Origin of the sequence: Pseudomonas alcaligenes (assembly GCF_041729615.1) — a bacterium.
In the GTDB taxonomy this organism is placed as follows: domain Bacteria; phylum Pseudomonadota; class Gammaproteobacteria; order Pseudomonadales; family Pseudomonadaceae; genus Aquipseudomonas; species Aquipseudomonas alcaligenes_B.
In genome coordinates this window covers 2118922-3021100 of sequence record NZ_CP154874.1, presented here as the reverse complement: position 1 = coordinate 3021100, position 902179 = coordinate 2118922, and the positions used below count along the sequence as shown (strand labels likewise).

837 protein-coding genes, 2 tRNA genes, 1 other RNA gene, 8 pseudogenes and 3 riboswitches (2 of these 851 running past the window's edge) are annotated in these 902179 nt (G+C 66.3%); of the genes and pseudogenes, 464 read left to right on the top strand and 384 right to left on the bottom strand.

Annotated elements, in window-relative coordinates:
• Both AAG092_RS14545 and AAG092_RS14540 read right to left on the bottom strand, forming a co-directional pair.
• On the bottom strand, positions 1-712 hold the 5' portion of the coding sequence (locus tag AAG092_RS14545; protein WP_373387232.1) for an LrgB family protein. Its footprint begins 5 nt before the window's first position; only the first 712 of its 717 coding nucleotides appear in the window; it begins with the start codon at positions 710-712; its stop codon lies beyond the left edge, outside the window.
• Complete coding sequence (locus tag AAG092_RS14540; RefSeq protein ID WP_373387231.1) at positions 709-1071, bottom strand: CidA/LrgA family protein; 363 nt, start codon at positions 1069-1071, stop codon at positions 709-711. The genes AAG092_RS14545 and AAG092_RS14540 overlap by 4 nt, the downstream gene beginning before the upstream one ends.
• Positions 1072-1236: 165 nt before the next feature.
• On the opposite strand from AAG092_RS14540, the gene AAG092_RS14535 reads away from it, so the two are divergent.
• From AAG092_RS14535 to AAG092_RS14510, 6 genes are all read left to right on the top strand, one after another.
• Positions 1237-1692, top strand: coding sequence for a MaoC family dehydratase (locus tag AAG092_RS14535; RefSeq protein ID WP_110683943.1), 456 nt, complete (start codon positions 1237-1239; stop codon positions 1690-1692).
• A gap of 105 nt (positions 1693-1797) precedes the next feature.
• Positions 1798-3501, top strand: coding sequence for a C13 family peptidase (locus AAG092_RS14530; protein ID WP_373387230.1), 1704 nt, complete (start codon positions 1798-1800; stop codon positions 3499-3501).
• Between the two features lie 69 nt (positions 3502-3570).
• Complete coding sequence (locus AAG092_RS14525) at positions 3571-4212, top strand: oxidoreductase (protein WP_110683945.1); 642 nt, start codon at positions 3571-3573, stop codon at positions 4210-4212.
• Positions 4212-4823 carry a class I SAM-dependent methyltransferase gene (locus AAG092_RS14520; RefSeq protein WP_373387229.1) on the top strand — a complete coding sequence of 204 codons (612 nt, stop codon included), beginning with the start codon at positions 4212-4214 and terminating at the stop codon, positions 4821-4823. Before AAG092_RS14525 ends, AAG092_RS14520 begins: the two co-directional genes overlap by 1 nt.
• Positions 4824-4881: 58 nt before the next feature.
• Complete coding sequence (locus AAG092_RS14515) at positions 4882-7491, top strand: EAL domain-containing protein (RefSeq protein ID WP_373387228.1); 2610 nt, start codon at positions 4882-4884, stop codon at positions 7489-7491.
• 55 nt (positions 7492-7546) lie between these two features.
• Positions 7547-8020, top strand: a complete 474-nt coding sequence (locus AAG092_RS14510; protein ID WP_373387227.1) for a YbaK/EbsC family protein — start codon at positions 7547-7549, stop codon at positions 8018-8020.
• 7 nt (positions 8021-8027) lie between these two features.
• Here the strand turns inward: AAG092_RS14510 and AAG092_RS14505 are convergent, their stop codons facing one another.
• The 6 genes from AAG092_RS14505 to mpl form a co-directional block, all read right to left on the bottom strand.
• Positions 8028-9071 (bottom strand): TRAP transporter substrate-binding protein, encoded by a 1044-nt coding sequence (locus AAG092_RS14505; protein ID WP_373387226.1) that lies wholly within the window; start codon positions 9069-9071, stop codon positions 8028-8030.
• A gap of 112 nt (positions 9072-9183) precedes the next feature.
• Positions 9184-10509 (bottom strand): TRAP transporter large permease subunit, encoded by a 1326-nt coding sequence (locus AAG092_RS14500; protein ID WP_373387225.1) that lies wholly within the window; start codon positions 10507-10509, stop codon positions 9184-9186.
• Positions 10506-11015 carry a TRAP transporter small permease subunit gene (locus AAG092_RS14495; RefSeq protein WP_110683951.1) on the bottom strand — a complete coding sequence of 170 codons (510 nt, stop codon included), beginning with the start codon at positions 11013-11015 and terminating at the stop codon, positions 10506-10508. Before AAG092_RS14495 ends, AAG092_RS14500 begins: the two co-directional genes overlap by 4 nt.
• A gap of 131 nt (positions 11016-11146) precedes the next feature.
• A complete protein-coding gene (locus tag AAG092_RS14490; protein ID WP_373387224.1) occupies positions 11147-11434 on the bottom strand; it encodes a YceK/YidQ family lipoprotein in 288 nt (95 codons plus the stop codon).
• Positions 11427-12056 (bottom strand): flavin prenyltransferase UbiX, encoded by a 630-nt coding sequence (ubiX, locus tag AAG092_RS14485; RefSeq protein WP_373387223.1) that lies wholly within the window; start codon positions 12054-12056, stop codon positions 11427-11429. Before ubiX ends, AAG092_RS14490 begins: the two co-directional genes overlap by 8 nt.
• Positions 12057-12132: 76 nt before the next feature.
• On the bottom strand, positions 12133-13485 hold the full coding sequence (mpl, locus tag AAG092_RS14480) for a UDP-N-acetylmuramate:L-alanyl-gamma-D-glutamyl-meso-diaminopimelate ligase (RefSeq protein WP_373387222.1): 1353 nt from the start codon (positions 13483-13485) through the stop codon (positions 12133-12135).
• Positions 13486-13685: 200 nt separating this feature from the next.
• On the opposite strand from mpl, the gene AAG092_RS14475 reads away from it, so the two are divergent.
• The 6 genes from AAG092_RS14475 (at position 13686) to ppa (ending at position 19874) form a co-directional block, all read left to right on the top strand.
• Positions 13686-15053 carry a glutamine synthetase family protein gene (locus AAG092_RS14475; RefSeq protein WP_373387221.1) on the top strand — a complete coding sequence of 456 codons (1368 nt, stop codon included), beginning with the start codon at positions 13686-13688 and terminating at the stop codon, positions 15051-15053.
• Between the two features lie 42 nt (positions 15054-15095).
• Entirely contained in the window at positions 15096-16484 is a 1389-nt protein-coding gene (locus AAG092_RS14470) for an aldehyde dehydrogenase family protein (RefSeq protein WP_373387220.1), read from the top strand.
• A gap of 132 nt (positions 16485-16616) precedes the next feature.
• Positions 16617-17777: an iron-containing alcohol dehydrogenase gene (locus AAG092_RS14465; protein WP_373387219.1), complete on the top strand. Its 1161-nt coding sequence runs from the start codon at positions 16617-16619 to the stop codon at positions 17775-17777.
• 170 nt (positions 17778-17947) lie between these two features.
• Positions 17948-18400, top strand: a complete 453-nt coding sequence (locus AAG092_RS14460; RefSeq protein ID WP_110683958.1) for an N-acetyltransferase — start codon at positions 17948-17950, stop codon at positions 18398-18400.
• 49 nt (positions 18401-18449) lie between these two features.
• Entirely contained in the window at positions 18450-19268 is an 819-nt protein-coding gene (locus AAG092_RS14455) for a zinc-dependent peptidase (RefSeq protein ID WP_373387218.1), read from the top strand.
• Between the two features lie 78 nt (positions 19269-19346).
• Positions 19347-19874: an inorganic diphosphatase gene (gene ppa, locus AAG092_RS14450; protein ID WP_110683960.1), complete on the top strand. Its 528-nt coding sequence runs from the start codon at positions 19347-19349 to the stop codon at positions 19872-19874.
• A gap of 120 nt (positions 19875-19994) precedes the next feature.
• On the opposite strand, the gene AAG092_RS14445 is transcribed toward ppa, so the two are convergent.
• The 12 genes from AAG092_RS14445 to AAG092_RS14390 all read right to left on the bottom strand — a co-directional run bounded on the left by AAG092_RS14445 (position 19995) and on the right by AAG092_RS14390 (position 33050).
• Complete coding sequence (locus AAG092_RS14445; protein ID WP_373387217.1) at positions 19995-21290, bottom strand: adenylosuccinate synthase; 1296 nt, start codon at positions 21288-21290, stop codon at positions 19995-19997.
• Positions 21291-21345: 55 nt separating this feature from the next.
• Complete coding sequence (locus tag AAG092_RS14440; protein WP_373387216.1) at positions 21346-22533, bottom strand: ATP phosphoribosyltransferase regulatory subunit; 1188 nt, start codon at positions 22531-22533, stop codon at positions 21346-21348.
• A gap of 34 nt (positions 22534-22567) precedes the next feature.
• Entirely contained in the window at positions 22568-22753 is a 186-nt protein-coding gene (locus AAG092_RS14435) for a DUF2065 domain-containing protein (RefSeq protein WP_373387215.1), read from the bottom strand.
• A 110-nt stretch (positions 22754-22863) separates the two neighbouring features.
• Entirely contained in the window at positions 22864-23733 is an 870-nt protein-coding gene (gene hflC, locus AAG092_RS14430) for a protease modulator HflC (protein WP_110680729.1), read from the bottom strand.
• Entirely contained in the window at positions 23733-24881 is a 1149-nt protein-coding gene (gene hflK / locus AAG092_RS14425; protein WP_373387214.1) for an FtsH protease activity modulator HflK, read from the bottom strand. Before hflK ends, hflC begins: the two co-directional genes overlap by 1 nt.
• Before the next feature lie 95 nt (positions 24882-24976).
• Positions 24977-26278 carry a ribosome rescue GTPase HflX gene (hflX, locus tag AAG092_RS14420; protein ID WP_110680727.1) on the bottom strand — a complete coding sequence of 434 codons (1302 nt, stop codon included), beginning with the start codon at positions 26276-26278 and terminating at the stop codon, positions 24977-24979.
• 12 nt (positions 26279-26290) lie between these two features.
• On the bottom strand, positions 26291-26545 hold the full coding sequence (gene hfq / locus AAG092_RS14415; protein ID WP_110680726.1) for an RNA chaperone Hfq: 255 nt from the start codon (positions 26543-26545) through the stop codon (positions 26291-26293).
• A gap of 99 nt (positions 26546-26644) precedes the next feature.
• Positions 26645-27616 carry a tRNA (adenosine(37)-N6)-dimethylallyltransferase MiaA gene (miaA, locus tag AAG092_RS14410; RefSeq protein ID WP_373387213.1) on the bottom strand — a complete coding sequence of 324 codons (972 nt, stop codon included), beginning with the start codon at positions 27614-27616 and terminating at the stop codon, positions 26645-26647.
• A gap of 158 nt (positions 27617-27774) precedes the next feature.
• On the bottom strand, positions 27775-29649 hold the full coding sequence (gene mutL / locus AAG092_RS14405) for a DNA mismatch repair endonuclease MutL (RefSeq protein WP_373387212.1): 1875 nt from the start codon (positions 29647-29649) through the stop codon (positions 27775-27777).
• Positions 29646-31094, bottom strand: a complete 1449-nt coding sequence (locus tag AAG092_RS14400) for an N-acetylmuramoyl-L-alanine amidase (protein ID WP_373387211.1) — start codon at positions 31092-31094, stop codon at positions 29646-29648. Before AAG092_RS14400 ends, mutL begins: the two co-directional genes overlap by 4 nt.
• A gap of 16 nt (positions 31095-31110) precedes the next feature.
• Positions 31111-31572 (bottom strand): tRNA (adenosine(37)-N6)-threonylcarbamoyltransferase complex ATPase subunit type 1 TsaE, encoded by a 462-nt coding sequence (gene tsaE, locus AAG092_RS14395; RefSeq protein WP_110680722.1) that lies wholly within the window; start codon positions 31570-31572, stop codon positions 31111-31113.
• Positions 31560-33050 (bottom strand): NAD(P)H-hydrate dehydratase, encoded by a 1491-nt coding sequence (locus tag AAG092_RS14390; RefSeq protein WP_373387210.1) that lies wholly within the window; start codon positions 33048-33050, stop codon positions 31560-31562. Before AAG092_RS14390 ends, tsaE begins: the two co-directional genes overlap by 13 nt.
• A gap of 64 nt (positions 33051-33114) precedes the next feature.
• Here AAG092_RS14390 and queG point away from each other — a divergent pair, with 64 nt between their 5' ends.
• Positions 33115-34185, top strand: a complete 1071-nt coding sequence (queG, locus tag AAG092_RS14385; protein WP_373387209.1) for a tRNA epoxyqueuosine(34) reductase QueG — start codon at positions 33115-33117, stop codon at positions 34183-34185.
• A gap of 17 nt (positions 34186-34202) precedes the next feature.
• Here the strand turns inward: queG and orn are convergent, their stop codons facing one another.
• Together orn and AAG092_RS14375 are read right to left on the bottom strand one after the other, a co-directional pair.
• The gene (gene orn, locus AAG092_RS14380; protein WP_373387208.1) at positions 34203-34748 is read right to left on the bottom strand and encodes an oligoribonuclease; all 546 of its coding nucleotides are present in this window, start codon (positions 34746-34748) and stop codon (positions 34203-34205) included.
• A 38-nt stretch (positions 34749-34786) separates the two neighbouring features.
• A complete protein-coding gene (locus AAG092_RS14375; protein ID WP_373387207.1) occupies positions 34787-35557 on the bottom strand; it encodes a class I SAM-dependent methyltransferase in 771 nt (256 codons plus the stop codon).
• Positions 35558-35644: 87 nt separating this feature from the next.
• On the opposite strand from AAG092_RS14375, the gene rsgA reads away from it, so the two are divergent.
• The gene (gene rsgA / locus AAG092_RS14370) at positions 35645-36676 is read left to right on the top strand and encodes a small ribosomal subunit biogenesis GTPase RsgA (RefSeq protein ID WP_373387206.1); all 1032 of its coding nucleotides are present in this window, start codon (positions 35645-35647) and stop codon (positions 36674-36676) included.
• A 34-nt stretch (positions 36677-36710) separates the two neighbouring features.
• On the opposite strand, the gene motB is transcribed toward rsgA, so the two are convergent.
• Both motB and motA read right to left on the bottom strand, forming a co-directional pair.
• Entirely contained in the window at positions 36711-37769 is a 1059-nt protein-coding gene (motB, locus tag AAG092_RS14365) for a flagellar motor protein MotB (protein WP_373387204.1), read from the bottom strand.
• A 13-nt stretch (positions 37770-37782) separates the two neighbouring features.
• Positions 37783-38634, bottom strand: a complete 852-nt coding sequence (gene motA, locus AAG092_RS14360) for a flagellar motor stator protein MotA (RefSeq protein WP_110680715.1) — start codon at positions 38632-38634, stop codon at positions 37783-37785.
• A gap of 119 nt (positions 38635-38753) precedes the next feature.
• Between motA and AAG092_RS14355 the strand changes: the two genes are divergently transcribed.
• The 5 genes from AAG092_RS14355 (at position 38754) to AAG092_RS14335 (ending at position 46148) form a co-directional block, all read left to right on the top strand.
• Positions 38754-40283 (top strand): HDOD domain-containing protein, encoded by a 1530-nt coding sequence (locus AAG092_RS14355; RefSeq protein WP_110680714.1) that lies wholly within the window; start codon positions 38754-38756, stop codon positions 40281-40283.
• Positions 40284-40329: 46 nt separating this feature from the next.
• Positions 40330-41145, top strand: a complete 816-nt coding sequence (locus AAG092_RS14350) for a rhodanese-like domain-containing protein (protein WP_373387203.1) — start codon at positions 40330-40332, stop codon at positions 41143-41145.
• Between the two features lie 14 nt (positions 41146-41159).
• Positions 41160-42023 (top strand): archaetidylserine decarboxylase, encoded by an 864-nt coding sequence (gene asd / locus AAG092_RS14345; RefSeq protein WP_373387202.1) that lies wholly within the window; start codon positions 41160-41162, stop codon positions 42021-42023.
• Between the two features lie 181 nt (positions 42024-42204).
• On the top strand, positions 42205-44016 hold the full coding sequence (locus AAG092_RS14340) for a molecular chaperone (RefSeq protein WP_373387201.1): 1812 nt from the start codon (positions 42205-42207) through the stop codon (positions 44014-44016).
• A gap of 65 nt (positions 44017-44081) precedes the next feature.
• The gene (locus tag AAG092_RS14335; protein WP_373387200.1) at positions 44082-46148 is read left to right on the top strand and encodes an EAL domain-containing protein; all 2067 of its coding nucleotides are present in this window, start codon (positions 44082-44084) and stop codon (positions 46146-46148) included.
• 55 nt (positions 46149-46203) lie between these two features.
• Here AAG092_RS14335 and serB read toward each other — a convergent pair whose 3' ends face one another.
• Positions 46204-47418 carry a phosphoserine phosphatase SerB gene (gene serB / locus AAG092_RS14330; protein WP_373387199.1) on the bottom strand — a complete coding sequence of 405 codons (1215 nt, stop codon included), beginning with the start codon at positions 47416-47418 and terminating at the stop codon, positions 46204-46206.
• A gap of 146 nt (positions 47419-47564) precedes the next feature.
• Between serB and AAG092_RS14325 the strand changes: the two genes are divergently transcribed.
• Together AAG092_RS14325 and AAG092_RS14320 are read left to right on the top strand one after the other, a co-directional pair.
• Positions 47565-49103, top strand: coding sequence for a histidine kinase (locus AAG092_RS14325; protein WP_373387198.1), 1539 nt, complete (start codon positions 47565-47567; stop codon positions 49101-49103).
• Positions 49100-49672, top strand: a complete 573-nt coding sequence (locus tag AAG092_RS14320) for a metal-dependent hydrolase (protein ID WP_373387197.1) — start codon at positions 49100-49102, stop codon at positions 49670-49672. Before AAG092_RS14325 ends, AAG092_RS14320 begins: the two co-directional genes overlap by 4 nt.
• Here the strand turns inward: AAG092_RS14320 and waaA are convergent.
• A complete protein-coding gene (waaA, locus tag AAG092_RS14315) occupies positions 49615-50889 on the bottom strand; it encodes a lipid IV(A) 3-deoxy-D-manno-octulosonic acid transferase (protein ID WP_373387196.1) in 1275 nt (424 codons plus the stop codon). The two genes, AAG092_RS14320 and waaA, sit on opposite strands and share 58 nt — an antisense overlap.
• A gap of 128 nt (positions 50890-51017) precedes the next feature.
• On the opposite strand from waaA, the gene AAG092_RS14310 reads away from it, so the two are divergent.
• The 4 genes from AAG092_RS14310 to AAG092_RS14295 are packed head-to-tail and all read left to right on the top strand — an operon-like array spanning position 51018 to position 54313.
• On the top strand, positions 51018-51350 hold the full coding sequence (locus AAG092_RS14310; RefSeq protein WP_373387195.1) for a multidrug efflux SMR transporter: 333 nt from the start codon (positions 51018-51020) through the stop codon (positions 51348-51350).
• Positions 51351-51389: 39 nt separating this feature from the next.
• Positions 51390-52565 carry an NAD(P)/FAD-dependent oxidoreductase gene (locus AAG092_RS14305; protein WP_373387194.1) on the top strand — a complete coding sequence of 392 codons (1176 nt, stop codon included), beginning with the start codon at positions 51390-51392 and terminating at the stop codon, positions 52563-52565.
• Positions 52562-53359, top strand: coding sequence for an aldo/keto reductase (locus tag AAG092_RS14300; protein WP_373387193.1), 798 nt, complete (start codon positions 52562-52564; stop codon positions 53357-53359). Before AAG092_RS14305 ends, AAG092_RS14300 begins: the two co-directional genes overlap by 4 nt.
• Positions 53360-53413: 54 nt before the next feature.
• The gene (locus AAG092_RS14295; RefSeq protein ID WP_373387192.1) at positions 53414-54313 is read left to right on the top strand and encodes a metal ABC transporter ATPase; all 900 of its coding nucleotides are present in this window, start codon (positions 53414-53416) and stop codon (positions 54311-54313) included.
• Positions 54314-54325: 12 nt separating this feature from the next.
• On the opposite strand, the gene hldE is transcribed toward AAG092_RS14295, so the two are convergent.
• The 4 genes from hldE to msbA all read right to left on the bottom strand — a co-directional run bounded on the left by hldE (position 54326) and on the right by msbA (position 59941).
• On the bottom strand, positions 54326-55747 hold the full coding sequence (hldE, locus tag AAG092_RS14290) for a bifunctional D-glycero-beta-D-manno-heptose-7-phosphate kinase/D-glycero-beta-D-manno-heptose 1-phosphate adenylyltransferase HldE (RefSeq protein ID WP_373387191.1): 1422 nt from the start codon (positions 55745-55747) through the stop codon (positions 54326-54328).
• 62 nt (positions 55748-55809) lie between these two features.
• Positions 55810-57210: a PIG-L deacetylase family protein gene (locus AAG092_RS14285; protein WP_373387190.1), complete on the bottom strand. Its 1401-nt coding sequence runs from the start codon at positions 57208-57210 to the stop codon at positions 55810-55812.
• A gap of 2 nt (positions 57211-57212) precedes the next feature.
• A complete protein-coding gene (locus AAG092_RS14280) occupies positions 57213-58109 on the bottom strand; it encodes a GNAT family N-acetyltransferase (protein ID WP_373387189.1) in 897 nt (298 codons plus the stop codon).
• Positions 58109-59941 carry a lipid A export permease/ATP-binding protein MsbA gene (gene msbA / locus AAG092_RS14275; RefSeq protein WP_373387188.1) on the bottom strand — a complete coding sequence of 611 codons (1833 nt, stop codon included), beginning with the start codon at positions 59939-59941 and terminating at the stop codon, positions 58109-58111. Before msbA ends, AAG092_RS14280 begins: the two co-directional genes overlap by 1 nt.
• Before the next feature lie 35 nt (positions 59942-59976).
• Between msbA and AAG092_RS14270 the strand changes: the two genes are divergently transcribed.
• Entirely contained in the window at positions 59977-60591 is a 615-nt protein-coding gene (locus AAG092_RS14270) for a toluene tolerance protein (protein ID WP_373387187.1), read from the top strand.
• Here AAG092_RS14270 and AAG092_RS14265 read toward each other — a convergent pair.
• The 15 genes from AAG092_RS14265 to glnE form a co-directional block, all read right to left on the bottom strand.
• On the bottom strand, positions 60561-61394 hold the full coding sequence (locus AAG092_RS14265) for a lipopolysaccharide core biosynthesis protein (protein ID WP_373387186.1): 834 nt from the start codon (positions 61392-61394) through the stop codon (positions 60561-60563). The genes AAG092_RS14270 and AAG092_RS14265 overlap by 31 nt on opposite strands.
• Positions 61395-61408: 14 nt before the next feature.
• Positions 61409-62572 (bottom strand): O-antigen ligase family protein, encoded by a 1164-nt coding sequence (locus AAG092_RS14260; protein WP_373387185.1) that lies wholly within the window; start codon positions 62570-62572, stop codon positions 61409-61411.
• A 27-nt stretch (positions 62573-62599) separates the two neighbouring features.
• Positions 62600-63334, bottom strand: a complete 735-nt coding sequence (locus AAG092_RS14255; protein ID WP_373387184.1) for a glycosyltransferase family 25 protein — start codon at positions 63332-63334, stop codon at positions 62600-62602.
• Positions 63331-64629, bottom strand: a complete 1299-nt coding sequence (locus AAG092_RS14250) for a capsule biosynthesis protein (protein WP_373387183.1) — start codon at positions 64627-64629, stop codon at positions 63331-63333. Before AAG092_RS14250 ends, AAG092_RS14255 begins: the two co-directional genes overlap by 4 nt.
• Before the next feature lie 10 nt (positions 64630-64639).
• Positions 64640-65770 carry a glycosyltransferase gene (locus AAG092_RS14245; RefSeq protein ID WP_373387182.1) on the bottom strand — a complete coding sequence of 377 codons (1131 nt, stop codon included), beginning with the start codon at positions 65768-65770 and terminating at the stop codon, positions 64640-64642.
• Complete coding sequence (locus tag AAG092_RS14240) at positions 65757-67511, bottom strand: carbamoyltransferase (RefSeq protein ID WP_373387181.1); 1755 nt, start codon at positions 67509-67511, stop codon at positions 65757-65759. The genes AAG092_RS14245 and AAG092_RS14240 overlap by 14 nt, the downstream gene beginning before the upstream one ends.
• 143 nt (positions 67512-67654) lie before the next feature.
• Positions 67655-69076, bottom strand: coding sequence for a lipopolysaccharide kinase InaA family protein (locus tag AAG092_RS14235; RefSeq protein WP_373387180.1), 1422 nt, complete (start codon positions 69074-69076; stop codon positions 67655-67657).
• Complete coding sequence (locus tag AAG092_RS14230) at positions 69076-69819, bottom strand: lipopolysaccharide kinase InaA family protein (RefSeq protein ID WP_373387179.1); 744 nt, start codon at positions 69817-69819, stop codon at positions 69076-69078. Before AAG092_RS14230 ends, AAG092_RS14235 begins: the two co-directional genes overlap by 1 nt.
• Positions 69816-70550, bottom strand: coding sequence for a lipopolysaccharide kinase InaA family protein (locus tag AAG092_RS14225; protein WP_373387178.1), 735 nt, complete (start codon positions 70548-70550; stop codon positions 69816-69818). The genes AAG092_RS14230 and AAG092_RS14225 overlap by 4 nt, the downstream gene beginning before the upstream one ends.
• Positions 70550-71356 carry a lipopolysaccharide core heptose(I) kinase RfaP gene (gene rfaP / locus AAG092_RS14220; RefSeq protein WP_373387177.1) on the bottom strand — a complete coding sequence of 269 codons (807 nt, stop codon included), beginning with the start codon at positions 71354-71356 and terminating at the stop codon, positions 70550-70552. Before rfaP ends, AAG092_RS14225 begins: the two co-directional genes overlap by 1 nt.
• Entirely contained in the window at positions 71353-72474 is a 1122-nt protein-coding gene (locus AAG092_RS14215) for a glycosyltransferase family 4 protein (RefSeq protein WP_373387176.1), read from the bottom strand. The genes rfaP and AAG092_RS14215 overlap by 4 nt, the downstream gene beginning before the upstream one ends.
• Entirely contained in the window at positions 72474-73478 is a 1005-nt protein-coding gene (gene waaC, locus AAG092_RS14210) for a lipopolysaccharide heptosyltransferase I (protein WP_373387175.1), read from the bottom strand. Before waaC ends, AAG092_RS14215 begins: the two co-directional genes overlap by 1 nt.
• Before the next feature lies 1 nt (position 73479).
• Positions 73480-74514, bottom strand: a complete 1035-nt coding sequence (gene waaF, locus AAG092_RS14205) for a lipopolysaccharide heptosyltransferase II (protein WP_373387174.1) — start codon at positions 74512-74514, stop codon at positions 73480-73482.
• 60 nt (positions 74515-74574) lie between these two features.
• On the bottom strand, positions 74575-75498 hold the full coding sequence (locus AAG092_RS14200) for a branched-chain amino acid transaminase (RefSeq protein ID WP_373387173.1): 924 nt from the start codon (positions 75496-75498) through the stop codon (positions 74575-74577).
• A 41-nt stretch (positions 75499-75539) separates the two neighbouring features.
• Positions 75540-78443: a bifunctional [glutamate--ammonia ligase]-adenylyl-L-tyrosine phosphorylase/[glutamate--ammonia-ligase] adenylyltransferase gene (gene glnE / locus AAG092_RS14195; RefSeq protein ID WP_373387172.1), complete on the bottom strand. Its 2904-nt coding sequence runs from the start codon at positions 78441-78443 to the stop codon at positions 75540-75542.
• A 244-nt stretch (positions 78444-78687) separates the two neighbouring features.
• Between glnE and aceE the strand changes: the two genes are divergently transcribed.
• The 3 genes from aceE to AAG092_RS14180 all read left to right on the top strand — a co-directional run bounded on the left by aceE (position 78688) and on the right by AAG092_RS14180 (position 83338).
• A complete protein-coding gene (aceE, locus tag AAG092_RS14190; protein ID WP_110680666.1) occupies positions 78688-81333 on the top strand; it encodes a pyruvate dehydrogenase (acetyl-transferring), homodimeric type in 2646 nt (881 codons plus the stop codon).
• Between the two features lie 11 nt (positions 81334-81344).
• Positions 81345-82997 (top strand): dihydrolipoyllysine-residue acetyltransferase, encoded by a 1653-nt coding sequence (gene aceF / locus AAG092_RS14185; protein WP_373387171.1) that lies wholly within the window; start codon positions 81345-81347, stop codon positions 82995-82997.
• A 137-nt stretch (positions 82998-83134) separates the two neighbouring features.
• Positions 83135-83338, top strand: coding sequence for a hypothetical protein (locus tag AAG092_RS14180; RefSeq protein WP_373387170.1), 204 nt, complete (start codon positions 83135-83137; stop codon positions 83336-83338).
• Here AAG092_RS14180 and AAG092_RS14175 read toward each other — a convergent pair.
• Positions 83304-83834 carry a hypothetical protein gene (locus AAG092_RS14175; RefSeq protein WP_110680663.1) on the bottom strand — a complete coding sequence of 177 codons (531 nt, stop codon included), beginning with the start codon at positions 83832-83834 and terminating at the stop codon, positions 83304-83306. The genes AAG092_RS14180 and AAG092_RS14175 overlap by 35 nt on opposite strands.
• Positions 83835-83912: 78 nt before the next feature.
• Here AAG092_RS14175 and AAG092_RS14170 point away from each other — a divergent pair, with 78 nt between their 5' ends.
• The 3 genes from AAG092_RS14170 to AAG092_RS14160 all read left to right on the top strand — a co-directional run bounded on the left by AAG092_RS14170 (position 83913) and on the right by AAG092_RS14160 (position 87596).
• The gene (locus AAG092_RS14170) at positions 83913-86606 is read left to right on the top strand and encodes an EAL domain-containing protein (protein ID WP_373387169.1); all 2694 of its coding nucleotides are present in this window, start codon (positions 83913-83915) and stop codon (positions 86604-86606) included.
• A gap of 118 nt (positions 86607-86724) precedes the next feature.
• Entirely contained in the window at positions 86725-87372 is a 648-nt protein-coding gene (gene msrA, locus AAG092_RS14165; protein ID WP_373387168.1) for a peptide-methionine (S)-S-oxide reductase MsrA, read from the top strand.
• Between the two features lie 32 nt (positions 87373-87404).
• Entirely contained in the window at positions 87405-87596 is a 192-nt protein-coding gene (locus AAG092_RS14160) for a putative motility protein (protein WP_110680660.1), read from the top strand.
• A 14-nt stretch (positions 87597-87610) separates the two neighbouring features.
• On the opposite strand, the gene AAG092_RS14155 is transcribed toward AAG092_RS14160, so the two are convergent.
• The gene (locus AAG092_RS14155; protein ID WP_373387167.1) at positions 87611-89266 is read right to left on the bottom strand and encodes a phytoene desaturase family protein; all 1656 of its coding nucleotides are present in this window, start codon (positions 89264-89266) and stop codon (positions 87611-87613) included.
• Between the two features lie 118 nt (positions 89267-89384).
• On the opposite strand from AAG092_RS14155, the gene AAG092_RS14150 reads away from it, so the two are divergent.
• From AAG092_RS14150 to AAG092_RS14140, 3 genes are read left to right on the top strand one after another with little or no spacing between them, the layout of a single operon-like run.
• Entirely contained in the window at positions 89385-89954 is a 570-nt protein-coding gene (locus AAG092_RS14150; RefSeq protein ID WP_373387166.1) for a PadR family transcriptional regulator, read from the top strand.
• Positions 89955-89989: 35 nt separating this feature from the next.
• Positions 89990-91246 carry an HD-GYP domain-containing protein gene (locus tag AAG092_RS14145; RefSeq protein WP_373387165.1) on the top strand — a complete coding sequence of 419 codons (1257 nt, stop codon included), beginning with the start codon at positions 89990-89992 and terminating at the stop codon, positions 91244-91246.
• Between the two features lie 51 nt (positions 91247-91297).
• The gene (locus tag AAG092_RS14140) at positions 91298-92356 is read left to right on the top strand and encodes a methyl-accepting chemotaxis protein (protein ID WP_373387164.1); all 1059 of its coding nucleotides are present in this window, start codon (positions 91298-91300) and stop codon (positions 92354-92356) included.
• Positions 92357-92398: 42 nt separating this feature from the next.
• On the opposite strand, the gene AAG092_RS14135 is transcribed toward AAG092_RS14140, so the two are convergent.
• Positions 92399-93235 carry a 23S rRNA (adenine(2030)-N(6))-methyltransferase RlmJ gene (locus tag AAG092_RS14135; RefSeq protein ID WP_373387163.1) on the bottom strand — a complete coding sequence of 279 codons (837 nt, stop codon included), beginning with the start codon at positions 93233-93235 and terminating at the stop codon, positions 92399-92401.
• 159 nt (positions 93236-93394) lie between these two features.
• Here AAG092_RS14135 and AAG092_RS14130 point away from each other — a divergent pair, with 159 nt between their 5' ends.
• From AAG092_RS14130 to AAG092_RS14110, 5 genes are all read left to right on the top strand, one after another.
• Positions 93395-95197, top strand: a complete 1803-nt coding sequence (locus AAG092_RS14130; protein WP_373387162.1) for an acyl-CoA dehydrogenase — start codon at positions 93395-93397, stop codon at positions 95195-95197.
• A gap of 277 nt (positions 95198-95474) precedes the next feature.
• On the top strand, positions 95475-95993 hold the full coding sequence (locus AAG092_RS14125; RefSeq protein ID WP_021702072.1) for an Hcp family type VI secretion system effector: 519 nt from the start codon (positions 95475-95477) through the stop codon (positions 95991-95993).
• Positions 95994-96167: 174 nt separating this feature from the next.
• Positions 96168-98318 (top strand): type VI secretion system tip protein VgrG, encoded by a 2151-nt coding sequence (locus AAG092_RS14120; protein WP_373387161.1) that lies wholly within the window; start codon positions 96168-96170, stop codon positions 98316-98318.
• Positions 98315-101524, top strand: a complete 3210-nt coding sequence (locus tag AAG092_RS14115) for a hypothetical protein (RefSeq protein WP_373387160.1) — start codon at positions 98315-98317, stop codon at positions 101522-101524. The genes AAG092_RS14120 and AAG092_RS14115 overlap by 4 nt, the downstream gene beginning before the upstream one ends.
• Positions 101521-102774 (top strand): hypothetical protein, encoded by a 1254-nt coding sequence (locus AAG092_RS14110; protein ID WP_373387159.1) that lies wholly within the window; start codon positions 101521-101523, stop codon positions 102772-102774. Before AAG092_RS14115 ends, AAG092_RS14110 begins: the two co-directional genes overlap by 4 nt.
• A 102-nt stretch (positions 102775-102876) precedes the next feature.
• Here AAG092_RS14110 and AAG092_RS14105 read toward each other — a convergent pair whose 3' ends face one another.
• From AAG092_RS14105 to AAG092_RS14095, 3 genes are all read right to left on the bottom strand, one after another.
• A complete protein-coding gene (locus tag AAG092_RS14105; protein ID WP_373387158.1) occupies positions 102877-103875 on the bottom strand; it encodes a formylglycine-generating enzyme family protein in 999 nt (332 codons plus the stop codon).
• Between the two features lie 131 nt (positions 103876-104006).
• Positions 104007-105254 carry an MFS transporter gene (locus AAG092_RS14100; RefSeq protein WP_373387157.1) on the bottom strand — a complete coding sequence of 416 codons (1248 nt, stop codon included), beginning with the start codon at positions 105252-105254 and terminating at the stop codon, positions 104007-104009.
• 43 nt (positions 105255-105297) lie between these two features.
• Positions 105298-105852 (bottom strand): DUF805 domain-containing protein, encoded by a 555-nt coding sequence (locus AAG092_RS14095; RefSeq protein WP_373387156.1) that lies wholly within the window; start codon positions 105850-105852, stop codon positions 105298-105300.
• Positions 105853-106037: 185 nt separating this feature from the next.
• Here AAG092_RS14095 and AAG092_RS14090 point away from each other — a divergent pair, with 185 nt between their 5' ends.
• Together AAG092_RS14090 and AAG092_RS14085 are read left to right on the top strand one after the other, a co-directional pair.
• On the top strand, positions 106038-107828 hold the full coding sequence (locus tag AAG092_RS14090) for an SLC13 family permease (protein WP_373387155.1): 1791 nt from the start codon (positions 106038-106040) through the stop codon (positions 107826-107828).
• Positions 107829-107928: 100 nt separating this feature from the next.
• The gene (locus tag AAG092_RS14085; protein ID WP_373387154.1) at positions 107929-109206 is read left to right on the top strand and encodes a bifunctional O-acetylhomoserine aminocarboxypropyltransferase/cysteine synthase; all 1278 of its coding nucleotides are present in this window, start codon (positions 107929-107931) and stop codon (positions 109204-109206) included.
• An 11-nt stretch (positions 109207-109217) separates the two neighbouring features.
• On the opposite strand, the gene AAG092_RS14080 is transcribed toward AAG092_RS14085, so the two are convergent.
• Both AAG092_RS14080 and AAG092_RS14075 read right to left on the bottom strand, forming a co-directional pair.
• Positions 109218-110090: an alpha/beta fold hydrolase gene (locus tag AAG092_RS14080; RefSeq protein ID WP_373387153.1), complete on the bottom strand. Its 873-nt coding sequence runs from the start codon at positions 110088-110090 to the stop codon at positions 109218-109220.
• A gap of 62 nt (positions 110091-110152) precedes the next feature.
• Positions 110153-111049 (bottom strand): LysR family transcriptional regulator, encoded by an 897-nt coding sequence (locus AAG092_RS14075; RefSeq protein ID WP_373387152.1) that lies wholly within the window; start codon positions 111047-111049, stop codon positions 110153-110155.
• A gap of 80 nt (positions 111050-111129) precedes the next feature.
• On the opposite strand from AAG092_RS14075, the gene trxC reads away from it, so the two are divergent.
• From trxC to AAG092_RS14060, 3 genes are all read left to right on the top strand, one after another.
• Positions 111130-111567 (top strand): thioredoxin TrxC, encoded by a 438-nt coding sequence (gene trxC / locus AAG092_RS14070; protein WP_373387151.1) that lies wholly within the window; start codon positions 111130-111132, stop codon positions 111565-111567.
• Positions 111568-111657: 90 nt separating this feature from the next.
• The gene (locus tag AAG092_RS14065) at positions 111658-112101 is read left to right on the top strand and encodes a YiiD C-terminal domain-containing protein (RefSeq protein ID WP_373387150.1); all 444 of its coding nucleotides are present in this window, start codon (positions 111658-111660) and stop codon (positions 112099-112101) included.
• A gap of 111 nt (positions 112102-112212) precedes the next feature.
• A complete protein-coding gene (locus AAG092_RS14060; RefSeq protein WP_110683015.1) occupies positions 112213-113007 on the top strand; it encodes a universal stress protein in 795 nt (264 codons plus the stop codon).
• A gap of 60 nt (positions 113008-113067) precedes the next feature.
• Here the strand turns inward: AAG092_RS14060 and AAG092_RS14055 are convergent, their stop codons facing one another.
• Entirely contained in the window at positions 113068-113832 is a 765-nt protein-coding gene (locus AAG092_RS14055; protein WP_110683014.1) for a ParA family protein, read from the bottom strand.
• A 230-nt stretch (positions 113833-114062) separates the two neighbouring features.
• On the opposite strand from AAG092_RS14055, the gene AAG092_RS14050 reads away from it, so the two are divergent.
• From AAG092_RS14050 to AAG092_RS13940, 23 genes are all read left to right on the top strand, one after another.
• Positions 114063-114779: a beta-ketoacyl synthase chain length factor gene (locus AAG092_RS14050; RefSeq protein WP_373387149.1), complete on the top strand. Its 717-nt coding sequence runs from the start codon at positions 114063-114065 to the stop codon at positions 114777-114779.
• Positions 114752-115561: a lysophospholipid acyltransferase family protein gene (locus AAG092_RS14045; RefSeq protein ID WP_373387148.1), complete on the top strand. Its 810-nt coding sequence runs from the start codon at positions 114752-114754 to the stop codon at positions 115559-115561. Before AAG092_RS14050 ends, AAG092_RS14045 begins: the two co-directional genes overlap by 28 nt.
• On the top strand, positions 115542-115802 hold the full coding sequence (locus tag AAG092_RS14040) for a phosphopantetheine-binding protein (RefSeq protein ID WP_021698802.1): 261 nt from the start codon (positions 115542-115544) through the stop codon (positions 115800-115802). Before AAG092_RS14045 ends, AAG092_RS14040 begins: the two co-directional genes overlap by 20 nt.
• An 11-nt stretch (positions 115803-115813) precedes the next feature.
• The gene (locus tag AAG092_RS14035) at positions 115814-116077 is read left to right on the top strand and encodes an acyl carrier protein (protein WP_373387147.1); all 264 of its coding nucleotides are present in this window, start codon (positions 115814-115816) and stop codon (positions 116075-116077) included.
• A gap of 142 nt (positions 116078-116219) precedes the next feature.
• Positions 116220-116765 (top strand): hypothetical protein, encoded by a 546-nt coding sequence (locus AAG092_RS14030; RefSeq protein ID WP_373389598.1) that lies wholly within the window; start codon positions 116220-116222, stop codon positions 116763-116765.
• On the top strand, positions 116762-118426 hold the full coding sequence (locus AAG092_RS14025) for an AMP-binding protein (RefSeq protein ID WP_373387146.1): 1665 nt from the start codon (positions 116762-116764) through the stop codon (positions 118424-118426). Before AAG092_RS14030 ends, AAG092_RS14025 begins: the two co-directional genes overlap by 4 nt.
• A gap of 109 nt (positions 118427-118535) precedes the next feature.
• Positions 118536-119297, top strand: coding sequence for a glycosyltransferase family 2 protein (locus AAG092_RS14020; protein WP_373387145.1), 762 nt, complete (start codon positions 118536-118538; stop codon positions 119295-119297).
• The gene (locus tag AAG092_RS14015) at positions 119294-120226 is read left to right on the top strand and encodes a glycosyl transferase (RefSeq protein ID WP_373387144.1); all 933 of its coding nucleotides are present in this window, start codon (positions 119294-119296) and stop codon (positions 120224-120226) included. Before AAG092_RS14020 ends, AAG092_RS14015 begins: the two co-directional genes overlap by 4 nt.
• Positions 120219-121748, top strand: a complete 1530-nt coding sequence (hutH, locus tag AAG092_RS14010) for a histidine ammonia-lyase (RefSeq protein WP_373387143.1) — start codon at positions 120219-120221, stop codon at positions 121746-121748. The genes AAG092_RS14015 and hutH overlap by 8 nt, the downstream gene beginning before the upstream one ends.
• Positions 121741-122166, top strand: coding sequence for a thioesterase family protein (locus AAG092_RS14005; protein WP_061903227.1), 426 nt, complete (start codon positions 121741-121743; stop codon positions 122164-122166). The genes hutH and AAG092_RS14005 overlap by 8 nt, the downstream gene beginning before the upstream one ends.
• Before the next feature lie 619 nt (positions 122167-122785).
• Positions 122786-123349, top strand: coding sequence for an outer membrane lipoprotein carrier protein LolA (locus tag AAG092_RS14000; protein WP_373387142.1), 564 nt, complete (start codon positions 122786-122788; stop codon positions 123347-123349).
• Positions 123339-125666, top strand: coding sequence for an MMPL family transporter (locus AAG092_RS13995; protein WP_373387141.1), 2328 nt, complete (start codon positions 123339-123341; stop codon positions 125664-125666). The genes AAG092_RS14000 and AAG092_RS13995 overlap by 11 nt, the downstream gene beginning before the upstream one ends.
• Positions 125663-126808, top strand: a complete 1146-nt coding sequence (locus AAG092_RS13990) for a sodium:proton antiporter (protein WP_373387140.1) — start codon at positions 125663-125665, stop codon at positions 126806-126808. The genes AAG092_RS13995 and AAG092_RS13990 overlap by 4 nt, the downstream gene beginning before the upstream one ends.
• A complete protein-coding gene (locus tag AAG092_RS13985; RefSeq protein WP_373387139.1) occupies positions 126795-128042 on the top strand; it encodes an NAD(P)/FAD-dependent oxidoreductase in 1248 nt (415 codons plus the stop codon). Before AAG092_RS13990 ends, AAG092_RS13985 begins: the two co-directional genes overlap by 14 nt.
• Before the next feature lie 14 nt (positions 128043-128056).
• Positions 128057-128770: a class I SAM-dependent methyltransferase gene (locus AAG092_RS13980; protein WP_373387138.1), complete on the top strand. Its 714-nt coding sequence runs from the start codon at positions 128057-128059 to the stop codon at positions 128768-128770.
• Positions 128767-129261 (top strand): hypothetical protein, encoded by a 495-nt coding sequence (locus AAG092_RS13975; protein ID WP_373389597.1) that lies wholly within the window; start codon positions 128767-128769, stop codon positions 129259-129261. The genes AAG092_RS13980 and AAG092_RS13975 overlap by 4 nt, the downstream gene beginning before the upstream one ends.
• Positions 129261-130463: a beta-ketoacyl-[acyl-carrier-protein] synthase family protein gene (locus AAG092_RS13970; protein WP_373387137.1), complete on the top strand. Its 1203-nt coding sequence runs from the start codon at positions 129261-129263 to the stop codon at positions 130461-130463. Before AAG092_RS13975 ends, AAG092_RS13970 begins: the two co-directional genes overlap by 1 nt.
• Positions 130460-130912 carry a hotdog family protein gene (locus AAG092_RS13965; protein WP_373387136.1) on the top strand — a complete coding sequence of 151 codons (453 nt, stop codon included), beginning with the start codon at positions 130460-130462 and terminating at the stop codon, positions 130910-130912. The genes AAG092_RS13970 and AAG092_RS13965 overlap by 4 nt, the downstream gene beginning before the upstream one ends.
• Positions 130909-131637 carry a 3-oxoacyl-ACP reductase FabG gene (gene fabG, locus AAG092_RS13960; RefSeq protein WP_237045993.1) on the top strand — a complete coding sequence of 243 codons (729 nt, stop codon included), beginning with the start codon at positions 130909-130911 and terminating at the stop codon, positions 131635-131637. The genes AAG092_RS13965 and fabG overlap by 4 nt, the downstream gene beginning before the upstream one ends.
• Positions 131637-132875, top strand: a complete 1239-nt coding sequence (locus AAG092_RS13955) for a beta-ketoacyl-ACP synthase (protein WP_373387135.1) — start codon at positions 131637-131639, stop codon at positions 132873-132875. Before fabG ends, AAG092_RS13955 begins: the two co-directional genes overlap by 1 nt.
• Positions 132872-133267 (top strand): hypothetical protein, encoded by a 396-nt coding sequence (locus AAG092_RS13950; protein ID WP_373387134.1) that lies wholly within the window; start codon positions 132872-132874, stop codon positions 133265-133267. The genes AAG092_RS13955 and AAG092_RS13950 overlap by 4 nt, the downstream gene beginning before the upstream one ends.
• Before the next feature lie 25 nt (positions 133268-133292).
• Entirely contained in the window at positions 133293-133736 is a 444-nt protein-coding gene (locus AAG092_RS13945) for an excinuclease (RefSeq protein ID WP_110682996.1), read from the top strand.
• A 95-nt stretch (positions 133737-133831) separates the two neighbouring features.
• Positions 133832-134266, top strand: a complete 435-nt coding sequence (locus tag AAG092_RS13940; protein WP_373387133.1) for an Sbal_3080 family lipoprotein — start codon at positions 133832-133834, stop codon at positions 134264-134266.
• Between the two features lie 50 nt (positions 134267-134316).
• Here the strand turns inward: AAG092_RS13940 and hemE are convergent, their stop codons facing one another.
• The 11 genes and pseudogenes from hemE to AAG092_RS13885 form a co-directional block, all read right to left on the bottom strand.
• A complete protein-coding gene (gene hemE / locus AAG092_RS13935) occupies positions 134317-135387 on the bottom strand; it encodes a uroporphyrinogen decarboxylase (RefSeq protein ID WP_110682994.1) in 1071 nt (356 codons plus the stop codon).
• A gap of 217 nt (positions 135388-135604) precedes the next feature.
• Positions 135605-137023 (bottom strand): FAD-dependent oxidoreductase, encoded by a 1419-nt coding sequence (locus tag AAG092_RS13930; RefSeq protein WP_110682993.1) that lies wholly within the window; start codon positions 137021-137023, stop codon positions 135605-135607.
• 31 nt (positions 137024-137054) lie between these two features.
• Positions 137055-141503: a glutamate synthase large subunit gene (gene gltB, locus AAG092_RS13925; RefSeq protein WP_373387132.1), complete on the bottom strand. Its 4449-nt coding sequence runs from the start codon at positions 141501-141503 to the stop codon at positions 137055-137057.
• Between the two features lie 246 nt (positions 141504-141749).
• Entirely contained in the window at positions 141750-143363 is a 1614-nt protein-coding gene (locus tag AAG092_RS13920; RefSeq protein WP_373387131.1) for an AAA family ATPase, read from the bottom strand.
• 9 nt (positions 143364-143372) lie between these two features.
• Positions 143373-144476, bottom strand: coding sequence for a 3-dehydroquinate synthase (aroB, locus tag AAG092_RS13915; protein WP_110683039.1), 1104 nt, complete (start codon positions 144474-144476; stop codon positions 143373-143375).
• 49 nt (positions 144477-144525) lie between these two features.
• Positions 144526-145044 (bottom strand): shikimate kinase AroK, encoded by a 519-nt coding sequence (aroK, locus tag AAG092_RS13910; protein WP_110682990.1) that lies wholly within the window; start codon positions 145042-145044, stop codon positions 144526-144528.
• Between the two features lie 4 nt (positions 145045-145048).
• Positions 145049-147109, bottom strand: coding sequence for a type IV pilus secretin PilQ (gene pilQ, locus AAG092_RS13905; protein ID WP_373387130.1), 2061 nt, complete (start codon positions 147107-147109; stop codon positions 145049-145051).
• A gap of 53 nt (positions 147110-147162) precedes the next feature.
• A pseudogene (gene pilP, locus AAG092_RS13900) lies at positions 147163-147686 on the bottom strand (type 4a pilus biogenesis lipoprotein PilP).
• Positions 147686-148312, bottom strand: coding sequence for a type 4a pilus biogenesis protein PilO (gene pilO / locus AAG092_RS13895; protein WP_373387129.1), 627 nt, complete (start codon positions 148310-148312; stop codon positions 147686-147688). The pseudogene pilP and the gene pilO overlap by 1 nt, the downstream one beginning before the upstream one ends.
• Entirely contained in the window at positions 148309-148941 is a 633-nt protein-coding gene (locus AAG092_RS13890) for a PilN domain-containing protein (RefSeq protein ID WP_373387128.1), read from the bottom strand. Before AAG092_RS13890 ends, pilO begins: the two co-directional genes overlap by 4 nt.
• Positions 148941-150005 (bottom strand): pilus assembly protein PilM, encoded by a 1065-nt coding sequence (locus tag AAG092_RS13885; protein ID WP_110682985.1) that lies wholly within the window; start codon positions 150003-150005, stop codon positions 148941-148943. The genes AAG092_RS13890 and AAG092_RS13885 overlap by 1 nt, the downstream gene beginning before the upstream one ends.
• A 184-nt stretch (positions 150006-150189) precedes the next feature.
• Between AAG092_RS13885 and AAG092_RS13880 the strand changes: the two genes are divergently transcribed.
• Positions 150190-152604: a penicillin-binding protein 1A gene (locus AAG092_RS13880; RefSeq protein WP_373387127.1), complete on the top strand. Its 2415-nt coding sequence runs from the start codon at positions 150190-150192 to the stop codon at positions 152602-152604.
• Positions 152605-152610: 6 nt separating this feature from the next.
• On the opposite strand, the gene torT is transcribed toward AAG092_RS13880, so the two are convergent.
• The gene (torT, locus tag AAG092_RS13875; protein WP_373387126.1) at positions 152611-153642 is read right to left on the bottom strand and encodes a TMAO reductase system periplasmic protein TorT; all 1032 of its coding nucleotides are present in this window, start codon (positions 153640-153642) and stop codon (positions 152611-152613) included.
• Between the two features lie 107 nt (positions 153643-153749).
• Between torT and dbpA the strand changes: the two genes are divergently transcribed.
• The gene (gene dbpA, locus AAG092_RS13870; protein ID WP_373387125.1) at positions 153750-155123 is read left to right on the top strand and encodes an ATP-dependent RNA helicase DbpA; all 1374 of its coding nucleotides are present in this window, start codon (positions 153750-153752) and stop codon (positions 155121-155123) included.
• Positions 155124-155129: 6 nt separating this feature from the next.
• On the opposite strand, the gene AAG092_RS13865 is transcribed toward dbpA, so the two are convergent.
• From AAG092_RS13865 to AAG092_RS13780, 18 genes are all read right to left on the bottom strand, one after another.
• On the bottom strand, positions 155130-155876 hold the full coding sequence (locus AAG092_RS13865) for a substrate-binding periplasmic protein (RefSeq protein WP_373387124.1): 747 nt from the start codon (positions 155874-155876) through the stop codon (positions 155130-155132).
• A gap of 218 nt (positions 155877-156094) precedes the next feature.
• Positions 156095-160318 (bottom strand): DUF6701 domain-containing protein, encoded by a 4224-nt coding sequence (locus tag AAG092_RS13860; protein ID WP_373387123.1) that lies wholly within the window; start codon positions 160316-160318, stop codon positions 156095-156097.
• 2 nt (positions 160319-160320) lie between these two features.
• A complete protein-coding gene (locus tag AAG092_RS13855; protein ID WP_373387122.1) occupies positions 160321-160746 on the bottom strand; it encodes a hypothetical protein in 426 nt (141 codons plus the stop codon).
• Positions 160727-161608 carry a type II secretion system protein J gene (locus AAG092_RS13850; protein ID WP_110682978.1) on the bottom strand — a complete coding sequence of 294 codons (882 nt, stop codon included), beginning with the start codon at positions 161606-161608 and terminating at the stop codon, positions 160727-160729. Before AAG092_RS13850 ends, AAG092_RS13855 begins: the two co-directional genes overlap by 20 nt.
• Entirely contained in the window at positions 161608-162063 is a 456-nt protein-coding gene (locus AAG092_RS13845) for a prepilin-type N-terminal cleavage/methylation domain-containing protein (protein ID WP_110682977.1), read from the bottom strand. Before AAG092_RS13845 ends, AAG092_RS13850 begins: the two co-directional genes overlap by 1 nt.
• Complete coding sequence (locus AAG092_RS13840; protein WP_373387121.1) at positions 162060-162461, bottom strand: Tfp pilus assembly protein FimT/FimU; 402 nt, start codon at positions 162459-162461, stop codon at positions 162060-162062. Before AAG092_RS13840 ends, AAG092_RS13845 begins: the two co-directional genes overlap by 4 nt.
• 33 nt (positions 162462-162494) lie before the next feature.
• The gene (locus AAG092_RS13835) at positions 162495-162935 is read right to left on the bottom strand and encodes a type II secretion system protein (protein WP_110682975.1); all 441 of its coding nucleotides are present in this window, start codon (positions 162933-162935) and stop codon (positions 162495-162497) included.
• 20 nt (positions 162936-162955) lie between these two features.
• The gene (locus AAG092_RS13830) at positions 162956-163486 is read right to left on the bottom strand and encodes a Tfp pilus assembly protein FimT/FimU (RefSeq protein ID WP_373387120.1); all 531 of its coding nucleotides are present in this window, start codon (positions 163484-163486) and stop codon (positions 162956-162958) included.
• 17 nt (positions 163487-163503) lie between these two features.
• Positions 163504-164022, bottom strand: a complete 519-nt coding sequence (locus AAG092_RS13825; RefSeq protein ID WP_110682973.1) for a hypothetical protein — start codon at positions 164020-164022, stop codon at positions 163504-163506.
• A complete protein-coding gene (locus AAG092_RS13820) occupies positions 164019-165254 on the bottom strand; it encodes a type II secretion system F family protein (protein WP_110682972.1) in 1236 nt (411 codons plus the stop codon). Before AAG092_RS13820 ends, AAG092_RS13825 begins: the two co-directional genes overlap by 4 nt.
• 166 nt (positions 165255-165420) lie before the next feature.
• Positions 165421-167142 carry a GspE/PulE family protein gene (locus tag AAG092_RS13815; protein ID WP_110682971.1) on the bottom strand — a complete coding sequence of 574 codons (1722 nt, stop codon included), beginning with the start codon at positions 167140-167142 and terminating at the stop codon, positions 165421-165423.
• The gene (locus AAG092_RS13810) at positions 167139-168500 is read right to left on the bottom strand and encodes a lipopolysaccharide assembly protein LapB (RefSeq protein WP_110682970.1); all 1362 of its coding nucleotides are present in this window, start codon (positions 168498-168500) and stop codon (positions 167139-167141) included. Before AAG092_RS13810 ends, AAG092_RS13815 begins: the two co-directional genes overlap by 4 nt.
• Entirely contained in the window at positions 168497-169429 is a 933-nt protein-coding gene (locus AAG092_RS13805; protein WP_110682969.1) for an ExeA family protein, read from the bottom strand. The genes AAG092_RS13810 and AAG092_RS13805 overlap by 4 nt, the downstream gene beginning before the upstream one ends.
• Positions 169430-169432: 3 nt before the next feature.
• The gene (locus AAG092_RS13800; protein ID WP_373387119.1) at positions 169433-171025 is read right to left on the bottom strand and encodes a secretin N-terminal domain-containing protein; all 1593 of its coding nucleotides are present in this window, start codon (positions 171023-171025) and stop codon (positions 169433-169435) included.
• 5 nt (positions 171026-171030) lie between these two features.
• A complete protein-coding gene (locus AAG092_RS13795) occupies positions 171031-171333 on the bottom strand; it encodes a Type II secretory pathway component (protein ID WP_373387118.1) in 303 nt (100 codons plus the stop codon).
• A 4-nt stretch (positions 171334-171337) separates the two neighbouring features.
• On the bottom strand, positions 171338-172012 hold the full coding sequence (gene gspM, locus AAG092_RS13790) for a type II secretion system protein GspM (RefSeq protein WP_373387117.1): 675 nt from the start codon (positions 172010-172012) through the stop codon (positions 171338-171340).
• On the bottom strand, positions 172005-172613 hold the full coding sequence (locus AAG092_RS13785) for a PilN domain-containing protein (protein ID WP_373387116.1): 609 nt from the start codon (positions 172611-172613) through the stop codon (positions 172005-172007). Before AAG092_RS13785 ends, gspM begins: the two co-directional genes overlap by 8 nt.
• Positions 172613-173488 carry an MSHA biogenesis protein MshI gene (locus AAG092_RS13780; protein ID WP_373387115.1) on the bottom strand — a complete coding sequence of 292 codons (876 nt, stop codon included), beginning with the start codon at positions 173486-173488 and terminating at the stop codon, positions 172613-172615. Before AAG092_RS13780 ends, AAG092_RS13785 begins: the two co-directional genes overlap by 1 nt.
• A gap of 139 nt (positions 173489-173627) precedes the next feature.
• Here AAG092_RS13780 and trmL point away from each other — a divergent pair, with 139 nt between their 5' ends.
• Positions 173628-174089, top strand: coding sequence for a tRNA (uridine(34)/cytosine(34)/5-carboxymethylaminomethyluridine(34)-2'-O)-methyltransferase TrmL (trmL, locus tag AAG092_RS13775; RefSeq protein WP_373387114.1), 462 nt, complete (start codon positions 173628-173630; stop codon positions 174087-174089).
• Positions 174090-174134: 45 nt separating this feature from the next.
• Here the strand turns inward: trmL and secB are convergent, their stop codons facing one another.
• Genes secB through AAG092_RS13760 form a run of 3 tightly spaced genes read right to left on the bottom strand, consistent with a single transcriptional unit; the run spans position 174135 to position 175313 of the window.
• Positions 174135-174608: a protein-export chaperone SecB gene (secB, locus tag AAG092_RS13770; RefSeq protein ID WP_110682964.1), complete on the bottom strand. Its 474-nt coding sequence runs from the start codon at positions 174606-174608 to the stop codon at positions 174135-174137.
• A gap of 35 nt (positions 174609-174643) precedes the next feature.
• Complete coding sequence (gene grxC / locus AAG092_RS13765; protein ID WP_110682963.1) at positions 174644-174898, bottom strand: glutaredoxin 3; 255 nt, start codon at positions 174896-174898, stop codon at positions 174644-174646.
• Between the two features lies 1 nt (position 174899).
• Complete coding sequence (locus tag AAG092_RS13760; RefSeq protein WP_110682962.1) at positions 174900-175313, bottom strand: rhodanese-like domain-containing protein; 414 nt, start codon at positions 175311-175313, stop codon at positions 174900-174902.
• A gap of 141 nt (positions 175314-175454) precedes the next feature.
• On the opposite strand from AAG092_RS13760, the gene gpmI reads away from it, so the two are divergent.
• The 3 genes and pseudogenes from gpmI to AAG092_RS13745 all read left to right on the top strand — a co-directional run bounded on the left by gpmI (position 175455) and on the right by AAG092_RS13745 (position 179695).
• The gene (gene gpmI / locus AAG092_RS13755) at positions 175455-176990 is read left to right on the top strand and encodes a 2,3-bisphosphoglycerate-independent phosphoglycerate mutase (RefSeq protein ID WP_373387113.1); all 1536 of its coding nucleotides are present in this window, start codon (positions 175455-175457) and stop codon (positions 176988-176990) included.
• Positions 176991-177097: 107 nt separating this feature from the next.
• Positions 177098-178341: pseudogene (locus AAG092_RS13750) on the top strand (murein hydrolase activator EnvC).
• A gap of 43 nt (positions 178342-178384) precedes the next feature.
• Positions 178385-179695 (top strand): S41 family peptidase, encoded by a 1311-nt coding sequence (locus tag AAG092_RS13745; protein WP_373387112.1) that lies wholly within the window; start codon positions 178385-178387, stop codon positions 179693-179695.
• Between the two features lie 57 nt (positions 179696-179752).
• On the opposite strand, the gene AAG092_RS13740 is transcribed toward AAG092_RS13745, so the two are convergent.
• A complete protein-coding gene (locus AAG092_RS13740) occupies positions 179753-180511 on the bottom strand; it encodes an ABC transporter substrate-binding protein (RefSeq protein WP_110683036.1) in 759 nt (252 codons plus the stop codon).
• 141 nt (positions 180512-180652) lie between these two features.
• Complete coding sequence (locus AAG092_RS13735; protein WP_110682958.1) at positions 180653-181408, bottom strand: ABC transporter substrate-binding protein; 756 nt, start codon at positions 181406-181408, stop codon at positions 180653-180655.
• Positions 181409-181797: 389 nt separating this feature from the next.
• Here AAG092_RS13735 and AAG092_RS13730 point away from each other — a divergent pair, with 389 nt between their 5' ends.
• The 3 genes from AAG092_RS13730 to AAG092_RS13720 are packed head-to-tail and all read left to right on the top strand — an operon-like array spanning position 181798 to position 186158.
• Positions 181798-183507 carry a type I secretion system permease/ATPase gene (locus tag AAG092_RS13730; protein ID WP_373387111.1) on the top strand — a complete coding sequence of 570 codons (1710 nt, stop codon included), beginning with the start codon at positions 181798-181800 and terminating at the stop codon, positions 183505-183507.
• Positions 183508-183510: 3 nt separating this feature from the next.
• Positions 183511-184830, top strand: a complete 1320-nt coding sequence (locus AAG092_RS13725) for an HlyD family type I secretion periplasmic adaptor subunit (RefSeq protein WP_373387110.1) — start codon at positions 183511-183513, stop codon at positions 184828-184830.
• A 2-nt stretch (positions 184831-184832) separates the two neighbouring features.
• Positions 184833-186158 (top strand): TolC family outer membrane protein, encoded by a 1326-nt coding sequence (locus AAG092_RS13720; RefSeq protein ID WP_373387109.1) that lies wholly within the window; start codon positions 184833-184835, stop codon positions 186156-186158.
• 12 nt (positions 186159-186170) lie between these two features.
• Here the strand turns inward: AAG092_RS13720 and AAG092_RS13715 are convergent, their stop codons facing one another.
• The 7 genes from AAG092_RS13715 to hisB all read right to left on the bottom strand — a co-directional run bounded on the left by AAG092_RS13715 (position 186171) and on the right by hisB (position 208286).
• Positions 186171-187004, bottom strand: a complete 834-nt coding sequence (locus AAG092_RS13715; protein WP_373387108.1) for a hypothetical protein — start codon at positions 187002-187004, stop codon at positions 186171-186173.
• Positions 187001-188833 (bottom strand): acetylglucosamine transferase, encoded by a 1833-nt coding sequence (locus AAG092_RS13710; protein ID WP_373387107.1) that lies wholly within the window; start codon positions 188831-188833, stop codon positions 187001-187003. Before AAG092_RS13710 ends, AAG092_RS13715 begins: the two co-directional genes overlap by 4 nt.
• A gap of 83 nt (positions 188834-188916) precedes the next feature.
• The gene (locus AAG092_RS13705) at positions 188917-205122 is read right to left on the bottom strand and encodes a hypothetical protein (RefSeq protein ID WP_373387106.1); all 16206 of its coding nucleotides are present in this window, start codon (positions 205120-205122) and stop codon (positions 188917-188919) included.
• A 368-nt stretch (positions 205123-205490) separates the two neighbouring features.
• The gene (gene hisF, locus AAG092_RS13700) at positions 205491-206249 is read right to left on the bottom strand and encodes an imidazole glycerol phosphate synthase subunit HisF (RefSeq protein ID WP_110682957.1); all 759 of its coding nucleotides are present in this window, start codon (positions 206247-206249) and stop codon (positions 205491-205493) included.
• An 11-nt stretch (positions 206250-206260) separates the two neighbouring features.
• The gene (gene hisA / locus AAG092_RS13695; RefSeq protein WP_373387105.1) at positions 206261-206998 is read right to left on the bottom strand and encodes a 1-(5-phosphoribosyl)-5-[(5-phosphoribosylamino)methylideneamino]imidazole-4-carboxamide isomerase; all 738 of its coding nucleotides are present in this window, start codon (positions 206996-206998) and stop codon (positions 206261-206263) included.
• 55 nt (positions 206999-207053) lie between these two features.
• Positions 207054-207692, bottom strand: a complete 639-nt coding sequence (hisH, locus tag AAG092_RS13690) for an imidazole glycerol phosphate synthase subunit HisH (RefSeq protein WP_373387104.1) — start codon at positions 207690-207692, stop codon at positions 207054-207056.
• Positions 207693-208286, bottom strand: a complete 594-nt coding sequence (gene hisB / locus AAG092_RS13685; RefSeq protein ID WP_043216328.1) for an imidazoleglycerol-phosphate dehydratase HisB — start codon at positions 208284-208286, stop codon at positions 207693-207695.
• A gap of 146 nt (positions 208287-208432) precedes the next feature.
• Between hisB and AAG092_RS13680 the strand changes: the two genes are divergently transcribed.
• Positions 208433-208831 (top strand): acetyl-CoA sensor PanZ family protein, encoded by a 399-nt coding sequence (locus tag AAG092_RS13680; protein ID WP_237046187.1) that lies wholly within the window; start codon positions 208433-208435, stop codon positions 208829-208831.
• Positions 208832-208863: 32 nt separating this feature from the next.
• On the opposite strand, the gene AAG092_RS13675 is transcribed toward AAG092_RS13680, so the two are convergent.
• Entirely contained in the window at positions 208864-210078 is a 1215-nt protein-coding gene (locus AAG092_RS13675; RefSeq protein ID WP_373387103.1) for a sterol desaturase family protein, read from the bottom strand.
• Between the two features lie 101 nt (positions 210079-210179).
• On the bottom strand, positions 210180-210620 hold the full coding sequence (locus AAG092_RS13670; RefSeq protein ID WP_373387102.1) for an Hsp20/alpha crystallin family protein: 441 nt from the start codon (positions 210618-210620) through the stop codon (positions 210180-210182).
• Positions 210621-210895: 275 nt separating this feature from the next.
• Between AAG092_RS13670 and AAG092_RS13665 the strand changes: the two genes are divergently transcribed.
• The 5 genes from AAG092_RS13665 (at position 210896) to AAG092_RS13645 (ending at position 216721) form a co-directional block, all read left to right on the top strand.
• Positions 210896-213118, top strand: a complete 2223-nt coding sequence (locus AAG092_RS13665; RefSeq protein WP_373387101.1) for an AsmA family protein — start codon at positions 210896-210898, stop codon at positions 213116-213118.
• Positions 213115-214182: an A/G-specific adenine glycosylase gene (gene mutY / locus AAG092_RS13660; protein ID WP_373387099.1), complete on the top strand. Its 1068-nt coding sequence runs from the start codon at positions 213115-213117 to the stop codon at positions 214180-214182. Before AAG092_RS13665 ends, mutY begins: the two co-directional genes overlap by 4 nt.
• Positions 214179-214451: an oxidative damage protection protein gene (locus AAG092_RS13655; protein ID WP_021699955.1), complete on the top strand. Its 273-nt coding sequence runs from the start codon at positions 214179-214181 to the stop codon at positions 214449-214451. The genes mutY and AAG092_RS13655 overlap by 4 nt, the downstream gene beginning before the upstream one ends.
• 124 nt (positions 214452-214575) lie before the next feature.
• Positions 214576-214651: transfer RNA gene (locus tag AAG092_RS13650), tRNA-Phe, on the top strand.
• Between the two features lie 123 nt (positions 214652-214774).
• Positions 214775-216721, top strand: a complete 1947-nt coding sequence (locus AAG092_RS13645; protein ID WP_373387098.1) for an HD domain-containing phosphohydrolase — start codon at positions 214775-214777, stop codon at positions 216719-216721.
• A gap of 45 nt (positions 216722-216766) precedes the next feature.
• On the opposite strand, the gene AAG092_RS13640 is transcribed toward AAG092_RS13645, so the two are convergent.
• Genes AAG092_RS13640 through AAG092_RS13630 form a run of 3 tightly spaced genes read right to left on the bottom strand, consistent with a single transcriptional unit; the run spans position 216767 to position 220019 of the window.
• The gene (locus AAG092_RS13640; RefSeq protein WP_373387097.1) at positions 216767-217666 is read right to left on the bottom strand and encodes a M48 family metalloprotease; all 900 of its coding nucleotides are present in this window, start codon (positions 217664-217666) and stop codon (positions 216767-216769) included.
• A 14-nt stretch (positions 217667-217680) separates the two neighbouring features.
• On the bottom strand, positions 217681-218181 hold the full coding sequence (locus tag AAG092_RS13635) for an SH3 domain-containing protein (protein ID WP_373387096.1): 501 nt from the start codon (positions 218179-218181) through the stop codon (positions 217681-217683).
• Positions 218178-220019, bottom strand: coding sequence for a CHASE2 domain-containing protein (locus tag AAG092_RS13630; protein ID WP_373387095.1), 1842 nt, complete (start codon positions 220017-220019; stop codon positions 218178-218180). The genes AAG092_RS13635 and AAG092_RS13630 overlap by 4 nt, the downstream gene beginning before the upstream one ends.
• 392 nt (positions 220020-220411) lie before the next feature.
• On the opposite strand from AAG092_RS13630, the gene AAG092_RS13625 reads away from it, so the two are divergent.
• The 19 genes from AAG092_RS13625 (at position 220412) to AAG092_RS13535 (ending at position 240386) form a co-directional block, all read left to right on the top strand.
• Positions 220412-221185, top strand: coding sequence for an ABC transporter ATP-binding protein (locus tag AAG092_RS13625; protein ID WP_110682943.1), 774 nt, complete (start codon positions 220412-220414; stop codon positions 221183-221185).
• A 16-nt stretch (positions 221186-221201) separates the two neighbouring features.
• Positions 221202-221954, top strand: a complete 753-nt coding sequence (locus AAG092_RS13620) for an ABC transporter substrate-binding protein (RefSeq protein ID WP_110682942.1) — start codon at positions 221202-221204, stop codon at positions 221952-221954.
• A 114-nt stretch (positions 221955-222068) separates the two neighbouring features.
• Entirely contained in the window at positions 222069-222761 is a 693-nt protein-coding gene (locus AAG092_RS13615; RefSeq protein ID WP_110682941.1) for an ABC transporter permease, read from the top strand.
• A complete protein-coding gene (locus tag AAG092_RS13610; protein WP_110682940.1) occupies positions 222761-223450 on the top strand; it encodes an ABC transporter permease in 690 nt (229 codons plus the stop codon). The genes AAG092_RS13615 and AAG092_RS13610 overlap by 1 nt, the downstream gene beginning before the upstream one ends.
• A 71-nt stretch (positions 223451-223521) precedes the next feature.
• Entirely contained in the window at positions 223522-224727 is a 1206-nt protein-coding gene (locus AAG092_RS13605; RefSeq protein ID WP_373387094.1) for a methyltransferase, read from the top strand.
• 291 nt (positions 224728-225018) lie between these two features.
• Positions 225019-225094 (top strand) — tRNA-Thr (locus tag AAG092_RS13600).
• A 225-nt stretch (positions 225095-225319) separates the two neighbouring features.
• Complete coding sequence (locus tag AAG092_RS13595; protein ID WP_373387093.1) at positions 225320-226750, top strand: mannose-1-phosphate guanylyltransferase/mannose-6-phosphate isomerase; 1431 nt, start codon at positions 225320-225322, stop codon at positions 226748-226750.
• Positions 226751-226830: 80 nt separating this feature from the next.
• A complete protein-coding gene (locus tag AAG092_RS13590; protein ID WP_373387092.1) occupies positions 226831-227982 on the top strand; it encodes a glycosyltransferase family 4 protein in 1152 nt (383 codons plus the stop codon).
• A 71-nt stretch (positions 227983-228053) separates the two neighbouring features.
• A complete protein-coding gene (gene gmd, locus AAG092_RS13585) occupies positions 228054-229175 on the top strand; it encodes a GDP-mannose 4,6-dehydratase (RefSeq protein ID WP_373387091.1) in 1122 nt (373 codons plus the stop codon).
• A gap of 15 nt (positions 229176-229190) precedes the next feature.
• Positions 229191-230174, top strand: a complete 984-nt coding sequence (locus AAG092_RS13580) for a GDP-L-fucose synthase family protein (protein WP_373387090.1) — start codon at positions 229191-229193, stop codon at positions 230172-230174.
• A gap of 7 nt (positions 230175-230181) precedes the next feature.
• The gene (locus tag AAG092_RS13575) at positions 230182-230979 is read left to right on the top strand and encodes an ABC transporter permease (RefSeq protein ID WP_373387089.1); all 798 of its coding nucleotides are present in this window, start codon (positions 230182-230184) and stop codon (positions 230977-230979) included.
• Positions 230979-232331, top strand: a complete 1353-nt coding sequence (locus AAG092_RS13570) for an ABC transporter ATP-binding protein (protein WP_373387088.1) — start codon at positions 230979-230981, stop codon at positions 232329-232331. The genes AAG092_RS13575 and AAG092_RS13570 overlap by 1 nt, the downstream gene beginning before the upstream one ends.
• An 8-nt stretch (positions 232332-232339) precedes the next feature.
• Positions 232340-233386: a sulfotransferase domain-containing protein gene (locus tag AAG092_RS13565; RefSeq protein WP_373387087.1), complete on the top strand. Its 1047-nt coding sequence runs from the start codon at positions 232340-232342 to the stop codon at positions 233384-233386.
• On the top strand, positions 233383-234177 hold the full coding sequence (locus tag AAG092_RS13560; protein ID WP_373387086.1) for a hypothetical protein: 795 nt from the start codon (positions 233383-233385) through the stop codon (positions 234175-234177). The genes AAG092_RS13565 and AAG092_RS13560 overlap by 4 nt, the downstream gene beginning before the upstream one ends.
• Positions 234177-235610 carry a glycosyltransferase gene (locus AAG092_RS13555; protein ID WP_373387085.1) on the top strand — a complete coding sequence of 478 codons (1434 nt, stop codon included), beginning with the start codon at positions 234177-234179 and terminating at the stop codon, positions 235608-235610. Before AAG092_RS13560 ends, AAG092_RS13555 begins: the two co-directional genes overlap by 1 nt.
• A 16-nt stretch (positions 235611-235626) precedes the next feature.
• Positions 235627-236823: an NAD-dependent epimerase/dehydratase family protein gene (locus tag AAG092_RS13550; RefSeq protein WP_373387084.1), complete on the top strand. Its 1197-nt coding sequence runs from the start codon at positions 235627-235629 to the stop codon at positions 236821-236823.
• Between the two features lie 45 nt (positions 236824-236868).
• Complete coding sequence (locus AAG092_RS13545; RefSeq protein ID WP_373387083.1) at positions 236869-237684, top strand: glycosyltransferase; 816 nt, start codon at positions 236869-236871, stop codon at positions 237682-237684.
• Between the two features lie 6 nt (positions 237685-237690).
• Positions 237691-239604: an acyltransferase family protein gene (locus tag AAG092_RS13540; RefSeq protein WP_373387082.1), complete on the top strand. Its 1914-nt coding sequence runs from the start codon at positions 237691-237693 to the stop codon at positions 239602-239604.
• Complete coding sequence (locus AAG092_RS13535) at positions 239601-240386, top strand: glycosyltransferase family 2 protein (protein WP_373387081.1); 786 nt, start codon at positions 239601-239603, stop codon at positions 240384-240386. The genes AAG092_RS13540 and AAG092_RS13535 overlap by 4 nt, the downstream gene beginning before the upstream one ends.
• Here AAG092_RS13535 and AAG092_RS13530 read toward each other — a convergent pair.
• Positions 240383-241468, bottom strand: coding sequence for a glycosyltransferase family 4 protein (locus AAG092_RS13530; protein WP_373387080.1), 1086 nt, complete (start codon positions 241466-241468; stop codon positions 240383-240385). The genes AAG092_RS13535 and AAG092_RS13530 overlap by 4 nt on opposite strands.
• Before the next feature lie 121 nt (positions 241469-241589).
• On the opposite strand from AAG092_RS13530, the gene rfbB reads away from it, so the two are divergent.
• The 10 genes from rfbB to AAG092_RS13480 all read left to right on the top strand — a co-directional run bounded on the left by rfbB (position 241590) and on the right by AAG092_RS13480 (position 252847).
• Complete coding sequence (rfbB, locus tag AAG092_RS13525; RefSeq protein ID WP_373387079.1) at positions 241590-242654, top strand: dTDP-glucose 4,6-dehydratase; 1065 nt, start codon at positions 241590-241592, stop codon at positions 242652-242654.
• The gene (gene rfbA / locus AAG092_RS13520; protein WP_373387078.1) at positions 242651-243523 is read left to right on the top strand and encodes a glucose-1-phosphate thymidylyltransferase RfbA; all 873 of its coding nucleotides are present in this window, start codon (positions 242651-242653) and stop codon (positions 243521-243523) included. The genes rfbB and rfbA overlap by 4 nt, the downstream gene beginning before the upstream one ends.
• The gene (gene rfbC, locus AAG092_RS13515) at positions 243520-244065 is read left to right on the top strand and encodes a dTDP-4-dehydrorhamnose 3,5-epimerase (protein WP_373387077.1); all 546 of its coding nucleotides are present in this window, start codon (positions 243520-243522) and stop codon (positions 244063-244065) included. Before rfbA ends, rfbC begins: the two co-directional genes overlap by 4 nt.
• A complete protein-coding gene (rfbD, locus tag AAG092_RS13510) occupies positions 244062-244931 on the top strand; it encodes a dTDP-4-dehydrorhamnose reductase (protein ID WP_373387076.1) in 870 nt (289 codons plus the stop codon). The genes rfbC and rfbD overlap by 4 nt, the downstream gene beginning before the upstream one ends.
• 98 nt (positions 244932-245029) lie before the next feature.
• Positions 245030-245581, top strand: coding sequence for a DUF4124 domain-containing protein (locus AAG092_RS13505; protein WP_373387075.1), 552 nt, complete (start codon positions 245030-245032; stop codon positions 245579-245581).
• Positions 245582-245599: 18 nt separating this feature from the next.
• Positions 245600-246226 carry a DUF4124 domain-containing protein gene (locus AAG092_RS13500; RefSeq protein ID WP_373387074.1) on the top strand — a complete coding sequence of 209 codons (627 nt, stop codon included), beginning with the start codon at positions 245600-245602 and terminating at the stop codon, positions 246224-246226.
• Positions 246227-246414: 188 nt separating this feature from the next.
• Positions 246415-247497, top strand: coding sequence for a nitrogen regulation protein NR(II) (gene glnL, locus AAG092_RS13495; protein WP_110682936.1), 1083 nt, complete (start codon positions 246415-246417; stop codon positions 247495-247497).
• Entirely contained in the window at positions 247494-248927 is a 1434-nt protein-coding gene (ntrC, locus tag AAG092_RS13490; protein WP_373387073.1) for a nitrogen regulation protein NR(I), read from the top strand. The genes glnL and ntrC overlap by 4 nt, the downstream gene beginning before the upstream one ends.
• Before the next feature lie 297 nt (positions 248928-249224).
• On the top strand, positions 249225-251417 hold the full coding sequence (gene yccS / locus AAG092_RS13485) for a YccS family putative transporter (RefSeq protein WP_373387072.1): 2193 nt from the start codon (positions 249225-249227) through the stop codon (positions 251415-251417).
• A 245-nt stretch (positions 251418-251662) separates the two neighbouring features.
• Positions 251663-252847, top strand: coding sequence for an NAD(P)/FAD-dependent oxidoreductase (locus AAG092_RS13480; RefSeq protein WP_373387071.1), 1185 nt, complete (start codon positions 251663-251665; stop codon positions 252845-252847).
• Between the two features lie 174 nt (positions 252848-253021).
• Here the strand turns inward: AAG092_RS13480 and AAG092_RS13475 are convergent, their stop codons facing one another.
• Positions 253022-253888 (bottom strand): type 1 glutamine amidotransferase domain-containing protein, encoded by an 867-nt coding sequence (locus AAG092_RS13475; protein ID WP_373387070.1) that lies wholly within the window; start codon positions 253886-253888, stop codon positions 253022-253024.
• A gap of 100 nt (positions 253889-253988) precedes the next feature.
• A complete protein-coding gene (locus tag AAG092_RS13470; protein WP_373387069.1) occupies positions 253989-254846 on the bottom strand; it encodes an HDOD domain-containing protein in 858 nt (285 codons plus the stop codon).
• A 92-nt stretch (positions 254847-254938) separates the two neighbouring features.
• Here AAG092_RS13470 and AAG092_RS13465 point away from each other — a divergent pair, with 92 nt between their 5' ends.
• The 4 genes from AAG092_RS13465 (at position 254939) to AAG092_RS13450 (ending at position 257458) form a co-directional block, all read left to right on the top strand.
• Complete coding sequence (locus AAG092_RS13465; RefSeq protein ID WP_373387068.1) at positions 254939-255385, top strand: hypothetical protein; 447 nt, start codon at positions 254939-254941, stop codon at positions 255383-255385.
• Positions 255386-255472: 87 nt separating this feature from the next.
• Complete coding sequence (locus AAG092_RS13460; RefSeq protein ID WP_373387067.1) at positions 255473-255997, top strand: DinB family protein; 525 nt, start codon at positions 255473-255475, stop codon at positions 255995-255997.
• Positions 255988-256440, top strand: a complete 453-nt coding sequence (locus tag AAG092_RS13455; RefSeq protein ID WP_110682929.1) for a GNAT family N-acetyltransferase — start codon at positions 255988-255990, stop codon at positions 256438-256440. The genes AAG092_RS13460 and AAG092_RS13455 overlap by 10 nt, the downstream gene beginning before the upstream one ends.
• Positions 256441-256510: 70 nt before the next feature.
• Positions 256511-257458 (top strand): DMT family transporter, encoded by a 948-nt coding sequence (locus AAG092_RS13450; RefSeq protein ID WP_110682928.1) that lies wholly within the window; start codon positions 256511-256513, stop codon positions 257456-257458.
• Here AAG092_RS13450 and AAG092_RS13445 read toward each other — a convergent pair.
• Positions 257433-258215: a substrate-binding periplasmic protein gene (locus tag AAG092_RS13445; RefSeq protein WP_373387066.1), complete on the bottom strand. Its 783-nt coding sequence runs from the start codon at positions 258213-258215 to the stop codon at positions 257433-257435. The genes AAG092_RS13450 and AAG092_RS13445 overlap by 26 nt on opposite strands.
• A 108-nt stretch (positions 258216-258323) precedes the next feature.
• Between AAG092_RS13445 and AAG092_RS13440 the strand changes: the two genes are divergently transcribed.
• Positions 258324-258791, top strand: a complete 468-nt coding sequence (locus AAG092_RS13440) for a transcription elongation factor GreAB (RefSeq protein WP_110682926.1) — start codon at positions 258324-258326, stop codon at positions 258789-258791.
• Here the strand turns inward: AAG092_RS13440 and AAG092_RS13435 are convergent, their stop codons facing one another.
• From AAG092_RS13435 to AAG092_RS13395, 9 genes are all read right to left on the bottom strand, one after another.
• Complete coding sequence (locus tag AAG092_RS13435) at positions 258792-259847, bottom strand: cyclic nucleotide-binding domain-containing protein (protein WP_110682925.1); 1056 nt, start codon at positions 259845-259847, stop codon at positions 258792-258794.
• A gap of 247 nt (positions 259848-260094) precedes the next feature.
• Positions 260095-260595 carry a M48 family metallopeptidase gene (locus tag AAG092_RS13430; RefSeq protein WP_110682924.1) on the bottom strand — a complete coding sequence of 167 codons (501 nt, stop codon included), beginning with the start codon at positions 260593-260595 and terminating at the stop codon, positions 260095-260097.
• A 4-nt stretch (positions 260596-260599) separates the two neighbouring features.
• On the bottom strand, positions 260600-261037 hold the full coding sequence (locus tag AAG092_RS13425) for a hypothetical protein (protein ID WP_110682923.1): 438 nt from the start codon (positions 261035-261037) through the stop codon (positions 260600-260602).
• 60 nt (positions 261038-261097) lie between these two features.
• Positions 261098-262162 (bottom strand): class II fructose-bisphosphate aldolase, encoded by a 1065-nt coding sequence (gene fba, locus AAG092_RS13420; protein WP_110682922.1) that lies wholly within the window; start codon positions 262160-262162, stop codon positions 261098-261100.
• Between the two features lie 109 nt (positions 262163-262271).
• Positions 262272-262595 (bottom strand): MliC family protein, encoded by a 324-nt coding sequence (locus AAG092_RS13415; protein WP_373387065.1) that lies wholly within the window; start codon positions 262593-262595, stop codon positions 262272-262274.
• 111 nt (positions 262596-262706) lie between these two features.
• Complete coding sequence (locus AAG092_RS13410; protein ID WP_373387064.1) at positions 262707-263867, bottom strand: phosphoglycerate kinase; 1161 nt, start codon at positions 263865-263867, stop codon at positions 262707-262709.
• A 23-nt stretch (positions 263868-263890) separates the two neighbouring features.
• Positions 263891-264940: an erythrose-4-phosphate dehydrogenase gene (gene epd, locus AAG092_RS13405; RefSeq protein ID WP_373387063.1), complete on the bottom strand. Its 1050-nt coding sequence runs from the start codon at positions 264938-264940 to the stop codon at positions 263891-263893.
• Positions 264941-265061: 121 nt separating this feature from the next.
• Positions 265062-267062 (bottom strand): transketolase, encoded by a 2001-nt coding sequence (gene tkt, locus AAG092_RS13400; RefSeq protein ID WP_373387062.1) that lies wholly within the window; start codon positions 267060-267062, stop codon positions 265062-265064.
• Positions 267063-267178: 116 nt separating this feature from the next.
• Positions 267179-268327 (bottom strand): TDT family transporter, encoded by a 1149-nt coding sequence (locus AAG092_RS13395; RefSeq protein WP_373387061.1) that lies wholly within the window; start codon positions 268325-268327, stop codon positions 267179-267181.
• 111 nt (positions 268328-268438) lie between these two features.
• Here AAG092_RS13395 and AAG092_RS13390 point away from each other — a divergent pair, with 111 nt between their 5' ends.
• From AAG092_RS13390 to ligB, 4 genes are all read left to right on the top strand, one after another.
• Positions 268439-269329 (top strand): LysR family transcriptional regulator, encoded by an 891-nt coding sequence (locus AAG092_RS13390; RefSeq protein ID WP_373387060.1) that lies wholly within the window; start codon positions 268439-268441, stop codon positions 269327-269329.
• Between the two features lie 46 nt (positions 269330-269375).
• Entirely contained in the window at positions 269376-270371 is a 996-nt protein-coding gene (locus AAG092_RS13385) for an ArsR/SmtB family transcription factor (RefSeq protein ID WP_373387059.1), read from the top strand.
• A 13-nt stretch (positions 270372-270384) separates the two neighbouring features.
• Complete coding sequence (metK, locus tag AAG092_RS13380; RefSeq protein ID WP_110682915.1) at positions 270385-271575, top strand: methionine adenosyltransferase; 1191 nt, start codon at positions 270385-270387, stop codon at positions 271573-271575.
• A 96-nt stretch (positions 271576-271671) separates the two neighbouring features.
• Positions 271672-273336 carry an NAD-dependent DNA ligase LigB gene (gene ligB, locus AAG092_RS13375; RefSeq protein ID WP_373387058.1) on the top strand — a complete coding sequence of 555 codons (1665 nt, stop codon included), beginning with the start codon at positions 271672-271674 and terminating at the stop codon, positions 273334-273336.
• On the opposite strand, the gene AAG092_RS13370 is transcribed toward ligB, so the two are convergent.
• Positions 273333-273782: a cytochrome c gene (locus tag AAG092_RS13370; RefSeq protein ID WP_110682913.1), complete on the bottom strand. Its 450-nt coding sequence runs from the start codon at positions 273780-273782 to the stop codon at positions 273333-273335. The two genes, ligB and AAG092_RS13370, sit on opposite strands and share 4 nt — an antisense overlap.
• Positions 273783-273945: 163 nt before the next feature.
• Positions 273946-274034: riboswitch (S-adenosyl-L-homocysteine riboswitch) on the top strand.
• A 23-nt stretch (positions 274035-274057) separates the two neighbouring features.
• On the opposite strand from AAG092_RS13370, the gene ahcY reads away from it, so the two are divergent.
• From ahcY to AAG092_RS13350, 4 genes are all read left to right on the top strand, one after another.
• Positions 274058-275449, top strand: coding sequence for an adenosylhomocysteinase (gene ahcY / locus AAG092_RS13365; RefSeq protein WP_373387057.1), 1392 nt, complete (start codon positions 274058-274060; stop codon positions 275447-275449).
• A 60-nt stretch (positions 275450-275509) separates the two neighbouring features.
• Positions 275510-276355 carry a methylenetetrahydrofolate reductase [NAD(P)H] gene (gene metF, locus AAG092_RS13360; RefSeq protein WP_373387056.1) on the top strand — a complete coding sequence of 282 codons (846 nt, stop codon included), beginning with the start codon at positions 275510-275512 and terminating at the stop codon, positions 276353-276355.
• 116 nt (positions 276356-276471) lie between these two features.
• Positions 276472-277242 (top strand): substrate-binding periplasmic protein, encoded by a 771-nt coding sequence (locus AAG092_RS13355; RefSeq protein ID WP_373387055.1) that lies wholly within the window; start codon positions 276472-276474, stop codon positions 277240-277242.
• 190 nt (positions 277243-277432) lie between these two features.
• Complete coding sequence (locus tag AAG092_RS13350; RefSeq protein WP_373387054.1) at positions 277433-279280, top strand: DEAD/DEAH box helicase; 1848 nt, start codon at positions 277433-277435, stop codon at positions 279278-279280.
• A gap of 109 nt (positions 279281-279389) precedes the next feature.
• Here AAG092_RS13350 and AAG092_RS13345 read toward each other — a convergent pair whose 3' ends face one another.
• Both AAG092_RS13345 and AAG092_RS13340 read right to left on the bottom strand, forming a co-directional pair.
• Positions 279390-279965 (bottom strand): YceI family protein, encoded by a 576-nt coding sequence (locus tag AAG092_RS13345; RefSeq protein WP_110682909.1) that lies wholly within the window; start codon positions 279963-279965, stop codon positions 279390-279392.
• Between the two features lie 18 nt (positions 279966-279983).
• Positions 279984-280538 carry a cytochrome b gene (locus tag AAG092_RS13340; RefSeq protein ID WP_373387053.1) on the bottom strand — a complete coding sequence of 185 codons (555 nt, stop codon included), beginning with the start codon at positions 280536-280538 and terminating at the stop codon, positions 279984-279986.
• Positions 280539-280784: 246 nt separating this feature from the next.
• Here AAG092_RS13340 and AAG092_RS13335 point away from each other — a divergent pair, with 246 nt between their 5' ends.
• The 4 genes from AAG092_RS13335 to AAG092_RS13320 all read left to right on the top strand — a co-directional run bounded on the left by AAG092_RS13335 (position 280785) and on the right by AAG092_RS13320 (position 285364).
• A complete protein-coding gene (locus tag AAG092_RS13335) occupies positions 280785-282191 on the top strand; it encodes an adenosylmethionine--8-amino-7-oxononanoate transaminase (RefSeq protein WP_373387052.1) in 1407 nt (468 codons plus the stop codon).
• 4 nt (positions 282192-282195) lie between these two features.
• Positions 282196-282840: a thiopurine S-methyltransferase gene (gene tmpT, locus AAG092_RS13330; protein WP_373387051.1), complete on the top strand. Its 645-nt coding sequence runs from the start codon at positions 282196-282198 to the stop codon at positions 282838-282840.
• Between the two features lie 54 nt (positions 282841-282894).
• Positions 282895-283614, top strand: coding sequence for a 16S rRNA (uracil(1498)-N(3))-methyltransferase (locus AAG092_RS13325; RefSeq protein WP_373387050.1), 720 nt, complete (start codon positions 282895-282897; stop codon positions 283612-283614).
• A gap of 247 nt (positions 283615-283861) precedes the next feature.
• A complete protein-coding gene (locus AAG092_RS13320; RefSeq protein WP_373387049.1) occupies positions 283862-285364 on the top strand; it encodes an alanine/glycine:cation symporter family protein in 1503 nt (500 codons plus the stop codon).
• 58 nt (positions 285365-285422) lie between these two features.
• Here the strand turns inward: AAG092_RS13320 and AAG092_RS13315 are convergent, their stop codons facing one another.
• The 8 genes from AAG092_RS13315 to pilG form a co-directional block, all read right to left on the bottom strand.
• On the bottom strand, positions 285423-285893 hold the full coding sequence (locus tag AAG092_RS13315; protein ID WP_373387048.1) for a chemotaxis protein CheW: 471 nt from the start codon (positions 285891-285893) through the stop codon (positions 285423-285425).
• Positions 285894-285922: 29 nt separating this feature from the next.
• Positions 285923-286942: a chemotaxis protein CheB gene (locus tag AAG092_RS13310; RefSeq protein WP_373387047.1), complete on the bottom strand. Its 1020-nt coding sequence runs from the start codon at positions 286940-286942 to the stop codon at positions 285923-285925.
• Positions 286935-294542 carry an Hpt domain-containing protein gene (locus AAG092_RS13305; RefSeq protein ID WP_373387046.1) on the bottom strand — a complete coding sequence of 2536 codons (7608 nt, stop codon included), beginning with the start codon at positions 294540-294542 and terminating at the stop codon, positions 286935-286937. Before AAG092_RS13305 ends, AAG092_RS13310 begins: the two co-directional genes overlap by 8 nt.
• Before the next feature lie 24 nt (positions 294543-294566).
• Positions 294567-295430, bottom strand: a complete 864-nt coding sequence (locus AAG092_RS13300; protein WP_373389596.1) for a protein-glutamate O-methyltransferase CheR — start codon at positions 295428-295430, stop codon at positions 294567-294569.
• A gap of 68 nt (positions 295431-295498) precedes the next feature.
• Positions 295499-297541 carry a methyl-accepting chemotaxis protein gene (locus tag AAG092_RS13295; RefSeq protein ID WP_373387045.1) on the bottom strand — a complete coding sequence of 681 codons (2043 nt, stop codon included), beginning with the start codon at positions 297539-297541 and terminating at the stop codon, positions 295499-295501.
• An 83-nt stretch (positions 297542-297624) separates the two neighbouring features.
• Positions 297625-298161, bottom strand: coding sequence for a chemotaxis protein CheW (locus AAG092_RS13290; RefSeq protein WP_110682898.1), 537 nt, complete (start codon positions 298159-298161; stop codon positions 297625-297627).
• A 52-nt stretch (positions 298162-298213) separates the two neighbouring features.
• Positions 298214-298579, bottom strand: a complete 366-nt coding sequence (gene pilH / locus AAG092_RS13285) for a twitching motility response regulator PilH (protein ID WP_043216118.1) — start codon at positions 298577-298579, stop codon at positions 298214-298216.
• Positions 298580-298624: 45 nt separating this feature from the next.
• Positions 298625-299032 (bottom strand): twitching motility response regulator PilG, encoded by a 408-nt coding sequence (gene pilG, locus AAG092_RS13280; RefSeq protein WP_021698994.1) that lies wholly within the window; start codon positions 299030-299032, stop codon positions 298625-298627.
• A 224-nt stretch (positions 299033-299256) separates the two neighbouring features.
• On the opposite strand from pilG, the gene gshB reads away from it, so the two are divergent.
• The 7 genes from gshB to AAG092_RS13245 all read left to right on the top strand — a co-directional run bounded on the left by gshB (position 299257) and on the right by AAG092_RS13245 (position 305054).
• A complete protein-coding gene (gene gshB, locus AAG092_RS13275) occupies positions 299257-300216 on the top strand; it encodes a glutathione synthase (RefSeq protein ID WP_373387044.1) in 960 nt (319 codons plus the stop codon).
• Positions 300217-300303: 87 nt separating this feature from the next.
• The gene (locus AAG092_RS13270; protein ID WP_373387043.1) at positions 300304-301203 is read left to right on the top strand and encodes a TonB family protein; all 900 of its coding nucleotides are present in this window, start codon (positions 300304-300306) and stop codon (positions 301201-301203) included.
• A 52-nt stretch (positions 301204-301255) separates the two neighbouring features.
• The gene (locus AAG092_RS13265) at positions 301256-301822 is read left to right on the top strand and encodes a YqgE/AlgH family protein (protein ID WP_373387042.1); all 567 of its coding nucleotides are present in this window, start codon (positions 301256-301258) and stop codon (positions 301820-301822) included.
• Positions 301819-302244 carry a Holliday junction resolvase RuvX gene (ruvX, locus tag AAG092_RS13260; protein ID WP_373387041.1) on the top strand — a complete coding sequence of 142 codons (426 nt, stop codon included), beginning with the start codon at positions 301819-301821 and terminating at the stop codon, positions 302242-302244. Before AAG092_RS13265 ends, ruvX begins: the two co-directional genes overlap by 4 nt.
• A gap of 21 nt (positions 302245-302265) precedes the next feature.
• The gene (pyrR, locus tag AAG092_RS13255) at positions 302266-302772 is read left to right on the top strand and encodes a bifunctional pyr operon transcriptional regulator/uracil phosphoribosyltransferase PyrR (protein WP_272794228.1); all 507 of its coding nucleotides are present in this window, start codon (positions 302266-302268) and stop codon (positions 302770-302772) included.
• A gap of 9 nt (positions 302773-302781) precedes the next feature.
• Positions 302782-303783: an aspartate carbamoyltransferase catalytic subunit gene (locus AAG092_RS13250; RefSeq protein WP_061903067.1), complete on the top strand. Its 1002-nt coding sequence runs from the start codon at positions 302782-302784 to the stop codon at positions 303781-303783.
• A complete protein-coding gene (locus AAG092_RS13245) occupies positions 303783-305054 on the top strand; it encodes a dihydroorotase (protein WP_373387040.1) in 1272 nt (423 codons plus the stop codon). The genes AAG092_RS13250 and AAG092_RS13245 overlap by 1 nt, the downstream gene beginning before the upstream one ends.
• A 57-nt stretch (positions 305055-305111) precedes the next feature.
• Here the strand turns inward: AAG092_RS13245 and AAG092_RS13240 are convergent, their stop codons facing one another.
• A complete protein-coding gene (locus tag AAG092_RS13240) occupies positions 305112-305510 on the bottom strand; it encodes an NINE protein (RefSeq protein WP_373387039.1) in 399 nt (132 codons plus the stop codon).
• Positions 305511-305659: 149 nt separating this feature from the next.
• Between AAG092_RS13240 and AAG092_RS13235 the strand changes: the two genes are divergently transcribed.
• Complete coding sequence (locus AAG092_RS13235; protein WP_373387038.1) at positions 305660-306871, top strand: putative DNA modification/repair radical SAM protein; 1212 nt, start codon at positions 305660-305662, stop codon at positions 306869-306871.
• Positions 306871-307746: a TIGR03915 family putative DNA repair protein gene (locus tag AAG092_RS13230; protein ID WP_373387037.1), complete on the top strand. Its 876-nt coding sequence runs from the start codon at positions 306871-306873 to the stop codon at positions 307744-307746. The genes AAG092_RS13235 and AAG092_RS13230 overlap by 1 nt, the downstream gene beginning before the upstream one ends.
• On the opposite strand, the gene AAG092_RS13225 is transcribed toward AAG092_RS13230, so the two are convergent.
• Positions 307700-308845: a PilT/PilU family type 4a pilus ATPase gene (locus AAG092_RS13225; protein ID WP_373387036.1), complete on the bottom strand. Its 1146-nt coding sequence runs from the start codon at positions 308843-308845 to the stop codon at positions 307700-307702. The genes AAG092_RS13230 and AAG092_RS13225 overlap by 47 nt on opposite strands.
• Before the next feature lie 52 nt (positions 308846-308897).
• On the bottom strand, positions 308898-309932 hold the full coding sequence (pilT, locus tag AAG092_RS13220) for a type IV pilus twitching motility protein PilT (protein WP_110682889.1): 1035 nt from the start codon (positions 309930-309932) through the stop codon (positions 308898-308900).
• Between the two features lie 72 nt (positions 309933-310004).
• Here pilT and AAG092_RS13215 point away from each other — a divergent pair, with 72 nt between their 5' ends.
• The 13 genes from AAG092_RS13215 to AAG092_RS13155 all read left to right on the top strand — a co-directional run bounded on the left by AAG092_RS13215 (position 310005) and on the right by AAG092_RS13155 (position 319791).
• Positions 310005-310694: a YggS family pyridoxal phosphate-dependent enzyme gene (locus AAG092_RS13215; protein WP_373387035.1), complete on the top strand. Its 690-nt coding sequence runs from the start codon at positions 310005-310007 to the stop codon at positions 310692-310694.
• 17 nt (positions 310695-310711) lie between these two features.
• Positions 310712-311530: a pyrroline-5-carboxylate reductase gene (gene proC / locus AAG092_RS13210; RefSeq protein ID WP_373387034.1), complete on the top strand. Its 819-nt coding sequence runs from the start codon at positions 310712-310714 to the stop codon at positions 311528-311530.
• 9 nt (positions 311531-311539) lie between these two features.
• A complete protein-coding gene (locus tag AAG092_RS13205) occupies positions 311540-312130 on the top strand; it encodes a YggT family protein (RefSeq protein WP_373387033.1) in 591 nt (196 codons plus the stop codon).
• On the top strand, positions 312127-312423 hold the full coding sequence (locus AAG092_RS13200; protein ID WP_373387032.1) for a DUF167 family protein: 297 nt from the start codon (positions 312127-312129) through the stop codon (positions 312421-312423). Before AAG092_RS13205 ends, AAG092_RS13200 begins: the two co-directional genes overlap by 4 nt.
• Positions 312424-312564: 141 nt before the next feature.
• A complete protein-coding gene (locus AAG092_RS13195; RefSeq protein ID WP_373387031.1) occupies positions 312565-314553 on the top strand; it encodes a dynamin family protein in 1989 nt (662 codons plus the stop codon).
• 99 nt (positions 314554-314652) lie between these two features.
• Positions 314653-315792 carry a homoserine O-acetyltransferase gene (locus AAG092_RS13190; protein WP_373387030.1) on the top strand — a complete coding sequence of 380 codons (1140 nt, stop codon included), beginning with the start codon at positions 314653-314655 and terminating at the stop codon, positions 315790-315792.
• 2 nt (positions 315793-315794) lie between these two features.
• Positions 315795-316415 carry a methionine biosynthesis protein MetW gene (gene metW, locus AAG092_RS13185; protein ID WP_110682882.1) on the top strand — a complete coding sequence of 207 codons (621 nt, stop codon included), beginning with the start codon at positions 315795-315797 and terminating at the stop codon, positions 316413-316415.
• A gap of 15 nt (positions 316416-316430) precedes the next feature.
• Positions 316431-316850, top strand: coding sequence for a DUF4426 domain-containing protein (locus AAG092_RS13180; protein WP_373387029.1), 420 nt, complete (start codon positions 316431-316433; stop codon positions 316848-316850).
• Positions 316847-317443 carry an RdgB/HAM1 family non-canonical purine NTP pyrophosphatase gene (gene rdgB / locus AAG092_RS13175; RefSeq protein WP_110682880.1) on the top strand — a complete coding sequence of 199 codons (597 nt, stop codon included), beginning with the start codon at positions 316847-316849 and terminating at the stop codon, positions 317441-317443. The genes AAG092_RS13180 and rdgB overlap by 4 nt, the downstream gene beginning before the upstream one ends.
• Positions 317440-318600, top strand: a complete 1161-nt coding sequence (hemW, locus tag AAG092_RS13170; protein ID WP_373387028.1) for a radical SAM family heme chaperone HemW — start codon at positions 317440-317442, stop codon at positions 318598-318600. Before rdgB ends, hemW begins: the two co-directional genes overlap by 4 nt.
• 82 nt (positions 318601-318682) lie before the next feature.
• The gene (locus tag AAG092_RS13165; protein ID WP_373387027.1) at positions 318683-319006 is read left to right on the top strand and encodes a DUF3392 domain-containing protein; all 324 of its coding nucleotides are present in this window, start codon (positions 318683-318685) and stop codon (positions 319004-319006) included.
• Between the two features lie 33 nt (positions 319007-319039).
• Complete coding sequence (locus AAG092_RS13160; protein ID WP_110682877.1) at positions 319040-319294, top strand: hypothetical protein; 255 nt, start codon at positions 319040-319042, stop codon at positions 319292-319294.
• 95 nt (positions 319295-319389) lie between these two features.
• Positions 319390-319791 (top strand): hypothetical protein, encoded by a 402-nt coding sequence (locus AAG092_RS13155; RefSeq protein ID WP_373387026.1) that lies wholly within the window; start codon positions 319390-319392, stop codon positions 319789-319791.
• 65 nt (positions 319792-319856) lie between these two features.
• Here the strand turns inward: AAG092_RS13155 and AAG092_RS13150 are convergent, their stop codons facing one another.
• The 3 genes from AAG092_RS13150 to AAG092_RS13140 form a co-directional block, all read right to left on the bottom strand.
• Positions 319857-321398: a phosphoenolpyruvate carboxykinase gene (locus AAG092_RS13150; RefSeq protein WP_373387025.1), complete on the bottom strand. Its 1542-nt coding sequence runs from the start codon at positions 321396-321398 to the stop codon at positions 319857-319859.
• Positions 321399-321557: 159 nt separating this feature from the next.
• A complete protein-coding gene (gene hslO / locus AAG092_RS13145) occupies positions 321558-322451 on the bottom strand; it encodes an Hsp33 family molecular chaperone HslO (protein WP_110682874.1) in 894 nt (297 codons plus the stop codon).
• Positions 322452-322582: 131 nt separating this feature from the next.
• Entirely contained in the window at positions 322583-322969 is a 387-nt protein-coding gene (locus AAG092_RS13140; protein WP_373387024.1) for an RNA-binding S4 domain-containing protein, read from the bottom strand.
• Positions 322970-323101: 132 nt separating this feature from the next.
• On the opposite strand from AAG092_RS13140, the gene AAG092_RS13135 reads away from it, so the two are divergent.
• Positions 323102-323536 carry an ATP-dependent zinc protease gene (locus AAG092_RS13135; RefSeq protein WP_373389595.1) on the top strand — a complete coding sequence of 145 codons (435 nt, stop codon included), beginning with the start codon at positions 323102-323104 and terminating at the stop codon, positions 323534-323536.
• Entirely contained in the window at positions 323533-324438 is a 906-nt protein-coding gene (rimK, locus tag AAG092_RS13130) for a 30S ribosomal protein S6--L-glutamate ligase (protein WP_110682871.1), read from the top strand. The genes AAG092_RS13135 and rimK overlap by 4 nt, the downstream gene beginning before the upstream one ends.
• Here rimK and AAG092_RS13125 read toward each other — a convergent pair.
• From AAG092_RS13125 to AAG092_RS13110, 4 genes are read right to left on the bottom strand one after another with little or no spacing between them, the layout of a single operon-like run.
• Positions 324435-325688: a lipase family alpha/beta hydrolase gene (locus tag AAG092_RS13125; protein ID WP_373387023.1), complete on the bottom strand. Its 1254-nt coding sequence runs from the start codon at positions 325686-325688 to the stop codon at positions 324435-324437. The two genes, rimK and AAG092_RS13125, sit on opposite strands and share 4 nt — an antisense overlap.
• Positions 325689-325690: 2 nt before the next feature.
• Positions 325691-326137, bottom strand: coding sequence for an NfeD family protein (locus AAG092_RS13120; protein WP_373387022.1), 447 nt, complete (start codon positions 326135-326137; stop codon positions 325691-325693).
• Positions 326134-327063, bottom strand: a complete 930-nt coding sequence (locus tag AAG092_RS13115) for an SPFH domain-containing protein (RefSeq protein WP_110682868.1) — start codon at positions 327061-327063, stop codon at positions 326134-326136. Before AAG092_RS13115 ends, AAG092_RS13120 begins: the two co-directional genes overlap by 4 nt.
• A gap of 53 nt (positions 327064-327116) precedes the next feature.
• The gene (locus tag AAG092_RS13110) at positions 327117-328634 is read right to left on the bottom strand and encodes a murein L,D-transpeptidase (RefSeq protein WP_373387021.1); all 1518 of its coding nucleotides are present in this window, start codon (positions 328632-328634) and stop codon (positions 327117-327119) included.
• A gap of 118 nt (positions 328635-328752) precedes the next feature.
• On the opposite strand from AAG092_RS13110, the gene AAG092_RS13105 reads away from it, so the two are divergent.
• Entirely contained in the window at positions 328753-329454 is a 702-nt protein-coding gene (locus AAG092_RS13105) for a murein L,D-transpeptidase catalytic domain family protein (RefSeq protein WP_373387020.1), read from the top strand.
• Between the two features lie 6 nt (positions 329455-329460).
• Here AAG092_RS13105 and AAG092_RS13100 read toward each other — a convergent pair whose 3' ends face one another.
• The 3 genes from AAG092_RS13100 to AAG092_RS13090 are packed head-to-tail and all read right to left on the bottom strand — an operon-like array spanning position 329461 to position 333248.
• Complete coding sequence (locus AAG092_RS13100; RefSeq protein WP_373387019.1) at positions 329461-331245, bottom strand: GspE/PulE family protein; 1785 nt, start codon at positions 331243-331245, stop codon at positions 329461-329463.
• Between the two features lie 35 nt (positions 331246-331280).
• On the bottom strand, positions 331281-332645 hold the full coding sequence (locus tag AAG092_RS13095) for an inorganic triphosphatase (RefSeq protein WP_373387018.1): 1365 nt from the start codon (positions 332643-332645) through the stop codon (positions 331281-331283).
• Between the two features lie 18 nt (positions 332646-332663).
• Positions 332664-333248 (bottom strand): serine acetyltransferase, encoded by a 585-nt coding sequence (locus tag AAG092_RS13090; RefSeq protein ID WP_373387017.1) that lies wholly within the window; start codon positions 333246-333248, stop codon positions 332664-332666.
• Positions 333249-333369: 121 nt separating this feature from the next.
• On the opposite strand from AAG092_RS13090, the gene AAG092_RS13085 reads away from it, so the two are divergent.
• The 4 genes from AAG092_RS13085 to argA all read left to right on the top strand — a co-directional run bounded on the left by AAG092_RS13085 (position 333370) and on the right by argA (position 338038).
• Entirely contained in the window at positions 333370-334047 is a 678-nt protein-coding gene (locus AAG092_RS13085; protein ID WP_110682864.1) for a TIGR00153 family protein, read from the top strand.
• A 39-nt stretch (positions 334048-334086) separates the two neighbouring features.
• Positions 334087-335352 (top strand): inorganic phosphate transporter, encoded by a 1266-nt coding sequence (locus AAG092_RS13080; RefSeq protein WP_373387016.1) that lies wholly within the window; start codon positions 334087-334089, stop codon positions 335350-335352.
• 74 nt (positions 335353-335426) lie between these two features.
• On the top strand, positions 335427-336566 hold the full coding sequence (gene argE, locus AAG092_RS13075) for an acetylornithine deacetylase (protein ID WP_373387015.1): 1140 nt from the start codon (positions 335427-335429) through the stop codon (positions 336564-336566).
• A 173-nt stretch (positions 336567-336739) separates the two neighbouring features.
• The gene (argA, locus tag AAG092_RS13070; protein WP_110682861.1) at positions 336740-338038 is read left to right on the top strand and encodes an amino-acid N-acetyltransferase; all 1299 of its coding nucleotides are present in this window, start codon (positions 336740-336742) and stop codon (positions 338036-338038) included.
• Positions 338039-338093: 55 nt separating this feature from the next.
• Here argA and rmf read toward each other — a convergent pair whose 3' ends face one another.
• From rmf to AAG092_RS13050, 4 genes are all read right to left on the bottom strand, one after another.
• Positions 338094-338279 (bottom strand): ribosome modulation factor, encoded by a 186-nt coding sequence (gene rmf, locus AAG092_RS13065; RefSeq protein WP_110682860.1) that lies wholly within the window; start codon positions 338277-338279, stop codon positions 338094-338096.
• Positions 338280-338402: 123 nt separating this feature from the next.
• Positions 338403-339989: a glutamate--cysteine ligase gene (gene gshA / locus AAG092_RS13060; RefSeq protein ID WP_373387014.1), complete on the bottom strand. Its 1587-nt coding sequence runs from the start codon at positions 339987-339989 to the stop codon at positions 338403-338405.
• A gap of 194 nt (positions 339990-340183) precedes the next feature.
• The gene (locus AAG092_RS13055) at positions 340184-340570 is read right to left on the bottom strand and encodes a PaaI family thioesterase (protein ID WP_373387013.1); all 387 of its coding nucleotides are present in this window, start codon (positions 340568-340570) and stop codon (positions 340184-340186) included.
• 3 nt (positions 340571-340573) lie between these two features.
• Positions 340574-342892, bottom strand: coding sequence for a Tex family protein (locus tag AAG092_RS13050; RefSeq protein WP_373387012.1), 2319 nt, complete (start codon positions 342890-342892; stop codon positions 340574-340576).
• Between the two features lie 174 nt (positions 342893-343066).
• On the opposite strand from AAG092_RS13050, the gene ompR reads away from it, so the two are divergent.
• From ompR to AAG092_RS13030, 4 genes are read left to right on the top strand one after another with little or no spacing between them, the layout of a single operon-like run.
• Entirely contained in the window at positions 343067-343798 is a 732-nt protein-coding gene (gene ompR / locus AAG092_RS13045) for a two-component system response regulator OmpR (protein ID WP_110682856.1), read from the top strand.
• Between the two features lie 31 nt (positions 343799-343829).
• Positions 343830-344228, top strand: a complete 399-nt coding sequence (locus tag AAG092_RS13040) for a hypothetical protein (RefSeq protein ID WP_373387011.1) — start codon at positions 343830-343832, stop codon at positions 344226-344228.
• Positions 344225-345538 carry an ATP-binding protein gene (locus AAG092_RS13035; RefSeq protein WP_373387010.1) on the top strand — a complete coding sequence of 438 codons (1314 nt, stop codon included), beginning with the start codon at positions 344225-344227 and terminating at the stop codon, positions 345536-345538. The genes AAG092_RS13040 and AAG092_RS13035 overlap by 4 nt, the downstream gene beginning before the upstream one ends.
• Before the next feature lie 56 nt (positions 345539-345594).
• Complete coding sequence (locus AAG092_RS13030; RefSeq protein WP_373387009.1) at positions 345595-349359, top strand: EAL domain-containing protein; 3765 nt, start codon at positions 345595-345597, stop codon at positions 349357-349359.
• 92 nt (positions 349360-349451) lie between these two features.
• Here AAG092_RS13030 and gcvP read toward each other — a convergent pair whose 3' ends face one another.
• The 10 genes from gcvP to AAG092_RS12980 form a co-directional block, all read right to left on the bottom strand.
• Positions 349452-352328 (bottom strand): aminomethyl-transferring glycine dehydrogenase, encoded by a 2877-nt coding sequence (gene gcvP / locus AAG092_RS13025; protein ID WP_373387008.1) that lies wholly within the window; start codon positions 352326-352328, stop codon positions 349452-349454.
• Between the two features lie 101 nt (positions 352329-352429).
• Positions 352430-352819, bottom strand: a complete 390-nt coding sequence (gene gcvH / locus AAG092_RS13020; RefSeq protein ID WP_110682851.1) for a glycine cleavage system protein GcvH — start codon at positions 352817-352819, stop codon at positions 352430-352432.
• Positions 352820-352902: 83 nt separating this feature from the next.
• Positions 352903-353985 carry a glycine cleavage system aminomethyltransferase GcvT gene (gcvT, locus tag AAG092_RS13015; RefSeq protein ID WP_110682850.1) on the bottom strand — a complete coding sequence of 361 codons (1083 nt, stop codon included), beginning with the start codon at positions 353983-353985 and terminating at the stop codon, positions 352903-352905.
• Positions 353986-354126: 141 nt separating this feature from the next.
• On the bottom strand, positions 354127-355746 hold the full coding sequence (locus AAG092_RS13010; RefSeq protein WP_110682849.1) for an iron ABC transporter permease: 1620 nt from the start codon (positions 355744-355746) through the stop codon (positions 354127-354129).
• Positions 355747-355847: 101 nt separating this feature from the next.
• Positions 355848-356849: an extracellular solute-binding protein gene (locus tag AAG092_RS13005; protein WP_373387007.1), complete on the bottom strand. Its 1002-nt coding sequence runs from the start codon at positions 356847-356849 to the stop codon at positions 355848-355850.
• Positions 356850-356957: 108 nt separating this feature from the next.
• Positions 356958-358175 carry a 2-octaprenyl-3-methyl-6-methoxy-1,4-benzoquinol hydroxylase gene (locus AAG092_RS13000; RefSeq protein ID WP_373387006.1) on the bottom strand — a complete coding sequence of 406 codons (1218 nt, stop codon included), beginning with the start codon at positions 358173-358175 and terminating at the stop codon, positions 356958-356960.
• 9 nt (positions 358176-358184) lie between these two features.
• Positions 358185-358667 (bottom strand): DUF4442 domain-containing protein, encoded by a 483-nt coding sequence (locus tag AAG092_RS12995; RefSeq protein WP_110682846.1) that lies wholly within the window; start codon positions 358665-358667, stop codon positions 358185-358187.
• Positions 358664-359848 (bottom strand): 2-octaprenyl-6-methoxyphenyl hydroxylase, encoded by a 1185-nt coding sequence (gene ubiH / locus AAG092_RS12990; RefSeq protein WP_203790013.1) that lies wholly within the window; start codon positions 359846-359848, stop codon positions 358664-358666. Before ubiH ends, AAG092_RS12995 begins: the two co-directional genes overlap by 4 nt.
• 3 nt (positions 359849-359851) lie before the next feature.
• Entirely contained in the window at positions 359852-361186 is a 1335-nt protein-coding gene (gene pepP / locus AAG092_RS12985) for a Xaa-Pro aminopeptidase (protein ID WP_373387005.1), read from the bottom strand.
• Positions 361187-361196: 10 nt separating this feature from the next.
• Entirely contained in the window at positions 361197-361751 is a 555-nt protein-coding gene (locus AAG092_RS12980; protein ID WP_373387004.1) for a YecA family protein, read from the bottom strand.
• A gap of 133 nt (positions 361752-361884) precedes the next feature.
• Between AAG092_RS12980 and AAG092_RS12975 the strand changes: the two genes are divergently transcribed.
• The 4 genes from AAG092_RS12975 (at position 361885) to AAG092_RS12960 (ending at position 363226) form a co-directional block, all read left to right on the top strand.
• Entirely contained in the window at positions 361885-362094 is a 210-nt protein-coding gene (locus tag AAG092_RS12975) for a TIGR02449 family protein (RefSeq protein WP_021699050.1), read from the top strand.
• On the top strand, positions 362091-362405 hold the full coding sequence (locus AAG092_RS12970; RefSeq protein ID WP_021699051.1) for a cell division protein ZapA: 315 nt from the start codon (positions 362091-362093) through the stop codon (positions 362403-362405). Before AAG092_RS12975 ends, AAG092_RS12970 begins: the two co-directional genes overlap by 4 nt.
• A gap of 34 nt (positions 362406-362439) precedes the next feature.
• Positions 362440-362618, top strand: a non-coding RNA gene (gene ssrS, locus AAG092_RS12965) — 6S RNA.
• 8 nt (positions 362619-362626) lie between these two features.
• On the top strand, positions 362627-363226 hold the full coding sequence (locus AAG092_RS12960; protein ID WP_373387003.1) for a 5-formyltetrahydrofolate cyclo-ligase: 600 nt from the start codon (positions 362627-362629) through the stop codon (positions 363224-363226).
• 45 nt (positions 363227-363271) lie between these two features.
• Here AAG092_RS12960 and AAG092_RS12955 read toward each other — a convergent pair whose 3' ends face one another.
• The gene (locus tag AAG092_RS12955; protein WP_258371535.1) at positions 363272-363400 is read right to left on the bottom strand and encodes a hypothetical protein; all 129 of its coding nucleotides are present in this window, start codon (positions 363398-363400) and stop codon (positions 363272-363274) included.
• Positions 363401-363601: 201 nt separating this feature from the next.
• Here AAG092_RS12955 and AAG092_RS12950 point away from each other — a divergent pair, with 201 nt between their 5' ends.
• The 5 genes from AAG092_RS12950 to AAG092_RS12930 all read left to right on the top strand — a co-directional run bounded on the left by AAG092_RS12950 (position 363602) and on the right by AAG092_RS12930 (position 370941).
• Positions 363602-364051 (top strand): EVE domain-containing protein, encoded by a 450-nt coding sequence (locus tag AAG092_RS12950; RefSeq protein ID WP_373387002.1) that lies wholly within the window; start codon positions 363602-363604, stop codon positions 364049-364051.
• A 50-nt stretch (positions 364052-364101) separates the two neighbouring features.
• Positions 364102-365961: a diguanylate cyclase gene (locus AAG092_RS12945; protein WP_373387001.1), complete on the top strand. Its 1860-nt coding sequence runs from the start codon at positions 364102-364104 to the stop codon at positions 365959-365961.
• An 89-nt stretch (positions 365962-366050) separates the two neighbouring features.
• A complete protein-coding gene (locus AAG092_RS12940; RefSeq protein ID WP_373389594.1) occupies positions 366051-367115 on the top strand; it encodes an HlyD family secretion protein in 1065 nt (354 codons plus the stop codon).
• Complete coding sequence (rbbA, locus tag AAG092_RS12935; protein ID WP_373387000.1) at positions 367112-369817, top strand: ribosome-associated ATPase/putative transporter RbbA; 2706 nt, start codon at positions 367112-367114, stop codon at positions 369815-369817. The genes AAG092_RS12940 and rbbA overlap by 4 nt, the downstream gene beginning before the upstream one ends.
• Positions 369817-370941, top strand: a complete 1125-nt coding sequence (locus AAG092_RS12930; protein ID WP_373386999.1) for an ABC transporter permease — start codon at positions 369817-369819, stop codon at positions 370939-370941. The genes rbbA and AAG092_RS12930 overlap by 1 nt, the downstream gene beginning before the upstream one ends.
• Before the next feature lie 38 nt (positions 370942-370979).
• Here AAG092_RS12930 and AAG092_RS12925 read toward each other — a convergent pair whose 3' ends face one another.
• The gene (locus AAG092_RS12925) at positions 370980-371387 is read right to left on the bottom strand and encodes a flagellar basal body-associated protein FliL (RefSeq protein ID WP_373386998.1); all 408 of its coding nucleotides are present in this window, start codon (positions 371385-371387) and stop codon (positions 370980-370982) included.
• Between the two features lie 149 nt (positions 371388-371536).
• Here AAG092_RS12925 and AAG092_RS12920 point away from each other — a divergent pair, with 149 nt between their 5' ends.
• Positions 371537-372520, top strand: a complete 984-nt coding sequence (locus AAG092_RS12920; RefSeq protein WP_076427303.1) for an NADPH:quinone oxidoreductase family protein — start codon at positions 371537-371539, stop codon at positions 372518-372520.
• Positions 372521-372676: 156 nt separating this feature from the next.
• Here the strand turns inward: AAG092_RS12920 and AAG092_RS12915 are convergent, their stop codons facing one another.
• The 4 genes from AAG092_RS12915 to trxA form a co-directional block, all read right to left on the bottom strand.
• The gene (locus AAG092_RS12915; protein ID WP_373386997.1) at positions 372677-373645 is read right to left on the bottom strand and encodes a CDP-6-deoxy-delta-3,4-glucoseen reductase; all 969 of its coding nucleotides are present in this window, start codon (positions 373643-373645) and stop codon (positions 372677-372679) included.
• Entirely contained in the window at positions 373645-375111 is a 1467-nt protein-coding gene (ubiD, locus tag AAG092_RS12910) for a 4-hydroxy-3-polyprenylbenzoate decarboxylase (RefSeq protein WP_373386996.1), read from the bottom strand. Before ubiD ends, AAG092_RS12915 begins: the two co-directional genes overlap by 1 nt.
• A gap of 109 nt (positions 375112-375220) precedes the next feature.
• Positions 375221-376480, bottom strand: coding sequence for a transcription termination factor Rho (gene rho, locus AAG092_RS12905; protein WP_110682833.1), 1260 nt, complete (start codon positions 376478-376480; stop codon positions 375221-375223).
• A 228-nt stretch (positions 376481-376708) separates the two neighbouring features.
• A complete protein-coding gene (trxA, locus tag AAG092_RS12900) occupies positions 376709-377035 on the bottom strand; it encodes a thioredoxin TrxA (RefSeq protein WP_110682832.1) in 327 nt (108 codons plus the stop codon).
• A gap of 219 nt (positions 377036-377254) precedes the next feature.
• On the opposite strand from trxA, the gene ppx reads away from it, so the two are divergent.
• Entirely contained in the window at positions 377255-378754 is a 1500-nt protein-coding gene (gene ppx / locus AAG092_RS12895) for an exopolyphosphatase (RefSeq protein WP_373386995.1), read from the top strand.
• Between the two features lie 52 nt (positions 378755-378806).
• Here ppx and ppk1 read toward each other — a convergent pair whose 3' ends face one another.
• The 3 genes from ppk1 to AAG092_RS12880 all read right to left on the bottom strand — a co-directional run bounded on the left by ppk1 (position 378807) and on the right by AAG092_RS12880 (position 383387).
• Positions 378807-381014 carry a polyphosphate kinase 1 gene (gene ppk1, locus AAG092_RS12890; protein WP_373386994.1) on the bottom strand — a complete coding sequence of 736 codons (2208 nt, stop codon included), beginning with the start codon at positions 381012-381014 and terminating at the stop codon, positions 378807-378809.
• A 21-nt stretch (positions 381015-381035) separates the two neighbouring features.
• Positions 381036-382049 (bottom strand): porphobilinogen synthase, encoded by a 1014-nt coding sequence (hemB, locus tag AAG092_RS12885; RefSeq protein ID WP_110682829.1) that lies wholly within the window; start codon positions 382047-382049, stop codon positions 381036-381038.
• Between the two features lie 108 nt (positions 382050-382157).
• Positions 382158-383387, bottom strand: a complete 1230-nt coding sequence (locus tag AAG092_RS12880; RefSeq protein ID WP_110682828.1) for a sterol desaturase family protein — start codon at positions 383385-383387, stop codon at positions 382158-382160.
• Between the two features lie 149 nt (positions 383388-383536).
• Here AAG092_RS12880 and elbB point away from each other — a divergent pair, with 149 nt between their 5' ends.
• From elbB to AAG092_RS12865, 3 genes are all read left to right on the top strand, one after another.
• Positions 383537-384202, top strand: coding sequence for an isoprenoid biosynthesis glyoxalase ElbB (elbB, locus tag AAG092_RS12875; RefSeq protein ID WP_110682827.1), 666 nt, complete (start codon positions 383537-383539; stop codon positions 384200-384202).
• 16 nt (positions 384203-384218) lie between these two features.
• Positions 384219-384539 carry a hypothetical protein gene (locus AAG092_RS12870; protein WP_373386993.1) on the top strand — a complete coding sequence of 107 codons (321 nt, stop codon included), beginning with the start codon at positions 384219-384221 and terminating at the stop codon, positions 384537-384539.
• A 103-nt stretch (positions 384540-384642) separates the two neighbouring features.
• Complete coding sequence (locus AAG092_RS12865; RefSeq protein ID WP_110682826.1) at positions 384643-385113, top strand: thioesterase family protein; 471 nt, start codon at positions 384643-384645, stop codon at positions 385111-385113.
• Positions 385114-385190: 77 nt separating this feature from the next.
• Here the strand turns inward: AAG092_RS12865 and AAG092_RS12860 are convergent, their stop codons facing one another.
• Positions 385191-385640, bottom strand: a complete 450-nt coding sequence (locus AAG092_RS12860; RefSeq protein WP_373386992.1) for a YaiI/YqxD family protein — start codon at positions 385638-385640, stop codon at positions 385191-385193.
• A 72-nt stretch (positions 385641-385712) separates the two neighbouring features.
• Here AAG092_RS12860 and AAG092_RS12855 point away from each other — a divergent pair, with 72 nt between their 5' ends.
• Positions 385713-386486 (top strand): SDR family NAD(P)-dependent oxidoreductase, encoded by a 774-nt coding sequence (locus AAG092_RS12855; RefSeq protein ID WP_373386991.1) that lies wholly within the window; start codon positions 385713-385715, stop codon positions 386484-386486.
• 1 nt (position 386487) lies between these two features.
• Here the strand turns inward: AAG092_RS12855 and AAG092_RS12850 are convergent, their stop codons facing one another.
• From AAG092_RS12850 to AAG092_RS12840, 3 genes are all read right to left on the bottom strand, one after another.
• Positions 386488-387117 carry a LysE family transporter gene (locus AAG092_RS12850; RefSeq protein ID WP_110682823.1) on the bottom strand — a complete coding sequence of 210 codons (630 nt, stop codon included), beginning with the start codon at positions 387115-387117 and terminating at the stop codon, positions 386488-386490.
• Positions 387118-387196: 79 nt separating this feature from the next.
• Positions 387197-387736 (bottom strand): mechanosensitive ion channel domain-containing protein, encoded by a 540-nt coding sequence (locus AAG092_RS12845; RefSeq protein WP_373386990.1) that lies wholly within the window; start codon positions 387734-387736, stop codon positions 387197-387199.
• Positions 387736-389646: an ATP-binding cassette domain-containing protein gene (locus AAG092_RS12840; RefSeq protein ID WP_373386989.1), complete on the bottom strand. Its 1911-nt coding sequence runs from the start codon at positions 389644-389646 to the stop codon at positions 387736-387738. The genes AAG092_RS12845 and AAG092_RS12840 overlap by 1 nt, the downstream gene beginning before the upstream one ends.
• 50 nt (positions 389647-389696) lie before the next feature.
• Here AAG092_RS12840 and AAG092_RS12835 point away from each other — a divergent pair, with 50 nt between their 5' ends.
• Positions 389697-390140, top strand: coding sequence for a TIGR02444 family protein (locus AAG092_RS12835; protein ID WP_373386988.1), 444 nt, complete (start codon positions 389697-389699; stop codon positions 390138-390140).
• On the opposite strand, the gene AAG092_RS12830 is transcribed toward AAG092_RS12835, so the two are convergent.
• The gene (locus AAG092_RS12830; RefSeq protein WP_373386987.1) at positions 390137-391189 is read right to left on the bottom strand and encodes an AlgP family protein; all 1053 of its coding nucleotides are present in this window, start codon (positions 391187-391189) and stop codon (positions 390137-390139) included. The two genes, AAG092_RS12835 and AAG092_RS12830, sit on opposite strands and share 4 nt — an antisense overlap.
• Before the next feature lie 115 nt (positions 391190-391304).
• Here AAG092_RS12830 and AAG092_RS12825 point away from each other — a divergent pair, with 115 nt between their 5' ends.
• Positions 391305-391943, top strand: coding sequence for an FKBP-type peptidyl-prolyl cis-trans isomerase (locus AAG092_RS12825; protein WP_373386986.1), 639 nt, complete (start codon positions 391305-391307; stop codon positions 391941-391943).
• Between the two features lie 51 nt (positions 391944-391994).
• Here the strand turns inward: AAG092_RS12825 and rsd are convergent, their stop codons facing one another.
• The 9 genes from rsd to AAG092_RS12780 form a co-directional block, all read right to left on the bottom strand.
• Entirely contained in the window at positions 391995-392471 is a 477-nt protein-coding gene (gene rsd / locus AAG092_RS12820) for a sigma D regulator (protein WP_110682817.1), read from the bottom strand.
• Between the two features lie 172 nt (positions 392472-392643).
• Entirely contained in the window at positions 392644-393171 is a 528-nt protein-coding gene (locus tag AAG092_RS12815) for a DUF3833 domain-containing protein (RefSeq protein ID WP_110682816.1), read from the bottom strand.
• Positions 393172-393243: 72 nt separating this feature from the next.
• Positions 393244-393741, bottom strand: coding sequence for a disulfide bond formation protein B (locus AAG092_RS12810; protein WP_110682815.1), 498 nt, complete (start codon positions 393739-393741; stop codon positions 393244-393246).
• A gap of 102 nt (positions 393742-393843) precedes the next feature.
• The gene (locus AAG092_RS12805; protein ID WP_373386985.1) at positions 393844-395076 is read right to left on the bottom strand and encodes a heme biosynthesis protein HemY; all 1233 of its coding nucleotides are present in this window, start codon (positions 395074-395076) and stop codon (positions 393844-393846) included.
• Positions 395073-396173: a uroporphyrinogen-III C-methyltransferase gene (locus AAG092_RS12800; RefSeq protein WP_373386984.1), complete on the bottom strand. Its 1101-nt coding sequence runs from the start codon at positions 396171-396173 to the stop codon at positions 395073-395075. The genes AAG092_RS12805 and AAG092_RS12800 overlap by 4 nt, the downstream gene beginning before the upstream one ends.
• Positions 396174-396191: 18 nt before the next feature.
• Entirely contained in the window at positions 396192-396974 is a 783-nt protein-coding gene (locus tag AAG092_RS12795; protein ID WP_373386983.1) for a uroporphyrinogen-III synthase, read from the bottom strand.
• On the bottom strand, positions 396971-397903 hold the full coding sequence (gene hemC / locus AAG092_RS12790; protein ID WP_373386982.1) for a hydroxymethylbilane synthase: 933 nt from the start codon (positions 397901-397903) through the stop codon (positions 396971-396973). The genes AAG092_RS12795 and hemC overlap by 4 nt, the downstream gene beginning before the upstream one ends.
• A gap of 93 nt (positions 397904-397996) precedes the next feature.
• On the bottom strand, positions 397997-398746 hold the full coding sequence (locus AAG092_RS12785; RefSeq protein WP_373386981.1) for a LytR/AlgR family response regulator transcription factor: 750 nt from the start codon (positions 398744-398746) through the stop codon (positions 397997-397999).
• Positions 398743-399825: a sensor histidine kinase gene (locus AAG092_RS12780; RefSeq protein ID WP_373386980.1), complete on the bottom strand. Its 1083-nt coding sequence runs from the start codon at positions 399823-399825 to the stop codon at positions 398743-398745. Before AAG092_RS12780 ends, AAG092_RS12785 begins: the two co-directional genes overlap by 4 nt.
• A 205-nt stretch (positions 399826-400030) precedes the next feature.
• Here AAG092_RS12780 and argH point away from each other — a divergent pair, with 205 nt between their 5' ends.
• The 3 genes from argH to AAG092_RS12765 are packed head-to-tail and all read left to right on the top strand — an operon-like array spanning position 400031 to position 402194.
• Positions 400031-401425, top strand: a complete 1395-nt coding sequence (argH, locus tag AAG092_RS12775; RefSeq protein ID WP_373386979.1) for an argininosuccinate lyase — start codon at positions 400031-400033, stop codon at positions 401423-401425.
• Positions 401426-401452: 27 nt separating this feature from the next.
• Positions 401453-401695 carry a hypothetical protein gene (locus AAG092_RS12770; protein ID WP_373386978.1) on the top strand — a complete coding sequence of 81 codons (243 nt, stop codon included), beginning with the start codon at positions 401453-401455 and terminating at the stop codon, positions 401693-401695.
• A 19-nt stretch (positions 401696-401714) separates the two neighbouring features.
• Complete coding sequence (locus tag AAG092_RS12765; RefSeq protein ID WP_373386977.1) at positions 401715-402194, top strand: N-acetyltransferase family protein; 480 nt, start codon at positions 401715-401717, stop codon at positions 402192-402194.
• 118 nt (positions 402195-402312) lie between these two features.
• Here the strand turns inward: AAG092_RS12765 and AAG092_RS12760 are convergent, their stop codons facing one another.
• On the bottom strand, positions 402313-402972 hold the full coding sequence (locus AAG092_RS12760; protein WP_373386976.1) for a glutathione S-transferase family protein: 660 nt from the start codon (positions 402970-402972) through the stop codon (positions 402313-402315).
• A gap of 130 nt (positions 402973-403102) precedes the next feature.
• On the opposite strand from AAG092_RS12760, the gene AAG092_RS12755 reads away from it, so the two are divergent.
• From AAG092_RS12755 to AAG092_RS12745, 3 genes are all read left to right on the top strand, one after another.
• On the top strand, positions 403103-403378 hold the full coding sequence (locus tag AAG092_RS12755; RefSeq protein WP_373386975.1) for a hypothetical protein: 276 nt from the start codon (positions 403103-403105) through the stop codon (positions 403376-403378).
• 78 nt (positions 403379-403456) lie between these two features.
• A complete protein-coding gene (locus tag AAG092_RS12750; protein ID WP_373386974.1) occupies positions 403457-403705 on the top strand; it encodes a TIGR02647 family protein in 249 nt (82 codons plus the stop codon).
• A 133-nt stretch (positions 403706-403838) separates the two neighbouring features.
• Positions 403839-406700: a class I adenylate cyclase gene (locus AAG092_RS12745; RefSeq protein WP_373386973.1), complete on the top strand. Its 2862-nt coding sequence runs from the start codon at positions 403839-403841 to the stop codon at positions 406698-406700.
• A 15-nt stretch (positions 406701-406715) separates the two neighbouring features.
• On the opposite strand, the gene AAG092_RS12740 is transcribed toward AAG092_RS12745, so the two are convergent.
• Positions 406716-407516: a lipase family protein gene (locus AAG092_RS12740; protein ID WP_373386972.1), complete on the bottom strand. Its 801-nt coding sequence runs from the start codon at positions 407514-407516 to the stop codon at positions 406716-406718.
• A 186-nt stretch (positions 407517-407702) separates the two neighbouring features.
• On the opposite strand from AAG092_RS12740, the gene AAG092_RS12735 reads away from it, so the two are divergent.
• Both AAG092_RS12735 and AAG092_RS12730 read left to right on the top strand, forming a co-directional pair.
• Positions 407703-407891 carry a hypothetical protein gene (locus AAG092_RS12735; protein ID WP_110682800.1) on the top strand — a complete coding sequence of 63 codons (189 nt, stop codon included), beginning with the start codon at positions 407703-407705 and terminating at the stop codon, positions 407889-407891.
• Positions 407892-407893: 2 nt separating this feature from the next.
• Positions 407894-408121 carry a hypothetical protein gene (locus tag AAG092_RS12730; protein ID WP_373386971.1) on the top strand — a complete coding sequence of 76 codons (228 nt, stop codon included), beginning with the start codon at positions 407894-407896 and terminating at the stop codon, positions 408119-408121.
• A gap of 4 nt (positions 408122-408125) precedes the next feature.
• Here AAG092_RS12730 and rnk read toward each other — a convergent pair whose 3' ends face one another.
• The 4 genes from rnk to AAG092_RS12710 all read right to left on the bottom strand — a co-directional run bounded on the left by rnk (position 408126) and on the right by AAG092_RS12710 (position 410220).
• Positions 408126-408533 carry a nucleoside diphosphate kinase regulator gene (gene rnk / locus AAG092_RS12725; protein WP_110682798.1) on the bottom strand — a complete coding sequence of 136 codons (408 nt, stop codon included), beginning with the start codon at positions 408531-408533 and terminating at the stop codon, positions 408126-408128.
• Positions 408534-408652: 119 nt separating this feature from the next.
• Positions 408653-408853: a DUF1289 domain-containing protein gene (locus AAG092_RS12720; protein WP_373386970.1), complete on the bottom strand. Its 201-nt coding sequence runs from the start codon at positions 408851-408853 to the stop codon at positions 408653-408655.
• Entirely contained in the window at positions 408825-409157 is a 333-nt protein-coding gene (gene cyaY, locus AAG092_RS12715) for an iron donor protein CyaY (protein ID WP_110682796.1), read from the bottom strand. Before cyaY ends, AAG092_RS12720 begins: the two co-directional genes overlap by 29 nt.
• A 10-nt stretch (positions 409158-409167) precedes the next feature.
• Positions 409168-410220, bottom strand: coding sequence for an AraC family transcriptional regulator (locus AAG092_RS12710; RefSeq protein ID WP_373386969.1), 1053 nt, complete (start codon positions 410218-410220; stop codon positions 409168-409170).
• A gap of 165 nt (positions 410221-410385) precedes the next feature.
• Here AAG092_RS12710 and AAG092_RS12705 point away from each other — a divergent pair, with 165 nt between their 5' ends.
• Genes AAG092_RS12705 through AAG092_RS12680 form a run of 6 tightly spaced genes read left to right on the top strand, consistent with a single transcriptional unit; the run spans position 410386 to position 414954 of the window.
• The gene (locus AAG092_RS12705; RefSeq protein WP_021700061.1) at positions 410386-410523 is read left to right on the top strand and encodes a lipoprotein; all 138 of its coding nucleotides are present in this window, start codon (positions 410386-410388) and stop codon (positions 410521-410523) included.
• A 9-nt stretch (positions 410524-410532) separates the two neighbouring features.
• On the top strand, positions 410533-411780 hold the full coding sequence (lysA, locus tag AAG092_RS12700; RefSeq protein WP_373386968.1) for a diaminopimelate decarboxylase: 1248 nt from the start codon (positions 410533-410535) through the stop codon (positions 411778-411780).
• Between the two features lie 10 nt (positions 411781-411790).
• Positions 411791-412621 (top strand): diaminopimelate epimerase, encoded by an 831-nt coding sequence (gene dapF / locus AAG092_RS12695; protein WP_021700063.1) that lies wholly within the window; start codon positions 411791-411793, stop codon positions 412619-412621.
• Complete coding sequence (locus tag AAG092_RS12690; RefSeq protein ID WP_373386967.1) at positions 412618-413313, top strand: DUF484 family protein; 696 nt, start codon at positions 412618-412620, stop codon at positions 413311-413313. Before dapF ends, AAG092_RS12690 begins: the two co-directional genes overlap by 4 nt.
• 43 nt (positions 413314-413356) lie before the next feature.
• The gene (gene xerC / locus AAG092_RS12685; RefSeq protein WP_373386966.1) at positions 413357-414253 is read left to right on the top strand and encodes a tyrosine recombinase XerC; all 897 of its coding nucleotides are present in this window, start codon (positions 413357-413359) and stop codon (positions 414251-414253) included.
• The gene (locus AAG092_RS12680) at positions 414250-414954 is read left to right on the top strand and encodes an HAD family hydrolase (protein WP_373386965.1); all 705 of its coding nucleotides are present in this window, start codon (positions 414250-414252) and stop codon (positions 414952-414954) included. Before xerC ends, AAG092_RS12680 begins: the two co-directional genes overlap by 4 nt.
• 56 nt (positions 414955-415010) lie before the next feature.
• Here AAG092_RS12680 and sutA read toward each other — a convergent pair whose 3' ends face one another.
• The 5 genes from sutA to glnK form a co-directional block, all read right to left on the bottom strand.
• Positions 415011-415340: a transcriptional regulator SutA gene (gene sutA, locus AAG092_RS12675; RefSeq protein WP_110682789.1), complete on the bottom strand. Its 330-nt coding sequence runs from the start codon at positions 415338-415340 to the stop codon at positions 415011-415013.
• An 88-nt stretch (positions 415341-415428) separates the two neighbouring features.
• Entirely contained in the window at positions 415429-415854 is a 426-nt protein-coding gene (locus AAG092_RS12670; protein WP_373386964.1) for a secondary thiamine-phosphate synthase enzyme YjbQ, read from the bottom strand.
• A 97-nt stretch (positions 415855-415951) separates the two neighbouring features.
• A complete protein-coding gene (locus tag AAG092_RS12665) occupies positions 415952-417202 on the bottom strand; it encodes an ammonium transporter (protein ID WP_373386963.1) in 1251 nt (416 codons plus the stop codon).
• A gap of 94 nt (positions 417203-417296) precedes the next feature.
• The gene (locus tag AAG092_RS12660; RefSeq protein ID WP_373386962.1) at positions 417297-418613 is read right to left on the bottom strand and encodes an ammonium transporter; all 1317 of its coding nucleotides are present in this window, start codon (positions 418611-418613) and stop codon (positions 417297-417299) included.
• 35 nt (positions 418614-418648) lie between these two features.
• Entirely contained in the window at positions 418649-418987 is a 339-nt protein-coding gene (gene glnK / locus AAG092_RS12655) for a P-II family nitrogen regulator (protein ID WP_021700071.1), read from the bottom strand.
• A 402-nt stretch (positions 418988-419389) separates the two neighbouring features.
• Between glnK and AAG092_RS12650 the strand changes: the two genes are divergently transcribed.
• From AAG092_RS12650 to AAG092_RS12640, 3 genes are all read left to right on the top strand, one after another.
• Entirely contained in the window at positions 419390-419650 is a 261-nt protein-coding gene (locus AAG092_RS12650; RefSeq protein WP_110682786.1) for an accessory factor UbiK family protein, read from the top strand.
• 31 nt (positions 419651-419681) lie between these two features.
• Positions 419682-421178, top strand: coding sequence for a YifB family Mg chelatase-like AAA ATPase (locus AAG092_RS12645; RefSeq protein WP_373386961.1), 1497 nt, complete (start codon positions 419682-419684; stop codon positions 421176-421178).
• A gap of 113 nt (positions 421179-421291) precedes the next feature.
• Positions 421292-423259 (top strand): BCCT family transporter, encoded by a 1968-nt coding sequence (locus tag AAG092_RS12640; protein ID WP_373386960.1) that lies wholly within the window; start codon positions 421292-421294, stop codon positions 423257-423259.
• 47 nt (positions 423260-423306) lie between these two features.
• Here the strand turns inward: AAG092_RS12640 and AAG092_RS12635 are convergent, their stop codons facing one another.
• The gene (locus AAG092_RS12635; RefSeq protein ID WP_373386959.1) at positions 423307-424104 is read right to left on the bottom strand and encodes a gamma-glutamyl-gamma-aminobutyrate hydrolase family protein; all 798 of its coding nucleotides are present in this window, start codon (positions 424102-424104) and stop codon (positions 423307-423309) included.
• A 323-nt stretch (positions 424105-424427) separates the two neighbouring features.
• The gene (locus AAG092_RS12630; RefSeq protein WP_373386958.1) at positions 424428-425357 is read right to left on the bottom strand and encodes a LysR substrate-binding domain-containing protein; all 930 of its coding nucleotides are present in this window, start codon (positions 425355-425357) and stop codon (positions 424428-424430) included.
• Between the two features lie 137 nt (positions 425358-425494).
• Between AAG092_RS12630 and AAG092_RS12625 the strand changes: the two genes are divergently transcribed.
• The gene (locus AAG092_RS12625; protein ID WP_373386957.1) at positions 425495-426880 is read left to right on the top strand and encodes a NorM family multidrug efflux MATE transporter; all 1386 of its coding nucleotides are present in this window, start codon (positions 425495-425497) and stop codon (positions 426878-426880) included.
• A 73-nt stretch (positions 426881-426953) separates the two neighbouring features.
• On the opposite strand, the gene AAG092_RS12620 is transcribed toward AAG092_RS12625, so the two are convergent.
• Positions 426954-428627, bottom strand: a complete 1674-nt coding sequence (locus AAG092_RS12620) for a putative bifunctional diguanylate cyclase/phosphodiesterase (protein ID WP_373386956.1) — start codon at positions 428625-428627, stop codon at positions 426954-426956.
• 294 nt (positions 428628-428921) lie between these two features.
• On the opposite strand from AAG092_RS12620, the gene rep reads away from it, so the two are divergent.
• Positions 428922-430931, top strand: a complete 2010-nt coding sequence (rep, locus tag AAG092_RS12615; RefSeq protein WP_373386954.1) for a DNA helicase Rep — start codon at positions 428922-428924, stop codon at positions 430929-430931.
• Between the two features lie 74 nt (positions 430932-431005).
• Here rep and AAG092_RS12610 read toward each other — a convergent pair whose 3' ends face one another.
• The 5 genes from AAG092_RS12610 to dadA all read right to left on the bottom strand — a co-directional run bounded on the left by AAG092_RS12610 (position 431006) and on the right by dadA (position 434979).
• Positions 431006-431428: a cytochrome c5 family protein gene (locus AAG092_RS12610; protein ID WP_373386953.1), complete on the bottom strand. Its 423-nt coding sequence runs from the start codon at positions 431426-431428 to the stop codon at positions 431006-431008.
• 143 nt (positions 431429-431571) lie between these two features.
• Entirely contained in the window at positions 431572-432120 is a 549-nt protein-coding gene (locus tag AAG092_RS12605; protein ID WP_110682777.1) for a cupin domain-containing protein, read from the bottom strand.
• 103 nt (positions 432121-432223) lie between these two features.
• A complete protein-coding gene (gene alr, locus AAG092_RS12600; protein ID WP_373386952.1) occupies positions 432224-433297 on the bottom strand; it encodes an alanine racemase in 1074 nt (357 codons plus the stop codon).
• 58 nt (positions 433298-433355) lie between these two features.
• A complete protein-coding gene (locus tag AAG092_RS12595) occupies positions 433356-433706 on the bottom strand; it encodes a RidA family protein (protein WP_110682775.1) in 351 nt (116 codons plus the stop codon).
• Positions 433681-434979, bottom strand: a complete 1299-nt coding sequence (dadA, locus tag AAG092_RS12590; RefSeq protein ID WP_110682774.1) for a D-amino acid dehydrogenase — start codon at positions 434977-434979, stop codon at positions 433681-433683. Before dadA ends, AAG092_RS12595 begins: the two co-directional genes overlap by 26 nt.
• 227 nt (positions 434980-435206) lie before the next feature.
• Between dadA and dadR the strand changes: the two genes are divergently transcribed.
• A complete protein-coding gene (gene dadR / locus AAG092_RS12585) occupies positions 435207-435695 on the top strand; it encodes a transcriptional regulator DadR (RefSeq protein ID WP_021702033.1) in 489 nt (162 codons plus the stop codon).
• A 162-nt stretch (positions 435696-435857) separates the two neighbouring features.
• Here the strand turns inward: dadR and AAG092_RS12580 are convergent, their stop codons facing one another.
• The gene (locus tag AAG092_RS12580) at positions 435858-436211 is read right to left on the bottom strand and encodes a YkgJ family cysteine cluster protein (RefSeq protein WP_373386950.1); all 354 of its coding nucleotides are present in this window, start codon (positions 436209-436211) and stop codon (positions 435858-435860) included.
• 158 nt (positions 436212-436369) lie between these two features.
• On the opposite strand from AAG092_RS12580, the gene AAG092_RS12575 reads away from it, so the two are divergent.
• Entirely contained in the window at positions 436370-437704 is a 1335-nt protein-coding gene (locus AAG092_RS12575; RefSeq protein ID WP_373386949.1) for an NAD(P)/FAD-dependent oxidoreductase, read from the top strand.
• A gap of 230 nt (positions 437705-437934) precedes the next feature.
• Here AAG092_RS12575 and AAG092_RS12570 read toward each other — a convergent pair whose 3' ends face one another.
• A complete protein-coding gene (locus tag AAG092_RS12570) occupies positions 437935-438159 on the bottom strand; it encodes a DUF1127 domain-containing protein (RefSeq protein ID WP_373386948.1) in 225 nt (74 codons plus the stop codon).
• A 175-nt stretch (positions 438160-438334) separates the two neighbouring features.
• Here AAG092_RS12570 and AAG092_RS12565 point away from each other — a divergent pair, with 175 nt between their 5' ends.
• The gene (locus tag AAG092_RS12565; protein ID WP_373386947.1) at positions 438335-439756 is read left to right on the top strand and encodes a PLP-dependent aminotransferase family protein; all 1422 of its coding nucleotides are present in this window, start codon (positions 438335-438337) and stop codon (positions 439754-439756) included.
• On the opposite strand, the gene AAG092_RS12560 is transcribed toward AAG092_RS12565, so the two are convergent.
• The 3 genes from AAG092_RS12560 to AAG092_RS12550 form a co-directional block, all read right to left on the bottom strand.
• Entirely contained in the window at positions 439757-440713 is a 957-nt protein-coding gene (locus AAG092_RS12560) for a DUF4892 domain-containing protein (protein ID WP_373386946.1), read from the bottom strand. It abuts the gene before it with no gap.
• A 35-nt stretch (positions 440714-440748) separates the two neighbouring features.
• A complete protein-coding gene (locus tag AAG092_RS12555; protein ID WP_373386945.1) occupies positions 440749-441906 on the bottom strand; it encodes an MFS transporter in 1158 nt (385 codons plus the stop codon).
• A gap of 316 nt (positions 441907-442222) precedes the next feature.
• A complete protein-coding gene (locus AAG092_RS12550; RefSeq protein WP_373386944.1) occupies positions 442223-443716 on the bottom strand; it encodes an aldehyde dehydrogenase in 1494 nt (497 codons plus the stop codon).
• A 217-nt stretch (positions 443717-443933) separates the two neighbouring features.
• Here AAG092_RS12550 and AAG092_RS12545 point away from each other — a divergent pair, with 217 nt between their 5' ends.
• From AAG092_RS12545 to AAG092_RS12535, 3 genes are all read left to right on the top strand, one after another.
• Positions 443934-444296 (top strand): cupin domain-containing protein, encoded by a 363-nt coding sequence (locus AAG092_RS12545; protein ID WP_110682766.1) that lies wholly within the window; start codon positions 443934-443936, stop codon positions 444294-444296.
• A 128-nt stretch (positions 444297-444424) separates the two neighbouring features.
• Positions 444425-445096, top strand: coding sequence for a ribose-5-phosphate isomerase RpiA (gene rpiA, locus AAG092_RS12540; protein WP_373386942.1), 672 nt, complete (start codon positions 444425-444427; stop codon positions 445094-445096).
• 73 nt (positions 445097-445169) lie between these two features.
• A complete protein-coding gene (locus AAG092_RS12535) occupies positions 445170-445502 on the top strand; it encodes a YegP family protein (RefSeq protein WP_373386941.1) in 333 nt (110 codons plus the stop codon).
• Positions 445503-445543: 41 nt separating this feature from the next.
• Here the strand turns inward: AAG092_RS12535 and AAG092_RS12530 are convergent, their stop codons facing one another.
• Genes AAG092_RS12530 through rph form a run of 3 tightly spaced genes read right to left on the bottom strand, consistent with a single transcriptional unit; the run spans position 445544 to position 447650 of the window.
• On the bottom strand, positions 445544-446482 hold the full coding sequence (locus AAG092_RS12530) for a DUF808 domain-containing protein (protein WP_110682763.1): 939 nt from the start codon (positions 446480-446482) through the stop codon (positions 445544-445546).
• A gap of 58 nt (positions 446483-446540) precedes the next feature.
• Positions 446541-446906, bottom strand: a complete 366-nt coding sequence (locus AAG092_RS12525) for a DUF4870 domain-containing protein (RefSeq protein WP_110682762.1) — start codon at positions 446904-446906, stop codon at positions 446541-446543.
• A gap of 24 nt (positions 446907-446930) precedes the next feature.
• Entirely contained in the window at positions 446931-447650 is a 720-nt protein-coding gene (gene rph / locus AAG092_RS12520) for a ribonuclease PH (protein ID WP_110682761.1), read from the bottom strand.
• A 159-nt stretch (positions 447651-447809) separates the two neighbouring features.
• Between rph and AAG092_RS12515 the strand changes: the two genes are divergently transcribed.
• The 7 genes from AAG092_RS12515 (at position 447810) to AAG092_RS12485 (ending at position 453397) form a co-directional block, all read left to right on the top strand.
• Positions 447810-448673 (top strand): YicC/YloC family endoribonuclease, encoded by an 864-nt coding sequence (locus AAG092_RS12515; protein WP_373386940.1) that lies wholly within the window; start codon positions 447810-447812, stop codon positions 448671-448673.
• A gap of 39 nt (positions 448674-448712) precedes the next feature.
• Positions 448713-449333: a guanylate kinase gene (gene gmk, locus AAG092_RS12510; protein ID WP_373386939.1), complete on the top strand. Its 621-nt coding sequence runs from the start codon at positions 448713-448715 to the stop codon at positions 449331-449333.
• Between the two features lie 105 nt (positions 449334-449438).
• Positions 449439-449705 (top strand): DNA-directed RNA polymerase subunit omega, encoded by a 267-nt coding sequence (gene rpoZ / locus AAG092_RS12505; protein WP_110682758.1) that lies wholly within the window; start codon positions 449439-449441, stop codon positions 449703-449705.
• A gap of 63 nt (positions 449706-449768) precedes the next feature.
• Positions 449769-451877, top strand: a complete 2109-nt coding sequence (gene spoT / locus AAG092_RS12500; protein WP_110682757.1) for a bifunctional GTP diphosphokinase/guanosine-3',5'-bis pyrophosphate 3'-pyrophosphohydrolase — start codon at positions 449769-449771, stop codon at positions 451875-451877.
• A gap of 40 nt (positions 451878-451917) precedes the next feature.
• The gene (locus AAG092_RS12495; protein ID WP_373386938.1) at positions 451918-452298 is read left to right on the top strand and encodes a RidA family protein; all 381 of its coding nucleotides are present in this window, start codon (positions 451918-451920) and stop codon (positions 452296-452298) included.
• An 8-nt stretch (positions 452299-452306) separates the two neighbouring features.
• Positions 452307-453032 carry a hypothetical protein gene (locus tag AAG092_RS12490; RefSeq protein ID WP_373386937.1) on the top strand — a complete coding sequence of 242 codons (726 nt, stop codon included), beginning with the start codon at positions 452307-452309 and terminating at the stop codon, positions 453030-453032.
• On the top strand, positions 453032-453397 hold the full coding sequence (locus tag AAG092_RS12485) for a hypothetical protein (RefSeq protein ID WP_373386936.1): 366 nt from the start codon (positions 453032-453034) through the stop codon (positions 453395-453397). Before AAG092_RS12490 ends, AAG092_RS12485 begins: the two co-directional genes overlap by 1 nt.
• Here AAG092_RS12485 and AAG092_RS12480 read toward each other — a convergent pair.
• On the bottom strand, positions 453373-454245 hold the full coding sequence (locus AAG092_RS12480; protein WP_110682754.1) for an SDR family oxidoreductase: 873 nt from the start codon (positions 454243-454245) through the stop codon (positions 453373-453375). The two genes, AAG092_RS12485 and AAG092_RS12480, sit on opposite strands and share 25 nt — an antisense overlap.
• A gap of 172 nt (positions 454246-454417) precedes the next feature.
• Here AAG092_RS12480 and exbB point away from each other — a divergent pair, with 172 nt between their 5' ends.
• The 6 genes from exbB (at position 454418) to AAG092_RS12450 (ending at position 461233) form a co-directional block, all read left to right on the top strand.
• The gene (exbB, locus tag AAG092_RS12475; protein WP_373386935.1) at positions 454418-455497 is read left to right on the top strand and encodes a tonB-system energizer ExbB; all 1080 of its coding nucleotides are present in this window, start codon (positions 454418-454420) and stop codon (positions 455495-455497) included.
• A gap of 3 nt (positions 455498-455500) precedes the next feature.
• Positions 455501-455926: a TonB system transport protein ExbD gene (gene exbD / locus AAG092_RS12470; RefSeq protein ID WP_110682752.1), complete on the top strand. Its 426-nt coding sequence runs from the start codon at positions 455501-455503 to the stop codon at positions 455924-455926.
• Positions 455923-456621, top strand: a complete 699-nt coding sequence (locus AAG092_RS12465) for a TonB family protein (protein WP_373386934.1) — start codon at positions 455923-455925, stop codon at positions 456619-456621. The genes exbD and AAG092_RS12465 overlap by 4 nt, the downstream gene beginning before the upstream one ends.
• 94 nt (positions 456622-456715) lie before the next feature.
• A complete protein-coding gene (locus AAG092_RS12460; protein WP_373386933.1) occupies positions 456716-457648 on the top strand; it encodes a hydrogen peroxide-inducible genes activator in 933 nt (310 codons plus the stop codon).
• Positions 457645-459720, top strand: coding sequence for an ATP-dependent DNA helicase RecG (gene recG / locus AAG092_RS12455; RefSeq protein ID WP_373386932.1), 2076 nt, complete (start codon positions 457645-457647; stop codon positions 459718-459720). The genes AAG092_RS12460 and recG overlap by 4 nt, the downstream gene beginning before the upstream one ends.
• Positions 459721-459823: 103 nt before the next feature.
• Positions 459824-461233 (top strand): aminoacyl-tRNA deacylase and HDOD domain-containing protein, encoded by a 1410-nt coding sequence (locus AAG092_RS12450; RefSeq protein WP_110682748.1) that lies wholly within the window; start codon positions 459824-459826, stop codon positions 461231-461233.
• A gap of 45 nt (positions 461234-461278) precedes the next feature.
• Here AAG092_RS12450 and AAG092_RS12445 read toward each other — a convergent pair whose 3' ends face one another.
• The 4 genes from AAG092_RS12445 to AAG092_RS12430 all read right to left on the bottom strand — a co-directional run bounded on the left by AAG092_RS12445 (position 461279) and on the right by AAG092_RS12430 (position 463316).
• Positions 461279-462001 carry a hypothetical protein gene (locus AAG092_RS12445; RefSeq protein ID WP_373386931.1) on the bottom strand — a complete coding sequence of 241 codons (723 nt, stop codon included), beginning with the start codon at positions 461999-462001 and terminating at the stop codon, positions 461279-461281.
• Positions 462002-462061: 60 nt separating this feature from the next.
• The gene (locus AAG092_RS12440) at positions 462062-462460 is read right to left on the bottom strand and encodes a helicase (protein ID WP_373386930.1); all 399 of its coding nucleotides are present in this window, start codon (positions 462458-462460) and stop codon (positions 462062-462064) included.
• A 135-nt stretch (positions 462461-462595) separates the two neighbouring features.
• Positions 462596-462868, bottom strand: a complete 273-nt coding sequence (locus tag AAG092_RS12435; RefSeq protein WP_021702152.1) for an HU family DNA-binding protein — start codon at positions 462866-462868, stop codon at positions 462596-462598.
• A 280-nt stretch (positions 462869-463148) separates the two neighbouring features.
• Positions 463149-463316, bottom strand: coding sequence for a rubredoxin (locus AAG092_RS12430; protein WP_068827612.1), 168 nt, complete (start codon positions 463314-463316; stop codon positions 463149-463151).
• A gap of 179 nt (positions 463317-463495) precedes the next feature.
• Between AAG092_RS12430 and AAG092_RS12425 the strand changes: the two genes are divergently transcribed.
• From AAG092_RS12425 to AAG092_RS12405, 5 genes are all read left to right on the top strand, one after another.
• Positions 463496-464044 carry a chorismate lyase gene (locus AAG092_RS12425; protein ID WP_373386929.1) on the top strand — a complete coding sequence of 183 codons (549 nt, stop codon included), beginning with the start codon at positions 463496-463498 and terminating at the stop codon, positions 464042-464044.
• Positions 464045-464104: 60 nt separating this feature from the next.
• Positions 464105-464998, top strand: a complete 894-nt coding sequence (ubiA, locus tag AAG092_RS12420) for a 4-hydroxybenzoate octaprenyltransferase (RefSeq protein WP_373386928.1) — start codon at positions 464105-464107, stop codon at positions 464996-464998.
• Between the two features lie 86 nt (positions 464999-465084).
• On the top strand, positions 465085-465774 hold the full coding sequence (gene phoB / locus AAG092_RS12415) for a phosphate regulon transcriptional regulator PhoB (protein WP_061902709.1): 690 nt from the start codon (positions 465085-465087) through the stop codon (positions 465772-465774).
• 37 nt (positions 465775-465811) lie between these two features.
• Positions 465812-467116, top strand: coding sequence for a phosphate regulon sensor histidine kinase PhoR (gene phoR / locus AAG092_RS12410; protein WP_373386927.1), 1305 nt, complete (start codon positions 465812-465814; stop codon positions 467114-467116).
• A 72-nt stretch (positions 467117-467188) separates the two neighbouring features.
• Positions 467189-468529, top strand: coding sequence for a hemolysin family protein (locus AAG092_RS12405; protein ID WP_373386926.1), 1341 nt, complete (start codon positions 467189-467191; stop codon positions 468527-468529).
• A 21-nt stretch (positions 468530-468550) separates the two neighbouring features.
• Here the strand turns inward: AAG092_RS12405 and AAG092_RS12400 are convergent, their stop codons facing one another.
• The 8 genes from AAG092_RS12400 to AAG092_RS12365 form a co-directional block, all read right to left on the bottom strand.
• Positions 468551-468823, bottom strand: a complete 273-nt coding sequence (locus AAG092_RS12400; RefSeq protein WP_373386925.1) for a hypothetical protein — start codon at positions 468821-468823, stop codon at positions 468551-468553.
• Between the two features lie 88 nt (positions 468824-468911).
• The gene (locus AAG092_RS12395; protein ID WP_373386924.1) at positions 468912-469808 is read right to left on the bottom strand and encodes a peptidoglycan DD-metalloendopeptidase family protein; all 897 of its coding nucleotides are present in this window, start codon (positions 469806-469808) and stop codon (positions 468912-468914) included.
• A 113-nt stretch (positions 469809-469921) separates the two neighbouring features.
• Complete coding sequence (locus AAG092_RS12390) at positions 469922-470839, bottom strand: response regulator (protein ID WP_110682739.1); 918 nt, start codon at positions 470837-470839, stop codon at positions 469922-469924.
• Between the two features lie 124 nt (positions 470840-470963).
• On the bottom strand, positions 470964-471692 hold the full coding sequence (gene phoU / locus AAG092_RS12385) for a phosphate signaling complex protein PhoU (RefSeq protein ID WP_373386923.1): 729 nt from the start codon (positions 471690-471692) through the stop codon (positions 470964-470966).
• A 152-nt stretch (positions 471693-471844) separates the two neighbouring features.
• Positions 471845-472678 (bottom strand): phosphate ABC transporter ATP-binding protein PstB, encoded by an 834-nt coding sequence (pstB, locus tag AAG092_RS12380; protein WP_110682738.1) that lies wholly within the window; start codon positions 472676-472678, stop codon positions 471845-471847.
• Positions 472679-472743: 65 nt separating this feature from the next.
• Positions 472744-474360, bottom strand: a complete 1617-nt coding sequence (gene pstA, locus AAG092_RS12375) for a phosphate ABC transporter permease PstA (protein WP_373389593.1) — start codon at positions 474358-474360, stop codon at positions 472744-472746.
• Positions 474361-474436: 76 nt separating this feature from the next.
• Positions 474437-476719 carry a phosphate ABC transporter permease gene (locus tag AAG092_RS12370; RefSeq protein WP_373386922.1) on the bottom strand — a complete coding sequence of 761 codons (2283 nt, stop codon included), beginning with the start codon at positions 476717-476719 and terminating at the stop codon, positions 474437-474439.
• 171 nt (positions 476720-476890) lie between these two features.
• A complete protein-coding gene (locus tag AAG092_RS12365) occupies positions 476891-477859 on the bottom strand; it encodes a PstS family phosphate ABC transporter substrate-binding protein (RefSeq protein WP_373386921.1) in 969 nt (322 codons plus the stop codon).
• 252 nt (positions 477860-478111) lie between these two features.
• Here AAG092_RS12365 and AAG092_RS12360 point away from each other — a divergent pair, with 252 nt between their 5' ends.
• Both AAG092_RS12360 and AAG092_RS12355 read left to right on the top strand, forming a co-directional pair.
• Positions 478112-478516: an acyl-CoA thioesterase gene (locus AAG092_RS12360; protein WP_110682735.1), complete on the top strand. Its 405-nt coding sequence runs from the start codon at positions 478112-478114 to the stop codon at positions 478514-478516.
• Between the two features lie 105 nt (positions 478517-478621).
• A complete protein-coding gene (locus tag AAG092_RS12355; RefSeq protein ID WP_373386920.1) occupies positions 478622-479521 on the top strand; it encodes a D-hexose-6-phosphate mutarotase in 900 nt (299 codons plus the stop codon).
• Positions 479522-480075: 554 nt separating this feature from the next.
• Here the strand turns inward: AAG092_RS12355 and AAG092_RS12350 are convergent.
• Entirely contained in the window at positions 480076-481176 is a 1101-nt protein-coding gene (locus tag AAG092_RS12350) for a TRAP transporter substrate-binding protein (protein ID WP_110682733.1), read from the bottom strand.
• Between the two features lie 260 nt (positions 481177-481436).
• Here AAG092_RS12350 and AAG092_RS12345 point away from each other — a divergent pair, with 260 nt between their 5' ends.
• Both AAG092_RS12345 and AAG092_RS12340 read left to right on the top strand, forming a co-directional pair.
• Complete coding sequence (locus AAG092_RS12345; protein ID WP_373386919.1) at positions 481437-481979, top strand: TRAP transporter small permease subunit; 543 nt, start codon at positions 481437-481439, stop codon at positions 481977-481979.
• On the top strand, positions 481972-483348 hold the full coding sequence (locus tag AAG092_RS12340; protein ID WP_373386918.1) for a TRAP transporter large permease subunit: 1377 nt from the start codon (positions 481972-481974) through the stop codon (positions 483346-483348). The genes AAG092_RS12345 and AAG092_RS12340 overlap by 8 nt, the downstream gene beginning before the upstream one ends.
• Before the next feature lie 36 nt (positions 483349-483384).
• On the opposite strand, the gene AAG092_RS12335 is transcribed toward AAG092_RS12340, so the two are convergent.
• From AAG092_RS12335 to purE, 8 genes are all read right to left on the bottom strand, one after another.
• The gene (locus tag AAG092_RS12335; protein ID WP_373389592.1) at positions 483385-484581 is read right to left on the bottom strand and encodes an ABC transporter permease; all 1197 of its coding nucleotides are present in this window, start codon (positions 484579-484581) and stop codon (positions 483385-483387) included.
• 175 nt (positions 484582-484756) lie between these two features.
• Positions 484757-485968, bottom strand: coding sequence for an ABC transporter permease (locus AAG092_RS12330; protein WP_373386917.1), 1212 nt, complete (start codon positions 485966-485968; stop codon positions 484757-484759).
• Complete coding sequence (locus tag AAG092_RS12325) at positions 485968-486651, bottom strand: ABC transporter ATP-binding protein (protein ID WP_110682729.1); 684 nt, start codon at positions 486649-486651, stop codon at positions 485968-485970. The genes AAG092_RS12330 and AAG092_RS12325 overlap by 1 nt, the downstream gene beginning before the upstream one ends.
• 199 nt (positions 486652-486850) lie before the next feature.
• A complete protein-coding gene (locus AAG092_RS12320) occupies positions 486851-487993 on the bottom strand; it encodes an efflux RND transporter periplasmic adaptor subunit (protein WP_373386916.1) in 1143 nt (380 codons plus the stop codon).
• Positions 487994-488157: 164 nt separating this feature from the next.
• Complete coding sequence (locus AAG092_RS12315) at positions 488158-488691, bottom strand: DUF3299 domain-containing protein (RefSeq protein ID WP_373386915.1); 534 nt, start codon at positions 488689-488691, stop codon at positions 488158-488160.
• 141 nt (positions 488692-488832) lie between these two features.
• On the bottom strand, positions 488833-489588 hold the full coding sequence (locus tag AAG092_RS12310; protein WP_373386914.1) for a substrate-binding periplasmic protein: 756 nt from the start codon (positions 489586-489588) through the stop codon (positions 488833-488835).
• A 55-nt stretch (positions 489589-489643) separates the two neighbouring features.
• Positions 489644-490729: a 5-(carboxyamino)imidazole ribonucleotide synthase gene (locus AAG092_RS12305; RefSeq protein WP_373386913.1), complete on the bottom strand. Its 1086-nt coding sequence runs from the start codon at positions 490727-490729 to the stop codon at positions 489644-489646.
• A gap of 13 nt (positions 490730-490742) precedes the next feature.
• Positions 490743-491231 (bottom strand): 5-(carboxyamino)imidazole ribonucleotide mutase, encoded by a 489-nt coding sequence (purE, locus tag AAG092_RS12300; RefSeq protein ID WP_373386912.1) that lies wholly within the window; start codon positions 491229-491231, stop codon positions 490743-490745.
• Between the two features lie 433 nt (positions 491232-491664).
• Between purE and AAG092_RS12295 the strand changes: the two genes are divergently transcribed.
• The 6 genes from AAG092_RS12295 (at position 491665) to AAG092_RS12270 (ending at position 494563) form a co-directional block, all read left to right on the top strand.
• A complete protein-coding gene (locus AAG092_RS12295) occupies positions 491665-492168 on the top strand; it encodes a hypothetical protein (RefSeq protein WP_373386911.1) in 504 nt (167 codons plus the stop codon).
• A gap of 109 nt (positions 492169-492277) precedes the next feature.
• A complete protein-coding gene (locus AAG092_RS12290; RefSeq protein WP_373386910.1) occupies positions 492278-492661 on the top strand; it encodes a hypothetical protein in 384 nt (127 codons plus the stop codon).
• Between the two features lie 75 nt (positions 492662-492736).
• Complete coding sequence (locus AAG092_RS12285) at positions 492737-493189, top strand: hypothetical protein (protein WP_373386909.1); 453 nt, start codon at positions 492737-492739, stop codon at positions 493187-493189.
• A gap of 75 nt (positions 493190-493264) precedes the next feature.
• Positions 493265-493675 (top strand): hypothetical protein, encoded by a 411-nt coding sequence (locus tag AAG092_RS12280; RefSeq protein ID WP_301405749.1) that lies wholly within the window; start codon positions 493265-493267, stop codon positions 493673-493675.
• 77 nt (positions 493676-493752) lie between these two features.
• The gene (locus AAG092_RS12275) at positions 493753-494094 is read left to right on the top strand and encodes a hypothetical protein (protein WP_373386908.1); all 342 of its coding nucleotides are present in this window, start codon (positions 493753-493755) and stop codon (positions 494092-494094) included.
• An 85-nt stretch (positions 494095-494179) separates the two neighbouring features.
• Positions 494180-494563 carry a hypothetical protein gene (locus tag AAG092_RS12270; protein ID WP_373386907.1) on the top strand — a complete coding sequence of 128 codons (384 nt, stop codon included), beginning with the start codon at positions 494180-494182 and terminating at the stop codon, positions 494561-494563.
• Between the two features lie 94 nt (positions 494564-494657).
• Here AAG092_RS12270 and AAG092_RS12265 read toward each other — a convergent pair whose 3' ends face one another.
• The gene (locus tag AAG092_RS12265) at positions 494658-494855 is read right to left on the bottom strand and encodes a hypothetical protein (protein WP_373386906.1); all 198 of its coding nucleotides are present in this window, start codon (positions 494853-494855) and stop codon (positions 494658-494660) included.
• A gap of 58 nt (positions 494856-494913) precedes the next feature.
• Between AAG092_RS12265 and AAG092_RS12260 the strand changes: the two genes are divergently transcribed.
• From AAG092_RS12260 to AAG092_RS12210, 11 genes are all read left to right on the top strand, one after another.
• The gene (locus AAG092_RS12260; protein ID WP_373386905.1) at positions 494914-495372 is read left to right on the top strand and encodes a hypothetical protein; all 459 of its coding nucleotides are present in this window, start codon (positions 494914-494916) and stop codon (positions 495370-495372) included.
• A 16-nt stretch (positions 495373-495388) separates the two neighbouring features.
• Positions 495389-495766 carry a hypothetical protein gene (locus tag AAG092_RS12255; RefSeq protein WP_373386904.1) on the top strand — a complete coding sequence of 126 codons (378 nt, stop codon included), beginning with the start codon at positions 495389-495391 and terminating at the stop codon, positions 495764-495766.
• A 1006-nt stretch (positions 495767-496772) separates the two neighbouring features.
• Complete coding sequence (locus AAG092_RS12250; protein WP_373386903.1) at positions 496773-497192, top strand: DUF1493 family protein; 420 nt, start codon at positions 496773-496775, stop codon at positions 497190-497192.
• Between the two features lie 76 nt (positions 497193-497268).
• Entirely contained in the window at positions 497269-497679 is a 411-nt protein-coding gene (locus tag AAG092_RS12245; RefSeq protein WP_373386902.1) for a hypothetical protein, read from the top strand.
• Between the two features lie 485 nt (positions 497680-498164).
• Entirely contained in the window at positions 498165-498494 is a 330-nt protein-coding gene (locus AAG092_RS12240) for a DUF6869 domain-containing protein (RefSeq protein ID WP_373389591.1), read from the top strand.
• A gap of 85 nt (positions 498495-498579) precedes the next feature.
• Complete coding sequence (locus tag AAG092_RS12235; RefSeq protein WP_373386901.1) at positions 498580-498960, top strand: hypothetical protein; 381 nt, start codon at positions 498580-498582, stop codon at positions 498958-498960.
• A gap of 105 nt (positions 498961-499065) precedes the next feature.
• Positions 499066-499443 carry a DUF6713 family protein gene (locus AAG092_RS12230; RefSeq protein WP_373386900.1) on the top strand — a complete coding sequence of 126 codons (378 nt, stop codon included), beginning with the start codon at positions 499066-499068 and terminating at the stop codon, positions 499441-499443.
• 141 nt (positions 499444-499584) lie between these two features.
• Entirely contained in the window at positions 499585-499893 is a 309-nt protein-coding gene (locus tag AAG092_RS12225) for an NIPSNAP family protein (protein ID WP_373386899.1), read from the top strand.
• Between the two features lie 3 nt (positions 499894-499896).
• Positions 499897-500898 (top strand): peptidoglycan DD-metalloendopeptidase family protein, encoded by a 1002-nt coding sequence (locus AAG092_RS12220; protein WP_373386898.1) that lies wholly within the window; start codon positions 499897-499899, stop codon positions 500896-500898.
• A 79-nt stretch (positions 500899-500977) separates the two neighbouring features.
• The gene (locus AAG092_RS12215; protein WP_373386897.1) at positions 500978-501307 is read left to right on the top strand and encodes a cupin domain-containing protein; all 330 of its coding nucleotides are present in this window, start codon (positions 500978-500980) and stop codon (positions 501305-501307) included.
• Positions 501304-501657 carry a glutaredoxin family protein gene (locus AAG092_RS12210; protein ID WP_373386896.1) on the top strand — a complete coding sequence of 118 codons (354 nt, stop codon included), beginning with the start codon at positions 501304-501306 and terminating at the stop codon, positions 501655-501657. The genes AAG092_RS12215 and AAG092_RS12210 overlap by 4 nt, the downstream gene beginning before the upstream one ends.
• 15 nt (positions 501658-501672) lie before the next feature.
• On the opposite strand, the gene AAG092_RS12205 is transcribed toward AAG092_RS12210, so the two are convergent.
• Positions 501673-502419, bottom strand: a complete 747-nt coding sequence (locus AAG092_RS12205) for an ABC transporter substrate-binding protein (RefSeq protein WP_181418779.1) — start codon at positions 502417-502419, stop codon at positions 501673-501675.
• A 378-nt stretch (positions 502420-502797) separates the two neighbouring features.
• Between AAG092_RS12205 and AAG092_RS12200 the strand changes: the two genes are divergently transcribed.
• From AAG092_RS12200 to AAG092_RS12160, 9 genes are all read left to right on the top strand, one after another.
• Positions 502798-503712, top strand: a complete 915-nt coding sequence (locus tag AAG092_RS12200; protein ID WP_110682720.1) for a glutamate/aspartate ABC transporter substrate-binding protein — start codon at positions 502798-502800, stop codon at positions 503710-503712.
• A gap of 254 nt (positions 503713-503966) precedes the next feature.
• Positions 503967-504713, top strand: a complete 747-nt coding sequence (locus AAG092_RS12195) for an amino acid ABC transporter permease (RefSeq protein WP_373386895.1) — start codon at positions 503967-503969, stop codon at positions 504711-504713.
• Complete coding sequence (locus AAG092_RS12190; RefSeq protein ID WP_181418831.1) at positions 504710-505378, top strand: amino acid ABC transporter permease; 669 nt, start codon at positions 504710-504712, stop codon at positions 505376-505378. Before AAG092_RS12195 ends, AAG092_RS12190 begins: the two co-directional genes overlap by 4 nt.
• Complete coding sequence (locus AAG092_RS12185) at positions 505375-506109, top strand: amino acid ABC transporter ATP-binding protein (protein ID WP_373386894.1); 735 nt, start codon at positions 505375-505377, stop codon at positions 506107-506109. Before AAG092_RS12190 ends, AAG092_RS12185 begins: the two co-directional genes overlap by 4 nt.
• Positions 506110-506286: 177 nt before the next feature.
• Positions 506287-508155: an ATP-binding protein gene (locus AAG092_RS12180; protein ID WP_373386893.1), complete on the top strand. Its 1869-nt coding sequence runs from the start codon at positions 506287-506289 to the stop codon at positions 508153-508155.
• Positions 508148-509470, top strand: a complete 1323-nt coding sequence (locus AAG092_RS12175) for a sigma-54-dependent transcriptional regulator (RefSeq protein ID WP_373386892.1) — start codon at positions 508148-508150, stop codon at positions 509468-509470. Before AAG092_RS12180 ends, AAG092_RS12175 begins: the two co-directional genes overlap by 8 nt.
• Positions 509471-509638: 168 nt before the next feature.
• Positions 509639-511447 (top strand): DUF1302 domain-containing protein, encoded by a 1809-nt coding sequence (locus AAG092_RS12170; RefSeq protein ID WP_373386891.1) that lies wholly within the window; start codon positions 509639-509641, stop codon positions 511445-511447.
• Between the two features lie 14 nt (positions 511448-511461).
• Positions 511462-512826 carry a DUF1329 domain-containing protein gene (locus AAG092_RS12165; protein WP_373386890.1) on the top strand — a complete coding sequence of 455 codons (1365 nt, stop codon included), beginning with the start codon at positions 511462-511464 and terminating at the stop codon, positions 512824-512826.
• A 135-nt stretch (positions 512827-512961) separates the two neighbouring features.
• On the top strand, positions 512962-515562 hold the full coding sequence (locus AAG092_RS12160) for a LuxR C-terminal-related transcriptional regulator (protein WP_373386889.1): 2601 nt from the start codon (positions 512962-512964) through the stop codon (positions 515560-515562).
• 12 nt (positions 515563-515574) lie between these two features.
• Here AAG092_RS12160 and AAG092_RS12155 read toward each other — a convergent pair whose 3' ends face one another.
• Complete coding sequence (locus tag AAG092_RS12155; RefSeq protein ID WP_373386888.1) at positions 515575-516612, bottom strand: low specificity L-threonine aldolase; 1038 nt, start codon at positions 516610-516612, stop codon at positions 515575-515577.
• 347 nt (positions 516613-516959) lie between these two features.
• Between AAG092_RS12155 and AAG092_RS12150 the strand changes: the two genes are divergently transcribed.
• Positions 516960-517175 carry a DUF1127 domain-containing protein gene (locus tag AAG092_RS12150; protein WP_110684076.1) on the top strand — a complete coding sequence of 72 codons (216 nt, stop codon included), beginning with the start codon at positions 516960-516962 and terminating at the stop codon, positions 517173-517175.
• A 140-nt stretch (positions 517176-517315) separates the two neighbouring features.
• Here the strand turns inward: AAG092_RS12150 and AAG092_RS12145 are convergent, their stop codons facing one another.
• From AAG092_RS12145 to AAG092_RS12130, 4 genes are read right to left on the bottom strand one after another with little or no spacing between them, the layout of a single operon-like run.
• Positions 517316-517618 (bottom strand): DUF3240 family protein, encoded by a 303-nt coding sequence (locus AAG092_RS12145; RefSeq protein ID WP_110684075.1) that lies wholly within the window; start codon positions 517616-517618, stop codon positions 517316-517318.
• A 1-nt stretch (position 517619) separates the two neighbouring features.
• Positions 517620-518558, bottom strand: a complete 939-nt coding sequence (locus AAG092_RS12140) for a sodium-dependent bicarbonate transport family permease (protein ID WP_110684074.1) — start codon at positions 518556-518558, stop codon at positions 517620-517622.
• A 51-nt stretch (positions 518559-518609) separates the two neighbouring features.
• Positions 518610-520418, bottom strand: a complete 1809-nt coding sequence (gene oadA / locus AAG092_RS12135; RefSeq protein ID WP_373386887.1) for a sodium-extruding oxaloacetate decarboxylase subunit alpha — start codon at positions 520416-520418, stop codon at positions 518610-518612.
• A 16-nt stretch (positions 520419-520434) separates the two neighbouring features.
• Complete coding sequence (locus tag AAG092_RS12130) at positions 520435-521850, bottom strand: acetyl-CoA carboxylase biotin carboxylase subunit (protein ID WP_373386886.1); 1416 nt, start codon at positions 521848-521850, stop codon at positions 520435-520437.
• Positions 521851-522039: 189 nt separating this feature from the next.
• On the opposite strand from AAG092_RS12130, the gene AAG092_RS12125 reads away from it, so the two are divergent.
• The 15 genes from AAG092_RS12125 to AAG092_RS12055 all read left to right on the top strand — a co-directional run bounded on the left by AAG092_RS12125 (position 522040) and on the right by AAG092_RS12055 (position 536922).
• Positions 522040-522981 (top strand): LysR family transcriptional regulator, encoded by a 942-nt coding sequence (locus AAG092_RS12125; RefSeq protein WP_373386885.1) that lies wholly within the window; start codon positions 522040-522042, stop codon positions 522979-522981.
• 65 nt (positions 522982-523046) lie between these two features.
• Complete coding sequence (locus AAG092_RS12120) at positions 523047-523718, top strand: GntR family transcriptional regulator (RefSeq protein WP_021702092.1); 672 nt, start codon at positions 523047-523049, stop codon at positions 523716-523718.
• Positions 523719-523830: 112 nt separating this feature from the next.
• Positions 523831-524766 carry a 4-hydroxyproline epimerase gene (locus tag AAG092_RS12115; RefSeq protein WP_373386884.1) on the top strand — a complete coding sequence of 312 codons (936 nt, stop codon included), beginning with the start codon at positions 523831-523833 and terminating at the stop codon, positions 524764-524766.
• Complete coding sequence (locus AAG092_RS12110) at positions 524763-525863, top strand: NAD(P)/FAD-dependent oxidoreductase (RefSeq protein WP_373386883.1); 1101 nt, start codon at positions 524763-524765, stop codon at positions 525861-525863. Before AAG092_RS12115 ends, AAG092_RS12110 begins: the two co-directional genes overlap by 4 nt.
• Positions 525856-526092 (top strand): (2Fe-2S)-binding protein, encoded by a 237-nt coding sequence (locus tag AAG092_RS12105; protein WP_061902756.1) that lies wholly within the window; start codon positions 525856-525858, stop codon positions 526090-526092. The genes AAG092_RS12110 and AAG092_RS12105 overlap by 8 nt, the downstream gene beginning before the upstream one ends.
• Complete coding sequence (locus AAG092_RS12100) at positions 526089-527330, top strand: FAD-dependent oxidoreductase (RefSeq protein ID WP_373386882.1); 1242 nt, start codon at positions 526089-526091, stop codon at positions 527328-527330. Before AAG092_RS12105 ends, AAG092_RS12100 begins: the two co-directional genes overlap by 4 nt.
• Before the next feature lie 83 nt (positions 527331-527413).
• Complete coding sequence (locus AAG092_RS12095) at positions 527414-528166, top strand: helix-turn-helix domain-containing protein (protein WP_373386881.1); 753 nt, start codon at positions 527414-527416, stop codon at positions 528164-528166.
• Between the two features lie 298 nt (positions 528167-528464).
• A complete protein-coding gene (locus AAG092_RS12090) occupies positions 528465-529283 on the top strand; it encodes a transporter substrate-binding domain-containing protein (RefSeq protein WP_373386880.1) in 819 nt (272 codons plus the stop codon).
• A gap of 19 nt (positions 529284-529302) precedes the next feature.
• Positions 529303-531078, top strand: a complete 1776-nt coding sequence (locus AAG092_RS12085; RefSeq protein WP_373386879.1) for an aconitase X — start codon at positions 529303-529305, stop codon at positions 531076-531078.
• 3 nt (positions 531079-531081) lie between these two features.
• Positions 531082-531747: an amino acid ABC transporter permease gene (locus tag AAG092_RS12080; RefSeq protein ID WP_110684066.1), complete on the top strand. Its 666-nt coding sequence runs from the start codon at positions 531082-531084 to the stop codon at positions 531745-531747.
• Between the two features lie 13 nt (positions 531748-531760).
• Positions 531761-532411: an amino acid ABC transporter permease gene (locus AAG092_RS12075; protein ID WP_373386878.1), complete on the top strand. Its 651-nt coding sequence runs from the start codon at positions 531761-531763 to the stop codon at positions 532409-532411.
• The gene (locus AAG092_RS12070) at positions 532404-533126 is read left to right on the top strand and encodes an amino acid ABC transporter ATP-binding protein (protein ID WP_110684064.1); all 723 of its coding nucleotides are present in this window, start codon (positions 532404-532406) and stop codon (positions 533124-533126) included. The genes AAG092_RS12075 and AAG092_RS12070 overlap by 8 nt, the downstream gene beginning before the upstream one ends.
• Positions 533127-533136: 10 nt before the next feature.
• Entirely contained in the window at positions 533137-534174 is a 1038-nt protein-coding gene (locus tag AAG092_RS12065; protein WP_373386877.1) for a proline racemase family protein, read from the top strand.
• 141 nt (positions 534175-534315) lie between these two features.
• Positions 534316-535251 carry a dihydrodipicolinate synthase family protein gene (locus AAG092_RS12060; protein WP_373386876.1) on the top strand — a complete coding sequence of 312 codons (936 nt, stop codon included), beginning with the start codon at positions 534316-534318 and terminating at the stop codon, positions 535249-535251.
• An 87-nt stretch (positions 535252-535338) separates the two neighbouring features.
• Positions 535339-536922, top strand: a complete 1584-nt coding sequence (locus AAG092_RS12055) for an aldehyde dehydrogenase (NADP(+)) (protein ID WP_373386875.1) — start codon at positions 535339-535341, stop codon at positions 536920-536922.
• Between the two features lie 72 nt (positions 536923-536994).
• Here AAG092_RS12055 and AAG092_RS12050 read toward each other — a convergent pair whose 3' ends face one another.
• Complete coding sequence (locus tag AAG092_RS12050; protein WP_373386874.1) at positions 536995-537396, bottom strand: hypothetical protein; 402 nt, start codon at positions 537394-537396, stop codon at positions 536995-536997.
• A gap of 122 nt (positions 537397-537518) precedes the next feature.
• Between AAG092_RS12050 and AAG092_RS12045 the strand changes: the two genes are divergently transcribed.
• Positions 537519-538007, top strand: a complete 489-nt coding sequence (locus tag AAG092_RS12045; protein WP_373386873.1) for a hypothetical protein — start codon at positions 537519-537521, stop codon at positions 538005-538007.
• Positions 538004-539335: a GAF domain-containing protein gene (locus AAG092_RS12040; protein WP_373386872.1), complete on the top strand. Its 1332-nt coding sequence runs from the start codon at positions 538004-538006 to the stop codon at positions 539333-539335. Before AAG092_RS12045 ends, AAG092_RS12040 begins: the two co-directional genes overlap by 4 nt.
• Here the strand turns inward: AAG092_RS12040 and AAG092_RS12035 are convergent, their stop codons facing one another.
• The 3 genes from AAG092_RS12035 to hexR all read right to left on the bottom strand — a co-directional run bounded on the left by AAG092_RS12035 (position 539336) and on the right by hexR (position 541603).
• Entirely contained in the window at positions 539336-540343 is a 1008-nt protein-coding gene (locus AAG092_RS12035) for an Ldh family oxidoreductase (RefSeq protein WP_373386871.1), read from the bottom strand.
• Between the two features lie 105 nt (positions 540344-540448).
• The gene (locus AAG092_RS12030) at positions 540449-540649 is read right to left on the bottom strand and encodes a PA3496 family putative envelope integrity protein (RefSeq protein ID WP_373386870.1); all 201 of its coding nucleotides are present in this window, start codon (positions 540647-540649) and stop codon (positions 540449-540451) included.
• Positions 540650-540736: 87 nt separating this feature from the next.
• Positions 540737-541603, bottom strand: a complete 867-nt coding sequence (gene hexR, locus AAG092_RS12025; RefSeq protein ID WP_110684057.1) for a transcriptional regulator HexR — start codon at positions 541601-541603, stop codon at positions 540737-540739.
• 102 nt (positions 541604-541705) lie between these two features.
• Between hexR and zwf the strand changes: the two genes are divergently transcribed.
• From zwf to AAG092_RS11985, 8 genes are all read left to right on the top strand, one after another.
• The gene (zwf, locus tag AAG092_RS12020; RefSeq protein WP_373386869.1) at positions 541706-543196 is read left to right on the top strand and encodes a glucose-6-phosphate dehydrogenase; all 1491 of its coding nucleotides are present in this window, start codon (positions 541706-541708) and stop codon (positions 543194-543196) included.
• A gap of 372 nt (positions 543197-543568) precedes the next feature.
• Positions 543569-544087: an Hcp family type VI secretion system effector gene (locus AAG092_RS12015; protein ID WP_021702072.1), complete on the top strand. Its 519-nt coding sequence runs from the start codon at positions 543569-543571 to the stop codon at positions 544085-544087.
• A 142-nt stretch (positions 544088-544229) separates the two neighbouring features.
• Positions 544230-546533 carry a type VI secretion system tip protein VgrG gene (locus tag AAG092_RS12010; RefSeq protein ID WP_373386868.1) on the top strand — a complete coding sequence of 768 codons (2304 nt, stop codon included), beginning with the start codon at positions 544230-544232 and terminating at the stop codon, positions 546531-546533.
• Positions 546534-547832 carry a VRR-NUC domain-containing protein gene (locus AAG092_RS12005; protein WP_373386867.1) on the top strand — a complete coding sequence of 433 codons (1299 nt, stop codon included), beginning with the start codon at positions 546534-546536 and terminating at the stop codon, positions 547830-547832.
• A gap of 9 nt (positions 547833-547841) precedes the next feature.
• A complete protein-coding gene (locus AAG092_RS12000; RefSeq protein WP_373386866.1) occupies positions 547842-548966 on the top strand; it encodes a DUF3396 domain-containing protein in 1125 nt (374 codons plus the stop codon).
• Between the two features lie 212 nt (positions 548967-549178).
• Positions 549179-549646 (top strand): hypothetical protein, encoded by a 468-nt coding sequence (locus AAG092_RS11995; protein WP_373386865.1) that lies wholly within the window; start codon positions 549179-549181, stop codon positions 549644-549646.
• Between the two features lie 391 nt (positions 549647-550037).
• On the top strand, positions 550038-551354 hold the full coding sequence (gene yegQ, locus AAG092_RS11990; protein WP_373386864.1) for a tRNA 5-hydroxyuridine modification protein YegQ: 1317 nt from the start codon (positions 550038-550040) through the stop codon (positions 551352-551354).
• Between the two features lie 21 nt (positions 551355-551375).
• A riboswitch (glycine riboswitch) is annotated at positions 551376-551466 on the top strand.
• Positions 551467-551564, top strand: a riboswitch (glycine riboswitch).
• A 20-nt stretch (positions 551565-551584) separates the two neighbouring features.
• Positions 551585-552205, top strand: coding sequence for a trimeric intracellular cation channel family protein (locus AAG092_RS11985; protein ID WP_110680645.1), 621 nt, complete (start codon positions 551585-551587; stop codon positions 552203-552205).
• Here AAG092_RS11985 and AAG092_RS11980 read toward each other — a convergent pair.
• A pseudogene (locus AAG092_RS11980) lies at positions 552206-555092 on the bottom strand (putative bifunctional diguanylate cyclase/phosphodiesterase). It abuts the gene before it with no gap.
• A 174-nt stretch (positions 555093-555266) separates the two neighbouring features.
• Between AAG092_RS11980 and uvrD the strand changes: the two are divergent.
• From uvrD to AAG092_RS11965, 3 genes are all read left to right on the top strand, one after another.
• Positions 555267-557468, top strand: coding sequence for a DNA helicase II (gene uvrD, locus AAG092_RS11975; RefSeq protein WP_373386863.1), 2202 nt, complete (start codon positions 555267-555269; stop codon positions 557466-557468).
• A 29-nt stretch (positions 557469-557497) separates the two neighbouring features.
• Entirely contained in the window at positions 557498-558589 is a 1092-nt protein-coding gene (locus AAG092_RS11970; protein ID WP_110680642.1) for a TRAP transporter substrate-binding protein, read from the top strand.
• Between the two features lie 77 nt (positions 558590-558666).
• Positions 558667-559242, top strand: a complete 576-nt coding sequence (locus AAG092_RS11965; RefSeq protein ID WP_373386862.1) for a TetR/AcrR family transcriptional regulator — start codon at positions 558667-558669, stop codon at positions 559240-559242.
• Here AAG092_RS11965 and AAG092_RS11960 read toward each other — a convergent pair.
• The gene (locus AAG092_RS11960; RefSeq protein ID WP_373386861.1) at positions 559239-559877 is read right to left on the bottom strand and encodes an FMN-binding negative transcriptional regulator; all 639 of its coding nucleotides are present in this window, start codon (positions 559875-559877) and stop codon (positions 559239-559241) included. The two genes, AAG092_RS11965 and AAG092_RS11960, sit on opposite strands and share 4 nt — an antisense overlap.
• Before the next feature lie 163 nt (positions 559878-560040).
• On the opposite strand from AAG092_RS11960, the gene AAG092_RS11955 reads away from it, so the two are divergent.
• The 4 genes from AAG092_RS11955 (at position 560041) to AAG092_RS11940 (ending at position 564370) form a co-directional block, all read left to right on the top strand.
• Positions 560041-560886 (top strand): Tim44 domain-containing protein, encoded by an 846-nt coding sequence (locus AAG092_RS11955; protein ID WP_373386860.1) that lies wholly within the window; start codon positions 560041-560043, stop codon positions 560884-560886.
• A 180-nt stretch (positions 560887-561066) separates the two neighbouring features.
• Positions 561067-563055 carry a PhoX family phosphatase gene (locus tag AAG092_RS11950; RefSeq protein WP_373386859.1) on the top strand — a complete coding sequence of 663 codons (1989 nt, stop codon included), beginning with the start codon at positions 561067-561069 and terminating at the stop codon, positions 563053-563055.
• A 209-nt stretch (positions 563056-563264) separates the two neighbouring features.
• On the top strand, positions 563265-563672 hold the full coding sequence (locus tag AAG092_RS11945) for an SMI1/KNR4 family protein (protein ID WP_373386858.1): 408 nt from the start codon (positions 563265-563267) through the stop codon (positions 563670-563672).
• A gap of 68 nt (positions 563673-563740) precedes the next feature.
• A complete protein-coding gene (locus tag AAG092_RS11940) occupies positions 563741-564370 on the top strand; it encodes a hypothetical protein (protein WP_373386857.1) in 630 nt (209 codons plus the stop codon).
• 15 nt (positions 564371-564385) lie between these two features.
• On the opposite strand, the gene AAG092_RS11935 is transcribed toward AAG092_RS11940, so the two are convergent.
• From AAG092_RS11935 to AAG092_RS11915, 5 genes are all read right to left on the bottom strand, one after another.
• A complete protein-coding gene (locus tag AAG092_RS11935) occupies positions 564386-565780 on the bottom strand; it encodes a pectin acetylesterase-family hydrolase (RefSeq protein WP_373386856.1) in 1395 nt (464 codons plus the stop codon).
• Positions 565781-565972: 192 nt separating this feature from the next.
• A complete protein-coding gene (locus AAG092_RS11930; protein WP_110680635.1) occupies positions 565973-566653 on the bottom strand; it encodes a sensor histidine kinase KdpD in 681 nt (226 codons plus the stop codon).
• The gene (locus tag AAG092_RS11925) at positions 566650-568254 is read right to left on the bottom strand and encodes a response regulator (RefSeq protein ID WP_373386855.1); all 1605 of its coding nucleotides are present in this window, start codon (positions 568252-568254) and stop codon (positions 566650-566652) included. The genes AAG092_RS11930 and AAG092_RS11925 overlap by 4 nt, the downstream gene beginning before the upstream one ends.
• 75 nt (positions 568255-568329) lie before the next feature.
• Positions 568330-568992, bottom strand: a complete 663-nt coding sequence (locus AAG092_RS11920; protein ID WP_373386854.1) for a GntR family transcriptional regulator — start codon at positions 568990-568992, stop codon at positions 568330-568332.
• 240 nt (positions 568993-569232) lie between these two features.
• A complete protein-coding gene (locus AAG092_RS11915; protein WP_373386853.1) occupies positions 569233-570003 on the bottom strand; it encodes an SDR family NAD(P)-dependent oxidoreductase in 771 nt (256 codons plus the stop codon).
• A gap of 122 nt (positions 570004-570125) precedes the next feature.
• On the opposite strand from AAG092_RS11915, the gene AAG092_RS11910 reads away from it, so the two are divergent.
• The 3 genes from AAG092_RS11910 (at position 570126) to AAG092_RS11900 (ending at position 573824) form a co-directional block, all read left to right on the top strand.
• Entirely contained in the window at positions 570126-571517 is a 1392-nt protein-coding gene (locus AAG092_RS11910; RefSeq protein WP_373386852.1) for an aspartate aminotransferase family protein, read from the top strand.
• A 110-nt stretch (positions 571518-571627) separates the two neighbouring features.
• On the top strand, positions 571628-572995 hold the full coding sequence (locus AAG092_RS11905; RefSeq protein WP_110680631.1) for a glutamine synthetase family protein: 1368 nt from the start codon (positions 571628-571630) through the stop codon (positions 572993-572995).
• Positions 572996-573068: 73 nt separating this feature from the next.
• Positions 573069-573824: an SDR family NAD(P)-dependent oxidoreductase gene (locus AAG092_RS11900; protein ID WP_373386851.1), complete on the top strand. Its 756-nt coding sequence runs from the start codon at positions 573069-573071 to the stop codon at positions 573822-573824.
• A gap of 4 nt (positions 573825-573828) precedes the next feature.
• On the opposite strand, the gene AAG092_RS11895 is transcribed toward AAG092_RS11900, so the two are convergent.
• On the bottom strand, positions 573829-574551 hold the full coding sequence (locus tag AAG092_RS11895) for a tetratricopeptide repeat protein (protein WP_373386850.1): 723 nt from the start codon (positions 574549-574551) through the stop codon (positions 573829-573831).
• 181 nt (positions 574552-574732) lie between these two features.
• Between AAG092_RS11895 and AAG092_RS11890 the strand changes: the two genes are divergently transcribed.
• Positions 574733-575215: an acyl-CoA thioesterase gene (locus AAG092_RS11890; protein WP_373386849.1), complete on the top strand. Its 483-nt coding sequence runs from the start codon at positions 574733-574735 to the stop codon at positions 575213-575215.
• Between the two features lie 27 nt (positions 575216-575242).
• Here AAG092_RS11890 and AAG092_RS11885 read toward each other — a convergent pair whose 3' ends face one another.
• Positions 575243-576610 (bottom strand): PepSY-associated TM helix domain-containing protein, encoded by a 1368-nt coding sequence (locus tag AAG092_RS11885; protein WP_373386848.1) that lies wholly within the window; start codon positions 576608-576610, stop codon positions 575243-575245.
• A gap of 56 nt (positions 576611-576666) precedes the next feature.
• Positions 576667-577029 (bottom strand): DUF2946 family protein, encoded by a 363-nt coding sequence (locus AAG092_RS11880; RefSeq protein WP_373386847.1) that lies wholly within the window; start codon positions 577027-577029, stop codon positions 576667-576669.
• 121 nt (positions 577030-577150) lie between these two features.
• On the opposite strand from AAG092_RS11880, the gene AAG092_RS11875 reads away from it, so the two are divergent.
• Positions 577151-577555, top strand: coding sequence for a DUF3301 domain-containing protein (locus AAG092_RS11875; RefSeq protein WP_110680626.1), 405 nt, complete (start codon positions 577151-577153; stop codon positions 577553-577555).
• On the opposite strand, the gene blaOXA is transcribed toward AAG092_RS11875, so the two are convergent.
• Genes blaOXA through AAG092_RS11855 form a run of 4 tightly spaced genes read right to left on the bottom strand, consistent with a single transcriptional unit; the run spans position 577552 to position 580436 of the window.
• Positions 577552-578334 carry a class D beta-lactamase gene (gene blaOXA / locus AAG092_RS11870; protein ID WP_373386846.1) on the bottom strand — a complete coding sequence of 261 codons (783 nt, stop codon included), beginning with the start codon at positions 578332-578334 and terminating at the stop codon, positions 577552-577554. The two genes, AAG092_RS11875 and blaOXA, sit on opposite strands and share 4 nt — an antisense overlap.
• Positions 578331-578696, bottom strand: coding sequence for a hypothetical protein (locus tag AAG092_RS11865; protein WP_373386845.1), 366 nt, complete (start codon positions 578694-578696; stop codon positions 578331-578333). The genes blaOXA and AAG092_RS11865 overlap by 4 nt, the downstream gene beginning before the upstream one ends.
• A 1-nt stretch (position 578697) precedes the next feature.
• Positions 578698-579579 carry an alpha/beta fold hydrolase gene (locus AAG092_RS11860; RefSeq protein WP_373386844.1) on the bottom strand — a complete coding sequence of 294 codons (882 nt, stop codon included), beginning with the start codon at positions 579577-579579 and terminating at the stop codon, positions 578698-578700.
• A gap of 56 nt (positions 579580-579635) precedes the next feature.
• A complete protein-coding gene (locus AAG092_RS11855) occupies positions 579636-580436 on the bottom strand; it encodes an alpha/beta fold hydrolase (protein ID WP_373386843.1) in 801 nt (266 codons plus the stop codon).
• 179 nt (positions 580437-580615) lie between these two features.
• On the opposite strand from AAG092_RS11855, the gene AAG092_RS11850 reads away from it, so the two are divergent.
• Positions 580616-581236 (top strand): TetR/AcrR family transcriptional regulator, encoded by a 621-nt coding sequence (locus AAG092_RS11850; RefSeq protein ID WP_373386842.1) that lies wholly within the window; start codon positions 580616-580618, stop codon positions 581234-581236.
• A 22-nt stretch (positions 581237-581258) separates the two neighbouring features.
• Here the strand turns inward: AAG092_RS11850 and AAG092_RS11845 are convergent, their stop codons facing one another.
• Both AAG092_RS11845 and AAG092_RS11840 read right to left on the bottom strand, forming a co-directional pair.
• Positions 581259-582611, bottom strand: a complete 1353-nt coding sequence (locus tag AAG092_RS11845; protein WP_373386841.1) for a DUF1329 domain-containing protein — start codon at positions 582609-582611, stop codon at positions 581259-581261.
• An 11-nt stretch (positions 582612-582622) separates the two neighbouring features.
• Positions 582623-584383, bottom strand: coding sequence for a DUF1302 family protein (locus AAG092_RS11840; protein ID WP_373386840.1), 1761 nt, complete (start codon positions 584381-584383; stop codon positions 582623-582625).
• 225 nt (positions 584384-584608) lie between these two features.
• On the opposite strand from AAG092_RS11840, the gene AAG092_RS11835 reads away from it, so the two are divergent.
• The 3 genes from AAG092_RS11835 (at position 584609) to AAG092_RS11825 (ending at position 586862) form a co-directional block, all read left to right on the top strand.
• Positions 584609-585442, top strand: a complete 834-nt coding sequence (locus AAG092_RS11835) for an alpha/beta hydrolase family protein (protein ID WP_373386839.1) — start codon at positions 584609-584611, stop codon at positions 585440-585442.
• A 165-nt stretch (positions 585443-585607) separates the two neighbouring features.
• Complete coding sequence (locus AAG092_RS11830) at positions 585608-586438, top strand: plasmid partitioning protein (RefSeq protein ID WP_373386838.1); 831 nt, start codon at positions 585608-585610, stop codon at positions 586436-586438.
• An 88-nt stretch (positions 586439-586526) separates the two neighbouring features.
• Positions 586527-586862, top strand: coding sequence for a hypothetical protein (locus AAG092_RS11825; protein ID WP_373386837.1), 336 nt, complete (start codon positions 586527-586529; stop codon positions 586860-586862).
• Here AAG092_RS11825 and AAG092_RS11820 read toward each other — a convergent pair.
• Positions 586859-587824: a GTP-binding protein gene (locus tag AAG092_RS11820; RefSeq protein ID WP_373386836.1), complete on the bottom strand. Its 966-nt coding sequence runs from the start codon at positions 587822-587824 to the stop codon at positions 586859-586861. The two genes, AAG092_RS11825 and AAG092_RS11820, sit on opposite strands and share 4 nt — an antisense overlap.
• Before the next feature lie 70 nt (positions 587825-587894).
• Between AAG092_RS11820 and AAG092_RS11815 the strand changes: the two genes are divergently transcribed.
• Entirely contained in the window at positions 587895-588248 is a 354-nt protein-coding gene (locus AAG092_RS11815; RefSeq protein ID WP_373386835.1) for an NADH:ubiquinone oxidoreductase, read from the top strand.
• A gap of 223 nt (positions 588249-588471) precedes the next feature.
• Here the strand turns inward: AAG092_RS11815 and AAG092_RS11810 are convergent, their stop codons facing one another.
• The 3 genes from AAG092_RS11810 to dksA are packed head-to-tail and all read right to left on the bottom strand — an operon-like array spanning position 588472 to position 590733.
• Positions 588472-589113, bottom strand: a complete 642-nt coding sequence (locus tag AAG092_RS11810; protein WP_373386834.1) for a DUF1826 domain-containing protein — start codon at positions 589111-589113, stop codon at positions 588472-588474.
• A complete protein-coding gene (zigA, locus tag AAG092_RS11805; RefSeq protein WP_373386833.1) occupies positions 589113-590318 on the bottom strand; it encodes a zinc metallochaperone GTPase ZigA in 1206 nt (401 codons plus the stop codon). The genes AAG092_RS11810 and zigA overlap by 1 nt, the downstream gene beginning before the upstream one ends.
• Positions 590311-590733 carry an RNA polymerase-binding protein DksA gene (gene dksA / locus AAG092_RS11800; RefSeq protein WP_373389590.1) on the bottom strand — a complete coding sequence of 141 codons (423 nt, stop codon included), beginning with the start codon at positions 590731-590733 and terminating at the stop codon, positions 590311-590313. Before dksA ends, zigA begins: the two co-directional genes overlap by 8 nt.
• Positions 590734-590818: 85 nt before the next feature.
• Between dksA and folE2 the strand changes: the two genes are divergently transcribed.
• From folE2 to AAG092_RS11780, 4 genes are read left to right on the top strand one after another with little or no spacing between them, the layout of a single operon-like run.
• Entirely contained in the window at positions 590819-591715 is an 897-nt protein-coding gene (folE2, locus tag AAG092_RS11795; protein WP_373386832.1) for a GTP cyclohydrolase FolE2, read from the top strand.
• Positions 591712-592377 (top strand): metal ABC transporter ATP-binding protein, encoded by a 666-nt coding sequence (locus AAG092_RS11790; RefSeq protein ID WP_373386831.1) that lies wholly within the window; start codon positions 591712-591714, stop codon positions 592375-592377. Before folE2 ends, AAG092_RS11790 begins: the two co-directional genes overlap by 4 nt.
• Positions 592377-593237, top strand: a complete 861-nt coding sequence (locus AAG092_RS11785) for a metal ABC transporter permease (RefSeq protein WP_373386830.1) — start codon at positions 592377-592379, stop codon at positions 593235-593237. The genes AAG092_RS11790 and AAG092_RS11785 overlap by 1 nt, the downstream gene beginning before the upstream one ends.
• A gap of 9 nt (positions 593238-593246) precedes the next feature.
• The gene (locus AAG092_RS11780) at positions 593247-594119 is read left to right on the top strand and encodes a metal ABC transporter substrate-binding protein (RefSeq protein WP_373386829.1); all 873 of its coding nucleotides are present in this window, start codon (positions 593247-593249) and stop codon (positions 594117-594119) included.
• A 68-nt stretch (positions 594120-594187) separates the two neighbouring features.
• Here the strand turns inward: AAG092_RS11780 and AAG092_RS11775 are convergent, their stop codons facing one another.
• From AAG092_RS11775 to AAG092_RS11765, 3 genes are read right to left on the bottom strand one after another with little or no spacing between them, the layout of a single operon-like run.
• Entirely contained in the window at positions 594188-596113 is a 1926-nt protein-coding gene (locus AAG092_RS11775; RefSeq protein ID WP_373386828.1) for a DUF2207 domain-containing protein, read from the bottom strand.
• 2 nt (positions 596114-596115) lie between these two features.
• Positions 596116-596682 carry a LemA family protein gene (locus AAG092_RS11770; RefSeq protein WP_373386827.1) on the bottom strand — a complete coding sequence of 189 codons (567 nt, stop codon included), beginning with the start codon at positions 596680-596682 and terminating at the stop codon, positions 596116-596118.
• Positions 596683-596731: 49 nt separating this feature from the next.
• Positions 596732-597238, bottom strand: coding sequence for a DUF3617 domain-containing protein (locus AAG092_RS11765; protein ID WP_373386826.1), 507 nt, complete (start codon positions 597236-597238; stop codon positions 596732-596734).
• A 564-nt stretch (positions 597239-597802) separates the two neighbouring features.
• Here AAG092_RS11765 and tssA point away from each other — a divergent pair.
• From tssA to AAG092_RS11635, 26 genes are all read left to right on the top strand, one after another.
• On the top strand, positions 597803-599365 hold the full coding sequence (gene tssA / locus AAG092_RS11760; protein ID WP_373386825.1) for a type VI secretion system protein TssA: 1563 nt from the start codon (positions 597803-597805) through the stop codon (positions 599363-599365).
• A 35-nt stretch (positions 599366-599400) separates the two neighbouring features.
• Positions 599401-599907 (top strand): type VI secretion system contractile sheath small subunit, encoded by a 507-nt coding sequence (tssB, locus tag AAG092_RS11755; protein ID WP_021702432.1) that lies wholly within the window; start codon positions 599401-599403, stop codon positions 599905-599907.
• Positions 599908-599930: 23 nt separating this feature from the next.
• Positions 599931-601406 (top strand): type VI secretion system contractile sheath large subunit, encoded by a 1476-nt coding sequence (gene tssC / locus AAG092_RS11750; protein ID WP_373386824.1) that lies wholly within the window; start codon positions 599931-599933, stop codon positions 601404-601406.
• 4 nt (positions 601407-601410) lie between these two features.
• Positions 601411-601815 (top strand): type VI secretion system baseplate subunit TssE, encoded by a 405-nt coding sequence (gene tssE / locus AAG092_RS11745; RefSeq protein ID WP_373386823.1) that lies wholly within the window; start codon positions 601411-601413, stop codon positions 601813-601815.
• Positions 601816-601839: 24 nt separating this feature from the next.
• Positions 601840-602364: a PAAR domain-containing protein gene (locus AAG092_RS11740; RefSeq protein WP_373386822.1), complete on the top strand. Its 525-nt coding sequence runs from the start codon at positions 601840-601842 to the stop codon at positions 602362-602364.
• A gap of 10 nt (positions 602365-602374) precedes the next feature.
• Entirely contained in the window at positions 602375-603349 is a 975-nt protein-coding gene (locus AAG092_RS11735; protein ID WP_373386821.1) for a DUF6402 family protein, read from the top strand.
• A 2-nt stretch (positions 603350-603351) separates the two neighbouring features.
• Positions 603352-603735: a hypothetical protein gene (locus AAG092_RS11730; RefSeq protein WP_373386820.1), complete on the top strand. Its 384-nt coding sequence runs from the start codon at positions 603352-603354 to the stop codon at positions 603733-603735.
• 68 nt (positions 603736-603803) lie between these two features.
• The gene (locus AAG092_RS11725) at positions 603804-604229 is read left to right on the top strand and encodes a carboxypeptidase-like regulatory domain-containing protein (protein ID WP_373386819.1); all 426 of its coding nucleotides are present in this window, start codon (positions 603804-603806) and stop codon (positions 604227-604229) included.
• A complete protein-coding gene (gene tssF, locus AAG092_RS11720; RefSeq protein WP_373386818.1) occupies positions 604229-606019 on the top strand; it encodes a type VI secretion system baseplate subunit TssF in 1791 nt (596 codons plus the stop codon). The genes AAG092_RS11725 and tssF overlap by 1 nt, the downstream gene beginning before the upstream one ends.
• A complete protein-coding gene (gene tssG / locus AAG092_RS11715; protein ID WP_061902810.1) occupies positions 605983-606990 on the top strand; it encodes a type VI secretion system baseplate subunit TssG in 1008 nt (335 codons plus the stop codon). Before tssF ends, tssG begins: the two co-directional genes overlap by 37 nt.
• Positions 606991-607002: 12 nt before the next feature.
• Positions 607003-609579, top strand: coding sequence for a type VI secretion system ATPase TssH (gene tssH / locus AAG092_RS11710; RefSeq protein ID WP_373386817.1), 2577 nt, complete (start codon positions 607003-607005; stop codon positions 609577-609579).
• A gap of 22 nt (positions 609580-609601) precedes the next feature.
• Complete coding sequence (locus tag AAG092_RS11705; protein ID WP_373389589.1) at positions 609602-611107, top strand: sigma 54-interacting transcriptional regulator; 1506 nt, start codon at positions 609602-609604, stop codon at positions 611105-611107.
• A gap of 12 nt (positions 611108-611119) precedes the next feature.
• On the top strand, positions 611120-611479 hold the full coding sequence (locus AAG092_RS11700) for a DUF805 domain-containing protein (protein ID WP_061902812.1): 360 nt from the start codon (positions 611120-611122) through the stop codon (positions 611477-611479).
• 38 nt (positions 611480-611517) lie between these two features.
• Positions 611518-611655 (top strand): hypothetical protein, encoded by a 138-nt coding sequence (locus tag AAG092_RS11695; protein ID WP_021702443.1) that lies wholly within the window; start codon positions 611518-611520, stop codon positions 611653-611655.
• Positions 611656-611673: 18 nt separating this feature from the next.
• Positions 611674-612897: a type VI secretion system-associated FHA domain protein TagH gene (gene tagH, locus AAG092_RS11690; RefSeq protein ID WP_373386816.1), complete on the top strand. Its 1224-nt coding sequence runs from the start codon at positions 611674-611676 to the stop codon at positions 612895-612897.
• A 20-nt stretch (positions 612898-612917) separates the two neighbouring features.
• On the top strand, positions 612918-613388 hold the full coding sequence (tssJ, locus tag AAG092_RS11685; protein ID WP_043216985.1) for a type VI secretion system lipoprotein TssJ: 471 nt from the start codon (positions 612918-612920) through the stop codon (positions 613386-613388).
• 3 nt (positions 613389-613391) lie between these two features.
• Positions 613392-614723, top strand: a complete 1332-nt coding sequence (gene tssK / locus AAG092_RS11680) for a type VI secretion system baseplate subunit TssK (RefSeq protein ID WP_373386815.1) — start codon at positions 613392-613394, stop codon at positions 614721-614723.
• Positions 614724-614725: 2 nt separating this feature from the next.
• Positions 614726-615592: a type IVB secretion system protein IcmH/DotU gene (gene icmH / locus AAG092_RS11675; protein ID WP_373386814.1), complete on the top strand. Its 867-nt coding sequence runs from the start codon at positions 614726-614728 to the stop codon at positions 615590-615592.
• Between the two features lie 6 nt (positions 615593-615598).
• The gene (tssM, locus tag AAG092_RS11670) at positions 615599-619120 is read left to right on the top strand and encodes a type VI secretion system membrane subunit TssM (RefSeq protein ID WP_373386813.1); all 3522 of its coding nucleotides are present in this window, start codon (positions 615599-615601) and stop codon (positions 619118-619120) included.
• Positions 619120-619851, top strand: coding sequence for a PP2C family serine/threonine-protein phosphatase (locus tag AAG092_RS11665; protein ID WP_021702449.1), 732 nt, complete (start codon positions 619120-619122; stop codon positions 619849-619851). Before tssM ends, AAG092_RS11665 begins: the two co-directional genes overlap by 1 nt.
• Positions 619852-619889: 38 nt before the next feature.
• Complete coding sequence (locus tag AAG092_RS11660; protein ID WP_373389588.1) at positions 619890-620807, top strand: serine/threonine-protein kinase; 918 nt, start codon at positions 619890-619892, stop codon at positions 620805-620807.
• 25 nt (positions 620808-620832) lie between these two features.
• On the top strand, positions 620833-622905 hold the full coding sequence (tssI, locus tag AAG092_RS11655) for a type VI secretion system tip protein TssI/VgrG (RefSeq protein ID WP_373386812.1): 2073 nt from the start codon (positions 620833-620835) through the stop codon (positions 622903-622905).
• A 33-nt stretch (positions 622906-622938) separates the two neighbouring features.
• On the top strand, positions 622939-625668 hold the full coding sequence (locus tag AAG092_RS11650; RefSeq protein WP_373386811.1) for a hypothetical protein: 2730 nt from the start codon (positions 622939-622941) through the stop codon (positions 625666-625668).
• Positions 625643-626230 carry a hypothetical protein gene (locus AAG092_RS11645; protein WP_373386810.1) on the top strand — a complete coding sequence of 196 codons (588 nt, stop codon included), beginning with the start codon at positions 625643-625645 and terminating at the stop codon, positions 626228-626230. Before AAG092_RS11650 ends, AAG092_RS11645 begins: the two co-directional genes overlap by 26 nt.
• Positions 626231-626275: 45 nt before the next feature.
• Positions 626276-626491, top strand: a complete 216-nt coding sequence (locus AAG092_RS11640) for a hypothetical protein (RefSeq protein WP_373386809.1) — start codon at positions 626276-626278, stop codon at positions 626489-626491.
• A 71-nt stretch (positions 626492-626562) separates the two neighbouring features.
• Entirely contained in the window at positions 626563-627135 is a 573-nt protein-coding gene (locus AAG092_RS11635) for a hypothetical protein (RefSeq protein ID WP_373386808.1), read from the top strand.
• A gap of 54 nt (positions 627136-627189) precedes the next feature.
• On the opposite strand, the gene glmS is transcribed toward AAG092_RS11635, so the two are convergent.
• The 21 genes from glmS to rpmH form a co-directional block, all read right to left on the bottom strand.
• Complete coding sequence (gene glmS, locus AAG092_RS11630) at positions 627190-629025, bottom strand: glutamine--fructose-6-phosphate transaminase (isomerizing) (RefSeq protein ID WP_373386807.1); 1836 nt, start codon at positions 629023-629025, stop codon at positions 627190-627192.
• An 11-nt stretch (positions 629026-629036) separates the two neighbouring features.
• On the bottom strand, positions 629037-629804 hold the full coding sequence (locus tag AAG092_RS11625; RefSeq protein WP_021702541.1) for a DeoR/GlpR family DNA-binding transcription regulator: 768 nt from the start codon (positions 629802-629804) through the stop codon (positions 629037-629039).
• 115 nt (positions 629805-629919) lie between these two features.
• Positions 629920-631284, bottom strand: a complete 1365-nt coding sequence (glmU, locus tag AAG092_RS11620) for a bifunctional UDP-N-acetylglucosamine diphosphorylase/glucosamine-1-phosphate N-acetyltransferase GlmU (protein ID WP_373386806.1) — start codon at positions 631282-631284, stop codon at positions 629920-629922.
• Positions 631285-631402: 118 nt separating this feature from the next.
• Positions 631403-631822, bottom strand: a complete 420-nt coding sequence (locus tag AAG092_RS11615; RefSeq protein WP_110680609.1) for a F0F1 ATP synthase subunit epsilon — start codon at positions 631820-631822, stop codon at positions 631403-631405.
• Positions 631823-631863: 41 nt separating this feature from the next.
• Positions 631864-633240, bottom strand: a complete 1377-nt coding sequence (gene atpD / locus AAG092_RS11610; RefSeq protein ID WP_203789575.1) for a F0F1 ATP synthase subunit beta — start codon at positions 633238-633240, stop codon at positions 631864-631866.
• A 30-nt stretch (positions 633241-633270) separates the two neighbouring features.
• Positions 633271-634131 carry a F0F1 ATP synthase subunit gamma gene (atpG, locus tag AAG092_RS11605; protein WP_110680607.1) on the bottom strand — a complete coding sequence of 287 codons (861 nt, stop codon included), beginning with the start codon at positions 634129-634131 and terminating at the stop codon, positions 633271-633273.
• 50 nt (positions 634132-634181) lie between these two features.
• Positions 634182-635726, bottom strand: a complete 1545-nt coding sequence (atpA, locus tag AAG092_RS11600; protein ID WP_373386805.1) for a F0F1 ATP synthase subunit alpha — start codon at positions 635724-635726, stop codon at positions 634182-634184.
• Positions 635727-635747: 21 nt separating this feature from the next.
• Positions 635748-636284, bottom strand: a complete 537-nt coding sequence (locus AAG092_RS11595; RefSeq protein WP_110680605.1) for a F0F1 ATP synthase subunit delta — start codon at positions 636282-636284, stop codon at positions 635748-635750.
• Between the two features lie 12 nt (positions 636285-636296).
• A complete protein-coding gene (locus tag AAG092_RS11590) occupies positions 636297-636767 on the bottom strand; it encodes a F0F1 ATP synthase subunit B (RefSeq protein ID WP_110680604.1) in 471 nt (156 codons plus the stop codon).
• Positions 636768-636821: 54 nt separating this feature from the next.
• Positions 636822-637079, bottom strand: a complete 258-nt coding sequence (gene atpE, locus AAG092_RS11585) for a F0F1 ATP synthase subunit C (protein ID WP_003097235.1) — start codon at positions 637077-637079, stop codon at positions 636822-636824.
• A 92-nt stretch (positions 637080-637171) separates the two neighbouring features.
• Positions 637172-638041 carry a F0F1 ATP synthase subunit A gene (gene atpB, locus AAG092_RS11580; RefSeq protein ID WP_373386803.1) on the bottom strand — a complete coding sequence of 290 codons (870 nt, stop codon included), beginning with the start codon at positions 638039-638041 and terminating at the stop codon, positions 637172-637174.
• Between the two features lie 16 nt (positions 638042-638057).
• Positions 638058-638465 (bottom strand): F0F1 ATP synthase subunit I, encoded by a 408-nt coding sequence (locus tag AAG092_RS11575; protein ID WP_373386802.1) that lies wholly within the window; start codon positions 638463-638465, stop codon positions 638058-638060.
• A 155-nt stretch (positions 638466-638620) separates the two neighbouring features.
• Complete coding sequence (locus AAG092_RS11570) at positions 638621-639493, bottom strand: ParB/RepB/Spo0J family partition protein (RefSeq protein WP_110680601.1); 873 nt, start codon at positions 639491-639493, stop codon at positions 638621-638623.
• Positions 639494-639502: 9 nt separating this feature from the next.
• Positions 639503-640291, bottom strand: a complete 789-nt coding sequence (locus tag AAG092_RS11565) for a ParA family protein (protein ID WP_373386800.1) — start codon at positions 640289-640291, stop codon at positions 639503-639505.
• 12 nt (positions 640292-640303) lie between these two features.
• Positions 640304-640951 carry a 16S rRNA (guanine(527)-N(7))-methyltransferase RsmG gene (gene rsmG, locus AAG092_RS11560; RefSeq protein WP_373386798.1) on the bottom strand — a complete coding sequence of 216 codons (648 nt, stop codon included), beginning with the start codon at positions 640949-640951 and terminating at the stop codon, positions 640304-640306.
• Positions 640951-642843, bottom strand: coding sequence for a tRNA uridine-5-carboxymethylaminomethyl(34) synthesis enzyme MnmG (gene mnmG / locus AAG092_RS11555; RefSeq protein WP_373386797.1), 1893 nt, complete (start codon positions 642841-642843; stop codon positions 640951-640953). Before mnmG ends, rsmG begins: the two co-directional genes overlap by 1 nt.
• A gap of 387 nt (positions 642844-643230) precedes the next feature.
• Positions 643231-644598, bottom strand: a complete 1368-nt coding sequence (gene mnmE / locus AAG092_RS11550) for a tRNA uridine-5-carboxymethylaminomethyl(34) synthesis GTPase MnmE (protein ID WP_373386796.1) — start codon at positions 644596-644598, stop codon at positions 643231-643233.
• 77 nt (positions 644599-644675) lie between these two features.
• The gene (gene yidC, locus AAG092_RS11545) at positions 644676-646349 is read right to left on the bottom strand and encodes a membrane protein insertase YidC (RefSeq protein ID WP_373386795.1); all 1674 of its coding nucleotides are present in this window, start codon (positions 646347-646349) and stop codon (positions 644676-644678) included.
• Between the two features lie 3 nt (positions 646350-646352).
• Positions 646353-646589 carry a membrane protein insertion efficiency factor YidD gene (gene yidD / locus AAG092_RS11540; protein WP_110680595.1) on the bottom strand — a complete coding sequence of 79 codons (237 nt, stop codon included), beginning with the start codon at positions 646587-646589 and terminating at the stop codon, positions 646353-646355.
• On the bottom strand, positions 646582-646977 hold the full coding sequence (gene rnpA / locus AAG092_RS11535) for a ribonuclease P protein component (protein WP_110680594.1): 396 nt from the start codon (positions 646975-646977) through the stop codon (positions 646582-646584). Before rnpA ends, yidD begins: the two co-directional genes overlap by 8 nt.
• A 12-nt stretch (positions 646978-646989) precedes the next feature.
• Positions 646990-647124, bottom strand: coding sequence for a 50S ribosomal protein L34 (rpmH, locus tag AAG092_RS11530; protein ID WP_021702523.1), 135 nt, complete (start codon positions 647122-647124; stop codon positions 646990-646992).
• A gap of 528 nt (positions 647125-647652) precedes the next feature.
• Between rpmH and dnaA the strand changes: the two genes are divergently transcribed.
• From dnaA to gyrB, 4 genes are read left to right on the top strand one after another with little or no spacing between them, the layout of a single operon-like run.
• Positions 647653-649104: a chromosomal replication initiator protein DnaA gene (gene dnaA / locus AAG092_RS11525; protein WP_373386794.1), complete on the top strand. Its 1452-nt coding sequence runs from the start codon at positions 647653-647655 to the stop codon at positions 649102-649104.
• Positions 649105-649133: 29 nt separating this feature from the next.
• Positions 649134-650237 (top strand): DNA polymerase III subunit beta, encoded by a 1104-nt coding sequence (dnaN, locus tag AAG092_RS11520; protein ID WP_373386793.1) that lies wholly within the window; start codon positions 649134-649136, stop codon positions 650235-650237.
• Positions 650238-650247: 10 nt separating this feature from the next.
• Complete coding sequence (gene recF, locus AAG092_RS11515) at positions 650248-651348, top strand: DNA replication/repair protein RecF (protein WP_373386792.1); 1101 nt, start codon at positions 650248-650250, stop codon at positions 651346-651348.
• Positions 651345-653768, top strand: coding sequence for a DNA topoisomerase (ATP-hydrolyzing) subunit B (gene gyrB / locus AAG092_RS11510; protein WP_373386791.1), 2424 nt, complete (start codon positions 651345-651347; stop codon positions 653766-653768). Before recF ends, gyrB begins: the two co-directional genes overlap by 4 nt.
• Before the next feature lie 327 nt (positions 653769-654095).
• Here the strand turns inward: gyrB and AAG092_RS11505 are convergent, their stop codons facing one another.
• The 10 genes from AAG092_RS11505 to glyQ form a co-directional block, all read right to left on the bottom strand.
• Complete coding sequence (locus AAG092_RS11505; protein WP_021700822.1) at positions 654096-655028, bottom strand: phosphatidate cytidylyltransferase; 933 nt, start codon at positions 655026-655028, stop codon at positions 654096-654098.
• A gap of 1 nt (position 655029) precedes the next feature.
• Positions 655030-655653: a lysophospholipid acyltransferase family protein gene (locus AAG092_RS11500; protein ID WP_373386790.1), complete on the bottom strand. Its 624-nt coding sequence runs from the start codon at positions 655651-655653 to the stop codon at positions 655030-655032.
• Between the two features lie 13 nt (positions 655654-655666).
• Positions 655667-656122, bottom strand: a complete 456-nt coding sequence (locus AAG092_RS11495) for a hypothetical protein (protein WP_373386789.1) — start codon at positions 656120-656122, stop codon at positions 655667-655669.
• Positions 656112-657449, bottom strand: coding sequence for a phosphatase PAP2/dual specificity phosphatase family protein (locus tag AAG092_RS11490; RefSeq protein ID WP_373386788.1), 1338 nt, complete (start codon positions 657447-657449; stop codon positions 656112-656114). The genes AAG092_RS11495 and AAG092_RS11490 overlap by 11 nt, the downstream gene beginning before the upstream one ends.
• Positions 657449-659203 carry a bifunctional alpha/beta hydrolase/class I SAM-dependent methyltransferase gene (locus AAG092_RS11485; RefSeq protein WP_373386787.1) on the bottom strand — a complete coding sequence of 585 codons (1755 nt, stop codon included), beginning with the start codon at positions 659201-659203 and terminating at the stop codon, positions 657449-657451. Before AAG092_RS11485 ends, AAG092_RS11490 begins: the two co-directional genes overlap by 1 nt.
• A gap of 10 nt (positions 659204-659213) precedes the next feature.
• Positions 659214-659837, bottom strand: coding sequence for a CDP-alcohol phosphatidyltransferase family protein (locus AAG092_RS11480; RefSeq protein ID WP_373386786.1), 624 nt, complete (start codon positions 659835-659837; stop codon positions 659214-659216).
• Between the two features lie 207 nt (positions 659838-660044).
• Entirely contained in the window at positions 660045-660818 is a 774-nt protein-coding gene (locus tag AAG092_RS11475; protein WP_373386785.1) for a lysophospholipid acyltransferase family protein, read from the bottom strand.
• Between the two features lie 15 nt (positions 660819-660833).
• Complete coding sequence (gene gmhB, locus AAG092_RS11470; RefSeq protein ID WP_373386784.1) at positions 660834-661364, bottom strand: D-glycero-beta-D-manno-heptose 1,7-bisphosphate 7-phosphatase; 531 nt, start codon at positions 661362-661364, stop codon at positions 660834-660836.
• 45 nt (positions 661365-661409) lie between these two features.
• Positions 661410-663464 (bottom strand): glycine--tRNA ligase subunit beta, encoded by a 2055-nt coding sequence (gene glyS / locus AAG092_RS11465; protein WP_373386783.1) that lies wholly within the window; start codon positions 663462-663464, stop codon positions 661410-661412.
• A complete protein-coding gene (gene glyQ / locus AAG092_RS11460) occupies positions 663461-664408 on the bottom strand; it encodes a glycine--tRNA ligase subunit alpha (RefSeq protein ID WP_110680582.1) in 948 nt (315 codons plus the stop codon). The genes glyS and glyQ overlap by 4 nt, the downstream gene beginning before the upstream one ends.
• Positions 664409-664572: 164 nt before the next feature.
• Here glyQ and AAG092_RS11455 point away from each other — a divergent pair, with 164 nt between their 5' ends.
• The 3 genes from AAG092_RS11455 to AAG092_RS11445 are packed head-to-tail and all read left to right on the top strand — an operon-like array spanning position 664573 to position 666391.
• Positions 664573-665124 carry a DNA-3-methyladenine glycosylase I gene (locus AAG092_RS11455; protein ID WP_373386781.1) on the top strand — a complete coding sequence of 184 codons (552 nt, stop codon included), beginning with the start codon at positions 664573-664575 and terminating at the stop codon, positions 665122-665124.
• Positions 665125-665178: 54 nt separating this feature from the next.
• Positions 665179-666066, top strand: a complete 888-nt coding sequence (locus AAG092_RS11450) for a lysophospholipid acyltransferase (RefSeq protein ID WP_373386780.1) — start codon at positions 665179-665181, stop codon at positions 666064-666066.
• 58 nt (positions 666067-666124) lie between these two features.
• Complete coding sequence (locus AAG092_RS11445; protein ID WP_373386779.1) at positions 666125-666391, top strand: PilZ domain-containing protein; 267 nt, start codon at positions 666125-666127, stop codon at positions 666389-666391.
• A gap of 3 nt (positions 666392-666394) precedes the next feature.
• On the opposite strand, the gene AAG092_RS11440 is transcribed toward AAG092_RS11445, so the two are convergent.
• The 5 genes from AAG092_RS11440 to def form a co-directional block, all read right to left on the bottom strand.
• Entirely contained in the window at positions 666395-666736 is a 342-nt protein-coding gene (locus AAG092_RS11440; RefSeq protein WP_110680578.1) for a tetratricopeptide repeat protein, read from the bottom strand.
• Between the two features lie 22 nt (positions 666737-666758).
• On the bottom strand, positions 666759-668132 hold the full coding sequence (gene trkA / locus AAG092_RS11435; RefSeq protein ID WP_110680577.1) for a Trk system potassium transporter TrkA: 1374 nt from the start codon (positions 668130-668132) through the stop codon (positions 666759-666761).
• Positions 668133-668145: 13 nt separating this feature from the next.
• Positions 668146-669459, bottom strand: coding sequence for a 16S rRNA (cytosine(967)-C(5))-methyltransferase RsmB (rsmB, locus tag AAG092_RS11430; protein WP_373386778.1), 1314 nt, complete (start codon positions 669457-669459; stop codon positions 668146-668148).
• Positions 669456-670388 carry a methionyl-tRNA formyltransferase gene (fmt, locus tag AAG092_RS11425; protein WP_373386777.1) on the bottom strand — a complete coding sequence of 311 codons (933 nt, stop codon included), beginning with the start codon at positions 670386-670388 and terminating at the stop codon, positions 669456-669458. Before fmt ends, rsmB begins: the two co-directional genes overlap by 4 nt.
• 61 nt (positions 670389-670449) lie before the next feature.
• The gene (gene def, locus AAG092_RS11420) at positions 670450-670956 is read right to left on the bottom strand and encodes a peptide deformylase (protein WP_373386776.1); all 507 of its coding nucleotides are present in this window, start codon (positions 670954-670956) and stop codon (positions 670450-670452) included.
• 133 nt (positions 670957-671089) lie between these two features.
• Between def and AAG092_RS11415 the strand changes: the two genes are divergently transcribed.
• The 3 genes from AAG092_RS11415 (at position 671090) to AAG092_RS11405 (ending at position 673879) form a co-directional block, all read left to right on the top strand.
• Positions 671090-672130 (top strand): LysM peptidoglycan-binding domain-containing protein, encoded by a 1041-nt coding sequence (locus tag AAG092_RS11415; protein ID WP_110680573.1) that lies wholly within the window; start codon positions 671090-671092, stop codon positions 672128-672130.
• Between the two features lie 63 nt (positions 672131-672193).
• Positions 672194-673282, top strand: coding sequence for a DNA-processing protein DprA (dprA, locus tag AAG092_RS11410; RefSeq protein ID WP_373386775.1), 1089 nt, complete (start codon positions 672194-672196; stop codon positions 673280-673282).
• Positions 673283-673321: 39 nt separating this feature from the next.
• Positions 673322-673879, top strand: a complete 558-nt coding sequence (locus AAG092_RS11405) for an L-threonylcarbamoyladenylate synthase (RefSeq protein ID WP_373386774.1) — start codon at positions 673322-673324, stop codon at positions 673877-673879.
• Positions 673880-673885: 6 nt separating this feature from the next.
• On the opposite strand, the gene AAG092_RS11400 is transcribed toward AAG092_RS11405, so the two are convergent.
• Positions 673886-674863, bottom strand: a complete 978-nt coding sequence (locus AAG092_RS11400) for a quinone oxidoreductase (RefSeq protein ID WP_373386773.1) — start codon at positions 674861-674863, stop codon at positions 673886-673888.
• 78 nt (positions 674864-674941) lie between these two features.
• Here AAG092_RS11400 and hemF point away from each other — a divergent pair, with 78 nt between their 5' ends.
• The 5 genes from hemF (at position 674942) to AAG092_RS11375 (ending at position 679151) form a co-directional block, all read left to right on the top strand.
• Positions 674942-675901: an oxygen-dependent coproporphyrinogen oxidase gene (hemF, locus tag AAG092_RS11395; RefSeq protein ID WP_373386772.1), complete on the top strand. Its 960-nt coding sequence runs from the start codon at positions 674942-674944 to the stop codon at positions 675899-675901.
• Positions 675898-676719, top strand: coding sequence for a shikimate dehydrogenase (aroE, locus tag AAG092_RS11390; RefSeq protein ID WP_373386771.1), 822 nt, complete (start codon positions 675898-675900; stop codon positions 676717-676719). Before hemF ends, aroE begins: the two co-directional genes overlap by 4 nt.
• A gap of 1 nt (position 676720) precedes the next feature.
• Positions 676721-677587: an EamA family transporter gene (locus tag AAG092_RS11385; RefSeq protein WP_373386769.1), complete on the top strand. Its 867-nt coding sequence runs from the start codon at positions 676721-676723 to the stop codon at positions 677585-677587.
• A gap of 62 nt (positions 677588-677649) precedes the next feature.
• Positions 677650-678561, top strand: a complete 912-nt coding sequence (gene pbpG / locus AAG092_RS11380) for a D-alanyl-D-alanine endopeptidase (protein WP_373386768.1) — start codon at positions 677650-677652, stop codon at positions 678559-678561.
• Between the two features lie 116 nt (positions 678562-678677).
• Positions 678678-679151: a hypothetical protein gene (locus AAG092_RS11375; protein WP_373386766.1), complete on the top strand. Its 474-nt coding sequence runs from the start codon at positions 678678-678680 to the stop codon at positions 679149-679151.
• A 27-nt stretch (positions 679152-679178) separates the two neighbouring features.
• On the opposite strand, the gene AAG092_RS11370 is transcribed toward AAG092_RS11375, so the two are convergent.
• The 4 genes from AAG092_RS11370 to AAG092_RS11355 all read right to left on the bottom strand — a co-directional run bounded on the left by AAG092_RS11370 (position 679179) and on the right by AAG092_RS11355 (position 683443).
• Positions 679179-680528 (bottom strand): glutamine synthetase family protein, encoded by a 1350-nt coding sequence (locus AAG092_RS11370; protein WP_373386765.1) that lies wholly within the window; start codon positions 680526-680528, stop codon positions 679179-679181.
• Between the two features lie 19 nt (positions 680529-680547).
• The gene (locus AAG092_RS11365) at positions 680548-681105 is read right to left on the bottom strand and encodes a helix-turn-helix domain-containing protein (RefSeq protein ID WP_061902856.1); all 558 of its coding nucleotides are present in this window, start codon (positions 681103-681105) and stop codon (positions 680548-680550) included.
• Positions 681106-681173: 68 nt separating this feature from the next.
• Complete coding sequence (locus tag AAG092_RS11360; protein WP_373386764.1) at positions 681174-682460, bottom strand: NAD(P)/FAD-dependent oxidoreductase; 1287 nt, start codon at positions 682458-682460, stop codon at positions 681174-681176.
• Positions 682461-682537: 77 nt separating this feature from the next.
• Positions 682538-683443 carry a LysR substrate-binding domain-containing protein gene (locus tag AAG092_RS11355; protein WP_373386763.1) on the bottom strand — a complete coding sequence of 302 codons (906 nt, stop codon included), beginning with the start codon at positions 683441-683443 and terminating at the stop codon, positions 682538-682540.
• Positions 683444-683614: 171 nt separating this feature from the next.
• On the opposite strand from AAG092_RS11355, the gene AAG092_RS11350 reads away from it, so the two are divergent.
• A complete protein-coding gene (locus AAG092_RS11350; RefSeq protein ID WP_373386762.1) occupies positions 683615-684739 on the top strand; it encodes a M14-type cytosolic carboxypeptidase in 1125 nt (374 codons plus the stop codon).
• 361 nt (positions 684740-685100) lie between these two features.
• Here AAG092_RS11350 and trpA read toward each other — a convergent pair whose 3' ends face one another.
• Positions 685101-685910 carry a tryptophan synthase subunit alpha gene (gene trpA, locus AAG092_RS11345; RefSeq protein WP_373386761.1) on the bottom strand — a complete coding sequence of 270 codons (810 nt, stop codon included), beginning with the start codon at positions 685908-685910 and terminating at the stop codon, positions 685101-685103.
• The gene (gene trpB / locus AAG092_RS11340; RefSeq protein WP_373386760.1) at positions 685907-687118 is read right to left on the bottom strand and encodes a tryptophan synthase subunit beta; all 1212 of its coding nucleotides are present in this window, start codon (positions 687116-687118) and stop codon (positions 685907-685909) included. The genes trpA and trpB overlap by 4 nt, the downstream gene beginning before the upstream one ends.
• A gap of 113 nt (positions 687119-687231) precedes the next feature.
• Here trpB and AAG092_RS11335 point away from each other — a divergent pair, with 113 nt between their 5' ends.
• From AAG092_RS11335 to AAG092_RS11325, 3 genes are all read left to right on the top strand, one after another.
• A complete protein-coding gene (locus AAG092_RS11335; RefSeq protein WP_373386759.1) occupies positions 687232-688119 on the top strand; it encodes a LysR family transcriptional regulator in 888 nt (295 codons plus the stop codon).
• Between the two features lie 47 nt (positions 688120-688166).
• A complete protein-coding gene (locus AAG092_RS11330; protein WP_021700859.1) occupies positions 688167-688382 on the top strand; it encodes a dodecin in 216 nt (71 codons plus the stop codon).
• A 91-nt stretch (positions 688383-688473) separates the two neighbouring features.
• On the top strand, positions 688474-688698 hold the full coding sequence (locus tag AAG092_RS11325) for a DUF1161 domain-containing protein (RefSeq protein ID WP_061902864.1): 225 nt from the start codon (positions 688474-688476) through the stop codon (positions 688696-688698).
• A 55-nt stretch (positions 688699-688753) separates the two neighbouring features.
• On the opposite strand, the gene AAG092_RS11320 is transcribed toward AAG092_RS11325, so the two are convergent.
• A complete protein-coding gene (locus AAG092_RS11320) occupies positions 688754-689665 on the bottom strand; it encodes a LysR substrate-binding domain-containing protein (RefSeq protein WP_373386758.1) in 912 nt (303 codons plus the stop codon).
• A 103-nt stretch (positions 689666-689768) separates the two neighbouring features.
• Between AAG092_RS11320 and AAG092_RS11315 the strand changes: the two genes are divergently transcribed.
• From AAG092_RS11315 to AAG092_RS11305, 3 genes are all read left to right on the top strand, one after another.
• Entirely contained in the window at positions 689769-690626 is an 858-nt protein-coding gene (locus AAG092_RS11315) for an MBL fold metallo-hydrolase (RefSeq protein WP_373386757.1), read from the top strand.
• Complete coding sequence (locus AAG092_RS11310) at positions 690617-691309, top strand: DsbA family protein (RefSeq protein WP_373386755.1); 693 nt, start codon at positions 690617-690619, stop codon at positions 691307-691309. Before AAG092_RS11315 ends, AAG092_RS11310 begins: the two co-directional genes overlap by 10 nt.
• Positions 691310-691370: 61 nt before the next feature.
• Positions 691371-692369: an LLM class flavin-dependent oxidoreductase gene (locus AAG092_RS11305; protein WP_373386754.1), complete on the top strand. Its 999-nt coding sequence runs from the start codon at positions 691371-691373 to the stop codon at positions 692367-692369.
• A gap of 81 nt (positions 692370-692450) precedes the next feature.
• Here the strand turns inward: AAG092_RS11305 and AAG092_RS11300 are convergent, their stop codons facing one another.
• Positions 692451-692873 (bottom strand): hypothetical protein, encoded by a 423-nt coding sequence (locus AAG092_RS11300; protein ID WP_330099200.1) that lies wholly within the window; start codon positions 692871-692873, stop codon positions 692451-692453.
• A 38-nt stretch (positions 692874-692911) separates the two neighbouring features.
• Positions 692912-693313 (bottom strand): hypothetical protein, encoded by a 402-nt coding sequence (locus tag AAG092_RS11295; protein ID WP_373386753.1) that lies wholly within the window; start codon positions 693311-693313, stop codon positions 692912-692914.
• Between the two features lie 43 nt (positions 693314-693356).
• Here AAG092_RS11295 and AAG092_RS11290 point away from each other — a divergent pair, with 43 nt between their 5' ends.
• Entirely contained in the window at positions 693357-694421 is a 1065-nt protein-coding gene (locus AAG092_RS11290) for an aminopeptidase (RefSeq protein WP_373386752.1), read from the top strand.
• 3 nt (positions 694422-694424) lie between these two features.
• Here AAG092_RS11290 and AAG092_RS11285 read toward each other — a convergent pair whose 3' ends face one another.
• Entirely contained in the window at positions 694425-694970 is a 546-nt protein-coding gene (locus AAG092_RS11285; protein ID WP_373386751.1) for a gamma carbonic anhydrase family protein, read from the bottom strand.
• Positions 694971-695094: 124 nt separating this feature from the next.
• Here AAG092_RS11285 and prlC point away from each other — a divergent pair, with 124 nt between their 5' ends.
• The 9 genes from prlC (at position 695095) to AAG092_RS11240 (ending at position 708452) form a co-directional block, all read left to right on the top strand.
• The gene (prlC, locus tag AAG092_RS11280) at positions 695095-697143 is read left to right on the top strand and encodes an oligopeptidase A (protein ID WP_373386750.1); all 2049 of its coding nucleotides are present in this window, start codon (positions 695095-695097) and stop codon (positions 697141-697143) included.
• Positions 697143-697400: a YheV family putative zinc ribbon protein gene (locus AAG092_RS11275; RefSeq protein WP_373386749.1), complete on the top strand. Its 258-nt coding sequence runs from the start codon at positions 697143-697145 to the stop codon at positions 697398-697400. Before prlC ends, AAG092_RS11275 begins: the two co-directional genes overlap by 1 nt.
• Before the next feature lie 166 nt (positions 697401-697566).
• Complete coding sequence (locus AAG092_RS11270; RefSeq protein ID WP_237045782.1) at positions 697567-697746, top strand: CopG family transcriptional regulator; 180 nt, start codon at positions 697567-697569, stop codon at positions 697744-697746.
• A complete protein-coding gene (locus tag AAG092_RS11265; RefSeq protein WP_373386748.1) occupies positions 697746-700568 on the top strand; it encodes an SNF2-related protein in 2823 nt (940 codons plus the stop codon). The genes AAG092_RS11270 and AAG092_RS11265 overlap by 1 nt, the downstream gene beginning before the upstream one ends.
• Complete coding sequence (locus tag AAG092_RS11260) at positions 700565-701857, top strand: ATP-binding protein (RefSeq protein ID WP_373386747.1); 1293 nt, start codon at positions 700565-700567, stop codon at positions 701855-701857. The genes AAG092_RS11265 and AAG092_RS11260 overlap by 4 nt, the downstream gene beginning before the upstream one ends.
• Complete coding sequence (locus AAG092_RS11255) at positions 701850-703580, top strand: site-specific DNA-methyltransferase (RefSeq protein WP_373386745.1); 1731 nt, start codon at positions 701850-701852, stop codon at positions 703578-703580. The genes AAG092_RS11260 and AAG092_RS11255 overlap by 8 nt, the downstream gene beginning before the upstream one ends.
• Positions 703581-703591: 11 nt before the next feature.
• The gene (locus AAG092_RS11250) at positions 703592-706375 is read left to right on the top strand and encodes a DEAD/DEAH box helicase (protein WP_373386744.1); all 2784 of its coding nucleotides are present in this window, start codon (positions 703592-703594) and stop codon (positions 706373-706375) included.
• Positions 706376-706578: 203 nt separating this feature from the next.
• Complete coding sequence (locus AAG092_RS11245; RefSeq protein ID WP_373386743.1) at positions 706579-707637, top strand: PA0069 family radical SAM protein; 1059 nt, start codon at positions 706579-706581, stop codon at positions 707635-707637.
• Between the two features lie 89 nt (positions 707638-707726).
• A complete protein-coding gene (locus AAG092_RS11240; RefSeq protein ID WP_110680546.1) occupies positions 707727-708452 on the top strand; it encodes a carbonic anhydrase in 726 nt (241 codons plus the stop codon).
• Between the two features lie 35 nt (positions 708453-708487).
• Here the strand turns inward: AAG092_RS11240 and AAG092_RS11235 are convergent, their stop codons facing one another.
• Positions 708488-709135 carry a hypothetical protein gene (locus AAG092_RS11235; RefSeq protein ID WP_110680545.1) on the bottom strand — a complete coding sequence of 216 codons (648 nt, stop codon included), beginning with the start codon at positions 709133-709135 and terminating at the stop codon, positions 708488-708490.
• A 376-nt stretch (positions 709136-709511) separates the two neighbouring features.
• Here AAG092_RS11235 and coxB point away from each other — a divergent pair, with 376 nt between their 5' ends.
• The 4 genes from coxB to AAG092_RS11215 are packed head-to-tail and all read left to right on the top strand — an operon-like array spanning position 709512 to position 713734.
• Positions 709512-710636: a cytochrome c oxidase subunit II gene (gene coxB / locus AAG092_RS11230; protein WP_373386742.1), complete on the top strand. Its 1125-nt coding sequence runs from the start codon at positions 709512-709514 to the stop codon at positions 710634-710636.
• A gap of 4 nt (positions 710637-710640) precedes the next feature.
• The gene (ctaD, locus tag AAG092_RS11225; RefSeq protein ID WP_110680543.1) at positions 710641-712245 is read left to right on the top strand and encodes a cytochrome c oxidase subunit I; all 1605 of its coding nucleotides are present in this window, start codon (positions 710641-710643) and stop codon (positions 712243-712245) included.
• Positions 712246-712255: 10 nt separating this feature from the next.
• A complete protein-coding gene (locus AAG092_RS11220; protein ID WP_110680542.1) occupies positions 712256-712834 on the top strand; it encodes a cytochrome c oxidase assembly protein in 579 nt (192 codons plus the stop codon).
• A gap of 12 nt (positions 712835-712846) precedes the next feature.
• A complete protein-coding gene (locus AAG092_RS11215; protein WP_373386741.1) occupies positions 712847-713734 on the top strand; it encodes a cytochrome c oxidase subunit 3 in 888 nt (295 codons plus the stop codon).
• A 5-nt stretch (positions 713735-713739) separates the two neighbouring features.
• Here AAG092_RS11215 and AAG092_RS11210 read toward each other — a convergent pair whose 3' ends face one another.
• Entirely contained in the window at positions 713740-713943 is a 204-nt protein-coding gene (locus AAG092_RS11210) for a twin transmembrane helix small protein (protein WP_110680540.1), read from the bottom strand.
• 77 nt (positions 713944-714020) lie between these two features.
• On the opposite strand from AAG092_RS11210, the gene AAG092_RS11205 reads away from it, so the two are divergent.
• Genes AAG092_RS11205 through AAG092_RS11180 form a run of 6 tightly spaced genes read left to right on the top strand, consistent with a single transcriptional unit; the run spans position 714021 to position 718704 of the window.
• Complete coding sequence (locus tag AAG092_RS11205) at positions 714021-714776, top strand: SURF1 family protein (protein WP_373386740.1); 756 nt, start codon at positions 714021-714023, stop codon at positions 714774-714776.
• Positions 714751-715326, top strand: a complete 576-nt coding sequence (locus tag AAG092_RS11200) for a hypothetical protein (RefSeq protein ID WP_373386739.1) — start codon at positions 714751-714753, stop codon at positions 715324-715326. The genes AAG092_RS11205 and AAG092_RS11200 overlap by 26 nt, the downstream gene beginning before the upstream one ends.
• Before the next feature lie 40 nt (positions 715327-715366).
• Positions 715367-716422 (top strand): heme A synthase, encoded by a 1056-nt coding sequence (locus tag AAG092_RS11195; RefSeq protein WP_373386737.1) that lies wholly within the window; start codon positions 715367-715369, stop codon positions 716420-716422.
• A gap of 14 nt (positions 716423-716436) precedes the next feature.
• Positions 716437-717336, top strand: a complete 900-nt coding sequence (cyoE, locus tag AAG092_RS11190; protein ID WP_110680536.1) for a heme o synthase — start codon at positions 716437-716439, stop codon at positions 717334-717336.
• Between the two features lie 26 nt (positions 717337-717362).
• The gene (locus tag AAG092_RS11185) at positions 717363-718001 is read left to right on the top strand and encodes an SCO family protein (RefSeq protein ID WP_373386735.1); all 639 of its coding nucleotides are present in this window, start codon (positions 717363-717365) and stop codon (positions 717999-718001) included.
• A 25-nt stretch (positions 718002-718026) separates the two neighbouring features.
• A complete protein-coding gene (locus AAG092_RS11180) occupies positions 718027-718704 on the top strand; it encodes a hypothetical protein (RefSeq protein ID WP_373386734.1) in 678 nt (225 codons plus the stop codon).
• A 46-nt stretch (positions 718705-718750) separates the two neighbouring features.
• On the opposite strand, the gene AAG092_RS11175 is transcribed toward AAG092_RS11180, so the two are convergent.
• From AAG092_RS11175 to AAG092_RS11145, 7 genes are all read right to left on the bottom strand, one after another.
• Complete coding sequence (locus tag AAG092_RS11175) at positions 718751-719530, bottom strand: MetQ/NlpA family ABC transporter substrate-binding protein (protein ID WP_373386732.1); 780 nt, start codon at positions 719528-719530, stop codon at positions 718751-718753.
• Positions 719531-719607: 77 nt separating this feature from the next.
• Positions 719608-720288: a methionine ABC transporter permease gene (locus AAG092_RS11170; RefSeq protein WP_373386731.1), complete on the bottom strand. Its 681-nt coding sequence runs from the start codon at positions 720286-720288 to the stop codon at positions 719608-719610.
• Positions 720285-721292 carry a methionine ABC transporter ATP-binding protein gene (locus AAG092_RS11165; protein ID WP_169920996.1) on the bottom strand — a complete coding sequence of 336 codons (1008 nt, stop codon included), beginning with the start codon at positions 721290-721292 and terminating at the stop codon, positions 720285-720287. The genes AAG092_RS11170 and AAG092_RS11165 overlap by 4 nt, the downstream gene beginning before the upstream one ends.
• Before the next feature lie 208 nt (positions 721293-721500).
• Positions 721501-722463: a hypothetical protein gene (locus AAG092_RS11160; protein ID WP_373386730.1), complete on the bottom strand. Its 963-nt coding sequence runs from the start codon at positions 722461-722463 to the stop codon at positions 721501-721503.
• A 53-nt stretch (positions 722464-722516) separates the two neighbouring features.
• Positions 722517-723305, bottom strand: coding sequence for a zinc ABC transporter permease subunit ZnuB (gene znuB / locus AAG092_RS11155; RefSeq protein ID WP_373386729.1), 789 nt, complete (start codon positions 723303-723305; stop codon positions 722517-722519).
• Positions 723305-724096, bottom strand: a complete 792-nt coding sequence (gene znuC / locus AAG092_RS11150; protein WP_373386728.1) for a zinc ABC transporter ATP-binding protein ZnuC — start codon at positions 724094-724096, stop codon at positions 723305-723307. The genes znuB and znuC overlap by 1 nt, the downstream gene beginning before the upstream one ends.
• Complete coding sequence (locus AAG092_RS11145; protein ID WP_373386726.1) at positions 724093-724593, bottom strand: Fur family transcriptional regulator; 501 nt, start codon at positions 724591-724593, stop codon at positions 724093-724095. Before AAG092_RS11145 ends, znuC begins: the two co-directional genes overlap by 4 nt.
• 62 nt (positions 724594-724655) lie before the next feature.
• Here AAG092_RS11145 and AAG092_RS11140 point away from each other — a divergent pair, with 62 nt between their 5' ends.
• Positions 724656-725567, top strand: coding sequence for a zinc ABC transporter substrate-binding protein (locus tag AAG092_RS11140; RefSeq protein ID WP_373386725.1), 912 nt, complete (start codon positions 724656-724658; stop codon positions 725565-725567).
• Between the two features lie 12 nt (positions 725568-725579).
• Here the strand turns inward: AAG092_RS11140 and AAG092_RS11135 are convergent, their stop codons facing one another.
• Positions 725580-726530, bottom strand: a complete 951-nt coding sequence (locus tag AAG092_RS11135; protein WP_373386723.1) for a homoserine kinase — start codon at positions 726528-726530, stop codon at positions 725580-725582.
• Between the two features lie 4 nt (positions 726531-726534).
• Complete coding sequence (locus tag AAG092_RS11130; RefSeq protein WP_373386721.1) at positions 726535-726819, bottom strand: DUF2782 domain-containing protein; 285 nt, start codon at positions 726817-726819, stop codon at positions 726535-726537.
• Between the two features lie 74 nt (positions 726820-726893).
• Here AAG092_RS11130 and polA point away from each other — a divergent pair, with 74 nt between their 5' ends.
• Positions 726894-729680, top strand: a complete 2787-nt coding sequence (gene polA / locus AAG092_RS11125) for a DNA polymerase I (RefSeq protein ID WP_373386720.1) — start codon at positions 726894-726896, stop codon at positions 729678-729680.
• A gap of 316 nt (positions 729681-729996) precedes the next feature.
• Here the strand turns inward: polA and yihA are convergent, their stop codons facing one another.
• Positions 729997-730647, bottom strand: coding sequence for a ribosome biogenesis GTP-binding protein YihA/YsxC (gene yihA / locus AAG092_RS11120; RefSeq protein WP_373386718.1), 651 nt, complete (start codon positions 730645-730647; stop codon positions 729997-729999).
• A 193-nt stretch (positions 730648-730840) separates the two neighbouring features.
• Between yihA and AAG092_RS11115 the strand changes: the two genes are divergently transcribed.
• The 5 genes from AAG092_RS11115 to AAG092_RS11095 all read left to right on the top strand — a co-directional run bounded on the left by AAG092_RS11115 (position 730841) and on the right by AAG092_RS11095 (position 735326).
• Complete coding sequence (locus AAG092_RS11115) at positions 730841-731134, top strand: cytochrome c5 family protein (protein WP_373386716.1); 294 nt, start codon at positions 730841-730843, stop codon at positions 731132-731134.
• Positions 731135-731180: 46 nt separating this feature from the next.
• Positions 731181-731798, top strand: a complete 618-nt coding sequence (locus AAG092_RS11110) for a cytochrome c (RefSeq protein ID WP_373386715.1) — start codon at positions 731181-731183, stop codon at positions 731796-731798.
• Between the two features lie 146 nt (positions 731799-731944).
• Complete coding sequence (locus tag AAG092_RS11105) at positions 731945-732607, top strand: thiol:disulfide interchange protein DsbA/DsbL (protein WP_373386714.1); 663 nt, start codon at positions 731945-731947, stop codon at positions 732605-732607.
• A gap of 10 nt (positions 732608-732617) precedes the next feature.
• The gene (locus AAG092_RS11100) at positions 732618-733460 is read left to right on the top strand and encodes an endonuclease/exonuclease/phosphatase family protein (protein WP_373386712.1); all 843 of its coding nucleotides are present in this window, start codon (positions 732618-732620) and stop codon (positions 733458-733460) included.
• A gap of 24 nt (positions 733461-733484) precedes the next feature.
• A complete protein-coding gene (locus tag AAG092_RS11095) occupies positions 733485-735326 on the top strand; it encodes a GGDEF domain-containing protein (protein WP_373386710.1) in 1842 nt (613 codons plus the stop codon).
• Positions 735327-735357: 31 nt separating this feature from the next.
• Here AAG092_RS11095 and AAG092_RS11090 read toward each other — a convergent pair whose 3' ends face one another.
• Positions 735358-736779 (bottom strand): DASH family cryptochrome, encoded by a 1422-nt coding sequence (locus AAG092_RS11090; protein WP_373386709.1) that lies wholly within the window; start codon positions 736777-736779, stop codon positions 735358-735360.
• Positions 736780-736938: 159 nt separating this feature from the next.
• On the opposite strand from AAG092_RS11090, the gene AAG092_RS11085 reads away from it, so the two are divergent.
• The 3 genes from AAG092_RS11085 to AAG092_RS11075 all read left to right on the top strand — a co-directional run bounded on the left by AAG092_RS11085 (position 736939) and on the right by AAG092_RS11075 (position 740000).
• The gene (locus AAG092_RS11085; RefSeq protein ID WP_110680519.1) at positions 736939-737532 is read left to right on the top strand and encodes a MarC family protein; all 594 of its coding nucleotides are present in this window, start codon (positions 736939-736941) and stop codon (positions 737530-737532) included.
• A 64-nt stretch (positions 737533-737596) separates the two neighbouring features.
• Positions 737597-738373, top strand: a complete 777-nt coding sequence (locus AAG092_RS11080; protein WP_373386707.1) for an N-acetylmuramoyl-L-alanine amidase — start codon at positions 737597-737599, stop codon at positions 738371-738373.
• Positions 738374-738413: 40 nt separating this feature from the next.
• Positions 738414-740000, top strand: a complete 1587-nt coding sequence (locus tag AAG092_RS11075; RefSeq protein ID WP_373386706.1) for an EAL domain-containing protein — start codon at positions 738414-738416, stop codon at positions 739998-740000.
• Between the two features lies 1 nt (position 740001).
• Here the strand turns inward: AAG092_RS11075 and AAG092_RS11070 are convergent, their stop codons facing one another.
• The 3 genes from AAG092_RS11070 to AAG092_RS11060 all read right to left on the bottom strand — a co-directional run bounded on the left by AAG092_RS11070 (position 740002) and on the right by AAG092_RS11060 (position 742947).
• Positions 740002-740409, bottom strand: coding sequence for a DUF1330 domain-containing protein (locus tag AAG092_RS11070; RefSeq protein WP_373386705.1), 408 nt, complete (start codon positions 740407-740409; stop codon positions 740002-740004).
• A 64-nt stretch (positions 740410-740473) separates the two neighbouring features.
• Complete coding sequence (locus AAG092_RS11065; protein WP_373386704.1) at positions 740474-742174, bottom strand: sulfatase-like hydrolase/transferase; 1701 nt, start codon at positions 742172-742174, stop codon at positions 740474-740476.
• A 116-nt stretch (positions 742175-742290) separates the two neighbouring features.
• Entirely contained in the window at positions 742291-742947 is a 657-nt protein-coding gene (locus AAG092_RS11060; protein ID WP_373386703.1) for a DUF3313 domain-containing protein, read from the bottom strand.
• A gap of 130 nt (positions 742948-743077) precedes the next feature.
• Here AAG092_RS11060 and AAG092_RS11055 point away from each other — a divergent pair, with 130 nt between their 5' ends.
• A complete protein-coding gene (locus AAG092_RS11055; RefSeq protein WP_373386702.1) occupies positions 743078-744304 on the top strand; it encodes a nucleoside recognition domain-containing protein in 1227 nt (408 codons plus the stop codon).
• A gap of 16 nt (positions 744305-744320) precedes the next feature.
• Here AAG092_RS11055 and norR read toward each other — a convergent pair whose 3' ends face one another.
• Positions 744321-745868 (bottom strand): nitric oxide reductase transcriptional regulator NorR, encoded by a 1548-nt coding sequence (norR, locus tag AAG092_RS11050; RefSeq protein ID WP_373386701.1) that lies wholly within the window; start codon positions 745866-745868, stop codon positions 744321-744323.
• Positions 745869-746017: 149 nt separating this feature from the next.
• Between norR and hmpA the strand changes: the two genes are divergently transcribed.
• A complete protein-coding gene (gene hmpA, locus AAG092_RS11045) occupies positions 746018-747199 on the top strand; it encodes an NO-inducible flavohemoprotein (protein ID WP_373386700.1) in 1182 nt (393 codons plus the stop codon).
• Positions 747200-747270: 71 nt separating this feature from the next.
• A complete protein-coding gene (locus tag AAG092_RS11040; protein WP_110680510.1) occupies positions 747271-748887 on the top strand; it encodes a methyl-accepting chemotaxis protein in 1617 nt (538 codons plus the stop codon).
• Here AAG092_RS11040 and AAG092_RS11035 read toward each other — a convergent pair whose 3' ends face one another.
• The 8 genes and pseudogenes from AAG092_RS11035 to AAG092_RS11000 all read right to left on the bottom strand — a co-directional run bounded on the left by AAG092_RS11035 (position 748888) and on the right by AAG092_RS11000 (position 757895).
• Positions 748888-749505, bottom strand: coding sequence for a hypothetical protein (locus AAG092_RS11035; protein WP_373386698.1), 618 nt, complete (start codon positions 749503-749505; stop codon positions 748888-748890).
• Positions 749506-749561: 56 nt separating this feature from the next.
• A complete protein-coding gene (locus tag AAG092_RS11030; protein WP_373386697.1) occupies positions 749562-750569 on the bottom strand; it encodes a DUF5924 family protein in 1008 nt (335 codons plus the stop codon).
• A 58-nt stretch (positions 750570-750627) separates the two neighbouring features.
• Complete coding sequence (locus AAG092_RS11025; RefSeq protein ID WP_373386696.1) at positions 750628-752301, bottom strand: Na/Pi cotransporter family protein; 1674 nt, start codon at positions 752299-752301, stop codon at positions 750628-750630.
• Positions 752302-752391: 90 nt separating this feature from the next.
• Positions 752392-753522, bottom strand: coding sequence for a methyl-accepting chemotaxis protein (locus tag AAG092_RS11020; protein ID WP_373389587.1), 1131 nt, complete (start codon positions 753520-753522; stop codon positions 752392-752394).
• A gap of 129 nt (positions 753523-753651) precedes the next feature.
• Positions 753652-753981: pseudogene (locus AAG092_RS11015) on the bottom strand (PAS domain-containing protein); the annotation flags it as partial.
• Positions 753978-756233 carry a putative bifunctional diguanylate cyclase/phosphodiesterase gene (locus AAG092_RS11010; protein ID WP_373386695.1) on the bottom strand — a complete coding sequence of 752 codons (2256 nt, stop codon included), beginning with the start codon at positions 756231-756233 and terminating at the stop codon, positions 753978-753980. The pseudogene AAG092_RS11015 and the gene AAG092_RS11010, both read right to left, overlap by 4 nt.
• Before the next feature lie 166 nt (positions 756234-756399).
• Positions 756400-756693, bottom strand: a complete 294-nt coding sequence (locus tag AAG092_RS11005) for a hypothetical protein (RefSeq protein ID WP_373386694.1) — start codon at positions 756691-756693, stop codon at positions 756400-756402.
• Positions 756694-756776: 83 nt separating this feature from the next.
• Positions 756777-757895, bottom strand: coding sequence for a PilT/PilU family type 4a pilus ATPase (locus tag AAG092_RS11000; RefSeq protein WP_373386692.1), 1119 nt, complete (start codon positions 757893-757895; stop codon positions 756777-756779).
• Positions 757896-757992: 97 nt separating this feature from the next.
• Between AAG092_RS11000 and recC the strand changes: the two genes are divergently transcribed.
• The 8 genes from recC (at position 757993) to AAG092_RS10960 (ending at position 772307) form a co-directional block, all read left to right on the top strand.
• Positions 757993-761250 (top strand): exodeoxyribonuclease V subunit gamma, encoded by a 3258-nt coding sequence (gene recC / locus AAG092_RS10995; protein WP_373386691.1) that lies wholly within the window; start codon positions 757993-757995, stop codon positions 761248-761250.
• Entirely contained in the window at positions 761247-764807 is a 3561-nt protein-coding gene (gene recB, locus AAG092_RS10990; protein WP_373386690.1) for an exodeoxyribonuclease V subunit beta, read from the top strand. The genes recC and recB overlap by 4 nt, the downstream gene beginning before the upstream one ends.
• A 124-nt stretch (positions 764808-764931) precedes the next feature.
• Positions 764932-766767 (top strand): exodeoxyribonuclease V subunit alpha, encoded by a 1836-nt coding sequence (gene recD, locus AAG092_RS10985; RefSeq protein WP_373386689.1) that lies wholly within the window; start codon positions 764932-764934, stop codon positions 766765-766767.
• 7 nt (positions 766768-766774) lie between these two features.
• Positions 766775-767215 carry a hypothetical protein gene (locus AAG092_RS10980; protein WP_373386688.1) on the top strand — a complete coding sequence of 147 codons (441 nt, stop codon included), beginning with the start codon at positions 766775-766777 and terminating at the stop codon, positions 767213-767215.
• Between the two features lie 124 nt (positions 767216-767339).
• Entirely contained in the window at positions 767340-768092 is a 753-nt protein-coding gene (locus tag AAG092_RS10975) for a PspA/IM30 family protein (protein WP_373386686.1), read from the top strand.
• A 3-nt stretch (positions 768093-768095) separates the two neighbouring features.
• Positions 768096-769751 carry an AAA family ATPase gene (locus tag AAG092_RS10970; protein WP_373386685.1) on the top strand — a complete coding sequence of 552 codons (1656 nt, stop codon included), beginning with the start codon at positions 768096-768098 and terminating at the stop codon, positions 769749-769751.
• Positions 769748-770599: a hypothetical protein gene (locus tag AAG092_RS10965; RefSeq protein ID WP_373386683.1), complete on the top strand. Its 852-nt coding sequence runs from the start codon at positions 769748-769750 to the stop codon at positions 770597-770599. Before AAG092_RS10970 ends, AAG092_RS10965 begins: the two co-directional genes overlap by 4 nt.
• Before the next feature lie 22 nt (positions 770600-770621).
• On the top strand, positions 770622-772307 hold the full coding sequence (locus AAG092_RS10960) for a phosphate ABC transporter substrate-binding/OmpA family protein (RefSeq protein ID WP_373386682.1): 1686 nt from the start codon (positions 770622-770624) through the stop codon (positions 772305-772307).
• A 58-nt stretch (positions 772308-772365) separates the two neighbouring features.
• Here AAG092_RS10960 and AAG092_RS10955 read toward each other — a convergent pair whose 3' ends face one another.
• From AAG092_RS10955 to AAG092_RS10945, 3 genes are all read right to left on the bottom strand, one after another.
• Positions 772366-773127 (bottom strand): TerC family protein, encoded by a 762-nt coding sequence (locus tag AAG092_RS10955; protein WP_373386680.1) that lies wholly within the window; start codon positions 773125-773127, stop codon positions 772366-772368.
• Between the two features lie 97 nt (positions 773128-773224).
• A complete protein-coding gene (locus AAG092_RS10950; RefSeq protein WP_373386679.1) occupies positions 773225-774529 on the bottom strand; it encodes a CitMHS family transporter in 1305 nt (434 codons plus the stop codon).
• 143 nt (positions 774530-774672) lie between these two features.
• Positions 774673-775593, bottom strand: coding sequence for an AEC family transporter (locus tag AAG092_RS10945; RefSeq protein WP_373386677.1), 921 nt, complete (start codon positions 775591-775593; stop codon positions 774673-774675).
• 81 nt (positions 775594-775674) lie between these two features.
• On the opposite strand from AAG092_RS10945, the gene AAG092_RS10940 reads away from it, so the two are divergent.
• Positions 775675-776076: a GFA family protein gene (locus AAG092_RS10940; RefSeq protein WP_373386676.1), complete on the top strand. Its 402-nt coding sequence runs from the start codon at positions 775675-775677 to the stop codon at positions 776074-776076.
• A 16-nt stretch (positions 776077-776092) separates the two neighbouring features.
• Here the strand turns inward: AAG092_RS10940 and AAG092_RS10935 are convergent, their stop codons facing one another.
• Positions 776093-778054 (bottom strand): DUF4105 domain-containing protein, encoded by a 1962-nt coding sequence (locus tag AAG092_RS10935; RefSeq protein WP_373386675.1) that lies wholly within the window; start codon positions 778052-778054, stop codon positions 776093-776095.
• Complete coding sequence (locus AAG092_RS10930) at positions 778051-778371, bottom strand: DUF2388 domain-containing protein (RefSeq protein ID WP_373386674.1); 321 nt, start codon at positions 778369-778371, stop codon at positions 778051-778053. The genes AAG092_RS10935 and AAG092_RS10930 overlap by 4 nt, the downstream gene beginning before the upstream one ends.
• Positions 778372-778680: 309 nt before the next feature.
• Here AAG092_RS10930 and AAG092_RS10925 point away from each other — a divergent pair, with 309 nt between their 5' ends.
• From AAG092_RS10925 to AAG092_RS10870, 12 genes are all read left to right on the top strand, one after another.
• Positions 778681-780102, top strand: a complete 1422-nt coding sequence (locus AAG092_RS10925; RefSeq protein WP_373386673.1) for a glycosyltransferase — start codon at positions 778681-778683, stop codon at positions 780100-780102.
• Complete coding sequence (locus AAG092_RS10920; protein ID WP_373386672.1) at positions 780099-781634, top strand: glycosyltransferase; 1536 nt, start codon at positions 780099-780101, stop codon at positions 781632-781634. The genes AAG092_RS10925 and AAG092_RS10920 overlap by 4 nt, the downstream gene beginning before the upstream one ends.
• Entirely contained in the window at positions 781631-782512 is an 882-nt protein-coding gene (locus AAG092_RS10915) for a class I SAM-dependent methyltransferase (RefSeq protein ID WP_373386671.1), read from the top strand. The genes AAG092_RS10920 and AAG092_RS10915 overlap by 4 nt, the downstream gene beginning before the upstream one ends.
• A 4-nt stretch (positions 782513-782516) precedes the next feature.
• A complete protein-coding gene (locus tag AAG092_RS10910; RefSeq protein WP_373386670.1) occupies positions 782517-783698 on the top strand; it encodes an acyltransferase family protein in 1182 nt (393 codons plus the stop codon).
• A gap of 8 nt (positions 783699-783706) precedes the next feature.
• The gene (locus AAG092_RS10905; protein ID WP_373386669.1) at positions 783707-784525 is read left to right on the top strand and encodes a class I SAM-dependent methyltransferase; all 819 of its coding nucleotides are present in this window, start codon (positions 783707-783709) and stop codon (positions 784523-784525) included.
• A 133-nt stretch (positions 784526-784658) separates the two neighbouring features.
• Positions 784659-785396, top strand: coding sequence for a class I SAM-dependent methyltransferase (locus AAG092_RS10900; RefSeq protein ID WP_373386668.1), 738 nt, complete (start codon positions 784659-784661; stop codon positions 785394-785396).
• A 30-nt stretch (positions 785397-785426) separates the two neighbouring features.
• Positions 785427-786338 (top strand): GDP-mannose 4,6-dehydratase, encoded by a 912-nt coding sequence (locus tag AAG092_RS10895; RefSeq protein WP_373386667.1) that lies wholly within the window; start codon positions 785427-785429, stop codon positions 786336-786338.
• Positions 786335-787306: a GDP-mannose 4,6-dehydratase gene (gmd, locus tag AAG092_RS10890; RefSeq protein ID WP_373386665.1), complete on the top strand. Its 972-nt coding sequence runs from the start codon at positions 786335-786337 to the stop codon at positions 787304-787306. Before AAG092_RS10895 ends, gmd (AAG092_RS10890) begins: the two co-directional genes overlap by 4 nt.
• 4 nt (positions 787307-787310) lie before the next feature.
• A complete protein-coding gene (locus AAG092_RS10885; protein ID WP_373386663.1) occupies positions 787311-788762 on the top strand; it encodes a mannose-1-phosphate guanylyltransferase/mannose-6-phosphate isomerase in 1452 nt (483 codons plus the stop codon).
• A complete protein-coding gene (locus tag AAG092_RS10880; RefSeq protein WP_373386661.1) occupies positions 788762-789559 on the top strand; it encodes an ABC transporter permease in 798 nt (265 codons plus the stop codon). The genes AAG092_RS10885 and AAG092_RS10880 overlap by 1 nt, the downstream gene beginning before the upstream one ends.
• Positions 789559-790806, top strand: a complete 1248-nt coding sequence (locus AAG092_RS10875) for an ABC transporter ATP-binding protein (RefSeq protein WP_373386660.1) — start codon at positions 789559-789561, stop codon at positions 790804-790806. Before AAG092_RS10880 ends, AAG092_RS10875 begins: the two co-directional genes overlap by 1 nt.
• A 3-nt stretch (positions 790807-790809) precedes the next feature.
• A complete protein-coding gene (locus AAG092_RS10870) occupies positions 790810-792183 on the top strand; it encodes a glycosyltransferase family 4 protein (RefSeq protein ID WP_373386659.1) in 1374 nt (457 codons plus the stop codon).
• 103 nt (positions 792184-792286) lie between these two features.
• Here AAG092_RS10870 and AAG092_RS10865 read toward each other — a convergent pair whose 3' ends face one another.
• The 6 genes from AAG092_RS10865 to AAG092_RS10840 all read right to left on the bottom strand — a co-directional run bounded on the left by AAG092_RS10865 (position 792287) and on the right by AAG092_RS10840 (position 797836).
• Positions 792287-793138 carry a sulfotransferase gene (locus tag AAG092_RS10865; protein ID WP_373386658.1) on the bottom strand — a complete coding sequence of 284 codons (852 nt, stop codon included), beginning with the start codon at positions 793136-793138 and terminating at the stop codon, positions 792287-792289.
• A 106-nt stretch (positions 793139-793244) separates the two neighbouring features.
• Complete coding sequence (locus tag AAG092_RS10860) at positions 793245-793907, bottom strand: acyltransferase family protein (protein WP_373386657.1); 663 nt, start codon at positions 793905-793907, stop codon at positions 793245-793247.
• A protein-coding gene (locus tag AAG092_RS10855; protein ID WP_125841855.1) for an IS3 family transposase occupies positions 793900-795050 on the bottom strand; the annotation gives its coding sequence in 2 pieces (ribosomal slippage) (positions 793900-794807 and positions 794807-795050; 1152 coding nt in all). The genes AAG092_RS10860 and AAG092_RS10855 overlap by 8 nt, the downstream gene beginning before the upstream one ends.
• A gap of 40 nt (positions 795051-795090) precedes the next feature.
• On the bottom strand, positions 795091-795567 hold the full coding sequence (locus AAG092_RS10850) for an acyltransferase family protein (RefSeq protein ID WP_373386656.1): 477 nt from the start codon (positions 795565-795567) through the stop codon (positions 795091-795093).
• A gap of 249 nt (positions 795568-795816) precedes the next feature.
• Positions 795817-796923, bottom strand: coding sequence for an agmatine deiminase (aguA, locus tag AAG092_RS10845; protein ID WP_373386655.1), 1107 nt, complete (start codon positions 796921-796923; stop codon positions 795817-795819).
• Positions 796924-797194: 271 nt separating this feature from the next.
• Entirely contained in the window at positions 797195-797836 is a 642-nt protein-coding gene (locus AAG092_RS10840; RefSeq protein WP_373386654.1) for a TetR/AcrR family transcriptional regulator, read from the bottom strand.
• A 135-nt stretch (positions 797837-797971) separates the two neighbouring features.
• Between AAG092_RS10840 and ilvA the strand changes: the two genes are divergently transcribed.
• Genes ilvA through AAG092_RS10825 form a run of 3 tightly spaced genes read left to right on the top strand, consistent with a single transcriptional unit; the run spans position 797972 to position 800437 of the window.
• Positions 797972-799486: a threonine ammonia-lyase, biosynthetic gene (gene ilvA, locus AAG092_RS10835; protein WP_373386653.1), complete on the top strand. Its 1515-nt coding sequence runs from the start codon at positions 797972-797974 to the stop codon at positions 799484-799486.
• Positions 799487-799497: 11 nt separating this feature from the next.
• Positions 799498-799941 (top strand): DUF2269 family protein, encoded by a 444-nt coding sequence (locus tag AAG092_RS10830; RefSeq protein ID WP_373386652.1) that lies wholly within the window; start codon positions 799498-799500, stop codon positions 799939-799941.
• Positions 799942-799969: 28 nt separating this feature from the next.
• Positions 799970-800437 (top strand): DUF2269 domain-containing protein, encoded by a 468-nt coding sequence (locus tag AAG092_RS10825; RefSeq protein ID WP_110680490.1) that lies wholly within the window; start codon positions 799970-799972, stop codon positions 800435-800437.
• Here the strand turns inward: AAG092_RS10825 and AAG092_RS10820 are convergent, their stop codons facing one another.
• A complete protein-coding gene (locus AAG092_RS10820) occupies positions 800438-801094 on the bottom strand; it encodes an HAD family hydrolase (protein WP_373386651.1) in 657 nt (218 codons plus the stop codon). It abuts the gene before it with no gap.
• 146 nt (positions 801095-801240) lie between these two features.
• Between AAG092_RS10820 and AAG092_RS10815 the strand changes: the two genes are divergently transcribed.
• Together AAG092_RS10815 and ptsP are read left to right on the top strand one after the other, a co-directional pair.
• Entirely contained in the window at positions 801241-801720 is a 480-nt protein-coding gene (locus tag AAG092_RS10815) for an RNA pyrophosphohydrolase (RefSeq protein ID WP_110680488.1), read from the top strand.
• Positions 801721-801739: 19 nt separating this feature from the next.
• A complete protein-coding gene (gene ptsP, locus AAG092_RS10810; protein ID WP_373386650.1) occupies positions 801740-804019 on the top strand; it encodes a phosphoenolpyruvate--protein phosphotransferase in 2280 nt (759 codons plus the stop codon).
• A gap of 60 nt (positions 804020-804079) precedes the next feature.
• Here the strand turns inward: ptsP and rpmG are convergent, their stop codons facing one another.
• Both rpmG and rpmB read right to left on the bottom strand, forming a co-directional pair.
• Entirely contained in the window at positions 804080-804235 is a 156-nt protein-coding gene (rpmG, locus tag AAG092_RS10805; protein ID WP_021702025.1) for a 50S ribosomal protein L33, read from the bottom strand.
• A gap of 10 nt (positions 804236-804245) precedes the next feature.
• Positions 804246-804482 (bottom strand): 50S ribosomal protein L28, encoded by a 237-nt coding sequence (gene rpmB, locus AAG092_RS10800; protein WP_021702024.1) that lies wholly within the window; start codon positions 804480-804482, stop codon positions 804246-804248.
• Between the two features lie 321 nt (positions 804483-804803).
• On the opposite strand from rpmB, the gene AAG092_RS10795 reads away from it, so the two are divergent.
• The gene (locus tag AAG092_RS10795; RefSeq protein WP_373386649.1) at positions 804804-806378 is read left to right on the top strand and encodes an ABC transporter substrate-binding protein; all 1575 of its coding nucleotides are present in this window, start codon (positions 804804-804806) and stop codon (positions 806376-806378) included.
• Here AAG092_RS10795 and radC read toward each other — a convergent pair.
• Positions 806375-807049 carry a DNA repair protein RadC gene (gene radC / locus AAG092_RS10790; protein WP_373386647.1) on the bottom strand — a complete coding sequence of 225 codons (675 nt, stop codon included), beginning with the start codon at positions 807047-807049 and terminating at the stop codon, positions 806375-806377. The genes AAG092_RS10795 and radC overlap by 4 nt on opposite strands.
• A gap of 138 nt (positions 807050-807187) precedes the next feature.
• On the opposite strand from radC, the gene coaBC reads away from it, so the two are divergent.
• The 4 genes from coaBC to argB all read left to right on the top strand — a co-directional run bounded on the left by coaBC (position 807188) and on the right by argB (position 812397).
• Positions 807188-808396, top strand: coding sequence for a bifunctional phosphopantothenoylcysteine decarboxylase/phosphopantothenate--cysteine ligase CoaBC (gene coaBC, locus AAG092_RS10785; RefSeq protein WP_373386646.1), 1209 nt, complete (start codon positions 807188-807190; stop codon positions 808394-808396).
• Between the two features lie 23 nt (positions 808397-808419).
• Positions 808420-808875, top strand: coding sequence for a dUTP diphosphatase (dut, locus tag AAG092_RS10780; protein ID WP_373386645.1), 456 nt, complete (start codon positions 808420-808422; stop codon positions 808873-808875).
• Between the two features lie 1192 nt (positions 808876-810067).
• Positions 810068-811465: a phosphomannomutase/phosphoglucomutase gene (gene algC / locus AAG092_RS10775; protein ID WP_373389586.1), complete on the top strand. Its 1398-nt coding sequence runs from the start codon at positions 810068-810070 to the stop codon at positions 811463-811465.
• A 23-nt stretch (positions 811466-811488) separates the two neighbouring features.
• Positions 811489-812397, top strand: a complete 909-nt coding sequence (gene argB / locus AAG092_RS10770; protein ID WP_373386644.1) for an acetylglutamate kinase — start codon at positions 811489-811491, stop codon at positions 812395-812397.
• Between the two features lie 18 nt (positions 812398-812415).
• Here the strand turns inward: argB and AAG092_RS10765 are convergent, their stop codons facing one another.
• The gene (locus tag AAG092_RS10765; RefSeq protein ID WP_181418708.1) at positions 812416-813015 is read right to left on the bottom strand and encodes a DUF4124 domain-containing protein; all 600 of its coding nucleotides are present in this window, start codon (positions 813013-813015) and stop codon (positions 812416-812418) included.
• Positions 813016-813034: 19 nt separating this feature from the next.
• A complete protein-coding gene (gene pyrE / locus AAG092_RS10760; protein WP_373386643.1) occupies positions 813035-813676 on the bottom strand; it encodes an orotate phosphoribosyltransferase in 642 nt (213 codons plus the stop codon).
• Between the two features lie 104 nt (positions 813677-813780).
• Here pyrE and AAG092_RS10755 point away from each other — a divergent pair, with 104 nt between their 5' ends.
• Positions 813781-814560 carry an exodeoxyribonuclease III gene (locus tag AAG092_RS10755; protein ID WP_373386642.1) on the top strand — a complete coding sequence of 260 codons (780 nt, stop codon included), beginning with the start codon at positions 813781-813783 and terminating at the stop codon, positions 814558-814560.
• On the opposite strand, the gene AAG092_RS10750 is transcribed toward AAG092_RS10755, so the two are convergent.
• Positions 814561-815484 carry an SdiA-regulated domain-containing protein gene (locus AAG092_RS10750; RefSeq protein WP_373386641.1) on the bottom strand — a complete coding sequence of 308 codons (924 nt, stop codon included), beginning with the start codon at positions 815482-815484 and terminating at the stop codon, positions 814561-814563. It abuts the gene before it with no gap.
• Positions 815485-815632: 148 nt separating this feature from the next.
• On the opposite strand from AAG092_RS10750, the gene AAG092_RS10745 reads away from it, so the two are divergent.
• The 3 genes from AAG092_RS10745 to AAG092_RS10735 all read left to right on the top strand — a co-directional run bounded on the left by AAG092_RS10745 (position 815633) and on the right by AAG092_RS10735 (position 819216).
• A complete protein-coding gene (locus tag AAG092_RS10745) occupies positions 815633-816616 on the top strand; it encodes an AraC family transcriptional regulator (RefSeq protein ID WP_373386640.1) in 984 nt (327 codons plus the stop codon).
• A gap of 77 nt (positions 816617-816693) precedes the next feature.
• Positions 816694-817866, top strand: a complete 1173-nt coding sequence (gene ubiM / locus AAG092_RS10740; RefSeq protein ID WP_373386639.1) for a 5-demethoxyubiquinol-8 5-hydroxylase UbiM — start codon at positions 816694-816696, stop codon at positions 817864-817866.
• A gap of 315 nt (positions 817867-818181) precedes the next feature.
• A complete protein-coding gene (locus AAG092_RS10735) occupies positions 818182-819216 on the top strand; it encodes a histone deacetylase family protein (protein ID WP_373386638.1) in 1035 nt (344 codons plus the stop codon).
• Between the two features lie 3 nt (positions 819217-819219).
• Here AAG092_RS10735 and AAG092_RS10730 read toward each other — a convergent pair whose 3' ends face one another.
• From AAG092_RS10730 to AAG092_RS10720, 3 genes are all read right to left on the bottom strand, one after another.
• Positions 819220-820146, bottom strand: a complete 927-nt coding sequence (locus tag AAG092_RS10730) for an SdiA-regulated domain-containing protein (RefSeq protein WP_373386636.1) — start codon at positions 820144-820146, stop codon at positions 819220-819222.
• A 75-nt stretch (positions 820147-820221) separates the two neighbouring features.
• Entirely contained in the window at positions 820222-820887 is a 666-nt protein-coding gene (locus AAG092_RS10725; protein ID WP_373386635.1) for a fumarylacetoacetate hydrolase family protein, read from the bottom strand.
• Positions 820888-820953: 66 nt separating this feature from the next.
• Positions 820954-822348, bottom strand: a complete 1395-nt coding sequence (locus AAG092_RS10720) for an FAD-binding oxidoreductase (RefSeq protein WP_110680473.1) — start codon at positions 822346-822348, stop codon at positions 820954-820956.
• A gap of 176 nt (positions 822349-822524) precedes the next feature.
• Here AAG092_RS10720 and serA point away from each other — a divergent pair, with 176 nt between their 5' ends.
• A complete protein-coding gene (gene serA, locus AAG092_RS10715; RefSeq protein WP_110680472.1) occupies positions 822525-823754 on the top strand; it encodes a phosphoglycerate dehydrogenase in 1230 nt (409 codons plus the stop codon).
• A gap of 86 nt (positions 823755-823840) precedes the next feature.
• Here the strand turns inward: serA and AAG092_RS10710 are convergent, their stop codons facing one another.
• Positions 823841-824860, bottom strand: a complete 1020-nt coding sequence (locus AAG092_RS10710) for an AraC family transcriptional regulator (RefSeq protein ID WP_110680471.1) — start codon at positions 824858-824860, stop codon at positions 823841-823843.
• A 94-nt stretch (positions 824861-824954) separates the two neighbouring features.
• On the opposite strand from AAG092_RS10710, the gene AAG092_RS10705 reads away from it, so the two are divergent.
• Positions 824955-827336 carry a penicillin acylase family protein gene (locus AAG092_RS10705; protein ID WP_373386634.1) on the top strand — a complete coding sequence of 794 codons (2382 nt, stop codon included), beginning with the start codon at positions 824955-824957 and terminating at the stop codon, positions 827334-827336.
• On the opposite strand, the gene AAG092_RS10700 is transcribed toward AAG092_RS10705, so the two are convergent.
• From AAG092_RS10700 to AAG092_RS10690, 3 genes are read right to left on the bottom strand one after another with little or no spacing between them, the layout of a single operon-like run.
• Entirely contained in the window at positions 827323-827757 is a 435-nt protein-coding gene (locus AAG092_RS10700; protein WP_373386633.1) for a DUF4399 domain-containing protein, read from the bottom strand. The two genes, AAG092_RS10705 and AAG092_RS10700, sit on opposite strands and share 14 nt — an antisense overlap.
• A gap of 52 nt (positions 827758-827809) precedes the next feature.
• Complete coding sequence (locus AAG092_RS10695) at positions 827810-828307, bottom strand: DUF523 domain-containing protein (RefSeq protein ID WP_373389585.1); 498 nt, start codon at positions 828305-828307, stop codon at positions 827810-827812.
• Positions 828308-828328: 21 nt separating this feature from the next.
• A complete protein-coding gene (locus tag AAG092_RS10690; RefSeq protein ID WP_373386632.1) occupies positions 828329-828937 on the bottom strand; it encodes a 2OG-Fe(II) oxygenase in 609 nt (202 codons plus the stop codon).
• A gap of 63 nt (positions 828938-829000) precedes the next feature.
• On the opposite strand from AAG092_RS10690, the gene AAG092_RS10685 reads away from it, so the two are divergent.
• The gene (locus AAG092_RS10685) at positions 829001-829768 is read left to right on the top strand and encodes a hypothetical protein (protein WP_373386631.1); all 768 of its coding nucleotides are present in this window, start codon (positions 829001-829003) and stop codon (positions 829766-829768) included.
• Between the two features lie 10 nt (positions 829769-829778).
• On the opposite strand, the gene AAG092_RS10680 is transcribed toward AAG092_RS10685, so the two are convergent.
• Entirely contained in the window at positions 829779-830717 is a 939-nt protein-coding gene (locus AAG092_RS10680) for an alpha/beta hydrolase (protein ID WP_373389584.1), read from the bottom strand.
• 111 nt (positions 830718-830828) lie between these two features.
• Here AAG092_RS10680 and AAG092_RS10675 point away from each other — a divergent pair, with 111 nt between their 5' ends.
• The gene (locus AAG092_RS10675) at positions 830829-831401 is read left to right on the top strand and encodes a DUF6436 domain-containing protein (RefSeq protein WP_373386630.1); all 573 of its coding nucleotides are present in this window, start codon (positions 830829-830831) and stop codon (positions 831399-831401) included.
• Here AAG092_RS10675 and AAG092_RS10670 read toward each other — a convergent pair.
• Positions 831398-832150, bottom strand: coding sequence for an NRDE family protein (locus AAG092_RS10670; RefSeq protein ID WP_373386629.1), 753 nt, complete (start codon positions 832148-832150; stop codon positions 831398-831400). The two genes, AAG092_RS10675 and AAG092_RS10670, sit on opposite strands and share 4 nt — an antisense overlap.
• Before the next feature lie 103 nt (positions 832151-832253).
• Between AAG092_RS10670 and AAG092_RS10665 the strand changes: the two genes are divergently transcribed.
• The 8 genes and pseudogenes from AAG092_RS10665 to AAG092_RS10630 all read left to right on the top strand — a co-directional run bounded on the left by AAG092_RS10665 (position 832254) and on the right by AAG092_RS10630 (position 843450).
• On the top strand, positions 832254-833036 hold the full coding sequence (locus AAG092_RS10665) for a sulfite exporter TauE/SafE family protein (RefSeq protein WP_373386628.1): 783 nt from the start codon (positions 832254-832256) through the stop codon (positions 833034-833036).
• A gap of 10 nt (positions 833037-833046) precedes the next feature.
• Positions 833047-833835: a prolipoprotein diacylglyceryl transferase gene (gene lgt, locus AAG092_RS10660; protein ID WP_373386627.1), complete on the top strand. Its 789-nt coding sequence runs from the start codon at positions 833047-833049 to the stop codon at positions 833833-833835.
• Positions 833836-833914: 79 nt separating this feature from the next.
• Positions 833915-834439, top strand: a pseudogene (locus AAG092_RS10655) (thymidylate synthase); the annotation flags it as partial.
• A gap of 116 nt (positions 834440-834555) precedes the next feature.
• Positions 834556-835788: a tyrosine-type recombinase/integrase gene (locus AAG092_RS10650; RefSeq protein WP_373386626.1), complete on the top strand. Its 1233-nt coding sequence runs from the start codon at positions 834556-834558 to the stop codon at positions 835786-835788.
• Positions 835788-840020 carry a site-specific integrase gene (locus tag AAG092_RS10645; protein WP_373386625.1) on the top strand — a complete coding sequence of 1411 codons (4233 nt, stop codon included), beginning with the start codon at positions 835788-835790 and terminating at the stop codon, positions 840018-840020. Before AAG092_RS10650 ends, AAG092_RS10645 begins: the two co-directional genes overlap by 1 nt.
• The gene (locus AAG092_RS10640; RefSeq protein ID WP_373386624.1) at positions 840017-842116 is read left to right on the top strand and encodes a tyrosine-type recombinase/integrase; all 2100 of its coding nucleotides are present in this window, start codon (positions 840017-840019) and stop codon (positions 842114-842116) included. Before AAG092_RS10645 ends, AAG092_RS10640 begins: the two co-directional genes overlap by 4 nt.
• Positions 842113-842607: a hypothetical protein gene (locus AAG092_RS10635; protein ID WP_373386623.1), complete on the top strand. Its 495-nt coding sequence runs from the start codon at positions 842113-842115 to the stop codon at positions 842605-842607. The genes AAG092_RS10640 and AAG092_RS10635 overlap by 4 nt, the downstream gene beginning before the upstream one ends.
• Before the next feature lie 9 nt (positions 842608-842616).
• Positions 842617-843450 (top strand): thymidylate synthase, encoded by an 834-nt coding sequence (locus AAG092_RS10630; RefSeq protein ID WP_373386622.1) that lies wholly within the window; start codon positions 842617-842619, stop codon positions 843448-843450.
• A gap of 56 nt (positions 843451-843506) precedes the next feature.
• On the opposite strand, the gene AAG092_RS10625 is transcribed toward AAG092_RS10630, so the two are convergent.
• Positions 843507-844238 (bottom strand): hypothetical protein, encoded by a 732-nt coding sequence (locus AAG092_RS10625; RefSeq protein ID WP_373386621.1) that lies wholly within the window; start codon positions 844236-844238, stop codon positions 843507-843509.
• A 385-nt stretch (positions 844239-844623) separates the two neighbouring features.
• Between AAG092_RS10625 and AAG092_RS10620 the strand changes: the two genes are divergently transcribed.
• The 5 genes from AAG092_RS10620 to AAG092_RS10600 all read left to right on the top strand — a co-directional run bounded on the left by AAG092_RS10620 (position 844624) and on the right by AAG092_RS10600 (position 849230).
• Complete coding sequence (locus tag AAG092_RS10620; RefSeq protein ID WP_373386619.1) at positions 844624-846021, top strand: AAA family ATPase; 1398 nt, start codon at positions 844624-844626, stop codon at positions 846019-846021.
• A 22-nt stretch (positions 846022-846043) separates the two neighbouring features.
• Positions 846044-846916: a hypothetical protein gene (locus AAG092_RS10615; RefSeq protein WP_373386617.1), complete on the top strand. Its 873-nt coding sequence runs from the start codon at positions 846044-846046 to the stop codon at positions 846914-846916.
• A 232-nt stretch (positions 846917-847148) separates the two neighbouring features.
• On the top strand, positions 847149-848354 hold the full coding sequence (locus tag AAG092_RS10610) for an SH3 domain-containing protein (protein WP_373386616.1): 1206 nt from the start codon (positions 847149-847151) through the stop codon (positions 848352-848354).
• 102 nt (positions 848355-848456) lie between these two features.
• The gene (locus tag AAG092_RS10605; protein ID WP_373386615.1) at positions 848457-848813 is read left to right on the top strand and encodes a histone-like nucleoid-structuring protein, MvaT/MvaU family; all 357 of its coding nucleotides are present in this window, start codon (positions 848457-848459) and stop codon (positions 848811-848813) included.
• A 57-nt stretch (positions 848814-848870) separates the two neighbouring features.
• A complete protein-coding gene (locus AAG092_RS10600) occupies positions 848871-849230 on the top strand; it encodes a hypothetical protein (protein ID WP_373386614.1) in 360 nt (119 codons plus the stop codon).
• Positions 849231-849373: 143 nt separating this feature from the next.
• Here AAG092_RS10600 and AAG092_RS10595 read toward each other — a convergent pair whose 3' ends face one another.
• The 5 genes from AAG092_RS10595 to AAG092_RS10575 form a co-directional block, all read right to left on the bottom strand.
• Complete coding sequence (locus tag AAG092_RS10595) at positions 849374-850234, bottom strand: hypothetical protein (protein ID WP_373386613.1); 861 nt, start codon at positions 850232-850234, stop codon at positions 849374-849376.
• Positions 850235-851064: 830 nt separating this feature from the next.
• Entirely contained in the window at positions 851065-851997 is a 933-nt protein-coding gene (locus tag AAG092_RS10590) for a hypothetical protein (RefSeq protein WP_373386611.1), read from the bottom strand.
• Between the two features lie 216 nt (positions 851998-852213).
• Entirely contained in the window at positions 852214-852513 is a 300-nt protein-coding gene (locus AAG092_RS10585; protein ID WP_373386610.1) for a hypothetical protein, read from the bottom strand.
• Between the two features lie 490 nt (positions 852514-853003).
• Positions 853004-853306 carry a hypothetical protein gene (locus AAG092_RS10580; RefSeq protein WP_373386609.1) on the bottom strand — a complete coding sequence of 101 codons (303 nt, stop codon included), beginning with the start codon at positions 853304-853306 and terminating at the stop codon, positions 853004-853006.
• A 126-nt stretch (positions 853307-853432) separates the two neighbouring features.
• Positions 853433-854032, bottom strand: a complete 600-nt coding sequence (locus AAG092_RS10575) for a hypothetical protein (protein ID WP_373386608.1) — start codon at positions 854030-854032, stop codon at positions 853433-853435.
• 253 nt (positions 854033-854285) lie between these two features.
• On the opposite strand from AAG092_RS10575, the gene AAG092_RS10570 reads away from it, so the two are divergent.
• Both AAG092_RS10570 and AAG092_RS10565 read left to right on the top strand, forming a co-directional pair.
• Positions 854286-854858: a transglutaminase domain-containing protein gene (locus tag AAG092_RS10570; protein WP_373386607.1), complete on the top strand. Its 573-nt coding sequence runs from the start codon at positions 854286-854288 to the stop codon at positions 854856-854858.
• Between the two features lie 25 nt (positions 854859-854883).
• Positions 854884-855159, top strand: coding sequence for a hypothetical protein (locus AAG092_RS10565; protein WP_373386606.1), 276 nt, complete (start codon positions 854884-854886; stop codon positions 855157-855159).
• 493 nt (positions 855160-855652) lie between these two features.
• On the opposite strand, the gene AAG092_RS10560 is transcribed toward AAG092_RS10565, so the two are convergent.
• Entirely contained in the window at positions 855653-856147 is a 495-nt protein-coding gene (locus AAG092_RS10560; protein ID WP_373386604.1) for a hypothetical protein, read from the bottom strand.
• Positions 856148-856442: 295 nt separating this feature from the next.
• Here AAG092_RS10560 and AAG092_RS10555 point away from each other — a divergent pair, with 295 nt between their 5' ends.
• Complete coding sequence (locus AAG092_RS10555; protein WP_373386603.1) at positions 856443-856742, top strand: helix-turn-helix domain-containing protein; 300 nt, start codon at positions 856443-856445, stop codon at positions 856740-856742.
• A 53-nt stretch (positions 856743-856795) separates the two neighbouring features.
• Here the strand turns inward: AAG092_RS10555 and AAG092_RS10550 are convergent, their stop codons facing one another.
• A complete protein-coding gene (locus tag AAG092_RS10550) occupies positions 856796-857029 on the bottom strand; it encodes an ATP-binding protein (protein WP_373386602.1) in 234 nt (77 codons plus the stop codon).
• Positions 857030-857199: 170 nt separating this feature from the next.
• On the opposite strand from AAG092_RS10550, the gene AAG092_RS10545 reads away from it, so the two are divergent.
• Positions 857200-857994, top strand: a complete 795-nt coding sequence (locus tag AAG092_RS10545) for a pentapeptide repeat-containing protein (protein ID WP_373386601.1) — start codon at positions 857200-857202, stop codon at positions 857992-857994.
• A gap of 142 nt (positions 857995-858136) precedes the next feature.
• Here AAG092_RS10545 and AAG092_RS10540 read toward each other — a convergent pair whose 3' ends face one another.
• The 4 genes from AAG092_RS10540 to AAG092_RS10525 all read right to left on the bottom strand — a co-directional run bounded on the left by AAG092_RS10540 (position 858137) and on the right by AAG092_RS10525 (position 861696).
• Positions 858137-859249: an ImmA/IrrE family metallo-endopeptidase gene (locus AAG092_RS10540; protein WP_373386600.1), complete on the bottom strand. Its 1113-nt coding sequence runs from the start codon at positions 859247-859249 to the stop codon at positions 858137-858139.
• Positions 859242-859862, bottom strand: a complete 621-nt coding sequence (locus AAG092_RS10535; protein ID WP_373386599.1) for a hypothetical protein — start codon at positions 859860-859862, stop codon at positions 859242-859244. The genes AAG092_RS10540 and AAG092_RS10535 overlap by 8 nt, the downstream gene beginning before the upstream one ends.
• A gap of 207 nt (positions 859863-860069) precedes the next feature.
• Positions 860070-860909, bottom strand: a complete 840-nt coding sequence (locus AAG092_RS10530; protein ID WP_373386598.1) for a hypothetical protein — start codon at positions 860907-860909, stop codon at positions 860070-860072.
• Between the two features lie 31 nt (positions 860910-860940).
• Entirely contained in the window at positions 860941-861696 is a 756-nt protein-coding gene (locus AAG092_RS10525) for an NYN domain-containing protein (protein ID WP_373386597.1), read from the bottom strand.
• A 57-nt stretch (positions 861697-861753) separates the two neighbouring features.
• Here AAG092_RS10525 and AAG092_RS10520 point away from each other — a divergent pair, with 57 nt between their 5' ends.
• The 6 genes and pseudogenes from AAG092_RS10520 to AAG092_RS10495 all read left to right on the top strand — a co-directional run bounded on the left by AAG092_RS10520 (position 861754) and on the right by AAG092_RS10495 (position 868116).
• Complete coding sequence (locus AAG092_RS10520) at positions 861754-862812, top strand: phospholipase D family protein (protein WP_373386596.1); 1059 nt, start codon at positions 861754-861756, stop codon at positions 862810-862812.
• Between the two features lie 58 nt (positions 862813-862870).
• Positions 862871-863866: an ATPase gene (locus AAG092_RS10515; RefSeq protein WP_373386595.1), complete on the top strand. Its 996-nt coding sequence runs from the start codon at positions 862871-862873 to the stop codon at positions 863864-863866.
• A gap of 530 nt (positions 863867-864396) precedes the next feature.
• Positions 864397-865884: a SulP family inorganic anion transporter gene (locus AAG092_RS10510; protein WP_003090759.1), complete on the top strand. Its 1488-nt coding sequence runs from the start codon at positions 864397-864399 to the stop codon at positions 865882-865884.
• Between the two features lie 14 nt (positions 865885-865898).
• Complete coding sequence (locus AAG092_RS10505; protein ID WP_373386593.1) at positions 865899-866750, top strand: universal stress protein; 852 nt, start codon at positions 865899-865901, stop codon at positions 866748-866750.
• A 5-nt stretch (positions 866751-866755) separates the two neighbouring features.
• Positions 866756-867108, top strand: a pseudogene (locus tag AAG092_RS10500) (TraR/DksA family transcriptional regulator).
• Between the two features lie 45 nt (positions 867109-867153).
• On the top strand, positions 867154-868116 hold the full coding sequence (locus AAG092_RS10495) for an SdiA-regulated domain-containing protein (RefSeq protein ID WP_373386591.1): 963 nt from the start codon (positions 867154-867156) through the stop codon (positions 868114-868116).
• Positions 868117-868758: 642 nt separating this feature from the next.
• Here AAG092_RS10495 and AAG092_RS10490 read toward each other — a convergent pair.
• The gene (locus AAG092_RS10490) at positions 868759-869031 is read right to left on the bottom strand and encodes a hypothetical protein (RefSeq protein ID WP_373386590.1); all 273 of its coding nucleotides are present in this window, start codon (positions 869029-869031) and stop codon (positions 868759-868761) included.
• A gap of 264 nt (positions 869032-869295) precedes the next feature.
• On the opposite strand from AAG092_RS10490, the gene AAG092_RS10485 reads away from it, so the two are divergent.
• From AAG092_RS10485 to arsJ, 8 genes and pseudogenes are all read left to right on the top strand, one after another.
• Entirely contained in the window at positions 869296-869709 is a 414-nt protein-coding gene (locus AAG092_RS10485; RefSeq protein WP_373386589.1) for an arsenate reductase ArsC, read from the top strand.
• An 8-nt stretch (positions 869710-869717) separates the two neighbouring features.
• Positions 869718-870074 (top strand): metalloregulator ArsR/SmtB family transcription factor, encoded by a 357-nt coding sequence (locus AAG092_RS10480; RefSeq protein WP_373386588.1) that lies wholly within the window; start codon positions 869718-869720, stop codon positions 870072-870074.
• Positions 870075-870103: 29 nt separating this feature from the next.
• A complete protein-coding gene (locus AAG092_RS10475; protein WP_373386587.1) occupies positions 870104-870574 on the top strand; it encodes an arsenate reductase ArsC in 471 nt (156 codons plus the stop codon).
• Between the two features lie 16 nt (positions 870575-870590).
• Positions 870591-871652, top strand: a complete 1062-nt coding sequence (gene arsB / locus AAG092_RS10470; protein ID WP_373386586.1) for an ACR3 family arsenite efflux transporter — start codon at positions 870591-870593, stop codon at positions 871650-871652.
• 4 nt (positions 871653-871656) lie between these two features.
• Complete coding sequence (gene arsH, locus AAG092_RS10465) at positions 871657-872373, top strand: arsenical resistance protein ArsH (RefSeq protein WP_373386585.1); 717 nt, start codon at positions 871657-871659, stop codon at positions 872371-872373.
• 13 nt (positions 872374-872386) lie between these two features.
• Positions 872387-872893, top strand: a complete 507-nt coding sequence (locus AAG092_RS10460; RefSeq protein WP_373386584.1) for a cyclin-dependent kinase inhibitor 3 family protein — start codon at positions 872387-872389, stop codon at positions 872891-872893.
• 32 nt (positions 872894-872925) lie between these two features.
• Positions 872926-873930 carry an ArsJ-associated glyceraldehyde-3-phosphate dehydrogenase gene (locus tag AAG092_RS10455; protein WP_373386583.1) on the top strand — a complete coding sequence of 335 codons (1005 nt, stop codon included), beginning with the start codon at positions 872926-872928 and terminating at the stop codon, positions 873928-873930.
• A 12-nt stretch (positions 873931-873942) separates the two neighbouring features.
• Positions 873943-875162: pseudogene (arsJ, locus tag AAG092_RS10450) on the top strand (organoarsenical effux MFS transporter ArsJ).
• Positions 875163-875285: 123 nt separating this feature from the next.
• On the opposite strand, the gene AAG092_RS10445 reads toward arsJ, so the two are convergent.
• Positions 875286-876362, bottom strand: coding sequence for an ArsO family NAD(P)H-dependent flavin-containing monooxygenase (locus AAG092_RS10445; protein ID WP_373386582.1), 1077 nt, complete (start codon positions 876360-876362; stop codon positions 875286-875288).
• Between the two features lie 419 nt (positions 876363-876781).
• Between AAG092_RS10445 and AAG092_RS10440 the strand changes: the two genes are divergently transcribed.
• The 3 genes from AAG092_RS10440 to AAG092_RS10430 all read left to right on the top strand — a co-directional run bounded on the left by AAG092_RS10440 (position 876782) and on the right by AAG092_RS10430 (position 879489).
• The gene (locus tag AAG092_RS10440; protein WP_373386581.1) at positions 876782-878086 is read left to right on the top strand and encodes a nucleotidyltransferase; all 1305 of its coding nucleotides are present in this window, start codon (positions 876782-876784) and stop codon (positions 878084-878086) included.
• A complete protein-coding gene (locus AAG092_RS10435) occupies positions 878083-878694 on the top strand; it encodes an SLATT domain-containing protein (protein WP_373386580.1) in 612 nt (203 codons plus the stop codon). The genes AAG092_RS10440 and AAG092_RS10435 overlap by 4 nt, the downstream gene beginning before the upstream one ends.
• Before the next feature lie 87 nt (positions 878695-878781).
• The gene (locus tag AAG092_RS10430) at positions 878782-879489 is read left to right on the top strand and encodes an abortive infection family protein (RefSeq protein ID WP_373386579.1); all 708 of its coding nucleotides are present in this window, start codon (positions 878782-878784) and stop codon (positions 879487-879489) included.
• Positions 879490-879883: 394 nt separating this feature from the next.
• Here AAG092_RS10430 and AAG092_RS10425 read toward each other — a convergent pair whose 3' ends face one another.
• The gene (locus tag AAG092_RS10425; RefSeq protein ID WP_373386578.1) at positions 879884-880282 is read right to left on the bottom strand and encodes a hypothetical protein; all 399 of its coding nucleotides are present in this window, start codon (positions 880280-880282) and stop codon (positions 879884-879886) included.
• 3 nt (positions 880283-880285) lie between these two features.
• A complete protein-coding gene (locus AAG092_RS10420) occupies positions 880286-880735 on the bottom strand; it encodes a hypothetical protein (protein WP_373386577.1) in 450 nt (149 codons plus the stop codon).
• Positions 880736-880952: 217 nt separating this feature from the next.
• Between AAG092_RS10420 and AAG092_RS10415 the strand changes: the two genes are divergently transcribed.
• Positions 880953-881462, top strand: a complete 510-nt coding sequence (locus tag AAG092_RS10415) for a helix-turn-helix domain-containing protein (protein WP_373386576.1) — start codon at positions 880953-880955, stop codon at positions 881460-881462.
• Between the two features lie 278 nt (positions 881463-881740).
• Positions 881741-882022: pseudogene (gene thyA, locus AAG092_RS10410) on the top strand (thymidylate synthase); the annotation flags it as partial.
• Positions 882023-882026: 4 nt separating this feature from the next.
• Here the strand turns inward: thyA and AAG092_RS10405 are convergent.
• Positions 882027-883397 carry a DUF3482 domain-containing protein gene (locus AAG092_RS10405; protein ID WP_373386575.1) on the bottom strand — a complete coding sequence of 457 codons (1371 nt, stop codon included), beginning with the start codon at positions 883395-883397 and terminating at the stop codon, positions 882027-882029.
• Positions 883398-883517: 120 nt separating this feature from the next.
• Complete coding sequence (locus AAG092_RS10400) at positions 883518-884909, bottom strand: DUF2868 domain-containing protein (protein ID WP_373386574.1); 1392 nt, start codon at positions 884907-884909, stop codon at positions 883518-883520.
• A 126-nt stretch (positions 884910-885035) separates the two neighbouring features.
• On the opposite strand from AAG092_RS10400, the gene AAG092_RS10395 reads away from it, so the two are divergent.
• The 3 genes from AAG092_RS10395 to AAG092_RS10385 all read left to right on the top strand — a co-directional run bounded on the left by AAG092_RS10395 (position 885036) and on the right by AAG092_RS10385 (position 887498).
• Positions 885036-886223: a diguanylate cyclase gene (locus AAG092_RS10395; protein WP_373386571.1), complete on the top strand. Its 1188-nt coding sequence runs from the start codon at positions 885036-885038 to the stop codon at positions 886221-886223.
• A 28-nt stretch (positions 886224-886251) separates the two neighbouring features.
• A complete protein-coding gene (locus AAG092_RS10390; RefSeq protein ID WP_373386569.1) occupies positions 886252-886764 on the top strand; it encodes a dihydrofolate reductase in 513 nt (170 codons plus the stop codon).
• A gap of 86 nt (positions 886765-886850) precedes the next feature.
• Positions 886851-887498, top strand: a complete 648-nt coding sequence (locus tag AAG092_RS10385) for a YitT family protein (protein WP_373386567.1) — start codon at positions 886851-886853, stop codon at positions 887496-887498.
• On the opposite strand, the gene AAG092_RS10380 is transcribed toward AAG092_RS10385, so the two are convergent.
• The 3 genes from AAG092_RS10380 to AAG092_RS10370 all read right to left on the bottom strand — a co-directional run bounded on the left by AAG092_RS10380 (position 887480) and on the right by AAG092_RS10370 (position 891302).
• Entirely contained in the window at positions 887480-887947 is a 468-nt protein-coding gene (locus AAG092_RS10380; RefSeq protein ID WP_373386565.1) for a metallophosphoesterase family protein, read from the bottom strand. The two genes, AAG092_RS10385 and AAG092_RS10380, sit on opposite strands and share 19 nt — an antisense overlap.
• Positions 887948-888037: 90 nt before the next feature.
• Positions 888038-889876, bottom strand: coding sequence for a dihydroxy-acid dehydratase (gene ilvD / locus AAG092_RS10375; protein WP_373386564.1), 1839 nt, complete (start codon positions 889874-889876; stop codon positions 888038-888040).
• Between the two features lie 229 nt (positions 889877-890105).
• Positions 890106-891302, bottom strand: coding sequence for a class I SAM-dependent rRNA methyltransferase (locus tag AAG092_RS10370; RefSeq protein WP_373386563.1), 1197 nt, complete (start codon positions 891300-891302; stop codon positions 890106-890108).
• Positions 891303-891486: 184 nt separating this feature from the next.
• Between AAG092_RS10370 and AAG092_RS10365 the strand changes: the two genes are divergently transcribed.
• The 4 genes from AAG092_RS10365 to AAG092_RS10350 all read left to right on the top strand — a co-directional run bounded on the left by AAG092_RS10365 (position 891487) and on the right by AAG092_RS10350 (position 894211).
• The gene (locus AAG092_RS10365) at positions 891487-892299 is read left to right on the top strand and encodes an HDOD domain-containing protein (protein WP_373389583.1); all 813 of its coding nucleotides are present in this window, start codon (positions 891487-891489) and stop codon (positions 892297-892299) included.
• Positions 892300-892358: 59 nt separating this feature from the next.
• Positions 892359-893171: a bifunctional DNA-formamidopyrimidine glycosylase/DNA-(apurinic or apyrimidinic site) lyase gene (gene mutM, locus AAG092_RS10360; protein ID WP_373386561.1), complete on the top strand. Its 813-nt coding sequence runs from the start codon at positions 892359-892361 to the stop codon at positions 893169-893171.
• Between the two features lie 38 nt (positions 893172-893209).
• Positions 893210-893788, top strand: a complete 579-nt coding sequence (locus AAG092_RS10355) for a lysophospholipid acyltransferase family protein (protein ID WP_373386560.1) — start codon at positions 893210-893212, stop codon at positions 893786-893788.
• Positions 893789-893872: 84 nt separating this feature from the next.
• Positions 893873-894211: a multidrug transporter gene (locus AAG092_RS10350; RefSeq protein ID WP_373386559.1), complete on the top strand. Its 339-nt coding sequence runs from the start codon at positions 893873-893875 to the stop codon at positions 894209-894211.
• An 83-nt stretch (positions 894212-894294) separates the two neighbouring features.
• Here AAG092_RS10350 and AAG092_RS10345 read toward each other — a convergent pair whose 3' ends face one another.
• Complete coding sequence (locus AAG092_RS10345) at positions 894295-895398, bottom strand: polyamine ABC transporter substrate-binding protein (protein WP_373386558.1); 1104 nt, start codon at positions 895396-895398, stop codon at positions 894295-894297.
• A gap of 29 nt (positions 895399-895427) precedes the next feature.
• Positions 895428-896456 carry a histone deacetylase family protein gene (locus AAG092_RS10340; protein WP_373389582.1) on the bottom strand — a complete coding sequence of 343 codons (1029 nt, stop codon included), beginning with the start codon at positions 896454-896456 and terminating at the stop codon, positions 895428-895430.
• 193 nt (positions 896457-896649) lie between these two features.
• On the opposite strand from AAG092_RS10340, the gene glsB reads away from it, so the two are divergent.
• Entirely contained in the window at positions 896650-897573 is a 924-nt protein-coding gene (gene glsB / locus AAG092_RS10335; RefSeq protein ID WP_373386557.1) for a glutaminase B, read from the top strand.
• Here the strand turns inward: glsB and AAG092_RS10330 are convergent.
• The 3 genes from AAG092_RS10330 to AAG092_RS10320 all read right to left on the bottom strand — a co-directional run bounded on the left by AAG092_RS10330 (position 897570) and on the right by AAG092_RS10320 (position 900563).
• Complete coding sequence (locus AAG092_RS10330) at positions 897570-898562, bottom strand: asparaginase (protein WP_373386556.1); 993 nt, start codon at positions 898560-898562, stop codon at positions 897570-897572. The two genes, glsB and AAG092_RS10330, sit on opposite strands and share 4 nt — an antisense overlap.
• Before the next feature lie 2 nt (positions 898563-898564).
• A complete protein-coding gene (locus tag AAG092_RS10325; RefSeq protein WP_110680448.1) occupies positions 898565-899011 on the bottom strand; it encodes a GNAT family N-acetyltransferase in 447 nt (148 codons plus the stop codon).
• 103 nt (positions 899012-899114) lie between these two features.
• The gene (locus AAG092_RS10320; RefSeq protein ID WP_110680447.1) at positions 899115-900563 is read right to left on the bottom strand and encodes a sodium:alanine symporter family protein; all 1449 of its coding nucleotides are present in this window, start codon (positions 900561-900563) and stop codon (positions 899115-899117) included.
• A gap of 160 nt (positions 900564-900723) precedes the next feature.
• On the opposite strand from AAG092_RS10320, the gene AAG092_RS10315 reads away from it, so the two are divergent.
• Positions 900724-901536 carry a helix-turn-helix domain-containing protein gene (locus AAG092_RS10315; RefSeq protein WP_373386555.1) on the top strand — a complete coding sequence of 271 codons (813 nt, stop codon included), beginning with the start codon at positions 900724-900726 and terminating at the stop codon, positions 901534-901536.
• Between the two features lie 179 nt (positions 901537-901715).
• Here AAG092_RS10315 and aspA read toward each other — a convergent pair whose 3' ends face one another.
• On the bottom strand, positions 901716-902179 hold the end of the coding sequence (gene aspA / locus AAG092_RS10310) for an aspartate ammonia-lyase (RefSeq protein WP_110680445.1). It continues 961 nt past the right edge of the window; 464 of the gene's 1425 nt are visible here — the last part of the coding sequence; the start codon falls outside the window, past its right edge; its stop codon occupies positions 901716-901718.

Below are 902179 nucleotides of genomic sequence, written 5' to 3'. Positions count from 1 at the left end.
CGATCAGCGCCACGGCCAGGGGCAGCAGCACGGCGGTCAGCACGCCCATCAGACTCATGGCCAGGGCGGCGAAGGCGCCGCTCTCCTCGCCTTCCTGAAGCGCCCGCGCCGTGCCCACCGCGTGGGCGGTGATGCCCAGCGCCATGCCCTGGGCCGCCGGGTGGCGCACGCCAATGCCACGCAACAGCTCCGGCCCGCAGATGGCGCCGAGCACCCCGGTGATCAGCACGAACACCGCCGCCAGCGCCGCCACCCCACCGATCTGCTCGGCCACCAGCATGGCGATGGGCGAGGTCACCGACTTGGGCGCCAGGGTCATCAGCATCATCCGCTCGGCGCCGAAGGCCCAGGCCAACGCCACGCCCAGCAAGGTGGCGAGCAGGCCGGCCACCAGCAGAGTGATCAGGGTCGGCCAGAACAGCTGGCGGATGCGCTTGAGGTTGAGAAACAGCGGCACGGCCAGGGCCACCGTGGTCGGCCCCAGCAGCACGCTGAGCAGGAAGGTGCTGTCGCGGTATTCCTGGTAGCTCAGCCCGGCGGCCAGCAGCACGCCGATCAGCACGGTCATGGACACCAGCACCGGCTGCAGGAACACCCAGCGGGTGCGCTCGTAGGCGGCCAGCGCCAACTGGTAGACCGCCAGGGTGATGCCGACGCCGAACAGCGGGTGGTGGATCACCGCCTGCATGGCGGCCTGCCAGGGCGGGCTCATGACTGCTCCCCGCGCCGCGCCTGGCGGTCGATCAGCTTCTGCATCAGCCAGCCGGCGAACAGCAGGGACACCAGCAGCGACAGGCCCAGGGCACCGGCCAGGGCCCAGAAGTCGGCGGCGATCTGCTCGGCATAGACCATCACCCCCACCGCCGGCGGCACCAGCAGCAGCGGCAGGTAGCGCAGCAGGCCGCCGGCGGCCTCGCTGAGCGGCTCGCCCACCTCGCCCCGCAGCAGCAGGAAGGCGAACAGCAGCAGCATGCCGATGATCGGCCCGGGCAGCATGGACAGGAACAGGACGTTGAGGGCGGTACCGAGCAACTGGAACAGCACCAGCCAGGTCAGGCCGCGAAGCAGCATGGCAGAGGTCTCCGGCGGGGATGGCGCGGCCATTATAGGCATGCCTGAGGGGCCGCCATAAACCGCGACGTTCGGCTTGACCCCGGGCGCCGACTCATGCTGATCTAGGGCCAGCTAGGTTCATCGCCAAGAACAACAAGTAACCTGCATCCTCAAGGAGGATCTATGCCGTTTGTACCCGTATCGCAACTGCAATCCTACGTAGGCAAAGAGCTCGGACGCTCGCAATGGCTGACCATCGATCAGCAGCGCATCAACCAGTTCGCCGAATGCACCGGCGACCACCAGTTCATCCATGTCGACCCGGTCAAGGCCAAGCACACGCCTTTCGGCTCCACCATCGCCCACGGTTTCCTCAGCCTGTCGCTGATCCCCATGCTGATGGAAAGCCTGATGATCATGCCGGAAGGCCTGAAGATGGCGGTCAACTACGGCCTGGACAGCGTGCGCTTCATCCAGCCGGTCAAGGTCGACTCGCGCGTGCGCCTGGCGGTGAGCATCCTCGAAGTCACCGAGAAGCGCCCCGGCCAGTGGCTGATCAAGGCCCAGGCCACCCTGGAGATCGAAGGCGAGGAGAAGCCCGCCTACATCGCCGAGCCGCTGACCCTCTGCTTCGTCTGAAGGCAGGCCACTTCGCGGCAACGGGGCGCTCAGGCGCCCCGTTTGCATTGGAGCGGCCACCGGCCTGCGGCATACTCGGGACATCCCCCGACCAGGACGTCCGCCATGCACCGCCACCTCGCCCCGCTGACCCTCGCCTTGCTGCTCGCCGCCTGCGGTGACGGCGAGCCGCTGCTGCCGCCAGACGCCGTGCTGCCCGATGGCGGCCGCTACCGCGGCGAGCTGGTCGATGGCCTGCTGCAGGGCAAGGGGCGCATCGACTACGCCAACGGCATGTACTACCAGGGCCAGTTCAAGGACGGCCTGTTCGACGGTCGCGGCGAGTGGCACGGCGCCGGCGGCGAGCACTACCAGGGCGAATTCCGCCAGGGCCTGTTCGATGGCCAGGGCAAGCTGGTCTACGCCGACGGCAGCGTCTACGAGGGCGGCTTCAAGCAGGGCCGCCTGCATGGCGAGGGCCACCTGCAGCAGGGCGGCGTGAGCTATCGCGGGCAGTTCCGTGCCGACCGCTACCATGGCCTGGGCACCCTCGAGTGGCCGGACGGCACCCGTTTCCAGGGCCAGTTCGAGCGCGGCGAGCCGCAAGGCGAAGGCCGCCGCAGCAATGCCCAGGGCAGTTTCAGCGGCACCTTCAAGGGCGGCCTGCTGCAGGGTGAGGGCAGTTACCAGGGCAGCGACGGCGAGAGCTACAGCGGCGAATTCCGCGACGACCAGTTCCACGGCCAGGGGCGTTACCAGGATGGCGCGGGCGATGTCTGGAGCGGTCGCTTCAGCCACGGCACCCTCAACGGCAAGGGCGAATTCCGCGGCGCCGACGGGCGCCACTACGCAGGCGAATTCCGCTACTGGCGCTTCCACGGCCAGGGCAAGCTGAGCCTGGCCGACGGCAGCGTCTACCAGGGCCAGTTCGTCGATGGCGAATACGCCGGCAACGGCACCCTGACCGCCAGCGACGGCAGCCGCACCGAGGGCATCTGGCGCGACGGCACGCTGCTGCGCGAGGCCGGCGGCCAGGCCCGTCCCGATCCGCTGGAACTCGGCCTGCTGCAACAGGGCCAGCTCCTGCAGCAGACGCTGGACGCCCTGCCCGCTTCCACCCCGGCGCTCGAGCTGTACAGCCTGACCCTGGCCGGCGACGGCAAGCAGAGTGTGTTCCTGCGCGAGGCCGACTACGTCGGCAAGCTGCTGCGCGAGCGCTTCGGCGCCCGCGGCCATGTCAGCCTGACCAACCACCGCGACCACCTGGCCGACCGTCCGCTGGCCACCCGCGAGAGCCTGACCCGCGCCGTGCAGGCCCTGGCCGAGCGCAGCGGCCCGGAGGACCTGGTGTTCCTCTACCTGACCAGCCACGGCTCGCGGCGCTACGAGCTGAGCATCGACCAGCCGCGCCTGCAGCTGGCCGACCTGCCGGCCACGGAGCTGGCCGCCCTGCTCGCCCCGCTCAAGGACCGCCACAAGGTGGTGGTGATCTCGGCCTGCTACTCCGGTGGCTTCATTCCGCCGCTGAAGGACGACAAGACCCTGGTGATGACCGCCGCGCGCGCCGACCGGGTGTCCTTCGGCTGCTCCGAGGAGAACGACTTCACCTACTTCGGTCGCGCCCTGTTCGCCGAGGCCCTCAACGAGACCGACGAACTCGGCCGCGCCTTCGAGCTGGCCAAGGCCAAGGTCGCCGAGCGCGAGCGGGCCCAGGACTTCGAGGCCTCGGAGCCGCAGCTGTGGGCGCCGGAGACGGTGCTGCAGCATTGGCAGCGGCTGCGCCGGGAGCAGGCCGAGCAGGCCCTGACCGCCGCCACCAAAGCGCAGTGATTTGCGATCAGTTCCGCGCCTGTTCTGCCGTTTCGTTCTAAGCTGACAGTTAATCAGCGGAGAAACAGCATGTATCTGACGCCCCAGCACATCCTGCTCGCCGGCGCCACCGGCCTCACCGGCGAGCACCTGCTCGACCGCCTGCTCAGCGAGCCGACCATCAGCCGCGTGCTGGCGCCCAGCCGCAGCCCGCTGGCCGAACACCCGCACCTGGACAACCCGGTGGGCGAGCTGGCGGCTCTGCTGCCGCAGCTTGGCGGCCGGGTCGACGCCGCCTTCTGCTGCCTGGGCACCACCATCAAGCAGGCCGGCTCGCAGGAGGCGTTCCGCGCCGTCGATCACGACCTGGTCCTGGCCTTCGCCCGCCGCGCCCGCGAGCTGGGCGCCCGGCACCTGCTGGTGATCAGCGCCCTGGGCGCCGATCCGCGCTCCGCGGTGTTCTACAACCGGGTCAAGGGTGAAATGGAAGCCGCCCTGCAGGCCATGGACTGGCCGCAGCTGACCATAGTCCGCCCCTCCCTGCTGCTCGGCCCGCGCCGCGAGTTCCGCCTCGGTGAGCGCCTGGCCGCGCCGCTGCTGCGCTGGATTCCCGGCAAGTACCGCGGCATCGAGGCCGCCGTGCTGGCCCGCGCGCTGTGGCGCCTGGCCCTGGAGGAAGGCGACGGCGTGCGGGTCGTGGAGTCCGACGAGCTGCGCCGGCTGGGCCGCTGATGAGGTTCTACGACGAGAAGATCCTGCCGCACCTGATCGACTTCGCCTGCGGCATGGGCCAGGTGATGAAGACCCGCGCCCAGGTGGTGCCGCTGGCCAGCGGCCGGGTACTGGAGATCGGCATCGGCACCGGCCTCAACCTGGCTTTCTACGACGCCGATAAGGTCAGCGCCATCGTCGGCGTCGACCCGGCCGCGCAGATGCAGGCCCTGGCGCGGCGGCGCGCCGAACGGATCGCTATCCCGCTGGAGATGGTCGCCCTGGAGCTAGGGCAGATCCAGGCCGCCGATGCCAGCTTCGACAGCATCGTCTGCACCTTCACCCTGTGCACCATCCCCGAACCGCTGGCCGCCCTGCGCGAGATGCGCCGCGTGCTCAAGCCCGGCGGCAAGCTGTTGTTCAGCGAGCACGGGCGCGCGCCCGACCCCGGCGTGCGCCGCTGGCAGCAGCGCCTGACACCGCTGTGGAAACCGCTGGCCGGCGGCTGCCATCTCGACCGCGACATCCCCGCCCTGCTCAAGGCCGGTGGTTTCACGATCCGCGAGCTGTACAGCAGCTACCTGCCGGGGCCGCGCCCGATGACCTGGGTCTGGCGTGGCTGGGCCGAATGAGCGCGCGCCAAGCGGGCTTTTTGCACCTATGGTTTAGGCGTCGACCCTCATGGAAGTCATGGCCAGGATGACAGCCTCGCGCCTCACTCCACGCTCCCTGCGGCGCGCGCTGCTGCCGTGCTTGCTGCTGGCCGCCTGGCCGCTTCTGGGCGAAGCCTCGCATGCGGTGAAAGTCGGCACCTATGCCAACGAGCCCAAGCTGCTGGCCGAGGACGGGCGTCTGAGCGGCATCTTCGGCGACCTGCTCGGCGAGATCGCCAGCCGCGAGGACTGGCGCCTGATCGCCGTGCCCTGCGAATGGCAACGCTGCCTGGAACTGGCCCGCGACGGCCAGATCGACCTGCTGCCCGACGTGGCCTGGAACGAGGAGCGCGCCACCTACCTGGACTTCCACCAGACCCCTGCCCTGTTCAGCTGGTCGCAGCTGTACAGCCGCAGCGACCTGCGCCTGGACTCCATCCTCGACCTCAAGGAGCGCCGCCTGGCCGTGCTGCGCGGCTCGGTGCAGGAGACGTACCTGCGCAACCTGCTCGACAGTTTCGGCCTGCAGGCCAGCCTGCTGGCGGTGGACAGCCTGGAACAGGGCTTTCGCCTGGTCGCCAGGGGTGACGCCGATGCGGCGGTGGCCAACCAGCGCTTCGGCGACTACCACGCCGAGCGCTTCGGCCTGCGCGACACGCCGATCGTGTTCCAGCCGGCCCGGCTGTTCTTCGCCACCCGCAAGGGCGGCAACGCCGAGCTGCTGGCCAGCATCGACCGCCACCTGCAGGACTGGCAGGCCCAGCAGGACTCGCCCTACTACCGCATCATCCAGCGCTGGGGCGGCCGGACGCCCGAACTGGCGATCCCGGCCAGCCTCTGGTGGGGCCTGGCGACCCTGGCCGGCCTGCTCCTGCTGGCCCTGGCCGGCGCCCTGCTGCTGCGCCGCAAGGTGGCCGAGCAGACCCGCCACCTGAGCAACAGCGAGCTGCGCCTGAACACCATCCTCGACAGCGTCGAGGCCTACATCTACATCAAGGACCCGCAGTTCCGTTACCAGTACGTCAACCACAAGGTCTGCGAACTGTTCGGCCGGCCGCGCGAGGACGTGCTGGGGCAGACCGACGAGGCCTTCTTCGACGCCACCACGGTGGCCAACCTGCGCAACAACGACCGGCGCGTGCTGCAGCAGGGCGAGCGGGTGCAGCTGGAGGAGGTCAACCGCAGCCGGGATGGCAGCTGCGAGCAGGCCTACCTCTCAGTGAAGCTGCCGCTGCGCCGCCCGGACGGCAGCATCTATGCCCTGTGCGGCATTTCCACCGACATCACCGAGCACAAGCGCAACCTGGAGCAGATCCACCAGCTGGCCTTCTACGACCCGCTCACCGGCCTGCCCAACCGCCGCCTGCTGCTCGAGCGCCTGCAACACGCCCTCGACCGCCACCAGCGCAGCCACCAGGAAGGCGCCCTGCTGTTCATCGACCTGGACAACTTCAAGAACCTCAACGACACCCTCGGCCATGCCATGGGTGATCGTTTCCTGCAGCAGGTGGCCCAGCGCCTGCGCAGCCAGGTACGGCAGGAAGACACCCTGGCGCGCCTCGGCGGCGACGAGTTCGTGCTGATGCTGGAAGACCTGTCGGCGCGCGGCAACGAGCTGTTCGCCGAGCTGGAGGCGGTAGCCGGCAAGCTGCTGGGCAGCCTGGCGCAACCCTACGAGCTGCAGGGGCAGTTGCACACCAGCACGGCCAGCATCGGCGTGACCCTGTTCTCCGACGCCCAGGGCACGGTGGAGGAGCTGCTCAAGCGCGCCGACCTAGCGATGTACCAGGCCAAGGCCGCCGGGCGCAACGCGGTGCGCTTCTTCGACCCGCAGATGCAGGCCGAGGCCCTGGCGCGCATGCGCCTGGAGAACGACCTGCGCCAGTGCCTGAACGATGGCCAGGGACTGCTGCTGCACTACCAGCCACAGGTGGATAGGCATGGCCGCCTGATCGGCGCCGAGGCCCTGGTGCGCTGGCAGCATCCGCAGCGCGGGCTGATCCCGCCCGGCGAGTTCATCCCGCTGGCGGAAAGCACCGACCTGATCTTCCCGCTCGGCCGCTGGATCCTGCGCGAGGCCTGCCGCCAGCTGGTGGCCTGGGCCGGCCACCCGCAACTCGGCCGCCTGCCCCTGGCGGTCAACGTCAGTGCCCGCCAGCTGCACCATCCGGAGTTCGCCGACGAGGTGCTGGTGATCCTCCAACAGAGCGGCGCAGACCCCAGCCGCCTGGAACTGGAGCTGACCGAGAGCCAGCTGGCGATGGACACCGAGGCGCTGATCCTGCGCATGAACGAGCTGCGCGCACGCGGCGTGAGCTTTTCCCTGGACGACTTCGGCACCGGCTACTCCTCGCTCGGCTACCTCAAGCGCCTGCCACTGTCGCGCCTGAAGATCGACCGCTGCTTCGTCCGCGACCTGCTCGAGGACGCCAACGACGCGGCCATCATCCGCACCATAGTGGCGCTGGGGCAGAGCCTAGAGCTGGAGGTGATCGCCGAGGGCGTGGAGAGCGCCGAGCAGCGCGAGGCACTGCTGAATGCAGGCTGCCAGCTGTTCCAGGGCTACCTGTTCGCCGCGCCCGGCCCGGCGCGCCTGCTGGAGCTGTGGCCCGTGCCACAGGGCGACGAGCGCGCCGCCGGCGCTTGACGACAGCAGCCGCGGCGACAAGGATGCGGCTTTTGCCGCCCTGGAAGTCAGTCGCATGAGTCTGCAATCGGTACGCGCCTTCTTCGCCGCCAAGGCTCCCGAAATCGCCATCATCGAGCTCGCCACCAGCACCGCCACGGTCGCCCTGGCCGCCGAAGCGCACGGCGTGGAGCCGGGGCAGATCGCCAAGACCCTGGCCTTTCGCGTGGGCGAGCGCGAACTGCTGGTGGTCGCCCGCGGCGATGCGCGCCTGGACAATCGCAAGCTGAAGGAAGCCTTCGGCAGCAAGGCCAAGATGCTCGATGCCGAGACGGTGGTGGCGCTGACCGGGCACCCGGTCGGCGGCGTCTGTCCCTTCGGCCTGGCCACGCCGCTGCCGGTGTACTGCGACCGCTCGCTGCTGGACTATGCCGAGGTGCTGCCGGCGGCCGGCGCCATCCATAGCGCCGTGCGCATCTGCCCGCGGCGCATGGCCGAGCTGGTCGGCGCCGAGTGGGTGGACGTCTGCCAGGCGCCGGTGCCGGCCTGACGCCGGCTCAGTAGCGGTAGGGCGGCCCCGCCTTGTCCATCAGCGCGTTGTACTGCTTGAAGATCTCCACCACCTTGGCACAGCGTGGGCTGGTCTTGGCGATCTCCTCCCAGAACTTGCGCGCCTCGTCTTCCACCGTCTTCCACTCCGCCGCAGGAATGGTGGTCAGCTTGAGCTTGTCGCCTTCGACCCGCAGCTTGGCCTCGCCGCCCCAGTACCAGTGCTGGCGGTAGTAGTGCGAGCTGTCCATGCACAGGCGGAACAGGTCCTTGAGCTTGTCCGGCACTTCCGCCCACTTCTCCGAGTTGGCGAAGTAGGAGCCGATCCAGGCACCGGAGATGTTGTTGGTGAGGAAGTACTTGGTGACGTTGGCCCAGCCCACCGTGTAGTCCTCGGTGATGCCGGACCAGGCGATGCCGTCCAGCTCGCCGGTCTGGATCGCCACCTCGACGTCTTCCCAGGGCAGGGTCACCGGGATCACCCCGAAGCGGGCGAGGAACTTGCCGGCGGTGGGGAAGGTGAACACCCGCTTGCCCTTGAGGTCGGCCAGCGAGTTGATCGGCTCGACCGTAGCGAAGTGGCAGGGGTCCCAGGCACCGGCGCCGAGCCAGGTCACGCCCTTGACCTCGCCGTAGGCCTCCTCCCAGATCTGCCGCAGGCCGAACTGCTCGAACAGCACCGGCACGTCCAGGCTGTAGCGGGTGGCGAAGGGGAAGTAGCCGCCGAACACGGCCACGTCGACCGGCGCAGCGATCGAGTCGTCGTCGCTCTGTACCGCGTCGATGGTGCCCTTCTGCATGGCGCGGAACAGCTCGCCGGTGGGCACCAGCTGGTCGGCGAAATACAGCTGGATCTCCATCTGCCCCTCGGCCACCTTGTTGAAGGCCTCGATCGAAGGCTTGATCACGTGCTCGGCCAGCGCCGGGCCGGCGTAGGTCTGCAGGCGCCAGGTGATCTTCTTCGGCTCCGCGGCATAGATGTGCGCCGAGCCCAGGGCTGCAGTGCCGCCGGCCAGCGCCGCGCCCTGCAGGAACTTGCGTCTCGTACTCATGCTGTCGTCTCCAAGCGTTGAATGGAGCCGCACCATTGCGTCTCCCCTCTCTCCCAGACCGGCGCTCGCACAACAGACACTCCCGGGACGCCGCCCTGAAATCCAATTTGCCTCAGCCGCCGTAGTGCCACTGCGGCAGCCACAGGGCGATCTGCGGATAGATCATCACCAGGGCCAGGGTCAGCGCCATGATCGCCACGAAGGGCGTGACCGAGCGGTAGATGTCGCCCAGGCTCACCTCGGGCGGGGCCATGGCGCGCATCAGGAACAGGTTGTAGCCGAACGGCGGGGTCATGTAGGCCATCTGGCAGGTGATGGTGTAGAGCACGCCGTACCACACCAGGTCGAAGCCCAGGCTGCCCACCAGCGGCACGTAGAGCGGCGCGACGATTACCAGCATGGCGGTGTCGTCGAGGAACATGCCCATGAGGATGAACGACAGCTGCATCAGGATGAGGATTTCCCAGGGCCCCAGGCCCAGCTCGCCGACGAAGAAGCCCTCGATCGCCTTGACCGCGCCGAGGCCGTCGAACACGGCGCCGAAGCACAGCGCGGCGAGGATGATCCACATGAACATGCAGGTGATGCCGAGCGTCTTGCGCAGGGTCTCCTCCATCACCTTGCGCGTCAGCCGACCCTGCACCAGCGCCGCCAGGGTAGCGGCCAGGGCGCCGACCGCCGAGCTTTCCACCAGGCTGGTGATGCCGAGCATGAACAGCCCGGTCATGGACACGAAGATGAACAGCGGCAGCAGCCCCGCACGCAGCAGGCGCAGCTTCTCGCCCAGGCTGATCTCGGCGCGCTCCTGCGGGCTCAGCGGCGGCCCCATGTCCGGCTGCAGGCGGCAGCGCACGGCGATGTAGAGCACGAACAGGCCGGCCATCAGCAGGCCTGGCAGCACCCCGGCCAGCCACAGCTGGCCCACCGGCTGGCGGGCGATCATGCCGTACAGCACCAGCACCACGCTGGGCGGGATGAGGATGCCCAGCGAGCTGCCGGCCTGGATCACTCCGGTGACCATGATCTTGTCGTAGCCACGGCGCAGCAGTTCGGGCAGGGCGATGGTCGCGCCGATGGCCATGCCGGCCACGCTCAGCCCGTTCATCGCCGAGATCAGCACCATCAGGGCGATGGTGCCGATGGCCAGGCCACCGTGCAGCGGTCCCATCCACACGTGGAACATGCGGTACAGGTCGTCCGCCACGCCCGACTCGGAGAGCATGTAGCCCATGAACACGAACATCGGCAGGGTCAGCAGCGGGTACCACTTCATCAGCTTCATCGCCGCGCTGAACGGCAGCTCGACGCCGCCGTCGCCCCACAGCAGCAGGGCCGCGGCGGCGGCGACGAAGCCGATGGCGCCGAACACCCGCTTGCCGGTGAGCAGCAGGAGCATCATCGAGGAGAACATCAGCAGGGCGATCAGCTCGTAGCTCATTCCAGGCGCTCCCCGCGGATGATCGCCACGTCCTTGAAGAACATGGCGATGGCCTGCAGCAACATCAGGGCGATGCCGATCACCATCAGCACCTTGATCGGCGCCATGCGCGGCGACCAGGAGGAGTAGCTGGTCTCGTCGTACTCGATGGCGTACTGGGTGGAGGAGATGCCGCCGTACAGCAGCACGCCCAGGTAGAACAGCAGGAAGGCCACGGTCAGCACGTCCAGCCAGGCGCGGGTACGCGGCGACCAGCGGCCGTAGAGCAGGTCCATGCGCACATGGGCGTCGAGCTGCATGGAGTAGGCGCCGCCCAGCAGGAAGTAGGCGACCATGAGGAACTGGGCGGTTTCCAGGGTCCAGATCGCCGGCTCGAACAGCGCCTTGCTCAGCGACGAGTAGAGCAACACCCCCAGCATGACGAAAATCAGGTACATGGCGCAGCGCCCGATGAACCTGTTCATCCGGTCTACTGCACGCACATACGCTCGGATTGCCTTATGCATGTCCTTGCCTGCGAAGCCGACATTTTTTTCGTCAGCCTAGACGAGGATTGGCCGATGCCAACCCTCGCTGCGCAGAATTTGACCATCTGATCGACGGCGAAGGCTCTAGCGCCTGGGGCGCGCGGCGAAACTCAAAGGCCGCCGGAAACCCCGAGGCCGACCCCCAGCTCGGCGGCGATGGCGAAAGGCAGCAGCAGGGTATCGAGCAGGGCGCTGGCGGGCAGGTCGAGCCCGGCATACCTGGGCGCCTCGGCGCCGAAGCGCTGCACCGGGCAGCAGCCACCCTGCAGCGCGTACCAGTCCAGGCGCGTGCCGGAGTAGATGATCGGCGCACCGGGCTTGGCCGCGTCCAGGGTGCGTACGCTGGCGCAGCCGGACAGCAGCGCACCGGCCAGCAGCAGGAGCAGGGCCCTATTCATCGCTGAGCAGGTGGTGCTCGCCCCAGCGCGGCAGCATGTCCTGGGGGATGTTCAGGCAGTTGAGGATGCGCGCGACGACGAAGTCGACCAGGTCGTCCAGGGTCTGCGGCTGGTGATAGAAGCCCGGAGAGGCCGGCAGTATGGTGACGCCGAGGTTGGACAGCTTGAGCATGTTCTCCAGGTGGATGCTGGAGTACGGCGCCTCGCGCGGCACCAGGATCAGCTGGCGGCGCTCCTTGAGTACCACGTCGGCGGCGCGCTCGATCAGGTTGTTGCAGGCGCCGGTGGCGATGGCCGAGAGGGTGCCGGTCGAGCACGGCACCACCACCATGGCACTGGGCGCGCCGGAGCCGGAGGCCGGCGGGGCCATCCAGTCTTCCTTGCCGTACACGCGGATCTGCCCAGGCGCGGCGCCGGTGTATTCGCTGAGGAACTGCTGCATGGCCTGCGGCTTGGCCGGCAGGGTCACGTCGGTCTCGGTGGCCATCACCAGCTGCGCGGCCTTGGAGATCAGGAAGTGCACTTCGCGCTCTTCCTGCACCAGGCAGTCGAGCAGGCGCAGGCCGTACTGGGCGCCGGAGGCGCCGGTCATGGCCAGGGTGATGCGTTCGGGACCATTCATCGAAGTCTCCCTCTCGTCCGTAGCCCGGATGCAATCCGGAGGGGCCACCCGGATTTTCATCCGGGCTACACAGGCATTAATTGTCCAACGCCGCCGCCAGCTTGCCATGCAGGCCGCCGAAGCCGCCGTTGCTCATGATCACCACCTGGGTGCCGGGCGCAGCCACGGCCTTCACACCCTCGATGATGGCTTCCAGCGAGTCGCACACCTCGGTCGGCACCGTCGAGCCGGCCACGCTGGCCGCCAGGTCCCAGCCCAGGTTCGATGGCGCGTACCAGAACACCCGGTCGGCCTGCACCACGGAGTCGGCCAGGCCGTCGCGGTGGGCACCGAGCTTCATCGAATTGGAGCGCGGCTCGATCACCGCGATCACCTGCGCGGCGCCGACGCGCTTGCGCAGGCCGTCGAGGGTGGTAGCGATGGCCGTCGGGTGGTGGGCGAAGTCGTCGTAGAGGGTCACGCCCTGCACTTCCGCGACCTTTTCCATGCGCCGCTTGACGCTCTTGAAGCTCGACAGCCCGGCGATGCCCAGCTCCGGCACCACGCCGACATGCCGCGCCGCCGCCAGGCAGGCCAGGGCGTTGGCCACATTGTGCTGGCCGGTCAGTTCCCACTCGACCACGCCTTCGACCTTGCCGTCGAACACCACCTCGAAGCGCGAGCCGTCTTCGCTGAGCAGGCGCGCCTGCCACTGGCCACCGTCGCCGGTGGTCTGTACCGGGGTCCAGCAGCCCATCTTGATCACACGGACCAGGGCCTCTTCGGCCTGCGGATGGATGATCAGGCCCTCGCCCGGCACGGTGCGCACCAGGTGATGGAACTGCCGCTCGATGGCCGCCAGGTCCGGGAAGATGTCCGCGTGGTCGAACTCCAGGTTATTGAGGATGGCCGTGCGCGGACGGTAGTGGACGAACTTGCTGCGCTTGTCGAAGAAGGCGCTGTCGTATTCGTCGGCCTCGACCACGAAGAACGGCGTACCGCCCAGGCGCGCCGACACCCCGAAGTTCTGCGGCACGCCGCCGATGAGGAAGCCCGGGCTCATGCCGGCATGCTCCAACACCCAGGCCAGCATGCTGCTGGTAGTGGTCTTGCCGTGCGTACCGGCGGCGGCCAGCACCCAGCGCCCCTGCAGCACGTGGTCGGCCAGCCACTGCGGGCCGGACTCGTAGGGCAGGCCCTGGTTGAGCACGTACTCGACCGCCGGGTTGCCGCGGCTCAGGGCATTGCCGACCACCACCAGGTCCGGCGCCGGCTGCAGGTGGGCCGGGTCGTAGCCCTGCATCAGTTCGATGCCCTGGGCTTCGAGCTGGGTGCTCATGGGCGGGTAGACGTTGGCGTCGGAACCAGTGACGCGATGGCCAAGCTCCTTGGCCAGCACGGCCAGCGACCCCATGAAGGTGCCGCAGATGCCGAGGATGTGGATATGCATGGATGACCTCTGGATACCGGCCCGTGGACCGGGGCGAAATTGGCCGCAGGTTAGCACAGCGCAATCGGACTGAGGCCCCGTGCCGGCGGTTCCGGACGCTGCTGAAATTTCGTCTAGAGTCAAAGGCAGCCGGCCGTACCGGCCCGATTCCCGACAACAAGAACCAAGGACCACAGAAGGTCCGGATGGGAGTACTACGGATGACCGCCCCGCTCACCCTTGCCCGACTGCGCCAGCTGGCCGAAGCCGGCAGCGTCGACACCGTCCTGGCCTGCATGGTCGACATGCAGGGCCGTCTGATCGGCAAGCGCTTCCAGGTCGAGTTCTTCCTCGACAGCGCCCACGAGGAAACCCACGGCTGCGACTACCTGCTAGCCGACGACATCGACATGGAGCCGGTGCCCGGCTACGCCGCAGCCAGCTGGAAGCGCGGCTACGGCGATTTCGTGTTCAAGCCCGACCTCTCCACCATGCGCCTGGTGCCCTGGCTGGAAGGTACCGCCCTGGTGCTGTGCGACGTGCAGGACCACCACCACCAGGACCTGCCGCACAGCCCGCGCGGCATCCTCAAGCGGCAGATCGCCCGCCTCACCGAGCGCGGCTACCAGGGCATGTTCGCCTCCGAACTGGAGTTCTACCTGTTCGACCAGAGCTACGAGAGCATCCACGCCCAGCACTACCGCGAGCCGCGCACGGCCAACTACCACATCGAGGACTACGGCATCCTGCAGACCATCCGCGACGAGCCGGTGCTGCGCGCCATCCGCAAGCACCTGCAGGCGGCCGGCATCGCCGTGGAAAACTCCAAGGGCGAATGGGGTCCGGGCCAGGAAGAGATCAACGTGCGCTATGCCGACGCGCTGACCATGGCCGACAGCCACAGCATCATCAAGCACGCCTGCAAGGAGATCGCCCTGCTGCAGGGCAAGGCCATCACCTTCATGGCCAAGTGGAACTACAACCTGGCCGGCTCCAGCAGCCATATCCACAACTCGCTGTGGAGCCTGAAGGGCAACAAGCCGCTGTTCTTCAACGCCAAGGCCGAGTTCGGCATGTCCAAGCTGATGCGCCAGTGGGTGGCCGGCCAGCTCAAGTACGCCGGCGACATCACCTATTTCCTCGCCCCCTACATCAACTCCTACAAGCGCTTCCAGGCCGGCACCTTCGCCCCCACCCGCGCGGTGTGGAGCAACGACAATCGTACCGCGGGCTTTCGCCTGTGCGGCGAGGGCGGCAAGGGCATCCGCATCGAATGCCGCATCGGCGGTGCCGACCTCAACCCCTACCTGGCCTTCGCCGCGCTGATCGCCGCCGGCCTGGCCGGCATCGACGAACAGCTGGAGCTGCCGCCGCCCTTCTCCGGCGATGCCTACGAGCACGACGAGCTGCCCGAGGTGGCCAAGACCCTGCGAGGCGCCACCAGCGCCCTGGAGCAGTCGCACATGTTGCGTGCGGCCTTCGGCGACGAGGTGGTCGAGCACTACCTGCACACCGCGCGCTGGGAACAATCCGAATACGACCGCCGGGTGACCGACTGGGAACTGCGCCGCGGCTTCGAGCGCTACTGACCTTCCCTCGGGGGAGGGACGATCACAGGAGTCCTATCGAGCATGAACCATATCCGCCTGATCTCGCCGGTCGACGGCAGCCTCTACGCCGAGCGGGCCATCATCGGCAGCCACCAACTGGAACAGGTCCTGCACCAGGCCCAGGAAGCCCAGCGCGCCTGGCGCGAACTCTCCATCGCCCAGCGCGCCGGCTACTGCCTGAAGGCGGTGGAGGCCATGCTGGCGATGCAGGACGAGATAGTCCCCGAGCTGGCCTGGCAGATGGGCCGCCCGGTGCGCTTCGGCGCCGGCGAGCTGCGCGGCTTCGAGGAGCGCGCACGCTACATGATCGGCATCGCCGAGAGCGCCCTGGCCGATGTGCTGCCCGAGCCCCGTGAGGGTTTTCGCCGCTTCATCCGCCGCGAGCCACTGGGCACCGTGCTGGTCATCGCGCCGTGGAACTACCCCTACCTGACGGCAGTGAACGCCATCATCCCGGCACTGATGGCCGGCAACGCCGTGCTGCTCAAGCACGCCAGCCAGACCCTGCTGGTCGGCGAGCGCTTCGCCCAGGCCTTCGCCCGCGCCGACCTGCCGGACGGACTGTTCCACAACCTGGTGCTGGACCACGGCCAGACCGGCGCGCTGATCGCCTCCGGGCAGGTGCAGCAGGTCAACTTCACCGGCTCGGTGGAAGGCGGGCAGATGATGGAGAGCGCCGCCGCCGGCCACTTCATCGGCGTCGGCCTGGAGCTGGGCGGCAAGGACCCGGCCTACGTGCGCGCCGATGCCGACCTGGCCCACGCGGTGGAGAACCTGGTCGACGGCAGCTTCTTCAATTCCGGGCAGAGCTGCTGCGGCATCGAGCGCATCTACGTCGACCACAAGCTCTACCCGGCCTTCGTCGAAGGCTTCGTCGAACTGACTCGCCAGTACGTGCTGGGCAACCCGCTGGGCCAGGCCACCACCCTCGGCCCGCTGGTGCGCGCCCAAGCCGCCGAGTTCGTCCGCGGGCAGATCGCCCAGGCTACCGCCAAGGGCGCGCGGGCACTGATCGACGCGAAGAGCTTCGCCGCCGACGCCCCCGGCACGCCCTACATGGCGCCGCAGGTGCTGGTACAGGTCGACCACGAGATGGCAGTGATGCGCGAGGAAAGCTTCGGCCCGGTGGTCGGCATCATGCCGGTGGCCGGCGACGCCGAGGCCATCGCCCTGATGAACGACAGCCCCTATGGTCTCAGCGCGGCCATCTGGAGCAGCGATCTGGACGCCGCCGAGCGCCTCGGCGGCCAACTGGAGACCGGCACCGTGTTCATGAACCGCTGCGACTACCTCGACCCGGCCCTGGCCTGGACCGGGGTCAAGCACACCGGGCGCGGCGCCACCCTGTCGCGCCTGGGCTACGAGCACCTGACCCGGCCCAAGTCGTTCCATCTGCGCCACCAGCTCTGAGGTCATGGCGAGCGCCAGCAGCTGTCTGTAGGAGCGAGCTCCGCGAACAACGCCCCTGTAGCCCGGATGCAATCCGGGATGGCCCAGCCCCGGATTGCATCCGGGCTACCCAAACCCAACAAGGAGTGTGCCATGAGCAAGACCGCCAACTGGAACTACCCCACCTCGGTGCGCTTCGGCGCCGGGCGCATCAAGGAGCTGCCGGCGCTGTGCCAGAGCCTGGGCATGCAGCGCCCGCTGCTGGTCACCGATCGCGGCCTGGCCAGCGCACCGATCACCAGCGCCGCCCTCGACTCGCTCAAGGCCGCCGGCCTCGGCGCAGCGATCTTCAGCGATCTCAAGCCCAATCCGGTGGGCGCCAACCTCGACGCCGGCCTGGCCGCCTACCACGCCGGCAAGCACGACGGCGTGGTCGCCTTCGGCGGCGGCAGCGGCCTGGACATGGGCAAGCTGATCGCCTTCATGAGCGGCCAGGCGCGCCCGGTCTGGGACTATGAGGATGTCGGCGACTGGTGGACCCGCGCCGACCCGAAGGGCATCGCCCCGATCATCGCCGTGCCGACTACCGCCGGCACCGGCTCGGAAGTCGGCCGCGCCGGCATCCTCACCGACGAGCGCACCCACACCAAGCGCATCATCTTCCACCCGCAGATGATGCCGAAGATCGTCATCAGCGATCCCGAGCTGACCGTTGGCATGCCCGCCTGGGTCACCGCCGGCACCGGCATGGACGCCTTCTCGCACTGCCTGGAAGCCTACTGCGCGCCGGGCTTCCACCCGCTGGCCGACGGCATCGCGGTGGAGGGCATGCGCCTGGTGCAGCAATCGCTGATCCGCGCCGTGCGCCAGCCCGACGATCTCGATGCGCGCGCCGACATGCTGGCCGCCGCCGCCATGGGCGCCACCGCCTTCCAGAAGGGCCTGGGCGGCATGCACGCCCTGGCGCACCCGATCGGTGCGCTGTACGACACCCACCACGGCATGACCAACGCGGTGCTGATGCCCTACGTGCTGCAGTTCAACCGCGGCGTGATCGAGGAACGCATCACCCGCCTGGCGGCTTATCTCGGCCTGGCCAATCCCGGCTTCGCCAGCTTCCTCGACCTGGTCATGCGCCTGCGCGAGGACAGCGGCGTGCCGCATACCCTGGCCGGTCTCGGGGTGGATGACCAGCGCAGCGCGCAGATCGCCCAGATGGCCGTGGTCGACCCTTCCGCGGGCGGCAACCCCAGGCCACTGCAGGAAACCGACACCGCCGCGATCTTCAGTGCCGCCCTGCACGGCACCCTGTGACATCGCCAGACCCCGCCGCAGAGCGGCGGGCGCGGTGGACGGCGGGCGCCATGCAAAATCAAACGCTTGCTTGGATTGCGCTTTCCAGCCGGTTTGGGCAGCATCGAACTGACCGCTGGCACAGCATCTGCAGTGCCATCCACATCAGTCCACAGACGCCGAGGCCCGCCATGCGCATTGTCCAAGCCACCCTGGAGCACCTGGACCTGCTGACCCCGCTGTTCATCAAGTACCGCGAATTCTATGGCCAGCTGCCCTTCCCGGACTCGTCGCGCAAGTTCCTCGAGACCCGCATCAAGCGCAAGGAATCGGTGATCTACCTGGCCCTGGCGGACGACGAGGACAAGCTGCTCGGCTACTGCCAGCTGTTCCCCAGCTACTCCTCGCTGTCGCTCAAGCGCGTATGGATTCTCAACGACATCTATGTGGCCGAGGACGCCCGGCGCATGCTGGTCGCCGACCGCCTGCTGCAGACCGCCAAGCAGATGGCCAAGGAAACCAACGCCGTGCGCCTACGCGTGGCTACCAGCGTGGACAACGTGGTGGCGCAGAAGACCTACGAGTCCATCGGCTTCCGCGAAGACGAGAAATTCAAGAACTACACTCTGGAACTGGGCGACTGAGCGCCGTCGGGGCAGCCCCCCTGCCCCGGCCTGCTGCCGAGCATTCCGCATGTGGTCGTTCCGCGCCTGGCGCCGCCGGCGCATCCTCTCCCGTTCGCCCTACACCACCCAGCACTGGCAGGCGGTGCGCGCCCGTCTGCCGATCCTCGACGGCCTCGCCGAGGCCGAGGAGCAGCGCCTGTTCCAGCGCGCCGTGCTGTTCCTGCACTGCAAGCGCCTGACCAGCCTGCCCGGCATCGAGCTGGATGAAATTGATCGCCTGACTCTGGCCGCCCAGGCCGAGCTGCCGCTGCTGCACCTGGCCGATCTGGACTGGTACCAGGGCTTCCACGAGATCGTCCTGTACCCGGACGACTTCGTCAGCCCGCAGCGCCATCGCGATGCCGCCGGCGTCGAGCACGAGTGGGACGACGAGCGCAGCGGCGAGGCCTGGCAGCAGGGCCCGGTGATCCTCGCCTGGCCCGGCGTGCAGAGCAGTGGCGGCTGGGATGCCTACAACCTGGTGATCCACGAGCTGGCGCACAAGCTGGACATGCTCAATGGCGACGCCAACGGCCTGCCGCCGCTGCACCGCGACATGCGCATCCAGGACTGGGCCACCGCCATGCAGGCGGCCTACGATGGCCTCAACGCCATCCTCGACGCCGACCCCGAGGCCGAGACCGCCATCGACCCCTATGCCGCCGAGAACCCGGCGGAATTCTTCGCCGTCACCAGCGAATACTTCTTCACCGCCCCGGACCTGCTGGCCGCAGCCTTCCCGGCCGTCTATCAGCAGCTGCAGGTCTTCTACCGCCAGGACCCGCTGGCACGCCTGCGGGCCCTGCAGCAAAACCACCCTGATTACCGCGACACGACCAACGGATAATCGACCAGGCATAGTAACGCCTGGGGAATGTGCCTATAATCCGCCCACTTTTTTTGGCCCACCCCAGGGGAGTCGCCCATGAGCTACAGCAAAGTTCCGGCCGGCAAAGACGTGCCGAACGACATCTACGTCGCCATCGAGATTCCGGCCAACCACGCGCCGATCAAGTACGAAATCGATCACGACACCGACTGCCTATTCGTCGATCGCTTCATGGCCACCCCGATGTTCTACCCGGCCAACTACGGCTTCATCCCGCACACCCTGGCCGACGACGGCGACCCCCTCGACGTGCTGGTCGTGACCCCCTACCCGGTCGCCCCGGGTTCGGTCATCCGCTGCCGCCCGGTCGGCGTGCTGAACATGAGCGACGAAGCCGGCGGCGACGCCAAGCTGGTCGCCGTGCCGCACGACAAGCTGAGCGTGCTGTACAAGGACGTGCAGGAATACACCGACCTGCCGGCCCTGCTGCTGGAGCAGATCAAGCACTTCTTCGAGAACTACAAGGATCTGGAGAAGGGCAAGTGGGTCAAGGTCGAAGGCTGGGCAGGCGCCGACGCCGCTCGCCAAATGATTCTGAAGGCGGTAGCGGCATACCAGAAGTAAGCCAACACCACCCCCTGAAGGCCGGCCACAAGCCGGCCTTTTTATTGCCTGCGATTTGCCCCGCAGAAATCGTGCCCACAAAAAAGGCCGCTCGAGGCGGCCTTTTCCGTTACGGCAGGATCAGGCGAACGGATGGCGCAGGACGATGGTCTCGTTGCGGTCCGGGCCGGTGGAGATGATGTCGATCGGCGCAGCGACCAGCTCCTCCACGCGCTTGATGTAGGCGCGGGCGTTGGCCGGCAGCTCTTCCAGGGTCTTGGCGCCCAGGGTCGACTCGCTCCAGCCAGGCATTTCCTCGTACACCGGCTGCAGGCCGATGTAGCTGTCGGCGTCGGTCGGCGCGTCGACCAGCAGCTTGCCGGCGGCGTCCTTGTAGCCGGTGCAGATGCGGATGGTATCCAGGCCGTCGAGTACGTCCAGCTTGGTCAGGCACAGGCCGGAGATGCTGTTGATCTCGATGGCGCGGCGCAGGATCACGGCGTCAAACCAGCCGCAGCGACGGGCGCGACCGGTAGTGGAGCCGAACTCGTGGCCGCGCTTGGCCAGGAAGGCGCCGGTCTCGTCGAACAGCTCGGTGGGGAACGGGCCGGAGCCGACGCGGGTGGTGTAGGCCTTGGTGATGCCGAGGATGTAGTCCAGGTACAGCGGGCCGAAACCGGAACCGGTGGCGGTACCGCCGGCGGTGGTGTTGGAGCTGGTGACGTAGGGGTAGGTGCCGTGGTCGATGTCCAGCAGCGAGCCCTGGGCGCCCTCGAACATGATGTCCTTGTCGGCGCGCCGCAGCTCGTGCAGCTCGGCGGTGACGTCGGTCATCATCGGGCGCAGCTGCTCGGCGTAGGCCATGCACTCGTCCAGGGTGGCCTGGAAGTCGATGGCCGGCTCCTTGTAGTAATTGACCAGCACGAAGTTGTGGTAGTCCAGCAGCTCGCCCAGCTTGGAAGCGAAGCGCTCGCGATGGAACAGGTCGCCGATGCGCAGGCCGCGACGGGCCACCTTGTCTTCGTAGGCCGGGCCGATGCCGCGACCGGTGGTGCCGATCTTGGCGTCGCCACGGGCCTTCTCGCGGGCCTGGTCGAGGGCCACGTGGTAGGACAGGATCAGCGGGCAGGACGGGCTGATGCGCAGGCGCTCGCGCACCGGCACGCCCTTCTCTTCCAGCTTGGTGATCTCGCGCATCAGGGCGTCGGGGGCGACCACCACACCGTTGCCGATCAGGCAGCGCACGCCTTCGCGCAGGATGCCGGACGGGATCAGGTGCAGCACGGTCTTCTCGCCGTCGATGACCAGGGTATGGCCGGCGTTGTGGCCGCCCTGATAGCGCACTACCGCGGCGGCCTGCTCGGTCAGCAGGTCGACGATCTTGCCCTTGCCCTCATCACCCCACTGGGTGCCCAGGACCACGACATTCTTACCCATAACACTTGTCCTCTATTCGGAAGCTCGATGCCGGCCGCAGCCGGCGGAAAACTCGTCAGGACGCCAGCGGCGCCACTTGCCAACGTCCGTCGCGCAGCTGCAGCTGGCGGTCGCAGCCCGCCTCGCCCGCCGCGCTCACATCCTGTCCGGGCAGGGCCTGGACTACGCGCACCCCTTCACCACGCAGGCGCTGTACGGCCTGCCACAGGTACAGGTCGTGGTGATCCGGCGCCCACACACCGGCGGCCGGCGCCTCGACCTGCATGTCACCGAGGGTGACCAGGGTCTTCAGGTCGGTGGAAAAACCGGTGGCCGGACGCGCCCGGCCGAAATTGCCGCCGACGTCGTCGTAGCGGCCGCCCTGGGCGATGGACTGGCCGACGCCCGGCACGAAGGCGGCGAACACCACACCGGTGTGATAGTGATAGCCGCGCAGCTCGCCGAGGTCGAAGTACAGCGGCAGCTCGGGATAGCGCAGCTCCAGCTGGTCAGCGATAGCCACCAGCTGATCCAGCGCGGCATGTACTTCGACCGGCGCCTCGACCAGGGCCGCCTGGGCCAGGTCCAGCACCTCGCGGCCGCCGCACAGCTCGACCAGGGCGCGCAGCATGCTGGCTAGGTGCGGTTGCAGGGACTCGGTGAGGGCATCGACCTCATCCACCGCCTTGCGCTGCAGGGCGTCGAACAGCTGCTGCTCGGTCTCCCCGGACAGGCCAGCGGCACGGGCCAGGCCGCGATAGATGCCGACATGGCCGAGGTCCATGTGCACGTCCGGCACGCGGGCCAGGGCCAGGGTATCGAGCATCAGGCTGATGACTTCCACGTCGCTGGCCGGGCTGGCGTCGCCGTACAGCTCGGCGCCCAGCTGGATCGGGCTGCGCGAGGTGGCCAGGGCGCGCGGCTTGGCGTGCAGCACGCTGCCGGCATAGCACAGGCGGCTGGGGCCCTCACGACGCAGGGTGTGGGCATCCATCCGTGCCACCTGCGGGGTGATGTCGGCGCGGAAGCCCATTTGCCGGCCGGACAGCGGGTCGGTCACCTTGAAGGTGCGCAGGTCCAAGTCCTGGCCGGCACCGGTGAGCAGGGACTCGAGATATTCGATGTGCGGGGTGACGACGAACTCGTAGCCCCAACGCTGGAACAGATCCAGCACCTGGCGGCGTGCCGCCTCGATCAGTGCCGCTTCCGGCGGCAGTACTTCTTCGATGCCATCTGGCAGGAGCCAGCGGTCTACCGTTGCCATTTCGCCATTCCCCTCTCGGTACGGGCGGCAGCCTTCAGTGAAGCAGATACAGGAGGGCGGTCCCCAGCAGCATGCTGGCCAGCCCCATGAGGCGCAGCTGACGGTCGGGCAACTGTGCCAGTTGCGCGATCGCGCCGCGCCAACGCCGCGGATAGAGGAAGGGCAGGATGCCTTCCAGCACCAACATCAGACAAAAGGCGATGCCCAGTTCCTGCCACATGATTCCCGCAGACGCAAAAAAGCCGGGCATTTTCCCGGCTGACCCATGATAACACGTTTTCCCCGGAGGTCACCCCGACGCGGCCGAACGGCCGCGCCGGGATGCTGCCATCAGGGCTTGGACTGCTGCAGATAGCGGAAGAATTCGCTCTTCGGATCCAGCACCAGCACGTCGTTCTTGCTCGAGAAGCTGTCGCGGTAGGCGCCCAGGCTACGGTAGAAGGCGTAGAACTCGGCGTCCTGGCCATAGGCGGCCGCGTAGATCGAAGCCGCCTTGGCATCGCCGTCACCGCGAATCTCCTCGGCCTCGCGATAGGCTTCGGCAAGGATCACGCGCTTCTGCCGGTCGGCGTCGGCGCGAATACCCTCAGCCAGCTCGCGCCCCTTGGCACGGTGCTCGCGGGCCTCGCGCTCGCGCTCGGAGCTCATGCGGTCGAACACGCTGCGGTAGACCTCCTTCGGCAGGTCGATGGCCTTGACGCGCACGTCCACCACCTCGATGCCCAGCTCCTTCTGCGCCATGCCGTTGAGCGACTTGGTGATGGCCGCCATCAGCGCATCGCGCTCGCCGGACACCACCTCATGCAGGGTGCGGGTACCGAACTGGTTGGCCAGGGCGGTAATCAGGCGCTGCGACAGGCGGTCGTCGGCGATCTGGCGGATACCGGAAGTGGCGGTGTAATAGCGTTCGGCGTCAGCCACCCGCCACTTGGCGAAGGCATCGACCATCACCGCCTTCTTCTCCAGGGTGAGTACACGCTGGATCGGCGACTCCAGGGTCAGCAGGCGCGCGTCGAACTTGCGCACCTGGTTCATCACCGGCACCTTGAGGTGCAGGCCAGGCTTCACGTCGGCCACCTGGATCTTACCGAACTGCAGCAGTACGGCCTTTTCCGTCTCGTAGACGATGTACAGGCTATTCCACGCCACGATGGCGAAGAGCACGCCCCCGATCAGGGCAAACAGCGACTTGTTGCTCATCAGCGGCTCTCCCTAGAACGCAGATCGCCACGCTCGACAGTGTTGATGATGCGGGTAGCGGTCTCGCCGCTGGCGCTCGGGGCGCCCGACTGATTGCCGCCGGTGGCGCCACGGTTGTCGATCATCTTGTCCAGTGGCAGGTACAACAGGTTGTTCTGCCCTTCCTGGCCGGTCACCAGCACCTTGCTGGTATTGCTGAAGACCTGCTGCATGGTGTCCAGGTACAGGCGTTGGCGGGTGACCTCGGGCGCCTTGCGGTACTCGGTCACCAGCTTGCTGAAGCGATCGGCCTCACCCTGGGCGCGGGCCACCACCTCGTCGCGGTAGCCGTTGGCGTCCTCGATGATGCGCTGGGCCTGGCCGCGGGCCTCGGGCACCACGCCGTTGGCGTAGGTCTCGGCCTGGTTCTTCTCGCGCTGCTCGTCCTCGCGGGCACGAATCACGTCGTCGAAGGCATCCTTGACCTCGGCCGGAGCCGTGGCGCGCTGGATGTTGACCTGGGTGACGGTGATGCCGGTGCCGTAGTCGTCGAGGAAGCCCTGCAGGCGCTTGCTGACTTCCTGGCCCATCTGCTCGCGGCCGAGGGTGATCACCTCGTCCATCGAGGTGGAGCCGGCGACGTGGCGCAGGGCACTCTCGGTGGCATGCTGCAGGCTGACCTCGGGGGCATCGACGTTGAGCACGAAGTCCTTGAGGTTGCTGATCTTGTACTGCACGGTCAGCGGCACCTCGACGATGTTCTCGTCCTCGGTGAGCATCTGCCCTTCCTTGGAGAAGGAGCGCTCGCGGGTCACGTTCTCCTGGAACTTCTTCTCGAAGGGCGGGAAGTAGATGTTCAGACCCTGGCCGACAGTTTCCTGGTACTTGCCGAGGCGCAGGATCACCGCCTGCTCCTGGGCGTCGACGATGTACACCGCGTTCCACAGCCACACGGCCACCAGCAGCGCGGCACCGATGCCGAGCATGCCCCAGCCACCGCCCTGGCCATCACCATCGCGTTTCTTGCCGCCGCCGAAGATGCCGTTGAGGCTCTCCTGCAGTTTGCGGAAGGCTTCGTCGAGGTCCGGCGGGCCCTGGCGTCCACCGCCCTTGCGGCCGCCCCAGGGATCCTGGTTGTTCGAGTTGCCACCCGGCTCATTCCAAGCCATAGCGCTCTCCATCTGATAAAGCGAAGACGCGCCAACGGCGCGCCAGCCCATGCTACCGAAGCACCCGAACCGCCGCAAAAACGGCGGCACGGGCTTTATTGCAAAGTGTGTTGCGCGAGGAAGTCCTGCGGCTTCAGCCCTTCGCGACTGACCAGGCGATTGAGCTCGGCACGCGGCAGACGGATCGCCAGCAGCGTGTCGCCCTTCTCGTCGTGCGCTTCGCTCTGCACCGCATTGAGCTCGAAGAACTGCGCCCGCAGGCGCCCCAGACGCTGCGGCAGACGCAGGGTGCCGACGAACAGGTCCTCGCCGAGCAACTCGGCGACCGCCTGGCGCAGCAACTCCAGGCCCTTGCCATCGCGCGCCGACAGCCATACCCGTTCGGGCTTGCCGTCGCCGTCACGCTGGATCTGCGGCTCGACGCCCTCGACCAGGTCGATCTTGTTGTACACCTCGAGCATCGGCAGCTCGTTGGCGCCGATCTCGCCGAGCACGGCCATGACCTGCTCGATCTGCTGGTCGCGCTCCGGCTCATGGGAGTCGATCACGTGCAACAGCAGGTCGGAGTTGCTCGACTCTTCCAGCGTGGCACGGAAGGCCTCGACCAGCTTGTGCGGCAGGTGACGGATGAAGCCCACGGTATCGGCCAGCACCACCGGCCCCAGGTCGTCCAGCTCGAGACGGCGCAAGGTCGGGTCGAGGGTGGCGAACAGCTGGTCGGCGGCGTAGACCGCGGAAGTGGTCAGCGCATTGAACAGGGTGGATTTGCCGGCGTTGGTGTAGCCGACCAGCGAAACCGAGGGAATATCCGCGCGGCGACGACCACGGCGGGCCTGCTCGCGCTGGCTGCGCACCTTCTCCAGCTTCTGCTTGATCTGGCGAATGCGCACGCGAAGCAGGCGGCGGTCGGTTTCCAGCTGGGTTTCACCCGGGCCGCGCAGGCCGATACCGCCCTTTTGCCGCTCCAGGTGGGTCCAGCCGCGCACCAGGCGGGTGCTCATATGGTCGAGCTGAGCCAGCTCGACCTGCAGCTTACCTTCGTGGGTTCGCGCGCGCTGGGCAAAGATGTCGAGGATCAGGCCGGTGCGGTCGAGCACACGACACTCGAACACCCGCTCCAGGTTGCGTTCCTGGCTGGGCGTGAGGGTGTGGTTGAAGATGACCAGCTCGGCCTCGGACTCCCTGACTAGGTCGCGCAACTCCTCGACCTTGCCGCTGCCGATCAGGAACTTGGCCGTGGGCATGTGGCGCGGCACGGTGACCAGCGCCACCATGTCCGCGCCGGCAGACAGCGCGAGATCCTGGAACTCCTGCGGGTCTTCGGCCGCCTCGGGGTTGCTGCCTTCCAGATGGACAAGGATGGCCCGTTCACCACCGCCGTGACGCTCGAAGAACAAGTCAGGCTCCTATCAGGCGTTGCCCGGCTCGACCTGCTCGCCTTCGGAAGCACTGGGCAGGCGCACCGGACGGCTCGGCACCACGGTGGAAATGGCGTGCTTGTAGACCATCTGGCTGACAGTGTTCTTCAGCAAAATCACGAACTGGTCGAAGGATTCGATCTGGCCCTGCAGCTTGATGCCGTTCACCAGATAGATGGAAACCGGTACGCGTTCCTTACGCAGGGTATTCAGGTAAGGGTCTTGTAGCGAATGCCCTTTTGACATGTGCCGCACTCCTTAAGGTGTCAAATGTAGTAAAGCAAAGATGGCTTATGCCGTATCAGCCCCAAAAGCCAAGGATAGACGGCGAATAGACGGGTCTCATCACAATATGGAGACCGTCTGTAGGTATTTCAAGGCGAGCGCCAGATTGTCATCGGCCTGGCTGTCCAGCCAATGCAGCTTGTCCCAGCCGCGCAGCCAGGTGAACTGGCGCTTGGCCAGCTGGCGCGTGGCGATGATGCCCCGCCCCGCCATGTCCTCGCGGCTCAGGCGCCCGTCCAGGTAATCCCATACCTGGCGATAGCCCACCGCGCGGATCGACGGCAGTCCCGCATGCAGGTCACCCCGCAGGCGCAACGCTTCGACCTCTTCGACGAAGCCCTGTTCCAGCATCAGGCGAAAACGCTGCGCGATGCGCTCATGCAGCACCCTGCGCTCGACCGGAGCTATGGCGAATTGCGCCACAGTATAAGGGAAATGGCCGGCGCCGGGCGCCTCTGGCCCGCTATTTTGCGCCGCCTGGCGCCGACGGTGCTCGCTCATGCTCAGGCCGCTGACCCGTTGTACCTCCAGCGCCCGGGTCAGGCGCTGCGGATCATTGGGATGGATGCGCGCCGCCGACTCCGGGTCGATGCGCGCCAGCTCCCGGTGCAACGCCTCCCAGCCCTCGGCCGCGGCCCAGGCCTCCAGCTCGGCACGTACCGCCGGATCGGCGCTGGGCATGTCCGCCAACCCCTCCAGCAACGCCTTGTAATACAGCATGGTGCCGCCCACCAGCAGCGGGATGCGCCCGCGCGCACTGATCTCGGCCATGGCGGCCAGGGCATCGGCGCGAAACTCCGCCGCCGAGTAGCTCTCGGCCGGATCGCGGATATCGATCAGGCGATGCGGATAACGCGCCAGCGTGGCCTTGTCCGGCTTGGCCGTGCCGATATCCATGCCGCGGTAGATCAACGCCGAATCGACGCTGATCAGCTCGCAGGGCAACGCATCGGCCAGGGCCAGGGCCAGATCGGTCTTGCCGGCGGCGGTCGGGCCCATCAGGAAGATGGCGGGGGGCAGGCGCTCGGTCATAACTCTGAAATCGCTCTCCAAGCGTCGCGAGTGCAGCCCAGGCAAGGCGCTACACAGCAACCGCCTTCGGCTGGTCAAGATCGGTGAGGAAACGCAGTTTACTCGCTGTAAATGAGCATTCCGAACCGATTTTTAACGCAGCGATTGGGGGAGCGACTTCAGCGGCCGCGCAGGAACAGCTTGTCCAGATCGTCCATGCCCAGCTGGGTCCAGGTCGGCCGGCCGTGGTTGCACTGGCCGCTGCGCTCGGTCTGCTCCATGTCGCGCAGCAGGGCGTTCATCTCCGGCAGGGTCAGGCGCCGATTGGCACGCACCGCGCCGTGGCAGGCCATGGTCGCCAGCAGCTCGTTGAGATGGGCCTGGATGCGGTCGCTAGTGCCGTACTCCAGCAGGTCGGCGAGTACGTCGCGCACCAGCTGGGTGGCCTCGGCCTGCTTGAGCAGGGCCGGAATCTGGCGAATCGCCAGGCTCTCCTCGCCCAGGCGCTGCAGCTCGAAACCGAGGCGCTGGAACCACTGCGCATGCTCCTCGGCACAATCGGCCTCGCGCTGGCTCAGGGCGAGGGTCTCGGGCACCAGCAGCGGCTGGCCACGCAGGCCCTCGCAGGCCATGGCACTCTTCAGGCGTTCGTAGGTGATGCGCTCGTGGGCCGCGTGCATGTCCACCAGCACCATGCCCTGGGCATTCTCGGCGAGGATGTATACACCCTTGAGCTGGGCCAGGGCGTAGCCCAGCGGCGGGATGTCGCCCTGGCTCTGCGGCAGCGCGACCGGCTGCTCGGGTAGCGGCGCGAAGTATTCGCGGTAGGCACCCTGGGCCTCGGCCTGGGGGATGGCCGGCTGCGCTCGCGGTGCTTGATAGCCGGCACCCGGCGAACGCCACACGGAGGGCTCGACCGCGGGCCGCTCCAGCACCTGGGCGGCCAGGCCCATCTCGCCCTGGGGACCGAACTCGCCGGCAGCCAGGCCGCTCGGCCGGACGATCTGCTGCACCGCCGCTGGCGCCGCCAGCTGGTCCTCCGGGCGCACCTCGCCGAGCGCCCGGTGCAGGGTGCCATAGAGGAAGTCGTGAACCATGCGGCTGTCGCGGAAGCGCACCTCGTGCTTGGTCGGGTGCACGTTGACGTCGACCACGCCCGGATCGATCTCGAGGAACAGCACGAAGGTCGGGTGGCGACCGTTGAACAGCACGTCACGGTAGGCCTGGCGCACGGCGTGGGCGACCAGCTTGTCGCGCACCATGCGGCCGTTGACGTAGAAGTACTGCAGGTCGGCCTGGCTGCGCGAGAAGGTCGGCAGGCCGACCCAGCCCCACAGGCGCAGGCCACTGCGCTCCACCTCGATCGGCAGGGCCTGTTCGAGGAAGGCCGGGCCGCAGACGCTGGCCACCCGGCGCGCACGGCTGATCTCGTCCGGCGCCTCGTGCAGGGCGAACACCGTCTTGCCGTTGTGGCGTAGGTGAAAAGCCACGTCGAAGCGGGCCAGGGCCAGGCGCTTGATGACTTCCTGCAGGTGATCGAACTCGGTCTTCTCGGCGCGCAGGAACTTGCGCCGCGCCGGGGTGTTGAAGAACAGGTCGCGCACTTCCACCGAGGTACCGACCGGATGCGCCGCGGGCTGCACCCGCGCCTCCATGTCGCGCCCCTCGGTCTCCACCTGCCAGGCCTGCTCGGCATCGGCCGTGCGCGAAGTCATGGTCAGGCGCGCCACCGAGCTGATCGAGGCCAGCGCCTCGCCACGGAAGCCCAGGCTGGCCACCGCCTCCAGGTCCTCCAGCTCGCGGATCTTGCTGGTGGCATGACGGGCCAGGGCCAGCGGCAGGTCATCCGGCGGGATGCCCGAGCCGTCGTCGCGGATGCGCAGCAGCTTGATGCCGCCCTGCTCGACCTCGACGTCGATACGCCGGGCGCCGGCGTCCAGGCTGTTCTCCAGCAGCTCCTTGGCCACCGAGGCCGGCCGCTCGACCACTTCGCCGGCGGCGATCTGGTTGGCCAGCCGCGGACTCAGCAGCTGGATGCGCCGCGGCTCGCTCATGGCTGCGCTGCCAGGGCGGTCGCCGGGATGCTCAGGGTCTGGCCGACCTTGATGGTGTCGCTCTTCAGGGAGTTGGCGCTGCGCAGCGAAGCCAGACTGACCTGGTAGCGCTGGGCGATCAGGGCCAGGCTCTCGCCGGAGCTGACCACGTGCTCGCGCGGGCCGGGGGCGATCTTGCCGGAGTCGCGCAGCCAGGCGATGTAGGTGCCGGGCGGCGGATTCTGCTGGAAGAACTGCCGCACACCGGCGGTGATCGAGCGCGCCAGGGCCTGCTGATGACTGATGGTGGAGAGTTTCTTGGCCTCGTTGGGATTGGAGATGAAGCCGGTTTCCACCAGGATCGACGGGATGTCCGGGGACTTCAGCACCATGAAACCGGCCTGCTCGACGCGGCGCTTGTGCAGCGGGGTGATGTGCCCCATGTTGCTCAGCACTTTCTGCCCGACGTTCAGGCTGGACGACAGCGAGGCGGTCATCGACAGGTCGAGCAGCACGCCGGCGAGCATGCGGTCCTTGTCGTCCAGGCTGACGTTGCCGGCGCCGCCGATCAGGTCGGACTGGTTCTCGGCATCGGCCAGCCAGCGCGCGGTCTCGGAGGTGGCGCCGCGCTCGGACAGGGCATACACCGAGGCGCCGAAGGCGGCGGCGCGCGGCGCGGCGTCGGCATGGATGGAAACGAACAGGTCGGCGCCCTTCTTGCGCGCGATCTCGGTGCGCTTGCGCAGCGGGATGAAGTAGTCGCCGGTACGCACCAGCTCGGCGCGGAAGCCCTTCTCGGCGTTGATCTGCCGCTGCAGCTCCTTGGAAATGGCCAGGGTCACGTTCTTCTCGTAGAGCTTGCGGCCCGGGCCGAGGGCACCGGGGTCCTCGCCGCCGTGCCCGGCGTCGATGGCGATGACGATGTCACGCTTGCCGCCCGGCACCGGTGGCAGCTTGCTCGGCTGTGCGGGAGCGGACGCCACCGGCGGCACGGTGTTGGCGACCGGCGGCTGGCTGGCCTGCGGCGCCTGCGGAGCACCCGGCACGGCGCCGGCTTCCTGGTCGAACAGGTCGACCACCAGGCGATGACCGTACTGCTGGTTGGGAGCCAGGCTGAAGCTCTTCGGCGTGACGCTGGCAGAGAGGTCGAGCACCAGGCGCAGGTCGGTCGGCGAACGCTGCGCCGAGCGCACTCCGGTGATCGGCGTGTTGCTCAGCGACAGCTGGTCCAGGCGGGTGGACAGCTGGGCACCATTGACGTCGATGACGATGCGGTTGGGCGCAGCCAGGGTGAACACGCTGTGCTGCACCGGCCCGGACAGGTCGAAGACCAGGCGGGTGTTGTCGGGTGCGCGCCACAGGCGCACGCTGCGGATTTCCGTGGCGGCCAGCACGTCGGCAGCGAAGGCCGCCAACATCAGCCCCACCCCACTGAACAGCGCCCGCATGCGCATAGCCTTCCCCATTTTTATATACAGACTCTTATAAGGCAGCACACCACGCCTCGGCCCGCGCGCTATGTGGCTGCAACTGCAGCGCACGGCCGACTCCTTGCGGGCTAATGGTAATGTCCAGGTCCGCCTTTGGCAAAACGCCGACGCCGCGCTGCGGCCACTCGATCAGGCACAGGGCGTCGCCCTCGAAATAGTCGCGGATGCCGAGAAACTCCAGCTCCTCGGGGTCGGCCAGGCGGTACAGGTCGAAGTGGTAGACCCGCGCCTCGCCCAGTTCGTAGGGCTCGACCAGGGTGAAGGTCGGGCTCTTCACCGCCCCGCCATGGCCCAGGCCGCGCAGAATGCCGCGCGACAGGGTGGTCTTGCCGGCGCCCAGGTCGCCGTGCAGGTAGATCACCCCACGACCGCCGGTGGCCCGGGCGAGGCGCGCACCCAGCTCGAGCATGGCGTCCTCGCCTTCGGCGTAGCGGGTCAGGGTCACTGCAGACATGGCGCATGCTCCTCCAGCAGCTGACGAATGGTCGGAATCAGGTCGCTGGCCGCCAGGCCGCGGCCCTGTGCACCCAGGCGCTGGCCGGCGCTGGCGTGCAGCCAGACGCCCAGGCAGGCCGCCTCGAACGCCTCAAGCCCCTGCGCGCGCAGCGCGCCAAGCAGGCCGGCCAGCACATCGCCCAGGCCGGCGCCGGCCATGGCCGGATGGCCGTGATCGCACAGGCGCAGGCGGCCATCCGGCGCAGCCACCAGGCTGCCGGCCCCCTTGAGCACCACCACCGCCTGGTACTTCTGCGCCAGGGCCAGGGCCGCCGCCGGGCGATCGGCCTGCACGGCGGCGGTGGTGACGCCGAGCAGGCGCGCCGCCTCGCCGGGATGCGGAGTGATCAGGCTGTCGGCCGGCAGCTCGACGCAGCCCGTCGCCAGCAGGTTGAGGGCGTCGGCATCCCACACCTGCGGCCGCGCGCTGGCCGCCGCCGCGCTGAGCAGGCTGCGGCCCCAGGCCTGCTGGCCGAGGCCGGGGCCGACCACCAGCACGTCGGCGCGCTGGCACAGGCCGGGCAGCTGGTAGGTGGACTCGGTGGGCTGGCACATCACTTCGGGCAGTCGGGCCAGGCTGGCGGCCAGGTGCTCGGGGCGGGTGGCCAGGGATACCAGGCCGGCGCCACCGCGCAGGGCGCTTTCGGCACTGAGCAGGGCGGCACCGCCGAAGCCGCGGTCGCCGCCGATCACCAGCACCTGGCCGAAACTGCCCTTGTGCGCCGTGCGGGCGCGCGGCGCCAGCCGCGGCAGCGCTTCACCGGCCAGGCGCAGGGCGACATGGGGCTGCCGGGCGACCAGCGCCGGGTCGGCCTGCAGGTCGTCGAACAGCAGTTCGCCGACCCAGTCCGGCGCATCGCCGGTGAACAGGCCGAGCTTCAGGCCGATGAAGGTCACGGTCAGGTCGGCGCGCACCGCCCGCTCCGCCACGCAGCCGGTATCGGCATGTAGCCCGGTCGGTATATCCACCGCCAGCACCGGCAGGCCAGCGCCGTTGATCGCCTCGACAGCCTGGGCGTAATGGGGCCGCAGTTCGCCGGCAAAACCAGTGCCCAGCAGGGCATCGACCAGCACCCCGCGCAGCTCGGTGTCTTCGCCCCAGGCCTCGACCACCACGCCGGCGGCCAGCGCCGCGTCGCGGGCCGCGGCGGCATCGCCCTGCAGCTTTTCCGGTGCACCGACGGCCAGCACGCGCACAGCCCAGCCGGCGCGCTGCGCCAGCTCGGCGATCAGGTAGCCGTCGCCGGCGTTATTGCCGGCGCCGGCCAGCACGCTGATTTCGCCGGCCTGCGGCCAGCGCCGGCGCAGGGCACGCCAGGTGGCATGGGCGGCGCGCTGCATCAGCTCGAAGCCGGGCGTACCGGCGGCGATCAGGCGGGCATCCAGGTCGCGCACCTGGGCGGCACTGTAGAGAGGAAGGGGCAAGGGATCGGACATGGTTCGGCGATTCGGGCGAGGTCTGGCAGAATTATACCCATCTCCCCTGCCTCGCCGCCCCGTCATGTCCGACTCCCTCCCCGATCTCGCGCAACTGGCGCAGTCCATCAAGGACTGGGGCCGCGAGCTGGGCTTCCAGCAGGTGGGCATCACCGGGATCGAGCTGGGCGAGCACGGGGCGCACCTGCAGCGCTGGCTGGAGGCCGGCTACCAGGGCGAGATGGACTACATGGCCGCCCATGGCTCGAAACGCTCGCACCCCGATGAACTGGTGCCCGGCACATTGCGGGTGGTGTCGCTGCGCATGGACTACCTGCCCGGCGATACCCGGATGGCCGAGCGCCTGGCCGAACCGGAAAGCGCCTACGTGTCGCGCTACGCCCTGGGCCGCGACTACCACAAGCTGGTGCGCAAGCGCCTGCAGCAGCTGGCCGAACGCATCCAGAGCGCCATAGGCCCGTTCGGCTACCGCGCCTTCGTCGACAGCGCGCCGGTGCTGGAGAAGGCTATCGCCGAGCAAGCCGGCCTCGGCTGGATCGGCAAGAACACCCTGGTCATCAACCGCAAGGCCGGCAGCTGGTTCTTCCTCGGCGAGCTGTTCGTCGATATCCCGCTGCCGCTGGATGCGCCGCACGGCAGCGAGCACTGCGGGCGCTGCTCGGCCTGCCTGGACATCTGCCCGACCCAGGCCTTCGTCGGCCCCTATGTGCTGGACGCGCGGCGCTGCATCTCGTATCTCACCATCGAGCTCAAGGGACCGATCCCCGAGGAGCTGCGCGCGCCGATCGGCAACCGCGTGTTCGGCTGTGACGATTGCCAGATCGTCTGCCCGTGGAACCGCTTCGCCCGCCCCACCGAGCAGTCCGACTTCCGGCCGCGCCACGGCCTGGACAGCGGCGGCCTGGCCGAGCTGTTCCTGTGGAGCGAAGAGGAATTCCTGGCCCGCACCGAAGGCTCGCCGCTACGTCGCGCCGGCTACGAGCGCTGGTTGCGCAACCTGGCCGTGGGCCTGGGCAATGCACCCTCGACCATCCCGGTGCTCGAAGCCCTGCAGGCGAGGCGCGAGCATCCGTCCGCCCTGGTGCGCGAACATGTCGAGTGGGCGCTGGCGCGCCATGAAAAAGGCCCGCGCTAGGCGGGACTTGGGCCATCTCACACTTTCAGGAAGTGCTCGCGGTAGTGCCTGAGCTCGGCGATGGACTCGCGGATGTCGTCCAGCGCCTGGTGGGTGCCCTGCTTCTGGAAGCTGTCCCTGACCTGCGGCGCCCACATGCCGGCGAGGATCTTCAGGGTCGACACATCCAGGTAGCGATAGTGGAAGTAGGCCTCCAGCGCCGGCATGTACTTGTAGAGGAAGCGCCGGTCCTGGCCGATGCTGTTGCCGCAGATCGGCGACTTGCCCTTGGGCACCCACTGCTCGAGGAAGGCGATGGTCTGCGCCTCGGCCGCCGCGGTGTCGATGGTGCTCTCGCGCACCCGCCGGGTCAGCCCGCTCTCGCCATGGGTGCGGGTGTTCCACTCGTCCATCCCGGCCAGCACCGCATCGCTCTGGTGCACGGCGATCACCGGCCCTTCGGCCAGCACATTGAGATCGCTGTCGGTGACTATGGTGGCGATCTCGATGATCACGTCCCGCTCCGGCTCCAGCCCGGTCATTTCCAGGTCGATCCAGATCAGGTTGTTGGGATTCTGCGGCATGCTCTCTGCTCCTCTGCGAATGCCGGCAGTTTAGCCGCTCACAGCCGCCAGAGCAGCAGCCGCGACGCGCGCCAGTCGTGCAGCTCGATCACCTCGTCAGCCGGCACGCCGGGGATGTCGAAGCTGTTGCTGACCAGCAGGCTGCCCGGGCGCATCTCGGCCCTGGCCTTGGTCCAGAGCCTCGCCATGGGCGCCGGGGAGAGGAAGCAGTAGACCGCGTCGTAGCCGCCCAGCGGCTCGAGCCACAGGCTGCGGTAGCGTACCCGGCAGTTGCGGTACGGCAGGCAGCGCAACCAGGCCAGCGCAAACACCAGCGGCGCGGTTTCCACCCCGACCAGGCGCGCCCGCGGGTAGTCGCGCGCCAGCTGCACCAGGGCACCGCCCAGGCCGCAGCCCAGGTCGACGAAGCGGAAATCCGCCGGCAGCCTGGCCAGGCGCTCGCTCAGGCGCTGGCGCGTACGCGCCCCGCTGAGATAGAGCGGCACCCGCTCGCGCCAGCTGTTCCAGTTGACCAGCAGCAGCAGCACGAAGGCGGCGAGGAACCACCAGGCCGGCCACTGCCGGCTGTGCAGCGCCAGCAGGCCGGGGACGAACGCCAGGTTCAGCAGCAACCACCAGCGGCGCAGCCCCAGCCAATGTCCCAGCGCCGCGGCCAGCATGCCCTGGGCCAGGGCCGCCTGGGCGATCGTCGGGCGCCAGCCGTCGAGGCGCGCCGGGGCCAGCAGCAACGCCGCCACCCCGGCCAGGGCCAGGAGCTGGGCCAGCAGGGCGAGCAGTGCCGGGTAGCGGGAGCGCAGGTGTTCGAGCATGGCGCCTGTTGTACCAGCAGGCCGCCGGCAGAACCAGCCGCCCCCCGTGCTAAACTCGCCGCCGTTTTCTTATCCTTCGGAAAGGCCATGGCCAAACGCCAGTTGACCCGCCGCCAGAGCTGGCGCATCGAGAAAGTACAGGAAGAGCGCGCCGCCCGTGCGGCCAAGCGCGAGTCGCGCCTGCTCGAGGAGCTGGAAGGTGGCGACCTCGGGCCCGAGCAGACCGGCCTGGTGATCGCCCACTTCGGCGTGCAGGTCGAGGTCGAGGCGCTGGAAGGCGAGCTGATCGGGCAGATCCAGCGCTGCCACCTGCGCGCCAACCTGCCGGCGCTGGTCACCGGCGACCGGGTGGTGTGGCGCGCCGGCAACCAGGGCCACGGCGTGATCGTCGCGCAGCTGCCGCGCACCTCGGAGCTGTGCCGCCCGGACATGCGCGGCCAGCTCAAGCCGGTGGCGGCCAACGTCGACCAGATCGTCATCGTCTTCGCCCCGCTGCCGCACCCGCACGCCAACCTGATCGACCGCTACCTGATCGCCGCCGAACACGCCGGCATCAAGCCACTGCTGCTGCTGAACAAGGCCGACCTGATCTACGACGAGAACGCCCCGCACGTGGAGGGACTGATCGCCACCTACCGCCAGCTCGGCTACGAGCTGCTGGAAGTCTCGGCCCGCCAGGGCGGCGGCATGGAGCTGCTGCAGGCACGCCTGGACGGCCATGTCAGCGTGTTCGTCGGCCAGTCCGGGGTGGGCAAGTCGTCGCTGGTCAACAGCCTGCTGCCGGGAGTGGACACCCGCGTCGGCGAGCTGTCGGAGGTCACCGGCAAGGGCACCCATACCACCACCACGGCGCGCCTGTTCCACTTCCCCGGCGGCGGCGAGCTGATCGACTCGCCCGGCATCCGCGAGTTCGGCCTGGGCCATGTCAGCCGGGCCGACGTGGAGGACGGTTTCATCGAGTTCCGCGACCTGCTCGGCACCTGCCGCTTCCGCGACTGCAAGCACGACCGCGAGCCCGGCTGCGCCCTGCTGCAGGCCCTGGAAGACGGGCGCATCCAGCCGCAGCGCATGGCCAGCTACCGGCACATCCTGGCCAGCCTGCCCGAGCCGGAATACTGATACGCAGAGGCCGCGATGATCGCGGCCTCTTGGTTTATTCCTGCGGCTGGTCGAACTGCAGGGCGCCATCCTCGAAGATGTTCAGGCGCTGGCGCAGCTCCTCCGGCTGTGCCGGCTCGTCGGGCGCCGTCGGGACCGAACCCGGCGCCACCACCTCGGTAGGCACACGCGACTCGACGGGGGCCGGCGGCTCTGTGGATTCTCCCTGGCCATCGCCATCCTGCTCGCCCTCGATGGCACGCTGGGCCTTCTTGGTCAGGACGATGATGTCGATGCGCCGGTTCACCGGGTTGAACGGATCGTTGCGATCGAACAGCGCCGAGGAGGCGTAGCCCACCACCCGTGCCACCCGCTCGTCCGGGTAGCCGCCGGCCACCAGGGTGCGCCGCGCGGCGTTGGCGCGGTTGGCCGAGAGCTCCCAGTTGCCGAACTCGCCATCGCCAACGAAGGGCTTGGCATCGGTGTGGCCGCTGACGCTGATCTTGTTCGGCACCGCCTTGATGGTTTCCGCGAGGATCAGCAGGATGTCCTCGAAATAGGGCTGCAGGCGCGCGCTGCCGAGGGCGAACATGGGCCGGTTCTCGGCATCCATGATCTGGATGCGCAGGCCGTCCTGGGTGATCTCGAAGAGAATCTGGTCCTTGAATTTCTGCAGCTCGGGATTTTCCTCGACCTTGGTCTGCAGTTCCTGCAGCAGCAGCTCCAGGCGCTCGCGCTCGATCTGCTCGGCCAGGCTTTCAGCCTGCTGCGCATCGACCTCGACCTTGTCGTCCTGCGAGTCGACTGCCGCTTCCTGGGCATCCGGCGCATCCTTGATTTCCGGATTGAGGGTGCGATCGGGGGCCGGGGTGGGCGTACCGCCCAGGTCGATGACGTAGGGGCTGGCACTCTCGGTAAAGCCGATCGGATCCTGGAAGTAGCCGGAGATGGCCTTCTTCTGTTCGGGCGTGGCCGAGGACATCAGCCACATCACCAGGAAGAACGCCATCATGGCTGTGGCGAAGTCGGCGAAGGCAATCTTCCAGGCGCCGCCATGGTGGCCGCCGGCAACCTTCTTGACCCGCTTGACCAGAATCGGCTGGTTGTTCTCCATGGCTCAGCCTTGATCAGTTGCCACGCATGGCCTGCTCGAGCTCGGTAAAGCTCGGCCGGTGCGCCGGCAGCAGGACCTTGCGACCAAACTCCACGGCCAGGGTCGGCGGCATGCCGGAGGCGGAAGCGACCAGGGTGGCCTTGATCGCCTCGTACAGATTGAGCTCTTCCTTGGCATCGTGCTCCAGGGCTCCCGCCAGCGGCGAGAAGAAGCCGTAGGAGGCGAGAATGCCGAGGAAGGTGCCGACCAGCGCAGTGGCCACCTTCTCGCCGATCTGCGCGTTGTCGGCGGTGGCGAGGATCGACATGGTGATCACGATGCCCAGCACCGCCGCCACGATACCCATGGCCGGCATGCCGTCGGCGACCTTGGCCACCGCGTGGGCCGGGTGCTCCAGCTCTTCCTTGAGGCTGGCCAGCTCCATGTCGAACAGGTTCTCCAGCTCATGGGGCGCCATGTTGCCGCTGGACATGATGCGCAGGTAGTCGCAGATGAAGGCGGTCATCTGCGCATCCTTGAGGATGGCCGGGTACTTGCTGAAGATCGGGCTGGCGTTGGGATCCTCGACATCGGCCTCGATGGCCATCATGCCCTCGCGGCGGCTCTTGTTGAGGATCTCGTAGAGCAGCTTCAGCACTTCCAAGTAGAAGGCATGGGTGAAGCGGCTGCTGAACATCTTCAGCGACTTCTTGAACACCGTCATGAAGGCGCTGCTGGGGTTGGCCTGGAGGAAGGCGCCGAGGGCCGCACCGCCGATGATCATCACCTCGAAGGGATGCACCAGGGCCATGAACTTGCCACCGGACAGAATGAAACCGCCAAGAACGCAGCCGAGGACTACCAGGATGCCGATGATCTTGATCATGGGGAATTGAGCTTGATGAGTCAGTCGAAAGGGTTATTTCAAACAACCCTTCTAATTATCGGAAGTATTGCGCCAGACTATAGGCAGTAAAGGCGAAAAGCCAGTTTGGCTCAACCCGCATGCCCATATCCGCAAGCCGTCCTCGCAGTCTCGACGCCTGGCTCAAGCAGCTGGACGAGGTGCGCCTGCCCGTCGCCCGCCACCACCACGAGACCGTGCGCCGCACCCTGCAGGACGGCCGCAAGTCGCTGCGCGACATCGCCGAGCAGATGCAGCACAGCCCGGCCATCGCCCTGGCCATGCTGCGCGAGGCCAACCGCAGCGCCGGGAGTTTCGGCGAACCGGCGGAAAGCCTGGAGATGGCCCTCAACCGCCTCGGCCTGAAGCGTGCGGAAGCCCTGCTGGAGCAGCTGCCGTTGCTGGACGAGGCGCAGATACCCCTGCCGCTGCGCCAACTGCAACTGATCAGCCTGCATGCTTCGCAGCAGGCCAGCGGCCTGTTCGCCGGGCGCCTGGCGCGCCTGTGGCAGGAAATCCACTGGGGCAGCCTGCTGTTTCTCGCCCCGCTGTGGCCGCTGGTGGCGGCCCATCCCGAGCTGTTCGAGGCCTGGGAACGCCGCGTCCTGGGTTGCGGCGAGCCGGCGCCCAAGGTCGAACGCGAACTGCTCGGCACACCGCTGCTGGCGCTGTGCCTGGCGCTGGCCCGGCAGTGGCGCCTGCCCGACTGGATCATCCGGGGTTATCGCCTGCTGGTCGAGGACCGGCGCCTGCTGGTCAAGGCCTTGCACATCGCCCGCGACAACCAGCACCCGCTGCACCAGCAGCAGATGCTCGACGCCGACCCACCGCTGCGCCGCTGGCTGACCCAGCCGGGCAACAGCATCCTGCTGGCGAACGGCCTGGCCCTGTCCAGCCATCACAACTGGAGCTGCGAGCACCATCTGCGCTGGCAGCGCCTGACCGGACTCTACCTGCAGCTGGCCCTGCCGGAACTGCAGCAACTGGTGCATCAGCAGGCCGCACAGAGCGCGCGCCTGCATGATCGGGGCGAGCTGTGGCACCCGGCCGAAGCGCTGCTGTGGCCCTGGGATGCCTGCCGCCTGAAGCACCTGGCTCCGCCTGCGGCGCCCAAGCCTGCGGCGAATCCACAGCTGGAGCAGTGGAAACAGCATTGCGCACGCCTGCTGGCCCAGCCCTCGTCCTTTGCCAACGTACTGCAGCTGACCGACTGCGCCAGCCAGGCCCTGCAGGCCGGCGGCATGCAGCGCGTGCTGATCCTGCTGGCCGACCGCACGCACAGCCGCCTGCTGGCCCAGCAGGCGGCCGGCCTGCCCGCAGCGGCGGCGCAGCTGCGCCTGGAGCCGGCGCAGAGCCAGGTACTGCGCCGCCTGCTGGCCGAACCCGGACAGCTGCGCCTGAGCCCGGCCAACCTGGCCCAGGTCTCCGCCCTGCTGCCGGGCAGCCTCAAGGCGCTGTTCAGCGGCGAACACCTGATCCTGCGTTCGCTGGCCAGCAACGGCCGGGTGGTGATGCTGCTGGTCGCCGACCAGGGCGGCGGCGACATCGGCGCCGCGGCGGCACAGGTGTTCGGCAAGACCGTGCAATGCATCGAGCGCGCCCTGGCCACCTTCGCCCGCCGCGGCGCCTGACCTTTCCGCTACAATCCGCCTTTCCATTCCACCTCGGAGACTCCGCATGTCCGCCTTCTCCGGCCTGCCGCTGGTGATCGAACCGGCCGAGCTGGCCAGCCGCCTGCAGGCACCCGAGCTGATCCTGGTCGATCTCAGCGCCGCCGCCCGCTACGCCGAGGGGCATATCCCGGGCGCCCGCTGGGTCGACGGCAAGCGCACCCAGCGGGGTCAGCCGCCGGCGCCCGGCTTGCTGCCGGAACAAACCCAGCTGGAGTCGCTGTTCGGCGAACTGGGGCATCGCGCCGAAGCCGTCTACGTGGTCTACGACGACGAGGGCGGTGGCTGGGCCGGGCGCTTCATCTGGCTGCTCGACGTGATCGGCCACGCGCAGTACCACTATCTCAACGGCGGCCTGCAGGCCTGGCTGGGGGAAGGTCGCGAACTGAGCCAGGCGATGCCGGCGACGGTCGCCGCCAGTGTTGCCCTCACCCTGCACGACGAGCCCACCGCCAGCCGCGATTACCTGCAGAGCCGCCTGGGCGCGGCCGACCTGGCGATCTGGGACGCCCGCTCGCCCGCCGAGTTCAGCGGCGAGAAGGTGCTGGCAGCACGCGGCGGCCACATCCCCGGCGCCATCAACTTCGAGTGGACCGCCGGCATGGATGCGCAACGCGGCCTGCGCATCCGTGCCGACATGGCCGAGATTCTGGAGAGCCTCGGCATCAGCAAGGACAAGGAAGTGATCACCCACTGCCAGACCCATCGCCGCTCCGGCTTCACCTACCTGGTGGCCAAGGCGCTGGGCTATCCGCGGATCAAGGCCTATGCCGGCTCCTGGTCCGAATGGGGCAACCTGCCCGACACCCCGATCGAACATTGATGCAAGGAAACCCGATGAAAGAGCGCCTGTTTATCCTCAGCCAGTACCTGCTGCCGCACCACCTGCTGTCGCGCCTGATCGGCTGCGCCGCCGAGTGCCGTGCCGCCTGGTTCAAGGATCGCCTGATCGGCTGGTTCGCCAGGCAGTACCAGGTGAACATGGCCGAGGCCCAGGTCGAGGACCTGACCGCCTACGAGCACTTCAACGCCTTTTTCACCCGTGCCCTGAAGGACGGTGCCCGCCCGCTGGATGAAGCCCCCGGCGCCATCCTCTGCCCGGCCGACGGCGCGGTCAGCCAGCTCGGCCCGATCGAACAAGGCCGCTGCTTCCAGGCCAAGGGCCACAGCTTCAGCGTGCTGGAACTGCTCGGCGGCGATGCCGAGCGCGCGGCGCCCTTCATGGGCGGCGACTTCGCCACCATCTACCTGTCGCCCAAGGACTACCACCGCGTGCACATGCCGCTGGCCGGCACCCTGAGGGAAATGGTCTATGTGCCGGGCCGGCTGTTCTCGGTCAACCAGACCACCGCGGAGAACGTGCCCGAGTTGTTCGCCCGCAACGAGCGAGTGGTCTGCCTGTTCGACACCGAGCGCGGGCCGATGGCCATGGTGCTGGTCGGCGCCATGATAGTGGCCAGCATCGAGACGGTCTGGGCCGGCCTGGTCACGCCGCCCAAGCGCGAACTGAAGACCACCCGCTACGACGAGGCTGCCCGCGCCGCCATCGAGCTGGCCAAGGGTGGCGAGCTGGGCCGCTTCAAGCTGGGCTCCACCGCTATCGTGCTGTTCGGCCCACAGCAGGTGCAATGGGCCGAGGGCCTCGCTGCCGGCAGCCCGGTACGCATGGGCCAGGCCCTGGCACTGCCGCGCAGCGCCTGAGCCCGGTGGCGCAGCCGCCGCAACGGGCGGCTGCGGAACATCCGGCAAACCACTTGGGTCGAATGCTGCGGATTGCCTGACAAAAGCATGGCTGTCAGTGCGATACGATGCTGCTAGAGTCACAGGAAGCCCTTCGTCAGAAAGGGATGGCCCGCCTGCCTGCATAGACGCTGACCCCTGAATGGATAAACAAAGCCCTCACCTGTTCTTGCGCGCCCCCACCCCCGCCAGGCGAGGTCTGTCGTTCTGCGATGCCAGCCCGCGGGAGATGAAGCGCTGGATCGCCGGCCTGCCCAAGGCCAATATCGGTGAAACCGCTCGCCAGCTGTACCAGGGCCTGATCGAGCTGAACCAGCTGATCACCCCGGCGGACAATCGCCTGCAGCTGCTGGAGCTGCTGCGCCCGGAAGTGCACTTCGTCTGCAACCACCTGGAACGCCACTTCCTCAACCAGTCCATCGTGCTCGACGAGCGCCCGCGCAAGGTCGCCAACCTCTGCCAGGCCCTGCAGAGCCACCTGGCCAGCGGCTACAAGCAGATCATCGTCGAAGAACTACCGCGCTTCGCCAAGGAGCGCCCGCAGCTGCTGACCGTCGCCCTGCAGCGCGCCAGCCACAGCCTGTGCGCGCCACTGGTGCGGGCCAGCCAGCTTTACTGCCCGGTTCCCGAAGGCCTCTGGCTGGAACTGCACCAGCTCTATCGCCTGGCCCGCCAGCACGGTCTGCAGCGGGTACAGGTCCGCGACGGCCTGGCCCGCAACGGCCAGAGCCTGAGCCAGGAGCAGGCCTACATCGGCGCCCTGCTGCTCGGCTGCGCGCGCTGCAACCAGCTGCGTCAGAACGGCATCGCCCGCCTGGCCGAGGCACTGGAGCACTGGAGCAGCCTGGCCAGCCTGCAGCCGGCCGACGAGCCGCACAGCCTGTTCGTCATCGCCCCGCAGCTGGATGGTCCGCCGCGCTACAAGTCGCTGTTCGGCGAGGCGGAACTGCACCACCTGCTGGGCCTCGACCCGCATGACCTGGTCGATGCCATCAAGGAATACCTCCTGCTGCCGCCACAGGAACTCGCCACGCATCGCCTGCAAGTGCCCGAGGGCATGTCGCTGGAGCTGCTGCAGCACCTGGCCTCGGCCTGGGGCGACATCGCCGAGCGCACCTTCCAGCGCACCCCGGGGCGCGGCAACCTGACCCTGTGCATTGGCATGTCGGCGCTGCACTTCAACCTGGCCGGTAGACGCAGCTTCAGCGAGCTGCTGCAGCACCCGGAAGCACCGCGCAGCGCTCAGTTCGGCCCTGGCGGAGCCAAGAGCGGGCCGGACATCTGGTCCAGCGCCTTCGACGCACAGCGCGAGAGCCGCTGGGAACCCGGCATGCCGCTGGAGGAGATCCAGTACAAGAGTGCCGCGAAGAATGGCGAGCCGGGCATCGAGGACAAGTCCGAGAGCTACCCGTCCTACGAGCTGTCGATCATCAACCACAGCCCCGGCGGCTATTGCCTGAGCTGGCCGCGGGAAGTCCCCGCGCAGCTGCAGGCCGGCGAACTGCTGGGCATCCAGGACGCCGCCGACCAACCCTGGAGCGTGGCCGTGGTGCGCTGGATTCGCCAGGTGCGCGGCGGCGGCACGCAGATGGGCATCGAGCTGATCGCTCCGCACGCTCAGCCCTGCGGCGTGCAGCTGGTGCGCAAGAGCGAGCAGAACAGCCAGTACCTGCGCGCCCTGCTGCTGCCGGAGATCCGCGTGATTTCGCGCCCGGCCACGCTGATCACTCCGCGCCTGCCGTTCCAGGAGAGCCACAAGGTACAGATCAACCACAACGGCGAGGAAACCCGCGCCATACTCAGCCGCAAACAGGCCGGCAGTGGCAGCTTCAGCCAGTTCGAATACCGCGTGCTAGGCGAAGGCAAACCGCCGAGCGGGACTTCGGTCACAGCAGCGCAGGAGCCCGGCAAAGGCGGCGAGGAAGACTTTGACTCACTCTGGAAGTCGCTGTAGATTGCCGAGACAGACCATCCGTCGCCTTTTTGCGTCCGTTCTTCGGCGCACTCCGAACACACCCCATGGCCATCGAAAAAAAAACCATACGGCTGCTGATTCTTGAAGATTCGCAGAACGAGGCGGAGCGCCTGGTCAGCCTGTTCCGCAATGCCGGGCGCGCGACCCGGGTGCATCGCATCACCTCCAGCGACAACCTGGCCGAAGCCCTGCAGCAAAGCTGGGACCTGCTGATCTGCGCACCTTCCAGCGAACACCTCGAGCCCAGCGAGGCGATCACCGCGATCCGTCGCCAGGCCAAGGACATCCCGGCGATCCAGCTGGTCGCCGACAACGACTCCGAATCCATCACCGAAGCGCTGATGCTGGGCGCCCAGGATGCCCTGCCCCAGGGTGACGACGAGCGCCTGATCCTGGTGGCCAACCGCGAGCTGGCCAACCTCGAGGAGCGCCGCGCCCGCCGCGCCGCCGAAGTCGCCCTGCGCGAGGCGGAGAAACGCTGCCAGCTGCTGCTGGAAAGCTCGGTGGACGCCATCACCTACGTCCACGACGGCATGCACATCTATGCCAACCGTGCCTACCTCAAGCTGTTCGACTACGAAGACGCCGAGGAGCTTGAGGGCATGCCGATGATCGACCTGATCGCCAGCGAGGATCAGGCCGCATTCAAGGACTTCCTGAAGAACTATGCCAGCGGCGAAGGCAATGCCGAGCTCAGCTGCGGTGGGGTCAAGCCCAATGGCCAGCGTTTCCAGGCGCGGATGAACTTCTCGCCGGCGACCTACGATGGCGAGCCCTGTATCCAGGTGGTGATCCGCGCCGAAAGCGACAACGCCGAACTGGAAGAGAAACTGCGCGAGATCAGCAGCCAGGACCTGGTCACCGGCCTGCTCAACCGCGCACGCTTCCTCGAGCTGATGGACGGCGCGGCCCAGCGCGCGGTCAACGACGGACAGATCGCCAGCCTGGCCTACATCCGCCTGGACCGTTACAACGAGAAGGTTGGGGAAGTCGGCCTGGCCGGCATCGACCTTCTGCTCACCGATCTGGCCAACCTGCTGCGCAGCCACTTCGGCGATGACAGCCAGCTGGCCCGCTTCGGTGACGACGTATTTACCGTACTGCTGCCCGGCGTCGCGCCCCAGCAATGCCAGGACTCGCTGAGCAGCCTGCTGAAGAAGGTCGAGGGTCACCTGTTCGACGTCAGCGGCCGCACCGTGCAAGCGACCCTGTCGATCGGCGTGGCCGGTCTCAGCGAGCAGACCAGCAAGGCCCAGGAGGTCGTCGACCGCGCCCACCGCTGCGCCGACGAACTCGAAGGCAATGCGATCAAGATCTACAACCCGGCCGACGAGCTGGCTGCCGCCGCCAACCGCGGCAGCCTGGTGGCCATGGTCCAGCAGGCCCTGGAGAACAACGGCTTCCGCCTGCTGTTCCAGCCGATCATCAGCCTGCGCGGCGACAGCGACGAGCACTACGAAGTGCTGCTGCGCCTGCTCGATCCCAAGGGCCAGGAAGTGCCGGCTGCAGACTTCCTGAGCGCCGCCAAGGGCGCAGGGCTGGCGGAAAAGATCGATCGCTGGGTGATCCTCAACTCGATCAAGCTGCTCGCCGAGCACCGCAGCAAGGGCCACAACACGCGCCTGTTCGTCCACCTGTCGGCCAACAGCCTGCAGGATCAGACCCTGCTGCCCTGGCTCAGTGTCGCGCTCAAGGCGGCGCGCCTGCCCTCCGACTGTCTGGTATTCCAGATTGGTGAGGCAGATGCCGTGGCCTACCTCAAGCAGGTCAAGACGCTCACCCAGGGTCTGGCGGAACTGCACTGCAAGGTCGCCCTCGGCCAGTTCGGCTGCGCACTGAACCCCTTCAACACCCTCAAACACCTGCACGTCGACTTCGTGAAAGTGGACGGTTCCTTCTCCCAGGACCTGTCCAACGCCGACAACCAGGAGGCACTGAAGACCCTGCTGGCCAGCCTGCATGCCCAGGCCAAGCTGACCATAGTGCCCTTCGTCGAGAGCGCCAGCGTGCTGGCCACCCTCTGGCAGGCCGGGGTCAACTATATCCAGGGCCACTACCTGCAGGGCCCCAGCCAGTCGATGGACTACGACTTCTCCGCCGGCGAGGAGTGAGTTGCGACCAGAAAAAAGCCCCGCGGATGCGGGGCTTTTTTCATTGCAGCTGCCGTCACTCCTGGCCGTCGCGGTCGCGGAAGCCGAGCAGGTAGAGAATTCCGTCCAAGCCCAGAGTGGAAATCGCCTGCTTGGCCGACTGCTTGACCAGCGGCTTGGCGCGGAAGGCCACGCCGAGACCGGCCAGGCCGAGCATCGGCAGGTCGTTGGCGCCGTCGCCCACGGCGATGGTCTGCTCCAGGCGCAGGCCTTCCTTATCGGCCAACTCGCGCAGCAGGTCGGCCTTGCGCTGGGCATCGACGATCGGCTCCACAGCCTGGCCGGTGACCTTGCCATCGACGACCTGCAGCTCGTTGGCGAACACGTAGTCGATTCCCAGCTTGGCCTGTAGCTGCCTGGCGAAATAGGTGAAGCCGCCGGAGAGGATGGCGGTTTTATAACCCAGGCGCTTGAGTTCGGCGAACAGCACCTCGGCGCCCTCGGTCAGGCGCAGCGAGGCGCCGATTTCCTCCAGCACATCCTCGGACAGCCCCTGCAGCAGCGCCAGGCGCTCCTTGAAGCTGGCGCGGAAGTCCAGCTCGCCACGCATGGCGCGCTCGGTAATCTCGGACACCTGCTCGCCGACACCGTGAGCCTTGGCCAGCTCGTCGATGACCTCGGCCTCGATCAGCGTGGAGTCCATGTCGAACACTGCCAGGCGACGATTGCGACGGAACACCGAGTCGCGCTGGAAGGCGATGTCGACGTTGAGCTCCTGGGCCACGCTGAGGAACTCGGCACGCAGCGCGGCGGCATCGGCCGGCTCGCCGCGCACGGAGAACTCGATGCAACCCTTGCCCTGATCGGCCGGCATGTCCAGCGGCATGCGTCCGGACAGACGGTCGATATGATCGATATTGAGCCCGTACTTGGCGGTAATCGAGCTGACCCGCTGCAGCTGTTCGGCCGTGACCTTGCGCGTCAGCAGGGTGACGATGTAGCGCGGCTTACCCTGGCCACCGACCCACTGCTGGTAATCATCTTCCGACACGGGGGTGAAACGCACCTGCTGGTCCAGCTTATAGGCGGTGAACAGCACATCCTTGAGCACCGACGAGGCCTGCTCGGTGTCCGGTATCTCGACCAGGATGCCGAACGACAGGGTGTCGTGGATCACCGCCTGGCCGATGTCGAGGATGTTCACCCCGCCCTGCGCCAGCACGCCGGTGATGGCCGCGGTCAGGCCCGGGCGATCTTCCCCGGTGATGTTGATCAGGACGATTTCGCGCAAGGCTTCACTCCAGGCGTACAAAAGGGTCGGCGAAAAGGCGCACATTCTAACCGTTTTCAACCTTGGCAGGGCACGGGCGGCGCTTTGCCCGCCTGGGGGTGCTGGTTATACTGCGCGGCAATTCCATTCGAGAAGAGCCGCGCTCTGTGAACCGGCCCGCCCAGGTCAAGCCCGACAATTTCTTCCTGTTGCTGTTCAATGCCCTGCGCCAGCGCCGCGTGCCGCTCGCCCTGCGCATCGCCAGCCACAGCCTGCTGCTGGTCGCCCTGGCCCTGGTGATCTACGCCTGGGTCATGGGCATGCAGTTCAAGCAGGCCATGCAGCAGCAGGCCGACGCCCTCGGCCAGAGCCTGACCGTGCAGACCGCCGCCTCGGCCACCGAACTGCTGGTGTCCAACGACATCCTCAGCCTCAACGTCCTGCTCAGCAACCTGGCGAAGAACCCCTTGGTGGCCCACGCGGCCATCTACAGCGTGGACAACCGCATCCTCGCCGAAGCCGGCTCGCGCCCGACCCAGAGCATCCTCGGCGAGACCGAGGGCCTCTACTCCACCCCCATCACCTTTCAGGAAGTGATCGCCGGCCAGCTGCGCATCAGCCTGGACATGCAGCAGTTCCAGCAGCCGATGACCATCAGCCTGCAGAGCATGGGCCTGCTCAGCCTGATCCTGCTGGCCCTGGCCCTGTCGCTCAGCCTGCGCCTGGGCCGACACATATCCACCCCGCTGCTGCAGCTGCGTGTCTGGCTGCGCGACCCGGACGACCCCGCCCCCGGCGCCGGTCGCCAGGACGAGATCGGCGATCTGGCGCGCCAGCTGCAGGCGCGCCTGGTGCCGGAAAAGCCGGAGCCCGAGCCGCACCACTACGCCGAACTGGATGACGAAGACCACTTCGTCGACGAGCAGGCTGAGCGCGAACCCGACTTCGACATGCCGGACCTGCGCGCCGACGTCGACTACGCCGAAGAACTCGCCCCGCCTGCATCGCGCCCTGCGACCGTCGCCCAGCATGACGAAGACGATCCCTTCGCCGACCTGCGCGACCTGCAGGCCGAGATGCCGGAACCGGAATTCGCGCCCCCCCCGGCAGCCGCCGCGCCCCATGAGCCGCAACAGTGCATCAGCAGTGCCGTACTGGCCATCCAGCTGGGCGCCCAGGAACAGCTGCGCCATCTACCGCGCGCACGCCTGCTGGAACTGCTGCAAAGCTATCGCGACTGCCTGGAGCAGGCTGCGGCGCTGTACCAGGGCAAGCTGTTCACCCTCAACGACGGCAGCAGCCTGATGCTGTTCAGCAGCGAGCACAGTGGCGAGGACTACCTGACCCACGCCCTGTGCTGTGGCGAGCTGATGCGCGCCCTCGGCCACGCCCTGCAGATCGAGGTGGCCGACAGCGGCATCACCCTGCAGCTGCAGCTGGGCCTGACCCGTAGTGACGAAGAGATCAGCCCGAGCCAGGCCGAGCTGCTGCTCAGCGAGGCAGCCCAGGACGCCCTGGCCCTGGCCCAGCACAGCCGCAACCTGCTGCTGGTGCAGCGCAGCGTTGCCGATGATCCGCTGCTGCGCCAGCGTGCGCGCATTCGCGCCATCGCCAGCCCGGAGGGTGCCAGCTGCGTCGAGCGCCTGCTCGACCCCTACCCCTCCCTGCTGGAGCGCCAGTTGGCGCGCATGCACGAACACTCGTGACCACCCTGATCAGCCACCCGCTGCCGATCCTGGCACTGGGCCTGGCCCTCGGCCCGCGCGTCATCCCCCCACGCCTGCTGCTCGCCGGCCTGCTGTGCAGCCTGCTGCCGGACGCCGACATGCTGGCCTTCAAGTTCGGCATCGCCTACGCCGATGCCTTCGGCCACCGCGGCTTCAGTCATTCGCTGCTGTTTGCCGGCCTCGTCGGGATGCTTGCCGCGCTGAGCTGCCGCCTGCTGGGCTGCGGACCGCTCAGGGCCTTCATCTGGCTGGCCCTGGCCACCGTCTCGCACAGCCTGCTGGATGCCGCCACCGATGGCGGCCTCGGCGTGGCCTGGTTGTGGCCGTGGAGCGAGCAGCGTTTCTTCCTGCCCTGGCGACCGATCGAGGTCTCGCCCTTCATCCAGGGCTTCTTCAGCGCACGCGGCCTGGAGGTGCTGCTCTCCGAGGCACGCTGGGTGTGGCTACCGTGCCTGGCCCTGGGGCTCGGCGGCATCGCCCTGCGCGGCCTCTACACTCGACTCAGCAAGCGCTCCAGCCCGGCCAGCAGGCGCGCCAGCGCGCCCTGATTGGCACGCAGCACGCCCAGCCCGGCCTCCGCCCGCCGCGCCGCCTCGGTCGGGTTGGCGAACAGCTGGCGCAAGGCCGCATGCAACTGCCCGGCATCCGCCACCTCCAGCAGGTCGCCGGCCTCGCGCAGCTGGGCGGCGATCTCCAGGAAGTTGAACAGGTGCGGGCCGGCCAGCAGCGGCTTGCCCAGCGCCGCCGGCTCCAGCAGGTTGTGTCCGCCATTGGCGACCAGGCTGCCGCCGACGAAGGCCAGGTCGGCCAGCGCATAGAGGAACAGCAGCTCGCCCAGGGTATCGCCGACCAGCACCTGCACATCCGCCGCCAGCGCCTCGCCGGTGGAGCGACGCAGCGTGGTGAAGCCCTCGCGCCGACACAGCTCGAACACCTGAGTGAAACGCTCCGGGTGGCGCGGCACCAGAATCAGCAGCGCATCCGGCCGCTCGGCGAGCAGCTGGCGGTGAGCCGCCAGGATCACCTCATCCTCGCCGGCATGGGTGCTGGCGGCGATCCACAGCGGCCGCTGCGCCGCACCCCAGGCCTCACGCAGCTCGGCGGCGCGATGCGGTAGCTCGGGATCGACGCTGAGGTCGAACTTGATCGAACCGGTCACCTCGACCCGCTCGGGTCGCGCGCCCAGCTGGCGGAAGCGTTCGGCCTCGGCGGCGGTCTGCACGGCGATCAGCGACAGCTCGGCGAGCATCGGCGCGGTCAACCGGGAGAAGCGCGCATAGCCACGCGCCGAGCGCTCGGACAGACGCGCATTGGCCAGCGCGACGGGAATACCACGCCGATGACAGGCGTGGATATGGTTGGGCCACAGCTCGGTCTCCATGATCACCGCCAGGCGCGGCTGCAGGCGACCGAGGAAACGCGCGCAGGCCCAGGGCAGATCGTAGGGCAGGTAGCAGTGCTGGATGCGTGAACCGAACAGCGCCTGGATGCGCTCGGAACCGGTCGGCGTCATGCAGGTGACGGTGATCGGTAGCTCGGGATGGCGCGCCAGCAGCTCGCGGATCAGCGGCGCGGCGGCGATGCTCTCGCCCAGGGAGACCGCATGGATCCAGATGCCGCCGGTTCTGAAGGCCGGCAGGCCGATGGCGAAGCGTTCGCCGGTGCGCTTGCCGTAGGCCGGCGCACGCCAGGCCCGCCACATCAGGCGCAGGAAGATGAACGGCAGGGCCAGGTGCAGGATCAGGGTATAGAGGGTTCTGTTCATGGGCGCGCAGCTTAGCAGGCCACCGGCGATCTACCTACGCTGCCACCGCTACGCCTCGCCAGGGCTTGGCAGCGGCCCACGGCCAGGGCGGCATGCCAAAATACGCGCCGAGCCCCCGGAGAATGCCCATGAGCGGATACCTGTACCTGGCCATCGCCATCGTCGCCGAAGTGATCGCCACCACCGCGCTGAAGGCCGCGGAGGGCCTGAGCAAGCCGCTGCCGCTGGCCCTGGTGGTGATCGGCTACGGCATCGCCTTCTGGATGCTCAGCCTGGTGATGAAGAGCATCCCGGTGGGCGTCACCTACGCCATCTGGTCGGGCCTTGGCATCGTGCTGATCAGCATTGCCAGCCTGCTGCTGTACGACCAGAAGCTCGACCTGGCGGCCCTGCTCGGCATCGCCCTGATCATCGCCGGGGTGCTGGTGATCCAGCTGTTCTCCGGCAGCAGCGGCCACTGAGCCGGTATACTGCGCGCCTGATTCATAGCGAGCTCCGGCATGTCCCAGTCTCTCAGCACCGATATCCTGATCGTCGGCGGCGGTGTCGCCGGCCTCTGGCTCAACGCCCGCCTGCGCCGGCTCGGCTATTCCACCCTGCTGGTGGAACGCGCCAGCCTCGGCGGCGGGCAGAGCCTGAAGTCCCAGGGCATCATCCATGGCGGCGCCAAGTACGCCCTGCACGGTGCGCTGACCGGCGCCTCCGAGGCCATCGCCGACATGCCGCGGCGCTGGCGCGAGGCGCTGGCCGGCCAGGGCGAGCTGGATCTGTCCGGCGTACGCCTGCTGTCCGAGGCCCACTACCTGTGGTCGCCGGGCAGCCTGGCCGGCAACCTGACCAGCTTCTTCGCCAGCAAGGCGGTGCGCGGGCGGGTCGACCAGGTCAAGGGCGAGCAGCTGCCCCCGGCCCTGCAGCACCCGAAATTCAAGGGTAAGGTCTATCGCCTGGCCGAACTGGTGCTCGACGTGCCCAGTCTGATCGCGCGCCTGGCCACGCTCGCCGGCGACAGCCTGCTGGCCGGCCGCGAGATCACGCCGCTGCGCGCGGGCGACGAACTGCTCGGCCTGTGCGTCGACGGCCGCGAGATCCGCGCCAGCCGCGTGGTACTGAGTGCCGGCCAGGGCAACGCCGAGCTGCTCGCCAGCCTTGGCCTGGAGCAGCCCCGGCAGCAGCTGCGCCCGCTGCACATGGTGCTGGTCAAGGGCCGCGGCCTGAAGCCGCTGTATGCCCACTGCCTGGGCGGCGGGCCCAAGCCGCGCATCACCGTGACCAGCCACCCGGCCGCCGACGGCCAGTGGGTCTGGTACCTCGGCGGCGACATCGCCGAGGCCGACGGCGTGGCCCGCGACGAAGCGGCACAGATCGCCGCGGCGCAGCAGGAGGTGCGCCAGCTGCTGCCCTGGATCGACCTCGCCGATGCGCGCTGGGCCACCCTGCGCGTGGACCGCGCCGAGCCGGCGCAGTCCGGCCTGGTGCGCCCGGACAACGCCTTCCTGGCCGACCAGGGCCGCCTGCTGGTCGGCTGGCCGACCAAGCTGGCCCTGTCGCCGGACTTCGCCGACCGGGTCATCGCCGCACTTGAGCGCGACGGCATCGTCCCCGGCAGCCACGCAGCGCTGCCCGAACTGCCGCGCCCGCCGCAGGCCCAACCGGTGTGGGAGGAGCTGCTGCCATGAGCCTGCACGACCTGTACCGGCCGCTGGGCGACAGCGGCCTGATCGTCTCGCCGCTGGGCCTGGGCACCGTCAAGCTGGGCCGCGACCAGGGGGTGAAGTACCCCAGCGGCTTCAGCATCCCCGATGACGCCGCCGCCCGCGCCCTGCTCCACCAGGCCCGCGAACTGGGCATCAACCTGATCGACACGGCGCCGGCCTATGGTGTCAGCGAGCAGCGCCTCGGCCCGCTGCTGCGCGGCCAGCGCGAAGACTGGGTGATCGTCAGCAAGGTCGGCGAGGAATTCGAAAACGGCCAGTCGCGCTTCGACTTCTCACCCAAGCACACCCGCCTGTCGGTGGAGCGCAGCCTCCAGCGCCTGGAGACCGACCGCATCGAACTGGTGCTGGTGCACTCGGACGGCAACGACGTCGCCATCCTGCGTGACAGCGGCGTGTACGAGACCCTCGCCGAGCTCAAGCGCGAGGGCAAGATCCGCGCCTTCGGCCTGTCCGGCAAGACCGTCGAGGGCGGCCTGCTGGCCTTGGAGCGCGGCGACTGTGCCATGGTCACCTACAACCTGGCCGAACAGGGCGAAAGGCCGGTGCTCGACCATGCCGCCGCCCATCACAAGGGCATCCTGGTGAAGAAAGCGCTGGCCAGCGGCCATGCGGTGCTGACCGGGCAGGACCCGCTGCGCGCCAGCTTCGAGCTGGTGTTCGGCCATCCCGGCGTGACCGCCGCCATCGTCGGCACCATCAACCCGCAACATCTGGCGGCAAACGCTGCCACCGCCGCCGCGGTGATCCGCGGCTAAACTGCAAGGCTCACGCGGCGCACCGGCGCCGCACCGCCCCCGCGAGGAGCCGAGATGTCGAGACTGCTGGCCCGCAAGGCCCCGGGAACCTTCAAGACCCTGCCGCTGTATGTCGAAGCTACGGCGGAAGGCCTGAACTACCGTGCCCTAGGCCTGCCCCTGAACTTCGCGCAGATGCTGGAACGCCGCCGCCCGGTGCAGGCCGCCGACTGCCAGCGCTTCGCCCTGGAGCTGGCCAACCTCGGTGTCTCGGTGCGCCTGACCCTGGCCTGGCAGGGTCGCGACTACTGGGTGCTGGTACGCCAGCGCCGGCCCGATCGCGGCGATACCGTGCTCAAGCTGATCTCCGGCTATGTGCCGGCCCACGAACTCAATCTGCCGCTGCTCACCGCCATCGCCGAGGTGGCCGAGGAATGCCTGATCGAATGCGCCGGCGGCTGGCTGGGCGGGCGCTACGCCGATACCTGGCTGCCGACGCCCTACCCGCTGCGCTACCGCGAGGACTGTCACTTCCGCCTCGGCCCGCTGTCCGGGGCGGCCCGGCCGGTGCAATGCGGCAATCTGATGCTGATGGAGCGGCCGCGCGCCTATGTGCACCTGCCGACCGCCTCGCTGCAGCTGGTCTATGACCTACGCCTGGAACTGCCCAGGGAATGCCGCGCGCCCAGCCTGTTCCATGTCGACGAGCGCCTGGAAGACGGCGAACTGGTGGCACGCCTGGAGCGCCGTCGTCCGGACCTCTACCTGCTGCCGCTGCATGACGGCCGGCCCGGTAGCGAACTGTTCAGCCTTCGCCGTGGCGAACTCCTTCCCGCCAGCACCCGCGGGCTGTGGCTCTCCGAAGGCTTCGCCGAGCAGGATGGCTGGCTGGTGCGCGACGAGCGCATCCGCTGGAAGGACTGGCAGGCGAACCTGCGCCGCGAGGAACACGCACCGGGTCGCCGCACGGGTTGACCCGGCCGAGCCTCACTTGCTGCGGATCTTCTCGACGATAGCGGTGGTCGAGCTGTTCTCCACCAGGCCCAGCACGCGCACCTCGCCACCGTAGGCGCGGACGATCTCGGCGCCGACCACCTGGTCGATGCCGTAGTCGCCACCCTTGACCAGCACGTCGGGCCTGACCTGGCGCAGCAGGTTCTCCGGGGTGTCCTCGGCGAAGCTCACCACCCAGTCCACCGCACCAAGGCCGGCGAGCACGGCCATGCGCCGGTCCACCGCGTTGATCGGCCGGCCCGGGCCCTTGAGGCGCGCCACCGAGGCGTCGTCGTTGACCGCCAGCACCAGGCGGTCGCCCTGGGCGCGGGCCTGCTCCAGGTAGGTCACGTGGCCGGCATGCAGGATGTCGAAGCAGCCGTTGGTGAAGACGATCTTCTCGCCATGGGCGCGGGCATCCTCCAGCGCCAGCAGCAACTGGTCGACGCTGACCACGCCGCGCTCGGAACCTTCCTCGCGCTGCACCGCGCGGCGCAACTCGGGGGCACTGATGGCGGCGGTGCCCAGCTTGCCGACGACGATGCCGGCGGCCAGGTTGGCCAGGGCCACGGCCTGCGGCAGCTCCTCGCCGGCGGCGATGGAGGCGGCCAGGGTGGAAATCACCGTGTCGCCGGCACCGGTCACGTCGAATACCTCGCGGGCGCGCGCCGGCAGGTGCAACGCAGGCTGCTCGGGGCGCAGCAGGGTCATGCCATGCTCGCCGCGGGTCACCAGCAGGGCGTCCAGCTCCAGCTCGGCCATCAGCGCATTGCCCTTGGCCACCAGCTCGGCCTCGTCCCGGCAGTGTCCGACTATGGCCTCGAACTCGCTGAGATTGGGGGTGATCAGGCTGGCGCCGCGGTAGATGGAGAAGTCCTTGCCCTTGGGGTCGGCCAGCACCGCGATACCGCGGGCGCGGGCCAGCTGGATCAGTGCCTGGTGGTTCTGCAGCGCCCCCTTGCCATAGTCGGACAGCACCAGCACCTTGACCCCGTCCAGCAGGCGCGCGACATCCTCGGCCAGGGCCGCGGCGTCGGTATTGAAGGGCTCCTCGAAGTCCATGCGCAGCAGCTGCTGGTGGCGGCTCATGACGCGCAGCTTGACGATGGTCGGCTGCTCGTCGATGCGCTGGAAGTGCGCCTCGACCCCGGCCGCGTGCAGGCTGTCGGCCAGGCTGTGGGCCGCCTCGTCGCGCCCGGTGACGCCGACCAGCAGGGCCGGCGCGCCGAGGGCGGCGATGTTCAGCGCGACGTTGGCGGCACCGCCCGGGCGATCCTCGATCTGCTCGACCTTGACCACCGGCACCGGTGCCTCGGGGGAGATGCGCGAGGTGCCGCCATGCCAGTAACGGTCGAGCATGACATCGCCCACCACCAGGACGGACGCTTGATCGTAACGGGGCATGGACAGCTTCATGGGGACTCCGGGGCGGAAAAATCGGGGCGGATCATAGCATGGCGAGGCTGCGCGGCTGGGGCTCACTCGCCCAGCGGCCGCACCCAGAACAGCTCGTGGCGGCGCACCGCCTTGCGCATGAACTCGTCCTCGCCGGTGGCCGGCCAGCGGCGACCGGCGAGCAGGCGCTGGATCAGGCGGCGCAGGCGCTTCTTGGTCGGCAGCGGCAGCTGCAGGTCATGCTGCATGGCCAGGGCCATGGCCTTGTCCAGCTGCACCTCGGCCGGCAAGCAGGGACTCCACAGCAGATCGGCCGGCAGCGTGGTGAGCGCTGGCGGCAGGGCGATGCCATGGCCAACCGGGCCCATCGGCCAGCGGTCGTTGTCGTGCAGGTGGTTGGCGTAGAGCAGCAGGGTCTGCGGCTGCCAGGCGCTGAGCTGGATCGCCTCCAGCAGCGCGCGGGTAGCGGCGACATGGTCGCTGTGCGGGTCCAGCTCGGGGTGCGGGGTGACCAGCACCTCGGGACGGAAGTGCTCGAGCAGAGCAGCCAGGTCGGCGACCAGGTTGCTCCAGCTCGGTACGCCGTCGGCATCGCCCGGCAGCGCCAGCGGGTTGTGCCGGCGCACACCGCGCACGTCGCAATCGCCGGATTCGCGCGAGGCGAAGGGCTGCTGCGGCGCCTCGGCCATCGCCGGCAGCTGCAGGCAGTAGTAGCCAAGCTGCACGCAACGGTTCTGCGGCACGCCGCCCCAGAGCGGGATGGCCAGGCTGTCCCAGGCGCGCAGGCGGCCCTTGAGGCGGGCCGCCTCGGCCAGGCTCAGGCCCAGGCGCTGGTAGTGCTCGGCCTCGATCTCGCCCTGGGTCAGGGTGACGATGCTGGCCTCCTGGCAGCGGCTGTAGAGGCCGAAGGCCGCCAGCTCGGCGTCGTCGGCATGCGGCGCCATCACCATCAGGCGGCGCGCGGCGTAGTCCGGATTGCGCATCGCATAGAGGCGCCCCTCCCCGACCAGGCGACAGAAGCGCCCACGCAGCAGCAGTTCGCCACGGCGCAGCGCCTCGCCCTGGCCGGACAGGTTGAGGTAGCGCAGGCCGGCCACGCCACGCTCGAAGTCCTGCCGATCGGCGCCGATCCACAGCTGCGGGTCGAGCAGGCGCCCCAGCCAGCTGGCCTCGATGCGCCAGGCGAGGATCAGGGTGTCGGCCTCGCCGATCTCGCCCTCCACCCGCAGGTGCCCGTCCTGCAGGCGCGCCGGCAGGCAGGGCGTGCCCTCGGGGAAGTCGTAGCGATAGTCGTCGCGCGGCGAGTAGAACAGGTGGTCGGCGAACCAGGCCTCGTGGGCGATCCAGCCCAGCAGCAGGAGCAGCGGCACCCACCACCAGGCGCCGAAGATGCCGAGCAGCGCCAACAGCAGCAGGCCCGCCAGCAGGGCCAGGCGCTTGTGGCGGCGATGACGTTTGAGCAGCTGTTGCTTGCGACCCTGCATCTTCACACCTGGTAGACGGGCACCCGATGGCACCAGCGATCCTTGTACTCGCGATCGGCGCGGCCGAAGGAATAGCGTAGCGGCTTGCCGAGCGCGCGTGCCTCGGCCCAGGCGTTCTGCGTATTGATGAAGCTGAGCACGCTGCCGGGGCTGAACTCGCGCTGCTGCGGGTCGACCCCGCCGTTGATGTACTCCAGGCTGACCCAGCGCGGCGCCTCGACCCGGTACAGCACCTGGATGGCCACCGGCTCGTCGTTCAGGTAGATCAGCGAGCCGGTCATGAACTCGCGCAGACGCTCGAACACCTCGGCCAGGTGGGCGGCGCCGGTGGCCGCGAAGCCCCAGCGGCGCTGGAACAGCTCGGCATAGATACGCGCCTGCTCCTCGGCCGTCAGCTCCAGCATCGGCCGGATCACCCCGCCCGCCTCTTCCAGCAGGCGCTGCTCGCGGCGCTGGTTATAGCGGAACTTCTTGCTGTAGTCCTCGGGCTCGCGGGCCAGGGCCAGGCCTTCCGGCTGCTCGCGCAGGGTGCTGATCTGCTCAGCATTGAGCGCCGAGACGTAGCGCATGCGGTGCTGCACCGGCACGCGCACGCCATGGGCCAGTGGCAGGATGATCTCGGCATTGCCCAGGTCGAACAGGCCGCGCTTGCCCTGCTTCTTCAGCACGTCCTTGGCCAGGGCGATATGCCGGCCCCAGGTGGGCATGGCGCCCTGCAGCTGGCCGTCGGCGATCCAGCCCAGGTAGCGCACCGGGATGCCGGCCAGGTCCGCCAGGCGCGCCACCACCTGCGGGTGGGTGGCGACGCTGCCGCCGAAATTGGCCCAGGCATCGGCGTAGTCGGCCGCCTCGATGGGCGTCCAGCCGCGTTCGCGCCAGAAGCGCAGGTGACTGAGCATCAGGCGTCCTGCTCCAGCGCTTGCGGCAGCTCGTCGCCTTCCTCGAACTGCCTGGCATGCAGGCGGGCGTAGTAGCCGTTCTGCGCCAGCAGCTCGGCGTGGGTGCCGCGCTCGACGATCTCACCCTGGTCCATCACCAGAATCAGGTCGGCCTTCTCGATGGTGCTCAGGCGGTGGGCGATGACCAGGGTGGTACGCCCCTTCATCACCTCGTCCAGGGCCGCCTGGATGTGCCGCTCGGACTCGGTATCCAGCGCCGAGGTGGCCTCGTCGAGGATCAGCAGCGGCGCGTTCTTCAGCAGCGCGCGGGCGATGGCCAGGCGCTGGCGCTGGCCACCGGAGAGCAGCACGCCGTTCTCGCCGACCAGGGTGTCGTAGCCTTGCGCCATCTTCTCGATGAACTCGGCGGCGAAGGCCGCCTCGGCGGCACGCTTGACGTCGTCCAGCGGCGCACCGGCGAGGTCGCCGTAGGCGATGTTGTTGGTCACCGTGTCGTTGAACAGGGTGACGTGCTGGGTGACCAGGGCGATGTGCTGGCGCAGGTTGCGCAGCCGGTAGTCCTCGACGTCCAGACCGTCGAGCAGGATCTGCCCCTGCTCGTGGTGGTAGAAGCGCGGGATCAGGCTGGCCAGGGTCGATTTGCCGCTGCCGGAGCGGCCGACCAGAGCGATCATCTGACCCGGCTCGGCAACGAAGGAAATGTCCCTGAGCACGGCCTTCTCCGCGCCCGGATACTGGAAGCTCAGGTTACGCACTTCCAGGCGCCCGAGGACGCGCTCGCGCTCCTGGGTGCCATGGTCAACCTCGGGGGTTTCGTCGAGCTGCTCGAAGATGCTCTCGGCGCCGGCCACGCCCTTCTGGATGGTGGAACTGACCTCGGACAGCTGGCGAATCGGCTTGGGCAGCAGGCCGGCCAGGGTGATATAGGCCACCAGGTCGCCGGTCGAGGCATCGCCGCGTAGCAGTAGCACCAGGAACATCAGCACGGCCATGGCGCTGAAGATCACCAGCTGCAGGCTGGGGGTGTACACCGCATTGGTCTTGACCATGCGCAGCTGCTTGTTCTTGTTGTCCTCGGCAGCTCTGAAGAAGCGCTCGCGCTCGTAGTCCTCGCCGCCGAAGCTGCGTACCACGCGGTAGCCCTGGATGGTTTCCGAGGCGACATGGGTGACGTCACCCATGGCCACCTGGATCTTCTTGCTCTGCTTGCGGAACTTCTTGCTGGCGCTACTGACCATCAGCCCGATGATCGGCAGGATGGCCAACATCACCAGGGTCAGCTTCCAGTTCATCCACAGCAGGCTGGCGAACAGGAAGACCACCGTCATACCCTCGCGCACCACCACCTTGATCGCATCGGTAGCAGCCCCCGTGACCATGGTCACGTTGTAGGTGATGCGCGAGATCAGGTGCCCGGAGTTGTGGTTGTCGAAGTAGCGATTGGGCAGGGTCAGCAGATTGTTGAACAGCGCGGTACGCAGGTCCTGCACCAGCCCCAGGGAGACCCGCGCCAGGTAGTAGTTGCCCAGAAAGGAGCCAACCCCCTGCCACAGGGCGATCAGCACGATCAGCAGCGGTACGGCCTGCAACAGCGGCAACTGGGCAAGCCAGGGCGCATGCTCGAGCAGCCAGGGCACCTCGGAAAACAGTCCGGCGTTGGGATTGTTCAGACCGTCGACGAAATACTTGAGCATGTAGCCGAGCATCGGCTGGGTCGAGGCGAAGATCAGGAAGCCGAGGATACTGATGGCAAACAGCCCCCAGTACGGCACCACGTATTTCAGCAACCGCAGATAAACCTTCAGGCTGGATTGCTGGGTAGAATTGGCCATTCGGCAAGCCCCGTACGACTGGCTAGAGAGACAAGATGCGGATTGTAACAGCGAACGAATTACAAGACTGGCTGCGCCAGGGCGATGTGCTGGAAAAAGACAGCCATGGCCCCAAGGTGATTCGCCTGCCGAACGGCGAGCTGTTGAAGATCTTCCGCAGCCGGCGCAACCCGCTGCTAGCCCGCCTGCGCCCCGATGCCCGCCGCTTCGCCGAACGCGCCGAACGCCTGCAGAGGCTGGGCATCGCAACGCCGAGCATCCGCGAGTGCGCCTGGATCGACCGGGACAAGGCGGTCAGCGCCTGCCTGTACGAGCCACTGGCCGGCCTACCACTGGACAAGCTGTTCCGCGACGCGCGCAGCGAGTTCGACGGCCTGCTGCCGGCACTGGCCGCCTATATCCTCAAGCTGCATCGCCTGGGTATCTACTTCCGCTCGCTGCACCTGGGCAACATCCTGCGCACCCCGGACGGCGACTTCGGCCTGATCGACTTCCTCGACCTGCGCTTCAAGCGCCGTCCACTGGGGCGCATGCTGGTACGACGCAACTTCGCCCATCTGCAGGGCTACCTGCAGCGGCGCAAGATCGAAGGCTTCCCCTGGGCAGAGCTGATGCGCTGCTACGACGAGGCGAGCAGCTCGTCCAGCTGATCCAGGCTCAGGCGCGGCACCAGGCTGGCCGGCAGGCGACTGGTCTGCGACAGACCGAATACGCGGAAGTGCGGACCGACTACGCGCTGCGCCACCAGCTCGAAACTGGGCAGGATGTAGTCGTCGTAGTCCTCGTCGAGCCGGCTGGGCAGCGCCGCATCGCCCTGTTCGTAGAAGCGGCCAGGCTGGGTACCTGTCCCCATGTCCACGCCGACCAGCACTACGTTGCGAAAGCCCAGGTGATAACCGAGCTGCAGGGCCGCATAGGGAATGGTGCGCCCACCGAAGTACCCCTTGGCCAGGTTGCGACTGAAACCGATGCGGTTGGGCTTCTGCCGCCACAGGGAGAAACGGCACTCCTGGTCGGGATCCTTGCGCACGCTCCAGGCATAACCGCGATCCGACAGCTCCTCGCCGTCCAGCGGGCGGTTGCTGCGCTGCATCAGGTACACCGAGCGCCCCTCGATGGTCTCGGGCGCCGCCTCCAGCAGTACCTCCAACGCCCCCGCCCCCAGCGCCGCATACTGCGCCAGCTCGATGCCCTGCCGCACCAGCGGCAGACGCAGGCGCACGAAACCACGGTCGTCACAGAGGTAGAACAGCGGCCGGATGCCCGCCTCGGCGAAACGCACGATGGAGCCGTTCATCGCCATCATCGGTACATGCCGGTAGCGCTCGATGGGAAAGTCCGCCGCCGAGGGCCCCGAGGCCAACGCGATCAGGGTGCCCGAGTAGCGCCCACGGCAGGCCTCGAAGGGGCGCCCGGAATCCCAGAGTTCGCGCAGACGACGCTCGATCGACATGCTTGCCACCATGCCTAGCCCTCCTGCCGGCCTGTGTCTTGCCGCTGCTGGGCTATCCAGGCCATACACAGGAACAGTGGCAGCCACAGACAGAACCACTCCTCCCGGGGTTTGACCCAGGGACCAACACCATCGGTGAACAGGGCCAGCATGGCAAAGCACAGCAAGGCGCAGAGCATGCGCCCCTGCGCCGAATCGCGCGCCTGCCAGGCCGTCACCAGGGCCAGCGCCAGCAGGGCCAACCAACCCGCCAGCCCCACCAGGCCCAGTGTTACCGCGATATGCAGATAGAGATTGTGCGCATGCTCATAGGACTGCTGGAGCGCTTCGACCGGCAGACTGTAGGGTGTACCGAAGCCCAGCCCCAGCCAGGGACTGGCCTCGATCTTGAGCAACGCCTGCGCCATCAGCTCAGGCCGGTAGGAGAAGCCTCGCTGCAGCACCAGCTCGGGAAAGCTCCAGAGCAGCAGCGCGACAACCACGACGCAGGCCAGGCTCAACAGCCATTGCCAACGCTGGCCAGACCAGAGTGGCGACACCAGCAGTACCAGCAGTGCGGCGAGCCAGGGCCCTTTCGACTGACTCAGGAGCAGGAAGGCGACATACCCTAGCACCCCGCCCCACCAGAGCCCCCCCTGCAGCATCTGCGGCAGATGGCGCCGCAGGTACAGCAGCAGAATGCCCATGGCACAGAACAGCTGGGCACCGAGAATAGGGTGGTTGACCAGGGCAGTACCGACAGCACGCTCGGAAAAGTGACGCCCCTGCACCCCATAGAACATCAGCAGGCTAACCCAGGCCAGAAGCCCCACCAACAGCGCGGCATAGGCCAGAGTACGCCAGAACAGCCCAGGAGCGAGGCATGCCAGAGCCATCAGCGCATTGGCGGCCAGCAACACATAGAGGAATATTTTCAGTTCCTTGGGCGCCACGGGCACGCCCGCCCAGGTCACGGAAAGCGCCGACCAGGATGCGAGCAGCAGCAATACGGCGCTCATCGGCTGCCACCAGGCACGCGCGACCCGCGGGGTGACTAACAGGGCCAACAGACCCGGCAGCCACAGCAGCAGGATCACGCCCTGCTGGTACAGCTTGCTGGTCGGCAGTAGCAACATGCCGGCCAACCACCATAGCAGGCCGAGTGCCAGCCACCTGTCCAGCCCCCAGTTCTTGCGCACGCCTGACTGCATCACTCCATACGCCCTTCAGAATGCCGCGTAGCGGATACGATTCCACAGGCGCCGCAGCGCCTTGCGGGTCTTGAACTCGGGCTTGCGCACTACCGCCTCGATATCGCTCATGTCCAGCAGGCGCTGGTACGCCAGGACAGGATCGAGCAGGAAGCTGCGCACTTGCGGATGCAAACGCTCGGAGTAGTACCAGTCGATCGGCAGGCCGGACTCCTCGGCCTCGTCGAGGATGCGCTGGTACAACCGCTCATGCACCAGATAGGCATGACCGAGACGGATACGCCCGGCATCCTTGAGATTCGCCGAGAAGCGCTGCAGGCGCCCGCCCTTCTTGTAGGTGCCGCCCAGGTAGAGCATGTCCCAGTCCTGCCCCTGCAGTTGCCGGGCCACGCGCCGCAGCACCGGCAAGGTGTAGGGCTCGAACTCGCAGTCATCCTCGAGGATCAGCACATGCGGCCAGCCACTGGCCTGCGCCAGGCGGATGATGCCCAGGTGGCTCTGGGTGCAACCCCAGGTCGAACGCAGCTTGGCCGCCAGGCGTTCGCTGTCGCCGTCGACCCGCAGCAGGAACTCGCGCAACCCGGCCAGCTGCGGCTGCTCGACTATGTCCGCCGGCGGCCGCACGGCGGCGAAACGCTGGATATCGCCAGTAACGCCGAGACGCTCGAACTGCGCCTGCATGGCGGCCCAACGGTCGGCACGCGAATCCAGGTTGATGACCCGCACATGCTCGAAGAAAGGCCAGGTCACTGCTGCTCGGGCCAAGGTCCACTCCTAAGATCCGCTGGGTGGGCATCAAGGGTGCATTGCCGGATGCTGCCCGGCAATGGCTGTTGGTGACGCAGCGCCTGCAGCGCCTCCAGGGTGCTGGCCAGCCCGGCCGCCCCCTGCGCCAGATGGAACTCGGCGAAGGCCCGTGACTGCCCGAGCGCCTGCGCGAAATCGGCCTCGACGTCCTGCAGGCGTCGCTCGAGCTCGTCCTCGCTACGGATGACCGCGCCGAAGAAACGCTGCTGCTGGAAGATGTCCGGCTGCCCGCCGAGGTCGACGCAGAGCACCGGCCGCCCGGCCAGGGCCGCCTCGATCACCGCGTTGGACAGGATGTTCACCACCACCGAGGCACGCGCCAACGCCGCCGCCAGGCTGCAATCGGCGGCCAGCAGCTCGATATTGCCGGCACGGCTCGCGGCTTCCTGCCAGAACGGGGCCTGGCTGCGCGGATGACGCTTGACCAGAACCCGGTACTCGGGATGCCGGCACGCCCAGTCGGCCAGCAGGCGGTAGGTCTGCTGATAGGCAGGCTCTTTCTCCTTGTCCGGCCCGACCCCGAGGATCAGCAAGGTGCGCGTTGCCAGGTCCGGCGCCGGCATCAGGTAGCTGTCGTCGATCATGTGCGAGCCGACCAGCACCGCGGTCGAACAGCCGAAGCGCAGCTCACGCGCCTGCAGGGCTTCCAGCGAGCTCTGGCCGAACAGGAAGTAGTAGTCGTAGTCGTTCATGCCCAGGCGGCGCGAGCCTTCCACCGTGGTGGCGTGGGCCAGGTGCACCAGCCGGCTGCCGCGGGCATTAAGCGCCAGGCGCAGGAACGGCGCATACAGGCTGCCATTGCGGTCGTTGAGCAGGACCCGTGGCTGATGGTGCTCGACCAGCCACTCGGCGTAGGCGGCAATGCCGAAGTAGCGGGTCGGTACTGAATGGGGCGGACGCTGGAGCAGGCGCTCACGCAGGATGGCCTTGGGCGCCTGCAGCGCGGTCTCCACCAGGTTGTCGCCGCAGTCGCGCAGGCCCTCGATCAGCAGTTTCTTGCGCTGGAAGGCGATGACTTTCGGCGCCGACTGCAGCAGCAGGAAATCGCAGGGCTCGGCAGTGACCGACTCGGCCAGGCGGGACTTGGCGCGCACGCCGAACCACCAGTCGCCCAGCGCCTCGCGGGCAAAGCGCAGGGCGCTGCCGAGCAGGCCGTGGCGCTCGCGCAGCAGCAGCCAGCGGTAGCGGTCCAGGGCGCGGGCCTTGGCGGCCCAGGGGTTGGCGACGGCATCCTGCATCGAGTCGACCTCAGCTCAGCATCGCGCGCAGTGGCAGCGACCAGAAACGCTCGCGCACCACCGCGTCGGAGAAACGCTGCTGCAGGTGCGCCTGCAGGCGTTCGCGCAGCGCCGGCAGATCGCGGTTCTGTGCCTGGCGGTGCAGCGCGCCGGCCAGGGCGGCGGCATCGCCGAGCGGAAACAGCTCGCCGGCGCCCTGCACCACCTCGCGACCACCGCCGCAGTCGGTGCCGATCACCGGCACGCCGGCGGCCATGGCCTCCAGCAACACCATGCCGAAAGGCTCGTGGTCGGAGCTCAGGGCGAACAGGTCGAAGGCCTTGAAGTAGCGTCGACCGCCGGCCACCTGGCCGAGAAAACGCACGCTTTCAGTCACGCCCAGCTCGGCGGCGAGGTGCTTGAGCGAAGCCTCCAGCTTGCCGCTGCCCATGATCGCCAGCAGGCTGCCGGCGGGCAGCTGCGGTAGGGCCTGGGCGAAGCCGCGGATCAGGGTGGCCTGGTCCTTGTCCGGGTGCAGGCGACCGACATTGCCCACCACCCAGGCGCCCTGCGGCAGGCCCAGATGCGCGCGGGCCGCCTCGCGGGAGACCTGCTCGGCCTGCACGGCAGCGATGTCGATACGGTTGTACAGCGTCTCGATGCGCTCGCCCGGCCAGCCCGGCAGGCAGCCGCGCATATCGTCGCGCACCGCGTCGGATACCCCGAGCAGCGCCAGGCGCTTGCGGAAAAGATTGGCGAACAGCTGGCGGGTACGGCGCTTGTAGTCACCAAAGGCATGGTGCACGCCGATCACCGGCAGCTGGCTGCCGAGCAAAGCGACGTAGATAGGCTTGAAGCGGTGGGCGATGCAGACGGCGAAGTCGCGCGACGCGGCGATGCGCCGAAAGTCGGCGATGGCCTTGAGCTTCAGGCCCCGCACCTGGCGACTGGAATAGTCGAGGAAGATCACCTCGTCGGAGGCCGAACCGGCCTCGACCTCGGCGCTCGGCGCACCGGTCAGGTAGACGGTGCAGACCTTGTAACGCGTACCGGCAAACAGCGCGGCGTACTGCCGCGCGCAATCGAGGAAGGGGCCGTCATAGCCATGGCAGAACTGCAGTATCCACTGCTGCCCGGCCCCCATGACCTCAGATGTTGTCATACCAGTCCTTGCCGTCCTTGACCACGAGGATGTCTTCCATGATCAGGTACTGCAGGTCGGAGCCGTAGAACATATTCAGCGCGTCGGTCGGCGAGCAGATCATCGGCTCGCCGCGGCGGTTGAGCGAGGTGTTCAGCGAGACGCCGTTGCCGGTGAGTTTCTCCAGCTCCAGCATCAGGTCATACCAGCGCGGATTGAAGCGGCGCTCCAGCACCTGGGCGCGCGAGGTGCCGTCCTCGTGCACCACTTCGCCGACGCGCTCCTTCCACTCCTCGTTGACCTCGAAGGTGAAGGTCATGAACGGGCTCGGGTGGTCGACCTTGAGCATCTTCGGTGCCACGGTGTCGAGCATCGACGGGCAGAAGGGTCTCCAGCGCTCGCGGAACTTGATCTGCTCGTTGATGCGGTCGGCCACGCCCGGTACGCTCGGGCAGCCGATGATCGAACGGCCGCCGAGGGCGCGCGGACCGAACTCCATGCGGCCCTGGAACCAGGCCACCGGGTTGCCGTCGACCATGATCCTGGCGATGCGCTCGGGGGTATTGTCGATGCGCTTGAACACCGGCTTGCTCGGGTGGCGGGCACAGGCGGCGATCACGTCTTCGTTGGAGTAGGACGGGCCGAGGTAGACGTGCTCCATCTTCTCCACCGGCACGCCGCGCTGGTGCGAGACGTAAGCCGCAGCGCCGACCGAGGTACCGGCATCGCCGGAAGCGGGCTGCACAAACAGCTCCTTCACGTCGTCGCGGGCGATGATCTTCTGGTTCAGCTTGACGTTCAGCGCGCAGCCGCCGGCGAAGGCGATCTTGCCGGTTTCCTTGAGGATGTCGCCGAGGTAGTACTCCATCATCTCCAGCGCCAGCTTCTCGAACAGCGCCTGCATGCTGGCGGCGTAGTGGATGTAGGGGTCGTCGGCGATGTCGCCCTGGCGCTTGGGCCCCAGCCACTCGATCAGCTTGGGCGAGAAGTAGTAGCCCTTGCCGTTTTCCTTGTAGCGACGGAAACCGATGACGTTGGCGTAGTCGGTGTTGATGATCAGCTCGCCGTTCTCGAACTTGGCCAGGCGCGAGAAATCGTACTTGGCCGCATCACCGTAGGGCGCCATGCCCATGACCTTGAACTCGCCGTCGAGCATCTCGAAGCCGAGGAACTCGGTGATCGCGCCGTACAGGCCGCCGAGCGAATCCGGATCGTAGAACTCCTTGATCTTGTGGATCTTGCCGTTCTCGCCCCAACCGAAGAAGGTGGTGGCGTACTCGCCCTTGCCGTCGATGCCGAGGATCGCGGTCTTTTCCTTGAAGCCCGAGCAGTGGTAGGCGCTGGCGGCGTGGGCCAGGTGGTGCTCGACCGGCTCGATCTTGACCTTCTTCAGGTCGAAGCCGAGCTGCTCCAGGCACCACTGGATCTTCTTGTGGTAGCGCTTGTAGCGGCGGTTGCCCATCAGGATCGCGTCGAGCGAGCGGTCCGGTGCGTACCAGTAACGCTTGGCGTAGTGCCAGCGGGCCTTGCCGAACAGGCTGATGGGGGCGAAGGGAATGGCCACCACATCGACGTCGGAGGGCTTGATCCCGGCCTGTTCCAGGCAGAACTTGGCGGACTCGTAGGGCATGCGGTTCTTCGCATGCTTGTCGCGCACGAAGCGCTCTTCCTCGACCGCCGCGATCAGCTTGCCGTCGATGTACAGGGCGGCGGACGGGTCATGGCTGAGCGCGCCGGACAGGCCGAGAATGGTCAATGCCACGGGAAAGCCTCTTTGCAGCTACGGGCGGACGATGCCGCCGGGACAGGTGGATGGGCGAAACTGTCGTTCACCCGAACAAAGCCGGGGATTATAGCGACAGACACCCGCCACGGGTATCGCCGGGTGCCGACCGCGCGGTCGCGTCAAAGACGCGGCAGGCGCGCGTCCAGCAGGCGGTGCAGGGCGGAGTCCGCCGGCCAGTTGCGCAGGAAGCGCGCGCGGTCGCGGGCGTAGGCACGGGCGAAGCCGCTCGGCCCGGCGTGCTGGTGCATGGCGTCGAGGTCGATCAGGCTCCAGCGGCCCTGGTCCCAGAACAGGTTGTGCCCCTTGAAGTCACCGTGGCTGATGCGCTCGCGGATCAGCGCGGCGAACAGCCGGTCCAGCGCCACCAGCTCGGCTTCCGGCGGGCAGCCATCGACATGCGGCGTGAAGCGTGCGATCAGGTCCTCGCCACCACAGTAGTCGGTCACCAGGTAGGCACGGCCGCGCAGCCAGCACCAGCGCCGCTCGAGCACCGCTAGCGGGCGGGGCGTGGCGATACCCAGCAGCTCCAGGCGATTACCCTCGACCCAGCTGTGCCAGGCCCGGCTGGGGCGCCAGAAACGCTTGAGCCAGTGCAGCCAGCTTTTGATGTTGTAGCGCTTGACCACCAGCGGCCGGCCATTCAGCTCGACACGGGCAACGGTGGCCGCGCCGCCGGTCTTGTAGATATGCCCGGCCTCGATGCGCGCGTCGATCTGGCCTAGCAGCGGCGCCAACTCGGCGTCCTGCTCGCGACGCACCACGCGCAGGCCAAAGGCACCGATGCTGGCCGCGAACAGGCTGCAATCCCGGCCGACCTTCTTCAGGTAGTCGCGCAGGCGCCAGCGCCGCACCTTCGCCACTTCCTTGAGCAGCGCCTCCAGCGGCAGGGCATGTTCGCCATTGGCCAGCAGGTAGTGCACCAGCAGTTCCTCGGTGAACGGCTCGAGTTCGGCCGGCAACTGGGCGAAGAACACCCCGAGGTTCTCCAGCACGCGCTGGCGCGACAGCGGCTGGCCGGCCGTCTCGACCTGCACACCGCCGCCATCGATCAGGAACAGGCGGCCGGCATGCCGCAGCAGGTTGTCCAGGTGCAGGTCGGCCTGCCACAGCCCCCTGGCATGCAGCTGGCCGATGGCATTCAGCGCCTCGCCCAGCACCGCCTGCTGCGCGTCGGACAGCAGCACCTCGCGCTCGACCGCACGCCAGGCATCCCACAGGCTCTCGGCGCCATCCAGATAGTCGAACAGCAGCCAGCCGCCCTGCCCGACCACGAAGCCCTCGGCCAGCAGCTCGGGCGTGCACAGCCCCTGCTCGGCCAGCAGGCGCGCACCGCTCAGCTCGCGCTGGAAATGCCGCTCGGCCTTGCCGCCAACCAGCAGCTTGGCCAGCACCGCGCGGCCGCGCCAGCGGGCCAGGCCAACATAGCGCTGCCCCGGCAGCACCCGCAGCAGGCGCTCCAGCACCAGCGGCTCGCCGTTCAGTGCCAGCTGCAGAGGTAGTTCCGGCGCGCGCCCGGCAAGCTGCAGATCAGCCAGCAGCATCAGCGCGACTCCTTGTGCCGGCGGCGCGCGCCCAGGCGCTGGCTCCAGCGCTCGATATCGCCCGCCTCGCCCAGGTAGGCGGCCAGCAACTGGCGCACCTCGGCCTCGCTCCAGACGCTGGCGCGGCGCAGCAGCGGCTCCAGGTCCCTGATCCGGTCGCGCTCGCCGAGCAGCAGCGGACGGGTCTTCTCCAGGTCGATCAGCTGCGCCGCGAAGCCCTCGCCCTGCTCTTTCAGGAAGATGTGCTTGGGGTAGAAGCAGCCGTGCACTTGGCCCGCCGCATGCAGCCGCCGCGCCAGCGTGCCACAGGCGTGCGGGATGGCCGCGCGGCGGGCGCCGTCCAGCTGCGCCCAGCCCTGCAGCCAGTGATCCAGGTCCTGCCAGCCGTCCAGCGCGCGGGTCAGCAGGATGGCGCGGCGCTCACCGGGCAGTCGCCGCTCGGCGAAGAAGGCCGCCTGCAGCGCCGGAATGCCCAGCGCGACATAGCGGCGAATATTGCGGAATTCGCGGGCGAAAGTCGGCTCGCCCAGCGGGCGCAGCAGACTGTGGGTCAGGTGGTTGCTCTGGCGCTTGAGGTAATAGGCCGCCTCGCCCAGGTCGAGGCGATAGACGCTGCTCCAGCCACCGCGCTCGGTGTTGGGTTCGTCCACCGCTTCCAGTTGCAGCGCCCACAGCGCGTCGTAATCGGCCAGTCCGTGGCGTTCGAGGATGGCGCGATCCTCGGCGGCGATGAAATCGCTCATTCCCTGCCCTCGAAGAATTTCACTATCTGCCGCACGCGGCGCTTGTCGCCGCTGGAGAGGCGCTCGCGCCCACGGTACTGCAGGAAGAAGCGCAGACGCTGGCTGCGCGTCAGCACCTTGCTGGCGACCTTGTCCAGGCAGGCGAGGTCCTTGATCACCCGGTAGCGCAGGAACGGCCCCCACCAGAAGCTGCCGGTCGGGCAGTCGATGAGGAACAGCTGGGCCTGCTCATTGACCAGCAGGTTGCGCCACTTCAGGTCGTTGTGGGCGAAATGATGGTCGTGCAGGGCGCGGGTCGCCCGAGCCAGCTGGCGGCTGATGCCATCCACCCAGCCGGCGTCGCGCAGGCGCTCGTCACCTTGCTTGGCCATCAGCGCCAGGTCGCGGGTGTGCTCCAGCTCGCGGGTGATCAGGGCGCCACGCACGAAGGCGCCGCCCTTGCGCTCCAGGCCGTAGCCGACGATGGGCGCAGTGGGAATGCCCCACTTGGCGAAATTCTTCAGGTTCTGCCACTCGGCCTTGACCCGTGGCCGGCCGATGTAGCGGCGCAGGCCCTTGCCGGCGCCCCAGTAGCGCTTGACGTAGTAGCGCACGCCGTCGCGCTCGATGAGGATCACTTCGGACAGCGGGTCGCGGGTCAGGCGTTTGCCTTCCAGGGCGAACACGCTGCCCAGGTCACCAAACTCCGCACGCAACCCGGCGTAGGCCGGGTCCAGGTACCAGCCGGCCATCAGAGCGCATCCCCGTAGCGCTGCTTGCGCGCGTACAGCTTGTCCGCCTTGCGTTCCAGCCAGGCCAGCAGCCGCGCCTCGTCGCGCAGGATGTCGCGCAGCGGGCGTTGGAAGTAGGTGCGCAGGAAGCGCAGCTTGTCGCGGCGCGTCAGGCCGATGTCCAGGGCGGAGAAATACAGCGCGGCCAGGTCCTTGTTGCGCCAGCGCAGGGGGACGGCGCTGCGTACCTGGGCGCGGTGTAGGTCGATCACCGAGAGGCGGAAATCGTCCGCCGTTACCGGTTTGTCGGTGTGCAGCAGGAAGTGGCAGATATAGCAGTCGCGGTGATTGACCCCGGCCCGGTGCATGGCGCCGACCATCGTCGCCACTTCGGCGATCAGCGCGCGCTTGAGGCGCGGCTCAGGCGGCTGCTGGGCCCAGTTCAGGGTCAGCTGCTCCAGGTCGGTGGTCGGCGCCAGTTCCTCGGTGACGATAAAGGAGTGCTGCGCCGCCGGATTGCTGCCGCGCTCGCCATAGGCCACGGCGGTCATGGTCGGCACGCCGGCCTCGGTCAGGCGCTGGATCGCCCGCCATTCCTGGCCGGCACCGAGCACCGGCAGCTTGGCACTGAGCAGGTTCTTGACGATCTCGCCCCAGCCGATGCCGCGGTGGATCTTGACGAAGTAGCCACGCCCGTCGACCTCGGTGCGCAGCGTGCGGCGCCCCTCCAGCTCGCGGTAGACCTGGCCCTGCAGGGCCTCCACGGCGACGAAGGCATCCTGTCCGGCCCACAGGCCCTTGAACGGCTCGGCAAGCATCAGTTTCATGCGCGCTCCGCCAGGATCACGTCAGCCGCGCGCTGCGGCATGGAATAGAGGTCGGCCGAGTCGGCGAAGGCCAGACCATTGGCGCCCCACTTGGCGCGCGCCGCGTCGTCGCCAAGCATCTCGGCGAGCATGCGGTTGAACACCTCCTGCTCGAACGGCGTCGGCACCACGCGCCCGGCCTCGGCTTCGGCGATGTAGTGGGCATAGCCGCAGACTGCGCTGACCAGCACCGGCAAGCCGGAGACCAGCGCCTCCAGCAGCACGGTACCGGTGTTCTCGTTGTAGGCCGGATGAACCAGCAGATCGGCGCCAAGCAGGAAGCGCGGAATATCGCTGCGCCCCTTGAGAATCTGCACCTGATCGGACAGCCCCAGCGCCTTGACCTGCACCAGGAAGGGCTTGGGGTCGTCCTGGCCGATGGCGATCAGGCGGGTGCGTTTCTTCAGCTCGCGCGGCAGCGCGGCCAGGGCCTTGAGGCTGCGGTCCAGGCCCTTGGTCTTGAAGCCGGAGCCGATCTGCACCAGCAGCAGGTCGTCGTCGGTCAGCTGGAACTCGCGGCGGAACTCGGCGCGGATCTCGCCGGCATTGGCCGGCGCGCGGCGATCGGCGGCGATGCCCGGCGGCAGCAGGTGGAAGCGCGCCTCAGGCGTGGCGTAATGCTTGATGAACAGCGGCTGCTGTACTTCGGAAATCATCAGGATTTCGGTCTTCGACTCGGGGGCGAACACCGCCCGCTCGTAGTCGGCGAAATGCTTGTAGCGGCCCCAGCGCTTGTAGATCGGCGCGCGCAGGGTCTGCGCCTTGTCCTCGTAGCAGCCGTCGGCGGCGTAGTAGACGTCGAGGCCCGGCATCTTGTTGAAGCCCACCACCCGATCCACCGGGTCGCGCGCCAGGTCGGCGGCCAGCCAGGCGCTGAACTTCTCGTTGCGATGATGGTTGAAGAACGCCTTGATCGGCGCCACCCGCACATCGAAACCGGCGGGCACTTCGCCCTCCCAGATCGGCGTGTAGACGCGGATGGCATGACCGCGCGCCTGGCACTCCAGGGCGATGCGCATGAAATCGCGCTGCAGGCCGCCGAACGGGAAGTATTTGTAGAGCACGAAGGCCAGCTGCATCACACCGCCTCCTGCTGCGCCAGCAGCATGGCGTTCAGCGCATCGCCGACGCGCTGGGCATCTAGGCCGTCGAAGCAGGGCTTGTGGCGGTCACCCTGGCCGGCACCCGGCCCGGTCGCGCACAGGTGCACCTGGCCGCGCCCATAGGCACCGACCTTGCCCGGCAGGGTCGGGCCGTAGAGGGAGATGGTCGGCACGTCGAGCGCCGCCGCCATGTGGCCGAGGCCGGTGTCCACGGCGACGCAAGCGGTGGCGCCGGCGATCACCTTGGCCACGCCAGCCAGATTCAGCTTGGGCAGCACGGCAGCGTTGTCGATGCCGGCGACGATGCGCTGGGCGCGCTCACGCTCGCTCTCGTTGCCCCAGGGCAGGCGGATGGCCCAGCCCTGCGCCGCCATGCGTTCGGCCAGGGCGCGCCAGTCGGCCTCCGGCCAGTGCTTGCTGGCCCAGGTGGTGCCATGCAGGAACAGCAGGTAGGGCTGGGCGGACGCATCGGCCATGGCCGCGCGATCCAGACCGTAGTCGCCGATCTGCTGCGGCAGCTCGTAGCCCAGGGCCTGGGCGAACAACTGGCGGGTGCGCTCCAGGGCGTGCTGCTCCTTGGGCACTGCATAGAGGCGATCATAGAAGCGGCAGGCCAGCGGCTCGCGCGCCGAGTCGCGGTCCAGGCCGGCCACCGGCGCCTTGCTGTAACGGGTCAGCACGGCACTCTTGAACAGGCCCTGGGCATCGATCACCAGGTCGTAGTCGACCTCGCCCAGGCGCTGCTTGAAGCGTTTCCACTCGCCGCTTTTCCAGGTCTGCAGCAGGTGTTTGCGCCAGCGGCGGATGGCCACCGGGATCACCTGGGCCACGGCCGGGTGCCAGGCGGGAATCTCGGCGAAGCCCTCCTCCACCACCCAGTCGAACTGGATGCCGGGGATGGCTCGCGCCGCGTCGGTGAGCGCCGGCAGGGTGTGGATCACGTCGCCCAGCGAAGAAGTCTTGATCAGCAGAACCCGCAAGCTATTGCACCTCGACCGGGTCGGCGACCAGGCGCTGCAGCGCCTCGATCACCGGGCGCGGCTTGAGCTCGCGCAGGCAGTTGTAGTGGCCGAAGCGGCAGGTACGCTCGAAGCAGGGGCTGCAGTCCAGGCCCAGGCGCACGATCTCCACCCGGTCCGCCAGCGGCGGGGTGAACTGCGGCGAAGTGGAGCCGTAGACCGCCACCAGCGGACGATTCAGCGCGGCGGCCACATGCATCAGGCCGGAGTCGTTGGACACCACGGCGCCGGCGGCGGAGAGCAGGTCAATGGCCTCGGCCAGGCTGGTCTCGCCGGCCAGGTTGACGCTTTCCTCACGCAGCCCCGGAATCAGGCGCTCGCGGATCGCCTCGCAGCCGGGGTGGTCGTTCTTCGAGCCGAACATCCATACCTGCCAGCCGGCGCGGATCTTGATTTCGGCGACCTTGGCGTAGTGCTCCGCCGGCCAGCGCTTGGCCTCGCCGAACTCGGCACCGGGGCACAGGGCCAGCACCGGGCGGTCCAGGCTCAGGCCGAACTTGGCCAGGGCGGCGGCGCGGCTGGCCTCGTCGATCTGCAAGCGCGGCTGCGGGTAGGGCTTGGGAATCTCGGCATTCGGCCCATAGGCCAGCGCCATAAAGCGCTCGATCATCAGCGGCAGGCGCTCCTTGTCGAGCTTGCGGATGTCGTTGAGCAGGCCATAGCGCATCTCGCCCTTCCAGCCGGTGCGCTTGGGCACCTTGGCAAAGAACGGCACCAGCGCGGATTTCAGCGAGTTGGGCAGCAGGATAGCCTGATCGTACTGGCCGGCCAGCGACTGGCCGATGCGCCGGCGGGTGGCGAGGTCGAGCACGCCATGGCCGAGCGGGAAGCTCAGCGCCGCGCGCACTTCGGGCATGCGTTCGAGGATCGGCCGGCTCCATTCGGGCGCCAGCACGTCGATCTCGCAGCCGGGGTGGCGCTGCTTGAGGCAGACGAACAGGGTCTGCGCCATCACCATGTCACCGACCCAACTGGGCCCCACGATCAGAATCTTCATGCTCGTTCCAGAAATGCGCGGGGAGGCACGTGGCCTCCCCTATCAGGCTTCAGCGTCCGCTCACTTGACCAGCGTGCGCCACTCGGCGTGGGCGCTGGTCTTGCCGGTGACCAGGTCGAAGTAGGCCTTCTGCAGCTTCTCGGTGACCGGGCCGCGGCGGCCGGCGCCGATCTGGCGGCCATCCACTTCGCGGATCGGCGTGACTTCGGCGGCGGTGCCGGTGAAGAAGGCCTCGTCGGCGATGTACACCTCGTCGCGGGTGATGCGCTTCTCCACCACCTTGATGCCGTGCTCGGCAGCCAGGGTGAGGATGGTGCTGCGCGTGATGCCGTTCAGGCAGGAGGTCACTTCCGGGGTGTACACCACGCCGTCCTTGACCAGGAAGATGTTCTCGCCGGAGCCCTCGGCCACGTAGCCTTCCGGGTCCAGCAGCATGGCCTCGTCGGCGCCGCCGGAAATGGCTTCCTGCAGGGCCAGCATCGAGTTGATGTAGTTGCCGTTGGCCTTGGCGCGGGTCATGGAGATGTTGACGTGGTGGCGGGTGTAGGAGCTGGTGCGCACCTTGATGCCGGTCTGCAGCGCTTCCTCGCCCATGTAGGCGCCCCAGTTCCAGGCCGCGACTATCACATGCACCTTCAGGCCCGAGGCACGCAGTCCCATGCCTTCGCTGCCGAAGAACACCATCGGACGCAGGTAGGCGCTTTCCAGGCCGTTCTCGCGCACCGCGGCGCGCTGCGCCTCGTTAATCTCTTCCTTGGAGAAGGGGATCTGCATGTTGAAGATGTGCGCCGAATCGAACAGGCGGTCGGTGTGCGCCTGCAGGCGGAAGATGGCGGTGCCGTCCGGGGTGTTGTAGGCGCGCACGCCCTCGAACACGCCCATGCCGTAGTGCAGGGTGTGGGTCAGTACGTGGGTAGTGGCGTCGCGCCACGGCACCAGCTCGCCGTCGTACCAGATCACGCCATCACGGTCGGACATCGACATCGTTGCCACTCCTCAGTGTTCGTTTCGTTCAAATCCGGGGTTCAGCTCAGGCCCAGCGCGCGCCACAGGCGCATGACGCTGCGGCGTTCGGCGGCGAACTGGTCGCCGCCGACCTTGCCCGGCTGCTTCTGCAACGCCTGCCGGTGGGCGGCGGAGCGATAGGCCTTGTAGGCCTCCTGCAGCAGCTCGACGTCCGCGGCGGGCAGCAGCCCGGCATCGCGCAGGCCGTCGAGAATGCGGATGTTGTCGGTGTAGCGATGCAGCTCGGGATGCCGCCCTGACCACGCCAGGGCCGCGTATTGCACCATAAATTCGATATCGACGATACCACCGGCGTCCTGCTTCAGATCGAAGGAGGCCGCGGCGTCGAAGGCGTTTTCCGCGGTGCCGGCGGCGGTCGCCGGGGTGCCCAGGTTGTCGCGCATCTTGGCGCGCATCTCGCTGACTTCCGCCTGCAGCTTGGCCAGGTCGCGCTCGCGTTCGAGGATCAATCCACGCACCCGCTCGAAGCCTGCGGCCACCCGGCCGCAGCCAGCCAGCACACGGGCGCGCACCAGGGCCTGGTGCTCCCAGGTCCAGGCCTCGCTCTCCTGGTAGCGCTGGAAGGCGCCGAGCGAGCTGACCAACAGGCCCGCCGCCCCCGAGGGCCGCAGGCGCATATCCACCTCGTAGAGCTGGCCGGAGGTGGTCTGGGTGGTCAGCAGGTGGATGATGCGCTGGCCCAGGCGGGCGAAGAACTGCGCGCCGTCGATCGGTTTGGCGCCGTCGGTCTCGGCCTGCGAGTCGCCGTCGTGGATAAACACCAGATCGAGATCGGAACCGTGGCCCAGCTCCAGGCCACCAACCTTACCGTAGCCGACGATAATGAAGTCCGGGTCGCACAGGCTGCCGTCGGCGCGGCGCGGGTTGCCGTACTTGGCCACGGTCTGGCGCCAGGCCAGGGCCAGCACCTGGTCGAGTATGGCCTCGGCCAGCCAGGTCAGATAGTCCGAGACCTTCATCAGCGGCAATGTGCCGGCGATCTCCGAGGCGGCCACGCGCAGGCCGTGGGCCAGCTTGAAGTGGCGCAGGGCCTCCATCTGCTGCTCCAGATCGTCCTCGGGAATGCGCGTCAGGCGTTCGCGCAGCTCGGCCGCCAGCTCCGGCGCCAGCGGCGGCTTGAACAGGCGGCCCTCGTTGAGCAGCTCGTCGAGCAGCAGCGGGAAGCGGGTGATCTGCTCGGCGATCCACGGGCTGGCCGCGCACAGCGTCATCAGCCGCTGCAGGGCGCCGGGATTCTCGGTGAGCAGCACCAGGTAGGCCGAGCGCCGCGCCACCGCCTCCACCAGCGGCAGCACGCGTTCGAGCACCAGGTCCGGATCGGCGTGCTCCACCGCCTGCGCCAGCAGGCGCGGGACGAAGGCGTCCAGGCGCTCGCGCCCGAGGCGCTGCATGGTGCGCACCTGGCTGCCGCCACGCAGGTCGATCAGCCGTTTGAGGGCGGCCGCCGGCTCGGCAAAACCGGCCTCGGCCAGCTGGCGCTCGGCCATCTCCGGCTCCAGCGCCTCCTCCCACAGCGGCAGCCACTCGCCGCCGATGCAACTCTCGGCCTCACTACCTTCCTCCTCGTCCGGGTCGGCAATGACCTGGCGGAAGTGCCACTCGATGCGTCCGCGCCAGTGCATCAGGCGCTCGTGGAAGCTCGCCCAGTCGGCGAAGCCCATGATGCAGGCCACCCGGGCGCGGTCGGTGTCGCTGTCCGGCAGCATCTGCGTCTGGCGGTCGGCGATGGCCTGCAGGGCATGCTCGGTGTAGCGCAGGAAGCGATAGCCCTGCTGCATCTCGGCGACCACCGCCGGCGGCAGGTAACCCTGGCCCTCCAGGGTTTCCAGCACCTTGAGCAGCGGCCGCTGCTGCAGGCTGAGATCGCGCCCGCCATGGATCAGCTGGAAGGCCTGGGCGATGAACTCCACCTCGCGGATGCCGCCGGAGCCGAGCTTGACGTTGTCGCTCATGCCCTTGCGCCGCACTTCCTGCTGGATCAGCTGCTTCATGGCGCGCAGCGCCTCGATGGCGGAGAAGTCCAGGTAGCGCCGGTAGACGAAGGGCCGCAGCATCTCCAGCAGCTGCCGGCCGGCGGCCTGGTCGCCACCGACCACGCGCGCCTTGATCATGGCGTAGCGCTCCCAGTCGCGGCCCTGGTCCTGGTAGTACTGCTCCAGGGCGTTGAAGCTGAGCACCAGGGCGCCGGCCGAGCCATAGGGGCGCAGGCGCATGTCGACGCGGAACACGAAGCCGTCGACGGTGATGGCGTCCAGCGCCTTGATCAGCCGCTGTCCCAGGCGGGTGAAGAACTCCTGGTTATCCAGCGCGCGCTTGACCCCCTCGGTCTCGCCACCCTCGGGGTAACCGAAGATCAGGTCGATGTCCGACGACAGGTTCAGCTCATGGGCGCCGAGCTTGCCCATGCCGAGGATCACCAGGTGCTGCGGCTGGCCGCTGCGGCGGCCGATCGGCGTGCCGAACTGTTCGCAGTGGCGCGGGTAGAGCCACTGGTAGGCGCCGTCGATGCAGGCATCGGCCAGGTCGGAAAGGTCGCCACAGGTCTCGCCCAGGTCGGCCAGGCGGGTCAGGTCGCGCCAGATGATGCGCAGCTGCTGGCGGTTGCGGAAGCGACGCAGGCGCCGGCCCAGCTCGTCCTCGTCGGCGCAGTCCTGCAGCAGGTCCTGCAACTGCGCGCGCAGCTCGCCGGCGGCGAAGCGTCGCTCCAGCTCGCCACTCGCCCCCAGCGCCGGCAGCAACCCGGGATCACGCACGGCCTGCTCGAAGACGAAGTCGCTGAGCGCGCAGAGCCGCCGCAACGCCTCCGCGCGCGGCGCCGGCCAGTCGGCGGGCAGCAGCGTGGCGGCGCGCTCGGCGAGGGCTTGCAGGGGGGCCGGCAGGGCGGCCAGTGGCGGCAGGCTCATGGTCTATCCTTGGGGACGGGTAGCCCGCCCCGAATCCACCCAGGCGCCACTGCCCTTCCAGAGAAAACTGTAGTTTTACTACTAAAGAATGTGTCCCGGACTCTACAGGCGCCATCGAAATGTAGTAAAACTACAAAAGCGACCATGAGCACCCTGGTCGACCACGACTTCACGTAGCCCGCCCAAAAAGCGTGCACGAGCCCAGGCCTCCGATTCTGGAAGCCTTTCCGCCCTGGAGCAAGCCATGCAAGACCTCGATCCCGTCGAAACCCAGGAATGGCTGGACGCCCTCGAGTCCGTCCTCGACAAGGAGGGCGAGAAACGCGCCCACTACCTGCTGACCCGCATGGGTGAACTGGCCACCCGCAGTGGCACCCAGCTGCCCTATGCGATCACCACGCCCTACCGCAACACCATCCCGGTCGGCCATGAGGCACGCATGCCCGGCGACCTGTTCATGGAGCGGCGGATCCGCTCGCTGGTGCGCTGGAACGCGCTGGCCATGGTGATGCGCACCAACCTGCAGGACCCCGACCTGGGCGGTCACATCTCCAGCTTCGCCTCCAGCGCGACGCTCTACGACATCGGCTTCAACTACTTCTTCCAGGCCCCGACCGAAGAACACGGCGGCGACCTGATCTTCTTCCAGGGCCACGCCAGCCCCGGCATCTACGCCCGCGCCTTCCTCGAAGGGCGCATCAGCGAAGAGCAGATGAACAACTTCCGTCGCGAAGTCGACGGCAAGGGCCTGTCCTCCTACCCGCACCCCTGGCTGATGCCGGACTTCTGGCAGTTCCCCACCGTGTCCATGGGCCTCGGCCCGATCCAGGCGATCTACCAGGCGCGCTTCATGAAGTACCTGGAAAGCCGCGGCTTCATCCCCGCCGGCAAGCAGAAGGTCTGGTGCTTCATGGGCGACGGCGAGTGCGACGAGCCGGAATCCCTCGGCGCCATCTCCCTGGCCGGCCGCGAGAAGCTGGACAACCTGATCTTCGTCATCAACTGCAACCTGCAACGCCTGGACGGCCCGGTGCGCGGCAACGGCAAGATCATCCAGGAACTGGAAGGCGTGTTCCGCGGCGCCGAATGGAACGTCAACAAGGTGGTCTGGGGCCGCTTCTGGGACCCGCTGCTGGCCAAGGACAAGGACGGCATCCTGCAACGCCGTATGGACGAGGTGATCGACGGCGAGTACCAGAACTACAAGGCCAAGGACGGGGCCTACGTGCGCGAGCACTTCTTCAACAGCCCCGAGCTGAAGGAGATGGTCAAGGACCTCTCCGACCAGGAAATCTGGAACCTCAACCGCGGCGGCCACGACCCGTACAAGATGTACGCGGCCTACCACCAGGCGGTGAACCACAAGGGCCAGCCGACCGTGGTCCTGGCCAAGACCATCAAGGGCTACGGTACCGGTGCCGGCGAGGCGAAGAACACCGCGCACAACACCAAGAAAGTCGATATCGACAGCCTGAAGAAATTCCGCGACCGCTTCGACATCCCGGTCAAGGACGACGAGCTGGAGAGCCTGCCCTTCGTCAAGGCCGAGCCGGGCAGCCCGGAATACAAGTACCTGCACGAGCGCCGCGCGGCCCTCGGCGGCTTCGTGCCGCAGCGCCGCACGCAGAGCTTCAGCATCCCGACCCCGCCGCTGGACACCCTCAAGGCCATCCTCGACGGCACCGGCGACCGCGACATCTCCACCACCATGGCCTTCGTGCGCATCCTCTCGCAGCTGGTCAAGGACAAGGACCTGGGCGCGCGCATCGTGCCCATCGTGCCGGACGAAGCGCGTACCTTCGGTATGGAAGGCATGTTCCGCCAGCTCGGCATCTACTCCTCGGTCGGCCAGCTGTACGAGCCGGTCGACAAGGATCAGGTGATGTTCTACCGCGAGGACAAGAAGGGCCAGATCCTCGAGGAAGGCATCAACGAGGCCGGCGCCATGTCCAGCTGGATCGCCGCCGGTACTTCCTACTCCACGCACAACCAGCCGATGCTGCCGTTCTACATCTTCTACTCGATGTTCGGCTTCCAGCGTATCGGCGACCTGGCCTGGGCCGCCGGCGACAGCCGCGCCCGTGGCTTCCTGATCGGTGGTACCGCCGGCCGCACCACGCTGAACGGCGAAGGCCTGCAGCACGAGGACGGCCACAGCCACATCATGGCCGCGACCATCCCCAACTGCCGCACCTACGACCCGACCTACGGCTACGAGCTGGCGGTGATCATCCGCCACGGCATCAAGGAGATGATCGAGCAGCAGCAGAACGTCTTCTACTACATCACAGTGATGAACGAGTCCTACCAGCAGCCGGCCCTGCCGGCCGGTACCGAGGAAGGCATCATCAAGGGCATGTACCTGCTCGAAGAGGACAAGAAGGAGGCCGCCCACCACGTGCAGCTGCTGGGCTCCGGCACCATCCTGCGCGAAGTGCGCGAGGCGGCGAAGATCCTGCGCGACGAGTTCAACATCGGCTCGGACGTGTGGAGCGTCACCAGCTTCAACGAACTGCGCCGCGACGGCCTGGCCGTGGAGCGCTGGAACCGCCTGCACCCGGGGCAGAAGCCCAAGCAGGCGTTCATCCAGGAATGCCTCACCGGGCGCAAGGGCCCGGTGGTCGCCTCGACCGACTACATGAAGCTGTTCGCCGAGCAGGTGCGCCAGTGGGTGCCCAGCAAGGAGTACAAGGTGCTCGGCACCGACGGCTTCGGCCGCAGCGACAGCCGCAAGAAGCTGCGTCACTTCTTCGAGGTGGACCGTTACTGGGTGGTCCTGGCCGCGCTGGAAGCGCTGGTCGACCGTGGCGAGATCGAAGCCAAGGTGCTGGCCGATGCCATCGCCAAGTTCGGCATCGACCCTGAAAAAGCCAATCCCCTGGACTGCTAAGGAGCGTAGCGATGAGTGAGTTGATTCGCGTACCCGACCTCGGCGGTGAAGGCGAGGTCATTGAACTGCTGGTCAAGGTCGGCGACCGCGTCGAGGCCGAGCAGAGCATCCTGACCCTGGAGTCCGACAAGGCCTCCATGGAAGTCCCTGTGCCCAAGGCCGGGGTGATCAAGGAACTGAAGGTCAAGCTGGGCGACCGCCTCAAGGAAGGCGACGAGCTGCTGGTGCTGGAAGTCGAGGGCGCTACCCCGGCCGCCGAGCCCGCCGCGGCTGCCGTCGCGGCCGAGGCGCCCAAGGCCGCGGAAGCGGCGCCCGCTGCAGCGCCGGCAGCGGCCCCTGCCGCCGCCAGCGTGCAGGACGTGCACGTGCCGGACATCGGCACCAGTGGCAAGGTCAAGGTCATCGAGGTGCTGGTCAAAGCTGGCGATACCATCGAGGCCGACCAGTCGCTGATCACCCTGGAGTCGGACAAGGCCAGCATGGAAATCCCCGCGCCGGCCGCCGGCGTGGTGGAGGAAGTCGTGGTCAAGCTGGACGCCGAAGTCGGCACCGGCGACCTGATCCTCAAGCTGCGCGTGGCAGGCGGCGCCAATGAGGCTGCTGCAGCCCCCGCGGCCGCCCCGGCACCGGCAAGCGAGCCGGTGCATCGCACGCCGCCGGGCGCCAAGCCCGAGGTGGCCGCCGAGGTTGGCGCCATCGCCGCCCTGGCCGCCGCCGCTGCCGCCGTGACGCCGCCTGTGCGTGACGGCAGCAAGGTGCACGCCGGCCCGGCGGTACGCATGACCGCCCGCGAGTTCGGTGTCGACCTGGCCGCCGTGCCGGGCACCGGCCCGAAAGGCCGCATCCTCAAGGAAGACGTGCAGAACTACGTCAAGGCCATGCTGCAGAAGGCCAAGGACGCCCCGGCCGCCGGTGCCACCGGCGGTGCCGGCATCCCGCCGATCCCGGAAGTGGACTTCAGCAAGTTCGGCCCGGTGGAAGAAGTGCCGATGACCCGCCTGATGCAGGTCGGCGCCGCCAACCTGCACCGCAGCTGGCTCAACGTGCCGCACGTGACCCAGTTCGACAGCGCCGACATCACCGAGCTGGAAGCCTTCCGCGTGGCGCAGAAGGCGGTGGCGGAGAAGGCCGGGGTCAAGCTGACCGTGCTGCCGCTGCTGCTCAAGGCCTGCGCCCACCTGCTCAAGGAGCTGCCGGACTTCAACAGCTCGCTGGCCCCGTCCGGCAAGGCACTCATTCGCAAGGGCTATGTGCATATCGGCTTCGCCGTGGACACCCCGGATGGCCTGCTGGTCCCGGTGATCCGCGACGTCGACCAGAAGAGCCTGCTGCAGCTGGCCGCCGAGGCCGCCGAACTGGCGGAGAAGGCGCGCAGCAAGAAGCTGTCGGCGGACGCCATGCAGGGCGCCTGCTTCACCATCTCCAGCCTCGGCCATATCGGCGGCACCGGCTTCACGCCGATCGTCAACGCGCCGGAAGTGGCGATCCTCGGGGTGAGCAAGGCGACCATGCAGCCGGTGTGGGACGGCAAGGCCTTCCAGCCGCGCCTGATGCTGCCGCTGTCGCTGTCCTATGACCACCGGGTGATCAACGGCGCCGCCGCCGCGCGCTTCACCAAGCGTCTGGGCGACGTGCTGGGCGATATCCGCACCCTGCTGCTGTAACGAACCAAGCTGTGCTTTGGAGGCATCGACGCCTCTCCCCTTCGGCCCCGCCACCTGGCGGGGCTTTTTTATGCGGGCAGTGACACGCGACGATAATGGCCAAGTGCTAGCCTGTGCAGGTTACCGGAGGCCAGGTCATGCAGATCCGCGTCGTCGCACCGACAGCCGAGCAGCCGCAGTGGCGGCTCTACCTCAACCAGTACTTCATCGCCTGCAGCAGCGAGGAAGAGGCGCTGCGCCTGGCTCAGGAGGCCGCCCTGAACGACCACCGCCGCGGCCTGTTGCCGCTGCGCTGCGGCAGGCCGCTCAGTTCTTCTGCAGATTGCGAATCAGGAAGCTGATCGCCTTGGCCAGGTCCTCGGCGCCCTGGTGGTCGCGCAGCACGGTGATCCACGGGCTGCCGTCGGCCGGGCTGCTCAGCACGCAGGTGATGCCGCCGACCGGGCAGTCGTAGTGGATGTACGGATCGAGGCCGAACACCGACAGGCGCCGATTGCTCACCGCCAGGCTGTTGGCGTGCTCCGCGCGGGTTTCCTGGCGCACCAGCAGCTCGCCAGGGCCGGCGATGCTCAGCTGGTAGCGCAGGTCGCTGCGCTGCGCCGGGGCCTTGCCCAGCTGGTAGCCGGCACGCAGGGCGTAGGTGTCGAGCAGCGCGTTGCTGTGCGCCAGCAGCGCCTTGCGCTCGTCCTTGGTCAGATACAGCCGCTTGAGGTCGGCCAGGTAGCGTGCCTGCTCCTCTCCGCTCAGCTGGGCTTCGCTGGCCTGCGCCGGGGCGGCGCTGCCCAGGCTCAGCAACAACAGCAACCCGCTCAGTCTTCTTGTCAGTCCCAGCCGCATGATGCACCCTTGCTCGACGTTGGTAGATGTGACAGACCCTAGCCTGCCCCAGGCAGCATACTGGAAGCCAGTCGTTCGATGAAAAGCCATCCCGATGCCGCCAGCCGTTCGGCGGCCGAGGTTGTGACGCAGTTGCCGGTGCCGTCACGCCTGGGCATGTTGCGCTTCGAACGCATCAACGAACCCAGCTGGACCCTGCTGTTCCTCGACCCGGCCTGCGAGCGCCAGCTCGGCGTCAGCGCCGGCGAGCTCTGCGCCCTGCTCGACTCGCCCTACGCCAGCCTGATGGAACCCGAGGCGCGCTACCGCCTGCACGACGAGATCCAGCTGCAGCTGCTGAGCGCGGCGCACTACTCGGTGCGCTACCGCCTGCACACGCCCAATGGCGCCCTGCACCTGCTGGAGATCGGCGAACCCTTCCAGCAGCGCGGCCGCCAGCTGCTGCGCGGCTACCTGCTGGTCTGCACCGAGTCCGAGCAGGCCCTGGCCGAGGAGCGCCTGCAGGCGCTGGAGGAGCAGAACCACAAGCTCAAGACCTCCCTGGAGCTGTACCAGCACGCCCAGGAAGAGCACCTGCAGCACCTGATCCGCTCGCGCGCCCAGCAGAGCCTGATCGTGCGCCTGGCCCGGCATCGCTACAACGCCCTCGACCCGCTGCGCGAGGCCGCCGAGCTGATCACCCAGGCCGCCTGCGAAACCTACGGGGTCGCCCGTGCCAGCATCTGGCACCTGCGCGACGAGCGCCTGGAGCCGGTGGCCCTGTACCGCCGCGACATCGAGCGCCACGAGCTGCCGGCGCCCATCGATGCGCGCCAGTTCCCGCGCTACCTCGATGCCCTGCACAGCGGCCGCGCCATCGATGCGCACAACGCCCAGCGCGACTCGCGCACCAGCGAGCTGGCGCGCAGCTACCTCAAGCCACTGGGCATCGGTGCCATACTCGACGCCAGCATCCGCCTCGGCGGCGAGGTGGTCGGCGTGCTGTGCCTGGAGCACATCGGCCCGCCGCGCACCTGGCAGGCCGACGAGATCGCCTTCGCCGGTGAACTGGCCGACCAGTTCGCCCAGGTCATGAGCAACCAGCAGCGGCGCGACGCCACCAGCGCTCTGTTCCTGTTCCAGCGCGCCGTCGAGCAGAGCGCCAGCGCCTTCCTGCTGTTCGACCGCGACGGCCTGGTGCAGTACGTCAACCCCAGCTTCACCGCCATCACCCAGTACGGCGCCGAGGAAGTGCAGGGCCGGCGCATCTCCCAGCTGCCGGCGCTGGAGAACCTCGGCGACCTGCTGTTCGACGCCCAGGCCGGGCTGGCCGAGCGCAGCAGCTGGCAGGGCGAGCTGCGCAGCCGGCGCAAGAACCTGGAGCCCTACTGGGGCCAGCTGTCGATCTCCAAGGTGTACAACGACGACGGCGAGCTGACCCACTACATCGGCATCTACGAAGACATCACCCAGAGCAAGCTGGCCCAGCAGCGCATCGAGCGCCTGGCCTACAGTGACAACCTCACCGGCCTGGGCAACCGCCCCTACTTCATCCGCTGCCTGGAGGAGCGCTTCGCCCGCCGCGACGGCCAGGCCTTCAGCCTGCTGCTGGTGGACATCGACAACTTCAAGCGGATCAACGACAGCCTCGGCCACCAGACCGGCGACAAGCTGCTGGCCAACCTGGCCCGGCGCCTGCGCAACAGCCTCGGGCAGAACACCAGCCTGGCGCGCTTCGCCGGCAACGAGTTCGCCGTGCTGCTCGATGGCGCCGAGCCGGAGAGCAGCCTGCAACGCGCCCAGGAGCTGCTCGGCACCCTGGACAAGCCGCTGTTCGTCGACAACCAGCTGATTAGTGTCAGCGGCTCGGTCGGCCTGGCCTGCGCGCCGGCCCACGGCGACGATCCGCACCTGCTGATGAAGCACGCCGGCCTGGCCCTGCACAAGGCCAAGGCCAACGGCAAGCACCAGGTGCAGATGTTCACCGAGGCGCTCAACGCCGAGGCCAACTACAAGCTGTTCGTCGAGAACAACCTGCGCCGCGCCCTGACCCAGAACGAGCTGGAGGTCTACTACCAGCCCAAGCTGTGCCTGAAGAGCGGCCAACTGGTCGGCCTGGAGGCCCTGCTGCGCTGGCAGCACCCGGAGAAGGGCATGATCAGCCCGGAGCAGTTCATCAGCGTGGCCGAGGAGACCGGCCTGATCATCCCCATCGGCAAGTGGGTGGTACGCCAGGCCTGCCGCGCCAGCCTGGAACTGGCCGCGCTGGGCATGGGCCAGGTGCAGGTGGCGATCAACCTGTCGGCCAAGCAGTTCACCGACCCCGACCTGGTCGGCTCGATCGCCACCATCCTCGCCGAGGAGCAGCTGCCGGCCCACCTGCTGGAAGTGGAGCTGACCGAGAGCCTGCTGCTGGAAGGCAACGACGACACCCGCCAGCAGGTGGCACGCCTCAAGGCCCTGGGCCTGACCCTGGCGATGGACGACTTCGGCACCGGCTACTCCTCGCTGAGCTACCTGAAGAAGTTCCCCATCGACGTGATCAAGATCGACCGCAGCTTCATCAAGGACATCCCGGAGAATCAGGACGACATGGAGATCACCTCGGCGGTGATCGCCATGGCCCACAACCTCAAGCTCAAGGTGGTCGCCGAGGGCATCGAGACCGCCGCCCAGCTCGGTTTCCTCCGTCGCCAGCAGTGCGACGTCGGCCAGGGTTACCTGTTCGACCGGCCGATCCCTGGCCGCGAGCTGGTGCACAGCCTGCGCCGCTACCCCTGCCGCGGCGCCTGAGTTCTCCCCTCGCCCGTTCACCCGAGCGGGTGCTGTAATTTTTCTCCGCCCCCGCCGTCTACCCCCCATGTCGGGGTAAGCTATCCCCCGCCCTCACCGCCATCACGGGGAACAGATCATGGTCCTGCGTTCGCAAATCCTCGCCCACAAGCTCGAACTGCCCAGCGCCGAGCAGGCCCTGCCGGGCCGGGCCGAACCCCTGGCAGTCCCGGCCGCCCACTACGTCAACGGCAACCCGCTGCAGGGCCCCTTCCCCGCCGGCCTGCAACAGGCAGTGTTCGGCCTCGGTTGCTTCTGGGGCGCCGAGCGGCGTTTCTGGCAACAGCCGGGCGTGTGGAGCACCGCCGTCGGCTACGCCGGCGGCCATACGCCGAACCCGACCTACGAGGAAGTCTGCTCCGGCCTGACCGGGCATACCGAGGTGGTGCTGGTGGTGTTCGACCCGCAGCTGACCTCCTACGAGCAGCTGCTGAAGGTCTTCTGGGAAGCGCACAACCCGACCCAGGGCATGCGCCAGGGCAACGACATCGGCACCCAGTACCGCTCGGCCATCTACTGCTTCGACGCTGCCCAGCGCGCTGCTGCCGAAGCCAGCCTGGCGCAGTTCCAGGCCGAACTGGAGAAGGCCGGCTTCGGCGCCATCACCACCGAGATCGCCGACGCCCCGCCGTTCTACTATGCCGAGGCCTACCACCAGCAATACCTGGCCAAGAACCCCGGCGGCTACTGCGGCCTGGGCGGCACCGGCGTGTGCCTGCCGGGCTGAGTGCCGCCGCGAGACGAACCGGGAGAAGCACCATGGAACTGAACACCAGCCAGATCTCCGCACAGGCGGCGGCCCAGGCTTCCGCCCTCGCCTCGCTGCTGCTCCTGCGCAAGACCCTGGAGCTGCAGGCCGCGAACGCCAGCGGCCTGGTGCAGGCCGCCACGCCGGCCAGCACGCCGAGCAATCCGCCCAACCTGGGCAACAGCATCGATGTGACGGTCTAGCCGTCGCAGCCCCATCAGGTCTGCTGGCTGGCGGCGGCCTGATCTCCAGCCACTATTGCATTGGCCTTCCAGCCCTTCAGCAACCTGGTCACCTTGTATCCGCGCCAGCCCAGCATGCGCGTGGCCGTCAGCACGCCGGCCATCAGTGCGCCGCCGACACCGGCGGTGACGGTATCAGCACCGGTCAGGTAGAGGCCCTTGATCGGCGTCTGGCTGTGGATCCAGTGCTGCTCGAAGCGCTGCACCGTATGGTCGATACCGTAGATCTCGCCCTGCTCGTTCCACTGGAACCACTCGGTGGACAGCGGCGTGGCCAGCTCGCAGAAATCCAGGGCGCCGCGCAGCTGCGGCTGATGCTTGTAGAGGGTCTCCAGCAGCTGCTCGGTGAGCTGCGCCTTGAACGCCTCGTAGTCGGCGCCGCGCTTGCCCCAGGTGCTGCCCTTCCACGGCGCGAACCACTGCGGCAGGGTCGGCGCGACGATCTCCACCGTTGCCTTGTGCGGGTAGTGCGCGTCCCAGCTGGGGTCCTTGGCCGAGGGGAAACTGATGTAGATCAGCGGCATCGCCGGGTTCTGCCCACTCTCGAAGCTGCTGACGTTGTGGTCGTGGTCATGGGTCGGGTAGACCCAGTAGTTGGTCTTCGGCAGGCCCAACTCGGCGGCACTGCCCTTGAAGCCGGCGTACAGGCACAGGGTGGCCGCCGACAGTTTCACCTGCCGCAGCGGCGCCAGCAGGCCGTGCGCCTCGGCCACCTGCGGCTCCAGCAGGCGGGTATAGGTGGGCACCAGGCCGGCGCAGCTGACGACCTGCGGCGCGCGGATCTCGAAACCGTCCTTGTGCAGGCGCACGCCCACGGCGCGCCCGTTCTCCACCAGGATCCTGTCCACGCCGGCATAGGTGAAGACGTTGCCGCCGGCCGCCTCGATCAGCGGGATGATGGTCTCGGAAATCCTGATCGCGCCGCCCACCGGGTAGTTGCCGCCGGTGATGTAGTGCTTGGCCACCATCGCATGCATGACGAAGGCCGCCTGCGCCGGTGGCAGGCCGTAGTCGCCCCACTGGGCGGTGAGCACGCCGATCAGCTCCTGATTGCTGGTCAGGCCTTCCAGCACCTCGCGGGTGCTCTTGAAGAAGTAAGCCGGCAGCCACAGGCGGCGCAGCCTGGCATAGAGCATGCCGAGCGAACGCGGCAGGGCCTGGCCGGCGAAGAAGCGCGGCACCCGCGCGCTGACCTCGCTGAGCAGCTCGACGTAGCGGTCGATGGCCACCGCCTCGGCGGGGAAATGGCGCTTCATCTCGGCCTTGAACTCGTCGCGACCAGCCACGTAGTCGTAGCTCTGCTCGCCAATCACGATGCGGTCGTAGTGCGCATCCATCGGCGCCCACTCCAGCTTGCCGTCGCTGATCACGTCGAACACCCGGCGGATCATCGACCAGGGTTTGTGCACCTCGCCGATGTAATGCACGCCCACATCCCACTCGTAGCCTTCGCGCTCGTAGCTGTGGGTATAGCCGCCGGCCGTGTAGTGCTGTTCCAGCACGCACACGCGCTTGCCCAGCTTGCTCAGCAACGCGGCGGCGGTGAGGCCGCCGATGCCGGAGCCGATGACGATGGCGTCGTAGTGGTTGGCCGCCAGGCGCGGGCGGAAGCGGGTACCGGTGCGTTTCATGGAAGGTTCCTGCGTCATTGTTGTTATGCAAGTTTTTGCATACTAGCAGTAGATCACCACCATGCAACTCTTTGCATAATCCGTATACTGCGGCGCACCGTCCTCGCCGAGTTCGTCCATGTCGCTCAAGCACGCCATCCTCATCCTCCTGGAAAGCGAACCCGGCAGCGGCTACGACCTGCTCAAGCGCTTCAAGGAGGGCCTCGGCTACTTCTGGAACGCCAAGCACCAGCAGGTCTATCAGGAACTCAAGAAACTCAACGAGGCCGGCTGGCTGGACTGCGAGGCGCAGGCCCAGGAGACCCGCCCGGACAAGAAGGTCTACCGCCTCACCGCCGCCGGCCACGCCGAGCTGCTGCGCTGGCTGGGCGAGCCGGTGCAGCCGAACAAGATCAACGACGCGCTGCTGGTGAAGCTGTTCGGCGGCGCGCACACCTCGACCGCCAACCTGCGCGAGGAAATGCAGCGGCACGTGGCCGTGCACCGCAAGACCCTGGACAGCCTGCTGGCCATCGAGCGCGACTACCAGGCCCTGCCCATCGAACAGCGCCAGGCCCTGCGCCTGCCCTACCTGACCCTGCGCCGCGGCATCCTCGGCGAGCAGTCCTGGCTGGCCTGGGCGGCCGAGGTGGAAGCGGAGCTGGGCAGTGCGGCAAGCGCCATCGCCGGCGGGCCGGCGCCACGCTAGACTGCCATCAATAAGCCAGCAGCCCCGAGTCCGGCATGCCCGCAGCCACCCTCTACATCACGCCCGACCAGCTGTGCGTGGGCCTGTATGTCCACCTCGACCTGAGCTGGTGGGAGCACAACTTCGCCTTCAGCAGCTTCAAGATCAAGGACGCCGCGCAACTCCAGGCCCTGCGCGCGCTGGGTCTCAAGCAGCTGCGCTACGAGCCGGCGCGCAGCGACTGCGCGCCGCTGCCCCTGGCACCGCTAGACACGGAGCCCGCCGCCCCCGAGTCGCCGCCGCCCAGCCCCGAGGAGCTGGCGCGCCAGGCCCGCGCCGCCAAGCTCGGCGCCCTGCGCAAGCGCCTGGCCGAGGTCGACCGCACGTTCGTCCAGGCCAGCCAGCGGGTGAAATCGCTCAACCAGGCCCTGCGCAACCAGCCGGAAGACGCCCTCAAGCTGGCCGGCGAGATAGTCCGCGAGCTGGTCGAGGCACTGCTCGGCGAGGACGGCGCGGCGCTGCACAGCATCAACGGCAAGGCCGCCGACGACGCCTATTTCCACCCGCTCAACGTCACCGTGCTGTCGGTGATGCTCGGCCGCCAGCTCGGCTACGACGGCGAGGCCTGCCACAGCCTGGGCCTCGGCGCGCTGCTGCACGACATGGGCAAGCTGGAGGTGCCGAGCAAGGTACTGCTCAAGACCGAGCCGCTGACCCGCCCCGAGCAGCAGCTGCTGCAGCTGCACGTGGACTTCGGCGTGCGCCGCGGCCACGAGCTGATGCTCGACGACGAGGTGCTGCGGATCATCCAGGAGCACCACGAGTACTGCGACGGCAGCGGCTACCCCAAGGGCCTGCGCGAGGCGGCCATCGGCCGCCTGAGCCGGGTGGTGAGTATCGCCAACGCCTTCGACAACCTGTGCAACCCGCCCGACCCGCGCGCGGCCCTGAGCCCGCACGAGGCCCTGGCGCTGCTGTTCAAGCAGCAGCGCGAACGCTTCGACGAGGTGGCGCTGAAAGCCTTCATCCGCGGCATGGGCGTGTACCCGCCGGGCAGCCTGGTGCAACTGGAGGACGAGCGCTACGCCTTGGTGCTGGCCATGCACCCGAGCCTGCCGCTGCGGCCCACGCTGATCCTCTACGAGCCGAGCATCCCCAAGGCCGAGGCGCTGATCGTCAACCTGGAACAGGAACCCGGGCTGGCCATCGCCCGCAGCCTGCGCCCGGCGCAACTGCCGGCGGAGGCCCTGGAATACCTCAATCCGCGCCAGCAACTGACCTATTACGTCGACCCGCGCCAGCGCGGAAAATAATCCGCCTAGACTCTGCGGACGCCCGCCGCCCACCCGAAGTAGAACCGGCCCATGCACAACCCGCGCTTCTCCGACCTCCACGACATACCACCCAGGGCCTTCAGCCCCACCGCCCTGGCGCTGCAGGTGTCGCCCTGGCTGCTGGTCGGCCTCGGCGCTTGGGGCGGCCTGCCGCTGTGGATCTGCCTGTTCTGCGGTGTCTGCCTGAGCCTCGGCCTGCTGCCCGCCCTGGCCACCGCCACCCACTGGCGCGCGCTGATGCAACCGCGCAGCAGCGCCAACCCGCCGGCCGCCTGGATCGCCCCGCTGGCCGCCGACCTCGCCGCCCAGCACGAGCAGCGCCTCGCCCTGCTCGCCCGCCTGCGCCAGCAACTGGCGGTGCAGGCCGACACCCAGCAACAGCAGCGGCAGGCCCTGCGCGAACAGCTCGAACAGCAGGTCCACGGCGCCCAGCAGTATCTGCCGCCAGCCACCGCAGGCAGCAATGACGCAGAGGCAAGCCAGGCCCTTGCCGGCCTGACCGCCGACCTGCGCCAGAGCCGCGAGCAGGCCGGCGCGCTGGCCGAGCGGATGCTCGCCATCACCCAGCAGGGCGAAACCATCCTGCGCGCCACCGACGACATGGACGCCATCGCCAAGCAGACCAACCTGCTGGCCCTGAATGCCGCCATCGAGGCGGCGCGGGCTGGCGACAGCGGGCGCGGATTCGCCGTGGTCGCCGACGAGGTACGCGCCCTTTCCAGCCGCTCCACCGACTTCTCCCAGGCCATCCGCAGCACGCTGGCCGGCATGCTCGAGGCCCTGCAAGACACGGCGACGCAGGCCGGGCAACTGGCCCGGTGTGACCGGCAGGACGAGGAGGAGGCCAGCCGGCAGATCGCCGCCCAGCTGGCGAGCCTCGCCGAGCAACAGGCCGCGGCCCGGGCGGGCGCCGAGCAGCTGTACGGACTGCTGCAGGTACTGGCGCAGCAGGCCACCGCCCTCGCCCCGGCGGCGGACGAGAAGAACGGCGTGCTACAGCAGCTGGACGAACAGGAGCGGCGCCTGGCCGAGCTGGCCGGGCAGCTGCAGCAGCAGGCCGCCGACGCCGTGCAGCCCGAGGGCCGCTAGCACCTCAGAGGCGGACAGGCACCGGTTGCGGCAAGCGGACGCTTACTCGGCGATCAGCCAGTCCAGGCGGAAATCGCCCTGGCTCTGCGCCAGCTTGCCGGCCAGCCAGGGCAACAGCTGCTTGAGTTCGTCTTCCAGGCCCCAGGGCGCGTTGGCGATGGCCAGGCCGGAACCGGCCAGGCGGCTGGCGTCGTCCGCCGGGTGGACGAACAGCTCGGCGCGCAGCAGCTTGGGCGCGCTGGATTTGCCCAACGCCTGGTAGAAACGCCTGAGCTGGCGCTCGTCCTTGATCGGGTACCAGATCGCCACCACCGTCTGGCGCATGCGGCCGATGGCCTCGTCCAGCGCAGTGACGCAACGCTCCAGCTCGTCGGCCTTCTCGAACGGCGGGTCGATCAGCAGCAGTGCGCGCTTCTCCGCCACCGGCAGCAGGGCGCGCGGCACGCGCCAGCCCTCGCCCAGGTGCACGGCCACGCGATGGTCGCCTTTCATGTTGTCCTTGAGCAGCCTGCCGTCTTCCGGGTGCTTCTCGTTGAGCAATACGCGGTCCTGCTCGCGGGTCAGCTGGCGCGCCAGTTCGGGCGAGCCGGGGTAGTAGCGCAGCGCACCGTCCGGGTTGAGGTCGTGCAGCACGCCGAAGTAGTCGGCAGTGGATTCGGGCAGGTCCGGCGCATCCCACAGGCGGCCGATGCCTTCCAGCCACTCGCCGGTACGGGTCGCCTGGTCGCCCTGCAGGTCATACAGGCCGACGCCGGCATGGCTGTCGAGGTAGGCAAGCGGCGCCTCCTTGCGCGACAGCAGGGCGATGATGCGGCTGATGACGAGGTGCTTGAGCACGTCGGCATGGTTGCCGGCATGGAAGGCGTGGCGGTAGTTCATGGGCGCATTACCTGGAGCAGGACCTGGAGCGGGGCGCGAATTGTAGCTCGAAGGGAGGACGCGAGCAGTTTCTAGTCCGGCATCAGGGCGATGAATCTTGCTAGGCGCGCTCTATTCACAACTCTAGACTCCGAAAAGATCCCACCGGAGACGCTCTTCATGTCCGAGTCCCTGCTCAGTTCCCGCAACCTGGCCTTCGAGCTCTACGAAGTGCTCGACGCCGAAGCCCTGACCCAGCGCGAGCGCTTCGCCGAGCACAACCGCGAGACCTTCGACGCGGCCATCGCCACCGCCCGCGGCATCGCCGAGGAGCTGTTCGCCCCGCACAACCGCAAGAACGACGAGCACGAGCCACAGTACGTGGACGGCGCCGCGGTGCTGATCCCGGAAGTCGAGCCGGCCCTGCGCGCCTTCCACGACGCCGGCTTCCTCAACGCCACGCGCGACTTCGAGCACGGCGGCATGCAGCTGCCCAACCTGCTGTCGCAGGCCTGCTTCGCCCACTTCCAGGCGGCCAACATCGCCACCAGCTCCTACTCGATGCTGACCATGGGCGTAGCCAACCTGATCGAAGCCTTCGGCAATGACGAGCAGAAGGCCCGCTACCTGCAGCCGATCATTGACGGCCGCTTCTTCGGCACCATGTGCCTGACCGAGCCGCATGCCGGCTCCTCGCTGTCGGACATCAGAACCCGCGCCGAGCCGCACGCCGACGGCAGCTACCGGATCAAGGGCAACAAGATCTTCATCTCCGGCGGCGACCAGCCGATCTCCGAGAACATCGTGCACATGGTGCTGGCCAAGCTGCCGGACGCCCCGCCCGGGGTGAAGGGCATCAGCCTGTTCCTGGTGCCCAAGTTCCATGTCAAAGACGACGGCAGCCTGGGCGCGCGCAACGACGTGACCCTGGCCGGCCTGTTCCACAAGATGGGCTGGCGCGGCACCACCTCCACCGCGCTCAACTTCGGCGACAACGGCGAGTGCGTCGGCTACCTGGTGGGCAAGCCGCACCACGGCCTGTCCTACATGTTCCAGATGATGAACGAGGCACGCATCGGCGTCGGCATGGGCGCCATCATGCTCGGCTATGCCGGCTACCTGTACTCGCTGGACTACGCGCGCAACCGCCCGCAGGGCCGCCACGCCGACGGCAAGGACCCAACCAGCCCGCAGATTTCCATCGTCGAGCACGCCGACGTGCGCCGCATGCTGCTGACCCAGAAGGCCTACGTCGAGGGCGCCTTCGACCTCGGCCTGTACGCCGCGCGGCTGTTCGACGACACCCAGACCCTGGCCACCGAAGAGGAGCGTAGGAAGGCCCTGGAGCTGCTCGACCTGCTCACCCCGATCGTCAAATCCTGGCCCTCGGAGTTCTGCCTGAAGGCCAACGAGCTGGCGATCCAGATCCTCGGCGGCCACGGCTACACCCGCGAATACCCGGTGGAGCAGTACTACCGCGACAACCGCCTCAACCCCATCCACGAAGGCACCCACGGCATCCAGTCGCTCGACCTGCTCGGGCGCAAGGTGTCGATGAACGGCGGCGCCGCGCTCAAGCAGCTGATGGCGCTGATCCAGGCCACCTGCCAGCGCGCCAGCCAGTTCGATTCGCTGGACTGCCTGCGCCAGCCGCTGGAGCAACTGGTGCAACGCCTCGGCGGCGTGACCCTGGCCCTGCTCGGCGACCTGCTGGCCGGCAAGGTCAACCAGGGCCTAGCCAACTCCGCGCTGTACCTCAAGGCCTTCGGCCACGCGGTGATCGGCTGGCGCTGGCTGGAGCAGGCGATCCGCGCCGAGGAAGGCCTGGCGAACGGCAACCCGGCCGACGCCGACTTCTATAGAGGCAAGCTGCAGGCCGCGCGCTACTTCCTGACCTGGGAAGTGCCGAGCCGCCAGCACGAGCTGAACATCCTCGAGGCGCGCGACGACACCTGCCTGGGCATGCAGGACTCCTGGTTCTGATCCCAGACGCCACAGGGCGGCTGCGCAAACTCTTGCGCAGCCCACTCTCCCGCTACACCTAGAGCCCACGCCAGACGCGCCCCACAGCCTCTGCGCAAGCCCCTGCACAGCCCTGCGCCAATTGTTGCGCACTCTTTCGTGATGCCCCGCACAGGGCAGCCCGCGCCATCCTCGTAAACCCCGCCGTTGCTGGCCCGCACGCCCCTGGCACGCCCCTTGTACTGAGTCTGCCGCCCGGACCAGTCCCGGTCCTCGTCTCAATGCAAAGGAGAGCACCATGCCAACACCCGCGTACCTGTCCCTCGAAGGCACCAAGCAAGGCCTGATCACCGCCGGCACCTTCACCGAGGACTCGGTCGGCAACATCTTCCAGGAAGGCCACGAGGACCAGATCCTGGTGCAGGCTTTCAGCCACCAGGTGATCATCCCGCGCGACCCGCAGTCCGGTCAGCCGACCGGCCAGCGCGTGCACAAGCCGCTGATGATCACCAAGGTGTTCGACAAGGCCTCGCCGCTGATCTTCAACTCGCTGACCTCCGGTGAGCGCCTGTCCAAGTGCCGCCTGGAGTGGTACCGCACCTCCTCCACCGGCACCCAGGAGCACTACTTCACCATCGAACTGGAAGACGCCGTGATCGTCGACGTGCAGTCGCGCATGCCCAACTGCCAGGACCCGAACATGGCCCACTTCACCCACCTGGAAGACGTCTACTTCACCTACCGCAAGATCATCTGGACCCACGAAGTGTCCGGCACTTCCGGCTCCGACGACTGGCGTTCGCCGATCTCCGCCTAAGGTTGAGACTCCCTCGCCCATTTATGGGCGAGGGCTGGGGAGAGGGGCATTTTTGCCCCCCGCGTCACGGCACTGCCGTGGCGCATCCCGGACAATGCCCCGGCTCGCAGGTACGCGAGCCACCCCATCGGCCAGCACTCCTGGCCGATGCCCTTTCGGCAGAAGGAACAACGGATGTTCGCCCCCGCCAACCAGACGCATTTCAGCCTGCACCTGCCCGGCGCCCCACACGACCTGCAGGTGCTCGAATTCACCGGCTTTGAGGCGCTCAGCCAGCCCTTCGTGTTCGAGGTCACCCTGGTCAGCCAGCGCCCGGACCTGGACCTCGAAGCCCTGCTCGGCCAGCCGGCCTTCCTGGCTCTGAATGCCGACGGCAGCGGCATCCACGCCCAGGTGTACGCCTGCGCCCAGGGCGACTCCGGCCAGCGCCTGACCCGCTACCACCTGACCCTGCGTCCGCAGCTGGCCTGGCTCGGTCACCGCATCAACCAGCGCATCTTCCAGCACCTGACGGTGCCGCAGATCGTTGCCCAGGTGCTGAGCGAGCACGGCATCCTCGAAGGCTCCGGCCAGCGTTTCCAGCTAGGCGCCACCTATCCGGCCCGCGACTACTGCGTGCAGTACGACGAGAGTGACCTGCACTTCATCCAGCGCCTGTGCGAGGAAGAAGGCATCCATTACCACTTCCAGCACTCACCCGAAGGCCATGTGCTGGTGTTCGGCGACGACCAGACCGGTTTCGCCAAGCTGCCGACCACCGCCTACCAGCAGGACTCCGGCCTGGTGGCCGACGACCCAGTGATCAAGCGCTTCGCCCTGCGCCTGGCCACCCGCACCAGCCGCGTGACCCGTCGCGACTACGACTTCGAGAAGCCGCGCCTGCAGCTCGAAGCGGCGCACAAGGGCGAGGCCAAGCCGGACCTGGAGGACTACGACTACCCCGGCCGCTTCACCGAGCGCGCCCGCGGCAAGCACCTCTCCCAACGGGCCCTGGAGCGCCACCGCGCCGACCAGCAGCTGGCCGAGGGCGAAAGCGACCAGCCGCTGCTGCGCACCGGCCACTTCCTCGACCTCTCCGCCCACCCACGTGCGGACTGGAACCAGCTGTGGCTACTCAACGAGATCCACCACGAAGGCAAGCAGCCGCAGGTGCTGGAAGAGTCCATCACCAGCTTCGGCGCCGGCCCTCTCCCCTATCCCATTCATGGGAGAGGGACCGGGGGAGAGGGTGCATCCGCCAACTCAGGTGATTTCCATCAGGGCTACCGCAACCGCTTCAGCGCCACCCCCTGGGACCAGCCCTGGCGCCCGCCGCTGGCCCATCCCAAGCCGCGCATCCTCGGCAGCCAGAGCGCCGTGGTCACCGGGCCCAAGGGTGAAGAAATCCACTGCGACTCGTACGGCCGGGTCAAAGTGCAGTTCCACTGGGACCGCGAGGGCCAGGCCGACGACACCACCAGCTGCTGGCTGCGGGTGAGTTCGAGCTGGGCCGGCGACCGCTACGGCGGCATCGCCATTCCGCGCATCGGCATGGAGGTGCTGGTCACCTTCCTCGAAGGCGACCCCGACCAGCCGCTGGTCACCGGCTGCCTTTACCACAAGGAACACGTGGCTCCCTACGACCTGCCGGCGAACAAGACCAGGACCGTGTTCAAGACCCTCAGCTCACCCGGCGGCGGTGGCTACAACGAGCTGCGCATCGAAGACCGCAAGGGCCAGGAGCAGATCTACATCCATGCCCAGAAGGACTGGGACGAGAACGTCGAGCACGACCAGAAGATCCGCATCGGCCACGAGCGCCACGATACGGTGGAGGCCAACAGCTACACCGAGCTGAAAGCCGAGGAGCACCGCACCACCCACAAGGACCGCAAGACCGAGGTCCGTGCCAACGACCACCTGACCGTCGCGACCACTCAGCACGTCAAACTGGGCACGGGACAGTTCGTCGAGGCGGGCAACGAGATCCACCTGTCCAGCGGCCTCAAGGTCGTCCTCGAAGCCGGCAGTGAGCTCACCTTCAAGGCCGCCGGCAGCTTCATCAAGCTCGACGCCAGCGGCGTCACCCTGGTCGGCCCGCAGATCAAGGTCAACTCGGGCGGCGGGCCGGGCAACGGCACCGGAGCAGCGCCCGTACTGCCCCACTTACCCAAACCAGCAGATACCGCGCCAGTTGGTGAGAAAACCGATACCGCCAACCCAAACCTGCCTCTTCCATCAAGGGATGCTGGAGCCAGGGGGCCACAACAATTGATCGTGGATGTGTGGGGCGACCCGGAGCAAGGCGGGCAAGTTGAACTGCTCGAGCCGGAGGATGACGCATGAGCGAGTTGAAGGATCAGCCCATCGACCAGGGCACGCGCAAGCGCACGGACTATGACAACGCCCGCCGTGCGAGGCTTGGGCTGAATATCGAGCGTAGCGATGGTGGAATGCTGCAAATCGTTGTTGAAACAGATATGCGCAGCCACGAAGAAGAAGAGAGCATCCAGCAAAATACCTTTCTTGCTGTGGTGCCCATGGCGCGCCTGCCGGGTTATGAAAAATACGATGAGGCGCCTAAAGGCGGGGTACTTCGCCCTGGTCGTCTTTACGTTTTTCATCAGGGCAAGCTGTGGCGTGAGCTGGAAAGTGACGGGAAAGGTCAGCTCTTCGAGGTAGATGTCGCGCACTGGCGCAAAATTGCAAACAGTGGTGGCAAGGCGGATGAGCGCAAACCTGTGGGGGTCAAGCAACACCTGATTCTTGTCCCAATGTTGTTGCAAGGGCGTTTTGTCGGTGATCAGCTTGCCATGGCCTACAGCGAGCTACCCTGGACCTGGGAGTACATCGAGTGGCTGGAAGCCAGCTCTGCGCGGGTCAAGCAACGTTGCCAGAACATCGCACCGGCCTGGGCAGCCGCCGTGGTAGGCCCGGAGCAATGGAAAGCCACGCAAGCGATGCCGATTATTCAGATCACCCGCATTAGCAAAGGCCTGTGCGCCCGTGAGCTGCACCTTGAAACCCTGCTGGAAGACCCTCTTTTATTCAATGCAGGCCTCACTGAATTACCCGCAACATCGTTGGTCAAGCAGCTGGAGCAACGCCAAAAGGAACTGGCCGGCTTTATCAACGGTACACCGCCCGAGCCACTGCCGGCACTCCCCGCCAACAAAGACTTGCTCTCCGAATACCAGTTGCGCGGCCATCCGCAATTGGTCGGGATAATGCTCGACGACCCCATTTTTGCCCTGCGCCATGCAGTTGCTCAGTCGAGGTTATGTGCTGAGCTGTTGCAAACCCTCAATGCATTGGTTGCGCACCAACCCTTTGGCCGTTATGCCGAGGTGCTTTACCAAGAGGCCATGCCTGCGGGCGGCCCACTGCAGGAATTCAAAAGCCATATCGACACAGCGGCGCTGAAGAAAGCCACCCTGCACAGCGAGCGCGAGCAAGCCCGCGAACAGCTCTATCGCCAACAGGAACGCATGCTCAAGCTGGTCGAACGGTTGCCGGCGGTATGGAACGACTTTCTCCATAGCCGTGATGAACGCCTGCTGGAGCCCTATGCCCAGCTAGCCGAACTGCTGGAAGTGCTTAACCGCTCACCCAAGGGCTGCGACCCGCGCTGCATCGAAGCGCAAGACCTGAAAGTCAGCGCGGCCGTGGACAAACTCAGCCGCCAACTGATCGAGGCCACCCATGCATTGACCAAAGGTTTGCTGGCCGATGCTCAGGGTGAGTTGCCCGAAACCGCCAAGCGCCTGCAGGCACTGGCGGCAGGAGGTCTTGCCGTCAAGCCTGAGCGCTTGGGCCTAAGCGCACTGAGTTTTCTAAACACCGCCTATGTTGGGCAAAACCTGGCTTCAGCTCTGGACGAATTGCTCAACCATGTGGCCACCGCCAGCGCGCTCGCGGTCAAACGTATTAGCGAAAGCGATAGCGTGAAGCAAATCCAACTGCACCGCAGCTTCGCCCCCACTTTCGAGGTGCTGAAAAAACTGCACAGCCAGGCCAAAGGGCTGAAACTCCTGCCGCAAGGCGAAGCCCTTGCCAAGAATATGGTGGTGCTAGGCGTACATGGCGATGGCTTCAGCTTTGGTATCACCGCCGCCGAGCGGGCGACCCTGACCCGTGACAATTACCTCTATGCCAGCTTGGAGAAGAAGAATGGTCAGGTACTCGCCACCAGCAGCGGCAAGCTGGCCGAGCGCCTGAACTTTGCCCGCAAAGACCTGGGCCAAGTGATGGTGGTGGCCGCCGAGGCCAACGACCCCCTGGTGGCCGACTACAAACAATGGCGCACCAGCGCGGCTCACCTGAGCACTGCTAGAACTCTCGCCAATAGCAAGGCGCTGCCTGTGCTGGCGACTATTTGTGCAGGGTATAGCTTATTTTCGAATACGGTTGCGGCTCGGATTTTTTATCAAAACGGAGAACAATGGCGCTCTCTTGCAAATGTAGTTGGCGGTTTAGCTGATCTAGGGGTAGCTGCAAACAACGTCGCCCTTAAGTTGCTCACCGATACCAAGCAGACGGCCAATCCCTGGCACGTGTTCTGGGAACGGGGGCGTTTCCAGACATCCGGCTTCTGGGCAGACAACCTGCTAAAACGTACCGGCAGCACTTGGCTAAATGCCTCGCGCGTCGGCTCGGCTGCGGCCATGGGCATAACCGCAGTGTTATTTGCCTGGGATGGTTACCGTGCGGTGCGCGACGGCGACGACGATGTCGCCATGGCCAATATGATCGCCGCTAGCGGCTCGGGTATCTGGGCGCTTTATACCATTGGCCTGCTGGCCAGTCCCTGGCTGCTCGGCCTGGGCGTCGGCTTGCTGGTGGCCGGGGTTATTGGGACCGTGCTACTGGCCGATGGCGCGGTAGAACAGGCTATCAAGCACGGTCCCTTTGGCACCAAGAAGCGCCTGCCGCAGATGAACGACCCCTTGCAAGCTTACCAGCAACTTCTGGGGGCTTTAGGCGAGCCCCGCGTGCAGATCGAGCGCCTGCAGTTATGGCAGAGCAAGGCCAGCGCGGCGGACAAGGCCCATCTGCTAGCCGCGCAAAACGAAGCGCGCGTTTACCTGGCCCCGCAGGACTGGGTGGTCGAAGTAAGCACCCCGCTACTGGGCCAGTTCCGCAATGGCCTCGACTTTCGCCTGATAGCCAAGGAAGTGCTACGCACTCGCGGTCATACCTCAGGCTGGACCTACCGTTACCAGCCGATCCCCAAGGAAAAGCTCGGCGCCCTGGTACTCACCGGCAACCGCTTGCTCTTTGTGTTGCCCGCGCAGTTTGACGTGCCCACGGCAGGTGACCCGCTGCGCTACCGGCAAGCCATCGAATACAGCCTCAAGATCTACGCGCAGTTCCAACTAGGCGAAACTATTTGCCACGCAGGCGATCCCTTCCCAGGCTATAACCGCATCACGCTCCCCCAGCCGAAGCCGCGTAACTGGCAAGCATTTGCAGCACAGATGCCCACAGACAGCGACAATGCCGATGACGAGGCCTATTGGCTGATCACCCAAAGGGACTTTGCCAAAATATGAATGCCTCCGTTACACCGACAGCGCCTTATGCCGACTCGGCCTATCGCAGCAACGCTATTCCCGCCCAGCCACCGCATAAATGGCCGCAGGATGCCAATCGTACCGGCCCGACCCGAACCCAATTGCACTGGGGACATTACGCCAATCTGGAGCCTTGGCAGGACGTGGATGCACAGCTACAGCCTACAGCGCGCAATAGCCTGGATGGCAAAAAAGAAGACGATTTATATATCAATCAAAAGCGCTGGAATTTTGACAACAGCAGCAAGTGGTTGATTTTAATTTCATACTTTAAATGGTGGTCAATTTTATTTATTCCATGGTTTTGTTGGATTCTTGTACTAGGATCAGCCGGAGACGTCGTTTTGGCTTGGGTTCTTAACGATCATGGATTCAATGAATTCTTAGCCCTTTCAATGGTCGTAATCTTGTTTGCTTTTGTCATGATCGGCTTCAGCATGCGATATATGTGGGCCGACAATCCGCGCTACAAGCAATATTTGATACAAACGGGATCGGGTTTTGCTGTTGCGCTAATTGCTTCTTCATTTACATTTCAAGACGACCTCCATGGCACCGACCTGTTCTGGATGTGCGGCGCCATGGCCTTTAGCGTCTTTATGGGCCTAATCGGCTGGGATTACTTGCAAGACCTCTACCTGCGTGTATTCGCTCACGATGGCAGTGATTTTAACCGCCAGACTGGCATGCTGACCATTGGCAGGCGCTTCCAAAAGCCCTTTAGCGCCCCCTTCTACGAGTTCGACGCCACCCTGGAATTCCGTCCCGGCCCTCATGGCAACAGTGGTTTCGCCATTTGGCTGCATCACCGCTACACCTCGGTCGAGGTGTTTCTTGGCGGCAAAATCCAATCCCTAGGCATGAACCTCGAAGAAGCGCTGGCATTCTGGGATACGTTGCAACGCTATATGGACATAACCCAGCCCTTACCCGAACTGCCGATCCTCGAACAGTTCCGCCACCTCGACCCTACCACTGCCGAGCACGACCGACAGAGCAAACGCGACCCGCGCCGCTGGCGCGATATGCCTTATAGGGTCTGGGAGCGCCGTGGCCGTGCGGAGATGATCAAGCGCAACCGTGAGTACAAGTGGCAAGAGCAACCTTGCATCCTCCAGGCCAAGATCGCCCCCAACCTAAGCATCGAAACCTACTACCGCCAGCAGGAAGCCAAGGGCATCCAGGCCACGCCCAAGGGCGATGATTACGACAATATTCATCGGGGGTGAAGTTACCGGAAAAGCTCGGTGCTCTGGTGCTCACCGCCAACCGCTTGCTCAAGGAGCTTGCAGTGGCTGTATTTCGACGGAATAACCTGAACGAAGCCCCTCTTATTTGAGGGGCTGATCAGTCTGGACCGAACAACGGAAACCGGCTTGCAGCGAGTAGTTCTCCTGCACGGCCGGCTCCGGCCACCGCACAACGGTATTCGCCAGAATCCAGGGATGCTCATCGGTGCCCTTGCCACGCTTGATCCGGTAGGTACCAGTCACATCTCCCCTGGGGTTCTCGCGAACTACTCCATCGTCGTAACCAGGGTCGTAATCGGCAACCCAGTCCGTGGCATTGCCGGCCATGTCATAGAGTCCCAGAGGGTTAGGCGGGAAGCTGCCCACGGGATAGGTGCCGTCCTCCCACTCTTCCTGCCGCGGAGGATAGTTGCGACCAAAGTCCAGGCGCCCATTGTCCGTGGGATAGACCACATGCTGGCCGCGGTTACGCGCCGCGAACTCCCACTGTGCTTCCGTCGGCAGGTCGATTGGCAGGCCGCTGAGATCCCCCAGCCAATTGCAATAGTCTTTGGCCTGTTGCCAGTCCTTGGTCGGCGCGGGTTTGTCCGCCTGGAACCAGTCTTTCAACGCCTCTTCGTCACGATCTTCGGCAAACATGATCGGCCGGCCGTTGAGCTGCTGAAACAGATCGAAATCGCCCAAGCGAGTCTGGTAGCTCGACAGGTAATAGCTGGTGAGGCGCACGAGGTGCAGGCCGTCATCCTCGGCATTCACGGTGATACGGCACAACTGCTCGCGCGGCACACCGCAGGGCCACTCGCAGGCATCGCCCAGGGGCCTGTCGCATGGCCAACCGAAGTCGCCCATCTCGAACTCGCCGCCCTCGACGAAGACCATCTCATCCAACGCGCGCAGGATCGTGCGCAACACAGCCTCACGCTCTGCAGCCGATGACTCGGGGTAGCGTTGTTCGATCTTGGCAGCAACTCCGTGTATCCGTTCCGGGCTCAGATGCTTGCTAGGGGGAAGGTCTTGGGAGTGTGCGTCACAGCCGCTCAGCACGAGCACCAAAAAAGAAAAGCAGGCAGGGCGTAGCATCGGACCATCCTTGTCGTTCGAAGATGGCGAACTTAGCAGTCGAGATGGCAAAACCTAATGCCGGCAAAGCGCCTTCCCGCCGTCTGGCCCATTCCGCGCCAGGGAATGCCGACCCAGTCACAGTCATAGCCTCAAGCCTGAGCTTGCCCCCATCCATGTCGCAGGAAACGCCAAGGCAGCATCAGAATAATGGCTCCCAGTACCCCAGCCAAAGCGAATAGCACCTGGTACCCCACCCATTTGGCCAGTACTCCGCTACACGCCCCGATCACGCCCGCCAAAAGAATCTGCGCACTGGCCTGCAGGGTGAAATCCGCGCCTTCATGCTCCGGGCGACACATGCGCATCATCACCGCGAACAGGGCGACGGTGGACATGCCGTCAGCGGCCTGCTCGAACAGCGACACTGCATAGACCAGCACGGCATCGCCGCCGCGGCCGACCAGCAGGGCCATGCTGGCGATACCCAGCGCCTGCAGGGCACCGAAAGTCAGCAGCGAGCGCAGGGCGCCGATCCTCGCGTAGAGCAGACCACCGAGCAGTGCACCGCCGATACCGGCCAGGCTGCTGATCAGGGTCAGTTGACCGAGGGCGCTGGTGTCCCAGCCCTGGTCCACCAGCATCGGCTTGATCATCGGCGAGCCGAGGGCGTCGCCGAGCTTGAAGGTCAGCACCACCGCCAGCCAGGCGAGCATGCCGGGCTGCGCCAGAAGCCCCCTGTAGTGGCGCCAGAGCAGGCCGGGGCCGGCGGGCTCGGCCTGCTCGACATGCTGCGGCAGCAGGCGCTTTTCCGGAAAAAGCAGAATCGGCAGGGTCAGCACTACCAACGCGAGAGCCAAAAGGCCGATGGACAGGTTCCAGCCCAGCGCGCCAATCACAAGCAGCAGGCCGCTGCCACTGGCCAGCATGCCGACCTTGTAGCCGCCCACCTGCAGGCTGTTGCCCAGGCCGCGCCAGCGCTCCGGCAGCAGGCGCACGGCCAGGCCGTCGGTGGCCACATCCTGGCTGGCGGCGGCCAGGTTGATCAGCAGCAGCGTGCCCAGCAGCAGCCAGAAGGCCGAGCCGAACAGCGCCTGCGGGGCGATCAGGGCCAGGCCGGCCAGGCAGAGGATCACCATGCCCTGCAGCGGCAGTATCCAGCCACGGTGGTGGCCCAGGCGGCGCGAGCCGATGCGGTCGATCCAGGGCGCCCACAGCACCTTGAGCAGCCAGGGCAGCGCCAGCAGCTTGAGCAAGCCGATCAGTGCCAGGTCGACACCGTTCTGCCGCAGCAGCACTGGCAGCGAATGGGCCACCAGGCCGGAAGGCAGGCCCTGGGCGCAATAGAGGGACGCCAGGAGTATCAGGGCAGTGTTGCTGGGACGCGGCTCAGAGGACATGGGGCAGCATTCCGCTAGATTCGGGATGGAGGGACTGGCCGGCTCAGAAGTAGGGAGCGAGCGGCACCAGCCATTCGGGATGGCTGAGCCAAACCCAGCACACCGCCCCCGGCAGAGAAACGAGCAGCAGCGGGATCAGCAGGAGGTAGCCTCGCGCCAGGGGCGGATTGGCTGCGCCGAAACGGTTCGCCCCCCTGCTGCCAGGCATCAGCCCCAGATACAGCCAGAGCAGGTGCCCGAGCAAAGGCACCAGCAGCGCCGCCAGGCCCCACCCCGGGTGCATTCCGACATCACGAGCGCGGCGCATCAACAGGCTGGCCTGGACCAGCGCACTGGGAATCATAACTGCCAGGCCGGCACCCACCAGGGCATAAAGGTTATGCCGCAGCCCCAGGAAGAGCACCAACAGCAGCCCCCAGGAGATGTAGCAACAGAACACCAGATGCAGCAGCCAGTAGCGCGAAAGAGACAGGCGCCCGGAGAAATCGAACAGCCGAGGGGCCCTAGGCGCGCGTGCAGGCTCATCCTGAAGAGAGGCGGCAGGCGGGCTGTAGACATCGATATCGATCATTCCGAGGGTGGGTTCCATCCTGGCCATGCGGGTTCCTTTCCGAGGGGAGGTGAGAGTGAGAGACGACACATTAACTACGGCACTATGGAATATAAACCTCTTAAAACATTCTTAGACTATCTAAGCAGCAGGCCTTATCTTTTCGCCCTTGTGCGGCCGCCCCGAGCGTGCCCGATACCTCACACGAGATTCGCACGCGTTTAAGGATGCCCATGGTCTGGGATTCATTACCCCTCATTTTCGTCGCCGCCCTGCTGGTCTGGCTGCTCGTGTCCTTCGTGCGCGAGAAGTGGAGCCCGGACGTGGTCGCGGCCATCGCCGTGGCCGCCCTGCTGGTGGTACAGATCCTCTCCCCCGGCGATGTCCTGAGCGTGCTGAGCAACTCGGCACCGGCCACCATCGCCTGCATGTTCGTGCTCTCCGCCGCACTGGAGCGCACCGGCTGCATCGACGCCCTCGGCAACTGGCTGGGCGATCTGGTAGGCAACGATCCACTGCGCGTGCTGGCCGGCCTGATGATCACCGCACTGACCATCTCGGCCTTCCTCAACAACACGCCGGTCGTCGCCATCCTCACCCCGGTGGCCATCGCCCTGGCCAAGCGCGCCAACGGCTCGCCGTCCAAGCTGCTGATCCCGCTGTCCTTCGCCACCGTGCTGGGCGGCATGCTGACCATGATCGGCACCTCGACCAACATCCTGGTCGATGGCGTGGCACGCAAGGCCGGCCTCGAACCCTTCGGCATGTTCGAAATCACTCCGGCGGCGCTGGTCTTCTGCGTGGTCGGCTTCGTCTACCTGATGCTGTTCAGCAATCGCCTGCTGCCGGATCGCGACACCCTGTCCAAGCAGCTGCGGCCCAACCTCGACCGTACCTTCATGACCGAGCTGCTGGTGCCGCACGACTCACCGGTGATCGGCAAGAGCCTGTCCGAGGCCCAGCTCAACGGCGGCAGCGGCCTGCAGGTGCTGAAGATCTTCCGCGACCAGCAGGAGCTGACCGAGCCGGCCAGCGACACCCTGCTGCAGGCCGGCGATCTGCTGGTGCTGCACGGTCAGGTCAAGGACATGGTCGACATGCGCGAGAGCAACCGCCTGACCTTCAACCGCGGCGAAGCCTTCGAGACCGTCAGCAGCCACGACGTGATCCTCGCCGAGGCCATAGTCGGGCGCGGCTCGCGCTACAGCCACCGGCCCATGCGCGACCTCGACCTGACCGCGCGCTACGGCATCGCCGTGCTCGCCGTGCACCGGCAGGACGAGAACATCCAGGGCAACCTCGACGAACTGCACCTGCAGTTCGGCGACGTGCTGCTGGTCGAAGGTACCCCGGCGCAGATCAAGCGCTTCGCCGACAACGGCGAGCTGATCAGCCTCAACACCGTGCAGGAACGTGCCTACCGCCGCGACAAGGCGCCCATCGCCATAGTCGCCACCCTGGCCGTGATGCTGCTGGCAGCCTTCGAGCTGATGCCCATCGAGGGCCTGGCGATGATCGCCTGCGCCGTGGTGATCGCCACCCGCTGCCTGGACATCGAAGACGCCTACAAGGCGGTGGACTGGAAGATCCTCAGCCTGATCTTCGGCATGCTGGCGATCAGCATCGCCATGGACAAGGTCGGCCTGATCGACCTGATCGTCAGTCACACCATGGCCATCATCCCTAGCTCGCAGCCGCTGCTGATCCTCGGCTTCGTCTACCTGCTGACCACCATTCTCACCGAGATCCTCTCCAACAACGCGGTGGCCGTGCTGGTCACCCCGGTGGCGATCGGCATCGCCCAGAGCCTGGGGCTGGACCCTCGCCCGTTCGTGGTGGCGGTGATGTTCGCCGCCAGCGTCAGCTTCGCCACGCCCATCGGCTACCAGACCAACACCTTCGTCTACAACGCCGGTGGTTACCGCTTCAGCGACTTCATGCGCATCGGCATCCCACTGAACATCCTCATGGTCGCCGTAGCCATGCTGGTGATCCCGCTGGTCTGGCCGCTCGCCCCGGCCTGACCCGAGCACCCACGGCCCGTTTCATTGCTCCAGCGCATTGACCGGGCCGCGCCTCCTTCTCCATGCTGCGTAGCTTTCCACTGCCCGAAGGAACGCCCGCATGAAACTGGAAACCCTGGCCATCCACGCCGGCTACAGCCCCGACCCGACCACCAAGGCGGTGGCCGTACCGATCTACCAGACCAGCTCCTTCGCCTTCGACGACACCCAGCACGGTGCCGACCTGTTCGACCTGAAGGTCGCCGGCAACATCTACTCGCGCATCATGAACCCGACCAACGCCGTGCTCGAGGAGCGCGTGGCGGCGCTGGAAGGTGGCGTCGGCGCGCTGGCCGTAGCCTCCGGCATGGCGGCCATCACCTATGCCATCCAGACCGTCGCCGAAGCCGGTGACAACATCGTCTCGGTGGCCAAGCTGTATGGCGGCACCTACAACCTGCTGGCCCACACCCTGCCGCGCTTCGGCATCCAGACCCGCTTCGCCGCGCACGACGACATCGCCGCCCTGGAAGCGCTGATCGACGACAAGACCAAGGCCGTGTTCTGCGAATCGATCGGCAACCCGGCCGGCAACATCGTCGATATCCAGGCCCTGGCCGACGCCGCGCATCGCCACGGCGTGCCGCTGATCGTCGACAACACGGTGGCCACGCCGATCCTCTGCCGCCCCTTCGAGCACGGTGCCGACATCGTCGTGCATTCGCTGACCAAGTACATCGGCGGCCACGGCACCAGCATCGGCGGCATCGTCGTCGACTCCGGCAAGTTCCCCTGGGCCGACAACCAGGCGCGCTTCCCGCTGCTCAATACGCCCGATCCGTCCTACCACGGCGTGACCTACACCGAGGCCTTCGGCCCCGCCGCCTTCATCGGCCGCTGCCGCGTGGTGCCGCTGCGCAACACTGGCGCGGCGCTGTCGCCGTTCAACGCCTTCCTCATCTTGCAGGGCCTGGAGACCCTGGCCCTGCGTATGGAGCGGCACTGCGAGAATGCGCTGAAAGTGGCGCAGTACCTGCAGAGTCACCCGCAGGTAGCCTGGGTGAAGTACGCCGGCCTGGCCGATCATCCCGAGCACGCCCTGGCGCAGCGCTACATGGGTGGCAAGCCGGCGGCGATCCTGTCGTTCGGCATCCAGGGCGGCTTTGATGCCGGCGCGCGCTTCATCGACGCGCTGAAGCTGGTGGTGCGCCTGGTCAACATCGGCGATGCCAAGTCACTGGCCTGCCACCCGGCTTCCACCACCCACCGCCAGCTCAACGACGAGGAACTGCAGAAGGCCGGCGTGCCGCGCGACATGGTGCGCCTGTCGATCGGCATCGAGCACTTCGACGACATCCGCGCCGACCTCGAGCAGGCCCTGCGGGCGGCGCAGGGCTGAAGCCCCGTCGGTCAGGCCACCGCGCGTGCCGGCTGCAGGCCGAGCGCGCCCTCCAGCCAGGCCAGCTGCTGGTCCCACAGCTCGGCGGGCGTGTCGCGGCGGAAGAAACCGAAGTGCCCCATGCGCCGCAGGCCCCAGTCGCGCGGCTCGACCACGGCCAACTCGCGCCGGGCCTGGCCATAGAAGCCCATCAGCGCCTCCACCGCGCGCCGCGGGGCGAAGGCCTGGTCGTCGCTGATCGCCAGGAAGCGCGCCGGTGCGCGCAGTTCGGCGAAGTGCGGGCGCCACGGCGCGCCGTCCGGGGTGCTGATGAAGGCGGGCGTGCGACACCAGCGCGCCCATTCCAGGGCAACCTCGCGCGGCAGCGGCTCGCCGCCGATGGCCCAGCCCGGCAGCTGGCCGAACAGGCGTGTCGCCAGCGGAATCACCCCGTACCAGTTGAGCGCCAGGCGCGGCTGCTGGCGCAGCGGCCAGAGACGCCAGTAACCCGATTGCGCGGCCACGCCGAGCAGCGCCTGCACCCGCCCGACGTTGTCGGCCAGGCCCGGCAGCTGGCCGCCCACCGAATGGCCAACCAGGGCCAGCGGCAGGTCGCCGGGCAGGTGGTCGAGCAGGCTGGCCAGGTCGAGCCGGCCCCAGTCGGCCATGCACGGCGCGGCGCCACGCCAGTCCGGCGCCCGGCTGGCGCCCATGCCCCGGTAGTCGTAGCTGTATACCCAGGCGCCGCGCCCGGCGGCGTGCTCGATGAAGCTGCGGTAGAAGCGCTGCGGCACGCCGGTGGCGGCATTGAGCAGCAGCCTGAAGCGCGGCCGCTCGGGACGCAGGCTGGTGACGGCCAGCGGATAACCGTCGCGGGCGGGCAGTGAGTAGTGATCGATGTGCATGCTGGTTTCCCCTGTGGCTGGCCCCAGTCTCGACGCCGGGGCCGGCGGGGAAAAGCGAGATTTCAGCCCTCCAGGGCTGAGAAAAACTCAGCCGTGCGCCGTTCCATCTGGCCCAGGCGCTGCTCCAGCCAGTCCACCACCCGCAGCAGCGCCGGGCTTTCCGCCTGCGCCGGCCACACCGCCCAGAGCGCGCCGTTGGCGACCCGCCGCTGCGGCCACAGCGGGCGCAGACGCCCCGCCTGCAGGGCGTCGATGCACAGCGGCAGGAAGCCCATGGCCACGCCCAGGCCCTGTTCGGCGGCGCTCAGCACCGCGGCGTAGCTGTCCAGCACCAGCCCTTCGGCGGCCGGCTGCCAGCCGTGCTGCGCGGCCCACTGGCGCCAGCTGTGCTGCTCCTGGCTGAGGCGGATCGGCAACAGCTCGGCCTGCGGCGGCCAGGCCGGCACGGGAAAGCCCGGGGCCGCCAGCGGCGCCAGGCCGAAGCCGCTGAGACGCCGCGCGCGCAGCGCGCCCCAGTCCGTAGGCTCGGCGGCAAAGCGCAGGCCCAGGTCGATGCCGTGGGTGGCCAGGTCGAGGGTCTCGCGGCGGGTGTCCAGGGTCAGCAGGCGCTCGCCAAGCAGCGCCTGCAGCTCGCCCAGGGCGGGCAGCACCACCGCCTGCGCCAGGTAGGGGAAGCTGGAAATGCGCAGCGGCCGCTGCACCTGGCGCGCGCGGGTAGCGCTCTCCAGCTGACGCACCGCCGGGGCGATCTCCGCCCAGAAGCTCTGCCCGGCATCGGTCAGCGCCAGGCCCCGCGGCAGGCGCTGGAACAGCCGGCAGTCGAGCGCCGTCTCCAGCTCGCGCAGCTGGTGGCTCACCGCAGTCGGCGTGACATGCAGGCGCTCGGCCGCGCGCTTGACGCTCAGGGTGTCGCCGAGCACGGCGAAGGTGCGCAGCAGGTTCAGCGATGGCAGCGACATGGTCCCTCCTCGAATGGCGCCACTCTACCCTTGTTTTGGCGGCTGTCAGCCTCCACCTCAAGGGCAACGAGGAGACCGTCATGAGCCAACCCCTGCTGATTCCCTGCCCGCATTGCGGCGGACTCAACCGCATCCCGGCCGAGCGCCTGGGCGATGCGCCGCGCTGCGGGCGCTGCAAGAGCGCCGTGCTGCCCAACGCCCCCTTCGCACTGAGCCAGGCGAGCTTCGCCAGCCAGCTCAAGGGCGACCTGCCGCTGCTGGTCGACGTCTGGGCCGACTGGTGCGGGCCGTGCAAGGCCTTCGCGCCGACCTTCGCCCAGGCCGCCGCCCAGCTGCAAGGGCGCTGCCGCCTGGGCAAGCTGGACAGCGAGGCCAACCCGCAGCTGGCCGCCCAGCTCGGCATCCGCTCGATCCCCAGCCTGATCCTGTTCAGGGGTGGCGTCGAAGTCGCCCGCCAGAGCGGCGCCCTGCCGCTGCCGCAGCTGCTCGCCTGGCTGCGCGGCCAGGGCATCGCCTGAGCGGATCGGTCAGCGGCCACGAGCGCGGCGGTCATTGCCGCAGCCACCACAGCGGCTAGTCTCGGGATTCCAGCCCCAGGAGCCCCGCACATGCCGCTACCCGCCGAGATGGCCCGCGTCTTCACCGAGGAGAAGATCGATTTCGTCAGACGCTGCGGGCTCAAGGCCGAGCGCCTGGAGCCCGGCTTCGTGCGCCTGCGCATGCCGCTGGCCGGCAACCAGAACCATATCGGCACCCTCTATGCCGGCGCCCTGTTCACCCTGGCCGAGATCCCCGGCGGCGCGCTATTCCTCACCAGTTTCGACGTGCAGCGCTTCTACCCGCTGATCAAGGAGATGAACCTGCGCTTCCGCCGCCCGGCGACCAGCGACATCACCGTCGAGGCCAGCCTCAGCGCCGAGGAGATCGCCCGCATCCAGGCCGAAGCCGAGGAGGTCGGCAAGGCCGAGTACCGCCTCGACCTGCAGCTGCGCGACGGCAGTGGCGAAATGGTGGCGGAAACGAGCGCCCTGTACCAATTGCGCAAAGTCTGACGCGCGGGACTTGCCGTGGATCAAAAGCAGGACTATCAAGGGAGACCAGACTAAAAACCCGTCAGAGGTTTCACAGCGTCGCGCCAAGCCCGCGCCGCGGAGGGGATAGAGATGACAGGACACATCCTGATTGCCCACGATTTGCGCAGCACTGCCGACCTCGCCTTGCGGCGCGCCACCCAGTTGGCCCGCCAGCACGACGCCAAGCTGACCCTCCTGCACGTGTTCGATCCCAAGCTGGATCAGGCCGAGCGCGAACGCATCGAACAGCAGCTCGACCGCAGCCTCACCGAATTCGCCCCGCCGGGCAGCCAGCTGCGCCTGTGCCAGGGCAAGCCGGCCGAAGGCGTGCTGGAGCAGGTGCAGCAGAGCGGCGCCGACCTGCTGGTGCTGGGAGCACACCACCAGCGCCACGAGTTCTTTTCCGGCACCACCCTCGACCGCATCGCCCGCCGCTGCCCGGTGCCACTGCTGCTGGTCGCGCGCGACGAAGCCACGCCCTACCACAAGGCGGTGGCCGCCATCGACTTCTCCCTGTGCGCCTGCACCGCGCTGCACGAGGCCTGCCTGCTGTTGCCCGGCGAGGCCAGCATCCATGCCCTGCACGTGTTCGAGCCGCAGAAGAACGCCGCCAGCGCCGAGGCCGAGCTACTCACCCAGCGGGCATTGATCGACCAGCTGATCCACGACGAGGCCCTGCGCCTGCCGCCTGACAGCCCCAGGCTCAGCCACGAGGTCAAGGTCGGCGGCATCCTGCGCACCCTGCAGGAGTACATCGCCAGCCAGCAGCCGCAACTGCTGGTGCTCGGCAGCCATGGCCGCGGGGCATTCTCCCAGGCGCTGCTCGGCAGCCTGGCGCAGCATTACCTGCACAAGGCGCCCTGCGACGTGTTCGTGGTCCGCTAGGGCCGCCCCGCAACAAAAAAGGCGCCTGTGGGCGCCTTTTTTCATGGCTCGCGGCGCGGCTCAGCTTTCCAGCAGGTTGTGCAGCTCGACGAACTGCTGGGTCAGCTTGTGGCTGCGGTCCAGGTGGATCAGCGGGGTGCAGGCCTGGTGCGATTCGCGCATCTTCACCGAACTCATCAGGTTCACCGGCAGCACCGGCAGGCCCTCGGCGATCAACTCGTCGAGCAGCTGTTGCGGCAGGGTGGCGCGCGGCTGGAACTGGTTGACCACGATGCCCTCGACCTCCAGGTCCTCGTTGTGATCCTCCTTGAGCTCCTCGATCTCCTGCAGCAGGCCGTACAGGGCATTGCGCGAGAAACTGTCGCAATCGAAGGGGATCAGCACGCGATCAGCAGCGATCAGCGCGGAAACCGTGTAGAAGTTCAGCGCCGGCGGGGTATCCAGGTAGATCCGGTCGTAGTCCTCGGCCAGGTCTTCCAGCAGTTTGCGCAGCTTGTTGATCTTGTGCTTCTGCTCCAGCTTAGGCTGCAGCTCGGCCAGCTCGGCGGTGGCGGTGACCACATGGAGGTTGTCGAAGGGCGTCTCGTAGATGTCGACCTTGCCCTTCTTGAACGAGGTGGCCGAGAGGGTCTGCTTGAAGAAGTCGGCGATCCCCATGGGGATCTCGTCGCCGGTCAGCCCGGTCAGGTAGTGGGTCGAGTTGGCCTGGGCATCCAGGTCCACCAGCAATGTGCGATAACCCTCCGCCGCACTGACCGCCGCCAGGTTGCAGGCAATGCTCGACTTGCCGACACCGCCCTTCTGATTGAACACCACGCGCCGCATGTGACACCTCCCTGATCGCAGATGGACGGATTCTATGCAAAGCCCGTGACAAGGGCGAGGAATAAGGTGGCGCCTGGCCAGCCTCTCGTCAGGCCGGCCGCGCCAGAATTTGCGCAGGCCGCGCACGGTCTGGATAATGCCAGTACCTCGCCATGTCCCGGCTGCCCCTTCCGCGGCGGGACCGCAGTAGACAAGGACGCCCCTCGGAAGGGCCGAGAAGAGCTCTCAGCGTGACAGACTTCAGGATCGAGCAATGGCGTGCCTGGGCCCCCGGCCTGGACAGCGCATACGACTGGTGCGCCTGGCAACAGGCCGGATTCGCCCCGCAGGACGGCGGCGAACAGCCCGACGTGGGCTTTCTTCCGGCCCTGCAGCGCCGGCGCCTGAGCCGTCTGGCGCGCATGGCCTTCCACGTCGCCTGGCCGCTGGCCGAGGCCGCCGGCCCCATGCCCCTGGTCTTCGCCTCGCGCCATGGCGAAACCCCGCGCACCCTGACCATCCTCAGCGACCTGGCCCACGACGAGCCGCTCTCGCCCACCCAGTTCAGCCTCTCGGTGCACAACGCGATCATCGGCCTGTGGTCGATCCAGCGCGGCGACACCAGCGAGATGACCGCCCTGGCCGCCGAAGGCGACGGCCTCGAGCAGGCCCTGCTGGAGGCCGCCACCCTGCTCGGCGAAGGTGCGCCCGGGGTGCTGCTGATCGTCGCCGAGGAAACCCCGCCCGAGCTGTACCGCGCCTCCATCGACGACGTGCCCTTCCCCTACGCCGTGGCCCTGCTGCTGCGCCCGGGCCACGAATGGCGCCTGGAACTGCGCCAGGGCGAAGGACCGCGGGCACCCTGGCCGCACGCCCTGAACCTGGTCCGCGCCCTGTGTGGCGGCGCGGACTCCCTGCAACATCACTGGAAACGCCGGCAATGGAACTGGTCGCGCATCAAGGCCTGAGTCGCTACAGCGCGCCCTACTGGTGGCGCCTGATCGCCACCGCGCTGAGCTTCTCGCTGTTCGGCATCGGCGGCGTGCTGCTGCGCCTCGTCGTGTTCCCGCTGCTGGCCCTGCTGCCCGGCGACGCCCTGGTGCGTCGCACCCGCGCCCGCGCCGTGGTCAGCCGCACTTTCTACTGGTTCGTCCAGTTCATGTACCGCAGCGGCGTGCTGACCTACGAAGTCGAAGGCGCCGAGCGCCTGGGCCGTCCGGGGCAGATGGTGATCGCCAACCACCCCTCGCTGATCGACGTGGTGGTGCTGATCGCCTTCATCCGCGACGCCAACTGCGTGGTCAAGCAGAGCCTGTGGGACAATCCCAGCATGCGCGGGCCGATCCGCGCCGCCGGCTACATCAGCAACAGCGGCAGCCTGGACATGCTCGACGAGGCCGCCGGCGCCCTGCAGCAGGGCCAGACCCTGATCGTGTTCCCCGAGGGCACGCGCACCACGCCGGGGCGGGCACCCGAGTTCCACCGCGGCGCCGCCGCCATCGCGGTGCGCGGCGCCAGTGTGGTCACCCCGGTGGTGATCAGCGTGACGCCCACCACCCTGACCAAGGCCGAGCCCTGGTACAGCATTCCGTCGCGTCGTTTCCATTTTCGCCTGCGGGTCGGGGAGGATATCGATCCGCGGCAATTCACCGAGCAGGCTCCGCTGCCGATTGCCTCGCGCAAGCTCAATGACCATCTGCATCAACATTTCATGAAGGAGCTCGCAACAGATGAGCGATCTGCAAACTGAGATCAAGCACCTGATCATCGAGGCCCTGGGCCTGGAAGACATGGCCGCCGAGGACATCGCCGCCGACCTCACCCTGTTCGGCGAGGGCCTGGGCCTGGACTCGGTGGACGCCCTGGAGCTCGGCCTGGCCATCCAGAAGCGCTTCGGCATCAAGATCGACGCCGAAGCCAAGGATACCCGCCAGCACTTCGCCAACGTGGCCAGCCTGGCGGCCTTTGTCGCCGCGAAACAGGCCGCCTGAGGAAGTCCGCGATGCAAAGCCGTGAAGAGATTTTCGCCACCCTGCGCGATGCCCTGGTCGAGCTGTTCGAGCTGGACGCCGAGCGCGTCACCCTCGACGCCAACCTGTACCAGGACCTGGAGATCGACAGCATCGACGCCGTCGACCTGATCGACCACATCAAGCGCCAGACCGGCAAGAAGATCGCCGCCGAGGAATTCAAGGCGGTGCGCACCGTCGGCGACGTGGTCGAGGCCGTGTTCCAGGTGGTCAACGCCGCCCCGGCCCAAGACTGAAGCCAATGCGAGCCAGTTTCGGATCTTGCGAGCTAGAGCGAGACAAGGCGAGAGCGGCCGAGGCAGCGGAGTTTACGGGCGGTAAATGAGCATGCCGAGGTCGCTTTCAACGCAGGCTCGCCGACGCGCAGCTGATCCCAAACTGGCTCGCCTGTTCGGCCTGCTGCTGGCGGTGGCGGGCCTGCTCTACCCCTTCGCCGTCTACTACGGCATGGAGCACCTGTCGCCGCGCCTGTTCGCCGCCCTGCTCGGCGGCCTGTGGCTGGCGCGCGCCATCAGCCAGCGCGGCCAGCCCGGCAGTCGCTGGATGACCGGTGCCGCCCTGGCCTTCTGCGCCCTGCTCGGCCTGGCCGGCGAGCCGGCGCTGCTGCGCTGGTATCCGGTGCTGATCAGCGGCCTGCTGCTGGCGCTGTTCGGCCTGTCGCTACGCTTCGGCCCGCCGATGGTCGAGCGCCTGGCGCGCCTGCGCGAGCCGGAGCTGCCGGAGCACGCGGTGCGCTACACGCGCAAGGTCACCCAGGTGTGGGCGCTGTTCTTCCTGCTCAACGGCCTGGTGGTGATCGCCCTCACCCTGTGGGCGCCGCTGGCCTGGTGGACGCTGTATACCGGGCTGATTTCCTACGCCCTGATGGGCCTGTTGTTCGCCGCTGAGTGGTTGATCCGCCAGCAAGTAAGGAGACATGGATGACCTGGCTGCCGCTCGCCGAGCTGCTGCTGCACCCCCTGAGCAACCGCGCCGTGGCGCTGGAGCCGGCGCTCGACCACGCCCAGCTGCAGCAGCGCGCCCTGCGCCTGGCCGGCGCCCTGCAGGCACGCGGCGTGCGCAGCCTGGCGCTGTACCTGGAGGATGCCGGCGAGCTGGCCATCGCCCTGCTCGGCGCCTGGCGCGCCGGTATGCGCGTGCTGCTGCCGGGCGATGCCCAGGCACAGAGCCGCCAGCGCCTGGGCGCGCAGGTCGACCTGTGGCTGGACGAGCTCGATGGCATTGATGGTGAGCCGCTGCCGCCCGCCGCCCTCGACCTCGACGCCTGCCGCCTGGTCCTGTGCACCTCCGGCTCCAGCGGCGAACCCAAGCTGATCGACAAGTCCCTGCGCCAGCTGGCCAACGAAGTGGAGGCCCTGGAACAGCTGTGGGGCCGCGACCTGGCCGGCGCCAGCATCCTCGGCAGCGTCGCCGCCCAGCATATCTACGGCCTGCTGTTCCGCGTGCTCTGGCCGCTGTGCGCCGGCCGCCCGTTCTGCCGCCGCGCCCTGCCCTTCCCCGAGGACCTGCAGCGCGAGAGCCTGGGCCAGCCGGCCTTCGCCTGGGTGGCCAGCCCCGCATTGCTCAAGCGCATGGGCGACAACCTCGACTGGCGAGCCCTGGGCGCCGTGCGCCGGGTGTTCTCCTCCGGCGGCGCGCTGCCGGCGGAAGTCTCCGCCGAGCTAGGCAACCAGCTCGGCCAGCAGCCGACCGAGATCTACGGCAGCTCCGAGACCGGCGGCATCGCCTGGCGCCAGGGCGGCGAGCTGTGGACGCCCTTCGCCGGCGTCGAACTCGCCCTGAACGCCGAGGGCGCCCTGCGCATCGCCTCGCCCTACCTGCCGGCCGGGCATGTCGAGCAGAGCGCGGACGCCGCCGAGCTGCAGGCCGATGGCCGCTTCGCCCTGCGCGGGCGCCTGGACCGCATCGTCAAGCTGGAAGAAAAGCGCATCTCCCTGCCCATGCTGGAGCAGGCGCTGGCAGCCCACGAGTGGGTGGCCGACGCCCGCCTCGGCGTGATCCAGGAAGGCCGCGCCTTCCTCGGCGCCCTGCTGGCGCTGAGCCCGGCCGGCCTGCATGTCCTGCGCAACCAGGGGCGCAAGACCGTTACCGAGGCCCTGCGCCAGCACCTGGCCGGCCACTGCGAGGCCATCGCCTTGCCGCGCCGCTGGCGTCTGCTGCTGGAGCTGCCCTACAGCAGCCAGGGCAAGCTGGCCCAGGCCGAGGTCGAGCGCCTGCTGGCCGCGCCCCGGCCGACCCAGGTCGAGCCGCGCTCGGCCGTCGAGCAGGACGGCGAATGGCAACTGGAACTGGACGTACCGCCGGACCTGGCGCACTTCACCGGGCATTTCCCGCAGACCCCGGTGCTGCCCGGCGTGGTGCAGATCGACTGGGCCCAGCGCCTGGCCCGCCAGCTGATCGCCGGGCTACCCGCGCGCTTCTGCGGCATGGAAGTGCTGAAGTTCCAGCAGCTGGTGCGCCCCGGCGACCGCGTCCAGCTGAGCCTGCGTTTCGATGCCGAGCGCGGCAAGCTGTACTTCGCCTACCGCAACGGCGAGGCGCCCTGCTCCTCCGGGCGCATCCTGCTGGGGGCAGCCAATGCATAAGGAGCCCTTGGAAAGCGTTGGCGAGGCAGCCAGTGCAAGGCAAGAACAGGCGAAGGAGCGCAGTTTACAAGCGGTAAATGAGCATCCTGAGCCTGTTCTTAACGCAGCAATGGCAACGCAGGTAGCTTTCCAAGGGTTCCACAGGCCCTGCGCCGTCATCCCGGTCTACAACCACGAGCACGCCCTGCCCAGGGTGGTGGCGGCGTTGCATGAAGCCGGGCTGCCCTGTGTGCTGGTCGACGACGCCTCCAGCCCGGCCTGCGCGGCGGTGATGGACCAGCTGGCCCAGCAGGACAACACCCATCTGGTGCGCCTGCCCATCAACCAGGGCAAGGGCGGCGCGGTGATGGCCGGCCTGCGCGAGGCCGCGCGCCTGGGCTTCAGCCACGCCCTGCAGGTGGACGCCGACGGCCAGCACGACCTGGGCGACGTGGCGCGCTTCCTCGCCACCTCGCGCGAACACCCGCAGGCGCTGGTCTGCGGCTACCCGCAATACGACGCGAGCGTGCCCAAGGGCCGCCTCTACGCGCGCTACCTGACCCACGTGTGGGCCTGGATCAACAGCCTGTCGCTGTCGATCCGCGATTCCATGTGCGGCTTTCGCGTCTACCCGCTGCCGGCCACCCTGGCGCTGATCGACGCGGTGCGCCTAGGCCGGCGCATGGACTTCGACACCGAGATCCTGGTGCGCCTGTCCTGGCGCAACCAGCCGATGCTGTGGCTGCCGACCCGCGTGCACTACCCGCTGGACGGCCTGTCGCACTTCCGCCTGTGGCTGGACAACGCGCTGATCTCGAAGATGCACGCCAAACTGTTCTTCGGCATGCTGCCGCGCGCGCCGCTGATCCTCTGGCGCAGGTGGCGCGGATGAGCAGCGGGAAGGCCCAGCACTGGGCCGGCCAGCGCGAGCGCGGCAGCTTCCTGCTGATGAAGTTCACCGCCGGCGCCGCGCGCCTGCTCGGGCGGCGCCTGCTGGCGCCGCTGCTGTACGCCATCGTGCTGTATTTCTACCTGTTCGGCCGCCAGGCGCGGTGCAGCATCTGGCAGTACCAGCGCAACCTGGCCGCCTGGAGCGGCCGCACCGAGCTGCGCCCCAGCCACGGCTCGGTGTTCCGCCAGTTCATGGCCTTCGCCGACGCCCTGCTGGACAAGCTCGACGTGTGGAACGGCCGCCTCGGCCTGGAGCAGGTGAGCCTGGTCGACCCCGAAGGCCTGCGCCAGCAGCTGCATGTCGGCGGCCGCGGCCAGCTGCTGGTCACCGCCCACCTGGGCAACCTGGAAGTCTGCCGCGCCCTCGCAGAACTGGGCGAGAAGGTGCAGATGAACGTGCTGGTGCACACCAAGCACGCCGCGCAGTTCAATCGCCTGCTGGGCGAGGCCGGCGCCAGCCACCTGCGCCTGATCCAGGTCAGCGAGCTGGACCCGGCCGTGATGCTGCAGCTGTCCGAGCGCCTGGAGCGCGGCGAGTGGCTGGCGATCGCCGGCGACCGCGTGCCGCTGCACGGCGGGCGCAACGTCACGGTGGACTTCCTCGGCCAGCCGGCCGCCTTCCCCCAGGGCCCCTGGCTGCTGGCCGGGCTGCTGCAATGCCCGGTCAACCTGATGCACTGCCTGAAGATCGACGGCCGCTACCAGGTGATCCTGGAAAGCTTCGCCAACGCCGTGCAGTGGACGCGCCGCGACCGCGACGCGGTAATCCGCGGCTGGGTACAACGCTATGCCGAGCGCCTCGGCGAACGCTGCCTGAACGCTCCGCAGCAATGGTTCAACTTCTACCCGTTCTGGAATGCCCATGACTGACCACGTGACCTTCGGCGAAGCCCAGCTGACCATCGAGCAGGTGGTCGCCCTGTCCCAGCGCAGCGCCCGCGCCCAGCTGCAGGGCGATGCCGCCTACCGCGAGAAGATCGCCAAGGGTGCGCGCTTCCTCGACACCCTGCTGGACAAGGAAGGCGTGATCTACGGCGTCACCACCGGCTATGGCGACTCCTGCGTGGTGGCCGTGCCGCTGCACCAGGTCGAGGCATTGCCCAGGCACCTGTTCACCTTCCACGGCTGCGGCCTGGGCAAGCTGCTCGACGAAGCCAGCACCCGCGCCGTACTGGCCGCGCGCCTGCAGTCGCTGTGCCACGGCGTGTCCGGGGTGCGCGTGGAGCTGCTGGAGCGCCTGCAGGCCTTCCTCGAACACGATGTGCTGCCGCTGATCCCGGAAGAAGGCTCGGTCGGCGCCAGCGGCGACCTGACCCCGTTGTCTTACGTCGCCGCCACCCTCAGCGGTGAGCGCGAGGTGATGTACAAAGGCGAACGCCGCAGTTCGGCGGACGTGCATCAGGAGCTCGGCTGGACGCCGCTGACCCTGCGCCCGAAAGAAGCGCTGGCGCTGATGAACGGCACTGCGGTGATGACCGCCCTGGCCTGCCTGGCCTATTCGCGCGCCGACTACCTGCTGCAGCTGGCCACCCGCATCACCGCGCTCAACGTGGTGGCGCTGGAAGGCAACCCGGAACACTTCGACGAGCGCCTGTTCGCCGCCAAGCCGCACCCGGGGCAGACCCAGGTCGCCGCCTGGCTGCGCCAGGACCTGGCCGTGGCCGAGCCGCTGCCGCCGCTGCACCGCCTGCAGGACCGCTACTCGCTGCGCTGCGCGCCGCACGTACTCGGCGTGCTGGCCGACAGCCTGGGCCTGCTCCGGCAGTTCATCGAGATCGAACTGAACAGCGCCAACGACAACCCGCTGTTCGACGCCGAGACCGAGCGCACCCTGCACGGCGGGCACTTCTACGGCGGGCACATCGCCTTCGCCATGGACAGCCTGAAGAACCTGGTCGGCAACGTCGCCGACCTGCTCGACCGCCAGCTCGCCCTGCTGGTCGACACCCGTTACAACCACGGCCTGCCGAGCAACCTGTCCGGCGCCCCAGCCGAGACCGCGATGATCAACCACGGCTTCAAGGCCGTGCAGATCGGCGCCAGCGCCTGGACCGCCGAGGCGCTGAAGAACACCCTGCCGGCCAGCGTGTTCTCGCGCTCCACCGAATGCCACAACCAGGACAAGGTGAGCATGGGCACCATTGCCGCCCGCGACGCCCTGCGTAGCCTGGAGCTGACCGAACAGGTCGCCGCCGCCACCCTGCTGGCCGCCAACCAGGGCGTGTGGCTGCGCGAGCGCGCCGGCAAGACCGACATCCCCGCGCCGCTGGCCGCCATGCGCGAGCAACTGGCCATCGACTTCCCGCCGGTGATTGAAGACCGCGCCCTGGAAAGCGAGCTGCGCCTGTGCCTGGCGCGCATCCGCAGCCGCCATTGGGGGCTGTATGCGTAAGGAGGGCGTGCTGCAGGCGGAGATCGAGCTGGTCGTGCCGTTCTTCGACGTCGACATGATGGAAGTGGTCTGGCACGGCCACTACGTCAAATACTTCGAGGAGGCGCGCTGCGCGCTGCTCGACAAGCTGGGGCACAACTACCGGCAGATGCGTGATGCGGGCTATGCCTGGCCGATCATTGACCTGCAGGTGCGCTATATCCGTGGCGCGCAATTCGGTCAGCGCATCCGTGTGCGCGCCGATCTGGTGGAGTGGGAGAACCGGCTGAAGATCAATTACCTGATCACCGATGTGGCGACGGGTGAGCGCATGACCCGCGGCAGCAGTGTGCAGGTGGCGGTGGAGATCGCGACTCGCGAGATGCTGTTGGCATCGCCGAAGGTGTTTGTGGAAGCGGTGGAGCGAGTGCTGCCGTGACTGGATTTATGGCCGCTTTCTTACGCCGCCTGGGCGATCTATTTCGCCCCGCCGGGCGAGTTACTTTCTCTTTGCGCGCGCAAAGAGAAAGTAACCAAAGAGAAAGCGCGCCCCACATCCGGCCCTGGCTGCGCCAGGGTTCCCTCGCTCCGTTGCTCCTCCGGGGGCCGGCGTACAAGGGCCATCCATGGCCCTTTACGCCTTTCGCCGCATCCATGCGGCTCATCCCCCTACGGAACAACTCCACTCGGCCTTCTGAGGGGACCCCGTATCCCGGCCCAAACGCCGTTGCAGCCCTACCAGACAACAGCTGGCTTTCTCCTCTCACAGCGGCTGCATGCGCGCCGATTCCCCGTCAGGAGGCCGAGCGTAGGCACTGTGCAGGGGGACGCGAGGCAGGACGCCGAGCGAGGCACGAAGGGACAGGGATGTCCCTTCGTGACGGCCCCCGGAGCAGTGCCGGAGCGAGGGAAGTCGAGCACAGCGAGACCCGCATGCCGGGGGGCCCTTCTTTTTGGTTACTTTTTCTTGGGCAAGCAAGAAAAAGTAACGCGCCCGGGGGGCGCAACCAAAAGCCAAGATCACTTCGGTAATCAGCCAGGCACTCGCAGCTCTGTTTTTGCTAGCAGCCCCAGCAGCCCACGCCTTCGACCTGTCCGACCTCAGCGCCCAGCTGGCCAAACCCACCGTAGTCCGCGGCCCCTTCGTGCAGGAGAAGCACCTGCGCGCCCTTCCCACCCCGCTGACCAGCCAGGGCCAGTTCACCCTGTCCCGCGACCACGGCCTGCTCTGGCTCCTGCAGAAGCCGCTCAAGCAGGACTACCGCATCGCCGACAGCGGCATCGCCCGCCGCACGCCCGAGGGCTGGCAACAGCAGCCGGGCCAGGACGTCGCCGCCCAGCAGAGCCGCCTGTTCCTCGCCGTGCTCAAAGGCGACCGCAGCGGCTTGGAGCGCGACTTCGACCTGCAGCTGACAGGCGAGCAGAACGCCTGGCAGCTCCAGCTCACGCCACACTCAGTGCTGCTCAAGCAGATATTCAGCGCCATCCGCATCGACGGCGGCGCGCTGGTCGAGCGCATCGAACTGATCGAAACCCAGGGCGACCGCACCGTCCTCAAGTTACCGCAGAGCCAGGCCGGCGCTGCCCTGACCGCGCAGGAGCGCGCCGACCTTGCCCCCTAGCCTGCAGAAAACCCTGCCGCGCCTGTTCGGCGCCCTGCTCCTGGCCCTGCTGGCGCTGGCCGCCTGGCAGTGGCGCGACGGCCCGCCGGTGCAGGCCAGCATGCTCGCCCTGCTGCCCAAGGGCGCCGGCGACGCGCTGGTGCAGCAAGCCGAGCAGCGCATGCAGGAGCCGCTGTCGCGCGAACTGCTGATCCTCATCGGTCATCCGCAGCGCGAACGCGCCATCGAGCTGGTGCGCCAGTCTGGCGAGCAGTGGCAGGCCAGCGGCCGCTTCGACAAGGTGCAGTGGAGCCTGCAGGCCGATCTCGCACCGCTGCGCGTGCAGTTACTCAACAGCCGCCTGGCCCTGCTGGCGCCGGCCGACCGCCAGTTGCTGATCGAGCAGCCGGATGCCTTTATCCAGCAGCGCGCCCAGCAGCTGTTCGACACCTTCGCCGGCTTCGGCCTGCTGCCCACCGAGCAGGACTGGCTCGGTCTCGGCCTGCGCGCCCAGCAGACGCTCAACCCCGGCAGCCGCGTCCAGGCCGACCTCGGCAGCGGCGCCCTGCTGCTGCAGGACGGGTCCACCACCTGGGCCCTGCTGCGCCTGCGCACTCGTGGCGATGCCTTCGACATGCAGGCGCCGCCGCAGATCGCCGCCGCTGTGGCCGAACTGCGCCAGCACGTGACTGCCGAAGGCGGCCAACTGCTGGCGGCCGGCGGTGCGCTGCACGCCGCGGCCGGGCAGGCCAAGGCCACCCGCGAGATCGCCCTGATTGGCGGCGGCGCCACCCTCGGCACCCTGCTGCTGTTGCTGCTGGCCTTCCGCCGTCCGCGCATCCTGGTCAGCCTGCTGCCGATGGGTGTGGCGCTGCTGGCCGGCTGCACCGCCTGCGTACTGGTATTCGGCCAGATCAACGCGCTAACCCTGGTGCTCGGTGCCAGCCTGGTCGGCGTTGCCGCCGACTACCCGCAGCACTACCTGAGCAAGAGCTGGGGCGATGGCCAGTGGTCGAGCTGGGCGGCCCTGCGCCAGACCCTGCCGGGCCTGAGCCTGAGCCTGGGCACCAACCTCGCTGGCTATGTGGCGCTGGCTTTCACGCCCTTCCCGGCGCTGACCCAGATCGCCCTGTTCTCCGCCGCCGGGCTGATCGGCGCCTACCTGTGTTCGGTGTGCCTGCTACCGGCCTGGCTGAACAACCTGCGCCTGGCACCACCGGCCAGCCTACGCCATGCCGCCGAAAGCCTGGTCGAGCGACGTGCACGCCTGCTGGCACGCACCGGCAGCTGGCCGTGGCTGCTCGCCCTGCTGGCCTTCTGCGCCGGCGGCCTGTGGCAGCTGACGCCGCAGAACGACCTGCGCCAGTGGCTGGGCCAGGAACCGCAGCTGATGGCCGAGGCCAAACGCATCGCCGAACTCACCGGCCAGCAGCCCACCAGCCAGTTCTTCCTGGTCCGCGGCGCCGACGAACAGCAGCTGCTGCAGCGCCAGGCCGAACTCAGTGAACGCCTGGACGCTGCCATCGCCGCCGGCCAGCTGCGCGGCTATCGCGCCCTCAGCCAGCTGGTAGCGCCGGAGAGCGAACTGGCGCCGCTGCGCGCCGCGCTGGCCAAGCTGCCGCAACACTGGCAACCGCTGCTCGACCTCGGTCTGCCAGAAGCGGCGCTGCGCGCCGAACTGAATGAGTTGCTGCACACGCCGCAACCCAGCCTGGAACAAGCCCTGGCCGACCCGCTGGGCGAGGCTTGGCGTCCGCTGTGGCTGGGCCGCCATGACAACCAAGTCGCCGGCATCGTCAGCCTGCAAGGGCTCAACGACACCGCTCTACTGCAACAGGCCGCCGCCGGACTGGAGGGCGTGCAGCTGGTCGATCGCCTCGGCGAGCTGAACGGTCTGTTCGCCGCCACCCAGCTCAGCGCCGCCGAGCTCAAGCTGATTTCCAGCGCCGCCATCCTGTTGCTGCTGTGCCTGCCCTTCGGCCTCGGCGGCGCGCTGCGGGTGATCTGCCTGCCGCTGCTCTCGGCCCTGGCGGCGCTGGCCTGTCTCGGCTGGCTGGGCCAGCCGCTGACCCTGTTCAGCCTGTTCGGCCTGCTGCTGATCACCGCCATCGGCGTCGACTACGCCATCCTGATGCGCGAGAACATCGGCGGCCCCGCGGTGAGCCTGCTCGGTACCCTGCTCTCGGCGCTCACCGCGTGGCTGTCGTTCGGCCTGCTGCTGCTCAGCCAGACCCCGGCCATCGCCAACTTCGGCCTGGCCATCAGCCTCGGCCTGCTGTTCTGCTTCCTGCTCTCGCCCTGGGCCGCCACGCGGCCGCGCCAGGAGGTGAGCGCATGAACGTGCTCGGCTTCTGGCTGCTGGCCCTGGCCATCTACGCCCTGGTGGCCTGGATCGGCGGGCGCCGGCTGATTCCCATAGTCGGTCAGCTGCTGGTCGCCGCCATCGCCATTCCCGCCCTGCTGCTGGTGTGGGTCGAGCCGCACTGGCAGCTGAGCGCTGCCGACCTGCTGGCACCGACCTGGCTGAACCTGGCCTACGGCCTGTGTTTCGCCCTGCTGCTGGGCTACATCCTCAGCGACGTGATCGATCTCGACCTCAGCCCAGCCTGCGTGAAGATCGCCCTGCCCAGCTTCCTGGTGCCGATGCTGGCCGGCCTGGCCTGCGCGCTCTGGTTGCTGCCCGGCGAACACGGCTGGCTGAGCGCGGTGGGCATCGGCCTGCTGTTCTCGATCACCGCCATCCCGGTGCTCTACCTGTTCCTGCAGAACATCGGCTACCCGCTGGAAGCGACCAAGCGCCTGCTGCACGCGGCGATCCTGATGGACTTCCTGTGCTGGAGCCTGTTCGGCCTGGCCCAGGGCAGCAGCAATCCCGCCGCCCTGCTGTGGCCGCTGCTGGCCGCCGCGCTGCCACTGGCGCTGCGCCTGCTCAAGCTGCGCCAGCCGCTGCTGTACAGCCTGCCGTTTTTTGCCCTGATGCTGCTGTTCCAGCAGCTGGGCCTCAACGCCCTGGTGTTCGGCATCGCCTACATGCTGTGCCTGGCCTGGCTCCGGCAGCCCTTCGTCCTGCCACTGCCGCTGCGCCAGTGGAAGCTGCTGATCAACGGCCTGGCGGTGCCGCTGATCCTGACCTTCGGCGTGCTACGGGTGGATTTCCATGGCATAGGTCAAGACACCTCCTGGACGGTCATCGCTATCCTCCTGGCGCTGCCGGTGCTGAGCAAGGTGCTCGGCAGCTGGCTCGGTCTGCACTGGGCCGCCCCGAGCGCCGCGGCGCGGGTAAAGTGGCGCGAGAGCCTGCTGCTGAACATCCGCGGCCTCACCGAAATCGTCTTCCTCAACCTGCTCCTGCAGCTGCAGCTGATCGACTCGCTGATCTATTTCGGCCTGCTGCTGATGAGCCTGTTTTCCACCCTGCTGCCGGCACTGCTCGGCAGACATGTCCATAACGAGGCACGAAGCCGCTATGAAGTCTCCTGAAGTCGAACAACGTCAGATCGTCGTCATCGGTGCCGGCCCTTCCGGCGCCATCGCCGCCGCCATCCTCAAGCGCCAGGGCCACGATGTGCTGGTGCTGGAGCGCCAGCGCTTCCCGCGCTTCTCCATCGGCGAGAGCCTGCTGTCGCACTGCCTGGACTTCGTCGAGGAGGCCGGCATGCTCGAAGCGGTGCAGGCTGCCGGCTTCCAGACCAAACATGGCGCGGCCTTCGCCTGGGGCGAGCGCTACACCGAGTTCGACTTCCGCGACAAGTTCACCGAGGGCAAGGGCTCGACCTACCAGGTGATCCGCGCCGACTTCGACAAGCTGCTGGCCGACCAGGCCGAGCTGCAGGGCGTGGAGATCCGCTACGAGGAAGAAATCTTTGCCGCCGACTTCGCCGGCGACTGCCCGCGCCTGTCGGTACGCCGCCTGGCCGACGGCCACGAATACAGCGTCGAGTGCGCCTTCGTCCTCGACGGCAGCGGCTACGGCCGCGTGCTGCCGCGCCTGCTCGACCTCGACACGCCGTCGTCCTTCCCCATTCGCCAGGCGGTGTTCACCCATATCGAGGACCGCATCGACCCGGCCAGCGGCTTCGACCGCGAGAAGATCCTCATCACCACCCACCCGAAGCTCAGGGACGTGTGGTTCTGGACCATTCCATTCAGCAACGGCCGCTGTTCGCTGGGCGTGGTGTCTGCCGCCGAGCACTATGAGGGCTACCCGAAGGACCTCGACGCCTGCCTCAAGCAGTTTGTCGCCGAGACGCCGTCGCTGAGCCGGGTGCTGCAGAACGCCGTATGGGACACCCCGGCGCGCGCCATCGGTGGCTACTCGGCCAACGTCAAGAGCCTGCACGGCCCGGGCTTCGCTCTGCTGGGCAACGCCGCCGAGTTCCTCGACCCGGTGTTCAGCTCCGGCGTGACCATCGCCATGCGCTCGGCGAGCATGGCCGCCGCCCTGCTGCATCGCCAGCTCAGCGGCGAGACGGTGGACTGGGAGAGCGAATTCGCCGTCCCGCTCAAGCGCGGCGTGGATACGTTCCGCGTGTATGTGCAGGGTTGGTACGATGGCAGCTTCCAGGACGTGATCTTCTACGAGAAGGCCCAGCCGGAGATCCGCCGCATGATCTGCTCGATCCTCGCCGGCTACGCCTGGGACGAGAAGAATCCCTATGTCGCCGAGCCCAAGCGCCGCCTCGGCGTGCTTGCCGAACTCTGCTCGCCCAACTAAGGACCGCCACCGCAATGGAACGCGCCGCCACCACCTACGTCGAGGAAACCCGCTTCGGCTTCTGGTTCCTGCAGAGCCACGTCTGGCAGCACCATGTGCTGCGCGTGGCGATCAACGACCTCAAGCGCCTGATCGATGCACCGCTGCCGCAGGCGCCGGTGCTGCTCGACGCCGGTTGCGGCCAGGGCCGCTCGTTTCGCCTGTTGCAGGAAGCCTTTGCCCCGGCGCGGCTGATCGGCCTGGATGCCGACCCGCACAGCCTCGACTGCTCACGCGCCGAGGCCGAGCAGTTGGGCCTGGACGTGCAACTGATCGCCAGCGACTGCGCCAGCATCCAGTTGCCGGACACGTCCGTCGACATCCTGTTCTGCCACCAGACCTTCCACCATCTGGTCGAGCAGGAACGCGCCCTGGCCGAGTTCTGGCGCGTACTGAAACCGGGCGGCCTGCTGCTGTTCGCCGAATCGACCAAGTTCTACATCGACACCTGGGTGATCCGCTGGCTGTTCCGCCACCCGATGCAGGTGCAGAAGAGCGCCGAGGAATACCTGGGCATGCTGCGCACGCAGGGCTTCCAGTTCGAGGAGCGCAACGTCTCCTACCCCTACCTGTGGTGGAGCCGCTCCAGAGACTTCGGCCTGCTCGAACGCTGGGGCATCATGAAGGCCAAGCCGTTCGGCCAGCGCGATGAAACCCTGGTCAATGTGGTGGCGCGCAAGCCGTGCTGAGCCGTGTCCTGCTGCTTTCCCTGACCCTGCTGCTCGGCGCCTGCGCCGGGCACACGCCCGTACCGGCGAGCAGCCCTGAATTGACTGCCGGGCTGCCCATCAGCCTGCAGATCGAACGTACGCAGCGTGGTGAGCAGCGCGACTGGCTGCTGGTGATCCAGGCCGAAGGCCAGGCCCTGCGCTGGTCGTTGTTCGATCCGCTCGGTGTGCCGCTGGCGCGCCAGCTGCTGGAGCACGGCGAGTGGCGCAACGACGGCCTGCTGCCACCCAACGCCGAGGCCCGTGAACTGTTCGCCGCCCTGTTGTTCGCCCTGGCCGCCGATGACGCACTGGCGGCCTACCCCGAGGACAGCTGGCAGCGCGACGCCGATGGTCAGCGCCGGCTTAACCCGGACTGGCGAATCCGCTACCGTTCCGCACTGGACTTCACCCTCGCCGCACCGCAGCTCAGCTACCGGGTGCGCGCGCTGAATCAAGAAGAAGGCAACTGATGCCCCGCTCTACACAGCCGAGTTATTTGAATGCCCTCGGCCTGCTGTGCGCCCTGGGCGAAGGCAAGCAGGCAGTGGCCGACGCGCTGCTGGCTGGCGATGCCTCCGGCATGCGCGCCGAGGAAGGTTGGGTCAGCGACCGCCGCCTCACCGTCGGCGCCGTGCACACCACCTTGCCAAGCATGCCGGCCGGTTTCGAAGCCGCCCACAGCCGCAACAACCAGCTGCTGCTGGCCGCCGCCTTGCAGATCGAACCCGAGCTGCGCGCCGCCATCGCCCGCCACGGCGCCACCCGCGTCGGCCTGGTGCTGGGCACCAGCACCTCGGGCATCCGCGAGGCCAGCGACGGCATTGCGCGCTTCCTCAAGGAGGGCGAGCTGCCCGCCGACTACGACTACGCCCAGCAGGAGATGGCCGCGCCGGCCACCTTCCTCGCCGACTGGCTGGGCCTGGCCGGCCCGGTGTACTGCCAGTCCACCGCCTGCACCTCCAGCGCCCGCGCCCTGCTCAGCGCCCATCGCCTGCTGCAACAGGGCCTGTGCGACGCGGTGATCTGCGGCGGCGTGGACAGCCTGTGCCGCCTGACCCTGAACGGCTTCTCGGCCCTCGAAGCGGTGTCCGCCGAGCCGTGCAATCCGTTCTCGGTGAACCGCCACGGCATCAATATCGGCGAAGGTGCGGCGCTGTTCCTGATGACCCGCGAGAGCAGCCCGATCGCCTTCCTCGGCGGCGGCGCCAGTTCCGACGCGCACCACATTTCCGCGCCGCACCCGCAAGGCCTCGGTGCCCGCGCGGCGATGGAGAAGGCCCTGGCCAGCGCCGGCCTGGCGGCCAGCGACATCGACTACCTCAACCTGCACGGCACCGCCACCACGCACAACGACGCCATGGAAAGCCATGCCGTGCACGGGCTGTTCCCGGCCACGCTGCCCTGCTCCTCGACCAAGCCGCTGACCGGCCACACCCTGGGCGCCGCCGGCGCGCTGGAGGCGGCCTTCTGCTGGCTCGCCCTGAGCGAGTACAACCACGATGGCCTGCTGCCGCCGCATCGCTGGGACGGCCAGGCCGACCCGGCCCTGGCGCCGCTGCGCCTGGTCGGCGCCGGTGATCGCCTGCAGAGAACGGCGGGCCGCCGGCTGATGAGCAACTCCTTCGCCTTCGGCGGCAACAACGTCGCGCTGATCTTGGGTGATGCGCCATGAGCCAGTGGCCGATCGCCGAACTGATCCCGCATGCCGCCGATATGATCCTGATCGACGAAGTCGTCAGCTTCGGCGCCGAAGAGATCGAGACGCGCCTGGTGGTACGCCCCGGCGGCCTGTTCAGCCAAGAGGACGGCAGCCTGCCGGCCTGGGTCGGCATCGAGCTGATGGCGCAGAGCGTGGCCGCCTACGCCGGCTGCCAGGCGCGTCAGGCCGGCCTGACGGTGGAGCTGGGCTTCCTCCTCGGCACGCGCAAGTTCGAGTGCAATGTCGAGCGCTTCCCGGCCGGCGCCGAACTGCGCATCAGGGCCCTGCGCTCGCTGCAGGACGACAACGGCATGGGCGTATTCGAGTGCCACCTGGATGGCCCGGACATCCATGCCGAAGCACGCCTCAACGTATTCCGCCCGCCCGAGGTGGCGAGGTATCTACAAGAGCAAACGCAATGACTGAAACCATCCTGGTCACCGGCTCCAGCCGCGGCATCGGCAGGGCCATCGCCCTGCGCCTGGCCCGCTCCGGTTACGACATCGTGCTGCACTGCCGCTCGCGCCGCGACGAGGCCGAGGCCGTGCAGGCACAGATCGCCGAGCTGGGCCGGCAGGCGCGCATCCTGCAGTTCGACGTCTCCGACCGCGCCGCCTGCCGCGCAGCGCTGGAGGCCGATGTCGAGCAGCACGGCGCCTACTATGGCGTGGTGTGCAACGCCGGGCTGACCCGCGACGGCGCCTTCCCGGCGCTGACCGACGACGACTGGGATCAGGTGCTGCGCACCAACCTGGACGGCTTCTACAACGTGCTGCACCCGCTGACCATGCCGATGATCCGCCGCCGCCAGGCCGGGCGCATCGTCTGCATCACCTCGGTGTCCGGGCTGATCGGCAACCGCGGCCAGGTCAACTACAGCGCCTCCAAGGCCGGCGTGATCGGCGCCGCCAAGGCCCTGGCCATCGAGCTGGGCAAGCGCAAGATCACGGTCAACTGCGTGGCACCGGGGCTGATCGACACCGAGATCCTCGACGAGCAGGTACCGGTGGAGGAGATCCTCAAGATGGTGCCGGCCGCGCGCATGGGCACCCCGGAAGAAGTGGCCGGCGCGGTGAATTTCCTGATGTCCGAGGAGGCGGCGTACATTACCCGTCAGGTCCTCGCGGTGAACGGTGGTCTGTGCTGATGAAACGTGTTGTCGTCACCGGCATGGCCGGTATCACCTCGCTGGGCAGCGACTGGCCGACCATCTCGGCCAACTTCAAGGCCGGCAAGAGCGGCATCCGCCGCATGGATGAGTGGGACCGTTTCAGCGAGCTGAACACCCGCCTGGGCGGCCCGGTGGACGACTTCGTTCAGCCCAAGCACTGGACGCGCAAGCAGACCCGCAGCATGGGCCGGGTGTCCAAGCTGGCGGTGTACGCCGCCGAACGCGCCCTGGAACATGCCGGCCTGCTCGGCGACGAGCGCATCCAGGACGGCCGTATGGGCGTGGCCTGCGGCTCGTCCACCGGCAGCACCGACGAGATCAAGGCGTTCGGCAACATGCTGCTCAATTCGGTGGCCGACGGCCTCAACGCCAACTCCTATATCCGCATGATGCCGCACACCACGGCGGCCAATATCAGCATCTTCTTCGGCCTCAAGGGCCGCCTGATCCCCACCTCCAGCGCCTGCACCAGCGGCAGCCAGGGCATCGGCTACGCCTACGAGGCGATCAAGTACGGTCGCCTGAAGATGATGCTGGCCGGCGGCGCCGAGGAGCTGTGCCCGACCGAGGCCATGGTGTTCGACGCGCTCTACGCCACCAGCCTGAAGAACGACACCCCGCACCTGTCGCCGCGCCCCTACGACAGCGGCCGCGACGGCCTGGTGATTGGCGAGGGCGCCGGCATCCTGGTGCTGGAGGAGCTGGAACATGCGCTGGCGCGTGGCGCCACCATCCACGCCGAAATCGTCGGCTTCGGCTGCAATTCCGACGGCATCCACGCCACCAAGCCGGAGCAGGCGACCATGCGCGGCGCCATGGAGCTAGCCCTGGAAGATGCAGGCCTGGAACCCGCGGCCATCGGCTACGTCAACGGCCACGGCACCGCCACCGCCCAGGGCGACGTGGCCGAGAGCCTGGCCACCAGCAGCCTGTTCGGCCCGCGCATGCCAATCAGCTCGCAGAAGAGCTTCCTCGGCCACACCCTAGGGGCCTGCGGTGCGCTGGAGTCCTGGTTCAGCATCGAGATGATGAACGCCGACAGCTACGTCTACACCCTCAACCTGGATAACGTCGATCCGGAGTGCGGCGAGCTGGACTACCTGCGCGGCGAGTTCCGCCAGATGAGCCATCAGTACGTGATGAACAACAATTTCGCCTTCGGCGGGGTGAACACTTCGCTGATCTTCAAGCGCTGGAACGGAAACCGCGCATGACCCGCCTTATCAAGACACTGCTAATCGCCCTGGCCCTGTTCGGCCTGGCGGCCTGTACCTCCAAACCGCTGCTGCAGCCGCAGGTGGCACTGCCGCCAGACCGCGAATTCAGTCAGGTCGAGATGCAACAGGCGATAGTCGCCGCGCTGGAGGCCCGCCACTGGCGGGTCGGCCGCGTCGACACGGGCCGGATTAACGCCGCGATCAGCGTGCGCAAGCGCCATCACGCTGCGATCGTCGTCGAATATACACCGTTCGACTTCGCCATCCGTTATCGCAACAGCCAGGGGCTGGAGTACGAGGACGGCGAGATCCATCGCAACTACAATCGCTGGGTCAACAGCCTGCGCGCCGAGATTCTGCACCAGCTGAAGCTCCCGAAAACCCTGTGAGTCAACCATCGTCAAGGAGACGACCATGCAACTGAAAAACTGGACCCTGGCCGCCCTGCTCTTCGCGCTCATCCCGGGCATCAGCCAGGCACGCGACACCACTCACTTCCTGCCGTTCGAGCAGGCCCTGCAGGAAGCGCTGAACGCCGGCCGCCTGGACGGCAGCGTGAAGTTCTACCTGGCGGGCAACAAGCCGGCCGGCAACGTCAGCGTGGTCAAGTCGGGCGTGACCACCAGCCAGAAGACCAACGCCTTCAACAAGAGCGACGAAGGCGCCTGCTCCTGGGCCCTGCAATCGGCGCTGATCCGCATGCAGAACGCCGCCAAGGCCGCCGGCGCCAATGCCGTGGTCAACATCGTCAGCAACTACAAGAACGTGGTCTATTCCGACGCGCAGAAGTACGAGTGCCACGCCGGCGCCATCATGGCCGGCGTCGCCCTGAAGGCCGACCTGGCCAACGTCAAGTAACAGGCAATCCCCCTGCCGGCCGCGGCAGCGTGGCCGGCTTCTCCCTTCCGGGCGCATCCGCAGTTCTAAAGTGCGGCCCTTGCGAGGATCACCGCATGTTGCTGCGCCTGTGCCTGCTGTTGCCGCTGATCGCGCTGTCCAGCGCCTGCACCACCATCCGCGTCGAGCCGCTGAAGACGCCGCTCGCCTCGCTGTGCATCGAGGAGAACCCCGAGGTACAGGTGGACGACTTCCTCGGCACCCTGCAGCGCGGCTTCGCCCGCCACGGCATCGACACCCGCCTGTACAAGCAGATCCCCGCCCGCGGCTGCCCGCAGGTACTGAGCTACACGGCGCGGCGCTCCTGGTCGGTGGTCACCTACCTGTCCCTGGCCGAACTGCGCATCCGCGATGAGGAAGGGCGCCAGCTGGCCAGCGCCTACTACCGCTTCCGCGGACGAGGCCTGCTGGCGGTGAAGAAGTGGCAGAGCACCGAGACCAAGATGACACCGGTGATCGACCGGTTGCTGGCCGGCAACGCGCCCAGATGAGGCGCGACGCCCCATAGAAAGAATAAGGGCCGCAGCTGCGGCCCTTGTCGTTATTGCTGATGGTATTGTGCAGACAGCTCGTGCACCGCCTCGAAGAAGGCCTTGGCGTGCTCCGGCGGCACCTCCGGGGTGATGCCGTGGCCGAGGTTGAAAACGTGCCCCGAACCCGAGCCATAGGCGGCGAGGATGCGCGCCACCTCGGCGCGGATGGCCGCCGGCTTGGCATGTAGCACGGCCGGATCCATGTTGCCCTGCAGGGCGACTTTATCGCCCACACGCTGGCGCGCACTGCCGATGTCGCAGGTCCAGTCCAGGCCCAGGGCCTCGGCGCCGGTCTCGGCCATGGATTCCAGCCACAGGCCGCCGCCCTTGGTGAACAGGATCACCGGCACGCGGCGACCGTCGTGTTCGCGGATCAGGCCGTCGATGATCTGCTGCATGTAGCGCAGGGAGAACTCCTGGTAGGCCGCCGAGGACAGCGCGCCGCCCCAGGAATCGAAGATCTGCACCGCCTGGGCGCCGGCGCGGATCTGGCCGTTGAGGTAGACGGTGATCGAGCGGGCCAGCTTGTCGAGCAGCGCGTGCATGGCCTGCGGGTTGTCGTAGAGCATCGCCTTGGACTTGCGGAAGTCGCGGCTGGAGCCGCCCTCGACCATGTAGGTGGCCAGGGTCCAGGGGCTGCCGGTGAAGCCGATCAGCGGCACGCGGCCATTCAGCTCGCGGCGGATGGTGCGCACGGCGTCCATCACGTAGCCCAGGTCCTGCTCGGCGTCGGGAATCGGCAGGGCCTCGATATCCGCCATGCTCGACACCACCCTCTTGAAGCGCGGGCCCTCGCCGGTCTCGAAATACAGGCCCTGGCCCATGGCATCGGGGATGGTGAGGATGTCGGAGAAGAGGATCGCGGCGTCGATCTGCGGGTAGCGATCCAGCGGCTGCAGGGTGACCTCGCAGGCCAGCTCCGGGTTCTTCATCAGGCTGACGAAATCACCGGCGCGGGCTCTGGTGGCGCGGTACTCCGGCAGGTAACGACCGGCCTGGCGCATCATCCACACGGGCGTGACGTCGACGGGTTGCTTGAGCAGGGCGCGCAGGAAACGGTCGTTCTTCAGGGCGGACATCGGCAGGGTTCCTGGAAAATCGGCAGGGAGCGTTGCGGCGGGAGTATGCGATGGCCGCTCGGCGGCGGCCCCCTTCCTCCGGGCGGGCTCCCGGATCGCAGGGGCCCGCGCGCCTTGGCGCAGAAAAAGTGCGGGCATTTTCGCAGACCCCAAAACAAAAGGCACGGCGAGGGCCGTGCCTTTTGTCTATCGCGACGATATGCCGCGACGCGGATCGTCAGACCTGCAGGTAGTCCAGGATACCTTCGGCGGCGTTTCTGCCCTCGAAGATCGCCGTCACCACCAGGTCGGAACCGCGGACCATGTCGCCACCGGCGAAGATCTTCGGGTTGCTGGTCTGGTGCTTGAACTGGCCCTTCTCCGGCGCCACCACACGGCCCTGGCTGTCGGTGTCGATCTTGAAGTCGCTGAACCAGGCGGCCGGGCTCGGGCGGAAGCCGAAGGCGATCAGCACGGCCTCGGCCGGGATGATCTCCTCGGAGCCTGGGATCGGCTCGGGGCTGCGACGGCCACGGGCGTCCGGCTCGCCGAGACGGGTCTCGACCACCTTGACGCCTTCCACCCTGTCCTCGCCGACGATGGCGATGGGCTGGCGGTTGAAGAGGAACTTCACGCCCTCTTCCTTGGCGTTCTTCACTTCCTTGCGCGAGCCCGGCATGTTCTCTTCGTCACGGCGGTAGGCGCAGGTCACGGCCTTGGCGCCCTGGCGGATGGAGGTGCGGTTGCAGTCCATCGCGGTGTCGCCGCCGCCGAGCACGACCACGCGCTTGCCCTTCATGTCGATGAAGTCCTCGGGGGACTTCTCGAAGCCGAGGTTGCGGTTGACGTTGGCGATCAGGAAGTCCAGCGCATCGGTCACGCCCGGCAGGTCTTCGCCCGGGAAACCACCCTTCATGTAGGTGTAGGTGCCCATGCCCATGAACACGGCGTCGTACTCATCCAGCAGCTGCTGCATGGTCACGTCCTTGCCGATCTCGGTGTTCAGGCGGAACTCAATGCCCATGCCGGTGAAGACTTCGCGGCGACGGCTCATCACGGTCTTTTCCAGCTTGAACTCGGGGATGCCGAAGGTCAGCAGGCCGCCGATTTCCGGGTTCTTGTCGAACACCACCGGGGTCACGCCGTTGCGCACCAGCACGTCGGCGCAGCCCAGGCCGGCCGGGCCGGCACCGATCACCGCAACGCGCTTGCCGGTCGGCTTGACCTTGGACATGTCCGGGCGCCAGCCCATGGCGAAGGCGGTGTCGGTGATGTACTTCTCCACCGAACCGATGGTCACCGCGCCGAAGCCGTCGTTGAGGGTACAGGCACCCTCGCACAGACGATCCTGCGGGCACACGCGGCCGCAGACTTCCGGCAGGGTGTTGGTCTGGTGGCTCAGTTCGGCGGCGGCCAGGATATTGCCTTCCGAGACCAGCTTGAGCCAGTTCGGAATGAAGTTGTGCACCGGGCACTTCCACTCGCAATAGGGGTTGCCGCAGCCCAGGCAACGGTGTGCCTGGTCGGCGGCCTGGGCCGGTTTGAAGGATTCGTAGATTTCCACGAACTCCTTCTTGCGCTGGCGCAGGAGCTTCTTCTTCGGATCCTTGCGCCCGACCTCGATGAACTGGAAGTCGTTGTTCAGACGTTCAGTCATTTCAAAACCTCATCAAACCACTTCAGGCGCGTTATTGCGGATTGGCACGGGTGCTGGAGAGCAGCGAGCCGAGGCTGGCGGCCTTCGGCTTGACCAGCCAGAACTTGCGCAGGTAATCCTCCAGGTTCTCCAGCAGATGCGTACCCCAGGGGCTGGCAGTCTCGGCCACGTACTCGGCGAGCACGCCGCGCAGATGGCTACGGTAGGCCTCCATGGCCTCGTTGCTGATGCGCTGGATTTCCACCAGTTCATGGTTGACGCGGTCGACGAAGCTGTTATCCAGGTCGAGCACGTAGGCGAAGCCGCCGGTCATGCCCGAGCCGAAGTTCACCCCGGTCTTGCCCAGTACGCAGACGAAGCCGCCGGTCATGTACTCGCAGCAGTGGTCGCCGGTGCCTTCCACCACGGCGTGGGCGCCGGAGTTGCGCACGGCGAAGCGCTCGCCGGCGGTACCGGCGGCGAACAGGCGGCCACCGGTGGCACCGTACAGGCAGGTGTTGCCGATGATGGCCGACTCCTGAGTCTTGAACGGGCTGCCGGCCGGCGGAACTATGACCAGCTTGCCGCCGGTCATGCCCTTGCCGACGTAGTCGTTGGCATCGCCTTCCAGGCGCAGGTGCAGGCCGCCGGCGTTCCACACGCCGAAGCTCTGGCCCGCGGTGCCCTTGAAGCGGAAGGTGATCGGCGCGTCCTTCATGCCCTGGTTGCCGTGCAGCTTGGCGATCTCGCCGGACACCCGCGCACCGATGGAGCGGTCGCAGTTGCAGATGTCCAGGGCGAACTCGCCGCCGGTCTTGCCGGCGATGGCGGCCTGGGCCAGTTCGACCATCTTCTCGGCCAGCAGGCCCTGGTCGAACGGCGGGTTCTTCTCGACTTCGCAGAACTGCGGCTTGTCGGCCGGGATGTGCTCGCTGCCGAGCAGCGGGGTCAGGTCCAGGTTGCCCTGCTTGGCGGTCTCGCCCGGCAGCACCTCGAGCAGGTCGGTACGCCCGATCAGCTCGCCCAGGCTGCGCACGCCCAGCTTGGCCAGCCACTCGCGGGTGTCCTCGGCGACGTAGGTGAAGTAGTTCATCACCATCTCGACGGTGCCGATGAAGTGGTCCTTGCGCAGCTTGTCGTTCTGCGTCGCCACGCCGGTGGCGCAGTTGTTCAGGTGGCAGATGCGCAGGTACTTGCAGCCCAGGGCAACCATCGGACCGGTGCCGAAGCCGAAGCTCTCGGCGCCGAGGATGGCGGCCTTGATCACATCGAGGCCGGTCTTCAGACCGCCGTCGGTCTGCACCCGCACCTTGCCGCGCAGGTCGTTGCCGCGCAGGGTCTGGTGCGCCTCGGCGAGGCCCAGTTCCCAGGGGCTGCCGGCGTACTTGATCGAGGTGATCGGCGAGGCGCCGGTGCCACCGTCGTAGCCGGAGATGGTGATCAGGTCGGCATAGGCCTTGGCCACGCCGGCGGCGATGGTGCCGACGCCGGGCTCGGCCACCAGCTTGACCGACACCAGCGCGGCCGGGTTGACCTGCTTGAGGTCATAGATCAGCTGCGCCAGGTCCTCGATCGAGTAGATGTCGTGGTGCGGCGGCGGCGAGATCAGGGTCACGCCGGGCACGGCATAGCGCAGGCGGGCGATCAGGCCGTTGACCTTGCCGCCCGGCAGCTGGCCGCCCTCGCCGGGCTTGGCGCCCTGGGCCACCTTGATCTGCAGCACTTCGGCGTTGACCAGGTATTCCGGGGTGACGCCGAAGCGACCGGTGGCCACCTGCTTGATCTTCGAGCTGCGCACGGTGCCGTAGCGGGCCGGGTCTTCGCCGCCCTCGCCGGAGTTGGAGCGCGCTCCCAGGCGGTTCATCGCCTCGGCGATGGCCTCGTGGGCTTCCGGCGACAGGGCGCCGAGGGAGATGCCGGCGGAGTCGAAGCGCTTGAGCACCTCGTGCAGCGGCTCCACCTCGTCCAGCGGCAGCGGCTGCTCGGCCAGCTTGAGCTTGAGCAGGTCGCGGATCATCGACACCGGACGGTTGTCCACCAGCGCCGCGTACTCCTGGTACTTCTCGTAGCTGCCCTGCTGCACGGCGGCCTGCAGGGTGTTGACCACGTCCGGGTTGTAGGCGTGGTACTCGCCGCCATAGACGAACTTGAGCAGGCCGCCCTGCTGGATGGCCTTGCGGTTGTTCCACGCCTCATTGGCCAGCAGCTTCTGCTCGGCCTCGATGTCGACGAAGCGCGCGCCCTGGATGCGGCTGGCGACGCCACGGAAGCACAGCTCGGTGACCTCGTCGGACAGGCCGACGGCCTCGAACAGCTGGGCGCCACGGTAGGAGGCGATGGTGGAGATGCCCATCTTCGAGAGGATCTTCAGCAGCCCCTTGGAGATGCCCTTGCGGTAGTACTTGAACACCTCGTAGAGATCGCCCAGCACCTCGCCGGTGCGGATCAGGTCGCCCAGCACCTCGTAGGCCAGGAAGGGGTACACCGCGGAAGCACCGAAGCCCACCAGCACGGCGAAGTGGTGCGGGTCACGGGCGGTGGCGGTCTCGACCAGGATGTTGCAGTCGCAACGCAGGCCCTTCTCGGTCAGGCGGTGGTGCACGGCGCCGGTGGCCAGCGCGGCATGCGCCGGCAGCTTGCCCGGGGCGATGTGGCGGTCGGAGAGGACCAGCAGCACCTTGCCGGCGCGCACCGCTTCCTCGGCCTGGTCGGCGATGTTGCGCACCGCGGTTTCCAGACCGATGGCCGGGTCGTAGTTGAGGTCGATGACCTGGCGCTCGAAGCCCGGGGTGGTCAGGTTCATCAGCGCGCGCCACTTGGCCGGGGAGATCACCGGGCTGCTCAGCATGACGCGGCTGGCGTGGGCCGGGGACTCCTCGAAGATGTTGCGCTCGGCGCCCAGGCAGACTTCCAGGGACATCACGATGGACTCGCGCAGCGGGTCGATCGGCGGGTTGGTGACCTGGGCGAACTGCTGACGGAAGTAGTCGTAGGGCGAACGGATGCGCTGGCTCAGCACCGCCATCGGCGTATCGTCACCCATCGAGCCGACGGCCTCCTGGCCCTGCTCGCCGAGCGGACGCAGCACCTGGTCACGCTCCTCGAAGGTGACCTGGAACATCTTCATGTACTGCTTGAGCTGGTCGCTGTCATAGAACGGCGAGCCATGGTCGCGGTCTTCCAGGCTGGCCTGGATGCGCACGGCCCCCTGGCGCAGCCACTGCTTGTAGGGGTGGCGCGACTTCAGGCGGTTGTCGATGGCATCGGTGTCCAGCACCTGGCCGGTCTCGGTGTCCACCGCGAGGATCTGCCCCGGGCCGACCCGGCCCTTGGCGATCACGTCTTCCGGCTGGTAGTCCCACACGCCGATTTCCGACGCCAGGGTGATGTAGCCGTTCTTGGTGGTGACCCAGCGCGCCGGGCGCAGGCCGTTGCGGTCGAGCAGGCAGACGGCATGGCGGCCGTCGGTCAGCACCACGCCGGCGGGGCCGTCCCACGGCTCCATGTGCATGGAGTTGTACTCGTAGAACGCGCGCAGGTCGGCGTCCATGGTCTCCATGTTCTGCCAGGCCGGCGGGATGATCATGCGCACGCCGCGGAACAGGTCGATGCCACCGGTAACCATCAGTTCCAGCATATTGTCCATGCTCGAGGAGTCGGAGCCGACGCGGTTGACCAGCGGACCGAGCTCTTCCAGGTCCGGGATCAAGTCGTTGGCGAACTTCAGGCGACGAGCTACGGCCCAGTTGCGGTTGCCGGTGATGGTGTTGATCTCGCCGTTATGGGCGAGGAAGCGGAACGGCTGCGCCAGCGGCCATTTCGGCAGGGTGTTGGTGGAGAAGCGCTGGTGGAACACGCAGATGGCGGTCTGCAGGCGCTCGTCGCCGAGGTCCGGATAGAACTGTTGCAGGTCCGCCGGCATCATCAGACCTTTGTAGATGATGGTCTTGTGCGAGAAGCTGCAGATGTAGTGGTCGGTGTCGGCGGCATTGGCCACCGAGGAGCGCCGACGGGCGCTGAACAGCTTGATGGCGAACTGCTGGTCATCCAGGCCTTCGCCGCCGACGAAGACCTGCTCGATGATCGGCAGGCGCTCAAGGGCCAGGCGACCGAGCACGCTGGTGTCGATCGGCACCTTGCGCCAGCCGACCAGTTGCAGGCCGGCGGCCTCGATCTCGCGGTTCATGTTGGCGCGGGCGGCCTCGGCCTTGGCCGGGTCCTGGTTGAAGAACACCATGCCCACGGCGTACTGCTGCGGCAGTTCGCTGCCGAAGGTTTCCCGGGCGATGGCGCGCAGGAACAGATCGGGCTTCTGGATCAGCAGACCACAACCGTCACCGGTCTTGCCGTCGGCGTTGATACCGCCGCGGTGGGTCATGCAGGTCAGGGCTTCAATGGCAGTCTTCAGCAAGTGATGGCTCGCCTCACCCTGCATGTGGGCGATCAAGCCGAAGCCGCAGTTATCCTTGAACTGATCAGGATGGTACAGACCTGCTTTCATAGACACTCTCACCAGGCTGCCTCATGGAGGCAAATTGCTTTCTAATTCATCGACCTAGCTGCCAGCCGCGCAGGGGAACGCCCCAGCTTGGCGCAGGCAAAGGGGGGTCATTTTACATAGCGACCCTGGCCCTCACAAATTTTTGTGACGGCCAAATGAAAACTTCTGTCGCTTGCACGAAAGGCGGCGACCGAAGGCCCGTGCTAGGACCTTACGGTCACCAAATGAAAGACGATTCACAGGCCCTCAGCGAGCCCGCACCGCCTCCTGCTGAATGCTGGCGAAGCTGCGCGGCCAGGGCTTGCCGGCCTGCACGCTGGCCGGCAGCGCCTTGATCGCCGCCTGGGCGGCAGCGCGGCTGGAGAACTGCCCATAGGTCACCACATAGAGCGGCTGCCCCTGGTGCACCTTCTTGAAGTAGCGATACTCGCCGCCATTCTTGCCGACGAAGGCCTTGGCACTGCTCTCGGAGCGAGTACCGAGAATCTGCAGGGCGTAATGGCTGGCCGGCCGGCTAGCGTACCAGTCGGCACCCGGCGCGGGGGCGGCACTGGCCACAGCGGGCGCAGGCTTGGCCACCGGCGCGGGCGTCGGCTTGGACACTGGCAGCGGCTTGACCTCCGGTTTGGGCGGGGCTGCCACCGGGGCAGGCACGGATACCGGTGCAACCGGCGCAGCAACCGGCTGAACCGGGGCCGCCGCCGGAGTACTGGCAATGGTAGGCACCACAGGGGCGGGGTCAGGTACCGCCACCGGCGCCGCCGGTGATACCTCTACCGCAGCCTCCTCACCCTCCTGCATGCCGGAGGCCTGGGCCAACGGCTCGCGGATCACCGGCTGCGCCTCCCCCACCAGCGGCAGCGGAAGCGGCTGGCTGGCGCCACTGAACTCGACCGAGGCTCCCTGCGGCGCAGGCTGGAGAGCCGGTGCTTCCGGGTTAGCGGGAACTGGAGCAGCTCCCTGTGGCACCATGGCGATCGGCGTTTCGCTCACCATGGGCGGAGTGCTCTCCGTACGTCCCTGCATCAGCCAGGCAGCACCGAGCGCCACGGCAACCACGGCGACCGCCAACAGATGCTTCTTCGGCAGGCCACTACCCGAAGCCGCACCGCCGGCGCTACGGCTCGCCAGCATTGCCTCGACCAGCACATCGCGGGCCGCCTGATTGATAGCGCCAGGCCATCCGCCGGAACTCAGATAGATATCAGCAACCTGATCATCGCTCAGCAGATCGATGCCCTGACCGGCACCGTCGAGGCGCTGCGCGAGGTACTCGCGGGTCTCATCCTCGCTGTATGGCAGCAACTCGATGGCATGGAAACGCTCCTCGCCGTCGGCCAGCTGCTCCAGCCGCGACAGGATGTCACTCTCGGCGAACAGGAAGACATGCGGGCGTCCATCGGCATTGCCTGCCGCCAGGCTGAACAGCGCCTCCAGCGCGGCATCGGCGAGCTGCTCGGCATCGTCGACCAGCAGATAGACCTCCTGACCGGTCAGCGCCAACTGGGTGACCTGGGCCAGGATGCTGCGCACATCCGTCTGCTGCATCCCGAGCCCCTGGGCCACCTGACGCAGCACGCCGGCGACATCGCCGGCTCCGCGCGCGGAAACCACCACGGAATGCACGGCCTGCTTGTTGGTACTGGCCACCAGCGCCTGGCGCAGCAGCGTCTTGCCGGCACCATGCGGCCCGGTCACTACCAGCAGCAACTGGCTGTAGCGCGCCAGGTGATGGAGCTGACCGAGCACCGGCTTGCGCTGGGCCGGGAAGAAGCGAAAACCCGGAACCCGCGCGGCAAAGGGATCGTGGCTGAACTGGTAGTGCGCGAGGAAGGCCTCGTCGGCGTGCAAACTGGTCATGTAGCTCTCTTATTGTCCAAGCTGGGCCACCAGCGCGCGATAATCGGCACGCAGGGTGGAATCCAGAACTTCCCGCGGGAAGTCATCGGTGATCACGGCCTCGCCGAGTCGGCGCAGCAGCACCAGGCGCAAGCGTCCGGCGAGGACCTTCTTGTCGACCGCCATGTGCTCGAGGAAATCCTGCGGGGTCATCTCGGCCGGGGGCACGACTGGCAGGCCGGCCCGCTGCAACAGACGGATGCCGCGATCACGCTCGGCTGCCGATATCCAGCCCAGGCGGGTCGACATTTCCAGGGCCATGACAGTGCCAGCGGCCACCGCCTCACCGTGCAGCCATACGCCGTACCCCATGTGGGTTTCGATGGCATGACCGAAGGTATGGCCGAGATTGAGGATGGCGCGCAGCCCCGACTCGCGCTCATCGGCCCCGACCACGCGCGCCTTGGCGGCACAGGATCGCTCGATCGCCTCGATCACCACGGCGGAGCGCAGGGCGCGCAACTCTTCGATGTGCTCTTCCAGCCAGGCGAGGAAGTCCGGATCACAGATCAGACCATACTTGATCACCTCCGCCAGCCCGGCCGACAACTCGCGCGACGGCAGACTGGCGAGCACGGAAGTGTCGATGACTACGGCGTTGGGCTGGTAGAACGCCCCCACCATGTTCTTGCCAAGCGGGTGATTGATACCGGTCTTGCCCCCTACGGAGGAATCGACCTGCGACAGCAGGGTGGTGGGTACCTGAATGAAGTCCACACCACGCTGGTAGCAGGCTGCTGCGAAGCCGGCCATATCGCCGACCACGCCGCCACCCAGCGCGATGATGGTGGTCTTGCGGTCATGACGGGCCTGCAACAATCCATCGAAAATCAGCTGCAGCGTTTCCCAGGTCTTGAAGCTCTCGCCATCCGGCAAGATGACAGTGGCCACCTGAAGCCCGTCCAGCGCCTGCTGTAACGAACCCAGGTACAGCGGGGCAACGGTTTCATTGGTAACAATGGCGACCTGCTGCCCCGCCAGATGCCGCCGGAACAGCTCGGCTTGGGTCAGCAGACCCAGGCCGATATAGATGGGATAGCTGCGCTCGCCGAGATCGACAGTGAGAGTCTGCATGAAGCCCCCGAATAGAAAGGGCATAGGATAGCGCAGTTGGGTGCCGTCTTTAACGGGGAGGTAGCGCGCTCAAACGCTCGACGATCTCCTGCACGACCAAGCGCGGCGGCCGCTCATCGGTCTCGATGATCACGTCGGCGATCTCACGATAGAGCGGATCGCGGATCTCCATCAGGTTGCGCAAGACTTTTCCCGGCTCGGCATTGCGCAGCAGCGGTCGGTTACGGTCACGCGAGGTGCGCTCAAGCTGCTGCTCGACAGAGGCATGCAAGTAGACCACCCGCCCCCCTGAGCGCAATGCCTGGCGGTTCTCTGCCCGCAACACCACGCCACCTCCGGTGGCGATCACCACGCCGCCGAGCTCGCAAAGCTCGGCGACCATGGCCTGTTCACGCTCACGAAAGCCTTGCTCACCTTCTACATCGAAGATCCAGGGAATATCGGCACCGGTACGCTGCTCGATCTCCTTGTCCGAATCCTTGAACTGCAGCCGCAATTCCTTCGCCAACAGCCGCCCGATGGTGCTCTTACCGGCCCCCATCGGGCCAACCAGGATAACGTTCTGCACGGTTTCAGTTGCTTACCGCGATGGCCTGATTGTTCATGATCCGCGGTGTCAGGAAGACCAGCAGCTCCGCTTTCGAGTCCTGTACCACGTCACGACGGAACAGACGCCCGATGTAGGGGATGTCACCCAGGAGCGGAACCTTGTCCACAGCCTTCGACTGGGTGTTGCTGAAGATGCCGCCAATCACGATGGTTTCGCCATCGCTGACCAGAACCTTGGCATTGACCTCGTTGGTCTGGATGGACGGTGTGCCATCTACCTGGTTAGCAAAGTCAGCAGCATCCTTATTAACTTTAACTTCCATAATCACTCGATTATCCGGCGTAATTTGCGGAGTAACCTCAAGGGAAAGATTTGCCTCGGCAAATACAATAGAAGTTGCACCGCTGGAGGATGCTTCCTGATAAGGAATCTTGGTGCCCTTCAGGATCTTTGCAGTTTCCTTATCGGAAGTGACAACCTTAGGCTGAGAGATGATCTCGCCATTACCGGTCTTTTCCATGGCCGACAATTCGAGGTCCAGCAGCGTATTGTCAGTGATGAAGCCCAGGTTCAAACCTGAGGTACGACCGGCAGCCGCCATGTCCACGAAGGTCCCACCCTGGAACTCCAGAGGATCGGTGTCCTTCTCGACACTGTTGGTACCGCCAACGACCCAGTTGTTATCACCCAGACCGACGCCGCGCCACTCGACACCCAGCTCCTTGTCGAAGTCGACATTCGCCTCGACTATCCGTGCCTCGACCATCACTTGACGAACCGGAATATCGAGCTGGGTCACGATGCGGCGTAGCTCGTCCAGTCGATCCTGGGTCAGATAGGCGATCAGGCTATTGGTACGATCGTCGTAAATGATCTTGCCGCGCATGTCCTTGTCCATGCTGCCTTCTTCCGAGGCATCCTCGAACAGTTTGGCAATATCGGATGCCTTGGCATAGTTGAGCTGCACCACCTCGCGACGCAGGGGCGCCAACTCCGCCAGCTGTTGGCGAGCCTCGAGCTCCTGCCGTTCACGCGCAGCGATCTCGTCCGCCGGGGCGATCAACAGCACATTACCGACCTGACGCTTGTCCAGGCCACGAGTTTTCAGGACCAGGTCCAGGGCCTGATCCCAAGGCACATTCTGCAGGCGCAGGGTGATATTGCCCTGCACCGTGTCACTGGCCACCAGGTTCAGGTCGGTGAAGTCGGCGATCAACTGCAGCACCGAGCGCACATCGATGTCCTGGAAGTTCAGGGAAAGCTTTTCCCCGGTGTAGGCGAAGCGCTCGGCCTTGCGTTTCTCGACATCATCGGCACTGAGCGGCTTGATGCTCACCGTCAGCTTGTTGTCCGTCTGAAACGCCAGGTAATCATACAGGCCGGTCGGCTCGATACTGATGCTGACCCGATCCCCCTGGGAAGCGGCGGTGACAAACTGCACGGGAGTGGCGAAGTCCTTGACATCAAGGCGCGCGCGCAGGGCCTCGGGCAGTTGCGTCTTCAGGAACTCGAGACGAATTTTCCCTCCTTGCTCCTGAATGTCAGGATTGACGCTGGGATCGGAAAGCTCGATCACCACATTACCTTCACCCGCCTCGCCACGCTGGAAGTCTATGGCACGAATCGCGCGACCAGCCGGCATCTGGGCAAGCGGCTTGGCAACGGGGGCAGGCGCGGCGCTCGCAGACGCTGCCTGAGAAGCCGAGGAATCACCGACCACCACGAAGACGTTGCTGCCCTCGCTGCGAGTGCTGTAGGGCACCAGGGTTGAGAGGTTGATGATCAGACGGGTACGATTCTGCGCCTCCACCACGGTCACGCTTCTGGCGTTGCCAACGCCCAGTTCACGATTCTTCTCCCCCAGTTTGCTGGAGACCCCGGGCATGTCCAGGGCGATACGCGCAGGCTGCTCGATGGTGTAGCCACGCGGAGCCGGGACCGGCTCGTCGAAACTCAATTTCAACTCAATCTTGTCACCGGGCAGAGCAGCAACGTCCAAACCTTGCAGGTTTGCCGCCAGCAGGCTCGGCGCAAAGCCCGCCAGGAAAAAGGATACGCCCAAGCAAGAAAGTGCCCTATTCATGGAGAAATTCCGTCCAGCAGATCTGTAGTTGTTTTTCATAATCGACCCCGCCATTAAGAGCGACTCTTGAGGGTGATGCTGCGCGGCCGTTCAAGCCAACCGCCCTCGCCGTCCGGCACTATCTCTATTACATCGATTTTGGCTTCATCCACGGACACGATCCGTCCGTGATTCCGCCCCAGATAGTCGCCGGCCTTGACGCGGTGAACCCCCCCGCTCCGCGAACCAGGCCAAACACTCCCGCCTCGTTCTCGAGAGTACCGACCATTTCGAATATCTCGATATTGAAGCCTTCCAGGAACTGCTTGACCCGGGTCTCATCAGGCTTGACGTCCTTGGAGCCCTTTTGCTGGCTCGCCAACTCAACTTTGACTGGCGGCTGGAAAGGACTCCGCAATGATGCGGCGCTATAGGTGAAGGGCTCATAGGGCTGGAATTTCGGCAGCGGCTCGATAGAGCCCTTGGGACGAGCGCGCACTTCGTCCATGTACTGACGGAGATCCGAATAGTCGCCCTGGCCCATACAGCCGGACAGCGCGCCGGCGGCAACCAGCAAAGCAATGGTACGGGCATAAATCATTTCTTAAGCCCCTGATCATTGTAACGATAGGTCTTCGCTACCACGCTCATAGCCAGTTTGGAAGAGTTTTCTTCACCCGTGGACTGCTTAACCTCGAAGTCATGCAGGGTCACGATGCGCGGCAAACTGGCCACAGCACTGACGAAAGTTGCCAGATCGTGATAAGCCCCGACGACGGAAACCTGAATAGGCAGCTCTATGTAGAACTGCTGCACGACTTCCGGCTGAAGCTTGATCTCTTCAAACTCCAGACCACTCTCCAGACCAGTGCGCGTAATGTCTTCGAGCAGGCCCGGAACCTCGGTATCACTGGGCAACTGCCGCAACAGCATGCCAAAGGACTCCTCCATCTCCTTCATCTGGACCTTGTAGGCATCCAGGTTGGCTGCCTGGGCAGCTTTGTTGGAGAACTCCTGTTTCAGTGTCTCTTCCTGCGCCTGTTGCTGCTGTAATTGCAGCTGCAGGTCCTGCAGATAGAAGTAATACCCCAGCCCCAGCCCAGCCACCAACAGCAATATGCAAGTGATGAACTTGACCGCCGCCGGCCAGGAGCCGAGGTTATTTACATCAAGCTCGGAAAGCTCAATCTTCCGTAATGACTCAAGCGCTTCTGAGAAACTCATGATTTTTTACCCGACTTGTTTTTGGCAGCCTTGGAGTTGCTCGGCTTCTTGCCACTCCCCACCTCGGGCTCTTCATCCTCTGCACCAGGCCGGGTCTGCTTCACGGTCAACCTGAAGACATTCGCCTGATCAATCGCACCGGCGGTAATAGCCTTGACCTCGGTGAGATTTGGCGATTTCAGCCACTCGGAGGCATCCAGGTTACGCATCAGGCTGGAGACTCGGTTGTTCGACTCCGCACTGCCCACGATGGAAATCACATCACCTTTGCGGGTCAGGTCGGTGAAGTACACGCCATCCGGAAGAGTCCGCACCAGCTGGTCGAAAATATGCCCGATGATCGGACGATTGCCTTGCAGGTCCTGGATGATCTTCATGCGTTCCAGCAACTGCTCACGGCGCTCCCGAAGATCCTTGATCTCCTTGATCCGAGAATCGAGCACCGCAATTTCTTTCTTGATGAATTCGTTGCGTGCATTTTGCTGCTCAATCGCCGAGTTGAAGTACTGCCCGGCGAGGAACACCAAACCACCAGCCACGGCAAGGGTGGCCCCCATGGCAACTACGAAGCGCTGCTTGCGTTCTTCACGCAGTTGCTCACGCCAGGGTAATAAGTTGATCCGCGCCATTAGTCGAAACTCCTCATCGCCAGGCCACAGGCAATCATCAAGGACGGCGCATCGCTGGCCAGCGCACCGGCATTGACCTTACCCCCCAGCGCCATGTCGGCGAACGGGTTGGCCACCAGAGTGGGAGTGCCGATCTTCTGCTGGATCAGACGATCCAGGTCGGGAATGGATGCAGTGCCACCCGCCAGCAGGATGTAGTCGACATCGTTGAACTGACCCGCGGCAAAGAAGAACTGCAGGGAGCGCGAGACCTGCTGCACAACCGCCTCCTTGAAAGGCTGCAGCACTTCGCTGTCGTAGTCGTCCGGCAGGCCGCCCTGTTTCTTGGCGAGCCCAGCCTCCTCGACCGAGAGACCGTAGCGACGCTGTATTTCTTCGGTCAGCTGACGCCCGCCAAAGAGCTGCTCGCGGGTGTAGATGGTTCGCCCGTTATGCAGCACGCTGAGCGTCGTCATGGTGGCGCCGATATCGACGACCGCCACGGTCAGCTCATCGACACTGCCGCCGAGCTGGGATTCGAGCAAACCGTAGGCTCGCTCAAGCGCATAGGCCTCGACATCGACCACCTTGGCCGTCAGCCCAGCCAGCCCCAGCGCCGCCTCGCGAACCTCGACGTTCTCCTTGCGGCAGGCCGCCAAGAGCACCTCGACCCGCTCGGGATTGCGTGCCGAAGGGCCCTGCACCTCGAAGTCGATGGCGACTTCTTCCAGCGGATAAGGAATGTACTGGTCGGCCTCGATCTTCAGCTGGTTCTCCAACTCGTCGTCGTTGAGACCCGCTTCCATCTCGATGGTCTTGGTGATCACCGCGGAGCCCGCCACGGCGACCGCCGCAGTACGCACTCCGGTCTTGGCCTTGGCCAGGACACGAGACAGAGCCTGACCGACCCCCTCAAGCTCGGCGATGTTCTTCTCGACAACGGCATTCGGCGGGAGCGGCTCGACGGCATAGGCCTCTACCTTGTAGCGGCTTCCGGAGCGACTCAATTCAAGGAGCTTGACCGAGGTCGAACTGATGTCGATCCCCAGAAGCGTGTTCGCTTTCTTATTGAAGAGCCCTAGCACGACCGATTTCCTATCTGCATCCGAGACTTACGGACTATTTATGTTTTTCCACATTAAATAACAGTCTTGACAGAAGCGCAAATGGCTCCCCTGCAAAAAAACCGCTTATAATGTGAACAGTTTTCCCCTTTTCGCACCGCGCAACACTTAACCCATTCTTTTATCTGGAATTCCAAGAACCTTGATGCGTTTGCTGAAGTTTTTCTGGTGGTCCTGTGTCGCCGTTTTTTGTGGGTTAGCGCTCAGTTTCAGTGGAGCCTTTCTCTATCTTAGTCCCGGCTTGCCTTCAGTCGAATCGCTGCGCAGCATCCAGCTGCAGATCCCGCTGCGCGTCTACAGCACCGATGGCAAGCTGATCTCCGAGTTCGGCGAGATGCGCCGCTCGCCGATCCGCTTCGAGGACATCCCCCAGGACTTCATTCGCGCCCTGCTCGCTGCCGAAGACGACAACTTCGCCAACCATTATGGCGTCGACTTCACCAGCCTGATGCGCGCTGCTACGCAGTTATTAGCCAGCGGCCATATCCAGACCGGGGGCAGCACCATCACCATGCAGGTGGCGAAGAACTTCTTCCTCACCAGCGAACGCAGCTTCTCACGCAAGATCAACGAAATCCTCCTCGCTCTGCAGATCGAACGCGAGCTGAGCAAGGACGAGATCCTCGAGCTCTACGTCAACAAGATCTATCTCGGTAACCGCGCCTACGGCATCGAGGCCGCCGCCCAGGTGTACTACGGCAAGTCGATACGCGAGCTGAGCCTCGGCCAGCTGGCGATGATCGCCGGCCTGCCCAAGGCGCCGTCGCGCTACAACCCGCTGGTCAACCCGCAGCGCAGCAAGGAGCGTCGCGACTGGATTCTCGGCCGCATGTTCAAGCTCGGCGCCATCGACAAGGCACGCTACGACGCCGCGATGGCCGAGCCGATCGATGCCCGCCACCATGTTCAGCCGGTCGAGCTCAACGCGCCCTATATCGCCGAGATGGCACGTGCCGAGATGGTCGGGCGCTATGGCAGCGATGCCTATACCGAGGGCTTCCGCGTCACCACCACGGTGCCGGCAGTGCTGCAGGAGGCCGCCAACCGCGCCCTGCATGACGGTCTTATCGCCTACGACCAGCGCCATGGCTTCCGCGGCCCGGAAACCCGCCTGCCCGGCCTGACCCGCGAGGCCTGGCTGCAGGAGCTGAACAAGTACAAGGCCATCGGCGGGCTGCAGCCGGCCATCGTCACCCAGGTCGAGAAAAGCGGCATCATGGTGCTGCTGCGCAACGGCGAGGAGCAGCCGGTGGCCTGGGACAGCATGAAATGGGCGCGCCCCTTCCTCAATACCAACAGCCTCGGCCCGCGCCCGCAGCAGCCGGCCGACGTGGTGCAGATCGGCGATCTGGTTCGCGTCGAGCCGGACGCCGAGAACCAGGCCCTGCTGCTGCGCCAGATTCCTGCGGCGCAGAGCGCCCTGGTCTCCCTGGACCCACAGAACGGTGCCATTCGCGCCCTGGTCGGCGGCTTCTCCTTCGAGCAGAGCAACTACAACCGCGCGGCCCAGGCCAAGCGCCAGCCCGGCTCCAGCTTCAAGCCCTTCATCTACAGTGCAGCACTGGATAGCGGCTTCACCGCCGCCAGCCTGGTCAACGATGCCCCCATCGTGTTCCAGGAGGCCGGCATGGAGGAAGCCTGGCGACCGAAGAACGACAACAACACCTTCCTCGGCCCGATCCGTTTGCGCGAGGCCCTCTACAAGTCGCGCAACCTGGTGTCGATCCGCCTGCTGCAGACCATCGGCATCGATTACACCCTCGACTACATCAGTGCCTTCGGCTTCAACCGTCAGGAGCTGCCACGCAACCTGTCGCTGGCGCTCGGCACCGCAGGCCTGACACCACTGGAGATCGCCGGTGGCTGGAGCGCCTTCGCCAATGGCGGGCACAAGATCGAGCCCTACCTGATCGAGCGCATCGACAGCCGCGACGGCAAGCCGTTGTTCACCGCCAACCCGCCACGCACCCCGCAGAGTGCGCAGCTGGTTGAAGAGCAGAACGCCTCGCTGCTGCTCGAAGAGCCCAATGCCGAAGTACAGAGCCCGGTACTGGCCAAGCAGATCATCGATGAGCGCACCGCCTATATCATGACCAGCATGCTGCAGGACGTGATCAAGCGCGGTACCGGCCGCCGGGCGCTGGCTATGGGCCGAGGCGATCTGGCTGGCAAGACCGGCACCACCAACGAGTCCAAGGACAGCTGGTTCTCCGGCTACAACGCCGACTACATGACCACCGTCTGGGTCGGCTTCGACCAACCGGAGAGCCTGGGTCGTCACGAGTATGGCGGCACCGTGGCCCTGCCGATCTGGATGAACTACATGAGTGCAGCGCTGAAGGACAAGCCTGAGCATCTGCCGCCCGAGCCGGCCGGCCTGCTCAGCCTGCGCATCGACCCGGTCAGCGGCCGCGCCGCCTCGCCAGGCTCGCCCGATGCCTACTTCGAGCTGTTCAAGAGCGAAGATTCGCCCCCGCCGATGAGCGAACTGGACCCCACCATGGGGATTCCGGGTAGCCCGCTGCCGGCCGACGAGGCCGCGCCGATCGACCTGTTCTGAACATGCTCAGTCGGGCAACTCCCGGCGGATCATCCAGTGCCCTTCGGGCGGCATCAGGCGGCTGATATCGAAGCGCGGCAGACTCTCGCGATCGAGCATCTCGATCAGCGGCCCGATCTCGCGCGGGTGTGGCTCCCCCTCCAGCGCGCGCACTGCCAGGTCTATGGCGATGCGCGCCTGCAGCACGGGCGAGTCACTCGGCGCGGCCAGAATGAAGCCATCGCGAATCTGCTCGACAATGCGCTCCGTGGTATAGGTACCCAGCACCAGCGGCCGTGACTCGTTACCCCGCCCCTGTACCAGCTGCGCGGCAAATCCCGCCGCCTCGGCGTTGGCCAGGATGAAGTCGAGAGCCTGCGCCTCGCCCAACAGCTGGCGGACCAGCCGGGCCTGACTATTGCGATCGACCGGCCCATAGCCGCCGTGGCGCACTTCCACTCGCCGTGCATCGACCCCCTGACGCAGCCCCGTTTCCAGCCCCTCCACCCAGCCGGCCCCTTGCGGCCCGGGCAGCCAGCCAATGCGATAGCTCCCTTCCGGGCGCAGTCGCTCGATATAGCCGAGCGCCGCTCGCGCCATGTCGGCGAAATCCACCCGCGAGTGCGCAGTGAGTCCCTGGCATTCCAGACCGTTGACCAGATCGATCACCGGCCTACCCTCGGCCATGAGGCGGGATATCTCCGGGCATAGCTCGCGCGTGTTGATCGCCGCGATCACATAAGCGTCGGCCTCGGCACCTCGACAGTTGTGCAGCTGGTGCACCTGCACTCCGGCATTCTCGTAGCCTCCGGCCTCATAGATTCCCAGGCGCACACCAAGCCGCGCCGCCTCGCCATCCAGTCCCCAGGCCACACCCCACCAGTAGCGATCCTTGCCATGCGGTAAAAGGGCACAGACTCTCCACGGCCGGCTGGCGCGCTCCAGCGGCATGTACTGGCGCAACTCGCCATCGGCACGCACCGCCACCGGATACCAATCGGCCTGAGCCGGCAGGGCAAACAGCCCTAGGACGAACAGCCATTCCTTGCCTATGCGCATCGCAACCCCCGTCGGATATATCCCTTCAGCCTAGCCAGTCTGCGCCAGGATCGGGGCCTTATCTCCGCCTGCTACAATGCGCGCCTTCCCCTCATCAGGTTCGCCCCGTGACCAGCGCCTTCGCCACCCTGCCCCTGTCCGCCGCCATGCGTGACAACCTTGCCTCCCTCGGTTACGCCGAGATGACGCCGATCCAGGCCGCCAGCCTGCCGCTGATCCTCCAGGGTCGCGACCTGATCGCCCAGGCCAAGACCGGCAGCGGCAAGACCGCGGCCTTCGGCATCGGCCTGCTGCATCCGCTCAATCCACGCTTCTTCGGCTGTCAGGCGCTGGTACTGTGTCCGACCCGCGAGCTGGCCGACCAGGTGGCCAAGGAAATACGGCGCCTGGCGCGCGCCGCCGACAATATCAAGGTGCTAACCCTGTGCGGCGGGGTGCCCTTCGGTCCGCAGATCGGCTCGCTGGAGCACGGCGCCCACGTCATAGTCGGCACCCCGGGGCGCATCCAGGAACACCTGCGCAAGGGCACCCTGAAGCTCGACGGCCTGTCCACCCTGGTGCTGGACGAGGCCGACCGCATGCTCGACATGGGCTTCTTCGACAGCATCGCCGAGGTCATCGAGCAGACCCCCGCGCGACGTCAGACCCTGCTGTTCTCCGCCACCTATCCGGCCGGCATCGAGCAGCTGGCCGCGCGCTTCCAGCGCGATCCGGCTCGGGTGGAAGTGGAAGCACTGCATGATGACGGGCAGATCGAGCAGCGCTTCTACGAGATCGACGGCAAGCAGCGGCTGGAAGCCGTGCTGCGCCTGCTGCGGCACTTCCGCAAGCAGCCGGCGGTGGCCTTCTGCGCTACCCGCCAGCAGTGCGACGAGCTGGCCGCCAGCCTGGAAGCCGAGAAGATTTCCGCCGCCGCCCTGCATGGCGACCTGGAGCAACGTGACCGCGACCAGGTGCTGGCGCTGTTCGCCAACCGCAGCCTGAGTGTGCTGGTGGCCACAGACGTGGCCGCCCGCGGCCTCGACATCGCCGGCCTGGAGCTGGTGATCAACGTCGAGCTGGCCCGCGACCCGCAGGTGCACATCCATCGTATCGGCCGCAGCGGCCGCGCCGGAGCCAAGGGCCTGGCGCTGTCGCTGGTGGCACCGAGCGAGGCCGGCCGTGCCCAGGCCATCGAGGAGCTGCAAGGTAGCCCGCTGACCTGGCAGCTCCTGGGCGAGCTGAAGGACAAAGGCGAGGCGCTGCTGCCGCCGATGCACAGCCTGTGCATCGCCGCCGGACGCAAGGACAAGCTGCGACCCGGTGACATCCTCGGCGCCCTGACCGGCGAGGCCGGCATCCCAGGGGACAAGGTCGGCAAGATCGCCATCTTCGACTACCAGGCCTTCGTCGCCGTCGACCGCAGCGTTGCCAAGCAGGCCCTGCAGCGCCTGGCCAGCGGCAAGATCAAGGGGCGTGCGGTGAAGGTACGGCTACTCTGAGGAACCCTACTCACTGCCGTCCAGGCCATGGCGCTGATAGATGCGCCGATAGCTGTCGTCGGCCCGCATCGCCTGAATCGCGAGATTGAAGTCACGGACGATCTGCTGGTGCAGTGGATGGCTGCGCCGCACCAGGATGTGCAGGCCGTTTTCGCTCAGCGGTGTGTCGACGAACTCCACCGCATCGCGAATCTCGCGCAGGTCACGATTGAGATGGTGGCGCGCCACCAGCTCGTCCTCGAGTGTCAGCTGCACCCGCCCGGCCGCCAGCATGCGCGCGCCCATGACGAACTCCAGCACCGGCACCTTGGTCAGCTGGTCGGCAGCATCAAAGGCACTTTCGTAGCTGTAGCCACGCACCACGGCGATACTGAACGGCAGCAGGCCGTCGAGGCCGTCGTACTCGATGGGCATGCCAGTGCGCCGCAGGAAACGGATGCGATTGACCAGATAGGGTTCGGAGAACAGCCCGTAGCGGGTCCGTTCGGCGCTGTACCAGGCGGCCACTATCACGTCGTAATCACCCTGTTGCAGCCCGCGCAGCACTCGCGCCCAGGGCACCTCGACGTACTCCGTGCTGTGCCCGGCGCGCTGCAGGGCAGTGCTGACCAGATCCACGGCCAGGCCATTGTTGGGCAGGCGCTGGTCGGTGAAGGGCGGCCAGGAATCGCCGGCCAGGCGCAAATGCTCGGCCGCAACCGCCGTGCATTGGAGCAGGGCGAGCAGCAAGATGAAGATTCTAGAAGAGTTCATGCCGACATCCGGCGACTGTGACTCTCCAAAGATTAGCCAGTCCCGCGCCTGCTGCTAAGACGCCCGAAAGCGAGCGAGGTGCACGCGCCGTAATAAAACTGGCACACCTCCTGCTTAGTATCAGACAACTCCAGTTTTGGGGACCTTGGTACAGGCAGGCCGGGGAATCCCCTCTTTTACACCCATGAGAAGGGCCGCATCTGCGGCCCTTCTGCATTTCAGCGGTAAAGCTCGCGGCGGAAGATCAGCGGCGCCGCCCCCTTGTAGATGCCGAAGCTGGCCAAACCACGCGCCAGCTGACGGTTGGCGCCATCCCAGGGGTACTGCAGCCAGGCCGGCGAGTCGGGGAAGCTGACCTGCAGCGATCCATCGTTGCCAGCCCCCGGGGCGCTCAACTGCAGCGTACCGACACCGGCCAGGGGGGCCGCCAGGGTCGGCGTGGTTTCCCCGGTCGCTAGGTTGCCGGTGTACTGATCCAGTGCAGGCGTCCCCAAGACGGTGCAGGTATCCATCCCTTCGGTCAGGAAAGCCCCGCCGGCGACGTTCTGCCAGCTTTCCAGCAGCAGCGGCAGGTCCAGGGCCTGCAGCTCGGATCCGTGGGCGTTGCCGATGCGCAGGCGGCCCAGCCGCACCTGGCTGCCAAGGTTCTCGCTGGCGTCGACCGTGAAGTCGTAGCTGTAATCCAGGCAACCACCGCCGCTATCGTGGCAGACCACCTGGCCCTGGTCGACCTCGCGTAGGCTGGCCGCCGCAAAGGTCTGCCGGATCTGGGCCGCGAACGGATAGTCGTCGCTACCAGGCAACGCGGCGGGCTGGTAGAGCAGTTGCTCGCCCGTCCAGCGGTAGGTACGCGCCCCATCGCCATCGTTGCCCCCTTCCACGGCCAGCGTGGCCGTGCCCTGGCTGGCAAGGCGCGCATCCCGGGCCGGGATGCCGGTAATCGAGCTGTAGCTGCCCACGGCAGGATCGGCCAGCTTCCAGAAACCCTCCCGGTCATAGTTCCTGGTGGCATCGCCTGCGCGGTTCCTGGCCGTGAGGGTCAGGGTCGGCTGGCGATTGCTGGCGAAGCCCATCGGCTGGCCCTGGTAGCTGAAGGCGCTGCCGCAGCTGGGCGTCAGGCTGGCACTGCCCTCGGCGCTCAGATAGGCGGGAATAAAGCGACCGACCAGGTCGCGACTACCGCCGCCGACCGTTTCGCCGAAGTACGTGCCCCCCGGGGTGGCGCTCAGGTTGAACACGCCGACCTCGGAGATAACGACGGCGACTTCGGTCTGGTCGCCCAGGGCGTGGTCGTAGCTGCCAGGCGTCACGTCGCCGGGTGCGCCGCCGGCCGGGGCCTGTACCGCACTTTCCAGGGTGATGCCTGAATGGCGGAAGTTCGGCGTGGTGATATTGCCGCTGCACAGCGCCTGCGCGGTCGAGGCCTCGCCGTCGCTCTGCCAGCCCACCGCGCGGAGGGTCAGCGGGAAGCTGTCGCCGGCGCGAATGCCACCGGGGAAGACGTCGCAGTCGGCAGCGGCACTGCCGCAGGTGCTGGCGGTGCTCAGGCACAGGCCATAGGGCTTGCTGACGAAATCGTCCTCGCCCTCCAGCACCAGGCCGATGTCGCCCGTGGCATCGCTACCGGTGTAGCGGGCGCTGAGCCGCATCAGCCCGGCGTCGTCGTAGCGCACGCTCAGCGGCGCTCTGCCGCTGGCGTCGAACGCGAGGTCGAGGCTGACCGGCGTCGCGCGCACGTCGCTGCCGTTGACCACCACCGCCTTGGTGCCACTGGCGGGGTTGTCGTAGGCCGAGGTGAAGCTGACGCGGCGAGTGACATTGGCGAAGGCCGGCACGCACTGCAGGGCATCGTCCGAGCTGCGCACGGCACTCAGGGTCGCCGCCGTCGGCTTGGCCGCCAACAGGTTCGGCACCTGCAGCAGCAGACCGCTGGCTGCGTAACTGATCTGGCAGCCCGCGGTCGAGCAGACCGGCTGGCTGTTGGGCTTGGTCGCCGGCACCGAGCCGAGGTCGTCGAGGATCACCGTACCCACGGATGGCACCCTGAGCTGAGCCTGCGCCGTACCGCCGCTGAAGGTGAGGATGTTGCCGCTGACGCTGGCCGGCGCCGTGGCCGTCCAGTAGTCGCCCGGGCTCAGGGTGACGCTGACCGTGCCGGTATAGAGGCTGCTGCAGCTGCTGTTGAGGCAGGCACGGATGGTGACCGGCTGCGGATTGCAGGTCAGCGCCGCGCCGCTGTAGATGAACTCGAAGTGATCGATCTGCTGGCCGATGGGGTTGATCTCGGTGGCGCAGACCTGCAGGTCATCCAGTTCGTGGATATTGGTCGAGCCGCCAGTGGATCCGGTCAGCGACAGGTAGAAGTCGCTCGGTAGAGCGTCCTGGTCGAAGGCCGCAGCCAGCACATTGACGCCATCGAGGTTGGGCAGCACGACGAAGCCGCTGCCCGTGTCGCGCTCCACCGTCACCCGCGCCTCGTTGCCGAAACGGCCGTCCAGGGTAATGCGGTAGGTATGCCCGGGACCCGGCGTCGCCCCGGCGCTGTCGATGCCCGGGCTGAGGTTGGCCGGTGTACCGGCGAGGTAGCGATAGCCCTCGGCACCCGAACCCGAGCCGCGCAGCGCCACCGAGTCGATACGCCGCTCCGGCCCGCCCGGCCCGCCTTCGGTGGAGAAGTTGCCGTACTCGTCGATACCGACACCCAGCCAGCCGCCGGCAAATCCGGGGTTGGCCGCATCGCCGCGCGTTCCATAGCCAAGCGGGCCGCCGAAGGCACCGGGCTGTGGCGTCACGGTCGCATCGGAAAGCACCACGGCCACACCGTCGGCACCGCTACCGTTGTAGGCGTAGTACTTGAACTGCACCTGGATGTAGTTGCCAGCCGCCGGGAACAGGCGCTGCAGGGTGGACGAGGTGGAGACGTTGCCCTGGTTGCTGGTCAGCCGCATGCGCTGGCCGCTGACGGTCGGCGTGAAGGCCGTGGCGCCGCGGCTGGCCACCGCCCAGTCGTCGCCCAGGCTGCCGTCGTCGAAGTTGTCACTGAAGCACTGCAGGCTCAGGCCGCAGGGGTGGCGCTCGGCGACCAGGGCGGCGATCTGTGCCTCGGAAAGGGCCGCGTTGTAGATGCGCAGCTCGTCCAGTTCGCCATTGAAATAGCGCCCGGCAAGATTCTGGTCGGCCCCCAGTTGCAGCGGGTCGTTGTTGGCCACCGGCGTACCGGCGAAGCTGGCCTGGCCGGCCAGGCTGCCGTTGATGTAGATGCGCTGATCACCCGGCGCATAGCGGATCAGTACATGGCTCCACTGCCCGGTCGGCAGCGCCGCGGTGCTGTTGAACTGGCGGGTTGCACCAGCCGTGGTCTGCCACCACCAGTTGATGGTGCCGTCGGGGTTGAGGTGGAACTCGTAGTTCTCATCCTTGGACAGGATGCTCATCAGCCCCGATGCCGGCCGCGTGCGCGGCCTGACCCAGAGGCCGATGGTGAAACTGCCCTGCAGATCGAGCAGGCTGCTGTCGGCGCGCTGCACGTACTGGCTGGACGCCGAATTGAAGACGCCATAGCCACAGGTGCCCTGGGCATTGACCTGGGGTAGCGCTGGCGTGGTGCTGGCGGTGGTGGCGCCGTTGAATGCCGTGCCATTGAGGCTGTTGCCGGAGGTATCCAGTACCTCGCCGGCGGCGCCCGTCCAGGCGCTTTCGTCCAGCGACCAGCTGAGACGCGCGGCAATACTGAGTGGCTCGTAGAGGAAGAGCGTGTGCGCGACATAGGAACCGGAGCCGCCGACACTCACGGTATCCGGGCCTGTGCTACCCGGCAGGCTGATGGCACGCCCCACACCCAACAGGGAGGCTCCATTGGGGCCGGCGCTCGATTCCGGCCGGTAGTACTCGCTGAACCCGGCCGGGGTCGCCGCGAAACCGTTGCCATAACTCACACCGAACAGGCGCAGCAACTGACCGCTATTGGCGGCGCTGATGGCGGGCACGCTGATATTGTTGCCGCCACCACTGGTGGTACCGGTATCGCTACGCGACTGCTCGATTTCGGGGTAGATGCCGGCCAGGCTACTGCGCCAACCGGACAGGCCGCCGGCCATGCGGGTGCTGCTGGAAAGACTCCAGGTCTCGCTGCTACCCGCGACATCGGCCGCAATTGCCGTACGGATATAGATGCGTTGGCGGATATTCGTGCCGCTGGAGGCATCCTGCAGCAGGCTCCAGCGGGCATTGGGCGGGGTGAGGGTTGCGCCGGTATTGCGATGGGCGATCTGGACGATCAGCAGATCGCCCAGCTGCAGGTCGCTCGGCAGGCTAAGGCTGATCTGCGAGCCATTGTTGGCGTTATCGCTGGAGTTGCCGGTATTGATCAGCGCCGCCCTGGCCAGCCCCGCAGCAAGGAACAGGGTCAGCAGGAGCAGCCCACGACAGCCGAGCTTGCGCATCGTCAGTTCTCCACTACGGCAGTGAGCCGGCGATAGGTATAGTCGGGGCGGCCGCCCGGCGTACCGTTCTGCGCCTCGGCGGTGAAACGGAAGATCTGCACCGGATTGCCCTCGTTATCGCTATAGCTGTCGCTCTCACAGCCCACGCTGACACTGAACTCGGCCAACCCACTGCCGGCCATGTCGGGACTGCCGCTGGCGCAGCTGCCGGCGCCGACCGCCTGGTGGATTCCCCACTCCAGCCCGGCGCGGGCGGCCTGGTAGGCGCGCGCCTGCTGGATGGCCAGGCTGGTGCTGCCGTGCTGCACCGTGGACAGGCGCGCCATGGTGATCACCAGCAGGGTCACCACGACGATCAGGAACAGCGCCGCCACCAGGCCGAAGCCCGGCTCCCGGCGTAGGCTCGGCTCAGGGCGCATTGTCGACATGGACCTGTTGCAGCAGTTGCAGGTTTTCCCCGGCCTCGGCGATGCCCAGGCTGAGGCTCAGCAGCCCGGCACGCTGGGTGCTGCCGGACTGGTAGGCGAAGTTGCAGCTGGCCACCTGGCGCGCCACCGGCTGCGGGTTGGAGCCGGGAGGCGGCGAAGCCGGCAGCGCATTAAGCAATTGGTTGTAGCTGTAGCGCAGCAACTGGTCGCCCTGGCAGCGGTAGCCCACCACCGTCTCGGCCAGGTACAGGCGGTGCTGCGGCGAGGCGAAGGCGAAGCGGAAGCCGCCGGCCGGCAGGTTGCCCAGGGCGATATGGCTCTCGCCGGCCGGCGCCCCGACCAGGGGTGTGAAGCTGGTGCCGGTCGGCGTGATCACTCCCGGATTGGCCGGCGCCCAGACATTGCTGCCGGGCAGCGGGCTGCCGCCGGATTCGGCACCTATGTTGTACAGCACCAGCCAGCGTGCGCCGGCGGGGTCGAAGCCGTCGTCGAGCACCTGCAGGCTGTCGCAGCGGCCGCCCTGGGTGGTGCTGCTGCAGGTACCGGCAGCGTCCGTGGAGAAACGCAGCCCCTGCTCGCCGACCCGGTTGGGCCGGTAGCGCGCCGCGCTATGGATCAGCAGCAGCTCCACCGCCTGGCCGTCAGCGGAAACCCGCAGCGAATTGGGCACGGCCAGGCGCACGTCGCGGCTCATGCGCTGTAGGGCGCCGGCGGCGCTATCCACCAGCTCGGCACGCCGGCTCTGGCCGATGAAGCCCTCCATGGGCCGCGACAGCACGGTGCTGATCATCAGGCCGACCAGCCCGGCCAGGGCGATGACCATGACCAGCTCGACCAGGGTGAAACCGCGCCCGCGCCGCATCAGTAGCGCGCCCTGAAGCCGTCGAGGGCCAGCGCCTGGCCGGCCGGATCGGTGACCGTCACCCGCACCCGCAGCACATCGCCGGCGGCCAGCCCGGCCCAGGCCTGGGGCGTGACCGCCACCTGCACGCGATAGTTGGCCAGAGCGGCGATGGCCTGGCCACGGGCATCGCGGGCGCCGTTGTCATTCAGGCCGGCGTAGTCGCAGACGTTGTCGAAGCTGGCGCGGCTGGCCGGCGGCGCCGGGCAGACTGCGCCGCCACTGTCGAGAAAGGGCTGCAGGAGGATCTCCTCCAGGTAGGCCTCGGCGATGCTCAGGCTCTGCTGGCGCAGCAAGGGGTCGGCCGAACGCCCGCTGATGGCCGCCATGGCACTGTAAAGCGCAGCGGCAGCGATGCCGATGATCACGATGCTGATCACCAGCTCGACCAGGGTCATGCCGGCCTGGCGCTTCATTGCACCATGCCGGTGTCGGCGGTCACGCTGATGGTGAAGCCACCGAGGGTGGCGCTCGCCGCGGCCGAAGGCCGGCCGAGGGAGTCGAACACCACGGGAAATGTGCTCGCCGCGAAGCCGACCCCGTTGGGCAGGCTGGCGGCGAAGGGAATCTGGCCATCCGGCCCCTGCACCTCGGTGCCATAGGCGCCACTGGTGCAGTTGTCGGCGCGGCGCAGGCGATAGCCGTTGCCATCCAGGCTGACCTGAATCCGGCAGCCACTGGCCACCGCCAGCTTCTGCGCGTAGCGCACGGCGGCCAGGGACTCTTCGTAGAACAGGCGCTCGTCGAACACCTGGCGGTCGAAGAAACGCGGCCCCACCACGGCGGCGAGGATGCCGATGATCACGATGACCATCGTTAGCTCAACCAGAGTGAAACCGCGCATGTCTTAACAGTTTGTGACGTCGCTGGTGATGGTCGGCGATGTGTTCGCAGCCGCAGCTTCGGTGTAAGTCACCTGACAATTGGCAAGCGCTACAGCCCCAGTTGCCTGCACGGTGGTAAGGGGCGCTGCAGTGGTGATGGTGTAGTCGGCCGCAACAATTTGTGCGGCCAACAGAATACCTGCAGCGCTCGGGTAACCATTAACCATGGGGATGGCCTGCCCCTCCAGATTCACTGTGGCTGGGGTGTTACCAGCAGCTAGCCAGGCCGAATGGGCGATAGCAGATGCAGAACGAATGGCACCCTCCGCCCCCTCGATAGTAGCGCGACGCGCATTACCACCCAGATCGGCAAAGCGCGGCAGGGCAAAGGCCGCCAGGATGCCCAGAATCACGATGACCATGATCAGTTCGATCAGGGTGAAACCACCTTGCTGCTTTTTCATAGTGCTGCTTCCTGGTTGGATCAATTGAAGGTGTTGGTCACTTCGCCGGTGTTGGCGTTGTAGGTGATGGTGTCGTCGGCGCCATCGGCCTGGTAGGTGAAGGTGCAGGTGGTGCCTGCCGCCGTGGTCACGTAGTCGACGGTGCCGGCAGCGGTGCCCACGGAGGGGGCCGAGCCCTGCAGGACATTGGTGAACACCTCGTTGCAGGTAGCGGCGCTCATGGCCGCGGTGGCAGCAGGCGTGCCAGTGGCATTGACACCGATCGGCCAGCCGTTGGCGTTGACGTCCACGGTGCCGTTGCCGAAGCCGGCCACGTCGATCTGGCAGTTGCCGCCGGTGCAACCATTGCTGCCGCCATTGCGATTCAGCTCGTACTGCGAACGTGCCAGCAGCACGGCCGAGGCCAGGGCACCGGAGGTGCCGCGCAGGGCGGACTCGTGGGCATCCTTGGTGGCATCCATGAAGCGCGGCAGCGCCACCGCGGCGAGGATGCCGAGGATGGCGATCACCACCACCAGTTCGATCAGGGTAAAACCTTTGCTGTTCTTCATTCTTCTTCCTCTGTGACTCAAAACCCTTGCGCGGACAGTTCCGCGGTGGGTACCGCTGCAAGTTCCAGGGCAAAGGCGCCGCGTGCCGATTGTGACGCAGTTGGCATTCCCTCGGGAACCGCCAACAGGCGCCAGGCCTGCACTTCACCCCCCTGCCACGTCCATCCGTCGGCGAACCTCGGCCGGTACAGGACCCAGGCCTGGCGCGGCAGCCAGTACCAGCAGCCGGCCTGCGGTTCGTCGCCTGCGGCCAGTTCGCCGCAGTAGCTGTCTTGCTGCCAGCGCAGCAGGACGAACGGATTCTTGCTCTTCCAGGCCTCGTCCAGCACCCGGTCCTTGGCCAGCTGCTCAGCTGCCAGACCACTGAGGCTGGCGGCCAGGTGCCGGCGGGTGGCGTCCGTGGCCCGCGCCTCGCTGACCTCGGCGATCTTCCAGCCCGGCACCAGCAACAGTGCCAGCAGCATCGCCAGACCCAGCCCCCAGCCCAACAGGCGGGCGCGGCGCACCCAGGCGCCGGCGGCGTAGTCCGGGGTCACGCGCCGCCCTTGGCCACCGAGGCCAGTTCCCACATCGGCAGGAACACACCCAGGGCCAGGATCAGCACCATCACGCCCATGGCCACGATCAGGATCGGCTCGATGGCGTCGGCCAGCTGCTTGAGGTCGTAGTCCACTTCCTGTTCGTAGAAATCCGCCACCTCGACGAACAGGTCATCCAGCGCACCGGTCTCCTCGCCCACCGCCATCATCTGCAGCACCAGCGGGGTGAACAGGCCGCTGGACGAGGCGGTGCGGGTCAGCGCCTCGCCGCGCTCGACGCCCTCGCGCATGCCGAGGATGGCCTGGCCGATGTGGCGGTTGCCGACGCTGGCGCTGTTGATCGACAGGGTCTGCAGCAGCGGCACGCCGGCGCGGTACATCATGGCGAAGGTACGGGTGAAGCGGGCCAGGGCGATGCGCTCGAAGATGCCGCCGACGATCGGCAGGCGCAGCTTGATGCTGTCCCAGCGCAGCGCGCCGGCGTCGCTCTCGATCCACCTGAAGAAGGCGTACAGGCCGCCGGCCGCCAGCGCCAGCAGCAGCCACCAGAAGTCCTGGAAGAACTGCGAGGTGCCGATCAGCACCTGGGTCGGCCAGGGCAGGTCGGCCTTGAACTGCTCGAACACCTTGGCGAAGGCCGGGATCACCAGCAGGTTGATCACCACCAGGGCCACGGCCATGGCCGCCAGGACGAACAGCGGGTAGCGGGTGGCCTGCTTGATGCGCTTGCGCGTCTCGCGCTCCAGTTCCAGGTAGCTGGACAGCTGGCGGAAGGCCTGGTCGAGCTGGCCGGTGTTCTCGCCGACGCTGACCATGCTGATGAACAGGGTGGTGAACACCTTGGGATGGGCATTGAGGGCCACGGCCATGCTCATGCCGCCCTCGAGGTCGGCGCGCACCGCCTGCAGCACCTCGCGGAAGTACAGGTTGCGGTGCGACTCGGCCAGGCCGCCGATGGCGCGGATGATCGGCACCCCGGCCTTGCTCAGGCTGTACATCTGGCGGCAGAAGATGATCAGTTCTTCCAGGTCGACGCGCTTGCGCCGCAGCCTCTCCTGCAGGGCGGCAAGCACGTCCTCGCCGCCCTGCCCGGCCTGTTCCTCGATGGTCAGCGGGGTGATCTGCTGCGCCAGCAGCTCGCTGGCCAGGCTGTCGCGGCTGCTGCTCTGCAGGGTGCCGCTGACCTTGGCGCCCTGGGCATCACGACCGGTGTAGCGGAACTGGCTCATGGGCGGGACTCCCGCAGTTGCGCGGGCACAGCGAAGTCGTCCGGATGCGCTCCGGGAAGCAGGCCGCTCCGGCCCCGGATTGCATCCGGGCTACCAGAGCGCCCTGTCACCGGCCCTCGCCCATTCATGGGAGAGGGGGTGGTGCGAGCGATGCCTGAGCGGCCGCTCACACCAGCACCTCGTCGGTGAGGGTGGCGCAGACCTTGAGCACCTCCTCCACGCTGGTCACCCCGGCCAGGGCGTAGTCCAGTGCGCAGGCGGCCAGCGGACGGTAGCCGGCGCTGGCCTTGGCGGCCTGGGCGAACTCGTGCGGGTCGTTACGGCGCAGGGCGGCGACCATCGCCTCGTCCATCTCCAGCAGCTCGTACACGCCCAGGCGCCCGGCGTAGCCGCTGTTGTGGCACTGGTGGCAGCCGGCACCGAGCTTGAACGAACGCCCCGCCAGCGAAGCGCCGTGCAGGTTCTCCAGCCAGGCCAGCTGCTGCGGCTCGGGCTGGTGCTCCTGCATGCAGTTCTCGCACACCCGGCGCACCAGGCGCTGGGCCAGCACGGCGTTGAGCGAGGTGGCCACCAGGAAGGGCTCGGCGCCCATGTCGACCAGGCGCATGGCCGAGGTCAGGGCGTCGTTGGTGTGCAGGGTGGACAGCACCAGGTGGCCGGTGAGCGCGGCGCGCAGGCCGATCTCGGCAGTCTCCTGATCGCGCATCTCGCCGATCAGCACGATGTCCGGGTCCTGGCGCAGGGCGGCGCGCAGCACGCGGGCGAAGGTCAGGTCGATCTTGGCGTTGACCTGCACCTGGTTGATCCGCGGCAGGCGGTACTCGACCGGGTCCTCCACGGTGATGATCTTCTTCTCCGGGCTGTTCAGCTCGGCCAGCCCGGCGTACAGCGTGGTGGTCTTGCCCGAGCCGGTGGGGCCGGTGACCAGCACCATGCCGTAGGGGCGCTGCAGCAGGCGGCGGAAACGCGCCAGCATGTCCGGCGGCATGCCGCCGGCGTCCAGGCTGGCGATGCCGGCGCTCTGGTCGAGCAGACGCATCACCACCGACTCGCCGAACTGCACCGGCATGGTCGACACGCGCACGTCGATGTTGCGGTTCTTCACCCGGATGTTGAAGCGGCCGTCCTGCGGCAGGCGCTTCTCGGAGATATCCAGGCCGGACATGATCTTCAGGCGCATGACCAGCGCCGAGGCGATGCGCTGCTCCTTCATCACCTGCTCGTTGAGCACGCCGTCGATGCGCTGGCGGATGCGCACCACGCCCTCGTCCGGCTCGATGTGGATGTCCGAGGCCTTCATCTGCACGGCGTCCTCGAACAGGGTCTGCAGCAGGCGCACCACCGGGGCGTCGCTGACGTTGTCGGCGCCGAGCTTGGCCAGGTCGAAGTCGCTGTCCTGCAGCTCGCCTTCCAGCTCGCCGGCGATCGAGGCGATCTCGCTGGTGCGTCGGTAGACCAGGTCGAGGGTGGCCAGCAGCTCGGCCTCGCGCACCACCGCCGGCTGCACGCGGGTCTTGAGGATGCGCTCCATCTCGTCGAGGGCGAACAGGTCGAGCGGGTCGGACATGCCGACCAGCAGGCCGCCGCCCTCGCGCGACAGGACGATGGCGCGGAAGCGCCGGGCCATGGCCTCGGGCAGGCTCTGCACCAGCTGCTGGTCGAACTTGAAGTGCTTGAGCTCGATGAAGGGGATCTTCAGCTGCTCGGACAGCGCGGTGAGCAGCTTGACCTCGGCGACGAAGCCCAGGTCGACCACGGTGCGGCCGAGCTTGGATCCGGTGCGCTTCTGCTCCTGCAGGGCCAGCTGCAGCTGCGCCTCGCTGATCAGCCCGGCCTGGATCAGCAGGTCGCCGAGACGCAGCTTGCGCTGGCGGACGTCATCGCTCATCGGGTACCTCCGAGGGCCGCGGCGCGTTCGCTGGCGAACTGCCGCGCGCTGTCATCCAGGCCCAGCCCCTTGAGGGCCAGGGCGTAGTGTCGGCCGGCCGCCGCCGGCTGGTCGAGCTGTTCCAGGGCGATGGCCAGGCCCAGCTGCCAGGTGGACTGGCTGGGACGCAGGGCGACCATCTGCCGGTACAGCGCGGCGCTCTCCTGCCACTGCCCGGTCTGCTGGTAACTGGCGGCCAGCAGGGCGTGATAGGTCGGCTCCTGCGCCAGGGCCGGGGCATTCTGCTCCAGGGTCGCCACGGCACCTTGGGTGTCGCCGCTTTGCAGTTGGGCACGCGCCAGCAACAGGCGCAGCTCGCTGTCATGCGGCATCTGCGCCAGCTGCGCCGGCAGCCAGCCGAGCAGGCGCTGCTGCTGGCCGTCGGCCAGGTAGGCGCGGGCCAGCCAGCGCAGCACCTCGGGGTCGCGCCCGCGGCTCTTCTGCAGCTCCTCCAGCTCGCCGATGGCACGCCGGTAGTCGCCGGCCTGCAGCGCCTGGCGCGCACGCGCCAGGCCATCGGGGCGATAGGGCGCAATGCTGACCTGCGGCGGGCCACTGGGCGCCGGTTCGGCCGGCGCGGGCTGCGGCACGCTCGGCACGGCCGCGGCGGCCGGCAGCGGCGCACTAGCCCAGGCCGGCAGGGGCGGCTCGGCGGCGACCGCGGGCGCGGCGACCGGCAGCTGCGCCAGCTCCAGCGGCTCCTCTGCCGGTGCTTCGGGCTCGCCCAGCGGCACCTCGATCCACAGCAGCCAGCGGTCGCCAGCCGGCTCCAGGCGGTCGCTGACCTGCAGGCCCTCGCCGAGGCCGACCAGCAGTACCTGCACATCCGCGCCCTGGGGCTCGACGCGCCAGGACAGGCTGCGCCCATTGCGCTGCACGCGGCCGGACTGCGCCTCGCCGGCCAGCTGCACGCCGGCCAGGCGCAGGCTCACCGCGCCGCTCTCCTCGGTGCGCTGGTAGGGCACCGAGCGCTCCAGCAGCAGTTGCAGCACCAGGCCGCGGGCATCGTGCTGCGGCAGCACTTCGAGCAGGCGCGGGGCGGCCACAACGGGCGCGGCGGGCGCCTCGGCCTCGCGCTTAGGCATGACCCCGCCCCAGGGAATCTGGCCATTGACCACGCGCCCGATCATCAGGCCGATCAGCACGGCCAGCAGCATCACCGCCATGAACCAGATCGAGCCCCGGCGCAGCCGTTCGATGCGCTCGCGGCGCGCGGCGCCGGCCTCGTCCACCGCCTGCAGGCCCTCCAGGGCCAGGCGTTCGGTCGGCGCGGCGCGGCGCTCCTCGAGGTCGCGCAGCATGTCGTTGACCAGGCTCATGGCAGCAGCTCCCGCCACTGGCCGAGCCAGGGCCAGGCGCCGATCACCAGCAGCAGCGACAGGCTGGCCGCCGCCAGGCCCCAGCCGAGCCAGGCCGGCTGCCGCGCCAGGAAGGGCTGGGCGCCTTCGGTATCCAGCTGGGCGCGGCGCACGTGTGCGACGCCGACCTGGCGACGGCCCTCGCCGAAGGCGGCCATCAGCGCCTTGTGCGCGAGGATGTTGATCAGCCGTGGGATGCCGCCGCTGCCACGCACCAGGTGGCGGATGGCACGCGCGGCGAACAGCGGCTCGCCGCGGTAGCCGGCCACCGCCAGGCGCTCATTGAGGTAGCGGGTGCAGTCCTTCACGTCGAGCGGGCGCAATTGATAGGAGAAGGTGATGCGCTGGCGCAGCTGGCGGAACTCGTCGCGGGCCAGGGTGGCGTCCAGTTCCGGCTGGCCGAACAGCACCACCTGCAGCAGCTTGGCCTGCTCGGTCTCCAGGTTGGTGAGCAGGCGCAGGGCCTCCAGGGTAGCGGTCGGCAGGGCCTGCGCCTCATCGATCAGCAGCACGGTGCTGCGGCCTTCGGCGGCCAGCTGGATCAGCCGGCAATGTAGGGCATCGAGCACGCCCTGGGCATCCAGCTCGTCGAGGCTCTCGACCAGCAGCTCGCGGGCCAGGGCCTGGCGCAGGCCGACCGGGCTCATCCCCGGGTTGGGCAGGTAGGCCAGCTGGTAGCGCTCGCTGGGCAGGCTGTTGAGCAGGGCGCGACACAGCAGGGTCTTGCCGGTGCCAACCTCGCCGGTGACCTTGATGAAACCCTCGCCTTCGCCCAAGGCCACGCGCAGCAGGTTGAGGCAGGCCTGATAGGGCGCCAACTGCACCAGGAAGCCGGTGTTGGGGGTCAGCGCGAAAGGCTTCTCGCGCAGGCCGAAGAAGGCTTCGTACATGCCTTACCTCAGCTCCTTGAAGCTTTCCGCGCTGCGCCGGATCTCGTCCAGCCAGACCTCGTCGCTGACCACCTGCGGGCGCATGAGGATGACCAGCTCGCTCTTCTGCAGGGCCTTGCGCTGCTGCTTGAACAGGTTGCCAACCAGCGGCAGGGTGCTGGCCCAGGGCACCTCGGCGTCGGTGTTCTCGTTGGTGTTCTGCAACAGGCCGCCGATCACCACCACCTGGCCGCTGCGCGCCCGCACGATGGAGTCGGACTGGCGCGAGGTGGACAGGGCCAGGGGCAGGTTGAACACGTTGTCCTCGCCGAGGACGATGGTCTTGTTCTGGTCCTCGACCCGGCTCACGGTCGGCCGCACGTGCAGGGTGACCACGTCGTTCTGGTCGATCTGCGGAGTCACATCCAGCGAGATGCCGGAGAAGAACGGGGTCAGGGTGATGTCCTGGGTCGGCTCGGTGACGCCGGCGGCGGTGGTGGTCGTGCTGCTGGACGACACCTCGGTGACGAAGAACTCGTCGGAGCCGACCTTGATCACCGCCTTCTGGTTGTTCAGCGTGGAGATGCGCGGGCTGGACAGCACGCGCACCTCGCCCTGGGTCTGCAGCAGCTGGATCAGCCCGGTGAAGTCGCCGAGGGTGACGATGCCGCTGAACACCCCGCCGATGTCGGTGGGGCCGCTGAGGGCCTCGCCCTCGAGAATCGCACCGCCGTCGCCGCCCAGCTGCTCCCAGCTGATGCCGGCCTGGAAGCCGTCGTTGAGCTGCACTTCGAGGATCTTGGTCTCCAGGATCACCTGGCGCTGCAGGTTGCGCTGGGCCTGTTCGAGGAAGCGCGCGACGTTCTCCTGGTCGGCGCTGCTGGCACGCACCACCAGCAGGCTGGCCTGCGGGTTGACCACCACGCTGTTGCCCTCCTCGCCACCGACTATGGCCTGCACCACGGCCTGTACCTCGCGCCAGAAGTCGACGTTGCTGGTGGTGATCACCTTGCTGGCGTTGAGGGTGGTCACCGAACTGTCGCTGCTGGAGGTGCCGTTGCTGTCCGAGCTGCTGTTGCTCTGGCTGCTCTCCACCTGGCCGGAGCTGACCCGGGTGTCGGACTCGCCGAGGCGCTGCAGGTTGAGGTAGTTGAGGTCGTAGCTGCGCGTGACCACCTTGTTCGGCAGGATCTGGTAGCCGTAGCTGGTGCGGCGGAAGTCATAGCCGTAGCTGTCGCGCACGGCCGCCAGGACTTCCTCCAGGGTCACCCGGCGCAGGCTGAAGGTGATGTTGCCGGTCACTTCCGGGTGCACCACCAGGTTCTGCCCGGCGCTCTCCATCAGGCTGAGGAAGAAGTCGCGCGCCGGCAGGTCCTTGGCCGCCACGTCGAAGCGCGGCCCGCCGGCGAAACTGGCGCTGCTGGTCAGCGGCGGGATCAGCGCGGCCTGCACGGCGGGCGGCGGGGTGACCTTGCCCTGGGCCTGCTGCAGGCTCTCGTCGAGCAGCTTGCCGCTCTGCTCGTAGAGCTGCTGGTCGCCGTCGATGAAGGTCTGGCAGGCGCTGAGCAGGCAGGCCAGGCCCAGCAGGAGGCCGCGTTGGGGCAGTGTCGGAGTCATGGGCATCATCGGCTCGGCTTCGCAACGGGTTCGACCAGGCGCAGCAGTTCCTGCCTGCCCTGGCGTTCGATCAGTACGGAATGGGGGTGGATGGCCAGTACGCGCAGGCCGGCGTGCTGCTCGCCGACGCGCAGGCTCTGGCCGTCGATCACCGCGCGGCTGCCCTGGGCGCCGCGCAGGATGGCCTGCAGGCTGAGCGCCGCCGGCGCGTCGGCTGCGGCGCTGGCCGGCTGCAGATCGGCCGGCGGCTGGGTCGGATCGACCGCCGCCTGCGCCACGCCAAGGGTCAGCCACAGGCTGAGGAGCACGCTTCTAGACACCGACCCATCCCGCCTCGCGGCTCAAGGTGAAGAGTTTCAGGCTGATCTGCGCGCGCCCCGGGCCGGCTTCGCCGACGCGGTAGTCGAGGCTGTCCCAGTTCAGCTTCCAGCCGCTGGCCTGCACGGCCTGCAGGTACTGCAGCAGGTCGAAGTAGCCGCCCTCCAGCTGCAGCACCAGGCCGTGACGGTAGAGCACGGCAACCGGCGCGGCGGCCGCGCTGGCGTCTGGCGGCGCGGCGGCATCGTCCTGCGCCAGCTGCACCGGCTCGCTGAAGCTCTGCATGCCCACCAGGCTGAGGCCCTGCTGCGCACGCAGCAGGCTCTGCAGCACGGCCTTCATCTTGGCCGGGGTGACCAGCTCGGCGGTGCCGCTGTCGATCTGCCGCAGCAGCTCCTCGCGGCTGGCCGAGGCCGCCAGCAGGGCACTGCGGTAGGGAATGTTGGGGTCGGCGGCGAGCCGGGCCTGCAGTTCGGCCAGGCCGGCGGCGGCCTCGGCGCCACGGCCTTCGGCCAGCTTGATTGCCGCCTGCTGGCGTGCCAGCTTGGCGCTCAGCGGGTCGCCGAGCAGCAGCAGGTAGAGCATGCCGAGCAGCACCAGGCCCACCGCGTAGGTCAGCCACTGCTCGCGCGGGGCCATGCCCTGCCAGCGTTGCAGCCAGTTATTCATCGGCCTTCTCCTGCGCGGCGGGACGTGACGACAGGTCGAAATCCAGCAGGCGGTCGGCGCCGCGCTGCACGTCCAGGCGGGCGAACTCGCGGCCCTTGAACACCGGGCTGCGGCCCAGGGCCTCGAGGTACTGCGGCAGCAGCTCCTGGTTCTGGCTGCGCCCCTGCAGGCGCAGCTGGGTGCCGCCCTCGGCCAGGTGGATGCCGTTCAGCCACAGGCGCCCCTGCGGATGATGCTCGGCCAGGGCCTGCAGCGGCGCGACGAAACCGGCGTTCTGCTGCTGCGAGAGCAGCTGCAGGTAGGCGATCAGGCGCTGCAGCTGGCGGTTGTCCGCCTCGCGCGCGGCCAGTTCGGCGGGCAGGCGGCTGTCCAGCTGCGGCTCGACGAACGCGGTCTTGGCCGCGCCCAGACGGGTTTCCTGCTCCACCGCAGCCGCCTCGGCGCGGGCCAGGCGCTGCCCGGCCTGGTGCAGCTGCCAGCCCTGCCAGGCAGCATGCAGCAGGCACAGCACGACCAGCACGGCGACGCCGAGCAGCATCTGCGCCTTCTGCGGGCCGGCGCGGCGCGCGCGCTCGACCTGATAGAGGTTGAGGTTCTGCATCAGGGCGCCTCCTGGCGCAGGGCGGCGCCGACGGCGGCCATGCAGTAGGCCTGCTCGGCCTCGCCCAGCTCGGCGGCGGCCTGACCGGGGAACAGCTGGCGCAGGTCCAGCGCCTGCAGCTTGACCGCCAGCCCGGCGGACAACGCCTGCAGCGCCGCGGCACCGTCGCGCTTGGCCGGCAGCAGCAGCAGGCGGTTGATGTAGCCCTTGCCCAGCTGGCTCTCGAAGTAGTCCAGCGAGCGCTGGATCTCCAGGGTCACCGCGCCGTAGTCGCCGCTGGCGTGCTCCAGGCCCTGCTCGATGCGCCGCGCCATGTACAGGTCGGCGCCGTTCTGCACGCTGATCAGCCCCTCGCTGGAACGCAGGCGCAGCAGGGCGAGGTTCATGCCGTCGGCGCCGGCCAGCAGGCCGAGGTTACGGAAGGCCATCTCGGTGACGTCGATGCTCTGCAGGTGCAGCCCGGCCTGGTTGACCAGGTCGCCCCAGGCCTGCATGCGCGCCTTGCCCAGCACGGCGCAGTAGGCCATGCGCGAGCGCCCGCGGTAGGCGTCCTCGGGCAGGCAGAAGGCGTCCACCACCACCTGCTCCAGGGGCTCGGCGATCAGGTCCTTGACCCGCCAGCGCATGGCGTCGCGCAGCTCCTCGGCGGGCACCTCGGGAGCATCGAGCAGGAGCATCTGGTAGGTGGCGGGGTGCAGCACCAGGTTGACCGCCATGTCGGCCAGGCCGAACTCGGCCACCAGCGCCTTGAGCAGCGCCGGCTGCTCGGCGGGAGCGGCGGCGCGAAACAGGCAGTCGAGCAGGCGCGGCGCCTCACCGGGCACGCGCTGGACCCGCGCCAGGGCGATGCCCTCGGGGCCGGTCTCGATGCCCAACAGTCCTGCCGCTGTCTTTCTTCTTCTGGCGAACCACACCAACTGCGCTTTCCCCCGCTGCCGGCCTTCCCGCTACATGGGCGGGGCGTGCTCGGTGCATTGTAGAATGGCGGCCACCGATCCTGCCTGAGCCCGATCAATGTTCCATGTCGTCCTGTTCCAGCCGGAGATTCCCCCGAACACCGGCAACATCATCCGCCTCTGTGCCAACACCGGCTGCCAGCTGCACCTGATCGAACCACTGGGTTTCGAACTGGATGACAAGCGCCTGCGCCGTGCCGGAATGGACTACCACGAATACGCGACATTAAAACGCCACTACTCTCTGGACGACTGTATCACGGAAATCCGCCCCGACAGAATATTGGCATTCACCACCAAGGCTAGTCACAGCTACGCGCAGATGGAATACCGCGCCGGCGACATGCTGCTGTTCGGCCCGGAGAGCCGTGGCCTGCCGGCCGAGGTACTGGCGCAATTCCCCGACGAACAGCGCCTGCGCATGCCGATGCGCCCGCAGTGCCGCAGCCTGAACCTGTCCAACGCGGTGGCCGTGGTGGTCTACGAGGCCTGGCGGCAGCTGGATTTCGCCGGCTCCTGAAATGCAAAAAGCCGCCCGCGGGCGGCTTTTTCTGCGCCGGCGCGATCAGGCCTGGGCGGCCTGCTGCTGGCGCTGCAGCTCCTGGGCGTAGAGGGCGTCGAAGTTCACCGGCGACAGCATCAGCGCCGGGAAGGAACCACGGATCACCAGGCTGTCCAGCGCCTCGCGGGCGTAGGGGAACAGGATGTTCGGGCAGAAGGCGCCGAGGGTGTGGCTCATGGAGGCGGCGTCCAGACCCTTGATCAGGAAGATGCCGGCCTGCTGCACTTCGGCGATGAAGGCGATCTCCTCGCCGGTCTTCACCGTCACCGAGAGGGTCAGCACCACTTCGTGGAAGTCGCCGTCCAGGGTCTTCTGCTTGGTGTTGAGGTCCAGCGCGACGCTCGGCGCCCACTCCTGGCGGAAGATTTCCGGGCTCTTCGGCGCCTCGAAGGACAGGTCCTTGACGTAGATGCGCTGCAGGGAGAATTGCGGCCCTTCGTTGTTCTGGGCGGCGCCGTTGTTCGCTTGTTCGGTCATGACGGTTCTTCTTGTTTACGGGTTTCTGAAAGGGTTCAGGCGCCGAGCAGGGCGTCGAGCTTGCCGGCGCGCTCCAGGGCGAACAGGTCGTCGCAGCCGCCGACATGGGTTTCGCCGATCCAGATCTGCGGCACCGAAGTGCGCCCGGCCTTGCGGGTCATCTCGGCGCGCACGGCCGGCTGGCCGTCCACGCTGATCTCGCGAAAGGCCACGCCCTTGCCGCTGAGCAGCTGCTTGGCGCGGATGCAGTAGGGGCACCAGGCGCTGGAGTAGACGAGCACCTCGGGCATGTCACTTGACCACGGGCAGGTTGTCGCCACGCCAGCTGGCGATGCCGCCGCCCAGCTTGGCCGCGGTGTAGCCGGCCTTCTTCAGGTCGCGGGCGACGGAGCCGGCATGCTGGCCCATGGCATCGACCACGATGATGGTCTTGGCCTTGTGCTTCTCCAGCTCGGCGATGCGGCTGGCCAGCTTGTCGAAGGGGATGTTCAGCGCGTCGACGATGTGCCCGGCGGAGAAGTCCTTGTGGTTGCGCACATCCAGCACCACGGCCTGGTCGGCGTTGACCAGCGCGGTCAGCTCGCGGCTGGTCAGGCTCTGTCCGCCCTTGCGCAGCTCGGTGACGATCAGCAGCACCAGGAGGAAGACGAAGCATGCGCTCAGTACATAGTGATTAGTGGCAAATTCAATCAGTTGGGCCAGCATCGCGAGGTTCCAAAGCCTTAAAATGGCGGCCAGTATACACAGCCCCACAGGTCGGCCAAGCCCCGCCCGGCGGTGACGCCGCGGGCTTATGGCCGTAAAATGCGCGACCTTTTTTGATCACCCACAGCGAGCCAGCTTTACATGAGCGCGACGCCCAAACCCCTGGTCCTGATCATCCTCGACGGCTTCGGCCACAGCGACAGCCCCGAGTACAACGCCATCCATGCGGCCAACACCCCGGTGTACGACCGCCTGCGCGCCACCTACCCGCACGGCCTGATCTCGGGCTCGGGCATGGACGTGGGCCTGCCGGACGGCCAGATGGGCAACTCCGAGGTCGGTCACATGAACCTCGGCGCCGGCCGCGTGGTGTACCAGGACTTCACCCGGGTGACCAAGGCGATCCGCGACGGCGAGTTCTTCGACAACGCCGAGATCAATCGCGCCGTGGACAAGGCCGTGAGCGCCGGAAAGGCCGTGCACATCCTCGGCCTGCTGTCGGACGGCGGCGTGCACAGCCACCAGGACCACATCGTCGCCATGGCCGAGCTGGCTGCCCGACGCGGCGCCGAGCGGATCTACCTGCACGCCTTCCTCGACGGCCGCGACACCCCGCCGAAGAGCGCCCAGCCGTCCATCGAGCTGCTCGACGCCACCTTCGCTCGCCTCGGCAAGGGCCGCATCGCCAGCCTCACCGGCCGCTACTTCGCCATGGACCGCGACAACCGCTGGGACCGCGTCGAGCAGGCCTACCACCTGATCGTCGACGGCCGGGGCGAATTCAGCGCCGCCAGCGCCGTGGAGGGCCTGCAGGCCGCCTACGCGCGCGGCGAGAGCGACGAGTTCGTCAAGGCCACCACCATCGGCGCGCCGGTGCGGGTGGAAGACGGCGATGCGGTGATCTTCATGAACTTCCGCGCCGACCGCGCCCGCGAGCTGACCCGCGCCTTCGTCGAGGCCGACTTCCAGGAATTCGCCCGCCAGCGCGCCCCGCAGCTGGCCGGCTTCGTCATGCTCACCCAGTACGCCGCCAGCATCCCGGCGCCCAGCGCGTTCAAGCCGGAGGCCCTGACCAACGTGCTCGGCGAGTACCTGGCCAACAACGGCAAGACCCAGCTGCGCATCGCCGAGACCGAAAAGTACGCCCACGTCACCTTCTTCTTCTCCGGCGGCCGCGAGGAGCCCTTCGCCGGCGAGGAACGCATCCTCATCCCCTCGCCCGACGTCGCCACCTACGACCTCAAGCCGGAGATGAGCGCGCCGGAAGTCACCGACCGCATCGTCGAGGCCATCCTCCAGCAGCGCTACGACGTGATAGTGGTCAACTACGCCAACGGCGACATGGTCGGCCACACCGGCGTATTCGCGGCCGCGGTCAAGGCCGTGGAGACCCTGGACAACTGCATGGGCCGCATCGTCGAGGCGCTGGACAAGGTCGGCGGCGAGGCGCTGATCACCGCCGACCACGGCAATGTCGAGCAGATGGAGGACGAGTGCACCGGCCAGGCGCACACCGCCCACACCTGCGAGCCGGTGCCCTTCATCTATGTCGGCAAGCGCCCGGCGACTGTACGCGCCGGCGGCGTGCTGGCCGACGTAGCGCCGACCCTGCTGACCCTGATGGGCCTGCCGGTGCCGGCGGAAATGACCGGCAAGACCATAGTCGAACTGCAATAACCCGGAGTAATCCGTGAAGCGCCCGTCGGCATTGGCCGGCGGGCGTTTTTTTTGCGCCACACCGCGGGCATACTAGGCCCTCCTTCGCTCCAGGTGCCGCATCGCCCATGTTCCGCGCCCTCGCCCTCGTACTCCTCGCCAGCCTGAGCGTCCCGGCCTTCGCCGACGACAAGGCGCAAACCCAGAAGCAGCTGGAAGCCGCCCGCGCCGACGTGGCCGAGCTGAAGAAGCTGCTGGAGAAGCTGCAACAGGAGAAATCCGGCGTGCAGAAGGAACTGCAGCGCACCGAGAAGGAGATGGGTGGCCTGGAGAAGCAGGTCAAGGGCCTGGAGAGCGAGCTGAAGAAGAGCGAGGAAGAGCTCGAGCGCCTCGACCAGGAGAAAAAAAACTCCAGCAATCGCGCCTTGAACAGCAGCGTCTGATCGCCATACAGGCCCGCGCCGCCTACCAGAGTGGCCAGCAGGAGTCCCTGCGCCTGCTGCTCAACCAGCAGCAGCCGGAACAGTTCTCGCGCACCCTCACCTACTACGACTACCTGGGCAAGGCCCGGGTCGAGCAGCTCGCCACCTTCAACGAGACCCTGCGCCAGCTGGCCAACGTGGAGAACGACATCGTCAGCCAGCAGGCTCGCCTGCAGGAGCAGAAGAGCGCCCTGGACAGCCGCCGCGAGCAGCTCGCGGCCGCCCGCAAGGAGCGCCAGAGCGCACTGGCCAAGCTGAACAAGGAGTACGGCGCCGGCGACCGCAAGCTCAAGGCGCGCCAGCAGGAGCAGGAACAGCTCACGCGGGTGCTCAAGACCATCGAGGAGACCCTCGCCCGCCAGGCCCGCGAAGCCGAGGAGGCACGCCGCCTGGCCGCCCAGCAGGCGCAGCAGGCGCGCAACCCGGCCAGCCGCCCGCTGCCGCTCGGCCCCGCAGTGTCCAGCGAGGGCGCCAACTTCGGCGGCCCCTTCGCCAAGGCCAAGGGCAAGCTGCCCTGGCCGGTCAACGGTCGCCTGGTGGCGCGCTACGGCTCGCCGCGCGACGGTGACGCGCGCGCCAAGTGGGATGGCGTGCTGATCGGCGCCAGTGCCGGCAGCCAGGTGCGTGCCGTGCACGGCGGCCGCGTGGTGTTCGCCGACTGGTTGCGCGGCGCCGGGCTTCTGGTCATCCTCGACCATGGCAATGGCTACCTGAGCCTGTACGGCCACAACCAGAGCCTGCTCAAGGACGCCGGCGACATCGTCAAGGCCGGCGAGGCCATCGCCACGGTCGGTACCAGCGGCGGCCAGGACACCCCGGCCCTGTACTTCGCCATCCGCCAGCAGGGTCGCCCGAGCGACCCGGCGCAGTGGTGCCGCGCGCAAGGATGACGGTCCGCGTACCGTCGGCGCCTCTTCATCATTGGGAGTTCACATGCAGCAATTCCGTCGCCTCACCCCCCTCGCCCTGGCCCTCGGCCTGCTGCTCGGCAGCCCCACCCTGCTGGCCGCCGAGGATGACGCCCCTGCCGTCGCGGTGGACAACGGCAAGGCGCCGCTGCCACTGGAGGAGCTGCGCACCTTCGCCGAGGTGATGGACCGCATCAAGGCTGCCTACGTCGAGCCGGTGGACGACAAGACCCTGCTGGAGAATGCCATCAAGGGCATGCTCAGCAACCTCGACCCGCACTCCGCCTACCTGGAGCCGGAGGCCTTCGCCGAGCTGCAGGAGAGCACCAGCGGCGAGTTCGGCGGCCTCGGCATCGAGGTCGGCACCGAGGACGGCTTCATCAAGGTGGTGTCGCCGATCGATGACACCCCCGCCTCCAAGGCCGGCATCCAGCCCGGCGACCTGATCGTCAAGATCGACGGCCAGCCGACCAAGGGCCTGTCGCTGATGGAGGCGGTGGACAAGATGCGCGGCAAGGCCGGCAGCACGATCAGCCTGACCCTGGTGCGCGAGGGCGGCCGCCCCTTCGACGTCGAGCTGACCCGCGCGGTGATCAAGGTCAAGAGCGTGAAGAGCCAGCTGCTCGACGACGGCTACGGCCTGATCCGCATCACCCAGTTCCAGATCAACACCGGCGAGGAAGTCGGCAAGGCCCTGGCCAAGCTGCGCAAGGACAACGGCAAGAAGCTGCGCGGCCTGGTGCTGGACCTGCGCAACAACCCCGGCGGCGTGCTGCAGGCGGCGGTGGAGGTGTCCGACCACTTCCTCAAGAAGGGCCTGATCGTCTACACCGAGGGCCGCATCGCCAACTCCGAGCTGCGCTTCAATGCCGACCCGGCCGACGCCAGCGAGGGCGTGCCGCTGGTGGTGCTGATCAACGGCGGCAGTGCCTCGGCCTCGGAGATCGTTGCCGGCGCCCTGCAGGACCACAAGCGCGGTGTGCTGATGGGCACCGACAGCTTCGGCAAGGGCTCGGTGCAGACCGTGTTGCCGCTGAACAACGACCGCGCCCTGAAGCTGACCACCGCCCTCTACTTCACCCCCAACGGCCGCTCCATCCAGGCCCAGGGCATAGTCCCGGACATCGAAGTGGCCCGTGCCAAGGTGACCCGCGAGGCGGACGGCGAGCTGGTCAAGGAGGCCGACCTGGCCGGCCACCTGGGAAACGGCAATGGCGGCGCGGACAAGCCGAGCAACGGCAAGAAGGCCCAGGACCCGCGCCCGCAGGACGACGACTACCAGCTGAGCCAGGCCCTCAACCTGCTCAAGGGGCTGAACGTCACCCGCGGCGAGTGAGCCGGGCGGCAGAAATGAAAAACCCGGGCAAGCCCGGGTTTTTTCTTGTCGGCGCCGTTACTCGACGTACTTCTGGAAGATCTTGTCTACGGTGCCGTCGGCGCGCAGGCCGTCGAGGGCCTTCTGCAGGCGCTCGATCACCTCGTCCGGGGTCTCCGGGTTGAGCGCCAGGTAGAGCTGGGCACTGTCGAAGCGCAGCACGGTCTTCAGACCGGTCACGCCCTCCTGCTTGGCCAGGTAGCGCCCGGCGGGGTCGCCGGTGGCCCACAGGTCGATCTTGCCGTCGACCAGCTTGCGCGCGTTCTCCTGATCGCGGAACGAGCTGATCGGCTGCAGGCCCTGCTTGAGCAGGTGCTCCTCGATGGCGTCGCCCTTGTAGGCACCGACCCGGTACGACTTGGCCTGCTCCAGGCTGAGCAGATTGATGTTGCTGTCGGCCTTGGCCAGCATCACCCAGTCATCCGGCCCGATGGGGCCGACCCACTTGAACAGCTTCTCCCGCTCCGGCAGCTTGGCCGCGACGAACACCCCGTGGTTGGGCATTTCCAGGGCCATCTTGTAGATCCGCGCCCAGGGGAAGCGCAGGGTCATGTGGTAGGCAATGCCGGCCTTCTTGAAGGTCTCGCGCACCACTTCCACGGCGATGCCGTCGAGGTTCTCCTCGCGCGCATAGTTCTTGCCGTTGGTCGCCATGTTGTAGGGCGGGAAGTTCTCGGTGAGCAGCACCACCCGGTAGTCGGCGGGGAGTTCGGCTCGCGCCAGGCTGGAGCACAGCAGGCCCACGCCGAGAAGCAGCAGGGTCAGTCGCTTCGACAACATTTGCGGTTCCTTGAGTCGGGAGAGGCGTGCCCGGCGGCCGGTGCTGGTCCGCCCCGGGCGGGCTGAAGGTTAGCACGAACCCCGCCGCCGGCGAAAAACCGCCGGCAGCGGGCCGGGCGCCGCCACAGCGGCGGGCGCTTACAGGTAGCTGCCGGTGATCTGGTCGACGAAGCCTTCGCTGCGCAGCTCGTCCAGGGCCTTCTGCAGGCGCTGCACCACTTCGTCCGGGGTTTCCTTGTTCAGCGCCAGGTACAGTTCGGCGCTGTTGAAGCGCAGCACCACCTGCAACCCGCTGACGCCCTCCTGGCGCGCCAGGTAGCGACCGACCGGGTCGGTGGTGGCCCACAGGTCGATCTTGCCGTTCATCAGCTTGGCCACGTTCTCCTGGTCGCGCAGGGAGTTGATCGGCTTGAGCTTCTTGCTCTCCAGATGCTGGCTGACGGCATCGTTGGTGTAGGCGCCGATCTTGTACTGGGCCGCCTCTTCCAGGCTGTTCAGCTTGATCTCGCTGCCAGGCGCGGCGAGCAGCACCCACTCGCTCTTGGCCAGCGGGCCGACCCACTTGAACAGCGGCTTGCGCTCCTCGGTGTAGGTGGTGGAGAACAGGCCGTAGTTGGGCTTGTCCAGGGTCAGGCGATAGATGCGGTCCCAGGGGAAGCGCAGGCTGAGGTTGTAGCCGATGCCGGCACGCTTGAACATCTCGCGGGCGATATCGGCGCTGATGCCGTCGATGTTGTCGTCGCGGGCGAAGTTCTTCTCGTCGATGGCCATGTTGAACGGCGGGAAGTTCTCCGTCAGCAGGATCACCTTGTAGTCTTCGGAGAGTTCGGCGTGGGCGCCGCCGGCCAGCAGGAGCAGGCCGAGGGCGAGGCCCTTCTTCAGATTGTTCAGCATTGCAGTACAGCTCCAGAGTTGTGGTTGTTTTGGCGACTTCATCTGCAAATGGCCACCCACAGGGCCTTGCACCCCCGGATGGTCTTCGACCGGCAGACTGACCGGCGCAGTTGGAAGCGGGCATAGTGCCACGTCAGCGGCCAACTACGTTGAACTGCCTCACGCCGGCGGTCGCCGGATGAGTCGCGCGCGCCCAATGGCACGCAAGAAACGAACCAGCCGGCAGGGCCGTGGCAGCTCCGGGTCACGGCAAAGGGGCATCCGGAGCGCAGCCGGCGGCGGACGCAACGCAACGCAACGCAACAGCACGGGATCCGCGTACACGCTGCAGCATGCCTATTCTCGGCCGATAATGGCATCATGCCTCGAATCATCTGACTGCCATCCCTATGCGCCTACGCCTCGACCCGACCCGCGACATCGACGCCGCTCTGCTGCGCTACCGCAAGCTGTTCTGGGTGATCGCCCTGTTCAGCGGCGTGATCAATCTGCTCACCGTGGTGCCGGCCATCTACATGATGCAGGTGTTCGATCGGGTGATGGCCAGTCGCAACGAAACCACCCTGCTGCTGCTCACCCTGCTGGCCCTCGGCCTGTTCCTGCTCAGCTCATTGGTGGAGTGGGTGCGCGGCCAGGTGATGATCAAGATGAGCGTGGGCATCGATCTCGATCTGGGCGAGCGCCTGTTCGGCGTGGCGTTTCAGAAGAGCCTGAAGGAGCACAACGCCAACCCGGCCCAAGTACTCAGCGATCTCAATGCCTTGCGCCAGTTCCTCACCGGCTCGGCGCTGATCGCCCTGCTCGACCTTCCGTGGATGCCGATCTTCCTCATCGTGACCGGCCTGCTGCACCCCTGGCTGGGACTGTTCACCCTGCTCGGCGCACTGATCCTGTTCGGCCTGGCGATGTGGAACGAACACGCCACCCGCGATGGTCTGGACGAGGCCAACCAGATTTCCGTGCACTCGGCCAAGTACGTCAACAGCACCCTGCAGAACGCCGAAGTGATCCAGGCCATGGGCATGCTGAAGAACCTTCAGCTGCGCTGGGGCGCCCTGCAACAGCGCCTGATCGGCGCGCAGACCGCCGCCAGCGACAAGGCGGCAAGGATATCCACCATCACCCGCCTGGTACGCACCGCCTGGCAGTCGCTGGCCATGGGCCTGGCCATGCTGCTCATCCTCGACGGACAGATTACCGGCGGGGTAATGATGGCGGCCGGCTTCCTGATCAGTAAAGCCATGCTGCCGGCCGAACAGGCCATCGGCTCTTGGAAACAGCTGGACAGTGCCAAGGCCAGCTACGGCCGCCTGTGCCAGCTGCTCGACGAATTCCCGCGCAAGATAGAGCGCATGAGCCTGCCCGCCCCGACCGGAGCCATGCGTATCGAGCGGCTGGTGGTCAATCCGCCGGGCAGCAAGCGCCCAGCGGTCAACGGCGTGGATCTGGCACTGAACAAAGGCGAGGTGCTGGCAATCATCGGCCCCAGCGCCTCAGGCAAGTCCACGCTGGCCCGTGCGATGGTCGGCGTGTGGCCACCCAGCTACGGCTCGGTTCGCCTGGATGGCGCCGAGGTCGGCCAGTGGGACAGCGAGGCACTCGGCCCCCATATCGGCTACCTGCCGCAGGATATCGAGCTGTTCGATGGCACCGTCGCCGAGAACATCGCCCGCTTCGGCGAGACCGACTCGGCCAAGGTCATCGAGGCGGCGACCCTGGCGGGTATCCATCAGATGGTGCTGCGCTTCCCGCAGGGCTACGATACGCCACTGGGCCCCGGTGGTCTGGGCCTCTCCGGCGGCCAGAAGCAACGCATCGGACTGGCCCGCGCGCTCTACGGCAAACCGGCCCTGGTGGTGCTGGACGAGCCCAACTCCAACCTCGATGATGCCGGAGAAGCCGCCCTGGTCGCGGCCATCGACGCGCTGCGCAAGCATGGCTCCACCGTGGTGCTGGTGACCCACAGGCCGAACGTACTGGCCGTGGTCGACAAGCTACTGGTGCTGCAGGAGGGTACGCAGAAGATGTTCGGCCCCCGCGACCAGGTGCTCAAGGCACTGCTCCCCGCCGCGGCCACCCCCAGCGCCCAGACGAGCTGAACCATGTCAGTACCTCCACCGTTGCCCACCGATATCCGCGATGCCACTCGCACCGCCAAGCTGGGGCTCTGGATCATCGCCATCGGTCTCGGTGGCTTCCTGCTGTGGGCCGGCCTGGCCCCCCTGGCCCAGGGTGTGGCTGGCAACGGCACCGTCGTCGTGGCCGGTGAGCGCAAGACCGTGCAGGCCCTGGCCGGCGGCGCGGTCGACGACATCCTGGTGCGTGAGGGTGACCGGGTACAGGCCGGCCAGCTGCTGATCCAGCTCAACACTGTGCAGGCCCAGGCCCAGTTGGAAGTCGCCCTCGGCCAATGGTTCAGCGCCCGCAGTAGCGAAGCACGGCTGAGCGCCGAGCGCCACGGCCTGGAAGCGATTGCCTGGCCCGAGGACCTGCTGGCCCGGCAGAGCGACCCGCGCGCCAAACGCAACATGGAGCTGCAAGGAACCCTGTTCGAGACCCGCCGCGCCGAACTGGCCAGCCGCCAGAAGATTCTGGAGAACCAGGCTGCCTCGCTGCAGGAGCAACTGAGCGCCTACGAACAGATCAGACGTCATCTGGAAACCCAGCTGGAGTACCAGCGCAAGGAGCTGGACGGTCTGCGCCAGCTGGCTGCCGAAGGCTATGTGCCGCGCAACCGGCTGTTCGAGGCCGAGCGCAACTCGGCCCAGCTCAGTGCCCAGCTGACCTCGGGCATCGCCGATATCGGCAAGACCCGCCAGAGCATTGCCGAGAGCAAGTTACAGGCCTTGCAGCTGCAGCAGAGCTTCCGCATCGAGGCCGAGTCCCAGCTGGCCACGGTCGCCGCCGAAGCCTCCAGCCTGGCAGAACGCATCAAGGCCCTGGAGTTCGAGGTGACCAATGCCGCCATTCGCGCGCCGGTGGCCGGCCAGGTGATCGACCTGGCGGTGCACACCGAAGGCGGAGTGATCCCGGCCGCCCAGCCCTTGATGGATATAGTGCCGGAGGGCTCGGCCTGGATCATAAAGGCCAAGTTCGAGCCGCTGGTGGCTGACCGTCTGAAGATCGGCCTGCCGGTGAACCTGCGCTTCTCCTCGCTGAACAGCGCCACCTTGCCCGTGGTGGAGGGCAAGGTGCTGACTGTCTCCGGAGACCAGCTGCTGGACGAGCAGACCGGCATGCCCTACTTCGCCGTGGAAGTTGAGGCCGGCACCGAGGCCGTGGCGCGGCTGCGCGCCCATGGCCTGGAGGTGAAGCCCGGCATGCAGGCCGAGGTGATGGTGCAGACTGGCGAGCGTACCTTCCTCAAGTACCTGCTCAGCCCTCTGGAAAAGCGCATTCGCGGCGCACTCAAGGAGGAATAGGCATGCGCGCATTGCTCAGCCTGCTCGCTATCCTGCTGCTGCCACAGGCGCAGGCGCAGGCGCAGGCGCCCTTGTCGCTGCTGGATGCCTACGACAACGCGCTGTATCACGACCCGACCTTCCAGGCAGCCACCTTCGACTACCAGGCCAGCCAACAAGAGGAAGACATCGGCATCGCCCCCCTGCTCCCCCAGATCAATGCCAACGGCCGCTATGGCAGTACCCGCCAGATCAGCGGGCGGGATCTCGACAGCAGCACCGAGGACCCTCGCTCCACCAGCAGCAATCTCAGCCTGAGCGCCCGTCAGGTACTCTACGATCGTGCCAAGGCCGCCTACTATGCCCAGGCCAAGGCGCGTGGTCGCCTGGGTGAGTCGGTCTACGACGACGCCTTCCAGGAGTTGTTCCCGCGCGTGGTGGAGGCGTACTTCGAGGTGGCGCGGCAGGAGAATGAACTGCGTCTGATCGAGTTGCAGAAAGTCGCCATCGAGGGCCTGGTCAGACAGACCCGCCGCCTCTTCGAGGTAGGCGATGGCACCATCACCGACACCGAGGAAGCCCAGGCCCGACTGGACCTGGTCAAGGCCCGGGAAATCGAGGCACAGGCCCGCCTGCAGGCCGCCCTGCACACGCTGGCAGGGCGTACCGGTGTAGCGGGTGCCCGCATAGTGGCCATGCGCGAGGAGCTGCCAGCAGCCCTGCCGCTACAGGCCAGAGAGGACCTGGCTTTCTGGCAGCAGCAAGCCCGCCTGGCTGCGCCCCGCCTGGATGCCAGACGGGATTCGGTGGCCGTCGCGGAAGCCGAACTGCGTGCCCAGAAAGCCGGCCACTATCCACAGCTGGCACTGGTCGGCGAACTGAACCATTCCGACCGCGACAACCTGGCCGAGGACTTCCGCCGCCAGTCAACCTCCTACCTGGGGCTATCTCTGGATGTGCCGCTGTACGCCGGCGGCGGAGTCAGCGCCGCCTCGCGCAAGTCGCAGTTCGCCCTGTCCAGCGCCCAGGCCCAGCTCGACGACGAAGCGCGCCAGCTGTCCGAAGATATCGAGCGTAACTACCTGGGCGTAGTCAGCGGCTATGCCAAGTGCAAGGCCCTGCAGACCGCCGTGCACTCCAGCCAGCGTGCCCTGGAGTCGGCGGAAAAGGGCTATCAGGCCGGGGTGCGCTCCACCGTGGACATCCTCAACGCCCAGCAGACCCTGTTCATGGCCCGCCGTGATCTGCTCGACAGCAAGCTGCAGATGCTGCAAAGCCTGGTCACCCTGCACGCGCGCAGCGGGCTGATGCATCGCGGTGTGCTGCAGCAGGTAGAGGCGCTGTTCTAGTCTTGTGCCGGCTCAGACGCCCGGCACGTAGCTGCGCTCGCCACTCTTGACCAGCAGGTTGAGCTGACCGGTATGGCGGCTCAGCCAGTCTCCCCCCGCACTCGGCAGGCGACGCAACTGGCGCAGCAGGTAGTAGCTGCCCAGGCGCTCGGCACAGAAGGCCCAGACACGCGCCTGTGCGTCAGGACGCTGCGTCGGGTGCAGCTGCACGCAGCGCCGCACCACCGCCTCAATGGCAGAGATATGCGGCAGCCAGAAGTCCGCCGGCAGTACACCCAGCTCGATGCCGCCGGGGAAGAAGATCTTCTCGTCGAAGAAGGGTATGACCTCCTGGCGGTCGAGCACGCCGAGCTCGACCGCGGCGGCAGTGAAACGCAGCAAGTCCTCGACGTGGTGCACGTCCTTGTACTGATACAGGTAGCCGTGATTGACGCCGTTGAGGGTGAACTGGCCCGGCTTGCCGATCAGGTAGTCGGAAGCCTGCGGCAGCATCTGCTCGGCCAGCACCTGGCGGTCGACCTGCTCGAGCGACAGCACATCCATCACCTGGTAGTTGTCCGCCTGTACGCCGATGCGCTCGCGGGTCAGGAACTTGCGGTACTGGCAGATGCCCACGTGGGTCACGCCCGGGCGCTGCAGCAGCAGGTTCTTCAGCGCGAAGGCGCCGGCGATCGAGCCCAGCACCGGGTGATGAGGCTCCCACTCCGGGGCCAGGTCGCGCAGGTTGAGGCGCCCGACACCCTGGGCCTCGCCCATGTAGATGGGCGTGACAAAGTCGGGGTAATCCACCTCCAGCGGGACATGGGTCAGGCAGGCATAGAGGACGCTCGACGGATTGCCGCTCACGAACGAACTCCCCTGGCACCCAGCAGCGCCTCTTCGAAGCTGCGCACGAAGCGCGGCATGTCGAACAGCAACGAGGTCTCGCGGCCCTGCTGCAGACGCTGGCGCAAGTCGCGCAGCTGTTCGCGGTCGCGTGCCAACTCGACGGCACGGCGTTCATAGTCGGCCAGGTTGTCGGTGATCAGCTCCGGCAGATCCAGAGCCGTGAGCAGGGCGCCAGCCATGCGCGAGGCGAAGGTGCGGCCGGAGCGGGTCAGCACCGGCAGGCCCATCCACAGCGCATCGTTGGCGGTGGTGCCGCCATTGAACGGGTAGGCATCGAGGAACAGGTCGGCGGTGGTGTAGCGCGCCAGGTACAGCTCCGGCGCCACCCGCGGGGCGAACACCAGGCGTTCGGCCGCGACGCCATGGCGTTCGGCACAGGCAATCAGGTTGGCCTGCGACCACTGGTTATCGGCCAGCAGCCAGAACAGGCTGTCCGGCACGGCGGCGAGGATGCGCATCCAGCAGGAGAACATCTCCTCGTTGAACTTGTAGTTGTTGTTGAAACAGCAGAACACGAAACGGTCTTCCGGCAGGCCGCATTCGGCGCGGCTCGGCAGCGGCGCCACCGGGCGCTGGCGGTCGCTGCACTGGAACACCGGCAGGTACAGCGGTTTCTCGCTGTAGAAGGGCTTTTCGTCTTCCGGAATCAGGTAGCGGTCGGCGATCACATAGTCGACGCAGGGCAGTCCGGTCGGTCCGGGGAAGCCCAGGTAGGTGAGCTGCAGCGGCGCCGGGCGGTACGCCAGAATGTTCGGCCGAGCACCGGAGGTCAGGCCCTGCAGGTCGATGAGGATGTCGATTTCATGCTGGCGGATCAGCTGTGCGGCACTGGTGTCGTCCAGCCCGCCGATGGGGATGAAGTGATCCATCGCTGCCCTCACCCGCGCGCGCAGCGCCGAGCCGTCCTCGCGGCTCCAGCAGAAGCCGTAGACCTCGAAACGCTCGCGATCGAGCAGCTCGAACAGTTCCACGGTGAGCAGCGACACTGCGTGCAGGCAGAAATCCGAGGACAGGAAGGCAATGCGCGTACGCCCATGGGCGTAGCCGCCGGCTGGCGCCAGCTGCGGTACGCGCTGGTTGACCCGCTCGGCGACGAAATGCATCGCGGTGGCCAGTTGCAGGCCTGGATCGTCACTGGCCGAGAGCATGGCCAAGGGCGAAGTGGCCTTGAGCAGGTCACCACGCGAGAGGCCGGGTGGCGGCACGAATACCGGCCACTCGCACTGCTTCTGGCGCAGGTGCACCCAGTGCTGGATAACCTTGGGCTGCTCGGGGTCGGCCTGCAGGCTGGCGGCCAGCTTCTCCTCCGCCGGGTGCAGCTGGCGCACCTCCTCCATCAGTCGTCCCATGGCGTTGAGCACCATGATGTAGAGCTCATGATTGAGCCCGGGCGCCACCAGTGGATGGTCGAGCATCGACTGCCAGATGGTCAGGGCGTTGTCTGCCCTGCCCTGGCGCTCGATCACGGCCCCCAGGTTGAACCAGGCCTGGACGAAATCCGGCTTGCGCTGGATGGCCGCGCGGTAGGCCTGCTCGGCCGCCGGCAACTGCTCCAGCTGTGACAGGGTCACCCCCAGGTTGAACTGCACGATGTAATCGGCACTGGAGCTGCAATGGCCCAGCCAGGTCTGGTAAAGACGCACCACATCGGCGGGGCGTGCGGCCTGGCCGAGACGCTCGGCCACGGCGATCAGCTGCATGGGTTCGAGCGCGGCCTGCTCGGCGAACTGCAGAGCGGTAAGCAACGCGACATCCAGATTGGGACTTTCGAGCGGATTGGCGGACATGCAAACGCCTTATGCGGAAATGGTTGCACGAGCACTCCCCGGCGGCGCCTCGGGCGCCGCCGGGGGTAGTTCCAGCCGCTACATCAGGAGTAGAAGCTGGTGTGCACGTTGCTGGCGACCAGCAACTGGATTTCCCCGTCGTTGTACACGTCGTAGCGAGTGCCGTCGACCTCGACGCTGCCGGCGGACTGCCACTGCTCGGCCGAGCCGGCGATCTGCACGTTGTCGTTGGCATCGCCGCTGACCATCAGCTGCACCGGCTGCGAAGCGCCCAGACCAGCGGTGTCCACCAGGCCCACCTGGCCGAACTGGCCGATGCTTTCGGCATCCAGCCTCAGCGTGCTGGCGATACCGCCATCATGCCCCAGATCAATACGGCTGAGACTGTGCTCGCTGATCGACTCGGGGTTCAGCGCCGTCAGGTCGATGGTCTGACCGGCTTCGCCACTGCGGAACCAGGCATCGACCATGCTGTGCAGCTGGCCATCAGTCGTCTCGTAGCTGCCACTCAGGCCGATCCAGTTGCCGTTGTTCAGCTCGCTGGTCTGCTGGGCATCCAGATTGATGCTGGCGATACCCAGGCTGGACAGGCTGTAAAGCTCACCGGACTGGCTGACACCATCCTTGTTGCCGTCCATCCACACCCGCAGCGAGGCAAAGGCTTCGTCGTTGATGTCGATGCGGCCATCACCATTGCTGTCCAGCTCGGCCAGGGCGGCGAAGCCGTCCTGTGCCTTGTTGCCATCGGCCAGGGTGGTGGCGGTACCGAACAGTTCGCTGCCGTCGTTGATGCTGCCGTCGCCATTGCGGTCCAGCGCCAGCAGGCCATCGCCATCGCCGACCCAGCCGGTCTGGTCGAGATCGCCGTCGCCATCGATATCGAACAGGGTGTTGGCCGCCCAGTGCTGGGTCTGCACACCATTGCCATCGAGATCGAGGATCAGCGGCGAAGTGGTCAGTACCGACAGCTGTTCGGTGCTCATGGCCGCCAGCTGCGACGCGGTGAAGGCATCGGCCTGGGTCATGTCCAGCGCCCCCAGCTGATCGGTGGTCAAGGCGGCGATATCCGCCACGTCGATGGCCACCAGCTGCGCCGTGTTGAATGCCGCGAAGTCGCCCGCTTCGATGGCACCGATCTGCGCCGAGGTCAGCGCCACGACATCGACGGTTTCCAGTGCGGCAATCTGGTCGCTGGTCATGGCGGCGATCTGATCGGTGGTCAGCGCCTTGATCTGCGACGTGGTCAGCGCCTGGATCTGATCGGTCGTCAGGGCCGGAATCTGGTCGGTTGTCAGCGCAGCCAGGTCGCTGTTCTGCATGGCCTGAATCTGCGCAGTAGTGAGCGCCGCCAGATCCTCGGTTTCCAGCGCGGCCACCTGGGCGGTGGTCAGGCCGTAGATCTGCGCGGCCGTCAGGGCCTGGATCTGGGCCGTGGTCAGCACCTCGATCTGCGCCGTGGTCAGCGCCGCCAGATCGGAGATCTGCATTGCGGCCACCTGCGCAGTGGTGAGGGCGGCGACCTGGGCCAGCGTCAGGGACTCGACCTGGGCGGTGGTCAGAGAGACGACCTGCGAGGTGGTCAGCGCCTGCACCTGGCTCACGGTCAGCGCCGCGATCTGGTCAGAACTCAGGGCGGCCAGGTCGGAACCCTGGATGGCCTGAACCTGCGCAGTACTCAAGGACGCCAGATCACCCACTTCCATCGCCGCGAACTGGTCGCTGGTCAGCGCCACGATCTGCGCCGTGGTCAGCGCCTGCACCTGGGCCACGGTCAGCGCCACGACCTGATCGGTGGTCAGGGCCGCCACATCGGCACCCTGCATGGCCGCGATCTGCTCGGTGGTCAGGGCTTGCAGCTGATCGGTGGTCAACGCCTGCACCTGCGCAGTCGTCAGCTTGACCACCTGCTCGGTGGTCAGGGCCTCGACCTGCGCCAGGGTCAGCTCGACCAGCTGCGCGGTGCTGAGCAATGCCAGATCGGTCGCATCCAGGGCGCGGATCTGGTCGGTCCCCAGGGCCGCCAGGTCCTCGGTCTCCAGAGCCTCGACCTGGGCACTGGTCAGGGCCTTGATCTGGGCGGTGGTGAGCGCCTGGAACTGCTCGCTGGTCAGGTCCTGAATCTGCGCCGTGGTCAGCGCCGCGATATCACGGGTTTCCATGGCCTGCAGCTGATCGCTGGTCAGCGCCTGGATCTGGTCGCTGGTCAGCGCCGCCGTCTGAGCGGTGGTCAGGCCGACGATTGCCGAGGCGGTCAGTGCCGCGAAGTCGGCCACCTCCATCTGCACCAACTGGGCCGTGCTCAGTGCCGCCAGCTGGGCCGACGTCAGTGCGCTGGCCTGCTCGGTGGTCAGGGCGACGATCTGCGCCGTGGTCAGAGCAGCGATATCGGCCGTCTCGATCACGCTGATCTGCTCCGAGGTCAGCTCGGCAAAATCTGCCACCTCCAGTGCCGCGAACTGGGCCGTGGTCAGCGCCTGCACCTGAGCGGTGGTCAGCGCCGCGACCTGGTCGCTGCCCAGTGCAACCACCTGGGCAGTGGTCAGCGCCGCTACATCGTCGGTACCCAGCGAGACCAGCTGCTCGGTAGTCAGTGCCGCCACCTGGGCGGTGGTCAGCGCCGCCGCCTGCTCGGCGCTCAGGCCTTGCAGCGTCGTCGTGGTGATGGCCACCAGGTCCTCGGTTTCCAGGCGCACCAGCTGGGCCGTGGTCAGGGCAGCCAGCTGTGCGGAGGTCAGGGCGGCGACCTGCTCGGTGGTCAACGCCACGAGCTGGTCAGACGTCAGTACCGCCACATCACGCGTCTGCAGCGCAACGATCTGCGCGGTGCTCAACAGCGCGATATCCGCGGCATCCAGGGCCGGGATCTGCTCCGTAGTGAGGGCAACGATCTGCGCGGTGGTCAGCGCCTGCACCTGGTCACTGGTCAGCGCCGCGATCTGAGCAGTGCTCAGTACGGCCAGATCCCGTGTTTCCAGCGCCTGGATCTGTACGGTCGTCAGGGCCGCCAGATCTTGCGTCTGCAGAGCCTGGAACTGCGCAGTGGTCAGGGCCTGAATCTGCGCAGTGGTCAGCGCAGCCACCTGCTCGGTCGTCAGAGCCACCATTTGCGCAGTCGTCAGGCCACTGATGTCGGCGGTCTCGATCGCACGGATCTGCACGGTGTTGAGCAGGGCCAGGTCGGCGGTTTCCAGCTGCGACAGCTGGGTCTTGCTCAGCGCCTGGATCTGCTCGGCCGTCAACACCTGCACCTGGTCACTGGTCAGAGCAACCAGTTGCGCACTGGTCAGCGCGGCGATGTCGGCAGCCTCCATGCCAGCTACCTGGGCCGTGGTGAGGGCCTGGATATCGGCCGTTTCCAGAGCGGCTACCTGGGCCGGGGTCAGCGCCTGAATCTGATCGACGCTGAGATCCTGGATCTGCTCGGTGGTCAGGGCCACGATCTGCGCCGTGGTCAGCGCCGCAACCTGATTGAGTTGCAGCCCCGCCAGCTGGGCACTGTTCAGCAAGGCCAGGTCGGCAGTTTCCAGAGCGCGGATCTGCGCAGTGGTGAGGAAGCCGATCTGATCCTGGGTGATGGCCTGTACCTGAGCCGAAGTGAGCAGCGGGATGATGCTGGTCGACAGCGCGGCCAGATCCTGCGGCTCCAGCGCGGCAATCTGCGCTGTGGTCAGGTTGACCACCTGGGCAGACGTCAGCGCCCCGACCTGGGCGGTGGACAGCAGCTGAATCTGGTCGGCCGTGAGGGCCGCGATGTCGGCGGTTTCCATCAGCACGATCTGCTCGGTGGTCAACGCCGCCAACTGTTCGAATACCAGGGCCTGGACCTGTGTCGTCGTCAGCGCCACCAGTTGCGCCGCACTCAGCGCCTGGATGCTGGCCGTGGTCAGCGCCGCTACCTGGGCAGCGGAGAGGCTGGCGAACTGCGCGGTGCTCAGCGCACTGGTCTGCAGCGTGGTCAGTGCCGCCACCTGTTCTTCGGTCAGGGCCGCGATGTCGGCGGTGCCCAGGGCCTCGAGCTGTGCAGTGGTGAGCTTGCTGATCTGCGCCGTGGAGAACTCGGCGTATTGCGCCGGGGTCAGGGCGACGATCTGCGCCGTGGTCAGCGCCTGCACCTGATCGGTGGTCAGGGCGCTGATCTGGTCCAGGGTCAGCGCCGCGACATCCTCGGTGCTCAGCACCTTGATCTGCGCCGTGCTCAGCGCCGCAACCTGATCGTTGGTCAGCGCCGCGACCTGCGTGCTGGTCAGCGCGGTGATCTGCTCGTTGGTCAGCGCACGCAGATCCTCGGTCTCGATGGCAGTGACCTGATCCGCCGTCAGCACAGCCAGGTCGGCGGTTTCCAGCGAGCGAATCTGCGCGGTGCTCAGCGCCGCAATCTGTTCGCCCGTCAGCGCCACGACCTGTGCCGTGGTCAGCCCCTGGATCTGTGCACCAGTGAGGGCAGCCACCTGGTCGGTACTCAGGCCGGCGATACGACCGGCACTGAGTGCGGCCAGATCGGCCACTTCCAAGGCCCGAACCTGTGCCGTGCTGAGCGCATCGATCTGGCTGTCGGTCAGCGCCGCGGCTTGCGCCGTGGTCAGCGCCACCAGCTGGGCATTGCTCAGCGCGGCCAGATCCTGGCTTTCCAGAGCGGCCACCTGGGCCGTGGTCAGCGCCTGGATCTGCAGCGTGGTCAGGGCCTGCACCTGCTCGGTGGTCAGGGCCTGCACCTGCAGCGTGGTCAGAGCAGCCAGATCTTCGGTTTCCAGAATACGGATCTGGCGGGTGGTGAAGGCCGCCACCTGCTCGGCGGTCAGCGCCGGCACGGTGTCCGTGGTTAGCGACTCGATGAACTCGATCTCTGCCGCCGTCAGGGCGTCAGGATCCAGCGCGGCGAGTTGATCGGCGTCGAGAGCTGCCAACTGGGCACTGGTCAGCGCAGCAGCCTGTTCTGTGGTGAGTTCGGCCAACTGCTCAGGCGTCATCGCCGCGAGATCAGCCACTTCCATGGCGGCCAGCTGGCTGCTGGTCAGTGCAGCGACCTGGGCCAGGGTCAGGTTGGCGACCTGCGCCGTGGTCAGGCCGACGATCGCGGCGGTGGACAGTGCGGCAAAGTCGACCGCCTGCAGCGCAGCTATCTGATCCGGGCTGAGGGCTGCAATCTGCGCACCGGTCAGGGCAGCTGCCTGGGCCGAGGTCAGGGCAACCAGCTGGATATCGGAGAACGCCGCGATATCGGCTGTCTGCAATGCCGCCACCTGTGCGGTGGTCAGCGCGGCGACCTGGGCCACGGACAGCAGCTCGACCTGAGCCGACGTCAATGCAACCACCTGAGCGGTGGACAGGGCCGCAATCTGAGCCGTGCTCAGCGCAGTGACCTGATCTTCGCTGAGCACCGCGATATCCGCGGTTTCCAGCGCGCGGATCTGCGCCGTGGTCAGCGCCGCCAGGTCGGCCACTTCCAGGGCAGCGACCTGAGCGGTACTCAGGGCCACGATCTGCGCCGTGGTCAGCGCCGCCGCCTGGGCAGGCGTCAGGGCGATCACCTGGTCGGTACTGAGTGCGGCGATGTCGGCCGTTTCCAGCGCGCGCAGCTGGGCGGTGCTCAGGGCCGCGACTTGCTCGCCACTCAGCGCCCGCACCTGATCGCTGCTCAGGGCCACGATCTGCGCGGTACTCAGCGCCTGCAGGTCGGTGCTCTGCAGCGCCGCCACCTGGGCGGTACCCAGCGCAGCCACCTGGGCGGTGCTCAGGGCCGCGACCTGGGCGCTGGTCAGGCTGGCGATCTGCTGCTGGCTCAACGCCTGCAGATCGGCATTTTCCAGGGCACGAATCTGTGCCGTGGTCAGGGCCGCCAGATCGGCAGTCTGCAGCGCCGCCACCTGGGCAGTGCCCAGAGCAACGACCTGGGCAGTCCCCAGAGCGGCCACCTGATCGCTGGTCAGCGCGACGACCTGGGCCGTGCTCAGGGCCTGGATGCTCGCGGTGGACAATGCGGCAACGCTTGCCGGACTCAGCGCCGCGATCTGCTCGGCAGTCAGTGCACGCACCTGAGCCGTGCTCAGGGCCTGCAGCTGGGCATTGCTCAGCGCGCCCAGATCACCACTTTCGATCGCGGCCACCTGGGCCGTGGTCAGGGCCTGGATCTGCGTCGTGGTCAGCTTGGCCACCTGGGCCGAGGTCAGCGCCGCGATCTGTTCGACGGTCAGCGCCGCCAGATCGGCAGTCTGCAGGGCGACGATCTGCGCCGTGGTCAGCGCCGCGATGTCGACGGTCTCCAGGGCGGACATCTGCGCCGTGGTCAGGGCCACAATCTGCGTGGTGGTCAGCGCCTGCACCTGCGCAGTAGTCAGCGCGGCCAGTTGGTCGCTGGTGAGCACGGCCAGATCGGTGGTTTCCAGGGCACGTATCTGGACGGTACTCAATGCGGCTACCTGGGCCTGGCTCAGCGTCTGCACCTGCGCCGTGGTCAGCGCGGCAATCTGTGCCGTGCTGAGTGCCTGCAGGTCAGCCACTTCCAGGGCCTCGATCTGCGCCGTGGTCAGGCTGGCCAGCTGCGCCGTGGTCAGCGCAGCCACTTGCGCCGGGGTCAGCGCGACGATCTGATCGGCACTCAGCGCCACCAGATCAGTGGTCTGCATTGCCGCGATCTGCGCCGTGGTCAGGGCCGCCACCTGGGCTTCGCTGAGGGCCGCGATCTGGCCGACGGTCAGGCTTGGGATCACCAGGGTACCAATGGCTGCCAGATCAGCCGTTTGCAGGGCTGCAATCTGGTCGGCGGTCAGTGCAGCCAGCTGCGCCCCGGTCAGGGCCGCCGCCTGATCAGTGGTCAGCGCGATGATCTGCGCCGGCGTCAGCACCGCCACATCAGCGGTCTGCAGTGCCTGAATCTGCGCGGTGGTCAACGCGGCCACCTGAGCGGTGGTCAGCGATTCGACCTGGGCGGTGGTCAGGGCGATCAACTGGGCACTGGTGAGAGCCTGCACCTGGGTGGTGGTCAGCTTGTTCACCTGGTTGGCACCCAGGGCAGCCAGATCGGCCGTTTCAATCGCCTTGATCTGCGCCACGGACAGCGCTTGCAGCTGGGCACTGGTGAGGGCGCCCAGTTGCGCCGAGCTCATGGCCTGGATCTGTGCGGTACCCAGGGCAGCCAGATCGGCATTTTCCAGAGCCGCAACCTGTGCGGGGGCCAGCGCAGCAACCTGCGCCGTGGTCAGGGCCGCCGCTTGAGCGGTGGTCAGGGCCTGGATCTGTGCCGTGCTCAGTGCAGCCAGATCGGCGGCATCAATGGCCCGGATCTGCGCCGTGGTCAGTACGGCCAGGTCGGCGACCTCCAGAGCAGCCACCTGGTCGCTGGTCAACGCGGCGATCTGCACAGTCGTCAGGGCAACGGCCTGCGCCGTGGTCAGCGCGGCAACCTGGGCACCCTGCAGGGCCGCCACATCGGCGGTCTCCAGCTTGGAAATCTGGCTGGCACTGAGTGCCACCAGGTCGACAGTCTCGATGGCCGCAACCTGCTCGGTGGTCAGTGCCACCAGCTGGCTGCTGGTCAGGGCAGCGAACTGGGCAGTGGTCAGCGCCTCGATCTGATCGGTGCGCAGTGCAGCCAGGTCAACCGTCTGCATGGCCACCAGCTGCGCCGTGGTCAGCGCCTGCAGATCGGCGGCCTCCAGGGCCTGGATCTGCGCCGTGGTCAGCGCCACGATCTGGGCAGTGCTCAGGGCCTGAACCTGCTGCGTGGTCAGCGCGGCAATCTGCTCGGCAGTCAGCACGGCCACATCGCTCGTCTCCAGCGCGCGCACCTGTGCCGTGGTCAGCGCCGCGATCTGCGCCGCACCCAGAGCCTGAATCTGCGCCGTGGTCAGCGCCACGATCTGCGCCGTGGTCAGGGCCGCGACGTCGACGGTCTGCAGAGCGGCAATCTGCCCAGCCGTCAGCTTGTTGATCTGCGCCGTGGTCAGGGCCTGCACCTGGGCCGTGGTCAGCGCGGCAATCTGCTCATCGGTCAGTGCCGCCAGATCTGCACTTTCCAGAGCACGGATCTGCTGGGTGCTAAGGGCTACCAGATCCACCGTTTCCAACGCAGCCACCTGGGCGGTGGTCAGCGCTTCGACCTGGGTAGTCGTCAGCGCGGCCACCTGCGCGGTGGTCAGATTGGCGATCTGCTCGGCCGTGAGGGCGGCCAGATCGGCGGTTTCCAGGGCACGGATCTGCAGCGTGGTCAGCGCCGGCACCTGGTCGAGAGTCAGCGCCTGCATTTGTGCAGTGGTAAGAGCCTGAATCTGCGCCGTGGTGAGGTTGGCCAGGTCGGCAGTCTGCCAGGCAGCGATCTGGGCGGTCGGCAGGCTGGCAATCTGCGCAGTGGTCAGAGCAGTCGGCTGCGAGCCGCTGAGGGCGAACACCTGCTCCTGGCTGAGGGCGGCCAGATCGGCAGTCTCCAGCGCCGCGATCTGGGCACTGGTCAGCTGGGTGATCTGGGCGGTGGTCAGCGCCTGAATCTGCGCCGTGGTCAGCGCCACGATCTGCGCCGTGGTCAAGGCACGCAGGTCACTGCTCTCGAGGGCGGCGATCTGGGTCTGGGTCAGCGCGGCAACCTGGGCGCTGCTCAGCGCCACCATCTGGGCGGTGGTCAGGGCCTGTACCTGCGCGGTCGTCAGCGCGGCCAGGTCGACGGTTTCCAGGGCACGAACCTGGGCGGTAGACAGCGCCTGTACCTGGCCATTGGTCAGCGCAGCGACCTGGGCACTGGTCAACGCGACGATCTGGGCGGTGCTCAGCGCGGCGAGCTGGGCATTGTTCAGCGCGGCAATCTGCGCCGTGGTCAGCGCGGCCAGATCATCGGTCTGCAGAGCCTGCAGCTGGGCTGTACTGAGGCCGGCCAGATCGGCCACCTCGATGGCAGCCGCCTGGGCAGTGGTCAGGGCCACCACCTGGGCATTGCTCAGGGCAGCGATCTGATCCTGGGTCAGCGCGGCGATCTGATCGGTACCCAGGGCAGCCAGATCGTCGGTGGCCAGGGCACGCACCTGGGTCGTGCTCAGGGCGGCCACCTGCTCGGAGGTCAGGGCACGGACCTGGGCAGTGGTCAGCGCGACCACCTGAGCCGTGGACAGGGCCTCCAGCTGGGCGGTGGAAAGTGCAGCGATGCGATCGGTCGGCAGCACCGCCAGATCGGCGGTTTCCAGTGCGCGGATCTGGGCGGTGCCCAGTGCGACGATCTGATCAATGGTCAGAACAGCAGCCTGCGCAGTCGTCAGCGCCACCAGCTGGGCAGCGCTGAGACCGGCGATGTCGCCCGCCTCCAGAGCCACGACCTGGGCCGTGGTCAGAGCGGCGATCTGGGCGGTCTTCAGTGCCGCCACCTGTTCGGTGGACAGCGCCTGCAGCTGATCGGTGGTCAAGGCGACCAGATCTTCGGTCTCCAGCGCGGCAACCTGAGCGCCGCTGAGCGCTTCAAGCTGCTCGACGGTCAGCGCACGGACCTGCGCAGTGGTCAGGGCGACCACCTGCGCGGTGGTCAGGGCGGCTACCTGGGCGGTATCCAGAGCGGCGACCTGGGTGGTGGTCAGGGCTGCCACATCCTCGGTTTCCAGAGCTCGCACCTGGGACGTGCTCAGGGCCTCCAGCTGGCCGAGGGTCAGGGCTGCCACCTGGGCGGTGGTCAGGGCAGCGATGCGGGTGTTGCTCAATGCGGCGACATCCACGGCATCCAGTGCCGCGATCTGCGCAGTGCTCAGCACCGCCACCTGATCGACGCTCAGAGCTGCCACCTGGGTGGAAGACAAGGTCGCGACCTGCTCGGTGCTCAGGCCGGCCAGGCTGGCAGTGGCCAGCGCCCCCATCTGCGAGGCGGTCAGCGCGGCAACCTGATCCAGAGTCAGGGCCGCCAGCTGCGCCGAGGACAGCGCGCCGACAGCCGCCGTGGTCAGTCGGGACAGATCGGCGGTTTCCATGGCCGCCAGTTGCTCGGTGCTCAGCGCCGCGACCTGAGCGGAGGTCAGGCCCCTGACCTGGGTCTGGGTCAGGGCGACGATCTGCTCGGTGCTGAAGGCAGCCAGGTCGGAAGCATCCAGTGCCGCCAGCTGGTCGGAAGTCAGCGCGGTGATCTGGGCCGTGCTCAGCGCGGCCATTTGCGCGGAGTTGAAGCCGGCAATGGTGGACGGTGCCAGGACAGCCAGGTCGGCCGGCTCGAAGGCGGCGATCTGCTCGGTGCTGAGCACGGCGATCTGGGCACTGGTCAGCGCCGGTACCTGGCTCTCGGTCAGAGCGGCGATCTGCGCGGTGGTCAGGGCCTGGGTCTGGGCGGTGGTGAGGCCCGCAATGGCAGCGCTGGTCAGGGCCGCCAGGTCCTGGGCCTCGAGAGCGCGAATCTGATCGGTGGTCAGGGCGGCCAGTTGCGCCGAACGCAGGGCGACCACCTGCTCCTCGGTCAGCGCAGCGATCTGCGCGGTACCCAGAGCACGAATATCAGCGGTTTCCAATGCAGCCAACTGATCGGAACCGAGGTTGGCCACCTGCTCGACGGTCAAGGCAGCAACCTGGGCGGTGCTCAGGGCGACTATCTGGGCCGTGCCAAGCAGGGCCAGATCTTCGGCATCCAGGGCGATGACCTGATCGGTGCTCAGGCTGGCCACCTGGGCCGTGGTCAGCGCGCCGACCTGCGAGCCCGTCAGGGCCTGCACCTGGTCGGTGGTCAGGGCCTGAACCTGTACCGTGGTGAGGTTGCGGATGACCGTGGTGGACAGCTGTTGCAGGTCGGAAGTCTCGATAGCAGCAATCTGCACACTGCTGAGGGCGGCGAGCTGGCTGGAGCTCAGCGCGGCCATCTGCTCATTGGTGAGCGCCACGATCTGTGCGGTGCTGAGGGCGGCAACATCCTGGCTATCCAGGGCAGCAACCTGGGCCGTGGTCAATGCCGACACCTGGTCGCTGGTCAGCGCGGCCACCTGGTCCGATCCCAGTGCCTTGATGCTGGCGGTGGACAGTACGAGCAGGTCGTCAACCTCCAGTGCGGCCACCTGGTCGGAGGTCAGCGCAGCTATCTGGGCAGTGGTCAGGGCGACGACTTGCGCAGTGGTCAGCACCTGTACCTGCTCCACGCTCAGGGCGCGCAGGTCGACTGTTTCCAGTGCGCGTACCTGAAGCGTGGTCAGGGCCTCGATCTGTTCGGTGGCCAGTGCGGCTACCTGGTCCGAGCCGAGCGCTACTATCTGGGCGGTCGTCAGGGCGCGCAGCTGAACACTGCTCAGGGCCTGCAACTGCTCCTGGCTCAGGGCAGCGACATCAACGGTATCCAAAGCCGCAATCTGGGCGGTATCCAGGACGGCGACCTGCGCGCTACTGAGTGCCGCGATCTGAGCACTGCTGAGGGCCTTGATGGCAGCACTGGTCAGTTGCCGGAGGTCGGCGGTCTCGATGGCCGCGATCTGCTCCTCGCTCAGCAGAGCGATCTGCTGGGTGCTGAGAGCCTTGATCTGGGCGGTGGTCAGGGCGGCGATCTGTTCCGATGTCAGCCCCTGAATCTGGTTGCTGAGCAGGGCGGCGATGCTGCCGGTGGTCAGAGCTGCCAGGTCGGCAGTTTCGAGGGCAGCCAGTTGGCTGACGGTCAGCCCACGAATCTGGGTGCTGCTCAGCGCGGCAGCCTGGGCCGTGGTCAGGGCGGCCAGTTGCTCCTCGCCCAATGCACGCAGCTGGGCCGTGGTCAGCACCCTGAATGCGGCAAGGCCGAGGCCGGCAATATCCTCGGGCTCGAATGCGGCCACCTGGGTGGAAGTCAGGCTGACGACCTGGGCCGTGGTCAGGGCGGCGATCTGGGCACTGCTCAAGGCAGCGACCTGATCCTCGCTGAGTGCACGCAGATCGGCAGTCTCCAGCGCTGCAACCTGGGCGGTGGTCAGGGCAGCCAGTTGCTCGGTGGTGAGCTCGGCCATCTGGGTCGACGTCAGGGCCTTGATCTGGGCTGTCGAGAGCCGCACCAGATCCTGGGTCTGCAGAGCCGCGATCTGCTCGGGCGTCATGGCGGCGATCTGCAGCGAAGTCAGGGCGCCTACCTGCGCAGTGGTCAGCGCGACGATCTGCGCGCTATCCAGAACGACCAGATCGCCGGTCTGCAGAGCCGCGATCTGGGCAGTACTCAGCGCGGCAATCTGCGCCGTGCTCAACGCAGCCACCTGCGCGTTGGTCAGGCTGACGATGGCCGCCGTACTGAGCGCCAGGAGGTCCTGGGTTTCCAGGGCAGCAATTTGCCCGGTAAGCAGCTTGGACACCTGATCGGTGGAAAGAGCCGCGACCTGGCTGGAGCTGAGCGAGGCGATCTGCACCGAATTCAGTTGCCGCAAGTCTGCAGTCTCGATGGCTCGAACCTGCGCAGTGCTCAGGGCCGCCAGCTGCGCCATACTAAGGGCCATGAAGTGCGCACTGGTCAGCGCCGCAATATCGGCCGTCTGCAGGGCACGAATCTGCGCCGAGTCGAGCACTGCGATCTGCGCCGTGCTCATGGCCTTGAAGTCCTCACTGCCGAGCGCAACGATCTGCGCCGTGCTGAGCACATCGACCTGGTCGCTGGTCAGGGCCGCGACCTGCTTGCTGGTCAGGGCGATGATCTGGGCCGAGCTCAAGGCAGCCACTTGGGCGGTTGATAGCGCCGCCACCTGAGCCGTGGTCAAAGCCACCACGTCGGCAGTGTCCAAGGCGGCGACCTGGGCAGAGCCCAGTGCGGCAAATTGCTCGGCGGTCAATGCCTGCATCTGCGCGGTGGTCAGTGCCTTGATCTGTGCGGCAGTCAACGCCTGCATCTGGTCGGTGGTAAGCGCGGCGATCTGGCTTGGGCTGAGGGCCGTGATCTGAGTGACGGACAGCTTGCTGATAGCCGCAGTACTGAGTGCAGCCAGATCAGCGGTTTCCAGAGCCCGCACCTGGGTGGTGGTCAATGCCAACGCTTGCGCGGTACTCAGGGCGGCGGCCTGGGTAGTGGTCAGGGCCACCACCTGGGCAGAACTGAGCGCCACCAGGTCGGCGGTTTCCAGGGCAGCGATCTGGGCGGTGGTAAGTGCCCGCACCTGGAGGTTGGTCAGCTTGGACACCTGCGCCGTGCTGAGCCCCTTGATGACGCTGGCCGACAATGCCTGCAGGTCGGCGGTCTCGAAGGCGCGGATCTGCACCGTGGACATGGCTGCGACCTGGGTCGAGGTCAGCGCGGCGGCATGGGCGGTCGTCCAGGCGGCAATCTGTGCAGTGGTCAGCGCCCTGATATCTGCAGTGGTCAGGGCCCCGATTTCCCGGGCGACCAGCTGCTCGGCACTGAGCGGCGAGTTGAGGGCATCTATCTGTGCGGTGGTCATCGCCACCAGCTGCGGAATGGTCAGAGCCGCGACCTGGGGCGCGGTGAGCGCCGCCATCTGGTCGGTAGTCATGGCCTTGATGTCCGCCGTCTCGATGGCCTTGATCTGCATGCTGGTCAGGTCATCGACCTGGCTCGCCTGCAGGCTGGCGATCTGCAGCGTACTCATGCCGGCGATTGCGGCGGTGGACAGCGCCGCCAGATCCTGCTCCTCGAGGGCAGCGATCTGTGCAGTCTTCAGGCCGACGATCTGCGCCGAGGTCAGAGCAGCCGCCTGGGCCGTGGTCAGGGCTACCACCTGGTCGGTGGTCAGGCCGCCAATCTGGGCACTGCCGAGCCCGCGCATGGCCTGAGTAGTCAGAGCCGCCAGATCGGCCTCTTCCAGAGCCGCCAGCTTGGCGGCAGGCAGCGCGGCGACCTGCGCCGAAGTGAGGGCCGCAGCCTGGGAGGGGCTCAGGGCGACCAGCTGGGCGGTGCCCAGCGCAGCCAGGTCAGCCGGGTCCAGAGCAGCGACCTGAGCCGTGGTCAGGGCCACTATCTGATCGGTGGTCAAGGCGGCGACCTGCGCCGTGCTCAGGGCCTTGACGAAGGCGGTGGACAGCGACGGGATGTCGGCGACCTCGATAGCTCGAACCTGGGCAGTGCTCAACGCGGCCGCCTGGACGGCAGTCAGTGCACCGATCTGTGCAGCACTGAGCAGTTCGATGTCGGCGGTACTCAGCCCCTTGATATCTGCAGCATCGATCTTGGATATCTGCGCGGTGGTCAGCGCCTGCAACTGGGCATCGGTGAGCGCCGACACCTGGGCACTGGTCAGTCCGACCATGGCGGCAGTGGACAGTTTGGCGATATCGGCCACTTCCAGCGCAGCAATCTGCGCAGTGGTCATGGCAGCAACCTGAGTACCGGTGAGCGCTGCAGCCTGGGCGGTGGTCAGGGACTCCAGCTGATCAACGGTCAGGGCGCGGATTTGCGCAGTGGTCAGACCGGCGATGGTAGCCGGCGACAGGACAGCCAGGTCCTGGGTCTCGATGGCCTGGATCTGCACCGTAGTCAGTGCCGCGATCTGGCCGGCAGTCAGGGCGCTGATCTGCAGGGTGGTCAGCGCGGCGATGCTGTCGGAGGTCAGCGCGGCCACATCGACCGCGTCCATGGCGCGGATCTGTGCGGAAGTGAGGGCGGCGACCTGGTCGCTGGTCAGTGCCCGCACCTGCGCCGTGGTCAGGCCCTTGATGGCGGCGGTATTGATGACGGCGATATCCGCCACTTCGATGGCCTGGATGGCGGTGGTGCTCAGGGCGGTCACCTGGGCAGAGGTCAGGGCCGCGGCCTGGGCGGTGGTCAGGGCCTCGATCTGCTCCGTGCTCAGCTTGGACACTTGCGCCGTGGTCATGGATGCCAGGGTGGCAGTAGCGATGCCGGTAATGTCCAGGCCGATGGCCGCGACCTGCGCCGTGGTCAAGGCCAGCACCTGGGTGCTGGTCAGGCCGGCGATCTGTACCGAGTCCAGGGCCTCGACCTGCGCAGTGGTCAGCGCCTTGACGTCGGCCGTATCGAGCCGGGCAAGCTGGGCCGCACTCAGGGCCTGCACCTGATCGGTGGTCAGGGCCGCGACCTGCGCGGTGGTCAGGCCAGCGATGCTGGCAGTGGAAATCGCCGCGACGTCCGCGGTCTCCAGGGCGCGTACCTGGGCCGTGGACATGGCAGCCAGTTGCGTCGACTTCAGCGAGCGCACCTGCAGGGTGGTCAGGGCCTCGACCTGCTCGGTGGTGAGACTGGCCACCTGGGCAGTCGTCAGGGCGCCAATGGCTGCGGAGCTGAGCGCAGCGAGATCCCCTGCTTCGATGGCGCGCAGTTGCGCAGTCGTCAGCGCCACGACCTGTGCCGAGGTCATGGCACCGATTTGCGCACTATCCATGGCATCCAGCTGAGCGGTCGTCAGTGCGCGCACGTCAGCCGTATCCAGCCTGGCAACCTGCGCACTGGTCAGCGCCTGAACCTGGTCGGTGGTCAGCGCTGCGACCTGAGCAGTGGTCAGACCGGCGATGACGGCAGTAGAAATGGCAGCCAGATCGGCCTCTTCGAGCGCCTGGATCTGCACGGTAGTCAACGCGGCCAGCTGGGCGGAGTTGAGCTTGCTGACCTGCAGGGTGGTCAGTGCCTCCAGCTGCGCGGTGGTCAGGCCGGCGATCTGATTGGTCTTGAGGGCGGCCACGACTGCCGTGGTCAGGAATGCGACATCACTGGCCTCGAGTGCCGCCAGCTTGGCAGGCGTCAGGGCACCGACCTGAATGGAGTTCAACGCCGCGACCTGGTCCGACTCGAGAGCGACGATCTGCGCCGTCGTCAGCGAGCCTATGTCGGTGTCCAGAGCAGCAATCTGCAATGCGCTCAGGGCCTGAATCTGGTCAGTGGTGAGAGCCGCGACCTGGCTTGCAGTCAGAGCCTTGATCGAGGCTGCGCTCATCACAGCCAGATCACCTACCTCCAGAGCCGCCACCTGGGCATTGGTCAGGGCGGGCACCTGGACAGTGGTCAGGCTGGCCACCTGAGCGGTGGTGAGGGCCGCTATCTGAGCGGTGCCCAGAGCTGCCAGATCGGCATTCTCCATCTTCTGCAACTGGGCGGTGGTCAGAGCGGCGACTTGGGTGGCAGTCAGCGCGGCCGCCTGTGCAGTGGTCAAGGCGACTATCTGGGCGGTGGTCAGCGCAGCGGTCTGGGTCGCGTCCAGCGCGGGGATCTGATCACTGGTGAGAACAGCGAAGTCCTGCGTCTGCATGGCTCGCAGCTGGGCGGTACTGAGCGCCTCGATGCTTTCGGTGGACAGCGCCTGGATCTGTGCAGTGGTGAAGGCGACCATCTGCGCCGTGCTCATGCCCGCAATGTCTTCAGTGGTCAAAGCGGCGATTTGCGCGGTGGTCAGCGCGGCGACTTGAGCGGTGGTCAGGCCAGTAAAGATGCTGCTCATTGTTTTTTGTACCTGCACAGAGTGACCCGCCCCAGCCCTGCCACCCAGGCAAGCCGTCGCGGAGAGGAGATCCCGTTTGCGTAGTGACGGCAAAAAACTTGCGACCTTTAGGTCCCAAGAAAAATATTCCGATACCTAGCCGCCCGAGCCCGTCAACTTATTGGCAGCCTTTTTTTGCCACAAGCCTAGCATGCTGGCATAAAGCCAGTTTGGCTATAGCCGTTCAGCCGACCGAAGCGTCACGATGGGGGACAGATGGCAGGAGGTCAGAGAGAGGACGAAGCCGCCTGGGTAAACCGCCGAGACGCTTCATTAGGTATAGAAGAGGAAAGCCGGAGGCGCATTGCACACCTCCGTTTTGAATCGACTCAGCGCACCACGATGCCGCGGCTGGCCAGGTAGGCCTTGGCCTCGGGCACGCTGTATTCGCCGAAATGGAAGATGCTGGCGGCCAGCACGGCATCGGCCTTGCCCTCGAGGATGCCGGCAGCCAGGTGTTCCAGGTTGCCAACGCCCCCGGAGGCGATCACCGGCACATTCACCGCCTCGCTGATGGCGCGGGTCACGCCCAGGTCGTAGCCGCTCTTCACGCCGTCCTGATCCATGCTGGTCAGCAGGATCTCGCCGGCGCCGAGATCTTCCATCTTCTTCGCCCAGGCCACGGCATCCAGGCCGGTCGGCTTGCGCCCGCCGTGGGTGAAGATCTCCCAGCGACCCGGGGCGACTTTCTTGGCGTCGATGGCGACGACGATGCACTGCGAGCCGAAACGCGCAGCGGCCTCGCCGACGAACTCCGGATTGAACACCGCGGCGGTGTTGATCGAGACCTTGTCGGCACCGGCGTTGAGCAGGTTGCGGATGTCCTGCACGGTGCGCACGCCACCGCCGACGGTGAGCGGGATGAACACCTGGCTGGCCATGCGCTCCACCGTGTGCAGGGTGGTGTCGCGGCCGTCGACGCTGGCGGTGATGTCGAGGAAGGTGATCTCGTCAGCGCCCTGCTCATCGTAGCGACGGGCGATCTCCACCGGATCGCCGGCGTCGCGGATGTTCTCGAACTTCACGCCCTTGACCACGCGGCCGTTGTCCACGTCCAAACACGGGATGATGCGTTTTGCCAGCGCCATCTCAGCAGTCCTCAGCCTTTGAAGGAATCGCAGAAGGCTTGCGCCTCGGCCACATCCAGGGTGCCTTCGTAGATGGCACGGCCGGTGATGGCGCCGATGATGCCGGGCGAGCGGGCCAGCAGCAGCTTCTCGACATCGCCGAGGTTGTGGATGCCGCCGGAGGCGATCACCGGGATGCGGCTGGCGGCGGCCAGGGCCGCGGTGGCCTCGACATTGCAGCCCTGCATCATGCCGTCTTTGGCGATGTCGGTATAAACGATGGCGGATACGCCGTCGGCTTCGAAACGCTTGGCCAGGTCGGTGGCCTGCACACTCGACACTTCGGCCCAGCCGTCAGTGGCGACGAAGCCGTCCTTGGCATCCAGGCCGACGATGACCTTGCCCGGGAAGGCCTTGCAGGCCTCGCTGACGAATTCTGGCTCTTTAACGGCCTTGGTGCCGATGATCACGTAACTGACGCCGGCGCGCACGTAATGCTCGATGGTTTCCAGGGTGCGGATGCCGCCGCCGATCTGGATCGGCAGTTTCGGGTAGCGCTTGGCGATCGCAGTGACCACCTCGCCGTTGACCGGCTGGCCCTCGAAGGCACCGTTGAGGTCGACCAGGTGCAGGCGACGGCAGCCGCCCTCGACCCACTTGGCGGCCATGCTCACCGGGTCATCGGAGAACACCGTGGAGTCTTCCATGCGGCCCTGGCGCAGGCGCACGCAGGCGCCGTCCTTGAGATCGATAGCGGGGATAATCAGCATTTCAGCGAGTCCTCAGGCCGGGCCAGGTAGCGGGCCCGGGATAAAACGAAAGCGGTTAGAGGCGGCCGTTCCAGCCGACGAAGTTCTGCAGCAGCTGCAGACCGTGGGTATGGCTCTTCTCCGGGTGGAACTGCACGGCGAACTTCGAGCCTTCGGCCAGCGCCGCGGCGAAGTCCTTGCCGTAGTGGCCACGCCCAACCACCTGGGCCGGGTTGCCGGCCTCGATGTAGTAGCTGTGCACGAAGTAGAAGCGGCCCATGTCCGGTATCTCGTGCCAGAGCGGATGATCGACCACCTGCGCGACCTCGTTCCAGCCCATGTGCGGCACTTTAAGGTGCTCGCCATCTTCATGCAGGTCCTTGCCGAAGAAGCGCACCTGGCCGGGGAACAGGCCGATGCAGTCGACCCCTCCGTTCTCCTCGCTGTGCTCCAGCAGGGCCTGCATGCCGACGCAGATACCGAGGAACGGACGATCCTGGCTGACCTCGCGCACCAGGGCATCGAAGCCCAGGCGCCTGATCTCGGCCATGCAGTCGCGGATTGCGCCGACGCCGGGGAACACCACGCGGTCGGCCTCGCGGATCACCGCGGCATCGCTGGTCACCAGCACCCGGCCGGCGCCGACATGCTCGAGGGCCTTGGCCACCGAGTGCAGGTTGCCCATGCCATAGTCGATTACTGCAACTGTCTGCATTTACAGGCAGCCCTTGGTCGACGGCATCTGCCCGGCCATGCGCGGGTCCAGCTCGACGGCCATGCGCAGGGCACGACCGAAGGCCTTGAACACCGTCTCGATCTGGTGGTGGGTGTTGGTGCCGCGCAGGTTGTCGATGTGCAGCGACACCTGGGCGTGGTTGACGAAGCCCTGGAAGAACTCCTGGAACAGGTCCACGTCGAAGCCGCCGACCACCGCGCGGGTGAAGGGCACGTGCATCTGCAGCCCCGGGCGACCGGAGAAATCGATCACCACGCGCGACAATGCCTCGTCCAGCGGCACGTAGGAGTGGCCGTAGCGGGTCATGCCCTTCTTGTCGCCGACCGCCTTGGCAAAGGCCTGGCCGAGGGTGATACCGACGTCTTCCACGGTGTGGTGGTCGTCGATGTGCAGATCGCCCTTGCAATGGATATCCAGGTCGATCAGGCCATGACGGGCGATCTGGTCGAGCATGTGCTCGAGGAACGGCACGCCAATATCGAACTTGGCCTTGCCGGTGCCATCCAGGTTGATCGAGACCTTGATCTGGGTCTCCAGGGTGTTGCGCTCGACGGATGCCGTACGTTCGGCCATCTCCAGCTCCACAGGCTGCTCACGGGAAAAGGCCGCCATTATAGGCGGGCCGTGGCTTGGCCGGCTACCGGCAGCGGTCGGCCGCCCCGGCTATCGGCGCGATTGACGGGCGCTTACACTGCGCACCCGCTCCCAAGGAGGTCACCATGCCCGTTCTGGTCGAAACCGTCAGCCGCCCGTCCGCCCAGGATCACACCGACCTGGGCAAGGTCTATGCCGATGCCCCGGACTGGCTGCTGGCGCCCTATGCCAGCGTCGACGCCCTGCTGGCCGACGGCATCGGCAGCGGCCAGCTGATCGCCGGACGCTTCAACGACCGCCTGCTTGGCGCCGCCCTACTGCAGCGCGGCGATGACCACTGGCGCCTGTCGCACCTGTGCGTGCGCAAGGTCACGCGCAAGCGTGGCGTGGGTCGGCGCATCCTCGACGAGGCGCGACGCCTGGCCCGCGAGGCTGGCAAGCCGCTGCACCTGGCGGCGCCCCGCGATCACCTGGAAAGCCAGGCCCTGGCCGCGCGCACCGGCCTGCCGCTGGACGACCTGTAGGAACGAGCCCTAGAGCCCGGATTGCATCCGGGCTACGCCTGCGCCATCTGCGGCCGCGCCGCCAGCCAGACCAGCCACAGCAGGCTGGCCGCGCACAATCCGGCCAGGCCCAGACCGAACAGCCACTGCGCCGGCGCCAGCCACAGCCCCCAGGCCAGGGCGAACGCTGCCAGCAGTGCCAGGCGCACGGCCTCCAGCCGCCACAGCGCGCGCCGCCCCTCGAACAGCCAGCCCAGGCTGACACAGCCGAACAGGATCAGCGGTCCGAGCAGCAGCGGCAGCAGCCAGCCTGCCTGCTTGACGCTGGCGAGGTAGACCAGGGTCAGGGCATTGATCGCCACGAACTGGGCAAAGGCGTACCAGCGCAGACCGGCCTGGCTGGGGCAGTCGAACTTCTCCGCGCCCATCTTCGGCCACGGCCGCGCGCGCACATCCGCCGGGCGCCAACCGGTGGGCATCCACCACAGGCGCAACTTGTCCCACCAGGAACGGGTCGCCATGGCATCGGCCCACAGCAAACGCCACCAGGAGAACTGCAGGCGCAGCGGGTCGAAAGTGCGCACCGGGGTGGTCACGCCATAACGCACCGCCTCCGTCTCGTCGGCAAAGGTGCCGAACAGACGGTCCCAGAAAATGAATACGCCGCCGTGGTTCTTGTCGATGTAGCGATCATTCTGGCCGTGGTGCACGCGGTGGTTGCTCGGCGTGACCATGAACCACTCGAGCATCCCCAGCCGCCCCACATGCTGGCTGTGAATCCAGAACTGGTAGACCAGCTGGGCGCCGAGCAGCACCAGGAACAACGGCAGCGGCAGGCCAAGCAGCGCCAGCGGCAGGTAGAAGGGCCAGTCGAAAGCGGTCTGGAAAGCGCCCTTGCGCAGCGCAGTGGAGAGGTTGAAGTCCTCGCTGGAATGGTGCGGCTGATGCGCGCCCCACAATAGGTTGTAGCGGTGCAGGCTGCGGTGCGCCCAATAGAAGCAGAAGTCCACGGAGACGAAGCCGAGCAGCCAGGTCCAGGGCGAGGCCGGATCGAGCGTCCACAGCCGCGCATGCTCGTACAGCCAGGCATAGGGGACGACCAGCAGCAGGCGCAACGGCCCTTCCAGCAACATGCGCAACACGGCGGTGTCGATGCTGGTCACTGCGTCGGCCAGGCGATAGGTGTGCCGCCCGCTCCAGCGCTCGTAGGCGAGCTCCAGCAGGATCAGCAGGATATACAGCGGCACGGCCATTACCGCGACATTCATGGGCGAACCTCATCCGCAGGCTTTTACCCAAGACTATCGCGGCCGGCGCGCGCCAACCCGGCGGATTCCGCCAAAGTGGCGCGCAGGCCGTGCCAGCGGCGTCAGTCGACCGCGATCTCGCGCGCCCGCGGCGTCGCCGTCTCGCGCTTGGGCAGGGTGAGATGCAGCACGCCGTCGCGGTACTCGGCCTTGATCTGCGCCTCGTCGGCGTCGTCCGGCAGGCTGAAGCTGCGCGAGAAGCTGCCGTAGAAGCGCTCGACGCGGTGCTGCTTCTTGTCCTTCTCCTCCTTCTCGAACTTGCGCTCGCCACTCAGGCGCAACTGGCCGCCCTCGACCTTGACCTGAATGTCCTCGCGCCGCACACCGGCCAGCTCGGCCTTGATCAGGTAAGCCTGCGGGGTTTCACTGATGTCCACCGCCGGCGCCCAGTCGGCCGCGGTCATCAGCTCCTGGCTGGCGCCGCCCAGGCCTTTGCCCAGGCGCGGATAGTGATTGAAGAATTCCTCGAACTCGCGAAACGGATTCCAACATGTAAGCGACATGATGGGCCTCCAGAGTCATCCAGGCAGCGGCCACACCGGCCGCCCTGTCACGCTAGAACAGCGCCGGCCGGCGATATTGACCTGCATCAAGGAGCCCCCATGGACGCAGTGGCCGACCTGATCATCGGCACCGGCGCCAAGGAACCGGGCGCCGACTTGCCCATCCAAACCCCTGCCGGCGGCCAGCACGACCACCAGGTCGCCACCGCGCGATGAAGCACAGCGGCGTTATACTCCCGCGCCTGACAGAAGAACTCCCACACAAGGACTGGTCCATGAAAGCCTTCGGCAAAATCCTGGGTCTGCTAATGCTCGGCCTGCTGCTGATCGTCATCGGCCTCGGCTTCGCCCTCACCCACCTGTTCGATCCCAACGACTACAAGGACGAGATCCAGCAGCTGGCCCGCGACAAGGCCAACCTCGAGCTGCAACTCAAGGGCGACATCGGCTGGAGCCTGTTCCCCTGGCTCGGCCTGGAGCTGACCGACGCTACCCTGGCCAGTGCCGACACCCCGGACCAACCCCTCGCCAACCTGCGCCTGCTCGGCCTGTCGGTACGCGTGCTGCCGCTGCTGCGCCGCGAAGTACAGATGAGCGACATCCGCGTCGACGGCCTCGACCTGACCCTTCAGCGCGACGACAAGGGCCGCGGCAACTGGGAAGGCATCGGCAAGCCGGCCAAGGCCGAGGCCAGCACCACCACGACGCAATCCGCCGAGCAGACCGCCGACAGCGGCGCCAGCGAGCCGCAGCAGGACAGCCAGCCGCTCAAACTGGATATCGACAGCCTGACCGTCAGCAATTCGCGCATCGACTATCAGGACGCCAAGAGCGGCAAGCAGTTCAGCGCCGAGGGCATCGAGCTGTCCACCGGCGCGATCCGCGAGGGCGCCGATATCCCGGTCAAGCTGCTGGCCTTCCTCGGCAGCAACCAGCCGGTGCTGCGCGCCAAGACCGAGCTGCAGGGCCTGCTGCGCTTCGAGCCGGAGCTCAAGCGCTACCAGCTGCAGGACCTCAAGCTGGCCGGCGAGGCCTCGGGCGAGCCCCTGGGCGGCAAGACCCTGACCTTCGCCAGCCAGGGCCAGCTGCTGCTCGACCAGTCGGCCCAGGTGGCCGAGTGGACCGGCATCAAGCTGTCCGCCAACCAGCTGCGTGCCCTCGGCGAACTCAAGCTGCGCGACCTGGACAAGACCGCCCAGCTGGAAGGTAGCCTGTCGCTGGCGCAGTTCAACCTGCGCGAATTCCTCGACGGCATAGGCGTGGCCCTGCCCGCCATGAGCGACAAGGGCACGCTGAGCAGCCTCGAACTCTCCACCCGCCTGGCCGGCACGCCCAACAGCGTGCAGCTCAATGACCTGTCGCTGAAACTGGACGACAGCACCTTCAGCGGCAGCCTAGCGGTCAACGACTTCGCCCAGCAGGCCCTGCGCCTGCAGCTCAAGGGCGACAAGCTCGACCTCGACCGCTACCTGCCGCCGCAGGACAAGAACGCCAGCGCCGGCCAGGCACGCCAGAGCGAGGTCAAGCAGGCCGTGGCCGCCGCCGGCAAGAGCGGCACCACCCCGCTGCCCAACGCACCCACCCAGCAGGCCTGGAGCAGCGCCCCCGCACTGCCGCTGGAGCAGCTGCGCAAGCTGGACCTGCAGGCCACTCTCGGCCTCGGCCAGCTGACCCTGAGCAAGCTGCCGATCGAGGACGCGCGTCTGTCCCTGACCGCCAAGGGCGGCCTGCTCGAGCTCAAGGAGCTGCGCGGCGACCTGCACGGCGGCGAGTTCGCCATGCAATCGCAGCTCGATGCGCGCCCGAACATTCCGCTGCTGACCGCCAGCCAGCAGCTCAAGCGCATCCCCGTGGAGAAGCTGATCGAGTCCCGCGGCGAGAAAGCCCCACTGCGCGGCCAGTTGGATCTCAACGCCGACCTGCGCACCCAGGGCAACAGCCAGAAGGCCTGGATCGACGGACTGAACGGCAAGGCCAACTTCAGCCTGAGCAACGGCGTGCTGGTCGACGCCAACCTGGAGCAGCAGCTGTGCCAGGGCATCGCCACCCTTAACCGCAAGTCGCTGTCCGGCGAACCGCGCGGCAAGGACACGCCCTTCGAGGAACTGCACGGCAACCTGAAGTTCACCAACGGCGTGGCCAGCAACCCCGACCTCAAGGCGCGCATCCCCGGCCTGACGGTCAATGGCGACGGCGATGTCGACCTGCGCGTGCTGGGCATGGACTACCGTGTCGGCATCGTCATCGAAGGCGACAAGACGGCCATGCCGGACCCGGCCTGCCAGGTCAACGAGCGCTACGTCGGCATCGAGTGGCCGCTGCTCTGCCGCGGCCCGCTGGAGCTGGGCGCCAAGGCCTGCCGCCTGGACAAGGCCGGGATGACCAAGGTCGCCGCCAAGCTGGCCGGCAACAAGCTGGAAGAGAAGATCGAGGAGAAGCTCGGCGACAAGGTCAGCCCCGAGCTGAAGGACGCGCTCAAGGGCCTGTTCAACCGATGAGCCCCGAGCAGTTCAGCGGCGCCGTGCTGGCCTGGTACGACCAGCACGGGCGCAAGGACCTGCCCTGGCAACAGGGCATCACACCCTACCGGGTATGGGTCTCGGAGATCATGCTGCAGCAGACCCAGGTCAGCACCGTGCTCGGCTACTTCGACCGCTTCATGGACGCCCTGCCAACGGTCGAAGCCCTGGCGGCCGCACCCGAGGACGAGGTGCTGCACCTGTGGACCGGCCTCGGCTACTACACCCGCGCGCGCAACCTACACAAGGCGGCCAAGCTGGTGGTGGAGCAGCATGGCGGCGAGTTCCCGCGCTCGGTCGAGCAACTGGCCGAGCTGCCCGGCATCGGCCGCTCAACCGCCGGCGCCATCGCCAGCCTGAGCATGGGCCTGCGCGCGCCGATCCTCGACGGCAACGTCAAGCGCGTGCTGGCCCGCTACCAGGCCCAGCACGGCTATCCCGGCGAGCCCAGGGTGGCCGCGCAGCTGTGGCAACTGGCCGAGCAGCTGACCCCGCACGAGCGGGTCAACCACTACACCCAGGCGATGATGGACCTGGGCGCCACCCTGTGCACCCGCAGCAAGCCGAGCTGCCTGCTATGCCCGGTGCGCGCCGGCTGCCGCGCCCACCTGCTCGGCCGTGAAACCGACTTCCCCGAACCCAAGCCACGCAAGGCGCTGCCGCAGAAACGCACGCTGATGCCGCTGCTGGCCAACGCCGAGGGCGCCATCCTGCTCTACCGCCGCCCCTCCAGCGGCCTGTGGGGCGGCTTGTGGAGCCTGCCGGAACTGGACGACCTCGACGCCCTGGGCGAACTGGCACGCCAGCATGCCCTGCACCTGGGCGAGCCGCGCGAGCTGGCCGGGCTGACCCACACCTTCAGCCACTTCCAGCTGGCCATCGAACCCTGGCTGGTGCGTGTCGAGCAGGCCAGCCACGCCGTGGCCGAGGGCGACTGGCTCTGGTATAACCTCGCCACCCCGCCGCGCCTGGGCCTGGCCGCCCCGGTGAAGAAGCTCCTCAAGCGAGCCGCGCAAGAACTGAATGCAGGAGAAGCCTCATGAGCCGCACCGTCCACTGCCGCAAGTACAACGAACAGCTGCCCGGCCTCGACCGCCCGCCCTACCCCGGCGCCAAGGGCCAGGACATCTACGACAACGTGTCGAAGAAGGCCTGGGACGAGTGGCAGGCACACCAGACCATGCTGATCAACGAGCGCCGGCTGAACATGATGAACGCCGAGGATCGCAAGTTCCTCCAGGCCGAGATGGACAAGTTCCTCTCCGGCGAGGACTACGCCAAGGCCGACGGCTACGTGCCGCCGAGCGCCTGATGCGAAGGCGGGCCGGAAACCGCCCGCCGCCTCGCGAAAATTCGTAACCGCCCGTCTACGCTCAAATTTTTTTCATTCCCTCGCTTGACACTGCAAAGCCAAATCCGTTTAATGGCGCCCCGTTGCCCAGGTAGCTCAGTCGGTAGAGCAGGGGATTGAAAATCCCCGTGTCGGCGGTTCGATTCCGTCCCTGGGCACCAAAACTCCGAAAGCCCGCCTCCATGGCGGGCTTTCTGCTTTCCGCCTCCCGCCTTTGTGGAAGCCCCCCAGCAGCGGTGCAATACTCAGCCGAGCGCAGTCCAATCGGCCCCGGGTATCCCCTGATGACAGCCAGCTTCACGGTGGGACACAGCCCACTGCTTGCCGCCTCGCCCCTGTACGCCCGCCTCGTCCGCGAGGGCATCGCGCTGCGCTGCCTGGAAGCCGACACGAGCATCGCCCAGGGCATCGAGGTGCTGCTGCTCGACGCCCCGCTGCTGCAAGCCAGGCCGCTGGCCGACTGGCAGGCCTGCGGCGCCAGCCTGGTGGCCTTCGACGCCCCGCCCGGGGTGTTGCCGCTGCCCGGCGCGGCCAGCGAGGACGAGCTGCTCGCCCTGCTCGGCTTCGCCGCCGAGCAGTTCCGCCTCCGCCAGAAGACCGACCAGCTGGCTGCCGCCCTGCACGACAAGGACGGCGACCTGCAGAAGCTGGTCGACGTCGGCCTGGCACTGTCCGCCGAGAAGGATCTGGAACGCCTGCTGAGCAAGATCCTCACCGAGGGCCGGCGCCTGTCCAACAGCGATGCCGCCTCGCTGTTTCTGGTCGACAAGAAGGGCGAGCAGCCGCAGCTGCTGTTCAAGCTGACGCAGAACAGCTCGCTGCCGACCCGCTTCCAGGAACAGCGCATGCCGCTGACCAAGGCTTCGATCGCCGGCTACGTGGCCCTGACCAGCACCGAGCTGAACATCGCCGACGCCTACGCCATCCCGGCCGACGCGCCCTACCGTTTCAACCGCTCGTTCGACATGCAGGTGGGCTACCGCACCATGTCGCTGCTGGCCATTCCCATGCTCAACCACCGTCACGAGGTGGTCGGCGTGCTGGAGTTCATCAACTGCCAGGACGACGCCGGCAGCGTCATCGCCTTCGACGAGGTGATGGCCGCCTCACTGCGCGCCCTGGCCAGCCAGGCGGCGGTGGCCATCGAGAATCGCCAGCTGCTGGACGACATCAGCCAGCTGTTCGACGGCTTCGTGCAGGCCTCGGTGTTCGCCATCGAACAACGCGACCCCACCTCGGCCGGCCATTCCTTCCGCGTCGCCGACCTGTGCATCGCCCTGGCCCGCCAGCTGCCGCTGGCGCCCATGGCCCACCTGCGCACCCAGGCGCTGGGTGACGAGGGCCTGCGCGAATTGCGCTACGCCGCGCTGCTGCACGACTTCGGCAAGGTCGGTGTGCGCGAGCACGTGCTGACCAAGGCCAAGAAGCTGCCGGAGCCGGTCGTCGACAACCTGCGCTACCGCGTGGCCCTGGCCAAGGAGAGCCTGCAGAACCAGACCCTGCGCCGCATGCTCAACGCCTACCGGCAATACGGCGCGCTGGACGAGCAGCTGCGCCTGCAGTGGGAGCAGGAGCTGGCCGTCGAGTGCCAGCGGCTGGACCAGTACCTGCATGACATCCTCAAGGCCAACGAGCCGAGCGTGCTCACCGAGGGTGACTTCCAGCACCTGCAGGAGATCCAGGGCCACGTGGTGAAGAGCCATGACGACAGCCTGATCGGCCTGCTCTCGGAGAGCGAGTTCGGCGCCCTGGCCATCCGCCGCGGCAGCCTGACCCAGGAGGAGCGCGCGGAGATCGAGCGCCACGTGGTGCACACCCGCGACTTCCTCAAGCTGATCCCCTGGACCCCGGCGCTGCAGCGCATCCCCGAGATCGCCGCGGCGCACCACGAGAAGCTCGACGGCAGCGGCTACCCCAAGGGCCTGGCCGGCGAGCAGATTCCCTGCGGCTCGCGGATCATGACCATCTGCGACATCTACGACGCGCTGACCGCCTCGGACCGTCCGTACAAGCCGGCGGTGCCGGTGGAGCATGCGCTGGACATCCTCCAGGCGGAGGTCAGGAGCGGGCTGCTGGATGGTGACCTGGTGCGGGTATTCATCGACTCGCGCTGCTACCTCAACCCGGCCCAGAGTGCGGCGCTCCCCCCACCCTCGGCAGCGCCCAGCACGGCGCCGGCGTACGCCCACCACGTCTGCGACTACGAGCCCTGCGACAAGCACCAGCACTGAAGCACAAGGGGCGGCGCGCAGCCGCCCCGCGCCCCGCCCGATGCCTTACTTGGCCGACAGTGCCTTTTGGTAGCGCTGGTCCAGGGTCTGCTGGCTGCCGCCGGCGGCCGCCTGGTCAAGGTACTGGTAGGTGGGCTGCAGGCGGGTCAGGCGATCGCCGATGTTCGGGTGCACCTTGAGGAAGGTCACCAGGGTCGCATCGTCCTGCTTCATGGTGCCGATGCCCTGCAGCACGGTGGCCAGGCCATAGGGGTCGTAGCCGGCACGAGCGGCGATCACCGCGCCCATCTGGTCCGCCTCGTATTCGTCGCCACGATCCAGGCCGCGGGTATAGAGGTTGGTCACCAGCTGGTCGAACTGCTGGGTGGAGACGCTCGTACTGGGAGCCGGCGCGCTGGAGCTGGCCTGGCTGGCCTGCAGGGCGAAGCGCGAGACGTTGGCTAGCAGGCCGGCACCAGCCTTCTGCTTGATCGCCTCCAGATGATGCTTCTGCACCACGTGCGCCACCTCGTGGGCCAGCACACCGGCCAGCTCGGCCTCGCTGTCCATCTGCGCGAGCATGCCGCTGGTGATGAACACATAGCCGCCAGGCGCCGCGTAGGCGCCGACCACGCTGCTGTCGAGCACGCCGAAGCGCCACGGCAGATCGGGCCGCTCGCTGTGCAGGGCGACCCAGCGGCCGACCTGGTTGACGTAGGCCTGCAGGGCAGGTGCATCGAGCAGGCGGGCCTGCTTGAGCAGCAGCTCGGCGGTGCTGGCGCCGATCATCAGTTCCTCGTCCTGGCTCTTCTCGCCCAGCTCGCCGAGGTTGCGCCCGGCACTGGCCAGCGGCGACAGGTCGACGCCCTGGATCTGCACGCCTTCGAGAACCTGCAGGCTTTCACAGGCGGGCAGCGCGGCGCAGAGGGCGGTGAGCAGGGCGGTACGGCAAAGAATCTTGTGCATGGCTCGGCTCCGGCTCAGTGGGGATAGGCGATGGTCTGGCTGCGCAGGCCACCCTGCTGGGCGAAGGCGCGGGCGCTGCCCGGGGTCACCGCGTAGCGGTCGAGCTGCTGCAGGGACAGGCTGCCGGAACCGCCGCCACCACCGACCTGATCGTCGCTGATGCCACGCACACCGGTGGCCACGCCACTGGCCGGCTCCACCGCGGTACTGCCTTCGAGCAGCGCGCCGATGCTGCCGCCCTTGGCCCCGGCGGCCTTGTCGAAGCGCACCGCCAGCAGCGCCACCCAACCCTGCTGGCCGGCGCCGGTCTGTACCTGATACCAGCCGCCCTGGCGCTTGAGGATGGCCAGGCGGCTCTGCGCCGGCAGCTGCTGCAGCACGGCAGCCGCGGCAGCGGGGCTCTCGCGCAGGGCGGTGGCCTCGACCGTGACGGCGCCGCGCACTTCGGCCAGCGCCACGGCGCTGCCCAGCCAGCCTGCCAGGATCAGCAGGGCGGCGCAAAGGGTACTTCTCATGAGGTCTTTCTCCTGGGTTCGAAGAGGGTCACCGGCTCGACGCGGCCTTTCACCTGGAAATCGCCGTGGGGCACGAAGTCGAAGGCGTCACCGCAGGCCTGCATGGTCGCGGCCGACACCAGCAGGCGCGCACGGCCCTTGGTCAGCCCCTCGATGCGGCTGGCCAGGTTCACCGTATCGCCTATTGCAGTGTAGTCGTAGCGCTTGCTGGTCCCGACCATGCCGACCACCGCCGGACCGCTGTGCAGGCCGATGCCGATGTCGAAATCCGGGTGGTCGAAGTCGCGCCGGTAGCGCTCGACGTTGTCGATCATCTCCAGCGCCGCGTTGACCGCGTCCACCGCCTGGTTGGGGTTGTCCTGCGGCGCGCCCCAGAAGGCCATGATGGCGTCGCCGATGAACTTGTCGAGGGTCGCGTGGTGCCTGAACAGCACGTCCACCTGGCCGGCGAAGTAGTTTTCCAGGATCTGCATGATCTCCTGGGCGCTGTGTCGCTCGGACATGCTGGTGAAGTTGCGGATGTCGGAAAACAGCACGGTGAGCTGGCACTCGCGGCTGGCCAGCAGCGCCTGCGGGTCTTCGCGGGCGACCAGCTGGGCCACCACCTGCGGGTCGAGGAAGCGGCTGAACAGGCTGATGGTGTTGGCCAGCTGCTGCCGGCGCCGGCGGTAGAACACCGCCAGGGCCAGGGCCAGCAGCAGCCACAGCGCCAGCAGGCTGGGCAGCACCGGCAGCAACACGCCCTGCAGGATCAGGAGATAGGCACCGAGCAGCAGCACCAGGCTGGCGCCCAGGGTCAGCAGGCTGGCGGCCAGCAGGCGCTCGCGCAGCAGCACAAGCTGCAGGGCGAGCAGCAGGGCGACGCCGAACAGCGCCATGGCCCAGGCCGGCACCATCTGCAGCTGCTGCTGGTTGAGCAGATTGTCGATGGCGGTGGCGAGGATGAACACCGCCGGGTAGAGATCGTCCAGCGGCGTACGCCGCAGGTCGTAGAGGCCGGCGGCGGTGGTGCCGATCACCACGATCTTGCCGGCGAAGTAGTCGGCTGCCAGCACGCCAGCCTCGCCGCGCGCCTGGGCCAGGGCGGCGGCGAAGGGCACGCGCGGATAGGGCACGCGCGCGGCACTGCGCCAGTCGAGCAGGAAGCTGGCGGCATCCGGCAGCGCCACACCGCGATCCAGGGCCACCCGCGCCGGCAGCGAGGGCATGCGCCAGTCGCCGATGCGACGATGAATGTCGTAGCGCCGGCCGACGCCATCGGCGTCCGGGCTGAAGTTGATGGTGCCGACCTTCCAGCTCTGCGGCGCCACGGCCCAGGGCAGCAGCAGCACGCCGCGCTGCTGGCGGTCGCGGCCGGGCAGCAGGCCGGTGGTCGGCGGATAGTCGGCGAGCAGCGGCGCCCTGGCCGGGTCGACGGCCTGCTGCTGCAGGGCCGCCAGGTAGACCCGCTCGCTGCTCGCCAGCACCTCGCCGAAATAAGCATCGGCGTCGGGATGGAAACGGTCGGCCTCGCTGAACAGCACATCGAACACCACCGCCTCGGCCTGCTGCGCCAGCAGGTGTTCGAGCAGCTCGGCATGCAGCGCGCGCGGCCAGGGCCATTTGCCGGCCTCGCCGGCCAGCGCCTGCAGGCTGGTGTCGTCGATGTCGATGACCACGATGCGCGGGTCCGGCGCCTGTTGCGTGGCGCGCTGGCGGATCAGCCAGTCGCCGTGGGCGTTGCTCCAGTGCTGCACCGGCGCCCACAGGTGCAGCAGCGGCACCAGCAGCACAACCAGGACGCAGAGCAGCCACAGACTGGTACGAAACGCCCTGGGTGACTGCTGCGACTGCGCCATGAAGAACTCCGGGAAAGTGGCCTGGCTCGACCCGATCCCCTGGGGAGCAGGCCGACTCTAGCAGACTGGTGGCCCGGCGCCACTTCACCGCGCCGGGTCGCTCCAGTAAACTCCGCGCCCATTCGCCGCACCGGCTGCACTGCCCAAGCCCGATCCATGGATCGGGCTTTTTATCTCCACCTGCGGGCCGCCGCGCGCCACGCCCAGGAGTGCGCCAGGCAATTTTTTGTTTGGGCGCGACACGCAACTGTCATGATGCGACAACCGGCGGCAACCGGCGCCGGCCGCGGCTGCCGCCGGCTTGGCGCTGCCGCAAACGCTATGCTAGGTTCAGCCGCACGCTAGGAAGGCGGCCAGCAGCCGGAGCGCATCCGCAACCAAGAGGACCCCCCATGGCCGAGGCAACGCCCGCGCTGGAAATCCGCAATCTGCACAAACGCTACGGCGACCTTGAAGTGCTCAAGGGCATCTCGCTGACCGCCCGCGACGGCGACGTGATCTCCATCCTCGGTTCCTCGGGCTCGGGCAAGTCGACCTTCCTGCGCTGCATCAACCTGCTGGAAAACCCGCACCAGGGGCAGATCTTCGTCGCCGGCGAGGAGCTCAAGCTGAAGGCGGCGAAGAACGGCGACCTGGTCGCCGCCGACAATAGGCAGATCAACCGCCTGCGCAGCGAGATCGGCTTCGTCTTCCAGAATTTCAACCTGTGGCCGCACATGAGCGTGCTCGACAACATCATCGAGGCACCGCGCCGCGTGCTCGGCCAGAGCAAGGCCGAGGCCATCGAGGTGGCCGAGGCGCTGCTGGCCAAGGTCGGCATCGCCGACAAGCGCCACGCCTATCCCAACCAGCTTTCCGGCGGCCAGCAGCAGCGGGCTGCCATCGCCCGCACCCTGGCCATGCAGCCCAAGGTGATCCTGTTCGACGAGCCGACTTCGGCCCTCGACCCGGAAATGGTACAGGAAGTGCTTAATGTGATCCGCGCGCTGGCCGAGGAAGGTCGCACCATGCTGCTGGTCACCCACGAGATGAATTTCGCCCGGCAGGTGTCCAGCGAAGTGGTTTTCCTCCACCAGGGCCTGGTGGAAGAGCAAGGGCCGCCCGAGCAGGTCTTCACCAACCCGCAATCGGCACGCTGTAAACAATTCATGTCCAGCAATCACTGAAACGGAGCAATCACGCATGCAGAACTATAAGAAGATCCTGCTGGCCGCCGTCGCCACCCTGGCCTTCGGCACCCAGGCAGTCGCCGCGGACAAGCTGAAGATCGGCACCGAAGGCGCCTACCCGCCCTTCAACCTGATCGACGCCAGCGGCCAGGTCGGCGGCTTCGACGTCGAGATCGCCCAGGCCCTGTGCGCCAAGATGGGTGCCGAGTGCGAAGTGGTCACCTCCGACTGGGACGGCATCATCCCGGCCCTGAACGCGAAGAAGTTCGACTTCCTCGCCGCCTCCATGTCGATCACCGAGGAGCGCAAGCAGGCGGTCGATTTCACCGAGCCCTACTACACCAACAAGCTGCAGTTCATCGCGCCGAAGAGCGGCGACTTCAAGACCGACAAGGCCAGCCTGAAAGGCAAGGTGATCGGTGCCCAGCGCGCCACCATCGCCGGCACCTGGCTGGAAGACAACCTGGCCGACACCGTCGAGATCAAGCTGTACGACACCCAGGAAAACGCCTACCTCGACCTGTCCTCGGGCCGCCTCGACGGCGTGCTGGCCGACAAGTTCGTCAACTGGGAATGGCTGAAGAGCGATGCCGGCAAGGACTTCGAGTTCAAGGGCGAGCCGGTGTTCGACAACGACAAGATCGCCATCGCCGTGCGCAAGGGCGATCCGCTGCGCGAGAAGCTGAACACCGCGCTGAAGGCCATCGTCGAAGACGGCACCTACAAGAAGATCAACGACAAGTACTTCCCGTTCAGCATCTACTGATGCGCCGGGCCGCCGCCCCACGGGGCGGCGGTTTCTCACCCGGGCCGGGTGGCGCCTCGCTGGTGCGCCACTGACCGCCACCGCGCGCTTGGAAAGATCGCCCTCAGGCACCCTATGATTCTCGACCTCCATGGCTTCGGCCCCGCCCTCGCCGCCGGCACGCTGGTGACCATCCAGCTGGCCCTGTCCGCCCTGGCCCTCGGCCTGGTGCTCGGGCTGCTCGGCGCCCTGGCCAAGACTTCCCCGTACAAGCCGCTGCAATGGCTTGGCGGCACCTACTCCACCATCGTCCGCGGAGTGCCCGAGCTGCTCTGGGTACTGCTGATCTATTTCGGCACGGTCAACCTGATGCGTGCCCTGGCCGACCTGCTCGGCCTGGAAAGCCTGGAACTGAACGCCTTCGCCGCCGGCACCATCGCCCTCGGCCTGTGCTTCGGCGCCTACGCCACCGAGGTGTTCCGCGGCGCCATCCTGGCCATCCCCAAGGGCCACCGCGAGGCCGGCATGGCCCTCGGCCTGTCCAAGGGCCGCATCCTGTGGCGGCTGATCCTGCCGCAGATGTGGCGCATCGCCCTGCCCGGCCTGGGCAACCTGTTCATGATCCTGATGAAGGACACCGCGCTGGTCTCGGTGATCGGCCTGGAAGAGATCATGCGTCGCTCGCAGATCGCCGTGACCGCCAGCAAGGAGCCCTTCACCTTCTTCCTGGTCGCCGCCTTCATCTACCTGGGCCTGACCATCCTCGCCATGATCGGCCTGCACTTCCTCGAGAAGCGCGCCAGCCGCGGCTTCGTGCGGAGCTCCTGATGAACTGGGAAGTGATCTACAAATACCTGCCCAAGCTGCTCGAAGGCGCCTGGCTGACCATCGAGCTGGTGGCCATCGCCGTGGTCGCCGGGCTGATCCTCGCCCTGCCCATGGGCATCGCCCGCGCCTCCAGGCACTGGTACGTGCGCGCCCTGCCGTTCGGCTACATCTTCTTCTTCCGCGGCACCCCGCTGCTGGTGCAGCTGTTTCTGGTCTACTACGGCCTGGCGCAGTTCGACGCCGTGCGCCAGGGCCCGCTGTGGCCGTACCTGCGCGATCCGTACTGGTGCGCCATCATCACCATGACCATGCACACCGCGGCCTACATCGCCGAGATCCTGCGCGGCGCCATCCAGGCCGTGCCGCCCGGCGAAATCGAGGCAGCCCGCGCGCTCGGCATGTCGCGCGCCCAGGCCATGCTCTACATCATCCTGCCGCGCGCCGCGCGCATCGGCCTGCCGGCCTACAGCAACGAGGTGATCCTGATGCTCAAGGCCAGCGCCCTGGCCAGCACCATCACCCTGCTGGAGCTGACCGGCATGTCGCGCACCATCATCGCCCGCACCTACCTGCCGGTGGAGATCTTCTTCGCCGCCGGCGTGTTCTACCTGGTGATCGCCTACGTCATGGTGCGCGCCTTCAAGCTGCTGGAGCGCAAGCTGCGGGTCGACGCCTGCCAGGGTCGCTGACCCGCGAAGATCCCTCTCCCACACCGGGAGAGGGATAGAATGCCCGCCATCACCCCCACCGCTGCGCCCGCATGATCCTTACCGGCCCCGCTCTGAGCGAACGCTTCCAGGCTCTGGACGACTTCCTCGTCGCCCACCAGCACCTGTGGCGCCCCAAGCCCTTCACCTACCCGACCCTGCCCTGGGAAGCCGAGCAGCCCGCACTGGCCGCCTGGCTGCGCAGCCGCAGCCTGGAGCAGGCCGAGGCCGAGCACAACCATCCCGAGCGCCTGGCCGCCCCCGCGCCCTTCCCCGAGCTGGCGCGGCGCGCCGCCGCGCTCTCGGCGCTCGATGAACTGCCCACGCGCGATCTCGGCCTACTGCCCGAGCGCCTGAGCGTCGACGTGCCGGGGCGCAAGTGGCAGCAGATCACCGCCTTCGCCGGACGCTTGCAGTTCCGGCAGCCGCCGCGCCACTGGCTGGACTGGTGCTCCGGCAAGGGCCACCTCGGCCGCCTGCTGGCCCAGGGCGGCCAGCAGCTGACCTGCCTGGAATACGATCCGCAACTGGTCGAAGCCGGCCAGCGCCTCAGCGCACGCCAGCAGCTCGCGGCCCAGCACCTGCAGCAGGACGTGCTGGCCGCCGATGCCGGCGCGCGCCTGCACGCCACGCATACGCCGGCGGCCCTGCATGCCTGCGGCGACCTGCACGTGCGCCTGCTGCAGCTGGCCAGCGCCGCCGGCTGCGCCCAGTTGGCGGTGGCGCCCTGCTGCTACAACCGCATCGCCAGCGAGTACTATCAGCCGCTCTGCGCCCCCGCCCGGGCCTCGGCCCTGCGCCTGTCACAGGACGACCTGCGCCTGCCGCTGGCCGAGACCGTCACCGCCGGCCAGCGCCTGCGCCGCCAGCGTGACCTGTCGATGGCCCGGCGCCTGGCCTTCGACCTGCTGCAGCGCCAGCAGCGCGACGTGGATGACTACTTGCCGACGCCGTCGCTGCCAGTGAGCTGGCTGGACAAGGACTTCGCCAGCTACTGCCATGACCTGGCCGCGCTCAAGGGCCTGGCACTGCACGGCCGCATCGACTGGCCCGCCCTGGAGGCGGCCGGCTGGCGCCGCCTGGCCGAGGTGCGCAACCTGGAGCTGGTACGCGGCCTGTTCCGTCGCCCACTGGAGCTGTGGCTGCTGCTCGACCGCGCCCTCTACCTGGAAGAACGGGGCTACCAGGTGAGGCTGGGCACCTTCTGCGCCCACCAGCTGACCCCGCGCAATCTGTTGCTGCTGGCCGAGCGCGCCTGAAAGCCATCCACAGAAGCTGTGGATAACTCTGTGCACGGATTCTGTAGAAATCTGCACAAGGCGCGCCGCAGCAGGCCTGCGGCGACCTGCTGGTTTTTTGATCTGCGGAAAAAGTTCTTTTGAAACAGCTGCTTAGCCAAATACGCGAGCTGCCGCACAAAAAACAGGCACACCCGCCGATGCCGCATTCTCATTGTGCATAAACACCTCTGCTCTCATAGCCAAGCCCCATCCCAGCTCGCGCGCGACGGTTTACTCCGCCACACCAATGGCTATAATGGCGCCCCCTACGCCGGTATAGCTCAGCTGGTAGAGCAACTGACTTGTAATCAGTAGGTCCCGGGTTCGATTCCTGGTGCCGGCACCATGTACATGAAATGAAAAGCCCACCCCATGGTGGGCTTTTTGCATATGCCCGGCGGTTCTGGCCAGGTGGCCAGAAATACGGTTAAATTGTGTGGTTTATCACACAGATTTGCGCCACGCGCATTCAGGAATGCCCTCCGTCGCAGTGATCGACCGGCTACGCCATTTCCAAGCGATAATTCGGCGCCAGTGATCAGCCTGATAGGCGAGCCTTTAAGGACGATAGATGTTGTACCCCGTGATTATCTGCGGCGGAGCCGGTAGCCGCCTGTGGCCCGCCTCTCGCGAGAAGCACCCCAAACCGTTCCTGCCGCTGCCTGACGGCCAGTGCCTGCTCCAGAAAACCCTGCTCAGGGCGATTCATCTCGAAGGCGTGAAAGACATCCTGACCGTCACCAATCAGGAGCTGTTCTTCACCACCGAAGACATCTATCAGGAAGTCAAGCGCTCGCCAGAGAGCGAGCTCAACTACATCCTTGAGCCGACCGGCCGCAACACGGCAGCCGCCATAGCCAGCGCGGCCCTCTATCTGCTGCGCCGCCACGGCCCCGAGGCGACCATGCTGGTGCTTCCTGCCGACCACCTGATCCAGGACGAAGAAGCCTTCGCCAGTGCCGCCCGACAGGCCGCGCAATTGGCTCAGGAAGGCTACCTGGTGACCTTCGGCATCGAGCCGACTCATGCCGAGACGGGCTTTGGCTATATCGAAGCCGACACCAGCGGCGACCTCGTGCAAGGCATGCGCGTCAAGCGCTTCGTGGAAAAGCCGGACCTGGCAACCGCCCAGCGCTATTGTGCGGCCGGCAACTTCTACTGGAACTCGGGCATGTTCTGCTTCCAGGCCGGGACGCTGGTCAGCGAGATGCGGGCTCATGCCCCGGAAGTGCTCGATGCGGTAGAAGCCACACTCGCCGCCTCGACCTACTCGGACAACGACCAGCGACTGCGCCTCGATGCCGGCAGCTTCAGCAAGGTGCCGGACATTTCCATCGACTATGCCCTGATGGAGCGCTCCGACAGGGTCGCCACCGTTCCCTGCACCATCGGCTGGAGCGATATCGGCTCCTGGTCCGCCATGAGCGAGCTGGTCGCGGCTGATGCGCAGGGCAATCGCTTCACCGGAGAGACGGTCCAGCATGCTGCGTCCAACAACTTCGTACACAGTCCGGAGCGACTGACTGCCCTTGTCGGTGTGCAGGACCTCATCGTGGTCGACACCCCGGATGCGCTGCTGATCACACACAAGGCGCATGCTCAGGATGTCAAACATATCGCAGGGCAGCTCAAGCAGAGCGGACATGAAGCCTATCTGACACACCGCACCGTGCACCGTCCGTGGGGAACCTACACAACGCTTGAGGAAGGCGAACGCTTCAAGATCAAGCGCATCGTCGTCAAGCCCGGCGCCTCGCTCTCCCTGCAGATGCATCATCATCGCAGCGAGCACTGGATTGTGGTCAGCGGCGTGGCGCTGGTCGTCAATGGCGACAGCGAGCTGATCCTGAACAGCAACGAGTCGACCTTCATTCCGTCGGGGCACAAGCATCGCCTCGCCAACCCCGGCGTCATCGACCTGGTCCTCATCGAAGTACAAAGCGGCGATTACCTGGGCGAGGACGACATAGTGCGGTTCGACGACAGGTACGGTCGTGCATAACCCATACGATCACACCTGCCGCATAGCACCAGCTAGAGTTCTTGTTCCAGCTGGCCTCTGACTAATCAAGACACCGCCGAATGAAGGTACTGCACTTCTATAAGACCTATTACCCCGACTCCGTAGGCGGGGTAGAGCAGGTCATCTACCAGATCGCCAGTGGCGTTGCCGACCTGGGCATCAGCACCGACGTGCTCTCGCTCAGCAGCAAAGCAGCAGCGCAGCCTGTCGACCTGGGCAGCCACAAGGCCTACAAAGCCAAACTGGACCTGCAGATCGCGTCTACCGGATTCTCCCTCTCTGCCCTGCGCATGTTTCGCGAGCTGGCCAGGGAAGCCGACATCATCCACTACCATTTCCCCTGGCCCTTCATGGACCTAGTGCACCTGGCCTGCCGCCTGAACAAGCCCAGCCTGGTCACCTATCACTCCGACATCGTGCGCCAGGCCACACTGCTCAAGCTGTATCGTCCGCTGATGCACAGCTTCCTGAGCAGCGTCGACGCCATCGTCGCGACCTCGCCGAACTACCTGCACAGCAGCCCGGTTCTGCGGCGGCATCAGGACAAGACCCGGGTCATCCCCATAGGCCTGGACAAAGCAGCCTATCCGGTACCCTCGCACAACAACCGTGAACACTGGCGGCAGCGCTTTGGCGAACGATTCTTCCTCTTCGTCGGTGTCCTGCGCTACTACAAAGGCCTGCATATCCTGCTGGAAGCGATGAAAGGCGGCCCCTACAAGCTGGTGATAGTCGGCGCCGGCCCGGTTGAGGAAGAACTCAAGGCCCAGGCGCAGCGCGACCACCTGGATAACGTCTTCTTCGTCGGGGCCGTATCGGACGAAGACAAGGTCGCCCTGCTGGATCTCTGCTACGCCGTTACCTTCCCCTCCAACCTGCGCTCGGAAGCCTTCGGCATCTCCCTGCTGGAAGGCGCCATGTACGGCAAGCCGATGATCTCCAGCGAGATCGGCACAGGCACCAGCTACATCAATATTCACGAGCAGACTGGGCTCGTCGTCCCTCCTGACGCCCCAGGCGCGCTCAGAATCGCGATGGACCGTCTTTGGGCGCACCCGGAACAGGCTCGACAGATGGGGCAGGAGGCAGAGAAGAGGTACTGGGAACAGTTCACGGCCACCCGCATGGCGCAGTGCTACAGCAACCTCTACCGACAGCTGCTCGAAAAACACGACCGGGACAGCAAATGGGCATCGGCGATCAACCCCTGAAGCCCGCTCGCCTATTCAAACAAACTAATCGTTATTGCCGGCCTTAAGTGGGCCAGAGAAGGAAAGAAGACATGACCCGTAAAGTTGCACTCATTACTGGCGTGACCGGACAGGACGGCGCCTACCTCGCGCGCTTCCTGTTGGAAAAAGGTTACATAGTCCACGGCATCAAGCGTCGCGCCTCCTCCTTCAATACCGACCGCATCGACGATCTGTACCAGGACCCGCACACCAAGAACCGCAACCTGATCCTGCACTACGGCGACCTGACCGACACCAGCAACCTGGTGCGCATCATCCAGCAGTGCCAGCCGGACGAGATCTACAACCTCGGCGCCCAGAGCCACGTGGCGGTTTCCTTCGAGTCCCCCGAGTACACCGCAGACGTGGACGCCATGGGTGCCCTGCGCATTCTCGAGGCCATTCGCATCCTCGGCCTGGAAAAGAAGACCCGCTTCTACCAGGCCTCGACCTCCGAGCTCTATGGCCTGGTGCAGGAAATCCCGCAGAAGGAGACCACGCCCTTCTACCCGCGCTCGCCCTACGCGGTCGCCAAGCAGTTCGCCTTCTGGATGACCGTCAACTACCGCGAGGCCTATGGCATCTATGGCTGCAACGGCATCCTGTTCAACCACGAGTCCCCGCTGCGCGGCGAAACCTTCGTCACCCGCAAGATCACCCGTGGCCTGACCCGTATCGCCGTAGGCCTGCAGGACTGCCTGTACATGGGCAACATGAACGCCCTGCGCGACTGGGGCCATGCCCGTGACTACGTGGAAATGCAGTGGCTCATGCTGCAGCAGGACAAGCCTGACGACTATGTCATCGCCACCGGCCGCCAGTACTCGGTACGTCAGTTCATCGAAGTCTCGGCCAAGGAGCTGGGCGTCAGCATCGAGTGGCGCGGCGAGGCCGAGGAAGAAGTCTGCGTGGTCGTCGACGTGGCCAACGAGGCCGTTACCGGCATGAAGGCCGGCGACATCATCGTACGCGTAGACCCGCGCTACTACCGCCCGACCGAAGTGGAAACCCTGCTCGGCGACCCCTCCAAGGCCAAGCGCGACCTGGGCTGGGAGCCGAAGATCAGCTTCGAGGAGCTGGTGGCCGAAATGATCAGCGAAGACCTCAAGCTGGCGCAGCGCGATGCGCTGGTCGAGCAGAGCGGCTACAAGATCATGTCCTACCACGAATAAGGGGGGAATCAAGAAATGCAAAAGCTTCCCCTGAACACCCGCATCTACGTAGCCGGTCATCGTGGCATGGTCGGCTCCGCCATCGTGCGAAAGCTCCAGGCCGAGGGCTACCACCACATCATCACGCGCACCCACGCCGAGCTGGACCTGACCTCGCAGACGGCCGTCCAGGCATTCTTCCGGGACAACCCGGTCGACTACGTCGTGCTGGCTGCCGCGAAGGTCGGCGGAATACACGCCAACAATGAATACCCGGCCGACTTCATCTACGAAAACCTGATGATCCAGTGCAATGTCATTCATCAGGCGTTCGCCGCCGGCGTACGCAAGCTGCTGTTCCTCGGCAGCTCCTGCATCTACCCGAAGCTGGCCCGCCAGCCCATGCAGGAAAGCGCCCTGCTGACCGGCGTACTGGAGAGCACCAACGAGCCCTATGCGGTAGCCAAGATCGCCGGCATCAAGCTGTGCGAGTCGTACAACCGGCAACATGGCACCGACTACCGCTCGGTGATGCCGACCAATCTCTATGGTCCGTACGACAACTACCATCCGGAAAACAGCCATGTCATCCCGGCACTGATCCGCCGCTTCCACGAGGCCAAGCAGGCCAAGGCTGAAGAGGTAGTGATCTGGGGCACAGGCACGCCCATGCGCGAGTTCCTGCATGTCGATGACATGGCTGCAGCCTGCCTGCATGTCATGAATATCGATACCGAGACTTATCAGGCCAACACGCAGCCCATGCTGTCCCACATCAATGTGGGTACCGGGACTGACGTCACAATCCGCGAGCTAGCCCAGACCCTAGCCGAAGTCGTTGGTTTCAGTGGCAAGGTGGTCTTCGACACCAGCAAACCTGATGGCACGCCTAGAAAGCTGATGGATGTTAGCCGCTTGAAACGACTTGGCTGGCAGGCCTCGATTGAACTGAAGGAAGGGCTGGCATCTGCATATGAGTGGTATGTGGCCCACCAGCACAACCACACCACTCGGCTCTAGGCCCGTTATGCTTTTCAGCTTCACCAAAGACCTTTACAAGCTCAGAAATATAATCCTCGAGCTTGTAAAGCGAGACTATCAGCAGCAGAACCAAGGCTCCTATTTGGGGTTCATCTGGAATTATCTGCAGCCCCTGCTCTTCGTCAGCGTGCTATATGGCGTTATTGCATTTGGCTTCCGTCATACTCCAAACAATACCGGAATTCCTTTTGGCCTATACCTTCTCAGCGGCATGACCTGCTGGCTATATTTCTCCTCCAACTTGATCTCGATAACCGGTGTCATTCGATCCTATTCCTTTCTTGTGAAAAAAATCGAATTCCGCCTGAGCATCCTGCCCTTGGTCAAGCTATTGAGCTCACTGCCTCCTCATGCCGTGCTTGTAACGCTGATGCTACTGCTGGCCCATTTCAATGGCTTTACCCTCGGTCTCCACAGCCTGCAGCTGCTCTATTATTACCTCTGCATGGCAGTCTTCTTAATGGGCTTTGGATGGATTACCTCTGCCGCCAGCCTGTTCGTGCGCGACATCACGAATGGCATCGCGGTAATCACCCAGTTCGGCCTTTGGCTAACGCCCATATTCTGGAACGCGCAGACCCTGCCAGAACAATATCAATGGTTGCTTCGCCTGAATCCGGCAAACTACCTTGTCACCGGTTATCGGGACAGTCTCAGTGGCGGCCACTACTTCTGGGAGCGCCCCGAAGACACGCTGGCATATTGGGCCATCACAGCCATTACACTCGCTATTGGCGCGATCACCTTTAAACGATTGAAGCCGCATTTCGCGGAGGTGATCTAGTGGATGACCTTGCCATCAGCATAAAAGACGTGTCCAAGGCTTATAAACTTTATAAATCGAGTTCCGATCGACTAAAGGAAGCGCTGAATCCGCTCGGCAGGAAATACCATCGAGATTTTTATGCAGTCAGGAATCTCAGCCTAGATATTGGCAAGGGCGAAATTATCGGAATACTGGGTCGCAACGGTTGTGGCAAGTCCACCCTGCTCAAACTCATCAGTGGCGTACTACAACCCAATACCGGCAGCATCCGGGTGAATGGCAAGATCACGGCACTGCTGGAACTTGGCGCAGGATTCAATCCAGAGTTCACCGGGCGACAGAACATCGCGTTCTACTCGACCCTGCTTGGCCTAGATAGCGCACAGGTCGCTGCGACAACGCCCAAGATTATTGAATTCGCGGAACTCAATGAATTCATAGACCAGCCCGTACGCACTTACTCCAGCGGCATGAAGTCTCGACTCGGATTTGCCGTGGCCATTCATGTCGACCCAGACATTCTCATCCTTGACGAAATATTGGCCGTTGGTGATGCGCTGTTCAAGCGCAAGTGCTACGCCAAAATGCAGGAATTTTTCGAGGCCGGCAAGACCATCATCTATGTCTCGCATGAAATCGATTCGATTTCCCAACTTTGCAAGCGCGCCATCTTCATGGATGCCGGCGAGATCATCTGCGACGGCCCGGCCAATGAGATAGTAAAAAAATACCACCAATACCTCTACTCTCCGCCCGAGACACAAAAGATACTCAAGGCAACATTTAAAGATTCTGGCAACGTGCCCGACCAGCATACGCCCGCGGCCACCCACTCGCCGAACTCGGCATATCACATCGATAACTTCACCCCCAAATCGCTCATTGAATATCGAAATGAAGATATCGACATAGACACACCGCTCATTCTCGACGACAGCGGCAAACCGGTGAACGTGCTGGTCTTTGGCCAGCGCTACAAATATGTCGTCACCTACACATCCCGCTCGCAGAAGACCTTCTCAGACGTCGCCTTCGGCTTCGAAATAAAGAACCAGAAGGGGCTCGCGATCTGCTCGATAGAATCGACACGCTCATATACGCAAGGCCTGACCTGTAAACAGCTCATGCCAGGCGAGAAGATCACCGCATCCTTTGAGTTTCATGCTCGACTCCCCGGCGGCGTTTATTTCACCAACCATGGCATCTCTTCATTTGCCAATGGTGAACAGCAAGTTCTTAACCGGAAGGTCGACGCACACTGTTTCAAAGTCACGGATTCGTCACAGCGTATTTACGGCGGCCTGTACTCCGGAATCGACACGGTCTTGATTGACTCTTATAACAACCAACTAGAATTCCCTGTCCGCTAGGCTAATCGATGATCATCTGGCTCGCCTCTTACCCCCGCAGTGGCAATACGTATTTCAGGGTACTCCTGAATAGCATTTTTGGAGTAAAAACCTACTCCATTCATAATGACACCCATGACATCGCCGCAGATCAACCCACGTCAGAAGTTGTCGGCCACGAGCATCTCCCGGAGAACTTTGACCTGGCGCATGCCCGCCTTAGCGACAACATCTACATCATAAAGACACATGCTCCGCCGCAGAACGAAACTGACAAGGCAATCTACCTTGTGCGCGATGGCCGGGAGAGCTCCGTCTCTTACCACAAGTACCTGAAGAACTTCTATTCCTCCCCGCTTGCGCTGTACGACGTCATTACCGGCGCAGCCGCTTTCGGTACATGGGGGGAGCATGTCACCAGTTGGTCGCCTCAAACCCGGCCAAACACCCTGCTGATAAAATTTGAAAACCTCGTCAGCGCCCCAGAAGAGTTCTATCCTCGCATAGCCGACTTTATCGGGATCCCCGCGTCAAAACAGCAAGCACCCTCATTCAAAGAACTGCAGGCAATCAATCCGAAATTCTTCAACTCCGGCAAGAAAGACTCTTGGCTCGACCGGATGTCAGAGGAAGAGCAGCTTGCATTCTGGATGACGAACCACGAACAAATGAAAGCCATGGGGTACTCAGATAACACCCCCATGCTTCTCAATAGCGAATACGCCCCATTCTTCCTGTCGCTCGGCCGCCAGCTCAACAAGCAGTTCCAGCGCGCCAATGCTGCTGCCCAACCACGCATACAAAAACTGGAACAAGAAAAAGCCAAACTTCTTGCAGACCTAGAAGCCACCAGAAAAAAACTTGATGAGATGCAGCGTCAACAGCGGGAGACAGAGGCGCAACTGACCGAGCTAAAGCAGAGCAACAGCACCATGGGCCGGGAAATAGAGTCGCTCATGAAGATCAAAAGACACGTTGACCTGTTGGCCAAACAGTCCGCTCTCCGAACCCCACGAAAAGCCTGGCACATTTACAGACAACTTATCGAAATCTCCAATACTGCAGATCACACATGAACGAACTCGGAATACTCGTCTTCGGACACACCAGACCTCTTCTTCTGGCTGACACTCTGGAAAGCCTGAAAATCCAAGGGCACATAGACAAAGTCGACCTCTGGATTGATGGTGACCAGGGTATTTCCGACCTGCGCAACAAGATTGCCCTTTGTCACAAAATAGCTGACGACTACCAGGTCCGGAACAAATTCTATCATCGCGGCCAGCTGGGCTTTCGCAAGATGATCTTGTTGGCAATGCAGCATGCCGTGCAGAACTACAAGTACATCATTCTCCTTGAGGACGATTGCTTCCCCACTAAGGATGCAGTCGATATCTTTATTTCGGAGCTGCAGGCCGTCGAGCATGATGCGCAGGTGTTTTCCGTCTATGGCCACCCCTTTCTGGTCGCCGAAGAGAGTGGCTACTGCTCACGCTTCCAAGGCTGGGGTTGGGCCACGACCTCGGAAAAACTTGCTCCCTACCTCAGCAAGTTGATCGACTGCTATTCGATGTATGAAAGAGATTACCTAGCCTTTACCCGCGACGCGCTGACGCCGGAAATCCTGGAGCGTCTCGACGTGACCCCGCCACGCCTTCCCTCCCAGACTCTTACCAAGTTCTTTGCCTGGGATGAAACGCTGGCCTTGCTCACGGCACTGGATAAGCGCACACACAAACCCACGGCCAAGCGCATTATTTATAACTGCGGCATCGGTGAGGGTGCTTCTCGCTTTGCTATTGATCCCAAGTTCTTGGCTCCGCCTTTCAACCTTGTACCTCACAAGGAAATCTGGAGCTATTTCTGATGAAGCTGTTCATCGCTGACCCGGCCCTATCCAGTTTTCAAGGCCACCATTTTTCGCTGACCCGCACCTTCAGCGAAGCTGCCAGCAAGCACGACTTGCGCATTATTTGGCTGGTAAGCAAGCGCCTTCCGCATGGCAACTACAACCTTTCGGGGAATGTGACCATTGAGCGCGTATTTTCCGAAGGAACCTATGACGCTTATGCGCAAGCCAAAAAAAGTGCGAGTCTGATTCAGACGCTCCCCAAAAGCCGGCTCTATCGGAAAGCCCAAGCACTGTACATGCGCATGCCGGCACCTTTGCGAACCATGGCGAAGACTGTTCTGCGGAGAATAAAGCCATTTGACCGGCTCTTTTCCGCCACTGCGCAATCGCATGCACCACAGGCACCGACAAAGCGCCAGCACGAAGAGCTCATGCATGCGCTCAAAAAGTATCCGTACTCCCCCGAGGACAGTATTTTCTTTCACACCAGCGATGCTCAAACCTACTTCACTATCGTCGAGCTCTTCGTCAAGTCGTTACCCCCGGAGCAATGGCACACACTGCCCAGCCTTCATCTTTCGACTCCTTACGATGAAGGCATAATGCCGCATAATAAAACGACCATCACCGCAGCCACCTCTATCCGCTACCTCCGGTCTCTCAACCTCATTGACCGCCAGGTTTTCCTGTATGCCGAGAACGACTTGCTGGCCGAGCACCTGTCACAACAGTGGTCCGCAACGGTCAAACCTCTTTTCATTCCGCAAAGCCCCCTGCCGGGCGAAGCTCAGGCCCGACCTACACAGGCAATTACCTTTTCCTATCTAGGTGCGGCCCGCGAAGAGAAAGGCTTTGTTTATCTTGCCGGCGCCATCGAGGAATTCCTCGCCGCCTGCAAGCGCGACGATATTCGCTTCGAACTGCAGGCCTCTCCACAGATCGTGGGCTATGCCCCGGCCATCAAGGCTGCAGTTGACAGGCTCATGTCAATTAGTGACTCACGCCTGCATATCATTACCCAGCCACAAAGCCCCGCTGACTACGACGCCGCCTTGAGCCGATCCGACGTCCTGCTGCTTTGCTACGACCCCAGTCGTTATGCCGTGCGCAGCTCCGGCATCATTTTCGAGGCACTGGCAAACGGAAAGATCGCCATTACCACGGAGGCGACCTTTCCCAGCCACATCGCTCAGGAAGCCGGCCTGTCCGTCAGCTACTTATCCAACAGCGACTTTATCAACTGCATCATGAAGATCGCGGACAACTACGACCATTATCAGAAAAATGCCCAGGCACGGAGCCGCAGATTCTTGGAGGAGGTTTCACCAGATAAATTTTTCATGGACATTCGGAGCGGTAGAACTTCTGCGCACAGCTTCGAAGAGCAACAATCAACCGCAATACCAGCGGAGCTCCCGCTTGGAATTCCCTATAGAAAACTGATCTAAATAATTGGAGAGGCACATGAAAAAAGTACTGATTCTCGGTGGCGACGGATTTTGCGGCTGGCCAACCGCCCTGCATCTCTCGGCACAGGGGCATGAGATTGCAATAGTCGACAATCTTTCCCGTCGCAACATCGATAACGAACTGGAAGTCGACTCGCTGACCCCGATTCGCCCAATCGGCAAGCGTCTCTCCAAGTGGAAAGAGCTGAGCGGAAAGAATATCGAGTTCTACAACATCGATATTGCCGAGAACTATGATCGCCTGCTGAATCTGATCAAAGAGTGGAAGCCAGAAGCTATCGTGCACTTTGCCGAGCAGCGCTCTGCGCCTTACTCGATGAAATCCTCGCAGCATAAGCGCTATACCGTTTCGAATAACATCAATGCCACCCACAACCTGCTGGCGGCGGTTGTTGAGTCCGGCCTGGACATCCACCTGATCCACCTGGGCACCATGGGCGTTTACGGCTACGGCACCGCCGGCATGAAAATCCCGGAAGGCTACCTGGAAGTGAATGTCACCACGGACAGTGGCGAACAGATCAAACAGCAGATTCTCTACCCAGTTAATCCTGGCAGCATCTACCACATGACCAAGACGCAGGATCAGCTGCTCTTCGCCTACTACAACAAGAACGACAAGACCCGAGTCACCGACCTGCACCAGGGCATTGTCTGGGGTACCCAGACCGAACAGACCAAGCTGTCGGAAGACCTGATCAACCGCTTCGACTATGACGGTGACTATGGCACCGTACTCAACCGTTTCCTGGCACAGGCAGCCGTCGGCTATCCCCTGACCGTGCACGGTACTGGCGGGCAGACCCGTGCCTTCATCCATATTCAAGATACGGTGAAGTGCATCGAGCTTGCGCTCAACAACCCGCCGAAGCACGGGGAAAAGGTCAAGATCATCAACCAGATGACCGAGACTCACCGCGTCCGGGATCTCGCCCAGATGGTCGCCCGTATTGCCGGCGCCACAGTTGAGCTGGTACCCAACCCGCGCAACGAGGCCGATGAGAACGATCTGATCGTCGAGAACGAGACCTTCCTCAACCTCGGCCTGAACCCGATCAAACTGGAAGACGGCCTGCTGGACGAAGTCACCAGCATTGCCAAGAAGTACGCCGATCGTTGTGATCGCAGCAAAATTCCGTGCTATTCGACATGGACCGCGGCGAACAAGGCCGGCAAGCCAGCCACCCACTAACGCTCGTATAGATGCAGGCCCGGCAACGGGCCTGCATTGGATCACATGATCAGTATTGTAATCCCCACCTTTAATGCCGCGCGCTACATCGGTGACACACTCCGAAGTCTGCTATCGCAACAACTACAGTCCTCACTCGAACTCATCATCGTCGATGGCCAGTCCTCCGACGAAACCTTGCAGATCTGCCAGCGCTTCCAAGAAGAAGCGGCCATCACATCCTGCATGAAACCTCAGCAGAGTGTATCCATCACGATATACAGCGAGCCTGACAGCGGTATGTATGACGCTCTGGCCAAAGGCCTGGGCTTGGTGCAGGGCGATATAGTGGGCTACCTCAATGCCTCCGACATTCTCCTGCCTGGCGCCTTGTGCGCCCTTGAGCGGGCATTCTCAGGTCACCCGCATGTCCGCTGGGTAACCGGCTGGAATAGCTTCATGAATGGCGATGGGATTATCACCTCGTCCAGGCTGCCCTTCGGCTACCCGCGCCAGCTGGTCCAGAGCTATTTCTATGGCCGGTATAACAATCACATCCAGCAGGAAAGCACTTTCTGGTCCCGCGAGCTGCTTGCGGACATTGATCTGGCGCGCCTGAAAAGCTTCAAATATGCAGGCGATTTCTATCTGTGGCACTCCTTCGCCGAACACAATACGCTGTGGACTCTGAATGCCCTCATTGGTTGCTTCCGAAAACATCCCGGGCAACTCTCCAGCGCACTTGAAAGTTATCACGCCGAAGCGCTTCACATCACCGAAGGAAAACGCTTCAGCGTGCTGCAGGCATGGCGCTATCGCCTGCTAGAGCAGCTGCCGAACTTCATCAAGTCCCGCATTCACCCGACACTGATCAGCCTATAACTGCCGATGCACGCCCCAGCCAGAAACTTTATCGCCCCCATCGAGAGCCTTCGCGCGCTTGCCGTTGCTCTTGTCGTGCTTTTCCACCTTGAGCTGAACCTATTCGAGGGTGGCTTCATCGGCGTCGACATTTTCTTCGTCATATCAGGCTTTCTGATTACCCGTAACCTTGTCGGCGAGACCCTGGCCGGCAAATTCAGCTTTTACCGCTTTTACACTCGACGAGCAGCCAGACTACTGCCCGCGTTATTCACCGTAACGCTCCTCACCTTGGCCGCCGCCTATCTGATATTGGCTCCGGCGGACCTGGAAAACCTCGGACACAGCTCGATTTATGCCGCCCTGTCCCTGTCGAACATCTTCTTCCTGCTCGACTCCGGCTACTTCGACATCAACTCGCAACTCAAGCCCCTACTGCATACCTGGTCGCTGTCCGTTGAGGAACAGTTCTACCTGCTGTGGCCACTTGTCATCTTCCTCACCGTGCAGCGTCTGGGCAGTGCCAGGCTCAAGCACATGGTGCTGGCCATCGGCGGGCTTTCACTGCTGGCTGCGCTCTACTATGCCAAGCGGCAACCCGAGGCAGTTTTTTTCCTGACGCCCTTCCGCGCCTACCAGTTTGCCTTCGGCGCAATCATTGCCCTTCTCCCCGCCCCGGCCCCGGGCAATTTCCAACGGCTCACCAGCGGTGCCAGCATCCTTGCGCTTCTGCTGCTCACCTATGTGATCAATCACTCCAGCTACTACCTGGTCAGTGCGGTAGCACCCGCAGCCTGCACGGCGCTATTCATCTGGGCCTGCCAGAGCAGCCCGGACAGCAACTCCCTCTTTGCGCGGGTCACCCAGTGGGTGGGCCGCAGGTCCTACTCGGTATATCTGGTGCATTGGCCGCTTATCGTGCTCTGGAAAATCGCCACGGACTACAGCCTGTCCACGGCCGACATAATCGTGCTCCTGACGCTGAGCGTAGCGGCTGGAGCCCTGCTCCATGAAACCGTGGAAAAGAAATTCCGCTTCCATTCTGGCCGCTCGAATCATTTCAAAGCCAACATTCTTGCTGGCACCTTCGCCTCCATGCTGGCCATCTGTTTTGTTGGGGCGCATTACTGGGGTATGGATGGCCTGAAAGGGCGCGTACCACAAGAAATGCAGAACTTCGCACAAGGGTTGGATAAAGAATGGGACTACCGCAAAAAATCTCTCCGAACGGGTCGCTGTAACCTGCCACTAGGCTCACCTGTGGACGGAAGTTTTGATTCGGACTTTTGCTCTAATCCGCCAGACGACAAAGAGGCATACCTGATAATTGGTGACAGCTATGCAGCCGATGCATATTTAGTCTTCAGCAAGGCCTATCCAAACATATACTTCGGACAGCTAACGCTTCCAGGCTGCCCAATTCCCAACCCGACTAAATTCAAAGAGTCAGAAAAATCAGAGTGCACTATTCTCTATAATGAGGCATTCACCAAGCTTGCAAAAAACCCGAATTACAGAGGAGTCATTCTCTCCTCGAACTGGCCATCAGGTGACATTAGCCGCATCAATGACCTACTAAAATTACTTAACAAAGAACTAGACATTTATGTAATAGGGCAGAGAATAAAGTTTAAAAACTCCCTGCCTTCAATTTTAAGCAATTCCACCTCCATTCACTCAGGGATAGAGCTTGCAAGAACCCTGATTCAAGAACAAGAAATAGCCTCAAATAAATACATCCAACAGAATATCAACCAAAGAATTAACTTCATAAATTTCATAAAACTGCAATGCCCAAAAGAATGCGACATACTTGACAACAGCAATAACTTGATTTACGTCGACGACAAGCATCTAACAATTAAAGGCGCGCAATTAATTTCTGCACGAATGAAAGCTCTATTCCCTAATCTTGAAGACATGAAGACACTGACACAATGAGCATTTCACTCAGCGTCATCATGATCGTCAGGAATGACAGGTTGCGTTTCCGCCGAGCACTCGCCAGCGTACTGGCGCAGAAAACCGAGGAACTGGAGATCATCGTGATCGACGGCGGCTCGACCGATGGCACGCTGGACGAGATCGAGGCCCACCGAGATCATCTCCACTACTGGGAGTCGGGCCTCGACAAAGGCATCGCCGATGCCTTCAATCGCGGCATAGCGCAGGCACGCGGCGAGCTGATTGCCACCCTGAACAGCGACGACACCTGGGAGCCCGAGACCCTGCGCCTGGTGCAGGATGCTCGGAGAAAACACCCGGAGGCTTCCGTGCTATGTGGCGCCGTGCGCTATCTGGACCCCGATAGTGGCTACGGCTATACCCGCTACCCCGATCCGGCAGCACTCAAGTACAGGATGTGGGTATTCCATCCCTCCCTGTTCGTCTCACGCGCCGCCTATGCGCGAGTGGGCGGCTACGAGCCGCAGTATTCGCACGCTATGGACTCGGAATGGTGTCACCGGGCGCTGGCCCGTGGCGAGCGCTTCGAAGTCATACCTGCCGTGCTCGCGAACATGTCGCTGGGCGGCCTGAGTGATCGCGATTTTGCGGTCAGCCTGCGGCAATACCGTGACTCGGTCATTCGCAACGGACTGTGTGGGCGATTCGAGGCCTGGATCTACTATGCGTTCTTCCTCACCGTGAAGAAGGCGATGCAGCTTCCCTTGCTCAACCCCATCAAGCGACTGCGCGACCGCCTCATTCATAGAAGCGGCTAGCCCGAGGTCAGCACCTCTAGCGTGCTGCGTGCTGCCTGTTTCCAATCATAGCGGGCGAGCTGTTCGGGAATCCGCGCAACGCACCTGGCGTAGGCATCTTGATCGGTTAGCAAGCGTTCGATACCGGCGCGGATGCTCTCGACTCGCAGCGGATCGACCAGGCAGCCCGCGTCGCCGGCGACTTCCGGCATGGAGCTGCAGTTGGCAGTGACGACCGGCACGCCGAACTGGAAGGCTTCCAGAATCGGCAGGCCGAAGCCCTCATACAGCGAGGGCATCAGCAGCAGCCTGGCTTGCGAGTACAGGTAGCCAAGCTCGTCTGCGCTGACGGCCCCGAGGGCGACCACATCCGCCCGAATGCCCAGCTCCTCGACCCAGCGTTCAAGGTCGACCAGCCAGCCATGCCCACCCGCCAGTACCAGTGGATAGGCCGCTCTCAATGTGGCCGGAAGTTGTGCGTAGGCCTCGAGGATGCGCCGAATATTCTTGCGCGGCTCGGGCGTACCGACGAACAACAGGTACTGCTGCGGCAGGGGGCGAGTAAAGGCTCCCGCCTGCAGGCGGGTCACGCCGCAGGGTATGACCCGGATCTTGTCCCGGGTGGCGGGGAAATAGCGTTCGAGGTCGCTGCGGCTGGACGCGGAGATGGTGATGATGCGCGCGGCCTGGCGCAGCGAATGTGGCATCTGCAGGCGCTCGGACCAGTACTGCAGGCGCTTCATCGTCTCGGGAAAGCGCTTCCAGGTCAGGTCGTGGATCGTCACGACGGTCCGTACGGATGAAGGCATGCACAGCGGCAGGTGATGGCGCGGCGACCAGAACACATCGATGGCGTCACGCCTGAGCTGACGCGGTACGCCAACCTGGTACCAAAAGTGCTCGGCCAGTGTGCCGGACTGCCCGGAGAGGCGCACGGTGACGTTCGGCCGATGCATGAACGGCGCCTCGAAGGCCTGGTCGCAGTAGAGAAACCACTGCACTTCCGGTGCCTCGGTCAGTATGTCCAACAGCTCCCGGGTATACCGACCTATCCCCGACAAGGGCCTGCTCAGCGGCCTGCAATCAACACCTACTTTGAACATCTGCATCTCATCTGCACGGGGAAGGCAAGAGCAGGCCACCAAGCAGCGGCTCCCTTGCAAAGCGCAATTACACCCGACAAGCTGGCTACCTTCAATTTCAATCCGACACAGCAGGCCGTGCATGCGCATTCTGGTAACCGGTGGAGCAGGCTTCATAGGCTCGGCACTCGTCCGCCATATTCTGCGGCAGACCGAGCACAGCGTGCTCAATCTCGACAAGCTCACCTACGCCGGCAACCTGGAATCCCTGGCCTGCATCGAGGACAACCCGCGCTATCAGTTCCTCCAGGCCGATATCGCCGATAGCCAGGCGGTCAGCAGTGCCCTCGCCGCGTTCCAGCCCGATGCCATCATGCACCTGGCCGCCGAATCGCATGTCGATCGCTCCATCGATGGCCCGGCGGCCTTCATCCAGACCAATATCGTCGGCACCTATGCCCTGCTGGAGGCGACCCGCGCCTACTGGTCGGGGCTGCCGGAGGCGCGCAAGCAGAGTTTCCGCTTCCACCACATCTCCACCGACGAGGTATACGGCGACCTGCATGGCATGGACGACCTGTTCACCGAGACCACGCCTTACGCGCCCAGCTCGCCCTATTCGGCCAGCAAGGCGGCTTCCGACCATCTGGTGCGCGCCTGGCAGCGCACCTACGGGTTGCCGGTGCTGCTCACCAATTGCTCGAACAACTACGGCCCCTTCCACTTCCCCGAGAAGCTGATCCCGCTGGTGATCCTCAATGCCCTGGAGGGCAAGCCGCTGCCGGTATATGGCGACGGCCTGCAGGTACGCGACTGGCTGTTCGTCGAGGATCATGCCCGCGCTCTGCTCAAGGTGGTGTCCGAGGGCAAGGTCGGCGAGACCTACAACATTGGCGGTCATAACGAGCAGAAGAACATCGAGGTGGTACGCGCCATCTGCGCACTGCTGGAGGAGCTGGCGCCCGTCAAGCCGGCCGGTCTGGCGCGTTACGAGGACCTGATCACCTTCGTCAAGGATCGTCCCGGCCACGACCAGCGCTACGCCATCGACGCCAGCAAGATCCAGCGCGAGCTCGGCTGGGTACCGCAGGAGACCTTCGCCAGCGGCCTGCGCAAGACGGTGCAGTGGTACCTGGACAACCTCGAATGGTGCCGTCACGTGCAGGACGGTAGCTATCAGCGCGAACGCCTCGGAGCCTCAGCATGAAAGGAATCATCCTCGCCGGCGGGTCCGGCACCCGCCTGCACCCGATCACCCTCGGCGTCTCCAAGCAGCTGCTGCCGATCTATGACAAGCCGATGATCTACTATCCGATCTCGGTGCTGATGCTGGCCGGTATCCGCGACATCCTGATCATCTCCACGCCCCACGACCTGCCACAGTTCGAGAAGATGCTCGGCGATGGTGACCAGTTCGGCGTGCGTTTCAGCTATGCCGAACAACCCTCTCCGGATGGCCTGGCCCAGGCCTTCCTGATCGGCGAGCAGTTCATCGGCAGCGATCCGGTGTGCCTGATCCTCGGCGACAACATCTTCCATGGCCAGCACTTCACCGAAAAACTCTTGCGGGCTGCCGCGGCCACTCATGGAGCCACCATTTTTGGCTACTGGGTGAAGGACCCCGAGCGCTTCGGCGTAGTGGAGTTCGACGTCCAGGGCAAGGCCATCTCCATCGAGGAGAAGCCGGCACAGCCGAAGTCCAGCTATGCGGTCACCGGCCTGTACTTCTATGACAACGACGTGATCGAGATCGCCAAGGCGGTCAAGCCGTCGCCGCGCGGCGAACTGGAGATCACCGACGTCAATAACGCCTACCTGCAGCGCGGTGACCTGCGCGTGGAGCGTTTCGGCCGCGGCTTCGCCTGGCTCGATACCGGCACCCACGACAGCCTGCTGGAGGCCTCGCAGTACGTGCAGACCATCGAGCACCGCCAGGGCCTGAAAGTCGCCTGCCTGGAGGAAATCGCCTACCAGCAGGGCTGGATCGACCGCGACCAGCTGCTCAGCCAGGCCAAGGCCTTCGGCAAGACCGGCTACGGCCAGTATCTCTACCAGTTGGCGGGTGAGCAGGCATGAAGGCCATCGCGACGACCATCCCGGAAGTGCTGATCCTGGAGCCGAAGGTGTTCGGCGACGAGCGCGGTTTCTTCTACGAGAGTTTCAACGCCCGTACTTTTGCCGAAGCCACCGGCCTGCAGCGTGACTTCGTCCAGGACAACCACTCGCGCTCGCAGCGTGGCGTGCTGCGCGGCCTGCATTATCAGGTCGAGCAGGCCCAGGGCAAACTGGTACGTGTCACCCTCGGAGAGGTACTGGACGTGGCGGTGGATATCCGCCGCAGCTCGCCGACCTTCGGCCACTGGGTCGGTGTGCGCCTGTCCGCCGAGAACAAGCGCCAGCTCTGGGTTCCGGAGGGTTTCGCCCATGGTTTCGTGGTACTCAGCGACTATGCCGAGTTCCTCTACAAGACCACCGATTACTATGCGCCGGCCCACGAACGCTGCATCCGCTGGGACGACCCGACACTGGCCATCGACTGGCAGTACGGTGGCGTGCCCCAGCTCTCGGCCAAGGATCAGGCCGGCCTGAGCCTGCAGGAGGCGGAGCTGTTCCCATGAAGATCCTGATCACCGGGCGCCATGGCCAGGTCAGCCGCGAGCTGCAGCTGGCGCTGGGCGGACAGGCCGAACTGCTGGTGCTGGGCCAGGCCGAGCTCGATCTCGGTGACGGCGCCGCCATCCGTAGCGCAGTACGCCGCAGTCGCCCGGATCTGCTGATCAACGCCGCTGCGCATACCGCTGTCGATCAGGCCGAGAGCGAGCCCGAGTCGGCTTTCGCGATCAACGCCACCGCCCCCGGCGTATTGGCCGAAGAGGCTCTGGCGCTGGGCATCCCGCTGATCCACTACTCCACCGACTACGTCTTCGACGGCAGCAAGTCGGCGCCCTATGACGAGGACGACCGCCCCAACCCGCTCGGCGTCTATGGCCGCAGCAAGCTGGCCGGCGAGGAGGCGATCCGCGCGGTCGGCGGCCAGCACCTGATCCTGCGCACCAGCTGGGTCTACTCGCTGCATGGCCGGAATTTCCTGCTGACCATGCAGCGCCTGCTGCAGGAACGCGAGGAGCTGCGCGTGGTGGCCGACCAGATCGGCGCACCGACCTGGGCCGGCAGCATCGCCCGGGCCACCGCCGAGCTGATCCAGCACTGGCGCAACGGGCAAGCCGGCCCCTGGGGCACCTATCACCTGACCGGCCAGGGCGAGACTTCCTGGTTCGGCTTCGCCGAGGCCATCGCCGCGCAGCTGCGCCAGCAGGGCAAGCCCTGCGCCCGCCTTGAGCCTATCGCCTCGAGCGACTACCCGACCCCGGCTCGTCGGCCGCTCAACTCACGCCTGGACTGCACGCGCCTGCAGCAAGCCTGGGACATCCGCCTGCCAGACTGGCACGCCGCCCTGCTGGAGTGCCTGGGCAGCCCGCGCTGAGCGACTTTGTTGCGCTGGGCCACGCCCATCGCAGCCCGCACTTGCCAGGCGGGCGCACCGGTGCAACCCTTGCCGCAGGATCATTCAGGAGCCACCCGATGCGCCTGCTCACCGCCTGCCTGCTTTGCGCCCTGGCCCTGCCCGCCGCGGCGCAGATCTACAAGTACACCGACGCCAACGGCAACACGGTGTTCACCAACCAGCCGCCGGAAGGCCAGGCGGCGGAAACCGTCGAGCTGCCGCCGACCAACACGGTGCAGGCACAGCCCGTCGAGTCCGCTGCGCCGACCGCTGCCCCTGCCGCCAGCGCCCAGCCCTATGGGGTGCTGGCGCTGACCGACCTGCCCAGCGAGGAGGCCCTGCGTGCCAACAACGGCACCTTCAGCGTCGGCGTGCAGATCGACCCGCGCCTGCAGCCCGGGCACAGCCTGCGCCTGCTGCTGGACGGCCAGCCCTACGGCCAGCCGAGCAACGTGCCGCGCCTGCAGCTGGTAAATGTCGACCGCGGCGAACACAGCCTGGCCGTCGAGGTGCTCAGTGGCGGCCAGTCGCTGCAGCGCAGCGCCAGCGTGACCTTCACCGTGCAACGGGTGAACACCAGCAGCCCGGCATTGCGACCACCGCCCCCTACACCCAAGCCGACCCCCTGATCCAGCGCAAGGTTACCCATGCTCCGCTACCTGTCCTGCATGCTGCTCGGCCTTTGCTGTCTCCACGCCAGCGCCGGCGTCTACACCTACATCGACGCCGACGGCAACCGGGTCTTCACCGACCAGCCACCCTCGGGCGAGGCCGAGCGCATCGAACTGGCACCCGGCAACCAGATGCCCTCGTCGCCGGCCGCCCAGGCCAGCCCGGCCAGCGAACCGCCCCTGGCGGCGGAACCCGGCTACGACCTGCTGCGCATCCTGGTACCGGAACCCGACGCGGTGATTCGCGACACCACCGGCAAGCTGATCGTCACCGCCAGCAGCGACCCGACCCTGCACCCCGGCCACCGCTACCGCCTGATCCTCGACGGCCAGCCCTGGGGGGAAGCGGGGCGCAGCCCGGTGTTCCCGCTGCAGAACATCGACCGCGGCACCCACCAGATCTCGGTGGAGATCCTCGACGCCCGCGGGCGCATCGTCGAGCGCACCCCGGCGCAGCCCTTCCACATGAAGCGCATCTCCCTGGCCGAGAAGCGCACCGCCAGCCCGTGCAAGAAGAAGGACTGGGGCGTACGCCCGGAATGCCCCATCGAGGACAAGCCGAAGGACCCGCCGAAGGACATCCCCCTGGTGCCCTTCATCTGATCGCCTTGCCGCACCAATTCGGTGCATAAGCCTGCACCGATTTCTATACTCTCCCTGTTTTGGTTCACCGAGCACCCGGCCGGCTGCGCTGAAAGGCGGCCGGACGGGCCGCATCGGCCACTGCCGCGCGTCTTTTCGGGGCCTTGGTTTGCTTTTTGCATTTTCCCGGTCATTGCCAGGACCCTGCCATGATCAACGACGCGCTGCACCGACTGCTGCTGGACAACCTGACCACCGCGACCATCCTGCTCAACGCCGAGCTGTGCCTAGAGTACATGAACCCGGCCGCCGAGATGCTGCTGGCGGTCAGCGGCCAGCGCAGCCACGGCCAGTTCATCAGCGAGCTGTTCACCGAGTCACCGGAAGCGCTGCACTCGCTGCGCCAGGCGGTAGAGCATGCCCATCCCTTCACCAAGCGCGAGGCCATGCTCACCTCGCTGGCCGGCCAGACCATCACCGTCGACTACGCGGTGACGCCCATCCTCAACCGCGGCCAGACCCTGCTGCTGCTGGAAGTGCACCCGCGCGACCGCCTGCTGCGCATCACCAAGGAAGAGGCGCAGCTGTCCAAGCAGGAGACCACCAAGCTGCTGGTGCGCGGCCTGGCCCACGAGATCAAGAATCCGCTCGGCGGCATTCGCGGCGCCGCCCAGCTGCTGGCCCGCGAACTGCCGGACGAAGGCCTGCGCGACTACACCAACGTGATCATCGAGGAAGCCGACCGCCTGCGTAACCTGGTCGACCGCATGCTCGGCTCGAACAAGCTGCCGAGCCTCGCCATGACCAACATTCACGAAGTGCTGGAGCGGGTCGCCAACCTGATCGAGGCCGAGGCCCAGGGCAGCATCACCCTGGTGCGCGACTACGACCCGAGCATCCCCGACCTGCTGATCGACCGCGAGCAGCTGATCCAGGCCGTGCTCAACATCGTGCGCAACGCCCTGCAGGCACTGTCCGCGCAGAGTGACCTGCGCCTGGGCCGCATCAGCCTGCGCACCCGCACCCTGCGCCAGTTCACCATCGGCCACACCCGCCACCGCCTGGTGGTGAAGATGGAGATCATCGACAACGGCCCGGGCATCCCGCCGGAGCTGCAGGAAACCATCTTCTATCCCATGGTCAGCGGCCGCCCGGACGGCACCGGTCTGGGCCTGGCCATCACCCAGAACATCATCAGCCAGCATCAGGGCCTGATCGAATGCGAGAGCCACCCCGGCCACACCGTGTTCTCGATCTTCCTGCCCCTGGACCAAGGAGCTACACAGCCATGAGCCGCAGTGAAACCGTCTGGATCGTCGACGACGACCGCTCCATCCGCTGGGTCCTGGAGAAGGCCCTGCAGCAGGAGGGCATGACCACCCAGAGTTTCGACAGCGCCGATGGCGTGCTGAGCAAGCTGAGCCGCCAGCAGCCGGACGTGATCATTTCCGACATCCGCATGCCCGGCGCCAGCGGCCTCGACCTGCTGGCGCGGATCCGCGACATGCACCCGCGCCTGCCGGTGATCATCATGACCGCCCATTCCGACCTGGACAGCGCGGTGGCCTCCTACCAGGGCGGTGCCTTCGAGTACCTGCCCAAGCCGTTCGACGTCGACGAGGCGGTGTCGCTGGTCAAGCGCGCCAACCAGCACGCCCAGGAGCAGCAGAGCCTGGAGGCGCCGGCCGCGCTGTCGCGCACCCCGGAGATCATCGGCGAGGCGCCGGCGATGCAGGAGGTGTTCCGCGCCATCGGCCGCCTGTCCCACTCCAACATCACCGTGCTGATCAACGGCGAATCCGGTACCGGCAAGGAGCTGGTCGCCCACGCCCTGCACCGCCACAGCCCGCGCGCGGCCGCGCCGTTCATCGCGCTGAACATGGCGGCCATCCCGAAGGACCTGATGGAGTCGGAACTGTTCGGCCACGAAAAGGGCGCCTTCACCGGCGCCGCCAACCAGCGTCGCGGCCGCTTCGAGCAGGCCGACGGCGGCACCCTGTTCCTCGACGAGATCGGCGATATGCCGGCCGACACCCAGACCCGCCTGCTGCGCGTGCTGGCCGACGGCGAGTTCTACCGGGTCGGCGGCCACACCCCGGTGAAGGTCGACGTGCGCATCATCGCCGCCACCCACCAGAACCTCGAATCCCTGGTACAGGCCGGCAAGTTCCGCGAGGACCTGTTCCACCGCCTCAACGTCATCCGCATCCACATCCCGCGCCTGGCCGACCGCCGCGAGGACATCCCCACCCTGGCCCGCCACTTCCTCGCCCGCGCCGCCCAGGAACTGGCGGTGGAGCCCAAGCTGCTGAAGAGCGAGACCGAGGACTACCTCAAGCACCTGCCCTGGCCGGGCAACGTGCGCCAGCTGGAGAACACCTGCCGCTGGATCACCGTGATGGCCTCCGGTCGCGAGGTGCACATCGACGACCTGCCGCCGGAGCTGCTGACCCAGCCGCAGGAGAACGCCCCGGCCGCCAACTGGGAGCAGGGCCTGCGCCAGTGGGCCGACCAGGCCCTGGCGCGCGGCCAGTCCAGCCTGCTGGACAGCGCCGTGCCGGCCTTCGAGCGGATCATGATCGAGACCGCGCTCAAGCACACCGCCGGCCGCCGCCGCGACGCCGCCGTGCTGCTGGGCTGGGGCCGCAACACCCTGACGCGCAAGATCAAGGAGCTGGGCATGAAGGTCGACGGCGCCGACGATGACGACGGTGACGACTGAGCACCAGCCAAGCTGATCCGGACGGGCCTGCGGGCCCGTTTTTTCATGGCGCGGCAGAAGCGACTGCGCCATCCACAGCAAGCACTGTAGCCCGGATGTAATCCGGGAGCGGAGCTGCCTGTTTCCCGGATTGCATCCGGGCTACGACCGAGCAGCCTGGCTCCACGGGCCCGTTTTCATTGCCGGTTGCGGCGGACTATCCTCTGAGCGAAAGGTCAATAAAATGGTGCCTCGCGCACCACCATCGCCGTCTTCTTCGGCAAACCACCTCATTGCTCGCGGGTAGCCGTTCGCCCCATGCCCTCATCGTTGCAACACACCTGGCGCCAGCTCTGGGCGCGCGAGAAGTTCACCTACGGCGTGCGCGTATTCATCGCCCTGGCCGGCGCCATGGCGCTGTGCTGGTACCTGGACCGCATCGCCTTCGTCATTCCGCTGTTCCTCGGCTGCATCGCCAGCGCCCTGGCCGAGAGCGACGACCACTGGCGCGGCCGCACCCAGGCCCTGCTGGTCACCCTGGTCTGCTTCGCCGCCACCGCCGTGTCGGTGCAGCTGCTGTTCCCCTATCCCTGGCTGTTCGGCAGCGGCCTGGCGCTGGCGGCCTTCGCCATGACCCTGCTCGGCGGCATTGGCGAGCGCTACGCGGCGGTGGCTCAGGCCACCCTGATCCTGGCCATCTACACCGCCATCGGCCTGGAGCACCGCGCCGGCCTGGCCGGCGGCTTCTGGCAGGAGCCACTGCTGCTGATCGCCGGCGCCGCCTGGTACGGCCTGCTCGGCATCCTGTGGAGTGCGCTGTTCAGCCAGCAGCCGGTGCAGCAGGCACTGGCGCGGGTGTTCGAGGAGCTGGGCGCCTACCTGCGCCTGAAGGCCTCGCTGTTCGAACCGGTGCGCAAGCTCGACATCGAGGCCCGCCGCCTGGAGCTGGCGCGGCAGAACGGCCGGGTGGTGACGGCGCTGAACCAGGCCAAGGACATCATCCTCAACCGCATGAGCCGCAAGCGCAGCGGGCAGAAGATCAACCGCTACCTCAAGCTGTACTTCATCGCCCAGGACATCCACGAGCGCGCCAGCTCCTCGCACTACCCCTACAACGCCCTGGCCGAGGCCTTCTTCCACAGCGACGTGATGTTCCGCTGCGGCCGCCTGCTGAGCCAGCAGGGCAAGGCCTGCCAGGCCCTGGGCCGGGCCATCCGCCTGCGCCAGCCGTTCGACTACAACGACAACAGCCAGGCCATGGCCGAGCTGGACGCCTCCATGGCCTACCTGCGCGAGCAGAACAACCCGGCCTGGCGCCGCCTGCTGCGCGCCCTCGGCGCCCTGGCGGGCAACCTGGCCAGCCTGGAGCGCAAGCTGACCAGCGCCAGCAACCCGGATGCCCTGGCCGACGAGCAGGACAGCGCCCTGCTCGATCGCTCGCCGCAGAGCCTGAAGGACGCCTTCGAGCGCCTGCGCCAGCACGTCACCCCGACCAGCCTGGTGTTCCGCCACGCCCTGCGCCTGTCCGTCGCCCTGCTCGCCGGCTATGGCCTGCTGCACTGGATCCACCCGCAGCAGGGCTACTGGATCCTGCTCACCACATTGTTCGTCTGCCGCCCCAGCTACGGCGCCACCCGCCTGCGCCTGGTGCAGCGGGTCAGCGGCACCCTGCTCGGCCTGGTGCTGGGCTGGGCGCTGATCCGCCTGTTCCCCGACCCGCTGCTGCAGTCGCTGTTCGCCGTGGCCGCAGGGGTGGTGTTCTTCACCAACCGGGTCGACCGCTACACCCTGGCCACCACCGCCATGACCCTGGTGGTGGTGCTCTGCTTCAACCAGATCAGCGACGCCTACACCCTGCTCTGGCCGCGCCTGGTGGATACCGTGCTGGGCACGGTGATCGCCGGCCTGGCGGTGTTCCTGATCCTGCCCGACTGGCAGGGCCGCAAGCTCAACCAGGTGCTGGCCAGCACCCTCAGCAGCAACAGCCGCTACCTGCTGCAGATCATGCAGCAGTACGAGTCCGGCGCCCGCGACGACCTGAGTTACCGCCTGGCCCGGCGCAACGCGCACAACGCCGACGCGGCGCTGTCCACCACCCTGGCCAACATGCTGCTGGAGCCCGGCCACTTCAGGAAGGACGCCGAGACCGGCTTCCGCTTCCTGGTGCTGTCGCACACCCTGCTCAGCTACCTCTCGGCCCTCGGCGCGCACCGCGCGAGCCTGGCCGACGACGCCAGCGACGCCCTGCACGAGCGCGCCGTGGCCCATATCAGCCAGAGCCTGGAGGCCATCGCCGCCTGCCTGCGCGACAACCAGCCGGTGGCGGTGTACGACGAGACCGACCAGCGCCTGGCCGAAGAGCTGGAGCAGCTGCCGGAGGAGATGGACGAAGGCCACCGCCTGGTGCAGGTGCAGCTCGGCCTGATCTGCCGCCAACTGGCGCCACTGCGCACCCTGGTGGCGCACCTGCAGAAGCAGGTACCGCAGCCCGGCGAGGCCCAGGCGGCCTGAGTCACCCTCGCCCCCCTAAACGGGCCAGGGGTGACGAATTGCACGGTGCCGCTGTTGCCCCCGCTCCCATTTATGGGAGAGGGCTGGGGAGAGGGTCACCGCACCAGCCGGCGTAGCCCGGATGCAATCCGGGGGCGGGCCTGCCAGTTTCCAGATGGCATCCAAGCCACACGACGACGGCCCTCAGGCTTGGCAACGCTTTCCGCTAGAATGCGCCCCTTCCGCACAGTCCCGAGGTACAGCCCTTGTCCTTCTTCCCGGTCATCATCATCGGCGCCGGCGCCGCCGGCCTGATGTGCGCGGCCAAGGCCGCCGCGCGCGGGCGTGGCGTGCTGCTGCTGGACCACGCCAACAAGCCGGGCAAGAAGATCCTCATGTCCGGCGGCGGGCGCTGCAACTTCACCAACATGTACTGCGAGCCGGCCAACTTCCTCTCGCACAACCCGCACTTCTGCAAGTCGGCCCTGGCCCGCTACAGCCAGTGGGACTTCGTCGAGCTGGTGGTCAAGCACGACGTGCCCTACCACGAGAAGAAACTCGGCCAGCTGTTCTGCGACCGCAAGGCCAGCGACATCCTCAATATGCTGCTGGCCGAGTGCGACGAGCACGGCGTCGACCTGCGCCTGGATACTGCGGTCGAGACCATCGACAAGACCGCGAACGGCTATGCCCTGCGCACCAGCGCCGGCGAGTTCAGCTGCGAGTCGCTGGTGATCGCCACCGGCGGCCTGTCCATCCCCACCCTCGGCGCCACGGGCTTCGGCTACCAGGTGGCCAGGCAGTTCGGCCATACCCTGCTGCCGACCCACGCCGGCCTGGTGCCCTTCACCATCACCGAGCCACAGCTCAAGGCGCTGTGCACCGAGCTGTCCGGCACCTCGGTGGAGGACTGCGTGGTCAGCTGCAACGGGGTCAGCTTCAAGGAGAACATCCTGTTCACCCACAGGGGGTTGAGCGGCCCGGCGATCCTGCAGATCTCCTCGTACTGGCAGCCGGGCGATGCCATCAGCATCAACCTGCTGCCGCACATCGACCTGCCCGAATGGCTGGCGGCACAGCAGCGCGAACGGTCGAACAGCGAGCTGAAGACCCTGCTGGCCGAGCTGTTCACCAAGAAGATGGCCGGCCTGCTGGCCGAGCAGTGGTTCGTCAGCAAGCCGCTCAAGCAGTACACGCCGGCGGAGCTGGAGGCAGTGGCGCAGAAACTGGCCGAGTGGACCCTGGTGCCGGCCGGCACCGAGGGCTACCGCACCGCCGAGGTGACCCTGGGCGGCATCGACACCCGCGAGGTGTCGTCGAAGACCATGGAATCGCAGAAGTCGCCGGGCCTGTACTTCATCGGCGAGGTGCTGGACGTCACCGGCCACCTGGGCGGCTTCAACTTCCAGTGGGCCTGGGCCTCGGCGCATGCCGCCGCGCAGTTTGTCTAGCACCGCGCAGGAGTGATACCCGCGTTGACCGCTGCCCGGGTCTTACCCACCCTACGATAGACAGACACGGGCGCCGCAGAACTCGCGCCTACAGGGACGCCTACGGCCTGGGCAGTACGTAGCCCGGATGCAATCCGGGGGCGGTGCTACCTGTATTCCCGGATTGCATCCGGGCTACGCCGTCGGCAGCAGCTCGATAAAGCGCCGCATCAGCTCGTGCATGTCGCCCGGCCAGCGCCCGGAGACATAGTTGCCGTCGCGCACCACCCAGGCCGGGCGGCTGTCGTCGGGCGTGTCGCGGTGCAGGCCGCTGGTCTTGCGCCAGAAGTCGGGGGCGTCGCGCGGCACATCGAGAAAATCCGCCGGGCTGGCCAGCAGTCGGCCCACCTCGCCCTGCACGCTCATGTAGCCGGCCGGCTCGCCCCGCGCCTCGGAATAGGTGCGGTAGTAGTCGCCGTCCCACCAGCGGCCGTAGAAGCGGGTCAGGTCCCAGGCGGTCTTCTCCATCTTCCAGGTCAGGCCGGTGGTCTTGCGCCCGTGCAGCACCGAGCGGCCGTCCGCGCCCTGGCTGCGCGCCGCCAGCAGCACGCCGTGGCAGACCGCCGCCACCGGCTTGTCGGCGGCAAAGAAAGCCGCGACCAGGGCCTGCAGGCTTTTGCTCTCCAGGTACTCGCGCATGCCGCGGGCCCAGTGCCCGCCGGGCAGCATCAGGCCGGCGAAGTCCTCGACGCGCAAGCCCTCGTGGCGCAGCGGCTGCCGGTAGTCCGGGTCCTCCAGCATCTCGGCGCAGGCCGCACGCGCCGCGCCGTTGGCGCGCAGCAGCAGGCCGAGCAGCCGGAGCCGGCGCAGGCCGGGGACCAGGCCCCAGGCATCCAGGCCCTCGCCGCTGAGCATCTGCGGGTCCGGCTCCGCCGGCTGGCCGTCCGGAGTGGCGAAGCACACCCGGTAGCCGGCCCGGCGCAGCTGGCGCCAGGCCAGGGCGGCCTCGCTGGGATCGAAATCGCGGCGCGGCAGGGGGATCAGGATGCAGGGTGCGGACATGGCGGGCTCTCGTGGCGGTAGCGGTGCAGCACGACCTTAGCAGGCCAGGCGGCAACCCGGCAGACCGACGGCGCCAGGCGCGCGCGCCGCGGCCGCCAGCTCAGCGCAGGGTGGCGGCGATGGCGTGGATGTCCGCGCGGTGGCTGACCACCAGCTCCAGCTCGCCGTTGTCGCCGATGAAGTTCAGCGGCGGCCGCAGCTTGTGGTAGGCCGCCAGCTCCACCAGCTGCGGCAGCTCGGCCAGGGCATCGCGCTCCTTGATGGCATGGAACAGGGCCAGGTTGACCAGATCGATCAGCTCCAGCTCCCATCCGTTGCTGGCGCCCCAGTTGCCGGCGCCACGGATCACCCCGATGTACTCGTCGTCCACCGCCCACTTCTTCAGCACTATCACCCCCAGCGACTTGCTGTATTCGCGGCACAACTTGTAGTACAGCTCGCCGGAGGGAATCTGCGCCTCGTCCTTGAACGCCGAGAGCACGGCCAGGGTGCCCACCTCGCTGAGCAGGCTGGCCAGCAGGGCGTGCTCCGGCGCCACCTGGCCGAGCAGGCGGGCGAGCATGGCGCAGGTGCTGGCCTTGAGCACCAGGCGCTCCCAGACCTCCATGAACAGGCGCTTGTGCGCCGGGCTGTGCAGGGTGAACAGGCTCTTGATGCTGTGCACCATGGTGATGCGATCGACCTCGCCCACGCCGAGCAGCACTATCACTTCCTGCAGGGTGCGCGGCGCCACCGGGTGGCGATACAGGGCGCAGGAGGCGTGCTTCATCAGCAGCGCGGCCAGCGCCGGGTCGCGGCTGACCAGGCGCGCCAGTGCGCCCAGGCTGACCTGGCCGTCGCTCAGCGCCCGGCGGATCTCCAGGGTCAGCGCCGGCAGGCTGGGCAGCTGTTCCTGGCCCTGCATCAGCTGCGACACCACCCGCCGGTAGATCGAATAGTCCGAAACCTCGACCGCCAAGGCACACCTCCTAGCCCCCCAGAAGCAGTGTAGGTGCTGCCGGCAGCTCGGACGTCTATGATGGGCCAAGCCCTCCATCACACATGCCTACCATGAACTGGCTGGAAGAGGCCAAGGCGCTGTTCGCCGCGCCCAGGCCCGCACACTTCACCGACTACCGGCACTGCGATGAATGCTGCGAGCACGACCAGACGCTGCTCAACGCAAGCATCGACGGCATCGGCCTGCGCGAGCTGGGCAACCCCGGCTGGGACCCGCTGTGCTTCGTCACTCCCGAGGGCCTGGGCTACTACTTCCCGGCGCTGGTGCGCCTGTGCCTGGAGAGCGACGAGCAGAGTTCCTACATCGGCCAGTTCCTCTTCCATCTCAGCTACGACGGCCCGCAGAACCGCCATGTGCTGGCCTTCAGCCAGGCGCAGCGGGACTTCGTGGGGCGTTTCCTCGAGCATCTGCTGGAGAGCCGCGCCGAGCTGATCGAGCGCTGCGGCGAAGCCGACGACCTGTTCGCCGCCCTCCGCATCTGGCGCGACGCGGCCTGACTGCCGCCCCGATTTTCTCGCCATCTGTATCGCGCGGCGCGGCCCGCGCCGTGCCAGCATGGGAACTCTGTCCGCCGGAGCAGCGCCATGCTCAGCCTCACCCTGAACGCCCTCGCCGTCTTTCCCGACCAGCTGCAGGCCCACTTCGCTGCCTTCCCCGTCGCCTGCCGGCACTGGCGGCCGGCGTCCTGGGAGGGCATCCCCAGCGAGCCCTTCAGCGCCATCGAACAGCTCTGCCATGTGCGCGACATCGAGGTGGAGGGCTACCAGCTGCGCATCCGCCGCACCCTCAGCGAAGACAACCCGCTGCTGCTCTCGCTGGACGGCGCGGCCATGGCCCGCGCACGCCGCTACGCCGAGGCGGATGCCGACTCGGTGCTGGCCGAGTTCCACCGCGCCCGGCGCGAGACCCTGGCGCTGCTCGGCACGCTCGACGCGGCCCAGCTGCAGCGCCCGGCCCGCTTCGAGGGCTACGGCGAGCTGACCCTGCGCAGCCTGCTGCACTACCTGTGCAGCCACGACCAGCAGCACCTGGCCGGCCTGCAGTGGCTGCTCGGCAAGCTCGCCGCGACCGCCCCACACGCCCCTGCGAGCACTCCGACATGCAACTGACCTGGCACCTCAAGCACCACAGCGACCTGGACAAGCGCGAGCTGTACGCCCTGCTCGAACTGCGCTCGCGCGTCTTCGTGGTCGAGCAGCACTGCCCCTACCAGGACGTCGATGGCCAGGACCTGCTCTGCGATACCTGCCACCTGCTGGCCTGGCAGGACGAGCGGCTGCTGGCCTACCTGCGCCTGCTCGACCCGGCGACCCAGGGCGGCGAGGCGGTGATCGGCCGCGTGGTGATCGCCCCCGAGGCGCGCGGCAGCGGCCTCGGCCACCAGCTGATGGAGCGCGCCGTGGCGGCCTGCCTGCAGCGCTGGCCCGGACTGCCGATCTACCTCTCGGCGCAAGCCCACCTGCAGGGCTACTACGGCCGCTATGACTTCGTCGCGGTGACCGCGCCGTACCTGGAAGACGACATCCCGCACGTCGGCATGCGCCGCACCTGAGCAAGAGCGTTCAAGACGGCCGCGCGCCGGGCAGCCACACTGACCCGCGATGGCTACGAGGAGTCTTGTCATGTGGATGGGTACGCTGTTCGCCCTGATCGCCGGGATGATGTGGGGGCTGGTATTCGTCGGCCCGCTGCTGCTGCCGGAATACCCGGCCGCCCTGCAATCGGTCGGGCGCTACCTGGCCTTCGGCCTGATCGCCCTGCCTCTGGCCTGGCTCGACCGCGCGCGCCTGCGCCAGCTGTCGCGCAGCGACTGGCTGGAGGCGCTGAAGCTGTCGGCGGTGGGCAACCTGCTCTACTACCTGTGCCTGGCCAGCGCCATCCAGCGCGCCGGCGGGCCGCTGCCGACCATGATCATCGGCACCCTGCCGGTGGTCATCGCCATCGCCGCCAACCTGCGCAACGTCGAGCGCGACGGCCGTCTGCCCTGGGCCCGGATGCTGCCCTCGCTGGGGCTGATCGGCGCCGGCATCGCCTGCGTCAACCAGGCCGAGCTGCAGGCCCTGAGCGCCGCCGGCAATACCGACTGGGGCCGCTACGCCAGCGGCGCGCTGCTGGCGGTGATCGCCGTGGCCTGCTGGACCTGGTACCCGTTGCGCAACGCCGACTGGCTGCGTGACCATCCCGGGCGCAGCCCACGCACCTGGGCCACCGCCCAGGGCCTGGTGACCCTGCCCATGGCCCTGCTCGGCTATGCCCTGCTGTGGGCCGGCATGGCCGCCAGCGGCAGCGACTTCGCCATGCCGCTGGGGCCGCGCCCGGAGCAGTTCATCGCCCTGATGCTGGTCATCGCCCTGCTCGCTTCCTGGGTCGGCACCCTGTGCTGGAACGAGGCCAGCCAGCGCCTGCCGACCTCGCTGGCCGGCCAGCTGATCGTCTTCGAGACCCTGGCGGCACTGGCCTATGCCTTCATCCTGCGCGGCCAGTGGCCGGCGCCGCTGACCCTGGCCGGCATCGCCCTGCTGATCGTCGGCGTGCTCTGGGCGGTCAGGGTAAGGCCGCAGCGGGCCTGAGCAGCTCGGCCGGCGGCTCCTGCCCCGGCAACCAGCGCCGGTAGATCAGGGCGAAGCTGCCGTCGGCCTTCATCGAATCCAGCGCCTGCTGCCAGTCGCACACCACGGCGTCCGCGGTACTCGGCGAGAAGGCGATGTAGGCTTCGCTGCGCAGGAAGCCATACAGCGGCTCGACCTGCTCCGGGCGCAGCCCGCCCAGGGCCAGCAGGCTCTCCAGGGTCACGTTGTCGGCCACCACCACCGGTACCCGGCCGTGGCGCAGCATGCTCATCATCTGCTGCGGACCGATCACTCCGTACAGGTTGTCCAGGCCGCGCGCCTCGAGTGCCTGGTAGCTGTACCACTGCCGCGGCACGGCGACCGTGCCGACCCGCGCGGCATCCTCCAGGCTGTCGATGCGGATGCCCGAACCCCTGAGCGCGTAGAAGCTGGTGACCACCACCGCCACCGGCCCGACCCACTTGAACAGCGGCTCGCGCTCGGCGGTGCGCATGGTGACGAACAGGCCGCTGTCGGGCTCGCTGCTGGCCGCCTGGTAGCCGCGCGCCCAGGGCACCACCGAGATCTGCGCGCGCTGGCCGGTGCGCTCGAGAATCTCGCGCACCAGGTCGACGGCCAGGCCCACGGGGCGGCCGTCGCGGGCGAAGTTCAGCGGCGGGTACTCCTCGGTATACAGCTGCAGCGGCGCAGCCTGCAGGCCGGGGAACAGGCTCAGGGCGAACAGGCATCCCAGCCAACGCCAGCGGGCAGTGCACATCGCGGTTTCACCTGGGCTGGGCAGACACTTCCACAGTCTAGTCGGGCGCGGGCAGCGGGCACGGCGCGGCTCTGCTACCCTGGCCGCCCCGTTGCACGACGCCCGAGCATGGACAAACACGCCCTCCAGCAGCTGGTCTGCGCCCGCCTCGAAGCCGACCTGGCCCTGCTGGTCGCGGCCGCCGAGAGCGCGCGCCAAGCCGCCACCCACGAAGAAAGCAAGGCCGAGAACAAGTACGACACCCGCGGCCTGGAGGCCTCCTACCTGGCCGCCGGGCAGTCGCGCCGCGCCGCCGAGATCCGCGCCGCCCTGGCCGCCTGGCGCGCCCTGGCGCCGCGCCCCTACGACGAGGCGCAGGGCATCCAGCTCGGCGCGCTGATCTGGCTGGCCGCCGCAGGACGCGAGCAGTGCCTGCTGCTGGGCCCCGACGGCGCCGGCCTGAAGCTGCAGGCCGAGGGCGTGGCCATCACCCTGATCACGCCGCACGCCCCGCTCGGCCGTCAGCTGCTCGGGCAGGGCCCGGGCGACAGCGTGCAGATCGGCGCGCACACCTGGGCAGTGCTGCGGGTGGAGTGATCAGGCTGCCGCCGACTGGCCGCCCTCCAGCAGGTAGGCGTCGAAGCCCAGCTGGTTGAGCAGGTGCACGGCCAGTTCGCTGCGGATGCCGCCTTCCGGGGTGACCACGTAGCAGGTGGCGCGGTCGAGGCTGTCGGCATGGGTGCGCAGGTTGGCCACCGGCAGGTTGAGGCTCTCCGGCAGGTGGCCGAGGCGGTACTCCACGGCCAGGCGCACGTCCAGCAGGAGGTGCGGGCGCTGCCCCTGCTGGCTCAGCTGCTGCAGGTCGTGCGTGCTGATGCGCGGGATCAGGGTCGGCCGCACCAGCTCGACGAAGTCGTCGCGGTGCAGGCGCGCCAGCTCGCCATCCTCCAGCATGGTCACGCTGGCCGAGCGCACCGCGCCGCTGACCAGCGCCTCCTCGCCGAAGAAGTCGCCACGCTCCAGCACCAGGGCCGGCTGCTCGCGGTAGGCGGAGGGCAGGCTGACCTGGGCGCGGCCGCGCTTGAGCACGAAGAAGTGCTCGCCCGGCTCGCCATAGCCGACGACCCGCTCGCCGGCCCTGGCCTCGACGTACTCGAAGCGCGCCAGCAGGGCATGCAGGTGCGACGGCGGCAGGCGGCCGAACAGCGGCGTGCCGAGCAGGCGCGCCAGCCAGTCGTCCGCGTCCTGTTCCTCCACCTGCATCTCGCCCAGGCTGCTGACCTGGTAGGCCGCCTCCTGGCTCCAGCCCAGCAGGCGCTCCAGCAGCTGGCGCTCGACGGCGAACAGGCGCACGTCGGTGAGCGCGCGTACGCTGGAAGGGTTGTGCTGCCCCGGGTTGAGCGGCAGGTGGGCCTGCGGCGAGCCGCTCTCGATGGACTGCTTGCCGTTGCCGCTGTCCACGCTGACCCGGCCTTCCAGCAGGTAATACTGGGCCACCGAGCGCTCGCCCTTGTGCAACAGCGGGGTGCCGGCCGGGCGCTGCAGGTAGGTGAGGCTGGCATGCAGCTGCTGGCGGTAGTGCGGGGTGAGGAAATCCATCGGGCTGAAGCTGCTCAGCTGTTCGCAGGTCAGCGGGGACGGTGCAGTGCTCATGGTGAACCTCCGCAATGAAGCGCGGCCGTGCGTGTCGAGAGCGCTCCCTTGCCAGGCTATGCCTTAACCATAGCCCTTGGCCATCAGGGCGGTGCTGACACTGGTCGGATTGCCCAAGCCGAAAAACAATTTCCTTTTTTCTCAATGAGTTGCGCACAGAGCCAGGGGATGACTCTGTGGATAACAGGGGGATCGGCCGCCGCACCCCAGGCTGGCCGGGGCCTGCGCCGGACTGTTCAGTTTTCGCTCAGGCGCCGCCCTGCAGCTCGCGCCAGGTCAGGTGCAGACGCAGGTCGAACTCCAGCTGGTGGTAGTCCGGCAGCATGTACTGACACAGCTTGTAGAAGGCCCTGTTGTGTTCGGCCTCCTTCAGGTGCGCCAGCTCGTGTACCACGATCATGTTGAGGAACTCCGGCGCCGCGTCCTTGAACAGCGCGGCCACGCGGATCTCCTTCTTCGCCTTGAGCTTGCCGCCCTGCACCCGCGAGATCGCCGTGTGCAGGCCCAGGGCGCGGTGGGTGAGGTCGAGTCGGTTGTCGTAGAGCACCTTGTCGATGGCCGGCGCGCTGCGCAGGTACTCCTGCTTGAGGTCGAGCACGTAGCCATAGAGCGCCTTGTCGCTCTGCACCTGGTGGCGATGGGGGTAGCGCTCGGCCAGATAGTCGCCCAGGCGGTTCTCGGCGACCATCTGCAGCACCTGCTGCTGCAGGTGCGGCGGGTAGCCCTGGAGGTACTTGAAGGGCGTCATGCCGTCACTCCCGGCAGGCCCGCACGGCGCTGTCCAGCAACAGCGAGCAGGGCCGCTCGGCCAGGTAGCTGCGGTAGACCCGCAGCAACTGCTCGGCGCTGTAGCGGCAGTGCGCAACCTGGCACTCGGTGCTGAACTCGAAACGGCCACCCGCCGGCTCGGCCAGGCGGATGGAGAGCGCCGGCCAGTCGCTCGGCGGCGCTTCCAGCGGGGTGAACAGCAGGCGCTCCTGGCGCTGCACCAGCTGGCCTCCGGCGGCGGCGTAGTCGAAGACGAACAGCAGGGTGCGCGAGACCTTGGTGGTGCACTCGGCGCGCGTGGCGCAGCGCAGCGGCTCCCCCGGCGACGCGGCGACCGGGGCCGGCGGCACGGCGGTCGGCGCCTGGCTGGCGCAACCGGCCAGCAGCAGGACGGCGCCCAGCGCCAGGGTGCGTGACGGCATTGTTCCCTCCCTCAGACGCGAAAGCCCCGCGGAGCGGGGCTTTCGGTACGGCATGGCGGCTTAGTTGACCTTGGCCGCCAGCTCGCCGCTGGCGTAGCGCTTGTACATGCCTTCCAGGGAGATCGGCTTGATCTTGGAGGCATTGCCAGCGGTGCCGAAGGCTTCGTAGCGGGCGATGCAGATGTCGCGCATGGCTTCGATGGTCTTGGCGAAGAACTTGCGCGGGTCGAACTCGCTCGGGTGCTCGGCCATCATGCGGCGGATGGCGCCGGTGGAGGCCAGACGCAGGTCGGTGTCGATGTTGACCTTGCGCACGCCGTGCTTGATGCCCTCGACGATTTCCTCGACCGGCACGCCGTAGGTTTCCTTGATGTCGCCGCCGAACTCGTTGATCACCTTCAGCCACTCCTGCGGCACCGAGGAGGAGCCGTGCATCACCAGGTGGGTGTTGGGGATGCGCTTGTGGATTTCCTTGATGCGCTCGATGGAGAGCACGTCGCCGGTCGGCGGCTTGGTGAACTTGTAGGCGCCGTGGCTGGTGCCGATGGCGATGGCCAGGGCATCGACCTGGGTGGCCTTGACGAAGGCCGCGGCTTCTTCCGGATCGGTCAGCAGCTGGCTGTGGTCCAGCACGCCTTCGGCGCCGACGCCGTCTTCCTCGCCGGCCATGCCGGTTTCCAGGCTGCCCAGGCAGCCCAGTTCGCCTTCCACGGACACGCCGCAGGCATGCGCGAAGGCCACGGTCTGCTGGGTCACGCGCACGTTGTAGTCATAGTCGGCCGGGGTCTTGCCGTCTTCCTTCAGCGAGCCGTCCATCATCACCGAGCTGAAGCCCAGCTGGATCGAGCGCTGGCACACGTCCGGGCTGGTGCCGTGGTCCTGGTGCATGCACACCGGGATATGCGGGAATTCCTCGATGGCGGCCAGGATCAGGTGGCGCAGGAAGGGTGCGCCGGCGTATTTGCGGGCACCGGCGGAAGCCTGGACGATCACCGGGGAGTCGGTCTTGTCGGCCGCTTCCATGATGGCGCGCATCTGCTCGAGGTTGTTGACGTTGAAGGCCGGCACGCCGTAGCCGAATTCGGCGGCGTGGTCGAGCATCTGGCGCATGCTGATAAGTGCCATCTGTGAAGCTCCCAATCAGGGTCGTTGAATTGTGCAAGCCTGCCGCAGGGGCGGGCCGGGTTCAAGTTCCCGGGGAGGAGCGGTCATCCCCGGGGCAAAGCAAAATGGATCAGGGTGCCTTGCAGCCACGCCCGATCAGGTCGTCGTCGGCCACCCGGTAGACCAGGCCTTCCTCGCCCTTGGTGTGGAAGGCCAGCCTGCCGTCGCTGTACAGCACGCCCGAGGCCGCCGGCTCCTGCACCAGGCGGTGGACGATATCGTCGCCGCCCAGGCGCAGGTCCACGCTCTCGCCATCGGCGTCAGCGAGACGCCACAGCACCTCGACCTGGCTGTCGCAGACCCAGCGGGTCCACTCGTCGCTCGGCGCCGACTGGCTGGCGCAGCCGCCGAGCAGGACGGCCAGGGCCAGGGTGATGCATCCCTGTTTCAGCATGGTGGTTCTCCGGTTGGCCTTTCTCCCCTCTCCCACGCGTGGGAGAGGGGCCGGGGGAGAGGGTGCAGTCCATCGCCCTCCCCAACCCTCTCCCGTAAACGGGAGAGGGGGTTATTGGGCGCGCTGTTCCAGCACTGCCACGGCCGGCAGCACCTTGCCCTCGACGAACTCGAGGAAGGCGCCGCCACCGGTGGAGATGTAGCTGATCTGCTCGCCCACGCCGTACTTGTCGATCGCGGCCAGGGTGTCGCCACCACCGGCGATAGAGAACGCCGGGCTCTCGGCGATGGCCTGGGCCAGCACCTTGGTGCCGTTGCCGAACTGGTCGAACTCGAACACGCCGACCGGGCCGTTCCACAGGATGGTCTTGGACGACTTCAGCAGCTCGGCGAACTGCGCAGCGGTCTGCGGGCCGATGTCGAGGATCATATCGTCGTCGGCGACGTCGGCGATGGCTTTCACGGTCGCCTCGGCGTCTTCGGCGAAGGCCTTGGCCACCACCACGTCGACCGGCAGAGGCACGCTGACCTTGCCCGCGATGGCCTTGGCGGTGTCGACCAGATCGGCCTCGTACAGCGACTTGCCAACCTTGTAGCCGGCCGCGGCGAGGAAGGTGTTGGCGATGCCGCCACCGACGATCAGCTGGTCGCAGATCTGGCTCAGGCTGTTCAGCACGTCGAGCTTGGTCGACACCTTGGAGCCGGCGACGATGGCCGCCATCGGACGTTGCGGGTTGCCCAGGGCCTTGCCCAGGGCGTCCAGCTCGGCGGCCAGCAGCGGGCCGGCGCAGGCGACCTTGGCGAACTTGGCCACGCCGTGGGTCGAACCCTCGGCGCGGTGAGCGGTGCCGAAGGCGTCCATCACGAACACGTCGCACAGGGCGGCGTATTGCTGGGCCAGCTCGTCGGCGTTCTTCTTCTCACCCTTGTTGAAGCGCACGTTCTCGAACAGCACGATCTCGCCGGCTTTCACCTCGACGCCGCCCAGGTAGTCCTTGACCAGCGGCACGTCGCGGCCCAGGGCCTTGCTCAGGTAGGCGGCGACCGGCGCCAGGCTGTTCTCCTCGGAGAACTCGCCCTCGGTCGGGCGGCCCAGGTGCGAGCAGACCATCACCGCAGCGCCCTTCTCCAGGGCCAGCTTGATGGTCGGCAGAGAGGCGAGGATGCGCGCGTCGCTCTTCACCACGCCGTCCTTCACCGGCACGTTGAGGTCTTCGCGGATCAGCACGCGCTTACCGGCGAGGTCGAGATCGGTCATCTTCAGAACGGTCATGGTCAGTCCTTCACGGGGGCTGGTTACTTGGAGGAATTGGCGACGGCGAGGAAGTGTTCCGCGACGTCGAGCATACGGTTGGCGAAGCCCCATTCGTTGTCGAACCAGGCCAGCAGGTTGACCAGGCGCGGGCCGGAGACCCGGGTCTGACTGCCGTCAACGATGGCCGAATGGGCATCATGGTTGAAGTCACAGCTGGCGTGCGGCAGCTCGGTGTAGGCCAGCAGGCCCTGCAGCGGACCGGCCTCGGCAGCCTGGCGCAGCACGCGGTTGATCTCGGCGGCACTGGTGTCGCGCGCCACCTGCAGGGTGATGTCGAGGCAGGAGACATTCACCGTCGGCACGCGGATGGCCTTGGCCTGAATGCGCCCGGCCAGCTCCGGCAGCAGGCGCTCGATGCCCCGCGCCAGGCCGGTGGACACCGGGATCACCGACTGGAAGGCCGAGCGCGTGCGACGCAGGTCTTCATGGTGGTAGGCGTCGATCACCGGCTGGTCGTTCATCGCCGAGTGGATGGTGGTGATGGAGACGTACTCCAGTCCCACCGCCTCGTTGAGCAGCTTGAGCAGCGGCACCGCGCAGTTGGTGGTGCAGGACGCATTGGACACCAGCTTCTCCGCGCCGCTCAGGCAGGCCTGGTTGACGCCGAACACCACGGTGGCGTCGATGTCCGCCTCGCTGGCCATCGGCTGGGAGAACAGCACCCGCGGCGCGCCGGCCGCAAGAAACCGCTCGCCATCGACGCGGCTGTGGTAGACGCCGGAGCACTCCAGCAGCAGGTCGATGCCCAGCGCGGCCCAGTCGATGCCTTCCGGCTCGCTCTGGCGCAGCACCTTCACGCAGTCGCCGTTGATGTGCAGGCAATCGCCGTCGACCTGCACCTGGCCGGGGAAGCGGCCGTGGGTGGAGTCGAAACGGGTCAGGTACTCGATGCTGGCCTGGTCGGCCAGGTCGTTCAGCGCGACTATCTCGAAGCCCGCCGCCGCGCCACGCTCGTGCAGGGCGCGCAGCACGCAGCGGCCGATACGGCCGTAGCCGTTGAGGGCGACTTTGTAGGGGCGGGCGTTGGGCATGGGTTCTCTCGGCGTCTGCGGTGTGCCACCTCTCCCATTCATGGGAGAGGGATGGGGAGAGGGTCGCCAGCAACGCAGCCCCCTCCCCCTGCCCCTCTCCCGCAAGCGGGAGAGGGGTGACTCAGGCGTCCAGCAGCTCGGCGGCGGTTTCCAGGATGTTCTCGACAGTGAAGCCGAACTCCTCGAACAGCTGCGCAGCCGGGGCGGACTCGCCGAAGGTGGTCATGCCGATGATGCGGCCTTCCAGGCCGACATACTTGTACCAGTAGTCGGCATGCGAGGCCTCGATGGCGATGCGCGCGCCGACCTGCAGCGGCAGCACGGCCTGCTTGTAGGCGGCGTCCTGCGCATCGAACACGGAGGTGGACGGCATGGACACGACGCGGACCTGCTTGCCCTGCTCGGTCAGCTTGTCGAAGGCCTGCACGGCCAGGCCGACTTCCGAACCGGTGGCGATCAGGATCAGCTCCGGCTCGCCGGCGCAGTCCTTGAGCACATAGGCGCCGCGGGCGATGTCGGCGACCTGCTGGGCGTCGCGCGCCTGGTGCGGCAGGTTCTGGCGGCTGAAGATCAGCGCGGACGGGCCGTCCTTGCGCTCGATGGCATGCTTCCAGGCCACCGCGGATTCCACCGCGTCGGCCGGGCGCCAGGTGTCCAGGTTCGGCGTGCCGCGCAGGCTGGCCAGCTGCTCGATCGGCTGGTGGGTCGGGCCGTCTTCGCCGAGGCCGATGGAGTCGTGGGTGAACACGTAGAGCACGCGCTGCTTCATCAGCGCCGACATGCGCACGGCGTTGCGCGCGTATTCCATGAAGATCAGGAAGGTCGCGCCGTAGGGGATGAAGCCGCCGTGCAGGGCGATGCCGTTCATGATGGCGCTCATGCCGAACTCGCGCACGCCGTAGAACAGGTAGTTACCGGCGGCATCGCCGGCTTCCACGCCCTTGCAGCCCTTCCACAGGGTCAGGTTGGAGCCGGCCAGGTCGGCGGAGCCGCCGAGGAATTCCGGCAGCAGCGGGCCGAAGGCGTTCAGCGCGTTCTGGCTGGCCTTGCGGCTGGCGATGGTTTCGCCCTTGGCGGCGACTTCCTGCACGTAGGCGGCGGCCTTGGCGGCGAAGTCGGCCGGCAGCTCGCCGGCCAGGCGGCGCTTGAACTCGGCGGCCAGTTCCGGGTGGGCAGCGGCGTAGGCGCTGAACTTGTCGTTCCAGGCGGCTTCGCGGGCGGCGCCGGCTTCCTTGGCGTCCCACTCGGCGTAGATCTCGGCCGGGATCTCGAAGGGGCCGTGGTTCCAGCCGAGGGCGGCGCGGGTGGCGGCGATCTCGTCGTTGCCCAGCGGGGCACCGTGGCACTCTTCCTTGCCCTGCTTGTTCGGCGAGCCGAAGCCGATCACGGTCTTGCAGCAGATCAGGGTCGGGCGGTCGCTGGTCTTGCGCGCGGTCTCGATGGCGGTCTTGATCTCGTCGGCATCGTGGCCGTCGACGTTGCGGATCACCTGCCAGCCATAGGCCTCGAAGCGCGCCGGGGTGTCGTCGGTGAACCAGCCGTGGACTTCGCCGTCGATGGAGATGCCGTTGTCGTCGTAGAAGGCGATCAGCTTGCCCAGGCCCAGAGTGCCAGCCAGCGAGCAGACTTCATGGCTGATGCCTTCCATCATGCAACCGTCGCCGAGGAAGGCGTAGGTGAAGTGGTCGACGATCTCGTGGCCGGGACGGTTGAACTGCGCGCCCAGAACCTTCTCGGCGATGGCGAAGCCCACGGCGTTGGCGATGCCCTGGCCCAGCGGACCGGTGGTGGTCTCCACGCCCGGGGTGTAGCCGTATTCCGGGTGGCCCGGGGTGCGGCTGTGCAGCTGGCGGAACTGCTTGAGGTCGTCGATGCCGAGGTCGTAGCCGGTCAGGTGCAGCAGCGAGTAGATCAGCATCGAGCCGTGGCCGTTGGACAGCACGAAGCGGTCGCGGTCGGCCCAGTTCGGGTTCTGCGGGTTGTGCTTGAGGTAGTCGCGCCACAGCACTTCGGCGATGTCGGCCATGCCCATGGGGGCGCCGGGGTGGCCGCTGTTGGCCTTTTGCACGGCATCCATGCTGAGGGCACGAATGGCATTGGCTCGCTCACGACGGCTGGGCATCGCTGAATCTCCTGCGGGGGCTGCTTCTGAATGAAGGGGGCGGAAAAAGGCGCGTATTTTCGCCCAGCAGGCGCCGCGGGGGCAATGACAGATGGTCGAACGCCCCGCGGCAATCGTCAGTCGGCGCTGAACACCCCGTGCGCCGGCGCCTGCGGCCCGCCCAGGCAGGGCGCCTGGAACAGTTCGCCATGCCACACCCCGCGCAGGGTGCGCTGCAGCACCAGCAGCCAGACCGCCGCCAGCTGCACCGCCAGCACCAGGCCGACCAGGGCGAAGAAGCGCAGTTCGGTCAGGCGCAGCAGCTCGAAGGTGGCCAGGGCGAATACCCCGAGCGGGAAGGTGAAGCCCCACCAGCCGAGGTTGAACGGCATGTTGTCGCGGATGTAGTGGCGGGTGAACAGGACGGCGATGACCAGCCACCACAGCCCCGCGCCCCAAAGCGCCAGGCCGCCGACCAGGCCGAAGCCGTGGACGATCTCGGCGGCGCCGGCCAGCGCGGTGCCGGCGAAAGCCGCCGGTGCCGCCTGGCCCATGCTCAGCAGGCCCAGGCAGCCGGTGGCCAGCGGCCCCAGCGGCAGCCAGCTGGTGGCGGCGAAGTCGGTGTCCGGCAGCTTGTGCAGGGCCAGGCGCAGCAGCACCAGGGTGATCAGCGAGAAGGCCAGGGCCAGCGACATGCCCCAGAGAATGAAGCCGACCACCAGCAGCTGGCGCGCGGATGCCGGGTCCAGGTGCGGCATCAGCGCGCCACCGGCGCCAGCCGCCACCTCCGGCGCGACGATCGGCAGCAGCCACACGGCGGTCATCTTCTCCAGCGCATGGCTCTGCCGGGTAAACATCAGGTAGGGCACCAGCAGCGCGCTGCCCAGCGCCATGGCCGCATCCAGCCACCAGAGAGCATGCGCCAGCGCATACACGCCATCGCCCCAGCGCGCCGGGCCGAACTGCACCAGGCCGCTGATCAGCATGGCCAGGCCCATGGGAATGGCGCCGAGGAACATCGACTGCACCGGGTGCAGCAGCATCGGCCACAGGGTGTCGCGAAACAGCAGTGCACGCGCTAGGAACAGCAGGCTGAACACCGCGAAGAGCAGCACGGCGAACAGCCACAGGGCCTCGGCCAGGGCCAGCTGCCCCGGCAGGCTCCAGGGCAGGTGGGCGATCACCAGGGCGAGTACGCCGGTGCCCATGGTCATGGCGAACCAGTTGGGAGTGAAGTGACGGACGAAGGCCCAGGGTTCGGGCAGACGGGTGAAGGGGCGCGGCATGGGCATCACGGCAGGCAGCAACAAGAGGCTGCCAAGGCTAGAAAGGCGCTTGCCATATGAAAAATACATATTCAGCATGCAATACATACTTTTTATGCATGCCATATCCCCATGAACCTGCACCACCTCAAGGTCTTCCTCGCCGTCGCCGAGGCCGGCAGCATCAGCGCCGGCGCCCAGCGCCTGCACATCAGCCAGCCGGCGGTGACCCGGGAGATCCGCGAGCTGGAAGCCAGCCTCGGCCTGGCCCTGTTCGACCGCCACCCGCGCGGGGTCAAGCCGACCGAGGGCGGTCAGCGCCTGCTGCAGTTCGCCGAGCGCATCTTCGCCCTCGAGCAGGCCGCCGAACGCGACCTGCGCGACCTGGCCGGGCTCGGCCATGGCGAACTGACTCTCGGCGCCAGCGCCACCCTCGGCGCCTACTGGCTGCCGCCGCTGCTGAACCACTTTCGTGCGGAGCATCCCGGCGTCTTCATTAGCCTGCAGGTGAGCAACACCCGTGAAGTGCTGCAGCAGCTGGACGACGCGCTGATCAGCCTGGGTTTCGTCGAGGGTCCCTTCCCCGCCGCCGACTACGCCCATCACCTGCTGGCCCGCGACCGCCTGCTGCCGGTGGCCGGCCCCGCCCATCCGCTGGCCGGCCGCCGCGACCTGCGCATGGCCGAACTGCAGGCGCACGAGCTGTACCTGCGCGAGCCCGGCTCCGGCGCCCGCGCCAGCATCGAGCAGGCCTACGCCGAGCTCGGCCTGGAGGCGCGGGCGGCCATGGTCGGCGGCGGCACCGAACCGCTCAAGCGCCTGATCGCCTGCGGGCGCGGCATCGCCTGGCTGTCGCAACTGGTGGTGGAAGAGGAACTGGCCGACGGCCGCCTGGTGCAGCTCGACGTGCGCGACCTGCAGATCGAGCGCGACCTGCACGTGCTCTGGCGCCGCGGCAGCCAGCTCAACCCCGCGCCGGCCGCCTTCCTGCAGCTCATCGAAGGCAATATCAAAACTTTTTGATATTGCTGTTGCTGGATGAAAAGTGAGCGACTAGACTGCCGCCCCTATGAATATGCGCGTGCCCCAGCTCCGCTTCGAGCCTGCCGATGAACTGGCCGCCCTGTGCAAGGCCGGCGGCGATCCGCTGCGCCTGAACGTGCTGCGCGCGCTGGCCAACGACTCGTTCGGCGTGCTGGAACTGGCGCAGATCTTCGCCATCGGCCAGTCGGGCATGAGCCACCACCTCAAGGTGCTGGCCCAGGCCGGCCTGGTGGCGACGCGCCGCGAAGGCAACGCGGTGTTCTACCGCCGCGCCCTGCCGCAGGGCGAGCTGCTCGGCGGCACCCTGCACGGCGCGCTGCTGACGGAGGTCGATGGCTTGCAGCTACCGGCCGAAGTCGAGGCGCGCATCGCCGCCGTGCACGCCCAGCGCGCCGCCGCCAGCCGCGACTTCTTCGCCCGCGCGGCGGACAAGTTCCAGGCCCAGCAGGACCTGATCGCCGGCCTGCCGCAGTACCGCGACAGCGTGCTGGCCCTGCTCGATGCACTGGGCTTCACCCGCGAGGCCACGGCGCTGGAGGTCGGCCCCGGCGACGGTGGCTTCCTGCCGGAGCTGGCGCGACGCTTCCACCACGTGGTGGCGCTGGACAACAGCGCGGCGATGCTGGAGCTGGCGCGCCAGCGCTGTAATGAAGAACGACTGGGCAATGTCGAGCTCAAGCTCGCCGATGCCCTCAACGACGAGCTCGGCGCCGCCGACTGCGTGGTGGTGAACATGGTGCTGCACCATTTCGCCGCCCCGGCCGAGGCGCTGAAACAGCTGGCGCGCCTGGTGAAGACCGGCGGCAGCCTGCTGGTCACCGAGTTGTGCAGCCATGACCAGAGCTGGGCCAGGACGGCCTGCGGCGATCTCTGGCTCGGCTTCGAACAGGAAGATCTGGCCCGTTGGGCCGATGCCGCGGGGCTCACGCCCGGCGAGAGCCTCTATGTGGGCCTCAAGAACGGCTTTCAGATTCAGGTACGGCACTTCGCCAAGCCGGATGCGAAGCAAACCCAGGTATGAATAGGATTTTGAAATGAGCGAATACTCCCTGTTTACCTCCGAATCCGTGTCCGAAGGCCACCCGGACAAGATCGCCGACCAGATTTCCGATGCCGTCCTCGACGCCATCATCGCCCAGGACAAACACGCCCGCGTGGCCGTGGAGACCCTGGTCAAGACCGGCGTTGCCATCGTCGCCGGCGAAGTCACCACCAGCGCCTGGGTCGACCTCGAGCAGATCGTCCGCGACGTGATCTGCGACATCGGCTACACCAGCTCCGACGTCGGCTTCGACGGCGCCACCTGCGGCGTGATGAACATCATTGGCAAGCAGTCCCCGGACATCAACCAGGGTGTCGACCGCGCCAAGCCGGAAGACCAGGGCGCCGGCGACCAGGGCCTGATGTTCGGCTACGCCAGCAACGAGACCGACGTGCTGATGCCGGCACCGATCTGCTTCTCGCACCGTCTGGTCGAGCGCCAGGCCGAGGCGCGCAAGTCCGGCCTGCTGCCGTGGCTGCGCCCGGATGCCAAGAGCCAGGTCACCTGCCGCTACGAGCACGGCAAGGTGGTCGGCATCGACGCCGTGGTGCTGTCCACCCAGCACAGCCCGGACGTCGCACTGCCCGACCTGCGTGAAGCGGTGATGGAACTGATCATCAAGCACACCCTGCCGGCCGAGCTGCTGCACAAGGACACCCAGTTCCACATCAACCCGACCGGCAACTTCGTGATCGGCGGCCCGGTGGGCGACTGCGGCCTGACCGGGCGCAAGATCATCGTCGACTCCTACGGCGGCATGGCCCGCCACGGCGGCGGCGCCTTCTCCGGCAAGGACCCGTCCAAGGTCGACCGTTCGGCCGCCTACGCCGGCCGCTACGTGGCCAAGAACATCGTCGCCGCGGGCCTGGCCGAGCGCTGCGAGATCCAGGTGTCCTACGCCATTGGCGTGGCCCAGCCGACCTCCATCTCGATCAACACCTTCGGCACCAACAAGGTCAGCGAGGACACCATCATCAAGCTGGTGCGCGAAGTGTTCGACCTGCGCCCCTACGCCATCACCAAGATGCTCGACCTGCTCCATCCGATGTACCGCGACACCGCGGCCTACGGCCACTTCGGCCGCACCCCGGAGCAGAAGACCGTCGGCAACGACACCTTCAGCACCTTCACCTGGGAAAAGACCGACAAGGTCGAGGCCCTGCGCGCCGCCGCCGGCCTGTAAGGCCTGGTTGCCGCGACGCAAAGCCCCGCTTCGGCGGGGCTTTTTTATGCCCTGGGCTAGGCTTGTCGCTTGTCTCCACGAGCAAGGACGCTCGCCATGCCCCCTCGCCTCTATCCGCTGTTTCTGGCCCTGTGCGCCGGCTACGTGGCCGCCGCACCATGCCCCGACTGGTCCGCCGAGCAGGCCCGCCGGGAACTGGCGGCACTCGCCGCGCAGCTCGCCGACTGGGACGACGCCTACCACCGCCAGGGCCGCTCGCCGATCAGCGACGAACTCTACGACCAGTCGCGCCAACGCCTGGAGGACTGGCAAGCCTGTTTCCCCGCCGAGGCCACGACGGCCGGCGCTCCACTGCAGGGCGCCGGCGGCCCCGTTGCCCATCCGGTGGCGCAGACCGGCCTGGCCAAGTTGCGCGACGCAGATGCCGTGCGCGCCTGGATGGCCGGGCGCGACGACCTGTGGATTCAGCCCAAGGTCGACGGCGTGGCCGTCACCCTGGTCTATCGCGATGGCCGCCTGCAGCAGGCGATCAGCCGCGGCGACGGCCGCAGCGGCCAGGACTGGACGACCCGCGCGCGCCTGCTCGCGGCCATTCCGCAGCGTCTGCCGCACAGCGGCGAACTGATCCTGCAGGGCGAGCTGTACTGGCGCCTGCCCGGCCACGTGCAGGCCCGCGACGGCGGCGCCAACGCACGCGGCCTGGTCGCCGGCGCCATGGCCCGCGGCCAGCTGGACAGGCAGCGCGCGGCACGGATCGGCCTGTTCGTCTGGGACTGGCCGAACGGCCCAGCGAGCATGACCGAGCGCCTGCAGGGCCTGCGCGCCATGGGCTTCACTGACAGCGTCACGCTGACCCTGCCGCTGCGCACGGCGGAGCAAGCCGAGCAGTGGCGCGAGCGCTGGTATCGCGCCGAGCTGCCCTTCGCCAGCGACGGCGTGGTGCTGCGCCAGGGCCAGCGCCCGGCCGGCACAGGCTGGGCCGCCGAGCCGCCGAGCTGGGCCGCGGCCTGGAAATACCCGCCACGCCAGGCCCTGGCCAAGGTGCGCGCCGTGCAGTTCCAGATCGGCCGCACCGGGCGCATCACCCCGCTATTGCAGCTGCAAGCGGTCGAGCTGGACGGACGCAGCGTGCGCCGGGTCAGCCTGGGTTCGCTGCAGCGTTGGCACGAGCTGGATGTACGCCCCGGCGACCAGGTCGCCATCGCCCTCGCCGGCCTGACCATCCCGCGCCTGGACGCCGTGGTCTGGCGCAGCCAGCAGCGCACACAACTACAGGTGCCGGACCCGGCGCAGCACCACGCCTTCAGCTGCTTTCGGCCGACACCCGGCTGCGAAAGCCAGTTCGCCGCGCGCCTGCACTGGCTGGGCGGCAGGCAGGACCTGGCGCTGCCCGGCGTCGGCGCCGGGACCTGGGACAAACTGCAGCTGCAGGGGCTACTGGACTGGCTGGCGCTGCAGGAGAGCGAATTGGCCCACCGCCCGGGCTTCGGCCAGCGCAGCGCTGCCAGCCTGTCCGCCAGTTTCGCCAGCGCCCGGCAACGCCCCTTCGCACAATGGCTGCGCGCCCTGGGCCTGCCGCCCAGCGGCTCGGCGCCGCTGCAGGGCGGCTGGACAGCGCTGGCGGCACGTGAGGCGACGGACTGGGATGCCTATGCCGGCGTGGGCACGACCCGCGCCGCCCAGCTGGCGGCCTTCTTCCGCCACCCGGAGGTGCTGCAGCTGCGCGAACAACTGCAGCGCAGCGGCATCCAGGGCTTCTAGTAGATGCGGAACTCTTCGTGGCAGGCCTTGCAGGCCGCCTCGACCTTGGCCACCGGCGCCTCCAGTGCGCGCGCCTGCAGCGGCTTGACCTGGGCCGCGCCACGCAGCTCGGCGGTGGCCGCCTCCAGCTCCCGCGCCAGCTGCTGGAAGCGCTCCTGGCGCTGCCACACCTCATCGCGCGCCTGGCTGTCGCCGTCGCTTTCGCGCACCTGCGGGAAGTGCTGCCAGGGCTGGCGCGACAGCTCGTCGAGCTTGACCGCGCCCGCGGCGAAGCGCTGCTCGTTGAAACTCAGGCGCCCGCGCAGCATGCCGCCGAGGTCTTCGCTGGTGCGCAGCATTTCCTCGAACAGGGCCTGGCGCTTGCCCAGCGGCGAGTTGGGATCGACCCGGTCGCAGCCCGCCAGCAGCGTCACAGCCAGCAGGCCAAGGAGCAGTTTCGACTTCATATCTACAGCCAGTCACGGACGAAAGGGGCGACAGTATTGCCAGCCCACCCTTCGCTCGCCAAGCGCCAGGCTGTCGCACGACGGAAGACCTTGGGCTGCGGCGCCGGGATGGCTATAATCGCCGGGCTTCACATGGCCGGCTCCGCCCGGTCATGCCCGCCACCTGTCCGAGGGGCGCTGCAGCAGGCCGAAAGACCGCCTGTCAGGCTCGGATGGGGCGTTACCCAAACGCATCAACGGCGCCCATTCGCAGACAACGAATGGAGAGCTTTCGCATGAGCGCTGCTTTTACCGATTACAAGGTCGCCGACATTTCCCTGGCCGACTGGGGCCGCAAGGAACTGATCATCGCCGAGTCCGAGATGCCGGCACTGATGGGCCTGCGCCGCAAGTACGCCGCCAGCCAGCCGCTGAAGGGCGCCAAGATCATCGGCTGCATCCACATGACCATCCAGACCGGCGTGCTGATCGAGACCCTGATCGCCCTCGGTGCCGAAGTACGCTGGTCCAGCTGCAACATCTTCTCCACCCAGAACCAGGCCGCCGCCGCCATCGCCGCCGCCGGCATCCCGGTGTTCGCCTGGAAGGGCGAGACCGAGGAGGAGTACGAGTGGTGCATCGAGCAGACCATCCTCAAGGACGGTAAGCCGTGGGACGCCAACATGATCCTGGACGACGGCGGCGACCTGACCCAGATCATCCACGAGCGCTACCCGGCCATGCTGGACAAGATCCACGGCATCACCGAGGAAACCACCACCGGCGTGCACCGCCTGCTCGACATGCTCAAGGCCGGCACCCTGAAAGTCCCGGCGATCAACGTCAACGACTCGGTGACCAAGAGCAAGAACGACAACAAGTACGGCTGCCGCCACAGCCTCAACGACGCCATCAAGCGCGGCACCGACCACCTGCTGTCCGGCAAGCAGGCCCTGGTGATCGGCTACGGCGACGTGGGCAAGGGCTCGGCGCAGTCGCTGCGCCAGGAAGGCATGATCGTCAAGGTCACCGAGATCGACCCGATCTGCGCCATGCAGGCCTGCATGGACGGCTTCGAAGTGGTCTCGCCCTACCTGAACGGCCTCAACGACGGCAGCGAGGCGAGCATCGACAAGGCCCTGCTGGGCAAGATCGACCTGATCGTCACCACCACCGGCAACGTCAACGTGTGCGACGCCCACATGCTCAAGGCGCTGAAGAAGCGCGCCGTGGTGTGCAACATCGGCCACTTCGACAACGAGATCGATACCGCCTTCATGCGCGCCAACTGGGGCTGGGAAGAGGTCAAGCCGCAGGTGCACAAGATCCACCGCACCGGCAAGACCGTCGACCCGACCAACGACGACTACCTGATCCTGCTGGCCGAAGGCCGCCTGGTGAACCTGGGCAACGCCACCGGCCACCCGAGCCGGATCATGGACGGCTCCTTCGCCAACCAGGTGCTGGCGCAGATCCACCTGTACGGTGCCGGCTTCGCCAACCTGCCGGCCGCCGAGAAGGCCAAGCGCATCACCGTCGAGGTGCTGCCGAAGAAGCTCGACGAGGAAGTGGCGCTGGAAATGGTCAAGGGCTTCGGCGGCGTGGTCACCCAGCTGACCGCCAAGCAGGCCGAGTACATCGGCGTGACCGTCGAAGGCCCGTTCAAGCCCGACAGCTACCGCTACTGATGCACCGCGAGGGCGGGCCGGCGACGGCCCGCCCTCCGCGCGTCTGCAAGGACCGAATCCATGTCTCAAGAACGCCGTTACAGCTTCGAGTTCTTCCCCACCAAGACCGAAGCCGGGCATGAAAAACTGCTCAACGTCGCGCGCCAGCTGGCCGGCTACAAGCCGGACTTCTTCTCCTGCACCTATGGCGCAGGCGGCTCGACCCGCGACCGCACCCTCAACACCGTGCTGCAGCTCGATGGCGATGTCGGCGTGCCGACCGCGCCGCACCTGTCCTGCGTCGGTGACAACAAGGCCGAGCTGCGCAGCCTGCTCAGCCAGTACAAAAACTCCGGGATCAAGCGCATCGTCGCCCTGCGCGGCGACCTGCCGTCCGGCATGGGCATGGCCAGCGGCGAGCTGCGCTATGCCAACGAGCTGGTGGAGTTCATCCGCAGCGAAACCGGCGACCACTTCCACATCGAGGTGGCGGCCTACCCGGAAGTGCACCCGCAGGCGCGCAGCTACGAGGACGACCTGAAGAACTTCGTGCGCAAGTGCCAGGCCGGCGCCGACAGCGCCATCACCCAGTACTTCTTCAGCGCCGACTGCTACTTCTACTTCGTCGAGCGCGTGCGCAAGCTCGGCGTGGAACTGCCGATCGTGCCGGGCATCATGCCGATCACCAACTACAGCAAGCTGGCTCGCTTCTCCGACGCCTGCGGCGCCGAGATCCCGCGCTGGATCCGCAAGCAGCTGGAAGCCTACGGCGACGACCTGGAGAGCATCCAGGCGTTCGGCGAGCAGGTGGTCACCGAGATGTGCGAGCGCCTGCTGGCCGGCGGCGCCCCGGGCCTGCACTTCTACACCCTGAACCAGGCCGAGCCGAGCCTGGCGATCTGGAACAACCTGAAGCTTCCCCGCTGACGCGGCCTGCAACACCAGGGAGCCGGGGCATGCCCCGGCTTTTTCTTGGCCATTCACCCGATCAATAGACCGACTGGTCACTTTTCAACCAGGCAAAAGCCGATTATTCTGGCGAAATGCCATTATTCCAGCGCCATTTTATTGCCATCCTCTTGTTCAGCTGCCTCGCCTGCGCCGCCCGGGCGGAGCCGCTGCGCATCGTCACCGAGGCCTGGGCGCCCTACGTCTACGAGGAAAACGGCCAGCCGCGCGGGCTCGACTACGAGATCAGCGCCGAAGTGCTGCGCCGACTGGGCGTCGAGGTCGAATGGCAGTTCCTGCCCTGGAAGCGCTGCCTGCTGGCTTTCGAACAGGGCCAGGCGGACGGCATCCTCGACATCTTCCGCATCCCCGAGCGCGAGGCGCAGATGCTGTTCGTCGAGGAGCCGCTGTCGGAAGTCGAGTTCGTCCTGTTCCACGCCCGCAGCCGGCCCTACCCCTACCGCTCGCTGGAGGACCTGCGCGACCTGGTGATCGGCACCTCGCCCGGCTACTGGTACAACGACCAGGCCTTCCGCGACTCGCGCCTGTTCAGCCGCGAGGAGGCGCCGTCCCACGAGGCCAACCTGGGCAAGCTGGTGCGCCAGCGCGTCGACCTGGTGGTCAACGACCGCCGCGCCGGGCTGTATCTGGCCGCGCAGCTGGGCCTGGGCAACCAGCTCGGCTACAACCGCAAGGCGCTGGGCAGCGACCGTCTGTACCTGGCCCTGCGCCGCACCCCGCAACTGCAGGAGCTGGCCGTGCGCTTCGCCGGCGAGCTGCGCCGTTTCAAGCGTGAAATGGCCTACGCCCGCCTGCAGGCACGCTACGCCGAACCGGCCAACGCGCCGATCGCCGCCAAGTATTGAGAAAAACCGCCGACGGGCAGCTAGCGGCGCCACCGTCTTGCTCTGTTATACTCCGGGCTCCCGCCAGGCTTGCGCCCGGATGCTCGGCAACCCATCGCCCAGCAGTACCGGACGGGATCACTCAGCACGAGCGATTCAAGCCAGGCAGCTTCCCCCATCGGGCCTTCGCCCCATATAGACAGGATCACACATGTCCTTTGTTTCCCTCGGTCTCTCCGAGGCATTGGCCGGCGCCGTAGAAGCCGCCGGTTACGCCCAGCCCACTCCGGTGCAACAGCGGGCCATCCCCGCCGTGTTGCAAGGTCGCGACCTGATGGTCGCCGCCCAGACGGGTACTGGTAAAACCGCAGGCTTCGCCCTGCCGATTCTGGAACGCCTGTTCCCCGGCGGCCACCCGGACCGCGAACACCGCCACGGCCCCAAGCAGCCGCGCGTGCTGGTGCTGACGCCGACCCGCGAGCTGGCGGCCCAGGTGCACGACAGCTTCAAGATCTACGCCCGCGACCTGAAATTCGTCAGCGCCTGCATCTTCGGCGGCGTCGGCATGAACCCGCAGGTGCAGGCCCTGGCCAAGGGCGTCGACGTGCTGGTGGCCTGCCCCGGCCGCCTGCTCGACCTGGCCGGCCAGGGTAGCGTCGACCTCTCCCGCGTGGAGATCCTGGTCCTCGACGAAGCCGACCGCATGCTCGACATGGGCTTCATCCACGACGTGAAGAAGGTCCTCGCGCGCCTGCCGGCGCAACGGCAGAACCTGCTGTTCTCGGCGACCTTCTCCAAGGACATCACCGACCTCGCCGGCAAGCTGCTGCACAACCCCGAGCGCATCGAGGTCACCCCGCCGAACACCACGGTCGAGCGCATCGAGCAGCGCGTGTTCCGCCTGCCGGCCACGCACAAGCGCGCCCTGCTGGCGCACCTGGTGACCGTCGGCGCCTGGGAGCAGGTGCTGGTGTTCACCCGCACCAAGCACGGCGCCAACCGCCTGGCCGAGTACCTGGACAAGCACGGCCTGCCGGCCGCCGCGATCCACGGCAACAAGAGCCAGAACGCACGGACCAAGGCCCTGGCCGACTTCAAGGCCAACCAGGTGCGCATCCTGGTGGCCACCGACATCGCCGCCCGCGGCCTGGACATCGACCAGCTGCCGCACGTGGTCAACTACGAGCTGCCCAACGTCGAGGAAGACTACGTCCACCGCATCGGCCGTACCGGCCGGGCCGGGCGCAGCGGTGAAGCCATCTCGCTGGTGGCGCCGGACGAGGAGAAGCTGCTCAAGGCCATCGAGCGCCTGACCAAGCAGAAGATTGCCGACGGCGACATGCAGGGCTTCGACCCGGCCAGCGTCGAGGTGGAGAAGCCGGAGGCGCGCGGCCCGCGCCCCGAGCGCCAGCCGCGCGCCGACAAGCCCAGACACGAAGCCAAGCACGAACCCAAGGCCGAGGGCGCCGCCGGCGAAGGCCAGGGCAAGAAGCGCAAGCGTCGTCGCGGCAAGGGCAAGGGCGAAGCCGGCCAGCAGCCGCAGCAGAACCAGTCGCGCCAGGCCAGCCAGCCGGCCCCGCTGCTGGCCCTGCCGCCGGAGCGCGACCCCGAGGAATTCCTCGACGACGAGTTCGACAATTTCGGCAACCGCGCCGACTACGTGCCGACCCAGCCGCAACCGCAGGGCCGCAACCCCCGACGCGGTGGCCAGGGTGGCGCCCAGGGCGGGCAACGCGGCCAGGGTGGGCAGGCACGCGGCCAGGGTGCCCCTCGTCAGGGCGGCCAGAAGCAGGGCAAGCCCGCGCAGCGCCAAGGCCAGGGCCAGGCTCGCGGCCAGCGCCAGGGCGGTCCGCGTGCCCAGGGCGGCGGTCGTCGCGAGGAGCCGCGCTACGAGCGCCAGGAGCCGCTGGTGCAGGACAGCCGCACGGCCAAGCAGCCGCTGATCATCCGCAAGGGTGAGCGCCTGCCGACCCTGGAGCAGCTGGAAAGCCTGCAGGACAGCCGCCCGCGCGGCGAGAAGCCGGCGTTGCTGACGCGCAAGAACGAAGCGGCGGAGTAATCTCCGAGCAACGAAAAAGCCGGCCCCCGGGCCGGCTTTTTTGTGCGCGCACAGCGTGCGCGGCGGGACTGGCAAGCGTCGGCCAAGGCCGACGCGTAGCAATCCGGGATTACTGGCGAACGCCCTCGACCGAGAGGATCAGCTCCACTTCCTGGGAAGCCGGGCCGAGGTCCTTCTGGATGTCGAAGTCCTTCAGCTTCAGCTTGGTGCTGCCCTCGAAGCCGGCGCGGTAGCCGCCCCACGGGTCGCTGCCCTCGCCGAGGAACTTGGCGGCGATCACCACCGGCTTGGTCACGCCGTTGAGGGTCAGGTTGCCGGTGATGTCGGCGGTGCCTTCGCCGGTGCTCTTCACCGAGGTGGACTCGAAGGTGGCAGTCGGGTGCTTGTCGACGTTGAGGAAATCACCGCTGCGCAGGTGCTTGTCGCGCTCGGCATGGTTGGAGTCGACGCTGGCGGTGTTGATGGTCACCTTGACCTTGCTGGCTTCCGGGGCCTTGGCATCGAAGCTGAAGCTGCCGTCGAAGTCCTTGAAGGTGCCGTACAGCCAGCTGTAGCCCAGGTGGCTGATCTTGAAGTTGATGAAGGCGTGCTGGCCTTCCTTGTCGATGGCGTAGTCGGCGGCCATGGCCTGGCCGGCGAACAGGGCGGCGCCCAGGGTCAGGGCGGCGAAGGTTTTCTTGAGCATTAACAGTCTCCTTGTGGGTTACTTGCCGGTGCGACCGAACATGCGCACCAGGGTGGCATCACGGTCGATGAAGTGGTGCTTGAGCGCCGCCAGGGCATGCAGGCCGGCGAAGATCACCAGGGCCCAGGCGAGGTATTCGTGGACGACGCCGGCGATATCGGCCTGGTCGGGGATGCCGGTCAGCGTGGCCGGCACCTCGAACAGACCGAACACGGCGATGCCGCGGCCGTCGGCGGTGGAAATCAGGTAGCCACTGATCATCAGCATGAACAGGGCCAGGTAGAGGAAGGCGTGGCCGGCCCTGGACGCCAGGCGGGTCGCCGCGCCATGGCTGGCTGGCGCCGCGGGCGGCGGGCTGACGAAGCGCCAGGCCAGGCGCCCGAGCATGACCACGAAGAGCAGGATGCCGATGCTCTTGTGCAGGTCCGGCGCGGTGCGATACCAGCTGCTGTAGTAGTCCAGCCCGACCATCCACAGGCCCAGGCCGAACAGGCCGAATACCGCCAGGGCCACCAGCCAGTGCAACAGGATGCTGACCAGGCCGTAGGTGGAGTTCGAGTTGCGCCACTGCATATGCAAAAGGTCCGGAAGTAGGAATGGAAGACAGCCTAGCGACAAATACATCGATGAAAAGCGAAAATTTTCGCTTCGAAATATCGAGCAAACAGATAGTTAGCCAGGCTCCCGCTTAGTCCGCGCCATGCCCGCAAGGTTCTCCGCCAGGGCTCTGGACGGCGCTTTCGCGGGGATGAACGGGCGCCGGCGTGTCCGCCCGCCCCTTCTGGTAGTCTCAGCGACACTCGATGTGGAGAGCCGAACATGAGCCAGAACACCCAGTGGATGCAGCGAGACCTCGCCGTGCTGTGGCACCCCTGCACCCAGATGAAGGACCACGAGCGCCTGCCGCTGATCCCGATCCGCCGTGGCGAAGGGGTCTGGCTGGAGGACTTCGACGGCAAGCGCTACCTGGATGCGGTCAGTTCCTGGTGGGTCAATGTGTTCGGCCATGGCAACGCCCGGATCAACCAGCGCATCCGCGAGCAGCTGGACAGCCTGGAGCACGTGATGCTGGCCGGCTTCACCCATGCGCCGGTGATCGAGCTGTCCGAGCGCCTGGTACAGATCACCCCGGATGGTCTGTCCAAGGTGTTCTACGCCGACAATGGCTCCTCCGGCATCGAGGTGGCGCTGAAGATGAGCCACCACTACTGGATCAACAGTGGCCAGCCCGGCAAGAAACGCTTCGTCACCCTGACCAACAGCTACCACGGCGAGACGGTGGCGGCGATGTCGGTGGGCGACGTGGCGCTGTTCACCGACACCTACAAGGCGCTGCTGCTGGACACCCTCAAGGTGCCCAGCCCGGACTGCTACCTGCGCCCGGAAGGCGCCACCTGGGAGGAACACTCGCGCAGCATGTTCGCCGCCATGGAGCAGACCCTGGCCGAGCATGCCCATGAGGTCGCCGCCGTCATCGTCGAGCCGCTGATCCAGGGCGCCGGCGGCATGCGCATGTACCACCCCATCTACCTCAAGCTGCTGCGCGAGGCCTGCGACCGTTATGGCGTGCACCTGATCCACGACGAGATCGCCGTCGGCTTCGGTCGCACCGGCAGCATGTTCGCCTGCGAGCAGGCCGGCATCACCCCGGACTTCCTGGTGCTGTCCAAGGCCCTCACCGGCGGCTACCTGCCGATGGCCGCGGTGCTCACCACCGATGAGGTGTACGGCGCCTTCTACGACGACTACGCCACCCTGCGCGCCTTCCTCCACTCGCACACCTACACCGGCAACCCGCTGGCCTGTGCCGCCGCACTGGCGACCCTGGATATCTTCCGTGACGACAACGTTATCGAGAAGAACCAGGCCCTGGCCGCGCGCATGGCCAGCGCCACCGCGCACCTGGCCGACCACCCGCATGTGGCCGAAGTGCGCCAGACCGGCATGGCCCTGGCCATCGAGATGGTGCAGGACAAGGCAAGCAAGACCACCTACCCCTGGCAGCAGCGCCGCGGCCTGGCGGTGTACCAGCACGCCCTGAGCCGCGGCGCCCTGCTGCGCCCGCTGGGCAGCGTGGTGTACTTCCTGCCGCCCTATGTGATCACGCCCGAGCAGATCGACTTCCTCGCCGAGGTGGCCAGCGAGGGCATCGATATCGCCACCCGCGAGTCGCTCAGCGTGGCGGTGCAGGCCGACCTCTACCCCAACCACCGCGACCCGGGCTGAGCCCATGGAACACGCGTTCTGGCACAACCGCTGGGCAACCAACCAGATCGGCTTTCACGAGCCGCAGGTCAACCCGCTGCTGGTCGAGCACTTCGCCGCACTCGCACTGCCGCCTGGCAGCCGTCTGCTGCTGCCGTTGTGCGGCAAGACCCTGGATATCGCCTGGCTGCTCGCCGCCGGCCACCGGGTCGTGGGCGTCGAGCTGAGCGAACTGGCCGTGCAGCAGCTGTTCGCCGAACTGGGCGCGACGCCGCGTATCCAGGCGCTGAACGATGCGCTGAAGCGCTACGAGACGGACGAGCTGACGGTCTTCGTCGGCGACATCTTCGCCCTGAGCCGCGACCTGCTGGGCCCGGTGGACGCGATCTACGACCGCGCCGCCCTGGTGGCCCTGCCAGCGACGATGCGCCCGCGCTATGCCGCGCACCTGAGCGAGATCAGCGCCTGCGCGCCCCAGCTGCTGATCAGCTTCGACTACCAGCAGAGCCAGCTGCCGGGACCACCCTTCGCCGTGCCGGCCGCGGAACTGGCCGAGCTGTATGGTGAGCGCTACCAGCTGCAGCAGCTGGCCCGCCAGGCGCTGGCGGGTGGCCTCAAGGGGCAGTGCCCAGCGGACGAGGTGGTGTGGCGGCTGCAACCGCGCGCCTGACCGGAATGCGCGAACGCGCTTAAAATAGTCGCCTTTCCCAAGGTGACCTCCTGCATGCGCCTGTCCCGCTTCTTCATCGACGCCCCGCTGTCCCTCGGCCAGCACGAACTGCCCGAGGCCCAGGCCCACTATATCGGCCGCGTGCTGCGCCATGCCGCGGGCGATGCCGTGCAGCTGTTCGACGGCAGCGGCCAGGAATACCGCGGCGAGCTGATCGAGGTGGGCAAGAAGGCCGTGCGCGTCGAGCTGCGCGAGCAGCTCGACGGCCTGGCCGAATCCCCCCTGCGCATCCACCTGGGCCAGGGCCTGTCGCGCGGCGAGCGCATGGACTGGGCGATCCAGAAGGCCACCGAGCTGGGCGTCGGCGAGATCACCCCGATCGTCTCCGAGCGCTGCGAAGTGCGCCTGAAGGACGAGCGCGCCGACAAGCGCCTGGCCCACTGGCGCCAGGTGGCGATCAGCGCCTGCGAGCAGTGCGGGCGCTCGGTGCTGCCGCTGATCCACCCGCCGCTCACCCTGGCCGAGTGGCAGACGCATGTACAGGCTGAACTGAAACTGGTGCTGCACCCGGTGGCGGCGCCGCTGGAAAGCCATGCCAGGCCGCAGAGCCTGGCCTTCCTGATCGGCCCCGAGGGCGGCCTGAGCGAGGCCGAGGTCGAGCAGGCCAGGGCCGCCGGCTTCCACGCCGCCCGTCTCGGCCCGCGGGTGCTACGCACCGAGACCGCGCCGGTGGTGGCGCTGGCCGTGGCCCAGCAGCTGTGGGGCGATTTCTAGCCGAGCGGCGCCTGCGCACGGGTCGAATGTCGCCTCGGCGTAACAAGATGTGACTGCAGGGGATGGCAAGCCCGTCCACCTCTGGCATGCTCTGCGCGCCAAGGGCGAAGCGGCGGCCTACCACCGCGCTGCGCTCTTGCCGAGGTCGAGGCGTATCGCCCTGCCCTAACTCCAATAACAATCCCGCCCGGGCTCCGTGCTTTCCCACAAGGCAGCCGCTGCAGGCCCGAGGCTCTAGGAGCACTACATGAACGAACTGGTCAACACACTCAACGGGCTGGTCTGGAGCCCGGCGCTGATCTATCTGTGCCTGGGTGTCGGTCTCTACTTCTCCTTGCGCGGCCGCTTCCTGCAGGTCCGTCACTTCAAGGAAATGATCCGCCTGATGTTCACCGGGCGTACCGACGAACACGGCATCACCTCCTTCCAGGCCCTGACCATGACCCTCGCCGGCCGCGTGGGTACCGGCAACATCGCCGGCGTCGCCACCGCCATCACCTTCGGCGGCCCCGGCGCGGTGTTCTGGATGTGGATGGTGGCCTTCCTCGGCGCCAGCTCGGCCTTCGTCGAGTCCACCCTCGGCCAGGTCTACAAGGAGAAGCTGGACGGCCAGTACCGCGGCGGTCCGGCCTTCTACATCGAGAAGGGCCTGGGCATCAAATGGTTCGCCTGGGTCTTTGCCATCGTCACCGTGTTCGCCTGCGGCCTGCTGCTGCCGGGCGTCCAGGCCAACTCCATCGCTTCCAGCGTACAGACCGCCTTCGACATCGAGCCGACCGTCACCGCCGCGATCCTGGCCATCCTGATCGGCCTGATCATCTTCGGTGGGGTCAAGCGCATCGCCCACTTCACCCAGGTGGTGGTGCCCTTCATGGCACTGGGCTACATCCTGGTGGCCCTGGTAGTCATCCTGCTGCACATCGAGCAACTGCCGGGCGTGATCGCGCTGATCTTCAAGAGCGCCTTCGGCCTGGAAGCCGGCTTCGGCGCCATCCTCGGCATGGCCATCATGTGGGGTGTGAAGCGTGGCGTGTACTCCAACGAGGCTGGCCAGGGCACCGGCCCGCACGCCTCCTCGGCCGCCGCCGTCAGCCACCCGGTCAAGCAGGGCCTGGTACAGGGCTTCTCGGTATACATCGACACCCTGTTCGTCTGCTCCGCCACCGCCTTCATGCTGCTGATCACCGGCCAGTACAACGTGCAGGCGCCGGATGGTAGCGCGCTGTTCACCGGCATCGCCGGCGTCGCCGCAGGTCCGGGCTACGTGCAGACCGCCATGGAGAACATCATGCCGGGCTTCGGCAACGCCTTCGTCGCCATCGCCCTGTTCTTCTTCGCCTTCACCACCATCCTGGCCTACTACTACATCGCCGAAACCAACATCGCCTACATCAACCGCAAGGTGCATCGCCCGCTGCTGATCCTGCTGCTCAAGCTGGGCATCATCGCCGCGACTGTGTATGGCACGGTGAAGACCGCCGACCTGGCCTGGGGCCTGGGTGACCTCGGCGTGGGCCTGATGGCCTGGCTGAACATCATCGCCATCGTGCTGATGCACAAGATCGCCTACACCTGCCTGAAGGACTACGAGGCGCAGCAGAAGGAAGGCAAGGACCCGGTATTCCACCCGGAGAAACTCGGCATCAAGAACGCCGACTACTGGGGTGGCCACCGTGCCGAGGACAACCTGAGCAAGGAGCAGGCCGCGATCCAGGCCGAGCTCAAGACCCAGGTCGACAGCCAGCGCTGATTCGTCAGCGCCAAGAAAAACCCCGCCGCGGCGGGGTTTTTCGTTTCTGTCGGGAGGCTCAGATCAGGCCGGCATCCGCCAGCTTCTGCTCCAGGGCGATCAGGTCGGGAATCTTCACCACCGCCTCGCCGAGCTGCACGGCGTCCAGCTCCAGCGGCGCCAGCGCCACGGCGGCGCGCTGCAGGTTGTCCTCGACCTTCATCGAGCGCGGGATGCCCTGCACCAGCAGGGCGATGAACTTGACCTGGTCACGCCCGCCCAGCGCGTTGAGCACGGCCACCCGCACCCCCGGTCCGATCTGCGGCTGGCCGTCGGAGGCGGCCTCGAAGGACAGCAGCGGCAGTTGCAGGTCGCGCCAGGCCACCTGGCCGAGGAACCAGGAAGGCAGGCCCGGGGTGATCACCGGCGGGCGGTAGGGAATCAGCTCGGCCACCGCCACGTTGGGCAGCAGCAGGGTACGGTCGGCCAACGGCACCAGCAGCGCGGTAAGGCTGCTGACGGCATTCTGCGGGGCTATGGCTTGGCTCATGGCGGCTCCTTGAAAGACTGCTGGCGCCGTTACTGGCACTGCTCGGCCAGGTGGTTGACCAGGGCGGCGGCCAGCTCGCGCGGGTCGCCGCTGAGGCTGCTGTAGCCGCCCTCGCGCAGGCTGTCGGGCATGCTCGGGCAGGCACAGCTGTCGGCCTTCTGCGTCCAGATCAGGCCGCCCTGGCGACGCACGTAGGCGGCGGCGGCACTGCCGTCGCTGCCCATGCCGCTGAAGGCGATCACCCCGCAGTGGGCGCCGAACTGCTGGGCCAGGTTGAGCATCATCTGGTCGATGGACGGGCTGTAGGGCTCAGGCCAGCCGCGCTCGGCCAGCTGCATCACACCGTCTTCGCTGAAGCCCAGCTCGTGGGCGATCGGTGCCACCACCACTTCGCCGCAGCGCACGGCGTCGCCATGGCGCACCGAGTTGACGTGCCACTGGCTGTGGCGGCCGACGGCCTGGGGCAGCGCCGCCTCGAAGGCGGCGTCGATGTGCTGGGCGTAGACGAAGCCGATCGGCAGGCCGCCGGGCAGCGCGTCGAGGAACTCCTTGACCGCCGCCGGGCCACCGAGGGAGGCGGCCAGCAGCCACACCTGCCTGGCCGGCTCGCCGGCCACCAGGGGCGTATCGGCCAGTGCCGCCGGCAGCTCCACGCGGCCGGGGCGCTGCGCCTCGGCCAGCAGGGCCTCCAGGCTCGGGCCGACGGCCTGGGCGGGGTCACCCACCAGACGCTTGAGCTTGCCGAACAGGCGCCGTTCCCAGCGCGGGTAGTTTTCCGAATGCCGCTCCGGGGCATGGCCCTCGCCGAACAGCACGGGGGCGCTGGCCTTCTCCAGCAGGCTGTCGACCAGCGGCGAGTCTTCCGACTGGGCCAGGTCCACCAGCCACAGGTCGGTCTCGCAGCCGGCCAGCGCCTCCTCGTCGAGGCGCGCCGGATCGCTGTTGAGCACCACCTGGTAGCCACTGCCAGCCAGCGCCTGCTGCAGCACGTGGCGCTGCAGCGAGGTGTCGGCGATGACCGCAATACGAGCAGCAGTTCTGTCAGCCATTGGCCTTGTCCTTGACCAGTTTCAGGATGTTGTCGAGCAGGTCCGACTCCTGGTACGGCTTGCCCAGGTATTCGTTGACGCCGATGGCCATGGCCCGCTCGCGGTGCTTCTCGCCGGTGCGCGAGGTGATCATGATGATCGGCAGATCCTTGAGGCGCTCGTCGTGGCGCACCAGGGTGGCCACCTCGAAGCCGTCCATGCGCGGCATCTCGATGTCCAGCAGCATGATGTCCGGCTTGTGCTCCTGCAGCTGGGCGATGGCATCGACCCCGTCCTTGGCGGTCAGCACGTTCATGCCGTTGCGCTCCAGCAAGCGGCTGGTGACCTTCCGCACGGTGACCGAGTCGTCCACCACCATGACCAGGGTCGGCCGCGCAGCCTCGCTCTCGACCGCCGCCACCGCCGCCTGGCTGGCCAGGCGCGGGGCCTGGACCTGGCCGAGCAGGTGGGCATGGCGCACGCGGATGGTCGCCAGCAGGTCGAGAATCACCACCACGCGGCCGTCACCGAGGATGGTCGCGCCGGAGATGCCATGCACGCCGGCGAACTGCGGGCCGAGGCTCTTCACCACGATCTCGCGGGAGCCGGCCAGGCCATCGACCTGCACCGCCACGGCGTGCTCCTTGGAGCGCACCAGGATCACCGGCAGCGGCAGGCTCTGGCCCACCAGCTTGGGCTGCTGGCCGTTGTTCAGCAGGTCGCCGAGGTACTTCAGCTCGTAGGCCTGGCCGGCGTACTCGAAGCGCGGCGCGTCCGGACCATAGTAGGCCTCAAGCTCGTACGGCGAGACCCGCACGATACCCTCGATGGTGTTCAGCGGGATGGCATAGAAGTCCTCGCCGGAGTGCACCATCAGCGCGCGGTTGACCGACACGGTGAACGGCAGGCGGATCAGGAAGCGGGTGCCCTCGCCGACCGTCGACTCGATGCTCATGGAGCCGCCGAGCTGCTTCACCTCGGAGTGCACCACGTCCATGCCGACGCCGCGCCCGGAGATCTGCGTGACCTTCTCGGCGGTGGAGAAGCCGGCCTCGAGGATGAACTGCAGGATCTCGTGATCCGACAGGTCGCTGCCCTCGTCCATCAGGCCGCGCTCGATGGCCTTGCGCTTGACCGCGTCGAGGCGGATGCCGCCGCCGTCGTCGGCCAGGGTCAGGAGGATGTCACCGCCCTCACGGCCCAGGGTCAGGCGGATATTGCCGATCTCGGACTTGCCGGCGGCACGACGCTTGTCGGCCGGCTCGATGCCATGGTCGACGGCGTTGCGCAGCATGTGCTCCAGGGGCGCGACGATGCGTTCCAGCACGGTGCGGTCCATCTCGCCTTCGGCGTTGCCGACGTGGAACTCGACCTGTTTGCCCAGCTCGGCCGCCACCTGGCGGACGATGCGGCGCAGGCGCGGCACCAGGCGATCGAACGGCACCATGCGGGTGCGCATCAGGCCTTCCTGCAGCTCGGTGTTGACCCGCGCCTGCTGCAGCAGCAGGGTCTCGGCGTCGCGGTTCTTCGCCGCCAGGGTCTCCTTGAGGTCGAGCAGGTCGGAGGCGGACTCGAACAGCGCCCGCGACAGCTGCTGCAGCTGCGAGTGGCGGTCCATCTCCAGCGGGTCGAAGTCCTCGTAGCCGGCACGCTCGGCCTCGGCCTGGTAGCGGCTGAGGATCTGCGCCTGGGTCTCGGTGTCGAGGCGGCGCAGCTGGTCGCGTACCCGCTCGATGGTGGCTTCCATCTCGCCGAGGGTGAAGCCGACGTCGCTCACCTGCTGCTCGACGCGGCCGCGGAAGATCGAGGTCTCACCGGCCAGGTTGACCAGGCCTTCGAGCAGCTCGGCCGGCACCTTGACCAGCTCCTGCGGCGCACGCTGGGCGGCGGCGCGGGCGGCGGCCTCGGCGGCACGCTGGACGAAGGGCAGTACCTTGACCTGCTGCGCGGCCTGCGGCTGGCTGCTGGCAGCGACCAGCGGGGTGGTCAGGGTCACCGGCGGCGGAGTCGGCTCAGTCGGCTGCGGTTCGGCCTGCGGGGCGGCCTGGGCCTCGGCCACATGGCTGTCATCCAGGCGCTTGCGCAGTTGGTCGAGTTCCTTCTGCAGGCCCTCGAAGCCGGACTGCACGTCGAGGAACAGGCTGTCCGGCCAGGGCGCGCCCTGCTGCTGGGCCTCGGTCAGGTGCTGCTCGAGGTCGTGGCTGAGGTCGCCCAGGCGCTTCTGCCCGGCCAGCCGCGCACCGCCCTTGAGGGTGTGCAGGATGCGCAGCAGCTCGTCGATGGCGGAGCCGTCCTCGCGGTTGGCCTCCCAGCGGCCGACGGCGGCCTCCATGGCCTCCAGCAGGTCGTCGCCCTCCTCGAGGAAGATATCGAGGATCTCATCGTTGTCGCCATCCGCCTCGGGCTCCTCACGGGCCGGCTGCAGGTGCACGCTGGTCGGCACGCTGAGCTGGGCATCGGGATTGGCACGCAGGCGCTTGATGGTCTCGATCAGCGCCAGGCCATCGGGAATGGCACGGTTGCCGCGCACGGCGTCGAGCATCTCGGCGAGGCGGTCGTGGCAGGCCTGCAGTACGCCGAACAGGTCGGCATTGGCCTTCAGGCGGCCATCGCCGACGCCTTCGTAGAGGAATTCCAGCTCGTGGGCCAGGTCGCCGATCTCGCGGATCTCGGCCATGCGCGCACCGCCCTTGAGGGTGTGCAGGTCGCGCTGCAGCGACTCGACCTCGAGGGTGTTGTCGACATCGCCCATCCAGCGCTGCAGGGCTGCCGAGGCGCTGTCCATGATGTCGAAGCCTTCCTCGAGGAAGATCTCCACCAGTTCGGGATCGCGATCGACCGCCGGGGCCGGCGCGGCAGCCACGGTCGCAGGAGCCACGGGCTCGGGCTCGGGCTCGGGCTCGGGCTCGGGCTCGGCAGCTTCGGGTGCGGACAGGTCTTCGGCAACCGGCGGCAGGTCTTCGGCCCCCAGGGCCGGTAGCGCGTCGTCCAGGTGCCACTCGTCCGGGCTCAGCGCCGGCAGCTCTGCCGGCAGCTCTTCTTCGACACGAGCGGTTTGTTCGATCTGCAGCTCCGGCAGTTCGTCCGGTTGTGGCGCGACGAAGTCGACCCCGGCCAGTTCGCCCAGATCCATCTCCGCCGACTCGCGGAGCTGCGGCTCTGCCGTGGCAGCGACCTCCACCTCGGAAGCCAACGGCTCGGCGCCCAGCGCCGGCAGGGTTTCGTCGAGGTGCCACTGTTCCGGACTCAGCGCCGGCAGTGCATCCGGCAGCGCCTCGGCGGGCAGCTCGGCGGTCTCGATGTGCAGCTCGGGCAGCTCGTCCAGCTGCGGGGCGATGAAGTCGACCTCGACCAGTTCGCCCAGGTCGATTTCCGTCGAGGGCTCGTCCAGTTGCGCCAGCGGCAGCGGCTCCGTCTCGGCAGCGCCAGCGTGCCCATCCTGGCTGGCCGAGGCGACTAGCGTGCCGCCCTGGCGAAAGTTACGGATGGCCTCGATCAGGGCCGAAGAGTCGAGCAGCGGCTGGTTGCGCTGCAATTGCTCGAGCACCACGGCCAGTCGGTCGTGGCTCTGTTGCAGCAGCGCAGCCAGCGCCGGCGAATGGCTGAAACGCCGATCCACCAGGCCCTCGTAGAGGGACTCCAGTTCGTGGGCCAGATCGCCGATGGCACGAATCTCGGCCATGCGCGCGCCGCCCTTGAGGGTGTGCAGGTCGCGCTGCAGGGAGGACAGCGCGAGGGTGTTGTCTGGGTCGCCCAGCCAGCGGTCGAGGGCCTGGCCGGCGCTGTCGAGGATATCGACGGCCTCTTCCAGGAAGATCTCCACCATCTCGGCGTCGAGGTTCTCCGGCATGCTGGCCGCCAGCGGCTCCTCGATCAGCGGGGCGACCGGTTCGGCGGGAGGTTCCACCAGCGCTGCAACGGGCTCTTCGACCGGCAGCTCATCCAGCTCGACCACTTCCAGGCCGGGCGTGGCATCGCCTTCCAGCAGGGCCAGGGCGGCCGGATCGAGGGACTGCTCCAGCAAGCGGTGCAGAGCGGCGACGCGCTCGGGCTGCGGGCTGACCTGCAGGGCCGCGGCGACCTGGTCCATCTGGCCGATCAGCGCCTCATGGGCCGCCTCGGCCTCGTTGAAGAAGGTCTCGCTGACCGCCAGGCGACCGTCTTGGGCCGCCTGGTACAGGGCCAGCAGGGCCTGGCACAGTTCGTCGATCTGCGGCAGCTCGGCCATCTCGGCGCCACGGCCGAGGGTGGTCAGCTCCTCCAGCAGGGCCGACAGCTCCTGCTGCTCGCTGGGGTGCTCGCGCCACTTGCGCAGCAGGTCTTCGGCGTCCAGCAGGATATCCATGCCTTCGGCGAGGAAGATCGAGATCAGCTGCGGGTCGCGATGGTCCTGCTCCTCGTGGCGCGCGCTCTCGACGCTCTCCAGGCGATCCTGGTGCAGCTTGTGCACCCGCTCGAGGAACTCGGCGGCACCCGGGATGGCGGCCAGCGGCTGGCTCTCCAGCTGCTCCAGGCCGGCGCGGAACAGCTGCTCGGCATCGCGCAGCAGCTCGGCCTCGGCCAGGTCCATGTCGATCAGATTGGTCTTGAACTCCTTGACCAGCTTCTCCAGCGGCGTGGCGATCTCGGCGATCGGCAGGATGCCGGCCATGTGCGCGCTGCCCTTGAGGGTATGCAGGGCACGCTGCAGGTCGTCGGTCACCGGCTGCGGCAGTTCCTGGGCGCAGTCGGCGAGGAAGCCGACCAGGGTGTCCAGATGGGTTTCGGCCTCGTTGCGGAAGATTTCCAGCAGCAACGGGTCGAGGACCTCCTCGTCACTGCCGGCCGCCAAAGGGGCCGGCGGCTCCTGCGCGGGCGTTGCGCTCGGCGTTTCGGCGACGACCGGCGCGGCGGCGAAGCTGGGCACCTGACCACGGGCCAGGGCATGCGCGGTGGCGGCCAGGCGGTCGACGTCGTCGCGCTGGCGCTGGGCCTTGGCGGCGAACTCGTCGACCAGCGCCGGCATCAGCGCCACCACGTCGGCGACCACCTGCTGCACCGGCGCATCGGGCTGGATGCTGCGATCCAGCACGCGGTTGAGCATGTTCTCGATGGACCAGGCCAGCTCGCCGATGATCAGCGCGCGCACCATGCGCCCGCTGCCCTTGAGGGTGTGGAAGGCGCGCCGCACTTCGGTCAGGGCGTCCTTGTCGTCGGTGTTGGCGCGCCACTGCGGCAGGTATTGGTTGATGGTCTCGAGGACCTCGCCGGCCTCCTCGATGAACACCTCGAGCAGGTCCTCGTCCACCGGCTCTTCGTCGGCCGGCGGCGGCAGCAGGGTCGGCGGCACGTCCTGGGCCGGCGGGTTGATCGCCTGCACCGGGGCGGCCATCACCTCGGCCATGGTCAGCGGCTTCTCGACCGCCGCAACGGCCGGTTCAGGCTCGACCGGGGCACTCGGCAGCTCGACTTCCGGCAGCTCGAGATCGGCGATCTCCAGTTCGTCCCAGTTGGTCGGGGTGCTCTCGAGGCTCAGCTCTTCGGCCGGCTCCTCGCCCAGACTCGGCAGCTCCTCGTCGACCAGGAACTCGACCTTCTCGGTCTCCAGGCTCGGCGCCTGCTCGAGCGGCTGCAGGTCACCCAGCTCGAGCGGTGCATCCAGGCTCAGGTCGAGGCCGGTGGAATCCTCCTGGACGGTCTCGCCCAGGCTCCAGTTGTCGTCCGACACCAGCAGCTCGCCGGCATCGACCGGCAGCTCGGCGAATTCGGCACTCAGCTCCTCGCTCGGCTCGTCGAGGGACAGGGCCGGCAGCTCCTCCAGCTCCAGCGACAGCTCCTCGGCAGGCGGCGCGAAGGCAACCTCTTCGGCGGCCAGCACTTCGATGTCCTGCAGCGGGTCGGCCAGCGGCGCCGGTGCTTCCTCGCGCGGCTCGATGCGGTCGAGGATCGAGGGCTTTTCCTTGAGCGGGTAGCCCAGGCTCTCCAGGCTCTCCTCGGCGACGTCGAGGATCAGGTCGCCCTGGCTCGCATGGTCTTCGGCCAGGCGCTCCAGGTAGTACTCGACGCTGGTGATGGCGTCGGCCAGGGTGTCGAGGTTCTGCCAGTTGGGCACGGCCTTGCGCACCAGCAGCTGCTCCTCGATGTAGCGGGTGCAGGCCTGCAGCAGGGCGGCGGCGCGGGGCAGCGGGATCATCGCCAGGCCGCCACGGACCTGGGTCAGCAGCTCCGGCACGCGGGCCAGGTGCTCATGGTTCCACTGCGAGGCGATGAACTCGATGATCGCGTCCTTGGCCTGTTCCAGGCCGGTACGCGCTTCCTTAATCACCAGCTGGTGGATCTGTGCCACGTCGGTGGTGGGCAGGTGGCTCTGTTCGTTCTGCGCATCGTCGCCGGGGCCGACCATGCCGGCCAGGGTGGCCTCGACATACAGCAGCGCGCCAGCCACATCCATCAGCACCGCGTCGTTCGGCTCGCGCTGGCCGAGGGACAGGGCGTGAACCACGTCGATCTGGTCGAGAATGACCTTGCGCGGCTGGCCGAAGCCCAGCACCGCCAGGGTGTCGGCGATCTGCTTGAGCGGAGCCAGCAGGGCATCCAGCTCGGCGACCTGCTGGCGGTCGCTGCGCACGAACAGGTCGAGGCTGTCCTTGACCCGCACCAGTTCCTCGCACAGGGCGCCGACCACCGAACGCATGGCGTCGCGGTCCGGACCGGCCAGGCGGGCGCGCTCCTCGTCGACCACCTCGCTGTCGGGCAGGGCATCGTCGAGACGGTACTGGTCCTTGAGGGCACGCAGACGCGGCGACTGCGCCGGCGCCTTGGCCACGTAGAACAGCAGGTTCTTGGTCAGCTCGTCCGGGGCGGCCTGGTTGATGCCGTCGGCGCCCTGCTCGACCAGGCGCTTGAGCTCCTTGTCCACCTGGCGCAGCAGGGTGCGCACCGAGGTGCTGTTGACCACGCTGCCATTGGCCAGGCCTTCGACCATGCCGGAGGCGATCTGCCACAGCGGGCCGAGCGGCGCCTCCTTGCACAGGGTCTCCAGACGGGCGAACACGCGCGCCATGTAGCCCAGGTTGGTGGCCAGGTCCTGGTTGCGGATCACCCCCACCAGGGCCATCTGCAGCATCTGCCGCAGCTTGCGCAGCAGCACCGGCAGTTCGGCGGTGCGCAGTTTCTCCAGGGAATCCAGGGACAGCGCCGGCAGGCGGCCGGACAGGTCCGGGGAAAACAGGCTGGTTTCCGACAGCAGGTTCTCGCCACGGGCGGCGCGCAGGTCGTTGAGCAGTGGCAGCACCACCATCGGCAGGTCGCGGCGGGCGCTCTGGATGCGCTCGAGGTAGGCCGGCAGCTGCAGGATGGCCTGCATCAGCACTTCCAGGGCTTCGCCCTGGTTACCGACGCGCCCCTCCAGCAGGGCCTGGGTCAGCTGCTCCATTTCCTCGGCGAGCAGGGCCGCGCCGTAGAACTCGACCATCTGCAGGGTGCCGTGGACCTGGTGCACGTAGGTCTGGCAGAAACGCATGCGCGTAGCGTCCTGGGGGTTCTCGACGAACGCCTCCAGGGCCTGGCGGGCCTGCTTCAGGGTTTCCGCGATCTCGCCTTTGACCCACTCCAGGGCGACATAGTCGTGCCGATCACCCATACCGACTCCAGTCATATTCTTGTCTTAGCCCTTGCGGGTAAATGCCAGGACCCGCTCGTCAGCCACCGGCTCCAGGTCCGGATGCTGCCAACCGACCACTTCCCCCACCCCCACCACCAGCAGCCCCCCGGGTACCAGGCGCTCGGCCAGGCGGTTGAGGATCTCGCGGCGACGCCAGCGACGGAAATAGATCAGCAGGTTCTGGCAAAAAATTACGTCCATGCCGGACTGTGGCGCCTTGGCCAGTTCCAGCACATTCAACCGGGCGACGCAGACGCGCGCCGCCAGGTCCGGCACCACCTTGTAGCGACCATCGTCCTGGGCGAGGAAGTAGCGCTCGCACAGGTCGCTGTCCATCTGTTCCAGCTTGCGCGCGCCATATGTCGCCTCGCGCGCCTTGTTCAACACGTTCAGGCTGATGTCGGTGCCGGTCACGCCGAACTGCCGCTCGCTAGCCAGCTCGCGCAGCACCTCGGCAGCGCAGATCGCCATCGAGTAAGGCTCCTCGCCACTGGAGCAACCGACGCTCCACAGGGCCAGGGGCAGCTGTTGCGCGTCCGTGACCAGGCGCCCGCGCAGGTAACTCTCCAGCACATCGAAGGACGGGCGATGGCGGAAGAAGCGGGTCTCCTGCACGGTCAGACGGTCCAGCAGGGTCGACCACTCCACCGCGCCACGCGGCCCATCGGTGACCATGCGGAAGTAGCTGGCGTAGTCGGCCACCTCCAGCTCGCGCATGCGAGCACTCAGGTTGGTCTGCAGGAAGGCACGGCGTTGCTCGTTGATCACCACGCCGGTGCGCTCTTCCAGCAGGGCCTGCCAGTCGCGGAATTCCGTCTGCGACATATCGGCCAGGGGTTTCAAGGCCCAGACGCCACTTGGCTGCATGCCGTGCCCCTCGCTCATGGCCGAATGCCCCGGGCGGCGACCCTCTCAGGCCGCCGCGCCTCCCTCGATCAGGCCTGGCCTTCCGGCAGGGTGAAGCCGGACACCGAACGGCGCATCTCGCTGGCCATCTTGGCCAGGTTACCGATGCTCTTGGCGGTCGCGGTGGTACCGGCGGAGGTCTGCGAGGTGATCTCCTGAATCACGTTCATGGTGTTGGAGATGTGGCCAGCGGACGAAGCCTGCTGACGGGCGGCGTTGGAGATGTTCTGGATCAGGGCCGCGAGGGTCTTGGATACCTTCTCGATCTCTTCCAGGGCCACACCGGCGTCCTGCGCCAGGCGGGCACCGCGCACCACTTCGGAAGTGGTCTGCTCCATGGAGATCACCGCTTCGTTGGTGTCGGTCTGAATGGTCTTAACCAGGGCCTCGATCTGCTTGGTCGCCGCGGAGGAACGTTCCGCGAGGCGCTGTACCTCGTCCGCTACCACGGCGAAGCCGCGACCGGCGTCACCGGCCATGGATGCCTGGATCGCGGCGTTCAGGGCGAGGATGTTGGTCTGGTCGGCAATGTCGTTAATCAGGCTAACGATGTCACCGATCTCCTGGGACGATTCACCGAGGCGCTTGATCCGCTTCGAGGTGTCCTGGATCTGCTCACGGATGTTGTCCATGCCGGTGATGGTGTTGTGCACCACCTCGTTACCCTTGTTGGCGATGGCTACGGAACGTTCCGCTACCGCGGAGGATTCCGCGGCGTTCGCCGATACCTGGTCAATCGACACGGCCATTTCGTTGATCGCCGCGGAAGCGCCGGCGATTTCCTGGGCCTGGTGCTCGGAAGCCTCGGCCAGGTGCATCGCCGTGGCCTGGGTTTCCTGGGCGGCAGCGGCCACCTGCACGGCGGTCTGGTTGATGGTCGCTACCAGGTCGCGCAGCTGGTCGATGGAGTAGTTGATGGAGTCGGCGATCGCACCGGTGAAGTCCTCGGTCACGGTCGCGGCCACGGTCAGGTCACCGTCGGCGAGGTCGGCGATTTCGTCGAGCAGTCGCAGAATCGCCGCCTGGTTACGTTCGTTCTTCTCCGCGGTGGAGGCCAGTCGGCGGTTGGTCTCGCGCACCATCACCAGGCCGATGAGGATGATCGAGGCCAGGGCCAGGGCACCCAGCACGTAACCGGCCAGGGTGTTGAAGTAACGACCGTCGGCCAGGTCCTCGAACTCCACGGCCAGCGCCGAGGTCTTGTCCAGCAGGGTCTGCGAGCCGGTGAAGATGGAGTTGGCGGATTCACGGACCTGGAACAGTTCCGGAGAGGTCTCGAGGATCTCGTCCACCGAGCCGGACACGAACTGGAACAGCTCGGAAATCTCGGCCAGGCGCTCCAAGGCATCCTCGTCGGTCACCGCGGAGATCTCCATGGCGGCGTTGCCTTCGATCATCGCCTTGAGCACGCGGCCGAACAGGCTGGCGTCGCGGCCGAACATGTCGGCGGCCTGCACCGAGTCCTCGTCACCGGCCAGCACCTTGTTCACCGAGCCGAGGATACGTTCGGCGAGCAGCGACTGGCGCTGGGCCACCGACACCTGGGCGGCCGGAGCGCCGGACTGCAGCAGGATGTCGACCACCTCTTCGTACTCGACCTGCAGCTGCGGAATGGTTTCGGCGAGGGTCGCGGCCACCTGGTGCAGCGACAGTACGGTCTGCTCGCTCTGCAGGATGGCGTCGGCGTTCTGCCGCAGCACGTCCCAGTCCTTCTGCACCTCGTCCATCTGCGCCTTGACCGACTCGGGCGCGGCCGGCAGACCGCTGGCCTCGTTGCCGGCCGTCAGGAAGCCCCAGCGCTCGTCGAAGTCGCGCCGCGCTTCCTTGAGCAGCGGGAAGGCCTCGGCCTTGCCGGTCGCCGCTTCAGTGGCGTTCTTCGCGATACGCTGGGACAGCACGCGCAGCTCACCCGCGTGGCTGATGTATTCCTTGTCGTAGTTGGACTGGGTGTTGAGGTAGGCGAAGTTGGCGAACAACAACACGATGGAAATGATCAGGACCACGAAGAGTCCGGCGATCAGCGTGTTGCTGCGCACACCTGCCAAGAGATTGCCTGCATCTAGTTTTTTCATTATTTGGCCCCCGCCTGGACCGACCGCACTACGGTTTCCATGTAACGCCAAAAGGCCGGCAAGTGCCGACCCAACCGAAAATCTTATATCGCCACGTCGAGAAAGCCCTGGTGCTGTGCCAGCCCGTGCGGGCTGAACACCAGCCAGGGTCGCTCGCGCTGGAACACCCCGTGGATGAAGGGCGCAATCGCCGCCTCGAGGGGCGGCAGCTGCTCGGAGAAGGTATCCACCGGGAAGTGCTGCATGCCGAACACTTCGTCGACCGTGAGGCCGGCGAACACTTCGTTATGATCCACCACCAGTACTCGCCGCTGCTTACGCAGCGGCGACAGCTCGCTGCCGAAGAAGCCGCACAGGTCCATCACCGGCAACAGGCGGCCACGCACGTTGGCCACGCCCTTGACCCAACTCTTCACGCCCGGCAGCAGGGTATGCCGCGGCTCGTGCAGAACCTCGCCGACCTCGCCCATGGGCGCCACGAAGTAGCGCTCGCCCATGCGAAAGCCGATGCCGCTCCAGGTCTGCACCGCCTGCTGCTGCGACGGCAAGCCGGCGGCCAGGGTGCGACAACGCTGGTCGAGGGTGACGAGGAGCTGGAAGGGGGATTGCGCGTCCGACATGCCGGCCTTGGCCTTTTCTTCTTATATCAGGAGGCTACGGACTGGCCCGGCATCAGCCGGCCAGCACCGCATTCAGGGTCTTCATCAGCGTGTCTTCGTCAACCGGCTTGGTCAGGTAGTCACGCGCGCCCTGGCGCTTGCCCCAGACCTTGTCGGTCTCCTGGTCCTTGGTGGTGACAATGATCACCGGGATGTGGCTGGTTTCGGCGTCCTTGGTCAGCTGACGGGTCGCCTGGAAGCCGTTGAGGCCGGGCATGACGATATCCATCAGCACCGCATCGGGCTTTTCCTGGCGCGCCAGGGCCACGCCGTCGGCACCGTTTTCCGCCTTGAGCACCTGATGGCCATGCTTCTCGAGCATGGCGGTCAGCTTGTACATCTCGGTCGGCGAGTCATCAACAATCAGAATACGAGCCATGAAGTTCCCCATTCGGAATAGGCATCGCCGGCTTGCAGCCGGCTATCAGGAGGCTTGCTCCACCGGGACGAATTCGGGCACATGCGCCTTGATGGCGCCGAGCAGCTCTTCCTTGCTGAAGGGCTTGGTCAGGTACTGGTCGGACCCGACGATGCGCCCCTTGGCCTTGTCGAACAGGCCATCCTTGGAGGACAGCATGATCACCGGGGTGGATTTGAAAGCACTGTTATTTTTGATCAGGGCGCAGGTCTGATAACCATCGAGACGCGGCATCATGATGTCGACGAAGATGATGCTCGGATGCGTGTCGGCGATCTTGGCCAGCGCATCGAACCCATCCACCGCGGTAATGACTTCGCAGCCCACCTTCTTCAGCAGAGTCTCGGCGGTGCGACGAATCGTCTTCGAATCGTCGATCACCATGACCTTCAAACCCTCGGAATGCTGTTCCATGTCTGCCCTACCATCGCCTCGGTGAGTCATTGTTTTATCTTATACAGCAGAGTGTGGCCGAGGCCCTAACTCTGACGGGCTGCGCCCCAGTCGTCCGGACTTTTTAGCACACTCTCCTGATCCAATCTATAAGCCCCTAATACTCGGGGATTTTCTTGACCGACAGGGGCTGCAGGCCCAACCTTGCGCCCCAGATCGACCACTTTTGAAGCAGGTTTCACCCCATGAGCATTCGCCTGGGGATCGTCATGGATCCCATCGCCCAGATCAACTTCAAGAAGGACAGCTCGCTGGCCATGCTGCTGGCTGCCCAGGCCCGCGGCTGGTCGCTGTTCTACATGGAACAGCGCGATCTCTACAGCAATGCCGGCCAGGCCCGCGCCCGCATGACCCCGCTGCAGGTCTTCAACGACCCGCAGCGCTGGTTCGTGCTGGGCGAGGAACAGGACGCCCCGCTGGCCGAGCTGGACGTGATCCTGATGCGCAAGGACCCACCCTTCGACAACGAGTTCGTCTATTCCACCTACCTGCTGGAGCAGGCCGAACGCGACGGCGTGCTGGTGGTCAACCGCCCGCAGAGCCTGCGCGACTGCAACGAGAAGCTGTTCGCCACCCAGTTCCCCCACTGCATGCCGCCGACCCTGGTCAGCCGCAGGGCAGACATTCTGCGCGAGTTCGCCGAAGTACAGCGTGACATCATTCTCAAACCCCTGGACGGCATGGGCGGCTCCTCGATCTTCCGCCACCGCGCCGGCGACCCCAACCTCTCGGTGATTCTCGAGACCCTCACCGCCCACGGCACCCAGCAGTGCATGGCGCAGGGCTACCTGCCGGCGATCAAGGACGGCGACAAGCGCATCCTGATGATCGACGGCGAGCCGGTGCCCTACTGCCTGGCGCGCATCCCGGCGCAGGGCGAGACGCGCGGCAACCTGGCCGCCGGCGGCCGCGGCGAGGCGCGACCGCTGACCGAACGCGACCGCTGGATCGCCGCCCAGGTTGGCCCGGTGCTGCGCGAGAAGGGCCTGCTGTTCGTCGGCCTGGATGTGATCGGCGAGCACCTCACCGAGATCAACGTGACCAGCCCGACCTGCATCCGCGAGATCGACAAGGCCTTCGACACCCGCATCGGCGAGCGCCTGATGGACGCCATCGAGGGCAAGCTGGCCGCGCGCAAAGCTTGATCCAGGTGGCAGCTTGGCGCTTGCGGCTTGCAGGCGCCGGGCCCTAGCCGGCAGACTGCGCGGCAATCCGCTTTCCACCCAGGCCCGATGAACGCAGCCATCACACCCCCGCCCGAACTGACCAGCGCAGGAGTCCGCCCCGCGGACCGCCTGGGCTTCACCCTGTTCGTCGCCACCCTGCTGCACCTGGCGCTGATCCTCGGCGTCAGCTTCACCCTGGCCAAGCCCGGCGAGATCAGCAAGACCCTGGAAATCACCCTGTCCACCTTCAAGAGCGAGGACAAGCCCAAGCAGGCCGACTTCCTCGCCCAGGACAACCAGCAGGGCAGCGGCACCCTGGAGCACAAGGCGGCGCCCAAGACCACCGAGCAGGCGCCCTTCCAGGACAGCAAGGTGAACAAGGTCACCCCGGACGCCGCGCCACCGCCCAGCCGCCACCAGGAAGCGCCGCGCAAGACCGCACTGAGCACCAGCAAGCCGCAGCCGCAGAAGACCGCGGTCAAGCAGAAGGAGCAGAAGCCCGAGCCTGACGCCCGCCAGGCACCGATCTTCGACAGCACCCAGCTGTCCGCCGAGATCGCCAGCCTGGAGGCGCAGCTGGCGCAGGAGCAGCAGCTCTACGCCAAGCGCCCGAAGATCCACCGCCTCAACGCCGCCTCGACCATGCGCGACAAGGGCGCCTGGTACAAGGACGAGTGGCGCAAGAAGGTCGAACGGGTCGGCAACCTCAACTACCCCGAGGAAGCGCGCCGTCAGCGCATCTACGGCAGCCTGCGCATGCTGGTGTCGATCAACCGCGACGGCACCCTGTACGAGGTGCAGGTGCTGGAATCCTCCGGCCAGCCGGTGCTGGACCAGGCCGCCCTGCGCATCGTGCGCCTGGCCGCGCCGTTCGCCCCCTTCACCGGCGACCTGGCAGACATCGACCGCCTGGAAATCATCCGCACCTGGCGCTTCGAGCGCGGCGACCGCCTGTCCAGCAACTAGTGCGCGCATCGCACGCTTGAAGCCGGCGCCGCCAGGGTCGAAACTAACGGCCATGAAAACCGCTCCCAGCTACCTCAAGCATCACTTCCTGATCGCCATGCCGCACATGGCCGATCCGAACTTCGCGCAGACCGTCACCTACCTGGTGGAGCACAACGAACAGGGCGCCATGGGCCTGGTGATCAACCGCCCCAACGGCCTCAACCTGGCCGATGTGCTGGAGCAACTGCGCCCGGACGAGCCACCACCCGCCCTGTGCCAGAGCCTGCCGATCTTCGCCGGCGGGCCGGTGCAGACTGACCGCGGCTTCGTCCTGCATCCGAGCGGACACAGCTTCCAGGCCACCCTGGAGCTGGGCGAGCTGGCCCTGTCCACCTCGCAGGACGCCCTGTTCGCTATCGCCGACGGCAATGGCCCGGCCAGACACCTGATCACCCTCGGCTACGCCGGCTGGGAAGCCGGCCAGCTGGAGACCGAACTGGCCGAGAACGCCTGGCTGACCTGCCCGGCCGACAGCGACATCCTCTTCGACACCCCCTTCGACCAGCGCCTGAGCGCCGCCGCCGCGCGCCTGGGCATCAACCTCAGCCTGCTCACCGCCCAGGCCGGCCACGCATGAGTGCCGCACCGCGCCTGCTGCTGGGCTTCGACTACGGCACCAAGCAGATCGGCGTCGCCGTCGGCCAGGCCATCACCGGCCAGGCCCGCGAGCTGTGCGTGCTCAAGGCGCAGAACGGCGTACCGGACTGGCAGAAGGTCGAGGCGCTGATCAAGGAGTGGCAGCCGGACGCCATCGTCGTCGGCCTGCCGCTGAACATGGACGGCACCAAAAGCGAGATGAGCGAGCGTGCCGAGAAGTTCGCCCGCCGCCTCAACGGCCGCTTCAACCTGCCGGTGCACACCCACGACGAGCGCCTGACCACCTTCGAGGCCAAGGGCCAGCGCCTGGCCCAGGGCCAGCGCGGCGGCTACCGCGAGCGCCCGATGGATGCCCTGGCCGCCGCCCTGCTGCTGGAAGGCTGGCTGGAACAGAACCTTTAGGAACGATTGCGAGGACTGCCGATGAACCTGCCCGATCCCCAACAGCTGCTGCCACGCATGGCCGCCGACCTCAAGGCGCTGCTGGCCCGCCGCGGCGTGGCCCAGGCCCACTTCATCGGCATCCGCACCGGCGGCGTGTGGGTCGCCGAGGCGCTGCTGCGCGAGCTGGGCCTGGAGCAGCCGCTGGGCACCCTGGACGTGTCCTTCTACCGCGATGACTTCACCCGCAGCGGCCTGCACCCGCAGGTCAAACCCTCGCAGCTGCCGTTCGAGATCGAGGACCAGCACCTGGTGCTGATCGACGACGTGCTGATGAGCGGGCGCACCATCCGCGCCGCCCTCAACGAACTGTTCGACTACGGCCGCCCGGCCAGCGTGACCCTGGTCAGCCTGCTCGACCTGGATGCCCGCGAGCTGCCGATCCACGCCGACGTGCTCGGCGCCACCCTCGCCCTGGCCCCCGAGCAACGGGTAAAATTGTCCGGCCCCGCGCCGCTCACCCTCGAGCTGCAAAGCCTTTCCGCCTAGGAATACCCCATGCCCATCGACGCCAAGCGCTCGCTGCAGCTCAACGACCAGGGCCAGCTGCGCCACTTCCTCTCGCTCGACGGCCTGCCCCGCGAGCTGCTGACGGAAATCCTCGACACCGCCGACTCCTTTCTCGAAGTCGGCGCCCGAGCGGTGAAGAAGGTCCCGCTGCTGCGCGGCAAGACCGTGTGCAACGTGTTCTTCGAGAACTCCACGCGCACCCGCACCACCTTCGAACTGGCGGCCCAGCGCCTGTCGGCCGACGTGATCAGCCTCAACGTGTCGACCAGCTCGACCAGCAAGGGCGAGACCCTGTTCGACACCCTGCGCAACCTCGAAGCCATGGCCGCCGACATCTTCGTTGTGCGCCATGCCGACTCCGGCGCCGCGCACTTCATCGCCGAGCACGTGTGCCCGGACCTGGCGATCATCAACGGCGGCGACGGCCGCCACGCGCACCCGACCCAGGGCATGCTCGACATGCTGACCATTCGCCGGCACAAGGGCAGCTTCGAGAATCTATCGGTGGCGATCGTCGGCGATATCCTGCACTCGCGGGTGGCGCGTTCGAACATGCTGGCCTTGAAGACGCTGGGCTGCCCGGACATCCGCGTGATCGGACCGAAGACCCTGCTGCCGATCGGCATCGAGCAGTACGGTGTCAGCGTGCACCACAACCTGAGCGAAGGCCTCAAGGACGTCGACGTGGTGATCATGCTGCGCCTGCAGCGCGAGCGCATGCAGGGCGGCCTGCTGCCCAGCGAAGGCGAGTTCTACAAGCTCTACGGCCTGACCGAGCAACGCCTCAAGCTGGCCAAGCCGGATGCCTTGGTGATGCATCCGGGCCCGATCAACCGCGGCGTGGAAATCGAGTCGGCGGTGGCCGACGGTCCGCAGTCGGTGATCCTCAACCAGGTCACCTACGGCATCGCCATCCGCATGGCCGTGCTGTCGATGGCCATGAGCGGCCAGGCCGCCCAGCGTCAACTGAATGCCGAGGAGCAGAACTGATGCGTAGCCGAATCCTCGGAGCCCGGGTGATCGACCCGGCCAGCGGCCTGGACCAGGTCCGCGATCTCTATCTGGACGGCGGCAAGCTCACCGCCTTCGACCAGGCACCGGCCGGCTTCGTCGCCGACCAGGACATCGACGCCCGCGGCCTGATCGCCAGCCCCGGCCTGGTCGACCTGTCGGTGGCCCTGCGCGAGCCGGGCTACAGCCGCAAGGGCAATATCGCCAGCGAGACCCTGGCGGCCGCCGCCGGCGGCGTCACCAGCCTGTGCTGCCCGCCGCTGACCAAGCCGGTGCTGGACACCCCGGCCGTGGCCGAACTGATCCTCGACCGTGCCCAGGAAGCCGGGCACACCAAGGTGTTCCCGATCGGCGCGCTGACCAAGGGCCTCGCCGGCGAGCAGCTGGCCGAGCTGGTCGCCCTGCGCGACGCCGGCTGCGTGGCCTTCGGCAACGGCCTGGCGCCACTGGCGGGCAACCGCAACCTGCGCCGCGCCCTGGAATACGCCGCCACCTTCGACCTGACCGTGGTGTTCCACGCCCAGGACGCCGACCTGGCCGCCGGCGGCCTGGCCCACGAAGGCGCCACCGCCAGCTTCCTCGGCCTGGCCGGCATCCCGGAAACCGCCGAGACCGTGGCCCTGGCCCGTGACCTGCTGCTGGTCGAGCAGAGCGGCGTGCGCGCCCACTTCAGCCAGATCAGCAGTGCCCGCGGCGCCGAGATGATCGCCAGCGCCCAGGCCCGCGGCCTGCCGGTGACCGCCGACGTGGCGATGTACCAGCTGATCCTCACCGACGAGGCACTGCTCGGCTTCTCCAGCCTGTACCACGTGCAGCCGCCGCTGCGCACCGCGTTCGACCGTGACGGCCTGCGCGAGGCGGTGAAGAACGGCGTGATCGGCGCCATCGCCAGCCACCACCAGCCGCACGAGGCGGATGCCAAGCTGGCACCCTTCGGCGCCACCGAGCCGGGCATCAGCAGCGCCGAGCTGCTGCTCCCGCTGGCCCTGACCCTGGTGCAGGACGGCCTGCTCGACCTGCCGACCCTGCTCGCCCGCCTCACCAGCGGCCCGGCCAGGGCCCTGCGCCTGCCCGCCGGACGCCTGGCGGTCGGCGCGCCGGCCGACATCACCCTGTTCGACGCAGCGGGCCAGACCCTGGCCGGCGAGACCTGGCGCTCGAAGGGCGGCAACTGCCCGTTCATTGGCCACTGCCTGCCCGGCCAGGTGCGCTACACCCTGGTCGACGGACGCATCAGCTACCAGAGCTGAACCCCGGAAAAACAGAAGCCCGCCGATCGGCGGGCTTTTTTATGATCGCTAGCGAAGTCAGCCAAGCTGGGCGTTGCGCAGCGACACCTGGTCGTTCAGGGTCCAGAAGTCGTAGAGCACGCCGAGGCCGAGGAAGCCGAAGGTCAGCAGGTAGAGGATGCCGCTGATCCACTTGCCCTGGTACATGCGGTGCACACCGAAGAAGCCGAGGAAGGTGAGCAGTATCCAGGCCACGTTGTAGTCGGTATCGCCGGCGGTGAAGCGCAGATCCGCCTCGCGGTCCATGCTCGGGATCAGGAACAGGTCGATGATCCAGCCGATGAAGAACAGGCCCAGGGTGAAGAACCAGATGGTCCCGGTCACCGGCTTGCCGTAGTAGAAGCGGTGGGCGCCGAGAAAGCCGAAGATCCACAGCAGATAGCCGATGACCTTGCTGTGCGTGTCCTGTCGTTGCATGCCTGCCTCCTGCGATTAACGTCGTGGTACTGACCGCGCACTCTACGCAAGGTTGCCCGGCGAGGCGAAATCCTTTGCGTTACAACTTCCGTCTTGCGACTCGTGGTCCGGCGAAATACTGTATATAAAAACAGTTACCGAGTTGCACCATGCAGTTGATCGACAAGCTCACCATTCTCGCCGATGCCGCCAAGTACGACGTGTCCTGCGCCAGCAGCGGAGCACCCAAGCGCAGCTCCAAGGGCAAGAGCGGGCTGGGTGCGACCAACGGCATGGGCATCTGCCACAGCTTCACGCCGGACGGGCGCTGCGTGGCGCTGCTGAAGATCCTGCTGACCAACTTCTGCCTGTACGACTGCCAGTACTGCGTCAACCGCCGCTCCAGCGATGTACCGCGCGCACGCTTCACTCCCGAGGAAGTCGTCACCCTGACGCTCGACTTCTACCGGCGCAACTGCATCAGCGGCCTGTTCCTGAGCTCGGGCATCATCCGCTCCGCCGACTACACGATGGAGCAGCTGGTGCGCGTAGCCAAGCTGCTGCGCAAGGAACACCAGTTCCGCGGCTACATCCATCTGAAGACCATTCCCGACGCCGACCCGCTACTGATCGCCGAGGCGGGCCGCTACGCCGACCGCCTCAGCGTCAATATCGAGCTGCCCACCGAGAGCAGCCTGATCCGCCTGGCGCCAGAGAAGCAGGTCGGCACCATCAAGCAGGCCATGCACTCGATCCACCAGGGCGAGAGCGAGGCGCGGGTGGAAAAGCGCGCCCCGCGCTTCGCTCCGGCCGGGCAGAGCACGCAGATGATCGTCGGCGCCGACGCCACCGACGACAGCACCATCCTGCACACGGCACAGTCGCTGTACGGCGCCTACCGCCTGCGCCGGGTCTACTACTCGGCGTTCAGCCCGATTCCGCACAGCCCCAAGAGCGTGCCGTTCGAGGCGCCGCCGCTGCTGCGCGAACACCGCCTGTACCAGGCCGATTTCCTTCTGCGCGGCTACGGTTTCACGGCCGGCGAACTGCTCAGCGGCCCCGGCAACCTGGCGCTGGACATCGACCCCAAGCTGGCCTGGGCGCTGGCCAATCGCGAGCACTTCCCGGTCGACCTCAATCGCGCCGACGCGGCCCTGATCGCCCGCGTGCCCGGCATCGGCGTGCTCAGCGCCAAGCGCCTGGTGATGCTGCGTCGGCACCGGCGCATCCGCTTCGAGGATGTCGGCCGCCTGCGCTGCGCCCTGGAGAAGGCCAAGCCGTTCATCGTCACCCAGGACTATCGCCCCGCGCAGGCCGACAGCGAGTCGCGCACGCTGCGCCTGCAGCTGAGCGAGGCGCCGGCGCAGATGGCCCTGTGGTGATGCACAGCGCGCATTTCGATGGCAGCTTCGCCGGCTGGCGCCAGGCCGCGCGCCGCCTGCTGCAACAGGGTGTCCCGGCCGCGCAGGTGATCTGGTGCGAGCAGGATGCGGGCAGCGATCTGTTCGCCGACCTGGACGACGCGGCGCAACCGCAGGGTGCAAACGACCGGATCAGGGTCCCGCGCCAGCTGCTCGAACTGCTGGAAAACGCCGCACGCTATCGCTGCGCGGAGCGCTGGAGCCTGCTCTACCGGGTGCTCTGGCGGGTCTGCCAGGGCGAACGCAGCGCCATGCTGGCCGGCGACCCGGACGGCAGCGAGCTGCACAGGCGCCTCAAGGCCGTGCGCCGCGAGGCCCACCACCTGCATGCCTTCCTGCGCTTTCAGCCATGCCCGGCCGCGGACGGGCCGGACTTCGTCGCCTGGCACGAGCCGGCCCACGACATCCTGGCCAGCGCCAGCGAACATTTCGCCCAGCGCATGGGCCAGCACAGCTGGCTGATCGCCACGCCACGCGACGGGGTGTACTGGGATGGCCGGCACCTGCGCCACGAGCGTCACTGCCCAGGCCAATGGCGGCAGTGGGCACAGGCACCCGAGGACGCCGGGCAGCAGTTATGGCTGGCCTACTATGGCAGCACCTTCAACCCGGCCCGGCTGAACCGCGAGGTGCTGGAGAGAAGCATGCCGGTGCGCTTCTGGAAGAACCTGCCGGAAGGCCCGCTGATTCCCCAGCTGATGAGCCAGGCGCGCGCCGGGGCGCAGCGCCACGGCCAGGCCCAGGCCGTGACCCGGCATGCCGGCAAGACCATCCGTGGCGGCAGCGCCGCTAGCGGAAACGCCGCCCCGGATCTTCCTCGCTCACCTCCAGACTGAGACCCTGGCTCACGCTGGTGAGGTGCTCGCCATCGGTTTCCGAGCCCAGCTTGATCAGCAGGCGCAGGTCGTTGGCCGAGTCGGCATACAGCAGGGCGTCCTCGTAGGTGATCTCGCCCTGGGTGTAGAGGTTGTACAGGGCCTGGTCGAAGGTCTGCATGCCCAGCTCGGTGGAGCGCTTCATCAGGCCCTTGAGCTCGTGCACCTCGCCTTTGCGGATCAGGTCGGCGGCCAGCGGGGTGTTGATCAGCACCTCGATCACCGCGCGCCGGCCCTTGCCGTCCGGGGTCGGCACCAGCTGCTGGGCGACGATGGCCTTGAGGTTGAGCGAAAGGTCCATCCACACTTGGTTGTGCCGGTCCGGCGGGAAGAAGTTGATGATGCGGTCCAGCGCCTGGTTGGCGTTGTTGGCGTGCAGGGTGGCCAGGGCCAGGTGGCCGGTCTCGGCGAAGGCCACGGCGTAATCCATGGTCTCGCGGGTCCGGATTTCGCCGATCAGGATCACGTCCGGCGCCTGGCGCAGGGTGTTCTTCAGCGCCACCTCGAAGGACTCGGTATCGATGCCGACCTCGCGTTGGGTGACGATGCAGTTCTGGTGCTGGTGGATGTATTCGATCGGGTCTTCGATGGAGATGATGTGGCCGCTGGTGTTCTTGTTGCGGTAGCCGATCATCGCCGCTAGCGAGGTGGACTTGCCGGTACCGGTGGCGCCGACGAACAGCACCAGGCCGCGCTTGGTCAGTGCCAGCTTCTTCAGCACCTCGGGCAGTTTGAGGTCCTCAATGGTCGGGATATTGGTCTCGATGCGGCGCAGCACCATGCCAGCCAGGTTGCGCTGGTAGAAGGCGCTGACGCGGAAGCGGCCGATGCCACGGGCACTGATGGCGAAGTTGCACTCGTGTTTCTCGGCGAACTCGCGACGCTGCTGCTCGTTCATCACCGAGTGCACCGTCTCGCGGGTCTGCTCCGGCGACATGGGGTTCTTGGTCACCGGCATGATCTTGCCGTTGACCTTCATCGACGGAGGCACGCCGGCGGTGATGAACAGGTCGGAACCACCCTTTTCCACCATCAAGCGCAACAGTTTCTCGAATTCCATCTTTCCCGCCCGTGTCTCTGCTCTGTGGCCGCCCTGTTGTGGACGGCTCTCGTTAGAAGTTTTCCGGCTGCTTGGCCTTCTCGCGCGCCGCCTCGCGGCTGACCAGCCCCTTGCTCAGCAGGTTCTTCAGGCAGGCGTCGAGGGTCTGCATGCCCAGCGAGCCGCCGGTCTGAATCGCCGAATACATCTGCGCCACCTTGTCCTCGCGGATCAGGTTACGGATGGCCGGAGTGCCGATCATGATTTCGTGGGCCGCCACCCGGCCGCCGCCGATCTTTTTCAGCAGGGTCTGCGAGATCACCGCCTGCAGGGATTCGGAGAGCATGGAGCGGACCATCGACTTCTCCTCGGCCGGGAACACGTCGACCACGCGGTCGATGGTCTTGGCCGCGGAGGTGGTGTGCAGGGTGCCGAACACCAGGTGACCGGTTTCCGCGGCGGTCAGCGCCAGGCGGATGGTCTCCAGGTCGCGCATCTCGCCCACCAGGATGATGTCCGGGTCCTCACGCAGCGCCGAGCGCAGGGCCTCGGAGAAGCCGTGGGTGTCGCGGTGCACCTCGCGCTGGTTGACCAGGCACTTCTTCGACTCGTGGACGAATTCGATCGGGTCCTCGATGGTGAGGATGTGGTGGTACTTGTTGTTGTTCAGGTAGTCGAGCATGGCCGCCAGGGTGGTCGACTTGCCCGAACCGGTCGGCCCGGTGACCAGCACCAGGCCGCGCGGCACGTCGGTGATCTTCTTGAACACCTCGCCCATGCCGAGGTCTTCCATGCTCAGGACCTTGGAGGGAATGGTCCGGAACACGGCGCCGGCACCGCGGTTCTGGTTGAAGGCGTTGACCCGGAAGCGCGCCACGCCGGGCACTTCGAAGGAGAAGTCGGTCTCGAGGAACTCCTCGTAATCCTTGCGCTGCTTGTCGTTCATGATGTCGTAGATCAGCGCGTGGACCTGTTTGTGGTCCATCGGCGGCAGGTTGATCCGCCGCACGTCGCCGTCGACGCGAATCATCGGCGGCAGACCCGCCGAGAGGTGCAGGTCCGACGCGCCTTGCTTGGCGCTGAAGGCGAGCAGCTCGGTAATATCCATGGGACTCCCCAATCGAATGCAAGCAGGTAGAATGCCGCAGACCCCTGACGGGCGGGCTATAGAGCGCGAGTAATGTCCACGATAGCAGAGAATATTGCAAAGGTTCGCGAGCGTATCCGTGAGGCGGCGCAAGCCTCGCAGCGCGATCCACAGGCAGTCGGCCTGCTCGCCGTGAGCAAGACCAAACCCGCCGCCGCGGTGCGCGAGGCGCATGCTGCCGGCCAGCGCGACTTCGGCGAGAACTACCTGCAGGAAGCCCTGGCCAAGCAGGCCGAGCTGGGCGACCTGGACCTGGTCTGGCACTTCATCGGCCCCATCCAGTCGAACAAGACCAAGCTGATCGCCGAGCACTTCGACTGGGTGCACTCGGTGGACCGCCTGAAGATCGCCCAGCGCCTGTCCGAGCAGCGCCCGGCCCACCTACCGCCGCTGAACGTCTGCCTGCAAGTCAACGTCAGCGGCGAGGCCAGCAAATCCGGCTGCACGCCGGAGGAACTGCCGGCGCTGGCACAGGCGGTTACACAACTGCGCGGACTGCGCCTGCGCGGATTGATGACAATCCCCGAACCGAGCGATGACCCGCAGGCTCAACGCGAACCCCTGGCGCGCCTGCGCCGGCTGCGCGATGAACTGCACGCCGATCTCGACACACTCTCCATGGGCATGAGCCAGGATCTGGAAGCGGCCATCGCCGAAGGCGCCACCTGGGTGCGCATCGGCACCGCGCTGTTCGGCGCCCGCGACTATGGCCAGCCCCACTGATTAAGGAAGCACGCACGATGAGTCCCCCCCACATCGCCTTCATCGGCGCCGGCAACATGGCCACCAGCCTGATCGGCGGCCTGCTCGCCCAGGGCCTTCCGGCCAGCCACATCCGCGCCAGCGACCCGGGTGCCGAACAGCGCGCCAAGGTGGCCGCCGAGTACGGCATCGAACTGTTCGAAAGCAACGCCGAGGCCATCGCCGGTGCCGACCTGGTGGTCCTGGCGACCAAGCCGCAGGTGCTCAAGGGCGTGTGCCAGGCCCTGGCGCCCAGCCTGCAGCCGGGCCAGCTGATCGTCTCGATCGCCGCCGGCATCACCTGCGCCAGCCTCAGCGCCTGGCTCGGCGATGTCGCCATCGTGCGCTGCATGCCCAACACCCCGGCGCTGCTGCGCCAGGGCGTCAGCGGCCTGTACGCCAACGCGAAAGTCTCCACCGCCCAGCGCCAGCAGGCAGAGCAGTTGCTGTCCGCCGTCGGCCTGGCCCTGTGGCTGGACGAGGAGCAGCTGATCGACGCGGTCACCGCCGTCTCCGGCAGCGGCCCGGCCTACTTCTTCCTGCTGATCGAGGCGATGACCGCCGCCGGCGAAAAACTCGGCCTGCCGCGCGCCACCGCCGCCCAGCTGACCCTGCACACCGCGCTGGGCGCCGCGCGCATGGCCACCGAGAGCGACGTGGAGGCCGCCGAGCTGCGCCGCCGGGTCACCTCGCCCAACGGCACCACCGAAGCGGCGATCCGGACCTTCCAGGCCGGCGGCTTCGAGGCCCTGGTGCAACAGGCGCTGGACGCCGCCGCCAAGCGCTCCGCCGAACTCGCCGAACAACTGGGCCAATAAGGAATCCCCATGAACGGACTGGATACCGCCGCCATCTACATCCTGCAGACCCTCGGCAGCCTGTACCTGCTGATCGTGCTGCTGCGCTTCGTCCTGCAGCTGGTGCGCGCCGACTTCTACAACCCGCTCAGCCAGTTCACCGTGAAGGCCACCCAGCCCCTGCTCAGGCCGCTGCGCCGGATCATCCCCGGCTTCGGCGGGGTCGATCTGGCCTCGCTGGTACTGGCCATACTGGTGCAGCTGGTGATGATGGGCCTGACCATGCTGCTGGCCTACGGCACCACCGGCAACCCGCTGCAGCTGCTGGTCTGGTCGCTGATCGGGGTGACCTCGCTGTTCCTCAAGATCTTCTTCTTCGCCCTGATCATCAGCGTGATCCTCTCCTGGGTCGCCCCGGGCAGCTACAACCCCGGCGCGCAGCTGGTCAACCAGCTCTGCGAGCCGCTGCTGGCGCCCTTCCGCAAGCTGCTGCCCAACCTCGGCGGCCTGGACATCTCGCCGATCTTCGCCTTCATCGCGATCAACCTGATCGACATGCTGGTGGTGAAGAACCTGGCGGCCATGACCAGCATGCCGGCGGTGCTCGGCCTGCTGATGTGAGCTGGTACCGCTGGGACGGCGACGACCTGCTGCTCGACTGCCACCTGCAACCCCAGGCGAGCAAGGACGAATTCGCCGGGCTGCACGGCGAGCGCCTGAAGATCCGCCTCACCGCACCGCCGGTGGAGGGCAAGGCCAATGCCCAGCTGCTGGCCTTTCTGGCCGCCGCCTTCGGCGTGGCCAAGAGCCAGGTCAGCCTGGAGAGCGGCGAGCTGAACCGGCAGAAGCGCGTGCGCATCCGCATGCCGCGCCAGCTGCCTCCGCTGCCCGGACTGACCGCCCGGTCACCTTGAGCAACCTTCCGGCCGAAGTTGTGAAGCACGCCGATTGACGCCGGCCCCGCCCCCCGCATAATGCAGCCATCTCCGGCAAAGCCGCGGGCATTCTTCCGCCGTTGCGCGCCGCCAACCGACCGTCGAAGCAGGAGTGCCAGGATGAGCATGGAACGTCTCAGCCAGCAGGTGGATGCCTACGTCGCCTGGAAGCGCGAGCTGATGCGCGAGATCACCCGCTATCGCAGCTGGCTGGCGCACAACCGCCTCGGCTCGGACGCCATGGACGCGCGCCTGGAACGCGCCCTCAAGCTGCTGCGCACCGACCACATCACCCTGGCCTTCGTCGGCGAGTTCTCGCGCGGCAAGACCGAGCTGATCAACGCCCTGTTCTTCTCCGAATACGGCCAGCGCATGTTGCCGTCGCACGCCGGGCGCACCACCATGTGCCCCACCGAGCTGTTCTTCGATCCACGCTCGGAGCGCTCCTACATCCGCTTGCTGCCGATCGAGACGCGCATGACCGACGCCAGCGTGGCGCAGTTCAAGCGCATCCCCCGCCACTGGGTGAACATCCCCCTCGACGCCAGCGACCCGGACAACATGGCGCAAGCCTTCGCCCAGGTGGCCAAGACCAAGCCGATGGCCGTGGAACAGGCGATCCAGCTCGGCTTCCTGCCGGAGATGCTGGAGCCGGCCGGCAAGCCCGGCCAGGTACTGGTGCCGGCCTGGCGCCACGCCATGGTCAACTTCGATCATCCGCTGCTACGCCAGGGCCTGCGCATTCTCGACACCCCCGGCCTCAACGCCCTCGGCAGCGAGCCGGAGCTGACCCTGTCGATGCTGCCCAGCGCCCAGGCGATCATCTTCCTGCTGGCCGCCGACACCGGCGTCACCGCCAGCGACATGGCGATCTGGAAGGAACATATCCGCCAGCTCGACGAGGACACCCAGGCCAGCCTGTTCGCCGTGCTGAACAAGATCGACGTGCTGTGGGACGACCTGGCCGGCGAGGAGTTCGTCGGCAAGGCCATCGGCCTGGTGCAGAACACTACCGCCAAGCAGCTCGGCATCCCCGCAGCCAGCGTGCTGCCGCTGTCGGCCAAGCAGGCGCTGATCGCCAAGGTGCGCAACGACGAGGCGCTGCTCGCCCGCAGCCAGCTGGCCGACCTCGAGCAGCTGCTGTGCGAGCGCATCGTCGCGCAGAAGGAACGCCTGCTCGAGGAGCGTGTGGTCAACCAGGTGCTGGCCCTGCTCAACAACAGCCAGCATGTGCTCAGCCTGCGCCTGGACAAGGTGCGCGAGCAGCAGGCACTGCTCAACGCCCATCAGCACGACAACGGCCAGCTGCTGTTCGAGCTGACCGCCAAGACCAAGGATGACCACAGCCTGCACCACAAGCGCCTGCTTGGCCTGAAGACCAACCAGCGCCTGCTCAAGCGCCAGGGCGACCTGCTGCGCAACGCGGTGCGCCCGGAGCGCCTGGAGGAGCACCTGGCCCAGGTGCGTCAGGGCCTGACCGGCAGCTGGACCACTCTCGGCATCAACCAGGCCATCGTGCAGTTCTTCCGCGCGGTGGAGCACGACCTCGGCAACCTGGCCCACGAGGCCGAGATGGCCAACAAGATGGTCGCCGCCGTGTACCGCCGGCACAACGAGGAAAACCCGCTGCACGGCGTCGACGCGCCGCAGTTCAACAGCCAGCGCTACCTGCGCGAGCTGGCCCAGCTGCGCGCCAAGGCCGACCAGTTCCGCCTGCACCTGAAGACCCTGCTCACCGAGCAGCGCAGCCTGACCAAGCGCTTCTTCGCCACCCTGGTGCAGGAAGTCATCGGCCTGCACCAGCGCCTGCGCGGCGAAGCCGAGCAGTGGGCGGGCGATGCCCTGATGCCGCTGATGCAGCACACCCTGGAACACAAGCAGATGCTGGAAACCCACATGCTGCGCCTCAAGGCCCTGGCCCAGGAGACCCAGCAGGCGCGCCAGCGCGGCCAGCAGCTGGCGGGCTACGTGACCCTGCTGGAGACCCAACTGGCCCAGGCCGGCGAGATGCTCCGCGTGCTGCGCCGCCCGGCGCCGATCCAGCGCCAGGGCAAGGTGGTCAATCTGCCTGTCGCAGCGCGCGCCCAGGGTGCCGCCGACCCGGCCTGAAAGCCTCTGGATTCAGGCCTTTGACCACGCCCCCCGCGCTTGCTGCCGGGGGCCGTGGTCTTTAGACTGCTGCACTTTCCTGGATCGAGAGCAGGGTCGATGCCGACTGTTTTCCCCGCCGACTCCGTAGGCCTGGTCACCCCCCAGACCGCCCGCTTCAGCGAAGCGCTGGCGCTGGTCTGTGGCCGCAGCCTGGCCGACTACCAGCTGGTCTACGAGACCTACGGCACGCTCAACGCCAGCGCCAGCAACGCCGTGCTGATCTGCCACGCGCTGTCCGGGCACCACCACGCCGCCGGCTTCCACAGCGCGGAAGAACGCAAGCCCGGCTGGTGGGACAGCTGCATCGGCCCCGGCAAGCCGATCGACACCGACAAGTTCTTCGTCGTCAGCCTCAACAACCTCGGCGGCTGCAACGGCTCCACCGGCCCCTCCAGCCTCAATCCTGCGACCGGCAAACCTTACGGCGCCGACTTCCCGGTGATGACGGTGGAGGACTGGGTACACAGCCAGGCACGCCTGGCCGACCGGCTAGGCATCGCCCAGTGGGCCGCGGTGGTCGGCGGCAGCCTCGGCGGCATGCAGGCCCTGCAGTGGACCATCAGCTACCCCGAGCGCGTGCGTCACTGCCTGTGCATCGCCTCGGCGCCCAAGCTGTCGGCACAGAACATCGCCTTCAACGAGGTGGCGCGCCAGGCCATCCTCACCGACCCGGAGTTCCACGGCGGGCACTTCCAGGAACAGGGCGTGATCCCCAAGCGCGGCCTGATGCTGGCACGCATGGTCGGCCACATCACCTACCTGTCGGACGACGCCATGGGCGAGAAATTCGGCCGCGAGCTGAAGACCGACAAGCTCAACTACGACTTCCACAGCGTCGAGTTCCAGGTCGAGAGCTACCTGCGCTACCAGGGCGAGGAGTTCTCCGGGCGCTTCGACGCCAACACCTACCTGCTGATGACCAAGGCGCTCGACTACTTCGACCCGGCCGCCGCCCACGATGGCGACCTGGCCAAGACGCTTGCCACGGCCAAGGCCGACTTCTGCCTGATGTCCTTCACCACCGACTGGCGCTTCTCGCCGGCGCGCTCGCGGGAGATCGTCGACGCCCTGCTGGCGGCGAAGAAGAACGTCTGTTACCTGGAGATCGACGCGCCGCAGGGCCACGACGCCTTCCTCATGCCGATCCCGCGCTACCTGCAGGCCTTCGGCGCCTACATGAAACGGATCGAGGTGTAACCATGCGCGCGGATCTGGAAATCATCCAGGACTGGATCGCCCCGGGCAGCCGGGTACTCGACCTCGGCTGCGGCGACGGCGCGCTGCTGGCCCACCTGCGCGACCACAAGCAGGTCGGCGGCTACGGCCTGGAGATCGATGCGGAGAAGATCGCCACCTGCATCGAGCGTGGCGTCAACGTGATCGAGCAGAACCTCGACGAGGGCCTGGGCAACTTCGCCGACAACAGCTTCGACGTGGTGGTGATGACCCAGTCGCTGCAGGCCCTGAAGTACCCGGACAAGGTCCTGGCGGAGATGCTGCGGGTCGGCAAGACCTGCATCATCACCTTCCCCAACTTCGGCCACTGGCGCTGCCGCTGGTACCTGACCACCAAGGGCCGCATGCCGGTCTCCGAGTTCCTGCCCTACACCTGGTACAACACGCCGAACATCCACTTCTGCACCTTCGAGGACTTCGAGCGCCTGTGCCACGAGCTCGGCGCGCGGGTCGAGGAGCGCCTGGCGGTAGACCACGCCCATCGGCACAACCTGGGCAGCCGACTCTGGCCTAATCTGTTGGGTGAGATCGGCATCTATCGCGTCAGCGGCTCCGGCCTGACCGGTCACCGCGTCGCCGTCTAACCCGGAGGATCCGCCATGCGCCGCTTCGTATCTCTTGTCTTCTGCCTGCTGCTCGCCCTGCCCGCCGTCGCCGAACGCAAACAGACCTTCGGTGAACTGGACGTGCACTACAGCGTGTTCAACTCCAGTTTCCTGCAGCCGGACGTGGCCGCCGCCGTCGGCCTGACCCGCAGCAAGACGGTCGGCGTGCTCAACATCGCCGCGCTCAGGGGCGGCCAGGGCCAGCCGGCCAAGGTCAGCGGCAGTGTGAAGAACCTGCTGGGGCAGACCAGCGAACTGCAGTTCAAGCAGGTCCTGGAGAGCGGCGCCGTGTACTACATGGCCGAATTCCCGCTGCGCCAGCGCGAGATGCTGACCTTCAGCATCAACGTGCAGATCGGCGACGCAGCCCCGCACACCCTTACCTTCAATCAGGAAGTCTTCCCGGACGAATGATGCCGTTCACAGAACTCGTACTCGCCAGCCACAACGCCGGCAAGCTCAAGGAACTCCAGGCCATGCTCGGCGCGCACGTGCGCGTGCGCTCGATCGGCGAGTTCTCCAGCGTCGAGCCGGAGGAAACCGGCCTTTCCTTCGTCGAGAACGCCATCCTCAAGGCGCGCAACGCCGCCCGCGTGTCCGGCCTGCCGGCGTTGGCCGACGACTCCGGCCTGGCGGTGGACTTCCTCGGCGGCGCCCCGGGCATCTACTCGGCGCGCTACGCCGACGGTAAAGGTGACGCCGCCAACAACGCCAAGCTGCTGGAGGCCTTGAAGGGCGTACCGGACGCCGAGCGCGGCGCCCAGTTCGTCTGCGCCCTGGCCCTGGTGCGGCACGCCGACGACCCGCTGCCGATCCTCTGCGAGGGCCTGTGGCACGGCAGCATCCTGCACGAGGCCCGTGGCGCCGAGGGCTTCGGTTACGACCCGCTGTTCTGGGTGCCGGAGCGCCAGTGCTCCAGCGCCGAACTGGCCAGCGACGAAAAGAACCGCATCAGCCACCGCGCCCGCGCCATGGCCCTGCTCAAGCAGCGCCTGGGCCTGCAATGAACGGCACCACCGGCGGTGGCTTCACGCTGCCGCCCCTCGCTCTCTATATCCACATCCCCTGGTGCGTGCGCAAGTGCCCCTACTGCGACTTCAACTCGCACGCCGCCGGCCCCAGCCTGCCGGAAGAGGAATACGTCGACGCCCTGCTGGCCGACCTTGACCAGGATCTGGGCCACGTCCATGGCCGCGAACTGACCTCGATCTTCTTCGGTGGCGGCACCCCCAGCCTGTTCTCGGCCAAGGCCCTGGGCCGGCTGCTGCAGGGCGTGCAGCAGCGCGTGCCGTTCGCCGCCGGCATCGAAATCACCCTGGAAGCCAATCCGGGCACCTTCGAGCAGGCCAAGTTCCGCGACTATCGCGGCCTGGGCATCAATCGCCTGTCGATCGGCGTACAGAGCTTCCAGGAGACCAAGCTCAAGGCCCTGGGGCGCATCCATAACGGTGACGAGGCGATCCGCGCCGCCGATATGGCGCGCGCCGCCGGCTTCGACAACTTCAACCTCGACCTGATGCACGGCCTGCCCGAGCAGAGCATCGAGGACGCCCTGTTCGACCTGCGCACCGCCATCGCCCAGGGGCCGACGCACCTGTCCTGGTACCAGCTGACCATGGAACCCAACACGGTGTTCTGGAGCCAGCCGCCACAGTTGCCCGAAGACGACCTGCTGTGGGACATCCAGGAGGCCGGCCAGGCCCTGCTGGCCGCCGAGGGCTACGCCCAGTACGAGGTGTCCGCCTACGCCCGCGCCGGGCACCAGGCGCGGCACAACCTGAACTACTGGAGCTTCGGCGACTTCCTCGGCATCGGCGCCGGCGCCCACGCCAAGCTGAGCAGCCCGGACGGGCGCATCGTCCGCACCTGGAAGACCCGCCTGCCCAAGGACTATCTGGATGCGGCCAAGGCCTTCCAGGCCGGCGAGCGTCTGCTGGACGCCGGGGAACTGCCCTTCGAGTTCCTGATGAACGTGCTGCGCCTGAGCGAGGGCGTCCCGGCCGCACTGTTCGAGCAGCGCACCGGCCTGCCGCTGGCCAGCCTCGGTGCGGCGCGGCGCGAGGCCGAGGCACGCCAGCTGCTGCAGGCCGACCCGACGCGCCTGGTCGCTACCCGGGAGGGCCAGCTGTTCCTCAACGACCTGCTACAGCACTTCCTGCCCTGAACCACAGCGTGCACCAGCTCTCGGCAGCCCTGCCGACAGACGGTAAACTGCCGACGCCCGCTACTCACAACAAGGACCACCGATGGATCTCGTGCTCGACCTGATCGCCACCCTCTCGCGCTGGTGCCGCGGCAACCTGTACGACATCTCCCTGGCCATCATGGCCACCCTCTTCGTCCTGTTCGGGCCGGGCATCAACGCCTGGGTGCAGAAGTCCATCAGCAACTTCAACTTCGTCCTGCGCACGCTGATCTTCGTGCTGGTCTGCGCCGTCGGCTACGGCCTGGCCATCGTCTTCCTCACCCCCTGGCTGGCCCAGGGCCTGGGCTACTTCAACAACTTCACCCTGGCCCCGGTGCTGCTACTAGTCTTCTTCCTGATCGGCGTACTGGCCGACCGCAGCTAGGACGCCCACGGGGCGCCCGCAAGGAGATGCCCCATGAAGCCGCTCAAGCACCTGTACCTGTATTTTCAGGATGGCCAGCGCCTGGCCCTGCGCTTCCCCAAGCAGAGCGAGGACCCGGCGGCCGTCGCCCGCGCCCTGCGCAAGCAGCTGGAGTCGCCCTACCTGAGCATCGAGGTGGACGGCGACCTGCTGATGATCCCGCGCGAGAGCATCAAGTACCTGCAGATCTGCCCGATGCCCGCCGCCCTGCCGGAGCTGACCATCCAGGGCGCCGTGGTGATCGACTGAGCGCCCTGAGGGGCGGGCGCCAATTGCCAATCGTTCTAATGCTCTCCGGCTGCACGGGTTTACAGTGGAGCCAGGCAATCACAGGGAGAGCACCGATGCAGGTAAATGGTTACAGCGGCAACCTGCCCCTCTCGACTCAGGTCATCAACAAGTACGGCCCGGCCAGACCCGAACAGGTGAACACGGCCGTCGACGCTGCTTCCGACCGAGTCGCCGAGCGCCAGCAAGGCCGCGAACTGGACCAGGCCGCCAAGCGCGGCGCAGCCACGCAGATCTACAGCGCCAACACCCAGCAGCGGCAGATCGAAACCTACCTGGCGGTGGCCAGTGCAGGCCAAGTCGAGAGCCCGCCGAGCGTGTTGGAGAGCGCGGCAGAACTGCGCGAGGCCGCGCAGCGCAGCGACCGGGCACAGAACATCGCAGATATCGCCAGCCGCCCCGAGCGGCCTGAGACCGATCCGGCCAGGCCGGAGCCCTACGCTGCAACCCGTGCCTGAGCCACCCGTTGGACAGGCATAAAAAAAGCCGCCCCAGGGGCGGCTTTTTCTTGGCCGGCGGCTGGTTACAGCTGCGGACCGGCATTGCGGATGGCGTCGGAGACATCGAACTTCTTGAAGTTGTCGATGAACTGCTGCGCCAGGCCCTTGGCGGCCTCGTCGTAGGCGTTCTTGTCGGCCCAGGTATTGCGCGGGTTGAGCAGAACGGTCTCGACACCCGGAACGGCCTTCGGCACGCTCAGGTTGATGATCGGCAGGTGCTCGGTCTCGGCACCGACCAGGGCGCCGCTCTGGATGGCGGCGATGACGCCACGGGTGGTCGGGATGTTGAAGCGCTTGCCGACACCGTAGCCGCCGCCGGTCCAGCCGGTGTTGACCAGGTAGACCTTGGAGTTGAAGCCACGGATGCGCTTGATCAGCAGCTCGGCATACTCGCCGGCCGGACGCGGGAAGAACGGCGCGCCGAAACAGGTGGAGAAGGTCGACTTGATGCCGCCGCCACTGCCCATCTCGGTGGAACCGACCAGCGCGGTGTAGCCGGAGAGGAAGTGGTAGGCCGCCTGCTCTTCGCTGAGGATCGACACCGGCGGCAGTACGCCGGTCAGGTCGCAGGTCAGGAAGATCACGGCATTCGGCTCGCCACCGAGGTTCTTCTCGGAACGCTTCTCGACCAGCTCCAGCGGGTAGGCCGCGCGGCTGTTCTGGGTCAGGCTGTCGTCGGCGTAGTCGGGCACGCGGTTCTCGTCGAGCACCACGTTCTCCAGCACGGCGCCGAACTGGATGGCCTTCCAGATCACCGGCTCGTTCTTCTCGGACAGGTCGATGCACTTGGCGTAGCAGCCACCCTCAATGTTGAACACCACGCCTTCGCCCCAGCCGTGCTCGTCGTCACCGATCAGGTAGCGGCTCGGGTCGGCGGACAGGGTGGTCTTGCCGGTGCCGGACAGGCCGAAGAACAGGGTCACGTCGCCCTCTTCGCCGATGTTGGCGGCGCAGTGCATCGGCAGCACGTCGGCTTCCGGCAGCAGGAAGTTCTGCACGGAGAACATCGCCTTCTTCATTTCACCGGCGTAGCGCATGCCGGCCAGCAGCACCTTCTTCTGCGCGAAGTTGATGATCACGCAGCCGTCGGAGTTGGTGCCATCACGCTCCGGTACGCACTCGAAGTTGGCGACGTTGAGGATCTGCCACTCGGCCTTGGCGGCCGGGTTGTAGGTTTCCGGATTGATGAACAGGCAGCGGCCGAACAGGTTCTGCCAGGCGGTCTGGGTGGTCATCTTCACCGGCAGGTAGTGCTCGGCGGCGGAACCTACGTGAACGTGGGAAACGAAGTGGTCCTGGGCGGCGTTGAACGCCTCGACGCGGGCCCACAGGGCATCGAACTTGTCGGCCGGGAACGGGCGGTTGATGTTGCCCCAGGCGATCTTCGCCTCGGTGCTCGGCTCCTGGACGATGAAACGGTCGGCAGGCGAGCGGCCGGTGCGATGACCGGTACGGACAACCAGAGAACCGTTGGCGGCCAGTTCACCCTCGCCACGGCGAATGGCCTCTTCGACCAGTTGGGCGGCGCTGATGTCGGTGTAAACGGCGTTGTTGGCTTGCGTCATGTGGGTCCCCGTCGGCCGGCGGCCGAGTCTTCCGAACGTTGTGTAGTGCGCGTGAAAACGCACTACAGCGATAAAAAAGTCGCGGGAGTATGCCAGAAAAGCTCGTCTCTTGGCAGCCTCTTGTCCGCTATCCCCCTCAATAGAGTGCGGCTATCGCACTCAGTGACGGGTCTGCGACGGCGCCTGGCTGTCGCCGGTGGCGAACAGCTGGGCCACGTCGCTGGCATCGAAGAAGTAGCGCTGGTTGCAGAACTGGCAGTCGATCTCCACCTGGCCGCCACTCTCCTCCAGCAGCGCTTCGGCATCCGCCTGACCGATACTGATCAGGGCGCGCGCCGAACGCTCGCGCGAGCAGCTGCAGCGGAACTGCAGCGGGCTCGGTTCGAACAGGCGCAGCTCCTCCTGGTGATAGAGGCGGTGCAGCAGGGTGGAGTTGTCCAGCCCCAGCAGCTCCTCGGCGCTCAGGGTATCGGCCAGGGTCAGCAGGTGGTTCCAGCTCTCCTGGCGTTCCTCCGCCTCGGTCTGGTGGTGCGGCGGCAGCTGCTGCAGCAGCAGGCCACGGGCACGCTGGCCGTCGGCACGCAGCCAGAAACGGGTCGGCAATTGCTCGGAGGTGGCGAAGTAGGCGGTCAGGCTGTCGGCCAGGCTGTCGCCCTCCAGCTCGACGATGCCCTGGTAGCGCTGGCCCTTGGCCGGGTCGATGGTCAGCGCCAGCACGCCGTCCGGCATCAGCTCGCGCAGACCGGCGCCGGCATCCACCGCTTCGGCGTCGTAGCGGGCGATGCCACGCACTTCGCGCTCGCTGGAGCACTCGATCATCACCAGCGGCACCGGGCCGGAGGAGCGTGCCTGCAGCACCAGCAGCCCCTCGAACTTCAGGGTGCCGACCAGCAGGGCGGCGGCGGCGAGCATCTCGCCGAGCAGCTGGGCCACCGGCTGCGGATAGGGGTGCTTGGCCAGCACGTGCTGGTAGCTCTCGGCGAGGCTGACCATCTCGCCGCGGACATCGTTGTCGTCGAACAGGAAGCGCTGGGTGAAATCGAGGTCGTGCATCGGGTACCGCCTGGCGAAAGGAATGACGGGCGCCTCCGCATCAGTCAATGCGGCACGTGCAGGCCCGGGGAATGGCGGAATTTTAGGGACAAACGCCCGCACATCCAAGCTGCGCGGGATGGCCGGCGCACTCAGCCGCGCAGGCCTAGCAGCTGGCGCCGCTGTTTCTTGTTCGGCTTGCCTTCGGTCTGCACGCCGAGGGCGCCGGCCTTGCGCAGCGCCACCGCCTGCTCGCGGCGGGCCAGGCTGTCGGCGGTTTCCTCGTACAGCAGCTGCGCCTCGGGCGCGCCACGACGCACCACGGACAACGCACGCACGACCACGGTGCGCTCGTCGAAGCCGCTGCGGATCACGTACTCGTCGCCGATCTTCGGCTCCTTGCCCGGCTTGCAGCGCTCGCCGCGGCAATGCACCTTGCCGCCTTCGATGGCCTCCTTGGCCAGCGAACGGGTCTTGTAGAAACGCGCCGCCCACAGCCACTTGTCCAGGCGCACCTTGTCGTCGTCTTTGTCGCTCATCTCGGTTCCGCTGCTTGCCGATCACAGCTACGAATCTTGCCTGATGCCGTTGTCACTTGGCACAGCTAGAATCCCCTGAATTTCCGTGGAAAGCCTGCATTGAAGACTTTCGACCAACTGTCGGTGATCGGCCTGCGTGAATGGATCAACCTGCCCGAACTGGGCATGGTCGGCCTGCGTGCGAAGATCGACACCGGCGCCAGCACCTCGACCCTGCACGCCAGCGACATCGTGCCCTTCGAGCGCGACGGCGAGCGCTGGGTGCGCTTCACCGCGCACTTCGGCACCCTGGTGCAACGCCGCCACCCGTGCGAGGCCAAGGTGGTCTCGGTGAAGACCATCAAGAGCTCCAACGGCCAGGCACAGAGCCGCTACGTGATCCGCACCCAGCTGGCCCTCGGCGATCGCAGCTGGCCGGTGGACTTCACCCTGGCCTGCCGCAAGAGCATGCGCTACCGCGTGCTGCTCGGCGCCAAGGCGCTGGTCGAAGGCCAGCTGGTGGTCAATCCGGCGCTGACCTACGTGCAAGACAAACCGCAGCTTCCCAGCCTTTCCGGTGCCCCATGAAGATCGCCATCCTGTCGCGCAACCCGCGCCTGTATTCGACCCGCCGCCTGCTGGAGGCCGGCCAGCAGCGCGGCCACGAGATGCAGGTGATCGACACCCTGCGCGCCTACATGAACATCGCCAGCCACAAGCCGCAGATCCATTACCGCGGCCAGGCACTGGAGGGCTTCGATGCGGTGATCCCGCGCATCGGCGCCTCGGTGACCTTCTATGGCTGCGCAGTGCTGCGCCAGTTCGAGATGCAGGGCGTGTTCCCGCTCAACGAGTCGGTGGCCATCAGCCGCTCGCGCGACAAGCTGCGCTCGCTGCAGCTGCTGTCGCGCAAGGGCATCGGCCTGCCGGTGACCGGCTTCGCGCACTCGCCGGACGACATCCCCGACCTGATCCAGATGGTCAATGGCGCGCCGCTGGTGATCAAGGTGCTAGAAGGCACCCAGGGCATCGGCGTGGTGCTCTGCGAGACGGAGAAGGCCGCCGAGTCGGTGATCGAGGCCTTCATGGGGCTGAAGCAGAACATCATGGTCCAGGAATACATCAAGGAAGCCGGCGGCGCCGATATCCGCTGCTTCGTGGTCGGCGACAAGGTGATCGCCGCCATGAAGCGCCAGGCCAAGCCCGGCGAGTTCCGCTCCAACCTGCATCGTGGTGGCAGCGCCAGCCTGATCAAGATCACTCCGGAGGAACGCTCGACCGCCATCCGTGCGGCCAAGGTGATGGGCCTGGCGGTGGCCGGGGTGGACATCCTGCGCTCCAACCACGGCCCGTTGGTGATGGAGGTGAATTCCTCGCCCGGCCTGGAAGGCATCGAGACCACCACCGGCCAGGACGTGGCCGGCATCATCATCCAGCACCTGGAAAAGCACGCCGCCCCGGGGCAGACCCGCACCAAGGGCCGCGGCTAGCGCCCGCACCCCTCGGCGGGCAGCGCGTCCAGGGCCCGCAGCAGCAGCGCCTGGCTGCGCTGGCTGAGCAGGATGCCGGTGTGGCTCTCCTCCAGCACGAACAGGCGCTGCGCCCCGTCCTGGGCCGCCGCGCGCAGCTGGCTGGCCAGCGGCACCACGCCATCGCTCGGCTGGCGCCCGCCGGGCTGATAGCTGGCCAGCAGCCAGTGCCGCGCCTGCGCCGGCAGCGGCGTGGCGAACAACTCCTGCAGGTAGCGGCTGCCCGGCGCCATGTCGCGCCACACCGGCGCCACCACCGGCGCCCTGGCCACTCCCCTGGCGGCAGCCGGATGCCCGTCCCAGGGCGTGGACAGGGTCATGAACAGGCACAGGTCGGCGCTGCTGCCGGGGTCGAGCAGCTGCACGCTGCGCCGCGCCACCAGGCCACCCATGCTGTGTGCGAGCAGATGGAAGCGCGGGGCTCCATGGCGCAGCCGCACATCACGCAGGGCCTCGCTCAGCAGGTAGGCACTGTTGTTCAGCGGCGAACCGCTGGGGTAGTGATAAAGCAGGACCTGGAAGCGCTGCGGATCGATGGCCGCGGCCAGCTGGCGCCAGCTGCGCGGCGAGTCGTTGATGCCATGCACCAGCACCACCGGCTCCCGCCCCGCCTGCCAGGGCCGCAGCAGATACAGGCCGTAGCCGACCTCGCGAACGAAATCCAGCGGGCGCCAGGCGCCCTGCTCGATGCGCGCCGGGTCGAAGCGCGGATCGTCGAACTCGACGACCTGCAGGTAGTTGTGGCGCAGGCGCGGATGCTCGCGGTACAGCCGGCCGAGGCTGAGGTCCGCCGCCGGCACGGCACTGCCGTCATCGCGGCGCGGCGCCAGGGGATTGAGCCCGGCCAGCTCGGCACGCTGGGCGGGGGTCGGTTGCAAGCGCAGCGCCACGGCGTCGGCGGCCGGCAGGAAGTGGCGCGGCTCGCCGGGGTCGAGGCGGAAGTTGTGGTTGTCGTCGACGAAGGCCAGCAGGCGGTAGTCGCCGCGCTCCACGCTGAAATAGAACTGCTCGTCCGGCGCCACGATGCGGTAGCCGACCAGGGCGTCGTTTTCGTCGAGCAGCACGACCAGCGCCTGCCGCTCGCCCTGCAGCTGCCCCGGCACCAGCAGCAGCTCGCGCTGCGCACTGTGCAGCTGGCGGTCGAGGTCGAGCAGCTGGCAGCCCGCGAGCAGGCCGGCCAGCAGCGGCAGCGCGACGCGCAGCCCGCGCATGCCTAGGACGCTTCCACCTTGAGCAGCACGCCGTCCTGCCCGGTGACCCGCACTTCGCTGCCGGCCGGCAGGTCGGGGCCGCTGACCAGCCACAGGGTATCGCCGGCCTTGATCTTGCCGCGCCCGCCGACGATCGCCTCATGCAGCACGAAGGTGCGGCCGACGAACTCGCGACCGCGCTGGTTCAGCCCCGGCACATCGGAGGGCTTGGCGGCGCTGCGCTGGCGCTGCCACCAGAGCACGGCGGTGAGCACCGAGAGCAGGGCGAAGACGATGAACTGCCAGGCCCAGGGCAGCTCCGGGAACAGGTAGGTGAGCACGCCGACGCAGGCGGCGGCCACGCCTATCCACAGCAGGTAGCCGCCGGCGCCGAACACCTCGAGGATCAGCAGGACGGTGCCGAAGGCCAGCCAGTCCCAGAACGACAGGTGCTGCAGGTATTCCATCATGCCTTCTTACCGTCCTTGCCATCGAAGGTGGCGCGCACGATCTCGCCGATGCCGGCCACCGCGCCGATCACCTGGCTGGCCTCCAGCGGCATCAGTACCACCTTGCTGTTGTTGGCGGAGGCCAGCTGGCCGAGGGCATCGACGTATTTCTGCGCGACGAAGTAGTTGACCGCCTGCACGTTGCCCTGGGCGATGGCCTCGGAGACCATGCGGGTCGCCTCGGCTTCGGCCTGCGCCGCGCGCTCGCGCGCCTCGGCCTCGAGGAAGGCGGCCTGGCGCTCGCCTTCGGCCTTGAGGATCTGCGCCTGCTTCTCGCCCTCGGCGGTGAGGATCTCGGCCTGGCGCTTGCCCTCGGCCTCGAGGATCTGCGCGCGCTTGAGGCGCTCGGCCTTCATCTGGCTGGCCATGGCTTCGACCAGGTCGGCCGGCGGGCTGATGTCCTTGATCTCGATGCGGGTGACCTTGATGCCCCAGGGCGCGGTGGCCTCGTCGACGGTGCGCAGCAGGCGCTCGTTGATGGCGTCGCGCTGGCTGAGCATGGCGTCCAGCTCCATGGAGCCGAGCACGGTGCGGATATTGGTCATCACCAGGTTGCGGATGGCGTGCTCCAGGTTGTTCACCTCGTAGGCCGCCTGGGCCGAGTTGATCACCTGGAAGAAGCACACCGCGTCGATGGTGACGATGGCGTTGTCGGCGCTGATCGCCTCCTGCGGCGGGATGTCCAGCACGCTCTCCATGACGTTGAGCTTGCGCCCGATGCGGTCCATCACCGGCACGATGATGTTGAGCCCCGGCTTGAGGGTGTTGGTGTAGCGGCCGAAGCGCTCCACTGTCCACTCGTAGCCTTGCGGCACCACCTTGAAGCCCATGAACACCACGGCCACGGCCAGGCCGACGAAGAGAAAGATGACGCTACCAAGTTCCACGGGGCAAAACTCCTTTGCTGGGGGTGCGGGGTAAGCATAGCGCCGCGGCGCCTTCAGGGGTGTGCGGAGAGCAACGCGGCGAGCAGCGCGGGGTCGCGCTGGTAGATGTCGGGGAAGTAGCGCAGCCGTCCGTCGACGACTTCCGCGGTCCAGTAGCCGAGGAGCAGCGCCACCGACTGCTGCAGGCGGTACTCGCGGGTCTTGCCGCTGGCGATGCCGTCACGCACGGCCTGCAGTTCGTCCTCCGCCAACAGCCAGGGCAGCAGCTGGTCGACCGCCTCGATGCGCACGCAACCGGAGCTGAACAGCCGCGGCGCCTTGTCGAACAGCGCCTGGCTCGGGGTGTCGTGCAGGTACACGGCAAAGGGGTTGGGGAAGCGCAGTGCCACCCGGCCCAGCGGGTTGCCCGGCCCGGCGGCCTGGCGCAGGAGGATCGCCCCGGGCCGGCTCCAGTCCAGCTGCTGCGGGTCGAGCAGGTTGCCCTGCTGGTCGTAGACGCTCATCTGGTGCTGCTGCAGGAAGCCGATATCGGCACGGATGGCCGGCAGCTTGTCCTCGCGCAGGATGGTCGGCGGCACCGTCCAGGTCGGGTTGAGGGTCAGCCGCTCGATGCGCGAGGCCAGCAGCGGGGTCGCCCGCGCGGGGCGCCCCACCTGGGTGCGGGTGCGCCACAGCTCGCGGTCGCCGTCGATCACGCTCAGCTCGGCGGCGGCGACGTTGATCAGCACGCGGGCCTGACGCAGGTCGTCGACATGCCAGCGCAGGCGTTCGAGGTTGACGCGCAACTGATCGCGGCGCGCCAGGGCACTGACGTTCAACTCGGACAGGGTGGTTGGGCCGAGCACGCCGTCGGCCTGCAAGCCGTGCTGTCGCTGGAAGCGCTGCAGGGCGAGCACACTGGCCGAGTCGAATGCACTCGACGCGTCCTCGGCACTCGCCAGGTAGCCCTGGGCGGCCAGGCGCTGGCGCAGCAGGGGCAACCGCGCGTCCTGGCCGCCGGGCTTGAGCAGGGGGCCAGGGGGCAGCGGCGGCCATGCCGGCAGCGGCTGGCGGCGGGCGAAGGCATAGGCGGCGCGCAGGTCGAGGTAGCGGCGCGCGGTGGGGCGCACGGCGGCGAAGGCGGCGGTCGGGTCGTCTGCATGCTGCCGCGCGGCCGCGAGCACGGCCCGCCGAGGGTCGGGACGGACCTCGCTGTCCGCGCGCCACAGCCGTTCCGCCGGCATGTCCGGCTGGCGCCCCCGGCGCAGGTCGAGCAGGCCACGCAGGTAGCTCAGGCTGAACTGGCGCTCCGTGCAGGCATCGTAGCCGTCCGGCAGGGGGTAGTCGGCCGGGTTGAGGCCGTCGTCGGCCAGGGCCTGCAGTTCGGCCCGCAGCCAGTTGCGGCGAAAGGCATCGGCCCAGGCCGGCTGCCCGTCGCGCTCGCGGTAGAAGTCATCCAGCAGGCCGCGCGTGGCATCGTCTAGGCTGAGGGAAGGAGAGGCGCAGGGCGCCGGCTGCGGCGCGGCGAGGGCGACCAGCGGTAGAACGAGCAGGACGATGCTCGGGTAGCATGCGCATTCTTTGAACAACATACTGCTCCAGTCCATGGCTCAGGGCGCCGCGCGCCGCAACGCCGACCAGTATAGGCCGGCCGCGGGCGAATCCTGTGACAGGGCGAGGGGCACGTGCTTTTTCAGGGGTATGGCGCGAATGTTCGGACGAATTGGCCGGTTCTGCCTGGCCGGGCTGCTGCTGGTCGGCACGCCACTGCTGGCGGCCGCGGCGCAGACCAGCGTGCTGGTCGAGGAGCTGTCCCGCGCCGCGCCCGGGCTCGACCGGCAGGCCCTGAGCGACGCCGTGGCGGCCATGCAGTGCGCGCTCAACCAGGGCGCCGAGCCCGCCCGCCGGCTGGCGGTGATCGACTACTCGCAGCCCTCCACCGCCCGCCGCCTGTGGATCTTCGACCTGCACAGCAAGCGCCTGCTTTTGCGCGACTACGTGGCCCACGGCCGCTTGTCCGGGGAGAACTACGCCAGCCGCTTCTCCAACCGCCTCGGCAGCTACCAGAGCAGCCTGGGCCTGTTCCGCACCGCCGAGAGCTATCACGGCAAGCACGGCTACTCGCTGCGCATGGACGGCCTCAACCCCGGCATCAACGATCAGGCGCGCGAGCGGGCCATCGTCATCCACGGCGCGGCCTACGTGAACCCGGCGCTGGCGCGCAGCCATGGCCGCATCGGCCGCAGCCTGGGCTGCCCGGCGGTGCGCCCGGAAATCGCCCGGCTGGTGGTGGACAAGCTCAAGGGCGGCCAGTTTCTCCTGGCCTGGCATTCCGACCCGCGCTGGCTGAACCGCGCCGCCCTGCTCAAGTGCCAGGCGCAGCCGCTGCGCCTGGCGCGCCGCGACGACTGAAGCGCCTCAGCGCTGCTCGCTCTGCGGGGTCACCCGCAGCACTTCCTCGAGGGTGGTCTGGCCGGCGGCGACCTTCTGCGCCCCGGACAGGCGCAGGCTGCGCATGCCGTCCTTGAACGCCGCGCGGCGCAGGGCGATGAGGTCGGTGTCATGGGTGATCAGCGGCTTGATCGCATCGTTCAGCAGCATGATCTCGTAGACCCCGGCACGCCCACGGTAGCCGGTCTCGCGGCACTCCAGGCAGCCGACGGCATGGTGCGCCCCGGTCGGCAGCGGCGCGCTCCAGGGCCGGGTCAGGCTCTGCCAGTCCTCCTCGCTGATCTCCACCGGCGCCTTGCAGTGCGGACACAGGGTACGCACCAGACGCTGGGCCATCACGCCCAGCACGGTGGCCTTGATCAGGTAGTGCGGCACGCCCAGTTCGAGCAGGCGGGTGATGGCGCTGGGAGCGTCGTTGGTGTGCAGGGTGGACAGCACCAGGTGGCCAGTGAGCGCCGCCTGGATGGCCATCTCGGCGGTCTCCAGGTCACGGATCTCGCCGACCATGATAATGTCCGGGTCCTGGCGCATCAGCGCGCGCACGCCACTGGCGAAGGTCAGGTCGATGTTGTGCTGCACCTGCATCTGGTTGAAGGCACCTTCGATCATCTCGATCGGGTCCTCGATGGTGCAGACGTTCACTTCCGGCGTGGCCAGCTGCTTGAGCGTGGTGTACAGGGTGGTGGTCTTGCCCGAGCCGGTCGGGCCGGTGACCAGGATGATGCCGTTGGGCTGGCAGGTCATGCTCTCCCAGCGACGCAGGTCGTCCGGGGAGAAGCCCAACTGGTCCGGGCTCTTCAGCAGCACCTCGGGGTCGAAGATACGCATCACCATCTTCTCACCGAAGGCGGTGGGCAGGGTCGACAGGCGCAGCTCGACTTCGCCGCCGTCCGGGGTCTTGGTCTTGACCCGGCCATCCTGCGGCTTGCGCTTCTCCGCCACGTTCATCCGTCCCAGGTGCTTGAGGCGGCTGACCACCGCCATGGTGACCTGGGCGGGGAACTGGTAGACGTTGTGCAGCACGCCGTCGATGCGGAAGCGCACGCTGCCGACTTCGCGACGCGGCTCGATGTGGATGTCGCTGGCGCGCTGCTGGAAGGCGTACTGGAACAGCCAGTCGACGATGTTGACGATGTGCGCGTCGTTGGCGTCCGGCTCCTGGTCGCTGGCACCCAGGTTGAGCAGCTGTTCGAAGTTGCCGACGCCGCTGATCTTCTGGTCGGCCGCCGTGGCGCCGGTCACCGAGCGGGCCAGACGGTAGAACTCGGTGGTGAAGCGCTGGATATCGGCCGGGTTGGCCACCACGCGCTTGATCGGGCGCTTGAGCACGTGGGTCAGGTTGCTTTCCCAGTTGTGCACGAAGGGCTGGGCACTGGCGATGGTCACCGCCTCGCTGTCCACCGCCACGGCGAGGATCTTGTGGCGCTGGGCGAAGGCGTAAGACATCAGCGGGGTGACGGCGGCGACGTCGATCTTCAACGGGTCGATACGCAGGTAGGGCTGGCCGGAGAAGTTGGCCAGCCACACCGTGAGTCCTTCCAGATCGTGCTTGCGGCCCGGTCGCTGCAGATCGTCGACCTGCTGCGCGGCAAGGAACTCCAGGGGGTGCAGCTGCGCGTTGCTCGAGGCACGGCGCAGCACCATGCACTGCTCGGCCTGCTCCTGGGAGACACGTCCCTGGGCCACCAGTTCGCGGAGGATATCGTTGAGGTCGAGCCAGCGATCCTGGGCGGGCGAAGCGAGGGCGGACATGGCGCTCCCTTTGGGCGGATGACGGGATGGGCAGCTTATTTCAACAGCAGCTTCCAGGGTTTGAGCGTGGCCACAGTATGGGCTTGTGCCACCCGCGCGGCCAACACCTCGGTATCGTTGCCGCGCCCGGCCAGCGCCTCCAGCTTGTCCAGCTCGCCATACAGGCGATCCAGCTCCGGCAGCTCGGGCACCTGCCGCGCCAGGCGCAGCCAGGCCTGCAGGCGCTCGAAGCGCGGCAGCTGTTCGGCCAGGGCCTCGGGGAACTGCTGGTAGTGCTTCAGGCGCAGGCCCGCGGCCTCCTCGGCCAGCAGGGTCGGCAGCCAGTTGCCCAGAGGCGCCGCGCCCTGGCGCTCGCCGCGGGCGTTGCGGCCGAGGGTCCAGCCACGCAGCAGCAGCCAGCGCGACAGCTGGAGCGACAGCAGGCCCCAACGATTGCCCTGCAGCTCGCCGGCGAACATGGCCAGTGCGTTGTGGCGCAGCGCCTCGTCGTCGCGGCCGGCAGCCAGGCGCGGCCGCCAGTCGCCCAGCAGCGCGTCCAGGCCTTCGCGCAGCTCACGGCTGGAGGCGCGCGGCGCGGCCTGGCCGAGGCTGCCGAGCAGGGCACGCAGGTCGATCAGCTGCTGCAGCCACTGCTCCAGCAGTTTCCAGTGACCGTTCCAGCGGTACTGCTCGGCCAGGCGCTGGCTGCTGCCGAGCAGGTGCCAGGCGATGGCCGCGAAGGCGTCATCCAGACTCATCTCGGCGTTCAGCGCAGGCAACGGCAGACTCAGGCTGTAGCTGGCGGCATCGAACAGGCGGTAGCCGCGCTCGGCCTTGCTGATGTCACAGGGCATCAGCGGCAGGTCGGCGGCCAGCTCGCAGGCCAGCTCCAGCAGCGCCGCCGGCTCGCCCTGGCGCAGCTCCAGCTCCAGCTCGCAGATCTCCTCCTCGCCCTCGCCGGCGAGCACCTTGCCCAGATCGAGGGCCGCCTCGATCACCGTCCTGGCCTTGCCGCGCCCCCAGGCGATCTCGGCCTTCTGGCGAACGAAGTCGGTGGTGAAGATCGGCTGCAGGCTCTTCTTGTCCAGCTCGGCCAGGCTGGCCGGCCAGCACTCGTCGCCGAGCAGCTTGGTGTCCAGCTTGGCCTTCTTCAGGTACCAGTCCCACTCGTTGCGCTCGGACAGCCCGGCCACGCTCTGGCCGCGGGTCTTCAGGGTCTGGATGAACTGCTCGCCATCGCGGCGCAGGCGCAGCGCCACGCGGGCCGCGGCCAGATCGCGCTGCGGGGTGTCGTAGTACTGGTTGAACAGCTCGCGGGTTTCCCAGCCGGACTTGTTGCGCTTCTTCAGCAGCGGGTGCTCGCGCAGGGCATTGAGGGTCTCGCGGCTGACGCGCAGCTTGATTTCGGTTTCTTTATTCATAGGACTCTGCGGCAGAGGTCATCTGGCCTGGCGGGAATGACGGGTACTGATCGGGGACGGACCGGCCTGTTGCTCGATCTGCTCCGAGGCGTAGCGGGTGACGAACAGGTGGTCGTCGGGGATGTCCTTGTTGACGAAGGCGGCCGCGGCGATGGTGACATTGTCGCCGATGCGCAGGCCGTCGCCGATGATGCAGGCGTTGGCCCCGATCGTGACATTGTCACCGATGCGGATGGGTGCGCTGGCATCGTTCTTCTGCCCGATGGTGGTGTTCTGGAAGATGCTGAAGTTCCTGCCGATCACCGCCTTGCGGGTGATGACGATGCCGACCGGGTGGGGAATGAACAGCCCCTCGCCGATCTGCGCGCCGAGTGCGATCTCGATGCCGAAGCGTTCGGCGATACGGTCGCCGAGGCGCTGGGCACGCTTGCGCAGGAACTTGAAGCGGCTGCTTTGCAGGTACTGGGCGAAACGGAACCAGAACAGGTAGCGGTAGCGCGAGCGCTGCCGATACTTCTCGCGCAGGCGGCGCCAGGTGAAGCGCTTGTCAGTACCGCCGAGCAGTTCGATATGCCAGTAGCGTTTGAGTTGAGCGAAGGTCATGGATGGCAATTCTACTAATATCGCTGGGAAGTCTCGGCCGACGGACCGCTTGGCAGCCCGCTGGCGGGGGCCAAAGGTGATCCGTATACTTGCCGCCTCTTTTTAGCCAGGGGTATCCCCCATGCCAACCAATCCCTTCGTCAGCCTGTTCGGTCGTTCGCCGATCGGCCCCATGCAGCAACACATCGCCAAGGCTCATGAATGTGCAGCCAACCTGGTGCCCTTCTTCGAGGCGGTGATGGCGCAGGACTGGACCCAGGTGGCCCAGGTGCAGCAGGAAATGGTGCGCCTGGAGAAGGAAGCGGACAAGCTGAAGAAAAGCGTGCGCCTGCACCTGCCCAAGAGCCTGTTCCTGCCGGTGCCGCGTTCGGACCTGCTCGAACTGCTCAGTGTACAGGACAAAGTCGCCAACCGCGCCAAGGACATCGCCGGCCTGATGCTCGGCCGCGAGATGGCGATCCCCACCGAGCTGCAGCCGCTGATCCGCACCTTCGTGCAGCGCACAGTGGATGCCAGCGCCCAGGCGCTGAAGGCCATGAACGAGCTGGACGAGCTGCTGGAAACCGGTTTCGGCGGCCGCGAGGCCAAGCTGGTGGAAACCCTGGTGGAGGAACTCGACGATATCGAGGACGACACCGACCGCCTGCAGATCGAGGTGCGCCGCGCCTTGTTCAAGCTGGAGAAGGACATGCCGGCCGTGGACGTGATGTTCCTCTACCAGATCATCGACTGGGTCGGCGATGTCGCCGACCGTGCCCAACGCGTGGGCAACCGTCTGGAACAACTGCTGGCGCGCTAAGCGCCAGTGTCCTTTCTGGGATAACGGGTAAAACTACTTATGTCTCTTATTGCGGATTACGGCTTCGTACTCCTGGTACTCGCCTGCCTGTTCGGCTTCTTCATGGCCTGGGGCGTCGGCGCCAACGACGTGGCCAACGCCATGGGCACCTCGGTGGGCTCGCGCGCACTGACCATCAAGCAGGCGATCCTGATCGCCATGGTCTTCGAGTTCTGCGGCGCCTACCTGGCCGGTGGCGAAGTCACCGAGACCATCAAGAACGGCATCGTCGACGCCGAGGCCATCAGCCCCGACCTGATGGTGCTGGGCATGATGTCGGCGCTGCTGGCCGCCGGCACCTGGCTGCTGATCGCCACCCGCAAGGGCTGGCCGGTGTCCACCACCCACTCCATCGTCGGCGCGGTGATCGGCTTCGCCGCGGTCGGCGTATCCACCGACGCCGTGCACTGGGAGTCGGTCGGCCCGATCGTCGCCAGCTGGGTGGTCACCCCCTTCCTCTCCGGCCTGGTCGCCTTCGGCCTGTTCATGAGCGTGCAGGCGCTGATCATCAACACCGACAGCCCGTTCAAGAACGCCAAGCGCTTCGTGCCGCTGTACATGTTCCTGACCGGCTTCATGGTGTCGATCATGACCCTGTCCAAGGGGCTCAAGCACATCGGCCTGAACCTCTCCAGCAATGAAAGCCTGCTGCTGTCGGTGGGTGTCGGCGCCCTGGTGATGCTGCTCGGCATCGCCATCCTCAGCCGCATCCAGATCGACGAGGAAGCCGACAAGGCCTTCCACTTCGCCAGCGTCGAACGCGTGTTCGCCGTGCTGATGATCTTCACCGCCTGCGCCATCGCTTTCGCCCACGGTGCCAACGACGTGGCCAACGCCGTCGGCCCGCTGGCCGCCATCGTCGGCGTGATCGAGTCCAACGGCACCGCCGAGATCGCCGCCAAGTCCGCCGTGCCGGGCTGGGTGCTGCTGCTCGGCGCCATCGGCATCGTCATCGGCCTGGCCACCTATGGCTACAAGGTGATCGCCACCATCGGCAAGGAAATCACCGAGCTGACCCCCAGCCGCGGCTTCGCCGCCGAGCTGGCCACCGCCTCCACCGTGGTCGGCGCCTCGGCCATCGGCTTGCCGGTATCCACCACCCACACCCTGGTCGGTGCCGTGCTCGGCATCGGCATCGCCCGCGGCATCGGCGCGCTGAACCTGGGCGTGATCGGCTCGATCTTCATGTCCTGGATCATCACCCTGCCGGTCGGCGCCGGCCTGTCGATCCTGTTCTTCCTGATCCTGCGCGGCATCTTCCTCTAAGAAGCCCTTCCGCAGGCGGTTTATTCCGCGGCGCCGATGGCCCTATGATGGGCCGTCGCCCGCGGAGACCGCCGATGCCCTTGCCTTCCCTCAAAGACCAGTTCGCCGCGCTGATCGCCGCGCCTTCGGTGAGTTGCACCCAGGCGCACTGGGACCAGTCCAACCGCGCTGTCATCGACCTGCTGGCCAACTGGCTGGCCGAGCTCGGCTTCGCCTGCGAGATCCAGGAGATCGCACCGGGCAAGGCCAACCTGCTGGCCAGCTTCGGCAGCGGCCCCGGCGGTCTGGTGCTGGCCGGACACAGCGACACAGTGCCGTTCGACGCCGCCCTGTGGCAGAGCGACCCATTGAGACTGACCCAGGTCGGCGACCGCTGGGTGGGCCTCGGCGTATGCGACATGAAGGGCTTCTTCCCGCTGGTGATCGAGGCGGTGCGCGGGCTGCTCGATAGGCCCTTCAAGCAGCCGCTGCTGGTGCTGGCCACCTGCGACGAGGAAAGCTCGATGGCCGGCGCGCGCGCTCTGGCTGCGGCTGGCCGGCCCCTGGGGCGCGCGGCAGTGATCGGCGAGCCGACCGGCCTCAAGCCGATCCGCCTGCACAAGGGCGTGATGATGGAACGCATCGACATCCTCGGGCAGAGCGGCCACAGCTCCGACCCCAGCCTCGGCCATAGCGCCCTGGAGGCCATGCAGGATGTGATGGGCGAGCTGCGTGCCCTGCGTGCGCAATGGCAGCGCGAGTTCCACAACCCGCAGTTCGGCGTGCCGCAGCCGACCCTCAACCTCGGCTGCATCCACGGCGGCGACAACCCCAACCGCATCTGCGGCCAGTGCGCCCTGGAATTCGACCTGCGCCCGCTGCCGGGCATGGACCCGGAGCAGCTGCGCGCGGCCATCCGTGGCAAGCTGGCACCGCTGGCCGAGCGGCACCAGGTGCGCATCGACTACGCGCCGCTGTTCGCCAACGTGCCGCCCTTCGAGCAGAGCGCCGACAGCGAACTGGTGCGCGTTGCGGAAAAGCTCACCGGGCATGCAGCGCAGGCGGTGGCATTCGGCACCGAAGCCCCGTATCTTCAGCAGCTCGGCTGCGAGACCATCGTCCTCGGCCCGGGCGACATCGCCTGTGCCCACCTGCCGGGGGAATTTCTCGAGCTGGCGCGCATCGAACCGACCGTAACCCTGCTGCGCCAGCTGATCCAGCACTACTGCCTATGACCCGCCAGACCGACCGGAGCCTGTTCACTGTGCTACGACGATAACCACGGACTACCCCCTCTCCCATTCATGGGAGAGGGTTGGGGAGAGGGCGAGCTTATGTCCCTCTCCCCCGGCCCCTATCCCGCAAGCGGGATAGGGGAGTCATGGACCCCGTACTGCGAACACTCTCAATGCACGACTACGTCAACTGGCTCCGCCACGCTTCGCCCTACATCAACGCCCACCGCGACTGCACCTTCGTGGTCATGCTGCCCGGCGAGGGCGTAGAACACCCGAACTTCGGCAACATCGTCCACGACCTGGTGCTGCTGCACAGCCTCGGCGTGCGCCTGGTGCTGGTGCACGGCTCGCGCCCGCAGATCGAGGCGCGCCTGGCCGAGCGCGGGCTGACCCCACGCTACCACCGCGACCTGCGCATCACCGACGGCCCGACCCTGGACTGCGTGATCGACGCCGTCGGCCGCCTGCGCATCGCCATCGAAGCCCGCTTGTCGATGGACATGGCCGCCTCGCCGATGCAGGGCTCGCGCCTGCGCGTGTCCGGCGGCAACTTCGTCACCGCGCGGCCGATCGGCGTGGTCGACGGCATCGACTATCACCACACCGGCGAAGTGCGCCGGGTCGACCGCAAGGGCATCGGCCGCCTGCTCGACGAGCGCAGCATCGTGCTGCTGTCGGCGCTCGGCTATTCGCCCACCGGGGAAATCTTCAACCTGGCCTGCGAGGATGTCGCCACCCGCGCCGCCATCGACCTGCAGGCCGACAAGCTGCTGCTCTATTCTGCCGAGCGTGGCCTGCTCGACGAGCACGGCAAGCTGGTGCGCGAGCTACGCCCGCAGCAGGTGCCGGCGCACCTGGCTCGCCTGGGCAGCTGCTACCAGGCCGAGCTGCTCGACGCCGCCGCCCAGGCCTGCCGCGGCGGAGTCAAGCGCAGCCATATCGTCAGCTACATGGAGGACGGCTCGCTGCTCACCGAGCTGTTCACCCGCGACGGCGGCGGCACCCTGGTCGACCAGGAGCAGTTCGAGTCGCTGCGCGAGGCGACCATCGAGGACGTCGGCGGCCTGATCGAGCTGATCACCCCGCTGGAGGACCAGGGCATCCTGGTGCGCCGCTCGCGCGAGGTGCTGGAGCGCGAGATCGGCCAGTTCAGCATCGTCGAGCGCGACGGCCTGATCATCGCCTGCGCCGCGCTCTACCCGATCGCCGACTCGGACGCCGGTGAGCTGGCCTGCCTGGCGGTCAACCCGGAATACCGCCATGGCGGCCGGGGCGACGAACTGCTCGAGCGCATCGAGGAGCGCGCCCGCGCGCTGGGCCTGAAGACCCTGTTCGTGCTCACCACGCGCACCGCCCACTGGTTCCAGGAGCGCGGCTTCGAGGCCAGCGGCGTCGAGCGCCTGCCGGCGGCGCGCGCCTCGCTGTACAACTACCAGCGCAATTCGAAGATCTTCGAAAAGGCGCTTTGAGCCTGCGCTGAAACAAGAAGGGCCGCGATTGCGGCCCTTTTGCATGGGGGATGGATCAGGCACTGCGCCGCTGGTGCTGCTTGAACTGCTCGTTGCCATCGTCCCAGCCAGCCTCCCAGGCAGCGGCCGGCACCTCGGCAGCATAGGGCTGCAGGTGCATGGGCTGGCCGGTGAGACCGGCCATATAGCCTTGCTGGTAGGCCTTGTTCAGGCTCTCCAGGCTCCAGTCGTGGTTGTCCATGGCGACGGGCCGTTACGGGTTTCCCCATAGGCTAGCCCGCGCCGGCCAGCCTGGCTGGTCGAGGTGGTGGATTTGTGACGGAATGCCGTCGAAACCACCACCACGTTCACCAGGTGCCTGATTTCACTGGCTAATACCGAGGATACTGGCCTGGTAGGCGGCGACGAAGCTGTCGAAATCACCGGCCGGTGCGGCCTCCAGCTCGGCCTGCTCGGCCAGCGATGCGCGCGCCATGCGCTCGAAGTCCTGTTCCTCCGCGGCGCTCAGCGGCTGGGCGCGGAAGGTCTCGGCGTGGGCCTTGCTCTGGCGCAGGGCGAAGGCGCGGAAGCTTTCGCCATGGTGCTGCAGTTCGGCCAGCACCCGCGCCGAGGGGGTCAGCGCGGGATCCTGCACCTTAGCCCGCTGCGCCTCGAGGGCCTCGCGGTAGGCGCCGCCACCGTGGGCGCGGTCGAGCAGCGCGGCGATCGGCGCGAAGGCATCGAGCAGCTCGCCGGCCCAGGTGCGCAGCTCCACCTGCTGGCCGTCGTGCTGCAGATGCAAGCCAGGACGGCGGCCTTCCTTGACCGTCTTGAGGAAGTTCTCGGTGCAGGCGCGGCATTCAACGCCGGCCAGCAGCGGGCTGTCGGCCAGGGCGCAGAACAGGATGAAGGCATCGAGGAAGCGCGCCTCGGCCAGGTCGATGCCCAGTGGCAGGTAGGGGTTGATGTCCAGGCAGCGCACCTCGACGTACTGCACGCCGCGGCTCATCAGGGCCTGGATCGGCCGTTCGCCGGAGCGGGTGACGCGCTTGGGGCGGATGCTCGAGTAGTACTCGTTCTCGATCTGGATGATGTTGCTGTTGAGCTGCTGCCATTCGCCACTGGCGTCGTGGGTACCGATCTCGGCATAGGCCGGATAGGGCGTGGCCACCGCGTTGCGCAGGCTCTCGGTGTAGCTGGCCAGGTCGTTGTAGCAGGGCGTCAGGCCGGACTGGGCGCTGCTCTGGTAGCCCAGGTCACTCATGCGCAGGCTGGTGGCCCAGGGCAGGTACAGGGTGTCGGCGTCGAGCTGCTGCAGCTGGTGCGGGCGGCCGCGCAGGAAGCTGGCATCCAGCGCCGGCGAGGCGCCGAACAGGTACATCAGCAGCCAGCTGTAGCGGCGGAAGTTGCGGATCAGCGCGATGTAGCTGGCCGACTGGTAGTCGCGCGCGCTCTGGCCGTCGCCGTCGAGCCGCTGCAGCAGCGGCCAGACCGCCTCGGGCAGGCTGAAGTTGTAGTGGATGCCGGCGATGCACTGCATGGTCTTGCCGTAGCGCAGGGCCAGGCCGCGGCGGTAGACGTACTTGAGGCGGCCGATATTGGAGCTGCCGTAGCGGGCGATCGGGATCTGTGCCTCGTCCGGCAGCAGGCCAGGCATCGACGGGCTCCACAGGTACTCGTCGTCCAGGCGGCTGGCGGCGAAGCGGTGGATGCGCTCGAGATCGGCCAGGGTGTCGGCCGGGTCGGGCTCGGCCGGGGTGATGAACTCCAGCAGGGCCTCGGAATAGTCGGTGGTGATCTGCGCGTGGGTCAGCGCCGAGCCCAGCGCGACCGGGTGCGGCGTCTGCGCCAGCTCGCCCTGCGCGGTGACGCGCAGGGTCTCGCGCTCGATGCCGTGCAGGCACTGGGTGAGCAGGGACAGGTGGTCGGCCTCGCCGAGCAGGGCCAGGCGGCGGTTGAGGAGATCGCTCAAGATTCTTGTTCCTTCACTCGACGGTCGCCCCTATATGGGGGTGGAGCCGCCACACTGCAAGTCGGGTACGCGGACGGACGCTGTCGCCTGACCGGAAGGGGAGGATGCGCCGAGCGGGGTGCTCGGCGCAATCCCGAGAAAGCGGGTGGGTTATGCGAAGGGTGAGGCAGCTCAGGAAGCCCGCCGCGCCGCCATCACTTGCAGATAAAGGTGGCCTGGGCGGTGGCGATCAGCTTGTCGCCCTGTTCCACCTTGGCCTCCAGCACATGCACCTTGCGCCCGCCGTTGAGTACGCGGGCGTGGCAGACCACCTCGCCGGACTCGACGCCGCGGATGTAGTTGACCTTGCACTCCAGGGTCATGCTGCCGGCCTCGCCGCCGAACAGGCTGTGGCTGGCCTGGCCGAGGGCGGTGTCGATCAGCGAGTAGAGCGCGCCGCCGTGCATGCGCCCGTGCAGGTTGAGCATCTGCTCCTGCATGGCCATGCGCAGCTCGGCCTCGCCGTTCTCGGCGCGCAGGATGCGGATGCCGAGCAGGCGACTGAAGTTGCTGTCCTGGCCGACCGGGGATTTCTCGCTCATGGGTTACTTCCTCAGCTGCTTGGCGTTGGCGAACAACGAGGCCATGGCCGCGTTGGCCGGCGCCGGCTTGTCCTGGCTGGAGTGGCGTTCGCTGCGCGGCGAGTTGCCGCCACGGTTCTGCCCGCCACCGCGCGGGCCCTCGGTCTTCTGCCCCGGGGTATCGCTCATGCGCATGGACAGGCCGACGCGGTTGCGCGGGATGTCCACTTCCATGACCTTGACCTTGACGATATCGCCGGCCTTGACCACCTCGTAGGGGTCCTTGACGAACTTCTCCGACAGCGCGCTGATGTGCACCAGGCCGTCCTGGTGCACGCCGATGTCGACGAAGGCGCCAAAGTTGGTGACGTTGGTCACCACGCCTTCCAGCACCATGCCCGGCTGCAGGTCCTTGAGGCTCTCGACGCCGTCCTGGAACTCGGCGGTCTTGAACTCCGGGCGCGGGTCGCGGCCGGGCTTGTCCAGTTCCTTGAGGATGTCGGTGACGGTCGGCAGGCCGAAGGTCTCGTCGGTGAAGCGCTTGGGATCGAGGCTGCGCAGGAAGCTGGAGTCGCCGATCAGCGAGCGGATGTCGCGGCCGGTATCCTGGGCGATGCGCTGCACCAGCGGGTAGGTTTCCGGGTGCACGGCGGAGGCATCCAGCGGGTTGTCGCCGTTCATCACGCGGAGGAAGCCGGCGGCCTGCTCGAAGGTCTTCTCGCCCAGGCGCGGCACCTTCTTCAGGTCGCTGCGGCTCTTGAACGCACCGTTGGCGTCGCGGAACTGCACGATGTTCTGCGCCAGGGTGCTGTTGAGGCCGGAGATGCGCGCCAGCAGGGCGGCGGAGGCGGTGTTGACGTCCACGCCGACGGCGTTCACGCAGTCCTCGACCACCGCATCCAGCGAGCGCGCCAGCTTGAGCTGCGACACGTCATGCTGGTACTGGCCGACACCGATGGATTTCGGGTCGATCTTCACCAGCTCGGCCAGCGGGTCCTGCAGGCGGCGGGCGATGCTTACTGCGCCGCGCAGCGACACGTCGAGGTCGGGGAACTCGCGGGCGGCCAGCTCGGAAGCGGAGTACACCGAGGCGCCGGCCTCGGAGACCATCACCTTGGTCAGCTTAAGGCCCGGCAGCTTCTTGATCAGGTCGCCGGCCAGCTTGTCGGTCTCGCGGCTGGCGGTACCGTTGCCGATGGAGATCAGGTCCACAGCGTGCTTGGCGCACAGCTTGGCGAGGATGGCCAGGGTGCCGTCCCAGTCGTTGCGCGGCGCGTGCGGGTAGACGGTGGTGGTTTCCAGCACCTTGCCGGTGGCGTCGACCACCGCCACCTTGCAACCGGTGCGCAGGCCCGGGTCCAGCGCCAGGGTGGCGCGCGGGCCGGCCGGGGCGGCCAGCAGCAGGTCGTGCAGGTTGCGGGCGAACACGGTGATCGCCTCGTCCTCGGCCTTCTCGCGCAGCTCGCCGAGCAGGTCGGTTTCCAGGTGGGTATAGAGCTTGACCTTCCAGGTCCAGCGCACCACTTCGCCCAGCCACTTGTCGGCGGCGCGGCCACGCTGCGCGATGCCGAAGCGCTCGGCGATCATCAGCTCGCAGGGGTGCAGGGTGCCCGGCGCTTCCTCGCCGACCTTGAGGCTGGCGCCGAGGATGCCCTCGTTGCGCCCGCGGAAGATCGCCAGGGCACGGTGCGAGGGCACGCTTTTCAGCGGCTCGTCATGTTCGAAGTAGTCGCTGAACTTGGCGCCCTCGGCCTCCTTGCCGGCGACCACGCGGGCGCTCAGGGTGGCTTCGTGCTTCAGGAAGGAACGCAGCTTGTCGAGCAGGCTGGCGTCCTCGGCGAAGCGCTCCATGAGGATGTACTTGGCGCCTTCCAGCACCGCCTTGACGTCGGCGAAGCCCTTCTCGGCATCGACGAAACGGGCGGCCTCGGCTTCCGGGTCCAGCTCGGGGTTGCCGAACAGCGCGTCGGCCAGCTCGCCGAGGCCGGCCTCCAGGGCGATCTGGCCCTTGGTGCGGCGCTTCTGCTTGTACGGCAAATACAAGTCTTCGAGACGCGTCTTGGTGTCGGCCTCATCGATCTCGCGCTTCAGCTCGGGAGTCAGCTTGCCCTGCTCCTCGATACTGGCGAGGATGGCGGCGCGGCGCTCGTCCAGTTCGCGCAGGTAGCGCAGGCGCTCTTCCAGGTGGCGCAGCTGGGTGTCGTCCAGGCTGCCGGTGACTTCCTTCCGGTAACGGGCGATGAAGGGCACGGTGGAGCCTTCGTCGAGCAGGGCCACGGCGGCGGCGACCTGTTGCGGGAGGACGCCGAGCTCGGCGGCGATGCGCTTGTTGATGCTGTCCATGAAACCTACCTGCAATGGAACGGGGACCGCACCGGCCGGTGCGAAAGCGCCGCATTATAAACACCGCTTCCCGTGGCCGGCGGCAACTCCATCGGGAAAAATCTGCTAACAATGGCTGGCGCGGCAGCCTGCGGCCTTCGGCCATAATGCCGCCACTGCCAAAGGGGAGAATGCATGAGCACTGCCGCTGCGCCGGAAGGCGAAAAAATCCTGATAGTCGACGACGACCCCGGCCTGCGCCGCCTGCTGGAGCGTTTCCTCAGCGAGCAGGGCTACCGCGTGCGCGCGGTGGAGAACGTCGAGCAGATGGACCGCCTGCTGGCCCGCGAGCTGTTCCAGCTGCTGGTGCTCGACCTCATGCTGCCCGGCGAGGACGGCCTGTCCGCCTGCCGCCGCCTGCGCGAGGCGAACAACCAGATGCCGATCATCATGCTCACCGCCAAGGGCGACGAGGCCAGCCGCATCCAGGGCCTGGAGGGTGGCGCCGACGACTACCTGGCCAAGCCGTTCAACCCGCGCGAGCTGCTGGCACGGATCAAGGCCGTGCTGCGCCGCCAGGCGCCGGTGGTGCCGGGCGCCCCGGCCAGCGCGGACGAGACGGTCAGCTTCGGCGACTACGAGCTATCGCTGGCCACCCGCGAGCTGAAGAAGGGCGACGAGGTGCACATGCTCACCACCGGCGAGTTCGCCGTGCTCAAGGCCCTGGTGCAGCACGCCCGCGAGCCGCTGACCCGCGACAAGCTGATGAACCTGGCGCGCGGCCGCGAGTGGGACGCCCTGGAGCGCTCGATCGACGTGCAGATCAGCCGCCTGCGTCGGCTGATCGAGCCGGACCCGTCCAAGCCGCGCTACATCCAGACCGTCTGGGGCGTGGGCTACGTGTTCGTGCCGGATGGCAACAAGTGACGCAGTGGGATTGAGGCGCCACTGTTCGGCCGTGCTGCAGATATTGCTGCTCAGTGCGGCGGCCGTGCTGTCGTTCATGATGTTGCATGAAGCTGCCGTGATGGTGGCCGCCGACCATGGCCGCAGTGTGCGCGGCGGTGTCGGCTGGGGCATCACGGTTCAGCTCGCGCTCTACCTATTCGTCGCCTGGGTGCTGGTACAGAATGTCGCAGCACTGCGCTGGCCTAGCAGGCGCCTGCATCTGTTCTTGGCAGCCTGGCTGACGTTCGCCGTACTGCTGACGCTGCTGGCCAATCCCTCTGGCCCATGGGCCCACCCCTATCGTTTCCTGCTGTTGCAGTTGTGTGCACTGGCCGGCTTTGCTCTGTCGCTCGCAGGCCAATGCCTGTGGCCGCTCCGCCCTCCCGTTCGCCAAGGGTTCGCCCGATGAAAACCCCCGTCTGGTTCCCGCAAAGCTTCTTCGCCCGCACCCTGTGGCTGGTGCTCATCGTCGTGCTGTTCTCCAAGGCGCTGACCCTGGTCTACCTGATGATGAACGAGGACGTGCTGGTCGACCGCCAGTACAGCCACGGCGCGGCGCTGACCCTGCGCGCCTATTGGGCGGCCGCGCCGGAAGACCGCGCGCACATCGCCAAGGCGGCGACCCTGGAACGCATAGAAGCCAGCGCAGTGCCGCCGACCGAGCAGCACTGGCCCTACTCGGAGATCTTCCAGCGGCAGATGCAGGCCGAGCTGGGTCCGGACACCGAGGTGCGGGTGCGGGTGCGCAACCCGCCGGCGCTCTGGGTGCGGGCGCCGAGCCTGGGCGATGGCTGGGTGCAGGTGCCGCTGTATCCGCACCCGCTGCGCGGCCAGCGCATCTGGAGCGTACTCGGCTGGTTCCTCGGCATCGGCCTGCTGTCCACCGCCGCCGCCTGGATCTTCGTGCGCCAGCTCAGCGCCCCGCTCAAGCGCCTGGTGTTCGCCGCCCGCCAGCTCGGCCAGGGGCGCAGCGTGCGCCTGCCAGTGGGCGACACGCCGAGCGAGATGACCGAGGTGTACCGCGCCTTCAACCAGATGGCCGAGGACGTCGAGCAGGCCGCGCGCGAGCGCGAGCTGATGCTGGCCGGGGTATCGCACGACCTGCGCACGCCGCTGACCCGCCTGCGCCTGTCACTGGAGATGCTCGGCGGCGATGCCGAGCTGACCGAGGACATGGTCCGCGACATCGAGCACATGGACACCATCCTCGACCAGTTCCTCGCCTTCATCCGCGACGGCCGCGACGAGAAGCCGGAACCGACCCTGCTGGAAGAGCTGGTGCGCGAGACGGTGGCGCCCTACAACCAGCACAGCGAGCGGGTGCGCCTGTGCCTGGAGCCGGTGCCGCCCTTCCCGCTGCGCCGCGTGTCGCTCAAGCGCCTGCTGGTCAACCTGCTGGACAACGCCCTGCGCTATGGCGGCAAGGGCGTTGAAGTGGCCGCCTATGTCTCCGGCGACAGTGCCGCGCCCTACGTAGTACTCAGCGTGCTGGATCGCGGCCCGGGCATCGCGCCGGCGGAGATGGGCGAGATCTTCAACCCCTTCATCCGCGGCGACCGCGCCCGTGGCGGCAAGGGCACCGGCCTCGGCCTGGCCATCGTCAAGCGCATCGCCGCCCTGCATGGCGGCAGCGTGGAGCTGCGCAACCGCTCCGGCGGCGGCCTGGAGGCGCGCATCTGCCTGCCACTGGGGCTGCTGCTGCCACGCGACGCCAATTGAGCCCGCCGCTCTAGCGCCGTGATCTATGCTGCTCTGGTGATCAGCATGAGGTCAGCATGGCTGTGGATTCCGACCGACTGCCGAGGTGGACCTGGTGGCTGCCGCTGCCACTGCTCCACCTGGGAACCTGGATGTCCCTCTCGACCCAGTTCGTCAGCGGCGCGGCGCTCTGGTACCTGCCGTTCGCCCTCGGCCTGGCCTTCATTCTCTGGTGGGGGCCGCGGGTGCTGCCGGCGCTCTACCTCAACGCCCTGTTCAGCATTCCCCTGTGGGGGCTCGACTGGCGCTGGGCGCCGCTCTACGCCCTGCCGGAAACCCTGTGCATCGGCCTCGCCTGGCTGCTGCTCAAGCAGCGGCGCTGCGACGCCCAGCTGCCGGACGTGCGCAGCCTGCTCGCCTTCATCCTCCTCGGCACCCTGCTGCCGGCGCTGCTGGTCGGGCTCTGGGTACAGGGCAACCTGCAGCTGAGCGGCCAGCTGGCCAGTGAGCAGTGGCGGCAGACCGCGCTGACCCTGTGGCTGGCCGACAGCCTGACCGTGCTGGGCACCAGCCTGCCGCTGCTGGTGCTGGCCACCCCCTGGCTGCGCCGCCGCGGCTGGGCCCTGGCCGCGCCCGGCGCGAGCGGACCGCCGCCACAGGCGGCCCGGCATCTGCCCTGGTGGCTGGCCGGCGCGCTGCTGCTCGGCGTGCCGCTCCTGCTGCTGTGGCTGCCGCTGCTGCTGGTATTGCCGATGATCGGCGCGATGATGCTGGCCCTGGCATTGCTCTGGGGCTTTGGCGGTGCGCTCTGGGGCGGGGCACTGACCAGCCTGGCGGTGCTCGCCATGCCGCTGCTCGGCGGCTTCGCCGGTATCGACTGGCACAGCCTGCAACATCTGGAAATGCACTTCAGCGTGCTGTTGCTGATGATCGCCGCCCTGCTGGTCGGCCGCGCCCTGGGCGACCTGCACAACGCCCTGCAGCACAGCGAGGCGATGCAGAAGGAGCTGACCCTGGCCAACCTGGCCCTGCAGGCCTGCCCGCTCGGCGTATCGATATCCGATGTGCGCCAGGCGCAGGTGCCCTTCATCTATTGCAACCCGGCGATGGAGCGCATCAGCGGCTACAGCCGGGCGGAACTCATCGGCAGTTCCAGCCGCCTGCTGCTGGCCGAACAGGGCGAGACACCGCAGCTGCTGCGCATCCGCCAGGCCATCGCGCGCGGCCAGGTGCACCAGGAGGTGCTGCGCAACGTGCGCAAGAATGGCCAGCCGTTCTGGAACGAGGTGACCATCGCCCCGCTGCTCGACGAGCAGGGCCGGCTCAGCCATGTGATCGCCCTCAACCACGACGTGACCCAGCGCGAGTGCCTGGCCACCGAGCTGGCCGCGCGCCGCGAGGAGCTGCTGCGCCAGACCCACCTGCTGACCCAGACCGAGGCGGTGGCCGACATCGGCGGCTGGGTGCTGGAGGTGGCCAGCCAGCGCATGTACTGGACCGAGGGCTGCTTCCGCCTCAACGAACTGGACCCTGCCGGCGGCGCGCCGGACATGCAGGGCGCCCTGGCGCGCTACGACGAGCCCAGCCAGCGCCTGATGAACGAGACCCTGCAGCGAGTGCTGGCCAACGGCGAGCCATTCGACATGGAGGTACGCCTGATCGGCGCCCGCGGCACGCAGCGCTGGATACGCCTCAAGGGCCTGCCGGAGCTGGATGGCAAGCGCGTGGTGCGGCTATATGGGGCGATCCAGGACATCAGCGCGCGCAAGCTCACCGAGCGCCGGCTGCGCGAGCGCGACGAGTGGCTGCGGCTGTTCTTCGAGGCGCCGCTGGTCGGCATGGCCATGGTCAGCCCGCAGCGCCAGTGGCTGGAGGTCAACGCCAAGCTGTGCCAGATCCTCGGCCGCAGCCGCGACGAGCTGCGCGCCAGCCACTGGCTGGAGATCAGCCACGCGCAGGACCTCGAGCAGGAAGAGGCGCTGTTCGCCGACCTGTGCGATGGCCGGCGCGACGACTACGAGCTGGAGAAACGCTTCCTGCGCAAGGATGGCAGCCCGGTCTACACCCGCCTCAGCCTGCGCGCGGTGCGCGACCCGCAGGGTCGCCTGGAGGCCTGCCTGACCCTGGTGGAGGACATCACCGCGCGGCGCGAGGCCGAGGCGCGCTACCGCACCCTGGTCGAGCACGCGCCGGAGGCCATCCTGCTGTTCAACCCGGAAGGCGGCATCATCGATGCCAACGCCAATGCCCTGCGCCTGTTCCGCCTCGCCCGCAGCGATCTGCTCGGGCGCAAGCCGAGCGAGCTGAGCCCGCCGCGCCAGGCCGACGGCAGCCTCTCCGAACCGCTCAGCCGCGGGCATGTCGAGGCCGCCATCGCCGGCCAGACCCCGGTGTTCGAGTGGCTGCACCGCGACAGTGGCGGTCGCCTGCTGCCCTGCGAGGTGCGCCTGGTGCGCATGCCGGGCGAACCGCTGCTGATCCGCGCCAGCATCACCGATATCTCCGAGCGCCAGCGCTACCAGCGCGAGATCGAACGCCTGGCCTACAGCGACGAGCTGACCGGCCTGCCCAACCGCCGCCTGCTGCAGGACCGCCTGCAGCACGCCATGGCCCGCGAGCGCCGCGAGGGCAGCTTCGGCGCCCTGCTGTTCATCGACCTGGACCACTTCAAGACGGTCAACGACAGCCTCGGCCACCCGGTCGGCGATGCCCTGCTGCGCGAGGTCACCGCGCGCCTGGGGCAGCACCTGCGCGCCGAGGACACCCTGGCGCGCCTGGGGGGCGACGAGTTCGTGGTGCTGCTGGAGGCCCTGGCCGAGAGCCAGGAGCAGGCCGCCGAACTGGCCGCCGAGGTGGGCGACAAGCTGCTGGCCAGCCTGCAGGGCAGTTTCCATATCCACGAGCACGACCTGGCGGTGACCGCCAGCATCGGCGTGACCCTGCACCCGCTGCCGGGGCAGAACGCCGCCGATGCGCTCAAGCAGTCCGACACCGCCATGTACCGGGCCAAGCATGCCGGGCGCAACGCCCTGCACTTCTTCGCCGCGGAGATGCAGGCGGTGATCGACCAGCGCCTGCAGCTGCAGAGCGAACTGCGCCAGGCGATGGCGCGCGGGCAGCTGTACCTAGTGTTCCAGCCGCAACTGGCGCTGGCCACCGGCCGGGTCGCCGGTGCCGAGGTGCTGCTGCGCTGGCGCCATCCGGAGCGCGGCGAGATCCCGCCGGCGCAGTTCATCCCACTGGCCGAGGAAACCGGGCTGATCCGCGAGCTCGGCCACTGGGTGCTGGAGCAGGCCTGCGCCTGCCTGGCACGCTGGCAACGGCAGTGGCCGCAGCTGGTGCTGGCGGTCAACCTCAGCCCGCGCGAACTGCGCCAGCACGACTGCGCCGCGCGCATAGAGGCCTGCCTGCAACGCCACGACCTGCCCAGCGGCGCGCTGGAACTGGAGATCACCGAAGGCGTGCTGCTGGAGGACGTCGAGCACTGCATCGCCACCATGCATGCGCTGCGACAGCGCGGCGTGCGCTTCGCCATCGACGACTTCGGTACCGGCTACTCCTCGCTGACCTACCTCAAGCGCCTGCCGCTGGACCGCCTGAAGGTCGACCGCAGCTTCATCAACGACCTGGAAGGCGCCGAGGACAGCGGTCGCCTGCTGGTGCAGACCATCCTGGTGATCGCCCGCAACCTCGGCCTGGAGTGCGTGGCCGAGGGCATCGAGAACCCCGCCCAGCTCGACTGGCTGCGCCAGCAGGGCTGTTCGTTGGGCCAGGGCTACCACTTTGCCCGGCCACTGGCCGAGGCCGAGTTCCTGCAGTGGATGGCGCACCACGCCGGCTAGAAACACAGAGGCCGCCTCATGGGCGGCCTCTGCATCGGCGCTGAAGCACGGAACCGACCCAGGATCTCGCGGGCCGGATCACGGGCAGCTCCTTACTCGCGGTAGTCGTCCATCGGCACGCAGGCGCAGAACAGGTTGCGGTCGCCGTAGACGTTGTCCACGCGGTTCACCGCCGGCCAGTACTTGTGCGCCAGGGTGTGGGCAGACGGCGTCACCGCCTCGGCGATGCTGTACGGACGATCCCACACGCCGGTGACGTCGGCCAGGGTGTGCGGCGCGTTTTTCAGCGGGTTGTTGTCCGCCGGCCACTCGCCGCTGGCGACCTTGGCGATCTCGGCGCGGATGCTCAGCATCGCCTCGATGAAGCGGTCCAGCTCCTCCTTCGACTCGCTCTCGGTCGGCTCGATCATCAGCGTGCCCGGTACCGGGAAGCTCATGGTCGGGGCGTGGAAGCCGTAGTCCATCAGGCGCTTGGCCACGTCCTCCTCGCTGATGCCGGTCTCCGCCTTGAGCGGACGCAAATCCAAGATGCACTCGTGCGCGACGCGGTCGTTGCGGCCGCTGTAGAGCACCGGGAAGGCGCCCTTGAGCTGGCTGGCCAGGTAGTTGGCGTTGAGGATTGCGGTCTCGGTGGCGGTGGCCAGCTGCGGGCCCATCATGGCGATGTACATCCAGCTGATCGGCAGGATGCTGGCGCTGCCCCAGGGCGCGGCGCTGACCGCGGTGTTCTGAGGGTTCGGCCCCTGCAGCTCGACCACCGGGTGGTTGGCGACGAAGGGCGCCAGGTGCGCGCGCACGCCGATCGGGCCCATGCCCGGGCCGCCGCCGCCGTGCGGGATGCAGAAAGTCTTGTGCAGGTTCATATGCGACACGTCGGCGCCGATGTCGGCCGGGCGCGCCAGGCCGACCTGGGCGTTGAGGTTGGCGCCATCCATATACACCTGGCCGCCGAAGCTGTGGACGATCTCGCAGATCTCGCGGATGCCTTCCTCGTACACGCCGTGGGTCGAGGGGTAGGTGATCATCAGGCAGGACAGCTTGTCGCCGGCTTCGGCCGCCTTGGCCTTGAGGTCGGCCATGTCGACGTTGCCGGCGGCGTCGCACTCGACCACCACCACGCGCATGTTGAGCATCTGCGCCGAGGCCGGGTTGGTGCCGTGGGCCGAGGCCGGGATCAGGCAGATGTCGCGGTGGCCTTCGTTGCGGCTCTCGTGGTACTTGCGGATCGCCAGCAGGCCGGCGTACTCGCCCTGGGCGCCGGAGTTGGGCTGCATGCAGATGGCGTCGAAGCCGGTGATGGCGCGCAGCCAGGCTTCCAGCTCGTCGATCATCAGCTTGTAGCCGGCGGCCTGGTCGGCCGGCACGAAGGGGTGCAGGGCACCGAACTCGGGCCAGGTGACCGGGATCATCTCGCTGGTGGCGTTGAGCTTCATGGTGCAGGAACCGAGCGGGATCATGGCCTGGTTCAGCGCCAGGTCCTTGTTCTCCAGGCGCTTGAGGTAGCGCAGCATGTCGGTTTCGCTGTGGTGGCTGTTGAACACCGGGTGGGTCAGGTAGGCCGAGGTGCGCTGCAGGGCGGCCGGGATGCCATCGTTGACCAGGCTCGCATCCAGCTCGGCGACGGACAGGCCGTGGTCGGCGCCGAGGAAGATGCACAGCAGCTGCTCGACGGTCTGCTCCGAGCAGGTCTCGTCCAGGCTCACGCCCAGCTTGCCGCGGCCGAGGATGCGCAGATTGATGCGCGCAGCCTTGGCCGACTCGATGATGGCGGTCTGCATGCCGCCGACATCCAGGGTCAGGGTGTCGAAGAAGAACTGGTTGTCACGCTTGACGCCCTTCTGCTCCAGGCCGGCGGCCAGCACGGCGGTCAGGCGATGCACACGCTGGGCGATGCGCTTGAGGCCCTGCGGGCCGTGGTAGACGGCGTAGCAGCTGGCCATGTTGGCCAGCAGCACCTGCGAGGTGCAGATGTTGGAGTTGGCCTTCTCGCGGCGGATGTGCTGCTCGCGGGTCTGCAGGGCCATGCGCAGCGCGGTGTTGCCACGGGCGTCCTTGGACACGCCGATGATGCGGCCGGGCATGGCGCGCTTGAATGCGTCGCGGGTGGCGAAGAAGGCCGCGTGCGGACCGCCGTAGCCCATGGGTACGCCGAAGCGCTGGGCCGAGCCGAACACCACGTCGGCCCCCAGCTCACCCGGCGGGGTCAGCAGCAGCAGGCTGAGCAGGTCGGTGGCCACGCAGGCCAGGGCGTTCTGCGCGTGCAGCTGCTCGATCAGCGGCTTGATGTCGCGAATCTCGCCGTGGGTGTCCGGGTACTGCAGCAGAGCGCCGAACACTTCCAGGCCAGCCAGTTCGTCCAGCGCGCCGACCTTGACCTCGATGCCGAAGCCTTCGGCACGGGTCTGCACCACCGAGATGGTCTGCGGGTGGCTGTTCTCGTCGACGAAGAACAGGTTGCTCTTGCTCTTCGCCACACGCTTGGCCAGGGCCATGGCCTCGCCGGCGGCAGTGGCCTCGTCGAGCAGCGAGGCGCTGGCCAGGTCCAGGCCGGTCAGGTCGATGGTCAGCTGCTGGAAGTTCAGCAGCGACTCCAGGCGACCCTGGGCGATTTCCGGCTGGTAGGGGGTGTAGGCGGTGTACCAGCCCGGGTTCTCCAGCAGGTTGCGCAGGATCACCGTGGGGGTGATGGTGCCGTGGTAGCCCATGCCGATCAGGCTGGTCCACAGCTGGTTCTGCTCGGCATAGCCCCTGATCTTGGCCAGGGCGCCCTGCTCGTCCAGCGCCGCCGGCAGGTCCAGCTCGCGGTTGAGACGGATGGCCGGCGGCACGGTCTGCACGATCAGCTCTTCGCGGCTGGCGACGCCGAGGGCGTCGAGCATGGCCTGCTCCTCGCGGGCGTCCGGGCCGAGGTGGCGGCGAAGGAAGGCATCGGGCTGTTGCAGTTGATCGAGACGGGGCGTCTGGGACATGGCGTGGCTCTCGGAAAATGACAGAGCCTCGACGGATCGAGGCTCGACAGCGGAAATCGGGTTGCGCGGCGCAGACCGCGTGCTAGACGCGGCCAGACACCTTAGGCATCGGCGGAGCAGACGGCCTGGTAGCCGGCGGCGTCGAGCAGCTCTTCCAGCTCGGCCGGGTTGCTCGGCTTGAGCTTGAAGAACCAGGCGGCGTAGGGCTCGCCGTTGACCTGCTCGGGGGCATCGGCCAGGGCCTCGTTGACCGCCAGCACTTCGCCGGAGATCGGCGCATAGATGTCCGAGGCGGCCTTCACCGACTCCACCACGCCGGCTTCCTGGCCGCTGGCCAGCTGCTTGCCGACTTCCGGCAGCTCGACGTAGACCACGTCACCCAGGGCTTCCTGGGCATGGTCGGTGATGCCCACGGTGACCGAACCATCGGCCTCCAGGCGGATCCACTCGTGGCTGGCGACGTAACGCAGATCGGCGGGAATGTTGCTCATGTCGTACTCCTCGAAATCGCTGGGCGGATCGGCCGCCCGGAAAATTTAGCAGCTGGCGCGGGCTCTGCCCCGCGCCATCCGAATCAGATGACAGCTTTACCGTTGCGCACGAAGTTCGCTTGCACGACGCGCACCGGATACCACTTGCCGCGAATCTCCACCTCGGCGCGGTCGCCGGTGGCGGCCGGCACGCGGGCCAGGGCGATGGACTTGTTCAGGGTCGGCGAGAAGCTGCCGCTGGTGATCTCGCCCTCGCCCACGCCTTCCACCCGCACCACCTGGTGGGCGCGCAGCACGCCGCGCTCTTCCAGCACCAGGCCGACCAGCTTGGGCTGGCTGCCTTCGGCGCGCTGGCGCTCCAGGGCACTGCGGCCGATGAACTGGCGCTCGGCCGGCTCCCAGGCGATGGTCCAGGCCATGTTGGCGGCCAGCGGCGAGGTGTCTTCGTCCATGTCCTGGCCGTACAGGTTCATGCCGGCTTCCAGGCGCAGGGTATCGCGCGCGCCCAGGCCGATCGGGGCGATGCCGGCGCCGACCAGTTCACTGAGGAAGGCCGGGGCCTCGACGGCCGGCAGCATGATTTCCAGGCCGTCCTCGCCGGTGTAACCGGTGCGGGCGATGAACCAGTCGCCTTCCGGCAGGCCCTGGAACACCTTGAGCTCGTGGATCAGCGCGGCGCGCGCCGGGGTCACCAGCTCGGCGGTCTTGGCGCGGGCGTTGGGGCCCTGGATGGCGAGCATGGCCAGCTCGGCGCGCTCGTTGAGGACGACCTCGAAGCCGGCGGTCTGCGCCTGCATCCAGGCCAGGTCCTTGTCACGGGTGGCGGCGTTGACCACCATGCGGTAGCCGAAGTCGGTGAGGTAGACGATGAGGTCGTCGATGACCCCGCCGCGCTCGTTGAGCATGCCGCTGTAGAGGGCCTTGCCGGGGGTCTTCAGGCGCTCCACGTCGTTGGCCAGCAGGTGCTGCAGCCAGGCCTTGGCCTGGGCGCCGGTGATGTCGACCACGGTCATGTGGGAGACGTCGAACACGCCGCAGTCGCGGCGCACCTGGTGGTGCTCCTCGACCTGGGAACCGTAGTGCAGCGGCATGTCCCAGCCGCCGAAATCGACCATCTTGGCGCCGAGCGCCAGATGCTGTTCATACAGGGGTGTACGCTGTCCCATGGATAACTCCTTCTGCGGGCCCCTGCCCTGCCGGTTGGCGGCGGGTGCGGGGTTCATGGACGGCTGCGTAAGCAGGCGCGCATTGTAGCCCCGCGCACGCGCCCGGTCACCCCGGTAGCCGACCGACCGGTCAGAAGCCGGTCAGTGCCCGGGCTGGCGGGCCGAGCGGCGGATCAGGCCGATCACCGGCAGCAGGCCGACCAGCACCAGGGTCAGCGCCGGCAGCGCGGCGCGCGCCCATTCGCCCTCGCTGGTCATCTCGAAGATGCGTACCGACAGGGTGTCCCAGCCGAAGGGGCGCATCAGCAGGGTGGCCGGCATTTCCTTGAGCACGTCGACGAACACCAGCAGCGCCGCCGACAGTGCCCCTGGCAGCAGCAGCGGCAGGTAGACCCGCAGGAACAGCGCCGGCCCGCCGACGCCGAGGCTGCGCGCGGCCTGCGGCAGCGACGGACGAATGCGCGCCAGGCTGCTTTCCAGCGGGCCGTAGGCCACCGCCATGAAGCGCACCAGGTAGGCCAGCAGCAGGGCGAACAGGCTGCCCAGCAGCAGTGGCTTGCCGGCACCGCCGAGCCAGGCGGACAGCGGTATCACCAGCTCGCGGTCGAACCAGCTGAAGGCCAGCATGATGGCCACCGCCAGCACCGAACCGGGCAGCGCGTAACCCAGGTTGGCGGTGCTGACCAGCGCGCGCATCGGCCGGGTCGGCGCCTGGCGGCGGGCGAAGGCCAGCAGCAGGGCCACGCCCACGGTGAGCAGGGCCGCGCTGGCGCCGAGCCAGAGGGTATGCAGGATCAGGCCGACGTAGCGCTCGTCCAGGTCGAAGCGGCCGCGCTGCCAGAACCACACCAGCAGCTGCAGCATGGGCACGACGAAGGCGCAGGCGAACACCAGGCCGCACCAGGCGCTGGCGGCGAAGGCCTGCCAGCCGTGCAGGCGGTACAGCGGCTTTCCGCGCGGCCGCTCGCTGGCCGGGCGGCTGGCGCCGCGGGCACGGCGCTCGCCGTAGAGCACCAGCAGCACGGCGAGCAGCAGCAGGCTGGCCAGCTGGGTGGCGCTGGACAGGCTGTAGAAGCTGTACCAGGTCTTGTAGATGGCGGTGGTGAAGGTGTCGAAGTTGAACACCGAGACGGCGCCGAAGTCGGCCAGGGTCTCCATGATCGCCAGCGCCAGGCCGGCGCCGATGGCCGGCCGCGCCATCGGCAGGGCCACCCGCCAGAACGCCTGCCAGGGCGACAGGCCGAGCACCCGCGCCGCCTCCATCAGGCCCTTGCCCTGGGCCAGGAAGGCGCCGCGCGCGAGCAGGTAGACGTAGGGGTAGAACACCAGCACCAGCACCAGGATCACCCCGCCGCTGGAACGCACCCGCGGGAAGCGGATGCCGCTGCCGAACCACTCACGCGCCAGGCTCTGCAGCGGCCCGGCGAAATCCAGCAGGCCGACGAAGACGAAGGCCAGGACATAGGCGGGGATGGCGAAGGGCAGCATCAGCGCCCAGTCCAGCCAACGCCGCCCGGGAAACTCACAGAGGCTGGTGAGCCAGGCCAGGCTGACGCCGAGCAGCACCACACCGACGCTCACCCCGCTGACCAGCAGCAGGGTGTTGCCCAGCAGGCGCGGCATCTGCGTGGCCCACAGATGCGCCCAGATCTCGCCATCGACCTCGTGCCAGGACAGCAGCAGCACCGACAGCGGCAGCAGCACCAGGGCGGCGATGGCGAGCGCGATGGGATACCAGCGGCGCTGTACGGAATGGCTCACGCGGACTCCTGGCAGGCGGAAACGAAACGCCCCGGGCGGGCCGGGGCGTTGAGTATAACGGTGTCACGCCGCGATTGAGCGACGCGACACCCGGTCGCGGCTTAGTTCCAGCCGGCGCGGTCCATCAGCTTGGTGGCTTCGGCCTGGCGCTTGCCGGCCACTTCGACCGGCACGCTGTCGGCCTTGAACTCGCCCCAGGCCGCCACTTCCGCGGACGGCTTGACCGCCGGGTTGGCCGGGTACTCCTGGTTGAGGTCGGCGAACAGGTTCTGCGCCTCCGCCGAAGTCATCCACTCCAGCAGCTGCTGGGCGGCCTCGGCATGCGGGGCATGCTGGGTCACGCCGGCACCGGAGAGGTTGACGTGCACGCCACGGTCGGCCTGGTTTGGCCAGAACGGCTTGACCTTCAGCGCCGGGTTCTGCTTGGCCAGGCGACCGTAGTAATAGGTGTTGGTGATGCCGACGTCGCACTGGCCGGCGTCGATGGCCTGCAGCAGCGCGGTGTCGTCGGCGAACACGTCGGTGGCCAGGTTGTTCACCCAGCCCTTGATGATTTCCTCGGTCTTGGCCTCGCCATGGGCCTCGATCAGGGTGGCGGTCAGCGACTGGTTGTAGACCTTCTTGCTGGTGCGCAGGCACAGGCGGCCTTCCCAGTTCTTGTCGGCCAGGGCCTCGTAGGTCGACAGCTCCTGCGGCTTCACCCGCTCGGTGGAGTAGAAGATGGTCCGCGCGCGCAGCGACAGGCCGGTCCAGGCACCGCTGCTGGCGCGGTACTGGGCGGGAATGTTGGCTTCGATGACCGGGGACTTGAGCGGCTTGAGCACGCCTTCCTGCTCGGCCTGCCAGAGGTTGCCGGCGTCGACGGTGATCAGCAGGTCGGCCGGGGTGTTCTCGCCTTCGGCCTTGAGGCGCGCCAGCAGCGGGGCTTCCTTGTCGGTGATGAACTTGATCGGGGTACCGGTCTTGGCGGTGTAGGCGTCGAACACCGGCTTGATCAGTTCGTCGATACGCGCGGTGTAGACCACGATCTCATCGGCGGCCTGGGCGGTGCCGGCCAGGGCGGAGAGGGCCAGAGTGGCCAGGAAACCGGAGCGGAGCTGCATGGGTGCTGCCTCTTGTTGTTTCGAAAGAGGCTGAATGGTAGTGAATGCTATTTAGCTTATCAACGTGACTTTAGGCCGCAGCGTTACCGGGTGTTGCCCGCCCCCGCCTCAGGCCTGGGCCAGCGCGGGCAGATCGCCGACCAGGCCGAGGGCACGGCGGACGAACAGGGCCTTGGCGTCCGGCAGTTCGTCGACCCAGTTGAGGCCACTGTTGCGCAGCAGGCGCAGCGGCAGCGGGTCGGCCTGGAACAGGCGCTCGAAGCCCTCCATGGCCGCCATCATCGCCAGGTTGTGCGGCATGCGCCGGCGTTCGTAGCGGCTGAGCACGCGCACGTCGTTGGGCTGCTCGCCGCGCTGCAGCGCATGCAGCAGCACTTCGGCCAGCACTGCGGCATCGAGGAAGCCGAGGTTGACCCCCTGCCCCGCCAGCGGGTGGATGCTGTGGGCGGCGTCGCCAATCAGCGCCAGGCCGCTCTCCACGTAGCGCTTGGCGTGACGCTGGCGCAGCGGGATGCACAGGCGCGGGTCGGCCGCCGTGACCTGGCCCAGGCGCCATTCGAAGGCCTTACCCAGTTCGTGGCGGAACGCCTCGTCGTCCAGCGCCATCAGGCGCTCGGCCTCGGCCGGCACGGTCGACCAGACGATCGAGCACCAGTGCTGGTCGCCCTGGCGCGCCAGCGGCAGGAAGGCCAGTGGACCGTCGTCGGTGAAGCGCTGCCAGGCGGTTTCCTGGTGCGGCCGCTCGCAGCGCACGCTGGTGACGATGGCGTGGTGCAGGTAATCCCATTCGCGGGTGGCGCAGCCGGCCAGGCGGCGCACCGCCGAGTTGGCGCCGTCGGCGGCCACCAGCAGCGGCGCGCGCAGCTCGCGGCCGTCGGCCAGGGTCAGCAGCCAGCCATCACCGGAGCGACGCAGCTGCTCCAGGCGGGCGCTGCCGAGCAGGCCGATATGGCTGTCGTGCAGGCGATCGAGCAGGGCATCCTGGACCACGCGGTTCTCGACGATATGGCCGAGAACCTCGGCATGCACGCTGGCGGCGGCGAAATGCACGCTGCCGGTGCCGGAGCCGTCCCACACTCGCATGTCGCGGTAGGGCGACACGCGCCGCGCGGCGATGCCGTCCCACACGCCGAGGCGTTCGAGGATGCGCTGGCTGGCGGCGGACAGCGCGCTGACCCGCGGCTCGAAGGCGCCCTCGGCAGCGAAGGGTTTGACGCTGAGCGGGCCACCGTCGACCACCAGGATCTCCAGGCCGCTGTGCTCCAGGGCCAGGGCCAGGGCGCTGCCGACCATGCCGGCGCCAACGATGATCAGGTCCGCTTGCATGCTGTTTCCTTAGGCTGTCTGCCGCGCACGCGGCTTGAGGCGGATGTACAGGGTCTTGTGCACGATGGCGACCAGGGTGCCCTCGTCGTCACGCACCTCCACGCGCAGCTCGGGCAGGTACTTGTCGCCGCCCGCGGTGTGCTGGCGAATCTGTGCCAGCAGCTCGTCGTCGATGCGGAACTCGGCATGCACCGGGCCCTTGCCGGGGCTGATGAAGTCGATGCTGGCGGCCTTGTCCCAGACGATGTAGTCGCGCCCCAGCAGCTGCATCAGCATGAGCATGAAGAAGGGGTCGGTCATGCTGTACAGCGAGCCGCCGAACTGAGTGCGCACATAGTTGCGGTTGTACCAGCCGAGGCCCATGCGCACCCGCACGCGGCGAAAGTCCGGGCTGATCTCGCGCACGCGGATGCCGGCGCCGAGGTAGGGCGGATAGAGGTTCAGTCCCAGGCGCAGCAGGCGAGCGCGACGGGCAAGCTTGCGCTCAGTCATAGGCTGCGGGTGCCCAGCCCCATGGCCTGGCGGGCGAACCAGCGCTTGGCCGGCGGCAGCAGGTCGAGGCCGAGCAGACCGAGGGTGCGCCCGGCCACCAGCAGCGACTCGTCGCGGCCGAACAGGCGGGTTACGCGGTCGGAGAAGCCGACGGTCATCGCCTGGTCCTGGCTCTGCCGCTGCAGGTAGTGCTGCAGAGTGGCGAAGTCGCCAGGCACCTGCGGCCCGGCCAACAGGCACTCGGCCAGGGTCTGGGCATCGCGCAGCGACAGGTTGAAGCCCTGCCCGGCCACCGGGTGCAGGCTGTGTGCGGCATTACCCAGCAGCACCAGATGCGGGCGCACCTGTTCGGTGGCCTCGACCAGCGCCAGCGGGTACAGGTGCCGCGCGCCAACCTGGCGCAGGCTGCCGAGGCGATAGCCAAAGGCCTGCTGCAGCTCGCCGAGGAAGGCGCGCTCGGGCAGCTGGTGCAAACGTTCGGCATCCACCGGCGGGCGGGTCCAGACCAGCGCGCAGCGGTTGTCCGACAGCGGCAGCAGGGCCAGCGGGCCCTGCTCGGTGAAGCGTTCGAAGGCCTGGCCGCCATGCGGCTCGGCGGGGGTGACGTTGGCGATCAGCGCGCACTGGTCGTAGGGCGTGTGGCGCACGGCGATGCCCAGCTGCTCGCGCAGGCCGGAACGGCCGCCATCGGCCAGCACCGCGAGGTCGCAGTCGAGGCTGGTGTCGTCGTTCAGGTGCAGGCGGTAACCGTCGCCCAGCGCCTCCAGACGGGTGACTTCCGCCGGGCAGCGCCATTCGACCACCGCTGGGTCCAGCGCCTTCCACAGGCAGTGCCCCATCCAGGCGTTCTCCAGCACGTAGCCGAGCGCCGGCACGCCCTCGTCCGCCGCACTGAGGCGGGTAGCGCCGAAACGGCCTTGGTCGGAGACCTGGATCTGCGTGATGGCCTCGGCGCGCTCGGCCAGCTGCGGCCACACACCAAGGCGCTCGAAGATCAGCCGGCTGCCCTGCGACAGCGCGCTGGAGCGGGCATCGTAGCTGGGCTGGTAGTCGTTGCCGGGGGCGAAGGGCTCGACCAGCAGGATGCGCCAGCCGCGCGCCCGCGCGCCGGCCTGCAGGGCCAGGGCCAGGCTCGCACCGACCAGGCCACCACCGATGATCGCCAGCTGCACGCGGCTCATGACTCAGGCCGCCTGCTCACGCGCGGCGGCCATCAGCGCCTCGATCTCGGCCACGGTCTTGGGCACGCCACCGGTGATGATCTCGCAACCGGTCTTGGTCACCAGCACGTCATCCTCGATGCGCACGCCGATGCCGCGCCATTTCTTGGCGACCTTGTCGTTGTCCACGGCGATGTAGATGCCCGGCTCGACCGTCATCGCCATGCCCGGCTCGAGCACCCGCCACTCGCCGCCGACCTTGTAGTCGCCGACGTCGTGCACGTCCATGCCCAGCCAGTGGCCGGCGCGGTGCATGTAGAAGGGCTTGTAGGCCTCGGCGGCGATCAGCTCGTCGACCGCGCCTTCGAGCAGGCCCAGCTCGACCAGGCCGGCGGTGATCACCCGCACGGTGGCCTCGTGGGCCTCGTTCCAGTGCTTGCCCGGGGCGATCTCCTTGAAGGCGGCCTCCTGGGCGGCTAGCACCAGCTCGTAGATGGCCTTCTGCTCGGGCGAGAACTTGCCGCTGACCGGGAAGGTGCGGGTGATGTCGCTGGCGTAGCAGTCGATCTCGCAACCGGCGTCGATCAGCACCAGGTCGCCGTCGCGCAGCACTGCGTCGTTCTCGCGGTAGTGCAGGATGCAGGCGTTCTTGCCGGCGGCGACGATTGAGCCGTAGGCCGGCATCTTCGCCCCACCCTTGCGGAACTCGTAGTCCAGCTCGGCTTCCAGGTGGTACTCGTAGAGGCCGGCGCGGCTGACCTGCATGGCGCGCACATGGGCGCGCGCGCTGATCTCGGCGGCCTCGCGCATGACCTTGGCCTCGGCCGCACTCTTGTACAGGCGCATGTCGTGCAGCAGGTGGTCGAGGGCGACGAATTCGTTGGGCGGAGTCGCGCCCTGGCGGGCCTTGGAGCGGATCACGTTGATCCACTCCATCAGCCGGTGATCGAACTTCTCGTTGGTGCCGATCGCGTAGTAGACCCGCTCGCGGCCCTCGATCAGGCCGGGCAGGATGTCGTCGATATCACCGATGGGGAAGGCATCGTCGGCGCCGTACTGTGTCACCGCGCCGTCCTGGCCGGCGCGCAGGCCGTCCCACAGCTCGCGCTCGGGGTCGCGCTCGCGGCAGAACAGCACGTACTCGCCATGCTCACGGCCGGGGATCAGCACCATCACCGCCTCCGGCTCGGGGAAGCCGGTGAGGTACTGGAAGTCGCTGTCCTGGCGGTAGACGTGCTCGACGTCGCGGTTGCGGATATAGACCGGCGCCGCCGGCAGGATGGCGATGCTGTTGGGCTCCATCTGCTCCATCAGCGCCTTGCGCCGGCGGGCATATTCTGCGCGGGGGATGCTGACCATGGGCTCGACCTTAATGCAGGGAAGGTTTCGGGGCCGGCGCGGCGGGCTTGCCACATTCGGCGAACAGCAGCAGCGGGGCGACGCGCAGGTACTCCATCACCTCCATGTAGTCGCTCTCGCCGTCCTCGGACTCCTCCAGGCCGCTCTGCACCTGGGCGATGGCGGAGAGGTCCTGCAGCACTTCCATGGCCTCGGCGCTCAGCGGTGCGTTGCCGACCACCATGCCGAAGCCGTCGAGGAAGCCCTGGCACCACTGGCCCAGGGCCTTGGCCCGCTCGGCCAGCGGCGCGTCATCGCCGGGCAGCAGCAGGACCAGGGTGATGTCGCTGCCGGACAGCTCGCCCTTGACCATCTCCTGCAGGCCGACCAGCGCCTGGCGCACGTTGTCGGCCGGCTCGCCACCGAGCAGCTCGCTGGCATCGGCGATCCAGGGCTCGGCCTCGAAGCCGGCACCGGCGCAGCTGCGACCGAGCAGCAGGCCATGCAGTTCGGCAGGGGAAACGGGTTTGCCAGTGCTCGCCAGCAGGGCGGCGAAGGCGGCGTAGGGGGAATTCGAAGTGGACATGGCAACTAGGCGCTGAACCGCGCGATCTCTAGAATGGAGGCTCCGTATCCTAGCACCGGCAGGCGCACGCGGGCCATCGCACCGCCGCCGCGCATCCTTTATAGTGCAGCCACTCATAGCCCTGGTAGAGCCGATGGAAGACGCCGAACTGCAAGCCCTCTCGCGCAAGCTGGAACTCTTGATTCAGCGCGTCGAGCAGCTCAAGTCGCAGAACCGCGCCCTGCTGGCCAGTGAGAAGGCCTGGCGCGAGGAACGCGCCCATCTGATCGAAAAGAACGAAATGGCCCGGCTCAAGGTCGAAGCGATGATTTCGCGCCTGAAGGCCCTGGAGCAGGACTCATGACCCAGCCGAACACCGTTACCGTACATATCCTCGACAAGGAATACTGCATCGCCTGCCCGGCGGACGAGCGCGCCAACCTGGAGAGCGCCGCCCGCTACCTGGACGGCAAGATGCGCGAGATCCGCTCCGGCGGCAAAGTCATCGGTGCCGACCGCATCGCCGTGATGGCCGCGCTGAACATCACCCATGACCTGCTGCACAAGCAGCAGCGCCTGGACCAGGAAGCCGACTCCACCCGCGCCAAGGTGCGCGACCTGCTGGAGCGCGTCGACGGCGCCCTGGCCGCCGATCCGGATGGCCAATTGCTCTGATGCCAGAGCGGCGCGATGGGGTATACTGCCGGCCAGCTCCCTGGAGTGTTGGCCAGTCGGTGATGTCCCTGAGCCGATACGCACAACCACGGGGGTTGCCAGTGGGGCCGGTGTGCATGTCCGCCTGACGGAAAGCCTTAACGCCCTCTGCAACCTCCACCTTGAACTTTCGGGTTCAAGGGCTAACCCGACAGCGGCACGCCCGGGGAGTCCCGATTCTCATGCTTGAAGCCGGCAATCTGTCCCGCCCGGCCCTGCGCCGCCAGCTGCGCCAAGCACGCCGCACGCTCTCCCCGCAACAGCAGAAACGTGCTGCCCGCGACCTCTATCGCCAACTGGCGCAGCACCCGCTGTTCCGCCGCTGCCGCCACATCGCCCTGTACCTGCCCAACGACGGCGAGATCGACCCGCGCCCGCTGCTGCGCGAGGCCCAGCGCCGCGGCAAGGCCACCTACCTGCCGGTGCTGAAGCGCTGGCCGCGCACCCGGATGAGCTTCCAGCGCGTGCGACCGCACGAAAGCATGACCCGTAACCGCTTCCGCATCGCCGAGCCGCAGGACCTGCCCGCTCGCCAGCGCAAAGTCTGGACCCTGGACCTGGTACTGCTACCGCTGGTGGGGTTCGACGAACAGGGCGGGCGCCTGGGCATGGGCGGCGGCTTCTATGACCGCAGCCTGGCCTACCGGCAATTGCGCAAAAATTGGCACACGCCGACGCTGCTGGGCGTTGCCCATGAATGTCAGAAAGTGGATCGCCTGGCGCTGGCCAGTTGGGACATACGCCTGCAGGGCGTGGTGACGGATCGGCGCTGGTACGCCTGAGATGGAGCGAGGCGCCGCGCTCCCTGCGGCGTTCGTCGACTGCGGTTACTGCTCGGCCTGGCTGGCGGTCACGCTATCCTGACGGTCCCAGAGACTCTGGGTGTAACCCGTGGTAACCATGCCCAGGCTGAAGATGATCACCAGTACCCACAGCATATCGGGCTTGCGTTTCATCGATTTGCCTCCCCCTTTTCGGCACACTGCATCGCTTGACCGGTAGTGGTGTTGTTATTGGCCTTGTGAGGCGCCGGCGAGCTTGCGCTACGGCAGGTTGCCCTGCAGTGATATGTCTCGCAGTTCTGGCGCCAAGCGACTGTCATATCCTGGAACGATTTGCAGTTCCAGCGCAAAGACCGGCAAAAAGGAGCAAAGTTCATGCCTTATTGGTTGATGAAGTCGGAACCCGACGAACTGTCGATCGCTCACCTGCGCCAGCTCGGTCGTGCACGCTGGGATGGCGTGCGCAACTACCAGGCACGCAACTTCCTGCGCAGCATGCAACCGGGCGAGCTGTTCTTCTTCTATCACTCCAGCTGCCCGCAGCCGGGCATCGCCGGCATCGCGCGGATCGCTTCGGCAACCTATCCCGACCCCACGGCCCTGGACCCCGCCAGCCACTACTTCGATGCCAAGGCCAGCGCCGCGAAGAATCCCTGGAGCGCGCTGGATGTGGAGTTCGTCGAGGCCTTCCCGGACGTGCTACCGCTGGCCCGCCTGCGCAGCAACCCGGCCCTGACGGAGCTGGCCCTGGTGCAGCGCGGCAGCCGGCTGTCGGTGATGCCGGTGAGCGCAGCCGAATGGGCGGCGATTCTCGCCATGCGTTGAGTCGCCGATGGCGCTGTGCTATGACCAGTGCATAGCCTGCGGAGCCGATCATGCGCGCACAAACCGTCTGGCCTGCGCGCCTGGCGCTGGCCCTCCTCTTCCTGGTGCTGTGCTCGGCCAGCCTGATGCTCTGGCACCAGCTGGAACGTGACCAGCAGGCGCGCCTGGAGGAACGGGTCGGCTTCCAGGCACGCAGCCTGGCACGCCAGCTGGAGACGATCCTGCATGGCGAAGTGGAGGGGCTGGGACGCATTGCCCGGCTGTGGAACAACCTCGGACGGTTGCAGCGCGAAGACTGGGAGCAGGAGGCCGAACTGGCGCTGATGGACTTCCCGGCCTACCAGTCGGTGCAGTGGGTCGGCCCCGACCTGCGGATGCGCTGGCTGCTGCCGCTGCGCGGCAACGAGGCGGCTGCAGGCTTCCGCCTCGGCAGCGACCACCCCAACTACCCGCTGGCCATGCAGGCCAAACAGAGCGGCGAACAACGCTTTTCCAACAGCTTCCAGCTGGTTCAGGGCGGGCGCGGCTTCGTCCTCTACACGCCGCTGTACCTGCAGGACGCCCAGGGCCAGCAGCGCTTCGACGGCTTCCTGCAGGGCGTGTTCCGCGTCGAGCCCCTGATGGACCAGCTGCTCGCCCAGCTCAACGGCGACAGCTTCAGCGTGCGCCTGCTGGAGAACGGCCAGAGCCTGTACAGCCGCGAGCGCCCGGGCACCCTGGCACACATGGCCAGCGAGGTACCGTTACGCCTGCTCAACAACAGCTCCTTCAGCCTGCAACTGAGCCCCACCGCGAGCCTGCTGCAGAGCCTGTCCACGCCGCTGCCACAAGTGGTGCTGGGCGCCGGCCTGGCGATCAGCCTGCTGCTCACCGCGGCCCTCGGCCTGGCCCTGGAGAACGCCCGCCGCGCCGGCGCCCTGCAACAGACCAATCGCCGCCTGCAGGAGGAGGCCAGGCGCCGCGAGGAGATCGAGCGCCACCTGCGCGACAGCCGCGAGCGCCTGCAACTGGTGCTCGACCTGACCGATTCCAGCCACGACAGCCTGTTCATCTTCGACACCCGTAGCCGCGAGCTGCTGCACATGAACCAGGCGACCTATGCCGACCTCGGCTACCGGGCCGAGCAGTTCGCCCAGCTGCTGCGCGACGAGCCGGAAAAACTGCTGCCCGGCTTCCACAGCTGGCTGGAACTGGTCCGCCATGCCCAGCAGGACAACCAGTCGCGCATCTTCCAGCGCGAGCTGATCCGCCGCGACGGCAGCCGCCAGCCGGCAGAGATCAACACCCAGCTGGTGCAGCAGGGCGGGCGCGAGTACCTGATTGCCGTGTCGCGCGACAACAGCGAGCGCCTGGAGCTGGAGGCGCGCCTGCAGCGCCTGTCGCAGCTGGACGGGCTGACCGGCCTGTACAACCGGCGCTTCTTCGACCAGCAGCTGCAGAGCGAATGGCGCCGCCTGCGCCGGATCGGCGCGCCGCTGGCGCTGCTGATGGTGGATATCGATCACTTCAAGGCCTACAACGACAACCTCGGCCACCTGGCCGGCGACGACGCCCTGCGCCAGGTCGCAGCCGTGCTGCAGGACAGCCTGCAGCGCGAAGGCGATGTGGCCTGCCGCTACGGCGGCGAGGAGTTCGCCATCATCCTGGTCAACACCGGCCTGGAAGGCGGCGAGCACGTGGCGGCACGCATCCACGAGCTGGTCGCCACCCTCGGCATCGCCCATCCCGCCAGCCCCGAGGGTCGCCTGACCCTGAGCATCGGCCTGGCGGTGGCCGAGCCGGTCGCCGAGGAACAGCACGGCGGTCTGGTGGCACGCAGCGACCAGGCGCTGTACCGGGCCAAGCATGAAGGCCGCAACCGTACCTGCGTGTGGAGCGCCAATGGCGTGAAGGTGGATCCGCCCGCTTGACCTGCATCAAGCCACCGAAACGACCAACGGCAGAAAATGGAAGCCTGCTAGCCATTGCCCCGAGCGGGCGCTGAAGGGAAGCCCTGATGATGAACGCGCAACGCCCCCTGCCCTACCTGATCGCCGCCGGCCTCGCCCTGCTGGCGGCGGCCGCCTGGTGGCAACTGCGCCCGGCCGGGCTGGGCGAAGGCTTCGCCAGCGGCAACGGGCGTATCGAAGCCACCGAGGTGGATGTCGCCACCAAGCTGGCCGGGCGTATCGCCAGCATCGCCGTGGACGAGGGCGACTTCGTCCAGCCCGGCCAGTTGCTCGCACAGATGGATACCCAGGTGCTCGACGCCCAGCTGGCCCAGGCCCGCGCCCAGCTCAAGCAGGCCGAGAATGGCGAAGTCACCGCGGCCAGCCAGATCCGCCTGCGCGAGAGCGAGAAACTCGCCGCCGAGGCTGTGGTGCGCCAGCGCCAGGCCGAACTGGAGGCCGCCCGCAAGCGCCACAGCCGCAGCGCCAAGCTGGTCGAGCGCAACGCCCTGGCCCAGCAGCAGCTGGACGACGACCTGGCCCGCCTGCAGAGCGCCGAGGCCGCGCTGGCGGCGGCGCGCGCCCAGGTCAGCTCGGCCGCGGCCGGCATCGCCGCCGCGCAGTCGCAGGCGATCGAGGCACAGTCCGCCAGCGAAGCGGCACGCGCCATGGTCGCGCGACTGCAGGCGGACATCGACGACAGCCAGCTCAAGGCGCCGCGCGCCGGGCGCGTGCAGTACCGGGTGACCCAGCCGGGCGAAGTGCTCGGCGCCGGCGGCAAGGTGCTCAACCTGGTCGACCTCACCGACGTCTACATGACCTTCTTCCTGCCCGAGCGCCAGGCCGGCCGCGTGGCCCTCGGCAGCGAAGTGCGCCTGGTGATCGATGCCGCGCCGCAGTACGTGATTCCGGCCAAGGTCAGCTACGTGGCCAGCGTCGCCCAGTTCACCCCGAAGACCGTGGAAACCGCCAGCGAGCGCGAGAAGCTGATGTTCCGGGTCAAGGCGCGCATCGATCCCGAGCTGCTGAGCAAGCACCTGCAGCAGGTGAAGACCGGCGTGCCCGGCATGGCCTACCTGCGCCTTGATCCCGAGGCCGAGTGGCCGGCACACCTGGCGATCAAGGTTCCGCAATGAACCCGGCGGTCGCCCGCCTCAGCGGCGTCGGCCTGCGCTATGGCGCGACCTGCGCCCTCGAGGCCATCGACCTGAGCCTGCCGGCGCAGCGCATGGTCGGCCTGATCGGCCCGGACGGCGTCGGCAAGTCCAGCCTGCTGGCGCTGATCGCCGGGGCGCGGAAGATCCAGGCCGGCAGCGTCGAGGTACTCGACGGCGATATGGCCGACGCGCGCCACCGCCGCCGCGTCTGCCCGCATATCGCCTACATGCCCCAGGGCCTGGGCAAGAACCTCTACCCCACGCTGTCGGTGTTCGAGAACCTCGACTTCTTCGGCCGCCTGTTCGGCCAGGACGCCGCCGAACGCGAACGACGCATCGACGACCTGCTGCGCAGTACCGGCCTGTCGGCGTTCCGCGAACGCCCGGCGGGCAAGCTGTCCGGCGGCATGAAGCAGAAGCTCGGACTGTGCTGCGCGCTGATCCATGACCCCGACCTGCTGATCCTCGACGAGCCGACCACCGGCGTCGACCCGCTGTCGCGCAACCAGTTCTGGGAGCTGATCGCGCGTATCCGCGCGCAGCGCCCGCAGATGAGCGTGCTGGTGGCCACCGCCTACATGGAGGAGGCCGAGCGATTCGACCACCTGGTGGCGATGGACGCCGGCCGCGTACTGGCCGAAGGCAGCCCGGCCGAGCTGCGCACGCGTACCGGCTGCGCCAGCCTGGAGCAGGCCTTCATCGCCCTGCTGCCGGAGGAGAAACGTCGCGGCCACCGCGAGGTGGTGATCCAGCCCCTGCAGGACAACAGCGAGATCGCCATCGAGGCCAAGGGCCTGACCATGCGCTTCGGCGACTTCGTCGCGGTCGACGCGGTGTCGTTCCGCATCCGCCGCGGCGAGATCTTCGGCTTCCTCGGCTCCAACGGCTGCGGCAAGAGCACCACCATGAAGATGCTCACCGGCCTGCTGCCCGCTTCCGAAGGCGAAGCCCTGCTGTTCGGCCAGACGGTGGACCCGCGCGACATGGCCACGCGCCGGCGGGTCGGCTACATGTCGCAGGCCTTCTCCCTCTACAGCGAGCTGACGGTACGCCAGAACCTGGAACTGCACGCCCGCCTGTTCCATGTGCCGGCCACACAGATCGACGATCGCGTCGCCGCGATGGCGCGCCGCTTCGACCTCGGCGCGGTCATGGACATGCTGCCCGAGCGCCTGCCGCTGGGCATTCGCCAACGCCTGTCGCTGGCCGTGGCGGTGATCCACCAGCCGGAGATCCTGATCCTCGACGAGCCCACCTCGGGCGTCGACCCGGTGGCGCGCGACGGCTTCTGGCAGCTGATGCTCGACCTGTCGCGCCAGGACGGCGTGACCATCTTCATCTCCACCCACTTCATGAACGAGGCGCAGCGCTGCGACCGCATCTCGCTGATGCACGCCGGCAAGGTGCTGGACAGCGACACGCCGCAGGGCCTGATGGCCAAGCGCGGGCTGGACAGCCTGGAAGCGACCTTCATCGCCTATCTGCAGGAGGCGGTCGGCGAGCAGCCGGCAAGCGAAGCACCACCGCTGCAACAGGCGCCGCCGCCCCAGCGCCAGCGCTTCAGCCTGCGCCGCCTGTTCAGCTACGCCCGCCGCGAGGCCCTGGAGCTGCGTCGCGACCCGATCCGCGGCGGCATGGCCCTGCTCGGCACGGTGCTGCTGCTGTTCATCATCGGCTACGGCATCAGCCTGGACGTCGAGGACCTGACCTTCGCCGTGCTCGACCGCGACCAGACCACCACCAGCCAGGAGTACCACCGCAACCTCTCCGGCTCGCGCTATTTCCTGGAGAAGCCGGCGCTGCGCGACTACACCGAGCTGGAGCGGCGCCTGCGCAATGGCGACATCAGCCTGGCGGTGGAGATTCCGCCGCACTTCGGCCGCGACCTCAAGCGTGGCGCCAGCCCGCAGATCGGCATGTGGATCGACGGCGCCATGCCGACCCGCGCCGAGACCATCAAGGGCTACGTCGCCGGCCTGCATCAACACTACCTGGCCGAGCTGGCGCGGCGCTCGCCGCAGCCGCTGGCCGCCAGCGCCGCCGGCCTGGAGGTGCGCTACCGCTACAACCCGGACGTGGAGAGCCTCAAGGCCATGGTGCCGGCGGTGATCCCGCTGCTGCTGATGCTGATCCCGGCCATGCTCACGGCGCTCGGCGTGGTGCGCGAGAAGGAGCTGGGCTCGATCATCAACCTCTACGTCACCCCGGTCACGCGCCTGGAGTTTCTCATCGGCAAGCAGCTGCCCTACATCGCCCTCGGCCTGCTCAACTGTGCCCTGCTGGTGTTGCTGGCGGTTACGGTGTTCGGGGTGCCGCTCAAGGGCAACCCATTCACCCTCGCGCTCGGCGCGCTGCTCTACCTGGCCTGCGCCACCGGCCTGGGTCTGCTGATGTCGACCTTCACCAAGAGCCAGATCGCCGCCGTGTTTGGCACCGCCATCGCCACCCTGCTGCCGGCCATCCAGTTCTCCGGGCTGATCTATCCGGTCGCCTCGCTGGAGGGAATCGGTGCCCTGGTCGGCCAGTTCTATCCGACTTCGCAGTTCCTGGTGATCAGCCGAGGACTGTTCTCCAAGGCGCTGGAGCTGCAGGACATGCTTGGCTACTTCATCGCCCTGGCGCTGACCGTGCCGCTGCTCACCCTGCTCAGCGCCAGCCTGCTGCGCAAACAGGAGGTGTGATGGAACGCCTGGCCAACATCCTCCACCTCGGCGTCAAGGAACTGCGCAGCCTGCAGCACGACCTGGCACTGGTGCTGCTGATCCTCTGGGCCTTCAGCCTGGGGGTGTATTCCGCGGCCACCAGTATCCCGGAGAGCCTGCACAACGCGGCCATCGCGGTGGTCGACGAGGACCGCTCGCAGCTCTCCGAACGCCTGATCCAGGCCTTCCAGGCGCCCTACTTCCGCACCCCGGAACGCATCGACCTGAGCCAGATGGATCAGGGCATGGACTCCGGGCGCTACACCTTCACCCTCAACATCCCGCCGAACTTCCAGCGCGATGTGCTGGCCGGGCGCAGCCCGGCGATCCAGCTCAACGTCGATGCCACCCAGGTGAGCATGGCCTTCACCGGCGCCGGCTACATCCAGAACATCGGCACGGTCGAGGTGAGCGAGTTCGTCCGCCGCTACCGTGGCGAGCTGCGGCAGCCGGCCGAACTGACTGTGCGGGTGGCCTTCAACCCGAACCTGACGCGCAGCTGGTTCGGTTCGGTGATGGAGGTGATCAACCAGATCACCATGCTGTCGATCATCCTCACCGGCGCCGCGCTGATCCGCGAACGCGAACACGGCACCGTGGAGCACCTGCTGGTGATGCCGGTGACGCCGCTGCAGATCATGCTGGCCAAGGTCTGGTCGATGGGCCTGGTGGTGCTGACGGCGGCAGCGCTGTCGCTGCTGCTGGTGGTGCAGGGCTGGTTGCAGGTGCCGATCGAAGGCTCGCTGGCGCTATTCCTCGGCGGCGCGGCGCTGCACCTGTTCGCCACCACCTCGATGGGCATCTTCTTCGGCACCGTGGCGCGCTCGATGCCGCAGCTGGGCCTGCTGATCATCCTGGTGCTGCTGCCGCTGCAGATCCTCTCCGGCGGCACCACGCCGCGCGAGAGCATGCCGGAACTGGTGCAGCAGATCATGCTGGCGGCGCCGACCACCCACTTCGTCGACCTGGCCCAGGCGATTCTCTATCGCGGTGCCGGGCTGACCATCGTCTGGCCGCAGCTGCTGGCCATCGCCGGCATCGGCACGCTGTTCTTCATCGCCGCGCTGACGCGCTTCCGCAAGACCCTGGCGCAGATGGCCTAGCTTCACCGTTGGCGAAGCGGACGCGGCCCGTGCCCGCGTTACTGGATGATCAGGTTGTTGAACAACAGGTCCTCGACGATCGGCTTGCCCTCTTCCTGGGTCAGCACCTCCTGCACCTGCTTCAGCGCTTCCTGGCGCAGCGTCTCCTTAGCGTTCTCGTCGGCCATGTTGGCCTCGCTCTGCTGGGAGAACAGCATCACTAGCTGGTTGCGGATCAGCGGCTCGTGATGCTCGACCTTCTCCTCCGCTTCGCTGCCGGTCACCCGCAGGGCGATATCGGCCTTGTAGAACTTCAGCTTGGGGCCCGTGCCGAAGTTGCCGACCAGGGCCGGTACCAGGCTGTAGTAGGCGACCTTGGGCGCGGCGTTCTCTTCCTCGCCACCGCCGCTGGCCAGGGCGACGCAGGGCAGGAGCAGGGCAAACAGCAGGGCGATGCTTTTCTTCACGGGACATTCCTCGGTGCGAATTGCGCCTAGCATAGCCATAGCCGCCCGCGCGCCCAAGCTTATGGTGTGCCATCAGGTGCGACCATGCTCGTTGACCCGCCGGGTGCGCCTCCTACACTGCCGGCAATCACGAACGCGAGGAAAGCGCGATGAAAGCCCTGCTCTGCAAAGCCTTCGGCCCGGCCTCCAGCCTGGTCCTGGAAGACCTGCCCAGCCCGGAACCGAAGAAGAACGAGGTGCTGATCGAGGTGCACGCCGCCGGCGTCAACTTCCCCGACACCCTGATCATCGAGGGCAAGTACCAGTTCAAGCCGCCCTTCCCCTTCGCCCCGGGCGGCGAGGCGGCCGGCGTGGTCAAGGCGGTCGGCGAGAAGATCACGCACCTGCGCGCCGGCGACCGGGTCATGGCCCTGACCGGCTGGGGTGGTTTCGCCGAGGAAGTGGCGGTGCCCGGCTACAACGTGCTGCCGGTGCCCAAGAGCATGGACCTGACCACCGCCGCCGCCTTCGGCATGACCTACGGCACCTCGATGCATGCACTGAAGCAGCGCGCCAACCTGCAGCCGGGCGAGACCCTGCTGGTGCTCGGCGCCTCCGGCGGTGTCGGCCTGGCGGCAGTGGAAATCGGCAAGGCCATGGGCGCCAAGGTGATCGCCGCGGCGAGCACCGCCGAGAAGCTGGAGGTGGCGCGCAACGCCGGCGCCGACCACCTGATCAACTACAGCGAGCAGAGCCTGAAGGACGAGGTGAAGAAGCTCACCGGCGGCCAGGGCGTGGATGTGATCTACGATCCGGTGGGTGGCGAACTGTTCGAAGAGGCGTTCCGCTCCATCGCCTGGAACGGCCGCTTCCTGGTGGTCGGCTTCGCCGCCGGCGGCGGCATCCCGGCCCTGCCGGCCAACCTGCCGCTGCTCAAGGGCGCAGCCCTGGTCGGGGTGTTCTGGGGCTCCTTCGCCCAGCGCCAGCCGCAGGACAATGCCGCCAACTTCCAGCAGCTGTTCGCCTGGCATGCCGAGGGCAAGCTCAAGCCGCTGGTGTCGCAGACCTTCCCGCTGGCACGCGGCGGCGAAGCCATCGACGCGCTGGGCCAGCGCAAGGCCGTGGGCAAGGTTGTCGTCCAAGTAAAGGCGTGACGCAATTCCCTCTCCCCCTGGGAGAGGGTGCCCGACAGGGCGGGTGAGGGTGTTACAGGCGACTCGGAGCCCTTACCCCCGGCCCCTCTCGCGCTGACTCAGCCTATCGGATGAACGAAAAAGCCGCCCGCGGGCGGCTTTTTCGTTGCCGGGCACTTACTCGCGCGGTGCGTAGGCAAACACGTCGGCGCGCATCTGGTGCGGGTCCATGCCCGCTTCCACCAGCGCATCCAGGGTGCCGTAGACCATCGCCGGCGAGCCGCTGGCGTAGACGTGCAGCGCCTTGAGGTCAGGGAAGTCCTGGCACACCGCCTCGTGCAGCAGGCCGCAGCGACCGCCCCAGGCAGCGGCCTCGCTGACCACTCGGTGCAGCTGCAGTCCCGCCTGCTGCTCCCAGTCCTGCCAGTGCGGCAGCTGGTAGAAGTCATCGGGATGACGCACGCCCCAGTAGAGGTGAACCGGGTGGCTGAAACCCACGGCGCGGCAGTGCTCGATCAGGCTGTGCATCTGTGCCATGCCAGTGCCGGCAGCGATCAGCACCAGCGGCCCGGCCGGCAGTTCGGCCAGGTGGGTATCGCCGAACGGCATCTGCACCCGCGCCAGGCGCGTGCGCTGCAGCTGCGCGACGATCTGCCGGCTGCTGTCTTCGCGGGTGAGGATATGCAGCTCCAGGTCACGCCCATGGTGCGGCGCGGAGGCTAGGGAGAAGGCCGACCACTCGCCGTCGTCGCGCTGCAGCAGCAGGTACTGCCCGGCGTGGTAGCGCGGCGTCTTGCCGGCCGGCGCGCGCAGCACCACCCGGCAGACATCGCCACCGACCTCGCTCAGCTCCAGCACCTGGCAGCCGAAGGTGCGCACCGGCAACTCGCCGGGGGCGAGCACGCCGTCCCAGTGCAGCACGCAGTCTTCCAGCGGCTCGGCCAGGCAGGTGAACAGCTCGCCGTGATCCAGCTCGGCGCCGGCCTGGCGCACCCGGCCCTCGACCAGCAGCGCGGCGCAGACATGGCAGTTGCCGTTGCGGCAGCTCTGCGGGCAGTCGTAACCGAGGCGCCGGGCACCGTCGAGAATGCGCTCGCCGGGCTGGAGCTCGAGCACCGCGCCGGAGGGTTGCAGGGTGACTTTCATCAGTCGATCCCGAGGCTCGCCCACAGCTCGTCCACGCGCTTGACCACCGCCTCGTCGCGCTCGATCACCCGGCCCCATTCGCGGTTGGTCTCGCCCGGCCACTTGTGGGTGGCGTCTAGGCCCATCTTCGAACCCAGGCCGGACACCGGCGAGGCGAAGTCGAGGTAGTCGATCGGCGTGTTGTCGATCAGCACCGTGTCGCGCTTGGGGTCCATGCGCGTGGTGATGGCCCAGATCACGTCGTTCCAGTCGCGGGCGTTGATGTCGTCGTCGGTGACGATGACGAACTTGGTGTACATGAACTGGCGCAGGAACGACCACACGCCGAGCATCACCCGCTTGGCATGGCCGGGGTACTGCTTCTTCATGGTCACCACCGCCATGCGGTAGGAGCAGCCTTCCGGCGGCAGGTAGAAGTCGGTGATCTCCGGGAACTGCTTCTGCAGGATCGGCACGAACACCTCGTTCAGCGCCACGCCGAGGATCGCCGGCTCATCCGGCGGCCGCCCGGTGTAGGTGCTGTGGTAGATCGGATCACGCCGACGGGTGATGCGTTCGACGGTGAACACCGGGAAGGTGTCGACCTCGTTGTAGTAGCCGGTATGGTCGCCATAGGGCCCTTCCGGCGCGGTCTCACCCGGATGGATCACGCCTTCGAGGACGATCTCGGCACTGGCCGGCACCTGCAGGTCGGAGCCGATGGCCTTGACCAGCTCGGTGCGATGGCCACGCAGCAGGCCGGCGAAGGCGTATTCGGAGAGGGTATCCGGCACCGGCGTCACCGCGCCGAGGATGGTCGCCGGGTCGGCGCCGAGGGCCACGCACACCGGATAGGGCTTGTCCGGGTGCTTCAGGCACCACTCGCGGTAATCCAGGGCGCCGCCGCGGTGGCTGAGCCAGCGCATGATCACCTTGTTGCGGCCGATCACCTGCTGGCGGTAGATGCCGAGGTTCTGCCGTTCCTTGTTCGGCCCGCGGGTGATGGTCAGGCCCCAGGTGATCAGCGGCGCGGCATCGCCCGGCCAGCAATGCTGGATCGGCAGTCTGGTCAGATCGACCGCCTCGCCCTCCTCGATCACTTCGTGGCAAGGCGCGTCCTTGAGCACCTTGGGCGCCATGCTGATGACCTTCTTGAAGATCGGCAGCTTGCTCCAGGCATCCTTCAGCCCCTTGGGCGGCTCCGGCTCCTTGAGGAAGGCCAGCAGCTTGCCGATCTCGCGCAGCTCGCCGACATCCTCGGCGCCCATGCCCAATGCCACGCGCTTCGGGGTGCCGAACAGGTTGCCGAGCACCGGCACGGCGAAGCCGGTCGGCTGCTCGAACAGCAGCGCCGGACCGCCCTTGCGCAGGGTGCGGTCGCAGATTTCGGTCATTTCCAGCACGGGAGAAACCGGGGTCTGGATGCGCTTGAGCTCGCCGCGCTTTTCCAGCTCGCGGATGAAGTCGCGCAGGTCGCGGTACTGCATGCTTGGGCCTCACAGGTCGGGGCGCAAAGTTTAGCGCCGAACTGGGTTATTCAGAAGGCTGCAGAAACGCAAAGGCCGGGTTTCCCCGGCCTCTGTGGCAACGCTGGAATCACTTCCGCTTCATGGACAGGAAGAATTCCTCGTTGGTCTTGGTGTCCTTCAGCTTGTCGGTGAGGAACTCGATGGCGGCGATCTCGTCCATCGGGTGCAGCAGCTTGCGCAGGATCCACATGCGCTGCAGTTCTTCCTCGCCGGTCAGCAGCTCCTCGCGACGGGTGCCCGACTTGTTGATGTTGATAGCCGGGAACACGCGCTTCTCGGCGATGCGGCGGTCCAGCGGCAGCTCCATGTTGCCGGTGCCCTTGAACTCCTCGTAGATCACCTCGTCCATCTTCGAGCCGGTCTCGACCAGCGCGGTGGCGATGATGGTCAGCGAGCCGCCTTCCTCGATGTTACGGGCGGCGCCGAAGAAGCGCTTGGGCTTCTCCAGGGCATGGGCGTCGACACCACCGGTGAGCACCTTGCCGGAGCTCGGGATCACGGTGTTGTAGGCCCGCGCCAGACGGGTGATGGAGTCGAGCAGGATGACCACGTCCTTCTTGTGCTCGACCAGGCGCTTGGCCTTCTCGATCACCATCTCGGCGACCTGCACGTGGCGGGTCGGCGGCTCGTCGAAGGTCGAGGCGACCACTTCGCCGCGCACGGTGCGCTGCATCTCGGTCACTTCTTCCGGGCGCTCGTCGATCAGCAGGACGATCAGGTAGCACTCGGGGTTGTTGCGGGTGATGTTGGCCGCGATGTTCTGCAGCATGATGGTCTTGCCCGCTTTCGGCGGGGCGACGATCAGGCCGCGCTGGCCCTTGCCGATCGGCGCGCAAAGGTCGATCACGCGGCCGGTGATGTCCTCGGTGGAGCCATTACCGGCTTCCATGACCAGGCGCTTGGTCGGGAACAGCGGGGTCAGGTTCTCGAACAGGATCTTGTTCTTGGCGTTTTCCGGACGGTCGAAGTTGATGGTGTCGACCTTGAGCAGGGCGAAGTAGCGCTCGCCTTCTTTCGGCGGGCGGATCTTGCCGACGATGGTGTCACCGGTACGCAGGTTGAAGCGGCGGATCTGGCTGGGCGAGACGTAGATGTCGTCCGGGCCGGCCAGGTAGGAGGAGTCCGCGGAGCGCAGGAAGCCGAAGCCGTCCTGGAGAATCTCCAGCACGCCGTCGCCGGAGATCTCTTCGCCGCTTTTCGCGTGCTTCTTGAGCAGGGCGAAGATGATGTCCTGCTTGCGCGAACGGGCCATGTTTTCCAGACCAGCCTGGTCGGCCATGTCCAGCAGTTCGGCAATCGGCTTTTGCTTGAGTTCGGTCAGATTCATAGGAATGACATGATTATGAGGAAGGGAAGGAAAGCACTGGGCTTTACAGGCCGCGCCGCGGAGAAGGCGACTGGATCGCTCGATCTTATCGGGGAGGGTGCGTCGGCGACGGCTTGAGGGGCAACGGGGAACCCGCTGCAGGCCCGAATGTAACACCGGGTTTGGCGCGACGTCCAGCCTGCGCCCAGAAAAAAGCCCCGCACTGTGCGGGGCTTTTTGCATGACGCCTTAGATGTTGGCGTCGAGGAAGGCGGCCAGCTGCGACTTGGACAGGGCGCCGACCTTGGTGGCCTCGACGTTGCCGTTCTTGAACAGCATCAGGGTCGGGATGCCACGCACGCCGTATTTCGGCGGGGTTTCCTGGTTCTCGTCGATGTTCAGCTTGCACACCTTGAGCTTGCCAGCGTAGGTCTGGGCGATCTCGTCGAGCACCGGGGCGATCATCTTGCACGGGCCGCACCACTCGGCCCAGTAGTCGACCAGTACCGGACCTTCGGCCTTGATCACGTCGTCTTCGAAGCTGGCGTCGCTGACGTTGGTGATGAATTCGCTCATGTACAGTCTCCGTGATCGGAAGCAAAAAAGTGGCGCCATGATAGCCCGCCTCGCTTCACGCCGAAAGCCGCTCGCCATTGAGCTTAACTATCAATGGATTTCATGGAGCTGATGAAAGAGTACGGCAAGCGGGCCGCGGGCGGTTAACATGCAGATCATTGGTGCAGCCGCCACCCTACCCCCGGCGCTGCCAGCATTCTGTTAAGGGACCTCCTGACCATGCCCAATGCCACCAAGCAGTTCCCCCTGATCGCCGCCATCGACCTCGGCTCCAACAGCTTCCACATGGTGCTGGCCAAGGCCGATCACGGCGAGATCCGCATCCTCGAGCGGCTGGGCGAGAAGGTGCAGCTGGCCGCCGGCCTCGACGACGAGCGCCTGCTCAGCGAGGAAGCGATGCAGCGCGGCCTGGACTGCCTGCGCCGCTTCGGCCAGCTGATCCAGGGCCTGCCCCAGGGCGCCGTGCGCATCGTCGGCACCAACGCGCTGCGCGAGGCGCGCAACCGTGACGCCTTCATCCGTCGCGCCAACGAGCTGCTCGGGCACCAGGTGGAAGTCATCTCCGGCCGCGAGGAGGCGCGCCTGATCTACCTCGGCGTGTCGCACAGCATCGCCGACACCCCCGGCAAGCGTCTGGTGGCGGATATCGGCGGCGGCAGCACCGAGTTCATCATCGGCCAGCGCTTCGAGCCGCTGCTGCGCGAGAGCCTGCAGATGGGCTGCGTCAGCTTCACCCAGCGCTACTTCAAGGACGGCAAGATCACCCCGGCGCGCTATGCCCAGGCCTACACGGCCGCGCGCCTGGAGCTGATGAACATCGAGCAGGGCCTGCAGCGCCTGGGCTGGCAGGAGGCCGTCGGCGCCTCCGGCACCATCCGCGCCGTGGGCCTGGCGATCAAGGCCGGCGGCCTGGGCAAAGGCGAGGTCAACCCGGAGGGGCTGGCCTGGCTCAAGCGCAGGCTGCTCAAGCTCGGCGAAGTGGACAAGCTGGACATCGACGGCGTCAAACCGGATCGCCGGCACATCTTCCCGGCCGGCCTGGCCATCACCGAGGCGATCTTCGACGCCCTCGACCTGCAGCGCATGGACCACTCCGAAGGCGCGCTGCGCGAAGGCGTGCTCTACGACCTGCTCGGCCGCCACCACCACGAGGATGTGCGCGAGCGCACCCTGGGCGCGCTGATGGAGCGCTACCACGTCGACCTGCAGCAGGCCGCACGGGTCGAGGCCAAGGCCCTGCATGCCCTGGAGCAGGTGGCCACGGCCTGGCAGCTGGACGACGACTGGCACCGCGACCTGCTGCAGTGGGGCGCGCGAGTCCACGAGATCGGCCTGGACATCGCCCACTACCAGTACCACAAGCACGGCGCCTACCTGATCGAACACTCGGACCTGTCGGGCTTCTCGCGCCGCGACCAGCTGATGCTGGCCCTGCTGGTGCGCGGCCACCGCCGCAACATCCCCAAGGACCGTTTCGCCGAGTTCGGCGAGGACGGTGTGCAACTGCTGCGCCTGTGCGTGCTGCTGCGCTTCGCGATCCTCTTCCACCACATCCGTGGCACTCAGGAAATGCCCAGGGTGCAGTTGCTGGCCGGCCCGCAGAGCCTCGACCTGACCTTCCCCGACGGCTGGCTGGAGGCCAATCCGCTGACCCAGGCCGACTTCGAACAGGAAGCCGAGTGGCTCAAGCGCATCAACTTCACCCTCAGGGTGCACTGAGCCCATGAAAAAGCCCCGCCGAGGCGGGGCTTTTTCATCCGGGTGCCCGGCGCTAGCGCAGCTGTGGTGTGGTGAGCTTCTCCAGCAGCGCCGTCTGCGCGTTACGTGGATTGGCGTTGCCACTGGGGCTCAGGCGCAGGTAGCGACCATCCGGCTGCAGCACCCAGGCCTGGGTGTTGTCGGACAGGTAGCTCTCCAGCTCCTTCTTGACCCGGGTGATGAGCTTCTTGCCTTCCACCGGGAAGCAGGTCTCCACGCGCTTGTCGAGGTTGCGCTCCATCCAGTCGGCACTGGAGAGGAACAGCTGCTCATCACCGTCGTTGCCGAAGTAGTAGATGCGGCTGTGCTCGAGGAAGCGACCGACGATGGAGCGCACCTGGATGTTGTGCGACACACCGGGTACGCCCGGACGCAGGCAGCACATGCCGCGCACCACCAGGTCGATGCGCACGCCCATCTGGCTGGCCTTGTACAGGGCGCGGATGACCTTGGGATCGGTCAGCGAGTTGACCTTGGCCATGATGTGCGCCGGCTTGCCCTCGCTGGCGAACTGCGCCTCGCGGGCGATCATGTCGAGCAGGGTCTTCTTCAGGGTGAAGGGCGCGTGCAGCAGCTTCTTCATGCGCAGGGTCTTGCCCATGCCGATCAGCTGGTTGAACAGCTTGGACACATCCTCGCCCAGCGCCTCGTCGGCGGTCAGCAGGCTGTAGTCGGTGTACAGGCGGGCGTTGCCGGCGTGGTAGTTGCCGGTGCCGAGGTGCGCGTAGCGGCGCAGCTCGCCGTTCTCGCGGCGCAGGATCAGCATCATCTTGGCGTGGGTCTTGAAGCCGACCACGCCGTAGATCACCACCGCGCCGGCGGCCTGCAGGCGGCTGGCCAGCTGCAGGTTGGACTCCTCGTCGAAGCGCGCGCGCAGCTCGATCACCGCGGTGACTTCCTTGCCGTTACGGGCCGCCTCGACCAGGGCATCGACGATCTCCGAGTTGGCCCCGGAGCGGTACAGGGTCTGCTTGATCGCCAGCACGTTGGGGTCCTTGGCGGCCTGGCGCAGCAGGTCGATCACCGGGGTGAAAGACTCGAAGGGGTGCAGCAGCAGGATGTCCTGCTTGCCGACCACGTTGAAGATGTTCTCGGCGTTCTGCAGCAGCTTGGGAATCACCGGCGTGAAGGGCGCATGCTGCAGTTCCGGGTGGCTCTCCAGCCCGGTGATGCTGAACAGGCGGGTCAGGTTGACCGGGCCGTTGACCCGATACAGTTCGCTCTCGGAGAGGTTGAACTGCTTGAGCAGGAAGTCCGAAAGATGCTTGGGGCAGGTGTCCGCCACTTCCAGGCGCACCGCGTCGCCGTAGCGGCGGCTGAACAGCTCGCCACGCAGGGCGCGCGCCAGGTCTTCCACATCCTCGGCATCCACCGACAGGTCGGCGTTGCGGGTCAGGCGGAACTGGTAGCAGCCCTTCACGCTCATGCCGTGGAACAGGTCGTCGGCGTGGGCGTGGATCATCGACGAGAGGAACACGTAGTTGTCGCCAGGGCCGCCGACTTCTTCCGGCACGCGGATGATGCGCGGCAGCAGGCGCGGCGCCGGGATGATGGCCAGGCCGGAGTCGCGACCGAAGGCGTCGACGCCTTCCAGCTCGACGATGAAGTTGAGGCTCTTGTTCACCAGCAGCGGGAAGGGGTGCGTCGGGTCGAGGCCGATCGGGGTGATGATCGGCGCGATCTCGTCGCGGAAGTAGCGACGCACCCAGGTCTTCAGCTTGGTGGTCCAGTAGCGGCGGCGGATGAAGTTGACCTGGTGCTTGGCCAGCTCCGGCAGCAGCACGTCGTTGAGCAGCGCGTACTGGCGCTCGACCTGCTCGTGGGCGATCTCGGAGATGCGTGCCAGCACCTGGCTGGGCAGCAGGCCGTCGGCACCGGCCTGTTCGCGGGCGAAGTTGATCTGCTTCTTCAGGCCGGCGACGCGAATCTCGAAGAATTCGTCGAGGTTGCTGGAGAAGATCAGCAGGAACTTCAACCGCTCCAGCAGCGGGTAGGACTCGTCCAGCGCCTGCTCCAGCACGCGGATGTTGAACTTCAGCTGCGACAGCTCGCGGTGGATGTACAGGCTGCTGTCATCCAGGCCGGGAATCGGCGCGGGCGCGGGGGCCGGCTCCGGCTCGACGACGGGCGCCACCTCGGCGGCGACCTCCAGCGGCACGGGCGGTTCGACCTCGAGCTGGGCGTCGACGATCTGCTTGTTGCTGAGTCCCTCGGTGTTCATGTCCTGCTTCCCTGGGGCGCTTCAGCGCCCCGCTTTCAAGAGTTCTGCCGCACGCACGGCGAAGTAGGTGAGGATGCCATCGGCGCCGGCGCGTTTGAAGGCGGTCAGCGATTCGAGAATCACCGCCTCGCCCAGCCAGCCGTTCTGGATGGCGGCCATGTGCATGGCGTACTCGCCGCTGACCTGGTAAGCGAAGGTCGGCACCTTGAAGGCGTCCTTCACCCGCCAGACGATGTCCAGGTAGGGCATGCCCGGCTTGACCATGACCATGTCGGCGCCTTCGGCGAGGTCCGCGCCCACTTCGTGCAGGGCCTCGTCGCCGTTGGCCGGGTCCATCTGGTAGCTGGCCTTGTTGGCCTTGCCCAGGTTGGCGGCCGAGCCGACCGCGTCGCGGAACGGGCCGTAGTAGGCGCTGGCGTACTTGGCCGAGTAGGCCATGATGCGCACGTTGGTGTGCTCGGCCACTTCCAGCGCCTCGCGAATCGCCTGGATGCGCCCATCCATCATGTCCGACGGCGCCACCACCTGGGCCCCCGCCTCGGCGTGCGACAGCGCCTGCCGGACCAGCGCATCGACGGTCACGTCGTTCATCACGTAACCCTCGTCATCGAGGATGCCGTCCTGGCCGTGGGTGGTGAAGGGGTCGAGGGCCACGTCGCTGATCACCCCCAGCTCGGGGAAACTGGCGCGCAGCGCGCGGATGGCACGCTGGGCGATACCGTCCGGGTTCCAGGCCTCGGCGCCGTCGAGGGACTTCTTCTCCAGCGGCGTCACCGGGAACAGCGCCAGCGCCGGAATGCCCAGCGCCACCCAGTGCTCGGCTTCCTTGAGCAGCAGGTCGATGGACAGGCGCTCGACACCCGGCATCGAGGGAATCGCTTCGCGGCGATTCTCGCCATCGAGGACGAACACCGGCAGGATCAGATCGTCGACGCTCAGGCGATGCTCGCGCACCAGGCGGCGGGAGAAATCGTCACGACGGTTGCGGCGCAGGCGGGTGGCGGGGAACAGGCGATTAGCGGGGGTAAAGCTCACGACGGACTCCAGAACCCGCACGGCGGGCGAGTGTGACAGGTATATCCGACCATTATGACCAAATAATGACTGTCACACCCAGACTGCGACGGGCAGCCGCAGTTCCCTTCAGGCCGGCTGGGTCTTCGCCTGCCGTGGCCACAGCAGCCAGCTCAGGCTGGCCAGGCTCCAGGCGGCCAGCAACCACCACACCAGCATGCCTCCCGCCACCAGGCCCACCTGCTGGGCCCAGAGCAGCGCGGGCAGGTTCAGCGCCAGACGCAGCAGCTCCAGAGCGCGGGCAAAAGGCCGGTTCTCCAGCCAGGCACCGATGCAGTACAGGCCGAAGGCCACCCACAGCCAGGCGCCGGCCAGCAGCGCCAGCGGCTGCGCCTCGGCCACCGCCAGCAGCCAACTGGTGCCCAGCACATAGATACCGAACTGCAGCGCCGCATAGAGCTTCTGCCCCCGGTCCAGAGGGATGTCGAACTTGCGGAAGCTGGCCAGGTCCGGTTTGTCCAGCGGGTAGCGCGCCGCCACATCGGCCGGGCGCCAGCCGGTGGGCATGAACCAGATGCGCAACCTGTCCCACCAGGAGCCGGCACGCACCGCGTCGCGCCACAACTGCACGTAGAACTGCAGGTTGGCCCACAGCGGGTTCCAGCTGCGCAGCGGCATGGTCACGCCGAACACCACCGGCTGCTCGTCCAGCTCCTCCTGGAAGGTGCCGAACAGGCGGTCCCAGAGAATGAACACGCCGCCGTAGTTGCGATCCATGTACACCGGGTTCTGCGCGTGGTGCACCCGATGATTGGACGGCGTGACGAAGAACCACTCGTACCAGCCCAGCTTGGGCACGTGGCGAGTGTGCACCCAGAACTGGTAGAGCAGGTTGAGCGCGGCGACCGTGACGAACACCAGCGGCGGCACGCCGGCCACGGCCATCGGCAGGTAGAAGATCCAGCTCAGCAGAAAGCCCGTGCTGGTCTGGCGCAGGGCGGTGGACAGGTTGTAGTCCTCGCTCTGGTGGTGCACCACGTGCGAGGCCCAGAAGATGTTGCGCTCGTGGCCGATGCGGTGGTTCCAGTAGTAGCAGAAGTCGTAGAAGACGAAGGCCAGCACCCAGACCCAGGGCTCGTCCGGCAGCGCCGTGAGGTGCAGGTGCTCGTAGGCGAAGGCATAGCCGAGCACGGCGATGGCCTTGCTCAGCAGGCCGCTGGCCTGCGACAGCACGCCGGCGCTGAGGCTGTTCAGCGAGTCCGCCAGGCGGTAGGTGCTGACCCCGCGCACGCGGTCGGCGAGCAGCTCGAGGGCGATCAGCAGGAAGAAGAAGGGAACGGCGAGCAGGATCAGATTCATGGTTCGGCACGGCACGGGTTGACCTAAGCTGATCCTATGCCTGCCGCGCCGGATACTCGCGGCGGTGAATGCCAGCCGATGTGACATTTGGCGACACTCGGGCAGCAGGTAAACTGCCGTCAGGTTTCGGTCATTTCTTGGAGAACAGCATGCAAAGAAAAGTCGCGGTCATCCTCTCCGGCTGTGGCGTCTACGACGGCGCGGAAATCCACGAGAGCGTGATCACCCTGCTGCGCCTCGACCAGCGCGGCGCCCAGGTGCAGTGCTTCGCCCCCAACATCGCGCAGATGCATGTGATCGACCACCTCACCGGCGCCGAAATGCCGGAGAGCCGGAACGTGCTCACCGAGGCTGCGCGCATCGCCCGTGGTGACGTGATGGACGTGCGCGAGCTCAAGGCCGAGCAGTTCGATGCGCTGATCCTGCCCGGCGGTTTCGGCGTGGCCAAGAACCTCTCCAACTTTGCCCAGGAAGGTGCCAACTGCAGCGTGCAGCCTGACGTACTGGCCGCCGCCCAGGCCTTCGCCCAGGCCGGCAAGCCGATCGGCCTGATCTGCATCGCCCCGGCCCTGGCGGCGAAGATCTATGGCGAAGGCGTCACCTGCACCCTGGGCGCCGCCGACGATCCGGCCGCCTCCGCCCTCACCGCCATGGGCGGCCAGCACATCGAGTGCACGGTGGAAGACATAGTCGAGGACGCCGAGCGCAAGCTGGTGAGCACCCCGGCCTACATGCTGGCCGAATCCATCGCCCAGGCCGCCGCCGGCATCAACAAGCTGGTCGACCGCGTGCTGGAGCTGGCCCAGCCGCACTGACCCGGGAGGCTCGCCCGTGAACCGCTGGAGCATTCCACCCTGGCTGGAAGAAGCTGTGCTGGAGCGTGATCAGGCGTGCATCTACTGCGCAGTGCCATTCTCTACTCCGGCCAATAGGCGAGGCGACCGCCCCTCGTGGGAGCACATCATCAACGATATGAACATAGTGACGCTGCAAAACATCGCGCGCTGCTGCCTCTCATGCAATGCCAGCAAGGGGGCAAAGCATCTGCGCAGCTGGCTGCAATCGCCCTATTGCCTGCGTAAGAATATTAGCGAGAGCACAGTGGCCCCTATTGCCCGACAGGCCCTATTGAACGGTTCGGCCATTCAATAAGGGCCGTTCCGGCCAATTCGCGCGGCGCCTGCGCCGCGCCCCTGTTCAGCGCAGCACGGCTGCGGCAGCGTGGCCGGCAGTGATCGAGTCGCAGGAGTGCAGCATGCACGAGCCGGTTTTCCAGCTTTCCGAGGAACAGCGCCAGGGTGTGGAAGCCTTCTTCCAGCGCATTCCGTTCAACCAGATGCTCGGCATCCGCATCGACGAACTGCGCGGCGACCGGGTGGTGATGAGCCTGCCGATGAAGCCCGAGCTGATCGGCAACTTCGTCCACGGCATCCTGCATGGCGGGGTGATCTCCTCGCTGCTCGACGTCGCCGGCGGCGCCATGGCGCTGATCGGCGCCTTCGACAAGCACCAGCACCTGAGCCAGCAGGAGCGCATGCAGCGCCTGTCCAAGCTGGGCACCATCGACCTGCGCGTGGACTACCTGCGCCCCGGCCGCGGTCAGCTGTTCAGCGCCACCGCCGTGCTGCTGCGCTCGGGCAACAAGGTGGCGGTGGTGCGCAGCGAACTGCACAGCGACGACGGCACCCTGGTGGCGGTGGGCACCGGCACCTATCTGTGCGGCTGAGGCATGCTCACTGCGTCAGCCTGTGCCCCCGATGCAATCCGGGAAGCAGGCAACTCCATCCCCGGATTGCATCCGGGCTACTTCATCAGGCGGGTCAGGATACGGTCGAGTGCGTTGGCGAAGGCCTGGCGGTCCTTGTCCGCGTAGGCCGCCTGGCCACCGCCCATCTGCCCCTGCTCGCGCAGGTCGGTAAACAGGTTGCGCACCGCCAGGCGCTCACCCATGTTGCGCTCGTCGAACTCGCGGCCGCGCGGGTCGAGCGCCGCCACGCCCTTCTTCACCAGGCGGTCGGCCAGCGGGATATCGCTGCAGATCACCAGCTCGCCAGGCACGGCGTGCTCTACCAGATGGTCGTCCGCCGCATCCGGGCCGCTCGGCACCACCACCAGCCTGACGCAGGCGAAGTTCGGCCGCGCCACCGCCTGGCCGGCCACCAGCACCACCTCGAAGCCGCGCTTGAGGGCGAACTTCACCACCTGATCGCGGGCCAGCCGGGGACAGGCGTCGGCGTCGATCCACACACGCATGTTTTGACAATCCTCAGGGAACAGCGACTAGTATGCCCCAGCCCATCGGCCATCGAAAAAACAGGCATTCCCATGCAGTTCTGGCAGCGCATCGAAGAACCGGCCCAGGTGCTTGTCGCCGGGGCCAGTCGTGGTATCGGCCTGGCACTGACGGCGCAGCTGCTCGAGCGCACCGAAGTGGGCAGAGTCATTGCCGTGGCGCGCCAGGCACCTGCAAGCGACGATCTGCTGGCCCTGCAGGCTCGCCATGATTCGCGTCTGCAGCTGCTGGCCTGCGACCTGCGCAGCGACGCTGCCGTAGCCGAGCTGGCCAGCCAGGTGCGCGCGCAAACTGAACGCCTGCACCTGCTGCTGTGCAGCGTAGGAATTCTCCAGAGCGAGGCTGCACGTGCCGAAAAAAGCCTGACACAACTCAGCCTTGAGGGGCTGATGGCCAGCTTCCACAGCAACTGCTTCGCCCCCATTCTGCTACTCAAGCACCTGCTGCCCCTGCTGCGCGGCAAGCACCCTTGCAGCGTGGCGGCCCTGTCGGCCAGGGTGGGCTCTATCGGCGACAACCGCCTGGGTGGCTGGTACAGCTACAGGGCCAGCAAAGCAGCATTGAACCAGCTGCTGCACACAGCCAGCATCGAACTCCGGCGACTCAACCCGCAGAGCTGCGTACTGAGTCTGCATCCCGGCACCACCGACACCGAGCTGTCGCGGCCGTTTCAAGCCAGTGTCGCGGCCGACAAGCTGTTCAGCCCCGACTTCGCCGCTCGCTGCCTGCTGCAGCAGGTAGCCGAACATGGGCCGGAAGACAGCGGCAGCTTCTGGGCATGGGATGGACAGCGGATTCCCTGGTAGGTCAGGCCGTGCGCCGCACCGTGGCCAGCAAGGCCGCGGCGGCCATGAACAGACCGCCGAAGGTGCGGTTGAGCAGGCGCTGCTGGCGCGGCGAGCGCAGCGCACGCAGCACCCGCGCGGCCAGGCCGGTATAGCCGGCCATGACGATCAGGTCGACCGTGACCATGGTCGCCGCCATCACCAGGTACTGGATCAGCAGAGAGCCCCTGGGGTCGAGGAACTGCGGCAGCACGGCGAGGATGAAGATGATCGCCTTGGGGTTGCTGGCGTTGACCAGGAAGCCGCGCAGCACCAGGGTCAGCGGCCGCCCCAGCGGGCGCTCGGCATCGCCGGCGGCGATCTCGCCGGGCAGGGCCACCCACTGCTTCCAGCCGAGGTAGACCAGGTAGGCCACGCCGAACCACTTGATCAGGTTGAACGCCATCTCCGAGGTGGCCAGCACCGCGCCGAGGCCGGCGGCGACCACGGCGATCTGCATCAGCAGTGCCAGCTGCAGGCCCAGGGCATTCCAGTAGCCCCGCCAGAAGCCGTAGCGCAGCCCGGCGCTCATCGAGGCGATGGCGCCGGCACCCGGCGACAGGCTGATCACCCAGCAGGCGACGAAGAAGGCGAGCCAGATATCCAGGGCCATGGGGCAGTACCTCGCAACGAATGGACGGAAAGCAGACGCAACAGCCTACTCCCTGGTGCGCGCCTTGTGCAGCCCGGGCTCAGCGCCAGCGCCGCACGGCGCGTTGGAAGAACAGGCTGTTGGGTACCTGGATCAGCGCCCCGGCATGTTCCTCGCCGAGGTCTTCGAGGGTGGTGTAGAACAGGTTGATGGCCACCACCCTGCCCTTCACCCCGGGCTTGTCGGCGCTGTCGATCAGCTCCACGGTATCGCCCAGGCGGAACGGGCCGAGGGTGAAGATCAGCAGGGCGCAGAACAGGTTGGACAGCACGCTCCAGATGGCGAAGAAGGCCACCGCGGCCACCGCGACGAAGCCGGTCAGGGCCGTCCACAGCACTTCGGCGGATACGCCGAGGCGCTCCAGCACCAGCATCAGCGCACTGCCGATGATCAGCCAGCGCAGCAGGCCGCGCAGCGGCAGCCAGAGTTCGGCCGGCAGCGCCGCGTAGCGCTCGCCGAGGCGGGTGATGCCGGCGCTGACCAGGCGCTGGCCGATCCAGGCCAGCAGCAGGATCAGCAGAATCTGTCCCGCCAGGGTCAGGGGCTCGCGCCAGTCGCCGAGCAGGGCCAGTTGTTCCATCAGTCGCTCTCCTCCAGTTGCTGCTGCAGCGCCTCCAGGGTCTCCAGCGCCACCAGCCAGGCCTCCTCCACCTCGGCCTCGCGGGCCTTGAGGCGGGCCTGCTCGGCCAGCAGCTCGCGCAGCTCGTCCTTGCGCGCGGCCTCGTACAGGCCGCTGTCGCCGAGCTTCTGCTCGACGCCGGCGAGCTGCTCGTGGAGCTTGCCCAGCTCCTGCTCCAGCTTGTCGGCCTGCTTCTTGTGCGGCGCCAGCTGCTGGCGCAGGGCGGCGGCGGCCTGGCGCTGGGCGCGCTTGTCGGTCTTGTCGACGGCCGGTGCTGCCGCGCTCTGCGGCTGCTGGCGGGCACGGTAGTCGATCAGCCAGCGGGCGTAGTCGTCGAGGTCGCCCTCGAACGGCTGGATGCGCCCGTCGGCCACCAGGAGGAACTCGTCGGTGGTGCTCTTGAGCAGGTGGCGGTCGTGCGACACCACCAGCACGGCGCCGGCGAAGTCCTGCAGGGCCATGGTCAGGGCCAGGCGCATTTCCAGGTCGAGGTGGTTGGTCGGTTCGTCGAGCAGCAGCAGGTTGGGCTTCTGCCAGGCGATCAGGGCCAGGGCCAGGCGCGCCTTCTCGCCGCCGGAGAAGTTGAGCACCGGCTCGTCGCAACGCGGCCCCCGGAAATCGAAGCCGCCGAGGAAGTCGCGCAGGGTCTGCTCGCGCTCGCTCGGCGCCAGGCGCTGCACATGCAGCAGCGGGCTGGCCTTGGGGTCGAGGGCGTCGAGCTGGTGCTGGGCGAAGTAGCCGATGGCCAGGTTCTCGCCGCGCGCCAGGCTGCCGCCGAGCACACCGAGGTCGCCGGCCAGGGTCTTGATCAGGGTCGACTTGCCGGCGCCGTTGGGCCCCAGCAGGCCGATGCGCGCGCCGGGCGCCAGGCTCAGCTTGACCTTGTCCAGCACCACCTTGTCGCCGTAGCCGAGGCGCGCCTCGGACAGGTTGAGCAGCGGGCTGGAGACCTTGTCCGCCTCACGGAAGACGAAGTCGAAGGGCGAGTCGACATGCGCCGGGGCCAGCTCTTCCAGACGCTCCAGGGCCTTGATCCGGCTCTGCGCCTGGCGCGCCTTGGTGGCCTTGGCCTTGAAGCGACGGATGAAGTCCTCCATGTGCGCGCGCTGCGCCTGCTGCTTCTCGTAGGCCTGTTGCTGCTGCGCCAGGCGCTCGGCGCGGGTGCGCTCGAAGGCCGAGTAGCCGCCGCGGTAGAGGGTCAGCTTCTGCAGCTCGAGATGGGCCACGTGGTCGACCACCGCATCGAGGAAGTCACGGTCGTGGGAGATCAGCAGCAGGGTGCCGGGGTAGCCCTTGAGCCACTCCTCCAGCCAGAGGATGGCGTCCAGATCCAGGTGGTTGGTCGGCTCGTCGAGCAGCAGCAGTTCGGACGGGCACATCAGCGCCTGGGCCAGGTTCAGGCGCATGCGCCAGCCACCGGAAAAGTCGCCGACGCGTCTGTCCATCTGCTCGGCGGTGAAGCCGAGGCCGGCCAGCAGCTTGCGCGCACGGGCGTCGGCCGTGTAGCCCTGGGCGTTGTCCAGTTCGGTGTGCAGGCGGGCGATGGCGGCGCCGTCATGGGCCGCCTCGGCCCTGGCCAGCTCGGCCTGGATCGCGCGCAGCTGCACGTCGCCATCGAGCACGTAGTCCACCGCCAGGCGCTCGAGGTTGTCCACCTCCTGGCGCATATGGGCGATGCGCCAGTCGGCCGGCAGCTGGCAGTCGCCGGCGTCGGGACCGAGCTCGCCGCGCAGCAGGGCGAACAGGCTGGATTTGCCGGCGCCATTGGCACCGATCAGGCCGACCTTCTGGCCGGCGTGCAGGGTCAGTTCGGCGCCTTCGAGCAGGCGCTGCGGACCACGCTGTAGAGTGAGGTTCTGGAGTCGGATCATAATGGCGGCGCAGTCTACCAGCTTCGCCCTGCCCTCGCCTGGAGCGCCGCATGCCCACCGACCTGTGGAATTTCGCCCTCGCCTGCTATGCCCGCCCCGGCGTGGAAGCGCTGTGCCTGCGCCTGCAGGAAGGCGGCGCGGATGTCTGCCTGCTGCTCTGTGCCCTGTGGCTGGAGCGGCGGCGGGTGGCCTGCGACGAACAGCGCCTCGACCAGCTGCGCGCCATCGCCGAACCCTGGCAGCGCCAGGTGGTGCAGCCCTTGCGCGAACTGCGCCGAGGCCTGAAGACACCGGCGCAGAGCGATCCGCAGCTGGCGCGCCGGCGTGAACAGATCAAGGCGCTGGAGTTGGAGGCCGAGCAGGAACTGCTCAGGCGGCTGGAGGGTGCGAGCCAGAAATGGCAGGCCACGGAGGATGCCGTGGCCTGGCTGGAGCAACTGGTGGACGACCGCGACGCGCGCGGACTGCTGCGCGCCGCGGCCAACCAGACTTAGGCGGAGGGTGCGGCGCTGCCGTTGCCGGTGCCCGGAGCAGCGGCCGGGGCCGCAGTCGGCGCGGCGGCGCTGGCCGGCGCTGCCGGCTTGGGCGCAGGTTTGGCGGCCGGTTTGGCAGCAACCGGCTTCTTCGCCGCCGGCTTGGCTGCGGGTTTCGCCGCCGGCTTCGCGGCAGGCTTGGCCACAGCTTTGACAGCCGGCTTGGCCGCAGCTTTGACCGCCGGTTTCGCGGCAGGCTTCGCAGCAGCCTTGGTCGCGGGTTTGGCAGCGGGCTTGGCCGGCGCCTTGGCAGAGGCAGGCTTGGCCGCAGCTTTAGCGGCGGGCTTGGCAGCTGGCTTCGCGGCTGCTTTGGCGGCCGGCTGGCTGGCGGGTTTGGCCGCCACCTTGGCCGCAGGTTTTGCGGCAGGCTTGGCCGCCGGCTTGGCGGTACTGGCGGCCTTCTTCACCGCCGGCTTGGCGGCAGCCTTGGCAGCGGGTTTTGCCGCAGGCTTGGCGGCCGGTTTCGCCGCAACCTTGGCAGCCGGCTTGGCAGCACTCTTCGCTGCGGGTTTCGCCGCGGGTTTGGCGGCGGCCTTGCTGGCGGGTTTGGCGGCAGGCTTCTTCGCGGCCGGCTTGGCCACGACCTTGGCCGCGGGCTTGACCGCGCTGCGGCTGTCCAGGGCCTTGGCCGCGGCCTCGCGCACCTTGCCTACGCCCTGGGCCAGCTTCAGGCTCTCCTGGGCATCACGCTTGAGTTGCGCGATATAGCCGCGGGTCTCGGCCTGGCGGGTCTTGAGTCCCTCCAGCAGCTCCTCCAGTTCGGCGACCGCGGCCTTGGCTTTTTCCTGGGCCTTGGCCTTGCCGGCCTTGGCCGCCTCCTGCAGTTTGGCACGGGTGTCATGCAGCTTTTCCTGAGCCTTGCCGCGCTGCTTTTCAAGCTTGGTCAGCAGCTGTTCGGCATCCACCAGCGCTTGCGAGCAGGCCTTCTCCAGATGTTCGAGCAGGCTGTGGGAAAGTTGCTGAAGCAGGTGCAGAGGGGTGCTGACGGACTTCTTATTGTTGGTCGGCATGACGTGCCTCCTAACGGACGTTGGTGCACCCCATACTAGACGCCCGACTCGCCGGTCGCTAGCACCCGCGCCAGCAGCAGGCATAATCGCCGGCAAATTCCGTGGAGAACTCCCCATGTTGCGTCACGCGCTGCTGTTGCTGTGCCTGTTTCCGTCCCTGCTGCCGGCGGCGCCGCAGTACGAGGATCTGGCCTACAGCCTGGGAGTACGGCTGGGTGAACGCTTGCGTACCGAGGTGCCCGATCTGCCCATCGACGAGCTCGTCGCCGGCCTGCGCCAGGCCTATCTCGACCAGCCGCTACGCCTGCCGGAGCAGCGCATCGACACCCTGCTGGAGAACCACGAGGCGAGCATCGCCAACCTCCGCCAGGAACAGGCACGGCAGGCCGAGGGACGCTTCCTGGCCAGAGAGAAGGCCACCTACGGTGTGCGCGAACTGGCCGGAGGCGTGCTGGTGCGCGAGCTGCGCGGCGGAACCGGCGCCAGACCCGAGGCGAACAGCCGGGTGCGGGTGAACTACCGTGGTGAGCTGGCTGACGGCCGCCTGTTCGACCAGAGCGAGGGGCCGCAGTGGTTCCGTCTCGGCGCGCTGATTCCCGGCTGGCAGACCGCCCTGCGGCAGATGCCGACCGGCGCGCGCTGGCGCGTGGTGATTCCGTCCGCCCAGGCTTATGGCGAGGAAGGGGCCGGCGACCTGATTCCGCCAGATGCACCTCTGGTGTTCGAGGTCGAGCTGCTGGAAGTGGCCGACTGAGCGCCCAGCAAAAAGCCGCCCCGGGGGCGGCTTTTCATTGCGCCATCCGCCTCAGAGCGGGGTCGCGGTGGCCTGCTGCTGATGGGCGTTGTGCAGCACCTCGATCAGGCAGTCTTCCAGTTCGAAGCGCTCGTGCAGCAGCTGACCGAGTCGCTTCAGCTCGGCGCTGAGCGAGGCGGTGTCGCGGCAGTCGCCGTTGTCGCAGCGGTCGTTGAAGGCCAGGGCCACCTCGGTGATGGCCTCGATGCGCGGGTAGATCTGCTTGGCCAGTTCCAGGCCGCGCTGGTCACCGAAGGCCTTGGCCTCGACGGTGAGCTGCTCGTAGACCTCGAAGTGCCCGGCCGACACGTAGTCCACCAGGATTTCGCAGAAGCGCTGGATATCGGCGGCATTGGCCGCCGGGGCCTGCGGCTTGTCGCACAGCGCACCGAAGGCGCCGACCAGCTCATGACGCTCCTGCAGCCAGCGGTCGATCAGCTGGTGTACTCCGCCCCAGCGTTCCTGGGCGTTCTGGCAGCTCTCGAGCATGATGTCCTCACTTCCCTACTGGTGAATGCTGAATACGCCAGCCCCGAGACATTTTATTGTCAGCTCGCGAATTCCCGGGGAACGCCTCGCCGGTTTTATGGCGAGACGTAGGGCCAGAGTATGCCCACTCGACGCGGGCATCAAGTCACCCCGTGCGGGAAATCTGCACCTCTCATGGCGCGGGCTTGTAGAAGCTCAGGGTCACCTGCCCCAGCTCGACGCCCCACTTGCTCATGCGCGCCCGGTTGAGCATGACACGCTGGTCCATGAGGAACATCCAGTCGTCGAAGTCGACCAGGTACTCCTCGCCGTCCACCTTCAGGCGCAGCTGGTAGCGCCAGTGCAGGGCGTTGCCGGCCACCTCTCCGACGGCCTCGCCGACCACGTCGGCGGCCGTGCCGCGCCAGCTGCCGTCGGCCTGGCGGCGCAGGGTCCAGACCCGCCGTTCGGTAGTGCCATCGCTGTAGGTGAAGCGTTCGTCGAGGGTCCCGACATCGCCCTGCCAGGTGCCGGTCATGGCCACATGGAAACGCTTGACCACCTCGCCGGAGCGGTTCTGAAACATGCCCCAGGCTTCCAGTTCGCCATTCAGGTAGTCGGACAGTTCGAGGCGCGGCTGTTCGCTGGCGTACTGGCGGATATCCGGGCCGCTGCAGGCGGTGAGCCCGAGCAGCAGCAGGCAGAGCAGGACGAGACGCATGGCATTCCTCCGCGGCGCGATCGTGAGCGCAGAACTATCGCGCGCGATCGCGGCGGCGGCAAACCGGGGGCGTTACAGGCTGTTGCGCCGCAGCAGCTGGAACAGGGCGAACAGGATCATGCCGATGAAGGCCAGCAGGCTCCACTCCGGCACGCTGAGGCCGAACAGGGTCCAGCTCACCTCGGCGCAGTCGGCGGTGCCATGGAACACCAGGCGCACGATTTCCTGCAGCGGCAGGGCCTCCATCATGAATTCCAGGCTCGGCAGGCAGGCCTCCAGCTGGTCGGCCGGCACGCTCTGCAGCCACACCTGGCGCGCCGCAGTGCCGGCGCCGCCGGCGGCAAACAGCAGCGCCAGCCCGGCATAGATGCGCTGGCCGAGACGCTGCGGGCCATGGATGGCGGCGACCAGGCAGACCAGAGCGAAGAGGATCACGAAGACCCGCTGCACGATGCACATCGGGCAGGGGTTGAGGCCGACCGCATGCTCCAGGTAGAGCGCCCCGCCCATCAGGGCCAGGCAGCCGAGGAAGGCCAGCAGGAACAGCGAACGCGGATTGGCCAGCGCCATGGGAACTCCGATGCAGGGCGGGAAAGGCGCCTACGGTAGAGGAAAGCCGAACGGCCTTTCAAGGCACAGGCGGACGCCCCGTCAGCGACAGGGCGCCGCACGTCAGGCCGAGGGTTGCGGCAGCTCGGGCAGGGAGCGCCCCTGCAGGGCCAGCGTTTCCTGCAGCAGCTGGTTGCTGCGCGCGACGTCGCCCTGGCTGGCCAGCAGGCGCGCCAGTTCGGCGCAGGTCTCGGCGCTGCGGGAAAACTCCAGGCTGATCTCGAAATACTCGCGGGCCTTGCCCCACAGGCCGTTGATCAGGCACAGGCGGCCCAGGCTGAGCAGCAGCAGCGGGTCCTGCGGCTGCTGCTTGAGCAACGCTTCGGCAGTCTGCAGCTGGCGCGCCGGATCGCGCCCGCGCAACTGGCCGTAGAGGCGCACCAGGCGGCCGTCGTAGCCCTGTTTGAGAGCCTTGCGCAGCACCTCCTCGGCCTCTTCCTGGGCGCCCAGGGCGCGCAGCTGGCCGGCGTAGGCCAGCAGCAGCTCGGGATCCTGGCGCTGCGCTGCGGAGAGCTGCTGCCAGGCGCCGGTGAGCGGCTGCAGGGCCGCCTCGCCCTGGTCCAGGCCCTGCTCGCCGGCGGCCTGCAGGCGGGCGATCCATACCCGGCGCTCCAGCTCGACCAGCGCCTCCCCCTGCAGCACCTTGCCCTTGCGCAGCTCCGGCAGCAACTCCAGCAGCGCCGCCCAGTCGCCCCGCTCGACCAGGGTGCGCTGCAGCTGCTCGAGCACCTGGTGATGCTGTGTGTGCCGCTCGCGCATGGCCTGCAGGGTGTTCAGCGCGCCGTCCAGGTCACCCTGCTCGCGCTGCAGCTCGGCATGCGTCAGGGCGATCGCCAGCTCGGCCTGGGGCTGGCGGCGCAGGGCCTGCTCGAGCAGTGCCTCGCTCTGCTCCATGCGCCCCAGCTTGTGGGCGGCGCGGGCGGCGCCCAGGTAGTACATCAACGGCTGGCGCTCACCTTCGGCAGCGAGGGAGAGATGGCGCACGGCGCGCTCCCAGCGCCCCTCGATCAGGTCCAGCAGGCCCTTGTCGGCGGCCAGCTGCTGGCGCCGCCCACGCTGGCGGCGCGACCAGGGATTGAGCAGGCCGCCGGACACCAGGCCCAGCCGGATCAGCCCGCGCAGGCCGCGCAGCAGCAGCCAGGCCAGCAGCAGCAGGAGCAGGAAGACCCACAGGCTGGACTCGTAGCGCAGGCCCTTCCAGGCGATCAGCACGTAGCCGCTGTGTTCGGCGATGGCCAGGCCCAGCGCGGTGGAACCGGCCACCACCAGCAGCAGGAGCAGGACGGCGCGGATCATTGGCCGTCCTCCTCGACCGCCTCGGGCAGCAGCTCGGCGGCCTCGCGACGCTTGAGGTAGGCCTGCAGGGTGTTCAGCGCATCGTCCAGCGGGGGCACGCCGGCCACCACCGACTGCCCGGCCAGCTCGTCGACGCGCTTGCGCAGGGCCTGCACGGCCTGGTTGTCGCGGTCGAAGTAGGTATCCAGCACCTCGGCAGCGGCGGCCAGGGCCTGGCGGTAGACTTCCGGCTCGCCATTCAGCGCGCCCCACTGGGCCTGCTCGAGGGCCAGCGCCAGGGTCAGGCGCACCTGCGCCAGGCTCTGCCCGGCCAGCTGCGGGCGCACGTCCTGGTCGGCGTGCAGGTCGATGCGCACATAGCGCGACAGCTGCTCCCACAGCGCCTGCCAGCGGCTGCTGTCGCTGACCGTGACACTGCTCGGCACCTCGGCCGGGACAATGTACTCGGGGGCCAGCAGCTGCAGCCCGGCCACCTGCTCGCGCAGGGCGGCCAGCTGCAGGAACAGGCCGCTGCGGTCGACCTGCGGCAGGCTGCGCAGCGCCTCCAGCACCTTGATCAGTTCGCCACGGGCGGCGAAGGCCTGCGGGTCGTTCTGCGCCCGCAGGATGTCGTCGGCGCCCTGCACCAGGGCGATGGCGCTGTCCACGTCCTGCAGCGCGGAGAGGCGCAGCATGGCCAGGCGCAGCAGGTGCTCGGCCTCGGCCAGGCGCCAGTCCTCGCGGCTCTTGCCGAGCACGCCGGAGAGGCTCTGCGCCAGGCGCTGCTGCTCACCCTGCAGGCTCACCAGCAGGTCGCGCTGGGTGGCCAGCTCGTCCGCCGTGGGCAGGCCGGCCAGGCGCTTGGCGACATGCTCCTCGCTGGCCTGGAGACGCGCCTGGGCCGCCTCGCCGACCTGCTGGAACTGCGCCAGCTGCGCCGCTGCCTGGCCCTGCTGCTGGTGCAGCTGCCAGGCGCTCCAGGCGCCGGCGCCGAGGCCGGCCAAGCCGACCAGCAGCGCCAGCCAGGCCGGACCACGCCCCTTGGCCTTGGCCACGGGCGGTTGCTCGGCGGCGGGTTGCGGGGTCGGTTCGCTGATCTGCGGGGCTGTTTCGCTCACGAGTCCTTTTCCTTCGAGTCAGTGGGCCGGCGCCGGATGGGCGCGCAGGGCCGCCAGAACGGCCGCGGCACTGGCGCCGCGACAATCGATGACCTGCCGGGCGCCGGCCGCGCGGGCCAGTTCGGCCACCCGCGGGCTAGGCACCAGCAAGGGTAGCCGAGCCAGCTCCGTCCAGGCAGCGGCGGCCTGCTGGCGCAGGTTGTCCAGGCCCTGGGCACTGCTCACCAGCAGGGCGTTGAGGCGCTGCGCCGCCACCAGCTGCGGCAAGGTGCCGCTGGGGTATTGAGGACACAGACGCCGGTAGAGTGGCAGATAGTCCACCGCCACGCCGCGCGCACGCAGGGTCTCGGCGATCAGCTCGCGGCCGCCCTCGCCACGCATCAGCAGCACCCGCGGGTTGGCCACGCGCAGGGCCTGGTCGAGCTCGGGCAGGGCCAGCAGGGCCTCGCTGTCGTCGCCCTGGCTCGGGCAGCAGGCGCCCAGGCCATGCGGCCGCAGGTAATCATCGAGCAGCTGCGCGGTGGCGGCACCGACGCTGAACCAGCGCGGCCCCGCCGGCGGCTGCGACCAGTGACGGTCGAGCAGGGCCAGGCCCAGGCGCGCGGCCGGCTTGCTCACCACTATGACCGCGCAGTAGCGCTGCAGGCCGAGGATGGTGGCGCGCTGCTCGGGCGTCTCGGCCAGCGCCTCGGTCTCCAGCAGTGGCAGGCTGCAACTGAACACCCCGGCCTCGGCCAGGGTGGCGGCCAGGGCCGCGCACTCGGCGGCCGGGCGGGTCAGCAGCAGGCGCCAGCCCGTCACTCGGGGGCGGCCTCGCCGTAGACCGCCTTGAGAATGGCCTCGGCGCCCTGCGCCAGCAGCTGCTCGGCCACCTGCACGCCGAGCGCCTCGGCGTCGCTGCCGCGGCCCTCGGCGCGCAGCAGCAGGCCGCCGTCGGGCTGGCCGACCAGGCCGCGCAGCCACAGCTGCTCGCCTTCGCGCAGGGCATAGCAGGCGATCGGCACCTGGCAGCCGCCGTTCAGGCGCTTGTTCAGCGCGCGCTCGGCGGTGACCCGCGCGGCCGTCTCGGCGTGGTGCAGCGGCGCCAGCAGGGCATGGATCTCGGCATCGGCGCTGCGGCACTCGATGCCCACGGCGCCCTGGCCGCCGGCCGGCAGGCTGTCGTCGACGCTGATCGAGGCGCGGATGCGCGCCTCGAAGCCGAGGCGGATCAGGCCGGCAGCGGCGAGGATGATGGAGTCGTACTCGCCGGCGTCCAGCTTGGCCAGGCGGGTGTTCACGTTGCCGCGCAGGAAGTGGATCTTCAGGTCCGGGCGGCGCGCCAGCAGCTGGGCCTGGCGACGCAGGCTGGAGGTGCCGACCACGCTGCCGGGGGGCAGCGCGTCGAGGCTGTCATAGGTATTGGAGACGAAGGCGTCGCGCGGGTCTTCGCGCTCGCAGATGCAGAACAAGCCGAGCCCCGCGGGGAAGTCCATCGGCACGTCCTTCATGGAGTGCACGGCGATATCGGCGTCGTTCTCCAGCAGGGCGGTTTCCAGTTCCTTGACGAACAGGCCCTTGCCGCCGATCTTCGCCAGCGGCGCGTCGAGCAGCTTGTCGCCACGACTGACCATGGGCACCAGGCTGACCTTGAGCCCGGGGTGAGCCTGCTCCAGGCGGGCCTTGACGTACTCGGCCTGCCACAGGGCCAGGGCGCTCTTACGGGTGGCGATGCGGATTTCGCGGGACATGGGCAATTCCAGAAAACGGACTGCCGGGGATGATAACAGGATGGTCGGCGCACGCCCGCAGGCGGAATCGTCGCAGGACGTCCGCCGCCGGGCTCAGAGGTTGTGCATCAGCTTGCGCACGCCGGCCACGTGACGGCGGCTGACGGTCAGGGCATCCGCCCCCAGGCCCTTGAGGTAGAGCTGGAAGTGCCCCAGCGGCGTGCGCTGCAGGCGCTCGATGCGCTCGCGGGCGACCAGGGCGTTGCGGTGGATGCGCACGAAGCGCTCGCCGAACTCGTCCTCCAGCGCCTTCAGCGGCTCGTCCAGCAGCACCTCGCCACCCTCGTGGCGCAGGGTCACGTACTTGTGGTCGGCGATGAAGAAAATCACCTGCTCCAGCGGAATCAGCTCGATGCCCTTGCGGGTGCGCGCGCTGATATGGCTGCGCGGGCCGGCGCCATTGCCGCCGGCAGCCGGACGGGTCAACGCGGCCAGCTGCACGCGGTTAGGCCGCTCGGCCTTCTTCAGGGCGGCGGCCAGGGCCTCCGGGCGCACCGGCTTGACCAGGTAGCCGACGGCGCTGACGTCGAAGGCCTCCAGGGCGAACTCGTCGTGGGCGGTACAGAAGATCACAGCTGGCGGCGCCTCGCGCTCGCACAGCCTGGCCGCCACCTGCAGGCCGTCGAGGCCGGGCATGCGGATATCCAGAAGGACCACGTCCGGGCGCAGGCTGTCGATCAGCGCCAGCGCCTCCTCGCCGTTGCTGGCCGAGGGCTCGAGGACACGATAACCCTCGAGTTCGCCGACCATGCGGGTCAGGCGCTCGCGGGCAAGGGGTTCGTCATCGACGATCAGCACATTCATATTGCTCGGGCTTCCTGCATGAGTCTCGAACAAGGATAGCGTAGACAGGTGAAGTGGCGCCCGTCACGGCGATCCACGCTGAGACTGGCACCGGGGCCGAAAAGTGCCGCCAGGCGCGCGTCGATATTCACCAGGGCCTGGTGGGTCCCGCGCGACGGTTGCTGCTCGGCGACTTCCTGGAAGGGGTTGCTCACGCAGAGCTGGAACACCCCGTCCCGGTAGTCCGCCTCGATCCGTACCAGGCCGCCCTCGATGCGCGGCTGGATGCCGTAGATCAGGGCATTCTCCAGCAGCGGTTGCAAGGTCAGCTGGGGGATCGGCAGATCCGCCGGCACATTCTCCACCTGCCAATCCAACTGTAGCCGGTCGCCGAGCCGATAGTGCTCGATCGACAGATAACGCTTGGCCAGCTCCAGCTCCTCGCCCCAGGACACCAGGGTGCCAGGCCGGGCCAGGCTGGCGCGGAACAGGTCGGAGAGGTCGAGCACCGCCTGCTCGGCCTTGTGCGGGTCGACCGCCACCAGGCTGGCGATGCTGTTCAGGCTGTTAAACAGGAAGTGCGGGCGGATGCGCGCCTGCAGCGACTCGATGCGTGCCTTCAGCTCGGCCTGCTGCTGGCGGCGCCACTGGCTCTGCAGGTAGAAGTAGCGCAGCAGCAGGCCGGACATGATCAGGCTGATCAGCGCATGGCGCAGGTACAGGTTGACCTCGCCGTCGCGCGGCAGCATCCCGCCCAGCTCGTAGAAGTCGGCCACCGCCGTGCAGACTAGGGTCAGGCCCACCACCAGGGCGCAGCACAGGCTGCCGGCCAGCGCCGCGCGCAGGCGCGCCAGCAGCGGGCGCAGGCGGCACAGCAGGGCAGCGGAGAGCAGCACTATCCACTGCACGAACAGCGAGGTCAGCGCCAGGCGCACCCAGTTGAAGCCCGGCAGCATCGGCTCGGCCAGCACCAGCACCAGCACCAGCAGCTCGGCCAGCAGCACCATGCTGAGCAGGGCCTCGGGCTCGCACAGTTCCGGGAGGAAGAAATCGTCGTCCGGGGCCAGGGTGCGCCCCTTGTTGAACCAGTGGATTTTCATCCGCGCAGTTTCCTCGCGTGCGCACCCGGGCGGCAAGCCAGAGCGTTCCAGCCGGGCCAAAAGAGGGCCCCAGCTGCCGACGACCGTGGAAAACTGTGACGCGCCCTGCAGATCGGCGCGGCCTCGGTTTTCCCGGCAAGGCTGTTATTATCGGCACACTTTGTCCGATCCGCAGGCCCGCGCCTGCCCTGCCACGAGTCCAGCCATGAGCAGCGATAAAACCAACCAGTCCTGGGGCGGCCGCTTCAGCGAGCCCGTCGACGCCTTCGTCGCCCGCTTCACCGCCTCCGTCGACTTCGACAAGCGCCTGTATCGCCACGACATCATGGGCTCCATCGCCCACGCCACCATGCTGGCCAAGGTCGGCGTGCTGACTGCGGAGGAGCGCGACGCCATCGAGGCGGGCCTCAAGCAGATCCAGGCCGAGATCGAGGCCGGCCAGTTCGACTGGCGCGTCGACCTGGAAGACGTGCACATGAATATCGAGGCACGCCTGACCGACCGCATCGGCATCACCGGCAAGAAGCTGCACACCGGCCGTTCGCGCAACGACCAGGTGGCCACCGACATCCGCCTGTGGCTGCGCGACGAGATCGACATCATCCTCGCCGAGATCACTCGCCTGCAGCAGGGCCTGCTGGGTCTGGCCGAGGCCGAGGCCGACACCATCATGCCCGGCTTCACCCACCTGCAGACCGCCCAGCCGGTGACCTTCGGCCACCACCTGCTGGCCTGGTTCGAGATGCTGTCGCGCGATTACGAGCGCCTGGTCGACTGCCGCAAGCGGGTCAACCGCATGCCGCTGGGCTCGGCCGCGCTGGCCGGCACCACCTACCCGATCGCCCGCGAGATCACCGCCGAACTGCTGGGTTTCGACGCCGTTGGCGGCAACTCGCTGGACGGCGTGTCGGATCGCGACTTCGCCATCGAATTCTGCGCCGCCGCATCCCTGGCGATGATGCACCTATCGCGCTTCTCCGAAGAGCTGGTGCTGTGGACCAGCGCGCAGTTCCAGTTCATCGACCTGCCGGACCGTTTCTGCACCGGCTCCTCGATCATGCCGCAGAAGAAGAACCCCGACGTGCCCGAGCTGGTGCGTGGCAAGAGCGGCCGCGTGTTCGGCGCCCTGACCGGCCTGCTGACCCTGATGAAGGGCCAGCCGCTGGCCTACAACAAGGACAACCAGGAGGACAAGGAGCCGCTGTTCGACGCCGCCGACACCCTGCGCGACTCGCTGCGTGCCTTCGCCGACATGGTCCCGGCGATCAAGCCCAAGCGCGAGATCATGCGCGAGGCGGCCCGCCGCGGCTTCTCCACCGCCACCGACCTGGCCGACTACCTGGTACGCAAGGGCCTGCCCTTCCGCGACTGCCATGAGATCGTCGGCCATGCGGTGAAGTACGGCGTGCAGAGCGGCAAGGACCTGGCCGAGATGAGCCTGGACGAACTGCGCCAGTTCAGCGACCAGATCGGCGACGACGTGTTCGCCGTGCTGACCCTGGAAGGCTCGGTCAACGCCCGTGACCATATCGGCGGCACCGCGCCGAATCAGGTACGTGCCGCCGTGGCCCGCGGCAGGGAACTGCTGGCGAAGCGCTGATCGCCCGCCAAGGGAAAAGGACTTCCCATGCTTGAGCTGTTTCTACGTGGCCTGCTGTTCCTCGGCGAGGCCACTCTGGAGCTGATCTTCAGCTACTTCTTCTACAGTGCCGGCTGGCTGCTGTTGCGCCTGCTGACGCTGGGGCGCTATCCGCGCCTGCCACTGCGCCAGATCGATCCGGAGAGCCCACGCGGCAACTGGATCGCGGCCTTCGGCGTCCTCTGCCTGGTTGCCCTGCCACTGGCTGTACTGGTTCTCCTCTACGGCTAACCACTTCGAGAGTATTCGCATGAGCCTGCATATCCGTACCGCCAGCGCCGACGACGCCGCGCTGATCCTGCGCTTCATCACCGACCTGGCCATTTACGAGAAGGCCGAGCACGAGGTGCAGACCGACGTCGCCGGCATTCGCGACAGCCTGTTCGGCGAGGGCTCGACCACCCACGCGCTGATCTGCGAGCAGGATGGCGTGGCGATCGGTTTTGCCGTGTACTTCTTCAGCTACTCGACTTGGCTGGGCAAGCACGGCATCTATCTGGAAGACCTCTACGTATCCCCCGAATACCGCAAGCTCGGCGCCGGCAAGGCGCTGCTGCAGCATCTGGCGCAACTGGCCGTGGCCAGGGGCTGCGGACGCCTGGAGTGGGCCGTGCTGGACTGGAACACGCCGGCCATCGAGTTCTACGAATCCTTCGGCGCCCGCCCCAAGGACGACTGGATTTCCTACCGCCTGACCGGCCAGGCCCTGCTCGACTTCGCCGCCGGCTAAGTACCTGCCGCGGACCTGCTGCGCGGCGGCCATGCTTGGCTGGCAAAGGGCCTCGGGCGCTCGCGCCCTCGCCCCTCGTCCGGCTCCCGCTCGCGAGATCGCCGGCAGGCTCTGAGCCTCACGCCTTGCTCTTGATATAGGCCATGAACTCGGCCATGCCGGACTCCTTCTGCGCGGCGATCAGCTGCACATGGGGGTTGTCCTGCAGCTTCTGCAGCAGCGCGCGGGCGGCGGGGAAGTCCTGCAGCAGGTCGAAGCCCAGCACCTTCTGCGCCACCACCTCGGCCAGGTCGATGCTGTAGAGGAAATACAGGTCGGCCAGGCTGAACTGCTCGCCAGCCACATAGGGGGCGAAGCGACCGTGGCGCTTGAGCGCGGCGATGCCGGCCTGCAGTTCGGCCCGCGCCTTGTCCTTGATCGCCGCCTCCACCGGCGTGCGGAAGAACGCCTCGGCGTAGCAGCTGCGCGCCGGCAACTCGATGTACAGCTCAATCTCTCTGGCCAGGGCGCGCACCTGGGCGCGGGCGAACGGCTCGGCCGGCAGCAGCGGGCGCCCCTGGCCGAGGTCCTCCAGGTAGTCGAGGATGGCCCCGGTCTCGCTGAGGTAGCCGTGCTCGGTCTGCAGCACCGGCACCTTGCCGCGCGGGCTGATGGCCAGGAACTGCGGCTCCTGGCTGGCGTATGCCTTGACCGTGTCGAAGGCCAGGCCCTTTTCCAGCAGGGCCAGGTGCACCATGTTGTAGTAGTTGCTGACGGCGAATCCGTGAAGTCTGAGCATGGGTTGATACCAGGCAGGGAAAACCCAGTTATAGCCTGCCGGCAGCCGCGGTGAAGCTCCATCAGGCGGCTGAATGCCCCGGCCGCGGCCTGGCCGTGGCACACTGCAGGCCTGCCACCGAGGAGCCGCCATGAGCGAACACGACGACCAGGACGAAGAAGCCTTCGCCGAACAGACCCTGATCCAGGCCATCGAGAACCAGCTGGAGGCGGACAACCCGCCGGCGGCCAAGGCGGTCTACAACAAGCTGACCCTGGTCGGCTACGAACGCGAGGAGATCCTCGAGCTGATGGCCCTGGTCCTGGCCCACGAGATCGACGCCATGCTGCGCGACGACCGCCCCTTCGACGCCGCCTGGTACGAACAGGCCCTGCGCGCCCTGCCGGAGCTGCCGGAACAGGACTGAGAGCCGACTACACTGAACAACAGCCTCCTCCCGCCGCGCGCCACGCGCGGCGCCACACAACAACAATGCGGAGTCGTCATGGCCTATACCCCCGAGCTGATCGCCGAACTGGAAATCCTCGCCCTGTACAACCTGGACAACCACCAGGAGGGGCTCAAGGTGCACAACAACGCCTCGTCCCGTGCCCAGGCCGCCATCACCCGCCTGCACGAGAAGGGCCTGGTGACCCAGGCCGATGGCGGCTACCTGACCAGCCTGGGGCTGGACGCCGCCGAGCACGCCCAGGCGCTGCTGACCATCCTCCGCACCGCCCCGGTACGGGCCTGAACCACCGGGGGCGGCGCGGCCCCCGGAGTTTCCCCTGCAGCCGCGGCCGCTGGCCGCCGATACACTGGCAGGAATGGCTGCCAGGCGCCCCCGGCGCTGGTAGTCTTGCTGCCACCACCGCTACGAGCAGTACATGACGCGCACCCAGGAAATCCGTCCGGACATCAACGACGGCATCGACCGCAAGGTCCTGGCGCAGCTGCGCGCGCGCTTCCTCAAGGTCAACGCCGGACGCCTGGGGCGCGCCACCCAGGCACTGTCGACGCGCCAGCAACTGGTGCTCAAGCTGCTGCCGCTGCTGTTCCATGTGAACCATCCGCTGCTGCCCGGCTACGTCTCGGCCAGCACCCCAGCCGGGCTGTCCGGCTTCGAGCCGGACGACGAACTGCTCGCCGAGGCCCAGCGCCTGACCCGCTCCTTCGCCTACAAGGCGCGCCGCGGCAGCGCCGGCGGCAAGGCGCCGACACCCATCCACGGCCTGTTCCTGATGGGCAGCCTGGGCACCGTGGCACAGGCCGAGCAGAGCGACATGGACCTGTGGGTGTGCCACGACCCGGAACTGCCCGAGCGCGCGCTCGCCGAGCTGCGCCGCAAGTGCGACCACCTAGAGGCCTGGGCCGCCACCCAGGGCGCCGAGGTGCACTGCTTCCTGATCGACCCGGCGCGCTTCACCTCCGGCGACCGCGAGGCGCAGCTGACCTCCGACGACTGCGGTACCACCCAGCACTACCTGCTGCTCGACGAGTTCTACCGCACCGCCATCTGGCTCGGCGGACGCACCCCGCTGTGGTGGCTGGTGCCGGTGTACGAGGAAGCCAACTACCGCGGCTACACCCATGCCCTGCTGAGCAAGCGTTTCGTGCGCGCCGAGGAGGTGCTGGACCTCGGCCACCTGGCGCGCATCCCGCCCGGCGAGTTCATCGGCGCCGGCATGTGGCAGCTGTTCAAGGGCATCGACTCGCCCTACAAGTCGGTGCTCAAGCTGCTGCTCACCGAGGTCTATGCCAGCGAGCACCCGCGGGTGGAGTGCCTGAGCCTGCGCTTCAAGCAGGCGGTGTATGCCAACCGCCTGGAGCTGGACGAACTCGACCCCTACATCGTGGTGTACCGCCGCCTGGAGGAATACCTCACCGAGCGCGGCGAGCTGGAACGCCTGGAGCTGATCCGCCGTTGCCTCTACCTCAAGGTCGGCAAGAAGCTCAGCGTGCCGCCGCGGCAGCGCGCCAAGAGCTGGCAGCGCCTGCTGTTCGAGCGCCTCACCGCGGAGTGGCGGTGGAGCCCGCGCGAGCTGGCCCTGCTCGACAGCCGCAGCCAGTGGAAGGTGCGCCAGGTCAGCGCCGAGCGCCGCGCCCTGGTCAACGAGCTGACCTACAGCTACCGCTTCCTCTCGCAGTTCGCCCGCAGCGAGCAGACCGCCATACCGCTCAACAGCCGCGACCTCGGCGTGCTCGGCCGGCGCCTGTACGCCGCCTTCGAGCGCAAGGCCGGCAAGATCGAGTTCATCAACCCCGGCATCGCCCCGGACTTGGCCGAGGACACCCTGACCCTGGTGCAGAGCCCCAGCCCGGAGGCCGCTGACGAGGTGCAGTGGGCGCTCTACCACGGCAGCCTGAATGGCCAGGAGTGGCCCGATTTCGCCCCGCTCAAGCGCGCCCGCCAGCTGATCGAGCTACTCGCCTGGTGCCACCGCAACGGCGTGATCGACCCCAGCACGCGCCTGTCGCTGCATCCCGGCAGCAGCGACCTGACCGAGTTCGAGCTGTCCAGCCTGCTCGCCAGCCTGCAGCAGACGGTACCGCTGCCGCTGCCGGCGGTGGACGAGGACGCCCTGCTGCACGCCGCCGAGCCGGCCGAAGTGCTGCTGCTGGTCAACGTCGGCGTCGACCCGCTCAAGGCGCACAGCCAGCTCAACGTCCACCTGACCACCGGGCGCACCGACTCGCTGGGCTATTCCGGGGTGCGCGAGAACCTGGTGCTGACCCTCGACCAGGTCAGCCTGAACAGCTGGAACGAGCTGATGGTGGCCCGCTACGACGGCCCGCACGCCCTGCTCGACTGCCTGCGCGACTACCTCAACGCCCTGCCGGCCAGCGGGCGCCGGCCGCGCCTGCAGGTGCGCTGCTTCTGCCGCAACCGTGCGCAGGCCATCGCCCAGCGCGTCGAGGAGCTGTTCCGCGACACCCTGGCCAGCCTCACCGGCGCCGCCGGCAGCCGCTTCCTGCTGCAGGTGCAGCAGCACTACCACGTGCTGGAACTGCAGCCGGGCCAGGTCAGCCACGCCACCCTGGCCGATCTGCCCAGCCTGGTCGAGCACCTGGGCGAGGAGCAGTCGGCCTACAGCCCGCTGCACCTGGATCGCTTCGCCCTGGAAGGCGAGGACCTGGCACTGATCCTGCCGCTGGGCCGCCCCGAGTGCATCCAGGTGTTCTACCGTATCGACGGCGCCCAGGCCGAGCTGACCGTGCTCGACGAGTACAACGCGCTGTGGCGCCAGCGCCTGCCGTTCCGCGACGAACAGAGCCTGCTGACCCCGCTGCAGCGCTTCCTGCAGTCGGTGCTGTACCGCCGCAACGCCCTGCTGCCGCTGGACAGCCCGCTGCCGCCGGCGGCCCTGGAACTGCTCTACTACGAGGTGCTGCCGGCGCCGCCGCAGCGCGCCCGGCATCTGGAGCGGCGCGCGCCGCCGCAGGCACCGGTGGCCCACTCCTTCTACGACGTGCAGGCGATCATCGAGCCGGCGGAGGGCGGGCGGGTGCACGTCACCCTGTACTGCAACCACCGCGAGTTCTCCGAGCTGGAGTACGGCGCCGAGCTGTTCGCCGCCGTGGCCCGGCATATCCTGGCCCAGCGCCGCGGCGCGGAACGCTACCCCTGCTACATCACCGACCTCGATCTGTCGCGCATCCTCGGCGAGGGCCAGGCGCAGACCATCCACTACCTGCGCTACAAGGCCGAGCTGGAAACGGCGCTGAACCGGGCCCTGCAGAACGCCTGAAGGCCAGGCGCCGGCTCAGCCACGCATCGGCGCCTGCGGGTTGCTCAGCGCATACAGGTAGCAGTCGCTCATGCTGTGGTTGGCGGCGACCCCGGCGTAGCTGGCGGTGAAGGTCACGGCCAGGCCCAGGTGCTGATACAGCAGGTCGGCGCTCACCGCCGGCGGCATCTGGGGCACCAGGTCGCTGTCGTTGACCAGGCGGAAGGTCGGCACCCCCAGGGCGTTGTAGGCCGCGGCGAAGTCCGGCGCGGCCAGGCGCGGGCTGGCGAAGTTGTAGTGCTGCAGGGCCTGGTCCGGCCAGCGCTCGCGCAGGTCGAGCAGCGCCAGGCTGGACAGCGCGCTGCCCAGGCTGTGCCCGCAGACCCACAGCGGTCCGCTCGGCTGCAGGCTGTCCAGCGCCGCCAGGGCCAGATCGCGCAACGAACCATAGAGCTTGAGGAAACCGGCATGCACCTGGCCCTGGCCAATGCCCCAGGGCCAGGGCGCCTGCGCCAGATCGAGGTCGTCCAGCCAGTCCTGGGCCGACTCGGTGCCGCGCAGCACCAGGTAGGTCTCGCCCTGGTCGTTGGCGGCGGCGAAGCCGAAGGGCTCCGACTCGTTGAGAAAGCGCAGCTCGCTGAGAATGCTCCAGATCGGCGCGGAGAAGCGCCAGCCACGCAGCTGCGGCGGGCTCCAGTGAAAATCCTGGGGCCGGTGCGGCCGCCCCTGGGCCTGCCACTGGCCGTACTGGGCATAGGCCTGTACTAGCAGATTGGCGCAGGTCAGGGCGCGGTCGAGGGAGAAACCCTGGGGGAAGTACAGGGGCAGGCTGGACATGGCGGCCTCCTTGCCGGTGATGGGTCAAAACACTCTAGCCCAGTGACCGGGCACTGCCGCTGGAGTTCCACCGCGGCCGCACAACCATCAATTTCCCTGATAGTTGATACGAAGCAGGACCATTATTCAATCGAATCATCCTGAGTAAAGCTGGCGCCACTCCAGCAACTTCTCGGGAACGGCACCATGAGCAGACTCATTCCCCCGCACGCAGACAGCGGCGCCCTCGCCGGCCTCGGCCTGCTGGTCATCGCCGGCAGTCTGGTCCTGGCCCTGGGCCTGGGCAGCAGCGCCGCCCTGCTGGAAGCGCAGGCCACGCCGGACCCGGTGCAGACCCTGCGCAACCTGCTCGCCGCCATCCGGGTGGGGGGCTGAACATGCAGCTGTCGGCTCCCAGGGCGCTGCTGCTCTCCCTGCTGCTGGCGCTGCTCAACGGGCCGGCGCTGCTCGGCCAGGGCCAGGTCAGCGGTGGCGGCATCGCCCGCACCATCGAATGCAACCAGAACATGGCGCGCAGCCTGGAGCTGGACGAGATGCGCCGGTACAGCGACGCGCCGCCATGCCGCAAGCGCGCGCCGCTGCCCGGGCGCTTCCGGCTGGCGTAGCGGCTCAGCGCTGGTAGGCGCCAGCAGCCTCGGGCTGGTACTCGACGGCCAGCAGGGTGAGCTTGAGTGGCTTGCCGGCCGGGCCCGGCCAGTCGATCTGCTGGCCGACGGAGAGACCGAGCAGGGCACAGCCGACCGGGGCGAGGATCGATACCTTGCCCTCGCCGCCGGCATCCTCGGGGAACACCAGGGTCAGGTGGTAGTCCTTGCCGCTGCCTTCCTCACGACAGTGCACCCGCGAATTCATGGTCACCACCCCGGCCGGCACCTCGTCGTGGCCCACCACCTGGGCGCGCGCCAGCTCCCTCTCCAGCGCCTCGGCGGTCGGGCCGAAGTCCTCCAGGCTGTCGAGCAGACGCTCCAGGCGCTGCAGGTCGAGACGGGTGATGGTGATGGCGGGGGTGCTGCTCATGGTGGCGGGGACTCTCCTTGGGCCAGATAAAGCAAAACCCCGCCCGGAGGCAGGGTTTTGATCGGTTGGTCAGTTCCGGGGAAGCTACCACAAGCCCAGTAATAAGCAAGACCGCCCGGTCAACCGAACGGCGACGGGCGCAGGCGGCGCTGCGCAGCCTGGCAGATCTCGCGGCGCCGGGCGCCGTCCGCCTTGCCCCACTCGAGGATCTCGCTCAGGCAGCGGCCACAGCCCAGGCAGACGTCATGCTCGTCCAGGCAGCACTGCCGGCGGCAGGGCGAGGCGACGGCCTCAGAGTTCGTCGAACTCGAGCTCTTCACCGGCCTGCTCGCGGGTCACCCGGGTCAGCAGCTCGCCCAGCGGTTCCTCACTGGTGTCGCAGATCCACAGGCCCTGCTCCTCGTCGTAGTCGAAGTGGAAGCCGCCGGAGCGCGCCGCCACCCACAGCTGGCGCAGCGGCTCCTGGCGGCTGAGGATCACCTGGCTGCCATTCTCGAAGCGCACGGTCAGCACACCACCGCTGTTCTCCAGATCGAGGTCCAGGTCGCTGTCATCGAATATGTCCTCCACGGCCTGCTGGGCGGCATCGACCAGGTCATGGAAACGGGCTTCGCTCAAACTCATTACAACGTCCTCAGGATTGGGAGGCGGAATCTAGCAGACTTTGTCGGTAGGCGCCGGGACTCTGCCCGGTCCAGCGGCGGAACGCGCGGGCCAGCGAGCCGGCCTCGCTGAAGCCGACCAGGAAGGCGATCTCCGCCAGCTCCAGCGCCGGGTCGCGCAGGTAGTGCAGCACCAGTTGCTGACGGGTCTCGTCGAGCAGCTCGCTAAACGACAGCCCGGCCTCGCGCAGGCGCCGTTGCAGGGTGCGCGCACTGAGCTGCAGGCTGTGCGCCAGCAGCTCGAGGTCGGCGCCCTGCTCCGGCAGCTGGCGCGCCAGTTCGCGGCGGGCGCGATCGAGCACGCTGTGGCCCTGGTTGAGCTGGCCGAGCAGGCGGTCGGCGTGGGCGTCGAGCAGCTGGCGCAGCTGGGCATCGGCCTGGCCCAGCGGGGTGCTCAGCAGGCGCTTGGGAAACACCAGGGCGTTGTCGGCCTGACCGAACAGCACCGGGCAACCGAAGATGCGCCGGTGCTCGCTGGTATCGGCCGGCGCCGGATGCTGGAAGCGCACTTCGGTGGGCGAGATCTGCAGACCGGTGATCCAGCGCCCGAAAGTCAGCCAGCCGGCCAGCGTCTCCTCGCTGTGCTGGCGCTGCTGCTGGTGGATCAGCGGCTCCCAGCTGTGCGCCACCTGCGGCTCCAGCCCCTCACGCGGCGGCTCCTCGTCGAGGTCGACGCGGCCCAGGTTGCCCACCAGCGCGGCATAGCGGGCCTGGCGATGCAGGGCATCGGCCAGGGTCGCGCAGCTCATGATCAGGTAGCCGAGCACCCCGTAGTAGCCGGGGCGCATGGCCTCGCCCAGGTGCAGGCCGAGGTTGGCGTCGCCGGTCAGGCGCACGCCCTCGCCGAGCAGCTCCAGGTAGGTGCTGACGGCGATGCGCTGGTCGCGCTGAGCGAGGATCACCGGGTTCAGCTGCACCTTGGCCAGCAGCTCGGCGCTGGCGAAGCCCTGGCGTTCCAGGTAGTCGAGCAGGCCCTGCAGGTAGGCGACCGAGACCGAGCTGGCGGCGGGAACGGGGACTTCCATCGCGACTCCGTGATTTTTTAGCCGCCATGCTAGCCGCAAACCGGCCGGCACGGGCAAGCCGAACGCGCCACGACAAGGGGCGCAGCCCCCGCCAGGCGTGCATAGGCAAGGGGCCGGGGGGTGGGTATACTCCGGGCCATTCACGATTTTGCAAAGGACTCCACCATGAAGCGCCTGCTGCTGCCCTTCATCGCGCTCGCCGTGTTCACCGCCGCCCTCGCCGGCTGTGGCCAGAAAGGCCCGCTGTACCTGCCCGACGACGACAAGACCGTCAAAGAACGCGACAAAGACGTCTTCCTCTAAGGGGGTTCCATGCAAGCCTTTACCAGCCGCGACGGGCAACTGTTCGCGGAGGGCGTGGCCCTGTCCGCCATCGCCGAACGCTTCGGCACGCCCACCTACGTCTACTCCCGCGCCCACATCGAGGCGCAGTACCGCGCCTATGCCGATGCCCTGGCAGGCATGCCGCACCTGGTGTGCTTCGCGGTCAAGGCCAACTCCAACCTGGGCGTGCTGAACGTCCTGACGCGCCTCGGCGCCGGCTTCGACATCGTCTCCCGCGGCGAACTGGAGCGTGTGCTGGCCGCCGGTGGCGAGCCGAGCAAGATCGTCTTCTCCGGCGTCGGCAAGACCCGCGACGACATGCGCCGTGCCCTCGAAGTGGGCGTGCACTGCTTCAACGTCGAATCGGTGGACGAGCTGGAGCGCCTGCAGCTGGTGGCCGCCGAACTGGGCAAGACCGCCAGCATCTCGCTGCGGGTCAACCCGGACGTGGACGCCGGCACCCACCCGTACATCTCCACCGGCCTGAAAGAAAACAAGTTCGGCATCGACATCGAGCAGGCCCCGGCCGTGTATGCCCGCGCCGCCGAACTGGCGAACCTGCGCATCGTCGGCGTGGACTGCCACATCGGTTCGCAGCTGACCAGCCTGCCGCCCTTCCTCGACGCCCTGGAGCGCCTGCTGGCACTGGTCGACCAGCTGGCCGCGCAAGGCATCCAGATCCAGCACCTGGACCTCGGTGGCGGCCTCGGCGTGCAGTACCGCGACGAGCAGCCGCCGCTGGCCGGCGACTACATCGCCGCCGTACGCGAGCACCTCAAGGGTCGCGAGCTGGCCCTGGTGTTCGAGCCGGGCCGTTCCATCGTGGCCAACGCCGGCGTGCTGCTGACCCGCGTGGAATACCTCAAGCACACCGCGCACAAGGACTTCGCCATCGTCGACGCGGCGATGAACGACCTGATCCGCCCGGCCCTGTACCAGGCCTGGATGGACGTCACCCCGGTGCAGCCGCGTGACGGCGAGGCGCGCAACTACGACCTGGTCGGGCCGATCTGCGAGACCGGCGACTTCCTGGCCAAGGGCCGCGAGCTGGTGCTGGCCGAAGGCGACCTGCTGGCCGTGCGCTCGGCCGGCGCCTACGGCTTCGTCATGAGTTCCAACTACAACACCCGCGGCCGCGCCGCCGAGGTGCTGGTGGACGGTGAGCAGGCCTTCGAGGTGCGTCGCCGCGAGACCCTCGCCGAACTCTACGCCGGCGAAAGCCTGCTGCCGCAGTGAGGGCGCGATCATGCTATTGCGCTTCACCAAGATGCACGGCCTCGGCAACGACTTCATGGTCCTCGACCTGATCAGCCAGCACGCGCATATCCAGCCCAAGCACGCCAAGGCCTGGGGCGACCGCCACACCGGCGTCGGCTTCGACCAGCTGTTGCTGGTGGAGGCGCCCACCAACCCGGACGTGGACTTCCGCTACCGCATCTTCAACTCCGACGGTTCGGAAGTGGAACAGTGCGGCAACGGCGCGCGCTGCTTCGCCCGCTTCGTGGTGGACAAGCGCCTGACCGTGAAGAAGCAGATCCGCGTCGAGACCAAGGGCGGCATCATCGAGCTCAACCTGCGTCCGGACGGCCAGGTCACCGTGGACATGGGCGCGCCGCGCCTGGTCCCCGAGCAGATCCCCTTCCAGGCCGACGCCGAGGCGCTCAGCTACGCGGTGGAGGTGGACGGTCAGTCCGTGCAGCTGGCCGCCGTGTCCATGGGCAACCCGCACGCCGTGCTGCGCGTCGACAACGTCGACAGCGCGCCGGTGCACAGCCTGGGACCGAAGCTGGAACACCACCCGCGCTTCCCCAAGCGGGTCAACGTCGGCTTCCTGCAGGTCATCGACCGCAAGCAGGCGCGCCTGCGCGTGTGGGAACGCGGCGCCGGCGAGACCCAGGCCTGCGGCACCGGCGCCTGCGCCGCGGCCGTGGCCGCCATCCGCCAGGGCTGGATGGACTCGCCGTTGCAGCTGGAGCTGCCGGGCGGCAAGTTGTCCATCGAGTGGGCAGGGCCCGGCCAGCCGGTTATGATGACCGGACCCGCCGTTCGCGTGTACGAAGGACAGGTTCGTCTATGAGTGACCAGGATCAGCTCGTGAAACTCGACTCCGAGAGCGTCGCCGCCTACCTGCGGCAGCACCCGGAATTCTTCGTCGACCATGAGGAGCTGATCCCCGAGCTGCGCATTCCGCACCAGCCCGGCGAGGCCGTGTCGCTGGTGGAGCGCCAGGTCAAGCTGCTGCGCGAGCGCAACATCGAGATGCGCCATCGCCTGTCGCAGCTGATGGACGTGGCCCGCGACAACGACCGCCTGTTCGACAAGACCCGCCGCCTGGTGCTCGGCCTGCTCGATGCCGGCAGCCTGGAAGAAGTCATCGGCGCGGTGGAAGACAGCCTGCGCCATGAGTTCCAGGTGCCCTTCGTCAGCCTCATCCTGTTCAGCGAAACGCCGCTGGGCGTCGGTCGTTCGGTCAGCTCGGCCGAGGCCCACCAGGCCATCGGCGGCCTGCTCGGCGGCGGCAAGACCACCTGCGGCGTGCTGCGCCCGGCCGAGCTGGAGTTCATCTTCGGCGCGGACGAATGCACCCAGGTCGGCTCGGCCGCCGTGGTTAGCCTGACCCACCAGGGCCTGCACGGCGTGCTGGCCATCGGCAGCCCGGACCCGCAGCACTACAAGAGCAGCCTCGGCACCCTGTTCCTCGGCTACGTCGCCGAGGTCCTGGCCCGCGTCCTGCCACGCTTCGCCGCGCCGCTGCGCTCGGTACGCTAAGCCCCGGGCCGCGTGCGGCCCATCGTCGTCTGCCGGAGTCGCCATGCAGAGCAGCCTCGACGCCTTCCTCGAACACCTGCGCAGCGAACGCCAGGTGTCCAGCCATACCCTCGATGGCTATCGCCGCGACCTGCTGAAAGTGCTCGCCCTGTGCGAGAAGGGCGCCATCGCCAGCTGGGCCGACCTCGACACCCGCAGCCTGCGTAGCTTCGTCGCCCGCCTGCATGCCCAGGGTCAGTCCAGCCGTTCGCTGGCGCGCCTGCTCTCGGCCGTGCGCGGTTTCTACCAGTACCTCAATCGCGAGGGCCAGTGCCGGCATGACCCGGCGGGCGGCCTGTCCGCGCCCAAGGGCGAGCGCCGCCTGCCGCGCGCGCTGGATGCCGACCGCACGGCGCAGCTGCTGGATGGCGGCGTGGAGGACGACTTCATCGCCCGCCGCGACCAGGCCATGCTCGAGCTGTTCTATTCCTCCGGCCTGCGCCTGTCCGAGCTGGTCGGCCTGGATCTCGACGGCCTCGACCTGCCCGCCGGCCTGGTCCGGGTGCGCGGCAAGGGCAACAAGGCGCGCGAGCTGCCGGTCGGACGCAAGGCCTGCGAGGCCATGCAGGCCTGGCTGCCACTGCGCGCCCTGAGCAACCCGCAGGATGGTGCGGTGTTCGTCGGCCGCCAGGGCAAGCGCCTGACCCCCCGCGCCATCCAGCTGCGGGTACGCCAGGCCGGTGTGCGCGAGCTGGGCCAGCACCTGCACCCGCACATGCTGCGACACTCCTTCGCCAGCCACATGCTGGAATCCAGCCAGGACCTGCGCGCCGTGCAGGAGCTGCTCGGCCATGCCGATATCGCCACCACGCAGATCTACACCCACCTGGACTTCCAGCACCTGGCCAAGGTCTACGACGGCGCCCACCCCCGCGCCAAACGCAAGAGCGAGACCCCATGAGCCTGCGCCTGATCACCTTCGACCTCGACGACACCCTGTGGGATGTAGCCCCGGTGATGCACGGCGCCGAGGCCGCCCTGCGTGACTGGCTGGCTGCCGAAGCGCCGCGCCTGGGGCCGGTGCCGATCGAGCACCTGTGGGCGATTCGCGCACGCCTGCTGGGCGCGGATCCCATGCTCAAGCATCGCCTCAGCGAGCTGCGCCGGCGCATCCTGTTCCACGCCCTGGCGGAGGCCGGCTATCCCGCGCTGGAAGCGCAGGCACTGGCCGAGCAGGGCTTCCAGGTGTTCCTCGCCGCGCGCCACCGGGTCGAGTTCTTTCCCGACGTGCACCGCATCCTCGAACACCTGGCCGAGCGCTACATCCTCGGCGTGATCACCAACGGCAATGCCGAGGTGGCCCGCCTGGGCCTGGCCGACTACTTCCGCTTCGCCATCAGCGCCGAGCAGATGGGCATCGGCAAGCCCGATCCCAAGCCCTTCCAGGCCGCCCTGCAGCGCGCCGGGGTCGAGGCGCCGCAGGCCGCGCACATCGGCGACCATCCCGGCGACGACATCGCCGGGGCCAAGGCCGCCGGCCTGCGCGCCATCTGGTTCAACCCGCAGGGCAAGGACTGGCAGGGCGAGGCCACGCCGGACGCACAGATCCGCCGCCTGGCCGAGCTGCCGGCGCTGCTGGCCGGCTGGAGCGCCATGCGTTAGACCCGCCCATGAAAAAGCCCGCCGGATGGCGGGCTTTTTCATGGCGGCGACCGTCCTCAGATGGGGCGGCTGCCGTACTTGCTGTCCGGCTTCTTGGGCGGATCGGCCACCACGTTGGGCTCGATCTCCTGGACCTTGCCACCGCGCGAAAGGAACTCTTCCATGGCACGGGCCAGGGCGTCGCGCTCCTTCTGCTTGGCTTCTACACTGGGCAGTTCCTCGACTTCCTCGGCTGCCTTGGCCTTCTTGCTCGGCTTGCTGCCAGGCTCTACGGCATCGCTGCCGTCGTCCTCGCCATCATCACCGGCATCGGCCGCTTCCAGCTCCTCGCCGTCATCCTCGTCGGCGCCTTCCAGGTCGTCCTGTTCCAGTTCTTCGTCGCTCATGTTCTACCTCATGACTTGCGCAAAGCAGGTTACTTATAGCCCAGTGGCACGCATTGCAAACATGCCACCGGAAAAAATTCTTCGGTCTTCAACGCCATTCGCCCTGCAGGGTCGCCAGTACCCGGCGTGAACCACCATGATCGCGGTGCTCGCCGAGATAGATACCCTGCCAGGTGCCAAGTGCCAGGCGCCCCTCGCTGACCGGCAGGCTCAGCTGACAGCCGAGCAGGCTCGACTTGAAGTGCGCCGGCAGATCGTCCGGCCCCTCGTAGTCGTGCTCGTAGCCACCTTCGCCCTGGGGCACAAGACGGTTGAAGAAGCGCTCGAAGTCACGCCGTACCGCGCCATCGGCATTCTCGTTGATGGTCAGCGAGGCCGACGTGTGCTGCAGCCACAGGTGCAGCAGACCGATGCGGCACTGGGCCAGTTCCGGCAGCGCCGCCACCAGCTCGTCGGTCACCAGGTGAAAACCGCGCGCCCGCGGGCGCAGTTCGATCAGCCGTTGTTGCCACATCGCAGCCGCCCGCAGCATCCGTTGGGGGCGCATTCTAGCGCGGCCGCAGAAAAAGCAAAGGGCGCCGCAGCGCCCTTTGCAACGACTGCCGAGGCGACTATTTGCGGGTGAACTCGGGGTAGGCCTCCATCCCGCACTCGGCGATGTCGACCCCCTCGTACTCGTCCTCCTCGCTGACGCGCAGCCCCATCACCAGCTTGATCAGTCCCCACACCAGCAGGCTGGCTATGAATACCCAGGCGAAGATGCAGGTAACACCGAGCAGCTGCGCGGAAAAGCTGGCATCGGCATTGGTCAGCGGCACGGCCAGCACACCCCAGATACCGCTGGCGCCATGCACCGAGATGGCGCCGACCGGGTCGTCGATGCGCAGCCGGTCCAGTAGCAGGATGCTGAACACCACCAGTACGCCGCCGACCGCACCGATCAGCGCGGCCTGTACGCCGCTCGGCGTCGACGGCTCGGCGGTGATGGCCACCAGGCCGGCCAGGGCACCATTGAGGATCATGGTCAGGTCGGCCTTGCCGAACAGGATGCGTGCCACCACCAGCGCCGCCAGCAGGCCACCGGCAGCGGCCAGGTTGGTGTTGACGAACACCGCGGCCACCGCGTTGGCGTCGGCGATGGTGCTGATCTTCAGCTGCGAGCCGCCGTTGAAGCCGAACCAGCCGAACCAGAGGATGAAGGTGCCCAGGGTGGCCAGCGGCAGGTTGGCGCCTGGGATGGCGTTGATCTGTCCCTGGCTGCCGTACTTGCCCTTGCGCGGGCCGAGCAGGATGACCCCGGCCAGGGCCGCGGTGGCGCCGGCCAGGTGAACGATGCCGGAGCCGGCGAAGTCCTTGAAGCCGGCCTCCTTGAGGAAGCCGCCGCCCCAGGTCCAGTAGCCTCCCACCGGGTAGATCAGGCCGCACATGAACAGGGCGAAGACCAGGAAGGCCCACAGCTTCATGCGCTCGGCCACGGCACCGGAGACGATCGACATGGCGGTGGCGACGAACACCACCTGGAAGAAGAAGTCGGCGCGCTTGGCGTAGTAGGGCGCACCCTCGCCACCGGCCGCCACCGTGTCCACGGCGTGCTCGGTACCGATCAGGAAGCCGAAGTTGGGCAGCACGCCACCGGCGGCGCCGCCATACATCAGGTAGTAGCCGAGCAGCAGATAGACCACGCAGGCCAGGGCATAGAGGACGATGTTCTTGGTCAGGATCTCGGTGGTGTTCTTGGCGCGCACCAGGCCCGATTCGAGCATGGCGAAGCCCGCCGCCATCCACATCACCAGGGCGCCACAGATGAGGAAATAGAAGGTATCCAGCGCGTACTGCAGGGGGATCAGGGCCGTACTGTCCATGGGGTACTCCTTTGTACCGGGAACGCATCGCGCCGCCGTTGGCGCGGACAGAAAAACGCCCGGCGGACCGGGCGTTCTCTTACAGCTGCGAGGCTTACAGGTTGTAGCCGCGCTCGTTGTGCTCGGAGAGGTCGAGACCGACGGTCTCTTGCTCCTCGGTCACGCGCAGGCCCATCACCAGGTCCAGCACCTTGAGGATGACGAAGGTGACGATGCCGGTGTAGACCACGGTGACCAGCACGCCGACGATCTGGATCCAGACCTGGGCGCCAATGTCTTCCACGCTACCGAAGCCGCCCAGTACCGGTGCAGCGAACACGCCGGTGAGGATGGCGCCGACGATACCGCCGATGCCGTGTACGCCGAAGGCGTCCAGGGAATCGTCGTAGCCCAGCTTGCGCTTGAGGCTGGTGGCGCAGAAGAAGCAGATCACGCCGGAAGCCAGACCGATCACCAGGGCGCCCATCGGGCCGGCGGTGCCGGCAGCCGGGGTGATGGCGACCAGGCCGGCGACCACGCCGGAAGCGATGCCCAGGGCGCTCGGCTTACCGTGGGTGATCCACTCGGCGAACATCCAGCCCAGCGCTGCGGCGGCGGTGGCGATCTGGGTCACCAGCATGGCCATGCCGGCGGTGCCGTTGGCGGCGATGGCGGAGCCGGCGTTGAAGCCGAACCAGCCGATCCACAGCATGGCGGCACCGACCAGGGTGTAGCCGAGGTTGTGCGGCGCCATCGGGGTGGTCGGGTAGCCCTTGCGCTTGCCCAGCACCAGGCAGGCCACCAGACCGGCGATACCGGCATTGATGTGCACCACGGTGCCGCCGGCGAAGTCCAGCACGCCCTCGTCCCACAGGAAGGCGCCGTCACCGGACCAGACCATGTGGCACATCGGCGCGTAGACCAGGGTGAACCACACGGCCATGAAGATCAGCATCGCGGAGAACTTCATGCGCTCGGCGAAGGCACCGACGATCAGGGCCGGGGTGATGATGGCGAAGGTCATCTGGAAGACGATGAACACGCTCTCCGGGAAGGCGCCGATCAGGCTGTCCGGGGTCAGGCCGCTGAGGAAGGCCTTGTTCAGACCGCCGACGAAGGAGTTGAGGTTGGTGACGCCCTTCTCCATGCCGGTGGTGTCGAAGGCCAGGCTGTAGCCGTAGACCACCCAGAGAATGCTGATCAGGCCGGTGATGGCGAAGCACTGCATCATCACCGAAAGAACGTTCTTGGAGCGCACCATGCCGCTGTAGAACAGCGCCAGGCCCGGGATGGTCATGAACAGCACCAGCGCGGTCGCGGTAAGCATCCAGGCGGTGTCGCCGGAGTTGAGAACAACCTCGTCAGCCATGGCCAGGCCAGGGGTTACGAGGGACAGCAGGGCTCCAAGCCCTGCGATCTTACGCAGAGTCATGTGTTTTTCTCCTGGGGCGTGTGGGGTTCTGAGGCTTAAACTGCGTCGGTGCCGGTTTCGCCGGTACGGATGCGGATGGCCTGTTCCAGATTGACGACGAAGATCTTGCCGTCACCGATCTTGCCGGTGTTGGCCGCCTTGGTGATCGCCTCGATGACCCGGTCCAGCTGGTCGTCGGCGATGGCCACGTCGATCTTCACCTTGGGCAGAAAATCCACCACGTATTCCGCGCCGCGATACAGCTCGGTGTGGCCCTTCTGCCGGCCGAAGCCCTTGACTTCGGTCACGGTGATGCCCTGCACGCCGATCTCCGACAGCGACTCGCGCACGTCGTCCAGCTTGAACGGCTTGATGATGGCAGTGACTAGCTTCATGAAACTCTCTCCCGTATTGGTGGACTCGCCCCAGGAAAACGAACCCGGCTCAAGTCTAAGCGCAGTGTCTGGCTTTTGAAACGCATCGGCCGCCTTAGCCCGATGCCAACCAACCGCATCCACCGAGACACTCCCCCGCCTCGGCCTGCGCACCGGTACTGCATCGGTGCACGCGTCACGGGGTGTTAAGCAGAAAGCTTGCCAGCTATGCCAAAAGGCCACTTTTTCATGCAGTTAGGGCGGACCGCAGAAATCGCCACAACAACGACCGATCAGTCATTGCACAGCATTGGTGCAGAGCCGGCGCGCCCAGTGAGCGAAAATCGTGCACCTGCCCCGTCCGGCCCGGCCGGCGCGCCCCGCGTGCTACACTGCCGCCGTTTGCCACCGGAACGACCCGCCATGCTGCCGCCCAAAGCCATCCTCGACACCCTCGCCAGCCACGCCTCGCGCCTGTTCAGCGGCGACAACCCGCTGCCGCGCGGCGAGATCGAAGCCCAGCTCAAGGCCCTGCTGCAGAGCGCCTTCGGCAAGCTGGACCTGGTCAGCCGCGAAGAATTCGACAGCCAGATGGCCGTACTGGCGCGTACCCGTGCGCGCCTGGAAGCCCTGGAGGCCAAGCTGGCAGAGCTGGAAGCCAGGCAGAACCCACCCGCCGAATAAGCCTCGGCGGCATGCGATCAAGGAGTGATCCATGTCCCTCGCCATCGTCCACAGCCGCGCCCAGGTCGGCGTCGAAGCGCCGCCCGTCACCGTCGAGGCGCACCTGGCCAACGGCCTGCCAGCCCTGACCCTGGTCGGCCTGCCGGAAACCGCGGTCAAGGAAAGCAAGGATCGCGTGCGCAGTGCGATCCAGAACGCCGGCTTCGATTTCCCGCCGCGGCGCATCACCCTCAACCTGGCGCCTGCCGACCTGCCCAAGGACGGCGGCCGCTTCGACCTGGCCATCGCCCTCGGCGTGCTGGCGGCCAGCGAGCAGGTGCCGGCGGCCGGCCTGGGCGAACTGGAATGCCTGGGCGAGCTGGCGCTGTCCGGCGAGCTGCGCGCGGTACAGGGCGTGCTGCCCGCCGCCCTGGCCGCCCGCGCCGCCGGACGCACCCTGGTGGTGCCGCGGGCCAATGCTGAGGAAGCCAGCCTGGCCTCGGGCCTCAAGGTGCTGGCAGTCGACCACCTGCTGCAGATCGCCGCCCACCTCAACGGCCACACGCCGTTATCGCCCTATCAGGCCAACGGCCTGCTGCGCCAGGAAGCGGCTTACCCCGACCTGGCCGAAGTGCAGGGCCAGCTGGCGGCCAAGCGCGCCCTGCTGATCGCCGCCAGCGGCGGCCACAACCTGCTGCTCAGCGGGCCTCCGGGCACCGGCAAGACCCTGCTGGCCAGCCGCCTGCCCGGCCTGCTGCCCGCACTGTCCGAGGAGGAGGCGCTGGAAGTGGCGGCCATCCATTCGGTGGCCAGCCATGCGCCGCTCACCGCCTGGCCGCGCCGACCCTTCCGCCAGCCGCATCACAGTGCCTCCGGGCCGGCGCTGGTCGGTGGCGGCAGCCGCCCGCAACCCGGCGAGATCAGCCTGGCCCATCACGGCATCCTGTTCCTCGACGAGCTGCCCGAGTTCGACCGCAAGGTCCTCGAGGTCCTGCGCGAGCCTCTGGAGTCCGGCCATATCGTGATCGCCCGGGCCCGCGACAAGGTGCGCTTCCCTGCGCGCTTCCAGCTGGTGGCGGCGATGAACCCCTGCCCCTGCGGCTACCTGGGCGACCCCGGCGGCCGCTGCCGCTGCACTCCTGAACAGATCCAGCGCTACCGCGCCAAGCTGTCCGGGCCGCTGCTCGACCGCATCGACCTGCACCTCACCGTGGCGCGCGAAAGCACCAGCCTGCTGGCCAGCAGCCAGGCTGGCGAGAGCAGCGCCCGGGTCGCCGCCCGCGTCAGCCAGGCACGCCAGCGCCAGCTCGCGCGCCAGGGCTGCGCCAATGCCTTCCTCGATCTGCCGGGCCTGCAGCAGCATTGCCGCCTGCCCGAGGCCGACCGGCTGTGGCTGGAGCAGGCCTGCGAACGCCTCAACCTGTCGCTGCGGGCAGCCCATCGCCTACTCAAGGTGGCGCGCACCCTGGCCGACCTGGAAGGCGCCAGCGAGATCGGCCGCGCGCACCTGGCCGAGGCCCTGCAGTACCGTCCCAGCAACGGCATCTGATCCAACGGAATTATCAGGAGCAGACTCCTCAGAGAAAAAAGCTATCGATCTGTGTTAGGATGGCTGGCCTTCCGCCCTTGGCGGCCCATCCGATAACAAGGAGAGCTAGCTCAATGGAGGCATCTTCGTCTTCGCTCAACCGGCCGGTATTCTTCGGCTCCGCCCTTCTCATCCTCGCCCTGGTGCTCTACAGCGTGCTGCTGCCGGAGCATGCACAAGACCAGTTCGCCTGGCTGCAAAGCTGGATCATCGACAAGGCCAGCTGGTTCTACGTCCTCACCGTCGCCCTGATCCTGATCTGCTGCGTATTCCTCGCCGTCAGCCGCTATGGCGACCTCAAGCTGGGCCCCGACCACAGCCAGCCCGAGTACCGCAACACCACCTGGTTCGCCATGCTGTTCTCCGCCGGCATGGGCATCGGCCTGATGTTCTTCGGCGTGGCCGAACCGCTGATGCACTTCACCGCCCCGCCAGTGGGCGAGGCCGGCACGGCGCAGGCCGCGCGCGAGGCGATGAAGCTGACCTTCTTCCACTGGGGCCTGCACGCCTGGGCGATCTACGCCATCGTCGCGCTGATCCTGGCCTTCTTCTGCTTCCGCCACGACCTGCCGCTGACCCTGCGTTCGGCGCTCTACCCGCTGATCGGCGAGCGCATCCACGGCCCCATCGGCCATGCGGTGGACACCTTCGCCATCCTTGGCACCGTGTTCGGCGTGGCCACCTCGCTGGGCTACGGCGTGCTGCAGATCAACAGCGGCTTCCACCACCTGTTCGGCCTGCCAGTCAGCCCCCCGGTGCAGATCAGCCTGATCGCCGCCATCTGCGCCCTGGCCACGCTGTCGGTGGCCAGCGGCCTGAACAAGGGCATCCGCATCCTCTCGGAGCTCAACCTGGCGCTGGCAGTGTTCCTGCTGCTGTTCGTCCTGGTGCTGGGGCCGACGGTGCTCCTGCTCAAGACCTTCGTGCAGAACAGCGGCGCCTACCTCTCCGAGATCGTCAGCAAGACCTTCAACCTCTACGCCTACGAGCCGACCGACTGGATCGGTGGCTGGACCCTGCTGTACTGGGGCTGGTGGCTGTCCTGGTCGCCCTTCGTCGGCCTGTTCATCGCGCGCATCTCGCGCGGCCGCACCATCCGCGAGTTCATCAGCGGCGTGCTGTTCGTGCCGGCCGGCTTCACCCTGCTGTGGATGACCGTGTTCGGCGACACCGCCATCCACCTGGTGCTCAACCAGGGCCTGGGCAGCCTGGCCGAGACGGTAAATGCCGACAGCTCGCTGGCGCTGTTCGCCTTCCTCGAACAGTTCCCGCTGAGCGACCTGCTGTCGCTGGTCGCGGTGGCCATGGTGGTGGTGTTCTTCGTCACCTCGGCCGACTCCGGCGCCCTGGTGGTCGACATGCTGGCCTCCGGCGGCAGGACCGTCACGCCGCTGTGGCAGCGCCTGTTCTGGTCGATCCTGATCGGCGTGGTGGCCATCGCCCTGCTCCTGGCCGACGGCCTCAAGGCGCTGCAGACGGCCACCATCGCCAGCGCCCTGCCCTTCTCCATCGTCCTGCTGGCGGCCATCTGGGGCATGCTGCGCGCGCTGAAGCTGGACGCCACCAAGCGCGGTGTGCGCTTCCAGGCGCTCAACGGTTCACGCCCGCTGGCCCGTCAGCACGGCGGCTGGCAGCGGCGTCTGCGCAACCTGGCGATGTTCCCGCGCCGCGCCCACGTCACCCGCTTCATCGACGAAGTGGTGCAGCCGGCCTGCCAGGCGGTGGCCGAGGAGCTGCGCAAGCAGGGCCTGCCGGCGACGGTCGAGAGCGGTGCCGACGGCCGCGTGCGCCTGGCCGTGGCGCATGGCAGCGAGACCGACTTCAGCTACGAGGTGCGCCCGCGCGCCTTCGCCCAGCCCAGCTTCGCCCTGCGGGACACCGGCGACGACGGCAACGAGGAGCGCAAGTACTTCCGCGCCGAAGTCCACCTGCGCGAGGGCGGCCAGGACTACGACGTGATGGGCTGGGTACGCGAGGCGGTAATCGACGACATCCTCGACCAGTACGAGAAGCACATGCACTACCTGCACCTGGTGCGCTGAAACGAAAAAGCCCGGCATATGCCGGGCTTTTTCCAGGACCTGCAGGCTCAGGCGGCGCTGCGCTGGCCACCTTTCTGGTGCTGGCGGCAGGCCTCGCCGAAGGCCTCGAACATCTTCACCGAATCCGGGTTCTGCGCGGCCTGCCACTCCGGGTGCCACTGCACGGCGAACAGGAAGGGCGACAGGCTCGGCGCGTGGAAGGCCTCGATCAGGCCGTCCTCGGCACGGGCCAGCGGCTCCAGGCCCTTGCCCAGGGTCTTGATGCCCTGGCCATGCAGCGAGTTGACGCCGATCTCCTCGCGCCCCAGCACCCGGGCCAGCCAGCTGTTCGGCTCGATGCGCACCTTGTGCGCCTCGGCGTACTGCACCGCCACCGGGTCCTCGGGGTTTTCGCGATGGTCGTTGAAGCCCGGCTCGGCATACACCTTCTGGTGAATGTCGCCGCCCAGGGCCACGTTGATTTCCTGCATGCCGCGGCAGATGCCGAAGACCGGCAGGCCACGGGCGATGGCGGCCTTGATCAGCGGCAGGTCGAACAGGTCGCGGTCGCGATCCTGACCCTTCTCCGGGGTGAGGTTCTCCTGGCCGTAGAGGGTCGGGTCGATGTTCGAACCGGCACCGGTCAGGTACACGCCGTCGGCCATGTCCAGGTATTGCTCGAGGTCATCGGCACCACAGCAGGTGGGCACCAGCACGGGTACGCAGCCGGCGATCTCCACCAGCGGCGTGATGTATTTGTGAGTCATTACCTGATAGTCGTGGCCCTTGCGCTCCTGGGCGCCCATGGACATCAACACGACGGGTTTGCGTTTGGAAGAAGTGTTCTTGGCACTGTTGTTGGACATACGTCACCTTGGGGCAGATCGATCTGCCGTTGCTGTGCAGGTGGGTCGGGAGATCGACGCGCTACCTGTTTGGCACGGTTCCGTCTGTCGGCGGCGTAGCTGGGCCTCACCTGGAGGCATGGGAATGGGAGGTAACGGACCACCCGCGACGGCCGCATAACAGTCGAACCGCCCACACAGTCTCTCCAGAGACGTAAAATATGTCAAACATTTCAGGCGGATGGCGTAAAAAGAGCATAGCGCCAGCAGGGCTGCAGGCGCCAAAAAACGGCCACTTACCCCGTAAGCCCCTGCTGGGGCGCGGCCTCATGGTCCATTATTTTTTACGCACCCGGCATGATGCGCTCGACGGCCGGCAGACGCATCTGCGCCACCTCGGCCAGCAGGAAGTCACGCAGCCGACGCAGGCGCGCCTGCGCGCGGTGCGTCTTCGGCCACACCAGGTAATAGCTGCAGCCGCTGTACACGGCGGTCGGCCTGGGTAAACCCAGGCGCCCGGCATTGACGTCCTCGGCGACCAGCAGCAGATCGCCGATGGACACCCCGTAGCCACGGGCGGCGGCGACGATGCCCAGCTCCAGCATGTCGAACAGCTGGCCGCCCTTGAGCGGCACCCGGTCGCTCAGGCCGGTGGCCTGCAGCCACTGGCGCCAGTCGCGGCGATCCGGAGTCGGGTGCAGCTGCTCGGCGGCCTGCAGCCGGGCCAGGTCCCAGGGGCCGTCCTGCACCGCCTCGGCGGCACACACCGGGATCAGCCACTCCTCGAACAGCAGCACGCTGTCCCACTCCTCGGGAAAGTCGCCATTGCCCAGCAGCACGGCGCAGTCGAAGGGTTCGTGGTGGAAGTCGACCTTGTCCACGTCCATCCAGGCACTGGTCAGCTGCACCTCGCTGTCCGGGTTGCCCAGGCGGAACAGCGACAGGCGCGCCAGCAGCCAGCGCATGGTCAGGGTCGAGGGCGCCTTCAGGCGCAGGCAGGCGTCCTCGTTGCGCAGGGTGGCGCAGGCCTTCTCCAGCGCATCGAAACCCTCGCGCACGCCGGGCAGCAGGCCGCGCGCCGTCTCGGTCAGCTGCAGGTGGCGACCACTGCGCTCGAACAGGCGGCAGCCGAAGTGCTCCTCCAGGGTGCGGATATGCCGGCTCACCGCACTCTGGGTGATGGCCAGCTCGGCGGCGGCGCGGGTGAAGGAGGCATGCCGCGCGGCCGCCTCGAAGGCACGCAGGGCATAGAGCGGCGGCAGGCGCCGGCTCATGCGCCAATCCCATGAGTATTAGTCATGCCAGGCATCGCTTTTTTCCTTTTGTGCGCGTCGCGTCGACTCCCGAGAATGGCGCCATTCTCCGCCCGCCGGATTTTTCCCGGCAAGTCTTCTCTTGAGCCTGACTCATCATGCCGCAGTCCGTCCGCACCGAACTGGTCGCCCTCTTCCGCCTCGCCGGCCCCTTGATCGCCGCGCAGCTGGCCCATGTGCTGATGGTGTTCACCGACACCCTGATGATGGGCAAGCTGGGCCCCGCCGAGCTGGCCGCCGGCGGCCTGGGCGCGGCCAGCTATTCCTTCGTGTCGATCTTCTGCGTCGGCGTGCTGGCCGCAGTGGGCAACCTGATCGCCATCCGTCACGGCGCCGGCGACAGCACCGGGGTCACCCGCCTGGCGCAGAACGGCCTGTGGCTGGCCGGCGGCCTGGCCCTGGCCAGCGGCCTGCTGCTGTGGAACCTCGGCCCGCTGCTGGCGCGCTTCGGCCAGGAGCCGCACAACATCGAGGGGGCGATGCAGTTTCTCTCCACCCTGGTGTTCGCCCTGCCCGGCTACCTCGGCTTCATAGCCCTGCGCGGCTTCCCGGCGGCCATCGGCCGGCCGGGCCCGGTGATGGCCATCAGCATCGGCGGCGCGGCGGCCAACTTCGCCCTCAACTGGGCGCTGATCCACGGCTGGTTCGGCCTGCCGCCGCTGGGCCTGGCCGGCATCGGCCTGGTCACCGCGCTGGTGGCCAACGCCATGACCCTGCTGCTGTTCCTCCATCTGCTGCGCCACCCGGCCTACGCCGCCTACCCGCTGGCGCGCGGCCTGCTGCGCCCGCGCCTGGCCGAGCTGCGCGAGCTGCTGCGCCTAGGCCTGCCGATCGGAGGTACCTATGCGGTGGAGTCCGGCATGTTCGCCTTCGCCGCCCTGTGCATGGGCGCCATCGGCAGCGACGCGCTGGCCGCACACCAGATCGCCATCATGTCGGTGTACGTGGCCTTCATGGTGCCGGTGGGCATCTCCTACGCCACCACCTTCCGCATCGGCCAGCACTTCGGCGCCGGGCGCCTGGCCGATGCCCGCCGCGCCGGACGCCTGGGCATCGGCGGCGGCGCCTGCTGCATGCTGGCCTTCGCCCTGCTGTTCTGGCTAGCGCCGGAATGGGTGGTGGGGCTGTTCCTCGACCGCCACGACCCGCAGTTCGCCGCCGTGGTGGCGCTGGCCGTGAGCCTGCTGGCGGTGGCCGCCTGGTTCGAGCTGTTCGACGGCATCCAGACCATCGCCATGGGCGCGATCCGCGGTCTCAAGGACGGCAAGACCACCCTGCTGGTCGGCATTCTCTGCTACTGGGTGATCGGCATTCCGCTGGCCTGGGCGCTGGCCTTCCCGCTCGGCTGGGGCGCCGAAGGCGTGTGGTGGGGCCTGGCCGGCGGCCTGGCCTGCGCGGCCATCGGCCTGACCCTGGGCTTCGAATGGCGCATGGTGCGGATGCTGCGGCCGCACGCGGTACCGGCAGAGGCCTGCCTGTCGTAGCAATCCGGGAAACAGGTGAGCCCGCCCCCGGATTGCATCCGGGCTACCGGCCAGGTCGTGCGGGCTACCTGGCCTAGGACGGTAAGCCACCGAGCAGCGGCTGACGCAGGCCGAACACCAGGAAGCGCGCCAGCTCGGCCAGCGGCAGCGGCTTGCTGATCAGGTAGCCCTGCACCTGGTCACAGCCGAACTGGCGCAGCAGGGCCAGCTGCTCGGCGTTCTCCACGCCCTCGGCGACCACCTCCAGGTGCAGGTTGTGCGCCAGGTTGATCATGGCCCGCACCAGCTGGCGATTCTCCGCGCGCTCGCCCATGCCGCCGACGAAGCTCTTGTCGATCTTCAGCAGGGTGATCGGCAGGTTGTTCAGGTGCACGAAGGAGGAGAAGCCGGTACCGAAGTCGTCCAGCGAGAAGCGCACGCCGAGCCGGCCGAGGGCCTGCATGGTCTGCCGCACCTGCTCGCTGCGGCGCATCACCGCCGTCTCGGTCAGTTCGAACTCCAGCCACTGGGCATCCACCCCGCGCTCCTCGATCAGGCGGCCGAGGGTGGCCAGCAGCTGGCTGTCCTGGAACTGACGGAATGACAGGTTGACCGCCATGTGCAGCGCCGGCAGGCCGCGCCCGCGCAGCCACTGCATGTCGCGCAGGGCGCGGGCGATCACCCAGTAGCCGAGCGGCACGATCAGCCCGCTCTCCTCGGCCAGCGGCACGAACTCGTCCGGGCCGAGCAGGCCGCGCTCGGCATGCCGCCAGCGCACCAACGCCTCCAGGCCGAGGATGCGCCCGCTCTGCAGGCACAGCCGTGGCTGATAGTGCAGCTCCAGCTCGTCGCGGCGCAGGGCGCGGCGCAGCTCGCTCTCCAGGTCGGCCATGCTGCGCGCGCCGCGGTGGATGCGCTCGTCGTACAGGTGATAGGTACAGCCCTGGGCCGCCTTGGCCTGCTGCATGGCGATGTGCGCATGCCACAACAGCGGGTCGGCACTCTCGCCAGCGCGGGCATGGGCAAGGCCGAGGCTACAGCCGAGCAGCAGGCTCTCGCCGTCCACCCAGTAGGGCTCGGACAATACCTCGGTGATGCGCTCGGCCACGCGCTCGGCACGCCCCGGCTCGCGGCGCAGGTCGAGAAGCAGGGCGAATTCGTCGCTGCCCAGCCGCGCCAGGGTATCGCCGGCCTCCAGCTGGGCCTTGAGACGGGCCACCACCTGCAGGATCAGGCGGTCGCCGGCCTGGTAGCCGAGGGCGTCGTTGACGTGCTTGAAGTTGTCCAGATCGAGGTGACCGAGGGCCAGGCCGCGCCCCTGATATTCGGCCAGGCGCGCCGCCAGCAGGGTCTGGAAGCCCTGGCGATTGGCGATGCCGGTCAGCGGATCCTGTTCGGCCAGACGCTGCAGGGTCGCCTGCAGGCGCCCACGCTCGCCGGCATAGCGCAGGCAGCGGCGCAGCATGTCGACACCCAGGTTGTCGCGTACCAGCCAGTCACAGACATCGGCCGGCTCCGTAGCAGGTTCCTCGTCGAGCAGCAGGATGGTCGGCAGCGAACAGCGGCCGGGCGCCGGCTGGCAAGCGGGAGTGGTCAGCAGCAGCCCAGGAGCGCCATCGTCGAACAGGCTGCTGGCCGCCTCCCAGGACGGCGCGGTGATCAGCGGGAAGATGCCGTCCAGGGCCTCGAGTCGCGCGCGCAGCAAGGCAGCCCACTGTGGCTCTTCGGCCAGCAGGACCAGGCGCATGGGTTCGACGTGCGCGGACAAATGACCTCCCCAGGGTCGGATTGACAGACCATTCCTGTCTGCGTGCACCGTTCAACGGCGTTCTCTTGCTGCCCATCCTGTGCAGATTTCTGCGCATCCTGCGGGAAAGGCTTAGCAGCGGCAACGGGGGCCGACTGGCACAAGCGTACATGATCTTTAAAAATAGTGACTTAGCACACAATCTTTAAGCTTTTTATTGGGAACCCGGCCTGCCGGGCGGCGGTCTGCATGCGCCCCGGCGGCGCCCTGCGGCTGCTAGAATGCCGCCTCGTTTTTTCTGACCGAATTCCCCCCATGTCGCGACTCAATCCCCGGCAGCAAGAGGCCGTGAACTACGTCGGCGGCCCGCTGCTGGTGCTGGCCGGCGCCGGCTCCGGCAAGACCAGCGTGATCACCCGCAAGATCGCCTACCTGGTGCAGCAATGCGGCATCCAGGCCCGCCATATCGTCGCCATGACCTTCACCAACAAGGCCGCGCGCGAGATGAAGGAGCGCGTCGGCACACTGCTCAAGGGCGCCGAGGCGCGTGGCCTGACCGTGTCGACCTTCCACAACCTGGGCATGAACATCATCCGCAAGGAGTACGCGCGCCTGGGCTACAAGCCCGGCTTCTCGATCTTCGACGACGGCGACATCAAGGCCCTGCTGACCGACATCATGCAGAAGGAATACGCCGGCGATGACGGCGTGGACGAGATCAAGAACCTGATCGACAGCTGGAAGAACGACCTGATCCTGCCCGACGAGGCGCTGGCCAAGGCGCGCGGCCCCAAGGAGCAGACCGCTGCGGTGGTCTACCTGCACTACCAGCGCACGCTCAAGGCGTACAACGCGGTGGACTTCAACGACCTGATCCTGCTGCCGGTGAAGCTGTTCCAGGAGCACGCCGACATCCTCGAGAAGTGGCAGAACCGCATCCGCTACCTGCTGGTAGACGAGTACCAGGACACCAACGCCAGCCAGTACCTGCTGGTCAAGCTCCTGGTCGGCATGCGCCACCAGTTCACCGTGGTCGGCGACGACGACCAGTCGATCTATGCCTGGCGCGGCGCGCGCCCGGAAAACCTGATGCTACTCAAGGAAGACTACCCGTCACTCAAGGTGGTGATGCTGGAGCAGAACTACCGCTCCACCAGCCGCATCCTCAAGTGCGCCAACGTGCTGATCGCCAACAACCCGCACGTGTTCGAGAAGCAGCTGTGGTCGGAGATGGGCCACGGCGACGAGATCCGTGTGATCCGCACCCGCAACGAGGACGCCGAGTGCGAGCGGGTGGCCCTGGAGATCCTCACCGAGCACCTGCGCACCGAGCGCCCGTACAGCGACTTCGCCATCCTCTACCGCGGCAACTACCAGGCCAAGCTGATGGAGCTGAAGCTGCAGCACCACCAGATCCCCTATCGCCTCTCCGGCGGCACCAGCTTCTTCGCCCGCCAGGAGGTGAAGGACCTGATGAGCTACTTCCGCCTGCTGGTCAACCCGGACGACGACAACGCCTACCTGCGGGTGATCAACGTGCCGCGCCGCGAGATCGGCTCCACCACCCTGGAGAAGCTCGGCAACTACGCCAGCGAGCGCGGCATCTCGATGTACGCCGCCAGCGACGAGCTGGGCCTGGCCGAGCACCTGGACAGCCGCTACACCGAGCGCCTCGCCCGCTTCAAACGCTACATGGACAAAATCCGAGAGCTGTGCGCCGGCAACGACCCGATCGGCGCCATTCGCAGCATGATCATGGATATCGACTACGAGAACTGGCTGCGCCAGAACGCCTCCAGCGACAAGGTCGCCGAGGCGCGCATGGGCAACGTCTGGTTCCTCGTCGAGGCGCTGAAGAACACCCTCGACAAGGACGAGGACGGCGACATGACCATCGAGGACGCCATCGGCAAGCTGGTCCTGCGCGACATGCTGGAGCGCCAGCAGGAAGAGGAAGAAGGTGCCGAGGGCGTGCAGATGATGACCATGCACGCCTCCAAGGGCCTGGAGTTCCCCTCGGTGTACATCATCGGCTTCGAGGAGGAGATCCTCCCGCACCGCTCCAGCATCGAGGCCGACACCATCGAGGAGGAGCGCCGCCTGGCCTACGTCGGCATCACCCGCGCCAAGCGCAACCTGACCCTGACCTTCGCCGCCAAGCGCAAGCAGTACGGCGAGATCATCGACTGCTCGCCGAGCCGCTTCCTCGACGAGCTGCCGCCGGAAGACCTGGTCTGGGAAGGCCAGGAGGATGCCCCGGCCGAGGTCAAGAGCGCGCGCGGCAACGATGCCCTGGCCAACATGCGCGCCCTGCTCAAACGCTGAGGCGCGACAATCGGCCGCAGGCCAGACAGGCACAAAAAAGCCGCCCGCGGGCGGCTTTTTCGTCGAGGCCGGTGTTACAGGCCGGACATCTTCTTGATCGCGCCGAGCAGCTCGTCGTCCGAGCAGGTGGCGCAGGTGCCTTTCGGCGGCATGGCGTTGATGCCGGCGATGGCCGACTTGAGGATGCCATCCAGGCCACCCTTGGCATCGGCACGCGCTTTCCAGGCGGCGGTATCGCCGACCTTCGGTGCGCCCAGCACGCCGGCATTGTGGCAGGCGCCACAGTGGGCGGCGATCACGTCGTCCGGGGACTTGGCGCCACCGCCGGCGGCCACGGCCACGGCGCCGACGCCCTTGCATTCTTCACCCTGGATGCAGACCTCGCCCACCGGCTTGATGCGCTCGGCGATCTCGTCGTTGGTCGCAGCCTGAGCGCTCACAGCCCACAGGGCCAATACGGCAGCTTGAGCCGCCAGCATCTTCTTGATCAGGTTCACGGTACACCCTCATTGGCTAGACACGCCCGCGGCCACGGTTTCGCGAGCGGGCGCAGTATAACGGTTAGGCCGGCCGGCCGGAACAACCCAACTTGTCGCAGGGGCATTGGACGTGCGGCGCGCGCCGAACGTCCGTGGCCGCCTCAGAAGTTCGCCGGCGTGGTGGCGCTGATCAGCCGCGCCGGCTGGTCGAACGGATTGCGGAAGCGGTGCGGCTTGGTGCTGTCGAAATAGTAGCTGTCGCCCGGCTCGAGGATGAACACCTCGGCACCCACGGTCAGCTCCAGGCGCCCGTCCACCAGCATGCCGGCTTCCTCGCCGTCGTGGTTGAGCATTTCCTCGCCGGTGTCGGTACCCGGCGGGTAGGTTTCGTCGAGGAAGGTGATGGCCCGGCTGGGGTGCGCCTTGCCGATCAGCTTCATGGTCACGGCGCCGCTGGAAAGGTCGGTCAGTTCGTCGGCCCGGTACACCACCTGGGTGTGGTTGTCCTGCTCCAGGTCGAGGGAGAAGAACTCCACCAGCGACATCGGGATGCCGCCGAGCACCTTCTTCAGCGAGCTGATCGAGGGGCTCACGCTGTTCTTCTCGATCATCGAGATGGTGCTGTTGGTGACGCCCGCCCGCTTGGCGAGTTCACGCTGGGAAAGGCCTTTGAGTTTGCGAATAGATTGCAGTCGAACACCGACGTCCAATGCGGGGGTCCTCCTTGGGAGCAAGGCAGTTGGGTGGCCGTATGATGCGGCCAGTGTTCAGTATTTACAACACTGCAAACGCAATTGCCCCGCGCCCTGACAGCTAGCCCCCGGAATAGAGCCGCGGCACCCGCTTGAGGTTGCAGAACAGCTGGTACGGAATGCTGCCGCAACCATAGGCCACGGCGCTGGCGGAGACGTTGCGCCCCCACAGCTCGACCCGGCTGCCGAGACCGGCCTGCGGCAGGTCGGTGAGGTCGACGGTGAGCATGTCCATCGACACCCGGCCGATCAGACGAGTCATCTGGCCCTCGACCAGCACCGGCGTGCCGGTGGCGGCATGCCGCGGGTAGCCGTCGGCATAGCCCATGGCGACTACGCCGACGCGGGTCGGCCGCTCGGCGACGAAGCGCGCGCCGTAGCCCACCGGCTCGCCGGCCGGCAGTTCGCGCACGCTGATGATCTTCGATTCCAGGGTCATCACCGGCTTCAGCCGCGCCGCCTGGGCCTGGTCCTGCTCGAAGGGGGTGGCGCCATAGAGCATGATGCCCGGGCGCACCCAGTCGCTGGCGATGCCCGGCCAGCCGAGGATGGCCGGCGAGTTGCGCAGGCTGACCTCGCCCTGCAGCCCGGCGCGGACCTGCTCGAACAGGGCGACCTGCTCCTCGCTGCGCGGGCAGTCCAGTTCGTCGGCGCGGGCGAAGTGGCTCATCAGCACGATCTTCTCGACCTTGCCGCTGGCCAGCAGGCGGGCGTAGGCGTCGCGGTATTCGGCCGGGTGCAGGCCGACCCGGTGCATGCCCGAGTCGAGCTTGAGCCACACCTGCAGCGACCGCCCCAGGCGCGCCCGCTCGATCGCCTCGACCTGCCAGGCGGCATGTACCACGCACCACAGCTGGTGCTGGTCGATCAGGCTCAGCTCGCTCTCCTCGAAGAAGCCCTCGAGCAGCAGGATCGGCTGGCGGATGCCGGCGTAGCGCAGTTCCAGCGCCTCCTCGATGCAGGCCACGGCGAAGCCGTCGGCCTCCGCCTCCAGCGCCTGGGCGCAGCGCACCGCACCGTGACCGTAGGCGTCGGCCTTGACCACCGCCAGGGCCCTGGCGCCGCTGACCTCGCGGGCGAGGCGGTAGTTGTGACGCAGGGCTTCGAGATCGATCAGGGCACGGGCGGGACGCATGGCGGCTACTTCGTTCGGTTAAAAAAAGCCCGGCGGGGGTGCCGGGCCAAAGGGATGTTCAGGCTTGCGCGGCGACGACCATCATCTCCACCAGCACGCGCGGGTCGTACAGCTTGGCCTCGACACAGGCGCGGGCCGGGGCGGCGCCCTCGGCGACCCAGGCGTCGTACACCTGGTTCATGCCGGCATAGTCGGCCATGTCCTTGAGGTAGATGGTCACCGAGAGGATCTTGGTCTTGTCGCTGCCGGCCTCGGCCAGGAAGCGGTCGATGTTGGCCAGGGTCTGGCGGGTCTGCTCACGGATATCGCCGTCGTAGTCATCGGCCAGCTGGCCCGCCAGGTAGACGGTGCCGTTGTGGATGACGATTTCGCTGTAGCGCTTCTCAATGCGCAGGCGCTGGATGGACATGCTTGTGGCTCTCCTTGGTGCGGCCATAACGGGAAATATCCAGGCCTTCGGCGCTGATCTGCGGACGCTTGTTCGCCATCAGATCGGCGAGGAAGCGACCGGAGCCGCAGGCCATGGTCCAGCCAAGGGTACCGTGTCCGGTGTTGAGGAACAGGTTGCGGTAGGCGGTGGCGCCGACGATGGGCGTGCCGTCCGGGGTGGCCGGGCGCAGGCCGGTCCAAAACTCGGCGCGGCTGACATCGCCGCCCTGCGGGTAGAGATCGTTGGTGATCATCTCCAGGGTGGCGCGGCGGGCCGGGTTGAGGCTCAGGTCGAAGCCGGCGATCTCGGCCATGCCGCCGACACGGATGCGGTTGTCGAAGCGGGTGATGGCGACCTTGTAGGTCTCGTCGAGGATGGTCGAGGTCGGCGCCATCGCCGGGTCGGTGATCGGCACGGTCAGCGAGTAGCCCTTGAGCGGGTAGACCGGCGCCTTGATGCCCAGCGGCTTGAGCAGCTGCGGGCTGTAGCTGCCGAGGGCCAGCACGTAGCGGTCGGCGGTCTCCAGCTTGCCGTCGATCCACACGCCATTGATGCGGTCGCCGGCGTGGTCCAGGCGCTGAATGTTCTGCCCGAAACGGAACTCGACGCCCAGGGCCTTGGCCATTTCGGCCAGCTTGCTGGTGAACATCTGGCAGTCGCCGGTCTGGTCGTTGGGCAGGCGCAGGGCGCCGGCCAACTTGTGCTTGACCCCGGCCAGGGCCGGCTCGACGCGGGCGATGGCGTCGCGGTCGAGCAGCTCGTAGGGCACGCCGGAGGCTTCCAGCACGGCGATGTCCTTGGCCGCGGCATCGACCTGGGCCTGGGTGCGGAACAGCTGGGTAGTGCCGAGCTGGCGGCCTTCGTAGGCGATGCCGGTCTCGGCGCGCAGCTCGTCGAGGCAGTCGCGGCTGTACTCGGACAGGCGCACCATGCGCTCCTTGTTCACCGCGTAGCGGGCGGCGGTGCAGTTGCGCAGCATCTGCGCCATCCACAGGTACTGGTCGATGTCGGCGGTGGCCTTGATCGCCAGCGGCGCGTGCTGCTGCAGCAGCCACTTGATGGCCTTCAGCGGCACGCCCGGGGCGGCCCAGGGCGAGGCGTAGCCAGGCGAAACCTGGCCGGCATTGGCGAAACTGGTTTCCAGGGCCGGGCCGTTCTGCCGATCGACCACCACCACCTCGAATCCGGCACGGGCCAGATAGTAGGCACTGGCGGTACCAATCACGCCGCTGCCGAGTACCAGAACACGCATCTTCGCCTCCTCGCTGCGGGGCGAACCCGCGAGCGTTTGTTATTTTGACCGTAGATGTGCGCAGTATAGGAAGGCGCGAGCAGCGATATTCACTGTTTATCGATCGGCATTTGGCGTTAGTTCTCGGCGCAGAGCGGTTTCACAGGAACACATCCAGGCGATATGGCTATATTTACGCCATACTGCCAGTGAATTATCGCGTTAAGTTATTCCACACGGAGCCCGCCATGCGCACCCAGCACCAGAGCCGCCGCGAACTGGACAAGATCGACCGCAACATCCTGCGCATCCTCCAGGAGGACGGGCGCATCAGCTTCACCGAGCTGGGCGAGCGGGTCGGCCTGTCCACCACGCCCTGCACCGAGCGCGTCCGCCGCCTGGAGCGCGAGGGCATCATCATGGGCTACCACGCCCGGCTCAATCCGCAGCAGCTCAAGGCCAGCCTACTGGTGTTCGTCGAGATCAGCTTGGACTACAAGTCCGGCGACACTTTCGAGGACTTCCGCCGCGCCGTGCTCAAGCTGCCGCATGTGCTGGAGTGCCACCTGGTGTCCGGCGACTTCGACTACCTGGTGAAGGCGCGGATCAACGAGATGGCCAGCTACCGCAAGCTGCTCGGCGACATCCTGCTCAAGCTGCCGCATGTGCGCGAGTCGAAGTCCTACATCGTCATGGAGGAGGTCAAGGAGTCGCTGACCCTGCCGGTGCCGGAGTGACGCAAACGCGGGGATCTCGCGAGCTAGAGCGCGACAAGGCAGAAATGGCCGAGGGCGCGGAGTTTACGAGTTGCAAAAATGAGCAGACTCGCTTCGGGCCGCGCTGAAGCGCGTTAGCCGCAAGCGGCTTGCCGAGGCCATTCGCCGACGCGTAGCAGATACTCACACCAGGCGCTGGCGGGTACTGGCGATCAGCCGATGTACCTGGCGCTCGACGGCCGGCTCGATCGGCGTTTCCGGCCCCTGGCCGTGCGGGCAGGGCAGGTTCGGCGTGGTGCCGAACAGGCGACAGATCAGCGGGCGCTGGTCATACACCGTGCAACCCTGCGGGCCGAGGTGCACGCAGTTGTACTCGGCCAGCGCCGCGTCGTGCTCGGCATCGCTCCTGACCGGCAGGCGCGCCAGTTCCTCGGACGAGGCGGTGACCGGGCCGCAGCAGTCATGGCAGCCGAGCACGCAGGCGAAACGCGGAATCTGCCGGCGCAGCTGGTCGATCTTGCGGTCGGTGCAACTCATTGACGGGCCTTGTGCTGAATGCCGCTAGTGTATCCGCGCGGCAGTGGCGTCGATGACTGCGAGTGAAAAGAGTTTTTCCTGGGGCGCTCTTGGCGCCTGGCATGGGCCATGCTTAAGCTGCGTAAAATTTTAACAACACATAACTCAGGATTTCGCACATGAACGCCCGCGTTCACCAGCCGCAACGCCCCGCCGTGCACAGCGACCAGCACGCCGCCTCCTACTACGCCGCCACGGCCAACCGCCAGCTGAGCTACCCGACACTGGCAGGCGAGGAACTGGCCGACGTGTGCATCGTCGGCGGCGGCTTCTCCGGCCTCAACACCGCCATCGAACTGGCCCGCAAGGGCTTCTCGGTAGTGCTACTGGAAGCTCATCTGGTCGGCTGGGGTGCCAGCGGGCGCAACGGCGGCCAGCTGATCCGCGGGGTCGGCCATGGCGTCGAACAGTTCGAGCCGGTGATCGGCGCCGACGGCGTGCGCCAGCTCAAGCTGATGGGCCTGGAGGCGGTGGAGCTGGTGCGTCGCCGCGTGGAAGAGTTCCAGATCGACTGCGACCTGACCTGGGGCTACTGCGACCTGGCCAACAAGCCGGCCCACCTGGACGGCTTCGCCGAGGACAAGGCCGAGCTGGAAAGCCTCGGCTACCGCCACGAACTGCGTCTGCTGCAACCGCAGCAGATGCACCAGGTCGTCGGCTCCGACCGTTACTGCGGCGGCATGATCGACATGGGCTCGGGCCACCTGCACCCGCTCAACCTGGCCCTGGGCGAGGCAGCCGCGGCGGCCTCGCTGGGCGTGCGCCTGTTCGAACACTCGCCGGTGAGCCGCATCGACTACGGCCCCGAGGTGAAGGTACACACCGCCCGCGGCAGTGTGCGCGCCAAGACCCTGGTCCTGGCCTGCAATGCCTACCTCAACGGCCTGGACCCGGAGCTGGGCGGCAAGGTACTGCCCGCCGGCAGCTACGTGATCGCCACCGAGCCGCTGGGCGAAGCGCGCGCACGCGCGCTGATCCCGCAGAATATGGCGCTGTGCGACCAGCGCGTGGCGCTGGACTACTATCGCCTGTCGGCCGACAAACGCCTGCTGTTCGGCGGCGCCTGCCACTATTCCGGCCGCGATCCGGCGGACATCGCCGCCTATATGCGGCCGAAAATGCTGAAAGTCTTCCCGGAGCTGGAGGATGTGCGGATCGACTTCCAGTGGGGCGGCATGATCGGCATCGGCGCCAACCGCCTACCGCAGATCGGCCGGCTCAAGGATCAGCCCAACGTCTACCACGCCCAGGCCTATGCCGGGCACGGCCTCAACGCCACCCACCTGGCCGGCAAGCTGCTGGCCGAGGCGATTGCCGGCGAACAGGGCGGCGGCTTCGAGCTGTTCAACCGCGTGCCGCACATGACCTTCCCCGGCGGCAAGCACCTGCGCTCGCCGCTGCTGGCCCTGGGCATGGCCTGGTACCGCCTGAAGGAGGCGGCGGGTCTGGTCTGAAACCGGCCGAGCCCTCCCCCGTTTACGAGAGAGGGGGCGGGGGAGAAGGTAATGTGCCAGCGCTGCCCTCTGCCTAACCCTCTTCCCGGCGGGGAGAGGGGACACATCGAGCCCTGCTAGCGCAACAGTGGGTAGCCCGGATGCAATCCGGGGGCGGAGCTGCCTGCCTCCCGGATTACATCCGGGCTACAGGTGGTCGGAACCCGGCTGGCAGACCGCAGAGTCCGCACCTAGCGCAACAACCGCCACCAGGGCCGGGTCGCCTCGGCCCGCGCCTGCTCGGCGCTCAGGCCGATGTCCTGCAGCTGCTCGGCATCCAGCTCGAGCAGCGCGCGGCGGGTCGCCAGGTGCCGGCGCAGCAGGTGCCAGCGCCGCCCCAGCTCGCGCAGTGGCAGGCGCTCGCCACTGTCCCGGCGCTCCCGCAGCGCCACATACAGACCTCCGAATTCGCGCATGGTCGGCCCTCCGTCAGGCTGTTCCCTTGGGAGACCATGATGGCGGCGACCATACAGACGATACAGATTCAAAAATTGTTAATTAACACCATACAGAGCGCTCGACTGCGCGGCTGAATGCTCTATTCTGGCGGCATCTGTATTGCTCGCCCGGCATCAGGGCAAGGCATCTGTCATGACCCTCTACATGAACCTGGCCGAGCTGCTCGGCACCCGCATCGAGCAGGGCCTGTACCGCCCCGGCGAACGCCTGCCCTCGGTACGCGCCCTCAGCCAGGAGCACGGCGTCAGCCTGAGCACGGTGCAGCAGGCCTACCGCCAGCTGGAGGACGATGGCCTGGTGGAGCCGCGGCCGAAGTCCGGCTACTTCGTGCCGCTAGGCCGGCAGAAACCGGCGCTGCCGATGGTCAGCCGCGCGGCACAGCGCCCGGTGGAGGTGTCGCAGTGGGACCAGGTGCTGGAGCTGATCGCCACCCCGCCCTATGGCGACATGGTGCAGCTCGGCCGCGGCATCCCCGACATCGCCGCACCGACCCTGCGCCCGCTGCTGCGCAGCCTGTCGCGCCTGAGCCGGCGCCAGGGCCTGCGCGAGCTGAGCTACGGCAGCCTGGAGGGCGACCTCGGCCTGCGCGAGCAGGTGGCGCGCCTGATGCTGGACTCCGGCTGCCAGGTGCCGGCCGAGGACATCGTCATCACCACCGGCTGCCACGAGGCGCTGTCGGCCGCGCTGCGCGCCATCTGCCAGCCCGGCGACATAGTCGCGGTGGACTCGCCGAGCTTCCACGGGGTGATGCAGGCGCTCAAGGGCTTCGGCCTCAAGGCCCTGGAGCTGCCCACCGACCCGCTCACCGGGATCAACCTGGAAGCCCTGGAGATGGCCCTGGAGCAGTGGCCGATCAAGGCCATCCAGCTGACCCCGACCTGCAACAACCCGCTCGGCTACATCATGCCCGAGGCGAACAAGCGCGCCCTGCTGGAACTGGCCCAGCGCTACGACCTGGCGATCATCGAGGACGACATCTACGGCGAGCTGGCCTACCGCTATCCACGCCCGCGCAGCATCAAGTCGTTCGACGAGGACGGCCGCGTGCTGCTCTGCAGCTCCTTCTCCAAGACCCTGGCGCCGGGCCTGCGCATCGGCTGGATCGCACCCGGCCGCTACCTGCAGCGGGTGCTGCACATGAAGTACATGGGCACCGGGATGAGCGCCCAGCTGCCGCAGCTGGCGCTGGCCGAGTTCATCGGCGCCGGCCTCTACCAGCCGCACCTGCGGCGCATGCGCAGCCAGTACGCGCGCGGCCGCGAGCTGATGACCGGCTGGGTCAGCCGCTATTTCCCCGCCGGCACCCGGGTCAGCCAGCCGCAGGGTGGCTTCATGCTGTGGGTGGAGATGCCGCAGGGCTTCGACAGCCAGCGCCTCAACCGCCTGCTGGCGCCGCACAAGGTGCAGATCGCGCCGGGCAGCATCTTTTCCGCCGCCGGCAAGTACCGCAATTGCCTGCGCATGAACTTCGCCACCGCCCAGGGCGACGCCATCGAGCAGGCGGTGCGGCGGGTCGGCGAGACGGTGGCGCAGCTGCTGGCCGAGCAGGCCTGACTACTGGGCCCGGTCCACCAGTTCCACGCGCCGGTTCAGCGCCCTGCCCGCCTCGTCGCGATTGCTCGCCACCGGCGCGGCCATGCCGACGCCAACCGCCGTCAGGCGCTCGCGGGCAATGCCGTGCTGCGTCACCAGCGCCTCGACGATGGACTGCGCGCGGCGCTGCGCCAGCTCGCGGTTGTAGTCCAGCGCGCCCTGGGCGTCGGTATGCCCGACCACCAGCACCTGCAGCTGCGCGCGGGCCTGCAGCAGCTTGGCGATCTCCGCCAGCTGGGCCGCCGAGTCGGCGCGCATCTCGGCCTTGTCGGTGTCGAAGTACAGGCCGTACAGCGCCACCCTTCCCTGCTGGTCGAGCCCCTGCTGCAGCTCGCCGGCCTCGACCACCAGCATGCGCTGCTCCATCGCCTTGCGCTCCAGCACATCCAGCTGGATCAGGCTGCGGCCCTTGTTCGGCCCGCCGCCGGACTGGTTGAGCACCACGTAGAGCGCGGCATACAGATCACCTTCCGGCCGCTTGAGACGGGCATACAGATAGCGCTGATCCTGGTGATACTCGCGAAAGTGCATGTCCATCGTGATCGCATGGTTGAAGTTGCGCCCGCCGCATTCCTCGCGCGCACAGACGAACAGGGTCTCGAAGCCGGCGTCGGCCAGGGCCTGCTGGTAGTTGCGCAAGATCTCCAGCGGCGTGCGCTCGGCCGGCGCGCGGTAGCTCAAGCGGGTCAGCTTGCCTTCCAGCACCTCGGTGGCGCCCAGGTTCTTCTGCAGGCCGCCGTAGGCGCTGGCCGGCGCCTTGAGAAAGCGCCAGTCGGTATAGGCCTGCGTCTGGTAGGCGTAGATTTCCGCGCCCTCGTAGCGCGGGATGGCCGGGTGGTCGGCGCTGCCGGGCAGATCGGCGGCGCCGGCGGCGAACGCCAGCAGAGCCAGAGGCGCGGCGAGGATTCGGCTGTACATGCTGGTCTCCCGGCGGATGGGCCTGGGAGACAACCCTAGTCGCCGGCCAGCGGGCTCGCCAGCGGCGCCTGGAAGGCCGCGCGGCGCCAGGCCAGGGCGACGAACAGCGCGGCACCGGCGGCCATCAGCAGCGGCAGCGCATGGCCGCTCAGCCACTGGCTGGCGGCGCCGGTGGACAGCGGCCCGAGCAGGCAGCCGACGCCCCACAACAGGGCGATATGGGCGTTGGCGCGGACCAGCGCGTCATCGCGGTAGAACTGCCCAACCAGGATCAGCGACAGGGTGTAGAGACCACCGGCGGAAGCGCCGAACAGCACCAGCAGCGGCCAGATCAGCAGCGTGTGCAGCAGTGCCGGGATGGCCAGGCTGGACAGCAGCAGGACCACGCCGCAGACACGGAACAGGGTGGCGCGCGACACCCGGTCGGCGAGCAGGCCGATGGGCAGCTGCAACAGGGCATCGCCGACCACCACCACACTGGCCATCAGCAGCGCCGTCTCCTGGGCGAAGCCTTCGCGGATCAGGTAGACCGGCAGCAGGGTCAGGACCATGGCCTCGAAGGCGGCGAACAGTGCCACCGCCCAGGCGATGGCCGGCTGGCCGCGACAGAAACGCAGGAAGCCACGCCCGGAGGCGCTGTGCGCATCCACCCGCGGCGCCCCGCTATGGCCGAGCAGCACCAGGCTGCCGGCCACCAGCAGGCCGACCGAGAGCCAGAAGCCGAGGTCGCTGGTGCTGCCGATGACCGTCAGCGCCAGCGGTCCGGCCAGCTGGCTGAGGGCGAAGCCGGTGCCGTACAGGGCCACCAGGCGGCCGCGCAGGCGCTCCTCGACCAGCTGGTTGATCCAGCTCTCGCCGAGGACGAAGACCACGGTCAGGGAAATGCCGATCAGCAGGCGCAGCAGCAGCCACAGCGGGTAATAGGGCAACAGCGCCAGCAGGCCGACCGAACAGGCACTGGCCAGCAGGCACAGGCGCAGGCTGCGCGGGGTACCCAGCCAGCCGGCCAGGCGCCCGGTCAGACGGGCGCCGAGCAGCACGCCGACGGCCGGCATGGCCGCCATCACGCCAATGGCGAAGGGCCCGTAGCCCCAGCTTTCCAGGCGCAGCGAGACCAGCGGCAGGGTCACCCCCAGCGCCAGTCCGACTATGACCACCGCCGCGGTAACGGCGAAGTAGGTTCCCCAACGCATAGCCCAATCCTTTCCGGCCAAAGCAAACGGCCGGGTTCCCAAGGAAACCCGGCCGCAGGTGTGGCTCACTCGGGAGCCGGCCCCGAAGGGCGGACCTTAAAGTACGGTCAAACTAGCCCAACATCGATGAAGATCTCCTGGGCTAAGGCCAGGACCAACGACCAACGGGAGTAACAGCCGTTAGGCTGGCCCGAAGGGCGAGCGTCAGCGAGTCAGGCGCCCCGCAGCTTTTAAACGCAGCGTACTGCAGTACGTGAGCATTAAAAGCGAGGACGCAACGCCGTATGGCCGACGACCAGGAGATCGTCCCGCGTACTTACAGCTTGATCCAGGTGGCCTTGATCTCGGTGTATTTGTCGAAGGCGTGCAGCGACTTGTCGCGGCCGTTGCCCGACTGCTTGTAGCCACCGAACGGTGCGGTCATGTCGCCGCCGTCGTACTGGTTCACCCACATGCTGCCGACGCGCAGGGCCTTGGCGGCCAGGTGCGCCTTGGACAGGTTGCTGGTCCAGATGGCGGCGGCCAGGCCGTAGATGCTGTCGTTGGCGATGGCGATGGCTTCCTCGGTGGTGTCGAACGGAATCACCGTCAGCACCGGGCCGAAGATCTCCTCCTGGGCGATGCGCATCTTGTTGTGTGCGTCGTCGAAGATGGTCGGCTCGACGTAGACCCCACCGGTTTCTTCCAGGGTGCGCTTGCCACCGCAGAGCATCTTGGCCTGGTCGGCATGGCCGGCCTCGATGTAGGACAGCACGCTGTTCAGGTGACCCTGGTCGACCAGCGCGCCGACCTGGGTCTCCGGGTCCAGCGCATGGCCGACCTTCCAGCCCTTGAGGGCCTCGACCACCATGGGCATGAACTGGTCCTTGATCGAGCGCTGCACCAGCAGGCGCGAACCGGCGGTGCACATCTCGCCCTGGTTGAAGCAGATGGCCATGGCAGCGGCCTCGGCGGCCTCCTTCAGGCAGGGCGCATCTTCAAACACGATGTTGGCGCTCTTGCCGCCGGCTTCCAGCCAGACGCGCTTCATGTTCGATTCGCCGGCATAGATCATCAGCTGCTTGGCGATCTTGGTCGAACCGGTGAACACCAGGGTGTCGACATCCATGTGCAGGGCCAGGGCCTTGCCCACGGTGTGGCCGAAGCCCGGCAGCACGTTGAGCACGCCGGCCGGAATACCGGCCTCAAGCGCCAGCTCGGCCATGCGGATGGCGGTCAGCGGGGATTTCTCCGACGGCTTGACGATCACCGAGTTGCCGGTGGCCAGGGCCGGGCCCAGCTTCCAGGCGGTCATGATCATCGGGAAGTTCCACGGCACGATGGCGGCGACCACGCCCACCGGCTCGCGGGTCACCAGGCCCAGTTCGTCGTGCGGGGTGGCGGCCACCTCGTCATAGATCTTGTCGATCGCCTCGCCGCTCCAGCGGATGGCGCGCGAGGCACCGGCCACGTCGACGCTGAGGGAGAAGGCGATCGGCTTGCCCATGTCCAGGGTTTCCAGCAGGGCCAGCTCCTCGGCGTGGGCGTCGAGCAGGTCGGCGAAGCGGATCATGATCTTCTTGCGCTCGACCGGCTTCATGCGCGACCACACGCCCGACTCGAAGGTGGCGCGGGCATCGCGCACGGCGACCTCGGCATCGGCGGCGTCGCAGCTGGCAATCAGGCCCAGGAGGCGGCCATCGACCGGGCTCACGCACTCGAAGGTCTGGCCGGAAACGGCATCGCGGTGCTCGCCGTGGATCAGGGCGCGGCCTTCGATCTTCAGGTTCTTGGCGCGCTGTTCCCAGTCGGCACGAGTCAGGGTGGTCATGCGAGTATCCTCGGTGGAAGCGTGTGGCAAATAGGCAACACGCACTGTCAATTATTCTGCCAGGCCGATTGCCGGCCATCGTGCGGGCAACACTAAACCAGAGCGAATCACCTTTTCAATATTTTTGACAAACCGCCGGTCAAACGCCTTGCAATGTTCGTTTTATCAAACATAGACTGCCGCTCATCGACAGCCCACAACACCAGGACCCCACGCCATGAATGTCGCCCAGATCGTCGATTTCGCCAGTGCCACCACCGCGCCGGAACACTACCGCCCGGCCGCCGAGAAGATCCTCAAGGGCGACCCCGAGCAGAGCGTGCGCAACCATTACAGCAGCCCCTGCGGCCAGTTCCACACCGGTATCTGGGAAGGCGCCGTGGGCCAGTGGACGATCAACTACACCGAGCACGAGTACTGCGAGATTCTCCAGGGTGTGTCGGTGATCCGCGATCAGGACGGCAACGCCAAGACCGTGCGCGCCGGCGACCGCTTCGTCATCCCGGCCGGCCTCAAGGGCACCTGGGAAGTGCTGGAGCCCTGCCGCAAGGTCTATGTGATGTTCGAAAGCAAAGCCTGACCGGGCACTTTCAACGTCTATCCTGCGTCACCCTTGTAGCCCGCTGCCCGCGGGCTTTTTTTCGCCTGCCCCTCGGCCGGCCGAAGCACCTATAATTCGCCTCCCCTCCTCCACACGCAGAACCCGCGATGACCCAGGATCAGCTCAAGCAGGCCGTGGCCCAGGCCGCCGTCGACCACATCCTCCCCCAGCTCGACAGCAAGAGCGTGATCGGCGTCGGCACCGGCTCCACCGCCAACTTCTTCATCGACGCCCTGGCCCAGCACAAGATGGCCTTCGACGGCGCCGTGGCCAGCTCCGAAGCCACCGCCGCGCGGCTCAGGGGCCACGGCATCCCGGTGTACGACCTGAACGCGGTGGACGGCCTGGAGTTCTACGTCGACGGCGCCGACGAGAGCGACCAGCACCTCAACCTGATCAAGGGCGGTGGCGCCGCCCTGACCCGCGAGAAGATCGTCGCGGCCGTGGCCAAGACCTTCATCTGCATCGCCGACGCCAGCAAGCTGGTGCCGGTGCTGGGCGCTTTCCCGCTGCCGGTGGAAGTCATCCCCATGGCCCGCAGCCATGTCGCCCGCCAGCTGGTGAAGCTGGGCGGCGACCCGGTGTACCGCGAGGGCGTGGTCACCGATAACGGCAACATCATTCTCGACGTGCACAACATGAGCATCGTCGACCCGGTGAAGCTGGAGGCCGAGATCAACGCCATCGTCGGCGTGGTCACCAACGGCCTGTTCGCCGCGCGCCCGGCCGACCTGCTGCTGCTCGGCACCGCCGAAGGGGTGAAGACGCTGAAGGCCTGAGCATCCCGTCATGCCCGCTGGCGGGGGAGCGTCTAGGCTTAGCGGACTCCCCCACCACGACAGGAGTCGGACCATGGCCAGCAAATTCCACCTGAAGAAAGCCAGCGACGGGCAGTTCCACTTCAACCTGCTCGCCGGCAACGGCGAGATCATCCTCAGCAGCGAGCTGTACAAGGCCAAGCCCTCGGCCCTGGACGGCATCGAGTCGGTGCGCAAGAACGCGCAGCGCGACGGTGCCTTCGAGGTCAAGGAAACCAGCAGCGGCAAGTTCCATTTCGTGCTCAAGGCCACCAACGGCCAGGTGGTCGGCCAGAGCCAGCACTACGCCAGCCGGGCCAGTGCGGAAGGCGGCGTGCAGTCGGTGCAGAAGAACGCGCCGGGCGCCGAGCTGAAGGACGAAAGCTGAGCCGGCCAGGGGCGCACTCGACAAGAGCGCGCCCCATCCCCTCAGGCGGCGCGCAGCGCCTTCCAGGCCCTGCCGCCGGCAGTCACCAGCAGCAATACCAGGGCACCGACCACGACGCCGAACAGGGCGTCGACCAGGGTCGGCGTCAGCACGGCCAGCACGCCGCCGATGGCCGGCAGTGCCTCGATCGCCTCGACCCAGTGGTGCACCAGATCGTGCGCGCCCGGTATGCCGTGGGTGAGGATGCCGCCACCGACCATGAACATGGCCGCGGTGCCCACCACCGACAGCAGCTTCATCAGCCCCGGCGCCAGCCACAGCAGGGCCCGGCCCAGGCCTTGCGCCGCGGCGCTGGTGCGCTGGCTGAGGTAGAGGCCGGCGTCATCCAGCTTGACGATGCCGGCCACCAGGCCGTAGACGCCGACCGTCATCAGCAGGGCGATGCCGGACAGCACCAGCACCTGCTGGGTGAAGGCCTGTTCGGCGACCACGCCGAGGGTGATGGCGATGATCTCGGCGGAGAGGATGAAGTCGGTGCGCACCGCGCCCTTGATCTTGTCCTTCTCGAAGGCCTGCATGTCCACCGCCGGGTCGGCCAGGGCCTGGACGTGCTCAGCGTGGTGCTGCTGGTCTTCCTCTTTGCTGTGGAGAAACTTGTGCGCCAGTTTCTCGAAGCCCTCGAAGCACAGGAAGGCGCCACCGAGCATCAGCAGCGGGGTCACCAGCCAGGGCGCGAAGGCACTGATCAGCAGGGCCGCCGGCACCAGGATCAGCTTGTTGATCAGCGAGCCCTTGGCCACCGCCCAGACCACCGGCAGCTCGCGCTCGGCCTTGACCCCGGTGACCTGCTGGGCGTTCAGCGCCAGGTCGTCGCCGAGCACGCCGGCGGTCTTCTTCGCCGCCACCTTGGTCATCACCGAGACGTCGTCCAGCACGCTGGCGATGTCGTCGAGCAGAGTTAACAGACTGGCTCCGGCCACTTCCGATTTCCTTATATGAGTGGTTGCAGAAAAAGGCCCCGCAAGCGGGGCCCTGGCATTACTTGATCAGCCGCCAACACAGCGGGTAGCGGTAGGTCTGGCCCTCGTTGGCCTTGATCCCGGCGATGATGGTCAGCACCAGGGCGCCGAGGCCGAGCAGCGGCAGCAGCAGGAAGCCGATCACCACCACGGCCAGCAGGATGCACACCAGGGCGGCGATGGACACGGTGATGTGGAAGTTCAGCGCCTCCTTGCCCTGGTCGTCGACGAAGGGATCGAGATCGCGCTTGATCTGCCAGACCACCAGCGGGCCGAGCAGGTTGCCGAAGGGGATCAGCAGGCCGACGAAGGCCGCGAAGTGGCAGAACATCGCCCACTGACGGGCTTCCGGGCTCGGGGTGGGACTGAGGTTCTGCTCTTCCATGGGGCTCTCCGCGGGTTGTGGGAATCAGTCGGCCAGGGTCGCACGCTGCAGTTCGAACAGCTCGCGCATGCCCTGCTGGGCCAGCGCCAGCATGGCATTCAGTTCTTCCGGCTGGAAGGGGGCACCTTCGGCGGTGCCCTGCACCTCGATGAAGCCGCCGGCGTCGGTCATCACCACGTTGAGGTCGGTCTCGGCGGCCGAGTCTTCCAGGTAGTCCAGGTCCAGCACCGGCTCGCCCTGGTAGATGCCCACGGACACGGCGGCGACCATCTGCTTGAGCGGCTCGCCCTTGAGCGCGCCGCGCTTCTTCAGCACCTTGAGGGCGTCGACCAGCGCCACCATGGCGCCGGTGATGGAGGCGGTGCGGGTGCCGCCGTCGGCCTGGATCACGTCGCAGTCGATGTAGATGGTGTTCTCGCCCAGCTTGCTCATGTCCAGCGCGGCGCGCAGCGAGCGGCCGATCAGGCGCTGGATCTCCAGGGTGCGCCCGCCCTGCTTGCCGCGGCTGGCCTCGCGGGCGTTACGCTCGCCGGTGGCGCGCGGCAGCATGCCGTACTCGGCGGTCAGCCAGCCCTGGCCCTGGCCCTTGAGGAAGCGCGGCACGCCGGCCTCGACGCTGGCGGTGCAGATGACCTTGGTGTCGCCGAACTCGACCAGCACCGAACCCTCGGCGTGCTTGGTGTAGTTGCGGGTGATGCGCACGGAACGCAACTGGGTGGAAGCACGGCCGCTGGGACGTTTCATCTGCTGATACCTGTAGGGAAGCGGAAATCTCGGGCGCCGGGGCGCGCGAACCTGCCGGCATTATAGGGCGGCCCGGGACGCCGCGACATGGCGGATTGGGCCGGCGGTCGCACTGCGCTACAATCCCGCGCCTCATTCGCCATTCCACGAGGACCTCCCATGGTGCACAGCATGACCGCCTTCGCCCGCGTCGAAGGGGCCGGCGCCCACGGCACCCTGAGCTGGGAACTGCGCTCGGTCAACCACCGCTACCTAGAGCCGCACCTGCGCCTGCCGGAGGCCTTCCGCGACCTCGAAGGCGCGGTACGCGAAGCCCTGCGCCAGGGCCTGTCGCGCGGCAAGGTGGAGTGCACCCTGCGCTTCGCCGAGGAAAACGCCGGCCAGCGCCTGCAGGTCGACGAAAACCGCGCCCGCCAGCTGGTCGCCGCCGCCGAGCAGGTGGCCGCACTGATCCAGCAGCCGGCGCCGCTCAATCCCCTGGAAGTGCTGGCCTGGCCCGGCGTACTGGTGGCCGACGTGGCCGACCCGCAGGCGCTCAACGCCGCCGCCCTGCAGCTGTTCGAGCAGGCCCTGGGCGAACTCCGCAACGGCCGCGCCCGCGAAGGCGCCGAGCTGGCCAGACTGCTCAACGAGCGCCTGGACGACATCACCGCCGAAGTCGCCGCCCTGCGTGGGCTGATCCCCGAGATGCTGGCCAACCAACGCCAGAAGATCGAGACCCGCTTCGCCGAGATGCGTGCCGAAGTGGACCCGCAGCGCCTGGAGCAGGAGCTGGTGCTGCTGGCGCAGAAGAGCGACGTGGCCGAGGAGCTGGATCGCCTGGCCACCCACGTCGCCGAGGTGCGCCGCGTGCTCAAGGCCGGCGGCGCCGCCGGCCGGCGCCTGGACTTCCTCATGCAGGAACTCAACCGCGAGGCCAACACCCTCGGCTCCAAGGCCTTCGACCCGCGCAGCACCCAGGCCGCGGTCAACCTCAAGGTCCTGATCGAGCAGATGCGCGAGCAGGTCCAGAACATCGAATAAGCCGCTAGGCTTGAGTCAACGCCCTCCCAGGACATACAGATGACCGTCACCACCGGCACCCTCTACATCGTTTCCGCCCCCTCCGGCGCCGGCAAGACCAGCCTGGTCAAGGCCCTGCTCGACAGCGACGTGCGCATCCGCGTCTCCGTCTCGCACACCACCCGCGCCATGCGCCCGGGCGAGGTCGACGGGGTCAACTACCACTTCGTCAGCCGCGAGCAGTTCGTCGCCATGCTCGAGCGCAGCGAATTCCTCGAGCATGCCCAGGTCTTCGACAACCTCTACGGCACCTCGCAGAAGTGGGTCGAGCAGACCCTGGCCGAGGGTTTCGACCTGATCCTCGAGATCGACTGGCAGGGTGCCCAGCAGGTACGCCGCCTGATGCCGCAGGCCAAGTCGATCTTCATCCTGCCGCCGACCCAGGAAGCCCTGCGCCACCGCCTGACCAACCGCGGCCAGGACAGCTCGGAGATCATCGAGCGGCGCATGCGCGACGCGGTCAGCGAGATGACCCACTACGTCGAGTACGACTACCTGGTGATCAACGACGATTTCGCCCACGCGCTGGACGACCTCAAGGCGATCTTCCGCGCCAATCAGCTGCGCGCCAGCCAGCAGGAGCAACGTCACGCCGGGCTGCTGGGTGAACTGCTGGCCTGACCGGCCACCGAAAAGCCTTCCCTAAATGCTGGTGATTTTTTAGACTATTCAGTCCGCTCGCCCATCCGGGCCCAGCCTTATTTGCTATTTGCCACGAGGAACACCATGGCCCGCGTTACCGTTGAAGACTGCCTGGAGAACGTAGACAACCGCTTCGAGCTGGTCATGCTGGCCACCAAGCGCTCCCGTCAACTGGCCACCGGCGGCAAGGAGCCGAAGGTCGCCTGGGAAAACGACAAGCCCACCGTAGTGGCCCTGCGCGAGATCGCCGCCGGCCTGGTGGACGCCGAGTTCGTCGCCCAGGAAGACATCGTCGAGGAAGAGCCGCTGTTCGCCGCCGCCTTCGAGGAAGAGGCCAACGAGCCTCTGTAAGTCCATGCCTGGTCGAAGTCTAGCGGCGCAGGTTCAACCGTCAGCCCGGCAGGGGGTCAACCCATGCCGAGCATAGACACCCTCGCCGAGCGACTCTCGACCTACCTGGCCGCGGATCAGGTCAACCTGGTCCGCCGCGCCTACTTCTACGCCGAGCAGGCCCACGACGGCCAGCGCCGCCGCAGCGGCGAGGCCTACGTCACCCACCCGCTCGCCGTCGCCAACATCCTCGCCGACATGCACATGGACCATCAGAGCCTGATGGCGGCCATGCTGCACGACGTGATCGAGGACACCGGCATCGCCAAGGAAGCTCTCCACGCGCAGTTCGGCGAGACCGTGGCGGAGCTGGTCGACGGGGTCAGCAAGCTGACCCAGATGAACTTCGAGACCAAGGCCGAGGCCCAGGCCGAGAACTTCCAGAAGATGGCCATGGCCATGGCCCGCGACATCCGCGTGATCCTGGTCAAGCTGGCCGACCGCCTGCACAACATGCGCACCCTGGAAGTGCTGTCCGGCGAGAAGCGCCGGCGCATCGCCAAGGAAACCCTGGAAATCTACGCGCCCATCGCCAACCGCTTAGGCATGCACAGCATGCGCGTGGAGTTCGAGGACCTGGGCTTCAAGGCCATGCACCCGATGCGCTCCGAGCGCATCCGCGCCGCGGTCAGGCGCGCCCGCGGCAACCGCAAGGAAATCGTCGCCAAGATCGAGGAGTCGATCACCGCCTGCCTGCAGCGCGAAGGCATGGAAGGCCAGGTGATCGGCCGCGAGAAGCACCTCTACAGCATCTACCAGAAGATGCGCGGCAAGCGCCGGGCGTTCAACGAGATCATGGACGTCTACGCCTTCCGCATCATCGTCGACAAGGTCGACACCTGCTACCGCGTGCTCGGCGCCGTGCACAACCTGTACAAACCCCTGCCCGGCCGCTTCAAGGACTACATCGCGATCCCCAAGGCCAACGGCTACCAGTCGCTGCACACCACCCTGTTCGGCATGCATGGCGTGCCCATCGAGATCCAGATCCGCACCCGCGAGATGGAGGAACTGGCCAACAACGGCATCGCCGCGCACTGGCTGTACAAGTCCGCCGAGGACGAGGCGCCCAAGGGCAGCCACGCCCGCGCGCGGCAGTGGGTCAAGGGCATCCTCGAACTGCAGCAGAGAGCGGGCAACTCGCTGGAATTCATCGAGAGCGTGAAGATCGACCTGTTCCCCGACGAGGTCTACGTCTTCACCCCGAAGGGCAAGATCATGGAGCTGCCCAAGGGCTCCACCGCGGTCGACTTCGCCTACGCGGTGCACACCGACGTCGGCAACAGCTGCATCGCCTGCCGCATCAACCGCCGCCTGGCGCCGCTGTCGCAAGCCCTGGAGAGCGGCTCGACCGTCGAGATCGTCACCGCCCCCGGCGCGCGGCCGAACCCGGCCTGGCTCAACTTCGTGGTCACCGGCAAGGCGCGCACCCATATCCGCCACGCCCTCAAGCTGCAGCGCCGCTCCGAGTCGATCAACCTCGGCGAGCGCCTGCTGAACAAGACCCTCACCGGCTTCGACAGTCATCTGGAGAAGATCGGTGCCGAGCGCATCCAGGCCGTGCTCGGCGAATACCGCCTGGAAGTGCTCGAGGATCTGCTGGAGGACATCGGCCTGGGCAACCGCATGGCCTACGTGGTGGCGCGCCGCCTGCTGGCCGAGAGCGGCGAGGCCGCGCCCAGCTCCGACGGCCCGCTGGCCATCCGCGGCACCGAGGGCCTGGTGCTGAGCTACGCCAAGTGCTGCACGCCGATTCCCGGCGACCCCATCGTCGGCCACCTGTCCGCCGGCAAGGGCATGGTGGTGCACCTGGAAAGCTGCAAGAACATCGCCGACATCCGCCACAACCCGGAGAAGTGCATCCAGCTCAACTGGGCCAAGGATGTCGCCGGTGAATTCAACGTCGAACTGCGCGTCGAGCTGGAGCACCAGCGCGGCCTGATCGCCCTGCTGGCCAGCAGCGTCAACGCCGCCGACGGCAACATCGAGAAGATCGGCATGGACGAGCGCGACGGCCGCATCAGCGTGGTCCAGCTGGTCATCAGCGTGCATGACCGCGTGCACCTGGCGCGCGTCATCAAGAAGCTGCGCGCCCTCAAGGGCGTGATCCGCATCACCCGCATGCGCGCCTGAAGGCGCGCGGCGTCAACAAGAAAATCCATTGGAGCTGTCCATGAGCAAGACCGTCATCACCTCGCCCAACGCCCCGGCCGCCATCGGCACCTACTCCCAGGCGATCAAGGCCGGCAACACCGTGTACCTGTCGGGGCAGATCCCGCTGGACCCGAAGACCATGGAGCTGGTGCAGGGCTTCGAGGAGCAGACCGTGCAGGTGTTCGAGAACCTCAAGGCGGTGATCGAGGCGGCCGGCGGCTCGTTCAAGGACGTGGTCAAGCTGAACATCTTCCTCACCGACCTGTCGCATTTCGCCAAGGTCAACGAGGTCATGGGCCGCTACTTCGAGCAGCCCTACCCGGCCCGCGCCGCCATCGGCGTGGCCGCCCTGCCGCGCGGCGCGCTGGTGGAAATGGACGGCATCCTGGTCATCGACTGAGCCGCGCCATGCGCCATCTCCTCATCTTGGCTGCCGCCCTGCTGGTCGGCTGTGCCGGCCCGCAGAACGCGGACGGCACCTGGATCAACCAGCCGATCATCGACGCCGCGCGCGAGGGCATTCCCCTGCGCGAGGCCCTGCTGGCCCACGGCCCCACCCTGGAGTGGCGGCTGGACGGCCCGCGCGGCCTGGCCACCTACAGCAACGGCTTCGAGCTGCCGGAAGGCCGCCTGACAGCCGGTGAGGACGGCACGCTGCGGGTCGAGTACCCGGGTGACTACCAGGAGGCGCTGCACCTGCGCGGCGATGTCCTGGTGCAGCAGGCCAGCCCCTACGGCCCCGAGCAGCATTTCCGCCGCCCGCAACAGCAGGCGACGGAGGGCGCGCCGGTCGGCAGCAGCTTCGAATGGGCGCTGTACGAGGCCTACCTGGGCGGCGAGTGGAAGATCCGTGAGGGTGTCGGCGAGGGTGGCCTGGTGCTGTTCCACCCGGACGGCCGCCTGGAAGGCCTGCCCGGCGCCGAGCGCTATGCCCTGTGCCTGGCCGGCGACTGCGCCTCGATGGCCGGCGAGCACGACAGCCTGTGGCTGCAGCTGGGCAACCAGGGCGCGCCCTGGCTGTTCCAGCGCGACGGCGACCAGTTGCGCATCTTCCGCGCCCTCAACCGCGCCGCAGCAGACGAAGTGCCGGACCTGCATCCCGGGCGCCTGGCCTGGCTGCTCGAGCGCGACTGATGCCGCGCGCCCTGTTCCTGCTCTGCCTGCTGCTGGCGGGCCTGCCAGTACAGGCCGAGCAGCGCCATTACGACGACAGCGGACGCTATCTGGGCCGCACCGACGACGACGGCCGCGCCTACGACAGCTCCGGGCGCTACACGGGGCGCACCGATGCAGATGGCCGCCACTACGATGCCTCCGGGCGCTATACCGGCCGCACCGATGCCAACGGCCGCCGCTATGACGACAGCGGCCGCTATGTCGGGCGCCAGGATGAGGATGGTCGGCGCTACGACGATTCCGGACGCTACCAAGGCCGTACCGATCCGGACGGCCGCCACTACGATGGCAGCGGCCGCTACAACGGGCGCAGCGACGACTGAGCGTCGGCCAGCACCGCCGCATAGCCCTCGCGATAGCTGGGGTACTGCGGCACCCAGCCCAGCGCCCGCGCCCGCGCATTGCTGCAGCGCTTGCTGCCGGCGCGGCGCACGCTGTTCTGCTCGGCCCAGTGGCTCACACCCAGCTGTTCGCGCAGCCAACCCACCACCTCGTGCAGCGGCGCCGGTGCGTCGTCCACCCCCAGGTAGCAGTCCGCCAGCGGCGTGCCGGCGGCATCGGCCTGCAGCAGGAACGCCAGCAGGCCGGCAGCGTCCTCGACATGGATGCGGTTGCCATACAGCGGCGGCTCGCTGGCCACCCGGTAGCCCTGGCGCACCTGGTTGAGCAGCCACTGGCGACCGGGGCCGTAGATGCCGGTCAGGCGTACCAGGGTCGCCGGCAGGCCGCTGCCCAGGGCCAGGTCCTCGGCCTCGCGCATGATCCGTCCGGAATAACTGCTCGCCTGTGCCGGGGAGGTCTCATCCACCCATTCGCCGGCCTGCTGGGCATAGACCCCGCTGCTGGAGACGAACAGCAGGCGCCGCGGCCGTTGTCCACGCTCGGCCAGCCAGGCCAGCACATGGCGCAGGCCGTCGACATAGGCCGCGCGGTAGCCGGCCTCGTCATGCTGGCTGGCCGCCACGCAATACACCAGGTAGTCCAGCTCGCCCTGCGGCCAGGCCGACGGACATACCGGCTGTTGCAAATCGCCAGCCACCGGGCGTACCTCGGGGGGTAGACGCGCGGCATCACGCCGCAGGCCATACAGGGTCCAGCCGGCCGGCGCCAGGCGCTGTGCCAGGCGGCTGCCGACATCGCCACAACCAGCAATCATCAGGGTCTTGGACATGGAAAGGTTCTACCTTGGTGACTGGGGGGTCGGCACCGTGTCGGGGCACGGGCGGCCCGAGAGTTACAGTGTTTCTTTCACAAACAAGAATTACTTGCAATAATACATGCCGTTTCGCATTCAGGGCTCAGTTCCCCTCGCCCGCTGCTCCCTCACCTCAGGTCCGGCCAGCATGAATTCTAACGCCCTCCGCGCGCCCACCCATCTTTCCCTGATTGCCCTGCTGTTCGGCCTGCTGCTGCCGTTCGCCGCACTTGCCGAGGAAGTGACTCCGACCGCCCAGGTACCGGTTACCGACGCCTCGTCGGGCGCCGCTGCCGGCCAACAGATCGGCAGCGGGCAAACACTGCCGCTTGCGCCGCCGGTCCACCCGCAGGCAGCGACCCTCAAGGCCCAGCTGGACGCCCTGGGTGAGCAGGCCAGCGCCGAACAGGTCGAGGCCGCCCGCCAGGCGTTCCTGCAGCAGCACGGCATCACCGGTGCCGACGCCGAACAGCTGGCCGCCGCCGTGCAGGCGCTGCAGACCGAGGCCGCGCCGGCCGAGGAAGAAGTACTGCACGACCTGTCGCCCTGGGGCATGTACCAGAACGCCGACCGCGTGGTGAAAAGCGTGATGATCGGCCTGGTGCTGGCCTCGATCCTGACCTGGACCCTATGGATCGCCAAGGGCCTGGAGCTGCTCATCGCCCGTCGCCGCCTGCAGCGCGAGCTGCCCGATCTGAAGGGCGCGCGCAATCTCGGCCAGGCCGCCGAGCAGGCCCGCGCCAAGCACAGCTTCAGTGCCCTGTTGATCGAGGATGCCCGCGACGAGCTGCGCCTGTCCGCCGGCTGCAAGGACAAGGAAGGCATCAAGGAGCGCGTCAGCTTCCGCCTCGAGCGCCTGGTCGCCGCCAGCGGCCGCAGCATGAGCCAGGGCACCGGCGTGCTCGCCACCATCGGTTCCACCGCGCCCTTCGTCGGCCTGTTCGGCACCGTCTGGGGCATCATGAACAGCTTCATCGGCATCGCCGAGTCGCAGACCACCAACCTCGCCGTGGTCGCCCCCGGCATCGCCGAGGCCCTGCTGGCCACAGGCCTGGGCCTGGTCGCGGCGATCCCTGCGGTGGTCATCTACAACGTCTTCGCCCGCTCCATCGCCGGCTACAAGGCCCAAGTCGCCGATGCCTCGGCCCAGGTCCTGCTGCTGGTCAGCCGTGACCTCGACCAGCCGGTCGGCGAGCGCGCCCAGGCGCCGATCGCCAAGGCGGTATGAGCCATGGGGCTGCATCTGCACGAGGGCGGTGACGACCTCCAGGAAAACCACGAGATCAACGTCACGCCCTTCATCGACGTGATGCTGGTGCTGCTGATCATCTTCATGGTCGCCGCGCCGCTGGCCACGGTCGACGTCAAGGTCGACCTGCCGGCCTCCACCGCCAAGCCGGTGCCGCGCCCGGACAAGCCGGTCTACCTGAGCATCAAGGCAGACACCAGCCTGTACCTGGACAACCAGCAGATCGATCCAGCCCAGCTCGGTGCGGCGCTGGACGGACTGACCGGCGGCGACAAGGCGAAAACCATCTTCGTCCGTGGCGACAAGGACGTGGACTACGCCGACCTGATGAACGTGATGGACGGCCTGCGCAACGCCGGCTACCTGAAGATCGGCCTGGTGGGCCTGGAAACGGTTGGCCAGCAATGAGCCCGGCGCGTCGCCTGCCACTGTGGCTGGTCAGCCTGATCGTGGTGATCGGCCTGCACATCGGCCTCTACTACCTGGCCCTGCTGTGGAAGCCGGCAGTACCTCCGGTGCAGCTGGAGCCGGCGGCCATGCTCATCGAGCTGGAACCGGTGGCGGCCCCGCCGGAGCCGACGCCACCGCAGCCGATCGCCGAGCCGGAACCCGAGCCCATCCCCGAGGTGGTCGAGGCACCCGAGCCGAAGCTGGCCATCGTCAAGCCCAGGCCGCAGCCGCCCAAGCCGGAGATCAAGCCGCAAACCGAGCCCGCGCCCAGGCCGGCGAGCCAGGAGCAGGCCGCGGCGCCGGTGCGTGCGCCGACCCAGCAGCAGACCAGCCAGGGCGAGATCGACCGCGAGCGCGCCCTGTGGATGGCCAAGCTGCAGGCCTACCTGAGCAAGCGCCTGCACTATCCGGATCGCGAGCGGCGCTTCAACCGCCCCGGCAGCAAGCACGCCCTGCTGCTCAACTTCACCATCGACGGCCGTGGCCGTATCCTCGCCAGCGAAGTGAAGCAGTCCACCGCGCGCGCCTCCTTCGACCGCGACGTGCAGCGCCAGCTGCGCAAGGCCAGCCCGGTGCCGCCGCCACCGAAGAAGGTGCTGGCCAGCGGCAGCATGTCGATCGACTATCCGCTGAACTTCACCCTCACCCGTTGAGCCGCTGTCGCCGGGCCGCATCTTTGTTGGGCGGCCCGGTTGGTTCCATTGAATACAGTCGCTATGCTTGCCGGCATCTCAATGGAATTTACCTATGACCCTCACCGAACTGCGCTACATCGTCACCCTCGCCCAGGAGCAGCATTTCGGCCGCGCCGCCGAGCGTTGCCACGTCAGCCAGCCGACCCTGTCGGTGGGGGTGAAGAAGCTCGAGGACGAGCTCGGCGTGCTGATCTTCGAGCGCAGCAAGAGCGCCGTGCGCCTGACCCCAGTCGGCGAAGGCATAGTCACCCAGGCGCAGAAGGTGCTGGAGCAGGCCCAGGGCATCCGCGAGCTGGCCCAGGCCGGCAAGAACCAGCTGACCGCGCCGCTGAAGATCGGCGCCATCTACACGGTCGGCCCCTACCTGTTTCCCCACCTGATTCCGCAGCTGCACCGGGTCGCCCCGCAGATGCCGCTGTACATCGAGGAGAACTTCACCCATATCCTGCGCGACAAGCTCAGAACGGGTGAACTCGACGCGATCATCATCGCCCTGCCGTTCCAGGAAGCCGATGTGCTGACCAAGCCACTGTACGACGAGCCGTTCTACGCCCTGCTGCCGGCCGGCCATCCCTGGGCCGCGCGCGAAAGCATCGACACCGAACTGCTCAACGACAAGAGCCTGCTGCTGCTCGGCGAGGGCCACTGCTTCCGCGACCAGGTGCTGGAAGCCTGCCCGAGCCTGCGCAAGGGCGGCGAGGACGCGGCCAAGCACACCACGGTGGAATCCAGCTCGCTGGAAACCATCCGCCACATGGTCGCCTCGGGCCTGGGCATCTCGATCCTGCCGTTCTCCGCGGTGGACAGCCACCACTACGCCCCCGGCGTGATCGAGGTACGCCCGCTGACGCCGCCGGCGCCCTTCCGCACCGTGGCCATCGCCTGGCGCGCCAGCTTCCCGCGGCCCAAGGCCATCGAAGTGCTGGCCGACTCGATCCGCCTGTGCTCGGTGGCCCGCCCGCAGGGTGAAGCCCTGCCGGCATGACCGAGCTGGCGCAGGTCCCGGTCACCGCGCTGAAGGGCGTGGGTGAGGCGCTGGCCGAAAAGCTGGCCAAGGTCGGCCTGGAAAACCTGCAGGACGTGCTGTTCCACCTGCCACTGCGCTACCAGGACCGCACCCGCATCACCCCGATCGGCGCGCTGCGCCCAGGGCAGGATGCGGTGGTCGAAGGCGTGGTCGGCGGCGCCGACATCGTCATGGGCCGCCGCCGCAGCCTGCTGGTGCGCCTGCAGGATGGCAGCGGCACCCTGTCCCTGCGCTTCTTCCACTTCAGCCAGGCGCAGAAGGACGGCCTCAAGCGCGGCACCGCGCTGCGCTGCTACGGCGAGGTACGCCCCGGCGCCACCGGCCTGGAGATCTACCACCCGGAATACCGCGCGGTCAGCGGCGACGAGCCGGCGCCGGTGGAACAGACCCTGACGCCCATCTACCCGACCACCGAGGGCCTCACCCAGCAGCGCCTGCGCACCCTCAGCCAGCAGGCCCTGGCCCGCCTCGGCCCGCACAGCCTGCCGGACTGGCTGCCGGCCGAACTGGCCCGCGACTACCGCCTCGGCCCACTGGACGAGGCGATCCGCTACCTGCACCGGCCGCCGCCGGATGCCGATGTGGAGGAACTGGCCGAGGGCCGCCACTGGGCCCAGCACCGCCTGGCCTTCGAGGAACTGCTGACCCACCAGCTGTCGCTGCAGCGCCTGCGCGAGCAGGTGCGCGCGCAGCAGGCGCCGGCCCTGCCGAAGGCGCAGGCGCTGCCGCAGCGCTTCCTCGCCAACCTCGGCTTCGCCCCCACCGGCGCGCAGCAGCGGGTCGGCGCCGAGATCGCCTACGACCTCAGCCAGAGCGAGCCGATGCTGCGCCTGGTGCAGGGCGACGTCGGTGCGGGCAAGACCGTGGTGGCGGCACTCGCCGCCCTGCAGGCGCTGGAGGCCGGCTACCAGGTGGCGCTGATGGCGCCGACCGAGATCCTTGCCGAGCAGCACTTCCTCAACTTCAGCAGGTGGCTGCAGCCGCTGGGCATCGAGGTCGCCTGGCTGGCCGGCAAGCTCAAGGGCAAGGCCCGCGCCGCGGCCCTGGAACAGATCGCCGGTGGCTGCCCGATGGTGGTCGGCACCCACGCGCTGTTCCAGGACGAGGTGCGCTTTTCCAAGCTAGCGCTGGTGATCATCGACGAGCAGCACCGTTTCGGCGTGCAGCAGCGCCTGGCGCTGCGGCAGAAGGGCATCGACGGCCGCCTCTGCCCGCACCAGCTGATCATGACCGCCACGCCGATCCCGCGAACCCTGGCGATGAGCGCCTACGCCGACCTCGACACCTCGATCCTCGACGAGCTGCCGCCCGGGCGCACGCCGGTGAACACTATCCTGGTGGCCGACAGCCGCCGCCTCGAGGTGGTCGAGCGGGTCCGCGCCGCCTGCCGCGAGGGGCGCCAGGCCTACTGGGTGTGCACGCTGATCGAGGAATCCGAGGAACTCACCTGCCAGGCCGCCGAGACCAGCTTCGAGGAGCTCTCCGCGGCGCTGGGCGAGCTGCGCGTCGGCCTGATCCACGGGCGCATGAAGCCGGCCGAGAAGGCTGCGGTGATGGACCAGTTCAAGCGCGGCGAGCTGCAGCTGCTGGTCGCCACCACGGTGATCGAGGTGGGTGTCGACGTGCCCAACGCCAGCCTGATGATCATCGAGAACCCCGAGCGCCTGGGCCTGGCCCAGCTGCACCAGCTGCGCGGACGGGTCGGCCGCGGCAGCGCCGCCAGCCACTGCGTGCTGCTCTACCACGCGCCGCTGTCGCAGCTCGGCCGCGAGCGCCTGGGGATCATGCGCGAGACCTGCGACGGCTTCGTCATCGCCGAGAAGGACCTGGAACTGCGCGGCCCCGGCGAAATGCTCGGCACCCGCCAGACCGGCCTGCTGCAGTTCAAGGTCGCCGACCTGATGCGCGATGCCGACCTGCTGCCGGCCGTGCGCGAGGCCGCGCAGGAGCTGCTGGCGCGCTGGCCGCAGCACGTCAGCCCGCTGCTGGAGCGCTGGCTGCGCCACGGCCAGCAGTACGGCCAAGTGTGAGGCGGCGCACACTGTACCGCTGGTCGCCCGTCCGGCGGCCGAGCGGCCCCCGCGCAGCGCTGGTTATACTGCCAGGCAGTAGTTCCCAGTCGGATATCGCCCCATGACCGAAGTCGCCCTCGTCCCAGATGCCGCCCCGCGCCCACCGGCGGTGATCCTGCAGCTGCTGGAGAAACTCGGCGTGCCCTGCCTGGTCCGCCCGGAACACCCCGCCCTGCCGGCCGCGCGCCGGGTGCAGGCGGTGCTGCTGGACGACGCAGTCGGCGCCCTGCTGGTGCTGTTCCCGCAGAGCCAGCTGCTCGACCTCAACCGCCTGGCCGAGCTGACCGGACGCAAGCTCACCGCGGTCAAGCCCGAGCGCATGGAGCGCATGCTGGCCAAGCACAGCCTCGGCGTGCTGCCCGGCCTGCCGCCGCTGACCAGCTCGCCCTGCCTGTACGACGAGCGCCTGCTGCAGGAAGACAGCCTGCTGGTGGAGTCCGGCCAGCCCGGCGTGCTGCTGGAAATCGCCAGCGAGCACTACAAGGCGATCCTCCTGGCCAAGGCCAGCGCCGCGCGCTTCGGCGAACCGGTCAGCGCCATCCAGCCGAACCTCGACCGCCCGGACGACGACCGCGCCGAGATCACCCAGGCCGTGCAGGCCTTCACCGCCCGGCGCATCCAGCAGCGCCTGGAGGAGACCATCGAAATTCCGCCGCTGCCGGAGACCGCGCAGCGCATCATCAAGCTGCGCGTCGACCCGGATGCGACGGTCGACGACATCACCGGCGTGGTCGAGACCGACCCTGCGCTGGCCGCCCAGGTGGTCAGCTGGGCCGCCTCGCCCTACTACGCCGCGCCCGGCAAGATCCGCTCGGTGGAGGACGCCATCGTCCGCGTGCTGGGCTTCGACCTGGTGATCAACCTGGCCCTGGGCCTGGCCCTGGGCAAGACCCTGGCCCTGCCCAAGGACCAGCCGCAGCAGGCCACGCCCTACTGGCAGCAGGCGATCTACACCGCCGCGGTGATCGAGGGCCTGACCCGCGCCATGCCGCGCGCGCAGCGCCCCGAGGCCGGCCTGACCTACCTCGCCGGGCTGCTGCACAACTTCGGCTACCTGGTCCTGGCCCACGTGTTCCCGCCGCACTTCTCGCTGATCTGCCGGCACCTGGAAGTCAATCCGCACCTGTCCGCCGGCTACATCGAGCAGCACCTGCTGGGCATCACCCGCGAACAGATCGGCGCCTGGCTGATGCGTTTCTGGGACATGCCGGAAGAGCTGGCCAGCGCCCTGCGCTTCCAGCACGACCCGGACTACCAGGGTGCCTACGCGGCCTATCCGAACCTGGTCTGCCTGGCGGTCAACCTGCTGCGCAGCCGCGGCATCGGCACCGGCCCGCAGAGCGACCTGCCGGAGGCGCTGTTCGAGCGCCTGGGCATCAGCCGCGACAAGGCCGAGGACGCACTGAACAAGGTGCTGCAGGCGGAAGTGGCGCTGCGCGAACTGGCCTCGCAGTTCAACCATCCGCACTGAGTGCGCGCTAGCATGTGAAAAAGGGGCCTGAAGGCCCCTTTTTGCTTACTTGAGCTTGGCTCGCCGGGCCGCGAAGACTTCCGGCAGCGCCTGGGCGCTGGCCTCCAGCACCGCGCGCAGCGGCGCCTGCTCGTACAGCGCGGCATACTCCTCGAGTTGCTCGCTGGGGGTCTGGCGGTAAGCGTAAAGCATGAAGGCCTCCACGCCCTGGGCGCTGGATTCGCGCAGGGGCGCCCGCTGGGCGGCGGTCTGTTCGGCCAGGGCCTGCTCATCGAGATCGCCGCCGCGGGCGCGCAGCGCCAGCAGGGCCTGGGTCTTGCCCACCTCATAGCGCAGCAGGGTGGCCAGCTCGGTGGTATGGGCGGCCTTGTCCAGGCGGCGTACCAGCTCCACGCGCTTGCCCAGCGGCGGGCGCTGCTGCAGCTGCTGGCGATAGGCAGCCAGGCCGCCGTCCGCGCCCACCGCCCGCTCGGCGGCGGTGAAGTGCCGCGCCAGGTCGCTGTCCAGCAGCTTGAGGGCGGCGTCCAGCTGCCCGGGCTTTAGGCGGGCGGCGACGCGCTGGCCCAGGTCGGCGCACAGCGGGCCGGCGGCGAAGGCCTGGCCCAGAGCCTGCTGCTGCTCGGCGCTCATGCCGCGCTGCAGCAGCGGCGCGGTCTGCGCGCAAAGCAGCTGGACGCCGGCCAGGTCGAGCACGCGTGCGAGCGTGTCATCGGCCCGCACCGCAGGTGCGAGGGACAGCAGCAGGACGAAGAGCAGGGGCAAACGCATGTCGGTACTTCCGTGACAAAGGCCCAGCCTAGCCAAGTGGCGGGGCCGAGGGAAAGCAGCTCAGGCCGCTTTCTTGACCTCGGTCGGCTTTTTCTTCTTGGCCACCACGTGCTTGAGCAGGCCCTGGAACCAGATCACCAGCGCCGGGTTGCCCTGGATCTGGATGTCCTTGTTCTGGATGCCCTGCATGAAGGCCAGCTGCTTGTTCTTGGCGTTCATGGTGGCGAAGCCGTAGACGGCATCCTTGAAGCCGATGGCAAAGGCCGGCTCGCGGGCTGCACCGGCATGACTGGTGACGCGCTGGTCCTTGATCCGATAGTGACGGGCGACCTTGCCGTCGAGGGTGTGCAGCTGGAACACCAGCTCCTTGCCCTGCAGCTGCTGCTGGAACTCGGCATTGGTACGGCTGGCCTTGGCCATCAGGCGGCCCAGCATCCAGAGGAGAAAGCGGAATTTCATGGCGCGCAGCCTCGGGGTGGTGAAATCGGCGGCGCATTGTAGCGGTTTGCGCGGAACACTACATCCCGTCTGGCGGGACACCGGCGCAAGCCTGAGGGGTGATCCGGAGCCCTGCGGCTCCGGACCGGGACTTGCTCAGTTGACGGCGTCGCGCAGGGATTTGCCCGGCTTGAAGGCCACGGTGTTGCTGGCCTTGATCTTGACCGGAGCACCGGTCTGCGGGTTCTTGCCGGTACGGGCACCACGGTGGCGCTGCAGGAAGGTACCAAAGCCGACCAGGGTGACGCTGTCCTTGCGGTTCAGCGCGCTGGTGATCTCTTCGAGCACGGCGTTGAGTACGCGATTGGCCTGGTCTTTGGTCAGATCAGCCTTTTCGGCGATAGCCGCGGCGAGTTCAGGTTTACGCATAGATGCCTCTTTGACGGTTTGTTGTTGTTGTGTCCGTGCTGTCCGTCCAGAACAGCGCCAAAGGCGCCGCAACGGCTCTGCGCTGCGGCAGACCCCGGGAGAATGGCACGCCATCCGGGACTGCGCCAGTGCTGCCGGGCAGTTTGCGCGGACGATAACGTGACGATCACGACAGAACAGCCGGCATTTCCGCCAGAACCTGATCGATGGCCCGATTCATCCCCCCGCAAACGCGAACGGCGGCCCAAAGGCCGCCGTTCCGATGCCGCCCTAGAGCGGATCAGCCGATCTCGATCATCTCGAAGTCGGCCTTGCCCACGCCGCAGTCCGGGCACAGCCAGTCGGCCGGCACGTCTTCCCAGCGGGTGCCGGCGGCGATGCCGTCGTCGGGCCAGCCCTGGCTCTCGTCATAGATCAGGCCACAGACCACACATTGCCACTTCTTCATGCTCTACCTCTTCGCGGGCCGCCTACGGCGGCGAGGCCCTGTAAGGGTGGCCGCCAAGGATGGCAGGCCATCAAAAATCAGCAGGCTTTGTACTGGCAAGCGCGCCTTCGCGCAAGTCTCGGGCGACCGCCCGCCTCGTGCTAAGCTCGCCGCCGTCCCAGGTCGCCGAAGCCGTTGTCGTGCCCTCCTCCGCCCTCGCCCATCCGCCCCGCTGGCTCAGCGCGGCGCAGTTGCATCCCGCCCCCGCGCCCCTGCTGCGCGACTGGCTGTTCGACCAGGGGTCGCTGACCCGTCGCCTCACCGCGCTGAGCACCGGGCGCTTCGCCGTGCAGCCGCTGCAGCAGGGCTGGCAGGTGCTGCGCAACGACGAGTGCGCCGCGCTGCTGGTTCCGGCCGGCAGCCAGGGCTGGGTGCGCGAGGTGTTCCTGCTCGGCGCCGGCCAGCCCTGGGTGTTCGCCCGCAGCGTGGCCGCGCGCAGCGCACTGGAGGGCTCGGGCCTGGAGCTGGGCAAGCTGGGCAGCCGTTCCCTCGGCGAGCTGTTGTTCAGCGACCGCGCCTTCGCCCGCGGCGAGCTGCAGGCCTGCCGCTACCCGGCCGCCTGGCTGCCGGACGCGGTGCGCGCCGAGCAGCTGTGGGGGCGCCGCTCGTGCTTTCGCCGCGACGGCCTCGGCGTGCTGGTGGCCGAGGTGTTCCTGCCGGCGTTCTGGGACCACGCCGCCGCGAACTAGCGCCGCACCATGCCCGGTGCAGGCTCGTATAATCGGCGCACCCGGAACGGAGACCCACCGATGTACCAGTCCTTCCTGCTCGCCCTCAACCGCGTCCACCCGCGCAGCTGGGACTTCGTCCAGCTGATGCGCCTGGAGAAGCCGATCGGCATCTACCTGCTGCTGTGGCCGACCCTCTGGGCCCTGTGGGTGGCGAGCAAGGGCGTGCCGGACCTCAAGTGGCTGCTGATCTTCGTCCTCGGCACCCTGTTCATGCGCGCCGCCGGCTGCGTGATCAACGACTACGCCGACCGCCACTTCGATGGCCATGTGGCGCGCACCAAGGCGCGCCCGCTGGCCGATGGCCGGATCTCGCCGCGCGAGGCGCTGGTGCTGTTCGCCGTGCTGGTGGCGCTGAGCTTCGTGCTGGTGCTGTTCACCAACCTGACCACCATCCTGCTGTCCTTCGGCGGCCTGGCCCTGGCCGCCTGCTACCCCTTCATGAAGCGCTACACCTACTACCCGCAGGTGGTGCTGGGCGCGGCCTTCAGCTGGGGCATGCCGATGGCCTTCAGCGCGGTGACCGGCCAGCTGCCGCCGCCCGAGGCCTGGCTGCTGTACATCGCCAACCTGCTGTGGACGGTGGCCTACGACACCTACTACGCGATGACCGACCGCGAGGACGACCTGAAGATCGGCGTGAAGTCCACCGCCATCCTGTTCGGCGAAGCCGACCGCCTGATCATCCTCGCCCTGCAGGGCCTGGCCCTGCTGTGCCTGGCCATGGCCGGCGTGCGCTTCAGCCTGGGCATCTGGTTTCTGCTCGGCCTGCTCGGCGCCGCCGCCTGCTTCGCCTGGGAATTCTGGAGCACCCGCGGGCGCGAACCGCAGGCCTGCTTCGCCGCCTTCCTGCACAATCACTGGGCCGGCCTGGCGATCCTGCTCGGCATCGTCCTGGACTATGCCCTGCGCTGAGCAAAAGCCCGGCGCAGAGCTGTCATATCGCTGCAATAATTCCGTTATCTAATGCGGCGCAAGACAGACGACCCGAGGCTCGACCCATGGTTGGCAAGAACATCCTGATCGTTGACGACGAAGCCCCGATCCGCGAGATGATCGCGGTGGCCCTGGAAATGGCCGGCTACGACTGCCTGGAGGCGGAAAACACCCAGCAGGCCCACGCCCTGATCGTCGACCGCAAGCCGGACCTGATCCTGCTCGACTGGATGCTGCCCGGCACCAGCGGCATCGAGCTGGCGCGCCGGCTCAAGCGCGACGAGCTGACCGACGACATCCCGATCATCATGCTCACCGCCAAGGGCGAAGAGGACAACAAGATCCAGGGCCTGGAAGTCGGCGCCGACGACTACATCACCAAGCCCTTCTCCCCGCGCGAGCTGGTGGCCCGCCTCAAGGCCGTGCTGCGGCGCACCGCGCCGAGCGACGGCGAGGCGCCGATCGAGGTCGGTGGCCTGCTGCTCGACCCGATCAGCCACCGCGTCACCATCGACGGCAAGCCGGCCGAGATGGGCCCCACCGAATACCGCCTGCTGCAGTTCTTCATGACCCATCAGGAGCGCGCCTACACCCGCGGCCAGCTGCTCGACCAGGTCTGGGGCGGCAACGTCTACGTCGAGGAGCGTACCGTCGACGTGCACATCCGCCGCCTGCGCAAGGCGCTCGGCGAGGCCTACGAGAATCTGGTGCAGACGGTGCGCGGCACCGGGTATCGTTTCTCCACCAAGAGCTGATCCACGCCCTCCGCTGTCCAGAGTAAGGATGCACTAGGTGAACCAAGACTGGCGCGGCGCCCTGGTGCGCCGCCTGCTGCTGTTGTTGGTCGGTTGCGGCCTGGTCGGCCTGATCACCGGCGAGTACGCCTGGGCCCTGGCCGTCGGCCTCGGCGGCTACCTGCTGTGGCATCTCAAGCAGCTGCTGCGCCTGCACAAGTGGCTGCGCGAGCGCCAGCCGGACGAGGCCCCGCCCGAGGGCTATGGCCTGTGGGGCGAAGTGTTCGACAACATCTACCACCTGCAGCGCCGCGACCAGCGCGTGCGCGGCCGCCTGCAGGCGGTGATCGACCGCGTGCAGGAGTCCACCGCGGCCCTGCGCGACGCGGTGATCATGCTCGACGCCGAGGGCAACCTGGAGTGGTGGAACCGCGCCGCCGAGCAGCTGCTGGGCCTGAAGACCCCGCAGGACAGCGGCCAGTCGATCACCAACCTGGTGCGCCACCCGCGCTTCAAGGAATACTTCGAGGCCGGCAACTACCAGGAAGCGCTGGAGATCCCCTCGCCGATCAACGACCGCCTGCGCCTGCAGCTGCAGATCACCCAGTACGGCAATCGCGAGCACCTGATGCTGGTGCGCGACGTCACCCGCCTCTACCAGCTGGAGCAGATGCGCAAGGACTTCGTCGCCAACGTCTCCCATGAGCTGCGCACGCCGCTGACGGTGATCGCCGGCTACCTGGAGACCCTGCTGGACAATGTCGAGGAGGTCAACCCGCGCTGGCTGCGGGCCCTGCAGCAGATGCAGCAGCAGGGCGCGCGCATGCAGAACCTGCTCAACGACCTGCTCCTGCTGGCCAAGCTGGAGGCCACCGACTACCCCTCGGACAACCAGCCGGTGGCGGTCGACCTGCTGCTGCTGTCGATCAAGAACGACGCCCAGGCGCTGTCGGGCAACCGCAACCATCGCATCAGCCTGGAGGCCGACCCGCACCTGCGCCTCAAGGGCAGCGAGACCGAGCTGCGCAGCGCCTTCTCCAACCTGGTGTTCAACGCGGTGAAGTACAGTCCCGAGGACAGCGAGATTCGCATCCGCTGGTGGGGCGACGAACAGGGCGCGCACTTCAGCGTGGCCGACAACGGCATCGGCATCGAAGCCAAGCACCTGCCGCGCCTGACCGAACGCTTCTACCGGGTCGACTCCAGCCGCGCCTCCGCCACCGGCGGCACCGGCCTCGGCCTGGCCATCGTCAAGCACGTGCTGCTGCGCCACCGGGCACGCCTGGACATCGCCAGCCAGGTCGGCAAGGGCAGCACCTTCACCTGCCATTTCCCGGCCCAGCAGGTCAGCCGGCGCGCCTGATGCGCGGGGCGCGCTTGCAATCGCCCGCCCCAGCCGCCACCCTTTAGCGGTCTGCAACCACCCCGACCGTCCATGGACCCTTCCAGTAGCCTCTCGACCTCCACCCTCTTCGCTGACCTCGGCCTCGTGCTGTTCGCCCTGTTCCTCGTGCTGCTCAACGGCTTCTTCGTCGCCGCCGAGTTCGCCATGGTCAAGCTGCGCTCGACCAAGGTCGAGGCCATCGCCGAGCAGCACGGCTGGCGCGGGCACATCCTGCGCACCGTGCACAACCAGCTGGACGCCTACCTGTCGGCCTGCCAGCTGGGCATTACCCTGGCCTCACTCGGCCTCGGCTGGGTCGGCGAGCCGGCCTTCGCCGAACTGCTCACCCCGCTGCTGGCCGGAATCGGCATCGAGTCGGAGAAGCTGGTCCACGGCATCGCCTTCTTCATCGCCTTCTTCATCATTTCCTACCTGCACATCGTGGTCGGCGAGCTGGCGCCCAAGTCCTGGGCGATCCGCAAGCCCGAGCTGCTGTCGCTGTGGACCGCCGCACCGCTGTACGGCTTCTACTGGCTGATGTACCCGGCCATCTACCTGCTCAACGCCAGCGCCAACGCCATCCTGCGCGTCGCCGGGCAGGGCGAGCCGGGGCCGCACCACGAGCACCACTACAGCCGCGACGAGCTGAAGTTGATCCTCCACTCCAGCCGCGCCCGCGACCCCAGCGACCAGGACATGCGCGTGCTGGCCTCGGCCGTGGAGATGGGCGAACTGGAAGTGGTGGACTGGGCCAACTCGCGCGAGGACCTGGTGTACATCGAGGTCGGCGCCAAGCTGGACGAGCTGTTCAACCTGTTCCGCCGCCACAAGTTCAGCCGCTACCCGGTGTTTGATGAGGCCAGCGCCAGCTTCGTCGGCGTGCTGCACATCAAGGACCTGCTGCTGCAGCTGAGCCTGCTGGAGATGCTGCCGTCCAAGTTCAACCTGGCCGAGCTGATGCGCCCGATCGAGCGGGTCAGCAAGCACATGCCGCTGTCCTCGCTGCTGGAGCAGTTCCGCAAGGGCGGCGCGCATTTCGCCCTGGTCGAGGAGGCCGACGGCAAGGTGGTCGGCTTCCTGACCATGGAAGACGTGCTGGAGGTGCTGGTCGGCGACATCCAGGACGAACATCACAAGGCCGAACGCGGCATCCTCGCCTACCAGCCGGGCAAGCTGCTGGTGCGCGGCGACACCCCGCTGTTCAAGATCGAGCGCCTGCTCGGTGTCGACCTCGACCACATCGAGGCCGAGACCCTGGCCGGGCTGGTCTACGAGAGCCTCAACCGGGTGCCGGAAGAGGACGAAGTGCTGGAGACCGCAGGCCTCAACATCGTCATCAAGAAGATGAAGGGGCCGAAGATCGTCCTGGCCAAGGTGCTGCGGCTGGACTGAGCCGCGCGCCGCCGGTCGCTATCAGGCGGCCTGGGCGCGGCTGCCAGCCAGCAGATCCAGGCCGTGATCCAGGTGCTGGTCCACCAGCCAGCGGCCGTGGGCCAGCGCGGCGCGCTGGGCGCTCTCCAGGTCGGCGAAGAAGGCGAACTTCAGCGGCAGGGCGATGCGCCTGCTGCTGTGGCCATCCGGCAGGTCGATCTGGCAGCCCGCCGCCCAGGGCGTGGGGATGCCGGGGTGCTCGATGATGGCGGCGCTGATGAAATGATCGCGGTGGGTGCAGTGCAGGTTGTTCATGGCTCTGGCCTCGCAGGATGACTGCAGCGGTTCCGTCACCATAGGCCAGTTCGCGGCGCGCTCGCCGCGAACCGACAACCGGCACGCCTTACTCGCCGCCCACGGCGAAGTTGGGCAGGCTGTCCACCGGCTGGGCGAAGTTGAAGGGGATCGACTCCAGGGCCAGGCCGACGTTGCGCTGCACCACGAAGTGCAGGTGCGGGCCGGTGCTGTTGCCGGTGTTGCCGGAACGGGCGATCTGCATGCCGGCCGCCACCCGCTGGCCTTCCTGCACCGTCACCGAACCGCGCATCAGGTGCAGGTAGACGCCCATGGTGCCGTCGTCATGCAGGATGCGCACGTAGTTGCCGGAAGGGTTGTTGCCACGCCCGCTCTGGTGGTTCTCGGTCTTCACCACCACGCCGCCGCGCGCCGCGACTATCGGCGTGCCTTCGGGCATGGCGATGTCCATGGCGTAGCGGCCCTTGGGGGTGAAGTGGCTGTACTTGCCGCCGGCGCCCTGGGTCAGGCGGAACGGCCCGCCGCGCCAGGGCAGCGGGTAGCGATACAGCAGCGGCTGCAGGCGCGGATCGCCCATGGCGTAGCGCAGCCTGGGCTTGTAGCTCATCGGCTTGCCCGCCTCGCGCGGCGCCAGGGTGGCCAGGCGGATCTGGCTGCGCGGCGGCAGCACCCAGCGCAGTGGCTCGTCCGGCGCGCCGACGGCATTGACCAGTCGCTCCAGGCGCAACTCGATCTCCACCGGTGCATACAGGTCGTTGCGCACCAGCAGGGTCTCGCCGGCCTCGTGCTTCTTGGTCTCCAGCTTCACCAGGTTGTCGAGCTTCTCCACCATGCGGTCGCGGAACACGAACACCTGGGCACCGGGCACGGCCTGGTCGCTATAGGTCACCGTGCCGTGACGGTCGACATATTTGTAGATGGTCAGTGCACTGGCCTGGCCGGCGGCCAGCAGCAGCGCGCAGAAAAGCAGTGGACGCCCTAGCATGACTTCACGGATCGAGTGGTTATTGGTATCCGGGACTGGCAAGACTAGCAGCGTGACGCGGCATCGGCGAGGTGCTGGCGGCCGGGCTGTGATGCAGCGCACCGGCCAGGGTGCTAGGCACCCGGGACGAAATGCTTCTGCGCGGTGCCGCGGGCGATCAGGCGCGACAGGTAGTCGAGCTTCTGCGGGTCGCGGTCGACGAACTTGAAAGTCAGCTGCAGCCACTCGCTGTCGGGCTTGGGCTCCAGCGCCGCCACCGCATGCAGGTAGCCGTTGAGCCGCGCGGTTTCGGCGGCCTCGCCCTGCTCCAGGTCGAGCACCGCGCTTTCCAGCACCTGCGGCAGCAGCTCGGCGCGCCGGACCACCAGCAGCGCTTCCTTGAGGCTGAGTGCCTTGATCACGCAGGCCATGCTGCCGCCGGGCAGGCGCAGCTGGCCCTGGCCGCGGCCGGCCGGGGAGGCTGCGGCGGGCTTAGGGGCGGCGGCAGGCTTGGCGAACACGGCGGCGGCATCGGTGGCGGCCTGGGCGACGGGCTTGGCCGCCGGCTTGACCACCTCGGCCTTGCCGCCGGTCAGGGCAGCCAGCGAATCGTTGGCCAGGGCCGAGGTCAGCGGTGCCTTGCTGCCCTGGGCCGCCAGGGCGGCCAGCTTGCCGGCGCGGTGCAGGGCCTTCTTGACCTTGGTCACCAGCTGCTCGTTGGAAAAGGGCTTGCCGATGAAGTCGGAGACGCCGGCCTGGATGGCCTGTACCACGTTCTCCTTGTCGCCGCGGCTGGTGACCATGATGAAGGGCGTGGTCTTCAGCGACTCGTGCTCGCGGCACCAGGCGAGCAGTTCGAGGCCTGACATCTCCGGCATCTCCCAGTCGCACAGGATCAGGTCGGCCGGCTGGCGGGCGAGCATCTGCTGGGCCTTGCGCCCGTTGACCGCCTCCTCGATCTGGATGCCGGGGAAGTGGTCGCGCAGACCCTTCTTCACCAGATCACGGATAAAGGTGGCGTCGTCCACCACCAGCACGCTGACTTTGCTCATCGACCACTCCCGGCAAGAATGTCGACAAGCATAGCCGCGGATGATGGCCCAAGGCCAACCGAGGGCCCTAGGGGATTTCCCGAGCGGCCCGGGGATCGCTCCACCAGGCCGCCGGGCAGGCGCCTCACTCGCCCTTGCCGCCCTGCACTTCTTCCTGCATGCGCGCCAGGCCCAGGTGGCGCACGTCGGTGCCGCGCACCAGGTAGATCACCAGCTCGGCGATGTTGCGTGCATGGTCGCCGATGCGCTCCAGCGAACGCAGCACCCAGATCACGCTGAGCACGCGGGTGATCGAGCGCGGGTCTTCCATCATGTAGGTGACCAGCTCGCGCAGGGCGGTCTTGTACTCGCGGTCGATGGTCTTGTCGTACTGCGCCACGGACAGGGCCAGGTCGGCATCGAAGCGGGCGAAGGCGTCCAGCGCCTCCTGCACCATGCGCCGTACCTGGTCGCCGATGTGACGCACCTCGACGTAGCCGCGTGGCGCCTCGCCCTCTTCGCACAGCTGGATGGCGCGCTTGGCGATCTTCGACGACTCGTCGCCGATGCGCTCGAGGTCGATCACCGATTTGGAGATGCTGATGATCAGGCGCAGGTCGGAAGCCGCCGGCTGGCGCCGGGCGAGGATGCGCATGCACTCCTCGTCGATGTTGCGCTCCATCTGGTTGATCTGGTCGTCGATCTCGCGCACCTGCTGGGCCAGGCCGGAGTCGGCCTCGATCAGCGCGGTGACCGCGTCGTTGACCTGCTTCTCGACCAGGCCGCCCATGGCCAGCAGGTGGCTGCGCACCTCCTCCAGCTCGGCGTTGAACTGCTGGGAGATATGATGGGTGAGGCTGTCTTTGTTGATCATGGTCGAGCCCTTGTGCAGCAAATTAGGTTCTTGAAATTCAATCGTCCTGGCCTTTGCGAAATTGTGTCGGGCTAGGAGGCGCCGCGCAGACAGTACAACTCGTACGGCAAGCGGCGCCGACAACGCCCGGCGCGGTTTCGCATAGCCAGGGGTTAGCCGTAGCGGCCGGTGATGTAGTCTTCGGTCTGCTTCTTCGCCGGGTTGGTGAACAGGGTGTCGGTGTCGCCGAACTCAATCAGCTTGCCCATGTACATGAACGCGGTGTAGTCGGAGACGCGCGCCGCCTGCTGCATGTTGTGGGTGACGATGACGATGGTGTACTTGCTCTTCAGCTCGTAGATCAGTTCCTCGACCTTGAGGGTGGAGATCGGGTCGAGCGCCGAGCAGGGCTCGTCGAGCAGCAGCACTTCCGGCTGCACCGCCACGGTACGGGCGATCACCAGGCGCTGCTGCTGGCCACCGGACAGGCCGAGGGCGGATTCGTGCAGGCGGTCCTTGACCTCATCCCACAGCGCCGCGCTCTTCAGCGCCCATTCCACGGTCTCGTCGAGCACGCGCTTCTGGTTCACGCCCTGGATGCGCAGGCCGTACACCACGTTCTCGTAGATGCTCTTGGGGAACGGGTTGGGCTTCTGGAACACCATGCCCACGCGGCGGCGCAGCTCGGCGACGTCCACGCCCTTCTTGTAGATGTCCTGGCCGTCGAGGAGGATCTGGCCGTCCACGCGGCAGCCATCGACCAGGTCATTCATGCGGTTGAAGGTGCGCAGCAGGGTCGACTTGCCGCAGCCGCTTGGTCCGATGAAGGCGGTCACGCGCTGCTTCGGGATGTTCAGGCTGACGTCGAACAGCGCCTGCTTGTCGCCGTAATAGAGGTTGAGCTTGGGCACCTCCAGGGCGACCGTCTCTTCGGCCAGGTTGAGGCCCTGCTTCTCGCGGCCGAGGGCGGCCATGTCGATACCGTGGGTGTGTACTTCGTGCTGCATGGGAGGCTCCCTACGCTAACAAATCGTTCAGGCCGCCGCGGCCGGTGCCGCGGCGACGTACTCAATCAATGATCCAGCGCCTTGTACTTCTCGCGCAGGTGGTTGCGGATGAACACCGCGCTCAGGTTGAGCAGGGCGATCACCAGCACCAGCAGCAGCGCGGTGGCGTATACCAGCGGGCGGGCGGCCTCGACGTTGGGGCTCTGGAAGCCGACGTCGTAGATGTGGAAGCCCAGGTGCATGATCTTCTGGTCCAGGTGCAGGTACGGGTAGTTGCCGTCCACCGGCAGGCTCGGCGCCAGCTTGACCACGCCGACCAGCATCAGCGGCGCCACTTCGCCGGCGGCGCGGGCCACGGCGAGGATCATGCCGGTCATCATGGCCGGGCTGGCCATCGGCAGCACCACCTTCCACAGGGTCTCGGCCTTGGTTGCGCCGAGGGCCAGGGAACCTTCGCGCAGGGCCCGCGGGATGCGCGCCAGGCCTTCTTCGGTGGCGACGATCACCACCGGCACGGCGAGGATCGCCAGGGTCAGCGAGGCCCATAGCAGGCCCGGGGTACCGAAGGTCGGCGCCGGGGCGGACTCGGGGAAGAACAGGCGGTCGATCGAGCCGCCCAGCACGTAGACGAAGAAGCCCAGGCCGAACACGCCGTAGACGATGGCCGGTACGCCGGCCAGGTTGTTCACGGCGATGCGGATGATGCGGGTCAGGGTGCCCTGCTTGGCGTACTCGCGCAGGTAGATGGCCGCCAGCACGCCGAACGGGGTGACGATCACGGCCATGATCAGGGTCATCATCACAGTGCCGAAGATGGCCGGGAAGATGCCGCCCTCAGTGTTGGCCTCACGCGGGTCGTCGCTGAGGAACTCCCAGATCTTGGCGAAGTAGAAGCCGAGCTTGGCGAGCACGCCCATGGCGTTCGGCTGGTAGGCGCGCACCACCTTGCTCAGGGCGATTTCCTGCTCGCGGCCATCGGCGGTCTTGACCACCACGCTGTCGCGCGCCAGCTGCTGGTTGAGGTCGATCAACTCGGCCTCCAGCCCCTTGTACTGGGCGTCCAGCTCGGCGCGGCGGGCGTCCAGGTCGGCCTGGGCGGTGGCGTCCAGACGGCCCTCGAGCTCCAGGCCGCGGCTCTCCAGACGCAGCTGCTCGAGGCCATGGTTGATGCGGCCGATGTCCTTCTTCTCCAGGCGCACCAGCTGCGCGTGCAACTGGTCGACGCGGGCGATGCGGCCCTGCAGCTCGGTCCAAGCGGCGTCACCCTCGGCCACCACCTGGCCGGACTCCTTGATGCTCAGCAGGTAGCCATAGAAGTTGCCCCACTCGCGGCGCTCCATCACCACCAGGTTTTCCGGGGTCTGCGCATCGCTCAGCCACTCGGCCACCACCCAGCTGAAGTCGGCGCCATAGACCTCACGGTTGCCCACCTTGAGCAGCTCGCGGGTCATGAACTCGCCACCGTTGACGTCCACCGGCAGGCCGGCGGCGGCCAGGCGCGCGCGCGGTACTTCCTCCTGCTGCACCAGCTCGCCGGCCAGCAGGCGCGATGCCTCGCCCGGCACCTGGTAGCTGGCCTGCATCACGTCGGCCGGCCAGAAATGGCCGAGGCCGCGCACGGCGATCACGGCGAGCAGGCCGATGGTCATGATCACCGCGATGGACACGCCACTGGCGGTCATCCACACCCAGGGCGAACCGCTCTTGAACCAGGACTTGAGGTTTTGCTCTTTGCGTTTCACGGACTACTCCCAGTTCTCAGAGCGACGCGTATTTCTTGCGCAGGCGGGTACGGATCAGCTCCGCCAGGGTGTTCATCACGAAGGTGAAGCCCAGCAACACCAGCGCCGAGAGGAACAGCACGCGGTAGTGGGTGCTGCCCACCTCGGATTCCGGCATTTCCACCGCCACGTTGGCGGCCAGGGTGCGCAGGCCCTGGAAGATGTTCATGTCCATGATCGGCGTGTTGCCGGTGGCCATCAGCACGATCATGGTCTCGCCGACGGCGCGGCCCAGGCCGATCATCAGCGCCGAGAAGATGCCCGGGCTGGCGGTGAGGATCACTACGCGGGTCAGGGTCTGCCAGGGCGTGGCGCCCAGGGCCAGGGAGCCGAAGGTGAGGCTCTTCGGCACGCTGAACACGGCGTCCTCGGCGATCGAGTAGATGTTCGGGATCACCGCGAAGCCCATGGCCAGGCCGACCACCAGGGCGTTGCGCTGGTCGAAGGTGATGCCCAGGTCATTGCTGATCCACAGGCGCATGTCGCCACCGAAGAACCAGTTCTCCAGGTGGCCGCTCATGCTCAGGGAGAAGGCGCCGACCAGCAGGATCACCGGAACCAGCAGGGCCGCCTCCCAGCCATCCGGAACCACCAGGCGGATGCGCTCCGGCAGGCGGCTCCAGGCGTAGGCGGCGAGCAGCACGCCGACCGGGGTCAGCAGCAGCAGGCTGAAGATGCCCGGCAGGTGGCCTTCCACATAGGGCGCCAGGAACAGGCCGGCGAAGAAGCCGAGGATCACCGTCGGCAGCGCCTCCATCAGCTCGATCACCGGCTTGACCTTGCGGCGCATGGCCGGGGCCATGAAGTAGGCGGTGTAGATGGCCGCGCAGATGGCCAGCGGGGCGGCCAGCAGCATGGCGTAGAAGGCTGCCTTGAGGGTGCCGAAGGTCAGCGGCGCCAGGCTCATCTTGGGTTCGAAGTCGCTGTTGGCCGAAGTCGACTGCCAGACCTGCTTGGGCTCGTCGTAGCTCTCGTACCAAACCTTGCCCCACAGCGCGCTCCAGGAAATCTCCGGGTGCGGGTTGTCGATGTAGAAGCGCTGCAGCTGGCCGTTGGACTCCACCAGCACGCGGTTGGCGCGCGGCGACAGGGCGGCGATGGCGGCGCCCTCGGCCACCGGCTCGATCAGCAGGGTACGGTGCGCGGTGCTGTGGAAGACGCCCAGGCGGCCTTCGGCATCCAGGGCCAGGAAGCCCTTGCGGCGCTCTTCCGCAAGAATCTGGGTAACGGCCGCGTCGCCCAGCTGGAAGCCGCGGATGTGGGTCAGCGCGGCCTTGCCGTCGGCATCGCGGACCATGAACCACTGGCCGATGCCGCCCTGGCTGTCGCCGATCATCAGCGAGATGCCGCCGAGCAGCTGGCTGGCAGCGGTCACCTCGGCGCCGCCTTCGAGCAGCTTGTAGCGGCCATTGAGGGCTTTGCTGCGCAGGTCGAAGACGTCGGCGGTGGCCTTGCCGTTGATCACGAACAACCAGTGCTGGCGCGGGTCGATGAACAGCGCGCGGATCGGCTCGGCGATCTGCGGCAGGGCGATGCGCTCCTCGCTGAGGCTCACCTCGCCAGTCATCATGTTCTCTTCGCGGCTGAGCGCCAGCACCTGCAGCTCGCTGCCGACCGAGGCGCTGAGCATCAGGGTGTCGCCGTTCTGGCTGATGGCCACGTGATCGAGTTCCCGGCCCTGGGCGTCGAGGGCGATGGGCGCCTCGCCGAAGGGATAGTCCAGGCTGGGGGTGATGGTCTTGACGTTGTCCGGGTAGCTGATCTTGTAGTTGTGCTCGAACACCAGCACCTGGCCATTGGACAGGCCGAGCGCCACGCGGCGGCTGCCGGGCTGGTCCTGGCCGACCGAGACGATGCGACTGCCCTGCGGCAGGGGCAGCTGCACGTTGCTGAGTGCGGCGCCGTCCTTGAGCGCGAGGAACTGTATCCGGCCCGCGGCGTCGAGGCGCATGGCCACCTTGTTCTGCTCCTCCACCGCCATCAGCAGCGCCGGCTGCTGCTCGGCCAGCCAGGCCGGCTGCTGGGCCGGCTTGGCCTCCAGCTCGGCGCCGGCGAACATCGGTGCCACCACGTAGGCCAGGTAGAAGAAGATCAGGGTGATGCAGGCCAGCACGGCCAGGCCGCCGATGGACACGTACCAGTGCGCCAGGCGGTCCTTGAGGGCACGCATGCGCCGCTTGCGCAGCAGCGCCGGGGTGTTGAAGTCCAGCCTGTGGCTGTTCGAGGAAGCGCTCATGCTGTTGTTGGCCAAGTCGTTCATGAGGAGTTCTCAGGCGGGCACAGGCCGCGCGGAATACGGGTGAGTCAATCTATCCGCCTTGTGTGACAGAAAGATTACAGCGTGGTGACGCGCCGACGCCCGCGACTCCGAAGAGTAGCGGGCGTCGGTGCCACACGCCGGGCGGTCAGCCCGGCGGCAGCGACCGGTGCCTTACAGGCCCAGTTCTTTCTTGGTCTTCTCGACCACCTTGGACGGCAGCGGGATGTAACCGTCCTTGACCACCACTTCCTGGCCCTGCTTGGACAGGACCATCTTCACGAACTCGGCTTCCAGCGGGCTCAGCGGCTTGTTCGGCGCCTTGTTCACGTAGACGTAGAAGAAGCGCGCCAGCGGGAACTTGCCGGCCAGGGCATTTTCCTCGGAAGCCTCGAAGGCCTCGCCGCCTTTCTTCGACAGCGGCACGGCACGGACGCTGGAAGTCTTGTAGCCGATGCCCGAGTAGCCGATGGCGTTCAGGGTGCTGGAGATCGACTGGACCACGGAAGCCGAACCCGGCTGCTCGTTGACGTTGGCCTTGAAGTCACCCTTGCACAGGCCTTCTTCCTTGAAGTAGCCGTAGGTGCCGGATACCGAGTTGCGACCGAACAGCTGGATCGGCTTGGCCGCCCACTCGCCGGTCAGACCCAGGTCGCCCCAGGTGGTGATGTCCTTGGCGCCGCCGCACAGACGGGTGCTGGAGAAGATGGCGTCGACCTGGGCGATGTCCAGGGACTTGATCGGGTTGTCCTTGTGCACGAACACGGCCAGGGCGTCGATGGCCACCGGCACGGCGACCGGCTTGTAGCCGAACTTCTCTTCGAAGGCCTGCAGCTCGTTGTCCTTCATGGCGCGGGACATCGGGCCGAGGTTGGCGGTGCCTTCGGTCAGGGCGGGCGGCGCGGTGGAGGAGCCGGCGGCCTGGATCTGGATGTTCACGTTCGGGTACAGCTTCTTGTATTCCTCGGCCCACAGGGTCATCAGGTTGGCCAGGGAGTCGGAACCGACGCTGGACAGGTTGCCCGATACACCGGAAGTCTTTTCATAGGTCGGCAGAGCCGGGTCGATAGCGGCAACCGCACTAGCGGCGCTTACGCCAGCGGCGACGAAAGTCAGGGCCGCCATCAAACGCTTGAGTTTCATGCCTTGCTCCTAGCAGGAAGGGGTTGGATGGAACGGGCCCAAGTATCAGCAGGCCGCGTGAACACTCTATGAATGGATTGTGACAGTTCGATGAAAGCCCGGCAGAAAGTGCGCGAACGACCCGCGTCGATTCGTAGAAAAGCGGAACCGGGCGGTCGTGCGCCGCCGCGCGGCCCTATATACTGCGCGCCTGGCCAGCCGGGGCAGACCCGGCCGCATCCAATCATAAGAACCGCTGGGGCCGCACCCGCCATGATCGAATACGAACAGGAAGATCCCATTCCCCAGGGCGACCTCGCCCTGCAGATCACCGCCCTGCCGCGCGAGACCAACGGTTTCGGCGATATCTACGGCGGCTGGCTGGTCTCGCAGATGGACCTGGCAGGCACCGCCATGGCCAGCCGGGTCGCCGGCGGCCGGGTCGCCACCGTGGCCATCGACCGCATGGCCTTCCTGGTGCCGGTGGCGGTGGGCGCCCAGCTGTCCTTCTACACCCAGGTGCTGGAAATCGGCCGCAGCTCGATCCAGATGCTGGTCGAGGTGTGGAGCGACGACCCGCTGTCCAGCGAGTGGCGCAAGGTCACCGAGGCGGTGTTCGTGTTCGTCGCCATCGACGGCAGCGGCCGCACCCGCCCGGTGCCGCCGCGCCGCGGCTGATCGCAGCCGCTCCGACAACGCCGACCTCGTGTCGGCGTTTTTCAGGGTGCTTGGCCTTTGCCGCCACCTGCGCTCAAATGGCTCGTCGACCTTCCGGAGCCGGCCATGAGCCAAGCGCAAATCGAACGAGTGGAACTGGGTGAGCTGACCTGCTGGCGCGTGCAGCTGGGCGACAGCGAATTGCTGGTGACCCAGCAGGGCGCGCAGATCCTGCATTACCAGCAGGGCGAGCAGCCGCCGATCCTCTGGCTCAGCGAGCAGGCCGGCTACCAGCGCGGCCAGTCGGTGCGCGGCGGGGTGCCGGTGTGCTGGCCCTGGTTCGGCGACCTGGCGCGCAACCCGCTGCCGCTGCAGGCGATGCACGACGACCCGGCCAGCGCGCCGGCCCACGGCGGCGTGCGCGGGCTGGACTGGCAGCTGCTGGGCATCGACCAGCAGGGCGAGGCGGTCAGCCTGCGCTTCGCCTTCGACAGCCGCACGCAGCCGCTGGCGCACTGGCCGCATGCCGTGGAACTGAGCCTGGAGATCCGCCTGGAGCAGCGCCTGCACCTGCGCCTGAGCAGCCGCAACCTCGACCAGCAGACGCTGCACCTGAGCCAGGCCCTGCACAGCTACTTCGCCGTCAGCGACATCCGCCAGGTCAGCGTGCTCGGCCTGGACGGCTGCCGCTACCTGGAGACCCTCGACGGCTGGGAGGAACGCCGCCAGCACGGCGCCCTGCAGTTCGCCGGGGAGACCGACCGCGTGTATCTGGACGTGCCGCCGCGCCTGGCCCTGGTGGATGCCGCCTGGAACCGGCGCATCCTCCTGGAGGCCACGGGCTCGCGCTCGGCGGTGCTGTGGAACCCCTGGATCGACAAGGCCCGGCGCCTGTCGCAGTTCGCCGGGGATGCCTGGCAGCGCATGCTGTGCATCGAGACGGCCAACGTCTGGGACGACTGCATCGAGCTGGCCCCCGGCGCCAGCCACGAGCTGCACCTGAGCCTGTGGAGCGAGGCGCTCTGAGGCCGCCTGCGGGGCAAAGAAAGGTTCTGCACGCCAGTGCGAGGATCAGGAGAGTGACACCGGACCGGCAAGATTGTGTGCCCTTGGCGTGACGGCTTGCCGCTTTCCGTGCTGGCGGAGGGTTCTGTTTTCGCCCCGCCGGGCGAGTCACTTTCTTGTTGCTTGCCCAACAAGAAAGTAACCAAAGAAGAAGGGCACCCCGACATCCGGGTCTGGCCTGCGGCCAGACTTCCCTCCTTCCGGCGCCGCTCCGGGGGCCGGCATACACGGGCCATCCCTGGCCCGTTATGCCTCTCGCCGCATCCTTGCGGCTCGCTCCCCTGCGCGACACCTCCACTCAGCCTCCTGACGGGGACTCGGCTGCGCGCCGCCTGACACGTCGCGCGTTCAGCCATCGGCTGTCCTGCTGTGCCCCCGCGGCCGTTCAGGCAGCAGTAAAGGTCCCTTGTAGGAGGACGAACGGCCCGGGAGGCAGCGAGAGGGCTGGGCATCCCAGCGCACATGAAAAAGGCCGGTGGGTCGCCCCACCGGCCTTTTCCGTTAGCGAGCCGCCGTCAGCCGCGGATCTTGTAGATGTCCTCCTCGGCGACCTTGGCGTACTCCTGCAGGCGCTTGAAGTAGGCGCTCTGCGCCTCGAACACCTTGGCCGAGGCCGGGTCGGCGGCGGCCGTCGCGGCCACCACCTCGGCGGCCACTTCCTTGAGCTTGGCCAGCACCTCGTCGGGCAGGCGGCGTACTTCCACGCCCTCGCCCTTGAGGGTTTCCAGGGCTTCCATGTTGCGCGCGTTGTACTCGTCGAGCATGTCGGCGTTCACGTCACGGGCGGCGGCGCGGACGATCGCCTGCAGGTCGGCCGGCAGGGTCTCCCAGGCCTTGAGGTTGACGTCCAGCTCGAAGGTCACGTTGGGCTCCTGCCAGCCCGGGGTGTAGTAGTACTTGGCCGCCTTGTGCAGGCCCAGAGCCAGGTCGTTGTACGGGCCGATCCACTCGGTGGCGTCGATGGCGCCGGTCTGCAGGGCGGTGAAGATCTCGCCGGCCGGCATGTTGACCACGGTGCCGCCCATCTTGGTCAGCACCTCGCCGCCCAGGCCCGGGGTACGCATCTTCAGGCCCTGGAAGTCGGCGACCGAGTTGATCTCCTTGTTGAACCAGCCGGCGGTCTGCACGCCGGTGGCGCCGCAGAGGATCGGCAGCACGCCGAACGGCTTGTACACCTCCTCCCACAGCTGCATGCCGCCACCCTTGAACAGCCAGGCGTTCATCTCGGCGGCATTCGGGCCGAACGGCAGGGCGCAGAAGAACTGCGCGGCCGGCACCTTGCCCTTCCAGTAGTAGGGTGCGCCGTGGCCCATCTCGGCGGTGCCGCGCGACACCGCGTCGAACACCTCCAGGGCCGGCACCAGTTCGCCGGCGGCGTAGACCTTGACGGTCAGGCGACCGCCGCTCATCTCGTTCACCAGCTTGGCGAAACGCTCGGCACCGACGCCCACGCCGGGGAAGTTCTTCGGCCAGGAGGTCACCATCTTCCAGGTGAAGGTCTGGCCGCCGCCCCCTTGCTGCGGCTCGCAGTTCGCCTCGGGCTGCTTGTTGCAACCGGCCAGCGCGGTGGCCGCCAGGCCGACACCGGCGGCGGCGATGATGTCACGACGTTTCATGCAAGACTCCTTATTGTTGTAATGCCCCGCGGCGCCATCGCGCCGAAGTGAAAATGGTCTGACCAGAGGATCGCCCGGGTCGGACTGAGCCCCATAACCTTAGGGGTTGCCGACTCTCAAGCCTAGCCGCTTCGACTAAAGTCGTAGTGAGATTGCTGCGCGCACATGCCTGCTGCCAGAATCGCCGCCTGCCCCGTGCAGCAGAAGGCCGCCACCCGCGGCCAACGCCTTGCCCACGCTGATAACAAGAAGGACCCACGATGTCCACCACTCCCCCGCTACTCGGCATCGCCCAGGCGTTCAACGCCGTGAATGCCGCCCTGGGCCGGGCCTGCGCCTGGCTGACCCTGTTCCTCGTGCTCGGCACCGCCGTGGTGGTGGTGCTGCGCTACGGCTTCGGCATCGGCGCCACCGCCCTGCAGGAGGCCGTGATGTACGCCCACGCCCTGGTATTCATGGGCGCCGCCGCCTGGACCCTGCAGCGCGGCGGCCACGTGCGCGTGGACATCTTCTACCAGAAGTTCTCCGGGCACCGGCAGGCGCTGGTGGAGATCCTCGGCAACCTGCTGTTCCTCCTGCCCTTCTGCCTGTTCCTCGGCTGGAACAGCTGGGACTACGTGACCGCCTCCTGGTCGACCCTGGAGAAGTCCGGCGAGTCCGGCGGCCTGGCCTTCGTCTACCTGCAGAAGACCATCATCCTGGTGCTGGTGGTCAGCCTGGTGCTGCAGAGCCTGGCCGAGCTGATCCGCTACGGCTACATCCTCGCCGGCAAGCTGCCCGCGCCGGAGGTGAAGCATGGCTGAGTTGATGGCGATCCTGCTGTTCGTCAGCATCTGCCTGGCCCTGATGGCCGGCTACCCGGTGGCCTTCACCCTGGGCGGCGTATCCCTGCTGTTCGCCGGCATCGGCATGGCCACCGGCACCTTCGACGGCGGCTACCTGCACGCCCTGCCCAACCGCCTGTTCGGCATCATGAACAACCAGACCATGCTGGCCGTGCCGCTGTTCGTGTTCATGGGCGTGATGCTGGAGAAATCCAGGGTGGCGGAAGACCTGCTGGAGTCCATGTCGCGGCTGTTCGGCACCCTGCGCGGCGGCCTGGCGATCTCCGTGTGCGTGGTCGGCGCGCTGCTCGCCGCCAGCACCGGCATCGTCGGCGCCACCGTGGTGACCATGGGCCTGCTGGCCCTGCCGACCATGCTGCGGCGCGGCTACGACCCGGCCATCGCCACCGGCACCCTGGCCGCCACCGGCACCCTGGGGCAGATCATCCCGCCGTCGATCATCCTGGTGCTGCTGGGCGACGTGATGTCCAGCGCCTACCAGCAGGCGCAGCTCAAACTCGGCGTGTTCTCGCCCAAGACCGTGTCGGTCGGCGACCTCTTCGTCGGCGCGCTGATCCCCGGCCTGGTGCTGGTCGGCCTGTACATCCTCTACCTGATCATCGTCGCCATCGCCCAGCCGAAGAAGCTGCCGGCGCTGCCGCAGGAAGAGCTGGGGCCGATCGAGTGGGGCAAGCTGATCGCCGCCCTGGTGCCGCCGCTGGTGCTGATCGCCGCCGTGCTCGGCTCCATCCTGACCGGCTACGCCACCCCCACCGAGGCCGCCGCCCTAGGTGCGGTGGGTGCCATGCTGCTGGCGATCGGCAAGCGCCAGCTGAACTTCACCCAGCTCAAGGAAGTGGCCTACGGCACCACCGAAATCAGCGCCATGGTGTTCCTCATCCTGATCGGCGCCTCGCTGTTCTCCCTGGTGTTCCGCGGCTTCGGCGGCGAGGTGCTGATAGAGGACGTGTTCGCCCAGCTGCCCGGCGGCGTGCTCGGCGCCTTCTTCCTGGTAATGCTGGTGATCTTCCTGCTCGGCTTCATCCTCGACTTCATCGAGATCATCTTCGTGGTGGTGCCGATCGTCGGGCCGGTGCTGCTGGCCATGGGCCTGGACCCGATCTGGCTGGGCGTGATGATCGCCCTGAACCTGCAGACCTCCTTCCTCACCCCGCCATTCGGCTTCTCGCTGTTCTACCTGCGCGGGGTCACGCCGAAGTCGGTCAGCACCATGGTGATGTACAAGGGGGTGGTGCCCTTCATCGCCATCCAGATCCTCATGCTGGTGGTCGCCTACTTCTGGCCACAGCTGATCACCTGGCTGCCGGAGCAGGTCTACGGCAAGTGACCCGGAGGGCCCGGCGCACGACGGGCCTTCTGCTTTTCACTCCCCGCGCAGCGCCTGCACCGGATGCAGGCGCGCCGCCGCGCGCGCTGGGGCCAGGCCGGCGAGCATGCCGATCAGCGCGGCGAGCAGCAGCGCCAGCAGCAGGAAGGCCGGGCGCAGCGCCAGCGGCAGGTCGGGCGCGGCCAGGTGCAGCAGGCCGAGCAGCAGCGCCATCAGCAGCAGGCCGAGCAGGCCGCCGGCCAGCGACAGCAGGGTGGCCTCGGCGAGGAACAGGCCGAGCACCTGCCGCGGGCTCGCGCCGATGGCGCGCAGCAGGCCGATCTCGGCGGTGCGCTCGCCCACCGTGGTGGTCATGATGGTGAGGATGCCCACCGCGCCGACCAGCAGCGACACCCCGCCGAGCACGGCAATGGCGTAGGTGAGCACGGCGAGGATGCGCCCCAGGCTGGCCAGCATGTCGTCCTGGGTGGTCAGGTTGAAGTCCTCCATGCCGTGGCGCTCGATCAGCAGCGCGCGGATGCGCTCGGCCATCGGCGCCGAGGCGGTGCCGGGGCCGAACACCACGTCGATCTCCATCAGCCCCTCGCGGTTGAACAGGGCCTGGGCCCAGTCCACCGGGATGTAGGCGATGTCGTCGAGGTCGAAGCCGAGCAGCTGGCCCTTCTCTTCCATCACCCCGATCACCCGGAAGCGCGTCCCGCCAATGCGCACCAGCTGGCCCAGCGGGTTGGCCTCGCCGAACAGCTCGGCGCGCAGCTTGTGGCCGAGCACCGCGTAGGGCGGCGAGCGGCCGTCGCGCGCCGGCGGCAGGAACTGGCCGAGGGCCAGGCGGAAGTGCCAGGCCTGGGCCAGCTGGTGGCCGGCGCCGAAGATGTCGCTGCTGCGGCTGAACTGGCCGTACTGGATATCGCCGGCGCCCTGGATCAGCGGCACCACCGCCTCGACATGCGGTAGCCGGCGCAGGGCGTCGGCATCGGCCAGGCTGAGCGGGCGCACGCTGCTGAGGATGCCGCCGAGGCCGCCGGTCTGGGTCTTGCCCGGGTGGATGGCGATGATCCGCGTGCCGAACTGCGAGAAGTTGTCCAGCACGTAGCCGCGCAGGCCCTCGCCGATGGCGGTGAGCAGCGCCACCGCGGCGATGCCGATGGCCACCCCGAGCATGGTCAGCAGGCTGCGCAGCGGCCGGCTGGTGAGCGCCGAGGCGGTCAGGGCGAAGCCATCCCGCAGGCGCATCATGGCCGGCCGCCCTCGCCCGGCAACCTGCCGGGTGGCAGTGGCCTGGCTTGCCGGCGCGGCTTGAACTGTGGGAGCGGCCTTGGCCGCGACAGGCGCCTGACCTCTGCACAAGAGCATCGCGGCCAAGGCCGCTCCCACGGGGGCCGCTTCCACCCAGACGGCAGGCCGCCCATCAGCGCGCAGCCTGCGGACGCAAGGCGTCCACCGGTTGCATGGCGGCGGCGCGGCTGGCCGGCAGCCAGGCGAACAGCAGGGCGGTGAGCAGCGCCAGGCCGAGGGCGCTGGCGCCGGCCCACCAGGGCGCGTACAGGGGGAAGTCCCACAGGCGCCGGCCGGCCCACAGCAGCGCCTCGCCCAGCAGCAACCCGGCGACGGCGCCGGCCAGGGTCAGCAGCGTGGCCTCGCCGAGGAACAGCAGGCGCACCTGCGCGGAGGTGGCGCCGATGGCCTTGAGCAGGCCGATCTCGGCGGTGCGCTGGCTCACCGAAATCCAGGTCACGTTCATGATCAGGATGCCCGCCACCAGCAGGCTGATGGCGGCGATGCCGGCCAGCGCCAGGGTCAGGGCGCGGAGGATGTCGGCGAAGGCGGCGAGCATGGCGTCCTGGCCGATCAGGGTGATGTCGTCCTCGCCCTCGTGGCGCTCGCGGATGGTGGCGCGGATCTGCTCCTTGCCACTGGCCAGCAGGTGCGGCCCGCGCAGCTCGGCGAACACGCGGAACAGCCCCTCGCGGTCGAACAGGGTCTGCGCGCTGGCCACCGGGATGATCAGCAGCTCGCCGAAGTCCATGCCCAGCGACTCGCCGCGCTCGGCGAGGATGCCGACCACGCGGAAGCGCCGGTCACCGGCGCGCAGCCACTGGCCCAGCGCCGGGGCGCTGCCGAACAGCTCGCGGCGCAGCTTGGCGCCGATCACGCAGACCGCCCGCGCCTCGTCGAAGTGCAGTGCCGGCAGGGCCTGGCCCTGGCTGACCTGAAGCTGGCGGATGGCGAAGAACTCGTGGCTGGTGCCGAGGGTGAAGGCCTCGCGGTTGCGGTTGCCAACGCTGACCTCGACCTGCCCGGCCTGCAGCGGCGCCACCCGCAGCACGCTGGGCAGGCGGGCGATGGCCTGGGCGTCCTGCAGGGTCAGGTCGCGCGGCGCCAGGCCGGTGATCGGCGGCATGCCGCCGCTGGTTTCCTTGCGCCCGGGCAGGACGATCAGGGTGTTGCGCCCGAGCACGGCGAACTCGCCTAGGATGTAGGTGCGCGCGCCCTCGCCGAGGCCGGTCAGCAGGTTCACCGCGACCACCCCGATACCCACCGCCAGCAGCAGCATCAGGCTGCGCGAGCGGTGCCCGCGCAGGGCGCCGAGCCACAGGCCGAGGGCATCGGCGGCGCGCATCAGGCCGGCTCCCGGCGGCGGTCCTCGACCACCTTGCCATCGCGCATGGCCAGCTGGCGACCGGCGCGCGCCGACAGCTGCGCGTCATGGGTCACCACCAGCAGGGTCAGGCCCTCGCGGTTGAGCTCCTCGAGCAGCGCCACCACCTCGCCGCCGGACTGGCTGTCGAGGTTGCCGGTCGGCTCGTCGGCCAGCAGCAGGGCCGGCTGCATGCACATGGCGCGGGCGATGGCGACGCGCTGGCGCTGGCCGCCGGACAGCTCGCCGGGGCGATGCGCCAGGCGGTCGCCCAGGCCCAGGCGCTCGATCAGCGGCGCGCTGCGGCGCTGCCGCTCGGCCGGCTCGATACCGGCCAGGAGCATCGGCAGCTCGATGTTCTCGCGCGCGGTCAGGCGCGGGATCAGGTGGTAGGACTGGAACACGAAGCCGATCCAGCGGCTGCGCAGCTCGGCGCGGCGCGCCTCGTCCAGCGCCGCGGTGGCCTCGCCGCGCAGCCAGTACTCGCCGCTGTCGGGGGCATCGAGCAGGCCGAGGATGTTGAGCAGGGTGGACTTGCCCGAGCCGGAGGGGCCGGTGACCGCCAGGTACTCGCCGGCGGCCACGTCCAGGTCCACCGCGTCGAGGCCCATCACCCGCTGCTCGCCAAGCTGGAAGCAGCGCGTCACGCCACGCAGGCGGATCATGGCGCTGGGGCTCCCGGGATGGAGGACGGGTGGTGGGCAACATGAACAGGGATGGTCGCGTGGTAGCCCGGATGCAATCCGGGGACGGTGCTGCCTGTTTCCCGGATTGCATCCGGGCTACGAGCCGCAGGCCTCGCTGTCCCGCTTACGCGCCTCACCGCGCGCCCTACCAGGAAAGCGCTATTGGCCGTCGCGGTATTCACCGCGCGTCCTCCTGCGGGCGCACTGCCAGGCCGTCCGCCAGGTTTTCGATGTCGAGGCCGGCGAGGATGCGCTCGCCCGGCTGCAGGCCGCCGACGATCTCGGTCCAGCGCCAGTTGCCCAGGCCGGTGTCGACCCGCACCTCGCGCAGCACCCCGGCGGCCTCGTCGTAGCGGTACACCCGGCCGCCCTCGAACAGGGTCTCGGTGGGCACCCGCAGCACCTCGGCCTTTTCCTCCAGGAGGATTTCCACGTCGGCGCTGTAGCCGGTGAGCAGCAGCACCTCGGGCGGCACGCTGGCGAAGCGCACTTCCACGTCGACGGTACGCGCCTGCTTCTCCAGGTCGCGAACGAAGGGCGCGATGCGCGTCACCTCGCCCTCGAAGTGGCGCGTGCGGAAGGCGTCCAGGCCGATGCGCACCGGCATGCCCGGGCGCACGCGGGCGGCGTCGACCTCGTCGATCGGCGCCTCGACGTACAGGCAGCTGTCGTCGATCAGGTCCACCGCCGGCGGCGTGGGGATGCCCGGCGGCGAAGGGGTGACGTACTCGCCCAGCTCGCCGTTGATCTGCGCCACTATGCCGGCGAAGGGCGCGCGCAGGGTGGCCTGGTCCAGCAGCGAGCGCTGCAGCGCCAGCTGCGCCTCGGCCTCGGCGATCTGCGCCTCGCTGGCGCTGCAGACCAGGGCGGACAGGTTGGCACGGGTCTCGGCCTGGTCCAGACGGTCGGCGGCGGCCAGCTTGCGCTCGGCCAGATGGCGCAGGCGTTCGAGGTCGCGGCGTTCCAGGCTGGCCTGGCGGCAGCGCTGCTCGCGGGCGTTGCGCTGCCCGGCCAGGCGCGCCTCGGCCTCCTGCACGCGGGCCAGGCGGTCGTCCTGGCGCAGGCGCAGCAGCACCTCGCCGGCCTGCACGCGCTGGCCCTCGTCGACCAGCAGCTCGGTGACCTGGCCACCCAGGTTGAACGACAGCCGCGAACGCCGGCAGGCCTTGAGGGTGCCGGCGCGGGTGTTGGCCACCAGCGTCTCCACCGGCCCGCGCTCGACCGTGACCAGGCGCACGGCCAGCGGCTGCGGCCGGCTCCACCACCAGGCCAGCAGGCCCAGCAGCAGGAGCACGGGAAGGACGATCAGCAGTTTGCGCATGGGCGGCATCCCAACCTGGCGGTTCGTTCAGCCTAGGTAATGGGCGCAGGGATGCGCCAGCGGCGCGATGCCGCATGTGCCGGGGAGCCCTGCTCCAACGCCGGCTGGCGTAGCCCGGATGCAATCCGGGAACCAGGCCACTGCGCTCCCGGACTGCATCCGGGCTACAGGTCGTCTTCCTCGACCAGGCGCACGCTGCTGGCGTCCAGGGCGTAGACCGCCTCGGCCAGCTCGTTCTCCACCGGCTCGATGTGCAGGGTGCCGCTGACCCACAGCGGCGCGTAGATGTCGTCGAGGACGATGCCCTCGGGGTAGCGCACCAGCACGATCTGGTTCGGCGGCGGCGGCGGCACGTGGATGCAGGCGCCCGGATAGGGCACCAGGAACAGCAGGGTGCTCTTGCCCTCGGCATCGCTCTCCAGCGGCACCGGGTAGCCGCCCAGGCGCACTTGCTTGCCGTCCAGGCGGGCCACCGTCTTCTTCGAGTACATCACCGCCGGCAGGTCGCGCGCCTGCTGCTTGAGGCCGCCCTGCTGGCCGAAGGTGCCGGCCGCCTCGGGGGTCTCGTGGCTGATCTCGGGCATGGCTTCGAGGGCCTTCTGGTCCTCGAGCGGCATCAGCTCCAGCCAGTCCAGCTCGCGGGGCTCGGACCAGGCCAGGGTGGGAATCAGCAACAGCAGCAACAGGGGGGCTTTCACGGCGGGCTCCGGCAACGGGTGGCAGGGGTTGGACAGGGCGGACGATAAAGCATTCCCGCCGGGCTGTCTCCGCGGCGGCTCAGGCGCTGCGGGCTGGCGGGCATGCCGAGTCGCCGTCCCACCCTGCCCCGTGCCAGGCCCTCAGGGCAGCGGTGCCTCGATGCCGCTGGCACGGTAGATCGCCGCCACCTCGCCACGCGCGCGCATGGCGGCCAGCTCCGCGCCGAGGCGGTCATAGAGTTCGGTACGGTCCTCCTCGTAGAGCCGGCGCGAGGCCCCGAAACGGTTGTCGATGAGGATCGGCTCACGGTACTCGGCATAGGCATAGGCGCTGAAGCCGATACGGGCGAAGGCGGCTTCCAGGGCGGCACGGTCGAGCACCACAATGGTATCCAGGCGGCCGGCGCGGAACATCTGCGCCAGCACGTCGTCGTCGCGCAGGGCCTCGCGGTACAGCCGGGTGTCCGCGTCGAAGCGCGGGAAGTAGGCGGTGCCGCGCTTGACCCCGATGCGCAGGTCGAGCAGGTCGTCATAGTTGCGCAGGGCCCGCTCGTAGCCGGGACGCACGAGAAACAGCACCTCGCGCGGCTGGCTGCCGATGCTCGGCAGGAAGTGGATGTAGTCCTCCCGGCCCTCGCCGGCCAGCACCCGCGGCACCAGGTCGATACGCCCTTCGCGCAGGTCCGCCAGGCTGCGCGCGAAGGGCGCGAAGCGCCACTCCAGGCGCACGCCGATGCGCTCGGCGGCAGTCTCCAGCACGGTCACCAGCGGCCCGGACGGGCGGCCGTCGACGCTCCACATTTCCGGCGGGCGGTCGCGCAGATCGACGCGCAGCACCGGCTGCGCCAGGGCGGCGCAGGACAGCAGGCAGGACAGCAGCAGGGTGGCCAGGCGCATCGGCGGCTCGGCTTCGCGGAAGTGATGCGCAAAGCTTAGCCGATGCCCCGGACGGTCAGGCCTGGGCGATCAGCGCCTCGACCTCGGCGATGCGTGCCTTGAGGGTCGCCATATCCTTGCAGCGCAGGGTGGCGTGGCCGACCTTGCGCCCGGCCTTGAAGGCCTTGCCGTAGTGGTGCAGGTGGCAGTCCTCGATGGCGATCACCTTGCTCACTTCCGGCACCGCGCCGATGAAGTTGAGCATGGCGCTCTCGCCCACCTTGGCGGTGGAGCCCAGCGGCAGGCCGGCGACGGCGCGCAGGTGGTTCTCGAACTGGCTGCACTCGGCGCCTTCGATGGTCCAGTGCCCGGAGTTGTGTACGCGCGGGGCGATCTCGTTGGCCTTCAGGCCGCCGTCCACCTCGAAGAACTCGAAGGCCAGCACGCCGACATAGTCGAGCTTCTGCAGCACGCGGCCGACGTAGTCCTCGGCCAGTGCCTGCAGCGGGTGCGCGGTGCTGGCCACCGACAGGTTGAGGATGCCGCCGACATGGGTGTTGTGCACCAGCGGGTAGAAGCGCGTCTCGCCGTCGCGGGCGCGCACGGCCACCAGCGACACCTCGCCGGTGAAGGGCACGAAGCCTTCGAGGATGCATGGCACGCTGCCCAGCTCGGCGAAGGCGCCGACCACATCCGCCGGCTGGCGCAGGACCTTCTGGCCCTTGCCGTCGTAGCCCAGGGTACGGGTCTTGAGCACCGCCGGCAGGCCGATGGCGGCCACGGCGGCGTCCAGGTCGGCCTGGCTCTGCACGTCGGCGAAATCCGGAGTGGGGATGCCGAGGTCCTTGAACATGGACTTCTCGAACCAGCGGTCACGGGCGATGCGCAGCGCCTCGGCGCTCGGGTAGACCGGCACGAACTGGGAGAGGAAGGCGACGGTCTCGGCCGGCACGCTCTCGAACTCGAAGGTCACCAGGTCGACCTCGTCGGCCAGCTGGCGCAGGTGATCCTGGTCGCCGTAGTCGGCGCGGATATGCTCGCCGAGGGCCTGCGCGCAGGCATCCGGGGCCGGGTCGAGGAAGGCGAACTGCATGCCCAGCGGAGTGCCCGCCAGGGCCATCATGCGGCCCAGCTGGCCGCCACCGATTACGCCGATCTTCATCTGTTCATTCCAGTCAGGAGCGGGGATCAGGATTGTCCAGCACGGTCTGGGTCTGCTCGTCGCGGAACTGCTTGAGCTTCGCGTGGAACTGCGGGTGCTGGTGGCCGAGGATGCTGGCGGCGAGCAGCGCGGCGTTGATCGCCCCGGCCTTGCCGATGGCCAGGGTGGCGACCGGGATGCCGGCCGGCATCTGCACGATGGACAGCAGCGAATCGACGCCCGACAGCACGGCGGACTGCACCGGCACGCCGAGCACCGGCAGGTGGGTCTTGGCCGCGCACATGCCCGGCAGGTGGGCGGCGCCGCCAGCACCGGCGATGATCACCCGGATGCCACGGCCCTCGGCCTGCTCGGCGTACTGGAACAACAGGTCCGGGGTGCGGTGGGCGGACACCACCTGCACTTCGTAGGGGATGCCCAGCTTGTCCAGCATCTCCGCGGTGTGGCTCAGGGTGCTCCAGTCGGACTTGGAGCCCATGATCACGCCAACCAGTGCGCTCATCGTTCTGCCTCTTGCTCGGGCGCCTGTCGGCGCGACAAAAACCAACAAGCCACGCATTCGGCGTGGCTTGTCATGTGCGGGTTCGGGCCAGGGCGGCCCGGAGGCGGCGCAGTATACCGCAAAGCCACGGCAGTCGCGCCTGTGGCGTGACCGTCCGTCAGCAGGGGCGGGCCGGCCCCTCCTTAATAAGGAAGGCCGGCCACGCTTGAGACGCGCCTGGCGCTGGGGCAGACTGCCAGCATCCCCCTCTCGCTGGATATGGAAGTCCGTATGCGCCCTGCTCCTACTCTTCCTGTCGCACTCCATACGGCGTGGCTATATATAGGCATCGCAATGCCCAGCTATAGCCAATACAACCAGTATCGAACACCATGCCTATCCCTAGGCATGTCGTATAAACACTAGTTAGGCACTCACCAGCAATGAGCCACGCATGAAATCTGAGAAATGGCAGTGCATCAACTGCAATGCAGAGAACCATATGTCAGCAGAAATCTGCTCTGGCTGTAAAAAGTCATGTTATGAGATTGATGATGAGCAATACATACATAATCTAATAGCATCGCCAGAGCAAAGACGACCTGACGGCTCAAACAGAGTACCCTATAGAAAGCTAAACGGCGCGCGAGAAGCAGCTTTTACGCTACCGCTTATAATTATCCCCTTTGTCATGCAAAGCCTTTCGCACACTCCCGCCAACCTAGGAATGAACGCAGATACCGCACTATTCATAATGTATGAATTAATACCGACAATCCTGCTGACAATAGGCGCACTTTTGTTCTGCATCTATAGTTGGAGCGTGGTCATTGATCACATGGATAGAAGAAAAAACGAGGTCACCTATTATGACTTTCAGAACAAACTTCTAAAGCCAAGCCTTATTCTTATAGCTCTGGCCTTGACTATAAAAATAATAGTTTCTGAAATCACATAGGAGCACGCCTAACAATGCGCTTAACTGCCGCTCACTTCGTTCGCTGGACAGCCAAAAGCTATGCTTTTGTCTGCCCGTTAGCTTAATCGTTAGGCGGAATTTAATATCAGTGACTGATTTTGACTTTGACAAACCGTACGGTGCCAGCTGGAAAACGAAATTGGCTACCGCCATTGGAGTTACAGCAAACACCTTGGTTGCGCTAGCCGATACAGGTCTTTTCGTGACTGCTATTTCTGTATTATGGGGCTGGTATTTTATTGGCCTAGGCAGCTGCTTAGTCTTATTGGTTCTAGCTATTGATCGTCGAGCTGATCTCAGGCGGCTCATCCGCCGACAGCCGCTCTGGCACAAAAGCGAGCGAATATACCTAATCTACTTCTTTGCATTAGTAGCGGTTGCCATTGTGGTGAACCTTGTTTTTGTTGTTCTTTTTATTACCGGCAACTACGAGCCGCCGTTTGGTGGCACTCCTATCGGGTATGCCGCCTAACAATGCGCTCAAAGCGCTCACTCCGTTCGCTGGGACCGGCGAAGCCGGCCCCTTAGCTTAACCGTTAGGTATCACATGGAAACTACTTTCTCAGCCAGGGTATGGAACTGGTATGCAGAGGATGAGTATGAAAAGCTACTTTCATTTCTACAACTCTGCTATGGGCTAGAGTTTCTTGCGCTCGAAGCAAAACAACAAAGCGAATCGATACCATATTGTCCCGCATGCGAAGTGTGGAGCGAAAAAATATTAAGGGTTAAGGATTTTGCTGACGATTACGGAAATGACATTCCCACCGATATAAAAAGCGAGCTACTCTCAATATTTGAAAGCTGCAACAACTTAAGCAGTGATGCATTTCACTGCGATGATCAATTTATGTTTAGCCATAATGAATGGGCGAGCATTAGAAGCGCCGCCACCAATTGTTTAGCGCGCATTGAGTGGAATACTTTAAAGGCATATGCACACGAATTTGAAGGGCGAGCTAGAAATGTGCTCTATGGCGTCCCGTACCAAGAAACCTAACTAGTGGTTCAAATCGCTCGCTTCGCTCACTGGGACGGGCTAAAGCCCGCCCCTTAACCAAACGTTAGGTCTCACATGGAAATTTCGCGATTGCTAAAAAAGCGGCAGCTTAATGTCCAAGAGCAGAACGCAATCGCTGAGCACAGGCTGCTCTCCATAGCCAAATATTGGCATGAGCATCCAATACCTCCAGCCCTGTTCGCCTACGGCAAAGAGCAAGGCATACTCTGGAGCGGCACAATCGTTCTAAAACTTGAAATCGACTTTCCAGGTATGCCGAGCCTATTCGGAAGAATCCTAACCAATACTGGCCGTTTCATTGAGTTCGAGCTAGAAACAGATAACACCCATGAGAAACTGCTTTCGGTTGAACAATGGGAGGATGTTACAAACACCCAAAATTTCTCCGAGCACAACAAAGGCAAGGGCATTGGTTATGGAGCCATAGCAATGAAAATTCAGAACCAACTGTGTGGTGAAACCTAACTAGTGGTTCAAACCGTTCGCTTCGCTCACTGGGACGGGCTGAAGCCCGCCCCTTAACCAAACGTTAGGAGCCAAGGATGTGGCAGCCGATACAACTACATGAACTGAAAGCGCTGATTGCCCAGCAAGTCGTTGAGTGCTCTCCAGAAACTCGCGCGCTGTTTGAGGCTAATGCTATAGCACCGCAAAAATGGGCACTCTCACCATGGGGTAACGATGGTGGTGGCTTCTGGGCAATTGCCATAATTGGCAAAACTGTCCTCTGGTACAACGATATTGAGGAAGGCTTCAATACATCATCGTTTACCCACGAGGGAACCATAGAGCAGTATTGGTGCAACCAAGACACACTGCATGAAGCAATGCTTGGCCTCACCCCAAACTCTCCAAAACTAGGAGCACCCGATGCACCTGCGTAAGCTCCTAACAATGCGCTCAAAGCGCTCACTTCGTTCGCTGGGACCGGCTAAAGCCGGCCCCTTAGCTTAATCGTTAGAGAAAAACATGGAACGTAACCCGATACTACTTGGGCTAGCCACAGCAGCAATTGCATTTCTGATCGTTAAGCTCCTCAAGGCCACACTGGGCAACCACCTCGCAGGCTTCATGCTGGAAGCTATCTATAACCTTCCATGGCTAGCTGGTGGCTTCGTCACTGGTTACAAGTCCAAACTTTTCCCACTCAAAAATGGGGCTATCGCCGGCGCGCTTTATGGGTTCATCTTCTGCCTAATCGGCATCATTCTAGTTTCAACTCAGACCTATGGAGTACAAGAGAAAATTTCACAGCTTGGCATCGCAGCCATAGCCATTCTAAAGTTCTCTTTCATGTTCTCCTTGGCATCCGCCTTCGGGCATGTACAGAAATTACCGCGTGCAGTTCTCTAACAATGCGCTCAACTGCCGCTCACTTCGTTCGCTGGACAGCCAAAAGCTACGCTTTTGTCTGCCCGTTAGCTTAATCGTTAGGCAGCAAGAGCAATCAGGAAAGTAAACGCATGGATAGCGCGCAGGCCATCTTCAAAAAACGTGCAGCAAATGAGCAGCCAATTAAGTTCATGGCTGCAACCATCGCGCCGCCTGCGGGGCCATTGCGGTAAAGCAAATGCGGGTTTTGCGGCAGCAGTGTTCGGCTCAGCACCGTGCCTAACACTTGTCTCAAGTCGTTCGCTCCGCTCACTTGGACGTCCAAAAGCTGCGCTTTTGGCCGCCCCTTAGCCAAACGTTAGGCAAAATTCATGGCTTCGAGTAAGCGACTAAGCAGCGTATCTCACAGCATCGCGCACCACGCAGTGAGCGGCTTGTCGTATGTGCATCCACATCTGAAGCAAGCAGCAAAAGCGCATGCAGAAGAAACAGTTTTTATTAATCTTCTTGCAGACGAACCCTGTCCACAGCGGTTCTCTGGAATCGCGCCACTGAAAGCTGCGCTAAATTCCTTGAGGCTGCGCTTTATAGAAATACTTAAGTCCGAAGGCTTTTCAGAGTCAGAGCTAAAAGCAGCGGTACTGATGTTTGAATTTCCAGAAAAATATGCTGATGATTACTGCAGCAACTGTCACTCTTTACTAGTCCACACAGCCGGTAAAAATTACGCACACGCAGTCAACTATATGGGCGCGTCAATTTCGCCTAACAATGCGCTCAAAGCGCTCACTTCGTTCGCTGGGACCGGCGAAGCCGGCCCCTTAGCTTAATCGTTAGACCCAGATCATGAACGGATTCACCCGAGAAAATTCATCAACCATTGCCTTTATCGTGAATTGCTATCTCAGCAACTCAATCAGCACAGATGAATTGCAGCAATGGGCTGCACGAATCATGGAATCAACTGAAGAATACCCTGATTACATAGTTGATTTGCTGAGCTTTGATGCTCCTCGCGTCCATATTTACAAAGCAATCGGATTCAGCCCTATCCGTAGCTTTACAAATCAGGAGGACGAAGCAATTCTTGGCATTACATACCTGCGTAATCGCGAAGTGTTTGACGGCCCAACTAGAGAGCGTGCTATAAACTCGCTACATATGAACCAGGCTATCCTTGCAGAATTTAGAACTGCTTTTCCGTTCATCCAAGTAGCGGTGTAAGGTCTAACAAATGGTTCAAACCGTTCGCTTCGCTCACTGGGACGGGCTAAAGCCCGCCCCTTAACCAAACGTTAGGCTCCGCCAGATGAGATTTTGCAAGATACTAAAAGAGACATTGTATTGATGGCCATCTGAAGTACGAGTTGACGATGGCAAGTTGACCGAAGGCAATGGCGGATTTTTCCCAACGCTATCCGCAATTTGGGACAAAGCTGAAGATCACTCTGCATCATGGAGTGACTGGCATAAGATCATGGTCTGGGCAGTTTTCTGCGGCCTTCACAAACAAGCGATTGAGTCTCTACAGTCTGGCGGCACAAGGATATATAAATCCAAAATAGACAAGGTTTATGTAGAAAAACGATTCTCCGAAAGCCTTTACGTTTTAAATCCCAGCTACCCGAGTTGGATGAGAAAATCTTATAAAAATGACCTGTGCAAAGCAGAGCCTAACAAACGGTTCAAGGTCGCTCGCTCCGCTCACTCAGGACGTCCACAAGCTACGCTTGCGTCCGCCCCTTAACCTCTCCGTTAACCGAAATTTATGGTAATGCAGTGCGATGTGGTCTTGTCTATTCTGGCAGTTCAATATTGCGTGTATTTGGCAGGTGTACGTCAGATAGAGGTTTATGCATGTCAGTAAAATTGGTATGAATGAGTTTCTAATTTTGGCTTCATACAATAAGTGGATTGTACCAAGAATGTATGGCTTGCTACCGAGTTTGAACTGACAACAAAATAGCGAGCAGGGTTAAAACCAAGCATGAAACTTCATGGCCATGATGGAACATAGTAAGTCAATAACTTGCAGGTTATACGGCAAATGCATTGACTCGTAAGTGGCAGCGTGCGCAGCTTGCAAATAAGAAAAAAGAAAAGTTAGCGCCCTGCGGGCAAAAAGCAAAAGCCAGTGTAAGATTACGGTTAACAAGTCAAGTCACTCGGCCAGCTGAAGCTGACCTGGGACGCCGCTACGCGGCGCCCGTGCTCTCCACGTTAGGCGAATATGGATATCGAAGAAATCTACAATTTTCTTGAAAAAAGCAAAGGAGTAAGCAAAGACAAACTTACTCCAAAAGCTGACCTATGCTACGACCTTGGCATAGACGGAGATGATTTCTTTGAGCTAATGGAAGATTTTTCATCAAGATACAACGTATCCATGAACAACTACTGCTGGTATTTTCACCACAAAGAAGAGGGGTTAAATTTCGGCGCTCTATTTTCGCCAGCACCATATCAGCAGGTTAACCGCATACCGATCACCCCAGAAATACTACTGCTTGCCGCCACAAATAAAACATGGCCAATAATTTATCCAGAGCACAAAATCAGCAGTCGGCGCACCGAGAGCTTAATAAATAAAATGCTCATAACCATATTATTAGGCTTTGTTGCCATATGCATAGTGTCAGAACTCGCCTAACAAATGGTTCAAGTCGTTCGCTTCGCTCACTCGGGACCGGCTAAAGCCGGCCCCTTAACCAAACGTTAGGTCTCACATGGAAATTTTGCGATTGCTAAAAAAGCGGCAGCTCAATGTCCAAGAGCAGAACGCAATCGCTGAGCACAGGCTGCTCTCCATAGCCAAATATTGGCATGAGCATCCAATACCTCCAGCCCTGTTCGCCTACGGCAAAGAGCAAGGCATACTCTGGAGCGGCACAATCGTTCTAAAACTTGAAATCGACTTTCCAGGTATGCCGAGCCTATTCGGAAGAATCCTAACCAATACTGGCCGTTTCATTGAGTTCGAGCTAGAAACAGATAACACCCATGAGAAACTGCTTTCGGTTGAACAATGGGAGGATGTTACAAACACCCAAAATTTCTCCGAGCACAACAAAGGCAAGGGCATTGGTTATGGAGCCATAGCAATGAAAATTCAGAACCAACTGTGTGGTGAAACCTAACTAGTGGTTCAAACCGTTCGCTTCGCTCACTGGGACGGGCTGAAGCCCGCCCCTTAACCAAACGTTAGAAGGCAAGAAGGTAAATTTGTGAATCGCCAATTAAAAGCAATTACCACAGGTTTAGCCCTTGCATCTATTCCAATAGCGTTAACCTTTGCCTCTGGTTACACGAAATTTATTTTTATAGTTTTCCCAATATCCCTGCTGATTTTTATGGTCACAGCAGCCTCAAGGTCATGCTGTCAGCACTGCGGACAACCAACAATCTATAGTATCAACGGTCGGGCTTGGAGCATTTGTATAAGTGGCTCATGTCCCAGTTGCGGCAAACCATGTTAATCGTGGCTTTGCCATCTAACTACTGGTTCAAGCCGTTCGCTTCGCTCACTCGGGACCGGCTAAAGCCGGCCCCTTAACCAAACGTTAGCCACAATCGTCGCATTGCGACCCACAACATGAACCTAGAAGAATTTGCTACTCAGTGAATAAACGATATCGATGCACTGAGCAATGACTCCGAGCTACCGAGAACAGAGTCATTTCTGACAGACCTCTGGCTCAAAGGTAACCATGAGCAGCTATGGGAGTTTATTTGCCACACAGCTGAAAGAGATCTCTCAGAAAGAGTCGCTAGCTACCTAGCAGCCGGCCCATTGGAAGACCTACTTGCAAGCGCGGGGCCTGAGTTCATTGATCGTGTTGAGGCGCTTGCATCAAAAAGCAGTAAATTCAAATACCTGCTTCAAGGCGTTTGGAGAAATGAAATAGAGGAAAGTGTTTGGCAGCGCATACAATCAATCCTTGGCAAGGGCTAACAATGCGCTCAACTATCGCTCACTCCGCTCGCTGGACGTCCAAAAGCTGCGCTTTTGTCCGCCCGTTAGCTTAATCGTTAGACCTATGGATAACCCATACAAAGCACCAGCATCAGAGCTGCAGGAGCAAAAGGTAAGCTCCACCTCGGGGCTCATACAGCGGCTGCTTGGAACCGCCTTTGCCTTCATTGCCGCTCTAATACCAACAGTCGTTACTCCACAATTCAGAAGTGTATTCACAGGTTTCGGAGCTGAGCTCCCCATTGTCACTCAACTATTTATCGACTATCACCTCACCCTCTGGGCACTGCCCATTTTTGCAATAGCAGTTCACTTTTTCTACCCAAACACAAAGAAGCGGAAACTTCTTTCTCTACTGCTCGGCATATTCAGCCTGCTTGTTATTATCCCACTCATGATGTGGGCTTTATATTTACCAGTCTTCCAGTTAGGCCAAGCAGCGTGAAACGGGCTAACAAGCGGTTCAAGGTCATTCGCTGCGCTCACTCCGGACGTCCGCAATACGCTTGCGTCCGCCCCTCAACCTGTCCGTTGTACGCCGGGGTCCGCCATGAAAGAGAAATTGCTTTATTTGGGCGTGGGAATACTCTTTACTCATGAATTAGACGCAATGCGCAATAATGAGTGGCTAGTTCTTCCCCTGACAAGCTGGCTCCCTAGCGAATACGCTGAAGCTGTATTTGTTTGGGCCCATATTCCACTATTTGCAGCACTGGTGGCAGCGCTCGCAAGCCTGGAAATGAAAATCCGCCAAAATACTCGACTCGGCTTCTCGATATTTCTGGTAATCCATGGAATTCTGCATGCTGTTTTTTCGGCTCACGAAAAGTACGAGTTCGCGTCATTGACGTCAAACGTACTTATTTTCGGCGGAGCACTATGCGGCGCCCTATACTTGCTGCTTAATGGGCGCGCAAGTCGCACATAGCCGTGCAATTAAACACCGCCGATGACGGTCAGGCCGAATGCACTGTATGCATAGGCGCATAACAATAAGCTCAAATCGCTCGCTTCGCTCACCGAGACAGGCTAAAGCCCGCCCCTTGGCCAAACGTCATCAGGAAATTCTATGATCACCTGCTACCTCAAATACATAATCGATCCATACAAGCTCAAGGAATTCGAGCACTATGGAAAACTATGGATTCCTCTGGTTGAGAAATTTGGCGGCACGCATCATGGCTACTTTCTACCCGCGGAAGGGGCCAACAATGTTGCGCTTGCCCTGTTTACCTTCCCCAGCCTGGCTGACTACGAGCAGTACCGGGAGCGGTCGTTCCAAGATGAAGCCTGTGTGGCCGCCTTCAAATACGCCGAGGAAACCAGGTGCATCCTCAGCTATGAGCGCTCTTTCTTCAGGCCGGTGCTCAATGCCTGACGCATGGCTCAGGTCGCCGGCTTGGAGCCGGCTAAATCCCGCCCCCTAACCAAACGCTGGAAAATATCGGTGCAAGGAAGACAACCGTACATCGCGCCCCTCCTGCTGGCCGCATTGCTCTCCTGCAGCGCGTTCGGCCAGGAGATCTACAAGTACCGGGACGCCAGTGGGAAGTGGGTTTTCACCGATAAGCGCCCGGCGGCAACCCAGGCGGCGGAAAGCCTGGTGCTCGAGGAGCGCCAGGAGACCACCCACAAGCCCCGGGTCTTCACGGAAACCCGCGACGACGGGCATTACCTGATCGCGGACAATCCCCTGCATGCGCCCGTCGAGATTCGCGTGCTGTCCAAGGCTTTCACCGGCGGCTCGCTCAGCCGTGTGCTGCCTGCGACGAGGCAGGAGGTGCTGCACAAGAGCCAGACGGCCATCGCGCCGGTCCGCTATGGCTGGCGGCTCGGCGACCCGGCGGCCAGGGAAGTCGACTATCTGTACAACCCGCCGACGCCCTTCAACCGGCTGCACCGGGTGTCGCAGTCGTTCAACGGCAGCTTTTCGCACACCGATATCGCGAACAGGTTTGCCGTCGACATTGCGATGCCGGTGGGCAGCGATATCCATGCCGCCCGCGAAGGCACGGTGATCTGGACCAAGGACGACTACCACATGAGCGGTCGCACCCAGTACTTCCTCGACAAGGCCAACTACATCAAGGTCCTGCATGCGGATGGCACCTACGCCGTGTACGCGCACATCCTGATCGGCAGTGCCAGGGTCAAACCCGGGGACAGGATCGCAGTGGGCGATGTGCTCGCCCGGTCCGGCTCGTCGGGGTATTCGACCGGCCCGCACCTGCACTTCGTGATTCGCAAGAACAGTGGCTTGCAGACCGTGTCCATTCCCTTCAGCTTTCGCGACGCGGATGGCGCGCCCTTTACGCCACGCGAAGGCATGAAGTTGCGCGGAATAGCCCCGGGCCAGATAGGCTCGCTCAAGCCAGCAAACTGATCGGCAGCGGCGTGCTGCCGAGGATTCAAGCCCTGCCGCTGCGGCACGGGCGCCCCACCCAGTGTCAACGGAGGACACCATGCCTGGCGATTACCCCAGCAAGATCAAGCAGCTGCCGCTCTACGACGGCCGTTTCGACGCCTACAAGCTGACCGCCGAGGGGGCCGATGTGCTGTTCGCCTCCTACCCGGCCGGCACCTCGATTCCGCCGCATCGCCACGACACCGACAATCATGGGGTGATCACCCGTGGCGAGTTGATCCTGAGCATGAACGGCGAGACCACCCGGGTCGGCGTCGGCCAGTGGTATCACGTGCCGGCCCATGTCGAGCATGCCGCCCGCTTCGAGGTGGAGACCGACGAGGTCGAGTTCTGGTTCGCCGCTCCCGAAGACAAGGACGCATCGTGAAGAAGATTCTGTTGCTCGCCGCGCTGCTGGCGCTCGGCCACAAGGGCTGGACCTACTACCAGGCGCAGAACGTGCAGCCGCGCTATGCGCACGACTACCTGGCGGTCTACGGGCGCGACTCCTGCGGCTATACCCAGGGCACGCTGCAGGCACTGCGCCAGGCGGGGGTGCGCTTCGAGTACCTGAACATCGACGATCCGGCGGTGGCCGACGGGCTGCATGCGCGGATGACGGCCCAGGGCATCGATACCCGCCACTACCTGCTGCCGGTGGTGGACCTGAGCGATGCGATCAGCGTCCGTCCGAACAATGCGGAGCTGGTGCGGGCCGCCCGCGCGCAGTCGCTCTGAACGGGCCTGCCCGCCTCAGTTGCTGTAGTCGTAGATGATGCTGTCGAAGGCACGCGACTCGTAGCCCCGGCGCAGGCACTGGTCGAAGCGCTGGAGGAACCAGCCCATCTTCAGCGAGCGGGCGATGCCCAGGTGCTTGCTGTCGGACTTGAAGGGCACCGGCAGGCTGACGAAGGCGCCGCGCTCCAGGTCGGGGTGGCCCCGGGTGAGTTTCTCCAGGTCGACGCTGGAGCCCATCAGGATGGCGTCGATGCGCTCGCGCAGGAGCATGCCCAGGCCGCTGCGGGTGTCGTTGAAGCCGACTATGGTCATCTGCCCCGCGGCGACGGCCTCGTCGAAGGCGGTGCCGTAGCTGGTGCCAATGCTCACGCCGATCAGCTTGTCGCGCAGGTCGGCGATGCCCTGGAAGGGGAACTCGCGGCCCTGCTTGACCACCAGCAGGATGTGTTCGGTGAAGATCGGCGCGGAGAAGTCGAACAGCGCCTGGCGCTCGGCACTCTTCGACAGGCCGATGACCCCGCCCTCGCCGCGCGAGGCCAGGGTGTAGGCGCGGGCCCAGGGCAGCAGCTTGATCTGGTAGGGCACCTGCATCTCGTCCAGGCAGTAGCGGCTGATGTCGACCACTATGCCCTTGGCCTGGCCGTCTTCCTCGTAGTACTTGGGGAAGCCGTCGTGGGTGCCGTAGACCATGAACGCCTCGGCCTGGGCACCTCGCCCCAGCAGCAGGGCCAGCAGCAGGATGAGGAGTCGACCGGCGGGCATGGCGGTGTCTCGGGTGGCGGCAGGGCTTGTCACTCTAGCCGCGCGGACGCTTCTGTGCACCCCGCGCGCGTGCCCGAACCTCTCGGCGGCGCCCCCGGCCGGATGGGTGCACCGGGCAACGCAAGACGCCGGAGTTGGGCCGGTGGGTCCGCGGCCAGGCATTCGGTTTTCCGAACGCGCCGGCGCTCACCGTTCGCCAGACCGAACGCCGGGGCCATCCACGGCATCCCGGCCATCTCAATTTAATCCTTAAATATCAACGTCTTAGACTCAAATACAGGGCCTGGCACAGTACCTGCTCTGGGTTCTCGCAGGGATGGTTCGCATCCCATCCGCCAAGGGGCATGCCCCCGGACAACAACAACAGCGAGAATCAGCATGACCAAGAGCACTCTCTCCCGCGCCATCGGCTTCGCCCTGGCCGCCAGCCTGTGCAGCGCCCCGGCCCTGGCCGAGGAACTGACCGGCACCCTGAAGAAGATCAAGGACAGCGGCACCATCGTCCTCGGCCATCGCGACTCCTCCATCCCCTTCTCCTACTTCGGCAGCGACCCGCAGCAGCCGGAAGGCTACTCGCATGACCTGCAGCTGAAGGCGGTCGAGGCGATCAAGCAGAAGCTGGGCATGCCCGACCTCAAGGTGCGCTACAACCTGGTGACCTCGCAGACCCGCATCCCGCTGGTACAGAACGGCACCGTGGACCTGGAGTGCGGCTCCACCACCAACAACGTCGAGCGCCAGCAGCAGGTCGACTTCTCCGTCGGCATCTTCGAGGTGGGCACCCGCCTGCTGACCAAGAAGACCTCCGGTGTCGCCGACTTCCCCGACCTCAAGGGCAAGAACGTGGTGACCACCGCCGGCACCACCTCCGAGCGCCTGCTCAAGGCGATGAACGCCGAGAAGCAGATGGGCATGAACATCATCTCGGCCAAGGACCACGGCGAGTCCTTCCTGATGCTGGAGTCCGGCCGCGCCGTGGCCTTCATGATGGACGACGCCCTGCTCGCCGGCGAAATGGCCAAGGCCAAAAAGCCGGCCGACTGGCACGTGGTCGGCACCCCGCAGTCCTACGAGATCTACGGCTGCATGGTGCGCAAGGGTGACCCGGCGTTCAAGGCGGTGGTCGACGAGGCGCTGATCGCCACCTTCAAGTCCGGCGAAGTCAACGCCATCTACGACAAGTGGTTCCTCAACCCGGTCCCGCCGAAGGGCCTGAACCTGAACTTCCCGATGAGCGACGAGCTGAAACAGCTGGTCGCCAACCCGACCGACAAGGCCGCCGAGCAACTCTAAGCGCGGCTGCGGGGGCTAGCTCCCCTCTCCCCTCGGGGGAGAGGGGCTGGGGGAGAGGGGGCGACGCGAAACCCTCTCCCCAGCCCTCTCCCGTAAACGGGAGAGGGAGCAGGAAGCCCCCTGTTGGTACGGCGCCACTTCACGAGGGCGGCGCCGCCTCACCTCTGCAAATTAGGACAGGAGCACCACCGCCAACCGCGGTGGGGGACCGTGTCGGCCCCGGCTCCTGTCCGCCCTGATCGTGGGTAGCCAAGATGAATTACAACTGGGACTGGGGCGTGTTCTTCAAGTCCACCGGCATCGGCAACGAGATCTACCTGGACTGGTTCGTCACCGGCCTGGGCTGGACCATCGCCATCGCCCTGGCCGGCTGGCTGATCGCCCTGCTGCTGGGCTCGCTGCTCGGCGTGATGCGCACCGTGCCGAACCGCTGGATCAGCGGCTTCGCCACCTGCTACGTGGAGCTGTTCCGCAACGTGCCGCTGCTGGTGCAGCTGTTCCTCTGGTACTTCCTGGTACCGGACCTGCTGCCCGAGCCGCTGGAAATGTGGTTCAAGCAGGACCTCAAACCGGCCACCTCGGCCTTCATCAGCGTGGTCGTGTGCCTCGGCCTGTTCACCGCCGCGCGCGTCTGCGAGCAGGTGCGCACCGGCATCCAGGCGCTGCCCAAGGGCCAACTGGCCGCCGGCTACGCGCTGGGCTTCAGCCTGCCGCAGATCTACGCCAACGTCCTGCTGCCGCAGGCCTTTCGCATCATCATTCCGCCGCTGACCAGCGAGTTCCTCAACATCTTCAAGAACTCCTCGGTGGCCTCGCTGATCGGCCTCATGGAGCTGCTGGCGCAGACCAAGCAGACCGCCGAATTCAGCGCCAACCTGTTCGAGGCCTTCACCCTGGCCACGCTGATCTACTTCACCCTGAACATGAGCCTGATGCTGCTGATGCGCCTGATCGAGAAGAAGGTCGCGGTGCCCGGCCTGATCGCCGTGGGAGGCAAATGATGGATTTCAGCGCTATCGTTCCGGCCCTGCCGGGCCTGTGGAACGGCATGCTGATGACCCTGCAGCTGATGGTGCTGGGTGTGCTCGGCGGCGTGGTGCTGGGCACCCTGCTGGCCATCGCACGGCTGTCGCACAACCGCCTGCTGGCCAATGCCGCCGCCACCTACGTCAACTACTTCCGCTCCATCCCGCTGCTGCTGGTGATCACCTGGTTCTACTTCGCGGTGCCCTTCATCCTGCGCTGGATCACCGGCGAGGACACCCCGGTGGGCGCCTTCACCTCGTGCCTGGTGGCCTTCGTGATGTTCGAGGCGGCCTACTTCTGCGAGATCGTCCGCGCCGGCATCCAGGCCATCCCGAAAGGCCAGATGGGCGCCGCCTCCGCGCTGGGCATGACCTACGCGCAGAGCATGCGCCTGATCATCCTGCCGCAGGCCTTCCGCAAGATGACGCCGCTGCTGCTGCAGCAGAGCATCATCCTGTTCCAGGACACCTCGCTGGTCTACACCGTGGGCCTGATGGACTTCCTCAACGCCGCCCGCTCGCGCGGCGACATCCTCGGCCAGCCGCACGAGTTCCTGATCTTCGCCGGCCTCATGTACTTCACCCTCAGCTTCGCCGCCTCGCAGCTGGTCAAGCTCCTGCAGAAAAGGTTAGCCGTATGATTTCCATCCAGAACGTCAACAAGTGGTACGGGGACTTCCAGGTGCTGACCGACTGCAGCACCGAGGTGAAGAAGGGTGAGGTGGTGGTGGTGTGCGGGCCGTCCGGCTCCGGCAAGTCGACCCTGATCAAGTGCGTCAACGCCCTGGAGCCCTTCCAGAAGGGCGACATCGTGGTCGACGGCACTTCCATCGCCGCCAAGCAGACCAATCTGCCGCAGCTGCGCTCGCGGGTCGGCATGGTGTTCCAGCACTTCGAGCTGTTCCCGCACCTGTCGATCACCGAGAACCTGACCATCGCCCAGGTCAAGGTACTCGGCCGCAGCAAGGAAGAAGCCACCGAGAAGGGCCTCAAGCTGCTCGACCGGGTCGGCCTGCTGGCCCACGCGCACAAGCACCCGGGTCAGCTCTCCGGCGGCCAGCAGCAGCGCGTGGCCATCGCCCGCGCCCTGGCCATGGACCCGGTGGTGATGCTGTTCGACGAGCCGACCTCGGCCCTCGACCCGGAGATGGTCAACGAGGTGCTCGACGTGATGGTGCAGCTGGCCAACGAGGGCATGACCATGATGTGCGTGACCCACGAGATGGGCTTCGCGCGCAAGGTCGCCGACCGGGTGATCTTCATGGACCGCGGGCAGATCGTCGAAGACTGCGCCAAGGAGGAGTTCTTCGGCGACATCAACGCCCGCTCCGAGCGCGCCCAGCAGTTCCTCAACAAGATCCTCCAGCACTGAGGGCGGCGCCTCCCCTCGCCCCTAGGGGAGAGGGGTCGGGGCGGCCCGCGCAGGGGAGAGGGGGAGTTCAGGCGACTCAATCCCTCTCCCCGACCCTCTCCCGTAAACGGGAGAGGGGGTGTCCCACGATCCCGACACCGCGGCGCACCTCTCCCTACCCAGCCCGGGACTACTGTGATGCAATGCCCGTCCCCCAGCGTCCCGCCCGTGCTCGCCGTGAAGCCACGCCTGTTCCGCCAGATCCTGCTGACCCTGCTGGGCATCGCCCTGGTGCTCGGCTGCGGCTACGCCGGCTACCGCCTCAGCGAGGCGGCCGGCATCCGCACCCTGGCCGAGGGCGGCGAACGCCAGCTGGAGCTCAATGCCCGCGCGGTGGAGAGCGAGATCGGCAAGTACACCTACCTGCCCAGCCTGCTGGAGCTGGAGAGCAGCGTCAGCCGCGTGCTGCTGACCCCCGGCCGCTACCGCCGGCAACGCCTCAACGACCATCTCGAAGGCCTCAACCGCCGCGCCGGCAGCCTGGCCGTGTACGTGCTCGACCTCGACGGCCGGGTGGTCGCCACCAGCAACTGGAACCAGCCGGACAGCTACCTGGGCGAGGACCTGTCGTTCCGCGACTACTACAAGCAGGCCGTGCGCGGCGAGCCGGGGCGCTTCTACGGCATCGGCAGCACCACCGGCGAGCCCGGCTACTACCTGGCCCACGGCCTGCGCGGCAATGGCCGGGTGATCGGCGTGGCGGTGGTCAAGGTGCGCCTGGATGCCCTGGAGAAGCGCTGGGCCGACGCCCGCGTGGAAGCCTACGTCAGCGACGAGAACGGCATCATCATTCTCTCCAGCGACCCGCAGCGCCGGCTCAAGGCCGTGCGCCCGCTGGACGACGCCAGCCGCGAGCGCCTGGCGCGCAGCCTGCAATACCACTGGGCGGCGCTGGAGGAGCTGCAGCCGCTGGCGCGCCGCGAGCTCGGCGACGGCCTGCGGGAGGTGCGCCTGCACGGCCCCGCCGGCCAGCCGCTGGACTACCTGCAGCAGACCCGCGCCCTGGCCGACACGCCCTGGCACCTGACCCTGCTCACACCGCTGGCCGAGCAGCGCCGCGCCGCCGTCAGCCACGGCCTGCTCGCCGGCGTGGCCTGCGCCCTGCTGATCTTCGGCGGCCTGGCGCTGAACCAGCGGCGCAAGGTGATCGCCACCCGCCTGGCCGCCCGCGAGGCGCTGCAGGCGGCCAACGCCGACCTGGAACGCAAGATCGCCGAGCGCACCCTCGACCTCTCCGCCAGCAACCGCCTGCTGCAGGACGAAGTGCGCGAGCGCCAGCAGACCGAGGCCAACCTGCGCCAGGCCCAGGACGGCCTGGTGCAGGCCGGCAAGCTGGCGGTGATCGGGCAGATGTCCACCAGCATCGCCCACGAACTGAACCAGCCGCTGGCGGCGCTGCGCACCCTGTCGGCGAACGCCGCGCGCTTCCTCGAACGCGGCGCGCTGGATATCGCAGGCAGCAACCTGCAGGCGATCGGCGAACTGGTCGACCGCATGGGCCGCATCACCGCCAGCCTGCGCGCCTTCGCCCGGCGCGGTGGCGACCAGGGCCAGGCCAGCCTGGAGCAGGCGGTGGACGCCGCGCTGTTCCTCCTGCACAGCCGCATCGAGCAGGAGCGCCCGACCCTCCACCGCGCCTTCGCCGAGGCGCGCCTGGCCATCGACCAGACCCGCCTGGAACAGATCCTGGTCAACCTGCTGAGCAACGCCCTCGACGCCCTGCGCGAGCAGCCGCGCCGCGAGCTGTGGCTGAGTGGGGCGGCCAGCGGCGCCGACTATGTGCTGGAAATCCGCGACAGCGGCGCCGGCATCCCGCCGGAGCTGCGCGCCCACCTGTTCGAGCCCTTCTTCACCACCAAGCCGGGCGAGAAGGGCCTGGGCCTCGGCCTGACCCTGTCGGCCAGCCTCGCCGCGGCCGCCGCCGGCAGCCTGGCCGTGCGCCACCCGGAGGAAGGCGGCACCGCCTTCGTCCTCACCCTGCCCCTGGAGGAGCCCCGCCATGTCTGACGCGCTGACCGTGCTGATCGTCGAGGACGACCCCCACGTACTGCTCGGCTGCCAGCAGGCCCTGCAGCTGGAAGACATCGCCAGCGTCGGCGTCGGCAGCGCCGAGGAAGCGCTGGCCAGGGTCGAGGCCGACTTCGCCGGCATCGTCGTCAGCGACATCCGCCTGCCGGGCATGGACGGCCTGCAGCTACTGGCCGAACTCAAGCGCCGCGACCCGCGCCTGCCGGTGGTGCTGATCACCGGCCATGGCGACATCGGCATGGCGGTGGGCGCCATGCGCGACGGCGCCTGGGACTTCATCGAGAAGCCCTTCTCCCCCGAGCGCCTGGTCGAGGTGGTGCGTCGCGCCCTGGAGCAGCGCGGCCTGGCCCGCGAGGTCAGCGCGCTGCGCCGCCAGCTGGCCGGGCGCCAGGCCCTGGAGCAGCGCATCATCGGCCGCTCGCCGGCCATGCAGCGCCTGCGCGAACTGATCGCCAATGTCGCCGATACCGGCGCCAACGTGCTGATCGAGGGCGAGACCGGCACCGGCAAGGAGCTGGTGGCACGCTGCCTGCACGACTTCAGCCGACGCCAGGGCAAGGAGTTCGTCGCCCTCAACTGCGGCGGCCTGCCGGAAAGCCTGTTCGAGAGCGAGATCTTCGGCCACGAGGCCAACGCCTTCACCGGCGCCGGCAAGCGCCGTATCGGCAAGATCGAGCACGCCGACGGCGGCTCGCTGTTCCTCGACGAGATCGAGAGCATGCCGCTGGCCCTGCAGATCAAGCTGCTGCGGGTGCTGCAGGAACACAGCCTGGAGCGCCTCGGCTCGAACCAGCCGATCGCCGTGGACTGCCGGGTGATCGCCGCGACCAAGGCCGACCTGGCCGAGCTGGGCCAGCGCGGCGAGTTCCGCAGCGACCTGTACTACCGGCTCAACGTGGTCAGCCTGGAGCTGCCGCCGCTGCGCGACCGCCGCGAGGACATCCTGCTGCTGTTCGAGCACTTCCTGCAGCAGTCGGCGCTGCGCTTCGACCGCGCCGTGCCCGAGCTCGACCGCGCCACCGCCAGCGCCCTGCAGGCCCACGACTGGCCGGGCAACGTGCGCGAACTGCGCAACGTGGCCGAGCGCTTCGCCCTCGGCCTGCCGGTGTTCAAGCACAGCGGCGCGGCGCCGGACGGCAGCGGCGCGAGCTTCGCCGAGGCGGTCGAGGCCTTCGAGCGCAACCTGCTCGGTGCCGCCCTGGAGCGCCACGCCGGCAACCTCAGCCAGGCCGCCCAGGCCCTGGGCATGGCCAAGACCACGCTGTTCGACAAGGTGAAGAAGTACGGGCTCTAGGCGCCGTCGATGACCCACCATTCACCGGGCTTCTGACGGGCGCCGCGGCCCGCCGGGCAGGGCCGTTCATACTTTCGGGCGACAGCGCGAATCCATCCTTGGTGCGCTTATGCGCCTGTCATCCGCTGGGTAGGGTGCTGGCTGTTCCACCCATCCACGGAGAGCCTCATGACAAGAATAAAAAGGCCCGGAATCTTCCAGCCGCACACCCTCGCCCTGGCCGTCGCACTGGGGGCCGCGGCCCCGGTACAGGCCGTCACCTTCAGCATCGGGGAGATCGAAGGCCAGTTCGACTCCGCCCTCTCGGTCGGCGCCAGCTGGTCGATGCGCGGCGCCGACCCGGACCTGGTCGGCAGCGCCAACGGTGGCAGCGGCTTCACCCAGACCGGTGACGACGGTCGCCTGAACTTCAAGAAGGGCGAGACCTTCTCGAAGATCTTCAAGGGCATCCACGACCTCGAACTGCGCTACGGCGACACCGGCGTGTTCGTCCGTGGCAAGTACTGGTACGACTTCGAGCTGAAGGACGAGAGCCGCCTGTTCAAGGATATCGACGACTCCAACCGCAAGCAGGGTGCACAGGCCTCCGGTGCGGAGATCCTCGATGCCTTCGTCTACCACAACTACGCCATCGCCGAGCAGCCGGGCTCGGTGCGCCTGGGCAAGCAGGTGGTGAGCTGGGGCGAGAGCACCTTCATCGGCAATGGCATCAACTCGATCAACCCGGTCGACGTCGCCGCCTTCCGCCGCCCGGGCGCGGAGATCAAGGAAGGCCTGATCCCGGTCAACATGTTCTATGTCGCGCAGAGCCTGAGCGAGAACCTTTCGGCCGAGGCCTTCTACCAGCTGGAATGGGACCAGACGGTGCTGGACAACTGCGGCACCTTCTTCGCCTCCAGCGACGTGGCCGCCGACGGCTGCGACGACAACTACAACATCCTCGACGCCGGCACGGTCAACACCCTGATGGGCCTGCAGCCGCTGCTCTCCAGCCTCGGCGTGACGGTGGAGGAAGAGGGTCTGCTGGTGCCGCGTGGCGGCGACCGCGATGCCCGCGACGACGGCCAGTTCGGCGCGGCCCTGCGCTGGATGGGCGACGAGGCGGAATACGCCGCCTATTTCATCAACTACCACAGCCGCACACCCAACCTGAGCATGCAGAACGCCAGCGCGGCGGACATCACCAATGCCCTGACCACCCTCGGCGGCGCCCTGGCCCAGCCGATCCTGCTCGGCCGCGGCAGCTACTTCTTCGAGTACCCCGAGGACATCCGCCTGTATGGCCTGAGCTTCTCCACCTCACTGCCCACCGGCACCGCCTGGTCCGGCGAGATCAGCTACCGGCCGAACATGCCGCTGCAGATCAACACCACCGACATGACTGGCAAGCTCGCCACCTCGGTGGCCGGCGCCCTGGCCGAAGGCGGTTTCGCCGCCGCCCTGGGCCAGGCCGGCGCCATCAGCCGAGGCTACAACCGCAAGGAAGTGACCCAGGCGCAGACCACCCTGACCCACTTCTTCGACCAGGTCATGGGCGCCGACCGCCTGACCCTGGTGGGCGAGCTGGGCGTGACCCACATCGGCGGCCTGGAGAGCCAGAGCGAAGTGCGCTACGGCCGCGACTCGATCTACGGTTCGCCCTACGGCAGCGCCGCCTCCAACCGGGCCTCGGCCGCGGAGTATGGCTACCACGGCTTCTACACCAGCACCTCGTGGGGCTATCGCGCCCGTGCCATCTGGGACTACAGCGACGTGTTCGCCGGCATCAACCTCAAGCCCAACCTCTCCTGGTCGCACGACGTCGACGGCTACGGCCCGACCTTCAACGAAGGCGCCAAGGCGATCAGCGTCGGGGTCGATGCCGAGTACGCCAACACCTACACCGCCAGCCTGTCCTACACCGACTTCTTCGGCGGCGACTACAACCCGATCGTCGATCGCGACTTCCTCGCCTTCAGCGTCGGCGTGAACTTCTAAGGGAACCGGTCAAGATGAAAACAACAAAACTGATCACCGCCCTCACCCTCTCCCTGCTGGCCGGCGGCGTGCTCGCCGCCGTGTCGCCCGAGGAAGCCGCCAAGCTGGGCAGCAGCCTGACCCCGCTGGGCGGCGAGAAGGCCGGCAACGCCGACGGCTCCATCCCCGAGTGGAACGGCGGCCTGCCGACCAGCGCCGCGGCGGTGGATGCCGCCGGCTTCCTCGCCGACCCCTTCGCCGGCGAACAGCCGCTGTTCACCATCACCGCGCAGAACCTGGAGCAGTACCGGGACAAGCTCTCCGAAGGCCAGGTCGCGATGTTCAAGCGCTACCCCGAGACCTACAAGATGGTGGTCTACCCCAGCCATCGCAGCGCGGCAGTGCCGGCGGAGATCTACGCGGCGGCGCAGAAGAGCGCGCTGAGCACCAGTCTGATCGAGGGCGGCAACGGCCTGCAGGGCTTCGCCGACAGCCGCTACTACGCCTTCCCGATTCCGCAGAACGGCCTGGAAGTGGTGTGGAACCACATCACCCGCTACCGCGGCGGCAATCTGCGGCGCAGCATCGTGCAGGCCGCGCCGCAGGCCAACGGCAGCTACAGCCTGGTGCATTTCGAGGACGAGGTGGCCTTCCCGACCATGACCCGCGGCCTGGACGCGAAGAAGGCGGAGAACGCCCTGCTGTTCTTCAAGCAGCGCGTCACCGCCCCGGCGCGCCTGGCCGGCAACGTGCTGCTGGTGCACGACTCGCTGGACCAGATCCGCGAGCCGCGCATGGCCTGGCTGTACAACGCCGGCCAGCGCCGCGTGCGCCGCGCCCCGCAGGTGGCCTACGACGGCCCGGGCACCGCCGCCGACGGCCTGCGCACCTCGGACAACTTCGACATGTACAACGGCGCGCCGAATCGCTACGACTGGAAGCTGGTGGGCAAGCGCGAGCTGTACATCCCCTACAACAACTACCAGCTGCAGTCGCCGAAGGTGAAGTACGTCGACATCCTCAAGACCGGCCACACCAACCAGGACCTGGCGCGCTACGAGCTGCACCGGGTGTGGGAAGTGGAAGCCACGCTGAAGAGCGGCGAGCGCAACATCTACGCCAAGCGCCGCTTCTTCATCGACGAGGACAGCTGGCAGATCGCCGTGTCCGAGCACTACGACGGCCGCGGCCAGCTGTGGCGCGTCGGCCAGGCCATGCTGGTGCAGCAGTTCGCCCAGCAGGTGCCGGTGTACGCCTTCGAGGCCCTGTACGACATCATCGCCGGGCGCTACCTGGCCATCGGCATGGCCAACGAGGAGAAGCGCTCGATCGAGTACGGCATCCAGGCCTCGGCCGTCGACTTCACCCCGGCCGCCCTGCGCAACGCCGGCGTGCGCTGACGAGTTCCACCGCAACGCTGCTCCAGCTTGAGGCGACCCCAGCGGTCGCCTTTTTTGTCGGCGCCGGCCACGAGCGCCGCCGATTGGATAAGATCGCCGCATCGCTCGCACAAACACAAGAACAGAGCCGAGGCCATGACCATGCACGACAAGGTTCGCGCCCTGCACCCGCTGCCCGCGCGCCAGCCGGACCCCTCGCTGCCGCGCCTGCCGGCGGCGCACATCGCCCGCCCGCGCCTGACCCGCGCCCTGCTGGCCGGCGACTGCCGCCTGACCCTGGTGTGCGCGCCGGCCGGCTTCGGCAAGAGCGTGCTGCTCGGCGAATGCGCACGCCAGGCGCCGGCCGGCACCCGGGTGGTCTGGCTCGACCTGCTCGGCCACCCACACAGCCCCGCCGAACTGCTGGTGCGCCTGGCCGCCGCCCTGCAGCTGGGCCACGGCGACGGCGAGCCCTGCGCCGAGCTGGGCCTGCTGCTCGGGCGCATCGAACAGCCGCTGTGGATCATCCTCGACGACTACCCGCGGCAGCCCTGCGCCGAACTGGACGCCTGCCTCGACCGCCTGCTGGAACGCGCCCCGCACACCCTGCGCTGGTGGATCGGCGGGCGCCGCCGGCCGGCCTGGAACCTGCCGCGCCTGCTGCTGCAGGGCGACCTGCAGGAGCTCGACGCCGACGCCCTGGCCCTCGACCAGGAGGAACTCGGCCGCCTCCTGCAGCAGCGCCAGCAACCCCTGCCGGACGAACTCGCCGGCCAGCTGCTGCAGCACAGCGAGGGCTGGCTGGCCGGCATCTGCCTGCTGCTGATCGGCGGCCACGCCGACAACCTCGACCAGCGCCTGGCCGCCGGTACCCCGCTGCTGCTGGAATACCTCGAACGCGAGGTGCTGGCCCCCCTGCCGGCAGTGCTGCGCCAGGCCCTGCTGGTGCTGGCGCACATGCCGCGCTTCGGCGCCGCCCTGTGCGAGCACCTGCTGGAGGAACAGGGCGGCGCCGGCGTGCTGGAGCAGCTGCGCCAGCGCCAGCTGTTCCTGCGCGGCCTGGACAGCTGCGGCGAATGGTTCCGCCTGTGGCGGCCGCTGGCCGCCCTGCTCAGGCGCCTGCCCGGCGGCCAGGCGCCGCTGCAGGCCCACGTGCGTGCCTGCCAGTGGTTCGCCGGCCGCGGCGCCGTGCGCGAGGCGGTGGAGCACGCGCTGTGGGCCGAGCAGCCGGACGTGGCGGCCAACTACCTGCAGCGCTACGGCCAGGACCAGCTGCTGATCGGCCAGAGCGTCGCGCAGTTCCTGCACTGGCGCGACGAGCTGCCGGCACACCTGTTCAACAGCACGCCGCGGCTGATCATGCTGCAGGCCTGGGCGTTGATCATCTGCGCGCGGCTGGACGAGGCGGACGCCTGCATCGCCGAGCTGGGGCGCTTCCTGCCGCAGCCCGACGCGCGCCGCCAGCAGCAGCTGATCGCCCAGTACCAGGCGGTGCAGGGCGTGCTGCAGCGCCAGCGCGGCCAGGCCAGCGCCCGCCAGCACTGCCTGGAGGCCCTGGCCGTGCTGCACGAGTCGGCCTGGTCGCAGCACATCCTCTGCCAGCAGGCCATGGCCCAGCAGGCCATGGCCGAGCTCGACCTGGTCAGCGCCCAGCAGCACAGCCACGAGGGCCTGCGCCTGGCGCGCCTGCGCGGCAGCGTGCTGTTCGAGGCGCTGCTCAGCGTCGACCACATCCACCTGCTGAGCATGCTCGGCGAGCGTGAACGCGCCCTCGAGCAGACCGCGCAGTGCCTGCAGCTGCTGCAGGGCGCCGGCCTGCGCGGCCCGGTGCTGGCACGCCTGCAGCTGCTGCGCGGTACCCTGCTGGCCAGCCGCGGCGACACCGCGGCGGCACAGGCCATGCTGCGCGCCGGAGTCGAGGAGGCCGAGGCCTGCGAGGATGCCTACCTGCTGTTCGGCTACCTGGGCCTGGCCGAGCTGGCCTGCGCGCAGAACGACGACGAGGGCGCGCAGCAGCTGCTGCGCCGCGCCGAGCGGCAGATGCAGTGGCTGCACGTGCCGGAGGTGCGCTACCGGGAGATGCTGCAGCTGGCCCAGGGCGGCCTGTGGCTGCGCCAGGGCGAGGCGGACAAGGCACGCCAGGCCTTCCAGCGGGTGTGCCAGCGCCTGGAGCAGGAGCGCCTGCTGGCGCCCTCGGGCTTCTACGACCTGCTGCCGCGGGCCCGCCTGTGCCTGGCCCAGGCCGACCTGGCCCTGGGCCAGACCGCCAGCGCGCTGGCGGCGCTGCAGACGCTGCATGACGACTGCCGGCGCAGCGGCCACCACAGCCTGGCCACGCGGGTGCGCCTGAGCCAGGCCGAGGCTCTGCACCTGGCCGGGCGCGAAACCGAGGCCGAGGCCCTGCTGCGCCTGGCCGTCGGCGAGGCCGAGCGCCAGGCGCAGCTGCAACCGCTGCTGGCCCTGCAGCAGCGCCAGCCGGACTGGCTGGCGGAGCATCCGGCCTGGCCGGCACACCTGCTGCAGTCAGCCGGCGCCGCGGACGGCGCCACACCCCCAGGCGAGGCGCTGCTGAGCAAGCGCGAACTGGCGGTGCTCGGCCTGATCGCCCAGGGCCACTCCAACCAGCAGATCGCTGACAGCCTGTACATCTCCCTGCACACGGTGAAGACCCACGCGCGACGGATCAACGTCAAGCTCGGCGTGCAGCGCCGTACCCAGGCGGTGGCGCGGGCCAAGGCCGAGGGCTGGCTGGGCTAGGCGCGCGGCGCCTCAGGCCATGGCGCGGCGGATGTCCGCCGCCAGCTCGCGCACCCGCGCCTCCTCGGTGTCCCAGCTGCACATGAAGCGCGCGCCGCCGGCGCCGATGAAGGTGTAGAAGCGCCAGCCCCAGTCGCGCAGGCGCTCGATGGCCGGCTCGGAGAGCTGCAGGAACACGCCGTTGGCCTCTACCGGGAACATCAGGCTGACACCCGGCACGTCCGCCACCAGCTCGGCGAGCAGGCGCGCGCAGCGGTTGGCGTGGCCGGCGTAGCGCAGCCAGGCATCGTCCTGCAGCAGGCCGACCCAGGGCGCCGACAGGTAGCGCATCTTCGAGGCCAGCTGGCCGGCCTGCTTGCAGCGGTAGTCGAAGTCCTCGGCCAGGGCCTTGTTGAAGAACAGGATGGCCTCGCCCACCGCCATGCCGTTCTTGGTGCCGCCGAAGCACAGCACGTCGACGCCGGCCTTCCAGGTCAGCTCGGCCGGGCTGCAGCCGAGGAAGGCGCAGGCGTTGGAGAAGCGTGCGCCGTCCATGTGCAGGTTGAGGCCCAGCTCCTTGCACACCTGGCTGATGGCGGCGACCTCGTCCGGGCGGTACACGGTGCCGACCTCGGTGGCCTGGGTCAGGGTCACCACGCGCGGCTTGGGGTAGTGGATGTCCTGGCGCTTGAGGGCGACCTCGCGGATCGTCTGCGGGGTCAGCTTGCCGTCCAGGGTGCGCGCGGTGAGCAGCTTGGAGCCGTTGGAGAAGAACTCCGGCGCGCCGCATTCGTCGGTCTCGACGTGGGCGGTCTCCGAGCAGATCACGCTGTGGTAGCTCTGGCACAGGCTGGACAGGGCCAGGGAGTTGGCCGCCGTGCCGTTGAAGGCGAAGAACACTTCGCAGTCGGTCTCGAACAGCTGGCGGAAGCGGTCGGCGGCGCGGGCCGTCCACTGGTCCTCGCCGTAGGCGCGCTGGTGGCCCTGGTTGGCCTCGGCCATGGCGGCCCAGGCCTCCGGGCAGATGCCGGAATAGTTGTCGCTGGCGAATTGCTGGGTCTGATCGGTCATGGGCTTTCCTCGTGGGCTTACCGACAGTCTGGACGGGCTTCGTGGGCTCGCCAGCCGGGCAATAACAGATGGTTCGCGAATCGGAGCAGTCACAAAACTGTATCGGCAACAAGTCGCTGCCAGCAGCCTTGCACTCAGTGAAAAATCACGGATTACGGGTATCCGCCAGAACTTCCACGGATGACCAGTACAGTTGTTGTCATAGAACCGGAACAGTTACAAAGCGGGCTAACAAATAGGCAGGCAATTTATCCCAGCTGTGCCTATAAAATCGACCACACAGTCAGGAAAATAGGCTTCCAGTAGAACACCCTCTAACCCCGCCACAAGCGGAAGGAAGCACCACCATGGAACGTACCCTCAGTTCCGACCTCATGTTCCACCAACAGTCCCCGGCCGGCGGCAGCCACCTGCCCCTGCGCGTGCTGGGCACCCTGCTGCTGTGGCAGCGCCGCATCACCAGCCGCCGCGAGCTGGCGCGCCTGGACGAGCGCCTGCTGGCCGACGCCGGCATCAGCCTGCACGAGCGCGCCGCCGAAGTCAGCAAGCCGTTCTGGCGCTGATCGCCACGAACGCATGAGAAAGGGGAGCCGCGGCTCCCCTTTTTGTTGCCCGTAGCCCGGATGCAATCCGGGTGAACAGACTACCCCGCTCCCGGATTGCATCCGGGCTACCAGCGCCGAGGCACCCTCGCCTCGACCGGCTAGAACTTCTCCGGGCGCAGCACCTGCACCTCGGAGAGGTAGCAGACCATCGCGTAGTTGGCGTAGTAGCGCTGCTGCAGGTGCTCGGCGATGCGCTCGGCCAGGTCACGGTTGCAGATCACTTCCAGGCGGATGTTGCCCTCGGTGTCCCAGCCGGCGCTGCGCACGCCCCGGGCACCGCGGCCACGGGCATCGGAGATGGTCCAGCCCGGCGCGCCGAGCGCCTCCAGGTCGGCCACCAGTTTCTTCTCCAGCGCGGCCTCGCCGACCACGGTGAGCAGGGTGCGGTTATGCGTGTCCATCTCAGAGCCCCCAGGCGATCAGTTGCTCGGCCAGCGCCAGGTACAGCGGTATGCCGATGAGGATATTGAAGGGAAAGGTGATGCCCAGCGAGGCGGTCAGCGACAGCGACGGGTTGGCCTCGGGCAGGGCCAGGCGCAGCGCCGCCGGCACGGCGATGTAGGAGGCTGAGGCGGCCAGGGTGGCGAGCATCGCCGTACCGCCCAGGCTGAGGCCCATGAAGCGCGCCAGCAGGGCGCCGACCAGCGCGCCGAGCAGCGGCATGAGCAGGGCAAACGCCGCCAGGCGCAGGCCGAACTGCCGGAGCGCGCCGAGCTGGCTGGAGGCGATCAGGCCCATCTCCAGCAGGAAGAACGCCAGTACCGGCTTGAACATGCTGGTGTACAGCGGCTCCAGCGGCTTGATCGCCTCCTTGCCGGCGACGGCGCCGATCACCAGGCCGCCGAGCAGCAGCATGATGCTCTTGCCGAGGAAGATCTCGCGGCCCAGCTCCTTCCAGTCGGTGCCACGGCTGACGCCCTTGGCCAGGAGGATGCCGACCAGGATCGCCGGGATTTCCAGGATCGCCACGAACAGCGGCATGTAGCTCTCGAAGCTGATCTGCCGCGACACCAGGAAGGCCACCACCACGGCGAAGGTACCGGCGCTGACCGAACCGTAGTGCGCCGCCACCGCCGCCGCATTGACCCGGTCGAAGCGCAGGCCGCGCAGCAGGACGAAGGCCAGCAGCGGCAGACCGATGCCGAGCAGCAGCACCAGGCCGGCCTGGCCGAGCAGCTGCACGCTGGCCTGCTCGGCCAGCTCCACGCCGCCGTGCAGGCCGATGGCCAGGAGCAGGATGATCGACAGGGTTTCGTACAACGCCGCCGGCAACTTCAACTCGCTCTTCAGCAGCCCGGCGACCAGACCGAAGACGAAGAACAGCACCACCGGATCCAACAAACACCTCCTGTTTCGCGGGCAAAAAAAGGGGCGCCTGCGCGCCCCGGGGACTTAAGCGTCGATCTCGACTAGGACTTCGCCGGGGTTGACCCGGTCACCCTTGGCCACGTGCACGGCCTTGACCGTGCCGGCAATGGGTGCCTGCACCTCGGTCTCCATCTTCATCGCCTCGGTGATCAGCACGGCCTGGCCGGCCTTCACCACATCACCTTCCTTGACCAGCACGTCGACGATGTTGCCCGGCATGGTGGTGGACACGTCGCCCGGCGCGCTGGCCTGCTTGCGCTTGCCACCGGCCCCGGCGACGAAGTCGTTGAGCGGCTCGAACACCACCTCTTCCGGCATGCCGTCGATGGACAGGTAGAAGTGGCGCTTGCCGTCGCCCTTCACGCCGACGCCGGTGATGTCCACGCGGTAGCTCTCGCCGTGCACGTCGACCACGAACTCGGTGGGCACGCCCTCGCCGCCCACCGGCGCCGCGCCACCGGCCTGCGGCAGCGGCAGCAGGGCCTCGGGCTTGAGGATGCCGGCGGCGCGCTCCTCGAGGAACTTGCGGCCAATGTCGGGGAACATGGCGTAGGTCAGCACGTCCTCCTCGGACTTGGCCAGGGCGCCGATCTCCTCGCGCAGCTTGGCCATCTCCGGCTTGAGCAGGTCGGCCGGGCGCACGTCGATGACTTCCTCGTTGCCGATGGCGCGCTTGCGCAGCTGCTCGTCGACCTTGCCCGGGGCCTTGCCGTAGCGACCCTGCAGGTACAGCTTCACTTCGTTGGTGATGGTCTTGTAGCGCTCGCCGGCGAGCACGTTGAACACCGCCTGGGTGCCGACGATCTGCGAGGTCGGGGTGACCAGGGGCGGGAAGCCGAGGTCCTCGCGCACTTTCGGGATCTCGGCGAACACTTCGTTGATGCGGTTCAGCGCGCCCTGTTCCTTCAGCTGGTTGGCCAGGTTGGACATCATGCCGCCCGGCACCTGGTTGACCTGCACGCGGGTGTCCACGGCGGTGAACTCGCTCTCGAACTGGTGGTACTTCTTGCGCACGGCGTGGAAGTACATGCCGATCTCCTGGATCAGCTCCAGGTCCAGGCCGGTGTCGAACGGCGTGCCGCGCAGGGCGGCAACCATCGACTCGGTGCCCGGGTGGCTGGTGCCCCAGGCGAAGCTGGAGATGGCGGTATCGATGTGGTCGGCGCCGGCCTCGATGGCCTTGAGCTGGCACATGGCGCCCATGCCGGCGGTGTCGTGGCTGTGCACGAACACCGGCAGGTCGACCTCGGCCTTGAGCGCCTTGACCAGCTCGAAGGTGGCGTAGGGGGTGAGCAGGCCGGCCATGTCCTTGATGGCGATGGAGTCGATGCCCATGGCCTGCATGGCCTTGGCCTGCTCGACGTAGGCGGCCACGGTGTGCACCGGGCTGGTGGTGTAGGCGAGGGTGCCCTGGGCATGCTTGCCGGCGGCCTTCACCGCCTCGATGGCGACGCGCAGGTTACGCACGTCGTTCATCGCGTCGAAGATGCGGAACACGTCGATGCCATTCACGGCAGCTTTCGCCGCGAAGGCGCGCACCACATCATCGCTGTAGTGGCGGTAGCCGAGCAGGTTCTGCCCGCGCAGGAGCATCTGCAGGCGGGTGTTGGGCAGCGCCGCCTTGAGCTTGCGCAGGCGCTCCCAGGGGTCTTCCTTGAGGAAGCGCACGCAGGCGTCGAAGGTGGCGCCGCCCCAGACTTCCAGGGACCAGTAGCCGACCTTGTCCAGCTTGTCGCAGATGGGGAGCATGTCCTCCAGGCGCATGCGGGTGGCGATCAGCGACTGGTGGGCGTCGCGCAGGATGGTGTCGGTAACGGTGATCTTCTTAGTCATGTTCTGATTCCTTCCCCTACAGGCCGGCGTGGGCGGCAATGGCGGTGGCGATGGCGATGGCCAGGTGCGACGGGTTGCGCTTGATCGAGTACTGGGTCAGCTCCGGATGGCTCTCGACGAAGCTGGTGTTGAACTCGGCACTGCGGAACTCGGGGTTGCGCAGGATCTCCTGGTAGTAGGGCGCGGTGGTCTTCACCCCCTGCACGCGCATGTCGTCCAGCGCGCGCAGGCCGCGGTCCAGCGCCTCTTCCCAGGTCAGCGCCCAGACGATCAGCTTCAGGCACATCGAGTCGTAGTAGGGCGGAATGGTGTAGCCGGTGTAGATCGCCGTGTCGGTGCGCACGCCGGGGCCGCCGGGCGCGTAGTAGCGGGTGATCTTGCCGAACGAGGGCAGGAAGTTGTTCTTCGGGTCCTCGGCGTTGATGCGGAACTGCAGGGCGTAGCCGCGGTGGATGATGTCTTCCTGCTTGACCGACAGCTGCAGGCCGGAGGCGATGCGGATCTGCTCGCGGACGATGTCGATGCCGGTGATTTCCTCGGTGATGGTGTGCTCCACCTGCACCCGGGTATTCATCTCCATGAAGTACACCTCGCCCTCGGCGAGCAGGAACTCCACGGTGCCGGCGTTCTCGTAGCCCACCGCCTGGGCGGCGCGCACGGCGAGGTCGCCGATGTAGGCGCGCTGCTCGGGAGTCAGCTGCGGGCTGGGGGCGATCTCGATCAGCTTCTGGTTGCGGCGCTGGATCGAGCAGTCGCGCTCGAACAGGTGCACGGTGTTGCCGAAACTGTCGGCGAGGATCTGCGCCTCGATGTGCTTGGGATTGACGATGCACTTCTCGAGGAACACCTCGGCGCTGCCGAAGGCCTTGGTCGCCTCGGAAATCACCCGCGGGTAGGCCGACTCCAGCTCCTCGCGGCTGTTGCAGCGGCGAATGCCGCGGCCGCCGCCGCCGGAAGTGGCCTTGAGCATCACCGGGTAGCCGATGCGCTCGGCCTCGCGCAGCGCCTCGGCGAGGTCGGCGACGTTGCCTTCGGTGCCCGGGGTGACCGGCACACCGGCCTTGATCATGCTGCGCCGCGCCTCGGTCTTGTCGCCCATGCGGCGGATCACCTCGGCGCTGGGGCCGATGAACTTGATCCCGCGTTCGGCACAGATCTCCGCCAGCTCGGCGTTCTCCGAGAGGAAGCCGTAGCCGGGATGGAGGGCGTCGCAGCCGGTCTCCACGGCCAGGTTGACCAGCTTGCGCGGGTTCAGGTAGCCGGCCAGCGGGTCGTCGCCGACGCTGTGCGCCTCGTCGGCGCGCTTGACGTGCAGCGCATGGCGGTCCGCCTCGGAGTAGATGGCCACCGAGCGGATGCCCATCTCGGCGCAGGCGCGGACGATGCGTACCGCGATCTCGCCGCGGTTGGCAATGAGGATCTTCTTGATCACGAGCCTGGTTCCTCGATCACGTGAGCAAAGGACCGCGACAGGGCGGTCCGCGAATGACCGCACAGGCCACGGCGGTCTTGCGATTACCCTACGCCCGCCGCTCGATTAACCAAAATCAATATTTGTTGGGATGAACATTAGTAAAAACTTATATTTGTCCAACAAGGCCTCTCCCGGGAACCGATAAGAATGCGCAAGTCATTGATGCGGATGACTTTTCGTCAGTTGCAGATTTTCCGCGCAGTGTGCGAGAGCCGCTCCTACAGCCGCGCGGCGGAGGAAATGGCGCTGACCCAGCCGGCCGTGAGCCTGCAGATCCGCCAGCTGGAGGAGCTGCTCGGCCAGCCGCTGTTCGACTACGTGGCCAAGAAGCTCTACCTGACGCCCGCCGCCGAGGCCCTGCTGCGCGCCAGCGAGGACGTGTTCGGCCGCCTGGAGGCGCTCGACATGCAGCTCTCCGACCTGCAGGGCTCGCTGCAGGGCCAGCTCAGCCTGGCCGTGGAGTCCAGCGCCAAGTACCTGGTGCCGCACCTGTTCGCCGCCTTCCGCGCCCAGCACCCGGAGGTCAGCCTGCAGCTGGTGGTGGTCAACCACGCGCAGGCGGTGCGGCGCCTGTCGGTGAGCCGCGACGACCTGCTGATCATGTCGCAGCCGCCCGGCGACCAGGCGCTGGACTTCTTCCCCTTCCTGACCAACCCGATCATCGCCGTGGCGCCGCCGCAGCACCCCCTGTGCGCCCGGGAGCAGCTGCGCCTGGCCGACCTTGGCGCCTATCCCCTGCTGGTGCGCGAGCCCGGCTCGGGCACGCGCAAGGCCTGCGAGGAGTACTGCCACCAGAAGCGCGCGCACTTCGCCCAGACCCTGGAGGTGGGCTCCACCGAGTCGCAGGTGGAAGGAGCAATCGCCGGCCTCGGCCTGGCCCTGCTGCCGCGCCACGCCGTGCGCCTGGAACTGGCCCAGGGTTTGCTGCGGCAACTGCCGGTGGCGGAGCTGCCGCTGCAGCGCAGCTGGTGCGTGGTGCACCCGCGCGGCAAGCACCTGTCGCCGGTGGCCCAGGCCTTCCGCGACTTCATCCGCCAGGAGCGGGCGCAGATCGCGGCACTGGAACGGCGCTTCGACATGAGTGACTGAACTGGCAGTCAGGGAATTTCGTATATGATATTCGCACCATCGCCCACTCGACTCGGTGACGCGCCGTGCCCCTACCTCGCTTCAATGCCCCCAACCTGGGGATAGCTCCCTCGGCCTCCGAGGTCATCGCCAAGCACCTGCGCGACGCGATCATCTCCGGGCAGTTCGCCGAGGACGAGCCGATCCGCCAGGACGACATCGCCGGCCTGTTCAACGTCAGCAAGATCCCCGTGCGCGAGGCGCTCAAGCGCCTGGAAGCCGAGGGCCTGGTGATGTTCCAGCGCAACAAGGGTGCGGTGGTCACGCGCATCTCCGAGCCGGAGCTGGCGCAGATGTTCGAGGTGCGCGTACTGCTGGAAACGCGGGCGATCCGCCTGGCGGTGCCGAACATGAGCGAGGCCACCTTCGCCGAGGCCGAGCGCATCTGCGCCGCCTTCCTCGGCGAGGAAGACGTCGGCCGCTGGGCCGAGCTCAACTGGCAGCTGCACGCCTGCCTCTACGAACCGGCACAGCGGCCCTTCCTGGTCGGCCTGATCCGCTCGATCCACGACAAGCTGGAGCGCTACCTGCGCATGCAGATGAGCCTGTCCGAGGGCAAGGAGCGCGCCGACCACGAGCACCGCGAGATCATCGCCGCCTGCCGCGCCGGCGACGCCGAGCGGGCCGCGCAGCTGATCGAGGAGCACATCGGCGGGGTCTGCCAGACGCTCTACGAGCACCTGCCCAACCGCCTCTGAGCGCCCGTAGCGCTGTGCCGATTTCGTCACCAGCGCAGGCTAAATGACTCAAGCCGCCGACGCCTGCGCGGCGGCAACCTTGCCGGTATCCACTCATCGGCAGGGGCCGCCCATGCAACGCATCCGTGTACTCGACTCGCACACCGGCGGTGAACCGACCCGCCTGGTTCTCGACGGCTTTCCCGACCTCGGCCGCGGCAGCATGGCCGAGCGCCGCCAGCTGCTCGCCGAGCGCTTCGACGCCTGGCGCGCCGCCACGGTGCTGGAGCCGCGCGGCAGCGACGTACTGGTCGGCGCCCTGCTCTGTGAGCCGGTCGACCCCGCCGCCTGTGCCGGAGTGATCTTCTTCAACAACAGCGGCTACCTCGGCATGTGCGGCCACGGCACCATCGGCCTGGTGGTCTCGCTGGCCCACCTGGGGCGCATCGGCCCGGGTGTGCACAAGATCGAGACCCCGGTCGGCACTGTCGAAGCCACCCTGCACGACGACCGCTCGGTGAGCGTGCGCAACGTGCCGGCCTACCGCTACCGCCAGGCGGTCGCAGTCGAGGTGCCGGGGCATGGCCGGGTGGTCGGCGATATCGCCTGGGGCGGCAACTGGTTCTTCCTGATCTCAGACCACGGCCTGCGCGTCGCCGGCGACAACCTGGAGGCGCTCACCGCCTACTCGGTGGCCGTGCAGCAGGCTCTGGAAGACCAGGGCCTGCGCGGCGAGGACGGCGGCCTGATCGACCATATCGAGCTGTTCGCCGACGACGCCGCGGCCGACAGCCGCAACTTCGTGCTCTGCCCGGGCAAGGCCTACGACCGCTCGCCCTGCGGCACCGGCACCAGCGCCAAGCTGGCCTGCCTGGCCGCCGACGGCAAGCTGCAGCCGGGCCAGCTGTGGCGCCAGGCCAGCGTGATCGGCAGCCAGTTCGAGACCCACTACGAGCATGCCGAAGGCGGCCGCATCATCCCCACCATCCGTGGTCGCGCGCACCTCAGCGCCGAGGCCACCCTGCTGATCGAGGCGGACGACCCCTTCGCCTGGGGCATTCGCCTGTGAGCGATGTGATCGTCATCGGTGGCGGCATCGTCGGCGCCGCCTGTGCCCGCGAACTGGCCAGGCGCGGCCAGCGCGTGCTGGTGCTGGATGCCGGCCTGCGCGCCGCCACCGCCGCCGGCATGGGCCACCTGATCGTACTGGACGACAACCCGGCGGAACTGGCGCTCAGCCAGTACTCGGTGCAGCGCTGGCGCGACTGGGCGCGGGAGATGCCGGAGGACTGCGCCTACCGGCAGAACGGCACCCTGTGGCTGGCCGCCAATGCCGAGGAGATGGCGGTGGCCGAGGCCAAGTACCAGGTGCTGCGCGAGCACGGCCTGGACTGCGAACTGCTCGGCGCCGGCGCCCTGCGTGCCGCCGAGCCGGAGCTGCGCGAAGGCCTGCACGGCGGCCTGCGGGTCGGCGGCGACGGCATCCTCTACGCGCCCAATGCCGCGCGCTGGCTGCTCGACCACCCGCTGATCGAGCAGCGCCGGGCACAGGCGGTCGAGGTCGACGGCGCCCGCGTGCGCCTGCAGGACGGCAGCTGGCTGGGCGCCCAGGCGGTGATCCTGGCCGGCGGCACCCATGTCACCGAGCTGTGCCCGGAGTTACCGGTGGAACCGAAGAAGGGCCACCTGCTGATCACCGACCGCTACCCGGGGCGCATCAGCCATACCCTGGTGGAGCTGGGCTACGTCACCAGCGCGCACAACGCCACGGGCCCCTCGACCGCGGCCAATATCCAGCCGCGGCCGACCGGCCAGCTGTTCATCGGCGCCTCGCGCCAGTTCGGCACCCTCGACCCCGAAGTCGAGCCCTGGATGCTGGCCAAGATGCTGCGCCGCGCCGTGCACTACATGCCGGGCCTGGCCAACCTCAACGGCATCCGCGCCTGGACCGGCTTTCGCGCCGCCAGCCCGGACGGCCTGCCGCTGCTCGGCGAGCACCCGCGGCGCCGCGGCCTGTGGCTGGCGGTCGGCCACGAGGGCCTGGGCGTGACCACCGCGCCGGGCAGCGCCGACCTGCTGATCGCCCAGCTGTTCGGCGAAACCGCGCCGCTGGCACCCGAGCCCTACCTGCCGCAACGTTTCCCCGGAGTCCGCGCGCATGCCTGAACTGATTCTCGACGGCCGCCCGCTGCGCGTGGCCGAAGGCACCACGGTAGCCGCCGCGCTGGCACTCGGCGGCGACGGCAGCAGCCGCACCTCGGTCAGCGGCCAGCGCCGCGCGCCGGTGTGTGGCATGGGCGTGTGCCAGGAATGCCGGGTAACCATCGACGGCCAGCGCCGCCTGGCCTGCCAGACCCTGTGCCGCGACGGCATGCGCGTGGAGAGCCAGCCATGAAGGTGGACATCCTCATCGTCGGCGCCGGCCCCGCCGGCATGGCCGCGGCCCTGGCCGCCGCGCCGAGCGGCGCGCGCATCGCCGTGCTCGATGACAACCCCGCTGCCGGCGGGCAGATCTGGCGCGACGGCCCGCAGGCGCACATCCCCAAGCTGGCCCGCGAGCACCGCCAGCGCCTGGAGGCGCAAGCCAATATCGAGCTGCTGCCGGCCAGCCGCGTGGTCGCCCTGGCCGGGCCCCAGGCGCTGCTGGTGGAAGACCCCGAGCAGGGCCGGGTGATCGAGTACACCAAGCTGATCCTGTGCACCGGCGCGCGCGAGCTGCTGCTGCCCTTCCCCGGCTGGACCCTGCCCGGCGTCACCGGCGCCGGTGGCCTGCAGGCGCTGATCAAGGGCGGCCTGCCGGTGGCCGGCGAACGCATCGTCATCGCCGGCAGCGGCCCGCTGCTGCTGGCCAGCGCCGCCACCGCGCGGGACAACGGCGCCCGGGTGCTGCACATCCTCGAACAGGCCAGCTGGTCCGCCGTGGCCGGCTTCGCCGCGCAGCTGCCGCGCTGGCCGCACAAGCTGCTGCAATCCTTCGGCCTGTTCCATCGCGGCTACCGGGCCAGCAGCCATGTGCTCGAAGCGCTCGGCGACAGGCGCCTGGAAGCAGTGCGCCTGAACATCGGCGGGCAGCTGCGCGAGGTCGCCTGCGAGCGCCTGGCCTGCGGCTTCGGCCTGGTGCCCAACCTGCAGCTGGGCCAGGCCCTGGGCTGCCGTATCGACAACAGCGCCATCGCCGTCGACGCCTGGCAGACCACCAGCCTGGCCGGCGTCTACGCGGCCGGCGAGAGCACCGGCTTCGGCGGCAGCGAGAAGGCCCTGGTCGAAGGCGCCATCGCCGGTCATGCGGCGGTCGGCGAGCGCGAGGCGGCGCAGCGCCTGTGGTCGCAGCGCCAGCGCTGGCACGGCTTCGCCCGCGCGCTGAACAGCGCCTTCGCCCTCGGCGATGCGGTGAAGAGCCTGGCCCGACCGGACACCCTGATCTGCCGCTGCGAGGACGTGCCGCTATCGGCCGTAACCGATCACCAGGGTTGGAGCCAGGCCAAGATGGCCAGCCGCTGCGGCATGGGCGCCTGCCAGGGCCGGGTGTGCGGCGCCGCCGCCCAGGCGCTGTTCGGCTGGCAGCCGCCGGCGCAGCGCCCGCCCTTCAGCCCGGCACGCATCGACACCCTGCTCCAGCTCGGCGACGACTGAGCCGCGCCGGTTGGCGGCGCAGCGCTTGTCCAGCGCCGCCGTCGCTGCGCAGAATGGGCGCCCCGAAGGCCAGTGTCCGCCCCATGCTCGATCTGCTGCCGTCCACCGCTCCCGCCGACCTGCCCAGCCTGCTTGCCAGCCTGGGCGCGGTGGCGCCGCTGCTGGATGCCATGCCCGGCGTGGTGTTCTTCGTCAAGGACGCGCAGGCGCGCTACGTGCTGGTCAACCAGACCCTGGCCACCCGCTGCGGCTACCGCGACAAGGCCGAGCTGCTCGGGCGCACCGCCGAGGAGGTGTTCCCCTCGCGTTTCGGCCCGCTCTACACCGCCCAGGACCTGCAGGTGCTGGAGGCCGGCAGCCTGCTCGCCGACCAGCTGGAGTTGCACCTCTATCCCGGCCGCCAGCCCGGCTGGTGCCTGACCCACAAGCTGGCGCTGCGCAACGCCGCCGGGCAGGTCATCGGCATGGCCGGCATCTCCTGCGACCTGCCGGCGGCCCAGGCCGCGCACCCGGCCTATCAGAAGCTGGCGGCGGTGGACGAGCACATCCGCCAGCACTACGCCCAGCCGATCAGCCTGGCCGAGCTGACCGCCATCGCCGGCCTCTCGGTGGCGCAACTGGAGCGCCACTGCAAGCGCATCTTCCAGCTCACCCCGCGGCAGATGATCCACAAGGCGCGCCTCGGCGCGGCCTCGCAGCTGCTGCTCGGCGAGCTGCCGATCACCGAGATCGCCCTGCGTTGCGGCTACACCGACCACAGCGCCTTCAGCCGCCAGTTCAAGGCTCTCACCGGCCTCTCCCCCAGCCAGTACCGCGACTCCCACCGCAACCCCTGACCCGTATCCGGTCGCACCAGGTGCAACCGCCACCCACAAGGGTGTTCCGTTTGCGGGCACGCCGGCGCATCCATGCTTCGTTATGTAACACCGGGCAGTCACGAAATCGCCCGACTAGTCTTAGTGGAACCGTGACGCCCGACCGCCTCCTGCCTGGCGGCCTTGCGTGACGGGGGCTGACGCATCCGCGTGGGTGCGCCGGCGGTTTAGGCATAGGCCTTGCTAAGTAAATATCGTATACGAAATTCAAGATACCCCCTGTTTCATCTGCCATCCCATCACATCTATGAGGCTGCACATGAAAAGAAAGACCCTCGCCATCGCCCTCGGCGCCGCCCTCAGCGCTTCCCTGGCCGCCACCGCCCAGGCCGACAAGCTCGACGACATCATCGAGTCCGGCAAGCTGCGCTGCGCCGTGACCCTGGACTTCCCGCCCATGGGCTTCCGCGACGAGAACAACAACCCGGCCGGCTTCGATGTGGACTACTGCGCCGACCTGGCCAAGGTCCTCGGCGTGGAACCGGAAGTGGTCGAAACGCCCTTCCCCGACCGCATCCCGGCGCTGGTCTCCGGCCGCGCCGACATCATCGTCGCCTCCACCTCCGACACCCTGGAGCGCGCCAAGACCGTGGGCATGACCATCCCCTACTTCGCCTTCCAGATGGTCGTGCTGACCCGCGAGGACGCCGGGGTGAACAGCTACGCCGACCTCAAGGGCAAGAAGCTGGGCAACACCAGCGGCACCTACGAGGCCATCGCCCTGGAGAAGGACCAGAAGGCCTGGGGCTCGGGCAGCTTCCGCGCCTACCAGTCGCAGAACGACACCATCCTGGCCGTGGCCCAGGGCCACATCGACGCCACCGTGGTGACCAACACCGTGGCCGCCGCCACCCTCAAGTCCGGCAAGTACAAGGGCCTGAAAGTCGCCGGTGACGCGCCCTACGTGGTCGACTACGTGTCCCTGGCGGCCAAGCGCAGCGAGTACGGCCTGATCCACTACCTCAACCTGTTCGTCAACCAGCAGGTGCGTAACGGCCGCTACGAGGAGCTGTGGAAGAAGTGGGTCGGCGACGAGATCAAGCCGGCCAACCTGACCGTGCCCGGCGTGTACTACTGATCGCGCGCGCCCGGGAGAGATGACGATGTCCGTACTGACCATCGAGGGTCGCAGTCTGGTCGCGGGACGGGGGCAGGGCAGCCTGCTCCACGCCGACCTGGGCCTGAGCTTCTGGGGCGGCATCGACCCCTTCAGCGGCGAGGTGATCGACCGTCACCACCCGCTGAGCGGGCAATCCCTGGCCGGGCGCGTGCTGGCCATTCCCAGCGGACGCGGCTCCTGCACCGGCAGCAGCGTCCTGCTGGAACTGATCCTCAACGGTCCGGCACCGGCGGCGCTGGTGCTGGCCGAACCCGACGAGATTCTCACCCTCGGCGCCCTGGTCGCCGAGCATGTGTTCGACGTGCAGCTGCCGGTGCTGTGCATCGGCCACGCCGCCTTCGCCGAGCTGGCCGCCCATGCCGGCGCCAGCGTGCGGGTCGACGGCACGCGCCTGCAGGTGTTCGACGCCGTGCCGGCCGACGGCTGGCAGGCCACGCCGATCGCCCACGACGGCAGCCATCCGCCGAGCCTGACGCTGAGCGCGCGCGACCGCGCCATCCTCGCCGGCGAGCAGGGCCGCGCCGCCCAGGTGGCCATGCAGCTGGTGCTGCGCATGGCCGAGCTGCAGGGCGCGCGCGAGCTGCTCGACGTGACCCAGGCGCACATCGACGGCTGCATCTACACCGGCCCGGCCTGCCTGCGCTTCGCCCAGCAGCTGCTGGACTGGGGGGCGAAGGTCAGCGTGCCGACCACCCTCAACGCGATCTCGGTGGACCAGCGCCGCTGGCGCGCGCTGGGCATCGACCCGGCCTTCGGCGAGCCGGCCAGCGAACTCGGCGACGTCTACATGGCCATGGGCGCGGCGCTCAGCTTCACCTGCGCGCCCTACCTGCTGGACAGCGCGCCCAAGGCCGGCGAGCAGATCGTCTGGGCCGAGTCCAACGCGGTGGTCTACGCCAACAGCGTGCTGGGCGCGCGGACCCTCAAGTACCCGGACTACCTGGACATCTGCATCGCCCTCACCGGCCGCGCGCCGCGCTGCGGCAGCCACCTCGACGAGGGTCGCCACGCGCGCCTGCTGATCGAGGTGGAAACCCCGCTGGCCCCGGACGACAGCTTCTGGCCGCTGCTCGGCTACCACGTCGGCCTGCTCAGCACCGTCGACATCCCGGTGCTCAGCGGCCTGGAGCACAGCGCGCCAAATACCGACGACCTCAAAGCCTTCGGCGCCGCCTTCGCCACCACCTCGGCGGCACCCATGTTCCATATCGCCGGGGTCACCCCCGAGGCGCCGGATGTGGCCAGCGCCCTCGGCGGCCAGGCGCCCACCCGGCAGCTGCGGGTAACCCTCGCCGACCTGCTGGACAGCTGGTGGGAGCTGAACGGCGCCGACTCGGCCGAGGTCAGCCTGGTGGCCCTGGGCAACCCGCACTGCTCGGCCACCGAGCTGGCGCGCCTGGCCGAGCTCTGCGAGGGCCGCCACAGCCACCCGGACACCGCCCTGGTGGTGACCTGCGGCCGCGCCGTGTTCGAGCGGGCGGCGGCGGCCGGCCATGTGGCCACGCTGGAGAGATTCGGCGCGCGCCTGATCACCGACACCTGCTGGTGCATGCTCGGCGAGCCGGTGGTACCGCCGGGCAGCCGCAACCTGATGACCAATTCGGGCAAGTACGCCCACTACGCCCCCGGCCTGGCTGGCCGCCAGGTGCACTTCGGCAACCTCGCCGCCTGCGTCGAGGCCGCCTGCACGGGGCGCAACCAGGGACAACTCCCGGCCTGGCTGGGTCAACTTCCACCCCAAGGGAAACGCTGATCGATGTTCGATTACACCTTCCACTGGCGCTCGGCCTTCAAGGCCCTGCCGGACATGCTGGCGGGCGCCTGGGTAACCCTGGAGACGGCAGCCCTGTCGATGCTCCTCGGCACCCTGATCGCCCTGCTGCTGACGGTGATGCGGCAGATGCAGCACCCGGTGCCACGGCACTTCGCCAACACCTGGGTGTCCATCGCGCGCAACACCCCGTCGCTGTTCCAGATCTACATCCTCTACTTCGGCCTCGGCAGCTTCGGCCTGCACGTCAGCTCCTGGGTCGCCCTGCTGGCGGGGATCACCTTCAACAACGCCGGCTACCTGGCGGAGAACTTCCGCGGCGGCCTCAAGGCGGTACCGGAGACGCAGATGAAGGCGGCACGTTCGCTGGGCATGAGCGCCTTCCAAGCCTACCGCCTGATCATCGTCCCGCAGCTGCTGCGCATCGTCTTCCACCCGCTGTCCAACCAGATGGTCTGGGCCGTGCTGATGACCTCGCTGGGGGTCATCGTCGGGCTGAACAACGACCTCACCGGGGTCACCCAGGACTACAACGTGAAGACCTTCCGCACCTTCGAGTACTTCGCCATCGCGGCGGTGCTCTATTACCTGATCGCCAAGACCATCGTGCTCGCCGCACGCCTGATGGCCTGGCGTCTGTTCCGCTACTGAGGGAGGCGCGCACATGTTCGATACCAGCCTCACCTCCAACGACCTGCTGTTCATGCTGCAGGGTGCCTGGGTCACCCTCAAGCTGACCGCCGGCGCCATGCTCATCGGCACCCTGGCCGGCGTGCTGTTCGGCCTGCTGCGCGCCGCCCTGCCGCGCGCCACCCTACCGCTGGCCTGGGTGCTCGACGTGTTCCGCAGCGTGCCGCTGCTGATCCAGTTCGTCCTGTTCAATGCCCTGAAGAGCATCGCCGGGCTGGACATGAGCGCCTTCACCGTCGGCTGCATCGTGCTCGGCGTGTATGCCGCAGCCTTCTGTACCGAGGTGGTACGCAGCGGCGTGCTGGCCGTGCCGCCCAACCTGCGCCGCGCCGCGCGCTCGCTGGGCATGAGCTACAGCCAGGACCTGCGCTACATCGTGCTGCCGATCGCCACCCGCGTGGCCTTCCCCGGCTGGCTCAACCTGGTGCTCAGCGTGATGAAGGACACCGCGCTGGTCATGTGGATCGGCATCGTCGAGCTGCTGCGCGCCTCGCAGACCATCGTTACCCGTATTCAGGAGCCGCTGCTGGTGCTGTGCATCGCCGGCCTCATTTACTACATCATGAGCCTGGTGGTGGCCCAGCTGGGCGCCCGGCTGGAGAAAAGGTGGCAGGAAAATGATTGAGATCGACAACGTCTACAAATCCTTCGGCGACCTCGAAGTCATCAAGGGTGTCAGCCTGACGGTGAACAAGGGCGAGGTGGTGTCGATCATCGGCGGCTCCGGCTCCGGCAAGAGCACCCTGCTGATGTGCATCAACGGCCTGGAGCCGATCCAGAAGGGCAGCATCCGCGTCGACGGCACCGAGGTGCACGCGCCGGGCACCGACCTCAACAAGCTGCGGCAGAAGATCGGCATCGTGTTCCAGCAGTGGAACGCCTTCCCCCACCTGACCGTGCTGGAGAACGTCATGCTGGCGCCGCGCAAGGTGCTCGGCCTGAGCAAGCAGGAGGCCGAGGCCATCGCCGTCAAGCAGCTCACCCACGTGGGCCTGGCGGACAAGCTCAAGGTGTTCCCCAGCAAGCTCTCCGGCGGCCAGCAGCAGCGCATGGCGATCGCCCGCGCGCTGGCCATGAGCCCGGACTACATGCTGTTCGACGAGGCCACCAGCGCCCTCGACCCGCAGCTGGTGGGCGAGGTGCTGGACACCATGCGCCTGCTCGCCGAGGAGGGTATGACCATGATCCTGGTCACCCACGAGATCCGCTTCGCCCGCGACGTGTCCGACCGCGTGGCGTTCTTCCGCAACGGCCTGGTGCACGAGATCGGCGCGCCCGAGCAGGTCATCGGCAACCCGCAGAAGCCGGAAACCGCGGACTTCCTCAAGTCGGTCCTATAAGGGGAGAGCAATGCGTTCGAGCAAGGTCATCCATGTGGTCAGCTGCCACGCCGAGGGCGAGGTCGGCGACGTCATCGTCGGCGGCGTCGCGCCGCCGCCCGGCGCCACCCTGTGGGAACAGTCGCGCTGGATCGCGCGCGACCAGGAGCTGCGCAACTTCGTGCTGAACGAGCCGCGCGGCGGCGTGTTCCGCCACGTCAACCTGCTGGTGCCGGCCAAGGACCCGCGGGCGCAGATGGCCTGGATCATCATGGAACCGGCCGACACGCCGCCCATGTCCGGCTCCAACTCGCTGTGCGTGTCCACCGTGCTGCTCGACAGCGGCATCCTGCCGATGACCGAGCCGGAAACGCGCCTGGTGCTGGAGGCACCGGGCGGCCTGATCGAGGCCGTGGCCCAGTGCCGTGACGGCAAGGTGCAGCGCGTCGAGGTGAAGAACGTGCCGTCCTTCGCCGACAAGCTGGACGCCATGATCGAGGTCGAGGGCCTCGGCAGCCTCAAGGTCGACACCGCCTACGGCGGCGACAGCTTCGTCATCGCCGATGCCCGTACCCTGGGCTTCGCCCTGACCGCCGACGAGGCCGCCGACCTGGTCGCCGTGGGCCTGAAGATCACCCGCGCGGCCAACGAGCAGCTGGGCTTCGTCCATCCGCTGAACAAGGACTGGGATCACATCTCCTTCTGCCAGATCGCCGCGCCGCTGGAACGCATCGACGGCGTGCTGACCGCCGCCAACGCGGTGGTGATCCGCCCCGGCAAGATCGACCGTTCGCCCTGCGGCACCGGCTGCTCGGCGCGCATGGCGGTGCTGCACGCCAAGGGCCAGATGCAGGACGGCGAGCGCTTCGTCGGCCGCTCGATCATCGGCTCCGAGTTCCACTGCCGCATCGCCGGCCTCACCGAAGTCGCCGGGCGCCCGGCCATCCACCCCTGCCTGTCCGGCAGGGCCTGGATCACTGGCACCCACCAGCACCTGCTCGACCCCGACGACCCCTGGCCGCAGGGCTACCGCCTCTCGGACACCTGGCCGGTCGAGCCGCAACCCTGACCCTGTTTTTTAAAGATTTGATAACCGCCGCCGCGCCGGCGCTCTGAACCGGGCCCAGGCCCAAGCCATGGAAACAAGGGCGTAGAACGACCCCTTGCTTCCGTATACGAAATACTCTGACTCTGCCCAGGAGGCGACAGCATGAACAGCACCATCTTCACCGGCACCATCCCCGCCCTGATGACCCCCTGCACCGCCGAGCGCAAGCCGGACTTCGACGCCCTGGTACGCAAGGGCAAGCAGCTGATCGAGGCCGGCATGAGCGCCGTGGTCTACTGCGGCTCCATGGGCGACTGGCCGTTGCTCACCGAGGCCGAGCGCCAGGAAGGGGTGGCGCGCCTGGTCGCCGCCGGCATCCCGACCATCGTCGGCACCGGCGCGGTGAACAGCCGCGAGGCCGTGTCCCACGCCGCCCACGCCGCCAAGGTCGGCGCCCATGGCCTGATGGTCATTCCGCGCGTGCTGTCCCGCGGCGCTTCGCCGGCCGCCCAGGAAGCGCACTTCGCCGCCATTCTCGAAGCGGCGCCGCAGCTGCCGGCGGTGATCTACAACAGCCCCTACTACGGCTTCGCCACCCGTGCCGAACTGTTCTTCAAGCTGCGCCGCCAGTACCCCAACCTGATCGGCTTCAAGGAGTTCGGCGGCGCCGCCGACATGCGCTACGCCGCCGAGCACATCACCTCGCAGGATGACCAGGTGATCCTCATGGCCGGCGTCGACACCCAGGTGATGCATGGCTTCGTCAACTGCGGCGCGACCGGCGCCATCACCGGCATCGGCAACGTCCTGCCGCGCGAAGTGCTGCAGCTGGTCGAGCTGAGCAAGCAGGCCGCCAAGGGCGACGCCGTCGCCCGCCGCCGCGCCCTGGAGCTGTCCGAGGCGCTCAACGTGCTGTCGTCCTTCGACGAGGGCTGCGACCTGGTCCTCTACTACAAGTACCTGATGGTGCTGGGCGGCGACCCGGAATACGCCCTGCACTTCAACCCCACCGATGCGCTCAGCGACGCCCAGCGCAACTACGCCGAGACCCAGTACAAGCTGTTCCGCCAGTGGTACGCCAACTGGTCGGCCGCCTGATCGCCGTGCTGCGGCCGGATGCTTCCGGGCTTCCGGCCGATCTGCCATGGCAACGCTGATCTCACAGGCACCCGACAGGAGCTAACCATGCCCGCCATCACCGGCCACAACTTCATCGCCGGCGCCCGCAGCGCCGCCGGCGAAATCATCCTGCACAGCCTCGACGCCAGCACCGGCGAGGCGCTGCCCTACGCCTTCCACCAGGCCACCGAGGCCGAGGTGGACGCCGCCGCCCGCGCCGCCGAGGCCGCCTACCCGGTCTACCGCGCCCTGAGCCCGGAGCGCCGCGCCCAGTTCCTCGACGCCATCGCCGAGCAGATCGACGCCCTCGGCGACGACTTCGTCCAGCTGGTGTGCCGCGAGACCGCTCTGCCGGCCGCGCGCATCCAGGGCGAGCGCGGCCGCACCAGCGGGCAGATGCGCCTGTTCGCCAGGGTGCTGCGCCGCGGCGACTTCCTCGGCGCGCGCATCGACCGCGCCCTGCCCGAGCGCCAGCCGCTGCCACGCCCGGACCTGCGCCAGTACCGCACCGGCGTCGGCCCGGTGGCGGTGTTCGGCGCCAGCAACTTCCCGCTGGCCTTCTCCACCGCCGGTGGCGACACCGCGGCGGCGCTGGCCGCCGGCTGCCCGGTGGTGTTCAAGGCGCACAGCGGCCACATGGCCACCGCCGAGCTGGTGGCCCAGGCGATCATCCGCGCCGCCGAGGCCACCGGCATGCCGGCCGGCGTGTTCAACATGGTCTATGGCGGCGGGGTCGGCGAGTGGCTGGTCAAGCATCCGGCGATCCAGGCGGTCGGCTTCACCGGCTCGCTGAAGGGCGGTCGAGCTCTGTGCGACATGGCCGCCGCGCGCCCGCACCCCATCCCGGTGTTCGCCGAGATGAGCTCGATCAACCCGGTGCTGATGCTGCCGGCCGCCCTGGCCGCGCGTGGCGAGCAGATCGCCCGCGAACTGGCCGACTCGGTGGTGCAGGGCTGCGGCCAGTTCTGCACCAACCCGGGCCTGGTCATCGGCATCGCCTCGCCGGCCTTCAGCCTGTTCGTCGCCAACCTGATCGCCGAGATCGGCCAGCGCCCGCCGCAGACCATGCTCAACGCCGGCACCCTGGGCAGCTACGAACGCGGCCTGGCCGCGCTGCACGCCCACCCGGGGCTGAAGCACCTGGCCGGCCAGCCGCAGGAAGGCCGCCAGGCCCGCCCGCAGCTGTTCCAGGCCGATGTATCCCTGCTGCTCAACGGCGACGAGCTGCTGCAGGAGGAGGTGTTCGGCCCCGTGACCGTGGTGGTGGAAGTGGCCGACAAAGCCCAGCTGATCCGCGCCCTGCATGGCCTGCGCGGCCAGCTGACCGCCACCCTGACCGCCGAGCCGGCCGACTTGGAGGCCCACGGCGATCTGTTGCCACTGCTCGAGCAGAAGGTTGGCCGGGTACTGTTCAACGGTTATCCGACCGGCGTGGAGGTGTGCGACGCCATGGTCCACGGCGGCCCCTATCCGGCCACTTCGGATGCGCGCGGCACCTCGGTCGGCAGCCTGTCCATCGAGCGCTTCCTGCGCCCGGTGTGCTACCAGAACTGCCCGGACGCCCTGCTGCCGGACGCCCTGAAGAACGCCAACCCGCTGGGCCTGGCCCGGCTGGTCGACGGCATCACCACGCGGGAATCGCTGGCCTGAAAAGTTGTCGGCTCAGCCACCAGCGCTTCCCTCCCTCAGCCCCGGTTCGCCGGGGCTTTTTTATCGCCGCCCTCAGCTCAGCGCCAGCGGGCCACTGGCCGGTACCTGGCGCTGCGCCGGCAGGAACAGGGCAACCACGAACAGCAGCACGCCGCCCGCCACCCCCAGCGACGCCAGGCCCAGCAGCGGGCCGAAGGCGGGCTTGCCATTGAGCATGAACAGCAAGGCCACGCACATCACCGGCAGGCTCAGGTTGTACAGCCAGAAATGCGCCTTCAGCACGCGCCCCGGCTGCAGTACGCGGCCGATCAGGCCGAACAGCGCCATGGATACCCAACCGAGCAGGTTGATGTGGGCATGCAGCGGGAACAGGTGATGGTCGCCGGACAACCCCATGCCGACGCCCAGGGCCACACCTATGAAAAAATACAGTCCGGCCAGTTTGAGCCACAGATTGCTGAGCCTATGTTGCATGATGAACTCCGTTACAGATGGTGGGCCCCCATGCTAGGTGGGCAGCGCCCGGGCATTTGCTAATTTTTCCGGCAGCACTTGCTAAAAGATTGCTAAGGGGATGCGATGACAGGACAACCGCGATGAATGCGCTGAGCCTCGACGAGGAGCTGGCCGACTTCATCAGCCAGGGCGCGCTGATCCGCCTGGCCAGCGCCACCGCCACGGGCGTGCCGGACCTCTGCTTCGGCCTGGCCTGCTTCATCGATCCGGCGCGCCAGCGCCTGCGCGTGGCCTTCGACGAGCGCCAGGCCGGCGCCGTGCTGCAGCTGGCGGTGCAGGGCGGACGGGCGGCCCTGGTGTTCAGCGACCCGGTGAGCCACCGCACCGTGCAGATCAAGACCCGCGACGCCCGCCTGGGCGGGGTGGCCGGCAGCGAGCTCGCGGAGATCGCCCGGCGCGTCTCGCTGGCCAACCGGCGCCTGGACCTGATCGGCTTCGGCGACCCCTTCGCCTCCACCCTCAACGGCTACGAGCCCGAGCGCCTGGTGTTCCTGCACTGCGGCATTCACGCGCTGTTCGATCAGACGCCCGGGCCGAATGCCGGCAAGGCGCTGGCGGGGGCTCCATGAACCCCAGCCTCTGCGCCCTGCGCGACTCGATGGAGGGCAGCACGCCGGCGCTGATCGCCACCTGCGCGCTCGACGGCACGCCCAACCTGTCCTACCTGTCGGCAGTGCACTACCTCGACCCGGCCCACATCGCCCTGAGCTTCCAGTTCTTCAGCCAGACCCGGCGCAACGTGCTGGAGAACCCCATCGCGCGGATCCTGCTGATCGACCCCTTCACCGCCCGCCGCCACCGCCTGCTGGCGCAATACCTGCGCACCGAGACCGAGGGCGCCACGTTCGAGAAGATCGGCGCCAAGCTGGCCGGCATCGCCTCGCACAGCGGCATGGACGGCGTCTTCCGCCTGCAGGGCGCCGACATCTACCGGGTGCTGGCCATCGAGCCGGTGGACTGCCCCGGACTGCCCCAGCCACTGCCGCCCAACCTGCTGCCGCCACTGCGCGCGCTGATCGAGACGGTGGCCCAGGCCGTCGACCTGGAGCACCTGTTCGACAGCTGCCTGGCCGCCCTGGAGCGCCAGCTGGAGATCGCCCAGGCCATGATCCTGCTGTGCGACGACGCGCAGGCGCGCCTGTTCACCGTGGCCGCGCGCGGCTATCCCGGCAGCCAGATCGGCAGCGAGGTGCCGCTGGGCAAGGGCGTGATCGGCGTGGCCGCGCGCACGGGCGTGCCGATCCGCATCAACCATGCCCTGGCCGAGCACGGCTACGCCCAGGTGGTGCGCTCCCAGGCCCTGGCCCTGGACGAGCCGCTGGAGCCGGCGCTGCCCTTCCATGGCCTGGCCAACCCCGGCAGCCAGCTGGCCCTGCCGATCCGCCTGGGCGCCACGGTGAGCGGCGTGCTCTATGTCGAGGACCTGCGCGCCCAGCGCTTCAGCTACCACCATGAGGATGCCCTGGCGACCCTGGCCGACGCCCTGGGCCTGGCCATCGGCCGCCTGCAGGAGGACTGCGAGGCGGGCGAGGCGGCGGACTGGCAGGGCGCGCCGGCGCCCCGCCCGCGCGCCAGCACTGCGCTGCAGGTGCGTTTCTATGCGCGCCTGTCGACCCTGTTCATCGACGGCCAGTACGTGATCAAGGGCATCGCCGGCGCCATCCTCTGGAAGCTCCTGCGCGAATACCGCGACAGCGGCCGGCGCACCTTCAGCAGCCGCGAACTGCGCGCCGACAGCTCGCTGAACCTGCCGGAAATCAGCGACAACCTGGCCACCCGCCTGCTGCTGTTGCGCCGCCGCCTGGACGAGATGGCGCTGGGCATCAGCCTGCGCAAATGCGGGCGCGGCCAGGTCGAGCTGCGGGTGGAGCAGCCGCTGGAACTGGAGGAAGGCTAGCTAGCCGAGCAGCGCCTGCAGGTCGCGGTACAGGCCGTCGTCGAGTTCAACGCCACAGGCCAGGCTCCTGGCCCGCGCCTCGTAGCGCCGCTGCGACGGCAGCCGCGCGCCCTGGCCCTGGATCGCCTCGAACAGTGCCTCGGCGCGGGCCAGGTGCTGCTCGGCCTGCGCGCCGAGGAAGCGCTGCGGATCGAGGGCGATGATCAGCTCGCCGTGGTACGGCAGGGCGTTGGCGCCGCCGTCGAAGGCGCCGGATTCGAGGCTGGTGAGGTCGCCGATCAGCGGCCCGGCGATCAGCTCGATCATCGTCGACAGGGCCGAGCCCTTGTGCCCACCGAAGGTCAGCATGGCGCCGTGGTCGAGCACCTCGGCGGCCTCGCTGCTCGGCTGGCCGTGGCGGTCGACGCCCCAGCCCGGCGGCAGCGGCTCGCCGGAACGGCGGTGCAGCTCGATCTCGCCACGGGCGATGGCGCTGGTGGCGAAGTCGAAGACGAAGGGATGGCCACCGGCACGCGGCCAGCCGAAGGCGACGGGGTTGGTGCCGAACAGCGGACGGCTGCCACCGGCCGGCGCCACGTAGGCCTGGGTCGGGTTGCAGGCCAGCGCCACCAGGCCCAGCTCGGTGAGCGCCTCCATCTCCACCCACAGCGCGGAGAAGTGCACGCAGCGGTTGATCGCCAGGGCGGCGATGCCGTTGCGCCGGGCCTTGTCCGCCAGCAGCGGCAGGCCGGCGGCGAAGGCCAGCTGGGAGAAGCCGCCATGGGCATCGACCCGTACCAGCGACGGCGCCTGGTCGATCACCTCGGGCTCGGCGTCGGCCACCGCCTTGCCGGCCTTGAGGGTGTGCACGATGCCGAGCAGGCGCCACAGACCGTGGGACTTGCAGCCATCGCGCTCGCCGGCGGTCACGGTGGCGGCGATGGCCTGGGCGAAGGCCTCGCTGAAACCGGCATGGCGCAGGATGGCGGCGGCCAGCTCATGGGCCTCGGTGAGGGTCAGTCGGGTCATAACGGGCTCCTGGCAGTCTGCCCGCTACAGTGGCCCGTTGCGGCCGCCGCGGCTTGATCGCTTTGCACGCCCGGCATGCCGAATTCGGCATACCGCCGGCAGGGCTCAGGCCGCCTGGCGACGGGTCGTGGCGCGCTCGAGCAGGAGGCCGGCGGGGAGCAGATCGGGATAGTCGTGGAGTTCGCGCTGCAGGCGGCGCTGCTCGGCGTAATCCTCGATGGCGCGGCGGAAGGCCATGCGGCGCTGGTCTTCCAGCTTGCGGCGGGTCTTGCTGTCGTGAACGGGTTCGGCGTGATGCAGGCTCATCGCGGGGCTCCTAGTCCGATAACGGGAACCCAGCATGCGCGCCGGAGGGTGACGCTTTGGCGGCGCGCCGATGAATCTTGCGTGACGCTAGTCCTCGGCGCTGCGCACCGACTTGGGCGACAGGCGCAGGCTGCGCAGGCTGCGCTTGACGCTCTTGAGGTGGTTGACCAGGTCCGGGCCGCGGGCCATGGCCACGCCCATGGCCAGCACGTCGATCACCACCAGGTGGGCGATGCGCGAGGTCAGCGGCGTGTAGATCTCGGTGTCCTCCTGCACGTCGATGGCCAGGTTGACCGTGGCCAGGTCGGCCAGCGGGGTCTGGCTCGGGCACAGGGTGATCAGGGTGGCGCCGGACTCTCGCACCAGGTTGGCGGTGATCAGCAGGTCCTTGGAACGGCCGGACTGCGAGATGCAGATGGCCACGTCGGTGGGCTTGAGGGTCACCGCGCTCATGGCCTGCATGTGCGGGTCGGAGTAGGCCGCGGCGGTCAGCAACAGGCGGAAGAACTTGTGCTGGGCGTCGGCGGCCACCGCGCCGGAGGCGCCGAAGCCGTAGAACTCGATGCGCTGGGCGTTGGCGATGGCATTGATGGCCTTCTCCAGTTCCTTGGGATCGAGGCGTTCGCGCACTTCCATCAGGGTGTGCAGGGTGGTGTCGAAGATCTTCAGGCTGAAGTCCGCCACCGAGTCGTTCTCGCTGATCGCGAACTGGCCGAAGCTGGCCCCCGCCGCCAGGCTCTGCGCCAGTTTCAGCTTGAGGTCCTGGAAGCCGCTGCAGCCAATGGCGCGGCAGAAGCGCACGATGGTCGGCTCGCTGATGCCGACCTCGTGGGCCAGGTCGGCCATGGAGCTGTGCATGACCGCCGAGGGGTCCTGCAGGACATGGTCGGCAACCTTCAGCTCCGACTTGCGGAGCAGGTGACGGGACTGGGCGATATGCTGCAGAAGATTCACGGGCAGGACTCTGTTATCGGGCTCGATGGAAACCGCGCCGGCTCGCTGCGGTTTCACCCAGCCTGTTATGATCGGGCTGTAGTGAGCTTGTAGTTATACTACATGAATGCCCAACCCGCACAGGCAAACCCGGCCGGAGGCCCCTCGTTGAACAGCCCCTGCGACATGCTGGTATTCGGTGGCACCGGCGACCTGGCCCTGCACAAGCTGCTGCCGGCGCTCTACCACCTGCATCGCGACGGGCGCCTGCCGGCCGACATGCGCATCCTCGCCGCGGCGCGCAACGCCCTGAGCCGCGCCGAGTACCAGGCCCTGGCCGAACGCCGCTGCCGCGCCCAGGTAGCACGCAGCGACTTCGACAACGACACCTGGGCCGGCTTCGCCGCGCGCCTGGACTACCTGGCCATGGACCTGGCGCAGAGCGCCGAATTCGGCCGCCTGGCCCGGTTCCTCGGCGCCCATGCCTGCAACCGCGGGCGCATCTACTACCTGGCCACCGCGCCGGACCTGTTCGAAGCCATCGCCGAGCACCTGGCCATCGCCGGGTTGGCCGGCAGCGACACGCGCATCGTGCTGGAAAAGCCGATCGGCCATTCGCTGGAGTCGGCCCGTGAGATCAACGCCGCCATCGGCGCAGTGTTCAGCGAGCCGCAGGTGTTCCGCATCGACCACTACCTGGGCAAGGAGACGGTGCAGAACCTGATGGCACTGCGCTTCGCCAATGCCCTGTTCGAGCCAATCTGGCGTGCCGGGCACATCGACCACGTGCAGATCAGCGTCAACGAGACGCTCGGCGTGGAAAATCGCGGCGCCTACTACGACAAGGCCGGTGCCATGCGCGACATGGTGCAGAACCACCTGCTACAGCTGCTCTGCCTGGTGGCCATGGAAGCGCCGGTGCGCTTCGACGCCGAGTCGGTGCGCAACGAGAAGGTGAAGATCCTCGAAGCGCTCAAGCCCATCGCCGGCCTCGACGTGCACGACAAGACGGTGCGCGGCCAGTACGTCGCCGGCAAGATCGGCGGGCAGGAGGTGCCGGCGTACTACTTCGAGAAACATGTCGACAACGACAGCGATACCGAAACCTTCGTCGCCATTCAGGCCGAGATCGACAACTGGCGCTGGGCCGGCGTGCCCTTCTACCTGCGCACCGGCAAGCGCATGGCGAAAAAGTGCTCGGAGATCGTCATCCAGTTCAAGCCGGTACCGCACCGCCTGTTCGAAGGCAGCCAGGCCAACCGCCTGGTCATCAGCCTGCAGCCGGAGGAACGCATCACCCTGCAGCTGATGGGCAAGAGCCCGGGCAAGGGCATGCAGCTGACACCGATGGAGCTGGACCTCAACCTGGCCCAGGTTTTCCCGCAGAAACGCCGCTGGGATGCCTACGAGCGCCTGCTGCTGGACGTGATCGAAGGCGATTCGACGCTGTTTATGCGCCGCGACGAAGTGGAGGCAGCCTGGGCCTGGATCGACCCCATCCTCAAGGGCTGGCAGGACAACTACCAGGACCCGCGCCCCTACCCCGCCGGCCGCAACGGCCCGGAACAGGCCAACACCCTGCTGGAGCTGGCCGGGCGCGAGTGGGAAGACTAGACCCCAGCGGCCACTGCCCTACGCCCCCTCTCACATCTATGGGAGAGGGCCGGGGAGAGGGGCGCTCCTGTAGCCCGGATGCAATCCGGGAGCCTGTCACCTCCCACGCCCGACATTGCGCAACTCCTTGCACACCTTCCTCCTTCACCCCGTCCAAAGCCCCCACTCCACGGGCCTTCGCCCCTCTGCGCAAGCCCCTGCACAGCCCTGCGCCAGTTGTTGCGCACTCTTTCGTGATGCCCCGCACAGGGCAGCTCGCGCCATCCGCGCAAGCCCCGCCGTTGCTGGCCCGCACGCCCCTGGCACGCCCCTTGTACTGAGTCAGCCGCCCGGACCATTCCCGGTCCTCGTCTCAATGCAAAGGAGAGCACCATGCCAACACCCGCGTACCTGTCCCTCGAAGGCACCAAGCAAGGCCTGATCACCGCCGGCACCTTCACCGAGGACTCGGTCGGCAACATCTTCCAGGAAGGCCACGAGGACCAGATCCTGGTGCAGGCGTTCAGCCACCAGGTGATCATCCCGCGCGACCCGCAGTCCGGCCAGCCGACCGGCCAGCGCGTGCACAAGCCGCTGATGATCACCAAGGTATTCGACAAGGCCTCGCCGCTGATCTTCAACTCCCTGACCTCCGGCGAGCGTCTGAGCAAGTGCCGCCTGGAGTGGTACCGCACCTCCTCCACCGGCACCCAGGAGCACTACTTCACCATCGAGCTGGAAGACGCGGTGATCGTCGACGTGCAGTCGCGCATGCCCAACTGCCAGGACCCGAACATGGCCCACTTCACGCACCTGGAAGACGTCTACTTCACCTACCGCAAGATCATCTGGACCCACGAAGTGTCCGGCACTTCCGGCTCCGACGACTGGCGTTCGCCGATCTCCGCCTGATCGGCGACCGGGCGGCATTTTTGCCCCCCGCGTCACGGCAGCGCCGTGGCGCATCCCGGACAATGCCCCGGCTCGCAGGTACGCGAGCCGCCCCATCGGCCAGCACTCCTGGCCGATGCCCTTTCGGCAGAAGGAACAACGGATGTTCGCCCCCGCCAACCAGACGCATTTCAGCCTGCACCTGCCCGGCGCCCCACACGACCTGCAGGTGCTCGAGTTCACCGGACACGAGGCGCTCAGCCAGCCCTTCATGTTCGAGGTCACGCTGGTCAGCCAGCGCCCGGACCTGGACCTCGAAGCCCTGCTCGGCCAGCCGGCCTTCCTCGCTCTGAACGCCGACGGCAGCGGCATCCACGCCCAGGTGCACGCCTGCGCCCAGGGCGATTCCGGCCAGCGCCTGACCCGCTACCACCTGACCCTGCGCCCGCAGCTGGCCTGGCTCGGCCACCGCATCAACCAGCGCATCTTCCAGCACCTGACGGTGCCGCAGATCGTCGCCCAGGTGCTGAGCGAACACGGCATCCTCGAAGGCTCCGGCCAGCGCTTCCAGCTCGGCGCCCAGTATCCTGCGCGCGACTACTGCGTGCAGTACGACGAATCCGACCTGCACTTCATCCAGCGCCTGTGCGAGGAAGAAGGCATCCATTACCACTTCCAGCACTCACCCGAAGGCCATGTGCTGGTGTTCGGCGACGACCAGACCGGTTTCGCCAAGCTGCCGACCACCGCCTACCAGCAGGACTCCGGCCTGGTGGCCGACGACCCAGTGATCAAGCGCTTCGCCCTGCGCCTGGCCACCCGCACCAGCCGCGTGACCCGTCGCGACTACGACTTCGAGAAGCCGCGCCTGCAGCTCGAAGCGGCGCACAAGGGCGAGGCCAAGCCGGACCTGGAGGACTACGACTACCCCGGCCGCTTCACCGAGCGCGCCCGCGGCAAGCACCTCTCCCAACGGGCCCTGGAGCGCCACCGCGCCGACCAGCAGCTGGCCGAGGGCGAAAGCGACCAGCCGCTGCTGCGCACCGGCCACTTCCTCGACCTCTCCGCCCACCCACGTGCGGACTGGAACCAGCTGTGGCTACTCAACGAGATCCACCACGAAGGCAAGCAGCCGCAGGTGCTGGAAGAGTCCATCACCAACTTCGGCTCCGGCCCTCTCCCCTCTCCCATTCATGGGAGAGGGGCTGGGGGAGAGGGTGCATCCACCAACTCAGGTGATTTCCATCAGGGCTACCGCAACCGCTTCAGCGCCACCCCCTGGGACCAGCCCTGGCGCCCGCCGCTGCAACACCCCAAGCCACGCATCCTCGGCAGCCAGAGCGCCGTGGTCACCGGCCCCAAGGGCGAAGAAATCCACTGCGACCCGTACGGCCGGGTGAAAGTGCAGTTCCACTGGGACCGCGAGGGCCAGGCCGACGATACGACCAGCTGCTGGCTGCGCGTCAGCTCCAGCTGGGCTGGCGACCGCTATGGCGGCATCGCCATTCCGCGCATCGGCATGGAAGTGCTGGTCACCTTCCTCGAAGGCGACCCCGACCAGCCGCTGGTCACCGGCTGCCTTTACCACAAGGAACACGTGGTGCCGTACGACCTGCCGGCGAACAAGACCAGAACCGTGTTCAAGACCCTCAGCTCACCCGGTGGCGGTGGCTACAACGAGCTGCGCATCGAGGACCGCAAGGGCCAGGAGCAGATCTATATCCACGCCCAGAGGGACTGGGACGAGAACGTCGAGCACGACCAGAAGATCCGTATCGGCCACGAGCGCCACGACACGGTCGAGGCCAACAGCTACACCGAGCTCAAGGCCGAGGAGCATCGCACCACCCACAAGGACCGCAAGACCGAGGTCCGCGCCAACGACTACCTGACCGTGGCGACCAACCAGCACGTGAAGCTCGGCACGGGACAGTTCATCGAGGCGGGCAACGAGATCCACTACCACGCCGGCAGCAAGGTGGTCATAGACGCCGGCATGGAACTCACTGCCAAGGGCGGCGGCAGCTGGCTCAAACTCGACCCCAGCGGCGTGACCCTGAGCGGCGCGACTATAAAGATGAATTCGGGAGGTGCGCCTGGCAAAGGCTCAGGTATTCAGATACTCGGGCCGGTAATTCCTTGGGCGGCGGATCAGGACAAAGCCGGCAATCTTCTGAAGCGGGCACCCCGTAGCCATAAGGCACGCTACCTGTTGTTGGACGAGAAAACTGGCGAACCGCTGGTGGGAGCCCCCTACACACTTAAGCTGGCCGACGGCTCGCAGCTGGCCGGTTACACAAACCATGAAGGCAAAACCTTCCTCGTCCATAGCGCCGAACCCGCCCAGGTCGAACTGCTAACCCCAAGTCGTCAGCCAGAACCACAAGAGCCATTGTTCCTGGCCGGCGACAGCACACCCAAGGACATGACCCTGGATCTGAAGAACGCCAATCCGGAGGGCGCATAAATGGCGACAATTCAACCGCAAACGCCACATGGCTGCACCACCACGAGCGTAGAGGGCACAGTAAAGGAAGCCCCTCTACCCAATCCAAGCAACAAGCCCTATCTGATGGAGAAAGCCAATTACGCGGTGCGCTTTCCACGCCTGTCGCTCAAGAAATTGCCCAATGGCATCGCTAGTCAGGTGGAGCTCAAACAACTGGTCATGAGCGGCCTGATCCGAGCTGATGAATACCGCTGGAATTATCTATGGGACTACAAGGCAGAGGTCTGCTTCGACATGACCAGACTGCCACCTACGCCCTTCCTCAGCACATCGGGATGGAGTAAGGGTCAAGCTCCCGACCCACTACGTCGCCACACGCTGATTCCCTTCCCCGCCGGCATGACGCCAGGCCTGCTACGGCGGCCGGATGTCATCATCGTGCAGAACCGTACACTGCGTTGGCCAGGCCAAGCAGGCCCGGATCATCAGGGCGTAACGCACCCGGACAATCTGGCGCGGGTGGTTGAGGTCAAGTTTCCCAATGACACGCTATTGCCAGACCAGCGTCAGGCCTACATCCAAATCGCAGGCGGCCCCAAACGCTTTACTGTGCTGGAAATCAATGACTGCCGGGACGACGGCGAGCGTGAGCGTGAACGCCAGTACAACGAGGCCAACCAGCCGACCGGGAACAACAACCCACTGCACTGGCCGGTCGTACCTCCACTGATGCCACCACCACAGACTCCTGGCAGCAAACCCCGCCCAGCACCAGTGCCGGTACCTGTCTATGGGCCGCAACCCACGCCCAAACCGGCACGGGTGGAGAGCTGGACCCAGCAGGTACAGGAGGCCATCGACGGGCTTCTGGAGCAGGGCGCCGAAGGTATCCGTCAGCTCTCCGCCGAGGTGCAGCAGCATCTGGAGGAAGCTGCCACCTGGCTAGGCAGCAAAGGCGAATGGGTACGCCGGGAATCGCAAAAGGCCTGGGAATGGGTCAGCGAGACCGGTGCCAAGGTAGTGCGCTGGACCGACGAGCAACTGCGCGCCATCTGGCAGAAAATCCAGCACTACACCGATCTGACCCTCGACATGCTGCGCCAGATCGACTGGGTACAGGTGCTGATCAATATAGGTGTGGCGGTAGCCACAGTGGTTGTCACTATCCTCATTGCCAAAGCTCTGGTGGCGCTCAGCATTCCCGCTGCCATCGTGGCCGGACTGCTGGCTATCGTCCACCTGGCCAGAACCTCCTGGGCGGTGCTGGTCTCCATTCTGGGCGGCACCGCCGCGACTGCGGCCGTTGCCGCTGGCTAAGAGAGCCCCATGAACGCATTGGAAAAACTTACTAAGCACGCCCCCGACCTAGCATTCGAGCTGCCAGATGGCACTCCAGTAGTGAAGTTGGGATTGATAGCCACTCTTTACTTCAAGGAGGGCTATACCGCGGAAAGTAAACAGAACGTGGGGAAATGCTTTGAGCGCTTTTATGCAGAGTTCGGAACTCAACTCAAGCTGCAAGTTTATCGTCGAGATAAAAAACTGACGTCCTCCAACTTCCAAAAATCGCTGGAGCAGATTCTCGCAACGCAACCTAATGAGCAGTATTACTGGAGTTTGAGCAGCTCTACAGGTATGAAAGATGCTCCCGACTTCTGCCTTTCTGCCCTGAATTCTTTTGAAGTTCACGGCGATAAAGTGCGCTCTTATCTCAAACTGGTTATTCCTTGGTCTTTTCTCTCCGAGCCCAATGGGGTTGAACGCTATCGAGAATGGTTGATTTATCTCTGCAACCAGGTCAAAGCCGAGCATGGCTATGGTGGCCTATCGAGCACCTTGCCCTATGACTACGACGGCTATATGCCGATCGAATACCAGCTGGCCCAACAGTATTCCGGGCTGGAGGTGGACTCCATGCCCTTCGCCTCTAGCCTAGAGCTGCTTGACCATATCAAGGGCATAAACTGGTTCACAGTCCTGGGCAACACCTATGTCGAGCGCCTGGGCGGCGAAGACGCCATCCGTCACGCCCTGAGCGGACAAAGCGATGTGGAGGTCCTGACCTATGATCAGGGCCTCATCATTCGGGCGGGCGAGTATCCAGAACTAGGTGCGAAGGACGATGGCTTACCTGCAGCCTATGTAGCGGTCAACAGAGTAGTCAGGCCGGTGCGTATTCCCAACCCCGACCAGCTGCACAGCTACTCGCCCTACGGTGACTGTTTCGAAATGGAGAGCACCGCCCGCTGGTATTCCCGTTTCGACCAAGAGGACAGCGCGCCTACATCTCCGGCACGCATCGAGGCAGGCAAACGCTGCCCTCAAACCGGCTACTGGTTCAGCCCTGCCCAGCAAAACTCCAGACGTCATTTCACACAGGGCGAGATCATGCCGGAGTTCGAGGATTCCCCCTGGGGCGCCACACTTTGGTACTGGTCCGGCGCAACATAAACCCGTTGGGATGCATAATGCACCCTAGATATGGAGATACTGCCGTAATACACCACTTTCCTGCCCTGCTAGTGTGTCTGCTTCTGAGTCAGCCCCTGGCCGCCTCCGAGCCCAGTAGCGTCTATCTGCAGATACCGCTAAGTGAAAACGAGCTAAGTAGCTGGCTTGCCTCACCCCCGACACAGGCCGCCGACTTCCACGACTGGCAAAAGATGAACCTGCAGTGGCAGGAAGACTGGCGCCGGTATTTCATAGCCGTGTCCGCAGACAGTGTCGGCGATTTACTCGCCGGCTGGGAAGCCACACCAGATGACAGCGCCGGCATGGCCTGGTGCTACGATCCCGAACTTGGCGAAGTGCGCCTGGGCGCAGTGTTCTACGATGAGAATCTCGTCAGCTTCGCCACCCTGCTCGCGGCCTTGCGCAGCGTGGCCGACTATCAGCGTGATACTCAGCCAGGTTATGTCTATATCTACTCCTTCCTTTGGCGAGATGGTCCAGACGCCCTGCTGCGCACCCAGCCCAACAGGTCCGAACTACTACCTCCAGACAGCGCTCCACAATCACTTAAGGATGCCGCTGAGGCCTTCCTCGATGCGCGCATGGCGGGCTGGCAGCCGGCCGATGAGCAACGGCGCTGCCGGCCATTGCCAGAAGCATCAACCAGCGCCAACCAATGAGTAGGAAAAAACGCAACAAGAAAGCCGGGGCAACGAACAGACTTCAAGCAAACATTCCATTTCCTGCGCGCCGCTCGGTGGCGCTGGCGTTACCGCTACGGGTAGCGGGCAGACGAACGGAACTATCGATATGATATTTGTCTTCACCAAGCAGCTACCTGGCCTTGACCTAGTACTCGGCATGCTCTGGTTGATTCACTCGCCAGCGCCCTGCGCATTGCCTGGGAGCAGCGCCACGCATCATCTGCTCCCCGAACTACTCTGCCCCACCGAGGTTTGGTGAGGCCAGTGGAGCAGCCTTTAAGGCATCGCCTCCAGGGCTGCTCTGGATCAAGAACCCGCAAGCGAACTTCAGAGACCATTTACGCCCGTTTCTCACGCAAGCGTCGCCATGTCCCCGCTCCCAGCCCCCGAACTCCTCTCCCCCGCCGGCACCCTCAAGGCCATGCGCCATGCCTTCGCCTATGGCGCCGATGCCGTGTATGCCGGGCAGCCGCGCTACAGCCTGCGGGTGCGCAACAACGAGTTCGACCACGCCAACCTGGCCATCGGCATCGCCGAGGCGCGTGCGCAGGGCAAGCGCTTCTACGTGGTGGTCAACATCGCGCCGCACAACGCCAAGCTGAAGACCTTTCTCAGGGACCTGGAGCCGGTGGTGGCGATGGCGCCGGATGCGCTGATCATGTCCGATCCGGGGCTGATCATGCTGGTGCGCGAGCATTTCCCGCAGATGCCGGTGCACCTGTCGGTGCAGGCCAATGCGGTGAACTGGGCCAGCGTGGAGTTCTGGCGGCGCCAGGGGCTCTCCCGGGTGATCCTGTCGCGCGAGCTGGCGCTGGAGGAGATCGAGGAGATCCGCCAGCAGGTGCCGGACATGGAGCTGGAAGTGTTCGTCCACGGCGCGTTGTGCATGGCCTATTCCGGCCGCTGCCTGCTGTCCGGCTACATCAACAAGCGCGACCCCAACCAGGGCACCTGCACCAACGCCTGCCGCTGGAAGTACCGGGCCCATGAGGGCCAGGAGAACGAGCTGGGCGGTATCGTGCGCGGCTGCCAGCCGACCCTCGGCGAAGGCGCCGCGACCGAGCGCCTGTTCCTGCTGGAAGACGAGAGCCGCCCCGGCGAGCTGATGGAGGCCTTCGAGGACGAGCACGGCACCTACATCATGAATTCCAAGGACCTACGCGCCCTGCAGCACGTCGAGCGGCTGACGCGCATGGGCGTGCACTCGCTGAAGATCGAGGGCCGCACCAAGAGCCACTTCTACGTGGCGCGCACCGCCCAGGTGTATCGCCGCGCCATCGACGACGCCGTCGCCGGCCGGCCGTTCGACCTGCGCCTGATGGACGATCTGGAGTCGCTGGCCAACCGCGGCTACACCGAGGGCTTCCTGCGCCGCCACGTGCACGACGAGTACCAGAACTACGAACGCGGCAGCTCGCTGGCCGAGCGCCAGCAGTTCGTCGGCGAATTCACCGGCGTGCGGCGCGGCGAGCTGGCCGAGGTGCGGGTGAAGAACCGTTTCGCCGTCGGCGACCGCCTGGAGCTGATGACCCCGCGCGGCAACCTGCAGTTCAGCCTGCCGGCACTGGAGAAGGCCGGCGGCGAGCGCACCGAGCTGGCGCCGGGCGACGGCCACATCGTCTACCTGCCGCTGCCGGCGGAGGTCGCCCTGGAGCATGCCCTGCTGCTGCGCCAGTTGGCCTGAGCCGGGCACGCCCCTATACTGCGCGCCCTCGCAGGAGAGCGAGGCGCCCGGTGCGCCTCCGCCGAAGGCGCAAACTCCCATGATCGCTCAGGCCCAGCACTGCGAGATTCCGATATAGCCGTCTGGAGAGCGGTCGCTGCAAGCGACCCACCGAAGGGGCAAGCGGCCACGCCGCGCAAACTCTCAGGTACAGAGGACAGGGGGAGAGGCACCTGACGCAGGAGTTCTGTGTGCTGCTCTATGTCTATCTGATCGCCATCACCGCCGAAGCCATGTCCGGGGCGCTTGCCGCCGGCAAACGCAACATGGACCTGTTCGGCGTCGCCCTCATCGCCTTCATCACCGCCCTCGGCGGCGGCACCGTGCGCGACATCCTGCTGGGCAACTTCCCGGTGGGCTGGACCCAGCACCCCGGCTACATCTACCTGACCATCTGCGCCGGCCTGTTCACCATGCTGATCGCGCGCTTCATGCACCACCTGCGCCGGCTGTTCCTCCTGCTCGATGCCATGGGCCTGATCGCCTTCACGGTGATCGGCTGTGACGTTGCCCTGAAGCTGGGTTATCCGCTGCCGGTGGTGGTGATGGCCGGGGTGATCACCGGCATCTTCGGCGGCATCCTGCGCGACATCCTGTGCAACCGCCTGCCGCAGGTGCTGCGCCACGAGCTGTACGCCAGCGTGTCGCTGCTGGTCGCCCTGCTCTACCTGAGCCTGCGCCACCTGGGCGTCGACGAGGACCTCAACCTGCTCGCCTCGTTCGCCGCCGGCCTGGCCCTGCGCCTGGCGGCGATCCGCTGGCACTGGTCGCTGCCGGTGTTCTCCTACGCGCCGGGGCGCTGGAACGGCTGATCAGCACATCTCCGCCTGCGCCCTGAGCAGTGCGGCGAACTGCTCGGCCGGCACCGGCGGGCTGATCAGGAAGCCCTGGATCTCGTCGCAGCGCTGCAGCTTGAGGAAATCCATCTGCGCCTGGGTTTCCACGCCCTCGGCCACCACCTTGAGTTCCAGGCCGTGGGCCATGGCGATGATGGCGCGGGTGATCGCCGCGTCCTCGCCGCCAGCGGCCAGCGGCCAGCTCGCGGACGAAGGTCTGGTCAATCTTCACGTAGTCCACCGGGAACCGCTTGAGGTAGCTGAGCGAGGAATAGCCGGTGCCGAAGTCGTCGATCGCCAGCTTCACCCCCAGGTCGCGCAGCTGCTGGAAGGTGGCGATGACGTTCTCCACGTTGTCCAGCAGCTGGCTCTCGGTCAGCTCCAGCTCCAGCAGGCGCGGCGCCAGCCCGGTCTCGTCGAGCACCTGGCGCACCAGGCCGACCAGGTTGCCCTGGCGCAGCTGGTGCACCGACAGGTTGACCGACACGCGCAGCTCGGCCAGCCCCTGGCGTTGCCATTCGCGGGCCTGGCGACAGGCCTGGCGCAGCACGAACTCGCCGATCGGCGCGATCAGCCCGGTCTCCTCGGCCAGCGGGATGAAGTCGCTGGGCGGCACCAGCCCCAGCTGCGGATGGCGCCAGCGCACCAGCGCCTCCGCCGCATTCAGGCTGTCGTCGGCCAGGCACAGCTTGGGCTGGTAGAACACCTCCAGCTGGCCCTCCTCGATACCCTTGCGCAGCTGGGTCTCCAGCTGCAGGCGCTCCAGGGTGCAGGCCTGCAGGTTGTCGGTGTAGAACTGGAAGGTGTTACCGCCCAGGTGCTTGGCGTGCTGCACCGCCATGCCGGCCTGGCTGAGCAGAGTGGCAACCTCGCGCGCGTTGTCCGGCAGCAGGCTGATGCCGATCGAGGCGCTGACCACCAGCTCGTGGCCGCCCACGTCCATCGGCATGCGCAGCTTGCTCAGCAGGCGGCTGGCGGTGCGCGCCAGGGTCGACAGGCTGGCGTAGTCGTCGAGCAGGATGGCGAACTCGTCGCCGGCCAGGCGCGCCACCGTATGCGCCTCCGGCACCGCCTGGTTGAGGCGGCGGGCCATCTGCCGCAGCAGCTGGTCGGCCACCTCGTGGCCGAGGCTGTCGTTGAGCAGCTTGAAACGGTCCAGGTCGATGTGCAGCAAGGCCATGTGCGCGGCACCGTGGCGCGCCCTGTCGCAGGCCTCGTGCAGGCGCTCGCGGAACAGGCTGCGGTTGGCCAGGCCGGTCAGCTCGTCGTAGTGCGACAGGTAGCGCAGGCGCTCCTCGGTCTGCCGGCGCTGCGACAGGTCGGAGAAGAAACCGACAATATGGCTGACCCTGCCGCGACTGTCGCGCACCACGTTGAGCTGCAGCCACTGCGGGTACAGCTCGCCGTTCTTGCGCGTCTCGATCAGCTCGCCGCGCCAGCTGCCATGGCTCTCCAGCTGCTGGCGTATCAGCTGGTACTGGCGGCGCGCGTCGCGGCTGCTGATCAGGGTGGCCACGCTGCGCCCGAGCACCTCCTCCTTGCGGTAGCCGGTGACTTCGCTGAAGGCCTGGTTGACCGACAGCAGGAGGTAGTCGGCGTCGAGGATGACGATGCCCTCGCTGGTCGCTTCGAACACCGTCGCGGCCAGGCGCTGCTCCTCGTCCAGGCGCTTGCGCTCGGTGATGTCGCGGCGCGTGCCGAGCATGCGCAGCACGCGCCCCTGCGGGTCGCGCTCGACCGCCCGGCCACGGTCCTCGACCCAGCGCCAGCGGCCGTCGGCGTGGCGTACGCGGTACTCCACGCAGTAGCCGTCGGTGCGGCCCTTGAGGTGCTCGACCAGGGCCCGGCGCAGCAGCGGCAGGTCGTCCGGGTGCAGGCGCGGCTTGAGGTGGCTGAGCACGCCTTTGACCTCGTCCTGGCTGATGCCGAAGATGCTCTCCAGGTGGCTGTGGTGCACTTCATCGGTCTGCAGGTTCCAGTCCCACAGGCCCAGCTCGCTGGCCTCCAGGGCCAGGGCCAGACGCGTCTCGCTCTTGCCCAGGGCATGGCTGGCGTCGTCCAGCTCCAGGGTGCGCTGGGCCACGCGGATTTCCAGCTCGTCGTGGGCACGGCGCAGTTCGCGCTCGGCGCGGCGACGCTGCTCCACCTCGCGCGCCAGTTCCTGGTTGAGACCCTCGGCGCTCTCGCGGGCGTGCTCCAGGCGCTCGATCAGCGCCTGGTTCTCGAAGCGCCGCAGCAGGCTGCTCTGCACCAGGCGGTTGACCTGCCAGGCCACCACGCACAGGCTCAGCAGCAAAATCAGCCCCAGCGCGCCCCAGCCCTGCTGGCGCGGGCTGTCGCTGAGCAGCAGGTAGACCACGGTCGGCAGCAGGCACGGCAGGGCGAATACCAGGAAGGCCGCGCGGCTGACCGCATAGGCCACGCTGGCGGAGAGGATGGCGGCGGCGATCAGCCCATAGACCAGGGCCTGCAGCAGGAAACGCTCGGGCGGCACCAGGAAGATGGCGGCGCAGGCCAGGGTCAGGCCGGACAGCCCGGCGCCGAGCAGGAAGGTGCGCCGCCACTGCGGGTTGGCCTGGCGCGACGGCAGCGCGGCCTTGAAGGCGGTCATCTGGATCAGCCGCAGCACCGCCAGCAGCACCAGCCACACCAGCCAGCCGGCCAGCAGCAGGCTGGGTTGCGGCTGCCAGAGCAGCGCCGCGCAGGCCAGGCCGCTGAGGAGCATGAACAGGGTGGGTACCTGGGAGCCCTGGTACAACAGGCGCGTGCGCTCGACCGCGATTTCGGTGGCGAACTGCTGGGCGATGGCACGCGACTCTTCCGCCGCAGCGCTGGCGGAAGCCCCCCGATTGGCTTGGGTCATAGGCGATATTCTTGTAATGGGATGCCTGACTTTTCCCGAGCATACCCGAGCTAGAGCGCCCGCCCAAGCCTGAGGCTGGCTTTTTAATGGCACCGCTCGACAAACGGCGCACGCTTGTTCACTGAGCGTACGGTGCGGTTTGCCGCCCCCGGACCCCGCCCGTAGAATGCCGCGATGCATAAAGATCCCGCCCTTCTCGACCCCGAACTTCTCCTCGCCTCCCTCAACGATGCGCAGTGCCAGGCCGTGGCCGCGCCGCTCGGCCGCCAGCTGGTGCTGGCCGGCGCAGGTTCCGGCAAGACCCGCGTGCTGGTGCACCGCATCGCCTTCCTGATCCAGTTCCTCAACGCCTCGCCCTACTCGATCCTGTCGGTGACCTTCACCAACAAGGCGGCGGCCGAGATGCGCCAGCGCATCGAGCAGATGCTCGGCCAGAGCCCGGCCGGCATGTGGGTTGGCACCTTCCACGGCCTGGCCCACCGCATCCTGCGCGCGCACTGGCAGGAAGCCGGGCTCAGCGAGAACTTCCAGATCCTCGACTCCGACGACCAGCAGCGCCTGGTGAAAAGGGTGATCCGCGAACTGGGCCTGGACGAACAGCGCTGGCCGGCCAAGCAGGCCCAGTGGTTCATCAACGGGCAGAAGGACGAGGGCCTGCGGCCGAAAAATATCCAGCCCGGCGGCGACCTGTTCCTCGCCACCATGCTGAAGATCTACCAGGCCTATGAAGAGGCCTGCGCGCGCACCGGGGTGATCGACTTCGCCGAGCTGCTGCTGCGCGCGCTGGACCTGTGGCGCGACAAACCCGACCTGCTGGCGCACTACCAGAAGCGCTTCCGCCACATCCTGGTCGACGAGTTCCAGGACACCAACGCCGTGCAGTACGCCTGGCTGCGCCTGCTGGCCAAGGGTGGCGAGAGCCTGATGGTGGTGGGCGACGACGACCAGTCGATCTATGGCTGGCGTGGCGCCAAGATCGAGAACATCCAGCAGTTCAGTAGTGACTTCCCCGACACCCAGCTGATCCGCCTGGAGCAGAACTACCGCTCCACCGCCGGCATCCTCAAGGCCGCCAACGCGCTGATCGCCAACAACAACGGGCGCCTCGGCAAGGAGCTGTGGACCGACGGCAGCGACGGCGAGCCGATCAGTCTGTACGCCGCCTTCAACGAGCACGACGAGGCCCGCTACGTGGTCGAGTCGATCGAAGCGGCGCTGCGCAAGGACGGTCTCAAGCGCAGCGAGATCGCCATCCTCTACCGCTCCAATGCCCAGTCGCGGGTACTGGAAGAGGCCCTGCTGCGCGAGAAGATTCCCTACCGCATCTACGGCGGCCAGCGCTTCTTCGAGCGCGCCGAGATCAAGAACGCGGTGGCCTACCTGCGCCTGCTCGACGGCCGCCACAACGACGCCGCGCTGGAGCGGGTGATCAACGTGCCGACCCGTGGCGTCGGCGAGAAGACCGTCGAGGCCATCCGCGAGCACGCCCGCCACAGCGACCTGTCGATGTGGGCGGCAATGCAGCAGCTGATCGCGGGCAAGGCCCTGCCCGGCCGCGCCGCCGGAGCGCTGAGCGGCTTCATCGAGCTGATCGAAAACCTCGCCGCCAAGGTGCTGGACATGCCGCTGCACCTGATGACCCAGACCGTCATCGAGCAGAGCGGGCTGCTGGCCTGGCACCAGGCCGAGAAGGGCGAGAAGGCCCAGGCGCGGGTGGAGAACCTCGAGGAACTGGTCAGCGCCGCGCGCAACTTCGAGAACGAGGAAGAGGAGATGAGCCCGCTGGCAGCCTTCCTCACCCACGCCTCGCTGGAGGCCGGCGACACCCAGGCCGAGGAACACGAGGACTGCGTGCAGCTGATGACCCTGCACAGCGCCAAGGGCCTGGAGTTCCCCCTGGTGTTCCTGGTCGGCATGGAAGAGGGCCTGTTCCCGCACAAGATGAGCCTGGAAGAGCCTGGCCGCCTCGAGGAAGAGCGCCGTCTGGCCTATGTCGGCGTGACCCGCGCCATGCAGCAGCTGGTGCTGACCTACGCCGAGACCCGCCGCCTGTACGGCAACGAGACCTACAACAAGGTCTCGCGCTTCGTCCGCGAGATCCCGCCAGCGCTGATCCAGGAAGTGCGCCTGAGCAACAGCGTCAGCCGCCCCTACGCGGCGCCGAGCCGGAGCATGAGCGGTGGCTCGATGTTCGCAGGCAGCCAGGTGCCGGAAACCCCCTTCAGCCTCGGTCAGCCGGTGCGCCATGCGCTGTTCGGCGAAGGCGTGATCCTCAACTTCGAGGGCAGCGGCGCCCAGGCCCGCGTGCAGGTCAACTTCGCCAGCGAAGGCAGCAAGTGGCTGATGCTGGCGTACGCCAAGCTGGAAGCGATCTGATTCAGACAGACCTACAACAAGGAGCCCCCATGATCCGCCGCCCCCTGATGCTGCTCGCCGGCATCCTCGCCGCCCTCGGCCTGGCCGCCTGCAAGGACGAGAACCAGACCGCCGCCACGCCAGCCGCCGCCCCGGCGCAGAGCTTCCAGTGGAAGATGGTCACCGCCTGGCCGAAGAACTATCCGGGCCTGGGCACCGCGGCCAACCGCTTCGCCGAGCGGGTCGCGGCGATGAGCGGCGGGCGCCTGCAGATCAAGGTGTATGCCGCCGGCGAGCTGGTGCCGGCGCTGGAGGTGTTCGACGCGGTATCCCAGGGCACCGCCGAGCTGGGCCACGGCGCCGCCTACTACTGGAAGGGCAAGGTGCCGGCCGCGCAGTTCTTCACCGCCGTGCCCTTCGGCCTGTCCGCTTCGGAGATGAACGCCTGGCTCAGCCACGGCGGCGGCCAGGCCCTGTGGGCCGAGGCCTACGCACCGTTCGGCGTGAAGCCGCTGACCGTGGGCAACACCGGCATGCAGATGGGTGGCTGGTTCAACAAGGAGATCGCCTCGCTGGACGACCTCAAGGGTCTGAAGATCCGCATGCCCGGCCTCGGCGGCGAGGTGCTCAGCCGGCTCGGCGCCACCACCGTTAACCTGCCCGGCGGCGAGGTGTTCACCGCCCTGCAGACCGGCGCCATCGACGCCACCGACTGGGTCAGCCCCTACAACGACCTGGCCTTCGGCCTGCACAAGGCGGCCAAGTACTACTACTACCCGGCCTGGCAGGAGCCGCAGGCGGCACTGGAGCTGCTGGTCAACCAGAAGGCCCTGGACAGCCTGCCGGACGACCTCGAGGCAATAGTCGAGGAAGCCGCCCGCGCCGCCAACCAGGACATGCAGGACGACTACGTGTTCAACAACGCCCGCGCCCTGGAAGAGCTCAAGCAGCAGGGCACCGAGCTCAAGCGCCTGCCCGACGAGGTGCTGGCCGCCCTGCGCCAGCAATCCGCCCTGGTGCTCGGCGAGCTGGCCGCGCAGAACGAGCTGAACGGGCGCATCTGGGCCTCCATGCAGGCCTTCCAGGCCCAGGTGGCGCCGCTGCACGAGGTGACCGAGAAAGAACTGTTCAACTGGCGCTGATGCCAGGGCAGGCCGCCCGTCAGACCGCCGCGTCTGTCGGGCCGGACTGACCATACTGTCGGACGGAGGTAGCCGCCATGCCCCGTTCGAGCCCTTCCGCCGCGCAGATCCTCGACTGCGCCCTCGACCTGGCCGAGCACTGCGGCTGGGAAGCCCTGCACCTGCACCAGGTCGCCGCCGCGCTGGGCTGCGATCTGGTCGCCATCGCCAAGCACTACCGGCAGAAGGACGACCTGGTCGAGGCCTGGTTCGACCGCGCCGACCAGGCCCTGCTGGCCCGCGCCAAGGGCGCCGACCTGGCCGCGCTGAGCGCCGAGAAACGCCTGGAGGAGCTGCTGCTGGCCTGGCTGGCGGCGCTCGCCGGGCACCGCGCGCTGACCGGGCAGATGCTGCTGTACAAGCTGGAGCCCGGCCATGTCCACCTGCAGGTCGGCGGCCTGCTGCGCATCAGCCGCACCGTGCAGTGGTGGCGCGAGGCGGCCGGCCGGCAGAGCCTGCACCTGGCGCGCATCGCCGAGGAAAGCCTGCTCACCGCCGCCTACCTGCGCACCTTCGTGCACTGGCTGCGCCAGCCCCGGGGGGACGAGGCCGACCTGCGCGCCCTGCTGCGCCGCCAGCTGCGAGGCCCGGCGCTGGGCTGGCTGCTCAGCTAGGCGCCGCGCAGCAGGGCCATCTCCTGCGCCAGCTGGCGCTCGACCTGCAACGGCGAGGCCGCCAGTCCCGCGTGCACCCCGGCGAAATCGGCGGCGTCCTTGTTCTGGCTGAGCTTGGCCTTGCCCTCCAGCCGGGCGATGGGCAGGGCGAAGCCGACGATGGCGCGCAGCATGGCCTCGATGTACTCGGCCGGCGCCTCGCTCACCGCCCAGGGTCGCTCGCGGCCCTGTTCGTGCCTGTCGCTGAGGGCGCTGACCAGCGCCAGCAGGCGCTCGCGCGCGTCGAACACCTCGGCACGGCCATAGGCGTGCACGGCCTGGTAGTTCCAGGTCGGCACCACCTTGCCGTGCTCGGCCTTGGACGGATAGAAGCTCGGGCTGACATAGGCCTCGGCGCCCTGGAACACCACCAGCACCTCGGCACCGGCCTGCAGCTCGCGCCACTGCGGGTTGGCCCGGGCGAAGTGGCCGTACAGGGTGCCGAACTCGCCCTCGTCCGGCGCCAGCAGCAACGGCAGGTGGCTGGCCTGCAGCCCCTGCGCACCCTGGGTGACCAGCACGGCCAGGCGGCTGTGCTCGATCAGGCCGTGCAGCTGGCCCAGCTCGGTGGTGGCGAATGCCTTGGGAATGTACATGGCGCACCTCGCGTGCCTGTGGCGAAAACCCCGGTGTACCGGATGCCCGGCGCGGCGAACAGACACAGTTGTACATAAATCCGGAAACATTCTGCGGCTGGCCAGCCACCCGGGACTGCGGCAGCATGACGCGCGAACCACAACCTCAGCGGGATCACCCCACATGCAGCGTTTTCTCAGCATCGCCCTGGCCCTGTGCCTGGGCCTGACCCTCAGCCTCGACGCCAGCGCCAAGCGCATGGGCGGCGGCAAGTCCTTCGGCTCCGCGCCGACCCACCAGACCCGCCAGGCCGACGCCCCCAGCGCCAGCCAGCCGGCCGCCACCAGTGGCGCCGCGGCCACCGCCGGGCGTGCCGCCCCGGCAGCCAGCGGTGCTTCGCGCTGGCTCGGCCCGCTGGCCGGCATCGCCGCCGGCGGCCTGCTCGCCGCCATGTTCATGGGTGACGGCTTCGAGGGCATCCAGCTGCTCGACATCCTGCTCCTCGGCCTGATCGCATTCGTCATCTTCCGCCTGTTCGCCGCCCGCCGTCAGGCCCAGGGCCAGCCGGCGATGGCCGGCGGCATGCAGCGCCAGATGCCGCAGCAGCCGATCTTCGGCGGTAGCGCGCCGGTCGCCGCCCGCCCGGCCTTCAACGCCCCGGCCTGGTTCGACGAGCAGCGCTTCGTCAGCGCCGGCCGCGAGCACTTCCTGGCCCTGCAGCAGCACTGGGACGCCGGCGACATGGACAAGATCGCCGAGTTCGTCACCCCGCAGATGCTCAGCTTCCTCAAGGAAGAGCGCGCCAGCCTGGGCGACGGCTACCAGTCCACCTACATCGACGCCCTCGAGGTACAGCTGGACGGCATCGACGAACTGGCCGACAAGACCGTCGCCACCCTGACCTTCCGCGGCCTGGCCAAGACCTCGCGCTTCGACCAGGGCGAGCCCTTCAGCGAGAGCTGGCGCATGGAGCGGGTCAACGGCGACGACCAGCCCTGGCTGGTGGCCGGCATCCGCCAGAACGGCTGATCGCTGCACGCACCACGGAACCCGGGCCTGGCCCGGGTTTTTTCTGCCCGCGTCACAGCGCCGGTAAAACGTTAAGCGGGTCGCAATCCACAGATCCGCCACCTCAGCGTCACAGTCCCGTCTTCTTTGCCCGCTAGCGTCATGGCTCCGTCGCACCTCCTCAGCAGAAGGACCCGAACGATGAGCCTCGATGACCACGACGCCGTGCTCTTTGGCAGCGGCGATGAACGCCCCAGCAACCATTGCGGCAACCTGCACATGAGCGAGCTGATCGACCAGCGCCGCCGGCAGATCCTTGCCGGTGGCGCGGCCGTCGGTGCGCTGGGCTTCCTCGGTGTACTGCCACAGGCGGTCGCGGCCGCCGAACAGGGCGCCAGGCTGCCGTTGGGCAAGCGCAACCGCCTGCCCTTCGACGCCGTGCCGGTGAGCCGCGCCGACGCCATCCAGGTGCCGGCCGGTTACCGTGCCAGCGTCATCCTGCCCTGGGGCACGCCGATCGGCGGGCGCTTCCCGGCCTTCCTCGAGGACGCCAGCAACAGCGCCCAGGACCAGGCCGAGCAGGTCGGCATGCACCACGACGGCATGCACTTCTTCCCCATCGACGGCCGCCACGGTGGCGGGCGCCGTTCCAGCCACGGCCTGCTGGTGTTCAACAACGAGTACATCGACGCGCCGCTGCTGCACCCCAACGGCCCGAGCGTGGTGGACGGCAAGCGCACCTCGGCCGAGGAAGTGCGCAAGGAAATCAACGCCCACGGCGTGACCATCGTCGAGATCCGCCGCGACCGCTTCGGCGACTGGCAGGTGGTGCCCGGCCCCTACAACCGCCGCATCACCGCCGCCACGCCGATGCAGATGGCCGGCCCGGCGCGCGGCCACGCCCTGCTCAGGACCCTACACAGCCCGGACGGCACCGCCACCCGCGGTACGCAGAACAACTGCGCCCACGGCGTGACGCCCTGGGGCACCTACCTGACCTGCGAGGAAAACTGGGCCGGCTACTTCGCCAGCCGCGACGCCGAGCTGCCGCGCGAACTGAAGCGCTACGGCCTGCGCAGCAGCAGCCGCTTCGGCTGGGACACCCTGCCCGGCGACGAATTCCAGCGCTTCGACGCCACCCGCAAGGCCGCCGACGCCAGCGGCGACTACCGCAACGAGCCCAACCACTTCGGCTGGATCGTCGAGATCGACCCCTTCGACCCGACCTCCACTCCGATCAAGCACAGCGCCCTCGGCCGCTTCGCCCACGAGGGCCTGATCTTCGCCCCGGTCAGGGCCGGCCGCCCGCTGGTGTGCTACTCCGGCGACGACTCGCAGAACGAGTACATCTACAAGTACGTCAGCCGCGGCAAGTACCTGCCGCTGCTGCGCCAGCCCGGCCGCCTGCTCGACGAGGGCACCCTTTACGTGGCGCGCTTCAATGCCGACGGCACGGGCGACTGGCTGGCCCTGGACCTCAAGGACAAGGCCTTCCAGGCGGCCTGCGCGGCGGCCGGGGTGAGCTTCGCCGACCAGGGTGAGGTGCTGATCAATACCCGCCTGGCCGCCGACATCGTCGGCGCCACCAAGATGGACCGACCCGAGTGGGGCGCGGTCAACCCGGATAACGGCGAAGTCTATTTCACCCTCACCAACAACAGCTCGCGTACCGTCGCCGATGCGGCCAACCCGCGCGCGGCCAACCCCTACGGCCACATCATCCGCTGGCGCGAGGACCGTCGCGACCACGCCGGCAAGCGCTTCAACTGGGACATCTTCCTGCTCGCCGGGCCGCAGGGCGACAGTCGCGGCCCGGATGGCGCGGCGCTCACCGACGCGAGCATCCTGGCCAGCCCGGACGGCCTGTGGTTCGACCCGGACGGCCGCCTGTGGATCCAGACCGACATGAGCGGCAGCCAGCTGGCCAGCGGCCCCTTCGGCCACAACCAGATGCTGGTGGCCGACCCGCGCAGCGGCGAGGTCAAGCGCTTCCTCACCGGCCCGATCGGCGCCGAAGTCACCGGCATCAGCGCCACGCCGGACTTCCGCACCCTGTTCGTCAACATCCAGCACCCGGGCGAAGGCTCCACCGCGACCAACCTGCTCAGCAGCTGGCCGGACGGCCCCGGCCGCCGCCCGCGCTCGGCCACCGTGGTGATCACCCGCGAGGACGGCAAGCGCCTGATGTAAAAGCTGCAATCCCAGTTGCCGAGGTAGACGCGGTTTCCCCCCTCTCCCATTCATGGGAGAGGGGCCGGGGGAGAGGGTAGCCACCCAGCACGACTCGACCTGCGTGGACAGATCGGCACCCGGCCCACTTCCCCTCGCCCGCCACACAGGGTAAAACGCGCCTCCGTTCGGCTACCCTCTAGCCGAACCTCGCTTGCCTGGAGACGCCCGTGGAAGAAGTCATCGATCAGCTGCGCGAACTCAACGAGCCGGTGCCGGTGCCACTGGAGCTGCCGGACGAGGAGACCCTGGTGGAGATCCAGGAGCAGATCCTCATCCACCTGCCCTTCGAGCTGCGCGAATACCTGCTCAAGGTCAGCGACGTGGTCTACGGCCGCCTGGAGCCGGTTACCGCCAGCGACCCGCACTCGCACACCTACCTGCCGGAAGTCGCCTCGGTGGCCTGGGACCGCGGCCTGCCGCGCGACCTGGTGCCGCTGTGCCAGGACGGCCGCGACTACTACGCGGTGGACGTGGAAGGCACCGTCTGGCTGTGGGACGGCAGCACGGGCGAACTGACCGACGAGAGCTGGGACTCGGTCTGGCACTGGTGCCGCGACGTCTGGCTGGAAAGCTGAGGCGCCGCTGGCGGCTGGCCGGGCACTGGGCTTAACTGGCAGCCAGTGCCTCCCGGAGCCCCACATCCATGAGCAGGATTCCTCGCTGGCTGCCCCTGACCACCCTCGCCGGCCTGGCCATCGGTGCCGGCCTGTGGCTGGGCCTGGCGGCCTCACAGGACACCCCCGCGCCGGCCGCGCCGAGCGCTGCCCCGCCCGCGCCTGCCGATGCTGACGCACTGGCCGACGGCGCGCGGCGTGAGGCCCTGCTGCACAGCCCCGCCGTGCGCGACTACCAGGCCCGCCTGGGCTTCGCCAGCGACTACCGGAGCTTCATCGAAGACGCCGCGAGCCTGGACGAGGAGGAGCGCCGGCGCCAGGCCGAGGCCCTGGCCCGGGAGATCGACCGGCGCGAGGCGGCCGGCGAGCTGGCACTGAGCGAGGCGCTGCTGCTGCAGGTCGGCCTGGCCCAGGCCGAGGGCGGCGACAAGGCAACGCAGAAGGCCCGCGCCGATGTGCTGGTGGCCCGCTACCAGGCGCTAAGCGCGACGCGCGAGGCGCAGGCCAAGGCCCCCGATGCGCGCCACACCCGCTACAAGGCCGAGGAGCAGCGAATCGTCGAGGAGGTGCTGGCCCTGGACAGCATCCCCGAGGGCCTGAGCCGCGACCAGTACCTGCGCCAGCGCCTGCAGGAGGCCCGGGAGCAGGCCTACCAGTAGGGCGCCGCGCGCTCCTCAGAGCAGCTGGTCGAGTACGTAGTACAGCAGGTTGAACGGCTTGGCCTTGTCCGCCGCATCGCTGCTTTCCGAGGCCGAGAGCACCGCGCCGCTGCCATCCAGCAGGTTGTTGACGAAGTGGTCGAGCTCCAGGCTCTGCTCCTGGATGTCCGAGTTGGGGAACTCGATGATGCTGGTGCAGTGGCTCTCGTTGACCGCCCGGTACTGCGGGAAGTAGCCGCCGAAGTTATCCAGGTTGGCCAGCTGGTCGCGCAGGCGGCCGGTGTCCACGTCCCACTTGGCGTGGATCAGCGCCTCCCTGGTGGCGGCATCCGGGGCGGCGATGATGTCCGGGTGGAAGCGCTCGTAGGAATAGGACGAGTAGTTGAGGTCCTCCCAGAAGTGCGTGTGGCCCAGACGATCGCCCGGCAGGTTGCTCGACAGTGCACGGTAGAGGCTGCCCAGGTCGCCGCTGTCGAGCCCCGGCAGGCGGCTCTGCAGGAAGGGCAGCGGCCCTGCATCGAGCCCCCAGACGACACGGATGTGATCCTGCAGCAGGCGCGAGGGATACTGGCTACTGTCGCTACCGAGCGGCGCGCTGAACACCGGTCCCGAGTCGTTGAGCAGGAAGCCCCGGCTCGGCGCCATGTCCTGGCGGATGCCCACGTAGTTGGTCAGGCTGCCGGCGCCGCCGGCACTGCAGCCGGTGGTGAGCAGCTGCGCCGGGCGCGGCAGGTTGTTCTTCAGCCAGGCCACCACGGCACGGGTGTTGCGCAGACCGTTGTGGTGCCACACCAGCGGCGGCTGCTGGTTCTGCGGGTCTTCATAGATGGCCACCTTGTCGCCGGAGTAGATGTCGCCGGTGCAGTAGGGCACGTAGACCATGTTCCAGTTCTGCGGCTTGGTCCGCGTCCAGGGGTGCAGGCGCACCACCAGCGGGCTGACCAGGCTGGCACCGGGGTTGAGCAGGCTCATGTAGTCGTCGGGAATGCCGTCCGGGTTGCGCGCGCCACGGATACCGCTCTGTCCGCTGCAACTGGCGTAGTCCCAGCAGGCGCCCCCGCCTTCCAGGTAGATGATGGTGTTGGTCGTATTCGGCACACGGTTGACGAAGAACTTGTAGGGTGAGCCGTTGCCGCATACGGCGCCGGTCTGCGGCGCCAGCTGCACGGTCTGCCAGGCGTAGTAGCTGGCCGGCTTGAAGCCGGAGTTGAAGCCGCCTGGGTTGTTCAGCAGCGGATAGGGGCCGCTGGCCTGCTCGGGGGTGACCTGGTTGTCCGCCGGCGGCGGCGCGGTGAGGTTGAGCAGGGTCTTCCAGAAGCTGTAGTCGCCCAGTTCGGCATGCGCAGGCGTGGTGATGAGCAGGGCCGCCGCGGAGACGCAGCAGGCCAGCAGGGCAGATTTCATCGGCATGTCCTCGTCTTGTTGTTCTTGTCGGGGGCACGAGCCACTGCCGGAGACATCCATGCCCGCCAGTGATCCTCGGGGGATGCACGGCACAAGAGGCACGCTAGTACAGGGGGCGGGGAAGGCCAAAGACAGACTTATATCGATTCGGGATAGAACATCGGAGAAAGCAAACCGAGGTGTTTGCCTCTGCCCTCTTCAGGGCAGGTAGATGCGGAACTCGCCGCCGCCCAGCGGCCCGCCGTTGCCCAGTTCGATGCGCCCGCGGCGGCCGTCGCGTTCGTGCAGCTCGGCGATGCGCGCGGCGAAGTACAGGCCCAGGCCGGTGCTGCCGCTGCTCTGGTTGAGGCCGAGCACGTAGTCGCCCTGCTGCTCGACCATTGCCGCCGGATAGCCGGCGCCGTCGTCGTTGATGAACAGCAGCAGTTCGCCATTTTCCTCGCGGGCGCCGATCAGCAGGGCACTGCGCGCATAGCGGATGGAGTTGGCGATGACGTTGCCGACCACCGAACCGACCAGTTCCTGGTCGAAGAAACCCATCAGGTCGAACGCCTCCACCTCGCCGCGGGCGGCGATGCCACGGCTGTCGAGGATTTCCTGGTGGCGCGCCAGCTGGGCACCGATGAAGTCGTCCAGCTCGTGGTACGCCGGGTACAGCGGCAGCTGGTTGACTCCCAGCTTGTACAGGCCGAGCAGCTGCACCAGCATGCCGTTGAGGCGCGCCGCCTCGTACTCGATCACGCCGCGCTCGGGGCTCGCCTGCAATTCGGCCGGCAGCTGCGCCAGCCAGCGCGCCTGGGCCTGGCCGAGCAAGGCCAGGGAGTTCTTCATGTCGTGCACGGTGGAGGCGATGACCGTGGCGAGGTCCAGCCCGCTCATGTGCCGAAGGCCTTGCGCCGCAACTGCTGGTAGCGCTCGTGGCGCGGATCACTGGCCGGGATCATGCGCACTGCGTCGAGGCAGGCCCGGCATTCGGCGAGCAGCTCGGCGCTGGGCGCATCGCCGCCCAGGCGCAGCAGCGATTGCGCGGTGTTGAGGGCGATGCTGATGTTCTTCGGCTGCAGCGCCAGGGCCCGGCGGAACAGCTCCAGGGCGTCGCTGGCGCGGCCCAGCTGGTAGGCGCGCACGCCCTGGCGGTTGAGCTCCACCGCCTCCTTGCCGCCGGAGAGGATGGCCGGGTCGTCGGTCAGCCTGGCGATGCCCTCCATGACCTTGGCATCGTCGCCGTAGATCTCCACGCAGCTCTTCAGCATGGCTGCGCCGGCTTCGGCCTGGCCCAGCTGCTGCAGTTGTCCGGCCACGGCCAGGGCCGCCTCGGCGGAAAGGAATTCGCCGAGGCTGTCGAGCTGCGCCACGGCCTGGGCGGCCAGCTGCGCGGCGCGCGCCGGGTCGCCGGATTTCTGCAGGCTGCTGGCCTGCATCAGGCGCGCACGCACCTGCAGCGCCGGGTCGTCGCCGTACTGGTTGTCCAGCTCGGCCAGGGTCTGGTTGATCTCGGCCAGGGCACGCTTGTCCAGGCTCTCGTCGCCGGCGCCGGCGATCAGCGCCTGGCTCAGCCCCAGGTAGTTCTCCGGGCTCTTCAGGCGCGAGTTGCGGCCCTGCTCGACGGCGCTGCGGTAGGCCTTGGAGGCACCCTGGAAATCCTCGTTGCGCATCGCCAGCTTGCCCAGCTGCATTTGCCGGCGCATGGCCAGCGGCGAGATGCGCACGGCATCCTCCAGCACTTCCTGGGCGCGCCGGGCCTCGCCCTGGGCCTCCAGCACGGCGGCCAGGCCGTCGTACAGGCCGGGCTGCATGGGGAAGGTCTGCAGGGCCTTCTCGAAGACTTCCTTGGCCCGCACCAGGTCGCCGCGCGCCAGCAGCAGATTGCCCAGCGCCTGGCAGGCCCAGGGCACCGCGCGCTCGGCCAGCACGCCGCCGAGCAGGCGCTCCAGTTCATCGACACGGCCCAGCTCGCGCAGGGCGCCGGCCTTGTGCCGCAGGCACAGCGGCACGAGGCGCTTGTCCTGCTGGGCCAGGCGCTCGCAGGCGGCCAGCACCTCGGCCGGGGCCTGCTTGTCGAGGGCCTGCAGCACCGGTTTGAGCAGGGTCTTGCGCTCCACCAGCTTGTCCAGGCGCTGGGCCAGGCTGGCACGGTTGAACGGCTTGGTCAGGTAGGCGTCCGGCTCATGTTCGAGGGCACTGAGGACCATGGCCTGGCTGCTCTCGGCGGTGACCATGACGAAGATGCACTGGTGGCTGATCAGGCGCGCGGCGAGCAGTTCCTCGAGCACCTGCTGGCCGTTCTTGCCGGCCCCCAGGTTGTAGTCGTGGAGGATGATGTCGTAGCGCTTCTGCCGGCACATGGCGATGGCTTCCTCGCCCCGGTTGGCGGTATCCACGTCACGTGCGCCCATCTCACGCAGCATGGCCTTGACCGAGCTGAGGAAGTCGTTGAAGTCGTCGACCACCAGAAAACGCTTGTCGCTGTAGTCCTGCATCGGGCAATCCTTGGTGTCGGAGAAGCGATCGCCTTCAGTGTAAGACAGGAATCGGCGGCGGCGAGCTAGGCATGCTTACCGAGCCGACACCGGCTTCTGCTCCAGCTCCAGCAGGTTGAGAAGGAAGCGCGCGAAGTAGATCAGGTCCTGTTCCATGGCCTGGCGCGCGGCCTTGGCGTCGCCGGCCTCGATGGCGGCGAAGGCCTGCTCGTGAAAATCGTTGAGGCGCAGCGACAGGTCGGCGCCGGTGAACAGGCGGTTGAAGAAGGGACCGATCTGCAGCCACAGCGACTCGATGGAACGCAGCAGCACCGGGTTGCCGCAGGCGCCGTACAGCTGCAGGTGGAAGCGGCTGTTGGCCTCCAGGTAGGCCTGCACCTGGCGCTGCTCGATGGCCAGGTCCATGCGCGCCACGCAGTCGCGCAGCTCGGCCAGGTCGGCGGCCGTGAGGTTGGGCGTGGCCAGCTCGACGGCCAGGCCCTCCAGGCCCAGGCGGACCTGGAAGATGTTCTCGTAGCGCTCGCGGGTCATCGCCGGCACCCGTACCGAGCGCTGTGGCTCGCCCTCCAGGGCGCCCTCGGCGACCAGGCGCTGCAGCGCGGCGCGCACCGGCATCGGGCTGGTGCCCCAGGCGGCGGCCAGGTCGCGGATCTTCAGCCGCTCGCCGGGCTGGAAGCGCCCGGACAGCAGGCCTTCGCGGATACGTTGGTAAAGCTGTTCCTGCAGATTGTCGGCCATGGGTCAGCAGCTCCGTGGCGGCGCGGGCAGCTGGGACAGGGTGAGCAGGCAGTTGCGCATCTGAAGTTCCTCGTTGTTGGCTTCGCGTAGGGTGAGCCGTGCCTAGGCGGTGTGAAAAATAAGCTGGGCGATTCTGCTGGAGGCAGGCTAGGCGCGAAAGTGCCCGAAAAGCGGAGCTGGCCGTAGCCAATCAGCATTTCCGGGCACTGGCACAACAACGCCTGGCCGACGCAGAAACGTTCAGGGCGCCTTGTTCTCGACCAGGCAGTTGCCGCCATCCACCACCAGCACCTCGCCGGTGATGTAGCTGGCCTCGGGCGAGGCGAGGAAGGCCACGGCGGCGGCCACCTCCTCGGGGCGCCCGGCACGGCCGATCGGCGTGTACTCGGCGGCATGCCGCTCCTCGTCGGTGGAAGAGCCGGTGGCGATCCAGCCCGGCGCCACGCTGTTGACCGTGATGCCCTGCCTGGCCACTTCCAGCGCCAGGCCCATGCTCATGCCGAGCATGCCGGCCTTGGCCGCGCTGTAGGCCGCCTCGCCGATGTTGCTGCCGCGGGTGCCGGTGGTCGAGCTGATGTTGACGATGCGTCCGTAGCCGCGCGCCTGCATGCCCGGCAGCACGGCGCGGGTGAGCAGGAAGGCGCTGCCCAGGTTGCGCGCGATGGACAGGTTCCAGGTGGCCAGGTCCATCTGCGCCAGCTCGGCGAAGGGTTCGGGGCTACCCTGCATGGCCATGCCGGCATTGTTCACCAGGATATCCACCCGGCCCCACTGCGCCTCGGCCCAGGCGGCCAGTTCGGCGACCTGCTGCTCGTCGGTGAGGTCGGCCACCCAGGCGCGTGCTTCAATACCTTCCTGGCGCAACTCGGCGGCACGCTGCTCGATGCGCGCGCTGCTGGCGGTCACCAGCACCCGCGCACCCGCCAGCCCCAGGCGCCGCGCGATGGCCATGCCGATGCCCTGTTCGCTGCCGGCGCCGCTGACCAGAGCCACTTGCCCTTTCATGTTCATGGATAAGCCTTTTGTGATCACAAATTCAAGTCGATACTAGATCAAATCGCTAAAAAATGGAGCTATTGCCATTTCTGTGATCACAAAATAGCATGTGCAGAAATTCGAACGAGGTGTTCAACATGACTGCCAGCGGTATCAGCCCCTCCGCCGTGGAAACCTTCGCCGCCCGCGAGCGCGAATTGTTCCTGGCGCGCAACCCAAAATCCGTGGCCCTGGCCGAACGCGCGCGCAACTCGCTGTACGCCGGCGTGCCGATGCACTGGATGGCCGACTGGTCGACGCCCTGCCCGCTGTTCGTCGAGCGCGCCAAGGGTGCGCGCTTCTATGACGTCGACGGCCACGAGTACATCGACTTCTGCCTGGGCGACACCGGCACCATGTTCGGCCACTCGCCGGACCCGATCGCCAAGGCCATCGCCGAACAGGCCAACAACGGCCTGACCACCATGCTGCCCGGCGAGGACGCCGTGGTCTGCGGCGAGCTGCTGGCCGCGCGCTTCGGCCTGCCCTACTGGCAGGTCACCGCCACCGCCACCGACTCCAACCGCTACGTGCTGCGCTGGGCCCGCGCGGTGACCGGGCGCAAGACCCTGCTGGTGTTCGACGGCTGCTACCACGGCACCGTCGACGACGTGATGGTGCGCTGCCGCGACGGCGATACCGTGCACCGCTCCGGCCTGGTCGGCCAGGCCTATGACCTGACCGAATACAGCCGCGCCATTCCGTTCAACGACGTCGAGGCGCTGGAAGCCGCGCTGGCCCAGGGCGACGTCTGCGCCCTGCTGTGCGAGCCGGCCATGACCAATATCGGCATGGTCCTGCCCGACCCGGGCTTCATGCAGAAATGCCGCGAGCTCACGCGCAAGTACGGCAGCCTGCTGATCATCGACGAGACCCACACCATCTCCACCGACATCGGCGGCTGCACCAAGCTGTGGAACCTCGACCCGGACTTCTTCGTGGTCGGCAAGCCGATCGCCGGCGGCGTGCCCTGCGGCATCTTCGGCTGCAGCGCGGAGATGGCCGAGAAGATGCTCGCCTCGCGCAAGAAAGCCCAGGAAGACAGCCATGGCCACGGCCACAGCGGCATGGGCACCACCCTGTCGGCCAACGCCCTGGCCATGCACTGCATGCGCGCCAACCTGGAACAGGTGATGACCCAGGCCGCCTACGACCACATGCTGCCGCTGGCCAAGCGCCTGGCCGACGGCTTCCGCGGCCTGATTGCCAAGCACGACCTGAAGTGGTCGGTGACCGAGCTGGGCGCGCGCAGCGAGTTCCAGTTCTGCCCGGTGTCGCCACGCACCGGTGCCGAGGCCGAGGCCGCCTTCCACGATGAGCTGCAGATGGCCCTGCACCTGTACCTGATCAACCGCGGCATCCTGATCACCCCGTTCCACAACATGACCCTGTGCTGCCCGAGCACCACGGCCGAGGATGTGGACAAGCTGATCAGCATGCTGGACCAGGCCATCACCGAGCTGCTGGCCATTCCCGGCGCGCGGCTTTAACTCCCTCTCCCGTTTACGGGAGAGGGCTGGGGAGAGGGCAACAGCCCCTTCCCTCTCCCCCGGCCCCTCTCCCACTAGTGGGAGAGGGGACCACAGCAAAGGACACCACCATGCAATTCGCCAACCCCCAGGAAGCCCGCGACTTCCTCGCCCAGCACCCCGAGGTGCGCCTGATCGAGCTGATGCTGATCGACGCCAACGGCATCCCGCGCGGCAAGCTGCTGCACCGCGACGAGCTACTGGCGATCTACGAGAACGGCCGCCCGCTGCCCAGCTCCATCCTCTCGCTGACCATCCAGGGCGAGGACGTCGAGGCCAGCGGCCTGGTCTGGGAAGTCGCCGATGCCGACTGCTGGACCTACCCGATCCCCGGCTCCCTGACCCTGCAACCCTGGCGTGCCACGCCCACCGGTCAGGTGCAGGTGAGCATGCACCCGACCCAGGGCCAGCCGGCCGCCGCCGGCGACCCGCGCCATGTGCTGGCGCGCGCCATCGACCGCCTCAAGGCCGACGGCTACCACCCGGTGATGGCGGTGGAGCTGGAGTTCTACCTGCTGGACAAGAACCGCGACGCCAATGGCCGCCCGCAGCCGGCCGTGCAGGCCAACGGCGTGCGCCCGCAGGCGCCGCAGGTGTATGGCGTGCTGGAGCTGGAACAGCAGCAGGCCTTCCTCGATGACCTCTACAGCGCCTGCGAAGCCCAGGGCCTGCCGGTGCGCACGGCGATCTCCGAGTACGCCCCCGGCCAGCTGGAGCTGACCCTGGAGCACCGCTTCGACGCCCTGCAGGCGGTCGACGAAGGCATCCGTTACAAGCGTCTGGTCAAGGGCGTGGCCAACAAACATGGCCTCATTGCCTGCTTTATGGCCAAGCCGTTCGGCGACCTGGCCGGCAGCGGCCTGCATATGCACGTGTCGCTGGCCGACGAGCAGGGCAATAACCTGATGGCCTCGGAAGACCCGCACGGCACCCCGCTGCTCAGGCACGCCATCGGCGGGATGATGGCCACGCTCAACGACGCGCTGGCGATCTTCTGCCCCAACGCCAACTCCTACCGCCGCTTCCAGGCCAACAGCTACGCGCCGCTGGCCAAGAGCTGGGGCGTGAACAACCGCACCGTGTCGTTCCGCGTGCCCGGCGGCCCGGCCAAGAGCCGCCACGTGGAGCACCGCATCTGCGGCGCCGACGCCAACCCCTATCTCGCGGCGGCGGCGATCCTCGCCGGCATCCACCACGGCATCAAACACCAGATCGACCCGGGCGAGGCCATCGTCGGCAACGGTTACGAGCAGGCCCGCGAAACCCTGCCGACCGACTGGCTGACCGCGCTGCGCACCCTGGAGCAGTCGGCCTGGGCCAAGGAAGCCCTCGGCGAGGACTTCCTGAAGATCTTCCTGGCGATCAAGTGGGAAGAGTTCCGCCAGTTCGTCGGCGAAGTCGGCGAGCAGGATTGGCGCTGGTACCTGACCCACGCCTGATGTCCACCTACAAGGCCAGCCCCCACCGGCTGGCCTTGCTGCATCTGCCCCCTCCCCCTTTGCAGGAGTCCGTATGCAACCCGTCGTACTGATCACCGGCGCCGCCGGCGGCCTCGGCCGTGCCCTGGCGCAGCGCTTTCACCAGGGCAACTGGCGGGTGGCGGTCACCGACCAGAACGCCGCCGGCCTGGCCGAACTGGGCCACGAGCTGCCGCTGGCCGGTTCCATCCCTGCCGACCTGCGCACGGCCGGCGCCTGCCAGGAGGTGCTCAGCCGCGTACTCGGCCGGGTCGGCCGCCTGGACGCGCTGATCAACGCCGCCGGAATCTGGCGCGAGGGGCCGGTGGAAGACTTCGCCGAGGAGGATTTCGACCTGGTCATGGCGGTCAACCTCAAGGCGCCCTTCTTCATGTGCGCGGCGGCCATCCCGCACCTCAAGGAAACCCGCGGCTGCATCGTCAACATCTCCAGCGACGCCGGCCACCAGGGCAACCGCAACGCGGCCGCCTACTGCGCCAGCAAGGGCGGTTTGACGCTCCTGGGCAAGACCCTGGCGCTGGACCTGGCGCCGCATGGCGTGCGGGTCAACACGGTGTCGCCCGGCGATATCGACACGCCCATGCTGCAGTTCCAGGCCGAGCGCTACGGCAACGGCAACCCGCGCGCCTACTTCCGCGAGCTGCTGGACAAGTATCCGCAGGGCGAGCAGGCGCGCTTCGTGCAGCCCGCCGAGGTGGCCGAGCTGGCCTACTTCCTCTGCCAGCCGGGCGCGGCGGCGATCACCGGCGCCGACCTGGCCATCGACCTGGGCCTGTCCGCCGGCAAGTGACGGCTCAGAACTGCGCCGCGCCGCTGGTCTTGTAGTAGCGGCCAGCGACGCCGATACCGGCGCCACCGTAGGCCTGGCAGCGCTCGCCCGGCACCTCCAGCACGCGCAGGTCGGCGCCTTGCCACAGCAGCTCCACGGCGCAGCCCTGCTCCAGCCCGGCATCCGTCAGGCGGAAATGCGGCCCGGAACCGCTGATGCGGCCAGTCAGCTCGCCAATCGCCGCCGGTCCATAGTCTTCGACCTGGAAGCCGGCACGCAGCGGGCTGAAGAACACCTCGTAGCCCTGCCCCTGGCGCTGGATATCCAGGCTGCTCCACAGGCCCTGGCCGGCGTAGCGCAGGTAGTGCCCCTCGACGCTGGCGGCCAGCGCCGCGAAGTCCAGCGCCTGCGCCACCTTGCCCAGATTATGGCGCGTGGCCGCGCCGCTGAAGCCGCGGTCCAGCGCCACTTCCAGCCAGGCGCGGGCCATGCCCGGCTGGCCGGCCCTGAGGTTGGCCAGCATCAGGTTGTTCAGCGCCAGCTCCTCGCCGCCGCCGGCATCGCCGTTGGCCTGCTCGGTTCGCCGCAACTGGCGCTCGAAGGCGGCGATGGCCTGCTCGTAGCGGCCAGCCTGGTAGGCGGCAGTACCGGCCTGGTTGCAGGCCGTGGCGCTGGCGCAGTCCTGCTCCGCGGCGGTGCAGGGCGCGCCGAATGGGAGCAGCAGCAGGGGCAGGAAATGGGCGCGCATGGTCGGCCTCCTCGGGCAAAGGCCCAAGCTTAGCGGGCCGCCACCGCCCATGCCGGGTAGCGGCCACAAACTTGCATGGCGCGGGCGCCGGCACAGCGAAGATGTAAGGCAGAACCTATAACAAGAAGCAGACCCGCAGGACTGCAACGCCGGCGCATATTCATCTGCCTATGAGATACCCATGGAACTTGGAACCAACAAACTGTCGATGACCGTCCTGATGACGCCGGACATGGCCAACTTTTCCGGCAACGTGCACGGCGGCACCCTGCTCAAGTACCTCGACGAGGTGGCCTATGCCTGCGCCGCCCGCTATGCCGGCAGCTACGTGGTGACCCTGTCGGTGGACCAGGTGATCTTCCGCGAACCGGTGCACGTCGGCGAGCTGGTCACCTTCCTCGCCTCGGTCAACTACACCGGCCGCACCTCGATGGAGGTCGGCATCAAGGTGGTCACCGAGAACATCCGCGAGCGCTCGGTGCGCCACACCAACAGCTGCTTCTTCACCATGGTGGCGATGGACCCCAAGGGCCAGCCCAAGCCGGTGCCGCCGCTGCAGCCGGAGAGCGCCGACGAGCAGCGGCGCTTCCGCCAGGCGCAGCAGCGCCGGGTGATCCGCGAGGAGCTGGAGCAGCGCTACCAGTTCCTCGACGACGAGGGCTGACCTCCCGCCGCAAGGCGGGCGAGAGCATCAGCCGGCGACTGCCTCGGTCCCGCGCCGGGTCAGGCGCTGGCCGAGCCAGTCCAGCGCCAGCATCAGCAGTAGCGAGGCGCCCACCAGCGGGAACAGCAGGCCGAGGCCGAACATGATCGCTACCCCGCCCTTCCACAGCGGCAGGTCGTGGCGCAGCGGCGGCACGCCGAAGCGGCCCTGCGGACGGCGCTTCCACCACATCACCAGGCCGCTGACCGAGGCCAGCAGGATCAGCAGGCACACGCCGAGCATCAGCAGCTGGTTGGCCAGGCCGAACAGCTTGCCCTCGTGCAGCATCGCCCCGCTCTCCACCGCCCGCGCCACCAGGCCGTAGTCGGCCCAGCGGATATCCGCCAGCACCTGGCCGCTGTACTGGTCCAGGTGCAGGGTGGCGTCATTGCGCGGGTCGTCGGCGAACAGGGCGACGGTGAACACGCCCTTGTCGTCGGCCGGGAAGCTGACGCTGTAGCCCGGTTGCACGGCCAGGCGGCCGGCGGTGTCGACCACCTGCTGCAGGCCGATGCGCGCGGGCGCTGCCGACGCCGCATCGGTGTGAGCGTGGTGTGCGGCATGCGGGTCGGACTGCGGCAGCGGCGTGTTCTCCACCGCCCAGGCCACGGTCTGCCGGGCCGCCGTGTTGAGGCTGCGCGCCTGCAGGTCCGACTGCGGCACCGCGTCCCACATGGCCGCCGGGAAGTGGTTCCAGGCCCCGGCGAATTGCGCCCCCCAGAAACCGGTCCAGGTCATGCCGGTGAGCAGCATGAACAGCAGCACGGCGCTGCCCCAGAAGCCGGTCACCGCATGCAGGTCGCGCCACAGCAGGCGCCCGCGGGCCGACAGGCGCGGCCACAGCACACCGGCGCCGCCCTGCCCGCGTGGCCACCAGAGGTACAGGCCGGACACCACCAGCACCACGCCCCAGCCGGCGGCCAGTTCGATCAGGCGGTCGCCGACGGTGCCGATCAGCAGCTCTCCATGCAGGGCGCGGGCGAGAGCCTGCAGGTTGTTCGCCGCGTCCTGCTGGCCCAGTAGCGTGCCGCTGTAGGGATCGAGGAACAGGTTGGTCTTGCGTCCGTCGAGCTGGGCGACGAACTGCGCGCTGCTGGTCGCCGTCGCCGGCGGCAAATACTGGCTCACCTTGGCCTGCGGCAGCGCCTGCTGCAGGCGCGCCAGCTGCTGGTCGGCGGACAGCGGCGTGGCGGCCGCCTGCACCCTGAGCAGCTCGGGATACATCAGCTGGTCCAGCTGCGGCTTGAACAGGTAGACGATCCCCGTCAGCGCCAGCAGGATCATGAAGGGAATGACGAACAGCCCGGCATAGAAGTGCCAGCGCCAGGCCAGGTGGTAGAAGGATGGCGTGCTCACGGGAAAGACTCCGCAATGGTCGGATCGGCAGGCTCTGCGGCCTCGGGTGACGAAGATCAGACGGAGCGGAGCGGCGGCGCGCGCGGCGGCGCGTCGTGCGCGGCCAGGCGCCCGCGCGAGGCGTGCGGCGCGCCAGGCAACCCGGCGCCCACCGCCGGCAGCACATTGCTCGCGGCCATGGCCGGGGCGCCGGGCAGCGCCGGGCTGGACAGCAGCAATGTGCAGTAGCCGCACTGCGCCCACAGCGGCGCATCGTGGCCCAGGGGCTCGTGGCCACCGTCGCCGCAGGCCATCTCGCTCATCCACGCCGGCACGGCGCTGGCCCCCACGGCCTGCGAGAACAGCGGCGCGGCCAGCAGCAGGAACATGGCCAGCAGGGCCAGGCGCGCGGTGTTCTGGAGATGGCGGGTCGAGGTCAAGGGCGGGCTATCCGGGCGGGCGGGGGCGCCGCCGGCAAGCATAGCCGCTACCGGGTGGCTCGGCGACAGGCCGCGCCGGCGCGGATCGGTTAAGCTTGCCCGAGGGACTGCCGGAGCCGCCATGATCGACCTGCTGGATGTGCTGTTGCTGATGCTGTTCGCCGCCGCCTGCGCCTGGCTGTGGCGCGGCCATGGCATTCGCGAGCGCGCCCTGCTGCTGGCCAAGCAGCACTGCGCGCGCCTGGACGTGGAGCTGCTGGACGGCAACGTCGCCCTGCGCCGCCTGCAGCTGGTGCGCGACGCCCGCGGCCAGCGCCGCCTGGCGCGCCTCTACGACTTCGAATTCACCGTCACCGGCGAGCAGCGCCTGCGCGGCACGGTGCAGATGTTCGGCCAGCGTCCCGGGCGCATCGAGCTGGATGCGCACCCCTTCCACGCGGCCGGGGCCGATGACGCCAAGGTGATCCGCCTCGACGACTGGCGCCGCGAGCATCCGAAGGGCGACGAGCAGCGCCGGGTCGACTAGAGCAGCCCGAGCGCGCGCAGGCTGGCCTTGCCCAGCTCGATGCGACGCGGCAGGTCCTGCTCGCCGCGCATGTCCATGTTCAGGGCGAAGCTGTACAGCCGACCGTCCTGTTCCAGCCAGCCGACCCACCAGCCGATGCCCGGCTCGCGCGCGGTGCCCCAGCCGGTCTTGCCGTACAGCTTCCAGCCCGGTCCCTGTTCCAGCAGGCAGATCTCGCGCACCTGCGCCTGCACCGCCGCGGGCAGCGGCAGGTGGCCCTGCGCCAGGCGGGCGAGGAAGCGGGTCTGCTCCAGCGCGCTGATCGCCAGCGGGCCGTCCAGCCAGAAACGGTCCACCACCGTGCCGATCTCGCCGTTGCCGTACTGCAGCGCCGCCACCTGGCTGCGCATGCGCGCCAGGCCGATGCGCCGCGCCAGCTCCTGGTAGACCGGCACGTTGGAGACCCTGATCGCCTCGCGCAGGCCCATGTCACGCTCCCAGCTGTCGAGCATGCGCGGCTGGCCGTCGTAGCGGAACAGCTCGTCGACGCTGGCCACCGCGCCGCTGTCCAGGCCGATCAGGCTGTTGGCGATCTTGAAGGTCGAGGCTGGCACGAAGCGCGTCGCGGCGCGCGGCGCGTTGTAGCCGCGCAGGCCGCCGCTGGCGACGTCGTGCAGCACGAAGGTAGCGTCGACCCCGGCCGCCGCGAACAGCGGCGCCAGGGCCGGGACTTCCTCCAGCGGCGCGGCGCGGGCGGTGGCGCACAGGCTCAGCAACAGGCTCAGGAGCAGATGCTTCATGGGCGTTCCTCGGGGTTGTCCAGTTGCGCCAGGATGGCGCGCCACTCGGCGCGACAGGCGTAGGTCATGGGCCGGCGCAGCAGGCGGCAGCGACAGCGGTGCAGGCGGCCGCGCGCCTGGTTGCGCCGGCATTCGGCGAACAGCCACTGCGGGGCGAAGCCGCTCCACACCCCGGCCGCGCTCCAGGCGTTGAGCCAGACCGCCGGCGCCACCTCGCAGTGGAAGATGTGCTGCAGCTCCTGGCGTGGCAGGCCGCTGGCCCGCAGCACGCGGACGATGTGCGCGAGGCCGACGGGCCCCGGCTCGCTGTCCAGCCACAGCTCGGACAGCGCCAGCCAGACATCCTCGCGACTGGCGCCCATCTCAGGCTCCGGGCAGGAGGAAAGCCAGGACCCGTGCGGCGGCGGCCTCGGGGTGTTCCTGCATGAAGCAGTGCCCGCCGGGGACTTCGGCGATGCTCACCGCGGCATTGAGCGCGGCCAGGCGCCGTGCCGACTGGCCGACGAAGGGGTAGGTCTTATCGCCGTAGAGCAGCAGGCTCGGCGTGGCGATGCGCGCCAGCGAGGGCCACAGGCGCCGGGGGAAGGAGCTGAAGATGTCCACCTCGCGGCTGGGCCGGCACTTCAGCTCGACGCCGCCCTCGGCGCTGTCCTTCAGCGCATGGTCGACATAGGCCTGCAGCGCCGCATCGGTCCAGCCGCGGAAGATGCCCTTGCCCTGCAGCAGAGCGAAGGCGCTGGCGCGATCCGGCCAGTGCCGGCGGCGGCTGGCCGACTTCTTCGCCATCACGTTGCGCCGGTGCAGACCGAGCAGCTCGGACAGCGCCATCACACCGATCATCGGCTTGCTGAACAGCACCGGGTCGAGCAGCACGGCGCGCTCGAACAGCTCGGGGTGGCGGGCCAGGATCAGGCAGGTCAGCACCCCGCCGAAGCTGTGGCCGAGGGCAAAGCGCGGCACCTCGCCGAAGATCCCGCGGCCGGCCGCGAAGGCCTCCACCGCCAGCTCGGCGCTGCGGTTCCAGCCATGGAAACGGCCGCCGTGCTCGCTGTCGCCATGGCCCTGGGCATCGCACAGCCACAGGTCGAAGTGCTCGGCCAGGTCGGCCAGCATCGGCTCGTAGGTACGCCCGCAAAAGCCATTGCCATGCAGGAAGTGCAGCAGCGGCTTGCCGCTGGGCGGTGTGTGCCAGCCACTCAGGGTGAAACCGGCGGAAGTGGGATGGGACCAGGGAAGCAGGTGCATGCAGACAGGACCACGGCGGAAAACTGCGGCCAGTGTAGCGATGCGCCGCGCCCGAGTCAGGCCGACAAAGGCGACGAATGTTCGGTGATAAAGGTCTGTAGCAGCTGGTTCAGGCGCTGCGGCTGGTCCAGCGGGGTGGCATGACCGGAGTCCTCGATCACTTCCAGGCGGGCATTGCGCAGTTGCGCGAGGTAGGTGCGCTTGTAATCCACCGGTGTGTAGTCGCGGTCACCACTGACCACCAGCAGTGGCACCTCGGCCTGCCCCGCCGCCGGCAGCGCCGACCAGCCGGGGATGGCGCGCATGGCGTGCAGGTAGGAGGTACGGTCATTGCCGGCGATGCGCTCGGCCACCCGCTCGCGCAAAGCCTGCTGCTCGGGCTTGGGGAACAGCTTGCCGGCCAGCATGCGCGCCAGCGCCGGCAAGCCGAGCAGGCGCACCAGGCCCAGGCGCAGCCAGACCTGCGCGCGGATCTTCCAGGAGTCGAGTGGAAAGCTCGGCGCGCTGTTGACCACCACCGCCGCGCGCACCAGTGCAGGCTGGTCGGCCAGCAGCTGGAAGGTCAGCATGCCGCCCATGGAAATACCCACCAGGGTGCACGGCGCGATGTCCATGGCGCGGATGAAGTCGGCCACGTCCGCAGCCAGCTCGGCCATGCTCACCGGCGCCCGCAGCGGCTCGCTCTGGCCGTGGCCGCGCACGTCCATGGCGAACACCTCGCAGTGCTGCGCCAGGTGCTCGATCTGCGGCTGCCAGTCGAGCAGCGAGGAACCCAGGCCGTGCAGCAGCAGCACCGGGCTGCCGCGCCCTTGGCGGACATAGGCGAAACGGCCATTGGGCAAGTTCAGATAATCCATGAAAGTTATTCCCTGCACTATTGAATGACAATTAATCGATATTTCCGCAGCAACTTTCAGACAAAACAAAGTTGCTCGAGCGGATAACTTTTAATACCCGCCTTATTTGCACTTCCGTGTTATTTGCCTTGCCCTGGCAAACCCCCTAGAATCGATCAGCGCCGTTTCGAGAATTGATCATGTACAGCATCGCCAGCCCCACCCAGGCACGCAGCAAGAAGGCTCTGGAGCGCTTCCTCAACGTCGCTGCCGACCTGCTGGCGAACAACCAGTTCGAAGAAACCGGCATCTCCCAGATCGCCCAGCTGGCCGAGTCCTCGGTCGGCACCTTCTACCGCCTGCTCGGCGACAAGGACGTGCTGCTGTACGCCGTACACCAGCACTTCGTCGAGCAGAGCCGCACCGCCGTGGACAGCCTGGTGGCGGATCTGACGCGCCAGCCGCTGCCGCTGGACGCCCAGGTGGAGGCCTTTATCCGCGGCGTGGTGCGCCTGTTCGACGGCAGCGAGGGCCTGCTCCGCGCGCTGATTCGGCGTAGCTCGATGGACCCGCAGTTCCGCCAGCGCTTCCACCAGCTCAACGCCCACATCGGCCAGGCGTTCGCCAGCATCGTGCTGAGCCACCGCGACAGCCTGCAGCACCCCGCCCCGGAACAGGCCGCCGACCTCAGCGCACACATGCTGCTCTCCGGCCTGAACTACCTGACCATGGTCGGCAGCCTCGGCACGACCCCCCGGGAACATATCCCGGGAGAACTTTCGCGACTGGTCTGCAATTACCTGCAAGTGTCCCCGCACTGACCCACTTATATATTCAAGCGGGTCAGCGACGACTGTCACGGCGTAATTGTGCCGGGGTGAAATCGGTCGGCTTCAGGGCAATATCGAACTGTTCCGCCGGTTCTTCATTGGACAATATGCCGATCACATAACGGCCGCCGATCAGGTCATATACGGCGTCGCCCTTGGTCCATACCAGCGGCTGGTCATACAGGTTGATGGTGTAGGACTCGCCGAGGCGCCACAGGTTGTCGCGGTTGTCGTAATGGTCAACCACCAGAATCTGATAGCTGTCCTCGTCGAAGTACAGATCGCGCTGCTTGTACTGGTGGCGCTGGCCGGCCTTGAGGGTGGCGCGCACGTGCCAGACGCGGTGCAACTCGTAGCGCAGCAGGTCCGGATTGACGTGGCCGGGCTGGACGATGTCGCTGTACTTGTTGGTCTTGGCTGCGAAGCGGTAACTGTTGTAGGGCACGTACAGCTCCTGCTTGCCCACCAGTTGCCAGTCGTACTTGTCCGGCGCGCCGGAGAACATGTCGAAGTTGTCGGTGGTGCGCATGCCCTCGGAGGCGGTGCCGGGCGAGTCGTAGGCCACGTTCGGCGTGCGCCGCACGCGGCGCTGGCCGGCGGCGTAGAGCCAGGCCAGGCGCGGTTCCTTGACCTGATTGACGGTCTCGTGGACCAGCAGCTCGGTGCCAGCCAGGCGCGCCGGCGCCAGCACCGACTGGCGGAAGTAGAACAGCACGTTGCCGTTGTCCTTGGCGTAGTCGCCGGCGTCCTGGTTGAACAGGAACAGGTCCTCGATCTGGGTCATGAAGTAGTCGCCGCTGGCGTGCGGCACGGCCTGGGCGTAGTAGCGCTTGACGCTGTCGCCGCGGTAGCGCACCAGGTGGTTCCACAGCACCTCAAGGGCCGACTGCGGAATCGGGAAGGGCGTGGCCACTTTGAAATCGGCGATGCCGTTGCCGTTCTCGATCAGCCTGGCGCTGGCGGCGTTGCCCTTGATCGCGGCATACACCTTGTCCGGGTAGGAGGCGGAGCGACGGCTCGGGTAGACGTTGAGCTTCCAGGTGCCGGAATAGCGCTTGAGCATGGCCAGCTGGCCGGGGCTGAGGTTGGCGCGGTACTGCTCGGCATTGGCGGCGCTGATGCTGAACAGCGGCTGGTCGGCGGCGAAAGGGTCCTTGTAGCCGAGCTTGGCGTCGAAGGCGCCACTGTCCTTGGCCAGGCCGCCGTCCCAGGCGGGAATGGTGCCGGCGGCGTTGCCGGCCTTTTCCGCGCCCAGCGGGGTGAGGTCCTGGCCGAGACGGGCAACCTGGTCGGCGCCGACCTGGGCCAGGGCCGGGGTGGCGGCCAGCAGGGCAGCGGCCAGCAGGGTGATTCGCAGACTGTGCATGGCGTTCCCTCTCAGAAACTGTATTTGACGTTGAAGGTCAGGTAGTCGCGGTCGGTGCGCTTGTTGGAGATACCGCCGCCGCTATAGCCGACGTACTTGGCGCCGACCGTCAGCGATTCCTGGTAGATCGCGTCGAGGCCCACCGACCAGCTCTGCGCTTCCTCGTCCAGGCCGTTGGTGAGCTGGGGCGCCACGCCGTTGATGCTGTACTGGTAGCCAACGCTGGGTACCAGGTTCACCAGGTTGAACACGTTGGTGTAGGTCAGCTGCAGGCTGGCCTGGGCGCCGTAGGCGCTGCTGGTGGCCTCGTAGTAGTCGACGTCCGACTCCAGGCCCTGCACGCGGCTGGCCACCAGCTCGGAGAACAGCGCGGCCGAGTCCGAGCCGAGCAGGCCGTTGAAGTTGTAGATGGCGGCCAGCGAGGCCTGGAACATGTCCTTCTCGCGGTAGCCGTCGAGGCGGGTGCCGACCGGCAGGCCGTCCGGGTTGAGCAGCGCGGTCGGCAGGTACTCGTTGAGGCCGAGGGCGATCGGCGTGTCCGGCCGGTAGCTCAGCTCGCCGGCCAGCGACAGGCCGTTGAACAGGCTGTCGCCGCCGATCGAGGTGTTGAAGCTGATGCCGAACAGGTCGCGCTTCTCCAGGTACTCGGCGTAGTAGCGCGAGCTGCTGGCGTCGGGCAGCGCGCCGACCACCGGCAACACCACCGGCTGGCCGACGGTGAGGCCGATCATCGGCACCTGCATGTTGTAGCGCAGGTAGTAGAAGCCCAGCTCGGTGTCGTTCAGCTCCGGCACGTACCAGCGCAGGGCCAGGCCGTACTGGGCGGAGTCGTCGCCGTCGATATCCTGGGCACGCGGGATGAAGGTGGTGGGGATGTAGCCGCGCAGCAGGTCGTTGACCAGGCCGGGCGCCAGGCTGTTGGCCCAGGCCTGCGCGGCGGCCGGGCTGTCGAAGGCCAGCGCCTCGCCGACGCGGCCGGTGATCTGCTCCTGCAGCGGCGCGGCGGACAGGTACTCGCAGTCCTCGCCGAGCGGGTCGAGGGTGGAGAAGTAGGTGCCGCAGGGGTCGATCTTCGAGGCTTCCCAGGCCTTGCCCGGCTGCCAGTAGCCTTCCACGGTGAGGTTGTCGCGCAGTTCAAAGGAGCCGTAGACCATGAAGGTCGGCATATAGGCCTCCTTCACTTCCGAGCCGGGCGCGCGCAGGGCGTTGATGTCCACCGGGTTGGTCGCGCCGATGCCGTTCTGATAGAACAGCCCCTCGCCCCAGTTGATCACCTGACGCCCGAGGCGGGCGTTGAGGTCGCGCTCGCCCACCGTCCAGCTGCCGTAGACGAAGGCATCCAGCAGGTCGATGCTGGAGCCGGCCTCGTCCAGGCCGCCGTCGCTGATCTCGCGGTGGCGGCGCGAATCGTCCTCCAGCTCGAAGTCATAGAAGGCGCGGCCACGGATGAACACGCCGTGGCGCTCCTGATAACGCAGGTCCATCTCCGAGACGACCTTGACCATCTCGGAGAACAGGTCGCCCTTCCTGAAGTTCAGATTGCCGTCGTCGGAGTTGATCAGCCCCGAGTTGCTGCCGCTGCCGCCGTTGGCACGGGCGATCAGCTTGTCGTCCTGGCCCTCCATGCGGTAGCTGACGCCGTAGGAGACGGTGGTGTCGAGCGAGGTGGTCCAGTCCCCCGAACGCACCTGAAACGCCTGCGCCAGCCCCAGGGGCAGGGTGCCGAGCAATGCCAGGCCGGCGACCGCCAGGCCTCTTCCTTGATGTGCCACGATGACCTCCAGCTGTTGTTTTTATCGGAATCGGAACATCGGTTCCGTTGCAATGTAGAAGTCGATCAGAACCCTGGCAAGTCACGGCCGATATTTTTCTGCCGCCTCCCCGCTCGCTTAGCGCCGCCATCCATCGATTGCCGGAAATATGGCGCCAATTTTTGGTGATATTCCCGCCAGCCGGGCGTCTACTCCCCTGCGTTCCATCGATAGCAGGAGTAGCCCATGCCTACTGTCCGTTCCTCCCTGATCCTCGGCGCCGCCCTGCTGGCGGCCGCCAACCTGCCACTGCAGGCCCAGGCCGCCTCGCGCTGCACCTCGACCGCGACCAGCATCAGCTGCAGCGCACAGTCGGCCTGGATCGACTCCGGCAGCGCCGGCCAGCGCAAGGTGGTGTTCCAGGTGCCGACCGGCAGCGCACCCAGCACAGGCTGGCCAGTGGCCCTGCTGTTCCACGGCTCGCTGGTGCGGGTCAGTGGCTTCACCTACGCCAGCGATGCGCCCTTCGGCGGCTACCACCAGGGCGAGCTGGTACGCGCCCTGCTCGACAGCGGCTATGCGGTGATCGCCCCCAACGCGCTGACTGCCGCCGAGGCCTGGCAGACCAACGACCCGCAGTACGCCGAGGACTACGCGGCGAGCAACGATCAGCTGTTCTTCAACAACCTGTTCAAGGCAATGGGCGCCGGCCGCTTCGGCAAGCTCGACCCTGCGCGCTGGTACGCCACCGGCATCTCCAGTGGCGGCTACAACACCAGCCGCATGGCCTTGTCCTTCCCTGGCCGCTTCAAGGCGCTGGCGATCCAGTCGGCCTCCTGGGCCACCTGCGTCGGCGCGCGCTGCCAGGTACCGCAGACGCTGCCGGCCGCCCATCCGCCGACCCTGTTCCTCCACGGCATGGCCGACCGCGTGGTGCCCTGGAGCAGCATGCAGCCCTACCATGACCGCCTGCTCTACCAGGGCGTGGAGACGGCCCTGCACAGCGAGGCCGACGGCGGCCACGAGTGGTTCGCCGCTTCGCCCGTAAAGATCCTCGACTGGTTCCAGCGCCACCCCTAAGCCCGCCCGCCCCGTCCGCCCGGACGGGGCCACTCCGGCCAGCACAGCTGCTGACCGCGCCCGCAGCGCCTTGCCCGACGTGCACCTGCAGCATTTGACGGAATCGGAATTCCTGTTTCTATTCAGTAGGCAGTACGCCCAACAACAACGCCGGAGATCGCCGCCATGATCGCTTCCCGCACCCTGCTCTACTGCCTGCTCCTGCTCTGCTCCCTGCCCACCCTGGCCGACTCGCGCTGCAGCGAACGGCCGAAGTCGCTGTTGTTGCCCGCCAAGATCAGCTGCAGCCACCAGACCACCTGGATCGACTCCGGCGTGATCGGCGCTCGCCAGGTGATCTACCAGACGCCGCTGGGCACGCCGCCCGCCGGCGGCTGGCCGGTGGTACTGGTCTACCAGGGTTCGTTCTTCCCGCTGGACAACTTCACCTACTACAGCAACCAGCCGTTCGGCGGCTTCTACGAGGGTAAGCTGATCCGCACCCTGCTCGACAACGGCTACGCGGTGATCGCCCCCAGCGCGCCGGCCGACCTGTTCTGGCAGACCAATATCCCCGGCCTGGCCCAGGCCTACGAGCTGAGCACCGACTACGACTTCCTCGGCAACGTGCTGGCGGCCATCGCCGCCGGCCACTTCGGCCCGCTCGATGCGCAGCGCCAGTACGCCACCGGCATCAGCAGCGGCGGCTACAACACCAGCCGCATGGCGGTGTCCTTCCCCGGCAAATTCCGCGCCCTGGCCATCCAGTCCGGCTCCTATGCCACCTGCAGCGGGCCGCTGTGCGTGGTACCGGAGCTGCCCGCTGACCACCCGCCGACCCTGTTCGTGCATGGCTTCATCGATGCGGTGGTGCCCTGGTGGAGCATGGACCTGTACTACGACCGCCTGCTTTATCAGGGCATCGAAACGGCGCGCTACACCGAGCCGCTGGGCGGCCACGAGTGGTTCGCCGCCTCACCGGGCAAGATCCTCGCCTGGTTCGCGGCCCACCCATAACGCCAAACGCATCACAAACTGGCAATCTGCTACCATCGCGACCGGCCGCCCGGCGGCCGGCCCGATCCTCGTGGACAAGGACCACACGTTGCAGAACCTGCGCACCTCCGACAACGGCAGCTACATCGACTTCCTCCGTGATCGGCTCAACGAGCTGGGCATCGAGGCCATCGCCTGCGACCTCGGCGAGGAAGCCCGCGGTCATCGCTACGCCCTGCTGCTGCCGCATGACGGCGACGCGCCGCGTGCCTGGCAGGCGCTCCACCAGGCGCCGGGCGAGCATGAGCACCACCTGCAGCTCGCCGACGCGCGGGACAACCGCCTGATCGCCTTCTGCCGCTCCGCTGCCGTGCGCCGCGCCAGCCTGGCGCTACTGGCCCTGGTGCTGATCAGCAGCCTGGCCGAGGCGCTGCTGCAGCACTAGCGGCGCCGACAGGCCAGCAGTCCGGCCTGCAGCGCCTGCGCCTGCTGCGGCGCGGCGAAGATCAGCTCCAGCCGTGAATCGCGCCGCCACTCGCTGAGCCGCCACTGCAGCGGCGCGCCTTGCAGCGCGTTGGCCGAGTGCCAGCCGCTCTCGCCGTGCAACACCAGCTTGGCCCGCCGCCACGGCAGCCAGGCCAGCCAGGCCTGCACCCGCCCCAGCTCGAACACCTGAGAAGGATGCACCCGCCAGCCGACGCTCCAGCCCTCGGCCTGCGCCTGCACCTGGCAGATCGGCTCCTGCGGATCACGCCAGATTTGCGCCAGCGGCGCGCGCTCGGCGGCCGGCAGCCTGTTGTCCTGCTCCGGCCCGGCCTGCACGGCACTGCCGGGCAGCTCGGCGAAGTCCAGCTCGCCCTGGCAGGTCCAGCGCATTGGCAGCATCGGCAGCTGCGCCTGCAGCCGCGCGCGCGCCATCTCGTCCAGGCCCTCCGCCTTGTTCAGCAGCAACAGGCCGGCCAGCGCCAGGGTCGCCTGCTGGCTCTCCGGCAGTGCCTGCCCGGCGGCCAGGGCGGCGGCGTCCAGCACCAGCACCGGTGGCTGCAGGGCCAGCACCCCGGCCCAGGGCGCCTGGCCCAGCTGGCGCAGCAGCTCCAGAGGGTGCCCCAGACCGGAGGGCTCGATCAGCAGGCGATCCGGCCGCGCCTGGCGCAGCAGGCGAGCCAGGCCGACCTGGAAGGGCGCACCGGCAACGCAGCACAGGCAGCCGCCGGGGATCTCGCTCAGGCTGACGCCGTCGTGGGCACCGCTCAGCAGCGCCTGGTCCAGGCCGATCTGGCCGAACTCGTTGATCAACACCGCCCAGCGCTCGTGCGTCGGCTTGTGCGCCAGCAGGTGGCGGATCAGGCTGGTCTTGCCGGCGCCCAGGGGGCCGGCGATCAGGTGGGTGGGGATATGGGTCAGCATGGGCCTATGGTGCGGTTTCACGCGGCGGCGGGAAAGGCTAAAGTCGCCGCTTTGTTCGAGGAGAGATGCGATGCGCGCGATGCTTGCCCTGCTGTTGCTGGGCCTGGCCGGCCAGGCCTGGGCCGAGGCCTGCGTGGTGCATGCCGAAGGCAAGCAGGTGGAGGTGAAGCTCTGCCAGCAGAACCGCAGCATCCCCGCCCACCTGTTCCGCGAGGGCTTCTGCGCACCGCAGCTCAAGGGGCAGAAGGTCGAGGTCAGCTTCGCCGCGCAGTGCCCGGCCGGCGCCTTCGGCGAGTGCCGCAACGCCAAGGTGCAGGGCACGCCCTACCAGCAGGACATCCACTACTACGGCATCGCGACCGACGCCCGCTACCTCAAGCCCGCCTGCGAGCAGCAGTACAAGGGCGTGTGGATGGCGCGCTAGCAGGTTGTTGAAAAACGTTGGCGAGGCCGCCAGCGCAAGGCGCAACGTTAGTAACAGCCTCCGGCTGGTCAAAACGGCGAAAAAGCGCAGTTTAAAAGTGGTAAATGAGCATTTGATTCGCTTCGCTCACCCCTCCGGGGCCGTACTAAAGCACGTTCAGCCTTCGGCTGTGAGCCTGTTTTTAACGCTGCGATGGCAACGCAGGTAGTTTTTCAACGGTCTGCTAGGCCAGCCAGTCCAGGGTCAGCAGCAAGCGGCGCTCGCCCGGCGGCGGTGTCGGCGAGCGATGGATCAGCCCGGCGCCTTCGTTACCCGGCCACTTCTCGCCCTTGGCCAGCGCCACCCAGCCAGCTTCCAGACGCTGGATGCGCTCGCCGTCATGCGGTTCGGCCTGGGCCTCGCCGAGACGGCGACGGTCCATGCCGCCTTCTTCCAGCCATTCGCTGGCCACCCCGGCGTAGGTGCTGATCAGCCGCAGCGGCACATGGTCGACGTGGAAGCGCGGGCACATCGGCTTGGTCAGGCTGCGCAGACGCAGGCCGACACGCCGGGCACCGAGCAGGCAGGCAAAGGCCTCGGCCAGCCAGGTGAGATCGGCAATGAAGGCGTCATAGCCATGAAAGTCGGCCTGCGCCCGCAGCAGCGCGGGCAGGCGCAACTGCTCGTCGGCGCCCACCTCGATCTGCACGGACTCCGCCACCTCCAGCGGCTGGGCCAGCAGGATGCGCACGAAGTCCTCGACCTGTGGCGCCAGGCGCCGCTGCCAGACCGCCAGGTTGACGCCCTCCTGCAGGGCCTCGGCAAGCACCTCGGGCTGGCTGCCCAGGCACGCGCGGGGCGGCGGGCGCAGCTTGAGCGCCAGCATCAGGCGGCCTCCTCGGTCCAGGCGCCGAAGGGGTCCGGCAGGCGTTGCCAGGCCTCGGGGCCGGCGGCCATTTCGGCGTCGGTCAGCAGGCAGTCGTCCAGCTCGGCACGCAGGCGCGCGAAGTCGATGTTCTGGCCGATGAACACCAGCTCCTGGCGGCAGTCGCCGACCTCGGCGCTCCATTTGCTCATGATGGTGCGCAGACCGTCCTCGTCCTCGGGCCACTGGGTCTTGGGCACGAAGCGCCACCAGCGCCCGGCATAGCCATGGCGCATCAGGCCGCCGGCCTGCGACCAGCTACCGGCTTCCTGGTACTTGCTGGCCAGCCAGAAGTAACCCTTGGAGCGCAGCAGACGGCCGTTGACCCACTCGCGGTTGAGGAAGGCGAAGAAGCGCTCCGGGTGGAAGGGCCGACGCGCCTGGTAGGCGGTCGAGGCGATGCCGTATTCCTCGGTCTCCGGTACGTGCTCCCCACGCAGCTCCTTGAGCCAGCCGGGGGCCTGGGAGGCGCGGTCGAAATCGAAGCGGCCGGTGTTGAGGATCTTCGCCAGCGGCGCCTGGCCCATCACCATCGGCAGGATCTCGGCCTCGGTGTTGAGCCCGCGCAGGATGGCCGTCAGCTCCTCGCGCTCGGTGCTGGAGATCAGGTCGGTCTTGCTGATCAGGATGACGTCGGCGAACTCCACCTGCTCGATCAGCAGGTCGGTGATCGAGCGCTCGTCTTCCTCACCCAGGGTTTCGCCACGGCTGGCCAGGCTCTCGGCCTCATGGAAATCACGCAGGAAGTTCACCCCATCGACCACCGTCACCAGGGTGTCCAGGCGCGCCAGGTCCGACAGGCTCTGGCCCTGCTCGTCGCGGAAGGTGAAGGTCTCGGCCACCGGCAGCGGCTCGCTGATGCCGGTGGACTCGATCAGCAGGTAGTCGAAGCGGCCGTCGCGGGCCAGCCGCGCCACTTCCTCCAACAGGTCTTCGCGCAGGGTGCAGCAGATGCAGCCGTTGCTCATCTCCACCAGTTTCTCGTCGGCGCGGTTGAGGCTGACGTCGCGCTGCACTTCGCTGCCGTCGATGTTGATTTCACTCATGTCGTTGACGATCAGCGCCACGCGCAGGCCGTCGCGGTTCTTCAGCACGTGGTTGAGCAGGGTGCTCTTGCCAGCGCCGAGAAAGCCCGACAGCACGGTGACGGGTAAGCGGTTATCCATTGGGGTTTCCTCGCACATCACGGATATGGCGTTCGCGTTGTTCCTGACGTTCCTTGGCCTCGATGCACAGGCTGGCGGTGGGTCGCAGCAGCAGACGGCGCAGGCCGATCGGCTCGCCGGTCTCGCTGCACCAGCCGTATTCGCCGCGGGCCAGGCGCTCCAGCGCTTCGTCGATCTTGTCGAGCAGCTTCTTCTCCCGCTCCAGCAGGCGCAGCTGCCACTGGCGCTGCTCCTCGGCGCTGCCCAGGTCGGCCGGATCGCTGGCCGGCTGCTGTTCGCGCAGCTCGCCGAATTCCTCGTCGATGCGCTGCTGCAGCTCGGCGCGCTGCTCCAGCAGGCGCTGGCGGAAGAACGCCTGCTGCACCTCGTTCATGTAGGTGTCGGCAGGCATGGCAAGCAGATCGGCTTCGCTGATCACGGGGTGGACTCGTCAGGGGTGTCGCTTTATTTTGTTATAACATAACATTTTGGACAACCGCCCTCGCCGCCACAGGTTCCCGATGAACGCCCTGACTCTCCCCGATATCGCCGCGCAAACCAGCGCCCAGGCGCAGCCCGCGCTGGACTTCGTCGGCATGCAGCAGATCGCCATGCCCGTGCAGCTGGCCGGCATGCCGCTGGCCTGCCGGGTGGATGCCGGGGTCAGCCTGGATGATGCCAGCGCGCGGGGCATTCACATGTCGCGCCTGTACCTGGCGCTGGAAGCCCTGGAACACCAGCCGCTGACCCTGCCGGCCGTGCAGCGGGTGCTGCGCCAGTTTCTGGACAGCCACGCAGGCCTGTCACAACGCGCCTACCTCAACCTGCGCGGCGAGCTGCTGCTCAAGCGCCCGGCCCTGGTCAGCCCGCTGGCCGGCTGGAAGGCCTACCCCGTGGCACTTACCACCCGGCTGGACGCCACGGGGTTTCACGTGGAACTGCAGCTGACACTGGGCTATTCCTCGACCTGCCCGTGTTCGGCGGCGCTGGCCCGGCAACTGATTCAGCAGCGATTTGTGGATGATTTTGCCGGCAAATCACTCGATCATGCCGATATCATCGACTGGCTGGGCAGCTCACAGGGGATCCTCGCCACGCCGCACAGCCAGCGCAGCGAGGCGCGCCTGCAACTGCGCCTGGACCCGACGCTGCAGGAGCTGCCACTGCTGCACTGGCTGGACAGCGCCGAGGCCGCCCTGGGTACCGCCCTGCAGACGGCGGTCAAACGCGCCGATGAACAGGCCTTCGCCCTGGCCAACGGGCAGAACCTGATGTTCTGCGAGGACGCCGCGCGCCGCCTGCACCAAGCCCTGCGCGAGCAGGACGGGCTGCTCGGCTTCGCCCTGGAAGTGGTGCACGCCGAAAGCCTGCATGCCCACGATGCCGTGGCCCGCAGCCAGTGGAGCCGGCCGGCATGATCCGCTGCGAGGGCCTGCAATGGGGGCCGCCCGGCCGCCCGCTGACCCCAGCGCTGGACCTGCACCTGGCGGCCGGCAGCCTGACCGCCGTGATCGGCCACAACGGCTGTGGCAAGAGCAGCCTGCTCAAGGTCATCGCCGGCTGGCAGGCGCCGCTGGCGGGCCAGGTGCGGGTGGAGGTGCCACGCCAGGGTGGCATCGGCATGCTGATCCAGCAGCAGGCCTTCGACCGCCAGTTTCCCATTCGCCTGGACGCCCTGGTGGCCGGCGGACTGTGGTCGCAGAAGCACTCGCGCGCCGCACAGCGGGCCCGGCTGGAGCAGACGCTGGAGCGCTGGCAGCTGAGCGGTCTACAGGCACTACCGCTGGAAGCGCTGTCCGGCGGCCAGCTGCAGCGCGCCCTGCTCGCCCGCCTGGATCTGACCGGCGCCCGCCTGCTGCTGCTCGACGAACCGGAAGCGGCGCTGGATGCCGAGGGCCAGGCGCTGTTCTGGCAACGCGCGCGCCAGTGGCAAGCCGAAGGCCGCACGCTGCTGGTGGTCAGCCACGCCGTGGGCCATTTGGGCGACTGGCTGGACAACGCCCTGCTGGTGTCCGCACAGGGCTGCATCCTGGCGCCGGTCAGCGAACTGCGCGGCGCGCGGCTGGAGCGCGTGGCCTGATGCTCGACCCGCTGTGGCAGCCCTTCGCCGAATTCGCCTTCCTGCGCCGCGCCCTGCTCGGCGGCCTGGCGCTGGCCTGCAGCGCCGCGCCGCTGGGGGTGTTCCTGATGCTGCGGCGCATGAGCCTGATTGGCGACGCCATCGCCCACGGCATCCTGCCCGGCGCCGCGCTGGGCTTCTGGCTGTTCGGCCTGAGCCTGCCGGCGCTGACCGCCGGCGGCCTGGTCGCCGGCCTCGGCATGGCCATGCTGGCCGCCTGGGTCACGCGCCGCACCGGACTGCGCGAGGACACCAGCCTGGCCGCCCTGTACCCCATCTCGCTGGCCAGCGGCGTGCTGCTGCTCGGCCTGGCCGAGCGCAAGCTGGACCTGATGCACCTGCTGTTCGGCTCGGCGCTGGCGGTGGACCAGCCCACCCTGCACGGCATGCTCAGCGTGGCGGCCATCAGTCTGAGCGTACTGTTGCTGATCTACCGCCCGCTGGCGCTGGACAGCCTCGATCCGCTGTTCCTGCGCAGCGTCAGTCGCATCGGCCCGCTGGTGCACGGCCTGTTCCTGGCCCTGGTGGTGCTGAACCTGGTGATGGGCTTCCAGGCCATCGGCGCCCTGATGGTGGTCGGCCTGATGATGCTGCCGGCCGCCGCGGCGCGCTTCTGGAGCCGCCACCTGCCGCACCTGCTGCTGCTCGCCGCGCTGATCGGCGCCGCCAGCGTCTGGCTCGGCCTGCTGCTGTCCTACCACGCCGGCCTGCCGAGCGGACCCTGCATCGTCCTGCTGGCCGGGCTGGCCTACCTGATCTCGGTGATCGCCGGGCCGGTCCACGGTCTCTGGCGTCCGGCTCCCTTACCCACATCGCCCTGAGGAAAACCCATGCGCGTCCTGCTCGCCCTGATCGCCCTGCTCCTGCCGCTGTCACTACCCGCCGCCGACAAGCCGCAGGTGGTCACCAGCTTCAGCATCCTCGCCGACCTGACTCGCGCCGTCGGTGGCGAGCACATCGAGCTGACCAACCTGGTCGGGCCCGACGAAGACGCCCACGTCTTCGAACCCAGCCCGGAACATGCGCGCACACTGCTGCAGGCCGACCTGATCATCGCCAACGGCCTGGGCTTCGAGCCCTGGCTGGAACGCCTGCTGGCCAGCAGCGAAGCGCGCGGCAGGCGCATCGACGCCAGCCAGGGCGTGCTGCCGCTGTGGCTGGAGGAGGACGGCGAGAAAGTCGCCGACCCGCACGCCTGGCAGAGCCTGAGCAACGCCGAGATCTACGTGCGCAACATCACCCAGGCGCTCAGCCAGCTCGACCCGGCGCATGCCGACGCCTACGCCGCCAACCGTGACGCCTACCTGGCCAAGCTGCATGCGCTGCTCAAGCAGGCCAATTCGCGCCTGGCCAGCCTGCCGGCCAGCCAGCGCAAGGTGGTGACCAGCCACGATGCCTTCGGCTACCTGGGCCAGGCCTGGCAGCTGCAGTTCATCGCGCCGCAGGGCCTGTCCACCCATGACGAGCCGTCCGCCGCCGAAGTCGCCGCGCTGATCCGTCAGCTGCGCAGCGAAGGCGTGCGCGCCGTGTTCGTGGAAAACATCCGCGACCCGCGCCTGCTGCAGCAGATTGCCGACGAGGCCGGTGCCCGCGTCGGCGGCACCCTGTATTCCGATGCCCTGGCCAGCCAGGGGCCGGCCAGCACCTACCTGGGCATGTTCCAGCACAATCTCGATACCCTGCTGGCCGCGCTCGCACCATGAACCTCTGGCTGGCGACAGCCGCCCGCTGTCCGAGCTGGTCGAACGGCTGCGTAGCGAGGCACAGCTACCTACCAGCCACCACCGCCGCCGCCGCCACTGCCACCCCCCGAGGAACCTCCGCCTGAGGAGCCGCCGGAGGACGAGGATGAGCTGGCCGGCGGCGTCGAGGCGCTGGCACTGGCGCTGGCCAGGCTCGAACTCAGGGCGCCGCTGAAGGCGGTCGGCGAGCTGAAGCGCTCACGCGCGGCGTACCAGCCCGGTCGGTACTCGTGCCGGCTGGGATCGATCAGGCCGGCTTCCAGCGCGGCGGCGAAACGCGCGCTCCACTGTGCCTCCACGCCCAGCGCCATGGCGTACGGCAGGTGGCGTTCGTACAGCTCGATGCTCATCGCCGGCGCTTCGGCCGCGCGCGCCAGTACCTCGCTCTCGGCCAGTTGCAGGTAGTCACGGTAGCCGGCCGCAGCATCCAGCAACTGCTGCCCCTTCACCGAAGGCGCCTCCAGCCAGCGGTAGAACAACCCCACCAGCAACAGGTAGGCGATCACCAGCAGCATGACCGGCAGCGAGCAGGCAGACAGCAGCATCCACAGGCCAATCGGCACCGGGAAGCCGAACAGCAGTGCCACTACCACCAAGCCAATCCGTTTGCCGTAGCCCGCCTCACGCATCGCCAGCGTCAGCACCACCGCCGCCGGTATGCCGAAGCCCAGGCTGAAGACCATGCCGGCGATGGCCAAGCCCCATTGCTCTTCGCCCTCCAGCCCGGTCAGCACAGCGAGCAACAGGCCGGGCACGGCGATGGCCAGGCCGGTGGCCCAGGCCGCACGGTTGTTGGCGTGCCACTGCGCCCCCGCCGTCTGCAGGCTGTCGACCATGCGCGTCTTCATCTCGGCCAGGCGCGGCTGGTAGCGACTGCCCAATTCCAGGGGCGCGGAGTTGTTCAGCGGGAACAGGCGGCGGAGCCATTCGATCTCGCCCACACGTGCCGATTCCGCCGGTTTGCGGCCGGGCTGCAGAACGAAACCGTCGCCACCTGGCCGGTCCTCCAGGCGAATCAGACCGTGGATCGCCCAGTCGGTGAAGCAGATCGCCAGCGCGCGGGCATCGTTGAAGGCACCGCGAAAGCCGCGATGCCAGAGATAGCCCACCTGCGTCGGGCTGAGATCATCGGGAGCCTCGAAACGCACGATATGCAGGCCCTTGCGCGGGTCGCGCCCCACGCGTCGCCAGGTGCGCAGGTAGTAAACGAGCAGGGCCAGCCAGAGCAGGGCACCCAGGGTCAGGCCGGCGTTGTCGAACAGCAGGCGCAGGCTGCGCTGCAGCAGGCCGGGCCGCTCGACGATGCCGGCCTGCCAGTCCACGGCCAGGGTGAAACCCTGTTGCGGCGGCAACACAACGGTAGTCTCCAGCAGCAGCGAATTCTCGGTCTGCTCCAGCACCTGGTAGCCCACGCCCTGCTCGCCACTGGCACCGGTGTACCCTGAGACGCGGCCGATCCTCGCCCCCTCCGGCAGTTCTACACGCGCCGATGCCTGCAGGATCGGGAACGCCCAGGCGTTGCCGGTGACGTTCCAGTACAGCTCGTCCTCGTCCGGCCGCTGCAGCAGTTGCGGATCGACCCGATAGCGCAGCTCATACACGTAGCGCCCCGGCTCCAGCAGGATATGCGGCGAACCGAGGTAGAAGCGCTGGTAGGCACCCTGGGTCTCGCGGCGTACCGCCTCGGGCTCACCGTCGCGGGTGGCGCTCAGCAGGTTGATCGGCGTCTTGCGCAGCAGGCCACCGGGCAGGCGATAGGTCACCGGAATGTCGCGATAGATGCCACGCTGGATCCTGTCGCCCTCGGCCTGCACGGTGATGCGCTCGGTCACATCCAGCAGGCCATCGTTGCGAACCTGCAGCTCGACTGCGAAATCCTCGATCACTTCCCGCGCCAGCGTCACGCCAGGCAGCAGAGCACACAGCAGCAGCAGGGGTTTCAGCCATTCCGGCATGTTCAGAACTCCATTTCCGGTGATTGCCCGTCGCGGGCGTCGTCCAGGGCGAAATAGGCGGCGCAGCGGAACGCGAAGGCGCGCGCCAGCAGATTGCTGGGAAAGGATTCGACCAGCACGTTGAGCTCGCGCACGGCGCCGTTGTAGTAACGCCGAGCCATCTGGATATGTTCCTCGACCTCGCTGAGGTTGCGCTGCAGGTCGAGGAACATCGCATCGGCCTTGAGCTCCGGGTAGCCCTCGACCAGGGCGAAGGCGCGCTGCAGGGCTGCCGATAGCTGGCCTTCGACCGGACCGCGGCCGGCGGCGCCATCGGTCTCGTGGGCCTGCGCTTCGCCACGCCGGATGACCAGCTCTTCGAGGGTATCTCGCTCATGGGCCATGTACGCCTTGAGACAGGCGACCAGCTGCGGAATCAGGCTGGAGCGGCGCTTGAGCTGCACCTCGATGCCGCTCCAGGCCTCGGCCACCCGTGCGCGGTTGAACACCAGACGGTTGTAGCAATAGATCACCGCCAGCAGCACCAGCGCCGCCAGCCCCAGCGCCAACCCAAGTCCCAGCCCCTGCATTCCCTGCCCCCTGCCGTTGCCCAGCGGGCAGTGTACCCGCCAGCGACGCTCAGCGGGCGGGCAGCCCGCCGCAGTCCGCGCCGAGCCAGCGCGCCTGGCTGTGCATGCTGCTCTGCTGGCCGTCGTAGACGCCGTTGAGCGTGGTGGTGAAGGCCGTATCGCCGTCGAAACGGGTCTCGCCTTCGCCCTCGCCATTGGGGCACTTGAAGCGGAACTTCCACACCTCGGCGCTACGCTCGGTGATCTCCTGGGTACAACCCGAATCGGGGTCCTGCAGGGGGATGTCGCGGGCCTTGGCGCTCGCCTCGCTGAGGCACAGCTGCACCCCGCCGCCGCCCAGCTTGACGCCCTGCTGAGCCAACATCTGTTCCATCATCTGGCGCTGCTCGGGCGGCAGCTTCTGCAATTGCTCGAGCATCTGCTGCATGTCCGGCATGGCCTGGCCGTCCTGCTGCATCTGGCTGGTGAATTCCCACAGGCCGGCACGCGGCTCGGCGCCGGCCAGGGCTGGCAGCAGACAGAGTCCCAGCAACATGGCGCGCGGTGTAGTGAACATGGTCTGGCTCCTCGAGAGATGGCTGACTCAGATAGCGTAGAAGTTCGCGCGAAAGGGCCCCTCGGCATGCACGATGGCGCAGTCACGGGCAGGGCACTTCTGCTCGCGCAAGGGAACAGCCACCTTGGCCGACCCGATCCTGCCTGGAGCAGCGTGTTCAGGATCCACCCGCAGGCGCGCGCCAAAATGCAGGCCGAGTTCACAGGCGGAACCCACCGGTCACTCACAAGTGTGAACCACGGCAGATTTATGAGTAAGTTATTTCTTACAAGTAACAAATAACTTACCTGACATCGAAAGTTAAACTTTCAATTGGCGCCAGAATGCCGGCAAGCGCATTGCCCGAAGAACTAAGAGCAATCTTTTCGCTTGCCGAATAGTTCACAGTTTTTGCCTTGCCCATCCCCCACCTCGGGGCTAGGATGCCCACCCCATAAGGACTATGTGCAATTTGTTGCGCAAGAAAGTGCGCAAGAAGTTGCGCAGCACAACCAAGCAACTGCTTGCTTCCCATATATATGGAAAGCACGGAAAGTTGCCTGGCACATATATAGAGTCAAAGGAATGACTACACTTTCACCCTTGGCTGAGCATTATCTGCAACTGGCGAAAAACCCAATTAATGACGGGGATTTCGCCGGGGCCGACATGCGCTATTCCGGCGAGTTCGAGGCCCTCGAAGGCGAGCTGGAAAAAGCCGCCGCCCTGCACCAGACCGAGGCCATCGACTGGCAGAAGATCCGCGACCTGAGCGAGGCGCTGCTGCGTCATCACTCCAAGGATCTGCGCGCCGCCTGCTGGATGACCTGGGCGCTGTACCAGCGCGAGGGACTCGCCGGCCTGCAGGCCGGCCTCGGCCTGCTCCACCTGCTGTGTGGCGAGCGCTGGGACGAGCTGCACCCGCGCAAGGACCGCACCCGCGCCGCCGCCCTGGCCTGGCTCACCCCGCGCCTGGAAAAAGCCCTGGCCGAGGACATCCCGGTGGCCGCGCAGCTGCCGCTGTTCCGCTCCCTGGCCGAGCTGCTGCGCGGCCTGGAGACCTGCCTGGCGCAGCGCCTGGGCGAGGAGGCGCCACTGCTGCTGCCGCTGTGCCGCCGCCTGGACGAGCAGATCAACCGTGCCAGCCAGGGCCAGAGCGAGCCCGGGATGGTCGGCGCGGCCATCGCCCAGGTCAAACAGGCCGCCGCCCAGGTGATCAACCCCAGCGCCCCGCTGGACAACGAGCGCGACGCGCACAAGTCGCTGCGCGCCCTGCAGGACGGCGCCCGGCCGCTGTGTGCCTGGTGGCTGAAGCAGAAGGCCAGCGACCTGCGCGCCCTGCGCCTGTCCCGCACCCTGCTGTGGCTGCCGATCGATGGCCTGCCGCAGGCCAATGCCGAACAGATCACCACCCTGCGCGGCCTGCCCGCCGACAAGCTGGCCAGCTTCGCCGAGCGCTTCGCCGCCGGCCAGTACGCCGACCTGCTGGTGGAAGTGGAAGCCAGCATCGCCCGCGCGCCCTTCTGGCTGGATGGCCAGCGCCTGGCCTGGGAATGCCTGCAGGAACTCGGCGCCGAGGCCGCCATGGTCGAAGTGGAGATGCAGCTGGCGCTGTTCCTCCAGCGCGTACCCGGCCTGGAAGAACTGCGCTACCACGACGGCGCGCCCTTCGCCGATGCCGAGACCCGCGCCTGGATCGGCGCCAGCGTGCTGCCGCACCTGCAGGCGCCGAGCGCCGAACCGACCGTACAGGTCAGCGCCGGCGGCGAACTGCCGGCCTGGGAACTGGCCCTGCAGGCGGCCCTGCCGCGCCTGCGCAAGGATGGCCTGAAGCCCGCCGTGCAGCAGCTCAAGCAGGGCATGGCCCAGGCCCAGGGCGGCCGCGCGCGGTTCTTCTGGCAGCTCGCCCTGGCGCGCCTGTGCAGCGCGGCGAAGAAGCACGAACTGGCCAAGACCCAACTCGAATCCCTCGACCAGACGCTGCAGGCCTCCGGCCTCGGCGAGTGGGAACCCGATCTCGCCCTGGAAGTGCTGCGTCTGCTGCACAACTGCTACGAGCTGCTGCCGCAGAACCACGCGATCCGCGAGCGCAAGGAAGAGATCCACCGCAGGCTGTGCCACCTCGATCTCGAAGTGGTGCTGGATTGAGGCCGCAAGGCCTCCGAACGTAAAGGAGAACAACCATGGCCAAAGAAGGCTCGGTAGCCCCCAAGGAACGCATCAACGTCACCTTCAAACCGGCGACCGGTGGTGCTCAGGAAGAGATCGAACTGCCCCTCAAGTTGATGGTTCTGGGTGATTTCACCCAGCGCGCCGACGACCGCAAGATCGAGGACCGCAAGCCGATCAGCATCGACAAGAACAACTTCGACGAAGTGCTGGGCAAGCAGGAGCTGAGCCTGACCTTCGCCGTGCCCAACCGCCTGCAGGACGAAGAAACCGACGACGAGCTGCCGGTGCAGCTGCGCATCAACTCGATGAAGGACTTCAACCCGGCCGCCGTGGTCGACCAGGTCCCCGAGCTGAAGAAGCTGATGGAACTGCGCGACGCCCTGGTCGCCCTGAAAGGCCCGCTGGGCAACGCCCCGGCCTTCCGCAAGGCGATCGAAAGCGTCCTCTCCGACGACGACTCCCGTGACCGCGTACTGGGTGAACTGGGCCTCGCCGCCCAAGCCCAGCAAGACGCCTGAATTCTCGACAAGGAAGCCCGAGCATGAGCACCAGTGCAGTAGTGGAAAGCACCCGGAATGTCGCCGAAGCCGGCATTCTCGACCGCATCATCGCGGAAACCCGCCTGACCCCGGACGACGAGGCCTATGACATCGCCAAGCGTGGCGTATCCGCCTTCATCGAAGAACTGCTGAAGCCGCACAACCAGAACGAGCCGGTGAAGAAGGCCATGGTCGACCGCATGATCGCGGAGATCGACGCCAAGCTCAGCCGGCAGATGGACGAGATCCTCCACCACGCCGACTTCCAGGCCCTGGAATCGTCCTGGCGCGGCCTCAAGCTGCTGGTCGACCGCACCGATTTCCGCGAGAACACCAAGCTGGAGATCCTCAACGCCTCCAAGCAGGACCTGCTGGATGACTTCGAGGACAGCCCGGAAATCACCCAGTCCGGCCTGTACAAGCACATCTACACCGCCGAATACGGCCAGTTCGGCGGCCAGCCGGTAGGCGCCATCGTCGCCAACTACTTCTTCGACCCCAGCTCGCCGGACATCAAGTGCCTGCAGCATGTGGCCTCGGTCGCCTGCATGGCACACGCCCCGTTCATCGCCGCCGCCGGCCCGAAATTCTTCGGCCTGGAGAGCTTCACCGGCCTGCCCAACCTGAAGGACCTCAAGGATCACTTCGAGGGCCCGCAATTCGCCAAGTGGCAGAGCTTCCGCGAGCGTGAAGACGCGCGCTACGTCGGCCTGACCCTGCCGCGCTTCCTGCTGCGCAACCCCTACGATCCGGAAGAGAACCCGGTGAAGACCTTCGTCTACAAGGAGAACGTCGCCGGCAACCACGAGCACTACCTGTGGGGCAACACCGCCTACACCTTCGCCTCCAAGCTGACCGACAGCTTCGCCAAGTTCCGCTGGTGCCCGAACATCATCGGCCCGCAGAGCGGTGGCGCGGTGGAAGACCTGCCGCTGCACCACTTCGAGAGCATGGGCGAGATCGAGACCAAGATCCCCACCGAAGTGCTGGTCTCCGACCGTCGCGAGTACGAGCTGGCCGAGGAAGGCTTTATCGCCCTGACCATGCGCAAGGGTAGCGACAACGCCGCGTTCTTCTCCGCCAACTCGACGCAGAAGCCGAAGTTCTTCGGCATCAGCGAGGAAGGCAAGACCGCCGAGCTGAACTACAAGCTCGGCACCCAGCTGCCCTACCTGTTCATCGTCAACCGCCTGGCCCACTACCTGAAGGTGCTGCAGCGCGAGCAGATCGGCGCCTGGAAAGAGCGCACCGACCTCGAGCTGGAGTTGAACAAGTGGATCCGCCAGTTCGTCGCCGACCAGGAGAACCCCAGCTCGGAAGTCCGCAGCCGCCGTCCGCTGCGCGCCGCCCAGGTGATCGTCAGCGACGTGGAAGGCGAGCCGGGCTGGTACCGCGTCAGCCTCAACGTGCGCCCGCACTTCAAGTACATGGGTGCCGATTTCACCCTGTCCCTGGTCGGCAAGCTGGACAAGGAGTAAGCACGTGGCCTACGGCAGCCTGTTCGAGCGCCTCGGCGGTGACACCGTCGGCCGCGCCCGCCTCGACCACGAGGTGGCCGTGATGGCCTCGGTGGCTGCCCATCTGGCCAAGATGCTCAGCACCCGGGCGGGCAGCGTGCAGACGCTGCCCGACTACGGGTTGCCCGATCTCAACGACATGCGCCTGTCGCTGCACGACGCGTTGCAGCAGGCACGCATGGCGATCGAACGCTTCATCGAACAATACGAGCCGCGCCTGAAACAGGTGCGGGTCATTTCCCTGCCGCGCGAGCACGACCCCCTCAGCCTCAACTTCGCCATCGAAGGGCTGCTGCAGGTCGAGGGCATCAAGCGCCAGGTCAGTTTCGCCGCGCAGCTGGATGGCAGCGGGCAAGTGAAGGTCAGGTAAGGGCCTGTTCAAAGGAGAGCATGGATGTCCGGTAAACCCGCCGCCCGCCTGGGCGACCCCACCGCCTGCCCGGTTCCCGGCCACGGCACTAACCCCATCGCCGTCGGCTCGCCCAACGTGCTGTTCGACAGCCTGCCGGCGGCCCGCCAGGGCGATGCCTCGGCCTGCGGCGGCGCGCTGTCCGGCAACGTGATCCCGACCGTGCTGATCAACGGCAAGCCGGCGACCACCATCGGCACCGTGGGTAATCACGGCAATGTGGTGGTGGCGGGGTCGGGGACGGTGTTGATTGGGGTCAGTGGAGGAGGTGCGGCCTTTACGGCGCCGCAGCCGGTGACCTTTGCTGGTGTGTTCGACGAGCACTTCGTTGTGCTGGATGCTCAGACCGGCGCTCCCCTTGCCGATCAGGCCTATCGCCTGGAAACCGCCTCCGGTCAGGTCATCTCGGGGGTCACCGACAGCCAGGGCAAAACCGAGCGCATCAGTTCATCCCGAGCGGAGGGCGTCACCCTGACCCTTGAGCCACAGACCGCGCTCGTGATCGCCTGAGGAGAACGAAATGCTGCTGGCTCCCATCGTTTCCCAATTGACCCCGTCCAAGCAGACCGAGGGCAAAAAGGCACCTGTCGAGACGTTCAAGATTACCGACATTCCCACGGTGATGGATGGGCTCGGCTGGTCCCAAGGCGCCCGCTTAATGCGCAAGTGGTTCAACAACCCAGCCTATGAGATGCCCGCCGCAGTTAAGGTAGGCAATGTATCACCTAGCACTCTTAGTGGGCAGCAACTACTAACCGACTTGCCCTTCGAATGGCTGTTCAGTTCCTCTAGGCGCATACAAGACCGCGTGGAGAGTCTAGTGTCCGATCTCCAAGAGGTTCGTGAATTCAATGGATTGATAGGGAGAACCAAGTCACCGCTGACACAGCTTTCCAACGGTCTTGTAGTTTTCATGAACCGTCTGAAACGCATAGGACACCTGGATGAAAATTCCTGCACGCTGCACAACGCCTCTGAAGACTTCAGTGGCTTGTCAGCTATTCAGCTCGAAGAAACTTCTCAATTCAATCTAATTCGAATTGGCGCCACCCTCTGGGAAAAGGCAACAGACGATCTTGATGATGTATACGGCGCCCTTGGCAGTTTCGTCATCAAGGTTGCCGCCACAAAATTCAGAACCTACGCCAGTGATCATGGTTTCCCTGCAATAGAAATAGAAGAAATTGGTCTCTATGTACGAGACACCTATGACTTCCTCAACATCGACGGCGACCAGCTTCTTGGCTACTGGAATCGGCCTGGCGTAATTCGCCCAGGCCCTATCGAAGCCATTTCCTCTCCAGAGCACATCGATAGAAGCGGAAGTCGCTATTTCAAGGTCACCAATGGTGCTTTCAATAAATATCGTCAGCTGAAAAATAAGGGCGGTGACTTTCTCGTCTTCTCTACGGTAAAGCTCTACCCCGTATCGATTTCAGTACACCTCAGTAAGCCAGACTTTAAGGAATTCACAAATCGGAAGCAGGGGTACTAACGATGAATAAGAAGTATCTACTCATTGCATTGACTATATTTATTACTTGCTTTTCCGTGAGCGGCTCGTGGCTCTTCACAAAACTACGTCTTAGCTCCACTACCGAGCCATACATGACCTATTGGAATGAAGCACGCACCTGCTATATCAATGCATATATTCCAAGGTTCTCGTCGCTTGGTGCTTTGGGAAAAACCATAAAACTATTTAGCAGCGACTCCTTTTTTCGGGTCTATGACAAAAATGGTGTCTTACTAAAAAGCTCCGAGTGGCTGCTTTGGCAGCGCGAATTCGCCGAGTTAGAAAAGGCCATCTGGGTCAATGGCCACGCCATCTACCCAACCGACAGCGGCTATGCCAGCTGGACCTTGCCGGAGTGCAACTAGTGCTCCTGTTCGTACCCCACACAAGGTCAGCCAATAGCCGCACCGCTCTGCTAGCGATCACGGTCGCCATGCAAAGTTCCTGCGTCCCCTACCCCCACTCGGTGACCCGCAACCCGGCCATCGAGGGCCGAGTGCTGTCCGCCGAAACAGGGCAGGCAGTGGCGGACGCCAGGATTGAGCTGGATATCGGCAGCGACGAATCCTGGCGCTACGAAACCATCAGCGACACCGAGGGCCGTTTCGCCTTCGCCGAACACCGTGACTATCGCCTGTTCGCCCTGCTGGCCGATGCGCCGCGCTGTGGAACCACGCTGTCGGTCAGCGCCGCCGGCTACCACACCCGTCACTGCACTTGGATGAGTAGGTACTGGTGCTCATCGGTACCGGTGCAATTGCCTCGACTGACGCTGCAACCAGTCCATATCGCCGTCTCTGACGAACAAGGGACTGATCTCTGGAGCTGTCTCGAATCGGCCAAGGAGCAGGCCCACTAATGTCCTTCAACCACCACTACCAGAGCGAACTCTCCGCCCTGCGCCAACTGGGTAAGCGCTTCTCCGAGCGCAGCCCGGCGCTGGCGCCGTTCCTCGGCCAGGCCGGGCGCGATCCGGATGTCGAGCGTCTGCTGGAAGGCTTCGCCTTCCTTACCGGGCGCCTGCGGCAGAAGCTCGACGACGAGCTGCCGGAGCTGACCCATTCGCTGATGCACCTGCTGTGGCCCAACTACATGCGCCCGCTGCCGGCCTTCAGCATGTTGCAGTTCGACCCGCTCAAGCGCCCCGGTCCAGCCCTTGCGGTGCCGCGCCACACGCCGGTGGAGGCCAGGGCCATCGAGGGCGTGACCTGCCGCTTCCGCACCGCCTATGCCTCGGAAGTGCTGCCGCTGGCGCTGAACGGCCTGGACTATTCGGTGAAGGGCGATGGCGCGTTGCTCAGTCTGCGTCTGGGCATGAGCGCCGACGGCCATCTCGGCGAGATCGGCCTGAGCGCCCTGCGCCTGCACCTGGCCGGCGAGCGCTATATCGCCCAGTTGCTCTACCTCGGCCTGTTGCGCCACCTCGGCGGTCTGCAGCTGGTCCTGCTGGATGGCGAAGGTCAGCCGTTGACCGGCGAGCAGGGCCTGCCGCTGCCGGCCATCGGCCTGCCGGCGAGCCAGGTCGAGGCGGTCGGTTTCAGCGAAGACCACGCGCTGATTCCCTACCCGCACAACACCTTCCGCGGCTATCGCCACCTGCAGGAATACTTCGCCTTCCAGGACAAGTTCCTGTTCGTCGAGCTCAAGGGGCTGGATGCACTGCAGCGCCAGCCGGCCGAAGTGCTGGAGCGTGCCCGCGGCCTGGAACTGCGCTTCGATATCCGCAAGACCGGCCTGCAGCGCATCCGCCCGACCCTGGACAACGTGCGCCTGTACTGCACGCCGGTGGTCAACCTGTTCGCCCACGACGCCATCCCGATCCGCCTGGACGGCAAGCAGGACCAGTACCTGCTGCTGCCGGCCGAGCTCGACCCGCGGCACTGCGGGGTGTTCTCGGTGGACCGGGTGACCGGCTGGAAACCGGGCGGCATGGGCTACGAGGAATACGTGCCGTTCGAGTCGTTCGAGCACGACATCAGCTTCGACCAGCCGCGCGCGCGCCCGCACTACAGCGTGCGCCAGCAGCCGTCGCTGCTCGGCGACGGCCTGGAAACCTGGCTGAGCTTCGGCGCGCGCAACGGCGATGCGCAGGAGACCCTGTCGATCGAGCTGACCTGCACCAACCAGAGCCTGGCGCGCCAGCTCAAGCCGGGCGACATCTGCCTGCCCAGCGAGGACACCCCGGAGTTCCTCAGCTTCCGCAATATCGGCACGGTGACGCCGAGCTATGCGCCGCCGCTGCACCGCGACTACCTGTGGAAGCTGATCTCCAACATGTCGCTGAACTACCTGTCGCTGGCCGACGTCGAGGCGCTCAAGGTCATCCTGGAGACCTACGACCTGCCGCGCCACTACGACCAGCACGCGCTCAAGGTCAGCCAGCGCATGCTCGGCGGCCTGAAGAGGATCGCCCACCAGCACGTCGACCGCCTGCATCGCGGCCTGCCGATTCGCGGCGTGCGCACCGAACTGACCATGGACCAGGACGGCTACCTGGGCGAAGGGGACCTGTTCCTGTTCGCCTCGGTACTCAATGAATTCTTCGCCCTCTACGCCAGCCTCAACAGCTACCACGAGCTGCGCGTACAGAGCACACAGGGAGAGGTGTACCAATGGACGCCGCGCATGGGGCAGCAGCCCCTGCTCTGAGCAAACTCAGCTCCGGCATCCGCGAGTACAGCCTGTTCCAGGGCGTGCTGCGGGTGCTGGACCGCCTGCGCGCCGCCCATCCCGAGCTGGATGAGGAGGCGCTGTACGAGCGCCTGGAATTCCAGGCCAACCCCAGCCTGGGCTTCCCTGGCAGCGACACCGATCGCCTGGAGTTCTTCGAGGAGCACGGCGAGCTGCGCGCGCGCCTGCGCATCAACCTGGTCGGCCTGTTCGGCGCCGGCTCGCCACTGCCGGCCTTCTACAGCGAGCAGGCTCTGGGCGACGGCCCGGACGGCAACACCACTCGAGACTTCCTCGACCTGTTCAACGACCGCCTGCAGCGCCTGCTCCTGCCGATCTGGCGCAAGTACCGCTACTACGCGCACTACGAAAGCGGCGCCCGTGACCTGTTCTCCGCGCGCCTGTTCGCTCTGATCGGCCTCGGCGGCGAGCGCCTGCGCGCCGCCGAGGACCTCAACTGGCGGCGCCTGCTGCCCTACCTCGGCTTGCTCAGCCTGCGCGCCCACTCGGCGGCGCTGGTCGAGTCGGTGCTGCGCTACTACTTCAAGCACGCCGACCTGCGCATCGAGCAATGCGTCGAGCGCCGCGTCGAGATCATCGCCGAGCAGCGCAACCGCCTCGGCCTGGCCAACAGCCAGCTGGGCGAAAGCCTGGTGCTGGGCGACTCGGTGCGCGACCGCGGCGGCAAGTTCCGCATCCATATCCGTCAGCTGAGCTGGGCGCGCTTCCACGAATTCCTGCCGATCGGCAACGGCTACCAGCCGCTCTGCGCGCTGGTGCGCTTCACCCTGCGCGACCCGCTCGACTACGACATCCGCCTGGCCCTGCGCCACGAGGAAATCCGCGAGCTGCGCATCGGCCAGGACAACGTCTGCCACCTCGGCTGGACCTCCTGGCTCGGCCACGAACAGGCCGATGGTGTCGTCACCATCGGCAGCAAGACTCATTAAAGGACTGATGAAATGATCAACGTCGACCTTCAACAGCTGGTCCAGGCACTGGACGCCGAGACCCGCCGCGAACTGGAAGCCGCCGCCGAACGCTGCCTGCAGCGCGGTGGCAGCAAGATCCTGGTCGAAGACCTGCTGCTCGGCCTGCTGGAACGCCGCGACGGCCTGCTGGCCCGTGCCCTGCAGGATGCCGAGGTGGACGCCGGCGAGCTGGCCGCCACCCTGCAGCCGCGCGGCGAGGCCAGCGAGTCGCGCAACCCGGTGTTCTCCGCCGAGCTGGTGCAGTGGCTGCAGGACGCCCTGCTGGTGGCCAACCTGGAGCTGGGCCAGAGCCAGATCGAACAGGCCGCGCTGCTCCTGGCCCTGCTGCGCAACCCCCTGCGCTATGCCGGCAGCCGCTACCAGCAGCTGCTGGCAAAGATCGACGCCGAGCGCCTGCGCGACTTCGCCTTGAGCCAGCAGCAGCCGAACCCGCCAGGCAAGCCGGCCGCACCGGGCGAATCCAACCTGCAGCGCTTTACCCACAACTTCACCCAGCGCGCCCGCGACGGCAAGCTCGACCCGGTGCTGTGCCGCGACGACGCGATCCGCCAGATGATCGATATCCTCGCCCGCCGGCGGAAGAACAACCCGATCGTGGTCGGCGAGGCCGGCGTGGGCAAGAGCGCGCTGGTCGAGGGCCTGGCCCTGCGCATCGCCGCCGGCGAAGTGCCGGACGTGCTGCGCGGCGTCGAGCTGCTCGGCCTGGACATGGGCCTGCTGCAGGCCGGCGCCAGCGTCAAGGGCGAGTTCGAGCGGCGCCTGCAGGGGGTGATCGACGAAGTGAAGGGTGCGGCCAAGCCGACCATCCTGTTTATCGACGAGGCGCATACCCTGATCGGCGCCGGCGCCCAGGCCGGTGGCTCGGACGCCGCCAACCTGCTCAAGCCGGCCCTGGCTAGAGGCGAGCTGCGCACCATCGCCGCCACCACCTGGAGCGAATACAAGAAGTACTTCGAGAAGGACCCGGCCCTGGCCCGGCGCTTCCAGCCGGTGCAGCTGCATGAGCCGACCGTGCAGGAAGCGGTGACCATCCTCCGTGGCCTGGCGCCGATCTATGAAAAGAGCCACAGCATCTACCTGCGCGACGACGCGGTGGTGGCCGCCGCCGAGCTGTCCGCGCGCTACCTGGCCGGGCGCCAGCTGCCGGACAAGGCGGTCGACGTGCTGGATACCGCCTGCGCCCGCGTGCGCATCAGCCTGGCCGCCGCGCCGCATGCGCTGGAGCGTCTGCGCGGCGAACTGGCCGAAGGCGAGCGCCAGTCCCTGGCCCTGCGCCGCGACCTGAACGCCGGCCTGGCGGTGGACGAAGCCGCCCTGGCCGCGCTGGAACAGCGCCTGGTCGAGGCCGCGGAAGAGCTGCAGCAGATCGAGGCGCGCTGGAGCGAACAGCGCCAGCTGGCCGAGCGCCTGCTCGACCTGCGCCAGCACTGCGCCCAGGCCCGCGCCGACGGCAGCGAGGAGCTGGCCACGCTGGAAAGCCAATTGCGTGAGCTGCAGGCCGAGCTGGCCGCCGCGCAAGCCAGCGAGCGCCTGGTCAGCTTCGAGGTCTGTCCGCGCCTGGTGGCCGAGGTGATCAGCCACTGGACCGGCGTGCCGCTGAGCCAGCTGGCCCGCGAACACAACGCCAAGGTGGCCAGCTTCGCCGCCGACCTGCGCGCCCGCGTGCGCGGCCAGGAACAGGCGGTGCAGGTGCTCGACCGCGCCATGCGCGCCGCCGCCGCCGGCCTGAACAAGGACGACGCGCCGGCCGGCGTATTCCTCCTGGTCGGCCCCAGTGGTGTCGGCAAGACCGAGACCGCCCTGGCCCTGGCCGACCTGCTGTACGGCGGCGAGCGCTTCCTCACCACCATCAACATGTCCGAGTTCCAGGAGAAGCACACGGTCTCGCGGCTGATCGGCGCGCCGCCCGGCTACGTCGGCTACGGCGAGGGCGGCATGCTCACCGAAGCGGTGCGGCAGAAGCCCTACTCGGTGATCCTCCTCGACGAGGTGGAGAAGGCCGACCCGGACGTGATGAACGTCTTCTACCAGATCTTCGACAAGGGCGTGGCCAACGACGGCGAAGGCCGCGAGATCAACTTCCGCAACTGCCTGATCCTGCTCACCTCCAACCTGGCCAGCGAACGCATCGAGGCACTCTGCGCGAACGAGCAGCGGCCGCCGGTGGAGCAGCTGGAAGAGGCGATCCGCCCGAGCCTCAGCCGCCACTTCAAGCCGGCCCTGCTGGCGCGCATGCGCGTGGTGCCCTACTACCCGGTGGCCGGCAGCGTGTTGCGCGAGCTGATCGAGCTCAAGCTGCAACGCCTCGGCCAGCGCCTGGGCAAGCGCCGCCTGCAGTTCAGCCACAGCCCGGCGCTGCTCGACCACCTGGCCGAGCGCTGCGCCAGCGGCGAGAGCGGCGCGCGGCTGATCGACCAGCTGCTGGAGCAGAGCCTGCTGCCGCGCATCGCCGACCGCCTGCTGGATGCCATGGCCAGCGGCGAGCCGATTACCCGCGTACACGCCACCCTGGACGGTGAAGGAGCACTGGCCTGTGAATTTGCCTGAACGCTCGCTTGAGAAAGTGCCGCTGCTGGGGCACATCAGCCAGCCGCTGGCCTATGCCGAACAGCTGCTGCAGCAGTTCACCCAGCTGGCCCGCCTGGCCAGCGCCGCGCAGTTGCCGATGGCCCTGGCCGAAGCGGCGGCGCAGCTGTCCGGCTGCCGCCTGGCCCAGCTGTACCTGCTGGACAGTACCCACACGCGTCTGACCCTGGCCGCCGAGTGGCTGGACGGCCAGGCCGCCGAGCACGAGGCCAGCATGCCCAGCGACTACGACGGCGAGCAGCTGCTGCAGTACTGCCTGTGCCAGAACCGGCGCCTGAGCCTGGCCAACCTCGACCCCAACCTGCACGAGACCAGCTTCCTGCCGGCCATCGACAAGCCCTGGCGCAGCCTGCTGTGCCTGCCGCTGCAGGACGAGCAGGCGCGCGTCAACGGCCTGCTGCTGGTGGCCAGCAGCAGCACCCGCGACCTCGACGTCTTCGCCGCCTCGCTGGCCAGCCTGGGCGCCTTCGCCCTGGCCCAGCACCAGCTGCTGCAGCGCCTGCGCGCCCCCAAGACGGTGGCGCCGGAAGCGCCCAGCCCGGCGCTGCGCAGCGACTACGGCCTGATCGGCAGCAGCCCGGCCATGCGCGGCGTGTACCAGCTGATCGGCAAGGTGCTGCACAACCCCACCAGCGTGCTGCTGACCGGCGAGACCGGCACAGGCAAGGAACTGGTCGCCCGCGCCATCCATGACTGCGGCTTCCGCCGCAGCCAGGCGTTCATCGTGCAGAACTGCGCCTCGCTGCCGGAAAACCTGCTGGAGAGCGAGCTGTTCGGCTATCGCAAGGGCGCCTTCACCGGCGCCGACCGCGACCGCAAGGGCCTGTTCGACGCGGCCGACGGCGGCACCCTGTTCCTCGACGAGATCGGCGACATGCCGCTGCCGCTGCAGGCCAAGCTGCTGCGCGTGCTGCAGGAAGGCGAGGTGCGCCCGCTGGGCAGCACGCAGACGCACAAGGTCGACGTGCGCATCATCGCCGCCACCCACCGCGACCTGCGCGCGCTGGTCGAGGAAGGGCGCTTCCGCGAGGACCTGTTCTACCGCCTGTCGCACTTCCCCATCGAGCTGCCGCCGCTGCGCGCCCGCGCCGAGGACATCCTGCAACTGGCCCGGCACTTCGCCACCGAGGCCGCCTGCTTCCTGCAGCGCGATGACTATCGCTGGTCCGAGGCGGCGCTGGACCACCTGGCCGGCTACGCCTTCCCCGGCAACGTGCGCGAGCTGAAAGGCCTGATCGCCCGCGCCGTGCTGCTGTGCGAAGGCGGCGAACTGCTGCCCGAGCACTTCAACCTGCAGCCGACCAGCCAGGTCGAGGACAGCGGCATGAACCTGCGCGAGCGCCTGGAACAGGTCGAACGCAACCTGCTGCTCGACTGCCTGCGCAAGAACCGCGGCAACCAGAGCCAGGCCGCCCGCGAACTGGGCCTGCCGCGGCGCACCCTGCTGTACCGCATGGACCGGCTGAATATCAGCCCGGCCGATGTTTAAGGAAGAACGACCATGAAGGCCAAAGACATTCTGTTTCTGCTGACCCTGGAGCCGCTGGTTTCCAGCGGCCGCATCGGGCGCATGAAGTATCTGCTGCTCACGATCTGGAGCTATTGCTCAATCGCCCTCTGCCTGCTGGCCACGTATTTCCCGGAGCCGACAGATCGCTACGTCATGAACGTTCTGGGCGCAATCGCCCTGTTCTACATCTTCGCCTCAGGCCTCTGCCTGGGCATCCGCCGCCTGCACGACATGGGCACCAGCGGGGTCCTGGTGGTGCTGGTAGGCGTCATCTGGCCGTTGCTGCTGCTCTGGCCGGGGCAACCCAGAGACAACCGCTACGGCCCCCGGCTATCGCCGGCGACCGCCTGAACCTTATTTCCCCAATCACCGCCCGTGGAGAACCCGCGATGTCCCACCGCCTTCTGACCGCCACCCTGCTCGCCGCCCTGCTCGGCCTCGCCGGCTGCAACGGCAACTACAAGTCCAGCGACGACGAGTACCGCCCGCTGGGCGACCCGCACGCGCAGCAGCAGCGCGACGACTGACCCCAAGGAGCCCCTACCATGGAACTGGTATTCGACATCGTCAGCGCCCAGCAATATGCCCCGGGCCTGCTGACCAGCAAGAGCTTCAAGAAGGCCGGCGGCGTGATCGGTCGCGGCGAGGACTGCGACTGGGCCATCCCGGACAGCAAGCGCATCCTCTCCGGGCGCCACGCCCAGGTCAGCTACGTCGACGGGCACTTCTACCTGACCGACACCAGCAGCAACGGCGTGACCCTCAAGGACAGCGGCGCCCGCCTGCCCAAGGGCGAGCCGCAGCGCATCGAGCACGGCAACGTCTACTGCCTCGGCGAACTGGAGATCCGCGCCCGCGTGCTGCAGGACCCGGCGCAGTTCGAGGACAGCATCGGCCAGGTGCAGCACGCCGGCAGCATCATCCCCGACGACGCCTTCCTCGACCTCGACCCGATCGCCGCCCTGCAGCAGCGCCCGCGTGGCTACAGCCAGCTGGACGAGTTCGCCGGTCTGGTACAGGCCCCGGAAGAGGAGCAGGCGCGCACCCAGTACGCGCGCATCGACATGGAAAGCCTGCTGCTGCCCGAGATGGTGGCCGAGGCCGCGCCGGAGCCGGTCGTGACACCGCGCCCGCAGCCGCGCGCCATGCCGGTTGCAGTCGCCGAGCCGCTGGCCGACGGTTTCTGGCAGCGCTTCGGCGACGCCCTCGGGGTGAAACTCGATGACCTCGACGCCGAGGCCCGCGAGGCCCTGGCCGTGCAGGCTGCGCGCCTGCTCAAGCAGAGCGTGGCCGGCCTGCAGCAGAGCCTGCGCACCCGCAGCGAACTGAAGAACGAGCTGCGCCTGGCCCTGACCACCGTGCAGAGCGCCGGCAACAACCCGCTCAAGCAGGTCGGCGATGCCGGCGAAGCGCTGACCGCGCTGCTGCGCGGCAACAAGCCCGGCGCGCTGCCGGCCGAGCAGGCCGTGGGTCGCGCCTACCGCGACCTGCAGGCGCACCAGGTGGCGCTGTATGCCGCCAGCCGCACGGCGGTGCAAGGCCTGTTCGAGCAGTTCGCCCCGGAGCAGCTGTGCCTGCGTTTCGAGCAGGAGCGCAAGCCGCTGCTGGCCACCTCAGGCAGCCGCTGGCGCGCCTATCAGCGCCACTTCCGCGCGCTGCAGAAGGATGACGACTGGAGCCAGCGCCTGTTTGCCCGTGACTTCGCCAAGACCTACGAAGAGCAGGTGCGCCTGATCGCCACCCTCAATACCGATTACCAGCCTTCCTGAAGAAGCAAAGGATGAATGCCATGCGCCGTCTTATCAGCCTGAGCCTGTTGTCTCTGTTCACCGCCCTGGGTGGCTGCGCCAGCCTGTCGCCCTACTCCGACACCACCAAGCTCGACCTCAAGCTGCAGGCCAGCGAAGAGCTCAACCCGGACCTGCGCGGCCGCCCGTCGCCGATCGTGGTGCGCCTGCTGGAGCTGAAGAACCCCTCGTCGTTCAACAACGCCGACTTCTTCTCCCTGTACCAGCGGCCCAAGGAATCGCTGATGCCCGACCTGGTCAGCTTCGAGGAGATGGAAGTGCGCCCCGGCGAGGCGCGCGAGCTGAAACTCTCCGTACAACCGGGCAGCCGCTACGTCGGTGTGGTCGCGGCCTACCGCGATCTGCCGGAAGCCAACTGGCGCTACGTCGTCAGCCTGGAAGAGGGCGAGATCAACCAGGCCGGCGTGATGCTCGGCGAACGCGGCCTCGAACCGCTCAAGCAAGAGGACTGAGCAATGGAAATGCTCAAGGTTGTCTGGCAGGAAGGGATGCTCCTGCGCCCGCAGCACTTCCAGCAGAACGATCGCTACTTCGAGCACCAGCTCAAGTCGCGCTCGCGCCTGCAGGACATCTATCCCTGGGGCTTCTTCAGCCTGGAGATCGACCGCCAGTTCCTCGGCATGGGCAAGCTGGTGCTCAGCCAGGCCAGCGGCGTGCTGCCCGATGGCAGCCTGTTCGAGCTGGATACCAGCCGCGACCCACTGGCTCTGGACGTGCCGCCGAATACCGCGGCCACCCCGGTGTACCTGGCCCTGCCGCTGGTCACCGGCAACCATATCGAGAGCCGCCGCGCCGAGCAGCAGGACGTGCTGGCGCGCTACCGCGCCCATGAGCTGGAAGTGGCCGACTCCAACGCCGGCGACGTCACCGTCAGCCAGGTCAGCTGCGGCCGCCCGGACTTCCGCCTGCTGCTCGGCGAGCAGCAGAACGACCAGGCCTTCGTGAAGTTGAAGGTGGCGGAAATCTTCGACACCAGCCCCGACGGGGTGATCAGCCTCGACCCGGAATTCAGCCCGACCTTCCTGCACACCCAGGCCTCCAGCTACCTGCTGTCCTGCCTCAAGGAAGTGATCAGCCTGCTCGGCCACCGCGGCGACATCCTCGCTGAACGAGTGCGCGCCGCCGGCAAGCTGGGCAATACCGAGGTCGGCGATTTCCTCATGCTGCAGCTGGTCAACCGCTACGAGCCGCAGCTGCGCCACTACCTCTCCCTGGAGCAGATGCACCCGGAGCTGTTGTACCGCGAGCTGGTCGGCCTGCTCGGCGAGCTGGCCACCTTCGCCGCCGACCACAAGCGCCCGCGCCTGGACAGCCGCTACCTGCACAACGACCAGGCCGGCAGCTTCCGCAAGCTGATGGAGGCGCTGCGCCAGGTGCTGTCCATGGTGCTGGAACAGCACGCCATCGAGCTGCCGCTGCAGCAGCGCCAGTACGGCATCCAGGTGTCGCCGCTGCAGGACCACGCACTGCTCGGCAGCGCCACCTTCGTGCTCGCCGCCGACGCCCAGTGCGAGTCCGAGGAGCTGCGCAAGCGCCTGCCGGCGCACCTGAAGATCGGCGCGGTGGAGCGCATCCGCCAGCTGGTCAACCTGCACCTGCCGGGGATCAAGGTGAAGCCGCTGCCAGTGGCACCGCGGCAGATCCCCTTCCACGCCGGCAAGACCTACTTCGCCCTGGAGTTCAGCGCCGAGGAACTGGCGCAGCTGGAGAGCTCCGGTGGCTTTGCCTTCCACGTGTCCGGCGACTTCGCCGGGCTTGAGCTGAAATTCTGGGCGATCAGGAGCTGAACATGATCAGGGAAGCACAGGACACCACCGTCGTCCTCAACCGCCAGGGAGAAGGCGCCGCGCCGCGCGGCCCGCTCACCGACTTCGCCACGCCGCGCTTCGAGCAGCTCGAAGAGCGCATGGTGCATGCCGCGCGCATGCGCCCGGCGGAAGTCTTCAACATCAGCTTCAACCCGCTGGTGGCCGCCAGCGCGCTGCTGCTCTCGGAAGTGGTGCGGCTGAAGACCTCGGCCGCCGCGGAGAACTTCGACGCGCTCAACGAACGCCTCAACGTGGCGATCAAGCTGTTCGAACACCGCGCCCTGCAGGAAGGCATGGACGGCGGCCAGGTGATGGCGGCGCGCTACGTGCTGTGCACCGTGGTCGACGAGGCGGTGGTGACCACGCCCTGGGGCAACGAGAGTGCCTGGTCGCAGATGAGCCTGCTGTCGACCTTCCACAACGAGACGTTCGGCGGCGAGAAGTTCTTCCAGCTGCTCGAACACCTGTCGCGCAACCCGGTCAAGCACCTGGCCATGCTCGAGCTGATGTACATCTGCCTGTCGCTCGGCTTCGAGGGCAAGTACCGCGTGCTGCCGCGCGGCATGCTCGAACTGGAGGCGATCCGCGACAGCCTGTACCGGCAGATCCGCCAGTTGCGCGGCGACATCCCGCGTGAACTGTCGCCGCACTGGGAAGGCCTCAAGGATGGCCGCCGGCGGCTGGTACGCATCGTCCCCGGCTGGCTGGTGGCGGTGGCCACGGTGGCCGGCCTGGCGCTGCTCTACGCCGGCTTCAGCTGGGTGCTGCACGAGCAGCGCGGCACGGTGCTGCAACCCTATCAGGCGGCCGAGGTTGCCCCGACCCCCGCACACAGCAATCAGGGATGATCTGAGATGAAGGACTTTCTCAAGAAAACGGCGGCGTTGTTCCGCAAGACCTGGGTCTGGAGCCTGTGCCTGGTGCTGGTGCTGGCCCTGCTGATCTGGTTCGTCGGCCCGCTGCTGGCGGTGGCCGACAGCAAATTCTGGGAGTCGGCGGCCAGCCGCCTGGTCAGCATCAGCCTGCTGTTCCTCGCCTGGGGCCTGTTCATCGTGTTCATCAGCTGGCGCGCCAATGTGCGCAAAAAAGCCGAGGCGGACGACGTTGACGCCCAGGAACGCCTGCGCCGCGAGGGCCTGATCAGCGACGAGCAGGTGGAGCTGCGCGGCCGCTTCAAGCAGGCCCTGCGCACCCTGAAGACCTCCAGCCTGTACCGCGGGCGCAGCGAGAAGTGGCGCAACGAGCTGCCCTGGTACCTGCTGCTCGGCGCCGAGGGCAGCGGCAAGACCAGCCTGCTGGAGTTCTCCGGCCTGGACTTCCCGCTGAACAAGGGCGACGAACGGCGCCTGACCAAGGACGTCGGCGGCACTCGCTACTGCGACTGGTACTTCGCCGACAACGCGGTGCTGATCGACACCGCCGGCCGCTACCTGACCCAGCCCGACGTGGCGGTCGACAGCCGCGCCTGGCACACCCTGCTGAGCCTGCTGCGCAAGCGCCGCGCGCGCCCGCTGAACGGCGTGCTGGCGAGCATTCCGGTGGATACCCTGCTGTACGCCAGCGAACTGGAGCTGGAGAACTTCGCCCGCCAGCTGCGCCAGCGCCTGCACGAACTGCACGCCGAACTGCGCGCCGAGGTGCCGGTGTACCTGGTGCTGAGCAAGGCCGACAAGGTCATCGGTTTCGACGAATTCTTCGACCAGCTGAGCCGCGAGGAAAGCGACCAGGTGCTCGGCGCCAGCTTCCGCAAGGGGCAGAACGCCACCGACGCCAGCGTGGTGCGCCAGGAGTTTGAGGAGCTGCTGCGCCGTCTCAACAGCCAGGTGATCATGCGCCTGCACCAGGAGCGCGACACCCAGCGCCGCGGCCGTATCCTCGACTTCCCGCACCAGCTCGGCCAGCTCGGCGAACGCCTCTGCCTGCTGGTGGAACTGGCCTTCAGCGGCAACCGCTACCAGCGCCCCAGCCACCTGCGCGGCTTCTACCTGACCAGCGCGCCGCAGCTGCAGGAGCTGCTCGACCCGAGCACCACCGGCATCGGTCGCAACCTCGGCCTGGCCGGCAGCAGCCTGCCGACCTACCGCAGCGGCCGCGCGCGCTTTATCCACCAGCTGCTCAGCCGAGTGATCTTCCCCGAGGCCGAACTGGCCGGCCTGGACGACAAGGAAGTACGCCGCATCGACTGGCGCCAGCGTGGCCTGTACGCCGGCGCCGCCGCCTGCCTGGTGCTGTTCGGCCTGCTCTGGGGCACCAGCTACTCGGCCAACCACGGCCGCCTGGAACAGCTGCGCGAGCTGGCCCTGCAGCTGACCCGCGAGGGCGAGGGCGTGAGCGCCCAGGACGAGGCCAAGCGCGTGCTGCCGCTGCTCGATGGCAGCCATGCCGCCACCCAGGTGTTCCCGACGCCGGGCGACGCCAGCCTGCTGGAGCGCGGCGGCCTGTACCAGGGCCCGGCCGTGCAGCCCGAGGTGCATGCCGCCTACCGTCGCAGCCTGGAGCAGGAACTGTTGCCGCGCGTGGCCAGCCAGCTGGAGGCGCAGATCCGCGCCAATCGCGACGACCGCGAGCTGCTGCTGGGCAGCCTACGCGCCTACCTGATGCTCAACCTCGAGGAGCGCCGCGACCCGGCCTTCCTGCAGGACTGGCTGGCCGCCGACTGGTCGCTGCGCTACGCCGGCGACGAGCCGACGCAGAAGGGCCTCAACGCGCACTTCCAGCGCCTGCTGAGCGAACCCTTTGCCGCCTACCCGCTTAACCAGACGCTGGTAGCCGAGGCGCGGCAGATCCTGCGCAGCGAGTCGCTGGCCGGCGTGGTCTACCGCATGCTCCGCGACCAGGCGCGCAGCCTGCCCGAGTACCGCATCGCCCAGGCCCTCGGCGCCCAGGCGCCGCTGATGCTGGGCAGCGACTACGCCATTCCCGGCCTGTACACGCAGAAGGGCTATCAACAGTTCTTCGTCGCCCAGGGCCTCGGCCTGGTGCGCGACATCCTCGAAGACAACTGGGTGTTGGGCGAAGGCAACCAGCTCAGCGACCAGGACCTCGGCCGCCTGATGGTGGAGCTGGAGCAGCTGTACTTCCGCGACTACGCCAACTACTGGGGCGAGGCCGTCGCCCAGCTGGGCCTGGAGCCGCTCGGCAACACCGCCCAGGGCATCACCACCCTCACCGCCCTGACCGCGGCCAACTCGCCGCTGCTGCAGGTGCTGGTGGAAGTGCGCGACAACACCCGCTTCGACCTGCCGGCCGCCGCCGATCAGGTCGACGACCTGGCCGCCCAGGCCAAGCTCGGCAAACAGGGCAAGCTGGCTGCGGCCGCCGCCGGCAAGGGCCTGGACGCCGTCGCCAAGAGCCTGCCGGACACCGCGCGCAAGGCCCTGCAACGGCGCTTCGAGCCGTTGCACCGGCTGCTCGACGACAACAGCGGCGCCGGCCCGGAACTGGCCGCCACCCTGCAGGCGCTGGATGCCCTGCAGCTGCAGCTGAGCGGTCTGGCCCATGCCAGCTCGCCGGAACAGGCTGCCTTCGAGATGGCCAAGGCGCGCATGCAGGGCCGCCCGGATGCGATCAACCAGGTCCGCGGCACCGCCGCGCGCCTGCCGCAACCGGTGGCCAACTGGCTGACTCTGCTGGCCGACGACAGCTGGCAACTGGTGCTGAACGACGCCTATGGCTACCTGAACAAGCGCTATCGCCACGAGCTGTACGGCTTCTACAAGGAGTCGCTGTTCAAGCGCTACCCGTTCAGCGCCAAGAGCGACAGCGACGTGGCCATCGCCGACTTCCGCGAGTTCTTCAAGGCCGATGGCGTGGCCGATGCCTTCGTCGACCGCTACCTCAAGGCTTTCGTCAGCGACAGCGAGGGCAAGTACCAGCTGCGCCGCCTGGACGGCCAGGGCCTGCCACTGTCGCCGGTGTTCCTGGCGCAGATGAACCGCACCCAGGTGATCCGCCGCAGCTTCTTCGCCGAAAACCCGGCCGAGCCGCTGGTGCTGTTCAAGCTGGAACCCTTCGCCCTGGACTACAGCGTCAACCGCGCCGACTTCCAGTTCGGCGGCCAGCAGCTGGAATACCGCCACGGCCCGATCATCGCCAGCGCCTTCCGCTGGCCGGCCGAGGGCGAGAACGAGCGCAGCAGCCTGGTGCTGGAGGAACAGGGCGGCCGCCGCGTCGGCATCGGCAAGGACAGTGGCCCCTGGGCGCTGTTCCGCCTGCTCGACCAGATGCAGGTCGAACAGCACAGCGGGCGTGACGTGCTGCTGCTCAAGGCCAACCTGAGCGGCCTGCAGGCCAAGTACCTGCTGCACAGCCAGCGCTCGCCGAACCCGTTCGACGCCAGCCTGCTGCGCCAGTTCAAGCTGCCGGCGACCCTCTGATGAAGGTCGCCCAACGCCTCTGGAGCAGTGCCGGGCGCACCGACACCGGCAAGGTGCGCGCGCGCAACGAGGACGCCTTCCTCGACCAGCCACAGCAGGGCCTGTGGGTGGTCGCCGACGGCATGGGCGGCCACCAGGCCGGCGACCTGGCCAGCCGGCTGATCGTCGAGAGCCTGGCCGAGCTGCCCGCCGGCCTGGATTTTGAGGACCGCCTGGACGCCCTGCGCGACTGCCTGCACCGCCTCAACCGCCACCTCAGCCTGGGCCTGACCCTGACCGGCGAGACCCCCGACCTGCTGGTCGGCAGTACCGTGGTGGCACTGCTCGCCGAGGGTAGCCGGGTGGCCTGCGTGTGGGCCGGCGACAGCCGCTGCTACCTGCTGCGCGGGCGCCAGCTGTTCCAGCTGAGCCGCGACCACTCGCTGCTGCAGCAACTGGTGGAGGAGCGCGGCATGAGCCCGGACGAAGCCGCGCGCCAACCCGGCGCCCATGCCCTGACCCGGGCCATCGGCGCCGCCGAGGAGCTGCAGCTGGACATCCTCGAACTGGAGAGCCTGCCCGGCGATGTGTTCCTGCTGTGCAGCGACGGTCTCTACCAAGACCTCGACCACGACCTGCTGACCGCCGCGCTGCTGCGCCCCAGTCCGCAGCTGGCGCTGCAACGCCTGTTCGAGCTGGCCCTGCTGGGGCCGGCGCGTGACAACCTGAGCGGCGTGGTGATCAACCGATGAACGCCGAAGCCAAGGTTGCCAGCGCCGACCTCACCGTCATGGCCGGGGCCACGACGGCGCGTGCCGCGCGCCCGCTGCCGCGCGATCTGCCAGGCATTCTCTGCGGCCGCTACCAGATCGAACGCCTGCTCGGCGTCGGCGGCATGGGTGCGGTGTACCGTGCCCGCGACCTGCTGCGCGAGCAGTTCGGCGAGCCGCAACCCTGGGTGGCGCTGAAGACCCTCAGCGAGGACTTCGCCGAGTACCCGGACGCCAGCGCCCTGCTCTACAGCGAGTTCGCCCTCACCGCACGGCTCAGCCACCGCAACCTGGTGCGCTTCTACAGCTTCGAAGTGGACCCGGCCTGCCAGCGCGCCTTCATCACCATGGAGCTGCTCAAGGGCAACACCCTCGACCATGTGCTGCACCAGTACCCCAGCGGCCTGCCCTGGAGCGAGACGCAGCGCCTCGCCGTCAGCCTGCTCGAGGCACTGCGCTACGCCCACGACCAGGGCGTGCTGCACGGCGACCTCAAGCCGAGCAACCTGATGCTCGGCGATGACGACATCCGCCTGTTCGACTTCGGCCTCGGCCAGGCCCGCGAAGGCTTCCTCAAGGGCCTGCCGCGCCTGGCGCGCAGCCGCTTCGCCGCCTGGACGCCACGCTACGCTGCCCCCGAAATGCTCGACGGCGCCACCCTGAACGCCGCCGCCGACGTCTACGCCGTGGCCTGCGTGATCTACGAACTGTGCAGCGGCCAGCATCCTTTCCGCCGGCAAAGTGCTAAACAGGCGCAGGCAATGGAACTGCCACTGACGGCCCCCGCGGACCTGCCCCGCGCACTGTGGCCGGCCCTGCGCGCCGCGCTGGAATTCGACCCGGCCAAGCGCAGCAGCCTGCCCGATCTGCTGCGTGCCTTCCGCGCCCAGCGCCCGAGCGCGTCGCTGCTGACCCGCCTGCTGCGCCGCCCGGCCTGATTGCGCCTATCGACAAGGACGACCCATGTTCAACCCCGCCAACCAGACCCACTTCAGCCTGACCCTCGACGGCCTCGAGCACGACCTGCAGGTCCTCGAATTCAGCGGCCGCGAGGCCCTCGACCAGCCCTACCGCTTCGAGGTCGAGCTGGTCAGCGAGCGTGCCGACCTGGACCTCGCCGAGCTGCTCGGCAAACCGGCCTTCCTCGCCTTCGCCCCGGATGGCAGCGGCATCCACGGCCTGGTCCACGATGCCGGCCAGGGCGAGTCGGGCAAGCGCCTGACCCGCTATCGACTGAGCCTGATGCCCAAGCTGGCCTGGCTCGGCTATCGCAGCAACCAGCGCATCTACCAGCACCTCACGGTGCCGCAGATCATCGCCCTGGTCCTGGAGGAACACGGCATCCTCGGCGGCGCCTACCGCTTCCAGCTCGGCCCGACCGTCTACCCCGAGCGCGACTACTGCGTGCAGTACGACGAGACGGACCTGCACTTCATCCAGCGCCTGTGCGAAGAGGAAGGCATCCACTACCACTTCGAGCATTCGGCCAAAGGGCACGTGCTGGTGTTCGGCGACGACCAGACCGGCTTCCCCAAGCTCGGCCAACCCACCGCCTATGTGCAGGACAGCGGCCTGGTGGCCAACGAGCCGGTGATCAAGCGCTTCGCCCTGCGCCTGGCCACCCGCACCAACCAGGTCAGCCGCCGCGACTACGACTTCGAGCAACCACGCCTGCTGCTGGAAACCGGCGCCAAGGCCGACTTCCAACCCAAGCTGGAAGATTACGACTACCCCGGCCGCTACACCGAGCGCACGCGCGGCAAACACCTGAGCCAACGCGCCCTGGAACGCCACCGCGCCGATTACCGACTGGCCGAGGGCGAGAGCGACCAACCGCGCCTGGTGACCGGCCACCTGCTGGAAATCTCCGACCACCCGCGCCGCGAATGGAACGACCTCTGGCTGCTGCAGGAAGTGCTTCACGAAGGCAAGCAGCCGCAGGTGCTGGAAGAGTCCGTCACCAACTTCCTCGGCGGCTCCCTTGGGGGAGGGGCCGGGGGTGAGGGTCCATCCGCCAACTCGGACACCTTCCACCAGGGCTACCGCAACCGCTTCAGCGCCACCCCCTGGGACATACTGCACCGCCCTGCCCTGCGCCACCCCAAGTCCAAGGTACTGGGCAGCCAGAGCGCCGTGGTCACCGGCCCCAAGGGTGAAGAAATCCACTGCGACCAATACGGCCGGGTCAAGGTGCAGTTCCACTGGGACCGCGAGGGCCAGGCCGACGAAACCACCAGCTGCTGGCTGCGCGTGAGTTCCAGCTGGGCCGGCGACCGCTACGGCGGCATCGCCATTCCGCGCATCGGCATGGAAGTGCTGGTCACCTTCCTCGAAGGCGACCCCGACCAGCCGCTGGTCACCGGCTGCCTTTACCACAAGGAACATGTGGTCCCGTACGACCTGCCGACGAACAAGACCCGCAGCGTGTTCAAGACCCTGAGCAGTCCGGGCGGTGGCGGCTACAACGAACTGCGCATCGAAGACCGCAAGGGCCAGGAGCAGATCTACATCCACGCCCAGAAGGACTGGGACGAGAACGTCGAGCACGACCAGAAGATCCGCATCGACAACGAGCGCCACGACACGGTGGAAGCCAACAGCTACACCGAGCTGAAAGCCGAGGAGCACCACACCACCCACGCCGAGCGCAAAGTGGAGGTGAAGGCCGAAGACCACCTGACCATCGCCCAGAACCAGCACATCAAACTCGGCACCGCCCAGCTGACCAAAGCCGGCCGCGAGATCCACCTCAAGGCCGGACAGAAGATGGTCATCGAGGCCGGCGTCGAACTCACCCTCAAGGCCGGCGGCAGCTTCATCAAACTCGACCCCAGCGGCATCACCCTGGTCGGCCCCCTGGCCAAACTCAACGCCGGCGGCGCGCCGGGCTCGGGTAGCGGGATCGCCATCAAGCAGCCGTTGCAGCCGGGGATGGCTGACAAAGATAAGGCGGGGAATTTGCTGGATCAGGCACAAGCAGGAGCCTTGCTCAACGAGTCGAAGAAGCGCAAGCGCATGCTCAGCTTCTCAGGTTGAACCAGGACGCTATACATCAAGGATTGAAACCCCATGAGCGACACGAACACGGTCAAGAACTGGAGCTATCCCTTCAAGACGGCTGGCGAATCCAGCAGGGAAATCACCGATCCCCAAGTGTATTTCGATGCACTCGCAAAGGCCGAAAATGGCTTCTATCCCATGGGCAAAAATGGCCTCTGGCATGGCGGCGTGCATTTCGATGACAACACCGCCACCCTGCTGGATCAGAGCTCCATACGCTGCATTGCCGATGGTGAAGTGATTGCCTACCGCATAGACGAACACTATCCGGTAAGCGAGTACACAAGCGAAATTCCCCTTATCAAGCGAGCACCATTCTCGACGGGATTCGTGCTGGTCAAACACCGGCTAGAACTCCCACCTGTGCCGACAGCTACAGCTACCACTTCGACCGATGGTCTGACGTTTTATAGCCTGTATATGCACCTGCTTGATTGGAAGGGTTATCAGACCTTCGGCGCTCCATTGCCGCCTCCCTTCTTGGCGGAAACGAGCTATCTCGTCAGTGACAGATGCAGTGATCCAGTCTTGGGATTACGTGTCCGGAAAGACCCTAAAGGTGGTGAAACCGAAGTGCTGGCGCTATTGCCAAAGGGGTGCAAAGTCACCCTCGGAGAAGCCGACACCAGCGACCCACGCTGGCGACAGTTGGCCAGCATCGTTGAGGGCACAGCCATCCCTCCCTTGCCGAACGGAACTATCGGCTGGGTATACGCCAGCGAATTGACCGATGGCTACGTTGCGGATAAGGCTAAAGACTCAGAGCCAGGATTAACCATCAGCCACCAAGGCTTAAACGTACGCAAGGAGGGAAAGCTAGCCGGTGCCATTCTTGGAGTGCTACCTCGGGGGGCGAAGGTAAAGCTGGGAGCTAAAAGCACGATTGACCCCAACTATTACAAGCTGCTGGAAGTTCTCGACTACAAAGGTGTGCCCGCGCTACCCAACGGACCCGACGGTAAACCACTTGGCTACGTTTACCTCTCCGAGCTGGATGTTGCTCTAGATGAGCCAAAAGCAAAAAACACGGTGTACCCACTACCAACGCCCTACTCAATCAAGGCTGGCGAACTGATAGGTCATATAGGGGCGTATCAGAACCATGATGATTCAAGCCCCGGCCCCCTACTACATCTGGAAGTATTCAGCTGCGAGGATGTACCTGCCTTTATCGCCAAGAGCCGAGAGTTGGCAAGCAGCCTGCCCACAGAACAGAAGACGCTACTGAAAATCCACCAAGGCGCCAGCAAGCTAATTCCTCACCGCGAAGACATCAGCTCCACCAACCCACCCAAGGTTACCGATGAGGGTGTCAAGATTGGCGTCGACCTGATCATCCCCATCAACGTACTGGAAAAGCTCCCCGTCGAACGCAAGATTAAAGTCAGCGAAACCGAACCAGAGAGCGAAACACCGCGGACTATTCAATGGTGGCGCTTAGATAACCTACTGGCAGATGCTGCGGGCAACCCCATAAGTGGCTGGCTGGCCGAGCAAGATCTCATCACCACACGCCACAGCCCTTGGGAATGGGAGGGTTTCGACTTCATCAGCGAAACCGTCAGCGTGGCCGACCAGTTTGCCTGCCAACTTGATGCGCAGCGTCTACTCAGCGAAGCAATGCAGGCAGACTATCAAGCGCAAATCAGCACCGCCGACCACGGCCCGGTCAAAACACGTCTGTATGACATCATCGACGGTACCGATGGCAGCACACGCGACAACAAGCTTACTACCACCGAAATTCGCGCCGCATTGGGTAAGCCTTGGCATGCTCAATCCGTCTCCCACCTCATTACCCATTACGAAAGCGAGTGGTTTTGGAAAGACGCCAAGTGGGATGAACTGGATAAATTGATGGACCACACGCCAACCGATCAGAACCTGAATTGGATACGGGAGAAAGAGCGTATTCAGAAGCTATCGTGGTGGGGGGAGATGGTTGGGAAATATGGAATCAGTACAGATGGAATGGCTTGGCATTTTCATCCATCGGGGCTAGTTGGCACCCTTATAAAGGGCAAGAAAATAAAAATAACCATTGCAATGCTAAAGAAAGTCTTCGAGGGATTAAGCAACACCGACGAATCTGATGATCTTCTTGGCGAAATATCTGATCAGATAAGCGAAAACGCCGAAAAATACAAATTGGACACAGATTTGAGACTAAGCCATTTCTTTGCACAAGTACGCCAAGAAATAGGATCAAAGTGTAGAACAGTAGAGGATTTCACTTACAGTCCAGAAGGTCTGAAAAACACCTTCAGATATTTCCGCCTACATCCGTCAGAAGCTGAAGATTATGGGTATGAGGGAAATAGCAAATTCGTAGCTCAAGAAAATCAAATCGCAATAGCCAATAGAGCATATTCTGGAAAATACCATAACGGCAATATTGAATCTGGAGATGGCTGGCGTTACAGAGGTAGAGGCCTAAAGCATCTAACCTTCAAAAGTAATTATTCTAGTTTTACAGAATACCATAACCGCTTTTGGGGGGAGGACGTCGACTTTGTCAACAGCCCTGATTTACTATATGAAAACCATAAATACACCGTTCGATCTGGCGTATATTTTTGGCTTTCTCACAACCTCTTTTCTGAGGCAGACAAAGGGGCAGCCGACTCAGTAGTAGACTCGATAACCAGAATAATAAATGAAGGCACGGATAGCTACGGATCGCGCAGAGGCCATTTTAAGAGGATTTTTGAAGATGAAAAAATATTCAAGGATATTTAAACTCCTAACAATTGCTCAGTTTGCTTTTATGGCAATGCAAGTTTCAGCGTCTGAAAAACTGGATCCGCGATACACAGGAGAGCTTCACCCCCCGATAATAATTTCCGAAAAAAACAAAAAAACAGTTATTTTATTTCTAAAAAACAACCTTAAGGATGAAATCAAAACCGCCCATGTAGCAAATGGCGAAATATATTACCTTCAAGTTCAACCAATTATTTCTGAGCTTAATTACGTCTGGAAAGTAGAAGGAGATCAAATTTCCTCTGTATTCTTTTACGAGTGGACATCTCCAGAAAGAGCTGGAAAATCAATGTATTTACTTACAAAAACCATGATCTCAAATAACCTATTCGAAGGAGCCTCATACTCAGTGACGGAATTCCCTATTCTCTTGGAGGGAGAAAAATTATCCTTGAATTTCTTCCCCGGTGATATCCAAGACTCTAAACTTCAAAATTGCCATGACGGAGTCAACCTTAAAGATAATACATCCATTATCTGCCCCTATAAAACCGCTCACAGCATAAAAAAATATCTTGAATCTCAAGACAAGCAATAATCAAATAGGCTAGTAAAAACGCAAAGCATCAGAACAAAAACAAAATTGGGGCATCTGTATCAATTTAAGATCCATGTTCCACCCCGCCAACCAACCCATTTCAACCTGCAGATCGACGACCTTGACCTCGATCTGCAGGATCTCGAATTCAGCGGCCGCGAGGCCCTCGACCAGCCCTGCCGCTTCGAGGTCGAACTGGTCAGCGAGCGTCCCGAGCTGTTCGGCACGCCGGCCTTTAGGAATGGAAACGAGACTCGGTAGATTGGGCAGATCTATTAACTCCCGCCTCTTTCATAAGTTTTAAATAGTTGCCAATCCGGCAAGAGTAAGCAATGGACATTACAGGTTTTATAAGAACTAGCGTACTGGTCCTCGCTGCCTCCACGGCACCCATTTGCCTAGCGGAAGACTTTTCCGAAAGCATCGAGATTCCGGATAGCCAATGGCGCGTCGATACCCAATGCTCAACTGTCAGCAAGGCAACGCAATGCATGATCTCTGTCAGCGATGGCACGCAGGAAGAAAAGGTGCTCGATTACCCCGCAGGCCCGTCATCGGCAACTTATGAGTCAGGTGTATTTCTGCTGACCTTCGGCTGCGGCACAGCCTGTTCGGCGACCTACGTCTACAAACTTGGCGGCTCACTGGGCGGCCCCTTCTCTCTGGTAGAGGCAGTCGATACTGAGCGGGAAGTGGTAATGAGCCTGGGCGATAGCTCAGTGCGTTTCTATCGAATGTTCGAGACAGGCGATAAACCACTGTACGAGATCACTCCCGAATATGGTGGCTACAGCCTGCTGGAAAGCATCGCGGATACGGGCATAGAAAATCACGTAATCCGCGTGACCTATCAGGGCAAGGCGGACCTGGAGATGCTGGAATACGAAGCCCCTCCACTTCCTTGATCTGCAAAGAAAAAAGCGGGCCATCGGCCCGCGCTTTCTCGTTTCGCTAACGGTTTATTCCACCGTCACCGACTTTGCCAAATTACGCGGTTGGTCCACGTCGGTGCCTTTGAGCACGGCCACGTAGTAGGACAGCAGCTGCAGCGGCACGGTGTAGAGGATCGGTGCCAGCACGTCGTGGATGTGCGGCATGTTGATCACCTGGGTACCTTCGCCATTGCCAAGACCGGCGGCTTCGTCAGCGAAAACGATCAGTTGGCCGCCACGGGCGCGGACTTCCTGCAGGTTGGACTTGAGCTTCTCCAGCAGCTCGTTGTTCGGTGCCACGGTGACCACCGGCATATCGGCGTCGACCAGCGCCAGCGGGCCGTGCTTGAGCTCGCCGGCCGGGTAGGCTTCGGCGTGGATGTAGGAGATTTCCTTGAGTTTGAGCGCACCTTCCATGGCCACCGGGTACTGAGCACCACGGCCGAGGAACAGGGTGTGGTGCTTCTCGGCGAACAGTTCAGCGACCTTCTCCACCGTCTTGTCCATGGCTAGGGCTTCGCCCAGGCGAGTCGGCAGGCGGCGCAATTCTTCCACCAGTTCGGCGGCGACGCCGGCCTGCAGGGTGCCGCGCACCTGGCCGAGGGCCAGGGTCAGCAGCAGCAGAGAGACCAGCTGGGTGGTGAAGGCCTTGGTCGAGGCGACGCCGATTTCCGGGCCGGCCTGGGTCAGCAGGCACAGGTCGGATTCACGCACCAGGGAGCTGGTGCCGACATTGCAGATGGTCAGGCTGGCCAGGTAGCCGGCCTGTTTCGCATTGCGCAGGGCGGCCAGGGTGTCGGCAGTCTCGCCGGACTGGGATATGGTGATGAACAGGCTGTCCGGCTGCACCGCCACCTGGCGGTAGCGGAACTCGCTGGCCACTTCGATCTGGCAGGGAATGCCGGTCAACGCCTCCAGCCAGTAACGGGCAACCATGCCGGCGTGGTAGCTGGTACCGCAGGCGACGATCTGGACGTTGCGCACCTTGGCGAACAGCTCGGCGGCCTGCGGGCCGAAGGCCTGGACCAGCACGTGGTCGCCGCCCAGGCGGCCTTCCAGAGTGCGCTGCACGACCCGGGGCTGCTCGTGGATTTCCTTGAGCATGAAGTGGCGGTACTCGCCCTTGTCGGCGGCCTCGGCGCCCTCGTGGTACTGCACCGACTCACGCTGCACCGCTTGGCCGGCGAGGTCCCAGATCTGCACGCTGTCGCGGCGGATCTCGGCAATATCGCCCTCCTCCAGGTACATGAAGCGGTCGGTCACTTGGCGCAGGGCGAGCTGGTCGGAGGCGAGGAAGTTCTCGCCCAAACCCAGGCCAATCACCAGCGGGCTGCCGCTGCGGGCAGCGAGGATGCGGTCCGGCTGGGCGGCACTGATCACCGCCAGGCCGTAGGCGCCATGCAGCTCGGGAATCGCGGCCTTGAGCGCGGCGGTGAGGTCGCCGAGCTGCTGCAGCTTGTGCTGCAACAGGTGGACGATGGTCTCGGTGTCGGTGTCGGAGGTGAAGACGTAGCCGAGGCCCTTGAGGCGCTCGCGCAGCTCCTCGTGGTTCTCGATGATGCCGTTGTGCACCACGGCCAATTCTTCACCGGAGAAATGTGGGTGGGCGTTGCGCTCGCTCGGCGCGCCGTGGGTGGCCCAGCGGGTGTGGGCGATGCCCAGGTGGCCGGTCAGCGGCTCAGCGGCCAGGGCCTGTTCCAGCTCGGCGACCTTGCCGACGCGGCGACGGCGCTGCAGTTCACCGGCCTGGGTGAAGACCGCCACACCGGCGCTGTCATAGCCGCGGTACTCCAGGCGCTTGAGGCCTTCAATCAGGATCGGGGTGATGTTGCGTTCGGCGACGGCGCCAACGATGCCACACATAGGGGTTCTCCTCAGGAAGCGGCGGCGAGGATCAGCTGGACCCCGCGCGCGCGTATCTGTTCGGCCACCTGGCTATCCAGGCGGTCGTCGGTGATCAGGGTATGGACGCTGCTCCAGGGCAGCTCCAGGTTGGGAATACGGCGGCCGACCTTGTCGCTCTCGACCATGACGATGACCTCGCGGGCCACCTCGGCCATGACCCGCGACAGCCCCAGCAGTTCGTTGAAGGTGGTGGTGCCACGCTCCAGGTCGATGCCGTCGGCGCCGATGAACAGCTGGTCGAAGTCGTAGGAGCGCAGGACCTGCTCGGCGACCTGGCCCTGGAAGGATTCCGAGTGCGGGTCCCAAGTGCCACCGGTCATCAGCAGCACCGGCTCGTGCTCGATGTCGCGCAGGGCGTTGGCCACGTTCAGCGAGTTGGTCATCACCACCAGGCCGGGCTGGCGGCCGAGCTGCGGGATCATCGCCGCCGTGGTGCTGCCGCTGTCGATGATGATGCGTGCGTGCTCACGGATCAGGCCGACCGCCGCGCGGGCAATGGCCTGCTTGTGGCGGGAGATGGGCTGGGCCGGCTCGCCGATCAGCTCCTGCGGCATGGGCACGGCACCGCCGTAGCGACGCAGCAGCAGGCCGTTCTTCTCCAGTTCGGCCAGGTCCTTTCGGATCGTAACTTCGGAGGTGGCGAAATGCTGTGCCAGGGCGTCCACGACCACCTCGCCCTGCTCGTTGAGCAAGGCGAGAATCGCGTGGCGACGCTGGGGCGTGTTGCGTTTCGACATTTAAGTTTCGATTCGAAAGATAAGTGCGCGAATCAAAACCTAACGAAAGCCTCAGGTCAAGTGCCAGATAGACGAAAGGCGGCCTGAGCCGCCTTTCTACACAACGGCAGGCCTGTTACTTCGGCGCCTTCTGCGGACGCTTCCAGCCTTCGATATTGCGCTGCTTGGCACGGCCCACTGCCAGGGCCGCCGCCGGTACGTCCTGGGTCACGGTGGAGCCGGCACCGGTGGTAGCGCCGTTGCCCAGGGTCACGGGGGCGACGATGGAGCTGTTGGAACCAATGAACACGTCTTCGCCCATTACCGTCTTGTGCTTGTTGGCACCGTCGTAGTTGCAGGTGATGGTGCCGGCGCCGATGTTGCTGCGTGCGCCGATCTCGGCGTCGCCCAGGTAGCTCAGGTGGCCGGCCTTGGCGCCCTCGCCCAGCACGGCGTTCTTCAGCTCGACGAAGTTGCCGACATGGGCCTTGGCGCCCAGCCTGGCGCCCGGACGCAGGCGAGCGAACGGGCCGCAATCGGCGCCCTCACCCAGCTCGGCGCCTTCCAGGTGGCTGTTGGCTTTGACGATGGCGCCGCGACGCAGGATGGAATCCTTGATCACACAGTTCGGGCCGATCTGCACGTCGTCCTCGATGACCACCTTGCCTTCGAGGATCACGTTGATGTCGATGGTCACGTCGCGGCCCACGGTCACTTCACCACGCACGTCGAAACGATGCGGGTCGAGCAGGGTCACGCCCTGGGCCATCAGCTGGCGGGCCATGCGCTGCTGGTAGTGGCGCTCGAGCTGCGCCAGCTGGATGCGGTCGTTGGCACCCAGCACTTCCATTTCGTCCTGGGCGGTCTCGGTGGCGACGACCAGGCCGTCGGCCACGGCCATGGCGATCACGTCGGTGAGGTAGTACTCGCCCTGGGCATTGCTGTTGGACAGGCGGCCCAGCCAGTCACCGAGGCGCTTGCCCGGTACGGCGAGGATGCCGGTGTTGCCTTCGCGGATGGCGCGCTGTGCTTCGCTGGCATCCTTGTGCTCGACGATCGCCTGCACCACGCCGGCTTCGTTGCGGATGATGCGGCCATAACCGGTGGGATCGGCCAGGTTGACGGTCAACAGGCCCAGCTGGTTGTCACCGGCCTGCTCCAGCAGGCGGGCCAGGGTCTCGACCCGGGTCAGCGGCACGTCGCCGTAGAGGATCAGCACCTTGTCCGCCGACAGCGCCGGCAGGGCCTGGGCCACGGCATGGCCGGTGCCGAGCTGCTCGGCCTGCAGTACGAAGTGGATATCGTCGGCCGCCAGGCGCTCGCGCACCAGCTCGGCACCATGGCCGATCACCACATGGATCTTGCGCGGCGCAAGCTGGCGGGCGGTATCGATGACGTGGCCAAGCATGGGCTTGCCGGCCACCGGGTGCAGGACCTTGGGCAGGGCCGAACGCATGCGGGTGCCCTGGCCGGCGGCGAGGATGACGATATCGAGGGACATGGCGGAATCCTGAACGGGTGCAGGCGGCCAGCCGCCCGCGGATTAAAACGGCAGAAAAGAAAAAGGGTAGCCAAGGCTACCCTTTTACTCGCTGACGCTGGAAGCCGGAGGACGAGCCTCAGTACTTCTTGCGCATCTGCTGGACGGTGCGCAGCTGGGCTGCCACTTCGGCCAGGTGAGCGGCGGCGGAGCCGTAGTTGAACTCCGCACCCTTCTCGTTGAGCGCCTTCTCGGCGGCCTTGAGGGCCTCCTGAGCGGCCGCTTCGTCGATGTCGCTGGCACGAGTCACGGTGTCGGCCAGGACCTTCACCATGTTCGGCTGCACTTCGAGGAAGCCACCGGAGATGTAGAACACCTCGTGCTCGCCACCCTGCTTGACCAGGCGGATGGGGCCCGGCTTCAGATCAGTGATCAGCGGGGCGTGGCCCGGAGCGATACCCAGATCGCCCAGGTTGCCGTGCGCGATCACCATCTCGACCAGACCGGAGAAGATCTCCGCTTCGGCACTGACGATATCGCAATGGACAGTAATGGCCATACGCTTGCCTCACGAGCGCCCGTTGCCGGGCGCACAGGGGATTACAGTTTCTTGGCTTTCTCGATCGCTTCGTCGATGCTGCCAACCATGTAGAACGCCTGCTCCGGCAGGTGATCGTAGTCACCTTTCAGGATGCCGCTGAAACCAGCGATGGTGTCCTTCAGGGAAACGTACTTGCCCGGGGAGCCGGTGAAGACTTCGGCGACGAAGAACGGCTGGGACAGGAAGCGCTGGATCTTACGAGCACGGGCTACCAGTTGCTTGTCCGACTCGGACAGCTCGTCCATACCGAGGATCGCGATGATGTCCTTCAGTTCCTTGTAGCGCTGCAGTACGTACTGCACGCCACGCGCGGTCTCGTAGTGCTCCTGACCAACCACCAGCGGATCGAGCTGACGGGAGGTGGAGTCCAGCGGGTCCACGGCCGGGTAGATACCCAGGGAGGCGATGTCACGCGACAGTACGACGGTGGCGTCCAAGTGGGCGAAGGTGGTCGCCGGGCTCGGGTCGGTCAGGTCGTCCGCAGGTACGTAGACGGCCTGTACCGAGGTGATCGAGCCGTTCTTGGTGGAGGTAATACGCTCCTGCAGAACGCCCATCTCTTCGGCCAGGGTCGGCTGGTAACCCACTGCGGAAGGCATACGGCCCAGCAGTGCGGATACTTCGGTACCGGCGAGGGTGTAACGGTAGATGTTGTCGACGAACAGCAGAACGTCACGGCCTTCGTCACGGAACTTCTCGGCCATGGTCAGGCCGGTCAGCGCCACGCGCAGACGGTTGCCCGGCGGCTCGTTCATCTGGCCGTAAACCAGGGCCACTTTGTCGAGAACGTTGGAATCCTTCATCTCGTGGTAGAAGTCGTTACCCTCACGAGTACGCTCACCCACGCCGGCGAACACGGAGTAACCGCTGTGTTCCATGGCGATGTTACGGATCAGTTCCATCATGTTCACGGTCTTGCCGACACCGGCGCCACCGAACAGACCGACCTTACCGCCCTTGGCGAACGGGCAGACCAGGTCGATTACCTTGATACCGGTTTCCAGCAGCTCGTTGCCGCCAGCCTGCTCGGCATAGGATGGCGCAGCGCGGTGGATTTCCCACTGCTCTTCTTCGCCAATCGGGCCGGCTTCGTCGATCGGGTTGCCCAGCACGTCCATGATCCGGCCCAGGGTCGCTTTACCGACCGGTACGGAGATGGCCTTGCCGGTGCGGGTGACGTCCAGGCCACGCTTCAGACCTTCGGTCGAGCCCATGGCGATGGAACGCACCACGCCGTCGCCCAGCTGCTGCTGAACTTCGAGGGTGGTTTCGGCGCCAACTACTTTCAGCGCTTCATAAACGCTCGGCACTTGATCACGCGGGAATTCCACGTCGATAACGGCGCCGATGATTTGAACGATACGTCCGCTACTCATCTTTGGTTCCTCTGAATATTTGAACCGTTCTTAAACCGCGGCAGCGCCGCCGACGATTTCCGAAATTTCCTGGGTGATCGCTGCCTGACGAGCCTTGTTGTAAATCAGCTGCAGGTCCTTGATCAGATCGCCAGCGTTGTCGGTGGCGTTCTTCATCGCGATCATCCGTGCCGCTTGTTCAGCAGCAGCGTTCTCGACCACCGCCTGGTACACCTGCGACTCCACGTAACGCACCATCAGACCGTCGAGGATCTGCTTGGCGTCGGGTTCGTACAGGTAGTCCCAGTGGTGCTTGAGACCCTCATCCGGAGTCGCCACCAGCGGAACCAGCTGCTCCACTGTCGGCTTTTGCGTCATGGTATTGACGAACTTGTTCGAGACCACGGACAGACGATCGATGCGACCTTCCAGGTAGGCATCGAGCATCACCTTGACCGAACCGATCAGATCGTTGATCGACGGTTCTTCGCCCAGGTGGCTGATCGCAGCAACGACATTGCCACCAAAGTTGCGGAAGAATGCCGCACCCTTGCTGCCAATCACGCAGAGATCAACCTCCACGCCTTGCTCGCGATTGCTCGCCATGTCCTTGACCAGAGCCTTGAACAGGTTGGTATTCAGACCACCGCACAGACCACGGTCCGAACTCACCACCACGTAACCGACGCGCTTGACTTCACGCTCGATCATGAACGGGTGACGATATTCCGGGTTGGCGTTGGCCAGATGACCAATCACCTGGCGGATACGCTCCGCGTAGGGACGACTGGCAGCCATGCGCTGTTGAGCCCTGCGCATCTTGCTGGTCGCCACCTTTTCCATGGCGCTGGTGATCTTCTGCGTGCTTTTGATGCTCGCAATCTTGCTGCGAATCTCTTTTGCGCCTGCCATGTAACACCTATCAGGTTAGCAAGCGGGGACCTCGCGGCCCCCACTGCGGCTTACCAGGTTTGGGTGGCCTTGAACTTCTCGATGCCAGCCTTCAGCTGAGCGTCGATATCGTCATTGAAGTCGCCCTTCTCGTTGATCTTCGCCATCAGCGCGGCGTTCTCACGGTTGAAGAAGGCGATCAGGGCCTGCTCGAAGCTGATGATCTTGGCGACTTCGACGTCGGCCAGGAAACCACGCTCGGCGGCATACAGGCTCACCGCCATGTCGGCGATGGACATCGGCGCGTACTGCTTCTGCTTCATCAGCTCGGTAACGCGCTGACCGTGATCCAGCTGCTTGCGGGTGGCTTCGTCCAGGTCAGAGGCGAACTGGGCGAAGGCCGCCAGTTCACGGTACTGAGCCAGAGCGGTACGGATACCACCGGAGAGCTTCTTGATGATCTTGGTCTGAGCGGCACCACCCACGCGGGAAACCGAGATACCGGCGTTGACGGCCGGACGGATACCCGAGTTGAACATGGCCGATTCCAGGAAGATCTGACCGTCGGTGATGGAGATCACGTTGGTCGGAACGAACGCGGAAACGTCGCCAGCCTGGGTTTCGATGATCGGCAGAGCGGTCAGGGAACCGGTCTTGCCCTTCACGGCACCGTTGGTGAACTTCTCGACGTACTCTTCGGAAACACGGGAAGCGCGCTCCAGCAGACGGCTGTGGAGATAGAACACGTCGCCCGGGTAGGCTTCGCGGCCCGGCGGACGGCGCAGCAGCAGGGAGATCTGACGGTAGGCCACGGCCTGCTTGGACAGGTCGTCGTACACGATCAGGGCGTCTTCACCGCGGTCGCGGAAGTATTCGCCCATGGTGCAACCGGCGTACGGCGCGAGGAACTGCAGGGCAGCCGACTCGGACGCGGACGCGGCGACAACGATGGTGTTGGCCAGGGCGCCAGCTTCTTCCAGCTTGCGCACCACGTTGGCGATGGTCGATTGCTTCTGACCGATGGCCACGTAGACGCAGCGGATGCCGCTGTTCTTCTGGTTGATGATGGCGTCGACGGCCAGAGCGGTCTTACCGATCTGACGGTCACCGATGATCAGCTCGCGCTGGCCACGGCCGACCGGGATCATGGCATCGACCGACTTGTAACCGGTCTGTACAGGCTGGTCGACCGACTTACGCCAGATCACGCCCGGAGCGACTTTCTCGACGGCGTCGGTGGCTTGAGCATTGATCGGGCCTTTGCCGTCGATCGGGTTGCCCAGGGCATCGACCACGCGGCCCAGCAGTTCCGGACCAACCGGGACTTCCAGGATGCGGCCGGTGCACTTGGCGCTCATGCCTTCGGCCAGGGTGGTGTACGCACCCAGAACCACGGCACCGACGGAGTCCTGCTCCAGGTTCAGCGCCATACCGTAGACGCCGCCCGGGAACTCGATCATTTCGCCGTACATAACGTCGGCCAGACCGTAGATACGCACGATACCGTCGGAAACGGATACCACGGTACCTTCGTTGCGGGCTTGGGAAGAGACGTCGAGTTTCTCGATACGTCCCTTGATGATTTCACTAATTTCGGAAGGATTGAGTTGCTGCATTGCTCTGCTGCCCCTTCAAACTCAAGATTTCAACGCTTCGGCCAGCTTCGCGATTTTGCCGCGAACCGAGCCATCGATAACCAGGTCGCCTGCGCGGATAACCACACCGCCGATGAGGGCGGCGTCTTCCGTCACATGCAGACGCACTTCTCGGCTGAGCCGTGCGTTGAGAACCTTGGCGAGTTTGTCTTGCTGTTCTGTGCTCAATGCGAAGGCACTGGTCACTTCCACGTCCACCGACTTCTCCTGCTCGGCCTTGTACAGCTCGAACTGGGCGGCGATTTCCGGCAACAGGTCGAGACGACCGTTTTCGGAGACGACGGAAATGAAGTTGCGTGCCTGGGCGTCGAACTTGTCACCGCACACTTCGTTGAAAGCGGCGGCCTTTTCTGCGCTCGTCAAACGCGGGGCCTTGAGCACGCGCTGCATGGTGTCGTCCTGCGACACCGCTGCAGCGAGGCCCAGCATGGCCGACCATGCGGCCAGCTGCTGGTTGCCTTGGGCGTACTCGAAGGCAGCCTTAGCGTAAGGACGGGCCAGCGTGGTCAGTTCTGCCATGATCGCCCTCGCTTAGATTTCGGCTGCCAGTTTGTTAACCAGCTCCGCATGCGCGTTTTGATCGATGGTCGAGCCCAGGATCTTCTCGGCACCGGTAACGGCCAGGGCACCCACTTGGGCACGCAGGGCGTCTTTGACACCGTTGATTTCCTGCTCGATCTCGGCCTGAGCCTGAGCCTTCACGCGGTCAGCCTCGACACGAGCCTGATCACGGGCTTCGTCGACGATCTGGGTCGCGCGCTTTTTGGCTTGCTCGATGATTTCAGCAGCCTGGGTTTTGGCTTCGCGCAGTTGCTGGGCCACTTTCTCGTGGGCCAGTTCCAGATCGCGAGCCGCACGGTTGGCGGCGTCCAGACCATCGGCGATCTTCTTTTGGCGTTCGCGCAGAGCCGTGATGACCGGAGGCCACACGAACTTCATGCAGAACAGCACGAAAATGAAGAACGCAACGGCCTGGCCAATCAGGGTTGCATTAATGTTCACGCCAACACCTCGCTCGTTCGTTGTTCGTCACACCAATCACTCGAAAGCGAGTGATTAGCCGGCGATTTGACCAACGAAGGGGTTCGCGAAGGTGAAGAACAGGGCGATACCCACACCGATCATGGTCACGGCGTCCAGCAGACCGGCGACGATGAACATTTTCACCTGCAGCATCGGAACCATTTCCGGCTGACGAGCAGCGCCTTCCAGGAACTTGCCGCCCAGCAGACCGAAGCCAATGGCAGTACCCAGAGCGCCCAGACCGATCAGCAGGGCAACAGCAATCGCGGTGAGACCAACTACAGTTTCCATTTTTCCTCCCGACTTTTTATGTCGTATTGGTTTAGGGGTTTAAGTGAAGCGGTAAAGCGGTTTAGCGGTACCAGAGGCGCGCAAGGCGCCTCTTAGTGGTTGTCTTCGTGCGCCATCGACAGGTAGACGATGGTCAGCATCATGAAGATGAAGGCCTGCAGGGTGATGATCAGGATGTGGAACACGGCCCACGCCCAGTTCAGCGCCACGCCCAGGGTGCTCAGCAGGAACAGGCCGCTGCCGAACATCACGGCGATCAGGATGAAGATCAGCTCGCCGGCGTACATGTTGCCGAACAGACGCAGAGCCAGGGAAATCGGCTTGGCGATCAGGGTCACGAACTCGAGCAGGAAGTTGACCGGAATCAGCAGGATCTGCACGAAGATGTTGCTGCTGCTGAATGGGTGCAGGGTCAGCTCGCCGAGGAAGCCGCCAATGCCCTTGACCTTGATGCTGTAGAACACGATCAGGGCGAACACCGACAGGGCCATGCCCAGGGTGGCGTTCGGGTCGGTGGTCGGCACCACACGGAAGAACAGGTGCTCGTTGCCGGTGATGGTGGCGGCCAGGACCGGCAGGAAGTCGACCGGTACCAGGTCCATCAGGTTCATCAGGAAGATCCAGACGAAGATGGTCAGGGCCAGCGGAGCGATCAGGGCGTTACGGCCGTGGAAGGTGTCCTTCACGCTGCCGTCGACGAACTCGATCAGCACTTCGACGAAGTTCTGCAGGCCACCCGGCTGGTCGCTGGTGGCGCGCTTGGCGGCCATGCGGAACAGCAGGATGAATACCAGGCCAAGGAAAACGGACCAGCCGAGGGTATCGACGTGGAAGGCCCAGAAGCCCATTTCCTTTGCTTCTTGCGCGGTATGGGCGAAGCCCCAGTCACCGTTCGGCAGTTTCCCGAAGGTCAGGTTCTGCAGGTGGTGCTGGATATAGCCCGAAGCGGTTTGTTCTGCCATGTTTGCCTCAAACGCTCTAAGGTCTCGAAAGTCTTGTTCTCATCAGCAGCGGGGCGAACCAGCCGACGCTGAGCGCCAGCACGAAGACACCGAACAGCGCCGGCGCCTCCAGCGGTTTCACCACCACGAACGCCAGTGCAAACAGCACTGCCGTCAGAATCAGCTTGCCCGCCTCGCCGGCGTAGAACGACCGGACGATGCTCTGGGCGGCCCGCGCCCCGCTGAAGCGGAACGCCTTGTGGGCGAAATACAGGTTGGGGAGCCAGGCGATGAGCCCCCCACAGAGTCCCGAGTAGCCACTCACCGCGCCGCGCCAGCCGAACAGGGCGGCAGCGGCCAGCAGGATCACGGCCAGTTGGACCAGCAGCACCGGAAACACCGGCAGACGATGGAAGGGCAGGCGGTTCGGCGTGCGGGCGTCCATCTGTTGCTGTTCCTCTGGGTCGGCACGTTAAATCAACAACTTGGCATACTTTGTGCCGACAAAATGCGCGCAGAGTATAGGGGGGTTCCCCCCTGTTCAACTGGCCGGTAGTGAATTCCGACCGCCCGCTACACGGGCAACGATGAGCAATTGTTTCAGCGAATGTGGGCCAGAACGCCCTGCAGTTCGTCCAGCGAGTTGTAACGGATGACCAGCTGGCCCTTGCCCTTCTGACCATGCTTGATCTGCACCGGGGCCCCTAGCTTCTCGGCCAGGCGCTGCTCCAGGCGATTGATGTCCGGGTCGACCTTGGCCTTTTCGGCCGGCTTTTCCTTGGCGTTCAGCCACTGGCGCACCAGTGCCTCGGTTTGGCGCACGGTGAGGCCGCGTGCGACAACATGTCGCGCGCCTTCCACCTGCTGTTCCAGGGGCAGGCCGAGCAGGGCGCGGGCATGGCCCATCTCCAGGTCGCCATGGGACAGCAGGGTCTTGATCTCTTCCGGCAGGGCGATCAGGCGCAGCAGGTTGGTGATGGTCACCCGCGACTTGCCCACCGCGTCGGCGACCTGCTGCTGGGTCAGCTCGAACTCCTGCTGCAGGCGCTGCAGGGCCACGGCTTCCTCGATCGGGTTGAGGTCTTCGCGCTGGATGTTCTCGATCAGCGCCATGGCGATGGCGGCTTCGTCCGGCACTTCGCGGACCATGGCCGGGATCCTGTCCAGACCGGCCTGCTGGCTGGCGCGCCAGCGGCGTTCGCCGGCGATGATCTCGAAGCGGCCGCCACCGATGGGACGCACCACGATCGGCTGCATCACGCCCTGGGCCTTGATCGAGTTGGCCAGCTCCTCGAGGGCGGCCGGGTCCATGTCGCGGCGCGGCTGGTACTTGCCGCGCTGGATCAGGTCCAGCGGCAGGTGCTGCAACTCGCGGCTGTCGACCTTGACCGCTTCTTCTTCCAGGGTAGCGGCGGTGCTGCCGCCGAGCAGGGCGTCCAGTCCGCGGCCAAGTCCGCGTTTCTTGATGGCCATGGGATTCCTTTATGCGGTTGCGGTTTTCGCGGCGGCGCGCTGACGGCGCACCAGTTCGCCGGCCAGCGCCAGGTAGGCGATGGCGCCGCGCGATTGCTTGTCGTAGGCCAGCGCCGGCATGCCGAAGCTGGGCGCCTCGGCCAGGCGCACGTTGCGCGGGATGACCACGTCGTACAGCTGCTCGCCGAAATGCTCCTTGAGCTGGGCGCTGACGTCGTTGGTCAGGCTGATGCGCGGGTCATACATGGTGCGCAGCAGGCCCTCGATCTTCAGGCTCGGGTTGAGCAGCTGGCCGATGCGCTGGATGCTGTTCATCAGGTCGGTCAGGCCCTCCAGCGCGTAGTACTCGCACTGCATGGGGATGATCACGCCGTCGGCGGCGACCAGGGCGTTGACCGTGAGCATCGACAGCGCCGGCGGGCAGTCGATGAGGATGTAGTCGTAGTTCTCGCGGATCGGCGCCAGCGCATAGCGCAGGCGGCTCTCCTTCATCTTCATTTCCAGCAGGGCGACTTCGGCGGCGGTCAGGTCGCGGTTGGCCGGCAGCAACTGGTAGCCGCCGTGCTCGGAGAACTGCATGGCCTCGCCGACGGTGCTCTCGCCAATCAGCACGTCGTAGATGGAGTGCTCCAGGGCCTGCTTATCCACACCGCTGCCCATGGTGGCGTTGCCCTGTGGATCGAGGTCGATCAGCAGCACGCGGCGCTTGGTGGCGACCAGCGAGGCGGCCAGGTTGATGCAGGTGGTGGTCTTGCCGACCCCGCCTTTCTGATTGGCGATCGCGAATACCTTGGCCATCTGTGCTTCCCCCTAGACCGAGCGTCGCAGTATCAACAGGTGACGCTGGCCTTGGCAACCGGGAACCTTGAGCACGTCGCAGCTTTGCAGGCGGATGTCCGCCGGCAGTGCCTGCAGCTCGTCGTCCGGCTGCACGCCCTTCATCGCCAGCCAGTGGGTATCGCCATTGCCCAGATGACGGGTCCAGTCGGTGAAGTCCTGCAGCGAGCTGAAGGCGCGCGAGCAGATGCCGCTGAACGGGATCTGCGGACGGAACTCCTCGACCCGGCTGTGGATAACTTCCAGGTTGGCGAGCTTGAGCTCCAGCTTCACCTGGGTGAGGAAGCGGGTCTTCTTGCCGTTGGAGTCGAGCAGGGTGAAGCGCCGCTCGGGGAACAAGATGGCCAGCGGAATGCCGGGCATGCCGCCACCGCTGCCGACGTCCAACCAGTTGTCACCGTATCGGGCGACGAAGGGCACCACGCTGAGGCTGTCGAGCAGATGACGCGACACCATCTCGTCCGGGTTGCGCACCGCGGTCAGGTTGTAGGCCTTGTTCCACTTGATCAGCAGGGCCAGGTAGGCCAGCAGCTGTTCCTGCTGCAGGGGGCTGAGTGCCACGCCGAGCGTCTGCGCGCCCTGCGCGAGTTCATCGGCATGGCGTTGGGTGACCACGGACATCAGGCGCTGGCCTCCAGGGTCTGGCCGGCGTTGCGCTTCTTCAGATGGATCAGCAGCAGGGAGATGGCCGCCGGGGTCACGCCCGGGATGCGCCCGGCCTGGCCGAGCGTCTCGGGGCGGGTCTTGCCCAGCTTGCCCTGGATCTCCTTGGACAGACCGGAGATGCCGGCGTAGTCGATATCGGCCGGTAGCCTGATGTCCTCGCTGGCGCGCAGGCGGGCGATCTCTTCCTGCTGGCGGTCGATGTAGCCGGCGTACTTGGTCTTGATCTCCACCTGCTCGGCAACCTGGGCATCCACGGCCGGTGCTTCGGTCACTTCGGCCAGGCCGGCGTAGTCGATTTCCGGGCGGGCGAGCAGGTTGAGCAGGTTGTACTCATGGGCCAGCGGGGTACCGAAGCGCGCGGCGATGGCATCGCCCTGCGGGGTACCCGGGCGCACCCAGGTGCTCTTCAGGCGTTGTTCTTCCAGGGCGATGCCCTCGCGCTTGGCCTCGAAGGCGGCCCAGCGGGTGTCGTCGATCAGCCCCAGCTCGCGGCCTTTCTCGGTCAGGCGCAGGTCGGCGTTGTCCTCGCGCAGGATCAGCCGGTATTCGGCGCGCGAGGTGAACATGCGGTAGGGCTCCTGGGTGCCCAGGGTGATCAGGTCGTCGACCAGCACACCGATATAGGCCTCGTCGCGGCGCGGACACCAGCTGTCCTTGCCCTGGGCGCGCAGCGCGGCGTTTGCGCCGGCCAGCAGGCCCTGGGCGCCGGCTTCTTCGTAGCCGGTGGTGCCGTTGATCTGACCGGCGAAGAACAGCCCGCCGATGACCTTGGTCTCCAGGCTGTACTTGAGGTCGCGCGGATCGAAGTAGTCGTACTCGATGGCGTAGCCAGGACGCACGATATGGGCGTTCTCCATGCCGCGAATGGAACGCACGATCTCCAGCTGCACGTCGAACGGCAGCGAAGTGGAGATACCGTTTGGGTACAGCTCATGGGTGGTCAGGCCTTCCGGCTCGATGAACACCTGGTGGCTGTCCTTGTCGGCGAAGCGGTGGATCTTGTCTTCGATCGACGGGCAGTAGCGCGGGCCGATACCTTCGATCACGCCCGAGTACATCGGCGAGCGATCAAGGTTGCTGGCGATGATCTCGTGAGTGCGCGCGTTGGTGTGGGTCATCCAGCAGCTGATCTGGCGCGGATGCATGGCCTGATTGCCGAGGAAGGACATCACCGGGGTCGGGGTGTCGCCAGGCTGCTCGGTCATCACCGAGAAATCCACCGAGCGGCCATCGATACGCGGCGGGGTGCCAGTCTTCAGGCGGCCGACACGCAGCGGCAGCTCGCGCAGGCGTTTGGCCAGGGCGATCGAGGGCGGATCGCCGGCACGGCCGCCGGAGTAGTTCTGCAGGCCGATGTGGATAAGTCCGCCGAGGAAGGTGCCGGTGGTCAGTACAACGTTGTCGGCCATGAAGCGCAGGCCCATCTGGGTGACCACCCCCTTGACCTGGTCCTGCTCGACGATCAGGTCGTCCGCTGCCTGCTGGAATATCCACAGGTTCGCCTGGTTTTCCAGAATCTCGCGGATCGCCGCCTTGTACAGCACGCGGTCGGCCTGGGCACGGGTGGCGCGTACGGCCGGGCCCTTGCGGCTGTTGAGCACACGGAACTGGATGCCGCCCTTGTCGGTGGCCAGCGCCATGGCGCCGCCGAGGGCATCGATTTCCTTGACCAGGTGGCTCTTGCCGATGCCGCCGATGGCCGGGTTGCAGCTCATCTGGCCGAGGGTTTCCACGTTGTGGGTCAGCAGCAGGGTCTTCACGCCCATGCGTGCGGCTGCCAGCGCAGCCTCGGTGCCGGCATGGCCGCCGCCGATCACGATCACGTCAAAACGGGAAGGGAAGTCCACCACGCACCTCGTGCCTGTTGAAAAGGGGGATTGGAAAGGGGTGGCAAGTATAGGGAGTTGGTCCCCCCGAATGAAGCCTTCTGCACAAAAAATAGCCAGCATTCAGGCTTTCAGGAAAATAGAGAATAAAAGAGAGAAATCTTATAAAGCTTGGTTTTTATGTTTATGTATGGTGCAGTGCCTTTCTGTGGATAGATCGCTGTATCCCTGATTCAACAAGGCCTGCAGAGATGTATAAGGCTGTGCCATTCCTGGCCCTTTCCACTGGGCAAGCTGGATAATCCCTGTGGATTAAAGTACTGCTTATGCACAGGCGGGTTTTCCAAGGCCTTGTCACCAGGCTTATCGACCGGGTTCAGGCCGGGTTTTCCACAGGGCTCAGGTTGGTTATTTGCCGATGCAGAAGCTGGAGAAGATGCGTCCGAGCAGATCGTCCGAGCTGAAGGCTCCGGTGATTTCGCCCAGTGCCTGCTGGGCCTGGCGCAGATCCTCGGCCAGCAGTTCGCCGGCGCCCATCAGCGTCAACTGGTTGCGTCCATGCTCCAGGCTGGCCTGGGCCTGGCGCAGCGCCTCCAGGTGACGGCGGCGCGCGCTGAAGCCGCTCTCGGCGGTCTGCTCGAAGCCCATGCAGGCCTTCAGGTGCTCGCGCAACAGATCCAGGCCGTCGGCCGACTTGGCCGACAGGGCGATGGTGACATGGCCGTCGCTGCAGGTTTCCAGGGCGACGGCTTCGCCTGACAGGTCGGCCTTGTTGCGGATCAGGGTGACCCGAGCCGGGTCGGGTTTGCTGTCGAGAAACTCCGGCCACAGTGCGAAGGGATCGGCCGCCTCCGGCGCGGTAGAGTCGACCACCAGCAGCACCCGGTCGGCCTCGCCGATGGCCTTGAGCGCGCGCTCCACGCCAATGCGCTCCACCTGATCCTCGGTGTCGCGCAGGCCGGCGGTGTCCACCACGTGCAGCGGCATGCCATCGATGTGGATATGTTCGCGCAGCACGTCGCGGGTAGTACCGGCGATATCGGTGACGATGGCCGCCTCGCGCCCGGCCAGGGCATTGAGCAGGCTGGACTTGCCAGCGTTGGGGCGGCCGGCGATGACCACGTTCATACCGTCGCGCAGCAGGGCGCCCTGACCGGCCTCGCGCAACACGGTGGACAAGTACTCGCGCACCGCGTCGAGCTGGCTCAGCACATGGCCGTCGGCGAGGAAGTCGATCTCTTCCTCGGGGAAGTCGATCGCGGCCTCCACATAGATGCGCAGCTGGATCAGGCGCTCGGTCAGCTCGTGGACCCGCCGTGAAAACTCGCCCTGCAGCGAGCGCAGGGCATTGCGCGCGGCCTGGGTCGAGCTGGCCTCGATCAGGTCGGCGATGGCCTCGGCCTGGGCCAGGTCGAGCTTGTCGTTGAGGAAGGCGCGCTCGCTGAATTCTCCCGGGCGCGCCTGCCGCGCGCCGAGCTGCAGGCAGCGCTGCAGCAGCATGTCCAGCACCACCGGGCCGCCGTGCCCTTGCAGCTCCAGCACGTCTTCGCCAGTGAAGGAATGCGGGCCGGGAAAGAACAGCAGCAGGCCCTGGTCGATCACCTGGCCATCGTCGTCGTGCCAGGGGCCGTAGTGGGCGTGGCGCGGCTTGGGTTCCAGGCCGGACAGGCTGATGCCGATGGCGCGCGCACGTGGCCCGGACACGCGCACGATGCCGACGCCCCCGCGACCCTGGGCAGTGGCGACGGCGGCAATGGTTTCACGGGCGCTGGTCATGCTGGTGTTCTCGGCTGTGGATATCTGACAGATAGCAAAACGCCCCACGAGGGGGCGTCTTGTGCAGCTTAGCGGGTTCAGGCTTTTGCCGTAGCCGCCTCGATCTGCCGGGTAATGTACCACTGCTGGGCGATGGACAGGACGTTGTTGACCACCCAGTACAGCACCAGACCGGCGGGGAACCAGAGGAAGAAGAAGGTGAAGATGATCGGCATCAGCTTCATCACCTTGGCCTGCATGGGGTCCGGCGGGGTCGGGTTGAGGTGCTGCTGGATGAACATGGTGGCGCCCATGATGATCGGCAGCAGGAAGTAGGGGTCCTTGATCGACAGGTCGGTGATCCAGCCCAGCCACGGGGCCTGGCGCATCTCGACGCTTTCCAGCAGCACCCAGTAGAGCGCCAGGAACACCGGCATCTGCACCAGGATCGGCAGGCAGCCACCGAGCGGGTTGATCTTCTCCTTCTTGTACAGCTCCATCATCGCCTGGGACATCTTCTGCCGGTCGTCGCCGAACTGCTCCTTGAGGGCCTGCAGTTTGGGCGACACGGCACGCATGCGCGCCATCGACTTGTAGCTGGCGGCCGACAGCGGGAAGAACGCCAGCTTGATGATGATGGTGAGGACGATGATCGACCAGCCCCAGTTGCCGAGCAGGCTGTGGATATGTTCCAGCAGCCAGAAGATCGGCTGGGCGAGGAACCACAGGAAGCCGTAGTCGACGGTCAGTTCCAGGCCCGGGGACAGCTCGGCCAGCTTGTCCTGCATCTTCGGACCGGCATACAGGATGGCGCCGGTCTCGGCGCTGGCGCCGGCAGCGACACTCAACAGCGGGCCGGTGAAACCGATGATGTAGTTACCCTGGCTGTCCTTGCGGGTCTGCACGCTGTTGTTGTCGTCCTTGGCACCGACCCAGGCGGTGACGAAGTAGTGCTGCAACCAGGCAACCCAACCGCCCTGCACGGTTTCGCGCAGGTTCTTGTCGTCCATGTCGCTCATGGAGACTTTCTTGTAGGGCTCCTCGGCGGTCCACAGGGCCGCACCCAGGTAGGTGGCCGTGCCGGTGGCTGTGGTGGAGGACGGATCGGCGCTGTTGTCGCGCTTGAGCTGGGCGTAGAAGTTACCGCTCCAGGGCTGGCCGCTCTGGTTGTCGATCTTGTAGTCGACTTTCAGGTCGTACTGGCCGCGCTCGAAGCTGAAGCGCTTGACGTAGTTGACCCCGGCTTCGGCGTAAGTCAGCTCGACCACCAGCTGGTCCTGGCCCTCGGCCAGTTCATAGCTGCGCTGGGCGCTGCTCCACAGGGCGCGGCCGCTGGACTTGTCCGGGGCGTTGCTGCCGATCAGGCCGCTCTGCGCCAGGTAGGTGCGCTCGCCGCCGTTGTCGAACAGCTGGAAGGGCACGTCCGGACGATCCTGGCGGCGCGGGTAGGCCGGCAGGGTCAGCTGGACGATATCGCCGCCCTTGGGATCGATGGCCAGTTCCAGGACGTCGGTCTTCACGCGGATCAGCTCGTCGCTGACGGCGGCCGGGGCGGCCAGTTGCGGATTGGCTTCACCGTTGGCGGTCGGTACGTCATCGCCGCTGTTGCTGGCGCTGGGGCTGTCCGGCAGCGCGGCGGACTGGTTGCCGCCGACGGTGGCGCTGGCCGAAGCCGGGAGAGCGGCCTGGCCGTAGTCCTGGTTCCACTGCAGCACCATCAGGTAGGAGACGATGGCCAGGGCGACGAGCAGGATCGAGCGTTGGATGTCCATGGATTACTCGGTCATCGAAGGGGAAGAAGGAGGTGGAACCGGATCGTAGCCACCGGGATTCCACGGATGGCAGCGGCCCAGGCGACGCAGGCCGAGCCAGCCGCCACGCAGCACGCCATGGATCTCGATGGCTTGCTGGGTGTAACAGGAGCAGCTGGGATAGAAGCGACAGTGACTGGCCATCAAGGGGCTGATGGCGTAGCGGTAGAACTGGATCGGAAGGATGGCCAGTTTACGCATGGGGGCTGTCGCTTACCCCGGGAGGAGCGGCTGAGGGGCGTTGCTTGGCCAGGCGTCTCCAGAGTTTGCCGAACTGCTGTTGCAGTTCCGGATTGTCCAGATCGCCGAGGCCTTTGCGCGCCACCACGACAATGTCCAGTCCGGCCAGCAACTCCTGATTGAGCCGGAAGGAATCCCGGATCACGCGTTTCAGGCGATTACGCTGGACGGAGAGCTTGACGCTTTTCTTGCCGATCACCAGCCCCAGGCGGGGATGGTCGAGATCATTGGCGCGAGCGAGGAGCAGGACGTTCTTGCCTGGAGCCTTGCCGCTTGGTGAGTCGAAGACCGCCTTGAAGTGCCGGGGTGTCAGCAGGCGCTTTTCCCGACCGAAGTCTCGACTCACCACCCGTTCCGTTTATCAGACGGTCAGGCGCTTGCGGCCCTTGGCGCGACGACGCGACAGGACGGCACGGCCGTTCTTGGTGGCCATGCGGGCGCGGAAACCGTGAACGCGAGCGCGCTTGAGGGTGCTGGGTTGGAAAGTACGTTTCATGATGCTTTACCTGGGTGGTCCACTACGGGCCGGAATGGCCCCCGTTTGAAAGAGACCGGCGATTCTAGAGAAACCGCGGCCTCAGGTCAATTTCCAACCAGGCCTGGAAGAAGGGATAGAAGATAAAAGGAAAGAAATTATTTAAAAGATCGTTCTAGTAACTCTTTCTAGTGGGGCTCCGCGCTGTGGAAAACCCGCTGCAGCCCTTGGTGTTCAGGTGCTCCAGCCCGGGAAAAGGTTGTCTGCAACCGGTGCGTCAGGTGTGCGGCAGCCGTGCATGAGGTGTGGAGAAAGGCCGTTGTTACCCACAGGGGCATTTTCCACGGCGGCGTCCCCAGGCTTTTCCACCGCCCTTGGGTTACCTTTATCCACAGCTTTGCGGTGACCTGGCGAGAAGCTTGGAAACACAAATAAATCCTTGATTTTGCTTGGTTGAAATCGATCAATCGTGTGGATAACTCGGGGGGGCAAGGCTACAATGCAGGCTGTTTTTTGCTTCGCCAACCGTAGCGATCCCAGGGGATTTCAGTGTCCGTAGAACTTTGGCAGCAGTGTGTGGAGCTGCTTCGCGACGAGTTGCCCGCCCAACAATTCAACACCTGGATCCGCCCCCTGCAGGTGGAGTCCGCCGGCGACGAGTTGCGCGTCTATGCGCCCAACCGTTTCGTCCTCGACTGGGTCAACGAGAAGTACATGGTGCGCCTGCTCGAGCTGCTGGCCGAGCGCGCCAATGGTCTGGCCCCGGCGCTGTCGCTGCTGATCGGCAGCAAGCGTCCCGCGGCACCGCGCATGGTTGCACCCGTGGCGCCTTCTTCTATTAATAGTGCCCCAGCGGCAGCCGTCGCTCCGGCGGCGGTCGCCGAGGATCTGCCCAGCGATCCGCTGGCCACGGTCGCGCCGCCCATCGCCGCCAGTCGCCCGGCCGAGCGCACCGTGCAGGTGGAAGGTGCGCTCAAGCACACCAGCTACCTGAACCGCACCTTTACCTTCGAGAACTTCGTCGAGGGCAAGTCCAACCAGATGGCCCGCGCCGCGGCCTGGCAGGTGGCGGACAACCTCAAGCATGGCTACAACCCGCTGTTCCTCTATGGCGGCGTCGGCCTGGGCAAGACCCACCTGATGCATGCGGTGGGCAACCACCTGCTGAAGAAGAACCCCAACGCCAAGGTGGTTTACCTGCATTCCGAGCGCTTCGTCGCCGACATGGTCAAGGCGCTGCAGCTCAACGCGATCAACGAGTTCAAGCGCTTCTACCGCTCGGTGGATGCGCTGCTGATCGACGACATCCAGTTCTTCGCCAAGAAGGAGCGTTCCCAGGAAGAGTTCTTCCACACCTTCAATGCGCTGCTCGAGGGCGGCCAGCAGGTGATCCTCACCAGCGACCGTTACCCGAAGGAGATCGAGGGCCTGGAAGAGCGTCTGAAATCGCGTTTCGGCTGGGGCCTGACGGTGGCGGTGGAGCCGCCGGAGTTGGAGACCCGCGTGGCCATCCTGATGAAGAAGGCCGAGCAGACCAAGGTCGACCTGCCGCACGATGCCGCCTTCTTCATCGCCCAGCGTATCCGCTCCAACGTGCGTGAACTGGAAGGCGCGCTGAAGCGGGTGATCGCCCACTCGCACTTCACCAACCAGCCGATCAGCATCGAGCTGATTCGTGAGTCGCTGAAGGACCTGTTGGCCCTGCAGGACAAGCTGGTCAGCGTCGACAATATTCAGCGCACGGTGGCCGAGTACTACAAGATCAAGATCGCCGATCTGCTCTCCAAGCGTCGCTCTCGTTCGGTGGCGCGGCCGCGCCAGGTGGCCATGGCCCTGTCCAAGGAACTGACCAACCACAGCCTGCCGGAAATCGGCGATGCTTTTGGCGGAAGAGACCACACCACAGTGCTGCACGCCTGTCGTAAGATTGCGGAATTGCGCGAAGCCGACGCGGATATCCGCGAGGACTACAAGAACCTGCTGCGCACCCTGACCACCTGATCGCAGCCCACAAGGCAAGGGACTAGACCATGCATTTCACCATTCAACGCGAAGCCCTGTTGAAACCCCTGCAACTGGTCGCCGGCGTCGTCGAACGCCGCCAGACCCTGCCGGTCCTGTCGAACGTGCTGCTGGTGGTCGAAGGCCAGCAGCTGTCGCTGACCGGTACCGACCTGGAAGTCGAGCTGGTTGGGCGCGTGACCCTGGAAGACAGTGCCGAGCCGGGTGAGATCACCGTACCGGCGCGTAAGCTGATGGATATCTGCAAGAGCCTGCCGAGCGATGCGCTGATCGACATCCGTGTCGACGAGCAGAAGCTGGTGGTCAAGGCCGGGCGCAGCCGCTTCACCCTGTCGACTCTGCCGGCCAATGACTTCCCCACCGTGGAAGAAGGCCCGGGCTCGCTGACCTTCAACCTGGTACAGAGCAAGCTGCGTCGCCTGATCGACCGCACCAGCTTCGCCATGGCCCAGCAGGACGTGCGCTACTACCTCAACGGCATGCTGATCGAGGTGCAGACCGGTGTGCTGCGCGCCGTCGCCACCGACGGCCACCGCCTGGCCATGTGCGCCATGGAAGCCGCCATCGAGCACACCGAGAAGCACCAGGTGATCGTGCCGCGCAAGGGCATCCTCGAGCTGGCCCGTCTGCTCACCGAGCAGGATGGTGAAGTCGCCATCGTGCTGGGTGCGAACCATATCCGCGCCACCACCGGTGAGTTCACCTTCACCTCCAAGCTGGTCGACGGCAAGTTCCCGGACTACGAGCGCGTCCTGCCACGCGGCGGTGACAAGCTGGTGATCGGTGATCGCCAGGCCCTGCGTGAAGCCTTCAGCCGTACCGCGATCCTGTCCAACGAGAAGTACCGCGGCATTCGCCTGCAGCTGGCCAGCGGTCTGCTGAAGATCCAGGCCAACAACCCGGAGCAGGAAGAAGCTGAAGAGGAAGTGGTGGTCGACTACAACGGCGGCTCGCTGGAGATCGGCTTCAACGTCAGCTATCTGCTCGACGTGCTGGGCGTGATGACCACCGAACAGGTACGCCTGATCCTTTCCGATGCCAACAGCAGCGCCCTGGTGCAGGAAGCCGGCAACGACGACTCCTCTTACGTCGTTATGCCGATGCGTCTGTAATATCCGCTGAATGTCCCTTTCCCGCGTCACTGTCACCGCGGTGCGAAACCTGCACCCGGTGACGCTCTCCCCCTCCCCCCGCATCAATATCCTTCACGGCGCCAACGGCAGCGGCAAGACCAGCCTGCTGGAAGCCATCCATTTGCTTGGCCTCGCTCGCTCGTTCCGCAGCAACAAATTGCAGCCGATGATCCAGTACGAGCAGCCGGCCTGTACCGTGTTCGGTCAGGTGCAACGTGAGGATGGCTTGCACAGCAACCTGGGTATTTCCCGTGACCGTCAGGGCGAGCTGCAGATCCGCATCGATGGGCAGAACGCGCGCAGCACCGCGCAGCTGGCCGAGATCCTGCCGTTACAGGTGATCAATCCGGACAGCTTCCGTCTGCTTGAAGGGGCACCCAAGGTCCGTCGGCAGTTCCTCGACTGGGGAGTGTTCCACGTGGAACCACGCTTCCTGCCGGCCTGGCAGCGCCTGCAGAAGGCCCTGCGGCAGCGGAACTCGTGGCTGCGGCATGGTACACTGGACGCCGCGTCGCAAGCGGCCTGGGACCGAGAACTGTGCCTGGCCAGCGACGAGCTGGACGGCTATCGGCGGGCCTATATCCAGGCCCTGAAACCGGTGTTCGAACAGGTGCTGGGCGAGCTGGTGGAGATCGAGGGGCTGACCCTCAGCTACTACCGCGGCTGGGACAAGGACAAATCGCTGGCCGAGGTACTGGCCGCTACCCTGCCCCGCGATCAGCAGCTCGGTCATACCCAGGCCGGTCCGCAGCGTGCCGACTTGCGCCTGCGGCTGGGGGTGAACAATGCCGCGGAGATTCTGTCCCGCGGTCAGCAGAAGCTGGTGGTGTGTGCCTTGCGCATCGCCCAGGGGTATCTGCTGAACCAGGCCAAACAAGGCCAATGCATCTATCTGGTGGACGACCTGCCGTCGGAGCTGGATGAGCGACACCGACAGGCCCTGTGCCGCCTGCTGGATGATTTGCAGTGCCAGGTGTTCATCACCTGTGTCGACCACGAATATTTGAAGGATGGCTGGCGCACGGACACGCCGGTCGCCATGTTCCACGTGGAACATGGAGTGATCACCGCATCGGGAGTGAACGCATGAGCGACGAGAACAACACGTACGACTCCTCGAGTATCAAGGTACTCAAAGGTCTGGATGCCGTACGCAAGCGCCCGGGCATGTACATCGGCGACACCGATGACGGCACCGGCCTGCACCACATGGTGTTCGAGGTGGTGGACAACTCCATCGACGAAGCGCTGGCCGGCTACTGCTCCGAGATCAGCATCACCATCCACCCCGACGAGTCCATCAGCGTGCGCGACAACGGTCGCGGCATCCCGGTGGACATGCACAAGGAAGAAGGCGTCTCCGCGGCCGAGGTCATCATGACCGTGCTGCACGCCGGCGGTAAGTTCGACGACAACAGCTACAAGGTCTCCGGCGGCCTGCACGGCGTGGGTGTCTCGGTGGTCAACGCGCTGTCCAAGGAACTGGTGCTGACCATCCGCCGCAGCGGCAAGATCTGGGAGCAGACCTACGTGCACGGCGTGCCGCAGGCACCGCTGGCCCCGGTCGGCGACAGCGAGGGCACCGGCACGCAGATCCACTTCAAGCCGTCCGAAGACACCTTCAAGAACATCCACTTCAGCTGGGACATCCTGGCCAAGCGCCTGCGCGAGCTGTCCTTCCTCAACTCCGGCGTCGGCATCCTGCTCAAGGACGAACGCAGCGGCAAGGAAGAGCTGTTCAAGTACGAGGGCGGCCTCAAGGCCTTCGTCGAGTACCTGAACACCAACAAGACCATCGTCAACCAGGTGTTCCACTTCAACGTGCAGCGCGAGGAAGACGGCGTCGGCGTGGAAGTGGCCCTGCAGTGGAACGACAGCTTCAACGAGAATATCCTCTGCTTCACCAACAACATTCCCCAGCGTGACGGTGGTACCCACCTGGCCGGCTTCCGCTCCGCCCTCACCCGCCACCTGAACAACTACATCGAGCAGGAAGGCCTGGCGAAGAAGTTCAAGATCGCCACCACCGGCGACGATGCCCGCGAAGGCCTGACCGCGATCATCTCGGTCAAGGTGCCGGATCCGAAGTTCAGCTCGCAGACCAAGGACAAGCTGGTCTCCTCCGAGGTGAAGACCGCAGTCGAGCAGGAGATGGGCAAGTACTTCGGCGACTTCCTGCTGGAGAACCCCAACGAGGCCAAGGCCGTGGTCGGCAAGATGATCGACGCCGCCCGTGCCCGCGAGGCCGCGCGCAAGGCACGCGAGATGACCCGCCGCAAGGGCGCGCTGGACATCGCCGGCCTGCCCGGCAAGCTGGCCGACTGCCAGGAGAAAGATCCGGCGCTGTCCGAACTCTACATCGTGGAGGGTGACTCCGCGGGCGGTTCCGCCAAGCAGGGCCGCAACCGCAAGACCCAGGCGATCCTGCCGCTCAAGGGCAAGATCCTCAACGTCGAGAAGGCACGCTTCGACAAGATGCTCTCCTCCCAGGAGGTCGGCACGCTGATCACCGCCCTCGGCTGTGGCATCGGCCGCGAGGAGTACAACATCGACAAGCTGCGCTACCACAACATCATCATCATGACCGATGCCGACGTTGACGGTTCGCACATCCGTACCCTGCTGCTGACCTTCTTCTTCCGCCAGCTGCCGGAGCTAATCGAGCGTGGCTACATCTATATCGCTCAGCCGCCGCTGTACAAGGTGAAAAAGGGCAAGCAGGAGCAGTACATCAAGGACGACGAGGCCATGGACGAGTACATGACTCAGTCGGCCCTGGAAGAAGCCAGCCTGCACGTCAACGAGAATGCCCCGGGCCTGTCCGGCGAGGCGCTGGAGCGGCTGGTCAACGACTACCGCGCGGTGATCAAGACCCTCGGCCGCCTGTCGCGCGTTTACCCGCAGGACATCACCGAGCACATGGTCTACCTGCCGCGCGTATCGGTCGAGCAGCTGGCCGACCAGGCTGCCATGCAAGCCTGGCTGGAAGCCTTCCAGGCGCGCCTGAAGGGCGCCGAGAAGTCCGGCCAGACCTACAGCGCCAGCCTGCGCGAGGATCGCGAGCGCCACCTGTGGCTGCCGGAGGTGGAAGTGCTGGCCCACGGCCTGTCCAGCTACATCACCTTCAACCGCGACTTCTTCGCCAGCAACGACTACAAGTCGGTCACCGCGCTGGGCGACCAGCTCAACAGCCTGCTGGAAGACGGTGCCTACGTGCAGCGTGGTGAGCGCAAGAAGGCTGTCAGCACCTTCAAGGAAGCCTTCGAGTGGCTGAAGACCGAGAGCACCAAGCGTCATAGCATCCAGCGCTACAAGGGTCTTGGCGAGATGAACCCGGAGCAGCTGTGGGAGACCACCATGGACCCGACCGTGCGCCGCATGCTCAAGGTGACCATCGAGGATGCCATCGCCGCCGACCAGATCTTCAACACCCTGATGGGCGATGCCGTGGAGCCGCGTCGCGACTTCATCGAGTCGAACGCCCTGGCGGTGTCGAATCTGGACTTCTGATCCAGTCGCTAGAAGAAACCCCGGCCCAAGCGCCGGGGTTTTTATTTCTGCTGCTATGGCGAAAGGCTTACACGCCGAAGCGGAATGGGCTTCTGCCCTCCCCGCCGGGTCCCGGCTAATCTACACACAGCTGCCGGGAACTGGATGTCCCGGGTCAAGGAAGACGGACCGCGCCAGGATGGCAGACGACAGGATGTCGGAAGGTCATAAAAAACCCGCCTCGGCGGGTTTTTTGTTGCCTGCGATTCCATGCAGGCGCTGCGCCAGCGCTGCCTCAAGATTCCGCGAGTCGGCTGTCGCCTCGAACGAGGCGACAGCCGAAGCGGATCAGGCCCACCAGTAGCGCACGAAGTGGAAGAAGATCGGTGCGGCGAAGCATACCGAGTCCATGCGGTCGAGCATGCCGCCGTGGCCCTCAATCATGTGGCCCCAGTCCTTCACCCCGCGGTCGCGCTTGATCGCCGACATCACCAGGCCACCGGCGAAGCCCAGCAGGTTGACGGTCAGCGCCATCAGCGCCGCCTGCCAGAAGCTGAACGGGGTGATCCAGAACAGCGAGGCACCGACCAGGCTGGCCAGGGCCACGCCGCCGACAAAGCCTTCCACGGTCTTGGAGGGCGATAGCTTGGGCGCGATCTTGTGCTTGCCGGCGAGCTTGCCGCAGACGTACTGCAGCACGTCCGAAAGCTGCACGACGATGATCAGCCAGGCGATCAGCAGCAGGTTGCGCCCTTCGTAGCCGGGAATATCCAGAGTCAGCAGCGCCGGCACGGCGGACACGCAGTACACCGCGATCATCAGCCCCCACTGCACTTCCGAGGCGCGCTCGAGGAAGCGCGTGGTATCGCCGCCCAGCGAGGCGAGGATCGGCAGCAGGAGGAACAGGTAGACCGGGATGAAGATGGCGAACAGGCCGTACCAGTCCAGGGCAATCAGCAGGTACTGCATCGGCAGCGCGAAGTAGAAGGCCGCCACCAGTGCCGGATAGTCGCTGCGCCGGGTCGGCGTCAGGGTTAGGAACTCGCGCAGGGCGTAGAACGACACGAAGTAGAACAGCAGGATCACGCCATTGTTGCCGAACAGGAAGGCGATGCCGATGACCAGCACCATGGCCCACCAGGCGTCGATCCGCGCGTTGAGGTTCTCGATTACCGCGTTGGGTACTTCACCGGCGCGCCGGCGCAGAACGCGGGCGATCAGGGTGGCGAGCAGCAGTACGGCACCGATGCCGGCGAACAGCAGGATTGTATTGCGATCCATCTCAGACTACCTCCGGGGCCAGTTCCAGCAGGGCATTGCGGGCGCGTTCGAGGAACGCTGCCTTGTCCTCCCCTTCCTGGCGTTCGAGCGGTGCGCCGAAGCTCAGGGTACACAGCAGCGGCAGTGGCAGCGCCCTGCCCTTGGGCATCACCCGGTTGAGGTTGGCGATCCACACCGGCACCAGTTCCACATCGGGTTTGGCCTGCGCCAGGTGGTACAGGCCGCTCTTGAACGGCAGCAGCTGCTCGTCGGTGAGGTTGCGCGTGCCTTCGGGGAAGATGATCAGCGAGTCATCCTGTTCCAGCGCATCGAGCATCGATTGCAGCGGGTTGGCGTTGGGGTCGCTGCGGTCGCGCTCGACCAGCACGCCGTTGAACACATCGCGGATCAGAAAGCGGCGCAGATCGCCCTTCATCCAGTAGTCGGAGCCGGCCACCGGGCGAGTACGCCGGCGCAGCTCCGGTGGCAGGGAGGCCCAGAGCAGCACGAAGTCGCCGTGGCTGCTGTGGTTGGCGAAATACAGCCTTTGTGTCGGCTGGGCCGTGCAGCCCAGCCAGAGGGCGCGGGCGCCGGTCAGCAGGCGAGCTGCCGAGGTGATGGCGAAGGCAGTGAGCGAAGCGAGCATGGATATGACTCCTTTATCCAGCCAGGGAAAGCCAGGGGGTGGCGAGAATGACGACCAGGGCCAGCAACAGCTGCGCCACCAGCCAGGCTGCCTGCAGGCGCAGCAGACGGAGCGCGGCGTGACTACGTTGCAGCCAGTCGCGAGGCGCAGCGTCGGTGGGTTGCAGGCCAAGGCTGTACAGCGCCTGGTCGAGGTCGGTGGTGTGCATGGCGAGACGAGCGGCATCGCCGGCCAGGCGGGCGAACAGTTCAGCGTCCAGTGCCACGCGGATGGCCCAGTACTTCTGTGCCAGGCCGAGCATCACCAGCAGGCCGCAGACCACAGCGCTGGCGGCGCTGGGTGGCGTACCGAGCAGAGGCGCCAGGCCATAGGCCAGGGCCAGCAGGGTCAGCGCGTTGGACAGCAGGTCCAGGCCGCGGCCGCGGCGCAGCAGGCCGGCGACCAGGGTGAGTTGCATCTCAGAGGCCATGGGCCATCTCCAGATTCGCCGAGGGTTGCAGCAGGCCCTGCAGCGCTTTGCGCTGGGCGTCGCCAAGGACAATCCGTGGCCGTGCGGCGCGGATCATCGCGATGGCCTGCTCGACGCTGTCGGCGCGGCCGCTATGCAGCAGCCAGGCGGCGACCAGGGTGGCGCTGCGCGAGTAGCCGAGGGCGCAGCAGACCAGCAGCGGACCCTGCTGGCGCAACTGTTCGATCAGCTCGGCGCCCTGACGGCAGGCTTCGCTATCCGGGGCGACCAGGTCGAGCAGCGTCAGGTTGCGATAGGTCTTGCCGGGCAGGCGCACCGGCAGCTCGGCGCTAAGGTCCAGCACGGCGGTGAAGGGCGCTGCTTCCTGCTCGGTCGGTACGCGTCCTAGCCATATGCCCTCCGCGACCTGATCCGGGTGTGGATGCTTGCGTGTCCACAGCCGCGAGTTGACCCAGGCTCCAAGCAGATAGGGCGCCAGTAGCCAGCTGCTGGCCGAACTCAGAGAGCCGTCTGTGTGCTTCTGGAAGCCGGCCGCGCCGAACAGCGCGTAATTCAGCGCTACCAGCAGCAGCGATGCGCAGGGCCACAGCAGCCACAGCCAGGCGCCGCCGAGATTGACCGCCAGGGCGGCACAGATCGAGCTGCCGAGCCCGTAGCGCAGGGCCAGGCGCCAGCGCTGTGGCTCGCGAGCCAGGCGCAGGTTGTGCAGCGGGCTGCGGTCCTCTATTGGCCAGAGCCAGACGCATAGCCAGCCGGCCAGGGCGCCGGTGGGGACATCGATGAAGTGATGCTGCCAGGTGGTCAGCACCGACAGGCCGATCAGCGCCATCCAGCCATGCAGCAAGCCACGCAGCAGCAGGCCGCGGGTATGCCGGGCGAACATCACCCAGATCACCACCAGCAGCGCGATGTGCAGCGAGGGCGCCTGGTTGAACGGCTTGTCGAAGCCCATCAGCACATCGAACATCCAGCCGAAGAAGCCGTCCAGCTCCGGACGCTCGAAAGTGAAGCGCAGCGGCCAGAGCAGGAAGCAGGCGACGCAGATGACCTGTGCCGTAAGCAGGCGCAGGGCGTGGCGGTCCATCTCCCGGCGCGTGGCCGGGAGCAGGAAGGACAGGCCGTAGAGCAGGTCGATCGACCAGTAGGGCACGATGCTCCAGGGCCACAGCGGCATCGCGCTTTCCCAGGCGAACACCAGGCTGCCGACATCCTCGCGCTGCGCGGTCAGCCAGTTGGCGAAGCCGTAGCTGGCGAAGAACAGCGGGCCGAGCAGCAACAGCCAGAGAACCCCGCGCTTCCACAATCCGGTTTCGCGGGCGGCCTGCATCAGGACACCCGCTGGGCCAGGGACACGCTGAAGATGCCCCATTCGTCGATGCGCTGTTCCAGCTTGCGGAAGCCGGCGGCCTCCACCAGCTGGTCCATTTCAGCCTGGCTGCGCCGGCGCATCACCCAGGCCTGGCCCTGGCGGTGGCTGGTCAGGGCGCGGGCGATCAGTTCCAGCTGTGGGTGCCAGGGCTGGCCGGTGTAGACCAGGTAGCCACCCTCCTCGACCGCTGCGGCCAGGCCGGCCAGCGAGTCGCCGATCATCTGGTTGCTGCCGAACAGCTCGTAGAGGCCGGAGACCACCGCCAGCGTCGGTTTCGGGTCGAGGGCAGCCAGGTCGGCCCGGTCGAAGGCATCGCCTTTGACGAAGCGGGCGATGTCACCGAGGCCCTTCTGCTCGATCAGCGCACTGCCGTCACGTACGTTGATGTCGCTGTAGTCGCGCAGCAGGATTGCGTCCGGCTTGTGCTCCAGTCCTTCGAGGGATTCGAGGATGTAGCGGCCGTGGCCGGCGGCGATGTCGACGATGCGCACCGCCTTGCCCGCTTCGCGCAGCCGGCCCATGGCCAGGCGCAGCAGTTCCTCGGCATGCAGCTTGCGCTGGCGGATGCCGCGCCAGCCGATGGAGTTCAGGTAGTTCGCATCGATCAGGCGGCCCAGCGCGGACTTGCCGGACGGCTGGTTGCGGTAGACGTAATCCAGGGTGCTGCCGGAATCGAAGCCGGTCTCGAAGCCCAGCTTCACCCCGTCGGACAGCCCGCTGCCGAGCTTGAGGCCGGCGCGGGTCGTGCGCCAGTACAGGTCGCCGAGGGAGTTCTTCGGCAATGGCGCGGCCAGGCTCTCGGCCTCGGCGCAGCTCCAGCCGCAACGGTCGGCATCCAGCAGCGAGGGACGCGCGGCCGGCTGCTGGAAACTTTCCAGGATGAAGCGTCGCGCACGGCTCAGGGCATGGGCGCGGTCACGCTCGCCGAGGGTGTCATGGAAGAAGCCGGGCAGGATGTGCTTCTCCTTGCGCAGGCTGCCCAGGCGCTCGAAGAACTGTTCCTGCGGTTTGCGGTGCACGACGAAGTCGGCGCCGGAGATCAGTAGCTGGGTCGGTACCTGGATCGCCTGGGCATCGGCGACCACGCGCTCGGCGGCATCGTAGAGGCCCAGCAGCATGTTGACCGAGATCGGCCGGGTGATCAGCGGATCGTTCTCGAACGAGGCGATGCGCTCGGGATCGTGGCTGAGAAAGCGCGCCTTGACGTAACTGTTGACGAAGAAGTTGCCGCGCCACTGGCGCAGCAGCTTCAGGCCCGGGCGGGCGAAGGGCACGTAGAGCTTGACCTTGAACGCCGGCGAGGCGAGCACCAGGCAGCGTACCTTGGGCGCGTAGTTGTGGGCCCAGGTGCTGATCAGCACGGCACCCACGCTTTGTGCCAGCACGGCCATATCCGTCTGCTGGATGCTATGTGCCGTAGTGATGTGATCGAGGAAGGTCTGCACATCGCGCACGCTGGTGGCGAAGCTCGGGCTGTCGCCGCGCGCGCCGGGTGACAGGCCATGGCCACGGGCATCCCAGGCGAAGAAGTCGTACTCGGGCAGGTCCAGCTCGGCGGGCAGGTGGGCCATGCGCCCGCCGTGCTCGTGGCCGCGGTGGAACATCACCACTGCCTTGCGCGGGCCAGCGCCGGGCTGAGTGGCGGGCCAGTGGCGATAGAGCAGCTCCACGCCATCGTGGGTGAGGAAGACAGCCGTCTTGCAGTCGCACATCGAAATATCCTTATTCCGATTGAGAGGTTTGTGCCACCTCGGCCAGGCCTTGGCGCACGCGGTTGACCAGAGTCGCCAGCAGCAACAGCAGGATCACGGCCAGCAGCCCGTTTATCCAGGACGACGGCAGCAGGCCGGACGCCACACCGGCACCCAGCACGCCGAAGCAGAAGGCGCGGTCGCTCTTGCCCATGGGGCCGTCGTAGCGGCGCGAGGCACCGACCATCGGGCCGAGCACGCCGGCGTATTCGCTGATCAGCGCCAGTATCACCACCAGCACCACCAGGGTCGGCGAAACGCCGGCGAGCAGGGCGAAGGGCAGGTACAGGGCGCTGTCGGCGATCACGTCGCACAGTTCGTTGAGGTAGGCGCCGAGTTTGGACTGCTGGCCGAATTCGCGGGCGAGCATGCCGTCCACGGCGTTCAGCGCCATGCGCAGCAGCATCCACAGCGGAATCAGGGCGAACAGCCAGGTGTGCTGTGGCAGCCAGGCCAGCAGCGCGCCGAGCAACACGGACACCGCGGCGGCGGCGAGGGTCACCTGGTTGGCGGTGACGCCCCGCGCATATAGGCGCTGCACACCGGGGCGCAGCAGGTTCTGGAAGCGGGGCTTGAGCTGGTAGATGGACGGCATGAAGCGAAATCCCTTTCCCGTTGCGTTCCGGCTAGCTTAACCGCTTTGCCGGGCTGGCGTTCCGCGCAGAACGTGCGGTGCTGCGCGAAAAACTTATACCCCGCTCGATGCCGTCCGTGGTCAAGCGAGAGAGTCTTTTAAATCAATTGGTTAGCAGTATTGATGGCACTCTGCCGGTATTTCCTGCACAGCTTATCCACAGGCGCGTCAGGCGATGCCCGACGCACTTTCGGAGACGACTTGAGGCGCCACGCCGCTGATCTGTTGCTGGGTCTGGGCCACCCAGGCGTAGGCGCGCTCATTGAGCTCGGCAATGGCGCGCGGGCCCTCGCCCTCGGCGTGCATGACCGGGCCTATGACCACCTGGATGGTGCCCGGGTACTTGGCCCAGCCGTGCTTGGGCCAGAACTCGCCGGCGTTGTGGGCGATCGGCAGTACCGGCAGGCCGGCGTTCACCGCCAGGGCGGCGCCGCCGCGGGAGAACTTGCCGATCTGCCCCGGTGGAATGCGCGTGCCCTCGGGGAAGATCAGCACCCAGGCGCCCTGCTTGATGCGCTCGTCGCCCTGCTTGGCCAGCTGCTTGAGGGCGGCCTTGGGGTTGCTGCGGTCGATGGCGATGGGCTTGAGCATGGCCATGGCCCAGCCGAAGAACGGCACATACAGCAGTTCGCGCTTGACCACCTGCGACAGCGGTTCGAACAGCGCGGAGAGGAAGAAGGTTTCCCAGGTGCTCTGGTGCTTGGCCAGGATCACGCAGGGTTGCTGCGGGATGTTTTCCAGGCCGCGGACTTCGTAGTGGATGCCCGCCACCACCTTGGCCAGCCAGGTGGCGCAGCGGCACCAGGCCTGGATCACCAGGCGGTAGCGCGCGCGGAACGGCAGGAAAGGCGCGATGAACACGCAGAGGATGCACCAGAAGAAGGAGCTGGAGGACAGCAGCAGGTAGAAGAAGAAGGTTCTGATGGCCTGCACTGTCGTCATGGGGGCTCGCGTTCTCTAGAGAAGAAGCTGATCGGCTATGGCCGCCAGATCATCGAATATCAGGGTTCCCGCTGGCAATGGCTTGGCCAGGGTGCGCTGGCCCTTGCCGGTCTTCACCAGCACGGGTTGGCAATGGACGGCCAGCGCCGCTTCCAGGTCACCGCTGCTATCGCCGACGAACCAGACGCCTGCCAGTTCCGTGCCGTAGTGCGCGGCGATCTGCTGCAGCATGCCGGGTTTGGGCTTGCGGCAGGTGCAGCCGTCGTCCGGGCCGTGCGGGCAATGTACGATCAGGCCGACTTCGCCGCCCTGCTCCGCTACCAGCTGGCGCAGGCGCGCATGCATGGACTCCAGCGTGGCCAGGTCGTAATAGCCACGGGCCAGACCCGACTGGTTGGTAGCCACGGCCACGGTCCAGCCGGCCCGGCTCAGACGGGCGATGGCATCGATCGAACCGGGGACGGGAATCCACTCGTCGAGCGACTTGATGTAGGCGTCGGAGTCTTCGTTGATGACGCCGTCGCGGTCGAGAATCAGCAGTTTCATGCAATGTCCCGGGTGACCGGGCGGCAGGGCCGCCCGGTGTGCCCGTCAGCCCAGCAGGGAGATATCGGCGACGCCGAGGAACAGGCCGCGCAGCTGGTTCAGCAGCGCCAGGCGGTTGGCCCGCACGGCGGCATCCTCGGCATTGACCATCACCGCGTCGAAGTACGCATCCACCGGCTCGCGCAGGCTGGCCAGCTGGGCCAGGGCCTCGCGGTAGCAGCGCGCGGCAGCCATCGGCGCCACGGCCTGGGCGGCGGCAGCCACGGCCTGGGCCAGGGTCTGCTCGGCGCCGGCTTCCAGCAGCTTGGCGTCCACCGCAGCCGGCAGCTGGCCTTCGGCCTTGGTCAGGATGTTCGACACGCGCTTGTTGGCGGCGGCAAGGGCCGCGGCCTCCGGCAGCTGACGGAAGGCCTGCACGGCCTGCACGCGCTGGTCGAAGTCCAGCGGCGCGGCCGGGCTGAGGGCGCGCACGGCCTGGTACACGGCCACGTCCACACCTTCGTCCTCGTAGCGCGCACGCAGGCGGTCGAAGATGAAGTCCAGCACCTGCTGGGCCAGGCCCTCGGCCTTGACCTTGTCGCCATACAGGCCGACGGCGAAGCCAACGGCCTCGACCAGGTCGAGGTCCAGCTGCTTCTCGATGAGGATGCGCAGCACGCCCAGTGCGGCGCGGCGCAGGGCGTAGGGGTCCTTGGAACCGGTCGGCAGCATGCCGATGCCGAAGATGCCGACCAGGGTGTCGAGCTTGTCGGCCACCGCCACGGCGGCACCGGTCAGGGTCTGCGGCAGTTCGGCGCCGGCGCCGCGCGGCATGTACTGCTCGTTCAGCGCCTGGGCCACGTCTTCCGGCTCGCCGTCATGCTTGGCGTAGTAGTAGCCGGCGATGCCCTGCATTTCCGGGAACTCGCCGACCATCTCGCTGGCCAGGTCGCACTTGGACAGGATGCCGGCGCGCGCGGCGCGGCTGGCGTCGCCGCCGATGCGCTCGGCGATGAAGGCGGCGAGTTTCGATACCCGTTCGGCCTTGTCGTACACGCTGCCGAGCTGGGCCTGGAACACCACGTTGGCCAGGCGCTGGTTGCGTTGCTCCAGTGGCTGGCGCTTGTCCTGCTTGAAGAAGAACTCGGCGTCGGTCAGGCGCGGGCGCACCACCTTCTCGTTGCCGGCGACGATCTGCGCCGGGTCCTTGCTCTCGATGTTGGCCACGGTGATGAAGCGCGGCAGCAGCTTGCCGTTGCCGTCGACCAGGCAGAAATACTTCTGGTTGTCCTGCATGGTGGCGATCAGGGCTTCCTGGGGCACCTCGAGGAAGCGTTCCTCGAAGGAGCAGACCAGCGGCACCGGCCACTCGACCAGGGCGGTCACCTCATCCAGCAGCGCCGGCGGCACGATGGCAGTGCCGTTCTCGGCCTTGGCCAGTTCCTCGACGCGCTTGGCGATCTGCTCGCGGCGCTTGGCGAAGTCGGCGACCACGAAGGCGCCGCGCAGGTCGTGGGAGTAGCTGGCCGGGCTCTCGATCGCCACCTCGTAGTTGGCGTGGAAGCGGTGGCCACGGGACATGCGCCCGGCCTTCTGGGCGAGGATCTCGCAGTCGACCACGTGCTGGCCGAACAGCATGACCAGCCACTGGGTCGGACGGACGAACTCTTCCTTGCGCGCGGCCCAGCGCATGCGCTTGGGGATCGGCAGCTCATTCAGGGAGGCTTCGACTATGCCCGGCAGCAAGCTGACGGTGCTCTGCCCGGCGATGCTCTGGCTGAACTTCAGCTTCGGCCCGCTCTGGTCGATCTGGCTCAGCTCGACGCCGCACTTCTTGGCGAAGCCGAGGGCGGCCTGGGTCGGGTTGCCGTCCTTGTCGAAGGCGGCCTGCACGGGCGGGCCGTCGAGGTTGACGGTGCGGTCCGGCTGCTGGCTGGCCAGGGCCTCGACCAGCACGGCCAGGCGGCGCGGCGCGGCGTAGTAGCGGGCGCTCTGGTAGCCCAGGCCGGCGGCCTTGAGGCCCTTCTCGACGCCGGCCAGGAAGGCCTCGCCGAGGCTCTTCAGGGCCTTGGGTGGCAGCTCTTCGGTGCCCAGTTCGACCAGGAAATCATGTGCACTCATTCTGCAATCTCCAGCTTGGCCAGGACTTCGTCACGCAGTTCGGGGGTGGCCATCGGGAAGCCGAGCTTGGCGCGGGCCAGCAGGTAGCTCTGGGCGATGTTCCGCGCCAGGGTGCGCACACGCAGGATGTACTGCTGGCGTGCGGTCACCGAGATGGCGCGGCGGGCGTCGAGCAGGTTGAAGCTGTGCGAGGCCTTGATCACCATTTCGTAGGCCGGCAGCGGCAGCTGCAGCTCCATCAGGCGGTTGGCCTCGGACTCGTAGAAGTCGAACAGGTCGAACAGCTTGTCGACGTTGGCGTGCTCGAAGTTGAAGGTGGACTGCTCCACTTCGTTCTGGTGGAACACGTCGCCGTAGGTGACCTTGCCGAAGGGGCCGTCGGAGTAGACCAGGTCGTACACCGAGTCGACGCCCTGCAGGTACATGGCCAGGCGCTCGAGACCGTAGGTGATCTCGCCGGTGACCGGGTAGCACTCGACGCCACCGACCTGCTGGAAGTAGGTGAACTGGGTGACTTCCATGCCGTTCAGCCAGACTTCCCAGCCCAGGCCCCAGGCGCCGAGGGTCGGCGATTCCCAGTTGTCCTCGACGAAGCGGATGTCGTGCACCAGGGTGTCGACGCCGATGCGGCGCAGCGACTCCAGGTACAGGTCCTGGATGTTGTCCGGGTTCGGCTTGAGCACCACCTGGAACTGGTAGTAGTGCTGCAGGCGGTTGGGGTTCTCGCCGTAGCGGCCGTCGGCCGGGCGGCGCGAGGGCTGGACATAGGCGGCGTTCCAGGTCTCCGGACCGATGGCGCGCAGGAAGGTGGCGGTGTGGAAGGTACCAGCACCCATTTCCATGTCGTAGGGCTGCAGGATCACGCAGCCCTGCTCGGCCCAATAGCTCTGCAGGGCGAGGATCAGGCCTTGGAAGGTGCTCACGTCGGGCTTGTTCTGGCTCACGAATTTCACCGGTATCGAGGCGTTGGCGTAAAGCCGCGCAGTATACCCCAAGGGCGGCGGCCATGAGCCCCGCGCGGCGAGTGCCGTTCCCAGTCTGCTTGCTGTATTTACATACAGTATTATTCGGCTATAGTTCGGCTCGATCCCCCTCAGGTGCTACCGCCATGCCGCGCTGTTTCTGGTGCAACGACGACCCGCTGTACATCGCCTACCACGACGACGAATGGGGCGTGCCGCTGCGCGATGCCGAGCGCCTGTTCGAGCTGCTGCTGCTGGAAGGCTTCCAGGCCGGGCTGGCGTGGATCACCGTGCTGAAGAAGCGCGAGCGCTATCGCCAGGTGCTGTGGAACTTCGACGTGCAGCGCCTGGCGCAGATGAGCGATGCGGAGATCGAGGTGCTGATGCAGGACCCCGGCATCATCCGCAACCGCCTCAAGCTCAGGGCCGCGCGGCAGAACGCCCAGGCCTGGCTGCAGCTGGACGACCCGGTGGCGCTGCTCTGGTCCTTCGTCGGCGGCGCGCCGAGGATCAACCATTTCAGCGGCCGCCACGAGGTGCCGGCGGTGACGCCGGAGGCCGAGGCGATGAGCAAGGCCCTGAAGAAGCTGGGCTTCACCTTCGTCGGGCCGACCATCTGCTACGCCTACATGCAGGCGGCCGGCATGGTCATGGACCATACGACCGACTGCGACCGCTATCACGCACTGCGAGGCTGAACCCGGCGGTCACAGCCGTTACAATGCCGGCCTTCGCAGATTCGGGAGTGCTCAGTGGAGAAGCTCAAAGGCGCCCTGGTAGTGGGTTTTCTTCGCGTGTTCGCGCTGCTGCCCTGGCGCGCCGCGCAGGCGGTCGGCAGTGGCATCGGCTGGCTGATGTGGAAGCTGCCCAACCGCTCGCGCGAGGTAGTGCGCATCAACCTGGCCAAGTGCTTCCCGCAGCTGGACGAGGCCGAGCGCGAGCGCCTGGTGGGGCAGAGCCTCAGGGATATCGGCAGGACCCTGACCGAAAGCGCCTGCGCCTGGATCTGGCCGGCGCGCAAGTCGTTGCAGCTGATTCGCCAGGTCGATGGCAGCGAGGTGCTGCAGCGCGCGCTGGCATCCGGCAAAGGCGTGGTGCTGATCAGCAGCCACCTGGGCAACTGGGAACTGCTGCTGCAGTACGTCTGCTCGCTGTGCCAGCCGAGCATCCTGTACCGCCCGCCCAAGCTCAAGGCGGTCGACGAGCTGCTGATCCGCCAGCGCACCCAGCTGGGCAACGAGCTGGCGCCCTCGACCAAGGAAGGCATCCTCAGCCTGATCAAGCGCCTGCGCAAAGGCGGCGTGATCGGCATCGCCGCCGATCCCGAGCCAAGCCTGTCCAGCGGCGTGTTCGTGCCCTTCTTCGGCGTGCCGACCCTGACCAGCAAGTTCGTGCCTTCGCTGGTGCTGGGGCGCAAGGCCGAGGCCGTGTTCATGCATGCCCTGCGCCTGGACGATGGCAGCGGCTACCGGGTGGTCATCGAGGAAGCCCCCGAGGCGCTGTATGGCGAGGATATCGAGGCGGCCGTGGCGGCACTGAATGCCGGCATCGAGAAGCAGGTGCGGGTGGCGCCCAGCCAGTACATGTGGAGCATGAAGCGCTTCAAGAAGCGCCCACAGGGCGAGAAGAAGTGGTATTGATGCGCCAGGCGATAGCTATTACCGTCTGAACCATTCGCTGCAGATCAACGGGACTGGCATGGACAACAAGCGCGAGCACAAGCGTACCCCGCTCAAGGTCCAGCTGCGTATCGACCACCCGCTGCACGGCCAGATGCTGGTGACCACCCGCGACATTTCCGAGAGTGGCGTGTTCGTGGTGATCGATGATGCCCAGCGCCTGCTGCAGATCGGCGAGGTGTTCACCGGCCAGGTCCAGGGCCTGCCGATGGAGGCCCCGGTGGTGCAGCTGCGCGTGGTGCGCTTCGAGCCCAGCGGAGTGGCGCTGGTGTTCCAGCGCGACTGAGCCTCAGTCTTCCTGCTCTTGCTGGCTGGCGGCGGCCTTCTCCAGGCGCCGCAAGAACACCGTCATTTCCTTTTCCGTCTGCTTGTCGCCGCGCCTGCGCGCCACCTCCAGGCCGTTATGCCAGGCCTGGCGCGCCTCCTCCAGCATGCCCTGGCGCTGGCAGGCCTGGCCCAGCAGTTTCCACGCCGCCGAGTAGTTGGGGTCGAAGCCCAGGCACTTCTGCAGGTGCTCGGCGGCCCGCTCGGCATCGCCGCCGTCGAGGTAGGCCTTGCCCAGGCCGAAGCGCAGCAGGGCGTTGTCCACCCCGCGGGCCAGCAGTCTTTCCAGTGAGTCGGGCGTGGTCATGCGCGGGACCTCGGCGGCGGCATCAGAAGAAGGTCAGGCCGACCTGGAACAGGCGCTCCACGTCGCGGATGTACTTCTTGTCGACCAGGAACAGGATCACGTGGTCGCCGGACTCGATGATGGTGTCGTCGTGGGCGATCAGCACTTCCTCGTCGCGGATCACCGCGCCGATGGTGGTGCCCGGCGGCAGGGCGATGTCCTCGATCATGCGGCCGATCACCTTGCTCGACTTGGCATCGCCGTGGGCGATCGCCTCGATGGCCTCCGCCGCACCGCGGCGCAGGCTGTGCACGCTCTCGATATCGCCGCGGCGCACGTGGGTCAGCAGGGTGCCGATGGTGGCCAGCTGCGGGCTGATGGCGATGTCGATCTCGCCGCCCTGGACCAGGTCGACGTAGGCCGGGTTGTTGATGATGGTCATCACCTTGCGCGCGCCCAGGCGCTTGGCCAGCAGCGAGGACATGATGTTGGCCTCGTCGTCGTTGGTCAGGGCGAGGAAGATGTCGGCGTCGTTGATGTTCTCTTCCACCAGCAGGTCGCGGTCCGAGGCGCTGCCCTGCAGCACCACGGTGCTTTCCAGGTTCTCCGAGAGGTAGCGGCAGCGCGCCGGGTTCATCTCGATGATCTTCACCTGGTAGCGGCTCTCGATGGCCTCGGCCAGGCGCTCGCCGATATGCCCGCCACCGGCGATGACGATGCGCTTGTAGCTGTCTTCCAGGCGCCGCAGTTCGCTCATCACCGCGCGGATATGGGCCTTGGCGGCGATGAAGAACACCTCGTCGTCGGCTTCGATCACCGTGTCGCCCTGCGGCATGATCGGCCGGTTGCGCCTGAAGATGGCGGCCACGCGGGTGTCGACGTTGGGCATGTGCTCGCGCAGCTGGCGCAGCTGCTGGCCGACCAGCGGGCCGCCGTAGTAGGCCTTGACCGCCACCAGCTGGGCCTTGCCCTCGGCGAAGTCGATCACCTGCAGGGCGCCGGGGTACTCGATCAGGCGCTTGATGTAGTTGGTCACCACCTGTTCCGGGCTGATCAGCACGTCGACCGGGATGGCCTCGTTGTCGAACAGCGCCTCGCGAGTCAGGTAGGCCGACTCGCGCACCCGGGCGATCTTGGTCGGGGTGTGGAACAGGGTGTAGGCCACCTGGCAGGCGACCATGTTGACCTCGTCGCTGTTGGTCACCGCCACCAGCATGTCGGCGTCGTCGGCGCCGGCCTGGCGCAGCACGGTGGGGAAGGAGCCGCGGCCGACCACGGTACGGATGTCCAGGCGGTCGCCGAGGTCGCGCAGGCGGTCGGCATCGGTGTCGACCACGGTGATGTCGTTGGCCTCGCCGGCCAGGTGCTCCGCCAGGGTTCCGCCGACCTGGCCGGCGCCGAGAATGATGATTTTCATCGGGGTTCCTTCCTCAGCCGCGCGGTGCGGCGGCGATCTTGATCAGCTTGGCATAGTAGAAGCCGTCGTGGCCGTCGGCCTGCGGCAGCAGCTGGCGCCCATGGGCCTGCTTGAGGCCGAAGGTGCCAGGGATGTCCAGTTCGCGCGCGCCCGGCGTGCGTTGCAGGAAGGCGGCGATGTTGTCGCTGTTCTCCTGCGGCAGCACCGAGCAGGTGGCGTAGAGCAGCACGCCTCCGACCTCCAGGGTCGGCCACAGGGCATCGAGCAGCTCGCCCTGCAGCTGGGCCAGGGCGGCGATGTCGTCGGCCTGGCGGGTCAGCTTGATGTCCGGGTGGCGGCGGATCACCCCGGTGGCCGAGCAGGGGGCGTCGAGCAGGATGCGCTGGAACGGCTTGCCGTCCCACCAGACCTTGGTCGCACGGCCGTCGGCGGCGATCAGGGTGGCCTTGAGTTGCAGGCGCTCGAGGTTTTCCTGCACCCGCGCCAGGCGCGCCGGTTCCAGGTCCAGGGCGATGACTTCCTGCAGGCCCGGCTCGGCTTCGAGCAGGTGGCAGGTCTTGCCACCGGGGGCAGCGCAGGCGTCCAGCACGTGCTGGCCGGGTGCCAGGTCGAGCAGCTCGGCGGCCAGCTGGGCGGCCTCGTCCTGCACGCTGACGCGGCCTTCCGCGAAGCCCGGCAGGGCCTTCACGTCGCAGGGCTGCAGCAGGCGGATGCCGTCGCGGCTGAAGGTACAGGGCTCTGCTTCGATGCCGGCGCAACGCAGCTCGGCCAGATAGGCGTCGCGGCTGCCATGGCGGCGATTGACCCGCAGGATCAACGGCGGGTGCTGGTTGTTGGCGGCGCAGATCGCCTGCCAATGCTCGGGCCAGTCGGCCTTCAGGCGCTTCTGCAGCCAGCGCGGGTGCGCGGTGTGTAGCACCGGGTCGCGCTCCAGTTCGGCGAACAGCGCTTCATGGTCGCGCTGGGCGTTGCGCAGCACGGCGTTGAGCAGGCCCTTGAGCGAGGATTTCTTCAGCTTGTCGACGCAGGCCACCGTCTCGCCGATGGCGGCATGGGCGGGGATGCGGGTGTACAGCAGCTGGTACAGACCGACCAGCAGCAGCGCTTCGACGTCGCGGTCGGCGGCCTTGAACGGCTTCTGCAGCAGCTTGTCGGCGAGCAGCTGCAGGCGTGGCTGCCAGCGTGCAGTACCGAAGGCCAAGTCCTGGGCCAGGCCGCGGTCGCGCGGCTCGACCTTGTCCAGCAGCGGCGGCAGGCTGCTGCCCAGCGAGGCCTTGCCGTTTAGCACGGCGGCCAGGGCGCGGGCGGCGGCCAGGCGTGGGTTCATTGTCCCAGCACCAGGCCGGCGGCAAACTGCTCGCGGCGGCTGTTGTACAGGTCGGCGAAGGCCAGCGGCTTGCCGCCCGGCAGCTGCAGGCGGGTCAGGCGCAGGGCGCCTTCGCCGCAAGCCACGGTCAGGCCGCTCTTGTCGGCGGCGAGGATGCTGCCGGGCTGGCCGCTGCCCTCACCCAGTTGCGCGGCATGGACCTTGAGTGCATCACCATTCAGGGTGCTGTGGCAGAGCGGCCAGGGGTTGAAGGCGCGCACCAGACGCTCCAGCTCGACGGCCGGGCGGCTCCAGTCGAGGCGTGCCTCGTCCTTGTTCAGCTTGTGCGCGTAGGTGGCCAGGCTGTCGTCCTGTACTTCGCCGTGCAGTTCGCCGGCGGCCAGCTTGGCCACGGCCTCGACCACGGCGGCCGAGCCCAGCTGCGCCAGGCGGTCGTGCAGGCTGCCGCCGGTGTCTTCGGCGGTGATGGTGGTGCTGACCTTGAGCAGCATGGGGCCGGTGTCCAGGCCCGCCTCCATCTGCATCACGGTGACTCCGCTGCTGGCGTCGCCAGCCTGGATCGCGCGCTGGATCGGTGCGGCGCCGCGCCAGCGCGGCAGCAGCGAGGCATGGCTGTTGATGCAGCCCAGGCGCGGGGTATCCAGCACCACCTGCGGCAGGATCAGGCCGTAGGCCACCACCACCATCAGGTCCGCCTCGAGCGCGGCCAGCTCGGCCTGGGCGGCGGGGTCGCGCAGGGTCTGTGGCTGGTACACGGCGATGCCGTGCTGCAGGGCCAGCTGCTTGACCGGGCTGGGCGCAAGCTTCTGCCCGCGGCCGGCGGGGCGATCCGGCTGGGTATAGACGGCGACGATCTGCCGGCCCGCGTCGAGCAGGGCCTGCAGGTGCTGGGCGGCGAATTCCGGGGTGCCGGCGAAGACGATGCGCATGGATCACTCACTGCATGAAAAGAAAAAGGCTTGCCGCAGCAAGCCTTTGGGGTGGTCGGGATCAAGCCTGCTGGCGGTGCTGTTTTTCCAGCTTCTTCTTGATCCGGTCACGCTTGAGGCTGGACAGGTAGTCGACGAACAGCTTGCCGTTGAGGTGGTCGCACTCGTGCTGGATGCACACGGCGAGCAGGCCCTCGGCGATCAGCTCGTAGGGCGTGCCGTCGCGCTCCTGGGCCCTGATCCGCACCTTCTGCGGACGGTCTACATTTTCGTAGAAGCCGGGCACCGACAGGCAGCCTTCCTGGTACTGGTCCATCTGCTCGGTCAGCGACTCGAACTCGGGGTTGATGAACACCCGCGGCTCGGACTGGTCCTCGGACAGGTCCATCACCACCACGCGCTTGTGCACGTTGACCTGGGTGGCGGCCAGGCCGATACCGGGGGCGGCATACATGGTCTCGAACATGTCGTCGACCAGCTTGGAGAGGGCCGCGTCGAACACGGTCACCGGCTTGGCGATGGTGCGCAGGCGCGGATCGGGGAATTCGAGGATGTTGAGAATCGCCATGGCTGTTTGTGATGCACTTGTGGAATAAAGTAAAAAACCGCTGCTAAGATGATGAACAGCTTTGAAAAACGGCTCGGAAGCCGCGACTTCTGCGGCTTACAGGCGCCAGCCACATAATAAAGGGATTCACCGCATGAGGAAATCACTACTCGCCCTGTTGCTGGTCGCCGCGGGCGGTCTGGCGCAGACCGGCCTGGTCCAGGCAGCCGTCCAGCTCAAGGAAGGTCATCCCGACCGCTACACCGTGGTCAAGGGCGACACCCTTTGGGATATCTCCGGCAAGTTCCTCAGCCAACCCTGGAAGTGGCCTGAGCTGTGGCACGCCAACCCGCAGATCGAGAACCCCCACCTGATCTACCCGGGCGACACCCTGAGCCTGGTGTATATCGACGGCCAGCCGCGCCTGATGCTCAACCGCGGCGAATCGCGCGGCACCATCAAGCTGTCGCCGCAGGTGCGCAGCACGCCGATGGCCCAGGCCATTCCGACCATCCCGCTGGAGGCGATCAACAGCTTCCTGCTGAGCAACCGCATCGTCGACACCGCCGAGGACTTCAATGCCCGCCCCTACGTGGTGGCCGGCAACGCCGAGCGCGTGGTCAGCGGCGCCGGTGATCGCATCTACGCCCGTGGCAGCTTCGAGGATGGCCAGGCGGTCTACGGCATCTTCCGCCAGGGCAAGATCTACACCGACCCGGAGACCGATGAGTTTCTCGGCATCAACGCCGACGACATCGGCACCGGCGAGGTGGTGGCCGAGGAGGGTGACATCGCCACCCTCAGCCTGAGCCGCTCGACCCAGGAAGTGCGCCTGGGCGATCGCCTGTTCCCCACCGAGGAGCGCGCGGTCAACTCCACCTTCATGCCCAGCGAGCCGGCCACCGAGGTCGACGGTGTGATCCTCGACGTGCCGCGCGGGGTCAACCGTGTCGGCCAGTTCGATGTGGTGACCATCAACAAGGGCAAGATCGACGGCCTCAACGAAGGCAACGTGCTGGCCGTGTACAAGACCGGCGAGACCGTGCGCGACCGCGTCACCGGTGAGTCGGTGAAGATCCCGGACGAGCGCTCGGGCCTGCTGATGGTGTTCCGCACCTACGAGAAGCTCAGCTACGGCCTGGTCCTGTACGCCACCCGCGACCTGGCCCTGATGGACAAGGTGAAGAACCCGTAACACCCCGAACCCCCGCCCAGTGCGGGGGTTCTGCTTTATGCACCACGATCAGGGACGATCGCCATGCACAACCTTTCCCCCGCCGAACTGGAGGCGCGCCTGCGCCTGCACGGCCTGCCGGAGCTCGGCCCGCGGCGCTTCCGCCGCCTGCTGGAAGCCTTTGGCAGCGCCTCCGCCGCCCTCAGCGCGCCCGCCACCGCCTGGCGCGCGCTGGGCCTGCCCGGCAGCTGTGCCGAGCCCAGGCGCAGCGCAGACATCCGCGAGCAGGCCACGGCCGCCCTGCGCTGGCTGGAGCAGCCGGGCCAGACCCTGCTGATGTGGGACGATCCCGCCTACCCCGCCCTGCTGGCCGAGCTGAGCGATGCCCCGCCGCTGCTGTTCGTCGCCGGTGATGCGGCGTTGCTGGAGCGTCCGCAGCTGGCCATGGTCGGCAGTCGGCGCGCCTCGCGGTCGGGGCTGGATACCGCCCAGGCCTTTGCCCGCAGCCTGGCCGGTGGCGGCTTCGTGATCACCAGCGGCCTGGCCCTGGGTATCGACGGTGCCGCCCACCAGGGCGCGCTGGAAGCTGGCGGTGCAACGGTCGCGGTGCTCGGTACCGGCCTGCAGCGGCTCTACCCGCAGCGCCACGTCGGACTGGCCGGGCGCATTGCCGAGCAGGGTGGCGCGCTGGTTTCCGAACTGCCGCTGGACTGCCCGCCGCAGGCCAGCAACTTTCCCCGGCGTAACCGCATCATCAGCGGCCTGGCGCTCGGCGTGCTGGTGGTTGAGGCCAGCCCCTCCAGCGGCTCGCTGATCACCGCGCGCCTGGCCGCCGAGCAGGGCCGCGAGGTCTATGCGATTCCCGGCTCCATCCACCATCCTGGCGCCCGCGGCTGCCACCAGCTGATCCGCGAGGGCGCGACCCTGGTCGAGAGCGTCGAGGACATTCTCCAGGCCCTGCGCGGCTGGCAGCGTGTGACACCGCCTGCCGCAGCCGAGGCGGATGAAGCACATCCGCTGCTGCTGGAGTTGCGTGCGGCGCCGCAGACCAGCGAGGGTCTGGCCCAGGCCTGCGACCTGCCCATCGGCGAAGTGCTGGCCACGCTCACCGAGCTGGAGCTGCAGGGCCTGGTGGCCTGCGAGGCCGGGCGCTGGGTGCATCGTCCGCGCTGAGCTGGGTAAACTCGCGGCCAGACAGACGAGGCGGCGAACATGCACAGCAGTTGGCAGGTACAGCGGGTAGCGCGGGTGGTGCGCCAGGGCGGGGTGATCGCCTATCCCACCGAGGCGGTCTGGGGCCTGGGTTGCGATCCCTGGAACGAGCTCGCCGTCGAGCGCCTGCTGGCGCTCAAGGATCGCCCGGTGCACAAGGGCCTGATCCTGGTGGCGGACAGCATCCACCAGTTCGACTTCCTCCTCGCTGACCTGCCCGAGCGCTGGATCGACCGCCTGGCCAGCACCTGGCCGGGGCCCAATACCTGGCTGGTGCCGCACCAGGAGCGCCTGCCCGTGTGGATCACCGGCCAGCATGACAGCGTCGCCCTGCGCGTCAGCGCCCACCCCCTGGTGCGCGATCTCTGCGCCCTCACCGGGCCGCTGGTGTCGACCTCGGCCAACCCCGCCGGCCGTCCCTCGGCGCGCTCGCGCCTGCGCGTCGAGCAGTACTTCCATGGCCAGCTGGACGCGGTGCTCGGCGGCGCCCTCGGTGGCCGCAGGAATCCCAGCCTGATCCGCGACCTGCGTACGGGCGATGTGATCCGCCCGTCATAAGGCGGGTCAGGGCAGCAGAATGGTCGAGCCGGTGGTCTGCCGGCCGCTCAGTGCGTCGTGGGCCTGGGCCACTTCGGCCAGCGGGTAACGGCGGCCGATCTCGACCTGGATCGCGCCGCTGGCGACCAGGGCGAACAGCTCGTCGGCCATGGCCTGCAGACTCTCCGCGCTGTTGGCGTAGTGGCCGAGGGTCGGCCGGGTCACGTAGAGCGAGCCCTTCTGCGCCAGCACGCCGAGGTTGACCCCGGTGACCGCGCCCGAGGCGTTGCCGAAGCTGACCAGCAGGCCGCGCGGCGCCACGCAGTCCAGCGAGCGCTCCCAGGTGTCCTTGCCCACCGAGTCGTACACCACCGGGCACTTGGCCCCGTTGGTCAGTTCCAGCACGCGCTGCACCAGGTCCTCGCGGCTGTAGTCGATGGTCGCCCAGGCGCCGTTGGCCCGGGCCAGCGCTGCCTTCTCTGGCGACGACACGCTGCCGATCAGCCGCACCCCCAGCGCCCGTGCCCACTGGCAGGCGATCAGCCCGACGCCGCCGGCCGCGGCATGCCAGAGGATGGTCTGCCCGGCCTCGACCCGGTAGGTCTGGCGCAGCAGGTACTGCACGGTGAGGCCCTTGAGCATCAGCGCGGCGGCCTGCTCGAAGGAGATCGACTCCGGCAGCCGCACCAGGTGCTGCGCCGGCAGCACATGCAGCTCGGCGCAGGCGCCCAGCGGGCCGGTGGCATAGGCCACGCGGTCGCCGACCCACAGGTGGCTCACCGCGCTGCCGACCGCTTCCACCTCGCCGGCCGCCTCGGTGCCCAGCCCGGACGGCAGGCTCGGTGGAGCGTAGAGGCCGCTGCGGTAGTAGGTGTCGATGAAGTTCAGGCCGATGGCGCGGTTGCGCACGCGCACCTCGTGCGGGCCGGGCTCGCGGCTCGGCTGCTCGACCAGCTCGAGCACCTCGCTGCCGCCGTGGCGGGAAAACTGGATGCCTTTGGCCATCTGCTGCACTCCTCTGCAAAGGGCTCCATCCAAGCGCCGCGCCTGACCCCCGTCAAGCCCGGCGGAGGCGACGATGGTATGCTGGCGCCCTCTTCCGAACTGCCCGGACCCATTGCCGTGAGTGAACGTACCCAGGCCGTGAAGGCCTACCTGCTCGACCTGCAGGACCGCATCTGCGCCGCCCTCGAAGCCGAGGACGGTGGCGCCCGCTTCTTCGAGGACAGCTGGGAGCGCCCCGCCGGCGGTGGCGGCCGCACCCGGGTGATGGAGAACGGCGCGCTGATCGAGAAGGGCGGGGTCAACTTCTCCCACGTGTTCGGCGACAGCCTGCCGCCGTCGGCCAGCGCCCACCGCCCGGAACTGGCCGGGCGCGGCTTCGAGGCCATGGGCGTGTCCCTGGTGATCCACCCGGAGAACCCGCATGTGCCCACCTCCCACGCCAACGTGCGCTTCTTCAGCGCCGAGAAGGCCGGCGAGGAGCCGGTCTGGTGGTTCGGCGGCGGCTTCGACCTGACCCCCTACTACGCCGTCGAGGAAGACTGCGTGCACTGGCACCAGGTCGCCCGCGACGCCTGCGCCCCCTTCGGCGCCGAGGTCTATCCGAAGTTCAAGGAATGGTGCGACCGCTACTTCCACCTCAAGCACCGCGGCGAGCCGCGCGGCATCGGCGGGCTGTTCTTCGACGACCTGAACGCGTGGGACTTCGACACCAGCTTCGCCTTCCTGCGCGCGATCGGCGATGCCTATCTCCAGGCCTACCTGCCGATCGTGCAGCGGCGCAAGGCCACGCCCTTCACCGAGGCGCAGCGCGAGTTCCAGGCCTATCGTCGCGGCCGCTACGTCGAGTTCAACCTGGTGTTCGACCGCGGCACCCTGTTCGGCCTGCAGTCCGGCGGCCGTACCGAGTCGATCCTCATGTCGCTGCCGCCGCACGTGCGCTGGGGCTACGACTGGAAACCCGCGCCAGGCACCCCGGAAGCGCGCCTGACCGAGCATTTCCTGCAGGACCGCGACTGGCTCGCGGAGGCCGGCCTGTGACCGACCGTTACGGTGTATTCGGCAACCCCATCGGCCACAGCAAGTCGCCGCTGATCCACCGCCTGTTCGCCGCGCAGACCGGCCAGGACCTGTCCTATGAGGCCCTGCTGGCGCCGCTGGACGATTTTGCCGGCTATGCCCGCGCCTTCTTCGCCGAGGGCCGCGGCGGCAATGTCACCGTGCCGTTCAAGGAAGAGGCCTATCGCCTGGCCGATGAGCTGAGCGAGCGCGCCCGCCGCGCCGGCGCGGTGAACACCCTGATGAAACTGGATGACGGTCGTCTGCTCGGCGACAACACCGACGGCGCCGGCCTGGTCCGTGACCTCACGGTGAACGCCGGCCTCGACCTGGCGGGCCAGCGCATCCTCCTGCTCGGCGCCGGCGGCGCCGTGCGTGGCGTGTTGGCGCCGCTGCTGGCCGAGCGGCCGCAGAGCCTGACCATCGCCAACCGCACGGTGGCCAAGGCCGAGCAGCTGGCCCACGAGTTCGCCGACCTCGGCCCGGTGGCGGCGGCCGGCTTCGACTGGCTCAGCGAGCCGGTCGACCTGATCATCAACGGCACCTCGGCTTCGCTGGCCGGTGAGCTGCCGCCCATCGACCCGAGCCTGATCCAGCCCGGCCACACGGTGTGTTACGACATGATGTACGGCAAGGAGCCGACCGCGTTCAATCGCTGGGCCGCCGAACATGGCGCGGCGCGCTGCATCGACGGCCTGGGCATGCTGGTGGAGCAGGCCGCCGAGGCCTTCTGCGTCTGGCGCGGGGTGCGCCCGGACAGCGCGCCGGTGCTGGCCGAGCTGCGTCGCCAGCTGAGCTGACATGCCCTACCTGCTGATCGTCACGGCCCTCTGGGCCTTCTCCTTCAGCCTGATCGGCGAGTACCTGGCCGGCCGCGTCGACAGCGACTTCGCCGTGCTGGTGCGGGTGCTGATCGCCGCCCTGGTGTTCCTCCCCTTCACCCTCTGGCGCGGCTTGCCTCGGCGGATGCTGGCCGGCTTCTGGCTGGCCGGGGCGCTGCAGTTCGGCATTACCTACCTGTGCCTGTACCGCAGCTTCCAGGTGCTGACGGTGCCCGAGGTGCTGCTGTTCACCGTGCTCACGCCGATCTACGTGACCCTGCTCGACGACGCCCTGGCCCGCCGCTTCAGCCCCTGGGCACTGCTCGCCGCGCTGGTGGCCGTGGGCGGCGGGGTGATCATCCGCTTCGACCGCCTGGAAGGCGACTACCTGCTCGGCTTCATCCTGCTGCAGGTCGCCAACGCCACCTTCGCCGCCGGCCAGGTGCTGTGCCGCCGCCTGCTCCTGCACTACCAGCCGGCGCAGCCGCTGCACCGCTTCTTCGGCCATTTCTTCCTCGGCGCGCTGCTGCTGGTGCTGCCTTCCTTCCTGCTGTTCGGCGATGTGCAGAAGCTGCCGCAGACGGCCGTGCAGTGGGGCGTGCTGGTGTGGATGGGGCTGTTCGCCACGGCCCTGGGCCTGTACTGGTGGGTCAAGGGCAGTACGCGGGTGGATGCCGGCACCCTGGCGATCATGAACGAGCTGCATGTGCCGGCCGGCCTGCTGGTCAACCTGCTGATCTGGAACCGCGACTTCGACCTGCCGCGCCTGGCCGCCGGCGCCGCGGTCATCCTCCTGGCCATGGCCCTGCTGCGTATGGGCCGGCCCAGAGCCGGCGCGCTCGCCTGAGACGCGGCGCACACTTATACTGCCTTCATTTGCCGGCAGGGACCGCCAGGCTCATTGCAACCATGCGGACCCGATCAGTGAAAAAAGCCCTCTCCTTCGCCGGCCTGCTGCTGGCCTGCCTCGTCGGCGTCGCCCAGGCGACGCCGCAGACCCAGGAACTCGCCTCCGGCAGCGCCTTGCTGGTCGACCTCAAGACCAACCAGGTGCTCTACTCCAGCAACCCCGACCTGCAGGTGCCGATCGCCTCGGTGACCAAACTGATGACCGCCATGGTGGTGCTGGACGCCAAGCAGCCGCTGGACCAGCAGCTCAGCATCGTGATCAAGGACGTGCCCGAGATGCGCGGCGTCTATTCGCGCGTGCGCCTCGGCAGCCAGCTGAGCCGCCGCGACATGCTGCTGCTGACCCTGATGAGCTCGGAGAACCGCGCCGCCGCCAGCCTGGCGCACCACTACCCGGGTGGCGTGCCGGCCTTCGTCGCGGCGATGAATGCCAAGGCCCAGGCCTTGGGCATGACGCACACCCGCTACCGCGAGCCGACCGGCCTATCGGAGAAGAACGTCTCCACCGCCAACGACCTGGTCAAGCTGATCAAGGCCGCCGGCCAGTTCCCGCTGATCGGCCAGTTCAGCAGCACCCGCGAGCACGTCCAGCAGTTCGCCAAGCCGCGCTACAGCCTGGGCTTTCGCAACACCAACAGCCTGGTGCACAAGCCGAACTGGAGCATCCAGCTGACCAAGACCGGCTTCACCAATGCCGCCGGCCACTGCCTGGTGATGCGTACCCAGATGGCCGGCAAACCGGTGGCCTTCGTGGTGCTGGATGCCTTCGGCAAGTACACCCACATGGCCGACGCCAACCGCCTCAAGCGCTGGCTGGAGACCGGCCAGGTGACCAAGGTGGCGCCGGCAGCGCTGGCCTACAAGCAGCACAAGCAGGCCGAGCGCGCCCGCAGCATGCAGGCGGCGCAGTAAGGCCGCAGTCGTTCGCAGAACCCGGCCTCGGCCGGGTTTTTTCTGCGCGGGACTTGGTGCCCGGCCGGCTTCGATGGAAACTGCCGGCCTCACCGTGACAAGGAACCACGTCCGCCATGCGTACCCTCGCCCTGGCCGTCTGTGCCGGTCTGCTGCTGTTCATCCATGCCCGCTGGGGCTGGGTACCCATCCTCGACTCGGCCAACCTGGCCTTCCACGAGGCGGGCCACCCGCTGTTCGGCCTGGTCTCGTCGCGGCTGATGGTCTACGGCGGCACCCTCATGCAGCTGTTGCTGCCACTGGCGGCGGCCTGGCAGCTGCACCGCCAGCACCAGGTCGGCGGCAGCCACCTGTGCCTGATCTGGTTCGCCGAGAACCTGCTCAACGTGGCCCGCTACATGGCCGATGCACGTCGCCAGGAGCTGCCCCTGGTGGGCGGCGGCGACCACGACTGGACCTTCATCCTGGGCAGCTGGGGGCTGCTGTCCGCCGACACCACCCTGGCCGCGTGGCTGCGGGTGCTGGCCGTCGGCCTGATGGCCTGGGTGATCTGGCGCGACTGGCGGCTGGCGCGCGCGGCCCGCGGCTGAAGCCGCGAGCCCTGTGCGCCGGGCGGCTCAGAGGAACCAGCGATACTCCCGTGCGCTGATGTCGTGCATGAACTGCAGGTGATCCTGGCGCTTGTTCTCGCAGTAGACGAAGACGAACTCGCTGCCCAGTTTCTCCTTCACCACCTCATGCGACGCCATGGCCGCCACTGCGGTCAGCATGTCCTTGGGGAAGCCGATGCCGCTGCTGCGGTCCTGGTTGAGCGAGGGGATCGGCTCGCGGCCCTGCTCCAGGCCGTGTTCCATGCCGCTGAGGATGGCCGCCAGCACCAGGTAGGGGTTGGCGTCGGCGCCGGCCAGGCGGTGTTCGATGCGCAGGTTGCGGCCGTCCGACTCGGGGATGCGGATGCACGCGTCGCGGTCCTCGAAGCCCCAGCTGGCCTTGCTCGCCGAGTTGACCATGGCGCCGTAGCGGCGGAAGGCGTTGTGGTTGGCGGCGAAGATCGGCATGCAGTGCGGCAGCAGCTCCAGGCAGCCGGCCACGGCGTGGCGCAGCGGGCGCTGCTGATCAAGGTCGAGCAGGTTGTTGCCGCCCTCGTCGTAAAGGCTGACGTGCACGTGCATGCCGCTGCCCGGCGCGTCCAGGTAGGGCTTGCTCATGAAGCTGGCCCGGTAGCCATGTTTCATCGCCACGCCGCGGGTGCTGCGGCAGAACAGGGCGGCCTGGTCGGCGGCATGCAGGCCGTCGTCGCAGTGGGCGAAGTTGATCTCGAACTGGCCCGGACCGAGTTCGGCGGTGATCACGTTGGCGTCCACGCCCTGCTCCTGGGCGGCCTCGACCATCTCGTGCAGCACTTCGGAGAAGCGCGACAGGCGCTCGATATGCATGTTCGGCTGGTCGTCCTCGTCATCGGTCAGCGGGTCGCGCGGGAAGCGCGGCAGGCCGTCGTCGAGCTTGCGGTCGAACAGGTAGAACTCCAGCTCGAAGGCCACCACCGGGCGGATGCCCTTGGCCTGCAGGCGTTTCAGCACGCGGGCCAGCACCTCGCGCGGCTCGAACTCGATGGGCGCTTCGGTGCCGTCGGAGCTGATCAGCATCTGCCCCAGCGGCTGCTTCTCCCAGCGCACTAGTTTCAGAGTGCCGGGGATCAGGCGCCGCGGCGCATCCGGGTCGCCGTCGTTGAAGCAGTAGTCGCCGATCGGGTGCAGGCCGCCCTGGGCGCCGAGCAGCACGCAGTTCTGCGGCACCTTGAGCGGGCCGCCGGCGGCGACCTTCTCCAGCATGTCGAGGGGGTAGCGCTTGCCGTAGAAGTGCCCGGGGATGTCCAGGCAGATCAGTTCGACGTAGCGCACGTCGGGGTGGGCGGCGCGGAAGGCGCGCACTTCGCTGAGCAGGTCGGGGAATCTTGTTGTTGTCATGGCGATATCTGCGGGCGGGTCAGGTGAAGACCCAGAGCACTCTGGTTGGGGAATCGGTGAGGTTGGCGTAGCGGAACTGGGCGTGCGGCGGCAGCTGGAAGCTGTCGCGCGGGCCGAGGGTGACCGGTTCGGCGTCGTCGCCGTACCAGACGGTCAGCTCGCCTTCGAGGACGAAACCGCCCTGCTCGGAGCTGTCGTCGAGGTGGCCGTCGCCGCTGGTCGCGCCCGGTTCGAGGAAGCTCTCGAGCATGGCGAAGCCGCCGGACATGCCCGGCGAGGCCAGCACGTCGGTGATGCCGCCGGCGTAGTAGAGGGTGCGGCGCTCGTCCGGGCGGGTCACCCAGCGCACCGCGCGCGGCTTGCCGGGGTTGTAGAAGTAGGTGGTCGGCACGCCCAGCGCCTCGCTGATGGCGGTGAGGTCGGCCACGGTCGGGCGCGACAGGCCGCGCTCGACCTGGGACAGGAAGCCCACCGAGCGGCCGATGCGCTCGGCCAGCTCGCCCAGGGTGACGTTCTTGTGCTTGCGCAGGTCGCGCACCAGGATCGCCAGGCCTTCGATTTCGTCCTGCTTGTCCATGGGGATGTCCTTTTGGCGTAGCCCGGATGCAATCGGGGGAGAGTTGTCCCGGATTGCATCCGACGGGTTCAGATCACATCGCGCAGGCGATACCAGGCCTTGCCCACCGCCTCGATGGGCGCGGCCAGCAGGTCGCCGCCGGGGAAGCGCGGGTTGTCCAGGCCCTGATACAGGCCGAGCAGCTCGGCGTCGCCGAGAATCGCATCGCTGACCGCGCGGGCGGCGGCCAGGGTCGGCAGGATGCCGTGGCCGGAGAAGCCCTGCAGCCAGTACTTCTGGCCCTGACGGCCGACATCCGGGGTGCGGTGCAGGGTGCAGTCGATATGGCCGCCCCAGCCGTAGTCGATCTGCACCCCGCGCAGCTGCGGAAACACGCGCTCCAGGTAGGGCCGGGTGGCCGCCGGCACGTCCTTGGGGATGCCGCCCAGGTAGGTGCAGCCGCCGCCGAACAGCAGGCGGTTGTCCGGGGTGACGCGGAAGTAGTCGGGGACGAACTGGTTGTCGATGGCGCAGGTGCCGCGCGGGAACAGCGAGCGCGCCAGCTCCGGGTCGAGCGGCGCGGTGGCCACCTGGTAGGAGCCGACCGGCAGCAGTCGCCGTGCCAGTTCGCGGTCGAGGCCGTCGACATAGGCGTTGCAGGCCAGCACCAGGATGTCGCCGCGCACCTCGCCGTGCTCGCTGCGCACGCGGTAGCCGTTGTTGGTTTCCTGCCAGTCCAGCGCCTGGCTCTGCTCGAAGATCCGCCCGCCGGCCGCCTCGATGGCACTGGCCAGGCCCTGGGCCAGCTTCAGCGGATTGAGATGGGCGGCGCCGGCGTCATGCAGCGCGGCCAGGTAGCGCGGGCTGGCGATCCACTGCGGCAGATCCTTCTGGGGGATAAAACTGAGCTGGCGGTAGCCGTACTTCTGCTCGGCTTCCTCCAGGCTCTCCTGCAGCTGGCGCACGCGTCGAGGCAGCACCGCGGTGTACAGGGCGCCGGTGCGGTAGTCGATGTCGAAGCCGTGGCGGCCGGGCAGCTCGCGCATCTCCTCGGCGGCCCAGACCATGCTGTCCCACAGGCGCTTGGCGCGTTCCAGGCCCAGAGCCTTTTCCAGCGGCGGCATGTCGCAGGACCAGCCCGGCAGGGCTTGGCCGCCGTTGCGCCCGGAAGCGGCCCAGGCGATGCGGCTGGCCTCCAGCAGCACCACCTTCTTGCCGGCCAGGGCCAGGCGCAGGCCGGTGTGCAGGCCGCTGAAGCCGCCGCCGACGATGACCACGTCGCAGTCGAGCGCTTCCTGCAGGTGCGGGCGCAGGGGAATCTGGCCGTAGGTGGCGGCGTAGTAGGTGCCGATGTGCTGCGCGGACTGCTTGAACATGGGAGCCTCGTGAAATTTATTGTTCTGTATTTCATGAAAAAATACACAATAAAGTTCACAAGGCCAAGACCGCCCGGTCAGTATTTCGCCCAGTCGCGCCCGGCCAGGCATTCGCCGAGGTAGTCGAGGAAGCAGGTGATACGCGCCGCCAGCGCCGTGTTGCGGTAGTACACGGCATTGATCGGCTGGCGCCGGTCGACGCGCCAGTCGGCCAGCACCTCCACCAGCGTACCGCTAGCGCGGTCCTGCTCGGTCATGAAGTCGGACAGGCTGGCCAGGCCGGCGCCGGCCAGGGCCAGCTGACGCAGGGTTTCGCCGCTGGAGGCGCGCAGGGTCGGGGTGATCGGCAGGCCGTCGCCGAGGGCGTGGCGCAGCGGCCAGGTGTTGAGGTGTTCCAGCTGGGTGAAGCCGAGTAGGTCGTGGCCTTCCAGCTCGGCCGGGGTCTGCGGCATGCCGCGCGCGGCCAGGTAGGCGGGGCTGGCCAGCACGCGCACGGGGCTGCAGCCCAATGGCCGGGCGTGCAGGCTAGAGTCGCGCAGCGCGCCGATGCGGATGGCCAGGTCGGTGCGCTGCTCCAGCAGGTCGATGTTCTGCTCGTTGCTGGTCAGTTCCAGCTCGATCTGCGGGAAGCGCTGGCGGAAACCGGCCACCAGCGGAATCAGCACATGCAGCAGGAAGGGCGTGGCGGCATCCACGCGCAGGCGCCCGGCCGGCGCCTGGCGGCGCAGACTCATCTGTTCCTCGGCGTCCTCCACGGCGGCGAGGATGCGCCGCGCCTGGGCGAGGAAGGCCGAACCCTCTTCGGTCAGCTCCAGACGCCGGGTGGTGCGGCGCAGCAAGGTGACGCCGAGCTTGTCTTCCAGCCGGCTCAGCGCACGGCTGATGCCCGAGGCGGTCTGCCCCAGCTGCTCGGCGGCGGCGCTGATGGAGCCGGCCTCCACCACGTGGGTGAAGGCCTGCAGTTCGTCCAGGGTCGTTTTCATTGTTGCTGCTCGGGCAAGAATCGCGGGGTCATTGCCTGAGTCTGGCGCGCCAGCCGTGGCGCGGCAATCGATGCGTAGCCGAGTTGCGTGGATGCGACATGCGCGCCGGCCAGGCATGCGCCGAGCCCTGGTGGCGGCTATCCTGGCGGTTTTCATTGTCAGGGGCAGGCCATGCAGATTCGCAGCGACTTCGACAGCGGCAATATCCAGGTGCTGGACGCCAGCGACCCGAGCCGGGTGCGCCTGGCCATCCGCAAGGACTTCGCCAGCGAGCATTTCCAGTGGTTCCACTTCCTCGCCGAGGGCCTGACGCCGGGGCAGACGCACCGCTTCAGCCTGGAGAACGCACCGCAGTCCAGCTACAAGAACGCCTGGGCCGGCTACCAGGCGGTGGCCAGTTACGATGGCGAGGACTGGTTCCGCGTGCCGACCACCTATGACGAGGGCGGCTTGCACTTCCAGCTGACGGCCGAGCAGCCCAGCGCCCGCTTCGCCTACTTCGAGCCCTACAGCCGCGCGCGCCATGCCCGGCTGCTGGTGCGTGCGCTGGCGCTGCCCAATGTCGCCCTGGTCGCCTGCGGCAGCAGCCTGCAGGGCCGCGAGCTGCCGCTGCTGCAGGTGCGCGGTACGGCGGCGGCGCCGCGCAAGATCTGGCTGATTGCCCAGCAGCACCCGGGCGAGCATATGGCCGAATGGTTCATGGAGGGACTGATCGAGCGTCTGGAGCGCGACGACGAGGAGCTACGCGGCCTGCTGGCCCGGGCCGATCTGTACCTGGTGCCGCATATGAACCCGGATGGATCCTTCCTCGGCAACCTGCGCACCAACGCCGCCGGCCAGGACCTCAACCGCGCCTGGCAGGCGCCTTCGGCCGAGCGCAGCCCCGAGGTGCTGTTCGTCCAGCAGCAGATGGCGCGGATCGGCGTGGACTGTTTCCTGGATATCCACGGCGACGAGGAAATCCCCCATGTGTTCGCCGCCGGCTGCGAGGGCAACCCCGGCTTCAGCCCGCGCCTGGATGCGCTGGAGCAGGAGTTCCGCAAGCGCCTGAGCGACGCCGGCGAGTTCCAGACTCTGCACGGCTACCCGCGCGACGAACCGGGCCAGGCCAACCTGGCGCTGGCCTGCAACTGGGTGGGGCAGACCTACGACTGCCTGGCCTTCACCATCGAGATGCCGTTCAAGGACCACGACGACCATCCGCAGCCGCGCACCGGCTGGAACGGCGCGCGCTCCAAGGGCCTGGCCCGGGCGGTGCTGCGGGTGCTGGCGGGGCTGGTCGGCAAGCTGCGCTGAGGCATCGACGGGGCCGCCGGCAGCGTTCAGAGGTCGTTGCCGGGTTCCCAGCCGCTGTCGCGGGGGCGGCGATCCTCACCGCTGCGACGGTCCTGCTCGAAGCGGATGGTCTGCCGGCGCTCGCCGTTCTTGCGGCGCTCGCCCTTGCTCTTGTCGCGGGTATCGATCTGGAAATGGGCCTTGGGCCGCGGCGCCTTGGCGGGCTCCTGTGGCTCCAGGGAAAACTCCAGCGGGGGAAGATCGTCGGCTATGACAGGACTCCTGTGCCAGGCTCCCGGACGCGGGGATGCGGACGGCGGCCATCCCCCTTCACCCTAGTCAGTGCGGCGCCGGCCTGCCGGGTCGTTCGTCTTGCCCTTGCTCAGTGGCGCGCGCCGCGTACCCCTTCGGCCAGCTGGGCGCACAGGCTCAGCACGCCGTCGATGGCCTGGGCCGGCGATTCAGCCTTGGCGACCTGGTCGACCAGCGCCGAACCCACCACCACGCCATCGGCGCGGCGCGCCACGTCGGCGGCGTGCTCGGGGGTGCGGATGCCGAAACCGATGCACAGCGGCAGGTCGGTATGCCGGCGCAGGCGGGCGACGGCCTGCTCGACGTGGTCCATGGTGGCCGCGCCGGCACCGGTCACGCCGGCCACCGAGACGTAGTAGACGAAGCCCGAGCTGCCGTTGAGCACGGTGGGCAGGCGCTGGTCGTCGGTGGTCGGGGTGGTCAGGCGGATGAAGTCCAGACCGGCAGCCTGAGCCGGCTCGCACAGCTCGTCATTATGCTCCGGCGGCAGGTCGACGATGATCAGGCCGTCGACTCCGGCTTCCTTGGCGTCGGCGATGAAACGCTCGACGCCGTAGGCGAAGATCGGGTTGTAGTAGCCCATCAGCACCAGCGGCGTGCTGCTGTCGGTGGCGCGGAATTCGCGGACCATCTGCAGCGTCTTCGGCAGGTTCTGCTTGGCCGCCAGGGCGCGGATGTTGGCCAGCTGGATCGCCGGGCCATCGGCCATCGGGTCGGTGAAGGGCATGCCCAGCTCGATCACGTCGGCGCCGGCGGCCGGCAGGCCCTTGAGGATTTCCAGGCTGCTGGAGTAGTCCGGATCGCCGGCGGTGACGAAGGTCACCAGCGCCGCGCGGTTCTGTTGTTTCAGCTCGGCAAAGCGGCTCTGCAGGCGGCTCATGCGTGCTTCTCCTGTTCGCTCATGTGGTGCATCACGGTCTGCATGTCCTTGTCGCCGCGGCCGGACAGGTTGACCACCATCAGGTGCTCCTTGGGCAGCTTGGCCGCGCGCTTGAAGGCTTCGGCCAGGGCGTGGGCCGACTCCAGCGCAGGGATGATGCCTTCCAGGCGGCAGCACTGGTGGAAGGCCTGCAGCGCGTCGTCATCGGTGCAGGGCACGTATTCGACGCGCTTGATCTCGTGCAACCAGGCGTGTTCGGGGCCGACGCCTGGGTAGTCGAGACCGGCGGAGATCGAGTGGGCATCGGTGATCTGGCCGTCGGCGTCCTGCAGCAGGAAGGTGCGGTTGCCGTGCAGCACGCCCGGCGCGCCGCCGGCCATGCTGGCGGCATGCTTGCCGGTGTCGATGCCGTGGCCGGCCGCTTCGACGCCGACGATCTGCACGCTTTCGTCATCGAGGAAGGGGTGGAACAGGCCGATGGCGTTGGAGCCGCCACCGATGCAGGCGACCAGCGAATCGGGCAGGCGGCCTTCCTTCGCCAGGATCTGCTCACGCACTTCGTTGCCGATCACCGACTGGAAGTCGCGGACCATGGCCGGATACGGGTGCGGGCCGGCGGCGGTGCCGATCAGGTAGAAGGTGTTATGGACGTTGGTCACCCAGTCGCGCAGGGCTTCGTTCATCGCATCCTTGAGCGTGCCGGTGCCGGCGGTGACCGGAATCACCTCGGCGCCGAGCAGCTTCATGCGGAACACGTTGGCCTGCTGGCGGTCGATGTCGGTGGTGCCCATGTAGACCACGCACTGCATGCCGAAGCGCGCGGCCACGGTGGCGGTGGCCACACCGTGCATGCCGGCGCCGGTCTCGGCGATGATGCGTTTTTTGCCCATGCGCTTGGCCAGCAGGATCTGGCCGATGCAGTTGTTGATCTTGTGCGCGCCGGTGTGGTTCAGGTCTTCGCGCTTGAGGTAGATCTTCGCCCCGCCGAAGTGCTCGGTCAGGCGCTCGGCGAAGTACAGCGGGCTGGCCCGGCCGATGTAGTCGCGCTGGAAGTAGGCCAGCTCCTCGAGGAAGGCCGGGTCGGTCTTGGCCTTCTCGTATTCGGCCGCCAGCTGGTTGATCAGCGGCATCAGGGTTTCGGCGACGAACTGGCCGCCGAAGCGGCCGAACAGGCCCTTGGCGTCGGGACCGCTGCGGAATGAAGTCATGTCAGGCTCCTGGCGGGAGTGGGCTAAGCGGGTGATGGCGCCATTCTACCCCTGGCTGCTGCCCTGAAAAGCGATTAGATTGCGCTGACCTGTCAGAAAAACTCACCAATGCCATGAGCCGAGAACTGCCCCCGCTGAATGCCCTGCGCGCCTTCGAGGCCGCTGCCCGCCTGCAGAGCGTCAGTCAGGCCGCGGAAGAGCTGAGTGTCACCCACGGTGCCGTGAGTCGGCAGATTCGTGCACTGGAGGAACAGCTTGGTCTGGCTCTGTTCGTCAAGGATGGGCGCGGCGTAAAACTCACCGATGCCGGTGTGCGCCTGCGCGATGCCGCCTCCGATGCCTTCGAGCGCCTGCGCAGCGCCTGCGCCGAGCTGCGCCAGCGCCAGGACGACGCGCCCTTCGTGCTCGGCTGCCCCGGCAGCCTGCTGGCGCGCTGGTTCATCCCGCGTCTGGATCGCCTCAACCGCGAGCTGCCGGAGCTGCGCCTGCAGCTGTCGGCCAGCGAGGGCGAGCTGGACCCGCGTCGCCCCGGAGTGGAAGCCACCCTGTGCTTCGCCACGCCGCCCTGGCCGGCGGACATGCAGGTGTTCGAGCTGGCCGCCGAGCGCATCGGCCCGGTGCTGAGTCCACGCTATGCCCGCTTCGCTGAGCTGGCCGAGCGCCCCGCCGCCGCCCTGCTCGGCGAGCCGCTGCTGCACACCGCCTCGCGCCCGCAGGCCTGGCCGCAGTGGGCGCGCGCCCAGGGCCTGGACCCGGCGGCGCTGCGCCAGGGCCAGGGCTTCGAGCACCTGTATTACTTGCTGGAGGCAGCCGCCGCCGGCCTCGGCGTGGCCATCGCGCCGCAGCCGCTGGTGGCCGACGACCTGGCCGGCGGCCGGCTGGTCGCGCCCTGGGGCTTCGTCGAAAGCCCGGCGCACCTGGCGTTGTGGGTGCCGGGGCGCAGCCGCGACAACCGCGCCGAGCGCCTGGCGCAGTGGCTGGGGCGGGAGCTGGGCGGCTGAATCTCGACTAGCCTCAGACAGGAGTCCATCTGCCTGAGGAACAGCTCATGTCCGATCACCGCACCTACAAGAAGATCGAAGTCGTCGGTACCTCCAAGCTCAGCATCGAGGATGCCATCGCCAACGCCCTGGCCGAATGCGCCAAGAGCGTGCGCAACATGGACTGGTTCGAGGTGGTCGAGACCCGCGGCCATATCGTCGACGGCAAGGTGGCGCACTATCAGGTCGACCTCAAGGTCGGCTTCCGTATCAGCAACAGCTGAGCGGCGCACGGATTTTCCCGGCGTTCCCGGTTAGCCTGCAGCGGTGCGGGGCGGGGTGCCCCGCGCGCTCATCGACGAAGGAGTGTTGAACATGAAACGACTGATCCTGGGCCTGGCCCTGCTCCCCCTGGCCGGTTCCGTACTGGCCGCCGGCAAGCCCTGCGAGGAGCTCAAGGCGGAGATCGACGCCAAGCTCAAGGCCAAGGGCGTGGCTGTCTACAGCCTGGAAGTGGTCGACAAGGGCAGCGCCGGCGACAAGCAGGTGGTCGGCAGCTGCGAGGCCGGCAGCAAGGAGATCGTCTACCAGCGCGGCTGATCGCGGCGCGGCAGGCATCAGGCCGGAGCTCCGCGAGGGGCTCCGGCTTTTTCGTTCAGGGGGCGAGCTGTTCTTCCCAGTGCGGGTCGGCCTGCAGCCGCGCGGCGAGGAAGTCCAGCAGCGCACGCAGGGCCGGCAGCATCTGCCGCCGCGAACCGTACAGGGCGTGGATGCCCAGGGCTTCGGCACGGTACTGCGGCAGCAGCTGCACCAGGCGCCCGGCGCGCAGCAGCGGTGCCGCCGCATAGAGCGGCTGCAGGCTGATACCGGCGCCGGCCACGCTGGCTTCCAGCAGCACGGTGGACTCATTGGCGCTGATGTTGCCGCTGACCGGCACGCCGCTCGGTTCGCCATCACGCTCGAACTGCCACAGGCTGCGGCCGAAGTAGGCGTAGGTCAGGCAGTTGTGCCGGGCCAGCTCCGCCGGCGTCTGCGGCGTGCCGTGGCGCGCCAGGTAGGCCGGCGCGGCGCACAGCACCGAGTGGCAGGTGGCCAGGCGCCGGGCGATCAGGTTGGGGTCGAGCTGGTTGGTGATGCGCAGGGCCAGGTCGATGCGTTCCTCCACCAGGTTGACCGCCTGACTGCTCACCTGCAGGTCGACGGCCACCGCCGGATGCTGCTCGACGAAGGCGGCCACCGCCCGCGCCAGCCAGGCCTGGGCGAAGGACTGGCTGCTGGCGATGCGCAGGGTGCCGCCCAGCTGGCTGCTGACGCGCTGGCCGGCGCTCTGCAGTTCGTCGGCCAGGGCCAGCATGTCGCGGCAGCGCGGCAGCAGTTCCGCGCCCATGCCAGTCAGGCTCAGGCGGCGCGTGGTGCGGTGCAGCAGGCGGGCGCCGACCCAGTTTTCCAGTTCGCCCAGGTAGCGCGAGATCATCGCCCGTGACATCTCCAGGTGCTCGGCGGCGGCCGTCTGGCTACCGCGCTCGACCACTTCGACGAAGACCCGGGCGGCGGTGAGTCGGTCCATGATTCGCTCGATTCGTGCAATAGAGATGGCCAGGTTAGCCGGCTTTTTGCGCACTTTCGAGCAACTAAGATGCGCCTCGTCCCACTCCATTCCCGAGGTCCGCATGTCTCTTCGTTCCCTTCTTGGCGCTGCCCTGCTCGCCCTCACCGGCCTGGCCCAGGCCGCCCCCCTGCAGCTGCAGGTGTACAACCCCGGCGAGGCCGCGGTGTTCCCGGTCAGCTCGACCCTGATCAGCGGCGAGCACGAGGCCATCCTGGTCGATGCGCAGTTTTCCACCCGCGAGGCCGCCGAGCTGGTGCGCCTGGTCAAGGCCAGCGGCAAGCGCCTGACCACCATCTACATCAGCCACGGCGACCCGGACTTCTACTTCGGCCTGCAGAGCCTCAAGGAGGCCTTCCCCGAGGCCCGGGTGCTGGCCACCGCCGCTACTGTCGAACACATCCGCGCCACCCAGGCCGGCAAGCTGGCCTACTGGGGGCCGATCCTCAAGGACACGGCGCCGAGCCGGGTGATCCTGCCCGAGGTGCTGGCCGGCGACAGCCTGGTCCTCGAAGGCGAGAAGCTGCAGGTGATCGGCCTCGACCCCGAGCGCACCACCCTGTGGATTCCGTCGCTCAAGGCCGTGGTCGGCGGCGTGCTGGTGGATGCCGGCGAGCACGTGTGGACCGCCGATACCCAGACCGTGCAGGCGCGCCGCGACTGGCTGGCGATGCTCGAGCGCATCGAGGCGCTGCAGCCGGCAGTGATCGTGCCCGGCCACTACCTGGGCGACGTGCCGCACACCCTGGCGGCCCTGCGCTTCACCCGTGGCTACCTCAAGGCGCTGGAGCAGGAGCTGGGCCAGGCGCCGGACGCCGCCGCGCTGATCGCCGCCATGCAGCGCCGCTACCCGGGCCTGCCGGGCGAATCCAGCCTGGAGCTGAGCGCCAAGGTGCTCAAGGGAGAAATGCAGTGGCCGTGATCCACTACTGGTACGACCCGCTGTGCGGCTGGTGCTATGGCGCCGCCCCGCTGCTGCAGGTGGCCGGCGCGATCCCCGGCCTGCATATCGCCCTGCATGGCGGCGGGCTGTTCAGCGGCGCGCAGCGCCAGCGTCTGAACGCACCGCTGCGCCAGCACATCCTGGCGCATGACCAGCGCATCGCCGCGCTGAGCGGCCAGCCGTTCGGCGCCGCCTACCGCGACGGCCTGCTGCAGGACGCCGAGACCTGGCTGGATTCCGACCCGCCGACCGCCGCCGTGCTGGCCGCCGAGGCTCTGGCCGGCCAGGGCCTGGCCATGCTGCACGTGCTGCAGCAGGCGCATTACCAGCAGGGGCGGCGCATTACCGAGCCGGCCGTGCTGGCCGAGCTGGCGCAGGAGCTGGGCCTGGCGGCGCAGGCGTTCCGCGCCGAATTGCAGCGCCACAGCGGCCCGGTGCTGGCCGAACACCTGGTGGCCAGCCGCCGCGCGCTGGCGCAGCTCGGCGGTGGCGGCTTCCCGACCCTGGCGCTGGAGCGCGACGGGCAGCTGCAGGTGCTGGACATCGGTGCCTACCTCGGGCGTCCCGAGGCCTGGCGCGAGTTCCTGCTGCGTGGCCTGGTCGAGGCGCCGCCGGCAACTGCCCAGGCGTTCTGCGCGGTCGACGGCAGCAGTGACTGCTGAGCGGCGGCTTGCCTTCGCCGGTCGTGCCCCCATATAGCAGGTTCGACCCGAGGAGGCGCCCATGAGCCAGCTGTCCCACACCCCCTTTGCCGTACTCGACCTGGCGCCCATGCGCGACGACGACATTGGCCCGGGCCCTGCCCTGCGCCGCTCGCTGGACCTGGCGCGGCATGTGGAGCAGCTCGGCTTCTCGCGCCTGTGGGTGGCCGAGCACCACAACATGGAAGGCATCGCCAGTTCCGCCACCGCTGTGTTGCTCGGCTACCTGGCGGCCAATACCACCACCCTGCGCCTGGGTTCCGGCGGGGTGATGCTGCCCAACCATGCGCCGCTGGTGGTGGCCGAGCAGTTCGGCACGCTTGCCGCGCTCTACCCCGGGCGCATCGAGCTGGGCCTCGGCCGTGCGCCGGGTGCCGATCAGGCCACCGCGCGCGCCCTGCGCCGTGACCGCCTGGGCAGCCCGGACGACTTCCCCGAGGACGTCGCCGAGCTGCAGGCCCTGCTTGGCCCGCGTCAGCCCGGGCAGCGGGTGATCGCCCTGCCCGGCATGGACAGCGGCATCCCCATCTGGCTGCTCGGCTCCAGCCTGTTCAGTGCCCAGCTGGCCGCCGAGCGCGGCCTGCCCTACGCCTTCGCCTCGCACTTCGCGCCGCGCTACCTGCACCAGGCGCTGCGCATCTACCGCGAGAACTTCCGGCCTTCGGCGGTGCTCGACAAACCCTACGCCATGATCGGCGTACCGCTGATCGCCGCGCCCAGCGACGAGGAGGCCGAGTTCCTCGCCACCAGCGCCTATCAGCGCGTGCTGGCGCTGATGCGTGGCGAGAGCCTGGTGCTGCGCCCGCCAGTGGAGAGCATGGCCGGCCGCTGGCAGCCGCACGAGCAGGCGGCGGTGGGTGATTTCCTCGGCCTGGCGGTGATCGGCGGCCCGCAGAAGGTGCGTGCGCGCCTGGAGGTGCTGCTGGAGCAGACCGGCGCCGACGAGCTGATCTTCACCTGCGACCTGTACCAGCCCGAGCACCGCCTGCGCAGTTTCGAGATAGCCGCCGGTCTGCGCTAGGCCAGCGCCGGTAGGGTAAGAGTCAGGCGGTGAGAGGCCCTCACCCCGGCCCTCTCCCAGGGGAGAGGGGGAAGCATGCCGTCAGCCGAAGGTGTTGCAGCGCAGCACCTTGGCCCGCGCCAGCACCTGACGGTCCGCGCCGTACAGCCAGCCCTGGGCCTTGTACTGCAGCGGCCGTGCCTCGATGCGGTAGCGCTGGCCGGCGGCGAAGCCGTCGTAAGCGAAGCGCAGGTGGCAGGTCATCTGCAGCGGTTCGCCGTTGAACTCGTCACCGCCGCCACCGCCGGCCACCTCGAACTGGAAGCGCACATCCAGCTGATGCGCACCGGGGGCGACCTGGAAGTAGCGGCCGTCGGGCCAGCGCTGGTCGTCCAGGCGATGCGCCATCAGGGTGTAGCCCGCCGTGGCGTAGAGATCGACCCAGGCCTTGCCCGCATCGGGCTGCGGCAGCGGGCTGGCGCAGGCGCTGAGGGTGAGCAGGGACAGCAGCAGGGGTGTACGCATGGTGCAATCCTCGGGGTGATGGTTGAGCATAACGCCGTTCAGACCTCGCCGCAGCGCCCCTCGCGTGCCCGCGCCAACGGACGATCCTGCGCGTCGCGCAGTTGCGCCCAGGGGCGAAAGCCGCGGTGGCCGGCCTCCAGCCGGTAGCGCTGGCCGGCGTTGAACTCGGCGTAGTCCAGTTCGAGCAGGCAGGTGCGTGGCAGCGCCTGCGCGCCACCGGTGTCGGTGGGCGCTACCTCGAAGCGCAGACGCATCTGCAGCGCATGACGCCCCGGAGGCACCTGAAAGTAGCGCGAATCCTCCAGCATCCGCTCATCCACCCGCACCGCCTGCAGGCCCTGCGCCAGGTCGATCCAGGCCTGAGCGGGGTCGTGCCAGGCCGGCAACAGGGCGCAGCCGCCGAGGACCAGGGACAGGGGGCTGAGCAGCAGTAGGCGCATGGCGGGCTTCCTTGGGGGAGCGGCAATGCACTAGGCTCGCGCAATGCCTATTGCCCTTCTCGACCGCCCTTTGCGGTGGCTGGTTCCCGTGCTGTGCGGCGTCCTGCTGAACGGTTGTGCCAGCCTCGACTACTACGCCCAGGTCAGCCGTGGCCAGCTCGACCTGCTCGCCGCGCGCCAGCCGGTGGCCGAGCTGCTCGCCGCGCCGCAGACCGACCCCGAACTCAAGCGGCGCCTGGCCCTGGCCCAGCAGGCACGGACCTTCGCCAGCGCCGAGCTGGGCCTGCCGGACAACCGCAGCTACCGCCTGTATGCCGACCTGCAGCGGCCCTATGTGGTGTGGAATGTGTTCGCCACCCCGGAGCTGTCGCTGCAGCCGCTGACCCACTGCTTCCCGATTGCCGGCTGCGTGGCCTACCGCGGCTACTACCAGCAGGGCCGCGCGCGGGGCGCCGCCGCCCTGCTGCAGGCCGAAGGCCTCGACACCTATGTGGCCGGCATCGAGGCCTACTCGACCCTGGGCTGGTTCGCCGACCCCATCCTCAACACCATGCTGCGCTGGGACGACCAGCGCCTGGCCGCGGTGATCTTCCACGAACTGGCCCACCAGCAGCTGTATGTGCAGGACGACACGGCGTTCAACGAGTCCTTCGCCAGCTTCGTCGAGCAGCAGGGCCTGCGCCAGTGGTGCGCCGCCCGTGGTCTGGCCGCCGACGATGCGCGGGAGGCGCGCATGCGCCGCCAGTTCACCGCGCTGATCCTGGCCAGCCGCGAGCGCCTGCAGGCGCTGTACGACGGGCCGCTGGACGATGCCGGCAAGCGTGCCGCCAAGGCCGCCGAGTTCGAGCGCCTGCGCGCCGAGTACCGCACCCTGCGCCACGCCCAGTGGGGTGGCGATGCGCGCTACGACGCCTGGATCAATGCCCCGCTGAACAACGCCCGGCTGCTGCCCTTCGGTCTCTATGACCAGTGGGTGCCGGCCTTCGCCGCGCTGTTCGAGCAGGCCGGCGGCGACTGGGCGGAGTTCTACCGGCGGGCCGAAGCGCTCGGCGAGCTGGAGCCTGGCCAGCGCGAGCGGGCGCTGCAGCAGCTTGGCCAGCAGCGCTAGGCGCTAGCCCTGGTCGTAGCCCTCGGCCAGGTACAGGTCCTTGAGTTTCACGTAGTTGGCCGCGCTGTAGGCGAAGAACGCGCGCTCCTGGTCGGTCAGGGCGCGGGCCTGCTTCACCGGGCTGCCGACGTACAGGTAGCCGCTCTGCAGCACCTTGCCCGGTGGCACCAGGGAGCCGGCGCCGATCACCACTTCGTCCTCGACCAGCGCGCCGTCCATCACGATGCTGCCCATGCCGACCAGGATGCGATTGCCCAGGGTGCAGCCGTGCAGGGTGACGTTGTGGCCGATGGTCACCTCGTCGCCGATCAGCAGCGGGTAGCCGTCCGGGTTGAACGGCCCGGCGTGGGTGATGTGCAGCACGCTGCCGTCCTGCACGCTGGTGCGCTTGCCGATCCTGATCCGGTGCATGTCGCCGCGCACCACGGCCATCGGCCACACCGAGGCGTCCTCGCCCAGCACCACGTCGCCGAGCACCACGGCCGAGGCGTCGACGAAGGCGCGCGGGCCTCGCTGTGGAGTGGTACCCCGGTAAGTTCGAATCGCCACGATAGTCTCCTTCAGGCTGCGGTTGTCGCAGATTGTAATTAACATGCCGGCCATCGAGGTTGTGAAAGGCCGCTGGCGGCCCCATAAACCTGTTCTGCATTCGCGTATCCAAAGGTGCCTCGCCGTGACCGCTGCCAATCCCCTGCTGCAAGACTTCGACCTGCCGCCCTACTCCCAGATCAAGCCCGAGCATGTCGAGCCGGCTATCGACAGCATCCTGGCCGATAGCCGCGCGGCCATCGCCAAGCTGCTCGAAACCCAGCGGGCCAACCCGAGCTGGGACGGCCTGGTGCTGGCGCTGGACGAACTCAACGCACGCCTGGGCCGCGCCTGGGGCCCGGTCAGCCACCTCAATGCGGTGTGCAACAACGCCGAGCTGCGCGCCGCCTACGAGGCCTGCCTGCCCAAGCTGTCCGAATACTGGACCGAGATGGGCCAGAACAAGCCGCTGTTCGAGGCCTACGACGCGCTGGCCAGGAGCCCGGCGGCCGCCGGTTTCGACGTCGCGCAGAAGACCATCCTCGACCACGCCCTGCGCGACTTCCGCCTGAGCGGCATCGACCTGCCGGCCGAGCAGCAGAAGCGCTACGGCGAGATCCAGATGAAGCTGTCCGAACTGGCTAGCCGCTTCTCCAACCAGCTGCTCGACGCCACCCAGGCCTGGACCAAGCACATCACCGACGAGTCTCTGCTTGCCGGCCTCACCGACTCGGCCAAGGCGCAGATGGCCCAGGCCGCCCAGGCCAAGGAGCTGGACGGCTGGCTGATCACCCTGGAATTCCCCAGCTATTACGCGGTGATGACCTACGCCGACCACCGCGCCCTGCGCGAGGAGGTCTACACCGCCTACTGCACCCGCGCCTCCGACCAGGGGCCGAATGCCGGCCAGCACGACAACGGCCCGGTGATGGCCGAGATCCTCGACCTGCGCCAGGAACTGGCGCGCCTGCTCGGCTTCGCCCACTACAGCGAGCTCTCCCTGGCCAGCAAGATGGCCGAGAGTACGGACCAAGTTCTGCACTTTCTGCGTGACCTGGCGGTGCGCAGCAAGCCGTTCGCCGAGCAGGACCTGGCCGAGCTCAGGGCCTTCGCCGCCGAACAGGGCGTGCAGGACCTGGCGAGCTGGGACGTCGGCTACTTCAGCGAGAAGCTGCGCCAGCAGCGCTACAGCATCTCCCAGGAGGAAGTGCGCGCCTGGTTCCCGATCGACAAGGTGCTGTCCGGCCTGTTCGCCATCGTGCAGAAGCTCTACGGCATCGAGATCAATGAGCTCAAGGAGTTCGACAGCTGGCACCCGGACGTGCGCCTGTTCGAGATCCGCGAGAACGGCGCGCATGTCGGCCGCTTCTTCTTCGACCTCTACGCCCGCGCCAACAAGCGCGGCGGCGCCTGGATGGACGGTGCCCGCGACAAGCGCCGCGCCGCCGATGGCAGCCTGGTCAGCCCGGTGGCCAACCTGGTGTGCAACTTCACCCCCGCCGTCGGCGGCAAGCCGGCGCTGCTGACCCACGACGAGGTCACCACCCTGTTCCACGAGTTCGGCCATGGCCTGCACCACCTGCTGACCCGCGTCGAGCATGCCGGTGCCTCGGGCATCAACGGCGTGGCCTGGGACGCGGTGGAGCTGCCCAGCCAGTTCATGGAGAACTGGTGCTGGGAGCCCGAGGGCCTGGCGCTGATCTCCGGCCATTACGAGACCGGTGAGCCGCTGCCGCAGGCGTTGCTGGACAAGATGCTGGCGGCGAAGAACTTCCAGTCCGGCCTGATGATGGTGCGCCAGCTGGAGTTCTCGCTGTTCGACTTCGAGCTGCACGCCACCCACGGCGACGGCCGCAGCGTGCTGCAGGTGCTCGAAGGCATCCGCGACGAGGTGGCGGTGGTGCGTCCGCCGGCCTTCAACCGCTTCGCCAACAGCTTCGCGCATATCTTCGCCGGCGGTTACGCGGCCGGTTACTACAGCTACAAGTGGGCCGAAGTGCTGTCCGCCGATGCTTTCTCCAAGTTCGAGGAAGAGGGCGTGCTCAATCCGGCTACCGGCCGCGCCTTCCGCGAGGCGATCCTGGCTCGTGGCGGCTCGCAGGAGCCGATGGTGCTGTTCGTCGACTTCCGCGGCCGCGAGCCGAGCATCGACGCCCTGCTGCGTCACCTCGGCCTGAGCCAGGAGGCGGCGTGATGAGCGAGCCGAAGAAGCGCTTCATCGCCGGCGCCGTGTGCCCGGCGTGCAGCGCCCAGGACACCATCAAGATGTGGGACGAGGACGGCACCCCGCACCGCGAGTGCGTGGCCTGCGGCTACGCCGAGACCCTCAACGCCCAGGGCCAGTCGGTGCCCAAGGAGCTCGGCACCCGGGTAAACCGGGCCGAGCCCAGGCCGGCGGCCAGCAAGGGCCAGCCGGTGCAGTTCTTCCCCAATCCCAAGCTGAAAAAATGATTGGGCGGCTGCCACGGCGGGCGGCCCATAAGAAGCCGGATGGATCTATATGGGTCATAGCTAGTACCCAGAAGTTGACCCAAATCGCCGCCCTTTGGTTTTTGATCGGCAATGTTCTGCGTGAAGATGTAAAGTGATGCACTTGTAATCTTTTTGCTGAGCCGACATGAAATCCGCACGAACCACCATTTCGCTGCCGCCAGAGCAGCTCGAACAGTTGCAGGCACTGGCTGATCGGCATGGCCTGTCGCTGGCATGGGTGATCCGCCAGGCTATCAATGAGTTCCTCGCTCGCGTCGACCAGCCTGCCGACTTCAACCCTCTCGCTACGCGCAAGGAGGGCTGATGTACACCGCCTACCAGCGCGCATATCTGGCCCAATGGTTGACGCTTGCGCGAGCCGAAGAGCAGAAGCTGACGCAGACTATTGCCGGTGCCAAAGTCGACATGAACCCGCACCAGGTCGACGCAGCGCTCTTCGCCCTGCATTCGCCTCTGTCGAAAGGGGTCCTGCTGGCGGACGAAGTGGGTCTCGGCAAAACCATCGAGGCCAGCCTGGTACTGGCACAGAAATGGGCAGAGCAGCGCCGCAAGCTCTTGCTCATCGTGCCGGCCACGCTGCGCAAGCAATGGAGCCAGGAACTGCAGGAGAAATTCGCCCTGCCCTCGATCATCCTCGAAGCCAAGAGTTTCAACGAAGCCAAGAAAGCAGGAGTCGTTAACCCCTTCGACAGAGATAGGGCCGGCGAACCTGCAATAGTCATCTGTTCCTACGAGTTCGCCGCCCGCAAGCAACAGGAGCTGGCGCTGACTCCATGGGATCTTGTGGTGCTCGACGAAGCCCATCGGCTGCGCAATATCTACAAGAATGATGGCGCTAAAACGGCAAAAGCGCTGAACGATGCCCTGATGGGCAGCCCCAAGGTTTTACTCTCCGCCACTCCTTTGCAAAACAGCCTGTTGGAGCTGTACGGCCTGGTATCGGTGATCGACCCGCACTTCTTTGGTGACCTGGTTTCGTTCAAGGCGCGGTACAGCAAGGCAAAGCTCGAAGATGTGGAACTGGAGCTGCTGCGCAAACGCCTGCAAAGCATCTGCAAACGCACTCTGCGCCGGCAGGTACAGGAAGAAGGTGGCATCAACTTTACCCGTCGCTACTCCATGACGGCGACCTATGACCCGCAGTCCGACGAAATTGATCTCTACGAGCGGGTGTCCAGCTACTTGCAGGACGATCAGGTGCTGGCCATCAAGCCGCAAGCCCGTCATCTGGTCACGCTGGTCATTCGCAAAATTCTTGCTTCGTCGTCGTACGCCATACGCGGCACCTTGCAGCGCATGGTCGAACGGCTGGAGAGCAAGCGGTCGCTGGTCGATGCCTTGAGTGATTACGAGGAGCTGGCCGACCTGGCCGACGCCACTGGCATCGACGATGACGACCTGATCGACCAGGCTGCCCTGCAGTCGGAAATCGACCAGCTGAAGGACTTCCTACGCCTGGCTGAAAGCATCACCAGCAACGCCAAAGGTAGCGCCTTGCTGGCGGTGCTGGGCAATGCGTTCGATTTCACCGAGCGCCTCGGCGGTCAACGCAAGGCGGTGATTTTCACTGAGTCGGCTCGCACTCAGGCCTGGCTGTTCGAGCAACTGTCCAACGCCGGCTATGCCGGGCAAGTCGTGCTGCTCAACGGCACCAACAACGATGCCGACTCCATCGCTACGCTGCAGGCCTGGCAGCAACGTCATGCGGGCTCGTCGCGCATTTCCGGTTCACGCACCGCCGACATGAAGGCCGCGCTGGTCGAGCGATTTCGTGAGCAGGCCAGCATCATGATCTGCACCGAAGCCGGCGCCGAAGGTATCAACCTGCAGTTCTGCTCGCTGCTGATCAACTACGACCTGCCCTGGAATCCGCAGCGCGTCGAGCAGCGTATTGGCCGCGTGCATCGTTACGGTCAAAAGCATGATGTCGTGGTGGTGAACTTCATCAATGGCGCCAATCGGGCCGATCAGCGCGTCTTTGAGCTGCTGAGCAAGAAGTTCAACCTATTCGAGGGCGTGTTCGGTGCCTCCGATGAAATTCTCGGTGCCATCGAGTCCGGCGTGGATATCGAACAGCGTATTCATGCCATCTACCAGCAATGCCGCAGCGACGAGGAGATCGAGCGCGAGTTCGATCAGCTGCAGGCGCAACTGCAAAGCCAGATCGAGAGCCGCAACCAGGATGCGCGCCGCTCGCTGTTCGAGCACTTCGACGTCGATGTCATCGAGCGCTTGAACATCCGCCGCGAGAAAACCGAACAGGCACTGGATGATTACCAGAAGTGTCTGCTCCTGTTGGCGCGCATGAGCCTGCCGCAAGCCCGCTTCGCCGACGATCACTTCGAGCTAGAGGGCATTCGCTACACGCCGGACTGGCAAGCTGCCGAGAACAGCGACAATGAGTTTCTGCAGCCCAATGATGGCCTGGGTCTGCGGCTCATCGAAGAGGCCCGCACGCCGATCGCCAACCCGGAGGCACAGGTCGCCTTCCACTATGTGCCCGCCGAAAATGGCCAGTACTCCAACCTGCTCGATCTGCTCGGGCAGAGCGGTGAGCTGACGCTGCACAGGCTAATCCTCAGCACGCCCAAGCAGGACTATGAGCACCTGCTACTGGCCGGTGTGACCGATAGCGGGCAAGTGTTGGACGAGCGCACCTGCGAGCGTCTATTGCGTCTGCAAGCTAGCGAGCTTGCCGGCAGCCCGACACTGCAACACAACCAGCGCCTGCAAGAACAGCTCGATACCTTGCGCGCAGCGTGCCTCAAGGCTGCCGAGGAGCGTAACGAACGCTTCTTCGAAGAAGAAACCGAGAAGCTTGAACGCTGGGCGGAAGACAAACGCATCGGTCTGGACATCCGCATCAAGCAACTCGACCAGGAGATCAAGGAAGCACGCAAGGCCGTGCGCCAACTTGAGACGTTGCAGGAAAAAATGAACGCCAAGAAGGCCTTGAAAAAGCTGGAGCGCGAGCGCGACGACCTGATGCTCGCTTACCACGAAGAGAAGAAGAAAATCGAAGCCGAAGAAGACCGCCTGCTGGAAGAAATCGAGCAGAACCTAGAGCTCAGCACGGAACAAGAACGGCTGTTCAGCCTGCGCTGGCGCCTGGAGGGCACCGCATGATCAACACCACGGAACTGGTACGCGAACTGATCTACCAGATTCGCCTGGGCGAAGATTCGGCCTATGAGTTCAAGGCCATCACCCTTGAGCGCAACAAAGTCACCAAGCCGCACAGTGACAGCATCGCCGACGAACTGGCGGCCTTCGCCAACACCAGCGGCGGCATCCTGGTGCTTGGCGTGAACGACAAAAACCGTGAAGTAGAGGGCATCACCCGTGATGACCTCGATACCGTCGAGCTGTGGCTAACCAACCTGGCCAGCCAGTTGATCGACCCGCCGCTGCCCATCGAAACGCGCCTGTTGGAAATCCCCAATCAGCAGGGCGAGGCCAAACCCGTTATCTGGGTGCGTGTACATAAAAGCCTGTTCGTTCACCGCAGCCCCGTCGGCTACAGCCATCGCGTTGGTTCGAGCAAGCGCGTCATGTCGGCAGAGCTGCTCGCCCGGCTGTTCCAACAACGTAGCATGGCGCGACTAATTCGCTTCGACGAGCAACTGGTGCCCGGCAGCAGCCGTGATGCCATCGATCCGGAACTGAAAGCGCGTTTTCTGCGCGGCGACCTGCCCGAACCTCTGCAACTGAAGAAGCTCTACCTGCTGCGCGAAGACGAAAACCACCAGCTCTGCCTAACCGTCACCGGCGTATTGCTGCTGACCCGCCGTCCGGCTGATTTTCTCTCTTCGGCCATCGTGCAATGCGTCGCTTACAGCGGCACCGAACGCAACGCCGAGTACCAGGTTGACGCCCAGGACTATGACGGCCCGGTAGACGAACAGATCCAGCAGGCCTTCAACTTCGTCAGACGCAATATGCGTGTGGAAGCGGTCAAACGTCCGGGTCGTATCGACATCCCGCAATACGACCTCGGTGCTGTCTACGAGGCCCTAGTCAATGCCGTGGCGCACCGCGACTACGCCATGCATGGCGCGCGGATTCGTGTGCATCTGTTCGCCGACCGCCTGGAAATCAGCACGCCGGGCGGGCTGCCCAACAGCCTGACCGTCGACAGCATGGATGCCAATAGCATCAGCCGTAACGAAACCCTGGTGAACCTGCTCAGCCGCTACTACCCGGCCGACCCGACCACCCGCCGGCAGAACATGATCGAACGCCGTGGCGAGGGCGTGCCCACCATCATGGCCGCCAGCGAGCGACTGTCGCTACGCCGCCCGGTCTACCAACAAACCGACCACACCGAACTGAAACTGACCATTTATGCCGCCAGCCGTGAACGCAACGGCTTGCTGGCGCACTTTGCCGAAGACGAAGAAAGTACTGATGACTGACAAGCCCAAACTCGAACTGACCTGGATCGGCAAGGACAAACGCCCGCGTCTCGAACCGCGCATCCTGATCGAGGACAAGAGTTTGTCCTACAAGGCCGAAGCGCCGGCCTCGATCCAGGGTGATCTTCTGGCTGACGCAACCCCCCAGGCCTTCCACGACAACCTGCTGATTCAGGGCGACAACCTGCTGGCGCTCAAGGCGCTGGAAGCCAAGTACGCGGGCAAGGTGAAGTGCGTTTATATAGATCCGCCTTTCAACACAGGGGAGGCGTTCGAAAATTACGATGATGGGGTTGAGCATTCTTTGTGGCTAACGCTGATGCGTGATCGCATTGAATATATTCATCGACTTCTTGCGCCAGAAGGAACTTTGGTTGTCCACATTGACGACAATGAGCTGGCTTATCTCATGGTTCTGCTTGACGAGATATTTGGCAGAAAGAACCGAGCTTCCATTGCTACGTTCAAGCAAGGCGCAGCGACTGGCCACAAATCAATCAACCCCGGCTTAGTAACAACAACAAACTACATACTCATTTATGCGAAGAACAAGGCGCATTGGGTGCCTAATAAAGTTTTCACTGCGCGCGCGAGAGATAGTCGTTACGCTCAATATATTGAAAATTATGAAGAGCCTTACTCTCAGTGGCGAAGGATTCCGCTAGCCCAAGCTTTTGCAAGCTCTATGGGAGCTCCCTCCAAGGACTTAAAGAAACAACTCGGCTCCGATTACGAAGAGCGTCTTTATGAATTTGTAGTGCAAAACTCTCACAGAGTAGTCCGTACTGCAAGGCCGGACTATAAGTCTGTCGGTGAGGCTGTAAGAGAAACAATTGATATCTCAAAAACAGACCCGGACAGGGTGTTCCTCTTAAGCCGTGATATCCACTCGGATATGTATTTCCAAAACGGGGAAAGATGGCTTTTCTACAAAGAGAAAATCAAGGTAATTGATGGACAAAGCGTTTCTGGAGAGCCGCTAACCAACCTTTGGGATGATTTACTATCAAACAACCTTCACAATGAAGGTGGAGTAACCTTTCCTAAAGGTAAAAAACCAGAAGCCTTGATTAAAAGAGTTTTAGAGCTATGCACTTTGCCGGGTGATATTGTTTTGGATTCGTTTGGAGGCTCCGGCACCACCGGCGCGGTGGCCCACAAAATGGGTCGGCGCTGGATCATGGTCGAGTTGGGCGAGCACTGCCATACCCATATCGTGCCGCGCCTGCGCAAGGTGATAGACGGCAGCGATCAGGGCGGCATCAGCAAGGCGGTCGGCTGGCAGGGTGGCGGTGGCTTCCGCTACCTGCGCCTGGCGCCGTCGTTGCTGAAGAAGGACGAATGGGGCAACTGGGTGATCAACCCGGCCTACAACGCCGAGATGCTGGCCGAGGCCATGTGCAAGCACATGGGCTTCGAATACGCGCCGAGCCAGGAGCACTTCTGGATGCACGGGCGCAGCAGCGAAAGCGACTTCATCTACGTCACCACCGGCAGCCTCAGCCATGACCAGTTGCTCCGCATCAGCGACGAGGTGGGCAGCGAGCGTACCCTGCTGATCTGCTGCAAGGCCTTTATGGCCGACGTGAACGCCTTTCCCAACCTGACCCTGAAGAAGATTCCACGTGCCATCCTGGGCAAGTGCGAGTGGGATCACGACGACTACAGCTTCAGCATCAACCTGATGGCCGAGCCGGACGAGCCGGAACTGGATGACGAATAAGGACATGACCCATGGCTGAGCCGATCGATGGCCAGAAAGTAGCCAACCAGATCACCGCGCGCCTGTCGCTGCGCAAACCGCAGCGCGAGTCGCTGAATATCCTGGCCGAGCTGCTCGAACAACTGAAGCTCGACAAGGAACCGGATCTGCAGCACTGGCTGCAACTGATCCGCCGCCAGCACCCGAGCATGACGGCCTTCGAGCGCGCTTTTCCGTCGCTGTGCTTCGCCCTGGCCACCGGCGTCGGCAAAACCCGCCTGATGGGCGCGATGATCGCCTGGCTGTTCATCACCCGGCGTAGCCGGCACTTTCTAATTCTGGCGCCGAATCTGACCATCTACGAGAAGCTGAAGAAGGATTTCACCCTAGGCGATCCTAAATACGTGTTCGCCGGTATCCCGGAAATGGCCGGCTCGCCGCCGGTGGTCATCACCGGCGATGACTATGAGGATGGCCGCGGCGTGCGCCTGGACTACGCGGTGCCGGAAACCATCACCGGCGACTTGTTCCATGGCGACGCCAACCTGCATATCAACATCTTCAACATCGCCAAGATCAGCGCCCGCGACAACAAGAAGGGCGCGGCCAAGTCTACCACCGCCAAGGTACGTCGCCTGCAGGAGTACCTGGGCGAATCGTACTTCCAGTACCTGGCCAACCTGCCCGATCTGGTGGTGCTGATGGACGAGGCGCACCGCTACTATGCCGATGCCGGCGCCAAGGCCATCGATGACCTCAAGCCGGTGCTCGGCCTGGAGCTGACCGCCACGCCGAAAACCACTGGAGCCAAGCCTCGGCCGTTCGGCAATGTGGTGTACCACTACCCGCTGTCCCAGGCGCTCAAGGATGGCTATGTGAAAATTCCGGCGGTCGGCACCCGCCGCGACTTCCAGCACACCCAGTACAGCCAGGCCGATTTGGAGGCCATCAAGCTGGAAGACGGCATCCATCACCATGAATTCGTCAAGGTGGAGCTGGAGAACTACGCGCGCAACCACAACGTCAAGGCGGTGAAGCCCTTCATGCTGGTGGTGGCGCAGGATACCGCCCATGCGGCGGCGATTCGTACCTACATTCAGTCGAACGATTTCTTCGGTGGTCGCTACAAGGATCGGGTCATCGAGGTGCATTCCAACCTGTCCGGCGAGGAGTCGGACGAATCGATGCAGCGCCTGCTGGCGGTGGAGCATGACGAAACCACCGAGATCGTCATTCACGTCAACAAGCTCAAGGAAGGCTGGGACGTCACCAACCTCTACACCATCGTGCCGCTACGTGCCTCGGCCTCGGAGATTCTCACCGAGCAAACCATCGGTCGTGGCCTACGCCTGCCCTATGGCAAACGCACCGGCGTGGTGGCGGTGGATCGCCTGTGCATCGTCGCCCATGACCGCTTCCAGGAGATTGTCGACCGTGCCAATCAGGACGACTCCCTGATCCACGAGAAGGTCTATATCGGCAATGACGCCGAGAGCGACGTACCCAGCGAAAAGCCGCAACAGGTGGAGTCGACCTCCGTAGGCATCGTGGTGGCAAGTGGTGACTCGGGCGCTACGGTGCCGGCCGCTGAAAGTCAGGGGCGCTATCAAGTAACGGTCAAGAGCGAACAGGAAGCGATCATTGCCAACATCGCCCTGGCTGCTGTCCAGGAGGAAGCACGCAAACTGGCCACTAGCAGCCAGCTCGAAGAGGTAGAGACTCAGCAACGCCTGGTGGCGCGCGTAAACAAAGTGCTAGAGGCGCAAATGCCAGCTCAGGCCCAGCTCGAAGGCATGGACACCACGCCCACCCATGCGCCATCGACGGTGGAGGAGCTGGTACGTCAGGTGACCACCAAGATCGCGCAACTGACCATCGACGTACCGCGCATTGCTGTTCTGCCCACCCGCGAAGTGAACTACCAATTCAAAGACTTCGATTTGCAGGGTCTGGAGAAGATTCGCTTCGAGCCGGTCAGCCAGGAAATGCGCCTGCACCACCTTGAGAACAACCAGAGCGCCACGATTCAGTGGAATCAGCAGGGCGGTCAGGAGGCTCGCCAGGAGGACTACCTGGTACGCCACCTGTTCGCCCGTGATGAGGTGGACTACGACCGCTACGCAGGCCTGCTCTACAAACTGGCCGGACAGATGTTGCAGCACTTGCGCAGCTATCTGCCGACGCCTGAAGCGGTCGATAACGTATTACTGTATTGGCAGAAACAACTGAGCGACTTCATCTGGGCGCAGATGCGCGAACACCTGGACATCACACCGACGGATTACCAAGGCAAGGTGACGCAGGGCTTCGATGTCCTCAAACCAGCGGCTTACAGCCTGCCGGCCGGTGAGTCTCCGCGAAACTTCCGCATGCCAATCAAGGACAAGCGCGCCGTGCGGCAGATGGTGTTCGAGGGCTTCCAGCGTTGCTGCTATCCCTATCAGAAATTCGACTCGGTCGATGGCGAGTGGCGTCTGGCGCAGGTACTGGAAGACGACGATCAGGTGCTCAAATGGATGAAACCGGCGCCTGGCCAGTTTCGCATCGAGTACCTGAATGGGCAGAACTACGAACCAGACTTCGTGGTGGAAACGCAGACCGATTACCTCATCATCGAGCCCAAGCGAGCGGATCAGATTGCCCTCAACGAAACCCTGGCCAAAGCCAGAGCGGCTGAACGCTGGTGCGGTTATGCCAACGAACATGCGCGGCAACATGGCCGCAAGCAGTGGGCATATCTGTTGGTACCGGATGACCAAATCACGTTGGGTATAAGTGTCGCGTGGCTAAAGGCGAACTTTGAGAGCAAGCCTTAACGGTAGTGGCATATACCGGCATGGAGTTCCCTCAATTCCAAGCTGAAGAAATGACCGGGCGTTATTTCTAGCGCTGTTCGCCTAAGGCTTAGGTTTTGCCGTCACGGAGGACAGGCCACAAGAGGTCGGGTGAACAAGTGGTACTGGTCAGGCGGGGACAAAACGAATACTGTTTTTATATACAGTATTTGTGAGCCTCCGCCATGTCCGTCTCCCTCCCGCCGCGCGGCCGCGGCACCGCTAGCAATCCGCATAACCGCTTTGCCCCGACCCGCAGCCAAGCCGAGGACGATGGCTGGTTTCAGGCCGAGACGCCGCCGTGCCGCGCCACCGAGGTGCGTGCCGAGCGGGCGAAGACGGTGATCACCCGCAACCAGTCGCCGGACGTCGGCTTCGACCGTTCGGTGAATCCCTACCGCGGCTGCGAGCATGGCTGCATCTACTGCTTCGCCCGGCCGACCCATGCCTACTGGGACCTGTCGCCGGGCATCGACTTCGAGACCCGGCTGATCGCCAAGACCAACCTGGCCGAACGCCTGGAACAGGAGCTGAGCAAGCCCGGCTATGTGCCGCAGCCGATTGCCCTGGGCATCAACACCGACGCCTACCAGCCGATCGAGCGCGAGCAGCGCCTGACCCGCCAGGCGCTGGAGATCCTGCTGCGCTACCGCCACCCGCTGCACCTGATCACCAAGAGTTCGCTGATCCTGCGCGACCTCGACCTGCTGCAGGAGCTGGCCGCGCGCAACCTGGTCAGCGTGGCGCTGAGCCTGACCACCCTGGACGACGAACTGAAGCGCATCATGGAGCCACGCACCGCCTCGCCCGGCGCGCGCCTGCGCACCCTGCGCGAGCTGCGCCAGGCCGGCGTGCCGGTCGCGGCGCTGGTGGCGCCGATCATCCCGATGATCAATGACATGGAGCTGGAGCGGATTCTCGAGGCGGCCCGCGACGCCGGCGCCAGCTCGGCCGGCTATGTGCTGCTGCGCCTGCCGCTGGAGATCGCCGAGCTGTTCGAGGAGTGGCTGCGCGCGCACTTTCCCGAGCGCGCCGAGCACGTCATGAGCCTGATCCGCCAGTCGCACGGCGGCAAGCACTATGACAGCCGCTTCGGCAGCCGCATGCGCGGCGAGGGCGCCTTCGCCGACCTGCTGGCGCAGCGCTTCGCCCTGGCGCGCAGGCGCCTGGGCCTGGAGCGCCGCGACTTCGCGCTGGATTGCAGCCAGTTCGCCCCGCCCGGTCGTCAGCTGGCCCTGTTGTGAGCGAATTGTGACTCGATGCTGCTGGCGGCTGTCCGCATGCCAGGTCGATAATCCGCGCCAGCGCAACGGTTCAGCACGAGGTAGACGCAATGCCCTACAAGCACAACGCCATTCCCCTGCAGGCGCGCACCGCGCCGGAAAGCGCCGACGAGGCGCTGAATGCCATCGTCGGCGGCTTCAAGCGCTTCCGTACCGAGGTGTTTCCGCAGCAGGAGGAACTGTTCAAGGCGCTGGCCAGCGCGCAGAACCCGCGGGCCATGTTCATCACCTGTGCCGACTCGCGCATCGTCCCCGAGCTGATCACCCAGAGCGCACCGGGCGACCTGTTCGTCACCCGCAACGTCGGCAACGTGGTGCCGCCGTACGGGCAGATGATGGGTGGCGTGTCCACCGCCATCGAATACGCGGTGCTGGCCCTGGGCGTGCAGCACATCATCGTCTGCGGCCATTCCGACTGCGGCGCGATGAAGGCGGTGCTCAACCCGCAGGGCCTGGAACGCATGCCCACGGTGAAGACCTGGCTGCGCCACAGCGAAGTGGCGCTGCGCGTGGTCGAGGAAAACTGTGGCTGCGATGGCCACGACACCCTGGGCATCCTCACCGAGGAGAACGTGGTGGCCCAGCTCAACCACCTGTCGACCCACCCCTCGGTAGCGGCCAAGCTGGCCAGCGGCCAGCTGTTCATCCATGGCTGGGTGTACGACATCGAGACCAGCGCGATCCGCGCCTACGACGCCGAGCGCGGCACCTTCCTGCCCCTGGATGGCGAGGTGGTGCCGATGGCCACACCCAGGGCGCGCTACCCGCAACCGTGAAGATACGGGGCCCGCAGATGCGGGCCTCGTTGCGTTCAGGCGCTGATCGGCAGGCCCAGCTCGACACCCAGCTGGCGCGACAGGCACGGCCAGTTCTGCCAGGCCGCCACCGTCTGCGGGCTGCTCAGGCGGGCGCGGTACTCCTGCACCGAGTCCTGCTGGAACACCTGCTCGTCGAGCAGCCCTTCCACCGCATGGTGTACGGCCTCGTCCAGCTGGTTGGCGAAGGGCTCGCCGATCAGCTGGTGGGCGATCACGTTGGCCACCGTGGTATCCAGCGGGATCAGTGGCTGGCCCAGATGGGCGATATAGCGATCGTTGACTTCCTCGACCAGGCGGTGGGCCAGGTAGGCCTCGTCGAGCAGGGCATCCAGGCCCTGGTGGCCTTCCAGGATGCTCGGCGGGCTGAGGAAGAACTGTTCGGCCAGTTTCAGCACCGGCTTCACCCGGGCTTCGATGCCGGCCTCGCGGGCCACCGCATGGGCGGCATCAAGCACGTCCGGCACCTGCTCGACATAGGCGGCGACGAAGCGTGCGAGTACGCCGCGGGCATCGCTGGCGGGCAGCTGGATGGTCGGGTGCAGGCGGTCGAGCTGGCTTTCCAGCTGACGCGCCAGGTCGCCGCTGCTGGTTTCGTGGGCAAGGGCACGCTGGATCTGTTCGCGCAGGGCGGGGGTATTCATGACGGCTCCGGAACGGGACATGAGGGTGGCAAACGAGAATTCACCTTAGCTGGCCGAGGGCAATGACTAAGATCGGATTGTCATAATTAATTCATGTTTATGCACCAGGGCTATATCGACCCGCTTGATCACGTCCGCCATCCCACGTCGCCCTAGGCCTGCGCGGTGTGCATGGAAATCGGGCGTTATTTTTCTGACTGCGTTGTGCTGGCGCGGTCGCTGGCTATACTCGAAATCGCAAGGCGTTACCTGATGGAACCGGACGGGCTGCGGCACGGAGAGGTTTCGACAGCGGTAGCCAGCAGTATCGGCATGGTCGATCCCTAGCCGCGGGCTTTAGCCGGCGGGATAACAAGAACAACGAGGGGAACCCGCAATGATGCGACATCCACGAGTCTGGATGGGCCTCCTGCTGTGGTTGGCATTCGGCTCGGCGCAGGCCGAGTGGGCAGTGAACATGCTGCCGGGTGTCACCGAGGTCAGCCGTTCAGTCTTCGACCTGCACATGATCATTTTCTGGATCTGCGTCGTGATCGGCGTGGTGGTATTCGGCGTGATGTTCTGGTCGATGCTGATCCACCGCCGTTCCACCGGCCAGAAGCCCGCCCACTTCCATGAAAGCACCACGGTGGAGATCCTCTGGACCGTCGTGCCCTTCGTCATCCTGGTGGTGATGGCGGTGCCGGCGACCAAGACGCTGATCGAGATCTACGACACTTCCGAGTCGGAGCTGGACATCCAGGTCACCGGCTACCAGTGGAAGTGGCACTACAAGTACCTGGGCCAGGACGTCGAGTTCTTCAGCAACCTGGCCACCCCGGCCGCGCAGATCAACAACCAGGCCGAGAAGGGCGAACACTACCTGCTGGAGGTTGACGAGCCGCTGGTGGTGCCGGTGGGTACCAAGGTGCGCTTCCTGATCACCGCCGCCGACGTGATCCACTCCTGGTGGGTACCGGCCCTGGCGGTGAAGAAGGACGCCATCCCCGGCTTCGTCAACGAATCCTGGACGCGCATCGAGGAGCCCGGCATCTACCGTGGCCAGTGCACCGAGCTGTGTGGCAAGGACCACGGCTTCATGCCGGTGGTGGTCGAGGCCAAGAGCAAGGAAGACTTCGCCAAGTGGCTGGCCGTGCGCAAGGAAGAGGCCGCCAAGGTCAAGGAGCTGACCAGCAAGGAATGGACCCGCGAGGAGCTGGTGGCGCGTGGCGAGAAAGCCTACCAGACCAGTTGCGCGGCCTGTCACCAGCCGAACGGCGAGGGGTTGCCGCCGATGTTCCCGGCGCTCAAGGGCTCGGCCATCGCCACCGGTCCGGCCCAGGGCCATATCGAGATCGTGGTCAACGGCAAGCCGGGCACCTCCATGGCCGCGTTCGGCAAGCAACTGTCGGAAGTCGATATCGCCGCCATCATCACCTACGAGCGCAACGCCTGGGGCAACGCCATGAACGACATGGTCACGCCCAAGGACATCCTCGCGTTCAAGCAGGCTCAGGAGTAAGGACATGAGTGCAGTGATCGATCCGGGCCACGCTGGCCACGGTCATGCCGGACATGACCATCACCATGGCCCGGCCAAGGGCCTGATGCGCTGGGTGCTGACCACCAACCACAAGGACATCGGCACCATGTACCTGTGGTTCAGCTTCGCCATGTTCCTGCTCGGCGGGTCCATGGCCATGGTGATCCGCGCCGAACTGTTCCAGCCCGGCCTGCAGATCGTGCAGCCGGAATTCTTCAACCAGATGACCACCATGCATGGCCTGATCATGGTGTTCGGCGCGGTGATGCCGGCCTTCGTCGGCCTGGCCAACTGGATGATCCCGCTGATGGTCGGCGCGCCGGACATGGCCCTGCCGCGGATGAACAACTTCAGCTTCTGGCTGCTGCCGGCGGCCTTCCTGCTGCTGGTCTCGACCCTGTTCAGCGAGGGGGGCGGGCCGAACTTCGGCTGGACCTTCTACGCGCCGCTGTCGACCACCTACGCGCCGGAGTCGGTGACCTTCTTCATCTTCGCCGTGCACCTGATGGGCATCAGCTCGATCATGGGCGCGATCAACGTGATCGCCACCATCCTCAACCTGCGCGCCCCCGGCATGACCCTGATGAAGATGCCGCTGTTCGTCTGGACCTGGCTGATCACCGCCTTCCTGCTGATCGCGGTGATGCCGGTGCTGGCTGGCTGCGTGACCATGATGCTGATGGACATCCACTTCGGCACCAGCTTCTTCAACGCGGCCGGCGGCGGCGACCCGGTGCTGTTCCAGCACGTGTTCTGGTTCTTCGGCCACCCCGAGGTGTACATCATGATCCTGCCGGCCTTCGGCGCCGTCAGCTCGATCATCCCGGCCTTCGCGCGCAAGCCGCTGTTCGGCTACACCTCGATGGTCTATGCCACCGCCTCGATCGCCTTCCTCTCGTTCATCGTCTGGGCCCACCACATGTTTACCGTCGGCATCCCGCTGACCGGCGAACTGTTCTTCATGTACGCCACCATGCTGATCGCCGTGCCCACCGGGGTGAAGGTGTTCAACTGGGTGACCACCATGTGGCAGGGCTCGATGACCTTCGAGACGCCGATGCTGTTCGCCGTGGCCTTCGTCATCCTGTTCACCATCGGCGGCTTCTCCGGCCTGATGCTGGCCATCGCCCCGGCGGACTTCCAGTACCACGACACCTACTTCGTGGTGGCGCACTTCCACTACGTGCTGGTGCCCGGGGCGATCTTCGGCATCTTCGCCTCGGCCTACTACTGGCTGCCCAAGTGGACCGGCCACATGTACGACGAGACCCTCGGCAAGCTGCACTTCTGGCTGAGCTTCATCGGCATGAACCTGGCGTTCTTCCCGATGCACTTCGTTGGCCTGGCCGGCATGCCGCGGCGCATCCCGGACTACAACCTGCAGTTCGCCGACTTCAACATGCTCTCGTCGATCGGCGCCTTCACCTTCGGTGCGACCCAGTTCCTCTTCCTGTTCATCGTCATCAAGTGCATCCGCAGCGGCAAGCCCGCTCCGGCCAAGCCCTGGGACGGCGCCGAGGGGCTGGAGTGGACGGTGCCCTCGCCGGCGCCCTACCACACCTTCAGCACGCCGCCGGAAGTGAAGTAGGAGCGCGCTCGTGAGTGCCGCCTCGGACAATCGGCGCCTGGTCGTCCGCCTGCTGCTGGTGGTGGCCGGCATGTTCGCCTTCGGCTTCGCCCTGGTGCCGATCTACGACGTGATGTGCCAGGCTTTCGGCATCAACGGCAAGACCGCCGGGGCCTACCAGGGCAGCCAGACGGTGGACGAGGCACGCCAGGTGCGCGTGCAGTTCCTCGCCACCAACGCCGCCGGCATGGTCTGGGAGTTCGGCCCCCAGGCCGACGAGCTGGTGGTCAATCCCGGGCAGCCGAGCGACATGCTGTTCGTCGCCTACAACCCGACGGACAAGCCGATGACCGCCCAGGCCATCCCCAGCGTGGCGCCTTCCAAGGCCGCGGCCTTCTTCCACAAGACCGAGTGCTTCTGCTTCACCCAGCAGGTGCTGCAGCCGGGCGAGCGCATCGAGATGCCGGTGCGCTTCATCGTCGACCGCGACCTGCCCGAGGACGTAAAGCACCTGACCCTGGCCTACACCCTGTTCGATATCACTGCGCGCAAACCGCCCGTCGCGCAGGCGACTCTTGCCCAGACAGCCCCTGACCGGGCGGCTCCATAAGGAGAACAAGAAATGTCGAGTCATGAGCACTACTACGTTCCCGCCCAGAGCAAGTGGCCGATCATCGCCACCCTGGGCATGCTGATCTCGGTCTACGGGGTCGGCACCTGGTTCAACGACATGAAGGCCGAGCGCGCCGAGTCCCACGGCCCGCTGATCTTCTTCGTCGGCGGCCTGCTGCTCGCCTGGATGCTGTTCGGCTGGTTCGGCAACGTGATCAAGGAGAGCCGCGGCGGCCTGTACAGCGCGCAGATGGACCGCTCGTTCCGTTGGGGCATGAGCTGGTTCATCTTCTCCGAGGTGATGTTCTTCGCCGCCTTCTTCGGCGCGCTGTTCTACATCCGCACCTTCGCCGGGCCCTGGCTGGGGGGCGAGGGCGACAAGGGCGTTAGCAACATGCTCTGGGAGGGCTTCGAGTACAGCTGGCCGCTGCTCAACAACCCCGACTCCAAGCTGTTCCCGCCGCCAACGGCGGTGATCGATCCCTGGCACCTGCCGCTGATCAACACCATCCTGCTGGTGTCCTCCAGCTTCACCGTGACCTTCGCCCACCACGCGCTGAAGAAGAACAAGCGCGGCCCGCTCAAGGCCTGGCTGGCGCTGACCATTCTGCTGGGTGTGGCCTTCCTGGTGCTGCAGGTCGAGGAATACATCGAGGCCTACACCGAACTGGGGCTGACCCTCGGCTCGGGCATCTACGGCGCCACCTTCTTCATGCTCACCGGCTTCCACGGCGCCCACGTGACCCTCGGTGCGATCATCCTCACGGTGATGCTGGTGCGCATCCTCAGGGGCCACTTCGATGGCGACAAGCACTTCGGCTTCGAGGCGGCCAGCTGGTACTGGCACTTCGTCGACGTGGTCTGGCTGGGGCTGTTTATCTTCGTCTACGTGCTCTAGGGGGATCACCAGGTCACGTGGCTGACCAGCTGGCCGCTGTAGAAGCCCCAGGCAATCAGCGCCACGGTCAGGGCGGTGAGGATCACGCGGACGCTCAGCGAATTGACCACTCGCGAGCCGTGGCCTTCGTCCTTGACCAGGAAGAACAGGCCACTGAACAGGCTGACCAGGGTGGCCAGCAGCAGGAGGATGATCGCGGCCTTGAGCATGCGTGACTCCGGGGGATGGGGGAAATGGTGTGCAGTTTCAGTATAGCCAGCGCTTCGCGGATCTTCGGGGGAAGGCCGTGAGCGGTTTTCGCCCGGGCTGGTTGCCCAGCATCGCGGTAGCATTGCTGCTGCCGCTGCTGCTCGGTCTCGGCCTGTGGCAGCTGACGCGGGCCGAGGAGAAGCGCGCCCTGCAGGAAGGCTTCGCCGCTCGCCAGCACGCGGCGCCCATCGACCTCAACGAACTGGAGCGGCGCGCCGACCTGGCCCATCTGCGGGTGCGCCTGTACGGCCAGTTCGACGAGCGCCACAGCCTGCTGCTGGACAATCGCCAGCGCGGCGGCAAGGTCGGCGTCGAGCTGCTGCAACCCTTCTACGATCAGGCCTCTGGCCTCTGGCTGCTGGTCAACCGCGGCTGGCTGCCCTGGCCGGACCGGCGTACGCCGCCGCAGTTCAGCACCCCCGAGCAACCGCTGGAGCTGCTGGCGCGGGTGCATGTGCCGGCCGGCGAGCCCTTCCAGCTGCAGGCCGACCCGGCCACTGGCGACTGGCCGCGCTTGGTCACTGCCGTCGAGCCGGAGCGCCTGTGGCAGCAGCTCGGGCGCGGCGGCCTGGGCTACGAGGTGCGCCTCGAACCCGGCCCTGCCGCCTACCAGGCCGAGTGGCCGCTGCTGGCCATGAGCCCGGACAAGCACACCGGCTACGCCGTGCAGTGGTTCGCCCTGGCCGCCGCCCTGCTCGGCCTCTACCTCTACCTCGGCATCCACAACTCCAGACAATCCGCGCGGGAGAAATCGAATGAGCCCAGCCATGAATCCGGCCCTTTCCACCCCTGAGGCGCCGCGCGCCCGCGGGCGCTGGCAGCTGATCCTGCTGCTGCTGGTGGCCATCGGCCCGATGATCCTCGCCACCGCCATGTACCAGTGGCGCTTCTGGGTGCCGGACAGCCGCAACTATCACGGCACCCTGATCGGCGACGGCAGCCAGCTGGCCGATATCGGCGTGCAGGGCGCCGCCCAGGCGCGCTGGCAACTGCTGGTCACTACCCCCGGCGACTGCGCCGAGGACTGTCGCCAGCTGGTCTACGCCGCCCGGCAGATCCATATCGGCCTCAATCGCGAGGCCTCCCGCGCCGTCCATGGCCTGGCCACGGGCCGCCCGCTGGCGGCCGACTATGAGCAGCAGCTGCAGCGCGAATACCCGCAGCTCGGCCGCTATGCGCTGAACAGCCTGAAGTACGACCAGGCTGTGCCGGCCGGCCAGGGTGCCCAGCTGTGGATAGTCGACCCGCACGGCAACCTGGTGCTGCGTTACGACGCCAAGAGCAAGGGCAAGGACATCCTCACCGACCTGCGCCTGCTGCTGAAGCTGTCGCAGATCGGTTAGCACCCCATGACGGCCCGCACAACAACAAGAGAGGCCCCGGATGAGTGAACGCAAGTCCCTGCCCGGCTACCGCCTGGCCCTGTTCGCCACCGCCCTGGCGGTGGTCGTGGTACTGCTTGGCGCCTATACCCGGCTGACCCACGCCGGTCTTGGCTGCCCGGACTGGCCGGGCTGCTACGGCTTCATCGGCGTGCCGATGAGCGAGCACAAGCAGAGCCTGGCCGAGGCGCGCTTCCCCGAGGCGCCGGTGGAGGTGGAGAAGGGCTGGAACGAGATGGTCCACCGCTACTTCGCCGGCAGCCTCGGCCTGGTCATCCTCGGCCTGGCCGTGCAGGCCCTGCGCCGCCGCGGCCTGGATGGCCAGCCGCTGAGGCTGCCGCTGCTGCTGCTCGGCGTGGTCATCGCCCAGGCCGCCTTCGGCATGTGGACGGTGACCCTCAAGCTGTGGCCGCAGGTGGTCACCGCCCACCTGCTCGGCGGCTTCGCCACCCTGTCGCTGCTGTTCCTCCTGTGCCTGCGCCTGTCCGCTGCGTTGCCGGCCCTGCCGGCGGTTTCGTTGCGCCTGCGGGCGCTGGCGGGCCTGGCCCTGCTCCTGGCGATCGCCCAGATCGCCCTGGGCGGCTGGGTCAGCTCCAACTACGCGGCGGTGGCCTGCGTCGACCTGCCAACCTGCCACGGCGAGTGGTGGCCGGCGATGGACTTCGCCAACGGCTTCCACCTGACCCAGCACATCGGCCCCAACTACCTCGGCGGCCAGCTCGACAGCGACGCGCGTACCGCCATCCACATGACCCACCGCCTGGGTGCGCTGGTGCTCAGCCTGGTCCTGCTGCTGCTGGCCTGGCGCCTGCGTGCCGCCGGCCTCGCTCGCCTGGCCGGCCTGCTGCTGCTGGCCCTGGCCGCGCAGGTCAGTCTGGGCGTGAGCAACGTGCTGCTGCACCTGCCGCTGGCCGTAGCAGTGGCGCACAACGGTGGCGGCGCCGCCCTGCTGCTGGTGCTGGTTCTGATCAACTACCGACTGCGTAGCGTCGCGAGCACCGCTCGCGAGGCAGACGCGGCGACCGTCGCCAGTGTCCTGGCGCCGGCCGGCAAATAAGAAGGAGAGATGTCATGGCTACAGTGCTGCGCGCCCACTCCGAATCCGCCAGCTGGCGCGACTACCTGGAGCTGACCAAGCCCAGGGTGGTGCTGCTGATGCTGATCACCTCGCTGGTCGGCATGTTCCTCGCGACCCGTGCCGGCGTACCCTGGACCGTGCTGGTCTTCGGCAACCTCGGCATCGGCCTGTGCGCCGGCGCGGCGGCGGCGGTCAACCACGTGGTCGACCGGCGCATCGACTCGATCATGGCCCGTACCCACAAGCGCCCGGTCACCGCCGGGCGCGTTTCGGTACCGGCGGCGCTGGGCTTCGCCCTGCTCCTGGCGGTGATCGGCCAGGGGCTGCTGCTGACCTTTACCAACGAGCTGACCGCCTGGCTGACCCTGGCCTCGCTGCTCGGCTACGCGGTGCTCTACACCGGCTTCCTCAAGCGCGCCACGCCGCAGAACATCGTCATCGGCGGCCTGGCCGGCGCCGCGCCGCCGCTGCTCGGCTGGGTCGCCGCCACCGGGCACCTGAGCGCCGAGCCGCTGCTGCTGGTGCTGATCATCTTCGCCTGGACGCCGCCGCACTTCTGGGCCCTGGCCATCCACCGCAAGGAGGAATATGCCAAGGCCGACATCCCCATGCTGCCGGTGACCCACGGCGAGCACTACACCAAGGTGCACATCCTGCTGTACACCGCCGTGATGCTGGCCGTGACCCTGCTGCCCTACGCCATCCACATGAGCGGACCGCTCTATCTCGCGGCTGCCTTGCTGCTCGGCGGGCGCTTCATGTTCTGGGCCTGGGTGCTGTACCGTGACAGCCGACCGCACGCGGCGATCAACACCTTCAAGTACAGTATCTGGTACCTGTTCCTGCTGTTCATCGCCCTGCTGGCCGACCATTACCTGCTGCTCAACCTGTAGCACTCGCCGAACCCAAGAGAGATTTCATGAGCCGTACGCAGAAGACCGTCATCGTCCTCGCCGCCTTCGTCGCCCTGGTGCTGGGCCTCACCGTCAACAAGGTGCTGAACAGCAAGGGCGACGGTACCGACAAGGTGGCGCTGCTCGATGCCGGCATCGTCCTGCTGCCGCAGAGCCGCAGCCTGCCTGAGCTGGCGCTGACCAATCAGGACGGCCAGGCGGTGCGGGTCGATCAGCTCAAGGACAAGTGGAGCCTGCTGTTCTTCGGCTACACCTTCTGCCCGGACATCTGCCCGGCGACCCTGGCGCAGCTGCGCCAGCTGCAGGGCATGCTGCCGGCCGCGGCTAAGGACCAGTTGCGCGTGGTGCTGGTGACGGTCGACCCGCAGCGCGATACCCCGGAGCAGCTGAAGAAGTACCTGAGCTTCTTCGACGCCGGCTTCCAGGGCCTGACCGGCGCCCAGGACGACATCCAGAAGCTGGCCAGCGCGGTGAGCATTCCCTACATCCCGGCCGATACCAGCCAGGAGAACTACACCGTCGACCACAGCGGCAATCTGGTCATCATCGGTCCGGATGGCAGCCAGCGTGGTTTCATCCGTGCGCCGCTGAACAACGACAAGCTGGCCGCGCAGTTGCCGCAGTTGCTGCTCAGCGATGGCTGAGGACAGCGCGCCAGGGAGGGCGCAGATGATCGATACCCGCTACTGTTCGCGCCTGGGAGCCGGCGCCGCCTTTTGCGGCGCCCTGCTGCTGACGCTGGGCACCTCGCTGCACCCGATGCAGGCAGCGCCCTGGGATGCTGCCGCGGCCTTTGCCGAATACGCCGCCGACCACCACTGGCTGGCCAGCCATCTGATCCAGCTGCTGGGCGTTTTGCTCGGGGTACTCGCCCTGCTGGCCCTGACCTGGCGCCTGCGCGCCGGCCAGTCCGGGGTCTGGGCGTTGTTCGGCGCGGCCTGTGCCCTGGCCAGCCTGGCCCTGGCTTTTGCCCTGCAAGCGGTGGATGGCGTGGCGCTGAAGTTGATGGTCGACCAGTGGGCGCACGCCGAGGAACCGCTCAGGAGCCAGCTGTTCGCCGCCACTTTTGGCGTGCGGCAGATCGAGGCGGGCCTGGCCGCGCTGTTCGGCCTGGGCTTCGCCATCAGCCTGCTGCTGTATGCGCCGGCGCTGTGGCTGAGCCGCCCGGCGCCACGTGGGCTGGCGCTCGGTGTGCTGCTGGCGGGTGGTGCCAATCTGCTGGCTGCGTTGCTGCAGGGCCACGATGGCTTCTCCGAACGGGCGATGAACTGGAGCATGCCCGCCTCGCTGCTAGCCCTGCTCTGGTTCTTCTGGCTAGCGGTCTGGCTCTGGCGCCAGTCGGAATGAAAAAAGCCCCCTCGATGAGCGGGCTTTTCGTTGGCAGCTGACGCGATCAGAACGCCGGAACCACGGCACCCTTGTACTTGTCGGCGATGAACTTCTTCACTTCCGGGGTGTGCAGGGCCTTAGCCAGCTTCTGCAGATTGGCGTTGTCCTTCTTCTCGGCGGTGGTCACCAGGATGTTGACGTAGGGCGAGTCGGCGCCTTCGATCACCAGGGCGTCCTTGGTCGGGTTGAGGCCGGCTTCCAGGGCGTAGTTGGTGTTGATCAGGGCCAGGTCGACCTGGGCCAGCACGCGCGGCAGGGTGGCCGCTTCCAGTTCACGCACCTTGATGCCCTTCGGGTTCTCGGCAATGTCCTTGACGGTGGCGGTGATGCCAGCGCCGTCCTTCAGCTTGATCACGCCGGCCTTCTGCAGCAGCAGCAGGGCGCGACCGCCGTTGGTGGCGTCGTTGGGGATCACCACCTGGGCACCTTCGCTCAGTTCGTCGAGCTTCTTGATCTTGCTCGAGTAGGCGCCGAAGGGCTCGACGTGCACGCCGGCGATGCTCACCAGTGCGGTGCCACGCGAGGCGTTGAACTCATCCAGGTACGGCTGGTGCTGGAAGAAGTTGGCGTCCAGGCGGCCTTCGGCGACCTGCACGTTGGGCTGTACGTAGTCGGTGAAGACCTTGATCTTCAGCTCGACGCCCTTTTTGGCCAGGGCCGGTTTGACGAATTCGAGCAGCTCCGCGTGCGGCACGGCGGTGGCCGCGACGCTGATCTCGCCAGCGTGTGCGGCGGCGGAGGTGAGGGCCGCAGCGGCGGCCAGGGCAGTCAGCAGTTTCTTCATGTTCAGCTCCTTGTGGGATATGGCGCGGGGTCCGATGGGTGGCCGGTCGCCCGCTGTTCTAGGTGTGGCGAAATCGTTTACTTGCGCGAGAAGTGGATGACCAGCCTGTCGCCGACCATCTGCAGCATCTGCACCAGGATCAGCAGGAGGATGACGGTCACTGCCATCACGTCCGGCTGGTAGCGCTGGTAGCCGTAGCGCACGGCCAGGTCACCGAGGCCGCCGCCGCCGATCAGACCACTCATCGCGGTGTAGGACACCAGAGTTATGGCAGTCACGGTGGTGGCCGCGATCAGCCCCGGCAGCGCTTCCGGCAGCAGGGCACGGAAGATGATCTGCAGGGTGCTGGCGCCCATCGCCTGGGTCGCCTCGATGATGCCGCGATCCACCTCTCTCAAGGCGGTCTCCACCAGGCGCGCGAAGAACGGCGTGGCGCCCACCACCAGCGGCGGGATGGCGCCGGCGACGCCCAGCGAGGTGCCGGTGATCAGCACGGTCAGCGGGATCATCAGGATCAGCAGGATCACGAACGGCACCGAGCGCAGCACGTTCACCACCAGCGACAGCACGGCATACAGCGCGCGCTGTTCGAACATCTGCCGCGGGCCGGTGAGGAACAGCAGCACGCCGAGCGGCAGGCCGAGCAGCACGGTGAACAGGGTGGCGCCGCCGAGCATGTTGAGGGTGTCGAGGCTGGCGTAGCCGATCTCCTGCCAGTCGACATTGGGCAGCCAGCGGGTCAGCAGGGACTCGATCATCGCAGCACCTCCAGATGCACGTCGGCGGCCTGGAAGCGCGCCAGCGCGGCGTCGATGTCGCCGCCGGTCAGGGCCAGGGTCAGCTGGCCGTAGGGGGTGTCCTTGATGCGGTCGATGCGCCCGGCGAGGATGCTGTAGTCCACCCCGGTCTCGCGCGCCACGGTGCCGAGCAGCGGCGCGTAGGTGGCCTCGCCCTGGAAGGTCAGGCGCAGGATCTTGCCGCTGACATGGGCGAAGTCGTCGCGCTGCTCGTTCTCGTCGACCTGCTCGTCCTCCTGGACGAAGCGCCGGGTGGTTGGGTGCTGCGGGTGGAGGAACACCTGCGCCACCGGGCCCTGCTCGACTATGACGCCGCCATCCATTACCGCCACCTGATCGCAGACGCGGCGGATCACATCCATCTCGTGGGTGATGAGGACGATGGTCAGGCCCAGCTCGCGGTTGATCTCGGCCAGCAGCTGCAGCACCTGCGCGGTGGTCTGCGGGTCCAGCGCGCTGGTAGCCTCGTCGCACAGCAGGATCTTCGGGTTGGTCGACAGTGCGCGGGCGATGCCGACGCGCTGCTTCTGGCCACCGGAGAGCTGCGCCGGGTACTTGTTGGCATGCTCGCTGAGGCCGACCCGGGCCAGCAGTTCGGCGACGCGCTGGGTGATCTGCTCGCGGCTCAGCTCGCCAGCCAGCTCCAGCGGCATAGCGACGTTGGCGGCGACGGTCTTCGACGACAGCAGGTTGAAGTGCTGGAAGATCATCCCGACCTGGCGGCGGAAGCGGCGCAGGCCGGTGGCGTCGAGGGCGGTGACGTCCTCGCCAGCGACCAGGATGCGGCCGGACGAGGGCTCCTCGAGGCGGTTGATCAGGCGCAGCAGGGTACTCTTGCCGGCGCCGGAATGGCCGATCAGGCCGAACACCTGACCCTGCTCGATGCGCAGGTCGGTGGACTGCAGGGCGGGAACGTCCCGCCCGGAGACCCGATAGGTCTTCTGGACGTGGTGGAACTCGATCACTGAGCGAACCTTGTGGGTACGTTGAAGGCTGTCTGCCGGCAGGCAGGTGGTGCCGGCGATTTCAGCAAGCGTAGGCGGTTGGCCGAAAGCCGGGCATTTTAGCCGCTTTGTTTATGCGGTCTTAGTCTTTATTGGCCTGAATTGCTATCAGAAAGGCATAAGCAAGCAGGGCGGGTACACCCGCCCTGCACTGTCCTGCCGCCGGAGGTCAGCCGTTGCTTTGCGGGCTGAGCACCAGGCGCGGCTCCTGATCCGGCTTGAGCACCGGCGAGAACTGCGGCGAGAAGCCCGGGTCGAGCTTCTTGATTCGCGCCGAGAGCAGCGCGGCGACGAAGGGATAGTCCTTGGCCTCGCGCACTTCCAGGCGTACCGCGCAGTCGAAGGCGACCACGTCGGCGGCGACCTGGTCGAGCAGGTCGCGCAGGCTGTCGCGGTCGTTGGCGTCGAGCATCGGCATGGGCACGCTGCTGCTGGCGGCGTTCGGGTCGATCAGGCGCGCACGCGGTGCGGCGGCGACGACGGGTTTGGGCTCCTCGACCTTGGCTACCACTGCCGGCGCGGGCTGGGCCTGGGCGGCGGCGGCCTGCTGGGCGGCCTCGCGCTCGGCGGCGGCTTTCTCCTCGGCCAGCTGTTGCTGGCGGGCGCGTTCGGCCTCTTTCCTGGCGATGGTCGCTTCGGCCTCGCGCAGGCGGCGTTCGACATCCTCGCGCCGCTCCTCGGGGGCTTTCGCCTCGGCAGGCTTGGCCACCGGCTGGGGCTTGGCTGCCGCGACCGGCGCCGCTGCCGGCTTGGTGCTGCCGCCTTCGGCGAAAACGGCCTGGTACTGCTGGCGGAATGCCGGAGAGGTGGCGGCCAGGTGGCGCTCGCCCTTGGCCAGGGTGGCGCCGGCGCCGGCCTTGTCGCCGGCCTGCAGTTGCTGGCGGCCCTGCTGCAGGTAGGCGCTGGCCAGCTCACGCTGGTACTGACCGATGCGCACATCGTTGCTCGCGGTGCGCTGGCGCAGGGCGTCCAGGCCGGCCTCGGCGGCCTGCAGCTCACCGCGGGCGATCTGCGCCGACACCTGGTTGAAGTCTTTCACCAGCTCGTCCACTGTCCGGTAGTCGGCGTGGACTTCGCCCAACAGCAGGCTCAGGGCGAGCGCTGAAAGATAACGGCGGCTTGACTTGTTCATTATATGACCCGCTGGTTCTGTTTCGTTTTGGGCTGGACAAAAAACGCCCAATCCTAGCGGGCCCGACGCGGCAGGGCAAAGCCTGCGAGGAAAATTGCTGCGGCTGATACCACGATAGAAGGCCCGGCTGGCGTGTCCTGGAACCAGGAAAGGCTCAAGCCTGCGGCTACCGCGAGCATGCCGAGCAAACTGGCGCCGATCGCCATCTGCTCCGGCGTGCGCGCATGGCGCTGGGCGGCGGCGGCCGGAATGATCAGCAGCGAGGTGATCAGCAGTACCCCGACTATCTTCATCGCCACGGCAATCACCACCGCGATCAGCAGCATCAGCGCCAGGCGCAGGGCAGCCACCGGCAGGCCCTCGACCCGTGCCAGCTCCTCGTGCACGGTGATCGCCAGCAGGCGTCGCCACAGCGGCAGCAGCAGGGCCATGACCAGCGCGGCGCCGCCGAGGATCCACAGCAGGTCCTCATGGCTGACGGCCAGCAGATCACCGAACAGGTAAGCCATCAGGTCGACACGTACCTCGTCCATAAAGCTCAGGACGACGAGCCCCAGTGACAGAGTGGTTGGCGCCAGGATGCCCAGCAGGGTGTCGGAGGCCAGCGGCTGGCGCTGCTGCAGGGTGACCAGCAGCACGGCCAGCAGCAGGCAGCCGACGGTCACCGCTAGGGTCGGGCTGAGGTCGAGCAGGAAGCCCAGGGCCACGCCGAGCAGCGCGGCGTGGGACAGGGTGTCGCCGAAATAGGCCATGCGCCGCCACACCACGAAGGAGCCGAGCGGGCCGGCCACCAGGGCCAGGGCCAGGCCGGCGAGCAGGGCGTTGAGCAGGAAATCGGGCATCAGTGCTTGCACCCCGGGCCGTGGGCATGGGCCGGACCGTGGATACGCAGGCCGGGTTCGGCGACCACCGTGCCATGCAGATCGTGGCTGTGGTCGTGGTGGTGGTGGTAGATGGCCAGGCTCTTGGCGTCCTGGCCGAACAGCTCGACGAAGGCCGGGTCGTTGCTGACCTGCTCCGGGTGGCCGGAGCAGCACACGTGGCGATTCAGGCAGACCACCTGGTCGGTGGCGCTCATCACCAGGTGCAGGTCATGCGACACCATCAGCACGCCGCAGCCATGGCGGTCGCGCAGCTGGCTGATCAGGCGGTACAGCTCGGCCTGGCCGGCGACGTCGACGCCCTGCACCGGCTCGTCGAGCACCAGCAGCTCGGGCTCGCGCAGCAGGGCGCGGGCCAGCAGCACGCGCTGCAGCTCGCCACCGGAAATGCTCTGCAACGGGCTGTCGATCACCTGGCTGGCGCCGACTTCGGCCAGCGCGGCGGCCGCCGCGCTGCGGTCGACACCCGGTACCAGGCGCAGGAAGCGCAGCACCGAGAGCGGCAGGGTCGGATCGACATGCAGCTTCTGCGGCATGTAGCCGATGCGCAGGCGCGGCTTGCGCTGCACGCTGCCGCGGTCCGGCTTGAGCAGGCCGAGCACGGTGCGCACCAGGGTGGTCTTGCCGGCGCCGTTGGGGCCGATCAGGGTGACGATTTCGCCGGCGCGCAGGCTCAGCTGTATGTCCTGCAGCACGTCCTGGCCGGCAAAGCCGACACTGACGCCGTCGAGGCGAATCAGCGCATCACTCATGCCGCCCCCTGGCAGCCGGCGCACAGGCCGACCACTTCCACCGTCTGGCTTTCCACGGCGAAGCCGACGGCGGCGGCGCCCGCGACTATGGATTGGCTGATGGCCGGCAGCTCCAGTTCGATGGCCGCGTGGCAGGCCTTGCAGATGAGGAACTGGCCCTGGTGCAGTTCGCCCGGGTGCACGCAGCCGATGAAGGCATTGAGCGAGGCGATGCGGTGCACCAGGCCGTTCTCCAGGAGGAAATCCAGCGCCCGGTAGACGGTGGGCGGCGCGGCGCGGCGGCCGTCTTCCTCGCTCAGCACGCCGAGGATGTCATAGGCGCCCAGCGGCTTGTGGCTGGCCCAGACCAGCTCCAGCACGCGCTTGCGCAGCGTGGTCAGGCGCGTGCCCTGCTTCGCGCACAGCGACTCGGCCTCGGCCAGGGCATCGGCCACGCAGCGCGAATGGTCGTGTGGCAGGCAGGCGAGCGGTGTGTTGCTGGTCAGGCGCTTGAACATGACGGGGACGTCCGGGTGAAGAGACGTTATTCTATTACCCTTTGCCCGCCGAGTGTTGTTCCGTGTCGCGCCTCCTCGTTCTGCTCCTGCTCAGTCTTACCGCCCTTTCTGCCCGCGCCGAAGTACGGGTGCTGACCAGCATCAAGCCGCTGCAACTGATCGCCGCGGCCGTGCAGGAGGGCGCCGGCAGCCCCGAAGTGCTGTTGCCGCCGGGCGCCTCGCCGCATCACTTCGCCCTGCGCCCGTCCGATGTGCGCCGGGTCGCGGACGTCGACCTGCTGTACTGGGTCGGCCCGGATCTGGAAGGTTTCCTGCCGCGCGTACTGGCGGGTCGCGACAAGCCCAGCGTGGCGGTGCAGGAGCTGCCGGGCATGACCCTGCGCCACTTTGGCCAGGCCGAGAGTGGCGAGGACGAGCATCACGACGCGCATGGCCACGGCGATCATGACCACGACCACCGCCCCGGCAGCCTGGACGCGCACCTCTGGCTGCTGCCGGCCAATGCGCGGGTGATCGCCGCCAGGATGGCCGCCGACCTGTCTGCGGCCGACCCGGCCAATGCCGCGCTGTACCAGGCCAACCTGCAGGCCTTCGAACAGCGCCTGGATGCACTGGATGGTCGGCTCAAGACGCGCCTGGCGCCGCTGGCCGGCAAGCCGTTCTTTGTCTTCCACCAGGCCTTCGACTATTTCGAGAGCGCCTACGGCCTGCAGCATGCCGGCGTGTTCACCGCCGCCAGCGAGTTGCAGCCCGGCGCCCGGCATGTCGCGGCGATGCGTGAGCGACTCAAGGCAGCCGGCGCAGCCTGCGTGTTCAGCGAGCCGCCGCTGCGTCCGCGCCTGGCCGAGACCCTCTCCGCCGGCCTGCCGGTGCGGCTGGCCGAGCTGGATGCCCTGGGCGTCGAGGCGCGCAGCTACGAGCAGTTGCTGGAGGAGCTGGCCGGGCAGCTGGCCGGCTGCCTGGAAAGCCTCTAGCCTGCGACCGCCTCAGAGGGCGAAGGGCAGCGCCAGACTGACCTGCTGACGTTGCGCCAGGCGGCGCTGGAACTCGCCGGGATCCTTGACCAGCACGTCGCGGCCCTGGAAGCGGCGGGCGGCGATCAGCCTGGACAGCCAGAAGCGCAGGCAGGCGATGCGCAGCATGGCCGGCCACAGCTCGGCCTCGGCGCGGGTGAAGGGCCGCAGTGCGGCATAGGCGCCGAGCAGCGCCTGGGCGCGTGGCAGATCGAGGCGCTGGTCGGCCAGCGAGCACCAGTCGTTGAGGGTGATCGCCAGGTCGTAGAGCATCGGCCCGGAGCAGGCGTTGTAGAAGTCGATCACCCCGGCCAGCTGGTTGCCGTCGAACAGCGCATTGTCGATGAACAGGTCGGCATGCAGGTTGGCGCGCGGCAGGGCGAGGATGCGCGCCTTCAGCTCGGCCACCTCGTGCAGGCTGTCGCGTAGCAGCGGCAGCTGCTCGTCGTGCAGCTCCAGGGCCAGCACCGGGCCTTCCTCCAGCATCCAGTCGAGGCCACGGTCGCTGCGGCGTTCCAGAATATGCTCGCGGGTGGCCAGGTGCAGGCGCGCCAGCCAGGTGCCGATTTCCGCGCAGTGGTGAGCGTTGGGCTGGTCGACATGCTTGCCGGCCAGGCGCGGCTGCAGCAGCGCCGGCTTACCGGCCAGTTCGCGCAGGGCCTCGCCGCTTTGCGTCGGCACCGCATAGGGCACCGGCAGGCCGGCCTGGTGCAGACGCTCCAGCAGTTCGACGAAGAATGGCATGTCGGCGCGCGGGCCGCGCTCCACCAGGGTGAGGACGAACTCGCCGCCCTCCAGGCTGATGAAGAAGTTGCTGTTCTCGCTGCCGGCGGCGATGCCCTGGAAGTCCTTCAGGCGGCCGAGCCCGTAGGGTTCGAGGAAGGCTTCCAGCTCGTGGCGTTCGAGGGGCGTGAAGACGGACATAGGCTTACCAGCTGAAGATTTCCCAGGCGGGAATCAGCATGTCCGGCTGGTCGGAGCGGATGAAGTTGCCCTCGCTGCCGTCGGCGCGCACCAGGAAATAGGGCTTGCCGTTCTTCGGCGTGACCTTGATGGCGTAGAGGAAGCCGTTCTGCCGGTACTCGGCGATGGTCTTGTCGCCGTCCTGGCGGATGGTCACGTCCGGGTCGCCGGTGACTTCTTCCTCGGCCAGGGCGAGCATCGGGCTGGCGGCCAGCAGGGCGGCCAGGGTCAGGCGGGTGAGCAGGCGCATGGTAACCTTGTCCCTTTCTTCAGGTTGATGCAGCCATTCTAGCGCTCGCACCCGGCAAAAGGTTGATCCCAAGCATGTCCAATGCCCCTCTCGTTCTGGTCGACGGTTCCTCCTACCTGTACCGCGCCTTCCACGCCCTGCCGCCACTGGCCAACTCCAAAGGCCTGCAGACCGGTGCGGTGAAGGGCGTGCTGAACATGCTCAAGAGCCTGCGCAAGCAGTACCCGGACAGCCCCTTCGCGGTGGTGTTCGACGCCAAGGGCCCGACCTTCCGCGACCAGATGTTCGAGCACTACAAGGCGCACCGCCCGCCGATGCCCGAGGAGCTGCGCGGCCAGGTCGAGCCGCTGCACGCCGCCGTGCGCGCCCTCGGCTACCCGCTGCTGTGCGTGGAGGGCGTGGAGGCCGACGACGTGATCGGCACCCTGGCCCGGCAGACCGCGGCGCTCGGCCGCGACGTGGTGATCTCCACCGGCGACAAGGACATGGCCCAGCTGGTCTGCCCGCACGTCACCCTGGTCAACACCATGACTGGCAGCGTCTACGACATCGAGGGCGTGCGCGAGAAGTTCGGCGTCGGCCCCGAGCTGATCATCGACTACCTGGCCCTGATGGGCGACAAGGTGGACAACATCCCCGGCGTGCCGGGTGTCGGCGAGAAGACCGCGCTGGGCCTGCTGGTGGGCGTCGGCGGCGGCCTCGAGGTGCTCTACGCCAACCTCGACAAGGTCCCCGAGCTGCCGATCCGCGGCGCCAAGACCCTGCCGGCCAAGCTCGCCGAGCACAAGGACATGGCTTTCCTCTCCTACCAGCTGGCGACCATCAAGACCGACGTCGAGCTGGACGTCGGCGTCGACGATCTGCACCCCGGCGAGCCGGACCGCGCCGCGCTGGTCACCCTGTATACCGAACTGGAGTTCAAGGGCTGGCTCGACGAGCTGCAGCGCCAGCAGCCCAAGGCCCGTCCGGCCACGGTGGCGGCGCCGACCGGTGGCCTGTTCGATGCGCCCGAGCCTACTGCCGTTGCCGAGCAGCCGGCCAGCGAATCGCGCTACGAGACGGTGCTGGAGCAGGCCCGCTTCGACGCCTGGCTGAAGAAGCTGGAAGCCGCCGAGCTGATCGCCTTCGACACCGAGACCACCAGCCTCGACCCGCAGCAGGCCCAGGTGGTCGGCGTGTCCTTCGCCGTCGAGGCCGGCGAGGCCGCCTATGTGCCGCTAGCCCACTCCTACATGGGCGTGCCGGCGCAGCTGGATCGCGACGCGGTGCTGCGCGCGCTCAAGCCGATCCTGGAAGACCCGGCCAAGGCCAAGGTCGGCCAGCACGCCAAGTACGACATGAACGTGCTGGCCCACGCGACCACACCGATCGAGGTGCAGGGCGTGGCCTTCGACACCATGCTGGAATCCTACGTGCTGGACTCCACGGCGACCCGCCACGACATGGACAGCCTGGCCATGAAGTACCTGGAGCACAGCACCATCCGCTTCGAGGACATCGCCGGCAAGGGCGCCAAGCAGCTGACCTTCGACCAGATCGCCCTGGAGCAGGCCGGCCCCTACGCGGCGGAAGACGCCGACGTGACCCTGCGCCTGCACCAGTGCCTGTGGGCCAAACTGCAGGCCACGCCGAGCCTGGCCAAGGTACTCAAGGACATCGAGATGCCGCTGGTGCCGGTGCTGGCGCGTATCGAGCGCAACGGCGCGCTGGTCGATGCCAAGCTGCTCGGCCAGCAGAGCCTGGAGCTAGGCGAGCGCCTGGTGGCGCTGGAGCGCCAGGCCTACGATCTGGCCGGCCAGGAGTTCAATCTCGGCTCGCCCAAGCAGCTCGGCGCCATCCTCTACGACAAGCTCGGCCTGCCGGTGCTGAGCAAGACCGCCACCGGCCAGCCGTCCACCGCCGAGAACGTGCTGGCCGAACTGGCCGAACAGGACCACGCCCTGCCCAAGCTGCTGATGGAGTACCGCAGCCTGAGCAAGCTGAAGAGCACCTACACCGACAAGCTGCCGGAGCAGATCAACCCGCGCACCGGGCGCATCCACACCAGCTACCACCAGGCGGTGGCGGCCACCGGCCGGCTGTCTTCGACCGACCCGAACCTGCAGAACATCCCGATCCGCACCGCCGAGGGCCGGCGTATCCGCCAGGCCTTCGTCGCGCCCAAGGGCTACAAGCTGATGTCGGCGGACTACTCGCAGATCGAGCTGCGCATCATGGCCCACCTGGCCAAGGACGAGGGCCTGCTGGACGCCTTCCGCCACGACCGCGACGTGCACCGCGCGACCGCCGCCGAGGTGTTCGGCGTGCCGCTGGAGCAGGTCAGCTCCGACCAGCGCCGCAGCGCCAAGGCGATCAACTTCGGCCTGATCTACGGCATGAGCGCCTTCGGCCTGGCCAAGCAGATCGGCGTCGACCGCAAGCAGGCGCAGGCCTATATCGACACCTACTTTGCCCGCTACCCCGGCGTGCTCGCCTACATGGAGCGCACCCGCGAGCAGGCCAGCCAGCAGGGCTATGTCGAGACCCTGTTCGGCCGCCGCCTGTACCTGCCGGACATCCATGCGAAGAATCCGGCGCTGCGCAAGGGCGCCGAGCGCACGGCGATCAACGCGCCGATGCAGGGCACCGCGGCGGACATCATGAAGCGCGCGATGATCGCCGTGGACCAATGGCTGCCGCAGTCCGGGCTGGACGCCAAAGTCATACTGCAGGTGCACGACGAACTGGTCCTGGAGATTCGCGAGGATCAGGTCGGGGCGCTCAGGGCCGGCCTGCTGCCGCTGATGAGCGGCGCCGCCGAGCTGGACGTGCCGCTGGTGGTCGAGGCCGGGGTGGGCGACAACTGGGACGAGGCGCACTGAGGGGTTGCGGCATAAGGTCGCAGGTCTGTGTTGGTCGCTACTAAAGACAGGCCTGCTTATCGCAATGCGATTTAAAAAAATCTGAACTATTCGTCGTGGCGGGAGGTCAGAGATCGTGAATGGCAACGAAGCCCTTCGATGCTCCTAGCTGTGTTTTAGTGTTGGCAGATCTCTGAACCCCGCCCTAGCGGTTCAGAATTGAACCCCGGTCTTCTCCCTCCCCATACGAAGCCCGGGGTTTTTTTTGCCTGGCGAAAACCCATCGGGCCGTGCAAGTGAGCGCAGCCATCGCTCCGGACAATGGCTTGCCCGCGCTTCAGCCTTCCTCGCCGGCCTCTCCTTCGCCTTCGATCAGTCCCAGCCAGTGCGCCAGCACCAGCTGGGCTTCTTCCACGCCCTGGCGCTTGGGCGCCGAGAACAGCTGGATGCTGGCGACCTCGTCGCCCCAGCTCTTGCGGATCTCCTGGCGCACCTTGAGCAGGGCGTTCTTCGCCGCGCCGAAGGCCAGCTTGTCGGCCTTGGTCAGCAGGATGTGCAGCGGCATGCCGCTGGCCTTGGCCCAGTCCAGCATCATGCAGTCGAACTCGGTCAGCGGATGGCGGATGTCCATCAGCAGGATCAGGCCGCACAGGCTCTCGCGGCTGCCCAGGTAGGCTTCCAGGTGCTTCTGCCAGTGCTGCTTGAGCGGAATCGGCACCTTGGCATAGCCGTATCCCGGCAGGTCGACCAGGCGGCGTTCGTCGTCCAGGCGGAAGAAGTTGAGCAGCTGGGTGCGCCCGGGGGTCTTCGAGGTACGCGCCAGGCTGGCATGGGTCAGGGTGTTCAGCGCGCTCGACTTGCCGGCGTTGGAGCGACCGGCGAAGGCCACTTCCAGGCCCTGGTCGTCCGGGCACTGCTCGACCTTGGCCGCGCTGATCATGAAGCTGGCCTGCTGACACAGGCCGAGAATGGGGTTCTTGGATGACATGGGGAGTCCGTATGGGCGGGGAGCCGGAACGCGTGGCGGCGCCAGGGGGCGCGGCATGCTGTCGCTTCCGTTTCAGCGACGCCAGTATATAATGCCGCAGATTTTGTGTGCGCTTTGTCCTTCTGCCGGGAACGCGACATAACCCGCTGCGCGACTAGACGCAGGCCGTTCCCTCCCTGATCGAGGTTTGGCTATGAAGAAAGTGCTGGTCGTCAGTGCAGCATTGCTGTGGTTGTCGGGTGCCGCGCAGGCGGCGCAGGATCCGGAAGCGGTTTATGCCAAGGCCTGTGCGGCCTGCCACAATGGTCAGTTGCCGATCGCGCCCAAGCGGGGCGACAAGGCGGCCTGGGAGCCACGACTGGCCAAGGGCATGGATGCGCTGGTACAGAGCGTCACCAACGGTTTGAATGCCATGCCACCCCGTGGCCTGTGCATGGATTGCAGTGCCGAGGACTACCAGGCCGTCATCAAGGTGATGAGCGAGTAGCCCCGTAAGAAAACCTTATTACCTCTAGCCGTTATTGGATTAGCTGATGAACAAAGTACTCGTGAGTCTGCTGTTGAGCCTGGGCGTCTCCGTGGCCGCGCAAGCCGCCAACCCTATCGTGGGTGATGCCGAAGCCGGCAAGGCCAAGGTTGCCGTCTGTGGCGCCTGCCATGGCGCCGATGGCAACAGTGCCGCGCCGAACTTCCCGAAACTGGCTGGCCAGGGTGAGAAATACCTGCTCAAGCAGTTGCATGACGTGAAGTCCGGCAAGCGGCAGATCGTCGAGATGACGGGCATGCTGACCAACCTCAGCGACCAGGACCTGGCCGACATCGCCGCCTACTTCGCCAGCCAGAAGATGAGCGTCGGTGCCGCCGATCCCAAGCTGGTCGAGCGCGGCGAAGCGCTGTTCCGCGGCGGCAAGCTGGCCGAAGGCATGCCGGCCTGCACCGGTTGCCATTCCCCGGATGGCGCCGGCCTGGCCGCTGCCAGCTTCCCGAAACTGGGTGGCCAGCATGCCCAGTACGTGGCCAAGCAGCTGACCGATTTCCGCGAAGGCAACCGTACCAACGACGGCGACGCCATGATCATGCGTGCCATCGCCGCCAAGCTGAGCAACAAGGACATCGAAGCGCTGTCCAGCTACGTGCAGGGCCTGCACTGACCGGGCGCTGACAGGCGCAAACAAAAGGGTGGCCATGGCCACCCTTTTTCGTTGGTGCTGCCGCTACAATGCCGGAACCCGTCGTGGCGCCGCCGGTCGAATCGAACCGCGCGCCCCGCGCGGCCCCCATCGCCAAGGAGTTCTGCATGCGTAACCTGATTCTCAGCGCCGCCTTCGCCACCTTCAGCCTGCTCGGCGTCAGTGCCCAGGCCGAAAGCATCGAGGCCGGCCGCCAGTATGTCGAGCTGAAGCAGCAGGTACCGGTATCGCAGCCCGACAAGATCGAAGTGGTCGAGCTGTTCTGGTACGGCTGCCCGCACTGCTACCAGTTCGAGCCGACCCTCAACCCCTGGGTCGAGAAGCTGCCGGCCGACGTCAACTTCGTGCGCGTGCCGGCGCTGTTCGGCGGCATCTGGGACGTGCACGGCCAGCTGTTCATCACCCTGGAATCCATGGGCGTGGAGCAGCAAGTGCACGACGCCGTGTTCCGCGCCATCCACCAGGAGAAGCGCAAGCTGGCCGACCCGGAGGAAATGGCCGAGTTCCTCGCCGGTCAGGGCGTGGACAAGGACAAGTTCCTCAGCACCTTCAAATCCTTCGCGGTGAAGGGCCAGATGGCCAAGGCCAAGAAGCTGGCGATGTCCTACCAGATCACCGGCGTGCCGGTGCTGGTGGTCAACGGCAAGTACCGTTTCGACATCACCTCCTCCGGCGGTCCGCAGCAGGCCCTGCAGGTGGCCGACTTCCTGATCGACAAGGAGCGTGCCGCTTCCGGCAGCGCGACAGAGAAGGCGACGGTCGCCAACTGAGGCACCCGCCATGCTGCGCCGCTGGAGTTCCGGGCGAACCGCGGGCCTGCGCCAGGCGCAGGTCAACGGCCGCTGTGCGGACTCCGGCGGCCATGCCGAAGGCCGCCTGCGCCTGCTCAGCTTCAATATTCAGGTCGGCATCCGCACCGAACGCTACCACCACTACCTGACCCGCGGCTGGCAGCACCTGTTGCCGCATCCCGGGCGTGCCGGCAACCTGCAGCGCATCGGTGCGCTGCTCGGCGACTACGACCTGGTCGCCCTGCAGGAAGTCGACGGCGGCAGCCTGCGTTCCGGCTACGTCAACCAGGTCGAGCAGCTGGCCGAGCTGGGAGCCTTTCCCTACTGGTACCAGCAGCTCAACCGCAATCTCGGGCGCCTGGCGCAGCACAGCAACGGCGTGCTCAGCCGCCTGCAGCCGAGCCTGCTGGAGGACCATCCGTTGCCCGGCCCGCCCGGTCGAGGTGCCGTGCTGCTGCGCTTCGGCGAAGGCGCCGAGGCGCTGGCGGTGGTCAACATGCACCTGGCCCTCGGCGCCCGTACCCGCACCCGCCAACTCGCCTACATCCGCGAGCTGATCGGTGGCTATCGCCACGTGGTGCTGATGGGCGACATGAACACCCATGCCGTCGAGCTGCTGCAGCACTCGCCGCTGCGCGATCTCGGCCTGGTCGCGCCGCAGATCGACGCGACCTTCCCCAGCTGGCGGCCACAGCGCTGTCTAGACCACATCCTGCTGAGCTCCGAACTGGTGCTGGAGCGGGTCGCGGTGCTGAGCCAGCCGATCTCCGATCATCTGCCCGTGGCGGTGGAAATCCGCCTGCCGGGTGGCCTCAACCTGCCTATGCTGTAGTGGCTTTGCCACTGGATCGCCACCATGACCGATGAAGCCCAGCGCTGGAAAGCCAAGTACCTGCAGAGCCTGGAGCAGCAGGAGCTGCAGGAGCAGCGCTGGAACGAGCGCCTCGACCTGCTGCGCCGCGGCCTGGTGCGCAGCTCGCTGGCCGCCGAGGGCAGCGACAAGGCGGTCGACCAGTGCATGCAGGAGCTGCGCGAGCTCATCCGTGGCGAGCAGATGGACGCCGGCCTGTCCGCGCTGATTCCGCGCCTGGAAAAGGCCGTGCTGGACTCCGAGCAGCGCCGCCAGCAGCGCGTCGAGCAGAACATCGCCGGCCTCAACGGGCTGACCCAACAGCTGCTGGCCCTGGAGCCGCCGCGCGAGGTGCGCAAGGCGCTCAAGCAGTTCGCCAAGCGCATCGACGAGCGCGCCAGCCAGCCGCGCGAGCTGCCGGCCCTGCTGGCGGAGCTGAGCAGCCTGCAGGAGAAGGCCCTGGCCGTGCTGGGCAGCGAGCAGGCGGCGCGCCCCGGCCTGCTGCAACGCCTGTTCGGCAGCGGCCGCGACGAGGCGCCGGCCGCTGCCGAACAGGCGACCCTGGACCGCGCCGCGCTTGATGTGGACGAGGACGAGAGTCTTCCCCCGGCGCCAGTCGCCACGGCCGAGCCACCACCCCGGCCCGCCGCGGTCGCTGCCGAAGTCGCCCCGCCCGCGGCAGTCACCGCCCGCGTGGCGCCGGCTGCCGCGCCAGCCAGCCTGGACAGCCTGCCACTGGATGCGCGCATCCTGATCGGCGAGGGCAACCCCGAATTCTCCCTGCCCGAGCGCCCCGAGCCCGGCTACAGCGCGGTGGCGCCGCATGTGGCGGAGAGCCTGCTGGGACTGCTCGACGAGCTGGAGCTGCCACCCCATCACCAGCCCCAGGGCCAGGCCCTGCGCGAGCGGGTGCAGGGCGGGCTGAACTGGTACGAGCTGGTGCCGGTGCTGGACGACCTGGCCGTGCTGGTGCTGGCCGTCACCGACAGCGGCCAGCGCGAGTTCGCTGGCTACCTCAAGCAGCTCAACGAGCGCCTGGCCGCCTTCCTCGACACCCTCGGCCAGGCCCATGAGGGCTACAGCGAGTCGGTGGAGAGCGCGCGCAGCTTCAACCGCGAGCTGCGCGAGCAGGTCAGCGGCCTGCAGGCCAGCGTACAGGAGGCGGTCGACCTGGCCAGCCTCAAGCAGGCCCTGGAGCAGCGCCTGGACGGCCTGCTCGGCACGGTGGTCGAGCACCAGCGCCAGCGCGAGGGACGCGAGGAGGAAGTCGCCCGGCGCCTGCAGGCCCTGGCGCAGAAGGTCAGCGAGATGGAGCAGGAGGCCCAGGGCTTTCGCGAGCATATCGAGGAGCAGCGGCAGAAGGCCCTCACCGATCCGCTCACCGGCCTGGCCAACCGCGCCGGCTGGAGCGAGCGCCTGGAGCTGGAGGTGGCGCGCTGGAAGCGCTACGGCGGCGACCTGTTGCTGGCAGTGCTGGACATCGACCACTTCAAGCGGATCAACGACGGCTACGGCCACCTGGCCGGCGACAAGGTGCTGAAGATCATCGCCGGCGAGTTGGCCAGGCGCCTGCGCAAGACCGACTTTCTCGCCCGCTTCGGCGGCGAGGAGTTCGTCCTGCTGATTCCCAGCACGCCACCGGAGGGCGGACTGCAGCTGCTGGAGACGCTGCGCGACGCCATCGAGGCCTGCCCTTTCCACTTCCGCGGCGAGCCGGTGACCATCACCCTGTCCGCCGGGTTGACCGCCTTCGCCGCCGGTGAGAGCGCCGAGGTCGCGTTCGAGCGCGCCGACCAGGCGCTGTACCGGGCCAAGCGCGAGGGGCGCAACCGCATCGCACGGGCCTAGCGGCTAAGGCCGCCCAGTTGCGCCTGGCGACCTAGGCCGCGCTGGGCAGGTAGGGCTTCCAGTTGTCCGGGATGCGCTCCAGGCGTGGGTAGCCGAGGCTGTCCAGCTGCAGGTGCGGCAGCAGGAAGGGCGTATGTCGCAGGTGCTGTGGCACGCCGCGCAGCTCCGGCAGCCAGAGGCTGACATAGGTGGCGTCCGGATCGTACTGGCGGGCCTGGCGCAGGGCGTTGAACAGGCGCTGCTGGCGCGGGTCGTTGCCCACTCCGGCGAGGTAGGCCCAGTTGCCCCAGTTGCTGGCCGGGTCGTAGTCCAGCAGGTGCTCCTCGAACCAGGCGGCACCATGGCGCCAGTCCTGCTGCAGGTCGTTGACCAGGTAACTGGCCACCACCTGGCGGCCGCGGTTGGACATGAAGCCGGTGCTTGCCAGCTCGCGCATGCAGGCATCTACCAGCGGCATGCCGGTGCGCCCCTGGCACCAGCTGTCGAAGCGCTCGTCCAGTCGCAGGGGGCCGGCAGGCGAGGCCTTCAGGCCGCCGGCACGGAACAGGGCAGCGCCGTGGCGGACCAGGGTCCAGCGGAAGAAGTCGCGCCAGAGCAGTTCCAGCCACAGCGCCTGGGTTGATTCGTTGCGCCCGTACTGCGACTCGTGGCGGCGCAGCTCTGCTACCACGCGCCGCGCCGAGAGGCTGCCGTTGGCCAACCAGGCCGAGAGCTTGGACGAGTACTCGCTGCCGATCATGCCGTTGCGCGTCTCCTTGTAGCGGCGCACACCCTGGCTCAGCCACAGGTAGTCGCGCAGCCGCGCCTGCGCAGCCGGCTCACCGCCGGAGAAGGGGAAAGCGCTGTTGGGTACCACCAGCGGCTCGCCCAGGCCCAGCTGGGACAGGCTGGGCAGGCTGGTGAAGTAGGCGTGGGCGTTGTCCGGCAGGGCCGGCAGGCGCGCCGGTGCCGGGCGCGGCTGGAATACCGGCTGGCGCTGCTCGACCTGCTCGCGGAAGCGGCTGAATACCAGCGGCAGCTCCTGCACCGGGCAAGGCAGCTCCTCGATGCGCAGCAGGTGGTTGGCCGGCAGTTCGCGCAGGCTGGCGGCCCCCAGGCGGGCGCGCAGGGTGGCGAGCTGGGCGCGTTCTTCGGGGGCGATTTCCCCCAGCGTCAGTACCTCGTCGATGTCCAGCTGCTCGGCCAGGCGCGCCACCAGCTGCGCCGGATCGCCCTGCAGCACCAGCAGCCCGGAGCCGCGCTGGCGCAGCTCGCCATCCAGGGCCGCCAGGCTCTCCAGCAGGAAGCGCGCACGGTGCACGCCCAGGCGGCGGTTGCCGTAGGCGCAGGGGCGCAGCAGCGCCGGGTCGAAGACGTACAGCGGCAGCAGCCGGTCGGCGTCCAGGGCGGCCTGCACGGCCGGGTGATCGTCGAGACGCAGATCCTGTTTGAACCACAACAGCACTCGGCGCATGGCAAAGATCCTCGGGGTCAACCTGCACTTAAGAGTATGCCGCCCTGGCTGCAGCGGACGGCCGTTTGTCCTGTCGTCCGTCTCCGGGTGGCGAAACGCGATGCCGGGACGCCAGCGGCGGCGCCGGATAAACTGTAGGCATTCCCCAAGGAGCCTCGCATGGAAATCTTCGGCATCGCCGTCCTGGTGTTTCTGGTCACCGATCCCTTCGGCAACATCGCCATCTACCTCGCCGCTCTGAAGAACGTCGCCCCCGAGCGGCGCATGCGCGTGGCCCTGCGCGAGCTGCTGCTGGCCCTGGCGCTGCTGATGCTGTTCCTCAGCTTCGGCGACAAGATCCTCAGCGGCCTGGGCCTGTCGCGTGAGTCCACCGCCATTGCCGGCGGCATCATCCTCTTCGTCATCGCCATGCGCCTGATCTTCCCGCGTCCCGAGGGCGTGCTGGGCGACCTGCCGGACGGCGAGCCGCTGCTGGTGCCGCTGGCCACCCCGGCGGTGGCCGGACCCTCGGCGCTGGCCGTGCTGATGACCCTGCGCAGCACCCACGACGGCCCGCTGTGGGAGCTGTACCTGGCGGTCGGCCTGGCCTGGCTGGCCACCGCCAGCATCCTGCTGCAGGCCTCCTGGCTGCAGAAGTTCCTCGGCCAGCGCGGCCTCACCGCGGTGGAGCGGCTGACCGGCATGCTGCTGATCATGCTCAGCGTCGACATGCTGCTGGACAACCTGCAGAGCGTCTTCCACATCGCCCCCTGAGGCGGTTCGCGACACGGCTGCAGCGGGGTTACACTGCGCCTCCGATCCGCCGTGTCCCGAACCCATGAGATTCGCCGCCCTTCTCCTTTCCACCCTGTTGCTCGCCGGCTGCGCCGGCGGCCCGCGCATCGACGACAGCTTCAGCTCCCGCGGGCAGAGCAGCCGGGTGCAGTACATCGTGCTGCACTACACCTCCACCGACCTGCAACACTCCCTGGCCCTGCTCACCCAGGGCGAGGTCAGCGCCCACTACCTGATCGCCGACGGCTCGGCCAGGGTCTACCGCCTGGTCGACGAGAACCGCCGAGCCTGGCATGCCGGGGAAAGCGAGTGGCAGGGGCGGACCTGGCTGAACGCCAGCACCATCGGCATCGAGCTGGTCAACCAGGGCTATTACGACGGCCCCGCCGGGCGCTACTGGCAACCCTACGGCGAGGCGCAGATCCAGGCGCTGATCACCCTGCTGCAGGACCTGGTCAAGCGCCATGACCTGCCGATCGACAGCATCATCGGCCACAGCGACATCGCCCCGCAGCGCAAGGTCGACCCGGGCCCGCTGTTCCCCTGGCAGCGCCTGGCCGAAGCCGGGCTGATCCGCTGGCCGCAGGCCGCCGCGGTGGCCCGCGAGCGGGCCCGCTTCGCCACCGCCCTGCCGGATATCGCCTGGTTCCAGCGCCAGCTCGAGCAGCTCGGCTACCCGACGCCGCAGAGCGGCGAACTGGACCAGGCCACGCGCAACGTGCTGGCGGCATTCCAGATGAAGTACCGCCCGGCGCGCTACGACGGCGAGCCGGATGCCGAGAGCGCGGCCATTCTGCAGGTGCTCAACCAGTCGTCCTGAGTGGGCTATACCTGAGGGACCCCAGTCTGGAGTCCGGCCCATGTCGCCCCGGTTGCCGCGGCTGCGCCGCGCCCTGTTCCGCCCCTGGCCGGCGGCCCTGCTGGTCGGCCTGCTCGCCGCCCTGCTGTTTGGTGCGCTGGGGCTGTGGCTGGCCAACCGCCAGGCCCAGCAGGCCGAGAGCGAACGCCTGCAGGCCCAGGGCCAGCGCTTTCTGCAACGCATCGAGCAGGTCTTCGGCCAGCTCGGCGATGCCCTCGACGAACTGGAACAGCAGCCCCTGCGCGGCTGCGACCTGGCCATGGTGGAGACCCTGCGGCGGGTGGTGTTCCAGCACCGCTTCGTCTACGAGGCGGCCTTCATCGGTGGCGACCAGCGCTGCTCCTCCTCGCCGCGGCGCAGCTCCCTGGGCCCGGAGCGCCCGCCGGATATCGAAGGACGGCGGCAGCGCTACTGGCTGAACACCTCGACGCAACCCGATGACGACCTGGCCGCCCTGGTGGTGGGGCGCGGCTATTTCCGCCTGTCCACCTCCCGTGGCCACCTCGCCGACATGGTCGAGCTACCCGCCGGCGGCAGCCTGCTGATCGTGGCGCGGGCCAGTGACCGGGCCCTGCCGGTGCTGGGCGCGGCCCAGGACTGGCCACCAGCCGGCGGCTGGCCGGCGGACGAGCCCCTGCTGCTCAGCGCCCGCCAGCTGATCTATCGCATGCCCACGCGCAGCCCGGACTTCGATCTGGTGCTGTTCGCCGACCGCAGCGCCCTGCAGCAGCGCCTGCGCCAGGGGCTGCTGGGCTGGCTGCCGGTGGCGGTGCTGCTGGCCCTGCTGGCGGCCGTGCTGACCTTCTACCAGGTGCGCTATCGCCAGTCCCTCGGCGGCTCGCTGCCGGCCGCCCTGCGCCGCCGCGCGCTGCGCGTGCGCTACCAGCCGATCTTCGACCTGGCCAGCCGCCGCTGCGTCGGCGCCGAGGCCCTGGTGCGCTGGCGTCGCGCCGACGGCAAGCTGCTCGGCCCCGACCACTTCATCCCCATGGCCGAGAGCAGCGGGCAGATCCGCGAGATCACCGACTACGTGCTGGAGCAGGTGCTGACCCAGCTCGGCGATTTCCTGCGCGCGCACCCGGGCCTGTACGTGTCGATCAACCTGGCCGCCTGCGACGTCGCCGAGCCGCGCATCGGCGAGCTGGCCAGCCGCCTGCTGCTGCAATACCGGGTCGGCGCCGGGCAGATCGCCTTCGAGGTCACCGAGTCCGGCCTGGCCGACATCCAGGCGGCCAAGGGCGTGCTGGCGCAGCTGCGCGAGAACGGCCACCGGGTGCTGATCGACGACTTCGGCACCGGCTATTCCAGCCTGGCCTACCTGCAGGAGCTGCCGGCCGACGTGCTGAAGATCGACAAGTCGTTCGTCGATGCCCTCGGCCACGACGCCGCCAGCAGCGGGGTGGCGCCGCACATCATCCGCATGGCCCACGAGCTGAGCCTGAAGGTGGTGGCCGAGGGAATCGAGCACGAGGCCCAGGCCCTGTTCCTCGCCGAGCAGGGCGCCCACTGCGGGCAGGGCTGGCTGTTCGCCAAGCCGCTGACCGCCCGCCAGTTTCGCCACCTGGTGGAGCGTCAGCGGGGCGCCTGAGTCAACCCGGCGGCAGGCAGCCGATCAGCCGCGAATCGGCCAGGGCCGCCGTGCGGTGGACGGTGGCGGCGTGGTATTCGGGATCGGCGAGCATGCCGAGGAAGGCCGCCTTGGACGGATAGCGCACCAGCAGCAGCTCGTCCCACTGTTCGCCCGCGGGGGCGATCAGCGCCACCTGCGCGGCCGCCAGCAGCTCGACCCTGCCGCCCACGCCCTGCACCTTGGCCAGAGCCGTGCGGCTGTAGCGCCGATAGGCCTCGCGTCCGCTGCAGGGGGCGTGCTCGCTGTCGGCCGGGTAGTCGGCCGCCTCGCGATAGCGCAGCAGGTTGAGCATCAGGATCGGTGCATCGTCCGGCATCTGCTCGGCAAAGGCGGCCAACTGTTCGCGACTGGGGTTGAGGCTGGGCATGGCAGACTCCTGATCGGTTTGCTGCCCAGCCTCCGCTACCGGCGGGGTCGATCGCAAGCGCCATTCAGGGCGTGGATGGCGCCTCCCCCAGATCCCGCAGCCAGCGGCTGAGCAGGCGCGGCTCGTCGAACACCAGGCCCGCGGGCGTTTCCCGTACGCGCTGGATCATGTTGTCGCCGAACAGCTGCTTGCCCTGCACGAAGTGCTCGCCGGCGACCCGGTTGGGATTCTCCACCCGCTGGCCGAGGCGCTCGGCCAGCCACAGCCCGGCCTCGTGGTGGCTGATCCACTGCTCCTGGCGCAGCGACTCCAGCGCCGTCTCCGGCGCTTCGCGCGCCAGCACCATCACCGGCACCTCGGCGACCTGCGGCAGCAGGTCGTTGTGGCCCCAGCGCCCGCCTTCGCCCAGCAGCTGGCCGTGGTCGCCGGTGATCAGCAGGTAGCGCTCGCCCTGCAGCTGGTCGAAGCGGGCGATGACCTCGGCGAGCACGTCATCCAGGTAGCCGATGGCGTTGTCGTAGGCGTTGCGCTGGCGTTCCTCGCGCGGCAGCGCCGGGTCGACCGGCCAGCTCGGCAGCGGCTCGTTGTGCTGGTCGTAGTTCTCCTCATAAGGCAGGTGCGCGGTGCGCAGGTTGATCACCGCGAAATTGCGCTCGCCCCAGCGCTGCTCGCCGAGCAGGTCGACCAGGGCGTGGTCGTGGCGCTTGAGGAACAGCAGCGGGTGGTCCTCGCGGGTGATGCTGACGTCCAGGTGGCGGCTGCCCAGGTGGCTGAGCAGCTTGGATTCCTGGGCCGACAGCCAGTGGGTGCGGAAGCCGCTGGCGCGGGCCAGGGCGAACAGGTTGTGCGGCTGCTGGCGCAGCAGCTCGGGCTGGCCGGGTTCGCGGATCAGGTTGAGCAGCATCGGCAGGCTGACCGCCGTGGCCACCCCGGAGGCGATGCCCGGTCGCGCCAGCAGCGCACCCTCGGCGTGCAGGCGGCTGAGGGTCGGGGTGGTGTCGCGCGTGTGGCCGAACAGGCCGAGGCGGTCGGTGCGCAGCGAGTCGGCCACCACCACCCAGACGTGCTTGGCGCCGCTGGCCACCGGGGTGACCCGGTAGGGCACGAACGGCGCCCTGGGCAGCGCCTCGGCCGGGCGGAAGGCCAGGCGCACACCATAGAAGGCGAAGGCATTGAAGCTGTTGTGCAGGCCGCTGCGGGTCGGCCCTGGGAGGAAGGAGCTGTAGTCGCGGTAGGTGGCGCGCCAGGGCTTGGCCGCCAGCACCAGGACGATGATCAGCAGGGCCCAGCGACTCTGCGGCAGACGCAGGCGCCGCGGCAGCCACAGGTGCAGGGCCAGCAGCAGGCCGTAGGGCAGCAGCACCGTGGGCAGCACGTGCCAGTGGTCGGCGAAGCTGGCCCAGCCGGTCTCGCGCACCTCGGCAAAGTCGGCGAACAGGCTGACGATGTCCGGCGCCGCCAGCGGCTCGCCGAAGAACGACACATGGCTGAGCTGGATCAGCTGCATGCCGGCCAGCAGCACCAGCAGGCTCGCCACCAGGCGCGGCATGCCGCACAGCCACAGGCCCAGGGCGAACAGCCAGACCACCACCACGAAGCGCGCTTCGAGCTCGGCCTGGTTGGCGCTGGTGAAGAGTTGCTGGATGAAGTCGTCGGCCATCAGCAGGCCGGCGCTCAGGGTGCTCAGCAGGAGCAGGCGCGGCAGGGCGAGGGACCAGGGCAGGCGATGGGAGGACGTATCGGGAGCCAGGGCGGCAAGCGACATGGGGTACTACTCGATAGTGGCGGATCGCCAACAGAGTGCTCCACCTTGCGCCGGGTTCCCGCCCGGCTTGTTACCGGAGTTTGCCGCGCGGGCCCGCCGCCCGCGCGGCGCACCGGTCAGGGCTGGAAGGCGCGGGCGTCGCGGGCCCAGACGTCCAGCGCCGGCTTGAGGGTGTTCAGCGACAGCTGTTCGCTGTCGTTCTCCAGCTCCAGGCCGTGGCCCTTGCGTACCACCCGCACCATCGGCTGACTGGTGCGCGCGTCCAGCGCCTCCAGCTCGACGTAGATCTCGGTGTTCTTGTCGCGGGTGCCGGCGGCGGTGTTGGCGGCGGCCAGCACCAGGGCGATGGGGATCACCTCGTAGGGCTTGAGGCCTTCGGTGGAGACGCTGACCGCGGTGATCGCGCTGCGCAGCACCAGGCTGTCCGCATTGGGCTGGTCGACCACGGTCATGCGGCTCTGCAGCTCGCGGCGCATGGACTGGTGCAGGTAATTGGCGACCTGGTCGAGGGTGGCCTGGCTGACCTGGGCGCTGGGGGTCGGCGCGGGATAGAACACCGGCTTCTCGATGTAAACCGAGCCGTAGTTGCTCGCCTTGTAGTCCGGCGAAACCCAGCGCAGCACCGGCGCGCCGCTGGCCGAGGTGGCCGGCTGTAGCTGCGAGTAGTCGCCGAGGAAGCCGGAATACTGCGAGGGCTGGGTGGTCTTGCTGGCGCAGCCGGCCAGCAGCAGGCCGGCGGCGAGGCCGAGGGACAGCATCAGGGTGGATTTCATCCTTGCACTCCTAAGGGATTGATAAACGCTTTAACTCTAGACGCTTATCCCAGGCTGGCAGGTACGCCTTGCAGTTTGGTGAAGCGCCTGGCGCCGGCTATCATCGCCGCCATCGTTCGGGGGACTGACCATGCTCAACGGCCTGTGGCTGGGATTCTTCGTGGTGGCCGCGCTGGCCGCCACGCTGCGTTGGATCGGCGGCGACGTCACGGTATGGGCGGCCATGGTCGAGAGCCTGTTCGCCATGGCCAAGGTCTCGGTCGAGCTGATGGTGGTGCTGTTCGGCACCCTGACCCTGTGGCTGGGCTTTCTGCGCATCGCCGAGAAGGCCGGGCTGGTCGATCTGCTCGGCCGTGCCCTCGGCCCGCTGTTCGCCCGGCTGATGCCGGAGGTGCCGCGCGGCCACCCGGCGCTCGGCCTGATCACCCTCAACTTCGCCGCCAACGGCCTGGGCCTGGACAACGCCGCCACGCCCATCGGCCTCAGGGCGATGAAGGCGCTGCAGGAGCTCAACCCCAGTGCCACGGTGGCGAGCAACGCGCAGATCCTATTCCTGGTGCTCAACGCCTCGTCGCTGACCCTGCTGCCGGTGTCGATCTTCATGTACCGCGTGCAGCAGGGCGCCGAGGACCCGACCCTGGTGTTCCTGCCGATCCTGCTGGCCACCAGCGCCTCGACCCTGGCCGGCCTGCTGTCGGTGGCGCTGATGCAGCGCCTGCGCCTGTGGGACCCGGTGGTGCTGGCCTACCTGATTCCCGGCGCCTTGTTGCTGGGCGCTTTCATGGCGCTGCTGGCGGGCCTCAGCGCGGTGGCGCTGAAGGAGCTGTCGTCGCTGCTCGGCAACCTGACCCTGTTCGGCCTGATCTTCCTCTTCGTGCTGGTCGGCTGGCTGCGCAAGGTGCCGGTCTATGAAACCTTCGTCGACGGCGCCAAGGAAGGCTTCGACGTGGCCAAGAGCCTGCTGCCGTACCTGGTCGCCATGCTCTGCGCCATCGGCGTGCTGCGCGCCTCCGGCGCCCTCGACTTCGGCCTGGACGGTATCCGTACGCTGATCGAGTGGGCCGGCTGGGACACCCGCTTCGTCGACGCCCTGCCCACCGCGCTGGTCAAGCCGTTCTCCGGCAGCGCGGCGCGCGCCATGCTGATCGAGACCATGCAGACCCACGGCGTGGACAGCTTCCCGGCGCTGGTGGCGGCGACCATCCAGGGCAGCACCGAGACCACCTTCTACGTGCTGGCCGTGTACTTCGGCGCGGTCGGCATCCAGCGTGCCCGGCATGCGGTGGGCTGTGCGCTGGTGGCCGACCTGGCCGGGGTGCTGGCGGCCATCGGCGTGTGCTACTGGTTCTTCGGCTGAGCGGGACTCACCCGCTCTACTTCAAGCCCAGGCGCACGGCCAGGCGGTGCAGGTTGGCGCGGTCCAGGCCCAGTTCGCGGGCGGCGGCTGCCCAGTTGTCGGCATTGCGCCTGAGCGCCGCCTGGATCAGCTGGCGCTGGTAGGCCTCCAGCGCCGGGCGCAGCGGCTGCGCGGCGCTTTCCGCCACGGCTGGCGCCGGCGCCTGCTGGATCGGTGCGGCCGGCGCCAGGTCGAGGTCCTGGGCCTCCAGGCTGAGGATGCGCGGGCGCTGCGCCTGGCGCGCCAGGGCCTTGAGCGCGGCGCGGCCGAGCAGGTGCTCCAGCTCGCGCACGTTGCCCGGCCAGGTGTGCGCCAGCAGCGCCGCCTGGGCCTCCGGGCTCAGGCGCAGGCCGCGCAGGTGCAGGCGCGCGCGGTTCTGTTCGAGGAAGTGCCCGGCCAGCAGCAGCACGTCGCGGCCGCGCTCGCGCAGCGGCGGCACCAGCAGCGGGTAGACGCTCAGGCGGTGGTAGAGGTCGGCGCGGAAGCGCCCGGCGCGCACCTCCTCGGCCAGGTCGCGGTTGCTGGCGGCGAGGATGCGCACGTCCACCCGGTGCTCGCGGTCCGAGCCCAGGCGCTGCAGCTGGCCGCTCTGCAGCACGCGCAGCAGCTTGGCCTGCACCGCCAGGGGCAGCTCGCCGACCTCGTCGAGGAACAGGGTGCCGCCGTCGGCCAGCTCGAACTTGCCGCTGCGCTCGCCGCTGGCGCCGGTGAAGGCGCCGCGCACATGGCCGAACAGCTCGCTCTCCACCAGCTGGTCCGGCAGCGCCGCGCAGTTCAGGCTGATCAGCGGCCGGCCGGCGCGCAGCGAGCGGGCGTGGATGGCCTGCGCCACCAGCTCCTTGCCGACCCCGGTCTCGCCGCCGATCAGCACGGTCAGGTCGCTGCCGGCCACCGTGTCGATCTCCGCCTGCAGGCGCCTGTGCGCGGCGCTCTGGCCGATCAGCTCGGCGCGCCCGGCCTGGCCGGCCACCTCGCGGAAGCGTTCGGCCAGCTGCTGCTCGGCCGCCGCGCGCTGGGCCAGGCCGAGCAGGCGCTGGTTGGCCTTGACCGAGGCGGCGGCCAGGCGGGCGAAGGCCTCCAGGTTGTCCAGGTCGCTCTGCGCGAAGCTGCCGGGCTGCAGGCTGTCGAGGGTGATCAGGCCCCAGGGGCGGTCGTCGATGAACAGTGGGCAGCCCAGGCAGTCGTGCACTTCGAGGTGGCCGACGTGCTGCTCGACCAGGCCGTCGTAGGGGTCGGGCAGGCCGCTGTCGGCGGCGAAGCGGGTCGGCTCGCGGCGTGCCAGCAGGGCCTGGAAGCGCGGGTGCTCGGCCACCACGAAGCGCCGGCCGAGGGTGTCCGCGCTGAGGCCGTCGACCGCCAGCGGGATCAGCTGCTCGCCGTCCAGGCGCAGCAGGGCGGTGGCGTCGCTCGGGATCAGCGCGCGCAGGGCGGCCAGCAGGCGCCGGTAACGCTCCTCCTCGGCCAGCTCGCGGCTGAGATCGTCGACCAGCGGCAGCAGCGCCGACAGCAGCGGATGGGTTGTCATCAAGACTCCTGGTTGTTCATCGGACAACTTTCAATTCGCTGTCAAAACAACATGTACAGATATAACTAGCTGATTTTATTGAATAAAAAACATAGCACGAATCCTGAGATAAGCAGGAAAAACATCCCTGCGTGCAAAGGAGTCACCCCATGTTGTCACCCGAACAGATCGCCATCGTCAAGGCCACGGTTCCGCTGCTGGAGTCCGGCGGCGAGGCGCTGACCACCCACTTCTACCGCATCATGCTCGGCGAATACCCGCAGGTGCGTCCGCTGTTCAACCAGGCGCACCAGGCCAGCGGTGACCAGCCGCGTGCCCTGGCCAACGGCGTGCTGATGTATGCCAGGCATATCGACCGCCTGCAGGCGCTCGGTCCGCTGGTCGGGCAGATCGTCAACAAGCACGTGTCGCTGCAGATCCTCCCCGAGCACTACCCGATCGTCGGCAGCTCCCTGCTGCGGGCGATCCGCGAGGTGCTCGGCGCCGAGGTGGCCACCGATGCGGTGCTCGCCGCCTGGGGCGCCGCCTACGGCCAGCTGGCCGAGCTGCTGATTGGCGCCGAGGAGGAGGTGTACGCCGCCAATGCCCGTGCCCCGGGCGGCTGGCGCGGCGGCCGGCGGTTCCGCGTGGTGCGCCGGCAGGCGGAGAGCGAGGAGATCACCTCCTTCCATCTGCAGCCGAGCGACGGCGGCGCCCTGCTCGACTTCGCCCCCGGCCAGTACATCGGCCTGCGCCTGCTGCTGGACGGCGAGGAGCTGCGCCGCAACTACTCGCTGTCCGCCGCGGCGAACGGCCGCGAGTACCGCATCAGCGTCAAGCGCGAGCCCGGCGGGCGGGTCTCCAACCACCTGCACGACCAGGTGCACGCCGGCGACGAGCTGGAGCTGTTCGCCCCGGCCGGCGACTTCACCCTGGGGCACTCGCGCAAGCCGCTGGTGCTGATCAGCGCCGGGGTCGGCATCACCCCGCTGCTGACCATGCTGGAAGCGGCGCTGCCCGGCGGCCGGCCGATCCGCTTCATCCACTGCGCGCGGCATGCCGGGGTGCAGGCCTTCGCCGTGCACATCGATGCCCTGGCCGCGGCCCATCCGCAGCTGCAGCGTTTCTACTGCCTGGAGGAAGCGCGCGCGGGCGACGGCGCCGATGCCCACGGCCGCCTGAGCCGCGAGCTGCTGCAGCGCTGGCTGCCGGCCGAGCGCGACCTCGACGTCTACTTCCTCGGGCCCAAGCCGTTTATGGCCGCGCTCAAGCGCAACCTGCGCGAGCTGGGGGTGCCCGAGGCGCAGACACGCTACGAGTTCTTCGGCCCGGCGGCCGCCCTGGAGGACTGAGGCCGCTCGGCACTGCTGGCAAAACGCGACTATGTTTCTGGTAGGTATTGGCCGGAACCGGGTGACCTACCATGAACAACTGGACTATTCGGACAAGGCTGTTCGTCCTCATCGTCCTGATGCTGGCGGGCAGCCTGGTGATCGGCGCCGCCGGCCTCAGCGGCCTGCGCGGCGTGCTCGACGGCCTCAACAGCGTCTACCTGGATCGCGTGGTGCCGCTGCGCGATCTCAAGGTGATCGCCGATCTGTATGCGGTGAATATCGTCGACGCCAGCCACAAGGCGCGCGACGGCGGCCTTGCGCCGGCCGAGGCGGCGAACCAGGTGGAGCAGGCGGAAGGCCGCATCCAGCAGGTCTGGCAGGCCTACCTGGCCACCAGCCTGATCGACGACGAGAAGCGCCTGATCGCCCAGATCGAACCGCTGATGCAGACCGCCCGCGAACCGCTGCAGCGGCTCAAGGCGATATTGCGTGGCGGCGACCGGCAGGCCCTGGCGAGCTTCACCGCCGGCGAGCTGTACCCGGTTATCGACCCGCTGTCGGCGAAGTTCTCCGAGCTGATCGAGGTCCAGCTGCACGAGTCCGAGCGCCAGTACCAGGCCGGTCTGGCCCTGTACCAGCGCAACTTCGCCCTGGTCTCCGGGCTGCTGGCGGTGCTGCTGCTCGGCGGCGGCCTGCAGGCCTGGCTGATGAGCCGCGGCATCAACCTGCGCCTGTCCGAACTGCGCGAGGTGGTGGCGCGCAACGCCGCCGGCGACCTCAGCCAGCCGGTGCAGTGCAGCGGCCGCGACGAGATCAGTGAAGTGCAGGCCTCCTTCAAGCAGATGCAGGAGAACCTGCGCGACACCCTGCAGGGCATCCAGGGCGCCGCCACCCAGCTGGCTTCGGCGGCCGAGGAGCTGCATGCGGTGACCGACGATGCGGCGCGCGGCATCACCCGGCAGAACGACGAGATCGAGATGGCCGCCACCGCGGTGACCGAGATGTCGGCGGCGGTCGACGAAGTGGCGCGCAACGCCAACCACACCTCGGACTCCTCGCGCGAGGCGGAACAGACCGCCGAGGCCGGGCGTCAGCAGGTCAGCACCACGCGCGGCACCATCGAGCAGCTCAGCCAGCGCCTGCAGATCACCTCGACCACCATCGCCCGCCTGGCCGAGGAGGCCATCGCCATCGGCCGGGTGCTGGAGGTGATTCGCACCATCGCCGAGCAGACCAACCTGCTGGCACTCAACGCCGCTATCGAGGCGGCGCGCGCCGGCGACCAGGGCCGTGGCTTCGCCGTGGTGGCCGACGAGGTACGCGCCCTGGCGCAGCGCACGCAGAGCTCGACCCAGGAGATCGAGCGGATGATCAGCGCGATCCAGAGCGCCAGCCGCGAGTCGGTGGAGGCCATGGGCCAGAGCAGCGAGTACGCCAGCCGCAGCAGCGCGCTGGCCAGCGAGGCGGACAGTGCCCTGCAGCTGATCGCCCAGCGGGTCAGCCAGATCAACGAGATGAACCTGGTGATCGCCAGCGCCGCCGAGGAGCAGGCGCAGGTGGCCCGCGAAGTGGACCGCAACCTGGTGGCCATCCGCGACATCGCCGCGCAGAACGCCACCGGCGCGCACGAGACTTCGGTGGCCAGCGATCAGCTGGCGCGCCTGGCCACCGACCTCAACGGCATGGTGCAGCGCTTCCGCCTGTAGTCAGGGCTTGGCGGGCTTCTCGGCCTCCGGCGCGCGCTCGGCGAGCAGGCCCTTGCCCCAGTCGACGAAGGGGTCGTCGTAGTCGTGGGCCTCGAGCAGCGCCAGCTTGGGCGCGATGAAGTCCTCGAAGGCCGTGGCCGAAGCGAAGTGGTGGCGGCCGCTGAATACCGTGAAGAACATCTTCTCGCCGATGCTGACGGCGAACATGTTGCCGACCGGTTCGCCTGCGCTGCGCAGCAATATCAGCTCGGCATGGCTGCCGAGCTCACGGCTCAGCGCCAGCGTCTCCTGGGTCACATCCCCGTCGGCGTTGCTGATGCCGATACCCGCACCCTGGATGGCGGCGAAGCTGCTCACGACCGCATCGGTCGCATTGGGCATCAGCGACACCCCGCTGTGCAGAAAGAATCCCGGTGACTGCCGGTAGTCGTAGCTGATGTCGACGCGCCTGGTCAGGTAGTTGGTTTCTCGGCGCAGGCGTGCCTGGCCGGGAGCTTCCGGCTCGCCGAAGTCGGCGGCGGTCAGCAGCAGTGCGCGCTCCCGGGCATCCGGCTGCGTGCGGCTGTCGCAGCCTGCCAGCAGCAGCGCGGCGAGCAGGCAGGTGAGGGCTCTGAGCATGATGCGTTCCTTGCGAGTTGCCAGGTCGGCAGCTTGCCCGACGGCGCGCCCGCCGGCTAGTCGACGACCGTGAAGCGCAGCACGCCGATCTGCTGGCCGGCCTCGGTGACCACCTGCACCTGCCAGGCGCCGGCGGCCTGCGCCGGGAAGTTGCGCTTGTGGCTCCAGGCGCGGTAGCCGGCCTGGCGTCCGCCGTGGATGTCCAGGGCGATGCGGTCGACCTCGCGGCCCTGGTGGCGCCACACGTGGTAGATGCGCTCGTTCAGCCCGCGCGGCGCGCTGATCGCGGTGAAGGCGTAGAGCCCGGCGTCGCGCAGCTGGGCGCTGGCGACCCGCTCCAGGCTCTGCCCGGGGTTGCGCGCCTGCAGCTGCGCGGTGACCGCCACCTGGCTCAGCCACAGGGTCGCCGGCGGCACCCAGGGCCGTGCCAGCCAGGCGCCCAGGCCCAGCGCCAGGAGCAGGCTGGCGAGCAGCGGCCAGCGCCACCAGCGCTGAATGCGCAGGCTGCTGCCGAGGCTGGGCAGGGCCACCACCAGGGCCACGCCGAGGGCCAGGCGGTAGCTCTCGGCGGTGGTCAGGTGGACGATCAGCGGCAGCGCCACCAGCAGCACGGCGAACAGCGCCAGGGTGTGGAAGCTCAGGTACAGCCAGCGCCGCGCGGCCAGCCACCTGTAGTAGAGGGGGTCGATGATGGCCAGCAGGGCGGCCGCGCCGAGCAGGCCGGTGAACAGCGCCTGGCCGCTGTTCCAGGCGGTGGTGACGAAGAAGAACGGCAGGGCGAAGAACAGGCTTTCCTGGTGGATCAGCTGGGTCAGGTAGCGCAGCAGCAGCGGCGGCACCTCGATGCCCAGCCAGCGTGCCGCGCCGCGCGTCAGCAGGCCCTCGAGCAGCAGCCAGGCCCAGCTCAGCAGCATCAGCACGGCGATCACCTTGCCCACGCCTTCCTGGCGGTCGACCAGCAGGAAGCTGGCCACGCCGGAGCAGAAGCCGAAGGCGGCGATCAGGCCGGGGTAGCGCTGCAACAGGGCGAGCAGGCGCAGCAGGTGCGGTTTCCAGTGCGGCATCGAGGCTGGAGCGGGGTCGTTGCGGGGCGCGCATCATCGCATGACGCCCGGGCGGGCGTCAGTGCCGGGTCGGCTGCTCCGCCGGCGGGGGCTCCGCGGAGCCCTGCGGCGCCACCCCGGGGGCGCCTTCGTGGGCCTCCAGCTGGGCGTAGGCGCTGCTGCAGAACAGCGAGTTGAGGCGCTTCATGTCGGCGATCAGCTCCAGGTGCAGGGCGCTGGTCTCGATGCTCTGCACCACCTGCTGGGCCAGGCGGTCGACATGGGCGTGGGCCAGGCGGCGTTCCTCCTGGCGGAAGCGCTGCTTTTCCTCCAGCAGGCGGCGGGCGTTGTCGCGGTTGCCGTTGAGGAACACGTTGAGGCCCAGGCGCAGGTTGGCGGCCAGCAGGCCGTGCAGGGTGGTCAGCTCGGCCAGGCCCTCGGCGGAAAAGTGGTGGCGGGTGCGCTTGTGGCTGTCCAGCTTGCCGGCCATCTGCTCAATCAGGTCGCCGGCGTGCTCCAGGTTCACCGCCAGCTCGATGATCTCGGCCCAGCGCCGGCTGTCGTGGACGGCCAGGTAGTCGCGCGGCATCTGCGCCAGGTACAGCTTGACCGCGCCGTACAGCGCGTCGACGTCGTCGTCCAGGCGGCGCAGCTGCTGGCCGGCCTCGGCGGAGCCGTCGCGCAGCACCTCCAGCAGGTGGGCCAGCATCTGCTCCACCAGGTCACCGATGCGCAGGGTCTCGCGCACCGCGTTGGCCAGCGCCAGGCTCGGCGTGTCGAGGGCGGCGCGGTCGAGGTGGCGCGGCCGGGCCACCCCGTCGTCGCGCGCGCGCTCCGGCAGCAGCAGGCTGCACAGCCTGGCCATCGGCCCCACCGTGGGCAACAGCAGCAGGCAGCGCAGGCTGTTGTAGACCAGGTGGAAGGCGATCACCAGGGTCGCCGCCGACCATTCCAGGCGTCCCATCCAGTCCACCAGCGGCTGCACCAGGGGCAGCACCAGGAGCAGGCCGAGCAGCTTGTACAGCAGGCTGCCGAGGGCCACCCGGCGCCCGGCGGCGGACTGCATGCTGCTGCTCAGCAGGGCCAGCACGCCGCTGCCGATATTGGCGCCGATGACCAGGCCGATGGCCACCGGCAGGCCGATCACACCGCTGCCGGCCAGGGTCGCGGTGAGCAGCACGGCGGCCAGGCTGGAGTAGGTGAGGATGGCGAACAGCGCGCCGACCAGGGCATCGAGCAGCAGGTCGCCGGTCAGCGAGGCGAACAACGCCTCGAAGCCGTGCGACTCGGCGATCGGCCGCGCCGCCTCGACGATCAGCTGCAGGGCCAGCAGGAGCAGGCCGAGGCCGATCGCCACGCGGCCGATCTGCCCGGCGCGGCGCTGCTTGCGCGAGAGGAACAGGACCACCCCGGCGAGAATCAGCAGCGGTGACAGCCAGGCCAGGTCGAGGGTCAGCACCCGCGCCATCAGCGCCGTGCCGACGTCGGCGCCGAGCATGATGGCCAGCGCCGGCGGCAGCGCCATCAGGCCCTGGGCGACGAAGGAGGTGACCAGCAGGGCAGTGGCGTTGCTGCTCTGCACCAGGGCGGTGACGCCGATGCCGGCGGCGAACGCCTGCGGCCGCTTGGCCACGCTGTGGCTGAGGATGCGCCGCAGCTGCGAGCCGTACACGCGCAGGATGCCGGTACGCACGATGTGGGTGCCCCACACCAGCAGGGCGATGGCAGACAGCAGGTTGAGCAGGGTCAGCATGGCGCAGCCTCGTCGGGCACGCTCGTTGTCGTGGGCGCCGCCCGGCGCCCCTGCTGTTCAGCTTGGCCGCAGTTCGCCGCGCGCGCCAGCTCAGGTCTGCCGGCCCAGCGCGCGGAACTGCTCGGCCAGCAGTTGCAGGCGCTCGGCCAGGCTGGCGACGTGCTCGGCGCTGTGGCGGCTGCGCCCACTGGCGGCGACGCTGCTGGTGCCGGCCTGGCGGATGCCGTCGAGGTTGCGCTGGATGTCCTCGCCGACCGCGCTCTGCTCCTCCACGGCGGTGGCGATCTGCAGGTTCATGCCGCTGATCGCCTCGACCTGGCGGTTGATGCCGTGCAGCGCGTCGGCCGCCTGCATGGCATTGCTGACGCTGTCGCGGGCCTGCGCCTGGCTGCGCTGCATGGCCGCCACCGCCGCCGTGGTGCCCTGCTGCAGGCGCTCGATGAGGGCCTGGATCTGCGCGGTGGACTGCTGGGTGCGGGTGGCCAGGCCGCGCACCTCGTCGGCCACCACGGCGAAGCCGCGCCCGGCCTCGCCGGCGCGCGCCGCCTCGATGGCGGCGTTGAGCGCCAGCAGGTTGGTCTGCTCGGCGATGCCGTGGATCACCTCGATCACCTGGTCGATCTCCTGGCTGTGCGCCTGCAGCTGGCTGATCACCCGGTTGCCCTGCTCCACCTCGGCGGCCAGCGCGGCGATCTGCCGGCGCGTCTGCTCGACCTGCTGCAGGCCGCTGTCGGTGGCCTGGTTGGCCTCGGCGGCGGCGCTGGCGCTGAGCTGGGCGTGGCGCGCCACCTCCTGCACGCTGGCGGCCAGCTGGTCGACGGCGCTGGCCACCTGCTCGGTCTCGGCCTGCTGCTGCAGGCTGGCGCCCTGGCTGCAGTCCACCGCCGCGGCCAGCTCGCCGGCGTCCTCGCTGAGCTGGCGCGCCGAGTCGGCGATGCGCCCGACCACTGCGCCGGCCTCGGCCTCCAGGCTGCGCAGGGCGAAGGCGATCTGCCCCAGGGCATCGTTGCGCCCGCAGTACACCCACTGGCTCAGCGGGTTGTCGGCGATCCCGCGGGCCTGGCGCGCCAGGGTCGCCAGCGGGCGCAGCTGCCAGCCGAGCAGGGCCGCCAGCAGGCCGCCGCCGACCGCGCCGCCGAGCAGCGCCGGCAGCCCGGGCAGCACACCGGCCAGGCCCAGGCCGAGCCCGGCCAGCAGCGGCAGGCCGGCGCCCAGCAGCATCAGCCGCGGCACCAGCTCCAGGCGCGGCCGGCGCAGCACTCGCGGGGTCTGCCCCGCGGCCAACGCGGCGTACAGCGGCGCGGCCCGCGCCACCAGCTCGGGGGCGGCGCGGCTGCGCACCGACTGGTACTCCACCACCGCGCCGCCGCGCACCACCGGGGTGGCGAAGGCGCTGACCCAGTAGTGGTCGCCGTTCTTGCAGCGGTTCTTCACCAGGCCCATCCACGAGCGCCCGGCCTTGAGCGTGCGCCACAGGTCGGCGAAGGCCGCCGGCGGCATGTCCGGATGGCGCACCAGGTTGTGGTTGCGGCCGAGCAGCTCGGCCTCGGTGAAGCCGCTGATGGCGACGAAGTCCGGGTTGACGTAGGTCACCGCGCCCTTGAGGTCGGTGGTGGAAAGGATGTTGGCGCTGGCGGGCACCGCCACCTCGCGCTGGCTCACCGGCAGGTTGATCTTCATGCGCGGGTCTCCCGTTTGCTGTGTGGCTCGGCGCCCTCGGCGAGCAGGCACCAGAGGCCCTCGAAGCAGTCCTCGCCGCGGAACAGGCGTTGCAGCTCGGCGGCCGGGCGCGGCCGGCTGAACCAGTAGCCCTGGGCCAGCTGGCAGCCCTCGGCGCGCAGGATGTCGAGCTGCGCGGCCTGCTCCACACCCTCGGCCACCACTTCCAGGCCCAGGCTGCGGCCGAGGCCGATGATGGCGCGGCCGATGGCCCAGGACTCGGCGTCGGCATCGCCGATGAAGCTCTTGTCGACCTTGAGGATGTGCAGCGGGAAGCGCTTGAGGTAGCCCAGCGCCGAGTAGCCGGTGCCGAAGTCGTCCAGCGCCAGGCGCACACCCAGGCTGCCCAGCTCGCGCAGGGCGATCAGGGTGGCGGTGCAGTCCTGCATCAGCTGGCTCTCGGTGATCTCCAGCACCAGGCTGGCCGGCGCCAGGCCGCTGTCCATGAGGATGTCGGTGAGGCGGGCGACGAAGTCCTCCTGCTGCAGCTGGCGGCTGGACAGGTTGACCGCGCAGCGCAGCTGGCCCTGCCCGGCCAGCTGCCAGGCGCGCACCTGGCGGCAGGCCTGGCGCAGCACCCAGTCGCCGACACGGAGGATCTCGCCGGATTCCTCCAGCGAGGCGATGAACTCCTGCGGCGCGATCAGCCGGCCGGCATGCCGCCAGCGCAGCAGCGCCTCGACCCCGACCAGGCGCGGTGTGCCCTGGTCGAAGCGGCAGATCGGCTGGTAGTGCAGGGCGAATTCGTCGTGCGCCAGGGCCTGGCCCAGCGCGCTCTCCAGCTCCAGCTGGCGCCGCGCGGCGGCCTGCAGCTCCTGGCTGTAGCGGGCGTACTGCGCCTTGCCGGCCTGCTTGGCACGGTACAGCGCCAGGTCCGCGGCCTGCAGCGCCTGCTCGGCGGCGGTGTGCGCCGGCAGCGCGGCGATGCCGATGCTGGCGCTGACTACCAGGGTCTGCTCGCCCAGGTGCAGCGGCTGGTGCAGGGCGTCGAGCATGCGCTGGGCGACCGGCTCGGCATCGCCGCCGCAGGCCAGGTCGGTGAGCAGCACGACGAACTCGTCGCCGCCGAAGCGCGCCAGGTGGTCGCCGGGGCGCAGGCACTGCTGCAGGCGCCGGCCGACCTCCACCAGCACGCGGTCGCCGGCCTGGTGGCCGAGGCTGTCGTTGATCAGCTTGAAGCGGTCGAGGTCGATGAACAGCAACGCCGCCTCGCGCGCACCGGCCTTGCCGAGCTGCTGCAGGGCCTGCTGCAGCAGCTCGTCCAGGCGCAGGCGGTTGGCCAGGCCGGTCAGCGGATCGTGGCGGGCGGCGTGGCGCAGCTGCTGCTCCACCGCCTTGCGCGCGCTGATGTCGCTCTGCGAGCCGGCCATGCGCCGCTGGCCCTCGTGGTCGCGCTCGGCCACGCCGCGGGTCAGCACCCAGAGGTAGCCGCCGTCCTGGCGGCGCAGGCGGTATTCGTGGTGCAGCTGCGCGGTGCTGCCGGCCAGGTGGGCGTCGATGGCCTGGCGCAGGCCCGGCAGGTCGTCCGGGTGGACCCGCGAGAGCCAGGCCGCGCTGCCCTCGCCGAGGCCGTCGCGGCTGAGGCCGAGCATGCCGGCCCAGCGTTCGGAGACGTACAGCCGGTCGTGTTCCAGGTGCCAGTCCCACAGGCCGTCGTGGGCGCCGCGCAGGGCGCGGGCGAAGCGTGCCTCGCTGTCCTCCAGGGCCTGGCGCTGGGCGGCGCCGTAGGTGTCGATGGCCAGGGTCATGTCGAAGAACACCGCCTTGAGCAGGCTGGCGAACAGGGCCTGCTGCGGCTGTTCGGCGAACAGCGCGTGGCTCATCTGCTCCAGGTACAGGCGGTAGGCGGCCAGGTACCACTTGGGCTCGACGCCGGCGCGCTGGTGGATCAGGCCGATGTGCAGGCGCCCGGTCAGGTAGTCGCGGTCGTAGGGGCCGCGCCACAGGCGCTGGTAGTAGTCCAGCTGGCGGTGCTTGAGGCGCGCCACCACCTGCTCGGCGCCGAGCAGGCCGGCCGGGCCGGGGAAGGCGCCGAGATGCTGGTAGAGGCGCTCGACGAACAGCTGGTGCGCCGGCTCCATGGCCGATGCCGCCCGGTTCAGGCGCGCGCCGTCGGCCGGCTGCCAGTCGAGCAGGCGGCAGCGCTCGTCGACTTCCTCGCGGTCCAGGCCGATGCGGCGCATCAGCTGGCGCAGTAGTTGCGCTGAATCCATGACCTCACCTTTCGCGTTGTTGTTTTTCTGCGGGCACAAAAAAAGCGCCGCACGGCGCATTCGGTTGAACGCGACGTCGCGGCGCTTCGTCTTGCAGGCCCCTTCGTCCTGCCCGGCAAAGCCGGTTCCCGCCTGTGGCGGAACCTCGATCTGTGCCGTTTCTACCTTATTCGGTGGGCGCTGACAATTCGACCAGCAGTTGCTCCAGGCGCCGGCGCAGCTGGCCCAGCTCGCGCGAGCGGAAGGCGTGGCGGGTACGTTCCAGGGTGGCGACGGCTTCCGCCAGGGCGGCCTGCACCTCGCCGGCGGGGCCCAGCGGGGCGTCGTCCAGCCAGCGGCACAGTGGCGCCTGGCTGCACTGGTGGGGGTCTTCGATCACCTCGCAGTCACCGAACAGGCGGCGCAGGTGCGCGGCCAGTTGCGGGTCGCTGCAGGCGATGCGCGCGGTCGGACAGGGCATGGCGGTGGGTGATGTGGTCCAGGGAGTGCGCACCATAGCCGCTGCTGGCGAAAGGCCATTGATCGGGGTCAACGGCGCGGTGGTCAGCCGTCGCGCAGCACCTTGCGCTCGCTGTCGTCGGCGCCGAAGCCGCGTTCCAGCTTGAAGCGCAGGCTCAGGTCGGTGCGCGAGTCGGCGAACTTGAGCGCCTCGGCCAGGCCGATGCGTTTGCCTTCGACCAGGGCGAACAGGTGCTGGTCGAAGGTCTGCAGGCCCTGCTCGGCCGCGCGCGCGGTGGCCTCGCGCAGCTGCTCCAGTTCGTCGCGCTGGATCAGGTCGCGGATATAGGGCGTGCCGAGCATCAGCTCCACCGCCGCCACGCGCTTCTGCGCCAGGCCCGGCACCAGGCGCTGGCCGACCACCGCCAGGAGGTTGTGCGCGAGGTCGGCCAGCACCTGCTTGCGCGCGCCGTCGGGGAAGAAGCGCACGATGCGCTCGATAGCGTGGCTGCTGCTGGTGGCGTGCAGGGTGGCCAGGCACAGGTGGCCGGTCTCGGCGTAGTGCAGGGCGTGCTGCATGGTCGCGGCGTCGCGGATCTCGCCGAGCATGATCACGTCCGGCGCCTCGCGCAGCACGTGGCGCAGGGCCTCCTCGAAACTATGGGTGTCGAGGCCGACCTCGCGCTGGTCGACGATGGACAGCTGGTGGCTGTGGAGGAACTCGATGGGGTCCTCGATGCACAGGATATGGCCGCCCTTGTGGCGGTTGCGGAAGTCGATCATCGCCGCCAGCGTGGTCGACTTGCCGGAGCCGGCGGCGCCGACCACCAGGATCAGGCCGCGGTCCTGCATGGCCAGTTTCTCCAGCATCTTCGGCAGGCCGAGGTGCTCGAAGTCGGGAATCTCGCTCTTGATCAGGCGTACCACCATGGCCACTTCGCCGCGCTGGTAGTACAGGTTGGCGCGAAAGCGCCCCTGATTGTTCATGCTCACCGCCAGGTCCAGCTCCAGGTCGCGCTCGAACTCGGCGATCTGCTTCTGGCTGAGCAGCTGGTAGGCCATCTGCTTGACCTCGCCGGGACCCAGCACGCGCGCGTCGAGGGCCTGGCTGAGCCCTTCGACCTTGGCGTGGGCCGGCGCGCCGACGCTGAGGAACAGGTCGGAGGCCTGCAGCTCACGCATGCGCTGCAGGTAGTCGAAGACATCCAGGCTGGGCTCGGGCATGAGCGGGCTCCGCATCGGTTGGCCGGGCAAGGATAGCCCCGGCTGCCCCGGCTCCGCGACCCTGCTAACCTAGCGGCCATTGTCTGGAAGCCCGCCCATGCTCAGCCTGTACCACGCCCCCGACCTGGAAACCCTCGGCTTGCTGGCCTGCCGCCTGCTCGCCCAGCCGCAGGCGGACGTGCTGGCGCCGGCGCGGGTGGTGGTGCCGAGCCAGGGCATCGGCCGCTGGCTGACCCTGCAGCTGGCGCGCGAGCAGGGCATCGCCATGCACCTGGAGGTGCAGCTGCCGTCCAGCTTCGTCTGGGCCCTGGCGCGCCAGGTGCTCGGCGCCCTGCCGGAGCAGTCGGCGTTCAACCCGCAGGCGATGACCTGGCGCCTCTACGACTGGCTGTGCGAGCCGGCCAACCTGGCCCGCGCCGAGCGCCTGCAGCGCTACCTGCAAGGCGCTGATGAGCGCCGCCGCCTGGCCCTGGCGGCGAAGATCGCCGACGTGTTCGACCAGTACCTGCTCTACCGCGACGACTGGCTGGCCGCCTGGGAGCGCGGCGAGCTGTGCAACCTGGGCCCGGACGAGGCCTGGCAGGCGCTGCTCTGGGCCGAGCTGACCAAGGACGGCCACCCGCACCGCGCGCGCCTGCTTGGCGAGCTGCTGGCGCGCCTGCATGGCGATGCCGTCATCGAGGGGCTGCCCGAACGCCTGCTGGTATTCGGCATCAGCTCGCTGCCGCCGCACCACCTGCGCGTGCTGGAAGGGCTGGCGCGGCACACCGACGTGGTGATCTGCGCCCTCAATCCGTGCCGCGAGGCCTGGGGCGAGATCCGCGACGTGCGCGAGCTGGCCCACTCCGAGGTCAGCCCGGATGACTGGTACCTGGACGTCGGCCACCCGCTGTTGGCCAGCCTGGGTAAGCAGGGCCGCGACTTCTTCGACAGCCTGCTCGGCCAGATTGCCGAGGAACACGGCATCTACCCGCAGGACGCCGAGCTGGCCGACGACAGCCTGCTGCATGCGCTGCAGAACGACATCCTGCGCCTGCGCACCCGCCCCCCCGATGAGCGCCTGGCGCTGCGCGCCGACGACCGCTCGCTGGAGCTGCACATCGCCCACTCGCCGCTGCGCGAGGTGGAGATCCTGCATGACCAGCTGCTGGCGCGCTTTGCCGCCGACCCGCGCCTGAGCCCCGACCAGGTGGTGGTGCTGACCCCGGATATCGAGCGCTACGCGCCCTTTATCGAAGCCGTCTTCGCTCGCCGCGAAGGCTCGCCTTATGTGCCCTACAGCCTGGCCGACCGCAGCCTGCGCGCCGAGACGCCGCTGATCGAGGCCTTCCTCGGCCTGCTCAGCCTGCCGGAAAGCCGTTTCGCCGCCGAGGAAATCCTCGCCTGGCTGGAACAGCCGGCCATCGCCCGCCGCGCCGGCATCGAGCCCGAGGACCTGCCGCTGCTGCGCGAATGGTTGCGCCAGGCCGGTGTGCGCTGGGGCCGCGACGGCCAGCACCGCGCCGCACTCGATCTGCCGGCCGACGATGCCTTCACCTGGCGCCAGGGCCTGGATCGGCTGCTGCTCGGTTTCGCCGCGCCGCCTCAGCTGGCCGGCGATGGCCTGCCGCTGCTCGGTGACAGCTGGCCGCTGGACGCCCTGGAAGGCGCGCGCGCGCAGTTGCTCGGGCGCCTGTGTGCCTTTGTCGAACTGCTCGCCGGCCTGGCCGAGCGCCTGCAACGCGCGCGCCCGCTGGCCGACTGGGCACTGGAGCTGCAGGGGCTGGTCGATGCGCTGTTCGACGAGCGCGAGGCGGGAGATACCTTATTGCTGCTTAGCCAGGCCTGCGCGGCGCTGGGCCGCCAGGCCACGGACGCCGGCATCACCCGCCCGGTGGAACTGGCGCTGGTGCGCCAGCAGCTCGGCGCCGCGCTGGAAAGCGGCAGCGGCGCCTCGGGCTTCCTCACCGGCGCGGTGACCTTCTGCACCATGGTGCCGATGCGCAGCCTGCCATTCCGCCTGGTCTGCCTGCTCGGCCTGGACGATGGTGCCCTGCCCCGGCGCACCCCGGCCGCCGGCTTCGACCTGATTGCCAAGCGCCCGCGCCGTGGCGACCGCGCGCGGCGCCTGGACGACCGCTACCTGTTTCTGGAAACCCTGCTCAGCGCCCGCGATGGCCTGTACCTCAGCTATGTCGGCCGCGACCCGCGCGACAACGCCGAGCTGCCGCCCTCGGTGCTGGTCAGCGAGCTGCTGGAGGCGGTCGATCTGACTGCGACCCAGGGTGAGTACAAGGCCAGCGCGCGCATCACCGTCGAGCACCCGCTGCAGCCCTTCGCCCCCGGCAACTTCGAGCGCAGCGGCCCGCGCCAGGGCTTCGCCGGCGCCTGGTTCCGAGCCGCCCAGCGTCTGGCCGAAGCCCCGGCCGAGGCTCCGGCCTTTATCCAGCGCCTGCCGGAGGCCAATGACGATTGGCTGACCCTCGAGCCCAGCCAGCTGCTCTATTGCTTCAAGCACCCGGCGCGCTTCCTCCTCGAACAACGCCTGGGCCTGCGCCTGGCCGATGCCGAGGAAGGCATCGCCGCCGACGAACCCTTCAGCCTGGAGCGTTCGGCCTACCTCGGCCTGCGCCAGCTGGCGCTGCAGGCGGTGGAGCGCGGCTGGAGCGAGGAGCAGGAGCGCCGCGTGGCCCGCGCCGCCGGCTGGTTGCCGCCCGGCGAGCTGGGCCATGCCCTGTGGGGCAAGCAGCGCGGCCCGGTGCGTGCCTTCGCCCCGCGGCTGTTCGAGGCGCGCCCGGAAGAGAGCCCGGAGCCGCTGCTGGTGGATATCCAGCTGGCCGGCGTGCGCCTGCACGGCTGGCTCGACGGGGTGACCTCCAGCGGCCTGTTCGACTGGCGCCTGCGCGCGCCGGACTCGCGCGACCTGCCCGGCTTCTGGCTGCGCCACCTGCTGCTCAACATCGCCGCCACTCCGGACATCGCCCGCGAGAGCCTGCTGGTGTCGCCGGCCGGCGACTGGCAGCTCGGTCCGCTGGACAACCCCTCAGCACTGCTCGAGCCCTGGCTGGCCGCCTACCGCGAGGCGCTGTGCGAGCCGCTGCCCTTCATCACCCGCAGCAGCTATGACTTTGCCAAGGCGCTGGTCACGCCCAGCGCCAAGAGCCGCAAGGAACCCATCGCCGCCGCCCGCGACAAGGCCCAGGCCGCCTGGCTCGGCGCCGAGTTCAGCCCGCTGGCCGGCGAAGTCTTCGACCCCTGGTATGCCCTGGCCTTCCGCGAGCGCGAGCCGCTCGGCGAGCGCTTCGAGCAACTGGCCGAGCAACTGCTGGGCCCGGCGCTGCAGGCCCTGGCTGGCGGCGAGGAGGACGGCGAATGAACGACCTCAATCTGCACGACTCGCCGTTCACTGGCCGCTCGCTGATCGAGGCCAGCGCCGGTACCGGCAAGACCTGGACCCTGACCGCGCTGTACGCGCGCCTGCTGCTGGAGCGCGAGCTGTCGGTCGGGCAGATCCTGGTGGTCACCTACACCACCGCGGCGACGGCCGAGCTGCGCGAGCGTATCCGCGCCCGTCTGGCCGAATTGCTGGCGCTCTACGAGGGTGGCGAGAGCGATGACGGTTTCCTTGTCGAGCTGCACCGCCGCCATCCCGGCGAAGCGGCACGGCGGCGCCTGCTGCTGGCCGTGCATGGCTTCGACGAGGCGGCCATCTTCACCATTCACGGCTTCTGCCAGCGCGCCCTGCAGGACTCTGCCTTCGAGGCCGGTGGCGACTTCGACGCTGAGCTGACCCAGGACGACCGCGAAGTGCTCGACGCCCTGCTCGGCGACGCCTGGCGCCATGTGCTGGCCGGCGCCGACCCGGCCTGGGCGCGCTACCTGGCCAAGCAGAAAGTCACCCCCGCGACTTTGCGCCAGGCCCTGCGCAGCCACCTGGGCAAGCCCTATCTACAAGTAGAACCGCGCGTCGAGCCACGCGAGCGCGTGGGCGAGGCCGAGCTGCAGGCCGCCAGCGCCGCCTGGCAGGCCGCCGCCGAGCTGTGGCGCGCCGAGGGTTACGCCTGGGTCGAGGTGCTGCGCGAGCACGGCGGCCTCAGCCAGAGCACGCACAAGGCGGCCAAGCTGCCGCTGTGGTCGGCCGAGCTGGACGCCTATTTCGCCGACCCGGCGGCGCTGTTCGAGGCGCCGGACGGCCTGGCCAAGCTGGGCGCCGCCGCCCTGCTCAAGGCCACCAAGAAGAATTTCGAGGCGCCGCACAGCGCGCTGGCCGAGGCCCTGGATGTCCTTGGCGCGGCGCTGGAAAGCGCCCTGCCGGCCGGCAAGCAGAAGCTGATCGCCCTGCAGGTCGAGCTGCTCGACCGCCTCAACGTTGAGCTGCCGCAGCGCAAGGCGGCCCAGCGCCTGCTGGCCTTCGACGACCTGCTCAACAACCTCGACCAGGCGCTGCACAGCGCGGCTGGCGACGATCTGGCCGCGCGCCTGCGCGAGCAGTACCCGCTGGCGCTGATCGACGAGTTCCAGGACACCGACCCGATCCAGTACGCCATCTTCGACCGGGTCTACCGCGATGGCGGTGACCTGTGTTTCGTAGGCGACCCCAAGCAGGCCATTTATGCCTTCCGCGGCGCAGACCTGGCCACCTACCTGCAGGCTCGCGACGCAGCCGAGCGGCAGTACGACCTGCCCTTCAACTACCGCTCCACCCCCGCGCTGATCAAGGCGCTGAACCAACTGTTCGCCCGCCCGCAGCCCTTCGCCGAGGAAGGGCTGAGCTACCCGCCGGTCAGCGCCGGCCAGAAGGCGCGCGCCACGCTGGTGCTGCCCGAGCAGGACGGCGCCGCGCCGCTGGGCCTGGTCTGGCTCGGTGACGAGGGGCTGAACAAGGCGCGTGCCGGCGAGCTGGCGGCGCTGGATACGGCGCGGCGGATCGCCGCGCTGCTCGCCGCCAGCGCGCAGGATAAGGCCTATTTCGAAGACGATGGCGGCAGAAAGCCGCTGAAAGGTGGCGATATCGCCGTGCTGGTCAGCAACCACCGCGAGGCCGCCAGTGTTGCCGCCGAGCTGGCCGCGCGCGGCGTGCCCAGCGTGCGCCGTGGCCGTGACAGCGTGTGGCATAGCGAAGAAGCCGCCGAGCTGGCGGCGGTGCTGGCCGCCTATGCCGAGCCCGGCCGCGAGGGTGTGCTGCGCTATGCCCTGGCCACCCGCCTGCTAGGTCGCGACGCGGCGCAGATTGCCCGTTGCCAGGAAGTCGAGCAGGAATGGGACCGCGAGCGCGCCGCCGCCGAGCAGTACCACCAGCTGTGGCAGCAGCAGGGCTTCATGCGCGTGTTCAGGGCCTGGCTGGACCAGGAGCGGGTGGCCGAGCGCCTGTTGGCCGGCATCGACGGCGAGCGGCGGCTGACCAACCTGCTGCACCTGGGCGAGTTGCTGCAGGCCGAGAGCCTGCAGCGGCCGGGGCTGGAGCCGCTGCTGGCCTGGTTCGCCGCCCAGCGCGGCAGCGAAGGCGCCGGCGAGGATGCCCTGCTGCGCCTGGAAAGCGATGCCGAGCGGGTGCAGATCGTCACCATCCACACCTCCAAGGGCCTGGAATACCCGCTGGTGTTCTGCCCCTTCCTGTGGGACGGCCGCTTGCTCGGCCAGCACACCGATAGTGCGCGCTGCCACGACGAGCAGGGTCAGCCGTTGCTCGATCTGGGCAGTGATCGCTTGGGCGAACACTTGCAGGCGGCACGGCGCGAAAGCTTCGCCGAGAAGCTGCGCCTGACCTATGTGGCTCTCACGCGAGCTGAGCATCGCCTATGGCTGCACTGGGGGGCGGTCGCGTTGCCCAAGCCGAATCAGAAGACCGGCAAGCTGCCCGACGAGGGCCTGCACAGCAGCGCCCTGGCCTGGCTGCTGCACGGCCGCGAGCTGCCCGGCGAGGATGCCCTGGGCGAGCTGGCCACTTATCTGGCGGGCCAGGAAGGCCCGGACCTGGCCGCCGAACTGGACGAGCTGGCCGGCAGCAGCGCCGGCCTGATCGCCCGCCTCGCCCCGCTCACCGAGGAAGCCCAGGCCGCCGGCACGGGCCGCGCCGAGCCGCCCCAGGACCAGCAGCTGTTCGAGCGCAGCCTTCATAGCGCCTGGCGCATCGGCAGCTTCTCGGGCCTGGCCGCCGGTATGCACATGGAAGCGCCGGACCACGACGCCCTGGCCCTGGTCGATGCCAGCGAGCCGGGCGCCGGCTTCTTCGCCTTCCCGCGTGGCGCCCGCGCCGGTACCTGCCTGCACGCCATCCTCGAAGACTGGATGCGCGGCAAGGGCAGCCTGGAGCAACTGGTACCGCCCGCTCTGCAGGAACATGGCATCGACGCCGAGTTGTGGGGCGCGATCGCCATTGCCCAGCTGCAGGCGGTGCTGGACACCGACCTGGATGGCCAGGGCTTGCGTCTTTCAACGTTGCAGGCCAATCAGCGGCTGCCCGAGCTGGGCTTCACCTTTCCGGTCGAACGGCTCAATGTAGAGCGCCTGCGCGCGCTGCTGGCCGACCCGGCCTTTGGCCTGCCCGAGTCCATGCGCCAGGCCGCCGAGCGCCTGCAGTTCGACGAGCTGAAGGGCTACCTGAAGGGCTTTATCGACCTGACCTTCGAGCACGCCGGGCGCTGGTACATCCTCGACTACAAGTCCAACTGGCTCGGCCCGACGGCCGCGCACTACGGCGCCGAGCGCCTGGAGCAGGCCATCGCCGCCGAGCACTACCACCTGCAATACCTGATCTACCTGGTGGCGCTGCGGCGTTTCCTGCGCACGCGCCTGGCCGATTTCAGAGACGCGCAGCTGGGCGGCGCCTGGTACCTGTTCCTGCGCGGCATGCCGGCGGCCGGGGTGTATTTCGCCCGCCCCGCCGACAGCCTGCTGGATGCGCTGGATAAACTGTTCACGGAGGCGAAGTGATGCGCTCAGGCAGTAGCCCGGATGTAATCCGGGGGCCGGCCTTCCCGGATTGCATCCGGGCTACGTCTGCCATGGAGGCGTCGAGCGAGTACCCCCACGCGCCCTGGCTGAGGGAGTCTGCCCGATGAGCCTAGGCAAGCTGCCCCTCGGCCCGCTGGAACGCGCCCTGCTGGCGAGCCTGCAGCGCCTGCAGCCGCAGGCCGAGCCCGCCGTGCTGGCCTGCGCCGCCCTGTGCAGCGAGGCCCTGGCCGCCGGTGACGTGTGCCTGCCGCTGGCGCGGGTGGCCGGCCGCCGGCCCTGGGCGGAGCACGACTTCACCCTGCCACCGCTGGCCGAGCTGCGGCCGCTGCTGGAAGCCTCCGCGCTGGTCGGCGCACCCGGCCGCTTTGCCCCGCTGATCCTCGACGGCGAGCGCCTGTACCTGGCGCGCTACCAGGCCTACGAGCAGCGCCTGGCCGAGCGCCTGCTGGCGCTGTCCGCCGAGCGCCCGGCAGTGGACGAGGCGCTGCTGAGCGAGAGCCTGGCGCGCCTGTTTGCCTTCAACCAACAGCAACCGGACTGGCAGCGCCTGGCAGCGGCCCAGGCGGTGCGGCGGCGCCTGGCGGTGATCTCCGGCGGCCCCGGCACCGGCAAGACCACCACGGTGGTGCGTCTGCTCGCGGCACTTCTCGAACAGCCCGGCGGCGAGCGACTGGCCATCGGCCTGGCCGCCCCGACCGGCAAGGCGGCGGCACGCATGGCCGAGGCCATCCGCAACGCCAAGGCCGATCTGCCGCTGGCCGATCACCTCAAGGCGCTATTGCCAGAGGAGGCGCGCACCCTGCACCGCCTGCTCGGCAGCCGCGGCGACAGCCCCACTGTGCGTCACGACGCGGCGCGGCCGCTGGCGCTGGACGTGCTGGTGGTGGACGAGGCGTCGATGGTCGACCTGGCGCTGATGGCCAAGCTGGTCGACGCCCTGCCGCCGCAGGCGCGGTTGATCCTGCTCGGCGACAAGGACCAGCTGGCCGCCGTGGAGGCCGGCGCGGTATTCGCCGAGCTGTGCGAGGGGCGCGGCTTCGATGCCGAAGCTGCCGCCGAGTTGCAACGTATCACCGGGCAGACGGTGCCGGTCGAAACGCCGCGCTCGGCCCTGGGCGACGCCGTGGTGCTGCTCACCCACAGCCACCGCTTCGCCGGCGACAGCGGCATCGGCGAGCTGGCGCGGCGCATCAATGGCGGCGATGCCGCCGGCACCCTCAACCTGCTGCGTGAAGGTCGCGCCGACCTGGCCTGGCAGGCCGAGCCCAGCCAGGCCGTGCTGCTGGAGCGTCTGGAACAGGGCTATGCGCCCTACCTCAAGGCCGCGCGCCGCGGCGATCCGGTCGAAGCCTTCGCCGCCTTCAACGCCTTCCGCGCGCTGACCGCACAGCGCGAAGGCCCCTGGGGCGTCGGCGGTCTCAACGAGGCCCTGGAGGCACGGATCAAGCGCCGTTACTCGCTGGCCGAGCGTGAACGCTGGTACCCCGGCCGCGCGGTGATGGTGCGGCAGAACGACTATGCGCTGGGCCTGTTCAACGGCGATGTCGGCCTGTGCCTGGCCGGTGAGCATGGTCTTAGGGTGTATTTTGAGGGCGAGGACGGCTACCGCGCCTTCGCCCCGGCGCGCCTGCCCAGTCACGACAGCGCCTTCGCCATGACCGTGCACAAGAGCCAGGGCTCGGAGTTCAGTGAAGTGCTGCTGGCCCTGCCGGAAAGCCCCAGCCCGCTGCTGACCCGCGCGCTGTTCTACACCGGCATCACCCGCGCCAAGCACAAGGTGGAAATCTGGGGCCTGCCGGCGCGCCTTGCCGAGGCGGTGAACACCAGGGCCGAGCGCGCGGCGGGGCTGGCACAGCGCTTGGGTGTAACTCCGACGGATGTGGCACAGCCCGAGGTTGCCCCAGATGCGACAGAGCTCGGCCAGATGGCCCTATTTTGAGGGATCGATGAAGTACGTCTTTCTGACGATCTGGTGGCTGTTTCTTCTGCTGGTCGGTCCTCTCGTCGTGCTGATGGCATGGGACCGGCCCGGCGATTGGCGCAGCTACCTGTCTCTCGGCGTGGTAGTGCATCTCCTGCTGTGCACCTGGCACCTGATACGCGAGGGTTACCGATCGCCGGCGCTGCTGGGTGAGCGCAATACCGGCTTCTGGCTGTGCCTGCTGCTGTTGCCGTTGAGCCTGATGCCCCTGCATGCCGCCTACCAGACTTGGTCGCGCGGCTTCTATGTTGCTGGCGAGAGCAGTGGTCGTTCGCGCTGGATCGGCAAACTGCTGGAGCTATTGCAGGATCTGGTCGGCCACTGGGGGCCGATAGCGGTAATGCTGAGCGTTGGGCTCGGCTGTAGCCTGTTCCTGCTCTGGGCGCTGCCGCGGCTACGCCGCTGAGCCTTTCCGTTGCGCAAAAAACGCGGCGAGGTTGCATCCGGACCGGCGCTCGCGAAGAATGCGCCAAGCCCTGCCGGCTCTGGCGCCGGCACACGACGGATCGTTCACACAGCAAGGAGTTGCCATGCTCGCCCGCCTCGCCAATGTCTTCAAAGGCATCCTTTCCCTGTTCATCAAGGACCTAGAGCGGAAGAACCCGGAGGCCCTGCTGGAGCTGGAGCAGGAAAACCTGCGTAAGCAGATCGCCAATTTCAACCAGGGCCTGGCCGCCCATGCCGGCCTGGCCGAGCGCCTGATGAGCCAGGTGCGCAAGCAGGAGGCCGAGGAGCGCGAGCTGCATGCTCGCACCACCGCCCACCTGCGCGCCGGCAACAAGTCGGCCGCCGCGCAGAATGCCCTGCGCCTGCAGAGCCTGGCTCGCGAGCTGGAAGAGAATCGCCGCCAGTTGGCCCAGGCCGAAGAGACCTACCAGAACCTGACCAAGGCCCGTGAAGTGGCGGTCAACGCCGCGCGCGCTAAGATCGAGGCGCTCAAGGGGGCGATCAACGACATGCGCATGAAGAGTGCGATGGCCGAGATGAACGAGATGGCCGCCGGCATGGTCAGCAGCATCGGCGGCTCCGGTGATACCCTCAATCGCCTGCACGAGATGGTCGAGGAAGAGCGCACCAAGGCCGCCGGTCGCGCGCGCATGGCCCGCGACTCGATGGACATGAGCGAGGTGAACCTCAAGGAAGCCGAGATGGATGCCCTGGCCGACCAGGCCCTGGCCGAGTTCGCTGCCAAGGAGGGCATTGCCCTGCCCGGTGGCGAAACCGCCGCGGCGCCCGAGACTAACCGCAGCATGGGCGGCAACCCGCAGTCGGAAAGCCAGTAAGTCATGGCCGCGGTCCAATCCCCGCAGGCGCCCACCTGGCTGGCGGAGCTGCGCCTGGCTTACGAGAGTAGCGCCCATGGCCAGTTCGTGCTGTACGGCAATGTCGCCGACCGCTTTCCGCTGGAGGGGCAGCTGGTCAGCCTCACCCGCTACCTCGACGCGCAGCTCCTGGCTGGCTTCGATGTGGTCTTTCTCTACGACCCCGGAAATGGCCTGAGCCTGCTGCGTGGTGGTGAACGCTTGGCCGAATGGCCGGCGGCGGCGCAGATGCAGCCCTGGCCACACGAGCCACGAGCGGCAGTGGAGCTGATCAGCCGCTACCTGCGCTATCGCGCCAACCTGCGTGCGCTGGGACGCGGTGACAGCCAGCACGTGGCGGTGATCCTGCGCGGCGCCGACCTGGTACTACCGGCCGGCCAACCCGGTGACTTCGCCACCGCGAGCCTGGCCAGCCTGGTACGCGACTGGGCCGCCGAGCCACCATTCAGTGACATGGCCTTCGCCAGCCTGCTGCTGGCCGACAATCTCAACGACCTCCATCCGCTGGTGGCCAACAACCCGCGTATCGACCGTATCCAGGTACCACTGCCGGATGCCGACAGCCTGAGCCAGTGCCTGGCGCAGCTGCGCGTCGATCACCCCAGGGCTTTCTCCTCGCAGGACGATGGCGCCGAGCAGGCGCTGGCCGGAGTCAGCCTCAGTGCCCTGGCCAGCCTGGTCAAGCGCCGCGCCCACGAGGGCAGGGTGCTTGGCGCGCGCGATTGGGCCGAGGCCAAGAAGGAACTGGTGGAGGCTGATAGCGCCGGGCTGGTGGAGTTCATCGAGTCCGCCCGTACCCTCGACGACTACCACGCCCAGAAGGCGCTGAAGACCTGGCTGCGCCAGGACATGGCACTGTGGCAAGCCGCCGACCTGCGCGCGCTGCCCAAGGGCTACATCTTTTGCGGGCCGGTGGGTACCGGCAAGACCTACCTGGTCGAATGCCTGGCCGGAGAGGCCGGTGTGCCGGTGGTCAAGCTGAAGAACTTCCGTGATCGCTGGGTCGGTTCCAGCGAGGGCAACCTGGAGAAGATCTTCCGCCTGATTCGCGGCCTCGGCCGTTGCATCGTATTCATCGACGAGGCCGACCAGACTCTTGGCAAGCGCGATGGCGGCAGCGGCGACAGCGGCCTGTCCGGGCGCCTGTACTCGATGATCGCCCAGGAGATGGGCAGCGCCGACAACCGCGGCAAGGTCATCTGGATTCTGGCTTCCTCGCGCCCCGACCTGATCGAGGTGGATCTCAAGCGTCCCGGCCGAGTCGACGTGAAGATCCCCCTGCTGCCGACCACCAGTGTGGCGGAGAGTGCGGCGTTGCTGCGCGCCCTGCTGGGGCGCTTCGATCTGTCGCTGGAACAGGCGCAGCTGGAGCAGCAGGCGCTGCCGCTACTGCTCACGCCGGGTGCGGCCGAGGCCCTGGCAGTCAAGGTCTATCGCCGTGTGCGCACCGCCCAACTGCCTGCTCTGGAGGCGCTGCAACAGTGCCTGCAGGGCTACCAGCCGCCGGTGCCGGAACAGGTGCTGCGGCAGCAGATGATGCTCGCCATCCGCGAGGCCACCGATATGGCTTTCGTTCCCGAGGCCCTGCGCTCGCTCGCTCAGGAGGCTATCGAACCATGAGTCTGGGGCGTTATCTGTGGGCCGCCTTCACGGCCCGTCCGCTGGGCATGCCGTTGCCGCCGAACTGGTTCGGTCTGGCCGCCTTCGGTCTGCTTGGCTTCTTCGTCAGCCCCGGCTTCTGGGTGCTCGGCGCCGGCCTGGAGCTGGCTTACCTGGGCCTACTCGCCGGCAGCAAGCGCTTCCGTACCGCGGTGGATGTTGCCGAGGTACGCATCGACCCGGCCGAGCAGCGCTACGAGGCGACCCTGGCCCTGCTTGGCGAGACCCAGCGGCAACGCCAGCAGCGTATTGAGGCGCGCGCCCGCGAGGTGCTGCAGCTGTTGGCGCGCTCGCCAGTGATGGCGGCCCATGCCGACAGTCTTGAGCAGCTGGTGTGGCTCAACCTGCGCCTGCTGGTGGCCGGCCAGGCACTCAGCGTGGTGGTGGATACCGCCGCCGCGGACAGTGCCGAGCTGCAGAAACAGGAAGATCAGATCGACCAGCGTCTGGCCACCACCGGCCTGGGTGGGGAACTGCGGCGCAGCCTGGAGCAGCAGAAACAGGTGATCGATGCCCGCCAGGCGGCCCATGCCGAGGGCGTGCGACGCAAGGAGCATGTGGACGCCGAGTTGCAGCGCATCGACCAGCAGATCGCTCTGATCCGCGAGCAGACCCTGCTGGCTACCGACGAGGAGCAGATCGGCATGGCGCTCAATGCACTCACCTCTTCATTCAACGAGGCCAGCCGCTGGCTCAACGACCAGCGCGACCTGCTCGGCGTCCTCGAGCTCAACGACCAGCAGCGGCTGCCCAGCTACGTCTTGCAGGGGCAGGGCCGCAAGCCCGAGACGCTGACCGACAGACACTGATTCATCGACAGGGAGACAAGTCATGCACCCGATTCACCATCGCCGCCGACAGCGCGGCAATGCCGCCGGCAAACTGCTGACTGTGCTGCTGGTACTGGGCCTGCTCGGCCTGGGCGGCTGGCTGGTCAGCAAGGACATGCTCGAGAAAGGCGGAAGCAGTCCTCTGGCCGGATTGCCGGCGAGTATCGGCGGGGGCGCCGATGTACCGCAGCCGGCCGAGCCGGTCACCGGTACGCCGGTGCTGCAGTCCGCCGCGCCCTACGAGATGAAAGACAATATCGTCGACATCGACATCAGCGAATACGCCGGTTACGGCGGCCTGATCGTTGCCAACGGCGGTATGGCGCCGAACCCCAACTCGATCTTCGCCAAGCAGTACGGTTTTCAGGTGCGCCTGAACAAGGGTGAGAGCGAGGAGTGGTCGGCGCTGAACAATGGCCAGCTGGCTGCGGTGGCGACCACTGCCGATGTGCTGGCGGTGCTCGGCCGCCAGTTCGAGGTGACGGTGCCGGCGCAGATCGCCTTCTCGCGTGGCGCCGACCAGGTCGTGGTGGACAGTGACATCGCCAGCATCAACCAGCTCAAGGGCAAGGTGCTGGGCGCCAGCCAGTTCAACGAGAGCGAGTTCTTCATTCGTTATCTGGCCTCGGAGGCCGGTGTGCCGGTCAGGGTGCTGCGCGACCCGGACAGCCGTCCGGCGTCCAACGAACTGGGTCTGGTGTTCTACGAGGATGCCTTCGTCGCCTGTGACGCCTACGCCGCCGAACTGGATGGCGAGGGCCGCCTCAATGGTTGTGTGGGCTGGTCGCCGCGTACCGACGAGGTGGTGGCCGAGTCCGCCGGCGCGGCGAAGATGCTGGTGTCCAACCGCAACCTGCTGGTGGTCGCCGACATCCTGGTGGTCAACAAGGGCTTCGCCACGGCCCATCCTGACAAGGTCAAGGGCCTGGTCCACGGCCTGCTGCAAGGCAACCACCTGCTGCGCGAGGATCCGCAGGCCCACGCCGGCGTGGTCGCCCAGGCGTTTGGCTGGACCCAGCAGGAGACCCTCGACGAGCTGAGCAAGGTGCACCTGAGTAACCTGCCGGAAAACCTGGCGTTCTTTGACGGCAGCATTGACTCTGCCGGCTCCTTCCAGGGCATCTTCCAGTCCTCGGTGCTGGCCTATGGTGCGTTGATCAAGAACCCCGCCGACCCGGCGCGCTTCGCCAGCCTGCAGCACCTCAAGGCGCTGGAGACAGACGGTCAGTTCAAGGGGCAGAGCATTTCCATTGCGCCGATCCGCACCAGCGGCAGGGTCGCGCTGGAGGGTGATGCCCTGCTGAGCAAGGACATCCGCTTCTTCTTCGAGGCCAATTCGGCCGAGCTGGACAAGGACGCCAAGGCCAACCAGGACTATCTGGACACCATCAAGAAGTTCCTCCAGGTCAGCCCCGGTTCCATCGTCCTGCTGCGTGGCCACGTGGACAACGCCATGGTGCCCGACTTCGAGCGCCAGGGTGGTCCGGCCCTGGTCAAGAGTATGGCGCTGAAGGCCATGGAACTGTCGCGCCAGCGCACGCAGGCGGTCAAGGATGCCTTGCTGGCACGCCATCCCGGCATCTCCGAGGAGCGCATCGAACTGGTTGGCCGCGGCTGGGAAGAGCCGGTTGGCCAGGACAGCGAACAGAACCGTCGCGTCGAGGTGCAGTGGTTCACCCTGGAGTGATTTGTCAGGCAATAAAAAACGGGGCCATTCGGCCCCGTTCTGCTTGCTGCGCGGTGGCTTACTGCCCCGGAATGTCCTTGCGCAGCTTGACTGGCTCTTCCTTGCGCCCGCGCGCGATGCGCATGCGGATGTTCAGCGCCTCCACGGCCAGGGAGAAGGCCATGGCGAAGTAGACGTAGCCCTTCGGCACGTGGACTTCGAAGGCTTCGGCGATCAGCACGGTGCCGACCACCACCAGGAAGGCCAGGGCCAGCATCTTCAGCGACGGGTGCTTGTCGATGAAGTCGCTGATGGTGCCGGCGGCCAGCATCATCACCAGCACGGCGACGATGATCGCGGCGACCATCACCGGTACGTGATCGACCATGCCGACGGCAGTGATCACCGAGTCCAGGCTGAACACGATGTCGATGATGGCGATCTGGATGATGGTGCCGATGAAGTTGCGCGCGGCGGTGTTGCCCGGCGTCTGCTCGGCTTCATCCTCGCCTTCCAGGCTATGGAACATCTCGGTGCTGCTCTTCCACAGCAGGAACAGGCCGCCGAAGAACAGGATCAGGTCGCGCCCGGAGATGCCCTGGCCGAACAGGTGGAACAGGTTGTTGGTCAGCTGCATGATCCAGGTGATCGACAGCAGCAGGGCGATGCGGGTGACCATCGCCAGGGCCAGGCCGAAGAAGCGGGTGCGTGCCTGCAGGTGCGGCGGCATGCGCCCGACCAGGATGGCGATCATGATGATGTTGTCGATGCCGAGGACGATCTCCAGGGCAGTCAGGGTCAGAAAGGCAACCCAGATCTCAGGGTTGGTCAGCCATTCCATAGTGGTTCCTTGCGTGTCGAGGGTTCGGTTCGGCGGGTGCCGGCGATGGCGCGCGATTCTAGCCGTCTTTGCGGGAAAATGCCGTTACTTGCCGGGGTCATCCGCCGAACAGCGGGAACACGCCGAGCAGCAGTGCCGCCAGCAGTATGGCCAGGCAGATCAGCACCGCCCACTTGAGGGTGAAGCGCTGGTGATCGCCGAACTCGACCTTGGCCAAACCCACCAGCAGGTAGGTGGAGGGCACCAGCGGGCTGAGCAGGTGCACCGGCTGCCCGACGATCGAGGCGCGGGCCATTTCCACCGGGCTGATGCCGTAATGGCTGGCCGCTTCGGCAAGAACCGGCAACACGCCGTAATAAAAAGCATCGTTGGACATGAAGAAGGTGAAGGGCAGGCTGGCCAGCGCGGTGATCACCGCCAGGTGCGGGCCCAGCTCTTCCGGAATGATCGCCAGCAGGCTCCTGGACATGGCCTCGACCATGCCGGTGCCGGACAGGATGCCGGTGAAGATGCCGGCGGCGAAGATCAGCCCGACCACCGCTAGGACGTTGCCGGCGTGCGCGGCGACGCGCTCCTTCTGCTGCTGCAGGCAGGGGTAGTTGATGATCATGGCGATACTGAAGGCGATCATGAACAGCACCGGCAGCGGCAGCAGGCCGCCGATCAGCGCCGCCATCAGGGCGGCGGTCAGCGCGCCATTGACCCATAGCAGCCTGGGCCGGCGCGCCTCGGGGTACTGCGACACGCTGATCGCGGCGTGATTCTCCTGGTCGTCGGGCAGGTGCAGCACGCCGAGGCGCGCGCGCTCGCGCTTGCCATACAGCCAGGCGATGCCGAACAGGGCGATGCAGCCGACCAGCATGGCCGGGATCATCGGCACGAAGATGTCCGACGGGTCGACCTGCAAGGCGCTGGCGGCGCGCGCGGTGGGGCCGCCCCAGGGCGTCATGTTCATGATGCCGCCGGCAAGGATGATCAGCCCGGCCATGATCAGCGGGCTCATGCCCAGACGGCTGTACAGCGGCAGCATGGCGGCGACGCAGATCATGTAGGTGGTGGCGCCGTCGCCATCGAGGGAAACGATCAGCGCCAGCGCCGCGGTACCCATGGACACCTTCAGCGGGTCGCCCTTGACCAGGCGCAGGATGGCGCGCACCGCCGGGTCGAACAGGCCGGAGTCGATCATCAGGGCGAAGTAGAGGATGGCGAACATCAGCATCACCCCGGTCGGGGCGAGCTTGCCGATGCCCTCGAGCATCATCGGCCCGATGCCGGCGGCGAAGCCGCCGAGCAGGGCGAAGGCGATGGGCACGAGGATCAGGGCGATCAGGGCGGACAGGCGCTTGCTCATGATCAGGTACATGAAGGTCATGACCATGGCGAAGCCGAGGAAGGTCAGCATCAGGCAGTCTCCGGACGGGCATGGCCGGCGCTGGCGCGGCGAGCGCGGGGCCCATCTTGTTGTTGTCGGAACGCCGGTCCGGGGCCGGCGGCCGTCGGATGCTAGGGGCTCAAGCTTTCAGCGGGCTTTCGCCGGGCGTCCGCTCAGCCCGTCAGCAGGGCCAGCACGACGAACAGGCTGGCGCCGGAGAGCAGGGTCTGCAGGGTGATCAGTCCGGCCATCAGCTGGCCGTCGCCGCCCAGCTGGCGGGTCAGCACATAAGCGGTGGGCGCCGTGGGCAGGGCGAAGAACAGCACCAGCAGCGCGCTTTCCAGCGCCGGCAGGTGCAGCAGGCGGGCCACCAGCCAGGCCAGCGCCGGCATGGCCAGCAGGCGCAGGGCGCAGTTCCAGGCCAGGGCGGCCTGTTCCCCGCGCAGCTCCTGCGGGCGCAGCGCCGCGCCGACGCAGAGCAGGCCCAGCGGCAGGCTGGCGGCGGCCAGCAGGCCGAGCAGGCGGTCGCTGCCGCCGGGCAGGCCGAGGCCGGCCAGGTTGATCGCCACGCCGCCCAGGCAGGCGAGGATCAGCGGGTTCTTCAGCACCGGCAGCAGCAGGCTGCGCGCACTGACGCCGCGCTCGGCGGTCAGCGACCAGACCGACAGCAGGTTCACCGCCGGCACCAGCAGCGCCAGCAGCAACGCCGCCAGCACCAGGCCGGCCTGGCCGTACAGGCTGCCGACCACGGCCAGGCCCAGGTAGGTGTTGAAGCGCAGGATGCCCTGGGTGAGGGCGCCGAAGCGTGCCGCCGGCCAGCCGCGCAGGCGGCGCACCAGCAGCAGGCCGAGCCAGGCGCCGCCGAGGCCGAGCAGCACGGCCAGGGCCAGGCGCGGCAGCGCCGGGTTGTCCAGCGGCGCGCTGGCCAGGCTGCTCAGCAGCAGGGCGGGGAACAGGATGAAGTAGTTGAGCCGTTCGGCGGCCGGCCAGAAGGCCTCGCCGGGGAAGTTCCAGCGGCGCAGGGCAAGGCCGCCCAGGATCAGGGCGAACAGGGGCCAGAGGGTCTGCAGCAGGGCGGTCACGGCAACTTCCACGGCGGGCGAGCCGCCATCTTGGGCAAAACCACGGCGGCGCGCTAGCGTCTCTGGGGTCGCTGCTGCAACGGGGGAAGGCCCATGACCGATATCCACGAGGGTGGCTGCCACTGCGGCCGGCTGCGCTATCGCATCAGCGCGCCGCTGCGCGACATCGCCCACTGCCACTGTGCGATCTGTCGGCGCACCACCGGTGGCATCGTCACCACCTGGCTGACGGTGCCGCTGGCGCGCTTCCAGTGGTTGCGCGGCAGCGCCGCCGCCTACGCCTCCTCGGCCAGCTGCCTGCGCCATTTCTGCGCGCACTGCGGTTGCCACCTGGCGCTGTTCACCAGGCTCAGTCCGGACAGCCTGGACATTACGGTGGCCAGCCTGGACCAGCCGGAGCTGGCGCCGGCCGACCGGCATATCTGGGTCAGGAGTCGCCTGCCCTGGATGCAGCTGGACCCGCAACTGCCGGAGGAGGACGAGGAGCGCCTCTAGGCCGGGCGTGCCTCGCTCAGGGCAGGAGCAGGCCGCCGCCGGCCTTGTGCAGCTCGCGCAGGTGCTGGCCGAGCCGCATCAGGTTGGCCTCGCCGGCCTCGATCTCGGCCAGCAGCGAGGGCTCCAGCAGGCCGCGCACTTCCTGGTCGAGGTCGTCGCTGAGCTGGCGTAGGCGCACCTGGCGCTCGCCACTCTGTGCTTCCAGACGCTGCCACTCGCCGGCCTGCGGCAGGCCGTAGCCGGCGTCCAGCAGCTCGGCCGGGCGGCTGAGAAAGCCGCTGCCGGCGAGGATCGCCTTGAGGGTGGCGTCGGCCCTGGCGAAGCGCGCGTCGCGCGGGTCGTCGCGGGCGCTCAGGTAGCGCTGCTTGAGCTGTTCCTGGGCCAGCAGCAGCTGGCGCCGCAGCGCCGCCTGTTCGAGCAGCAGCAGGGCGGCTCCGGCGCGCAGGTCGGCCTCGGCGAACCAGGGCCGGCGCGCCTCGGCCGGCAGCGCCAGCCAGTCCTCCACCTGCTGCTGCGGTACCGGCAGGCGCTGGCGCAGGATCTCGAACATGGCCTGGTAGCGCTCGCGGAAGGAGTCGAAGCGATAGCCCAGGCGCAGCGCCTCGCGCGGGTCGTCCAGCACGCTGCGGTCGGCCAGGCCGCGGGCCTCCAGGAGGTCGAGCAGGCCGTTGGGCATGATGCTGTCGAGCGCCTGCAGTTCGTCGCGGTCGCTGCCGCTGCGCAGCAGCTTGAGGGTCTCCACCGCGCAGTTGTTGGACAGGAACCAGTAGTCGCCGTCGTAGCTCCAGTGCTGTTCGACGGCGCGGGTGACCAGGCGCTCGATCTCCTCGCGCGACAGGCGCAGCGGCACCGAGGCCAGGCCGCGCAGCTCGACCTTGGTGTATTCCTCGATCACCTGGGCCAGCGGCAGGATGAACAGGCGCGAGGGATAGGCGCCGGTCAGGCCGTCCCAGCTGGACAGCTGCACGTCGCCGACGAAGGCGCGGTAGGACAGCACCAGGTGCTGGTCCAGGTCCAGCCGGCAGGCCGGGCCGCGCGGCCGTCCCGGTGCGCACACCACCAGGCGCAGCATGCTGTGGCCCCAGCGGCTGGCCCACTGCTGGTTGGGCTCGGCCAGCAGGTAGTCGACCTGGTAGACCCGCTGCGGGTCGAGCCGGCCCAGCGGCTGGCGGGCGAAGTCGCGGCCGGCATTCAGGTAGGCCTGTTCGGCCGGGCAGCGCGCCTGCTGTGCCGGTTGCCAGCCGAAGTGCTCGCGGAAGTAGCGCTGCAGGCTCGGGCGCCGGCAGGCGTAGCTGGGGTCGAGGAGGAAGTACTCCAGGTTCACCGCGACGAATTCGCGCGGGTTGCTCAGCTCGTAGAGGTCGGGGCTGCGCGCCGTCTGGCCGTTGTCCTGTTCGCGCGCACCGCGCTGGCCGACCCGTTGCGGCCAGCCGGCCAGGTCGAGCAGGCGCGGGTCGTCGCTGAGGCTGAAGCGTCGCTCGCTCTGCCCGCGGCACTCGTCGCGCAGGCCGACCGGTCCCAGGCTGCGTTCGGCCTGGCGGCAGCGCCATTGCAGCGTGCGCGCGGCCTGGGGCCATAGGCGCGAGCGGTCGTAGAGATGGGTCAGTTCGTGCAGCAGGGTGGCCAGCAGTTCGCGGCGCAGGCTGCCGTGGCTGCGGCCGTTGTCGGCATCGGCGCGGGCCGGGTCGAGCAGCAGTGGCAGCAGGCGGGCGTTGAGGCTGAGCAGGTCGAGGCGGTTGAGGCGGCCATAGGCCGCCGGCGGCAGGTCGTCGGACCAGCGCACCTCGACTTCACCATCCAGCCGCGCGATGAAGCTCGGCGGCAGGTGGGCCATGGCCTGTTCCAGTAGTTCGGTGCTGGCCTGGCGCTCCTGGGCGCTGAGGCCCTCGGCGTTCAGCCGCAGGCGCAGTTCGGCCTGCGCGCTGGCAGCGGCCAGCAGCAGGAGCGCGGCCAGCCAGCGCGCGGCGCGCGACCTCACAGGGCGAGTATGGCTTCGGCCAGTTGCTGGTCGGACGCCGTGCGGGCCTCGGGCAGCTGTTCGCGCAGGGTGGCGAAGGCCGCCTCCAGTTGCGCGCCACGCACCTCGCCGGCACTGGCGACGAAGCTGGCGGCATCGTCGCGGGCGGCCAGCACCACCTTCATGTCGCGCACCGAGGTGGTGGTGTCGGAAGTGAAGTCGAGGCTGCGGTCCAGCGCGCGCACCAGGATATTGCTGGTGGCCACCAGGGTCTGTGCCTGGGCGCCGGCGGCAAGGCAGAGGCTGGTGGCGAGCAGGAAGGAAGACAGTTTGCGCATGGCGGCTCCGGGTAAATCGGGGATCGCTCTATTGGACGAGAATCGTCTACTCAGCTCAAGCCCGGTGTTGGATTCAGGGTGTGGAGTCACATGATGGCCCTGGTTTTGTCGGTGTTTGGATGGGATTGGTCGGGAAAAGATCCCGAAATAGGAGCGTTTCTAATGCATCGCTTGTTGGAATGCATAGTCACCCGTACACTCCGCGGCGATGCAGTAGCACAACAATAAGCCGGTTCAGCAACGTCAGCGCCGAGCCACGCATCTCTCATCCAAGCCGCTTGTGCTCAGTACAGGCTATTTAGCTGCCCCATGATCATTCTCATCAGCTCCAAGATCGGTCATCAGAATATTCAAGCCTCTCTTGGCAAGCCGGAATACAGCTACTTCTTCTTGATGAAAGACTTCCTGCCTGCGTTGGAGCGCATCGGGAAAGTTATCCAAACGCAGAATCGTGATGAGATTGAAGCCCTTCACAGCCGCTATCTGGCAGAGGGCGAACAGGTCATATTCATCAGCGTGAGCCCGCCGCATCAGACCCCTCTGGGGTTGGCCTGCCCCACAGTCACCCTGTTTGCCTGGGAATTCGATAGCCTGCCCAACTTGGCTTGGGATGATGACCCGCACAATGACTGGGGCTATGTTTTTTCGCGCCTTCAGGGCGCCATCTGCACCAGCCGCGAAACCGCCCGGCTGGTGGTAGAGAACAGCGTAGAAGGCTTCCCGGTCATTGCGTTGCCTGCTCCGGTGTGGGACCGCTATGCCCATCTGGGGCCTGCAGAAGGTTGGGGATTCAGGTCGGAGCCGCGTCATTTCGATTTCTCTGGCATCACCATAGATAGCCCGTTGTTGGGTCTCTCTGCTGATGGACTGGTCCATAAGGCTGATGATGTGCCTGTGGCGGGTATGGCTGAGGGTATGCCCGCAGCTGGAATGCCGAAGGTTAGGTCGCGCATAAGTATGGCCAGAGCTGTGCGTCTGAGCCTGAGCCTATTGCGGGGCTGGCTGAGGGAGATGGGGCTGGCCGGCACGGCCAAGCGCAAGCCGCAGAAGGTCATGGTATCCGGGGTGGTTTACTGCACGGTGTTGAATCCCGCCGACGGCCGCAAGAACTGGGTAGATATTGTCACGGCCTTCTGCTGGGCCTTTCGCGACCGGGAAGACGCCACACTGATCGTCAAGATGACCCACCATGATCTGGAGTACTACCGGGTGGTGCTGCTGACCCTGCTGTCGCGCCTGGCCCCTTTCAAATGCCGCGTGCTGGTACTTCACGGTTTTCTCGAGGATCGGCAGTACCAGCAGCTGATCGAGGCCAGTACCTACTATGTCAATGCTTCCACCGGAGAGGGGCTGTGCCTGCCCCTGATGGAGTTCCTGGCCAGTGGCAGGCCGGCACTGGCCCCCGCGCACACCGCGATGGCGGATTACCTGAGCCCGGACTCTTCGCTCATCCTGCGGACCTGCCTGGAGCCGGCTTGTTGGCCGCATGACCCCACCGGCATGCTCTACACCCGCAAGCATCGTCTGGACTGGCAATCTCTCATGGAGGCATTTCGTGAGAGTTATGACTTGGTCAAGAGTCAGCCCGAGCGCTACCAGGACATGTCTCGCAAGGCTCGTGAGCAGATGGCCGACTTCGCCTCCGTCGAGCGGGTTGGCTTGCCGCTGGAAGCTTTCCTGCGCAGTGCCCTGGACCATCACGCGAGGGTGCGTCAGGGAGTTGAACAATGAAGTTTCTCGTTTACTCGGAAGTAACTTCCGCGACCATCGCCAGCAGTCTGGGCCTGCCGGACTACAGCTACTACTTCGTGTTGCGTGATTTTCTGCCTGTATTGCGTCAGCTCGGCGAAGTTGTCGTCATCGAGCGGCCGCAAGTAGAGGTGGATGAACACTATGCGATGTCTCTGGAGCGGGGAGAGCGCTGTCTCTTTCTTTCCTTCACTCCGCCGCACAAGGTTGTACTGGGGCTGCGCTGCCCTACACTCCCGGTATTCGCTTGGGAGTTCGACTCCATTCCTTCCGAGCACTGGCTGGATGAGGTCAATCAGAACTGGGCTCATGTGCTGCAACAGTGTGGAGGAGCCATCACGCACTCGGCTCTTACGGTTCGTGCTGTTCGGCAAGTGCTCGGTGATGACTTCCCCATAGTCTCTATACCCTCTCCGGTATGGGATCGCTATGCCGAGTTGCGTGCAGGTGCGGCTGTGCCAACCTGCCATAGGATTCGTGTGGGCTCGGGTATCGTACTGGATACTCAGGATGTCAACCTCGAACCATTCATGCCTGGGCTCGATGCCGTGGCCGCTGCGGTGGCGAACGCTCGTGGAGTGGCCCGCAGCGAGAAGTCTGATACGGGTGCCAATAAGCCTGGAACTGGATCTTCCGAGGGGCGCCTGGCCATATCCCGGCGTTATCTGGCGGCCTGGTATCAGCAGGTTGTGAGAGGCTTGTTGCCCTGGTTGCCGGAGTACCGCCTGCCGTCAGTCGATACAGCGACCGAGACGCAGGCTGAGCATATGGAACCGGCCAACCATGTCCAGCCTCGTGGTCTCTCGGTGGAGGATGAGCAATCCGGGGCGCCCGAGTGGACGCCGCAACCTTGCGAGTTCGAGCTGAGGGGGGCCGTGTTCACGGCATTGTTCAACCCATACGACGGCCGCAAGAACTGGATCGACATGCTAACGGCCTTCTGTGCCGCTTTCCGGGACAATCCAGAGGCCACCCTCGTCTTCAAGCTCGGGCATCACGACTATCGGGCGGCGCTCAATAGCATGCTCATGTGTATTGCACGCCTGCCCAGGTTCAGATGCCGTGTCTTGGTCGTGCATGGTTTCCTGGAAAAGGCCGAATTCGATCGTCTTATCGAGGCCAGCACCTTTGTCGTCAATGCCTCGCATGGTGAGGGCCAGTGTCTGCCACTGATGGAACTGATGTCCTGTGGCAAGCCGGCCATAGCGCCGCGAAACTCGGCGATGCTCGACTACATCGATGAGGATGTCGCGTTCGTCGTGCACAGCTGGCTGGACGCCACCGCCTGGCCCCATGATCCTCGCCTGGCTTATCGTACTTGCCGGCACCAGCTCGACTGGTCCTCGCTGGTTGTGCAATACCAGACGGCACTCCATTGCTACAGAGAAGAGCCCGAGCGCTATCGGCGCATGTCGAGAGCTGCCATCGAACGCATGCAGGAGCATTGCTCGCAAGCCTCCGCGAAGATCCGTCTGCAGCAATTCCTCAATCTTCTGGAGCCCGTGTGTTCATGAATCAATTCGAGCTTTTCCGCCGCCTGGCTGGTTTGCAGAGCGACCCGCGGGATGACGAGGCGATCTGGGCCGAGTTCAGACAGGCACCGGGTTTCGTCGACTCGCGTAACTGCGGCCTGATCGATGCGGTGCAGAGCGGCTGGTACCAGAGCCAGAGCGATGAGTTGTTCAAGGGCTTTCCCGTCAGTGCCGAAGACACCGTGCTGGATGTCGGCTGTGGTGCCGGAGGGGCAACCCTGTTCTGCGCCAACCGCGGGGCTGCCGTGACCTTCACCGATGTCGTCGCGGATAAGATCGAGTCGCTTCGCCAGCGCGTGGCGCGTACGCCGGCGCGCCACGCAGAAGGTCTGGTCGTCGACAGTACCCAGCTTCCCCTGGCGGATGCTTGCATGAGTCGGGTCATTTGCATGGAGGTGCTTGAGCATGTTGCGGACCCCCAGACATTCCTGCTCGAACTGGCGCGGGTAGGCCGGTCCGGGGCTCTTTATCTGTTGGCAGTGCCGGACCCGGTGGGTGAGCGTATGCAGCAGAGCTTCGCCCCTGATTACTACTTCCGCGAGCCGAACCATATCCATGTTTTCGAGCGCGAGCAGTTCGCCGGTCTGGTTGAAGGCGCTGGCCTGGAAATAGTCGAAAGAGCCTCCTTCGGCTTCTTCTGGACCATGTGGATGTTCATCTACTGGGTACTGGCCAAGAATGCTGGTGTCGAGCTGGATGGAGCATCGCACGATATTGTTCAGCCTCCCTACCCGCCGCTTCTCAACGACTGGGCCAGGCTCTGGAACAACCTGATTCAGATGCCCGAAGCCGCTCCCATGAAGCAGGCTCTCGACCAGTTGCTGCCCAAGAGCCAAGTCATCATTGCCCGCAAGCCCTGAGTCCATGCACGCCAATAACCGGATCAGCGATATCGAAGTGTTGAGTGCAGTGGCGGTGCTGTTCGTGATCTTTCAGCACCTGCGCAACCTCTTTCCATGGCCGATGCCTGTACTCAATGAGTTGTACCAGAGCGTGGGCGGCAGGTTCGGCGTCGATCTGTTCTTCGCCGTGTCCGGCTTCGTGATTGCCCGGGATCTCATCCCGCGACTACGGGAGGTGAGCGGCTGGGCGGAGCAGCGCAGGATCATGGGGGCCTTCTGGCTGCGGCGCATCTGGCGCCTGTGGCCTGCCGCCTGGCTCTGGCTTGGGCTGATTCTGCTGGCGGTGCTATTCCTGAATGAAAGTGGCGCCTTTGGCACCCTGGCTGCGAACCTCCAGGCCACCATTGCCGGTGTCTTCAATTTTGCCAATATCCGCTTTGCGGAGACCTTCATGCGCAGCGAGTACGGCGCCAGTTTCGTCTACTGGAGCCTGTCGCTGGAGGAGCAGTTCTATTTGCTCTTCCCACTGCTGATTCTGCTCTTGCGCCAGCACCTGGCCTGGTTTTTCCTCATCATCGCGCTCCTGCAGATCATCACGCCCCGGCAGTCGCATCCTTACCTGATGATGTTCAGAACCGATGCCCTGGCACTCGGCGTCTTGCTGGCGATGTGGAGTCAGCGGGCTTCTTGGCGGCTCGCTGCGATATCCCTGGAGTGGCTTGGGCGGCGAGCATGTCAGATGGTGCTGGTTGCCGGCGTCATTTGCATGGCGCTGCTCAGTACACCCGGTTCCATGCGTTATGGCATCGGGCTTATTGCCCTGATCTCCGCCGGCCTGGTGCTGATCGCCGCCCATGATCGCGATCTGCTGCTTGCACCTGGCAGATTGAAATCTGTCCTGGTCTGGTGTGGCGAGCGCTCCTATGCGCTTTACCTCATACATGTCCCGGCATTCTTCCTGACGCGGGAGATTTTCTTCCGCATCGATCCTCTACAGCCATTTTCTGCCCAGCGGGTGATTGCCTACCTGCTCTGCTCGTTGCTGATTATCTTGGTCACGACCGAGCTCAATTACCGCTTGGTCGAGGCGCCACTGAGGCGTTTTGGTGCAAGGTTCTCGGAGCGACTCCTTTATCCCATCAAAAAAGTGAGCAGCGAGGGCAGCGCGCATACGCTGCCGATCGACACTCGCCAACCCGGATAGGCCACACCATGCTGGAAACACTAAGACGTTTGCTCTCCCGTGCCTCCTTGCCACAGCCTGCCAGCGCTCTTCAGGAAACTCCGCCCGCTGCACCCGAGCGCACCGAGGCTTACCTCAGCGGCTGGTTTCGACGTGATAGCGGTGAGCTCTTCGAAGGGTTTCCCGTAGGCGCCGAGGATACCGTTCTGGATATCGGTTGTGGGGATGGTCCTTTTGCCCGCTTCTGTGCCGAACGTGGAGCCGAGGTCATCTTCGCTGACATTGATCCGGCCAAGGTCGCTGCAGTAGAGGCCTTGCTGCAGAACTCCCCGGCGCGCGCTGTGACGCCGCTGGTGACGAACGCGGACCCGATTCCGCTGCCGGATGCCCGTGCCAACAAGATCGTGGCCATGGAGGTTCTGGAGCATGTGGCGGATCCCACCCTGTTCATGCGCGAGCTGGTGCGGGTCGCTCAGCCAGGGGCGCAGTTCCTGCTGACCGTGCCTGCACCGCTTGGTGAAAGCGTGCAGCAGAAGCTGGCGCCGGCGTCCTACTTTGAACACCCTAATCACATTCGTGTCTTTTCCGCCGAGGCCTTCGAGCAGTTGGTCGTGGAGGCAGGGCTGATCGTTGAGCGCAAAACCAGTTATGGCTTCTACTGGAGCGTCTGGTGGTGCCTGTTCTGGGCTTGCAAACAGGAGCTTTCACCGCCCTGGCATCCGTTGCTGGAGAGCTGGAATCAGACCTGGAATCAGCTGCTGGCCCTTCCGGATGGGCCGCGGATCAAGGCGGCTCTCGACCAGACCATGCCCAAGAGCCAGGCGATCATCGCGCGCAAACCATTGTAGGGGGCTCGGGCCATGCAAACCCATGTAGCGGGAAATCATTATGCTTAATCGCTTGAAGCGCCTGGTGTCACGCCAATCCCCCTCCATTCAGAGCACCCTGCCGCCGGCGCTATCCTCCGTGCCGGGAGCCCAGATGATCGGCCTCAGGGACATGGTCCTGAGCGGCTGGATGAATCAGGACAGTGGTGAGCTGATGACCGGTTTTCCGGTCGGCGCTGGCGACGTTCTGCTCGATATCGGTTGCGGCGAAGGCGGCTATGCGCTGTTTGGTGCCAGGCGTGGGGCCTCTATCATCCTGGCCGATCTGGATGCCCCCAAGCTCGAGGTCGCCCGTCAGCGTCTGGAGAAGGCGGGTGCGCAGCAGGTCAGGGCGCTGGTGACCGATGCCGATCCCATTCCGTTGCCTGATGCCAGTGTCAGTCGTGTCGTGGCTATGGAGGTGCTCGAGCATGTCGAGGACCCTGAGCGCTTCATCGCCGAGCTGGTTCGCGTTGCCAAGCCCGGTGCGCTGTTGCTGCTGACCGTGCCCGATGAGCTGAACGAAGGTGTTCAGCAGCAGGTGGCTCCGCCTATCTACTTCGAGCACCCCAATCACATCCGAATTTTCAAGCGTGGCGAGCTGGCCCGCTTGGCGATCGGCGCCGGTCTCAGCATTGAGCATGAAACCCAGTACGGCTTTTACCATGCCATATGGTGGTCTTTCTTCTGGGCCTGCGAGAATCAGTCGCTGACTCCGCCTTGGCATCCACTGCTCGAGCAGTGGGCTAACACTTGGGCAACCTTGCTGAGCCTGCCGGATGGGTTGCGCATCAAGCAGGCACTGGACGAGACCTTGCCGAAAAGCCAGGTTTTGGTCGCACGCAAGCCCTGAGCGGACCTCATTGAGTCAGGACTATCGGTTATGAAAAGACTCCTTGCCACCGGGTTGAGTGGTTTCGTCGGCCGCCATTTGTCGCATTGCCTGAATTCGGGCGATACCGGCTGGCAGCTGATCGCACCGCAGCCCCATGATCTTTTGGAGCCCGCGACCCTGGACTGCTGGTTGGCTGAGGATTGTCCTGATGCAGTCATTCATCTGGCAGGGCAGGCTCTCGTGCCGGAGGCCTTCCGCGACCCGCAGCGTACCCTGCAGGTCAATGTGCTAGGTACTCTGAATCTGCTGCAGGCCCTGAAAAGGCGTGGCTTTTCCGGTGCGTTTCTGTATGTCAGCAGTGGAGACGTCTATGGCCAGGTCGCTGAGCAGGTGCTTCCTATCACCGAAGAATGCGTGGCCCATCCGCGAAATCCTTATGCAGTGAGTAAGCTGTCTGGCGAGCTGTTGTGCGAGCAATGGAGTTATTGCGAGAGCTGGCGCATCATGGCTGCCCGGCCATTCAACCACATCGGGCCTGGACAAGCGGCTGGCTTTGTCGTGCCCGGGGTCGCTCGGCAACTGGCGGAAATCAGAATTGGCTTGCGGGAAGCTGTGCTGAACGTCGGCGATATCGATGTGACTCGAGACTTTCTTGACGTTCAGGATGTGATTTCCGCGTACTTGGCGATGCTCGAGCATGGTCGCAGTGGTCAGATATATAACGTCTGTTCCGGTGTGGAGCGCTCGGTGCGCGGAATGATCGAGTTGATGGTCGAGATGAGCGGATTGCAGGTGGAGATTCGTCAGGACCCAACCAGCTTCCGCAAGGCCGAGCAGCGTCGTGTCGTGGGTTGTGCCAACAAGCTGAATAAAGAGACTGGATGGAAACCCGGCATTTCAATCACGGAAACCCTGCAGAGCGTAATGTCTGACTGGGAAGCTAGAGTAGTAGAAAAATGACAAAAACTGCTTTGATCACGGGAGTAACAGGCCAGGATGGCGCCTATCTGGCAAAACTACTACTCGACAAGGGGTACGCGGTTCATGGTCTCGTAGCGCGCAGGAGCAGTGATACTCGCTGGCGCCTGCGAGAGCTGGGAATCGAGGGGCAGATCCAGTATCACGAAGGTGACCTTGCCGACGGCACCTCCACTCAGCGTGCACTCATCAAGAGCAGGCCGCAGGAGGTCTACAACCTAGGTGCGCAGAGCTTCGTTGGTAGTTCCTGGGATCAACCCATTACCACTGGTGTAGTCGATGGCCTGGGAGTGACTCATCTGCTGGAGGCTATCCGCCAGTGCAGCCCGGAAACTCGCTTCTATCAGGCTTCGACGAGTGAGATGTTCGGTCTGATCCAGGCTGAACGCCAAGACGAGAACACTCCGTTCTACCCACGGAGCCCTTATGGGGTGGCCAAGCTTTATGGCCACTGGATCACCGTCAACTATCGGGAAAGCTTCGGCCTCCACGCATCGAGCGGCATTCTGTTCAACCACGAGTCTCCCCTGCGCGGCATCGAATTTGTGACTCGCAAGGTCACCGATGCGGTTGCCCGCATCAAGCTTGGCAAGCAGAAAGAGTTGCGCCTTGGCAATATCGACGCCAAGCGCGACTGGGGCTTTGCCGGTGATTATGTAGAAGCCATGTGGCTGATGTTGCAGCAGGACCGGGCGGATGATTATGTCGTCGCTACTGGAGTCACCACCACGGTGCGTGACATGTGCAAGCTGGCTTTCGAACATGCTGGATTGAACTACGAAGACCATGTAGTCATCGATCCGTCCTTCTTCCGCCCCGCCGAGGTGGACATTCTTCTGGGCAATCCGGCGAAGGCTGAGCGTCAGTTGGGTTGGAAACCAAAAACCAGTTTGAGCGAGCTGATCGGGATGATGGTGGATGCCGATCTGCACCGTGTCGGCCGGGAGTAAGTCCATGAGCGTCGTTATCCCCGTCATCATGTCTGGCGGGGCGGGTACCCGCTTATGGCCGGTTTCTCGGGAGGGCCACCCCAAGCCGTTCATGCGTCTTCCCGATGGCCAATCGTTGCTGGGTAAGACCTACCGGCGAGCCGCAGCGCTGATCCCGCAGGGGGGGATGATCCTCACGGTCACCAACCGGGAGTACTATTTCGCCAGCAAGGATCACTTCAGCGAGAGTCGCTTACCCCATCACCGAGCACACTTTCTTCTTGAGCCGGAAGGGCGAAATACCGCTCCAGCCATTGCCTCCGCGGCTTGTGTTCTGGCCCGGGAGTACGGCGAGGACGCGATCATGGTGGTCATGGCGGCAGACCATCTGATCGAGGACCTGGTCTCATTCAAACAGGCTACCGAACACGCGATTCTATTGGCCGAGCAGGGGTATCTGGTGACGTACGGTGTCCGCCCCACTGCGCCAGAAACTGGCTTTGGTTACATCGAGTCGGGAGAAAGCCTCGATACCGAGGGAGGCTGCAAGGTGGCTCGCTTCATCGAAAAGCCTGGCCAGGCTGCTGCCGAAGACTATCTGCGTAGCGGGCGCTTCTTGTGGAATTCGGGAATGTTCTGCTTTCGGGTTGGCAGCATTCTGCGCGAAATAGCCGAGCACCAGTCGGAGATCGTGCCACTCGTGACCGAATGCATCGACAACAGCCCGACTCACGACAGTGCCGGTGTGCGCATGCAGGAGCTGCATGGTGGTCTGTTTGCTCAACTGCCAGACATCTCCATCGACTATGCAGTGATGGAGCGTTCGAGCTCCGTGGCCGTGGTTCCGGCTTGCTTTGACTGGAGCGATATCGGCTCTTGGAGTGCCTTGTCGCGTTTGATACCTGAAGACAACGAGCGTAATCGTGTACTGGGGGAAGCGATACTGGTCGATACCCGCAACACCTTCGTGCTGGGCGAGAGTCGTCTGGTGGCAACCGTGGGCGTTGATGATCTGATCGTTGTGGACACGGCTGACGCTGTGCTGGTCGCTCGTGCGGATCGGGCCCAGGAGGTGCGCCGGGTCGCCCAGCAGCTGAAGCTGCAGAACCATGAGGCCTACCGCCTACATCGAACCGTGGCTCGTCCTTGGGGCAGCTATACCGTTCTGGAGGAGGGGCCGCAGTTCAAGATCAAACGCATCGTGGTCAAGCCAGGTGCCTCGCTCTCCCTACAGATGCACCATCACCGCAGTGAGCATTGGATTGTCGTGAGGGGGATGGCCAAGGTCATCAATGGTGGCGATGAGCCGCGTCTGATCAACACCAACGAATCCACTTTCATTCCAGCCGGGCACAGGCATCGCCTGGAAAATCCGGGAGTCATTGATCTGGTCATGATCGAGGTGCAGAGCGGCGAGTATCTGGGTGAGGACGACATTGTGCGTTTCGATGACCGGTACGGCAGGGCCGGCCGCTGATGTCGCTGCCATCCATTCGAGCTGTCTGGCAGTTCCGTGGCTTCATCCTGAGTAGCGTGAAAAGGGAGTTTCAGGCGCGCTACCAGAACTCGTTGCTCGGCGCGCTGTGGACCTTCATCAACCCGCTCGCGATGATTCTGGTCTATACGCTGGTTTTCTCCCAGTTGATGAAGGCTCGCCTACCAGGGGTCGACAGCGGCCTGGCCTATGGCATCTATCTGTGCGCCGGCATTCTTACATGGGGCTTCTTTGCAGAGGTGATCGGCAAGGGGCAGGCGATATTTCTGGAGAATGCTCGCCTGTTGAAGAAACTGAGCTTTCCCCGGATCTGCCTGCCTATTGTGGTGTTGTTCAATGCATCGGTGAACTTTGCGATCATTTGGGGCCTGTTCATCAGCTTTCTGTTATTGAGTGGCAACTTTCCCGGATGGGTCATTCTGGGCATTGTTCCGGTGCTGGTCATACAGATGTTGTTCGCACTCGGTCTGGGAATATGCCTGGGTGTGGTCAATGTCTTTTTCCGCGATGTAGGCCACCTGACGGGGGTCATCTTGCAGTTCTGGTTCTGGTTCACCCCCATCGTATACCCGCTCTCGGTTCTGCCTGATCAACTGCAGGCGCTCGTTCGACTCAACCCAATGGCACAACTGATCGGGGCGTATCAGGGTGTGTTCATTCATCAACAGTGGCCGGCCTGGCAAAGCCTCTGGCCCAGCGCACTATTGGCGCTCCTGCTCTGTGCAATGGCGCTCGCGCTTTTTCGCAAGCGTGCTGGCGAGATGGTGGACGAACTCTGATGGGCGATATACGCATCGAGGGACTGGGCAAGGCCTATAAGCAGTACGACTCCCAGTGGGGGCGCCTATGGGAATGGCTGGTGCCTTTTGCCAAGCCAAGACATAGGCTCAAGTGGGTTTTGCGCGATATCACCTTCGCGATCAAGCCGGGTGAGGCTGTCGGTGTGATCGGCATCAATGGAGCTGGCAAAAGCACATTGCTGAAAATGATCACCGGCACTTCCCAGCCCACCTGTGGCAGCATCCAGCTCACCGGCAGGGTGGCTGCCCTGCTGGAGTTGGGCATGGGCTTCCATCCAGACTTCAGCGGCCGTCAGAATGTCTTCATGGCAGGACAGTTGCTCGGCATGACCTCGGCCGAGATTGCCGAGCTGATGCCCGAGATAGAGGCATTTGCGGAAATTGGCGACTATATCGACAGGCCGGTTCGCATCTACTCGAGTGGCATGCAGATGCGTCTGGCCTTCAGCGTTGCTACCGCTCGCCGCCCGGACGTTTTGATAGTGGATGAGGCGTTGTCGGTTGGTGATGCCTATTTCCAGCACAAAAGCATGGATCGCATTCGCCAGTTCCAGAAGGCTGGAACCACATTACTGATCGTTTCGCACAGCCGGGATGCCATCCAGTCCATATGTGACAGAGCGATTCTTCTTGATCATGGCCGATTGGCGCTGCAGGGGCCGCCGGAAGAGGTGATGGACTTTTATAGTGCGATGCTCGCGGAACGCGAGCACAACACTATCCGGCAGGAGCGTCTAGCCAACGGCAAGCTCAGAACCATATCCGGAACCGGCGAAGCCGAGCTGGTGGATATCAGTCTGCTCAATGCGGACGGACGGCGTGTCGAGCTGGTGGAGATCGGCTCGGGCGTGACTCTTGAGCTACGTGTCGCCGTCAGGGCGGATATACCGCGGCTGGTTCTGGGTTTCCTCATCAAGGACCGCTTAGGGCAGGCGCTCTATGGCATCAATACGCACCGAATGGGTCAGGCCCTGGAGGATCTGTGTGCTGGCGAGGAAGTAGTTTATCGCTTTGCCTTTCCGGCCAATCTGGGTAAAGGCAACTACTCGATAGCCACCAGCCTCTCCCGTTTCGACTCCCATCTGGATGCCAACTACGAGTGGCGTGATTTTGCGGCGATTTTCCACGTGGTTAATTCGCGTAAGCCCGACTTCGTTGGCTGCGTGTCGCTGGATGCGTCACTGATGATTGAGCGCAGGAAAACGGCGCTGGTCGACAAGGATTGATACATGCGTTTTTTGGTCGAGTGTACCTACGTCTACGAGCACCCCAAGGACAATTCCGGCATCCAGCGTGTCGTGCGCAATGTCATCAACCACCTGGGTCGGGTCGATGCTGGCGTCGAGTGCATACCGGTGATGATGCATGCCGGTCAGCTGTATCGGGTTATCAGTCTTACGCCCCTGCGGGCGGATCTGCGTGGCGGGTTGAGAAAGGCCTTGATCGTCAAGCTGGAGCATGCTTTGGCTCGCTTCTGGTGGTGGCATTCCCGCTTTGAGCGGCTTTGGCCGCTCAGCGAGGAGGGGCTTGCCAGACGACTCTGGCGGTTGTTCGGGCGCATGCTGGCGTTAACGCTGTTTGTGCCGATCAAGATCGCCCGTTATTTCTGTCCCTCCACGGCCCCCGCGCCCGAACGGGCCATCCCTTTCGAGGCGCAGGCTGGCGATCAACTTCTGATGCTTGACTCTTCGTGGCATGCCGATTTCTTTCCCCTGGCTGAGGGGCTGAAGGCGAAGGGTGTTGGCATCATTTCGGTGATCTATGACCTGATTCCCCTGACACATCCTCAGTTCTGCGACGAGGGTCTGGTGAAGGTTTTCGACCGCTGGTTCGATTGGGTAGCGAAGACTGCTGATGGCTTCATGGCCATCTCGCAGACGATCAGCCGGCAGGTTGCCGAAGAGTTGGAACGCAGGTTGGGGCCCCGGGAGGCCAGGCAGCGGTGGCATGGCCATTTCTACCTCGGCGCCGACCTCGACCTGGCGCGAGACCGCGCCGTGCGGGAGCACTCACTGGCATCGCTGTTTCAGGGCGATGGGCCGGTCTATTTGATGGTCAGCACCATCGAACCACGCAAAAACCATCAGTATTTGCTGGATGCCTTTGAGTTGCTCTGGGAACAGGGCAGCCCGGCCCGTTTATGCATCATCGGCAAAGTTGGCTGGAAATGTCAGGATCTGATCAGGCGGATCCAAAGGCATCCTGAGTGGAAAAAGCGACTCTTCATGTTCAATCAGGCGGATGACAGTAGCCTGGAATATGCCTATGCGAATTCTACGGCCCTGGTATTCCCCTCTCACGTCGAGGGCTTTGGCTTGCCTCTGGTGGAGGCGATGCAGCGTGGTCTTCCTGTAATGGCGAGTGACATCCCGGTATTCAGGGAGGTTGGGGGGGATTTCATGGCTTATTTTGACCTGCAGGCCCCCTCCAGCTTGGCTGAGCTGATCCTGGAATTTGAGAAGAGTAAGGCGTTCCCGGCGCGGCGATCGATAAGTGAGTGGTCGTGGATTGACTGGCTCGAGTCCAGTCGACAGCTAATACGGGGTAGCCTGGCCGGTGTGTCGGGGAGCGGAGTTGAGGCCGGCGATACGGGCCCTGTATAGCGCCGACAGCTGGTGGTATGCACCTTCTCATTGGCAACGACGGCAATTGCCGATGCCAGTTGCGAGCTGAAGAGCAGGCGCGCTAGCGGTCAATCTATATGGTTCAGGCGAACTCTTTCCAGAAGTCCGCTTTTTTGTCGCAGTACTTCAGAAACTGCTGAATATCCTCGCGCAGAGTATTCACCACCAACTCCCTGGTTGGGCTATCCCATTCCAGTGACTTGGTGAATGGGCGGCGGAGACCAATGCGGCTGAACAGTCGATTTTGAGTCGGCACGCTTAACCTGGCCAGCTTGTAGCCAGTAAAACGGTTGGTGCGCAGAAATCGGAGCAGGCGGGTGTCGTAAAGCTTTTCGTCCCTGGAGTTGAGTTGAGCACCTGCAGAAGGGTTCTGGTAGTGGGCATCAACCCCCAGGAATGAATAGCAGCGCGACAATTCTTGCTGTGGTGCTTTTTGCAGATCCTCGAGAAATATCACCAGAATCTGTTCGTCGCTGAAGTGTTTCCGGAAAGACTGCAGGCGTGTCCAGTAGCGCGAGTCCGCGAGTAATGCTGGAAGACCCGCGATGGCATTGGCGATGCCAAAGGGGGCGTTCACCGCATAGTGGGGGCCGCTGTGGTGGAATTCTCGGTAACTCGACTCGATCCGCTTCAGTGGGTTGCGCACACAGAAGATCAGTTTCATCTGTGGATTTTCTTTGGCTAGCCGCTGGCTGACCAGATCGCCAAACTCTTCGGTCGAATACATCTGCGAGCCTTCGCCGAGCAGTTGGCCCTGCTGCGCATCGCGGAACAAGCCCTCATAGGCCGGGCGATGCTCGATTACATCCGGGCGGTTGAAATGGTGTGGCTCTTTCATCGAAGGGATAAAGATCTGCGGATGTTCGCCCAGGAGGTAGCAGAGCGTCGTGGTGCCGCATTTATTGATTCCGGGGACCAGGAAGTCGATCTTCATCGAGTAGCCATACCTTGCAGTTGTGCTGCGCCGGCAGCAGGTTTCTGTTGTAGTGGATTTGCCGGCGGATTCTGACATGGAGCATGTCCATATAGAACCAGGTGAGTCAGGGCGATTTAGTTGGCTGTACCGGTTCTAGGGACGGTGTCATTCCCTGTTTCATCATGGAGCTGAAACCGCGCCGCGCCAGGCGGTAGCGTTCGATCTGGGCCTGCAGGCGCGCTAGCAGTATCGAGACGGCAATGCTACCGAGGATGGTAGACAGCACATACAGAAAGCCATCCTTGGCCAGGGTCAGCCCAAGGAGCTTTTCGCAGCAGAAGAATACGAGGAAGTGGCTGATGAAGATCGGATAGGCCAGACGCCCAAGGAGCTCGTCCAGGCGAGGTAGCCACTTCCCGGTATTTCTTGCATGCAAGGCGAATGCAAGCAATGGCATGGCTAAGGTCGCGCCAATCAGCAGCTCCAATACATAGGGGTTGGCATAAAGTCCAAGGGCCGGTGCTATCGCCAGCAACATCGTTAGATAGAGCCCCAGATATATTTGCAGGACACGGCGGAAGAATGCGTCTTCACGCCTGCCGTAGGCCAGTCCGGCTAAGAAAAACACTAACACGCCGAAAATGAAACGATAGCCGAAGTTGTTGCTGTTGAATGAGCCTGTGGCATGGAACAGCGCGGCAATCTGTATCGTTAAGGCTATCGCGAAGATCCATGCGATGGCTTGGTGCCGGAGTGCCAATTGAATCGCCCCGGATTCCCTAGACACTTTCCAGGCTCAGTAAATGTCGCTTCTCAAACTCTACCGGTGACAGCTGGTTGTTGAAACCATGCCGGCGTTTTGGGTTGTAGAACATCTCGATGTAATCGAACACATCAGCGCGAGCATCCTGCCTGGTGCTGTAGATCTTTCGCCTGATCCGCTCCCGCTTCAGCAGCTGGAAAAAGCTTTCCGCTACCGCGTTGTCATAGCAGTTGCCACGTCGACTCATGCTGCCAAGCAAGTTGTTGGCTTTCAGGAAACTCTGCCAGTCGCCGCTACTGAACTGGCTCCCCTGATCTGAGTGAATCATCACCTCCTGCTTTGGCTTGCGTCGCCAAACCGCCATCAGCAAGGCATCAATAGCTAGGTCGCTGGTCATCTGCGGCTTCATTGACCAACCGATTACCTGCCGCGAAAACAGGTCTAGTACCACCGCCAAATACAACCAGCCCTCATAAGTGCGGATGTAGGTGATGTCCGTGACCCAGACCCTGTTGGGTTCGGTGACATTGAATCGGCGCTCCAGATGATTCGGTGAGGCCACTGGAGGCTTGCCACCATAACGGCCCGGTCGACGCCGGTACCCTGTCTGCGAGCGCAGTCCTTCCAGGCGCATCAGTCGAGCAACGCGATGCTTGCCGCACGCCTCTCCAAGCTCACGCAGGTCGTCATGAATTTTGCGGTAGCCGTACACACCACCGCTCTCTAGCCACGAGTGCTTGATCAGACCAAGCAGACGTTGATCATCCTTGGCTCGTGCTGACTTCGGTTCAGCCAGCCAGGCGTAGTAACCGCTGGCATGTACTTTCAGAGTCAGGCACAGACGACGAACCGAATAGTCTGCGGATAGCTGATTGATGAAGGCGTACTTCAGCCGCACTCCTTGGCAAAGTACGCGGCGGCCTTTTTTAGGATGTCTCGCTCTTCGGTCACGCGCTTGAGTTCAGCACGCAGACGACGTAGCTCAGCTTGCTGGTCGTCCTCTTGCGCTCGCTGCTCTTGGGGCTTGCTGTAGCGCTTTACCCAGGCATACAGGCTGTGCGTCGACATGCCCAGACGAGCAGCTACCTCAGCAACCGGAAGACCTCGCTCGGTCACCTGCTTGACTGCTTCGATTTTGAATTCTTCGGGATAACGCGGGTTGCTCATGACACCTCCTAATGGGTCGTATTATGAGGCACGGAGGTGTCTACGAAACTAGGGTCGATTCAAATATCAGTGGCAGTAGCAGGTAGAAGTGGAACTCACTGGATAGTGACCATGCCGGCGGCACTATAGGGTGCGGTAGTAGGGCCTTGATGCTGAGTGGCTCGAAAACATAGTTGGCGGGCAGCAGAGCGAGGTTCAGGAACACCTTCAGGGGAGTGGCCGCCTGCTGAAGGAACATGGTGTGTTGCGCGGGGCCAAGCCAGTGGATCAGCAGGAAAGTCAGTAAGACCACCACGCAATATTGCGGCATCAGCTTGAGTAGGCGATCCACATAGAAGTCGCGGATCGGGCTCTGGCTGTGTTGCTGGAATCGCAGGTAACTGCGCCCCATCAGATAGCCACTGATGAAATAGAACAGGATCACCGCGCTGACTCCCGGATTCAGCGGCATGCCAAGGCCAGGAATATGCGACAGCAGAACCAGCAAGGCGAGGGCGAAGCGGAAGATGCCGAGCATTGGTGTAGGAAACCGAATAGAAGCGGACCGGCAGTGTGACCAAAAAAGTACAAGGCGTTAAGTACACAGGCATGGTTTGCGTGTGTCTTCTACAGTTCCCGACTCTCTAGCGCCCTTGGCTCTTCTCTCTGTCCATGGGGATGCTGCCACTATTCCAGATGGCAGCCGCCCAGGTGCTACAGCGCTTGAATATCTAGCGAATGCTTGGTTCCACACATCCAGGCTGATGGTCGAGTAGGTAAGTTCAAGTCAGCGCCGTTGCGGCGCCGGCTGCTGCTGGGTGATGCAGTGGATATTGCCGCCACCGAGGAGAATTTCCCGGCCCGGCACCATCACCACGCGGTGCTCGGGGAACACGCGCTGGAGGATGGCGCGGGCTTCCTCGTCCTTGGCGTCGTCGAAGCTCGGCGCGACGATGCCGCCGTTGACGATCAGGAAGTTGACGTAGGAGCCGGCCAGGCGCACCGCGGGGCTGCGCTCCTGGCTGCCTTCGGCGGCGTCGACGCCGGCGCATTCTTCCGCGGTGGCGTGGATCGGCCCGGGGATCGGCATCTTGTGCACCACAAGCGCGCGGCCCTTGGCGTCGCGGGCCGTCTCCAGCACCCGCATGGCCGCCTGGCAGCGTGGGTAGTTGGGGTCGTTGGTATCGTCGGTCCAGGCCAGCAGCACCTCGCCGGGGCGCACGTAGCAGCAGAAGTTGTCGACGTGGCCGTCGGTCTCGTCGTTGTACAGGCCGTCCGGCAGCCAGATCACGGTATCGATGGCCAGGTGCTCGCGCAGCACCGCCTCGATCTGCTCGCGGCTCAGGTGCGGATTGCGGTTCTTGTTGAGCAGGCATTCCTCGGTGGTGATCAGGGTGCCCTCGCCGTCGACGTGGATGGAGCCGCCCTCCAGCACGAAGCCTTCGGTGCGGTAGCGCTCGCAGCGTTCGATCTCGAGGATCTTGCTGGCCACCTGGTCGTCGCGCTGCCAGGGCCAGTACAGGCCGCCGTCGAAGCCGCCCCAGGCGTTGAAGGTCCAGTCCACGCCGCGCACAGCGCCGGCGGCGTCGATCACGAAGGTCGGCCCGGTGTCGCGCACCCAGGCGTCGTCGGTGCTGATTTCCACCAGGCGGATGTTGCTGGCGTCGAGACGCGCGCGGGCGTTCTCGTACTGGCCGGCGGAGACGCACACGGTCACCGGCTCGAATTGCGCGATGGCCTTGGCCACGGCGGTGAAGGCGGCCTGCGCCGGCTTGCCGCCGAGGCGCCAGTTGTCCGGGCGCTCGGGCCAGACCATCCAGGTCTGGCTGTGCGGTTCCCATTCGGCGGGCATGCGGAAGCCGTCGGCGCGCGGAGTGCTGTGGAGTGTGGTCATGGCAATGGTCCGTGGGTAACGCGCCGGCCGCTTGCGGCCTTGCGCCGGTGGTTGTGGGGAGTCATCCGGGCTCATCTGACACTAGCAGAGCGCCGGGGGGATTCCTGGCTGCAGGAGCGGATGTCGAATTTATAGCCGATAAAAATCGACTTTGGAAGTCGCTTATAGTCTTTGATAGCTATTTGTTGGGCTATTTGCTGACAAATATCGATTTTATGGCGGCTGTTGCGGCGCTCTTCCGCCGGGCGCCTGCGCTGCCGCTGTGCGGCGCTCAGGCGAGTGGCTGCTCGCGCCTGGGCAGGGCGGGCGGCAGGTACAGGGCCAGGTAGGCGTCGAACACGCGCATGCCTTCCTCGGCCAGGCGTGGGGTGATGGTGCCGTGCAGTTGCACCGAGCGCGCGTAGACCCGGTCGCCCAGTTCCATGGCCAGGGCGAACACGTCGATGTCGCTCGGCAGCTGTGGCAGCGGGAAGTGGCGATCGAACAGGGCCTGCATCAGGCGCCCCAGCTCCAGGTCGTGCTGGCGGTCGGCCTGGGTCACCTCGGACAGCCCGTGCTGGGCCAGGATCAGCTGGCGCGCCGCACTGTCGCTGGCGTAGATGGCCAGCATGCGCTGCTCGACGATGCGCGACAGGTCGCGCCAGTCGCGCAGCGCGGCATGCGCCACCGGTTGCAGCAGGCAGTCGCGGAAGGCAGCGTGGATGTCGGCGGTCAGCGCCTCCAGCAGGGCCGGCACGCTGGCGAAGAAGTGATAGACCGACGAGGGCGGAATGCCGGCGCGCTCGGCCACGGCATAGATGGTCAGGCCGGCGAAGCCCTGGCTGCTGAGCAGTTCGCGCGCGGCGGCGAGGATCTGCTCGATGCGCGCCTGGCTGCTGGCGCGGGGTTTGCGGGGGCTGGCGGGGCGGGGCATGCCGGTCTCCTGTCCGGGGGAGGCGCTATTGGACGCCAGACGAACCGGGGAGGCAAGCCGCGCCGCCGCGGCTCCCGCATCCACGCCGCACTGGGGTAGACTGGCCCGTCCGCCCCTCAGCCAAGAACGCCCGCAATGCTCGAACAGTACGTGAAGATGATGCTCACCTCGCGCGTCTATGACGTCGCGGTGGAAACCCCGCTGCAACCGGCCCGCCAGCTCACCGAGCGGCTGGGCAACCAGATTCTGCTCAAGCGCGAGGATCTGCAGCCGGTGTACTCGTTCAAGATTCGCGGCGCCTACAACAAGCTGGCCCAGCTCAGCCCCGAGGAGCTGGAGCGCGGCGTGGTCACCGCCTCCGCCGGCAACCACGCCCAGGGCCTGGCCCTGGCCGCCAAGCACCTGGGGGTGAAGGCCACCATCGTCATGCCGCGTACCACGCCGGAGCTGAAGGTGCAGGGCGTGCGCTCGCGCGGCGGCAAGGTGGTGCTGCACGGCGACGCCTTCCCCGAGGCCCTGGCGTACTCGCTCAAGCTGGTGGAAGAGAAGGGCTACAGCTACATCCACCCCTACGACGACCCGCTGGTGATCGCCGGGCAGGGCACCGTGGCCATGGAGATCCTGCGCCAGCAGCCGGGCCAGCTGGATGCGGTGTTCGTGCCGGTCGGCGGCGGCGGGCTGATCGCCGGCATCGCCGCCTACGTCAAATACCTGCGCCCGGACATCCGCGTGATCGGCGTCGAGCCGGACGACTCCAACTGCCTGCAGGCGGCCATGGCCGCGGGCCAGCGCGTGGTGTTGCCGCAGGTCGGGCTGTTCGCCGACGGCGTGGCGGTGGCGCAGATCGGCCAGCACACGTTCGACATCTGCAAGGATTACGTCGACGAGGTGATCGCCGTCAGCACCGACGAGATCTGCGCGGCGATCAAGGACATCTACGACGATACCCGCTCGATCACCGAGCCGGCCGGCGCCCTGGCCGTGGCCGGGATCAAGAAGTACGTGGAGCGCGAGGGCGTGCAGGGCCAGGTGCTGGTCGGCATCGATTCCGGCGCCAACATCAACTTCGACCGCCTGCGTCACGTGGCCGAGCGCGCCGAGCTGGGCGAGAAGCGCGAGGCGATCATCGCCGTGACCATCCCCGAGCGTCCGGGCAGCTTCAAGGCCTTCTGCGAGGCGATCGGCAAGCGCCAGATCACCGAGTTCAACTACCGCTATCACACTGACCGCGAGGCGCACATCTTCGTCGGCGTGCAGACCCACCCGGAGCACGATCCGCGCGCGGCGCTGGTGGAGAACCTGCGCAGCCAGGGCTTCCCGGTGCTCGACCTGACCGACAACGAACTGGCCAAGCTGCATATCCGCCACACCGTGGGCGGCCATGCGGCGGCGGTGGCGGACGAGGTGGTGTTCCGCTTCGAGTTCCCCGAGCGGCCGGGTGCACTGTTCAACTTCCTCAATCGCCTGGGCGGGCGCTGGAACATCACCATGTTCCACTACCGCAACCACGGTGCCGCCGATGGTCGCGTGCTGGCTGCCCTGCAGGTGCCGGCGGACGAGCGCGAGCAGATTCCGGCGGCCTTCGACGCCATCGGCTATCCCTATTGGGACGAGACCGACAATCCCGCCTACAAGCTTTTCCTCGGCTAACGGAGCCCGTGATGGAACACTACCCGCTGCTGAAATATGCCCACCTGATCCCCGCCGTGCTGCTGTTGGCCGGGCTGATCGCGCATGCCTTCATGCTGTGGAAGGCCCATCGCGCGGGCGATGCCGGCGTGCTGGCGCGCAAGCTGCGCGTCACCCGCCTGTACAGCCTGCCGGCGCTGGGTCTGCTGGCCGTTTCGCTGCCGATCAGCGGCTGGTGGCTGGTGCATATCGTCGGCCTGCCCCTGGGCGCCAGCTGGCTGCTGTACAGCGCCGTGCTGTTTGCCGTGCTGATGGTCATTGGCCTGCTGCTGCACGGCCGCCTCGGCGCCTGGCAGGCGGCCCTCGCCACGGGCAACGTACCGGTCAAGCTGCTGCGCTTCGTGCTCGCCTACGGGGTCGCCCTGCTGGTGCTGCTGCTGGCGATCTTCGCCCTGATGGGGGCCAAGCCGGCCTGATGTCCCGATCGTCTCGCGAGCAGCCGCGATGAGCCTCTACCTGCTGCTCAAGACCCTGCATGTGCTGTCCGCCGCCCTGCTGTTCGGCACCGGGCTGGGCTCGGCCTACTACGCCCTGCGCGCCTGGCGCAGCGGCCAGTTGCAGGTGATCGCCACCACCTTCCGCCACCTGGTCATGGCCGACTGGCTGTTCATCGCCACCACGGCCGTGTTCCAGCCGCTCTCCGGCCTGGCCCTGGCCAGACTCGCCGGCTGGCCGCTGAACCAGAGCTGGCTGCTGTGGAGCGCCGGGCTGTTCGTGCTGGCCGGGCTGTGCTGGCTGCCGGTGCTGTGGCTGCAGATGCGCGTGCGCGACATGGCCGCCGAGGCGCTGCGGGGCGGCGGCGTGCTGCCGGCGCGCGCCCACCGCTACATGCGCATCTGGTTCGTGCTGGGCTGGCCGGCCTTCCTGGCCTTCATCGCCATCTTCTGGCTGATGGTGGCCAAGCCGCTCTGATCAGTCGCGCAGGCTGAGCACCGGCCAGCCGCGCTCGTTGGCGATGGCGCGCAGGGTGTCGTCCGGATCGACCGCCACCGGCCTGGTCACCGCCTCCAGCAGCGGCAGGTCGTTGCGCGAGTCGCTGTAGAAGTAGGCACCGTCCAGGCTCAGGCCGGTCTCGGCGAGCCACTGGTTCATCCGCGTCACCTTGCCCTCCTGGTAGCAGGGCACGCCGGCGACCCGGCCGGTGTAGCTGCCGTTGTCCATGCCGCACTCGGTGGCGATCAGCGTCTCGACGCCCAGGCGCGCGGCGATCGGCGCGGTGATGAAGCGGTTGGTGGCGGTGATGATCACCAGCTTGTCGCCGGCCGCGCGGTGCTCCTGCAGCAGCGCCTCGCCCTTGGCCAGGATGATCGGCTCGATCACGTCACGCATGAACTCGGCCTGCCAGCGCGCCAGCTCGGCGGCCTCGGTGCGGGCGAGGATGGCCTGGGTGAAGCTCTGGTAGGCCACCACGTCCAGCTTGCCGGCGCAGTAGTCGGCGTAGAAGGCGTCGTTGCGCGCGCGATAGGCGGCGGCGTCGACGCGGCCGGTGGCGCAGAGGAATTCGCCCCAGCTGTGGTCGCTGTCGCCGGCCAGCAGGGTGTTGTCGAGGTCGAAGAGGGCAAGGCGCACGTCGGATTACCTGGTTCGCGGTGGTCACGGAGGGGGCGCCAGAATAGCCGCTTTCGCCGCCCCTGCCCATGCCAGGGGCCCGCGTTTGCTGCGCCCGCGGGCTTTGTGGAACAATGCCGGCACATGCGTTTTGAAGGTGGTGTGCCGTGATCGATTCCGATGGTTTTCGCCCTAATGTCGGCATCATCCTGACCAATGATGTCGGTCAGGTGCTCTGGGCTCGGCGGATCAACCAGGACGCCTGGCAGTTTCCCCAGGGCGGCATCAATCCCAGCGAGTCGGCCGAGCAGGCCCTGTACCGCGAGCTGAATGAAGAAGTCGGCCTGGAGCAGCAGGATGTGAAGATTCTCGCCTGCACCCGCGGCTGGTTGCGTTATCGTCTGCCGCAGCGCCTGGTGCGCACGCACAGCCAGCCGCTGTGCATCGGGCAGAAGCAGAAATGGTTCCTGCTGCGCCTGACCAGCGACGAGAGCCGGGTGCGCATGGACCTGACCGGCAAGCCGGAGTTCGATGGCTGGCGCTGGGTGAGTTACTGGTACCCGCTGAATCAGGTGGTCACGTTCAAGCGCGAGGTCTACCGCCGCGCGCTCAAGGAATTAGCCCCGCGCCTGCTGGCGCGCGACTGACGGAGTTCGAGTGCGAGCCATGCTCAACACCCTGCGCAAGATCGTCCAGGAAGTAAACGCCGCCAAGGACCTCAAGGCGGCGCTGACGATCATCGTGCAGCGGGTGAAGGAGGCCATGGGCAGCCAGGTCTGCTCGGTCTACCTGCTCGACCCGGACAGCAACCGCTTCGTGCTGATGGCCACCGACGGCCTCAACAAGCGCTCCATCGGCAAGGTCAGCATGGCGCCCAACGAGGGCCTGGTCGGCCTGGTCGGCACCCGCGAGGAGCCGCTCAACCTCGAGCACGCCTCCGAGCACCCGCGCTACATGTACTTCCCCGAGACCGGCGAGGAGCGTTATGCCTCCTTCCTTGGCGCGCCGATCATCCACCACCGTCGGGTGATGGGCGTGCTGGTGGTGCAGCAGAAGGAGCGTCGCCAGTTCGACGAGGGCGAGGAAGCCTTCCTGGTCACCATGAGCGCCCAGCTCGCCGGAGTGATCGCCCACGCCGAGGCCACCGGTTCGATCCGCGGCCTGGGCAAGCAGGGTAAGGGTATCCAGGAGGCGCGCTTCGTCGGCGTGCCCGGCTCGCCCGGCGCGGCCGTGGGCACCGCCGTGGTGGTGCTGCCGCCGGCCGACCTCAATGTGGTGCCGGACAAGGCCGTCGACGATATCCAGGCCGAGCTGGCGTTGTTCGGCAAGGCCCTGGAGTGGGTCCGCGAGGACATGCAGGAGCTGTCCGAGAAGCTCGCCAGCCAGCTGCGCAAGGAGGAACTGGCGCTGTTCGAGGTCTACCGCATGATGCTCGACGACGCGGCGCTCGGCGGCGAGGTGCGCAAGGTCATCCAGACCGGCCAGTGGGCCCAGGGCGCCCTGCGCCAGGTGGTCACCGAGCACGTGTCGCGCTTCGAGCTGATGGACGACGCCTACCTGCGCGAGCGCGCCAGCGACGTGCGCGACCTCGGCCGGCGCCTGCTCGCCTACCTGCAGGAAGAGCGCAAGCAGAACCTGGTCTACCCGGACAACAGCATCCTGGTCAGCGAGGAGCTGTCGCCGGCCATGCTCGGCCAGGTGCCGGAAGGCAAGCTGGTCGGCCTGGTCTCGGTCACCGGCTCAGGCAACTCGCACGTCGCCATCCTCGCCCGGGCCATGGGTATCCCCACGGTCATGGGGGTGGTCGATCTGCCCTATTCCAAGGTCGACGGCATCGAGCTGATCGTCGACGGCTACCACGGCGAGGTCTTCACCAACCCCAGCGAGCTGCTGCGCAAGCAGTACGCCGAGGTGGTCGAGGAGGAGCGCCAGCTGGCCCAGGGCCTCGACGCCCTGCGCGAACTGCCGTGCGAGACCCTGGACGGCCAGCGCCTGCCGCTGTGGGTCAACACCGGTCTGCTGGCCGACGTGAAGCGCGCCCAGGAGCGCGGCGCCGAGGGTGTCGGCCTGTACCGCACCGAAGTGCCGTTCATGAACGGCGAGCGCTTTCCCAGCGAGAAGGAGCAGCTGGCCACCTACCGCGAGCAGCTGGCCGCCTTCCATCCGCTGCCGGTGACCATGCGCACCCTGGACATCGGTGGTGACAAGGCGCTGAGCTACTTCCCGATCAAGGAAGAGAACCCCTTCCTCGGCTGGCGCGGTATCCGCATCACCCTCGACCACCCGGAGATCTTCCTGGTCCAGGTGCGCGCCATGCTCAAGGCCAGCGAAGGCCTGAACAACCTGCGCATCCTCCTGCCGATGATCTCCGGCATACAGGAGATGGAGGAGGCGCTGCACCTGATCCACCGCGCCTGGGGCGAGGTGCGCGACGAGGGCGTGGACATCCCCATGCCGCCGGTGGGCGTGATGATCGAGATTCCCGCCGCCGTCTACCAGATCCGCGAGCTGTCGCGCCAGGTCGACTTCATCTCGGTTGGCTCGAATGACCTGACGCAATATCTATTGGCGGTGGATCGCAACAACCCGCGGGTCGCCGACCTCTACGACTTCCTCCACCCGGCCGTGCTGCACGCGCTCAAGCTGGTGGTCGACGGCGCCCATGCCGAAGGCAAGCCGGTGAGCATCTGCGGCGAGATGGCCGGCGACCCGGCTGCGGCCGTGCTGCTGCTGGCCATGGGCTTCGACAGCCTGTCAATGAACGCCACCAACCTGCCCAAGGTGAAGTGGCTGCTGCGCCAGATCAGCTCGAGCAAGGCGCGCGAGCTGCTCGGCCAGCTGATGACCATCGACAGCCCGCAGGTCATCCACAGCACCCTGCACCTGGCTCTGCGTAACCTGGGGCTGGGGCGGGTGATCAATCCGGCGGCGACCATCCAGAGTTGAGGATCGCTGGAAATGAAAAAACCCGCCAATTGGCGGGTTTTTTCGCAAGGGCCGGATCAATTACTTGATCTTGGCTTCCTTGTAGGTCACGTGCTTACGGACGACCGGATCGTATTTCTTGATCTCGATCTTGTCCGGAGTGGTGCGCTTGTTCTTGTCAGTGGTGTAGAAGTGGCCGGTACCGGCGCTGGACACCAAACGGATCAGTTCACGCATGATTAGCTCCTTAAACCTTTTCGCCGCGAGCGCGCAGCTCGGACAGCACTACGTCGATGCCGCGCTTGTCGATGATGCGCATGCCCTTGGCGGAAACACGCAGACGCACGAAGCGCTTCTCGGACTCGACCCAGAAGCGATGATGCTGCAGGTTCGGCAGGAAACGACGACGGGTTTTGTTGTTAGCGTGGGAAACGTTGTTCCCGGTTACCGGACCCTTACCGGTAACTTGACAGACTCTCGACATGCCTCAGCCCTCTAAACCACATGCCCAACCCGGCATGGGTTGGCCGCTTGAACTCAATAGTCATTTGGCGCTCAGCGCCGCGTTTCTCGGGGTCTTACCGGTGTTTTGCGTTGCCGCAGGACCGGGCCCCTAGAAAAGAGCGCTGCTTTATACCAGAACAGCAGGTCGCTCGCAAGGATTGCCAGGGCCGGGTTGCGCCGCTGCCGGCCAGGAGCGGCGCAGCCTCGCAGCGGCGGGGGCATGACCGCTCGTCGCCGGAATTCGTTGTCGCTCTCGCGCCCATGGTCTAGGGTTGGGTTCTTGTCGATCGGAGGAACCGCGATGCGTCTTGCCGCCCTGCCCCTGCTGCTCGCGCCCCTGCTGAGCCAGGCCGCCGTGCTCAGCGTCTGTACCGAAGCCAGTCCGGATGGTTTCGACGTGGTGCAGTACAATTCGCTGACCACCACCAACGCCTCGGCCGATGTGCTGATGAACCGCCTGGTCGACTACGACGCCGCGGCCGGCCAGCTGGTGCCCAGCCTGGCCGAGCGCTGGGAGGTCTCCGCCGACGGCCTGAGCTGGACCTTCCAGCTGCGCCCGGGAGTGAAGTTCCAGCGCACCGAATGGTTCACGCCGAGCCGTGAACTGAATGCCGACGACGTGCTGTTCAGCTTCCAGCGCATGCTCGACCCGGCCCATCCCTGGCACCAGGTCGCCGCCAGCGGCTATCCGCATGCCCAGTCCATGCAATGGCCGGCACTGATCGAGCGCATCGAGGCGCCGACGCCGCTGAGCGTGCGCTTCGTGCTCAAGCGCCCGGACGCCACCTTCCTCGCCACCCTGAGCATGGGCTTCGCCTCCATCTACTCGGCGGAATATGCCGACAAGCTGCTGGCCGCCGGTACACCGGAGCAACTCAACAGCCAGCCGGTTGGCACCGGCCCCTTCGTGCTCAAGCGCTTCCAGAAGGATGCGGTGATCCGCTACACGGCCAACCCCGACTATTTCGCCGGCAAGCCGGCCATCGACGGCCTGGTGTTCGCCATCACCCCCGACGCCAATGTGCGTCTGCAGAAGCTCAAGCGCGGCGAATGCCAGATTGCCCTGTCGCCCAAGCCGCTGGACGTGCAGGCGGCGCGTCAGGAGCCGAAGCTGAAAGTGAGCGAGACACCGGCCTTCATGACCGCCTTCGTCGCCCTCAACAGCCAGCACCCGCCGCTGGACAAGCTGCAGGTGCGCCAGGCGATCAACCTGGCCTTCGACAAGGCCAGCTACCTCCAGGCCGTGTTCGAGGGCAGCGCCACCCCGGCCAGCGGCCCCTACCCGCCGAACACCTGGAGCCATGCCAAGGACCTGCCCGGCTATGCCCACGATCCGGCTAAGGCCCGCGCGCTGCTGGCCGAAGCCGGCCTGGCGGAAGGCTTCAAGACCACCATCTGGACCCGCCCGTCGGGCAGCCTGCTCAACCCCAACCCGACCCTCGGTGCCCAGCTGCTGCAGGCCGACCTGGCCAAGGTCGGCATCCAGGCCGAAATCCGCGTGATCGAATGGGGCGAGCTGATCCGCCGGGCCAAGGCCGGCGAGCACGACCTGCTGTTCATGGGCTGGGCCGGCGACAACGGCGACCCGGACAACTTCCTGACGCCGCAATTCGCCTGCGCCTCGGTGCAGTCCGGGCTGAACTTCGCGCGCTACTGCGACCCGCAGCTGGACCAGCTGATCAGCGAAGGCAAGGCAGCCAGCGCTCAGGAGCAGCGCAGCGCCCTGTACCAGCAGGCGCAAACGCTGATCCAGCAACAGGCACTGTGGCTGCCGCTGGCGCATCCCACCGCCTTTGCCCTGCACAGCGATAGGGTCAGCGGCTACCAAGTCAGCCCGTTCGGCCGCCAGGACTTTGCCAGGGTTCGGCTGGACTAGACCCAGCCATACTCGGCCATCGACAACGGCTCGCCGTCGCCGACGATGAAGTGATCGAGCACACGCACCTCGATCAGGCCGAGCGCCTCCTTGAGTCGCTCGGTCAGCTGGCGATCGGCCTGGCTGGGCTCGGCCACCCCTGACGGATGGTTGTGCACCAGGATGGCCGCCGCCGCGTTGTGCGCCAGCGCGCGCTTGACCACCTGCCGCGGGTAGACGCTGGCGCCGTCGATGGAGCCGAAGAACAGCGCTTCGAAGCAGATCACCCGGTGCTTGGCATCGAGGAACAGGCAGCCAAACACCTCGTGCGGCTCGTGGCGCAGGCGCGCCTTGAGGTAGTCGCGCACCGCCTGCGGACTTTCCAGCGCAGAATCCCGGCGCAGACGCTCGGCCAGATGACGGCGGCCCATCTCCAGCACCGCCTGCAGTTGGGCGAACTTGGCCGGGCCGAGGCCCAGGCGTTGGCTGAAGGAACCCAGGTCGGCCTCCAGCAGCGCGCGCAGGCTTCCGAAATCGGCCAGCAGGTGGCGCGCCAGGTCCACCGCGCTCTGCCCGGCCACGCCGGTGCGCAGGAAGATCGCCAGCAGCTCGGCGTCGCTCAGCGCCGCCGCCCCCAGCTCCAGCAGTTTCTCCCGCGGGCGCTCCGCCGCGGGCCAGTCGCGTATGCTCATGACATCTCCCTGTCCGTCGGCCCGCTGTTCCGGCGCAGGCCCTGTGCTATCTTAGCCCGGCTTTTTTGGCGCGGTGACCGGCCTGGGGAGGTGTCGCCGCCGCGCTGCTATCCACACCACATTATTAAAGGCAGGCCTATGCAGCGGCTGTATCGGAAACGCATCGTCCTGGGCGTCGGCGGCGGCATCGCCGCCTACAAGAGCGCGGAGCTGGTCCGTCGCCTGCGCGACCAGGGCGCCGAGGTGCGGGTGGTGATGACCCGCGGCGGCCGCGAGTTCATCACCCCGCTGACCCTGCAGGCGCTGTCCGGCCATCCGGTGCACCTCGACCTGCTCGACCCGGCCGCCGAAGCCGCCATGGGCCATATCGAGCTGGCCAAGTGGGCCGACCTGGTGCTGATCGCCCCGGCCACCGCCGACATCATGGCGCGCCTGGCCCAGGGTGTGGCCGACGATCTGCTGACCACCCTGGTGCTGGCCACCGACGCCCAGGTCGCCCTGGCCCCGGCGATGAACCAGGCCATGTGGCGCGACCCCGCTACCCAGGCCAACGCCGAACTCCTCGTCCAGCGCGGCCTGCACCTGTTCGGTCCGGCCGCCGGCAGCCAGGCCTGCGGCGACGTCGGCCCCGGGCGCATGCTGGAGGCCGAGGCGCTGGCCCAGCGCGCCGCCGATTGCTTCCAGTGGCAGGCGCTAACCGGCAAGCACGTGCTGATCACCGCCGGGCCGACCCAGGAAAACATCGACCCGGTGCGCTACATCACCAATCACAGCTCCGGCAAGATGGGCTTCGCCCTGGCCGAAGCGGCCGTGGAGGCCGGCGCCAGGGTGACCCTGGTGACCGGCCCGGTGCACCTGCCGACACCCGACCGGGTCAAGCGCATCGACGTGGTCAGCGCCCGCGACATGCTCGCCGCCTGCGAGGCCGCCATGCCCTGTGACCTGTTCATTGCCTCCGCCGCCGTCGCCGACTACCGCCCGGAAGTGGTGGCCACCCAGAAGATGAAGAAGGACCCCAGCAGCGGCGAGGGCCTGCTCCTGCAGCTGGTGCGCAATCCGGACATCCTCGCCACTATCGCCGGCCGCGCAGATCGTCCCTTCAGCGTGGGCTTTGCCGCAGAAACCGAGAACCTGCTCGACTATGCTGCGCGCAAGCTGAAGGACAAGAACCTCGACCTGATCGTCGCCAACGACGTGGCCAACCCGACCATCGGTTTCAACAGCGAAGAGAACGCCATCACCGTGATCGATCGCGAGTTGCAGGCCAGCGCCTTCGCCCAGACCAGCAAGAGCAAGATCGCCCGCCAACTGGTGGCCTTCATTGCCGAGCGCCTGAACCGCGCCTGATTCATTCGTCTACGGAACCCGTCATGCACGCTCTGCAAGCCAAGATTCTCGACCCGCGCCTGGGCAGCGACTTCCCCTTGCCGCAGTATGCCACTCCCGGCTCCGCCGGCCTCGACCTGCGCGCCATGCTCAAGGAGGACAGCGTCCTCGAGCCGGGCCAGACGCTGTTGATCCCCACCGGTCTATCCATTTATATCTGTGATCCCGGCCTGGCTGCGCTGATCCTGCCGCGCTCGGGGCTCGGCCATAAGCACGGCATCGTGCTCGGCAACCTGGTCGGTCTGATCGACTCGGACTACCAGGGCGAGTTGATGGTTTCCTGCTGGAACCGCGGGCAGACGCCCTTCACCATCGCCGTCGGCGAGCGCATCGCCCAGCTGGTGCTGGTGCCGGTGGTGCAGGCGCATTTCGAGCTGGTCGAGGAGTTCGACGCCAGCCAGCGCGGAGCCGGTGGCTTCGGGCATTCGGGTAGCCACTGAATCAGGGCATGAACCGCCAGGGAGACGCTGCGTGAAACTGTTCAAACGTACCGCCAAGGATTCCGACCAGCCGATTTCCGTCGCCCCGGCCAAGCCCGCGCGCTCCGCTAACGACGCGCAGGCGCTGCTGCCGGGGGCCATCGCCGTGCTGGGCGGCCTGCTGCTGGCCGCCGCCCTGATCGGCTTCAATCTCAGCGGTAGCGCCCAGCAGCAGCGCCAGCAGCTGATCGAGGCCTGGGGCGCCGGCCAGGCCGGCGCCTTGCAGCAGGCCCAGCGCCAGTTGCACGCCGACACCCAGGCGGCCGCGGCCAATCCGGCCCTGCTCGCCGCCCTGCAGAGTGGCGATCGCAACCTGATCGGCGCCGCCGAACGCAGCCTGCTGCACTGGCAGGGGGTGGTTGATGCGCATCTCAACCTGCCGGGGCGCGCGGCCCTGGATGTGGGGCGCAGCGGGCCGATGAACTTCGCCGCGCTGGACATGATCCGGCGCCTGGAAAATGGCCAGACGCCTGCCGTGGAGGCCTACAAGATCGCCGAGCGCTGGCTGGTCTACAGCGTCGCGCCCCTGCGCAGCCCGGGCAGCGAGACGCTGCAGGGCACCCTGCTGCTGGTGGTCGAGCTCGACCGCCTGCTGGCTGCCCTGCCGGTGCTGCCCGCCGATGCCGGCCAGGTGCAGCTGCTCCAGCAGTTCGCCAGCGGCGCCGCGCAGCCCCTGCTGCAGCGCGGCACGCCGGCGGCAGACGGTGAGCCGCAGCAGTTCGAGGTCGACAACCCCAACTGGCAGCTGACGCTGCTACCCGGTCCGGCGCTGCAGGGTATGCCGCTGGCTCCCATGATCCTCGGCATCGCCGCCCTGCTGTGCCTGGTCGGCGCCCTGCTCGGCCTGGTGCTGACCCGCAACCATCTGCTCGCTCGCCTGCGTGGTGATGTGCAGCAGCTCGCCGGCATGTTGCAGGAACTGGCGGCCGGCAAGTCGGTCAAGTCCTTCAGCCTGCATTTCGCCGCGCTCGACGGCCTGGCGCAGAGCCTGGCGCGCCTGCCGCGGCCACGCCAGGAAACGCCGGTCGCGGTGGCGCCGGCAGCGGCGCGCAGTGCGCAACCGGCCGACCCGGTGTTCCAGGCCACCGATATCCTGGACATCGACATTCTCGACGAGGACCAGGATCTCCTGGGCCTCGACCAACCCGCCGTAATGGAAAGTACCGTGCAGAACCCGCCCAAACTCCCCGCCAGCATCTTCCGCGCCTATGACATCCGTGGCGTGGTCGGTGACACCCTCACCCCCGAAGCCGCCTACTGGATCGGCCGCGCCATCGGCTCGCAGAGCCTGGCCCAGGGTGAGCCGAACGTGGCCGTCGGCCGCGACGGTCGCCTGTCCGGCCCGCAGCTGGTGCAGCAGCTGATCCAGGGGCTGTTGGACTGCGGCTGCCAGGTCACCGACATCGGCATGGTGCCGACCCCGGTGCTGTACTTCGCCACCCACGTGCTGGAAGGCAAGTCCGGGGTGATGCTGACCGGCAGCCATAACCCGCCGGACTACAACGGCTTCAAGATCGTCATCGCCGGCGATACCCAGGCCAACGAGCAGATCCAGGCGCTCAAGGCGCGCATCGACAACAACGACCTGGTCAGCGGCGTCGGCAGTGTCGAGCAGATCGACATCCTTGACCGCTACTTCGCCCAGATCCGCGACGATATCGCCATGGCCAAGCCGATGCGGGTGGTGGTCGACTGCGGCAACGGCGTCGCCGGGGTCATCGCCCCGCGTCTGATCGAGGCCCTGGGCTGCAGTGTGATCCCGCTGTACTGCGAGGTGGACGGCACCTTCCCCAACCACCATCCGGATCCGGGCAAGCCGGAGAACCTGGAAGACCTGATCGCCCGGGTGAAGGCCGAGGGCGCCGACCTGGGCCTGGCCTTCGACGGCGACGGCGATCGCGTCGGCGTGGTGACCAACAAGGGCACCATCGTCTATCCGGACCGCCTGATGATGCTGTTCGCCAAGGACGTGGTATCGCGCAACCCGGGCGCCGACATCATCTACGACGTCAAGTGCACCCGCCGCCTGGGTGCGCTGATCAGCGGCTACGGCGGCCGCCCGGTGATGTGGAAGACCGGCCATTCGCTGATCAAGAAGAAGATGAAGGAGACCGGCGCCCTGCTCGCCGGCGAGATGAGCGGCCACGTGTTCTTCAAGGAGCGCTGGTTCGGTTTCGACGACGGCATCTACAGCGCCGCGCGCCTGCTGGAAATCCTCAGCCAGGACCGCCGCGACGCCGAGCAGGTGTTCGCCGCCTTCCCGCTGGACATTTCCACGCCGGAAATCAACGTCACCGTCACCGACGAGAACAAGTTCCGCCTGATCGACCGCCTGCAGCGCGACGGCGTGTGGGGCGAGGCCAACCTGACCACCCTGGACGGCGTGCGCGTCGACTACCCCAAGGGCTGGGGCCTGGTGCGCGCCTCCAACACCACGCCGGTGCTGGTGCTGCGCTTCGAGGCGGAGAGCGAGGAGGAGCTCTATCGCATCAAGGAAGTGTTCCGCGCCCAGCTGTACAACGTCGCCCCTGACCTCAACCTGCCGTTCTGATCTGCCCCGGAGTTCGTTTCGCCATGACCCTCAACCGTGATGCCGCCACTCAAGTCGCCAAGGTCCTGTCCGAAGCGCTGCCCTATATCCGTCGCTTCGTCGGCAAGACCCTGGTGATCAAGTACGGCGGCAACGCCATGGAGAGCGACGAGCTGAAGGAAGGCTTCGCCCGCGACATCGTGCTGATGAAGGCGGTCGGCATCAACCCGGTGGTGGTGCATGGCGGCGGCCCGCAGATCGGCGATCTGCTCAAGAGGCTCAGCATTGAAAGCCACTTTATCGATGGCATGCGCGTCACCGACGCGCAGACCATGGACGTGGTGGAGATGGTCCTCGGCGGCCAGGTCAACAAGGACATCGTCAACCTGATCAACCGCCACGGCGGCAGCGCCATCGGCCTGACCGGCAAGGACGCGGAGCTGATCCGCGCCAAGAAGCTCACCGTGACCCGCCAGACCCCGGAGATGACCCAGCCGGAGATCATCGACATCGGTCATGTCGGCGAGGTGGTCGGGGTCAATACCGAGCTGCTCAACATGCTGGTCAAGGGCGACTTCATCCCGGTGATCGCGCCGATCGGCGTCGGTGCCAGCGGGGAGTCGTACAACATCAACGCCGATCTGGTGGCCGGCAAGGTGGCCGAGGCGCTGAAGGCGGAGAAGCTGATGCTGCTGACCAACATCGCCGGCCTGATGGACAAGCAGGGTGAGGTGTTGACCGGCCTGACCACCGAGCAGGTGGATGCGCTGATCGCCGACGGCACCATCTACGGCGGCATGCTGCCGAAGATCCGCTGTGCCCTGGAGGCGGTGCAGGGTGGCGTGACCAGCGCGCACATCATCGATGGCCGAGTGCCCAACGCGGTGCTGCTGGAAATCTTCACCGACAGCGGCGTCGGCACCCTGATCACCAATCGCAAGCGCCATCACTGATGGCGCAGCGCTGCGGGGTCACTCGCCGCGCAGCTTGACCAGGCGTGCGCGGTCGGCGGCGAAGGTCGCCTCGGCGGCCGTACGGTTGTCGCGATAGCGCTGGATGTCCTTCTCCACCCCGGCCTGCTCGGCCTTGATGTTGTCGATCTGCACCAGCAGGTGCTCCGGCACCTCGCGGCCGGCGCGTTCGAACTCGGCGGCCTTGGCCTGCAGGTTGGCCTGCTGGGTGCGCAGCGAGTGCAGGTTGCTCTGCGCCACGCTGATCAGGCCGTCCAGCTCGGCCAGCTTGCGGTCGCGGGCGCGGTCGACGTCCTTCGGCTCCGAGTAGATGCGCAGCAGCTGGGCGTCGGAGCTGGCCCTGGCCTTCTCCTCGGCCAGGCGCTGGCGTTCTTCCAGGCTGGGCGCCGGTGCCACCTCGCGCAGTATCCTGCCCTTGTCGTCGAGCACCTGGTAGCCCCTGGAGATATGTTCCGGGGGTACGCCCTGGCGGCTCAGCACCACCTGCCCCTTGTCGTCCTGGTAGCGGTAGTACTCGACGGCTGTGCCACTGCCGGCGGCCTGGGCGACTTGGATGGCCGAGGTCATGGCCAGGATTGCGAGTGCGACCGTTGTGCGCATGGACGTTCCCTTGTTTGGTTCAGATACCGTACTGCGCGCGGTAGGCCTCCACCGCCGGCAGGTGTTTCTTCAGTTCGGCATCGCCGGCCAGATAATCCAGCACCTGCTCCAGCGACACAATACTGACCACCGGCATGCCGTAGTCGCGTTCCACTTCCTGGATCGCCGACAGCTCGCCCTGGCCGCGCTCCTGGCGGTTCAGCGCGATCAGTACGCCGGCCGCCTGGGCGCCCTGGGCCTGGATGATCTGCATGACCTCGCGGATCGCGGTGCCGGCGGTGATCACGTCGTCGACTATCATCACCCGCCCGGCCAGCGGCGCGCCGACCAGGGTGCCGCCCTCGCCATGGTCCTTGGCTTCCTTGCGGTTGAAGCACCAGGGCAGGTCACGTTCGTGCTGCTCGGCCAGGGCCACGGCGGTGGCTGCCGCCAGCGGAATGCCCTTGTAGGCCGGGCCGAACAGCACATCGAAGTCGATGCCGGAGTCGACCAGCGCCGAGGCGTAGAAACGTCCCAGCTTGGCCAGCGCCAGGCCGCTGTTGAAAAGGCCGGCATTGAAGAAGTAGGGGCTGGTGCGCCCGGACTTGAGGGTGAACTCACCGAAGCGCAGCACGCCGCGCTCGATGGCAAAACGAATGAATTCGCGTTGGTACGCCTGCATGAAAAGCCCCGCACGGCACGGATTTATGGGGTTCGGGCCCCATGAATTTAGCTAATGGGAATGAGCTCGGGTATCATACATGCTGGTGTTTTTGGGGGCCATTTATGCGGATCATCAGCGTGAACGTGAATGGTATTCAGGCCGCGGTCGAGCGAGGTTTGCTCAGCTGGCTGCAGGCCCAGAATGCCGACGTGATCTGCCTGCAGGATACAAGAGTCTCCTCCTTCGAACTGGACGATCCGGCCTACCAGCTGGATGGCTACTTTCTCTATGCGGCGGATGCCGAGGTGCCGGCCCAGGGTGGCGTGGCGCTTTACTCGCGCCTGCAGCCCAAGGCGGTGATCCACGGCCTCGGCTTCGAGATGGCCGACCGTTACGGGCGCTACCTGCAGGCCGACTTCGACAAGGTGAGCATCGCCACCCTGTTGCTGCCGTCCGGCCAGGGCGGTGACGAGAGCCTGAACCACAAGTTCAAGTTCATCGACGACTTCACCGGCTACCTGGACAAGCAGCGTCGCAAGCGCCGCGAGTACATCTACTGCGGTTCGCTGTACGTGGCGCACCAGAAGCTGGACGTGAAGAACTGGCGCGACTGCCAGCAGCTACCGGGCTTCCTGGCGCCCGAGCGCGCCTGGCTGGATGAGGTGGTCGGCAACATGGGCTATGTCGACGCCCTGCGCGAGGTCAGCCGCGAAGGCGACCAGTACAGCTGGTGGCCGGACAGCGAGCAGGCGGAGATGCTCAACCTCGGCTGGCGCTTCGACTACCAGCTACTCACGCCCGGCCTGCGCCGCGTGGTGCGCAACGCCAAGCTGCCGCGCCAGCCGCGCTTCTCCCAGCACGCGCCGCTGATCGTCGACTACGACTGGCTGCTCAGCGTCTGATCAGGGCCTGGCCTGCTTCTCGAACACGTAGAACAGGTTGGGCTCGCTGACCAGGTACAGGCGGCCCTGGTCGTCCATCGCCACGCCCTCCGCCTGTGGCACGCTCCTCTCCAGACCATGCTGGCCGCGCAGCAGCGACAGGCTGCTGATCGGCCGGCCATCGGCATTGATCTCCAGCACCAGGCGCGACTCGTCGGACAGCGCCAGCAAGTGACCGCTGCCCTCGTCGTACTGCAGGCTGGACAGGTCGCGCACGAACAGCCGGGCGTCGCGTTCGCGGTCATCCACCACGTGCACGGCGAAGGGCTTGTCCGGGTTGGTATGGGGGAAGCCGTGGATCTCGTAGATGCTCACCGGGTCGCGCTCCTTGGCGGCGAACAGGCGCTGGCCCGCGGCGTCGTAGGCCAGGCCCTCGAAGCCCTTGTTGCCGTTCAGGCCGATGCCGAGTGACAGCTGCTCCGACTCGGCGGCGTCGACGAACTCGGTGTCCTCGTCCAGGTGCACGCGGAACAGGCGCTGCTGGCGCTCGTCGGTGATCACGTAGAGGTCGCGGCTGATGTATTCGATGGCCTCCGGGTCGCCGAAACCGACCAGGGGCACCCGGCGCACTATCCTGCCGTCCAGCGACAGCTCGACGATCTGCGGGTTCTTGTTGGTCACGGTGAACAGGGTGCGCCGCTCCGGGTCGTAGGTCAGCGCCGAGACATCGGCGCTCAGCCCTTCGATCGGCCGGGCCTGGACGCTGGCGCGGTAGTCCGGCAGCCAGATCGACCGGTCGCGCCACTCGGCGGCATGGCGCCATTCTTGCACTGCGAACCAGCCACGTTCGGGCAGGCGCCACTGCTGGGCAACCGCCAGCAGGGCCAGGAGGACGAGCACTGCCAGGGTCGGCAGCAGGACACGAGCTTGGGTCAGGCGGCGCATGAAGAGGTTTCCGATTCGGGGGATGCTGCAGCAAAACATCTGCAGCTGAATTCAAGCTTAAGAATGCCGAGTCGGGCCGCCGGACGAGTTACCGAATACCACCGCAACGGAAACGGCAGTCATGTCAGTGTTACCGGAAGAGCGCGTAATGACCACCTTGCACACCGTGGCCCTGGCCGTGCAGGGGCTGCAACGCATGGGTGTAGCGGTCGAGCGGGTGCTGGAGGGCAGCGGCATCCACGGCGAGGATCTGCAGACCCCGACCCGCCTGGTCAGCCACGCCCAGGAGCTGCGCGTGCTGTCCAACGCCCTGGCCGCCAGCGCCGACCCGGCCCTCGGCCTGTTGCTGGGCAAGCGCATGCATGTCTCGGCCTACGGCATGCTCGGTTACACCCTGCTGGCCAGCCGCAACCTCGGCGAGGCGCTGCGCCTGGCCATCGCCCACCCGGCGCTGCTCGGCACCTATTTCCAGCTCGACCTGCAGGTGCGCGGCGACGAGGTGCGCCTGAGCGCCAGCGGCTACCGCTACGACCCGGCCCTCACCCTGTTCAACACCGAACTGTGCCTGGCCTCGCTGCTCACCGTGGTGCAGGACCTGCTCGGCGAGTCGGTGCGCCCGCGCCGCCTGCTGCTGGCCTATCCGGCGCCGGCGCATGCCGCCAGCTACGGCGAGAGGCTCGGCTGCCCGGTGGAGTTCGACGCCGGCTGCAACGCCCTGTGCTTCAACCCGGCGCTGCTCGAGCGGCCGCTGCCGCTGGCCGACCCGGTCAGCCACCAGCACGGCCTGCAGCAGTGCATGCAGCTGGAGGCGCAGCTGCACAGCCGCCACGACCTGCGTGACCTGATCCGTCAGCAGCTGGCCGGCGACCTGCTCGAATGTTCCAGCCTGGAGCGCGTCGCCACCCGCCTGCACCGATCCGAGCGCACCCTGCGCCGCCACCTGCAGCAGCTCAACACCAGCTTCCAGCACCTGCTCGACGAGGTGCGCTACGACAGGGCGCGCCAGCTGCTGCTCAACACCGACAAGCCGATCTACCTGATCGCCGAAGAGCTCGGCTACAGCGAGACGGCCAGCTTCCGCCACGCCTTCCAGCGCTGGAGCGGCCTGGCGCCCAGCGAACTGCGCCGCTGATTGACCGGGGACAAGGGCTGGCCGCGGCGCCGGCCCTAGACTCGCGCGCATTCCAAGTGCTGCGCGGAGTGCTCTCCATGATCCACGATGTCGCCATCATCGGCGCCGGCCCGGCCGGCCTGTGCCTGGCCCGCGCCCTGTCCGGGCAGGGGCTGTCGGTCGTCCTGCTGGAGCGCCAGGCCGAGACCGCGCTGGCCGAACCGGTCTTCGATGGCCGCGAGATCGCCCTGACCCAGGCCTCGCAGGCGCTATTGGAGAAGCTCGGCCTGTGGCAGCGCCTGCCGGCCGAGGAGGTCGCCGTGCTGCGCGACGCCCAGGTGTTCAACGGCCCCTCGCTGTTCGCCCTGAAAATCGAGGCTGGCCAGGCCGGCGCCGAACGCCTCGGCCAGCTGGTGGCCAACCGCGCGATCCGCCGTGCCGCCTACGACGCGGTCGCCGAGTGCACCGACGTGCAGCTGCGCTGCGAGGTCGCGGTGCGTGCCATCCGCCAGCGCGAGCGGGACGTGGAGCTGGACCTGGCCGATGGCGAGCGGCTGCGCACCCGGCTGCTGGTCGCCGCCGACAGCCGCTTCTCCGAGACCCGCCGCCAGCTGGGCATCGGCGCGCGGCTCAAGGACTTCGGCAAGACCATGCTGGTGTGCCGCATGGACCATGAGAAACCGCACCGGCAGACGGCCTGGGAGTGGTTCGGCTACGGCCAGACCCTGGCCCTGCTGCCGCTCAACGGCGAGCAGTCGTCCGTGGTGCTGACCCTGCCGCCGCGCGAGATCGAACGCCTGCGTGCGCTGGACGAGTCGGCCTTCGCCGGCGAGATGGAGCGCCGTTTCGAGCGCCGCCTGGGCGCCATGTGCCTGGCCAGCGAGCGCCACGCCTACCCCCTGGTCGGCGCCTATGCCGAGAGGCTGGTCGGCCCGTGCTGCGCGCTGATCGGCGATGCCGCCGTCGGCATGCACCCGGTCACCGCCCATGGCTTCAACTTCGGCCTGGGCAGCGTGCAGCGGCTCAGTGCGGCCGTGCTGGGCGCCAGGGCCCGCAGTGACGACATAGCCGCCCCGGCGCTGCTGTCGCGCTACGAGCGCCAGCAGCGCCTGGCCACCTGGCCGCTGTACCAGGCCACCAACCTGCTGGTGGATGTCTACACCGATGACCGCCTGCCGGCGAGGCTGCTGCGTGGGGCCGGCTTGCGCGTGGCGCAGGGCCTGTTGCCGCTGCGCAAGGGGATTGCCCGGCACCTGACGGCGCGGGCCTGAGCCCGAGGCCTATCGGGGAAGGCCGGGTGCCGGGCTGCGGCGGGGTCGCCTGCCGAGCAAGATGGCCACATCTATCCCCTTTTGTCCGTAACTATCGTTCTGTCGCAAGCGCCGCGCTGCCTAGAATCGATGCCAGGGCCCTGGTCCTCGATTTCTATTAATTGCCAATAAAAACAATTGGTTATACCTGAGTTGTGGATGGCGGGACGATCTCGGCTCTGCAGTGCGCAGCCACCAGGCCGGGGCCCAGTCCCGCCGGGAAAGGGCTTTCCGCCCCGCACGTCCACGGATCCACATGCCTTCGGAGAGCCGCCCATGCTGACGATCTACAGCGACGACCATCACCTGCACCACGGCAAGTTCGAGCTGATCGACGGCCAGCTCACGCCCTGCTTCGAGAAACCCAGCCGCGCCGACATGGTGCTGGCGCGGGCGCAGAAGGTGAAGCTGGGCGAGGTGGCGGCGCCGCGCGAGTTCGGCCTGGCACCGATCCTGCGGGTGCACGACGAGGGCTTCGTGCATTTTCTCAGGGATGCCTGGGCCGAATGGCAGGCCATGGGGCGCGACTACGACATGCTGCCGTTCACCTGGCCCAACCGCCGCCTGCGCCAGACCATTCCGGACAGCATCGACGGCAAGTTCGGCTACTACAGCTTCGACGCCGGCGTGCCGATCACCGCCGGCACCTGGCAGGCGGTGAGCAGCTCGGTGAACGTCGCGCTGACCGGCCAGGCCGAGCTGGCCAAGGGCGCGCGCGGGGTGTTCGCGTTGTGCCGGCCGCCGGGTCACCACGCGGCCGCCGACTACATGGGCGGCTACTGCTACTTCAACAACGCGGCCATCGCCGCCCAGGCCATGCTCGACCAGGGCGCCAGCCGGGTGGCCATCCTCGACGTGGACTACCACCACGGCAACGGCATCCAGGACATCTTCTACGACCGCGCCGACGTGCTGTTCACCTCGATCCATGGCGACCCGCGCTTCGAGTACCCGTTCTTCCTCGGCTACGCCGACGAGAAGGGCGAGGGCGTCGGCCGCGGCTTCAACTTCAACTATCCGCTGGCCGCCGGCAGCGACTGGTCCGCCTGGGGCCTGGCGCTGGCCGCTGCCTGCCGGCAGATCGCCGCCTATGCGCCGGATGCGCTGATCGTGTCGCTGGGTGTGGATACCTTCAAGGAAGACCCGATCTCGCAGTTCAAGCTGGACAGCCCGGACTACCTGCGCATGGGCGAGGTCATAGGCGCACTGGGCCTGCAGACCCTGTTCGTGATGGAGGGCGGCTACGCGGTGGAGGAGATCGGCATCAACGCCATCAACGTGCTGCAGGGCTTCGACAGCGTGCTGCGCTGAGCATCAGCCGCGCGGGGCGCCCTCGTCCTTGCGGAACACGTAGAACAGGTTCGGCTCGCTGACCATGTAGATGGTGCCGTCCTCGTCCATGGCCACGCCTTCGGCGCGCGGGATGCGGCTTTCCAGGCCGCTCTGGCCGCCGAGCAGGCTGATGAAGCTGACCGGCTCGCCGCGTTCGTCCAGCTCCAGCAGCAGGCGCGACTGGGCGGACAGGGCGAGGATATGGCCGGTGCGCGGGTCCACGCTGAGGGCCGACAGGTTGCGCATGCCCAGGCCGTAGCTGGGCAGGGGGCGCAGCTCCTGCTCGAGCAGGCGCTGGCCATCGCTGCCGAGGCTGAACATGGCGGTGGGCTCGCGCTCCTTGCCCAGCAGCAGGCGCTGCTGCGCCGGGTCCCAGGCGATGCCCTCGAAGCCCTTGTTACCAGCGTCGGGGAAGCCCAGGTCGAACGGCTTGGCGTCGGCCAGGTCGAGTTCGCGGGTCAGCGGATCCAGCTCGAAGATCGACAGGTTGCGCTGGCGCTCGTCGGTCAGGGCGATCATGCCGTTCTCCAGCACCGCCACGCCCTCCGGATTGGCGAAGCCCTTGAGGGCGATGCGCCGCAGCACCTCGCCGGTGCGGCTCAGCTCGACCAGCATGGGCAGCTTGCCGGTGACGGTGAACAGGGTGCCGGTGAGCGGGCTGTAGGCCAGGTCGGAGGCCTCGTCGTCCTCCAGGCCGGCCAGCGGCTTGCCCTCGATGCTGGCGCTGTAGCCGGGCAGCCAGATGCTGGCGGCACGCTCGGCGGCGGGCATCTGCTGCTCCTTGAGCCACAGCAGGGTGCGGTCGTCCCAGTGCAGGTAGCGCACCAGGGCGATCAGCGCGGCGAAGAGCATGACCAGCGCCAGGCTCAGCTGGCGGCGGCGGAAAAGCGGGGACAGGGCGAGAGGCATCGGTGACTGCTCGAAGGAACCGAACCCGTGTGACTACCCGCAGCCCTGAAAGTTCGCTGGGCGGCGGGAAATCTCTCAGAGCACCCGGCTGCTGAAGCGCGACAGCCCGACCAGTTCGATGTCCAGCTGCTCACCGCTGGTCAGCGGGCCGACCCCGGCCGGGGTGCCGGTGGAGACCACGTCGCCCGGTTGCAGGCTGAAGTGGCCGGCGATGTGCTGGATCAGCGGGATGATCGGGTTGAGCATGTCGCGGCTGTTGCCGTCCTGGCGCAGCTGGCCGTCGATGCTCAGGCGGATGCCGATGTCGCGCACGTCCTCCACCGCGTCGGCGGCGACGAAGGGGGCCAGTACATAGGCGCCGTCGAAGCTCTTGGCCAGCTCCCAGGGCAGGCCCTTCTCCTTCAGCCTGGCCTGCACGTCGCGCAGGGTCAGGTCCAGGGCCGGGGCGAAGCCGGAGATGGCGTCGCGCACTTCCTCTTCGCTCGGCTGCTTCGACAGCGGCTTGCCGATCAGCACGGCGATCTCCGCCTCGAAGTGCACGGCACCGCGCTCCTGCGGGATGGCGAAGCTCTCGTCCAGCGCCACGGTGCAGCTGCCGGGCTTGATGAACAGCAGCGGCTCGCTGGGGATCGGGTTGTTCAGCTCGGCGGCGTGCTCGGCATAGTTGCGCCCGACGCAGACCACCTTGCCCAGCGGGAAGTGGATAGGGGTGCCGTCGATGTACTGGTGCTGGTAGCTCATGCTCATGCCTCGTAGGGCGGGTGAAACCCGCAAGCTGTCCTGGCGGGTTTCACCCGCCCTACGGATTCAGACGGGGAAAATTTTCCCAGGATTCATGATGCCGTTCGGGTCGAACACCGCCTTGATCGCCTTCATGTAGCCGATCTCCGCTTCCGAGCGGCTGTAGTGCAGGTAGTCGCGCTTGGTCATGCCCACGCCGTGCTCGGCGGAGATGGAGCCGTTGTACTTCTGTACGGTCTCGAACACCCACTGGTTGACGATCGCGCACTTGGCGAAGAACTCGTCCTTGGACAGGTTCTCCGGCTTGAGGATATTCAGGTGCAGGTTGCCGTCGCCGATATGGCCGAACCAGATCACCTCGAAGTCTGGGTAGTTCTCCCCGACAATGCGGTCGATGTCGTGCAGGAAGGCCGGCACCTGGCCGACGGTGACCGAGATGTCGTTCTTGTACGGGGTCCAGTGGCTGATGGTCTCGGAGATGTACTCGCGCAGCTTCCACAGGTTCTCCAGCTGCTGCTGGCTCTGGCTCATCACGCCGTCCAGCACCCAGCCCTGCTCGACGCAGTGCTCGAAGGTCTCCAGGGCCTGGTTGGCCACTTCCTCGGTGGTCGCCTCGAACTCCAGCAGGGCGTAGAACGGGCAGTCGGTGTCGAAGGCCGGCGGCACGTCGCCGCGGGCCAGGATCTTGGCCAGCGCCTTGTCGGAGAAGAACTCGAAGGCGGTCAGGTCCAGCTTGCCCTGGAAGGCGTGCAGCACCGGCATGATCGAGTCGAAGTCCGGGGTGCCGAGGACCATCGCGGTGAGATTCTTCGGCGCGCGCTCCAGGCGCATGGTGGCTTCCACGACGAAGCCCAGGGTGCCTTCGGCGCCGATGAACAGCTGGCGCATGTCGTAGCCGGTGGCGTTCTTGATCAGGTCGCGGTTCAGCTCCAGCAGCTCGCCGGTGCCGGTGACCACCTTGAGGCCGGCCACCCAGTTGCGGGTCATGCCGTAGCGGATCACCTTGATGCCGCCGGCATTGGTGCCGATGTTGCCGCCCAGCTGGCTGGAGCCGGAGGAGGCGAAGTCCACCGGGTAGTACAGGCCCTTGTCCTCGGCGAACAGCTGCAGCTGCTTGGTCACCACGCCCGGCTGGCACACCACGGTGCGGTCGTACTCGTTGAAGGCGAGGATCTGGTTCATGTAGTCGAACGCCACCACCACCTCGCCGTTGGCCGCCACGGCGGCGGCGGACAGGCCGGTGCGGCCGCCGGAGGGCACCAGGGCGACCTTGTGGGCGTTGGCCCAGCGCACGATGGCCTGCACCTGCTCGATGGTCTTGGGGAAGACGATGGCGGACGGCGCCGGGGCGAAGTGCTTGGTCCAATCCTTGCCGTAGGCGTTGAGGGAATCGGCATCGGTCAGCACCTTGCCGGGCTCCACCAGGGTCTTCAGCTCGTCGATCAGGGCAGGATTGGTCATCTGGGAACTCTCAAACGATTCATGGTCACCCTGAGAACGCTTCATCGGTCAGGGGTGGGCGTTTCGCGGGGCTCGTATGCTAGCATACGCACCCCGCCAATCGTGCCCCCGAGCCGATCCGCGGGCCCGGCCGCGGCCGCTTTCCTGACACTTTTTGTGGGACCACAGGTACTCCGATGAGCAAGACCTCTCTCGACAAGAGCAAGATCAAGTTCCTTCTGCTGGAAGGCGTGCACCAGAACGCCGTCGACACCCTGAAGGCCGCTGGCTACACCAACATCGAGTACCTCAAGGGCGCGCTGTCCGGCGACGAGCTGAAAGAGAAGATCGCCGATGCCCACTTCGTCGGCATCCGCTCGCGCACCCAGCTGACCGCCGAGGTCTTCGACTGCGCCAAGAAGCTGGTCGCCGTCGGCTGCTTCTGCATCGGTACCAACCAGGTCGACCTGGACGCCGCCCGCGAGCGCGGCATCGCCGTGTTCAACGCGCCCTATTCCAACACCCGCTCGGTGGCCGAGCTGGTGCTGGCCGAGGCCATCCTGCTGCTGCGCGGCATCCCCGAGAAGAACGCCTCCTGCCACCGCGGCGGCTGGATCAAGTCGGCGGCCAACTCCTTCGAGATCCGCGGCAAGAAGCTCGGCATCGTCGGCTACGGCTCGATCGGCACCCAGCTCTCGGTGCTGGCCGAGGCCCTGGGCATGCAGGTGTTCTTCTACGACACCGTGACCAAGCTGCCGCTGGGCAACGCCACCCAGATCGGCAACCTGCACGAGCTGCTGGGCCTGTGCGACATCGTGTCGCTGCACGTACCGGAGCTGCCGTCCACCCAGTGGATGATCGGCGAGAAGGAAATTCGCGCCATGAAGAAGGGCGGCATCCTGATCAACGCCGCCCGCGGCACCGTGGTCGAGCTGGACCACCTGGCCCAGGCGATCAAGGACGAGCACCTGATCGGCGCCGCCATCGACGTGTTCCCGGTCGAGCCCAAGTCCAACGACGAAGAGTTCGAGAGCCCGCTGCGCGGCCTGGATCGCGTGATCCTGACCCCGCACATCGGCGGCTCCACCGCCGAGGCGCAGGCCAACATCGGCCTGGAAGTGGCCGAGAAGCTGGTCAAGTACAGCGACAACGGTACTTCGGTGTCCTCCGTGAACTTCCCGGAAGTCGCCCTGCCGGCGCACCCGGGCAAGCACCGCCTGCTGCACATCCACCAGAACGTGCCGGGCGTGATGAGCGAGATCAACAAGGTGTTCGCCGACAACGGCATCAACATCTCCGGCCAGTTCCTGCAGACCAACGACAAGGTCGGCTACGTGGTGATCGACGTCGACGCCGAGTACTCCGACCTGGCGCTGGAGAAGCTGCAGCACGTCACCGGCACCATCCGCAGCCGCGTGCTGTTCTAAAAACAGCCCGCAGCGCTACTGCGCGACACGCTGTAGCGCTGTTTGGGGATGAATCGAAAGGGAGGCCTCGGCCTCCCTTTTGCGTTTCAGCCCCGGCGCGCCTGCCACTGTGCCGGGGTGCAGCCCCACCAGCGACGGAACGCGCGGTAGAAGGGCGACAGCTCGGCGAAGCCGCAGGCCCTGGCCACCTCGCGGATGCCGCGGCCCTCGCCCAGCAGGGTCAGCGAACGCTGCCGGCGCAACTCCTCGAGCAGCGGGCGAAAGCCCGTGCCACGCGCCAGCAGGCCGCGCTGCAGGGCCGCCGGCGTGCTGCCCAGCGCCTGTGCGCAAGCGGCCAGATCGCAGCGTCCGCTGCCCAGCTGGCCGGCCTGCCAGTAGCGCACCCGGTTGACCAGCGAGTTGCCGGCCAGCTCGGTCAGCTGCTCGTCGGCGTGCCGGCGCAGCACGGCGAAGATCGCCGGTGCGGCATTGCGCGACGGCCTGTCGAGGAGCGCCGCCGGGAACTCCAGGGCATCGTGCTCGGCGTCGAAGCACGGGGTCAGGCCGAACAGCCGGCGATGCTCGTGCAGCCGCCGCGGCGCGCTGTGGCGCAGGCTCAGGCCGAGCAGTGGCACCGGCTGGCCGCACAGCTGCGCCAGGTGCTTGCCGAACAGCACCGCCAGGCACTCCATCTGCTGGCGCAGCGAGCCGTGCCCCAGGTAGTTGAGGTCGATGATCAGCCGCGCGCGCTCGCCCTGCACCTGCAGCGCCGCGGCGAAACCGCCGGAAATGATGTGCTGGTAGCGCACGAACACCTGCAGCGCCTCGCGCAGGTCGCGGCTGGCCAGCTGCAGGTAACTGACCACATCCAGCGGCCGTGGCTGCATGCGCTCGCCCAGATGCAGGCCGATGTCGGGGTCGCCGGTCAGCCGCGGCAGCGCCTGCCAGAACGGCGGCGCCAGGTCGTGGGGCTCGCGCGCCGCGCTGCTCGGCGGGCCCAGCGGGATGTCGCGGAAGGCGCGCCGGTAGATCTCCCCCGGCTCGAAGCCGAGCGCATCCAGCGCCTCGTACAGCAGCAGGCGCAGGGTGGCGGAGTGGGTCAGCGGCAGGTCGGCGGATGAGGTCATGGTGACCAGATATTTGCCGCTGGCGGTTTTTCGGTCAATGCGACGGCCGCCTCGGCTGCGCACAATCGACGCCATAACGACAAGGAACTCCCCGATGAAACGCAGCCTCACCCTGCTCGCCGTGGCGCTCGCCACCCTCACTGGCGCCGGCGCCTGGTACCTGGCCGGCAAGCAGCCGCAACGCGATGGCCAGCTGGCCCTCGCCGGCCTCGCCGCCCCGGTCTCGGTGCGCTACGACGAGCGTGGCGTGCCGCACATCCGCGCGCAGAACGAGGCCGACCTGTACCGCGCCCTCGGCTATGTGCAGGCACAGGACCGCCTGTTCCAGATGGAGATGCTGCGGCGCCTGGCCAACGGCGAGCTGGCCGAGGTGCTGGGTGACAAGCTGCTGCCCAGCGACCGCCTGTTCCGTACCCTGCGCCTGGCCGAGCATGCGCGCCAGTACGTGCAGCGGGCCGAGCGCAGTGGACCGGCCTGGCAGGCCCTGGAGGCCTACCTGGACGGCATCAACCAGTACCAGGCCAGCCATCCGCGGCCGCTGGAGTTCGACCTGCTGGGCATCCCCCCGCGCGACTTCCGCGTCGAGGACACCCTGGCCGTGGCCGGCTACATGGCCTACAGCTTCGCCGCCGCGTTCCGCACCGAGCCGGTGCTGACCCGGGTGCGCGACCAGCTGGGCGCCGAGTACCTCGGGATATTCGATCTCGACTGGCAGCCGCAGGGAGTGATCGCCCCGGCGCTGGCCGCCGGCGACTGGCAGGACCTCGGCGCACTGGCCCGGGTCAGCCACGAGGCGTTTCGCCAGGCCGGCCTGCCGCAGTTCGAGGGCAGCAACGCCTGGGCCGTGGCCGGCAGCCGCACCGCCAGCGGCAAGCCGCTGCTGGCCGGCGACCCGCATATCCGCTTCGCCGTGCCGGCGGTGTGGTACGAGGCGCAGCTGAGCGCTCCGGGCTTCGACCTGTATGGCCACTTCCAGGCGCTCAACCCGACCGCCTCGCTGGGCTTCAACCGCGACTTCGCCTGGAGCATCACCATGTTCCAGAACGACGACCTCGACCTGATCGCCGAGAAGCTCAACCCGGACAACCCCGAGCAGGTCTGGTACCGGGGGCGCTGGGTCGAGCTGCAGCGCAGCGAGGAGGTGATCAGGGTCAAGGGCGGCGCCGACGTGCGCCTGAGCCTGCGCCGCTCGCCGCACGGGCCGATCGTCAACGACGCGCTGGCGCCGGCCGCCGGGCAGACGCCGATCGCCCTGTGGTGGGCCTTTCTGGAGACCGACAACCCGATCCTCGAGGCCTTCTACCAGCTGGGCCGTGCCGACACCCTGGACAAGGCCCGCGCCGCCGCGGCGAAGATCCACGCCCCCGGCCTCAACGTGGTGTGGGCCAACGCCGCCGGCGACATCGGCTGGTGGGCCGCGGCCAAGCTGCCGCAGCGCCCGGCCGGGGTCAATCCGAGCTTCATCCTCGACGGCGCCAGCGGCGAAGCCGACAAGCCCGGCTTCCACCCCTTCACCGCCAACCCGCAGGAAGAGAATCCGCCGCGCGGCTACATCCTCTCGGCCAACCACCAGCCGCGCAACGCCCTGGAGGTACCCGGCTACTACAACCTGGCCGACCGTGCCCGGCGCCTGGACGAGCGCCTGCGCGACCCGGCGGTGAAGTGGGACCTGGCCAACAGCCAGGCACTGCAGCTGGACAGCGGTACCGGCTACGGCCCGCGCCTGCTGGCGCCGCTGCTGGCGGACCTGCGTGGCGCCGCGCGCGATGCCGGCGAGCGCGAGCTGGTCGAGCGGCTGGCCGCCTGGGACGGCGACCACCGCCTCGACTCGGTGGCCGCCAGCCTGTTCAACCAGTTCCTCTATGAACTGGCCCGTGGCGCCCTGCACGACGAGCTGGGCGACGACTTCTTCGCCAGCCTGCTCTACACCCGCGTGCTCGACAGCGCCCTGCCGCGCCTGGCCGCCGATGCCGATTCGCCCTGGTGGGATGTGCGCGCCACCGAGGCCCGCGAGGGCCGTGCCGAGGTGGTGGCGAATGCCTGGCAGGGCACCCTGGAGCACCTGCGCCAGCAGCTGGGCGACGACAGCTCGGCCTGGCTCTGGGGCAAGGCGCACCAGCTGACCCACGGACATCCACTGGGCCAGCAGAAGCCGCTGGATCGCCTGTTCAACGTCGGCCCCTTCGCCGCGCCGGGTGGCCACGAGACGCCCAACAACCTCTCGCACCGGGTCGGCCCGGCGCCCTGGGACGTGGTCTACGGCCCCTCGACCCGGCGCCTGATCGACCTGGCCGACGCCGGCAGGAGCCTGGGCATCAACCCGGTGGGGCAGAGCGGGGTGCTCTTCGACGAGCACTACGCCGACCAGGCCGAGGCCTACATGCGTGGTGACTACGTGCCGATGCGCCTGGCCGAGGCCGACGTGGCGGCGAACACGCGCAGCGAGCTGCTGCTGGTGCCCGCTACTGCACGGTGACGGTGATTCGCTCGGAGATCACCGGCGGCTGCAGCGGCACGTGGTTCTTGTCGCCGACCAGCAGCTGCAGGCTGTGGGTACCCGGTGGCAGGGTCAGCTCGGTCTCGGTCTGGCCCTTGCCGAAATGCAGCACCTGCTCGCTGGCGGGCAGCGGCTGATCCATCGCCGGCGCCTCGGCGAGGTCCACCAGCAGGTGGTGGTGGCCGGTGCCGGGCAGGTCGACCCCGGCCGGTGCCACGCCCATGCCGGCGAGGCCGAACTTGACGCTGAAGGTCCGCGCCACGGTGGCGCCGTCGGCCGGTTCGATGAAGTACACCCGCGCCCCCTCCGGGGCCGGGCTGCGCGGTATCTCGGCGCTGGCGAGCAGCGGCAGGCCGGCCAGCAAGCCGGCCAGGGCGAGTGTGCGAAAAGTCTGGGACATGATGCGCTCCTGCTGAAGTGACTCGATAACGACCACGGCAGGCGCGCGCGGTTCAGTCGCCGCCACGCTCCAGGCGCGCCAGCTCGGCGGCGGCCGCGGTCAGCTCGGACTCGTTGAACACCTTCACCCCATGGCGCCTGAGCAGGGCGGCGGTGACGCCCTCGCCGGCGACCAGGGTGCCGCTGAAACTGCCGTCGTAGTTCTGCGTATTGCCGCAGGACGGACTGCGCGCCTTGAGCACGGCGACCCGCAGGCCATGCTGGCGCACCAGCTGCAGGGCGATCCCGGCGCCGGCGACGAAGGCGGCGGTGACGTCCTCGCCGTCGTCGGTCAGCACCGGCCGTGCGCCGTCCAGCACCTGGCCGCCCTGGCCGCCAGGAATCTCCGCCGGCGCGCGCGGGGTCGGCAGGCCGCCGGCCACCTCCGGGCACAGGGGCACGATGCGGCCCTCGTCCTGCCAGCGCTGCAGCAGGTCATAGGGGCCGTGGGCGCCGCCGTCGTAGCGCACCCGGTGGCCGAGCAGGCAGCGGCTGACCAGCAGTTTCTCCATCATGCAGTCCTCCCGGGGACGTTAGCGGCGGCGGAACCAGCCGGTCAGCGACAGGCGTTCGCGGCTCGCCGGCAGCACCTCGTGGGGCAGCTCGGCGGACATGAACAGCACCAGGGTGCCGGCCGTCGGCAGCACGTCCAGTTCGCCGCCGCCCTCTGGGTAGAGGCGCAGGGCGCCGCCCTGCTCGGGTTGCCAGTCGGCGTTGAGGTAGAACACCGCCGACAGCGTGCGCCGGTCGTCGTCGCGGAAGCGGTCCAGGTGCTTCTGGTAGAAGGCGCCGGGCGGATACAGGGCGAAGTGGCTCTCGTAGTCCTCCAGGCCGAGGAAGAAGGCGCGGTTGAGCGCCTGGCGCAGCGCGTCCATGGTCGCCAGGTACTGGTCGCAGGCCTCGGCCTGGCCCGCCTCCAGCCACTGGATATGGTCGCCGCGCACGCCTTCGCGTACCGCCAGGCCCTGGCCGCGGCCGGTGCCGGCCGGGTTCAGCGCGCCTTCGCGGGCGCGCCTGCGGCACTCCTCGGCCAGTTCGTGGGTCAGAGTGGCAGGCAGGAAAGCGTCCTGCCGCGACCAGCCGCGGCTGGCCAGGTCCTCGATGATCTGCGGCAAAAGCCGCTGCAGTTGTTCGTTGGGCATGCCGGGATTCTACCAGCCTGGCCCGCGCGCCCCTAGAATAGCGGCCTCAGACAGGAGTCCCCGATGCGTGTCCTCTTTGCTTGCCTCATGCTGCTGTGCAGCTTCGCCTTCGCCGCCGACGAGCATGCCCGGCTCTACCAGAGCGCCGGCTGGCCGCAGCAGCGCGCGCATTTCACCGATGCGCTGAAGGCCGCCCAGCAGCGCTACCAGGGCAGCCTGCCGCCGGCCGTGTACCAGGCTCTGGTGGACAACAGCAACCGCCGCTTCGAGCCGGCGGCCATGGAGCAGCGCGCCCAGGCCGCGCTGCGCATGCAGCTGGCCGATCCGCGTCCGGCCGTGCAGTTCTTCGAGTCGCCGCTGGGGCGGCGCATCGTCGCCGCGGAGACCCGCGCCACCGCCCGCGACCAGCTGATCGCCCATGCCAACGGCCTGCCGCGGGTGGAGGCCGATGCCACCCGGCGCCTGCTGATCCGCCACCTGGCCCAGGCCCTGCCGGCCACCGCCGCCGGTGCCGAGGTCAGCCTGGCCCTGGCCGGGGTCGCCGCCGACAGCCTCAGCTCGATGGTGCCCGGCCTGTTCGGCGGCGAGCAGGCGCAGATGCTGGTGCAGAGCCAGCGCGAGCGTCTGCAGCAGCAGATCGAGGCGGATATCGACAACACCCTGCTGCACGTCTACCGCGAGCTGTCCGACCCGGAGCTGGAGGAGTTCGTCGGCTTCGCCCAGTCCGCCGCCGGCAAGGCCTACTACCAGGCGGCGCTGGCCGCCCTGCGCGCCGGCCTGGCGGCGGACGAGAGCGCCGCCGACCTGCAGCCGGCGCAGCAGGGCATCTGAGCCGGGCGAGCTAGCGCAGGCGCTCGCTGAGGAAGGCGAAGTACTGGCGGCGCAGCGCCTCGCGCTCGTTCACCAGGTGGTGGCGGGCGCCGGGCAGGCGCAGGATCTCCGGGCGGTCGAACTTGTCCTGCAGCACCTGCAGGTTGTGCCGCCAGTCCACCGTCATGTCGTCCTCGCCCTGCACCACCAGTGGCTGCTGCACGCTGCGCGGCGCCTTTTCGATGCGCGGTATCCACCTCGCCAGGGCGCCGACCCAGGCGGTGGGCAGGGTGCGCGGCTGCAGCGGGTCGCGGTGCTGCAGGAAGTCGAGGAACTCGGCGTCGGTGGAGTTCTCCGAGAAGCGCCGCGGAATCTCCGTCTTGAACGGCCCGAGCAGGTGGTAGCTGAGCTTCGACAGGCCCCAGGCGCGCGGGCGCACCAGTGGCGCCAGGAGGATGGTGGCGCCCGGTTCCGGGCGCGGCTCGCCGAGCAGCAGGTAGTCGAGCAGGATGGCGCCGCCGGTGCTCTGCCCGCACAGGTGCCAGGGTTGCGGCAGGTCGAGGCTGGCGGCCTCGGCGAACAGCGCCTGCAGGGTCTGCTGGTAGGTGGCGAAGTCGTCGATGCTGGCGCGGGCGCCGGCGGACAGGCCGTGGCCCGGCAGGTCGCAGGTCAGCACGGCGAGGTTCAGCCCCAGCGCCCAGTCGATCACATGGCGATACAGGCCCGTGTGGTCGTAGTAGCCGTGCAGCAGGATCAGGGTCGCCTGCGGCTGCGGCGGCAGCCACAGCTGGGCGACCAGCTCCAGGCCGGCGCAGTGGAAGCGCCCCAGGCGGCGCTGCACAGCACCGTGCTGCGGCAGGTCCAGGCCGTAGTAGCGCTGGTAGGCCTGCGCCTCGGCAGGCAACGTGGCGGCCGCGACCAAGGGTCGCAGGGCGGCGCGCAGGCGCTCGGGCTGGAAGGGCTCGGGCAGGGTCTGGGGCGGGGCGGTCATGGGCTTTCGCGGTTCCCGGGGTGATGGCCGATATTCAGCTGTCGGGCGCGGCGTGGCAAGCTAGCGGCCTTTCCCAGGTGCCCGCCGACCATGTCTCCCCGCCGCAAGACCCTGCTCGCCAGCCTCGTCGCCATCCTCTGGCTGGGCGCCATGCTGGCCGCCTTCTGGTGGTTCCAGGCCCGCTACATCCGCCCCTTCGAGGCGCGCACCGAACTGTTCTCCGGTGCCCAGCTGCACCTGCCGGCCGAGCTGGCCGGGCCGGGGCCGATCCGCCTGGTGCACTTCTGGGACCCGGGCTGCCCGTGCAATGTCGGCAACCAGCAGCACCTCGGCGAGCTGCTGCAGGCCTACGCGCCGCGCGGCGTGCAGTTCTACGCGGTGCAGAAGGCCGGCAGCCAGGGGCGCCTGCCGGACAACCTGCAGGGCCTGCAGGCGCTGCAGGAACTGCCCGGCAGCGCGGACCTGCCGGCCAGCCCGGCGGTGGCGATCTGGGACCAGCAGGGCCAGCTCGCCTACTTCGGCCCCTACAGCGAGGGCGCCCTGTGCACTTCGAGCAACAGCTTCATCGAGCCGATCCTCGAGGCCCTGGTGGCCGGGCGCAGGGTCAGGGCCGACAGCAACCTGGCGGTGGGCTGTTTCTGCGACTGGCGCGAGCAGGGTTAGCCCGGCAGGCGGATCGATACCTCGCCGGCCGGCACGCCGCGATTATCGAAGCGCCGCTCCACCAGCTGCACGCCACCGTCGGCGCCCAGCAGTAGGGCAGTGCTGGCGCAGGTGCCATAGCCCGGCCCGACGATGAACATCGACGACAACAGCAGCTCCCAGTCCAGGCCGATACCGGTGTCCGGCAGCAACTCCCGCGGCGGGCGCCGTTCGTCGCGCAGCAAGTCCAGCAGGCGCTGTGGATGCGGGTCGGCGAGGCTGCCGGCGAGATGGGCGGTGGCGCGCAGGACCTTGGGCCAGGGCGTGTCCAGCTGGGCGTTGGACAGACCATAGAGGCCGGGCGCCAGGCGGCGCGCACAGCCCTCTTCCGAGTTGAAGAAGAACAGCTGGCGACGGTCGCCGAGCAGCAGGTTGAAGCCGCTGTAATCGCCCAGGCGCGGGCGCAGCCCGGCGAGGAAGGCCTCGGCATCCAGCGCGCCGCGCAGGAACTCCACCGGCAATTCGCCACGCGAGCGCGGCCCCTTGGCCTGGCGCGGGTCGCGGATGTTGGTCAGGGCGGCGAAGCGGCCGTCGCGGCTCACTCCCAGCCAGGTGCCGCCGGCCTGCAGGTCGCGCCCGGCATACAGCCCGGGGGCGTCCGCCCACTCGCCCAGCGGCAGGCTGGCACGCTCGTAGAACTCGTCACGGTTGGCCGCCAGCACCAGCGGGAGCGGGTGATCGGGGCGCCAGGCGAAAGCGATCAGGCACATGATGCGACTCCGGCACTCGGGCCCCCACTCTACGGAAATATCGCCGCGTCTGGCCATGCCCGGAGAGGCTCCGCTACCATGCCTGCCTGATCCGGGGGGGTTCATGGAATTTCTGCTCTATCTGCTGCTGGGCGCAGCGGCCGGCGTGCTGGCCGGGCTGTTCGGTGTCGGCGGCGGCATCATCATAGTGCCGGTACTGGTGCTGAGCTTCACCGCCCAGGGCATCGACCCGGCCGTGCTGACCCACCTGGCCGTGGGCACCTCGCTGGCCACCATCGTCTTCACCTCGATCAACTCGGTGCTGGAGCACCAGCGCAAGGGCGCGGTGCTGTGGCCGATCTTCGCCTGGATGGCCCTCGGCATCCTGCTCGGCGCCGGCCTCGGCTCGCTGACGGCGGCGGCGATCAACGGCCCGCTGTTGCAGAAGATCATCGGTGTGTTCGCCATCGTCATCGCCATCCAGATGGGCCTGGAGCTGAAACCCAAGGCCGGTCGCGCGGTCCCAGGCAGGCTGGGGTTGACCGCCGCCGGCGGGGTGATCGGCTGGGCCTCGGCGATCTTCGGCATCGGCGGCGGCTCGCTGACCGTGCCCTTCCTGACCTGGCGCAGCGTGCCCATGCAGCAGGCGGTGGCCACCTCCGCCGCCTGTGGCCTGCCGATCGCCGCCGCCAGCGCCCTGAGCTTCATGGTCATCGGCTGGGGCGAGCCGCAGTTGCCGCCGTGGAGTGTCGGCTTCGTCTACCTGCCGGCCATGGCCGGCATCGCCATCACCAGCATGTTCTTCGCCCGCTTCGGCGCGCGCCTGGCGCACAAGCTGTCGCCACGCCTGCTCAAGCGCCTGTTCGCCCTGCTGCTGCTCTGCGTGGGCGTGAATTTCCTGATCTAAGGAGTTTTGAATGCTGCCTTACCCGCAGATAGACCCGGTGGCGCTGGATCTCGGCGTCATCAAGATCCACTGGTACGGCCTGATGTACCTGGTCGGCATCGGTGGTGCCTGGCTGCTGGCCAGCCGCCGGCTGCAGGACTTCGACCCGACCTGGAGCAAGGAGAAGCTCTCCGACCTGGTGTTCTGGGTGGCCATGGGCGTGATCCTCGGCGGTCGCCTGGGCTACGTGCTGTTCTACGACCTGGCGGCCTACGTCGCCGAGCCGCTGAAGATCCTGCGGGTGTGGGAAGGCGGCATGTCCTTCCACGGCGGCCTGATCGGCGTGATGCTGGCCACCTGGCTGTTCGGCCGGCGCAATGACAAGAGCTTCTTCCAGCTGATGGACTTCATTGCCCCCCTGGTGCCGATCGGCCTGGGCGCCGGACGCATCGGCAACTTCATCAACGCCGAGCTGTGGGGCAAGGCCACCGACCTGCCCTGGGCCATGGTCTTCCCCACCGACCCGCAGCAGCTGGCCCGCCACCCCTCGCAGCTGTACCAGTTCGCCCTGGAAGGCGTGGCCCTGTTCCTCATCCTCTGGCTGTACTCGCGCAAGCCGCGCCCGACCATGGCAGTGTCCGGCCTGTTCGCCGCCTGCTACGGGGTGTTCCGCTTCATCGTCGAGTTCGTCCGCGTGCCGGATGCCCAGCTCGGCTACCTGGCGTGGAACTGGCTGACCATGGGCCAGGTGCTGTGCCTGCCGATGATCCTCGGCGGTATCGGCCTGATGGTCTGGGCGTATCGTCGGGCCAAGGCCTGACTCGCCGGCGATTTGGGTAAACTGCGCGTTTTTTCCGGGTGCCTGGCCAGGCACCCGCGACCTTCCCGGCGGAGCTGAGATGAAACAGTACCTCGACCTGATGCGCCTGGTGCGCGAGACCGGCACCTTCAAGAGCGACCGCACCGGCACCGGCACCTACTCGGTGTTCGGCCACCAGATGCGCTTCAACCTGGCCGACGGCTTCCCCCTGGTGACCACCAAGAAGTGCCACCTGAAATCCATCATCCACGAGCTGCTGTGGTTCCTCCAGGGCGACACCAACATCAAGTACCTGAAGGACAACGGCGTGCGCATCTGGGACGAGTGGGCCGACGAGAACGGCGACCTCGGCCCGGTCTACGGCTACCAGTGGCGCAGCTGGCCGGCGCCGAACGGCGAGTCGATCGACCAGATCAGCAAGCTGATCGAGATGATCCGGAAGAACCCGGACTCGCGCCGCCTGATCGTCTCTGCCTGGAACCCGGCGCTGGTCGACCAGATGGCCCTGCCGCCGTGCCACGCCCTGTTCCAGTTCTACGTCGCCGAGGGCCGCCTGAGCTGCCAGCTGTACCAGCGCTCGGCCGACATCTTCCTTTTATGCCCCCAGCAGGATTCCGCACAGTACGTGATGGTTGCGTAAAAAAATTTACCTTCACGGTCAGTTTATTGTGATCTACGATATCTGCACTGTTTGCACAATGCGTGCTGGGGGTAAATTCGATGAAGGTAGTTGCTGCGAGAAGGGTGGTTCTGGATCTGAGTGAGTCCTTGCTGAATGAGGATGGGGCTCAGGTATCAGGTCTTGTGAATGTCACAGGTGGGGCGGTCTTTGATGATGATGAGCGCTTGCTGCCGCTGTGCTCAGGGTTCCTGACTCAGCATGCCAAGGAAGAATCGCTTTCGATCACATCGGTGGATACCTATGGCAAGAACCTGGGTTATGCCCACCAATACCTGAAAGCCCGCCGTGAATTCGCCACAGCCCGCTCAGACGAAGCCTTTCTTGAGGTCAGCAGGAGCTTGCTGGCCGAGTACATTTCCCACCTAATTGAGAACGAAGAGCTCTCGACGAAGACGGTGCGTAATCGAGATGCCACCCTGCTGTCCTTCTACGACTCCTATCTCTGCGTTCCGACCGTTCGTGGGCCAGTTTTGCGTGAGGATAACCCTTACGAGAAAGGGCTAATCTCGCCCAGCCCCAAGAAGAACCTGGTCATTCCTTGCAGTCTCTTGGAGCTTGAAACACTCATTACCAGTAGTGACTGTGAGCGTGAGCGCTGTGTGCTTCAGTTTATTTTTGACGCAGGGATTAGGCGCTCAGAGCTGCCTAGGGTCACGCTAGCAGCAGTGAAGAAAGCCCTGGACGCTCAGCGGTATGAGTACATCTCCAGCGGTGATGCACCTCCGCTTCAGATTGACTATTGCTCGCTAGAAATCGCAGGCAGTAAGGGCCGTTCAAACCAGGTGAAGCCACGTCGCACCCTCGTCAGTCGCGCCACCTTGCAGCGAGTTCAGCGGTATCACGCCTCTGTTCTCTACAGAAAACACGCTCGCAAATTCAAAAACGACGAGAGCACGCCAGCATTCCTAAATGCCCATGGCGATACCTACACGGCGAACTCTGTCAGCAAGCTACTTGAGCGTTTGAGTGCTAGGGCAATCAAGGCCTGCAAGCTGAAGAAGCCCATCTCTCCACACAAGCTCAGACATGGCTATGCCTATGCCATTTTGAATAGCCCTGACCTCGGGGAGGACTTTGCGGAGCGCCTTTTCATCGCACAGACATCAATGGGCCATGCAGACATCTCGACGACCCAGGTCTACACCATGGTTCCAATCGACATCTACAACCGCATCAACGGATCCATTGAAGACACCAGAACCAAGGCTCAGAACATGCAGGCGCTATCAGATGCGACTCGCTTGAAGATTGGTCTGGGAGATAGCAAGTAATGACAGCGCATGAGCAGGTATTGATTGGCCACTCGACTTTGGCTGAGATCGAGAAGCGATTGGCTGCATGGGCAGCAACAGTCAGTGGCAATCGAAAAGCCCTTTTGGATATCCCACTTCAGTACACCGATAAAACCACGATCTCTCGTCGATTCATTTCAGAGGCAACTGGTCTTCCTGAAGAGCAATTGCGTATCGCACTGCGTGATCACAGGCATCTCCTGGCTGACCTTGAACTTGAGATGCACCAGGAAGGGATCATCGTTCAGGGCTACAACATTCTCGATAGCGAGCAGAGCCGATTGGTGCTGCGCTGGTATGAGCACCTCACGGATGAGGAAAAGTTACAGGTCGAGCTTCGCGGTGGCCTAGTGATGCATATCGGCTATCTCGATCAGATGGAGGCATTCAAAAAGAGCCCACTCCGCTATCCCCTATACAAAATCAAGCGCGCAGAAATCGCCGAGGATGTCATCCGGCGCCGTGAGCTTGTTGACGCGATTCAACAGAACGAGATTGCCCAGCGTGTCGAGGCATGGGCGAACAAAGCCCTCGCTTCAAGGCAGGCACTATTAGATGTGGAACTGGGTATTAAAGAGCCGCTCGCCATTGCTCCGTCTTACCTTGCGAAAGAGGTGGGTGCAGGCATTGACCGCATTCAAACTAATGAGTGGTTGATGAAAGTCATACAGGGCATGCAGCGGGAGAACATCATCCTGCCTGGGTACAGCCCTCTGGAGTGTGAGGCGCGCAGGAAGTTACTGCGCTGGTACGAAAACCTCAGCGATGAGCAGAAGCTTGGAGTTGAGGTTTGGAATGGCCAAGTGAAGATGAAGGGATACCTGGATCTGGTGCCTGAGCTGGTTCCTGGCCACAAACTCTTACCGCTCTACAACGAGACTCGCGGGGAAATTGCAAGCGACGTAATCCGTCGTCGTGAAGATCACCAGCGCATGCTTGATCTGATTCCTCAGGGGCTAGATCCAGTCACTGAAAGCCGACTGCAACAGTGGTCTGACGAGGTCATTCAAAGCCGTACGGCATTGCTAGACGTTGAGCTGGGGAGTGGCAAGGATCCAAACATCTCGACCTCTTACCTGTATGAGCAGATCGGCATTGAGCTCGATGCGGGCCTAGAGCACCCTGCATTACAAGGCGTCATCGACGCCATGGTTAGCGAAAAGATTATCGTGCCTGGGTATGGTTCCACGGAGTGCAACCTCCGGCGAATCGCATTGCGTTGGTTCGAGCGACTGGATGACCGGGAAAAGGCGCAGACCCGCTTATTTAATGGACAAGTGGCTCATGAGGGCACGTTAGATCAGATCGATGGTATCGAGCTTAATCATCGGCATTATGAGCTGTTGGGCGTCACGCGAACTGAGCTTGGCCTAGAAGTTTTAAGGCTCCAGGAGTATTACCCGCCTGAAGACAACTCGATCTCATCCCAGGTGCAGAAGCAGCTACACCAATGGGCTGTATCCGTCATCGGCAGCCGCGAGAAATTGCTCGAAGTCGAACTGGCTCAGAAAAAGCATCTGGCAGTTTCAGCTACCTACCTGAGTAACCTCATAGGAGTGGGTGTACACGCAGTTTACGGCCTCAATGAGATGCCCGTGGTGCTTCAGGCCATGATTGCTGAAGGCATCATCGTGGAGGGCTACAACGTCGGAGATTGCGACAAACGCCGTAGGCTTCTGCGCTGGTATGAAGGTCTTGATGATCAGCAAAAGCTCATCGTTGAGACCCATGGAGATCAGGTTAAGCATCTTGGCTATATCGACCAAATTCCAGAGCTTGCGAACATCAATCCTTCCCCCCTGTTCAACCTGACGCGCGCAGAGATCGGGAAGGACGTTTTAAGACGTCGTGCGGAGGTAGCAGCTTCTCCGGCCAGAATGAGCACCGAAGAAATTAAGCGTCGAGTGGATGAGTGGCGCAAAGATGTCCTGAGCAGCCGTCAAAAGCTACTGAACGTCCAGCTTAACGCCAGCGGCCCCCTTGCTGTGTCAGTGCCATACCTCTCCGCGCAACTAGGCGTCAGTAAGTCGGTACTGAACAATTACAACGACATGCCCGAAGTGATCGAAGCCATGACGCGCGAAAGGATCATCTTGCCGGGCTACATGTCATCCGAGTGCGATAAGCGCCGAAAGCTTCTCCGCTGGTATGAAGGGCTCTCAGACCAAGAGAAATTCGCCATCCCTCTGTTTGGCAACAAAGTCAAAAAGAAAGGCTATCTGGATCAAATTCCTGGAGTCCGGGAGTTACTCACCAGCTCTATGCACAAACTGATCAATCTGACTCTCGATGAGATCAGTGAAGACCTGGTGCGGCTAGGTGTGGGAGCCAGCGATTACAAAACTGTTGAGGAGCGTGAGCTGGAGAAGGCTCAGACACCTAAAGAGGAAACGGTCAGCTACAAAAAACACTTCTTTGCGTTGCGCGCGGTATCAGTCGGATCAGTGGCTGATTTGGCACAGTCAGCAGATATTCCGTTCACTCCAGTGATGCATTTATTCGCCGCTGCCAGCATGCAGAGTCATAGTGCGTCCGGCCAGTCCAATTATTACGATGCCTGTAAGTGCTTTATCCAGTGTCTTGTTGGTGGTGGGCACAACCCAGGTGATTCGGTGCTGACGATGCTCGGTGAGCACACACTGACTCGGTTCAGAAAATACCTGCAAAGCCTGCTACAGGATGCACAAATCTCCACGGCAGTGGCCAATACGCACATGAGCGCAGCTCGAAAGATGCTGGAGCGTGCGACGGAGATTAAAGACCTGGGGCTGCACAGCTTTTATCCTGCACTTGGCTTCGAGGTAGCGCGTGAAACCGATCTTTACAGCCCTTATTCACCTGGTGAGCGCAGCCGAATTTCTGAGGCCATACAGGCTGCGATTGCCCATACCCATGCTTTGGCCCAACCCTATGTCTGCACCGGGATTGGTCAGGATCCCTACGACGAGCATGGCAAGGTCAAAGTAGGTATCGCGACGCTCGAAACCGCGCGGTGGATTTTCGAGAACAAGCTGGGCTGTGTGCCCATCAACTTCGCCAACCTTGACGTGAATGACAAGTACCACAAGTACTTTAGGAATGTCCTTAACACCTCCAGCTTGTCGATTTATGAAATCTACGAAAGTTGGGGTGTTCTTTATGACCGCTCTTCAAAAGTACTTGCGCCATACATTGCAAGGCTTGCGCAAGTAACAGGCCTAAACGCTGACTCCATTGCGACGCTTCAGTTAGATGACTTTGTTCCTGTGCACCCACTCAGCCAGAGGCCCTGCCTGCGGTATTGGAAAGAAAGGTCGACAGGTGAGAAAGAATACAATCTAGATATTTTCAAAGCCGAGATTTCATGGCTGACTAATAGTCAGGCCAAAGAAATTAAGAAAATTATTGACGATGTGGTGCTTATAACGTCTGAGTTCAGGGCTGATGCAGATCCGAGTATTCAGGACGACCTGTTTATATATAAGTCTTCCTCAAGAGCAACTTGGGGGGCGATCAAGTCGCTGTCCCAGCAGTCATCTATTTTGAATATTTCCCTTAAAAGCTTTGCTGAAAAAAGTAAGCTGCTTACCGATTCTGGGGAGCCACTATCCCTTTCTCCGTCGCGGTTCAGGCCTAGCTTCGTCAGCGAACTGGTTGAGCAAGGTGTCTCTGTTCGTGAAATTCAAATGCTGCTTGGTCACGAGAATATTGAAACAACCCTCAAGTACTTGGATCGATTGGACTTAAATCGGGTTGCACGGGAGAAGCTGGATGTTGCGCTTAGAGAAATTCATTCTGAAACCATTACAGATAAGCCAGTAACCGCAGTTCCTGATATTAACAACGGCAACGACGATAATATTATCTTCAAGACGCCGCTTGGTGGGTGTAAGAATATTTTCAATCCGCCAGATTTCATAAAGAAACTGCGCAACTATATTCCTGGTAAACCATGCTCGCTTTACAATAAGTGCTTGGCTTGCGAGAACAACATGATTACTAAGTCGGACTTGCCCATGTTGTTTGCCATGCGCAGGGATTACTTGCATATACTGCACACTAATCGGGTGGCGGATACACCCTACGGCTATGTGGTTCTTGAAAATCTAAATCTGCTTGAAAATATTTTGGATTCGGAAATTTCGGATTTTCCGAAAGAAGAGCTTGAAGAGGCTGAACGCCTGTCTGAATACGTTGATACTAATATTGCTATTGAAGGGGTTGGGCAATGAGTGAAAAATATATCAACCAGCTAGCCCAATTCCGCACCTGGCGTACTGACTTCCTGCCGATTCTTGAGTCGGCAGTAGAAGGCCTGGCAACCACAAGTGGTGCAGTAGAAAACGCTCTAGAGGCTTGGGGTTATTATCAATCCCTGATGTTAATGCCAGTATCTAAATTGTCGAAATTTGGCGACGCTGTATGGGATTTTAATGCGGACGATCCGCATGCGGCGAGAAACGTGAAGGGCGCAAAGCTAAAAATAGACTTTACCAAATACACAAATCTCAATGCCACGGCAATCTTAGAGGTCAAAGCTGCACTTAATTTTTACTTGCTGGCTCCAGCGGCAGTTGCGGGTGATACTCCGCGAAGTAAAAAAACAGTTAAGTACAACACTGCCATTGCAAATTTTGAGAGTGGTCTAAGGTTTGTTGATCGTATGTACGCTTGTGCCATTGAAGAGTACAAATCGGCTTTCATTTCATCGACTTGTTTTAGTATCTCTCAGCTCGATGATGATATATATAGAAAAGCGGCAGAGACATTTGAGCATAAATACAGTAATGGGCTGTCTCGATTCTTTAGTATTTTGCGATCCCCTTTTTTGAGAGATTCTATATTTGGTAATCCTCTGAGCAATAAAAAGCTCGAATCCTTACCGTGGAAACTGGAGGATATAGAGGAAGATGAAGATGGCGACGAAGTAAATCTGGCCGAACCAGATGATGAGACAAATCATCTGCCCAATGACGTTTTCGAGTCAATTTCGAATTACGCATCCTTGCAAGTGGTAGATTTTCTAGATGCGCTGAGCTTGCCAGTCCAAGACGCTAATTCTCTTAAGAGACGAAATGTTAAAGGCTTCAGAATGGGCGATCAGTATGGGCTTACCCCTAGACTGATGGAGCTATATACCGTCCTGCGTTTGGGCGCAAAGGGGTATGACTATCCGGCAGTCATGCAGCTTCTCGGTGCTGTTCCTGATGGCGTAAGTATTGGCGATAAGCTTGTTACACGAGATGCCATCGAGAAGCTGGCAGGTGGGTTGATACATAATGATTTTAGAAAATACTTAAATCTGGTGAATTACAGCTGCTGTTACCTGGTTGCGCAGTATACCGGTATGCGCCCCTCTGAGTTGAGTGAGCTCATGGTGGACAGCTGCTTGATTCAGGAGGGGAAGTATTGGCTGCTAGAGTCCAGAGTAATCAAGCATCAGCAAGCAGATCGAAAATTATTCGATGACAAGTGGATTGCCATTCCCATCATCAGGGATGCTATTGAAGCGGCCCGAGTGATTGCGCGTTACAAACAAAGCCCGTATCTGTTTTCTAGTGTGGATACGATAGCGCCAGATAGTACTTGTATGGCATTGCACTCAGGCGGGATTAAACACCAGTTGCAGAAGCTGTTTTCTGCCGTGCTTACTCAGCAGCAGTATGAGAGTTTAGAGTTCAGTCCATACACCCTACGACACACGCTTGCATTTCAAATGTATCGGATTGACCTTGGTCTACCCTTCATTTCCCACCAGCTCAAACATTTTGGGGAGATCGTGGGTGGATACGCAGGGAAGGGTGTAAGTAAGGTTACATTAGGTTACGGCGGCATTGGCGACATTATCGCGAAAGGTGGTCGTCACGTTAAAAACCCACTCCGTAGGGAGGCAGAAATTGAAGCCGTCAAGAATTTTTATGACCCTGACGGCGGCTATGCCGGAGTTAATGCGTCTGCGCATAAAGCCCGCAACCAGCAATTCTTTAAAGGTTATATGGCCGCTGGCTACACAAAAGATCAAATTATCGCCGTCATGGCAGATCAAGGTATGGCCATAGTTAACGTCGGGTTAGGCTTTTGCTATGGCAATAAAACCGAGGACTTTGATGATGTTCTGCCTTGCGCAGGGGGGCTTCGTTGCAATCCCAATCAGTGCTCAAACTCTGTTGTAGGCGATGTTCATGCCCCCAAGTGGCGTGAGGTTTATTACCAGAATAAAGCGCTACTTGATGAACCGCTGTATGCAGATCGTCGTGATCAAATTGAAGAGATAATGAAAGAAGCTGCTGGCGTCCTCAAATACCTGGGGCAGGAGATAGAAGATTGAAGCAGCAAGCATTTGAGAGTCGAAACAAAGAAGACTTCGATCAGAACACAGAGGCATTAATTAAGGCTCTACAGATCATTGCGTCCGATAAGAGGCTCAAGGCAACCATCAGTGAGCTAAGTCGAGTTTCGGGTATCCATAGAAATACTATTCGTAATAGGCGCTGGCCATCTGAGCGACTGGAGGCAATAAAGGAACAGCGGAAGCTCGAAGAACTAAGAATTAAACTTAAGAAAGAGAAACGACAAGACCCGGTTTCTGTGTTGGCGGAAAAACTAGAAAAAAGTCGTCTTGAAGTAGTATACTGGTTTAATCAACGAAACGAGCTAGAGCAAACTGCTCGTGCATTAGAAGTTAGAAGTGGAAATCTAGAAAAGAATCGGGATTTTTATCTTAAGCAGTCCGAGGCAGGTCAGCTTGAAATTAAAAAACTGAAGCTCGAAATCGAGAAGCTCAAGGAAGTCATCTCGGTTCTTGAATCTGAGCGCTGAGGGCTCTATATGAAAGCTTATCAAGATTTACTGTCGGACGTTCTCAATAATGGCGTCCAGAAAGGCGACCGTACCGGCACCGGTACTCTGAGTGTGTTTGGTCGTCAGTTTCGTCATAACTTGGAAGATGGTTTTCCACTTCTCACCACAAAGAAAGTGCACTTTAAGGGCATCGTCAATGAACTGCTGTGGTTCTTGAAGGGTGATACCAATACCAAGTGGCTGAAAGAGAACGGCGTTACCATCTGGGATGAGTGGGCGACCGAGGACGGTGACCTGGGCCCAATCTATGGCAAGCAGTGGACGGCCTGGCCGACGAAGGATGGCAAGACGGTCAACCAGATTGACTACGTCGTCGATACCCTTAAGAACAATCCAAACAGCCGTCGAATCCTGTTCCATGGTTGGAACGTTGAATACCTTCCTGACGAGAAGGTCAGCGCCCAGGAGAACGTGAAGAACGGCAAGATGGCTCTTCCCCCGTGCCACCTGCTGTACCAGTTCTACGTCGCCAACAACAAGCTGTCGGCTCACCTGCTGATTCGGTCGTCAGATCTGTTCTTGGGCTGGCCCTATAACTGCGCATCCCTATCAGTCCTGACTCATATGCTCGCCCAGCAATGCGACCTTGGTCTGGGTGAGATCGTGATCACCATGAGCGATGCGCACATCTACCTGAACCACCTTGAGCAGGTGAAGCTCCAGCTCACTCGTGATCCCAAGCCTCTGCCGAAGCTGAAGATCAAGCGTAAGCCCGAGAGCATCTACGATTACTCGTTTGAGGACTTCGAGCTGGAAGGGTACGAGCCGCATCCGCACATCGCGGCACCGGTTTCGATCTGATAGCAGCGACTGTTGCTTGCGCATGGAGCCATCTAGTGCGTGGCTCCTGGACGGGCTTAGTTGTCAGGTGCCTGGATGTCTGCAAGGAACAAAGGAATCCGGACAACCTTGAAAGCTGGCACTCGCAGATCCAGCTCCAGGGCTCGGGAAAAGTGGGTGACGTAGGTAGCGCTGTCAAAACCTACAGGAGCAACCTCAGAGGTTTGCATCCATGAGGTCACCCGCTTGAGCGCTGAACAGAAGACTGGGAGCACATCTACGTACACTTGGTTAGGGGGGTATCCTTCCCGCTTCGCGTGATCTGCGATCTGCTCGAAGGAAAGGTCATCACTCCAAAGCTTGCGCAATGTGTCTGGCTTTCGAATGGAGCTGTGGGATAGTCGCTGGTAGAAGTCTTGCAAGGGCAAGGGATACCGCGAAGTCAGCTCATATTGTCGCTCATATCCACCTATTAGATAGGTGGCCCCCGCCTTTCCTGACACTCCTCCCTCCAAGATCATCATCCGATTCCAACTGGTAAACAGCGTGTGATCGCGATGGTGCAGGGCATTACGTAATACGATCATCAGTGACGTATCAGCGTGGTTGAAATAGTCAAAGCCTGGAAGGTTCTTCGTGAGGTCGTACAGTCGATGGAATGACTCCAGCTTTGCCTCGAAGGCCCGATCAAGGTTGGCAATGGCCTCTTCCTGATCGGTCTGCATCAGGAAGTGAAATCGCACGCTCGACTCTGCGTAAAGGCGCATCGTGTTCGAAAGGGCTTCCCAGGCGTATTGGGTCGGTGACATCTGGTTATCTCGGTTATTGGTTGGGGTGATATGACTTATTTCAGGCTGAGTCTGCCCTTCGCGGGGTGTATGCTGATTTACTCTTGCTATGTCAAATCTTGCGCAATCAAATTGAAATCGGGGATATAGTAAACCAAGTCCCCGCATATTTTGATTGGCGATTCATTTAGTTGTCTTTAATGTGAGTTAACTGATTGTTAAGGTAAGCTTTGAGATTTTCGGATCTTGCTTTAGTATGTCTCTCAACGACTGCGCCAGTCATCTAATCATTTGGCTTGGGATGTATAGATTATTTATGGTAGTCCACGGTGGCGTAGTTAGATATTCAATCAATCATGCTGTGATTTTGTGGTAGTATAAAGATAAAGTTTTGTTCGGGGGTGTTATGTATATACGTAAGCTCAAAATCAATAATTTGCGCCGATTAAGAGATGTGCCCTTGAGTTTCACGTTACCAGACGGAAGCCCTCGGATGTGGACTGTTCTTATCGGTGAAAATGGATCTGGCAAAACTAGTATCCTACAGGCTATTGCTTTAGCTGCTGCGGGTGGCTTAAGAGTGAACGACTTGGCTGGGAGCTCATTTGCTCACTTGGTTGATCGCAGGCAAAAAGATGATTTAAAAATCGAAGCTGAGTTTGAGTTCACTCCGTCTTCTTGCTCCAATCACAAAGCGCATCCTAGTATAGAGAAGAGTAAGCTTGGCGAAAATTTAAAACTGATTTCTGAAGTCAAGTTGAAGCCCAAAGAAACCTCCATAATAGCTAAAGCGCGCTATGGCTATGAAGATGACTTTCCCGACTCTGATAATAACCCTCTGACAATTGCACGCTCCAAAGAGCTTCCTCACTGGTTTGTAATTGGGTATGGTGTTCAGAGGTTCCTTCCTGAGTCTGGTCGTGTTCCGGACTTGGCTAGGCCCTCAGTTGATAGAATGAAGCCGCTTTTTGACTCATCTTACCCACTTACAAGCACCAGTTTTTTAAGCTATTTTGGACAGAAGAAGAAGGCGTTGGCTTATTCAAAGATATTGAAAAGCGCTATTATCAATACCGATGTTCTTCCTAATGACATAAACGATTTGGAGATGCGTGGTCAAGGTGGGGTGAGTAAAGCCTCCGATTTGCTTGAGAGAAACCGCTTTCACCAGAAAATGGGCAAAGATATCGTGCAGATTCCAGGCATGGCTCTTGCTCATGGATATCAATCCACCATCGCGTGGATTGCAGATCTTGTGGGGCATATTTTATTAGAAGCAGAAAGTGCCAATATGAACCCGGAAGAGTTTGAAGGTTTGGTTTTGATTGATGAAATTGACCTCTATCTTCATCCAAAATGGCAGGCGCGATTAATACCAGCGTTACGAACTACGTTTCCAAAATTGCAATTTATCGCTACTACCCACAGTCCAGTTGCTTTGGCAGCCCTTTCACCCAGTGAAATAATTAGAGTTCAATCTGATCCCAGAACCGGAGACGTCCGACAGGTAACCCCTGATTCAGAAACTGGCATATGGGATGAGATTGACAAACCTCAGGACTTATATACTCAGCCGGATCCTCGGCTGATGACTGGCACAGAGCTATTCAATGAATATTTTGGCCTAGATAGGCTGACTCTTAATGTCCATGGCGAAGAAATTAGAAACTATTCAGCGCTAGCCAGCAATCCTGCTAGGAATGAATATCAGCAGGCCAAAATGCAGCAGCTTAAGGCGATCTTGTTGGCTAATAATATTCATGACTTGGTCGAGCCGGTGCCAAGACAGGATGTGGATGACTAAAGTTTGTTAAGGGTTAGCAAACATGATTCGACTCTATCTAGGAAAAGAGCCTGCGGATGTTTCCAATAATCGAGGGATATATCTTCCGCTTGCCATTAACGCCTTCAATAATCACGGCCCAGGCTCTAAGCAGCTCACAGACGCCCTCAAAGATGGCTATCAGATCGCTCGTCCATTTCTCTATAAACTCCAACACAGAAAATGCGCATTTTGCGAAATGGTTGTGGATGATATCAATAGCCCAGTAGAACACTTCAGGCCCAAAGGGGCGGCAACGAATAAAAAGAAGACGCGCTGGTATAAAATGCCCAGCCACTATTGGTGGATGGCCTGGACATGGGAGAATCTGTTTTTTTCTTGCAATCGCTGCAATTATAAGGGGTGCAAAGGAAATAAGTTTCCGATACGCACAGGCACTCAGCGCATTCAAACTCCAGCGACTCCATGCCCAGCTGCCATACCTGCTGTTCATTATGACTGTTCCACTGAGTCGGCATTGCTAGTCAATCCCCGCGAAGACAACCCATTTGATCATCTTCAGTGGGCTCTAGTTGACCGAGCAGCACATCCTAGAAATTGGAAGTGGACGATTATCGGTCAAGATGAAAAAGGCGATATGACAATCGAAGTTTTCAAATTAGAGCAGCGAATTGATCTGGTTAATAGCCATCTTCAAGTCGTGAGGGAGGCGCGGGAAAATATAGAAAATTACTTAGCACTTGGCAGTATTCAAGACGCAGTAGGCGCTTGGGATAGGGCTGTTTCTAATTATATTTATGATCCCTCTCAACCTTTTCGAAATGCTGTGTGGTGGGCTCTGAATGACATATATTCGCCGTCTGAAAAAATTATGTACGGTTTCACCCCGCCTCCCATTCCTGTGTTATGGGGCTAAAGTTTTCTTGCGATGAATAACCGTATCGGCTTACATGGGCGGTGTGAAGTGGGCGGTGACGTAGGAGGGCTATCTCGCTGGCTACTGCGCACTTCCGGTCTGGAAACTGCTGACCTTGATGCTGAGTAACGTAGCTCGGGAAGCAGCTACAAGCTCTACCCCTGAGTCTCTGAACCGAGCTGCGCCTCTTTCTGGCATGGCGTTGCCAGGCGATCACAAACGGTAGGTATCGATGAAAGTGAAATCTGATGGCACCCATATGCACGATCTGATTGGGCCATCAGCTAGCGTTCTAGCCCCCATTTTTTCTAATTCCGAGGTCGATTCAGTATTAGCCGCTACTCAGGGGTTGTCCGAACGCTTCGGTGCTCAGTTGGCTATGGCTTCCATTGAGCCACTGGGCGGCAGCCTGTCACCAGTTATCGCAGCAGTGAATGCATCTGTCGCACAGGCACTAAAGCCCTCTATTGCTATGCAATCTGTGATGGAGCGCATCCGCCCATTTACAGAAATTCAGGCTAGGCTCTTGCCGATCAGTACCTTTGGCGCTGACTTTCGCGGGCGGTTAGCTGGATTGGCTCAGGCTGGCCAGATCGCAAAACAGCTGGCTTCAGTGAACCCCCTCCTCAGCACCTCCGCACTGACTGAGACAAAGTCGCTTAGAGGGATACTGGCTGTTATAGAGCCCTTGAGGGGGCTATCGCTGCCAGCAGCTGAACTTGCAGCAATAGCTACTGCCAATTCGTTCAAGAATTACCCGAGGATGGCGGAGCTGGTCTCATTGGGCTCTCCGCTGTTGAAGGCCGCGAGATTCACAGAGTTTGAAGAGATCGATTGGGAGTCTCCTGCATCTAGCCAGCTCCTTTCGACAATTGCAGCGGCGGCTGAAACGCTAAAAGAAGCACCTGTGTCAGCTCCGCCCCTGACCGACCTGCCTGATGCCAGCAATGACGGTGATGGCGGGCTCACCTCCACGCCCCAGCAGCTTCAAGGGGAACTGGCTGACGCTGTTTCGACGGGAGACCTGTCAAAACTAAGCCCTGCGGCGAAGGCGTATTTCAAATGGTTTTGCTGGTTTCTAGGCCTGCTTGCCACCTACCTTGCAGCCCAAAACGCCGTTCGCGAAGAACTTTGCTTTCTACAGCCCAAGATATTGCCTGGCATGACAGCGGGGCAGATGGGCAAGACAGTGCGCAGGGCAATGTGCACAGCCGCTTTCATACCAGACGGTGACTTCCGCTTTCTTCGGGGTGAGAACGTTCGGTTTAGAGCGGGGCCCAGCACCAAGGCAGCAATACTTCCTTTTCACCTGGTCGATGGGCAGGTGCTCGAAGTGCTCGACGCCAGTAACCCAGACTGGCTGCTTGTTACTGTCGTTGCTGGGGGGGCAGAGGGTTGGGTTTCAAGAAAGTACACGCGGGTATTCACTCTGAATTAATATGCCTACATAGAGGGGGTGCCTAACCCTCAGATCTAAACCCCGGACTTAATGGCACACGCTGACCGGGTAGACGCCTTTAATCTTTCATCAGGAATCAGCATGTCGATCATCGCCGAATATAAAGCATTAGAAGCCCAGATCGCCGAGCAAACAGCTCGTCTTGAAGTGCTCAAAAACGACGAAAAACTGAAAAAAGAAATTGAGTTTGAAAACAAACTCCGCGCCTTGCTCGCCGAGTACAACTACTCGCTGCGCAACGTAATCGCGCTGCTTGATCCGAGCGCTGGTAAGACAGCTGTAGCCCCGGCAAAAGGCGCACGCCGCGAGCGCGCCGTGAAGATCTACAAAAACCCGAACACAGGTGAAGTGGTCGAAACCAAAGGTGGTAACCACAAGGTTTTGAAAGCCTGGAAAGCTGAATACGGTGCCGATGTCGTGGATGCCTGGCTGCAATAAACTCGTTTCGAGTTGATCAGAGGGTCGCTAACGCGGCCCTTTTCTTTTGGACGGGATATGACGCGGGAACAAGAAAGGATTATGTGGTCAGCAGTGCTGGCGGCATACGGTGCACAGAGGCTGGAGCAAATGATCTGTGGTCACCTGGATGCATTACTGAGTCAGGTTCTTATTGGCGAGCTACCTGGCCTTGTAAGTGTGGAAGGCTTGGCTCAGCTCGCAGGCGTTCTGTTCGCAAACATTGAATCCGGTGAGCGGCCATTACTCGGCGCTCACCGCACCATGAATCGGATTCACTTTTGTGTGTTGCGACAGATCAAAAAGCGACTGTCATTTCTCCTCTTGGCCGACCTTCCATTTCATCTTGTCCCATCAGATTTGCGCAAGCTCAGGGCTCAGATTGATTTTGGAGTTTAAGTCCATGGGAGAATCTACTGGCCCCAGCCGTTAGGACGCCATCAAGCTTGCGCTGCACAAGGGAAATCCATGGGCGGTATGGCTCCTGCCGACGACTATTCTCGCTTGTGACGGTCGCACGGCTTATCTTGACGCTGACTGGGTTAGTTGCCAGCTGGAGGTTGACTGCGCTTGAGCTTCAGCACAGGCCGTGCGGCAATATCGCTCTTTGCTTCGGATTGTGATTCAGGCTTGTTTATTGCGATTTCAGGGGTAGCCTGGGTGTGCTTGCTATCAACCTCTTGCGAGGCCTTCTCCGTAGCATGATCTTCGGCTTTATTTTGCTCAGCAGCGGGCACATCCTTTGCCTTGCTGGCTTCTGCTCGCCAGTTTTGCCAATCAATCAATGTTGCCGGTAAACGGTCGTGCCCTTTGATCCAGGTGCAAAGATCGGGGTCAATCCACTTGATGACCTCCGTGATGTCTCTGTGCAATTCGAAAAGTGGCTGCCAGAGTAATGGTTCATGATGAAAGCAGCGGTTGCGAAGATCTCGTGCCTTGTTCAGGCGACTGCGAATAAGGTCGGGTTTCGTACTTTTTGGACTAAAGTGAAATACGCGCATCAAGGGTTTGGATATAGCCGGAAACGCACCTCGGTTAAACAAGGTTGTCCAGAACCCAAAACTTAACTCTGCGACAATGTCATCCGGGGTCACTTTCACTCCGCGCTTTTTCAGCGTTGAGTGGGCTTCATTAACTTTGGTGTAGCTCCCCTGAAGATCGGCATTTCCCGTGTTATTAAGCTCTTCGTACCAGTCGTCTCGCTTGTACTCACGAGCCATTTCCCGCTGAATCCCGTTACGCAGCCCGACCTCAAGCACATGGAAGACTGAAACTAGCGACTCAGCGAGGCGCATGTTATGCACGTATGCCTGTGCAGCCAGGTCTTGTTTGCCCTGGTATCCCTTGAGGTAGCGGTTCATTCTTGGAGTGGAGAGCTTCGCCTCCAGGGTTTGCCATACCATCTACCGCCACGCTCCATAAACTAGATTTGCTTGCATGCGCGGATGGTACATCGCGGTATGGTCGCGTCAAAGGCAAAATGGCATCGCGACATCTATGACGGTCATGGCCCGCGTGTCATCCATGGTTCAAATCCCGTTTTGGGTATTGAGACGGCTCGCTCGACCGTGCTAAGTTGAAATTGCAGCCCTAGGAACCTCCACTCCCGTGCGACACGAAGCGGTGACGAGACTAGGTTAAATGATGGCCCCGCTCTGCGGGGCCTCGTCATTTCTAGCGCTCAGATCTCCCGCAGGAGGGCACCAAAGCACTACGAACGTGTGACCATGCTGGCTTCAGCTAAGGGACTGATTCAATCCCCCACTTGGGCTTCAGATCCCAACATGGGAATTGACTACGCTAGGGCGTTTCGCTATTATCTTTTTGCAGCCCTAGGAACCTCCACTCCCGCGCTACACGAAGCGGTGACGAGACTAGGTTATGTGATGGCCCCGCTCTGCGGGGCCTCCTTGTTTCTGGCTACTTAGTTTACCCCCCCTTCAGGCCGTTAAGTGGCCACCTCAGCTAGACTCTGGGTTTACCAAGGTAGGCCTATTGGCTTGCAATCGCTTGGACGCAATCAAGCTTGCGGTGCACAAGCGACACCAGAGAAAAGATGCCTAACGCGTCTTCTTCAGACATGGGCCATTTGGTTTCGTCATGCGCTAGATCGCCGAGCAAAAAAGCGCCTTGGAGCTCTCAAAGGCGACGAAAAGATCAAGCGCGAAATCGAGTTTGAAACCAAACTGCGTGGACTCTTGACTGAATACAGTTACTCGCTGAGAGTCGTACGTTAGATACCGAAAATATGTTCCCTTTCATATGGGCTAAATTTAAAGCCCTTGTAGGCTTTTGGCCAATCTGTCGGGGAATATATTGATAGGCCTCGCAGGTAACTAAACTCAGGCGAAAAGAAATAAACAGTGGTTTCTTTTGATGTTGCCCATCCGTAAAAATAACGCCAAAAGCCAAGTCGCTCTCGTAAAACCCTAGCAATATGTGGCTTATAGCTACTGCCAACCCACCAAGTCATTTCATTTATATTTCTGGCTTCTACTGCTCGATACCTTACCTGCCACTCTTCTGGCTTCCGGGATTCGCTGTATGCAGTGAACTCGACATCTAAGCCTTGTGAAGGTATTGATGTGGTCGGTAGGTTGTTATCTTGCGGCAATGGAATAATAAAAGAGGCATCAGGGAAACCTATTCTATCGTCAGTCGCCAGAAAATTAGCTCGATAAATCGATAACGAATAGCTGTTATCTGAATTGGTCTCATGAACTACATCGTCAGCGAGCATTGCGCCCTTGTGCCTGATGAATTTTTCGGGAATCATCTCCCGATTGCTTTGCTTGGGATACCGTATAGAAAGGGTAACTTTTTTCTCAGGCTGCATGGAGGTATTCAGTACTGAACTCTCTACCGGTAACAGAGCCCGAATTTCCCGCGAGTTGGGCGGCGCAGTAAAGAAAATGTAGGTCGGTTCGTCCCTCTCCAGCTTTTCACTATGCAGATACAATGAAAGACCTCCAAAGATCTTCCCGTCTAGGTAAGACATGATCCATGGCTGAGAGTAATTTATTGCCGCTAATATAAAGGCAACAATTGAAGACGCGATTAGCCAAGGCTTTTTAATTTTAGCTCTAAGGCTGTGAAATCGACTTTTAGATTGATCGCGATGCGGTCTTGAGACTTTGTTAGATCTCTTTTTTCTTCTCTTGCTCATATTTTCTCGGCTTGCTTATTAATCTTTTTCTGATGTGCTTGTAATGGCCACATTGAAAGCCAAGTTTTGAATCGCGCATAGAGCAACATCTGTTCAATTTTTTGATTTAACAAAATCACACATGACAAAGCATCTGATATGTCGATGCCCCTATATGACAACTGAAAATTAAACTAAATCTCTGCCCCAAAAGATTCACCATCTACACTGATCCGCTCATCCAATGACAAATTGTTCTGCCGGCATGAACTCGTACTGAATAATTGCCTGTGCCCATGGATCACCTTTTTGGGCTGCCTTTTGGATGGATAAGGGAGTAGTGACGAGCCACTTTCCAATTTTCGACTTGGTTAGTGGTTTAGCCATTTTTGCGTGGCATGCAGCAAGAAAAGGCTCCATCTTTTCCATGATATGCGGCGACAGCTGTGAGATATCCGACGAGGGATAGCGGGCAGTTGGGCTATACATCAGCCCTTTTGGTAATGGGTAACTCGTACTCCAAAACACCACGGGCATCTCGCAAGCCTGAAAGCTGGACTCTACTGGCAAGTAGTAAGTACCCAGGTCGATGATGGAACCGTCTAGCTCGATCCAGTAGTGGGAGTGCTCGCCAGAGTCAGACGCGTACCCCTGGATCGAAGCTATGGATTTATCTCGCGATACAACAAAAGCTCCAAAATTTCCGCCTACGATTACAGGGCTGTAACCCCGAGCCTGGAGCAGCTGGTGTACACCAAACGACGCGTACATACAGCGTTTGTAGTAGTCATCGGGAAACGTGCTTCTCAGGCACCTGTCTACTACGCAGAGAACGCGCTCAACAATCGTAGTCCCAGTCAAAACAAGCCCCTCCTTGGAGCGCGGCAACTCAGCCTAGGTAGTTGTCCGGTATGTGTCTATCTGGTGGGAATGGACAAAGCCTATATAGCCATCTTGTCTCTCGGCACACTAGCGCAGAGAGACAAGATGCCGCAGATTGGCCCGCCCTTACGAGCGGAGCTAAGGTTCAGAACGGATACTTTTTAGATAAGACGGGGTAATTTTTCCCGATCCACCCCTTAACTTTCTGGCGACCCTGTACATCGGAAGGCAGATGCTCATGGAGCATCCACTCGCAAACCTGGAGGGTGCGTAGGGCAAGCTCACCTCCCTCGGCGGATTTCAGTGAATTCAGTAGATGGAGGACTTCGTACCCCTCCTTCCGACTGAAACGATCTGCATCCTCTTTGGTCTTGTTGGGATCATCTCCGGGTACGGCCTTCCAGCTGTAGTCGCTGTACTTGAGATCACCCTTAGCAATTTTTGCCATGTTACGCATCCTTTCTGAGTGTTGGAGATAGGATCTATGGTGACTAAGTGCCATCATTTCAAGGCCCGGTGTGCACATCAGTTGGGGGCGGCTGCGGTTTTTACCGCACCTACGATGCTGGTTTCATCAACCGTCCACCATGATTGGGCCGTACATCCCCGTGTAGATCAGCGCTTCCCAGATCTTCTTCATTTTCTGTCCGGTGTCCTGGCTCACGAACAGCGACGAACGACTGCCGTAAGGCTTTCCGAGGAAGTAACCGCGCATGGTTTCCCACGTCTCCCCGACCTCTGATGTGTGCCAACGAGGTAGCTCTTTTTCGAGCAGCAAAGGCATGGCCAGCGAGATGGGAATCATGTGGTCGATCAAATCCTTGTGCCATTGGCATCGCACTAAAATGGCCGTGGTATCGGGGTGGTAAAACTTCACATCCAACCGCTCTGCGGTAATGAATGCGGCATTGCTGCGAGGAAGAGCCTTGACGGAATCGATCACTGCTTGCCCATTGTTATAGGGGCATGTGATGAAGCCATGGGCGAAGTGCTTCGTGTGGTCTAAGCCGTCATAGCCGCAACCGCGACCAGGCCGGGTTGCAGCTTCGCGCCCCTCATAGTTACTGACCAGGGGGTGCCAGGATGGGTATGCATCCACCACTGGCCCAAGCTCTTCGACGATGTCACGAAGCGCATCCTTGGCGCGCCGTCTCTCTACGTCATTCGCGTACATGGACGGAGGCACCAGATAGCGCTCTGCGTCTTCGTAATTGCGTTCTGCTGATTCGTCCGCTCGGAATGCCATTGCTCACCCCATTGCTATCTATTGGTTGAAGTCATGATTATCCATGTCTACGCATAAGGCAACGATATTGTGCGCGAAAGCTTGATTTCATGTTTTGGGTGCGTTGAAATGGCTCTGCGATGGGGCCGGTCTCCGGCAACGGCGACCCCATGCCTGAACGCCAACTCACCAAGGAAGAGACATGACCGCTACGCTGCTTCGCGACATCATCATTCGCGACCTAGGCCAAGAGGCCTACGCGGACTACGCAAGCTATCAGGAGAGTGACCTGGAGCTGATTGCTGAAACGGCAACGCGAACCCTCGCCTCGATTCCCCGTGCGGCGGGCCACTGCGTAATGATCAGTGCGGGCTTCGTTGCAGCTCTGCGGGCCAGTGAGGTGCCTGCTGTAGTCATCCTGGGTGACCTCTTGATCGACGGAAAGCATGTTTTCCGCTGCTACGACAATCTGCCCCGCCCAACGCATGATGATGAGATCGTCGACGCTACCTGGGATGGGCACGCCTGGGTGATGATCGGAGAAAGCATCTGCGATCTGTCGATCTTCCGGACTGCCTACGAGCTCGCGCAGCCGAATCGGCTCAGCGACTACATCCTGAGGTACTTCGGTGCCGGAAAAGGTGCTTTCATGTGCTACCCCCACCAGCTACCGCCTGGGATGGAATTTGTTCCCAAATTCGCCCTCACGGATGACCAGATTTATGGGCTTCTGGGGGGGTTGTCCCATCAGGCACGTGCACTACAGCAACAATAGCAACTGGCTTACCAAGGAGGGTGCTGTGAAGGACTACTTAACCGAAATTTTGTATGTGATCGCGCTTTCGAAGCGAACCCAAGTGGCCCTCATTCTGGGCGTCGTTTTCTTTGTGGGCATCAGCTTGGTGGGCGAGTTCTATGTGTCCCGGCTTCACTTCTCTGGCCCGCTCGCTGGGCTGGAGCAAGCCGTCATTCCGAAGCTGATGAAACGCTACGACAAGGTCGCACTCATTGCGCTGATTTCGTTCTGGGCCCTTGCGTTCAAGTTCTACCATCGCGACAAGCGCCGCTTTTTTTAGCTATGAGCCCCCTGGTGTGCTGAAGCTCTGCCCCTTTATTGAACCAAGTGCTAAAAGATGTCCTCTATGAAACCGTGGGTCGCTGCACGGCGGCCTCATGGCGGGGGAGTTACGAAACCAGGGGCGATTCACCCGAGCGTTAATTTTTTGCAAAAAATGCAGCAGTGCTTCAGCGTAGGCGTTTGGAATTTCAAGCTTGATTGAACACATATCTATCCCTCAATGCCAAACACGCCATCAACCACAAGCAGGAACAGTAACTGCTTGAACTAGCCCTCTACTGCTCATTCCCACCGTAGCATATGGTGGAGTAGTTTAATCAAGTTTCTTGTACTGACTGCTCATCCATTTGAGTAACGACTGTTGAAGATCAGAAACTCCGATACCAGTGGCATCGAAGTTTCTGAGGTTTAGCCACTAGCTCAAACACCTAGACGAACAGCAATACGGAAATTTGGTGTCAATTTGGCAGGTGGATAGTTTCTGCGGCTAACTAGAAGCCAAGGTCACGTATAAGTTTTTCAGCGTTCTTTGGTCGTAGGTAACGGGCGCCTATGCGTGTTTTGAAAGTGAAAAACGCCATTATTAGGAACGCCACTAGGGCGAAAGGGGTAAGGCCAGCGGACTCAAGTACGTTGTCTAATATCAGGATTAATAGAAAAAATGCCGCAATAAATAGCATTATTCCGTGTATCTGGATATGGTGGCGCCAGACTCGCTTAGCATCGTCAAGTGAAAATATTGACCTTCCATTTGACTTCATTGCAAGCAGTGTATTTCTTTTGCCGTGATAGTGAAAATAGAACTCACCTTTCACGCCGGCATGAAAAAAGGCGCCAACTACTGATGGTACAGTTACGGACTTTAATTGTTCAATTTTCCCGTCATCGTGAATCATTGTGACATGCACATATTCATTACCCATGTAGTTCGTAATATTGGCTCCTGTAGATTGCATCTGCCCTTTAATTACTCGCCCATTCTTCATTTCGGCTCCTTAGCCTTTTAATTCATAACTTTCCAGTTAACGAAAGTCGCTACATGTCTTAATGGATGCTGCTTCAATCTGACGTGCCAGCGAGAAAATTGACCTGGTTTAGCAAGGCTCTGTCCAACCAAAGCTGGAGGTAACGACCGAAGCAGCGTGCCTTCGTGATTAATCTTCAGGCGAGGCAGGTAGATCCCTTGCAGTGGCTAGATTACAGCCAATACTACCGATACGGTAGTATTTGAGATGCGTTAACACCGGACGATCTCGTTCTTTGCCGACACCAAAGAACGTCATGTCCACTCTGTCGAAGAGACTCAAAGAAGCGCGACTGCGAGCGGGGCTGTCCCAGGAACAGCTCGGCCTGCGTATCGGCCTGGAGCCAGCCTCCGCCAGTACCCGGATGAATCGCTACGAGCTGGGCAAGCGTGCCCCCGACTTGGAGCTAGTCGAGAGGATCGCGCAGACGCTTGGCCTGCCGGCAGCCTACTTCTATGCCGTTCAGGACGAGGAGGCTGAACTACTACGGCAGTTCAGTGCGCTGAGTACCAAAGGTAGGAAGCGAGTGATGGATGTCATCGCGGAGGAGTCTTGATTTCAAGCTCCTCGATGACTCTACGTTCACTACTTGGTGTTGCAGAACACGCTCTAATTGAGGATGAGCAAATCTATGCGCAGCAGTGGCTCTGCTATCCATCCGGCTTTGCCGTCGTGCTTTTCGCGCTTCAGGTGATTGACCAGGTAAACCGAGGGGTAGAGGCACATGCGCTTGCCGTGCGTGATGATGGCTGATTCGGCCAGCGCGGTGGCCAGGTACGTCTTGTCGGTGCTCTGCTTGCCAATCAGCACCACGTTTTTGTGCGGTGCCGGGGCTTCGGCCACCGCTCGCTTGACTCTAACAGTCAAATTTATCAAGCTAGCTTGGCGCCATGACGGAGGCGTGCTGCCCTAGGTAAAGCCCCAGCACCGTTATTTGTTTACACCCCCCTCGATAACCATCTTCATCGTCAACGAACTACTAGGGCACAACGTTGATTTGTTGAGGATTGGTCATGCCAAAGCTCCCCGATACTCCGGCTATCAAGCTCGTTAAATCAGACGCCAAACTTTTGCTGCGCGATCTAAAAGTAAAATCACGGCGCGCATGGGACTGCTTACAAGACAGCGGTGTAACGTACAAAGGAGAACCCACTCTAACCCTATGCCAACGAGTGGTGGCTCAAGGATACGGTTACGATAAATTTGAAGACATCCAGAAGAGCGAGGAACTGACGGCACGATACATCGCCCGCTGCACCTCTCGGGGCTATTGGTCTGAGCCTTTTGCTGGAGGATTCAGGCGTAGCCGTCACGAACGCCAGCTTGACGCCCTTTTAGAATGCTTTCGGGATCAGGTGCCTCTGGCTCAGGCAGCCGCGCGAAGAAATATCGACTTTAGTGGCTTCCACTTTAGTGATCTGTTGCTCAATAACTTGTATCTGAGACTTGGCAAATTGACGCTACCGGACTTCAGCAATCTTGTTGCTCCGGGAGCCTTAATTCACTCGCTGTGGTTATTGGATGTAACTAAATTTAAGGCAGTAGACTTCCGCAATGTGAAAATCTACTCGGTGACGGTAGATCCCATTGCGCGCCCAGGTGCTAACTGTTTCAAAGCCGACTTCTCTCATGCAGATCTTCGCGGCGCTGACTTACGAGGTTGCTATTTCCGAAGTTCCTTGTTCCATGGAGCACTCTTGGAAGGGACAGACCTCAGAAACGCTAACACATACGATTGTTCATTTACCGAGGCGAAAGGGGCTTATCACGCGGGCAATGTTTCCAGTGAGGAGTGGGCGGTTGTATAGCTGCTGCTGAATCAAGGGGTATTGCACGCCGTTTATTCGGCGTGCACTCCAAACATTGTCGAATTGCTTACGAACCTAGTGCCCTCGATAGTCTGACCGGACAAGCAGATCTGCTGAAATACTAGCCACAATGTCTCATCGCTCACCCCGCCTCGCGGCCCACAAGCCGAAGTGGCGATGACGGAACTTTGAGCAGAAACCGGTCAGTAACTAGGCTGCTGGTCAGCCCTGAGTCCCCCAGGATTCGCCGCCAGGTCGAATAATCCAGTAGATCGATAGCGCGCTGAACGAGAGCTGGAGATTCCATTGGGATCAGCTCGTCGAAATCCTCCTCCTTCGTGAAGCCCTTCCTACTCAGGTGGGTGAAACCTGATTTCGCTTGCTCGGCTGTTAAAAGATCGAGGCTGCGCGCTCGGTAGATCAACGCCTTGAAGCTGACCTTCCAGCGAAGCTTCAACTCCTTGAGCGCAGACCAGTTGAGATAGCGGCCTCGCATTGCCGGAAACTCAGCAGCAAAGCTAGCGCGAGGCATTAAGAATGCGCTGGCGAACTGGTTCGCCTGCTCTTCAGTAAGACGACAGCCGGTCTCTATTCCCTGATGCATGACAAGATGTCCCAACTCATGAGCCAGATCGAAACGCTGTCTTCCAGGGCTCACTTTAGCGGTACTACGAACGATCAGTGGCCGCTTGTTGTAGAGCGAAAAAGCATCAATCTTCTCATCAGCAGCATTCAAATCAACAACAAGAACGCCAATCTTCTCGGCCAGCTTTGTCACGCTAGAAATAGGCCCAAGACCTAAGCCCTGCTCGCGCCGAAACTTCTCGGCGACCTGCTCGATCTTGCGAGGGTCATCAATCGCACCATCGAATGCCTTGAAGTCTACAGCCGGAAAGGCGATCTCCTTATCGAGCTCGTCTACCAGCAACTCGAACATCTCAACTTGGGCGGCAATGGTCTTCTTCAGAGTCTGAGTCGAAGATCTCAGGCTTCGGAAATGGCACTGCTCCAGCTCAACGGAGCTACGCCTAGGCGTGAAGAAAAAGTGCTCCTGTACACCCAGGATTTCACTCAACACTTTGAGCTGTTGTGGGGAGGGAATTGCGTTCACTTCGAGCTTGTGCGCGTACTGTCTTGTGACGTCCAGCTTTTCGCCAATGTCAGCCAGCGACAGTCCGGTCGCGCATCTTGCGAGCCGGAGTTTGTCGGGCGAAAACTCATCGCCTAGGGGCAAAAAACCTGTGCTGTTACTCATCTTTCACGTCAGTGTCATCTAGTTTGCCTTGCTCGGCATCTTTGTTGCGCCGTTGAGGGAGTGGTTCCGAGATTTCCACTTCAAGCGGCAGTTCAAGCGTACGAACCGAGTCCAGCGGTACGTAATCGTGAACCCATTCGCATACAACGTTCAGGTTCGAATCAAAACCCATAATTGTCGCTCTGAGCTTTATCCCATCCGGGTTCAAATCGCTGTCGATGTAGAGGCGCCAAGTGAGGTTCCGGTCACTTGCCAATCCGAGAAGACTCGCTTGGTAACGCTCGACCCCATTCTGCGCAAGCCGGTGAGACTTTTTTCTCTCATGTGGGTCATCCATTACAACCTGGATCAAGACCCCGTTGATGCTAGGAGTAAAGTCCATGGTCTTATTCGTGAGCTGGAACCACGGGATATCTTTATCCCTCCCCATGCGAATAAATCGCCCGTGGACACGTCCGTATGGCAGAGTCCCCTTAGTCCAGTTGGTATCGTCATCCGTTGACGCTGCGTCAATTGCCATGTAGGCAGCCTCTAACGCCTCGTTGCACACAACACTGACGTACTCGGCATCAAGCCTAGGTTCTAGCTCGCTCGGATGAACGATTTCAAGCATAGATTTATCTCCATGAAGCGTGCAGATTCGGAATAGTGTCAGCCAAGATTTTTGTGCAAATATCCTTTTTTGTCAACTTGAGGTTTTCGTAGGTCATCCTCCACCCCATGGAGCGTCTCGGTCGATTTACCTTGATTAGGCTTGCGGTCATTGCAAAGCGGATGAGTTCTACCGAGCTACAGACGTGACAGGGATACCGAGGGTGCCTCACAACGGGCCTTGTTCAAGTCGGTTCAACATCATTCTGGCTGTCACTAGTGCCACGTGAAGTCTGAAAGTTGAATGGGCTTCATCCGAGAGACCTTTGTGCGATCCGTCCGAGTGCAGCATCTTGAGTAAGCCATTGAGCATGCCTTTGCCGTCCTGATTCCATTCAGAACGGGGTTCGGATAGGAACTCGCGTTTCGCTAATGCCTGGAAGGCGTTGTTCAAGCCTTGGCTGGCCACTAGATCGTTCGGATCGACCTTCCCCGCAATTTCGAGAAAGAGACTCTCCATGAACGTTCTGATTTGGGCGTTGGCCGCAGCCCAGTCGCCTCTGGTATGTGCATCGATAGCCTGATCCAAATGGCCTTGGCTTCTGGCAAAACCATACTGCTTCAGCACCTGATGAACCTGATCATCGCCAGCAGGTAGATCCACAACCTCTGGCAGGCCCCGGCGCAACCAGGGTGGCGAGCCAGCCCCGCATTCACCCTCATCCCAGGACACGTCAAACCCATCCAGTGCCAGGCACCGCTCAAAGTCCTTTTGCTCTTGGTAACTATCCGGAGATGGGCTCATCAGCCGAACGGCTTCGCGGATCAACGTCTCGCCAATGGTCATCTGACCTTCGCGAGTCGAGATGAGTTGGCTAGCTCGTTCAATCAGCGCCTCGTTGAAGATGTACCGCTTCTTGGCTACCGACTGCTTATCGCCATGGGGAACACACTGAGACAGTTCGAGGCGCTGCACCATCAGGTCAAACTTGGCGCTCGTGCCTGCTCGCTCAATAAATTCTGAGGCTGCTAGCAGGGTTCGGCGAGTGAAGTGCATTTGGTCAGACATGGCGTACTCCAGTGCCGAGGTCAGGCAAGGGCTATAAGGTAGGCTCTGGGGCCGGAGATGGCGATGGCTTGCGAACGGTACGAACCACCATCACCGTGCCGCGCATCTCCACATCGAACAGCTCCGAGGTGCGGATCAGATCGCCCAGTTTTTGGTAGCCGTAGTTCACAACTGAGAACGAGCTGTTGTTGTGTATGTAGTCCGACACCCTACTCAGTAGCGACCAACCATCATCACCAGCGGTCTGGTCTGCGGCATTGCGAAGCAGTCGAACAAGGGATGTGTCGCAGCGCAGCTCATTGCGGGTTTTCTTCTTCGGCTGCTCATCAGTAGACGCCTTCTCGTCGTCGGGGACGCGAACCAGGTTCTCCACGTAGATAAACGAGGTGCATGCATGCACGAATGCAGACGGTGTCTTCTTCTCGCCAAAGCCATACACCGGGAAACCACTTTCTTGCAGGCGTAGAGCCAGTGGAGTGAAGTCGCTATCGCTGGTCATCAGGGCAAAGGCGTCGATATTTTTGCTGTAGAGCAGATCCATCGCATCGATGATCATCGCCGCGTCAGTAGCGTTCTTTCCCTTGGTGTAGGCGAACTGCTGCATGGGGCGAATGGCGAACGGATGCAGTCGCTCCACCCACCCAGATAGCCCATCGCTCTTCCAGTCTCCGTGGGCATGTCGTACGTTCACCATGCCGTACTTGGCGAGCTCTTCCAGCACACCCTCAATTGAGTTATGACTGACGTTGTCGCAGTCGATCAGTAGAGCAATTCGCTTCTGTTGCATGAGGACATCCTTGTTCGTGAATGCAGGGCACGTGCATCGATAGTAAAAGGAAATGGAATGAACGGACAAATGTCGAACTTTGTTGCCCCTGACGATTACAAGCAGCGTTTCGAACAGTTGCTCGATAATGAGCATGACCTCTCGCTTGCCGTTGCCTTCTGGGGCGAGGGTGCTGTGAAGCTCATATCAAGCCGGCCAAGCAAAAACTTCCGCATCCTGTGCAACCTTATGTCTGGCGGGACAAATCCCTACGTCATTCGAGAGCTATGTGAGCTTGCCGAAAGTAGTGGTGGCCGCATTCAGATACGCCAATGCGACCGACTTCATGCCAAGGTCGTGGTTGGGGAGCGTCAGGCGCTAATCGGTTCAGCGAACGTATCTGATAATGGCCTCGGTCTTGGCGACCAAGGTTCAGCGCACTGGTTGGAAGCTGGTGTACTCACGTCGGAGGAATCGGTCGTTGGCGGCGCTCGTAATTGGTTCGATCAGCTTTGGAAGTCGGATGGCGTGCGGGGGATCATCGATGCCGACATCACGGCAGCTATCAAGATTTGGACGCAAAACCGTCGTGGCTGGGAGCTTCCCGGTAACCCGCAGGATGAGTTCAATCTGCGTAGCTTTTCAGCTGGTGATCTTGAGGGTCTACCTGCCTATGTCTTGCTTTATCGAGGGCGGGTAGGCCCAGAGGCAACTGAGGCAAGTGACAACTTTGAAGCGAAGCAGCAAGAGAGCTCTGGCACCTTGGACTGGTGGCCTTTCGAGTCCTGGCCGATCAACCTAAGCGACGAGAAGGAGGTGGATCATCTGGCCATTTACTACGTCACGAATGGCCGCGTAATCGTCGATGGTGTCTGTCGCATGATCGGCTCGCGCCTACCGTTCGAGTATGAGAACGAGTCTGATGGGCCAGGCCATATCGACATGGCTTTGGCTCAGGAGACTCTGCTCAATCGGCCTTTTGGAGCAGTTGGGAGAAAATTAATGGCTCAGCAGTTGCAGCCTTACGGGCGAGCGATTTGGAACGCGGCAAGTCGTAGTACTCAGGGCAACCCGTATGTACGCCGTATCCATATCTCCGAGCTCGCACGAGTTCTTCACGAGCAAAGCACCAGCTGAGAATCGGGGTTCCAAAGGGGCATAATTCACTTTGGCTTAGATCAGGGAAGCGTTTCCGATGTCGAAGAAAGCAAGAATCACGCGTGCCTACTGCGTCCAACTGGGTGAAGTACTCTCCATTACTGAAGCCAGGCGAGAGTTTTTTTCGCTCCCAGAGCCTCGTCGTCGCTTTGAATTCTTATGTTCGAACGCGTCGTGCCGCGACTTGCCGGTTAAGCCTGAGATCACTGCCGTCAACTACGACAAGCACCCAAATGACACCTACCGCGCCGCCCATTATCGGGCGAACGATAATTTCAGCCACGCCCCGGATTGTGAGTGGATGATTGATGAGGAGGCTAAAGAGGTCGATGGCAAGCTGCCAGGTGAAACAGCGGAAGATGCTCTGCGTCGTCGAGCTAAGCGCAAGCTGCATGACTACATCGACACCTTTGACCCCAACCCACAACAGGCTACAGACCACACCTCAACTGGTAGTACTGCGCAGGGCGGCGATGCCACAAACGGACACCGTCGTACGGGTGTAGACCGAGGAGATAACCTCTCAGGAAGCAACCGTACTAGTAATCTTGAGCGGCTAGTCGAGTGCTACCGGCAGGCTCGAAAGGAGCTTTCGGATGAAGAATTCAAGGCCTTGACACTGCAAGTGCAAGGCTTAGGGAAGATGCCTCTATCCACGTATTTCAAGCGCATTACCTACGGCAAATTGGGTGCGTCCAATCGTGTTTTATACGGTGGTGCGGGTCTGATAGAGCGCTACCTCGGCGGCGGGTTTAGGTTCAGGTTTATCGACAAGAACGACGGAAAGCCTGTCTTTCTTCATGTGCTCAGCGAGCAGATGAAAAACTACCGTTTTAGGAACTACCTCGATGGGCTCCTACGTGTAGAGGGGGCGAGCTATTTCAGTGTCTTTACCTTGGGAGAGCTTGCCCTTTCAGACACCCAGAAAAGCATCAAGCTGACAGTCAGTGATTTGAAGCAACTCGTAGTGATACCAGGCTTTACGCAGCCCTCTAAAGCCAATGCCGAGTCGGCTCCTGCTCCGGAAGTCTGAGGATCCAGAGCGACACCTAGGTGTTATATCCAATGTCGCAGCCGAATGAGCCCCACCTCACTCGACTGCGACAAGTACGTTCCTACTTCTGTACCTGTTCGACCTCAGCTGGAGGTTGGTTAGGAGCAACGAGTTGCCAGCAGTAGAGGTCTAAGATTCACCTGACATCTCAAGCAATTGAGATAGTACGCGAGGCGCTCAGACTGAGATCCAAGCATGACGCCCGGCCAGGCGTGATTCGCAATAACAGCTCTAATCCTGTAGAATCATCTCGGTTTAGGTTTCTAAAGCCTCTCGATAAGACCTTATGCTTACCCTGCAAAACATGATTTGGCTGCCTACGCCGCCATAGCGCTTCGCCCCCCGCATCACTTGTAACTGCTTGCTCTGCCAGCGGTTGCACTCTGCTGTGCCTTCGGTTTCAACACCCGCCACAGCGCCCCAACATCCGACAATTTGACCTCGTATCGATCAGCTGCACATGGCTTGCGTCATGCTGTGCTGCGCGATCCATTGCCTTGGGAATTCTGATGCTCCACTCGTTAAAACAAACCTGGTTATCCAACATCCGTGGCGACATCCTCGCCGGTCTTGTGGTCGCACTGGCCCTAATTCCTGAAGCCATCGCCTTCTCGATCATTGCTGGCGTCGACCCCAAGGTTGGCCTGTACGCATCCTTCTGTATCGCCGTGGTGATCGCCTTTGTCGGTGGCCGCCCCGGAATGATCTCGGCAGCAACCGGGGCCATGGCACTGCTGATGGTGACCCTGGTCAAGAACCACGGTCTTGAATATCTGCTGGCCGCCACACTGCTATGTGGCGTGTTACAGATCGCAGCTGGCTACCTGAAGCTCGGTTCACTGATGCGCTTCGTCTCGCGCTCGGTGGTGACCGGCTTCGTCAATGCCCTAGCGATTCTGATCTTTATGGCTCAGCTGCCCGAGCTGACCAATGTCACCTGGCACGTCTACGCCATGACAGCCGCAGGCCTCGGCATCATCTATCTGTTCCCCTATGTCCCCAAGATCGGCAAGCTCATCCCATCGCCGCTGGTGTGCATCATCGTGCTGACCGCCGTCGCCATGTCGGTTGGGCTGGATATCCGCACGGTTGGTGATATGGGAGAGCTGCCGGATACGCTACCGATCTTCCTGTGGCCGGACGTGCCGCTGACATTCGAGACGCTGGCGATCATCTTCCCGTACTCCGCCGCGCTGGCCGTGGTTGGCCTGCTGGAGTCGATGATGACCGCGACCATTGTCGACGACTTGACCGATACCCCCAGCGACAAGAACCGCGAGTGCAAGGGCCAGGGCGTGGCCAACATTGCTTCGGGTCTGATTGGCGGTATGGCCGGCTGCGCGATGATTGGTCAGTCGATCATCAACGTGAAATCCGGCGGTCGTTCTCGCCTGTCCTCCCTGGCCGCAGGCGTATTCCTACTGCTGATGGTGGTGTTCCTCGGCGACTGGCTGAAGCAGATCCCGATGGCTGCGCTGGTGGCAGTGATGATCATGGTGTCCATCGGCACGTTCAGTTGGGATTCGCTGCGCAACCTGAAGAAGCATCCGTTGTCGACCAACATTGTCATGGTCGTCACCGTGGTGGTCGTGGTGGCCACCCACAACCTGGCCTTCGGCGTGTTGGCCGGCGTGCTACTGGCCGCGATGTTCTTCGCCAACAAGGTTGGCCATTACATGGCGATCAGTTCTTCGCTGGACGAAGCCGGCGAGCATCGTAGCTATAACGTCACCGGTCAGGTGTTCTTCAGCTCGGCTGACAAGTTCGTCGCAGCCTTCGACTTCAAGGAAGCCCTGAACAAGGTAACCATCGACCTGAATCGTGCACACTTCTGGGATATCACCGCCGTTGCAGCTCTGGACAAGGTAGTCATTAAGTTCCGCCGTGAAGGTACTGAAGTCGAAGTGCTGGGCCTAAACGAGGCCAGCGCCACTATCGTGGATCGCTTTGGTGTTCACGATAAACCCGACGCCATTGATCAACTCATGGGCCACTAAGAAGGAGAACGACAATGACCCACGTAATTGCCTGTATCGACGGTTCCGCCTCGGCCCCAGCCGTTTGCGACTACGCAGCCTGGGCCAGCCTGAGCCTGGAAGCCCCATTGACCTTCCTGCATGTGCTGGATCAGCGCCAGTACCCGGTTGCAGCGGATTTGAGTGGCAACATCGGCCTTGGCAGCCGCGAGCACCTGCTCGACGAGCTTGCCCTGCTGGATGAACAGCGCGGTAAATTGGCTCTTGAACAAGGGCGAATCATGCTTGCAGCCGCGAAAGAACGGGCCGTGAATAATGGTGTGCGCGCACCTGAATCCAAGCAGCGACATGGCGATTTGCTGGAGAGCTTGCAAGAGCTGCAAAGCGAAACGCGCTTGCTGGTTATCGGTCGCCAGGGCGAGTCTAGCGGTGGCCTGAGTCAGCATGTCGGAAGCCAACTGGAAAGCGTGATTCGTATCATGCACCGGCCAATCCTCGTCACCCCGGCCAACTTCCAAAAGCCGCAGAGCGCGATGTTGGCCTTCGATGGCAGCGCAACCACCCGCAAGGGTGTGGAAATGCTGGCGAGCAGTCCGCTACTGAAGGGGCTCCCGATTCACCTGGTCATGGTTGGGCCCGTGAGCGACGAAGCGTCCGCGCAGCTGGACTGGGCGCAGAAAGTGTTGCTCAACGCCGGATTCACTGTTCGTGCCGAGACCCTGAACGGCGAGATAGAGCCTACCTTGCACGCCTATCAGAAAGAGCATGGTATCGATCTGCTGGTCATGGGGGCCTACGGTCATTCGCGCATTCGTCAGTTTCTAGTCGGTAGCACCACGACCAGCATGCTGCGCACAACCACCAGTCCGCTCTTGCTGCTGCGCTGACGGCCATGGCCGACGCCCTGAATCTTGCGCACTCAAGGCCCTGCTCGAACAGCGGGCTGCCGAGCTGAACCGACTGCTGGAAGACGCTGAGTCTCTCCCGCAGTCGGTAGAGCTGGATCAAAGCAAGGTAGGGCGTCTGTCGAGGATGGATGCACTCCAGCAGCAAGCAATGAACGATGCCATCCGCAGTCGGGCACAGCATGAACGTGTCCGCCTCCAACTGGCCCTCAAGCGCTGGCACGAGGGCGACTATGGCTGGTGTAACCAATGCGGCGAGTTGATCGCCTCGGGCCGTCTGGAGTTCGATCCGGCCACGACGTTGTGTATCACCTGTGCCAGCCGCGCTGAGTCGGGGTGAAACCATCACGACTGGTGACGGCTGTCCCAATTAACGAGGCTTCTAATGTATTTGATGGCTAAAAACTTGCTGGGCAGCACACGGAGAAAAAGTGTGTGGATGTGGGCGCTGCTATGCCTTGTGTTGCTCGCCGTATTTCAAATCCGTACACACCACCTTGATGATCGTTTGTACTTCTGGATAAAGACCTACTGGCACACTGACGATTGGCAGGAGCGCTCTGTGTGGCTGCCTGGCTATCGGGTTGAGCTGGATGCTAAGGCGGTTCCCGGTGTGGACAACAACCTTTCGGGGCTGACCTTCGATCCTGACCTAAACCTGCTGTGGGCGGTTACCAATGGCCCGAACGAGCTGCTGGCCCTCAGCCGTGACGGTGACGTGGAGCGCCGTTACAGCCTGGATGGCTTCCACGACGTGGAAGCGGTGTCCTATGCCGGCAACGGTCAACTGGTCATTGCCGAAGAGCGGCGGCAGAGCCTGGTTATCGTGGATGTCCCCATCGACGAAGACGGTAAGCTTTCTCCTGATCGACCATTGAGCCGAGACCAGTATCCAGCGCTGACCCTGGCGCTTGGCAAGGAAGACAACAAAGGCCTGGAGGGGCTCGCCTACGACCTGAAAGGCGACCGCCTGTTTGTGACCAAGGAGCGCGACCCTCGCCAATTGTTGGAGGTGAGCGGTCTTCGTTCCAGCCTGGCAGGGGAGCTTTCCCTGCATGTCCGCGACCTATCTAGTCTGGTGAAAGACAAGGTGTTTGCCACTGACCTATCTTCGGTTGTCTTCGACCAACAGAGCGGTCATCTGATTTTACTGAGTGATGAGTCGAAACTGCTGATTGAAATGACCGATGAGGGCAAGGTGGTGAGTTTCCGCTCCTTGGCGAGGGGGGTTGCTGGTTTGCTGAAAGGCATACCACAAGCTGAAGGCGTAACCATCGACAATGCAGGGTATTTGTACGTGGTCAGCGAGCCGAACCTGTTCTATCGCTTTAGCCGCAAGACAGATTGACCAGCCATTAAGCTGCTTTCACGTGTACTTATTGAGCGCGTCGACCCTTGGCGCTGCTCACAAGCCATTCGCAGCTCCGGGGCTCTCGGTCACACAGAAAAACTGCATTCGGCGTACTTTACCGAACTAGCTGACTTGCAGTGTCCAACATCAAAACGGAGATAGCGCTCGGCTTTGTTGGTGGGTGCTGGCCGGTGCGGGATTGATCGTGGTCGGGCTCCTGGTTATCGCCAAAGGCCCTGACCAGTGCCCCTAAGCCTTATGCTGCTGAAAGGCAGCAGCCAGCGTCAGCTGTGCACGGGCCTCAATGATCTCGATCAGCTCCAAGTGCTTTGGGATCTATTGCTTGAGCCAGCCACTGGGAACGAAGTAATGATCGAGGTGAATCTACCATCGAGGACACGATTCGGCAGGAGAAGCCGTTTCCGCAGGCATGACTTGGGCAGCGTGTCTGCTACATCTACGATGAACCCGTTTATCCAGGCGACTGAAAAGCGTTACAGCCTCAAGAGCGATTGCTGCAAGTAGCCCAGTTGCCGGCGTGACAGAGATTTCAACTGTACGCCAAAAAGAAAGCCGCCCGAAGGCGGCAGCGAACAGCAGATGAATACCCTTTTTGAGCACTCGACTTATTGGTTCTGGTTACTTCTTCAGCGATTGCAGGTAGTCCTTCAGGGTCGCCTCGTCAGCAGATTTGACGGTCATGCCCTCCGGGCCTGTGCCGATGTCGGTGAACTGCTTGGCCGGCTCCCCAGTTTTCTTGAACTCTTCCAGCTCCTTGGAGCCTTCGCGGAATACCCACAGGCGACCATCTTCGATCTCAGTGACAAAGCCAGGCTTGTCGTACTGGCTGGCGAAGGTGGCGCTGGCAAACAGGCTGGTCAACAGCATTGCAGTCAAAGTTAGTTTTTTCATCGCAAGGTTCCTGCTGGGGTTGAGGTGCGACAGAGCCTAAAGCCCTTTAGATGACGAAAAAGTTACAAGATGCGGATATGCGAGTAACCAGATGTTTCACGGCTAGACGGGCGCATGTTTCGATCTGCCTGTTAGCACCTACCGCAGATTTGACCAATTTCAGCCCCATGAATGTGTGGTTTACCTCATAGTCTCCGGTGTTGCTTTACTGAATATTCGATAAAACGTATATTCGCTAAACCATATTCAGTTCGAGACTTGGCAATGGCTTACAAGACCCGCGTGTTGTTCGTTTGTGTGGCTAACGCAGCTCGCTCGCAGCTGGCTGAAGCGCTGCTGCGACACACTGACTCGGAACGCTTCGAGGCATTCAGCGCCGGCACCGAGCCCGGCGAAGTCGATCCGCGCACCCTGGATGCACTTGAGCATCTGGGCGTGAACACCGATGGACTGCATAGCAAGTCCATCGATGAGTTTGCCGGCGAGCGTTTCGAATACGTCATCACACTGTGCGATAAATCGTCGCTGGAGTGTCATGCCCTTCCCGGCGCAGGCGAGGTACTGGCCTGGAACTTTGAAGACCCGGTGACCAGCACCAAGCCTGACGCATTCCGCCACACCCTTCACGAGATACACGAGCGCATCAAGATGTTCGTGCTGGTGAAAACCAAACGTTGAGACCTCCCATGGCTGACCATCTGACCCCGACCACCGTATTCAAATGCCTGGCTGACGACACTCGCGTTCGCCTGATGCTGCTTATCACCCGCGAGGAAGAGCTGTGTGTCTGTGAGCTGACCTGTGCGCTTGATGAAAGTCAGCCGAAGGTTTCCCGCCATCTGGCGCAACTGCGCAACTGCGGTCTGCTGGAAGATCGCCGGCAAGGTCAGTGGGTGTATTACCGCCTGCATCCCAGCTTGCCGGATTGGGTGATTGCCGTTCTGAAAACCACTCTGGATGCCAATCAGCATTGGCTCAGCCCGGATGCCAAACGCCTCGATGTGATGGGCGACCGCCCGCAGCGCCTTGCCGCCTGCTGCTGAGCCGTGCTCAGCCTTAACGAGATAGCCTGATGAAGATTTTGTTTCTATGCACTGCCAACAGCTGCCGCAGCATTCTTTGCGAGGCTGTGTTCAATCACTTGGCACCACCAGGAGTGCAAGCCTACAGCGCCGGTAGTCAGCCGAAAGGTATCGTGCATCCACTGAGCCTGAAAACGCTGAAAAGCGCCGGCATCTCGACCGCAGGGCTCTTCAGCAAATCCAGCGATGTTCACGAGGGCCTAGCCCCTGACTTCGTGATCACGGTCTGCGACAAGGCTGCTGGCGAAGCCTGCCCGGTGTTTTTCGGCCCCTCAACCAAGGCTCACTGGGGACTGGCTGATCCGTCGGAATACCAGGGCAGTGACGACGAGATCGAGGCCGCTTTTGCCGCCACCCTGGATCAGATCAGAACCCGTATTGAAGCCTTCCTGGCTTTACCGCTCAAGCAGATGGATGCCGAGCAACTCAAGGCTGAGTTGGCCTTGATTGGCACGCTTTGACCCTGGAGACATGACGATGAGCAAAAGCCGACTGTCATTTTTGGATCGTTACCTGACGCTCTGGATATTTCTCGCCATGGCGATTGGTGTCAGCCTGGGCAGCCTGTTCGAAGGCCTGCCGGTCTGGCTCAACAGTCTGTCGATAGGTTCGACCAATATCCCGATTGCCATTGGCCTGATCGTGATGATGTACCCACCGCTGGCCAAGGTCAGGTACGAAGAGCTGCCTGAGGTATTCAAGGACAAGCGCATTCTCGCGCTGTCGCTGATCCAGAACTGGGTGATCGGCCCGGTACTGATGTTTGCGCTGGCCGTGATCTTCCTGCGTGATCAACCGGAGTACATGACCGGCCTGATTCTGATCGGTCTGGCTCGCTGCATCGCCATGGTACTGGTTTGGAATCAGATCGCAGGCGGTAACAACCAGTACGTCGCCGGTCTGGTTGCGTTCAACAGCATCTTCCAGATCCTGTTCTTCAGCGTATATGCCTGGATATTTCTGGGCCTGCTGCCACCCTTATTCGGCCTACAGGGCAGCGTGATCGATGTGAGCTTTGTCAGCATCGCCGAGTCCGTGCTGATCTACCTCGGCATTCCGTTCCTGGCGGGCTTCCTGACGCGCAAGATCCTGATCAGCCGCAAAGGCGAGGAGTGGTTCAACCAGCGTTTTATCCCGCGTATCAGCCCGCTAACACTGGTGGCGCTGCTGCTGACTATCGTAGCGATGTTCAGCCTCAAGGGCGACATGGTGCTGCAACTGCCGTTGGATGTGTTGCGTATCGCCATCCCGCTGACCATCTACTTCGTGGTGATGTTCTTCATCAGCTTCTGGATGGGCAAGCTGCTGGAGGCTGATTACCCACGCACGACCGCGCTGGCCTTTACTGCCGCCAGCAACAACTTTGAACTCGCCATTGCTGTAGCCATTGCTACCTTCGGCCTGGCTTCGCCAGTGGCTTTTGCCACGGTGATCGGCCCGTTAGTTGAAGTGCCAGTGCTGATCGCCTTGGTCGGCGTAGCCCTTTGGCTTAAACGCCGCTGGTTCGACCAGCCTCGCGCAGCAGTGGCTCAGGAGTAAACATATGTCCGAGGAACACATCCCCAATCTCGATGCCGAACTGGTCGACTTGCCCACCCTCGATAAGCTCGGCAGTCCGCTTACGATCACACACAAACCGCGCATCCTGCTGCTCTACGGATCAACCCGCGAACGCTCGTTCAGTCGCTTGCTGACCGAGGAAGCGGCGCGCCTGCTGGAGCACTTCGGTGCCGAAACGCGGATATTCAATCCGTCTGGCCTGCCACTGCCGGACGATGCTCCAGACAGCCATCCCAAGGTGCAGGAACTGCGCGAGTTGATGCAGTGGTCGGAAGGCCAGGTCTGGTGCTCGCCCGAACGACACGGCTCGATGACCGGAGTGTTCAAGACGCAGATCGACTGGGTTCCGCTGGCCATGGGGGCGGTACGCCCGACCCAAGGCAAGACCCTGGCGGTGATGCAAGTCTGCGGTGGTTCGCAGTCCTTCAACGTGGTCAACCAGCTACGTGTGCTAGGTCGCTGGATGCGCATGTTCACCATCCCCAACCAGTCGTCCGTACCGAAGGCCTACCTGGAGTTCGATGCAGCAGGTCGGATGAAACCATCGGCTTTCTATGACCGCGTAGTGGACGTAATGGAAGAGCTGGTGAAGTTCACTCTGCTGCTGCGTGAGCGCTCCGACTACCTGGTTGACCGCTATTCCGAGCGCAAGGAATCGGCGGAAGAACTCTCCAAACGCGTTAATCAACGTTCCATCTGAAGGATTTTTGATCGTGCAACAACATCCGTATTCCGTGCTGAACTCCGAGCAGATCAAGGGCCAACTGATCTTCACGCCGTGCCCTGGCACCAAGGACACATCAGTCGCTGAGGCGCTGGACACTCTCAAAGAGGCAGGTGCTTCAGCCTTGCTGACCCTGATGCCCACCGAAGAGCTGACCCAGAACGAAGTCGAGAATCTGCCTGGGCAGTGTCAGCAGCGCGACATCGAGTGGTTCCACCTGCCAGTGGAGGACGACCAGGCCCCCGGCGAGCCGTTCCAGGCGGCGTGGGACGCCAATCGCGAGCGGATCAAGCAACTGCTCACTGAAGGCAAGAACATCGCCATTCACTGCAAAGGCGGTTCGGGTCGTACCGGCCTGATTACCGCACAGCTGCTGATCGAGTGCGGCGTCCCATTCCGCGCGGCGGTCAGTGAGGTGCAGGCGCTGCGCCCCCGTGCAATTCAGCATCCGGCGCATATCAACTACATCAGCCAGTTCGACAACGCCAAGTCGTAATTGCCCGCAGCTAGCCCCTAGAGAACAACAGCATGAGCATCAAAGTAGGTATCAACGGTTTCGGTCGTATCGGTCGTCTCGCCTTGCGTGCAGCCTGGAGCTGGCCAGAGTTCGAGTTCGTGCAGATCAATGACCCGGCAGGTGACGCTGCGACTCACGCCCACCTGATCAACTTCGATTCGGTGCATGGCCGCTGGAACAACGAAGCCAGCTCCGAGGGTGATCATGTCGTGATCGGTGGCAAGCGCATCAAGGTCACCGCCAACAAGGCGATTGCCGACACCGATTGGTCGGGCTGCGATCTGGTGATCGAAGCGAGTGGCAAGATGAAGACCGTCGCCGTGCTTCAGGCCTACCTGGATCAGGGCGTGAAGCGGGTGGTGGTGTGCGCGCCGGTCAAGGAGAAAGGCGCGCTGAACGTGGTCATGGGCGTCAACCAGCACCTGTTTGACCCCGCGCAGCACCGCATCGTTACCGCTGCGTCCTGCACCACAAACTGCCTGGCTCCAGTGGTCAAGGTGATCCATGAGAACCTGGGCATTCGCCACGGCTCGATCACCACCATTCACGACCTGACCAACACCCAGAGCATCCTCGACCAGCCGCACAAGGATCTGCGCCGCGCCCGTGCCTCGGGCATGAGCCTGATCCCGACCACCACGGGTTCGGCCACCGCGATTGCCGAGATCTTCCCCGAGCTGCGCGGCAAGCTGAACGGCCATGCTGTGCGCGTGCCGCTGGCCAACGCTTCGCTCACCGATTGCGTGTTCGAAGTCGAGCGTGCCACTTCGGTGGATGAGGTCAATACACTGCTCAAAGCTGCCGCCGATGGCCCGCTGAAAAACATCCTCGGTTATGAAGTGCGTCCCTTGGTCTCCATCGATTACCGCACCGACCCGCGTTCCTCGATCATCGATGCGCTGTCGACCATGGTGGTGAATGACACCCAGGTGAAGATCTACGCCTGGTACGACAACGAGTGGGGATATGCCAACCGTGCTGTCGAGTTGGCCAAACTGGTCGGTTTGGCCGTTTAACAGGGAGCAATCATGAAGGCGTTGTCAGCTCTTTCCCCGGAAGTGCGCCAGTACCTGCTGGTCACCGGCAATTACTGGGCCTTTACCCTCACCGATGGCGCGTTGCGCATGTTGGTGGTGCTGCACTTCCACACGCTGGGCTACACGCCGCTGCAAATCGCTGCGCTCTTCCTGTTCTATGAGATCTTCGGCGTTATCACAAACCTGGTCGGCGGCTACCTCGGTGCACGCCTGGGCCTGAATCGCACCATGAACATTGGTTTAGGCCTCCAGGTGGCGGCCTTGCTGATGCTCACGGTGCCCGCCGCCTGGCTGACCATCCCCTGGGTGATGGGCGCGCAGGCCATGTCGGGTATCGCCAAAGACCTCAACAAGATGAGCGCCAAGAGTTCGATCAAGCTGTTGGTGCCTGACAACCAGCAGGGCACGCTCTACAAGTGGGTAGCGATCCTCACCGGCTCAAAGAACGCACTGAAAGGGGGGGCTTCTTCCTCGGTGGGGCGTTGCTGGCATTGATGGGGTTCACGGGCGCAGTGCTGGCGATGGTCGTAGTGCTTGCCTTGATCTGGGTAGCCAGCCTTCTCCTGCTGAAGAAAGACCTGGGCAAGGCCAAAGCCAAACCCAAGTTTCGCGACATCCTCTCCAAGAGCCGGGCGATTAACATCCTTTCGGCGGCACGGTTGTTTCTGTTTGGTGCTCGCGATGTTTGGTTCGTGGTGGCCTTGCCGGTCTACCTGAGCACGGTGTTTGGCTGGGACTTCTGGCTGGTGGGCGGCTTCCTGGCGGCCTGGGTCATTGGCTACGGCATCGTGCAGTCGTTCGCCCCGAACATCACTGGAAAAAAACGTGGTCACGTCCCTGATGGGCGAGCTGCCTTTGTTTGGGCGGCGCTGCTGGCTGGACTGCCTGCGGCGATTGCTCTCGGGCTTTCGGCGGGCTGGTCGCCTCAGGTTGTGCTGCTGGGTGGGCTGATGGTGTTTGGCGCGCTGTTTGCGGTGAATTCATCGTTACACAGCTACCTGATCGTGTCCTACGCCAAGGAAGATGGGGTATCGCTGGACGTGGGTTTCTACTACATGTCCAACGCCTTGGGCCGCTTGCTCGGCACAGTGTTGTCGGGCTGGATTTATCAGAGTTATGGGCTGGAGGCTTGCTTGTGGGTATCCACAGCATTCGTTCTATTGGCCGCTCTGATCTCTATCGCGTTGCCCAGGCACGCAGATGCGGTATAAGCCCGTCAACATGACGGGAAGTACCTTCTCATGCTGTATGTGGGGAGAGGCGTCTGCGGAAGCCGTCACGCAAGGCTCTCCTGCGCGCTCACTGGTGTATACGAGAGTAGGCTGCAATTCTATTCAGGTACTTTGAGCGCCGAGAAAGGCATCAATCTCGCTGACCGTGCTTCGAGCTGTACGAGTGACGCCGATCAGTGTGGCTGAAGCTGCGCCTGTCCATTCGCCATAGCCAACCAGCCAAAGCCTGGGCTCTTGAGTCGAATGAGTGCCGGATACGTCAACACGACCCTCCGTGTTAAGTACGCTCAGAGTAGACAAGTGCTCTAAGGCGGGCCTGAAACCGGTACACCAGATCACCGCGTCCACGGCAGACTCTGAACCACCAGCCCAGATCACTCCGTTGCGAGTGAAACGCTCGAAAGGGCGCACAGACTTCAGAGCACCGCGCTCGCGAGCTTCAACAACGGGCGGCACCATCACAATGTCGCCGAGACCACCGACCGGCTGATCAATGGTGCGGCCTTCCAGTTGTGCTTTCCAGCGCTCTGTCGCGCGCTCGAACAATACCTTTCCATCTACATCGTCCGGCAAGAACAGCGGCTCAACAGGCGTCACCCAGGTCGTGTCTGCGACCTTGGACACTTCGGCAAATATCTGAGCACCGGAGTTACCGCCACCTACCACCAATACTCTCTTGCCGGCGAACGGTTGGGCTTCGACATAGTGAGCGGAGTGCAGTTGCTGGCCTGCGAATAGCTCTGCATCCGGGTAGCTTGGGATGAAAGGATTACCCCAGGTTCCAGTTGCACTGACTACTGTCTTCGCATCCCAATGTTCGTCGCCAGACCATACCCGTAAACCTGACTCTATGCGCTCGACAGAGGTGACGCGAACAGGCCGCAGAAACGGGAATTGGTAGCGCTGTTCGTACTGGTTGAGGTAGTCGATTACATGGTTGCGACTGGGATAGCCATCCTGAACAGGCGGCATCATCCAACCAGGGATTGAACTCCAAGTGGCCGGCGAGAACAGGCGCAGCGAGTTCCAGCCATGCCGCCACGCGCCGCCAGATTCCTCTTCCGCATCGAGGAGCACGAATGAGCATTTGGTTCGACGCAGAAAGTAGGCCACCGCCAAGGCAGACTGCCCACCCCCGATGATGACGACATCTAGTTTGGGCGATTGCGCGATATCCATGCTTCGGGCCTTCCATCAATGCAGAGTAGGAAGTATATCGGCACAGCCCCAAGCTCAAATGATTTGGCTCAAGAGTGGATGTGAGTCGCTCCTAGTTTCGTAGATGCGTGTGGGCCGACTTTGGGCCGATTGCAACCCGCCACCAGCGTCCACTTTTGGCCGGAAGCACCACACCTCCAGCGGCACCCAGCGGCTAAAAGCGAATATCTGAAGCTGCGCACAATTCGCCATTCCCTATACCTGTTTGACCTTCCGTATCTACCGAGCGCTGCGCTATGCCAAAGCTACATCTAGTGCTGGGTTAGCCTGGCCGACTTAGCGGTGTTTGTCGCAGCGATAGATACCCGCAATGGCCTTCGGCTACCATTCGGAAAGCTTTGAGGCAGGCTGTTTGGGAATATCACGTGTAAGGGATCACGATGTCGACTTCAACGATTTTCAGAGAGTTCTTAGGCAATCTGCGCATCACTAACCACGTCACCATTGAAGACCGATATACAGAGATAACCCGGTCTCTGAATAAGTATTTCCGGGATTTGGATTCAACAGGCAACAACCTTCAGGTTGGCTCTTATGGGCGCTGGACAGCTATAGAAGGCGTTTCAGACCTGGACATGCTCTACATCATGCCCGACAGCGCATGGGAGACCTACAACAAGGATGGTGGGCAGTCTGAGCTGTTGTCAGACGCCCGCGATGCAATTCTAAAGCGCTATCCCACCACCAAGATCACCGTGGATCGCCTGGTGGTATGTGTCACGTTCCAGAATTTCAACGTTGAGGTTCAGCCCGTCTTCAGGCAGGGCGACGGCAGCTTCGTATATCCCGACACCTATAAGGGTGGCGCTTGGAAAATCACCAAGCCCAAGGAGGAAATCGAGGCTACCAAGACGGTTGATGATGACCAAAATGGGAACCTGCGGCGACTGTGCAAAATGCTTCGTGCATGGAAGAACAAGCACGGCATTGGTATCGGCGGTCTGCTGATCGATACCCTGGCGCATAAATTCCTCACGTCGACTGATGCTTATGCCAATGCAAGCTTCGGCTCATACGACTGCATGGTTAGGGATTTCTTCGAGTACGCCAAAAACCTTCCCCAGCAAGACCGGTATGCAGCCCTGGGGAGCCGTCAGCATGTGAAGGTCAAACAGAAATTCCAAAAGCCTGCTAAGCGTGCTTATGAGCTGTGCGTAAAAGCCATCGAGGCGCAGGGCAAGGAATATGAGGGCGATCGCTGGAAGAAGGTTTTCGGGCGCAGTTTTCCGTCGACCCGTACAACCATGCGCGGTGCCATGGAGTCTTTGGGCTCTGCCTATAGCTTCAGGAATACGGAGCAGTTCATTGAGGATCTGTACCCAGTCGATATTCGCTATCCGTTAGCAGTCGACTGTGATGTTGAGCAGGACGGCTTCAGGGAGCGTCTGCTCAGTGAGCTGATCCAGCTTGGCTTGCCCTTGCGTGCACGTAAGACGCTTAAATTCAGAATCACTCATAACGGGGTTTTGCCACCTTACACGGTGAAGTGGAAGGTGCTGAATACCGGAGAGGAAGCTGAAAAGCGTGACTGCATTCGTGGCAGCATTACCAGCGACTCAGGGCGCGAGTCTATTCAAGAGTCGACGAGCTTCAAGGGCGAGCACATGGTGGAGTGCTATATCATCAAGGATGGGGTGGTTGTTGCCCGCAGCCCAATTCAAGTACCGATTAGCGAGAACATATGAGCCAGGCCTCACTGCTCAAGAATATTGCCGAGACAGGCTACAACGTGGGATTTGGTGGCCGTAAGCATTGGGCCACCTATGACATCGTGGAAAAAGTCCCAGGCTTTATTGGTTTCTTGGGAACAGCCGTGGGCATTTTTGCCCTGGTATACGACTCGCTGTCTGCGAAGAATATATCCGCCACCATGGCTGTGATCGGCATTATTGGCATCTATATCTCTGTATATGACTCCAAAAAGTCAGAATATGAAAAGTCTGCTGTAGAGCTCACTAAGATATATAACGGACTGAGAGACCTCTATCGAAAGGTGCAGTCGCTTCCGGCTGATTCGGACTTTACTGCATACCAGGGCGAGCTTTCTGGCTTAGAGGCGCGCTACTATAATGCGTCTATTAGTAAGCAAATTCTTTTCAGCGACTGGTATGCGCATTACAAGTTCTTTTGGCAATACCAGATTGATTGGGTCAATGAGCAGAAGAACTTCTCTTTAGTCAGGGATAAGGTTCCATTGACTGCATGGCTGGCTCTGGCGGCGTTACTGATGTTTTCCGGTGCGTTTTTTGTATCGCGCATCGATACCATTAAGGCTTGCCTGGGGATAGTGTAACCGTCGAGCAGGTTTCGGATTCCTCAGGCTTCTGCTTGTCGCTCCGGTGAGTGAATTTTAATTGGTGGCACAGCAGGAGTAGGGGAAATGACTATGGATGTATTGCTGCATGATGTGCTCCGCAAGATTCATTCGGGAGTGAAGTCATTCGAGCCAGATAGTTCCTCATCCGACGATATCAAAGACTTCCAGAGTCTTGCCAAGACAATAGTTCATGCCCACGCTCTAGGCTACATAGAACAGATGATATCCAGAAAGGAGCACTATTCTGGTAATGGGTATTATGCCGTCATACTTGTGAGAGGAGGGCTCACCTACAAGGGCGAGCAACTTTTACAGCAGTTCTCAGGTCAGCCCACGCCGTTAGATGAGTCTCTAGCTGACCTGTTCGAGAGAGTTCCAAGCCATAGCATTCGAGAGAAGTGGGACAAAGCTCTCCATCGACGAATTACAGACCCAAGCGGTGCTATTACTGCTGCAAGAGCCCTGCTTGAGTCGACGCTGAAGTGGATAATTGAGCAGCGCGGCGGGAAACCGACTGATAGTAACAAAGCGCTTTTCAGCAAGGCCATTGATACTCTTGGGTTAGAGGTAAAAGGAAAGCCCATTGAAAAAACTATTGAGGGTTTGAGCTCGATCATCTGGGGTATAGGTGATATGAGAAACAAGCAGGGTGATGCACATGGAGCAGCATCGGATGCCATCCCTCCGACAAAATATGAAGCTGGATTGTGCGTAAACCTGGCCGGAGCAGTGGCTTTGTACCTTCTGGAAGAATTCGAAGCCGGTGCGTGATCCTTGTTCATAGGCCGAAGGTTGGTCAGGAAGAGAGATTAGTGTAGTAGGCGTAGGGGTAAGTGAAGTTTGGCTTGCCCAGAAGGCTTGAACTGCATCAGCGAATACCAGCCATATGTGCACTCAAACGTCACGATAACGTAGAAGCTGCTGCTTGTGGTGTGAAGTACCCAGAAGCCCCCTTCGCAGTAAAGATGTATTACATCTGATGTTCGAGTTTTAGCTCCCTCCCTGAAACGCTTTCGTTAGCCTTGGTGGCCAGAAACGCAACCTATGCCAGATCTGGTGCAGATGTATATGTTTATTAGGTATCCGGTTACAGGCCATGAACATTGAGCGCTCTGCGCTTTTATAAGGTGTATCTTAGTTCGTCGCGATAATTCAGTGATTGGTATCAAAAAATACGCCCAATAGCTTCTAGGGTCGCTCTTTTCCTCACACCATTACCAATGAGTATGTAAGCAGTATTTAGAGTCTTAAATATGAAGCCGTCTTCGAATTTATGGAGGAAACTTGTACGCACGAAGTCGCCGACATCCCATCGGCGACTGCTATCGTAGATCACGGTATCTGCGTAGATAACTGCGGGCTTTCGATTTGTGTTGGTTAGCTCAGAGAGCTGGACTGGGGTCACTTCTAAATCAATCCACCGCCAGTTCGACACGATGCAGTATTCGGCATATGGGTAGCGCTCACGGACAATCCTTACAGCTTCATCCTGACTGACCTTGGCTCCTGGCATCGGCAGTCCAGCACTAAAGAGCAAAGCGGTTATTTCGTTTAACTTTTCCATCGATTAGCCTCCGTAATAGCGACGCGATGGAGATTCAGCGGCGTAGAGCACTACATCTGAACCCATTTGTACCTGGCTGGCCATGAGCTTGGAGGGGCCACCAAATTGATAGCAACCAAACCTTGTGTGGACGAGGTGAAATAGCTCGCCGCGCTTGGTTCGCTCCTCGATGAGCTTTAGGACATCCGCTACGGCAATACCTTTATTGTCGGGAAAGTCGCAGCTCACGACCGCTTGAAAGCTACGGATGTACAGTCCTTCACCTGGTTCTTCTAGCGTTCGTTTGATGATCTCGGGGTCATTAGTAGCGATGGTATTTACAACGCCATCAGTTTCCTTGCTCGCAAGCGTGATACTCATCCAGCGCTCGCTACCTTTTTTGTTAAGGCACCAGAGGCCCGCGCTTTCGGACTTGAATTCAAAGTCTATATGTCCTGCCTGGGCAGCCATCATGTTTCTCCGCTTCAAATATCTCTTCAGTTGCTATTTCGTCTGGCAGGAAGATCGGAATCATTTGCGCTTGGAACTGAGGTTTCAGGCCCTGTAGGCCAGGGCTTTCGCTTGATGCCATCACGCCTGCTCCTATGCGGCGATGATTTCAAATGGAATTTATTGACGGGATTTGCTGATATGCTCATGCGACATTTAATTTATCGTAGGCGATAAAGAGGTGTCGCGTCAAAGCTGGTCTGATGCTCAATTTTTGGGCTCAAACAAAATGCGGTACGAAGCGGTGTTGGGGCAGGTGCTGCGTGACGTTAGGTTGCAGGCCGGTCTTACGCTCACGGATTGCAGTGAGGCGCTGAGCGTTGCGAACCTGAGTCAGGTTGAAAACGGCCTGGCAGTCATAAAGATCGAGTCCTTGGTTGGTCTCTGTGAAGTGCTCGGCGTTGCTCCAAGCGACGTGTTTTTAATTGTCGAGGCGCGCCGTTCTGGTCTGAGCGTTGATGAGCAGATCGCTGTAAGTGCTGCAAGGCTTGGAAGGCTGTTGGGTACAGGTCGCCTTGGTGGGGGTGCACAGGATGACGTTGTGCGCGATATGCAAAGGCAGAAAGCGAACAGCGCTCGTGCCGCTGTAATGCGGATGCAGCGTGAGGGGCTGCACAAGGAAGAGGTTGCTCGCAGGCTGGGGGTGACAATCAGGACGGTTCAGCGGCACTGGCCTAAGGGTGAAGAGTAATGTCCTCTTCGGAGCTGCTTTGTCTTGGCGCTGTCTTGGTTGAGGGAGCAGGTGGTATCGGGGTCGTAGTCAGCAGCTAACAATTGCCTGGAAACCTGAAAGGATGTGCTTGGCGGTTGATAGCTGGGGTTTTGGGGCTGATTGGCGGGTCGGCGAGCAAAATATTGAAAAAAGATCTTGCATAGTGTATGTGCATGTTCCATAATGCACACATAGATTCTTTCCGTGAAGGCATTCGATCTTCACGTAATGTGCAGCTGGGTGGGGTGGTAAATCCGCTCGGCGTGCCGTTCAACATCGCCAGCTACGCCCTGCTGACCATGATGATCGCCCAGGTCTGCGACCTCGAACCGGGCGATTTCGTCTGGACCGGCGGTGACTGCCACCTGTACGCCAACCACCTCGAGCAGGCCGACCTGCAGCTGACCCGCGAGCCGCTGCCGCTGCCGACCATGAAGCTCAACCCCGCAGTGAAGGACCTGTTTGCCTTCCGTTTCGAGGACTTCGAGCTGCAGAACTACCAGGCCCACCCGCACATTCCCGCGCCGGTGGCGGTGTAACGGTCTAGCCGCCCAGCTCGGCCGCCAGGGCTTCCACTTGCGCGCGCCGCTCGCTCTGCTCCAGGCGTGCGCCGGGGTTGAGCGAGGACCACTCGGGGTGGGCGCGGGCCCTGTGCAGCGCCTGTGGCAGTGGCGCCTGGCGCCAGGCCTGGTCCTGCGGCGTGTCCAGGCGGATCGCCGTGGTCGCCGCGTGGCCGCGCTGCGCCAGGGCTGCCAGCAGCTGGCGCTGGCGCAGGGCGAGCAGGCGCAGCACCTGGTCGTCCACCGTCAGTTCGCGTTGCCCCCTGAGCTTGCCGAGCAGGCGCCCGCCATAGTTGCGCGCGGTCTGCAGGCCGCCGCCGGCCAGGGCGCCGAGCAGCGCGGCGGCGCCCAGGGTGATGCCACCCACCAGCAGGTCGATGCCCACGCCGGTGGCGGCGCCGGCCGCCATCCCGCCACCGACTTTCACCCCCAGCTGGCGCAGGGTTTCCGGGTTGAACAGATCGTCGCCCCAGCGTCCGTCCGTCAGCGGCAGCTCGCCGGTGCGGGCGTCGTCCGCGCGGAAGGCATACAGGCGTAGCAGGGCCTCGACGCACTGCTGCTCGCGCTGGCGCACCGCCTGGTGCAGGGCGGCGATCTCGCCCCGCTCGATCGGCGCCTGGCCGGCCACACTGCGGCGGCCGGCGGCGCAATCGAGCAGCAGCTCGGCGATCAGCCGTGCGCCGGCCTGGCGACGGGCCTCGGCCTGCGCCTCATGGTCGGCGATCAGGCGCTCCAGCTGCGGCCGCGCCGATTCGATCAGCAGGGCCAGGCTCTCGTACAGGCGACGCTCGCCGTCCAGCGGCGGCGCCACCGTGTCGAACGCTACACGCGCGTGCAGGCCCAGGCGAGCCAGGGCCGCGCGCCACTCGTCCTCGCGCTGGCTGGCGGCGTGGGTGAAGTTGAGCACCGGCAGCAGCGGCTTGCCGCAACCGGCCAGCACCGCCAGCTCGTCCTTGTACTTGGCCAGCACCGGCTCGCGGGCGTCGATCACGTACAGGCCGGCGTCGCTGGCCAGCAGCTGGCGCAGCACCTTGGCCTCCTGCTCGAAGCGCTGGCGGGCCTCGGCGCCATCGAGGAAGCGGGCGATGCGTGCCGGGCCATCCAGCCGCTCACCGGGGCGATCCAGGCGCTCCAGGTGCTCGAGCAGGGCGATGGCGTCCTCCAGGCCGGGGGTGTCGTACAGCTCCAGCAGCGCCTCGCCATGCACCGACAGGCGCGCGCCCTCGACGTGGCGGGTGGTGCTGGGGCGGTGCGAGACCTCGCCGAAACCGACGTCGCGCAGCAGGGTGCGCAGCAGCGAGGTCTTGCCGACATTGGTGTGGCCGACCACGGCGAGTTTCAGCGGCCTGGTCATCGGCGGCCCTCTTCCTCGATCCATCTCCCGCCAGCGGGGTAGGGGTGACTCCAGCTGGTCACAGAATGCACGGACTGCCCCCTCTCCCATTGATGGGAGAGGGCTGGGGAGAGGGTGCCATCAGTCATGGCCGCGCTCCAGCCAGGCCAGCGGCGCCGCGTCGGAGAAGGCCAGGCCGAGGCGCTGCAGGGCCTCGTGCCAGTCGCCCAGGCGCTGGCTGTCCAGCGCCTCGCCGGGCGCCGGCGGCAGCAGCCAGATGCGCGTGTCTCCCGCCGTGCGCGACAGCTCGCCGAGCAGCGCCAGGGTGCCGCGGTCCGGCGAGCGGCGCGGGTCGACGGCCACCGCCAGGCGCGCCGGCGGGAAGCGGCCGAGCTGGTCGAGCAGGTGCTGGCGCTGCTCGCGGCTGTCCAGCACGCCGGCATCGGCCACCGCAGCGGGCAGCGGCGGCGGCCAGGGCCGGCGGTCGTCCAGCTCCACTGCCACCAGCAGGGCGCCGGCGCTGGCCTGCAGGTTGGCGCCGGCGCGGCTCTCGGGCAGGGCGGCGGGTGCCACGTCGATCACCCCGAGGCGCTCGGCGGGCGGCTGCAGGCGCTCGGCCAGCAGGCGATAGGCGGGGTCGTTCAGCTCCAGCGTCAGGCGGGCCTGGCCCCGCTGCCAGCGCCACAGACACAGCAGCAGAAGCAGGGCGCGCGGCAGCAGGCCGAACACCAGCAGCACGCCGAGCAGCCAGCCGGCCCAAGCATGGCGGGCGGCCTCGTCGGCCAGCGCGGCCTCGCCGCTGGCGCGGATGGTCTCCACGTCCGGCAGGGGGAAGCCGAGCAGGGCGGGCAGGCCGCCGAGCAGGTGGGTGAGGGCGACGAAGGTGTCGGCCGAGAGCAGGGTGGTCTCCCAGACGAAGCCATAGCGGCGGGTGCTCAGCAGCAGGAGCAGCATCACCAGGGCGGCGCCCAGCGCCAGCAGCCACAGGCCGTGCACCAGTGCGCCGAGCAGCCAGCGGTTGAGCCGTCGGCGCTGCAGCAGCAGGACCAGCGCCGGGCCGAGCTGGGCGGCCGCGGCGTCGCGCGCCAGCTTCTCGCTGAGCCACAGCCACAGGCGGCCGAGGGCGGCCTGGTGCTCGCCGGCCAGCAGCAGGCCGAGCAGCCAGGCGAGCAGGGTGGCGAGGTGCAGGCCGAGCAGGCTGCCCAGGGCCCAGAACAGGTTGACCGGGCTGCTATCGCCCAAGGCGGCGAAGGCCAGGCCGACGCCGCCGGCCAGGGCCAGCAGGGCCAGCGCCAGCAGGGCCAGGCGCGCGCCCTGCAGCCAGTGCCGCAGCGCGCCGGTCTGGCCGTCGCGCGCGGCGAGGCACAGGGCGCGGGCCTCGATGCGCGCCGCCAGGTCGCCGCCGGTCTGGCGCGCCAGGCGGTTGGCCTCGGCGTCTTCCAGCGGGCCGGCATGTTCCTCGCGCAGGCGGATGGTCTCGCACAGCCAGAGGCGTTGCAGGCGCGAGCGGGGAGGCAGGGGGCTGTCTGTCACGCGGCATTCCGTTTGCGGGTCGAGGTCCAAGCATAACCGCTGCGCTGCGCCCCGGGGGAAGCCCGGGTTGTGATGCCGCTGCGCCTGCGACTAGGCTGCAGGCATAACAACGAGAGGAGCGCGGCCATGAAGCTGCCCCACATGGACTGGGTCAACCGTGACTCGCCCTACCTGCGCCAGCACCGCGAGGGCTTCCGCCTGCTGCGCTTCGACGATGAGCTGGAGAGTGCCTATGGGCGCTATCACCTCGGGATTTTCCTGGTGCGCATGCGCCGTGCCCTGCTGGTGGCCATCCTGCTCTTTCTCGCCTTCGCCGTGCTCGACTCGATCAGCCTGCCGGACTCGGTGCGCAACAAGATCCTCGCCATCCGCCTGTTCCTGATCGCACCCACGCTGGTACTGACCTGGCTGGCCACCTTCCGGCGCTCGCTGCACGGCCATCTGCAGCTGATCGGCGGCGTCTGCGCGCTGGTCTGCGGCCTGGGTGTGGACGCCATCATCTGGGTCGCCCGGGCCCATGACTATCCGCTGCCCTACGAGGGCATCATCCTGGTCACGGTGTTCTTCTACTTCCTCACCGGCCTGCGCTTCGCCGCCGCTGCCCTGTGCGGCTGGCTGACCTTTCTCGGCTACCTGCTGGTGGAGCTGGCCAGCGGCCTGCCCGCCGAGGCGCTGCTGTACAACCTGTTCTTCCTCGCCACCGCCAACGTGATCGGCTCGGTGGGCGCCTATTTCCTCGAGTACGCCACCCGCCAGAATTTCCTCGCCCAGGGCCTGCTGCAGGACCTGGCCGAGCGCGACTCTCTGACCGGCCTGCTCAACCGCCGCGCCTTCGGCGAGCGCGCCGAGGCCAGCTGGCGCCAGGCCCTGCGCGAGCGCCAGCCGATCGCCGTGGCGATGCTGGATGTGGACTACTTCAAGCGCTACAACGACCACTACGGCCACAGCGCCGGTGACGAGGCCCTGCGTGCCGTGGCCCGGGTGATCGGCCAGCAGGCCCGGCGCCCGCTGGACATCACCGGGCGCTACGGCGGCGAGGAGTTCGTCGGCCTCTGGTACGGGGTGGCGGAGGCCGAGGTGCTGGCGCTGCTGGAAGGCCTGCGCGCGGAAGTGCAGCGCCTCGGCCTGGCCCACGCCAAGTCCGAGGTGGCGCCGGTGGTGACCATCAGCCTGGGTGTCGCCTGGTTGGTGCCGCAGCCGCACCAGAGCCTGGCCGACGCCCTGCGCCTAGCCGACGTGGCGCTGTACCTGGCCAAGGAGCAGGGGCGCAACCGGGTGGTCGGCAAGCGCCCGGGCAGTAGTCAGGTGGCCTGAGCCGGCGCCAGTCGGTATCCTCGCGCCCATGAAAACGACTCTGCCCCTCTGCCTGATCGCCGCCCTCGCCGACAACCGCGTGATCGGCCGCGACAACCAACTGCCCTGGCACCTGCCGGCGGACCTCAAGCACTTCAAGGCCAAGACCCTCGGCAAGCCGATCATCATGGGCCGCAAGACCTGGGACTCGCTCGGCCGGCCGCTGCCGGGCCGCCTCAACCTGGTGGTCAGCCGCCAGGCCGGGCTGGCGCTGGAAGGCGCCGAGGTGTTCCCCGACCTGGATGCAGCCATCGCCCGCGCCGATGCCTGGGCCCGCGAGCAGGGCGTGGACGAGCTGATGCTGATCGGCGGCGCCCAGCTCTACGAGCAGGGCCTGGCCCTGGCCGAGCGCCTGTACCTGACCCGCGTGGCCCTGCAGCCTGAAGGCGATGCCTGGTTCCCGGCCTTCGCCGAGGGCGACTGGCAGTGCGCCGAGCGCGAGGAGCACGCGGCCGCCGAGGGCAGCCCGGCCTATCGCTTCGAGACCTGGCAGCGCCGCTAGGTTTTTCTGCACGGGCATTGATCGAGGTCGCCTGCGCTCGCCGGTGACGTCCTATGCTTTCGCCTTCTTCCGCCAGGTTTCTGCCCATGACTGACAACACCGCCGGGCCCGCGCAGACGGAAACGGTCGCCGCCCTCTTCGTCCGCCACCCGCTGTGGGAGGATGCCCTGGCCCTGCTGTTCGGCACCGCCCTGGTGGCCCTGGGCATCGCCTTCTACAGCCACGCCGGACTGCTCACCGGCGGCACCGTGGGCATCGCCTTCCTGGCCAAGTACCTGGCCGGCTGGCCGTTCGGCCTGGTGTTCTGCCTGGTCAACCTGCCGTTCTACCTGCTCGGCATCTGGCGCCTGGGCTGGGGCTTCACCCTGCGCACCGGCTGCGCCGTGCTGCTGGTCTCCCTGCTGGCCGAGCTGACCCCGGGCTGGGTCGCCTTCAGCCACCTCAACGTGCTGTACGCGGCGCTGTTCGGCGGCGCGGCCATGGGCCTGGGGCTACTGATGCTGTTCCGCCACAAGGCCAGCCTGGGCGGGGTGAACATCCTCGCGCTGTTCCTCCAGGAGCGCTTCGGCCTGCGCGCCGGCGCGGTGCAGATGGGCATCGATGCGATCATCGTGCTGGGCGCGATCTTCGTGGTGACGCCGGACAAGGTGGCTCTGTCGGTGCTCGGTGCGGTGATGCTCAACCTGGTGCTGGCGCTCAATCACCGCAGTGACCGCTACGTCGGGGTCAGCTGAAGCGCCACAAGCTCGGCGCGCACGGCGCCGTCTTCGATATGCAGCAGGGCGACACTGACTGGTAGTTTGAAGCGCCGCGGCCCGGCGCTGCCGGGGTTGACCCACAGGCGCCCGTCGCGCTCCTCGATCAGCGGCTGGTGCGAATGGCCGGTGACCACCACGCGCACGGACTCGGGCAGGCGCGCCGGCACATCAGTGCCCTGGTGCACCAGGTGGATGTCGATGCCGCCCAGCTGCAGTTCGACCCGCTCGGGCAGTTCCCTGGCCCAGTCCAGTCCCTCGTCGTTATTGCCGCGCACCGCCGTCAGCGGGGCGATCCGGCGCAGGGCGTCGAGAATCTCCGGTCGGCCGATATCGCCGGCATGCAGCAGATGGTCGCAGCCGGCCAGCGCCGCCAGTGCCTCGGGACGTAACAGCCCATGGGTATCGCTGATCAGGCCGATCTTCATGCTGTGCTCCGAGAACTCCGCGTGTTTCACCCGCCCTACAAAGCATAAGCCCGGCGCGGGGCCGGGCTTATATGGGGGGTGCTGCGTGCCTTACTGATCGAGCAGCGCCTTGTCGCGCACCGCGCCCTTGTCGGCGCTGGTGGCCAGCAGGGCGTAGGCTTTCAGTGCGGTGGACACCTTGCGCGCACGCGGGGCGACCGGCTTCCAGCCCTTCTTGTCCTGCTCGACGCGGCGCGCGGCCAGTTCTTCATCCGACACCAGCAGGTTGATGCTGCGGTTGGGGATGTCGATCAGCACCTTGTCGCCGTCCTTGACCAGGCCGATGGCGCCGCCGGCGGCGGCTTCCGGCGAGGCGTGGCCGATGGACAGGCCCGAGGTACCGCCGGAGAAGCGGCCGTCGGTGAGCAGGGCGCAGACCTTGCCCAGGCCCTTGGACTTCAGGTAGCTGGTCGGGTAGAGCATTTCCTGCATGCCCGGGCCGCCTTTCGGGCCTTCGTAGCGGATGATCACGATGTCGCCAGCCTTCACTTCGTCGGCGAGGATACCCTTCACGGCGCTGTCCTGGCTCTCGAAGATCTTCGCCGTGCCTTCGAACACGTGGATTGATTCGTCGACGCCGGCGGTCTTCACCACGCAGCCGTCGAGGGCGATGTTGCCGTACAGCACGGCCAGGCCGCCTTCCTGCGAGTAGGCGTGCTCAACCGAGCGGATGCAGCCATTCTGGCGGTCGTCGTCCAGGGTCTCCCAGCGGGTGCTCTGGCTGAAGGCGACCTGGGTCGGGATGCCGGCTGGGCCGGCCTTGAAGAAGGTGTGGACCTTCTCGTCCAGGGTCTGGGTGATGTCCCACTGGGCGATGGCGTCAGCCATGCTCGGGCTATGCACGGTCGGCACGTCGGTGTGCAGCAGGCCGCCACGGGCAAGCTCGCCGAGGATGGAGAAGATGCCGCCGGCGCGGTGGACGTCTTCCATATGGTACTTCTGGATGTTCGGCGCCACCTTGCACAGTTGCGGCACCTTGCGCGACAGCCGGTCGATGTCGCGCAGGTCGAAGGCCAGCTCGGCCTCCTGGGCGGCGGCCAGCAGGTGCAGGATGGTGTTGGTCGAGCCGCCCATGGCGATGTCCAGGGTCATGGCGTTCTCGAACGCCTTGAAGCTGGCGACGTTGCGCGGCAGCACCGACTCGTCGCCCTCGCCGTAGTAGCGCTGGCACAGCTCGACGACCAGGCGGCCGGCGCGCAGGAACAGCTGCTCGCGATCGCTGTGGGTGGCCAGGGTCGAACCGTTGCCCGGCAGCGACAGGCCCAGGGCCTCGGTCAGGCAGTTCATCGAGTTGGCGGTGAACATGCCGGAGCAGCTGCCGCAGGTCGGGCAGGCGCTGCGCTCGTACTCGGCGACCTTCTCGTCGGAGCAGGAGTCATCGGCGGCCACCACCATGGCGTCGACCAGGTCCAGGCCGTGGTTGGCCAGCTTGGTCTTGCCGGCTTCCATCGGCCCGCCGGAGACGAACACCACCGGGATGTTCAGGCGCAGGGCGGCCATCAGCATGCCGGGGGTGATCTTGTCGCAGTTGGAGATGCAGACGATGGCGTCGGCGCAGTGGGCGTTGACCATGTATTCCACCGAGTCGGCGATGATCTCGCGGCTCGGCAGGGAATACAGCATGCCGTCGTGGCCCATGGCGATGCCGTCGTCCACGGCGATGGTGTTGAATTCCTTGGCCACGCCGCCGGCTTTCTCGATCTCGCGGGCGACCAGCTGGCCCAGGTCCTTCAGGTGCACGTGGCCGGGCACGAACTGGGTGAAGGAGTTGGCGATGGCGATGATCGGTTTCTTGAAGTCTTCGTCCTTCATCCCGGTGGCGCGCCACAGGGCGCGGGCGCCGGCCATGTTGCGGCCGTGGGTGGAGGTTTTCGAGCGGTAATCGGGCATGACGCGGTTCCTGCGGCTAATCAGGTGATGTTCGTATGGTGAGCGTCGACTGGACCGGATGCAAACGGCAGGTGACCGAGCGTTCGGATGGGGCCGCAGGACGAGACGGGGTCGCCGTTCGTTCGGCCCGGGCTCACGGGCCCGCCGGGGGATGGTGGCGAGGAATGGCCCGATTCTACGCCGCCCGCGGCCGCCGGGGAAAGGTTGGCGGACCGCAGGCGGTCGGCACTCAGCTGTTGGGCAGCAGGCGCGCGGTCAGGCTCTTGATGTAGCGGGTTTCCGGGATTGCCGGGTGCACCGGGTGGTCCGGGCCCTGGCCGCCGCGTTCCAGCAGCTGGATGTTGCGGTCGAGGTGGCGGGCGCTGGTCAGCAGGATGTTCTGCAGGTCGTCCTCGGGCAGGTGCATGGAGCAGCTGGCGCTGACCAGGATGCCGTCCTTGTTGAGCAGGCGCATGGCCTGTTCGTTGAGGCGGCGGTAGGCGGCCTCGCCGTTCTTGAGATCTTTTTTCCGCTTGATAAAGGCGGGCGGGTCGGCGACCACCACGTCGAAGCGCTCCTCGGCGGCCTTCAGTTCCTTCAGCGCCTCGAACACATCGCCCTCGATGCAGGTGACCTTCTCGGCCACGCCGTTGAGGGTGGCGTTGCGCTCCACGCCGTCCAGGGCCAGGGCCGAGCCGTCGACGCAGAACACTTCGCTGGCGCCGAAGGCGGCGGCCTGCACGCCCCAGCCGCCGACGTAGCTGAACAGGTCGAGCACGCGCTTGCCCTTGACGTAGGGGGCCAGGCGCGCGCGGTTCATGCGGTGGTCGTAGAACCAGCCGGTCTTCTGCCCGCCCTGCACCGGCGCCTCGAACTTCACGCCGTTCTCTTCCAGCGCCACCCACTCCGGCACCAGGCCGAAGGCGGTCTCGACGTAGCGGGTGAGACCCTCGGCATCGCGCGCGGCGGAGTCGTTCTTGAACAGGATGCCGCGCGGCTTGAGGACCTGCACCAGGGCCTCGATCACCGCGTCCTTGGCGCGCTCCATGGCGGCCGAGGCCAGCTGCACCACCAGGTGGTCGCCGAAGCGGTCCACCACCAGGCCTGGCAGCAGGTCGGAGTCGCCGTAGACCAGGCGGTAGTGCGGGGTGTCGAACAGGCGCTCGCGCAGGCTCAGGGCCACGTTCAGGCGGTGCACCAGCAGCGACTTGTCCAGCACGTGCTTGACGTCGCGCGACAGCAGGCGGGCGCAGATCAGGTTGTTCGGGCTCATCGCGACGATGCCCAGGGCCTTGCCGCCGGCGGCTTCGAGCACGGCCTGGTCGCCGGGCTGGAACAGGTTCAGGGGCGTGGCGGCCACATCGATCTCGTTGCTGTAGACCCACAGGTGGCCCGCGCGCAGGCGGCGATCGGCATTGGCTTTGAGGCGCAGGCTGGGCAGGGACATGGGGCTACTCCGCGAAAAAAGAGCGGAATTATAGCCGTTTCGCCCGGCTCACGGCGTTTACAAAACTTGGCTGTGGCGTCGGGAAAGCTTTGGCTAAACTATGGCGAATTTCTCACTTCAGTTCCTCGCCATGGCCCACGAACTCTCCGCCGAACAGATCCAGCAGGTGCTGCAGGGCATCAGCGTGCCGCCGCAGCCGCAAATCATGGTGGATCTGCAGATGGAGCAGTTCCTGCCCAACCCGGACCTGAAGACCATCGCCAAGCTGATCAGCCAGGACCCGGGCCTGTCAGGCGCGTTGCTGAAGATCGTCAACTCGCCGCACTTCGGCCTGTCCAACCGCATCGCCTCGATCCAGCAGGCGGTCAACCTGCTCGGCTGCAACACGGTGATCAACCTGATCAACGCCCAGTCGATCAAGGGCGAGCTGACCGACGAGGCCATCGTCACCCTCAACCGTTTCTGGGACACCGCCCAGGACGTGGCCATGACCTGCCTGACCCTGGCCAAGCGCATCGGCTACCAGTCGCCGGACGAGGCCTACACCCTGGGGCTGTTCCACAACTGCGGCATCCCGCTGATGCTCAAGCGCTTCCCCAACTACATGACGGTGCTCGAGGAGGCCTACTACAACGCCGGCAGCGAGCGCCGCGTGGTGGATACCGAAAACCGCCTGCTCAACACCAACCACGCGGTGGTGGGCTACTTCACCGCCAAGTCGTGGAACCTGCCGCTGCACCTGTGCGAGGCCATCGCCAACCACCACAACGCGCTGTCCTTCTTCGAGGAGGATGTCGCCCGCGACGCCCAGCTGAAGACGCTGATGGCCATCCTCAAGATGGCCGAGCACATCTGCTCCAGCTACAAGGTGCTGGGCAACCAGGAGCGCGACCACGAGTGGGAGTGCATCCAGACCCTGGTGCTGGAGTACGTGGGGCTGTCCGAATACGACTTCGAGAACCTCAAGGAGTCGATCCGCGAGCTGGGCCCGGGCTGATTCCCCGTTCGCCGCCTTCCCGCTAGGATGGCGGCTGCCCCGCAGTACCCGAGCCCGTCATGCCCGAACTACCCGAAGTCGAAACCACCCGCCGCGGCATCGCCCCCCATCTCGTCGGCCAGCGCGTCACCCGCGTGGTGGTGCGCGAGCGCCGGCTGCGCTGGCCGATCCCCGAGGACCTCGACGTGCGCCTGTCCGGCCAGCGCATCGAGTGCGTCGAGCGGCGCGCCAAGTACCTGCTGATCCAGGCCGAGAGCGGCACCCTGATCGGCCACCTGGGCATGTCCGGCAACCTGCGCCTGGTGCCGGTGGGCACCCCGGCGGGCAAGCACGAGCATGTCGATATCGAGCTGGAGTCGGGCCTGGCGTTGCGCTACACCGACCCGCGGCGCTTCGGTGCGCTGCTGTGGAGCAGTGACCCGCTGCATCACGAGCTGCTGGCCAAGTTGGGGCCGGAGCCGCTGACCGCCGCCTTCGACGGCGAGCGCCTGTTCCAGCAGTCGCGCGGGCGCAGCATGGCGGTCAAGCCCTTCATCATGGACAACGCGGTGGTGGTCGGCGTCGGCAACATCTACGCGACCGAGGCCCTGTTCGCCGCCGGCATCGACCCGCGCCGCGAGGCCGGCTCCATCTCGCGGGCGCGCTATGTGAGATTGGCCGAGGAGATCAAGCGCATCCTCGCCTATGCCATCGAGCGCGGCGGCACCACCCTGCGCGACTTCATCGGCGGCGACGGCCAGCCCGGCTACTTCCAGCAGGAGCTGTTCGCCTATGGCCGTGGCGGGGAGTTCTGCAAGGTTTGCGGCACGACCCTGCGCGAGGTGAAACTGGGCCAGCGCGCCAGCGTGTACTGCCCGAAATGCCAGCGCTAACGCTTCACCCAGAATAAGAACAAGCAGTAGGAACCAGGATGTACGGCAATTACCTGCCGCCCAACCCGCTCGCCGAGTGGGTCGGGCGCACCGCGCTGAAGCTCATGGGCTGGCGCATCGAGGGCGAGCTGCCACGGCTCGAAAAGTTCGTCGCCATCGGCGCCCACCACACCTCCAACTGGGACTTCGTGATCTTCATCGCCCTGAAGTTCGTGCTGCGCCTGAACGCGCGCTGGTTCGGCAAGCACAGCATCTTCCGCTGGCCCTTCGGCGGCCTGCTGCGCAGCTGGGGTGGCATCCCGATCCAGCGCCACCTCAGCCTGAACATGGTGGAACAGGCGATCCAGAGCTTCCGCGATAACCGCGAGTTCATCCTGGTGCTGTCACCGGAGGGCACGCGCAAGAAGGTCGAGCGCTGGAAGATGGGCTTCTACCACATCGCCCTAGGCGCCGGCGTGCCGATCGTGCCGGGGGCGCTGGACTTCGCCAATCGCCGCGTGGTGATCGGGGCACCGTTCCAGCCGAGCGGCGATGCCGAGGCCGATCTCGAGGCGCTGCTGGCGTTCTTCCGCCCCTATGTGCCGAAGAAGCCGGAGAATGCCTTCCACGGCGATTGACGGCGTTCACGCTGACAATTGCCAGAGCGCTGTTATAGTTAGCTGCAACGCTCTGCCATAACTACACAAATGAAGGACCGCGCCATGAACCTGTTTCGCACCACCGCCGCTGTCTTGGCTCTGACCACTGGCCTGCTGGCACTGCCGGCGCAGGCGGAGGTGGTACAGCAGAACACCAGCGGCGACCCCACCTATACCCTGGAAGCGCCGCCCGCCTACGCCATGGTTGGCGACCTGCTGATCGCCCGCCCGCTGCTGATCGCCGGCACCATCATCGGCGCCGGCCTGTTCGTGGTCAGCCTGCCGTTCACCGCGGCCGGCGGCAATGTCGGCGAAGCCGGCAAGGCTCTGGTAGTGGAGCCGGGCATGGCCGCCTTCGTGCGCTGCCTGGGCTGCACCGAGAGCGGCTACAGGAAGGACTGATCCTTCACCCCGCAACGAAGAAGCCGGTCGCATGACCGGCTTCTTTGTTTGGGCTGCCATCAGGTGTCGCGCCTCGGCCGCACTCAGCTGCCGGTCTTGATCTTGCTCCAGACGCGCGTGCGCACCCGCTCGATCTTCTGCGGCAGCGGCTTGAGCACGTAGAGGTTCTGCTGCACCGCGGGCGGCGGGGTCAGGTCGACATCGTCGCGGATGGCCGCGCTCACCAGTGGCATGGCGTCCTTGTTCGGGTTCGGGTAGCCGAGGAAGTCGCTGATCGGCGCCACCACCTTCGGCTCCAGCAGGTGGTTGAGGAAGGCGTGGGCCTCCTCGACGTTCTGGGCGCTGGCCGGGATGGCGAAGGAGTCGTACCACAGCGGCGCGCCTTCCTTCGGCAGCTTCCATTTCACCACCACGCCGTTGCCGGCTTCCTTGGCCCGGTTGGCGAACTGGTAGAAGCTGCCGGAGTAGCCGATGGCCACGCAGATGTCGCCGTTGGCGATGTCGGTCATGTACTTGGCCGAGTGGAAGTAGGTGACGTAGGGGCGGATCTGCATCATCAGCTCGGCGGCCTTGTCGTAGTCGGCCGGGTTGGTGCTGTTGGGGTCCAGGCCCAGGTAGTCGAGGGCGATCGGCAGGATGTCGGTCGGCGTGTCGAGCATGGCCACGCCGCAGGCCTTGAGCTTCTCCATGTTCTCCGGCTTGAACACCAGGTCCCAGCTGTCCAGCGGGGCATTCTCGCCGAGCGCCGCGCGCACCTTGTCCGGGTTGTAACCGAGCAGCACGGTGCCGTACATGTAGGGCACGGCGTACTGGTTGCCCGGGTCGTTGGTGGCCATCAGCTGCAGCAGGTTGGGGTCCAGGTGCTGCCAGTTGGGCAGCTTGGACTTGTCCAGCTTCTGGAATACGCCGGCCTTGATCTGCACGTCGAGGAAGGTATTGGACGGCACCACCAGGTCGTAGCCGGAATTGCCGGCGAGCAGCTTGGCCTCCAGCGCCTCGTTGGTGTCGAACACGTCCCAGGTCAGCTTGATGCCGCTGCTCTTGGCGAAGTCCTTGGGCACCGACGGCAGCATGTAGTCGGCCCAGTTGTACACGCGCAGCTCGCGCACCGGCGCTTCGGCGGCGCTGGCGTGCAGGGTGGCGGCGCACAGCGAGGCGCCGAGCAGCAGCGGGATGGTCTTGTGCATGGTGGTTGTCTCCCCTGGTTGTGTCGGGCTCAGGCGCCCTGGAAGCCTTCGAGTACGTTGACGGCGTTGATGCCGATTTCGGCGACCGCGTAGCCGCCCTCCATGACGAACAGGGTCGGCTTGCCCAGCGCGGCGATGCGTTCGCCCATGCGCAGGTAGTCCGGGCTGTCGAGCTTGAAGCTGGAGATCGGGTCGGCCTGGTAGGTGTCGACGCCGAGGGACACCAGCAGCACGTCCGGGTCATGGGCGGCGATGCGCTTGCAGGCCGTCTCCAGGGCGGCGCCCCAGGTATCCCAGGCGCTGCCGGCGGCCAGTGGCAAATTGAGGTTGCAGCCCTCGCCACGGCCGGCGCCGGTCTCGTCGGCGTAGCCGAGGAAGTGCGGGTACTCGAAGCTCGGGCTGCCGTGGATATTGGCCACCAGCACGTCGTCGCGCTCGTAGAAGATCGACTGGGTGCCGTTGCCGTGATGGTAGTCGACGTCGAGGATGGCCACCCGCGCGGCGCCCTGGTCGAGGCAGGCCTGGGCGGCGATGGCCACGTTGTTCAGGTAGCAGTAGCCGCCCATCACGTCGGCGCTGGCGTGGTGGCCCGGCGGCCGGCACAGGGCGAAGACGCCGTGGGCGCCGGCGGCGATCTCGCGCTGCGCGCTCAGGGCGACCTGGGCGGAGCTGTAGGCCGCCTGCCAGGTGCCGGCGGTGATCGGCGCGAAGCAATCGAAGCTGTGGAAGCCGTACTGGCCGTACAGGTCGTCCGGGCGCCTGGCACGCAGGTGGCGAGCCGGGAACACGCCGGGCAGGAAGTCCGCCGTGTTGCCCTGGGCGGCCCAGCCGGCCCAGGCCTTCTGCAGGAACTCCAGGTAGTCGGCGCTGTGGATGCGCACGATCGGCGCCAGGCCGAAGTCCTGCGGCGCCAGCACTTCGCCGAGCCTGCGCTCGCGTACCCGGGCCAGCACGTGGTCGGCGCGCGCCGGCATCTCGAAGCAGGGCCTGTATTCGCCGCCGACCATCTCGCCACTGGCATGGTGCAGGCGGTGGTCGTCGCTGTAGAAGGTCAGCATCTGGTTGTTCTCCGCGATGGGCTGCACGCATTGTTGGCACCCCGTGCGGGCCGGGAGAACGATAACGCCGGCCAACAAAGGGATAATTGCGGCCATTATCGCCAGTGGCAGGCGCCGGGCGGGTCGCCCGCGCTGTGATGGCGAGCCCGCCGCGGACGTCTAGTTCGGCACCCGCGAACGCAAGAGGTGGAGCATGCAGGCGCTGTTGAACGAGATTCTGGACCAGGTCCGCCCCCTGCTGGGCCGCGGCAAGGTGGCCGACTACATCCCGGCCCTGGCCGAGGTGCCGGCCGCGCGCCTGGGCATCGCCGTCTACGGCGTGGACGGCAGCCTGTACACCGCCGGCGATGCCGCCGAGCCCTTCTCGATCCAGAGCATCTCCAAGGTGTTCAGCCTGGTGCAGGCCATCCAGCACTCCGGCGAGGACATCTGGCAGCGCCTCGGCCACGAGCCCTCGGGCCAGCCGTTCAACTCGCTGGTGCAGCTGGAGTTCGAGCGCGGCCGGCCGCGCAACCCCTTCATCAACGCCGGCGCCCTGGTGATCTGCGACATCAACCAGTCGCGCTTCGCCGCCCCGGCGCTGTCGCTGCGCGACCTGGTGCGGCGCCTGTCGGGCAACCCGCTGGTGGTGTCGGACGCCAAGGTCGCCGAGTCGGAGTACCAGCACCGCGCGCGCAACGCCGCCGCGGCCTACCTGATGCAGGCCTTCGGTAACTTCCACAACGAGGTCGAGGAGGTGCTGCGCAGCTACTTCCACCACTGCGCCCTGGCCATGAGCTGCGTGGACCTGGCGCGCGCCTTCGGTTTCCTGGCCAACCAGGGCTTCTGCCGGCACGGCGGTGGCCAGGTGCTGACGCCGCGCCAGACCCAGCAGGTCAACGCCATCATGGCCACCAGCGGGCTGTACGACGAGGCCGGCAACTTCGCCTATCGGGTCGGCCTGCCGGGCAAGAGCGGCGTCGGTGGCGGCATAGTCGCGGTGGTGCCGGGGCGCTTCACTGTCTGCGTGTGGTCGCCGGAGCTGAACGCCGCCGGCAACTCGCTGGCCGGCATGGCGGCGCTGGAGCTGCTCAGCGAGCGCATCGGCTGGTCGGTGTTCTCGCCGCTGGCGGGCTAGCCGGCCATCTCGCCGCACAGGTCGAGGGCGAACAGGCGCTCCACCTCGGCCGCCGGCAGGCCGGCACCGAGCAGGCCGAACAGCTTGCCCAGGGCCGCCTCGCGGCCCATGCCGCCGCCGCTGACCAGGCCGACGCCGGCCAGGGCGCTGCCGGCGGCATACACGCCGAACTCGACATGCCCCTGCGGGCACTGGCTGATCGCCGCCAGCACCACGCCGCGGGCGCGCGCCTCGCGCAGGGTAGCGAGGATCTGCGCATCGTCCGCCGGGCCGGTGCCGCTGCCGTAGCACTCCAGCAGCAGGGCCTCGACGCCGCTGTCGAGCACGGCGCGCAGCTGCGCGGCGCTTAGGCCGGGGAACAGCGGCTGCACGGCCAGGGCCACCGCGCGGCGCGGCTGGCGGTAGTGCAGGGCGGCGGGCAGGCTGGGCAGGTGCGCGGCATGCCGCGGCCGGCCGTGGTCGGCGAAGGCGTCGAAGGCCTCGCTCTTGCACTTGCTGGCGCGCGCGCCGTGCAGCAGCTGGCCGGCGAAGTACAGGTGCACCCCCGGCGCCACGCCGCTGGCGAGCAGGCCCAGGGCGCCGAACAGGTTGGGCCAGGCATCGCCGCCGGGCACCCCCGCCGGCTGCATGGAGCCGGTCAGCAGCACCGGCACCTCGATGCCCAGCAGCAGGAAGCTCAGCGCCGCGGCGCTGTAGGCCAGGGTGTCGGTGCCGTGCAGCAGCAGCACGGCATCGACGCCGTCCTCGTCCACCGCGCGGACGATGGCGTCGCGCATCGCCAGCCAGTGCTGCTGGCGCATGTTGGCGCTGTCGATCGGCGGGCTGAGCTCGGCGAAGCGCCAGGCCGGCGCCGGCCGTTCGGGGTGGGCGGCCTGCTCGGCGCGCAGGCGCGCCTCGAAGCCGGAGGCCGGCGCCAGGCCGGACTCGCTCATCTGCATGCCGATGGTGCCGCCGGTGTAGAGCACCAGCAGGTTCTGCGAAGAAGTCATGATCAATCCAACAACTGACGGTACTGGATGAAGCCGGAACGGCTGGCGATGCGCTCGTAGAGCAGGCGCGCCTGGGCGTTGTGCTCCTGGGTCAGCCAGTGCACGCGGCTGGCGCCGGCCTGGCGGGCCTGCGCGTAGACATGCTCGATCAGCGCGCGGCCGAGGCCGCCGCCACGCACGCCTTCGGCGACGAACAGGTCCTGCAGGTAGCAGTAGTCGCCGACCGTCCAGCAGGAGCGGTGGAAGATCCAGTGCACCAGGCCGATCGCCTCGCCGTCGCGCCAGGCCAGCGCGGCGTGCATCGGCTCGGCCGGGTCGAGGAAGCGCTGCCAGGTGACGGCGCTGGTCGCGGCCGGGATCTCGGCCTGGTAGAAGCGCTGGTAGGCCTGCCACAGCGGTAGCCAGGCGGCCTGGTCGGCGGCGCCGACGGGGCGGATCTGCACGGTCATCTGCGGCTCCTTGCGCGCGTTTTTCGCCCGAGTGTAACGGCGAAACGGCGCCGGCTGGGCAAGAAAAAGGGGGCCGTGGCCCCCTTCCCTGTACGGCTGTGGATCAGCGCTGGTGCACGCTGTGGCCGATCTCGGCGCGCTCGCTGGTGCCGCGTTCGGCCTGGCTCGCGGCATTCCAGACGCTCGGATCGAGGTCCAGGTCGGCGAAGGCCTTGGCGCTGAGCACCGGCTCTTCGACGCCGGCCTCGATCTGCGCGTCGTAGTCACGCATCAGGCGCAGGCCGACCTTGAACAGCAGCGCCAGGGCCACCAGGTTGACCAGCGCCAGCAGACCCATGGTCACGTCGGCGAAGGCGAACACGGTGGACAGGTCCTGCATCGAACCCCACAGCACCAGGGCGATCACCAGCACGCGGTAGGCGATCAGCAGCGGGCGCTTGCTGCTGAAGAAGCCCAGGGCGTTCTCGCCCAGGTAGTAGTTGTACACCAGGGTGGTGAAGACGAAGAGCAGCAACGCCAGGCTGACGAAGATACGGCCCCACTCGCCGACGACGGCGGCCATGGCGGTCTGGGTGAGGATCACCCCGCCCACCTCGGCGCCCGGCTGGTACACGCCGGACAGCAGGATGATCAGCGCGGTGCTGGTGCAGATCAGCAGGGTGTCGATGAACACGCTGAGCGACTGCACGATGCCCTGGGCGGCGGGGTGCTTGACCTCGGCCACGGCGGCGACGTTCGGTGCGCTACCCAGGCCCGCCTCGTTGGAGAACAGGCCGCGCTTGACGCCCATGACGATGGCCGCGCCGATGCCGCCGGCGAAGGCCGGCTCCAGGCCGAAGGCGCTCTTGACGATCAGCATCAGGGTGGCCGGAACGGCTTCGATGTTGAGGCCGATCACTACCAGCGCCATGACGATGTAGGAGGTCGCCATGATCGGTACCAATACGTCGGCGGTGCTGGCGATGCGCTTGATGCCGCCGAAGATGATCAGGCCGATCACCACCACCAGGGCGAGGCCGCTGACGTGGGTGGGCAGGCCGAAGGTGTCGTGCAGCGAGCTGGCCACGGTGTAGGCCTGCAGGGCGTTGAAGCCGAAGCCGAAGGTCACCAGCAGCAGGATCGAGAACACGATCGCCAGCCAGCGCAGACCGAGGCCGTGCTGGATGTAGAAGGCCGGGCCGCCGCGGTAGCCGCCATCGGCTTCGCGACGTTTGAACAGCTGGGCCAGCGAGCATTCGAAGAAGCTGGTGGACATGCCCAGCAGGGCGACCAGCCACATCCAGAACACCGCACCCGGGCCGCCCAGGGTGATGGCCACGGCCACGCCGGCGATGTTGCCGGCACCGACACGGCCGGCCACCGACAGCATCAGGGCCTGGAACGAGCTGAGCTGGCCGGGCTTACGCTGGAAGGCCTGGCCGAAGATACGGAACATGCTGCCGAAGTAACGCAGCTGAACGAAACGCGAGGCGATGGTGAAGTAAAGGCCGAGACCGACCAGGGCGACGATGAGGACCTTGCTCCAGAGCAGGTCGTTCAGGAGATCGAGCATGATGGGTTGTCTCTCTTGTAGTTATGCGTGCGCACGCCGGGACAGTCCGCGGCCGGCGCATGGTCTTCCGCAGAGCGCGCGCAGGCAATTTCGCGGGTTGCGGCGATGTGGCGCGAGTTGATGCTAGAATCGCGCCGCTCGCATCATCAGGTCCGCCGCCATGTCCGAACACCTCGGTGCCAACCTCAAGCTGCTGTGCAGCCACTACCGCTCGATCGCCGAGGTTTGCCGGAAGCTGGCGATCAATCGCGCCCAGTTCAACAAGTACCTCGGCGGCCAGAGCCGCCCGACGGCCTACAACCTCAAGCGCATCTGCGACTTCTTCGGCGTCGAGGACTACGAGCTGGGCCTGCCGCCCGAGCAGTTCGCCCGCCTGATCGGCGCGCGCGGCGCCGAGCCCGGCCGCGCGGCGGCCAGGGACCCGCTGCTGGCGCTGTTCAATCCGCTGCGCGAGCACGCCAGCGACCTGCGCCGCTACTGCGGCTACTACTTCGAATATTCCAACTGCATGTCGGTGCCGGGCTACGTGCTGCTGTCGCTGGTGCAGCTGTGGGAGGAGGACGGCGACTTCCTGTTCGAGCGCCAGGAGCGCCAGGAGCGCGCGCGCGCCGGCGAGGCCGAGGACTGGGTGCGCTGTCGCTACCTGGGCGCCGCCTTCTACCTGCAGGATCGCCTGTTCCTGCTCGACTACGAGTCGCTGACCCTCAACGAGATGAGCCAGACCATCCTCATCCCCAGCTTCAAGAGCCGCATCACCCGCCTCAACGGCCTGAAGACCGGAGTCTCCAGCGGCGACCGGCGCACCCCGGCCTGCACCCGCGTGGTGTGGGAATACCTGGGGCCGGAGATCAACCGGGTCAATGCCTTCCGCCAGGTGGCGCTGTACCGCCCGGACGATCCGCGCATCGACCCCGACATCCGCGCGCGGCTGGCCGGCCCGGCGCCGGGCAGCGGCCTGTTCGAACTGGAATAGCGGGCAAAAAAAGACCCGCCGGAGGGCGGGTCGAGAGGAAGACGCCTGGCCTGGTGAGCCTCAGGCGTTTCGATGTCGCCCCGGGCGGCAGAGCGTGGCCCGGGAACAGCGATAAAACAGGGGGCGACCGGGGTCGTCCCCAAGGGCAGAGAGGCGCGGGGTGCCTCTCGGTCGATGAATCAGCCCTGCAGCGGCACCAGGCGCGGCGCGATCATGTTCTCCGGGCGCAGGATGTCGGCCAGGGTGGCCTCGTCCAGCAGCTGCTCCTCGCGCACCAGCTCCAGCACGCCGCGGCCGGTGTCGAGCGCGGTCTTGGCGATGCGGGTGGCGTTCTCGTAGCCGATGTAGGGGTTGAGCGCGGTGACCAGGCCGATGGAGTTCTCCATCAGTTCGCGGCAGCGCTGCTCGTTGGCGCTGATGCCGTCGATGCACAGCTCGCGCAGCATGTCCATGGCGCGGGTCAGCAGGCGGATCGAGTCGAAGATCTTGTAGGCGATCAGCGGCTCCATGACGTTCAGCTGCAGCTGGCCACCCTCGGCGGCGAGGGTCAGGGCCAGGTCGTTGCCGATCACCTCGAAGGCCACCTGGTTGACCGCTTCCGGGATCACCGGGTTGACCTTGCCCGGCATGATCGAGCTGCCCG

Excerpts from the sequence above, each read along its gene's own strand:
- AAG092_RS14540 (WP_373387231.1), bottom strand. The coding sequence starts at position 1,071 with ATGCTGCTTCGCGGCCTGACCTGGCTGGTGCTGTTCCAGTTGCTCGGT.
- AAG092_RS14535 (WP_110683943.1), top strand. The coding sequence starts at position 1,237 with ATGCCGTTTGTACCCGTATCGCAACTGCAATCCTACGTAGGCAAAGAG.
- AAG092_RS14530 (WP_373387230.1), top strand. The coding sequence starts at position 1,798 with ATGCACCGCCACCTCGCCCCGCTGACCCTCGCCTTGCTGCTCGCCGCC.
- AAG092_RS14525 (WP_110683945.1), top strand. The coding sequence starts at position 3,571 with ATGTATCTGACGCCCCAGCACATCCTGCTCGCCGGCGCCACCGGCCTC.
- AAG092_RS14520 (WP_373387229.1), top strand. The coding sequence starts at position 4,212 with ATGAGGTTCTACGACGAGAAGATCCTGCCGCACCTGATCGACTTCGCC.
- AAG092_RS14515 (WP_373387228.1), top strand. The coding sequence starts at position 4,882 with ATGGCCAGGATGACAGCCTCGCGCCTCACTCCACGCTCCCTGCGGCGC.
- AAG092_RS14510 (WP_373387227.1), top strand. The coding sequence starts at position 7,547 with ATGAGTCTGCAATCGGTACGCGCCTTCTTCGCCGCCAAGGCTCCCGAA.
- AAG092_RS14505 (WP_373387226.1), bottom strand. The coding sequence starts at position 9,071 with ATGAGTACGAGACGCAAGTTCCTGCAGGGCGCGGCGCTGGCCGGCGGC.
- AAG092_RS14500 (WP_373387225.1), bottom strand. The coding sequence starts at position 10,509 with ATGAGCTACGAGCTGATCGCCCTGCTGATGTTCTCCTCGATGATGCTC.
- AAG092_RS14495 (WP_110683951.1), bottom strand. The coding sequence starts at position 11,015 with ATGCATAAGGCAATCCGAGCGTATGTGCGTGCAGTAGACCGGATGAAC.
- AAG092_RS14490 (WP_373387224.1), bottom strand. The coding sequence starts at position 11,434 with ATGAATAGGGCCCTGCTCCTGCTGCTGGCCGGTGCGCTGCTGTCCGGC.
- ubiX (WP_373387223.1), bottom strand. The coding sequence starts at position 12,056 with ATGAATGGTCCCGAACGCATCACCCTGGCCATGACCGGCGCCTCCGGC.
- mpl (WP_373387222.1), bottom strand. The coding sequence starts at position 13,485 with ATGCATATCCACATCCTCGGCATCTGCGGCACCTTCATGGGGTCGCTG.
- AAG092_RS14475 (WP_373387221.1), top strand. The coding sequence starts at position 13,686 with ATGACCGCCCCGCTCACCCTTGCCCGACTGCGCCAGCTGGCCGAAGCC.
- AAG092_RS14470 (WP_373387220.1), top strand. The coding sequence starts at position 15,096 with ATGAACCATATCCGCCTGATCTCGCCGGTCGACGGCAGCCTCTACGCC.
- AAG092_RS14465 (WP_373387219.1), top strand. The coding sequence starts at position 16,617 with ATGAGCAAGACCGCCAACTGGAACTACCCCACCTCGGTGCGCTTCGGC.
- AAG092_RS14460 (WP_110683958.1), top strand. The coding sequence starts at position 17,948 with ATGCGCATTGTCCAAGCCACCCTGGAGCACCTGGACCTGCTGACCCCG.
- AAG092_RS14455 (WP_373387218.1), top strand. The coding sequence starts at position 18,450 with ATGTGGTCGTTCCGCGCCTGGCGCCGCCGGCGCATCCTCTCCCGTTCG.
- ppa (WP_110683960.1), top strand. The coding sequence starts at position 19,347 with ATGAGCTACAGCAAAGTTCCGGCCGGCAAAGACGTGCCGAACGACATC.
- AAG092_RS14445 (WP_373387217.1), bottom strand. The coding sequence starts at position 21,290 with ATGGGTAAGAATGTCGTGGTCCTGGGCACCCAGTGGGGTGATGAGGGC.
- AAG092_RS14440 (WP_373387216.1), bottom strand. The coding sequence starts at position 22,533 with ATGGCAACGGTAGACCGCTGGCTCCTGCCAGATGGCATCGAAGAAGTA.
- AAG092_RS14435 (WP_373387215.1), bottom strand. The coding sequence starts at position 22,753 with ATGTGGCAGGAACTGGGCATCGCCTTTTGTCTGATGTTGGTGCTGGAA.
- hflC (WP_110680729.1), bottom strand. The coding sequence starts at position 23,733 with ATGAGCAACAAGTCGCTGTTTGCCCTGATCGGGGGCGTGCTCTTCGCC.
- hflK (WP_373387214.1), bottom strand. The coding sequence starts at position 24,881 with ATGGCTTGGAATGAGCCGGGTGGCAACTCGAACAACCAGGATCCCTGG.
- hfq (WP_110680726.1), bottom strand. The coding sequence starts at position 26,545 with ATGTCAAAAGGGCATTCGCTACAAGACCCTTACCTGAATACCCTGCGT.
- miaA (WP_373387213.1), bottom strand. The coding sequence starts at position 27,616 with ATGACCGAGCGCCTGCCCCCCGCCATCTTCCTGATGGGCCCGACCGCC.
- mutL (WP_373387212.1), bottom strand. The coding sequence starts at position 29,649 with ATGAGCGAGCCGCGGCGCATCCAGCTGCTGAGTCCGCGGCTGGCCAAC.
- AAG092_RS14400 (WP_373387211.1), bottom strand. The coding sequence starts at position 31,094 with ATGGGGAAGGCTATGCGCATGCGGGCGCTGTTCAGTGGGGTGGGGCTG.
- tsaE (WP_110680722.1), bottom strand. The coding sequence starts at position 31,572 with ATGTCTGCAGTGACCCTGACCCGCTACGCCGAAGGCGAGGACGCCATG.
- AAG092_RS14390 (WP_373387210.1), bottom strand. The coding sequence starts at position 33,050 with ATGTCCGATCCCTTGCCCCTTCCTCTCTACAGTGCCGCCCAGGTGCGC.
- queG (WP_373387209.1), top strand. The coding sequence starts at position 33,115 with ATGTCCGACTCCCTCCCCGATCTCGCGCAACTGGCGCAGTCCATCAAG.
- orn (WP_373387208.1), bottom strand. The coding sequence starts at position 34,748 with ATGCCGCAGAATCCCAACAACCTGATCTGGATCGACCTGGAAATGACC.
- AAG092_RS14375 (WP_373387207.1), bottom strand. The coding sequence starts at position 35,557 with ATGCTCGAACACCTGCGCTCCCGCTACCCGGCACTGCTCGCCCTGCTG.
- rsgA (WP_373387206.1), top strand. The coding sequence starts at position 35,645 with ATGGCCAAACGCCAGTTGACCCGCCGCCAGAGCTGGCGCATCGAGAAA.
- motB (WP_373387204.1), bottom strand. The coding sequence starts at position 37,769 with ATGGAGAACAACCAGCCGATTCTGGTCAAGCGGGTCAAGAAGGTTGCC.
- motA (WP_110680715.1), bottom strand. The coding sequence starts at position 38,634 with ATGATCAAGATCATCGGCATCCTGGTAGTCCTCGGCTGCGTTCTTGGC.
- AAG092_RS14355 (WP_110680714.1), top strand. The coding sequence starts at position 38,754 with ATGCCCATATCCGCAAGCCGTCCTCGCAGTCTCGACGCCTGGCTCAAG.
- AAG092_RS14350 (WP_373387203.1), top strand. The coding sequence starts at position 40,330 with ATGTCCGCCTTCTCCGGCCTGCCGCTGGTGATCGAACCGGCCGAGCTG.
- asd (WP_373387202.1), top strand. The coding sequence starts at position 41,160 with ATGAAAGAGCGCCTGTTTATCCTCAGCCAGTACCTGCTGCCGCACCAC.
- AAG092_RS14340 (WP_373387201.1), top strand. The coding sequence starts at position 42,205 with ATGGATAAACAAAGCCCTCACCTGTTCTTGCGCGCCCCCACCCCCGCC.
- AAG092_RS14335 (WP_373387200.1), top strand. The coding sequence starts at position 44,082 with ATGGCCATCGAAAAAAAAACCATACGGCTGCTGATTCTTGAAGATTCG.
- waaA (WP_373387196.1), bottom strand. The coding sequence starts at position 50,889 with ATGAACAGAACCCTCTATACCCTGATCCTGCACCTGGCCCTGCCGTTC.
- AAG092_RS14310 (WP_373387195.1), top strand. The coding sequence starts at position 51,018 with ATGAGCGGATACCTGTACCTGGCCATCGCCATCGTCGCCGAAGTGATC.
- AAG092_RS14305 (WP_373387194.1), top strand. The coding sequence starts at position 51,390 with ATGTCCCAGTCTCTCAGCACCGATATCCTGATCGTCGGCGGCGGTGTC.
- AAG092_RS14300 (WP_373387193.1), top strand. The coding sequence starts at position 52,562 with ATGAGCCTGCACGACCTGTACCGGCCGCTGGGCGACAGCGGCCTGATC.
- AAG092_RS14295 (WP_373387192.1), top strand. The coding sequence starts at position 53,414 with ATGTCGAGACTGCTGGCCCGCAAGGCCCCGGGAACCTTCAAGACCCTG.
- hldE (WP_373387191.1), bottom strand. The coding sequence starts at position 55,747 with ATGAAGCTGTCCATGCCCCGTTACGATCAAGCGTCCGTCCTGGTGGTG.
- AAG092_RS14285 (WP_373387190.1), bottom strand. The coding sequence starts at position 57,210 with ATGCAGGGTCGCAAGCAACAGCTGCTCAAACGTCATCGCCGCCACAAG.
- AAG092_RS14280 (WP_373387189.1), bottom strand. The coding sequence starts at position 58,109 with ATGCTCAGTCACCTGCGCTTCTGGCGCGAACGCGGCTGGACGCCCATC.
- msbA (WP_373387188.1), bottom strand. The coding sequence starts at position 59,941 with ATGGCCAATTCTACCCAGCAATCCAGCCTGAAGGTTTATCTGCGGTTG.
- AAG092_RS14270 (WP_373387187.1), top strand. The coding sequence starts at position 59,977 with ATGCGGATTGTAACAGCGAACGAATTACAAGACTGGCTGCGCCAGGGC.
- AAG092_RS14265 (WP_373387186.1), bottom strand. The coding sequence starts at position 61,394 with ATGTCGATCGAGCGTCGTCTGCGCGAACTCTGGGATTCCGGGCGCCCC.
- AAG092_RS14250 (WP_373387183.1), bottom strand. The coding sequence starts at position 64,629 with ATGCAGGATGCCGTCGCCAACCCCTGGGCCGCCAAGGCCCGCGCCCTG.
- AAG092_RS14245 (WP_373387182.1), bottom strand. The coding sequence starts at position 65,770 with ATGACAACATCTGAGGTCATGGGGGCCGGGCAGCAGTGGATACTGCAG.
- AAG092_RS14235 (WP_373387180.1), bottom strand. The coding sequence starts at position 69,076 with ATGCTGCTGGCTGATCTGCAGCTTGCCGGGCGCGCGCCGGAACTACCT.
- AAG092_RS14230 (WP_373387179.1), bottom strand. The coding sequence starts at position 69,819 with ATGAGCGATTTCATCGCCGCCGAGGATCGCGCCATCCTCGAACGCCAC.
- AAG092_RS14225 (WP_373387178.1), bottom strand. The coding sequence starts at position 70,550 with ATGGCCGGCTGGTACCTGGACCCGGCCTACGCCGGGTTGCGTGCGGAG.
- rfaP (WP_373387177.1), bottom strand. The coding sequence starts at position 71,356 with ATGAAACTGATGCTTGCCGAGCCGTTCAAGGGCCTGTGGGCCGGACAG.
- AAG092_RS14215 (WP_373387176.1), bottom strand. The coding sequence starts at position 72,474 with ATGCAGCTGGCCTTCGTGCTCTACAAATACTTCCCGTTCGGCGGCCTG.
- waaF (WP_373387174.1), bottom strand. The coding sequence starts at position 74,514 with ATGAAGATTCTGATCGTGGGGCCCAGTTGGGTCGGTGACATGGTGATG.
- AAG092_RS14200 (WP_373387173.1), bottom strand. The coding sequence starts at position 75,498 with ATGTCGATGTCCGACCGTGATGGCGTGATCTGGTACGACGGCGAGCTG.
- glnE (WP_373387172.1), bottom strand. The coding sequence starts at position 78,443 with ATGAGCCTGCCGCCACTGGCCGCCCTGCCGGCCCCCCTGCAAGCCCTC.
- aceE (WP_110680666.1), top strand. The coding sequence starts at position 78,688 with ATGCAAGACCTCGATCCCGTCGAAACCCAGGAATGGCTGGACGCCCTC.
- aceF (WP_373387171.1), top strand. The coding sequence starts at position 81,345 with ATGAGTGAGTTGATTCGCGTACCCGACCTCGGCGGTGAAGGCGAGGTC.
- AAG092_RS14180 (WP_373387170.1), top strand. The coding sequence starts at position 83,135 with ATGCAGATCCGCGTCGTCGCACCGACAGCCGAGCAGCCGCAGTGGCGG.
- AAG092_RS14175 (WP_110680663.1), bottom strand. The coding sequence starts at position 83,834 with ATGCGGCTGGGACTGACAAGAAGACTGAGCGGGTTGCTGTTGTTGCTG.
- AAG092_RS14170 (WP_373387169.1), top strand. The coding sequence starts at position 83,913 with ATGAAAAGCCATCCCGATGCCGCCAGCCGTTCGGCGGCCGAGGTTGTG.
- msrA (WP_373387168.1), top strand. The coding sequence starts at position 86,725 with ATGGTCCTGCGTTCGCAAATCCTCGCCCACAAGCTCGAACTGCCCAGC.
- AAG092_RS14160 (WP_110680660.1), top strand. The coding sequence starts at position 87,405 with ATGGAACTGAACACCAGCCAGATCTCCGCACAGGCGGCGGCCCAGGCT.
- AAG092_RS14155 (WP_373387167.1), bottom strand. The coding sequence starts at position 89,266 with ATGAAACGCACCGGTACCCGCTTCCGCCCGCGCCTGGCGGCCAACCAC.
- AAG092_RS14150 (WP_373387166.1), top strand. The coding sequence starts at position 89,385 with ATGTCGCTCAAGCACGCCATCCTCATCCTCCTGGAAAGCGAACCCGGC.
- AAG092_RS14145 (WP_373387165.1), top strand. The coding sequence starts at position 89,990 with ATGCCCGCAGCCACCCTCTACATCACGCCCGACCAGCTGTGCGTGGGC.
- AAG092_RS14140 (WP_373387164.1), top strand. The coding sequence starts at position 91,298 with ATGCACAACCCGCGCTTCTCCGACCTCCACGACATACCACCCAGGGCC.
- AAG092_RS14135 (WP_373387163.1), bottom strand. The coding sequence starts at position 93,235 with ATGAACTACCGCCACGCCTTCCATGCCGGCAACCATGCCGACGTGCTC.
- AAG092_RS14130 (WP_373387162.1), top strand. The coding sequence starts at position 93,395 with ATGTCCGAGTCCCTGCTCAGTTCCCGCAACCTGGCCTTCGAGCTCTAC.
- AAG092_RS14125 (WP_021702072.1), top strand. The coding sequence starts at position 95,475 with ATGCCAACACCCGCGTACCTGTCCCTCGAAGGCACCAAGCAAGGCCTG.
- AAG092_RS14120 (WP_373387161.1), top strand. The coding sequence starts at position 96,168 with ATGTTCGCCCCCGCCAACCAGACGCATTTCAGCCTGCACCTGCCCGGC.
- AAG092_RS14115 (WP_373387160.1), top strand. The coding sequence starts at position 98,315 with ATGAGCGAGTTGAAGGATCAGCCCATCGACCAGGGCACGCGCAAGCGC.
- AAG092_RS14110 (WP_373387159.1), top strand. The coding sequence starts at position 101,521 with ATGAATGCCTCCGTTACACCGACAGCGCCTTATGCCGACTCGGCCTAT.
- AAG092_RS14105 (WP_373387158.1), bottom strand. The coding sequence starts at position 103,875 with ATGCTACGCCCTGCCTGCTTTTCTTTTTTGGTGCTCGTGCTGAGCGGC.
- AAG092_RS14100 (WP_373387157.1), bottom strand. The coding sequence starts at position 105,254 with ATGTCCTCTGAGCCGCGTCCCAGCAACACTGCCCTGATACTCCTGGCG.
- AAG092_RS14095 (WP_373387156.1), bottom strand. The coding sequence starts at position 105,852 with ATGGCCAGGATGGAACCCACCCTCGGAATGATCGATATCGATGTCTAC.
- AAG092_RS14090 (WP_373387155.1), top strand. The coding sequence starts at position 106,038 with ATGGTCTGGGATTCATTACCCCTCATTTTCGTCGCCGCCCTGCTGGTC.
- AAG092_RS14085 (WP_373387154.1), top strand. The coding sequence starts at position 107,929 with ATGAAACTGGAAACCCTGGCCATCCACGCCGGCTACAGCCCCGACCCG.
- AAG092_RS14080 (WP_373387153.1), bottom strand. The coding sequence starts at position 110,090 with ATGCACATCGATCACTACTCACTGCCCGCCCGCGACGGTTATCCGCTG.
- AAG092_RS14075 (WP_373387152.1), bottom strand. The coding sequence starts at position 111,049 with ATGTCGCTGCCATCGCTGAACCTGCTGCGCACCTTCGCCGTGCTCGGC.
- trxC (WP_373387151.1), top strand. The coding sequence starts at position 111,130 with ATGAGCCAACCCCTGCTGATTCCCTGCCCGCATTGCGGCGGACTCAAC.
- AAG092_RS14065 (WP_373387150.1), top strand. The coding sequence starts at position 111,658 with ATGCCGCTACCCGCCGAGATGGCCCGCGTCTTCACCGAGGAGAAGATC.
- AAG092_RS14060 (WP_110683015.1), top strand. The coding sequence starts at position 112,213 with ATGACAGGACACATCCTGATTGCCCACGATTTGCGCAGCACTGCCGAC.
- AAG092_RS14055 (WP_110683014.1), bottom strand. The coding sequence starts at position 113,832 with ATGCGGCGCGTGGTGTTCAATCAGAAGGGCGGTGTCGGCAAGTCGAGC.
- AAG092_RS14045 (WP_373387148.1), top strand. The coding sequence starts at position 114,752 with ATGGAACTGGTCGCGCATCAAGGCCTGAGTCGCTACAGCGCGCCCTAC.
- AAG092_RS14040 (WP_021698802.1), top strand. The coding sequence starts at position 115,542 with ATGAGCGATCTGCAAACTGAGATCAAGCACCTGATCATCGAGGCCCTG.
- AAG092_RS14035 (WP_373387147.1), top strand. The coding sequence starts at position 115,814 with ATGCAAAGCCGTGAAGAGATTTTCGCCACCCTGCGCGATGCCCTGGTC.
- AAG092_RS14025 (WP_373387146.1), top strand. The coding sequence starts at position 116,762 with ATGACCTGGCTGCCGCTCGCCGAGCTGCTGCTGCACCCCCTGAGCAAC.
- AAG092_RS14020 (WP_373387145.1), top strand. The coding sequence starts at position 118,536 with ATGGCAACGCAGGTAGCTTTCCAAGGGTTCCACAGGCCCTGCGCCGTC.
- AAG092_RS14015 (WP_373387144.1), top strand. The coding sequence starts at position 119,294 with ATGAGCAGCGGGAAGGCCCAGCACTGGGCCGGCCAGCGCGAGCGCGGC.
- hutH (WP_373387143.1), top strand. The coding sequence starts at position 120,219 with ATGACTGACCACGTGACCTTCGGCGAAGCCCAGCTGACCATCGAGCAG.
- AAG092_RS14005 (WP_061903227.1), top strand. The coding sequence starts at position 121,741 with ATGCGTAAGGAGGGCGTGCTGCAGGCGGAGATCGAGCTGGTCGTGCCG.
- AAG092_RS13990 (WP_373387140.1), top strand. The coding sequence starts at position 125,663 with ATGAACGTGCTCGGCTTCTGGCTGCTGGCCCTGGCCATCTACGCCCTG.
- AAG092_RS13985 (WP_373387139.1), top strand. The coding sequence starts at position 126,795 with ATGAAGTCTCCTGAAGTCGAACAACGTCAGATCGTCGTCATCGGTGCC.
- AAG092_RS13980 (WP_373387138.1), top strand. The coding sequence starts at position 128,057 with ATGGAACGCGCCGCCACCACCTACGTCGAGGAAACCCGCTTCGGCTTC.
- AAG092_RS13970 (WP_373387137.1), top strand. The coding sequence starts at position 129,261 with ATGCCCCGCTCTACACAGCCGAGTTATTTGAATGCCCTCGGCCTGCTG.
- AAG092_RS13965 (WP_373387136.1), top strand. The coding sequence starts at position 130,460 with ATGAGCCAGTGGCCGATCGCCGAACTGATCCCGCATGCCGCCGATATG.
- fabG (WP_237045993.1), top strand. The coding sequence starts at position 130,909 with ATGACTGAAACCATCCTGGTCACCGGCTCCAGCCGCGGCATCGGCAGG.
- AAG092_RS13955 (WP_373387135.1), top strand. The coding sequence starts at position 131,637 with ATGAAACGTGTTGTCGTCACCGGCATGGCCGGTATCACCTCGCTGGGC.
- AAG092_RS13950 (WP_373387134.1), top strand. The coding sequence starts at position 132,872 with ATGACCCGCCTTATCAAGACACTGCTAATCGCCCTGGCCCTGTTCGGC.
- AAG092_RS13945 (WP_110682996.1), top strand. The coding sequence starts at position 133,293 with ATGCAACTGAAAAACTGGACCCTGGCCGCCCTGCTCTTCGCGCTCATC.
- AAG092_RS13940 (WP_373387133.1), top strand. The coding sequence starts at position 133,832 with ATGTTGCTGCGCCTGTGCCTGCTGTTGCCGCTGATCGCGCTGTCCAGC.
- hemE (WP_110682994.1), bottom strand. The coding sequence starts at position 135,387 with ATGTCCGCCCTGAAGAACGACCGTTTCCTGCGCGCCCTGCTCAAGCAA.
- AAG092_RS13930 (WP_110682993.1), bottom strand. The coding sequence starts at position 137,023 with ATGACTGAACGTCTGAACAACGACTTCCAGTTCATCGAGGTCGGGCGC.
- gltB (WP_373387132.1), bottom strand. The coding sequence starts at position 141,503 with ATGAAAGCAGGTCTGTACCATCCTGATCAGTTCAAGGATAACTGCGGC.
- AAG092_RS13920 (WP_373387131.1), bottom strand. The coding sequence starts at position 143,363 with ATGACCAGTTTGCACGCCGACGAGGCCTTCCTCGCGCACTACCAGTTC.
- aroB (WP_110683039.1), bottom strand. The coding sequence starts at position 144,476 with ATGCAGACTCTCACTGTCGATCTCGGCGAGCGCAGCTATCCCATCTAT.
- pilQ (WP_373387130.1), bottom strand. The coding sequence starts at position 147,109 with ATGAATAGGGCACTTTCTTGCTTGGGCGTATCCTTTTTCCTGGCGGGC.
- pilO (WP_373387129.1), bottom strand. The coding sequence starts at position 148,312 with ATGAGTTTCTCAGAAGCGCTTGAGTCATTACGGAAGATTGAGCTTTCC.
- AAG092_RS13890 (WP_373387128.1), bottom strand. The coding sequence starts at position 148,941 with ATGGCGCGGATCAACTTATTACCCTGGCGTGAGCAACTGCGTGAAGAA.
- AAG092_RS13880 (WP_373387127.1), top strand. The coding sequence starts at position 150,190 with ATGCGTTTGCTGAAGTTTTTCTGGTGGTCCTGTGTCGCCGTTTTTTGT.
- torT (WP_373387126.1), bottom strand. The coding sequence starts at position 153,642 with ATGCGCATAGGCAAGGAATGGCTGTTCGTCCTAGGGCTGTTTGCCCTG.
- AAG092_RS13865 (WP_373387124.1), bottom strand. The coding sequence starts at position 155,876 with ATGAACTCTTCTAGAATCTTCATCTTGCTGCTCGCCCTGCTCCAATGC.
- AAG092_RS13860 (WP_373387123.1), bottom strand. The coding sequence starts at position 160,318 with ATGCGCAAGCTCGGCTGTCGTGGGCTGCTCCTGCTGACCCTGTTCCTT.
- AAG092_RS13855 (WP_373387122.1), bottom strand. The coding sequence starts at position 160,746 with ATGTCGACAATGCGCCCTGAGCCGAGCCTACGCCGGGAGCCGGGCTTC.
- AAG092_RS13850 (WP_110682978.1), bottom strand. The coding sequence starts at position 161,608 with ATGCGGCGCGGGCGCGGTTTCACCCTGGTCGAGCTGGTCATGGTCATC.
- AAG092_RS13845 (WP_110682977.1), bottom strand. The coding sequence starts at position 162,063 with ATGAAGCGCCAGGCCGGCATGACCCTGGTCGAGCTGGTGATCAGCATC.
- AAG092_RS13840 (WP_373387121.1), bottom strand. The coding sequence starts at position 162,461 with ATGGTCATCGTGATCATCGGCATCCTCGCCGCCGTGGTGGGGCCGCGT.
- AAG092_RS13835 (WP_110682975.1), bottom strand. The coding sequence starts at position 162,935 with ATGAAAAAGCAGCAAGGTGGTTTCACCCTGATCGAACTGATCATGGTC.
- AAG092_RS13830 (WP_373387120.1), bottom strand. The coding sequence starts at position 163,486 with ATGAAGAACAGCAAAGGTTTTACCCTGATCGAACTGGTGGTGGTGATC.
- AAG092_RS13820 (WP_110682972.1), bottom strand. The coding sequence starts at position 165,254 with ATGAGCCAGTTCCGCTACACCGGTCGTGATGCCCAGGGCGCCAAGGTC.
- AAG092_RS13815 (WP_110682971.1), bottom strand. The coding sequence starts at position 167,142 with ATGAGCGATGACGTCCGCCAGCGCAAGCTGCGTCTCGGCGACCTGCTG.
- AAG092_RS13810 (WP_110682970.1), bottom strand. The coding sequence starts at position 168,500 with ATGAGCCTGGTCAACGACATGCTGCGCGACCTCGAGGAGCGCCGCGCC.
- AAG092_RS13805 (WP_110682969.1), bottom strand. The coding sequence starts at position 169,429 with ATGTACGAAGCCTTCTTCGGCCTGCGCGAGAAGCCTTTCGCGCTGACC.
- AAG092_RS13800 (WP_373387119.1), bottom strand. The coding sequence starts at position 171,025 with ATGACTCCGACACTGCCCCAACGCGGCCTCCTGCTGGGCCTGGCCTGC.
- gspM (WP_373387117.1), bottom strand. The coding sequence starts at position 172,012 with ATGAATAACTGGCTGCAACGCTGGCAGGGCATGGCCCCGCGCGAGCAG.
- AAG092_RS13785 (WP_373387116.1), bottom strand. The coding sequence starts at position 172,613 with ATGCAGAACCTCAACCTCTATCAGGTCGAGCGCGCGCGCCGCGCCGGC.
- trmL (WP_373387114.1), top strand. The coding sequence starts at position 173,628 with ATGTTCCATGTCGTCCTGTTCCAGCCGGAGATTCCCCCGAACACCGGC.
- secB (WP_110682964.1), bottom strand. The coding sequence starts at position 174,608 with ATGACCGAACAAGCGAACAACGGCGCCGCCCAGAACAACGAAGGGCCG.
- grxC (WP_110682963.1), bottom strand. The coding sequence starts at position 174,898 with ATGCCCGAGGTGCTCGTCTACTCCAGCGCCTGGTGCCCCTACTGCATC.
- AAG092_RS13760 (WP_110682962.1), bottom strand. The coding sequence starts at position 175,313 with ATGCTGGCCCAACTGATTGAATTTGCCACTAATCACTATGTACTGAGC.
- gpmI (WP_373387113.1), top strand. The coding sequence starts at position 175,455 with ATGAGCGCGACGCCCAAACCCCTGGTCCTGATCATCCTCGACGGCTTC.
- AAG092_RS13745 (WP_373387112.1), top strand. The coding sequence starts at position 178,385 with ATGCAGCAATTCCGTCGCCTCACCCCCCTCGCCCTGGCCCTCGGCCTG.
- AAG092_RS13735 (WP_110682958.1), bottom strand. The coding sequence starts at position 181,408 with ATGCTGAACAATCTGAAGAAGGGCCTCGCCCTCGGCCTGCTCCTGCTG.
- AAG092_RS13730 (WP_373387111.1), top strand. The coding sequence starts at position 181,798 with ATGCGCCTACGCCTCGACCCGACCCGCGACATCGACGCCGCTCTGCTG.
- AAG092_RS13725 (WP_373387110.1), top strand. The coding sequence starts at position 183,511 with ATGTCAGTACCTCCACCGTTGCCCACCGATATCCGCGATGCCACTCGC.
- AAG092_RS13720 (WP_373387109.1), top strand. The coding sequence starts at position 184,833 with ATGCGCGCATTGCTCAGCCTGCTCGCTATCCTGCTGCTGCCACAGGCG.
- AAG092_RS13710 (WP_373387107.1), bottom strand. The coding sequence starts at position 188,833 with ATGTCCGCCAATCCGCTCGAAAGTCCCAATCTGGATGTCGCGTTGCTT.
- AAG092_RS13705 (WP_373387106.1), bottom strand. The coding sequence starts at position 205,122 with ATGAGCAGCATCTTTACTGGCCTGACCACCGCTCAAGTCGCCGCGCTG.
- hisF (WP_110682957.1), bottom strand. The coding sequence starts at position 206,249 with ATGGCGCTGGCAAAACGCATCATCCCGTGTTTGGACGTGGACAACGGC.
- hisA (WP_373387105.1), bottom strand. The coding sequence starts at position 206,998 with ATGCTGATTATCCCCGCTATCGATCTCAAGGACGGCGCCTGCGTGCGC.
- hisH (WP_373387104.1), bottom strand. The coding sequence starts at position 207,692 with ATGCAGACAGTTGCAGTAATCGACTATGGCATGGGCAACCTGCACTCG.
- hisB (WP_043216328.1), bottom strand. The coding sequence starts at position 208,286 with ATGGCCGAACGTACGGCATCCGTCGAGCGCAACACCCTGGAGACCCAG.
- AAG092_RS13680 (WP_237046187.1), top strand. The coding sequence starts at position 208,433 with ATGCCCGTTCTGGTCGAAACCGTCAGCCGCCCGTCCGCCCAGGATCAC.
- AAG092_RS13675 (WP_373387103.1), bottom strand. The coding sequence starts at position 210,078 with ATGAATGTCGCGGTAATGGCCGTGCCGCTGTATATCCTGCTGATCCTG.
- AAG092_RS13670 (WP_373387102.1), bottom strand. The coding sequence starts at position 210,620 with ATGTCGCTTACATGTTGGAATCCGTTTCGCGAGTTCGAGGAATTCTTC.
- AAG092_RS13665 (WP_373387101.1), top strand. The coding sequence starts at position 210,896 with ATGAAAGCCTTCGGCAAAATCCTGGGTCTGCTAATGCTCGGCCTGCTG.
- mutY (WP_373387099.1), top strand. The coding sequence starts at position 213,115 with ATGAGCCCCGAGCAGTTCAGCGGCGCCGTGCTGGCCTGGTACGACCAG.
- AAG092_RS13655 (WP_021699955.1), top strand. The coding sequence starts at position 214,179 with ATGAGCCGCACCGTCCACTGCCGCAAGTACAACGAACAGCTGCCCGGC.
- AAG092_RS13645 (WP_373387098.1), top strand. The coding sequence starts at position 214,775 with ATGACAGCCAGCTTCACGGTGGGACACAGCCCACTGCTTGCCGCCTCG.
- AAG092_RS13640 (WP_373387097.1), bottom strand. The coding sequence starts at position 217,666 with ATGCACAAGATTCTTTGCCGTACCGCCCTGCTCACCGCCCTCTGCGCC.
- AAG092_RS13635 (WP_373387096.1), bottom strand. The coding sequence starts at position 218,181 with ATGAGAAGTACCCTTTGCGCCGCCCTGCTGATCCTGGCAGGCTGGCTG.
- AAG092_RS13630 (WP_373387095.1), bottom strand. The coding sequence starts at position 220,019 with ATGGCGCAGTCGCAGCAGTCACCCAGGGCGTTTCGTACCAGTCTGTGG.
- AAG092_RS13625 (WP_110682943.1), top strand. The coding sequence starts at position 220,412 with ATGGCCGAGGCAACGCCCGCGCTGGAAATCCGCAATCTGCACAAACGC.
- AAG092_RS13620 (WP_110682942.1), top strand. The coding sequence starts at position 221,202 with ATGCAGAACTATAAGAAGATCCTGCTGGCCGCCGTCGCCACCCTGGCC.
- AAG092_RS13615 (WP_110682941.1), top strand. The coding sequence starts at position 222,069 with ATGATTCTCGACCTCCATGGCTTCGGCCCCGCCCTCGCCGCCGGCACG.
- AAG092_RS13610 (WP_110682940.1), top strand. The coding sequence starts at position 222,761 with ATGAACTGGGAAGTGATCTACAAATACCTGCCCAAGCTGCTCGAAGGC.
- AAG092_RS13605 (WP_373387094.1), top strand. The coding sequence starts at position 223,522 with ATGATCCTTACCGGCCCCGCTCTGAGCGAACGCTTCCAGGCTCTGGAC.
- AAG092_RS13595 (WP_373387093.1), top strand. The coding sequence starts at position 225,320 with ATGTTGTACCCCGTGATTATCTGCGGCGGAGCCGGTAGCCGCCTGTGG.
- AAG092_RS13590 (WP_373387092.1), top strand. The coding sequence starts at position 226,831 with ATGAAGGTACTGCACTTCTATAAGACCTATTACCCCGACTCCGTAGGC.
- gmd (WP_373387091.1), top strand. The coding sequence starts at position 228,054 with ATGACCCGTAAAGTTGCACTCATTACTGGCGTGACCGGACAGGACGGC.
- AAG092_RS13580 (WP_373387090.1), top strand. The coding sequence starts at position 229,191 with ATGCAAAAGCTTCCCCTGAACACCCGCATCTACGTAGCCGGTCATCGT.
- AAG092_RS13575 (WP_373387089.1), top strand. The coding sequence starts at position 230,182 with ATGCTTTTCAGCTTCACCAAAGACCTTTACAAGCTCAGAAATATAATC.
- AAG092_RS13565 (WP_373387087.1), top strand. The coding sequence starts at position 232,340 with ATGATCATCTGGCTCGCCTCTTACCCCCGCAGTGGCAATACGTATTTC.
- AAG092_RS13560 (WP_373387086.1), top strand. The coding sequence starts at position 233,383 with ATGAACGAACTCGGAATACTCGTCTTCGGACACACCAGACCTCTTCTT.
- AAG092_RS13555 (WP_373387085.1), top strand. The coding sequence starts at position 234,177 with ATGAAGCTGTTCATCGCTGACCCGGCCCTATCCAGTTTTCAAGGCCAC.
- AAG092_RS13550 (WP_373387084.1), top strand. The coding sequence starts at position 235,627 with ATGAAAAAAGTACTGATTCTCGGTGGCGACGGATTTTGCGGCTGGCCA.
- AAG092_RS13545 (WP_373387083.1), top strand. The coding sequence starts at position 236,869 with ATGATCAGTATTGTAATCCCCACCTTTAATGCCGCGCGCTACATCGGT.
- AAG092_RS13540 (WP_373387082.1), top strand. The coding sequence starts at position 237,691 with ATGCACGCCCCAGCCAGAAACTTTATCGCCCCCATCGAGAGCCTTCGC.
- AAG092_RS13535 (WP_373387081.1), top strand. The coding sequence starts at position 239,601 with ATGAGCATTTCACTCAGCGTCATCATGATCGTCAGGAATGACAGGTTG.
- AAG092_RS13530 (WP_373387080.1), bottom strand. The coding sequence starts at position 241,468 with ATGTTCAAAGTAGGTGTTGATTGCAGGCCGCTGAGCAGGCCCTTGTCG.
- rfbB (WP_373387079.1), top strand. The coding sequence starts at position 241,590 with ATGCGCATTCTGGTAACCGGTGGAGCAGGCTTCATAGGCTCGGCACTC.
- rfbA (WP_373387078.1), top strand. The coding sequence starts at position 242,651 with ATGAAAGGAATCATCCTCGCCGGCGGGTCCGGCACCCGCCTGCACCCG.
- rfbC (WP_373387077.1), top strand. The coding sequence starts at position 243,520 with ATGAAGGCCATCGCGACGACCATCCCGGAAGTGCTGATCCTGGAGCCG.
- rfbD (WP_373387076.1), top strand. The coding sequence starts at position 244,062 with ATGAAGATCCTGATCACCGGGCGCCATGGCCAGGTCAGCCGCGAGCTG.
- AAG092_RS13505 (WP_373387075.1), top strand. The coding sequence starts at position 245,030 with ATGCGCCTGCTCACCGCCTGCCTGCTTTGCGCCCTGGCCCTGCCCGCC.
- AAG092_RS13500 (WP_373387074.1), top strand. The coding sequence starts at position 245,600 with ATGCTCCGCTACCTGTCCTGCATGCTGCTCGGCCTTTGCTGTCTCCAC.
- glnL (WP_110682936.1), top strand. The coding sequence starts at position 246,415 with ATGATCAACGACGCGCTGCACCGACTGCTGCTGGACAACCTGACCACC.
- ntrC (WP_373387073.1), top strand. The coding sequence starts at position 247,494 with ATGAGCCGCAGTGAAACCGTCTGGATCGTCGACGACGACCGCTCCATC.
- yccS (WP_373387072.1), top strand. The coding sequence starts at position 249,225 with ATGCCCTCATCGTTGCAACACACCTGGCGCCAGCTCTGGGCGCGCGAG.
- AAG092_RS13475 (WP_373387070.1), bottom strand. The coding sequence starts at position 253,888 with ATGTCCGCACCCTGCATCCTGATCCCCCTGCCGCGCCGCGATTTCGAT.
- AAG092_RS13465 (WP_373387068.1), top strand. The coding sequence starts at position 254,939 with ATGAACTGGCTGGAAGAGGCCAAGGCGCTGTTCGCCGCGCCCAGGCCC.
- AAG092_RS13460 (WP_373387067.1), top strand. The coding sequence starts at position 255,473 with ATGCTCAGCCTCACCCTGAACGCCCTCGCCGTCTTTCCCGACCAGCTG.
- AAG092_RS13455 (WP_110682929.1), top strand. The coding sequence starts at position 255,988 with ATGCAACTGACCTGGCACCTCAAGCACCACAGCGACCTGGACAAGCGC.
- AAG092_RS13450 (WP_110682928.1), top strand. The coding sequence starts at position 256,511 with ATGTGGATGGGTACGCTGTTCGCCCTGATCGCCGGGATGATGTGGGGG.
- AAG092_RS13445 (WP_373387066.1), bottom strand. The coding sequence starts at position 258,215 with ATGTGCACTGCCCGCTGGCGTTGGCTGGGATGCCTGTTCGCCCTGAGC.
- AAG092_RS13440 (WP_110682926.1), top strand. The coding sequence starts at position 258,324 with ATGGACAAACACGCCCTCCAGCAGCTGGTCTGCGCCCGCCTCGAAGCC.
- AAG092_RS13435 (WP_110682925.1), bottom strand. The coding sequence starts at position 259,847 with ATGAGCACTGCACCGTCCCCGCTGACCTGCGAACAGCTGAGCAGCTTC.
- AAG092_RS13430 (WP_110682924.1), bottom strand. The coding sequence starts at position 260,595 with ATGACGCCCTTCAAGTACCTCCAGGGCTACCCGCCGCACCTGCAGCAG.
- AAG092_RS13425 (WP_110682923.1), bottom strand. The coding sequence starts at position 261,037 with ATGCCGTCACGCACCCTGGCGCTGGGCGCCGTCCTGCTGCTGGCCGGT.
- fba (WP_110682922.1), bottom strand. The coding sequence starts at position 262,162 with ATGGCACTTATCAGCATGCGCCAGATGCTCGACCACGCCGCCGAATTC.
- AAG092_RS13415 (WP_373387065.1), bottom strand. The coding sequence starts at position 262,595 with ATGCTGAAACAGGGATGCATCACCCTGGCCCTGGCCGTCCTGCTCGGC.
- AAG092_RS13410 (WP_373387064.1), bottom strand. The coding sequence starts at position 263,867 with ATGACCGTTCTGAAGATGACCGATCTCGACCTCGCCGGTAAGCGCGTG.
- epd (WP_373387063.1), bottom strand. The coding sequence starts at position 264,940 with ATGCCCAACGCCCGCCCCTACAAAGTCGCCCTCAACGGCTACGGCCGT.
- tkt (WP_373387062.1), bottom strand. The coding sequence starts at position 267,062 with ATGCCCAGCCGTCGTGAGCGAGCCAATGCCATTCGTGCCCTCAGCATG.
- AAG092_RS13395 (WP_373387061.1), bottom strand. The coding sequence starts at position 268,327 with ATGCCGCGCCCCTTCACCCGTCTGCCCGAACCCTGGGCCTTCGTCCGT.
- AAG092_RS13390 (WP_373387060.1), top strand. The coding sequence starts at position 268,439 with ATGAACCTGCACCACCTCAAGGTCTTCCTCGCCGTCGCCGAGGCCGGC.
- AAG092_RS13385 (WP_373387059.1), top strand. The coding sequence starts at position 269,376 with ATGAATATGCGCGTGCCCCAGCTCCGCTTCGAGCCTGCCGATGAACTG.
- metK (WP_110682915.1), top strand. The coding sequence starts at position 270,385 with ATGAGCGAATACTCCCTGTTTACCTCCGAATCCGTGTCCGAAGGCCAC.
- ligB (WP_373387058.1), top strand. The coding sequence starts at position 271,672 with ATGCCCCCTCGCCTCTATCCGCTGTTTCTGGCCCTGTGCGCCGGCTAC.
- AAG092_RS13370 (WP_110682913.1), bottom strand. The coding sequence starts at position 273,782 with ATGAAGTCGAAACTGCTCCTTGGCCTGCTGGCTGTGACGCTGCTGGCG.
- ahcY (WP_373387057.1), top strand. The coding sequence starts at position 274,058 with ATGAGCGCTGCTTTTACCGATTACAAGGTCGCCGACATTTCCCTGGCC.
- metF (WP_373387056.1), top strand. The coding sequence starts at position 275,510 with ATGTCTCAAGAACGCCGTTACAGCTTCGAGTTCTTCCCCACCAAGACC.
- AAG092_RS13355 (WP_373387055.1), top strand. The coding sequence starts at position 276,472 with ATGCCATTATTCCAGCGCCATTTTATTGCCATCCTCTTGTTCAGCTGC.
- AAG092_RS13350 (WP_373387054.1), top strand. The coding sequence starts at position 277,433 with ATGTCCTTTGTTTCCCTCGGTCTCTCCGAGGCATTGGCCGGCGCCGTA.
- AAG092_RS13345 (WP_110682909.1), bottom strand. The coding sequence starts at position 279,965 with ATGCTCAAGAAAACCTTCGCCGCCCTGACCCTGGGCGCCGCCCTGTTC.
- AAG092_RS13340 (WP_373387053.1), bottom strand. The coding sequence starts at position 280,538 with ATGCAGTGGCGCAACTCGAACTCCACCTACGGCCTGGTCAGCATCCTG.
- AAG092_RS13335 (WP_373387052.1), top strand. The coding sequence starts at position 280,785 with ATGAGCCAGAACACCCAGTGGATGCAGCGAGACCTCGCCGTGCTGTGG.
- tmpT (WP_373387051.1), top strand. The coding sequence starts at position 282,196 with ATGGAACACGCGTTCTGGCACAACCGCTGGGCAACCAACCAGATCGGC.
- AAG092_RS13325 (WP_373387050.1), top strand. The coding sequence starts at position 282,895 with ATGCGCCTGTCCCGCTTCTTCATCGACGCCCCGCTGTCCCTCGGCCAG.
- AAG092_RS13320 (WP_373387049.1), top strand. The coding sequence starts at position 283,862 with ATGAACGAACTGGTCAACACACTCAACGGGCTGGTCTGGAGCCCGGCG.
- AAG092_RS13315 (WP_373387048.1), bottom strand. The coding sequence starts at position 285,893 with ATGAGCCAAGCCATAGCCCCGCAGAATGCCGTCAGCAGCCTTACCGCG.
- AAG092_RS13310 (WP_373387047.1), bottom strand. The coding sequence starts at position 286,942 with ATGGCTGACAGAACTGCTGCTCGTATTGCGGTCATCGCCGACACCTCG.
- AAG092_RS13305 (WP_373387046.1), bottom strand. The coding sequence starts at position 294,542 with ATGGGTGATCGGCACGACTATGTCGCCCTGGAGTGGGTCAAAGGCGAG.
- AAG092_RS13300 (WP_373389596.1), bottom strand. The coding sequence starts at position 295,430 with ATGCAGCCAAGTGGCGTCTGGGCCTTGAAACCCCTGGCCGATATGTCG.
- AAG092_RS13295 (WP_373387045.1), bottom strand. The coding sequence starts at position 297,541 with ATGAAAAAACTAGATGCAGGCAATCTCTTGGCAGGTGTGCGCAGCAAC.
- AAG092_RS13290 (WP_110682898.1), bottom strand. The coding sequence starts at position 298,161 with ATGTCGGACGCGCAATCCCCCTTCCAGCTCCTCGTCACCCTCGACCAG.
- pilH (WP_043216118.1), bottom strand. The coding sequence starts at position 298,579 with ATGGCTCGTATTCTGATTGTTGATGACTCGCCGACCGAGATGTACAAG.
- pilG (WP_021698994.1), bottom strand. The coding sequence starts at position 299,032 with ATGGAACAGCATTCCGAGGGTTTGAAGGTCATGGTGATCGACGATTCG.
- gshB (WP_373387044.1), top strand. The coding sequence starts at position 299,257 with ATGAGCATTCGCCTGGGGATCGTCATGGATCCCATCGCCCAGATCAAC.
- AAG092_RS13270 (WP_373387043.1), top strand. The coding sequence starts at position 300,304 with ATGAACGCAGCCATCACACCCCCGCCCGAACTGACCAGCGCAGGAGTC.
- AAG092_RS13265 (WP_373387042.1), top strand. The coding sequence starts at position 301,256 with ATGAAAACCGCTCCCAGCTACCTCAAGCATCACTTCCTGATCGCCATG.
- ruvX (WP_373387041.1), top strand. The coding sequence starts at position 301,819 with ATGAGTGCCGCACCGCGCCTGCTGCTGGGCTTCGACTACGGCACCAAG.
- pyrR (WP_272794228.1), top strand. The coding sequence starts at position 302,266 with ATGAACCTGCCCGATCCCCAACAGCTGCTGCCACGCATGGCCGCCGAC.
- AAG092_RS13250 (WP_061903067.1), top strand. The coding sequence starts at position 302,782 with ATGCCCATCGACGCCAAGCGCTCGCTGCAGCTCAACGACCAGGGCCAG.
- AAG092_RS13245 (WP_373387040.1), top strand. The coding sequence starts at position 303,783 with ATGCGTAGCCGAATCCTCGGAGCCCGGGTGATCGACCCGGCCAGCGGC.
- AAG092_RS13240 (WP_373387039.1), bottom strand. The coding sequence starts at position 305,510 with ATGCAACGACAGGACACGCACAGCAAGGTCATCGGCTATCTGCTGTGG.
- AAG092_RS13235 (WP_373387038.1), top strand. The coding sequence starts at position 305,660 with ATGCAGTTGATCGACAAGCTCACCATTCTCGCCGATGCCGCCAAGTAC.
- AAG092_RS13230 (WP_373387037.1), top strand. The coding sequence starts at position 306,871 with ATGCACAGCGCGCATTTCGATGGCAGCTTCGCCGGCTGGCGCCAGGCC.
- AAG092_RS13225 (WP_373387036.1), bottom strand. The coding sequence starts at position 308,845 with ATGGAATTCGAGAAACTGTTGCGCTTGATGGTGGAAAAGGGTGGTTCC.
- pilT (WP_110682889.1), bottom strand. The coding sequence starts at position 309,932 with ATGGATATTACCGAGCTGCTCGCCTTCAGCGCCAAGCAAGGCGCGTCG.
- AAG092_RS13215 (WP_373387035.1), top strand. The coding sequence starts at position 310,005 with ATGTCCACGATAGCAGAGAATATTGCAAAGGTTCGCGAGCGTATCCGT.
- proC (WP_373387034.1), top strand. The coding sequence starts at position 310,712 with ATGAGTCCCCCCCACATCGCCTTCATCGGCGCCGGCAACATGGCCACC.
- AAG092_RS13205 (WP_373387033.1), top strand. The coding sequence starts at position 311,540 with ATGAACGGACTGGATACCGCCGCCATCTACATCCTGCAGACCCTCGGC.
- AAG092_RS13195 (WP_373387031.1), top strand. The coding sequence starts at position 312,565 with ATGAGCATGGAACGTCTCAGCCAGCAGGTGGATGCCTACGTCGCCTGG.
- AAG092_RS13190 (WP_373387030.1), top strand. The coding sequence starts at position 314,653 with ATGCCGACTGTTTTCCCCGCCGACTCCGTAGGCCTGGTCACCCCCCAG.
- metW (WP_110682882.1), top strand. The coding sequence starts at position 315,795 with ATGCGCGCGGATCTGGAAATCATCCAGGACTGGATCGCCCCGGGCAGC.
- AAG092_RS13180 (WP_373387029.1), top strand. The coding sequence starts at position 316,431 with ATGCGCCGCTTCGTATCTCTTGTCTTCTGCCTGCTGCTCGCCCTGCCC.
- rdgB (WP_110682880.1), top strand. The coding sequence starts at position 316,847 with ATGATGCCGTTCACAGAACTCGTACTCGCCAGCCACAACGCCGGCAAG.
- hemW (WP_373387028.1), top strand. The coding sequence starts at position 317,440 with ATGAACGGCACCACCGGCGGTGGCTTCACGCTGCCGCCCCTCGCTCTC.
- AAG092_RS13165 (WP_373387027.1), top strand. The coding sequence starts at position 318,683 with ATGGATCTCGTGCTCGACCTGATCGCCACCCTCTCGCGCTGGTGCCGC.
- AAG092_RS13160 (WP_110682877.1), top strand. The coding sequence starts at position 319,040 with ATGAAGCCGCTCAAGCACCTGTACCTGTATTTTCAGGATGGCCAGCGC.
- AAG092_RS13155 (WP_373387026.1), top strand. The coding sequence starts at position 319,390 with ATGCAGGTAAATGGTTACAGCGGCAACCTGCCCCTCTCGACTCAGGTC.
- AAG092_RS13150 (WP_373387025.1), bottom strand. The coding sequence starts at position 321,398 with ATGACGCAAGCCAACAACGCCGTTTACACCGACATCAGCGCCGCCCAA.
- hslO (WP_110682874.1), bottom strand. The coding sequence starts at position 322,451 with ATGCACGACCTCGATTTCACCCAGCGCTTCCTGTTCGACGACAACGAT.
- AAG092_RS13140 (WP_373387024.1), bottom strand. The coding sequence starts at position 322,969 with ATGAGCGACAAAGACGACGACAAGGTGCGCCTGGACAAGTGGCTGTGG.
- rimK (WP_110682871.1), top strand. The coding sequence starts at position 323,533 with ATGAAGATCGCCATCCTGTCGCGCAACCCGCGCCTGTATTCGACCCGC.
- AAG092_RS13125 (WP_373387023.1), bottom strand. The coding sequence starts at position 325,688 with ATGCGCGGGCTGCGCGTCGCGCTGCCGCTGCTGGCCGGCCTGCTCGCG.
- AAG092_RS13120 (WP_373387022.1), bottom strand. The coding sequence starts at position 326,137 with ATGATGGAATACCTGCAGCACCTGTCGTTCTGGGACTGGCTGGCCTTC.
- AAG092_RS13110 (WP_373387021.1), bottom strand. The coding sequence starts at position 328,634 with ATGTTGTTCAAAGAATGCGCATGCTACCCGAGCATCGTCCTGCTCGTT.
- AAG092_RS13105 (WP_373387020.1), top strand. The coding sequence starts at position 328,753 with ATGTTCGGACGAATTGGCCGGTTCTGCCTGGCCGGGCTGCTGCTGGTC.
- AAG092_RS13100 (WP_373387019.1), bottom strand. The coding sequence starts at position 331,245 with ATGTCCGCCCTCGCTTCGCCCGCCCAGGATCGCTGGCTCGACCTCAAC.
- AAG092_RS13095 (WP_373387018.1), bottom strand. The coding sequence starts at position 332,645 with ATGAATAAAGAAACCGAAATCAAGCTGCGCGTCAGCCGCGAGACCCTC.
- AAG092_RS13090 (WP_373387017.1), bottom strand. The coding sequence starts at position 333,248 with ATGACCTTCGCTCAACTCAAACGCTACTGGCATATCGAACTGCTCGGC.
- AAG092_RS13085 (WP_110682864.1), top strand. The coding sequence starts at position 333,370 with ATGCCAACCAATCCCTTCGTCAGCCTGTTCGGTCGTTCGCCGATCGGC.
- AAG092_RS13080 (WP_373387016.1), top strand. The coding sequence starts at position 334,087 with ATGTCTCTTATTGCGGATTACGGCTTCGTACTCCTGGTACTCGCCTGC.
- argE (WP_373387015.1), top strand. The coding sequence starts at position 335,427 with ATGCCCTTGCCTTCCCTCAAAGACCAGTTCGCCGCGCTGATCGCCGCG.
- argA (WP_110682861.1), top strand. The coding sequence starts at position 336,740 with ATGCACGACTACGTCAACTGGCTCCGCCACGCTTCGCCCTACATCAAC.
- rmf (WP_110682860.1), bottom strand. The coding sequence starts at position 338,279 with ATGGACAACCACGACTGGAGCCTGGAGAGCCTGAACAAGGCCTACCAG.
- AAG092_RS13055 (WP_373387013.1), bottom strand. The coding sequence starts at position 340,570 with ATGAGCGAGAAATCCCCGGTCGGCCAGGACAGCAACTTCAGTCGCCTG.
- AAG092_RS13050 (WP_373387012.1), bottom strand. The coding sequence starts at position 342,892 with ATGGACAGCATCAACAAGCGCATCGCCGCCGAGCTCGGCGTCCTCCCG.
- ompR (WP_110682856.1), top strand. The coding sequence starts at position 343,067 with ATGAGCACTGCCGCTGCGCCGGAAGGCGAAAAAATCCTGATAGTCGAC.
- AAG092_RS13035 (WP_373387010.1), top strand. The coding sequence starts at position 344,225 with ATGAAAACCCCCGTCTGGTTCCCGCAAAGCTTCTTCGCCCGCACCCTG.
- AAG092_RS13030 (WP_373387009.1), top strand. The coding sequence starts at position 345,595 with ATGGCTGTGGATTCCGACCGACTGCCGAGGTGGACCTGGTGGCTGCCG.
- gcvP (WP_373387008.1), bottom strand. The coding sequence starts at position 352,328 with ATGTCCCAGACGCCCCGTCTCGATCAACTGCAACAGCCCGATGCCTTC.
- gcvH (WP_110682851.1), bottom strand. The coding sequence starts at position 352,819 with ATGAGCAACATTCCCGCCGATCTGCGTTACGTCGCCAGCCACGAGTGG.
- gcvT (WP_110682850.1), bottom strand. The coding sequence starts at position 353,985 with ATGGGACAGCGTACACCCCTGTATGAACAGCATCTGGCGCTCGGCGCC.
- AAG092_RS13005 (WP_373387007.1), bottom strand. The coding sequence starts at position 356,849 with ATGCAGCTCCGCTCCGGTTTCCTGGCCACTCTGGCCCTCTCCGCCCTG.
- AAG092_RS13000 (WP_373387006.1), bottom strand. The coding sequence starts at position 358,175 with ATGCAAGCGGACCTGATCATCGTTGGCGCCGGCATGGTCGGCAGCGCC.
- AAG092_RS12995 (WP_110682846.1), bottom strand. The coding sequence starts at position 358,667 with ATGACTGAGCGCAAGCTTGCCCGTCGCGCTCGCCTGCTGCGCCTGGGA.
- ubiH (WP_203790013.1), bottom strand. The coding sequence starts at position 359,848 with ATGAGCCGCGTGCAGCTGGCGATCATCGGTGGTGGCCTGGTCGGTGCG.
- pepP (WP_373387005.1), bottom strand. The coding sequence starts at position 361,186 with ATGGTCAGCATCCCCCGCGCAGAATATGCCCGCCGGCGCAAGGCGCTG.
- AAG092_RS12980 (WP_373387004.1), bottom strand. The coding sequence starts at position 361,751 with ATGTCCACTTCGAATTCCCCCTACGCCGCCTTCGCCGCCCTGCTGGCG.
- AAG092_RS12975 (WP_021699050.1), top strand. The coding sequence starts at position 361,885 with ATGGAAGACGCCGAACTGCAAGCCCTCTCGCGCAAGCTGGAACTCTTG.
- AAG092_RS12970 (WP_021699051.1), top strand. The coding sequence starts at position 362,091 with ATGACCCAGCCGAACACCGTTACCGTACATATCCTCGACAAGGAATAC.
- AAG092_RS12960 (WP_373387003.1), top strand. The coding sequence starts at position 362,627 with ATGCTTGAAGCCGGCAATCTGTCCCGCCCGGCCCTGCGCCGCCAGCTG.
- AAG092_RS12955 (WP_258371535.1), bottom strand. The coding sequence starts at position 363,400 with ATGAAACGCAAGCCCGATATGCTGTGGGTACTGGTGATCATCTTCAGC.
- AAG092_RS12950 (WP_373387002.1), top strand. The coding sequence starts at position 363,602 with ATGCCTTATTGGTTGATGAAGTCGGAACCCGACGAACTGTCGATCGCT.
- AAG092_RS12945 (WP_373387001.1), top strand. The coding sequence starts at position 364,102 with ATGCGCGCACAAACCGTCTGGCCTGCGCGCCTGGCGCTGGCCCTCCTC.
- AAG092_RS12940 (WP_373389594.1), top strand. The coding sequence starts at position 366,051 with ATGAACGCGCAACGCCCCCTGCCCTACCTGATCGCCGCCGGCCTCGCC.
- rbbA (WP_373387000.1), top strand. The coding sequence starts at position 367,112 with ATGAACCCGGCGGTCGCCCGCCTCAGCGGCGTCGGCCTGCGCTATGGC.
- AAG092_RS12930 (WP_373386999.1), top strand. The coding sequence starts at position 369,817 with ATGGAACGCCTGGCCAACATCCTCCACCTCGGCGTCAAGGAACTGCGC.
- AAG092_RS12920 (WP_076427303.1), top strand. The coding sequence starts at position 371,537 with ATGAAAGCCCTGCTCTGCAAAGCCTTCGGCCCGGCCTCCAGCCTGGTC.
- AAG092_RS12915 (WP_373386997.1), bottom strand. The coding sequence starts at position 373,645 with ATGAAAGTCACCCTGCAACCCTCCGGCGCGGTGCTCGAGCTCCAGCCC.
- ubiD (WP_373386996.1), bottom strand. The coding sequence starts at position 375,111 with ATGCAGTACCGCGACCTGCGCGACTTCATCCGCGAGCTGGAAAAGCGC.
- rho (WP_110682833.1), bottom strand. The coding sequence starts at position 376,480 with ATGAATCTGACCGAACTCAAGCAAAAGCCGATTGCCGAACTGCTGGAC.
- trxA (WP_110682832.1), bottom strand. The coding sequence starts at position 377,035 with ATGAGCGAATTCATCACCAACGTCAGCGACGCCAGCTTCGAAGACGAC.
- ppx (WP_373386995.1), top strand. The coding sequence starts at position 377,255 with ATGCCCAATGCCACCAAGCAGTTCCCCCTGATCGCCGCCATCGACCTC.
- ppk1 (WP_373386994.1), bottom strand. The coding sequence starts at position 381,014 with ATGAACACCGAGGGACTCAGCAACAAGCAGATCGTCGACGCCCAGCTC.
- AAG092_RS12880 (WP_110682828.1), bottom strand. The coding sequence starts at position 383,387 with ATGAATCTGATCCTGCTCGCCGTTCCCTTCTTCTTCCTGCTGATCGCC.
- elbB (WP_110682827.1), top strand. The coding sequence starts at position 383,537 with ATGCAAAGAAAAGTCGCGGTCATCCTCTCCGGCTGTGGCGTCTACGAC.
- AAG092_RS12865 (WP_110682826.1), top strand. The coding sequence starts at position 384,643 with ATGCACGAGCCGGTTTTCCAGCTTTCCGAGGAACAGCGCCAGGGTGTG.
- AAG092_RS12860 (WP_373386992.1), bottom strand. The coding sequence starts at position 385,640 with ATGCGTGTGTGGATCGACGCCGACGCCTGTCCCCGGCTGGCCCGCGAT.
- AAG092_RS12855 (WP_373386991.1), top strand. The coding sequence starts at position 385,713 with ATGCAGTTCTGGCAGCGCATCGAAGAACCGGCCCAGGTGCTTGTCGCC.
- AAG092_RS12850 (WP_110682823.1), bottom strand. The coding sequence starts at position 387,117 with ATGGCCCTGGATATCTGGCTCGCCTTCTTCGTCGCCTGCTGGGTGATC.
- AAG092_RS12845 (WP_373386990.1), bottom strand. The coding sequence starts at position 387,736 with ATGGAACAACTGGCCCTGCTCGGCGACTGGCGCGAGCCCCTGACCCTG.
- AAG092_RS12840 (WP_373386989.1), bottom strand. The coding sequence starts at position 389,646 with ATGATCCGACTCCAGAACCTCACTCTACAGCGTGGTCCGCAGCGCCTG.
- AAG092_RS12835 (WP_373386988.1), top strand. The coding sequence starts at position 389,697 with ATGCCCACCGACCTGTGGAATTTCGCCCTCGCCTGCTATGCCCGCCCC.
- AAG092_RS12830 (WP_373386987.1), bottom strand. The coding sequence starts at position 391,189 with ATGCCGACCAACAATAAGAAGTCCGTCAGCACCCCTCTGCACCTGCTT.
- AAG092_RS12825 (WP_373386986.1), top strand. The coding sequence starts at position 391,305 with ATGTTGCGTCACGCGCTGCTGTTGCTGTGCCTGTTTCCGTCCCTGCTG.
- rsd (WP_110682817.1), bottom strand. The coding sequence starts at position 392,471 with ATGCTCGAGAGCTGCCAGAACGCCCAGGAACGCTGGGGCGGAGTACAC.
- AAG092_RS12815 (WP_110682816.1), bottom strand. The coding sequence starts at position 393,171 with ATGCGTCTCGTCCTGCTCTGCCTGCTGCTGCTCGGGCTCACCGCCTGC.
- AAG092_RS12810 (WP_110682815.1), bottom strand. The coding sequence starts at position 393,741 with ATGGCGCTGGCCAATCCGCGTTCGCTGTTCCTGCTGGCCTTCCTCGGC.
- AAG092_RS12805 (WP_373386985.1), bottom strand. The coding sequence starts at position 395,076 with ATGATCCGCGCCGTCCTGCTCCTGCTGCTGGTGGTGGCCGGTTCCACC.
- hemC (WP_373386982.1), bottom strand. The coding sequence starts at position 397,903 with ATGTCCCGCGAAATCCGCATCGCCACCCGTAAGAGCGCCCTGGCCCTG.
- AAG092_RS12785 (WP_373386981.1), bottom strand. The coding sequence starts at position 398,746 with ATGAATGTGCTGATCGTCGATGACGAACCCCTTGCCCGCGAGCGCCTG.
- AAG092_RS12780 (WP_373386980.1), bottom strand. The coding sequence starts at position 399,825 with ATGAAAATCCACTGGTTCAACAAGGGGCGCACCCTGGCCCCGGACGAC.
- argH (WP_373386979.1), top strand. The coding sequence starts at position 400,031 with ATGAGCAGCGATAAAACCAACCAGTCCTGGGGCGGCCGCTTCAGCGAG.
- AAG092_RS12770 (WP_373386978.1), top strand. The coding sequence starts at position 401,453 with ATGCTTGAGCTGTTTCTACGTGGCCTGCTGTTCCTCGGCGAGGCCACT.
- AAG092_RS12765 (WP_373386977.1), top strand. The coding sequence starts at position 401,715 with ATGAGCCTGCATATCCGTACCGCCAGCGCCGACGACGCCGCGCTGATC.
- AAG092_RS12760 (WP_373386976.1), bottom strand. The coding sequence starts at position 402,972 with ATGCTCAGACTTCACGGATTCGCCGTCAGCAACTACTACAACATGGTG.
- AAG092_RS12755 (WP_373386975.1), top strand. The coding sequence starts at position 403,103 with ATGAGCGAACACGACGACCAGGACGAAGAAGCCTTCGCCGAACAGACC.
- AAG092_RS12750 (WP_373386974.1), top strand. The coding sequence starts at position 403,457 with ATGGCCTATACCCCCGAGCTGATCGCCGAACTGGAAATCCTCGCCCTG.
- AAG092_RS12745 (WP_373386973.1), top strand. The coding sequence starts at position 403,839 with ATGACGCGCACCCAGGAAATCCGTCCGGACATCAACGACGGCATCGAC.
- AAG092_RS12740 (WP_373386972.1), bottom strand. The coding sequence starts at position 407,516 with ATGTCCAGCCTGCCCCTGTACTTCCCCCAGGGTTTCTCCCTCGACCGC.
- AAG092_RS12735 (WP_110682800.1), top strand. The coding sequence starts at position 407,703 with ATGAGCAGACTCATTCCCCCGCACGCAGACAGCGGCGCCCTCGCCGGC.
- AAG092_RS12730 (WP_373386971.1), top strand. The coding sequence starts at position 407,894 with ATGCAGCTGTCGGCTCCCAGGGCGCTGCTGCTCTCCCTGCTGCTGGCG.
- rnk (WP_110682798.1), bottom strand. The coding sequence starts at position 408,533 with ATGAGCAGCACCCCCGCCATCACCATCACCCGTCTCGACCTGCAGCGC.
- cyaY (WP_110682796.1), bottom strand. The coding sequence starts at position 409,157 with ATGAGTTTGAGCGAAGCCCGTTTCCATGACCTGGTCGATGCCGCCCAG.
- AAG092_RS12710 (WP_373386969.1), bottom strand. The coding sequence starts at position 410,220 with ATGGAAGTCCCCGTTCCCGCCGCCAGCTCGGTCTCGGTCGCCTACCTG.
- AAG092_RS12705 (WP_021700061.1), top strand. The coding sequence starts at position 410,386 with ATGAAGCGCCTGCTGCTGCCCTTCATCGCGCTCGCCGTGTTCACCGCC.
- lysA (WP_373386968.1), top strand. The coding sequence starts at position 410,533 with ATGCAAGCCTTTACCAGCCGCGACGGGCAACTGTTCGCGGAGGGCGTG.
- dapF (WP_021700063.1), top strand. The coding sequence starts at position 411,791 with ATGCTATTGCGCTTCACCAAGATGCACGGCCTCGGCAACGACTTCATG.
- AAG092_RS12690 (WP_373386967.1), top strand. The coding sequence starts at position 412,618 with ATGAGTGACCAGGATCAGCTCGTGAAACTCGACTCCGAGAGCGTCGCC.
- xerC (WP_373386966.1), top strand. The coding sequence starts at position 413,357 with ATGCAGAGCAGCCTCGACGCCTTCCTCGAACACCTGCGCAGCGAACGC.
- AAG092_RS12680 (WP_373386965.1), top strand. The coding sequence starts at position 414,250 with ATGAGCCTGCGCCTGATCACCTTCGACCTCGACGACACCCTGTGGGAT.
- sutA (WP_110682789.1), bottom strand. The coding sequence starts at position 415,340 with ATGAGCGACGAAGAACTGGAACAGGACGACCTGGAAGGCGCCGACGAG.
- AAG092_RS12670 (WP_373386964.1), bottom strand. The coding sequence starts at position 415,854 with ATGTGGCAACAACGGCTGATCGAACTGCGCCCGCGGGCGCGCGGTTTT.
- AAG092_RS12665 (WP_373386963.1), bottom strand. The coding sequence starts at position 417,202 with ATGGACAGTACGGCCCTGATCCCCCTGCAGTACGCGCTGGATACCTTC.
- AAG092_RS12660 (WP_373386962.1), bottom strand. The coding sequence starts at position 418,613 with ATGACTCTGCGTAAGATCGCAGGGCTTGGAGCCCTGCTGTCCCTCGTA.
- glnK (WP_021700071.1), bottom strand. The coding sequence starts at position 418,987 with ATGAAGCTAGTCACTGCCATCATCAAGCCGTTCAAGCTGGACGACGTG.
- AAG092_RS12650 (WP_110682786.1), top strand. The coding sequence starts at position 419,390 with ATGCTGCCGCCCAAAGCCATCCTCGACACCCTCGCCAGCCACGCCTCG.
- AAG092_RS12645 (WP_373386961.1), top strand. The coding sequence starts at position 419,682 with ATGTCCCTCGCCATCGTCCACAGCCGCGCCCAGGTCGGCGTCGAAGCG.
- AAG092_RS12640 (WP_373386960.1), top strand. The coding sequence starts at position 421,292 with ATGGAGGCATCTTCGTCTTCGCTCAACCGGCCGGTATTCTTCGGCTCC.
- AAG092_RS12635 (WP_373386959.1), bottom strand. The coding sequence starts at position 424,104 with ATGTCCAACAACAGTGCCAAGAACACTTCTTCCAAACGCAAACCCGTC.
- AAG092_RS12630 (WP_373386958.1), bottom strand. The coding sequence starts at position 425,357 with ATGAGCCGGCGCCTGCCGCCGCTCTATGCCCTGCGTGCCTTCGAGGCG.
- AAG092_RS12625 (WP_373386957.1), top strand. The coding sequence starts at position 425,495 with ATGCCGCAGTCCGTCCGCACCGAACTGGTCGCCCTCTTCCGCCTCGCC.
- rep (WP_373386954.1), top strand. The coding sequence starts at position 428,922 with ATGTCGCGACTCAATCCCCGGCAGCAAGAGGCCGTGAACTACGTCGGC.
- alr (WP_373386952.1), bottom strand. The coding sequence starts at position 433,297 with ATGCGTCCCGCCCGTGCCCTGATCGATCTCGAAGCCCTGCGTCACAAC.
- AAG092_RS12595 (WP_110682775.1), bottom strand. The coding sequence starts at position 433,706 with ATGTCCATCCAGCGCCTGCGCATTGAGAAGCGCTACAGCGAAATCGTC.
- dadA (WP_110682774.1), bottom strand. The coding sequence starts at position 434,979 with ATGCGTGTTCTGGTACTCGGCAGCGGCGTGATTGGTACCGCCAGTGCC.
- dadR (WP_021702033.1), top strand. The coding sequence starts at position 435,207 with ATGCGCACCCAGCACCAGAGCCGCCGCGAACTGGACAAGATCGACCGC.
- AAG092_RS12580 (WP_373386950.1), bottom strand. The coding sequence starts at position 436,211 with ATGAGTTGCACCGACCGCAAGATCGACCAGCTGCGCCGGCAGATTCCG.
- AAG092_RS12575 (WP_373386949.1), top strand. The coding sequence starts at position 436,370 with ATGAACGCCCGCGTTCACCAGCCGCAACGCCCCGCCGTGCACAGCGAC.
- AAG092_RS12570 (WP_373386948.1), bottom strand. The coding sequence starts at position 438,159 with ATGCGCGAATTCGGAGGTCTGTATGTGGCGCTGCGGGAGCGCCGGGAC.
- AAG092_RS12565 (WP_373386947.1), top strand. The coding sequence starts at position 438,335 with ATGACCCTCTACATGAACCTGGCCGAGCTGCTCGGCACCCGCATCGAG.
- AAG092_RS12560 (WP_373386946.1), bottom strand. The coding sequence starts at position 440,713 with ATGTACAGCCGAATCCTCGCCGCGCCTCTGGCTCTGCTGGCGTTCGCC.
- AAG092_RS12555 (WP_373386945.1), bottom strand. The coding sequence starts at position 441,906 with ATGCGTTGGGGAACCTACTTCGCCGTTACCGCGGCGGTGGTCATAGTC.
- AAG092_RS12550 (WP_373386944.1), bottom strand. The coding sequence starts at position 443,716 with ATGACCACCCTGACTCGTGCCGACTGGGAACAGCGCGCCAAGAACCTG.
- AAG092_RS12545 (WP_110682766.1), top strand. The coding sequence starts at position 443,934 with ATGAATGTCGCCCAGATCGTCGATTTCGCCAGTGCCACCACCGCGCCG.
- rpiA (WP_373386942.1), top strand. The coding sequence starts at position 444,425 with ATGACCCAGGATCAGCTCAAGCAGGCCGTGGCCCAGGCCGCCGTCGAC.
- AAG092_RS12535 (WP_373386941.1), top strand. The coding sequence starts at position 445,170 with ATGGCCAGCAAATTCCACCTGAAGAAAGCCAGCGACGGGCAGTTCCAC.
- AAG092_RS12525 (WP_110682762.1), bottom strand. The coding sequence starts at position 446,906 with ATGGAAGAGCAGAACCTCAGTCCCACCCCGAGCCCGGAAGCCCGTCAG.
- rph (WP_110682761.1), bottom strand. The coding sequence starts at position 447,650 with ATGAAACGTCCCAGCGGCCGTGCTTCCACCCAGTTGCGTTCCGTGCGC.
- AAG092_RS12515 (WP_373386940.1), top strand. The coding sequence starts at position 447,810 with ATGGTGCACAGCATGACCGCCTTCGCCCGCGTCGAAGGGGCCGGCGCC.
- gmk (WP_373386939.1), top strand. The coding sequence starts at position 448,713 with ATGACCGTCACCACCGGCACCCTCTACATCGTTTCCGCCCCCTCCGGC.
- rpoZ (WP_110682758.1), top strand. The coding sequence starts at position 449,439 with ATGGCCCGCGTTACCGTTGAAGACTGCCTGGAGAACGTAGACAACCGC.
- spoT (WP_110682757.1), top strand. The coding sequence starts at position 449,769 with ATGCCGAGCATAGACACCCTCGCCGAGCGACTCTCGACCTACCTGGCC.
- AAG092_RS12495 (WP_373386938.1), top strand. The coding sequence starts at position 451,918 with ATGAGCAAGACCGTCATCACCTCGCCCAACGCCCCGGCCGCCATCGGC.
- AAG092_RS12490 (WP_373386937.1), top strand. The coding sequence starts at position 452,307 with ATGCGCCATCTCCTCATCTTGGCTGCCGCCCTGCTGGTCGGCTGTGCC.
- AAG092_RS12485 (WP_373386936.1), top strand. The coding sequence starts at position 453,032 with ATGCCGCGCGCCCTGTTCCTGCTCTGCCTGCTGCTGGCGGGCCTGCCA.
- AAG092_RS12480 (WP_110682754.1), bottom strand. The coding sequence starts at position 454,245 with ATGTCCAAGACCCTGATGATTGCTGGTTGTGGCGATGTCGGCAGCCGC.
- exbB (WP_373386935.1), top strand. The coding sequence starts at position 454,418 with ATGAATTCTAACGCCCTCCGCGCGCCCACCCATCTTTCCCTGATTGCC.
- exbD (WP_110682752.1), top strand. The coding sequence starts at position 455,501 with ATGGGGCTGCATCTGCACGAGGGCGGTGACGACCTCCAGGAAAACCAC.
- AAG092_RS12465 (WP_373386934.1), top strand. The coding sequence starts at position 455,923 with ATGAGCCCGGCGCGTCGCCTGCCACTGTGGCTGGTCAGCCTGATCGTG.
- AAG092_RS12460 (WP_373386933.1), top strand. The coding sequence starts at position 456,716 with ATGACCCTCACCGAACTGCGCTACATCGTCACCCTCGCCCAGGAGCAG.
- recG (WP_373386932.1), top strand. The coding sequence starts at position 457,645 with ATGACCGAGCTGGCGCAGGTCCCGGTCACCGCGCTGAAGGGCGTGGGT.
- AAG092_RS12450 (WP_110682748.1), top strand. The coding sequence starts at position 459,824 with ATGACCGAAGTCGCCCTCGTCCCAGATGCCGCCCCGCGCCCACCGGCG.
- AAG092_RS12445 (WP_373386931.1), bottom strand. The coding sequence starts at position 462,001 with ATGCGTTTGCCCCTGCTCTTCGTCCTGCTGCTGTCCCTCGCACCTGCG.
- AAG092_RS12440 (WP_373386930.1), bottom strand. The coding sequence starts at position 462,460 with ATGAAATTCCGCTTTCTCCTCTGGATGCTGGGCCGCCTGATGGCCAAG.
- AAG092_RS12435 (WP_021702152.1), bottom strand. The coding sequence starts at position 462,868 with ATGCGTAAACCTGAACTCGCCGCGGCTATCGCCGAAAAGGCTGATCTG.
- AAG092_RS12430 (WP_068827612.1), bottom strand. The coding sequence starts at position 463,316 with ATGAAGAAGTGGCAATGTGTGGTCTGTGGCCTGATCTATGACGAGAGC.
- ubiA (WP_373386928.1), top strand. The coding sequence starts at position 464,105 with ATGTACCAGTCCTTCCTGCTCGCCCTCAACCGCGTCCACCCGCGCAGC.
- phoB (WP_061902709.1), top strand. The coding sequence starts at position 465,085 with ATGGTTGGCAAGAACATCCTGATCGTTGACGACGAAGCCCCGATCCGC.
- AAG092_RS12405 (WP_373386926.1), top strand. The coding sequence starts at position 467,189 with ATGGACCCTTCCAGTAGCCTCTCGACCTCCACCCTCTTCGCTGACCTC.
- AAG092_RS12400 (WP_373386925.1), bottom strand. The coding sequence starts at position 468,823 with ATGAACAACCTGCACTGCACCCACCGCGATCATTTCATCAGCGCCGCC.
- AAG092_RS12395 (WP_373386924.1), bottom strand. The coding sequence starts at position 469,808 with ATGCTAGGGCGTCCACTGCTTTTCTGCGCGCTGCTGCTGGCCGCCGGC.
- AAG092_RS12390 (WP_110682739.1), bottom strand. The coding sequence starts at position 470,839 with ATGAGCAAAGTCAGCGTGCTGGTGGTGGACGACGCCACCTTTATCCGT.
- phoU (WP_373386923.1), bottom strand. The coding sequence starts at position 471,692 with ATGATCAACAAAGACAGCCTCACCCATCATATCTCCCAGCAGTTCAAC.
- pstB (WP_110682738.1), bottom strand. The coding sequence starts at position 472,678 with ATGCAGCACGAAGTACACACCCACGGTATCGACATGGCCGCCCTCGGC.
- pstA (WP_373389593.1), bottom strand. The coding sequence starts at position 474,360 with ATGACCGCCAGTGGCGTGTCCATCGCGGTGATCATGACCATCGGCCTG.
- AAG092_RS12370 (WP_373386922.1), bottom strand. The coding sequence starts at position 476,719 with ATGAACGACTTGGCCAACAACAGCATGAGCGCTTCCTCGAACAGCCAC.
- AAG092_RS12365 (WP_373386921.1), bottom strand. The coding sequence starts at position 477,859 with ATGAAACTCAAGCGTTTGATGGCGGCCCTGACTTTCGTCGCCGCTGGC.
- AAG092_RS12360 (WP_110682735.1), top strand. The coding sequence starts at position 478,112 with ATGATCGAATACGAACAGGAAGATCCCATTCCCCAGGGCGACCTCGCC.
- AAG092_RS12355 (WP_373386920.1), top strand. The coding sequence starts at position 478,622 with ATGAGCCAAGCGCAAATCGAACGAGTGGAACTGGGTGAGCTGACCTGC.
- AAG092_RS12350 (WP_110682733.1), bottom strand. The coding sequence starts at position 481,176 with ATGAAACGTCGTGACATCATCGCCGCCGCCGGTGTCGGCCTGGCGGCC.
- AAG092_RS12345 (WP_373386919.1), top strand. The coding sequence starts at position 481,437 with ATGTCCACCACTCCCCCGCTACTCGGCATCGCCCAGGCGTTCAACGCC.
- AAG092_RS12340 (WP_373386918.1), top strand. The coding sequence starts at position 481,972 with ATGGCTGAGTTGATGGCGATCCTGCTGTTCGTCAGCATCTGCCTGGCC.
- AAG092_RS12335 (WP_373389592.1), bottom strand. The coding sequence starts at position 484,581 with ATGCGCCTGCGGGATGGCTTCGCCCTGACCGCCTCGGCGCTCACCAGC.
- AAG092_RS12330 (WP_373386917.1), bottom strand. The coding sequence starts at position 485,968 with ATGCGCGCCGCCGATGCCCTCGGCCTGTGGCTCGGCGCCCTGCGCGGG.
- AAG092_RS12325 (WP_110682729.1), bottom strand. The coding sequence starts at position 486,651 with ATGATCCGCCTGCGTGGCGTGACGCGCTGCTTCCAGCTTGGCGAGCAG.
- AAG092_RS12320 (WP_373386916.1), bottom strand. The coding sequence starts at position 487,993 with ATGCGCAAACTGCTGATCGTCCTTCCCGTGCTCCTGCTGCTGGGCCTG.
- AAG092_RS12310 (WP_373386914.1), bottom strand. The coding sequence starts at position 489,588 with ATGCGCCTGGCCACCCTGCTGCTGTCCTGCCTGCTGTCCTGCGCCGCC.
- AAG092_RS12305 (WP_373386913.1), bottom strand. The coding sequence starts at position 490,729 with ATGAAGATCGGCGTAATCGGTGGCGGCCAGCTGGGCCGCATGATGGCC.
- purE (WP_373386912.1), bottom strand. The coding sequence starts at position 491,231 with ATGAGCGCACTGGTTGGCGTGATCATGGGCTCCAAGTCCGACTGGAGC.
- AAG092_RS12295 (WP_373386911.1), top strand. The coding sequence starts at position 491,665 with ATGAAATCTGAGAAATGGCAGTGCATCAACTGCAATGCAGAGAACCAT.
- AAG092_RS12285 (WP_373386909.1), top strand. The coding sequence starts at position 492,737 with ATGGAAACTACTTTCTCAGCCAGGGTATGGAACTGGTATGCAGAGGAT.
- AAG092_RS12280 (WP_301405749.1), top strand. The coding sequence starts at position 493,265 with ATGGAAATTTCGCGATTGCTAAAAAAGCGGCAGCTTAATGTCCAAGAG.
- AAG092_RS12275 (WP_373386908.1), top strand. The coding sequence starts at position 493,753 with ATGTGGCAGCCGATACAACTACATGAACTGAAAGCGCTGATTGCCCAG.
- AAG092_RS12270 (WP_373386907.1), top strand. The coding sequence starts at position 494,180 with ATGGAACGTAACCCGATACTACTTGGGCTAGCCACAGCAGCAATTGCA.
- AAG092_RS12260 (WP_373386905.1), top strand. The coding sequence starts at position 494,914 with ATGGCTTCGAGTAAGCGACTAAGCAGCGTATCTCACAGCATCGCGCAC.
- AAG092_RS12255 (WP_373386904.1), top strand. The coding sequence starts at position 495,389 with ATGAACGGATTCACCCGAGAAAATTCATCAACCATTGCCTTTATCGTG.
- AAG092_RS12250 (WP_373386903.1), top strand. The coding sequence starts at position 496,773 with ATGGATATCGAAGAAATCTACAATTTTCTTGAAAAAAGCAAAGGAGTA.
- AAG092_RS12245 (WP_373386902.1), top strand. The coding sequence starts at position 497,269 with ATGGAAATTTTGCGATTGCTAAAAAAGCGGCAGCTCAATGTCCAAGAG.
- AAG092_RS12235 (WP_373386901.1), top strand. The coding sequence starts at position 498,580 with ATGGATAACCCATACAAAGCACCAGCATCAGAGCTGCAGGAGCAAAAG.
- AAG092_RS12230 (WP_373386900.1), top strand. The coding sequence starts at position 499,066 with ATGAAAGAGAAATTGCTTTATTTGGGCGTGGGAATACTCTTTACTCAT.
- AAG092_RS12225 (WP_373386899.1), top strand. The coding sequence starts at position 499,585 with ATGATCACCTGCTACCTCAAATACATAATCGATCCATACAAGCTCAAG.
- AAG092_RS12220 (WP_373386898.1), top strand. The coding sequence starts at position 499,897 with ATGGCTCAGGTCGCCGGCTTGGAGCCGGCTAAATCCCGCCCCCTAACC.
- AAG092_RS12215 (WP_373386897.1), top strand. The coding sequence starts at position 500,978 with ATGCCTGGCGATTACCCCAGCAAGATCAAGCAGCTGCCGCTCTACGAC.
- AAG092_RS12205 (WP_181418779.1), bottom strand. The coding sequence starts at position 502,419 with ATGCCCGCCGGTCGACTCCTCATCCTGCTGCTGGCCCTGCTGCTGGGG.
- AAG092_RS12200 (WP_110682720.1), top strand. The coding sequence starts at position 502,798 with ATGACCAAGAGCACTCTCTCCCGCGCCATCGGCTTCGCCCTGGCCGCC.
- AAG092_RS12195 (WP_373386895.1), top strand. The coding sequence starts at position 503,967 with ATGAATTACAACTGGGACTGGGGCGTGTTCTTCAAGTCCACCGGCATC.
- AAG092_RS12190 (WP_181418831.1), top strand. The coding sequence starts at position 504,710 with ATGATGGATTTCAGCGCTATCGTTCCGGCCCTGCCGGGCCTGTGGAAC.
- AAG092_RS12185 (WP_373386894.1), top strand. The coding sequence starts at position 505,375 with ATGATTTCCATCCAGAACGTCAACAAGTGGTACGGGGACTTCCAGGTG.
- AAG092_RS12180 (WP_373386893.1), top strand. The coding sequence starts at position 506,287 with ATGCAATGCCCGTCCCCCAGCGTCCCGCCCGTGCTCGCCGTGAAGCCA.
- AAG092_RS12175 (WP_373386892.1), top strand. The coding sequence starts at position 508,148 with ATGTCTGACGCGCTGACCGTGCTGATCGTCGAGGACGACCCCCACGTA.
- AAG092_RS12170 (WP_373386891.1), top strand. The coding sequence starts at position 509,639 with ATGACAAGAATAAAAAGGCCCGGAATCTTCCAGCCGCACACCCTCGCC.
- AAG092_RS12165 (WP_373386890.1), top strand. The coding sequence starts at position 511,462 with ATGAAAACAACAAAACTGATCACCGCCCTCACCCTCTCCCTGCTGGCC.
- AAG092_RS12160 (WP_373386889.1), top strand. The coding sequence starts at position 512,962 with ATGACCATGCACGACAAGGTTCGCGCCCTGCACCCGCTGCCCGCGCGC.
- AAG092_RS12155 (WP_373386888.1), bottom strand. The coding sequence starts at position 516,612 with ATGACCGATCAGACCCAGCAATTCGCCAGCGACAACTATTCCGGCATC.
- AAG092_RS12150 (WP_110684076.1), top strand. The coding sequence starts at position 516,960 with ATGGAACGTACCCTCAGTTCCGACCTCATGTTCCACCAACAGTCCCCG.
- AAG092_RS12145 (WP_110684075.1), bottom strand. The coding sequence starts at position 517,618 with ATGGACACGCATAACCGCACCCTGCTCACCGTGGTCGGCGAGGCCGCG.
- oadA (WP_373386887.1), bottom strand. The coding sequence starts at position 520,418 with ATGACTAAGAAGATCACCGTTACCGACACCATCCTGCGCGACGCCCAC.
- AAG092_RS12125 (WP_373386885.1), top strand. The coding sequence starts at position 522,040 with ATGCGCAAGTCATTGATGCGGATGACTTTTCGTCAGTTGCAGATTTTC.
- AAG092_RS12115 (WP_373386884.1), top strand. The coding sequence starts at position 523,831 with ATGCAACGCATCCGTGTACTCGACTCGCACACCGGCGGTGAACCGACC.
- AAG092_RS12105 (WP_061902756.1), top strand. The coding sequence starts at position 525,856 with ATGCCTGAACTGATTCTCGACGGCCGCCCGCTGCGCGTGGCCGAAGGC.
- AAG092_RS12100 (WP_373386882.1), top strand. The coding sequence starts at position 526,089 with ATGAAGGTGGACATCCTCATCGTCGGCGCCGGCCCCGCCGGCATGGCC.
- AAG092_RS12095 (WP_373386881.1), top strand. The coding sequence starts at position 527,414 with ATGCTCGATCTGCTGCCGTCCACCGCTCCCGCCGACCTGCCCAGCCTG.
- AAG092_RS12090 (WP_373386880.1), top strand. The coding sequence starts at position 528,465 with ATGAAAAGAAAGACCCTCGCCATCGCCCTCGGCGCCGCCCTCAGCGCT.
- AAG092_RS12085 (WP_373386879.1), top strand. The coding sequence starts at position 529,303 with ATGACGATGTCCGTACTGACCATCGAGGGTCGCAGTCTGGTCGCGGGA.
- AAG092_RS12080 (WP_110684066.1), top strand. The coding sequence starts at position 531,082 with ATGTTCGATTACACCTTCCACTGGCGCTCGGCCTTCAAGGCCCTGCCG.
- AAG092_RS12075 (WP_373386878.1), top strand. The coding sequence starts at position 531,761 with ATGTTCGATACCAGCCTCACCTCCAACGACCTGCTGTTCATGCTGCAG.
- AAG092_RS12070 (WP_110684064.1), top strand. The coding sequence starts at position 532,404 with ATGATTGAGATCGACAACGTCTACAAATCCTTCGGCGACCTCGAAGTC.
- AAG092_RS12065 (WP_373386877.1), top strand. The coding sequence starts at position 533,137 with ATGCGTTCGAGCAAGGTCATCCATGTGGTCAGCTGCCACGCCGAGGGC.
- AAG092_RS12060 (WP_373386876.1), top strand. The coding sequence starts at position 534,316 with ATGAACAGCACCATCTTCACCGGCACCATCCCCGCCCTGATGACCCCC.
- AAG092_RS12055 (WP_373386875.1), top strand. The coding sequence starts at position 535,339 with ATGCCCGCCATCACCGGCCACAACTTCATCGCCGGCGCCCGCAGCGCC.
- AAG092_RS12050 (WP_373386874.1), bottom strand. The coding sequence starts at position 537,396 with ATGCAACATAGGCTCAGCAATCTGTGGCTCAAACTGGCCGGACTGTAT.
- AAG092_RS12045 (WP_373386873.1), top strand. The coding sequence starts at position 537,519 with ATGAATGCGCTGAGCCTCGACGAGGAGCTGGCCGACTTCATCAGCCAG.
- AAG092_RS12040 (WP_373386872.1), top strand. The coding sequence starts at position 538,004 with ATGAACCCCAGCCTCTGCGCCCTGCGCGACTCGATGGAGGGCAGCACG.
- AAG092_RS12035 (WP_373386871.1), bottom strand. The coding sequence starts at position 540,343 with ATGACCCGACTGACCCTCACCGAGGCCCATGAGCTGGCCGCCGCCATC.
- AAG092_RS12030 (WP_373386870.1), bottom strand. The coding sequence starts at position 540,649 with ATGAGCCTGCATCACGCCGAACCCGTTCACGACAGCAAGACCCGCCGC.
- zwf (WP_373386869.1), top strand. The coding sequence starts at position 541,706 with ATGAATGCCCAACCCGCACAGGCAAACCCGGCCGGAGGCCCCTCGTTG.
- AAG092_RS12015 (WP_021702072.1), top strand. The coding sequence starts at position 543,569 with ATGCCAACACCCGCGTACCTGTCCCTCGAAGGCACCAAGCAAGGCCTG.
- AAG092_RS12010 (WP_373386868.1), top strand. The coding sequence starts at position 544,230 with ATGTTCGCCCCCGCCAACCAGACGCATTTCAGCCTGCACCTGCCCGGC.
- AAG092_RS12005 (WP_373386867.1), top strand. The coding sequence starts at position 546,534 with ATGGCGACAATTCAACCGCAAACGCCACATGGCTGCACCACCACGAGC.
- AAG092_RS12000 (WP_373386866.1), top strand. The coding sequence starts at position 547,842 with ATGAACGCATTGGAAAAACTTACTAAGCACGCCCCCGACCTAGCATTC.
- AAG092_RS11995 (WP_373386865.1), top strand. The coding sequence starts at position 549,179 with ATGAACCTGCAGTGGCAGGAAGACTGGCGCCGGTATTTCATAGCCGTG.
- yegQ (WP_373386864.1), top strand. The coding sequence starts at position 550,038 with ATGTCCCCGCTCCCAGCCCCCGAACTCCTCTCCCCCGCCGGCACCCTC.
- uvrD (WP_373386863.1), top strand. The coding sequence starts at position 555,267 with ATGCATAAAGATCCCGCCCTTCTCGACCCCGAACTTCTCCTCGCCTCC.
- AAG092_RS11970 (WP_110680642.1), top strand. The coding sequence starts at position 557,498 with ATGATCCGCCGCCCCCTGATGCTGCTCGCCGGCATCCTCGCCGCCCTC.
- AAG092_RS11965 (WP_373386862.1), top strand. The coding sequence starts at position 558,667 with ATGCCCCGTTCGAGCCCTTCCGCCGCGCAGATCCTCGACTGCGCCCTC.
- AAG092_RS11960 (WP_373386861.1), bottom strand. The coding sequence starts at position 559,877 with ATGTACATTCCCAAGGCATTCGCCACCACCGAGCTGGGCCAGCTGCAC.
- AAG092_RS11955 (WP_373386860.1), top strand. The coding sequence starts at position 560,041 with ATGCAGCGTTTTCTCAGCATCGCCCTGGCCCTGTGCCTGGGCCTGACC.
- AAG092_RS11950 (WP_373386859.1), top strand. The coding sequence starts at position 561,067 with ATGAGCCTCGATGACCACGACGCCGTGCTCTTTGGCAGCGGCGATGAA.
- AAG092_RS11940 (WP_373386857.1), top strand. The coding sequence starts at position 563,741 with ATGAGCAGGATTCCTCGCTGGCTGCCCCTGACCACCCTCGCCGGCCTG.
- AAG092_RS11935 (WP_373386856.1), bottom strand. The coding sequence starts at position 565,780 with ATGCCGATGAAATCTGCCCTGCTGGCCTGCTGCGTCTCCGCGGCGGCC.
- AAG092_RS11930 (WP_110680635.1), bottom strand. The coding sequence starts at position 566,653 with ATGAGCGGGCTGGACCTCGCCACGGTCATCGCCTCCACCGTGCACGAC.
- AAG092_RS11925 (WP_373386855.1), bottom strand. The coding sequence starts at position 568,254 with ATGCAGGACTACAGCGACAAGCGTTTTCTGGTGGTCGACGACTTCAAC.
- AAG092_RS11920 (WP_373386854.1), bottom strand. The coding sequence starts at position 568,992 with ATGGCCGACAATCTGCAGGAACAGCTTTACCAACGTATCCGCGAAGGC.
- AAG092_RS11915 (WP_373386853.1), bottom strand. The coding sequence starts at position 570,003 with ATGAACATGAAAGGGCAAGTGGCTCTGGTCAGCGGCGCCGGCAGCGAA.
- AAG092_RS11910 (WP_373386852.1), top strand. The coding sequence starts at position 570,126 with ATGACTGCCAGCGGTATCAGCCCCTCCGCCGTGGAAACCTTCGCCGCC.
- AAG092_RS11905 (WP_110680631.1), top strand. The coding sequence starts at position 571,628 with ATGCAATTCGCCAACCCCCAGGAAGCCCGCGACTTCCTCGCCCAGCAC.
- AAG092_RS11900 (WP_373386851.1), top strand. The coding sequence starts at position 573,069 with ATGCAACCCGTCGTACTGATCACCGGCGCCGCCGGCGGCCTCGGCCGT.
- AAG092_RS11895 (WP_373386850.1), bottom strand. The coding sequence starts at position 574,551 with ATGCGCGCCCATTTCCTGCCCCTGCTGCTGCTCCCATTCGGCGCGCCC.
- AAG092_RS11890 (WP_373386849.1), top strand. The coding sequence starts at position 574,733 with ATGGAACTTGGAACCAACAAACTGTCGATGACCGTCCTGATGACGCCG.
- AAG092_RS11875 (WP_110680626.1), top strand. The coding sequence starts at position 577,151 with ATGATCGACCTGCTGGATGTGCTGTTGCTGATGCTGTTCGCCGCCGCC.
- blaOXA (WP_373386846.1), bottom strand. The coding sequence starts at position 578,334 with ATGAAGCATCTGCTCCTGAGCCTGTTGCTGAGCCTGTGCGCCACCGCC.
- AAG092_RS11865 (WP_373386845.1), bottom strand. The coding sequence starts at position 578,696 with ATGGGCGCCAGTCGCGAGGATGTCTGGCTGGCGCTGTCCGAGCTGTGG.
- AAG092_RS11860 (WP_373386844.1), bottom strand. The coding sequence starts at position 579,579 with ATGCACCTGCTTCCCTGGTCCCATCCCACTTCCGCCGGTTTCACCCTG.
- AAG092_RS11855 (WP_373386843.1), bottom strand. The coding sequence starts at position 580,436 with ATGGATTATCTGAACTTGCCCAATGGCCGTTTCGCCTATGTCCGCCAA.
- AAG092_RS11850 (WP_373386842.1), top strand. The coding sequence starts at position 580,616 with ATGTACAGCATCGCCAGCCCCACCCAGGCACGCAGCAAGAAGGCTCTG.
- AAG092_RS11845 (WP_373386841.1), bottom strand. The coding sequence starts at position 582,611 with ATGCACAGTCTGCGAATCACCCTGCTGGCCGCTGCCCTGCTGGCCGCC.
- AAG092_RS11835 (WP_373386839.1), top strand. The coding sequence starts at position 584,609 with ATGCCTACTGTCCGTTCCTCCCTGATCCTCGGCGCCGCCCTGCTGGCG.
- AAG092_RS11830 (WP_373386838.1), top strand. The coding sequence starts at position 585,608 with ATGATCGCTTCCCGCACCCTGCTCTACTGCCTGCTCCTGCTCTGCTCC.
- AAG092_RS11820 (WP_373386836.1), bottom strand. The coding sequence starts at position 587,824 with ATGCTGACCCATATCCCCACCCACCTGATCGCCGGCCCCCTGGGCGCC.
- AAG092_RS11815 (WP_373386835.1), top strand. The coding sequence starts at position 587,895 with ATGCGCGCGATGCTTGCCCTGCTGTTGCTGGGCCTGGCCGGCCAGGCC.
- AAG092_RS11810 (WP_373386834.1), bottom strand. The coding sequence starts at position 589,113 with ATGCTGGCGCTCAAGCTGCGCCCGCCGCCCCGCGCGTGCCTGGGCAGC.
- zigA (WP_373386833.1), bottom strand. The coding sequence starts at position 590,318 with ATGGATAACCGCTTACCCGTCACCGTGCTGTCGGGCTTTCTCGGCGCT.
- folE2 (WP_373386832.1), top strand. The coding sequence starts at position 590,819 with ATGAACGCCCTGACTCTCCCCGATATCGCCGCGCAAACCAGCGCCCAG.
- AAG092_RS11790 (WP_373386831.1), top strand. The coding sequence starts at position 591,712 with ATGATCCGCTGCGAGGGCCTGCAATGGGGGCCGCCCGGCCGCCCGCTG.
- AAG092_RS11785 (WP_373386830.1), top strand. The coding sequence starts at position 592,377 with ATGCTCGACCCGCTGTGGCAGCCCTTCGCCGAATTCGCCTTCCTGCGC.
- AAG092_RS11780 (WP_373386829.1), top strand. The coding sequence starts at position 593,247 with ATGCGCGTCCTGCTCGCCCTGATCGCCCTGCTCCTGCCGCTGTCACTA.
- AAG092_RS11775 (WP_373386828.1), bottom strand. The coding sequence starts at position 596,113 with ATGCCGGAATGGCTGAAACCCCTGCTGCTGCTGTGTGCTCTGCTGCCT.
- AAG092_RS11770 (WP_373386827.1), bottom strand. The coding sequence starts at position 596,682 with ATGCAGGGGCTGGGACTTGGGTTGGCGCTGGGGCTGGCGGCGCTGGTG.
- AAG092_RS11765 (WP_373386826.1), bottom strand. The coding sequence starts at position 597,238 with ATGTTCACTACACCGCGCGCCATGTTGCTGGGACTCTGTCTGCTGCCA.
- tssA (WP_373386825.1), top strand. The coding sequence starts at position 597,803 with ATGACTACACTTTCACCCTTGGCTGAGCATTATCTGCAACTGGCGAAA.
- tssB (WP_021702432.1), top strand. The coding sequence starts at position 599,401 with ATGGCCAAAGAAGGCTCGGTAGCCCCCAAGGAACGCATCAACGTCACC.
- tssC (WP_373386824.1), top strand. The coding sequence starts at position 599,931 with ATGAGCACCAGTGCAGTAGTGGAAAGCACCCGGAATGTCGCCGAAGCC.
- AAG092_RS11740 (WP_373386822.1), top strand. The coding sequence starts at position 601,840 with ATGTCCGGTAAACCCGCCGCCCGCCTGGGCGACCCCACCGCCTGCCCG.
- AAG092_RS11735 (WP_373386821.1), top strand. The coding sequence starts at position 602,375 with ATGCTGCTGGCTCCCATCGTTTCCCAATTGACCCCGTCCAAGCAGACC.
- AAG092_RS11730 (WP_373386820.1), top strand. The coding sequence starts at position 603,352 with ATGAATAAGAAGTATCTACTCATTGCATTGACTATATTTATTACTTGC.
- AAG092_RS11725 (WP_373386819.1), top strand. The coding sequence starts at position 603,804 with ATGCAAAGTTCCTGCGTCCCCTACCCCCACTCGGTGACCCGCAACCCG.
- tssF (WP_373386818.1), top strand. The coding sequence starts at position 604,229 with ATGTCCTTCAACCACCACTACCAGAGCGAACTCTCCGCCCTGCGCCAA.
- tssG (WP_061902810.1), top strand. The coding sequence starts at position 605,983 with ATGGACGCCGCGCATGGGGCAGCAGCCCCTGCTCTGAGCAAACTCAGC.
- tssH (WP_373386817.1), top strand. The coding sequence starts at position 607,003 with ATGATCAACGTCGACCTTCAACAGCTGGTCCAGGCACTGGACGCCGAG.
- AAG092_RS11700 (WP_061902812.1), top strand. The coding sequence starts at position 611,120 with ATGAAGGCCAAAGACATTCTGTTTCTGCTGACCCTGGAGCCGCTGGTT.
- AAG092_RS11695 (WP_021702443.1), top strand. The coding sequence starts at position 611,518 with ATGTCCCACCGCCTTCTGACCGCCACCCTGCTCGCCGCCCTGCTCGGC.
- tagH (WP_373386816.1), top strand. The coding sequence starts at position 611,674 with ATGGAACTGGTATTCGACATCGTCAGCGCCCAGCAATATGCCCCGGGC.
- tssJ (WP_043216985.1), top strand. The coding sequence starts at position 612,918 with ATGCGCCGTCTTATCAGCCTGAGCCTGTTGTCTCTGTTCACCGCCCTG.
- tssK (WP_373386815.1), top strand. The coding sequence starts at position 613,392 with ATGGAAATGCTCAAGGTTGTCTGGCAGGAAGGGATGCTCCTGCGCCCG.
- icmH (WP_373386814.1), top strand. The coding sequence starts at position 614,726 with ATGATCAGGGAAGCACAGGACACCACCGTCGTCCTCAACCGCCAGGGA.
- tssM (WP_373386813.1), top strand. The coding sequence starts at position 615,599 with ATGAAGGACTTTCTCAAGAAAACGGCGGCGTTGTTCCGCAAGACCTGG.
- AAG092_RS11665 (WP_021702449.1), top strand. The coding sequence starts at position 619,120 with ATGAAGGTCGCCCAACGCCTCTGGAGCAGTGCCGGGCGCACCGACACC.
- AAG092_RS11660 (WP_373389588.1), top strand. The coding sequence starts at position 619,890 with ATGGCCGGGGCCACGACGGCGCGTGCCGCGCGCCCGCTGCCGCGCGAT.
- tssI (WP_373386812.1), top strand. The coding sequence starts at position 620,833 with ATGTTCAACCCCGCCAACCAGACCCACTTCAGCCTGACCCTCGACGGC.
- AAG092_RS11650 (WP_373386811.1), top strand. The coding sequence starts at position 622,939 with ATGAGCGACACGAACACGGTCAAGAACTGGAGCTATCCCTTCAAGACG.
- AAG092_RS11645 (WP_373386810.1), top strand. The coding sequence starts at position 625,643 with ATGAAAAAATATTCAAGGATATTTAAACTCCTAACAATTGCTCAGTTT.
- AAG092_RS11635 (WP_373386808.1), top strand. The coding sequence starts at position 626,563 with ATGGACATTACAGGTTTTATAAGAACTAGCGTACTGGTCCTCGCTGCC.
- glmS (WP_373386807.1), bottom strand. The coding sequence starts at position 629,025 with ATGTGTGGCATCGTTGGCGCCGTCGCCGAACGCAACATCACCCCGATC.
- AAG092_RS11625 (WP_021702541.1), bottom strand. The coding sequence starts at position 629,804 with ATGTCGAAACGCAACACGCCCCAGCGTCGCCACGCGATTCTCGCCTTG.
- glmU (WP_373386806.1), bottom strand. The coding sequence starts at position 631,284 with ATGTCCCTCGATATCGTCATCCTCGCCGCCGGCCAGGGCACCCGCATG.
- AAG092_RS11615 (WP_110680609.1), bottom strand. The coding sequence starts at position 631,822 with ATGGCCATTACTGTCCATTGCGATATCGTCAGTGCCGAAGCGGAGATC.
- atpD (WP_203789575.1), bottom strand. The coding sequence starts at position 633,240 with ATGAGTAGCGGACGTATCGTTCAAATCATCGGCGCCGTTATCGACGTG.
- atpG (WP_110680607.1), bottom strand. The coding sequence starts at position 634,131 with ATGGCAGGCGCAAAAGAGATTCGCAGCAAGATTGCGAGCATCAAAAGC.
- atpA (WP_373386805.1), bottom strand. The coding sequence starts at position 635,726 with ATGCAGCAACTCAATCCTTCCGAAATTAGTGAAATCATCAAGGGACGT.
- AAG092_RS11595 (WP_110680605.1), bottom strand. The coding sequence starts at position 636,284 with ATGGCAGAACTGACCACGCTGGCCCGTCCTTACGCTAAGGCTGCCTTC.
- atpE (WP_003097235.1), bottom strand. The coding sequence starts at position 637,079 with ATGGAAACTGTAGTTGGTCTCACCGCGATTGCTGTTGCCCTGCTGATC.
- atpB (WP_373386803.1), bottom strand. The coding sequence starts at position 638,041 with ATGGCAGAACAAACCGCTTCGGGCTATATCCAGCACCACCTGCAGAAC.
- AAG092_RS11575 (WP_373386802.1), bottom strand. The coding sequence starts at position 638,465 with ATGGACGCCCGCACGCCGAACCGCCTGCCCTTCCATCGTCTGCCGGTG.
- AAG092_RS11570 (WP_110680601.1), bottom strand. The coding sequence starts at position 639,493 with ATGGCCATCAAGAAACGCGGACTTGGCCGCGGACTGGACGCCCTGCTC.
- AAG092_RS11565 (WP_373386800.1), bottom strand. The coding sequence starts at position 640,291 with ATGGCCAAGGTATTCGCGATCGCCAATCAGAAAGGCGGGGTCGGCAAG.
- rsmG (WP_373386798.1), bottom strand. The coding sequence starts at position 640,951 with ATGTCCGTGGTCACCCAACGCCATGCCGATGAACTCGCGCAGGGCGCG.
- mnmE (WP_373386796.1), bottom strand. The coding sequence starts at position 644,598 with ATGACCAGCGCCCGTGAAACCATTGCCGCCGTCGCCACTGCCCAGGGT.
- yidC (WP_373386795.1), bottom strand. The coding sequence starts at position 646,349 with ATGGACATCCAACGCTCGATCCTGCTCGTCGCCCTGGCCATCGTCTCC.
- yidD (WP_110680595.1), bottom strand. The coding sequence starts at position 646,589 with ATGCGTAAACTGGCCATCCTTCCGATCCAGTTCTACCGCTACGCCATC.
- rpmH (WP_021702523.1), bottom strand. The coding sequence starts at position 647,124 with ATGAAACGTACTTTCCAACCCAGCACCCTCAAGCGCGCTCGCGTTCAC.
- dnaN (WP_373386793.1), top strand. The coding sequence starts at position 649,134 with ATGCATTTCACCATTCAACGCGAAGCCCTGTTGAAACCCCTGCAACTG.
- recF (WP_373386792.1), top strand. The coding sequence starts at position 650,248 with ATGTCCCTTTCCCGCGTCACTGTCACCGCGGTGCGAAACCTGCACCCG.
- gyrB (WP_373386791.1), top strand. The coding sequence starts at position 651,345 with ATGAGCGACGAGAACAACACGTACGACTCCTCGAGTATCAAGGTACTC.
- AAG092_RS11505 (WP_021700822.1), bottom strand. The coding sequence starts at position 655,028 with ATGGATCGCAATACAATCCTGCTGTTCGCCGGCATCGGTGCCGTACTG.
- AAG092_RS11500 (WP_373386790.1), bottom strand. The coding sequence starts at position 655,653 with ATGCTCGCTTCGCTCACTGCCTTCGCCATCACCTCGGCAGCTCGCCTG.
- AAG092_RS11495 (WP_373386789.1), bottom strand. The coding sequence starts at position 656,122 with ATGGCCTCTGAGATGCAACTCACCCTGGTCGCCGGCCTGCTGCGCCGC.
- AAG092_RS11490 (WP_373386788.1), bottom strand. The coding sequence starts at position 657,449 with ATGCAGGCCGCCCGCGAAACCGGATTGTGGAAGCGCGGGGTTCTCTGG.
- AAG092_RS11485 (WP_373386787.1), bottom strand. The coding sequence starts at position 659,203 with ATGTGCGACTGCAAGACGGCTGTCTTCCTCACCCACGATGGCGTGGAG.
- AAG092_RS11480 (WP_373386786.1), bottom strand. The coding sequence starts at position 659,837 with ATGCCGTCCATCTACCAGCTCAAGCCCCGCTTCCAGAACCTGCTGCGC.
- AAG092_RS11475 (WP_373386785.1), bottom strand. The coding sequence starts at position 660,818 with ATGACGACAGTGCAGGCCATCAGAACCTTCTTCTTCTACCTGCTGCTG.
- gmhB (WP_373386784.1), bottom strand. The coding sequence starts at position 661,364 with ATGAAACTGCTGATTCTCGACCGCGACGGCGTCATCAACGAAGACTCC.
- glyS (WP_373386783.1), bottom strand. The coding sequence starts at position 663,464 with ATGAGTGCACATGATTTCCTGGTCGAACTGGGCACCGAAGAGCTGCCA.
- AAG092_RS11455 (WP_373386781.1), top strand. The coding sequence starts at position 664,573 with ATGCCGCGCTGTTTCTGGTGCAACGACGACCCGCTGTACATCGCCTAC.
- AAG092_RS11445 (WP_373386779.1), top strand. The coding sequence starts at position 666,125 with ATGGACAACAAGCGCGAGCACAAGCGTACCCCGCTCAAGGTCCAGCTG.
- AAG092_RS11440 (WP_110680578.1), bottom strand. The coding sequence starts at position 666,736 with ATGACCACGCCCGACTCACTGGAAAGACTGCTGGCCCGCGGGGTGGAC.
- trkA (WP_110680577.1), bottom strand. The coding sequence starts at position 668,132 with ATGAAAATCATCATTCTCGGCGCCGGCCAGGTCGGCGGAACCCTGGCG.
- rsmB (WP_373386778.1), bottom strand. The coding sequence starts at position 669,459 with ATGAACCCACGCCTGGCCGCCGCCCGCGCCCTGGCCGCCGTGCTAAAC.
- fmt (WP_373386777.1), bottom strand. The coding sequence starts at position 670,388 with ATGCGCATCGTCTTCGCCGGCACCCCGGAATTCGCCGCCCAGCACCTG.
- def (WP_373386776.1), bottom strand. The coding sequence starts at position 670,956 with ATGGCGATTCTCAACATCCTCGAATTCCCCGATCCGCGCCTGCGCACC.
- AAG092_RS11415 (WP_110680573.1), top strand. The coding sequence starts at position 671,090 with ATGAGGAAATCACTACTCGCCCTGTTGCTGGTCGCCGCGGGCGGTCTG.
- dprA (WP_373386775.1), top strand. The coding sequence starts at position 672,194 with ATGCACAACCTTTCCCCCGCCGAACTGGAGGCGCGCCTGCGCCTGCAC.
- AAG092_RS11405 (WP_373386774.1), top strand. The coding sequence starts at position 673,322 with ATGCACAGCAGTTGGCAGGTACAGCGGGTAGCGCGGGTGGTGCGCCAG.
- AAG092_RS11400 (WP_373386773.1), bottom strand. The coding sequence starts at position 674,863 with ATGGCCAAAGGCATCCAGTTTTCCCGCCACGGCGGCAGCGAGGTGCTC.
- hemF (WP_373386772.1), top strand. The coding sequence starts at position 674,942 with ATGCTGGCGCCCTCTTCCGAACTGCCCGGACCCATTGCCGTGAGTGAA.
- AAG092_RS11385 (WP_373386769.1), top strand. The coding sequence starts at position 676,721 with ATGCCCTACCTGCTGATCGTCACGGCCCTCTGGGCCTTCTCCTTCAGC.
- pbpG (WP_373386768.1), top strand. The coding sequence starts at position 677,650 with ATGCGGACCCGATCAGTGAAAAAAGCCCTCTCCTTCGCCGGCCTGCTG.
- AAG092_RS11375 (WP_373386766.1), top strand. The coding sequence starts at position 678,678 with ATGCGTACCCTCGCCCTGGCCGTCTGTGCCGGTCTGCTGCTGTTCATC.
- AAG092_RS11370 (WP_373386765.1), bottom strand. The coding sequence starts at position 680,528 with ATGACAACAACAAGATTCCCCGACCTGCTCAGCGAAGTGCGCGCCTTC.
- AAG092_RS11365 (WP_061902856.1), bottom strand. The coding sequence starts at position 681,105 with ATGGACAAGCAGGACGAAATCGAAGGCCTGGCGATCCTGGTGCGCGAC.
- AAG092_RS11360 (WP_373386764.1), bottom strand. The coding sequence starts at position 682,460 with ATGTTCAAGCAGTCCGCGCAGCACATCGGCACCTACTACGCCGCCACC.
- AAG092_RS11355 (WP_373386763.1), bottom strand. The coding sequence starts at position 683,443 with ATGAAAACGACCCTGGACGAACTGCAGGCCTTCACCCACGTGGTGGAG.
- AAG092_RS11350 (WP_373386762.1), top strand. The coding sequence starts at position 683,615 with ATGCAGATTCGCAGCGACTTCGACAGCGGCAATATCCAGGTGCTGGAC.
- trpA (WP_373386761.1), bottom strand. The coding sequence starts at position 685,910 with ATGAGCCGCCTGCAGAGCCGCTTTGCCGAGCTGAAACAACAGAACCGC.
- trpB (WP_373386760.1), bottom strand. The coding sequence starts at position 687,118 with ATGACTTCATTCCGCAGCGGTCCCGACGCCAAGGGCCTGTTCGGCCGC.
- AAG092_RS11335 (WP_373386759.1), top strand. The coding sequence starts at position 687,232 with ATGAGCCGAGAACTGCCCCCGCTGAATGCCCTGCGCGCCTTCGAGGCC.
- AAG092_RS11330 (WP_021700859.1), top strand. The coding sequence starts at position 688,167 with ATGTCCGATCACCGCACCTACAAGAAGATCGAAGTCGTCGGTACCTCC.
- AAG092_RS11325 (WP_061902864.1), top strand. The coding sequence starts at position 688,474 with ATGAAACGACTGATCCTGGGCCTGGCCCTGCTCCCCCTGGCCGGTTCC.
- AAG092_RS11320 (WP_373386758.1), bottom strand. The coding sequence starts at position 689,665 with ATGGACCGACTCACCGCCGCCCGGGTCTTCGTCGAAGTGGTCGAGCGC.
- AAG092_RS11315 (WP_373386757.1), top strand. The coding sequence starts at position 689,769 with ATGTCTCTTCGTTCCCTTCTTGGCGCTGCCCTGCTCGCCCTCACCGGC.
- AAG092_RS11305 (WP_373386754.1), top strand. The coding sequence starts at position 691,371 with ATGAGCCAGCTGTCCCACACCCCCTTTGCCGTACTCGACCTGGCGCCC.
- AAG092_RS11300 (WP_330099200.1), bottom strand. The coding sequence starts at position 692,873 with ATGCGTACACCCCTGCTGCTGTCCCTGCTCACCCTCAGCGCCTGCGCC.
- AAG092_RS11295 (WP_373386753.1), bottom strand. The coding sequence starts at position 693,313 with ATGCGCCTACTGCTGCTCAGCCCCCTGTCCCTGGTCCTCGGCGGCTGC.
- AAG092_RS11290 (WP_373386752.1), top strand. The coding sequence starts at position 693,357 with ATGCCTATTGCCCTTCTCGACCGCCCTTTGCGGTGGCTGGTTCCCGTG.
- AAG092_RS11275 (WP_373386749.1), top strand. The coding sequence starts at position 697,143 with ATGAGCGAGCCGAAGAAGCGCTTCATCGCCGGCGCCGTGTGCCCGGCG.
- AAG092_RS11270 (WP_237045782.1), top strand. The coding sequence starts at position 697,567 with ATGAAATCCGCACGAACCACCATTTCGCTGCCGCCAGAGCAGCTCGAA.
- AAG092_RS11265 (WP_373386748.1), top strand. The coding sequence starts at position 697,746 with ATGTACACCGCCTACCAGCGCGCATATCTGGCCCAATGGTTGACGCTT.
- AAG092_RS11260 (WP_373386747.1), top strand. The coding sequence starts at position 700,565 with ATGATCAACACCACGGAACTGGTACGCGAACTGATCTACCAGATTCGC.
- AAG092_RS11255 (WP_373386745.1), top strand. The coding sequence starts at position 701,850 with ATGACTGACAAGCCCAAACTCGAACTGACCTGGATCGGCAAGGACAAA.
- AAG092_RS11250 (WP_373386744.1), top strand. The coding sequence starts at position 703,592 with ATGGCTGAGCCGATCGATGGCCAGAAAGTAGCCAACCAGATCACCGCG.
- AAG092_RS11245 (WP_373386743.1), top strand. The coding sequence starts at position 706,579 with ATGTCCGTCTCCCTCCCGCCGCGCGGCCGCGGCACCGCTAGCAATCCG.
- AAG092_RS11240 (WP_110680546.1), top strand. The coding sequence starts at position 707,727 with ATGCCCTACAAGCACAACGCCATTCCCCTGCAGGCGCGCACCGCGCCG.
- AAG092_RS11235 (WP_110680545.1), bottom strand. The coding sequence starts at position 709,135 with ATGAATACCCCCGCCCTGCGCGAACAGATCCAGCGTGCCCTTGCCCAC.
- coxB (WP_373386742.1), top strand. The coding sequence starts at position 709,512 with ATGATGCGACATCCACGAGTCTGGATGGGCCTCCTGCTGTGGTTGGCA.
- ctaD (WP_110680543.1), top strand. The coding sequence starts at position 710,641 with ATGAGTGCAGTGATCGATCCGGGCCACGCTGGCCACGGTCATGCCGGA.
- AAG092_RS11215 (WP_373386741.1), top strand. The coding sequence starts at position 712,847 with ATGTCGAGTCATGAGCACTACTACGTTCCCGCCCAGAGCAAGTGGCCG.
- AAG092_RS11210 (WP_110680540.1), bottom strand. The coding sequence starts at position 713,943 with ATGCTCAAGGCCGCGATCATCCTCCTGCTGCTGGCCACCCTGGTCAGC.
- AAG092_RS11200 (WP_373386739.1), top strand. The coding sequence starts at position 714,751 with ATGAATCCGGCCCTTTCCACCCCTGAGGCGCCGCGCGCCCGCGGGCGC.
- AAG092_RS11195 (WP_373386737.1), top strand. The coding sequence starts at position 715,367 with ATGAGTGAACGCAAGTCCCTGCCCGGCTACCGCCTGGCCCTGTTCGCC.
- cyoE (WP_110680536.1), top strand. The coding sequence starts at position 716,437 with ATGGCTACAGTGCTGCGCGCCCACTCCGAATCCGCCAGCTGGCGCGAC.
- AAG092_RS11185 (WP_373386735.1), top strand. The coding sequence starts at position 717,363 with ATGAGCCGTACGCAGAAGACCGTCATCGTCCTCGCCGCCTTCGTCGCC.
- AAG092_RS11180 (WP_373386734.1), top strand. The coding sequence starts at position 718,027 with ATGATCGATACCCGCTACTGTTCGCGCCTGGGAGCCGGCGCCGCCTTT.
- AAG092_RS11175 (WP_373386732.1), bottom strand. The coding sequence starts at position 719,530 with ATGAAGAAACTGCTGACTGCCCTGGCCGCCGCTGCGGCCCTCACCTCC.
- AAG092_RS11170 (WP_373386731.1), bottom strand. The coding sequence starts at position 720,288 with ATGATCGAGTCCCTGCTGACCCGCTGGCTGCCCAATGTCGACTGGCAG.
- AAG092_RS11160 (WP_373386730.1), bottom strand. The coding sequence starts at position 722,463 with ATGAACAAGTCAAGCCGCCGTTATCTTTCAGCGCTCGCCCTGAGCCTG.
- znuB (WP_373386729.1), bottom strand. The coding sequence starts at position 723,305 with ATGCCCGATTTCCTGCTCAACGCCCTGCTCGCCGGCCTGGCCCTGGCC.
- znuC (WP_373386728.1), bottom strand. The coding sequence starts at position 724,096 with ATGAGTGATGCGCTGATTCGCCTCGACGGCGTCAGTGTCGGCTTTGCC.
- AAG092_RS11145 (WP_373386726.1), bottom strand. The coding sequence starts at position 724,593 with ATGTTCAAGCGCCTGACCAGCAACACACCGCTCGCCTGCCTGCCACAC.
- AAG092_RS11135 (WP_373386723.1), bottom strand. The coding sequence starts at position 726,530 with ATGTCCGTCTTCACGCCCCTCGAACGCCACGAGCTGGAAGCCTTCCTC.
- AAG092_RS11130 (WP_373386721.1), bottom strand. The coding sequence starts at position 726,819 with ATGCGCCTGCTCACCCGCCTGACCCTGGCCGCCCTGCTGGCCGCCAGC.
- polA (WP_373386720.1), top strand. The coding sequence starts at position 726,894 with ATGTCCAATGCCCCTCTCGTTCTGGTCGACGGTTCCTCCTACCTGTAC.
- yihA (WP_373386718.1), bottom strand. The coding sequence starts at position 730,647 with ATGTCATCCAAGAACCCCATTCTCGGCCTGTGTCAGCAGGCCAGCTTC.
- AAG092_RS11115 (WP_373386716.1), top strand. The coding sequence starts at position 730,841 with ATGAAGAAAGTGCTGGTCGTCAGTGCAGCATTGCTGTGGTTGTCGGGT.
- AAG092_RS11110 (WP_373386715.1), top strand. The coding sequence starts at position 731,181 with ATGAACAAAGTACTCGTGAGTCTGCTGTTGAGCCTGGGCGTCTCCGTG.
- AAG092_RS11105 (WP_373386714.1), top strand. The coding sequence starts at position 731,945 with ATGCGTAACCTGATTCTCAGCGCCGCCTTCGCCACCTTCAGCCTGCTC.
- AAG092_RS11100 (WP_373386712.1), top strand. The coding sequence starts at position 732,618 with ATGCTGCGCCGCTGGAGTTCCGGGCGAACCGCGGGCCTGCGCCAGGCG.
- AAG092_RS11095 (WP_373386710.1), top strand. The coding sequence starts at position 733,485 with ATGACCGATGAAGCCCAGCGCTGGAAAGCCAAGTACCTGCAGAGCCTG.
- AAG092_RS11090 (WP_373386709.1), bottom strand. The coding sequence starts at position 736,779 with ATGCGCCGAGTGCTGTTGTGGTTCAAACAGGATCTGCGTCTCGACGAT.
- AAG092_RS11085 (WP_110680519.1), top strand. The coding sequence starts at position 736,939 with ATGGAAATCTTCGGCATCGCCGTCCTGGTGTTTCTGGTCACCGATCCC.
- AAG092_RS11080 (WP_373386707.1), top strand. The coding sequence starts at position 737,597 with ATGAGATTCGCCGCCCTTCTCCTTTCCACCCTGTTGCTCGCCGGCTGC.
- AAG092_RS11075 (WP_373386706.1), top strand. The coding sequence starts at position 738,414 with ATGTCGCCCCGGTTGCCGCGGCTGCGCCGCGCCCTGTTCCGCCCCTGG.
- AAG092_RS11070 (WP_373386705.1), bottom strand. The coding sequence starts at position 740,409 with ATGCCCAGCCTCAACCCCAGTCGCGAACAGTTGGCCGCCTTTGCCGAG.
- AAG092_RS11065 (WP_373386704.1), bottom strand. The coding sequence starts at position 742,174 with ATGTCGCTTGCCGCCCTGGCTCCCGATACGTCCTCCCATCGCCTGCCC.
- AAG092_RS11060 (WP_373386703.1), bottom strand. The coding sequence starts at position 742,947 with ATGAAATCCACCCTGATGCTGTCCCTCGGCCTCGCCGCCGGCCTGCTG.
- AAG092_RS11055 (WP_373386702.1), top strand. The coding sequence starts at position 743,078 with ATGCTCAACGGCCTGTGGCTGGGATTCTTCGTGGTGGCCGCGCTGGCC.
- norR (WP_373386701.1), bottom strand. The coding sequence starts at position 745,868 with ATGACAACCCATCCGCTGCTGTCGGCGCTGCTGCCGCTGGTCGACGAT.
- hmpA (WP_373386700.1), top strand. The coding sequence starts at position 746,018 with ATGTTGTCACCCGAACAGATCGCCATCGTCAAGGCCACGGTTCCGCTG.
- AAG092_RS11040 (WP_110680510.1), top strand. The coding sequence starts at position 747,271 with ATGAACAACTGGACTATTCGGACAAGGCTGTTCGTCCTCATCGTCCTG.
- AAG092_RS11035 (WP_373386698.1), bottom strand. The coding sequence starts at position 749,505 with ATGCTCAGAGCCCTCACCTGCCTGCTCGCCGCGCTGCTGCTGGCAGGC.
- AAG092_RS11030 (WP_373386697.1), bottom strand. The coding sequence starts at position 750,569 with ATGCCGCACTGGAAACCGCACCTGCTGCGCCTGCTCGCCCTGTTGCAG.
- AAG092_RS11025 (WP_373386696.1), bottom strand. The coding sequence starts at position 752,301 with ATGCTGACCCTGCTCAACCTGCTGTCTGCCATCGCCCTGCTGGTGTGG.
- AAG092_RS11020 (WP_373389587.1), bottom strand. The coding sequence starts at position 753,522 with ATGCTGCTGGGCGCCGGCCTGCCGCTGCTGGCCGGGCTCGGCCTGGGC.
- AAG092_RS11010 (WP_373386695.1), bottom strand. The coding sequence starts at position 756,233 with ATGGATTCAGCGCAACTACTGCGCCAGCTGATGCGCCGCATCGGCCTG.
- AAG092_RS11005 (WP_373386694.1), bottom strand. The coding sequence starts at position 756,693 with ATGCCCTGTCCGACCGCGCGCATCGCCTGCAGCGACCCGCAACTGGCC.
- AAG092_RS11000 (WP_373386692.1), bottom strand. The coding sequence starts at position 757,895 with ATGCCCGAGCCCAGCCTGGATGTCTTCGACTACCTGCAGCGCATGCGT.
- recC (WP_373386691.1), top strand. The coding sequence starts at position 757,993 with ATGCTCAGCCTGTACCACGCCCCCGACCTGGAAACCCTCGGCTTGCTG.
- recB (WP_373386690.1), top strand. The coding sequence starts at position 761,247 with ATGAACGACCTCAATCTGCACGACTCGCCGTTCACTGGCCGCTCGCTG.
- recD (WP_373386689.1), top strand. The coding sequence starts at position 764,932 with ATGAGCCTAGGCAAGCTGCCCCTCGGCCCGCTGGAACGCGCCCTGCTG.
- AAG092_RS10980 (WP_373386688.1), top strand. The coding sequence starts at position 766,775 with ATGAAGTACGTCTTTCTGACGATCTGGTGGCTGTTTCTTCTGCTGGTC.
- AAG092_RS10975 (WP_373386686.1), top strand. The coding sequence starts at position 767,340 with ATGCTCGCCCGCCTCGCCAATGTCTTCAAAGGCATCCTTTCCCTGTTC.
- AAG092_RS10970 (WP_373386685.1), top strand. The coding sequence starts at position 768,096 with ATGGCCGCGGTCCAATCCCCGCAGGCGCCCACCTGGCTGGCGGAGCTG.
- AAG092_RS10965 (WP_373386683.1), top strand. The coding sequence starts at position 769,748 with ATGAGTCTGGGGCGTTATCTGTGGGCCGCCTTCACGGCCCGTCCGCTG.
- AAG092_RS10960 (WP_373386682.1), top strand. The coding sequence starts at position 770,622 with ATGCACCCGATTCACCATCGCCGCCGACAGCGCGGCAATGCCGCCGGC.
- AAG092_RS10955 (WP_373386680.1), bottom strand. The coding sequence starts at position 773,127 with ATGGAATGGCTGACCAACCCTGAGATCTGGGTTGCCTTTCTGACCCTG.
- AAG092_RS10950 (WP_373386679.1), bottom strand. The coding sequence starts at position 774,529 with ATGCTGACCTTCCTCGGCTTCGCCATGGTCATGACCTTCATGTACCTG.
- AAG092_RS10940 (WP_373386676.1), top strand. The coding sequence starts at position 775,675 with ATGACCGATATCCACGAGGGTGGCTGCCACTGCGGCCGGCTGCGCTAT.
- AAG092_RS10930 (WP_373386674.1), bottom strand. The coding sequence starts at position 778,371 with ATGCGCAAACTGTCTTCCTTCCTGCTCGCCACCAGCCTCTGCCTTGCC.
- AAG092_RS10925 (WP_373386673.1), top strand. The coding sequence starts at position 778,681 with ATGATCATTCTCATCAGCTCCAAGATCGGTCATCAGAATATTCAAGCC.
- AAG092_RS10920 (WP_373386672.1), top strand. The coding sequence starts at position 780,099 with ATGAAGTTTCTCGTTTACTCGGAAGTAACTTCCGCGACCATCGCCAGC.
- AAG092_RS10915 (WP_373386671.1), top strand. The coding sequence starts at position 781,631 with ATGAATCAATTCGAGCTTTTCCGCCGCCTGGCTGGTTTGCAGAGCGAC.
- AAG092_RS10910 (WP_373386670.1), top strand. The coding sequence starts at position 782,517 with ATGCACGCCAATAACCGGATCAGCGATATCGAAGTGTTGAGTGCAGTG.
- AAG092_RS10905 (WP_373386669.1), top strand. The coding sequence starts at position 783,707 with ATGCTGGAAACACTAAGACGTTTGCTCTCCCGTGCCTCCTTGCCACAG.
- AAG092_RS10900 (WP_373386668.1), top strand. The coding sequence starts at position 784,659 with ATGATCGGCCTCAGGGACATGGTCCTGAGCGGCTGGATGAATCAGGAC.
- AAG092_RS10895 (WP_373386667.1), top strand. The coding sequence starts at position 785,427 with ATGAAAAGACTCCTTGCCACCGGGTTGAGTGGTTTCGTCGGCCGCCAT.
- gmd (WP_373386665.1), top strand. The coding sequence starts at position 786,335 with ATGACAAAAACTGCTTTGATCACGGGAGTAACAGGCCAGGATGGCGCC.
- AAG092_RS10885 (WP_373386663.1), top strand. The coding sequence starts at position 787,311 with ATGAGCGTCGTTATCCCCGTCATCATGTCTGGCGGGGCGGGTACCCGC.
- AAG092_RS10880 (WP_373386661.1), top strand. The coding sequence starts at position 788,762 with ATGTCGCTGCCATCCATTCGAGCTGTCTGGCAGTTCCGTGGCTTCATC.
- AAG092_RS10875 (WP_373386660.1), top strand. The coding sequence starts at position 789,559 with ATGGGCGATATACGCATCGAGGGACTGGGCAAGGCCTATAAGCAGTAC.
- AAG092_RS10870 (WP_373386659.1), top strand. The coding sequence starts at position 790,810 with ATGCGTTTTTTGGTCGAGTGTACCTACGTCTACGAGCACCCCAAGGAC.
- AAG092_RS10865 (WP_373386658.1), bottom strand. The coding sequence starts at position 793,138 with ATGAAGATCGACTTCCTGGTCCCCGGAATCAATAAATGCGGCACCACG.
- AAG092_RS10850 (WP_373386656.1), bottom strand. The coding sequence starts at position 795,567 with ATGCTCGGCATCTTCCGCTTCGCCCTCGCCTTGCTGGTTCTGCTGTCG.
- aguA (WP_373386655.1), bottom strand. The coding sequence starts at position 796,923 with ATGACCACACTCCACAGCACTCCGCGCGCCGACGGCTTCCGCATGCCC.
- AAG092_RS10840 (WP_373386654.1), bottom strand. The coding sequence starts at position 797,836 with ATGCCCCGCCCCGCCAGCCCCCGCAAACCCCGCGCCAGCAGCCAGGCG.
- ilvA (WP_373386653.1), top strand. The coding sequence starts at position 797,972 with ATGCTCGAACAGTACGTGAAGATGATGCTCACCTCGCGCGTCTATGAC.
- AAG092_RS10830 (WP_373386652.1), top strand. The coding sequence starts at position 799,498 with ATGGAACACTACCCGCTGCTGAAATATGCCCACCTGATCCCCGCCGTG.
- AAG092_RS10825 (WP_110680490.1), top strand. The coding sequence starts at position 799,970 with ATGAGCCTCTACCTGCTGCTCAAGACCCTGCATGTGCTGTCCGCCGCC.
- ptsP (WP_373386650.1), top strand. The coding sequence starts at position 801,740 with ATGCTCAACACCCTGCGCAAGATCGTCCAGGAAGTAAACGCCGCCAAG.
- rpmG (WP_021702025.1), bottom strand. The coding sequence starts at position 804,235 with ATGCGTGAACTGATCCGTTTGGTGTCCAGCGCCGGTACCGGCCACTTC.
- rpmB (WP_021702024.1), bottom strand. The coding sequence starts at position 804,482 with ATGTCGAGAGTCTGTCAAGTTACCGGTAAGGGTCCGGTAACCGGGAAC.
- AAG092_RS10795 (WP_373386649.1), top strand. The coding sequence starts at position 804,804 with ATGCGTCTTGCCGCCCTGCCCCTGCTGCTCGCGCCCCTGCTGAGCCAG.
- radC (WP_373386647.1), bottom strand. The coding sequence starts at position 807,049 with ATGAGCATACGCGACTGGCCCGCGGCGGAGCGCCCGCGGGAGAAACTG.
- coaBC (WP_373386646.1), top strand. The coding sequence starts at position 807,188 with ATGCAGCGGCTGTATCGGAAACGCATCGTCCTGGGCGTCGGCGGCGGC.
- dut (WP_373386645.1), top strand. The coding sequence starts at position 808,420 with ATGCACGCTCTGCAAGCCAAGATTCTCGACCCGCGCCTGGGCAGCGAC.
- algC (WP_373389586.1), top strand. The coding sequence starts at position 810,068 with ATGGAAAGTACCGTGCAGAACCCGCCCAAACTCCCCGCCAGCATCTTC.
- argB (WP_373386644.1), top strand. The coding sequence starts at position 811,489 with ATGACCCTCAACCGTGATGCCGCCACTCAAGTCGCCAAGGTCCTGTCC.
- AAG092_RS10765 (WP_181418708.1), bottom strand. The coding sequence starts at position 813,015 with ATGCGCACAACGGTCGCACTCGCAATCCTGGCCATGACCTCGGCCATC.
- pyrE (WP_373386643.1), bottom strand. The coding sequence starts at position 813,676 with ATGCAGGCGTACCAACGCGAATTCATTCGTTTTGCCATCGAGCGCGGC.
- AAG092_RS10755 (WP_373386642.1), top strand. The coding sequence starts at position 813,781 with ATGCGGATCATCAGCGTGAACGTGAATGGTATTCAGGCCGCGGTCGAG.
- AAG092_RS10750 (WP_373386641.1), bottom strand. The coding sequence starts at position 815,484 with ATGCGCCGCCTGACCCAAGCTCGTGTCCTGCTGCCGACCCTGGCAGTG.
- AAG092_RS10745 (WP_373386640.1), top strand. The coding sequence starts at position 815,633 with ATGACCACCTTGCACACCGTGGCCCTGGCCGTGCAGGGGCTGCAACGC.
- ubiM (WP_373386639.1), top strand. The coding sequence starts at position 816,694 with ATGATCCACGATGTCGCCATCATCGGCGCCGGCCCGGCCGGCCTGTGC.
- AAG092_RS10735 (WP_373386638.1), top strand. The coding sequence starts at position 818,182 with ATGCTGACGATCTACAGCGACGACCATCACCTGCACCACGGCAAGTTC.
- AAG092_RS10730 (WP_373386636.1), bottom strand. The coding sequence starts at position 820,146 with ATGCCTCTCGCCCTGTCCCCGCTTTTCCGCCGCCGCCAGCTGAGCCTG.
- AAG092_RS10725 (WP_373386635.1), bottom strand. The coding sequence starts at position 820,887 with ATGAGCTACCAGCACCAGTACATCGACGGCACCCCTATCCACTTCCCG.
- AAG092_RS10720 (WP_110680473.1), bottom strand. The coding sequence starts at position 822,348 with ATGACCAATCCTGCCCTGATCGACGAGCTGAAGACCCTGGTGGAGCCC.
- serA (WP_110680472.1), top strand. The coding sequence starts at position 822,525 with ATGAGCAAGACCTCTCTCGACAAGAGCAAGATCAAGTTCCTTCTGCTG.
- AAG092_RS10710 (WP_110680471.1), bottom strand. The coding sequence starts at position 824,860 with ATGACCTCATCCGCCGACCTGCCGCTGACCCACTCCGCCACCCTGCGC.
- AAG092_RS10705 (WP_373386634.1), top strand. The coding sequence starts at position 824,955 with ATGAAACGCAGCCTCACCCTGCTCGCCGTGGCGCTCGCCACCCTCACT.
- AAG092_RS10700 (WP_373386633.1), bottom strand. The coding sequence starts at position 827,757 with ATGTCCCAGACTTTTCGCACACTCGCCCTGGCCGGCTTGCTGGCCGGC.
- AAG092_RS10695 (WP_373389585.1), bottom strand. The coding sequence starts at position 828,307 with ATGGAGAAACTGCTGGTCAGCCGCTGCCTGCTCGGCCACCGGGTGCGC.
- AAG092_RS10690 (WP_373386632.1), bottom strand. The coding sequence starts at position 828,937 with ATGCCCAACGAACAACTGCAGCGGCTTTTGCCGCAGATCATCGAGGAC.
- AAG092_RS10685 (WP_373386631.1), top strand. The coding sequence starts at position 829,001 with ATGCGTGTCCTCTTTGCTTGCCTCATGCTGCTGTGCAGCTTCGCCTTC.
- AAG092_RS10675 (WP_373386630.1), top strand. The coding sequence starts at position 830,829 with ATGTCTCCCCGCCGCAAGACCCTGCTCGCCAGCCTCGTCGCCATCCTC.
- AAG092_RS10670 (WP_373386629.1), bottom strand. The coding sequence starts at position 832,150 with ATGTGCCTGATCGCTTTCGCCTGGCGCCCCGATCACCCGCTCCCGCTG.
- AAG092_RS10665 (WP_373386628.1), top strand. The coding sequence starts at position 832,254 with ATGGAATTTCTGCTCTATCTGCTGCTGGGCGCAGCGGCCGGCGTGCTG.
- lgt (WP_373386627.1), top strand. The coding sequence starts at position 833,047 with ATGCTGCCTTACCCGCAGATAGACCCGGTGGCGCTGGATCTCGGCGTC.
- AAG092_RS10650 (WP_373386626.1), top strand. The coding sequence starts at position 834,556 with ATGAAGGTAGTTGCTGCGAGAAGGGTGGTTCTGGATCTGAGTGAGTCC.
- AAG092_RS10645 (WP_373386625.1), top strand. The coding sequence starts at position 835,788 with ATGACAGCGCATGAGCAGGTATTGATTGGCCACTCGACTTTGGCTGAG.
- AAG092_RS10640 (WP_373386624.1), top strand. The coding sequence starts at position 840,017 with ATGAGTGAAAAATATATCAACCAGCTAGCCCAATTCCGCACCTGGCGT.
- AAG092_RS10630 (WP_373386622.1), top strand. The coding sequence starts at position 842,617 with ATGAAAGCTTATCAAGATTTACTGTCGGACGTTCTCAATAATGGCGTC.
- AAG092_RS10625 (WP_373386621.1), bottom strand. The coding sequence starts at position 844,238 with ATGTCACCGACCCAATACGCCTGGGAAGCCCTTTCGAACACGATGCGC.
- AAG092_RS10620 (WP_373386619.1), top strand. The coding sequence starts at position 844,624 with ATGTATATACGTAAGCTCAAAATCAATAATTTGCGCCGATTAAGAGAT.
- AAG092_RS10615 (WP_373386617.1), top strand. The coding sequence starts at position 846,044 with ATGATTCGACTCTATCTAGGAAAAGAGCCTGCGGATGTTTCCAATAAT.
- AAG092_RS10610 (WP_373386616.1), top strand. The coding sequence starts at position 847,149 with ATGAAAGTGAAATCTGATGGCACCCATATGCACGATCTGATTGGGCCA.
- AAG092_RS10605 (WP_373386615.1), top strand. The coding sequence starts at position 848,457 with ATGTCGATCATCGCCGAATATAAAGCATTAGAAGCCCAGATCGCCGAG.
- AAG092_RS10600 (WP_373386614.1), top strand. The coding sequence starts at position 848,871 with ATGACGCGGGAACAAGAAAGGATTATGTGGTCAGCAGTGCTGGCGGCA.
- AAG092_RS10595 (WP_373386613.1), bottom strand. The coding sequence starts at position 850,234 with ATGGTATGGCAAACCCTGGAGGCGAAGCTCTCCACTCCAAGAATGAAC.
- AAG092_RS10590 (WP_373386611.1), bottom strand. The coding sequence starts at position 851,997 with ATGAGCAAGAGAAGAAAAAAGAGATCTAACAAAGTCTCAAGACCGCAT.
- AAG092_RS10585 (WP_373386610.1), bottom strand. The coding sequence starts at position 852,513 with ATGCCCGTGGTGTTTTGGAGTACGAGTTACCCATTACCAAAAGGGCTG.
- AAG092_RS10580 (WP_373386609.1), bottom strand. The coding sequence starts at position 853,306 with ATGGCAAAAATTGCTAAGGGTGATCTCAAGTACAGCGACTACAGCTGG.
- AAG092_RS10575 (WP_373386608.1), bottom strand. The coding sequence starts at position 854,032 with ATGTACGCGAATGACGTAGAGAGACGGCGCGCCAAGGATGCGCTTCGT.
- AAG092_RS10570 (WP_373386607.1), top strand. The coding sequence starts at position 854,286 with ATGACCGCTACGCTGCTTCGCGACATCATCATTCGCGACCTAGGCCAA.
- AAG092_RS10560 (WP_373386604.1), bottom strand. The coding sequence starts at position 856,147 with ATGAAGAATGGGCGAGTAATTAAAGGGCAGATGCAATCTACAGGAGCC.
- AAG092_RS10555 (WP_373386603.1), top strand. The coding sequence starts at position 856,443 with ATGTCCACTCTGTCGAAGAGACTCAAAGAAGCGCGACTGCGAGCGGGG.
- AAG092_RS10545 (WP_373386601.1), top strand. The coding sequence starts at position 857,200 with ATGCCAAAGCTCCCCGATACTCCGGCTATCAAGCTCGTTAAATCAGAC.
- AAG092_RS10540 (WP_373386600.1), bottom strand. The coding sequence starts at position 859,249 with ATGAGTAACAGCACAGGTTTTTTGCCCCTAGGCGATGAGTTTTCGCCC.
- AAG092_RS10535 (WP_373386599.1), bottom strand. The coding sequence starts at position 859,862 with ATGCTTGAAATCGTTCATCCGAGCGAGCTAGAACCTAGGCTTGATGCC.
- AAG092_RS10530 (WP_373386598.1), bottom strand. The coding sequence starts at position 860,909 with ATGTCTGACCAAATGCACTTCACTCGCCGAACCCTGCTAGCAGCCTCA.
- AAG092_RS10525 (WP_373386597.1), bottom strand. The coding sequence starts at position 861,696 with ATGCAACAGAAGCGAATTGCTCTACTGATCGACTGCGACAACGTCAGT.
- AAG092_RS10520 (WP_373386596.1), top strand. The coding sequence starts at position 861,754 with ATGAACGGACAAATGTCGAACTTTGTTGCCCCTGACGATTACAAGCAG.
- AAG092_RS10515 (WP_373386595.1), top strand. The coding sequence starts at position 862,871 with ATGTCGAAGAAAGCAAGAATCACGCGTGCCTACTGCGTCCAACTGGGT.
- AAG092_RS10510 (WP_003090759.1), top strand. The coding sequence starts at position 864,397 with ATGCTCCACTCGTTAAAACAAACCTGGTTATCCAACATCCGTGGCGAC.
- AAG092_RS10505 (WP_373386593.1), top strand. The coding sequence starts at position 865,899 with ATGACCCACGTAATTGCCTGTATCGACGGTTCCGCCTCGGCCCCAGCC.
- AAG092_RS10495 (WP_373386591.1), top strand. The coding sequence starts at position 867,154 with ATGTATTTGATGGCTAAAAACTTGCTGGGCAGCACACGGAGAAAAAGT.
- AAG092_RS10490 (WP_373386590.1), bottom strand. The coding sequence starts at position 869,031 with ATGAAAAAACTAACTTTGACTGCAATGCTGTTGACCAGCCTGTTTGCC.
- AAG092_RS10485 (WP_373386589.1), top strand. The coding sequence starts at position 869,296 with ATGGCTTACAAGACCCGCGTGTTGTTCGTTTGTGTGGCTAACGCAGCT.
- AAG092_RS10480 (WP_373386588.1), top strand. The coding sequence starts at position 869,718 with ATGGCTGACCATCTGACCCCGACCACCGTATTCAAATGCCTGGCTGAC.
- AAG092_RS10475 (WP_373386587.1), top strand. The coding sequence starts at position 870,104 with ATGAAGATTTTGTTTCTATGCACTGCCAACAGCTGCCGCAGCATTCTT.
- arsB (WP_373386586.1), top strand. The coding sequence starts at position 870,591 with ATGAGCAAAAGCCGACTGTCATTTTTGGATCGTTACCTGACGCTCTGG.
- arsH (WP_373386585.1), top strand. The coding sequence starts at position 871,657 with ATGTCCGAGGAACACATCCCCAATCTCGATGCCGAACTGGTCGACTTG.
- AAG092_RS10455 (WP_373386583.1), top strand. The coding sequence starts at position 872,926 with ATGAGCATCAAAGTAGGTATCAACGGTTTCGGTCGTATCGGTCGTCTC.
- AAG092_RS10445 (WP_373386582.1), bottom strand. The coding sequence starts at position 876,362 with ATGGATATCGCGCAATCGCCCAAACTAGATGTCGTCATCATCGGGGGT.
- AAG092_RS10440 (WP_373386581.1), top strand. The coding sequence starts at position 876,782 with ATGTCGACTTCAACGATTTTCAGAGAGTTCTTAGGCAATCTGCGCATC.
- AAG092_RS10435 (WP_373386580.1), top strand. The coding sequence starts at position 878,083 with ATGAGCCAGGCCTCACTGCTCAAGAATATTGCCGAGACAGGCTACAAC.
- AAG092_RS10430 (WP_373386579.1), top strand. The coding sequence starts at position 878,782 with ATGACTATGGATGTATTGCTGCATGATGTGCTCCGCAAGATTCATTCG.
- AAG092_RS10425 (WP_373386578.1), bottom strand. The coding sequence starts at position 880,282 with ATGGAAAAGTTAAACGAAATAACCGCTTTGCTCTTTAGTGCTGGACTG.
- AAG092_RS10420 (WP_373386577.1), bottom strand. The coding sequence starts at position 880,735 with ATGATGGCTGCCCAGGCAGGACATATAGACTTTGAATTCAAGTCCGAA.
- AAG092_RS10405 (WP_373386575.1), bottom strand. The coding sequence starts at position 883,397 with ATGACCAGGCCGCTGAAACTCGCCGTGGTCGGCCACACCAATGTCGGC.
- AAG092_RS10395 (WP_373386571.1), top strand. The coding sequence starts at position 885,036 with ATGAAGCTGCCCCACATGGACTGGGTCAACCGTGACTCGCCCTACCTG.
- AAG092_RS10390 (WP_373386569.1), top strand. The coding sequence starts at position 886,252 with ATGAAAACGACTCTGCCCCTCTGCCTGATCGCCGCCCTCGCCGACAAC.
- AAG092_RS10385 (WP_373386567.1), top strand. The coding sequence starts at position 886,851 with ATGACTGACAACACCGCCGGGCCCGCGCAGACGGAAACGGTCGCCGCC.
- AAG092_RS10380 (WP_373386565.1), bottom strand. The coding sequence starts at position 887,947 with ATGAAGATCGGCCTGATCAGCGATACCCATGGGCTGTTACGTCCCGAG.
- ilvD (WP_373386564.1), bottom strand. The coding sequence starts at position 889,876 with ATGCCCGATTACCGCTCGAAAACCTCCACCCACGGCCGCAACATGGCC.
- AAG092_RS10370 (WP_373386563.1), bottom strand. The coding sequence starts at position 891,302 with ATGTCCCTGCCCAGCCTGCGCCTCAAAGCCAATGCCGATCGCCGCCTG.
- mutM (WP_373386561.1), top strand. The coding sequence starts at position 892,359 with ATGCCCGAACTACCCGAAGTCGAAACCACCCGCCGCGGCATCGCCCCC.
- AAG092_RS10355 (WP_373386560.1), top strand. The coding sequence starts at position 893,210 with ATGTACGGCAATTACCTGCCGCCCAACCCGCTCGCCGAGTGGGTCGGG.
- AAG092_RS10350 (WP_373386559.1), top strand. The coding sequence starts at position 893,873 with ATGAACCTGTTTCGCACCACCGCCGCTGTCTTGGCTCTGACCACTGGC.
- AAG092_RS10345 (WP_373386558.1), bottom strand. The coding sequence starts at position 895,398 with ATGCACAAGACCATCCCGCTGCTGCTCGGCGCCTCGCTGTGCGCCGCC.
- AAG092_RS10340 (WP_373389582.1), bottom strand. The coding sequence starts at position 896,456 with ATGCTGACCTTCTACAGCGACGACCACCGCCTGCACCATGCCAGTGGC.
- glsB (WP_373386557.1), top strand. The coding sequence starts at position 896,650 with ATGCAGGCGCTGTTGAACGAGATTCTGGACCAGGTCCGCCCCCTGCTG.
- AAG092_RS10330 (WP_373386556.1), bottom strand. The coding sequence starts at position 898,562 with ATGACTTCTTCGCAGAACCTGCTGGTGCTCTACACCGGCGGCACCATC.
- AAG092_RS10325 (WP_110680448.1), bottom strand. The coding sequence starts at position 899,011 with ATGACCGTGCAGATCCGCCCCGTCGGCGCCGCCGACCAGGCCGCCTGG.
- AAG092_RS10320 (WP_110680447.1), bottom strand. The coding sequence starts at position 900,563 with ATGCTCGATCTCCTGAACGACCTGCTCTGGAGCAAGGTCCTCATCGTC.
- AAG092_RS10315 (WP_373386555.1), top strand. The coding sequence starts at position 900,724 with ATGTCCGAACACCTCGGTGCCAACCTCAAGCTGCTGTGCAGCCACTAC.